The 907,286-nt window shown below is 72.2% G+C and carries 844 protein-coding genes, 9 tRNA genes, 4 pseudogenes, 3 riboswitches and 1 other annotated feature (2 of these 861 only partly in view); of the genes and pseudogenes, 465 read left to right on the forward strand and 392 right to left on the reverse strand.

Annotated features, from left to right (window positions below; translation table 11 throughout):
- Positions 1-1,158: the 5' portion of a glycerol-3-phosphate dehydrogenase/oxidase gene (locus tag EXE59_RS04820; RefSeq protein WP_135837882.1), read on the reverse strand. It extends 459 nt beyond the left edge of the window; the window shows 1,158 of its 1,617 coding nt (coding positions 1-1,158); its start codon is at positions 1,156-1,158; the stop codon falls past the left edge of the window.
- Complete coding sequence (locus tag EXE59_RS04825; protein ID WP_135837883.1) at positions 1,155-1,769, reverse strand: TetR/AcrR family transcriptional regulator; 615 nt, start codon at positions 1,767-1,769, stop codon at positions 1,155-1,157. The genes EXE59_RS04820 and EXE59_RS04825 overlap by 4 nt, the downstream gene beginning before the upstream one ends.
- A 17-nt stretch (positions 1,770-1,786) precedes the next feature.
- Here EXE59_RS04825 and EXE59_RS04830 point away from each other — a divergent pair, with 17 nt between their 5' ends.
- Positions 1,787-3,370 (forward strand): FAD-binding oxidoreductase, encoded by a 1,584-nt coding sequence (locus tag EXE59_RS04830; protein ID WP_246056509.1) that lies wholly within the window; start codon positions 1,787-1,789, stop codon positions 3,368-3,370.
- An 11-nt stretch (positions 3,371-3,381) separates the two neighbouring features.
- Here the strand turns inward: EXE59_RS04830 and EXE59_RS04835 are convergent, their stop codons facing one another.
- Positions 3,382-4,080, reverse strand: coding sequence for a pirin family protein (locus EXE59_RS04835; protein ID WP_135837884.1), 699 nt, complete (start codon positions 4,078-4,080; stop codon positions 3,382-3,384).
- Between the two features lie 18 nt (positions 4,081-4,098).
- Between EXE59_RS04835 and EXE59_RS04840 the strand changes: the two genes are divergently transcribed.
- From EXE59_RS04840 to EXE59_RS04860, 5 genes are all read left to right on the forward strand, one after another.
- Positions 4,099-5,448, forward strand: coding sequence for a GH1 family beta-glucosidase (locus EXE59_RS04840; protein ID WP_135837885.1), 1,350 nt, complete (start codon positions 4,099-4,101; stop codon positions 5,446-5,448).
- 338 nt (positions 5,449-5,786) lie between these two features.
- A complete protein-coding gene (locus EXE59_RS04845) occupies positions 5,787-6,860 on the forward strand; it encodes a sulfotransferase family protein (protein WP_135837886.1) in 1,074 nt (357 codons plus the stop codon).
- The gene (locus EXE59_RS04850; RefSeq protein ID WP_246056510.1) at positions 6,860-7,798 is read left to right on the forward strand and encodes a glycosyltransferase family 2 protein; all 939 of its coding nucleotides are present in this window, start codon (positions 6,860-6,862) and stop codon (positions 7,796-7,798) included. Before EXE59_RS04845 ends, EXE59_RS04850 begins: the two co-directional genes overlap by 1 nt.
- On the forward strand, positions 7,795-9,570 hold the full coding sequence (locus tag EXE59_RS04855; RefSeq protein ID WP_135837887.1) for a glycosyltransferase family protein: 1,776 nt from the start codon (positions 7,795-7,797) through the stop codon (positions 9,568-9,570). Before EXE59_RS04850 ends, EXE59_RS04855 begins: the two co-directional genes overlap by 4 nt.
- Positions 9,571-9,573: 3 nt before the next feature.
- Positions 9,574-11,139, forward strand: coding sequence for a glycosyltransferase family 2 protein (locus EXE59_RS04860; protein WP_135837888.1), 1,566 nt, complete (start codon positions 9,574-9,576; stop codon positions 11,137-11,139).
- A gap of 172 nt (positions 11,140-11,311) precedes the next feature.
- Here the strand turns inward: EXE59_RS04860 and EXE59_RS04865 are convergent, their stop codons facing one another.
- The 3 genes from EXE59_RS04865 to EXE59_RS04875 are packed head-to-tail and all read right to left on the reverse strand — an operon-like array spanning position 11,312 to position 14,001.
- Complete coding sequence (locus EXE59_RS04865) at positions 11,312-12,484, reverse strand: nucleotide sugar dehydrogenase (RefSeq protein WP_281280292.1); 1,173 nt, start codon at positions 12,482-12,484, stop codon at positions 11,312-11,314.
- A gap of 5 nt (positions 12,485-12,489) precedes the next feature.
- Complete coding sequence (locus EXE59_RS04870) at positions 12,490-13,227, reverse strand: hypothetical protein (RefSeq protein ID WP_135837889.1); 738 nt, start codon at positions 13,225-13,227, stop codon at positions 12,490-12,492.
- A gap of 48 nt (positions 13,228-13,275) precedes the next feature.
- Positions 13,276-14,001: a hypothetical protein gene (locus tag EXE59_RS04875; RefSeq protein ID WP_135837890.1), complete on the reverse strand. Its 726-nt coding sequence runs from the start codon at positions 13,999-14,001 to the stop codon at positions 13,276-13,278.
- Positions 14,002-14,241: 240 nt separating this feature from the next.
- On the opposite strand from EXE59_RS04875, the gene EXE59_RS24780 reads away from it, so the two are divergent.
- On the forward strand, positions 14,242-14,373 hold the full coding sequence (locus EXE59_RS24780) for a hypothetical protein (protein ID WP_281280293.1): 132 nt from the start codon (positions 14,242-14,244) through the stop codon (positions 14,371-14,373).
- On the opposite strand, the gene EXE59_RS04880 is transcribed toward EXE59_RS24780, so the two are convergent.
- Positions 14,367-14,975, reverse strand: a complete 609-nt coding sequence (locus EXE59_RS04880; RefSeq protein ID WP_135837891.1) for a DUF998 domain-containing protein — start codon at positions 14,973-14,975, stop codon at positions 14,367-14,369. The genes EXE59_RS24780 and EXE59_RS04880 overlap by 7 nt on opposite strands.
- A gap of 81 nt (positions 14,976-15,056) precedes the next feature.
- Between EXE59_RS04880 and EXE59_RS24785 the strand changes: the two genes are divergently transcribed.
- The 3 genes from EXE59_RS24785 to EXE59_RS04890 are packed head-to-tail and all read left to right on the forward strand — an operon-like array spanning position 15,057 to position 16,654.
- Positions 15,057-15,188 (forward strand): hypothetical protein, encoded by a 132-nt coding sequence (locus EXE59_RS24785; protein ID WP_281280294.1) that lies wholly within the window; start codon positions 15,057-15,059, stop codon positions 15,186-15,188.
- A 10-nt stretch (positions 15,189-15,198) separates the two neighbouring features.
- The gene (locus EXE59_RS04885; RefSeq protein WP_135837892.1) at positions 15,199-15,624 is read left to right on the forward strand and encodes a DUF1810 domain-containing protein; all 426 of its coding nucleotides are present in this window, start codon (positions 15,199-15,201) and stop codon (positions 15,622-15,624) included.
- Between the two features lie 25 nt (positions 15,625-15,649).
- The gene (locus tag EXE59_RS04890; protein WP_135837893.1) at positions 15,650-16,654 is read left to right on the forward strand and encodes a beta-ketoacyl-ACP synthase III; all 1,005 of its coding nucleotides are present in this window, start codon (positions 15,650-15,652) and stop codon (positions 16,652-16,654) included.
- Here EXE59_RS04890 and EXE59_RS04895 read toward each other — a convergent pair.
- Positions 16,651-17,427 (reverse strand): alpha/beta fold hydrolase, encoded by a 777-nt coding sequence (locus EXE59_RS04895; RefSeq protein WP_135837894.1) that lies wholly within the window; start codon positions 17,425-17,427, stop codon positions 16,651-16,653. The genes EXE59_RS04890 and EXE59_RS04895 overlap by 4 nt on opposite strands.
- A gap of 138 nt (positions 17,428-17,565) precedes the next feature.
- Here EXE59_RS04895 and EXE59_RS04900 point away from each other — a divergent pair, with 138 nt between their 5' ends.
- Positions 17,566-18,018: a CHRD domain-containing protein gene (locus tag EXE59_RS04900; protein WP_135837895.1), complete on the forward strand. Its 453-nt coding sequence runs from the start codon at positions 17,566-17,568 to the stop codon at positions 18,016-18,018.
- On the opposite strand, the gene EXE59_RS04905 is transcribed toward EXE59_RS04900, so the two are convergent.
- Together EXE59_RS04905 and EXE59_RS04910 are read right to left on the reverse strand one after the other, a co-directional pair.
- The gene (locus EXE59_RS04905) at positions 17,996-20,197 is read right to left on the reverse strand and encodes a molybdopterin-containing oxidoreductase family protein (protein ID WP_135837896.1); all 2,202 of its coding nucleotides are present in this window, start codon (positions 20,195-20,197) and stop codon (positions 17,996-17,998) included. The two genes, EXE59_RS04900 and EXE59_RS04905, sit on opposite strands and share 23 nt — an antisense overlap.
- A gap of 40 nt (positions 20,198-20,237) precedes the next feature.
- Positions 20,238-21,131 (reverse strand): SDR family oxidoreductase, encoded by an 894-nt coding sequence (locus EXE59_RS04910; protein WP_168218406.1) that lies wholly within the window; start codon positions 21,129-21,131, stop codon positions 20,238-20,240.
- A 168-nt stretch (positions 21,132-21,299) separates the two neighbouring features.
- On the opposite strand from EXE59_RS04910, the gene EXE59_RS24100 reads away from it, so the two are divergent.
- The 4 genes from EXE59_RS24100 to EXE59_RS04930 all read left to right on the forward strand — a co-directional run bounded on the left by EXE59_RS24100 (position 21,300) and on the right by EXE59_RS04930 (position 26,888).
- On the forward strand, positions 21,300-23,933 hold the full coding sequence (locus EXE59_RS24100; RefSeq protein ID WP_210428889.1) for a thrombospondin type 3 repeat-containing protein: 2,634 nt from the start codon (positions 21,300-21,302) through the stop codon (positions 23,931-23,933).
- A 291-nt stretch (positions 23,934-24,224) separates the two neighbouring features.
- Positions 24,225-24,521 carry a hypothetical protein gene (locus EXE59_RS04920; RefSeq protein WP_135837898.1) on the forward strand — a complete coding sequence of 99 codons (297 nt, stop codon included), beginning with the start codon at positions 24,225-24,227 and terminating at the stop codon, positions 24,519-24,521.
- 147 nt (positions 24,522-24,668) lie between these two features.
- Entirely contained in the window at positions 24,669-25,280 is a 612-nt protein-coding gene (locus tag EXE59_RS04925) for a hypothetical protein (RefSeq protein WP_135837899.1), read from the forward strand.
- Positions 25,281-25,310: 30 nt separating this feature from the next.
- Positions 25,311-26,888 carry a peroxidase family protein gene (locus EXE59_RS04930; protein WP_135837900.1) on the forward strand — a complete coding sequence of 526 codons (1,578 nt, stop codon included), beginning with the start codon at positions 25,311-25,313 and terminating at the stop codon, positions 26,886-26,888.
- Between the two features lie 33 nt (positions 26,889-26,921).
- On the opposite strand, the gene EXE59_RS04935 is transcribed toward EXE59_RS04930, so the two are convergent.
- The 5 genes from EXE59_RS04935 to EXE59_RS04955 form a co-directional block, all read right to left on the reverse strand.
- Positions 26,922-27,779, reverse strand: a complete 858-nt coding sequence (locus tag EXE59_RS04935; RefSeq protein WP_168218407.1) for an NmrA/HSCARG family protein — start codon at positions 27,777-27,779, stop codon at positions 26,922-26,924.
- A gap of 47 nt (positions 27,780-27,826) precedes the next feature.
- Positions 27,827-28,276: a VOC family protein gene (locus tag EXE59_RS04940; RefSeq protein ID WP_135837901.1), complete on the reverse strand. Its 450-nt coding sequence runs from the start codon at positions 28,274-28,276 to the stop codon at positions 27,827-27,829.
- Positions 28,277-28,285: 9 nt separating this feature from the next.
- A complete protein-coding gene (locus EXE59_RS04945; protein WP_135837902.1) occupies positions 28,286-29,191 on the reverse strand; it encodes a homocysteine S-methyltransferase family protein in 906 nt (301 codons plus the stop codon).
- Positions 29,188-29,481, reverse strand: coding sequence for a virulence factor (locus EXE59_RS04950; RefSeq protein ID WP_135837903.1), 294 nt, complete (start codon positions 29,479-29,481; stop codon positions 29,188-29,190). The genes EXE59_RS04945 and EXE59_RS04950 overlap by 4 nt, the downstream gene beginning before the upstream one ends.
- 65 nt (positions 29,482-29,546) lie before the next feature.
- Entirely contained in the window at positions 29,547-29,909 is a 363-nt protein-coding gene (locus EXE59_RS04955; protein ID WP_135837904.1) for a hypothetical protein, read from the reverse strand.
- Between the two features lie 1,084 nt (positions 29,910-30,993).
- Here EXE59_RS04955 and EXE59_RS04960 point away from each other — a divergent pair.
- Together EXE59_RS04960 and EXE59_RS04965 are read left to right on the forward strand one after the other, a co-directional pair.
- The gene (locus tag EXE59_RS04960; protein ID WP_168218408.1) at positions 30,994-31,644 is read left to right on the forward strand and encodes a hypothetical protein; all 651 of its coding nucleotides are present in this window, start codon (positions 30,994-30,996) and stop codon (positions 31,642-31,644) included.
- Positions 31,637-32,734: a M48 family metalloprotease gene (locus tag EXE59_RS04965; RefSeq protein ID WP_135837906.1), complete on the forward strand. Its 1,098-nt coding sequence runs from the start codon at positions 31,637-31,639 to the stop codon at positions 32,732-32,734. Before EXE59_RS04960 ends, EXE59_RS04965 begins: the two co-directional genes overlap by 8 nt.
- A 242-nt stretch (positions 32,735-32,976) precedes the next feature.
- Here EXE59_RS04965 and EXE59_RS04970 read toward each other — a convergent pair whose 3' ends face one another.
- The 3 genes from EXE59_RS04970 to EXE59_RS04980 all read right to left on the reverse strand — a co-directional run bounded on the left by EXE59_RS04970 (position 32,977) and on the right by EXE59_RS04980 (position 36,147).
- Positions 32,977-34,218 (reverse strand): IS256 family transposase, encoded by a 1,242-nt coding sequence (locus EXE59_RS04970; protein WP_135837907.1) that lies wholly within the window; start codon positions 34,216-34,218, stop codon positions 32,977-32,979.
- A 177-nt stretch (positions 34,219-34,395) separates the two neighbouring features.
- The gene (locus tag EXE59_RS04975) at positions 34,396-35,322 is read right to left on the reverse strand and encodes a DMT family transporter (RefSeq protein WP_135837908.1); all 927 of its coding nucleotides are present in this window, start codon (positions 35,320-35,322) and stop codon (positions 34,396-34,398) included.
- A gap of 249 nt (positions 35,323-35,571) precedes the next feature.
- Positions 35,572-36,147: a cold shock and DUF1294 domain-containing protein gene (locus tag EXE59_RS04980; protein ID WP_135837909.1), complete on the reverse strand. Its 576-nt coding sequence runs from the start codon at positions 36,145-36,147 to the stop codon at positions 35,572-35,574.
- Positions 36,148-36,399: 252 nt separating this feature from the next.
- On the opposite strand from EXE59_RS04980, the gene EXE59_RS04985 reads away from it, so the two are divergent.
- The 4 genes from EXE59_RS04985 (at position 36,400) to EXE59_RS05000 (ending at position 43,623) form a co-directional block, all read left to right on the forward strand.
- Positions 36,400-39,354 carry an ATP-binding protein gene (locus EXE59_RS04985; RefSeq protein WP_168218409.1) on the forward strand — a complete coding sequence of 985 codons (2,955 nt, stop codon included), beginning with the start codon at positions 36,400-36,402 and terminating at the stop codon, positions 39,352-39,354.
- A 224-nt stretch (positions 39,355-39,578) separates the two neighbouring features.
- Complete coding sequence (locus EXE59_RS04990) at positions 39,579-40,841, forward strand: HNH endonuclease signature motif containing protein (protein WP_168218410.1); 1,263 nt, start codon at positions 39,579-39,581, stop codon at positions 40,839-40,841.
- A gap of 316 nt (positions 40,842-41,157) precedes the next feature.
- Positions 41,158-42,537, forward strand: coding sequence for a short-chain fatty acid transporter (locus EXE59_RS04995; RefSeq protein ID WP_210428890.1), 1,380 nt, complete (start codon positions 41,158-41,160; stop codon positions 42,535-42,537).
- Positions 42,538-42,633: 96 nt separating this feature from the next.
- Positions 42,634-43,623, forward strand: coding sequence for a hypothetical protein (locus EXE59_RS05000; RefSeq protein WP_135837912.1), 990 nt, complete (start codon positions 42,634-42,636; stop codon positions 43,621-43,623).
- 95 nt (positions 43,624-43,718) lie between these two features.
- Here EXE59_RS05000 and EXE59_RS05005 read toward each other — a convergent pair whose 3' ends face one another.
- Positions 43,719-44,330 carry a maleylpyruvate isomerase family mycothiol-dependent enzyme gene (locus EXE59_RS05005; protein WP_135837913.1) on the reverse strand — a complete coding sequence of 204 codons (612 nt, stop codon included), beginning with the start codon at positions 44,328-44,330 and terminating at the stop codon, positions 43,719-43,721.
- Between the two features lie 45 nt (positions 44,331-44,375).
- Between EXE59_RS05005 and EXE59_RS05010 the strand changes: the two genes are divergently transcribed.
- Positions 44,376-44,831 carry a MarR family winged helix-turn-helix transcriptional regulator gene (locus EXE59_RS05010; RefSeq protein ID WP_246056513.1) on the forward strand — a complete coding sequence of 152 codons (456 nt, stop codon included), beginning with the start codon at positions 44,376-44,378 and terminating at the stop codon, positions 44,829-44,831.
- Between the two features lie 48 nt (positions 44,832-44,879).
- On the opposite strand, the gene EXE59_RS05015 is transcribed toward EXE59_RS05010, so the two are convergent.
- Positions 44,880-45,128, reverse strand: coding sequence for an SCO4226 family nickel-binding protein (locus EXE59_RS05015; RefSeq protein ID WP_135837914.1), 249 nt, complete (start codon positions 45,126-45,128; stop codon positions 44,880-44,882).
- Positions 45,129-45,336: 208 nt separating this feature from the next.
- Here EXE59_RS05015 and EXE59_RS05020 point away from each other — a divergent pair, with 208 nt between their 5' ends.
- Entirely contained in the window at positions 45,337-45,795 is a 459-nt protein-coding gene (locus tag EXE59_RS05020; protein ID WP_135837915.1) for an NfeD family protein, read from the forward strand.
- Between the two features lie 5 nt (positions 45,796-45,800).
- A complete protein-coding gene (locus EXE59_RS05025) occupies positions 45,801-46,769 on the forward strand; it encodes an SPFH domain-containing protein (protein ID WP_135837916.1) in 969 nt (322 codons plus the stop codon).
- A gap of 49 nt (positions 46,770-46,818) precedes the next feature.
- Here the strand turns inward: EXE59_RS05025 and EXE59_RS05030 are convergent, their stop codons facing one another.
- Genes EXE59_RS05030 through EXE59_RS05040 form a run of 3 tightly spaced genes read right to left on the reverse strand, consistent with a single transcriptional unit; the run spans position 46,819 to position 49,921 of the window.
- Positions 46,819-48,855 (reverse strand): NADPH-dependent 2,4-dienoyl-CoA reductase, encoded by a 2,037-nt coding sequence (locus EXE59_RS05030; protein ID WP_135837917.1) that lies wholly within the window; start codon positions 48,853-48,855, stop codon positions 46,819-46,821.
- Complete coding sequence (locus EXE59_RS05035) at positions 48,852-49,394, reverse strand: PadR family transcriptional regulator (protein ID WP_135837918.1); 543 nt, start codon at positions 49,392-49,394, stop codon at positions 48,852-48,854. Before EXE59_RS05035 ends, EXE59_RS05030 begins: the two co-directional genes overlap by 4 nt.
- Before the next feature lie 44 nt (positions 49,395-49,438).
- Positions 49,439-49,921, reverse strand: coding sequence for an Lrp/AsnC family transcriptional regulator (locus EXE59_RS05040; RefSeq protein WP_135837919.1), 483 nt, complete (start codon positions 49,919-49,921; stop codon positions 49,439-49,441).
- Between the two features lie 96 nt (positions 49,922-50,017).
- Between EXE59_RS05040 and EXE59_RS05045 the strand changes: the two genes are divergently transcribed.
- The 9 genes from EXE59_RS05045 (at position 50,018) to EXE59_RS05085 (ending at position 60,558) form a co-directional block, all read left to right on the forward strand.
- Positions 50,018-51,190 (forward strand): trans-sulfuration enzyme family protein, encoded by a 1,173-nt coding sequence (locus EXE59_RS05045; RefSeq protein ID WP_135837920.1) that lies wholly within the window; start codon positions 50,018-50,020, stop codon positions 51,188-51,190.
- Positions 51,191-51,214: 24 nt separating this feature from the next.
- Positions 51,215-52,363 carry a CaiB/BaiF CoA transferase family protein gene (locus EXE59_RS05050; protein WP_135837921.1) on the forward strand — a complete coding sequence of 383 codons (1,149 nt, stop codon included), beginning with the start codon at positions 51,215-51,217 and terminating at the stop codon, positions 52,361-52,363.
- Positions 52,360-53,094: a glutamine amidotransferase gene (locus tag EXE59_RS05055; protein WP_135837922.1), complete on the forward strand. Its 735-nt coding sequence runs from the start codon at positions 52,360-52,362 to the stop codon at positions 53,092-53,094. The genes EXE59_RS05050 and EXE59_RS05055 overlap by 4 nt, the downstream gene beginning before the upstream one ends.
- A 136-nt stretch (positions 53,095-53,230) precedes the next feature.
- On the forward strand, positions 53,231-54,685 hold the full coding sequence (locus tag EXE59_RS05060) for a flavin-containing monooxygenase (protein WP_135837923.1): 1,455 nt from the start codon (positions 53,231-53,233) through the stop codon (positions 54,683-54,685).
- Positions 54,686-54,883: 198 nt separating this feature from the next.
- A complete protein-coding gene (locus EXE59_RS05065; RefSeq protein WP_246056515.1) occupies positions 54,884-56,167 on the forward strand; it encodes an ABC transporter substrate-binding protein in 1,284 nt (427 codons plus the stop codon).
- A 30-nt stretch (positions 56,168-56,197) separates the two neighbouring features.
- The gene (locus EXE59_RS05070) at positions 56,198-57,220 is read left to right on the forward strand and encodes a carbohydrate ABC transporter permease (protein ID WP_246056517.1); all 1,023 of its coding nucleotides are present in this window, start codon (positions 56,198-56,200) and stop codon (positions 57,218-57,220) included.
- Positions 57,217-58,035: a carbohydrate ABC transporter permease gene (locus EXE59_RS05075; RefSeq protein ID WP_135837925.1), complete on the forward strand. Its 819-nt coding sequence runs from the start codon at positions 57,217-57,219 to the stop codon at positions 58,033-58,035. Before EXE59_RS05070 ends, EXE59_RS05075 begins: the two co-directional genes overlap by 4 nt.
- Entirely contained in the window at positions 58,032-59,504 is a 1,473-nt protein-coding gene (locus tag EXE59_RS05080; RefSeq protein WP_135837926.1) for a GH1 family beta-glucosidase, read from the forward strand. The genes EXE59_RS05075 and EXE59_RS05080 overlap by 4 nt, the downstream gene beginning before the upstream one ends.
- 10 nt (positions 59,505-59,514) lie before the next feature.
- Positions 59,515-60,558, forward strand: coding sequence for a LacI family DNA-binding transcriptional regulator (locus EXE59_RS05085; protein ID WP_135837927.1), 1,044 nt, complete (start codon positions 59,515-59,517; stop codon positions 60,556-60,558).
- Positions 60,559-60,611: 53 nt separating this feature from the next.
- Here the strand turns inward: EXE59_RS05085 and EXE59_RS05090 are convergent, their stop codons facing one another.
- From EXE59_RS05090 to EXE59_RS05100, 3 genes are read right to left on the reverse strand one after another with little or no spacing between them, the layout of a single operon-like run.
- On the reverse strand, positions 60,612-61,022 hold the full coding sequence (locus tag EXE59_RS05090) for an arsenate reductase ArsC (protein ID WP_135837928.1): 411 nt from the start codon (positions 61,020-61,022) through the stop codon (positions 60,612-60,614).
- Positions 61,015-61,698, reverse strand: coding sequence for an aquaporin (locus EXE59_RS05095; RefSeq protein WP_135837929.1), 684 nt, complete (start codon positions 61,696-61,698; stop codon positions 61,015-61,017). Before EXE59_RS05095 ends, EXE59_RS05090 begins: the two co-directional genes overlap by 8 nt.
- Positions 61,695-62,051: a metalloregulator ArsR/SmtB family transcription factor gene (locus EXE59_RS05100; protein ID WP_425464509.1), complete on the reverse strand. Its 357-nt coding sequence runs from the start codon at positions 62,049-62,051 to the stop codon at positions 61,695-61,697. Before EXE59_RS05100 ends, EXE59_RS05095 begins: the two co-directional genes overlap by 4 nt.
- Positions 62,052-62,129: 78 nt before the next feature.
- Between EXE59_RS05100 and EXE59_RS05105 the strand changes: the two genes are divergently transcribed.
- From EXE59_RS05105 to EXE59_RS05120, 4 genes are all read left to right on the forward strand, one after another.
- A complete protein-coding gene (locus tag EXE59_RS05105) occupies positions 62,130-62,570 on the forward strand; it encodes an ArsI/CadI family heavy metal resistance metalloenzyme (protein WP_135837930.1) in 441 nt (146 codons plus the stop codon).
- Between the two features lie 235 nt (positions 62,571-62,805).
- Positions 62,806-64,320, forward strand: coding sequence for a DEAD/DEAH box helicase (locus EXE59_RS05110; RefSeq protein ID WP_135837931.1), 1,515 nt, complete (start codon positions 62,806-62,808; stop codon positions 64,318-64,320).
- Positions 64,321-64,539: 219 nt separating this feature from the next.
- Complete coding sequence (locus EXE59_RS05115; RefSeq protein ID WP_135837932.1) at positions 64,540-65,604, forward strand: LLM class flavin-dependent oxidoreductase; 1,065 nt, start codon at positions 64,540-64,542, stop codon at positions 65,602-65,604.
- A gap of 10 nt (positions 65,605-65,614) precedes the next feature.
- A complete protein-coding gene (locus EXE59_RS05120; protein WP_135837933.1) occupies positions 65,615-66,301 on the forward strand; it encodes a CPBP family intramembrane glutamic endopeptidase in 687 nt (228 codons plus the stop codon).
- Here the strand turns inward: EXE59_RS05120 and EXE59_RS05125 are convergent.
- From EXE59_RS05125 to EXE59_RS05135, 3 genes are all read right to left on the reverse strand, one after another.
- A complete protein-coding gene (locus EXE59_RS05125) occupies positions 66,290-67,210 on the reverse strand; it encodes an NAD(P)H-binding protein (protein ID WP_135837934.1) in 921 nt (306 codons plus the stop codon). The two genes, EXE59_RS05120 and EXE59_RS05125, sit on opposite strands and share 12 nt — an antisense overlap.
- A 100-nt stretch (positions 67,211-67,310) precedes the next feature.
- The gene (locus tag EXE59_RS05130) at positions 67,311-68,636 is read right to left on the reverse strand and encodes a cation:proton antiporter (RefSeq protein ID WP_135837935.1); all 1,326 of its coding nucleotides are present in this window, start codon (positions 68,634-68,636) and stop codon (positions 67,311-67,313) included.
- 124 nt (positions 68,637-68,760) lie between these two features.
- Positions 68,761-69,354 carry a helix-turn-helix domain-containing protein gene (locus EXE59_RS05135; protein WP_135837936.1) on the reverse strand — a complete coding sequence of 198 codons (594 nt, stop codon included), beginning with the start codon at positions 69,352-69,354 and terminating at the stop codon, positions 68,761-68,763.
- Positions 69,355-69,420: 66 nt separating this feature from the next.
- On the opposite strand from EXE59_RS05135, the gene EXE59_RS05140 reads away from it, so the two are divergent.
- The 4 genes from EXE59_RS05140 (at position 69,421) to EXE59_RS05155 (ending at position 75,464) form a co-directional block, all read left to right on the forward strand.
- The gene (locus EXE59_RS05140; protein WP_135837937.1) at positions 69,421-70,632 is read left to right on the forward strand and encodes an acetyl-CoA C-acetyltransferase; all 1,212 of its coding nucleotides are present in this window, start codon (positions 69,421-69,423) and stop codon (positions 70,630-70,632) included.
- A gap of 205 nt (positions 70,633-70,837) precedes the next feature.
- A complete protein-coding gene (locus EXE59_RS05145) occupies positions 70,838-73,060 on the forward strand; it encodes a 3-hydroxyacyl-CoA dehydrogenase NAD-binding domain-containing protein (protein WP_135837938.1) in 2,223 nt (740 codons plus the stop codon).
- A gap of 183 nt (positions 73,061-73,243) precedes the next feature.
- Positions 73,244-73,942 (forward strand): ABC transporter ATP-binding protein, encoded by a 699-nt coding sequence (locus EXE59_RS05150; protein ID WP_246056520.1) that lies wholly within the window; start codon positions 73,244-73,246, stop codon positions 73,940-73,942.
- A complete protein-coding gene (locus EXE59_RS05155) occupies positions 73,926-75,464 on the forward strand; it encodes a hypothetical protein (RefSeq protein WP_135837940.1) in 1,539 nt (512 codons plus the stop codon). Before EXE59_RS05150 ends, EXE59_RS05155 begins: the two co-directional genes overlap by 17 nt.
- A gap of 113 nt (positions 75,465-75,577) precedes the next feature.
- Here the strand turns inward: EXE59_RS05155 and EXE59_RS05160 are convergent, their stop codons facing one another.
- The 4 genes from EXE59_RS05160 to EXE59_RS05175 all read right to left on the reverse strand — a co-directional run bounded on the left by EXE59_RS05160 (position 75,578) and on the right by EXE59_RS05175 (position 79,201).
- A complete protein-coding gene (locus EXE59_RS05160) occupies positions 75,578-76,282 on the reverse strand; it encodes a hypothetical protein (protein WP_168218411.1) in 705 nt (234 codons plus the stop codon).
- On the reverse strand, positions 76,279-78,573 hold the full coding sequence (locus EXE59_RS05165; RefSeq protein ID WP_135837942.1) for a MinD/ParA family ATP-binding protein: 2,295 nt from the start codon (positions 78,571-78,573) through the stop codon (positions 76,279-76,281). The genes EXE59_RS05160 and EXE59_RS05165 overlap by 4 nt, the downstream gene beginning before the upstream one ends.
- A gap of 126 nt (positions 78,574-78,699) precedes the next feature.
- On the reverse strand, positions 78,700-78,918 hold the full coding sequence (locus EXE59_RS05170; protein ID WP_135837943.1) for a hypothetical protein: 219 nt from the start codon (positions 78,916-78,918) through the stop codon (positions 78,700-78,702).
- An 88-nt stretch (positions 78,919-79,006) separates the two neighbouring features.
- On the reverse strand, positions 79,007-79,201 hold the full coding sequence (locus EXE59_RS05175; RefSeq protein ID WP_135837944.1) for a hypothetical protein: 195 nt from the start codon (positions 79,199-79,201) through the stop codon (positions 79,007-79,009).
- Between the two features lie 254 nt (positions 79,202-79,455).
- On the opposite strand from EXE59_RS05175, the gene EXE59_RS05180 reads away from it, so the two are divergent.
- The 10 genes from EXE59_RS05180 (at position 79,456) to EXE59_RS05225 (ending at position 92,452) form a co-directional block, all read left to right on the forward strand.
- A complete protein-coding gene (locus EXE59_RS05180) occupies positions 79,456-81,018 on the forward strand; it encodes an AfsR/SARP family transcriptional regulator (protein ID WP_135837945.1) in 1,563 nt (520 codons plus the stop codon).
- A gap of 12 nt (positions 81,019-81,030) precedes the next feature.
- On the forward strand, positions 81,031-82,557 hold the full coding sequence (locus tag EXE59_RS05185) for an Ig-like domain-containing protein (protein WP_135837946.1): 1,527 nt from the start codon (positions 81,031-81,033) through the stop codon (positions 82,555-82,557).
- Positions 82,558-82,615: 58 nt separating this feature from the next.
- On the forward strand, positions 82,616-83,239 hold the full coding sequence (locus EXE59_RS05190; RefSeq protein WP_342777189.1) for a TetR/AcrR family transcriptional regulator: 624 nt from the start codon (positions 82,616-82,618) through the stop codon (positions 83,237-83,239).
- Positions 83,236-84,015, forward strand: a complete 780-nt coding sequence (locus tag EXE59_RS05195) for a TIGR03084 family metal-binding protein (RefSeq protein WP_135837947.1) — start codon at positions 83,236-83,238, stop codon at positions 84,013-84,015. Before EXE59_RS05190 ends, EXE59_RS05195 begins: the two co-directional genes overlap by 4 nt.
- A 64-nt stretch (positions 84,016-84,079) precedes the next feature.
- Positions 84,080-85,801, forward strand: coding sequence for an acyclic terpene utilization AtuA family protein (locus EXE59_RS05200; RefSeq protein WP_135837948.1), 1,722 nt, complete (start codon positions 84,080-84,082; stop codon positions 85,799-85,801).
- Positions 85,798-86,970 carry an acyl-CoA dehydrogenase family protein gene (locus EXE59_RS05205; protein WP_135837949.1) on the forward strand — a complete coding sequence of 391 codons (1,173 nt, stop codon included), beginning with the start codon at positions 85,798-85,800 and terminating at the stop codon, positions 86,968-86,970. The genes EXE59_RS05200 and EXE59_RS05205 overlap by 4 nt, the downstream gene beginning before the upstream one ends.
- Positions 86,971-86,992: 22 nt before the next feature.
- Positions 86,993-87,463 carry an SRPBCC family protein gene (locus EXE59_RS05210; protein WP_135837950.1) on the forward strand — a complete coding sequence of 157 codons (471 nt, stop codon included), beginning with the start codon at positions 86,993-86,995 and terminating at the stop codon, positions 87,461-87,463.
- Between the two features lie 35 nt (positions 87,464-87,498).
- Positions 87,499-89,133 (forward strand): acyl-CoA carboxylase subunit beta, encoded by a 1,635-nt coding sequence (locus tag EXE59_RS05215; protein ID WP_135837951.1) that lies wholly within the window; start codon positions 87,499-87,501, stop codon positions 89,131-89,133.
- Between the two features lie 118 nt (positions 89,134-89,251).
- Entirely contained in the window at positions 89,252-91,207 is a 1,956-nt protein-coding gene (locus tag EXE59_RS05220) for an ATP-binding protein (protein ID WP_135837952.1), read from the forward strand.
- A gap of 45 nt (positions 91,208-91,252) precedes the next feature.
- Entirely contained in the window at positions 91,253-92,452 is a 1,200-nt protein-coding gene (locus tag EXE59_RS05225; RefSeq protein ID WP_135837953.1) for an acyl-CoA dehydrogenase family protein, read from the forward strand.
- Between the two features lie 169 nt (positions 92,453-92,621).
- Here EXE59_RS05225 and EXE59_RS05230 read toward each other — a convergent pair whose 3' ends face one another.
- Entirely contained in the window at positions 92,622-94,016 is a 1,395-nt protein-coding gene (locus tag EXE59_RS05230) for an FAD-binding oxidoreductase (protein ID WP_135837954.1), read from the reverse strand.
- A 114-nt stretch (positions 94,017-94,130) separates the two neighbouring features.
- On the opposite strand from EXE59_RS05230, the gene EXE59_RS05235 reads away from it, so the two are divergent.
- The 3 genes from EXE59_RS05235 to EXE59_RS05245 are packed head-to-tail and all read left to right on the forward strand — an operon-like array spanning position 94,131 to position 96,406.
- Entirely contained in the window at positions 94,131-94,805 is a 675-nt protein-coding gene (locus EXE59_RS05235) for a winged helix-turn-helix transcriptional regulator (protein ID WP_135837955.1), read from the forward strand.
- A 29-nt stretch (positions 94,806-94,834) separates the two neighbouring features.
- A complete protein-coding gene (locus EXE59_RS05240; RefSeq protein ID WP_246056522.1) occupies positions 94,835-95,227 on the forward strand; it encodes an MmcQ/YjbR family DNA-binding protein in 393 nt (130 codons plus the stop codon).
- A 36-nt stretch (positions 95,228-95,263) separates the two neighbouring features.
- A complete protein-coding gene (locus tag EXE59_RS05245; protein ID WP_135837956.1) occupies positions 95,264-96,406 on the forward strand; it encodes a heparan-alpha-glucosaminide N-acetyltransferase domain-containing protein in 1,143 nt (380 codons plus the stop codon).
- On the opposite strand, the gene EXE59_RS05250 is transcribed toward EXE59_RS05245, so the two are convergent.
- From EXE59_RS05250 to EXE59_RS05305, 12 genes are all read right to left on the reverse strand, one after another.
- Positions 96,382-96,924: a protein-L-isoaspartate O-methyltransferase family protein gene (locus EXE59_RS05250; protein WP_246056524.1), complete on the reverse strand. Its 543-nt coding sequence runs from the start codon at positions 96,922-96,924 to the stop codon at positions 96,382-96,384. The genes EXE59_RS05245 and EXE59_RS05250 overlap by 25 nt on opposite strands.
- A 14-nt stretch (positions 96,925-96,938) precedes the next feature.
- A complete protein-coding gene (locus EXE59_RS05255) occupies positions 96,939-97,418 on the reverse strand; it encodes a cupin domain-containing protein (protein ID WP_135837958.1) in 480 nt (159 codons plus the stop codon).
- A 198-nt stretch (positions 97,419-97,616) separates the two neighbouring features.
- Positions 97,617-98,558, reverse strand: coding sequence for a hypothetical protein (locus EXE59_RS05260; protein WP_135837959.1), 942 nt, complete (start codon positions 98,556-98,558; stop codon positions 97,617-97,619).
- 34 nt (positions 98,559-98,592) lie between these two features.
- Complete coding sequence (locus tag EXE59_RS05265; RefSeq protein WP_210428892.1) at positions 98,593-99,144, reverse strand: RNA polymerase sigma factor; 552 nt, start codon at positions 99,142-99,144, stop codon at positions 98,593-98,595.
- 61 nt (positions 99,145-99,205) lie between these two features.
- Entirely contained in the window at positions 99,206-99,994 is a 789-nt protein-coding gene (locus tag EXE59_RS05270; RefSeq protein ID WP_246056526.1) for a DUF1295 domain-containing protein, read from the reverse strand.
- Position 99,995: 1 nt separating this feature from the next.
- Complete coding sequence (locus EXE59_RS05275) at positions 99,996-101,324, reverse strand: SAM-dependent methyltransferase (RefSeq protein WP_210428893.1); 1,329 nt, start codon at positions 101,322-101,324, stop codon at positions 99,996-99,998.
- Positions 101,325-101,331: 7 nt separating this feature from the next.
- Entirely contained in the window at positions 101,332-102,681 is a 1,350-nt protein-coding gene (locus EXE59_RS05280) for an SAM-dependent methyltransferase (protein ID WP_135837960.1), read from the reverse strand.
- Complete coding sequence (locus EXE59_RS24390) at positions 102,678-104,798, reverse strand: FAD-dependent oxidoreductase (protein WP_135837961.1); 2,121 nt, start codon at positions 104,796-104,798, stop codon at positions 102,678-102,680. The genes EXE59_RS05280 and EXE59_RS24390 overlap by 4 nt, the downstream gene beginning before the upstream one ends.
- Positions 104,795-105,541: an anti-sigma factor gene (locus tag EXE59_RS05290; RefSeq protein ID WP_135837962.1), complete on the reverse strand. Its 747-nt coding sequence runs from the start codon at positions 105,539-105,541 to the stop codon at positions 104,795-104,797. The genes EXE59_RS24390 and EXE59_RS05290 overlap by 4 nt, the downstream gene beginning before the upstream one ends.
- A complete protein-coding gene (gene sigK / locus EXE59_RS05295; protein ID WP_135837963.1) occupies positions 105,538-106,152 on the reverse strand; it encodes an ECF RNA polymerase sigma factor SigK in 615 nt (204 codons plus the stop codon). Before sigK ends, EXE59_RS05290 begins: the two co-directional genes overlap by 4 nt.
- Before the next feature lie 25 nt (positions 106,153-106,177).
- Positions 106,178-106,837: a fasciclin domain-containing protein gene (locus EXE59_RS05300; RefSeq protein WP_135837964.1), complete on the reverse strand. Its 660-nt coding sequence runs from the start codon at positions 106,835-106,837 to the stop codon at positions 106,178-106,180.
- Positions 106,838-107,003: 166 nt separating this feature from the next.
- A complete protein-coding gene (locus tag EXE59_RS05305) occupies positions 107,004-108,545 on the reverse strand; it encodes a molybdopterin-dependent oxidoreductase (protein ID WP_135837965.1) in 1,542 nt (513 codons plus the stop codon).
- A gap of 70 nt (positions 108,546-108,615) precedes the next feature.
- Between EXE59_RS05305 and EXE59_RS05310 the strand changes: the two genes are divergently transcribed.
- From EXE59_RS05310 to EXE59_RS05340, 7 genes are all read left to right on the forward strand, one after another.
- Positions 108,616-109,374: an enoyl-CoA hydratase-related protein gene (locus tag EXE59_RS05310; protein WP_135837966.1), complete on the forward strand. Its 759-nt coding sequence runs from the start codon at positions 108,616-108,618 to the stop codon at positions 109,372-109,374.
- Positions 109,375-109,503: 129 nt separating this feature from the next.
- Entirely contained in the window at positions 109,504-111,681 is a 2,178-nt protein-coding gene (locus tag EXE59_RS05315; protein ID WP_135837967.1) for a HelD family protein, read from the forward strand.
- Positions 111,682-111,784: 103 nt separating this feature from the next.
- Positions 111,785-112,615 (forward strand): hypothetical protein, encoded by an 831-nt coding sequence (locus EXE59_RS05320; RefSeq protein WP_135837968.1) that lies wholly within the window; start codon positions 111,785-111,787, stop codon positions 112,613-112,615.
- A 72-nt stretch (positions 112,616-112,687) separates the two neighbouring features.
- Positions 112,688-114,619 carry an anthranilate synthase family protein gene (locus tag EXE59_RS05325; RefSeq protein ID WP_135837969.1) on the forward strand — a complete coding sequence of 644 codons (1,932 nt, stop codon included), beginning with the start codon at positions 112,688-112,690 and terminating at the stop codon, positions 114,617-114,619.
- 192 nt (positions 114,620-114,811) lie between these two features.
- Positions 114,812-116,491, forward strand: a complete 1,680-nt coding sequence (locus EXE59_RS05330; protein WP_135837970.1) for a sulfatase-like hydrolase/transferase — start codon at positions 114,812-114,814, stop codon at positions 116,489-116,491.
- Between the two features lie 15 nt (positions 116,492-116,506).
- Positions 116,507-117,067, forward strand: a complete 561-nt coding sequence (locus EXE59_RS05335; protein ID WP_135837971.1) for an anthranilate synthase component II — start codon at positions 116,507-116,509, stop codon at positions 117,065-117,067.
- Positions 117,064-118,329: an anthranilate synthase component I family protein gene (locus EXE59_RS05340; protein WP_135837972.1), complete on the forward strand. Its 1,266-nt coding sequence runs from the start codon at positions 117,064-117,066 to the stop codon at positions 118,327-118,329. Before EXE59_RS05335 ends, EXE59_RS05340 begins: the two co-directional genes overlap by 4 nt.
- On the opposite strand, the gene EXE59_RS05345 is transcribed toward EXE59_RS05340, so the two are convergent.
- The 6 genes from EXE59_RS05345 to EXE59_RS05370 are packed head-to-tail and all read right to left on the reverse strand — an operon-like array spanning position 118,326 to position 122,909.
- Positions 118,326-119,735, reverse strand: coding sequence for a HAMP domain-containing sensor histidine kinase (locus EXE59_RS05345; protein WP_135837973.1), 1,410 nt, complete (start codon positions 119,733-119,735; stop codon positions 118,326-118,328). The two genes, EXE59_RS05340 and EXE59_RS05345, sit on opposite strands and share 4 nt — an antisense overlap.
- On the reverse strand, positions 119,732-120,427 hold the full coding sequence (locus EXE59_RS05350; protein WP_135837974.1) for a response regulator transcription factor: 696 nt from the start codon (positions 120,425-120,427) through the stop codon (positions 119,732-119,734). Before EXE59_RS05350 ends, EXE59_RS05345 begins: the two co-directional genes overlap by 4 nt.
- A 39-nt stretch (positions 120,428-120,466) precedes the next feature.
- Positions 120,467-121,087 carry a UdgX family uracil-DNA binding protein gene (locus EXE59_RS05355; protein WP_135837975.1) on the reverse strand — a complete coding sequence of 207 codons (621 nt, stop codon included), beginning with the start codon at positions 121,085-121,087 and terminating at the stop codon, positions 120,467-120,469.
- Positions 121,088-121,138: 51 nt separating this feature from the next.
- Positions 121,139-122,002 (reverse strand): fructosamine kinase family protein, encoded by an 864-nt coding sequence (locus tag EXE59_RS05360; protein ID WP_135837976.1) that lies wholly within the window; start codon positions 122,000-122,002, stop codon positions 121,139-121,141.
- Complete coding sequence (locus EXE59_RS05365) at positions 122,002-122,514, reverse strand: low molecular weight protein-tyrosine-phosphatase (protein WP_246056528.1); 513 nt, start codon at positions 122,512-122,514, stop codon at positions 122,002-122,004. The genes EXE59_RS05360 and EXE59_RS05365 overlap by 1 nt, the downstream gene beginning before the upstream one ends.
- Positions 122,515-122,519: 5 nt before the next feature.
- The gene (locus EXE59_RS05370) at positions 122,520-122,909 is read right to left on the reverse strand and encodes a phage holin family protein (RefSeq protein WP_135837978.1); all 390 of its coding nucleotides are present in this window, start codon (positions 122,907-122,909) and stop codon (positions 122,520-122,522) included.
- A 122-nt stretch (positions 122,910-123,031) separates the two neighbouring features.
- Between EXE59_RS05370 and EXE59_RS05375 the strand changes: the two genes are divergently transcribed.
- Both EXE59_RS05375 and hisC read left to right on the forward strand, forming a co-directional pair.
- Positions 123,032-123,598: a VanZ family protein gene (locus EXE59_RS05375; RefSeq protein ID WP_135837979.1), complete on the forward strand. Its 567-nt coding sequence runs from the start codon at positions 123,032-123,034 to the stop codon at positions 123,596-123,598.
- A complete protein-coding gene (hisC, locus tag EXE59_RS05380; RefSeq protein ID WP_135837980.1) occupies positions 123,595-124,665 on the forward strand; it encodes a histidinol-phosphate transaminase in 1,071 nt (356 codons plus the stop codon). Before EXE59_RS05375 ends, hisC begins: the two co-directional genes overlap by 4 nt.
- A 46-nt stretch (positions 124,666-124,711) precedes the next feature.
- Here the strand turns inward: hisC and EXE59_RS05385 are convergent, their stop codons facing one another.
- The gene (locus EXE59_RS05385) at positions 124,712-125,992 is read right to left on the reverse strand and encodes an MFS transporter (RefSeq protein WP_210428894.1); all 1,281 of its coding nucleotides are present in this window, start codon (positions 125,990-125,992) and stop codon (positions 124,712-124,714) included.
- Positions 125,980-126,537: an ArsR/SmtB family transcription factor gene (locus EXE59_RS05390; protein ID WP_246056530.1), complete on the reverse strand. Its 558-nt coding sequence runs from the start codon at positions 126,535-126,537 to the stop codon at positions 125,980-125,982. Before EXE59_RS05390 ends, EXE59_RS05385 begins: the two co-directional genes overlap by 13 nt.
- Before the next feature lie 71 nt (positions 126,538-126,608).
- Here EXE59_RS05390 and EXE59_RS05395 point away from each other — a divergent pair, with 71 nt between their 5' ends.
- From EXE59_RS05395 to EXE59_RS05415, 5 genes are all read left to right on the forward strand, one after another.
- Positions 126,609-127,598, forward strand: a complete 990-nt coding sequence (locus EXE59_RS05395; protein ID WP_246056531.1) for a glutathione S-transferase family protein — start codon at positions 126,609-126,611, stop codon at positions 127,596-127,598.
- Between the two features lie 589 nt (positions 127,599-128,187).
- Positions 128,188-133,167: a prealbumin-like fold domain-containing protein gene (locus EXE59_RS05400; protein WP_135837982.1), complete on the forward strand. Its 4,980-nt coding sequence runs from the start codon at positions 128,188-128,190 to the stop codon at positions 133,165-133,167.
- A gap of 287 nt (positions 133,168-133,454) precedes the next feature.
- A complete protein-coding gene (gene pdhA, locus EXE59_RS05405) occupies positions 133,455-134,612 on the forward strand; it encodes a pyruvate dehydrogenase (acetyl-transferring) E1 component subunit alpha (RefSeq protein ID WP_135837983.1) in 1,158 nt (385 codons plus the stop codon).
- Positions 134,609-135,592: an alpha-ketoacid dehydrogenase subunit beta gene (locus EXE59_RS05410; RefSeq protein WP_135837984.1), complete on the forward strand. Its 984-nt coding sequence runs from the start codon at positions 134,609-134,611 to the stop codon at positions 135,590-135,592. Before pdhA ends, EXE59_RS05410 begins: the two co-directional genes overlap by 4 nt.
- Positions 135,593-135,658: 66 nt before the next feature.
- Positions 135,659-137,200 carry a dihydrolipoamide acetyltransferase family protein gene (locus tag EXE59_RS05415; RefSeq protein ID WP_135837985.1) on the forward strand — a complete coding sequence of 514 codons (1,542 nt, stop codon included), beginning with the start codon at positions 135,659-135,661 and terminating at the stop codon, positions 137,198-137,200.
- A gap of 134 nt (positions 137,201-137,334) precedes the next feature.
- Here EXE59_RS05415 and EXE59_RS05420 read toward each other — a convergent pair whose 3' ends face one another.
- Positions 137,335-138,285, reverse strand: coding sequence for an NAD-dependent epimerase/dehydratase family protein (locus EXE59_RS05420; protein WP_135837986.1), 951 nt, complete (start codon positions 138,283-138,285; stop codon positions 137,335-137,337).
- A 136-nt stretch (positions 138,286-138,421) separates the two neighbouring features.
- Between EXE59_RS05420 and EXE59_RS05425 the strand changes: the two genes are divergently transcribed.
- Positions 138,422-139,915, forward strand: coding sequence for a coiled-coil domain-containing protein (locus tag EXE59_RS05425; protein ID WP_135837987.1), 1,494 nt, complete (start codon positions 138,422-138,424; stop codon positions 139,913-139,915).
- Entirely contained in the window at positions 139,908-140,948 is a 1,041-nt protein-coding gene (locus EXE59_RS05430; RefSeq protein ID WP_135837988.1) for a coiled-coil domain-containing protein, read from the forward strand. The genes EXE59_RS05425 and EXE59_RS05430 overlap by 8 nt, the downstream gene beginning before the upstream one ends.
- A gap of 58 nt (positions 140,949-141,006) precedes the next feature.
- Here EXE59_RS05430 and EXE59_RS05435 read toward each other — a convergent pair whose 3' ends face one another.
- The 3 genes from EXE59_RS05435 to EXE59_RS05445 are packed head-to-tail and all read right to left on the reverse strand — an operon-like array spanning position 141,007 to position 144,660.
- The gene (locus tag EXE59_RS05435) at positions 141,007-142,479 is read right to left on the reverse strand and encodes a carboxyl transferase domain-containing protein (RefSeq protein ID WP_135837989.1); all 1,473 of its coding nucleotides are present in this window, start codon (positions 142,477-142,479) and stop codon (positions 141,007-141,009) included.
- 31 nt (positions 142,480-142,510) lie between these two features.
- Complete coding sequence (locus EXE59_RS05440; RefSeq protein ID WP_135837990.1) at positions 142,511-144,085, reverse strand: M1 family metallopeptidase; 1,575 nt, start codon at positions 144,083-144,085, stop codon at positions 142,511-142,513.
- Positions 144,082-144,660 (reverse strand): RNA polymerase sigma factor, encoded by a 579-nt coding sequence (locus EXE59_RS05445; RefSeq protein ID WP_246056533.1) that lies wholly within the window; start codon positions 144,658-144,660, stop codon positions 144,082-144,084. Before EXE59_RS05445 ends, EXE59_RS05440 begins: the two co-directional genes overlap by 4 nt.
- Before the next feature lie 20 nt (positions 144,661-144,680).
- Here EXE59_RS05445 and EXE59_RS05450 point away from each other — a divergent pair, with 20 nt between their 5' ends.
- Positions 144,681-146,174: a serine/threonine-protein kinase gene (locus EXE59_RS05450; RefSeq protein WP_135837992.1), complete on the forward strand. Its 1,494-nt coding sequence runs from the start codon at positions 144,681-144,683 to the stop codon at positions 146,172-146,174.
- 28 nt (positions 146,175-146,202) lie between these two features.
- Here EXE59_RS05450 and EXE59_RS05455 read toward each other — a convergent pair whose 3' ends face one another.
- Both EXE59_RS05455 and EXE59_RS05460 read right to left on the reverse strand, forming a co-directional pair.
- Positions 146,203-146,889, reverse strand: a complete 687-nt coding sequence (locus tag EXE59_RS05455; RefSeq protein WP_135837993.1) for a hypothetical protein — start codon at positions 146,887-146,889, stop codon at positions 146,203-146,205.
- Positions 146,886-147,536, reverse strand: a complete 651-nt coding sequence (locus EXE59_RS05460; RefSeq protein WP_135837994.1) for a hypothetical protein — start codon at positions 147,534-147,536, stop codon at positions 146,886-146,888. The genes EXE59_RS05455 and EXE59_RS05460 overlap by 4 nt, the downstream gene beginning before the upstream one ends.
- A gap of 87 nt (positions 147,537-147,623) precedes the next feature.
- Between EXE59_RS05460 and EXE59_RS05465 the strand changes: the two genes are divergently transcribed.
- The 7 genes from EXE59_RS05465 (at position 147,624) to EXE59_RS05495 (ending at position 158,062) form a co-directional block, all read left to right on the forward strand.
- Positions 147,624-148,853: an amidohydrolase family protein gene (locus tag EXE59_RS05465; RefSeq protein ID WP_135837995.1), complete on the forward strand. Its 1,230-nt coding sequence runs from the start codon at positions 147,624-147,626 to the stop codon at positions 148,851-148,853.
- 23 nt (positions 148,854-148,876) lie between these two features.
- Positions 148,877-150,373 (forward strand): amidohydrolase, encoded by a 1,497-nt coding sequence (locus EXE59_RS05470; protein WP_135837996.1) that lies wholly within the window; start codon positions 148,877-148,879, stop codon positions 150,371-150,373.
- Positions 150,374-150,653: 280 nt separating this feature from the next.
- Positions 150,654-152,117, forward strand: coding sequence for a pyridoxal phosphate-dependent decarboxylase family protein (locus tag EXE59_RS05475; protein WP_135837997.1), 1,464 nt, complete (start codon positions 150,654-150,656; stop codon positions 152,115-152,117).
- Positions 152,114-153,412 (forward strand): lysine N(6)-hydroxylase/L-ornithine N(5)-oxygenase family protein, encoded by a 1,299-nt coding sequence (locus tag EXE59_RS05480; protein ID WP_135837998.1) that lies wholly within the window; start codon positions 152,114-152,116, stop codon positions 153,410-153,412. Before EXE59_RS05475 ends, EXE59_RS05480 begins: the two co-directional genes overlap by 4 nt.
- Positions 153,409-153,942, forward strand: coding sequence for a GNAT family N-acetyltransferase (locus EXE59_RS05485; RefSeq protein WP_135837999.1), 534 nt, complete (start codon positions 153,409-153,411; stop codon positions 153,940-153,942). The genes EXE59_RS05480 and EXE59_RS05485 overlap by 4 nt, the downstream gene beginning before the upstream one ends.
- Positions 153,939-155,702, forward strand: a complete 1,764-nt coding sequence (locus EXE59_RS05490) for an IucA/IucC family protein (RefSeq protein ID WP_246056534.1) — start codon at positions 153,939-153,941, stop codon at positions 155,700-155,702. The genes EXE59_RS05485 and EXE59_RS05490 overlap by 4 nt, the downstream gene beginning before the upstream one ends.
- Positions 155,699-158,062, forward strand: a complete 2,364-nt coding sequence (locus EXE59_RS05495) for a GNAT family N-acetyltransferase (protein ID WP_135838000.1) — start codon at positions 155,699-155,701, stop codon at positions 158,060-158,062. Before EXE59_RS05490 ends, EXE59_RS05495 begins: the two co-directional genes overlap by 4 nt.
- 131 nt (positions 158,063-158,193) lie before the next feature.
- Here the strand turns inward: EXE59_RS05495 and EXE59_RS05500 are convergent, their stop codons facing one another.
- Positions 158,194-159,342 (reverse strand): RsbRD N-terminal domain-containing protein, encoded by a 1,149-nt coding sequence (locus tag EXE59_RS05500; protein ID WP_210428895.1) that lies wholly within the window; start codon positions 159,340-159,342, stop codon positions 158,194-158,196.
- A 136-nt stretch (positions 159,343-159,478) separates the two neighbouring features.
- On the opposite strand from EXE59_RS05500, the gene EXE59_RS05505 reads away from it, so the two are divergent.
- The 5 genes from EXE59_RS05505 to EXE59_RS05525 all read left to right on the forward strand — a co-directional run bounded on the left by EXE59_RS05505 (position 159,479) and on the right by EXE59_RS05525 (position 165,861).
- Positions 159,479-160,609, forward strand: coding sequence for a ferredoxin reductase (locus EXE59_RS05505; protein WP_135838002.1), 1,131 nt, complete (start codon positions 159,479-159,481; stop codon positions 160,607-160,609).
- Between the two features lie 78 nt (positions 160,610-160,687).
- Positions 160,688-161,920, forward strand: coding sequence for a fatty acid desaturase family protein (locus EXE59_RS05510; protein ID WP_135838003.1), 1,233 nt, complete (start codon positions 160,688-160,690; stop codon positions 161,918-161,920).
- Positions 161,921-162,426: 506 nt separating this feature from the next.
- Positions 162,427-163,797, forward strand: coding sequence for an MSCRAMM family protein (locus tag EXE59_RS05515; RefSeq protein WP_135838004.1), 1,371 nt, complete (start codon positions 162,427-162,429; stop codon positions 163,795-163,797).
- Positions 163,798-163,962: 165 nt separating this feature from the next.
- Positions 163,963-164,229 (forward strand): hypothetical protein, encoded by a 267-nt coding sequence (locus tag EXE59_RS05520; protein ID WP_135838005.1) that lies wholly within the window; start codon positions 163,963-163,965, stop codon positions 164,227-164,229.
- Positions 164,230-164,334: 105 nt separating this feature from the next.
- Complete coding sequence (locus EXE59_RS05525; protein ID WP_135838006.1) at positions 164,335-165,861, forward strand: PQQ-binding-like beta-propeller repeat protein; 1,527 nt, start codon at positions 164,335-164,337, stop codon at positions 165,859-165,861.
- Here EXE59_RS05525 and EXE59_RS05530 read toward each other — a convergent pair.
- Positions 165,848-166,777, reverse strand: coding sequence for an oxidoreductase (locus tag EXE59_RS05530; protein WP_135838007.1), 930 nt, complete (start codon positions 166,775-166,777; stop codon positions 165,848-165,850). The two genes, EXE59_RS05525 and EXE59_RS05530, sit on opposite strands and share 14 nt — an antisense overlap.
- On the reverse strand, positions 166,774-167,616 hold the full coding sequence (locus tag EXE59_RS05535; RefSeq protein WP_135838008.1) for a maleylpyruvate isomerase family mycothiol-dependent enzyme: 843 nt from the start codon (positions 167,614-167,616) through the stop codon (positions 166,774-166,776). The genes EXE59_RS05530 and EXE59_RS05535 overlap by 4 nt, the downstream gene beginning before the upstream one ends.
- Before the next feature lie 169 nt (positions 167,617-167,785).
- On the opposite strand from EXE59_RS05535, the gene EXE59_RS05540 reads away from it, so the two are divergent.
- Positions 167,786-169,441: a carboxypeptidase regulatory-like domain-containing protein gene (locus EXE59_RS05540; RefSeq protein WP_135838009.1), complete on the forward strand. Its 1,656-nt coding sequence runs from the start codon at positions 167,786-167,788 to the stop codon at positions 169,439-169,441.
- A gap of 202 nt (positions 169,442-169,643) precedes the next feature.
- Entirely contained in the window at positions 169,644-169,856 is a 213-nt protein-coding gene (locus tag EXE59_RS05545; protein ID WP_135838010.1) for a DUF6458 family protein, read from the forward strand.
- A 74-nt stretch (positions 169,857-169,930) separates the two neighbouring features.
- On the opposite strand, the gene EXE59_RS05550 is transcribed toward EXE59_RS05545, so the two are convergent.
- The 5 genes from EXE59_RS05550 to EXE59_RS05570 all read right to left on the reverse strand — a co-directional run bounded on the left by EXE59_RS05550 (position 169,931) and on the right by EXE59_RS05570 (position 175,305).
- Positions 169,931-170,536, reverse strand: a complete 606-nt coding sequence (locus EXE59_RS05550) for a response regulator transcription factor (protein WP_135838011.1) — start codon at positions 170,534-170,536, stop codon at positions 169,931-169,933.
- Positions 170,533-171,591, reverse strand: a complete 1,059-nt coding sequence (locus tag EXE59_RS05555; RefSeq protein ID WP_135838012.1) for a sensor histidine kinase — start codon at positions 171,589-171,591, stop codon at positions 170,533-170,535. Before EXE59_RS05555 ends, EXE59_RS05550 begins: the two co-directional genes overlap by 4 nt.
- Positions 171,588-172,385, reverse strand: a complete 798-nt coding sequence (locus EXE59_RS05560; protein WP_246056535.1) for an ABC transporter permease — start codon at positions 172,383-172,385, stop codon at positions 171,588-171,590. The genes EXE59_RS05555 and EXE59_RS05560 overlap by 4 nt, the downstream gene beginning before the upstream one ends.
- A complete protein-coding gene (locus EXE59_RS05565) occupies positions 172,382-173,245 on the reverse strand; it encodes an ABC transporter ATP-binding protein (protein WP_135838013.1) in 864 nt (287 codons plus the stop codon). The genes EXE59_RS05560 and EXE59_RS05565 overlap by 4 nt, the downstream gene beginning before the upstream one ends.
- Positions 173,246-173,430: 185 nt before the next feature.
- A complete protein-coding gene (locus EXE59_RS05570; protein WP_135838014.1) occupies positions 173,431-175,305 on the reverse strand; it encodes an acyl-CoA dehydrogenase in 1,875 nt (624 codons plus the stop codon).
- 242 nt (positions 175,306-175,547) lie between these two features.
- On the opposite strand from EXE59_RS05570, the gene EXE59_RS05575 reads away from it, so the two are divergent.
- Positions 175,548-176,006 (forward strand): RrF2 family transcriptional regulator, encoded by a 459-nt coding sequence (locus tag EXE59_RS05575; protein WP_135838015.1) that lies wholly within the window; start codon positions 175,548-175,550, stop codon positions 176,004-176,006.
- A gap of 43 nt (positions 176,007-176,049) precedes the next feature.
- Here the strand turns inward: EXE59_RS05575 and EXE59_RS05580 are convergent, their stop codons facing one another.
- The gene (locus EXE59_RS05580) at positions 176,050-176,586 is read right to left on the reverse strand and encodes a hypothetical protein (RefSeq protein WP_135838016.1); all 537 of its coding nucleotides are present in this window, start codon (positions 176,584-176,586) and stop codon (positions 176,050-176,052) included.
- A 154-nt stretch (positions 176,587-176,740) separates the two neighbouring features.
- Between EXE59_RS05580 and EXE59_RS05585 the strand changes: the two genes are divergently transcribed.
- Both EXE59_RS05585 and EXE59_RS05590 read left to right on the forward strand, forming a co-directional pair.
- Positions 176,741-177,247 (forward strand): SigE family RNA polymerase sigma factor, encoded by a 507-nt coding sequence (locus EXE59_RS05585; protein ID WP_135838017.1) that lies wholly within the window; start codon positions 176,741-176,743, stop codon positions 177,245-177,247.
- Positions 177,248-177,257: 10 nt separating this feature from the next.
- Positions 177,258-178,034: a hypothetical protein gene (locus EXE59_RS05590; protein ID WP_135838018.1), complete on the forward strand. Its 777-nt coding sequence runs from the start codon at positions 177,258-177,260 to the stop codon at positions 178,032-178,034.
- A 3-nt stretch (positions 178,035-178,037) separates the two neighbouring features.
- Here EXE59_RS05590 and EXE59_RS05595 read toward each other — a convergent pair whose 3' ends face one another.
- From EXE59_RS05595 to EXE59_RS05615, 5 genes are all read right to left on the reverse strand, one after another.
- The gene (locus EXE59_RS05595) at positions 178,038-178,670 is read right to left on the reverse strand and encodes a DUF2461 domain-containing protein (RefSeq protein ID WP_135838019.1); all 633 of its coding nucleotides are present in this window, start codon (positions 178,668-178,670) and stop codon (positions 178,038-178,040) included.
- Position 178,671: 1 nt separating this feature from the next.
- Entirely contained in the window at positions 178,672-179,769 is a 1,098-nt protein-coding gene (locus tag EXE59_RS05600) for a hypothetical protein (RefSeq protein ID WP_135838020.1), read from the reverse strand.
- A 1-nt stretch (position 179,770) separates the two neighbouring features.
- Positions 179,771-181,024, reverse strand: coding sequence for a hypothetical protein (locus EXE59_RS05605; protein WP_135838021.1), 1,254 nt, complete (start codon positions 181,022-181,024; stop codon positions 179,771-179,773).
- A gap of 234 nt (positions 181,025-181,258) precedes the next feature.
- Positions 181,259-181,334, reverse strand: a tRNA-Gly gene (locus tag EXE59_RS05610).
- Positions 181,335-181,377: 43 nt separating this feature from the next.
- Positions 181,378-182,139, reverse strand: coding sequence for an SGNH/GDSL hydrolase family protein (locus EXE59_RS05615; protein ID WP_135838022.1), 762 nt, complete (start codon positions 182,137-182,139; stop codon positions 181,378-181,380).
- 77 nt (positions 182,140-182,216) lie between these two features.
- Here EXE59_RS05615 and dcd point away from each other — a divergent pair, with 77 nt between their 5' ends.
- The 6 genes from dcd to EXE59_RS05645 all read left to right on the forward strand — a co-directional run bounded on the left by dcd (position 182,217) and on the right by EXE59_RS05645 (position 187,893).
- Positions 182,217-182,792, forward strand: a complete 576-nt coding sequence (gene dcd / locus EXE59_RS05620) for a dCTP deaminase (protein ID WP_135838023.1) — start codon at positions 182,217-182,219, stop codon at positions 182,790-182,792.
- A gap of 116 nt (positions 182,793-182,908) precedes the next feature.
- The gene (locus EXE59_RS05625; protein WP_135838024.1) at positions 182,909-183,961 is read left to right on the forward strand and encodes an iron-siderophore ABC transporter substrate-binding protein; all 1,053 of its coding nucleotides are present in this window, start codon (positions 182,909-182,911) and stop codon (positions 183,959-183,961) included.
- A complete protein-coding gene (locus EXE59_RS05630; RefSeq protein WP_135838025.1) occupies positions 183,961-184,995 on the forward strand; it encodes a FecCD family ABC transporter permease in 1,035 nt (344 codons plus the stop codon). The genes EXE59_RS05625 and EXE59_RS05630 overlap by 1 nt, the downstream gene beginning before the upstream one ends.
- A complete protein-coding gene (locus tag EXE59_RS05635) occupies positions 184,992-186,056 on the forward strand; it encodes a FecCD family ABC transporter permease (protein ID WP_246056538.1) in 1,065 nt (354 codons plus the stop codon). Before EXE59_RS05630 ends, EXE59_RS05635 begins: the two co-directional genes overlap by 4 nt.
- On the forward strand, positions 186,053-186,931 hold the full coding sequence (locus tag EXE59_RS05640; protein ID WP_135838026.1) for an ABC transporter ATP-binding protein: 879 nt from the start codon (positions 186,053-186,055) through the stop codon (positions 186,929-186,931). The genes EXE59_RS05635 and EXE59_RS05640 overlap by 4 nt, the downstream gene beginning before the upstream one ends.
- Complete coding sequence (locus EXE59_RS05645) at positions 186,928-187,893, forward strand: siderophore-interacting protein (protein WP_246056539.1); 966 nt, start codon at positions 186,928-186,930, stop codon at positions 187,891-187,893. Before EXE59_RS05640 ends, EXE59_RS05645 begins: the two co-directional genes overlap by 4 nt.
- A gap of 173 nt (positions 187,894-188,066) precedes the next feature.
- Here EXE59_RS05645 and EXE59_RS05650 read toward each other — a convergent pair whose 3' ends face one another.
- The 5 genes from EXE59_RS05650 to EXE59_RS05670 all read right to left on the reverse strand — a co-directional run bounded on the left by EXE59_RS05650 (position 188,067) and on the right by EXE59_RS05670 (position 193,972).
- Complete coding sequence (locus EXE59_RS05650) at positions 188,067-188,915, reverse strand: DUF4097 family beta strand repeat-containing protein (RefSeq protein WP_135838027.1); 849 nt, start codon at positions 188,913-188,915, stop codon at positions 188,067-188,069.
- A gap of 83 nt (positions 188,916-188,998) precedes the next feature.
- A complete protein-coding gene (locus EXE59_RS05655) occupies positions 188,999-189,547 on the reverse strand; it encodes a toxin-antitoxin system HicB family antitoxin (protein WP_135838028.1) in 549 nt (182 codons plus the stop codon).
- Positions 189,548-189,755: 208 nt separating this feature from the next.
- The gene (locus tag EXE59_RS05660; RefSeq protein WP_135838029.1) at positions 189,756-193,229 is read right to left on the reverse strand and encodes a (Fe-S)-binding protein; all 3,474 of its coding nucleotides are present in this window, start codon (positions 193,227-193,229) and stop codon (positions 189,756-189,758) included.
- 129 nt (positions 193,230-193,358) lie between these two features.
- Positions 193,359-193,655, reverse strand: coding sequence for a WXG100 family type VII secretion target (locus EXE59_RS05665; protein WP_135838030.1), 297 nt, complete (start codon positions 193,653-193,655; stop codon positions 193,359-193,361).
- On the reverse strand, positions 193,652-193,972 hold the full coding sequence (locus EXE59_RS05670; RefSeq protein WP_135838031.1) for a WXG100 family type VII secretion target: 321 nt from the start codon (positions 193,970-193,972) through the stop codon (positions 193,652-193,654). The genes EXE59_RS05665 and EXE59_RS05670 overlap by 4 nt, the downstream gene beginning before the upstream one ends.
- A gap of 123 nt (positions 193,973-194,095) precedes the next feature.
- Between EXE59_RS05670 and EXE59_RS05675 the strand changes: the two genes are divergently transcribed.
- Genes EXE59_RS05675 through EXE59_RS05695 form a run of 5 tightly spaced genes read left to right on the forward strand, consistent with a single transcriptional unit; the run spans position 194,096 to position 198,712 of the window.
- Positions 194,096-194,419 (forward strand): hypothetical protein, encoded by a 324-nt coding sequence (locus tag EXE59_RS05675; RefSeq protein ID WP_135838032.1) that lies wholly within the window; start codon positions 194,096-194,098, stop codon positions 194,417-194,419.
- A gap of 1 nt (position 194,420) precedes the next feature.
- Positions 194,421-196,163 carry a WXG100 family type VII secretion target gene (locus EXE59_RS05680; protein ID WP_135838033.1) on the forward strand — a complete coding sequence of 581 codons (1,743 nt, stop codon included), beginning with the start codon at positions 194,421-194,423 and terminating at the stop codon, positions 196,161-196,163.
- Positions 196,163-196,561: a hypothetical protein gene (locus EXE59_RS05685; protein WP_135838034.1), complete on the forward strand. Its 399-nt coding sequence runs from the start codon at positions 196,163-196,165 to the stop codon at positions 196,559-196,561. The genes EXE59_RS05680 and EXE59_RS05685 overlap by 1 nt, the downstream gene beginning before the upstream one ends.
- Positions 196,554-197,393: a hypothetical protein gene (locus EXE59_RS05690; RefSeq protein ID WP_135838035.1), complete on the forward strand. Its 840-nt coding sequence runs from the start codon at positions 196,554-196,556 to the stop codon at positions 197,391-197,393. The genes EXE59_RS05685 and EXE59_RS05690 overlap by 8 nt, the downstream gene beginning before the upstream one ends.
- Positions 197,390-198,712, forward strand: coding sequence for an ADP-ribosylglycohydrolase family protein (locus EXE59_RS05695; RefSeq protein ID WP_246056541.1), 1,323 nt, complete (start codon positions 197,390-197,392; stop codon positions 198,710-198,712). Before EXE59_RS05690 ends, EXE59_RS05695 begins: the two co-directional genes overlap by 4 nt.
- A 4-nt stretch (positions 198,713-198,716) precedes the next feature.
- Here the strand turns inward: EXE59_RS05695 and EXE59_RS05700 are convergent, their stop codons facing one another.
- On the reverse strand, positions 198,717-201,275 hold the full coding sequence (locus tag EXE59_RS05700) for an amidohydrolase family protein (RefSeq protein WP_135838036.1): 2,559 nt from the start codon (positions 201,273-201,275) through the stop codon (positions 198,717-198,719).
- Positions 201,276-201,469: 194 nt separating this feature from the next.
- Here EXE59_RS05700 and EXE59_RS05705 point away from each other — a divergent pair, with 194 nt between their 5' ends.
- A complete protein-coding gene (locus tag EXE59_RS05705; protein ID WP_135838037.1) occupies positions 201,470-201,991 on the forward strand; it encodes a class F sortase in 522 nt (173 codons plus the stop codon).
- On the opposite strand, the gene EXE59_RS05710 is transcribed toward EXE59_RS05705, so the two are convergent.
- The 3 genes from EXE59_RS05710 to EXE59_RS05720 all read right to left on the reverse strand — a co-directional run bounded on the left by EXE59_RS05710 (position 201,963) and on the right by EXE59_RS05720 (position 203,881).
- On the reverse strand, positions 201,963-202,730 hold the full coding sequence (locus tag EXE59_RS05710) for an IclR family transcriptional regulator (protein WP_135838038.1): 768 nt from the start codon (positions 202,728-202,730) through the stop codon (positions 201,963-201,965). The two genes, EXE59_RS05705 and EXE59_RS05710, sit on opposite strands and share 29 nt — an antisense overlap.
- A gap of 13 nt (positions 202,731-202,743) precedes the next feature.
- The gene (locus EXE59_RS05715) at positions 202,744-203,346 is read right to left on the reverse strand and encodes a hypothetical protein (RefSeq protein WP_135838039.1); all 603 of its coding nucleotides are present in this window, start codon (positions 203,344-203,346) and stop codon (positions 202,744-202,746) included.
- Positions 203,347-203,437: 91 nt separating this feature from the next.
- Positions 203,438-203,881: a hypothetical protein gene (locus tag EXE59_RS05720; protein WP_135838040.1), complete on the reverse strand. Its 444-nt coding sequence runs from the start codon at positions 203,879-203,881 to the stop codon at positions 203,438-203,440.
- 188 nt (positions 203,882-204,069) lie between these two features.
- Here EXE59_RS05720 and hutH point away from each other — a divergent pair, with 188 nt between their 5' ends.
- The 3 genes from hutH to EXE59_RS05735 all read left to right on the forward strand — a co-directional run bounded on the left by hutH (position 204,070) and on the right by EXE59_RS05735 (position 208,567).
- Complete coding sequence (gene hutH / locus EXE59_RS05725) at positions 204,070-205,617, forward strand: histidine ammonia-lyase (protein WP_210428896.1); 1,548 nt, start codon at positions 204,070-204,072, stop codon at positions 205,615-205,617.
- Positions 205,614-207,308, forward strand: a complete 1,695-nt coding sequence (hutU, locus tag EXE59_RS05730) for a urocanate hydratase (protein ID WP_135838042.1) — start codon at positions 205,614-205,616, stop codon at positions 207,306-207,308. Before hutH ends, hutU begins: the two co-directional genes overlap by 4 nt.
- A 230-nt stretch (positions 207,309-207,538) precedes the next feature.
- Entirely contained in the window at positions 207,539-208,567 is a 1,029-nt protein-coding gene (locus tag EXE59_RS05735) for a M48 family metallopeptidase (protein WP_135838043.1), read from the forward strand.
- Positions 208,568-208,643: 76 nt separating this feature from the next.
- On the opposite strand, the gene EXE59_RS23660 is transcribed toward EXE59_RS05735, so the two are convergent.
- The 6 genes from EXE59_RS23660 to EXE59_RS05760 form a co-directional block, all read right to left on the reverse strand.
- Positions 208,644-208,787, reverse strand: coding sequence for a hypothetical protein (locus EXE59_RS23660; protein WP_165355940.1), 144 nt, complete (start codon positions 208,785-208,787; stop codon positions 208,644-208,646).
- A 150-nt stretch (positions 208,788-208,937) separates the two neighbouring features.
- Positions 208,938-209,807, reverse strand: coding sequence for an HpcH/HpaI aldolase/citrate lyase family protein (locus EXE59_RS05740; RefSeq protein WP_135838044.1), 870 nt, complete (start codon positions 209,805-209,807; stop codon positions 208,938-208,940).
- Positions 209,800-210,885 carry an HpcH/HpaI aldolase/citrate lyase family protein gene (locus tag EXE59_RS05745; protein WP_135838045.1) on the reverse strand — a complete coding sequence of 362 codons (1,086 nt, stop codon included), beginning with the start codon at positions 210,883-210,885 and terminating at the stop codon, positions 209,800-209,802. Before EXE59_RS05745 ends, EXE59_RS05740 begins: the two co-directional genes overlap by 8 nt.
- Before the next feature lie 82 nt (positions 210,886-210,967).
- A complete protein-coding gene (locus EXE59_RS05750; RefSeq protein ID WP_135838046.1) occupies positions 210,968-212,074 on the reverse strand; it encodes a class I SAM-dependent methyltransferase in 1,107 nt (368 codons plus the stop codon).
- A 106-nt stretch (positions 212,075-212,180) separates the two neighbouring features.
- Entirely contained in the window at positions 212,181-213,788 is a 1,608-nt protein-coding gene (locus EXE59_RS05755; protein WP_135838047.1) for a helix-turn-helix transcriptional regulator, read from the reverse strand.
- Positions 213,789-213,830: 42 nt separating this feature from the next.
- Positions 213,831-214,412 carry a DnaJ family domain-containing protein gene (locus tag EXE59_RS05760; RefSeq protein WP_246056544.1) on the reverse strand — a complete coding sequence of 194 codons (582 nt, stop codon included), beginning with the start codon at positions 214,410-214,412 and terminating at the stop codon, positions 213,831-213,833.
- A 106-nt stretch (positions 214,413-214,518) separates the two neighbouring features.
- Between EXE59_RS05760 and EXE59_RS05765 the strand changes: the two genes are divergently transcribed.
- Both EXE59_RS05765 and EXE59_RS05770 read left to right on the forward strand, forming a co-directional pair.
- Positions 214,519-215,295, forward strand: coding sequence for a DUF427 domain-containing protein (locus EXE59_RS05765; RefSeq protein WP_135838048.1), 777 nt, complete (start codon positions 214,519-214,521; stop codon positions 215,293-215,295).
- A gap of 117 nt (positions 215,296-215,412) precedes the next feature.
- Complete coding sequence (locus EXE59_RS05770; RefSeq protein WP_135838049.1) at positions 215,413-215,664, forward strand: PspC domain-containing protein; 252 nt, start codon at positions 215,413-215,415, stop codon at positions 215,662-215,664.
- Positions 215,665-215,667: 3 nt separating this feature from the next.
- On the opposite strand, the gene EXE59_RS05775 is transcribed toward EXE59_RS05770, so the two are convergent.
- Genes EXE59_RS05775 through EXE59_RS05790 form a run of 4 tightly spaced genes read right to left on the reverse strand, consistent with a single transcriptional unit; the run spans position 215,668 to position 220,061 of the window.
- Complete coding sequence (locus tag EXE59_RS05775) at positions 215,668-216,606, reverse strand: hypothetical protein (RefSeq protein WP_135838050.1); 939 nt, start codon at positions 216,604-216,606, stop codon at positions 215,668-215,670.
- Positions 216,607-216,616: 10 nt separating this feature from the next.
- Positions 216,617-218,107: an MFS transporter gene (locus EXE59_RS05780; protein ID WP_246056546.1), complete on the reverse strand. Its 1,491-nt coding sequence runs from the start codon at positions 218,105-218,107 to the stop codon at positions 216,617-216,619.
- On the reverse strand, positions 218,104-219,450 hold the full coding sequence (locus EXE59_RS05785) for a M20/M25/M40 family metallo-hydrolase (protein WP_135838051.1): 1,347 nt from the start codon (positions 219,448-219,450) through the stop codon (positions 218,104-218,106). The genes EXE59_RS05780 and EXE59_RS05785 overlap by 4 nt, the downstream gene beginning before the upstream one ends.
- Positions 219,447-220,061, reverse strand: coding sequence for a nitroreductase family protein (locus tag EXE59_RS05790; RefSeq protein ID WP_135838052.1), 615 nt, complete (start codon positions 220,059-220,061; stop codon positions 219,447-219,449). Before EXE59_RS05790 ends, EXE59_RS05785 begins: the two co-directional genes overlap by 4 nt.
- A gap of 133 nt (positions 220,062-220,194) precedes the next feature.
- On the opposite strand from EXE59_RS05790, the gene EXE59_RS05795 reads away from it, so the two are divergent.
- From EXE59_RS05795 to EXE59_RS23665, 6 genes are all read left to right on the forward strand, one after another.
- A complete protein-coding gene (locus EXE59_RS05795; protein WP_210428897.1) occupies positions 220,195-221,418 on the forward strand; it encodes an allantoate amidohydrolase in 1,224 nt (407 codons plus the stop codon).
- On the forward strand, positions 221,415-222,740 hold the full coding sequence (locus EXE59_RS05800; protein WP_135838053.1) for a formimidoylglutamate deiminase: 1,326 nt from the start codon (positions 221,415-221,417) through the stop codon (positions 222,738-222,740). The genes EXE59_RS05795 and EXE59_RS05800 overlap by 4 nt, the downstream gene beginning before the upstream one ends.
- Positions 222,737-223,918 (forward strand): imidazolonepropionase, encoded by a 1,182-nt coding sequence (gene hutI, locus EXE59_RS05805; protein ID WP_210428898.1) that lies wholly within the window; start codon positions 222,737-222,739, stop codon positions 223,916-223,918. The genes EXE59_RS05800 and hutI overlap by 4 nt, the downstream gene beginning before the upstream one ends.
- A 429-nt stretch (positions 223,919-224,347) precedes the next feature.
- The gene (locus EXE59_RS05810) at positions 224,348-227,281 is read left to right on the forward strand and encodes a helix-turn-helix transcriptional regulator (RefSeq protein ID WP_168218412.1); all 2,934 of its coding nucleotides are present in this window, start codon (positions 224,348-224,350) and stop codon (positions 227,279-227,281) included.
- A 41-nt stretch (positions 227,282-227,322) separates the two neighbouring features.
- Positions 227,323-228,105: a PASTA domain-containing protein gene (locus tag EXE59_RS05815; protein WP_168218413.1), complete on the forward strand. Its 783-nt coding sequence runs from the start codon at positions 227,323-227,325 to the stop codon at positions 228,103-228,105.
- A gap of 23 nt (positions 228,106-228,128) precedes the next feature.
- On the forward strand, positions 228,129-228,896 hold the full coding sequence (locus tag EXE59_RS23665) for a sucrase ferredoxin (RefSeq protein WP_168218414.1): 768 nt from the start codon (positions 228,129-228,131) through the stop codon (positions 228,894-228,896).
- Between the two features lie 82 nt (positions 228,897-228,978).
- Here EXE59_RS23665 and EXE59_RS05825 read toward each other — a convergent pair whose 3' ends face one another.
- The 4 genes from EXE59_RS05825 to EXE59_RS05840 are packed head-to-tail and all read right to left on the reverse strand — an operon-like array spanning position 228,979 to position 233,272.
- Complete coding sequence (locus tag EXE59_RS05825) at positions 228,979-229,842, reverse strand: carbohydrate ABC transporter permease (protein WP_135838057.1); 864 nt, start codon at positions 229,840-229,842, stop codon at positions 228,979-228,981.
- Entirely contained in the window at positions 229,839-230,942 is a 1,104-nt protein-coding gene (locus EXE59_RS05830) for a carbohydrate ABC transporter permease (protein WP_210428899.1), read from the reverse strand. Before EXE59_RS05830 ends, EXE59_RS05825 begins: the two co-directional genes overlap by 4 nt.
- Positions 230,939-232,207 (reverse strand): extracellular solute-binding protein, encoded by a 1,269-nt coding sequence (locus EXE59_RS05835; protein WP_135838058.1) that lies wholly within the window; start codon positions 232,205-232,207, stop codon positions 230,939-230,941. The genes EXE59_RS05830 and EXE59_RS05835 overlap by 4 nt, the downstream gene beginning before the upstream one ends.
- A gap of 54 nt (positions 232,208-232,261) precedes the next feature.
- Entirely contained in the window at positions 232,262-233,272 is a 1,011-nt protein-coding gene (locus tag EXE59_RS05840) for a LacI family DNA-binding transcriptional regulator (protein ID WP_135838059.1), read from the reverse strand.
- A gap of 175 nt (positions 233,273-233,447) precedes the next feature.
- Between EXE59_RS05840 and EXE59_RS05845 the strand changes: the two genes are divergently transcribed.
- From EXE59_RS05845 to EXE59_RS05860, 4 genes are all read left to right on the forward strand, one after another.
- Complete coding sequence (locus EXE59_RS05845) at positions 233,448-235,487, forward strand: amylo-alpha-1,6-glucosidase (RefSeq protein ID WP_210428900.1); 2,040 nt, start codon at positions 233,448-233,450, stop codon at positions 235,485-235,487.
- 119 nt (positions 235,488-235,606) lie between these two features.
- Positions 235,607-235,864, forward strand: a complete 258-nt coding sequence (locus EXE59_RS05850; protein WP_135838061.1) for a hypothetical protein — start codon at positions 235,607-235,609, stop codon at positions 235,862-235,864.
- A 62-nt stretch (positions 235,865-235,926) separates the two neighbouring features.
- A complete protein-coding gene (locus EXE59_RS05855; RefSeq protein WP_246056547.1) occupies positions 235,927-236,985 on the forward strand; it encodes a cupin domain-containing protein in 1,059 nt (352 codons plus the stop codon).
- Positions 236,982-237,896, forward strand: a complete 915-nt coding sequence (locus EXE59_RS05860) for a ferredoxin family protein (RefSeq protein WP_135838063.1) — start codon at positions 236,982-236,984, stop codon at positions 237,894-237,896. Before EXE59_RS05855 ends, EXE59_RS05860 begins: the two co-directional genes overlap by 4 nt.
- On the opposite strand, the gene EXE59_RS05865 is transcribed toward EXE59_RS05860, so the two are convergent.
- From EXE59_RS05865 to EXE59_RS05875, 3 genes are all read right to left on the reverse strand, one after another.
- Complete coding sequence (locus tag EXE59_RS05865; protein ID WP_135838064.1) at positions 237,877-238,827, reverse strand: hypothetical protein; 951 nt, start codon at positions 238,825-238,827, stop codon at positions 237,877-237,879. The two genes, EXE59_RS05860 and EXE59_RS05865, sit on opposite strands and share 20 nt — an antisense overlap.
- Positions 238,824-239,123: a hypothetical protein gene (locus EXE59_RS05870; RefSeq protein ID WP_135838065.1), complete on the reverse strand. Its 300-nt coding sequence runs from the start codon at positions 239,121-239,123 to the stop codon at positions 238,824-238,826. Before EXE59_RS05870 ends, EXE59_RS05865 begins: the two co-directional genes overlap by 4 nt.
- 89 nt (positions 239,124-239,212) lie before the next feature.
- Positions 239,213-240,016: a hypothetical protein gene (locus EXE59_RS05875; protein ID WP_135838066.1), complete on the reverse strand. Its 804-nt coding sequence runs from the start codon at positions 240,014-240,016 to the stop codon at positions 239,213-239,215.
- Between the two features lie 135 nt (positions 240,017-240,151).
- On the opposite strand from EXE59_RS05875, the gene EXE59_RS23670 reads away from it, so the two are divergent.
- Complete coding sequence (locus EXE59_RS23670; protein WP_168218415.1) at positions 240,152-240,685, forward strand: hypothetical protein; 534 nt, start codon at positions 240,152-240,154, stop codon at positions 240,683-240,685.
- On the opposite strand, the gene EXE59_RS05885 is transcribed toward EXE59_RS23670, so the two are convergent.
- Entirely contained in the window at positions 240,672-241,883 is a 1,212-nt protein-coding gene (locus EXE59_RS05885) for an MFS transporter (protein WP_246056549.1), read from the reverse strand. The two genes, EXE59_RS23670 and EXE59_RS05885, sit on opposite strands and share 14 nt — an antisense overlap.
- Positions 241,884-242,064: 181 nt before the next feature.
- Positions 242,065-242,907 carry an aldo/keto reductase gene (locus tag EXE59_RS05890; protein ID WP_135838068.1) on the reverse strand — a complete coding sequence of 281 codons (843 nt, stop codon included), beginning with the start codon at positions 242,905-242,907 and terminating at the stop codon, positions 242,065-242,067.
- 80 nt (positions 242,908-242,987) lie between these two features.
- On the opposite strand from EXE59_RS05890, the gene EXE59_RS05895 reads away from it, so the two are divergent.
- Positions 242,988-244,925: a M3 family metallopeptidase gene (locus tag EXE59_RS05895; protein WP_135838069.1), complete on the forward strand. Its 1,938-nt coding sequence runs from the start codon at positions 242,988-242,990 to the stop codon at positions 244,923-244,925.
- 52 nt (positions 244,926-244,977) lie between these two features.
- Here EXE59_RS05895 and EXE59_RS05900 read toward each other — a convergent pair whose 3' ends face one another.
- Complete coding sequence (locus EXE59_RS05900; protein ID WP_135838070.1) at positions 244,978-245,688, reverse strand: SGNH/GDSL hydrolase family protein; 711 nt, start codon at positions 245,686-245,688, stop codon at positions 244,978-244,980.
- An 84-nt stretch (positions 245,689-245,772) separates the two neighbouring features.
- Between EXE59_RS05900 and EXE59_RS05905 the strand changes: the two genes are divergently transcribed.
- On the forward strand, positions 245,773-246,573 hold the full coding sequence (locus EXE59_RS05905; protein ID WP_246056551.1) for a GNAT family N-acetyltransferase: 801 nt from the start codon (positions 245,773-245,775) through the stop codon (positions 246,571-246,573).
- A 25-nt stretch (positions 246,574-246,598) separates the two neighbouring features.
- Here the strand turns inward: EXE59_RS05905 and EXE59_RS05910 are convergent, their stop codons facing one another.
- On the reverse strand, positions 246,599-246,805 hold the full coding sequence (locus tag EXE59_RS05910; protein ID WP_210429148.1) for a Dabb family protein: 207 nt from the start codon (positions 246,803-246,805) through the stop codon (positions 246,599-246,601).
- A gap of 376 nt (positions 246,806-247,181) precedes the next feature.
- Here EXE59_RS05910 and dnaK point away from each other — a divergent pair, with 376 nt between their 5' ends.
- The 6 genes from dnaK to EXE59_RS05940 all read left to right on the forward strand — a co-directional run bounded on the left by dnaK (position 247,182) and on the right by EXE59_RS05940 (position 252,160).
- A complete protein-coding gene (dnaK, locus tag EXE59_RS05915; protein WP_135838071.1) occupies positions 247,182-249,050 on the forward strand; it encodes a molecular chaperone DnaK in 1,869 nt (622 codons plus the stop codon).
- On the forward strand, positions 249,047-249,733 hold the full coding sequence (locus EXE59_RS24395; protein WP_246056553.1) for a nucleotide exchange factor GrpE: 687 nt from the start codon (positions 249,047-249,049) through the stop codon (positions 249,731-249,733). Before dnaK ends, EXE59_RS24395 begins: the two co-directional genes overlap by 4 nt.
- Before the next feature lie 45 nt (positions 249,734-249,778).
- Positions 249,779-250,966, forward strand: coding sequence for a molecular chaperone DnaJ (dnaJ, locus tag EXE59_RS05925; RefSeq protein WP_135838072.1), 1,188 nt, complete (start codon positions 249,779-249,781; stop codon positions 250,964-250,966).
- Complete coding sequence (locus EXE59_RS05930; RefSeq protein WP_135838073.1) at positions 250,963-251,382, forward strand: heat shock protein transcriptional repressor HspR; 420 nt, start codon at positions 250,963-250,965, stop codon at positions 251,380-251,382. Before dnaJ ends, EXE59_RS05930 begins: the two co-directional genes overlap by 4 nt.
- Position 251,383: 1 nt before the next feature.
- Entirely contained in the window at positions 251,384-251,854 is a 471-nt protein-coding gene (locus tag EXE59_RS05935) for an SRPBCC domain-containing protein (RefSeq protein ID WP_135838074.1), read from the forward strand.
- A 66-nt stretch (positions 251,855-251,920) separates the two neighbouring features.
- Entirely contained in the window at positions 251,921-252,160 is a 240-nt protein-coding gene (locus EXE59_RS05940) for a hypothetical protein (protein WP_135838075.1), read from the forward strand.
- Positions 252,161-252,224: 64 nt separating this feature from the next.
- On the opposite strand, the gene EXE59_RS05945 is transcribed toward EXE59_RS05940, so the two are convergent.
- Positions 252,225-252,989, reverse strand: a complete 765-nt coding sequence (locus tag EXE59_RS05945; RefSeq protein ID WP_135838076.1) for a lysophospholipid acyltransferase family protein — start codon at positions 252,987-252,989, stop codon at positions 252,225-252,227.
- A 72-nt stretch (positions 252,990-253,061) separates the two neighbouring features.
- On the opposite strand from EXE59_RS05945, the gene EXE59_RS05950 reads away from it, so the two are divergent.
- Both EXE59_RS05950 and EXE59_RS05955 read left to right on the forward strand, forming a co-directional pair.
- The gene (locus tag EXE59_RS05950) at positions 253,062-254,927 is read left to right on the forward strand and encodes a CRTAC1 family protein (protein WP_135838077.1); all 1,866 of its coding nucleotides are present in this window, start codon (positions 253,062-253,064) and stop codon (positions 254,925-254,927) included.
- Between the two features lie 37 nt (positions 254,928-254,964).
- Complete coding sequence (locus EXE59_RS05955; RefSeq protein ID WP_135838078.1) at positions 254,965-255,504, forward strand: carboxymuconolactone decarboxylase family protein; 540 nt, start codon at positions 254,965-254,967, stop codon at positions 255,502-255,504.
- A gap of 20 nt (positions 255,505-255,524) precedes the next feature.
- On the opposite strand, the gene EXE59_RS05960 is transcribed toward EXE59_RS05955, so the two are convergent.
- Positions 255,525-256,994 (reverse strand): RnfABCDGE type electron transport complex subunit D, encoded by a 1,470-nt coding sequence (locus EXE59_RS05960; protein WP_168218416.1) that lies wholly within the window; start codon positions 256,992-256,994, stop codon positions 255,525-255,527.
- A gap of 77 nt (positions 256,995-257,071) precedes the next feature.
- Positions 257,072-257,857 carry a pentapeptide repeat-containing protein gene (locus EXE59_RS05965; protein ID WP_135838080.1) on the reverse strand — a complete coding sequence of 262 codons (786 nt, stop codon included), beginning with the start codon at positions 257,855-257,857 and terminating at the stop codon, positions 257,072-257,074.
- Positions 257,858-258,133: 276 nt separating this feature from the next.
- Here EXE59_RS05965 and EXE59_RS05970 point away from each other — a divergent pair, with 276 nt between their 5' ends.
- Genes EXE59_RS05970 through EXE59_RS05980 form a run of 3 tightly spaced genes read left to right on the forward strand, consistent with a single transcriptional unit; the run spans position 258,134 to position 260,881 of the window.
- On the forward strand, positions 258,134-259,630 hold the full coding sequence (locus tag EXE59_RS05970; RefSeq protein WP_135838081.1) for a cobyric acid synthase: 1,497 nt from the start codon (positions 258,134-258,136) through the stop codon (positions 259,628-259,630).
- The gene (locus tag EXE59_RS05975) at positions 259,627-260,376 is read left to right on the forward strand and encodes a cobalt-precorrin-6A reductase (RefSeq protein WP_135838082.1); all 750 of its coding nucleotides are present in this window, start codon (positions 259,627-259,629) and stop codon (positions 260,374-260,376) included. Before EXE59_RS05970 ends, EXE59_RS05975 begins: the two co-directional genes overlap by 4 nt.
- 4 nt (positions 260,377-260,380) lie before the next feature.
- The gene (locus EXE59_RS05980) at positions 260,381-260,881 is read left to right on the forward strand and encodes a YflT domain-containing protein (RefSeq protein WP_135838083.1); all 501 of its coding nucleotides are present in this window, start codon (positions 260,381-260,383) and stop codon (positions 260,879-260,881) included.
- 115 nt (positions 260,882-260,996) lie between these two features.
- Here the strand turns inward: EXE59_RS05980 and EXE59_RS05985 are convergent, their stop codons facing one another.
- The 7 genes from EXE59_RS05985 to EXE59_RS06015 all read right to left on the reverse strand — a co-directional run bounded on the left by EXE59_RS05985 (position 260,997) and on the right by EXE59_RS06015 (position 269,002).
- Complete coding sequence (locus EXE59_RS05985) at positions 260,997-261,941, reverse strand: cobalamin biosynthesis protein (protein WP_135838084.1); 945 nt, start codon at positions 261,939-261,941, stop codon at positions 260,997-260,999.
- 150 nt (positions 261,942-262,091) lie between these two features.
- Positions 262,092-262,877, reverse strand: coding sequence for a CbtA family protein (locus EXE59_RS05990; RefSeq protein WP_135838085.1), 786 nt, complete (start codon positions 262,875-262,877; stop codon positions 262,092-262,094).
- A 10-nt stretch (positions 262,878-262,887) separates the two neighbouring features.
- Positions 262,888-263,112 (reverse strand): CbtB domain-containing protein, encoded by a 225-nt coding sequence (locus EXE59_RS05995; RefSeq protein ID WP_135838086.1) that lies wholly within the window; start codon positions 263,110-263,112, stop codon positions 262,888-262,890.
- 70 nt (positions 263,113-263,182) lie between these two features.
- On the reverse strand, positions 263,183-265,732 hold the full coding sequence (cobBC, locus tag EXE59_RS06000; protein WP_135838087.1) for a bifunctional hydrogenobyrinic acid a,c-diamide synthase/histidinol phosphate aminotransferase CobBC: 2,550 nt from the start codon (positions 265,730-265,732) through the stop codon (positions 263,183-263,185).
- Positions 265,726-266,340: a cob(I)yrinic acid a,c-diamide adenosyltransferase gene (gene cobO / locus EXE59_RS06005; protein ID WP_135838088.1), complete on the reverse strand. Its 615-nt coding sequence runs from the start codon at positions 266,338-266,340 to the stop codon at positions 265,726-265,728. Before cobO ends, cobBC begins: the two co-directional genes overlap by 7 nt.
- Positions 266,340-266,981 (reverse strand): 5,6-dimethylbenzimidazole synthase, encoded by a 642-nt coding sequence (bluB, locus tag EXE59_RS06010; RefSeq protein ID WP_135838089.1) that lies wholly within the window; start codon positions 266,979-266,981, stop codon positions 266,340-266,342. The genes cobO and bluB overlap by 1 nt, the downstream gene beginning before the upstream one ends.
- Positions 266,978-269,002, reverse strand: coding sequence for a magnesium chelatase subunit D family protein (locus EXE59_RS06015; RefSeq protein ID WP_135838090.1), 2,025 nt, complete (start codon positions 269,000-269,002; stop codon positions 266,978-266,980). The genes bluB and EXE59_RS06015 overlap by 4 nt, the downstream gene beginning before the upstream one ends.
- A gap of 27 nt (positions 269,003-269,029) precedes the next feature.
- Positions 269,030-269,177, reverse strand: a riboswitch (cobalamin riboswitch).
- 18 nt (positions 269,178-269,195) lie between these two features.
- Here EXE59_RS06015 and cbiE point away from each other — a divergent pair.
- On the forward strand, positions 269,196-270,410 hold the full coding sequence (gene cbiE / locus EXE59_RS06020; RefSeq protein ID WP_135838091.1) for a precorrin-6y C5,15-methyltransferase (decarboxylating) subunit CbiE: 1,215 nt from the start codon (positions 269,196-269,198) through the stop codon (positions 270,408-270,410).
- Between the two features lie 90 nt (positions 270,411-270,500).
- Here the strand turns inward: cbiE and EXE59_RS06025 are convergent, their stop codons facing one another.
- Positions 270,501-273,158 (reverse strand): tetratricopeptide repeat protein, encoded by a 2,658-nt coding sequence (locus tag EXE59_RS06025; protein ID WP_135838092.1) that lies wholly within the window; start codon positions 273,156-273,158, stop codon positions 270,501-270,503.
- A 132-nt stretch (positions 273,159-273,290) separates the two neighbouring features.
- Positions 273,291-274,544: an IS256 family transposase gene (locus EXE59_RS06030; protein WP_135837333.1), complete on the reverse strand. Its 1,254-nt coding sequence runs from the start codon at positions 274,542-274,544 to the stop codon at positions 273,291-273,293.
- 517 nt (positions 274,545-275,061) lie between these two features.
- Here EXE59_RS06030 and EXE59_RS06035 point away from each other — a divergent pair.
- Entirely contained in the window at positions 275,062-275,301 is a 240-nt protein-coding gene (locus EXE59_RS06035) for a hypothetical protein (RefSeq protein ID WP_135838093.1), read from the forward strand.
- A 36-nt stretch (positions 275,302-275,337) separates the two neighbouring features.
- Here EXE59_RS06035 and EXE59_RS06040 read toward each other — a convergent pair.
- The 3 genes from EXE59_RS06040 to EXE59_RS06050 all read right to left on the reverse strand — a co-directional run bounded on the left by EXE59_RS06040 (position 275,338) and on the right by EXE59_RS06050 (position 278,682).
- Positions 275,338-276,578, reverse strand: a protein-coding gene (locus EXE59_RS06040; RefSeq protein WP_135838094.1) for an IS3 family transposase whose coding sequence is annotated in 2 segments (ribosomal slippage) — positions 275,338-276,296 and positions 276,296-276,578 — 1,242 coding nt in all. Because the reading frame shifts where the segments join, the coding sequence is not laid out codon by codon here.
- Positions 276,169-276,297 (reverse strand) — a sequence feature (AL1L pseudoknot). Its footprint overlaps the gene before it by 129 nt.
- Before the next feature lie 481 nt (positions 276,579-277,059).
- Positions 277,060-277,416 (reverse strand): histone-like nucleoid-structuring protein Lsr2, encoded by a 357-nt coding sequence (locus EXE59_RS06045; protein WP_210428901.1) that lies wholly within the window; start codon positions 277,414-277,416, stop codon positions 277,060-277,062.
- 183 nt (positions 277,417-277,599) lie between these two features.
- A complete protein-coding gene (locus EXE59_RS06050) occupies positions 277,600-278,682 on the reverse strand; it encodes a hypothetical protein (protein ID WP_135838095.1) in 1,083 nt (360 codons plus the stop codon).
- A gap of 680 nt (positions 278,683-279,362) precedes the next feature.
- Between EXE59_RS06050 and EXE59_RS06055 the strand changes: the two genes are divergently transcribed.
- Together EXE59_RS06055 and EXE59_RS06060 are read left to right on the forward strand one after the other, a co-directional pair.
- Complete coding sequence (locus EXE59_RS06055; RefSeq protein ID WP_135838096.1) at positions 279,363-279,662, forward strand: thioredoxin family protein; 300 nt, start codon at positions 279,363-279,365, stop codon at positions 279,660-279,662.
- 293 nt (positions 279,663-279,955) lie between these two features.
- Positions 279,956-280,276, forward strand: a complete 321-nt coding sequence (locus EXE59_RS06060; RefSeq protein WP_135838097.1) for a hypothetical protein — start codon at positions 279,956-279,958, stop codon at positions 280,274-280,276.
- Between the two features lie 99 nt (positions 280,277-280,375).
- Here EXE59_RS06060 and EXE59_RS06065 read toward each other — a convergent pair whose 3' ends face one another.
- Both EXE59_RS06065 and EXE59_RS24110 read right to left on the reverse strand, forming a co-directional pair.
- On the reverse strand, positions 280,376-281,293 hold the full coding sequence (locus EXE59_RS06065) for a hypothetical protein (protein WP_135838098.1): 918 nt from the start codon (positions 281,291-281,293) through the stop codon (positions 280,376-280,378).
- A gap of 76 nt (positions 281,294-281,369) precedes the next feature.
- A complete protein-coding gene (locus tag EXE59_RS24110; RefSeq protein WP_210428902.1) occupies positions 281,370-282,095 on the reverse strand; it encodes a DUF4145 domain-containing protein in 726 nt (241 codons plus the stop codon).
- Positions 282,096-282,620: 525 nt separating this feature from the next.
- Here EXE59_RS24110 and EXE59_RS06075 point away from each other — a divergent pair.
- Positions 282,621-283,874 (forward strand): IS256 family transposase, encoded by a 1,254-nt coding sequence (locus EXE59_RS06075; protein ID WP_135837333.1) that lies wholly within the window; start codon positions 282,621-282,623, stop codon positions 283,872-283,874.
- Here the strand turns inward: EXE59_RS06075 and EXE59_RS06080 are convergent.
- On the reverse strand, positions 283,871-285,013 hold the full coding sequence (locus tag EXE59_RS06080; RefSeq protein ID WP_135838099.1) for a HEPN/Toprim-associated domain-containing protein: 1,143 nt from the start codon (positions 285,011-285,013) through the stop codon (positions 283,871-283,873). The genes EXE59_RS06075 and EXE59_RS06080 overlap by 4 nt on opposite strands.
- A 440-nt stretch (positions 285,014-285,453) precedes the next feature.
- Positions 285,454-286,209 (reverse strand): expansin EXLX1 family cellulose-binding protein, encoded by a 756-nt coding sequence (locus EXE59_RS06090; protein WP_168218417.1) that lies wholly within the window; start codon positions 286,207-286,209, stop codon positions 285,454-285,456.
- 524 nt (positions 286,210-286,733) lie between these two features.
- On the opposite strand from EXE59_RS06090, the gene EXE59_RS06095 reads away from it, so the two are divergent.
- On the forward strand, positions 286,734-288,155 hold the full coding sequence (locus tag EXE59_RS06095; protein ID WP_135838102.1) for an aminotransferase class I/II-fold pyridoxal phosphate-dependent enzyme: 1,422 nt from the start codon (positions 286,734-286,736) through the stop codon (positions 288,153-288,155).
- Between the two features lie 47 nt (positions 288,156-288,202).
- Here the strand turns inward: EXE59_RS06095 and EXE59_RS06100 are convergent, their stop codons facing one another.
- Positions 288,203-288,586 carry a cupin domain-containing protein gene (locus EXE59_RS06100; protein ID WP_135838103.1) on the reverse strand — a complete coding sequence of 128 codons (384 nt, stop codon included), beginning with the start codon at positions 288,584-288,586 and terminating at the stop codon, positions 288,203-288,205.
- Positions 288,587-288,729: 143 nt separating this feature from the next.
- Here EXE59_RS06100 and EXE59_RS23675 point away from each other — a divergent pair, with 143 nt between their 5' ends.
- Positions 288,730-288,897, forward strand: coding sequence for a hypothetical protein (locus EXE59_RS23675; protein ID WP_168218418.1), 168 nt, complete (start codon positions 288,730-288,732; stop codon positions 288,895-288,897).
- A gap of 145 nt (positions 288,898-289,042) precedes the next feature.
- Here the strand turns inward: EXE59_RS23675 and EXE59_RS06105 are convergent, their stop codons facing one another.
- From EXE59_RS06105 to EXE59_RS06125, 5 genes are read right to left on the reverse strand one after another with little or no spacing between them, the layout of a single operon-like run.
- Entirely contained in the window at positions 289,043-290,263 is a 1,221-nt protein-coding gene (locus tag EXE59_RS06105; protein WP_135838104.1) for a 2Fe-2S iron-sulfur cluster-binding protein, read from the reverse strand.
- Positions 290,263-291,168 (reverse strand): FAD binding domain-containing protein, encoded by a 906-nt coding sequence (locus tag EXE59_RS06110; protein WP_135838105.1) that lies wholly within the window; start codon positions 291,166-291,168, stop codon positions 290,263-290,265. The genes EXE59_RS06105 and EXE59_RS06110 overlap by 1 nt, the downstream gene beginning before the upstream one ends.
- A 6-nt stretch (positions 291,169-291,174) precedes the next feature.
- Positions 291,175-291,954 (reverse strand): enoyl-CoA hydratase/isomerase family protein, encoded by a 780-nt coding sequence (locus tag EXE59_RS06115; RefSeq protein WP_135838106.1) that lies wholly within the window; start codon positions 291,952-291,954, stop codon positions 291,175-291,177.
- A gap of 1 nt (position 291,955) precedes the next feature.
- Positions 291,956-294,358 (reverse strand): xanthine dehydrogenase family protein molybdopterin-binding subunit, encoded by a 2,403-nt coding sequence (locus tag EXE59_RS06120; protein ID WP_135838107.1) that lies wholly within the window; start codon positions 294,356-294,358, stop codon positions 291,956-291,958.
- The gene (locus tag EXE59_RS06125; RefSeq protein WP_135838108.1) at positions 294,355-295,926 is read right to left on the reverse strand and encodes an AMP-binding protein; all 1,572 of its coding nucleotides are present in this window, start codon (positions 295,924-295,926) and stop codon (positions 294,355-294,357) included. Before EXE59_RS06125 ends, EXE59_RS06120 begins: the two co-directional genes overlap by 4 nt.
- A gap of 72 nt (positions 295,927-295,998) precedes the next feature.
- Between EXE59_RS06125 and EXE59_RS06130 the strand changes: the two genes are divergently transcribed.
- Both EXE59_RS06130 and EXE59_RS06135 read left to right on the forward strand, forming a co-directional pair.
- Positions 295,999-296,532: a PadR family transcriptional regulator gene (locus EXE59_RS06130; protein ID WP_210428903.1), complete on the forward strand. Its 534-nt coding sequence runs from the start codon at positions 295,999-296,001 to the stop codon at positions 296,530-296,532.
- A gap of 327 nt (positions 296,533-296,859) precedes the next feature.
- A complete protein-coding gene (locus EXE59_RS06135) occupies positions 296,860-298,026 on the forward strand; it encodes a benzoate/H(+) symporter BenE family transporter (RefSeq protein WP_210428904.1) in 1,167 nt (388 codons plus the stop codon).
- Between the two features lie 143 nt (positions 298,027-298,169).
- Here EXE59_RS06135 and EXE59_RS06140 read toward each other — a convergent pair whose 3' ends face one another.
- The 4 genes from EXE59_RS06140 to EXE59_RS06155 form a co-directional block, all read right to left on the reverse strand.
- On the reverse strand, positions 298,170-299,729 hold the full coding sequence (locus tag EXE59_RS06140) for a CocE/NonD family hydrolase (protein ID WP_246056555.1): 1,560 nt from the start codon (positions 299,727-299,729) through the stop codon (positions 298,170-298,172).
- Positions 299,730-300,067: 338 nt separating this feature from the next.
- The gene (locus EXE59_RS06145; protein WP_135838112.1) at positions 300,068-300,892 is read right to left on the reverse strand and encodes a DUF4190 domain-containing protein; all 825 of its coding nucleotides are present in this window, start codon (positions 300,890-300,892) and stop codon (positions 300,068-300,070) included.
- 267 nt (positions 300,893-301,159) lie between these two features.
- Positions 301,160-302,041, reverse strand: a complete 882-nt coding sequence (locus EXE59_RS06150) for an RNA polymerase sigma-70 factor (RefSeq protein ID WP_135838113.1) — start codon at positions 302,039-302,041, stop codon at positions 301,160-301,162.
- Positions 302,042-302,043: 2 nt separating this feature from the next.
- On the reverse strand, positions 302,044-302,640 hold the full coding sequence (locus tag EXE59_RS06155) for a carboxymuconolactone decarboxylase family protein (protein WP_135838114.1): 597 nt from the start codon (positions 302,638-302,640) through the stop codon (positions 302,044-302,046).
- A gap of 142 nt (positions 302,641-302,782) precedes the next feature.
- Here EXE59_RS06155 and EXE59_RS06160 point away from each other — a divergent pair, with 142 nt between their 5' ends.
- Positions 302,783-303,466, forward strand: coding sequence for a GAF and ANTAR domain-containing protein (locus EXE59_RS06160; RefSeq protein WP_135838115.1), 684 nt, complete (start codon positions 302,783-302,785; stop codon positions 303,464-303,466).
- A gap of 25 nt (positions 303,467-303,491) precedes the next feature.
- On the opposite strand, the gene EXE59_RS06165 is transcribed toward EXE59_RS06160, so the two are convergent.
- Positions 303,492-304,052 carry a helix-turn-helix domain-containing protein gene (locus EXE59_RS06165; protein ID WP_168218419.1) on the reverse strand — a complete coding sequence of 187 codons (561 nt, stop codon included), beginning with the start codon at positions 304,050-304,052 and terminating at the stop codon, positions 303,492-303,494.
- A gap of 83 nt (positions 304,053-304,135) precedes the next feature.
- Between EXE59_RS06165 and EXE59_RS06170 the strand changes: the two genes are divergently transcribed.
- From EXE59_RS06170 to EXE59_RS06190, 5 genes are all read left to right on the forward strand, one after another.
- Positions 304,136-305,293, forward strand: a complete 1,158-nt coding sequence (locus EXE59_RS06170) for a pyridoxal phosphate-dependent aminotransferase (RefSeq protein WP_135838117.1) — start codon at positions 304,136-304,138, stop codon at positions 305,291-305,293.
- A gap of 9 nt (positions 305,294-305,302) precedes the next feature.
- Complete coding sequence (locus EXE59_RS06175; protein WP_135838118.1) at positions 305,303-306,910, forward strand: LuxR family transcriptional regulator; 1,608 nt, start codon at positions 305,303-305,305, stop codon at positions 306,908-306,910.
- An 83-nt stretch (positions 306,911-306,993) separates the two neighbouring features.
- On the forward strand, positions 306,994-308,397 hold the full coding sequence (locus tag EXE59_RS06180) for an FAD-binding oxidoreductase (RefSeq protein WP_135838119.1): 1,404 nt from the start codon (positions 306,994-306,996) through the stop codon (positions 308,395-308,397).
- Entirely contained in the window at positions 308,394-309,026 is a 633-nt protein-coding gene (locus EXE59_RS06185) for a GNAT family N-acetyltransferase (protein ID WP_135838120.1), read from the forward strand. Before EXE59_RS06180 ends, EXE59_RS06185 begins: the two co-directional genes overlap by 4 nt.
- Positions 309,027-309,114: 88 nt before the next feature.
- On the forward strand, positions 309,115-309,447 hold the full coding sequence (locus EXE59_RS06190) for a hypothetical protein (RefSeq protein ID WP_135838121.1): 333 nt from the start codon (positions 309,115-309,117) through the stop codon (positions 309,445-309,447).
- A gap of 11 nt (positions 309,448-309,458) precedes the next feature.
- Here the strand turns inward: EXE59_RS06190 and EXE59_RS06195 are convergent, their stop codons facing one another.
- The 6 genes from EXE59_RS06195 to EXE59_RS06220 form a co-directional block, all read right to left on the reverse strand.
- The gene (locus EXE59_RS06195; RefSeq protein WP_135838122.1) at positions 309,459-309,887 is read right to left on the reverse strand and encodes an SRPBCC family protein; all 429 of its coding nucleotides are present in this window, start codon (positions 309,885-309,887) and stop codon (positions 309,459-309,461) included.
- 243 nt (positions 309,888-310,130) lie between these two features.
- The gene (locus EXE59_RS06200; RefSeq protein ID WP_135841147.1) at positions 310,131-310,895 is read right to left on the reverse strand and encodes an ABC transporter permease; all 765 of its coding nucleotides are present in this window, start codon (positions 310,893-310,895) and stop codon (positions 310,131-310,133) included.
- A gap of 61 nt (positions 310,896-310,956) precedes the next feature.
- Entirely contained in the window at positions 310,957-311,700 is a 744-nt protein-coding gene (locus EXE59_RS06205) for a cobalt-precorrin-4/precorrin-4 C(11)-methyltransferase (RefSeq protein WP_135838123.1), read from the reverse strand.
- Positions 311,697-313,229: a precorrin-2 C(20)-methyltransferase gene (locus EXE59_RS06210; RefSeq protein WP_135838124.1), complete on the reverse strand. Its 1,533-nt coding sequence runs from the start codon at positions 313,227-313,229 to the stop codon at positions 311,697-311,699. Before EXE59_RS06210 ends, EXE59_RS06205 begins: the two co-directional genes overlap by 4 nt.
- Positions 313,226-313,879 (reverse strand): precorrin-8X methylmutase, encoded by a 654-nt coding sequence (locus tag EXE59_RS06215; RefSeq protein ID WP_135838125.1) that lies wholly within the window; start codon positions 313,877-313,879, stop codon positions 313,226-313,228. The genes EXE59_RS06210 and EXE59_RS06215 overlap by 4 nt, the downstream gene beginning before the upstream one ends.
- A 31-nt stretch (positions 313,880-313,910) precedes the next feature.
- Positions 313,911-314,046: riboswitch (cobalamin riboswitch) on the reverse strand.
- A 101-nt stretch (positions 314,047-314,147) separates the two neighbouring features.
- Positions 314,148-315,485, reverse strand: coding sequence for a GNAT family N-acetyltransferase (locus tag EXE59_RS06220; RefSeq protein ID WP_135838126.1), 1,338 nt, complete (start codon positions 315,483-315,485; stop codon positions 314,148-314,150).
- A gap of 71 nt (positions 315,486-315,556) precedes the next feature.
- Positions 315,557-315,694: riboswitch (cobalamin riboswitch) on the forward strand.
- 27 nt (positions 315,695-315,721) lie between these two features.
- On the opposite strand from EXE59_RS06220, the gene cobN reads away from it, so the two are divergent.
- Both cobN and cobF read left to right on the forward strand, forming a co-directional pair.
- Positions 315,722-319,378: a cobaltochelatase subunit CobN gene (gene cobN, locus EXE59_RS06225; RefSeq protein ID WP_135838127.1), complete on the forward strand. Its 3,657-nt coding sequence runs from the start codon at positions 315,722-315,724 to the stop codon at positions 319,376-319,378.
- A complete protein-coding gene (gene cobF / locus EXE59_RS06230) occupies positions 319,375-320,085 on the forward strand; it encodes a precorrin-6A synthase (deacetylating) (RefSeq protein ID WP_135838128.1) in 711 nt (236 codons plus the stop codon). The genes cobN and cobF overlap by 4 nt, the downstream gene beginning before the upstream one ends.
- Positions 320,086-320,098: 13 nt before the next feature.
- Here cobF and EXE59_RS06235 read toward each other — a convergent pair whose 3' ends face one another.
- Together EXE59_RS06235 and EXE59_RS06240 are read right to left on the reverse strand one after the other, a co-directional pair.
- Complete coding sequence (locus EXE59_RS06235; protein ID WP_135838129.1) at positions 320,099-320,665, reverse strand: TetR/AcrR family transcriptional regulator; 567 nt, start codon at positions 320,663-320,665, stop codon at positions 320,099-320,101.
- A gap of 91 nt (positions 320,666-320,756) precedes the next feature.
- Complete coding sequence (locus tag EXE59_RS06240) at positions 320,757-321,116, reverse strand: SPW repeat domain-containing protein (protein ID WP_135838130.1); 360 nt, start codon at positions 321,114-321,116, stop codon at positions 320,757-320,759.
- 214 nt (positions 321,117-321,330) lie between these two features.
- Between EXE59_RS06240 and clpB the strand changes: the two genes are divergently transcribed.
- The gene (clpB, locus tag EXE59_RS06245) at positions 321,331-323,919 is read left to right on the forward strand and encodes an ATP-dependent chaperone ClpB (protein ID WP_135838131.1); all 2,589 of its coding nucleotides are present in this window, start codon (positions 321,331-321,333) and stop codon (positions 323,917-323,919) included.
- 2 nt (positions 323,920-323,921) lie between these two features.
- On the opposite strand, the gene EXE59_RS06250 is transcribed toward clpB, so the two are convergent.
- On the reverse strand, positions 323,922-324,380 hold the full coding sequence (locus EXE59_RS06250; protein WP_135838132.1) for a globin domain-containing protein: 459 nt from the start codon (positions 324,378-324,380) through the stop codon (positions 323,922-323,924).
- Positions 324,381-324,528: 148 nt separating this feature from the next.
- Here EXE59_RS06250 and EXE59_RS06255 point away from each other — a divergent pair, with 148 nt between their 5' ends.
- Positions 324,529-325,359, forward strand: coding sequence for a CPBP family intramembrane glutamic endopeptidase (locus tag EXE59_RS06255; protein ID WP_246056557.1), 831 nt, complete (start codon positions 324,529-324,531; stop codon positions 325,357-325,359).
- Positions 325,360-325,378: 19 nt separating this feature from the next.
- On the opposite strand, the gene EXE59_RS06260 is transcribed toward EXE59_RS06255, so the two are convergent.
- From EXE59_RS06260 to EXE59_RS06275, 4 genes are all read right to left on the reverse strand, one after another.
- Positions 325,379-327,229 carry a reprolysin-like metallopeptidase gene (locus EXE59_RS06260; protein WP_135838134.1) on the reverse strand — a complete coding sequence of 617 codons (1,851 nt, stop codon included), beginning with the start codon at positions 327,227-327,229 and terminating at the stop codon, positions 325,379-325,381.
- A 72-nt stretch (positions 327,230-327,301) separates the two neighbouring features.
- On the reverse strand, positions 327,302-327,739 hold the full coding sequence (locus EXE59_RS06265; RefSeq protein ID WP_135838135.1) for a DoxX family protein: 438 nt from the start codon (positions 327,737-327,739) through the stop codon (positions 327,302-327,304).
- Between the two features lie 9 nt (positions 327,740-327,748).
- Positions 327,749-329,161, reverse strand: a complete 1,413-nt coding sequence (locus EXE59_RS06270; RefSeq protein ID WP_135838136.1) for an FAD-binding oxidoreductase — start codon at positions 329,159-329,161, stop codon at positions 327,749-327,751.
- A gap of 29 nt (positions 329,162-329,190) precedes the next feature.
- Positions 329,191-330,102 (reverse strand): AEC family transporter, encoded by a 912-nt coding sequence (locus tag EXE59_RS06275; protein WP_135838137.1) that lies wholly within the window; start codon positions 330,100-330,102, stop codon positions 329,191-329,193.
- Positions 330,103-330,179: 77 nt separating this feature from the next.
- On the opposite strand from EXE59_RS06275, the gene EXE59_RS06280 reads away from it, so the two are divergent.
- On the forward strand, positions 330,180-331,112 hold the full coding sequence (locus EXE59_RS06280; RefSeq protein WP_246056559.1) for a 2-hydroxyacid dehydrogenase: 933 nt from the start codon (positions 330,180-330,182) through the stop codon (positions 331,110-331,112).
- Between the two features lie 81 nt (positions 331,113-331,193).
- Positions 331,194-332,999: a sensor histidine kinase gene (locus EXE59_RS06285; RefSeq protein ID WP_135838138.1), complete on the forward strand. Its 1,806-nt coding sequence runs from the start codon at positions 331,194-331,196 to the stop codon at positions 332,997-332,999.
- A 7-nt stretch (positions 333,000-333,006) separates the two neighbouring features.
- Here EXE59_RS06285 and EXE59_RS06290 read toward each other — a convergent pair whose 3' ends face one another.
- Positions 333,007-333,471, reverse strand: a complete 465-nt coding sequence (locus EXE59_RS06290; protein WP_210428906.1) for a GNAT family N-acetyltransferase — start codon at positions 333,469-333,471, stop codon at positions 333,007-333,009.
- A gap of 111 nt (positions 333,472-333,582) precedes the next feature.
- On the opposite strand from EXE59_RS06290, the gene EXE59_RS06295 reads away from it, so the two are divergent.
- Together EXE59_RS06295 and EXE59_RS06300 are read left to right on the forward strand one after the other, a co-directional pair.
- Positions 333,583-334,083 carry a hemerythrin domain-containing protein gene (locus tag EXE59_RS06295; protein WP_135838139.1) on the forward strand — a complete coding sequence of 167 codons (501 nt, stop codon included), beginning with the start codon at positions 333,583-333,585 and terminating at the stop codon, positions 334,081-334,083.
- Between the two features lie 57 nt (positions 334,084-334,140).
- Positions 334,141-335,520, forward strand: coding sequence for an NAD(P)-binding protein (locus tag EXE59_RS06300; RefSeq protein WP_135838140.1), 1,380 nt, complete (start codon positions 334,141-334,143; stop codon positions 335,518-335,520).
- Here EXE59_RS06300 and EXE59_RS06305 read toward each other — a convergent pair.
- On the reverse strand, positions 335,517-336,320 hold the full coding sequence (locus EXE59_RS06305; RefSeq protein ID WP_135838141.1) for an NAD-dependent epimerase/dehydratase family protein: 804 nt from the start codon (positions 336,318-336,320) through the stop codon (positions 335,517-335,519). The two genes, EXE59_RS06300 and EXE59_RS06305, sit on opposite strands and share 4 nt — an antisense overlap.
- A gap of 77 nt (positions 336,321-336,397) precedes the next feature.
- On the opposite strand from EXE59_RS06305, the gene EXE59_RS06310 reads away from it, so the two are divergent.
- Together EXE59_RS06310 and EXE59_RS06315 are read left to right on the forward strand one after the other, a co-directional pair.
- Positions 336,398-336,856, forward strand: a complete 459-nt coding sequence (locus EXE59_RS06310) for a methyltransferase family protein (protein ID WP_135841150.1) — start codon at positions 336,398-336,400, stop codon at positions 336,854-336,856.
- Positions 336,857-336,951: 95 nt separating this feature from the next.
- Positions 336,952-338,052, forward strand: a complete 1,101-nt coding sequence (locus EXE59_RS06315; RefSeq protein WP_135838142.1) for a YihY/virulence factor BrkB family protein — start codon at positions 336,952-336,954, stop codon at positions 338,050-338,052.
- On the opposite strand, the gene EXE59_RS06320 is transcribed toward EXE59_RS06315, so the two are convergent.
- The 4 genes from EXE59_RS06320 to EXE59_RS06335 all read right to left on the reverse strand — a co-directional run bounded on the left by EXE59_RS06320 (position 338,049) and on the right by EXE59_RS06335 (position 341,386).
- On the reverse strand, positions 338,049-338,990 hold the full coding sequence (locus tag EXE59_RS06320; protein WP_135838143.1) for a PfkB family carbohydrate kinase: 942 nt from the start codon (positions 338,988-338,990) through the stop codon (positions 338,049-338,051). The genes EXE59_RS06315 and EXE59_RS06320 overlap by 4 nt on opposite strands.
- Entirely contained in the window at positions 338,987-339,541 is a 555-nt protein-coding gene (locus EXE59_RS06325; RefSeq protein ID WP_135838144.1) for a cysteine hydrolase family protein, read from the reverse strand. Before EXE59_RS06325 ends, EXE59_RS06320 begins: the two co-directional genes overlap by 4 nt.
- Before the next feature lie 97 nt (positions 339,542-339,638).
- Entirely contained in the window at positions 339,639-340,484 is an 846-nt protein-coding gene (locus tag EXE59_RS06330; protein ID WP_246056561.1) for an ABC transporter permease, read from the reverse strand.
- Entirely contained in the window at positions 340,481-341,386 is a 906-nt protein-coding gene (locus tag EXE59_RS06335; protein ID WP_135838145.1) for an ABC transporter ATP-binding protein, read from the reverse strand. Before EXE59_RS06335 ends, EXE59_RS06330 begins: the two co-directional genes overlap by 4 nt.
- Positions 341,387-341,541: 155 nt before the next feature.
- On the opposite strand from EXE59_RS06335, the gene EXE59_RS06340 reads away from it, so the two are divergent.
- Together EXE59_RS06340 and EXE59_RS24400 are read left to right on the forward strand one after the other, a co-directional pair.
- A complete protein-coding gene (locus tag EXE59_RS06340) occupies positions 341,542-342,690 on the forward strand; it encodes a hypothetical protein (RefSeq protein ID WP_135838146.1) in 1,149 nt (382 codons plus the stop codon).
- Positions 342,691-342,744: 54 nt separating this feature from the next.
- Positions 342,745-343,623 carry a hypothetical protein gene (locus tag EXE59_RS24400; protein WP_246056562.1) on the forward strand — a complete coding sequence of 293 codons (879 nt, stop codon included), beginning with the start codon at positions 342,745-342,747 and terminating at the stop codon, positions 343,621-343,623.
- 13 nt (positions 343,624-343,636) lie between these two features.
- Here the strand turns inward: EXE59_RS24400 and EXE59_RS06350 are convergent, their stop codons facing one another.
- Positions 343,637-344,821, reverse strand: coding sequence for a pyridoxal phosphate-dependent aminotransferase (locus EXE59_RS06350; protein WP_135838147.1), 1,185 nt, complete (start codon positions 344,819-344,821; stop codon positions 343,637-343,639).
- 39 nt (positions 344,822-344,860) lie between these two features.
- Here EXE59_RS06350 and pyrE point away from each other — a divergent pair, with 39 nt between their 5' ends.
- Complete coding sequence (pyrE, locus tag EXE59_RS06355; protein ID WP_135838148.1) at positions 344,861-345,391, forward strand: orotate phosphoribosyltransferase; 531 nt, start codon at positions 344,861-344,863, stop codon at positions 345,389-345,391.
- 22 nt (positions 345,392-345,413) lie between these two features.
- Here pyrE and EXE59_RS06360 read toward each other — a convergent pair whose 3' ends face one another.
- On the reverse strand, positions 345,414-346,172 hold the full coding sequence (locus EXE59_RS06360) for a DedA family protein (RefSeq protein WP_246056563.1): 759 nt from the start codon (positions 346,170-346,172) through the stop codon (positions 345,414-345,416).
- Between the two features lie 64 nt (positions 346,173-346,236).
- Between EXE59_RS06360 and EXE59_RS06365 the strand changes: the two genes are divergently transcribed.
- A complete protein-coding gene (locus tag EXE59_RS06365) occupies positions 346,237-346,938 on the forward strand; it encodes a TrmH family RNA methyltransferase (protein WP_425464510.1) in 702 nt (233 codons plus the stop codon).
- Positions 346,939-347,003: 65 nt separating this feature from the next.
- Here the strand turns inward: EXE59_RS06365 and EXE59_RS06370 are convergent, their stop codons facing one another.
- Positions 347,004-347,738, reverse strand: a complete 735-nt coding sequence (locus EXE59_RS06370) for a septum formation family protein (protein WP_135838149.1) — start codon at positions 347,736-347,738, stop codon at positions 347,004-347,006.
- A 183-nt stretch (positions 347,739-347,921) separates the two neighbouring features.
- Here EXE59_RS06370 and fbaA point away from each other — a divergent pair, with 183 nt between their 5' ends.
- The gene (gene fbaA, locus EXE59_RS06375) at positions 347,922-348,956 is read left to right on the forward strand and encodes a class II fructose-bisphosphate aldolase (protein WP_135838150.1); all 1,035 of its coding nucleotides are present in this window, start codon (positions 347,922-347,924) and stop codon (positions 348,954-348,956) included.
- A 158-nt stretch (positions 348,957-349,114) separates the two neighbouring features.
- Here fbaA and EXE59_RS06380 read toward each other — a convergent pair whose 3' ends face one another.
- From EXE59_RS06380 to EXE59_RS06395, 4 genes are all read right to left on the reverse strand, one after another.
- Entirely contained in the window at positions 349,115-351,226 is a 2,112-nt protein-coding gene (locus EXE59_RS06380) for a M14 family zinc carboxypeptidase (protein WP_135838151.1), read from the reverse strand.
- Positions 351,227-351,396: 170 nt separating this feature from the next.
- Positions 351,397-353,115: a monocarboxylate uptake permease MctP gene (mctP, locus tag EXE59_RS06385; RefSeq protein WP_135838152.1), complete on the reverse strand. Its 1,719-nt coding sequence runs from the start codon at positions 353,113-353,115 to the stop codon at positions 351,397-351,399.
- Entirely contained in the window at positions 353,112-353,327 is a 216-nt protein-coding gene (locus tag EXE59_RS06390; RefSeq protein ID WP_135838153.1) for a DUF3311 domain-containing protein, read from the reverse strand. Before EXE59_RS06390 ends, mctP begins: the two co-directional genes overlap by 4 nt.
- 156 nt (positions 353,328-353,483) lie before the next feature.
- Positions 353,484-353,906 (reverse strand): DUF3151 domain-containing protein, encoded by a 423-nt coding sequence (locus tag EXE59_RS06395; RefSeq protein ID WP_135838154.1) that lies wholly within the window; start codon positions 353,904-353,906, stop codon positions 353,484-353,486.
- Between the two features lie 37 nt (positions 353,907-353,943).
- On the opposite strand from EXE59_RS06395, the gene EXE59_RS06400 reads away from it, so the two are divergent.
- Positions 353,944-354,408, forward strand: a complete 465-nt coding sequence (locus EXE59_RS06400) for an acyl-CoA thioesterase (protein WP_135838155.1) — start codon at positions 353,944-353,946, stop codon at positions 354,406-354,408.
- Between the two features lie 108 nt (positions 354,409-354,516).
- Here EXE59_RS06400 and EXE59_RS06405 read toward each other — a convergent pair whose 3' ends face one another.
- Both EXE59_RS06405 and lysS read right to left on the reverse strand, forming a co-directional pair.
- Positions 354,517-355,569, reverse strand: coding sequence for a type IV toxin-antitoxin system AbiEi family antitoxin domain-containing protein (locus tag EXE59_RS06405; protein WP_135838156.1), 1,053 nt, complete (start codon positions 355,567-355,569; stop codon positions 354,517-354,519).
- Between the two features lie 221 nt (positions 355,570-355,790).
- Positions 355,791-357,518, reverse strand: coding sequence for a lysine--tRNA ligase (lysS, locus tag EXE59_RS06410; protein WP_135838157.1), 1,728 nt, complete (start codon positions 357,516-357,518; stop codon positions 355,791-355,793).
- Positions 357,519-357,711: 193 nt separating this feature from the next.
- Here lysS and EXE59_RS06415 point away from each other — a divergent pair, with 193 nt between their 5' ends.
- A complete protein-coding gene (locus EXE59_RS06415; protein ID WP_135838158.1) occupies positions 357,712-358,701 on the forward strand; it encodes a helix-turn-helix transcriptional regulator in 990 nt (329 codons plus the stop codon).
- 11 nt (positions 358,702-358,712) lie between these two features.
- Here EXE59_RS06415 and EXE59_RS06420 read toward each other — a convergent pair whose 3' ends face one another.
- The gene (locus EXE59_RS06420) at positions 358,713-359,624 is read right to left on the reverse strand and encodes a diacylglycerol/lipid kinase family protein (RefSeq protein ID WP_246056564.1); all 912 of its coding nucleotides are present in this window, start codon (positions 359,622-359,624) and stop codon (positions 358,713-358,715) included.
- 169 nt (positions 359,625-359,793) lie between these two features.
- Here EXE59_RS06420 and EXE59_RS06425 point away from each other — a divergent pair, with 169 nt between their 5' ends.
- Genes EXE59_RS06425 through purB form a run of 5 tightly spaced genes read left to right on the forward strand, consistent with a single transcriptional unit; the run spans position 359,794 to position 365,144 of the window.
- On the forward strand, positions 359,794-361,080 hold the full coding sequence (locus EXE59_RS06425; RefSeq protein WP_135838160.1) for an adenylosuccinate synthase: 1,287 nt from the start codon (positions 359,794-359,796) through the stop codon (positions 361,078-361,080).
- A gap of 3 nt (positions 361,081-361,083) precedes the next feature.
- Positions 361,084-361,839: a YoaK family protein gene (locus EXE59_RS06430; RefSeq protein WP_135838161.1), complete on the forward strand. Its 756-nt coding sequence runs from the start codon at positions 361,084-361,086 to the stop codon at positions 361,837-361,839.
- Positions 361,840-361,883: 44 nt separating this feature from the next.
- A complete protein-coding gene (gene purD / locus EXE59_RS06435; RefSeq protein WP_135838162.1) occupies positions 361,884-363,170 on the forward strand; it encodes a phosphoribosylamine--glycine ligase in 1,287 nt (428 codons plus the stop codon).
- Positions 363,171-363,194: 24 nt separating this feature from the next.
- Positions 363,195-363,713 (forward strand): ribonuclease FAU-1 family protein, encoded by a 519-nt coding sequence (locus tag EXE59_RS06440; RefSeq protein WP_135838163.1) that lies wholly within the window; start codon positions 363,195-363,197, stop codon positions 363,711-363,713.
- A 3-nt stretch (positions 363,714-363,716) separates the two neighbouring features.
- On the forward strand, positions 363,717-365,144 hold the full coding sequence (purB, locus tag EXE59_RS06445) for an adenylosuccinate lyase (RefSeq protein ID WP_135838164.1): 1,428 nt from the start codon (positions 363,717-363,719) through the stop codon (positions 365,142-365,144).
- A gap of 93 nt (positions 365,145-365,237) precedes the next feature.
- On the opposite strand, the gene EXE59_RS06450 is transcribed toward purB, so the two are convergent.
- Positions 365,238-366,680 carry an MFS transporter gene (locus EXE59_RS06450; RefSeq protein ID WP_135838165.1) on the reverse strand — a complete coding sequence of 481 codons (1,443 nt, stop codon included), beginning with the start codon at positions 366,678-366,680 and terminating at the stop codon, positions 365,238-365,240.
- A gap of 36 nt (positions 366,681-366,716) precedes the next feature.
- Here EXE59_RS06450 and EXE59_RS06455 point away from each other — a divergent pair, with 36 nt between their 5' ends.
- The 8 genes from EXE59_RS06455 to EXE59_RS24790 all read left to right on the forward strand — a co-directional run bounded on the left by EXE59_RS06455 (position 366,717) and on the right by EXE59_RS24790 (position 373,380).
- Positions 366,717-366,986, forward strand: coding sequence for an acylphosphatase (locus tag EXE59_RS06455; protein ID WP_135838166.1), 270 nt, complete (start codon positions 366,717-366,719; stop codon positions 366,984-366,986).
- Positions 366,987-367,063: 77 nt separating this feature from the next.
- Positions 367,064-367,612: an antibiotic biosynthesis monooxygenase gene (locus EXE59_RS06460; protein WP_135838167.1), complete on the forward strand. Its 549-nt coding sequence runs from the start codon at positions 367,064-367,066 to the stop codon at positions 367,610-367,612.
- A gap of 41 nt (positions 367,613-367,653) precedes the next feature.
- Entirely contained in the window at positions 367,654-368,559 is a 906-nt protein-coding gene (locus EXE59_RS06465; RefSeq protein WP_135838168.1) for a phosphoribosylaminoimidazolesuccinocarboxamide synthase, read from the forward strand.
- Positions 368,556-368,996 (forward strand): SRPBCC family protein, encoded by a 441-nt coding sequence (locus EXE59_RS06470; RefSeq protein WP_281280339.1) that lies wholly within the window; start codon positions 368,556-368,558, stop codon positions 368,994-368,996. Before EXE59_RS06465 ends, EXE59_RS06470 begins: the two co-directional genes overlap by 4 nt.
- A gap of 31 nt (positions 368,997-369,027) precedes the next feature.
- Positions 369,028-370,602: a long-chain-fatty-acid--CoA ligase gene (locus EXE59_RS06475; RefSeq protein ID WP_135838170.1), complete on the forward strand. Its 1,575-nt coding sequence runs from the start codon at positions 369,028-369,030 to the stop codon at positions 370,600-370,602.
- The gene (locus EXE59_RS06480; protein WP_135838171.1) at positions 370,602-370,787 is read left to right on the forward strand and encodes a hypothetical protein; all 186 of its coding nucleotides are present in this window, start codon (positions 370,602-370,604) and stop codon (positions 370,785-370,787) included. Before EXE59_RS06475 ends, EXE59_RS06480 begins: the two co-directional genes overlap by 1 nt.
- 148 nt (positions 370,788-370,935) lie before the next feature.
- Positions 370,936-371,949 carry a hypothetical protein gene (locus tag EXE59_RS06485; RefSeq protein WP_135838172.1) on the forward strand — a complete coding sequence of 338 codons (1,014 nt, stop codon included), beginning with the start codon at positions 370,936-370,938 and terminating at the stop codon, positions 371,947-371,949.
- A gap of 132 nt (positions 371,950-372,081) precedes the next feature.
- On the forward strand, positions 372,082-373,380 hold the full coding sequence (locus EXE59_RS24790; protein WP_135838173.1) for a calcium-binding protein: 1,299 nt from the start codon (positions 372,082-372,084) through the stop codon (positions 373,378-373,380).
- 13 nt (positions 373,381-373,393) lie between these two features.
- Here the strand turns inward: EXE59_RS24790 and EXE59_RS06495 are convergent, their stop codons facing one another.
- Positions 373,394-374,278, reverse strand: coding sequence for a DUF72 domain-containing protein (locus EXE59_RS06495; protein ID WP_246056568.1), 885 nt, complete (start codon positions 374,276-374,278; stop codon positions 373,394-373,396).
- A gap of 80 nt (positions 374,279-374,358) precedes the next feature.
- On the opposite strand from EXE59_RS06495, the gene EXE59_RS24415 reads away from it, so the two are divergent.
- The 6 genes from EXE59_RS24415 to EXE59_RS06520 are packed head-to-tail and all read left to right on the forward strand — an operon-like array spanning position 374,359 to position 378,581.
- Positions 374,359-374,709 carry a hypothetical protein gene (locus EXE59_RS24415; protein WP_246056571.1) on the forward strand — a complete coding sequence of 117 codons (351 nt, stop codon included), beginning with the start codon at positions 374,359-374,361 and terminating at the stop codon, positions 374,707-374,709.
- Positions 374,706-376,466, forward strand: coding sequence for a M91 family zinc metallopeptidase (locus EXE59_RS06500; protein ID WP_135838174.1), 1,761 nt, complete (start codon positions 374,706-374,708; stop codon positions 376,464-376,466). The genes EXE59_RS24415 and EXE59_RS06500 overlap by 4 nt, the downstream gene beginning before the upstream one ends.
- On the forward strand, positions 376,450-377,139 hold the full coding sequence (locus EXE59_RS06505; protein ID WP_135838175.1) for a hypothetical protein: 690 nt from the start codon (positions 376,450-376,452) through the stop codon (positions 377,137-377,139). Before EXE59_RS06500 ends, EXE59_RS06505 begins: the two co-directional genes overlap by 17 nt.
- Positions 377,140-377,198: 59 nt before the next feature.
- Complete coding sequence (gene purS, locus EXE59_RS06510; protein WP_135838176.1) at positions 377,199-377,465, forward strand: phosphoribosylformylglycinamidine synthase subunit PurS; 267 nt, start codon at positions 377,199-377,201, stop codon at positions 377,463-377,465.
- A complete protein-coding gene (gene purQ, locus EXE59_RS06515) occupies positions 377,462-378,130 on the forward strand; it encodes a phosphoribosylformylglycinamidine synthase subunit PurQ (protein ID WP_135838177.1) in 669 nt (222 codons plus the stop codon). The genes purS and purQ overlap by 4 nt, the downstream gene beginning before the upstream one ends.
- A 7-nt stretch (positions 378,131-378,137) precedes the next feature.
- Positions 378,138-378,581, forward strand: coding sequence for a DUF3817 domain-containing protein (locus EXE59_RS06520; RefSeq protein WP_135838178.1), 444 nt, complete (start codon positions 378,138-378,140; stop codon positions 378,579-378,581).
- A gap of 10 nt (positions 378,582-378,591) precedes the next feature.
- Here the strand turns inward: EXE59_RS06520 and EXE59_RS06525 are convergent, their stop codons facing one another.
- The 3 genes from EXE59_RS06525 to EXE59_RS06535 form a co-directional block, all read right to left on the reverse strand.
- Positions 378,592-379,962 carry a glycoside hydrolase domain-containing protein gene (locus tag EXE59_RS06525; RefSeq protein WP_135838179.1) on the reverse strand — a complete coding sequence of 457 codons (1,371 nt, stop codon included), beginning with the start codon at positions 379,960-379,962 and terminating at the stop codon, positions 378,592-378,594.
- Between the two features lie 99 nt (positions 379,963-380,061).
- Positions 380,062-380,460, reverse strand: a complete 399-nt coding sequence (locus EXE59_RS06530; protein WP_135838180.1) for a hypothetical protein — start codon at positions 380,458-380,460, stop codon at positions 380,062-380,064.
- Positions 380,461-380,470: 10 nt separating this feature from the next.
- The gene (locus EXE59_RS06535; RefSeq protein WP_135838181.1) at positions 380,471-381,565 is read right to left on the reverse strand and encodes a hypothetical protein; all 1,095 of its coding nucleotides are present in this window, start codon (positions 381,563-381,565) and stop codon (positions 380,471-380,473) included.
- 172 nt (positions 381,566-381,737) lie between these two features.
- Here EXE59_RS06535 and EXE59_RS23680 point away from each other — a divergent pair, with 172 nt between their 5' ends.
- The 4 genes from EXE59_RS23680 to EXE59_RS06550 all read left to right on the forward strand — a co-directional run bounded on the left by EXE59_RS23680 (position 381,738) and on the right by EXE59_RS06550 (position 386,342).
- Entirely contained in the window at positions 381,738-382,091 is a 354-nt protein-coding gene (locus EXE59_RS23680) for a hypothetical protein (protein ID WP_168218421.1), read from the forward strand.
- Positions 382,076-383,287, forward strand: a complete 1,212-nt coding sequence (locus tag EXE59_RS06540; RefSeq protein ID WP_168218422.1) for a WXG100 family type VII secretion target — start codon at positions 382,076-382,078, stop codon at positions 383,285-383,287. The genes EXE59_RS23680 and EXE59_RS06540 overlap by 16 nt, the downstream gene beginning before the upstream one ends.
- A 93-nt stretch (positions 383,288-383,380) precedes the next feature.
- A complete protein-coding gene (gene purL, locus EXE59_RS06545; RefSeq protein WP_210429153.1) occupies positions 383,381-385,627 on the forward strand; it encodes a phosphoribosylformylglycinamidine synthase subunit PurL in 2,247 nt (748 codons plus the stop codon).
- A 211-nt stretch (positions 385,628-385,838) separates the two neighbouring features.
- Complete coding sequence (locus tag EXE59_RS06550; RefSeq protein ID WP_135838184.1) at positions 385,839-386,342, forward strand: hypothetical protein; 504 nt, start codon at positions 385,839-385,841, stop codon at positions 386,340-386,342.
- A gap of 61 nt (positions 386,343-386,403) precedes the next feature.
- Here EXE59_RS06550 and EXE59_RS06555 read toward each other — a convergent pair whose 3' ends face one another.
- Positions 386,404-387,156, reverse strand: coding sequence for an ABC transporter permease (locus EXE59_RS06555; RefSeq protein ID WP_135838185.1), 753 nt, complete (start codon positions 387,154-387,156; stop codon positions 386,404-386,406).
- Positions 387,153-388,178 carry an ABC transporter ATP-binding protein gene (locus EXE59_RS06560; protein WP_135838186.1) on the reverse strand — a complete coding sequence of 342 codons (1,026 nt, stop codon included), beginning with the start codon at positions 388,176-388,178 and terminating at the stop codon, positions 387,153-387,155. Before EXE59_RS06560 ends, EXE59_RS06555 begins: the two co-directional genes overlap by 4 nt.
- Before the next feature lie 63 nt (positions 388,179-388,241).
- On the opposite strand from EXE59_RS06560, the gene EXE59_RS06565 reads away from it, so the two are divergent.
- The 4 genes and pseudogenes from EXE59_RS06565 to EXE59_RS06580 all read left to right on the forward strand — a co-directional run.
- Positions 388,242-389,189, forward strand: coding sequence for a helix-turn-helix transcriptional regulator (locus tag EXE59_RS06565; protein ID WP_135838187.1), 948 nt, complete (start codon positions 388,242-388,244; stop codon positions 389,187-389,189).
- Between the two features lie 57 nt (positions 389,190-389,246).
- Positions 389,247-390,083, forward strand: coding sequence for an alpha/beta hydrolase family protein (locus EXE59_RS06570; RefSeq protein WP_135838188.1), 837 nt, complete (start codon positions 389,247-389,249; stop codon positions 390,081-390,083).
- A gap of 100 nt (positions 390,084-390,183) precedes the next feature.
- Positions 390,184-390,519: a sterol carrier family protein gene (locus EXE59_RS06575; protein ID WP_168218423.1), complete on the forward strand. Its 336-nt coding sequence runs from the start codon at positions 390,184-390,186 to the stop codon at positions 390,517-390,519.
- Between the two features lie 105 nt (positions 390,520-390,624).
- A pseudogene (locus EXE59_RS06580) lies at positions 390,625-393,000 on the forward strand (phosphoketolase family protein); the annotation flags it as partial.
- Here the strand turns inward: EXE59_RS06580 and EXE59_RS06585 are convergent.
- Positions 392,997-394,130: an acetate/propionate family kinase gene (locus EXE59_RS06585; protein WP_135838190.1), complete on the reverse strand. Its 1,134-nt coding sequence runs from the start codon at positions 394,128-394,130 to the stop codon at positions 392,997-392,999. The pseudogene EXE59_RS06580 and the gene EXE59_RS06585 sit on opposite strands and share 4 nt — an antisense overlap.
- Positions 394,131-394,179: 49 nt before the next feature.
- Between EXE59_RS06585 and EXE59_RS06590 the strand changes: the two genes are divergently transcribed.
- The 11 genes from EXE59_RS06590 to EXE59_RS06640 all read left to right on the forward strand — a co-directional run bounded on the left by EXE59_RS06590 (position 394,180) and on the right by EXE59_RS06640 (position 405,356).
- The gene (locus EXE59_RS06590; protein WP_210428907.1) at positions 394,180-394,986 is read left to right on the forward strand and encodes a GNAT family N-acetyltransferase; all 807 of its coding nucleotides are present in this window, start codon (positions 394,180-394,182) and stop codon (positions 394,984-394,986) included.
- A gap of 125 nt (positions 394,987-395,111) precedes the next feature.
- Positions 395,112-396,146, forward strand: coding sequence for a 2-keto-3-deoxygluconate permease (locus EXE59_RS06595; RefSeq protein WP_135838191.1), 1,035 nt, complete (start codon positions 395,112-395,114; stop codon positions 396,144-396,146).
- On the forward strand, positions 396,143-397,273 hold the full coding sequence (locus EXE59_RS06600; RefSeq protein ID WP_135838192.1) for a four-carbon acid sugar kinase family protein: 1,131 nt from the start codon (positions 396,143-396,145) through the stop codon (positions 397,271-397,273). The genes EXE59_RS06595 and EXE59_RS06600 overlap by 4 nt, the downstream gene beginning before the upstream one ends.
- On the forward strand, positions 397,270-398,304 hold the full coding sequence (pdxA, locus tag EXE59_RS06605; RefSeq protein ID WP_135838193.1) for a 4-hydroxythreonine-4-phosphate dehydrogenase PdxA: 1,035 nt from the start codon (positions 397,270-397,272) through the stop codon (positions 398,302-398,304). Before EXE59_RS06600 ends, pdxA begins: the two co-directional genes overlap by 4 nt.
- Positions 398,305-398,346: 42 nt before the next feature.
- On the forward strand, positions 398,347-399,141 hold the full coding sequence (locus EXE59_RS06610) for a GntR family transcriptional regulator (protein WP_168218424.1): 795 nt from the start codon (positions 398,347-398,349) through the stop codon (positions 399,139-399,141).
- A gap of 44 nt (positions 399,142-399,185) precedes the next feature.
- Positions 399,186-400,532 carry a dipeptidase gene (locus EXE59_RS06615; RefSeq protein WP_135838195.1) on the forward strand — a complete coding sequence of 449 codons (1,347 nt, stop codon included), beginning with the start codon at positions 399,186-399,188 and terminating at the stop codon, positions 400,530-400,532.
- Positions 400,533-400,720: 188 nt separating this feature from the next.
- The gene (locus EXE59_RS06620; RefSeq protein ID WP_135838196.1) at positions 400,721-401,194 is read left to right on the forward strand and encodes an SRPBCC family protein; all 474 of its coding nucleotides are present in this window, start codon (positions 400,721-400,723) and stop codon (positions 401,192-401,194) included.
- The gene (locus EXE59_RS06625; protein ID WP_135838197.1) at positions 401,191-402,231 is read left to right on the forward strand and encodes an NAD(P)H-binding protein; all 1,041 of its coding nucleotides are present in this window, start codon (positions 401,191-401,193) and stop codon (positions 402,229-402,231) included. The genes EXE59_RS06620 and EXE59_RS06625 overlap by 4 nt, the downstream gene beginning before the upstream one ends.
- Before the next feature lie 118 nt (positions 402,232-402,349).
- On the forward strand, positions 402,350-403,894 hold the full coding sequence (gene purF, locus EXE59_RS06630) for an amidophosphoribosyltransferase (protein WP_135838198.1): 1,545 nt from the start codon (positions 402,350-402,352) through the stop codon (positions 403,892-403,894).
- A 37-nt stretch (positions 403,895-403,931) separates the two neighbouring features.
- Positions 403,932-405,011, forward strand: a complete 1,080-nt coding sequence (gene purM, locus EXE59_RS06635; protein WP_135838199.1) for a phosphoribosylformylglycinamidine cyclo-ligase — start codon at positions 403,932-403,934, stop codon at positions 405,009-405,011.
- 156 nt (positions 405,012-405,167) lie between these two features.
- On the forward strand, positions 405,168-405,356 hold the full coding sequence (locus EXE59_RS06640) for a DUF3073 domain-containing protein (protein WP_129456864.1): 189 nt from the start codon (positions 405,168-405,170) through the stop codon (positions 405,354-405,356).
- A gap of 216 nt (positions 405,357-405,572) precedes the next feature.
- On the opposite strand, the gene EXE59_RS06645 is transcribed toward EXE59_RS06640, so the two are convergent.
- The 6 genes from EXE59_RS06645 to EXE59_RS06670 form a co-directional block, all read right to left on the reverse strand.
- On the reverse strand, positions 405,573-406,664 hold the full coding sequence (locus tag EXE59_RS06645) for a Glu/Leu/Phe/Val family dehydrogenase (RefSeq protein ID WP_135838200.1): 1,092 nt from the start codon (positions 406,662-406,664) through the stop codon (positions 405,573-405,575).
- A 104-nt stretch (positions 406,665-406,768) separates the two neighbouring features.
- Positions 406,769-408,100: a hypothetical protein gene (locus EXE59_RS06650; RefSeq protein WP_135838201.1), complete on the reverse strand. Its 1,332-nt coding sequence runs from the start codon at positions 408,098-408,100 to the stop codon at positions 406,769-406,771.
- A gap of 90 nt (positions 408,101-408,190) precedes the next feature.
- Positions 408,191-408,264: transfer RNA gene (locus EXE59_RS06655), tRNA-Phe, on the reverse strand.
- A 47-nt stretch (positions 408,265-408,311) separates the two neighbouring features.
- Positions 408,312-409,679: a sensor histidine kinase gene (locus EXE59_RS06660; RefSeq protein ID WP_168218425.1), complete on the reverse strand. Its 1,368-nt coding sequence runs from the start codon at positions 409,677-409,679 to the stop codon at positions 408,312-408,314.
- Positions 409,637-410,749 (reverse strand): cytochrome P450, encoded by a 1,113-nt coding sequence (locus tag EXE59_RS06665; protein ID WP_135838203.1) that lies wholly within the window; start codon positions 410,747-410,749, stop codon positions 409,637-409,639. Before EXE59_RS06665 ends, EXE59_RS06660 begins: the two co-directional genes overlap by 43 nt.
- 223 nt (positions 410,750-410,972) lie before the next feature.
- Positions 410,973-411,365, reverse strand: coding sequence for a response regulator (locus tag EXE59_RS06670; protein WP_135838204.1), 393 nt, complete (start codon positions 411,363-411,365; stop codon positions 410,973-410,975).
- A gap of 161 nt (positions 411,366-411,526) precedes the next feature.
- Here EXE59_RS06670 and EXE59_RS06675 point away from each other — a divergent pair.
- The 3 genes from EXE59_RS06675 to EXE59_RS06685 all read left to right on the forward strand — a co-directional run bounded on the left by EXE59_RS06675 (position 411,527) and on the right by EXE59_RS06685 (position 412,225).
- A tRNA-Glu gene (locus EXE59_RS06675) sits at positions 411,527-411,599 on the forward strand.
- Positions 411,600-411,694: 95 nt separating this feature from the next.
- Positions 411,695-411,768: transfer RNA gene (locus EXE59_RS06680), tRNA-Asp, on the forward strand.
- A 103-nt stretch (positions 411,769-411,871) separates the two neighbouring features.
- A complete protein-coding gene (locus tag EXE59_RS06685; RefSeq protein ID WP_135838205.1) occupies positions 411,872-412,225 on the forward strand; it encodes a metallopeptidase family protein in 354 nt (117 codons plus the stop codon).
- A gap of 25 nt (positions 412,226-412,250) precedes the next feature.
- Here the strand turns inward: EXE59_RS06685 and EXE59_RS06690 are convergent, their stop codons facing one another.
- On the reverse strand, positions 412,251-413,174 hold the full coding sequence (locus EXE59_RS06690) for an ATP-binding protein (protein ID WP_246056573.1): 924 nt from the start codon (positions 413,172-413,174) through the stop codon (positions 412,251-412,253).
- A 231-nt stretch (positions 413,175-413,405) separates the two neighbouring features.
- Between EXE59_RS06690 and EXE59_RS06695 the strand changes: the two genes are divergently transcribed.
- Positions 413,406-414,875, forward strand: coding sequence for an NAD(P)/FAD-dependent oxidoreductase (locus EXE59_RS06695; RefSeq protein ID WP_135838207.1), 1,470 nt, complete (start codon positions 413,406-413,408; stop codon positions 414,873-414,875).
- A 6-nt stretch (positions 414,876-414,881) separates the two neighbouring features.
- On the opposite strand, the gene EXE59_RS06700 is transcribed toward EXE59_RS06695, so the two are convergent.
- Both EXE59_RS06700 and EXE59_RS06705 read right to left on the reverse strand, forming a co-directional pair.
- A complete protein-coding gene (locus EXE59_RS06700; RefSeq protein ID WP_135838208.1) occupies positions 414,882-415,349 on the reverse strand; it encodes a hypothetical protein in 468 nt (155 codons plus the stop codon).
- Between the two features lie 9 nt (positions 415,350-415,358).
- On the reverse strand, positions 415,359-416,426 hold the full coding sequence (locus EXE59_RS06705; protein WP_135838209.1) for a phosphatase PAP2 family protein: 1,068 nt from the start codon (positions 416,424-416,426) through the stop codon (positions 415,359-415,361).
- A 115-nt stretch (positions 416,427-416,541) separates the two neighbouring features.
- Between EXE59_RS06705 and EXE59_RS06710 the strand changes: the two genes are divergently transcribed.
- A complete protein-coding gene (locus EXE59_RS06710) occupies positions 416,542-417,564 on the forward strand; it encodes an NADPH:quinone reductase (protein ID WP_135841156.1) in 1,023 nt (340 codons plus the stop codon).
- 117 nt (positions 417,565-417,681) lie between these two features.
- Here EXE59_RS06710 and EXE59_RS06715 read toward each other — a convergent pair whose 3' ends face one another.
- Together EXE59_RS06715 and EXE59_RS06720 are read right to left on the reverse strand one after the other, a co-directional pair.
- Positions 417,682-418,197, reverse strand: a complete 516-nt coding sequence (locus EXE59_RS06715) for a gamma carbonic anhydrase family protein (RefSeq protein ID WP_135838210.1) — start codon at positions 418,195-418,197, stop codon at positions 417,682-417,684.
- Between the two features lie 73 nt (positions 418,198-418,270).
- Positions 418,271-418,346: transfer RNA gene (locus EXE59_RS06720), tRNA-Lys, on the reverse strand.
- Positions 418,347-418,768: 422 nt separating this feature from the next.
- Between EXE59_RS06720 and EXE59_RS24795 the strand changes: the two genes are divergently transcribed.
- Positions 418,769-420,421 (forward strand): DUF4082 domain-containing protein, encoded by a 1,653-nt coding sequence (locus EXE59_RS24795; RefSeq protein WP_168218426.1) that lies wholly within the window; start codon positions 418,769-418,771, stop codon positions 420,419-420,421.
- A 51-nt stretch (positions 420,422-420,472) separates the two neighbouring features.
- On the opposite strand, the gene EXE59_RS06730 is transcribed toward EXE59_RS24795, so the two are convergent.
- Positions 420,473-421,153 carry a GntR family transcriptional regulator gene (locus EXE59_RS06730; RefSeq protein ID WP_135838212.1) on the reverse strand — a complete coding sequence of 227 codons (681 nt, stop codon included), beginning with the start codon at positions 421,151-421,153 and terminating at the stop codon, positions 420,473-420,475.
- 86 nt (positions 421,154-421,239) lie between these two features.
- Between EXE59_RS06730 and EXE59_RS06735 the strand changes: the two genes are divergently transcribed.
- A complete protein-coding gene (locus EXE59_RS06735) occupies positions 421,240-422,406 on the forward strand; it encodes an enolase C-terminal domain-like protein (RefSeq protein WP_135838213.1) in 1,167 nt (388 codons plus the stop codon).
- 17 nt (positions 422,407-422,423) lie between these two features.
- On the opposite strand, the gene EXE59_RS06740 is transcribed toward EXE59_RS06735, so the two are convergent.
- Together EXE59_RS06740 and EXE59_RS06745 are read right to left on the reverse strand one after the other, a co-directional pair.
- On the reverse strand, positions 422,424-422,738 hold the full coding sequence (locus EXE59_RS06740; protein WP_135838214.1) for a hypothetical protein: 315 nt from the start codon (positions 422,736-422,738) through the stop codon (positions 422,424-422,426).
- Positions 422,738-423,985: a serine/threonine-protein kinase gene (locus EXE59_RS06745; RefSeq protein WP_135838215.1), complete on the reverse strand. Its 1,248-nt coding sequence runs from the start codon at positions 423,983-423,985 to the stop codon at positions 422,738-422,740. The genes EXE59_RS06740 and EXE59_RS06745 overlap by 1 nt, the downstream gene beginning before the upstream one ends.
- A 164-nt stretch (positions 423,986-424,149) precedes the next feature.
- On the opposite strand from EXE59_RS06745, the gene EXE59_RS06750 reads away from it, so the two are divergent.
- Positions 424,150-424,878 (forward strand): copper homeostasis protein CutC, encoded by a 729-nt coding sequence (locus EXE59_RS06750; RefSeq protein WP_135838216.1) that lies wholly within the window; start codon positions 424,150-424,152, stop codon positions 424,876-424,878.
- On the opposite strand, the gene EXE59_RS06755 is transcribed toward EXE59_RS06750, so the two are convergent.
- On the reverse strand, positions 424,861-426,414 hold the full coding sequence (locus tag EXE59_RS06755; protein ID WP_246056575.1) for a M81 family metallopeptidase: 1,554 nt from the start codon (positions 426,412-426,414) through the stop codon (positions 424,861-424,863). The two genes, EXE59_RS06750 and EXE59_RS06755, sit on opposite strands and share 18 nt — an antisense overlap.
- A gap of 282 nt (positions 426,415-426,696) precedes the next feature.
- On the opposite strand from EXE59_RS06755, the gene EXE59_RS06760 reads away from it, so the two are divergent.
- Both EXE59_RS06760 and EXE59_RS23685 read left to right on the forward strand, forming a co-directional pair.
- Positions 426,697-426,900 (forward strand): cold-shock protein, encoded by a 204-nt coding sequence (locus tag EXE59_RS06760; protein ID WP_045548871.1) that lies wholly within the window; start codon positions 426,697-426,699, stop codon positions 426,898-426,900.
- 187 nt (positions 426,901-427,087) lie between these two features.
- Positions 427,088-427,249 (forward strand): hypothetical protein, encoded by a 162-nt coding sequence (locus EXE59_RS23685; protein WP_165356104.1) that lies wholly within the window; start codon positions 427,088-427,090, stop codon positions 427,247-427,249.
- A gap of 49 nt (positions 427,250-427,298) precedes the next feature.
- On the opposite strand, the gene EXE59_RS06765 is transcribed toward EXE59_RS23685, so the two are convergent.
- The gene (locus tag EXE59_RS06765) at positions 427,299-428,366 is read right to left on the reverse strand and encodes a hypothetical protein (protein WP_135838217.1); all 1,068 of its coding nucleotides are present in this window, start codon (positions 428,364-428,366) and stop codon (positions 427,299-427,301) included.
- Positions 428,367-428,406: 40 nt separating this feature from the next.
- Here EXE59_RS06765 and EXE59_RS06770 point away from each other — a divergent pair, with 40 nt between their 5' ends.
- The 6 genes from EXE59_RS06770 (at position 428,407) to EXE59_RS06795 (ending at position 434,518) form a co-directional block, all read left to right on the forward strand.
- Entirely contained in the window at positions 428,407-429,264 is an 858-nt protein-coding gene (locus tag EXE59_RS06770; protein WP_135838218.1) for an NUDIX hydrolase, read from the forward strand.
- 216 nt (positions 429,265-429,480) lie between these two features.
- Positions 429,481-430,446: a PstS family phosphate ABC transporter substrate-binding protein gene (locus EXE59_RS06775; RefSeq protein ID WP_135838219.1), complete on the forward strand. Its 966-nt coding sequence runs from the start codon at positions 429,481-429,483 to the stop codon at positions 430,444-430,446.
- A 64-nt stretch (positions 430,447-430,510) separates the two neighbouring features.
- On the forward strand, positions 430,511-431,416 hold the full coding sequence (gene pstC, locus EXE59_RS06780) for a phosphate ABC transporter permease subunit PstC (RefSeq protein WP_246056577.1): 906 nt from the start codon (positions 430,511-430,513) through the stop codon (positions 431,414-431,416).
- A complete protein-coding gene (pstA, locus tag EXE59_RS06785; RefSeq protein WP_135838221.1) occupies positions 431,416-432,321 on the forward strand; it encodes a phosphate ABC transporter permease PstA in 906 nt (301 codons plus the stop codon). The genes pstC and pstA overlap by 1 nt, the downstream gene beginning before the upstream one ends.
- Positions 432,322-432,440: 119 nt before the next feature.
- Positions 432,441-433,211 carry a phosphate ABC transporter ATP-binding protein PstB gene (gene pstB, locus EXE59_RS06790; protein WP_281280340.1) on the forward strand — a complete coding sequence of 257 codons (771 nt, stop codon included), beginning with the start codon at positions 432,441-432,443 and terminating at the stop codon, positions 433,209-433,211.
- Between the two features lie 344 nt (positions 433,212-433,555).
- Positions 433,556-434,518: a hypothetical protein gene (locus EXE59_RS06795; RefSeq protein WP_135838223.1), complete on the forward strand. Its 963-nt coding sequence runs from the start codon at positions 433,556-433,558 to the stop codon at positions 434,516-434,518.
- Between the two features lie 184 nt (positions 434,519-434,702).
- Here the strand turns inward: EXE59_RS06795 and EXE59_RS06800 are convergent, their stop codons facing one another.
- The 4 genes from EXE59_RS06800 to EXE59_RS06815 form a co-directional block, all read right to left on the reverse strand.
- On the reverse strand, positions 434,703-435,698 hold the full coding sequence (locus tag EXE59_RS06800; protein ID WP_135838224.1) for an inorganic phosphate transporter: 996 nt from the start codon (positions 435,696-435,698) through the stop codon (positions 434,703-434,705).
- 47 nt (positions 435,699-435,745) lie between these two features.
- Positions 435,746-436,363, reverse strand: a complete 618-nt coding sequence (locus EXE59_RS06805) for a DUF47 domain-containing protein (protein ID WP_135838225.1) — start codon at positions 436,361-436,363, stop codon at positions 435,746-435,748.
- A gap of 114 nt (positions 436,364-436,477) precedes the next feature.
- Entirely contained in the window at positions 436,478-438,655 is a 2,178-nt protein-coding gene (locus tag EXE59_RS06810) for an RNA degradosome polyphosphate kinase (protein WP_135838226.1), read from the reverse strand.
- A gap of 45 nt (positions 438,656-438,700) precedes the next feature.
- A complete protein-coding gene (locus EXE59_RS06815; RefSeq protein ID WP_135838227.1) occupies positions 438,701-439,063 on the reverse strand; it encodes a DsrE family protein in 363 nt (120 codons plus the stop codon).
- 23 nt (positions 439,064-439,086) lie between these two features.
- On the opposite strand from EXE59_RS06815, the gene EXE59_RS06820 reads away from it, so the two are divergent.
- Genes EXE59_RS06820 through ygfZ form a run of 3 tightly spaced genes read left to right on the forward strand, consistent with a single transcriptional unit; the run spans position 439,087 to position 440,997 of the window.
- On the forward strand, positions 439,087-439,581 hold the full coding sequence (locus tag EXE59_RS06820; protein WP_135838228.1) for a heme-binding beta-barrel domain-containing protein: 495 nt from the start codon (positions 439,087-439,089) through the stop codon (positions 439,579-439,581).
- Between the two features lie 23 nt (positions 439,582-439,604).
- Entirely contained in the window at positions 439,605-440,039 is a 435-nt protein-coding gene (locus tag EXE59_RS06825; RefSeq protein WP_135838229.1) for a Fur family transcriptional regulator, read from the forward strand.
- Positions 440,040-440,049: 10 nt separating this feature from the next.
- On the forward strand, positions 440,050-440,997 hold the full coding sequence (ygfZ, locus tag EXE59_RS06830; RefSeq protein ID WP_135838230.1) for a CAF17-like 4Fe-4S cluster assembly/insertion protein YgfZ: 948 nt from the start codon (positions 440,050-440,052) through the stop codon (positions 440,995-440,997).
- Positions 440,998-441,009: 12 nt separating this feature from the next.
- On the opposite strand, the gene mshD is transcribed toward ygfZ, so the two are convergent.
- Together mshD and EXE59_RS06840 are read right to left on the reverse strand one after the other, a co-directional pair.
- On the reverse strand, positions 441,010-441,825 hold the full coding sequence (gene mshD, locus EXE59_RS06835) for a mycothiol synthase (protein WP_135838231.1): 816 nt from the start codon (positions 441,823-441,825) through the stop codon (positions 441,010-441,012).
- An 86-nt stretch (positions 441,826-441,911) separates the two neighbouring features.
- A complete protein-coding gene (locus tag EXE59_RS06840) occupies positions 441,912-442,643 on the reverse strand; it encodes a winged helix-turn-helix transcriptional regulator (RefSeq protein WP_135838232.1) in 732 nt (243 codons plus the stop codon).
- A gap of 45 nt (positions 442,644-442,688) precedes the next feature.
- Between EXE59_RS06840 and EXE59_RS06845 the strand changes: the two genes are divergently transcribed.
- From EXE59_RS06845 to EXE59_RS24800, 8 genes are all read left to right on the forward strand, one after another.
- A complete protein-coding gene (locus EXE59_RS06845) occupies positions 442,689-442,985 on the forward strand; it encodes a MoaD/ThiS family protein (protein ID WP_135838233.1) in 297 nt (98 codons plus the stop codon).
- Positions 442,986-443,157: 172 nt separating this feature from the next.
- Positions 443,158-445,359, forward strand: coding sequence for a carboxypeptidase-like regulatory domain-containing protein (locus EXE59_RS06850; protein ID WP_168218427.1), 2,202 nt, complete (start codon positions 443,158-443,160; stop codon positions 445,357-445,359).
- Positions 445,360-445,476: 117 nt separating this feature from the next.
- Complete coding sequence (locus EXE59_RS06855; protein ID WP_135838235.1) at positions 445,477-445,947, forward strand: TlpA family protein disulfide reductase; 471 nt, start codon at positions 445,477-445,479, stop codon at positions 445,945-445,947.
- Positions 445,948-446,234: 287 nt separating this feature from the next.
- The gene (locus EXE59_RS06860; protein WP_135838236.1) at positions 446,235-446,705 is read left to right on the forward strand and encodes a DUF4395 domain-containing protein; all 471 of its coding nucleotides are present in this window, start codon (positions 446,235-446,237) and stop codon (positions 446,703-446,705) included.
- An 84-nt stretch (positions 446,706-446,789) separates the two neighbouring features.
- Complete coding sequence (locus EXE59_RS06865; RefSeq protein ID WP_135838237.1) at positions 446,790-447,638, forward strand: sulfurtransferase; 849 nt, start codon at positions 446,790-446,792, stop codon at positions 447,636-447,638.
- Position 447,639: 1 nt separating this feature from the next.
- Positions 447,640-447,942 (forward strand): DUF1416 domain-containing protein, encoded by a 303-nt coding sequence (locus EXE59_RS06870; protein WP_135838238.1) that lies wholly within the window; start codon positions 447,640-447,642, stop codon positions 447,940-447,942.
- Between the two features lie 206 nt (positions 447,943-448,148).
- The gene (locus EXE59_RS06875) at positions 448,149-449,612 is read left to right on the forward strand and encodes a sensor histidine kinase (RefSeq protein WP_135838239.1); all 1,464 of its coding nucleotides are present in this window, start codon (positions 448,149-448,151) and stop codon (positions 449,610-449,612) included.
- A 262-nt stretch (positions 449,613-449,874) separates the two neighbouring features.
- A complete protein-coding gene (locus tag EXE59_RS24800; protein WP_281280296.1) occupies positions 449,875-449,997 on the forward strand; it encodes a hypothetical protein in 123 nt (40 codons plus the stop codon).
- A gap of 51 nt (positions 449,998-450,048) precedes the next feature.
- Here EXE59_RS24800 and EXE59_RS06880 read toward each other — a convergent pair whose 3' ends face one another.
- The 3 genes from EXE59_RS06880 to cysD form a co-directional block, all read right to left on the reverse strand.
- Positions 450,049-451,407: a tetratricopeptide repeat protein gene (locus tag EXE59_RS06880; RefSeq protein ID WP_135838240.1), complete on the reverse strand. Its 1,359-nt coding sequence runs from the start codon at positions 451,405-451,407 to the stop codon at positions 450,049-450,051.
- A 64-nt stretch (positions 451,408-451,471) separates the two neighbouring features.
- Positions 451,472-452,722 carry a sulfate adenylyltransferase subunit 1 gene (locus EXE59_RS06885; RefSeq protein ID WP_135838241.1) on the reverse strand — a complete coding sequence of 417 codons (1,251 nt, stop codon included), beginning with the start codon at positions 452,720-452,722 and terminating at the stop codon, positions 451,472-451,474.
- Between the two features lie 71 nt (positions 452,723-452,793).
- Complete coding sequence (gene cysD, locus EXE59_RS06890) at positions 452,794-453,708, reverse strand: sulfate adenylyltransferase subunit CysD (RefSeq protein WP_135838242.1); 915 nt, start codon at positions 453,706-453,708, stop codon at positions 452,794-452,796.
- 102 nt (positions 453,709-453,810) lie between these two features.
- Here cysD and EXE59_RS06895 point away from each other — a divergent pair, with 102 nt between their 5' ends.
- The gene (locus EXE59_RS06895; RefSeq protein WP_135838243.1) at positions 453,811-454,974 is read left to right on the forward strand and encodes a glycoside hydrolase family 16 protein; all 1,164 of its coding nucleotides are present in this window, start codon (positions 453,811-453,813) and stop codon (positions 454,972-454,974) included.
- Between the two features lie 10 nt (positions 454,975-454,984).
- Here EXE59_RS06895 and EXE59_RS06900 read toward each other — a convergent pair whose 3' ends face one another.
- Complete coding sequence (locus EXE59_RS06900) at positions 454,985-455,989, reverse strand: DUF2157 domain-containing protein (protein WP_135838244.1); 1,005 nt, start codon at positions 455,987-455,989, stop codon at positions 454,985-454,987.
- A 196-nt stretch (positions 455,990-456,185) separates the two neighbouring features.
- Positions 456,186-456,614 carry a D-aminoacyl-tRNA deacylase gene (gene dtd / locus EXE59_RS06905; RefSeq protein ID WP_135838245.1) on the reverse strand — a complete coding sequence of 143 codons (429 nt, stop codon included), beginning with the start codon at positions 456,612-456,614 and terminating at the stop codon, positions 456,186-456,188.
- 17 nt (positions 456,615-456,631) lie between these two features.
- On the opposite strand from dtd, the gene EXE59_RS06910 reads away from it, so the two are divergent.
- On the forward strand, positions 456,632-457,456 hold the full coding sequence (locus tag EXE59_RS06910) for a beta-keto acid cleavage family enzyme (RefSeq protein WP_135838246.1): 825 nt from the start codon (positions 456,632-456,634) through the stop codon (positions 457,454-457,456).
- Between the two features lie 13 nt (positions 457,457-457,469).
- Here EXE59_RS06910 and EXE59_RS06915 read toward each other — a convergent pair whose 3' ends face one another.
- The 4 genes from EXE59_RS06915 to cysC all read right to left on the reverse strand — a co-directional run bounded on the left by EXE59_RS06915 (position 457,470) and on the right by cysC (position 461,386).
- Positions 457,470-458,501, reverse strand: coding sequence for an NHL repeat-containing protein (locus EXE59_RS06915; RefSeq protein WP_135838247.1), 1,032 nt, complete (start codon positions 458,499-458,501; stop codon positions 457,470-457,472).
- Positions 458,502-458,614: 113 nt separating this feature from the next.
- Positions 458,615-459,625: a sulfite exporter TauE/SafE family protein gene (locus tag EXE59_RS06920; protein WP_135838248.1), complete on the reverse strand. Its 1,011-nt coding sequence runs from the start codon at positions 459,623-459,625 to the stop codon at positions 458,615-458,617.
- Complete coding sequence (locus EXE59_RS24425; protein WP_135838249.1) at positions 459,625-460,170, reverse strand: arsenate reductase/protein-tyrosine-phosphatase family protein; 546 nt, start codon at positions 460,168-460,170, stop codon at positions 459,625-459,627. The genes EXE59_RS06920 and EXE59_RS24425 overlap by 1 nt, the downstream gene beginning before the upstream one ends.
- The gene (cysC, locus tag EXE59_RS06930) at positions 460,163-461,386 is read right to left on the reverse strand and encodes an adenylyl-sulfate kinase (protein ID WP_246056579.1); all 1,224 of its coding nucleotides are present in this window, start codon (positions 461,384-461,386) and stop codon (positions 460,163-460,165) included. Before cysC ends, EXE59_RS24425 begins: the two co-directional genes overlap by 8 nt.
- A gap of 41 nt (positions 461,387-461,427) precedes the next feature.
- Between cysC and EXE59_RS06935 the strand changes: the two genes are divergently transcribed.
- From EXE59_RS06935 to EXE59_RS06950, 4 genes are all read left to right on the forward strand, one after another.
- Entirely contained in the window at positions 461,428-462,408 is a 981-nt protein-coding gene (locus EXE59_RS06935) for an asparaginase (RefSeq protein WP_135838250.1), read from the forward strand.
- Between the two features lie 95 nt (positions 462,409-462,503).
- Positions 462,504-462,932 carry a helix-turn-helix domain-containing protein gene (locus EXE59_RS06940; protein WP_135838251.1) on the forward strand — a complete coding sequence of 143 codons (429 nt, stop codon included), beginning with the start codon at positions 462,504-462,506 and terminating at the stop codon, positions 462,930-462,932.
- A 23-nt stretch (positions 462,933-462,955) separates the two neighbouring features.
- Positions 462,956-463,678, forward strand: coding sequence for a hypothetical protein (locus EXE59_RS06945; protein WP_135838252.1), 723 nt, complete (start codon positions 462,956-462,958; stop codon positions 463,676-463,678).
- Positions 463,679-463,785: 107 nt separating this feature from the next.
- A complete protein-coding gene (locus EXE59_RS06950) occupies positions 463,786-464,079 on the forward strand; it encodes a DUF2516 family protein (protein WP_135838253.1) in 294 nt (97 codons plus the stop codon).
- Here the strand turns inward: EXE59_RS06950 and EXE59_RS06955 are convergent.
- The 4 genes from EXE59_RS06955 to EXE59_RS06970 all read right to left on the reverse strand — a co-directional run bounded on the left by EXE59_RS06955 (position 464,028) and on the right by EXE59_RS06970 (position 469,124).
- Positions 464,028-464,669: a hypothetical protein gene (locus EXE59_RS06955; RefSeq protein ID WP_135838254.1), complete on the reverse strand. Its 642-nt coding sequence runs from the start codon at positions 464,667-464,669 to the stop codon at positions 464,028-464,030. The genes EXE59_RS06950 and EXE59_RS06955 overlap by 52 nt on opposite strands.
- Before the next feature lie 119 nt (positions 464,670-464,788).
- Entirely contained in the window at positions 464,789-466,207 is a 1,419-nt protein-coding gene (locus EXE59_RS06960; protein WP_135838255.1) for a sugar nucleotide-binding protein, read from the reverse strand.
- The gene (gene rfbB, locus EXE59_RS06965) at positions 466,204-467,202 is read right to left on the reverse strand and encodes a dTDP-glucose 4,6-dehydratase (protein WP_135838256.1); all 999 of its coding nucleotides are present in this window, start codon (positions 467,200-467,202) and stop codon (positions 466,204-466,206) included. The genes EXE59_RS06960 and rfbB overlap by 4 nt, the downstream gene beginning before the upstream one ends.
- A gap of 29 nt (positions 467,203-467,231) precedes the next feature.
- Positions 467,232-469,124: a DUF4012 domain-containing protein gene (locus EXE59_RS06970; protein ID WP_135838257.1), complete on the reverse strand. Its 1,893-nt coding sequence runs from the start codon at positions 469,122-469,124 to the stop codon at positions 467,232-467,234.
- A 73-nt stretch (positions 469,125-469,197) separates the two neighbouring features.
- On the opposite strand from EXE59_RS06970, the gene rfbA reads away from it, so the two are divergent.
- Complete coding sequence (rfbA, locus tag EXE59_RS06975; RefSeq protein ID WP_135838258.1) at positions 469,198-470,064, forward strand: glucose-1-phosphate thymidylyltransferase RfbA; 867 nt, start codon at positions 469,198-469,200, stop codon at positions 470,062-470,064.
- On the opposite strand, the gene EXE59_RS06980 is transcribed toward rfbA, so the two are convergent.
- Complete coding sequence (locus EXE59_RS06980) at positions 470,061-470,993, reverse strand: GDP-mannose 4,6-dehydratase (protein WP_246056580.1); 933 nt, start codon at positions 470,991-470,993, stop codon at positions 470,061-470,063. The genes rfbA and EXE59_RS06980 overlap by 4 nt on opposite strands.
- A complete protein-coding gene (gene gmd / locus EXE59_RS06985; protein ID WP_135838260.1) occupies positions 470,990-471,970 on the reverse strand; it encodes a GDP-mannose 4,6-dehydratase in 981 nt (326 codons plus the stop codon). Before gmd ends, EXE59_RS06980 begins: the two co-directional genes overlap by 4 nt.
- A 43-nt stretch (positions 471,971-472,013) precedes the next feature.
- Between gmd and galE the strand changes: the two genes are divergently transcribed.
- From galE to EXE59_RS07000, 3 genes are all read left to right on the forward strand, one after another.
- Entirely contained in the window at positions 472,014-473,027 is a 1,014-nt protein-coding gene (gene galE, locus EXE59_RS06990) for a UDP-glucose 4-epimerase GalE (RefSeq protein ID WP_135838261.1), read from the forward strand.
- A gap of 132 nt (positions 473,028-473,159) precedes the next feature.
- Positions 473,160-473,495, forward strand: coding sequence for a hypothetical protein (locus EXE59_RS06995; protein WP_135838262.1), 336 nt, complete (start codon positions 473,160-473,162; stop codon positions 473,493-473,495).
- Positions 473,496-473,562: 67 nt separating this feature from the next.
- Positions 473,563-473,835, forward strand: coding sequence for a PDDEXK family nuclease (locus EXE59_RS07000; protein WP_135838263.1), 273 nt, complete (start codon positions 473,563-473,565; stop codon positions 473,833-473,835).
- A gap of 49 nt (positions 473,836-473,884) precedes the next feature.
- On the opposite strand, the gene EXE59_RS07005 is transcribed toward EXE59_RS07000, so the two are convergent.
- Positions 473,885-474,787, reverse strand: coding sequence for a dihydropteroate synthase (locus tag EXE59_RS07005; protein WP_168218428.1), 903 nt, complete (start codon positions 474,785-474,787; stop codon positions 473,885-473,887).
- Positions 474,788-474,818: 31 nt separating this feature from the next.
- On the opposite strand from EXE59_RS07005, the gene EXE59_RS07010 reads away from it, so the two are divergent.
- The 8 genes from EXE59_RS07010 to EXE59_RS07045 all read left to right on the forward strand — a co-directional run bounded on the left by EXE59_RS07010 (position 474,819) and on the right by EXE59_RS07045 (position 483,944).
- Positions 474,819-475,493 (forward strand): dihydrofolate reductase family protein, encoded by a 675-nt coding sequence (locus EXE59_RS07010; protein WP_246056581.1) that lies wholly within the window; start codon positions 474,819-474,821, stop codon positions 475,491-475,493.
- 126 nt (positions 475,494-475,619) lie between these two features.
- Positions 475,620-476,612, forward strand: coding sequence for a LacI family DNA-binding transcriptional regulator (locus tag EXE59_RS07015; protein WP_210428908.1), 993 nt, complete (start codon positions 475,620-475,622; stop codon positions 476,610-476,612).
- 142 nt (positions 476,613-476,754) lie between these two features.
- On the forward strand, positions 476,755-478,269 hold the full coding sequence (locus tag EXE59_RS07020; RefSeq protein ID WP_135838266.1) for a family 43 glycosylhydrolase: 1,515 nt from the start codon (positions 476,755-476,757) through the stop codon (positions 478,267-478,269).
- A complete protein-coding gene (locus EXE59_RS07025; RefSeq protein ID WP_210428909.1) occupies positions 478,266-479,600 on the forward strand; it encodes an ABC transporter substrate-binding protein in 1,335 nt (444 codons plus the stop codon). The genes EXE59_RS07020 and EXE59_RS07025 overlap by 4 nt, the downstream gene beginning before the upstream one ends.
- Positions 479,601-479,670: 70 nt before the next feature.
- Entirely contained in the window at positions 479,671-480,567 is an 897-nt protein-coding gene (locus tag EXE59_RS07030) for a carbohydrate ABC transporter permease (protein WP_210428910.1), read from the forward strand.
- Positions 480,568-480,671: 104 nt separating this feature from the next.
- The gene (locus EXE59_RS07035; RefSeq protein ID WP_210428911.1) at positions 480,672-481,463 is read left to right on the forward strand and encodes a carbohydrate ABC transporter permease; all 792 of its coding nucleotides are present in this window, start codon (positions 480,672-480,674) and stop codon (positions 481,461-481,463) included.
- Entirely contained in the window at positions 481,460-482,494 is a 1,035-nt protein-coding gene (locus tag EXE59_RS07040; protein ID WP_135838268.1) for a LacI family DNA-binding transcriptional regulator, read from the forward strand. The genes EXE59_RS07035 and EXE59_RS07040 overlap by 4 nt, the downstream gene beginning before the upstream one ends.
- Before the next feature lie 10 nt (positions 482,495-482,504).
- Entirely contained in the window at positions 482,505-483,944 is a 1,440-nt protein-coding gene (locus EXE59_RS07045) for a glycoside hydrolase family 32 protein (RefSeq protein WP_210428912.1), read from the forward strand.
- A gap of 79 nt (positions 483,945-484,023) precedes the next feature.
- On the opposite strand, the gene EXE59_RS07050 is transcribed toward EXE59_RS07045, so the two are convergent.
- Complete coding sequence (locus EXE59_RS07050; protein ID WP_210428913.1) at positions 484,024-485,610, reverse strand: glycoside hydrolase family 68 protein; 1,587 nt, start codon at positions 485,608-485,610, stop codon at positions 484,024-484,026.
- 264 nt (positions 485,611-485,874) lie between these two features.
- Here EXE59_RS07050 and EXE59_RS07055 point away from each other — a divergent pair, with 264 nt between their 5' ends.
- On the forward strand, positions 485,875-487,353 hold the full coding sequence (locus tag EXE59_RS07055; protein ID WP_168218429.1) for a glycoside hydrolase family 32 protein: 1,479 nt from the start codon (positions 485,875-485,877) through the stop codon (positions 487,351-487,353).
- Here the strand turns inward: EXE59_RS07055 and EXE59_RS07060 are convergent.
- From EXE59_RS07060 to EXE59_RS07085, 6 genes are all read right to left on the reverse strand, one after another.
- A complete protein-coding gene (locus EXE59_RS07060) occupies positions 487,319-489,967 on the reverse strand; it encodes a glycoside hydrolase family 32 protein (RefSeq protein WP_135838271.1) in 2,649 nt (882 codons plus the stop codon). The genes EXE59_RS07055 and EXE59_RS07060 overlap by 35 nt on opposite strands.
- 33 nt (positions 489,968-490,000) lie before the next feature.
- A complete protein-coding gene (locus tag EXE59_RS07065) occupies positions 490,001-490,315 on the reverse strand; it encodes a putative quinol monooxygenase (protein WP_135838272.1) in 315 nt (104 codons plus the stop codon).
- A 17-nt stretch (positions 490,316-490,332) separates the two neighbouring features.
- Positions 490,333-491,271: a carbohydrate kinase family protein gene (locus EXE59_RS07070; RefSeq protein ID WP_135838273.1), complete on the reverse strand. Its 939-nt coding sequence runs from the start codon at positions 491,269-491,271 to the stop codon at positions 490,333-490,335.
- Positions 491,272-491,340: 69 nt separating this feature from the next.
- Positions 491,341-492,117, reverse strand: a complete 777-nt coding sequence (locus EXE59_RS07075; RefSeq protein ID WP_135838274.1) for an ATP-binding cassette domain-containing protein — start codon at positions 492,115-492,117, stop codon at positions 491,341-491,343.
- Positions 492,114-493,169, reverse strand: coding sequence for an ABC transporter permease (locus tag EXE59_RS07080; RefSeq protein WP_135838275.1), 1,056 nt, complete (start codon positions 493,167-493,169; stop codon positions 492,114-492,116). The genes EXE59_RS07075 and EXE59_RS07080 overlap by 4 nt, the downstream gene beginning before the upstream one ends.
- A 44-nt stretch (positions 493,170-493,213) precedes the next feature.
- On the reverse strand, positions 493,214-494,299 hold the full coding sequence (locus EXE59_RS07085; RefSeq protein ID WP_210428914.1) for a substrate-binding domain-containing protein: 1,086 nt from the start codon (positions 494,297-494,299) through the stop codon (positions 493,214-493,216).
- Positions 494,300-494,603: 304 nt separating this feature from the next.
- On the opposite strand from EXE59_RS07085, the gene EXE59_RS07090 reads away from it, so the two are divergent.
- Entirely contained in the window at positions 494,604-495,608 is a 1,005-nt protein-coding gene (locus tag EXE59_RS07090; RefSeq protein WP_246056583.1) for a LacI family DNA-binding transcriptional regulator, read from the forward strand.
- Positions 495,609-495,708: 100 nt separating this feature from the next.
- On the opposite strand, the gene EXE59_RS07095 is transcribed toward EXE59_RS07090, so the two are convergent.
- From EXE59_RS07095 to EXE59_RS07115, 5 genes are all read right to left on the reverse strand, one after another.
- Positions 495,709-497,622 (reverse strand): glycosyl hydrolase family 28-related protein, encoded by a 1,914-nt coding sequence (locus EXE59_RS07095; RefSeq protein ID WP_135838278.1) that lies wholly within the window; start codon positions 497,620-497,622, stop codon positions 495,709-495,711.
- 90 nt (positions 497,623-497,712) lie between these two features.
- Positions 497,713-498,240, reverse strand: a complete 528-nt coding sequence (locus tag EXE59_RS07100; protein ID WP_135838279.1) for a type 1 glutamine amidotransferase domain-containing protein — start codon at positions 498,238-498,240, stop codon at positions 497,713-497,715.
- Positions 498,241-498,382: 142 nt separating this feature from the next.
- Positions 498,383-499,336, reverse strand: a complete 954-nt coding sequence (locus EXE59_RS07105) for a type IV toxin-antitoxin system AbiEi family antitoxin domain-containing protein (RefSeq protein ID WP_135838280.1) — start codon at positions 499,334-499,336, stop codon at positions 498,383-498,385.
- A gap of 173 nt (positions 499,337-499,509) precedes the next feature.
- Entirely contained in the window at positions 499,510-500,685 is a 1,176-nt protein-coding gene (locus EXE59_RS07110; protein ID WP_135838281.1) for an acyl-CoA dehydrogenase family protein, read from the reverse strand.
- 220 nt (positions 500,686-500,905) lie between these two features.
- Positions 500,906-501,976 carry a hypothetical protein gene (locus EXE59_RS07115; protein WP_168218430.1) on the reverse strand — a complete coding sequence of 357 codons (1,071 nt, stop codon included), beginning with the start codon at positions 501,974-501,976 and terminating at the stop codon, positions 500,906-500,908.
- A gap of 24 nt (positions 501,977-502,000) precedes the next feature.
- Between EXE59_RS07115 and EXE59_RS23690 the strand changes: the two genes are divergently transcribed.
- On the forward strand, positions 502,001-502,423 hold the full coding sequence (locus tag EXE59_RS23690) for a VanZ family protein (RefSeq protein ID WP_168218431.1): 423 nt from the start codon (positions 502,001-502,003) through the stop codon (positions 502,421-502,423).
- Here the strand turns inward: EXE59_RS23690 and EXE59_RS07125 are convergent.
- Positions 502,398-502,694 (reverse strand): PqqD family protein, encoded by a 297-nt coding sequence (locus tag EXE59_RS07125; protein ID WP_135838284.1) that lies wholly within the window; start codon positions 502,692-502,694, stop codon positions 502,398-502,400. The genes EXE59_RS23690 and EXE59_RS07125 overlap by 26 nt on opposite strands.
- Positions 502,679-503,560 (reverse strand): nucleotidyltransferase family protein, encoded by an 882-nt coding sequence (locus EXE59_RS07130; RefSeq protein WP_168218432.1) that lies wholly within the window; start codon positions 503,558-503,560, stop codon positions 502,679-502,681. Before EXE59_RS07130 ends, EXE59_RS07125 begins: the two co-directional genes overlap by 16 nt.
- A 73-nt stretch (positions 503,561-503,633) precedes the next feature.
- Here EXE59_RS07130 and EXE59_RS07135 point away from each other — a divergent pair, with 73 nt between their 5' ends.
- The gene (locus EXE59_RS07135; protein ID WP_135838286.1) at positions 503,634-505,154 is read left to right on the forward strand and encodes a tyrosine-protein kinase domain-containing protein; all 1,521 of its coding nucleotides are present in this window, start codon (positions 503,634-503,636) and stop codon (positions 505,152-505,154) included.
- A 28-nt stretch (positions 505,155-505,182) separates the two neighbouring features.
- On the opposite strand, the gene EXE59_RS07140 is transcribed toward EXE59_RS07135, so the two are convergent.
- From EXE59_RS07140 to EXE59_RS07185, 10 genes are all read right to left on the reverse strand, one after another.
- On the reverse strand, positions 505,183-506,595 hold the full coding sequence (locus tag EXE59_RS07140) for a sugar transferase (RefSeq protein WP_210428915.1): 1,413 nt from the start codon (positions 506,593-506,595) through the stop codon (positions 505,183-505,185).
- A gap of 1 nt (position 506,596) precedes the next feature.
- Positions 506,597-507,718, reverse strand: coding sequence for a glycosyltransferase (locus EXE59_RS07145; protein WP_135838287.1), 1,122 nt, complete (start codon positions 507,716-507,718; stop codon positions 506,597-506,599).
- A complete protein-coding gene (locus EXE59_RS07150) occupies positions 507,715-508,737 on the reverse strand; it encodes a glycosyltransferase family 4 protein (protein WP_135838288.1) in 1,023 nt (340 codons plus the stop codon). The genes EXE59_RS07145 and EXE59_RS07150 overlap by 4 nt, the downstream gene beginning before the upstream one ends.
- Positions 508,730-509,881 carry an O-antigen ligase family protein gene (locus EXE59_RS07155; protein WP_135838289.1) on the reverse strand — a complete coding sequence of 384 codons (1,152 nt, stop codon included), beginning with the start codon at positions 509,879-509,881 and terminating at the stop codon, positions 508,730-508,732. The genes EXE59_RS07150 and EXE59_RS07155 overlap by 8 nt, the downstream gene beginning before the upstream one ends.
- Entirely contained in the window at positions 509,881-510,900 is a 1,020-nt protein-coding gene (locus EXE59_RS07160; RefSeq protein WP_246056585.1) for a glycosyltransferase family 4 protein, read from the reverse strand. Before EXE59_RS07160 ends, EXE59_RS07155 begins: the two co-directional genes overlap by 1 nt.
- Before the next feature lie 29 nt (positions 510,901-510,929).
- Entirely contained in the window at positions 510,930-513,203 is a 2,274-nt protein-coding gene (locus EXE59_RS07165) for an N-acetylneuraminate synthase family protein (RefSeq protein WP_135838290.1), read from the reverse strand.
- A gap of 72 nt (positions 513,204-513,275) precedes the next feature.
- Complete coding sequence (locus EXE59_RS07170) at positions 513,276-513,950, reverse strand: acylneuraminate cytidylyltransferase family protein (protein WP_135838291.1); 675 nt, start codon at positions 513,948-513,950, stop codon at positions 513,276-513,278.
- Complete coding sequence (locus tag EXE59_RS07175; RefSeq protein WP_135838292.1) at positions 513,947-514,978, reverse strand: RNA-binding protein; 1,032 nt, start codon at positions 514,976-514,978, stop codon at positions 513,947-513,949. Before EXE59_RS07175 ends, EXE59_RS07170 begins: the two co-directional genes overlap by 4 nt.
- Positions 514,969-515,979: a CgeB family protein gene (locus EXE59_RS07180; RefSeq protein ID WP_210428916.1), complete on the reverse strand. Its 1,011-nt coding sequence runs from the start codon at positions 515,977-515,979 to the stop codon at positions 514,969-514,971. The genes EXE59_RS07175 and EXE59_RS07180 overlap by 10 nt, the downstream gene beginning before the upstream one ends.
- Positions 515,980-516,021: 42 nt before the next feature.
- Entirely contained in the window at positions 516,022-517,542 is a 1,521-nt protein-coding gene (locus tag EXE59_RS07185) for a lipopolysaccharide biosynthesis protein (protein WP_135838294.1), read from the reverse strand.
- 86 nt (positions 517,543-517,628) lie between these two features.
- On the opposite strand from EXE59_RS07185, the gene EXE59_RS24430 reads away from it, so the two are divergent.
- Positions 517,629-518,498: a glycosyltransferase family 2 protein gene (locus EXE59_RS24430; RefSeq protein ID WP_246056587.1), complete on the forward strand. Its 870-nt coding sequence runs from the start codon at positions 517,629-517,631 to the stop codon at positions 518,496-518,498.
- A gap of 49 nt (positions 518,499-518,547) precedes the next feature.
- Here EXE59_RS24430 and EXE59_RS07195 read toward each other — a convergent pair.
- From EXE59_RS07195 to EXE59_RS07210, 4 genes and pseudogenes are all read right to left on the reverse strand, one after another.
- Positions 518,548-519,594, reverse strand: a pseudogene (locus tag EXE59_RS07195) (acyltransferase family protein); the annotation flags it as partial.
- Entirely contained in the window at positions 519,525-521,564 is a 2,040-nt protein-coding gene (locus EXE59_RS07200; RefSeq protein WP_168218434.1) for a glycosyltransferase, read from the reverse strand. The gene EXE59_RS07200 and the pseudogene EXE59_RS07195, both read right to left, overlap by 70 nt.
- A 26-nt stretch (positions 521,565-521,590) precedes the next feature.
- Positions 521,591-522,586 carry a MauE/DoxX family redox-associated membrane protein gene (locus EXE59_RS07205; protein WP_135838298.1) on the reverse strand — a complete coding sequence of 332 codons (996 nt, stop codon included), beginning with the start codon at positions 522,584-522,586 and terminating at the stop codon, positions 521,591-521,593.
- Positions 522,587-522,621: 35 nt separating this feature from the next.
- Positions 522,622-523,107 (reverse strand): DUF1707 SHOCT-like domain-containing protein, encoded by a 486-nt coding sequence (locus EXE59_RS07210; RefSeq protein ID WP_135838299.1) that lies wholly within the window; start codon positions 523,105-523,107, stop codon positions 522,622-522,624.
- A gap of 84 nt (positions 523,108-523,191) precedes the next feature.
- Between EXE59_RS07210 and EXE59_RS07215 the strand changes: the two genes are divergently transcribed.
- Entirely contained in the window at positions 523,192-524,568 is a 1,377-nt protein-coding gene (locus EXE59_RS07215; protein ID WP_135838300.1) for an MFS transporter, read from the forward strand.
- Positions 524,569-524,578: 10 nt separating this feature from the next.
- On the opposite strand, the gene EXE59_RS07220 is transcribed toward EXE59_RS07215, so the two are convergent.
- Together EXE59_RS07220 and typA are read right to left on the reverse strand one after the other, a co-directional pair.
- A complete protein-coding gene (locus EXE59_RS07220; RefSeq protein WP_135838301.1) occupies positions 524,579-525,220 on the reverse strand; it encodes a hypothetical protein in 642 nt (213 codons plus the stop codon).
- An 8-nt stretch (positions 525,221-525,228) separates the two neighbouring features.
- On the reverse strand, positions 525,229-527,118 hold the full coding sequence (gene typA / locus EXE59_RS07225) for a translational GTPase TypA (protein ID WP_135838302.1): 1,890 nt from the start codon (positions 527,116-527,118) through the stop codon (positions 525,229-525,231).
- A gap of 266 nt (positions 527,119-527,384) precedes the next feature.
- Here typA and EXE59_RS07230 point away from each other — a divergent pair, with 266 nt between their 5' ends.
- The 3 genes from EXE59_RS07230 to EXE59_RS07240 all read left to right on the forward strand — a co-directional run bounded on the left by EXE59_RS07230 (position 527,385) and on the right by EXE59_RS07240 (position 530,626).
- Positions 527,385-528,158: a hypothetical protein gene (locus tag EXE59_RS07230; protein WP_135838303.1), complete on the forward strand. Its 774-nt coding sequence runs from the start codon at positions 527,385-527,387 to the stop codon at positions 528,156-528,158.
- Positions 528,159-528,213: 55 nt separating this feature from the next.
- Complete coding sequence (locus EXE59_RS07235; RefSeq protein ID WP_135838304.1) at positions 528,214-529,542, forward strand: protealysin inhibitor emfourin; 1,329 nt, start codon at positions 528,214-528,216, stop codon at positions 529,540-529,542.
- 85 nt (positions 529,543-529,627) lie between these two features.
- The gene (locus tag EXE59_RS07240; protein WP_135838305.1) at positions 529,628-530,626 is read left to right on the forward strand and encodes a DNA topoisomerase IB; all 999 of its coding nucleotides are present in this window, start codon (positions 529,628-529,630) and stop codon (positions 530,624-530,626) included.
- A 7-nt stretch (positions 530,627-530,633) separates the two neighbouring features.
- On the opposite strand, the gene serC is transcribed toward EXE59_RS07240, so the two are convergent.
- Positions 530,634-531,755, reverse strand: a complete 1,122-nt coding sequence (gene serC / locus EXE59_RS07245) for a phosphoserine transaminase (protein ID WP_135838306.1) — start codon at positions 531,753-531,755, stop codon at positions 530,634-530,636.
- A 96-nt stretch (positions 531,756-531,851) separates the two neighbouring features.
- On the opposite strand from serC, the gene EXE59_RS07250 reads away from it, so the two are divergent.
- The 3 genes from EXE59_RS07250 to EXE59_RS07260 all read left to right on the forward strand — a co-directional run bounded on the left by EXE59_RS07250 (position 531,852) and on the right by EXE59_RS07260 (position 533,503).
- Positions 531,852-532,337 (forward strand): GNAT family N-acetyltransferase, encoded by a 486-nt coding sequence (locus EXE59_RS07250; RefSeq protein ID WP_135838307.1) that lies wholly within the window; start codon positions 531,852-531,854, stop codon positions 532,335-532,337.
- 74 nt (positions 532,338-532,411) lie between these two features.
- Complete coding sequence (locus EXE59_RS07255) at positions 532,412-532,777, forward strand: thiol-disulfide oxidoreductase DCC family protein (RefSeq protein WP_210428917.1); 366 nt, start codon at positions 532,412-532,414, stop codon at positions 532,775-532,777.
- 87 nt (positions 532,778-532,864) lie between these two features.
- On the forward strand, positions 532,865-533,503 hold the full coding sequence (locus EXE59_RS07260) for a VldE C-terminal domain-containing protein (RefSeq protein ID WP_135838308.1): 639 nt from the start codon (positions 532,865-532,867) through the stop codon (positions 533,501-533,503).
- On the opposite strand, the gene EXE59_RS07265 is transcribed toward EXE59_RS07260, so the two are convergent.
- Positions 533,476-534,579, reverse strand: a complete 1,104-nt coding sequence (locus tag EXE59_RS07265) for a citrate synthase 2 (protein WP_135838309.1) — start codon at positions 534,577-534,579, stop codon at positions 533,476-533,478. The two genes, EXE59_RS07260 and EXE59_RS07265, sit on opposite strands and share 28 nt — an antisense overlap.
- A gap of 187 nt (positions 534,580-534,766) precedes the next feature.
- Between EXE59_RS07265 and pdxH the strand changes: the two genes are divergently transcribed.
- The 6 genes from pdxH (at position 534,767) to EXE59_RS07295 (ending at position 542,477) form a co-directional block, all read left to right on the forward strand.
- Positions 534,767-535,405, forward strand: coding sequence for a pyridoxamine 5'-phosphate oxidase (gene pdxH, locus EXE59_RS07270; RefSeq protein WP_135838310.1), 639 nt, complete (start codon positions 534,767-534,769; stop codon positions 535,403-535,405).
- Positions 535,406-535,600: 195 nt separating this feature from the next.
- On the forward strand, positions 535,601-536,188 hold the full coding sequence (locus tag EXE59_RS07275) for a TetR/AcrR family transcriptional regulator (protein ID WP_210428918.1): 588 nt from the start codon (positions 535,601-535,603) through the stop codon (positions 536,186-536,188).
- Entirely contained in the window at positions 536,188-537,921 is a 1,734-nt protein-coding gene (locus tag EXE59_RS07280) for an ABC transporter ATP-binding protein (protein WP_135838311.1), read from the forward strand. The genes EXE59_RS07275 and EXE59_RS07280 overlap by 1 nt, the downstream gene beginning before the upstream one ends.
- A complete protein-coding gene (locus EXE59_RS07285; RefSeq protein ID WP_135838312.1) occupies positions 537,918-539,930 on the forward strand; it encodes an ABC transporter ATP-binding protein in 2,013 nt (670 codons plus the stop codon). The genes EXE59_RS07280 and EXE59_RS07285 overlap by 4 nt, the downstream gene beginning before the upstream one ends.
- A 502-nt stretch (positions 539,931-540,432) precedes the next feature.
- Positions 540,433-542,016 carry an MDR family MFS transporter gene (locus EXE59_RS07290; RefSeq protein WP_342777197.1) on the forward strand — a complete coding sequence of 528 codons (1,584 nt, stop codon included), beginning with the start codon at positions 540,433-540,435 and terminating at the stop codon, positions 542,014-542,016.
- The gene (locus tag EXE59_RS07295; protein WP_135838313.1) at positions 542,013-542,477 is read left to right on the forward strand and encodes a MarR family winged helix-turn-helix transcriptional regulator; all 465 of its coding nucleotides are present in this window, start codon (positions 542,013-542,015) and stop codon (positions 542,475-542,477) included. The genes EXE59_RS07290 and EXE59_RS07295 overlap by 4 nt, the downstream gene beginning before the upstream one ends.
- A 105-nt stretch (positions 542,478-542,582) precedes the next feature.
- Here the strand turns inward: EXE59_RS07295 and EXE59_RS07300 are convergent, their stop codons facing one another.
- Genes EXE59_RS07300 through EXE59_RS07310 form a run of 3 tightly spaced genes read right to left on the reverse strand, consistent with a single transcriptional unit; the run spans position 542,583 to position 545,929 of the window.
- The gene (locus tag EXE59_RS07300; RefSeq protein ID WP_135838314.1) at positions 542,583-544,178 is read right to left on the reverse strand and encodes a glycoside hydrolase family 13 protein; all 1,596 of its coding nucleotides are present in this window, start codon (positions 544,176-544,178) and stop codon (positions 542,583-542,585) included.
- A gap of 48 nt (positions 544,179-544,226) precedes the next feature.
- On the reverse strand, positions 544,227-545,153 hold the full coding sequence (locus EXE59_RS07305; RefSeq protein WP_210428919.1) for a hypothetical protein: 927 nt from the start codon (positions 545,151-545,153) through the stop codon (positions 544,227-544,229).
- A complete protein-coding gene (locus EXE59_RS07310) occupies positions 545,150-545,929 on the reverse strand; it encodes a hypothetical protein (protein ID WP_210428920.1) in 780 nt (259 codons plus the stop codon). The genes EXE59_RS07305 and EXE59_RS07310 overlap by 4 nt, the downstream gene beginning before the upstream one ends.
- Before the next feature lie 63 nt (positions 545,930-545,992).
- Between EXE59_RS07310 and EXE59_RS07315 the strand changes: the two genes are divergently transcribed.
- Positions 545,993-546,673, forward strand: a complete 681-nt coding sequence (locus EXE59_RS07315; protein ID WP_135838316.1) for an iron-dependent transcriptional repressor DtxR — start codon at positions 545,993-545,995, stop codon at positions 546,671-546,673.
- On the opposite strand, the gene EXE59_RS07320 is transcribed toward EXE59_RS07315, so the two are convergent.
- The 3 genes from EXE59_RS07320 to EXE59_RS07330 form a co-directional block, all read right to left on the reverse strand.
- Positions 546,670-547,488, reverse strand: a complete 819-nt coding sequence (locus EXE59_RS07320) for a Sir2 family NAD-dependent protein deacetylase (protein WP_135838317.1) — start codon at positions 547,486-547,488, stop codon at positions 546,670-546,672. The two genes, EXE59_RS07315 and EXE59_RS07320, sit on opposite strands and share 4 nt — an antisense overlap.
- Complete coding sequence (locus EXE59_RS07325) at positions 547,485-547,751, reverse strand: DUF2277 domain-containing protein (RefSeq protein WP_135838318.1); 267 nt, start codon at positions 547,749-547,751, stop codon at positions 547,485-547,487. Before EXE59_RS07325 ends, EXE59_RS07320 begins: the two co-directional genes overlap by 4 nt.
- A gap of 122 nt (positions 547,752-547,873) precedes the next feature.
- A complete protein-coding gene (locus EXE59_RS07330) occupies positions 547,874-549,739 on the reverse strand; it encodes a beta-propeller domain-containing protein (RefSeq protein ID WP_135838319.1) in 1,866 nt (621 codons plus the stop codon).
- Between the two features lie 52 nt (positions 549,740-549,791).
- Between EXE59_RS07330 and EXE59_RS07335 the strand changes: the two genes are divergently transcribed.
- Entirely contained in the window at positions 549,792-550,952 is a 1,161-nt protein-coding gene (locus EXE59_RS07335; RefSeq protein ID WP_135838320.1) for a saccharopine dehydrogenase family protein, read from the forward strand.
- A 112-nt stretch (positions 550,953-551,064) separates the two neighbouring features.
- Here EXE59_RS07335 and EXE59_RS07340 read toward each other — a convergent pair.
- A tRNA-Arg gene (locus tag EXE59_RS07340) sits at positions 551,065-551,140 on the reverse strand.
- A gap of 179 nt (positions 551,141-551,319) precedes the next feature.
- Between EXE59_RS07340 and EXE59_RS07345 the strand changes: the two genes are divergently transcribed.
- The gene (locus EXE59_RS07345) at positions 551,320-552,603 is read left to right on the forward strand and encodes an LCP family protein (protein WP_135838321.1); all 1,284 of its coding nucleotides are present in this window, start codon (positions 551,320-551,322) and stop codon (positions 552,601-552,603) included.
- Complete coding sequence (locus tag EXE59_RS07350; protein WP_135838322.1) at positions 552,600-552,788, forward strand: hypothetical protein; 189 nt, start codon at positions 552,600-552,602, stop codon at positions 552,786-552,788. The genes EXE59_RS07345 and EXE59_RS07350 overlap by 4 nt, the downstream gene beginning before the upstream one ends.
- A 157-nt stretch (positions 552,789-552,945) precedes the next feature.
- Here the strand turns inward: EXE59_RS07350 and EXE59_RS07355 are convergent, their stop codons facing one another.
- The 3 genes from EXE59_RS07355 to EXE59_RS07365 form a co-directional block, all read right to left on the reverse strand.
- Entirely contained in the window at positions 552,946-553,299 is a 354-nt protein-coding gene (locus EXE59_RS07355; protein ID WP_135838323.1) for an MscL family protein, read from the reverse strand.
- A 58-nt stretch (positions 553,300-553,357) separates the two neighbouring features.
- Positions 553,358-553,990: an SAF domain-containing protein gene (locus EXE59_RS07360; protein WP_135838324.1), complete on the reverse strand. Its 633-nt coding sequence runs from the start codon at positions 553,988-553,990 to the stop codon at positions 553,358-553,360.
- Between the two features lie 101 nt (positions 553,991-554,091).
- Entirely contained in the window at positions 554,092-554,379 is a 288-nt protein-coding gene (locus EXE59_RS07365) for an FmdB family zinc ribbon protein (RefSeq protein WP_135838325.1), read from the reverse strand.
- 114 nt (positions 554,380-554,493) lie between these two features.
- Between EXE59_RS07365 and EXE59_RS07370 the strand changes: the two genes are divergently transcribed.
- A complete protein-coding gene (locus tag EXE59_RS07370) occupies positions 554,494-557,124 on the forward strand; it encodes a penicillin acylase family protein (RefSeq protein ID WP_135838326.1) in 2,631 nt (876 codons plus the stop codon).
- An 81-nt stretch (positions 557,125-557,205) separates the two neighbouring features.
- Here the strand turns inward: EXE59_RS07370 and EXE59_RS07375 are convergent, their stop codons facing one another.
- Entirely contained in the window at positions 557,206-557,808 is a 603-nt protein-coding gene (locus EXE59_RS07375; protein WP_135838327.1) for a 5-formyltetrahydrofolate cyclo-ligase, read from the reverse strand.
- Between the two features lie 22 nt (positions 557,809-557,830).
- Between EXE59_RS07375 and EXE59_RS07380 the strand changes: the two genes are divergently transcribed.
- From EXE59_RS07380 to EXE59_RS07410, 7 genes are all read left to right on the forward strand, one after another.
- Positions 557,831-559,258 (forward strand): UTP--glucose-1-phosphate uridylyltransferase, encoded by a 1,428-nt coding sequence (locus EXE59_RS07380; RefSeq protein WP_135838328.1) that lies wholly within the window; start codon positions 557,831-557,833, stop codon positions 559,256-559,258.
- A complete protein-coding gene (gene glp / locus EXE59_RS07385) occupies positions 559,251-560,480 on the forward strand; it encodes a molybdotransferase-like divisome protein Glp (RefSeq protein WP_135838329.1) in 1,230 nt (409 codons plus the stop codon). The genes EXE59_RS07380 and glp overlap by 8 nt, the downstream gene beginning before the upstream one ends.
- Positions 560,480-560,971, forward strand: a complete 492-nt coding sequence (gene moaC / locus EXE59_RS07390; protein WP_135838330.1) for a cyclic pyranopterin monophosphate synthase MoaC — start codon at positions 560,480-560,482, stop codon at positions 560,969-560,971. The genes glp and moaC overlap by 1 nt, the downstream gene beginning before the upstream one ends.
- A complete protein-coding gene (locus EXE59_RS07395; RefSeq protein WP_135838331.1) occupies positions 560,968-561,444 on the forward strand; it encodes a MogA/MoaB family molybdenum cofactor biosynthesis protein in 477 nt (158 codons plus the stop codon). The genes moaC and EXE59_RS07395 overlap by 4 nt, the downstream gene beginning before the upstream one ends.
- 5 nt (positions 561,445-561,449) lie before the next feature.
- Positions 561,450-562,061, forward strand: coding sequence for a GNAT family N-acetyltransferase (locus tag EXE59_RS07400; protein WP_210428921.1), 612 nt, complete (start codon positions 561,450-561,452; stop codon positions 562,059-562,061).
- A gap of 60 nt (positions 562,062-562,121) precedes the next feature.
- On the forward strand, positions 562,122-563,075 hold the full coding sequence (gene sepX / locus EXE59_RS07405) for a divisome protein SepX/GlpR (protein ID WP_135838332.1): 954 nt from the start codon (positions 562,122-562,124) through the stop codon (positions 563,073-563,075).
- Positions 563,076-563,286: 211 nt separating this feature from the next.
- Positions 563,287-563,362 (forward strand) — tRNA-Ala (locus EXE59_RS07410).
- Positions 563,363-563,498: 136 nt separating this feature from the next.
- On the opposite strand, the gene EXE59_RS07415 is transcribed toward EXE59_RS07410, so the two are convergent.
- Positions 563,499-564,422 carry a LysR family transcriptional regulator gene (locus EXE59_RS07415; protein ID WP_135838333.1) on the reverse strand — a complete coding sequence of 308 codons (924 nt, stop codon included), beginning with the start codon at positions 564,420-564,422 and terminating at the stop codon, positions 563,499-563,501.
- Between the two features lie 118 nt (positions 564,423-564,540).
- Between EXE59_RS07415 and EXE59_RS07420 the strand changes: the two genes are divergently transcribed.
- Positions 564,541-564,861: a CBU_0592 family membrane protein gene (locus tag EXE59_RS07420; protein WP_135838334.1), complete on the forward strand. Its 321-nt coding sequence runs from the start codon at positions 564,541-564,543 to the stop codon at positions 564,859-564,861.
- Positions 564,862-565,133: 272 nt separating this feature from the next.
- Here the strand turns inward: EXE59_RS07420 and EXE59_RS07425 are convergent, their stop codons facing one another.
- The 4 genes from EXE59_RS07425 to EXE59_RS07440 form a co-directional block, all read right to left on the reverse strand.
- A complete protein-coding gene (locus EXE59_RS07425; protein WP_135838335.1) occupies positions 565,134-566,012 on the reverse strand; it encodes a formylglycine-generating enzyme family protein in 879 nt (292 codons plus the stop codon).
- On the reverse strand, positions 566,009-568,315 hold the full coding sequence (locus EXE59_RS07430) for a sulfatase-like hydrolase/transferase (protein ID WP_135838336.1): 2,307 nt from the start codon (positions 568,313-568,315) through the stop codon (positions 566,009-566,011). Before EXE59_RS07430 ends, EXE59_RS07425 begins: the two co-directional genes overlap by 4 nt.
- Positions 568,316-568,384: 69 nt before the next feature.
- Positions 568,385-568,915, reverse strand: a complete 531-nt coding sequence (locus EXE59_RS07435; RefSeq protein WP_135838337.1) for a CGNR zinc finger domain-containing protein — start codon at positions 568,913-568,915, stop codon at positions 568,385-568,387.
- Between the two features lie 25 nt (positions 568,916-568,940).
- Entirely contained in the window at positions 568,941-569,684 is a 744-nt protein-coding gene (locus EXE59_RS07440; RefSeq protein ID WP_168218435.1) for an IclR family transcriptional regulator, read from the reverse strand.
- Positions 569,685-569,834: 150 nt separating this feature from the next.
- On the opposite strand from EXE59_RS07440, the gene EXE59_RS07445 reads away from it, so the two are divergent.
- From EXE59_RS07445 to EXE59_RS07480, 8 genes are read left to right on the forward strand one after another with little or no spacing between them, the layout of a single operon-like run.
- Positions 569,835-571,427: an ABC transporter substrate-binding protein gene (locus tag EXE59_RS07445; RefSeq protein ID WP_210428922.1), complete on the forward strand. Its 1,593-nt coding sequence runs from the start codon at positions 569,835-569,837 to the stop codon at positions 571,425-571,427.
- A 19-nt stretch (positions 571,428-571,446) separates the two neighbouring features.
- Positions 571,447-572,484, forward strand: a complete 1,038-nt coding sequence (locus tag EXE59_RS07450) for an ABC transporter permease (RefSeq protein WP_135838339.1) — start codon at positions 571,447-571,449, stop codon at positions 572,482-572,484.
- Positions 572,481-573,341 (forward strand): ABC transporter permease, encoded by an 861-nt coding sequence (locus tag EXE59_RS07455; RefSeq protein ID WP_210428923.1) that lies wholly within the window; start codon positions 572,481-572,483, stop codon positions 573,339-573,341. Before EXE59_RS07450 ends, EXE59_RS07455 begins: the two co-directional genes overlap by 4 nt.
- Entirely contained in the window at positions 573,341-575,143 is a 1,803-nt protein-coding gene (locus EXE59_RS07460; RefSeq protein ID WP_135838340.1) for an ABC transporter ATP-binding protein, read from the forward strand. The genes EXE59_RS07455 and EXE59_RS07460 overlap by 1 nt, the downstream gene beginning before the upstream one ends.
- Positions 575,144-575,152: 9 nt before the next feature.
- Complete coding sequence (locus tag EXE59_RS07465; RefSeq protein ID WP_135838341.1) at positions 575,153-576,307, forward strand: serine hydrolase domain-containing protein; 1,155 nt, start codon at positions 575,153-575,155, stop codon at positions 576,305-576,307.
- The gene (locus EXE59_RS07470) at positions 576,304-577,191 is read left to right on the forward strand and encodes a beta-keto acid cleavage family enzyme (protein ID WP_210428924.1); all 888 of its coding nucleotides are present in this window, start codon (positions 576,304-576,306) and stop codon (positions 577,189-577,191) included. The genes EXE59_RS07465 and EXE59_RS07470 overlap by 4 nt, the downstream gene beginning before the upstream one ends.
- Position 577,192: 1 nt before the next feature.
- The gene (locus EXE59_RS07475; RefSeq protein ID WP_135838342.1) at positions 577,193-578,131 is read left to right on the forward strand and encodes a 3-hydroxyacyl-CoA dehydrogenase NAD-binding domain-containing protein; all 939 of its coding nucleotides are present in this window, start codon (positions 577,193-577,195) and stop codon (positions 578,129-578,131) included.
- A gap of 10 nt (positions 578,132-578,141) precedes the next feature.
- On the forward strand, positions 578,142-578,591 hold the full coding sequence (locus EXE59_RS07480) for a thioesterase family protein (protein WP_135838343.1): 450 nt from the start codon (positions 578,142-578,144) through the stop codon (positions 578,589-578,591).
- 159 nt (positions 578,592-578,750) lie between these two features.
- On the opposite strand, the gene EXE59_RS07485 is transcribed toward EXE59_RS07480, so the two are convergent.
- Entirely contained in the window at positions 578,751-580,079 is a 1,329-nt protein-coding gene (locus tag EXE59_RS07485; RefSeq protein ID WP_246056590.1) for an FAD-dependent oxidoreductase, read from the reverse strand.
- A gap of 77 nt (positions 580,080-580,156) precedes the next feature.
- Here EXE59_RS07485 and EXE59_RS07490 point away from each other — a divergent pair, with 77 nt between their 5' ends.
- The 6 genes from EXE59_RS07490 to EXE59_RS07515 all read left to right on the forward strand — a co-directional run bounded on the left by EXE59_RS07490 (position 580,157) and on the right by EXE59_RS07515 (position 585,225).
- Entirely contained in the window at positions 580,157-581,098 is a 942-nt protein-coding gene (locus EXE59_RS07490) for a LysR family transcriptional regulator (protein ID WP_135838345.1), read from the forward strand.
- A 118-nt stretch (positions 581,099-581,216) separates the two neighbouring features.
- The gene (locus EXE59_RS07495) at positions 581,217-581,822 is read left to right on the forward strand and encodes a biotin transporter BioY (RefSeq protein ID WP_135838346.1); all 606 of its coding nucleotides are present in this window, start codon (positions 581,217-581,219) and stop codon (positions 581,820-581,822) included.
- On the forward strand, positions 581,809-582,810 hold the full coding sequence (locus tag EXE59_RS07500; RefSeq protein WP_135838347.1) for an AMP-binding enzyme: 1,002 nt from the start codon (positions 581,809-581,811) through the stop codon (positions 582,808-582,810). Before EXE59_RS07495 ends, EXE59_RS07500 begins: the two co-directional genes overlap by 14 nt.
- 11 nt (positions 582,811-582,821) lie before the next feature.
- Positions 582,822-583,937, forward strand: a complete 1,116-nt coding sequence (locus tag EXE59_RS07505) for a thiolase family protein (protein ID WP_246056592.1) — start codon at positions 582,822-582,824, stop codon at positions 583,935-583,937.
- On the forward strand, positions 583,931-584,614 hold the full coding sequence (locus EXE59_RS07510; protein WP_342777198.1) for an energy-coupling factor ABC transporter ATP-binding protein: 684 nt from the start codon (positions 583,931-583,933) through the stop codon (positions 584,612-584,614). The genes EXE59_RS07505 and EXE59_RS07510 overlap by 7 nt, the downstream gene beginning before the upstream one ends.
- Positions 584,611-585,225, forward strand: a complete 615-nt coding sequence (locus EXE59_RS07515) for an energy-coupling factor transporter transmembrane component T family protein (RefSeq protein WP_135838349.1) — start codon at positions 584,611-584,613, stop codon at positions 585,223-585,225. Before EXE59_RS07510 ends, EXE59_RS07515 begins: the two co-directional genes overlap by 4 nt.
- A gap of 23 nt (positions 585,226-585,248) precedes the next feature.
- On the opposite strand, the gene EXE59_RS07520 is transcribed toward EXE59_RS07515, so the two are convergent.
- A complete protein-coding gene (locus tag EXE59_RS07520) occupies positions 585,249-585,905 on the reverse strand; it encodes a Type 1 glutamine amidotransferase-like domain-containing protein (protein WP_135838350.1) in 657 nt (218 codons plus the stop codon).
- A 44-nt stretch (positions 585,906-585,949) separates the two neighbouring features.
- On the opposite strand from EXE59_RS07520, the gene EXE59_RS07525 reads away from it, so the two are divergent.
- Positions 585,950-586,561, forward strand: coding sequence for a hypothetical protein (locus tag EXE59_RS07525; protein ID WP_135838351.1), 612 nt, complete (start codon positions 585,950-585,952; stop codon positions 586,559-586,561).
- Positions 586,562-586,610: 49 nt separating this feature from the next.
- Here the strand turns inward: EXE59_RS07525 and EXE59_RS07530 are convergent, their stop codons facing one another.
- A complete protein-coding gene (locus tag EXE59_RS07530) occupies positions 586,611-587,864 on the reverse strand; it encodes an MFS transporter (protein ID WP_246056593.1) in 1,254 nt (417 codons plus the stop codon).
- Between the two features lie 86 nt (positions 587,865-587,950).
- Here EXE59_RS07530 and EXE59_RS07535 point away from each other — a divergent pair, with 86 nt between their 5' ends.
- Positions 587,951-588,820: a LysR family transcriptional regulator gene (locus EXE59_RS07535; protein ID WP_246057050.1), complete on the forward strand. Its 870-nt coding sequence runs from the start codon at positions 587,951-587,953 to the stop codon at positions 588,818-588,820.
- Between the two features lie 30 nt (positions 588,821-588,850).
- Here the strand turns inward: EXE59_RS07535 and EXE59_RS07540 are convergent, their stop codons facing one another.
- Both EXE59_RS07540 and EXE59_RS07545 read right to left on the reverse strand, forming a co-directional pair.
- Positions 588,851-589,084 (reverse strand): hypothetical protein, encoded by a 234-nt coding sequence (locus EXE59_RS07540; RefSeq protein ID WP_135838354.1) that lies wholly within the window; start codon positions 589,082-589,084, stop codon positions 588,851-588,853.
- A gap of 159 nt (positions 589,085-589,243) precedes the next feature.
- Entirely contained in the window at positions 589,244-590,827 is a 1,584-nt protein-coding gene (locus EXE59_RS07545) for a dolichyl-phosphate-mannose--protein mannosyltransferase (RefSeq protein ID WP_246056595.1), read from the reverse strand.
- A 159-nt stretch (positions 590,828-590,986) separates the two neighbouring features.
- Between EXE59_RS07545 and EXE59_RS07550 the strand changes: the two genes are divergently transcribed.
- Positions 590,987-592,690, forward strand: a complete 1,704-nt coding sequence (locus EXE59_RS07550; RefSeq protein WP_135838356.1) for a PKD domain-containing protein — start codon at positions 590,987-590,989, stop codon at positions 592,688-592,690.
- 31 nt (positions 592,691-592,721) lie between these two features.
- Here the strand turns inward: EXE59_RS07550 and EXE59_RS07555 are convergent, their stop codons facing one another.
- On the reverse strand, positions 592,722-594,167 hold the full coding sequence (locus EXE59_RS07555) for a PhoX family protein (protein ID WP_135838357.1): 1,446 nt from the start codon (positions 594,165-594,167) through the stop codon (positions 592,722-592,724).
- A 100-nt stretch (positions 594,168-594,267) separates the two neighbouring features.
- Between EXE59_RS07555 and rsmI the strand changes: the two genes are divergently transcribed.
- The 8 genes from rsmI (at position 594,268) to EXE59_RS07595 (ending at position 603,591) form a co-directional block, all read left to right on the forward strand.
- Positions 594,268-595,098, forward strand: coding sequence for a 16S rRNA (cytidine(1402)-2'-O)-methyltransferase (gene rsmI, locus EXE59_RS07560; RefSeq protein WP_135838358.1), 831 nt, complete (start codon positions 594,268-594,270; stop codon positions 595,096-595,098).
- Positions 595,085-596,017, forward strand: coding sequence for a TatD family hydrolase (locus tag EXE59_RS07565; RefSeq protein WP_135838359.1), 933 nt, complete (start codon positions 595,085-595,087; stop codon positions 596,015-596,017). Before rsmI ends, EXE59_RS07565 begins: the two co-directional genes overlap by 14 nt.
- Before the next feature lie 279 nt (positions 596,018-596,296).
- Positions 596,297-597,439, forward strand: a complete 1,143-nt coding sequence (locus tag EXE59_RS24805; protein WP_281280297.1) for a resuscitation-promoting factor — start codon at positions 596,297-596,299, stop codon at positions 597,437-597,439.
- A 127-nt stretch (positions 597,440-597,566) separates the two neighbouring features.
- Positions 597,567-598,439 carry a 16S rRNA (adenine(1518)-N(6)/adenine(1519)-N(6))-dimethyltransferase RsmA gene (rsmA, locus tag EXE59_RS07575; RefSeq protein ID WP_135838360.1) on the forward strand — a complete coding sequence of 291 codons (873 nt, stop codon included), beginning with the start codon at positions 597,567-597,569 and terminating at the stop codon, positions 598,437-598,439.
- Position 598,440: 1 nt separating this feature from the next.
- The gene (locus EXE59_RS07580; RefSeq protein ID WP_135841174.1) at positions 598,441-599,352 is read left to right on the forward strand and encodes a 4-(cytidine 5'-diphospho)-2-C-methyl-D-erythritol kinase; all 912 of its coding nucleotides are present in this window, start codon (positions 598,441-598,443) and stop codon (positions 599,350-599,352) included.
- Positions 599,353-599,475: 123 nt separating this feature from the next.
- Positions 599,476-599,973, forward strand: coding sequence for a hypothetical protein (locus tag EXE59_RS07585; RefSeq protein WP_135838361.1), 498 nt, complete (start codon positions 599,476-599,478; stop codon positions 599,971-599,973).
- A gap of 45 nt (positions 599,974-600,018) precedes the next feature.
- Positions 600,019-601,557, forward strand: a complete 1,539-nt coding sequence (locus EXE59_RS07590; RefSeq protein ID WP_135838362.1) for a flotillin family protein — start codon at positions 600,019-600,021, stop codon at positions 601,555-601,557.
- 204 nt (positions 601,558-601,761) lie between these two features.
- The gene (locus EXE59_RS07595; protein ID WP_135838363.1) at positions 601,762-603,591 is read left to right on the forward strand and encodes an ABC-F family ATP-binding cassette domain-containing protein; all 1,830 of its coding nucleotides are present in this window, start codon (positions 601,762-601,764) and stop codon (positions 603,589-603,591) included.
- A gap of 88 nt (positions 603,592-603,679) precedes the next feature.
- Here the strand turns inward: EXE59_RS07595 and EXE59_RS07600 are convergent, their stop codons facing one another.
- Positions 603,680-604,165: a MarR family winged helix-turn-helix transcriptional regulator gene (locus EXE59_RS07600; protein ID WP_135838364.1), complete on the reverse strand. Its 486-nt coding sequence runs from the start codon at positions 604,163-604,165 to the stop codon at positions 603,680-603,682.
- 216 nt (positions 604,166-604,381) lie between these two features.
- On the opposite strand from EXE59_RS07600, the gene EXE59_RS07605 reads away from it, so the two are divergent.
- The 7 genes from EXE59_RS07605 to EXE59_RS07635 all read left to right on the forward strand — a co-directional run bounded on the left by EXE59_RS07605 (position 604,382) and on the right by EXE59_RS07635 (position 610,944).
- On the forward strand, positions 604,382-605,185 hold the full coding sequence (locus EXE59_RS07605; RefSeq protein ID WP_135838365.1) for a trans-aconitate 2-methyltransferase: 804 nt from the start codon (positions 604,382-604,384) through the stop codon (positions 605,183-605,185).
- Entirely contained in the window at positions 605,182-605,595 is a 414-nt protein-coding gene (locus tag EXE59_RS07610) for a VOC family protein (RefSeq protein ID WP_135838366.1), read from the forward strand. The genes EXE59_RS07605 and EXE59_RS07610 overlap by 4 nt, the downstream gene beginning before the upstream one ends.
- A gap of 56 nt (positions 605,596-605,651) precedes the next feature.
- The gene (locus EXE59_RS07615) at positions 605,652-607,208 is read left to right on the forward strand and encodes an ABC transporter substrate-binding protein (protein ID WP_135838367.1); all 1,557 of its coding nucleotides are present in this window, start codon (positions 605,652-605,654) and stop codon (positions 607,206-607,208) included.
- Positions 607,205-608,167, forward strand: a complete 963-nt coding sequence (locus tag EXE59_RS07620; RefSeq protein ID WP_135838368.1) for an ABC transporter permease — start codon at positions 607,205-607,207, stop codon at positions 608,165-608,167. The genes EXE59_RS07615 and EXE59_RS07620 overlap by 4 nt, the downstream gene beginning before the upstream one ends.
- Positions 608,164-608,991, forward strand: a complete 828-nt coding sequence (locus tag EXE59_RS07625) for an ABC transporter permease (RefSeq protein ID WP_135838369.1) — start codon at positions 608,164-608,166, stop codon at positions 608,989-608,991. The genes EXE59_RS07620 and EXE59_RS07625 overlap by 4 nt, the downstream gene beginning before the upstream one ends.
- The gene (locus EXE59_RS07630) at positions 608,988-610,382 is read left to right on the forward strand and encodes an ABC transporter ATP-binding protein (protein WP_135838370.1); all 1,395 of its coding nucleotides are present in this window, start codon (positions 608,988-608,990) and stop codon (positions 610,380-610,382) included. Before EXE59_RS07625 ends, EXE59_RS07630 begins: the two co-directional genes overlap by 4 nt.
- A gap of 79 nt (positions 610,383-610,461) precedes the next feature.
- Entirely contained in the window at positions 610,462-610,944 is a 483-nt protein-coding gene (locus EXE59_RS07635; RefSeq protein WP_135838371.1) for a hotdog fold domain-containing protein, read from the forward strand.
- Here EXE59_RS07635 and EXE59_RS07640 read toward each other — a convergent pair.
- From EXE59_RS07640 to EXE59_RS07665, 6 genes are all read right to left on the reverse strand, one after another.
- Positions 610,941-611,819: an amino acid ABC transporter permease gene (locus EXE59_RS07640; protein ID WP_135838372.1), complete on the reverse strand. Its 879-nt coding sequence runs from the start codon at positions 611,817-611,819 to the stop codon at positions 610,941-610,943. The two genes, EXE59_RS07635 and EXE59_RS07640, sit on opposite strands and share 4 nt — an antisense overlap.
- Positions 611,816-612,466, reverse strand: coding sequence for an amino acid ABC transporter permease (locus EXE59_RS07645; protein WP_210428925.1), 651 nt, complete (start codon positions 612,464-612,466; stop codon positions 611,816-611,818). The genes EXE59_RS07640 and EXE59_RS07645 overlap by 4 nt, the downstream gene beginning before the upstream one ends.
- Before the next feature lie 66 nt (positions 612,467-612,532).
- Positions 612,533-613,414: a glutamate ABC transporter substrate-binding protein gene (locus EXE59_RS07650; protein ID WP_135838373.1), complete on the reverse strand. Its 882-nt coding sequence runs from the start codon at positions 613,412-613,414 to the stop codon at positions 612,533-612,535.
- Positions 613,415-613,485: 71 nt separating this feature from the next.
- Positions 613,486-614,262: an amino acid ABC transporter ATP-binding protein gene (locus EXE59_RS07655; RefSeq protein ID WP_135838374.1), complete on the reverse strand. Its 777-nt coding sequence runs from the start codon at positions 614,260-614,262 to the stop codon at positions 613,486-613,488.
- A gap of 59 nt (positions 614,263-614,321) precedes the next feature.
- Positions 614,322-614,819 carry a 2'-5' RNA ligase family protein gene (locus EXE59_RS07660; RefSeq protein WP_135838375.1) on the reverse strand — a complete coding sequence of 166 codons (498 nt, stop codon included), beginning with the start codon at positions 614,817-614,819 and terminating at the stop codon, positions 614,322-614,324.
- A gap of 36 nt (positions 614,820-614,855) precedes the next feature.
- Positions 614,856-616,061, reverse strand: a complete 1,206-nt coding sequence (locus EXE59_RS07665; RefSeq protein WP_135838376.1) for a glycoside hydrolase family 16 protein — start codon at positions 616,059-616,061, stop codon at positions 614,856-614,858.
- Between the two features lie 257 nt (positions 616,062-616,318).
- On the opposite strand from EXE59_RS07665, the gene miaB reads away from it, so the two are divergent.
- The gene (gene miaB, locus EXE59_RS07670) at positions 616,319-617,842 is read left to right on the forward strand and encodes a tRNA (N6-isopentenyl adenosine(37)-C2)-methylthiotransferase MiaB (RefSeq protein WP_135838377.1); all 1,524 of its coding nucleotides are present in this window, start codon (positions 616,319-616,321) and stop codon (positions 617,840-617,842) included.
- Between the two features lie 168 nt (positions 617,843-618,010).
- Positions 618,011-619,006, forward strand: coding sequence for a type IV toxin-antitoxin system AbiEi family antitoxin domain-containing protein (locus EXE59_RS07675; RefSeq protein WP_135838378.1), 996 nt, complete (start codon positions 618,011-618,013; stop codon positions 619,004-619,006).
- A 68-nt stretch (positions 619,007-619,074) separates the two neighbouring features.
- Here EXE59_RS07675 and EXE59_RS07680 read toward each other — a convergent pair whose 3' ends face one another.
- Genes EXE59_RS07680 through EXE59_RS07690 form a run of 3 tightly spaced genes read right to left on the reverse strand, consistent with a single transcriptional unit; the run spans position 619,075 to position 620,144 of the window.
- The gene (locus EXE59_RS07680; protein ID WP_135838379.1) at positions 619,075-619,368 is read right to left on the reverse strand and encodes a hypothetical protein; all 294 of its coding nucleotides are present in this window, start codon (positions 619,366-619,368) and stop codon (positions 619,075-619,077) included.
- 16 nt (positions 619,369-619,384) lie between these two features.
- On the reverse strand, positions 619,385-619,894 hold the full coding sequence (locus EXE59_RS07685; protein WP_135838380.1) for an NUDIX domain-containing protein: 510 nt from the start codon (positions 619,892-619,894) through the stop codon (positions 619,385-619,387).
- A 31-nt stretch (positions 619,895-619,925) separates the two neighbouring features.
- On the reverse strand, positions 619,926-620,144 hold the full coding sequence (locus EXE59_RS07690) for an antitoxin (protein ID WP_135838381.1): 219 nt from the start codon (positions 620,142-620,144) through the stop codon (positions 619,926-619,928).
- Positions 620,145-620,229: 85 nt separating this feature from the next.
- Between EXE59_RS07690 and miaA the strand changes: the two genes are divergently transcribed.
- The 4 genes from miaA (at position 620,230) to dapF (ending at position 624,505) form a co-directional block, all read left to right on the forward strand.
- A complete protein-coding gene (gene miaA, locus EXE59_RS07695; protein ID WP_135838382.1) occupies positions 620,230-621,156 on the forward strand; it encodes a tRNA (adenosine(37)-N6)-dimethylallyltransferase MiaA in 927 nt (308 codons plus the stop codon).
- Between the two features lie 57 nt (positions 621,157-621,213).
- Positions 621,214-621,732, forward strand: coding sequence for a dihydrofolate reductase family protein (locus tag EXE59_RS07700; protein WP_135838383.1), 519 nt, complete (start codon positions 621,214-621,216; stop codon positions 621,730-621,732).
- A gap of 72 nt (positions 621,733-621,804) precedes the next feature.
- The gene (ggt, locus tag EXE59_RS07705; RefSeq protein WP_135838384.1) at positions 621,805-623,679 is read left to right on the forward strand and encodes a gamma-glutamyltransferase; all 1,875 of its coding nucleotides are present in this window, start codon (positions 621,805-621,807) and stop codon (positions 623,677-623,679) included.
- 28 nt (positions 623,680-623,707) lie between these two features.
- On the forward strand, positions 623,708-624,505 hold the full coding sequence (dapF, locus tag EXE59_RS07710; protein ID WP_135838385.1) for a diaminopimelate epimerase: 798 nt from the start codon (positions 623,708-623,710) through the stop codon (positions 624,503-624,505).
- Between the two features lie 15 nt (positions 624,506-624,520).
- Here dapF and EXE59_RS23695 read toward each other — a convergent pair whose 3' ends face one another.
- Positions 624,521-624,841 (reverse strand): hypothetical protein, encoded by a 321-nt coding sequence (locus EXE59_RS23695; RefSeq protein ID WP_168218436.1) that lies wholly within the window; start codon positions 624,839-624,841, stop codon positions 624,521-624,523.
- A gap of 180 nt (positions 624,842-625,021) precedes the next feature.
- Between EXE59_RS23695 and EXE59_RS07720 the strand changes: the two genes are divergently transcribed.
- The 8 genes from EXE59_RS07720 to EXE59_RS07750 all read left to right on the forward strand — a co-directional run bounded on the left by EXE59_RS07720 (position 625,022) and on the right by EXE59_RS07750 (position 634,869).
- Complete coding sequence (locus EXE59_RS07720; protein ID WP_135838386.1) at positions 625,022-625,798, forward strand: SDR family NAD(P)-dependent oxidoreductase; 777 nt, start codon at positions 625,022-625,024, stop codon at positions 625,796-625,798.
- Positions 625,799-625,975: 177 nt separating this feature from the next.
- Complete coding sequence (locus tag EXE59_RS07725; RefSeq protein WP_135838387.1) at positions 625,976-626,740, forward strand: NYN domain-containing protein; 765 nt, start codon at positions 625,976-625,978, stop codon at positions 626,738-626,740.
- 75 nt (positions 626,741-626,815) lie between these two features.
- Positions 626,816-627,808 (forward strand): thrombospondin type 3 repeat-containing protein, encoded by a 993-nt coding sequence (locus EXE59_RS24115; protein ID WP_135838388.1) that lies wholly within the window; start codon positions 626,816-626,818, stop codon positions 627,806-627,808.
- Positions 627,809-627,843: 35 nt separating this feature from the next.
- A complete protein-coding gene (locus EXE59_RS25075) occupies positions 627,844-628,590 on the forward strand; it encodes a thrombospondin type 3 repeat-containing protein (RefSeq protein ID WP_135838389.1) in 747 nt (248 codons plus the stop codon).
- Positions 628,591-628,653: 63 nt separating this feature from the next.
- Positions 628,654-630,237: a GTPase HflX gene (gene hflX / locus EXE59_RS07740; protein WP_246056597.1), complete on the forward strand. Its 1,584-nt coding sequence runs from the start codon at positions 628,654-628,656 to the stop codon at positions 630,235-630,237.
- 99 nt (positions 630,238-630,336) lie between these two features.
- Positions 630,337-632,622, forward strand: coding sequence for a protein translocase subunit SecD (secD, locus tag EXE59_RS07745; RefSeq protein WP_135838390.1), 2,286 nt, complete (start codon positions 630,337-630,339; stop codon positions 632,620-632,622).
- Between the two features lie 35 nt (positions 632,623-632,657).
- Positions 632,658-632,789 (forward strand): hypothetical protein, encoded by a 132-nt coding sequence (locus EXE59_RS24810; protein ID WP_281280298.1) that lies wholly within the window; start codon positions 632,658-632,660, stop codon positions 632,787-632,789.
- A gap of 70 nt (positions 632,790-632,859) precedes the next feature.
- On the forward strand, positions 632,860-634,869 hold the full coding sequence (locus EXE59_RS07750; protein WP_246056599.1) for an ATP-dependent DNA helicase: 2,010 nt from the start codon (positions 632,860-632,862) through the stop codon (positions 634,867-634,869).
- A gap of 2 nt (positions 634,870-634,871) precedes the next feature.
- Here EXE59_RS07750 and EXE59_RS07755 read toward each other — a convergent pair whose 3' ends face one another.
- The 5 genes from EXE59_RS07755 to lexA form a co-directional block, all read right to left on the reverse strand.
- Positions 634,872-635,615 carry a sulfotransferase family 2 domain-containing protein gene (locus EXE59_RS07755; protein WP_135838391.1) on the reverse strand — a complete coding sequence of 248 codons (744 nt, stop codon included), beginning with the start codon at positions 635,613-635,615 and terminating at the stop codon, positions 634,872-634,874.
- A 128-nt stretch (positions 635,616-635,743) separates the two neighbouring features.
- Positions 635,744-637,069 carry an alkaline phosphatase family protein gene (locus EXE59_RS07760; RefSeq protein ID WP_135841178.1) on the reverse strand — a complete coding sequence of 442 codons (1,326 nt, stop codon included), beginning with the start codon at positions 637,067-637,069 and terminating at the stop codon, positions 635,744-635,746.
- Complete coding sequence (locus EXE59_RS07765; RefSeq protein WP_135838392.1) at positions 637,069-638,739, reverse strand: alkaline phosphatase D family protein; 1,671 nt, start codon at positions 638,737-638,739, stop codon at positions 637,069-637,071. The genes EXE59_RS07760 and EXE59_RS07765 overlap by 1 nt, the downstream gene beginning before the upstream one ends.
- A gap of 551 nt (positions 638,740-639,290) precedes the next feature.
- Complete coding sequence (locus EXE59_RS07770; protein WP_135838393.1) at positions 639,291-640,523, reverse strand: NAD(P)/FAD-dependent oxidoreductase; 1,233 nt, start codon at positions 640,521-640,523, stop codon at positions 639,291-639,293.
- A 58-nt stretch (positions 640,524-640,581) separates the two neighbouring features.
- Positions 640,582-641,304 carry a transcriptional repressor LexA gene (lexA, locus tag EXE59_RS07775; protein ID WP_135838394.1) on the reverse strand — a complete coding sequence of 241 codons (723 nt, stop codon included), beginning with the start codon at positions 641,302-641,304 and terminating at the stop codon, positions 640,582-640,584.
- 136 nt (positions 641,305-641,440) lie between these two features.
- Between lexA and EXE59_RS07780 the strand changes: the two genes are divergently transcribed.
- Positions 641,441-642,232: an SDR family NAD(P)-dependent oxidoreductase gene (locus EXE59_RS07780; protein WP_135838395.1), complete on the forward strand. Its 792-nt coding sequence runs from the start codon at positions 641,441-641,443 to the stop codon at positions 642,230-642,232.
- A 114-nt stretch (positions 642,233-642,346) separates the two neighbouring features.
- Here the strand turns inward: EXE59_RS07780 and EXE59_RS07785 are convergent, their stop codons facing one another.
- The gene (locus EXE59_RS07785; RefSeq protein ID WP_168218437.1) at positions 642,347-643,555 is read right to left on the reverse strand and encodes an NAD(P)/FAD-dependent oxidoreductase; all 1,209 of its coding nucleotides are present in this window, start codon (positions 643,553-643,555) and stop codon (positions 642,347-642,349) included.
- 272 nt (positions 643,556-643,827) lie between these two features.
- Between EXE59_RS07785 and EXE59_RS07790 the strand changes: the two genes are divergently transcribed.
- From EXE59_RS07790 to EXE59_RS07805, 4 genes are all read left to right on the forward strand, one after another.
- Entirely contained in the window at positions 643,828-644,181 is a 354-nt protein-coding gene (locus EXE59_RS07790) for a LysM peptidoglycan-binding domain-containing protein (protein WP_135838397.1), read from the forward strand.
- 294 nt (positions 644,182-644,475) lie between these two features.
- Complete coding sequence (locus EXE59_RS07795) at positions 644,476-645,027, forward strand: hypothetical protein (RefSeq protein ID WP_135838398.1); 552 nt, start codon at positions 644,476-644,478, stop codon at positions 645,025-645,027.
- Positions 645,027-645,830, forward strand: a complete 804-nt coding sequence (locus EXE59_RS07800; RefSeq protein ID WP_135838399.1) for a PKD domain-containing protein — start codon at positions 645,027-645,029, stop codon at positions 645,828-645,830. Before EXE59_RS07795 ends, EXE59_RS07800 begins: the two co-directional genes overlap by 1 nt.
- On the forward strand, positions 645,830-646,387 hold the full coding sequence (locus tag EXE59_RS07805; protein WP_135838400.1) for a hypothetical protein: 558 nt from the start codon (positions 645,830-645,832) through the stop codon (positions 646,385-646,387). The genes EXE59_RS07800 and EXE59_RS07805 overlap by 1 nt, the downstream gene beginning before the upstream one ends.
- A 180-nt stretch (positions 646,388-646,567) precedes the next feature.
- On the opposite strand, the gene EXE59_RS07810 is transcribed toward EXE59_RS07805, so the two are convergent.
- Positions 646,568-646,900 carry a hypothetical protein gene (locus tag EXE59_RS07810; RefSeq protein WP_135838401.1) on the reverse strand — a complete coding sequence of 111 codons (333 nt, stop codon included), beginning with the start codon at positions 646,898-646,900 and terminating at the stop codon, positions 646,568-646,570.
- Between the two features lie 347 nt (positions 646,901-647,247).
- Here EXE59_RS07810 and nrdR point away from each other — a divergent pair, with 347 nt between their 5' ends.
- On the forward strand, positions 647,248-647,733 hold the full coding sequence (gene nrdR, locus EXE59_RS07815) for a transcriptional regulator NrdR (protein WP_129455295.1): 486 nt from the start codon (positions 647,248-647,250) through the stop codon (positions 647,731-647,733).
- A gap of 105 nt (positions 647,734-647,838) precedes the next feature.
- Positions 647,839-650,754, forward strand: coding sequence for a vitamin B12-dependent ribonucleotide reductase (locus EXE59_RS07820; RefSeq protein WP_135838402.1), 2,916 nt, complete (start codon positions 647,839-647,841; stop codon positions 650,752-650,754).
- A 135-nt stretch (positions 650,755-650,889) separates the two neighbouring features.
- On the opposite strand, the gene EXE59_RS07825 is transcribed toward EXE59_RS07820, so the two are convergent.
- Together EXE59_RS07825 and EXE59_RS07830 are read right to left on the reverse strand one after the other, a co-directional pair.
- Positions 650,890-654,003 (reverse strand): DEAD/DEAH box helicase, encoded by a 3,114-nt coding sequence (locus EXE59_RS07825; protein WP_210428926.1) that lies wholly within the window; start codon positions 654,001-654,003, stop codon positions 650,890-650,892.
- 50 nt (positions 654,004-654,053) lie between these two features.
- On the reverse strand, positions 654,054-654,464 hold the full coding sequence (locus EXE59_RS07830; RefSeq protein ID WP_135838403.1) for a (deoxy)nucleoside triphosphate pyrophosphohydrolase: 411 nt from the start codon (positions 654,462-654,464) through the stop codon (positions 654,054-654,056).
- Positions 654,465-654,618: 154 nt separating this feature from the next.
- On the opposite strand from EXE59_RS07830, the gene EXE59_RS07835 reads away from it, so the two are divergent.
- Positions 654,619-655,467, forward strand: a complete 849-nt coding sequence (locus EXE59_RS07835; protein ID WP_210428927.1) for a nuclease-related domain-containing protein — start codon at positions 654,619-654,621, stop codon at positions 655,465-655,467.
- Between the two features lie 16 nt (positions 655,468-655,483).
- Here EXE59_RS07835 and EXE59_RS07840 read toward each other — a convergent pair whose 3' ends face one another.
- Complete coding sequence (locus EXE59_RS07840; RefSeq protein WP_135838405.1) at positions 655,484-655,852, reverse strand: hypothetical protein; 369 nt, start codon at positions 655,850-655,852, stop codon at positions 655,484-655,486.
- A gap of 272 nt (positions 655,853-656,124) precedes the next feature.
- Here EXE59_RS07840 and EXE59_RS23705 point away from each other — a divergent pair, with 272 nt between their 5' ends.
- The 4 genes from EXE59_RS23705 (at position 656,125) to EXE59_RS07860 (ending at position 661,685) form a co-directional block, all read left to right on the forward strand.
- Positions 656,125-658,002, forward strand: coding sequence for an ATP-binding protein (locus EXE59_RS23705; RefSeq protein WP_210428928.1), 1,878 nt, complete (start codon positions 656,125-656,127; stop codon positions 658,000-658,002).
- 9 nt (positions 658,003-658,011) lie between these two features.
- Positions 658,012-659,394, forward strand: coding sequence for an FAD-binding oxidoreductase (locus EXE59_RS07850; protein WP_210428929.1), 1,383 nt, complete (start codon positions 658,012-658,014; stop codon positions 659,392-659,394).
- 90 nt (positions 659,395-659,484) lie between these two features.
- Complete coding sequence (locus EXE59_RS07855; protein WP_135838406.1) at positions 659,485-660,852, forward strand: FAD-binding oxidoreductase; 1,368 nt, start codon at positions 659,485-659,487, stop codon at positions 660,850-660,852.
- 317 nt (positions 660,853-661,169) lie between these two features.
- Entirely contained in the window at positions 661,170-661,685 is a 516-nt protein-coding gene (locus tag EXE59_RS07860; protein WP_135838407.1) for a hypothetical protein, read from the forward strand.
- A gap of 20 nt (positions 661,686-661,705) precedes the next feature.
- Here EXE59_RS07860 and EXE59_RS07865 read toward each other — a convergent pair whose 3' ends face one another.
- The 9 genes from EXE59_RS07865 to EXE59_RS07905 form a co-directional block, all read right to left on the reverse strand.
- On the reverse strand, positions 661,706-664,510 hold the full coding sequence (locus EXE59_RS07865) for a DEAD/DEAH box helicase (protein WP_246056602.1): 2,805 nt from the start codon (positions 664,508-664,510) through the stop codon (positions 661,706-661,708).
- 96 nt (positions 664,511-664,606) lie between these two features.
- Complete coding sequence (locus EXE59_RS07870) at positions 664,607-664,960, reverse strand: hypothetical protein (protein WP_135838408.1); 354 nt, start codon at positions 664,958-664,960, stop codon at positions 664,607-664,609.
- A complete protein-coding gene (locus EXE59_RS07875; RefSeq protein WP_135838409.1) occupies positions 664,957-665,238 on the reverse strand; it encodes a contact-dependent growth inhibition system immunity protein in 282 nt (93 codons plus the stop codon). Before EXE59_RS07875 ends, EXE59_RS07870 begins: the two co-directional genes overlap by 4 nt.
- Positions 665,239-665,247: 9 nt before the next feature.
- A complete protein-coding gene (locus EXE59_RS07880; protein WP_135838410.1) occupies positions 665,248-666,654 on the reverse strand; it encodes an RNase A-like domain-containing protein in 1,407 nt (468 codons plus the stop codon).
- Between the two features lie 82 nt (positions 666,655-666,736).
- The gene (locus EXE59_RS07885) at positions 666,737-667,156 is read right to left on the reverse strand and encodes a methyltransferase family protein (RefSeq protein WP_168218439.1); all 420 of its coding nucleotides are present in this window, start codon (positions 667,154-667,156) and stop codon (positions 666,737-666,739) included.
- 26 nt (positions 667,157-667,182) lie between these two features.
- On the reverse strand, positions 667,183-667,482 hold the full coding sequence (locus EXE59_RS07890) for a hypothetical protein (protein ID WP_135838412.1): 300 nt from the start codon (positions 667,480-667,482) through the stop codon (positions 667,183-667,185).
- A gap of 142 nt (positions 667,483-667,624) precedes the next feature.
- Positions 667,625-669,235 (reverse strand): helix-turn-helix transcriptional regulator, encoded by a 1,611-nt coding sequence (locus EXE59_RS07895; RefSeq protein ID WP_246056604.1) that lies wholly within the window; start codon positions 669,233-669,235, stop codon positions 667,625-667,627.
- Positions 669,236-669,255: 20 nt separating this feature from the next.
- Complete coding sequence (locus EXE59_RS07900; protein ID WP_135838413.1) at positions 669,256-670,383, reverse strand: flavin-containing monooxygenase; 1,128 nt, start codon at positions 670,381-670,383, stop codon at positions 669,256-669,258.
- A gap of 121 nt (positions 670,384-670,504) precedes the next feature.
- A complete protein-coding gene (locus EXE59_RS07905) occupies positions 670,505-671,338 on the reverse strand; it encodes an alpha/beta hydrolase (RefSeq protein WP_246056605.1) in 834 nt (277 codons plus the stop codon).
- Positions 671,339-671,430: 92 nt separating this feature from the next.
- Between EXE59_RS07905 and EXE59_RS07910 the strand changes: the two genes are divergently transcribed.
- Positions 671,431-671,619: a DUF1918 domain-containing protein gene (locus EXE59_RS07910; protein ID WP_135838414.1), complete on the forward strand. Its 189-nt coding sequence runs from the start codon at positions 671,431-671,433 to the stop codon at positions 671,617-671,619.
- 80 nt (positions 671,620-671,699) lie between these two features.
- Here EXE59_RS07910 and EXE59_RS07915 read toward each other — a convergent pair whose 3' ends face one another.
- Positions 671,700-672,293, reverse strand: a complete 594-nt coding sequence (locus tag EXE59_RS07915; protein WP_135838415.1) for a hypothetical protein — start codon at positions 672,291-672,293, stop codon at positions 671,700-671,702.
- Between the two features lie 169 nt (positions 672,294-672,462).
- Here EXE59_RS07915 and EXE59_RS07920 point away from each other — a divergent pair, with 169 nt between their 5' ends.
- Entirely contained in the window at positions 672,463-673,677 is a 1,215-nt protein-coding gene (locus EXE59_RS07920) for a T3SS (YopN, CesT) and YbjN peptide-binding chaperone 1 (RefSeq protein ID WP_135838416.1), read from the forward strand.
- A 46-nt stretch (positions 673,678-673,723) separates the two neighbouring features.
- Positions 673,724-675,373 (forward strand): nuclease-related domain-containing DEAD/DEAH box helicase, encoded by a 1,650-nt coding sequence (locus tag EXE59_RS07925; protein WP_135838417.1) that lies wholly within the window; start codon positions 673,724-673,726, stop codon positions 675,371-675,373.
- A 21-nt stretch (positions 675,374-675,394) separates the two neighbouring features.
- Here EXE59_RS07925 and EXE59_RS07930 read toward each other — a convergent pair whose 3' ends face one another.
- From EXE59_RS07930 to EXE59_RS07940, 3 genes are all read right to left on the reverse strand, one after another.
- The gene (locus tag EXE59_RS07930; protein ID WP_135838418.1) at positions 675,395-676,405 is read right to left on the reverse strand and encodes a zinc-dependent alcohol dehydrogenase; all 1,011 of its coding nucleotides are present in this window, start codon (positions 676,403-676,405) and stop codon (positions 675,395-675,397) included.
- A gap of 299 nt (positions 676,406-676,704) precedes the next feature.
- The gene (locus tag EXE59_RS07935; RefSeq protein ID WP_135838419.1) at positions 676,705-677,358 is read right to left on the reverse strand and encodes a nucleoside/nucleotide kinase family protein; all 654 of its coding nucleotides are present in this window, start codon (positions 677,356-677,358) and stop codon (positions 676,705-676,707) included.
- 22 nt (positions 677,359-677,380) lie between these two features.
- A complete protein-coding gene (locus EXE59_RS07940) occupies positions 677,381-677,788 on the reverse strand; it encodes a hypothetical protein (protein ID WP_135838420.1) in 408 nt (135 codons plus the stop codon).
- A gap of 120 nt (positions 677,789-677,908) precedes the next feature.
- Here EXE59_RS07940 and EXE59_RS07945 point away from each other — a divergent pair, with 120 nt between their 5' ends.
- From EXE59_RS07945 to EXE59_RS07955, 3 genes are read left to right on the forward strand one after another with little or no spacing between them, the layout of a single operon-like run.
- Positions 677,909-679,075: a hypothetical protein gene (locus EXE59_RS07945; protein ID WP_135838421.1), complete on the forward strand. Its 1,167-nt coding sequence runs from the start codon at positions 677,909-677,911 to the stop codon at positions 679,073-679,075.
- 47 nt (positions 679,076-679,122) lie between these two features.
- Positions 679,123-679,368 carry a type II toxin-antitoxin system Phd/YefM family antitoxin gene (locus EXE59_RS07950; protein WP_135838422.1) on the forward strand — a complete coding sequence of 82 codons (246 nt, stop codon included), beginning with the start codon at positions 679,123-679,125 and terminating at the stop codon, positions 679,366-679,368.
- Positions 679,365-679,754 carry a type II toxin-antitoxin system VapC family toxin gene (locus EXE59_RS07955; protein WP_135838423.1) on the forward strand — a complete coding sequence of 130 codons (390 nt, stop codon included), beginning with the start codon at positions 679,365-679,367 and terminating at the stop codon, positions 679,752-679,754. Before EXE59_RS07950 ends, EXE59_RS07955 begins: the two co-directional genes overlap by 4 nt.
- Before the next feature lie 18 nt (positions 679,755-679,772).
- Here EXE59_RS07955 and EXE59_RS07960 read toward each other — a convergent pair whose 3' ends face one another.
- Both EXE59_RS07960 and EXE59_RS24815 read right to left on the reverse strand, forming a co-directional pair.
- Positions 679,773-680,600 (reverse strand): oxidoreductase, encoded by an 828-nt coding sequence (locus EXE59_RS07960; RefSeq protein WP_135838424.1) that lies wholly within the window; start codon positions 680,598-680,600, stop codon positions 679,773-679,775.
- Between the two features lie 40 nt (positions 680,601-680,640).
- The gene (locus EXE59_RS24815; RefSeq protein WP_135838425.1) at positions 680,641-683,763 is read right to left on the reverse strand and encodes a M14 family metallopeptidase; all 3,123 of its coding nucleotides are present in this window, start codon (positions 683,761-683,763) and stop codon (positions 680,641-680,643) included.
- A gap of 203 nt (positions 683,764-683,966) precedes the next feature.
- Between EXE59_RS24815 and EXE59_RS07970 the strand changes: the two genes are divergently transcribed.
- From EXE59_RS07970 to EXE59_RS08010, 9 genes are all read left to right on the forward strand, one after another.
- Positions 683,967-684,908: an ABC transporter ATP-binding protein gene (locus tag EXE59_RS07970; protein WP_135838426.1), complete on the forward strand. Its 942-nt coding sequence runs from the start codon at positions 683,967-683,969 to the stop codon at positions 684,906-684,908.
- Positions 684,909-684,916: 8 nt separating this feature from the next.
- Positions 684,917-687,253, forward strand: coding sequence for an ABC transporter permease (locus EXE59_RS24120; RefSeq protein WP_210428930.1), 2,337 nt, complete (start codon positions 684,917-684,919; stop codon positions 687,251-687,253).
- Between the two features lie 75 nt (positions 687,254-687,328).
- Positions 687,329-687,568 (forward strand): hypothetical protein, encoded by a 240-nt coding sequence (locus tag EXE59_RS07980; protein WP_135838427.1) that lies wholly within the window; start codon positions 687,329-687,331, stop codon positions 687,566-687,568.
- Positions 687,569-687,575: 7 nt separating this feature from the next.
- Complete coding sequence (locus EXE59_RS07985) at positions 687,576-688,085, forward strand: mycothiol transferase (RefSeq protein ID WP_135838428.1); 510 nt, start codon at positions 687,576-687,578, stop codon at positions 688,083-688,085.
- 87 nt (positions 688,086-688,172) lie between these two features.
- Positions 688,173-688,487, forward strand: coding sequence for a hypothetical protein (locus EXE59_RS07990; RefSeq protein WP_135838429.1), 315 nt, complete (start codon positions 688,173-688,175; stop codon positions 688,485-688,487).
- A complete protein-coding gene (locus tag EXE59_RS07995) occupies positions 688,487-689,380 on the forward strand; it encodes a hypothetical protein (RefSeq protein WP_135838430.1) in 894 nt (297 codons plus the stop codon). The genes EXE59_RS07990 and EXE59_RS07995 overlap by 1 nt, the downstream gene beginning before the upstream one ends.
- Positions 689,377-689,910 carry a hypothetical protein gene (locus EXE59_RS08000; RefSeq protein WP_135838431.1) on the forward strand — a complete coding sequence of 178 codons (534 nt, stop codon included), beginning with the start codon at positions 689,377-689,379 and terminating at the stop codon, positions 689,908-689,910. Before EXE59_RS07995 ends, EXE59_RS08000 begins: the two co-directional genes overlap by 4 nt.
- Positions 689,907-690,854 carry a hypothetical protein gene (locus tag EXE59_RS08005; RefSeq protein ID WP_135838432.1) on the forward strand — a complete coding sequence of 316 codons (948 nt, stop codon included), beginning with the start codon at positions 689,907-689,909 and terminating at the stop codon, positions 690,852-690,854. Before EXE59_RS08000 ends, EXE59_RS08005 begins: the two co-directional genes overlap by 4 nt.
- 64 nt (positions 690,855-690,918) lie before the next feature.
- Positions 690,919-691,140, forward strand: a complete 222-nt coding sequence (locus EXE59_RS08010; RefSeq protein ID WP_210428931.1) for a hypothetical protein — start codon at positions 690,919-690,921, stop codon at positions 691,138-691,140.
- Positions 691,141-691,223: 83 nt separating this feature from the next.
- On the opposite strand, the gene EXE59_RS08015 is transcribed toward EXE59_RS08010, so the two are convergent.
- Positions 691,224-691,955 (reverse strand): matrixin family metalloprotease, encoded by a 732-nt coding sequence (locus tag EXE59_RS08015; protein WP_168218440.1) that lies wholly within the window; start codon positions 691,953-691,955, stop codon positions 691,224-691,226.
- 142 nt (positions 691,956-692,097) lie between these two features.
- Between EXE59_RS08015 and EXE59_RS08020 the strand changes: the two genes are divergently transcribed.
- A complete protein-coding gene (locus tag EXE59_RS08020) occupies positions 692,098-692,856 on the forward strand; it encodes an MOSC domain-containing protein (protein WP_135838435.1) in 759 nt (252 codons plus the stop codon).
- Here the strand turns inward: EXE59_RS08020 and EXE59_RS08025 are convergent.
- The 3 genes from EXE59_RS08025 to EXE59_RS08035 all read right to left on the reverse strand — a co-directional run bounded on the left by EXE59_RS08025 (position 692,846) and on the right by EXE59_RS08035 (position 694,220).
- The gene (locus tag EXE59_RS08025; RefSeq protein WP_135838436.1) at positions 692,846-693,145 is read right to left on the reverse strand and encodes a WXG100 family type VII secretion target; all 300 of its coding nucleotides are present in this window, start codon (positions 693,143-693,145) and stop codon (positions 692,846-692,848) included. The genes EXE59_RS08020 and EXE59_RS08025 overlap by 11 nt on opposite strands.
- The gene (locus EXE59_RS08030; protein WP_135838437.1) at positions 693,142-693,471 is read right to left on the reverse strand and encodes a WXG100 family type VII secretion target; all 330 of its coding nucleotides are present in this window, start codon (positions 693,469-693,471) and stop codon (positions 693,142-693,144) included. Before EXE59_RS08030 ends, EXE59_RS08025 begins: the two co-directional genes overlap by 4 nt.
- A gap of 65 nt (positions 693,472-693,536) precedes the next feature.
- Positions 693,537-694,220, reverse strand: coding sequence for a TetR/AcrR family transcriptional regulator (locus EXE59_RS08035; protein ID WP_246056607.1), 684 nt, complete (start codon positions 694,218-694,220; stop codon positions 693,537-693,539).
- Positions 694,221-694,344: 124 nt separating this feature from the next.
- On the opposite strand from EXE59_RS08035, the gene EXE59_RS08040 reads away from it, so the two are divergent.
- Positions 694,345-695,136, forward strand: a complete 792-nt coding sequence (locus EXE59_RS08040) for an SDR family NAD(P)-dependent oxidoreductase (RefSeq protein WP_135838439.1) — start codon at positions 694,345-694,347, stop codon at positions 695,134-695,136.
- A 7-nt stretch (positions 695,137-695,143) separates the two neighbouring features.
- Positions 695,144-696,706 (forward strand): acyl-CoA synthetase, encoded by a 1,563-nt coding sequence (locus EXE59_RS08045; protein WP_135838440.1) that lies wholly within the window; start codon positions 695,144-695,146, stop codon positions 696,704-696,706.
- Here EXE59_RS08045 and EXE59_RS08050 read toward each other — a convergent pair.
- The gene (locus EXE59_RS08050; RefSeq protein ID WP_168218441.1) at positions 696,672-696,977 is read right to left on the reverse strand and encodes a WXG100 family type VII secretion target; all 306 of its coding nucleotides are present in this window, start codon (positions 696,975-696,977) and stop codon (positions 696,672-696,674) included. The two genes, EXE59_RS08045 and EXE59_RS08050, sit on opposite strands and share 35 nt — an antisense overlap.
- A 135-nt stretch (positions 696,978-697,112) precedes the next feature.
- Between EXE59_RS08050 and EXE59_RS08055 the strand changes: the two genes are divergently transcribed.
- Positions 697,113-698,480 (forward strand): GntP family permease, encoded by a 1,368-nt coding sequence (locus EXE59_RS08055; RefSeq protein WP_210428932.1) that lies wholly within the window; start codon positions 697,113-697,115, stop codon positions 698,478-698,480.
- The gene (locus EXE59_RS08060) at positions 698,477-698,989 is read left to right on the forward strand and encodes a gluconokinase (protein WP_135838443.1); all 513 of its coding nucleotides are present in this window, start codon (positions 698,477-698,479) and stop codon (positions 698,987-698,989) included. The genes EXE59_RS08055 and EXE59_RS08060 overlap by 4 nt, the downstream gene beginning before the upstream one ends.
- Before the next feature lie 124 nt (positions 698,990-699,113).
- Here the strand turns inward: EXE59_RS08060 and EXE59_RS08065 are convergent, their stop codons facing one another.
- Positions 699,114-700,688, reverse strand: a complete 1,575-nt coding sequence (locus tag EXE59_RS08065) for a bifunctional NAD(P)/FAD-dependent oxidoreductase/class I SAM-dependent methyltransferase (RefSeq protein WP_135838444.1) — start codon at positions 700,686-700,688, stop codon at positions 699,114-699,116.
- A 78-nt stretch (positions 700,689-700,766) separates the two neighbouring features.
- Between EXE59_RS08065 and EXE59_RS08070 the strand changes: the two genes are divergently transcribed.
- Both EXE59_RS08070 and EXE59_RS23710 read left to right on the forward strand, forming a co-directional pair.
- A complete protein-coding gene (locus EXE59_RS08070) occupies positions 700,767-701,327 on the forward strand; it encodes a helix-turn-helix domain-containing protein (RefSeq protein WP_135838445.1) in 561 nt (186 codons plus the stop codon).
- A 25-nt stretch (positions 701,328-701,352) separates the two neighbouring features.
- Positions 701,353-701,514 carry a hypothetical protein gene (locus EXE59_RS23710; protein WP_168218442.1) on the forward strand — a complete coding sequence of 54 codons (162 nt, stop codon included), beginning with the start codon at positions 701,353-701,355 and terminating at the stop codon, positions 701,512-701,514.
- On the opposite strand, the gene EXE59_RS24455 is transcribed toward EXE59_RS23710, so the two are convergent.
- Together EXE59_RS24455 and EXE59_RS08075 are read right to left on the reverse strand one after the other, a co-directional pair.
- On the reverse strand, positions 701,498-701,887 hold the full coding sequence (locus EXE59_RS24455; RefSeq protein WP_246056610.1) for a DUF2237 family protein: 390 nt from the start codon (positions 701,885-701,887) through the stop codon (positions 701,498-701,500). The two genes, EXE59_RS23710 and EXE59_RS24455, sit on opposite strands and share 17 nt — an antisense overlap.
- On the reverse strand, positions 701,884-702,819 hold the full coding sequence (locus EXE59_RS08075) for an acyl-ACP desaturase (RefSeq protein WP_246056612.1): 936 nt from the start codon (positions 702,817-702,819) through the stop codon (positions 701,884-701,886). Before EXE59_RS08075 ends, EXE59_RS24455 begins: the two co-directional genes overlap by 4 nt.
- A 290-nt stretch (positions 702,820-703,109) precedes the next feature.
- Here EXE59_RS08075 and EXE59_RS08080 point away from each other — a divergent pair.
- Positions 703,110-703,657, forward strand: a pseudogene (locus EXE59_RS08080) (AIM24 family protein).
- An 8-nt stretch (positions 703,658-703,665) separates the two neighbouring features.
- Here EXE59_RS08080 and EXE59_RS08085 read toward each other — a convergent pair.
- Together EXE59_RS08085 and EXE59_RS08090 are read right to left on the reverse strand one after the other, a co-directional pair.
- A complete protein-coding gene (locus tag EXE59_RS08085; protein ID WP_135838446.1) occupies positions 703,666-705,114 on the reverse strand; it encodes a serine hydrolase domain-containing protein in 1,449 nt (482 codons plus the stop codon).
- A gap of 23 nt (positions 705,115-705,137) precedes the next feature.
- Positions 705,138-706,322: an endonuclease gene (locus EXE59_RS08090; RefSeq protein WP_135838447.1), complete on the reverse strand. Its 1,185-nt coding sequence runs from the start codon at positions 706,320-706,322 to the stop codon at positions 705,138-705,140.
- 312 nt (positions 706,323-706,634) lie between these two features.
- On the opposite strand from EXE59_RS08090, the gene EXE59_RS08095 reads away from it, so the two are divergent.
- From EXE59_RS08095 to EXE59_RS08115, 5 genes are read left to right on the forward strand one after another with little or no spacing between them, the layout of a single operon-like run.
- Entirely contained in the window at positions 706,635-710,015 is a 3,381-nt protein-coding gene (locus tag EXE59_RS08095; protein WP_135838448.1) for a sensor histidine kinase, read from the forward strand.
- Positions 710,012-710,449, forward strand: a complete 438-nt coding sequence (locus tag EXE59_RS08100) for a roadblock/LC7 domain-containing protein (RefSeq protein ID WP_135838449.1) — start codon at positions 710,012-710,014, stop codon at positions 710,447-710,449. Before EXE59_RS08095 ends, EXE59_RS08100 begins: the two co-directional genes overlap by 4 nt.
- A 13-nt stretch (positions 710,450-710,462) precedes the next feature.
- The gene (locus EXE59_RS08105) at positions 710,463-710,831 is read left to right on the forward strand and encodes a DUF742 domain-containing protein (protein ID WP_135838450.1); all 369 of its coding nucleotides are present in this window, start codon (positions 710,463-710,465) and stop codon (positions 710,829-710,831) included.
- Positions 710,812-711,408, forward strand: coding sequence for a GTP-binding protein (locus EXE59_RS08110; RefSeq protein ID WP_056906137.1), 597 nt, complete (start codon positions 710,812-710,814; stop codon positions 711,406-711,408). Before EXE59_RS08105 ends, EXE59_RS08110 begins: the two co-directional genes overlap by 20 nt.
- A 3-nt stretch (positions 711,409-711,411) precedes the next feature.
- Positions 711,412-712,227, forward strand: coding sequence for an ABC transporter substrate-binding protein (locus EXE59_RS08115; protein WP_135838451.1), 816 nt, complete (start codon positions 711,412-711,414; stop codon positions 712,225-712,227).
- 184 nt (positions 712,228-712,411) lie between these two features.
- Here EXE59_RS08115 and EXE59_RS08120 read toward each other — a convergent pair whose 3' ends face one another.
- Positions 712,412-713,608, reverse strand: coding sequence for a calcium:cation antiporter (locus EXE59_RS08120; RefSeq protein ID WP_135838452.1), 1,197 nt, complete (start codon positions 713,606-713,608; stop codon positions 712,412-712,414).
- A 100-nt stretch (positions 713,609-713,708) separates the two neighbouring features.
- Positions 713,709-714,713, reverse strand: coding sequence for a GTP pyrophosphokinase (locus tag EXE59_RS08125; protein ID WP_135838453.1), 1,005 nt, complete (start codon positions 714,711-714,713; stop codon positions 713,709-713,711).
- A gap of 106 nt (positions 714,714-714,819) precedes the next feature.
- Here EXE59_RS08125 and EXE59_RS08130 point away from each other — a divergent pair, with 106 nt between their 5' ends.
- On the forward strand, positions 714,820-715,440 hold the full coding sequence (locus EXE59_RS08130; RefSeq protein ID WP_135838454.1) for a hypothetical protein: 621 nt from the start codon (positions 714,820-714,822) through the stop codon (positions 715,438-715,440).
- A 25-nt stretch (positions 715,441-715,465) separates the two neighbouring features.
- Here EXE59_RS08130 and EXE59_RS08135 read toward each other — a convergent pair whose 3' ends face one another.
- Positions 715,466-716,854, reverse strand: a complete 1,389-nt coding sequence (locus EXE59_RS08135) for a phosphodiester glycosidase family protein (RefSeq protein ID WP_168218443.1) — start codon at positions 716,852-716,854, stop codon at positions 715,466-715,468.
- 103 nt (positions 716,855-716,957) lie between these two features.
- Between EXE59_RS08135 and EXE59_RS08140 the strand changes: the two genes are divergently transcribed.
- Positions 716,958-718,190, forward strand: coding sequence for a site-specific DNA-methyltransferase (locus EXE59_RS08140; protein WP_246056614.1), 1,233 nt, complete (start codon positions 716,958-716,960; stop codon positions 718,188-718,190).
- A gap of 67 nt (positions 718,191-718,257) precedes the next feature.
- Here EXE59_RS08140 and EXE59_RS08145 read toward each other — a convergent pair whose 3' ends face one another.
- Together EXE59_RS08145 and EXE59_RS08150 are read right to left on the reverse strand one after the other, a co-directional pair.
- Positions 718,258-719,664 carry a WS/DGAT/MGAT family O-acyltransferase gene (locus EXE59_RS08145; RefSeq protein ID WP_135838456.1) on the reverse strand — a complete coding sequence of 469 codons (1,407 nt, stop codon included), beginning with the start codon at positions 719,662-719,664 and terminating at the stop codon, positions 718,258-718,260.
- Between the two features lie 90 nt (positions 719,665-719,754).
- On the reverse strand, positions 719,755-720,888 hold the full coding sequence (locus tag EXE59_RS08150) for a glutamate--cysteine ligase (protein ID WP_135838457.1): 1,134 nt from the start codon (positions 720,886-720,888) through the stop codon (positions 719,755-719,757).
- A gap of 79 nt (positions 720,889-720,967) precedes the next feature.
- On the opposite strand from EXE59_RS08150, the gene EXE59_RS08155 reads away from it, so the two are divergent.
- Positions 720,968-722,356 carry a threonine/serine exporter family protein gene (locus EXE59_RS08155; RefSeq protein ID WP_246056616.1) on the forward strand — a complete coding sequence of 463 codons (1,389 nt, stop codon included), beginning with the start codon at positions 720,968-720,970 and terminating at the stop codon, positions 722,354-722,356.
- On the opposite strand, the gene EXE59_RS08160 is transcribed toward EXE59_RS08155, so the two are convergent.
- The 6 genes from EXE59_RS08160 to EXE59_RS08185 all read right to left on the reverse strand — a co-directional run bounded on the left by EXE59_RS08160 (position 722,334) and on the right by EXE59_RS08185 (position 727,716).
- Entirely contained in the window at positions 722,334-722,903 is a 570-nt protein-coding gene (locus EXE59_RS08160) for a ribonuclease FAU-1 family protein (protein ID WP_168218444.1), read from the reverse strand. The two genes, EXE59_RS08155 and EXE59_RS08160, sit on opposite strands and share 23 nt — an antisense overlap.
- Positions 722,904-723,067: 164 nt before the next feature.
- The gene (locus EXE59_RS08165; RefSeq protein WP_135838459.1) at positions 723,068-723,913 is read right to left on the reverse strand and encodes an SDR family NAD(P)-dependent oxidoreductase; all 846 of its coding nucleotides are present in this window, start codon (positions 723,911-723,913) and stop codon (positions 723,068-723,070) included.
- A 21-nt stretch (positions 723,914-723,934) separates the two neighbouring features.
- Positions 723,935-725,356, reverse strand: a complete 1,422-nt coding sequence (locus EXE59_RS08170; protein WP_135838460.1) for a sensor histidine kinase — start codon at positions 725,354-725,356, stop codon at positions 723,935-723,937.
- Positions 725,356-726,072, reverse strand: coding sequence for a response regulator transcription factor (locus EXE59_RS08175; protein ID WP_135838461.1), 717 nt, complete (start codon positions 726,070-726,072; stop codon positions 725,356-725,358). The genes EXE59_RS08170 and EXE59_RS08175 overlap by 1 nt, the downstream gene beginning before the upstream one ends.
- Before the next feature lie 55 nt (positions 726,073-726,127).
- Positions 726,128-727,300 carry an RNA polymerase sigma factor gene (locus EXE59_RS08180; protein WP_135838462.1) on the reverse strand — a complete coding sequence of 391 codons (1,173 nt, stop codon included), beginning with the start codon at positions 727,298-727,300 and terminating at the stop codon, positions 726,128-726,130.
- A gap of 8 nt (positions 727,301-727,308) precedes the next feature.
- A complete protein-coding gene (locus EXE59_RS08185) occupies positions 727,309-727,716 on the reverse strand; it encodes a YciI family protein (RefSeq protein WP_135838463.1) in 408 nt (135 codons plus the stop codon).
- Between the two features lie 154 nt (positions 727,717-727,870).
- Between EXE59_RS08185 and EXE59_RS08190 the strand changes: the two genes are divergently transcribed.
- From EXE59_RS08190 to EXE59_RS08210, 5 genes are all read left to right on the forward strand, one after another.
- A complete protein-coding gene (locus EXE59_RS08190) occupies positions 727,871-728,335 on the forward strand; it encodes a hypothetical protein (RefSeq protein ID WP_135838464.1) in 465 nt (154 codons plus the stop codon).
- Between the two features lie 57 nt (positions 728,336-728,392).
- The gene (gene hrpA, locus EXE59_RS08195; RefSeq protein WP_135838465.1) at positions 728,393-732,283 is read left to right on the forward strand and encodes an ATP-dependent RNA helicase HrpA; all 3,891 of its coding nucleotides are present in this window, start codon (positions 728,393-728,395) and stop codon (positions 732,281-732,283) included.
- Between the two features lie 9 nt (positions 732,284-732,292).
- A complete protein-coding gene (locus tag EXE59_RS08200; protein WP_135838466.1) occupies positions 732,293-732,889 on the forward strand; it encodes a hypothetical protein in 597 nt (198 codons plus the stop codon).
- 140 nt (positions 732,890-733,029) lie between these two features.
- Complete coding sequence (locus EXE59_RS08205) at positions 733,030-733,497, forward strand: type II toxin-antitoxin system PemK/MazF family toxin (protein ID WP_135838467.1); 468 nt, start codon at positions 733,030-733,032, stop codon at positions 733,495-733,497.
- Between the two features lie 9 nt (positions 733,498-733,506).
- The gene (locus EXE59_RS08210; RefSeq protein ID WP_135838468.1) at positions 733,507-734,907 is read left to right on the forward strand and encodes an extracellular solute-binding protein; all 1,401 of its coding nucleotides are present in this window, start codon (positions 733,507-733,509) and stop codon (positions 734,905-734,907) included.
- Between the two features lie 36 nt (positions 734,908-734,943).
- Here EXE59_RS08210 and EXE59_RS08215 read toward each other — a convergent pair whose 3' ends face one another.
- Positions 734,944-736,254, reverse strand: coding sequence for an HRDC domain-containing protein (locus EXE59_RS08215; RefSeq protein WP_135838469.1), 1,311 nt, complete (start codon positions 736,252-736,254; stop codon positions 734,944-734,946).
- A gap of 4 nt (positions 736,255-736,258) precedes the next feature.
- Complete coding sequence (locus tag EXE59_RS08220; RefSeq protein WP_135838470.1) at positions 736,259-736,879, reverse strand: DUF3000 domain-containing protein; 621 nt, start codon at positions 736,877-736,879, stop codon at positions 736,259-736,261.
- A gap of 71 nt (positions 736,880-736,950) precedes the next feature.
- Between EXE59_RS08220 and hemE the strand changes: the two genes are divergently transcribed.
- Entirely contained in the window at positions 736,951-738,012 is a 1,062-nt protein-coding gene (gene hemE, locus EXE59_RS08225; RefSeq protein ID WP_246056617.1) for a uroporphyrinogen decarboxylase, read from the forward strand.
- A 77-nt stretch (positions 738,013-738,089) separates the two neighbouring features.
- Here hemE and EXE59_RS08230 read toward each other — a convergent pair whose 3' ends face one another.
- A complete protein-coding gene (locus EXE59_RS08230; protein ID WP_135838472.1) occupies positions 738,090-739,028 on the reverse strand; it encodes a DUF4349 domain-containing protein in 939 nt (312 codons plus the stop codon).
- 58 nt (positions 739,029-739,086) lie between these two features.
- Complete coding sequence (locus EXE59_RS08235) at positions 739,087-739,983, reverse strand: NYN domain-containing protein (protein ID WP_135838473.1); 897 nt, start codon at positions 739,981-739,983, stop codon at positions 739,087-739,089.
- A gap of 55 nt (positions 739,984-740,038) precedes the next feature.
- On the opposite strand from EXE59_RS08235, the gene hemG reads away from it, so the two are divergent.
- Genes hemG through EXE59_RS08250 form a run of 3 tightly spaced genes read left to right on the forward strand, consistent with a single transcriptional unit; the run spans position 740,039 to position 742,996 of the window.
- Positions 740,039-741,388: a protoporphyrinogen oxidase gene (gene hemG, locus EXE59_RS08240; RefSeq protein ID WP_246056620.1), complete on the forward strand. Its 1,350-nt coding sequence runs from the start codon at positions 740,039-740,041 to the stop codon at positions 741,386-741,388.
- A gap of 4 nt (positions 741,389-741,392) precedes the next feature.
- Positions 741,393-742,112, forward strand: coding sequence for a hydrogen peroxide-dependent heme synthase (hemQ, locus tag EXE59_RS08245; protein WP_135838474.1), 720 nt, complete (start codon positions 741,393-741,395; stop codon positions 742,110-742,112).
- A 38-nt stretch (positions 742,113-742,150) separates the two neighbouring features.
- Positions 742,151-742,996 carry a hypothetical protein gene (locus tag EXE59_RS08250; RefSeq protein ID WP_135838475.1) on the forward strand — a complete coding sequence of 282 codons (846 nt, stop codon included), beginning with the start codon at positions 742,151-742,153 and terminating at the stop codon, positions 742,994-742,996.
- Here EXE59_RS08250 and msrB read toward each other — a convergent pair whose 3' ends face one another.
- The gene (gene msrB, locus EXE59_RS08255) at positions 742,997-743,395 is read right to left on the reverse strand and encodes a peptide-methionine (R)-S-oxide reductase MsrB (protein ID WP_129456376.1); all 399 of its coding nucleotides are present in this window, start codon (positions 743,393-743,395) and stop codon (positions 742,997-742,999) included. It abuts the gene before it with no gap.
- Positions 743,396-743,544: 149 nt separating this feature from the next.
- Between msrB and EXE59_RS08260 the strand changes: the two genes are divergently transcribed.
- Positions 743,545-744,627: a DNA polymerase domain-containing protein gene (locus EXE59_RS08260; protein WP_135838476.1), complete on the forward strand. Its 1,083-nt coding sequence runs from the start codon at positions 743,545-743,547 to the stop codon at positions 744,625-744,627.
- A 141-nt stretch (positions 744,628-744,768) separates the two neighbouring features.
- On the opposite strand, the gene EXE59_RS08265 is transcribed toward EXE59_RS08260, so the two are convergent.
- The gene (locus tag EXE59_RS08265) at positions 744,769-747,525 is read right to left on the reverse strand and encodes a stealth conserved region 3 domain-containing protein (RefSeq protein ID WP_168218445.1); all 2,757 of its coding nucleotides are present in this window, start codon (positions 747,523-747,525) and stop codon (positions 744,769-744,771) included.
- An 88-nt stretch (positions 747,526-747,613) separates the two neighbouring features.
- Here EXE59_RS08265 and EXE59_RS08270 point away from each other — a divergent pair, with 88 nt between their 5' ends.
- Positions 747,614-748,702: a hypothetical protein gene (locus tag EXE59_RS08270; protein ID WP_135838478.1), complete on the forward strand. Its 1,089-nt coding sequence runs from the start codon at positions 747,614-747,616 to the stop codon at positions 748,700-748,702.
- Positions 748,703-748,972: 270 nt separating this feature from the next.
- Here EXE59_RS08270 and EXE59_RS08275 read toward each other — a convergent pair whose 3' ends face one another.
- The 4 genes from EXE59_RS08275 to EXE59_RS08290 are packed head-to-tail and all read right to left on the reverse strand — an operon-like array spanning position 748,973 to position 752,444.
- The gene (locus EXE59_RS08275; protein ID WP_135838479.1) at positions 748,973-749,560 is read right to left on the reverse strand and encodes a hypothetical protein; all 588 of its coding nucleotides are present in this window, start codon (positions 749,558-749,560) and stop codon (positions 748,973-748,975) included.
- The gene (locus EXE59_RS08280) at positions 749,557-750,678 is read right to left on the reverse strand and encodes an ATP-dependent DNA ligase (protein WP_135838480.1); all 1,122 of its coding nucleotides are present in this window, start codon (positions 750,676-750,678) and stop codon (positions 749,557-749,559) included. The genes EXE59_RS08275 and EXE59_RS08280 overlap by 4 nt, the downstream gene beginning before the upstream one ends.
- Before the next feature lie 36 nt (positions 750,679-750,714).
- Positions 750,715-751,989, reverse strand: coding sequence for a cytosine permease (gene codB / locus EXE59_RS08285; protein ID WP_135838481.1), 1,275 nt, complete (start codon positions 751,987-751,989; stop codon positions 750,715-750,717).
- Positions 751,986-752,444 (reverse strand): nucleoside deaminase, encoded by a 459-nt coding sequence (locus tag EXE59_RS08290; protein WP_135838482.1) that lies wholly within the window; start codon positions 752,442-752,444, stop codon positions 751,986-751,988. The genes codB and EXE59_RS08290 overlap by 4 nt, the downstream gene beginning before the upstream one ends.
- Positions 752,445-752,593: 149 nt before the next feature.
- Between EXE59_RS08290 and EXE59_RS08295 the strand changes: the two genes are divergently transcribed.
- Positions 752,594-754,156 (forward strand): helix-turn-helix domain-containing protein, encoded by a 1,563-nt coding sequence (locus tag EXE59_RS08295; protein ID WP_135838483.1) that lies wholly within the window; start codon positions 752,594-752,596, stop codon positions 754,154-754,156.
- A 10-nt stretch (positions 754,157-754,166) separates the two neighbouring features.
- Here the strand turns inward: EXE59_RS08295 and EXE59_RS08300 are convergent, their stop codons facing one another.
- The 4 genes from EXE59_RS08300 to EXE59_RS08315 are packed head-to-tail and all read right to left on the reverse strand — an operon-like array spanning position 754,167 to position 757,638.
- Positions 754,167-754,865, reverse strand: a complete 699-nt coding sequence (locus EXE59_RS08300) for an ABC transporter permease (protein ID WP_135838484.1) — start codon at positions 754,863-754,865, stop codon at positions 754,167-754,169.
- 13 nt (positions 754,866-754,878) lie between these two features.
- Entirely contained in the window at positions 754,879-755,790 is a 912-nt protein-coding gene (locus EXE59_RS08305; RefSeq protein ID WP_135838485.1) for an ABC transporter ATP-binding protein, read from the reverse strand.
- Entirely contained in the window at positions 755,787-756,686 is a 900-nt protein-coding gene (locus tag EXE59_RS08310) for an ABC transporter permease (RefSeq protein ID WP_135838486.1), read from the reverse strand. The genes EXE59_RS08305 and EXE59_RS08310 overlap by 4 nt, the downstream gene beginning before the upstream one ends.
- Positions 756,679-757,638: an ABC transporter ATP-binding protein gene (locus EXE59_RS08315; protein ID WP_246056622.1), complete on the reverse strand. Its 960-nt coding sequence runs from the start codon at positions 757,636-757,638 to the stop codon at positions 756,679-756,681. Before EXE59_RS08315 ends, EXE59_RS08310 begins: the two co-directional genes overlap by 8 nt.
- Positions 757,639-757,880: 242 nt before the next feature.
- Between EXE59_RS08315 and EXE59_RS08320 the strand changes: the two genes are divergently transcribed.
- The 3 genes from EXE59_RS08320 to EXE59_RS08330 all read left to right on the forward strand — a co-directional run bounded on the left by EXE59_RS08320 (position 757,881) and on the right by EXE59_RS08330 (position 759,800).
- Positions 757,881-757,959: transfer RNA gene (locus tag EXE59_RS08320), tRNA-Gln, on the forward strand.
- Between the two features lie 195 nt (positions 757,960-758,154).
- Positions 758,155-758,445 (forward strand): hypothetical protein, encoded by a 291-nt coding sequence (locus EXE59_RS08325; protein ID WP_135838487.1) that lies wholly within the window; start codon positions 758,155-758,157, stop codon positions 758,443-758,445.
- Positions 758,442-759,800 carry a glycosyltransferase gene (locus EXE59_RS08330; protein ID WP_135838488.1) on the forward strand — a complete coding sequence of 453 codons (1,359 nt, stop codon included), beginning with the start codon at positions 758,442-758,444 and terminating at the stop codon, positions 759,798-759,800. The genes EXE59_RS08325 and EXE59_RS08330 overlap by 4 nt, the downstream gene beginning before the upstream one ends.
- Positions 759,801-759,806: 6 nt before the next feature.
- Here EXE59_RS08330 and EXE59_RS08335 read toward each other — a convergent pair whose 3' ends face one another.
- From EXE59_RS08335 to EXE59_RS08340, 3 genes are all read right to left on the reverse strand, one after another.
- On the reverse strand, positions 759,807-761,474 hold the full coding sequence (locus EXE59_RS08335; protein WP_135838489.1) for a SulP family inorganic anion transporter: 1,668 nt from the start codon (positions 761,472-761,474) through the stop codon (positions 759,807-759,809).
- A 71-nt stretch (positions 761,475-761,545) separates the two neighbouring features.
- Entirely contained in the window at positions 761,546-761,722 is a 177-nt protein-coding gene (locus EXE59_RS23715; protein WP_168218447.1) for an alpha/beta fold hydrolase, read from the reverse strand.
- A gap of 50 nt (positions 761,723-761,772) precedes the next feature.
- Positions 761,773-762,033, reverse strand: a complete 261-nt coding sequence (locus tag EXE59_RS08340) for an alpha/beta fold hydrolase (protein WP_135838490.1) — start codon at positions 762,031-762,033, stop codon at positions 761,773-761,775.
- A 76-nt stretch (positions 762,034-762,109) separates the two neighbouring features.
- Between EXE59_RS08340 and glmU the strand changes: the two genes are divergently transcribed.
- The 5 genes from glmU to EXE59_RS08365 all read left to right on the forward strand — a co-directional run bounded on the left by glmU (position 762,110) and on the right by EXE59_RS08365 (position 767,278).
- Positions 762,110-763,546, forward strand: a complete 1,437-nt coding sequence (gene glmU / locus EXE59_RS08345) for a bifunctional UDP-N-acetylglucosamine diphosphorylase/glucosamine-1-phosphate N-acetyltransferase GlmU (protein WP_135838491.1) — start codon at positions 762,110-762,112, stop codon at positions 763,544-763,546.
- Between the two features lie 110 nt (positions 763,547-763,656).
- On the forward strand, positions 763,657-764,628 hold the full coding sequence (locus tag EXE59_RS08350; protein ID WP_135841190.1) for a ribose-phosphate diphosphokinase: 972 nt from the start codon (positions 763,657-763,659) through the stop codon (positions 764,626-764,628).
- A 97-nt stretch (positions 764,629-764,725) separates the two neighbouring features.
- The gene (locus EXE59_RS08355) at positions 764,726-765,715 is read left to right on the forward strand and encodes an ABC transporter ATP-binding protein (RefSeq protein ID WP_246056624.1); all 990 of its coding nucleotides are present in this window, start codon (positions 764,726-764,728) and stop codon (positions 765,713-765,715) included.
- Complete coding sequence (locus EXE59_RS08360; RefSeq protein ID WP_135838492.1) at positions 765,712-766,482, forward strand: ABC transporter permease; 771 nt, start codon at positions 765,712-765,714, stop codon at positions 766,480-766,482. Before EXE59_RS08355 ends, EXE59_RS08360 begins: the two co-directional genes overlap by 4 nt.
- A 10-nt stretch (positions 766,483-766,492) precedes the next feature.
- Positions 766,493-767,278, forward strand: coding sequence for an ABC transporter permease (locus EXE59_RS08365; RefSeq protein ID WP_135838493.1), 786 nt, complete (start codon positions 766,493-766,495; stop codon positions 767,276-767,278).
- A 16-nt stretch (positions 767,279-767,294) separates the two neighbouring features.
- On the opposite strand, the gene pepN is transcribed toward EXE59_RS08365, so the two are convergent.
- Positions 767,295-769,736, reverse strand: a complete 2,442-nt coding sequence (gene pepN / locus EXE59_RS08370) for an aminopeptidase N (protein WP_246057051.1) — start codon at positions 769,734-769,736, stop codon at positions 767,295-767,297.
- A 241-nt stretch (positions 769,737-769,977) separates the two neighbouring features.
- Between pepN and EXE59_RS08375 the strand changes: the two genes are divergently transcribed.
- From EXE59_RS08375 to EXE59_RS08385, 3 genes are all read left to right on the forward strand, one after another.
- Positions 769,978-770,661 carry a 50S ribosomal protein L25/general stress protein Ctc gene (locus tag EXE59_RS08375; RefSeq protein WP_135838495.1) on the forward strand — a complete coding sequence of 228 codons (684 nt, stop codon included), beginning with the start codon at positions 769,978-769,980 and terminating at the stop codon, positions 770,659-770,661.
- A gap of 129 nt (positions 770,662-770,790) precedes the next feature.
- Positions 770,791-771,384, forward strand: a complete 594-nt coding sequence (gene pth, locus EXE59_RS08380; protein ID WP_135838496.1) for an aminoacyl-tRNA hydrolase — start codon at positions 770,791-770,793, stop codon at positions 771,382-771,384.
- A gap of 138 nt (positions 771,385-771,522) precedes the next feature.
- On the forward strand, positions 771,523-772,239 hold the full coding sequence (locus EXE59_RS08385) for a class I SAM-dependent methyltransferase (protein ID WP_135838497.1): 717 nt from the start codon (positions 771,523-771,525) through the stop codon (positions 772,237-772,239).
- A gap of 78 nt (positions 772,240-772,317) precedes the next feature.
- Here the strand turns inward: EXE59_RS08385 and EXE59_RS08390 are convergent, their stop codons facing one another.
- Positions 772,318-773,340: a hypothetical protein gene (locus tag EXE59_RS08390; protein ID WP_135838498.1), complete on the reverse strand. Its 1,023-nt coding sequence runs from the start codon at positions 773,338-773,340 to the stop codon at positions 772,318-772,320.
- A 159-nt stretch (positions 773,341-773,499) separates the two neighbouring features.
- On the opposite strand from EXE59_RS08390, the gene EXE59_RS08395 reads away from it, so the two are divergent.
- From EXE59_RS08395 to EXE59_RS08420, 6 genes are all read left to right on the forward strand, one after another.
- Positions 773,500-774,330 (forward strand): glycosyltransferase family 2 protein, encoded by an 831-nt coding sequence (locus EXE59_RS08395; protein ID WP_135838499.1) that lies wholly within the window; start codon positions 773,500-773,502, stop codon positions 774,328-774,330.
- Complete coding sequence (locus EXE59_RS08400; RefSeq protein ID WP_135838500.1) at positions 774,327-775,460, forward strand: glycosyltransferase family protein; 1,134 nt, start codon at positions 774,327-774,329, stop codon at positions 775,458-775,460. Before EXE59_RS08395 ends, EXE59_RS08400 begins: the two co-directional genes overlap by 4 nt.
- 127 nt (positions 775,461-775,587) lie before the next feature.
- A complete protein-coding gene (locus EXE59_RS08405) occupies positions 775,588-777,081 on the forward strand; it encodes a lipopolysaccharide biosynthesis protein (protein WP_168218448.1) in 1,494 nt (497 codons plus the stop codon).
- A 135-nt stretch (positions 777,082-777,216) separates the two neighbouring features.
- Positions 777,217-778,107, forward strand: a complete 891-nt coding sequence (locus EXE59_RS08410; RefSeq protein WP_135838502.1) for a hypothetical protein — start codon at positions 777,217-777,219, stop codon at positions 778,105-778,107.
- Between the two features lie 3 nt (positions 778,108-778,110).
- Positions 778,111-779,691 (forward strand): O-antigen ligase family protein, encoded by a 1,581-nt coding sequence (locus tag EXE59_RS08415; RefSeq protein ID WP_135838503.1) that lies wholly within the window; start codon positions 778,111-778,113, stop codon positions 779,689-779,691.
- Positions 779,670-780,512, forward strand: coding sequence for a glycosyltransferase family 2 protein (locus EXE59_RS08420; protein ID WP_135838504.1), 843 nt, complete (start codon positions 779,670-779,672; stop codon positions 780,510-780,512). The genes EXE59_RS08415 and EXE59_RS08420 overlap by 22 nt, the downstream gene beginning before the upstream one ends.
- A 53-nt stretch (positions 780,513-780,565) precedes the next feature.
- Here the strand turns inward: EXE59_RS08420 and EXE59_RS08425 are convergent, their stop codons facing one another.
- From EXE59_RS08425 to EXE59_RS08450, 6 genes are all read right to left on the reverse strand, one after another.
- Positions 780,566-781,795, reverse strand: a complete 1,230-nt coding sequence (locus EXE59_RS08425) for a class I SAM-dependent methyltransferase (RefSeq protein WP_135838505.1) — start codon at positions 781,793-781,795, stop codon at positions 780,566-780,568.
- The gene (locus tag EXE59_RS08430) at positions 781,776-782,429 is read right to left on the reverse strand and encodes a PIG-L deacetylase family protein (RefSeq protein WP_135838506.1); all 654 of its coding nucleotides are present in this window, start codon (positions 782,427-782,429) and stop codon (positions 781,776-781,778) included. The genes EXE59_RS08425 and EXE59_RS08430 overlap by 20 nt, the downstream gene beginning before the upstream one ends.
- Positions 782,426-783,280, reverse strand: a complete 855-nt coding sequence (locus EXE59_RS08435; RefSeq protein WP_135838507.1) for a sugar phosphate nucleotidyltransferase — start codon at positions 783,278-783,280, stop codon at positions 782,426-782,428. Before EXE59_RS08435 ends, EXE59_RS08430 begins: the two co-directional genes overlap by 4 nt.
- The gene (locus tag EXE59_RS08440; RefSeq protein WP_246056626.1) at positions 783,277-784,509 is read right to left on the reverse strand and encodes a class I SAM-dependent methyltransferase; all 1,233 of its coding nucleotides are present in this window, start codon (positions 784,507-784,509) and stop codon (positions 783,277-783,279) included. Before EXE59_RS08440 ends, EXE59_RS08435 begins: the two co-directional genes overlap by 4 nt.
- Positions 784,506-785,546, reverse strand: a complete 1,041-nt coding sequence (locus tag EXE59_RS08445) for an NAD-dependent epimerase/dehydratase family protein (RefSeq protein WP_135838508.1) — start codon at positions 785,544-785,546, stop codon at positions 784,506-784,508. The genes EXE59_RS08440 and EXE59_RS08445 overlap by 4 nt, the downstream gene beginning before the upstream one ends.
- A 201-nt stretch (positions 785,547-785,747) precedes the next feature.
- Positions 785,748-786,449 carry a polysaccharide deacetylase family protein gene (locus EXE59_RS08450; protein WP_168218449.1) on the reverse strand — a complete coding sequence of 234 codons (702 nt, stop codon included), beginning with the start codon at positions 786,447-786,449 and terminating at the stop codon, positions 785,748-785,750.
- Between the two features lie 155 nt (positions 786,450-786,604).
- Between EXE59_RS08450 and EXE59_RS08455 the strand changes: the two genes are divergently transcribed.
- The gene (locus EXE59_RS08455) at positions 786,605-788,062 is read left to right on the forward strand and encodes a glycosyltransferase family 4 protein (RefSeq protein ID WP_135838510.1); all 1,458 of its coding nucleotides are present in this window, start codon (positions 786,605-786,607) and stop codon (positions 788,060-788,062) included.
- Here the strand turns inward: EXE59_RS08455 and EXE59_RS08460 are convergent.
- Complete coding sequence (locus EXE59_RS08460; protein ID WP_135838511.1) at positions 788,023-789,000, reverse strand: endonuclease/exonuclease/phosphatase family protein; 978 nt, start codon at positions 788,998-789,000, stop codon at positions 788,023-788,025. The two genes, EXE59_RS08455 and EXE59_RS08460, sit on opposite strands and share 40 nt — an antisense overlap.
- Before the next feature lie 109 nt (positions 789,001-789,109).
- Here EXE59_RS08460 and EXE59_RS08465 point away from each other — a divergent pair, with 109 nt between their 5' ends.
- The 6 genes from EXE59_RS08465 to EXE59_RS08490 all read left to right on the forward strand — a co-directional run bounded on the left by EXE59_RS08465 (position 789,110) and on the right by EXE59_RS08490 (position 795,819).
- Complete coding sequence (locus EXE59_RS08465) at positions 789,110-790,036, forward strand: glycosyltransferase family 2 protein (protein WP_135838512.1); 927 nt, start codon at positions 789,110-789,112, stop codon at positions 790,034-790,036.
- Between the two features lie 155 nt (positions 790,037-790,191).
- Complete coding sequence (locus EXE59_RS24460) at positions 790,192-791,028, forward strand: hypothetical protein (RefSeq protein ID WP_246056628.1); 837 nt, start codon at positions 790,192-790,194, stop codon at positions 791,026-791,028.
- On the forward strand, positions 791,013-792,260 hold the full coding sequence (locus EXE59_RS24465; RefSeq protein ID WP_246056631.1) for a pyridoxal-dependent decarboxylase, exosortase A system-associated: 1,248 nt from the start codon (positions 791,013-791,015) through the stop codon (positions 792,258-792,260). The genes EXE59_RS24460 and EXE59_RS24465 overlap by 16 nt, the downstream gene beginning before the upstream one ends.
- A gap of 67 nt (positions 792,261-792,327) precedes the next feature.
- Entirely contained in the window at positions 792,328-792,630 is a 303-nt protein-coding gene (locus EXE59_RS08480; RefSeq protein ID WP_135838513.1) for an acyl carrier protein, read from the forward strand.
- A 1-nt stretch (position 792,631) separates the two neighbouring features.
- Entirely contained in the window at positions 792,632-794,059 is a 1,428-nt protein-coding gene (locus EXE59_RS08485) for an AMP-binding protein (RefSeq protein ID WP_135838514.1), read from the forward strand.
- Entirely contained in the window at positions 794,059-795,819 is a 1,761-nt protein-coding gene (locus EXE59_RS08490; protein WP_135838515.1) for an asparagine synthetase B family protein, read from the forward strand. The genes EXE59_RS08485 and EXE59_RS08490 overlap by 1 nt, the downstream gene beginning before the upstream one ends.
- Before the next feature lie 59 nt (positions 795,820-795,878).
- On the opposite strand, the gene EXE59_RS08495 is transcribed toward EXE59_RS08490, so the two are convergent.
- From EXE59_RS08495 to EXE59_RS08510, 4 genes are all read right to left on the reverse strand, one after another.
- The gene (locus EXE59_RS08495) at positions 795,879-797,420 is read right to left on the reverse strand and encodes an exopolysaccharide biosynthesis polyprenyl glycosylphosphotransferase (RefSeq protein ID WP_135838516.1); all 1,542 of its coding nucleotides are present in this window, start codon (positions 797,418-797,420) and stop codon (positions 795,879-795,881) included.
- 317 nt (positions 797,421-797,737) lie between these two features.
- Positions 797,738-799,564: an asparagine synthase (glutamine-hydrolyzing) gene (gene asnB / locus EXE59_RS08500; protein WP_135838517.1), complete on the reverse strand. Its 1,827-nt coding sequence runs from the start codon at positions 799,562-799,564 to the stop codon at positions 797,738-797,740.
- Positions 799,561-800,244, reverse strand: a complete 684-nt coding sequence (locus tag EXE59_RS08505; RefSeq protein WP_135838518.1) for a response regulator transcription factor — start codon at positions 800,242-800,244, stop codon at positions 799,561-799,563. Before EXE59_RS08505 ends, asnB begins: the two co-directional genes overlap by 4 nt.
- Entirely contained in the window at positions 800,228-801,088 is an 861-nt protein-coding gene (locus tag EXE59_RS08510; RefSeq protein ID WP_135838519.1) for a sensor histidine kinase, read from the reverse strand. Before EXE59_RS08510 ends, EXE59_RS08505 begins: the two co-directional genes overlap by 17 nt.
- Before the next feature lie 720 nt (positions 801,089-801,808).
- Between EXE59_RS08510 and EXE59_RS08515 the strand changes: the two genes are divergently transcribed.
- The 3 genes from EXE59_RS08515 to EXE59_RS08525 all read left to right on the forward strand — a co-directional run bounded on the left by EXE59_RS08515 (position 801,809) and on the right by EXE59_RS08525 (position 803,823).
- Complete coding sequence (locus EXE59_RS08515) at positions 801,809-802,438, forward strand: response regulator transcription factor (protein ID WP_168218450.1); 630 nt, start codon at positions 801,809-801,811, stop codon at positions 802,436-802,438.
- 65 nt (positions 802,439-802,503) lie between these two features.
- Positions 802,504-803,274, forward strand: coding sequence for a 3'(2'),5'-bisphosphate nucleotidase CysQ (locus EXE59_RS08520; RefSeq protein ID WP_135838521.1), 771 nt, complete (start codon positions 802,504-802,506; stop codon positions 803,272-803,274).
- Between the two features lie 135 nt (positions 803,275-803,409).
- The gene (locus EXE59_RS08525; protein ID WP_135838522.1) at positions 803,410-803,823 is read left to right on the forward strand and encodes a VOC family protein; all 414 of its coding nucleotides are present in this window, start codon (positions 803,410-803,412) and stop codon (positions 803,821-803,823) included.
- A gap of 12 nt (positions 803,824-803,835) precedes the next feature.
- Here the strand turns inward: EXE59_RS08525 and EXE59_RS08530 are convergent, their stop codons facing one another.
- A complete protein-coding gene (locus EXE59_RS08530; RefSeq protein ID WP_135838523.1) occupies positions 803,836-804,531 on the reverse strand; it encodes a hypothetical protein in 696 nt (231 codons plus the stop codon).
- A gap of 99 nt (positions 804,532-804,630) precedes the next feature.
- Entirely contained in the window at positions 804,631-805,356 is a 726-nt protein-coding gene (locus tag EXE59_RS08535; RefSeq protein WP_135838524.1) for a hypothetical protein, read from the reverse strand.
- A 174-nt stretch (positions 805,357-805,530) separates the two neighbouring features.
- Between EXE59_RS08535 and mfd the strand changes: the two genes are divergently transcribed.
- The 3 genes from mfd to EXE59_RS08550 are packed head-to-tail and all read left to right on the forward strand — an operon-like array spanning position 805,531 to position 810,289.
- Complete coding sequence (gene mfd, locus EXE59_RS08540; protein ID WP_425464511.1) at positions 805,531-809,145, forward strand: transcription-repair coupling factor; 3,615 nt, start codon at positions 805,531-805,533, stop codon at positions 809,143-809,145.
- The gene (locus tag EXE59_RS08545; protein WP_135838525.1) at positions 809,142-809,822 is read left to right on the forward strand and encodes a hypothetical protein; all 681 of its coding nucleotides are present in this window, start codon (positions 809,142-809,144) and stop codon (positions 809,820-809,822) included. The genes mfd and EXE59_RS08545 overlap by 4 nt, the downstream gene beginning before the upstream one ends.
- A gap of 5 nt (positions 809,823-809,827) precedes the next feature.
- Positions 809,828-810,289, forward strand: coding sequence for a MazG nucleotide pyrophosphohydrolase domain-containing protein (locus EXE59_RS08550; protein ID WP_246056633.1), 462 nt, complete (start codon positions 809,828-809,830; stop codon positions 810,287-810,289).
- 120 nt (positions 810,290-810,409) lie between these two features.
- Here EXE59_RS08550 and EXE59_RS08555 read toward each other — a convergent pair whose 3' ends face one another.
- Positions 810,410-810,874 carry a helix-turn-helix domain-containing protein gene (locus tag EXE59_RS08555; RefSeq protein WP_135838526.1) on the reverse strand — a complete coding sequence of 155 codons (465 nt, stop codon included), beginning with the start codon at positions 810,872-810,874 and terminating at the stop codon, positions 810,410-810,412.
- 111 nt (positions 810,875-810,985) lie between these two features.
- Between EXE59_RS08555 and eno the strand changes: the two genes are divergently transcribed.
- The 8 genes from eno (at position 810,986) to EXE59_RS08595 (ending at position 816,431) form a co-directional block, all read left to right on the forward strand.
- Entirely contained in the window at positions 810,986-812,263 is a 1,278-nt protein-coding gene (eno, locus tag EXE59_RS08560) for a phosphopyruvate hydratase (RefSeq protein ID WP_135838527.1), read from the forward strand.
- A gap of 67 nt (positions 812,264-812,330) precedes the next feature.
- A complete protein-coding gene (locus tag EXE59_RS08565) occupies positions 812,331-812,948 on the forward strand; it encodes an FtsB family cell division protein (RefSeq protein WP_135838528.1) in 618 nt (205 codons plus the stop codon).
- Positions 812,945-813,469 (forward strand): DUF501 domain-containing protein, encoded by a 525-nt coding sequence (locus EXE59_RS08570; protein ID WP_246056634.1) that lies wholly within the window; start codon positions 812,945-812,947, stop codon positions 813,467-813,469. Before EXE59_RS08565 ends, EXE59_RS08570 begins: the two co-directional genes overlap by 4 nt.
- Positions 813,470-813,503: 34 nt before the next feature.
- Positions 813,504-814,424: a Ppx/GppA phosphatase family protein gene (locus EXE59_RS08575; protein ID WP_135838530.1), complete on the forward strand. Its 921-nt coding sequence runs from the start codon at positions 813,504-813,506 to the stop codon at positions 814,422-814,424.
- Positions 814,421-815,254, forward strand: coding sequence for a uracil-DNA glycosylase (locus EXE59_RS08580; RefSeq protein WP_135838531.1), 834 nt, complete (start codon positions 814,421-814,423; stop codon positions 815,252-815,254). The genes EXE59_RS08575 and EXE59_RS08580 overlap by 4 nt, the downstream gene beginning before the upstream one ends.
- Positions 815,251-815,769: a glycine cleavage system transcriptional repressor gene (locus EXE59_RS08585; RefSeq protein ID WP_135838532.1), complete on the forward strand. Its 519-nt coding sequence runs from the start codon at positions 815,251-815,253 to the stop codon at positions 815,767-815,769. Before EXE59_RS08580 ends, EXE59_RS08585 begins: the two co-directional genes overlap by 4 nt.
- A gap of 11 nt (positions 815,770-815,780) precedes the next feature.
- Positions 815,781-816,338 carry a peptide deformylase gene (locus tag EXE59_RS08590; protein WP_135838533.1) on the forward strand — a complete coding sequence of 186 codons (558 nt, stop codon included), beginning with the start codon at positions 815,781-815,783 and terminating at the stop codon, positions 816,336-816,338.
- Between the two features lie 19 nt (positions 816,339-816,357).
- Positions 816,358-816,431, forward strand: a tRNA-Leu gene (locus tag EXE59_RS08595).
- Between the two features lie 4 nt (positions 816,432-816,435).
- Here the strand turns inward: EXE59_RS08595 and EXE59_RS08600 are convergent.
- Entirely contained in the window at positions 816,436-818,403 is a 1,968-nt protein-coding gene (locus EXE59_RS08600) for an elongation factor G (protein ID WP_135838534.1), read from the reverse strand.
- A gap of 348 nt (positions 818,404-818,751) precedes the next feature.
- On the opposite strand from EXE59_RS08600, the gene EXE59_RS08605 reads away from it, so the two are divergent.
- Positions 818,752-819,567 carry a Bax inhibitor-1/YccA family protein gene (locus EXE59_RS08605; RefSeq protein WP_135838535.1) on the forward strand — a complete coding sequence of 272 codons (816 nt, stop codon included), beginning with the start codon at positions 818,752-818,754 and terminating at the stop codon, positions 819,565-819,567.
- A gap of 84 nt (positions 819,568-819,651) precedes the next feature.
- On the opposite strand, the gene EXE59_RS08610 is transcribed toward EXE59_RS08605, so the two are convergent.
- On the reverse strand, positions 819,652-820,698 hold the full coding sequence (locus tag EXE59_RS08610; RefSeq protein WP_135838536.1) for an SGNH/GDSL hydrolase family protein: 1,047 nt from the start codon (positions 820,696-820,698) through the stop codon (positions 819,652-819,654).
- A 61-nt stretch (positions 820,699-820,759) separates the two neighbouring features.
- Between EXE59_RS08610 and EXE59_RS08615 the strand changes: the two genes are divergently transcribed.
- The 5 genes from EXE59_RS08615 to EXE59_RS08635 are packed head-to-tail and all read left to right on the forward strand — an operon-like array spanning position 820,760 to position 825,055.
- Complete coding sequence (locus EXE59_RS08615; RefSeq protein ID WP_135838537.1) at positions 820,760-822,151, forward strand: cystathionine beta-synthase; 1,392 nt, start codon at positions 820,760-820,762, stop codon at positions 822,149-822,151.
- On the forward strand, positions 822,148-822,588 hold the full coding sequence (locus tag EXE59_RS08620) for a hypothetical protein (protein ID WP_135838538.1): 441 nt from the start codon (positions 822,148-822,150) through the stop codon (positions 822,586-822,588). Before EXE59_RS08615 ends, EXE59_RS08620 begins: the two co-directional genes overlap by 4 nt.
- Positions 822,589-822,600: 12 nt before the next feature.
- Positions 822,601-823,380, forward strand: coding sequence for a sulfite exporter TauE/SafE family protein (locus tag EXE59_RS08625; RefSeq protein WP_135838539.1), 780 nt, complete (start codon positions 822,601-822,603; stop codon positions 823,378-823,380).
- Positions 823,381-823,415: 35 nt separating this feature from the next.
- The gene (locus EXE59_RS08630) at positions 823,416-824,429 is read left to right on the forward strand and encodes a YihY/virulence factor BrkB family protein (protein ID WP_246056636.1); all 1,014 of its coding nucleotides are present in this window, start codon (positions 823,416-823,418) and stop codon (positions 824,427-824,429) included.
- Complete coding sequence (locus tag EXE59_RS08635) at positions 824,426-825,055, forward strand: YigZ family protein (RefSeq protein WP_135838540.1); 630 nt, start codon at positions 824,426-824,428, stop codon at positions 825,053-825,055. The genes EXE59_RS08630 and EXE59_RS08635 overlap by 4 nt, the downstream gene beginning before the upstream one ends.
- 4 nt (positions 825,056-825,059) lie before the next feature.
- On the opposite strand, the gene EXE59_RS08640 is transcribed toward EXE59_RS08635, so the two are convergent.
- Entirely contained in the window at positions 825,060-825,407 is a 348-nt protein-coding gene (locus tag EXE59_RS08640; protein WP_135841198.1) for a YchJ family protein, read from the reverse strand.
- Between the two features lie 52 nt (positions 825,408-825,459).
- Between EXE59_RS08640 and EXE59_RS08645 the strand changes: the two genes are divergently transcribed.
- Together EXE59_RS08645 and EXE59_RS08650 are read left to right on the forward strand one after the other, a co-directional pair.
- Positions 825,460-825,999 carry a hypothetical protein gene (locus EXE59_RS08645; RefSeq protein ID WP_135838541.1) on the forward strand — a complete coding sequence of 180 codons (540 nt, stop codon included), beginning with the start codon at positions 825,460-825,462 and terminating at the stop codon, positions 825,997-825,999.
- A gap of 114 nt (positions 826,000-826,113) precedes the next feature.
- Positions 826,114-826,650 (forward strand): DinB family protein, encoded by a 537-nt coding sequence (locus EXE59_RS08650; RefSeq protein ID WP_135838542.1) that lies wholly within the window; start codon positions 826,114-826,116, stop codon positions 826,648-826,650.
- Between the two features lie 10 nt (positions 826,651-826,660).
- Here the strand turns inward: EXE59_RS08650 and EXE59_RS08655 are convergent, their stop codons facing one another.
- Complete coding sequence (locus EXE59_RS08655) at positions 826,661-827,050, reverse strand: VOC family protein (protein WP_135838543.1); 390 nt, start codon at positions 827,048-827,050, stop codon at positions 826,661-826,663.
- Positions 827,051-827,144: 94 nt separating this feature from the next.
- Between EXE59_RS08655 and EXE59_RS08660 the strand changes: the two genes are divergently transcribed.
- The 3 genes from EXE59_RS08660 (at position 827,145) to EXE59_RS08670 (ending at position 829,068) form a co-directional block, all read left to right on the forward strand.
- Positions 827,145-827,651: a GNAT family N-acetyltransferase gene (locus EXE59_RS08660; protein WP_135838544.1), complete on the forward strand. Its 507-nt coding sequence runs from the start codon at positions 827,145-827,147 to the stop codon at positions 827,649-827,651.
- 49 nt (positions 827,652-827,700) lie between these two features.
- Complete coding sequence (locus EXE59_RS08665; RefSeq protein WP_135838545.1) at positions 827,701-828,351, forward strand: response regulator; 651 nt, start codon at positions 827,701-827,703, stop codon at positions 828,349-828,351.
- Between the two features lie 123 nt (positions 828,352-828,474).
- The gene (locus EXE59_RS08670) at positions 828,475-829,068 is read left to right on the forward strand and encodes a hypothetical protein (RefSeq protein ID WP_135838546.1); all 594 of its coding nucleotides are present in this window, start codon (positions 828,475-828,477) and stop codon (positions 829,066-829,068) included.
- Positions 829,069-829,126: 58 nt separating this feature from the next.
- Here EXE59_RS08670 and EXE59_RS08675 read toward each other — a convergent pair whose 3' ends face one another.
- From EXE59_RS08675 to EXE59_RS08685, 3 genes are all read right to left on the reverse strand, one after another.
- Positions 829,127-830,701: a GAF domain-containing sensor histidine kinase gene (locus EXE59_RS08675; protein ID WP_168218451.1), complete on the reverse strand. Its 1,575-nt coding sequence runs from the start codon at positions 830,699-830,701 to the stop codon at positions 829,127-829,129.
- Positions 830,702-830,964: 263 nt separating this feature from the next.
- A complete protein-coding gene (locus tag EXE59_RS08680; RefSeq protein WP_135838548.1) occupies positions 830,965-832,386 on the reverse strand; it encodes an HNH endonuclease signature motif containing protein in 1,422 nt (473 codons plus the stop codon).
- A 136-nt stretch (positions 832,387-832,522) separates the two neighbouring features.
- On the reverse strand, positions 832,523-832,963 hold the full coding sequence (locus EXE59_RS08685) for a pyridoxamine 5'-phosphate oxidase family protein (protein WP_135838549.1): 441 nt from the start codon (positions 832,961-832,963) through the stop codon (positions 832,523-832,525).
- Positions 832,964-833,120: 157 nt separating this feature from the next.
- On the opposite strand from EXE59_RS08685, the gene EXE59_RS08690 reads away from it, so the two are divergent.
- Genes EXE59_RS08690 through EXE59_RS08705 form a run of 4 tightly spaced genes read left to right on the forward strand, consistent with a single transcriptional unit; the run spans position 833,121 to position 837,483 of the window.
- Positions 833,121-834,539 carry a sigma 54-interacting transcriptional regulator gene (locus EXE59_RS08690; RefSeq protein WP_246056638.1) on the forward strand — a complete coding sequence of 473 codons (1,419 nt, stop codon included), beginning with the start codon at positions 833,121-833,123 and terminating at the stop codon, positions 834,537-834,539.
- Positions 834,540-834,549: 10 nt separating this feature from the next.
- A complete protein-coding gene (locus tag EXE59_RS08695; RefSeq protein ID WP_168218452.1) occupies positions 834,550-835,089 on the forward strand; it encodes a GNAT family N-acetyltransferase in 540 nt (179 codons plus the stop codon).
- Positions 835,086-837,095, forward strand: a complete 2,010-nt coding sequence (locus tag EXE59_RS08700; protein ID WP_135838551.1) for a VWA domain-containing protein — start codon at positions 835,086-835,088, stop codon at positions 837,093-837,095. The genes EXE59_RS08695 and EXE59_RS08700 overlap by 4 nt, the downstream gene beginning before the upstream one ends.
- Positions 837,096-837,111: 16 nt before the next feature.
- A complete protein-coding gene (locus tag EXE59_RS08705) occupies positions 837,112-837,483 on the forward strand; it encodes a VOC family protein (protein ID WP_135838552.1) in 372 nt (123 codons plus the stop codon).
- Positions 837,484-837,504: 21 nt separating this feature from the next.
- On the opposite strand, the gene EXE59_RS08710 is transcribed toward EXE59_RS08705, so the two are convergent.
- Both EXE59_RS08710 and EXE59_RS08715 read right to left on the reverse strand, forming a co-directional pair.
- A complete protein-coding gene (locus tag EXE59_RS08710; protein WP_135838553.1) occupies positions 837,505-837,912 on the reverse strand; it encodes a nuclear transport factor 2 family protein in 408 nt (135 codons plus the stop codon).
- Positions 837,913-838,189: 277 nt separating this feature from the next.
- Entirely contained in the window at positions 838,190-839,542 is a 1,353-nt protein-coding gene (locus tag EXE59_RS08715; RefSeq protein ID WP_135838554.1) for an ABC1 kinase family protein, read from the reverse strand.
- Between the two features lie 115 nt (positions 839,543-839,657).
- Between EXE59_RS08715 and EXE59_RS08720 the strand changes: the two genes are divergently transcribed.
- Positions 839,658-841,160, forward strand: a complete 1,503-nt coding sequence (locus tag EXE59_RS08720; protein ID WP_135838555.1) for a S8 family serine peptidase — start codon at positions 839,658-839,660, stop codon at positions 841,158-841,160.
- A gap of 129 nt (positions 841,161-841,289) precedes the next feature.
- Positions 841,290-841,586 (forward strand): DUF1905 domain-containing protein, encoded by a 297-nt coding sequence (locus tag EXE59_RS08725; RefSeq protein WP_135838556.1) that lies wholly within the window; start codon positions 841,290-841,292, stop codon positions 841,584-841,586.
- Between the two features lie 13 nt (positions 841,587-841,599).
- Here the strand turns inward: EXE59_RS08725 and EXE59_RS08730 are convergent, their stop codons facing one another.
- The gene (locus EXE59_RS08730) at positions 841,600-842,328 is read right to left on the reverse strand and encodes a CDP-alcohol phosphatidyltransferase family protein (RefSeq protein ID WP_246056640.1); all 729 of its coding nucleotides are present in this window, start codon (positions 842,326-842,328) and stop codon (positions 841,600-841,602) included.
- Between the two features lie 146 nt (positions 842,329-842,474).
- Between EXE59_RS08730 and EXE59_RS08735 the strand changes: the two genes are divergently transcribed.
- Positions 842,475-843,023: a hypothetical protein gene (locus EXE59_RS08735; protein ID WP_135838558.1), complete on the forward strand. Its 549-nt coding sequence runs from the start codon at positions 842,475-842,477 to the stop codon at positions 843,021-843,023.
- 76 nt (positions 843,024-843,099) lie between these two features.
- Here EXE59_RS08735 and EXE59_RS08740 read toward each other — a convergent pair whose 3' ends face one another.
- Positions 843,100-843,441 (reverse strand): YciI family protein, encoded by a 342-nt coding sequence (locus EXE59_RS08740; RefSeq protein ID WP_135838559.1) that lies wholly within the window; start codon positions 843,439-843,441, stop codon positions 843,100-843,102.
- A 111-nt stretch (positions 843,442-843,552) separates the two neighbouring features.
- On the opposite strand from EXE59_RS08740, the gene EXE59_RS08745 reads away from it, so the two are divergent.
- Complete coding sequence (locus EXE59_RS08745) at positions 843,553-843,966, forward strand: pilus assembly protein CpaE (protein WP_135838560.1); 414 nt, start codon at positions 843,553-843,555, stop codon at positions 843,964-843,966.
- Between the two features lie 7 nt (positions 843,967-843,973).
- Here the strand turns inward: EXE59_RS08745 and msrA are convergent, their stop codons facing one another.
- Positions 843,974-844,624, reverse strand: a complete 651-nt coding sequence (msrA, locus tag EXE59_RS08750) for a peptide-methionine (S)-S-oxide reductase MsrA (protein WP_135838561.1) — start codon at positions 844,622-844,624, stop codon at positions 843,974-843,976.
- Between the two features lie 147 nt (positions 844,625-844,771).
- On the opposite strand from msrA, the gene EXE59_RS08755 reads away from it, so the two are divergent.
- From EXE59_RS08755 to ilvA, 6 genes are all read left to right on the forward strand, one after another.
- The gene (locus EXE59_RS08755) at positions 844,772-845,485 is read left to right on the forward strand and encodes a hypothetical protein (protein ID WP_135838562.1); all 714 of its coding nucleotides are present in this window, start codon (positions 844,772-844,774) and stop codon (positions 845,483-845,485) included.
- 90 nt (positions 845,486-845,575) lie between these two features.
- Positions 845,576-846,736, forward strand: a complete 1,161-nt coding sequence (locus EXE59_RS08760) for a cystathionine gamma-synthase (protein WP_135838563.1) — start codon at positions 845,576-845,578, stop codon at positions 846,734-846,736.
- 3 nt (positions 846,737-846,739) lie between these two features.
- Complete coding sequence (locus tag EXE59_RS08765) at positions 846,740-847,063, forward strand: YidH family protein (RefSeq protein WP_135838564.1); 324 nt, start codon at positions 846,740-846,742, stop codon at positions 847,061-847,063.
- Positions 847,060-848,493, forward strand: coding sequence for a glutamate mutase L (locus EXE59_RS08770; protein ID WP_135838565.1), 1,434 nt, complete (start codon positions 847,060-847,062; stop codon positions 848,491-848,493). The genes EXE59_RS08765 and EXE59_RS08770 overlap by 4 nt, the downstream gene beginning before the upstream one ends.
- Complete coding sequence (locus EXE59_RS08775) at positions 848,490-849,899, forward strand: AI-2E family transporter (RefSeq protein WP_246056642.1); 1,410 nt, start codon at positions 848,490-848,492, stop codon at positions 849,897-849,899. Before EXE59_RS08770 ends, EXE59_RS08775 begins: the two co-directional genes overlap by 4 nt.
- The gene (ilvA, locus tag EXE59_RS08780; RefSeq protein WP_135838566.1) at positions 849,896-851,104 is read left to right on the forward strand and encodes a threonine ammonia-lyase; all 1,209 of its coding nucleotides are present in this window, start codon (positions 849,896-849,898) and stop codon (positions 851,102-851,104) included. The genes EXE59_RS08775 and ilvA overlap by 4 nt, the downstream gene beginning before the upstream one ends.
- 131 nt (positions 851,105-851,235) lie before the next feature.
- Here the strand turns inward: ilvA and greA are convergent.
- Positions 851,236-851,723: pseudogene (gene greA / locus EXE59_RS08785) on the reverse strand (transcription elongation factor GreA).
- A 177-nt stretch (positions 851,724-851,900) separates the two neighbouring features.
- Positions 851,901-852,317 carry a DUF4307 domain-containing protein gene (locus EXE59_RS08790; protein WP_168218453.1) on the reverse strand — a complete coding sequence of 139 codons (417 nt, stop codon included), beginning with the start codon at positions 852,315-852,317 and terminating at the stop codon, positions 851,901-851,903.
- A gap of 37 nt (positions 852,318-852,354) precedes the next feature.
- Between EXE59_RS08790 and mca the strand changes: the two genes are divergently transcribed.
- Together mca and EXE59_RS08800 are read left to right on the forward strand one after the other, a co-directional pair.
- A complete protein-coding gene (mca, locus tag EXE59_RS08795; protein ID WP_135838568.1) occupies positions 852,355-853,266 on the forward strand; it encodes a mycothiol conjugate amidase Mca in 912 nt (303 codons plus the stop codon).
- A gap of 23 nt (positions 853,267-853,289) precedes the next feature.
- On the forward strand, positions 853,290-853,547 hold the full coding sequence (locus EXE59_RS08800; RefSeq protein ID WP_135838569.1) for a hypothetical protein: 258 nt from the start codon (positions 853,290-853,292) through the stop codon (positions 853,545-853,547).
- Here EXE59_RS08800 and EXE59_RS08805 read toward each other — a convergent pair.
- The 5 genes from EXE59_RS08805 to EXE59_RS08825 all read right to left on the reverse strand — a co-directional run bounded on the left by EXE59_RS08805 (position 853,512) and on the right by EXE59_RS08825 (position 861,505).
- Complete coding sequence (locus EXE59_RS08805) at positions 853,512-855,728, reverse strand: MMPL family transporter (protein WP_135838570.1); 2,217 nt, start codon at positions 855,726-855,728, stop codon at positions 853,512-853,514. The two genes, EXE59_RS08800 and EXE59_RS08805, sit on opposite strands and share 36 nt — an antisense overlap.
- 77 nt (positions 855,729-855,805) lie before the next feature.
- A complete protein-coding gene (locus EXE59_RS08810) occupies positions 855,806-856,444 on the reverse strand; it encodes a class I SAM-dependent methyltransferase (protein ID WP_135838571.1) in 639 nt (212 codons plus the stop codon).
- A gap of 71 nt (positions 856,445-856,515) precedes the next feature.
- Entirely contained in the window at positions 856,516-858,651 is a 2,136-nt protein-coding gene (locus EXE59_RS08815) for an alpha-galactosidase (protein WP_135838572.1), read from the reverse strand.
- Entirely contained in the window at positions 858,648-859,460 is an 813-nt protein-coding gene (locus EXE59_RS08820; protein WP_135838573.1) for a DeoR/GlpR family DNA-binding transcription regulator, read from the reverse strand. The genes EXE59_RS08815 and EXE59_RS08820 overlap by 4 nt, the downstream gene beginning before the upstream one ends.
- Entirely contained in the window at positions 859,460-861,505 is a 2,046-nt protein-coding gene (locus EXE59_RS08825; protein ID WP_135838574.1) for a beta-galactosidase, read from the reverse strand. The genes EXE59_RS08820 and EXE59_RS08825 overlap by 1 nt, the downstream gene beginning before the upstream one ends.
- 188 nt (positions 861,506-861,693) lie before the next feature.
- Here EXE59_RS08825 and EXE59_RS08830 point away from each other — a divergent pair, with 188 nt between their 5' ends.
- Genes EXE59_RS08830 through EXE59_RS08840 form a run of 3 tightly spaced genes read left to right on the forward strand, consistent with a single transcriptional unit; the run spans position 861,694 to position 864,922 of the window.
- Positions 861,694-863,022 (forward strand): ABC transporter substrate-binding protein, encoded by a 1,329-nt coding sequence (locus EXE59_RS08830; protein WP_210428938.1) that lies wholly within the window; start codon positions 861,694-861,696, stop codon positions 863,020-863,022.
- A gap of 14 nt (positions 863,023-863,036) precedes the next feature.
- Positions 863,037-863,984 carry a carbohydrate ABC transporter permease gene (locus EXE59_RS08835; RefSeq protein WP_135838575.1) on the forward strand — a complete coding sequence of 316 codons (948 nt, stop codon included), beginning with the start codon at positions 863,037-863,039 and terminating at the stop codon, positions 863,982-863,984.
- Entirely contained in the window at positions 863,981-864,922 is a 942-nt protein-coding gene (locus tag EXE59_RS08840; protein WP_210428939.1) for a carbohydrate ABC transporter permease, read from the forward strand. The genes EXE59_RS08835 and EXE59_RS08840 overlap by 4 nt, the downstream gene beginning before the upstream one ends.
- A gap of 188 nt (positions 864,923-865,110) precedes the next feature.
- Here the strand turns inward: EXE59_RS08840 and EXE59_RS08845 are convergent, their stop codons facing one another.
- Positions 865,111-866,268 carry a phospholipase D-like domain-containing protein gene (locus EXE59_RS08845; protein WP_168218454.1) on the reverse strand — a complete coding sequence of 386 codons (1,158 nt, stop codon included), beginning with the start codon at positions 866,266-866,268 and terminating at the stop codon, positions 865,111-865,113.
- Positions 866,265-871,664, reverse strand: a complete 5,400-nt coding sequence (locus EXE59_RS08850) for a CHAT domain-containing protein (RefSeq protein WP_168218455.1) — start codon at positions 871,662-871,664, stop codon at positions 866,265-866,267. The genes EXE59_RS08845 and EXE59_RS08850 overlap by 4 nt, the downstream gene beginning before the upstream one ends.
- A gap of 300 nt (positions 871,665-871,964) precedes the next feature.
- Here EXE59_RS08850 and EXE59_RS08855 point away from each other — a divergent pair, with 300 nt between their 5' ends.
- On the forward strand, positions 871,965-874,259 hold the full coding sequence (locus EXE59_RS08855; RefSeq protein ID WP_135838578.1) for a hypothetical protein: 2,295 nt from the start codon (positions 871,965-871,967) through the stop codon (positions 874,257-874,259).
- Positions 874,256-875,014, forward strand: a complete 759-nt coding sequence (locus EXE59_RS08860) for a hypothetical protein (RefSeq protein ID WP_135838579.1) — start codon at positions 874,256-874,258, stop codon at positions 875,012-875,014. Before EXE59_RS08855 ends, EXE59_RS08860 begins: the two co-directional genes overlap by 4 nt.
- Positions 875,015-875,021: 7 nt before the next feature.
- Here EXE59_RS08860 and nagA read toward each other — a convergent pair whose 3' ends face one another.
- The 3 genes from nagA to EXE59_RS08875 are packed head-to-tail and all read right to left on the reverse strand — an operon-like array spanning position 875,022 to position 878,175.
- Positions 875,022-876,152, reverse strand: a complete 1,131-nt coding sequence (nagA, locus tag EXE59_RS08865; RefSeq protein WP_135841203.1) for an N-acetylglucosamine-6-phosphate deacetylase — start codon at positions 876,150-876,152, stop codon at positions 875,022-875,024.
- Positions 876,153-876,154: 2 nt separating this feature from the next.
- A complete protein-coding gene (locus EXE59_RS08870) occupies positions 876,155-877,408 on the reverse strand; it encodes a PTS transporter subunit EIIC (RefSeq protein WP_342777201.1) in 1,254 nt (417 codons plus the stop codon).
- Complete coding sequence (locus EXE59_RS08875; protein ID WP_135838580.1) at positions 877,405-878,175, reverse strand: GntR family transcriptional regulator; 771 nt, start codon at positions 878,173-878,175, stop codon at positions 877,405-877,407. The genes EXE59_RS08870 and EXE59_RS08875 overlap by 4 nt, the downstream gene beginning before the upstream one ends.
- A 94-nt stretch (positions 878,176-878,269) precedes the next feature.
- On the opposite strand from EXE59_RS08875, the gene EXE59_RS08880 reads away from it, so the two are divergent.
- The 4 genes from EXE59_RS08880 to EXE59_RS08895 are packed head-to-tail and all read left to right on the forward strand — an operon-like array spanning position 878,270 to position 880,684.
- A complete protein-coding gene (locus EXE59_RS08880; protein ID WP_246056644.1) occupies positions 878,270-879,322 on the forward strand; it encodes an SIS domain-containing protein in 1,053 nt (350 codons plus the stop codon).
- Between the two features lie 26 nt (positions 879,323-879,348).
- Positions 879,349-879,582, forward strand: a complete 234-nt coding sequence (locus EXE59_RS08885; protein ID WP_056908300.1) for a PTS sugar transporter subunit IIB — start codon at positions 879,349-879,351, stop codon at positions 879,580-879,582.
- Positions 879,579-880,037 carry a PTS sugar transporter subunit IIA gene (locus EXE59_RS08890; protein ID WP_135838581.1) on the forward strand — a complete coding sequence of 153 codons (459 nt, stop codon included), beginning with the start codon at positions 879,579-879,581 and terminating at the stop codon, positions 880,035-880,037. Before EXE59_RS08885 ends, EXE59_RS08890 begins: the two co-directional genes overlap by 4 nt.
- A complete protein-coding gene (locus EXE59_RS08895) occupies positions 880,034-880,684 on the forward strand; it encodes an HAD family hydrolase (protein WP_135838582.1) in 651 nt (216 codons plus the stop codon). The genes EXE59_RS08890 and EXE59_RS08895 overlap by 4 nt, the downstream gene beginning before the upstream one ends.
- 6 nt (positions 880,685-880,690) lie before the next feature.
- Here EXE59_RS08895 and EXE59_RS08900 read toward each other — a convergent pair whose 3' ends face one another.
- Complete coding sequence (locus EXE59_RS08900; RefSeq protein WP_135838583.1) at positions 880,691-881,680, reverse strand: YihY/virulence factor BrkB family protein; 990 nt, start codon at positions 881,678-881,680, stop codon at positions 880,691-880,693.
- 445 nt (positions 881,681-882,125) lie between these two features.
- On the opposite strand from EXE59_RS08900, the gene EXE59_RS08905 reads away from it, so the two are divergent.
- The 5 genes from EXE59_RS08905 (at position 882,126) to EXE59_RS08925 (ending at position 887,161) form a co-directional block, all read left to right on the forward strand.
- Positions 882,126-882,641 (forward strand): SigE family RNA polymerase sigma factor, encoded by a 516-nt coding sequence (locus EXE59_RS08905; RefSeq protein WP_135838584.1) that lies wholly within the window; start codon positions 882,126-882,128, stop codon positions 882,639-882,641.
- Complete coding sequence (locus EXE59_RS08910) at positions 882,638-883,891, forward strand: beta propeller repeat protein (RefSeq protein ID WP_135838585.1); 1,254 nt, start codon at positions 882,638-882,640, stop codon at positions 883,889-883,891. The genes EXE59_RS08905 and EXE59_RS08910 overlap by 4 nt, the downstream gene beginning before the upstream one ends.
- Complete coding sequence (locus tag EXE59_RS08915; RefSeq protein ID WP_135838586.1) at positions 883,888-884,961, forward strand: hypothetical protein; 1,074 nt, start codon at positions 883,888-883,890, stop codon at positions 884,959-884,961. Before EXE59_RS08910 ends, EXE59_RS08915 begins: the two co-directional genes overlap by 4 nt.
- Positions 884,962-885,029: 68 nt before the next feature.
- Entirely contained in the window at positions 885,030-886,190 is a 1,161-nt protein-coding gene (locus tag EXE59_RS08920; protein WP_135838587.1) for a phosphatase PAP2 family protein, read from the forward strand.
- Positions 886,191-886,237: 47 nt separating this feature from the next.
- Positions 886,238-887,161 carry a DUF1353 domain-containing protein gene (locus EXE59_RS08925; RefSeq protein WP_135838588.1) on the forward strand — a complete coding sequence of 308 codons (924 nt, stop codon included), beginning with the start codon at positions 886,238-886,240 and terminating at the stop codon, positions 887,159-887,161.
- Here the strand turns inward: EXE59_RS08925 and EXE59_RS08930 are convergent.
- Both EXE59_RS08930 and trhA read right to left on the reverse strand, forming a co-directional pair.
- Complete coding sequence (locus EXE59_RS08930) at positions 887,148-887,546, reverse strand: hypothetical protein (protein WP_135838589.1); 399 nt, start codon at positions 887,544-887,546, stop codon at positions 887,148-887,150. The genes EXE59_RS08925 and EXE59_RS08930 overlap by 14 nt on opposite strands.
- A 104-nt stretch (positions 887,547-887,650) precedes the next feature.
- Entirely contained in the window at positions 887,651-888,376 is a 726-nt protein-coding gene (trhA, locus tag EXE59_RS08935) for a PAQR family membrane homeostasis protein TrhA (RefSeq protein ID WP_168218456.1), read from the reverse strand.
- Between the two features lie 94 nt (positions 888,377-888,470).
- On the opposite strand from trhA, the gene EXE59_RS08940 reads away from it, so the two are divergent.
- The 3 genes from EXE59_RS08940 (at position 888,471) to EXE59_RS08950 (ending at position 891,776) form a co-directional block, all read left to right on the forward strand.
- Positions 888,471-889,250: an isoprenyl transferase gene (locus tag EXE59_RS08940; RefSeq protein WP_246056646.1), complete on the forward strand. Its 780-nt coding sequence runs from the start codon at positions 888,471-888,473 to the stop codon at positions 889,248-889,250.
- 219 nt (positions 889,251-889,469) lie between these two features.
- Positions 889,470-890,813, forward strand: coding sequence for an RNA 5'-3' helicase PhoH2 (gene phoH2, locus EXE59_RS08945; protein ID WP_135838591.1), 1,344 nt, complete (start codon positions 889,470-889,472; stop codon positions 890,811-890,813).
- A 339-nt stretch (positions 890,814-891,152) separates the two neighbouring features.
- Entirely contained in the window at positions 891,153-891,776 is a 624-nt protein-coding gene (locus EXE59_RS08950) for an aggregation-promoting factor C-terminal-like domain-containing protein (protein WP_135838592.1), read from the forward strand.
- A gap of 194 nt (positions 891,777-891,970) precedes the next feature.
- On the opposite strand, the gene EXE59_RS08955 is transcribed toward EXE59_RS08950, so the two are convergent.
- The 3 genes from EXE59_RS08955 to EXE59_RS08965 form a co-directional block, all read right to left on the reverse strand.
- A complete protein-coding gene (locus EXE59_RS08955; RefSeq protein ID WP_246056648.1) occupies positions 891,971-892,651 on the reverse strand; it encodes a DUF4396 domain-containing protein in 681 nt (226 codons plus the stop codon).
- Between the two features lie 71 nt (positions 892,652-892,722).
- The gene (locus EXE59_RS08960) at positions 892,723-894,105 is read right to left on the reverse strand and encodes a class II fumarate hydratase (RefSeq protein WP_135838593.1); all 1,383 of its coding nucleotides are present in this window, start codon (positions 894,103-894,105) and stop codon (positions 892,723-892,725) included.
- A gap of 105 nt (positions 894,106-894,210) precedes the next feature.
- A complete protein-coding gene (locus tag EXE59_RS08965) occupies positions 894,211-894,549 on the reverse strand; it encodes a hypothetical protein (protein ID WP_135838594.1) in 339 nt (112 codons plus the stop codon).
- Positions 894,550-894,706: 157 nt separating this feature from the next.
- On the opposite strand from EXE59_RS08965, the gene EXE59_RS08970 reads away from it, so the two are divergent.
- Genes EXE59_RS08970 through EXE59_RS08980 form a run of 3 tightly spaced genes read left to right on the forward strand, consistent with a single transcriptional unit; the run spans position 894,707 to position 897,584 of the window.
- A complete protein-coding gene (locus tag EXE59_RS08970) occupies positions 894,707-895,081 on the forward strand; it encodes an ArsR/SmtB family transcription factor (RefSeq protein ID WP_168218457.1) in 375 nt (124 codons plus the stop codon).
- Entirely contained in the window at positions 895,078-895,620 is a 543-nt protein-coding gene (locus EXE59_RS08975; RefSeq protein WP_135838596.1) for an SRPBCC family protein, read from the forward strand. Before EXE59_RS08970 ends, EXE59_RS08975 begins: the two co-directional genes overlap by 4 nt.
- Positions 895,621-895,676: 56 nt before the next feature.
- The gene (locus EXE59_RS08980) at positions 895,677-897,584 is read left to right on the forward strand and encodes a penicillin-binding transpeptidase domain-containing protein (RefSeq protein WP_168218458.1); all 1,908 of its coding nucleotides are present in this window, start codon (positions 895,677-895,679) and stop codon (positions 897,582-897,584) included.
- A 16-nt stretch (positions 897,585-897,600) separates the two neighbouring features.
- Here EXE59_RS08980 and EXE59_RS08985 read toward each other — a convergent pair whose 3' ends face one another.
- Positions 897,601-898,284: a spermidine synthase gene (locus tag EXE59_RS08985; RefSeq protein ID WP_246056650.1), complete on the reverse strand. Its 684-nt coding sequence runs from the start codon at positions 898,282-898,284 to the stop codon at positions 897,601-897,603.
- Between the two features lie 70 nt (positions 898,285-898,354).
- On the opposite strand from EXE59_RS08985, the gene EXE59_RS08990 reads away from it, so the two are divergent.
- Positions 898,355-899,224, forward strand: a complete 870-nt coding sequence (locus EXE59_RS08990; RefSeq protein WP_168218459.1) for a MerR family transcriptional regulator — start codon at positions 898,355-898,357, stop codon at positions 899,222-899,224.
- 375 nt (positions 899,225-899,599) lie between these two features.
- Positions 899,600-899,944 (forward strand): hypothetical protein, encoded by a 345-nt coding sequence (locus EXE59_RS08995; RefSeq protein WP_135838599.1) that lies wholly within the window; start codon positions 899,600-899,602, stop codon positions 899,942-899,944.
- Here the strand turns inward: EXE59_RS08995 and EXE59_RS23720 are convergent, their stop codons facing one another.
- Positions 899,945-900,163 (reverse strand): hypothetical protein, encoded by a 219-nt coding sequence (locus EXE59_RS23720; protein WP_168218460.1) that lies wholly within the window; start codon positions 900,161-900,163, stop codon positions 899,945-899,947.
- A gap of 112 nt (positions 900,164-900,275) precedes the next feature.
- Here EXE59_RS23720 and EXE59_RS09000 point away from each other — a divergent pair, with 112 nt between their 5' ends.
- Positions 900,276-901,139, forward strand: a complete 864-nt coding sequence (locus EXE59_RS09000; protein ID WP_168218461.1) for a MerR family transcriptional regulator — start codon at positions 900,276-900,278, stop codon at positions 901,137-901,139.
- Positions 901,140-901,143: 4 nt separating this feature from the next.
- Here the strand turns inward: EXE59_RS09000 and EXE59_RS09005 are convergent, their stop codons facing one another.
- From EXE59_RS09005 to EXE59_RS09035, 7 genes are all read right to left on the reverse strand, one after another.
- Entirely contained in the window at positions 901,144-902,853 is a 1,710-nt protein-coding gene (locus tag EXE59_RS09005) for a fumarate hydratase (RefSeq protein WP_135838601.1), read from the reverse strand.
- Positions 902,854-902,926: 73 nt separating this feature from the next.
- A complete protein-coding gene (locus EXE59_RS09010; protein WP_135838602.1) occupies positions 902,927-903,274 on the reverse strand; it encodes a succinate dehydrogenase/fumarate reductase transmembrane subunit in 348 nt (115 codons plus the stop codon).
- Positions 903,271-903,663, reverse strand: a complete 393-nt coding sequence (locus EXE59_RS09015) for a fumarate reductase subunit C (RefSeq protein ID WP_135838603.1) — start codon at positions 903,661-903,663, stop codon at positions 903,271-903,273. The genes EXE59_RS09010 and EXE59_RS09015 overlap by 4 nt, the downstream gene beginning before the upstream one ends.
- Complete coding sequence (locus tag EXE59_RS09020) at positions 903,660-904,406, reverse strand: succinate dehydrogenase/fumarate reductase iron-sulfur subunit (protein ID WP_135838604.1); 747 nt, start codon at positions 904,404-904,406, stop codon at positions 903,660-903,662. Before EXE59_RS09020 ends, EXE59_RS09015 begins: the two co-directional genes overlap by 4 nt.
- Before the next feature lie 3 nt (positions 904,407-904,409).
- The gene (gene frdA, locus EXE59_RS09025) at positions 904,410-906,176 is read right to left on the reverse strand and encodes a fumarate reductase (quinol) flavoprotein subunit (RefSeq protein WP_246056651.1); all 1,767 of its coding nucleotides are present in this window, start codon (positions 906,174-906,176) and stop codon (positions 904,410-904,412) included.
- Positions 906,169-906,396, reverse strand: a complete 228-nt coding sequence (locus tag EXE59_RS09030; RefSeq protein ID WP_135838605.1) for a hypothetical protein — start codon at positions 906,394-906,396, stop codon at positions 906,169-906,171. The genes frdA and EXE59_RS09030 overlap by 8 nt, the downstream gene beginning before the upstream one ends.
- 104 nt (positions 906,397-906,500) lie before the next feature.
- Entirely contained in the window at positions 906,501-906,887 is a 387-nt protein-coding gene (locus EXE59_RS09035; protein WP_135838606.1) for a PLD nuclease N-terminal domain-containing protein, read from the reverse strand.
- 240 nt (positions 906,888-907,127) lie between these two features.
- On the opposite strand from EXE59_RS09035, the gene EXE59_RS09040 reads away from it, so the two are divergent.
- On the forward strand, positions 907,128-907,286 hold the beginning of the coding sequence (locus EXE59_RS09040) for an ABC transporter substrate-binding protein (RefSeq protein WP_135838607.1). It continues 966 nt past the right edge of the window; the window shows 159 of its 1,125 coding nt (coding positions 1-159); the start codon lies at positions 907,128-907,130; its stop codon lies beyond the right edge, outside the window.

The raw sequence follows: 907,286 nt of genomic DNA on the forward strand, positions 1-907,286 counted from the left end.
CATCCGGCGGTAGGTCGTCAGCTTGCCCCCGACCACCGTCGTCACGCCGGTGCTCGAGGTGAGGATCGCGTGGCGGCGCGACAGGTCGGCGGTCGCGTCCGTGCCGGCCACCTCGAGCAGCGGCCGCAGCCCGGCGTACGCCCCGACGACGTCGTCGCGCGTCGGCGGCGTGGCGAACGCCGAGGCCACGACGCCGAGCAGGAAGTCGATCTCCGCCTCGCTGGGCACGGGCACGTCGGGCACCGGGCCGGTGACCGGCTCGTCGGTGAGTCCGACGTAGATCGTGCCGTCGGGCTGGGGGAGCACCATCGCGAACCGCGCTCCCGTCCCCGGGATCGGCACCATCACCGCGACCCGGGTGTGGGGCAGCGTCGTCCCGCGCAGGACCAGGTGGGTGCCGCGGCTCGGCCGCAGCCGGACCTGGTCGTCGAGGTCGCCGGCCCACACGCCGGTGGCGCTGACCACGGCCCGCGCCCGGACCGCACGGGTGGCACCGGTCAGCCCGTCGACGAGCTCGACGCCCGTGCCCGTCGCTGCGACGACGCGGGCGCGGGTGCGGACGTGGGCACCGTACGAGGCCGCGGTCCGGGCGACAGTGACGACGAGGCGGGCGTCGTCCTCGAGCTGCCCGTCCCAGGCGAGGAGGCCGCCGCGCAGGGTGTCGGCGCGCAGGGCGGGGGCGAGGCTGAGCGCCTCGGTGGCGTTGAGCCGGCGCGGACGGGGGAGCGTACGGGCGGTGGTGCGGGCCGCGCGGCGCAGCGCGTCGCCGGCGTGGAGTCCGCCCCACGTGAGGGCGGCGCGGCCGCGGGGCATCGCGTCGTTGACCGGGGTCAGCATCGGGAGCGGGTGGACCAGGTGCGGGGCCGTGACGTCCATCAGGATGCCGCGCTCGACGGCGCTCTCGTGGGCGATCGCGAGCCGGCCCTGGGCGAGGTAGCGCAGGCCGCCGTGCACCAGCTTCGACGACCAGCGCGAGGTGCCGAACGCGAGGTCGTGCGCGTCGACGGCGAGCACCGACAGCCCGCGGGTCACCGCGTCGAGGGCGACCCCCGCGCCGGTGATGCCGAGCCCGACCACGACCACGTCGACCTCGCCGGGGACCCCGGCGAGGCCCGGCGTGATCCGGTGCTCGACCGGGGTGGTCACTGGGGTGGTCACTGGGGCTCCAGCGTCCGGGCGATGAGGCGGGTGTACTCGTCGTCGAGGTCGTCGAGCCCGATCCGGTCGTCGGTCATCGTGAGCGCGGAGAACACGAAGCCGTGACCGGCCAGCGTCAGGGACCGGGCCATCAGCACCGGGTCGCCGGCACGGACGGAGCCGCCCTCCTGGCCGGCCATGATCCCGGCCGCGAGGATCTCGATGAGCGCCTCCTGGGAGCGGCCGCGGCGGTGGAGGAGGTAGGGGAGCATCAGGTCGGGGTCGAGCTCGACGATGCGGACGAACAGCTCGTTGTCGCGCAGCGCGCGCACCGTCGACAGGGCTGCGGTGGCGATCCCCTCAGGGGTCGTGGCGGCCGCGGCGTCCGCGGCGGCGGCCTGCGTCGCGGCGGCGATCCCCACCCACTCGCGCGTCATCAGGTCGCCGAGCAGCGAGCCCATGTCGGGCCACGCGCGATAGATCGTCATCCGGGAGACGCCGGCGCGGCGGGCGACCTCGGTGAGGGTCGTACGCCGCCACCCGACGTCGAGGATGCAGGCGCGCGCCGCGTCGAGGTAGGCGTCGAGCCGTGGGTCGCCCGACGGACGGTCGATGTGACGAAGTGACGACATGTGTCACACTGTAACGCATGGACCACCAGACGCCCACCACCGAGATGCACCCGCAGCGCTGGGGCGACCCCGCGTCCGCCGTCGAGCTGCCCGAGTCCGCGCGCGGTCTGGTCGACCTCGCCTTCGGCCTCCAGGACCGGCCGGCCACGACCGGGGCGACCCCGCCCCCGTCCGTCCTCGACGACGACCTGCTCGACGGGCTGCGCACGATCGTGGGCCGCGAGCACGTGCTCGTCGACGACGCGACCCGCGCCCTGCGTACGCGTGGCAAGTCCACCCCCGACCTGCTCCGTGCGCGGGCAGGCGACCTCTCCGACGCACCGGACGCGGTGGTGCGCCCCGACGGGCACGCGGAGGTCGAGGCGGTGCTGGCGTGGGCGGACGAGCACCGCGTCGCGGTGGTGCCGTTCGGCGGCGGCACCTGCGTGACCGGCGGCCTCGCGGCCCGGCGCGACGGCTTCGCCGGGCTGGTCTCCCTCGACCTGGTGCGGATGAAGCGGCTGCTCGCCGTCGACGACGTCTCGATGACCGCGACGCTCCAGCCGGGCCTCCGCGGCCCCGAGGCGGAGGCGCTGCTCGCGGCCCACGGACTCACCCTCGGTCACTACCCGCAGTCGTTCGAGCACGCCTCCATCGGCGGCTTCGCCGCGACGCGCTCCAGCGGGCAGTCCAGCGCCGGGTACGGCCGCTTCGACGCGATGGTCGTCGGGCTCACCGCGGCCACCCCGACCGGCTCGCTCGACCTCGGCTCGGCGCCGGCCAACGCCGCCGGCCCCGACCTCCGCCAGCTGGTGCTCGGCTCGGAGGGCGCCTTCGGGGTGATCACGTCGGTGACCGTCCGCGCCCGCCGACTCCCGGAGGTGAAGGCGTACGAGGGCTGGCGGTGGCCGTCCTTCGACGCAGGCGCCGATGCGATGCGCACGCTCGCCCAGGCGGGCCTGCTGCCGACGGTGCTGCGGCTCTCCGACGAGTCCGAGACAGCGATCAACCTCGCCGACCCCTCGTCCATCGGGGGTGCCGACGACCCCGGCTGCCTGATGATCACCGGCTACGAGGGCGCCGCCGCACAGGTCGCCGCCCGGCGTGAGGCCGTCACCGCCGCGCTGACCGGGCTCGGCGGGACCCCACTGGGCACCGAGCCGGGGGAGAAGTGGGTGCAGGGACGGTTCCACGCGCCCTACCTGCGCGACGCGCTCCTCGACCACGGCGTCCTCGTCGAGACCCTCGAGACCGCGACGTTCTGGTCCGACCGCGAGCGCCTGTACGCCGACGTCAAGGCCGCGCTCACCGACGTGCTCGGCGAGGGCGTGCTCGTGCTCTGCCACGTCTCGCACGTCTACGAGACCGGCTGCTCGCTCTACTTCACCGTCGCCGCCCGGCAGGGCGAGGACCCGATCGCCCAGTGGCAGGCCGCCAAGGCCGCCGCCAGCGACGCGATGATCGCGGCCGGCGCCACCATCACCCACCACCACGCCGTCGGCACCGACCACCGGCCGTGGTTGGCCGAGGAGGTCGGCGAGGTCGGCGTACGGATGCTGCGCGCGGTCAAGGCCGAGCTCGACCCGGCAGGGATCCTGAACCCCGGAGTCCTCATCCCGTAGCCGCTCGCACCTCAACCACCGAGGGATGCGAAGGACCAGACCAGCAGCTCGGTCTGCTCGCTCGCGGTGACGACGTGGCCGGGCTCGTCGGAGAGCCGTACGGCGTCACCGGCCCCGAGTTCCAGCCCGGCGAGCGAGGCCGCACCGGTGGCGGCGAAGACGTGCTGGCGCGGGTCGTCGGGCAGGACCACCGAACCGCCCGGCTCGAGCCGGGCGACGAGCAGGCGGGCGCCGGCGGCACCGACCGGGAGGCCGCTGCGGCCGGCCACCTCCACGAGCCCCGACGCCGGTTGCGGCGCATCGCCCACGACGTACGACGGGTTCGCGCCGGGCGCCGACGGCGTCAGCCACGCCTGGACGAAGCGGCACCGCCCCGACTGCGGGTCGGCGACCTCGCTGTGGCGGATGCCGGTGCCGGCCGAGAGCACCTGCGCGCGCCCGGCCTCCACGACGTGCTGCGCGTCTGGACGAGCCGAGTCGGTGTGGACGAGCGCCCCCTCGAGCACCCACGTGACGATCTCCAGCTCGGAGTGCGGGTGGTCGGGATAGCCGGCGCCCGGGGCGATCTCGTCGTCGTTGTGGCAGACCAGCGGGCCGAACCCGAGGTTGGTGGGGTCGAAGTGCGGGCCGAAGGAGAAGGAGTGGCGCGTCAGGCGCCCCCTGACGGCCTCCGACGACCTGTCCGATCCGGCGTACAGCGCCACTGTCATGCCGATATCTTCGCGGGTGTGGCCCCCCCGCACGACTTCCCCCTGCTTCCCCCCGGTTTCCGATTCGGCACCAGCACCGCGAGCTACCAGATCGAGGGCGCGGTGGCCGAGGACGGGCGCGGCCCGAGCATCTGGGACACCTTCACCGCCGAGCCCGGCCGGATCGCCGACGGGAGCACCGGCGCGGTCGCCTGCGACCACTACCACCGGGTGGAGGAGGACGTCGCGCTGATGCAGGAGCTGGGCACGGGGGGCTACCGCTTCTCGATCGCCTGGCCGCGGATCCAGCCGACCGGTCGCGGACCGGCCAACGAGAGGGGCCTGGCCTTCTACGACCGGCTCATCGACACGCTCCTGGCCAACGGGCAGCAGCCGATGGTCACGCTCTACCACTGGGACCTGCCGCAGGCGCTCGAGGACGACGGCGGCTGGCTCAACCGCGACACCGTCGACCGGTTCGCCGAGTACGCCGCCATCGTGGGCGAGCGCTTCGCCGACCGCGTCGAGCACTGGATCCCGGTCAACGAGCCCAACGTGGCCTCGATCCAGGGGTACGGCATGGGCGTGCACGCGCCCGGCAAGAAGCTGCTGTTCGATTGCCTGCCGGCGGCCCACCACCTGCTGATGGCCCACGGCCGGGCCGCGATCGAGCTGCGCCGCGCCGGCGCGACCTCGGTCGGGTGCGCCAACAACCACGCGCCGATCTGGCCGGCCAGCGACGACGACGCCGACGTCGGGATGAGCAAGATCTTCGACGCCCTCTGGAACGGCGCCTTCCTCGAGCCGATGCTGCTCGGTCGCTACCCGGCGGACCTGATGCCGCTCTTCGAGGAGTTCATGGCCGAGGGCGACCTCGCGACCATCCGCCAGCCGCTCGACTTCTACGGGGTCAACTACTACAACCCGATGAAGGTCGCCGCGGCCGACGAGGACTCGGAGACCCCGTTCGAGTTCCGCGAGGTGGTCGGCTACCCGACGACGGACTTCGGCTGGCCGATCGTCCCCGACGCGCTGCGCGAGTTCCTCGTGATGTTCCGCGCGCGCTTCCGCGCCGCGCTCCCGCCGATCATGATCACCGAGTCGGGCTGCAGCTACGGCATGGGTCCCGACGAGAACGGCGTCGTCGACGACCAGCCCCGCATCGACTACCTCCGCTCCCACGTCAACGCCGTCTCCGAGGCGATCCAGCGCGGTGTCGACGTCCGCGGCTACTACTGCTGGTCGCTGATGGACAACTTCGAGTGGGCCGAGGGCTACACCCAGCGCTTCGGCCTCGTCCACGTCGACTACGAGACGCTCCAGCGGACCCGCAAGAACTCGTTCCACTGGTACGCCGACCTGATCGCCGCGCAGCCGCAGCACCTCTGACCTTGGTTTCGACTCGGGCTCGTTCCTCGCCCGGCTCAACCAGCGGTGGGCGGGTGGTGGCCGCTGGTGGAGCAGCCGGGGTGGCCGCTGGTTGAGCAGCGAGCGCAGCGAGCGTGTCGAAACCGCGGACCGGCTGGCCTTGGTTTCGACTCGGGCTCGTTCCTCGCCCGGCTCAACCAGCGGTGGTCGTTCCTCGCCTGGCTCAACCAGCGGTGGTCATTCGTCCCCCGGCTCAACCAGCGGTGGTCGTTCCTCGCCCGGCTCGACCAGCGGTGGTCATTCGTCGCCCGGCTCAACCAGCGGCGGAGCCAGGGAGACCCACCGATAGGCTGCGAGACATGACCAAGAGGCGCGTCGTGTTCGTCGTGGGCTCGGGCCGCAGCGGCACGAGCACGATGGCCGGAACCCTGCGCACGCTGGGCCTGCACGTGCCCCAGCCCGAGGTCGTCGCGGACGCCACCAACCCCAAGGGCTTCGGCGAGCCGCGGTGGGTGGTCGACCTGCACACCGAGCTGCTCGCCCGCAGCAACGTGCAGGTCTCCGACGCCCGCCCGCGCGCGTGGCTCGACACCGGCACCACCAGCGGGGACCACGCCACCCGCGAGCGGGTCGCGGCCTGGCTCGACGAGCAGTTCGCGGTGGGCGACGAGCTGGTGATCAAGGACCCACGTGCCTCGTGGTTCCTCGGCCTCTGGCGCGCGGCCGCCGACCGCTGCGACGCCACGTCGTCGTACGTCACCATGCTGCGCCCGGTGACGGAGGTGGTCGGCTCCAAGCAGACCTACTACGGCCCCACTGGAGGGCAGAGCGGTGCCGGGTCCGACCAGGGCGCGATCACCCGCACCGCCGCCTGGGTCAACATGATGCTCCACACGGAGCGTGCGACCCGCGGCCAGCAGCGCGCCTTCGTCCGCTACGGCGACCTGCTCGACGACTGGACCCAGCCCGTCTTCGCCCTCGGCGAGGCCTTCGACCTGCAGGGTGTGAAGACCGCGATGGCCGTCGACATCGCCGAGGTGCACCGCTTCATCGACCCCTCGCTGCGCCGAGTGACGATGACGTGGGACGACATCGGGGTGCCCGACCGCCTGCGCGACCTGGCCGACGAGACCTGGCAGGCGCTCGACGCGATCGCCTCCGACGACTCCGCGAAGAACCAGGAGTGGTGCGACCAGCTCCGCACCGCCTACGCCGGGCAGTACGCCGAGGCGGAGGCGTTCGCCCACTCGACCGTGGTTGCCCAGCGGCGCCGTGCCGCGGCCGACGCCCGCCGCGAGGCGACGGCCCAGCCCGATCGCAGCGTCGCCGACCGCGTGCCCCACGCCGTACGGGCCATGGTGCCGCCGGCCGCCCGCCAGAAGCTCCGCAAGGCGCTGCGTCGGGAGCGATCGTCCCGGCAGGATCGGGCCTGATGCCCGACATCGCGTCGCTCGAGGGGGACCCGGCGTACGACGTCACCTGGCCGTGGACGTCCGGCGAGCCGCTGGTGCCCGGGCTCACCTGCGTCTTCCGGGTCCGCAACGAGGCGCGCAACCTGCCGTGGGTGCTGCCGCCGATCTTCGCCGCGGTCGACCACGTCCTGCTCGTGGACAACGGGTCCGACGACGGGACGGCCGACGTGGCACGACGGGTCGCGGACGAGTGCGGGGCGAGCGACCGCCTCACCGTCCTGGACTACCCCCACCGGGTCGCCCGCGCCGGCGGCGAGCACCTCGCCACCCCGTCGACGAGCGTCCACTCGCTGACCCACTTCTACAACTGGTGCTTCTCCCACGTCCGCACGACCTACTCGATGAAGTGGGACGGCGACATGGTGCTCACGCCCGAGGGCACCGGCATCCTGCGCGACCTCGCGTGGCAGCTGCAGTCGACGCGCGCGATCGTCGCGATGCCGCGCCACCCGCTCACCGTCGTCGACGAGTCGACCGGCTGGCTCGACCTGTCGCTGCGCTTCCTCGAGCCCTGGGTCTACCCGATGGGCCCGGACTTCACCTTCGTGAAGGCCTTCGACTGGGAGCTGCGCGAGTTCCCTCCCGGCGTCGAGCGGATCGTGCTCCAGCAGGGCCTCGTCCTCGAGGTGAAGTGGCTCGACGCCGACGAGTACGCGCACTGGCGCCGCGACGGGGTCGACTTCACCAACACCCGGCTCTACCGCAAGCTGCGCGAGTTCGAGGTCGACGAGGCCATCCGCAACGGCGACCCGGACGCGCTCGGCGGGCTCGTGAAGGTCACTGCGCCCGAGGGCGTCCACATCATCGACCACGTCAGCCGCGACTGGCTCTGGCGCCAGCCGCGACCGCTGGTGCAGCACTCCCTGCCCGCCACCCTGAAGGAGCGCGTGCGACCGTGACGCATCCCCTCCACGACCTCCGGCTGCCGGGGCCCACGCTGGTCCTGGTCGACGACTCCGACGGCCTCGCGCTCGACGCGCTGCGGGGCATCGAGGACGTGCCCGGGATCGAGCCGACCGTCGTCCCGCTGTCGACGCTCGACGGCCCGCGCAAGGGTTGGGGCTCGGTGCTCGTGGTCGCCGCCGACCGGGCCCGGCTGCGCCGGATGGCGAGCGCCGTGCCGCTCCTCGGGCAGTGCAAGGCGGTCGCCTGCTGGCTCACCGACTCACCGACCCCGTGGGTGCTGGTGCCCCGGCCCGAGTGGCCGCGGCTGGTGCACCTCGCGGCCCGGGAGACGGGCGACCGTGGCGTGCTGACCGTGGCCCGCTTCGCGTCGGGCGCGCGCGCCCAGCTCGTCGTGATGGAGATGGCCCGGCAGGCCGCCGGGCCCGGCGACACCACGCACGGCGGCCTCGTCGTGTCGTACGCCGGCCGTCCCGCCGCACCCGGCCTCGACGCCCGGTCGGTGCTGCTGCCCGACGTCGCCGGCGCGGGCGATCCGGCGCGCGACGTGCCGCCGGACGTGGTCGTCGCGCGCCGCGGCGGGGCGCCGGTGGAGGTCGCCGAGCACCACGTCATCGACCGCGCGCCGACCGTCGTCACCGACCCCGGCCCCGAGCCGGTCGACGAGCGGGTCTTCAACCCGATCGGCTTCCGCAAGGACTGGGACCACCCCGTGGTCGACCTCGCGAGGCTGGTCGACCGGGTGGGCCCGGGTCCTGTCACCGAGGGCGTCGTCGCCGCGGCCCGCGCGTTCCAGGGCGTACGCCTCCCCGCCGACACCCGCACCGCCGACCTGCTCGCCCTCGCGATCTCCGGCGTCCCGCTCGTCACCGAAGGCGTGCTCGACGTGGCGCCCCCACTGGCCGAGGCGCTCGACGCCGAGGTCGACCTCGACGACCCGCTGCGGCGCGAGGAGCACAGCCTCGCCGTGCGCCGCGCCGCCTTCGACCACCACTCCACGCTCGCCTGGCGCTCCGCGCTGGCCTCGCGCGCCGGCGTACGCCACGTCGCGCTGCCCCCGGTCAGCGCGCTGCTGCCCACCAAGCGCCCCGAGATGCTCGACTTCGCGCTGCGGCAGGTCGCGCGCCAGCGGGGCGCGGAGGTCGAGCTGGTCCTCGCCGCCCACGGTTTCGAGCCCGACCGCGAGCTCGTACGTCGTGCGCTCGGCGACCGTCCGCACCAGGTGCTCACCTTCGACGAGTCGGCCTTCTTCGGCGACGTGCTGACCGCCGCCGCGCACGCCGCGTCGAGCGAGGTGCTGCTCAAGGTGGACGACGACGACTGGTACTCCCCCGACGCGGTCCACGACCTGCTGATGGCCCGTCGCTTCTCCGGCGCGGACGTCGTCGGGATGCCGTCGGAGTTCGTCTACCTCCACCGCAGCGACCTCACCGTGCGCCGCATCCACCCCTCCGAGCTCTTCGCCCGGTTCGTGGCCGGCGGCACGCTCCTGCTCGACCGCGGCCTGCTGCGCTCGCTCGGCGACTTCCGGCGGGTGCGCAGGTTCGTCGACGCGCAGCTGCTCGCCGGGGTCGAGGCGGCCGGCGGTCGCATCTACCGCACGCACGGCCTCGGCTACGTCCTGCGACGCACCGGTGCGGGACACACCTGGCAGCGCGACGACGAGGAGTTCCGCCGACCTGACATCGTGGCCTCCGAGTGGAAGGGGTTCCGACCCAGCCTGGCGCTGGAGGCCGATCCGCTCGACATGCCTGACGGGGGGAGCTAGGACATGGCGCGGCAGGCGGTGGTGCGGCACAACGACTGGGGGTCGCTGGATCCTCCGGCGCTCGGCCAGTGGGAGCCGACGCTGTCGGTGACCGTCGTCGTGCCGACCTTCAACTACCAGCGCACGCTGCCCTACGTCCTGGCCGCGCTGGCCGGGCAGTCCTACCCCTCGCACCTCCTCGAGGTCCTCGTCGTCGACGACCAGAGCCAGCCTGCGCAGGAGCTGCCGGAGGTGCGTCCCGACCACACCCGGCTGATCCGGGTCGAGGAAGGCTGGGGCCGCGCCAACGCCTGCCACCTCGGCGCGCTCGCCGCCGACGGCGACGTGCTGCACTGGTACGACGCCGACATGCTGGCCCACCGCGAGGAGGTCGAGGCGCACGCCCGCTGGCACCACCTCGTCGACTACGCCGTGCCCGGGGGCCACAAGCTCTTCGTCGACCCGACCTCGCTCCTCGGCGCCGACCCCGCGTCCGTACGCGACCGCGTGGCGGCCGGCGAGGCGGGCGACCTCTTCCCCGGCCAGGAGCACGAGCCGCACCAGTGGGTCGAGGACTACTGGGCCAAGACCGACGACCTCCGCACCGCCGGTCCGCGGGCGCAGCGCTACCACATCGGGATGACCGGATCGGTCACGAAGGCGCTCTACCTCGACTCCGACGGCTTCGACCGCACGCTGCGCCTCGGGGAGGACATGCACCTCGGCCACTCGCTCGCGCAGGCGGGCGGCGTCTTCGTCGTCGACCGCGAGGCGCGCAGCTGGCACCTCGGCCGGTCGCAGGTGCTGCGGCGGGCCGAGCAGGTCAACCGCTTCAACGACCCCTACCTCGCCGACCTCGTGCCGACGATGCGGCCCAAGCGCAACCGCCGCGGACGCGCCTACCAGGTGCCCTACCTCGAGGTGGTCCTCGCGGCCGGCCCCGCCGACGAGACCATCCACGTGGTCGACTCGCTGCTCGACGGCGACGTGCCCGACCTCCGGGTCACGGTCGTCGGGCCGTGGAGCACGGTCCACGACGACCGCGTCCAGCCGGTCGAGGACCCGGTCCTGGAGACCCGGCTGGTGCACCGCTCCTACCTCCACGAGCCCCGCGTGCGCCTCGTCGAGTCGGCCCCGGCCACCTCCGACGCGGAGTTCGTGCTGACCCTCCCCGACGTGTCGATGGCTCCCCTCCCGTCGGCGCTCGCGGCCCTCCTCGACGACCTCGAGCGCACCCACCACGGCGTCCGCGTGCTGGCGTACGGCTCGGGCGTGGCAGCGCGGCTCGAGCGCACCTCGGCCCTGGCGCGGGTCGAGCGGCTGGCCGGCGAGGGCGACGACCGCGAGGCGCTGCTCGACGAGTCGTTCGGCGTGAAGACCTATCCCGCCTCGGACGTCGGCTGGGTGCCGGTCGACCAGCGCGTCGTCGAGCGGTTCGTGCTCGGTGCCCGACCGCCGATGGACCCCGACAAGTCGGAGAACCGGCTGCGCAAGGCGCTCCGCAAGGCCGACGGCGAGGGCGTCGTACGCCCCGCAGAGGTGCCCGCCGAGGGTGACGGCAAGCGGGGGTTGTTCGGCCGGCGCCGCTGAGAGCAGCCTTGGTTTCGACACGGGCTCGTTCCTCGCCCCGCTCGACCAGCGGCCTGTTGCTCAACCAGCGGCCTGTTGCGCGACCGGCGGCCCGTTGCCCGACCGGTGGGTCCGATGCCTCGCTGGTTGAGCAGTGAGCGCAGCGAGCGTGTCGAAACCGAGGGCTCGGGCGTCAGTCGGAGCCGAACAGGTCGCGCGTGTAGACCTTGTCCTTCACGTCCGCGAGCTCGTCGGCCATCCGGTTGGCGACGATCACGTCGGCACGCTCCTTGAAGGCGGCGAGGTCGTCGGTGACCTCGGAGCCGAACCACGAGTCCTCGCCGAGCTCGGGCTCGTAGACGACCACCTCGACGCCCTTGCCCTTGAGCCGCTTCATGATCCCCTGCACCGACGACTCGCGGAAGTTGTCCGAGCCGGCCTTCATCAGGAGGCGGTGGATGCCGACGACGCGGGGCTCGCGGTCGAGGATGTCGAAGGCGATGAAGTCCTTGCGGGTGGTGTTGGCCTCGACGATCGCGGAGATCAGGGTCTGCGGGACGTCGGAGTAGTTGGCCAGCAGCTGCTTGGTGTCCTTGGGCAGGCAGTAGCCGCCGTAGCCGAACGACGGGTTGTTGTAGTGGCTGCCGATCCGCGGGTCGAGGCCGACGCCGTCGATGATCGCCCGCGAGTCGAGGCCGCGGGAGAGGGCGAAGGAGTCGAGCTCGTTGAAGTAGGCCACCCGCATCGCGAGGTAGGTGTTGGCGAACAGCTTGATCGCCTCGGCCTCGGTGGGCTCGGTGAACAGCACGGGCACGTCGTCGGCGTCCGCGCCCTTGACCAGCAGCCCGGCGAAGGCACGGGCCCGGTCGGAGTCCTCGCCGACGACGATCCGGGCGGGGTGGAGGTTGTCGTGCAGGGCCCGGCCCTCGCGGAGGAACTCGGGGGAGAAGATCACCGCGTCGGTGCCCAGGCGCTCGCGCACGTCCTCGACGTAGCCCACCGGCACGGTCGACTTCACGACCATCGTCGCGGCGGGGTTGATCCGCAGGACGTCGCGCATCACCGCCTCGATCGAGCTGGTGTCGAAGTAGTTGGTGACGGGGTCGTAGTTGGTCGGGGTCGCGATCACCACGAAGTCGGCGCCGGCGTGCGCCTCCTCGGCGTCGGTCGTGAAGGCGAGGTCGAGGTCCTCCTCGGCGAGGAAGCGCGAGATGTCGTCGTCGTGGATCGGGCTCCTCCCGTCACGGAGGGTGTCGATCCGGTCGGCGTCGAGGTCGAGGCCGACGACGGCGTTGTGCCGCGCGAGCAGCACGGCCATGGACAGGCCGACGTAGCCGAGGCCGGCGACGGAGATCTTCGTGGTCACGGGCCTCAGTCTGCCGCAGCCGCTCGGCCCGCGGTCGGCAGCACGGCGAACCACGGCTCCGACCACCCCGCGACCCGCAGGTCGCCGCGCACGAAGTCCTCGCGCGGCAGCCGGACCAGGCGCCCGCTGCTCGGGTCGTACGCCGCCAGCCACGGCTCGTCGACGCCGGCGGCCACGTCGACGACGAGCACGACGTGGCGTGGCAGGAGCCGGTTGCCGACGTAGAGCGGGACCGCGTGTCCGTTCGCGACGGCGCGCGCGACCGCGTCGTACGCCTCCCCGCGCCGCCGCGGCGAGATGGTCCGCACCCGGTGGCCGGTGCCCGGCGGCGTGGTGCCGCCGGTGGCGCTGAGCTCCTGGACGAGCGCCCACGGGGTGGTGCCCAGCCCGCGTGGCCAGGGCCACCGCAGCCGCCCCGCGGCGTCGGTCCACCGGTTGGTCCGGAGGTGCGTGGCGAGCACCTCGTCGGCGAACCTGCGCCCCGGCGTACGCGGGTCGCGCGCGCGTCCCCCGACCTCGCCGGTCTCCAGCCAGGCGGCGTACGACGGGTCGCCGAGCGCCCGGGCGGCGACCAGGCAGGCCGACCCGCACGTGGTCCGGTCCGGCTGCACCCAGCCGGCGCGCAGCGGCGGGCGGGAGTCGACGAGCGGCGCCGGGGCCGGGTCCGCCGCCCCCGGAGCGGACGACGACCGCCCGGCCAGCGCGTCGCGCAGCCGGGCGGTCAGGTCCTCGATCAGGCGCACGTCCCCTGTCTACCGCAGGGCAGTGCGTCCGTGCGATGGGTCGGCAGGTCAGCCGCGGTCGGAGGAGTCCCCGGTCACCACGACGTAGAACCGCTTGCGGTTGCCGTCGGTCGTGACGCTCCCGTCGCTGTTGCGCGGGCTGACCACGAGGTGGTGGGAGTTGCCCGTGCCGGGGGGTGCGCAGTTGACGACGCCGGGCTGGCACATCGCCGCGGAGATCTCGCCGGAGAACTCCGGGTTGGCGTCCTCGCCGGGGGCGCGGCCGTTGGTGATCGTGTCACCGTTCTGGTCGACGGTGTTCTGCAGCGCGACCACCGCGAGGATGCCGTTGTCGGCGAGGTCCTCGCCGGCGTTGATGTAGACGTTGCCGTTGGCGCGCAGCCCGGTGACGTCGGCGCCCATCGGGGCGAGGGTCGGATAGGCAGCGGTCACGCTGAAGCCGCCGGACTGGGCGACGATGGCGCCGGCCGCGTCGACGAGCGCCCAGCGGCCCACACCGGCCGGGCCCTGCGCGCCGGCCGGCAGCTGGCCCTCCTTGAAGTCGCGGGCGCGCAGCGAGCCGTCCTTGACCTGCTTGGCGCCGATGGTGCCCTTCTTGACGTCCTTGCCCTGGATCGTCCGGTTCTTGATGTCCTGGGACTGGACCGAGTTGTTCCTGATGTCCGCCGAGCCGATGAGCCCGGTGGCGTACGACGTCCCGGTGGACGCCACGACCAGGGCCATCACGGCGACGGCCATGGACGGGGAGGGGCGGCGGATGGAGGGGAGGCGCATGTGTCTTGACCCTTCGTCGACGAGGCCGTCGGGGTCGACGGCTCGCGGGGGGTTCGGAGTGAGCTGCGTCACGGATGGGTGCGTGGTCGTGCCGACCGGCGGCCCTTCCGACAGTCCCTTGTGTGCGCTTCTCGGCCGTTGCAACGGACTGGAGGCGCAGGGATCACCGGTTCACCGGTGGTTCCGGCGACACCGACCCACTCACCCGTTGGGGTGACTGGCAGGGTGGGGGACATGGGAATGGCAAAGAAGATCGCGGTCCTCGGGATCGCCAAGAAGGTCTACGACGAGGCACGCAAGCCGCACAACCAGGCCAAGATCAGGGCGGCCGTGCAGAAGGTGCAGGAGCACCGCAGCGGCAAGCGCTACTGAGCCGAGGCCGCCCGCGGGCGGTGCTGCCAGGCGTACGCAGCGAGCCCGAGCAGCACCGGCCACAGCGCGGCACGCTCGAGCGCTCCCGCCGCCCGGCCCTCGCCGGTGAGGGCGAAGCCGACTGCTGCGGCGGCGGTGACGGCGCCGGTCGCCAGGAGGGCCGCCCCAAGGCGCGGGCCCTGCGCGCGGACCCGGGCGCCGAGCAGGAGCAGCGCGACCGGCTGGGCGACGAACAGGGGCGTCGCGGCGATCGCGTGCAGGGTGGCGTCCTGGTCGAGCGGCGCCAGCCCCGTGGCGTACGAGCTCACCCCCGAGACCACCAGCAGCCCGGTCACCCAGGGGCCGAGCGGCCGCGCCAGCAGCAGCGCCCCGGCGGCGAGGGCCACGCCGTACGCCATGAACGACCCGTTCATCACCTCGTGCCGCGGCGAGCAGTACGCCGCCGAGCACCCGACCTCGCCGAGCCTGCTGACCGAGTCGGAGACGAAGCTGTAGCCGCCCGTCGTGGCGGCGGCGGTGACGACCTCGGTCGCGATGTAGGTGGGGCGCAGCAGGAACACCAGCGCGCCGAGCTGCATCGCACGGGAGGGGACGTCGGGCACGCGGCCAACCTACTGGCGCCACCCCATCACTCAGGGTGGGGCGGCGTTGCCACCGCGCGTGAGGAGGCGTAGGACGGACGGATGACCACCACACCGATGGAGCCCGAGTCCGACCCGCAGGTCGTGCCGTCCGGCGATCCTGCTGTCAACCCGATCGACCCCGGCCGGGAGCCCGACGCCCCCGTCCCCGAGACCGAGCCCGAGCCGGTCTGACGCACGGCACGTGAGCAACGACCTCGAGCGCTTCGTCCGCGCGCAGGACGAGCGCGGCACCTACGGCCGCGCGCTCGCCGAGCTGCGCGCGGGCCGCAAGACCAGCCACTGGATGTGGTTCGTCTTCCCGCAGGTGGCCGGGCTCGGGCACAGCCCGATCGCGCAGGCCTACGCGATCGCCGATCTCGCGGAGGCCCGGGCCTACCTGCACCACGACACGCTGGGCCCGCGGCTGCTGGAGTGCTGCCGCGCGCTGCTCGACCTCGACGACGACCTCACGGCCGAGTGGGTGCTCGGCGGGACCGACGCGATGAAGCTCCGCTCGTCCATGACGCTCTTCGCGCTCGCCGACCCCGACGAGCCGACGTACGACGAGGTGCTGGCGCGCTTCTTCGACGGCGAGCCGGACGAGCGCACTCCGGCCCTGCTGGTGTGACGACCTCCATGCCTATGCTCGCCCCATGACCATCCAGCAGCCGACCGACCTGACCCCCGCAGCCATGCTCGGCCTCGGCGTCCACCGCCCCGAGCGCGTCGTCACCAATGACGAGATCTGCGAGGTCCTGGACTCCTCCGACGAGTGGATCCAGACCCGGTCGGGCATCCGGACGCGCCGCTTCGCAGGCGAGGGCGAGACGCTCATCGGCATGTCGGTCACGGCGGCCGAGAAGGCGCTCGCGGCCGCCGGCGTCGACGCCGGACAGGTCGGCTGCGTCATCGTCGCCACCTCGACGCACCCCGAGCACACGCCCGCCTCCGCCCCGCAGGTCGCGACCGCGCTGGGCATCAACGCCGCGGCGTTCGACATCTCCGCCGGGTGCGCCGGCTTCTGCCACGCCCTCAACCTCGCAGCGTCGATGGTGCGCTCCGGTGCGGAGTCGCACGTGCTGGTGATCGGCGTGGAGCAGCTGAGCCGCTTCATGGACCCGACCGACCGCGGCACCGCGTTCATCTTCGCCGACGGCGCAGGCGCGGTCGTCGTCGGACCGTCGGAGACGGCGGGGATCGGGCCGACGGCGTGGGGCTCGGACGGCTCGCAGGCCCACGTCATCACCCAGACCCCGAGCTGCATGGGCGTCCGCGAGCACACGGACGCCGACCACCCGGTGGTGCAGATGGAGGGCACGGCGGTCTTCCGCTGGGCGCCCTTCGCGATGGCCAAGGTCGCGCACGAGGCGCTCGACCTCGCCGGCGTCTCGGTCGACGACCTCGACGCCTTCATCCCCCACCAGGCCAACCTGCGCATCACGCAGACCCTCGCCAAGAACATCCAGCTCCCCGACTCGGTCGCCGTCGCCACCGACGTCGTCGACTCGGGCAACACCTCGGCGGCGTCGGTGCCGCTCGCGATGGAGGCGATGCTGCGCAACGACGAAGCGGCGGTCGGGGACACCGCGCTGCTGATCGCGTTCGGTGCGGGGCTGTCGTACGCCGGGCAGGTCGTGACGCTGCCGCCGCTGGGCTAGCCGCGAGCGAGCCGGTCCGCCACGACCGCCCACACGTCCGGGTCGACGCCCATCCCGATGTGGGTGGAGGAGACCTCGACGTGCTCGGCGTCGGGGGAGGTGTGGTCGAGGCAGGCCTGCCACGCCACGATCCCGTCCCGCCTGGAGAAGAGGATCGTCAGCGGCACCGGGATCGGCGCCGTCGGGTCGAGGCGCTCGGCGACCCGGTGCGCGTCGGCGTCCGGGCCACGGCGGTAGGCCCGGGCGACCGTCGTGTGCCGCGGCCCGCCGGTGACCGGAGTGCCGTAGGTGACGACGCGACGTACGGCGTCGGGGTGGCGGCGCGCGACCTCGCGGGCGATGACGCCGCCGAGGCTCCAGCCGACGAGGGAGGCCGGCTCGCCCTTCGCGTCCAGCAGCTCGAGCACGCTCCTCGACAGGCGCTCGACGTCGCGGCGCGGGTCGCCGGTGTTGGTGCCGAAGCCCCAGCCGCGGGCGTCGTACCCCAGCCGCCGGAGGTAGGCGCGCAGCGGCGCCCCGGTCAGCTCGGGTGCCCGCCAGCCGGGAATGTCGACGACGAGGTGGCCGTCGCCCCGTGGCGCGGCCGAGAGCCGCGGCAGGGCCCCGACCAGGCGTACGCCGTCGAGCGCCGACCCGAGCTCGCCGAGCGCGGCACGCGTCGACGGCGGGCCGCTGGGGTGCCCCAGACCGGTCGGGTCCGCGCGGTGCCGTGCGCGGGAGCGGACGCCCGCTGCGGCCAGCAGGTGGTGACCGGGCAGCGGGAGGCGTGGCATGCCGCGACTGTACGGACCGGTCGGTCGCGCATGTACAGCCGCAGGGAGCGGGCGTAGCGTGGGATCCCCGGTCGTACGCGCTCCACGGCGTCGCTGCGGCGGAGCGACAGTGCGGCTCTTCCCCCCCAGGAGGTCGACATGTTCACGATCACGCGCGTCGTCGGCGCGCTCGCCTCAGGGGTCGTCGCCAGTGCGCTCCTCGCCAGCCCGGCGAGTGCCGACGGTGGTGCGATCCCGCTGAACGCCGGACAGGAGACGCCGGGTGCCGTGAGCGGCGCGAGCGGCTTCTTCGACTACACCGTGTCCGGGTCCACGCTCTGCTACACCCTGCGGGTGCGGAACCTCACCGCCGCCCCCGTCGCCGCGCACATCCACCTCGCGCCGCGCCACGTCGCCGGCCCCGTGGTCGTCCCGCTGGCGACTCCTCCGGCCGCGACGAGCACGGTCAGCGCCTGCCTCACGGCGGCCGAGGGCGGGGCGATGACGCCGGCCGAGCTGGCCGCGATCACCGCCGACCCCGGCGCCTACTACGTCAACGTGCACACGCCCCAGTGGCCCGCCGGCGAGGTCAGGGGACAGCTGAAGAAGTAGGCGCACCGGGAGCAGCGGACGCCTCGAGGGGGGAGACGTCGCAGACCGACGCGCGCAGGGGCGAGCTCCCGCTGATCGGATCGCTCGGCGTCTGGCGCAGCACCAGGTTGAGGTTGGCGCTGCCCGCCCCGTAGGGCGGGTAGCCCGGCAGCCCCAGCTCGTCGCAGGCGTCCCACCAGCCGTGCTCGCCGAACACGACCCCCGGATCCAGATTGGCGTTGAGCCTGGCGCGGGCCCGCACACTGCCGTACGGCGTGTCCAGCGACACCCAGTCGCCTGCGGAGACACCGCGGGCGGCGGCCGTGGACGGGTGCAGCTCGACGTGCGGGTCGGGTGCGCTCTTGCGCAGGGCGGCGATCTGGCGGTGCTGGGTCTCGCAGAAGAACAGCGACTTCGCACAGCTGAGCACGAGCGGATAGCGGTCGGCGAGGTCCGGTCGGGAGCGGGGGCTCGTCAGTGGCTCCTCGAACGTCGGCAGCGGGTCGTAGCCGTGGGCCGCCAGGGTCGCCGAGTACAGCTCCACCTTGCGGGACGGGGTGTCGAACCCGGTGTCGGCGTACTTGCGGTGGCGCGTCGTCAGCGGCACCCGGACACCGGCCGGGTCGGCCCGCAGCTCCTCCAGGGTGACCCCGCTCGGAGCGAGCTGGTGGCGGAACGCCGCCTCGATGTCACCGTCCCAGAAGTGCGCGCCCAACCCGAGGCGCGTCGCGAGGTCGAACACGATCTGCAGGTCCGAGCGAGCCTCACCGCGGGGAGGGACGAGGGGCTGTCGCAGCTGGACGAGCGACTGCGCCTCCTGGCTGTACTCGAAGCCGATCTTCAGTGCCTCGGACTCGAACGGAGTCGTCACGGGCAGCACGATGTCGGCGAGCTGCGCGGTGGGGGTCATGAACAGGTCGGCCTGGACGAAGAAGTCCAGGCTGCGCAACGCGTCTCGGCCGCGGCGGCTGTCGCCGTGGGCCATGACCATGTTGCCGCCGAAGCTGACCAGCCGCTTGATCCGCCGGTCGAGGACCGCGGTGTAGAAGTCCTCACCCGTGACGAACCCGAACCTGGCCGGCCCGAGCGGCCGCGTGTCCACGCCGACGGCCGGCGCGAGCGCGTCGGATAGGAGCTCCGTCCCGTCGATCGGGTTCGACGGGACCGACTCGAAAAGCACGTTCCCGCCGGGGACGTCCAGGCTGCCGGTCAGGGCGTACATGACGTTGATCGCGCGCATGGTCTGCGTCGTGCCGCTGTGCTGCTCGAGCCCGCTCCACGTGTAGAACGCGAGCGGTCGAGCCTCCCAGAGGGTCCTGGCGGTGGCGACGATGTCGCCGGCCGGCACTCCGGTGATCCCTTCGGCCACCTCGGGTGGGTACTCCGCACACCGCGCCACGAGCAGGTCCCACACCAGCTCCTCGCCGACCCGGTCCCCCGCGTTGGTCCAGTCGCGCACGAAGTCGGCGTCGTACCAGCCGTTGTCGATCATCACGTGCGTGAGGGACAGGGCGAGCGCTGCGTCGGTGCCGGGCCTGACGCGCAGCCAGTGGTCGGCCTTGGCGGCGAGGCCCACCTTGCGAGGGTCGACGACGACCAGCTTCGCGCCGCGCGCGACGGCGGCCACCGTGCTCGTCGCGTGCGCCAGCCGGGCGACGGAGGGGTTGTAGCCCCAGAAGAGGATGCAGCCGGCGTTGTCGAGGTCCGGCAGGTAGACCCCGGGCACCGAGGCGCCGAACGTGTAGAGCGGTGCCAGGTAGCGGCCCCAGCCGCACAGCTCCATGTAGGTGCAGTAGTTCGGGCTGCCGAAGGCACGGATCAGCCGCTGCACCCAGTCGACCGCGTCGCTGATCGCCGAGGTCGAGGGCGAGCTCGAGCTGAATCCGACCGACTCAGGTCCGTCGACCGCCGCTGCCCTCGTGAGCTGCTCGGCGACCGTGCCCAGCGCCTCGTCCCAGCTGATGCGCTCCCACCCCGGGTCGTCGGCGTCCTTGGGCGCCGTCCGCCGGAGCGGGTGCAGCAGCCGCGACTCGTGGTGGACGATCTGCGGCGCGGCCTTGCCCTTCACGCAGATCGCCTTGCCGGTCGGGTGCGACGGATCGGGGAGCAGCGCCCGGAGGACGCCGTCGTCGACCTCGGCGCGCGCCCCACACCGTGAGACACACAACGGGCAATACGTCGCGACAGGGTCCCTGCCCATCGGTCGATTGTCGCGCGCGCGTTGCCTGCAGGCAACGGGCTCAGGGCAGGCCCCGGGCCTGCTCCCGGATCCAGTCGCCGGCGGCGCGCGGAGTGATGCCCCTGTCCCGGAGAGGGGCGTCGTCCCACGTGAGTGGCAGCAGGTCCAGCATCAGGCCGGTGCCGAAGATCGTCGCCATCGCCGGCGAGGGACGGGCCAGGATCCGCATGCCCGCCCGGGCCACGCCGCGCGGCATGCGCTGGACCTTGAACCTCCGTCCGCTCGCCTGCTCCGCGATGCGGACGGCCTGGTTGCGGCTGATGGCCTCCGGCCCGCCGAAGGTCACGACGTCAGGGGGGTCGACCTCGGTGGCGACAGCGGCGACGAGCGCTGCCACGTCCTCGGTCGCGACCCACCTCCGCGCGGTGTCTCCCGTCCCGAACACCGCTGCTTTGCCGGAGCGGATGTCGAAGCGTCCCAGGGGCGCCAGGTGGACCTCCTGGAACGCGTCCGGGCGCACCACCACTCGTCGCATCGAGGACCGGGCGAGCCGTCGCTCGATCCCCGCCTTCGCGCGCTCGAGCGGGGTGCCGAGCGACGCGTCGACGCCCGCGTACGACACGTAGACGAACCGCTCCACGCCTGTGCGCTCCGCGGCGTCGACGAGCGATGCCATCCCGACCTCGTCGACCTCGTGGATGCCGGGACGTCTGGCGCCCGCGAGCACCCGACCGATCGCCGTGGCCGACGCCACGACGGTCTGCGCTCCCTGGCACGCCGCGGCGAGGCTGGCAGGCTCGGTGAGGTCGCCGGGCACGACCTCGACCCCCAGCTCGCGCAGCACGGAGGCGTCCGTGCCCGGGCGTACGAGGCACCGGACCTGTGCCCCGTCCGTACGCAGGCGTCGCACGATGCGACTCCCGAGGTCACCTGAGCCACCGACGACCAGGATCATGGCGTGCCGCCTTCGGGCGATGGGAACGGCCTGGACCTTCAGCATGCTCGTGTGGGGCCCGAAGGGCAACGGACCCGCACCGCCCTGCTCGTGCCCCGTAACGCCGGCCACGGCGCCGCGTTGATCCGGTAGCCGCCCGACACCCAGGGCGCCCCGAAAGGAACGACCGTGCGCAGGATCTCGTCCCTCGTGCTCGCCCCACTCCTGGCGAGCGCATCCCTGGTCGCCCCGACCCTCATCTCGACCGTCGCCGCCCAGGCCAGCCCGGGCGACGACTACGTCGGCCCCTACTTCGGCGACGGCAACCTGCCACCCGGATGCATCAAGGACATGAGCCGGGACAACCCGGACAACATCTGCTTCCACGGCAAGCTGGGACTCAACGCCCTGGACTCCCCCCAGGTGGACGTCGCCATCCTCGTGCCGGTCTCTCCGACCGCAGAGCGTGACATGCGGATCATGCGCCAGGCAGTGAAGTCCTGGGAGGGCGGCATCGACTACCTCTCCGACGAGATGGGCCTGGACTGGCTCGCCGATGGTGTCGACTTCCACGTCACCGTCGACGAGATCGACCTCACCGGTGACAACGGCGGCGAGTTCACGACGTACCCCCTGGTGGACCCCGAGATCGTCGTGATCGCCACCAACCCCGTCGGCGGCATCGGCATCGGCGTCGATCCGGTCTACCTCGGCGGGGAGCTGGGCATCCTCGACGAGGACGGCGTCCCCTGCACCAACATCGAGAACCCCTTCGACATGGACTCCTGGGAGATGATCCCGGGCTTCAACTCCCACCACGAGACGCGCGGCGGCACGTACGTCGAGGACTGCGGCGGCCAGGGCGGCAACGTCTGCTTCTCGGTCAACGGCGCCATCGACCCCGTGCCCGGCAGGACCGACACGTTCTCGCTCTACGACCTGGTGCTGCACGAGACCGGCCACTGCCTGACGCTGGGCCACGTCGGCGACGGCGCCGAGGGTGAGTGGGGCCCGGTCCCCACGACCGACATCATGGCCTACAGCGCCGACCCGGCCGGACAGAACAAGTGCGTCTCGACGCTCAACGTCGAGGCTTTCGCCACCCGGATGAGCAACTACCTCGACGTCGACGGCGACGGCGAGGTCACCGAGGCCGACCGGCTGGAGCCCAACGACGTGGCCGGTGACGGGACGAACTCCTTCCAGGTCCAGCATCCCGACGACCACCTCTACGCCTCCTCGACCGGCTCGGTGTGGGACTGCCCGCAACCCGACCTCGGCCTCGTTCCCGGCGAGCCCGTGGACTTCTCCCCGGAGCCGGCCGAGACCAGCACGCCGTCGCTGACGCTCAGCACGCCGGCGCACGGCGCCGAGACCCCGGACGGGCAGGTCCAGGTCGCCGGCACCGTCGAGCGCCTCGCCAACGACGCTGGGCCCACGTCGGCGACTGCCGCGCACGACGACGGGCTCGGCGACTCGTTGAGCCCGGTCACGGACATCTCGAACCTCCAGGTCGAGGTGACCGACCTCGACGTCGTCGCCACGGTGAAGGTGGAGGAGCTGTGGCCGGCAGGTGTCCCCGGCGCCGCGAAGTACGGCGTGAGCATCGACGGCCGCGAGATCGAGTCGACGGTGCCCGACCCGAGGACGCCCGGCGACGTGGTGACGTACGACCACTCCATGGAGACCTACCTGCCCAGCGACTGGTCGACGTGGGATGCCGCGGCCGGCGCCGTCACCTTCCGCGTCCCGCGCAGCTACCTCACCGCGGCGAAGGTCACGGCTCCGTACGACGTCTTCGCGCTGACCAGCTATCGCTCCCCGTCGCACATGTGGACCGTCGTGGCCGACGACCGGGCGCCCGACAAGGGTGGCGTCGGAGTCGCCGCACCTGACGGCACGGCGCAGGCCCCGGCCACGACTGGCACGTCCACGACCACGAGCGGTGGGACCGGCAGCGGCAGCCTGCTCAACCCGGTGGTCCTCGAGCGACCCGGTGGCAACACCTTCATGGTCACCGACAGCACCCTCGGTGTGACGGGTGGACCGGTCCACACCTTCAGCCTGGACGTGCCGGAGACCAGCACGGTCGAGCTGCTGATGTCGTGGCCGGACGCCAGCGACCTCGACATGTGGGTGACCGGCGCGGCATCGGGCTCGGCGGCCACCGCCGGCCAGCCGGAGCGGCTCGTGCTCGAGGACGTCCGGGGCAGCCTGGACATCGCGGTCGACCCCTACCTCGTCGTCGGAGTGCCGTCGACGACCTACACGCTCCAGGCGACCATCGTGCCCAGTGGCCCGGTGGACGGTGAGACCCCGGTCGACACCGACGGCGACGGCGTCGCCGACGGGGACGACGCGTGCCCGGACGTGCCGGCGGCCGGGAGCAGCGGCTGCCCGGTGCCCTCCGACGAGACGGTGACGGTGTACGTCGACGGTGTCGAGGTGGGCAGCCAGGACGTCGAGTCCAGCAACGGTCCGGACGCGTTCGCGGTCGACGTCGTGGTGCCCGCCGGGTCCCACGAGGTGAGGACCGTCTGGACCCAGGACGACGAGGTCCTGGCCACTGACGTACGCAATGTCGTCCACACCGCCCCCGGCACCGACCGCGACGGCGACGGCGTCCTCGACGCCAGCGACAACTGCGTCCAGCAGCCCAACGCCGACCAGGCGGACCTCGACCGTGACGCACGGGGCGACGCGTGCGACAACGACATCGACGGCGACGGGCACGCCAACGCCAAGGAGAGGCAGCACGGCACCGACCCCTACGACGCGGCCTCCTACCCGAGGAAGAAGGGTGGTACCGGTCTCCTCGGGTGACCGAGCGGGGCGGTGGACCGACCGTGGGGCCGGCCCACCGTCCGCATCATCTGCTGTTGCCAGCCCGTCAGGAGTACGCCGCCCATGAGCCAGTCAGGCGCTGCTCGCCGCAGCGGTGACCCCCGGAGGCGCGCATCGGCCGGGGCGCCGTCACAACCGCGCGGCCGGCGCCGGCTGGTGGTGGCGGCGCTCGTCGGGGCCGTCGCGCTGGTCGCGCTCGCCGCCGCGTCAGCCCGAACCGATCAGTCCGGTCGGACGGCTCCAGTCGCACAGCCGGACGGCGCAGCGGCCGTGGACGACCAAGCCTTGCTGCACGCCACGGTGGCGTGCGACCTCACGGGCAAGGCGGAGCAGGCGGCTGAGACCTCGGAGGTGGGAGCGCGGGCTCGCTACGCCGCGGCCGTGCTGCTGCTCGACCAGGCCATCGTCGAGTCGGCCCGTGGCGCGGAGTCCGACCCCCGCCTGGCCGGGCTCGACGCCGCGCTGCAGGCGGTCCACACGGCCGGGCACGAGGGCGATCACACTCGGTGGCAGGAGGCACTCGTCATCGCGAACGGCGAGTGCCGGACCGTGCTCGACCGAGCATGACGGTCGTGCGCAGAGCACCTCGAAACCCCATTTCCCCAAGTTGTGGGAGTGTCCACCTCGGGTGAGCGGGTACGGCCTCGGGATGGGAACACTTTCGGTGGCACGTCGGCCGATCGTCGCGGTGCCGCCCGGCCTGGGGAGGTACTCGTGATCACTCGTGTCTCGGCTCGATCGTGGCGGCGTCGTGCGGCGGTCGGCCTCATCGGCGTCCTGGCGGCGACGCTGTCGGCGTGCGACGGCCGCGGGGGAGGACAGCTGGCCCCGAGCGCCCCGCTGTTCGCCGCCCCGGCCTCGTTCGGGTTCAGCTTCAGCTGCGAGCGCTCGTCGTCGAGCGTGCAGACGAACCCACCGACCGGCAGGTTGCGCATCCAGCTCTCCTACACCGAGCACGGCACGAACCCGCTGGGCTCCGGCTTCTCCGTGCACGGCACGGTGGACACGCTCGACGCCGTCCTGGAGTCGGCGATCTGCATCGGCCAGGAGCCCCCGCCGGGCGGCAACGAGCTGATCTTCCTGGGCCGCTACCGGACGACGAGCTCGGCGCCGACGGGGTTCGCCCCGTCCTGCGCCACCTCGTCACCGCTGTGCCGCTTCGAGGTCATCGTGCGGGACGACGACGCCGACGGCGGACCCTCGGCAGGGGACTTCTTCTCGATCAAGCTCTCCAGCGGGACCGCGCTGACGTCCGAGCTCGACCCGGCACTCGTGTTCTACGCCAGGGCGGGCGTGCTCAGCAGCGGCAACCTGACGGTCGACTGACACCGGCCCGGGCCGGAAGGAGGCACAGTGATGAGTCGTACGAGACGACACGCGACCGGCCCGCTCGGGCACTTCGGGAGACGCGCCGTGCTGGCCGGCGCGGCCGGGATCTCGGCCGGGGCGATCGTGGGCCGGATGCGCACGGCAGCTCGTGCCGCGACCCTCGCGGCGGCGGGGACCGGGGCCGTCCACGGGACCGAGCCGCGCGGCCTCTACCTCACGACCCAGAACCGTCTCGCCGAGGGGCGCTTCGGCCTGATGTTCAAGAAGCTGCCGGTGTACGCGCCCAGCGACGCGCTGCTCGACGGCCTCGCCCGGACGATGGTCGAGGACCAGACGGTCCCGGACGACAGCCTCCTCAACACCAGTCAGCGGCTCTTCGCGGGCTTCACGTTCATCGGGCAGTTCATCGACCACGACATCACCTTCGACAACACCCCGCTCGACCAGCAGGAGGCGGACCCCTACGCCACCACCAACTTCCGCACCCCGCGCTACGACCTCGACTCGGTGTACGGGCGAGGTCCCGCCGGCGACCCGCAGTTCTACGACCCGACGGACCCCGACAAGCTGCTCGTGACGCCCAACGTCCACGGCGTGCTGGACGTGCCGCGCGACGCCGCCGGTCGCGCGATCATCCCGGAGCTCCGCAACGACGAGAACCTGATCGTCGTCCAGCTCCACCAGGCGATCGCGCGGTTCCACAACCGGGTCGTCGACCACGAGCGCTCGCAGGGCGTGCGGCGCGAGTGGGTGTTCGAGGCCGCGCGGCGACTGGTCCGCTGGCACTACCAGTGGGCGGTGATCCACGACTTCCTCCCGCGCATCGTCGGCGACGCCCTCGTGGGCCCCGCCGGGACTGTCTACAAGGAGGTCGCCGGCAAGCCGCCGGTCATCAACCTGAAGTACTACCGGCCCACCAACAAGGACGGCCGACCGTTCATGCCGGTCGAGTTCGCCGTCGCCGCCTACCGGTTCGGCCACAGCCTCATCCGGCCCTTCTACGTCATCAACCAGGCGTCGCTGGACCGCGGCGGCGTGCCCGTCTTCGGCGAGGACGGCGGCTTCAACCTCAACGGCGGACGGCCCGTGCCTGCGGACCTGGTCATCGAGTGGAAGTACATCCTCCCGGTCGACCCCACCTTCCCGGCCCGGAAGCCGCGCCGGCTCGACACCCGGCTCTCGCTCCCGCTGACCACCCTGCCCGGCTCCGTCGTCCCGCCACCTGACCCGACGGTCCACCTGGCCGTGCGCAACACGTTGCGCGGCAAGCACGTCGGGCTCCCGTCGGGTCAGCAGGTCGCCCGCGCGATGAGGGAGCCGGTGCTCAGCAACGCCACCCTCGGCCTCTCCGGCGATCCGGGATGGGGCGGTGAGGCCCCGCTCTGGTACTACGTCCTCAAGGAGGCCGAGCTGCCGCCGAACAACGCCGAGCGCCTCGGCGCGGTGGGTGGGCGGATCGTCGCCGAGGTGCTGGTCGGCCTCCTGCAGCGGGACCCGACCTCGTACCTCTACCTGGATCCCGCCTGGAAACCCACGACGCCGATAGCACCCACGACCGGTCAGTTCGGCTTCGCGGAGCTGCTGAAGTTCGCCGGGGCGGCGTGAGGGCGGACCGGCGCGTGGCGCCGCCCGGCTCAGCTACGTGAGTCGCTTCCGGAGGAACCCCTCGACGGTGACGGCGGTCGGGAGGAGCGACCGGGTCAGGCTGACGTCGGCCTCGACGTCATGGGTGGCGAGCCAGCGCCACATGCGCGTGAGGTCCTGGCCGACGAAGCGCTCGAACAACCACACCGGCATCGGGAGCCGTCGTGGGTTGCGACCGGTGACCGCGCGCCACTCGGCACGGCACTGCGCGAGGGTGCGCACGTCCGCGGCGAGACCGAGGTCCTGCCCCACGTAGGTCGCCGGGTCGCCGAAGACGTGCGCCGCGATCGCACCCAGGTCGTCGGCGGACAGCCACGGCAGCGGCCTGTCCTCGCCGACGATCCGAGGCATCAGGTGCCATGCCGCCACCGCCGGGTAGAGGTCCTTGTCGGTCATCAGCTCCATGAAGGCCATCGGCCGCAGCACGGTCAGCGACAGGCCACGGCTGCGCGCGTACGCCACCACCTCGAGCTTGTCGTCCCAGGCCGCGACACCGGTGCCGGGGGTGCCGGGGCCGGCGGAGCCGTGGACGAGGTGGGCGACGCCGGCGTCCGTCGCCGCGGTCGCCACGTTGCGTCCCTGGGCGACCTCGCCCTCCGCGGAGGCGATCATGGGGTTCTGGACGCTGTAGACCCCGTACGCCCCGGCGAACGCGCGACGCAGCGCCTCGACGTCGCCCATGTCGCCAGTGACGACCTCGACTCCACGACCGGCGAGCTCGCGAGCGGCCGGTGACGTCGCCGTACGCGTCACTCCGCGCACGCGCCATCCGTCGGCGAGGAGGTGTCGCGCGACCGCACCGCCCTGGCGGCCGGTCGCGCCGGTGACCACGATGAGCTCGTCGCGCGCCACGGGCCACCTCCTCGATCGCCGCGCTCGACTCCCAGTGTGCCGCGAGATCAGCTGGGGAGGGAGCCCTTGGTGAGGTCCTCGGCCAGCATCACGAGTATGCCGCTGGGGCCGCGGAGGTAGGTGAGGCGGTAGGCGTCCCCGTACCTCGCCACGCCCCGCAGCGGATGGCAGCCGTGCCGCACGGCGATCTCGAGGGCCTCGTCGAGGTCGTCGACCGAGAACGCCACGCGGTGCATGCCGATCTCGTGGGGCCGCGTGGGCTCGGTCTCGATGGCGTCGGGGTGGAGGTACTGGAAGAGCTCGAGGCGACCCCTGCCGTCGGGCGTCTGGAGCATCGCGATGTCGGCATGGTTGCCGTCGAGGCCGACGGCCGTGTCGGCCCACTCCCCGCTGACGGTGTCACGGCCGAGGACGGTGAGCCCGAGGTCGGTGAAGAAGGCGATGGCCTCGTCGAGGTCGCGGACGGCGATCCCGACGTTCTCGAGGGTGATGGGCATGCCCGCACGTTACCGATCAGGAGTGCCCGGGGAGGCTGGGAACAAGGTGGCGCCCATGGCGGCGACGTGCGCCGGCGTCGAGCCGCAGCAGCCGCCGACCAGGTCGATCCCGAGCTCGGCCAGCCGGGTGGCGTGCACGGCCATGTCACCGGCGGTGGCGTCGTACTCGAAGTGGTCGCCCACCACCTGCGGCAGGCCGGCGTTGGACTGGGCGACCAGGAGGACGTCGTCGGTCCGGGCCTGCGCCATCTCCGCGGCGATGACCTCCATCTCCGCCGGACCGCGCCCGCAGTTGGCCCCCACGGCGTCGGCGCCAGCCGCGGCGAGGTGCGTCACCGCGTCGCCCGGGCGGACGCCCATCATGGTGCGCAGATTGGTGTCGAAGCTCATCGTCACGGCAACCGGAAGCCCGGGCGCGACCTCGCGCGCCGCGGCGAGGGCCGCGTCGGCCTCGGCGAGGTCGCTCAGCGTCTCGACCAGCACCAGGTCGATCCCGCCCTCCACCAGCGCAGCGAGCTGCTCGGCGAACAGCGCCTGGGCCTCCTCGGGGGTCAGCGTGCCGAGCGGCGCCAGCAGCTCGCCCGTCGGGCCGAGGCCGCCGGCGACGAGCAGTCCGTGCTCGTCAGCCACCGACCGTGCGAGCTCTGCCGCCGCCCGGTTCACCTCGCCGACGCGCTCGCCGAGCCCGTGCAGGTCCAGGCGCGGGCGGGTGCCCCCGAAGGAGTTGGTCGTCAGCAGCCGCGCCCCCGCGTCGGCGTACGCCGCGTGCGCCGCGCGGACCTCGTCGGGGTTCTCCAGGTTCCAGAGCTCTCCGGGCACACCGGCCTCGAGGCCGCCGTCCTGGAGCAGCGTGCCCATGCCGCCGTCGAGCAGGACCGGACGGCCCGCGCCCAGGAGCGCCCGGAGCCGGTTCATTGGCCCAGCCCGTCGAGATAGGCGGCGATCCTGTCGGCCGGCCACTGCGCGTCGAGCTCGGCGGCGACCCGGTCGAGCACCTCGCTCGGCGTACCGTCGGCCTCGGTCCAGGGAGACCGTTCCCAGCCCGCCAGGTAGTCGTCGGCCCCGGTGTCACCGAGCCGCATCGCAGCCTCGTCGATCGCCTCCTGGAACCGCGGCGCGAGCTGCGACTTCACGGTCTCCTCGTCGGCTCTTGCGGCCACCATCGAGGGAAGGTCGCGCCACCGGGTCACCTGGTACTCCGCCATCTGGCGCAGCCTAGTTCCGGTGCCGCGTCTGGTGCGGGGTCGTCCGCCGAGTGGCCGTCCTCGCCTCAGCGCTCGTCCTCGAAGACGACGTGCCCTGTCGGCAGCACCGAGCCGTCGTACTGGGTCCTGAAGACGTCCTCCAGCACCCTGCGCACCCGGTCACGCTGCGACTCGTCGCACTCGATTCGGATGCACTCGACCATGCCGAGGCGATCGTGACCTGAGTTGAAGCCCGCCAGGGCAAGCGCGGTCTCGGGGGTCACGGGATCCACTCCCGCGGGGATCGCGAAGGCAACGGTGTGCGTGCGCGGGTCCCTCAGGTGCGCCTCGCGCCGCGACTCCTCGCGGACCCAGCTGCGCAGGAAGAGGCTGAGGGCGATGCTGCCGCCCACCACGACGACCACCAGAAGCACGATTGCTGCGGCCATGACTCCTCCTCGGTCGCTGGTCGGGGTACGTCTCGACCATGCCCGCCGACAGGGGCGCAGCGGCAGTGCCACCTGTCACCCGGTCGGGGGTCTCTGGGCCCGAGTGCCGACGAGCCTGGGTCGGAACGCGACTTGGTGTGGTGGTCCCGGGTTCTCGGGGCACGAGGAGCTGCAGGACGGGATGCCTGCGCCGCTTCGCGGCGGTTTGACGCACGTGCTCGCGGCGCTCGTCTCGCAACTGAGCGCGTGCCGGTGAGTGAACGAAGAGGTCCGTGCTGCCGCCTTCGTCGCCTGCCCGGGACCGGTGGGACCTGCGCGCGGGATGGTCACGCTCTTGACCAGCAGCAATCCTGCTCGCTGCGACAGCACCTCACGCCGTTGATGACGCGGTCACCCACCGAGAAGCGCGGGAATCCCGGCCGGCGTGGGTGTCATTGCCGTCAACGGTGCAGCGGAGTTAGCGTGCGAGCGGAGGCGGGTACCCGATTTGTGCCTATACACCTGCGCCGCCTTACCGCGCATGGCTTCCTCCGCCGCGCACATAGTGAGGGGTGGGCGCGAGTGCCGATATAGTCGGAGCGAACCTTCGCGACCCATTGATGACTCCTCCTTGGGCATCCGCCCCTCGCGGAGTCGCCGGATCTCACCATTGAACTCGATTCAGGCCGTCCACGAAGACGGTGGAAACGTGGTAATCGATGACGCAATCACCGGATGAGGCGTTAGATACCGAGATTGACTACTCCGAAGAAGTGCGGGCCGAGGACACCGACAAAGCTCCATCCACTGTGACGTTCACCTTCTTCCCGAATGATGACCGGCCATGGGCGATCGACTTCGCAGGCGCATGTCCCCGATGTGGGCATAACCAACCGGTCTTGCGACGACAATTGGTCACGATCGCGGGCGCCAGCAAGATGAACGAAGCGCAGCGTCGCCGCGCAGAAGCCGAACTTGCAGACTTCGGGATCGACCTATCGCGGGGAGACGAAACGTTTCCCCTCAGGTGTTCCTGCCAGAACCGCCATGGCAAGAGGCCTAGCGGAAAGGCCGGTTGCGGGTCGTCCTACAACGTGCGAGTGGTGTGGGAACCGTGACGCCTGCTCGCTTTGAGCCACCGCTGGTCCCGGTCACTGCAGTTGCTGAGGAGTTCGAGCGGCAGTGGTTGTCATTGGCCGACAAGCAGTTAGAGTCCGTACGCAAGATGGCCGAGAACTGGCGCACGGGCCTTGCTGCCCTTCTTGGGCTCGTCTCCATCTTCTCCGTTGTCAAGGCTCCGACTGCGACTGCGGACATGGACACTTGGGCGATTTGGACGACCGGCGGGCTGCTCTTTACCTCGGCCCTCCTTGCAGTGCTCGGCGCCGACCAAGCAATGCGAGCTGCCTACGGGGTGCCACAGCGGATGGTCCGGGCCAAGTTCTTCCAGATCGGTGGAACGCAGGGGATCAATCTCGCGCAGGCTGAAGATGCCCGGTCGGCATTGCGCGTTGCGCGGATCATGACCTACGTCGCCTTGGCCGCGCTCGCCGGGTCCGTAGCGATGACCTGGTGGGGTCCTGGCTCCGATTCCGATCAGGTGCGGGCGACCACGTCGCAAGGACTAGTTGTCTGCGGCACGCTGGTGGAATCAGCCGACGGTGTCATACAAGTCGACTCGAAGACCGCGGGACCGCAGCGCGTGAAACTCACTCAGGTTGTAAAGCTTGAAGCGGTGAGTACGTGTGATGAGTGACGACGCGCTCCCGGGCGACCCCACCAATCAGCTTGAGCGCGCCCTGATCAACATCGTTCACGGACTTGGATTCGATCCGCCGGACCGGAAGGCCATGCTTCTTCCGCCTCAGACACGAATCGTGAAGTCCACGGGCAACGACTACAAGTGTTTCACTATGTGGTTCGGCGGCCAGGCCACAGTACGGATGGGCGGGTCTACTTACAACGCTCTCAGCGCACTGACCAGGGCGGCTGCGACCTTCTTCGTAGCGGACGACCGTGGCGAGAAGCCGTCAACGTCTTGGCCGGCCGCTCGAGATCAGCTCGCCTCGGCCATCGATTGGTGCGCCTCGCCCGCGCGCACACCGCACATCGTCATTCCAAAGGTGACCAAGTCCCAGCACGTGCCGGCAACCGCCTTTGCTCAATACGCCTATCGGTTCATCATCTGCCACGAACTGGCGCACATTGTGCTGGAGCACCGGGATGAATTGAAAAAGGATTCCGACGCCGAGGACACCTCGACCCTCCGGGCATCACAGCAGCAAGAACTGGAAGCCGATGAATTCGGCTTCCGGATGCACGTAGAGTCGCGGCCGCAACCAGAAATGCTCGTGACTGCCTTGGCCTCTCCAATCTACTTCGTATACCTGCTTCGAGCGTTCGACGACTATCGGCTCGCTGCGCTGGCCAATCTGGTTGACTACAAGGCCTGGAAGATCGAGTACAACTATCCGCCATACCTTCAGCGCATCTTTGGTCTCATGGGGCAAGCCCAAGACATGGCCGGCGCGAATGCAGCGAAGGGGCTTCAGATGGTCCATGAAGGACTGTCGGAGGTTGTAGGTCAAGCATGGGAAGCATCTGAGCGCCTCCGTACAGAGGTGGCGGAGCAGACGACCCACGTCATCGCCTCTCGCAAGCGGGAGGCGGCCAACGAGTTGCGCTCGCTGCTCGAGCGAAGCCCGATCGGAGTACTGGAGGCGCTCGACGTTGACCGGCAGCGGTCTTGGGAGACCCATGGCTGGCCGTTCGCGGAAGTACTTCCACCAGAGTTCCCGAATTTCCTCCGATTGGATCAGGCGGAGCGTGCACGACTCCTCGCATGAGCGGACTGCCATCATCCTTCACATCAGGGCTTGTGATCTGTCTCGGATGCGCCTTCGACACTGAGCCAAACCAACAAGCTGGCCAGGGGGTCACCCGCTCGCACACTTGAGCGGGTTCGTGCGACACGAGTTCGGACCACAACCGCCGGAGTGACGCACCTTCTCCAGAGCCCGGATCGAGGCATGTCAGTGGGTCAAGTCCCTTGGCGTGGTGTACGACGGTGATTCGTCGTTGATGGTGGTCAGGCGCTGATCGCGCCGGCGGTGATGGCGTCCTCCTCTTCGGGCTCGGTGGTGATGAGGGTGAGGCGGCTCTTGGCCAGGACGTCGAGTCCGAGGTAGCGGCGTCCGTCGGCCCATTCGTCGTTCTGCTCGGCCAGCACGGCTCCAACGAGCCGGATGATCGAGCCTCGGTCGGGGAAGATCCCGACGACGTCGGTACGGCGACGGATCTCGCGGTTGAGGCGCTCGTTGGGGTTGTTGGACCAGATCTGGCGCCACACGGCCTTCGGGAACGCGGTGAACGCGAGCACGTCGTCGCGGTGGGCGTCGAGGTGGGCGTGGACCTCGGGCAGCTGCGTGGTGTTGTCGAGGAGCTTGTCGTACTGGGCGTGGACGGCGTCGGTGTCGATCTGGTCGAACACCGAATGCAGCATCGCCTTCACCCCGCCCCAGGCGTGTTTGGGACAGATCGACATCAGGTTCGCGGCGTAGTGGGTACGGCACCGCTGCCACGACGCCCCAGGCAGGGTCGCCCCGATGGCGTCGACCAGCCCGGCGTGGGCGTCGCTGGTGACCAGAGCGACCCCGGACAGGCCACGGGCAACGAGGTCCTTGAAGAAGGAGTTCCAGCCGGCACCGGACTCCGCGGTCGAGGTCGCGACGCCGAGGATCTCGCGGAACCCGTCGGCGTTGACGCCGGTGGCGACCATGACCGCGATCTTGATGACCCGGCCACCTTCGCGGACCTTCATCGTCAGCGCGTCGGCGGCCACGAACGTGTACGGGCCGGCGTCGAGGGGGCGTTCGCGGAAGTCGCGGACCAGCTCGTCGAGATCCCGGGCCATCACACTGACCTGGGACTTCGACAGCCCGGTGATGCCCAAGGACTGCACCAGTCGATCCATCCGCCGGGTCGAGACGCCGAGCAGGTAGCAGGTCGCGACCACCGACGTCAGGGCTGCTTCGGCGCGGCGGCGTCGCTCGAGGAGCCACTCGGGGAAGTAGGAACCCTCCCGCAGCTTGGGGATCGCGACGTCGAGGGTGCCGATCCGGGTGTCGAGGTCGCGGTGCCGATAGCCGTTGCGGCGGTTGGACCGCTCGGGGTCACGGGCGCCGTAGGAGGCACCGCAGACGCTGTCGGCATCGGCGGAGAGCAACGTGTTGATGAAGCCCTGCATCAGCTCGCGGAGCAAGTCAGGGCTGGCCTGTGCCAGGTGCTCGTTCAGAAAGTCGGCGGGGTCGATACTGGGACCAGCGGTCATCGCTGTGCCTCTCTTCGAGTGGGTTGTAGGAGATTCCTCGAAGAATCACGCGGTGACCGCGCCAGCGTCTATGCCAGGGCCGTCACCACGTCATACACCACTCTGCTGGACTCAACTTGTCAGTGCGGGACCAACAGCACGCGTCGCAACGCGCATCGGCTCGGTTCACATGTGCTGCTACGTGCCGGAGACCGAGGGTTCCCCAGTGTCGCCCGAAGGAGGGGAGAGGTGCCGGATCGCAGCAGCTCCAGCGGCCACGATCACCAGGACAGCGCCGACCCACTGGCGCTCGATGAGACGGTCGCCAAGCAGATGTCCCGCGGCAAGCCCAAAAACCGGGATCAGAGGCAGGAAGCTCCCTGCGACCGAGGCGGGTACACCCCTGAGGCCGCCCACGAAGAACCAGAACGCGAAGCCGTAGTAGACCATCCCGGACGCTGCCGCGAGTGCCCACGTCGCCACATCATCCGGCAGGTCGAGGTCAGCGGCGCCAATCACCGATGCGATACCGGCAACAACGATGGCGAAACACAGGGCGGCGACCTGCTGCACAAGGACCACGGCCAGGGAACTGTCGTCGAGGAGCAGCCTGCGGGTGAGCACCGCATAGAACGCGCAGGCCGAGACCGCGGCCACGGTCAACGCCACACCCATGACATCCCCAGATGCTCTCGGGCGGTAGATCACCAGCAGTACCCCGACCAGTGCCGTGGCCACCGCTGCCGTTGTGGCCAGTGCGATCCGCTCTCGCAACACGAGGACTGCGAGCAGCATGATCAGGATCGGTTCGGTGGCCCACAACAACACCGACATGCTGGCCGTGATGCTCACCAACCCCAGCAGGCCGAGGGCGTAAGCCAAACCGGGGTTGAGGACGCCAAGAAGGGCGAGCGTGACCATGGCTGGTGACGAGTTCAGCCGCACCCGGAGCAGCAGCATGGCAAGCAGCAAGAGGAGAGCGCTGGCGGCGAGCTCAACGGCAAGCAAGGTCAGTGGCGCGACGCCACGATCGAGAACATGTTTGCTCAGCACGGTGCCGCACCCCCAGCAGGCAGTGGCGGCAACCAGCAGAAGGACATGACGGTACGACGGCGAGACGGGCACGGCTGTGACTCCGGTCAGAGAGACGAGTGGATGGGCTCGAGTGCTCGGCTGACGCGCGGAGATACGTCAGCTCTCAGTCCGCTCGACACTCGTCGTCACAGCAGTCATACGAGGGCAGTCGACAGCGCCGTCCAGCCATCGCAGACCCGCCCATGGCGACCATCGTACGTCTCGACAGCGGGGGTCGACACTCGCCTTCACACGCGCCCCAAGCCAGCCCTCAGCTCGGCAACTCCGGTAACTGACTCGTCAGGGCAGCGCCAGAGGTGCCTCGTGCACGAACCATGCGAGTGCGACGCAGTTGGCAATGACCGTGAACCAGAAGATGGTGCGGAACGGTTGCTTGGTCGTCTTGTGTCGGAAGACCTGCTGCGCGACCAGCGCACCCGGCCAACCACCAATGACGGCGAGCGTGTGGAGGGTGGACTCCGACGTGCGCCACCTGCCCTGTTCCGCTGCGGACTTGTCGGCGCGATACATCAGGAACGCAACTGCGCTGAACAGGCCGTACACACTCAGCAGCGTGACTGGCAGCTCGTCCAGCACGAGAAGGCCCAATAGGAAGGTGAAGAACAGCGCCGCGGCGGCGAGCGCCGTGGGCACTCCAGGCGCGCCTGCACGGCTGGCCGATACGGCGCCGACGTATCGCACATCAGATGCGCGCGCCCGGTTCCGCTCGTCTCGAAGCTCGGCGTAGGTGACCTCGCACCCGGCGACTGGCCGCCGACCACCAGGAAACGCACTCACGTGCGCGAACACGCGGGCGCCTCCAGCAGCCGGCGTGATGAAGCCGAAGCCTCGGTCGTCATTCCAATCCGCCAGCAACCCCTCTGGCGCCCGACGACGTCGTCAGCAGTCACGCGATCGGCTCCTTGGCTCAGGTGACGAGTACAGGTGATCGGCATTATGCGTCGTTCGCATTCGCGAGGGGGCGAACTCGAGAAGCACAGTCCGACGCGGCGGAGCGTCGCTCTCCAGCTCCAGGGTCCGCGCGAAGAGGCGTGGACAGTTGGGAGAGGTCTGGAGGATTCTGAGAGGTGGTCTCGGGTCCTGTTCGTCGCCGCGATCGGAGGTCCTGTGAGCGCGCTTCCTCGCCCGGACTTGCCCAGCGGCGCGCATCGTGACCTGGTCGCCGCGCTCCACGACCTGCATCACCGTGCAGGCTGGCCGTCCCTCCGTACCCTTGCCGCTGAGACAGGCGTCTCGCACACCACCGTCTCCAAGGTCTTCTCGGCGCCGATCCTCCCGAGGTGGGGCACGCTGGAGCTCCTCGTCGAGGCGATGGACGGGGACACCACCGCCTTCCACGCGCTCTGGCTGAGCGCCTCGGCCCCGGCGGGGCATGCCAGCCACCATGAGCCGCGGATCGCCGGGCGACGCACCGAGCTGGCCGCCGTGCACCGCCACCTCGAGGCCGGCAACGGGCTGCTCCTCGTCACCGGCGAGGCCGGCATGGGCAAGACGGCTCTCGTCGAGTCCGCGAGCGCCGACGTTGACTGCTTTGTCGCCCGCGGCCACTGCCTTCCACTGTCCACCGAAGTGCCGATGCTGCCGATCGTGGACGCATTGCGCTGCATCCTGGACAGCGACGACGGGCGGTGGCTCGACGAGGCCGTGGCCGGCTGTCCCGGCTATGTGGGCAGTGCCCTTGCCGAACTCCTGCCCAAGCTCGCCGCGGCAGCCGAGCCCATCCGGCAGCGCGACACCACTGGACGGCAGCGCCTTTTCGTCTCCATCGCGTCACTTCTGCGGTCTCTTGCCTCGAGCCATCCGCTCGGACTGCTTGTGGAGGATCTCCACTGGGCCGACACCGGCACCCTGGACCTCCTCGAACACCTGCTGACCACCCCGCAGCGACTCGCCGTGGTCGGCACGTGGCGCGTCGAGGACGTCACCACGGACGCCGGGCACGTCGAGTGGTTCGCACGGATGACGCGGTTGTCGAAGGTGAGACAAATCGAGCTGTTGCCACTTTCCGAGGGCGAGACCCGTGAACAGCTGAGCCTTCTCGGTGTGGACCTTCGCGATGACCTGGCAGCCCGTGTGCACAGCCGCACAGGGGGACAACCTCTCTTCACCGAGCAGCTGGCAGCGCACCTCGAGGACGACGCGCCGCTTCCGCGGCTCCTTCGCGACCTCCTCGACCAGAGATTCGCCGGTATCTCCCAGGCAGCCTGGTCCATCACGCGCGCGCTGGGTGTGGCCGACCGGTCGCTGACAGCCGACGTGCTCGTCGCAGTCACCGGGCTACCGCACGAGCGTCTCGTCGGTGAGCTGCACGAGCTACACGGTCGTCGCCTGGTTCGTACGACCCGTCTCGGCGCCGCGGAGCTGGCGCACCCGCTTCTCGCCGAGGCAACCCGCCGACGACTCGTGGCGGGCGAAGCGCGTCAGGTGCACCGCGCTCTCGCCGGGGTGCTCGGCGCTGAACCGGACGCCTCACCGGCCGAGGTCGCCACTCACTGGGAAGGCGCGGCAGAACCGGGTCGAGAGATCGCGTGGCGAATCGCCGCCGCGCGGTCGTCGGCGGAGAGGTACGCGGTCGCCGGGGAGGCCGAGCAGTGGCTCCGGGCCCTGCAAATCTGGCCCTCTGATCGCGCGACCGCCGGTACACCGCCCGTCACGCGTGCCGAGGCGTACCTGGCGGCGATGGATGCCCTGCGGGTCTCGCTGCAGTTCGACCGAGCCGCGCAGATGAGTGACGAGTCCGGGGACCGCTTGGGCGCCGTCGACCCGCTCACCCGCGCCCATCTCCTTCGTCGAGCCGCCGACTATCGAGGGCAACGCGAGGGGCCCGAGGTGGGGCTGGCGGTCATCGAGGAGGCCATCGCGGCTTATGAGGCCCTGCCGGTGGACGTCGGGATGGTCCATGCACTTCTCCGGAAGGAGGCCCTGCTGCAAGCGACCGGTCGATACGTCGAGGCCGGAGACGTCGCCCGGTTGGCGGCGCGGGTGGGCGAACGGGTCGGGGACGCCCGGGCGCAGCGGACCGCTCTGAGCTGGGTGGCCTGGCACGAAGGTGTGGAGGGCTTCCAGGAACAGGCGATGCGAACGATGCGCCGGGCGGCTTCCCTTGTCCCAGCCGGCTCCGATCCCGAGGGCGACATCCGGCAGGCCGTACTGCTCACCGACGTGTTGTTGCAGACGGGGAGCAGCGCCGATGATGTCGAGCTGGCCGGGCGACCCGCACTGGAGGTCGCCGAGCGTTGGAAGATCGAGAGCTACCACGTCCTGCTCGTCCGCTCTAACGTCGTAAGAGCACGGATCCGCCAAGGTCGCGTCGCCGAGGCGGCCAGCTTGGTCGATCTCGCGTCCGAGGGACCAGTCGACATCGACCGGTGGCCGCTCCACCTGGATCGCGCGATGCTCGATTGCCTGCGCGGTCATGTCGATCTTGCGCGGGCTCGGGCCACCTCACTAATGGACGGCTTCGGTGACCGAGTCGTCGGCGACGACCTGGAGTTCCTCAGCGACGTCGCAACTGTTCACCTCTGGAGCGGGGAGCCGGACAAAGCCGTCGCGATGCTCCTTCCTGCACTCGATGCCATGGTGGAAGGGACCCCGGCCAACCTCACGCGCCCAGCCCTTCTCGTTGCGGCACGCGGGGCAGCCGAGGCTACGGCGCCGGAGTCGCCGCTCGGACGGCACTATCTGGACACGCTCGTGACACTCGCCGCTCGGCTTCCCACCGACCAAGGGGGACGCGAGCGCGGGGACCGGCGGATACCAGCCGCCTATGCTCGAGCGCTATCCGCCCAGTGGACAGCGGAGATAGCGCGCTTGAGTGGCGCAGGGACCGTCGCCCGTTGGGTCGCGTCTGGAGACGCATGGGATGCGCTGTCCCGGCCTCACGACGCCGCCTACTGCTGGTGGCAAGCTGCACAGGTGGCCCTACAGGAAGGTCAGGGCACTGTCGCGACCAAGCTGCTCAAGCGTGCAGCCAGGGACGCCCGCGAGCACGTACCACTGCTCGACGCCATCACGAAGACCGCGGCTGGGATCGCACAAGAATCGCTGAACTCCCCCGAGTGATCTGGCGAGAGATCCGTGCCCTCGTTTGCGGTGCGGACGACGGCGCGCCCGCGCCCGGCATCAGCGAGGTCCACTACAGCCGGGTGAACGTCGGCGCCATCGCGGCGAACTGGGCGTCGCCCCGCAGCCCGTACCTCGCCGACCATCGAAGCCTGTGGAGCACTCCCGCCAGTCCAAACCCAATGTCCGGGGTGACTGTCGGTGCCCTCTGGAAGAGTGCCTTCATGACAGCGATCCCGCACTTCGACGACCACCATCTGGTGGCCTTCGCGAAGTCCCTGGAGGCCGACCTTGCGGCCTTGGGGGAGCGCCCGCTGTGGTCGATGTCGACTCAGGACGCGGAGGACGCGCTGGTGTCGCTGACGCGGGCACGCGGTCAGCTCGATGCCTTGCTGATGCGCGTGCTGCGGCAGGCCGAGGCGGTGGGTGCGGGCCTCGACACGGGTGCGACATCGACGGTCAACTGGTGGTCGCACGTCACGCGCACCTCCCGTGCGGAGGCTCACCGCACGGCACGGCTGGCCCGGTCACTGGAGGACCACGCGGAGGTCTCCCAGGCGTTGGTCGCCGGCGACGTGCGGACCGACCAGGCGAGAGTGGTCGTCGAGTCGGTCGACGACCTCCCCCAGACGGTCGCCGACTGGGTGCCCGAGGCGGCGACCCGGTTCCTGCTGGGCAAGACCGGTGAGCACGACGCGAAGGCGCTCCGCGTCCTGGGCCGTCGCGTGCTCGAGGTGGTCGACCCGGTTGCCGCGGACGTCGAAGAGGCACGTCGGCTGGAGGCCGAGGAAGCAGACGCCCTGGCGGCAGCGTCCTTCACCATGGTCGACGACGGCCACGGGTCGTGCCACGGCCGGTTCACCATCCCCTCCCTGCACGGGGCGATGCTCGCCAAGGACCTCAAGGCGCGCGCCGCGCGGAGGGTCGACGCGTCCACCCACGCCGAGGACGGCTCCGACGCGGGCGCTGCTCGGCTCGGCCGGCACCGGATGGGGCTCGCACTCGTGGACTACATCGAGACTCGTCCCCGCCAGTCGGTGCCCACGGCAGGTGGCCTCGCTGCCACCGTGGTCGTGACGATGGAGCTCGAGGCGCTGCTCGGCGGGCTCAAGGCCGCGTCGCTCGACACCGGCGGGCGGATCAGCGCCGGCGAGGCGCGTCGGCTGGCCTGCCGCGCGGGGATCATTCCGGTGGTGCTGGGCGGGCCGAGCGTCCCCCTCGACGTCGGACGCAGGCGACGGTTCCACACCGAGGCCCAGCGCATCGCGATGGGGATCCGGGACGGGGGCTGCACCGCCGACGGCTGCGACGCCCCACCGGGCATGACCGAGGCCCACCACGACGAGGTGCCGTGGTCGCGGGGAGGACGGACGAGCGTCACGAAGGGGCGGCTGCTCTGTCCTCCGCACCACCGACGCATCCACGATCCCGCCTTCCAGCACCACCTCGACAAGCACGGCAAGGTCCGCTTCACCAGGCGGACGTGAGGGACGCCGCCGATCGTGGATGCCGGCTCCCCTCGCCCCGACTAACCTGAGAGGCCTCGCCTCACCCCTGGGGCGGCCGGGCTCCGCAGGCCGACCTGCGCGGCGACCGGGATCCGTGAACAGTGGTCCGACCACATCGGCAGGGGTTGCCCGGCGGCCGGGTCGCACGACCCGGCCCGCCGGTGCCGGAGGGCCTCAGCCGCGCAGTCGTACGGCACCGCCCGAGGCGGGGCCACGATCAGGGTCGCCTTGACATCCGCCGAGGCGGTCCGAATGGTGGCCCCGACCCGTGTCCCCAGGATGAGGAGCTCCCGCCATGCCCAGCACCAGCACCAGCCCGAGACAGCGATCATCGGGACTCTCCGGGGTGATGCGGCCGGTCAACTCCGTCGTCGAGCGCTTCATCCCCAGTGCGCTGGTCTTCGCCATCGTGCTGACCTTCGTCGTCGCGATCCTCGCGCTGCTCCTCACCGACACCGGCCCCGTCGAGGTCACCCGGGGCTGGGGCGAAGGGCTCTCGGGCCTGCTGGAGTTCATGACGCAGATGGCACTGATCCTGCTGCTCGGCCACACCCTGGCCAACACGGGTCCGGTGCGCAGGCTGCTGGCGTCGCTGGGCGGGTTGCCGAGGACGGCCCTCCAAGGCTACCTGTTCGTCTTCGCGGTCGCCGCCGTGGCGTCCCTCATCACCTGGGGCCTGGGCCTCGTGGTCGGTGTGCTGCTTGCCGTCGAGGTCGCCCGCCAAGGCCGCGAGAAGGGGCTCGAGCTCCACTTCCCGATGCTCGTCGCGGCCGGCTACAGCGGCTACGTCATCTGGCACATGGGCTACTCGGGATCCGGCACCCTGACAGCCGCCACCGAGGGGTCGTTCATCGCCGAGCAGCTCGGTGAGACCGTCCCGATCGCCGAGACCACCTTCGCCTGGTGGAACATCCTCGCGATCGTCGTCACGATCCTCGCGGTGGGCATCGGGCTCGCCCTGGTGGCACCGCGCGCCGGCGACCGGATCATCGAGATGAAGGCCGACGCGCGGTTCGACGACGACATCGCGATCGACGACGAGGTCGTCACCCCGGCCGACCGGGTGGACGCGAGCCGCGTCCTCACGCTGTTGGTCGGCCTGGCCCTGGTCGCCTACCTGGTGATCCACTACGCGGACGGCGGCACGGCGACCCTCGACGTCGTCAACTGGACGTTCCTGGCCCTGATCTTCCTGCTGGTGCGCAGCCCACTCGAGCTGATCGCCCTGGTCAAGAACGCGGCCTCCAACGTCGGCGAGATCCTGCTCCAGTTCCCGCAGTACGCCGGGATCATGGGGATCATGGCCACCTCCGGCCTGATCACCGTGTTCTCCGACTTCATCGTCGACACGGCCGGGCCGTCGACCTTCGGCGTGCTGGCCTTCCTCTCGGCCGGGGTCGTGAACTTCTTCGTCCCCTCCGGCGGCGGCCAGTTCGCCGTGCAGGGGCCGGTGATGCTCGACGCCGGCGCACGCCTGGGGGTCGACCCGTCGGTGACGATCATGGCGATCGCCTACGGCGACCAGTGGACCAACATGATCCAGCCCTTCTGGGCGCTACCGGTGCTGGCCATCTCCGGGCTCAAGATCCGCGACATCCTCGGCTACACGCTGGTGACGCTCCTCGCGTCCGGCGTGGTCTTCGCTGCGACGATGCTGCTCGTGGGGGCCGGCTAGGCGAGGCACTCCGTACGGACCTGGGGACCAAGGTCCCGTCGAGGTCCGGACCTTCGCCGCTCGTACGGGCACCATCGCCTCGCCCAGGGTGGAGCCATGACCCTCGCACTGCCCGCGCTCGTCCCTGCCCTGCCCACCCACGAGCGCTGGTTCGTGGAGTCCCAGCCGGCGGGTGACTGGTCCTTCTTCCTCTCCCCGCTGCCGCTGGTGCTCACCGCGGCCGTCGTCGCGGTGGCGCTCGTGTGGCGTGCCGTCGCGATGCGCGTCGACGGACCGGAGCTGCGCCTCCTGGCGCCCGTGGGCCGGCTGGTGCCGTGGATCCCCCGGCTGCTGGGGATCCACCTCGGGGTCGCGCTGCTCGCGCTCGCCGCCACCGGGGCGTTCATCACGCCGTCGATCGACCACCTCGAGGGAGCGGGCGGCAACGCCCTGCTCCTGGTCGAGGGCGCGCTGGGGATCTGGCTCGTGACCGGGTGGCAGCTGCGTGCGGCCGCCGCGCTGGTGCTGGCCCTCGCCCCGGCGCTTACCGTGGTCGCGGGGTGGACGGCGCTCGGCGAGTGCGCCAACCTCGCTGCGGTCGCCGCCTTCCTGGTCGTCGTGCCGCCCGGCCCGGACGCGTACGGCGCCGCGCGCCCGTCGCGGGCGCACCTGAGGTGGGCGTTGTTGTGGTTGCGCCTCGGCGTGGGCACGGCCCTGATCGTCCTGGCCTTCTCGGAGAAGCTCACCAACCCGGCGATGGCGATCGACACCCTCGAGCGCTACCCGGCGCTGGACGTCTTCGCGCTCGTCGGCCTCCAGGTCTCGCCGGAGACCTTCGTCGCGGTCGCCGGTGCGACGGAGCTGCTGTTCGGACTGCTCGTGATCTCGGGGGCGTTCCCGCAGGTGGCCGTCCTGGTCGCGATGGTCCCGTTCAACGCGACCCTGCTGTTGTTCGGCCAGACCGAGATGGTCGGGCACCTGCCGGTCTACGGGGTGTTCCTGGCGCTGCTCGTCTACGGATCGTCGGAGGAGACGTTCCGCTCGGTCCGCTGGCTGCTGGGGCGTACGGCGCGACGGGTCGAGATGCCGGTGACCGCCGCCGCGTGAGTCGCAGGCTCGGCGACTGCGCGGAGCGCCTCGAGGTCCGCCCGGTCGTTCGCGCCGCCGAGCTCGTCGGGTCGCGGCAAGAGGGACGCGGTCGGTCAGGCGAGGGCGCGCACCTCGCCGGTGAGGTGCTGGTGGGCGACCGTGCGTCCGCCGGCCGCGAGCAGCAGCCACCGCACGGGACCCTCGATCCGGCGGCCGGCGCCCCACTCCCAGGCCACGTCGGTGGCGACCAGGTGGACGTCACGCATGCGCGGCCCGAGCGGGATGCGCCGTGACCACCAGATCACCCGCTCCAGCGAGACGACCGCCGCGTCCCGGGGCATCGGGTGGTCGATGCCGAGCGGGACGCAGATGTCCTGGGTGTGCACGAGGACGTCGAGCAGCGGCTCGCGCTCGGAGAGTCCCGGCACCGTGCGCCTGGACCCCACGAAGCCGCGCAGCGTGCTGACGATCTGCTCGTGGTCCAGCGGGCTGCGCAGCGCCGCGTCACGCACGGCCGCGTTGTAGCGGAACCCCGAGCGGACGGCGATCCCGAGCAGGTCGCGGACACCGACGTGCGAGTGGGTCAGGTGGGCGGCGACGTCGCGGACCGTCCAGCCCGCGCACAGCGACGGGGTGCGCCAGGCGTCCTCGGGCAGCTGCTCGAGGAGGTCGGCCAGCGCGGAGCGCTCGGTGTCGACATGACGCCAGATCGTGTCGCTGTCCATGGCACCGTCCCCGCGATGGTCAGAGTATCTGTCTAATATGGCGCCGTGGGCACCGAGACGTCAACGGATGACGGCCGGCCGAACGTCGGACTGCTGATGTACGTCGCGGCGCGGTCGCTCGAAGCGCGGGCGTACGACGCCGTGGTGGCCGGCGGGGCCGACGACATCACGCCGGCCCAGGCGCGACTGATGGCGCAGATCGACCCGGGCGGGACCCGCGTGGTGACCCTCGCGGCCCGGGCTCGTACGACCAAGCAGTCGGCGGCCTTCCTCGTCGACCAGCTCGAGCGGGCCGGGTACGTCGAGCGCGTCGCCGACCCGAGCGACGGACGGGCCAAGCTGATCCGGCTCACGCCGCGTGCCCGCGCGATCGGCGACCTGGCCGATGCGGAGGTGGCCCGGGCGCTGAGCGAGTGGGAGGGGCACGTCGGATCCACCCGCATGCGACAGCTGGAGGAGACGATGGCGATGCTGCGCGAGATCACCGACCCGTGGGCCTGACCCGCCTCCTCGACCACCCGTCGAGGAGGAGGCGGCACGTGGTGCGGCTCAGGCCTGGATCGGTACCTCGTAGATGTTGTCGGCAGGGTGACCCGCACGCTCGTGGATCCTCTGGACGGCCTCGGCGCTCGGCGCCTCGGACAGGCAGAAGACCATCCCCGACTCGGGGTCGGCCCAGGCGTGCTTGAAGTTCACCTGCTCGTCATCCTGGATCGCGAGGTCGGCCTGGTGGGCTTCGGCGAGGGCCTCGGACGTGACCCCCTTCATCGTGGTGTGGACGTCCATGAACTCGGGCATGGCAGACCCCTCTCTCTGGAACTCTCACTGTGCTCCCACATCCGCCGAGGCGCCATCGCCCGTATGGGGCAAGGTCCGTCCCTGCAGCACCCCTCGCGCCGCCTGCCACGGAACCGCGGTCGAGGACCGCGGCGGTCGCGACGCCAGAGCCCCTGTCGGCGCTCCCGCGGGGGTCGTACTCTGGAAGCACATCCCCGTTGGACGTGCTATGTGGTGGCTTGCCTGGCTCATTGCCGCAGTGCTCCTCGGCGTGGCGGAGTTCCTCACGCTGACGCTGGCGTTCGGCCTCCTGGCTGGCGCCTCCCTGGCCGCGGCCGTCGCCGCGGGCCTCGGTGCGTCGGTGCCGGTGCAGCTGGTCGTCTTCGCGGTGACCGGCGGCATCGGGCTCGTCGCCGTACGCCCGGTCGCGAAGCGGCACCTCGCGCTGCCGCCGGTCTCCCGCGAGGGCAGCGACGCGCTCGTCGGCCGGTCCGCGGTGGTGACGAGCGAGGTCAGTGCCGCCGGCGGGATGGTCCACCTCTCGGGGGAGGACTGGTCGGCGAGGCCCTACGTGGACGGACTGGTCATCCCGGCCGGGGTACAGGTCGACGTGTTCGAGATCGCGGGAGCGACCGCGCTGGTGCACCCCCGTGACGCCCTGCTCGAAACCCAACCCAGAGAGACGTGAGTGCGATGGAGCTGTTGTGGGTCCCCCTGGTCGTCCTGGCCGCCCTGGTCGCCTTCGTGGTGGCCTCCTCGATCCGGATCGTGCCGCAGGCCCGGCGCTACAACATCGAGAGGTTCGGTCGCTACCAGCGCACTCTGCAGCCGGGGCTGAACCTGATCATCCCGCTCGTGGACCGGGTCAACACCAAGCTCGACGTGCGCGAGCACGTCTACACCTCCGAGCCCAAGCCAGTGATCACCGAGGACAACCTGGTGGTGGCCATCGACACCGTCCTCTACTACCAGATCACCGACCCGCGGGCCGCGGCGTACGAGGTCACCGACTACCTGCGCGCGATCGACCAGCTGACCGTCACCACGCTGCGCAACCTGATCGGATCGATGGACCTCGAGAGCACCCTCACCTCGCGGGAGACCATCAACGTCCGTTTGCGCGAGGTCCTCGACGAGGCGACGGGACGATGGGGGATCCGGGTCAACCGGGTGGAGATCAAGGCGATCGACCCGCCGCGCAGCATCCAGGAGGCGATGGAGAAGCAGATGCGGGCCGAGCGCGACAAGCGCGCGGTCATCCTGCACGCCGAGGGTGAACGGCAGTCGCTGATCCTGACCGCCGAGGGCACCCGCAGCAAGATGATCCTCGAGGCCGAGGGCCGCCAGCAGGCCAAGATCCTGGAGGCGGAGGGCGAGGCCCAGGCCCTGGAGCGGGTCTTCCAGGCGGTCCACGACAACGACGCCGATCCGCAGGTGCTCGCCTACAAGTACCTCGAGATGCTGCCGCGCCTCGCCGCGAACGGCAACGGCTACTTCGTCATCCCCGGTGAGCTCAGCGAGGCGATGCGGACCGTGACGTCGGCCTTCACCGAGAGGTCGGCGGCGGGTGATCCTCCCGCCGCGGAGGCCCCGCCCGAGCTCGACGGCAGGGCGGTGCCACCCCCGCGAGCACGACTGGTGCCCGACGGCGGGAGTGGGTGAGCCGCAGGAACCCAGTGTCACCGCGACCCCCCGCGTGGCGGGGCTGACCTCACAACCCCGCCACCACCTCGGTGCCCTGCTTGATCGCGCGCTTCGCGTCGAGCTCGGCGGCGACATCGGCTCCGCCGATCAGGTGCACCGTGGCTCCGCCGATCAGGTGGGCGTGGCGGCCGAGCCCGTCGTACAGGCCGCGCACGGAGTCCTGCCCGGCGCAGACCACGATCGTGTCGGCCTCGACCACGCGGGCGACGCCGTCGACGGTGATGTGCAGGCCCTCGTCGTCGATGCGGTCGTAGGTCGCGCCGCTGACCATTGAGACCTTCGACTGCTTGAGCACGGCGCGGTGCGCCCAGCCGGAGGTCTTGCCGAGCCCGATGCCGATCGGGGTGGTCTTGCGCTGCACGAGAGTGACCTCGCGCATCGGCGTACGCGGCTTGGCCTCGGTGAGGCCGCCGGCGGTGAGCGCGGGGTCGCCGACGCCCCAGTGCGACATCCAGTCGTCGAGGTCCTCCTCCTCGTGAGTGAGGAAGACGCTCACGTCGACGCCGATGCCGCCCGCGCCGATCACCGCGACGCGCTTGCCCGGCACGACCAAGCCGCTCAGCACCTCGGCGTACGACGCCACGCTCGGGTGGTCGATGCCGGGGATCTCCGGGATGCGGGGCTGGACGCCGGTGGCGACGACGACCTGGTCGAAGCCGGCGAGGTCGTCGGCCGTGGCCTCGGTCGAGAGGCGTACGTCGACACCGAGGACCTCGAGGCGACGGGTGAAGTAGCGCAGGGTGTCGGCGAAGTCCTCCTTGCCGGGCACGGCCATCGCGAGCCGGAACTGCCCGCCGAGCTCGGCGGACCTCTCGAACAACGTCACCGCGAAGCCGCGCTCCGCCGCGCTGGTCGCGGCGGCCAGGCCGGCCGGACCGGCGCCGACGACGGCCACGGTCTGCACGCGCTGGGTCGGCATCAGCACCAGCTCGGTCTCGTGGCAGGCGCGCGGGTTGACCAGGCAGGAGGCCCGGTCGTTGGAGAACACGTGGTCGAGGCAGGCCTGGTTGCAGGCGATGCAGGTGTTGATCTCGTCGGCGCGCTCGTCCATCGCCTTGGCGACGAAGGCCGGGTCGGCCAGCAGCGGCCGCGCCATCGAGACCAGGTCGGCCTCGCCCGCGGCGAGGATGTCCTCGGCCAGCTCGGGGGTGTTGATGCGGTTCGACGCGCACACCGGGACGTCGACGACCTGCTTGAGGCGAGCGGTGTACGACCGCCAGGCGCCGCGGGGGACCTGCGTGATGATCGTCGGCACCCGGGCCTCGTGCCAGCCGATGCCGGTGTTGAAGACGGTGACGCCGGCGGCCTGGAGGTGCAGCGCCAGCTCGGCGGTCTCCTCCCAGGTCTGGCCGCCCTCGACCAGGTCGAGGAGCGAGATCCGGTAGACGATCGGGAAGTCCGGACCGACCAGCTCGCGCGAGCGGCGTACGACCTCGACGGCGAAGTGCATTCGGCGCGCGGGCGAGCCGCCCCACTGGTCGTCGCGGTCGTTGGTGCGTGCGGCGAGGAACTGGTTGATCAGGTAGCCCTCGGAGCCCATGATCTCGACCGCGTCGTAGCCGGCCTTGCGGGCCAGGGCGACGCTCTTGGCGAAGGCCGTCGCGGTGTGGTCGACCTCCTTGCTCGACATCGCGTGCGGCTTGAACGGCGTGATCGGCGACTTCTTGTCCGACGCGCTCTGGGAGAGCGGGTGGTAGCCGTAGCGCCCGGCGTGCAGCACCTGCAGCGCGATCGCGCCGCCGGCCTCGTGCACCGCGCCGGTGACGCGCTGGTGCCGCATCGCGTGGAGGCGGTTGGTCATCTCGGAGGCGAACGGCTTGAGCCAGCCCCGCTTGGTGGGGGCGTAGCCGCCGGTGATGATCAGCCCGACGCCACCGCGCGCCCGCTCCTCGAAGAACGCCGCGAGCTTGTCGATGTCCCACGGGTGGTCCTCGAGCCCGGTGTGCATCGAGCCCATGACGACGCGGTTGCGCAGCGTGAGCGCGTCCGGGCCGGCGCCGAGGGTGAGCGGCTCGAGGAGGTGGGGGTAGCGGGGGTGGGTCATGACGTCTCCATCTCGTGGGCCTGCAGGTACTCGGTGATCCAGTCGATCCAGAAGTGCTCGAGCCGGATGCCGCCGCGCAGCACCAGCCAGCGGTCGCGCAGCCCGGGCGCGAGGCCCGTCGGGTCGGGGAACTGCTCGCGCTCCATCTGCTCGTAGGTCGCGAGGCGGAGCGCGTGGTCGGCCCTCGCGTCGCGCAGGTGTCGCATCAGCGCGGTGCGGTCGCCGTACGACGCCCCGCGCAGCTTGACGGCGAGCTCGCTGCGGAAGGTCTCCATCGGCATCGGGGTCTCCAGCCAGTCGGCGAGCACCCGGCGTCCCTCGGCCGACGGGGTGTGCACCCGTTTGTCGGGGCGGCCCTCCTGCTCGACGACCTCGACGGTGACCCAGCCGTCGGCCTCCATCCGGGCGAGCACGCGGTAGATCTGCTGGTGGGTGGCGTGCCAGAAGAAGCCGAGCGACCTCTCGAAGCGCCGGGTCAGCTCGAGGCCGCTCGCGGGTCGCTCGCTGAGCGCGACGAGGAGGGCGTGCTCGAGGGCCATGGAGGCATGGTGCCGTACCTATGCAACGAGTTGCAAGCGCGGCCTCAGAGCACCCCGGCGCCCGCGATCTCCTCGAACACCAGCTGGGTCTCGGTGTGCCGGACGACGGGGTGGACGTTGAGGTGCTCGAGCACCAGGTCGCGCAGCTGGGCGGTCGAGGAGACGGCGACGTGGAGGAGGTAGTCGTCCTCGCCCCCGACGTGCAGGACGCGCAGCACCCCCGGCACGTGCGCGAGGACCTGGTGGAAGCTCGCGACGTGGTCGCGGTTGTGGCTGCCCAGGCGGACCTTGATCACCGCCTGGATCGGGTAGCCGAGGGCGGCCAGGTCGATGTCGGCGTGGATGCCGCGGACGACACCTCGCTCCCGCAGGGACCGTACCCGCTGCAGGCAGGTCGACTCGGCGATCCCGAGGCGCTTGGCGAGCGCGGCGTTGGTGACCCGGCCGTCCGCGGCGAGCTCGGTGAGCAGGCGCCGGTCGAGCGCGTCGAGGGGTGCAGGATCCACCGAGGGGGAGGCAGGGGGCATGGGTCGTTCCTCGTGATCTTCGGCGTGATCGCCGCATCGAGAGCAGTTGTTCGGAGTGTGTTGCAATTGATCGAGGATTCCGCGACGGTGGCGCGCATGTCCAGTCTCGACACCCTCGCCGTGCACGCCGGCCGCGCCGACCTGGGGGCGCTCGGCGTCCACGCGCTCCCGCTCGACCTGTCCACGACCAACCCGCTGCCGAGCATCGACGCGGGTGGCGAGTCGTACGAGTCGATGGCGACCGGCGGGCGCCCCGCCGAGGGCGGCATGGTCTACCAGCGGCTCTGGAACCCGACCGTCGGCCGCTTCGAGGACGCGCTCGCCGGTCTGGAGCACACCGACGCGGCGGTCGCGTTCTCGACCGGGATGGCCGCCGTCACGGGTGCGGTGCTGGCGGCCGTCGCCGAGGGTGCGGGGCGCCACGTCGTCGCCGTCCGGCCGCTCTACGGCGGCACCGACCACCTCCTCGCCTCCGGGATCCTCGGCGTCGAGACGACCTACTGCGCGCCGCACGAGGTGGCGGGTGCCGTACGTCCCGACACCTGCCTCGTCGTCCTGGAGACCCCGGCCAACCCGACGCTCGAGCTCGTCGACCTCGACGCCGTCGTCGCCGCGGCCGGTGACGTACCGGTGCTGGTCGACAACACGTTCGCCACCCCGGTCCTGCAGAACCCCGCCGACCACGGCGCGGGACTGGTGCTGCACAGCGCCACGAAGTACCTCGGCGGCCACGGCGATGCCATGGGCGGCGTCATCGCCTGCTCCGCGGAGTGGGCCGCAGCGCTGCGCCGCGTCCGCGCCGTGACGGGCGCGCTGCTCCACCCGATGGGCGCCTACCTCCTCCACCGCGGCCTGGCCACGCTCCCGCTGCGGGTGCGCGCGCAGCAGGACGGAGCCGGCAAGGTCGCCGCCTGGCTGGCCTCGCACCCGGCCGTGCGTGACGTGCGCTGGCCCGGTCTCGCCGAGTGCGACCCGCTCGGCCTCGTCGGGCGGCAGATGCGCGGGCCCGGCGCGATGCTCGCCTTCCGCGTCGAGGGCGGGTACGCCGCCGCATCGTGTGTGACGGAGTCGGTCCGGCTGTTCACCCACGCCGTCTCCCTCGGCGGGGTGGACTCGCTCGTCCAGCACCCGGCGGCGCTGACCCACCGCCCGGTCGCCGCGGAGGCGAGGCCGGACGCCGACGTCCTCCGTCTCTCGATCGGCCTCGAGGACCCCGAGGACCTGTGCGCCGACCTCGGGCGCGCGCTGGACGAGGCCTCGCGACCCTGACAGCACCGGTGTCATGATCGGCCCATGGCGTACGAGCTGGGACAGGGCAGCGGACCGCTGCGGGGCGTGAAGGTGGTCGAGGTCGCCGGCATCGGGCCCGGCCCGCACGCCTGCATGATCCTGGCCGACCTCGGCGCCGACGTGATCCGCATCGACCGCCCGGGTGGCGGGATGTTCTCCGGCGGCCGCACCGACCTGCTCAGCCGGGGCCGGCCCAGCGTCGCGCTCGACCTCAAGCGTCCCGAGGCCGTCGCGACGGTGCTCGACCTGGTGGAGCAGGCGGACGTGCTCGTCGAGGGGATGCGGCCCGGGGCGATCGAGCGCATGGGTCTCGGTCCGGCCGAGTGCCACGCGCGCAACCCGCGGCTGGTCTTCGCCCGGATGACCGGCTGGGGACAGGACGGTCCGTGGAGCCGCGCGGCCGGGCACGACATGAACTACATCGCGGTCACCGGCGCCCTCCACGGGCTCGGCCAGGACCGCGACCGGCCACACTTCCCCGGCAACCTCCTCGGCGACTTCGGCGGCGGCTCGACCTACCTCGTCATCGGCATCCTCGCCGCCCTCCTCGAGGCGCGCACGAGCGGTCGCGGGCAAGTCGTCGACGCCGCCATCGTCGACGGCACCGCCCACCTCAACACCATCGCCTCGAGCTTCGCCGCGATGGGGCTGGACACCGGACGCAGGGCCGCAGGGCTCCTCGACGGCGGCACCCCCTGGTACGACCTCTACGAGACGGCCGACGGGGAGCACGTCAGCGTCGGCGCCCTCGAGCCGCAGTTCTGGGCGGCGCTCGTCGAGCGCATCGGCGTCGAGCTGCCCGACCGCGACGACCCGGCCAACCATGCCGCGATCCGCGCCGCGTTGACGGCTCGGTTCAAGGAGCGTACGCAGGCCGAGTGGGCCGAGGTCTTCGACGGCACCGACGCCTGCGTCGCGCCCGTCGTACGCCTCACCGACGCCCCCGACCACCCGCACCTCGCGGCGCGCGGCACCTTCGTCGCGCCGGACGGCGTCACCCAGCCGGCGCCCGCTCCGCGCTTCTCGCGGACCTCGCCGACGGTCGGCAGCCCGCCCGCGCTGCCCGGCGAGCACACCCGCGAGGCGCTCGCGGCGTGGGGGATCGACGACGTGGACGCGCTCATCGACGCTGGGGCGGCGACGCAGGCGTGAAGCCCTTCCTCTTCCTCGGCACCCGCGCGGAGGACGACGTCGCCCAGCAGGAGTACGACGCCGTGCTCGCCGGGTGCGGCCTGCGACCAGAGGAGCTCGTGCGCGTACGCCTGGAGGCAGGCCCGCTCGGCGAGGTGGACCTCGACGACTGGTCCGGGGTCATCCTCGGTGGCGGCCCGTTCAACGTCTCCGACCCCGAGGACGTGAAGTCGCCTGCCCAGCGTCGCGCCGAGGCCGAGCTGCACGCCCTCGCCCTGCGGGTGGTCGCCACGGACGTCCCCTTCCTGGGCGCGTGCTACGGCGTCGGGGTGCTCGGCACCCTCGCCGGCGGCGTGGTCGACCGGACCTTCGGCGAGCCCATCGGCGCGCGGCCCGTGCGGCTGACCGACGAGGGGCGCGCCGACCCGCTGTTCGGAGTCATGCCGGAGGCGTTCGACGCCTACCTCGGCCACAAGGAGGCGGTCGCCCGGCTGCCCGACGGGGCGGTGCTGCTCGCCTCGACCGACACCTGCCCGGTGCACGCCTTCCGCCTCGGCCGCAACGTCTACGCCACCCAGTTCCACCCCGAGCTCGACGCCGTCGCCATCTGCGACCGCATCGACGCCTACAGCGCCCACGGCTACTACGAGCCGCACGAGCAGGAGGTGCTCAAGGCCGCAGCGCGCGAGGCGATGGTCACCGAGCCGGTGCGGTTGCTGGCGAGGTTCGTCGAGCTCCACGCGCGGGCGTGAGCCGGGGCCGCGGGGTAGTCCAGTGGCCAGCGGTCGTCCAGAGGGTCGTTCTGCAGCCTGAGCTCACTGGACTACCCAGCGCGCTGCGGTGTAACTCATAGTTACAACTTCGCGTCTGATCTCCTACCCTGAGCAGATGGACGCGAGGACCGCCGAGCACGTCGACGTGCTGATCGTGGGGGCGGGGCTGTCGGGCATCGGCGCGGCGGCCCACCTGGTCAAGGACCTGCCCGGCACGTCGTACGCCGTGCTCGAGCGGCGCGGGTCCAGCGGCGGCACCTGGGACCTGTTCCGCTATCCGGGGATCCGGTCCGACTCCGACATGCACACCCTCGGCTACCGGTTCCGGCCGTGGCGCGGGGACGTCTCGCTAGCCGACGGCGCCTCGATCCTCGACTACGTGCGCGACACCGCGCGCGAGTACGGCGTGGGCCGCCACATCCGCTACGGGCACAAGGTCGTCGCCGCGGCGTGGGACTCGACGACGGCGCTCTGGACGGTCACGGCCGAGGTCGACGGCGGGGCGCGGACGCTGACCGCCGACTTCCTGTGGTCGTGCAGCGGCTACTACGACTACGACCAGGGCTACACGCCCGACTTCGAGGGCCGGGACCGCTTCCGCGGCGAGGTCGTGCACCCCCAGCACTGGCCCGAGGACCTCGACTGCGCCGGCCGGAGGGTCGTGGTGATCGGCTCCGGCGCCACGGCCGTGACCCTCGTCCCGGCCCTGGCCCGCACGGGCGCCGCCCACGTCACGATGCTGCAGCGCTCGCCGACGTACGTCGTCTCCGTGCCGGGCCGGGACGTGGTGAAGGGCCGGCTGACGCGGCTCGTCGGCGAGAGCCGGTCGTACGCCGTGACACGGTGGAAGAACATCGCGCTCCAGTCGGCGCTCTACCGGGTGAGCCGCCGCAAGCCGGACCTGGTCCGCAAGGTCGTCCGCAAGACCAACGTCGCGCAGCTGCCGCCGGGCTACGCGGTCGACACGCACTTCAGGCCGGCGTACGACCCGTGGGACCAGCGGATGTGCCTGGTGCCCGACGGCGACCTGTTCGCGGCGATCCGGGACGGCGCGGCCTCCGTGGTCACCGACCGGATCGTGTCGTTCACCGAGACCGGCCTCGTGCTGGCGTCGGGGGAGCACCTCGAGGCCGACGTGGTGGTCACCGCCACCGGCCTCAACCTCCAGCTCTTCGGCGGCGCCGAGCTCAGCGTCGACGGCGAGACGGTCAAGCCGCACGAGACCATGGCCTACCGGGCGATGATGCTCTCCGGCGTGCCCAACTTCGCCTTCACCATCGGCTACACCAACGCGTCGTGGACGCTGAAGGCCGACCTCGTGGGCGAGTACGTCGTGCGGGTGCTGGAGCGGATGCGGTCCACCGGGGCGCGACGGGTCGTGCCGGTGCGCGACGAGTCGGTGGGCGAGGCGCCGCTGATGGCCCTCGACGCCGGCTACGTCCAGCGGCTCGTGCACACGCTGCCCCGGCAGGGAACGGTGGCGCCGTGGTCGCTGAAGCAGAGCTATCTCCACGACGCGCTCATGATCCGCACGGCCCGGCTCGACGACGGGGTCCTGGACTGGGCCTGAGGGCCATTTCGTGGAAGCGCTCCCACGGTCGTTACGCTCAGCGGTGAACCCGGTGCCTGCGCACCATTGACAGCCATGTGTGACGGCGGTCATAGTGGCGCTCGGACGGAAGTGGAAGCGCTCTCACGCAGACTCACCGTCCACCTCCCAGGCCTGGCAACCAGCCCGGCGCCCCAGCAGGACGGCAGGAGAGCAGTGGTGCAGACACCGAAGACCCGGCGGGTACGACTCGCCACGAGCGCGATGCTGGCGCTCACCCTCGCGACGACGGCGGCCGCGTGCGGCGGCGGTGACGACGAGGGCACGACCGCGGACGGCAAGATCAAGCTGACCGTCGCGACCTTCAACGAGTTCGGCTACGAGGAGCTCATCGAGGAGTACAACGCGATGCAGGACGACGTCGTCGTCGAGCAGAAGAAGGCCGGCACGGCCAACGAGCACCAGGACAACCTCTACACCAAGCTCGCCGCCGGCTCGGGCCTCTCCGACATCGAGGCGATCGAGGTCGACTGGTGGTCGGCGCTGATGGAGCAGTCCGACGCCTTCGTCGACCTCTCCGACCCCGAGGTCGAGGGCCGCTGGCTGGACTGGAAGACCGAGGCCGCGACGACGCCGGACGGCGCGCTGATCGGCTACGGCACCGACATCGGCCCCGAGGGCATCTGCTACCGCGCCGACCTGTTCGAGAAGGCCGGCCTGCCCACCGACCGGGAGAAGGTCGCCGAGCTCTTCGGGGACTGGGACTCCTACTTCGAGACCGGCCGCGAGTTCGTCGAGAAGGTGCCCGGCACCGCCTGGTACGACTCCTCCGGCGGCACCGCGCAGGCCATGATCAACCAGGTCGAGTACTCCTTCGAGGACGAGGACAACACCGTCATCGCCGCCGACAACGCGGAGGTGAAGGAGGTCTTCGACACCATCACCGCCAACGCCGCGGACGGCCTGTCCACCGGCCTCACGCAGTGGAGCGAGGACTGGACCGCGTCCTTCCAGGACGACGGCTTCGCCACGATGGCCTGCCCGGGCTGGATGCTCGGCGTCATCGAGGGCAACGCCGCCGGCGTCGAGGGCTGGGACATCGCCAACGTCTTCCCGGGCGGCGGCGGCAACTGGGGCGGCTCCTACCTCACCGTGCCCGCCCAGGGCGACCACACCGAGGAGGCCAAGGAGCTGGCCAAGTGGCTCACCGCACCCGAGCAGCAGGTCAAGGCGTTCGAGGCCAAGGGCACCTTCCCGAGCCAGGTCGACGCCCTGGACGACCCCGCCCTGACGGGCTCGACCAACGCCTTCTTCAACGACGCACCCACCGGCGAGATCCTCGCCGACCGCGCCGAGGCAGTGCCCTTCATCGCCCACAAGGGGCCGAAGTTCGCCGACATCAACACGGCGTTCCAGCAGGCCATCCAGCGCGTCGACGAGGGTCAGGAGTCGGCCGACGAGGCCTGGGACTCCTTCCTCGCCGACATCGAGCGACTGGGCTGACGCAGGACGATGGAGGCAGGATCAACTGCCGTGCAGCCAGTCGGGGACACCGGTGCCTCCTCGGTGTCCCCGACCGGGTCGCGGCCCCCCAGCGCAGGGCCGCGGCGCGACGTCGGAAACCGTCCTGCGTGGCGGCAGCGCCTGACGCTGCTCGACGCGAAGGTCACGCCCTACGTCTTCGTGTCACCGTTCTTCCTGCTGTTCCTGGTCGTCGGGATGTTCCCCCTCGGCTACACGGCCTGGGTCTCGGTCCACGACTGGGGGCTGCTGTCGGGTCAGGGCGAGTTCAACGGCCTCGACAACTACCGCCGGGTCCTCGAGGACCGCTACTTCTGGAACGCGCTGCGCAACACCTTCAGCATCTTCGTGCTGTCGTCGGTGCCGCAGGTGCTCATCGCGCTGGCGCTGGCGGGACTGCTCGACACCCAGCTGCGGGCCCGGACGCTGTGGCGGATGAGCGTCCTGCTGCCCTTCGTCGTCGCGCCGGCCGCGGTCGCGCTGATCTTCGGCAACGTCTTCGGTGACCGCTACGGACTGGCCAACGAGGTCGTCCAGTGGATCGGGCTCGACCCGATCCGCTGGCACGTCGACACCCTCGCCAGCCACGTCGCGATCGCGTCGATGGTCAACTGGCGCTGGACGGGCTACAACGCACTGATCCTGCTCGCCGCGATGCAGGCCGTGCCCCGCGACGTCTACGAGTCGGCGGCGCTCGACGGCGCCGGGCGCGTACGCCAGTTCGTCTCGATCACGGTGCCGATGATCCGCCCGACGGTGATCTTCGTGATCATCACCTCCACCATCGGCGGGCTCCAGATCTTCGCCGAGCCGCGGCTCTTCGACACCCAGGGCCTCGGCGGCGCGGACCGGCAGTACCAGACGCTGACGATGTACCTCTGGGAGCTCGGCTGGCGGGTGCGCGACCTCGGCATGGCCTCGGCCGTGGCCTGGCTGCTGTTCCTGATCATCGTCGTCTTCGCCCTCGTCAACCTGTTCCTGTCGCGCCGCGCCGGCTCGCTCAAGGGGCTCAACCGCAAGGGAGTGCGTCGATGAACCGTCGTCCCGGCTTCCTCGTCTACGGCCTGCTGACCGCGTTCGTGCTCGGCTCGTGCGCCCCGCTCTACTGGTCCTTCCTGGTCGGCTCGCACAGCCGCGAGGTCCTGACCAAGCGGGTGCCGCCGCTCCTGCCGGGCGGCCACTTCTGGGACAACGCCCAGCGCGCGATCGACGCCGTGCCGTTCTGGAAGGCGCTCGGCAACAGCCTCATCGTCTCCGGCGCGGTCGCCACGTCGGTCGTGTTCTTCTCGACGCTGGCGGGCTTCGCCTTCGCCAAGCTCGCGTTCCGCGGGCGTACGCCGATGCTGGTCTTCGTCGTCGCGACGCTGGCGGTGCCCACCCAGCTCGGCGTGATCCCGCTCTTCATCGTGATGGCCAAGTTCGGCTGGGTCGGGTCGGTGTGGGCGTTGATCGTGCCCAGCCTGGTGACCGCGTTCGGCGTCTTCTTCATGCGGCAGTACCTCGTCGACGCGGTTCCCGACGAGCTCGTCGACGCGGCCAGGGTCGACGGGTGCTCGCTGTTCCGTACGTTCTGGACCGTCGCCCTCCCGGCGGCGCGTCCGGCGGCCGGGATCCTGTGGCTGTTCACCTTCATGGCCACGTGGACCGACTTCTTCTGGCCGCTGATCGTGCTGCCGGCCAGCAACCCCACGGTCCAGATCGCACTCCAGCAGCTGCAGAGCGGCTACTACGTCGACTACAGCCTGGTGCTCGCCGGCGCGACGCTGTCGACGATCCCGCTGCTGGTCCTCTTCGTCCTCACCGGTCGCCAGATGGTCGCCGGCATCATGCAAGGAGCAGTCAAGGGATGAGCGTGCAGAGCACGACCCACACCGGCACCACCCGCACGTCGGAGGTGCGGTTCCCGCCCGACTTCGGGTGGGGGATGGCGACCGCGTCCTACCAGATCGAGGGCGCCGTGGCCGAGGACGGGCGTACGCCGTCGATCTGGGACACCTTCTCCCGGATCCCCGGGGCGGTGATGAACGGTGACACCGGCGACGTGGCCTGCGAGCACTACCACCGGATGCCCGACGACGTGGCCCTGCTCGCCGACCTCGGCGCCACGACCTACCGGTTCTCGGTGGCGTGGCCGCGCGTACGCCCCGACGCCGGGCCGGTCAACGCGGCCGGGCTCGGCTTCTACGACCGGCTCGTCGACGAGCTGCTGGGGCGCGACATCGCGCCGTGGCTGACGCTCTACCACTGGGACCTGCCGCAGGTCCTCGAGGACGCGGGCGGCTGGACCAACCGCGACACCGTCGACAGGTTCGTCGAGTACGCGATCTCGGTGCACGAGGCGCTCGGCGACCGCGTGCCGACCTGGACCACCCTCAACGAGCCGTGGTGCTCGGCCTTCCTCGGCTACTCCGCCGGCCACCACGCCCCGGGTCGCCAGGAGGGTGCCGCCGGCCTGGTCGCGGGGCACCACCTGCTGCTCGCCCACGGCCTGGCCACCCAGGAGCTGCGCAGCCGCGGCGCCGACCGCCTCGGGCTCAGCCTCAACCTCACCGTGCCCGACCCCAGCGACCCGAGCGACCCGGTGGACGTCGACGCGGCCCGGCGCATCGACGGCCTGCACAACCGGTTCTTCCTCGACCCGATCTTCCGCGGGGCGTACCCCGCCGACGTGCTCGAGGACACCGCCGACCTCACGTGGCAGGGGAGCCCCTGGTACGACGTGGTGGGCGACGGCGACCTCGCCACGATCGCCACCCCGATCGACGTCCTGGGCGTGAACTACTACCACGGCAACGAGGTCTCGGGTCACCCGCGCACCGACGTCGTCGGCATGGGCGCCGACCACCCGGACCGGGTGTCGCTGTCGCCGTTCGTCGGGTCCGAGCACGTGACGTTCCCCAGCCGCGGGCTGCCCGTCACCGCCATGGGCTGGGAGATCCAGCCCGACGGGCTCCACCGCCTGCTGCGGCGCCTGCACGACGACTACCCGCGCCTGCCGATCCACCTCACCGAGACAGGTGCGGCCTTCGACGACCGGGTCGGCGCGGACGGTCGCGTGCACGACCCGGACCGGATCGCGTTCCTCGACTCCTACCTGCGCGCCGTCCACCGCGCGATCGAGGAGGGGGTCGACGTGCGCGGCTTCTTCCAGTGGTCGTTCTGCGACAACTTCGAGTGGGCGTTCGGCTACGCGAAGCGGTTCGGGCTGGTGCACGTCGACTACGCGACGCAGCGGCGTACGCCGAAGTCGAGCGCGCACTGGTACTCCGAGCTGGCCCGCACCGGCGTCCTGCCTGCGACCGAGCCGCCCGGCCGCTAGCGTGGCGCGTGTGACCTCGTCGCGGACCCCTCCGAAGCCAGGTGGCTCGGGCTCGCCCACCCTCGACGAGGTGGCGCGCGTCGCGGGCGTCTCGCGCGCGACGGCCTCCCGGGCGATCAACGGCGGCGACCGGGTCAGCGCCCGCGCGCAGTCGGCCGTCGACACGGCCGTGCGAACCCTCGGCTACGTCCCCAACCCCGCCGCGCGCAGCCTGGTGACCCGGCGTACGGACTCGATCGCCGTCGTCGTGCCCGAGCCGGACGACCGCGTCTTCTCCGACCCGTTCTTCGCCGGCACGCTGCGCGGCGTCAACCGGGTGCTCGCCGAGCGCGACATCCAGCTGGTGCTGCTGCTGGCGAGGCCCGGCGCGTCCACCGCCCGCACGCTGCGCTACCTGACCAACCGCCACGTCGACGGGGCGCTGGTCACCTCCCACCACCGCGACGACCGGCTCGCCGAGCACCTCGCCGACATCGGCCTGCCGTGCGTCTTCGGCGGCCGGCCCTGGACCGGCGGCGACCGAGTGGCCTATGTCGACGTCGACAACGTCGCCGGCGAGCGGGAGGCCACCGAGGTGCTCATCGCGCGCGGCTGCACCCGCATCGGCACGATCGCCGGCCCCGCGGACATGACCGCCGCCGAGGACCGGCTGGCCGGCTGGCGGCAGGCGATGTCGGCGGCCGGGCTGCCGTCCGACGCCGTCGAGCACGGCGACTTCACCGAGGCCAGCGGCGAGACCGCGGCCCGCGCCCTCATGGAGCGCCACCCCGACCTCGACGGACTGGTCGTGGGCTCGGACCTGATGGCCGCGGGCGCGCTGCGGGTGCTGGCCGAGCTCGGCCGCCGGGTGCCGGACGACATCGCCGTGGTCGGCTTCGACGACCTGGGGGTGGCCGAGCGGACGTCGCCTCCGCTCACCACGGTCCGGCAGCCCGTCACCGAGATGGCGGAGCGCGCGACCCGACTGCTCCTCGAGCGCGTCGACGACCCGGCCTCGAGCCACGCGATGCGGCTGATCATCCCGCCGATCCTCGTGCGGCGCGACAGCGCCTGAGTCTCGATACGCCCTCGTCCCTCGGGCTACTCGATCACGAAGGAGGTGCGCCCTCAGGCAAGGGACTCGATGAGCTCCTCCACCCGGCGCTTGATCTCGTCGCGGATCGGGCGCACCGACTCGATGCCCTGCCCGGCGGGGTCGTCGAGCTTCCAGTCCTCGTAGCGCTTGCCCGGGTAGAACGGGCAGGCGTCGCCGCAGCCCATCGTGATCACCACGTCGGAGGCCTGGACCGCGGTGTCGCTGAGCAGCTTGGGCTGCTGGGAGGCGATGTCGATGCCGACCTCGGCCATCGCCTCGACGGCGACGGGGTTGATCGTGCCTGCGGGCGCCGAGCCGGCGGAGAGCACCTCGACGCGGTCGCCGGCGAGGTGCCGCAGCCACCCGGCGGCCATCTGCGACCGGCCGGCGTTGTGCACGCAGACGAACAGGACGGTCGGGGTCGGGCGGGGGGTGTCAGTCACGGACGGCCTCCAGGGGTGAGGGGATCGGGTGCAGCACGCGGAGCAGGCCGAGGGCGACGCCTCCGCCGACCAGCTGCATGAGGACGAACATCGGCGCGGACGCGGGGCTGATCCCCGCGAAGGTGTCGGACAGGGTGCGGGCGATGGTCACCGCCGGGTTGGCGAAGCTGGTCGAGGAGGTGAACCAGTAGGCCGCGACGATCCAGCCGGCGACGGCCCAGGCGATCGCGTCCGTACGCCCCGCGCGGGCGCAGCCGAAGACGACGAGCACCAGCCCGAGCGTGGCGACGACCTCGCCGGTCCACAGGCCGACGCCGGTGCGCTCCCGACCGGCCAGCGTGATCACGTCGAGGTCGAACATGACGTTGGCGAGCATCGCCCCGATCGCGCCGCCCGCGACCTGGGCGCCCACCAGGACCGCGGCGTCGAGCGGGCGTACGAGGCGCAGCACCGCCTCGGCCGCCGTCACGACCGGGTTGAAGGCCGCGGACACCGGCTGGAGCGAGACGATGAGCGCGACGAGGACGGCGCCGGTCGCGAGGCTGTTGGCCAGCAGCTGCAGCCCGACGTCGTCGGTCAGCCGGGTCGCCATCACCCCCGACCCGACCACGGCCGCGACCAGGAGCGCCGTGCCCACCAGCTCCGCCGTGGCGCGCGCCGTCAGGCCGGGGGTCACGCGTTGCCGCCGATGAGCGCAGCGAGGTCGGCGAGGACCTCCCGGCGTACGGCGTAGTAGACCCACACGCCCCGCTTGCTGCGGTCGAGCAGGCCGGCGTCGTGCAGCACCTTGAGGTGGTGGCTGATCGTCGGCTGGGAGAGGTCGAAGGCGTCGTTGAGGTCGCACACGCACGCCTCCCCGCCCTCGCTCGCAGCCACGATCGAGACCAGCCGCAGGCGCACCGGGTCGGCGAGCGCCTTCAGCAGTGGCGCGAGCCGCTCGGCCTGGTCGGCCGCGAGGGGCTCGCGCATGAGGGGCGAGCAGCACGCGGCCGTCTCGACGGGGGTCAGGGTCAGCTGGGACTTCGACACGGATCAATATTGACATGTGTCGATGAATAGGGCAATCTCTGATATCGACAACCATCGATATCTACGGAAGGACCCACCATGTCCCGCCTGCAGCTCGCCCTCAACGTCGACGACCTCGAGACCTCGATCGCCTTCTACTCCACGCTCTTCGGCACCGAGCCGCACAAGGTGCGTCCGGGCTACGCGAACTTCGCCGTCGCCCAGCCGCCGCTCAAGCTGGTGCTGATCGAGAACGCCGGGCACGGCGGCAGCATCAACCACCTCGGTGTCGAGGTGGAGGACGTCGACACCGTCGACGCCGAGCTCACCCGCCTGGCCGCTGCCGGCCTCGCCACGACCGAGGAGCGCGAGACCACCTGCTGCTACGCCAAGCAGGACAAGTTCTGGGTGCAGGGCACGCCCGACGGCGAGCGCTGGGAGGTCTACACGATCACCGACGACCTGACCGACCCGTCCGACGTGGTCGTGGAGGAGTCGCGCGAGCAGCTGGCAGGCGACGCCGCGCCCTGCTGCGCCTGACCGACCGCCGGGCGTCCGAGACGGGAGCCACAGCGCGGCGGATTCACGGGAACACCCCTCGTACCGCTAGCGTTGTCATCTCAGACGCCCGGCCGGTCTTGCCCCGGGCGCAGGTCGCCGCCCGACACGCTCGGCGCGGCACCCTTCCTCACTTCAGAGGCACGTACGCCGCACCACGCCGGGTTTCCCGGGCCAGCGGCTCACGGTGGCGAGACGCCAACCGAAAGCAACTCACATGAACTTCGCCGACCTCGGCGTGCCCTCGTCGCTCGTCCAGATCCTCGAGCAGCAGGGCATCAGCACCCCCACCCCGATCCAGGCCGCGACGCTGCCCGACAGCCTCGCCGGCCGCGACGTGCTCGGCCGCGGCCGCACCGGCTCCGGCAAGACGTACGGCTTCCTGCTCCCGCTGGTCGCTCGCCTCGACGCGTCGAAGCTGCCGGCCATGCCGCGCAAGCCGCGCGCGCTCGTCCTCGCCCCGACCCGTGAGCTCGTCGGCCAGATCCACGCCGCGCTCCAGCCGCTGGCCAAGGCCGCCGGTCTCTCGACCGTCGTGGTCTACGGCGGCGTCGGCCAGGGCCCGCAGACCACGGCCCTCAAGAAGGGCGTCGACATCGTCCTGGCCTGCCCCGGCCGCCTCGAGGACCTCATGGGCCAGGGCTACGCCGACCTGTCCGCCGTCGAGATCACCATCCTCGACGAGGCCGACCACATGGCCGACCTGGGCTTCCTGCCCGGCGTGCGGCGCATCATGGACAAGACCCCGCGGTCGGGTCAGCGCATGCTCTTCTCCGCCACGCTCGACAAGGCGATCGACGTCCTGGTCAAGCGGTTCCTGACCAACGCGGTCACCCACGAGGCCGACTCGGCGCAGTCGCCGGTCGCCACGATGCACCACCACGTGCTGCACCTCAGCCGTGAGCAGCGGGTGCCGGTCCTGGTCGACCTGACCAGCGCCCCCGGCCGCACGGTCGTCTTCACCCGCACCAAGTACGGCGCCAAGGCGCTCGCCCGCCAGCTCAACAAGTCGGGCGTGCCGAGCGTGGAGCTGCACGGCAACCTGTCGCAGAACGCGCGCACCCGCAACATGGAGGCGTTCCACGCGGGGAGGGCGACCACGCTGGTCGCGACCGACATCGCCGCGCGCGGCATCCACGTCGACGACGTCGCCCTCGTCGTGCACGCCGACCCGCCGGTCGAGCACAAGGCCTACCTGCACCGCTCCGGCCGTACGGCCCGCGCGGGCAACGAGGGCACCGTCATCACCCTCATGACCGACGAGCAGGTCCGCGACGTGCGCGACCTGACCCGCCAGGCCGGCATCAAGCCGGTCACGACCAAGGTCGGCGGCCCCGACCACCCCGTGCTCGTCCAGCTCGCCCCCGGCGAGCGGACGCTCGTGGCGGGCGGCCTCGTCGTCGAGGCCCCCGCGACGGGTGGCGGCGGCCGCTCCACCGGCGCCAACGCCCAGCGCAAGCGCGCCCGCGCCAACGGCCAGACCGGCGGTCGCTCGCGTCGCGGCAACCCGACGAGCTACACCAGCGAGACCCCGGGCAGCTCCACCGGCGGCTCCACCGGTGGCGGCCAGCGCCGTCGCTCCGGCGGCGGCCAGGGTGCCGGCGGTGGCCAGGGTGCCGGCCAGGGCGGTGGCGGCAACCGTCGTCGTCGGTCCGGTGGCGGCGGCCAGGGCGGATCGTCCGCGGGTGGCGGTCGCGGGCACAGCGCGTCGTCGTTCAGCCGCGGTCGCTGACCCCCCGCGCACGCGGTCCTCGCCCCTGACCTTGCCCCTGAGTCTCCTGGAGACTCAGGGGCAAGGTCGTCTTCCGGGCCCCCGGCGGGAACCACCGGTCGACCGGTGGTTCCCGAGGTTCTCACCCGTTGCAGCGGGCGAGAAGCGCACGGAAAGGACTACCGGAATGCCCGGGCGGGGCTCGTGGTTGACCCTTCAACCAGTCAACGAAGGAGCGACATGCCCGACTTCGACTTCTCGGTGCTCGGCACCCGCGAGCACCCGACCCTGGGGCTCGACACTTTCGGCGACGCGCCGCTCGACGGCGCCCCGGGCAACCACCCGCAGACCCTGCGCGAGGTCGTCGCCGAGGCGGTCCTCGCCGACCGGGTCGGGGTCGACTACATCGGCCTCGGCGAGCACCACCGCCCCGACTACGCGATCTCGGCGCCCGACGTCGTGCTCGCCGCGATCGCCGGCCAGACCGAGCGGATCCGGCTCGGCACCGGGGTCACCGTGCTGTCCTCCGACGACCCGATCCGGGTCTACCAGCGCTTCGCCACCCTCGACGCCGTGTCGAGCGGCCGCGCGGAGGTGCAGCTCGGGCGCGGCTCCTTCGTCGAGTCGTTCGGCCTGTTCGGCCTCGAGCTGTCCGACTACGACCGGCTCTTCGCCGAGAAGGTCGACCTCTTCGCCGCCCTCCAGCGCGAGGAGCCGGTGACGTGGGAGGGGACCGTACGCCCGCCGCTGGTCGACCAGCGGGTCTACCCGACGACCGCCGCCGGCCGGGTGCCGGCGTGGATCGGCGTCGGCGGCACCCCGCAGTCCGTGGTCCGCGCCGCGCAGTACGGCATGCCGCTCATGCTCGCGGTCATCGGCGGATCGCCCGCGGCGTTCGTCCAGCTCGCCGACCTCTACCGCGAGGCGCTCGCCCGGATGGAGCTGCCCGAGCTGCCGATCGGCATGCACTCGCCCGGGCACGTCGCCGCGACGGACGACGAGGCGCGCGAGCAGCTCTACCCCCACCAGGCCGAGCTCTACACCCGCCTCGGCCGCGAGCGTGGCTGGCCTCCCTACTCCCGCCTCCAGTTCGAACAGGCCGCCAGCGCGCAGGGCGCGCTGTTCGTCGGGGCGCCGGAGACCGTCGCGCAGAAGATCGCCTGGGCCGCCCGCACCCTCGGGCTCTCCCGCTTCCAGCTGAAGTACTCCGTCGGCTCCCTCCCGCACGAGCAGCGGCTCGAGTCGGTGCGCCTCTACGGGGAGGAAGTCGTCCCGCGGGTCCGCGAGCTGTTGTCCGGCTCCTAGGCTGGAGGTCATGCGCACGTTCATCCGCCGCTCGCTGTGGGACGTGGTCCCACGCGACCAGCGCGACACCCCGGAGGCCTTCCGCCGCCGGCAGGTCGTCGCCGCTGTCGTCGTGCTGGTCGGTGCGATCGTGCTGGGGTGGTCCCTGCGCCTCGAGCCGGGCAGCAACGTCTTCTACGTCGCCGCGGTGCTGCTCGCGGGCATCTGGGCCGCCGGCGCCTTCCTCTCCGGGCGGCTGCACCTGGGTCGCATCGCCGGTGGCACCGAGATGTTCGTCCGCCCGGTCCTGGCGCCCATCCTGCTCGGCCTGCTGCTGGTCGGCGTATTCGTCCTCGGCTCTCTGGTGGTGCGCGAGATCGACCCGCTCGCCGACTACGTCGGCTCGGTCCTGGCCTACGCCGACGAGGGCTCATTGACCGTCCTGGCGATCATCACCTTCGTCAACGGCATCGCCGAGGAGCTGTTCTTCCGCGGCGCGATGTACGCCGCGATCCCGCAGCACCCGGTGCTGTGGACCACGCTCGCGTACGTCGTGGCGACCCTGGCCACGGGCAACGTGATGCTCGGCTTCGCGGCCATCGTGCTCGGCGCGGTGTGCGGCCTCGAGCGGCGCGCCAGCGGCGGGGTGCTGGCACCGATCCTGACCCACATCACCTGGTCGCTGTCGATGCTGTTCGTGCTGCCGCTACTTTTCTGAGGCCTGCTCCGACGCGGCCTCCGCCTCGGCGCGCTCGGCCAGTGCCCGGCGTACGGACTCGCGGTAGGACAGCGGCTCGCCCGGCACCACGTCGCGGATCGAGGTGTCCGTGACGACGACCTCGTGCGACATCGAGTCGATGAGGTTGCGACCGGTCGTGGCGTCGACGTCGGTGACCAGCGCGAGCCAGTAGGACGACAGCCGCGGGGTCAGGACCGGGACGGTGACGATCGGGATCGTGCGGTTGTTCATCGAGTCCGCGGCGACCTTCATCATCTCGAGGTAGGTCAGCTGCTCGGTGCCGCCGATCTCGAAGACCCGCCCGAACGCTTTCTCGTTGTCCGTCACGCCGACGATGTAGCGGATCACGTCGTGGAGCGCGATCGGCTGCGTGCGCGTCCCGACCCACTTGGGCACGACCATCGCAGGCAGGTTCTTGACCAGCTGCCGGGTGATCTCCCACGAGATGCCGCCGTGCCCGACGACGATGGCCGCACGCAGGACGGTGACCGGTACCCCGTCCTCGCCGAGGAGGCCCTCGACCTCGCGTCGCGAACGCAGGTGGGCCGAGAGGTCGTCGGCGTCGTCGCCGAGTCCGCCCATGTAGACGATCTGCCGCACGCCGGCCGCAGCCGCGGCGGCGCTGAAGTTGCGCGCCGCCTGCGCGTCCTTGCGCTCGAAGTCGGGGTCGTCGAGCGAGTGCACGAGGTAGACCGCCACGTCGACGCCCTCCAGCGCGGGGCGCAGCGACTCCGGGTCGGAGACGTCGGCGCCGACCGGCGCGCCCTCACCCTCGTACGCCTCCGGCCGACGGGTCATGGCGCGGACGTCGTGGCCGGCCTCGACCAGGGCGGGGACCAGGCGGCGGCCGATGAAGCCGGTGGCGCCGGTGACGAGAACAGTGGTCACGCGGGGTCCCCGCGGCGTTGTTCGGGGGAGCGCAGCGGAGGAGAAGAACGTCGTGGGGTGCTCATGTCTCCACTCTCTCAGCCGGGTCCCGACGCCCGCCTCATCCGGCGGTGGCGGATCCCCTCCTGCGCGCGTCGAGGCGGGCCATCGCAGGAGTCGCCGACACCCCGTGCAGCACCACCGAGACGATCACGGTGAACGCGACGGTCGACCACAGCCACGGCTCGTCGGGCACGTGCTCGTGGGTGACGGCGTACCCGAGGTAGAAGAGCGAGCCCACGCCGCGCACGCCGAAGAACGCCACAGCGGCGATCTCCCCGCGGTCCAGGCCGCCCTCCGCGTGCTCGTCGCGGGCGAGCACGGCCAGGGCGACGTAGCCGGCGAGCGGGCGCACCACCAGCACGAGCGCGAGCGCCACGAGGACGCCACGCCAGTCCAGGTGCTCCAGCAGGCCGCGGGTCATCGCCATGCCGAGCACCAGCAGGATCAGGAGGGTCATGAGGCGCTCGAGGCGCTCGACCACGCCGTGCATCGCCCGGTGGTAGGAGTGATCGCGGTCGGCGGAGCGCAGCCGGATGGCGCAGGCGAAGACCGCGAGGAAGCCGTAGCCGCCGACGAGCTCCGCGGCGCCGTACGACGCGAGCAGGGCCGCGACCGCCAGCAGCGGTTCGCCCGCGTCCGCCAGCCGCAGGTTCTCGTTGCGGGCGTGGAAGGCCTGTCGTCCCAGCAGCCACCCGGCCGCGAGTCCCACGGCGAGCCCGACGGCGATCTTGCCCACGACGTACCAGCCGAGCCAGGTCCCGGTCTCGGCGAGCCCGAAGCCGCCGGCCAGCAGCAGGAGGGCGAGGTGCACGAAGGGGAACGCGAGGCCGTCGTTGAGTCCCGCCTCCGCGGTGAGGGCGAAGCGGATGTCGTCGTCCTCCTGCTCCTCGCCGTCCTCCGCCTCCGCGGCGGCCACGTCCTCGGTGAGCGGCTCGCCCACCTGCACGTCGGAGGCGAGCACCGGGTCGGTCGGGGCGAGCACGGCGCCCAGCAGCAGGGCGACCGCCGGTGCCAGCCCGGCCACCCACCAGCCGAGCAGCATCGTGCCGAGGATCGTCAGCGGCATGGCGACCAGCAGCATCCGCCAGACCGGCGACCAGGTGCGCCACGACGCCCACGACCTCAGCTCGAGGATCCGGTCGATCGCCAGCCCGACGCCCATCAGGGAGACCAGGACGGTGAACTCGGTGACGTGGGTGATCAGCTCGCGGTTGTCCTCCGGCTGCAGGCTCACCTCGTCCGAGAGGGGCAGCAGGCCGATGGCCAGACCGACCCCGACCAGGACGATGGGGGGCGACAGCGCCACCCGTCGGGTGACGTGCGGCAGGAGCGTCGCCAGCAGCAGCGACAGCCCGAGGATGAGGTAGACCGCGCCTCCGGTCATCGAAGGCGCGGGAGATCGTGGGGTGCCGGCACCTCACCAGCCTTCCACCGGCCCGGTGGCGCGGGCGACACCCGGGTGGGCGGGACGCGGGGAGACGTACGCCACCCGCGGGCACCGCATGTCGTCAGGGCGAGGACTGCCTGCTCCGCGGACGCCGCGCGGCGAACTCCGCCTGGCTCTCGTCGATCGCCTGCTCGTAGGCCGTGACGAGCCCCGCGATCGTCAGCGGCTTGAGCCGGTGGACGAACTCGCGCAGCTGCTCGGCGGTGTAGCCGGCCTCGCGGAACTGCGGCCACACCTTGGTGCGGACGATCTCGGAGAGCTCCTCGGCGACCTGCCGGCCGTGCGCGGCGTAGACCTCGGCGACCGCCTGCGCGGCCTCGGGCGAGATGCCCATCCCGGACAGGTTGCCCGACACGTCGACGTCGCGGTCGCCGGTCACGGGCGCGAGCAGCGAGAGGTGGCGGGCGATGTCGGACGGGGTGGCGGTGGCGGGGATCTGCTCGACGTACTTCTCGATGGCCGACAGCGTGAACCCGTGGCCCTGCAGCTCGCGGACCAGCTCGAGGCGGGCGACGTGGTCGGGGCCGTAGTAGCCCGAGCGGCCGCGACGCACCGGTGCCGGGACCAGGCCGCGGGAGGCGTAGAAGCGCACGTTGCGCGCGCTCACGCCCGTACGCTCCGTCAGCTCGTCCAGCGTGAGCAGCTCGGTCTCCACATCTCCTCCTCGTGACGCGCGCCACACCTGTTGGACTGTGACAGTAATGGTGTCACAATCGGGGGCATGGCAGAAGCATTCGTCTACGACCACATCCGCACACCTCGCGGCCGCGGCAAGGCCGTCGGCTCGCTGCACGAGGTGAAGCCCGTGGACCTGGTCGTCGGACTCCTCGACGAGCTCAAGACCCGCAACCCCACGCTCGACCCGGCCCGCGTCGACGACGTCGTGCTCGGCGTCGTGACCCCCATCGGTGACCAGGGCGGCGACATCGCCAAGACCGCTGCGCTCAAGGCCGGCTATCCCGAGACCGTCGCCGGCGTGCAGCTCAACCGCTTCTGCGCCTCCGGGCTGGAGGCGGTCAACCAGGCCGCGCAGCGCGTCCGGTCGGGCTTCGAGGACCTCGTCATCGCCGGCGGCGTCGAGTCGATGAGCCGGGTGCCGATGGGCAGCGACGGCGGCGCGTGGGCGATGGACCCGGCCACCGCGCTGGAGACCGGCTTCGTGCCGCAGGGCATCGGCGCCGACCTCATCGCCACGATCGAGGGCTGGAACCGCCAGGACGTCGACGCGTACGCCGCCGAGTCCCACCACCGCGCCGCGAAGGCGTGGGCCAACGGCTACTTCGACGACGCCGTCGTCCCGGTCAAGGACCTCAGCGGCGTGACCGTGCTCGACCGCGACGAGACCGTACGCCCCGACACCTCCGTCGAGGGCCTCGCGGGGCTCAAGCCGTCGTTCGCCCAGATCGGCCGCGACGCCGGCTTCGACGACGTGGCGCTGGAGAAGTACCACTGGATCCCCGCGATCGACCACGTCCACCACGCCGGCAACTCGTCGGGCATCGTCGACGGTGCCGCTGTGATGGCGATCGGCACCGAGGAGATCGGTACGTCGCTCGGGCTGACGCCGCGCGCGCGGATCATCTCGACCGCCGTGTCCGGCGCCGACCCGACGATCATGCTCACCGGCCCCGCGCCCGCCGCCCGCAAGGCGCTCGCCCGCGCCGGCCTGGAGGTCGACGACATCGACCTGTGGGAGATCAACGAGGCGTTCGCCGCCGTCGCGATGCGCTTCATGCGCGACATGGGCATCAGCCACGACGTCACCAACGTCAACGGCGGCGCCATCGCCATGGGCCACCCGCTCGGCGCCACCGGCGCGATGATCCTCGGCACCCTCGTCGACGAGCTCGCCCGCCGCGACCAGAAGCTCGGCCTCGCCACGCTCTGCGTCGGCGGTGGCATGGGGATCGCGACGGTGGTGGAGCTGGTCTGAGGCGCGAAGCGCCGTGACCAGCTCCGACCCCGTCATCGGTGGTTGAGCAGCGAGCCGGGCTGAGCCTGCGAAGCCCGGACCGAGCGTGTCGAAACCCGATCAGACGACAAGCAGCCCCAGCACACGAACTTCAGATCCCCTTGGTCTCGACACGGTCGCTGCGCGACCTGCTCAACCGGCGGGCGAGAGAACTCAAAGGAACCACATGACTTCCACTGACACCCTGACCGCGGTCCGCTACGACCGCGACGCCGACGGCATCGTCACGCTGACCCTCGACGACCCGACGGCCAGCGCCAACACCATGAACGAGCTCTACCAGTCGTCGATGGAGGCCGCCGTCCAGCGGCTCCACGACGAGGTCGACGACGTCACCGGCGTCGTCCTGGCCAGCGCGAAGAAGACCTTCTTCGCCGGCGGCAACCTCAAGAGCATGATGAAGGCGACCCCCGACGACGCCGACGAGATCTTCGCGATGGGCGAGGCGGTCAAGTCCAGCCTGCGCCGGCTCGAGACCTTCCCGCGCCCGGTCGTCGCGGCGATCAACGGCGCGGCGCTCGGCGGCGGCCTCGAGATCGCGCTGGCGGCCAACCGGCGCATCGCCGTCGACGACCGCTCGGTCAAGATCGGCCTGCCCGAGGCCACCCTCGGCCTGCTTCCAGGCGGCGGCGGCGTCACCCGGGTCGTACGCATGCTCGGTCTCCAGTCCGCGCTGATGGACGTCCTCATGCCCGGCACCCAGTTCGACCCGCAGGGGGCGCTGGCCAAGGGGCTCATCGACGAGGTCGTGCCCACCCGCGAGGAGCTCGTGCCTGCGGCGAAGGCGTGGATCCTCGAGCACAAGGACGACGAGGACGCAGCGTCGAACCCGTGGGACCGCGCCGGCTACAAGATGCCCGGCGGCACCCCGAGGACGCCGGCGCTCGCGCAGTTCCTGCCGGCCTTCCCGGCGCTGCTGCGCAAGCAGACCAAGGGCGCGGTCTACCCCGCGCCGCGGGCGATCATGAGCGCGGCCGTGGAGGGCGCGCAGGTCGACTTCGACACCGCGTCGCGCATCGAGAGCCGCTACTTCACCAACCTGGTGGTCAACCAGCAGGCCAAGAACATGATCCAGGCGTTCTTCTTCGACCTGCAGGCGATCAACTCCGGGTCCCTGAGGCCCCAGGGCATCGAGCGGTGGCAGGCGACGAAGGTGGCGGTGCTCGGCGCCGGGATGATGGGCGCCGGGATCGCCTACTCCTGTGCCCGTGCGGGCATGCAGGTCGTGCTCAAGGACGTCTCGTTCGAGGCGGCGGAGCGCGGCAAGGCGTACACCGCGAAGCTCAACGCGAAGGGCGTCGAGCGCGGCAAGATGACCCAGGACAAGGCCGACGAGCTGCTCGCGCGGATCACGCCGACCGCCGACGCCGCCGACCTCGCCGGCTGCGACCTGGTCATCGAGGCCGTCTTCGAGGACCCCTCGCTCAAGGCCAAGGTCTTCGCCGAGGTGGCGCCCCACGTCGACGCCGACGCGCTGCTGTGCTCCAACACCTCGACCCTGCCGATCACCGAGCTCGCCACCGGCGTGGACCGCCCGGCCGACTTCATCGGCCTGCACTTCTTCAGCCCCGTCTACAAGATGCCGCTCGTCGAGATCATCCGCGGCGCGGAGACCTCCGACGCCGCGCTCGCCAAGGCGTACGACGTCGTGCAGCAGATCCGCAAGACGCCGATCGTCGTCAACGACTCGCGCGGCTTCTACACCTCGCGCGTCATCGGCACCCAGATCAACGAGGGCCTCGCGATGCTCGCCGAGGGCGTGCACCCGGTCTCGCTGGAGCGCGCGGCCACCTCGGCCGGCTTCCCGGTGGGGCCGCTGCAGATCAGCGACGAGCTCAACATGGAGCTGATGGCCAAGATCCGCAAGGCCACCGAGGACGCCGCCGAGCGCGAGGGCATCGACCTCGGCGACTACCCGGCCGGCGAGGTCATCGCGACCATGATCGGCCTCGGGCGGCCGTCCCGGCTCATGGGCGCCGGCTTCTACGACTACGACGAGGACGGCCGGCGTACGACGCTGTGGCCCGGGCTCGCCGAGACGTTCCCCGTGGCGAAGCAGCAGATCCCGATCCGCGACGTCCGCGACCGGATGCTGTTCATCGAGGCGCTCGAGACCGCGAAGTGCCTCGAGGAGGGCGTCATCACCTCTGCCGCGGCGGCCAACATCGGCTCGATCATGGGCATCGGCTTCCCCGCGCTCACCGGCGGTGCCGCCCAGTTCATGACCGGCTGGCAGGCGCTCGACGAGACCGGCCACGGAACCGGACCGGTCGGGCTGGACGCCTTCCTGGCCCGGGCCGACGAGCTCGCGGACACGTACGGCGAGCGGTTCCGCCCCACGGCGTACCTGCGCGAGCTGGCCGCGAAGGGCGAGTCCTTCCCTGCCTGACCGTCGAGTCGGCGCGTCCTGACGGCTCAGCTCCATCGAGTCGGCGCATCCTGACGGCATAGCCCCATCGAGTCGGCGCATCCTGACGCAGGATGCGCCGACTCGACGCGTGTCCGGGGCGAGGATGCGCCGACTCGACGCGTTTCCGGGGCGAGGATGCGCCGCCTCGGCGAGAATCGTGAGGTGACCCAGACCCCCGCTGTCGTCGTGCGCGGCCTCCACGTCCGCTTCGGCGACGTCGAGGCCGTCGCCGGCGTCGACCTCACCGCCGAGGCCGGGCAGGCGACCGCGCTGCTCGGGCGCAACGGTGCCGGCAAGTCGACCACGATGAAGGTCCTCGCCGGCGTGGTCCCGCCGACCGCCGGGGAGGTGACCGTCGCGGGCCACGACGCCGCCACCGACGCGCTCGGCGTCAAGCGGTCCGTGGGCTACTGCCCCGACGTCGGCGGCCTCGTGCCGCGGGCCACGCCGTGGGAGCACCTCCAGCTCAGCGCACGCCTGCGCCGGATGCCCGACTGGGAGGAGCGCGGCCGCGACCTCCTCGAGCGCTTCGAGCTCGGCGACGTCGCCCACCGCGTGGTCGGCGGCTTCAGCCACGGCATGAGCCGCCGCCTCAGCGTCGTCCTGGCGTCCCTCCACGAGCCCGCGGTCCTGCTGCTCGACGAACCGTTCGACGGCGTCGACCCGATCGGCGTCGACGCGACGCTCGAGGTGGTCGCCGACGCCCGCGCCCGCGGCGCGTGCGTGCTGCTGTCCACCCACCTGCGCGACCTCGCGCTCGAGGCCTGCGGAGAAGCCGTCGTCCTGCGCGGCGGCAACCGCGTCGCCGCGATGCAGGCGGGCGAGCTCACCGGCGAGGCCTACCGTGCGCTCCTCGACTGACCACTGGGTCGACGCCGCGCGCGACACCGGGCACCTCCTCGGCTTCCGCGCGCGGACCGTACGCCGCCGTCGGGCCAGCGCCTTCGGCCTCGCCGTGGTGCTCGCGCTGACGGCCGCCTTCGCCCTCGCCCCGAGCGGCTTCGACGTCGGGTCCGTCGGCTCGCCCGCCGTGGAGCGCGCGCTGGCCACGGTCCAGGGCAACCTCGGCGCGGCGTTCGCCGGCTTCCTGCTGCTCGCCATCAGCTCCGCCATGGGCAGCGGCGGCGGCCGCGAGCTCCTGTCGCGCAATGAGGCGGCCGTGCACCCGATCAGCGCCGTGACCGAGCACCTCGGCGCGCTCCTCCTCGCCCCGGTCAACCTCGCCTGGCTGGTCCAGGTGTGGGGCCTGCTCGCGGTGACGGCACTGGTCGCCCCGTCCGGCGGCCTGCTGGGCGCGCAGGTCGTCGTGCTCGCGTGGGTCCTCGCGGCGACCGCGCTCGGGCAGGCGGCCGGCTGGGCGGTCGAGGGCGTACGCCGCACGCCGCACGGCGTGCTCGTCGTACGGTCGGTCGGTGGAGCGGTCGTGGCGGTGCTGGCCTGCCTCCACCTCGCCGGGCTGCTCGGTGCGCTCGTACGGTCCCTGCCGACGACGTGGGTCGCGGCGACGGCGCAGACCTCGGACTGGCCGCTCGTCGTGGTCCTCCTGCTCGCTCTCGCCGTCGTGGGGGTCGTGGTCGGCGCCACGCCCGCCAGGTGGGCGCTGGGCCTGCCGCCGCGCGAGGAGCTGCGCGTGCAGTCCGGCGTGCACGAGGCCCGCCACGCCCCCGAGCCGCGCTGGGGGTCGCCCGACCGGGCGCTGCTGCGGCGTCTCGACCGCGACTCGGTGTGGCGCTCGGTCGGCATGCGTCGCGGGTTGATGGTGCTGGGCCTCGGACCGGGCCTGGTCGCGCTGGTCGCCGGGCTCGAGTGGAGCTCGGTGATGGTGCTGCCGGGACTCACCGCGAGCGGTGCCGCGCTGCTCTTCGCCGTCAACGCCTGGTGCCTCGACGGCAAGGGGATGGTCTGGCGCGAGACGCTGCCGGTCTCGTCGGCCGACGTGTTCGACGTACGCACCCTCGTCGTCGCCGAGTGCATGGCGGTCGTCTCCGGGATCACGGTCGTGCTCGCGCTGCTGCGCAACGGGCTGCCTCCGGTGGTCGTCGGGGTCGCGGTGCTGTCGTGCTGGCTCGTGGTGGTCGTGCAGGTCCTGGCGATCGTGATGACCTGGTCGGTGCGCTCGCCGTACGGCGTCGACCTGTCCTCGCCGCGCGCGACGCCCGCGCCGCACGCCGCGATGGCCGGCTACGCCGGACGGCTCTCGGTCGTCACCACCCTGACCGCGCTGCTCTTCACCGGCCTCTCCGCGGTCCCGTGGGCGTGGGTCCCGGCCGCCGCCGCGCTGCCGTTTCTGGCGTGGTCGACGCGACGGCTCGTACGCGCCCGTCGCCGCTGGCTCGTCGGGGACGAGCGGGCGCGGGTCGTGCTGACGGTCGCAGCCGTCTGAGATCTGTCCGCGGGGCCCGTCGAGCGTCATACGGACCGGCACCCATGCGGCACCCATGCGTACGGCTTCGTATGACGCCGGCGCTGCGGGGCTGGGCGGGGCCGGGTCGCGGCTCAGCGGGTGACCGCCACCCTGGCGGACCGGGCCCGCCCGCCGAGCGAGCGGACCGCGAGACGGCGCAGGTCGTCGAGAGAGCGTACGGCGACCCGCTCCGCGCGGCGACGCGCAGCGGGTGCCTGGACGGCGGTGCGCAGCAGCGCGGCCTCGGCCTCGAACCACGCAGCGACCTCGGCGAGGGCCGGGTCCGGGAGGCGACCGACCGCGTCCACCTGGACCACGACCTGGAAGGCGGCCGTCGCGGTCCGGCAGGTCGCGCAGGCGTCGCCGACCGCCAGCGCCCGGTTGGTGGGGCGGGCGCGGGTGCCGGGGCCGATGACGACGACCTGCACCGCGAGCGCCGTCGCGGTGCAGTCCCAGCAGTCCTGCGTCCAGGCCGACGCCACGTTGTCGAAACGCGCGGACGCGGGACCGGGCACGTAGAGCACCTGCAGCACCGCGCTCTCGCCGCGGCAGGTGTGGCAGGCCGTCGTGGTCGTGGCCACGGCGTCGGCCTTCAGGGCGGCGTTGCGGACCGTGACCTCCCTGACGACTAGTTCGCGGTCCTCGCGCCGCTGGTCGCTGGGCTGGGCGCTGGCGACCACGTCGAGGTCACGTCGCTCGGCCCCCGACCCACCCGACCCGCCCGGTCGCGCGTCCGCCGCGCCGGCCAGCAGCAGCACCGCCACGACGGCGTGGACGGCCGCTGCGCGCGGGGTCACGGCGAGCCACCGACGGAGAAGTTGTCGGCCACCGCGGCCGCGATGTCGACCAGCGCGTCCCGGGTGCGCCGGTGCAGGGACGACATGTCGGTGAGCGCGCCCGGCTCGAGCGCGTCGTCCCACGGGACCGTGACGACCCGGGCGCACCGCTTCTCGAAGTGCCGCCGCATCGGCTCCGGTGGCTCGCTGCCGCGCCGCTCGGCGTTGACCACGACCACGGTCCGCGCCACGAGGTCCTCGAACCCGTGCTGGTCCATCCAGTCCAGCGTCAGCGCACCCGCCCGCCCGCCGTCGAGCCCGGCCCGCACGACCAGCACGACCTGGTCGGCCTCGGTCAGCAGGCCCTGGTTGGCGCTGTCGAGGATGCCGGTGCCGGTGTCGAGCAGGATCACGTTGTAGAACCGGTCGAGCAGCCCGATCAGCCGGTGGTAGTCGTCTCGGGCCAGCGCCATCCCGATGCCGGGGTCGTCGTCGGACGCGAGGACCTCGAGCCGCGACTCGACCGCCTGGGAGGTGTAGCGGCGCAGCGCGGCGTAGGTCTCGATGCCGTGGAGGTCACGCAGCACGTCCGTCACGGTGCGGTCGTGCGGCGGGGCCACCCGGTGGGCGAGGTTGCCCGCGTCGGGGTTGGCGTCGACGGCGATCACGCGGTCGCCGCGCAGCAGGGCGAAGGTGCTGCCGAGCGCGAGGGTGATGGTCGTCTTGCCGACCCCGCCCTTGCGGCTCATCACCACCACCCGGCGCGAGCCCTCGACGGGCGTGCGCAACCGCCGCTCGAGCTCGCGCAGCCGCTGCTCCGGCAGGCTCGGCCCCGGATTGAGCAGGTGCCCGCTGCCGCGGTAGACGGCGCTGCGCCAGCCCTGCGTCGGCACCGGCGCCGGCGCGGCGTACATCACCGCGTCGGTGAAGTCGGCCGCCGAGACCACCGGGGGAGGGTCGGGCGAGAGGGTGGCGAGGCCCGTCAGGTCCTCGTACGGCTCCCGGGCATGGGCCGCGATCCGGTCCCGCGCGAGCAGGACGAGGGTGGTCCCGAGCCGCCAGAAGGCCAGCGCCGCACCGAGGATCGGCAGCAGCAGCAGGGCGATCGACACCACGGCCAGGGCCATCGCGGGCCAGTCCCGGCGCTGCCATGCGACGTCGAAGACGAGCTGCTGCAGGCGTACGCCCTCGCGCCCGCGCTCGAGGAACTCCGGCAGGTACCAGATCGCCCAGCCCATCGCGGCGACCAGCAGCGGCACCACGACGAGGACCCAGCCCGTCACGAAGCGACGCGTGCGCGGGCGCAGCTCGCTCACCCGCGGGTCGGCCGGGTGCCCGGGTCGCAGGCTGCGCAGCACCGGGCCGACGCGGGCGAAGAGGTCGGGTACGCCGGCGAGGTCGGACAGCACGTAGTAGCCGTCGAAGCGCACCACGGGGATCAGCTGCTGCAGCATCTGCAGCTGGAGCACGAGGGCGGTCAGGAGCAGGATGCCGCTGCCGGTGGCGAGGTACGCCCCCGCCAGCACGAGCACGGTGAGCACGTTGAAGTGGAGCCCGCCGAGGTCGGTGCGGACCCGGCCCACCCGGCCGATCCGGTAGGAGTCGGTCACGTCGGTGTAGAACGCCGGGAACACCAGGTAGAGCCCGAACCCGATCTCGCCCGGCCGCGCCCCGCCGTAGCGGCAGGCCGCCGCGTGGCCCAGCTCGTGCACGAGGGCCGAGGCCGTGAGCAGGGCATAGATGAGGAGGGCGATCGTCGGCGTCGCGAAGAGCTCGCCCACCGCACCCCAGAAGTCGCCGCGGGTCAGCAGCGCCACGTCGGCGACGACCAGCGTGACGAGCGCGAGCACCACGACGGGCGGCCAGAACAGCGGTGCCAGCCAGGCCGCGACCCGGTCGACCAGCGGCGCCGGCACCAGCGTGCCCTTGGCCGTCAGGGCAAGCAGCGGTCGCGCCCGTACGGCACGCGTCGGTTCCGGCGCCTCGTCGGGGACGACCAGCCCGAGCGGCTCCAGGCGGGTGGTCACGAGGTGGGCGAGGCCGTCGGCCGTCAGGTTCCGTCCGTACGCCCGGCTCACGTCGTCGGCCACCAGCTCCGCGGGACGGGGCGGCTCGACCGCACGGACGACGAGGTGCAGCAGCTCGGACAGCTGCACCACCTGGTCGTCCACGCGCCGCACCAGGAACGCCGGGTCCTTGAGGCCCGAGCCCTGGACCGGACCCAGGAACTGCAGGCCGCGCGCCTGACGCCACCGCTGCCCGGTGGCGGGCGGTGGCGCGGTCCTCCGGTGGTCGGCAGTCGTCAGGTCCATCGCTCTGGTGTGCTCGCTCTGGTGTGCTCTGTGTGCTCTGGGTGTGCTCGCTCTGGTCGGGTCGGTGACGGCGACGGATGCGCCAGAGCAACGCATCCGCCGCCGGGTCCCTCGGGCGGTCGACGCCTACGGCATCTGCGTCTGGACAGAGGCCAGGTACTGCAGGGCGAGTGCTTCGGCCTGCGAGTTGATCGTGGCCGCGTTGACGGCGAGGGCGAGGTTGACGCCCACGATGTTGGTGACGTTGACGCACGCGAACTGGCAGCTCAACGTCTCCCGGCGGGGCAACGGCGTGGCCGTCTCGGCGTCGAGGTCGGCCATGACGAAATCGGGTCGTCGGACCATGCCGGTTCACCTCCTCTCCTGCGGGTCGGGCCGGAGGGCTGGGTCGCCTGCGTGGCCTCCCCCTCCGCAGGGAGGCCACGCGAGGACGTCAGCCCTGGTTGACGACGATCGTCTGGCCGGCGGCGCTGTTCGCGACGGCGTACAGGGACGCGGCGTTGAGGGCCATCGACGAGTTGTTCGCCACGATGTTGGCCCAGTTGTAGTTGCCGAAGGTCAGCGTCTCCCGGGTCGGAAGAAGCTCGGTGCGCTCGGTGTCGAGCTCGGCGAATGAGAGTTCCCGCATGGTGTTCACCTCCCCCCGTGGTGCGGTGGTCTGGCGGCACATCGGAGCGGACCGTGCGTGACTCGCGCGTGATCGATGCGTGATCGGCCGAGGACTAACCGGGACCGGTCCAGACGTCGACCCCAATCGTGGGGATAACCGGGCTCCGCACCGCCCGGAGGGGTGTCCTTCGGCCAAGGTCTGTCGGCAGGGGAGTGCCCGCAGCCCGAATCGGTGGCAGCGGGACAGGGAGAGGGAGATCTCGGTGATCGACCATGCCGGACACCAGGCACGCCACTGATCGTGGCCTGAGCCTCCTCGGCGGGTGGGAGCTCGTCGAGGACGGCGAGAGCATCGCGCTCGGGGGGCGCGAGCAGCGGCTCTGCGCCCTGCTCGCCCTGACCGGCGCCCGGGCGCGGGCCCAGGTCGCCGGCACGTTGTGGCCCGAGAGCACCGACGCCCGCGCCCTCGCGAGCCTCAGGCGGGCGCTCGCGCAGACCCGCGACCGCTGCCCGGGGCTCGTCGTCGCGGACCGGACGAGCGTCGGCCTCGCCCCGGACGTCGTCGTCGACGTCCACGTGTTCCGGGCATCCGCGGCGCAGGCCGGTGAGCCCGGCGCGGGCGCCGCCCTGCTCGCCATGCTGGCGGGGGAACCGCTGCTGCCCGGCTGGTACGACGAGTGGGTCGGGGGCGAGCGCGACGAGCTCGAGCGGCTGCGCGTCGATGCCCTCGAGCACCTCGCCCGCGGTGCGCTCGAGCGCGGCGACACCGGGCTCGCCGAGGACGCCGCGCGCGCGGTCGCCCGGATCGAGCCGTGGCGCGAGTCCGCCAGCGAGCTGGTCATCCGCGGGCTCCTCGGCCGGGGCGACCGGGCCGGGGCCGTGCGTGAGCTCGAGCGCTATCGCGAGGTCCTGCGGGTCGAGCTCGGGGTCGTCCCGTCACCCGCCCTGGTCGCGCTGGTCGACGCGCCGGAGCCGGTCCCCGTCCCGGCTCCCGTCCCGCTGGGCCGCGCGGTCCCGGTGGTCGTCCCGGCCCAGCGTCGGGCGCCGGTGCAGGAGACCGTCGAGCCCCCTTCGCGCAGTGCCGCGCTGTCGTCCCCCCAGCCACCGCCCCCGCCGGACCCCACGCCCCCCACCGGGCCGGCCGGCCTGACCGCCCGAGCGGCCGCTGCCCGGCTCGCGGCGGGGGCGGTCCTCGTCATGGCCGCGTCGCTCGCGATCGCCAACCTCGGACCCGGCGCGGAGCAGGAGCCGCCGTCGTCGGTCCCCGACATGGCGGCGCAGGAGCAGGCCGCGGGTGGGGTGGTCGCCAAGGCGGTCCGACAGGTGCTCGTGCGTCCGGTCGCGGCAGCGGACGGGGCCGCCGCCTTCGTCGTACGGGCCACCCGGCGCCCGGCCCGTGTCCGGGTCGAGGTCGCTGACGACAGCGGGAGCAGTGTCGTGCGCAGCGTCCTGGTCCGCAGCAGGGACGGCCGGCGGCTGGTGGTCACCGGGCTCGACGGCGGCACCTACGAGTGGTCGGCCACCTCGCCGACCGCGTCCCCGGTGACCGGCGAGGTCGAGGTCTCCGAGGTGCCGTCCGGGCTCGTCGCGGCACCGGAGCCGAGCGTACGGACCACGCCGACTCCCAGCCCCACTGCAAGTCCCATGTCGGTGCCCACCGTGACCGCGACCCCGCAACCGACCCCGCAGCCGACCCAGCAGCCGACCCAGCAGCCGACCCAGCAGCCCAGTCCGCAACCCAACCCGCAACCCAACCCGCAACCCAGTCCGACGCGTCCCGGCCCGTCGAGCGGACCCACCGATCCCGGCACGCAGGACCCGGGCCTGGTGGGGTGAGGAGGTACCGCGATGACCAGCCCGAGCACGACCCCGCCAGCCCCGCGCGCACTCGCCGGCCCACTCGCCTGCCTCGTCGCGGGGCTGCTCGCGGTCGCGACCCTGGTCGTCGTTCCGGTCGTCCCCGCCGCCGGTGCGAACGACCGGGCCGATCGGTGGGCGGGCTACCGGATCCCCTCGACCGGCCGCGCTGCCGGCGGCTGGATCGGTGGCTACCGGCTCGGCCGGACGCCCGTCTTCGTGATCACCCCGGAGCGTCGGCCCAACCGCGCCGGCTTCCGGCGAGCCGATCCCACGAACGACCTGGCGGGCCGCCGCGGCCCCTCCCGGCGGGAGACCCAGCGTGCCGCGTGGATCCTCTCCAAGTACGGCGGCTACCGGGAGGCGCGGCAGGCAGCCGCGGTCGACGCCGCGGTGCTCCACCTGCTCGGTGACCGTGAGTGGCGCCTCGGTGGTGCCCGCGGCGCAGCACGTGTCGGCGCGAGCGGCGATCCGGCGACGGTGCGCCGCTACGTACGCCTGATGCTGCGCGACTCGCGGGCGAGCGCAGGTCGCCACCGGGTGGCCGTCGTGCCGGCCACGGCGGACGTCGGCGGGGTGACGGCCGTGACGGTGCGCGTGACCGACGGTCACGGAGGCCCGGTCGCTGGCCTGCCCGTGACCGTGACCTCGCCCGACGGAGGCACGTCCGAGCCGGCCGCCGGGCCGGTCGCCGCCGTGACCGGTGACGACGGACGCGCCGTGGTGCGCCTCGCCGCTCCGGTCGCCGGCTGGCGCACGGTCGTCGCCCGGGTGGGCCAGGTCCCCGAGCACCGCCTGCGCGTACGCGGGGCGGACCGCCGCGGTCAGGCGGCCGTGGCGGAGGGCGGCGTACGCCGGGTCGTCGTCGCGAGCGCACGGGTCGCGGTGCGGGGCACGCAGACCCTCTCGATCGCGGCGGATCCCGGCCAGCTGGTGGTCGGTTCCCCAGCCCGTGTGGTGGCGACGGTCGGCGGGGACGGGTCGAACCGGATGGCCATCGCGTCCCTGCACGGGCCGTTCTCCTCGGATGGAGGGGCGCACTGCAGTCCGGCACCAACGGCGGAGGTCTCGGCGATGGTGACGGCCGACGGCGCCTATGCGATGCCGGCAGTCGCGCCCGCCGGCGGCGGGTACTTCGCCTGGCGCGTGGTCGTCAGCGGGACCGACGCCAGCACGCCGGTGGCCTCCTGCGGAGCGGTCGTCAAGGTGCGTGCCAAGTCGGCCGCCACGCTCGACTGGGCGCCTGCGGTCCCCGCCGCCAAAGGCAACGTCACGGCGACGGCGACTGTCTCCGGCATCCCCTTCCCGGCGCCGGTCGACGTGCGGATCACGCTCTACCAGGACGGTGGCTGCGGGTCGTCGATCGACGTCGACGAGGTGAGGAGGTTCGGCAACGGCGCGATCTCGAGCACCTTCTACGTCCCCGCAGCAGGCACCTACTCGTGGCGCGCCGAGGTCGTTCCCGGTGAGCTGTGGGTGGGCACGCCCCCGCCCTGCCTGCCGATGACCGTCTCCTGAGCCGCCCGTACAAAAAGTCAGGCTTGACTGTTTGTTTCTGGCGCGGCAGGCTGGCGCCGTGACCCCTGTCGAGAGCTCACCCGCGTCGACCGCGCGCGTGCCCCAGGCAGATCGGTCCCGTGCCATGCGGGCCCGACTGCTCGAGGCCACGGTCGAGCTGCTGGTCGAGCGCGGGTTCGCCGGGACCTCGACGACCCTCGTCTCCGAGCGGGCGGGGGTGAGCCGCGGGGCGCAGCTCCACCACTTCCCGACGAAGAACGACCTGGTGGTCGCGGCGGTCGAGCACCTCACCGAGCGTCGCGGCGCCGAGCTGGCCGAGGCCGTGGAGCAGCTTCCCGGTGGCAGCAAGCGCACCAGCGCCGTCCTGCGGATGCTGGGCGACCACTTCTCCTCCCCGGTGTTCGCGGCGGCGCTGGAGCTCTGGGTCGCCGCCCGCACCGACGATGCGCTCCTGGCCGCGGTGTCGCCGCTGGAGCAGCGCGTCGGCCGGGAGACGCACCGGCTCACCGTCGCCGCCCTCGGGGCCGACGAGTCCGAGCCGGGCGTGCGCGAGCTCGTGCAGGCGACCCTCGACCTGGTGCGCGGGCTCGGCCTGGCGCAGACGATCACCGACGACACCGTCCGCCGGCGCCGGATCCTCGACGCGTGGGCCGACGTGTTGGACAAGGAGCTCGCCCGATGACCGACGTGCTGACCCAGGTGCTCGCCGACCTCGAGGCCGAGGGGGACCGGCTCGAGCAGCTCGTCGCCGGCCTCGACGACGACGGCTGGCGCACGCCCACCCCGGCCCCCGGCTGGGACGTCGCGACCCAGGTCGCCCACCTCGCCTGGACCGACGAGGTGGCACTGGAGGCGGCGACCGACAAGGAGGCCTGGGACGCGGTCGTGCTCGGTGCGATCGCCGACCCGGAGGGCTACGTCGACGCTCAGGCCCACGACGTGGCGCGCGACCCCGACCTGCTCGGCCGCTGGCGTCGCGCCCGCGCCGAGCTCCGCGCCGCGCTCGTCGCGATGCCGCAGGGCCAGAAGATGCCGTGGTTCGGCCCGCCCATGTCGCCCACGTCGATGGCGACCGCCCGGCTGATGGAGACGTGGGCCCACAGCCTCGACGTCCACGAAGCCCTCGGTGCCGCCGTCGAGGACACCGACCGGATCCGCCACGTCGCGCACCTCGGCGTACGCACCCGCAACTTCGCCTTCTCCGTGCACGGCCTCGAGCCGCCGACCGAGGAGTTCCGCGTCGACCTGGTCGCGCCGTCGGGCGACGTGTGGTCGTGGGGTCCCGAGGACGCCGCCCAGACGCTGACCGGCAGCGCCGGCGACTTCTGCCGGCTCGTCACCCAGCGCGTCCACCGCGCCGACACCGACCTGGTCGCCAACGGCGCCGACGTCGACCGCTGGCTCGGCATCGCGCAGGCGTTCGCCGGCCAGCCCGGTGAGGGGAGGGCGCCGCGATGAGTGCCTCGGTTTCGACACGCTCGCTGCGCTCGCTGCTCAACCAGCGGAGGGGGAGGGCGCCGCGATGACCAGGAGCATCAGGATCGGCAACTGCTCGGGCTTCTACGGCGACCGGCTGAGCGCGATGCGCGAGATGCTCGAGGAAGGCGAGCTCGACGTCCTGACCGGTGACTACCTCGCCGAGCTGACCATGCTCATCCTCGGCAAGGACCAGCTCAAGGACGCCTCACTCGGCTACGCCCGCACCTTCGTCCGCCAGCTCGAGGACTGCCTCGGCCTCGCGCTCGAGCGCGGGGTGCGGATCGTCGCCAACGCCGGCGGCCTCAACCCCGCGGGCCTCGCCGACCGCGTCCGCGAGGTCGCGAAGGGGCTCGGGCTCGACGCGCAGGTCGCCCACGTCGAGGGTGACGACGTGCGTCACCTCTCCAGCCGGAACGGATTGGAGGGCGCGCTCACCGCCAACGCCTACCTCGGCGGGTTCGGCATCGCCGCCGCCCTCACCGCCGGCGCCGACGTGGTCGTCACCGGCCGCGTCACCGACGCCTCGCTCGTCGTCGGCCCGGCCGTCGCGCACCACGGGTGGGACGCGAGCGCGTACGACGCGCTGGCCGGCGCGGTCGTCGCCGGCCACGTCATCGAGTGCGGCACCCAGGCGACGGGCGGCAACTTCAGCGGCTTCCTCGACCTGCCCCACCGCGACCGGCCGCTCGGCTTCCCGGTCGCGGAGGTCGCCGCCGACGGGTCCAGCGTGATCACCAAGCACGCCGGCACCGGCGGCGCGGTCACCGTCGACACCGTCACCGCGCAGCTGGTCTACGAGATCCAGTCCACGCGCTACCTCGGCCCCGACGTCACCGTGCACCTCGACTCGGTCCGCCTCGAGCAGGAGGCCGAGGACCGCGTCGCCATCAGCGGCGTCGTCGGCGAGGCGCCGCCCGAGCGGCTCAAGGTGTGCGTCAACGAGCTCGGCGGCTGGCGCAACAGCGTCGAGCTCGTGCTCACGGGCCTGGACGTCGAGGCCAAGGCCGCCTGGGTGCGCGAGCAGCTCGGGTCGCGGCTCACGGCGGCCGAGGTGACGTGGTCGGACGTACGGCTCCCGCCCGCCGACGCCGACACCGAGGAGGCCGCCTCCTCTCTTCTGCGCTGCACGGTCAAGGACCCCTCGCCCGACCCCGTGGGCCGCGCGTTCACCGCGGCCGCCGTCGAGCTCGCGCTCGGCTCCTACCCCGGGTTCACGATGACGGCGCCGCCCGCGCCCGCGACCCCCTACGGCGTCTACCGCGCGGCGTACGTCGACCGCGCCGACGTCTCGCACACCGTCGTCCACGCCGACGGTCGGCGTGAGGTCGTCGCCGACCCCGGCGCGTACGGCTCCGACGGCGAGGCACTCGGCGCGCGCCCCTCGCCCTACCCCGGGCGCCCCGACACCCTCACCCGCCGCCTGCCGCTGGGCACGTTCGTCCACGCCCGCTCCGGCGACAAGGGCGGTGACGCCAACATCGGCCTCTGGGTCGCCCACGACGGCAGCGACCGGGAGACGTACGACGCCCGGGTCCAGTGGCTGTTCAAGCTGATGTCGCCGCGCGGGATCCCCGCGCTGCTGCCCGAGGCCGCCGACCTCGACGTCGAGGTGTGGCTGCTGCCGCACCTCGGTGCGGTCAACCTCGTCGTCCACGGCCTGCTCGGCGAGGGCGTCGCAGCGTCGACCCGGTTCGACCCGCAGGCCAAGGGACTCGCCGAGTTCGTGCGATCGCGGCTGGTGTCGATCGAGGTGAGCCTGACATGAGCCCGGGTTTCGACACGCTCGCTGCTCAACCAGCGGGCTCCTCCGAGCGTGACGCACTGCGGGCCACCGGGGCGGAGTTCGTCCGCCGCGAGGTCGCGCCGCACCTGCAGGCGTGGGAGGACGCCGGCGAGATCCCGCGCGAGCTGCACCGCACGGCGGGCGATCTCGGGCTCATCGGCGTCGCCTTCCCCGAGGAGGTCGGCGGCGGTGGCGGGGACCTGCTCGACTCGCTCGCGCTCCAGGAGGCGATGTTCGAGGCGGGTGCGTCGAGCGGGCTGATGGCGGGCCTGCTCACCGCCGGCATCGCGCTGCCGCACATCGCCGCGAGCGGTGACCGCGACCTGGTCGCGCGGTTCGTGCGCCCCACGTTGGCCGGTGACCTCATCGGCTCGCTCGCGATCACCGAGCCGGGCGGCGGATCCGACGTCGCGCGGCTGCGGACGACCGCGGTCCGCGACGGCGACCACTACGTCGTCAACGGCGCCAAGACCTTCATCACCTCAGGCGTCCGCGCCGACTTCGTCACGACCGCGGTCCGCACCGGAGGCCCCGGCCACAGCGGCATCTCGCTGCTCGTCGTGGAGAAGGGCACGCCCGGCCTCACCGTCGACCGGTCCCTGCGCAAGATGGGCTGGCACTGCTCCGACACCGCCGAGCTGTCCTACGTCGACTGCCGCGTGCCGGTCGCCAACCTCGTCGGCGAGGAGGGGTCGGGGTTCGGGCAGATCGCCGACCAGTTCGTCGTCGAGCGGATCGCGCTCGCGGTCCACGGCTACGGCATCGCCGCGCGGTCGCTCGACCTCGCTGCGGCGTACGCCCGCGACCGGGAGACGTTCGGCCGGCCGCTCGTCGCCAACCAGACGGTCCAGCACACGCTCGTGGAGATGCGCCGCCAGGTCGAGGTGGCGCGGACCTACACGCGCGCCGTCGCCGCGCGGCACGTCGCGGGCGAGCTCGTCGTGGCCGAGGCGTGCCTCGCCAAGCAGACCGCGGTCGACTGCGCGGCGTACGTCTGCGACCGGGCCGTCCAGATCTTCGGCGGCTCCGGATACATGCACGGGTCCGAGGTGGAGCGGCACTACCGCGACGCCCGGATCCTGCCGATCGGGGGCGGCGCCGACGAGGTGCTGCGCGACCTGACGGCGAAGCTGATGGGCTACGCCCCATGACCACGACAGAGAAGGAATCTCGATGATCAACCTGCCGTCCCTGGGTGACGAGGTGTCGGTCTGGATGGACGCCCCGCCCGCCGAGGTCTGGGACCTCGTCAGCGACGTCACCCGGATCGGGGAGTTCAGCCCCGAGACGTTCGAGGCGAAGTGGACCCGGGGCTCGACCGGGCCGGAGGTCGGTGCCTTCTTCGCCGGCCACGTGAAGCGCAACGGCGTCGGCCCGACGTACTGGTCGCCGTGCCGCGTCACGGCCTGCGAGCCCGAGAAGGTCTTCGAGTTCTCCGTCGGCACCGACGCGGTGACGGTCAACAACTGGGGCTACCGGCTCGAGCCGAAGGACGGCGGCACCTTGGTCACCGAGTACTTCCGCCTCGACCCCAACCTCCCGACCCGTCTCTACTGGCTGGTGCTCGGCCCGCTCCGGCGGCGTACGAACCGGCACGGCATGCGGACCACGCTGGAGCGGATGAAGGCGGTGGTGGAGAAGTGACCTCGGCGGCTGCTCGATCACCGAATGCCCAGGCGATGCTCGACAAGCTCGCCGACCTCGATGCGCAGCACGCGGTCGCCGTGGCCGGCGGTGGCGACAAGTACGTGGACCGCCACCACGCGCGCGGCAAGCTGACCGCGCGCGAGCGGATCGAGCTGCTCGTCGACCCCGGGTCGGCCTTCCTCGAGCTCTCGCCGCTGGCCGGCTGGGGGTCCGACTTCACCGTCGGCGCCTCCGTCGTCACCGGCATCGGCGTGGTCGAGGGCATCGAGTGCATGATCAGCGCCAACGACCCCACGGTGAAGGGCGGTGCCTCGAACCCGTGGACGGTCAAGAAGATCTTCCGCGCCTCCCAGATCGCCGAGGAGAACGACCTCCCGACGATCTCGTTGGTGGAGTCGGGCGGTGCGGACCTGCCGACGCAGAAGGAGATCTTCATCCCCGGCGGCAAGCTGTTCCGCGACCTCACGCGGGCGTCGGCGCGACGCCAGCCGACGATCGCGCTCGTCTTCGGCAACTCGACGGCCGGCGGGGCGTACGTCCCCGGCATGAGCGACTACACCGTCTTCGTGCGCGGCGGGGCGAAGGTCTTCCTCGGCGGCCCGCCGCTGGTGAAGATGGCGACGGGCGAGGAGTCCGACGACGAGTCGCTGGGCGGTGCGGAGATGCACGCCCGCGTGTCGGGCCTCGCCGACTACCTCGCTGAGGACGAGCACGACGCCATCCGGATCGGGCGGCGGATCGTGGCCCGGCTGAACCGGCGGCGTACGAGCCACCTCGGTTTCGACACGGGCCCGGGGGGCCCTGCTCAACCAGCGGCGCCGCTGGTTGAGCAGCGAGCGCAGCGAGCGTGTCGAAACCAAGGCCACCCCTTCGCCGAGCCCGACGCCGACCCCGAGGGTCTCCTCGACCTCATCCCCACCGACCTCAAGGAGCCGTTCGACCCGCGCGAGGTGATCGTGCGGATCGTCGACGGCACCAGCGAGCGCAACGGCCGGTCCTTCGACGAGTTCAAGCCGCTCTACGGCACGTCGCTCGTCACCGGCTGGGCCGAGCTCCACGGCCGCCCGATCGGCATCCTCGCGAACGCGCAGGGCGTGCTGTTCTCCGAGGAGGCGCAGAAGGCGACGCAGTTCATCCAGCTCGCCAACCAGAGCCACACGCCGCTGCTGTTCCTGCACAACACGACCGGCTACATGGTCGGCAAGGACTACGAGCAGGGCGGCATCATCAAGCACGGCGCGATGATGATCAACGCCGTCTCCAACTCCACCGTGCCGCACCTCAGCGTGATCATGGGCGCGTCCTACGGCGCCGGCAACTACGGCATGAACGGCCGCGCCTTCGACCCGCGCTTCCTCTTCACCTGGCCGAGTGCGAAGTCCGCGGTGATGGGCCCGGCCCAGCTCGCCGGCGTCCTCGAGATCGTGGCGCAGCAGTCCGCCGAGTCCAAGGGCGAGGTCTTCGACGCCGAGGGCTTCCAGGGTGTCAAGGACTACGTCGAGGCCTCGGTCGAGGAGCAGTCGCTGCCCTACTTCCTGTCCGGGATGCTCTACGACGACGGCGTCATCGACCCGCGCGACACCCGCACCGTGCTCGCCATCTGCCTCAGCGTCATCGCCAACGCGCCGATCAGGGGCGCCGACCGATTCGGGGTGTTCAGGCCATGATCAAGCGAGCAGCGGCGTGCGAGGAACGAGCCCGTCGCGTCAGCGAGACGAGGTTGAGCAAGCCCCGCGACCGAGGCACGAGGTCGCGACGGGCGCGTCGAAACCAGGGAGGTCAGCAATGATCCGAAGACTCCTGGTCGCCAACCGCGGCGAGATCGCGCGACGCGTCTTCGCCACCTGCCGCCGCCTCGGCATCGAGACCGTGGCCGTCCACTCCGACGCCGACGCCCGCCTGCCGTTCGTGGCCGAGGCCGACCACGCCGTACGCCTGCCCGGCAACGCGCCGGCCGACACCTACCTGCGCGCCGACCTCGTCATCGAGGCCGCGCGGCGATCGGGTGCCGACGCGATCCACCCCGGCTACGGCTTCCTCTCGGAGAACGCCGACTTCGCCCGAGCCGTCGAGGCCGCCGGGATCACCTGGGTGGGTCCGACGCCCGAGTCGATCGAGGCGATGGGGTCCAAGGTCGAGGCCAAGCGGCTGATGCGCGAGGCGGGCGTCCCGACGCTGGAGGCCCCCGAGGAGCCGACCGAGGCCGACCTGCCGCTGCTGGTGAAGGCATCGGCCGGCGGCGGCGGGCGCGGCATGCGCGTCGTACGCCGCCTCGAGGAGCTCGCCACCGAGGTCGCGGCCGCGCAGGCCGAGGCCGCGTCGGCCTTCGGCGACGGCACCGTCTTCGTCGAGCCCTACATCGAGCGGGGCCGGCACGTCGAGGTCCAGGTCGTCGGCAACGGCAGGGGCCGGGTGCTCGTGCTCGGCGAGCGCGACTGCTCGGTGCAGCGTCGTCATCAGAAGGTCGTCGAGGAGGCGCCGGCCCCGAAGCTGGGCGGCGAGGTCGCCGATGCCCTGCACGACGCTGCGCGCCGCGCCGCGGAAGCCATCTCCTACCGGGGTGCCGGCACGGTCGAGTTCCTCCTCGACCCGGACACGCAGCGGTTCTTCTTCCTCGAGATGAACACTCGCCTCCAGGTGGAGCACCCGGTCACCGAGCTGGTCTGGGACACCGACCTGGTCGAGCTGCAGCTCCACGTGGCCGAGGCCCCGCAGTCGACGGGGACGCTCGGCTTCTCGACCAGTGGCGGCGAGCCCCAGCGGCACGCGATGGAGGTGCGCCTCTACGCCGAGGACGGCGCCTACGTCCCGCAGAGCGGCCGTCTGGTCACCTTCGAGGTCGACCACGACGTCGAGTTCGGCCTCGGCGGCGAGCGCGGCATCCGCGTCGACTCGGGCCTTGCCTCCGGTGACGACGTGTCCACGTTCTACGACGCGATGCTCGCCAAGGTCGTGTCGTGGGCGCCCAACCGCGAGCAGGCGATCCGCCAGCTCGTGCGGGCGCTGCGTACCGCGCGCATCCACGGCGTCACCACCAACCGCGACCAGCTCGTCGAGATCCTCACCGACCCGGTGTTCGTGGCCGGCGAGATGACGACGACGTGGCTCGAGTCACGTCCGATTTCCGCTGAGTCTCCCAGCGACTCACGGGCCAGTGTGGTCGCGGCCGCGCTCATGCTCGCCGCCGACGACGCGGCCCGGCGTACGGTCCAGCAGGGCGTCCCGGCCGCATGGCGCAACGTCGTCAGCCAGCCGCAGCGCACGACGTTCGAGGGCCACGAGCCGGTCGAGTGGTGGGGCACCCGCGATGGCTTCGTCGTCGACGGCGTGACCGTGCTCGAGGTGTCCCCGACCCACGCGCGGCTCGAGGTCGACGGGGTCACCACGGAGACGCGCGGACACATCTCGTCCGAGCGGCCCGGCGCCCCGCGTGAGGTGTGGGTCGACGGACCACTTCTGTCCGCGCGCCTGCGCGAGGTGCCCCGCTTCACCGACCCCGCCGACGCGGTCGCGAGCGGCTCCCTGCTCGCGCCGATGCCGGGCACCGTCGTGGCCGTCAAGGTCGAGCCCGGCGGCGAGGTCGCGGCGGGTGACCCCGTCCTGGTCCTGGAGGCCATGAAGATGCAGCACACGGTGACCGCGCCGCACGACGGCACGGTCATCGAGATCAACGTCGAGCCCGGTGCGCAGGTCGCGTCCGGGGAGGTCCTGGCAGTAGTCGAGGAATCAGTCGGTGGTTGAGGCGCGAGCGCAGCGAGCCTCGAAACCACGCCCGAAAGGAACGAGATGACCCATTTCACCGAGACCGACGAGCGCCTGGAGCTCAGGCGACAGGTGGCCAGGCTGGCAAAGGGCTATGGCCGCGACTGGTTCGTCGAGCGCGCCCGCTCCGGCGAGAAGACCACCGAGCTGTGGATGGAGATCGCCAAGGCGGGCTACCTCGGCATCAACATCCCCGAGGAGTACGGCGGTGGTGGCGGCGGCATCGGTGACGTGGCCGCGGTCTGCGAGGAGCTCGCGGCGCAGGGCTGCCCGTTGCTGATGATGGTCGTCAGCCCGGCGATCTGCGGGACGGTCATCGCGCGCTACGGCACCGACGAGCAGAAGCAGCGCTGGCTGCCCGGCATCTGCGACGGCACCGCCACGATGGCCTTCGCGATCACCGAGCCCGACGCCGGCACCAACTCCCACAACATCACCACCACCGCCCGCCGCGACCCTTCGACAGGCTCAGGACAAGCGGCCGGGTGGGTGCTCAAGGGCCAGAAGGTCTACATCTCGGGCGTCGACGAGGCCGAGAACGTCCTGGTCGTCGCGCGGACCGAGGACCCTTCGACAGGCTCAGGACAAGCGCGGTCGAAGGTCAAGCCGTGCCTGTTCGTGGTGCCGACCGACTCCGCGGGCTTCGAGTTCACAGAGATCCCGATGGAGATCGTCAGCCCGGAGAAGCAGTTCCAGGTCTTCATCGACGACGTCCGGCTCCCGTCCGACGCGCTCGTCGGCGACGAGGGCGGCGGCCTCGTGCAGCTCTTCGCCGGGCTCAACCCGGAGCGGATCATGGCGGCCTCCTTCTCGACCGGGCTGGCGCGCCACGCCCTCGAGAAGGCGTCGGCGTACGCGAAGGAGCGCACCGTCTTCCAGGCGCCGATCGGCTCCCACCAGGCGATCGCCCACCCCCTCGCGATGGCGCACATCGAGACCGAGCTGGCCCGCCTGATGACCCAGAAGGCCTCCGCGCTGGTCGACGCCGGCGACGACATGGCGGCCGGCGAGGCGGCCAACATGGCCAAGTACGCCGCGGCGGAGGCCGCCGTGCACGCGGTCGACGCAGCGGTGCAGACCCACGGCGGCAACGGCATCACGCAGGAGTACGGCATGGCCGGCCTGCTCGTGGCGGCGCGGGCAGGCCGGATCGCGCCGGTGAGCCGGGAGATGATCCTCAACTTCGTCGCGATGCACAGCCTGGGGCTGCCGAAGTCCTACTGAGTCCTGCCCCGCCGTCGAACAACCCGAGCAGCCCGACCTGCCCAACGTAGGCAGGTGGGGAGACCGGGCTCAGGGCTGAGCGTGCCCCCTGCGCGTTCACGAGGTGAACTGCCTTCTGGAGTCGCCGGGCTCGATGCCCGCCGGTTGTCGGTCCGCGGGCCGATCGCACTCACTTGAGCGGCGGGATGTTCGCGTTCCCCCGGAAGACGTTGGCCGGGTCCCACGCGATCTTCAGCGTCCGCAGCCGCGTCCACTGCTCGGGGCTGTACGCCTCCTTCACCCGGGCCTGTGCGTCGTCGCTGGTGAAGTTCACGTAGACGCCGCGGCTGTGCGGGGCGAGGGCGTCGAAGAAGCCGCGCACCCACGCCCGGTGCCGGTCGGCGTCGCCGGCGTGCTCCGGCAGCCACGAGGCGACGATGTTGATGTCGTGGCTGGCGTCGCGGTGGGGGAAGGCGGTGGCGTCGTCGGGGACCCGGCTCATCGCGCCGCCGAAGCTGAAGATCGGCACCGTGGAGAGTGGGCTGCTGATGGTCGCGAGGTGCTCGCAGATCGTGTCGATCACCGCGTCGGTGAGCGGGCCGAGGCGGTGCGACTTCCAGTAGTAGTGCCGCCCGTGCGGCACCGCCGGGTCGAGGAACTTCTGGTGGGCGACGTAGGGCTTCGGCGCGATCGTGTCGAGCACCGGGGTGCCCAGTGCCCGCACCGGGGCGAGCACCCGCTCGCCCTCCTCGACCGGTCCCGCGTACGTCGCGACCAGGCCGATGATCGGCCTGCCGTGCAGGTGCTCGGGGAAGAGCGGCAGCGCCGGCGCCAGCCGCAGGTTGGCCATCAGGCCGACCTCGTCGGGTGCGTCGGCGATGAAGTCGCGCAGGAAGGCCAGCACCGTCGGCGCCTGGTCGGCCGGCCACGCGACCAGACCGGCCAGGACCGTCGGCCCGAGCGGCTGGAGCTCGAAGGTGAAGTCGGTGACGACGCCGAAGTTGCCGCCGCCACCCCGCAGGCCCCAGAAGAGGTCGGGGTTCTCGTCGGCCGAGGCCCGCACGATGTCCCCGTCCGCGGTGACGACCTGGCAGGACCGCAGCGCGTCGATCGCCAGCCCCGTCTTGCGCATCAGGTGGCCGATGCCGCCGCCGAGCGTCAGGCCGCCGATGCCGGTGTGGCTGATGTAGCCGCTCGTCATCGCCAGCCCGAAGGCCTGGCTCTCCCGGTCGACGTGGGCGTTGAGGGCCCCGCCCTGGGCCGACACCGTGCGGGCCACCGGGTCGACCACGGCGCCGCGCATCCCGGAGAGGTCGACGACGACGCCGTCGTCGACCAGGGAGTGGCCGGCGATCCCGTGGCCGCCCCCGCGTACGGCCACGGGCAGGTCGTGCGCCCGCGCCCAGCGCAGGGCAGCGGCCACGTCGCTCGCCCCCTCGCAGCGGGCCAGCAGGGCCGGGCGGCGGTCGATCTCGCCGTTCCAGATGCGGCGGTGGTCGTCGTACGCCGGGTGGTCGGGGCCGATGAGCTCGCCGGCGAAGTCGCCGGCGAGGGCCTCGGTGGTGGGCATCTCGAGCGTGGTCATGGGTCTCTCCTCCGTCAGTGGGTGGTGCCCGACCAGCGTCGGTCGGCCGAGGAGGAGCGCGCGAGTATCGATCCTGTACTGGTACAGAACCCATAGCGGTCCTACCGTCAGGGGATGGCAACCACCTACGGTCAGTTCTGCCCAGTGGCGATGGCCTCGGAGGTGCTCACCGAGAGGTGGACACCGCTCGTGGTCCGCGAGCTCCTGTGCGGCAGCACGCGCTTCAACGACCTCCGTCGCGGGGTCCCGCTCATGTCACCGGCGCTGCTGTCCAAGCGGCTCAAGACCCTCGAGCGCGTCGGCGTCGTCGACCACGTCGGCGGCGAGTACCTCCTCACGGCTGCCGGCGAGGAGCTCCGGCCGGTCATCGAGTCGTTGGGCATGTGGGGCCAGCGCTGGGCGCGGGGCGACGTGATCGCCAAGCACTACGACGCCTCGCTGCTGATGTGGGACATCCACCGCAACGTCGACACCGACGCCCTGCCCGAGCGCCGGGTCGTCGTGCACTTCCACCTGAGGGGCTCGAGCGACAGGAAGAGCCACTTCTGGCTGGTGCTGGAGCCGCCGGCCGTCGACCTGTGCCTGACCGACCCGGGCCACGACGTCGACGTGGAGGTCGCCGGGCACATCGAGACGATGGTCGACTACTGGATGGGTCGCCGGGACCTCCTGGGCGCGGTGAAGGCCGGAGACCTGGCCATCGCCGGTCCGCGCCCGCTCGTACGAGCGCTGCCCACGTGGTTCACCCGCAGCACCTTCGCGGACGTGCCGCTGCCCGCAGGTGCGTGACTGTCGGACGCCTTTGGCAGGATCACGCCGTGGCCCTCGCCGACCGACCGCTCGTGCCCGAGGAGTGGGTGCGGCGTATCGACGCCGTGCTCGGCCGGCTGCCGCGCTGCACGCAGGAAGCGGCCTGGACCGGTACGCGGTGGCGCGTCGGCGGCGCGACGGTGGCGCACGTCTTCGGCGGGGAGGACCAGGTCTTCCGCATCACCTTCCGCGGCGAGCCCGACGAGGTGGCTGCATTCGAGCACATGGGCGACCCCTACTTCCGGTCGAGCTGGGGCGGCAACGTCATCGGCATGCTGCTCGACGACGACGCCGGGATCGACTGGGACGAGCTGGCCGAGCTGCTCACCGACTCCTACTGCCTCCAGGCGCCCGCCCACCTCGCCCAGCAGGTCCAGCGTCCGGGCGCTGCGCGCGACTGACGACCACCGTCAGGCCGCGCTCGGCAGGATGGACGCATGATCGCGACGCGCCCGGGCCGCCTCGTCGGGCTCGACGTCGCCCGGTGCCTGGCGCTGCTCGGCATGGTCGCCACCCACGTGCTCGACGCCCGCACCCCTGACGGCGAGCTCGCGACCGCGCAGTGGCTTGCCGGCGGCCGGGCCTCGGCGCTCTTCGCCGTGCTGGCCGGGGTGAGCCTGGCGCTGATGACCCGCGAGCCGTTGCGCGGACGTCCGCTCGCCCTGCGCTCGCTGGGCATCGCCGGACGGGCCGTGCTCATCGCGGCACTGGGGCTGCTGCTCGGCGGCCTCGACACCGGCGTCGCGGTGATCCTCACCTACTACGGCGTGCTGTTCGTCCTCGGCCTGCCGTTCACGCTCCTGCGCGTGCGGACCCTGGTGCCCCTCACCGTCGCCTGGGTGGTCGTCGCCCCCGTGGTGTCCCACCTGGTCCGTCCCTACCTGCCGGAGCGGGGCTTCGAGAGCCCGTCCTTCGCGCAGCTGGCCGACCCGGGGCAGCTCGCCTCCGAGCTCCTCCTCACCGGCTACTACCCGGTCGTGCCGTGGCTGGCCTACCTCCTCGCCGGGATCGCGCTCGGCCGGCTCGACCTGCGCGACGCCTCCCTGCTCGGCGCGCTCGCCCTGGGCGGCCTCGGCACCGCGGTGCTCGCCACGCGCGTCTCGGCAACCCTCGTGGACCCGGCGGTCGCCTCGGAGAACGCCACCGGGATGTTCGGCACGACCCCGGCGGACGGCGACTGGGACTGGCTGCTGGTCGTCGCCCCGCACTCGGCGACACCGTTCGACCTCGCGCGGACCATCGGCAGCGCGGTGCTGGTGATCGCGGTCTGCCTGCTCCTCGAACGCCTCCTGCCCGGCGCGGCCACGGCCGTGCTCGGCGTCGTCCTGGGTGCCGGCGCCGCGACGCTCACCCTCTACTCCCTGCACGTCGTGATGCTCACGCCGCGGGTGTGGCCGGAGGAGGAGCCGTCGGCGTACGTCTCCCACGTCGTCGTGCTGCTCGTCCTCGGCGCGGTGCTCGGCCTGCTGCGTCGCCGCGGACCGCTGGAGGCGGCGGCGGGGCTTCCGGTCCGCCTGGCCCGGTCCGCAGCCGGCGGCGACGCGTCCCGTACGCCTCAGCGCAGCGGCACGAACCGGTAGCGCCCGTGCTCGGTCACCACCGGGCCGGGGTTCTGCACGCGCAGCATCGTGCCGTCCGCCGGGACCACCAGCACACCGTCGTCGGCGAGCTGCTCGACGAGAGCGGTGGGCAGCGCCTGCGCCATCGCCGACACCAGGATCCGGTCCCAGGGGGCGCCGTCGGGGTCGCCGAGGACACCCGGGGTCGCGGCCCGGATCGTCGCCCAGTCCCGACCCGTGCGCGCGAGGTTGGCGCCGCCGAAGGACACGAGCTCCGGCTCGAGCTCGAGCCCCAGCACGACACCGGTGGGACCGACGAGGTGGGCGAGCAGGGCGGTCGTCCACCCGGACCCGGCACCCACGTCGAGCACGCGCTGCCCGGGACGTACGTCGAGCAGGCGCAGCATGTCGTCGACGGTGCGCGGCTGGGAGTTGGTCTGTCCGGCCGCGATCGTCAGCGGTCCGTCGTAGGACGCGCGCCGACGCACGCCGCGGGGGAGGAAGTCCCGCCGCGGGGTCGCGTCGAAGGCTGCGCGCACGACGTCCACGATGGTCAGACCCAGGTGTTGTCGTGCTCGCGCATGAACCGGTCGTAGTCGTCGCCGTCGAGGTTGCCCATCCCGGCCGCCAGGCCTTCGAAGTAGGCCTCGCGCGGGGCGCCCGGCGCGAAGTGGAGGAGCATCTTGGCTGCACCGTCCTCGTTGCGGAAGCCGTGGATGCCGCCGGCCGGCACATGGGCGAAGTCGCCAGCGTGGCACCTCACCCAGTCCTTGCCGTCGAAGATCGTCACGGTGCCCTCGAGGACGTAGAACGACTCGGTGATGGTGCGGTGGAAGTGCGCCCCCGGCCCGCTCGGCGGACCGGCGAACTCCCACCGGTAGAGGCCGAACGTGCCGGCCGTCCCGGTGCCCTGGGCGAGGTAGAAGACCTTGTTGCCGTTGGGGTAGACGACCGCGGGCTCCAGGCCGGCCCGTCTGACGTGGGCGGACACCTCGCCGGAGTCCCCGTGGTAGATCGGCGGCGGATAGCTCATGGCTCCGAACCTAGTGGCCCGCACCGACACGCGACAGCGGCACGACCCCGGGGGTGGGCCGTGCCGCTGCCTGTGCGTTTGTGGGACGTGGGTCTCGCGAGTTCTGGGGGGACCCCGTACGCCGGCGGGAGGTCGGTGCACGGGGGCGCGAGAGCCGGTCCTGCGGAACGCGGCCGCCGCCGGTGTCGAACCGGACGTCTAGGTGGAGTCCCCCTTGCCCCCGTTGCCCCCGTTGCCCGAGCCGCCGTTGCCCGAGCCGCCGTTGCCCGTGTTGCCGCCGCTGCCCGGAGCATCGGTCGGGGTCGGCTTGTCGGTCGGGGTCGGCTTCACGGTCGGGGTCGGCTTGGTGGTGGGCGTGGCCTGGGTGGTGGGGGTGGGCTTGTCGGTCGGCTTGCCCGGAGTCGGCTTGGTCGGGGTCGGCTTGGTCGTGGGCGTCGGCTTGTCCGTGGGACGCCCGGTCTCCTTCGGGGGACCGATGAGGTCGATGCAGTAGGTCGCGATCCGGTCGGTGCCGCCGGCCTGGGTCGCGAGGGCCTGGAAGGCAGCGCTGTCGAGCGAGGAACCTGCCTTGCCGCGGTCGGTGGCCTGGAAGGCCTTGCAGAGGCCCTTGAAGTCGGGCGTCGGGGTGGGCGTCCCGCTCGGGGTCTCGCTCGGCGAGCCGGTGGAATCGGTGGAGCCGGTGGCCGAGGAGCTCGCACCGGTCGACCCGGTGCCACCGGAGGGCGACGCCGCGCCGGGGCTGGTGGAGACGCCGCGGCCCGGGGCCGTCGAGACCGACTCGGTGGCCCGGTCGGAGGCCCGGTCGGGGAGCAGCGGTAGGTCCGGGAGGTGTGCGGAGTTGGCGAGCGCGAAGCCGCCGGAGGTGAGCGCGACGACCGCGCCGGTGGCGACGACCGCACGAGCGGCGGCGCGGCTGCCGAGCCGGGTGGGCGAGACGAACCCGCTGCGGGTGGCAGGGGGCGGGGCGAGGCGAGCCGCGTGGAACGCCGCGACGGCTGCGTCCTCGCGCCGGAGCTCCTCGGGGAAGGCGGGAGCGCCGGCCGCGGTGAGCGCCCACCCGAGGGCGCTGTCGTGCTCCGCCGGCGCGTCGAGCAGGCGCTCGGCGTCACGTCGGGACAGGTGGGGGTCGGGGGCGGTCATCTCACTCCTTTCAGCGTCTCGGCAGGTGCAGGTGTTACGGCTCGTCGACGATTTTCTTCGCCAGCTGCTTGAGACCGCGATGGGCGGCAGCCCGTACGGCCCCGGGTCTCTTGCCCAGGATCCGGGCCGCGGTGGGGGCGTCGAAGCCGAGCACCGTCCGCAGCATGATCGCCTCGGCCTGGTCACGGGGGAGCGCGGAGATCAGCCGGACGACGGCCTCGGAGTTGACCCGGCCGAGGGTGTCGGCCTCGACGTCCACCTCGTCGGGGAGGTCGACCAGCTCGTCGACGGGCTCCTCCGACACCGGACGCCGACGGCTGTGTCGCAGGTGGTCGAGCGCCCGGTTGCGCCCGATCGTGGTGATCCAGCCGCGGAACCCGTCGGCGTCGCCGCTGAAGCGGTCGAGGTCGCGGAAGGCCTGCGTCCACGCCTCGCTGGCGACGTCCTCGGCGTCGGCCGGGCCGACGAGGACGGTGAGGTAGCGCAGCAGGGGTGGCTGGACGTGGTGGTAGACGAGACGGAACGCCGCCTCGTCGCCCGCCTGCATGGCTTCGACCGCATGGTCGAGCCCCTCCTCCGCCGCCACCGGCGCATTGTCACCCGAAGGGACCCGGCGCCGACACAGAACCCCCCGTCCGAGGCCGAATTCACCGGCGGGGTCGGGAACGGGGCGGGCGGGGGAGGAACAGCGGGACCCGGGCGGCGTACTCGGCCCATCCCTCGCGCTGCGACATGGTCTTCTCCAGCAGCTTGGCGCCGGTGACGTTGCGGATGAAGAAGGTCATCGCGACCGGCGCGAACACGGTGGCCAGGCCTGGCACCCAGCCGAGCGAGAGTGCGCCGGCGACCCACAGCCCCCACCACACGCAGGCGTCGCCGAAGTAGTTGGGGTGGCGGGTCCAGCCCCACAGGCCGGTGTCGAGGATCGTCGGCCGCGACTCGCGAGGCCGGGCCTTGTACGCCTCGAGCTGGGCGTCGCCGACGACCTCGAAGCAGACGCCGATCGCCCAGATCGCCACGCCGACCCAGACGACGGGCCACCACCGGACGTCGTACGCCGCGGCGACCTGCAATGGGAAGGAGATGATCCAGGCGACGACGGCCTGCGTCGCGAAGACCCGCACCAGCACCGTGGCGGCGCCGGCGTGCCAGCCGGGACCGCCGAGCATCTTCTCGTAGCGCGGGTCCTCGCCGTGCCCGCGGGACCGGCGGGCGATGTGCACCGCGAGGCGTCCACCCCACAGCGCGACCAGCAGCGCGAGCAGCCAGGAGTGGGTGTCGGGCCAGACGACGGCCAGCGCCAGGGCGACGGCGACGAACGACAGCCCCCACGCGACGTCGACGTCGGCCACCCGGTCCCGCCGCCTGCTCACCGCCGCCGTCGCCCCCATGACGACGGCAGCGGCGAGGATCGCGACGGCGGCCTGCGTCAGCACGTCACCATGCCCTGACTGCCGGGAGGGTGTGGGCCGCGCCGGGGCGCACCGCCAGGATCTGGTCGACGCCCATCCGGCCGTCGCGGAAGGCGAGCGCGCCGCCGACGAGGTAGAGCCGCCACACGCGTACGACCTCCTCGCCGACGAGCTCGCGCAGCCGCGGGAGGTGGGTCTCGAAGTTCTCGAGCCAGCCGTTGACGGTGAGGACGTAGTGCTCGCGCATCGCGTGGACGTCGCGGACCTCGAGGCCGCCGGACTCGATCAGGTCCACGGTCTCGCCGACGGGCCGCATCGTCATGTCGGGGGCGATGAACGACTCGATGAACGGACCGCCGCCGGGGTGCTTGCCGCCGCCCGCGCCCTGACGCGACATCTGCTGGACGAGCACGCGTCCGCCCGGGCGCACCGCTCGACGGAGCACCTCGACGTAGGTCGGGTAGTTGGTGGCGCCGACGTGCTCGCCCATCTCGAGCGAGCCGACGGCGTCGAAGAGGTCGCGCTCGGGGACCTCGCGGTAGTCCTGGAGCCGGATCTCGACGCGATCCTCCAGCCCGCGCTCGGCGATGCGGGCGTCGATGAACTTCTTCTGCTCGGCCGCGATCGTGACGCCGGTGACCTGCGCGCCGAAGTGCTCGGCGGCGTGCAGCGACAGCGAGCCCCAGCCGCAGCCCACGTCAAGCATCTTCATGCCCGGCTCCAGGCCGAGCTTGGTGCAGACGAGGTCGAGCTTGGCGCGCTGCGCCTCCTCGAGCGGGACGTCCGGGGTGGCGTGGTAGCCGCAGCTGTAGGCCATCTGCGGCTCGAGGATCAGGGAGTAGAACTCGTTGGAGAGGTCGTAGTGGTGGCTGATCGAGGACCGGTCGCGGGCCAGGCTGTGCAGCCGGCCCTTGATCCGCGCCAGCGACGCCGGCGGTGCCGGCGGACGGCCGAGCGCGCCGAGACGCGCGGCCGTACGGATCGCGTCGACCATCGCGCGCGGCGAGAGGCGTACGCCGGACAGGCCGCGCTCGGCACCCACCGCGAAGGCGTGGGTGAGCGCGGAGCCGAGGTCCCAGCCTTCCTGCTCGGGGACGTCGAGCTCGCCGGTGACGTACGCCTGGGCGGCGCCCAGCTCACCCGGGTGCCACAGCAGCCGGCGCAGCGCGTCCGGGGAGCGGAGCACGACCAGCGGGGCCCCCTCGGGGCCGGCGACCGAGCCGTCCCAGGCCTCCAGGCGCACCGGCAGGTCGCCGCCGATGAAGGGTCGCACCGCCTCGGCGAGGCGCGCGGCGACACCACCCGCCGGTGCGTCCGCCCGGTGGTCGCTCGTGGACGGAGCGGTCTGGGTCACGGGTCCGTCACCGGTCCTCTCGGGTGAAGGTGAGCTGGGAGACGTTGATGTAGCCGCTGGCGAACCCGGCCTGGGAGTAGGCCAGGTAGAAGTGCCACACCCGCATGAACAGGTCGTCGAACCCGAGCGCCAGGACGGCGTCGCGCTGGCCGAGGAACCGCCGGTCCCAGCGGCGCAGGGTCTCGGCGTAGTGGCTGCCCATCTCGAGCTGGTCGACGAGGCGGAGCGTGGTCTCGTGCCGCGTGATCTCGTCCATGACCTCGACGCTCGGGAGGAACCCGCCCGGGAAGATGTACTTGTTGATCCACGTGTGGCTGTCGCGGGTGGCGAGCATCCGGTCGTGGGGCATCGTGATGGCCTGGATCGAGACCTTGCCGCCGGGGGCGAGGACCCGGTCGATCGTCCGGAAGTAGGTGCCCCAGAACTCGTGGCCGACGGCCTCGATCATCTCGACCGACAGCACCGCGTCGTAGGCCCGGCCCGTGGAGCCGAGCGCGCGGTAGTCCATCAGCTCGACCTCGACCCGGTTGGCGAACCCCGCGGCCGCGATGCGCTCCTCGGCCAGCTCGAGCTGCTCGACCGAGAGGGTGATGGTGTGGACGTGGGCCCCGCGGCGGGCGGCTCGGACGGCCAGCTCCCCCCAGCCGGTGCCGATCTCGAGCACACGGGTGCCCTCGGTGACGCCGGCCTGGTCGAGCATCCGCTCGATCTTGCGGCCCTGCGCCTCGGCGAGGTCGGGGCCGTGGCGACGCGGGTCGTCGTGGTCGACCGGCTCCGGCGTGGTCGCGACCAGGTGCTCGGCCACCGACCCCGGGCCTGCGGGCGCCGCGTGCTGCGTGGTGTCGAAGAGGGCCGAGGAGTAGCTCAGCGTCTCGTCGAGGAAGAGCCGGAAGAGGTCGTTGGAGAGGTCGTAGTGGTGGGAGATGTTGGCCTGGCTGTTGTCCTCGGTGCTGCGGTGGTGGCTGGGCAGCCGGGGCGTCACCAGGGCGCGCAGGTGCTGGAGGGGCTCCGGGATCAGCGTGGCCATCCGGGCAGCGGGCACGGTCAGGAAGCCCGCGAGGTCCTCGGCGTCCCAGGCGCCGGTCAGGTAGGCCTCGCCGAAGCCGATCAGGCCCGCGCGACCGACGCGGGCGTAGAACTCGTCGGGGCGGTGCAGGCGCATCACCGGGCCGCCCTGGCCCAAGCGCCGACCGGTGGGCTCCTCCACCACGGTGATGGCCAGCCGTGACACCGCGGCGTGGAACAGGCGCTTGGCCACGGCCGCCGAGACCGCGGTGCGCGGTCCGACGGTGACGGGCTCGAGCGGGGGCATGCCCTGGGTGCGGGCGGTGGCAGGTCGGTCCTTCTCGATGGTCATCTCACGCCCTCCTGGCGGTGGCGGGGTCGCGGTCGGATCGGCAGGCGCCGGGCCCACAGCCAGATGCCGTGCGCCCGGATCAGCGCGCTGCCGCGCAGCGCGGCGCCGAGGGTCCTGCGGACGGGGATGTCGGTGCGGGTGCCGGTGAGGCTCGCGCTGAACGGGGCCTTCCCGTGGGCGTCGCCGTCGTGCCCGCGCAGCGTGACCGCCACGTGGAGGCGGTCGGTCGGCAGCGGCACCGCAACGTCGTACGAGCCGTCGACGCCGTGGAACGGGGACACGTACATCGCCTTGTCGGCCTGCGCGCGGCCCTGCTCGTCGGGGTGGACGAGGTAGGCGTGGCGGTCGCCGTAGGTGTTGTGCACCTCGACGACGACACCGGCCTGTCGCCCCGCGTCGTCGAAGCACCAGAACACGCTGATCGGGTTGAAGCAGTGGCCGAGCGAGCGCGGGTGCGCGGCCATCAGGATCGTGCCGGGGCGGTCGCCGTCGCCCAGCGAGACGCCGTTGTCGGCGAGGAACGCCTCGACGTTGCCGCGCAGGCTGCGCTCGGGCGAGCCGAGGTGGTCGCGGGCCTCGAAGCGTGCGAGGAAGCCGTGGTCGGGCAGGTGGTCGAGGTCGACCAACCAGAACGTCGAGCGGTGCTCGAAGCTGCGGCGGAAGGGCGCGCGACGGGTGTGGCGGATCGTGGTCTCGAAGCGGCCGGGCCGCGGCAGCACCGCCGTGGTGCGCGCCCACGGGAGGCCGAGGCGGGTGGCCGCGGCGAGGCCGGAGCGCGCGCCGTCCTCGTGGAAGCCCCAACCGTGGTAGGCCCCGGCGAAGGCGATCCGGTCGGTGTCGATCTCGGGCAGGCGACGCTGCGCGGCGACCGACTCCGGGGTGTAGAGCGGGTGCTCGTACTCCATCCGGTCGATGACCGTCGCCGGGTCGACGAGGTCCTCCCCACCGAGGGTGACCAGGTAGTGGGTGTCGGTGGGCAGGCGCTGGAGGCGGGTCAGGTCGTAGGTGACCGTGACCCCGCCGCTGCCGGACGCACCTGGCGCACCGGTCGCGCCGGGTTTCGGGACGCGTCGATCGTCCCCTCGCGAGCTCGGGTGCGATCCGACGCTCCTCAACCTCCCCGCCTGGGTCTGCGACTTCGCAAGCTCCGTCGCAGGGCGGTGAAAGTTCCACGAGGCCCGCGCGTCCGGTGCCGACGGCAGGAGCGAGACGTCGGTGTGGAGCAGGGCCGGGTTGCTGCTGTAGGGCAGCGCGGAGAGCACCTCGCGCTGGAGGTCGGTCGGCGCCTCGAGCATGGCGAGGGCGTGGGAGGGGTGGGTCGCGACGACGACCGCGTCGAAGCGGGTCGTGGCGCCGCTGCCGTCGGTGACCTCGACGCCGTCGGCGAGCTCGCGCACCGAGGTCACCTTGGTCTCGAGTCGTACGTCGTGGAGGCCGGCGGCCACCTTCGCGACGTACGTACCGGACCCGCCCGTGACGGTGCGCCACTGCGGGGAGCCGAAGACGCCGAGCATGCCGTGGTGCTCGAGGAAGGTGAAGAGGTAGCGCGCGGGGTAGTCGAGCGACGCGGCCGGGTCGCACGACCACACGGCCGCGACGAGCGGCTCCATGAAGTGGCGCACGAAGCCCGGCGAGAAGCCGCCCGCGGCGAGGAAGTCGCGCAACGTCCGGTCGTCGGTCGTGGCGGGCGTGCCCAGGAGCGCCCGGGCCTGTCGGTGGAACCGCGGGATCTCCAGCAGCATCCGCCAGTGCTCGCGCGAGCGCAGCGAGGAGGGCTGGGCGAACAGCCCGCGCGGCCCGAGCGCGCCGGCGTACTCGAGGCCGGTGCCGGCGTCGCTCACCGACAGCGACATCTCCGAGGGCTGCGTCTCGACGCCGAGCTCGGCGAAGAGCCGCAGGAGGGTCGGGTACGTGCGACGGTTGTGCACGATGAACCCGGTGTCGATGGCCAGCTCGCCGTCGGGCGTCTCGACCCGGTGCGTGTCGGCGTGGCCGCCGAGGCGGTCGTCGGCCTCGTACAGCGTGACGTGCGCGGTGCGCGAGGCGATCCACGCAGCGGTCAACCCCGCAACGCCCGAGCCGACGACGGCCACCGTGCGTTGCGGAGGTCGGGTCATGTCGCCTCCGTCAGGTCGAACAGGGCGATCGGGTCGGTGGTGGGCTGGTCCGAGCCGCCGTCGGGCTCGACCGTGATGCCCACGGCGATGGCCTCGGCCGCGGACCCGTCGAGCACCACGGTCTGGTCGGGATCGTCAGGCATCAGCCCTGCCGGGACCATGTCCTCGTCGGGCGTCTGGAACCACAGCTCGTAGTCCTTGCCCTCGGGGGCGGGGACCATGTCCTCGGTGGTGATGACGGCCTTGTCCTGCGACTTCGACCGGACGACGGTCGCGCGGCCGGCCTCGCCGAGGTCGAGGAAGACCTCCTCGGCGTCGGGAGCCTGGAGCACCTGCTCGGCAGCCGTCAGCCGCGGGGCGTCGTTGTCGTCAGCCCAGGGGGCGACGATCATCGCGCCGAGACCGACGAAGATCGCGAGCGCAGCCGCAACCAGAAAGGGCGCCCAGCCTCGCCGCCCGGCCGACTGCTCGGAGCGGGCAGGAGCGGCCACGGGGGCAGCGGTGACCTCGGGTGCGAGGGGACGGACCTGGGAGATACCGGAGAGCACGGAGTCGCGCAGCGACGCAGGGGGTGGGACGGCGACGGTCTCGGAGAGCAGCGCCGCGGTCTCGCGGAGCTCGGCCACCTCGGCCCGGCAGTCGTCGCACTGGGCGAGGTGCTGCTCGAACCTGGCTCGCTCGAGCTCGTCGAGGGCGTCCATGGCGTAGGCGCCCGTGAGCTTGTGCGGATCAAGGTCGCTCATGACGCAACTCCCATCAGGTCTCGCAGGCGGATCAGTCCGTCGCGTATTCGTGTCTTCGCAGTGCCCAACGGGACGTCGAGCAGGGTGGCGACCTCGGTGTGGGTGTAACCGCCGAAGTAGGTGAGCTCGACGGCGCGGCGCTGGACGTCGGTGAGGGTGGCGACCGCGCTGCGGACGCGGGCTGCGTCGAGCGAGGCGTGAGCGGCCTCGGCGGTCTGGTCGTGGTCGGACGGTGCCGTCTCGCGGTTCCACGTCTCGTCGCGGGCCGACGCGGCCTCGACCGAGCGGACCCGGTCGACGGCCTTGCGGTGGACGATCGTGAGCAGCCAGCCGGCAGCGCTGCCGCGTGCGGGGTCGAACCGGGTGCTGGAGCGCCAGGCGTCGAGGTAGGCCTCCTGGGTGACCTCCTCGGCGTGCGCCGGGTTGCGCACCACGCGGAGCGCGAGGCCGTACGCCCGCGCCGAGGTCGCGTCGTAGAAGGCGGCGAACGCTGCCTCGTCGCCGAGGGCCGACCGGTGCAGCAGGTCGGCGAGCCGGTGGGAGTCGCCCCCGGACGGGGCGCCCTCGGGCGCCCCGTCCGGTACGGGCCTCACGTGGTCCACGTCAGTCATCCTTGCAGTGTGTCGGGGAGGCCGATCACATCTGCGGCATCAGGACCTGGTCGACCACGTACACGGTCGCGTTGGCGGTCTGCACGTTGCCGCACACGACGCTGGCCTCGCCGATCGTGAAGTCCTCACCCTCGCCCTCGACCGTCAGCATGTCGCCGGCCAGGGTCTCGTGCTCGGCCGCGACGTCCTCGGGGCTGAGGCGCTCGCCGACCACGTGGTGGGTGAGGACCGTGGTGAGGGCCTCCTTGTCGGCGAGGAGCGCGTTGAGGTCCTTCTTCGGGATCGCGGCGAACGCGTCGTCGGTCGGGGCGAACACGGTGAGCGCCTCGGCGGAGTTCAGCGTGTCGACCAGGCCGGCCTCGCCCACGGCGGCGACGAGCGTCTTGAGGAGCGGGTTGTTGGAGGCGGCGGTGGCGACCGGGTCGTCCGCCATGCCCTCGACGGAGCCCTCACCGGAGGTGGGGACGCCGGCGCAGCCGGGGCCGAACGGAGCGTCGGCGGCCATCGGCTCCTCGGACTCCATGGGCTCCTCTGCGGGCTCCTCAGTGGGCTCGGAGGTCTCCGAGGTGGTGGCCTCGGCGGCGCTGTCGGTGTCGCTCTCGCTGCCACAGGCGGCCAGACCCATCGACGCGGTCAGCGCGAGGGCGGCGAGGCCCATGGTGCGGGTGCGGAGCAGGGTGTTCATGGCGTTGCCTTTCGGTTGGAACCAGGGGGGCCGTGAGGCCCGCTGTCGAGAGGTGTTCGGGGTGGTGCGGGGGGTGGATGGGTGATCTCGCGAAAAACTTTGGACAATCCTTGGACGGACGCCGGGCGTGCCGCCCGACGACGGGAGCCGTACGGGGAGCTGCGGCTCAGGTGATGGACACCGAGATCTCCTGCAGGCCGCTCGAGCCCTCGGGGAACGGCGTCATCCGTACGTCGGTCTGCACGTCGCCGTCCTTGTTGGTGGCGCGGCACGCGATGAAGTGCTGGCCCGGCTCGGCGTCCCACTCGACGTACCACTGGCGCCAGTAGTCGTCGGAGACCTGGGGTCCGAGCTCCGCGGGACGCCAGGCCTCGCCGTCGATGCGGACCTCGACCTTGTCGATGCCCGAGCCCTGGGCCCAGGCGATCCCGCCGACGACGACGGTGCCGGCCGGTGTCTGCGAGAGCCCCTTCGGGGTGTCGACGCGGCTCGAGAGCTTGATCGGGGCGTCAGTCGCCCAGTCCCGCTCGGTCCAGTAGGCCTGCTCGGCGTCGTAGGTCGTCAGGGTCATCCGGGTGATCCACTTGCAGGCGCTGACGAACCCGTAGAGGCCGGGCACGACCATCCGCGCCGGGAAGCCGTTGGCACGCGGCAGCGGGCCACCGTTCATGCCGATGGCGATCATCGCGTCGCGCCCGTCGAGCGCCACGTCCAGCGGGGTGGAGATGGTCATGCCGTCCACGTCGGTGGAGAGGATCTGGTCGGCGTTGGTCGAGTCGATGCCGGCGCGGGCGAGGACGTCCGCGAGCGGCACGCCCAGCCAGCGGGCGCCTCCGACGTAGGGCCCGCCCACCTCGTTGGACACGCAGGTGAGGGTGATGTCGCGCTCGACGATGTCCATCGCGGCGAGGTCGTCGAAGGTCAGGGTGACCTCCTGGTCGACGTCGCCGTCGATGGTGAGCGTCCACGAGTCGACGTCGACGGTGGGCAGCGTCAGGCGTGTGTCGACGCGGTAGAAGTCCGCGGTCGGGGTGCGCAGCGGCGTGATGCCGTCGTACGTCTCCTCCAGACCGGCGGGGAAGGGCGACGCGGGGTCGGTGGCGACCGGCAGGGCGACGTCGGTCCCGCCGAGGCGGTAGGACGTCACCCAGCGGCCGAGCGCCCCCATGGCGACTGCGGCCGCGGCGAGACCGCCGGTGGCCAGCACGACCCCGCGTCGGGTCGGGCCGTCGACCCCCGGCGACGGCTCCGTGGCAGCCCGGTCGTCGACGCGGTGCAGCCACCACAGCGAGGTGGCAGCGACAACGGCGGCGACGAGGGCGGGAAGGAGGTCCAGCGGCCCGGCACCCGGGCGCAGGACGGCGAGCACGCCGGCGAGGCCGGCGAGACCCACCACGACCAGCAGGCCGGGGGTCTCCCGGCGTGCCGTGAGGATGCCGGCGAGCGCCGACAGCAGCAGCACGACGACCGTCACGGTCCCGATCAGGACCAGCTTGTCGGCGCTGCCGAACTGCCGGATCGCCCACTCCTTGAGCGGGGTCGGGGTGAGGTCGATGACCGTCGAGCCGACCGCCAGCACGGGGGACGCGGCGGGGACGGTGAGGGCCGCGACCAGGTGCGCGGCCGCCAGGCCGACGAGGGTGGCGAGCACGCCGTACGCCGCGTGGCGCCACGTGCGCCGCCGGGACCGTTGGTCGGTGGTGTGCATGGGAGCAGTTCGGAGCGGTGGGCCGTACGGATGGCCCCGCGGACGGGCCGCGGTGCGGCAGGATGCCGCCATGACCGACGCCCCCGCCGAGCTCGTCCACTACGCCGTGACCGACGCCGTCGCCACGATCACCCTCGACAGCCCCGCCAACCGCAACGCGCTGAGCCGGCAGCTCGTCACCGAGCTGTTCGGGCACCTCGAGCGCGCCGGCGCCGACGACGCCGTACGCGTGGTGCTGGTCGAGAGCTCCGGCAAGGTCTTCTGCTCCGGGGCAGACCTCGCCGAGGCGACGACCGAGGGCATGGAGGTCGGTGCGCGTCGCATCGTCGACCTGCAGCGACTGATCGCCACGCTGGACAAGCCCGTGGTGACCAAGAACCTCGGCGCCGTCCGCGCCGGTGGCATCGGCATCATCGCCGCGGCAGACGTCGCGATCTGCGCCGAGGGCGCGACCTTCGCGCTGACCGAGGTCAAGCTCGGCCTCGCTGCGGCGATCATCAGCCTCACCGTGCACCATCGGATGAGCCCGCGCGCGGCCGCGCTGACCACGCTCGGCGGCGAGGTGTTCAGCGGGACCGAGGCGGCGGCGTACGGGCTCGTCACCAAGGCTGTGCCGGCGGAGGAGCTCGACGCCGAGGTGGCCGCGACCTGCGCGAGCCTGGCCACCGGCGCGGCGCAGGGGCTGCGCGAGTCCAAGCGGATCCTCAACCGCGACCTCGTGGCACGCATCGACGCGCTGGGCGAGGAGATGGCCGCGACCAGCGCCCGGCTGTTCGCCTCGGACGAGGCGCGCGAGGCCATGACGGCCTTCCTCTCCCGCGGGAGGTAGCCGGTCGCGGCGGTCCACGGTTGTCCCACAAGTCGGCAGCGGAGCGGGTGCGCCGGTACGCTTGCGGGTCTGCCCGGGAGCGTTGGGGCAGTTCATCGAGGGACGTCATCGGGGGATGAGGAGCGGGAGTTGAGCGAGGAGCTCGAGGCGCGGGAGATCGCGGCGGAGCAGGCGTACGTCGACGAGGTCTACGTCCAGCTCGAGGCGTCCATGGTGAACGCCCGTGCCCTGGCGACCGAGGGGCGCAACCGCGGCAAGCTGGAGCACGAGGGCGGCCTCGTCGAGCGCGACGCGATGGTCTTCCAGGCCGCCAAGCGGATCGCGCAGCTCGACGCCGCCCACGAGGGCCTCGTCTTCGGTCGCCTCGACCTCGACCCGTCGATCGACGCGCTCCCGCGCTACATCGGCCGCATCGGCGTCCGCAACGCCGAGCGCGACGTGCTGCTCATCGACTGGCGCGCGCCGGCCGCCGGGGTGTTCTACCAGGCCACCGCGGCGAGCCCGTCCGGAGTCGTGCGCCGTCGGGTGCTGCGCTCGCTGCACCGCACGGTCATCGGCGTCGAGGACGAGCTGCTCGACGACCAGGCCGACACCGACCTGCCGATCGTCGGCGAGGGCGCCCTGATGGCGCAGCTCTCGCGGGCCCGTGACCGGTCGATGCACTCCATCGTCGCCACCATCCAGGCCGAGCAGGACCAGGCGATCCGCGCGCCCGGCAAGGGCGTCGTGTCGATCTCCGGCGGCCCCGGCACCGGCAAGACCGTCGTCGCGCTGCACCGCGCGGCGTTCCTGCTCTACTCCGACCGCCGCCGCTACGAGGGCGGCGGCGTGCTCGTCGTCGGTCCGAGCGGCGTGTTCATGCGCTACATCGAGCGGGTGCTGCCCAGCCTCGGCGAGACCGCGGTCGCGCTGCGCTCGCTCGGCGAGGTCGTCGGCGGCATCCGGGCCACGCGCCACGACGAGCCCGCGGTGGCCGACGTCAAGGGTGCGACACGGATGGCCGAGCTGCTCCGGCGCACCGCCCGCCAGCACGCGCCCGGCGCCCCGACCAGTTTCCGCATCTACTGGCGCGACGAGACCATCGTGCTCGACCCCGGCCTGCTCGGCCGGCTCCGTCGCCAGCTGATGTCGCAGGGCCGGCGCAACCGCCAGCTGCCCCGCGTCGCGAAGACCCTGCTCGACGCGATGTGGCGCCAGGTGACCGGCGAGCGCGGCAAGGAGCGCGGGCGTGAGGCCTTCGACGACGACATGCTCGGCCACGAGGGGTTCGTCGAGTTCGCGTCGGCCTGGTGGCCGCCGCTGGACGCACCGACGGTGTTCGGCTGGCTGCGCGACCCCGAGTTCCTCGCCCGCGTGGGCGAGGGCGTGGTGTCCCGCGAGGACCAGGCGCTCCTGCTCAAGTCGTGGGCCGTCGGTGGGCTGTCGATCGAGGACGTCCCCCTGATCGACGAGCTGCGCTACGCCCTTGGCGACGTGCCGCAGCGCACCGACGACGAGCGCGACCTCGACGAGACCGGCCTGCTCGAGGGCGGTGTCGACCTCCAGGAGCTCACCACCATCTCCGAGCGCGAGTACGCCCCCGGCGGCCTCGCCTGGTCGGCGCCGACCCACCGCATCGAGGACGACGGCTACGCGCACGTCCTCATCGACGAGGCGCAGGACCTGACCCCGATGCAGTGGCGGATGGTCGGGCGCCGCGGGCGCGCCGCGAGCTGGACCATCGTCGGCGACCCGGCCCAGTCCTCGTGGCCCGACGCCCCCGAAGCGGCAGCCGCCCGCGCGGCCGCCCTGGAGGGCAAGGAGCTCCACGAGTTCCACCTGTCCACCAACTACCGCAACTCCGCCGAGATCTACTCCTTCGCCGCCGACTACGCCCGCCGCGTCGGGCTCGACGCCGACCTGCCTGACGCCGTGCGGCGTACGGGCGAGGAGCCGCGCGTGGTCGGTCCGGTCGACGACCTCGAGGCCGCGGTGCGCGAGGCGGTCACCGCGACCGCCGGCCGGGTCGAGGGCACCGTCGGCGTCGTGGTGCCGGTCGCCCGGCGCTCCGAGGTCAACGCCTGGCTGGCGTCCTGGCCCGAGGTCGCCGCCGACGCGCCCAACGCCCGCGCGGCGGTCGACTCCAGCGTCACGCCGAGCGGCGAGGACCGCATCGTCGTCCTGACCGGCCTCGACACCAAGGGCCTCGAGTTCGACGGCATCGTCGTGGTCTCCCCGCAGGAGATCGAGGACGAGTCCGCGACCGGCCGGGCCACGCTGTACGTCGTGCTGACCCGCGCGACGCAGCTGCTGACGACCGTCGGCTGAGGTCCGCCCCGGGGTGCGGCCGTCGGTGGCAGCCCGTACCCTTCTGGGCTCACGTCCTCGGTCCCACCACTCCGCCAGCCCACGTCCCGGGAGGGTCATCTCCTTGCTCGCGCGCGCCCACGCCATCGCCGTCTCGATGCTCGTGCCGCTGGTCCTGTCCCTGCTCGCGACGACCGGCGCACCGGCCTCGGCAGGCATCGCCGGCGGCGACACCGTCGACTCCGACCCGGCCCCGACCTGGGGGTGGGAGAGCGTCTTCCGCGATGACTTCGAGGGGGTTGCCGGCGCGTGGCCCGAGCAGTGGCACGCCATCCCCGGCTGGAGCCCGGCAGCCCAGAACGGCCTCGGCCAGCTCGACGTCGGGCGGCTCTCCCAGCTCCGCACCAACCTGGGGTGGACGCTGCCCGCGGGCACCCAGGTGCGGGTCAGCGCCAGCATCCTGATGCCCGACACCGGCAGCAACTACGCCGCGTTGTGGATGCAGCACCCCAGCGCGACCGATCCCCGCGAGATCGACGTCATCGAGAGCTACGGCCCGCAGAAGCCGACGGGCGCCCAGCTCGGGTCGCACATCTGCTACGACCTGGTCGACGACAGCGTCGACGGTGCGTGCGCGGCCGCGGGGATGCCGTCCGACCTGGTGCCGGTCGGCCACCTGTTCGCCGAGGGCCTCAAGCCGTGGCAGGCCTACTGGCACTACCAGGCCGAGTTCACCATCGGCGGCGACACGGTGACCTACACCGCCGTCGACGCCTTCGGCAACCAGGTCTACTCCCTCACCTCGACCCCCGACCTCCGTCGCGTGCCGGGCAACGTCACCCCGCTTCACCTGCGGCTCTCCAACAAGGACGTGCTGCCCCAGCACGCCGTCGCCGGCGGCGAGCGGCAGGGGATGCTCGTCGACTGGGTGGGCGTCGACGTCAGGTACCCCTAGCCGCCCGACCCGGGCCGGTCGCCCGGCGGACACGCCGCAGGCGGGCGCGCGGACGCCCGTAGGGTTTCGGCCATGACCGAGATGACGCCCGTCTCACCTCCCGTGGCCGACCTCCTGGAGCAGATCCAGGGGCACGGCGCGTGGGCGGTCATCCGCCGCAAGGCCTCGCCGACGGCGGGCCTGATCGGCGGCACGCCGCACGAGGTGGCGTCGCTGCTCGACATCCCGCTCGAGGCGGGGGCCCCCGCGCCGGGCCGCAGCGCCGACCGGCTGGTCGCGGTCCCGTTCCGCCAGGTGCGCGAGCGCGGGTTCGCCGCCATCGACGACGGCGCCCCGCTGACGGTCGTCGACATCGAGGCCGAGCACGAGGTGTCGGTCGACGACCTGCTCGCCGCGCTCCCGGACGTACCCGTCGAGCTCGCCGACCGCGGCGGCTTCGCCACCAGCGACGAGGACTACGGCAAGGTCGTCGAGGCGATCATCCGCGACGAGATCGGCCAGGGCGAGGGCGCGAACCTCGTGATCGGCCGGCACTACCGCGCCGTCCTCGCCGACTGGGACGCCGCGCGTGCCCTGACCGTCCTGCGCCGCCTGATGGAGCGCGAGCGCGGCGCGTACTGGACGTTCTGCTTCTACACCGGCGACCGGTTCCTCATCGGCGCCAGTCCCGAGCGGCACGTCTCGGTGCGGCAGGGCGACGTACGGATGAACCCGATCTCGGGGACGTTCCGGGTCGCGGGCCACGGCGACGAGCTGAAGGACCGCCTCCTCGAGTTCCTCGCCGACGAGAAGGAGGTCTTCGAGCTCTTCATGGTCGTCGACGAGGAGCTCAAGATGATGTGCGACATCTGCCACGAGGGCGGCCAGGTGCTCGGGCCGTTCCTCAAGCCGATGACCCACCTGATCCACACCGAGTACCTCCTCGCCGGCCGCTCGGACCGCGACCACCGCGAGATCCTGCGCGACACGATGTTCGCCGCGACCGTGACGGGCGCGCCCGTCGAGAACGCCTGCCGGCTGATCGCCGACTACGAGCCCGAGGGTCGCGGCTACTACGGCGCCGCGCTCGCGCTCTTCGGGCGCTCGCCCGACGGCACGCCGACGATGGACAGCCCGATCCTCATCCGCACCGCCGACGTCTCGCCCGCGGGCGAGCTCAAGGTCACCGCCGGGGCCACGCTGGTGCGTGACTCCGACGCGGCGTACGAGGTGGCCGAGACCCGCGCCAAGGCGGGCGGGATCCTGAGCGCCTTCGGGCTGGCGCCGGCGGCGACCTCCGACGGCACCGACATCGCCGAGCTCGCGCGCGACGAGGACGTCCTGCTCGCGCTGGGCACCCGCAACCAGCGGCTGTCGCGGTTCTGGCTGACCGACCAGGCCGGTGAGCCCGCCGACCCCGGCCTCGCCGGCAAGCAGGCGGTGATCCTGCACGGCGAGGACGACTTCGTGAACATGCTCGTCCACGTGCTCGGGGTCTTCGGGATGACCTCGCGGGTGGTGCGGCACGAGGACTACGCCACTGGCGCCTTCGACGACGCCGACCTCGTCGTCGTCGGTCCGGGCCCGGGCGACCCACGCGAGGGCGACCACCCCAAGATCGCGTCCTTCCGCCGGGCGGTCGACGACCTGCTCGCCTCCGGCCAGCCGTTCCTCGCGGTGTGCCTGGGCCACCAGACGCTGTGCGAGCGCCTCGGCCTCGACCTCGGCTACAAGGACGTCGTCTTCCAGGGCACCCAGTCGCCGGTGCGCCTCGACGGCCGCACCGAGCGGGTCGGCTTCTACAACACATTCGTGGGCCGGGTCCCCGACGGCTACGCCCGGCCCGACGGCACCCTGCCCCACGGACTGCAGGTCGAGGCCGACGAGGCGACGGGCGACATCCACGCCATCGTCGGGCCGCACTACCGCGGCATCCAGTTCCACGCCGAGTCGATCCTCACCGAGAACGGCTACGACCTGCTCCATGCGGCGGTCCGCGACCTCCTCACTCCCGCCGCTGGTTGAGCAGGGCGAGGAACGAGACACGCTCGCTGCACCCGTTGCTCGACCAGCGACCAGCATGCACTAAAGTCGAGTGAGGCGCTCGACAATGAGGTCGTCGGCGTGGGAGGCAACCATCCGGGGTCGTACGGCGTCACCCTAGGTAGCCGAGGGCGGGGACACGACGGGGGAGCAGTGCGGAGATTCAGGGGAGCGGTGGCAGGCGTGTGCCTGCTGGTGCTGACGGCATGCGGCACGAACGGGTCGCCGGGCGGTCCGAGGGGGCCGGACGACGCCGCGCCACCGCGTACGACGGGCGAGGCGTCCGCGGTCGGCGACCTCGAGCCCGCGGCGGCGCGGGCCAAGCGGCCCAGCATCGTCGTGGTGGTGCTCGACGACTTCTCGATGGACCTCGTGCAGACCATGCGGTCGGTGCAGCGGATGCGGCGGACGGGGGCGAGCTATCCGCACTCCTTCGTGACCGACTCGCTGTGCTGCGTGTCGCGATCGAGCTTCTTCACCGGGCAGTACCCCCACCAGACCGGGGTGCGCACCAACACCTCCAACCGCGGCACGTCGAGGCTCGGCGGCTGGCCGGCGTACGACACCAACGGCAACCCGGAGCGGGCCTTCAACGTCCGGCTCCAGCAGGCGGGCTACCACACCGGCTTCGTCGGCAAGTTCCTCAACGAGTACGAGTGGTCCCCGGGGCGCGCCCTGCCGCCGGTGGTGCCGGGCTGGACGACCTTCCACACGGTCTTCGGCTCCGCCTACGACGGCTGGGACTTCGCCAGCACCACGCTCGACGGTCAGCGGATGCGGCTCGTGCAGCACCCCGCACCGCCCGCGAGCGCGAGCAACGCCGCCAAGGACGAGGCCTACGCGGGGACGGTCATCGGCGACCTCGCGATGGACTTCGTCACGGCCAACGAGGCCTCCGACGCGCCCTACTTCCTCGAGGTCTCGCTCTACGCGCCGCACAACCGGGTCAACCCCGAGCCGCACTACGCCGGTGACCCGCTCTTCCCGCCGATGTTCCGCGACCGCACCGGTCCGCGCAGCTGCGGCCGGGTCGCGTGCCGCAAGCTGACCGTCGACGACCTTCCCGGCTTCGCCGACCCGCGCCGCGACAACCGCCCTCGCCGGGCCAACGGCAAGCCGGCCCGCGCCTGGAACACCGTGCGTACGCTCCCGGCGGCCACCGCCGTGCGCGACCTGCGCGACCGGGCGCGGATGGCGCAGTCGGCCGACCGGCTCGTCTCGCGCATCCTGCGCACGGTCGGTCCCAACACCTATGTCGTGCTCACCTCCGACAACGGTTTCCACCTCGGGCAGAACGGCCTGGGCCGCGGCAAGGGGACGCCCTACGACACCGACGTCCGGGTGCCGCTGCTCGTGACCGGTCCGGGCGTCGTGCCGGGCACACGCCGCGAGGTCACCAGCAACATCGACCTCGCGCCGACCTTCGAGGAGCTCGCCGGGCTGCCGCCCGCGCCCTACCGCAGCGGGCTCTCGCTGGTGCCGACCCTGACCCGGCCCGCGCTGGTGCGCCAGTCGTACGCCTTCCTCGAGCACACCCAGCAGACGCTCACCGGCAACGACCCGGACGCCGCCTTCACGGGGCCGGAGCTCGACCGGATCCCGTCGTTCACGGCCGTGCGCAGCCGGACGGCGCTGCTGGCGCGCTTCGACCTCGACCCGCGGCGCGGCCGGGTGCAGTGGGGCTACGAGTTCTACTCCTACCGCAAGAAGCGGTTCGAGGAGCGCAACAGCTTCGCTGCCAAGGGGCGGCGCGACGAGGTGGCGGCGCTGATGGCCAAGCTCGTCGCCTTCGACGGCTGCCGGGAGTCCGGGGACCAGCCGGTGTCGCCGGCGTGCCTGTCGCTGCGCCAGTAGCACTAGGGTCGGCGCGTGACGCCGGACGTGATCGTGGTGGACCACCACGACTCCTACACGTGGAACCTGGTCCACCTCGTCGCCGCGGTGACGGGGGTGCTGCCACGCGTGGTGCAGCACGACGAGGTGTCGCCGGACGACGTGCTGCGGCACTCGCACGTCGTGCTGTCGCCGGGCCCGGGTACCCCGGACTCCCCGGCCGACTTCTCCGTCGGCACCGCCGTGCTGCGCGACGGCTCACGCCCCGTGCTCGGCGTGTGCCTGGGGATGCAGGGCCTGGTGGCGGCGTACGGCGGGACGGTGTCGCGCCTGCGCCCGGCGCACGGCGAGGTCGCCTCGATCAGCCACGACGGCGCCGGGGTCTTCGCCGGTGTGCCGCAGGGGTTCGCGGCGGTGCGCTACCACTCGCTCGGCGCGGTGGAGCTGCCCGCCGAGGTGGTGGCGACCGCGTGGAGCGAGGACGGCGTGGTGATGGGGGTGCGGCACGTCGACCGACCGCTCGAGGGCGTGCAGTTCCACCCCGAGTCGATCCTGTCGGAGCACGGCGCGGCTCTCGTCAGGAACTTCCTCTCATGACCGCTCCCGACCCGGTCTCCTTCTTCCGCGACGTGGCCTCGCGCCACGCACGATGCTTCTGGCTCGACGGCGGCGGCGCGCGCGAGTGGTCGGGGCGCCGCTCGATCATCGGCTGGCTCGACGAGGACGACGCCTCCCTGTCCTGGTCGGCCGCGCGGCGCGTGGTGACCCTGCACGAGGCCGGGTCCGCGCGCGTCGTGGGGGACGACGTCTTCGCGGTGCTCGAGGAGCGGATCTCCGCGGGCGAGCAGTGGTTCGGCTATCTCGGGTACGCCTCGCGCACCGACCTGCCCGCCGCCCCCGACGCGTTCCTGCCCGACGCGGTCTGGATGCGGCCGCGGGAGGTGCGGGTGTTCGAGCACGCGGCGGAGCCCTCCGGGGACTCCCCGCTCGAGCGGGGAGTCCGCCACCTGGAGGGGGGTGCAACCGCCTCGGAGAGTCAGACTTCCCCGCCACGTGCGTACGCCGCCGCCTTCGCACGCGTCCAGGAGCACCTCCACGCCGGCAACTCCTACGAGGTCAACCTCACCCACCGGCTCGCCCGCACGTCCGACCTCGACCCGGTGACGGCGTACCTCCGGCTCCGCGAGCTCAACCCCGCGCCGTACAGCGGGTTCCTCCAGCACGACGTCGCCGGTGCGCGCGCGTGGCTGCTGTCGAGCTCGCCGGAGCGGTACGCGCTGGTCACCGCCGACCGCCACCTCGAGACCAAGCCGATCAAGGGCACCACCCCCCGCGGGCGCACGCCCGAGGAGGACGATGCGCAGCGCGAGCGGCTGGCGCGCGAGCCCAAGACCCGCGCGGAGAACCTGATGATCGTCGACCTGCTCCGCAACGACCTGTCGCTGGTGTGCGACGTCGGGTCGGTCGAGGTGCCGGCGCTCATGCAGGTCGAGACGTACGAGTCGGTGCACCAGCTCGTCTCCACCGTCCGCGGCCGGCTGCGCGACGACGTGTCGACGGTGGGGGCCCTCCGGGCGCTGTTCCCCGCGGGCTCGATGACGGGTGCGCCCAAGCTGCGCACGATGGAGGTGATCGAGGAGGTCGAGGCGTCCCCGCGCGGGGCGTACGCCGGCGCGTTCGGGTGGATCAGCGGCGACGGCCCGGCAGACCTCGGGGTCGTCATCCGCTCGCTGATGACCGACGGCAGCGGCACCTGGATCCTCGGCACGGGCGGTGGCATCACCGTGAAGTCCGAGGTCGCCGAGGAGTGGGCCGAGTCGGAGTGGAAGGCCGAGCGGCTGCTGCGCGTCTTCGTCTAGGCCGACGGCGCGTCGGCCCGGGCGCCGGGCACCCACAGGGAGAAGCGCGCCCCGCCGCCCGGCGCCTCGGAGACCTGGACCTGCCCGCCGTGTCGGTCGACGACCTGCCGCACGATGGCCAGGCCGAGGCCCGAGCCGGGCATCGCGCGGGACTCCTCGGCGCGGTAGAAGCGGTCGAAGACGTGCGGGCGGTCGGCCTCGGCGACGCCGCTGCCCTGGTCGTCGACGGTCAGCACGCCACCGGTCAGGCGCACGGTGACGGTGCCGTCGGTGGGGCTCCACTTGGCGGCGTTGTCGAGCAGGTTGGTCACCGCGCGCTCGAGGCTGTTGGCGTCGCCCACCACCGGCCAGGCGTCGAGCGCGACGTCGAAGGCGACCCCGTGGGCGCGGCGGCGTACGCGCGTGACCGCCCGCTCGACCACCTCGGCGAGGTCGACCTGCGCGACCACGTGGGTGGTCGGCTCGTCGCGGGCGAGCTCGACGAGGTCGCCGACGAGGGCGCTGAGCTCCTCGATCTGGCCGCGGACGTCGTCGAGCAGCTCGAGCCGCGCGTCGGTGGGGAGGGCGGTGTTGCCCTCGGCCTGGCGCAGCAGGTCGAGGTTGGTGCGCAGCGAGGTGAGGGGCGTACGCAGCTCGTGGCTCGCGTCGGCGACCAGCCGCCGCTGCCGGTCGCGGGAGGCCCCGAGGGCGAGCAGCATCTGGTTGAAGGCGGTCGCGAGACGCGCGACCTCGTCGTCGCCCTCGACCCGCAGGGGCGTGAGGTCCTCGGTCACCGCGATGCGCTCCACCGCGGTGGTGAGGCGGCGTACGGGTCTGAGCCCGTTCTTGGCGACCAGCCAGCCGGCCAGCAGCGCGGCGAGCACGCCGAGCGCGCCGAAGACGAAGAGCACGCCGCCGAGTTTCTCCAGCGTCCGGTCGTTGGGCGCGAGGGGCTGGGCGAGGATCAGCGCGGCGCCGTCGTTGGCCTGCACGGTCGCCACGCGGAACCGTTCGCCCTCGGTCGTGACGAGGGTGCGTACGGAGGACTCGCGCCGACCGGTCGCCACCTCGTACTCGGGGCGCCCGAGGGTGAGGCTCGGGACGTCGTCCCCGGTCACCACGCGGCCCTCGGCGGTGACGAAGATGATCCGCACGTCGGCAGCGCCGAGCACCCACGCGGGCACGCCGTCGGCGGTGATCCGCGACAGCGTGGTGAAGGCGGTGGCCTTGTGCGCACGGTTGAGCAGCGACTGGTCGAGCGAGCTCATCATCTGCTGGCGCATCACGACGAACGCGGTGAAGGCCATGGCCGCGATGGACAGGCCGAGCACGATGGTGGTGAGGACGGCGACCCGCGACGCCAGCGACCGGCGGTAGTGCCAGCGCCCGTCGGGCCAGGCGGGGGCCGACCGCGCGGCGGTGGTCATGATTCCTTCAGGACGTACCCGACGCCACGGACGGTCTGGATCAGCCGCGGCTCGCCAGCGGCCTCGGTCTTGCGGCGCAGGTAGCCGACGTAGACCTCGAGCGAGTTGGCGCTGGTCGGGAAGTCGTAGCCCCAGACCTCCTCCAGGATGAAGGAGCGGTCGAGCACGCGGCGCGGGCGGCGCAGGAACATCTCGAGCAGGGTGAACTCGGTGCGGGTCAGCTCGATCGCGCGGCCGCCGCGCGAGACGTCGCGGCTGGCGACGTCCATCGTGAGGTCGGCGAAGGACAGCACCTCGCTCTCGCCGTCCTCGTCGGGCACGACGCGGCGCAGCAGCGCCCGCAGGCGGGCCAGCAGCTCCTCCAGCGCGAACGGCTTGGTGAGGTAGTCGTCGGCGCCGGCGTCGAGGCCCTCGACCCGGTCGCCCACCGCGTCGCGCGCGGTGAGCACCAGCACGGGCACGTCGTTGCCGGCCGCGCGGAGGGCACGGGTGGTCTCGATCCCGTCGAGGCGCGGCATCATCACGTCGATCACCACGACGTCGGGGTGCTGGGCGCCCACCGCGACCAGGCCCTCGGCCCCGTCCGCGGCGAGGACGACCTCGTAGCCGTTGAACTCCAGGGACCGGCGCAGAGAATCACGCACCGCCCGGTCGTCGTCCACGACGAGCACGCGGGGCTTGGAGTCGCTCACGCCGCAAGGATGCCACCGGCTCCTGAGGTGATCCTGAGATCAGGCGTACGGCGCCGCGAGGCGGAGGTCCTCGACCAGCGCCCCGAAGGCCTCGTCGTAGCCGTCCCGTCCCCGCAGCCGCAGGACCGCCGACGGGTGGGTGGTGACGACCACGGGACGAGCCGGTTCCTCGAGGACGCGACCGCGCACGTCGCCGATCTTCACGGCCCGGTCCAGCACCGCCCGCGCCGCTGTCGCTCCCATGGCGACCACGACCCCTGGCGCGACCGCCTCCAGCTCGGCCTCCAGCCAGGGGTGGCAGGCCGAGAGGTGGCGTACGTCGGGCTTCTGGTGGATGCGCCGCTTGCCGCGCTGCTCGAAGCGGAAGTGCTTGACCGCGTTGGTGAGGTAGGCCGCGGACCGGTCGATGCCGGCCTCGTCGAGGGCTTCGTCGAGGACTCGCCCGGCAGGTCCGACGAACGGCTCTCCCTGCTCGTCCTCGCGATCGCCGGGTTGCTCGCCGACCAGCATGATCCGGGCGGAGCGCTCCCCGCTCGAGAAGACCACCTGCGTCGCCGGCTGCCACAGCTCGCACCCCCGGCAGTCGTGGGCGGCCGACTCGAGGTCGGACAGCTCGCGCGACTCCGGTACCCAGGGGGTGGCGTCCGTCTGGCCGGCCATGCGTCCACCATGCTCCGCCGCCCGGACGCCCGGCACAGCCCGACGGGTGGGTCAGGTGTAGCGGGCCGCGATCGCTCCGGCGCGGGCGCCGTAGCCCCCGCCGAACATGCACGCGTGCACCAGCAGCGGGAAGAGCTGGTGGATCCCGAGCCGGTCCTCCCAGCCCTCGGCGAGGGGGTACGCCTCGTCGTAGGCCGCCATCACCCGCGGCAGGTGCGTGAGCCCGAACAGGTGGAGCATGGCCAGGTCGACCTCGCGGTGACCGCCGTGGGCGGCCGGGTCGATGACGTGGATGGCGAGGTCCTGCCCCCAGAGGCAGTTGCCGTTCCAGAGGTCGCCGTGCAGCCGCGCCGGCGGCTCGTCGGGCAGGAGGCCGGAGAGCCGGCCGACGACCGCCTCGACCGCCGCCGCGTCGGGCTCGGTGATCGCGCCGCGGTCGCGGGCGAGCTTGAGGTAGGGCAGGACCCGGCGTACGGCGTAGAACTCCGGCCACGAGTCGGCGGTCTTGTTGGGCAGCGGCAGTCGCCCGATGAAACCGTCGTGGTCGAGGCCCCACCCGTCGGCGCCGGCGGCGTGGGTGGTGGCGAGCTGTTGGCCGAAGGCGACGGCCGCCTCCACGGGGGTCTTCGAGCTCGGCTCGATCCACCCGAGGATCACGCAGTCGCCGGCAGCGGCGAGGACCTCGGGCAGCCGCACGCCGCCCTCGACCTCGGCGAGCCAGCGCAGGCCGGCGACCTCGGCCTCGAAGAACCCCTCGGGCGCGTGCGGCAGCGTCTTCATCAGCGCGGTCTGGCCGCTGGACAGGCGCAGCCGGGTCGCCCGGGCGATGTCGCCGCCGGCCACCGGCGAGGTCGCGACGACGGCGGTGTCGAGCAGCTCCTCGGCACGCTTGGCCACCAGCGGCTGGCGAGCCATCAGGCGGAACCCTCGAGCGCGCGCGGGAGGGCGGCCACGATCGCATCGCTCGTGCGCTCGACCATCGCCAGCACCTCCTCGAACCCGTCGTCCCCACCGTAGTACGGGTCCGGGACCGCAGCCCCCGGATCGACCGGATCGAGGTCGCGGAACATCCCCACGCTCGGTGTCCGGCCGCCGACGTCGGCGAGGTTGGCCTCGTCCATCACGAGGACGAGGTCGTACGCCTCGGGCCAGGTCGCGTCGTACTGCCGGGCGCGGTGCCGGCTGGCGTCGTAGCCCGCGGTGGTCAGGGTGGCGGCGGCGCGGGGGTCCATCGGGTTGCCGACGTGCCACCCGCCGGTGCCGGAGGACGCGACCTCGACGCGGTCGTCGAGCCCGGCGTCGGCCAGGCGGCGCTCGAGGACGACGTGCGCGGTGGGCGAGCGGCAGATGTTGCCGAGGCAGACGAGCGCGATCCGGTAGCGGCCGGGCTCGCGTGCAGGTGGCAGGTCGGTGGGGAGGTCCGGCACCGGCATCAGTCCCGCGAGGGGAGGGCGATCCGGACGCCCCAGCCCACGACGGTGATGATCAGCGAGCCGACGAGGGCGTTCCAGAAGCCCTCGACGTGGAAGCCGAGGTCGAAGGCGTCGGCCAGCCGCGCGGTGAGCATCAGCATCAGCGCGTTGATCACCAGCAGCAGGAAGCCGAGAGTCAGGATGATGAACGGCAGCGACAGCAGCTTGATGACCGGCTCGATGAAGGTCGAGACGAGTCCGAGGATGAGGGCGACGAGCAGCAGCGGCAGGATCTTCTCCTGCAGCTCGGCCTGCCCGTTGTCGGGACCGTCGAAGTAGATCCCGGCCAGCAGCTGCGCCGCCACGGCCAGCCCGGCGGCGTACGTCAGCAACCACGTCACGAAGCGCATGCGTCGAGACTAGCGACCCACCACTCGTCAGGGGCCTCCGCTGGTCGAGCAGCGAGCGCCAGCGACACGAGCGCCAGAGCGCCCTGCCCAACCAGCGATGGGCGGGTCGCTACCCTCCCCGGATGGTCACGATCGGCGGCACGGGCGTGATGGTGCTCGGCGCCCTCGCGGCCGGGGTGGTGGCCGTGCTGCTCGCGCTGGCCACCCGCCGCCTGCTGGGCACGGCCTCCGCGGTGTCGGTCGCCGGCCTCCTGTGGTCGCTGGTCGCGATCGGGCTGGTGACGCTGGTGCCGACCCGCGCCGACGTGGGGATCGTGCCGGCCGACACCCGGAGCGAGTCGTGCTCGTGGGACTACGGCGGCCCGTCGGGGGCGGCCTTCGAGGTGCTCGGGTTCGACCAGCGCACCCTCAACGTGCTGCTCTTCGTGCCGGCGGGGATCTTCCTGGTGCTGGCCGCCGGACGATGGTGGGCCGGCCTCGCGCTCGCCCCGCTCGGTCTCGCGGCGCTGGCGGCGTACAGCCTCGCCATCGAGCTCACCCAGCTCCAGCTCGCCCGCCTCGACCGCGCCTGCGACGTGACCGACATGGTCGACAACGTCCTCGGTGCGGGGCTCGGGTTCGCGATCGGCCTGCTGCTACTGCCGGTGGTGAGGCCGTGGCGGGGTCGCGTCACTAGGGTGCGGGAATGACCTCCCCCCAGCCCCGGCCCAACGTGCTCGCCATCCCCGCGTACGTCGCCGGCAAGCCGCCCGTCGCCCGCCCCGGGCTGACGTCCTACAAGCTGTCGTCCAACGAGAACCCCTACCCGCCGCTGCCCGGCGTGCTGGAGGCGGCGACCGAGGCGGCGGCGCAGATGAACCGCTACCCCGACATGGGCAGCACCGCCCTGTACGCCGCCCTGAGCGAGGCGATGGGCGTCCCGGTCGCGGACCTGGCGGCGGCCACCGGCTCGGTGGGCCTGATCTACCAGCTCGTCAACGCCTTCTGCGAGCCCGGCGACGAGGTGGTCCATGCCTGGCGCTCCTTCGAGGCCTACCCGATCGCGGTCACGGCCGGCGGCGCGACGAGCGTGCAGGTGCCGGTGACCGCCGACGGCCGCCACGACCTCGACGCGATGGCCGCGGCCGTCACCGAGCGTACGAAGGTCGTCATCGTCTGCACGCCCAACAACCCCACCGGGCCGGCTGTCACCCAGACCGACCTCGACGCCTTCATCGCGAAGGTCCCGACGCACGTGGTCGTCGTGGTCGACGAGGCCTACCTCGAGTTCGTCCGGATGTACGACGCCATCGACGGGATCGCGACCTACCGCCGCCACGACAACGTCGTGCTGACCCGCACCTTCTCCAAGGCCTACGGGCTCGCGGGCTTCCGGGTCGGGTACGCCGTGGCCCCTGCCCCGCTCGCCGCCGCCCTCCGTGCGGTGTCGCTGCCGTTCGGGGTCAGCCACGTCGCGCAGGCCGCGGCGATCGCCTCGCTCGCCGCGCAGGACGAGCTGCTCGCGCGGGTCGACGACCTCGTCGCACGCCGTGCCGACCTCGTCGCCCGGCTGCGCGAGGTGGGCTGGGAGCTCCCCGACGCGCAGGGCAACTTCGTGTGGTTCCCGCTGGGCGAGCGCGCCCTCGACTTCGCCGCCGCCTGCGGCGAGGTGGGGATCTCGGTGCGGCCCTTCGCCGGCGACGGCGTCCGGGTGAGCATCGGCGAGGCCGAGGCGTTCGACCGGGTGGTCGAGGTGGCGGCGCGCTTCGCTCCGTGAGCCGACGACGTGGACACGCGGACCCAACTCAGGCGAGGGGGCCGGCTCAGGCGGGAGCTGCGGTGTCCTGACGGGGTTCGGTCCGCGCGTCCACGGCCGGCACCCGGTCCATCCGCCGGAAGCTGGGCACCCGGGTCGGCGCCATCGTCGCGAGGAGGTACGCCGCGCCCGCCAGCAGCAGAGCCGGTGAGATCCCCAGGCCGGTGGCCGCGAGGCCACCGAGGATCCCGCCGAGCGGCATCAGCGAGAAGCACAGCGCGGTCTCGAGCGAGGTGACGCGGCCCAGCAGGTGCGGCGGGATCCGCTCCAGGATCACCGCGCCGAGGATCGGGTTGAGGAAGCCCGACGCCACCCCCGCCACGGCCGTCACCGCGAAGACCGCCCACAGCGGCGACTCGAGCGCCATCACCACGTATCGCGGGGCGCCGCAGACGAGGAACGCGAGGACGTACGTCCGGTAGCGCGGCAGCGTCTCGCCCCACCTCGCCGCGACGAGCGCGCCGACGACCGAGGCGCCGCTCATCACCGCGAAGAGCGTGCCGAGGACGGCCACGCCCGCTCCCGACTCCCTCGCCCACACCGGCGCCAGCACGGCGACGTACGCCTGGTCGACGAGGTTCGTGACCGCGACCATCGCGCAGATCGCGACGAGCACCGGGTCCGTGCGCAGGAAGTCCCAGCCCTGCCGGAGCTCGGTTGCGTACGACGTGGGGTCGGCGTCGCGCTCGGGCGGGACCGGTTGCCCGAGCCCGCGGGTGGTCACGGCCAGGACGACGAAGGACACGAGGAACGTCGCAGCATCGACGTAGATCGCGTGCGCCGCGCCGACCGACGCGACCAGCAGCCCGGCGAGCGCGGCGCCGCCCATCGACGAGGTGCGCTCGATCGCCGAGCCGAGGCCTGAGACCCGCTCGAGGGAGTAGCCCGCCACCCGGGCGATCTCGGGGGCCATCGCCCCCTTGCCGGCGTCGCCCGGGCCACGCAGCGCGCCTGCGACCGCGACGAGGCACAGCAGGAGCGGGAAGGACAGCAGCCCGAGGTCGTGGAGCAGTGGGACGGCGCCGACGACGACGGCCGACAGGAGGTCGCACGCCAGGGTGACCCGACGCGGACCGAGCCGGTCGAGCAGAGGACCTCCGAGCGCCTTGAAGACCACCAACGGAGCGATCTCCGCGGCCGCGACGAGGCCGGTCTGGGTGGCCGAGCCGGTGGTCGACAGCACGAACCACGGGATCGCGATCATCGAGATGCGGGTGCCGACGACGGAGATGCCCTCCGCCGTGAGGGCTCCGACCAGGGGAGCCCGGCTGCCCGTCAGGCGTCCCACTGCTGACCCGGCCGCAGGAAGGCGTTGAGGTTGATCGCGAAGGGTGCGGCGTCCTCGGCGTCCGAGTCCACGGTGTCCTCCACGAGCCGGACGAGCTGCTGGACCAGGGCGTCGGCCTGGGCGGGCGTGAGGCGTAGCTCCCAGTCGCTGAGCGTGCCGACGGTGCGCCACTGCTCGGGCACGAACGCCATCTCGGCGACGGCCACGCGCAGCCGCTCCCCGTAGAGCTGGGCGACCGTGGCCAGGTAGGCCTCGACGTCCTCCGCGCCCTGCTCCTGGGTGCGGAAGTCGGTGCGGGTGGCCTCGTGCGAGGCGCGCCACCAGCGGTCGCGGGCGTTGCCCCGCTCCGCGTCCTCCTCGATGAACCCGTGCTGGGCGAGCTGGCGCAGGTGGTAGGACGTCGCGCCAGTGTTGAGGTCGAGGCGTCGGGCGAGCGTCGTCGCCGTGGCAGGGCCTTCGGTGCGCAGCAGGCCCAGCATCCGAAGGCGTACGGGATGGCTGAGGGCACGGAGCCCCGCGATGTCGGGGGTGATGGAGGACGACACGACCACAGGGTAGGTCTGCCAAGACTTGTTTGCAAACATGTCTTTGCGATGACCCTGGCTATGGTTGAAGCGTGAACGACACCGCGACCTACACGAAGAAGGGCGAGCCCTTCGAGCGCGACATGTCCTACCTCCCCGACCGCGTGCTGGCGGGGGAGCGGTCGGCGGATCCGCTCGACGACGCGTTCCCCAGCGGCTCCAAGGACAGCCCGCGCGAGGTTCCGGTGTGGGCCGCCGAGCCGGGCCGCTACCGGCTCGTCGCCGCCCGCGCCTGCCCGTGGGCGCACCGCTCGATCATCGTGCGGACGCTCCTCGGCCTCGAGGACGTCATCTCGTGGGGCGCGCCCGGGCCGGTCCACGACGCCCGCAGCTGGACCTTCGACCTCGACGAGGGCGGCAAGGACCCCGTGCTCGGCATCGAGCGCCTCCAGGAGGCCTACTTCGCCCGCGAGGCCGACTACCCGCGCGGCATCACGGTGCCGGCGATCGTCGAGGTCGGGTCGGGCAAGGTCGTCACCAACGACTTCCCGCAGATCACCCACGACCTGTCCTTCGAGTGGCGCGAGCACCAGCGCCCCGACGCCCCCGACCTGTGGCCGGTCGACGTCCGCGAGGAGATGGAGGCGGTGATGAAGCGGGTGTTCACCGAGGTCAACAACGGCGTCTACCGCTGCGGCTTCGCCGGCTCGCAGGAGGCGTACGACGACGCCTACGAGCGGCTCTTCACCGCTCTCGACTGGCTCGAGGAGCGCCTCGCCGACCGCCGCTACCTGATGGGTGATGCGATCACGGAGGCCGACGTACGCCTCTTCACCACCCTGGTGCGCTTCGACGCGGTCTACCACGGGCACTTCAAGTGCAACCGCAACAAGCTGACCGAGATGCCGCACCTCTGGGGCTACGCCCGTGACCTGTTCCAGACGCCGGGCTTCGCCGACGAGGTCGACTTCGAGCAGATCAAGCAGCACTACTACGTCGTGCACACCGACATCAACCCGACGCAGATCGTGCCCGCCGGTCCCGACGAGTCCGGCTGGCTGACCCCGCACGGCCGCGGCTGACGAGCCCCGGTCTGGACCCGCTGCCCCCGACAGGGCGCGAACTCCGACGTCTTTCCCGAGACTTCCCGCAGACCTCCTTCAGGAACGTCGCCGCTCGGTCCGAACCCTCCCGCCGACGCGTCCGACGGCGCATCGTGGTCGCCGCACCACCACGCACGACCACGGACCTCGCAGGACGGCGCTCCCACCGGCCTGCGCCCTCCACCCAGGAGGAGAGCCGGGGCGGACGGACACCCACAAGTCCTTCCGCCCCGGCTCGTGGTGTTCGGGGCCGAGGCCCCGTCGGGTTGACCGGTCGGGTGACCCGGTCGGGTGATCCGGCACAACCGTCTCCCACCTTGGGTACGTGGTCTGGTCCGATCGGGCCTTAACCGGCTTGATGCGCCAAGGTTCGATCAAGCGCAGCCGGAGGTAGGCCCCGGCCTCCGCCCGGGCTGTTCCCGTCGTCGAGTCCGGGCGCGAACCTTCTGCACGGAACATCTGTGCCGTGCGTCATGGGGGCGTGCGGCGGCCACGGTCGACAGCGCTTGGGGGCGTCGGTCACCGAACGGCTCAGGCAGTGGGGACTACTCGCACAGGGGGCGAGATCATGCATCGCGCACGCACGAACAGCAGGACCGAGAAGCAGGGCCGGCGGACTCGAGGAGCGCACGCCGCCGAGCGGCGCAGGGGCTCCGGGGGACTGAGGCGACTGCTCGCCCTCCTCCTGCTCGTGCCCGCCGTCGCCGTCACGGCGACGACGACGGCCGCGAGCGCGGCTGTCGTGGCCGGCTTCGAGATCGACGGCAACACGCCCGTCGACGGTGGCGGCACCGACTGGGCGGGGCTCGACGACGCCACCACCCACCAGACCGACCCGGTCGGCAACGTCGACACCAGCACGTTCAAGGGGAGCAAGGAGTTCGAGCACCCCTCGACCTGGCAGATCGGCACCGGCCTCGCGCCCAACCAGGACGACATCTCCGACGTCTACGTCCACGACGCCGTCGTGGACGACGACATCTGGGGCTTCCTCGGCTTCCGCCGCTACACCACCAGCGGCGTGACGAACTTCGACGTCGAGTTCAACCGGCAGGAGAACGCCGGCGGCAGCGCGTACCTGCCCCTGCGCTCGGTCGGCGACGTGATGGTCCGCTTCGAGCAGGACGGCAACAAGGGCTTCAAGCTGACCAACGCCTACTTCTGGCGGCTCGAGACCGGCCCCGACTGGAAGGCCGGCTGCCTCGAGGTCAGCGGATACACGCCGGGCGCCGGTTGGTGCCCCGTCGACATCGCCCAGGTCCCGTTCACGGGCACCACGGGTGAGGACGGGCACTTCGGCGAGGGTGCGTTCAACTTCACCGCGCTCCTCGAGCTCGGCGGCGGCGACATCACCTGCCTGGGCGGCAACTTCGGCACGATGAACATCCGGACCTTCACCGGCAACGCCAACGAGTCGGCGCTCAAGGACTACGTCGACGCGGTCAGCATCGACGTCGGCGACACGTGCGGGGCGATGGAGATCTACAAGGTCGACCAGTTCGGCAACTCGGTCCCGGGCGCGACCTTCTCCATCTCGCCCAACCCGATCCCGGGCCAGACCGCGAGCCCGCTCGTGATCACCGAGGGCGGGGCCGGCGACCCCGACGGCACGGCCGACGGCGCCATCGTCATCGAACCGGCCAGCCCGGGCACGTACACGGTCGTCGAGACCGCGGCCCCGGCCGGGTACGAGCTGCCGCAGCCGTTGTCGGCGCGTACGTGGACCGTCACGGTCGGCGAGAACGGGGTGGGCAGCGTCAACACGCCGCTGACCGTGACCGACCGGAAGTACTTCGCGGCGCCGACGATCGTCAACGCCCCGAGCTACGACGTGGACTACAACTGGCAGGTCGTCAAGTTCGTCACGGGCCCCAAGACGGCTGACGCCCCTGAGGGCACGGACGCCACCTTCCCCTACGAGGTGCGGCTCAAGGCGCTCGACCCGACGACCTCCGGCTTCGGCGGGACCGTCACGGTCACCAACCCGAACCCGCTGCCCATGGTGGGGACGCTCTCGGCCGGGATCACCGGCGGTGCCGCGTGCACCATCGACGCGACGGACGTCTCCGGCGCGGCCGGGCTGCAGGTGAACCTGGCGAGCGGGGCCAACCCGTTCACCTACACCTGCCCGACGGCTGCCCTGCCCGGCGGCACCACCGCCACGGTGGCGTGGGCGGAGACGACCTACCCGAGCCCCGACGCGGGCGAGACCTACTCGCGCTCCGACGCGAAGGCCTTCGCCATCGACCAGAAGACCGACGAGACCACCACGGTCACCGACACCTTCGAAGGTGGCGCTCCGGAGGACCTCGGCACCTTCGACTGGAGCACCGTCCGGGCGTCGAACGTCCCGATGGCCCACACGGTCGTCGTCGCGACGTACTCCCGTGACATCGCGGGCGTGCCGGGGAAGTGCACCGACTACACCGACACCGCGCGCGAGTCGGCGGACGGCACCAGTGACAGCGAGAAGGTCACGGTGTGCGTGGGCCGGAACCTCGACGTCACCAAGGACGCCACGCTCGGCTACCAGCGCGAGCTGCTGTGGGACATCGCCAAGTCCGGTCCCGGCACGGTCTGGGTCGGCGAGGACGAGCAGGGCGACCTGAGGAAGACGGTCGACTTCACCATCGACGTCACGGCCGACGGCGTGAGCGACTCCGAGTGGGCGCTCACCGGCACGATCCTCGTCGACAACCCCAACTCCTGGCCCGTGACGGTCGACGTGACCGACACGGTCGTGGTCGACACCAAGGTGCTCCAGTGCACCATCGACGGAGGCGCCTCGGTCGCCGTGCCGGCCAACGCGGTCGACCACCCGGTGACGTACGAGTGCCCCGGGGTCGAGCAGGGGGACTACGTCGGCGAGAACACCGTCACCATCGACTGGAGCGCGGACCCCCACGCCTACCCGAGGACCAGCGACAGCGACACGGTCGACGTCGAGGTGACGGGCGACCCGGAGCCCACCAACGAGACGGTCACGATCACCGACCTGCTCGAGGGCGAGGACGTCACCGCGGACCTGCCGCAGTCGACCTTCGACTGGAGCACGGTCCACGCGATGGAGGACCACACGCAGCGGCTCACCTACTCGGTGGAGCTCGACGGGGCGACCGGCGAGTGCGTGCCCTACGAGAACGTCGTCACCATCGACCAGACGAAGCAGTCCGACGCGCACACGGTGACGCTGTGCTCGCCGGGTGTCGCCAAGACGGTCGTGGCCGACTTCGGGCGCAAGCAGCTCTGGAAGCTCACCAAGGACGTCGACAAGACGTTCGTCGAGGTCGGCCCCGACGGCCAGGCGCGGTTCACCTACACCGTGACCGCCACCCCGGGTGAGGTCGTGCCGGACGGCACCGCCTCCTGGTCGGGCTCGATCGAGATCAGCAACCCCTCCGACGAGGCGCTGGTCGTCGACGTGGCGGACCTCGCCGACGTCGCCGGCTGGACGTGCGAGCTGGTCGACGACGGCACCGCGGTGGAGATCCCACCCGGCGGCAGCGTCGAGCTCGCGTACGACTGCGAGGGGTCGGGCCACGCGTCCGGCAGCAACACCGCGGAGGTGGGCTTCGGTGACGAGGTCGTCACCGAGACGGTGGACGTGGAGTTCGCTCCGCGGCCGGGGATCACCGACACCACCACGACGCTGGTCGACGACATCCCCAACGACGGGGTGCCGGCGAAGCAGTTCGACGTCGACGCGGCCAAGGGGCCCAACGTGTTCACCTACTCCCGCGACCTCGGCGCTCCCGCCGGCGCCTGCGAGACGTACACGAACACCGCGGTCCTGGCCCTGACCGGTGACGACCTCAGCGCCGACCGTACGGTCCGCGTCTGCGAGGAGGCGCCGCTCGAGGTCGCGGTGGAGGGCGCCGGCAGCTACGGCATCACCTACCCGTGGACCATCGAGAAGGAGGTCGATCGGACCCGCGTGGAGGTCGACGCCGAGACCGGGGAGGCCGACTTCACCTACGAGGTGACGGTCCGGGCCGGTGAGAAGCAGCCGGCGGGCTGGACGTTGTCCGGCGACGTCACGATCACCAACCCCAACACCTACGCCGAGGGCGACATCGAGGTCACCGACCTCGACGTCAGCACGGACGTGGGCGGCGGGGCGGTCTGCACCGCGACGCTCCCGGCCGAGCCCGTGGTCGCGCACGGTGACGACCTGGTGGTCGGCTTCGAGTGCGAGTTCACCGGCGACCCGAGCACCTCGGGCACGGTCACCGCGGACGTCAGCTGGGACCCCGCCGGTGCCGCGCCGAGCGACACCGCGTCCGGCTCGGGCGACGTCACCCTCGCCGTCGGCGAGGAGGTCGACCGGGTCATCGAGGTCTGGGACGACCAGACCGACCCGGAGAACCCGGTCCTGCTCGACGGGGAGCTGGAGTGGTCCGCGGGCCTGGTGGAGACGTACGGCTACACGCTCACGCACGAGGGTGTGCCGGGGACGTGCGTCGCCTTCACCAACACCGCCTGGCTCGAGCTCGCCGGGGACGACCCGAGCGACAGCACCAGGGCCACGGTGTGCACGGAGGCCCCGCTCGAGCTGGCGCCGACCGCGACGGCCGACCTGGCGCGCGAGTACGCCTGGTCGATCGGCAAGGTCGCCGACGCCACCCAGCGCACGGCCGACGCCTCCGGCAACGCGACCTTCACCTACACGGTGACGGCCCGCGCCGGTGCCTCGACCGACTCAGGGTGGAAGCTCCAGGGCTCGGTGGAGGTCGCCAACCCGAACCAGTACGCCGACGGTGCCATCACCGCCGACGTCACGGCGGCCACGGACCTCGGCGGTGGAGCGGTCTGCACCGTCGCCGGCGGCGAGGACGTGCTGATCGGGGCAGACAGCTCGGCGACCCTGCCGATCGCCTGCACGTTCGCCTCGCGGCCCGCGGGCTCCGGGACCGTGAGCGTGACGGCGACGTGGGACCCGCCGGGCGAGGCGAGCTCGACGTCGGTCACCGAGACCACGGAGCCGGTCACCTTCGGCGTGCGCTCGGAGACCAACAAGACGGTCCAGGTGGTCGACGACAAGACGGTCGCAGGTCAGCGGGTCGTCCTCGACCCGGCACTCACGTGGGCCGCGGGCCTGGTCAAGAGCTACACCTACGACCTGACCCTGGCCGGGGGCGCGCCCGGTGCGTGCCAGGGCTGGACCAACACCGCGACGATCGACCTGCCGGTCGGTACGGACCCGACGGCGACCGCCGCCGTGCTGGTCTGCACCCCGGCCGCCGAGGTCCTGCCCGAGCAGGCCTTCGGCAAGGCGGTCGGGTCGGTGAAGGCGAGCTGCCAGGGCACCGTCCGGGCCAAGCTGGCCAACCGCTCGGGGGAGACGGTGGTCTACAAGCTCCGGGTGGGCAAGAAGGTGCACAGGATCGCGGTGAAGTCCCTCGCGAAGAAGAAGTTCGTGACGAAGGGCAAGCCGCGCGCGAAGGTCATGTTGAAGGTCGGCTCCACCAGGCTCGACAAGCTCCGCATCCCGGCGTTGTGCGCGGCCCCCGAGGTCCTGCCCGACACCGGCATGCGGGGCCTGGGCTGATGGCGGCCACCTTCATCGCCGGGTAGCAGCCGCTGCCCGACCTCCATCCCCCCAATGGAGGCGAGCCGGCGTCGACGGGTCACCCACGGGCCCGTCGACGCCGGCTCATCCATGTCCCCGCCCAGGGACCCCACCCCGGGTCTCCTCCTGATTGGTGCTGGCGGGCTCCGGCCGATACGTTGACCTCGAACCTGTGGTCGGGGTCACACACGCCGGCGACCACGCGTGCAAGCCGTCGGCGTCCGGCGATCCCGTGACTGCCGCTGCCTGATTGTGAGGAGAGTGCGTTGCCCGATCCCGTGAGCTTCGGCCCCGACCTGGCGGACGTCTTCGGACCGTCCCAGACCGACGGTGGACCAGATCTCGTCCAGCTGCTGACGCCCGAGGGTGAGCGCGTCCACCACCCCGAGTTCGACCACGACTTCTCCGCCGAGGAGCTGCGCGGGCTCTACCGCGACATGGTCCTCACCCGGCGCATCGACGTCGAGGCCACCGCGCTCCAGCGCCACGGCGAGCTCGGCATCTGGGCCCAGCTGCTCGGCCAGGAGGCCGCGCAGATCGGCGCCGGCCGTGCCCTGCGCCCGCAGGACTACGTCTTCCCGACCTACCGCGAGCACGGCGTCGCCTACTGCAAGGGCGTCGACCCGCTCCGCCTGCTCGGCCTGTTCCGCGGCGTCGACCAGGGCGGCTGGGACCCCAACGAGAACAACTTCGGGCTCTACACGATCGTCATCGGCGCGCAGACCCTCCACGCCACCGGCTACGCCATGGGCATGCAGCGCGACGGCGTCGTCGGCACCGGCGACCCCGACCGCGACTCGGCCGTGATCGCCCACTTCGGCGACGGCGCGTCCTCGCAGGGCGACGTCAACGAGGCGTTCATCTTCGCCGCCTCCTACAACGCCCCCGTCGTGTTCTTCTGCCAGAACAACCAGTGGGCCATCTCCGAGCCGATCGAGCGCCAGACCCGCATCCCCCTCTACCAGCGTGCGCTGGGCTTCGGCTTCCCGGGCATCCGCGTCGACGGCAACGACGTGCTCGCGACGTACGCCGTGACGAAGGCTGCGCTCCAGCGGGCGCGCGAGGGCAACGGCCCGTCGTTCGTCGAGGCGTACACCTATCGCATGGGCGCGCACACCACGACCGACGACCCGACGCGCTACCGCCTCAACGACGAGCTCGAGCACTGGAAGCTGAAGGACCCGATCGAGCGGCTCAAGGTCTACCTGCGCCGCAACGGCCTGGTCGACCAGGAGTTCTTCGACGACCTCGACGCCGAGGCCAAGGAGCTGGGCCACCACCTCCGCGAGGGCTGCAAGGCGCTGCCCGACCCCAAGCCGCTCGACCAGTTCGGCTACGTCTTCAGCGAGATGACCGACGAGATCGCCGCCCAGCGCGACGAGTTCGCCGCCTACCTCGCTTCGTTCGAGGGGAGCCACTCGTGAGCACGCAGAAGATCACTCTCGCCAAGGGCCTCAACATGGGTCTGCGCAAGGCGATGGAGGACGACGACAAGGTCCTGCTGATGGGCGAGGACGTCGGCAAGCTCGGCGGCGTCTTCCGCATCACCGACGGCCTACAGAAGGACTTCGGCGAGGACCGCGTCATCGACAGCCCGCTCGCGGAGTCCGGCATCGTCGGCACCGCGGTCGGCATGGCGCTGCGCGGCTACCGCCCCGTCGTGGAGATCCAGTTCGACGGCTTCGTCTACCCCGCCTACGACCAGATCGTGTGCCAGGTCGCGAAGTACACCTACCGCTCGCAGGGCAAGGTGAAGATGCCGATCGTCATCCGCATCCCCTTCGGCGGCGGCATCGGCGCGGTCGAGCACCACTCGGAGTCCCCGGAGGCGCAGTTCGCGCACACGCCCGGCCTCAAGGTCGTGGCCTGCTCCAACCCCGTCGACGGCTACTGGATGATCCAGCAGGCCATCGCCCACGACGACCCGGTCATCTTCCTCGAGCCCAAGCGCCAGTACCACGCCGACAAGGCCGAGCTCGACGAGTCCGCGACGCCTGAGCCGCTCTTCACCTCGCGCGTCGTGCGTCCGGGCTCCGACGCGACGGTGCTCGCCTACGGCCCGACGGTCAAGACCGCGCTCAAGTGCGCCGAGGCGGCCGAGTCCGAGGGCCGCAGCCTCGAGGTCATCGACCTGCGCACGCTGTCCCCGCTCGACATGGCCCCGGTCTACGAGTCCGTACGCCGCACCGGCCGCTGCGTGGTCACGCACGAGGCGCACGTGAACCTCGGCATGGGCGCCGAGCTCGCCGCCCGGGTCACCGAGCAGTGCTTCTACTCCCTCGAGGCCCCGGTCCTGCGCGTCGGTGCCTTCGACACGCCCTACCCGCCGTCGCGGATCGAGGAGGAGTACCTCCCCGACCTCGACCGGGTGCTGGACGCCGTCGACCGCACCTTCACCTTCTAGTCCTCCTTCGGTGGTCGAGGTGCGAGCGCAGCGAGCCTCGAAACCACTGGCTCCGAAAGGATCCTGATGTCCGAATTCCTCCTCCCCGACGTCGGCGAGGGCCTCACCGAGGCCGAGATCGTGGCCTGGAAGGTCAAGGTCGGCGACACCGTCGAGATCAACGACGTGATCGTCGAGATCGAGACCGCCAAGTCGCTCGTCGAGCTGCCCTCGCCCTTCGAGGGCACCGTCCTCGCGTTGCTGGTTCCCGAGGGCGAGACCATCCCGGTCGGCACCCCGATCATCTCGATCGGCGCCGAGGGCGAGGCGCCCGCCCCGACCGCGCCCGCCGAGCAGACCGAGTCCGACCCCTACCTGGGCATGGCCGAGAAGGCCGGTGCCGCCGAGGCTGCGGCCCAGGCCGACCCGGCCGACATCGACCTGTCCAACCCGGCGGCGTCCGGGTCGATGGAGGGGGCGTCCCTCGTCGGCCGGATCAAGGCCGAGCGCGGCCCGATGCGCCGTGCGCGTCGCGGCTCGGCCTCGCCGAGCACCGTCGCGGGCAGCCAGACCCAGATGCAGGTGCAGGGTGCGTTCTCGCCCGGCGGCGCCCAATCCGACGAGGTCATGCCCGCCGACGAGTCGCCGGTGCCGGCCACCGACCAGCGTCCGGCCCCCGCGGCCGCGCCGGCGGAGGCCCTCGTACCTGCCGCCGCGCAGGACCCGGGAGTCGTACGCACCCTCGCCAAGCCCCCGGTCCGCAAGCTCGCCAAGGACCTCGGCGTCGACCTGTCGACGCTCGTCGGGTCGGGCCCGTCCGGCTCGATCACCCGCGACGACGTCCAGGGCGCCGCCAACGGCTCGGCCGGTCGTACGGCTGCACCGGCCGCTGCCGCTCCCGCTGCCGTCGCCGCCGCTCCCGGCGAGCGCGAGACCCGCGAGCCGATCAAGGGCGTGCGCAAGATGATGGCGACGGCGATGAGCCAGTCGGCCTTCACCAGCCCGCACGTCACCGAGTGGATCACCGTCGACGTCACCGCGGCGATGCAGCTCGTGGCCCGCCTCAAGAAGCGCTCGGAGTTCAAGGACACCCGGGTCAGCCCGCTGCTCGTCCTGGCCCGCGCCGTGATCCTCGCGATGAAGCGCACCCCGGAGATCAACTCCTACTGGGACGAGGACGCGCAGGAGGTCGTCTACAAGCACTACGTCAACCTCGGCATCGCGGCCGCCACGCCGCGCGGCCTGGTGGTGCCCAACGTCAAGGACGCCGACTCGATGTCGATGACCGAGCTGGCGGCGGCGCTCGGCGAGCTCACCGCGACCGCGCGCGAGGGGAAGACGCAGCCGGCCGAGATGTCCGGCGGCACCTTCACGATCACCAACGTCGGTGTCTTCGGCGTCGACGCCGGCACCCCGATCATCAACCCGGGCGAGTCCGCGATCCTGTGCTTCGGCGCCATCAACAAGCGGCCGTGGGTCGACGAGGAGACCGGCGAGATCGTCGTGCGCGACGTGACGACGCTGGCGCTGTCCTTCGACCACCGCCACATCGACGGCGAGAAGGGCTCACGCTTCCTCGCCGACGTGGCGGGGATGCTCAGCGACCCGGGGACCGCGCTCCTGTTCTGAGTGGGCGCGTCCGGACACTTGCGAAGCGCCGAGTCGGCGCATCCTGACGCAGGATGCGCCGACTCGGCTGCGTTTCGGGACCAGGATGCGCCGACTCGGCTGCGTTTCGGGACCAGGATGCGCCGACTCGACGGTCAGCGGGCGTGCCAGGCGGCCAGCACCTCGGCCTCGCGCTCGGGCGAGAGCGCGGTCACCGGGGAGTCCAGGCAGCCCGGCGCGGTGTCGGCCAGTGGTCGCGGCCGCAGCCCGGCCGCGACGGCCGGGCCGGGGGCGTGCGCCAGCATGCCGTCGTACTCAGGGCGCGGCAGCCACAGCGGCAGCGAGCCCTCGCCCATCCAGGGCACGACGCCCTGCGCCTCGAGGAACTCCGAGTCGACCCAGGTGAGCCGCGGGTAGCCCGCACCGACGCCCGCAGCAGTGTGGGCGAGCAGCTCGCCGAGCGGCACGGGATCGCCCACGGCGTCGTAGGTCCCGGTCGTACGCGACTCCGCGAGGTCGAGCAGCCAGGCGGCGAGGTCGCGCACGTCGATCACCTGCACCACGTCGTCGGGACGACCGGGCGCCAGCACCTCCCCGCCGCGGGCGAGGCGCTGCGGCCAGTAGGCGAAGCGGCCGGTCGGGTCGCCGGGCCCGACGATCAGGCCCGGGCGCGCGACGACCGCCGAGTCGGCGGTCGCCTGTACGGCCTGCTCGCATGCGACCTTCATCCCGCCGTAGGCCTCCGGGTCGACGGCGAGGTCCACGTCCTCCTCGACCGGGTCCAGCAACGGCTCCATGGCCGATGACCCGTTGTCGGCGTACACGCTGATCGTGGAGACGAAGACCCAGTGCGCCTGCGCCGTCGCCGCCACCGCGCGGCGGACCTGCGAGGGGTGCCGCGCGACGTCGACCACCGCGTCCCACGTGCCCGAGGAGACCTCCGCGGGCACGTCGTCCGTACGGTCCCACCGCAGGTGCGTGGCGCCGTCGGGGACGGTGCCGGAGGTGCCCCGGCAGGCGCAGGTGACGTCCCAGCCGCGGGTGACGGCCTGGGCGGCCGCCTCGCGGGAGAGGAACCGGGTCCCACCGAGGACGAGCAGTCGCATGGTCCCACCCCAGCGGGTGGGATACTCCGTCGCAAGGGTTTTCGCTGTGGGCGCAACCGATGGTTCGTGCCCTTTGTCAGGTGCGGACCATCGCTGCGACAATGAAGCCCTCGGATCGTGTGGAAGGAGCGGGCGGATGGCCCAGGACGCCGCCGCGGCAACCCCGGGCGAGCCCACCACCTCGGCCCTGCTGGCCCGCGCCCAGCAGGTCGCCGACCAGCTGGTGAGCGAGGCCCGGCAGGAGGCCGACGCACTGACGGCCGAGCTCGGCACCCTCCGCGAGGAGCTGCGCGAGCTCAAGGCCGAGGCCGAGGCCGACCGCGCGGAGGCCGGTCGCGCCCGGCGACAGGCCGAGGAGGTGCTGGCGGGGGCGTCGGAGGAGGCGGCGACCATCGTGGTCGACGCCAACGAGCAGGCCGCCCTGCTGATGTCGTCCGCCTCGGGTGCGCGTGACGAGCAGGTCGAGGCCGCGCGTGTCGAGGGCGACCAGCTCCGCGCCCGGGCGCAGGAGGACGCGCTCGCGCTCCGCGCCGAGTCGCAGGAGCTGCGCGACACCGCGGCCACCGAGACCGCCGCCCTCCTCGACGCCGCCCGTGCCGAGGCCGAGGGCGCCGTCGCCGCCGCGCAGGAGACGGCCGCGCGACTGGTGGAGGAGGGCCGCGCCGGCGGCCAGCGCCACCTCGACTCGGCGATGGCGGAGGCCGAGTCGCTCCGGGCCAGCGCCTCGACCGAGTCGGCACGGATGCGTGACGAGGCCGCCCTCCACGTCGAGGAGCTGCGCCGCACCACCGGCGCCGAGGTCGACCGGATGCGCCAGGCCGCGGAGGAGACCCTCGCCGCGGCTCGCGCCGAGAGCGAGCAGAAGCTCCACCAGGCCGCCGAGCAGACCGAGTGGGCCACCCGGACCGTACGCTCCGTGCTGGCCGGCGCCGCAACCGAGGCCGACGCCATCCGCAAGGCCGGGCACGCCGACGTCGCCGCCCACACCCGGCTCGTACGCCGCCGCCTCCAGGGCGTCATCGCCGCCGTCGCCGAACGGATGGCGCTCCAGCTCGCCGACGCCCAGCAGAGTGCCGACGACATCGCCCGCACCGCGGGACTCGCCGCCGCCGAGATGGAGAGCGAGGCCAAGGCCACGCTCGCGCGGGCCGAGGCCGAGGCGGCGCGCGTCATCGCCGACGCCACCGACGAGTCGGAGCGGGCTGTCGAACGCCTCGAGCGCCGCCGGGCCGAGGCGGAGTCCGGTGCCGCCAACCTGCGTTCGCTCGTCGCCGAGGAGGTCACCCGCAGCCGGGCCGAGGCCGCCGAGGACCGCCGCCGGGCCCGCGAGGAGTCGGTCGCGCTGGTCGCCGAGGGCCGGGCCGAGGCCGACCAGCTCCGCGAGGGCGCCCGCCGTGCCCTCGAGCGCGCCCGGGCCGAGATCGCCGACCTCCAGGCGCAGCGCGACGGCATCGCCGCCGAGCTCGGCCAGCTCTCCGGCGTGATCGAGGCGCTCGCCGTGCCCGAGCGCCGAGCCCCGGCAGACGACCCCGACAACCCTGTCGACAGCTCGGTCGACGGCGACACCCCCCACCCGCCATCCCCCACCCCCCACCCCTCCCCGTCACCCCAGGAGAACCCCGATGCCTGAAGAGATGTTCACGACCGTGCGCCGCGGCTACGACCCGAGCGAGGTCGAGCGGGCCGTCGGGCAGGCACAGGCCGAGGTCGCCGACCTCCGGCAGCGGCTCGCGGCCGCCGAGGCCGCCGCCGAGCAGGCCCGCAACGAGGCAGCCACGTCCCGCGACGCCCTCGTCTCGCGGGAGGCGCAGGAGCCCGAGCTGCCGACGTACGAGCACCTCGGCGAGCGCGTCGGACAGATCCTCGCCCTCGCGGAGGCCGAGGCCGCCGAGATCCGCGACCGCGTGCTCGGCGAGGTCGAGACCCTGCGCAAGGAGGCCGAGCAGGAGGCAGGGGCGATGCGCGCCGACGCGGACCGCTACGCCGAGGAGACCCGCCGCGACGCCGACGCCGACGGAGCCCGCCTGCTCGCCGACGCCCGCAAGGCCGCCGACAGCGAGCGCGACGCCGCCGAGCGCGACGCCTCCGCCCGCCGTGCCGAGGCGGAGGCCCTGCACGAGGACGCCCGTGCCAAGGCCGCCCAGTCCGCGGCCGACTTCGAGACCACGCTCGCCGAGCGCCGGCAGAAGGCGACGGCCGAGTTCCAGGCGCAGCAGGCCGCGACCCAGGCCGAGCTCGACGCCATGGCCGCTCGCAGCAAGGACACCGAGGCCGCGCTCGAGCGCAGCCGTGCCGAGGCCGAGGAGCGCATCGCGCGCATGCTCGCCGACGCGGAGGAGCGCTCCACCACGATGGTGGCCGAGGCGCGGGCCTCCGCCGACCGCGTACGCGCCGAGTCCGACCGGGAGCTCGCGGCCGCGGCGCAGCGCCGCGACAGCATCAACGCCCAGCTCTCCAACGTCCGCCAGATGCTCGCCACCCTCACCGGCACCGTGCCCGGCGTCGCCCTGCCCGGCGAGCCTGCCGCGGCCGTCGACGTACCCGCCGAGGACGCCTCCGACGAGCCCGAGGCCGTCACCGAGGCCGAGGTCGTCGAGGCCCAGGACGAGGCGGCCGCCGAGGCTGCCGAGCGCGCGGACGGCGAGGCCCCCGAGGAGCGGTGAGCCAGCGACGTTCCGCTTGCCCGGAAGGTGGCTCACGCACCGCCCGGCAGGGCGGCGCTCAGACGTAGCGGCGCGTCCGCCTCTTCGGCGACCCCGGGCCGGTGGCGATGAGCGAGCTGAGCTCGTACTCCAGCACGGCCCCCACGCGCCGGCAGAACGCCTCCGGCTCGTCGGCGGCGTCGGGCCTCTCGGCCACGATCCGGTCGACGATCCCCCGGCGGTAGAGGTCGATCGCCCGCACCTGCTGGGCCCGGGCCATCTCCGCCGCGTGGTCGAGGTCGCGGTGCACGATCGCCGACGCGCCCTCGGGCGGCAGCGGTGAGAGCCACGCGTGCTGGGCGGCCACGACCCGGTCGGCCGGCAGCAGCGCCAGCGCCCCGCCGCCGTTGCCCTCGCCGAGCATCAGGCACAGCGTCGGCGCGTCCAGCGTGACGAGGTCGGCGAGGGACCGGGCGATCTCCCCGGCGAGGCCGCCGTTCTCCGCGTCCGCCGACAGGGCGGCGCCCTGGGTGTCGATCACGGTCACCAGTGGCAGCCCGAGCTCGGAGGCGAGCCGCATCCCGCGGCGGGCCTCGCGCAGCGCCTCGGGCCCCAGGGGGTGGTCGGTCGTCTGGCCGCGCCGGTCCTGCCCGAGGAAGACGCACGGCGCCTCGCCGAACCGCGCGAGCACGATGAGCAGCCCGGGGTCGCGCTCGCCCTGCCCGGTGCCGTTGAGGGGCACGACCTCGCTGGCGGCGTAGCGCAGCAGCCGGCGTACGCCCGGGCGGTCCGGCCGGCGCGACCGCGTCACGCAGTCCCAGGTGTCGACGTCGGGCACGTCCTCCTGGCCGGGGTCGGCGACGGGCGCGACGCCCTCGCGCGCCGCCATCAGGGTGCTGAGCGCGCGGTCGAGGATCTCGGCGATCTCCTCGGGCGGCAGGACGGCGTCGATGATGCCGTGGGCGTAGAGGTTCTCCGCGGTCTGCACGCCCTCGGGGAAGGGGCGGTCGTAGAGCGCCTCGTAGACCCGCGGGCCGAGGAAGCCGACGAGCGCCCCGGGCTCGGCGACGGTCACGTGCCCGAGCGAGCCCCACGAGGCCATCACGCCGCCGGTGGTGGGGTGGCGCAGGTAGACGAGGTAGGGCAGGCCGGCCGTACGGTGCGCCGCGACCGCGGCGGAGATGCGCACCATCTGCACGAACGCCGGTGTGCCCTCCTGCATCCGGGTCCCGCCGCTGACGGGTGCCGCGACGAGCGGCAGCCCCTCGCGGGTGGCGCGCTCGATCCCGGCGACGATCCGGTCGGCGGCCGCGCGTCCGATCGAGCCGGCGAGGAAGCCGAACTCGCCCACCAGCACGCCGATGCGCCGCCCGTGCAGCCGCGCCTCGCCGGTGAGGACGGACTCGTCGACGCCCGACCTCTGCGCCGCCTCGGCGAGCTCCGCGGCGTACGCCTCGCTGATGCCGTCGCGCGCGGGCGGGGTGTCCCACGAGGACCACGAGCCCTCGTCGAGGACCAGGTCGATCAGGTCGTGTGCGGTGAGGCGGGCCATCCGGGCAGGGTAGCCGCGCGCGGAGCGCCGGTCAGGCGGACGGTACGCCCGGCGCCGGGGTCCGCCGACCGGTGATCCAGCGGTCGAAGAACTCCGAGAGCTCGAGCCCGGTCTCGGCCTCCCAGTGGTCGTAGACCTGCTTGCGGGAGACGGAGGTGTTGTCGTTCTCGGTCAGCCACGACCGGGCGATCCGGTAGAACTCCTCGTCGCCGAGGTCCTCGCGCAGCTCGTTCCACATGAGCGCGGGCGTGTAGTAGATGTTCGAGCCGCCGAACTGGTCGGGGTCGTACGCCCCTGGCGGGCCGTACTGGTCGCGCAGCTGCTGGTCGACGGCGCGGGCGTTGCGCAGGCTCTCGCGCAGCGGGCGGATGTCGTGGTCGTGCTCGTAGACCCACTGCAGCAGCATCGTCATGCCCTCGTTGAGCCAGACGTCGCGCCAGTCCGACGGCGAGACCTGGTCGCCGTACCACTGGTGCACGATCTCGTGCGCGACCACCTGTGGCGAGAGGACGTAGTCGTTGGTGCCGAGCGTGACCATCGTCTGGGTCTCCATCGCGCTCTGCGAGGCGGTGACGACGAGGCCGAGCGAGTCGAAGGGGTAGTCGCCCAGCCGGGTCTCGACCCAGTCCACGGTCGCGGCCGCGGTCCGGATCGAGTCGAGCGGGCGCGTCATCCCGCGCGGCGTCCAGTAGTCGACGCGCAGGCCGCCGGCCGAGGTGTTGCTGCTGTGGGAGTAGTCGCCGATGGCGACGGTGACCAGGTAGGACGAGGCCGGCTCGTCGAGCTGCCACGAGGTCGTGGTGCCGTCCGCGTCGGTCTCGAGGGCGGTGAGCTCGCCGTTGGCGACGCCGGTCCACTTCGGTGGCGCGTGGACGGTGATGTCGTAGAGCGCCTTGTCGGCCGGCTGGTCGTTGACGGGGTACCACGTGTAGGCGCCGTACGGCTCCTGCATGGTCCACACCTCGCCGGTCGGGGTGATGGTGAAGCCGGTGGTGGAGAAGTCGCTGCGCGTGGTGGGGGCGGGTGCGGGCTCGGGGGTGCCCGCGTAGTCGAGGGCGAGCTCGTAGCGCTGGTCCGCCTCGATCGGCGCCCGGACCACGAGGTCCTTGCCGAGCCGCGTGACCCGGACGGGCTCGCCGTCCAGGGTGGCCTCCTCGACGGCGAGGGGAGCGCCGAGGTCGAGCTGGAACCGAGGCGCCGTACGGGCCGCGCGGAAGGTGAGGACCGCCCGGCCGGTCAGGCGCTTCGGACCCGGCTCCCAGGTCAGGTCGAGGTCGTAGTGGAGGGCGTCGACGCGCGGGTCGCCGACGTCGGGGTAGACGCTGTCCTCGACCGGCGTCGACACGGCGAGGTCGAGGTCCTGCTCGACCGGCTCGGTGACGACCGGCGCGGAGACGGACGTGGTCGAGGCGCCGCCGGCCGCACCCCCGTCAGCGGGTTCCATGGCCGACGGCGGGGGCTCGAGCCCGTCGGGACGGGCGGCGTCGCCGGAGCAGCCGGCCAGCAGGGCCAGCGACAGGGCCAGCGACAGGGCCAGCGAGATGGCCAGCGAGATGGCAGGTGACACGCCCGGGGCGAGGGTCGCGGCGGCGCGCCGCAGGCTCATCGTTCGCCGCGCAGGAGGGGCCGGGCCAGCTTGCGGCCGTGGTGGATCTGCGCCTTGACGGTGCCGAGCGGCGCGCCGACCAGCGCGGCGATCTCGTCGTAGGGCAGGCCGTAGACGTCGCGCAGCAGCAGCGGCTCGACGTACTGGGGGTGGTCCTGCTCGATCGTGTCCATCGCCTCGAGCAGGTCGAGCCGGGTCCCGGCGATCACGCTCGTCGTGCGCGGGTCCGGACGGTCGTGGGCGCCGTCCTCGAAGTCGGTCGGGGTGGCGAGGTTCTTGAGGCGGCGGTAGGTCGTGCGCGCACTGTTGACGGACACGATGTGCAGCCAGGTCGTGAACCGTCCGCGCCCGCCCCACGAGCCGATCTTGGTGGCGACGTTGAGCATCGCCTCCTGGCAGGCGTCCTCGGCGTCGCCGGAGTAGGGGAGCACGCCGCGACAGATGTTCAGCACCCGCGGGCGCACGGCCGCGAGCAGCGTCTCGAGCGCGTCGCGGTCGCCCTCGCGCGCCCGGCGGGCCAGGTCGTCGATGTCGTCCGGCGCCAGTGCGTCGCCCGGGTCCCCCGAATAGCTCACGCCTGCACGATAATGCCCGGGTGTCCGCTCCCTCACGCCTCGGTCGGTACCCGGTGCGCCGTCGCATCGGGTCCGGGGCATTCGCGACCGTCTGGCTCGCCCACGACGAGCACCTCGACTGTCCGGTGGCGATCAAGGTCCTCGCGGACAACTGGACCGGTGACCTGCACGTCCGGCAGCGGTTCGTCGAGGAGGGCCGCTTCCTCCGCAAGGTCGAGTCGCCCCACGTCGTGACCGTCTACGACGCCGGTGAGCTGGAGGACGAGCGCCCCTACCTGGTGATGGCGTACGCCGACCAGGGCACGCTCGCCGATCGGCTCGAGCTGTCCGGCATGAGCGCGGCGCAGTCGCTCGCCGTCGTCGCGCAGGTCGGCCGCGGGCTCAGCGCCCTGCACGACCGGGGCGTGCTGCACCGTGACGTCAAGCCTGCCAACGTGCTCTTCCGCACGGTGGAGAACGCCCGCGACCCGCACGTCGTGGCGATGCTCGGCGACCTCGGCCTCGGCAAGGCGATGGACATGTCGTCGCGGCTGACCATGGTCGGCGGCACCCCGACGTACGTCGCCCCCGAGCAGGCGCTCGGCGAGGCGCTCGACCCGCGTGCCGACCAGTTCTCGCTGGCCGCGTTGAGCTACTACCTCCTCGCCGGCCGGCAGCCCTTCGACCACCGGAGCCTCGCCGCCGCCGAGGCCCCGGCGCCGCCACCGCCGATGGGGATCGACAACCCCGCGGCGGAGGCGGTGGTCCTGCGTGGTCTCGCCAAGGACCGCGAGGACCGGTTCGAGGACGTCGCGGCCTTCACGGCCGCCCTGGTCGAGGCGTGCGGCGGCGAGGTCGAGGAGACCCCGCGCGCGTGGATCCCGGTGGACCCCGACCTCACGACCGCGGCGCGCGGACCGGGCGGCACCGCCTCGTCCGACACGGCGGCCGCCAGCGCCGAGGGCGCCCCGGCCGGTTCGGCAGCCGACGACGTGGCGGGCGGCCGACGCCGGTGGCCGTGGATCGCCGCGGCCGTGCTCGCGCTGGCGGCCGGGACGGGGGCCGGCTGGGCCGCCGAGCAGGCCTCGACGTCCGAGCAGGAGCTCGAGGACTCCAGGAGCACGATCTACGTGACGGTCCCCGAGTCCTGGACCGCCCAGGTCGACCCGGAGCCGTGGACGCCCCCGGGCGGCACGGCCGAGCAACCGTCGATCGCGGCGGGCACCCGCGCCGGCTGGAACTCCGAGGAGACGCCGGCGCCGGGAGTCTTCGTCGGGATCCTTCCCGGCGAGAAGCTCCCTTCTCGCCTGCCGAGCCACCCGGAGTGCGACGGCCCCTCGCGCGGCCCGATCTTCGACGACCGGGACGGCGACGACTACATGACGACCTTCTCCTACGACTGCCAGGGCCTCGACGTCACGGTCGAGCGGGTGATCAGGCTCAACGACAACCAGCTGCTGTGGATCCAGATCCGCAGCGACGACCTCGGCACCGCCAACCGGGTGCTCGACTCCGTGACGACCTCCGGCGTCTGAGCCTGCCCGGCCCAGCCAGGGTCCGGGATCAGTCCCCGGTGCCGCCCAGCTCCATCCCGGCGGCGACCCGGGCGACGAGGTCCCGCATGCCGGGCACGTCGCGCTCGCGCCCGGTGACGGCGATCTCGACCTGTGCGTTGTCCGACCCGGTGAGGTCGAGCCACCGCAGGAAGCCGTGGCGAAGGTGGTTGGAGGTGACGAACGAGAAGTGCAGGCTGTCGGAGGTCTCGGAGAGGACGTCGAGGTTGCTCTCGTCCTCGCGCAGCTCGTCGACGCGGCGGTCGAGGGTCCACTCGATGGAGCGCCGGTTGCTCAGCACCTGCTCGACGCGCAGGACGTAGCCGAAGGGGGGCTGGTCGGGTGGGCGCCACTGCCACTCGTTGAGCGAGTTCTCCGAGAACGACCAGCCCTGCGGCACCGGCACCGACATCCGGAAGCCCCCGGCACCCACCGACTGGCGCTCGAGCGGGATCGATGGTGCCAGCGCGGGCATGTCCGGGTCGCGCAGCAGCTCGGGGGACGGGTCCACCGGAATGCTCGGGCGGCTCGCCACGACCGGCTCGGCGGGCCCCTGGCCGCCGGTGTGCTCCCCGAACGCCCACGAGGCACCGAAGCCGGCTGCGGCACCGACGGCCGCCAGCAGGACGAGCGCGCCGGCGAGCCGCTGGGTCGAGGCGGCCGGTCGGCCCCGCCCCGGTTGCTCGGGGTGCGTCACAGGGGCCCGCCGCCGGCGCCGCGCATCCCGTCCGCCACCCGCGCGATCAGGTCCTTCGCGCCGGCGACGTCGCGCTTGCGTCCGTGCACGACGATCTCCACGTCGGCCTGCCCGCTCATGTCGAGGTCGAGCCAGCGCATGAAGCTGTAGCGGGCGTTGTTCTCGTTGCTGCGGTAGGTGTACTCCAGCGACGCGGCGCCACGGTCGACGATGTCGACGTCGTCCTGCTCGTTGCGGAGCCGCTCGATGCGGATGTCGATCGCGTCCTCGATCGTGATGTCCTGGCTGTCGATCTGCTCGATCCGCATGACGTAGCTGTTGTTGGACGTGCCGGGCTTCTTCCACTTCCACTCGTTGCTGGCGTTGGCGTTGGTGCGCCAGCCGACCGGGGCGGGGAAGGTGATCTCGAACTTGCCGGTGCCCAGCGTGGCCGTCCTCATCTCGAGGTCGGGGAGCAGCGGCGGGTCGTCGGGGTCGGGTGCGAAGGGCTGCGGGGGCTCGACCGGCACCTCCGGGCGCTGGGCCGGGACCGGTGCGGGGACTCCGGAGCCGACGCTGGTGTCGCGGTTCTGAGCGGACGCGACGTAGCCGCTCCCGGCGCCGATCGCCAGGAGCGCGACCAGCACGACAGGCCCCCGCCACTCCACCCGGCCCATTATGTCCGCAGCCCGTCTGGTCTGGTCCAGCGGCGCGACGGGCGTGCGCCGGCCGACCCGCGGGCGCACCATCGGTGGGTGGGCACGCGGTGGGCCGTCCGGGCGGATCGTGCGTTCGACGGGGAGCGGTTCCTGCCGGGCGGTGCGACGGTGCTGGTCGACGGTGACCGCATCGTCGGCGTCGAGCCGGCGGCGTACGCCCTGCCGCCCGAGGTGCCCGTGACGGAGGCCGCCGGGACGCTGCTCCCGGGGCTCGTCGACTGCCACGTGCACCTCGTCGCGTCCGGGGCCTTCCCCGGCACGCCGGGCAGCCTGGAGTGGGCGGGCAGCGCCGCTCCCGACGCGGTGGACGAGATGGTGACCGCGAGCCTCGCGGCGCAGGCCGCGGCCGGCGTGACGACCGTGCGCGACCTCGGCGACGTGGCGTACCTGACGCTCGCGCACCGGGGCCGCGAGGCCGAGGGGCTGCCGCGGGTGGTGGCCGCCGGTCCGCCCGTCACGATCCCGCTCGGGCACTGCCACTTCCTCGGCGGCGAGGTCGACCCCGACGACCCGCCCACGCTCGAGCGAGCCGTGGCCGAGCGGGTCGAGCGCGGCGTGGACCTGGTGAAGGTGATGGCGAGCGGTGGCTTCCTGACCCCCGGCAGCGACCAGCTCGGGGCCCAGTTCGAGGTCGCCGCACTGCGGCACGTCGTCGAGGCCGCCCACGCGGCCGGCCTGCGGGTCACGGCGCACACGCACTCCGTGGCGGGTGCCGAGGTGGCGGTCGAGGCCGGTGCCGACGGGCTCGAGCACTTCACCTGCCTCGCCGAGGGCGGTGCCGCCGCGCCGCCCGCGCTGCTCGACGGGGTGGCCGCTGCCGGGATGACGGTCGACCCGACACTGGGCATCGACCCGTCGCGGTTCCCGCCGGTCTCGGCGATGCCGCCCCACATCCTGGAGATGCTGGAGCGCCTCGGCATCACCGACCGCGACGAGCACTTCGCTCGGGCGGCGCGCAACACCCTCCGGCTGCGCGAGCACGGGATCCGCGTGGTGTCCGGGCTCGACGCCGGAGCGATGCCCGCCAAGCCGCACGGCCACCTCTGGCGCTCGGTGGCGGCCCTCGTGGACGGTGGCTGGCCGGTGGCGGAGGCGCTCGCGAGCGCCACGTCGGTCGCCGCGGAGGACTGCGGTGTCGCGGCCGGACGACTCGCGCCCGGCCGGCTCGCCGACCTGCTGGTCGTCGACGGCGACCCGGCCACCGACGTCGCCGTCCTCGCCCGGCCGCTGGCGGTCTGGGTGGGCGGGGTCGCGGTCGAGAGGTGAGCGTCACCTCCTACGGTGGCCCCATGCTGATCAGCAACGCCCGCCTCGTGGCCGTCACCGAGGCCGCCCCCGGCCCCGTCGACGTACTGGTCCGCGACGGTCGCGTCGTCGAGGTCGGCGCCGGCCCGGCCCACCGGGCTGCCGACGAGGGCGAGGCGTACGACGCGGGCGGGCGCTGGCTGATGCCGGGCCTGTGGGACCAGCACGTCCACCTCGGGCAGTGGACCCTCGCCTCCGCCCGGCTCGACCTCGGGCCGGCGCGGTCCAGCGCCGAGGCCGTCGCCGCGGTGCGCGAGCGGCTCGCCGAGTGGCCCGACCTGCCCGTCATCGGGTGGGGCCACCGGCCGACCGCCTGGCCCGACAACCCCTCGGTCTCCGACCTCGACGCGATCGAGACCGACCAGCCGATCGTGCTGATCGCCGGCGACGGCCACCACGGCTGGCTCAACACCACCGCGCTGCACATGCTCGCCCTCCCCACCCGCGACAGCGTGGTGAGCGAGGCCGAGTGGTTCATGGCGTACGGGCGCCTGGCCACCGTGCTCGGCACCGACGGCACCGGCCCGGACGCCTACCGCCGCTCGATGGAGGCGGCGGCCGCGCAGGGCGTCGTGGGCCTCGTCGACCTCGAGTTCAGCGGTGGCGTCGCCGACTGGGCGGCGCGGTGGGCCGAGGGCGCCGACCTGCTGCGGGTCCGCCACGCCTGCTACGCCGACGGCCTCGACGACGTGCTCTCCCGCGGCCTGCGCTCGGGCGACCCGCTCGACGGCGACCCCCGGCTCACCATGGGGCCGCTGAAGATCATCAGCGACGGGTCCCTCAACACGCGTACGGCGTGGTGCTGCGAGCCGTACGCCGAGAAGGCAGTGCCGGGTGCCGAGGAGGGCCAGCCCAACCAGACCCCCGAGGAGCTCTGCGCGCTGCTCGCCCGAGCGGCCGCGGGCGGGCTGGACGTCGCCGTCCACGCCATCGGCGACCGCGCCGTGGCCGAGGCGCTGGCGGCGTTCGAGGCCACCGGCGCCCGGGGCGGCATCGAGCACGTGCAGCTCACCACCCGCGACGACGTACGGCGGATGGCGCGCCTCGGCGTACGTGCGAGCGTGCAGCCCGCCCACCTGCTCGACGACCGCGACGTCACCGAGCGGCTGTGGCCCGGGCGCGCCGAGCGCTGCTTCCCGCTGCGGTGGATGCTCGACGACGGGGTCGACGTGGTGCTCGGCTCCGACGCCCCGGTCTCGCCGCTCGACCCGTGGCTGGCGATCGCGTCAGCAGTGCACCGCTCGGGCGACGACCGCGAGCCGTGGCACCCGGAGCAGTCGATCACCGCGCGCGAGGCGCTCGCCGCCTCGACCGACGGCTGGGGCACCGTCGCCGTCGGTCACCCGGCGGACCTCGTCCTGCTCGACGCCGACCCCCTCGAGGGCGGCTCCGACCGCGAGCACGCCGCGCGCCTGCGCTCCTTCGCCGGCCGGGTCGCCGCTACCTGGGTCGCCGGCACCGCCGCGTACGAGCGGCCATAGGCCCACTTGAGCGGACGTATGTCCGCCCGAGTAGCGATCGCGACGACTGGTCGCGTGATGTGGTCGCTGGTCCAGGGATGTTCCGCCACTCGAGCGGCCATATGTCCGCTCGAGTCGGGGAGAGCCGCGGGCCCGGGCCGCCGCCGACCGATGGCGGCAGATCGGACAAGGCCGCCCGAGCTCAGCGGATGCCGCGCCAGTGACCGGGGACACGTGGCGTTCTCCCCCTCCGATGTGAGTAAGGTAAGCCTTACCTAATGTCATCTCGGAGGGACGTCCCGTGTCCGCACCCCCGCACCTGTTCCACCCGGCCAACGCCGCGGACTACCGGCAGTCCGTCGGCTCCGTGGTCGAGCACCTGATCGACCACCTCGCCGGCACGGCCGGGCGACCGCTCACCGGCGTGACCCCCCGTGACGCCGCCGTACGCGTGGCCGCCGTCGACCTCGACCGCCCCCTCGGTGGTGGGCCCGAGGCGCTCGCCGAGCTCTCGCGGCTCTGGCTCGACGACGCGATCTGGTTCCACGAGCCGACGGCCGCCGCCCACCTCAACTGCCCGGTCGTCATCCCGGCGCTGATGGCGGAGGTGCTCGTGAGCGGGGTCAACTCCAGCCTCGACACGTTCGACCAGAGCGCGGGCGCGACCTTCATCGAGCGCCACCTCGTCGACTGGACCGCCGCCCGGATCGGGTACGACGGGCGCGCCGACGGCATCTTCACGACCGGGGGCACCCAGTCCAACCTCCAGGCGCTCCTCCTCGCCCGCGGCCAGCAGGTGGCGCCCGCGGACCGGCTGCGCATCCTCGCCGGTGCCGACGGCCACTTCTCGGTGCAGAAGGCCGCCCGGGTGCTCGGCCTCGGCGACGAGGCCGTCGTCGTCGTGCCCGTCGACGCCTCCCGCCGGATGGACCCTGCCGCGCTCGCCGCCGCGCTGGCCGACACGACGGCGGACGGCCTCGTGCCGATGGCGGTCGTGGCCACCGCCGGCACCACGGACTTCGGCGCCATCGACCCGCTCCCCGAGGTCGCGGCGCTCGCCCGGGCGTACGGCGCCTGGTGCCACGTCGACGCGGCGTACGGAGGCGGGCTGCTGGTCTCGCCGCGCCGCCGCGGCCGGCTCGCCGGCATCGAGCTCGCCGACTCGGTGGCCGTCGACTTCCACAAGACCTGGTTCCAGCCGGTGTCGTGCAGCGCCCTCGTGGTGCGCGACGGCGGCACGCTCGGCCACGTCACCTGGCACGCCGACTACCTCAACCCGAAGGACTCCGCCCACCCCAACCAGGTCGACAAGAGCCTGCAGACCACGCGGCGCTTCGAGGCGCTGAAGCTCTGGATGACCCTGCGGATGATGGGGGCCGAGGCGATCGGCGAGCACCTCGACACGGTCATCGACCTCACCGACGCGGTCGCCGCCGAGCTCACCGCCATGCCCGACATCGACCTCGCCGCCGCTCCGCAGCTGAGCACGATCGTCTTCCGCCACCGTCCCGACGGGCTGGACGAGGAGGCGCTCGCGAGCCACAACGCCGCGATCCGCGCGGAGCTCTTCGCCGACGGCCGCGCGCTCGTCGCGGCCACCCGCGTCGACGGGCGCGCGTACCTCAAGCTGACCCTGCTCAACCCGGTCGCCACCGTCGACGACGTCCTCGGGGTCGTCGCGATGGTCCGCGACGCGGGGGAGCGGCTGACCGGCGCACCGGCAGCACCGCGGCCGCGTGCCGGGAGACTGGCGGTGGCCCGGTGAGCGACGCGACGCACACCCACGACCTCCTCGGCATCGGCCTCGGCCCGTTCAACCTCGGCCTGGCCTGCCTCGCCGACCCGATCGACGACCTCGACGCCGTCTTCCTCGACGCGGCCGACTCCTTCTCGTGGCACGCCGGGATGCTGCTGCCCGACGCGACGCTGCAGGTGCCCTTCATGGCCGACCTCGTGACGATGGCGGACCCCACCTCGCGGTTCTCCTACCTCGCGTTCCTCAAGGACGTCGGCCGGCTCTATCCCTTCTACATCCGCGAGAGCTTCTACCCGCTCCGCCGGGAGTACGACGACTACTGCCGGTGGGCGGCCGACCGCCTCGACTCCGTGCGCTGGGGCGAGCGGGTGGTGGCCGTCGAGCACGACGGCGCGTCCTACGTCGTACGCTCCGCGACGGGCCGCACCTGGCGTGCCCGTCACCTCGTGCTGGGCACCGGGACCGCGCCACGGCTGCCCTTCGACGTCGACGGCCCCGCGCTGCACTCGGCCGACTACCTCGACCGCAAGGCCGACCTCGTCGCCGGCGGGTCCGTGACCGTCGTCGGCAGCGGCCAGAGCGCCGCCGAGGTCTACGCCGACCTCCTCGCCGAGCAGGAGCAGCACGGCTTCGAGCTGAGCTGGGTCACCCGCTCGCCACGGTTCTTCCCGATGGAGTACACCAAGCTCACGCTCGAGATGACCTCGCCCGAGTGGTCGTCCTACTTCCAGGGCCTGCCGGCACCCCGCCGGGCCGAGGTGCAGCGCGGCCAGGCCGCCCTCTCCAAGGGCATCAGCTCCGAGACCATCGACGCGATCTACGACGAGCTCTACCGCCGCGCGGCCACCGGCGGCGTCGCCACCACGCTGCTCACCGCGACCGAGGTCACCGCCGCGCACTGGGACGGGAGCGCGCACGACCTCGACCTGCGGCACACCGAGCAGGGGACCACCGGCCGGTTGCGCACCGACCATCTCGTCCTCGCCACCGGGTACGCCCCTCGGGTCCCCGACTTCCTCGACCCCGTCCGGAGCAGGATCCGCTGGGACGAGCACGGCCGCTTCCTCGCGAGCCCGACCTTCGCCGTCGACCACGCCGGCAGCGAGGTCTTCGTGCAGAACGCCGAGGAGCACACCCACGGCTTCGTCGCGCCCGACCTCGGGATGGGGGCGATGCGCAGCTCGGTGATCCTCGCGCAGGTCCTCGGCCGCGAGCCGTACGCCGTCGAGAAGCGGATCGCCTTCCAGGAGTGGGGCATCCCCGACCGACTGCGCCACCCGGTGGGCGAGGAGGCGAGCGCATGAGGCTCACCGTCGAACCCCTCGACCCCGTCCGCCACCTCGCGCAGCTGCACGCGTGGGTCACCCATCCGCGCTCCGTCTTCTGGGGCATGCAGGACGCCACCCCGGCGCAGGTGCACGACGAGTACGCCCGGATCGCCGACGACCCGCACCACCACGCGCTGCTCGGCCGCGCCGACGGCGAGCCGGCGTTCCTGGTGGAGCGCTACGACCCCGCGCACTCGCCGCTGGCCGGCCTGCCCGAGCTCCGTCCCGGCGACGTCGGCATGCACGTCCTCGTCGCACCGACCGACACCCCGGTCCACGGCTTCACCTCCGCGGTGATGCGCCGGGTGATGGAGGAGTGCTTCGCCGACCCGGCCGCCCGCCGCGTCGTCGTCGAGCCCGACGCCCGCAACGACAGGATCGCCGTCCTCAACGCTGCGGTCGGCTTCGTCGTCGCGCGGGAGGTCGAGCTGCCCGACAAGACCGCGACGCTGAGCTTCTGCAGCCGCGCCGACTTCGCCGCCTCGACCCTCGGAGCCGCCTCGTGAACACCGCCCTGACCGCCCACCTCACGCCATCCACCATGGCCCGCGCGCACCGGGACCTCGTCGCCAAGGCGATCGCCGAGTTCAGCCACGAGCGGCTGCTCACGCCCGAGCCCGACGCCGACGTCTGGCGCCTCGAGCTCGGACGCTCGGCGTACGCCTTCGCCGCGCGCCGGCACCCCCTCGAGCACTGGGTCGTCGACGCCTCCTCGATCGTGCGGACCGTCGCGGGCGCCCCGGCCGCGGTGGACGCGCAGGACTTCGTCGTCGACTGCAACGACGCGCTCGGCATCCCCGACCACCTGCTCGCGACCTACCTCGAGGAGGTGGCGAGCACCCTCGCCTCGGCCGCGTGGAAGCTCACCCACCACCGGCTCTCCTCCGCAGACCTGGTCCACGCCGGCTACCAGGACATCGAGGCCGCGATGACCGAGGGCCACCCCGGCTTCGTCGCCTGCAACGGCCGCATCGGCTGGGGCGTCGACGACCACGCCGCCTACGCGCCGGAGACCGGGGCGGACGTACGCCTGCACTGGCTCGCCGTACGCCGTGACGAGGCCCTGCTGTCCCTGTCCGCAGGCCTCACCGAGGAGGAGCACTACCGCGCCGAGCTGGGCGAGGAGGTGCTCGTCGACTTCGAGAAGCGGCTGCGCGACCTCGGCCTCGACCCCGGGGACTACCTCTACCTGCCGGTGCACCCGTGGCAGTGGACCAACCGGCTCGCCGTCAGCTTCGCCCCCGACATCGCACGGCAGGCGCTGGTCCCGCTGGGGGAGGTGGACGTCGTGCACCGCGCCCAGCAGTCGATCCGCACCTTCTTCCCCGTCGAGCGGCCGGAGCGGTCCTACGTCAAGGTGGCCCTGGCCATCCAGAACATGGGCTTCCTCCGCGGCCTCTCCCCGGCGTACATGGCGGCCACGCCGGCCATCAACGACTGGGTCGCCGAGGTCGTGGCCGGCGACGACGAGCTCGTCGGCCTGGGGTTCTCGGTGCTCCGCGAGCACGCGGCCATCGGCTGGACCGGCGACGCCTACCACCGGCTGCCGGTGCCGTCGGCGCACCGCAAGATGGTCGCCGCGCTGTGGCGCGAGAGCCCCGTCCCGCAGCTCGCGGAGGGCGAGCGGCTTGCCACGATGGCGTCGCTGCTGCACCGCGACCGCGACGGCGTCCCGCTCGTCGCCGAGCTCATCGGCGCCTCCGGGCTGGAGCCCGCCGACTGGGTGACGACGTACCTCCGCGCCTACCTGCGCCCGCTGGTGCACTGCCTGCTCGCCCACGACCTCGCGTTCATGCCGCACGGCGAGAACCTCGTCATGGTGCTGCGCGGCCACGTGCCGGTCCGGATGGTCATGAAGGACATCGGCGAGGAGGTCGCGGTCCTCACCGGCCGGCCGCTGCCCGAGGAGGTCGAGCGGATCCGGTCCGTCGTCACCCCCGACGTGGCGGCGCTGGCGATCCACGCCGACGTGTTCGACGGCTTCCTGCGCCACCTGGGCGGGATCCTGTCGGGCGCCGGACTGCTGGACGACGACCGGTTCTGGGGCCTCGTCCGCGACTGCATCGCCGGCCACGTCGCCGACCACCCCGAGCTCGCCGCCGCTGCGGAGGCGTACGACCTGCTGCGCCCGCAGTTCGCGCACAGCTGCCTCAACCGGCTCCAGCTCCGCAACACCCTCCAGATGGTCGACCTCGCCGACCAGGCCGAGTCGCTGATCTTCGCGGGCACGCTCGTCAATCCCGCGGCCCGTCCGGTCGAGAGGTGAACGTCGGCCGCGACCGGTGGGGCGTCCCGCACGTCCGGGGCGTGACCGTCCTCGACCTCGCCCACCGGCAGGGCCGGGTGACCGCGCACGACCGGGCCTGGCAGCTCACCGTCGAGCGGCTCCGGGGCGAGGCCCGGACGGGTGTGCTCGGCGGGTCGGACGCCTGGGACGCCCTCGCCCGCGACCTCGACATCGAGGGCACCGCCCGGCGCGGCTTCGCCGCCCTCGACCCCGAGTCGCAGGAGCTCTTCGCGGCGTACGCCGAGGGGGTGCGCGCCGGCTTCGCCGAGGGCGCGACCTCGCCCGAGCTCGCCGACCGGGCGGCCCCGGGGGAGTGGCAGGAGTGGACCCCGGTCGCCGTCTTCCTGGTGCAGCACGTCCTCTTCGCCGGGTTCCCGACGAAGCTGTGGGCAGCGTCGGTCGGGCCGGGACTGGATCCCCGGCTCGCGGAGCTGCTCGGCGTCGAGCCGCCCCACGGCAGCAACGCGTTCGCGGTCGGCGGCGCGCGCACGGCATCGGGAGCACCGCTCATCGGCGCGGACCCGCACCGGGTATTCGAGGCCCCCGGCATCTACCAGCAGGTCCGGCTGTCGTGCGACGAGCTCGACGTCGTCGGGCTGGCCTTCCCCGGCGTCCCGGGCGTGCAGCACTTCGGCCACACCGGACACGTCGCGTGGGCCGTCACCAACGCGATGGCCGACTACCAGGACGTCTCCGTGGAGGACGGCCGGCTCGTCGTCCGGACGCCGACGACCGTGCTGGGCGACGTCGGCCTCGCCGCACTGCTGCCGCTGCTCCGGGCCCGCACCGTCGCCGACGTCGACGCGGCCCTCGACCGCTGGGTCGAGCCGGTCAACAACGTGCTCGTCGCCGACACCGCCGGACGTGTGCTGCACCGTGTCGCGGGCCGGGTGCCCGTGCGGAGCGACAGCGAGTGGACGGGCTGGGCCGAGCTGCCCCGGACCGAGGTCGCGCCGGACGCCGTCGCCGTCACGGCCAACGACCGCACCGACGAGCGTTGGGACGTCCTCGCCGACCGCTTCGCACCGAGCTGGCGACGGGACCGGATCGCGAGCCTGCTCTCGCGGGCCGACCAGACCGGTGCGGTCGACGTGGCGACCGCGACCCGGGTCCTCACCGACGAGGACGGCACCTCCGGTGGCTCGCTCCTCGCCCTGCTCCTCGCCCTGCCGGGCCTGCCGGGGCCGAGCCGGGCGCTCGTCGAGCGGCTGCGCCTGTGGGACCGCTCGATGGCGGCCGACTCCTACGAGGCCGGGGCTTTCGGCGCGGTGCGCGACGCGGTCGTCGCAGCGGTCGCCGCCCACCCGCTCCTGGACCCGGCACGTGCGGCCGCTCCGCCGGTCCACAGCGAGGTGCTGGCGCCGTGGTGGCACCTTCCGAGCCGGGTCGCCAGGGTCCTGCCCGACCTCGTCGCCGACCCGCCGGCAGGGCTCGACCTCGTCGCCATCGCCCGGGCCGCGCTGGCGCAGGCGGCCGCCGCGCCCGCTCAGGCGTGGGGTGAGCGGCACCGGTTCGCCCCGCAGCACGCCTTCGCCGACCTCGCCCTCGACCCGTCGCCCCACCTCCCCTCCGTCGCGGGGAGCCCGCTGGGCGGCGACACCGAGAGTGTCGTGGCGACCGCGTGGATCCCGGGCACGGACGCGGTCGTGACCGGCCCGATCGCCCGCGTCGTGTGGGACCTCGCCGACCGGTCGCGCAGCCGCTGGGCGGTGCCGCTCGGCGCCTCGGGCGTCGCCGGCGACTCCCACCACGACGACCAGTTCACCCCTTGGAAGGACGGCACCTTGCTCCCGGTCAGCCCACCTGAGCACTCCCCGCCTGCGTTCACCCTGCGCCCCGTCGACCCGCCCGCCGACGCCGTGCTCCTGCACGGCTGGTTCACCCAGCCACGCGCGACGTTCTGGGGGATGGGCACGCGGACCGTGGAGGAGGTGGGCGAGATCTACGGCTGGATCGCCGAGCAGGACCACCTCACCGCGTCCCTCGTGCTCCTCGACGACCGCCCGCTCGGGCTGCTGCAGACCTACGACCCGTTCGTCGACGAGATCGGCGAGCACTACGACCGGCGCTCCGGCGACATCGGCCTCCACCTCTTCCTCGCCGACGACAGCGCCCGAGCAGGGCGTACCTCTCGGCTGATGGAGTTCCTGCTGGAGCACCTCTTCTCCGATCCGGCGGTGCAGCGGATCGTCCTCGAGCCCGATGTCGCCAACGAGAAGTCGATCGCGCTCCTCCAGCGGCACGGTGCCGAGCTCGGACCCGTCACCGAGATCCCGGCCCCTGTGCCGGACCTCCCCCCGAAGACCGCACAGCTCGCCTTCATCCACCGCCCGGCCTGAGGGGGTGCGCGACCCACGATCCGCCAGCGCGGAATGTGGCTGGGGCACCGCCCGGGTCGTGTCGGGGTACGCCGCTCCGGGCACCGCCCCCGGCGCGGAGCCGGAGACCCTGCGCGGTGAGTGCGCCGCCGCTACGCCAGGGCGAGCGTCGCGTCGAGCACGAACGCCGGGTCCTCGAGACGCTCGCCGTAGACCTCGCGCAGCTGCCCCACGCGGTAGCGCACCGTCTGGGCGTGCACGAAGAGCTCCTCGGCCACGGCGTCGCGCCGGCCGTGGTGCAGCAGCCAGCTGCGGAGCGTGTCGGTGAGCTTCTCGGCGGTGGAGGGGCGCAGCTCGGCGAGCGGGGCGAGCACCCGCGCGCGCAGGTCCGCGCGGGCCTCGGCGTCGGCGGCCAGGACGAGCGCGGCGAGGTGCTCGTCGGAGTCCACGAGGCCTTCGATCCCGAGGGAGGCGCAGCGGAGCGTACGCCGGTGCGAGGCCGCTGCCTCGAGCCACGGCGTCGACGGCCCGACCACCGCGTCGGTGCCGCGGAGGGCGCGCAGGAGCGTACGTCGGGCGGTCGCCGAGCCGGTGCCCGGGACGAGCAGCGACGCGTGGCCCTCCGGCAACCCCGGCACGTCGTCGGTGGGCTGCAGCGTGCGGGAGTCGAGCGCGGTGAGCGCGGCCGAGACCTGCGACTCGGGCAGGACGACGGCGGTCAGGGTGGTCGGCGGCTCCCAGTCGGCGCGCTCGGCGGCGGCGGTGACCGCGTCGGCCGCCGCGCCGGTCAGCAGCGCCCGTGCAAGGCGCTCGAGGTTGCGCTGGCGGATGCGGCCGCTGCTCTCGAGCTCGTCGGTGTGGCCGGCGACCGAGGCGGCCGACAGCTCGTCGATGTAGGCGAAGACCAGCTCGGCGAACCGCGCCAGCTGGCCGGCGTCGATGCCGGCCTCGACGGCGGCGTCGGCCATGTCGCGCCACGACGTCCGAGCGCCCACGCGGTAGGCGGCCAGGAGCGCCTCGACCGTACGCCCGCTGCGCGCCTCGCCGCGGCCGAGCTGGTAGGCGCCCTCGATCGCGGGCGCGCGCGGCACGCTGTCGTCCTGCCGCGTGGCCAGGGTGAGGAAGCCGCCGAGCGCGAGCTGCACGGCATTGCGGATCACCTCGCCCATCCGGCCGGTCAGTGCGCCGGCATAGCTGGGCACCTCGTCGATGATCGCGAGCACGACGCGGTCGGCGACCTCGGCCAGGGGCCCCCGCAGCGCCTCGGCGACCTGCGGGTCGAGGCCGACGATGGTCTGCATTTGTGTGCTCGGACGCACAGGGCGCTCACTCATCGGGCCTCCGGTCGCCTAGTTTGTTCGCAGCGAACAAGAGTCTAGCTCGGATTCACGTGCGGAGGGCAGGAAGATCGGCGGTGGATCCGCGACATTTGATCGTATGAGCACCACTCTCGAGCCACCGGTGCGTGGCACCGCGCGAAGCCGGCGACTGGGCGACCACCTCGTCCGGGTCGCCGAGGCCGCCACCACGCCCTACCTGCCCGCCGACTTCATGGACCTGTTCGCGCCCCTGCGCTCGGGTGCCGACCTCCGCGGCCGCATCGAGCAGGTGCTCCCCGAGACGGCCGACGCCGCCACCATCGTGATCCGGCCCGGCGCGGACTGGGCCGGCCACGTCCCCGGCCAGTACCTTCGCATCGGCATCGACGTCGACGGCGTACGCCAGTGGCGCGCCTACTCGCTCACCCACGGCCCGCGCCGCGACGGCCGCATCTCCATCACGGTCAAGGCGGTGCCGGACGGCCTGGTCAGCAACCACCTCGTCCACGAGGCCCGTCCCGGCACGCTCGTGCACCTCGAGCAGGCGTCCGGCGAGTTCGTCCTCCCGCCCGAGGGCGGCAAGTTCCTGATGGTCACCGCCGGCTCGGGCATCACGCCGGTCATCGGGATGCTGCGCAACCTCTTCCCGAGCACCGACGAGGGCGTGCTCCGCCCGGCGCGCAGCGCCGACCACGACATCGTGGTCGTCCACGTGGCCCCCAGCCACCCCCACTCGATCTTCATCCGCGACCTCGAGGCCCTCGACGCCGCCGGCGCGATCCGCCTCGTCGCGCGCTACGACGACGAGCACGGCGTGCTCGACGTCGCCGACCTCGCCGACCTCGTGCCCGACCTCGCCGAGCGCCGTACGCTCGCCTGCGGGCCGGCCGGCCTGCTCGACGCCCTGGCCGTCCACCACGAGGCGGCGGGGCTCAGCCTCACCACCGAGCAGTTCCGCACCGCCCGCGTCGAGCCCGGCGACGGCGGCACGGTGACCTTCGCCTCCGGCACCACCCTCGACCTCGACGGCGCGACGCCCATCCTCGACGCCGCCGAGGAGGCCGGGATGCTCATGCCGAGCGGTTGCCGCATGGGCATCTGCATGGGCTGCGTGATCCCGCTGCGCGAGGGCAGCGTCCGCGACCTCCGCAACGGCGCGATCACCACCGCGGTCCCAGGCGAGACGGGCGACATCAAGGTGCAGACCTGCATCAACGCCGCCGCCGGCCCCTGCCACATCGACCACTGACCCACCCCACCCCCACCGAGTGGTTTCGAGGCTCGCTCCGCTCGCACCTCAACCACCGATGCACGGAAGGACACCCCGATGACCACGATCCAGAAGAAGGCCGTCCTCGGCCAGACCAACCCCATCGCGCACCTCACCGAGGCCGACATCGAGCAGCTCGGCCACGAGCTCGACGCCATCCGCCAGGAGGTCCTCGACACCCGCGGCGCGGCTGACGCGGCCTACATCCGGCGCGTCATCGACACCCAGCGCAAGATCGAGCTCGGCTCGCGCGCGGTGCTGCTCTTCAGCGCGTTCCCGCCGGCGTGGATCCTCGGCACCCTCGGCCTGAGCGTCTCCAAGATCCTCGACAACATGGAGATCGGCCACAACATCCTCCACGGCCAGTGGGACTGGATGCGCGACCCCAAGATCCACTCCAGCACCTGGGAGTGGGACATGGCCTCGCCCGCCGAGCAGTGGAAGCACAGCCACAACGAGCTGCACCACACCTACACCAACGTCATCGGCAAGGACAACGACCTCGGCTACGGCATCATGCGCGTCGACGAGGACCAGCCGTGGACCCCGGCCTCGCTCGCCCAGCCGGTGTTCTGCTTCATCAACGCCGTCTTCTTCGAGTACGGCATCGCCGCCTACGACCTCGAGCTCGGCGCGGTCGTCGCCAAGAAGCAGACCAAGGACCCCGAGTTCCGTCGTCGCGCCAAGCAGGTCCTCAAGAAGATCCGCAAGCAGGCCACCAAGGACTACGTCGTCCACCCGCTGCTGTCGATCCCGACAGGCTCCTTCCTGCCGACCCTCGCGGCCAACTTCACCGCCAACGTGGTCCGCAACCTGTGGTCCAACTCCGTCATCCTCTGCGGCCACTTCCCCGAGGGTGTCGAGACCTTCGAGAAGCGCTCGATCGAGGGCGAGACCAAGGGCGAGTGGTACGTCCGCCAGATGCTCGGCAGCGCCAACATCTCCGGGTCCAAGGCGCTCCACGTCATGACCGGCAACCTGTCGCACCAGATCGAGCACCACCTGTTCCCCGACCTGCCGTCCAACCGCTACGCGGAGATCGCGCCCAAGGTCCAGGCCCTCTTCGAGAAATACGACCTCACCTACTGCGCGCGCCCGATGCCTCAGCAGGTCGCCTCCGCCTGGCACAAGGTCATCCGCCTCTCGCTGCCCAACGGATGGCTCGCCACGACCAACAAGAAGAACGCCCCCCAGCAGCTCGCCATCCTCTACAAGATGGCCACCGGCGACCGCCGTACGCGCCGCCTGCTGGGCCGCAAGCTCGAGAGCGAGGCCCGCGCAGCGGCCTGATGCCGGACCCTTCGGTGGTCGAGCAGGCGAGCGAGGGACGAGCGAGGCGTATCGAGACCTGGTCTGGACATCCGTGGAAACACGGATGTATCAGGACGGCTCCGTCCGCATCCTTCTAGTCGTGACCACTCGACACGGGGGAGAAGAGATGAGCACGAGCAACACCAGGGTGAGCGGCGCGTCGGGCGTGTCCCGATGATCCGCATCGGCTCCGTGGGGGAGTCCGGGCACGACGTCCGCGCCGAGGGAGCGCGGCCGTCGTTGCCCCGGCAGCGACGCGCGGTGGACGTGGGGTCCACGACGCGTCCCGCTGCCGGCTGACACACAGACGACAGACCGGCGGTGCAGGGGACCGCCGGTCTGTTGCTGTCCGCCCTCGGGACCGGGAAGGCGCTGCGTCAGGGAGTCCTTGGCGGATTTCGCGATTCGCGTCTCGCGGGTACGTCCCGGCGCCTACGATCCGTGGCTCATGCTCCTGCGTCGGCAGGGCACTCGGAAAGGTCGTCATGCCTCGTTCGTCCCGTCCTGTCCTCGTCCTGACGAGCCTCGCAGTAGCCACCGCCACCGCGTTCGTCCCGGTCGCCCCCTCCGCTGCGGCTGCGGCGTCCGGCGGCAGCATCAGCGGCCAGATGCTCGTCACCGGCGGCGCCCCCATCGCAGGCGCCGAGGTGACGCTGTACGCCCCGGTCGGACCGGACTGGTACCCGGTCGACGTTGCTGACACCGACGCCACGGGCACCTACCAGCTCAGCGGCGTCGCCCCGGGCACCTACCGTCTCGGGTTCCATGACCCGTCCGGCGACCACGCCACCGAGTACTGGTCCAACTGGGCGACCCTCGAGGACGCCGACGACCTCACGGTCGCACCCGGCGAGGACCTCACCGGCAAGACCGTGATGGTGACCCCCGCGGGTCACGTGACCGGCACCGTCACCGATGACTGGGACGCCCCCCTGGCCGGCATCGCCGTCGCCGCCTACCGCCACACCTGGCCGTGGACCGACACCAGCTGGGAGCGTCTCGGCGAGACGTTGACGACCGCGGACGGCACCTATGACCTGGGCGGGTTGGGCGACGGCACGTACCGCCTCGGCTTCGCCGACACCGCCGCCGCCCACGTCCCGGAGTTCTGGGACGACGCCGAGTCGCTGGCTACCTCGCAGGACGTCGTCGTGCGTGCCGGAGAGGTCGCCGCGAACAAGGACGCCCAGCTCACCCCCGGCGGCACCGTCGCCGGCACGGTCACCGGTGCGAGCGGCGCCCTGCCGGGCGTCCGGGTCACCGCGTACGCCCTCGACGCCGGGACCTGGAGCCCGGTGCTGTCCACGCGCACCGACCTGACCGGCGGCTACCTGCTCGGCGGCCTGCCTGCGGGCGAGTACGTCCTCGGCTTCGTCGACCGCTCCGAGCGCCACTTCCCGGAGTACTGGGACGACGCCGTCACCCCGGAGGCGGCCACGCAGGTCGACGTCGTGGTGGGCGCCACCGTCCCGGGCCGGGACGCCGTGCTCGCCGCCAAGCCCGTCCCGACCCCGCCCACGACGACCACGCCGCCCGCCACGACCACCCCGACGACCACCCCGACCCCGACCCCCAGCGTCGCGACGCAGCTCGCCGCCCTGGCCAAGGGGCTCGACACCAAGGGCAAGCCCGTCGTCGGTCGCAAGGTCAAGGTGACCAACCTCGTCGCCGAGCTGCGGACGAGCGTGCGCTACTCGTTCCAGTGGTACTCCGGCTCGAAGAAGATCCGCAAGGCCACCCGGTCCGCCCTCAAGGTCAGCAGGTCCCTCCGTGGCAAGGCGCTCAAGGTGCGAGTGAAGCTCAGGGCGGCCGGCACCACGAAGGTGGTGACCCTCAAGGTCGGCAAGGTCCGCTGACGCGTCCGATCAAGGAAGTGCGGCCCTCGACGGTCTGGTCCAGACCGGCTCCCGAAGACTTCCCGAAGGGTTCTTCTAGTCACTGATGCGCTCCGGCGCACGCTCCTAACCTCGTCCGCAGGTGGTCCGTGGGGGACCGCCGGTGGGGACAGAAGGAGTCGGCTCATGAAGCACGACCGGGACAAGCAGGGGATCGACCTGAGTGGGCGCATCAAGTCGCTCGAGCAGTTCACGGGGTCGTTGGTCGCACGCCATCCGGAGGCCGGTCCCGCGCACGAGCAGATCCCGATCGACGAGGCGCCGCGGACGCGCATGCCCCTGCCGCGCCGTTCGCGCGTCTTCCTGCGCAGCGGTGGGGGTGACGAGGGAGGGCACGGCGTGTTCGCCGACCTCACCCTCACCGCTCCGCACCCGCACGTCGCCACCGACTGACCGACCGATCCCACCCGGTCCGGCCGGTCGCCGTGCGACGAGGCGCATCGGGCGTCCTCGATGCGCCTGCGCCGGACGGGCGCGTTGCTCGTCTAGGGTCGCCCGGTGGTCTGGCTGGTCGGCGCGCTCCTGCTGCTGTGGTTCGCCCAGGGACCCGTCGTCCTGCTCGTCGCCGCCGCGCTCCTGTGCGTCCCGCGCGTGCGCTGGTGGGTGCAGGACCGCACCTACCTGAGCCGCCGCGCAGCGGCCTGGCTCGCCGGTGCGGCCGCGCTCGTCGCGCTCGTGGTCGTCGTGGTGCCCGACGGCTGGCTGCCCGTCCCGCCGGCACCTGGCGCCTGGTCCGGGCCGGGGTACGTCGGGCGCCCCGCGTCGCCGCACCCCGTCGAGGTCGCCGACCTGGCCCCGAACCCCCACCGCGCGGCGGAGGACCCGGCGGACCGACCCGGCCCACTGGGCCACCAGCCCGAGGTGGAGACCGCGTGGTTCGGGCTCCAGCGCTGCGGCAGGCTCGAGCTCACCTCGTCCGACGTGGTCGTCGCGCTCTGCGCCAGCGGGTCCGGCCGTACGCTCCGCATCGTCGACCCTGGGTCGCTGCGGCCCGTGGCGACGCTCGACCTGCCGGACGTGCCGGACGACACCGCCTGCGACGCCGAGGCGGTCTACCTGGACGCCACGGACCGCGCGGTGGTCGCCACCGGCGACCGCCGGGTGCTCGCGGTGCGTACGTCCACCGACGGCGAGCCCGACCTGGCCACCGACGCCGAGTGGGACCTCAAGCCCTACGTCCCCCACGGGGACTGCCTGGTCGCGGTCGCGCCCGACTGGTCGGGCCGGATCTGGTGGGCGTCGCACGCCGGTCTCGTCGGCACGGTGGACCCCGCCTCAGGACAGGTCGGCGTGGTCGACCTCGGCGAGGAGGTCGATCGTGACGTCACCACCGACGAGGGAGGTGCGTACGTCGTCACCGACGAGGCGCTGCACCGGCTCGCCGTCGGTGCCGACGGGACCCCGCAGCCCGTGTGGCGCTCCGGGTACGCCGGGTCCAGCGGGTCCGCGCCGGTGCTCCTCGACGGGCGCGTCGTGGCGATCACCGACGAGGTCGACGACCGGCTCGGCGTGGTGCTCCTGGCCCGCGCCGACGGTCGCGAGGTGTGCCGGCAGGCGGTGTTCGAGAAAGGCGACGGTGCCACCGACCACGACCTCGCGCCGCTCGGGTCCGGGGTGGTCGTGGCCAACAACGACGGCTACTCCTCCCCGCGGAGCACGCTGCTCGGCTTCACCTCGCAGCCGGGCATCGCCCGCGTCGACCTCGTCGACGGTGCGTGCGTGCTCGCCTGGACCAGCGACGCTGTCTCGCCCGCCTCGGGCGTCGTCGCGAGCCGTGCCACCGGGCTGCTCTACGCGTGGACCAAGCGGCCCTCGCTGACGGGCGTCAGCAAGTGGTACCTCACCGCGATCGACGCGGACACCGGGCGCAACAGGTGGGGCGTCCGCACCGGCACCGGCCTCCTGGCCGGCAGCGACGGCTCGCGGATCATGCTCGACCGCGACGGCGCCGCCTGGGTCGGCACCCTGGCCGGGCTGGTGCGGGTCCGCGACCGCAGCCAGGGCGGCGCGGTCACGGCCAGGTGAGCCCGACAGCCTCCTCGCTGGTCTCCCACAGCCGGCGCTGGGCCATCTCGTCGCGCGCGAGCGGGGAGCTGCCCACGATCCGCGGCGGGCCCGAGGCCTGACCGGGTCCGCCCGGCCCGACGTACGTCCCGCCCGGCAGGTCCGCAGTCGCGGCCATCAGGGTCGGCCACGCCCCGGCCTCGGCCGACTGCGACACCAGCTTGACCGCCGCGTCGAGGATGGCGGCGCGGCGGCCCTGAGTGGTCCCGAGGTGCCCGTTGACGGCGAGGTGCGTGCCGGCCAGTCCGGGGTGGGCCGCGAGCGCGACGACCGGCAGCCCGGCGCGGCGCAGGCGGCGGTCGAGCTCGAAGGTGAAGAGCAGGTTGGCGAGCTTGGTCTGGCCGTAGACCCGCCACCGGCTGTAGCGCCGCCGCGCTCGCGGGTCGCCGAGCGGGGCCGTGCGCGCCATCCGGTGCGCCTGGGACGACAGGGTCACGACGCGCCCCTCGCCCGACGCGACGAGCTGGTCGAGCAGCAGCCCCGTCAGCAGGAACGGGCCGAAGTGGTTGGTCGCCATCTGCGACTCCAGCCCGTCACCGGTCCGACGGAACGGTGTCGCCATGATGCCGGCGTTGTTGACCAGCACGTGGATCGGACCGAGCCCGGTCGCCGCCTCACCCGCGGCACGAACGGACCCGAGGTCGGACAGGTCCACCACGAGGTGCTCGGTCCGGGCGCCCGGCACCTCGGCGGCGACCGCGTGCGCGGCCGCGTCGAGCTTGTCGGGCGAACGCCCCGCGAGCACCACCCGGGCGCCGTGCCGGGCCAGCTCGAGCGCGGTGTGGAACCCGAGGCCGCCGCGCGTCGGTCCGGTCACGAGGGCCGTGCGTCCGGTGAGGTCGCCGATGTCGGCCGTCGTCCACGCGGCGTCGCTCACGGCGTCACACCCATGGCGGCGAGCACCCGCCCGCCCAGGGCGGCGTCGCCGGTGAGGCGTACGTCGTCCGGTCCCGCCGCGCGTCGCCCACCGGCCAGCACCACGAAGGTCTCCCGGTCCATCGAGAGGGTCACCACAGGCTCCACGGCCTCGTCAGGAGTGGCGGGGCGTCCACGCCCGTCGTTGCCCACGACCGCCGTGACCGGCGCGTGCCCGGCCACCTCGAGGCGTACGACCGAGCCGGCAGGTGCCCCGGCGCGCTTGGCGACGACGAACGGCAGGCTCTCCATGAGGTAGTCGGCCGAGTGGATCGCCGCCGCCGAGTCCAGGTTGCCCGGTCGCCCGAGGGCGCGGCGGACGTCCTGCTCGTGCATCCACACGTCGAGCGGCCGGTTGCGCAGCAGCAGCCCCGTCGTCCAGCCGATGGCGCCGAAGACGCCGGGGGCCGGTGCCGACGGATCGGCCGGCGGGTCCGCCAGCAGCTGCGTGTGGCGCGCGGTCGTCGCCTCGCGGATCTCCGAGATCAGTGCGTCACCGGGCTCCGCGCGTCGCACCACGACGCCCTGCTCGGTGAACTGCCCCATCATCCCGCGCGCGTGCGGTGCGTCGCCGACCTCGACGTCGTCGTGCGGCCGTCCGGCCAGGAGGGCCTCCAGGTGTGCCGTGTGGGCGGCGACGGCGTGGACGTCCCAGCCGGGCAGGTCGGTGGGCGTGGACCACTCGTCGTCACCGACGTGCTCCAGCACCCGTGTGAACGAGTCCACCGCCTCCCACCAGACGGCGACGAGGGCGCTGAGCCGTTGCTGGTCGGTCTGCGGATCTGTCTGCGCGTCACCCATGGTGGGAAGGGTAGGCGCTGCCGGCACCTCCACCCGTGGGGGTGAGCGGGGCGTGGTCGCATCGGGCGGTTTTCGGGCGTTCGACCACGCCCGGGAGGCCCGCGTGCCTAGGTTCCTGACATCGACCGGGCCGACTCGCGGCGCCGTGTCTCCAAGTGGGGGTTCCTTCATGCATGTACGCCTGCGCCGGCCATCCGCCGCGCTGATCTCGACGACGCTGGCCGCCAGCGTCCTGGGCCTCGCGCCCGCCGCCCATGCCGCCGACGGCACCCTGAGCGGGACCGTCACCGGCTCGGGCGCCGCCGAGCTCGTCGACGTCGAGGTCGAGCTGTTCGAGTACAACGACGTCGACCAGTACTGGGAGGGCATCGACTACACGTACACCGGCGAGGACGGCAGCTACTCCTTCGTGGTTCCGGCTGGGTCCTACCGCATCGGCTTCAACGACTACCAGAACGGCTTCGTGTCGGAGTACTACGAGGACGCCGAGTCGGTGCGGGAGGCCGACACCGTCGTCGTGCCGAGCGCGGGGACGTTCGTGGCCGACGCCGAGCTGGCCGAGGGTGCCCACATCACCGGCGCGGTGACCGGACCGGGTGGGACGGACCTCGCGGAGGTCTACGTCACCGCCTATGAGCCGGTGGAGGAGGACGGCTACGTCTACTACAACTGGGCGGGCTCTGCGTGGACCGACGTGGACGGGACCTACGACATCCACGGCCTGGCCGGCGGCAGCTACGTCGTCGGGTTCAGGGACGGCTTCTTCGAGGAGTCCCAGACCTACGCCGCCGAGTACTACGACGACGCGACGACCCGGGTCGAGGCCGACGTCGTGACCGTCGCGGCGCAGGGCACGGCGTCCGACATCGACGCGGAGCTCGGCCTCGACGCCGCGTTCTCCGGCCGGGTCACCGACTCGACCGGCGCCGGCGTCGAGGACGCCTGGGTCGACGCCCTGATCAAGGTCGGTGACGAGTGGGAGTACACCGAGAGCGCCTACACCGCCGCCGACGGGTCGTACGTCCTCGACGGCCTGCGCGCCGGTACCTACCGCGTGGAGATCGGCGGCCGCGTCGGCGCCGAGTACGCCTACGAGTACTGGAACGACAAGGGTCGCATCGAGAACGCGGACGACGTCGTCGTCACGGTCGGCACCGAGACCCCAGGCGTCGACGCCGTCCTGGTGCCGGGTGAGCACGACGCCGAGACGACCGTGACCAACACGGCCCTCCCGACGATCAGCGGTGCGCCGGTGGTGGGCTCGACGCTCACCGCCTCCGTGGGCAGCTGGACGCCGGCGCCGACGGAGTACTACTACGACTGGCTGCGCGACGGCGAGTTCATCCCCGACGCGTACGGCTCGACGTACGTGCCGACCGCGGCGGACATCGGCAAGAAGATCACCGTCCTCGTGACGGCCGGCGCCGACGACTACTTCTACGGCCACGCCGAGTCGGTCCCGACCGCGCCGGTGACCGCCGCTGTGACCGTCACGACGCCGACCACGACGCCCACGCCGACGCCCACCCCGACGGTCGACGTCCCGGCCGCGCTGGCCGCGATCGTCGCCGGGCTGGACGTGTCCGGCAAGCCCAAGGTCGGCAAGACCGTGAAGGTCACCGGCCTCGACAAGCTCTTCCGCAGCAGCACCGCGGTGAGCTACAAGTTCCAGTGGTTCGCCGGCAAGAAGAAGATCGCGAAGGCGACGAAGTCCAAGCTCAAGATCACCAGGGCCATGAAGGGCAAGAAGCTCTCGGTCAAGGTGACCGCCAAGGCCGCGTCGACCACACGGTCGGTCAAGCTCAAGGTCGGCAAGGTCCGCTGAGCCGGTCCCGGAGCTGACGACACGAGGGCCGGATCCCACTGGGGTCCGGCCCTCGTTCCGTACGCCCGACCGCCCGCACCGCGAGGCACCCGCGCGGGTGAGGGTCCTCGGAATCAGGTGCCGACGGTCCTACGCTGCCGGGAAGGACCAGCCCCGGGCCGGTCGCACCCGCCACGCGGGCCACCTCACCGAAGGAGTCGTCATGGGTATCGGAATCGGCATCCTCCTGCTCGTCATCGGCCTGATCCTGCTCTTCGCCATCAACGAGTTCCCCGCCTCGGTCCAGGAGGTCGTCGAGCCGACCACGGTCGGCTGGATCCTGGTGATCGCGGGCGTCCTCGCCCTCGTCCTCGCGCTCGTGATGAACAACCAGCGCTCCAGGACCACCCACGTGGAGGAGCGCCGGGACATGTGAGCCCGGCGTGGGCCCGGCCAGATCGAGTGAGCCCGCGCCCGAGGCACGAGGGCGCGTCAGGCTCGTACCGAGATCTAGAGCCAGCCGCGGTCCTGGGCGATCCGCGCGGCCTCGCTGCGCGTGGTCGCGCCGGTCTTGCCGATCGCCGCGGACAGGTGGTTGCGGACCGTGCCCTCCGACAGGTGCACACGCGCGGCGATCGTGGCGACGGGTGACCCGTCGAGGGCGTACGTGAGCAGCTCGCGCTCGCGTCCGGTGAGCGGGCTCGGCCCGTCGATCAGCGACTCGGCCGCGAGGTCCGGGTCGATGACGCGCAGCCCGGAGTGGACGCGGCGCACGGCGTCGGCGAGCTGCCGGGCGGGCGTGTCCTTGACGACGAACCCCGACGCCCCGGCCTCGATGGCCCGGCGCACGTAGCCCGGCCGACCGAACGTCGTCACGACCAGCGACCGTACGCCCGGCAGCTCCCGGCGTACGGCCGCAGCGGCGTCGATGCCGTTGAGGCCCGGCATCTCGATGTCGAGCAGGCACACCTCGGCCCCCGAGGCGCGGGCCGCCTCGACGACCTCGTCGCCGCGACCGACCTGGGCGACGACCTCGAGGTCCGACTCGAGGTCGAGCAGCGCGGCCAGCGCGCCGCGGACGAGGGCCTGGTCGTCGGCGAGCAGCAGCCTGATCACGGGAGCGCCACCTCCACCCGGGTGCCCGGTGAGGCGGGCGCGAGGCTGAGCGTGCCGCCAGCTCCCGCCACCCGCTCCCGCATCCCGCGCAGCCCGTTGCCCTCGGGGCCGTCGCAGCCCGCACCGTCGTCGGTCACGGCGATCCCGCCGGGGCCGAGCTCGATCACCACCGACCGCGCCCGCGCGTGGCGTACGACGTTGGTGACCGCCTCGCGCAGCACCCAGGCCAGCAGGGCCCGGTGGCGCGGATCGGTGTCGGCGACGCTGCCCTCGACCCGCGTCGTGACGCCGGCGTCGGCGAGCACCCGGGGCGCGGCCGCGAGCTCGGCCTCGAGGTTGCCGGCGCGCAGGCCGCCGACGGTGGCCCGCACCTCGGCGAGCGCCTGGCGGGCGGTGGCCTGGATCGACTCCAGCTCCTCCTTGGCGCGGGCGGGATCGAGGTCGATGAGGCGGGCGGCGAGCTCCGCCTTCACCGAGAGCGCGGTGAGCGAGTGCCCGAGCACGTCGTGCACGTCGCGCGCGACGCGCTCGCGCTCGGCGACGATGGCGTGCTCGCCGCGGGCCGCGTAGGCGAGCTGCTCGCGCTCGCCGAAGATGCGCAGCATCACGCCCCCGATCATGATCGGCCAGAGCATGAGGAAGAAGAAGGTCGGGAAGTCGTCGATGTCGAGCAGGGACAGCAGCGGGAACGCCGCCCAGAAGCCGACGGCCCACTTCCAGGCGGGGCTTGGCAGCTCGAGCGCGGAGAGGATCGCCAGGTAGGGCGCGTAGGAGATGACGCCGATGCCGATCACCGGCAGGGTCGCCAGCGCCAGGAGCACCATCACGCCCAGGCACAGCCAGGTGCTGCGGTGGTGGGAGTAGCCCAGCACGTTGGCGACGGCGAACCCGGCGATGCAGAGCAGGGCCGCCACCTGTGCGGCCACGGGCACGCCCGAGTCCAGGACGGCGGTGATGGGGAAGGCGAGGAAGACGAGCCAGATCGCGGCGAACGCCCAGCCCCACTTCTCCCACGGGTTGTCGGGGAGGGGCTGGGCGGCGGGCGACGTCGTCACGTGCGCGCCCGGCTCCGGCGCACGCCCCACAGCGCCATCAGCGCGAAGATCACCGTCCACGCGAGCACGTTAGCGACCGGGAGCCACAACGGGTCGCTCCCGGCGATCGGGAGGTGCCCGTCGGTGAGCGGGAACCGGGCCAGCGCGACGTAGCCGTAGAGCGGGGTCAACCGTCCCAGGTCGAGCATGAACCCGCTCATCGGCGTGAAGACGTTGCCGAGGAAGGCCAGCACCACGATCATCCCCGACGCGATGCCCGGGGCGTTCGGGCCGCGGAACGCCAGGCAGATCGCCAGGCCGTAGACCGCGAACAGCGCCGAGCCGAACCACACCAGGGCCCCCGACAGCACCCAGTCGGTCCAGTGGCCCTGCGCGCCGGTGGCGGCGCCGATGGCATAGATCGCGACGACCGGGACAGCGGCGACAGCCATCGCCACGGCAGCCTTGGCCGCCACGAAGGCGACCGGTCGCATCGGAGTCAGGCCGAGCTGGCGCCCCCACCCCATGACCTGCTCGGTCGCGGCGCTGCCGGCGACGCTCGTGGTCGCGGTGACGGCGCCGTACGCGGCCATCGAGATCATCACGTACATCGCGACGTTGCCGCTGCCGACCGGGTCGTCGGACCCGAGGCCGAAGACGAGGAACATGAAGGTCGGCAGGCCGACGACGAAGAACATCCCGATCCGGTCGCGCAGCTGCCGGCGCAGGTCGAGGCGGGCGTACGTCGTCATCTCTGGTCGCCGGACGGTGCGGACCGCCGCCGGGGCGGGCGTGTCGGTGATCGTCGTCGTCATCGGGTGGCTCCTTCGAGCTCGGTGGTCAGGGCGAGGAAGGCCGACTCGAGGCTCGCGGCGGAGACGTCCACGTCGGTCACGCCGAGGGGCTCGAGCGCGGCGTGCACCCTGGCCAGCCAGTCGGCGTCGATGCCGTCGGGGTCGACGACCTCGGCCGGCGGCCGGAAGGTGAGGGTGCGCCCCCCGTACGCCGCCCGCACGTCGGCGGTCGCGGCGTCGTGGACGATCCGCCCGCGGGCCATCAGGACGGTCCGCTGGGCGAACTCGTCGGCTTCGGCGAGGTAGTGCGTGGCGAACACGATCGTGCGCCCGGCTGCTGCGTCGGCGCGCATCGTCCGCCAGAACTCCTGGCGGGATCCGACATCCATGCCGGTCGTCGGCTCGTCGAGCACGACCAGGTCGGGGTCCGGCAGCAGCGCCAGCGCGAACTTCAGCCGTTGCTGCTCGCCGCCGGAGCACGCCTCGACCCGGCGCCCGGCCAGCTCGGTGAGGCGGGCCCGCTCGAGCACCACCTCCACCCGGTCGGAGCGCCCGTGCAGGGCGGCGATCGCGCGCACCGTCTCCTGGACGGTGAAGTCGTTGAGCAGGCCACCGGTCTGCATCACCGCGGACACGCGGCCCTGTCGGACGGCCTCGGCCGGCGTCGTGCCATAGACCTCGATCGTGCCGGCGTCGGGGCGGGTCAGCCCGAGCAGCATGTCGACGGTCGTCGTCTTGCCCGCGCCGTTGGGGCCGAGGAAGGCGACGATCTCGCCGGGGTGGACGGTGAGGTCGACGTCGTCGACCGCGAGGACCTCGGTGCCGTCGGTGGATCGGAACTGCTTGCGCAGCCCCGTGGCGCGGATGGCGGGAATCGTCATGTCCCCAGCGTGGCGGCGGACGGACCCGGGGCCCTGACGGAAGTGTCACGCCCTGTCCGTGACACCTGTCATCGAGCGGGCGCATCGTCTCCCTCCACATGCGCCGAGTCGGCGCATCCTGCCACGACGTGGTGTCAGGATGCGCCGACTCGATGCCGACGTCGCGCGAGGAAGCGCCTACTCGATCAGAAGGACGCCTCGTCGAGGTCCATCAGCTCGAGCGTGGTGGCCTCGGCGATGGCGCGCTCGGCAGTGAGGCGCGGCAGGTTGGTCTGGGCGAAGAACTGCGCCGCCGCGACCTTGCCCTCGTAGAACGCCTTGTCCTTGGCGGACACGTCACCGGCCAGCTTGTCGAGCGCGACCTCGGCCTGGCGCAGCAGCAGCCAGGCGCACACGACGTCACCGAGCGCCATCAGCAGGCGGGTGGTGTTGAGCCCCACCTTGTAGATGAAGCGCTGCTCCTCGGCCGAGGACATCAGGTCGTTGATCATGTGCCCGACGACGGCGTTGGCGTCCTCGAGAGCGGTGGCGAGCAGCGTCCGCTCGTTCTTGAGGCGACCGTTGCCGGCCTCGGAGGCGATGAAGCCCTCGATCTCCTTGGCGAGGTGGCCCAGCGCCCGGCCCTGGTCCTTGACGATCTTGCGAAAGAAGAAGTCCTGGCCCTGGATCGCGGTCGTGCCCTCGTAGAGGGTGTCGATCTTGGCGTCGCGGACGTACTGCTCGACGGGGTACTCCTGCAGGAAGCCGGAGCCGCCGAAGGTCTGGAGCGACTCGGTGCCCAACAGCACCCACGAGCGCTCGGAGCCGTAGCCCTTGACGATCGGGAGGAGCAGGTCGTTGACGGCGGCGGCGAGGCGGGCCTCGTCCGAGTCCGCGGTGCCCTCGTGCTCGGCGACCATCACCTGGTCCTGCCAGGTGGCGGTGTAGAGCACGAGCGCGCGCATCGCCTCCGCGAACGACTTCTGGGTCATCAGCGAGCGGCGTACGTCGGGGTGGTGCGTGATGGTCACGCGCGGGGCGGTCTTGTCGGCCGCCTGGGTCAGGTCGGCGCCCTGGACGCGCTCCTTGGCGTAGTCGAGGGCGTTGAGGTAGCCGGTCGACAGCGTCGCGATGGCCTTGGTGCCGACCATCATCCGGGCGTTCTCGATGACCTGGAACATCTGCGCGATGCCGTCGTGGACCTCGCCGAGCAGCCAGCCCTTCGCGGGCTCGCCGCCGCCGACCTGCGGGTCGCCGAAGGTGACCTCGCACGTGTTGGAGACCTTGATGCCCATCTTGTGCTCGACGTTGGTGACGTAGACGCCGTTGCGCTCCCCGGTCAGCTCGCCGGTCTCGAGGTCGAAGTGGTGCTCGGGCATCCAGAAGAGCGAGAGGCCCTTCGTGCCCGGGCCGCCGACGCCCTCGACGCCCTCGGGGCGGGCGAGCACGAGGTGCATGATGTTCTCGCTCATGTCGTGCGTCGCGCTGGTGATGAAGCGCTTGACGCCCGTGATGTTCCAGGTGCCGTCGTCGTTGGGCGTGGCCTTGGCGCGACCCGCACCGACGTCGGAGCCGGCGTCGGGCTCGGTGAGGACCATGGTGCAGCCCCACTGACGGTCGACCATGAACTGGGCGACCTGCTTGTCGCGCTCGTTGCCGTTGCGGTGGACCACGTTGGCGAACGCCGGTCCGGCGGCGTACATCCACACGGGGGCGTTCGCGCCGAGCACCATCTCGCCGATCGCCCAGATCAGCGACGACGGGGCCGGGGTGCCGCCCATCTCCTCGAAGACCTGGAGGCGCCAGAACTCGGAGTCCATCCAGGCCTGGTAGCTGGCCTTGAACGACTCCGGCACGGGGGCGGTGTGGGTGGCCGGGTCGAAGACGGGCGGGTTGCGGTCGCTGTCCTCGTAGGACGCGGCGAGGTCCTCGCGGGAGAGGCGCTCGACCTCGCGGAGGATCTCGCGGGCGCTCTCTCCGTCGACGTCGCCGAAGGGGCCGGTGCCGAGCACCTCGTCACGACCGAGGACCTCGAAGAGGTTGAACTCGATGTCACGGAGGTTGGTCTTGTAGTGGCTCACTGCTTCCACCTGTCCATGTCGCGTGCGGGTGCGGATCCGGGCTGGATCCGGTCTTGGTCACGGGGACGAGCGCATCGGCTACTCGTCGGTAACAAAATGATGCCTCGCCGCGCGCCGTCGCGCAACACGTTCGCCCGATGTCGCGGATCACAGGGCTCGTACGGGCTGTGCCGGACCCCCCGAAGGGGCGGGCGGTCGACCAAGCGCAGTGACTCGGTCGACTTGTCTGACAAACTGGCCGTATGCGCGTCTCCGCCAAAGCCGACTACGCCCTGCGGGCCCTGATCGAGATCGCGGTGCGCAGCGACGGAACGGCCGTCAGTGCGGAGCAGCTCGGCAAGGCGCAGGGGATCCCGCACGGCTTCCTCCAGGCCATCCTCGCCGACCTCCGCCGCGCCGATGTCGTGGTGTCGCAGCGCGGCCAGTCCGGCGGCTGGCGCTTCGCCCGCAACCCCGGGACCGTCACCGTCGCCGACGTGATCCGCGCGGTCGACGGCCCCCTGGTCTCCGTCTACGGCCTCCGGCCGGAGTCGGTCGAGTACGACGAGTCCGCCCGCGTCCTCCAGCACGTGTGGATCGCCGCCCGCAGCTCGTTGCGCGGCGTCTTCGAGCAGGTCACGATCCAGGACCTCGCCGACGGCAAGCTCCCCCAGGGTGTCGCGGCCCTCACCGAGGACGAGGACGCCTGGCAGCCCCACTAGGCCTCGTCGCTGGTTGAGGTGCGAGCGAAGCGAGCCTCGACACCTAGGCGGCCAACCTCCGGTCGGCCTGCCGGCGGCGCTTCGACACCTTGGCCAGCCGCTTGTCGAGACGGGCCTCCTCCTCGATCAGCGCGATCCGCGCGACCTGGGCCGCGAGCTGTTCGTCGGTGAGGCGGGCGGGCAGCACGTGCGTACGTCCCTCCTCGACGAGCGACGTCCACGCGGCGGGCGGCTCGCAGGCGAAGCCGCTCGTCACCACGAGCACGACCCGGAAGCCGGCGAGCTCGTCGAGGGCGAGCGCGGCCTGCTCGGGGGTGGCGCCGAAGAGGGCCGGCACGCTGACGAAGCAGTCGGACCTCGCCTTGCGGGCCCGCCGGCACAGGGACGCCCACGCCCCCTCGACCTCCTTGCGCCTGAGCCCCGCGGCCTTGTGCGACCGGAGGATCTCGACGCCGGCGTGCTCGTACGCCTCGGCGTCGGCGACCGGTACGCGAACCCCGCCGAGGGCGAGCGCCTCGGTCATCGCGGACACGTCGACGTGGTCGGGGCCGACGTGCAGCAGGAACAGTCTCTTGGCCATGGCGCCAGCCTCGTCGGGGCGTCCGACGTCCCGGTGAACGTGCCCCCACGGGCGGCCGAACTTCGCGGGTCGGACAACTCGTACCTACGGTGGTGTGACGCATCCGCGCTCCCGAGCGTCTTGATGGGTGACGCCGAAGAGACCAGGGAGAGACATGCCCCGCACGCAGGAGGAGTTCGAGGAGTTCGCCGTTGCGCGGACGCCTCAGCTCTACCGTGCTGCCTGGCTGCTGTGCGGTGACGCCCACCGGGCCGAGGACCTCGTCCAGGAGGCTCTGGCCAAGGTCTACGTCCGGTGGCACCGTCGCCTGGGCGGACCGGTCGAGCACCCGGTCGCCTACGCCCACACGACGCTGACGCGCACCTACCTCAGCGCCCAGCGTCGTCGCAGCAACCACGAGAAGCCGATCGAGCAGCTGCCCGAGAGGCCCGAGCCGGGTGGGGACGCAGACACCTCGCTCGCCCTGCAGGCAGCACTCGCCCAACTGGTACCGCTGGACCGCGCGGTCCTGGTGCTGCGCTACCTCGAGGACGTGTCGGTCGCCGACACGGCGAGCGTCCTCGGGGTCAGTCAGGGCGCGGTCCGCACCCGGACCATGCGCGCCCTCGACCGTCTCCGTGCCGTGCTGGGCCCGTCCCTCCGCGACCTGCTCGAGATCTGAGGAGAATCCCATGCACACCGACGACACCGGCGTCACCGGCCTCCTGCGTCGGGCGAGCGACGACCTCACCCCCGACGTCCACCGCCTCGTCACCGGGGGCATCGCCCGCGGACGCTCCCGGCAGCGCCGCGTCCGGATCGGTTCGGCGGTCGCCTCGCTGGCCGTGATCGGCGTCGCCGGCACGCTGGCAGCCGTCGTGCCCGGGCTCGACGACCCGAACAGCGCGCGGGACACCGACGTGGCCGGTGGCGGGACGGTCGCGACCCAGGTGCCCGACCCCGACCGGCCGCCCACCGCCGCCGAGCTGCGCCCGCTGGTGCCGCCTCAAGAGATGGCCGACGCGATCAAGTCCATGATCGGCGCGGACGACGTGAGGGCGGTCGACGTCGACCAGCCCGGCCAGGACCGGGCTCGGCTCTACCGCGCGACCGTCCTCCAGACCGAGGTCTCGTTCAGGATCCGCTGGTACAACAGCCCGCTGGTCACGGAGGACGGCGGCCAGCCGCTCGCGCCCAGTCACATCTGCGAGCCGTCGCCCGGGGTCGACTGCAGCACCCTGCCCGATGGTTCCCGACTGCTCCGGAACGACGTGGAACCGTTCGTCTCGGGTGCGCTCATCGCGCCCGCCGAGCGCTCACTGACCCTCGCCACGGCGGACGGCTGGCAGATCGACGTCGTCTCCCCCAACACGGGGCGGGACAAGGGGAGGGACATCACGTGGAACGAGCCGGCGCTGACGATGGCGGAGATCGAGGCGCTGGTCACCAGCGACGAGTGGTTCCGCTGAGCCTCAGGCGACCTCGACGGCGCGCAACCAGGTGACCAGCGGCCGCATCGCTCGCCAGTCCTCGCGCACGCGGTCGACCAGGCCGGCGCCGATCGCGTCGGCCTCGAAGCCGTACGACCGGCCGACGAAGAGCTGCTTGCGCCGCAGCAGGTGGATGCGCGGGTGGTCGGCGTCGTAGCCGCGCGGCGAGGTCTTGAGCTGGTCACCGCCGACCTCGAAGCCGTCCTTTTCGAGCCGCTTCAGCAGCCGGTCGAGGGCCTTTCCGGTCTTCTCGTCGGCCATCGCCTCGCGGATCGCGGCCAGCTGCGGTCCGTCGGCGTCGTAGAAGCCGGAGCCGACGCGGGTGCCGCGCGGGGAGATCTCGAAGTACCAGCCCGTGCGCGGCCCGGCCGCGACGAAGGCACCCTGGTGGGTCTTGTAGGGCGTCTTGTCCTTCGCGAAGCGGACGTCGCGGTAGGGGCGGAACACCTTGGCGCTGCCGAACTCCGCCTCGAGCTCGGCCATCAGCGCCTTCATCGGTGCCTCGACCGACTCCTTCCACACGTGCTTGTGGGCCTCCCAGAAGGACTTGGTGTTGTCCATCTCGAGGTCGTCGTAGAAGTCGAGGGCGGCGACGGGGAATCCGGTGAAGCTCACGTCACCCGACGCTAGCCCACACCAGCTCGTCGCCCTCCTCGCCGAAGGACGAGAGGCTCAGCACACCGCCCCCGCAGACCGGCTCACCGAGGAAGGCGTTGCCGACGGACGCGGACTCGTACGCCACCTCCAGCGTGCGGTCGGGCGTCCACCGCATCAGGCGCGCCGGCTCCTCAGGGCCCTGTGGGTCGCGGACGAAGAAGACCGAGTCCCCGCAGGGCACGGCGCTGCCGGTGGTGCCGGGTCCGAGGTCGAAGTACGTGCCGTCGGCCGAGGCGTGGAAGTGCGCCTCCTCCTGCCGGCGCGGCTTCGGCACCTCCGACCAGACGGCTCCGTCGGCGGTGGCCGCGACGTCCCAGCCGGTGCAGTCCTCGGGTCCCTCGAGCGGCTGCGGCACGCCACCGGGGTCGAGCAGGTTGACGGTGCGGCAGGCGACGGGGCGGGCGTCGTCGAAGGTCATGATCCCGACGCCGTGCTCGCTCGCGGTGAGCCCGGAGAAGCCGGACCGCTCCGGTGCGCACCAGCCGTCCTCGCCGTTGCTGTCGGCGAGGGCACTGGTGGCCAGGCAGTACGCCCGGTCGTCGCCGTACGTCGGGTAGCGGAGGTCACCGTCGACGAGCGCCCACGACCCGCCACTGGCGGCGGCGGGGGAGACGACCTCGCCCTGCTCCCCGCTCGACAGGTCGACCGAGACGACCTGGCTGGGCTCGGTCTCGGCCTTGTCCTGCCGCACGACCACGGCCCACGTCTCGCTCATCAGGACCTCGGAGATGGTGCGGCCCGCGCCGGCCCTGACCGTCACCGCGTCGCCGTCACGCGCGAGCTCGACCTCGGTGCCGGCCTCGTCGCCGACCGCCTCCCACTCCGCGCCCCGGACGTAGCGGGCGCCGGCCTCGAAGCCGGAGTCCTTCCAGTCGAGGAGTGCGTTCTCCGGCTCGACGACCGTGGGGTCGTCGAGCGTGCCGCCGGACGGGAGGTCGCCGGTGGGGCTGCTGCTGGGAGGCGGACCGTCGGGTTGCAGGTCCACCGGACGGTCGTCGGCGTTGCAGGCGGCGAGGGCGACCAGCAGCGCGAGCCCGGCGGGCGTACGGACTCGCACCTCAGACCCCGACGTTGTGCTGGAAGTGGTCGAGGTTGGCGCGGTAGGACTTGTAGGCGTTGCGCCACTGCACGCGCCCGATCGCCGGCTCGCTCGGGTCGAAGCGCGACTGGTCCCACGGCTCGAAGTAGCCGATCTGCCGGTTGCCGTCGGGGTTCTGGTCGAAGCCGCGGCCGACCTGGAAGTGCCCGCTCGCGTCGTCGTCGAGGTAGGGGTAGTACTGCTTCTCCAGCACCGGGTGCAGGACGACGGGGGCCTGGTAGTCGTGCACGTGGCGCATCATCAGGCGGTACCACTGCTTGAAGGTGAAGTCGCTGATGTCGAGCACGACGTACGGCCCCGCGTGGTCGGCGTCGGCGTAGTGCGTCTTGTCGTTGATGACCCGCACCATGTCGGTGATCGCGGTGCCGGCGGTCGTGGTGCCGAGCCGGCGGGCCCAGTAGGACTGGTTCTTCCGCTTCTCCTGCGAGCTCCAGCCGATCGCCTGCATCGCGGCCGGCCCGCACCAGTAGGTGGTGTTCTGCGGCTTGGCGACCTTGCTCGTGAGGATCTTGGACCGCCTCGGGTACGACTCCCCGAACCCGCCGCGCGCCTGCGCGTCCGCCGTGGCAGCCTCCGGGTGCCGCTCCGCGAACCCCTCGGGCAGCGGCACGCCCTGGATCTCGTGGCGCAGCAGCCAGACCTTGCCGACCGACTGCGCGGCCATCGTGAGCTCGGCGGTCTCGGCCTCGATGCGCTCCTTCTCCGTGCGGCGGGCCGCGCGGACGAGCAGTCCGTCGGGGTCGAGGTCGCCGGTGCGCTCGCGCTCGAGGCCGGGGCGGGTCTCGAGGCGTGCGGCGAGCGCATCGGCGGGCTGGTTGGTCCAGCCGAAGCCGAGGCAGTAGCGCTGGCCCTCGAAGGTCGCGCACCGCACGGCCGCGCGCGCTCGCGTCGTACGCCCCTGCGCGCCGTCGAGCGCGGCGCCCTCGGCCACCACGCGGTCGATCTCGGCCCGCATCTCGGCGGTGAGCCGGCTGCGCCCGGGTACGCCGGGCGCGTCGGTCGAATCGGCGGACGGTGCGATCGCCCCCTCGTCCTGCCCGCCGCCGTCGGGCAGGAGCGGGACCGCGCCGAGGGTGAGGGCGAGGGCGGCCGCGGCGATGCTCGCCGGATGGCGCCAGAGCGGTCGGGGGCGGTCGCCGTCGGCGATCTGGTGGGCGAGCGTACGGCGGGGCGAGCGGACGAGGAGGCGGGGGAGCCGGCGGGGAAGTGCCATGGGGAAGAACCTTCGGATCCGAGAAAGACGGACGCCTCACTGTCCTCTCTGGTCCCAGAAGGCGCAAGTCTCACTTCCGTCCCATGGGTTGCGGCGCTGGCGCATACGCCTGTGGACACTCGCGAGTAGTCCGCTGCGTTCGGCCGGTGCAGAGCCGCGAACACCCGGCCGAATGCAGCGGACTACCGGGCGGGGCTGGGGAGGGCTTCTGCGTGCTGAGGTCAAGGACTGGAATGGAGCGGATGACGAGACTCGAACTCGCGACATCGACCTTGGGAAGGTCGCGCTCTACCAACTGAGCTACATCCGCAGACGCCGTCCGGGGACGGCGCGCCGAACGATACCGGACCGGGCTACCCGACGCGCGAGAGACCCGGATGCTTCGGCGAGACGGTGTCGCCGGAGGAGCGGCCGGTGATCCTGCGGTGCACCCACGGGACGAGGAAGTCGCGGGTCCACTGCACGTTGGCGGCCCAGGCCTCGCGCCGTCCGAGCACCGGGAGCGGCTCGACGGTGACCGGGTCGAGGCCGTGCTCGACCCCGATGGCCTCGAGGACGGCGTGCGCCATGTGCGTGTGGCCGGAGGCGTTGAGGTGCATCCGGTCGGTGTCCATCACGCTGCCGATCTCGATGTCGCGCATCCGCCACATGTCGACGACGGTCGCGCCGTGCCGGTCGGCGATCTCGCGGACCCACTCGTTGAAGATCGCCATCCGCCCGCGCACGGGACCGTAGATCCCGCCGCCGCCCGGGTCGAAGATCGTGAACATGACGACGCGTGCCCCGGTCGCGGAGAGGCGCGCGATCGCGTCGTCGTACGTCCGGGCGAGGGCGTCGAGGTCGACGCGGGGTCGCAGCACGTCGTTGCCGCCGCCGTGGATGGTGACCAGGTCGGGCTGGAGGGCGAGGGCCGGCTCGACCTGCTCGGCGACGATGGAGCCGAGCTTGCGGCCGCGGATCGCGAGGTTGGCGTAGCCGAAGTCGTCGGTCTGCCGGGCGAGCACCTCGGCGACCCGGTCGGCCCAGCCGCGCAGGCCGTTGGGCCGGGAGGGGTCGGGGTCGCCGACGCCCTCGGTGAAGGAGTCGCCCAGGGCGACGTAGCGGTGGAAGGTCACGGGAGCATTGTGCAGGTGGTCTCGTGACGGGACTTCGTCCCTCCTCGACCAGCGGTGCGAGCGCTAGGGTCGGCCGCGTGCTGCTCTCTGATCGCGACATCACCGCTGAGATCGACGCCGGTCGGATCGCCCTCGACCCGTGGGACCCCGCCATGATGCAGCCGTCCAGCGTCGACGTACGCCTCGACCGGTTCTTCCGCGTCTTCGAGAACCACCGCTACCCCCACATCGACCCCGCGGCCGACCAGTCCGAGCTGACCCGGGAGGTCGAGCCGGAGGGCGACGAGCCGTTCATCCTCCACCCGGGGGAGTTCGTCCTCGGGTCGACGTACGAGGTGGTCTCGCTGCCCGACGACGTCGCGGCCCGGGTCGAGGGGAAGTCGTCGCTGGGGCGCCTCGGCCTGCTGACCCACGCGACGGCCGGCTTCGTCGACCCCGGGTTCTCCGGCCACGTCACGCTCGAGCTCGCCAACGTCGCGACGCTGCCGATCAAGCTCTACCCCGGCATGAAGATCGGCCAGTTCTGCTTCTTCCGGCTCTCGTCGCCGAGCGAGCACCCCTACGGCTCCGAGAAGTACGGCTCGCGCTACCAGGGCCAGCGCGGGCCGACGCCGAGCCGGTCGTTCCAGGGCTTCCACCGCACGCAGATCTGAGGCCCGCTCGTCCCACTCTGCGGATTAGGTCACACCCCCGTGACGTAATTGGGGTGATGTGTGGTTAGGCTTCCCTAAGTTAGCCTGACCTTGCCACTGCCTGACGGAGTTGTCTGATGAAGCGAACCCTCGCCGCGCCCACCGGAGTGAAGGTGGCCGCGGCCACCCTCCTGGTCGCCGCCCTGACCGCCTGCAGCACCGGGTCCACCACCAGCAGCGGCGCCGACGCCGCGGCGGAGCCCACGTCGACCACGAGCGTCGACCCCGACGCCTTCCCCGTGACGATCGAGCACGCCCTCGGTGAGACCACCGTCGAGTCCGAGCCGACGCGGGTCGCCACCCTCGGCTGGACCGACCACGACCACGCGCTCGCACTGGGCGTCGTCCCCGTCGGCGCCACCAAGATCACCTGGGGCGGCAACGAGGGAGGGTCCACCGACTGGTTCGACGCCGCCGTCGAGGAGGCCGGCGCCGAGGCGCCCGTGCGCTACGACGACGCCGACGGCGCCCCGATCGACGAGGTCGCCGAGCTCGCGCCCGACCTGATCCTGGCGACCAACTCCGGCATCACCGAGGACGAGTACGCCAAGCTCTCCAAGATCGCGCCGGTCGTGGCCTACCCCGAGGCGCCCTGGACGACCAGCTGGCAGACCTCGCTCGAGATGGTCGGCCAGGCGCTGGGACGTACGGCCCTCGCCGACGAGGTGGCCGCCGACACCGAGGCGACCATCGCCGACGCGGCGGAGGCGAACCCCGAGCTGCAGGGCGCCGAGCTGATCTACGGCTACCTCGCCGCCACCGACCTCTCGACGGTCGGCATGTACGCCCCGGAGGACCCGCGGGTGTCGATCCTGCGTGACTTCGGGATGGTCGACGCCCCGGCCGTGGCCGAGGCCATCAAGCCGGGCGAGTTCTACGGCACCGTGTCGGCCGAGCAGGCGTCCGAGCTCGACTCCGACGTGTTCGTCACCTGGGTCGAGTCGCCCGACGACGTCGAGACCATCCAGCAGGACAAGCTGCTCGGCCAGATCCCCGCGATCGCCGACGGCCACTGGTACGCCGAGTCGGACAAGCAGGACGCGATGGCGTCCACCAACCCGACGCCGCTGTCCATCCCGGTCATCGTCTCCGACTTCCTGCCGTCCGTGGTCGAGGCCATCGAGGGCTGATGACCGCCCTCGTCCCGACGCGGGAGGACGTCCTCAGGCCCCCGGGGGGAGGCCGCGGGCGTCGTCCCGCCCTGCCGGTCAGCGTCGCGATCTCGGTCGTGGCGCTGGCCGGCGCCGGCGTGCTCTCCCTCGTGGTGGGGGCGCGCGCCGTGCCGCTCGAGGCCGTGTGGGACACCGGCCACCCGCTGCACGCGATCGTCGAGGCGCGCCTCGACCGCACCCTGCTCGGCCTCGCCGTCGGTGCCGCGCTCGGCCTCGCGGGGGCGCTGATGCAGGGGCTGACCCGCAACCCGCTGGCCGACCCCGGCATCCTGGGCGTCAACGCCGGGGCGACCTTCGCGATGGTCGTCGGGATGACGACGTTCGGCCTCACCGGGATGGTCGCCTACCTGCCGCTCGCCTTCGTGGGCGCCGCCGTGGCCGCGGCGGCCGTGCACGGCATCGCCTCCCTGGGACGCGACGGCGCCACCCCCATGAAGCTCGCGATCACCGGTGCCGCGCTCAGCGCTGGGCTGGCCAGCTGGACCACCGGCCTGCTGCTCGCCGACCGCAAGACCATGGAGTCCTTCCGCTTCTGGCAGGTCGGCACCGTCGGCGGACGCGGACCCGACGTCCTCCTCACGGGCCTGCCCCTCCTGCTCGTCGGCGCGCTGCTGGCCCTGGCCGGTGCGCGCCTGCTCGACACGCTCGCCCTCGGCGACGACCTCGCCCGCGGGCTCGGGCGCCACACGACGCGGGACCGCCTCGTCGTCGCCCTCGCGATCGTCCTGCTCGCCGGCACGGCGACCGCGCTGGCCGGACCGATCGCCTTCGTCGGCCTCGTCGTGCCCCACGTCGTACGCACCCTCGTCGGTCCCGACCACCGGCGCGTCCTGCCCTTCTCGCTGGTCGGCGGAGCGGTGCTCGTCGTGGTCGCCGACACCGTCGGTCGGATCGTGCTGCCGCCCTCGGAGGTGCAGGTCGGCATCATGGCCGCCGTCGTCGGCGTGCCCTTCTTCATCGCCCTCATCCGCCGCACGGGGAGGGCGTTGTGACCGTGACCCTCGCCCGACCCACCACCGCCACGCGACCGGACACCGGCGCGGCCGAGACCGTACGCCGGGCCCGCCGCGGACCCCGCCGCCACCACCGGCGCCTGGTGGCGGGGCTCGTGCTCGTCCTGGTCGGGGCATTCGCCGCGCGGGTGCTGCTCGGCGACTACACCGTCACCGTCCCCGACTTCCTGCGCATCCTCGGCGGCGCGCAGATCCCCGGCGCGTCCTACATCGTGATGGAGTCCAAGCTCCCGCGGGCCGTGCTCGCCGTGCTCGTCGGCATCGCCTTCGGCGTGGGCGGGGCGATCTTCCAGACCACCCTGCGCAACCCCCTCGCGAGCCCCGACATCATCGGTGTCAGCCTCGGCGCCAGCGCCGCCGCGGTGTCGGCCATCGCACTCGCCGGGTGGTCCGGCTGGCCGGTCTCCGCCGCCGCGGTCCTCGGCGCCCTCGCGGTCGCCGTCGCCGTGCGGGCCGTCGCCGGTGACCACGGCGGCTTCCGGCTCGTCCTGGCCGGCATCGGCCTCGCCGCGGCGATGCAGTCGGTCATCCAGTACGTCTTCACCCGCGTCGACGAGTACGACGTGCAGCTGGTGCTGCGCTGGCTCACGGGCAGCGTCAACGGCGTGGCCTGGCAGAGCATCGCGCTGCTCGCCGTCGCCCTGGCGGTGCTGCTTCCCGCCACCGCGTGGGCCGCCCGGTCGCTGCGTGCGACCGAGCTCGGCGACGACACCGCTGCCGGTCTCGGCGTCGGACGGCACCGCACCGACGTGCTGATGCTCCTCGGGGTGCTGCTCGTCGCGGTCGGGGTCGCGGCGGCGGGGCCGGTCGCGTTCGTCGCGTTCTTGTCGGGCCCGATCGCGCGGGCGCTCAACCGCGGCCGCACCACGCTCCTCGCCGCCGGCCTCGTCGGGGCCGTGATCGTGCTGGCCGGCGACTACGCCGGCGCGTACGCGTTCGACGACCTCAACCTGCCCGTCGGTGTCGTGACCGGCGCCTTCGGCGCACCGTTCCTGCTCTGGCTGCTCGCCCGCGGCCGCACCGGAAGGAGGGCGGGATGACCGCCACCCCCACTGCAGCCCCCACTGAGGCCGCCCCGTGCGCCCGGCTGGAGGCGAGCGACCTGACGCTCGCGTACGCCGACACCGCCGTCGTGACCGACCTCGACCTGGCCGTCCCCCACGGCCGGGTCACCGTCATCGTCGGTGCCAACGCCTGCGGCAAGTCGACCTTGCTGCGCGGGCTCGCGCGGCTCATGCGACCCCGGTCGGGCTCGGTGCTGCTCGACGGTGACGCGATCCACCGGCTGCCCACCCGGCAGGTCGCCCGCACGCTCGGTCTGCTCCCGCAGAACCCGGTTGCCCCCGAGGGCGTGACGGTCGCCGACCTGGTCGGCCGCGGGCGCCACCCCCACCACGGCCCCTTCGGTCGGTGGACCAGTGCCGACGACGAGGCCGTCGCCGAGGCGCTGGTGCTCACCGACACGCTCGAGCTCGCCGACCGGGTCGTCGACGAGCTGTCTGGCGGGCAGCGCCAGCGGGTGTGGATCGCGATGGCGCTCGCGCAGGGCACCGACCTGCTGCTGCTCGACGAGCCGACGACCTACCTCGACGTCGCCCACCAGGTCGAGATGCTCGACCTGCTGGCCGACCTCAACGCCCGCCGGGGCACCACGGTCGTGATGGTGCTCCACGACCTCAACCTGTCCGCGCGCTATGCCGACCACCTCGTCGCGCTCCACACCGGCCGCATCGTCGCGGAGGGCACGCCTCGCGAGGTCGTCACCGAGGACGTCGTGCGCACGGTCTTCGGCCTCGAGAGCCGGGTGATCGACGACCCGGTGTCGCACACCCCGCTCGTCGTGCCGGTCGGACGGCACCGACCGCGCACCAGTCTGCCCAGCACGCCCAGCCACTCCAGCCAGGAGCACCGATGACCGTGACCGCCAGCTCGAACCAGAGTGTCCTGCCCATGCTCTTCGCCGAGGTCGAGGTGGTGTCCGTCGAACGGCTCACCCCGACCTTCGTGCGGGTCGTGCTCGGCAGTCCCGAGCTCGCCGACTTCGGTGTCGACGGCGCGCGCTGGGACCAGCGCATCAAGCTGGTCTTCCCCGACCCCGAGACCGGCGGCATCACCTCGACCGAGGGCGCCGACGACACGTGGTTCTCGACCTGGATGCAACGTTCCGCGGCCGAGCGCGGGCACATGCGGACGTACACGATCCGCGACGTGCGCGGCTCGGGGGCGCAGACCACCCTCGTCGTCGACATGGTGCTCCACCTCGAGGGCGACCTCGTCGGCCCGGGCTCGACCTGGGCCTCGCAGGCCGCGGCGGGGGACCGCATCGTGCTGCTGGCACCGCGGCAGGGGTTCCCCTACGGCGGGATCGAGTTCACTCCCTTCCCGGGGGCGGACCTGCTGCTCGTCGGCGACGAGACGGCGGTGCCGGCGATCTGCACGGTGCTCGAGCAGCTGCCCGAGGACGCCGTCGGCACGGCGTTCCTCGAGGTGCCGGTCGCGGCTGACGTCCAGGCCGTACGCCGTCCCGCGGGCGTCGAGGTCGTGTGGCTGGCCCGCGAGGGCGAGGACCTCGGCGTCCGCCTGCACGACGCGGTGGTGGAGCACCTCGGCCCACTCTCGATCAGCTCGGCGGGCGCCCGGGCCGAGGTCGCGCCCGACGAGGTCGACCCGGACCTCTGGGAGACGCCGTTCTACTCCTCCTCCGGTGAGGAGGTCCCCGGCGACGTGCTCGGGGTGGGTGGGACCTGCGCCTGGATCGCCGGCGAGTCGAAGGTCGTCACCGGCCTGCGCCGGCACCTGGTCAAGGAGCTCGGCTTCGACCGCAGCCGGGTCGCCTTCATGGGCTACTGGCGTCGCGGCGTGGCGATGAAGTCCTGAGCCGCCGGCGTCGGAGGGGCCGGCCGCCCCACCCGTTGCCGGGTGGTCAGCGGCGCTTCGGGGCGCGCGGGGAGTAGCGCACGCGCTCGGCGATGCGATGACGGGCGATCAGCTCGATGTCGGTGAACGAGTCGTACATGGTCGTGCTCCTTTCCTTCTGGTGGGGGTCCGGTTCAGCTCTGGTGGAGGGTGACGTCGCCCGACGCCGTGGTGGCGCGCACCTCGAGGTAGGGCTGGTCGGGGGCGGGCTCGCCGGTGCCGGCGAGGGTGGAGGTGAGCCGGCCGCTGGCGGTGCGGACGTCGGTCCACACGGGCGTGCCGGCCACGACCCCGATGCGTACGTCGCCGCTCGCGGTCTTGGCGGTGATGCGACCGGCCGCCACCTCGTCGACCACGAGGTCGCCCGAGCCGGTGGTGAAGACCGCCTCGCTGCCCAGGGACAGCACCCGGGCGTCGCCCGAGCCGGTCTTGACCGCGAGGTCGTCGCGCGCGGCGTCGACGCGTACGTCCCCGCTGCCGGTGGTGACGACGAGGGCCGACTCGGCGCGGCGGACGACCACGTCGCCGGAGCCGGACTTGAGGTGCGCCTCGCCGACGAGGTGCTCGGCGACCACGTCGCCGGACCCGGTCTGCACGACCGTGTCACCTTCGACGACGTCGAGGGTGACGTCGCCCGAGCCGCTGTCGACGCGGGTGTCGGCGAACCGGCCGTGGGCGGCGACGTCGCTGCTGCCGACCTTGGCGTGGAGGGCGCTGGCGACGGGCACCTCGACGACGATCTCTGCGCGGGGGTCCTTGCCGAGGAAGCCGCCGGAGCGGGGCGGGGCGATGATCGCGATCCGACGGTCACCTCTCTCTCCGGCGAGGTCGCGGACGTCGAACTCCTCGGCGCGGTCGCCGGTGATGCGGACGGTGGTCTCGGTGGTGTCGGTGGCGGTGACGTCGACCAGGCCGCGGCCGTTCTCGACGTAGAGGTCGATCGGCTCGGGGGTGTCGAAACTGAGGTCGAGCTGGTTGCTCATGGTGGTCTCCAGTCGGGTTCGGGGTGTGTTCGTCCGACGGGCCGGCCGGTGCCGGTCCGCTGCGCGTGGCGGGTGGGTGCGGGCTACTGCCAGCCGGTCATCCGGCGGTTGTCCCGTCCCTGCTTGCGGTGGCCCGCGAACGGGTCGTAGCCGACGAAGGGGATGCTGCTCAGGTCGACGTCGATGTTGATCGCGTGCTCGTTGGTCGCCGCGCGGACCACGCCGACCATCCACGTGTTCAGGCTCTGGCCCGCGGCGGCGGCCCGCTCCTCGGCCCGGGCCTTCACGGCCTCGGGGATGCGGAGGGTGATCCGGGCCAGGTCGCCGTCCTCGTCCTCGGGCGGCGCCGGGGGAGCGGGCGGCGGGGGCGGCGACGGGATCGCGGCGGGCGGGGCGACCTCGACGACGAAGTCGAGCTCGCGGCCGACCAGGCGTACGTCGACGCTGCCGTCGGGGAGCTCGGCGGTGATCTCGGCGGCCGCGTGGGAGATGGCCTCCATCAGCGCCAGTCGGGCGCTCGGGTCCAGGGCGTACGCCAGGCGCTCGGCCGCCTGCTTGAGCTCGTCGCTGCCCGCCTCGGCCGCGGCGACGAGGTCGCGGCGGAGGCTGTCGACGTACGGAGTGATGTCCATGCGCACCACTCTGACATCATTATGACGTCACGTCAAGAGGGTAGTGATGTCATGTGGCGTCAGCGTGCAGTCAGGATGGTGCGGTCGGCGCGTGCCCTCCACACCCAGGTGCGGTAGTCCGCTGCGAAGAGCCGGTCCTGAGCAGGTGTCGGGCGGCTTTTCGCAGCGGACTATCGAGGGGGTGTGGAAGAACCCCCTCGATCTGGCCTCAGAGGTCGAACAACGATCCGGAACCGTTGATGTCGACGTCCGTACGCGGGGCGCGGGCGGGCGTGTCGGACGCGGCCGGCTTCTCCGTCGGTTCGTCCTCGGGCCGCTCGGCGGGGGCGTCGTCCGCGTCGAGGATGGTGTCCGGGTCGTCCGCCTTCGCCGGCGCGCCACTGGTGTCCTCGGCAGGCGCCTCGGGCAGGTCGTCGGCATCGCGGAACGTCGCCGCCTGGCTCAGGTCCGCGCCGCTCGGCGGGGCGTCCGGTACGGCCACCTCGTCGGTCGTCGGCTCGGGCTCGGGCGTCGGCTCGGCCGCGGGCTCGACGACGGGTTCGGGCGTCGGCTCGGACTCGGCCGGTGCTGCCGACGCCGTCGAGGTCGCGGGCGCCTCGATGTCGAAGAGCGAGCCCATGCTGCTGATGTCGACGTCGGTCGTCGGCGTCGACGTCGCGCCGCTGCTCGCGGCCGGCTCGACGGCCGCCTCGGGCTCCGGCTCGGGCTCCGGCTCGGGCCCGGCCTCGGCGGCAGGCGCGGCAGCTGCCGGCGCAGTCGTGGTGGCTGGGGCCTCGAGGTCGAACAGCGAGCCGAGGCTCGACAGGTCAGCGTCCGTCGTCGGCGTCGACGTCGTGCCGCCCCCGGCAGGGGCTTCCGCGGCAGGGGCCCCGGCAGCAGGCTCCGCCTCGGCGTCCGGCTCGGGCTCCGCCTCAGCGGCAGGCTCCGCCTCAGGCTCGGCCTCGGCCGCCGCGGGCTCGGGGGCAGCGATGTCGAACAGCGACCCGCCGCTGCCGAGGTCGGCGGTCGCCGGCGTGGGCTTCTCGGCTGGGACCTCCGCTGCAGGCTCGGCGGCCTCGGCGGCAGGGGCCTCGGCGGCTGCGGCATCCGGCTCGGGCGTACCGAGGTCGAAGAGGGAGCCGCCGGCGCCCAGGTCGGTCGACGCAGTCGGCTTCTCGGCCGGCTTCTCCGCTGCGGGCTCCGCCTCCCGTGCCGGGGTGTCGAAGAGCGAACCGCCCGCGAACGGGTCGGCCGCCTCGGCCTTCGGCGCCTCCGCCTTCTCCGCCTTCTGCGCCTCGGGCTCCGGTGCCGCAGGCGCCTCGGGTGCAGGCGTGTCGAACAGCGACGTGCCGCCCGACGCCTTCGCGGCCGGGCCGACGTCGGCGGTCTCGGTGAGGGTGTCCTCCGTGACCGTGACGTCGCCGGCCTCCGGCTCGTCCTTGGTCGCCACGTCGGTCGAGGCAGCAGCGGCCGGGGCAGCGGCGGCCGACGCGGCGGCCGGAACCGCAGCGGGAGCCGACCCGGGCGCGGCCTTGGTGGCCTGCTCGCCCTTGACCGACGCGAGCAGCATCTGCGCGACGTCGAGGACCTCGACCTCCTCGCGGGCCTCGCCCTTGCTCTGCTGCATGGTGAGCCCGTCGGCGAGCATCACCCGGCAGAACGGGCAGCCGACGGCGATCTGGTCGGCGCCGGTGCCGACTGCCTCCTTGGTGCGGTTCATGTTGATCCGCTCGCCGAGGTTCTCCTCCATCCACATGCGCGCGCCGCCGGCGCCGCAGCAGAAGGACCGCTCGGAGTTGCGCTCCATCTCGACGAAGTCGGCGCCCGGCAGCACCTGCAGCAGCTCGCGCGGGGGCTCGTACACCTGGTTGTGGCGACCGAGGTAGCACGGGTCGTGGTAGGTGATCGAGCGCTTCGCCGCGCCCGCGCCTTCCTGGACGGGCGTCAGCCTGCCCTCGCGCACGAGGCGGTTGAGCAGCTGGGTGTGGTGCACGACCTCGAGCTCGATGCCGAAGTCCTTGTACTCGTTCTTGAGGGTGTTGAAGCAGTGGGCGCAGGTCGAGACGACCTTCTTGACCTTGTACTCCTTGAAGGTCTCGACGTTCTGCTGCGCCAGGCCCTGGAAGACGAACTCGTTGCCGGCGCGACGGGCCGGGTCACCGGTGCAGGTCTCGCCATTGCCGAGCACGCCGAAGGAGATGCCGGCCATGTCGAGCAGCTCGGCGACGGCGCGCGTCGTCTTCTTGGCGCGGTCCTCGTACGCACCGGCGCAACCGACCCAGAACAGCCAGTCGACCGACTCGAGGGACTCCAGGTCCTCGCCGACGACGGGCACCTCGAAGTCGAGGCCCTTGGCCCAGTCCATGCGAGCAGTGCTCGACATGTTCCACGGGTTGCCCTTGTTCTCGAGACCCTTGAAGAGCTGGTTGAGCTCGGCGGGGAAGTTCGACTCGACGAGCAGCTGGTAGCGCCGCATGTCCATGATGTGGTCGACGTGCTCGATGTCGACGGGGCACTGCTGGACGCACGCGCCGCACGACGTGCAGCTCCAGAGCACGTCCTCGTCGATGACGAAGTCCCCGTCGGCGGGGTTGTAGAAGTAGTCGAGGACGTCCGTGCCCGACCCGGAGCTCTCGCCCTTCGAGCCGACCCCGACGAGCTCGCGCTCGGCGTGGCCCTCGACGCCGTCTGCCTTGGCGTACGCGTGGTCGCGCAGGCTCGTGATCAGCAGCTTGGGCGACAGCGGCTTCTCGGTGTTCCACGCCGGGCACTGCGACTGGCAACGACCGCACTCGGTGCAGGTGGTGAAGTCGAGGATGCCCTTCCACGAGAAGTCCTCGACCTTGCCGGCGCCGAGGATCGAGTCCTCGTCGAGGTCGTCGATGTCGTCGAGGGTGACGGCCTTGCCGGCCGAGGTCAGCGGCTTCATCGCGCCGAGCGCGGTCGAGCCGTCGTCCTCGCGCTTGAAGTAGATGTTGAACCAGGCGGTGAAGCGGTGCCAGGCGATGCCCATGGTGATGTTGCGGGCGATCACCATCAGCCAGATCATCGCCAGCGCGATCTTGAACGCCGCGATGAAGTAGATGAGGTTGTGCAGCGACGACTCGTCGACCGGGTAGATGGCGTCGCCGATCCAGGACGCGATCGGGTAGTGGGAGCGCCCGACCTCCTCGTCGAGCTTCCACTCGGCCGCGCGGACGAACAGGATCGCGGAGCCCTCGAGCAGCGCGAGCGCCTCGACGAAGTAGGCCTGCCAGAAGTTCGAGCCGAAGAACCGGCTCTTCCGGCCCTCGGAGCGCGGGTGGTGCTTCTGGCGGTAGACGATCAGGTAGACGATGCCGACCGTGCTGAGCAGGCCGATGATCTCGCTGAACCACTCGTACGGGTACCAGTGCCCGATGAGCGGCCAGGCGAAGTCGGGCTTGAAGAGCTGGAAGTACGCCGCGAGCACGGCCGTGCTGAGGAACAGGAACGCGGCGTAGACGAACCAGTGCATGATGCCGACCCAGTGCCACTGGAGCATCCGGGTGTGGAGGAACGTCTCCTTGAGCATCGTCGCCGCACGACCGCCGGGGTTGCCGGTGCGGCCTGGCGCCGGCTGGCCGGACCTGATCACGCCCAGCATGCGTCGGACGGCCGGCACCAGGAGGGCGACGGCGGCGACGGTCAGTGCGAACGAGACGACGATCGCGAACATCTGCATGTGGGGCTGCTCCTCGGTCGGGGCGTACAGAGCCGCAGCCTAGGGCCGCCGAACGTGCCGACGGCAGGGCCCTGCAGGGTGAGAAAGATCCTACCCGCAGGTAACTTGAACGGGGACGCGCGGTCGTGGTCAGTTCACGATCGCGACGTTCTCGACCTCGATCTCGCGGGCGTCCTCGCGGTAGGAGGCGAGCTGGGCCCTCATCTGGTCGAGCGCCTCGGTGAGCCTGGCGACCCCGTCGCGCAGCGAGCGCTGGTGCTCGAGGTGGGCGAGGTGCGACTCGCTCGTCTCGTCCCAGCCGGGGGTCAGCGTCTCGACCTGCTCGAGGAGGTCGTTGATCTGGGTGGTGATCTTCTCCGTGGCGTCGCCGAGCGCGGTCTCGAGCGTCGAGAGCGAGCCCTGGTGCACGACCAGCCCGCGCGTCATCGGGGACCACCGCCGAGCCGGTCGGCGAGCTGGCCCGAGCGCTCGGCCTGCGCCACGTCGTTGGTGGCGTGCTCCTGGGCGACGTACATGAGGCTCTGCGAGTAGCCGTCGAGGATCGGGCCGAGCGTGATGGCGACGTCGAACCACGCGTTGACGGCCTCGCCGAAGCCGGCGGCCGCCTGGCCGCTGAAGCCCGTGCCGGCCTCGGCCTCGATGGTGGCGCCGAGGGCCTGCAGGATCTGCTGCAGCGGCTCCACCGCGTCGGCCACGGCCTGCGCCGCTGCCTGCATCTCGGAGTAGACAAGTCCGACGGCCACGGCCGCCCCCTCTCGCTCGGGTCGATCGGCTCCTTCCTACCCCCTCCGCGGCGTTCTCACACCCTCCGGGACGGGTCGGGTCCCGGCGGTTTGAGCACCGGTCCCGGGGGGAATCGGGATGCCATGCCGTCGTACGACTACGAGGTCGACCTCGAGAGCATGGGCAAGGCCGCCCAGGGGCTCAGCGAGACCGTCCAGCTGTTCAAGGACAAGGACGTCGAGGACCTCGTGCCCGGCAGGGGCGACGTGGGCAGCGACGTCGTGTGGGACGCCCTCGACGAGTTCAAGAACCGCTGGGAGGAAGGCGTCAACAACCTCTGCCAGGACGTCGAGGAGATGTCCGGCCGGCTGGGCAAGATCGCGATGAACTACTTCGAGACCGACAAGGCCGGCTACGACGCCCTGTCCGCGCTCAAGGGCACCATCGCCGGCATCAGGGTGATGTGACGTGCCTGACTTCGAGATCGAGGGAAACCCCGGCAACATCCGCGCCAAGGCCGTGACGATGGAGCAGAAGGGCCAGCTCTTCTACGACACCGGCGACGCGCTCGCGAAGATCGACGTGTCGGGCTGGACCGGTCGTGCGGCCGACGAGTTCCGCGAGGCGCACGACCTCGAGCCCGACCGGTGGACCAGGGCCGGCAACGGGTTCAGGAAGGCCGCCTCCGGCCTGACCACGTACGCCGGCGCTCTCGAGGACGCGCAGCGGCGCGCGGCGGAGGCGAAGGCCGAGTACGAGCGCGGCCAGCGCGAGTCGGAGAGCGCGCGTACGCAGTACGACTCCTACCTCGGTCGCATGCGCGCCTACTGGAGCAGCGGGGGCACCGACCAGGCCGAACCCTTCGTCGACTGGGGCGACCCGATCCAGCAGGAGGCGCTGCGGGCGATGCAGTCCGCCCGGGCCGACCTCGACAACGCCGCCGCGGTGTGTGCGGGCGAGGTGCGGGCGGGCTGCGCCGACGCGCCGGAGGAGCCCAACTGGCTCGAGTCGGGGCTGAAGTTCGTCGGTGGCATCTTCGAGGGCGCTGGCGAGGCCGTGTGGGACCTGCTGACGATGGTGCCGTTCAGCCCGGTCAACCTGGTCATCGACTCCTACAAGCTCGCGACGGGCGACATCACCCCTGAGGAGCTGGCGAAGAAGTACGAGCTGTCGGTCGAGAACGGCTGGGCGATGGCCCAGGGCATCTACACCGGGCTGACGACCGACCCGGTCGGCTTCGGCAAGGAGCTCGGCAAGTCGCTGCTCGACTGGGACACGTGGGCCGACGACCCCGCCCGCGCGATCGGCCACCTGGTGCCCGACGCGATCGCGGCCGTGGCGACCGGCGGCGCCGGCGCCCTCGCGACGCGCGGCGGCAAGTTCGCGATGGACGGGCTCGACGCCCTGTCCGACATGGGCCGGCTGCGGCACCTCGACGACCTCGACAACCTCGGCGACCTGCGCCACCTCGACGACCTGGGCAACAGTCGCGTCTACTCGATGATGGACGACGTCCCGCACCGCACGGCCTTCTCGCCCGACCAGCTCGGCGGCTCCCGGGTCGACGACGTCCTCTCCCGGCACGACATCTCCCGCAGCGAGCTCAACGACCTGATCAACAAGCCCGCCGCCGACCTCACGCCCGACGAGCGCGACGTCCTCAACGCCGTGCGCGACGACTTCCCCGCCCCCGACGTCGACACGGTGATGCAGAAGGTCATCGACCAGCCCTACTTCGACGAGAAGACCGGCGAGCTGCGGTGGGGTGGCGCCGACAACTACATCCTCGACCAGTACGCCCCCAACGAGGTGCGGGGTGCGGTGACCGTCGCCGACGACACCTCGCACCTCGGCACGCCGCGCTCGATCAACGAGGACCTGCGCCTCGACTACGACGGCACCCACCACTCCACCGGCGACGCCTCGACCCACGTGATCCGGTTCCAGACCGACAACCCCAACTTCGACATCCCGCGCAACAGCGACATGACCGGCTCGCCCACCCGGTTCGACGGGTGGACCGACCCGTTCACCGGCAACGGCTTCACGAAGTCGGGCGATGACATCATTCCCGAGTACGTCACCGACGGCCCGACCGTGATCCGCGAGGGAGCAGAGATGTGGGAAGTCACCGACACCGGCACGCAGCGCCTCGTCGCCGTCCTGCGCACGGTCGACGGTGAGCCCTCGTGGATCCCGCAGGGCAACTGATGGCGCTGCCGGAGCACGGGACCTTCGCGGTCCGGGACGGGGTGACCTACGAGGTCGCCTCCACGGCCGCGGACACAGTGACGTTGCGCGTGCCCGGCGATCCCGGCCCCCTGGCCGACGAGCTCGAGGGTGGGATCCGGCGTGACGGTGACCGTTGGGCCCGGGTCCGCAAGTCGAGCCTGGAGCGCTACTTCTCCCGCCACGTGACGGTCGCCTGGCAGGGCGAGCAGCTCGGCCTGGGCCGCGTCGTCGGCGACACCGCGGAGATCCACGGCAGCTCGCCGGCGGTGGCTGACAGGCTGGGGCTCGAGGGCGACCAGTACAACGGGTTCCGCGCGACCGTGCCGGTCGAGGAGCTGAGCGTCGTCGACGTACGCGAGGAGGAGATCGATGTCTGAGGCCGCCCCGCAGCGCCCGGTGCTGCAGAAGCTGCTGACCCACGGCCTGGGGACCGCGATCGTGGACGAGGGCTACGACCACGTCGGCGGGGTGGTCGTGCTCGCGAGCGACGCCGCCGCGCTGCGCACGCCCGACCTGCTGCTCAGGGCCTACGGCTTCGAGGGCGGCCAGGAGTTCGTCGACGTGGTGCGCTTCGAGCTGCCGCCGCTCGCGTCGCTGACCAACCCCGCCGCACCCGACGCCGGCCGGCGTCCGCTCTACCCGACCGGGTTCCTCCGTGGCGACGAGGTCGTCCCCGTGTGGGAGCTGAGCCGCACGCGCTACTCCTTCGGCGCGGAGTACTGGCGAATCCGCGCCGACGGCGAGCAACGGGTCCTCTCGGCCTACCAGGGCGCCGCGCGTGGGTGGCGCGGAGCGAAGGGCTGGCGTCCGTGGACCCCGCTCGTCGGTCCGCGTGCGCGGTGGCGCGGGTCGGAGCTCGCGGCCGACGTCGTCGGCGACAGCGTGCTGCTCAGCATGCGGGGCGACACCGGTCCCGAGGGCTGGGAGCAGGTCCGTCCGCAGACGTGGGTGGCGGCCGTCCCGGCGTCCGAGTGCGAGCTCTTCGAGGTGGTGCTCACCGCGACCTGGCAGGGCGTACCGGTCCGGGTCCTCTCCTCGGGGCCCGCCGGCACTCGCGTGCTCCTGCTCATCGACGACCCGGAGCGGGCCGAGGCCCTCGGCGCCGACACGGTCGAGCCGGGCGTCTTCGAGGCGACCGTCTCGCCGGCCGACCTCGCGGAGACGCACGGCGTCACCAACGAGCTCGCCCCCAGCGACCCGCGACCGTGACGGGCGCGCGGTTCCACGAGGTGGACGGCCGTCGCGACCGCATCGACGGGGCACTCCTCGGGTGCGCGTGCGGTGACGCGCTCGGAGTGCCGTACGAGCTCGACTCGGCGCCGCTCGGACCGGGCGAGCAGCCGCGGATGATCGGCGGCGGGCTCGGCCCGTACGCACCTGGCGAGTGGAGCGACGACACCCAGATGGCCGTGGTGGTCGCGGAGGTCGCGGCGGAGCAGGGGCTCCGGACGGTCCCCGCTCTCGACGCCGTGGTCGAGGGCTGGATCGGCTGGCTCGACAGCGGCGCGTCCGACGTCGGCTCCCAGACGCGGCAGGTGCTGAGCAGGGTGGCGGCAGAGGGATCGACTCGCCGCTGGAGCTCCGCGGCCTCGGTGTCGTCGGCACTCCACCGGCGCACCGGACGTACGGCCGGCAACGGCTCGCTGATGCGGACGGCGCCGGTCGCCCTCGCCTTCCTCGACGACCCCGCGATGCTCACGCTCGCCGCCGGATGGCTTTCGGAGGCCACGCACCACGACCCGCTGGCGGGCGACGCGTGCGTGCTGTGGTGCCACGCGATCCGACGCGCGGTGCTGGACGGGGCTATGCCCGACCTCGCGGAGCTCGTCGCCGAGCTGCCCGTCGCGCGGAGGGAACGGTGGAGCGCGTGGATCGCCGACGCCGGGCGCCGTCCGCCGTGCGACTTCGTGCCCAACGGCTACGTCGTCACGGCGCTCCAGGCCGCCTGGTCGGCGATCCGCCACCCACTCGGTGACGGTCCGCCGCTCGTCGCGTCGCTGAACGCCGCCGTGCACGCCGGTGACGACACCGACACGGTCGCGGCGATCGCCGGATCCCTGCTCGGCGCCGCCCACGGAGCATCGGCCCTGCCGGCGGAATGGCTCGAGGTGGTGCACGGGTGGCCGGGTCTGCGGGCCGACGACCTGCGCGACCTCGCCCGCCGGGTGGCACTTCGCGGAGCCGACGACGCCGCCACGCACCGGGTGCCGGACGAGCTCGTGGAGGTCGCCGGGCACCTCGTGCGCCGCGGGCTGGGCGAGGGGCACGAGTTCTACGTGAGGGGACGCCCGGTGCCGCACGGCCTCTCGAGCGAGTACGTCGGCCTGGAGCAGCACGACGACGGCTCCTACCGGGTCTGGTACTCCGGCGACCGTGGCACGCCCCGCACCTACGTGCAGACCACTGACTGGCCGGTCGCGCGCGAGCGGTTCGTCGCCGAGGCGATCTCCCTGGCGCGAGCCCGGAACCGGAGGATCACGATCCACGACGACCCGGAGGACGGGCGTCGTTGGTGGCAGCGCGGCTGACGCGTCACCCCCGTCGTACGCCCGTCACCGTGCCCGTGCGCGACAGCTCGACGGTCATCAGGACCCGCTTCCTGCCCGGCTCCTCGGCACAGTAGGTGAACTCGCGACCCAGCCGCTGCCACGGCTGACCCACGCGCCTCATCAGCGCTCGGGCCCGCAGGCCGGGCTCGGCGGCGCGGGTGAACGCGCGTACCGACCTCCGCAGCCCCGGGTTGCGGCACGAGTCCGGCGCCAGGCCCCAGGCGCGCTCCCACGTCTGGAGGTACGCCTCGGCGCCGCGGGCCAGGTCGGCGCCCAGCGCGGCCCCGTCGGGACCCGCCACGTGCTGGGCGTCCTCGACCCAGTCGGCGTACAGGCCGTAGTGGGCGACGCCGTCGGTGTTGATGTCGAAGACCCGCTCGCCGCTGCGCTGTCGGTCGACCGTCACCCCGCCGAGACCGGTGAAGGGGTACGTCACCGGGGCGGGCGCGTCGGCGCCGCGCGGGTCGCCCTGGGCGCCGAAGCCGTTCATGTCCGAGCCGAACCCGAAGCCGAAGTAGTAGCGCCGGTCGGTCCAGCCGAGGTGCTGGCGCCACTTCTCGACGAAGCCGGTCGAGTCGCCGGCATAGGGGGCGACGAACCCGCCGAGCCGGTAGATCCGCGGGTAGGCGTCCGGGGTCGACCACGAGTGCGAGGAGACCACGCCGACCGGTCGGCCGGCGGCCTGCTGCCGCTCGAGGTAGTCCAGTGCTGCGGTGCGGCCGGCGACGCTCATGTGATCCGGATCGACGAGGATCCTCTGGTCGATCATCGCCGAGAGCAGCTTCTCGCCGAGCGGGCTCAGGCCGAGCTGGTTGCAGTGCGGGCCGGCGGGGTAGAGCGGTGCCGGCTGCACCCCCACGTCGCCGAACAGCTTCCAGATCGCCCCGAAGATCGCGTCCTGCTCGGGGGTCGAGGGCTGTCCGCCGGTCAGGTCGCCGAGGTTGGGCGACTGGAGCCGGTCCTCCGCCCCGGGCGCGTTGGTGGACGGGCAGGTCCGCATCCGCAGGAACGAGCCGGTGCTGAGGAAGTTGGCGCCGTTGGTCAGCGTGCCCGTGGTGCCGGCGTCGCCGGCGACGCCGGTGAAGGCGTTGTCGAACTTGTTGGTGAGCTCCATCTGGCTCACGCCGAGACGTCGCATCTCGGCGAGCTCGGCGAGCATCTGCTCCTCGGTGCAGGTGGGCCTCCCGAGCTGGACGTTGCAGCCGAGGGGGACCGACGTCTCCATCCCCATGACGACGGCGAGCTTGCCCTGGTTGATCACGCGGCGCGCCTCGAAGGGGTCGGTGACGATGCGGTACCACCCGCGGCCGGGACCGCCGTGCTGCGCGTCGATGTAGTCCTGCATCTCACGCATCCGCTGCGCCTGGAGCCGTACGGCGTCGCGGTCGTCGCAGGAGTTCTTCTTGAGCGGGTAGACCGTGCACAGGACGTGGTTCTCGGTGAGCAGGCTCGTGTGGATCCGCAGGCCCGCTCGCCACGAGCGCTCGAGCCACTTGTAGTAGACCTGCTGGTGGGTCAGGGAGTGCGGGTTGGGCCAGTAGGAGAACGTCGGCCACCCGACCGGGTCGTGCCCGGTGCCGGGCGCCCTCTCCGCGAGCGCGTCCTCGAGCAGCGCGCCGCGACCGTCGGCGACCCGGTGGTCGGGGCAGTCGACGAGGGCCGCCGGCGCGCCGTACCGGTGGAAGGGCGGGCTGCAGATCACCCGCCCGCCGAGGAACTCGTGGGTCTGGCCGTGGACGTGGGGGTCGACCCAGCCGCGGACCTCCTGATGGCTCGTGACGCCACCGAACGGCCGGCCCCGGACGTTGGTCGCGACCTCCGGGAAGGGGGTGCACCCGGTCGTGCGGCGCAGCGCGAAGGCCTGTGGCGTGCCGGTGCCGAAGCCCGTGCCGGTGCGCCGGAGCGAGCGCCCGTCGGCGAGGGTGAAGGTGAACCGCCCGCGGCCGGTCCGGCGTGCCGTCCAGTCCGCGAGCGGCGACGGGTTGCTCGCCCAGGTCGCGCCGTCGGCGCCGGACGCGGCGAGGAACGTGCGGTCGGGCGCGTGGAGGAGGTAGGTCCCGAGGCCCGTCGCCCGGAAGGTCAGCGACTGCCCGCCGAGGCGGTAGCAGCCGCCCGCCATGGCGTACACGCTCTCGGGGACCGTACGGCGCTTGCTGCGCAGCGGGACCCGGGTGAGCCGTGGCTCGCGCTGCGTGCGCTGGGCCCTGACTCGCGCCAGGCTGGCCGCCCGCAGGCGCGGGGTGGTGCGGTCGGGGTGGGCCGCCGCCTCGCCGCTGCGGCTCAGAGCGTTCTTGGTCGTGGGGTCGTGGGCGTGGCCGTGCCCGTCGAGCGCGGCGGTCGCGGCGATACCGGCCTGGTGGACGTGGGGCTCGCGCTCCGCGGTCGCCGCCGCACGCGCGCGGGCCTGGGCGTCGTACGTCGTGGGCAGGCTGGCCGACCCGCCGCCGGTCGGCGCGGCGGTCAGGACCGCGCCCGCCACCAGCCCGCCCGCGGCCAGGAGGGAGGTCACGATGCGGTGCAGGGGGCGTGGCGTCGGCGTCACTGCAGGCTCCTTCTCGTCCGAGGGTGAACGAGAGTCACCCATGGCGGGTCACGTGGCAACCGTCAGGGAGCGCACTGCTCTGGTCGAAGGCTTCTCCCACGTTGGTCGAAGATCGACGACAGGACGCGCGCTCGGGCGTAGCCTCCCGGCACGGGCGTGGGGCCCGTGCGTGGGTGCGGATCGAGGGGTGTGGGATGCGCAGGTTGGTCGTGGTCGTCCTGGCGATCGCCGCCGTGCTGGTCGCTGCGCCTGCGGGCGCCCGCCCGGTGGTGTCCACCGAGCGCGAGGCCGCCCTCGGCCGGCTCTCGATCCCCGCGATCGGGGTCGACGCCGGGATCATCCCCGTCGGTGTGACCAGGGCCGGGCACCTCGCCATCGGCCGCAGCGTCCGCGACGTCTACCGCTGGCGGCACGGGGTGCTCCCCGGCCAGCAGGGCAGCGCCGTCCTCGCCGGGCACACCTGGTCGAAGGGGCCCGGGGTGTTCGACAGGCTCGGCGCCCTGCGCCCGGGCAACCGGGTCGTGGTGGGGAAGAACCGCTTCAGGGTGACCCGGGTGCGCAAGGTGACCGGGATGTCCCGCAAGGCCGTGGCCGGCCTCTTCAGCGACCGCGGCAAGCCCCGGCTGGTGCTCATCACCTGCGGCGACCGCAACGACCTGACCGGCGTCTACCGCACCCGCATCATCGTCAACGCGAAGCTCGTGCCCACCCGCTGACCCGGCTGGTCAACCGCGCGGCCGTGGCGGTCACGGCCGCGGCGGCGCGCGGGTCGTCGGCCCCGGTGCCGCCCGGGAAGGTGACCGCGACACCGGCCACCGGGTGCCCGTTGTGGTCGAGCACCGCCGCGGCGACGCTGCACAGCCCCGGCGTGACCTCGCCGTCCTCGGTCGCGTGCCCGCGTTGGCGCGTGGCCGACAGGACCGTACGCAGCGCGCTGAGCGACGCAGGCCCCTTGCCGTGGCGGTCGACGAAGGCCGAACGGTCGGGATAGAGCGCGCGGACCTGGCTGGCCGGCAGCGCCGCGAGGATGGCCCGGCCGGACGCGGTGAGGTGGGCGGGGAGGCGTACGCCCACGTCGGTGACCAGCGGTGGGCGCCCCGGCGCGCGCTCCTCCACGACGTAGAGCACGTCGCGACCGTGCAGGACCGCGAGGTGAGCGCCGTGGCCGGTGCGGTCGACCAGCTCCGCGAGCGGCCGTCGCGCCAGCCGGGCGAGCGGCTCCTGGCGGGTGAAGCCGCTGCCGACCTCGAAGGCCGCCACGCCGAGGCCGTAGCGGTGCTCCTCGGGCAGGTGCACGACGAAGCCCTCGTCGATCATCGTGTTGAGCAGGTGGTACGCCGTGCTGCGCGGCAGCTCGCACGCCCTCACGATGCGGTCGAGCGGCACCGGGTCGGCCTGGGTGGCGAGGAACCGCAGCACCCGCAGGGTGCGGGTCGCCGCCGGGACCTGGCTCACCGGGGTCTGCGGCTCAGGACTTGTCGGAGTCCTTGGAGAACCAGCCACCGCCGCCGTCGGTGCGCTCGATCGGCTTGCCCGGCATCTCCTGCGCGCCCGGGGTCCGGCGAGGGAGCGAGGGGCCCTGACCGGCGGGGGTCTCGGCGGGGGTCTCGGCCGGAGTCTCGGCCGGGGTCTCGGTCGCGGTCTCGGTCGCGGTCTCGGCCGCGGCAGCCGGCTCCGGCTCGACCTCCGACGGCGGGGTGGGCTGCTGGTCGGCGGTGCCGGCGACCTGCGGCTCGTAGTCGTCGGACTTGTGGTCCACGCGCGGGTCGATCCGGTCGGCGTCGCGCACCTGCGCCTCGTGCTCGGCCTCCACCTGGGCGGCCTCGACCTGGGCGGCCCGGGCCTCGGCCTCCGCGCGCTCCGCGGCGGCGCGCGCCTCCGCCGCCTGCGCCTCTGCCTCCGCGGCGCGGTCCTGCGCGTCGGGCAGGGTGCTCCGGGCCTGGTCGGCTGCCTGGGCGCGGACGGCCTCGGCCTGGGCGATCTCGGACTCGCGCTTCTTGCGCTGGGCCAGGAACGCGGCACCGCCGAGCACGACGACGGCGATGACGATGATGATGATGAGCGTGGTCACGGAGTTCCTCTTTCACGGGACGGTGACGCCAGTCTTCCAGCACTGGCCGTCCTGTCCAGCGACCACGCTGACACGCCGCGATCGATGGCGATCAGCTGCGGTGCGTGCCTCCGGACCCCTCCGTGCGCCGCGGGTCGTCGGCATCGAGGACCGTGTCGGGGTCGCGGGTGGTCGCCTCGGAGGACGTCCCCGGCGAGTAGTCGCCGGAGGAGGTGTCGACCCGCGGGTCGACCTCGTCGGCGGTCCGCAGCCGGTCCTCGTGCACGGCCTGCTGCTGGGTGACCGCGACCTGGGCCTCACGTGCTCGCTCCTGGGCCCGCTCGGCCTCCAGTCGCGCCCGCTCGGCCTCGGCCTCGGCCTCCTTGGCGCGCACGTCGGTCTCGGGGATCTCGGCGGCGTGCTCGTGCGCCTCGTGGCGCAGCCGCTCGGCCTGCTCGTGCTGCTTCTTCTTGCGCTGCTGGGTGATGAGCCACGCGGCGAGCGCCACCACCACCAGGACGACGACTAGGACGATGATCCACGTGGTCGTGGTCATGGCCAACCTCCTGCTCCGGCGACCCCGGACGAGTCGCATCGCCCTCACCGTGGCACAGCGATCGGCCGCCGCGGCTCCCCCGGAGGGGTCACGCGTCGTGGTCAGCCGTTTCTCGTGTCTGGGATTCGAGACGGGAGCGTGTCTCCAGTGGTGGAGCGAGGGGCCCGCGGAGGAGTTGGATGGGAGTCATGCAGAGCATCCAGGCCATCGAGGTGGGCGTCGGCCCCGTCTCGTTCGACGACCTCGTCCGCGTCGCCCGCGAGGGCGCCCCGGTCGCACTCACCCCGGAGGCGCAGGCCGCGATCGACCACGCCCGCGAGGTGGTCGAGGCGCTGGCCGCGGCCGAGACCCCCACCTACGGCGTCAGCACCGGCTTCGGCGCCCTCGCCACCCGGCACATCCCGACCGAGATGCGTGCCCAGCTCCAGCGCTCCCTCGTACGCTCGCACGCCGCCGGCTCGGGCCCCGAGGTCGAGCGCGAGGTGGTCCGCGCGCTGATGCTGCTGCGGCTCTCGACGCTGGCGACGGGGCGCACCGGCATACGCCGCGAGACCGCGCAGCTCATGGCCGACCTGCTCTCCCACGGCATCACCCCGGTCGTGCACGAGTACGGCTCGCTCGGCTGCTCGGGCGACCTGGCGCCGCTGTCGCACTGCGCGCTGGCGCTGATGGGCGAGGGCGACGTGCGCGACGCCTCCGGCCGGCTTGTGCCCGCGGCCGAGGCGCTAGCCGCCGCCGGCCTCGAGCCGGTCGAGCTCGTCGCCAAGGAGGGACTCGCCCTCATCAACGGCACCGACGGGATGCTCGGCATGCTCGTCATGGCGATCGCCGACCTGCGGATGCTGCTGCGCACGGCCGACGTCGCCGCCGCGATGAGCGTCGAGGCCCAGCTCGGCACAGACCGGGTCTTCGCCCCCGAGCTCCAGGCCATCCGCCCGCACCCAGGCCAGGCGCTGTCCGCGGCCAACCTCACCGCGCTGATGGCCGACTCCGCGATCGTGGCGTCCCACCGCACCGGCGACTGCAACCGCGTCCAGGACGCCTACTCGCTGCGCTGCTCGCCGCAGGTGCACGGCGCCGCCCGCGACACCGTCGAGCACGCCGCGATCGTCGCCGGGCGCGAGCTCGCCAGCGCCATCGACAACCCGGTCGTGCTCGGCGACACCGTCGAGTCCAACGGCAACTTCCACGGGGCGCCCGTCGCGTACGTCCTCGACTTCCTCGCGATCGTCGCGGCCGACGTGGCCTCGATCAGCGAGCGGCGCACCGACCGGTTCCTCGACAGGGCGCGCAACCACGGGCTGCCGCCGTTCCTGGCCGACGACCCGGGCGTCGACAGCGGCCACATGATCGCCCAGTACACCCAGGCCGCGATCGTGTCCGAGCTCAAGCGGCTCGCGGTCCCGGCGTCGGTCGACTCGATCCCCTCCAGTGCCATGCAGGAGGACCACGTGTCGATGGGCTGGAGCGCCGCGCGCAAGCTCCGTCGGTCGGTCGACGGGCTGTCCCGCGTGGTCGCCGTCGAGGTGCTCACCGCGGCCCGCGCGCTCGACCTGCGGGCTCCCCTCGCCCCGTCGCCGGCCACCGGAGCGGTGGTCGGCCTGCTCCGCAGCAACGGCGTCGCGGGCCCCGGGCCCGACCGCCACCTCTCGCCTGAGATCGACGCCGCCGTCGGCCTCGTCCAGTCCGGCGCGGTCCTCGCCGCCGCCGAGTCCGTGATCGGAGAACTGCAGTGAACGAACGCCTGCCCATCCACGCCGCCACCGGCACCGAGCTGACCGCGAAGTCGTGGCAGACCGAGGCCCCCCTGCGGATGCTGATGAACAACCTCGACCCCGACAACGCCGAGAACCCGGCGGAGCTCGTGGTCTACGGCGGCACCGGCAAGGCGGCGCGCAGCTGGGAGGCGTACGACGCCATCGTCCGCACCCTGCGCGACCTCGAGGACGACGAGACGCTGCTCGTGCAGTCCGGCAAGCCGGTCGGCGTGATGCGCACCCACGCGTGGGCGCCGCGCGTGCTGATCGCCAACTCCAACCTCGTCGGAGACTGGGCCGACTGGGAGGAGTTCCGCCGGCTCGAGGACCTCGGGCTGACGATGTACGGCCAGATGACGGCCGGGTCGTGGATCTACATCGGCACGCAGGGGATCCTCCAGGGCACCTTCGAGACGTTCGCCGCCATCGCCGACAAGAAGTTCGGCGGGACCCTCGCAGGCACCATCACCGTCACCGCCGGCCTCGGCGGCATGGGCGGGGCCCAGCCGCTCGCGGTGACGATGAACGACGGCGTCGCGATCTGCGTCGAGTGCGACCAGCACCGCATCGACCGGCGCCTCGAGACCCGCTACCTCGACGTCCAGGCCCGCGACCTCGACCACGCCGTCGAGCTCGCACTCGAGGCGCGCGACGAGGGCCGTGGCCTGTCGATCGGCCTGCTCGGCAACGCCGCCGAGGTCCTGCCCGAGCTGCTCGAGCGGCACCTCGCCCGGGCCGAGCAGGGGGAAGGCCCGCTGGTCGACATCGTCACCGACCAGACGTCCGCGCACGACCCGCTCTTCTACCTGCCGGCCGGGACCGCGTACGACGACTGGGAGCGCGAGCGCACCGAGGACCCCCGCGGCTTCACCAAGCGCGCCCAGGAGTCCATGGCCACGCACGTGCGGGCGATGGTGGAGTTCCAGGACGCCGGCGCCGAGGTCTTCGACTACGGCAACTCGATCCGCGACGAGGCCCGCAAGGGCGGCTACGACCGGGCGTTCGAGTTCCCCGGCTTCGTCCCGGCCTACATCCGGCCGCTCTTCTGCGAGGGCAAGGGCCCGTTCCGCTGGGCCGCGCTGTCCGGCGACCCGGCCGACATCGCGGCCACCGACCGCGCGATCAAGGAGCTCTTCCCGGCGGACGAGAAGCCGGAGTACGCCCGCCTGCACAAGTGGCTCGACATGGCGGCCGAGCGGGTGCAGTTCCAGGGCCTGCCGGCGCGCATCTGCTGGCTTGGCTACGGCGACCGCCACCGCGCGGGGCTGAAGTTCAACGAGATGGTCGCCAGCGGCGAGCTGAAGGCGCCGATCGTGATCGGTCGCGACCACCTCGACTGCGGCTCGGTCGCCTCGCCGTACCGCGAGACCGAGGCCATGCTCGACGGCTCGGACGCCATCGCGGACTGGGCCATCCTCAACGCGCTGGTCAACACCGCGTCCGGCGCCACCTGGGTCTCCTTCCACCACGGTGGCGGCGTCGGCATCGGTCGCTCGCTGCACGCCGGCCAGGTCACGGTCGCCGACGGCACCGCGCTGGCGGCGGAGAAGATCCAGCGGGTGCTCACCAACGACCCGGGCATGGGCGTCATCCGCCACGTCGACGCGGGCTACGACCGCGCGGTCGAGGTGGCGGACGAGCGCGGCGTACGGATCCCCATGCGCGACTGAGGCACCCCGTTGGGGAACGAACAGCACGTGCCACGGCTCGATCGAGGTGCAGGTGGTTCCCCAGCAGCCGGTACGCCCGCCACGCCGTACGCCTGAGTGCGACACGCCGTGGCGGGTGGCGAACAGCGGGTGGTTGCGGCCCCCACGCGAGCGGCTTTGACGGCCCCGCCGTCCCGAGGCAAGACCTCCGAACCGCTGACTTTCGCGCCGCCGTGCGCGAGGATCCCTCCATGGCATCGGGGGAGAAGAAGCCGGCGCGCTCGCGCGTCGTGCTCACGGACATCAGCTCGCGCGCGTGGGAGCACCCCGCCGACAAGGGCGCACTGGTCGCGCTGCGCAAGCTCAAGGGCTTCGACGTGCTGCTCAAGACCATGTCGGGGGTGTTCCGGGAGCGGGCCTGGCGGCTCACGCTGCTCGGCTCGGCCGTACGGGTCGACGAGCGGCAGTTCGCCCGGCTGCACCGGCTGCTGGCCGAGGTCGGTCGCAGCCTCGACGCGACCGACCTGCCGGAGATGTACGTCCAGGCCGACCCGACGCTGGGTGCGATGACGATCGGCATGGACAAGCCGATCATCGTGCTGTCCTCGGGCCTGGTGCACCACCTCGACGACGACGAGCTGCGTTTCGTCATCGGCCACGAGCTGGGCCACGCGATCAGTGGTCATGCGATCTACCGCACGCTGCTGATGCGCCTGTTGGGCCTCGGCGGCCTGCTGAACGCGATCCCGGGCGGCGCCATCGGCATCCGGATGGTCACCGTCGGACTGCTCGAGTGGTCGCGCAAGGCCGAGCTGTCGGCCGACCGCGCCGGCCTGCTCGCCAGCCAGGACCCGACGGCGGCGCTGCGCACGCACATGAAGATCGCCAGCGGCGGCACGCTCGAGGAGCTCGACGTCACCTCGTTCCTCCAGCAGGGGGCGGAGTACGACGAGGGCGGCGACGTGCGTGAGTCGCTGATCAAGCTGTCGCTGCTCCAGCAGCAGAGCCACCCCTTCGCGGTCGTGCGCGCCACCGAGCTCCGCCGCTGGATCGACACCGGCGCCTACACGACGATCCTCGGCGGCGACTACCCGCGCCGCTCCGACGACGACACCGCCTCGGTCAGCGAGGCCGCCCAGGAGGCGGCTGCGAGCTATGCCCTCGCCTTCGAGCGGACCCAGGACACCCTGGGTCGCCTGGTCCACGACCTCGCCGGCTGGATGGGCAGCGCCAGCACCTGGATCAACGACCGGTTCCGCCGCGGCAACGAGAGCGACTGAGGCTCCCGGTCGGTCCCTGACGCAGTCGGGCCCCGGACACCTGCGGTGTCCGAGGCCCGACGAAGGCGACGTGCTGCTACCAGACCCGGCGGCTGGAGCCCCCGATCGGCACGAAGTTCAGGACCAGGCCGACGACGATCAGGATGATGCCGATGGTGGTCAGGATGCTCTGGGGCAGCAGGAGCCCGAGGATGAGCAGGATCAGTCCGAGGACAATCATGGGGTTTGCCTCCTTGGTCATGCGGCCCGCCCACGGTGGGTGGCCGCCGGATCACTCTGCCGCTCCTCCGACCCTTTGAAAAGTCGGGTTCGCCCCTCCGGGTGAGGGTGTGTCCACCGTTGCCGCCGGTCCGGAGCCGTGGCGACCGGGTCAGTCGGTGCCGAGGGCCAGGATCGACTCATGGATCGCCAGCGTGCGGCGGGCCGACTCGACGTGGAGGTTCTCCACCATCCTGCCGTTGTGGGTCACGACCCCGGCGCCCTTGCCGTCCTCCCACGCGGCGATGAGCCCGCGCGCGTCCTCGACCGCCTGCTCGCTCGGGGCGAAGGCGGCGTTGGCGCCCTCGACCTGCCCGGGGTGGATGAGGGTCTTGCCGTCGAAGCCCATCTGGCGGCCCTGCTCGCACTCGGCGAGGAAGCCGTCGGTGTCCTTGACGTCGTTGTAGACGCCGTCGACCACCGCGATGCCGGCGGCGCGGCCGGCGAGCAGCGCGGTGTGCAGGCTCGGGAGGATCGGGCCGCGACCCGGCACGTGCTCGGCGTACAGCTCCTTGACGAGGTCGTTGGTGCCGAGCACGAAGGCGCCGAGGCGCTGCGAGGCGCGCGCGATCTCGAGCGCGGACAGGATCGCGACGGGCGTCTCGACCATCGCCCACAGCATCGTGTGGTCCGGTGCGCCGGCCTTCTCCATGGCCGCCACGAGCTGGGCGACCTCGTCGGCGCTGTCGACCTTGGGCACCACGATCGCGGCCGGGCCCGCCTGGCTGGCGGCGACGACGTCGTCGTCGTGCCACTCGGTGCCGATGCCGTTGACGCGGATGGTGACCGTACGCCGGCCGTACTCGCCGCTGGCGGCCGCGGCGGCTGCCGCCTCACGGGCGGCGGGCTTGGCGTCGGGGGCGACGGCGTCCTCGAGGTCGAGGATCAGGCCGTCGCACGCGATCGACTTCGCCTTCTCCAGCGCCCGCTCGTTGGAGCTGGGCATGTAGAGGACGGAGCGGAGGGGGGTGAACTCAGACATCGGCAACCTCGATCCGGTCGTACTGCTCCTTGAGCTCGGGGTCGATGGCGGCGAGCGCGTCGGCGAGGGCCACCATCACCCGGCACTGCTTCACCGAGGCGTCGTCCTCCATCTTGCCGTCGATCATCACCGCGCCCGTGCCGTCGCCCATCGCGGCGATGACCCGGCGGGCGTGCGCGACGTCCTCGACGCTGGGGGAGAAGACCTTGTTGGCGATCGTGATTTGGACCGGGTGCAGGCTCCAGGCGCCGACGCAGCCGAGCAGGAACGCGTTGCGGAACTGGTCCTCGCACGCGACGGTGTCCTTGATGTCCCCGAACGGACCGTAGTAGGGGTAGATGCCGTGCATCGCGCACGCGTCGACCATCCGGGCGATCGTGTAGTGCCACAGGTCCTGCTGGTAGGTCGTGCGCTGCGCGTCGTACTGCGGCACGCCGAGGTCGTCGCGCGCCGGGTCCTGCCGGACGAGGTAGCCGGGGTGGCCGCCGCCGACGCGGGTGGTCTTCATCCGGCGGTCGGCGGCGAGGTCGGCCGGGCCGAGGGAGAGGCCCTGCATGCGCGGGCTGGCCGCGCAGATCTCCTCGATGTTGGCCACGCCGCGCGCGGTCTCGAGGATCGCGTGGACCTGCAGCGGCTTCGTCAGCCCTGCCCTGGCCTCGAGCTGGGCGAGCAGCCGGTCGACGTAGTGGATGTCCTCGGCGCCCTGCACCTTCGGCACCATGATCACGTCGAGCTTGTCGCCGATCTCCGGGACGAGCGTGGTGAGGTCGTCGAGCACCCACGGGCTGTCGAGGGAGTTGATCCGGGTCCAGAACTGGGTCGGACCGAAGTCAGTGCTCTTCCCGATGTCGACCAGGCCCTGGCGCGACTTCTCCTTGTTCTCCGCCTTGACCGCGTCCTCGAGGTTGCCGAGCAGCACGTCGACGGTGCCGACCATGTCGGGGACCTTGGCGGCCATCTTCTCGTTGCCCGGGTCGAAGAAGTGGATGGCGCGGCTCGGGCGGGCCGGGATCTCGCGCAGCGGCGCGGGAGCGCCGACGGCGAGGGGCGCGAAGAAGTCCTTGGCAGGTCGAGTCATGGTGCGCAAACTACCGCCGCGTAGGCGGGGTGGGTATGACGCATGTCTCTCGACGGCGGTGCCGTGCTCCGGGCGTCACCGCTCACGGGCGAGCGACGAAGTAGGCGTTGAACGGATCGGCCTCCAGGTCGTGGACCACCACCTCGGAGAACCCTGCCTCGCGGACCATCCGCTCGGCCGTCTGCACCCCCCACGCCGTGCCCAGGCCGTCCCCGCCCTGCCCGAGCGAGACCGACATGCAGTGCACGGTCGACACGGCGTACAGGAACGAGGCCCACGGGAGGTCGAGGTTGTCCTCGAGGTTGCTGGAGGCCTTGATGTCGACCATCAGGTAGCACCCGTCCGGGCGCAGGGCACGGCGGATGTTCGCCAGGACCGTGGCAGGGTGCGCCTGGTCGTGGATCGCGTCGAAGGTGGTGACGAGGTCGTACGCCGCGACCTCCTCCCATCGCGCGACGTCGAGCACCTCGAAGCGCACGTTGGCCAGCCCCCACGCAGCGGCCTCGGCGCGCGCTGTGTCGAGGGCCTCGCTGCTGAAGTCGTAGCCGACGAAGGCGCTGGCCGGGTACGCCCGCGCGAGGAGGTTGATCGCGTGCCCCTCGCCGCACCCGATGTCGGCGACGACGATGCCCTCCTCGAGCCGGTCGACCACGCCGGTGAGCGGGATGATCGTGTCGAGCAGCGACGCGTCGTTGACGGCCGCGCTGTCGGCGGCCTGCAGGTGGTGGAAGCCGGGGTAGTCGTCGTAGGAGAGTCCGCCGCCGCGACGGAACACCTCGACCACCTTGGGCTGCACGAGTCCCATGAGGGAGGTGAAGCGCATCGTCCGCGCCAGGTTGTCGGCCCCGTTGCCGGTGAGGAACGGCGCGTGGTCGGGATCGAGGTGGTACGTGCGCTCGGCCGGGGCGTACCGCACGAACCCTGCGGTCACCATGCCGGCGAGCCACTCGCGCACGTAGCGCTCGTCGAGCCCGGCCGCGTCGGCGACCTGGACGCTCGTGGCCGGAGGGAGAGCGGCCAGGGTGTCGAACAGCCCCAGCTCGTGGCCGAGGCTGGCGAGCCCGCAGATCGCCCCGTCGTTGAGGATCCGGACGACCCGGCCCGCCACCTCGTCGGGGTCGGGCGCGTGGGCGGCCTCGGAGGTCTCGGTGCCGGTGCTGCCGGCGGGTGCGGCGTCGAGGGTGGTCATGGCGTCCTCCTGGGGTGGGTGGTGTGCTCCCGACGCTAGGAGCGCCGCGGCGGCCGGCGCGTCGGGCAGACACCCCATCCGCGGCGCAGGGCGTGGGGCGTACGCCTCAGGCCACGCCGTTGTCGCGCGCCCACGCCGCGGCGGCGGTGCGCGTGCCGACCCCGACCTTGGTGAAGATGTTGGCGAGGTGGCGGCCGACCGTCTTCTCGCTGATCACCAGCGCGACGGCGACCTCCCGGTTGGTCGCGCCGGCCGCGACGGCTCTCAGCACCTCCAGCTCCCGCTCCGTCAGCCCGCACGGGCGGTGCGCGCCCCCGGAGAGGCGTACGACGTCGGGCACGGCACCGAGCTGGCGGTGGATCGCGAGCGCGGTCGCGGCCGCGGCGTCCGCCCGGTCCGGCCGACCTGCCGCACGGTGGGCGCGCGCGAGTGCCTCGTGCACGGTCGCCGTCGCGTGGCGGTGGCGCTGCTGCCGGTGGACCGCGGCCGCCTGCTCGAGCAGGACCACCGCGTCCGCCGGACGGTCCTCGGCGACCAGGATCGCGGCGCGCGCCTGCGCCGCCCGCGCGAGGAGGCCGGGCGTGGAGAACCACTCCGCGGTCTCCTCCAGCTCGGCCGCCAGCGTGCGGGCGTACGCCGGCTCGCCCTCGGCCAGGGACAGGTCGACCGCGGCGGGCAGCATCCGGGCGCGACCGAGCCGGGTCGCGTCAGCCAGGCCGACGCGCAGCTCGTCGAGGGCCTCGCCGGGGCTGCCGCCGGCAGCCGTCAGCAGCGCAGCGCCGGGGAGCGCGTCGTGGTTGAGCGCGCGAGCGAGGCCGTACGCCTCCCGGGCGCCCGCCGCGTCGCCGCGCAGCCGGCGCACCTCGCCCAGCGTGTAGTAGCCCTCGCCGGCGAGCCAGCCGTGCGCACCGACCAGGTCGGCGCTCCGCGCACCTAGCTCGGCCTCCACCGTCTCCCACGCACCCTCGGCGACCAGCAGCTGGAGCTCGTGGATGCGGGCCACGTGGGCGTACATGAAGCTGCGGCCCTGCGGCTCCGCCCACCGGGTCATCCCCTCGGTCCACGCGCGCATCCGGGCTAGGTCGCCGAGCTCGTCGCACAGGTGGATGACCGTGCAGTAGAGGTCTCCCGACCAGAGCGCGTCGACCTGGCCGGCGACCACGGGGAGCATCGCCTGGTCGAGGTCGGCGAAGCCCTCGCGCGTGTGCCCGCGGCGCACGGCCGCCAGCCCGCGGATGACCAGCGCGAAGCTGCGGAGGGTCGGGTCGTCGTGCTCTCGCGCCAGCACGTCGATCTGGCGCGCGGCCTCGTCCGCGTCCTCGGGCGAGCCGGTCAGGTCCAGGTCGGCGGCCGCGTCGACGTAGAGGAGGTAGCCGTGCAGCACGCCGCGGGGGAGGTCGGCGACGACCCGGCGCGCGCGGGCCAGCCATGCCATCCCCACCGACACGTCGCCGCGGACCATCCACTGCAGCGCCAGTCGCAGCGCCCGGTCCGCCGCCCGGTGGGTCTCACCCTCCGCGATCAGACGCGTGTACGCCCGCTCGGATACCGCCATCGACTCGGGTGAGTCACCGAGCCACCAGGCAGCCTCCGCCAACAGCCCGAGGTCGCTGGTCGAGAGCTCGTCGCGGGCGCCCGCGAGGCCCGCGTGGACCGCGCGCCAGTCGCGCCGCCCTCGCGCGAGCCGCACGGGGGAGACCGCGTCGGAGGTCATCCTCCGAGTGTCGTCCCGGTGGCCGAGCCAGGCAATCGCCGGTCAGGACCGGTCCCGGCGGGTGCGTCGGCGCCGCCACCACGTCAGCTCGCGAGGGGACGCCTCCGCCGCCGCCGCGCGTGACGCACGCTGGGCCTCGATCCGCGCCGTACGTCGCTGCGTCCACGCGGCCACCTCGGCGTCGACGTCGCGCACCGCCGTGACCACCGGAGGGCCGCCCTGCAGCTGCCGGCGGGTCTCCACCACCCTCCGGTTGAAGTCCTCGAGCTCGCGGCGCACCTCCCGCTCGACGGTGATCGCGTCGAGCCGGGCCTCCAGCTCGGCGTCCTCCTTGCGCAGCCCCAGCGCCGGCGGGAGGAGGGCGATGTTCTCGCGCTCGACGAGCTTCTTCACCCACCAGTCGGGGTCGTGCTCGACGCCGAGGTCCTCGATCGGCTTGCCCTGGCCGGGCAGGTCGTCGAAGTCCCCGCGCTCCATCGCCTGCCGGACCTGCAGGTCGACCCACATGGCCTGCTGCGCGATCCGGGCTGCCGCTGCGGATCGGCCGGTGCGGTCCTCCCGTTCGCGCTCGCGGCGTACGGGCTCGGCGCCGGGACGGTCGGCTGTGGGGTCGCGGTCGGACACGAGAGATCACCTCCGGTGCACCAAGCCTAGGACGCCGGCGGTCGTCGCCGCGGGTCACCGCGTCAGACCTGTGGCCGGGGCACGGGAGTCGGAGCACACTGGACGGGTGCTGCGGACCGAGACCATCGACAAGTGGGTGCGGGGACGCCTCGGCGACCGACTGGTCGTCGAGTCGCGCGAACCCCTCCTGGTGTGGCAGGGCCACTTCCCGCCCGTCTACGCCTTCCGTCGCGACGAGGTCGCGGACGGCGCCCTGGATCCCGCTCCGGCGCCGGCACGCGACGGCTTCTCGTTCTTCGGCCCGCAGCTCCCGGTGGCGCAGTGGTACGACCTCCGGGTGGGCGACCGGGTGCTGCGGGCCGGCGCGTGGACCCTCGACGCAGAGCCGGTGCAGGACCGGGTCGTGCTGACCTGGGAGCCGGGGCGGCTCGACTGGACCGAGGAGGACGAGCCGGTCACCGGGCATCCCCGCGACCCGCACAAGCGGGTGGAGGTGCTGTCGAGCAGCCGTCACGTGGAGATCGCCGTCGACGGCGTGACGCTCGCGAGCAGCGACCGCCCGGTGCTGCTGTTCGAGACGGACCTGCCGACGCGCTACTACCTGCCCGTCGAGGACGTCCGCCTCGACCTGCTCGAGCCGACCGACAACACCTCCGTGTGTCCCTACAAGGGGCGCGCCGACTCCTACTGGACGTGGCCGGGTCCGCCCGGCCTGCCCAACGTCGCCTGGTCCTACTCGTCGCCCGCGCCTGCGGTCGGAGCCGTCGCCGGACGCATCGCCTTCTACAACGAGCTCGTGGACGTGTCGGTCGACGGCGTCGCGCAGGAGCGGCCAGCGTCTCCCTTCAGCGCACCCGCCCAGCGCCCCGGCGCCGGCGCCTGACGCGCCCCCCGGGGCACACCTCGGGGTGGGGCAGGGGGAGATCCCGATGGCGCGGTGGCCGCCGGCGAGGCACGCTGGAGTGCAACGACCACCACCGCATCCTCCGGAGGACCCCCCATGGACACCGTCCGCGCCACCTTCGCCCGTCACGGGTTCGTACGCTCCGCGGGCCGGGGCATCCTGGGCGGCGTCTGCGCAGGGGTGGGGCGTCGCTTCGGCCTCGGGCCGTGGGTCTCCCGGCTGCTCTTCGTGGTGCTGCTGATGGTGCTGCCCGGCAGCCAGTTCCTCGTCTACCCGCTGCTGTGGTTCCTGATGCCGAGCGACGACAGCGTCATCGCCGCCTCGCACGCGCCGCGTCCAATGCGCTGACGCCTACTGGTAGGACACGAAGCGGACGTCGGGCAGGGCACGGCGCACCTGCTTGGGACGCATCCGCGGGACGTCCTCGTCGTAGAAGACCTTGAAGCCCATGGTGAACTTCCGCGGCACGGCGACGTTGCGGTAGGTCGCGAGCTTGTCGGCCGGGCTGCCGAAGCCGTCGACGTGCTGCACCATCGCCAGCCCGTCGCGCCGACGGACCTTGCGGATGTCGGGGACCATCCCGGGCGTGAACTGGTGGATGACGAACAGCTTCTGCGGCAGGCCGTTGTCCCGGGTCAGCCGCGACAGCCAGCCGGCCGTGCGGTTGATCTCGCGCGCGGAGACCGACCCGATCGTCTGCCCGGGGAACTCTCCCGGCCCGACCCGCCACTCGGGGTCGAGCGCCAAGCCGACCCACGGGTCCTCCAGCGCCCACTGCCACCGCTTGGCGGTCGAGAGGAAGTCGGTGCGGCCGGGCTGGAGGTCGAGCAGCAGCAGGACGCCGTTGCGGCGCGCGGCGTCGATGTAGGACTGGACGCGGCTGTGCAGGACGTCGTGGGCATGGTCGCCGTCGGCGCCGGGGGCGTCTGCGCCGTCGGCGACGGTGACGATCAGCTCGTAGACCGGGAGGAGCCGTTCGCCGCGCTGGAGGAACGGCGTGCCGGCACGCACGATCCGGCTGAACGCGCGATCGGGGTCGGTCTCCCCGAGGACACCCAGGGAGCTGGTGCCAGCGGTGCCGTAGTAGGCGGTGAGGAAGCGCTTCTTGCCGAAGACGGTCTTCCCGCCCCCGGGCAGCCGGGAGGGCGTGCGCCCCGCCGCCCGGGCGTCCGTCGCCACCTCGGCGGTGGGCGTACGGTCCGCGGCGAGCGCCGGCGGACCGGAGAGGAGCGGAAGGGTGAGCAGTGCCGTCGTGAGCGCAGCCAGGCGCGCTCGATTCCCCCGAGTCATGGGCAAGAACCTAGTGCATCGCCGAGGTGGTCGGCCGGTCGCTGAACGCGTGCCGCGGGGCGGCCAGCAGCGCCAGCGCCGCGAGGAACGCCGCACCCGAGCACACCGCCCACACCGTGAGGTAGCCGTTGAACGGCGCGACCTGCTCCGACGTCGCGTCGAGGGAGCCGGTGGCGGTGAGCGCGATCGCGAAGATCGCGGACGCGATGGCCCCGCCGACGGTCTTGGTGCCGTTGGTCATCCCGGTCGCGATGCCCGTGCGCTCGGGAGGGGCGGCGGCCGCGGCGGCCGCGGGGAGGGCGGCGACGAGCGCGCCCGACCCGAGGCCGGCGATGCCCATGTTGACCAGCGCCTGCCAGGTCTCGGAGTTGAACGGCAACCACAGCAGGTAGCCCAGCCCGACGAGGCAGCACGCCACGACCAGCGCCCGGCGTACGCCTCCCAGCAGCCGGGTCGTGAGCGGCAGCGTGAACGCGCCGATCGCCAGCGTCACGACGTAGAGACCGATCAGGGTGGAGATGAAGGCCGGGTCCGCCCCGAGGCCGTAGCCGCGCTCGGCCGGGTCGGCCTGGGCGTACGTCGACAGCGGGATCTGGCCGCCGAGGACCGGGATGCCGAACAGGAAGGCCGTCAGCTGCACCGGCCACTGGGCCGGGCTCGACAGGAGGCGTACGTCGACGATCGGCTCCGGGTGCGCGAGCTCGAAGCGCCAGAAGGCGGTGAACACGGCGACCGACACCGCGATCGTCGACCAGCCGAGCAGCGAGCCCGCGCCGTCGAGCCGCAGCCACACCAGCCCGCCCATGAGCACGCCGAGGGCGGCGGTCACGAGCGCGAGACCGGTCCAGTCGACGCCGCCGGTGTCGTCGCCGGGCACCTGCTCGATGCCGAAGAGGATCACGAAGAACACGGCGGTCACGACGACGGCGGGCAGCGCGAGGAGCAGGTTCATGTCCATCGTCTCGACGAGCAGCCCGCTGCTCACCGCGCCGATGATCACCGCGAGCTCGAGCGAGCCGACGAGGACCGCGGCGCCGCGCCGGGTCAGCAGCTCCTGGCGGCCCGACGACCGGGTGCGCCGGTGGATGATCGCGATCTCCAGCGGCAGCCACACGACGTACGCACCCTGGATCGCCCACCCGACGAGGAAGGTCGTGAAGGTCGGGGCGAACGCCAGCCACCACGAGCCGAGCGCTGTCACGGCAGTCGAGATCAGCAGCACCCGCTTGTGGCCGACCAGGTCGCCGAGGCGCGCCAGCAGCGGGATGCACAGGGCGCTGACGATCAGCTGCGCCGCCTCGAACCAGTTGATGTCGCCCTCGCTGATCGCGAGGTGCTCGGCGATCTGCGGGTAGATCGGGGTGTAGTAGCCTTGGAGGACGCCGCTCGCGACCTCCACCAGGACCAGGAAGCCGACGATCGTGGCCAGGCCCTTCGCCGCGGTGTGGGTCGGCGGTGCCTGCATCGCCTCCCGCTGGTCGGGCCTGTCGGAACCCGTCATGAGGGAAGCCTCTCGATCAGCCGCGCGTACCAGCGGGCGCCGTCGACGAGGTCGGCGACGCCGATGTGCTCGTCGTAGGAGTGGATGGCCTGGCGCTGCGCCTTGGTCATCCGGAAGGGGGCGAAGCGGTAGACGTGCTCGCTGATCGCGGTGAAGTGGCGCGAGTCGGTGGCGGCCATCATCACGTAGGGCGTGGCGACCGCCTCGGGGAACACCTCGCCGATGCAGTCCTCGAGCAGCTCGAAGGCCTCGTCCATGGGGGAGACCGGCGACGGCTCGCCCGACTCGACCACGACGATGCGGATCGACTCGTCGTCGACCGCCTTCCTGATGTGCTCGACCACGCCGGCGACCGTGTCGCCCACCATCACGCGGATGTTGAGCCCGGCCTTCGCGGTCGAGGCGATCACGTTGAGGGCAGGTGACCCGCTGAGGGTGGTGGTCGCGACCGTCGTACGCGTCATCGCTGCGGCCTCCGGGCCGGCCGCGAGCAGGGCCCGGGTGACCACCGGGGCCAGCCGATCGGCGCGCCCCAGCAGGGGCTTGAGCACCGGGCGCAGCGGCAGCGGGACGTGCGGGGCCAGGCGCCGCATCAGCTCGAGCGTGGGCGCGGGGGCCGAGGCCGGGAAGGGCGACTTCTCGACGCGCAGGATCGCCCGCGCCAGGCGGGCTGTCGGACCGTTGCGCGCCGGGGTCGAGGCGTGCCCGCCGCGGCCCTCGGCGACGAGCTCGAGGGAGGTGGTCCCCTTCTCGGTGACGCCGATGACGCCCAGGGGCACCTTCACGCCGGGGAAGGCGCCGCCTGCGATCGCGCCGCCCTCGTCGAGAACGAGCCACGGCGTCACCCGGCGCTCGCGCAGCACCTCGACCGCCTCGACTGCCGCCGTACCGCTGACCTCCTCGTCGCAGCCGAACGACAGCCACACGTCCTGGGCCGGCACGTGCCCGGCCTCGAGCAGCGACTCGACGGCGTCGCAGATCGCCGCGACGCAACCCTTGTCGTCGAGGGTGCCACGGCCCCAGACCGCCGGCCCGACGTCGGAGTCGTGGACCTCGCCGCCGAAGGGGTCGTGCCGCCACGGCGCCTCAGTGTCGACGGGCACGACGTCGAGGTGGGCCATCAGCACCACCGGCCGCGCGTCGCTCGCGCCCGGCCAGTGGAGCAGCAGGCCGTGCGTGCCGACGTGGGTCAGGTCGAGGCGCTCGTGCAGCAGCGGGAACTGCGTCGCGAGCTCGACCAGCAGCCGGTCGAAGGCACCCGTGTCGACTCGTGCGGGGTCGCGGTCGGAGACGGTCGGGATGCGGACGAGGGCCTGCAAGGCGGCGACCACGCGGTCGGTCATGGGGTGACCGTAGTGCTCCAGCGGCCGCGGTGGACGAGATTCGTACGCCGCTCCCGACGCGCCGGTGACCCCGCGGCGCCCGCGTCGGCGACCCGGTGGCCGACGGTGATCGCGCCGACGGGCGCGTGGCTGTCGGGCACGCCGAACGCATCCCGGAAGGAGTCGAGGTGCCCGGCGGGGACGCCGAAGAAGCAGGCGCCGAGGCCCTCGTCGACGGCCGTCTGGAGGACCAGCAGCGCGGCCATGCCGGTGTCCACGAACCAGTAGGGCACCGGCCAGCGGTCCTCGCTCCGGTCGGTCCAGCCCTTGTCGGGCTGGGCGTACCGGTCGAGGTAGGCAGCCTTGCTCGTCAGGGGCACGATCACGACCGGGGCCGTACGCATCCCGTCGAGCCAGGTGTTGTGCGCGCCGGTGTCGGCGCCGGTCGACTCCCAGAACAGGGCGACGTCCTCGGGGGTGTCGAGCACCAGGAACGCCCAGCCCTGCGTGAAGCCCGCGTTGGGTGCGCGCTGGGCGTGCTCGAGCATCCGGTCGACGACCGCCGGGTCCACCGGGGTGTCGGCGTAGCGGCGCACCATCCGCCGGCGGCGTACGACCTCACGGAACTCCATGGCCCCCATCATCGTGGTTTCGAGGCTCGTCGCTGGCGCGAGCGGAGCGAGCCTCGAATCCACGTCTCGGATCCGAGACGACTTGCCGCGGCCGCTCGTTGACCCGGCACGACGATCCCGGTGGACTGGCCGCATGGCCGAGACCCCGGACTTCGAGCAGATGTGGCGCGACCTGGCGCCGGTCGGACGGGCGGCGTCCTCGGGCGGCTACTTCCGTCAGCCCTGGGCCTCGGCCGAGACCGAGCTCCGGTCGTGGTTCGGCGAGGCCTGCGCCGCGCGCGGGCTGACGGTGGAGACCGACGGCATCGGCAACCAGGTCGCGTGGTGGGAGCCCGCCGCCGACTCCGGCCGTCCCGGCGTCCTCACCGGCTCGCACCTCGACTCGGTGCTCGACGGAGGAGCGTACGACGGGCCGCTGGGCGTCGTGTCCGCGCTGGCGGCGGTCGACACGCTGCGGGGGCGGGGCTTCGAGCCCAGCCGTCCCGTCGGGATCGGCGTCTTCGTGGAGGAGGAGGGCTCGCGGTTCGGTCGCGCGTGCCTGGGCTCGAGGCTGGTCACCGGCGCCACGACGTGGGACGTCGCCCGCGAGCTCCGCGACCGCGACGGGACCTTCCTGGGCGACGCCGTCGAGGCCGCCGGGCTCGACCCGTCGGCCGGGCTGCTGTCGCTGGACCGGGTCGGCACCTTCGTCGAGCTGCACGTCGAGCAGGGCCGTGACCTCGTCGACCGCGACGTCGCCGTCGGGCTGGCCAGCGAGATCTGGCCGCACGGGCGGTGGCGGTTCGACTTCACCGGCCAGGCCAACCACGCGGGCAGCACGCGCATGGAGGACCGGCGCGACCCGATGCTCACCTATGCGATGACCGCTCTGGCGGCCAACAAGCAGGCCCGGCTCGCCGGGCAGCGCGCGACGTTCGGGCGGATCGCCGTCGAGCCCAACGGCACCAACGCGGTCCCGTCGCTCGTCACCGCCTGGCTCGACGCCCGCGCGTCCTCCGACGACGCCCTCGCCGAGCTGGTCGCGGCGGTCGAGCGGCAGGCCGACGACCGTGCGGGTCGCGACGGCACCGCGCTCACCGTCACCGCCGAGTCCGTCTCCGGCTCGGTCGCCTTCGACCCCGACCTGGCCGCGCGGCTGGCCGGGCTCGGCGACTGGCCCGTGATCCCGACCCAGGCCGGCCACGACGCCGGCGTCCTGTCCGACGCGGGCATCCCGACGGCGATGGTGTTCGTCCGCAACCCGACCGGTGTCTCCCACTCGCCCGACGAGCACGCCGAGATGCCCGACTGCCTGGCCGGCGTCGAGGCGCTCGCCGACGTGCTGGCCGAGCTGGCGGGTCCAGGGGCCACCGCGTGACGGCGTACCTCCTCGAGCGCGCCTGGCTCGGCGACCGCGTCCACGAGGACGTCCTCGTCGAGGTCGAGGACGGTCGCTTCACCTCGGTCGCCCCCGACAGCGACCCGCCGCGCGCGGTCCCGGTGCGCGGCCTGGTCGTCCCCGGCCTCGCCAACACCCACAGCCACGCCTTCCACCGTGCGCTGCGCGGCCGCACCCAGCGCGAGCGCGGCTCCTTCTGGACCTGGCGCGACCAGATGTACGCCGTCGCCGCACGGCTCGGCCCCGACGCCTACCTCGCCCTCGCGCGGGCGACATACCGCGAGATGGCGGCCGCCGGCATCACCTGTGTCGGGGAGTTCCACTACCTCCACCACCAGCCCGACGGCACGCCCCACGCCGACGCGAACGAGATGGGTGAAGCGCTCGTGCACGCGGCCCGGGAGGCCGGGATCCGGGTCACCCTGCTCGACACGCTCTACCTCTCGTCGGGCTTCGGAGCGCCGCCCGAGGGCGCGCAGGTGCGCTACAGCGACGGGTCGGTGGAGAGGTGGATCGAGCGGGTGAGTGGTTTCGAGGCCTCGACATGGACCATCGAGGGGATCCGCGTGGGTGCGGCGGTGCACTCCGTACGCGCGGTGCCCGCTGACGACCTGGGGGCGGTGGCGTCGTGGGTCGGGGACCGACCGTTCCACGTGCACCTCTCCGAGCAGGTCGCCGAGAACGCCGCCTGCCTCGACGCGTACGGCGTCACGCCCGCGCGGCTGCTCGCTGACCACGACCTGCTGCGCCCGACCACCAGCCTCGTCCACGCCACCCACCTCACCGGCGACGACATCGCGCTGATCGGGGCGGCCCGGTCGTACGCGAGCTTCTGCCCGACCACCGAGCGCGACCTCGGTGACGGCATCGGACCCTCGCGGGCCCTGCACGACGCCGGCGCCCGGCTGACGCTCGGCTCGGACAGCCACGCGGTCATCGATCTCTTCGAGGAGATGCGCGCGGTGGAGCTCGACGAGCGCCTCGCCACGCAGCAGCGCGGGCACTGGACGGCCGCCGAGCTGCTCACCGCCGCCACGACCGACGGGCACGCCTCGCTCGGCTGGGCCGACGCGGGCGCGATCGCCGTCGGGAAGCGCGCCGACCTCGTCGTGCTCGACCCGGCCTCGCCCCGCACCGCCGGCACCGGCCGCGACGAGAACACCGCCGTCTTCGCCGCCGTCGCCGAGGACGTGCGCCGCGTGATGGTCGACGGCCGCTGGGTCGTCGAGGACGGCGACCGAGCCACGATCGGGCGTGAGCTCGACGACGTGATCACCCGCATCTGGGAGGAGCAGCCATGACGACCACCGTCATCACCGGCATCGGGGAGCTGGTGACCAACGACCCCGCTCGCGCCGAGCAGGGCGGGCTCCTCGGCCTGCTGACCGACGCCGCGGTCGTGGTCGAGGGCAGCCACGTCGCCTGGGTCGGCCCGGCCGCGGACGCCCCCGCCGCCGACGTGCAGGTGGACGCCGGCGGGCGCGCCGTCATCCCCGGCTTCGTCGACTCCCACAGCCACCTCGTCTTCGCCGGCGACCGCTCGGCGGAGTTCGAGGCGCGGATGACCGGCCAGCCCTACACCGCCGGCGGCATCCGCAGGACGGTCGCGAGGACCCGTGCCGCCACCGACGAGCAGCTCACCTCCCACGTCGCCCGGCTCGTCGCCGAGATGCGGGCCCAGGGCACCACCTCCGTCGAGATCAAGAGCGGCTACGGGTTGTCGGTCCACGACGAGGCACGCAGTCTCGCGGTGGCCCGGCAGTTCACCGACGAGACCACGTTCCTCGGCGCCCACGTCGTGCCCGCCGACACCACCTCCGAGGACTACGTCGCTCTCGTCACCGGCCCCATGCTCGCGGCGGCAGCACCGCACGCCCGGTGGATCGACGTGTTCTGCGAGGACGGCGCCTTCGACGTCGACCAGGCACGAGCCATCCTGCAGGCCGGCACCGACAGCGGCCTGCGCGGGCGGCTCCACGCCAACCAGCTGACGTACGGCGGGGGTGTCCGGCTCGCGTGCGAGCTCGGCCTCGTCGCGGTGGACCACTGCACGTACCTCTCCGACGCCGACGTCGCCGCGCTCGCGTCGAGCGGCACCATCGCCACGCTGCTGCCGGGCGTGGAGTTCTCCACCCGGCATCCCTACCCCGACGCGCGCGGCCTCCTCGACGCCGGCGTACGCGTGGCCCTGGCGAGCGACTGCAACCCGGGCTCGTGCTTCACCTCCTCGATGGCGCTGTGCATCGCGCTCGCGGTGCGGGAGATGCGGATGAGCCCCGCCGAGGCGCTGCACGCCGCCACCGCGACGGGAGCGGCCGCCCTCGACCGTGACGACGTCGGCGTGCTCGCCCCCGGCAAGGCCGCCGACCTCGTCCTCCTCGACGCCCCGTCGTACGTCCACCTGGCCTACCGCCCCGGGGTCCCGCTCGTGGCCGGGGTCTGGCAGGCCGGGCGACCCGTCGTCCACAGCTCCCGCTGACCCCTCGCGGTAGTCCGCTGCAGAAAGCCGGTGCCCGGCCCCCGAGGACCGGTCATTCGCAGCGGACTATCCGGGGGTGGGGGCGGGGCCTGTGGACTACCCCGCCTGCCCTACCTCAGGCCCCGCCGTACGCCGCTCGGAGGCCGTCTGAGGTAGCCCGCCGCCCGCGAATAGGGCACGCGCCCGATGTCCGCCCCTACCTCATGGACGGAATCTCTACTCACGGTCCAGAAAGGGCCGATGAGCTGAGGAGAAGCACATGTTCACCACCGACAGCTTCCTGGGTGCCGAGATCGCCTACCGACAGGACAGGATCCGCAAGGACTACGGCCACCGCCGCTGGACCCGCGTCCGCACCGACGACACCCGGAAGTGACCCGCACCGCGATCGACCCGCCAGTGTCGGACCGACAGGACAGAATGTCGTCCGTGCCGGCCCTGCGGACCACCGATCTCATCGGACGCGATGCCGAGCTGGAGCAGCTGACTGCCCAGCTCGGCATTCGCATGTCCGTTGGTGCGCCCGCCGAGCAGGCCGCCCGGGCGATGCTGCTCGCCGGCGACGCCGGCGTCGGCAAGACCCGGCTGCTGATCTCCCTGCGCGACGCGGCGCTCGAGGCCGGGTGGCAGGCCGTCGTCGGGCACTGCCTCGACCTCGCCGACTCCTCCCTGCCCTACCTCCCCTTCTCCGAGGTCCTCGGCCGTGTCATGGCCGAGCACCCCGACGTCGCGTCGCGGGTCCTCGAGCAGCACCCCACGCTCGCCCGCCTCCAGCCCGGTCGCCGGATCCGCAGCAGCGAGACCGCGTCGGGCGACCAGGCCCTCGACCGCGGCAACGTCTACGACGCGTTCGGCGACCTCCTCTCCGCCGTCGCCGAGCAGGCACCCCTCCTCGTGATGGTGGAGGACGCCCACTGGGCCGACGAGTCCACCCGCGACATGCTGAGCTACCTGTTCTCCCGCCCCGTGCCGGGCGTCTCGCTCGTCGTCTCCTACCGCGCCGACGACCTCCACCGCCGCCACCCGCTGCGCCGTCAGGTCGCGGAGTGGATGCGGCTGCGCGGCGTCGACCGGCTCCAGCTCGAGCCGCTCGCCGACGACGCCGTACGCCGCCTCGTGCGCGCGCTGCACCCCGCGACGATGTCCGAGGCGGAGTACGTCTCCATCGTCGACCGCGCCGAGGGCAACCCGTTCTTCGTCGAGGAGCTCGTCGGTGCGGCGTGGTCCGGCCAGGTGCCCGGCGAGCTCGCCGACCTGCTCCTCGTCCACCTCGACCGCCTCGACGACACGACCCGCCAGGTCGTACGCCTCGTCTCGGTCGCCGGCCGCCAGGTGAGCCACGGCCTGCTGGCCGCGGTGTCCGACCTCGGCTCCACCGAGCTCGAGGCGGCGCTGCGCACCGCCGTCGAGGCACACGTCCTCGTCGCCTCGCGGGGCGGCACCTACGCCTTCCGGCACGCGCTGCTCGGCGAGGCCGTCTACGACGACCTGCTGCCGGGCGAGCGGATGCGGCTGCACGCCGACTTCGTGTCGGCGCTGGGGGAGGGACGCGCGATCGGGACCGCGGCCGAGCTCGCCCAGCACGCCCGCCGCGCCGACGACCGACCGGTCGCGATCCGCGCCTCGATCGAGGCCGGCGAGGAGGCCCTCGCCGTCGGTGGTCCGTCGGAGGCGGCCACCCACCTCCTCGACGCGCTCGAGCTGATCGACACCTCCCGTACGCCCGTCCCCGACGTCGACCCCCACGCCCTGGCCCGCCGGTGCGCCGAGGCGCTCGTCGCCGCCGGTCGGGTGCCCAAGGCGGTCAAGGTGCTGCGCGCCCGGCTCGCGACGCTGCCCACGGACGGCGCCGACAGCGGCACCGACCGCGGCCAGCTGCTCACCACCCTCGCGTCGGCGCTGATGCTCACCGACACCACCGAGTCACCGCACGAGATCGCCTCCGAGGCGGTCGAGCTGCTGCGCGACGGGCCGCCCAAGCTGCTCGCCAAGGCTCTGTCCGTGCACGCCGAGACCATGCGGAGCTGGCGGGCCGACGAGGCGCGCACCGCGGCGCTCGAGGCCCTCGAGATCGCCGAGCGCAACGACCTGACCAGCCTGGCCGTCGAGCTCCACACGACCCTGGCCGGGCTCGACCCGGCGGGCGGCGAGGACCCCGGCACCGGATGGCGCGCGGCCGCCGAGCGGGCCAGGCGGGCCGGGCTGATCGAGCCGGAGCTGCGCGCCCTCTACTTCCTGGGCCGGCTCCACCACGACCGCGGCGAGCTCGACCGGGCGGTCGAGGTCTACGGCGAGGTCCTCGCCCGCAGCGAGGTCGGCGGACTCGCGTGGTCGCCCTACCCCGCCGAGGCGCGCCTGCTCCTCGCGGTCGCGATGACCCACCAGGGCCGGCTCGACGAGGCGTGGGCGCTCCTCGACGTCACCGGCCAGGACCCGCCGATGGCCTACGAGTGGCTCTACTTCGCCCACCAGATGCTCATCACCATCGGCATCCGCGGTGACACCCACAGCAAGGCGCTCGAGCGACTGCGCGACTACTGGCGCAGCGACGGCCTGACCGCGATCAGCGCCGGCAGCGCCGAGCTGATGCGGGCCGCGTCCGCCGGGGACGCCGCCGTGGCGCTCACGGTCTACGACGAGGTCGTCGCGGCCGTCGTGCCCCTCTGGCACGACTGGTTCCAGGCCCGGCTCCGGCTCTCGACCCTCGTCATCGGTGCCTTCGCCACCGCGGCCGCCCACCAGTCGGCCGACGAGCGCGCCGCAGCTGCCGCCGACGTCGAGCGCGTGCACGCCGACGGGGCCCGGGTGATCGACTTCTACGCCCCCTACGACCACAGCCACGGCCCCGAGTACCGCATGTGGGTGGCGCGGCGCGCGGCCGAGCACCTGCGCTGGCGATGGCTCGCCCAGGTCGAGCCGCCGTCGGCCGAGGAGCTCGTCGCGGCCTGGCGGGCCGCTGAGGAGACGGCCCTCGACTACGGCAGCGTGCCCGAGGTCGCCCAGGCCCGCGTACGCCTCGCCGGGGTCCTGCGCGCGACCGGCGACGCGGCAGGTGCCCGCCAGGTCGCCGACCTGGCGCGGGAGGCGGCGCACGCGATGCGGGCCCGGGCCCTGCTCGCCGAGCTCACGGTGCAGGGCTCGACCGCGTCGCCCGCGGCGTCCACCGAGGTCGCGATGCTCACCCCGCGCGAGTCGGAGATCCTCGCCCTCGTCGCCGAGGGGCGCACCAACGGCGAGATCGGCAAGCAGCTCTTCATCAGCACCAAGACGGTCTCGGTCCACGTCTCCAACGTGCTCGCCAAGCTCGACGCGGCCTCGCGCACCGAGGCCGCCGCGCTCGCCCGGCGCCGGGGACTGCTCTGAGACGGCCGCAACCGCCGCGTCCGCCCGCGCGTCCGACAGTCGTGAGGAACGCCGTCGCCGTCGCCGTGCTCGCCCTGCTCGCAGGTTGTTCGAGCGCCCCCGGCGCCGACCCGCTGCCCACACCGGCGAGCTCGTCGCCCGACCCCGGCCCGGACGCTCCGGCCGCCAGTCACACCGTCGTCGACGACGGCGCCCCGGTCCGCGTCGGTGTCCTGGTCGGGGCTCGTCTGTCCGACGTGCGTCGCGCCCTGGCGCCTGAGGGCGTACGCCTCGACGTGCGCGCCCGGTCCCGGTGCGGGCCGGGCGTCGTGCTGTCACAGCGACCGGCACCGGGTGCGCAGGTCCGACCGGGTGGGACGATCCGGGTCGTCGTCTCCCGGGCGCCCCTCGCCGCGACCTGTGCGTTCCCGCTGGCGGCGACCGCCGCGCGTCGGCTCGAGGCGTGGGCGCGTGGCACGGAGGCCCTCCCCGTGCTCGCCCAACAGGTCCGCTTCCTCGTGGCCAACCGTCCGGTCCGGACCCTCACCGCGGCGCAGGCCACCGAACCCGACGAGTGGACGATCGACGTCGCCTACGCCGAGCGCACCGAGGTGGGCGTCCTCGACCTGCTGTCCGCCGGGCCGATGGCCGACCGCGACGTGCCGCCCTTCTTCTGCCCGGTCAAGGACGTGGCGCTGCCGCGGGACATCGTGCGCCGGCTTCCGTCGTCGTGGAGCCTGGTCACCCGCCGGCCGCGGGCCTGCCTCGAGGAGTCCGCCATCCAGGTGTGGACCGACGGGGCGGGCCGGATCACCGACGTCAACGTCCTGCTGGGCAGTCCCTGACACCCGTCCGTCAGACTTCCCCCGTGCCCGACTTCCGTTGCTCGCTCGCCAGCCTGACCGATGACGAGCCGATCGTCGGCACCGCGCCCACCGACCCGGAGATCCTGCTCGTCGAGTGCCCCGGCCCCTGGGGGCGCGACGCGGTCGCCGACAACCGGCTGCCCGAGTCCGTGCGCGAGCACCTCGCCGCGCTCGACCTCAAGGTCTTCCTGCTGCGTCGCTACGACGGCAGCGCCGGCCCCGGCACCCGGGTCTTCCGCGCGAGCGCCACTGACGACGGCTACGCCGTCCGCGGCACGGTGCTCGACCGGCCGGAGGACCTCCTCGACCTCGACCTCGACGACCCGACGGCGCTGCCGGCGTACGACGGGCCGCTCTGGCTGGTCTGCACCAACGGCAAGCGCGACCGGTGCTGCGCCGAGCTGGGCCGGCCGATCGCCGGCCTGCTCGCCCAGGAGTGGCCCGAGGGCACGTGGGAGACGACCCACCTCGGCGGCCACCGCTTCTCGGGCACCCTGCTCGCGCTGCCGAGCGGGCTCGCCCTCGGGCGCCTCGACACCGCCTCCGCGCTCGCCGCCTGCGAGGCCGTCGCCCGGGGTGAGGTACCTCCCGGCGTCACCCGGGGGCGGGCGGGCCGGTCCGGGGAGGAGCAGGTCCGCGAGCTGCACGTCCTCGGGGGCGGCGACCCGCGCGACGATGTCGTGGCCGTCCCCGGCCCCGTGCGCCGGCAGTCCTGCGGGGACGACAAGGTCAAGGGGACGACCCACTACGACGTACGCCGCGCGCGCTGACGCGTCTCGCGCGCGGGAGCAAAGCCGGTGCCGGGCGGGTGCTAGGAGGCGGAGGCCCGCCCGGCGCCGGAGTCTGGTGGGATCAGCCCTTCTCCGCTCCTGCCGTACCTCCACGCACGAGGTACTTCTGGAAGACGAAGAAGACGATCGCAACCGGGATGGTCATCAGCAGCGCCGCGGCCATCGTGATCGGGTACTGGTTGCCGGAGCCCAGCTGGCCGCTCGTGAGCGTCGCGACGCCCTTGGTCAACGTGAAGAGGTCGGGGTCCTGGCTCGCGATGATGAAGTGCGGGAGCTCGTTCCACGACCCCTGGAACGACAGGATCGTCAGCGTGATGAGCGCCGGTCGCGCCATCGGCAGCACCACTGACCAGAAGATCCGGAAGGTGTTGGCGCCGTCGATGCGCGCCGCCTCCTCGACGGACTCGGGGATCGTCTCGAAGAACTGCTTCATGATGAAGACGCCGGCCGCGTCGACGAGCAGCGGCAGCACCAGGGCCGGCCACGCGTTGTAGATCCCGAGGTAGTTGAGCACGAGGAACTTCGGGATCAGCAGCACGACCCCCGGCACCGCCATCACCGCGAGGATGGCGGTGAACACGGCCCCGCGCCCGCGGAACTTGATCCGGGCCAGGGCGTACCCGGCGAGCGAGCACAGGAAGACCCGCCCCGCAGTGACCAGCAGGGTGACGACCACCGAGTTGCGGAACCACAGCGGGAACTCGGTGTTGAACAGCCGGTCGAAGGCCCCGAGGGTGAAGGGGTCCGCCACCGGCGACAGTGGGCTGGCGACCGCGTCGCTGTTGGTCTTGAACGACGTCGTCACCTGGACCACGAACGGGTAGAGGTAGAGGAAGGCGAAGAAGACCAGCACCGCGTAGCCGAGGAACAGCCACGCCGCGGTGCGGTCGCGGACCATCGGCTTGGCGTGGGCGGTCGTGCTCATGCGGCACCTCCGGCGGTGGCGTTGGCTCGTGCCTTCCGCGTACGCCGTTCGGCGCGCTTGGTGGCGATCGCGTCCTTGTCGCGGAAGAGGAACCTCTGCAGCGAGGTCATTGTGAAGATGATGAGGAACAGCACGAAGGCCATCGCCGCCGCGACGCCCCACTTCTGGTTGTCGAACGCGTAGGAGTACGACAGGTACGCCGGGGTGAGGGTCGTCTTGCCCGGTCCGCCCTGCGTCATGACGTACACCTGGTCGAAGACCTGCCAGGTGCCGATCAGGCCGAGCGTCGTCACCAGCAGCATGGTCGGACGCAGGTGCGGCAGCGTGACGTTGCGGAACACGCCCCAGCGGCCGGCGCCGTCGATGCGCGCGGCCTCCTCGACCTCGAGCGGGAGGTCCTGCAGGGCGGCGAGGAACATCAGCATGAAGGTGCCGGCGGTCGTCCAGATGACCAGCATGATGATGACCGACAGGGCGACGCTCGGACCGGAGATCCACTGCCACCAGGTCAGCCCGAGCACGCCGCTGCCGGCGAGCGCCGACGGCGGGTCCGAGGCGCTCCACAGGCCGAGGCCGTCACCGAGCAGGTGGAAGAGCCCGCGCGAGTCGTTGAACCAGGTCGGGCCGTCGATGCCGACGATCTCGAGCAGCGAGTTGATCACGCCACCGCCGCTGAACAGGAACAGGAAGACCAGGCTGATGGCCACCGAGCTGACCACCGACGGGAAGTAGAAGGCGGTGCGGAAGAAGCCGACCGCCTTCAGCAGCCGCTGGTTGAGCACGAGGGCGAGGAACAGGGCGAACGCGGTCTGCAACGGCACCACGAGCAGGACGTAGAAGAAGTTGTTGCGCAGCGAGGTCATGAAGTCCGACCTCGTCAGCCCGCCCTGCTCGCCGACCAGCTCGCGGTAGTTGTCGACGCCGACGAACCCGATGCCAGAGGCGAACGGGCTGCCGCGGCCGTTCCAGTCGGTGAACGAGACCCACAGCGCCATCAGCACCGGCACCGCCAGGAAGAGCCCCAGCACGACCAGGGTGGGGGAGACGAACGTCCACCCCGCCAAGGCCTGGCCGCGCCGGATGCTCGTGTCGCGACTCACTGCAGCTCCGCCTCGGCGTTCTTCTGGAAGGACTCGAGGATCTGGTTGACGTCGGCGGTCTTGAGCTGCTCGAGCTGGGAGTCGAGGTCGGCGACGACCGGGCCGAGACCGGGCAGGTTGACCGGGCCCTGGCCGTAGTCGCCACCGGCGATGAACGGCGCGTCGTCGGGGAACTGCTCCACGTAGTCGGCCTGGGCGGACTCACGGCTCGGCATCACCCCGAAGGCGTCGGCGTTCTTCAGCTGCTGCTCCGGGGTGGTCATCGCCTCGACCAGCGAGACGGCCGCCTCCTGGTCGGGCGAGTCGGCCGCGATGCCCCAGCACTGCGTGAAGAGCAGCGTGCCCTTGCCGGCCGGGCCCTCCGGCAGCTCGGCGACGGTGTAGTCGACGTCCGGGTAGTCGTTCTCCATCGCGCCGCGGATCCAGTTGCCCTCGATCGTCATCGCGGCCTTCTGGGTGCCGAAGCCCTCGCCGCCCCAGCCGGCGTCGACGTCGGGCGCCAGGACGGCCTCGCCGCCCTCGAGCATGCCCTGGACGAACTCGAGCGCCTCGGCGTTCGTGGGCTCGGTGGCCGTGGCCTCGCCGGTCTCCCCGTCGACCCAGAAGCCGCCGTTCTGCACGAGGAACGCGCCGACGCGGTCACGGCCGATGCCGAGGACGAGGCCGGCCTGGTCGGGCGTGGTCAGCTCCTGCGCGACACTCTGCAGCTCGTCCCAGGTGGTGGGGATGTCGGCGTCGGTGAGGCCGGCCTTCTTCCAGGACTCGGTGTTGATCTGGAGAGCGAGCGTCGAGAAGTCCTTGGGTGCGCAGTAGGCCTGGTCGTCGAGGGTGAAGGAGTCGACGAGGTTGGGGTAGAAGTCGTCGGCGCCCTCCATCTCGTCGAGGTAGGGGTAGAGGTTGCCGGCCTCGGCGTAGTCGCCGAAGACGCCGGCGTCGACGTAGAACACGTCCGGCGGGTTGCCGCCGGCGAAGCCCTGCGAGAGCTGCTGGGCGATGTCGTTGGCCACCACGACCTCGACCTCGTTGCCGCTCTCCTCGGCCCACGCGGCGGCCGCGTCCTCGACGGCCTGGGTCTCGGCGTCACCACTGGAGGCGATCAGCACCTGCAGCTCGACGGGGCCGTCGCCCGACGACGCGGGGTCGGACGACCCGTCCTCCTCGAACCCGCCGCCGCCGCACGCGGCGAGCGCCAGCGACGAGGAGACGGCGAGCGCTGCGAGGGACGCGCGGCGACGCCGGCGGCTGGGGGGCGAGGTGAGCGACATGGTGACTCCTTGGGTTGGGGGTGAGGGAGTGGCGGTGTGGCGGGCAGGCCGGGGTCAGGTGGGCAGGCTCAGCACCGGCGGCACGAGCAGGCCCTGCGCGGGCCCGTCGGGGGCCTCGAGCCGGCCGGTGAGCAGGTCGATGCAGAGGTGGGCGACCTGGTCGATGGGCTGGGCGACGCTGGCCAGTCCGAGGGCGGCGGCCACGGGCGTGGCGTCGAAGCCGACCACCGTCAGCCGGTCGCCGTCGCGAGCGGTCGCCGCGCGGTGGGCGCCGAGCGCGAGGGTGTCGCTGGCGCACACGAGGGCGTCGGGTGCGTCGGGTGCGTCGAGCAGCGCGGCGACGGCCGCCTGGGCGGCGGCGGCGTCGTTGACGCTGCGGGTCTCGACGGCCGCGCCGCCCAGACCGGCGGCGGTGAGGGCGTCCAGCCAGCCGCGACGACGGTCCGTCCCGGTGCTGGGCGCCCCGCCGTCGTCGGGCCAGCCGAGGTAGGCGATGCGACGACGCCCGAGGTCGAGGAGGTGCTGCACGGCCAGGCCGGTGCCGACGGCGCCGTCGACGTCGACCCAGTCGTGCGGCTCGTCGTCGTGGCCCCAGGGCCGGCCGAAGGCGCAGAAGGTGGTGCCGTTGGCGCGCAGGTGGGCGGGGCGCTCGTCGTCGGCGCTGGTGGCGGTGAGCACGACCGCGTCGGCGGCGCCGGTGAGGACCAGCTCGTCGATGAGCGCGACCTCGGCGGCCTCGTCCTCGGGCTGCGCGTAGAGCAGCACCCGCAGCCCGTTGTCCTGCCCGGCCTCGGCGAGCCCGTGGTAGAAGGCGTCGAGCACGAGGCCCGAGATGCCGTCCTGCTGGCGCTCGGCGCGTACGGCGATGGCGTGCGCGCGGCGGGTGGCGAGCTGGCGGGCCGGCAGCGACGGCCGGTAGCCGCTCTCGCGGATGGCGTCGAGCACCCGCTCCCGGGTCGGGGCGGCCACGCGGGAGGGGTGGCGCAGCACGTTGGAGACGGTCTGGCGCGAGACGCCGGCACGGGCCGCGACCGAGTCGAGCGTGGCGGGTCCGGTCTCGGCCATGTCGTCCTCCTCGAGGGTGCTCGGATGCGGGGTAGCGGTGAGCCGGTGCGGCCACTAGGGTGTTTGAGCGCTCAAACTTTGAGCGCTCAAACCGTAACCCACGTCACACTCGTTGGGAACCCCCCTCCTGATGACCCCGCCACGACCAGCCCCGACCCACACGAAGGACCCGTCGATGGAACAACCCTGGCTGCACGACCTGTCCCTCACGATCGCGGCGCCGACCCAGGTGTGGTCGGCCGGTGACGGCCACGTACGTCCGGGCGGCCTGGCCGGCGTCCACCACGCCGACCGCCGGGTGATCTGCCTGCTGGCGCTCGAGGTCGACGGCCACGAGCCGACGCCCGTCGCGGCGCACAGCGTGCGCGGCGACACGCACACCTTCGTGTCCGTGCCTCGCCACCTCGGCGACCCCGGCCCGGACCCGACGGTGCGCCTGGTCCGCCGGCGCGACGTCGAGCCGGGGCTCGTGCGGGAGACGTACGTGCTCTCCAGCACCGCGGCCGAGCCGGTGACCTGCACGCTCGTGCTGCGGGTGGCCGCCGACCTCGCGCCGATGGACGGCGTGAAGTCGGGCGCGACCTTCGAGGCGGTCCCCGCCGACGGCGTCGGTGGCTCGGTGCTGACCTGGGACCGCGACGGCCTGCGCGCCACCCTGCGCGTCCCGGGTGCCCGGACCAGCCCGGACGGCGCCGACGGCACAGGCGTGGCGGCGACGTGGGACCTCACCGTGCCCCCGGGCGGGAGCGTCGCCCACGACCTGCTGCTGACCCTCGACACCGCGGGCGCGGCCGTGACGGCGCCGCGGCGCGACGCGGGCTGGCCCGAGGTCCGGGTCGACAGCGCCGACCGCCGCCTCGCGCCGGTCCTGCAGCGCAGCCTCGACGACCTCCGCCTGCTGCGGCTCGCGGCACCCGGCCCCGACGGCACCGACGAGGAGTTCATCGGCGCCGGCGCGCCGTGGTTCCTGACGCTCTTCGGCCGCGACAGCCTCTGGACCGCGCGCATGCTGATGCCGGTCACCACGGACCTGGCGATGTCGACCCTGCGTCTGCTCGCGCACCACCAGGGCACCCGCACCGACGACGTGACCGCCGAGGAGCCCGGCAAGATCCTGCACGAGGTGCGCTCGGCCGGCTTCAGCCTCGGCGAGGACGACGGCGCGGAGCGCCACCTGCCGCCGGTCTACTACGGCACGATCGACGCCACCCCGCTGTGGGCGCTGACCCTGCACGACGCGTGGAGCTGGGGCGCCCCCGGCGACCAGGTCGAGCAGCTGCTGCCCGCGCTCGAGCGGGCGCTCGCGTGGCAGGTCGAGCACGGCGACGCCGACGGCGACGGGCTCCTGGAGTACGTCGACCGCTCCGGCCACGGCCTGTCCAACCAGGGCTGGAAGGACTCCGGCGACGCCGTACGCCGCAGCGACGGCACCCGCGCCACCTCGCCGCTCGCGCTGGCGGAGGTGCAGGGCTACGCGTACGCCGCGGCGGTGCGGGGCGCCGACCTGCTCGAGGCGTACGGCCGGCCCGGTGCCGACCGCTGGCGCGCGTGGGCGGAGCGGCTGCGCGAGGAGTTCGCCCGGCGCTTCTGGGTGGAGGACGCCGTCGGTGCGTTCCCGGCGATCGCGCTCGACCGCGACAAGCGGCCGGTGGTCTCCCTGACGAGCAACATCGGCCACCTGCTCGGGACGGGGATCCTCGACGCCGAGGGCGTCGACCTGGTCGCGCGGCGCCTCGTGGGCCCCGACATGCAGTCCGGCTTCGGGATCCGCACGCTGTCGACGCAGGCCGCGGGCTACTCGCCGACCGGCTACCACGTCGGCTCCGTGTGGCCGCACGACACTGCCATCTGCCTGGCCGGGCTCGCCGCGGAGCAGCGGCCCGAGACAGCCGAGGTGGCCGAGGCGCTGCTGTCCGCCCTCACGGCGTTCGGCGGCCGGCCTCCGGAGCTCTTCGCCGGCGACGCCGCCTCGACCCAGCCCGTACCCCTGCCCTACCCGGCCGCGTGCCGGCCGCAGGCCTGGTCGGCCGCGTCGGCGGTCTCCCTGGTCGGCTCCGTGCTCGGCCTGCGGCCCGACAGCGACGCCGAGCACGGCCTGTCACTCGCACCGGTGCGCCCCTGGGGGTACGGCGCCACCCGGATCACGGGTCTGGGCACGCACGGGCGCCGGGTCGCGATCGAGGTGGCCGACGACGGCGGCGCCGTCACCCGCTGAGGCCCGCCGATCGGCCCTGTCCCCGTCCCCAGGGGTGTGGGACGGTGGTGTCGGCGACACCAGACTCGACACCACTTCCCGGGGCGGACCGTCCGTCGCGGCACATCGAGGAGGAACCCATGACGACTCCCGGAAACCCGCTCGGCGACGACGAGATCACGACCGAGGGGGTCGACCCGACCGGCGTGGCAGCCGGTCCCGGCACGGACGCGGACGGCACGGACGCGGACGCCACCGACGGCGACTCGACCGATGCCTCCGACGGTGACTCGACCGACGCGGACGGCACCGACGCGGACGGCACCGACGGCGACTCGACCGACGCCACCGACGGCGACTCCACCGACGCCGACGGCACCGACGGGACCGCGCTCTGAGCGCTCTCGACCGGCTCACCGGTGACGCCCAGACCTTCCTCGACAAGGTCTGGGCGTCGTCGGTGCACGTGCACCGCACCGACCCGGCGTACGGCGCCGAGGTGCTCTCGCTCGCCCACGTCGACCACCTGCTCACCGAGACCGCGATCCGCGCACCCGCGGTCCGCGTCGCACGCAACGGCTCCGTGCTGCCCGAGTCGTCCTTCACCCGCGGCGGCAGCCTCGCCGGCAAGCCGCTCACCGGGCTGATCGACCCGGTGAAGCTGATGCGCCTGCACGACGAGGGCGCCACGATCGTGCTCCAGGGCCTCCAGCGCTACTGGACGCCCGTCGGTGACCTCGTCGCCGAGCTCGAGCTCGAGCTCGGCCACCCGTGCCAGGCGAACGCCTACCTCACCCCGCCCGGAGCCCAGGGCTTCGCGGTCCACTCCGACTCCCATGACGTCTTCGTCCTCCAGACCCACGGCACGAAGCGCTGGGAGGTCCACGGCGAGGGCGGACCCGGTGACCTGCTCCTCGAGCCCGGCGTCATCGCCTACCTCCCGACCGGCACCCCGCACGCGGCCCGGGCGCAGGAGTCGGTGTCGCTGCACCTGACCATCGGCATCAACCAGCTCACCTGGCGCAGCCTGCTGACCCGCGAGGTCGGCCGCCTGCTCGCCGAGGTCCCCGACGAGCACCTCCCCGCCGGCTACCTCACCGAACCCGGCCGGCTGGTCGACGGCCTCGGCGACCACCTCGCCGCGCTCGCCGACGCCGTACGCCGCCTCGACCCGGCTGCGCTCGCGGCGGGGCAGGCCGAGGGCTTCCTCGCCGGACGACCACCGCGGCTCGCGGGCGCCCTGCTCGACCGCGACGCGCTGGCCCGCGGGATCGCGGTGGACACCCGGCTCCGGCGACGCCGCGGCCGCCCCTGCTCGCTGGTCGACGAGGGCGAGACCGTCCGGATGCTCATCGGCGACCGGGTCCTGCGGATCCCCGCCCGGGTCCGACCGGCGCTGGAGCACGTCGCGGCCCACCACGAGCTGACGCCCGCCGACCTCGCACCGCTGGACGGCGAGAGCGCCCTGGTCCTCTGTCGCCGCCTGGTCCGGGAGGGGCTGCTCGAGGTTGCGCGGTGACCGGCTTCCGCTGCGCCGCCGCGAGCCGGGAGCGGGGCGACGAGCTCGCCGGCACGGCCTCGACGGTCCGCAGCTTCCTGCTGCTCGAGCACGCCGGCCCGTGGGGTGTCGACGCGCTGCGTGATGCCCGCCTGCCCGGCGGGCTGGGCGACCACCTGCGCGAGGAGGCACGCCGGCACCGCGTGCGGGTCCTGCTCGTACGCCGCCCCGGACGCCGTGCCGCCAGCGGACCCGTGCGGGTGGTCGCCGCCCGCGCCGCAGGTCCCGGGTCGTGGCTGGAGAGCGCGTCGCTCGACGACCTGGCGGACGTACGCGCCCTCGACCTGGCCGCGCTCGGCGCCGGGCGGACCCTGGGCCTCGACCGGTCGACCGCGCCGCTGCTCGCCGTGTGCACCCACGGGCGCCACGACGCCTGCTGCGCCGAGCTCGGGCGTCCTGTGGCGCTGGCGCTCGCCGACGGCCCCCACGCCGACGCGACGTGGGAGACCTCCCACGTCGGGGGCGACCGCTTCGCCGGCAACCTCGTCGTGCTGCCCCGCGGGCTCTACTACGGAGGCCTCGACCCCGACTCGGCGCGCGCCGTCGCGGACGCGACCGCCGCCGGCGAGGTGCTGCTCGAGCACTTCCGCGGCCGCTCCGACCTGCCGATGCCCGCCCAGGCGGCCGACGTGGCGCTGCGCCGCGAGCACCGGCTCACCGGCCTCGACGACGTGCAGGTCCGGGGCGTACGCGCGGACGGCGACCTGACCACGGTGCGGTGCGAGGTGCGCGGCCTCGGCGCCCGCGACGTGGTCGTACGCCGGGTGCCGGGCGCGGACGCCCATCAGCTGACGTGCTCGGCGAGCCGCGCGAGCACGATCCCGCGACACGAGGTGGTCGAGGTCCGCGAGGTCAGCCCAGCCGGGTCCTGATGTCGGCCGCGTCGAGGTTGCGGGCGGCCCGGTTGGCCTGTGCCTGCTCGCGCTCGGCGACCGACTCGGCGTCGCGGGCCTCGACCCGGGCGTCGACGAGCTCGTGGTGCAGCGCCTGCACCTTGGCCGCCTGTGCCGCGATGTCCTCATGGGGCGCCTCGGCCAGGACGAGCTCCTCGAGGCTGTCGAGCGCGGACTGCTCGCGGCGCTTGAGCGCCTCGACGGTGCTGCGCGCCGCCTCGGCGGCGTCTCCGGCCTGGACGGCCTCCATCGCCTCCTCGGCCGCCTCGCGGCGCAGCTCGCCGAACCTCACCTGGTTGGCAGTCGCGGCGACGAGCTTCTGCCGGTCCTCGTCGGGGTGCACCCCGGCGTGGTCGGCGAGCGCCTTGACGAGCTCGCGGGTGCCGGCTCGGCGGGTGTCGCGCAGCTCGATCTTGGCGTCGAAGCAGGCCTGGTAGGCCTTCCAGTCGGCCTCCCACGCGTCGGCCTGCTGCTGGGTGGCGTCGCCGGGCAGCGTCTCGACGGGCGGCCAGATCCGGTGGTCGCGGACCTCGAGGCCCTGGCTGGTGGCGAACGCGCGCAGCTGCTCGAGCCCCTCGCGGTGGCGGCGCAGCACGTCGGAGTAGGCGTTGATCGCGCGACCGAGGCCGCGCAGGTTGTCGCGGACGGTGGCCGACTCCTCGTGGCGACGGGCGGCCCGGTCGCGCAGCGTGTCAGCGGCCTCCCCGGCGAAGACCTCCTCCGACAGCGTGGACGTGCGCTCGAACGCGTCGACGGCGAGCTCGACCTTGGCGGCCAGGCGGCGTACGGAGTCGCCGTAGGCGTCGACCTCGCCCGGCTCGAGCCAGTGGTAGTGGCAGCCGATCGGGTCGCCGAACCGGAGGCCCTCGCGCTGGGTCTCGACCAGCGCCTCGGCCGCGACCCGCGTCACGGCTTCACCTCGGCGAGCTTCGCCGCGACGGTGGCGGCCTCGCCGACCATCAGGTCGAGCTCGTCGAAGTCGACGACCGAGTCGTCGATGGCGCCCGCGATGCTGCGACAGCGCCGCGCGACCTGCTCCGCCTCGTCGACGAGGCTGCGGACCCCCTCGACCACCAGGTCGCGCCAGGGGAAGTCGTCGGCGGGGTGGTCGATGTCGCCGAGCGCCGCCCGCAGGGCCTCGCGGGCGGTGTCGAGCTCCTCCCGGGCGCCCCGCAACGCCCGCTGGTTGATCGCGATCGGCCTCATGGCGACCTTCTGCCCGCCCGGGCCGCCCCGAAACCCGAGGTGGTGAAGTTGTGAACTACCGGTGTCCGTGGTCTCGACCGCGTCCGGCCTCAGACGTGGCCGCTGAGCTGTGCCATCCGCAGCTCGAGCCTGGTGAGCAGCTCGCTGCAGGCCTTGTCGGGCAGCCTGGACCCGGAGCCCTTCCGGCCCCCGCCCTGGGCGCACACCGGGAGCACGTCGATCGAGAGCCGGGCGCCGCCGGCGAGGGCGCGGAGCTCGTCGAGCTTGTCGCCGAACGGCGAGCCGCTGCCGGGGGAGTAGTAGTGCACGGCCGCGTCGATGTCGTCGGCGAACAGGTCGGCCTTGGTCACCGCGACGACCAGCCACGTCGGGCGCTCGCGGCGTACGGCCATGCTGGCGATCCGGTGGGCGGTGATCGCCCAGTCCTCGAGCTCGGCGGCGAGCTGCTCCTCCCGGGAGGCAAGCGCGGCGCCGGTGGTGCCGGCCGTACGCCGGGGCGTGGCGTGGCCGTAAGCGACCACGTGCAGCACGCCGTCCACCGGCTCGTCGTGGAAGACCTCGTCGAGCGCGCCGAGGCGGGTGGCGGCGTTCTCCCCGGGGACCACGCGGAACCGGTAGCCGCGCAGCCGCGCGTTGCGACGCGTACGCCGCTCCATCACCGCCGAGCCCACCTCGGTGCCCTCGGCGGCGGAGGCCTCGGCGCTCGCCCGGCGGGCCAGGCGGTCCGCGAGGCGGGTCTTGCCGACGCCGGTCATGCCCGTCACCGCGACCGTCGGGTAGCGGTGCCGCAGCAGGCGGGAGGCGCGTTCGGGGGCTTGGGACAGCGCGGCGAGCGCGCCTCCGGCGAGGGTGGTGCCGATGGCGGCCTTGCCGTGTCGCAACGGTGACTGCATGCCCCCATCCTGTCCGACGAGGGGTCGGGAGCGCCCCCGCCGGACGGGCGACTTGGCCCCGGACCAGCCGTCTTGGACAATGGCGGTGCGACGCACCTGCCAGACGCACCCGGCTCCGAGAGGCATCCTCACCGCATGGACACCGAGAACCGCCCCGTCCTGACCGGGCTCCTCGCCCTCGTCGGCGTCTCCGTGGCCATCGGACTGCTGGGTGGTCTCGCGGTGCTCGCCGGCGTGAAGGTCACGGGCCTCGACGGCACCGTGTCGTCGTCGAGCAGCGACTCCAACGCGTCGGCTACCTTCCGGCTGCCCAAGCCGAGCGCCACCGCCACGGAGAGTGCGACCGAGGAGCCGGCGGAGCCGGACCCCGGCACCGAGACGTCCTCTGAGACCCCCGCCACGGCCATCTCGCTCTCCGCGACCCAGCAGTCGGTGAGCCCGATGCAGCAGATCGACCTGACCGGCACCTACCAGGGCGGCGAGGGTGCGATCCTCCAGGTGCAGCGCTTCGAGAACGGCGCCTGGTCGGACTTCCCGGTGACCATGTCGGTCAGCGGCGGCACCTTCGCGACCTACGTCCAGACCAGCCGCACCGGGCCCAACAAGTTCCGCGTGGTCGACACCGACTCCGACGTCGTCTCCAACGAGCTGACCGTCACCGTCGGCTGAGCGCCCTCCGCGCCGCGTCCACGCGGTGCGTCCAGAGTCCCACCCAGCCGGCGCCGGCCAGTCCGAGTACGCCGACGACGAGGCACGCGGTCGCCAACGGGGCGGTCGCGGCGATGGCGCCCACCAGGAGCGGGCCGCCGGTGTTGCCGATGTCGCCGCAGAGTCGCCACGCTCCGAGGAACTGCGGGCGTCCCTCGTCGGGGGCGGCGTCCGCGCCGAGCGTCATCACGATGCCCGACCCGAGGCCGTTGCCGCAGGCGATGAGCGCCATCACCAGGGAGACCGACACGGCGGTGGTGGCGAGTGGGAGCAGCAGGCACGCCACGGCCATCGACAGGACCACCGGCACCGCGACGACCATCCGGCCGCGCGTGTCCATCAGCCACCCGCCGGGCCACATGAACGCGACGTCGAGGGCGGCCGCGCCGGCGAAGATCAGCGACGTCGTCGAGGCCGACAGCCCGACGTGCTCGGCCCACAGCGGCAGCAGGCTCAGCCGCAGCGAGCGGCTCATGCCGAGGATCACCACGGCGGTGCCGAGCGTGGCGAGCAGTCGTCGGTGCGAGGCGATCACCGTCCATACGCCGAGGTGCCCGCTGGCCCGCGCCGCGGCGCGCTTCTCCTCGCCGAGGTCGGGCATCGTGGCAGCCAGCAGGGAGGCGAGGACGCTCATCGCGGCGCCCAGCCAGAACACGCTGGTGAGGTCGGTGAGGGAGATGAGGCCGGCCCCGATCAGCGGACCGATGAGCACGCCGACGCGGTAGGACCCGCCGAGCAGCGACATCGCCCGCGCCCGGTGGGTGATCGGGACGGCGTCGATCATGAAGCCCTGGCGGGCGATGAGGAACAGCGTCCAGCACACCCCGCTCAGCAGCACGCCCACTGCGAGGCCGAGCACGGAGTCGGTCAGCGCGGCGAACGCCATCGCGACGGCGTCGACGAACCCCGCCGCCACCAGCGCCCGCCGCTCGCCGACCCGGGCGACCAGCGCCCCCGCGGGGAGGCTCGCGAGGAGCATGCCGACGCCGGTCAGCGCGACGATCGCGGCGGCCGTGCTGACGTCGGCCCCGAGGTCGCGGGCCCGCAGGGCGAGCACCGGCATGATCGCGCCGTGCCCGATCGCGGAGACGATCGAGGGGCCGTACGCCACGAGCCAGATGTCGCGGAAGCGGAACTCCTGCTCGGTCCCCGAGGTCACCGACGCATCCTCTCAAGACCCTCCGCCGAGCGGTGCCCCAGCGACATTCCGTCGTCAGCGGATGTGGCTCACGCACCGCTCGGTCGGGACACGCGTACGCCGCGCCCGTGGGCGGTGCCCCAGCCACATTCCTGCGCCAGCGGATGTGGCTCACCCACCGCTCCGCCGGAGGCCGGAGCCGTCAGGGGATCCAGTCGAAGGCGTCGGGGTTCGGGCCCATCCGGCCGGCCTCGCCCCGGTCGAGCTCGTCGAGCGCGGCCATGTGGGTCGGCTCGAGCTCGAAGTCGAAGATCTCGAAGTTCTGCCGCATGCGCTCGGGGTTCATCGACTTCGGGAAGACGATGTCGCCGCGCTGCACGTGCCAGCGCAGGGCGACCTGCGCGGGCGTACGCCCCACGAGCGAGGCGATCTCACTGATGGTGTCGTCGTCGACGACCGTGCCCTTCGCGATCGGGGACCACGCCTCGGTGAGCACGCCGTGGCGCCGGTTGGCGGACCGGACGTCCTCGTTGGCGAAGAACGGGTGCACCTCGACCTGGTTGACGACCGGCACGACGCCGGTCTCCTCGACGATCCGGTCGAGGTGGGCGGGCTGGAAGTTGGAGACGCCGATGCTGCGGGTCTTGCCGCCCTCCTGCGCCTCGATCAGCGCCCGCCAGGTCTGCACGAAGTCGCCGTCGTAGCGGGTCGGCAGCGGCCAGTGGATGAGGAACAGGTCGACCTGGTCGAGGCCGAGGCGCTCCAGCGAGGCGTCGATCTCGCGGCGCGCGTCGTCGGGCCGGTGGAAGCCGTTGTTGAGTTTGGTGGTGACGTAGAGGTCGTCGCGGGCGATGCCGGAGGCCTTGATCGCCTCGCCGACGCCCGCCTCGTTGCCGTACATCTGGGCGGTGTCGATGTGCCGGTAGCCCGCCTCGAGGGCCGCCGTCACGGTCGCCGCGGTCTCCGGCGGCGGCACCTGGAAGACGCCGAAGCCGAGCTGGGGGATGGACGTGCCGTCGTGGAGCGTGAGGTCAGGGACAGTCATACCTGTCCCTACACCGGCCCTCGGCGAGGTATTCCGAAGGCGGTGGAGGTTTGTCGGGACCCACCCGTACGCTCACGGGCGTGGCCGACAGCGACGACACCCAGACCGCACCCGCACCCCTCGACCTCCCCGGACCCGGCGACTGGCTCGCCTGGGTCACGCAGCGCTGCGAGGACCAGCTCACCGAGGCGCAGCAGCAGGTGGGGCTGGTCAAGGCCGGCTCCTCCGACGCCCCGGTGGTGCTCACCGCGTGGAACAAGGCCGAGACCGCGCTCGCCAACGCCGGGTCGGTCGCGCTGTGGGCCGAGGTCCACCCCGACGCCGCCGTGCGCGACCGGGCCGACGAGCTCAGCCAGCAGGTCCAGAAGTACGTCACCGAGCTGGGCCTGGACCGCGACCTCTACGCCGTGCTCGACGCACTGTCTCCCGACGGGCTCGACGACGACGCGCGCCGGGTGCTCGAGCACACGCTGCGCGACTTCCGCCGTGCCGGCGTCGACCGCGACGACGCCACCCGCGACCGGCTCCGCGAGCTCAGCGAGCGGGGCGTGAAGCTCTCCCAGGACTTCGGCCGCAACATCCGCGACGACGTCCGCTCGATCCGGATCGCGCCCGAGCGCCTCGCCGGGCTGCCCGACGACTACCGCGAGGCCCACGCCCCCGAGGAGGACGGGCTGGTCACGATCACCACCGACTATCCCGACCTGGTGCCGTTCACGACCTTCGGTGCCGACGCCGAGGCGCGCCACGAGCTCGCGCTCGCCCAGAACAACGTCGCGTGGCCGGCCAACGACCAGGTCCTCCAGGACCTGCTCGCCGTGCGCCGCGAGACCGCGGCCCTGCTGGGTCATGACTCGTGGCCCGACTACGACACCGAGGTCAAGATGATCGGCAGCGGCCAGGCCGTCGCCGACTTCATCGACCGCGTGGGCGAGGCCGCCAAGCAGCGCGCGGGCGAGGAGCTGGCCGTGCTTCTCGAGCGCAAGCGTGTCGACGACCCGTCCGCCGACTCCGTCGCGACCTACGACTCGCGCTACTACTCCGAGCTCGTCCGCCGCGAGCAGTACGACGTCGACGGCCAGGTCGTGCGCACCTACTTCCCGTTCGAGCAGGTCCGCCAGGGGCTGCTCGAGGTGACCGGGCGACTCTTCGGCCTGGAGTGGACGCCGGTGTCCCGCGAGGAGGCCGGCACCTGGCACGACGAGGTCGCCAGCTACGACGTACGCCTCGACGGTGCGCGCATCGGCCGGATCCACCTCGACCTCCACCCCCGCGACGGCAAGTTCAAGCACGCCGCGCAGTTCGACCTGGTCAGCGGCGTCGCCGGCGAGCAGCTCCCCGAGGGCGTGCTCGTCTGCAACTTCGCCCGCGGGCTGATGGAGCACGACGAGGTCGTCACGCTGTTCCACGAGTTCGGCCACCTGGTCCACCACGTGCTCGGCGGGCAGACCGCGTGGGTGCGCTTCTCCGGCGTCGCCACCGAGTGGGACTTCGTCGAGGCGCCGAGCCAGATGCTCGAGGAGTGGGCGTGGGACGCCGACGTGCTGGCCACCTTCGCCAGCAACGCCGAGGGCGAGACGATCCCGCGCGAGCTGGTCGCCGCGATGCGGCGTGCCGAGCAGTTCGGCAAGGGCCTCTACGCCGTGCAGCAGATGTCCTACGCCGCCCGGTCCTACTGGTTCCACGCCCGCGAGCACGACGACCTCACCGCCTTCGGCGACGAGCTCCAGCGCCGCTACTCGGTGTTCCCGCCGCTGGAGGGCGCCCACATGCACTGCGCGTTCGGCCACCTCGACGGCTACTCCTCCGGCTACTACACCTACATGTGGTCGCTGGTCATCGCGAAGGACCTGTTCTCCGCCTTCGACCGCGACGACATGTTCGCCCCCGACGTCGCCCGCGCCTACCGCGACAAGGTGCTGGCGATGGGTGGGCGCAAGGACGCCGCCGACCTCGTCGCCGACTTCCTCGGCCGCCCCTACTCCTTCGACAGCTGGACGGCCTGGCTCGCCGAGTAGGTCTCGACACGCCCGCTCGCTCGCGCTCGCGGACTGCTCGACCACCGAGCGGTCAGCGCGTACGGACCGCCGGTCGGGCCGGGTCCACCTCGGCGATGCGGTCGGCGACGACCTCGCCGAACTCGCGGTGCCCGTCCTCGGTGAGGTGCAGCCGGTCGTCGAGGTAGTCGAGCTCGAGGTCGCTGGTGCGGACGTAGGGGACGCCGTACGCGTCCGCGAGCTCCGCGAGCCGGGCGTCGACACGCGGCACGGCACGGCTGCGGAGGGGCGCGTCGGCCGGGCCGACGACGACCACGCGGTGGCCGGCGAGGTCGGCCATCAGGTCGCGGAAGCCCCGCTCGATCGCGGCGGTCGGCTGGTCGAAGTCGTTGAGGCCGCCCTCGACCACCACGAGGGCGGGGCGTACGCCGAGCGCGGTCGCGGCCCGGTGGTGGAACGAGACCCGTCCGCAGTGGCTCGCGCCGGCGCTGAAGCCCGAGCCGGAGAACCCGCGGACGTGCACCTCGCCGGGCAGCTCGGCCGCCCAGGAGCGGCGCAGGTCGTCCTGGCCGAGGCCGACCGACCAGGAGTCGCCGATGACCAGGACCCGTTCGCCCTCGCCGGTGACGACCGCGGCCCGCTCGCGCGCGTAGAGGCGGTGCTGCTGGCAGCGGGCCGGACCGGCGCCCGCGCGGTCGGCGACCCAGAACGCCATGAGGGCAGCGAGCAGCAGCACGACGACTGAGGCGCCGGCGACGCGGCGCGGGATCCCCCGGTGGAGCACGAGAGAAGTGTGCGGCGTCCGGGCGCGTTCGCGCAGGCGAAAACCCCTGAGATTCCCCTGACTTCGGCACCTAGGGTGACCACCGTGACGACCGACCCCCTGCTGACGGCCTACGACGACCAGCTGCGCACCGACGCCGAGATGGCCCGCGCCCACGACGTGCAGCGCGAGGGACCGCTGCTGTGGGGCGTGTTCGACCACGGCGGCTTCGTGTCGTACCGCGACCTCGGGGGCCTCGCCGGGACCGCGCTCGACGAGGCGATCGAGCGTACGGTCGCGCACTTCCGCGACGACACGGACGTCGAGTCCTTCGAGTGGAAGTCACGCGGCCACGACGAGCCCGCCGACCTCGGCGAGCGCCTCGTCGCACACGGGCTCGTCGCGGAGCCGGTGGAGACCGTGATGGTCGGGGAGGCGTCGCTGCTCGCCAGCGACGTGCCCCTCGCTGACACGCCGCAGGGCCCCGTCGTCGTACGCCGCATCGAGCCGGGTCCCGACGCGGTGCCCGACCTGACCCGCATGCTCGAGGCGCAGGAGTCCGTCTTCGGCGGCGGCCGCGGGCCGTCGGTGGCGTCCGCGCTGCGCGAGCTCACCAGCGGTGCGTCGGAGTTCTGGATCGCCGAGGTCGGCGACCGCGTCGCGTGCGGCGGCCGGCTCACCCCGGTCGAGGGCACCGACTTCGCCGGCATCTGGGGCGGCTCGACGCTGCCGGAGTTCCGCGGCCGCGGGATCTACCGCGCGCTCGTCGCCGCCCGCGCGCGCTCCGCCGTCGCCCGCGGCATCCGGCTGGTCCACTCCGACTGCACCGACATGTCGCGCCCGATCCTCGAGCGGTCGGGGCTGCGCGCGATCACCACGACGACGCCGTACGTCTGGACCCGCTGAGCGTCTCGAGCTCGACCGCTCCCGCTCAGAGCGGGACGTAGTCGATCTCCAGGAAGTCGGCGACCTCGGGCACCCAGCGGTCCGCCACGAACGCCGTGTGGACCGGGTGGCGGTTGTAGCCGTCGTAGGCCGCCTGGTCGGCGAACTCCATCGAGAACCCGAAGGTGAAGTCGTTCTTCGCGCTGGTCTGGCGCAGCTGCTCGTACGCCTCGACGCCGGGGATGTCGGCCAGCTACCGGGCCGCGGCGAGGAAGTCGGCCTCCTCCGCGGAGCCGGGCGCGTGGTGGAGCCGGAAGGCGACGGTGTGCCGGATCATGCGTTCCACCGTAGAGGGGTGCGGTCGTGGGCTCGGTGGCGTCCAAGTCGTGACTTGTCGAACGGTATGGACGCTGGTCGCCCCGTACTCCACGACTCGAGCGGCCATATGTCCGCTCGACTCGGGAAATTGTTGCCCGATTCGGGGAACATCGACAGCTGACCTGCGTTGTACCCCATGAACAGACTTGAGTCAGATCGACTCAACTGTTTTGCCTCCTCCGCCAATGCGCGGCAGGATGGCAGCAGACTCACGTCATCCAGGCAGAACCCACAGCAGGAGGTAACACACCATGGCTCGAGCGGTCGGCATCGACCTGGGCACGACGAACTCCGTCGTGTCCGTACTTGAGGGTGGCGAGCCCACCGTCATCGCCAACGCCGAGGGCGCCCGGACCACCCCGTCCGTCGTCGCCTTCACCAAGTCCGGCGAGGTCCTCGTCGGCGAGGTCGCCAAGCGACAGGCGGTCACCAACGTCGACCGCACCATCCGGTCCGTCAAGCGCCACATGGGCGAGGACTGGAAGGTCGAGATCGACGACAAGACCTTCACCCCCCAGCAGATCAGCGCCTTCGTGCTCCAGAAGCTCAAGCGCGACGCCGAGGCCTACCTCGGCGAGACCGTGACCGACGCGGTCATCACCGTCCCGGCCTACTTCTCCGACGCCCAGCGCCAGGCCACCAAGGAGGCCGGCGAGATCGCGGGCCTCAACGTCAGCCGCATCGTCAACGAGCCCACCGCGGCCGCGCTGGCCTACGGCCTCGACAAGGGCGAGGACCAGACGATCCTCGTCTTCGACCTCGGTGGCGGCACCTTCGACGTGTCCCTGCTCGAGATCGGCGAGGGCGTCGTCGAGGTCAAGGCGACCTCCGGTGACAACCACCTCGGCGGCGACGACTGGGACAACCGCGTCGTGGATTGGATGGTCAAGAAGTTCAAGGACAACAACGGTGTCGACCTCGGGGCCGACAAGATCGCCAAGCAGCGCCTCCAGGAGGCCGCGGAGAAGGCGAAGATCGAGCTGTCCTCGAGCTCCGAGACCACGATCCACCTGCCCTACATCACCCACGGCGAGGGCGGCCCGCTCCACTTCGAGGAGAAGCTGACCCGCAGCGAGTTCCAGAAGCTCACCGCCGACCTGCTCGAGCGCACCAAGGCGCCGTTCCAGTCGGTGCTCAAGGACGGCGGCGTCGCCGTCGCCAACATCGACCACGTGGTCCTCGTCGGCGGCTCGACCCGCATGCCGGCCGTGACCGAGGCCGTCAAGGAGCTGCTCGGCGGCAAGGAGCCCAACAAGGGCGTCAACCCCGACGAGGTCGTCGCCGTGGGCGCCGCGCTCCAGGCCGGCGTCCTCAAGGGCGAGGTCAAGGACGTGCTGCTCCTCGACGTCACCCCGCTGTCCCTCGGCATCGAGACCAAGGGCGGCGTGATGACCACGCTCATCGAGCGCAACACCACCATCCCCACGAAGCGGTCGGAGATCTTCACGACCGCCGACGACAACCAGCCGTCGGTGGAGATCAAGGTCGCGCAGGGCGAGCGCCAGATGTGGTCGCAGAACCAGCCCCTCGGCAACTTCGAGCTGACCGGCCTCCCGCCGGCCCCGCGCGGCGTGCCGAAGATCGAGGTCACCTTCGACATCGACGCCAACGGCATCGTGCACGTCTCGGCCAAGGACCAGGCGTCCGGTCGCGAGCAGTCGATGACCATCTCCGGAGGCTCGGCGCTCAGCAAGGACGAGATCGACCGGATGGTCAAGGAGGCCGAGCAGTACGCCGAGGAGGACGCCAAGCGTCGCGAGGCCGTCGAGGCCCGCAACCAGGGCGACCAGCTCGTCTACACGACCGAGAAGTTCCTCACCGACAACGCGGAGAAGCTCCCCGACGACGTGAAGACCGAGGTCCAGGCCGACGTCGACGCGCTCAAGGAGACCCTCGCCAAGGAGGACGCGTCGTCGGAGGAGATCACCGCCGGCATCACCAAGCTCGGTGAGTCCAGCCAGAAGATGGGTGCCGCGATGTACGCCGCCGCGGAGGCCGACCAGGCCGCTGCGGGCGGTGCCACCGGAGCGACGGGCGAGGCCGACGACGACGTCGTCGACGCCGAGATCGTCGACGAGCCCGCCGAGGGCACGGACAGCGCCGAGGGTGAGTCCAAGTGACCGATCGCCCCGACGAGCCCGCCACGGGCCCCGAGGCGTACGACCTCCCGGAGGGGGAGCCCACCGCGGCTCCCTCTCCGGAGGGCGGGTTCGGTGACGTCGCCGGCGAGGCGCCGGTCCAGCCCTTCGACACGGCTCGTCCCTCGCCTGCTCAGGAACCAACCGAGGTCGAGGAGCAGGTCGCCGGTGACGCCGTCGCCGGTGACGGTGACGGTGACACGGAGGAGGACGACCTGGCCGCCATGAAGGGGTCGCTCGCCGACCTGACCAACGACCTCCAGCGCCTGCAGGCCGAGTACGCCAACTACCGCAAGCGCGTCGACCGTGACCGCCAGCTGGTGGCCGAGACCGCCGCCTACAAGGCGCTCACCCCCGTGGTCGAGGTCCTGGACACGATCGACAGGGCCAAGGACTCCGCCCGATCCATGGGAAGCGAGCTCGACGACGGCTTCAAGGCCGTGGCCGACCAGCTCGAGCGTGTCGTCGCGGCGGCCGGCCTGGTGCGGTTCGGGGAGCCGGGCGACGCCTTCGACCCCACGCTCCACGAGGCGCTCAGCCACCTGGGCACCGACGCGGAGGTCGAGGTCACCACGGTCAAGCACGTCGCCAAGGGCGGCTACCGCATGGGCGACCGCGTCGTCCGGGCGGCGCAGGTCCTCGTGGTCGACCCCGCCGACGCCTGACCCGCCACCAGATGACCACGCCGACGACGGAGAGGAGGTTCACCCGTGGCTGACAACGAGACCTTCAGGAACGACTGGGCGACCAAGGACTTCTACCAGGTCCTCGGCGTCAAGAAGGACGCCAGCGCGGCCGACATCAAGAAGGCCTACCGCAAGCTCGCCCGGGAGAACCACCCCGACTCCAACCCAGGTGACGACGCCAAGCACGAGAAGTTCAAGGCGGTCGCCGAGGCGTACGACGTGGTCGGCGACGAGGCCAAGCGCGCCAAGTACGACGAGTTCCGCTCGCTGCAGTCGCGCGGCGGCTTCGGCGCCGGCATGGGCGGCGGGATGGGCGGCGGCGCCGGCGGCTTCGGCGGCGGCGGGTTCAACCTCGACGACCTGCTGCGCGACCGCGGTGGCGCCGGCGGTGGGATCGGCGACATGTTCGGCGACCTCTTCGGCGGCGCCCAGCGGACCCGCACCCAGCAGCCGCGCCCGCGGCGCGGCGCCGATGTGGAGAGCACGGCCACCATCGGCTTCACCGACGCCCTCGACGGCGTGACGGTGTCGCTGCGGCTGACCTCCGACACGGCGTGCGCGACGTGCCAGGGCACGGGCGGCAAGCCCGGCACCCGGCCGCACATCTGCCCGGAGTGCGAGGGCGCAGGCTTCGTGGTCGCCGGCACGGGGGGCGCGTTCTCGATCAACGAGACCTGCCCGGCGTGCGGTGGTCGCCAGCTCGTCTACGACGAGGCGTGCCCGACCTGCCACGGCTCCGGCCGCGGCACGTCGGCGCGCTCGATCCAGGCCCGCATCCCGGCCGGGGTCAAGGACGGCGCGCGCATCCGGCTCAAGGGCAAGGGCGCGCCCGGGGAGAACGGCGGCCCGGCCGGCGACCTGTTCGTCAAGGTCAAGGTCACCCCGCACCGGGTCTTCGGCCGCAAGGACGACAACCTCACCATCGAGGTACCGGTGGCCTTCGACGAGGCGGCCCTCGGCGCCGAGGTCAAGATCCCGACACTCGGTGGTGCGCCGGTGACGCTCAAGCTCCCCCCGGGCACGCCCAACGGGCGCACCTTCCGGGTGCGCGGCAAGGGCGCCACCAAGCGCGACGGCTCCAAGGGCGACCTGCTCGCGACCGTCGAGGTCCAGGTGCCCGGCTCGCTCGACCCGACCGCCCGCGAGGCCCTCGAGGCCTACCGCGCGGCGACCGCCGGCAAGCCGCTCCGGGCAGGACTGTTCGAGGCATGAGCACGCCGTTCGGTGCGCCCAACCCGGACGCCGCGGTCTACGTGATCAGCGTGGCGGCGGAGCTGACCGGGCTGCACCCCCAGACGCTGCGGGCCTACGAGCGGATGGGGCTCATCCAGCCCGGGCGCACCGGGGGCGGCGGCCGTCGCTACTCCCACCGCGACCTCGAGCGGCTGCGCCAGATCGCCGACCTCACCAGCGCGGGCATCGGCATCGAGGGCGTACGCCGCATCATGGAGCTCGAGCTCCAGGTCGACGCCCTGCGTGCCCGCAACGAGGAGCTCCTCGCCGAGCTCGAGGCCGTACGCCACGGGCTGGCCGCGCGGGCGGCTGCTGCGCAGGCGGCGCCCAACAAGCTCCCCGTGCTCCACCGGGGGCCGGGTCAGTCCGTCGTCGTCTGGCGCCGGGGGAGCTGACGTGCCGCGCATCGACCGCGCCGTCGCCGACGTCGCCGCCTCGCCTGAGGAGGTGTACGCCGCCTTCGTCGACGCCGAGGCGCTGGCCGCGTGGCTCCCGCCGGAGGGCATGACCGGTGAGCTCTCCGACGCCGAGCTCCGAGCGGGCGGCGGCTTCACCCTGGCGCTGCGCTACGACGAGGCGCCGGAGGGCGGCGCGAAGACGACCGAGGACACCGATCTCTCCCGCGTCACGGTCGACGAGCTCGTCGAGGGCGAGCGGGTGGTGTGGGGTGTCGTCTTCGAGTCGGACGACCCTGACAACGCCGGCCGGATGACGATGACGTGGACCTTCACCGCCCAGGGCGCGGGCACGCGGGTGGCGATCGACGCCACCGACGTGCCCCCGGGCATCGACGCCGAGGCACACCAGCAGGGGCTGGACGCCTCGCTGGCCCATCTCGCCGCCTGGCTCGAGGCACAGGTGTCGTGACCTCCGACCGGAGCCGGTGGCCGGGGTTGTCGGTGCAGGCGCGTAGGTTCGGGGCGTGAGTGAGCGATGAGCAAGATGGACAACCTGCGCGCGATGCGGGAGGCCAAGTACGCCGAGTCTCAGAAGCGGGCAGCGACCGCACCGGCGAGGCCGGTGGCGCCGGTGGCGCCGCCCGCGCCCAAGCGGGTCGAGGAGCGGGCCGCCGAGTCGCCGGCGACCGAGGACCTCTGCGGCCACCGCAACATGAGCGGTCGCACCTGCACCCGCGAGAGCGGCCACCCGCAGAAGAGCCACCGCTACTCCTGAGCTGCCGGGCCGCGGGTGAGCGTCCTCTCCGATGGCCGGTGGCCGGACGCGTGGGCGGTCGCGCTCAGCCCGCGAGCGCATCCTCCGGCACGCCGGTCGCGTACGGCGCCGGCTCCCCGCGGAGCTCGGCCACCTGCGCGACCAGCGCCGCCATCACCTCGTCGGCGACCCGGCGCACGGTCGCCTCGTCGACAGGCTCTCCAGCGGTGACGCCAGCGAGGCGGCGTACGTCGATCGGCTCGCCCACGGCGACAGCCACCCGCGGGCGCAGCAGGGTGTTGCGCAGCAGGCGGGCCACGATGCCGCGGGTGCCGATCACCTGCTGGGCGCCGACGAGGGCGACCGGGACGACCGGCGCGCCCGTGCGGAGGGCGAGGCGTACGGCCCCGGTCTTGGAGCGCTCGGGCCAGTGCTGGGGGTCGCGGGTGATGCGCCCCTCGGGGAACAGCCCGACGGCCTCGCCCGCCTCGAGTGCGGTGGCCGCCGCGTCCAGGGAGCCCACGGCGGCGGAGGTGCCGCGCTGCACGGGGATGAAGCCGAGGCGGCGGACGACCGGTCCGACCAGGCCTGAGCGGAACACGCCGCCGGTCGCCATCAGTCGCAGCGAGCGGCCGAGGCGGCGACCGACGAGGGCGAGCAGGATGCCGTCGGCGAAGCTGGTGTGGTTGGCGACCACGATGAGCGGGCCGTCGGGCAGCTGGGCGGTGGGCGTCGAGCGGCGGGTGAGCTCGAGGCGGCTGACGGTCGAGACGACGGCGCCGAGGAGGCCGGCGGCGAGAGCGTAGAGGAGGGCGGCCCGGAGACCGGGGCGCTGCCACGAGGTGTCCATGCGCCGAGTCTCGGTGATGGGGCGCGCCGCTCGCGCCGGTATCGGCACTCAGATCCGTGCGAGGATCGCGCGGTGGGGAAGAGCCAGGACCCGGCCGCGCGATCCCGCACGGTCGCGCTGGTGCTGGTCGTGCTGCTCGTGGGGGTGCTCGTCGCGGTGCGGGTGTTCTCCGACGGCGAGGCCCAGGCCCCGGTCGCGACGCCGGCGGGCGACGAGCCCGGCGCTGGCACCGCCAGTCCCGGCCGCCCGGTCGTACGGCCCGTCGAGCCCGACCCGACGCCCGTGCCGGAGGAGACCCTGGCCGGCCTCCGCTTCGAGGACGTGACCGACCGGGTGGGGCTCACCGGCAGCGGCCCCGACGGCCCCGAGCCGACCGCCGCCGACATGGACGCGGGCGCCGCGGTGGCCGACATCGACGACGACGGCGACCTCGACCTGCTGCTCACGTCGTCGGGCCGGGCCAGCGGCCTGCACCGCAACGACGACGGCGTCTTCACCGACATCACCGACGAGTCCGGCCTCCCGTCGCTCGTCGGCGTGACCGTCGCGGCCTTCGCCGACGTCGATGCCGACGGTCACCTCGACCTCTTCCTGGGCGGACCCGGCACCGAGTTCGGCCGGCTGCTGCTGGGGGACGCGTCGGGCCGGTTCCGCGACGGGCCCCGGGCCTGGCGGGTGACCGCCCCCGGGACGGGGAAGCGCGCGATCCGGGGGGTGGACTTCGGCGACGTCGACCGGGACGGCGACCTCGACCTGGTGGTCACCGACTGGAACCTCGGCTCGTTCGTCGCGGTCGAGGCCGCTCGCGGCGACGCGTCCGACCGGTTCACCGGGCAGTGCCAGTACGCCGCGACCGTACGCCGGCTGCACGCTGCCGGGGCCCTGCAGGTGACCGGGGCGACCCGTGCCTTCCGCAACGACGGCGACCGCTTCACCGACGCCACCCAGGCGTGGGGCCTGGCCGACCTCGGCATCGAGCGGCCGTTCACCCCGCAGCTCGTGGACCTCGACGACGACGGCTGGCTCGACCTCGCGGTCGCCGGCGACTCGTGCTCCTCCCGGCTCTACCGCAACGAGCGCGGCACCGGCTTCGTCGACGTCACCCGGCGCGCCGGCGTCGGCACCGACGAGAACGGGATGGGCTCCGTGGTGCGCGACCTCGACGGCGACGGTCGCCCCGACTGGCTGGTCACCTCGATCGCCTACCCGACGGCCGACGGCACCTGCCCGCCGGTCGGCCTCTTCGCCGGCTGCTCCGGCAACCGGGTCTACCTCAACCGCGGCCGGATGCGGTTCGAGGAGTCGACCGACGAGCTCGGCCTGCGGGACACCGGGTGGGGCTGGGGTGCGGTCGCGGCGGACTTCGCCAACGACGGCCGGCTCCAGGTCGCGGTCACCAACGGGCGCATCGGCAAGGCCGACCCTGACCCGACGTCGCAGGCCGAGGTCTACTACGCCGCGTTCGTCGACGACCCCACGTCGTTCCGGGTGCGCTCGGACGACGGACCGTACGCCGAGGCCGCCGCGCAGGTCGGCATCGACGACGACCGCGTCTCGCACGCGCTCGTCGCCTTCGACCACGACCGCGACGGGCGCCTCGACCTGCTGGTCGCCCACGCCGGGGAGCCGCCGACGCTCTACCGCAACACCACCCCGCCGCGACGCTGGATCGGGATCCGGCTCCGCGACCCGTCCACCCCCGGCAACGTGGCGGGGCTCGGCTCGCGGGTCGAGGTCACCTCCACCGACGGCGCGACGACCACGCAGTGGCTGCACACGTCCGGGTCGTACGAGGCCCAGCACCCCGCCGAGCTGCACGTCGGGCTCGGCGAGGCCGGGGTGGCCCGCATCCGGGTGTGGTGGCCGGGCGAGCAGACCCCGCAGGTGGTGACCGAGCCGCAGGCCGACCGGATGATCACCGTCACCCGGGCCCGTTGATCGACTAGTCTCCCCGCACCGGACCAAGGAGCGACCCATGGCGCACATCGACCTCCCGACCACCTCCCCGGGCATCCGCGGGCTCTTCGAGTTCCGGCCCGAGACGGCCGCGCCGCTCGGCCAGCTCGCCGAGGTGCTGCTCCGCGGCGACAACACCCTCGAGCGCGGTGAGCGCGAGCTGATCGCGGCGTACGTGTCCTCGCTCAACGACTGCCACTTCTGCATGAGCTCGCACGCGGCCTTCGCGGCCCTCCAGCTGCCCGACGGCTGGGACGTCGTCGACGGCGTCCTCCGCGACCCCGCCTCGGCGCCGGTCAGCGACAAGATGCGCGGCCTGCTCGCGATCGCCGGGGAGGTGCAGCGGTCGGGGCGCGCCGTCACGCCGGAGACGATCGCCGCCGCCCGCGAGGCGGGTGCCACCGACGTGGAGATCCACGACGCGGTGCTCATCGCGGCGGCGTTCTGCATGTTCAACCGCTACGTCGACGGGCTGGGCACCTTCGCCCCGCGCGACCGCGCCGACTACGTCCCGATGGCCGAGCAGATCGTGGCCAGCGGCTACGTCAGGCCGCGCTGACCCGATCGGCCGGTCCGCTCTCAGGCCTCGCCGCTCGCCTGCTCGCCGGTGAGCAGCCAGGTGCCGCCGGCGTCCTCCAGGACGTAGACCGTGTCGACCGGTGCCGAGCCGCGCGTGCCCGTGGCGTGGATGCCGAACCGCGGCACCGCCTGCGGGTCCTCGGGGTCGCGGACGAGCACGACCTCCATCGTCGCGAACTCGATCGGCTCGTCGGCGGAGGCGGTGGCGAAGTCCTCGAGCCGCTCGCCCGCGATCGCCGAGGCCGCCAGCTCGCTGTCGCCCGCCGCGCGGGCGTCCGCCTCGATCATCAGGGCGGCCACCAGGTCGTGGGCCATCGCGTCGGCCTGCGAGCTCGCCGCGTCGCCCACGACGGTCGTGACGTCGCCGGAGACCGTGACGTCCGGGATCGCCCCCTCCGGCACCTCCACGTCGGGACGCTCGGCCAGCGCGGCCGGTGCGACGGCCGGCCCGGTCGTCGCGGCCGTACGCGCGGGCAGGCCGGCGACCACCAGCGCGGCGAGCGCGACCGGCACCACCGCGGCCAGGCGTACGGGCGTGGACAGCGCGAGCTGCCGGTCGAGGCGCTCGGTGGCCAGGGTGAGGACGGGGCGCAGCGCGCACACCGCCACCAGGCCGGCGAGGACGGCGACCTTCGCGCCGTACTCGGTCTGCATCGGCGCCAGCAGCAGGGCGCTGGTCAGCCCGACCGCGGCGCCGAAGACCATCCGCGGACGGCGCTCGGTCGGCGAGGTCATCGGGTCGGTGATCATGAAGAGCATGAAGATGACGACCTCCGGCGAGGTCGCCACGATCCACCAGAAGTCGGCGCCGCAGACCGGGGTGACGCTCCACCGCGCCGAGATGCAGTGGCCCGACAGGCTCAGCACGGCGAGGCTGGTCGCGAAGACGCCCCAGAAGGCCAGCGACATCGGGAGCAGGCCCAGGCGCCGGGTCACGGTCAGCGCACCGATGGCCAGGATCAGGTAGACCGCGACCATCTCGACCGACATCTGCCCCCACCAGAAGTCGAGCGGGTTGACCACGGTCGTGCCGAGCAGCAGGAAGCACGCCACCAGCCCGAGGTTCGACGGGTTGACCACGGGGCGGCCGCGGAAGCGCAGCACGTGCTTGGACAGCAGCGCCAGGCCGGAGGTGGCGGCGAAGATGTACCAGCCGTTCATGCTCCACCAGTCGCCGTGCTCGGTGCCGTTGACGCGGAGCACGAGCGCGACGCCGTTGCCGGTGAGCAGCGCGCTGGCCGGCCAGACGATCTCCTTGCGCTCCCAGAAGACCATCGGCACCTCGATCAGGGCGCACGTGCCGAGGCACACCAGGATCTGCGCGATCGAGAGCTCCCAGCCGAGGAACGCCTGGCCCATCACCTGGATCGACGTGATCGTGGCAGCCAGGTGCAGCCGCGGGTCGCGGATCGAGGGGAGGCGTACGGGGTAGGAGGTGCCCCGGATGCGCACGGAACGAGCGGCTGGCATGGCCCGCACCATCCTGCCCGACACCCGAGCGGGTTGTCCCAGGTCGCGGGACTTTCGTCAGACCTGGGGCCGGCGCCTCAAGCGGGCCAGTGACGGGGGCGGGTCAGGCCCGCCGGCAGCGTCGTCGCCGCGTCGCCGCGGGCGGCGTTGACCTGCGGCTGGGTGAGGAACAGGGCGGAGGAGAGGTCGCAGCCGCGTACGTCGGTGTCGCGGAGGTCGGCGCCGAGCAGGTCGACGTCGTCGAGGTCGGCGCCGCGGAGGTCGGCCGCGATCAGCACGGCGCCGCGGAAGGTCCAGCCGCGCAGGTCGCCCGTGAGGCGCCGGCCGGCGAGGTCGGCGCGGGTGCGGTCGGCGGCTGCCGGCCACCGACGGCGTACGCGGTCGCTGGCGCCGGCGAGCAGCTCGCCGACGCGCCGCTGCAGCTCGTCGACGTCGGCGTGCAGCAGCGGCTCGGGCTCGGCCGCGGTGAGCAGCTCGATCTCCTTGCGGACCGGCCCGGTGGCCGGGTCGGGGGAGCGGCGGTCGACCTCGCCGAGGTGGACCAGCAGCTCGTGGAGCTGGCGCATCACCGACAGGACGGCGGCCATCTCCCCGAGGTTGTCCTGCTCACGCCACGAGACCCCGGCGTAGACGACCTGCGAGACCTGCTGGCCGGCGCCGAAGCACTCGAAGACCGTGCACCCGGGCCAGCCGTCCTGCCGGAGGGTGTCGTGGATGCCGCACCGGTCGTCGGAGAGCAGGTTGAGGCACGGGGTGCCGCTGGGCTTGTCGACGCCGAAGCCCGACTCGGCGGCGAACGGGAGCAGCACGCAGCACAGCCCGAAGCACCGGGAGCAGTCGGACCTCAGCTCGGGTGTCGCCACCCGGGGATCGTCGCACGCGGGTGGCGGGGGCCCGGCGTCAGGCGCCGTACCAGCCGTTCTGGATCGCGAAGGCGTTGACGAAGAGCAGGGCGATGAACAACACCGCGATGAACCGGTTGTCGAAGATCAGCTTGCCCATAGCATCCAGCATGACCGCTTGTTCGCGGAATCAAACAGTTGAAAGGTAAAGATTGGCCGGGGTCCCCGATATACCCCATTCGAGGTGGTCGGGTGCGAGCGCCAGCGAGCGTGTCGAGACCCCCTAGGCTGGCGCCCGTGAGTGCGCTGCTGGTCGCCGGGACGACGTCGGACGCCGGCAAGACGATCGTGACGACCGCGCTGTGCCGGGCGTACGCGCGCCGGGGGGTGAAGGTCGCGCCCTTCAAGGCGCAGAACATGTCCAACAACTCGATGGTCTGCCCGACCCCGGACGGCCGGGGCGCCGAGATCGGCCGCGCGCAGTGGATCCAGGCGGTCGCGGCGGGTGCCGAGCCCGAGGCGGCGATGAACCCGGTGCTCCTCAAGCCCGGCGGCGACCGGCGCAGCCACGTCGTGGTGATGGGCCGGCCCGGCGGGACCATCGACTCGAAGGACTTCGTCGGCGGACGCACCCACCTGCGCGACGCGGCGTACGCCGCCTTCGACGACCTGTCGTCCCGCCACGACCTCGTCGTGGTGGAGGGTGCGGGAAGCCCGGCGGAGATCAACCTGCGGGCGGGCGACTACGTCAACATGGGGCTCGCGCATCACGGCGCGATCCCGACGGTGGTGGTCGGCGACATCGACCGCGGCGGCGTCTTCGCGGCGATGTTCGGCACGCTCGCGCTGCTCGACGCCGCGGACCAGGCGCTGGTCGCGGGCTTCGTGGTCAACAAGTTCCGCGGCGACGTCGACCTGCTCCGACCCGGGCTGACCGAGCTGCGGGAGCTCACGGGGCGCGAGGTCTTCGGCGTGCTGCCGTGGAACCCGGACCTCTGGCTCGACTCCGAGGACGCGCTCGACCTGGCCGGTCGCCGCGCGAGCGAGGAGGAGGCGCGACTGCGGGTCGCGGTCGTACGGCTCCCGCGGATCTCGAACTTCACCGACGTCGACGCGCTGGGCATCGAGCCGGGCGTCGACGTGGTGTTCGCCTCCGACGCCCGCGCGCTCGCCGGTGCCGACCTCGTCGTCCTGCCCGGCACCCGGGCGACCCTCGAGGACCTCGTCTGGCTGCGCTCGCGCGGGCTCGACCGGGCCGTGCTCGACCACGCCGCGGCCGGGCGGCCGGTGCTCGGCATCTGCGGCGGATTCCAGATGCTCGGCCGGCGGATCCTCGACCCGGTCGGCGTCGAGGGCGTCGCCGGTGCCGACGAGCCGGGGCTCGGACTGCTCGACGTGACGACGACCTTCGAGGCCGACAAGGTGCTGCGCCTGCCGACCGGCTCGGCGCTGGGCGCGGACGCCCACGGCTACGAGATCCACCACGGCCGGGTCACCCGGCACGGCGGCGAGGAGTTCCTCGGCGGCGCGCGGTCGGGCGCCGTGCTCGGGACGATGTGGCACGGCAGCCTGGAGGGTGACGACCTGCGCCGCGCGCTGCTCGCCGAGGTCGCCGCGGCGGCCGGGGTGGCGTACGAGCCGTCGGACGTGGGCTTCGCCGACCAGCGCGAGCGACGGTTGGACCTCCTCGGCGACCTCGCCGAGGAGCACCTCGACCTCGACGCGCTGCTCTCGCTCGCCGAGTCCGGTGCGCCGTCGGGACTGCCGGCGCTGGAGCCGGGGGCGTCGCGGTGACCGTCCTGCTGCTCGGCGGGACGAGCGAGGCGCGCGAGCTGGCGGTGCTGCTGGACGAGGCCGGGGTGGACTTCGTGTCGTCGCTGGCCGGCCGGGTCGAGCGGCCGCGGCTGCCGGTGGGCGAGGTGCGGATGGGCGGCTTCGGCGGGGTCGAGGGGCTGCGCGCGTGGCTCGCCGAGCACGGCGCGACGGCGGTCGTGGACGCGACCCATCCGTTCGCGGAGGGGATGTCGGCCAACGCGGTCGCGGCCTGCACCGCGTCCGGGGTGCCGCTGCTCAGGCTGGCCCGGCCCGGGTGGGGCGACGCTCCCGGTGCGGACGGGTGGCACTGGGTCGACGACCACGCCGCGGCGGCCGCGCTGGCGGCGTCGCTCGGTCGGCGTCCGCTGCTGACGGTCGGGCGGCAGCCGCTCGGCCACTTCGTCGGCCCGCTGGCCGGCCACCGGGCCGTGGTGCGCGTCGTCGACCCGCCCGAGGTCGAGGTGCCGGAGCCGTGGCTGGTGATGCTGGACCGCGGCCCGTACGACCTCCCGGGCGAGCTCGAGCTCCTCGCCGAGCACGCGGTCGACGTGCTCGTCACCAAGGACTCCGGCGGCACCTACACGTGGCCCAAGATGGCGGCCGCCGACCAGCTCGGCGTGCCGGTCGTGGTGGTCCGTCGGAGCGCGGAGCCGGACGGCGTGGAGACCGTCCCGGACGCGGCCGCTGCGCTGGCGTGGGTCGTCTCGTCCTCGGTCGTATCGTGAGCGCATGTCGACCCCGGGCCTGAACCCCGCCTCGCCGCTCAAGCTCCAGTTCCCGCAGTCGCTGGCGGTCTACGACGACTACGCCCAGGCGCAGAAGAGTGTGGACTTCCTCGCCGACGCGGACTTCCCGGTCGACCAGCTGATGATCGTCGGCACCGACCTCAAGCGCATCGAGCGCGTGACGGGCCGGCTGACCTGGTCGAGGATCGCGGTCGGCGGTCTGCTGTCCGGCCTGTGGTTCGGCATCTTCATCGGGCTGGTCTTCGCGCTGTTCACCGAGGAGGGCCTGCGGCAGGTGCTGCTCAGCACCGCCTTCATCGGCGCGACCTTCGGGCTCATCTGGGCGCTCATCGGCTATGGGTTCACGCGCGGCCAGCGCGACTTCTCCTCGATCACCCAGGTCGTGGCGACCAAGTACGAGGTGCTGGTCGAGCACAAGGAGGCCGCCCGCGCGCGCGAGCTGCTGGGCGGGCTCCCGGGCGCGCTGCCCGATCCGTTCGCCTGATCCTCTGCCGACGCGCGAAGGCCCGGCCGCGCACCGTGAAGGCAGTTCGGCCACCTGGCGTCGTGATCCACGCTCGAGCGATGCAGCTGGAGCGCGAACTGCCTGCATGGTGCCGTCAGTGCGACCGGCGAGCCGCGACCAGCGCCGCGACCACGACTGCTCCGGCGCCGACCGCGTCGGCGAGGCGTACGGCGCGGCCGATGTCCGCGCGGTTCGGCGGCGGGCCGTCGCCGAGGACCACCCGGTCCTCCACCCCGTGGGCGTAGTGGTTGCGCCCGCCCAGCCTCACCCCCAGCGCACCGGCGAAGGCCGCCTCGACGACGCCGGCGTTGGGGCTCGGGTGGCGGCGGGCGTCGCGGCGCCACGCGCCGAGGGCCGCTGACGGGCGGCCGCCGACGGTGGGCGCGAGCGCTGCGGCGAGCAGGCCGCTGAGCCGGGCGCCGGGCAGGTTGAGCAGGTCGTCGAACCGGGCGGACGCCCAGCCGAACCGGCCGTAGCGCTCGCCACGGTGGCCGACCATCGCGTCGAGGGTGTTGGCCGCGCGGTAGCCCAGCAGCCCGGGGACGCCGAGCAGCGCACCCCAGACGAGCGGGGCGACGACGGCGTCGGAGGTGTTCTCCGCGACCGACTCGACGGCGGCGCGGCTGACCTCCGCCTCGTCGAGGGCCGAGGTGTCGCGACCGACGAGGTGGGTCAGGCGTCGGCGTGCGCCGGGCAGGTCGTCGGCGGCGAGCAGACCGTGGACGGCTGTCGCCTCGCGGCCGAGCGACGTGCCGCCGAGGACGGTCCACGTCGCGGCCGCGGTGACGAGCGTGTGGGCGAGGGGGTGGTCCCTCGTCCGTCGCTCCAGGCCGAGACCGCCCCCCGCGACGGTCCCGGCCAGGAGGACCAGGTGCAGCAGGCCGCGGGCCCGCGAGTCGGCGTACGTGCGCCACTCGAGGGCGGCAGCGGCGCTGCCGAAGACCGCCACGGGGTGCCCGCGGCGCGGGTCGCCGAAGCGACGATCGGCGAGGTGGCCGAGCAGGAGGCCGAGTGCACGGGTGACCCTTGGTTTCGACACGCTCGTTCCTCGCTGCTCAACCAGCGGGTGTGACACGCTCGTTCCTCGCTGCGCCAGCTGCCGCTGGTTGAGCCGGGCGAGGAACGAGCCCGAGTCGAAACCAAGGCCGACGCGGGTGTGGTTTCGACACGCTCGTTCCTCGCTGCTCGATCAGAGCGCGGCGGCGTACGCGCGCTGAGCCTCGACCGCCTCCTGCCGGCGCCAGGTGCGGTCGACGAGGGCCGTGAGGGCGGCGCCGATCACCGCCCACATCGCCAGCAGGGTCAGCAGCGACGAGATCCGGAAGTCCCACAGGACGCTCGCCGGGAAGGCGCCGAGCTCGTCGACCTTGGGGAAGGCGAGCGCGGCGACGGCGACCACGACGACGTAGGCCGTGGCGCCGGCGATCGTGCCCGGCACCGCGCTCCACCGGCGGGCTGCCCAGCGGGCGACCGCGACGGCGGCGAGCACGCCGAGGACCGACACCGCGACGAAGCCGAACCAGAGCGCGGTGCGGCTGTCGATGGTCTCGCCGGAGCCGACGGCGGGCGGCGTGGCGGGGTACTTGAGAAACGGCACGACACTGAACGACACGGCCGCGAGCAGGGCGACCAGGGCGGTGCCCGCTGCCGGCCGGAGGCTGCCGAGACGGCCGAGGCCGACCGCCGCGAGCAGGCCGGTCAGCCCGCCGAGGACCACGCCGATGGCGAGGGTGCCGGTGGCGAGGCCGAGGGTCGACTGCGTGATGCGGGAGATCGCGGCGTCCTCGCCGTGGGAGTCGGAGGCGGTGGCGGTGGCCTCGTCCTCGTGGTGGTGGTCCGCAGTGGCGCCTGCGGACTCGAGCGCGATGGCACGGTCGACCTGCGGCTCGCCGACGGTGTACGCCACGACGAACGCGGCGACACCGGCGAGGAGACCGGCGAGGAGACCGTGCACCAGGAAGGTGCGGGTCGTCATCGGTGGATGATCAGTGGCAGGGGAAGCCGAGCAGGTGCCGGCCGTCGTGGACCCACTCGTGGATCGCGGTGCCCTCGGGGATGGTGATCGCGCCCTGGACCGAGCTGATCAGCACGAGGACCGACATCGCGAACAGTGCGCCGAGGACCAGCCAGGGAGCGAGCTCCCGCAGCGGGATGGCGAGGTCGGACGGAGCCAGGGTGGACGAGGTGGGGCTGGAGATGGCGTGCGCCATGGTGTTCCTCCTTCGGGATGAAAGCGTCCCGGGTCGATGGGGAGTGACTTCCAGTCCGTCGGGTCTGACTTCACCGCTCGGTGTGGCTGAGCGATGTCACAGTAGCGCCACTGTGCCGGACTTCCACCGGCTTCCTCAGGACTGGGTGCGTGGAGCCTAGCGCACCCAGGAGGTCGTCGGTGACCGCCGTGCGGCGAGCACTGATCCGGACCCACTCGTCACCCAGCCCGGGGAACGTGTCGGCCCGTCGGACCGCGAAACCCTTGCCCCGCAAGGCCTCCCGGCTCCCGGTGCCGGTGCGGGCGAGGACGTACGGCGCGGTGCTGGGGACGGTCTCGATGCCGAGCTCCCGCAGCCCGTCCTCGAGGTGCCGTCGCCGTCGCTCGAGCTCGGCCGCGCGCCGGCGTGCCTCGTCGCGCGCCTGCTCGCTGCTGGTGGCGACGAGCGCGGCGATGGCCGGCGCGGAGACCGACCACGGGGTCTGGAGGTCCCGCAGCGCGCGTACGACCTCGGGCTCGGCGAGGACGTAGCCCGCGCGGATGCCGGGGATCGCCCAGATCTTGGTGAGGCTGCGGAGCACGACGAGGCCGTCGTGCCGCTCATCGGCCAGGGTCTCGACGTCGTCGTCGAGGAAGGCCTCGTCGATCACGACCAGCCGCTCCGGTCGGGCGAGGTCGCGGATGGCGGTGGCGGGGTGGCGTACGCCGGTGGGGTTGGTCGGGTTGCCGATGACCACGAGGTCGGCGTCGTCGGGCACGGCGTCCGGGTCGAGGCGGAAGCCGTCCTCGTGCCGCAGGACGACCTGGTCGGGGGTGTGGCCCGCCGTGCGCAGCGCGACCTCCGGCTCGGTGAACTGCGGGTGCACGACCACCGGGTGCCGCCACGGCCTCAGCCGGGCGAGCAGGGTGAAGGCCTCGGCGGCGCCGGCGGTGGCGAGGACGTCGCCCGGCTCGCGGCCGTGGCGTTGCGCCACAGCCCTCTCGGCGCCGCTCGGGTCGGGGTAGGCGTCGGCGTCGGCGAGGCTGTCGGCGAGCGCACGGTCGAGCCAGGCCGGGCGTGGGCCGTCGAAGACGTTGACGGCGAGGTCGACGAGCCCGGGGCCGGTGTCCTTGTCGCCGTGGTGGCGCAGGTCCGGACCGGCGTACGCCGCCGCGGCCGCCACGAACCGCGCGGCGAGCTGTGGGTGGCCGGCCCAGTGGGTGTGGAGGTACGACGCGTGCAGGCTGGGCGTCGCGACGCCGGCCGGGTCGGGCATCAGCCAGGCCGCGTCGCCGGCCGTCGGCGTCGTCAGGTGGGTGCGGTGGAACTCGTGCCCGGTGACCTGCTCACCGACCCGCGCCAGCAGGTTGTCGGTGGCTGCGGTGGCGGTGCGGTAGGCCAGCGTGAGCCGCGGCGCCATCTCGGCGGTCGCGCCGATCGCGCCGACCATCGGGACGGGCGTCCCGTCGGGCCCCTGCACCGACTCGCAGAGGTAGAGCAGCCCGGCGCACTCGGCCACCGTCGGCAGCCCGCGCGCGACGGCCGTACGGAGGTCGCGCCGCAGGCGGTCGTTGGCGCCGAGCTCGGCGGCGTGCATCTCGGGGAACCCGCCGCCGAGGTAGAGCCCGGTCGTGCCCTCGGGCAGGCGGGTGTCGGTGAGCGGGTCGAGCTCGACGACCTCCGCGCCCGCTGCTCGCAGCAGCTCCACGGTCTCGGCGTAGCGGAACGTGAACGCCCGCCCGCCCGCCACCGCGATCCTTGCTGATGAGCCTGGTTTCGACACGGGCGCCAGGGCGCCCTGCTCAACCGACGGCGAGGAGACGCTCGCTGGTTGAGCAGGTCGCGCACCTCCATCCCCCGCTGGTTGAGCAGGTCGCGCAGCGACCGTGTCGAAACCAAGGGCCGCCGAAGGACTCCACGGCACCCCGTCCAACCCCGGCGCCGCGCGCGCCAGCCGTACGACCTGCTCCAGGTCCACCCGCTCCGCGATCTGCGCCGCCAGCCGGTCCAGCGCCGCCGCCGCATCCGCCCGCTCGGCCGCCGGCACCAGCCCGAGGTGCCGCGACGGCGCCTCGATCCCGTCGTCGCGCTGGAGGATCCCGAGCACCGGCACCTGGTCGCCGATCGACCGGACCACCTCGTCGGCGTGGCGCGCCGAGCCGGCCTTGTTGAGGACCACGCCGACCACGTCGACCGGCGGCCGACCGGGATCGGGGGCCCACGTCCGGAGCCCGTGGATCGTCGCGGCGATGGTGCGCGACGCCGATGAGATGTCGACGACCAGCACGACGGGCGAGCGGGTCACGGCTGCGACGTGCGCCGTCGAGGCGAACCCGTCAGCACCGATCTGCCCGTCGTACAGGCCCATCACCCCCTCGATGACGGCGAGGTCCGCGCCGGCGGCGCCGTGGAGGAGGAGGGGTACGAGCCGCTCCTCCCCGACGAGGTGCGGGTCGAGGTTGCGGCCGGGGCGGCCGGTGGCGAGCGCGTGGTAGCCGGGGTCGATGTAGTCGGGCCCGACCTTGTGGCCGCTGACGGTGTGGCCGGCTCGGGCGAGCGCGGCCATCAGCCCGGTGGCGACGGTGGTCTTGCCGTGGCCCGAGGCGGGCGCGGCGACCACGAGGCGGGGGAGGGCTACCACTCGATGCCTCGCTGGCCCTTCTGCCCGACCTCCATCGGGTGCTTGACCTGGCCCATCTCGGTGACGAGGTTGGCGGCCTCGATCAGGCGCGGGTCCGCGTGGCGCCCGGTGATCACGACGTGCTGGCGGCCGGGACGGCTCGTGAGCGCGGCGACGACGTCGTCGACGTCGACCCAGCCCCACTTCATCGGATAGGTGAACTCGTCGAGGACGTAGAGGCCGTGGCGCTCCTCCGCGAGCGCGCGCTTGATCTCGGCCCAGCCCTCGGCGGCGTCGGCGGCGTGGTCCTCCTCGGTGCCGGCCTTGCGCGACCACGACCAGCCGGAGCCCATCTTGTGCCAGGTGACGGGTCCGCCCTCGCCGGTCTCCTCGTGCAGCTCGCCGAGGCGCTCGAGCACGGTCTGCTCGCCGATGCGCCACTTGGCGGACTTCACGAACTGGAAGACCCCGATGCTGAAGCCCTGGTTCCACCCGCGCATCGCCAGGCCGAAGGCGGCCGTCGACTTCCCCTTGCCGGGGCCGGTGTGGACCATGATCAGCGGGCGGTTGCGGCGCTCGCGCGTGGTCAGGCCGTCGTCGGGGATCGTGGTCGGTACGCCTTGTGGCATCAGGACCTCCAGCTGTCGAGGTGGACCGCTTCGTCGAGGGTGCGGCCCCGCCGCCAGCCGTGGCGGACCAGGTCGGGCACCTCCTGCAGCTCGGTGACCGGGCCCAGGCACAGCCACGCGACCGGGCGTACGCCGTCGGGCAGCCCGACGAGGTCGCCGAGGAACTCCTCGCGGTAGAACGACACCCACCCGACGCCGAGGCCCTCGGCGGTGGCGGCGAGCCAGAGGTTCTGGATGGCCAGGCAGGTGGAGTAGAGACCGGTGTCGGCGATCGCGTGGCGGCCGAGCACGTGCTGCCCGCCGCGGGACTCGTCGTACGTCACGACGACGCCGAGGCCGGACTCGCGGATGCCCTCGACCTTGATCTTCTCGAAGGTCTCCCGCCGCTCCGGTGGCAGCTCGGCGGCGAACGTACGCCGCTCCGTCTCGACGTGCTCGGCGAACCGCGTGCGGGTCCCGTTGTCGAAGACGAGCACGAAGTCCCACGGCTGCGAGTGCCCCACGCTCGGCGCGTGGTGGGCGGCCTCGAGGACGCGCCGCAGCGCCTCGAGGTCGACGGTCTCGCCGCTGAACTCCGCCCGTACGTCGCGCCGGCGGGCGATGACGTCGTAGAGGTCCTGGCTGAGCGTCTGCGCGCTCATGCCGCGTAGGCCAAGTTGGTCAGCGCGCTCGCGCTGACGTCGGCGATCGGCAGGTGGGTGGCCTGCATGGCCTGCGCGAGCGAGCCGGCGAGGCCCATCCGCATCGCGCCCTGCTCGCAGTCGACGACGACCGCGGTCGTCCGGTGCTCGGCGATCCACCGCGCCGCCTGTCGGCTCCGCGCGACGGCGTCCGCGCCGTGGGTGGCGCGGCCGTCGGTGATCACGATGAGCAGCGGGCGTCGGCGCGGGTCGCGCACGGCCTCGACCCGCAGCACGTCGGCCGCGGTCAGCAGGCCCTCGGCGAGCGGCGTACGTCCTCCCGCGGGCAGCTCGGCCAGGCGCCGGGCGGCGACGTCGACGGAGTGGGTCGGTGGCAGCGCGACCTCGGCCCCGTCGCCGCGGAAGGTGACCAGCCCGACCTTGTCGCGACGCTGGTAGGCGTCGAGCAGCAGGCTGAGGATCGCGGTCTTCACCTGCTCCATCCGCTTGCGCGCGGCCATCGAGCCCGAGGCGTCGACGCAGAAGAGCACGAGGTTGGCCTCGCGGCCCTCGCGGCGGGCGGTGCGGAGGTCGGCGGGCTCGAACCGGAGCCGTCCGCCGGTCCGCCCGCGCGCCAGCTGGTGCGGCGCGGCGGCGCGGATCGTCTCGACGAGGTGCAGTCCGCCCGTGCCCTGGGGGTCGGCCCCGATGCGCCGGCCGTTGGAGGTCAGCGCCCGCGATCGCTTGCCGGACTCGCCCGCGCCGGTGCCGGCGACCTCGAACCGCCGCACCTTGTACGGGTCTTGGGCTGCGACCGTGGAGGCCAGACCCTCACCACCCGTTGGTTGAGCAGGGCCGTCCTGATTCGTTGGTTGAGCAGGGCCGTCCTGATCCGTTGGTTGAGCAGGGCCGTCCTGATCCGTTGGTTGAGCAGGGCCCCCCGGGCCCGTGTCGAAACCCGGATCATCCCCATCCCCCTCCGGCTCCGGCGCGGGCGGCTCGGGCTCCGGCTCCTCATCCCCAAGCACCGCATCCAGCAGGTCCTCATCGAGCCCCGGCGCGTCGAACGGGTTCCTCCGCCGCCGGTGCGGCAGCGCGAGGAGCGCAGCCTGGCGGATGTCGGCCCGGGTGACGGTCGTCCTCCCGTTCCAGGCCGCGTGCGCCACCGCCGTACGCGTGGTCACGATGTCGGCGCGCATCCCGTCGACCTCGAACGCGGCGCAGACCTCGGCGACCTTGGTGAGCACGGCGTCGGTGAGCTCGACCTCCGGGAGCAGCTTGCGGGCGGCGGCGATGCGGTCGGTCAGCGCGCGCTCGCTGTCGGCGTACGCCTCGACGAAGGCCTCGGGGTCCGCGTCGAAGGCGAGCCGTCGGCGTACGACCTCGGCGCGGAGCTGCGGGTCGCGCGGCGCAGCGATCTCGACCGTGAGGCCGAAGCGGTCGAGGAGCTGGGGGCGGAGCTCGCCCTCCTCGGGGTTCATGGTGCCGACGAGCACGAAGCGGGCGGCGTGCGCGACGGAGACGCCGTCGCGCTCGACGGTGGAGCGGCCCATCGCGGCCGCGTCGAGCAGCAGGTCGACGAGGTGGTCGTGGAGGAGGTTGACCTCGTCGACGTAGAGGATGCCGCGGTGGGCGCGGGCGAGGAGGCCGGGCTCGTACTCGGCGACGCCGTCGGCCAGCACCTTGGACAGGTGCAGCGAGCCGAGCACCCGGTCCTCGGTGGCGCCTACGGGGAGCTCGACGAGGCGTACGGGCCGCGTCGCGGTCTCGGCGTCGAGCGGCCAGCGCTGCTCGGGGCCGGGGCCGTCGGGCGAGACGTCGCCGGGCCGGCTCGAGAACCGGTCGCCGGCGACCACCTCGATCGGCGGCAGCACGGAGGCGAGGGCGCGCACGGTGGTGGACTTCGCCGTGCCCTTCTCGCCGCGCACGAGCACGCCGCCGACCTCGGGAGAGATCGTGGTGAGGACCAGCGCGAGGGTCATGTCGTCGCGGTCGGCGGCCTGGGAGGGGACGACGGCGGACAGGGGGTACTGCTGTGGCATGGGGGCTCCCGCTCTCGTTGCCAGCTTCACAATGGGTGGCGGGAGGCCGGTCTTCGGACTTCTCGGATCGCCTGAGTTCGACGTCTCGAGTCACCGCAGCGGGCCCTGTGCCGGATTCTCACCGGCTTCCCAGATTCTCCCCAGACTTCGGGGCACCTCTCGCCTTGTGCGCGTCACGATAGCGTCTGCGGCCATGTCGTCCACCGGGGTGCCCAGCGAGGTCGTGGTCGTCGGGATCGGCGCCGACGGCTTCTCCGGTCTGTCGCCGGCCTCGCGCGACCTGGTGCTGGAGGCGTCGGTGCTGTGGGGTGGGTCGCGGCACCTGTCGCTGGTGCCGGCGGTGCCCGATCAGGTACGGGTGCCGTGGCCCTCGCCGCTGTCCGCTTTTCTGCCGGGGCTGCTGGCCGAGTACGCCGGACGCCCCGTCGTCGCGCTGGCGTCGGGTGACCCGCTGGTGTCGGGGATCGCGACGACCCTGCTCGACCTGGGGGCGCCTGTACGCGTGGTGCCCGCCGTGTCGTCGGTGGCGCTGGCGCGGGCTCGGATGGGGTGGTCGGCGGAGTCGTGTGTGGTGGTGTCCTTGGTGGGCCGGCCGGTGTCACTCGTCGCGCGGGAGGTCGCGCAGGGGCGGCGGGTGCTGGTGCTCTCGTCGGATGCGTCAACCCCTGCTGCGGTGGCTGCCTTGCTGACCTCGTCGGGCTGGGGTGCGTCTTCGATGACCGTCCTTGGGGACCTGGGCTCGGCGTCGGAGTCGTCGGTCTCGGGCGTCGCCTCGTCGTGGTCTAGAGACTCCCCAGCGCTGAACGTCATCGCTCTCGAGGTTTCTGGAAACGGCCTCGCTTCCTGGGCGCCGGGACTCCCCGACGACGCCTTCGAGAACGACGGCCAGCTCACCAAGCGCGACCTCCGCGCCTCCGCCCTCGCCCGCCTGATGCCCGCTCCTGGTCAGGTGCTCTGGGACGTCGGCGCCGGCGCCGGCTCGGTCGGGATCGAGTGGATGCGGGCACACCCGTCGTGCCTGACCTTCGCCATCGAGTCCGATCCCGTACGCGCCGACCGGATCATGCGCAACGCGCAGGCGTTGGGCGTCCCCGACCTACAGGTGGTCGTCGGCCGCGCGCCGGATGCGCTCGAAGGTCTACCCGCTCCGGACGCGATCTTCATCGGGGGCGGCGCCACCCGCGAGGGCGTCCTCGAGACTTGCTTGAGCTCAATCAAGCCGGGCGGATGCCTCGTCGTCCACGGTGTCACGCTCGAGACCGAGACGCTTCTTGCCCAGGCGTACGCGGACCACGGCGGTGAGCTCACTCGCATCGGCGTGGAGACGGCAGCTCCGGTCGGCACGTTCACAGGCTGGACGCCCGGGCGGACAGTCACACAGTGGGCTTGGAGCAAGGCCGAGGACTGAGGCACAGAGCCAGCGTCCCTACGCCCACTATGTCGCGGTCGCTCTGGTGAAGGTGCTCGGCCCACTGAGCGTCATGCGTGGCACCGCACGTCAATCGAACAGAGCGGCACGCAGGGCTTGGAGCGAAGTGTTGCTCGGATGACGGAGCAAGGCACTTCGCAAGTGCTTCCGTGCGTCATCTCTCCTTTGAGCGATCACCAGCAACCTCACCACGAGTGCGTCCTCCGAACCCGAGTACTCCACCGTGCCCAGATTGAGAGCCTCAACGCACTGCCGAGCCGTGTTTCGCGCCTGCATCGGTTCATAGACGGACCGCTCCACAAGCGTGAACCAATCGCCCAGGACCTCTAGAAGCCTGGCCCTTCGGTCTCGGGCTACGGATGAGGACAGCGCCCCCTGCAGCAAGGTTCGGCCCGCAACCGCAGTCGCGCCGACGCGCCGCTGTAGTCGCGCAAGCTCCTTCCAAGTTGCCCAGGCATCGGGATAGGACGCGAGGTACCCCTTAAGCGACGAGATAGCTTTGCCTGAATCTTCCAATTGCTCATATATCTGGGCGGCAGCCGCCCAACCTGCTGGAAAGTGGTCACAGACGTAATCAAGCATCGCCGACTCGTTAGCCGTGATGCCGCCCCGTTCGACAACATCGCCGCTGAGGGTTCGAACAAACCGATCGAAGGCGAAGCCAAAACCGTTAGTGACCTGCTCGAGGGTCAACTTCGGACGGAAAATCTCGGCGGCGCGGAGGTCCTCTTCGATGGCGTCGCGAACGTCGAAGTCAAGTGTCCCACGTCGCCATACGCGCTCCGCGAATGCGGAAGCCGCCATCGGAGTGTACAGAAACTCTTCCCTATCTTTCAGTGACTCATCGCCGACCCTAATGACCTCTAGAAGTGAGGCAGCGCACAAGGTCTCGAGGGCGCCAATTACGTCCACGCGCAACTCGTTTCCCGGCCGGAGGAGTAGCGCCTCAAATTGCCACTTCGGAATGACTGAGCCGTATTGGGCGGCAACAAGAAACACTCGCTGAGCATCGGAATCAAGTGAATCATAGATGGCTCCAAACAGAGCGCCCAAGATCTCGTCCTTCGTAGCCATCAGTGTGCGCGGACGCCGAATCTTGTTTCCGGTCCGCTCCGCCTCTGCAAGAATTACCTGCGCCACGTAGGGGTGCCCACCAGTTTCCCGGTATAGTTCCTCGATTTGCGCGTCGTCTATGCGATCAGAAATATGACGCCGTCTTGCCGTCTCGTCAACCAGTTGGAAGAACTCCTGCCTCTCCATCCCACGCACATCGATCTTGAGGTCGCCGCGGAAGTCTTCGACTCTGGTCGTGATCAGTGCCTTGTTGGGGACGCGGAAAGAATCGGCTATCCATTTGTATAACGCGAGGGGGTCGTCAACGGTCTCGAAATTGTCGAAGACCACAAGGAGGGGGGCCAAGGACTGCCGATCACTGACATACTCCTGCATAATGCGCGGAGCATCTTCTCGCGACACTTCAGCGTCTTGCACCAGGCAGCAGAACTCGAAGGCAACTTCTTCTATAGATGCCACTTGGCGGCGCACTGGCTTCGGGCGATTGTAGCGCTGATCGTCCTCGAGGTCGACGTTCCTTGCACTCAGCCAAATCCGATTTGCGAACGCATTCTCGTCCAATCGATTATGCAGAACATGCAATGCTAGCGTTGTTTTGCCAATGCCACCGCGACCCATGAGGGTAACGACGTGATCGCGATCATTGAGCAGCGTGTCCACCAGGTCCGCTTCGAGCGCGCCACGGGCCACGTAATTTGGAGGCGTAGGCGGAAGATTGTTGTCACCCACGAGCGCTCGACGGCCGGCGGTCACCGAATCAGTCAAGACCGGCCGCTCGCCCCGCCAACGGGTTGCTTCGTGGCGTGTCTTTATGTCGGCGGAGTAGCACAATGCTTGATAGGTCGTCTTCACGCCCTGAGGTGAAGTTGCCTCTTGGTACTGACCGTTTGGCAAGAAGAACTTGTCCATTGATCGATCCGTAGTCAGGAGCCTCACCGGCGCGAGCTCATCGTCATTCAGGACATACACGCCCTCGTCTAAGTCCTTCAACCGCAGGTGTCGTGGCGGCTCGTGGTCCGAAAGTGGGCGTGCTACAGCTCGGCCGCCAAGTGTTGGCATGACATAGATCAAAGGCCACGCAAACTGCGGCAACTTAGTTACGAGAAGGTCGAACACTTCCATCAAAGGCTCGACTGCCGCAATCCGCTGATGGACGCTCGGAAGGCCGTGCCCCCGTGTCCAGTTCCTAAGAGTGTGGAGATTGTCAAACCAATACCGGAGACTAGGCTTTGCGCCAGGTCCAGCCATCTCCACGGACAACTCTCGACGAAGAAGATCCAACCGCTCGGCCACATCGTGCCTCCAATCGCCGCTCGCGACCTTCTCAGTGTAGACGGTCGTCAACGCACTATCGCGAGCGTTGAGAAGCCTGTGAGTATCTTCGTAATGTTTGTATTCGGCCTTCTGGACTGCGCCGCTCGTAACCTCAGCTAATACCTGCTGCCACCGATGGAGGCCGTTGTCCCGGACACAAGTCCACTCCAGCGAGTGCGCCAATTTCGCGTCCGGCGCGTCCAGAAGCCCGATCAGCACCGCCGTCGACGCCTTGAGTACGAATTCGTGCGCGGCCATGAGTTCCATGTATGCGCCGTCCTCCGATACCGCCAGCGCATCTTGGACCCGCTGCCGGACTTGAGTAACCGGTCGCCACATGGCACCGATCCTGCCAGCAAACTTGGAATCGGGCTCGGGATCATGACAAATACGGCACAGACGGCTCGCCGAACGGTCGAGTCCACGGTCGTGGTGGATGAAGGGGCCACCGCGTGATCCGGTGGCTGCACTCTAGGCAGTGAGTGCGGCGGGTGTCAGGTCCTCCTTCTGGTCGGTGGTCTCGTTGGTGTTGATGAGTGCGATGCGGGAGCGTGCCAGGACGTCGAGTCCGAGGTAGCGGCGGCCCTCGGCCCAGTCGTCGTGCTGCTCGGCTAGGACGGCTCCGATGAGTCGGATGGCGGAGTTGCGGTCGGGGAAGATCCCGACGACGTCGGTGCGTCGGCGGATCTCGCGGTTGAGGCGCTCGTTGGGATTGTTGGACCAGATCTGGCGCCAGATCTCTTTCGGGAACGCGGTGAAGGCCAGGATGTCGGCGCGGGCTTCCTCGAGGTGCTCGGCCACGGCGGGGAGCTTCTCGTCCAGGGTGTCGATGACGCGGTCGAACTGGGCGTGCACGGCCTTGGTGTCGGGCTGGTCGTAGATCGAGTGCAGCATCGCCTTGACCCAGCCCCACGACGACTTTGGTGTCGCGGACATCAGGTTCGCCGCGTAGTGGGTGCGGCATCGCTGCCAGGCGGCACCGTCCAGGGTCGCCGTCATCGCGGCCACCAGGCCACTGTGGGCATCGGACGTGACGAGCTTGACGCCGCTCAGGCCGCGGGCGTTCAGGCCGCGGAACAGGGTCAGCCAGCCGGCCTCGGACTCGGCCGAGCAGATGTCCACGCCGAGGATCTCGCGGTGCCCATCGGCGTTGACGCCGGTCGCGACCAGGACGTGGGTGTTCACGACCCGCCCGCCCTCGCGGACCTTCATCGTCAACGCGTCCGCGGCCAGGAACGTGTACGGCCCGGCGTCGAGTGGCCGGGTGCGGAAGTCCTCCACGTGCGCGTCGAGCTCCTTGGCCATCACGCTGACTTGCGACTTCGACAACCTGGTGATGCCGAGGGTCTCGACGAGCTTCTCCATCCGCCGCGTCGACACCCCGAGGAGGTAGCAGGTTGCCACCACTGTGGTCAGGGCCCGCTCGGCCCGACGGCGGCGCTCGAGGAGCCAGTCGGGGAAGTACGAGCCCTCGCGCAGCTTGGGGATTGCAACCTCCATCGTGCCGGTGCGGGTGTCGAAGTCCCGGGTCCGGTAGCCGTTGCGGGAGTTGGTCCGCTCCGGGCTGCGTTCGCCGTAGCCGGCGCCGCAGATCGCGTCGGCCTCGGCCGACATCAACGCCTGCACGAACGTGGACAACATGGTCCGGAGTAGGTCGGGCTCGGCACGCGCCAGGTGCTCGGTCATGAACGTGGGCAGGTCAATAGAGTTGGGGTCGACGGTCATCGTGGTGACTCCTTCAGTCGTGCTTTCGCAGGTCTTCTGAAGGATCACGCGGTGGCCGTCGCTATGTCAGGACGCCACGCTCACGTCGGGCCCGTCGTACACCACGCCCATGGACTCAACTCACCGAACTTCCCGGCGGCCGGCGGATGAATCGCGGCATCGCCCGCACTGAGTTGAACGACGGTCCTCTACCGAACGACATGCAGCGCCACCAGGTCTAGTGAAAGCAAGGGACAGCCGGCTACGTGGCGCGGCGTTGGCGGTCCTGCCGGGACGTGACTGCGTCTATCCGCCGCGTGTCGCCGACCCGCGGCAATAGTTCACGTCGATGTCTGGGGGCGCTCGGCGCGCACGCCATCACTACGTGACGTACGCCGACCTATCGTCAACCCATGGACGTCATCCCGCTCGCCGCGCTCCTGCCTATCGGGTTGGACGCGACAGCCTTCAAGGTTCACTTCGCCGTCTGGAACGGCAGCACGCAACCGATCGACGTGCTAGCAAGCAACCAAGAGGAGTGGCAGGGCTGGAACTCCTTGCGGAGCGTGAAGGACGATTCAATCGTGAGTTCATCTTCTCGGTCGCCCAGGACAAGCACGACACGACGCTTTGGCTCTTTGGCGGCATCTGGGAAGTCCTGGATCGCGGAGCCGAGCAGCAGGCGCGCTCGTACACCGTCGCGCTTCGCGAAGACCTAATGGGTCCGTTCATTCGCCGCCTCTACATCCGCCACAAGCGGACCGGGAGGAACATCTGAACCGCCCCGGAGTTTCCGGAGGCTGGGTTTGGTGGCTCAGCCGGTCGGCGTGAGCTGGTTTCTTGCAGCGTAGTGAAGTTCTTCGGCCTCGACCGGGGTCAGGTCGTCGATGGCCTCGTGCGGGCGCTCGTTGTTGAAGAAGTCGACCCAGTTGAGGGTCTCGAGCTCGACGTGCTCGACACCGCGCCAAGGTCCTTCGGGACGGATCAGCTCAGCCTTGTAGAGCCCGATCTGAGACTCGGCGAGCGCGTTATCGTAGGCATCGCCGACCGATCCGACAGAAGGGTCGACGCCCTCGTCAACGAGCCGTTCGGTGAACGCGAAACTGACGTACTGCGACCCGGCATCGGTGTGATGGACCAACCCCGACAGGTCGGTGATGCCGGCCTGCTGGCGAGTCCAGATCGCGTGCTCGAGAGTGTCGAGGACCAGGTCGGTCGTCATCCTCGTCGCTGCCCGCCAGCCCACGATGCGGCGGGAGAACACGTCGAAGATGAATGCGACGTAGACGGTGCCGGACCAGGTCGCGACGTAGGTGAAGTCAGCAACCCACAGCTGGTTCGGACGCGCAGCCCAGAACTGCCGGTCCACACGATCCAGGGGACGGTCGGCCGCGGGATCGGCGATGGTGGTGCGGACCTTCTTCAACCGTCGTGCGCCCTCCCAGCCCTGCTGGCGGTACAGCCGCTCGATCGTGCACCTGGCCACGTCGTGACCCTGCCGGCGTAGGTGGAGCCACATCTTGCGTGACCCGAACCGCGCCAGCAGCCGTTGCCGGCCCCTCTCGGCCGCGATCACCGCGACGATCTCGGCGTCACGCCGAGCACGTCGCGAGGGCCGTCTAACCCTGGCGTCGTAGTAGGTCGACGGGGCGATCTTGATCCCGTGCTCGGCGAGCACACGACAGATCGGCTCGATCCCGTAGTCGGCCCTGTGGGTGTCGATGAAGTCGATCAATACCTGTTGGGGCGGTCGAGCTCCGCCGCGAAGAAAGCCGAGGCGCTCTTCAAGATCTCGTTCGCCCGCCGCAGCTCGGCGTTCTCCCGCTTCAGCGCCTTGATCTCAGCCAGCTCCTCGCTGGTCTTCCCGGCCCGGACACCACCATCGATCTCGGCCTGCCTGACCCACTTGCGCACCGACTCGGTCGAGGTGATCCCGAGCTTCGCCGCGATCGACCTGATCGCAGCCGCCTCGTGCGGATAGTCCACACGCGACTCCAACACCATCCGCACCGCGCGCTCACGCAACTCGGGCGGGTACTTCGAGGGACGTGCCATGAGAGTGATCCTTCCAACGAATCAGCTCTCCGGACATCCCGGGGCGGTTCATTTCCGGCTATCGAGTCACTGGCGGCGGCTCCAGCGGCTCGGAGGGTATTTGGGCGGGCCTGCACCGGTCCCACCGAGCCGCTGTTAATGATGAACAGGGACGCCATGAATCGCAAACCCGCCACGACATCTCAGTCGCAGTGGTCGGTCAACGAATCCTTGGACCTCGTGACGATCGTCCGTTCGCGGAACGCAGGGGACGACCCTGGAGCCGATCCCGTCGAACCAAAGACATCGAACCGACGGTCCCCAGCCGCGCTGGGCGACCGCCGACTCATCAGTCAAGCGAACTGGAACCCCCACCCAGCGCCCAAACGAGGGTCGCCCACTACGCCGCCTGTCGGCATCAGGGGAGACGCGGTCAACGCGGACAGTGCTGACTGTCAGCTGCAAGCAAGCCTGACAAGCACCGAGATCGCGAGCATCGAACCTAGTGTGCGGCGTCGTACTGTTCGACAACACCGGCGGGGACCCGTCCTCGGTCGGACACTTCGAGGCCTTGGCCCCGCGCCCATTCTCGAATGGCGGCCAAGTCCTTGCGCGGCCCAGTGCTCCGAGACGGCCTCGTGCGTCTTGCGCGGTTGCCTCGACCACTGACCTTCGTTGCCGCATCGAGGTACGGCCGGAAAGCCTTCGCCATCGCGGCAGCATTCTTCTTCGACAGGTCAATCGTGTAGTCGACGCCATCGAACGAGAAAGCGACCTCAGTTGCGTCCTTCGAGCCGTCGAGATCGTCCGTGACCTGAATAACCGTTGTTTTCGCCACGGTCCAATCGTGGCGGGTCACGGGCGCCTCTGTCCAACCTTTGGGCTGACCATGGCCTGCTGGCCTTCCGCGAAGTCGCTTCGACCCATTCCGCCGCGATCGCTTCGGTAAGGCCGCTGGCAACGGCGAATGCAGCCGCCGTCACATCGCGGCACCAGCGCGGGTGTGCCTCTGGGCGCGAGTGGCGGTGTTGCTACCTCGAGGTCAACGTGACGGCGCCGTCGGCTCGTTAGCTGCTACCGAACCGCCTAGGAGCGTTCCAGCTCGCTCAAGCATGTCGGTGGCGAAGCGCTCGCTGAAGCCAGCAGCGAACCCACTGATAGCAAAGAACGCAAAGGACGAGGCCTCCGAGGCTGACGCCGTGGCACCGCTGGCGACTATGCCGGTGAGCAGGGCGAAGTACGCGACTGAGCCGAAGATCGCTCCCACTGCCGGGCGGAGTCCACCGAGAAGTAGACGCTGTCTCCTCGACGCCGTGGAGTCAACAGTGAGGTCCCCCGTAGACATGCGCTGCACGACACTGATTAGGGCACCGAGGGCGGCCATCGTCGTGGCACCGGCGGGGCTTGCGACGTCGAGTGTCGAGGACCATAACTCGTCGGCGACTAGGGCGAGAATGACAACGATGGCCAGGGTCGGGACGGTGCCAAGCAGTGAGCCCATGAAGTACTCGTACCGCGACTGACGCTGAATGAGGATCTCGACGCGACGCTTCGCTGCATCGACTTCCTCGGTAGTGGACTCGAGAATGCGAACTTCAGTGGCTTCGTCGGGAGCCTGTTCGGCAGCCAACTGGTCGGCTGTACCCAGAACGCGAGTCAGGGCGGAGTACGCGTGATCTGTTGCTTCATCCAGTTGCGGCTTCAGTTTGGGACTGGAGAATGCCACGCGCGCTTCACGCGCCAAGATCTTGCACTCAATCTCTTGGGCGACCAGGGCGCTCGGTGCTGAATTGAAGATCGAGTGAACCGTTCGATCAGATGCAAGGAGGCACCCGCCAACGATGTTGACGCAGTAGTACTCCTTCTCGATACCTTCGTGAAGCTCTGCGAATCGTGTGCGAAGGCGGGGCAGTAGCCAGTTTCCCGCGTTCGCGTCGCCATGTCGCTCGGGCTTGACCGCAAGATGCCAAGCCTGAACCAGGTGTTTGAAGGACGGGCGTCCCGCAGAAGCGGCCTCGTACAGATCTGGAAAGAGCGCTGCCGAGTTCTCATCGGGATCCTCGTCACGTTCAACTCCAGCCGTGTTGGGTGGAGCGTGACGTGGTTCGGGAGCCATCTCCGCCATTGCGCCCTCCTCCACTTACCCAGACAATCCGTGCAGCTACTCGGACTTAGGGTTCCCCCCCGACTCCTTCGTGGGTGGTGAGGGCGCCTCGGGTGGTTCTACCCGGCGCGGCGGATCTGATCCCTCACGAGTTGGCTTCGGGGGTTGTTCAGGGCGACGGCGCGGTCGTTCAATCTCCATGACGTGGGCCATGATCGCGAGCGTAGTGATTGTGGGCCCAAGCCGATAGGGCCACCGAACCCCTACTCCACCGCTCGACCTTGGGCGCACAGGCCGATTCGTTGCACGATGAAGTGGGGCCCGCCGTCGACGACCGCTTCGGCATCCCATCGGGGATCAGACCGAAAGTGCGGCGGCGTCGAAGTAGGCAGCTTTTGATCGCCCGGCGTCTTGTAGCGGGTGCAAACCGCCGCGCCGAAGTTGTTTCTGGAGCGTTCGGTTGCGCTCAAACACCGCCCGGTTCGCGCCCTCCTCGATGAGGTGCTCGAGGTAGACGAACAGGCGTCGGACATTGACGTACTTCCATCCCGACGGGGCGTCTGGTGGGGTGCGTCTTGGCGCCGCCTGTCGGCGCCGTCCGGATCTGGTTCAGGTCCGGATGGTGCATCCGTCGCCGCTCAGGACATCGGTGCATACTCCGTAGACAGGCACCGCCCCCTTGGCGACGTGAAGGATGGGTCATGAAGGTTGAGTTGCTCTACTTCGACGGGTGCCCAAACTGGACGGTGGCTGATGAGCGCCTCGCGGAGGCTGTCCAACTCGTGCCACGTGATGACGTCACGGTTCATCGGCGCAAGGTAGAGACGCAGGAGGACGCCATCGCCGTCGGCTTCGCCGGTTCCCCGACGATCCTCGTTGACGAGCACGATCCTTTCGCGACTGGTGATGAGCAGGCGGGATTGGCGTGCCGCGTTTACTCAACGCCGGATGGATTGGCCGGGTCGCCCACCCTGGCGCAGTTGGTCGAGGTGCTGTCATGAAGCGGCTCGTAGGGTTCCTGCTTGGCGCCTACTTGCTTCTTGCCGTGGGCAACAAGGTGGCAGAGGCCGCCGGCGCGAGGCGATGCCACTGCGCGGACGAGTGCTGGTGCCGACGTCCTGGCTTGAGTCTCTTCCGATGGGTCTTCCCATGGCACAGGAATCGGCACGACGATGATTCGCAAACCTTCGACAACCGGAATCCTGAAAGCCGCTCGCTAGTCGTCTTGATCTCCGGATCAGCCGCGATCAGTGCACGCATTCTCTCGTTCGGCGATTCACACTAGCCTCAGTTCGTGTCCCAGAAATCGGATCGTCGGCAGGCACGTGAGGCGATAGCGACCTACCACGAAGCGAAGCTCGCCGAACTCCTCGCGCACGTAGCCGAAGCGATCGACCGGTTCCGCAGCGGCGAACTTGAGGCCTTCGACGTAGACGAGGTCCTGTTCCAGTACTCACGTGCCGCGAAAGAGCTCTGGAAGTTCTGCAATATCGGCAACGTCCAGATCACCGCGCGCCAGGTGCATGAAGGCCCGCCTATCGACTGGTGGGAACGCGGGGCACCAAAACGTGCACGACGTCCCGCCAACGAAGTGCCCACCAGCGAATCTGGGTGACCGCCACGCGATCGAACGGGCGTCTTACCGGCTCCGCTTCTCGGGGACATCCGGATCTGCCTGGGGGCTCGGGCCTCGATCAGGCGACGATCCTGGCTCCTAGATCCGCCACCCGCCGGGCTGCGAGCAAGCTATGTCCCACGTCTTGTGGAGCATTTCCCAAGCTGGGTGACCGACGACGACGCCGAGATACTCGCTCGTCGTCGCAAGGGCGATGCGGCTGCCGTAGGGAACACCCGCCGTCCACGGACCGGTCAACCACGCAGGTACCTGCTCGAAGGCGAAGGTGATCCAGTTCTGCGCGAGGCTCGGCTGCTCGCCGTGGATCATCGACGACGACGAGCCCCACGCATAGTCCTCGACACCGAGCGCGCCGGGCAGGGTTGGAGCCAGCTTCTCGATGCTGAGCTTGGAGCCGATGCTCGGCGCGTACTGGCCCCTGATCCTCTTCCAAGAGCGAGTCTCCACCAGGGCGAGGATGTGCTCGATCTCTTCGGAGGCTTCCAGATTGGGGTCGACGGTGGCGTCGAGAAGCGTCGTGTGTCGCCGCGTGGCGTGCAGGCGGGCGAGACGACGAGTGAGCGCACGCTGAGCCCGGACCTCGGACGTGACCGCTGGATCCATGACCGACGACGCCCAGATCGAAGACTCGTAGACGGCACGACCGACGGCGACCGCTCCGACGAACGAGGACTGTGTCTCAACAAGGGCTGCGTAGCCGCGAAGCGTGTCGGCCACTGTGTGCAGGTCAAGCCGCGCCTCGTCGCGGACCAGGTCTGCCACGGTGCCGTAGCGCTCGTCGAGCGGGACGTCCCGGTCGTCGACGAAGGCAGAAGCATCCAGGGCCGGCCAGTCTTGTTTGGCGAGGCTGGAGAAGTCACGCGCGACAAGACGGGCCGATTCGACCAGCAAGCCTCGGACCTTGTCGGCGATCATCCCGTTGACCTGGATCCGGGCGACCATCTCCTCGACCGAAGGGATGTTGGACGCACCCTGATCGCTCGGGTCGTCGATCATCGGGGCCGCCCTCGGCCGATCTCGTCGGGCGATACACACGTCACGACTGCGGGCCGGCGTGGGGACAATGGCCTAGTCACTGCCGTCCGGCCCGCGCGCGCCGCACGCGCGCCGGGTGGACGAAGAGGTATTCGACGAGCGCGTTCACCAGCCGGCTGAGCTCGTCGGCCTCGTCACGGGAAACCGGCTCCAGCTCAAGCGGGTGGGCTCCCGCGTTGCCGAGAACGCGTACGTGGTCCGCCCAATCGGCCAAGGTGTCATCGAGATCTCCGTCCGACGCCATCTGTCCAAGTTGTGCGTACAGGCTGCCCTTGGCCCGAGCGGTCTCTGACCCTCGTTGCGTTACGATCTCGGCTAAAGCTCCGCGGAACATCACCGCGGCCGCGCGTGGGCTATTTGCACTCAAGCATCGCTCGGCCTCGGCGATCGCGTCTGCCACTGCTCTCGGAATGTCCGGGTCGCCCCGTCGCATGCCCGGACTGGGCCACCAGTGCACGCCGCGCCATTCGACGACGCCTGACCTTCCGCCATCGCGCTTGCGCTGGCCGCCGACGTATTGCTCTTCCACGACGACGACGTTCTGCCGGCACCCTTGGCACTGAAGAATGACCAGTTGCTCTTCGTGAATTCTTTCGTGATGTCCGTCATGGGCGATCGAGTACCCACCGGACTCATCGAAGGTAACCGGAGCGGTGCCCTGTGGGGTGAAGTTGCTAGCCCGACCGCAGCGGGGGCACGGCCCGTACGGGTAGGTCGAGTCAGGCAGTTCGTGTTCAGACTTGGGTGGCAGGCCATCACTCATAGACCAGGACGATAGGTGCTGCCACCGACAGTCGCCGATCAGACGCTTGGCTTCTTGGCCGCAGTCGGACCGCGCAGAGGGGTGCGGCCGTCAGAGAAGTCGGCGCGCCCCAACTACGTCGCGGAGCAACCGCGCACGCTGCCTCACGAGGCATCTCGGCTGCGGGTGCTAGCGCCCAAAACGTGCTGAAAGCAGCTGCCAGACTGGGCGTCGAAGATCTGATCCCGACGCCTCAGCGCGGGTCAAGCGGGACAGTCATTCCGCCGCCTACGCCGCCGTCCACTAAGTCAGACGATCAGGCAGGCGACTGCCGTTAGTCGAACGCGTGAAGAATGGCTTCGAACACGGCTTCCACGCCAGTCCAGTCAGATTCGGTCGACTCGGCGCCCTCCAGGGCTCGTTCGAGTTGAGTCCATGGGCGTGGTGTACGACGGGCCCGACGTGAGCGTGGCGTCCTGACATAGCGACGGCCACCGCGTGATCCTTCAGAAGACCTGCGAAAGCACGACTGAAGGAGTCACCACGATGACCGTCGACCCCAACTCTATTGACCTGCCCACGTTCATGACCGAGCACCTGGCGCGTGCCGAGCCCGACCTACTCCGGACCATGTTGTCCACGTTCGTGCAGGCGTTGATGTCGGCCGAGGCCGACGCGATCTGCGGCGCCGGCTACGGCGAACGCAGCCCGGAGCGGACCAACTCCCGCAACGGCTACCGGACCCGGGACTTCGACACCCGCACCGGCACGATGGAGGTTGCAATCCCCAAGCTGCGCGAGGGCTCGTACTTCCCCGACTGGCTCCTCGAGCGCCGCCGTCGGGCCGAGCGGGCCCTGACCACAGTGGTGGCAACCTGCTACCTCCTCGGGGTGTCGACGCGGCGGATGGAGAAGCTCGTCGAGACCCTCGGCATCACCAGGTTGTCGAAGTCGCAAGTCAGCGTGATGGCCAAGGAGCTCGACGCGCACGTGGAGGACTTCCGCACCCGGCCACTCGACGCCGGGCCGTACACGTTCCTGGCCGCGGACGCGTTGACGATGAAGGTCCGCGAGGGCGGGCGGGTCGTGAACACCCACGTCCTGGTCGCGACCGGCGTCAACGCCGATGGGCACCGCGAGATCCTCGGCGTGGACATCTGCTCGGCCGAGTCCGAGGCCGGCTGGCTGACCCTGTTCCGCGGCCTGAACGCCCGCGGCCTGAGCGGCGTCAAGCTCGTCACGTCCGATGCCCACAGTGGCCTGGTGGCCGCGATGACGGCGACCCTGGACGGTGCCGCCTGGCAGCGATGCCGCACCCACTACGCGGCGAACCTGATGTCCGCGACACCAAAGTCGTCGTGGGGCTGGGTCAAGGCGATGCTGCACTCGATCTACGACCAGCCCGACACCAAGGCCGTGCACGCCCAGTTCGACCGCGTCATCGACACCCTGGACGAGAAGCTCCCCGCCGTGGCCGAGCACCTCGAGGAAGCCCGCGCCGACATCCTGGCCTTCACCGCGTTCCCGAAAGAGATCTGGCGCCAGATCTGGTCCAACAATCCCAACGAGCGCCTCAACCGCGAGATCCGCCGACGCACCGACGTCGTCGGGATCTTCCCCGACCGCAACTCCGCCATCCGACTCATCGGAGCCGTCCTAGCCGAGCAGCACGACGACTGGGCCGAGGGCCGCCGCTACCTCGGACTCGACGTCCTGGCACGCTCCCGCATCGCACTCATCAACACCAACGAGACCACCGACCAGAAGGAGGACCTGACACCCGCCGCACTCACTGCCTAGAGTGCAGCCACCGGATCACGCGGTGGCCCCTTCATCCACCACGACCGTGGACTCGACCCTCGTTCGACCTTCCTTCGGAAGGCGCGCTGGATGCGGTCCTTGTGCCCGCCGATCAGTTGACCCTGATAGGCGCCGAGCTTCTGATCCCAACCGGTCCACTGAACCGGGACAAGCGTCTGGCTGTCACGGAGCAGTTCCTCGCCGAGGTACATCTCCAGTGATCCCGCTAGCCCGTTGACATCCATCGGCACTGGGATGTCGCTCTGCGGACCAAGGGTCGGATAGCTGCGCAGCAGATCAAGGTTGGGGTAGTGCACCACGCGGTATGTCGGCGGGAGGCTGGCATCGATGGCCGCCAAGGCAGACCGCGACGCGGTGTCGTTGTCGGCCAGGACAACGACCCGGTTGGCTACACCAGCACCTACAAAGCCGCGAACTAGGTTCACCAGATGACCCACGCTGCCTGGTGCACCGCGGTCGAAGTCCATGAAGCGTAGGAATCCTTCGAGATGCGGATGCGTCACCCGCATTGCGCTGGCGAGAAGTTTCGAGTCAGAGGATCCCTCGGTGAGGACAATCAGTGGTGCACCCTTCAGTAACTCGTCTTGATTGTCGGCCCGGGCCCTGTCGGCGAGGGCTTCGCCGGGAGTGACTAGTTCGTAGCGAACGAGGTCGTCCAGCTCGTATCGGACGAGAGCGTTTTCGTCGACAACTGCGTCCAGATGGAGGCGCAGTTGAGTGCGCAGATCCATACTGAAGAACGGCTCTCCGTAGTCGTCGTAAGTGGCGTATGGATCGTCGCTGTTCAGATAGGCGCGAACCTCAGTGCGAATAGCGGCCGCATTACGAACTTCTACGCCCATCTCGTCGGCGCCTGGGTTCGGGTTCCGGTCCAACCAGGCTTGAGTGTGTTGCTCGAACTCGGCAGAGGCCACTCCCGGCGTGAACCCCAGCAACCGTAGGCGATCGCGCAGGTGAGCCACCGTTGACTGGTAGGCATAGCCCGGTCCATCCGCGATCCGATTCTCCTCGGATACTGACTCCGACTCCTGGAACAGTGCGAGGAGGTCGTCGAGATAGCCCTCTCGCTGCGTCAGCACAGGGTGACCGTTGATCGCGATCCAGCTATGGGCGGACATGGGCACATGCTGCAGGATGCGAGGAACGATGCGATACTTCCGCGGATCACGCGCAGGGGTCCACTAGAACTTGAGCGCGAGCCCCGCTGACCGCCATTGGGTGCCATAGCGTGCCCCGGGTGCGTCTTACCGTCGCGTGCCGGGCAACGTCCGTTCGCGATGGTCGCGACCACGTGTCGCCGCGCAGCCCCCGTTCCCTGCCACGCCGGGTCGGCGACGAAGGCGTAGGCGCGCTTCTTGGGGAGCTTGCGGTCCGAGAAGCAACTTCGGCCCCGCCTACACAGATGTACTACTCCACCGCAGCCGGTGCGATCGGCGGCGTGGGCACTGTGGATGGGTTCGCGAACACGGCAACTACGTGGCGCTGTCCGAGCCGTGGGTCACCATCGGCTCGAGCGTCAACGGCACCTCGATACGACAGTCGCCCTGGGTGTTTGACGTCAGTGCCTCATGAACTGTTTCTTCGTGGCCTGAGTGACATCAGGCAAGATCTTCAGGGCTCGAATCGTGAGCGTCTGACCGTAGATGTCGGTCACCTTGATCCTCTCTCCGCACCCATGGCCCTCGGGAGAGAGGAAGTAGTTGTACTCGGTGCGCTTGAGGCGCCTCCACGTGCCCTGGTAATTGACCGACAACCGGGCGACCGGATTCCGGTGGTCGATCACCTGAATCCCGCACCACCATTGGCTCGACCCGACCTTGTACCGAAGCGAAATGCCGGCGGCGGCCTTCTTGCGGCTCAGGAGCTTCCAGGTAATGGGAGTCTCGCCCGCGTGACGATCGTCGAGCTTGTCAAAGGCCAAGGGGTTCAGGTCGAGCTGGTGCAAGCGGCACGATCCCGGGCACAGATTGGTGATCCGGACGATGACCGACTTGCCGTTCTTGACCCCCGTGACCTTGACATAGGCGCCACAAGCGTTCGCCGTGTCGTAGTCGTAGGTGTTCATGGCCGCGGTCATGACCTCGGTACCGGCATCGTACGAACAAGCCCCCGCGGCACCGTTCGCGTCATAGAAAGTCGCCATACCGGCGTACCTCTTCCCCGGCTTAATCCTACGCGCCAAGGGGGCCTCGTCGGCCTTCATCGCCTGCACCGCAACGGTTGCCGCTGGGACTCCCGAGCTCGCGGCCGATGAGGCGCCGAGCGCCACCGCGCCGCCGCCGACCGCGAGCAGCGCAGCGGTGACCGCTGCCATCCTCCATTGAACGTTCGTGACCATGAAGAGCCCGGATTCCCTTCCGATGTGCGGTAGCAGCCTCACCTTGGCAGACCCCTGGACCCCATGACAAAGGCGCCCCGAACTTCGCCGCCCTCACGGATCCCGTCCAAGTCACGCTCCCCGTGACGATCGTCACTCGGAACCGTCGGTGCTGCTTCATATCGGAGCTGCGTCACCTCCGCCGCGAGCCGGTGCGGATCGAAAGGGTGAGGTCGTGCGGGGTCGCGAGTAGTTCACATCGACGGCTGGGCTCAGGGAAGGTCGCAGGGCAAACCATCGCCGCCCTGCCTGCTCACCAGGAGATCAGACGGAATGCTGTGGTCCGACGACCCTGAGATCCCCAATCAGGGTCCCCGGGCGTCACCGAGCGAGACGGCGCGCCTGAGTCGGTTGTTCCCTAGGGTTCAGGCATGGAGGAAGCGAGGACCGCGGTGGGTCCCGAATCGTTGAGCACCTGCGCGAGCGTGCTCTCAGCACAGTCCTGAATGACTGGAGTTCCGATGCCGACTGATCCCCGCCAACTCCGCGCCGACGCACCACTTCTGGATGCCTGGCTGCGCTTCCGCGAGCACCCACCGACACCGTTCACCATTCCCGGCCACAAGCAGCGCACCGACCTGGTCGGCGACGTGGTCGCCGGCGACGTCCCGCTCTACGCCGGCCTCGACACGATGAAGCTCACCACCGGCGCGCTGGCCGACGCCGAGGCCCGCGCGGCACGCTTGTGGGGCGCGGACTTCTGCCGCTTCTCCACCGGCGGCGCCACCCATGCCAACCAAGCCGTCGCCCTCGCAGTGGCCCAGCACGGTGACACCGTCATCGTGAGCCGGACGCTGCACCGCTCCCTCCTCCTGGGGCTGGTCCTGGCCGGACTGAACCCGGTCTGGGTCCAACCCGAGGTCGACCCGGCCACGGGCTTGCCGACGGGCGTCGCACCAGGGGAGGTACGACGCGCCCTGGCGACCCATCCGCAGGCCAGAGCGGTCTTCGTCGGTGACCCGTCGTACGTCGGCACCGTGGGCGACGTCGCGGGGCTCGCCGGTGTCGCGCACGAGCACGGCGTACCGCTGATCGTCGACGCAGCCTGGGCTGCACACTTCGGCTTCCACCCCGACCTGCCTCGCCACCCCTTGCAGCTCGGTGCCGACGCGATGGTCACCAGCGCCCACAAGACCCTCCCCGCCTGGAGCCAGGCAGCACTCGTTCTCGCCCGCACCGAGCGATTCGATCCGGCCCGTCTCGACGCTGGGGTCGAGGCGACCGCAACCACCAGTCCTGCCGGCGCGATCCTCGCCAGCACCGACGCGGCCCGCGCGCTGCTCGAGCGCGACGGCGACAAGCTCCTCGGCGACGCGATCGCGGCGACCGCTGACGCACGCCAGAGACTACGGTCGGTCCACGGCCTCACCGTGCTCGACGGCCCGGACGTGGACCCGCTCAAGCTCACCCTCGTCCTGGCGGGCACCGGCGCCGACGGCAACGCCGTCGAGCAGGACCTTCTGGCGGCCGGGCTTCCGCTCGAGTCCGCGGACCGCGACGTCCTGGTCGCCGTCGTCTCGCTCGCCGACACCGCAGACGGGCTCACAGCGCTGACCGACACGATCATCCGGTCCGTCGAGCGCCTACGCGACACCCCACGACCGGTCGTCGGCCCAGCGGCGTACCGCCTCGACCCCGTCCCCGGCATACCGCCCCGGGACGCATTCTTCGCGGCCGCCGAACCGGTCCCGATCGACCGCGCCGTCGGCCGCGTCAGCGCAGAGCTCGTCGCGCCCTACCCACCCGGCATCCCCGTCCTCGCGCCGGGCGAGCAGATCACCACCGCAACGCTCAACGCCCTCGAGCACGCATGCCGCGCCGGGGTCCGGATCGCCTATGCGGCTGATCCCACCCTCGCCACCCTGCGAGTCACCGCCACGTAAACGTTTGCAGGCTGGTGGTGCCCCGACGAGACCCCGCCTGAGGGGCGCTACACGGATTGGCTCTTTCGGCTCGCCTCCAGTTCGACGGTGTTGATACCCGGGGCGTGATCGGCATGGGTGACCTCGACGAACTCGGCGTCACTGTCGATGTGGGCGTTGTGGCCGGGCCGGATGTAGTACGCCTCCCCGGCGGAGATGACCTCGGTCTCACCGTCGGTGTACCGCATGGTGACCGTGCCCCCTAGGCAGTACCCCCAGTGTGGTTCCTGGCAGGCTCCGTCGGGAAGTTCAGCGAACCACTCGGCGGTGTCCAAGCCTGCGTTCCACTGTTCCAGTGCGATGGTCATGCCGCCCGCTTGCGCACGGTGCTGCTGGCCGGAGCCGTCGACGTCGACAGCGAGCTCGGTGTTGTTTCGAGGGAAGGTTCCCATGGTTCTGTTCCTCGTTCGGGACCGGCTGACCCGCGCCACTGAGTCGCTCGTGCAGTGAATGCACAGCGAGCGCCCGCGACCAGGTTTGTCGAACGCCATCGATCTACCTCCCCTCGAGGTAGGCATCGGTATTCTTCGGCGCAATGAACACCCTGCCTGCGCTTGGCGCTGTCCTATGTTTCATCGGCCTTCTTGTGCTGGTCGTCAACACCGTCGGCGATTCCGGCACCCCTACGGTTTCCCACGTCGATGTGCTGGGCCTCGCCATGAGCGTGTCGGGCGCAATCCTTGCGCGTGGTTCGCGGGCGTAGTTCAGACCAGGCGCCCTCGTGCCCCCTTGTGCGTGATGGTCGATGACGTCCTCAGCGGAAGGTTCGCGTCGGACAGGCATCCCCGACCCGTACGGAGCCAGCCGCACGTCGGCCGAGCCTGCACCATCACCTGCTCAGGAGGGGGTCAACGTCGAGACTCACCGCGGGAGGTCAGCCGGCGAAGACGCTGCCGCGCCCGGTCGACGATCGTGGCAACAAGCAGTGAGAACGCTCGAGGCGGCTGCGCATCCGTGGTCGGCTCCTCCCCCGAGGCGGCCCGATCCACGGCGCGAGCGAACTCCTGGAACATCCGACGGCTCACGTCGCCGGCCAGCGACCGGCCGAAGCCGGCGATCCGTCCCGTCAAGAAGACGTCCGCCTCGGCCTGCAGAACAGTCCCGCCATCGTCAGCAGCCGCAGCCGTCATGACGATCCTGGCCTGCGCCCCGCCGCCGCCGGTGTCCTTGCCCTGCCCCTTCATGACGATGCGCTCGTCGGACTGCTCCTCGATGTGCGCGATTCCGTTGAAGGCCATCCGCATCGGGCCGAGGGCGATGCGTGCCCGTCCCCTGTACCAGTCGGCGCCGAGGTCGTCGGTCAGCTCCGCCCCTGGCAGGCAGCGCGCCAGCAGCCGGACGTCGCCGAAGACGCGGGCCACCTCGTCCGGTGCGGAGGTCAGCTGGCTCGTGACATCGACATGGATGGTGGGGTCGCCGGCGGGAAGGACTATCTCCTGCGGGCGCTCGACCAGCTCCTCCTCGTCGGTGCGCTCGGCTCCGACGGCTGCCGAGGTCGCCGCAGTCGCGGTGGTTCGTCCGACGAGGGTGCGCTGCCCGCAGTTTGCCGGGCCAGGAAGGGCTCCGCGGTGTGCCTGCGCGACCTCGTCCACAGCGTCGACGATGTTGCGGTATCCCGTGCACCGGCACAGGACGCCGGAAAGCTCAGTGGGCAGGTCTTCGCGCTGCACCTCGGGCTCGTGCGTCAACAGGTCGTAGGAGCTCATCAGGAAGCCCGGCGTGCAGAAGCCGCACTGCAGGCCGTGGTGTCGACCGAACGACTCCTGCAACGGATGAAGCTGGTCCGGCTTGCCCAACCCCTCCACGGTGGTGATCTCGGCCCCATCCAGCTGGACCGCGAACAGGAGACAGGCCCGCGCAGCCTCGCCGTCGACGAGCACCGTGCACATGCCGCAGATCCCGTGCTCACAACCGACGTGGGTGCCAGTGAGCCCCAGGTGGTCCCGCAAGGCGTCGGACAGGGTGACGCGGGCCGGCAACGCCAGGGCGACGTCGCTGCCGTTGATGGAGAGGTTCACCTCGACGGCCCGATCGGCCTCGGTGCGGGCGTGGGTCTGCGGCAGGTTCATCAGGAGCGTTCCTCAGGTCGGGAGAGTCTGGCTGACACGTAGGCGCGACTCACCTCACGGGCGGCGAGAGCGCTGATCAGCCGGCGGCGGTATGCGGGGCTGGCGTGACTGTCGCCTCCGGTGCTGACGACATCTTCAGCGACCTCCTCCGTGTGCTCGGCAAGGGCGGACACCAGATCCGCCCGTGACGGCTGTGGGCCGGTCATCTGGAGGGCGGATCGAAGGTGCGGTGACACGTCCACGCTGACTGGCACGTCCGAGACGCCGAAGCAGGTCAGCCGCGCGTCCACCGACTCACCCGACGTGCGTACCCGCACCGCCACGCCCGCCAGCGCGAAGTCGCCGTGCCGCCGGGCGAACTCTCCGAAACCGAACCCATCACCAGGCTTCGCGACCGGGAAGATCACCTCCGACAGGAGCTCGTCCGGCTCGATCACCGTCGACAGCGCGCCGGTGAAGAAGTCGGCGGCAGCCACCTGGCGGGTGCCTCGACCACCTGTCAGCACCATCGTCGCCTCCAGGCAAGCGGCCACGGCAGGAAGCTCCGCCGAGGGATCTGCGTGGGCGATGCTGCCGCAAACGGTGCCGCGACTGCGGATCTCGCGGTGGCCGACCCAGGGCAGCGCCAGCCGCACCAGCGGCACGGCAGCGCCGATCTCCTCCCGCTGCAGCTGCCGCTGGCGGACGGTGGCGCCGACCCGGAGGGACCCGTCGTCCCGGGCGAGCTGCCTCAGCTCGGGCACGGCATTGATGTCAACCAGCTGTGTCGGCCGCCCGAGGCGCATCGCGAGCACCGGCACCAACGACTGTCCTCCGGCGATCACCTTGGATCCGTCGCGGGACAGCTCGGCCACCACGTCGGCTGTGGTGCCGGGGCGGACGTAGGCGAACGGCGCGGCCTTCACACGAACTCACCGCCCCTCGAACCGCGGAGCCCGCTTCTCGCCGAATGCTGCGACTCCCTCGGCGAAGTCGTGGCTGGCCCTCAGCATGGAGTAGGCCTTCCGCTCGAGCTCGATACCTGTGTAGAGCGGGCCGTCGACCCCTCGGTCAAGCACCTCCTTGGCGGTCCGCAGCGCCATCGACGAGTATCCGAGGAGCTTGGTCACGACCTCGTCGACGGCCTGCTCGAGCTCCTGTGCGTCGGCGCAGTTGTGGGACGTCAGGCCCCAGTCGAATGCCTGCTGTCCAGTGATCCGCTCGCCGGTCAGGATGTGGTACTTCGCGCGGGAGAGCCCGATGAGCCGTGCGAGGCGCTGGGTCCCACCGCTGCCCGGGATCATCCCGAGCTTCATCTCCGGCAACGCGAACCGTGAGCGGTCCGTCGCGATCCGGATGTCGGCCGACAGCGCGAGCTCCAGCCCGACGCCGAAGCAGTAGCCGTCGATCGCGACGATCACCGGCTTCGGGCTGCGGGCGGCAGCGGTGACGTCATGACCGAGGTCGGTGAGGTCGACGGGCTCGACCTCCATGAACCCGGCGATGTCGCCACCCGAGGTGAAGTGCTCCCCCTCGGCCCGGATCACCACGACCTGGACGCGCTTGTCCGCGTCGATCTCGGCGAAGCGCTCCGCCATCACCCGACGGGTCTCCATCGTGATGATGTTGTAGCGCCCGTGGTCGAGCACCAGGTGGGCGACGCGGCCGTCGTGGCTGCGCTCGAGCCGGATCTCGCCTCCGGTGAGTGGCATGTCAGTTTCCCTTCGGTTGGGTGAGCAGTTCGTGCAGGACGTTTCCGTGCAGTGGCAGCGAGTCGATCGTGACGCCCTCGCGGTGGAGTGCGTCGGCGACGGCATTGGCGATCGCCACCGGGAGGCTCATCGAGCTGCCTTCACCGCAGCCCTTCGCGCCGAGCCTGGTCAGGGGTGACGGTGTCTCCAGGTGGTCGCTGATCAGCGGGAAGATCGACTCTGCCGAGGTCGGGCAGAGATAGTCCATGAAGGTGCCCGCGGTGGGCTGCCCGGCGTCCGAGTAGGTCATCTCCTCGAACAACGCTCCGCCCAAGGCCTGGGTGATCGCGCCGTGCACCTGCCCGTCCAGCAGGGTCTTGTTCAAGATGGTGCCGGCGTCGTGGACACTGGAGAGGCTCTCGATCGTCAGCGTCAGCGTCTCCCGGTCGATCCGAACCACCACCACATCGGCGACGAAGCCGTAGCAGAGGCTGGAATTGATCTGGTCGGTGCGTGAGGCCGCCTTCGACTGCGGGGGCGTGAAAGCGGCCTCCTCGTAGAGCCGGGCCGCGAAGTCGTCCGGCAGGGAGCCGGGGTCCCAGTGGACGAGCCCGGCCGCGTGCCGGAACGCCACCGACTGTCCGGGATCGTCGATGGCGCGCACCATCCCGTCTGCGAGCTCGAGCCGCTCTGGCTCGATCTCGAGCAGCACGGAGGCGGCCACCTTGATGGTGGCTGCAATCCGGTCGGTGGCCTCGAGCAGCGCGCTGGTCAGCAGCGGGGAGAACCTCGAGGAATAGCTTCCCGAGCTGATCGTCCACGGAGTTGTCGCAGTGTCCATCTCCACGCGCGGGCGAACCTGTTCACGTGGCAGGCCGAGGTGCTCAGCGACGATGTCCCGGGCGACCGTCGCGTGTCCCTGCCCCTGGGGGACGGTCCCGAGGAGCACGCTGACGATTCCTTGCGGGTCGACCGACACACGGACGTGCTCGGTCGACCCGGACTTGCCGCGCTTGGCGGTGCGGTCCTCGACAGGGGTGGCGAGACCGACGTACCCGATGTTCGTCGCCGACGGGTCGACGATCGTCGCGATCCCGATCCCCATCCACTCACCGTTCTCGCGCGCGGCCATCTGCTCCTTGCGGAGTCGCTCGTAGTCGGCGTTGTCGAGGGCGAGCTCGAGCGCTCGTTCGTAGTCGCCCGAGTCATAGATCCCCCCACTCGGAGTGGCGTAGGGGAAGGCACTCGCCGAGACCATGTTGCGGCGGCGGACCTCTGCGGGGTCGAGACCGCGCTCGCGGGCGATGTCGTCGATGAGTCGCTCGAGGCCGAAGTACAGCTGCTGCCCGCCGAAGCCGCGGTTGAGCCCGGTGGGCGCCTTGTTCGTGACCACGGCGCGTGCCCGGATACCCACGGCGTCGATCTTGTAGGCGCCGGTGATGTTGCCGAAGCAGCGGTAGAGCGTGCTCGGCTCCGGGGGCCTCAGGTAGGCGCCGACATTGTCGATGAGGTCGACTCGCAGCGCACTGATGACTGCGTCGTCGTCCACAGCGGCCTCGAACGTCATCAGGCGGTCGGAGCCGGCCGAGCTGGCGAGGAGGTGCTCGAGCCGGTCCTCGGTCCACCGCACGGGCCTGCCCGCATGCTTGCTGGCCAGGGCCATCAGCGCGATGTACGGGTAGACCGCAGACTTGATGCCGAAGCTGCCGCCGATGTCTCCGGGCACTATCAGGCGCAGCGACGAGGTGGGGATCCCGAGGGCCCCGGCGACGACGGGCGCCATCGAGAAGGGGCCGTGGAAGTTGGCGTGCGCAGTGATCTCGGGGCCGCCGGGGCCGTCGCGCCAGTCAGCGACGACGACGTAGCACTCCATGGGTGTCGAGGAGTAGCGGGGGAAGGAGTAGCTACGGGTCACGACATGCGGCGCCTCAGCGAATGCAGTGTCGACGTCACCGAAGGTGAACGCCCGGTCGGTGGCGACGTTGCTGTCGGACTCGTCGTGCAGCAGTGGGGCTTCAGGCGTGAGGGCCTGGTCGGTTCGAACGACGACCGGAAGCGGTTCGTACTCGACCTCCACGAGCTCCGCGGCGTCCTCAGCCAGATACCGGTCGGATGCCACGATGACGGCTACGGGCTCGCCCACGAAGCGCGTCTTGTCGGTGGCGGTCGGGTAGTAGGGGTGGGGCGTCTTCACCGACAGCGGGAACGGCTTGAGCGTCGCAAGCACCTCGTCGGGTCCGATCACCGCAGCCACGCCGGGCATCCGACGGGCCCTGTCGAAGTTGATCGACCGGATCCGGGCGTGCGCATGGGGGCTACGGACGACTGCCGCCACGAGCGTTCCCGGAAGCGGGTCCAGGTCGTCGAGGAACCGCCCCTGGCCAGTCAGGAGCGCGGCGTCCTCGACGCGAGCGAGATCGGTCACGCGGAAGCACCTCCCTCGGTGTCGGCCAGGGTCTCGAACTCACCTGCGGTGAGTCGACGGCGAAGGATCTTGCCGACAGCGGACTTGGGGATCTGGTCCACCACGACGTACCGCTTGGGCCGCTTCAGCGACGGCAGCCCCGACCCCTCCCGGGCGAACTGCTCGACCTTCGAGAGCGTTGCCTCGGCCGAGTCCCCGGGGCGTCCCACGACGAACGCGGTGACCGCCTGACCCCACTTGTCGTGCGGGGTGGCTGCGACGATGACCTCTTCCAGGTCCGGGCAGGCGGCAAGTGCGTGCTCGATCTCCTCGGGGTAGAGGTTCTCGCCGCCCGAGTTGATCATGTCGTCGACGCGGCCCGAGACCCACAGGTCACCGTCCTCGTCGGCGACGGCGAGGTCGTTGGTGAAGTACCAGCCGTCCCGGATGGCCCTGGCGTCGGCGTCGGGCCGGTTCCAGTAGCCGGCGAATGCCTCGGGACTGTCCAAGGACGCGATCACCTGCCCGCGTTCACCGTCCGGCACGACCTGGTCAGGGCTCGCCCCTGGATCGGGGTCGACGAGCCTGATCCGGGAGAACAACCCGGCTCGTCCAGCACAGCCGGGCTTGCTGATGTTGTCGGGGCCGATCGTGAACGTGTAGATCTCGGTACTGCCGTAGTGGTTGACGAAGCGCGCAGGATTCACCGTCCGCACGAGCCGCTGCGCAAGAGTCGGCGTCATGGAGGCGCCGGCGTAGGCCAGATTGCGCAGCGACGTGGCTTCGCCGAGTCGGTCGCCGTGCATCAGGCTCCAGTACATCGTGGGGACGAGGTAGAGAGCGCTGACCTGCTCGCCGACGATCAGCTCGAGCGCCTCGTCAGCATCGAACTTGGCCTGCGGCACCCAGGTCCCCGCCGACAGGACGGTCGCCAGCAGGCTGCGGAGACCCATCGTGTGGAACAGCGGCATGACACCGAGGGTCACCTCACCGGGACCGTGGCCGGTCTGCACCAGGTGCGCCAGCGCCGCGTAGTGCTCGGCCCGGTGGGTGCGCGGAACGCCCTTGGGGCGTCCGGTCGTCCCGGAGGTGTACAGCATGACGCTGATGTCTTCGCCCCGTGGCTTCGCAGGGACGATCGTGCTCGGCGCCCGGTCAGCGGGTCGCGCCACCGAGGGAACCCCTGCGGGAGCGTGGTCCGGATGACCCGCCCACACGAGGGGCGGAGGCTTTTCGACCGTCTCCACTGCTCGGACGACGAGGTCGTAGGTGTGCTCGTCCACGGCGATGAGTGCGGGATCGCAGTCGCCGATGCAGCATGCGAGCTCCTCCGTGCCGAAGCGCGTGGAGAGTGGCAGGGACGCGATCCGAGCCTTCTGTGCAGCCAGGTGCAGGGTGGCCAAGGGCTCGCCCCCCTGGAGCATGAAGATGGCGCGGCTCCCCTCGGCTGCTCCGAGGTCGTGCAGGGCGTGGGCGTAGCGCTCGGTGCGCGCGTCCCACTCGGCGTAGGACATCGGAGCGGCGCCGCCGACTGCGCGACGATGCGGATATCTCTCGGTGGTCCACCGGAGGGCTGTCGCAAGATCCATCGTGCCCGCTCCTACCGTATATTTCAGATCATCTGTTTCGGACGTTCATGACGCTACGATATGCTTCGGACCGTGTCAACACCGAAACTGACCCCTACCTCCTACGTCGTGCTGGGCATGGTGTCGATGCGGGGACCGTCGACGTCGTACGACCTCAAGGGGGCCGTCAATCGTTCCGTCGGCTACTTCTGGCCCTTTCCCCATGCCCAGCTGTACTCCGAACCGAAGCGGCTGGTCGACCTGGGCCTCCTCGAGGTGCACCAGGAGGAGGGTGGTCGACGGCGTCAGCTCTACTCAGCCACGCCGGCAGGGCTCGAGGCACTCAGGTCCTGGCTGGGTGAGCCCACCCGCGAGCAGATGCAGGTGCGGGACGTTGCCGAGCTCAAGCTCTTCTTCGCGGAGTTCGCCAAGGCCGAGGACGTCCTGCAGCTGGCGCGAGAGCAGGTCGAGCAGCACCGCGAGCGCATCAAGGTCTACGAGGGGATCCAGGAGCGGTACCGGGGCCGCGAGGACGTGGCAGACCGCATGGTTCCCCTGGGACTCGGCCTTGCGATGGAGCACGCCGCCCTCGACTTCTGGGAGAAGCTCGAGGAGGAACGTAGCTGACCGGCCCCGCCGCTCCAGGACCGGCCGCCACCCGGCTCGCGGCGCTCGGCGAGCAGTGGTCACGTGCGGTCGCAGTGCGCGCGCCGTCCGAGGAGTCACCCCTTGACACCGTCCTGGAGTCGACCTAGGTTTCGATGATCCAAATCAGACGGTCACTTTCAGACCGTCTGCCGTCTGTCATCGAGGTGGCCCATGACCAGCCCCACCACTGGCTCCACCAGCCAGCCCACTCCTCCCAGGACCCCTGCCGACCATTCCTTGATCGAACCAGGACCCGGTTTCAAGTCAGGCCTTCGCGACCTCCGGCGCCACGTCGGTGTGGCTCCGGTGAGCGCCGGCCTGGTGGCCGCGATCTTCGGTTGCACGGGTCCCGCCCTGATCATCATCAACGGGGCCAGTGGAGCTGGGCTGTCCGACGAGCTCATCACGTCCTGGATCTTCGGCATCTACGTCTTCGGCGGACTCATCTCGCTCACCCTCGGGCTCTACTACAAGATGCCCATCACGGGCGCCTGGAGCATCCCCGGTGCGGTTCTCGTGGTCGGCGCGCTTGCAGACTTCGAGTTCAGCGAGATGGTCGGCGCCTTCTTGGTGGCGGGAGTGTTGGTACTCGCGCTGGGCCTCACCGGGCTGATCCGTCGCGTCGCCGCGTGGCTCCCGGCGCCCATCGTGATGGCGATGATCGCCGGCGCGCTGATCCGATTCGGCACGGGCGTGGTCGACGCAGGTGTCAGCACGCCGGTGATCGTGATCGCCGCCGTGGTCGGATACCTGCTGCTCACCCGATTCGTCAGGTCCGTGCCTGGCGTGGTCGGTGCGCTGGTGCTCGGCATCGTCGCTGCGATGGTCACGGGGGCCTTCGGGTCCACCAGCGCCGACTTCGCGCTGTCGGCCCCCCAGCTCGTCGCGCCGGCGTTCGACATCAATGCCATCCTGGCTGTGGCCATCCCGCTTGCCGTGCTGGTCATCGGCGCCGAGAACGCCCAGGCCACCGGGGTGCTGATGGCTGAGAAGTACCGGCCTCCGGTCAACGCGATGACCCTGATCAGTGGCGCCGGCGGCATCCTGGCCCCGCTCTTCGGCGGCCACAACGCGAACATCGCGGGGCCGATGACTGCCATCTGCTCCTCGGAGCAGGCCGGCGAGGACGAGGACGGACGCTACGTCGCCACGGTGGTCAACGGCATCCTGTTCGCGCTCTTCGGCGTCTTCGCCGGTGTCGCGGTCGCTCTCGTGTCGGCCCTGCCCCCGACGTTGATCGCCGCTGTGGCCGGGTTGGCGATGATCGGAGTACTGATCTCGGCGTTCCGCGGCGCCTTCGGTGTCACCGGGTTCCAGACGGGTGCGTTCGCCGCGCTCGTGATCGCGATGAGCGGCGTCACCATCCTCAACATCTCCGCTCCGTTCTGGGCACTGCTCGGCGGAGTCCTGGTGTCCCTCGCCGTCGAGTCCAAGGACTTCAAGGTAGGCGCCGACCACCGTTCCGAAGGTTGAACCGAGGCGCACACGGAAGCGACGGAGGCGCTCCGGGGGACGTCGCACCGTTGAGCTCGTGCTGACCCCTGATGAGTGGGACTCACTCGTCAGCCTCGTCCGGCGGGACGCCCCGCAGCGGCGACTCGCGAGCTGCCCCCGTCCTAGGTCCGCCGTGAGCAGGGCAGGTGCACTCGCGAGAACCCGCCGTCGCCGTGGCAGATCTTCCTCGTCGACGGCGCCAGGTCCGTGCTGGTCGCCGGATCCTGGTCCGTGCCCAGGTTCCTGGCGTACCGCGGGTGCGCTCCACCGGAGACCTGCAGGCGGAGGCGGTTGCCGGGGGTGAAGCGATGCGCCACGGCGTCGAGCCGGAGGGTGATGGTCCCGTTCGCATCGTCCGGCCCCAGCCTCACGAACCCGTCGCTCACGTTGACGGACCGGCCGTCCTGCTCCACCTCGCACACGCGCACGAAGAGGTCGGCGTACGGGTTGTCGGTCTCGTGGACGACCTCGACCACTGGACTCCCGACCACTTCCAGGGGTTCGGTCAGCGGTGGGCTGGTGAACGTCGCCACGTCCGGCCGTCCCTCGAGCCTCCGGTTGTCGCGGCGACCGCCGATCGCCGGGTTGATCACCTGGCCGCCGACCGCCGGGGTGGGATCGGAAGGGTCGTACGTGAACGTCGTCGGACCGGCAGAGGAGGGCGGCGCGGTGACGCCCAGACCACCGCCTGGCTGGAGGTGGAACACCCGTTCGCCGGTCGGCGGCGGCCAGGCCTCCAGGTTGCGCCACTCCCGGGCGCCGGTCACGAAGATCCGCACCGGGCTCGGTCGTGCCGGCCCACCGGCCCCGGCGAGGTGCACGGCGAGCCAGTCCAGTGCTTCGGCCATGATGATGGCGCCGCCCTTGGTGGCCGTCTCGACGTGGGTCCACGGTCCGATGGTGAGTCCCACCTCGACGTCGCGCTCCCGCAGCCGGTCGTACTCCTCGAGCATCTGGGTGGGGAACCGGTCCTGCCACCCTGCCTGGAGCAGGACCGGCACGGTGACCCGCTCGAGCGCCAGGCCCAGGCGCAGGTCGCGCCACACAGGACTCTCGGCGTCGGACGCCAGGAGCCAGTCGGCGTACGGCATGCGGCTGCCGGCGAAGACGGTGTCCTGCGCGTTGACGAGGGGGAGGTCCTCGTACGCCGGCCTCAGCCGGCGGCTCGACGTCGCCGCGCGTGCGACCTGCCTGATCGCTCCGTCCTCCAGGTGACCCAGGGCGTCCATGAGGCCCACGACCTCCTCGAGGGAGAAGGCCCCGGTGCCGTGCGCCCCCCGGTGGGCGTCGTGCCCGGAGATGGCGACCACCGCAGCCACCAGCTCCGGGGGAGGGTCCGCCATCACCGCCCATGCCGCGTGCCCCAGGTAGGACGCTCCCCAGAGCGCGAAGCGGCCGTCGAGCCAGGGTTGTCGACGCAGCCAGGCGACCGCGTCGGCGCCGTCGGCCCTCTCCTGGCCGAACGGGTCGAGCTCCCCTCCGGAGCCGGACGTCCCGCGGCAGCCCTGGTTCACGACCCGGTAGCCGTGGCCGGCGAAGAACCCGGCTGTGAGCTGCGCGATGGGCCCGTCGAGGCCGTACGGCGTGCGCAGGAGCACCGTGCCCGACGACCCGCTGAGCGGTGAGTACACGTGGGTCAGGAGCTGCACGCCGTCACGCATGGGGACACGCGCGCGGCTCACCGTGTAGGCGTGACGGCCCGGAGGCAGCCGCAGGACGCGCGCGAGGACGGCTCTGTGCGGGTGCCGCAACCGGGACTTCACGCAGTGTCCCGGGGGACTGGCATCACCACGTCCATGACGACTCCGGTTGGCGGGTAGGACCTCGATGCGAGCGTACTGCGACCGCCGCCGGCCGACCGTGGGGACTGCTGTCGACATCGCGCCCCCACCGGGGCCGAGGCTCTGAACCGTTCGAGCGCTGGCACGCGGATGTCGTCTCAACTGCTCTGGCTCTGAACGCAGAAGCGGCCCCGCGCCTGCCAAGGACGACGGGGCCGCTGCCGCTGGAGCCAGGTGCGCTACTTCACTGCGACGAAGGTGTCGTCGCTCAGCATGCCGGGCGACACGGCGAGTACGCCGTCCTGCCAGTTGGCCGGAACCTCGAGGAGCTGGTCGCCCTTGATCGACGCACCGTTGTAGACGGTCTTGAGCGAGTCGAACTCGTTCTCGGCAATGAACATCGTCGAGCCGCTGGTGGAGTCGATCGTGGTGCCGTCCGGGCTGACGAAGTTCACGGTCGCCCACGCGGTCGAGCCCTGCTCGTCGTTGCCGGTGTAGGTGGCGGTCATGTTGATCGACAGCAGGACTGATCCGGCCGCCGCCTTGGAGCCGAGGGAGTCGACCGCGACGGTCTTGACGGAGTTGATGGCCACCGTCCAGTCGTCGCCGGTGATCTCCGAGCCGAGGGGCGCGGGGTTGTCGCGCGTCGTGCCGAGCTCGGCGTCCGAGGCCCCGTCCTCGTTCGAGGCGGCCTCGTCGCCCGACTTCGGCGCCTTGACGGACGTCTTGGTGGTCTCGTCGATGGCCTCGTCAACCGCGCTGACGAACAGTGCGTTGATGAGGACGGCGAAGATGACCGCGAGGGCACCGAGCACGATGCCAGCGATGGCCAGGCCCTTGCCCGCGTTCGCCTTCTTCGACTTGGCGAGTCCGACACCGGCAAGGACGACGCCGAGGACGCCCAGGATGATGCCGAGGATGTTGAGGAATGGAATCCACGAGCCCAGCAGGCCCAAGAGGCCCAGCACGAAGCCCGCAGTCGCGAGTCCATTGCTGCCCTTCACCGGCGCTGGCGGCTGGTAGCCGGGGTTCGGAGCATACGTCGGTTGATCGGTCTGAGACATGGTTCCCCCATGAGCTGTGTTCGGGTCGCCCCGACACGTCTTCGTACGGGGATTGCTCGTTGCACGAGACCCCACGATCGTAAAATCTTGCTGCGGTCCCCGCTGGCGAACGGGTAAAGCCGTTGAGGGCCGCCGCGCCTCTCTCGCGGGCCAGGCGCCATGGTGTGACGCGAGTCTCGCGGGCCAGCTCTGCTGGCCGGCCCGCCGCCCGAGCGGCCCGAGGACGCGCTCGTCGCGGCGTGTCTGCTCCAAGCCGGTGCTGACGAGTCACCGGCGGAGCGTCGCCTCGCTGTCGATGCCGCTGAGCTTCGCCGGGTTGCGGATGGCGTAGATCCGGGAGATGCGGCCGGCCTCGACGACGAGGCTGATGGCGGTGTCGTAGCCGTCGGCGACGTCGACGATCTTGGCGCCGGGCGAGCCGTTGAGGGTGACGGGGACGATGCGGGCGCCGGCGCCGAACTTCTCGAAGGTGCGGAGCAGGTTGGCGACCTTCTTCGCGCCGACGACGGGGTGGAGGGTCGCCTGCGCGACGCCGCCGCCGTCGGCGACGAGCACGACGTCGGGGGCGAGGGCGTCGAGGAGTCCCTGGAGATCGCCCTGGGTGACGGCGGCGAGGAAGCGCTCGACGACCTGCTGCTGCTCGCTTCGCTGGACCTCCACTCGCGGCCGACGAGCGGCGACGTGCTCGCGGGCACGGTGACCGATCTGGCGTACGGCGGGCACGGACTTGTCGACCGCCTCCGCGATCTCGGCGTACGGCAGGTCGAAGACCTCGCGCAGCACGAACACTGCCCGCTCGACCGGCGTCAGCGTCTCCAGCACGGTGAGCATCGCGAGCGACACGCTCTCCGCCAGCGCGACGTCGTCGGCCACGTCCGGCGCTGTCAGCAGCGGCTCGGGCAGCCACTCGCCGACGTACTGCTCGCGCCGTCGCGCGCTGGCACGGAGCTGGTCGAGCGCCTTGCGGGTGACCATCCGCACCAGGAACGCGCGAGGGTCGCGGACCTCCCCGCGCGCGTCGGCGCCGATCCCGTCCCAGCGGATCCACGTCTCCTGCACGACGTCCTCCGCCTCGGCGGCCGAGCCGAGCATCTCGTAGGCGACGGTGAAGAGCAGTCCGCGGTGCGCGACGAACGGGTCCTCGATCACGGTCACGACCCTACGGCGGCCGACGGCGTGGTCGGCTGGGCCAGGGGCTTCAGGCCGCACGCGTCGGCGAAGCCGTCGGACTCGATGCCGAGCGCGACGTTGCTGCGGGTGGTGAAGTTGGCGAACGCGACGACCGCGGTGAGCTCGAGCACCCCGGCCTCACCGAGCTGTGACCGCAGCGACTCGACGAGCTCGTCGGTCACCGACGGCTCGGTCTCGGTCATCGCCTCGGCGTACTCGAGCACGTCGCGCTCCAGCGGCGAGAACACCTCCGACTCGCGCCAGCGCGGCACCTCGCGGGCCTTGTCCATGTCGAGGTCCCTGTTGTGCGCCTCGAAGTAGTTGAAGTCGAGGCACCAGGTGCAGCCGACGCGCGAGGCGACGGCCATGTGGGCGAACGACTTGAGCTGCTCGTCGCACCTGTCCCACTTCTTGACCTTGGTGCCGACCGAAGCCATGTCCATCAGCACCTGCTGGTGGTGCCAGTAGACGCCGATCGACGTGGGCACCGTGCCCAGCGTCCTGCGGGCGAAGCGCTTGATGAGCCAGCCCTTGAAGCCGGTGATCTCGGCAGCGGGGATGCGGGCCGTTCCAGACATGTCGTCCTCCTCGTGTGACGGGTAGGACATGAAGACGCCGGCCGACCCCGATGTGTGACACCCCGGCTGCGCCGGGTCGCTGCTCGTCTCGCTGGCCCTCACTGTGATCCTGCTGTTGATCTTCGTCTTCTAGGGTGTGGCGATGAGTGAGGACCGCATCGTCGAGGCATCCCGACGCCTGTCCGCCGCCCTTCGGCCCGGCGACCTGGACCAGACGCTCGCCAACATCACCGCGGCCGCTGTCGAGGTCCTGCCGGACGTACGGTCGAGCAGCCTGACCATCAAGCACTCCGACGGCCGGCTGGAGACGGTGGCCCCGACCGACGGCACCCTGCGGAAGGTCGACGCGGCGCAGTACGAGCTGCAGGAGGGACCCTGCTACGAGGCCGCGATCGACACCGTCCACGTCGTGTCGCCGCACCTCGCGGCCGATGACCGCTTCCCCCGGTACGCGCCCGTGGCCCTGCGGGCAGGGATCAAGGCGCAGGCCGGCATCCGCCTCTTCGACGCACCCGACTCGAGCGGCGCCCTGAACCTCTACTCCGACAAGGTCGGTGCCTTCGAGGACCTCGGGATGCTCGCCGACCTCTTCGCGCACCAGTCCGCCGTCGCGCTCGACTACGCCCGCAGGGTCGACCAGCTCGAGGAGGCGGTCGTCAACCGTCAGCTGATCGGTCAGGCGGTCGGGATGGTGATGGAGCGCTTCCAGGTCGACGACGCCCGCGCCTTCGGCTTCCTGACCCGCCTGTCGAACCAGGAGAACATCAAGCTGCGCCACGTCGCAGAGCGGCTCCTCGCCACGGCACGCGACACTCCAGAGGAGTGACCAGCCCATCGGACCGGGACTGCCCCTAGGGTCCCGGGCGGGTGATGAGCAGGGTTCCCCGTACGTCGCTCCCGCTGAGGCGCTGGTAGACGTGCTCCTGGCCGGCGTCGAACGAGATGTAGTCCCCTGCGGACAGCTCGACTGCCTCGGCCGTCGGTCCCACGCGGACCCGGCCCGAGTGGAGGTGCAGGTGCTCCTGCGTGCCCCGAGGGTGCGCCGCCGACACCTGGGCCGTCGTGCCGTGCAGGCGGACGTCGTAGATCTCCAGCGAGGCTCGCGCACTGGTGACCGTCTCGAGCAACCAGGCCTCCACCGCGTCGCCGACGACGTGGGGCCCCTCCTCCGAACGGACGACGCGCGGCGCTCCGGCTCCACGCGGCGTCGCGATGAGATCGGCCAGCGGCGCGTCGAGCGCGTTGGCGAGCGCGTAGAGGGTCTCGAGCGTGGGGTTGCCGCCACTCGCCTCGATCTGGGCGAGGGTCGCACGCGCCACCCCGGCGCGTCGGGACAGCTCGACCGTCGAGAGTCCGCGCTGGAGCCTGAGGCTGCGCACGGAGGACGCCAGCGCCTGCATCTGCGCATTCATGTTGACCATCATGCCAGTCGTTCTGTCTAATGGAATGGACAGCGGCTGTCGGGAGGGCACGCGACAGCGGCAAGGAGGTCGCCATGGCCAGCCGGCTGGCACACATCCCCGGCATCGGGGTCAACGTGGTGGGCGATCGCGCCGACGCCCTCGCGGACCCGGCGATGCTGCGCCTGGAGAACCTGGACACCGACCTGCGGCCACCGGAGCGTGCGCTGGAGCTGACTCGATCCGCTGTCGACCGGGACGACGCCAACAGCTATCTCCCCTTCGAGGGCCACCACGACCTGAGGGCCGCTGCCGCCGCCCACGTCGGGAGGCTCGCAGGGCGCCACTACGACCCCGCGAGCGAGTGCGTCAGCGTGGCCGGCGGCCTGAACGGCGTCTTCAATGCGTTGCTGGCCATCACCGAGCCCGGGGACGAGGTCGTGATCGCCGATCCGATCTACGCCGGGTTGGTCAACCGCATCCGGCTGGCCGGCGCAGTGCCCGTCCACGTCCCCGGCGTGGCCACCGCTCACGGATGGACCACCGACCCGCAGCAGCTCGCGGCCGCCATCGGGCCTCGTACGGCAGCCGTGCTGCTGATGGGACCGGCGATGCCGACCGGCGCGGTCTTCGACGAGACACACCTCGACGCGATCGCCGCGCCCGTGCTCGAGCACGACGCGTGGGTGCTGTACGACGCCGCGATGGAACGCATCCGCTTCGACGGCCTGCCGGTCGTGCACCCCGCCGGCCATCCGCAGCTCTCGGACCGGGTGATCACGGTCGGTTCCGCCTCGAAGGAGCTGCGGATGATCGGGTGGCGGGTCGGCTGGGTCGTGGCCCCCGAGCAGGTGCTGGCCGACATCGCCCTCGTCGGGCTGACGAACGTCGTCTGCCAGGTCGGCATCGCCCAGCAGGCCGTCGCGGCGGCGCTCTCGGCCCCGGACGCGGCCGAGGACGTCGCCGCAGCCACGAGGACGCTCCAGCAACGCTGCGAGCTGGTCCTCGACCAGCTCTCCGACTATCCGCTGGTGCCACCCGACGGCGGCTGGTCGTTGCTGGTCGACGCGGGCCAGCTCGGACTCACGCCGGCGGAGGCCTCGGCCCGGCTGTTCGACCGCGGCCGGGTCGCCGCCACGCCGATGGACGGCTGGGGCCCGTCCGGTGGCCGCTACCTCCGCCTGGTGTTCGCCAACGAGCCCGTCGCGAGGCTGGCCGATCTCCGTGACCGGTTCAGTGCTGCGTTCGACTGACGGGCCACCGTGAGCGCGGCGAGCTCCCTGGCAGCCGGACAGGCCGCCCTCGCGCGCGCCGCCTGGGCTGACGCGCGCGCGTGCTTCGAGGCAGCGGCCGCCGCCGAGGACTCGCCGCAGGCGTGGGAAGGCATCAGCCGAGCCGCCTGGTGGGAGGGCGACCCGGAGGCGACGATGTCCGCGCGGGTGCGCGCCTACCACCGCTATCGCCGGATGGAGGATGCCCGTGGCGCCGCCCGGATGGCCATGTGGGTCGCCTCGGACCACCTCGACTTCCGCGGTGACGATGCCGTGTGTGCGGTCTGGCTGCGCCGAGCGCGCACGCTCCTCGACGGACATCCGCCCTGCGCCGAGCTGGGGTTCGTCCTCCTGCTGGAGGCCGACGTCGCCCTGCTCGCGGACAACGATCCCCGGACGGCCGCACGCATCGCCGAGGCCGCACTCGCCCTCGCCAGGGCGTGCGACGAGATCGATGTCGAGGTGGTCGCGCTCGCCATCCTCGGCGCCGCGCTGATCGCCTCCGGTGCGATCGGGGAGGGGCTGCAACGACTCGACGAGTCCGCTGCCCTCGCCGTCTCCGAGGAGTTCGGTGACACCGCGGCACCCGGCTGGGCGCTGTGCCACACCGTCTCCGGCTGCGCGGACGCCGGCGACTTCGGTCGCGCCGACCAGTGGAGCCGAGCCCTCCACAGCTGGTCCGCCACCTGGCGGGCGCGCCACTTCTTCGGCATCCGCCGGACGTCGTACGGCGGGGTCCTCACGACGAGGGGGGAGTGGCCGCTGGCAGAGGAGGAGCTCGCCACCGCGCTGACGGACCTCTCGTCGACCCGTCCGGCGCTCGCCGCTCCCACGACGGTGCGTCTCGCCGAGCTGCGCGCACGACAGGGACGACCTGACGAGGCGCGAGCGCTCTTCGAGTCGGCGCTGCCGTTCCACCACGCGGTGGTCGGACTCGGTGCGCTCGACCTCGCGGCTGGTGACCCCAGGACCGCGATCGAGGCGGCCGAGCGCATCCTGCGGCGTCTCGACGATGCCAGCGTGCTCGACCGCCTGCCCGCACTCGAGCTGCTCGCGCGGGCGCACACGGCGGCCGGCGACGCGGAGCAGGCGCACGCGGCCCTCGACCGGCTCGAAGCGACCGGCCTTGCGGCGCCGTACCTGCGTGGGCGGGTCCTCCTCGTCCGGGGCGAGGTGCTCCTGGGCGCCGGGGAGCTCGAGGGCGCGCGCGAGGCTGCGGAGGACGCCGCGGACCTGTTCAGCGGATGCTCGGCTCCGTACGAGACGGCGCGGGCGCGGCTGGTGCTGGCGGGTGCGCTGGAGGCAGCCGGACGACCCGAACGTGCCGCGGTGGAGGCGCAGGCCGCCCGGCAGGCACTCGAGCTGCTCGGTGCGCGCGACGACGCTCGAGGTCGCGACGGAGGCACCGGGACACTGAGTCCGCGCGAGGTCGACATCCTGCGTCTGGTGGCCCTGGGGTGCAGCGACGCGCAGATCGCCGAGAGGCTCTTCCTGAGCCCGCACACCGTGCACCGCCACGTCGCGAACCTCCGACGAAAGCTGGGTGCGTCCTCGCGGGCCGCCGCGGTGGCCAACGCCACGAAGCTGCGCCTGCTCTGAACCCATGGCCCGAACGGGCCATTCGCCCCGGATGGCCGTTCCGGGCGACGCGCTCGGTGCCGGGCGCGCCACAGACTCCCACCATGACCCACACACCACTCATCACCGGTGTCGACGAGCTCCGGTTCCGCCTCAGCGGCGGCCTGCACGAGCCCGGCGACGCCCAGTACGAGGACACCTGCACCCTCTTCAACACGATGGTCGACCGCCGACCGCGCTACGTGGCCCGGTGCGTCGCGGTCGACGACGTGGTCGCCGTGCTCGCCTTCGCGGGTGAGCGCCACTTGCCGGTCGCGGTCCGCGCCGGCGGACACTCGGTCGCGGGCCTCTCCCTGTGCGACGACGGCGTCGTGCTCGACCTGCGCGGCATGACCGAGATCGACGTCGACCCCGACAGGCGGACCGTACGGGTCGGCGGTGGCTGCACCTGGGCCGACGTGGACCGTGCCACCCAGGCCCACGGACTCGCCACCACCGGAGGCCGGGTGTCCACCACGGGCGTGGCCGGACTGACTCTCGGAGGCGGCTCCGGCTGGCTGGAGCGCGCGTACGGGCTGGCCTGCGACAACCTCCTCGCCGCCGAGCTCGTCACCAGCGACGGCGAGATCGTGCGCGCCTCCGAGGACGAGAACCCGGACCTCCTCTGGGCCCTTCGCGGCGGGGGCGGCAGCTTCGGCGTGGTGACGGCACTGGAGATGAGGCTGCACCCCGTGGGTCCGGAGGTCCACGGTGGCGTGGCGCTCTTCGCGATCGACCGCGCGCGCGAGGTGCTGCGGACGTTCCGCGACGTCATGAACGGCGCGCCCGACGAGCTGTCGCTGGCGTGCGCCTTCATCACGGCACCCGACGAGGAGGACGTCCCTCGACACCTGCGCGGGAAGCCGGCGATCGCGATCCTCGGCATGTCGTGCGGCAGCCTGGCCGACGGTCACGACCAGCTCGCGGCCGTCCGGGAGCTGGGCCCTGACGTCGACTTCTTCGGAGCCACGCCGTACGCCGGCCTCCAGTGCTCGGTCGACGACCCGCCGGGCTACCGCAACTACTGGACCGCCGAGAGCGTGGTCGACCTGCCCGACGAGGCGATCACGACCCTCGTGGCGCGGGCGACGGAGCTGCCCGCCGGGCCCTCGCAGCTGTTCATCGTGGCCTGGGGCGGGGCCGTACGCCGCTACGGCGCTGAGCACTCACCACTGACCGGGCGGGAGGCCGGCTTCATCGTCCACCCGTTGCTGCTCTGGGAGGACCCGGCCGACGACCGGCGCTGCATCGACCTCGGACGTGCCTTCCGCCAGGACATGCGCGCGTTCTCGACGGGTGCGACCTACCCGAACTTCCTGGGCGAGGAGGGTGCCGACCGCATGAGGTCGGCGTACGGCTCGAACGTCGAGCGCCTCACCGCGGTCAAGGCGACGTACGACCCCGACGGCGTGTTCAGGACCCACCAGGCGATCCGCGAGATCGCCGCGAGCCAGAGGACTGCCGGATGACGACCTGTGCCACTCGCGACCTCGCATCACTTCCGGTACGCAAGGGCGGCACCGCGGAGACAGGACTGCTCGCCGGTGTGCTCGCGCGGGCCTTCGAGGACGACCCCGTCTCGACGTTCCTCCTTCCCGACCGGTCGACGCGGCGTCGAGGCCTCGAGACGCTGTACCGACTCGTCCTCGTGCCGGAGGCCCTGCATGACGGCGAGTGCTGGACGACGGCCGACCACGGGTGCGTCGCCCTGTGGAAGCCGGCCGGCAAGCCACGCCCCGGCCTGCTGGAGACCGTCCGTCTGACTCCGACGATGGCGCGTGTCCTCGGCCGTCGGACTCCTCGAGCGCTGCGGGCGCTCAGCTACATGGAGGCCCAGGTCCCGCGAGAGCCGCATGCCCATCTGGTGCTCCTCGGCACCGACCCGGGGTGCCAGGGGCAGGGGCTCGGCAGTCTCGTGCTGCGCGAGACGCTCGCACCACTGGATCGCGCTGGCATCCCCGCCTACCTCGAGGCCAGCAGTCCCCGCAGTCGAGCCCTCTACCTGCGTCATGGGTTCGCCGTCATGGACGAGGTGCGTCTCCCCGGGGGCGGGCCACCGCTGTGGCGCATGTGGCGCGATCCGCAGGGTCCCCAGTGATGGCGGATCCACGCGCGCGTACCTCCCAGAAGCCATCACCCCCCACACCCCCGACCACCCATCCCCGACGACGACACCTGGAGAACTCATGGACCTGAACCGCTCACGCACCCGGACGACCCGCATCGCGGCCGGCGCCGCATTCCTCGCCGCAGCCGTCGCTGCCACCGGGACACCTCCCGCCTCGGCCGACCCGACCGGCGGTACGAGTCACCGGCTGCAGGTGCTGTGCGGCGCCGCAGGTGGCGACTTCCACTCCGCCCGCTTCGGGTACTGGAGGTGCCAGGACGCACGGCTCGACGGGATGGGCACGTTCTGGGCAGTCCGTACGGTCTGCGAGCGAGCCGCGGAGCGAAGCTACCTCGAGGCGACGAACATCCCCGAGGCGGGCCGAGGTACCTGGACCTGCGCCCCCCGCTAGGCACCTCGGCCCTACCCGGTCGGAGCCTCGGCGGCCCTCTTCATGCACGACGCCTCGGTCCCGACGTACTGCTCGGTCAACGACCGCGTCATCAGCCACCCCACCCGCGAGAGCGGACCGGACACGTCCACCGCGAGGGTGAGCTGGGCCCCCTCGGGGTGTGGCTCGACCACGTGCGAGGCGGTGACGGTGACGCCGGGGGAGCTCGACTCCCAGGTGAACGACCGCCCGGGTGTCAGCTCGGTGACCGTCCACTCCGCGGTGGGGAGCCGCGGTTGCTGGAGCCGGGTCCGGGAGCCGACGGCGAGAGGGCCGTCGTCGAGACGCTCCACGGCTCTGACGGTCGGGACCCGCTCCGGCCAACGGTCGACGTCGACGACCACGGACCAGACCCGCTCGGGAGGGGCCGCGATCGTGACGGTGTGCTTGTGGCCGGGCACGCCTTCGAGTCTACGAGGCGCAGTCGGTCCGAGAGCTGGTCTCACCGGGTGCCCGCCGACTCTCGACTGCGTGAGCGAGCACCCTCGGGCACCCGGTGAGCAGGAACAGGTCTACCCCGAGTTTCGTGTCGGCACAACCATGGTTGAAGCCGCGACTTGTTGCGCCCGTCCAGCCCCCGCGGATCAGCGGGGTAGGGAGATCGTCAGGGCCCTGCCTGCGAGCGACAGGCGGGTCGCCCGGCGTCATCGCGGCAGGGCGCGGAGGTCGTCGCGCAGGATCCGCCGACCGGCGACGAGGTGGAGCACCACCGCCGCGGTCGCGGCCTGGGCGGCGAGCAGGCCCACGAGCACCAGCACCTGGGCGGCGCCCGCCTCGAGCGCCGTACCGCCACCCAGAAGGACGCCGATGAAGGCCCCGGGGAGGGTGACCAGGCCGACCGTCCGGGTCTGGTCGATGCCGGGCACGAGTGCCTCGCGGGCCGACGGCTCGACCACCAGCCGGGTCGCCTGCGACGACGTGAGACCCACGGCGAGACCTGCCTCGTACGTGCCTGTCTGGGCCTGCAGCTCCTGGAACGCGCGCCGGCCGGTCAGCGTGGCCGCCGTCATGGCGCCGCCGATGATGATGCCCGCGACGGGCAGCAGGCCCGGGCCGTTGAACGGCACGACGCCCGAGCCGAGGCAGATCACGACCACGGGGACTGCGCCCGCGCCGACCGCCGCACCCACCCAGAGGGCGGACGAGGCGGGCAGGCCCAGGCGACGCGTCGAGGTGAGGGTGGCCACGGTGAACATCAGCAGCACGAAGCCGATCGACCAGGTCACCGACCGCAGCACCAGGGCGATGACGGCGGACACCGCCGCGAGCTGGACGACCGCACGCGCTGCCGCGACCACCTGCTCCCGCTCGACACCGAGGCCACCGACCCGCGAGATCACGACCGCAGCCGCGGTGAGCACCACCAGCACGACGGCGAGCCGCCAGTCGGCGCTCGGCGCGGTCGACATCGCGGTCACAGCTCCGCATCCTGCCGTACGGGCGACGTCCCGCCGCCGGCGGACCGCACCGTCAGGGAGTCGATCGTGCGCGGCCCGCCGTGTAGAGCCACGACTCCCCACCGTCGCGAGCCAGCGCCCACCCCACGAGGATCACTGCGGCCTGCCTCAGCCCGGCCGACTCGACCCGGTCGGCGATGTCGGCGAGCGTGCCGCGGAGGACGAGCTCGTCGGGCTGGGACGCCCGATGCACGACCACGGCCGGGCAGTCGGAGCCGTACTCCTGGGCCAGGGAGTCCGCGAGCGATCGGGTCCTCGTGATCGCGAGGTGCAGCACCAGCGTGGCGCGGGTCGCGGCGAAGGCGGCCAACGACTCGGAGGCGGGCATCGCTGTGGAGCGGGCCTGGGTGCGGGTGAGGACGACGCTCTGCGCGACCAGCGGGACGGTCAGCTCGCGGCCGACGACGGCGGCCGCGGCCGCGTACGCCGGCACTCCCGGGCACACGTCCCAGGCGACCCCGGTGGCGTCGAGCCGGGCGGTCTGCTCGGCGAGGGCGGAGTAGAGGGACGGGTCGCCGGAGGTGAGGCGCACGACCTCCAGCCCGTCCGACGCGGCCGACACCATGACGGCGGTGATCTGGTCGAGGTCGAGGCGCTGCGTGTCGACCTGTCGGGCGTCGGGACAGTGGGCGAGGACCTCGGCGTCGAGGTACGTCCCCGGGTAGAGCACGACGTCCGCGGCCGCGAGAAGGGACGCGGCGCGCAGGGTGATCAGGTCGGCCGCTCCAGGACCCGCACCGACGAAGTGGACGGTCACTCCACGAACCTCGGCGTCCAGACCCGGCCGGACGCGGTCACCGTGGTCGACGAGGCGCCGACGATCAGGAGGCACTTCATGTCGACCGCGTCGGCCTCGAGCTCGGCGAGGGTGGTGACGGTCAGCGACTCCTCGGCGCGGCCGACGTCGCGGCCGACCACGACGACGGTGTCGGGGCTGCGGTGCTCCAGGAAGAGCTTCTGGAGGTCGGCGACCTGGGTGGTGCGGCTGCGCGAGGCGGGGTTGTAGACCGCGAGCACGAGGTCGGCCTCGGCGATCGCGTGCAGACGTCGCTCGATCACCGGCCACGGCTTGAGGCGGTCGCTCAGCGACACGACCGCGAAGTCCGCGCCGATCGGGGCGCCTGCCCTCGCGGCAACGGCCTGGACGGCGCTGACGCCGGGGAGGACCTCGATGGGTACGTCGGGGTGGTCGGCCGCTGCCTCGAAGACCGCGCTCGCCATCCCGAAGACGCCCGCGTCCCCGCCGGAGACGACCGCCACCCGCTCGCCCGTGCTCGCCAGCTCGAGGGCGAGGCGGGCGCGGTCGACCTCGACGGTGTTGCCGGAGGCGTGCCGGGTGAGGCCCTCGCGCTGGGGGACGCGGTTGACGTACGGCGCGTAGCCGACGACGTGGTCGACCTGGGCGAGGGCCTCCGATGCCTCGGGGGTGAGCCACGCGTCCGGGCCGGGGCCGAGGCCGATGACGAGCAGGGGGCTTGGTTTCGACACGCTCGTACCTCGCTGCTCAACCAGCGGCACGTCTGCTCGCTGCTCGACCAGCGGCGCACGGCGGCCGCCGGGGTCGTCTGACAGCGTGTCGCCGGGGACCACGATCAGGCTGAAGTACGGGACGGTCGCGGGGTCGACCTCGACCACGGGCATCCAGCGCTCGGCAGGCATCGAGGCGCGCTCGACGTACAGCGCGTGCTCGAGCCGGCCCGCCTGGCGCAGGGCCTCGACGACGCCGGGGAAGCGGCGGCCCAGCTTCATGATGATCGCGCCGTCCGTGTCGGCGAGGCGGCGGGCGAGCTCGGGGACGTCGAGGGTGCCGGGCAGCACGGTGAGCACGTCGGTCTGCCGCACGAGCGGCGAGGCGAGGACGGCGGTGGCGGCGGCGAAGGCCGGTACGCCCGGGACGACCTCGGTCTCGAAGCGCGGGGCGAGCCGGTCGTGGAGGTACATGAACGACCCGTAGAACAGCGGGTCGCCCTCGGCCAGCACCACGACCGTACGGCCGTGCTCGAGGTGGGTGGCGAGACGCTCGGCGCACTCCTCGTAGAACTCGGCCATCGCGCCGGCGTACCCGCCCGGGTGCGCGGTCGGGCCGGTCGTGACGGGGTAGCGGAGCTCCTCCTCGATCGCGGTGCTCGGGATGAGGTCGGCGGCGATCCGGCGGGCGTTGGACTGCTTGCCGACGCCGGCGTGGAAGGCGATGACGTCGGCGTCGCCGATCAGTCGGGCCGCCTTGAGGGTGACCAGCTCGGGGTCGCCCGGCCCCAGCCCGACGCCGAACAGCCGGCCGCTCACTCCCGCTCCTGGGCGAGCGCGTTGAGGGCGGAGGCGGCCATCGCCGAGCCGCCGCGGCGACCGCGGACCGTGAGGTAGGGGATGTCCAGGTCCACCTCCTCGAGCGCCTGCTTCGACTCCGCGGCGCCGATGAACCCGACCGGCACGCCGACGATCGCGGCGGGTCGCGGCGCTCCGTCGAGCAGCATCTCGAGCAGGTGGAACAGCGCGGTGGGGGCGTTGCCGATCGCGACGACAGCGCCCTCGAGGCGGTCGGCGAGGAGGGAGAGCGCAGCGGCAGAGCGGGTGGTGCCCATCAGCATCGCGAGGTCGGGCGTACGCCGGTCGTGCAGCGCGCAGAGCACCTCGTTGTCGCGGGGGAGGCGGGCGCGGGTGACGCCTGAGGCGACCATGTGGGCGTCGGTGACGATCGGCGCGCCCGCGTTGAGCGCCTCGCGGGCGGCGCCGACCAGGCGTGGGTGGATGACGAGGTCGTTCGTCAGGTCGACCTGGCCGGTGCCGTGCACCATGCGGACGGCGACGCGCTCCGCGTCGGCGGGCAGGTGGTCGAAGCGGGCCTCACGGCGGATCGTCGCGAACGACTCGTCGTAGATCGCGGCCCCGTTGGCGACGTAGTCGAAGCGACGGGTGGGTCGGGCAAGAAGGCTCATCACGGCTCCTCGGGGTTCGCGCCCCTGGGTAGGCAGGTGACGCCACGCGGGCAGTGTCTGGCTCGACCTTGACGTGCTCGAGAGGTCTGACAGTGGCGGAACCGCCCCGGACTCGCACCGGGTTCCTGCGTCGCGTGACGAGGGCAGCCTAGGGCAGTCGCTCGTCAGATGAGCACTGTGCAGGCAGTTCGTGCCGCGATGAGGTCGGCTGAGCGTGGACTTCGGCGCCGATCGCGCCAACTGCCTGCATGGTGCGGACCGGAACGCCTCAGGTGCGGGTCCAGGTCCATCGGTTCAACCTGGCGAGGCTGCCGCGGTGGTCGTCCTCGAAGGTCTCAGCGAGGGTGAAGCCTGCTCGTCGGGCGACGGCCGCGCTCGCGGTGTTGCCCTCGACGGTCACGACCGTCACACCCGGACGTCCGCTGGCGGCCACCCAGTCGCGCAACGCCCCGAGCACCGCCGTCGCGACGCCCCGGCCGCGGGCCTCGGGCAGCAGGGCGTACACAGCCTCCGGCAACGACTCGTCCAGCCGCCCCAGGCCGCAGGTGCCGAGGGGTGTGTCGCCCTCGCGGATGACGTAGCGCTGGGTCGCGCCCTCGCGTGCCCGCTCCTGCTGGCGGGCGACCCGGGCGCGCGCCCCCGACTCGGACAGGTCAGCCGGGTAGCTCGTCCACTGCACGACCTCGGGGCACCGCGACAGCAGCTGCTCGACGCGCCAGTCGTCGCCGGTGACGGGGCGGAGGACGTACGGACCGCACGCGATCTCGTGCGGTGGCAGCGAGGCGTGCGCGACGAGCGACTTCCACGGGGTGACGACCAGGTGCTCCGGCAGCGTGAGTGAAAGCTTTCGCTCGAGCACGCCACCCCCCACCTCGACGTGGGCGACCCCGGGGGCGACCGCGCCGTACGCCGGGGGCTCTGACCGTACGAGTGCGCGCGGGTCGGCCTCGTGCGGCTCCGGCGCGACCGGGAGCTCGTCGACGTGCCAGGCAGCGGCGGCACCGCTGCCGCGCACCTGCTGGAAGGCGCGGGCCAGGCCCGTGAGGCGGGCGGCGGCCTCGTGCAGGGGGACGACCGGACCCCAGTGCGTCGAGCCGATCCGGAGCTGGACCTCGTCGGCGGACAGGGCGACGAGGCCGAGGTCGCAGGTCCGTGTGGCGAGGTCGCCGCGGCCGTCGTCGAGCACGAACAGGAATCGGCCCGGGAGCTTCGCCAGGGACGGCGTCGCGCAGATGCGCTGGTCGAGCTCGGCCGTGACCGGGCGGAGGTCGGCGCGCCCGCCGTGCAGCCCGGTCAGCGGCGAGACGAGGACGTTGCGGACCAGCTCGTGGTCGGGGTGCGGGAGCAGGCCGGTCGCGCGGATCGCCTCGACGACCGCGGGCGGGACAGCCCCGTCGACCAGCGGGAGCGCGCGGAGCTGGAGGTTGGCCCGCTTCGTCAGGTGGACGTGCCCGTCTCCGTACGCCTCGGCGACGTCGGTCAGCGCCAGCAGGGCGGTGCGGGTCAGGTGGCCGCCTGGCACGCGGAGGCGTACGAGTGCGCCGTCGTCGGCGAGCCACGGGCGGAGGACGCCGGGGCACATGTCGCCTCGGGTCCGCTGGGTCACGGGTGCGATCTTGGCACGGCCTCGGTTTCGACACGCTCGCTGGCGCTCGCTGCTCAACCAGCGGCGCTGGCTGGCCCGACAGCGGCTAGGCTGCGCGGACCACTCCGCGTGGGACCCAGGAACCCGGTGCCATTCCGGGGCGGTTCCGCCACTGTGAGGGCCTGCGCGCAGGCCCGCAGCCAGATACTGGACCACGCGGATCCCACACAGAGGGGCGAGAACCCCGAGGAGGATCCGTGCGCATCGCACTCCTGTCCACGTCCGACACCGACCTGCTGAGCGCGCGGGAGTCCGGCGCCGACTACGTCCTGGCCAACCCGGCGCGGCCGGGGCACCAGTCGATGGCCGAGGTGATCGAGGGCTGTGACCTCGTCGTGGGCCGGTTGCTCGGCTCGCCGCAGGACCTCTGCTCCGGCTTCGCCCGCGTCGCCGCGACCGGGAAGCCCGTCGTCGTGCTCGGTGGCGAGCAGTCGCCGAGCGCCGAGCTGATGGAGCTGTCGTCGGTGCCGATGGGCGTCGCGGCCGAGGCGCACCGCTACCTCGCCGAGGGGGGCCCGGCGAACCTCCGTCAGCTCCATGCGTTCCTCTCCGACACGGTGCTGCTGACGGGGGAGGGGTTCGAGCCGCCGCAGGTGCTGCCGCAGTGGGGGTTCGCGGAGCGGGCTGGTGGTGGGGCCCGGGTTTCGACACGCTCGTCCCTGGCTGCTCAACCAGCGGTGGAGGGACTGCCCCGCGTCGGGGTGCTCTACTACCGCGCCCACGAGGCCAGCGGGAACACCGCCTTCGCCCACGCGCTCGCCGACGCGATCGATGCGACGGGCCACGCGGTCGGCGTACCCGTCTTCGCCGGGTCGCTGCGCTCGGCGCCCGACGAGCTGTACGACGCGCTCGGCACGCTGGACGCGCTGATCGTCACCGTCCTGGCCGCCGGCGGCAGCGTGCCCGCGGGCGCGAGTGCGGGCGGGGACGACGAGTCGTGGGACGTCGCGCGGATGTCGGCGCTCGACATCCCGATCATCCAGGGCCTCTGCCTCACCAGCAGCCGCGCCGAGTGGGAGGCGTCCGACGACGGCGTCAGCCCGATGGACTCCGCCACGCAGATCGCGATCCCGGAGTTCGACGGGCGGATCATCACCGCGCCGTTCTCGTTCAAGGAGGTCGACGCCGACGGCCTCCCGCGCTACGTCGCCGACGCCGAGCGTTGCGCCCGCGTGGCCGGCATCGCGGTCCGGCACGCCCGCCTGAGGCACGTTCCCAACGCCGAGAAGCGGCTCGCCCTCGTGCTCTCTGCCTACCCCACCAAGCACGCCCGCATCGGCAACGCCGTCGGGCTCGACACCCCGGTCTCGGCGGTCCGGCTGCTCCGCCGGCTCGCCGAGGAGGGGTACGACCTCGGTGACGGCGAGGTCGCGCACCTGGTTTCGACAAGCTCGACCGACGGCGGGATGACCGACACCGAGGCGGGTGACGCGCTCATCCACGCGCTCATCGCGGCCGGTGGCCAGGACGAGGAGTGGCTGACGCATGCGCAGCTGACCGACGCGCACGTACGGATCACGCCCGAGCAGTACGCCGCCTGGACCGCCGACCTGCCCGAGGATCTCCGCGCCGACATGGTCGCGGCGTGGGGCGAGGCGCCTGGTGAGCTGTTCGTCAACGACCAGAAGGAGCTCGTGCTCGCGACGGTGAGGGCGGGCAACGTCGTGCTGCTCATCCAGCCGCCGCGGGGGTTCGGGGAGAACCCGATCGCGATTTACCACGACCCGGACCTGGCGCCGACGCACCACTACCTCGGTGCCTACCGCTGGCTGGGCAGTGCCGTCGAGGAGGGGGGCTTCGGGGCCGACGCCGTCGTGCACCTCGGCAAGCACGGCTCGCTCGAGTGGCTGCCCGGCAAGAACGCCGCCCTCTCCGCGAGCTGCGGCACCGACGCCGCGCTGGGCGACCTGCCGATGGTCTACCCGTTCCTCGTCAACGACCCCGGCGAGGGCGCGCAGGCCAAGCGCCGTGCCCACGCCACGATCGTCGACCACCTCGTGCCGCCAATGGCGCGCGCCGAGTCGTACGGCGACATCGCCCGCCTCGAGCAGCTCCTCGACGAGCACGCCAACATCGCCGCGATGGACCCGGCCAAGCTGCCGGCGATCCGCGGCGAGATCTGGCAGCTCATGCACGCCGCCGAGATGCACCGTGACCTCGGGCTGGAGGAGCAGCCGGACGCGGAGGAGTTCGACGACTTCATCATGCACGTCGACGGCTGGCTCTGCGAGATCAAGGACGCGCAGATCCGCGACGGCCTGCACGTCCTGGGCGAGGCGCCCTCCGGCGAGGCGCGGGTCAACCTCGTGCTCGCGATCCTGCGCGCCGCGCAGGTCTTCGGCGGGCAGGCGCAGGCAGTGCCGGGGCTGCGCGCGGCGCTGGGCCTGAAGGAGAACGCCGAGGCCACCAACGCCGTTGACGCGATCGAGGCCAAGGCCCGCGAGCTCGTGCAGGCCATGGACGACGCAGACTGGGACGTCGCCGCAGCCACGCGACTCCACGACGACCCCGAGGTCCAGCGGGTGCTGGAGTTCGCCGCCACCCAGGTCGTGCCACGCCTCGCCCGCACGACCGACGAGCTGGACGCGGTCGTCCACGCGCTCGACGGCGGCTTCATCGCCGCCGGCCCGTCGGGCTCGCCGCTGCGCGGACTGGTCAACGTGCTCCCGACCGGCCGCAACTTCTACACCGTCGACCCGCGCGCCGTCCCGTCCCGCCTCGCGTGGCAGACCGGGCAGGCGATGGCGGAGTCGCTCGTCGCGAAGTACGTCGACGAGACCGGCGGCCACCCCGAGTCGGTCGGCCTGTCGGTCTGGGGCACGAGCGCGATGCGCACCAGCGGTGACGACGTCGCCGAGGTGCTCGCGCTGCTCGGCGTCCGCCCCGTGTGGGACGAGGCGTCGCGCCGCGTCAACGACCTCCAGGTCATCCCGCTCGAGGACCTCGGCCGCCCGCGCATCGACGTCACGGTTCGGATCTCCGGCTTCTTCCGCGACGCCTTCCCGCACGTGGTGGCGATGCTCGACGACGCCGTACGCCTCGTGGCCGGCCTCGACGAGCCCGACGAGCACAACCACGTACGGGCGCACGCGCGCGCCGACCTGGCCGAGCACGGCGACGAGCGGCGCTCGACCACGCGGATCTTCGGGTCGAAGCCCGGCTCCTACGGCGCCGGCATCCTCCAGGTCGTCGAGTCGGGCAGCTGGCGCAGCGACGACGACCTGGCCGAGGTCTACACGGCGTGGGGCGGCTTCGCCTACGGCCGCGACCTCGACGGGGCGCCGGCGGCTGACGACATGCGGACCAACTACCGCCGGATCAAGGTCGCCGCCAAGAACGTCGACACCCGCGAGCACGACATCGCCGACAGCGACGACTACTTCCAGTACCACGGCGGCATGGTCGCCACCGTGCGCGCGCTGACCGGCAGCGACCCCAAGGCGTACGTCGGCGACTCGACGACCCCCGACGCGGTCCGCACGCGGACGCTGCAGGAGGAGACGAACCGGGTCTTCCGCTCGCGCGTGGTCAATCCGCGGTGGATCGCGGCGATGCAGCGTCACGGCTACAAGGGCGCCTTCGAGCTCGCCGCGACCGTCGACTACCTCTTCGGCTTCGACGCGACCGCGGGCGTCGTGCACGACTGGATGTACGAGTCGCTGGCGAAGGAGTACGTCCTCGACGAGACCAACCAGCAGTTCCTGCGGACCTCCAACCCGTGGGCGCTGCGGGGCATCGTCGAGCGGCTGCACGAGGCCGCCGAGCGCGGGCTGTGGGAGGAGCCGGACGCCGAGGTCGTGGCCGCGCTGCAGCAGGTCTACCTCGACGTCGAGGGCGAGCTGGAGGACCGGTGACCCGCGTCCGGATCGTCGGGATCGGCTGCCACCCGGGGCAGCTGACGCTCGAGGCTCGCGAGGCGATCGCGGGCTGCGACTACGTCATCGCCGCCGACAAGGGACCGGACGATCCGCTCCTCGCGCTGCGCCGGACGATCTGCGCCGACCTCGGGGTCGAGCTGGTCGCCGTGCCGGACCCGCCGCGAGACCGCGACGACCCCGCGGACTACGACGGTGCGGTCCTGGACTGGCACGACGCGCGCGCGGCGGCGTACGGCTCCGTCGTCGCGCAGCGGCCGGGGACGGTCGGCTTCCTGGTGTGGGGCGACCCGGCGTTCTACGACTCGACGATCCGCGTCGTCGAGCGCCTCGGCGTGCCGTACGACGTGCTGCCGGGCGTCTCGGCGCTCTCGCTGCTGGCGGCCCGGCACCGCGTCGTGCTGCATGACGTCGGCCGGCCGGTGCTGGTGACGACCGGGCGGCGGCTGGCCGTCGAGGTCGACGCCGGGCACGACAACCTCGTCGTCATGCTGGACGGCAGGCTGCAGGCGACGTCGCTCGACGGCGACTGGGACATCTGGTGGGGAGCCAACCTCGGCAGCCCGCACGAGGAGCTGGTGGCGGGGCGGCTGGGGGACGTCGTCGAGGACATCCGGACAGCGCGGGCTCGGGCGAAGGCCGCCGACGGGTGGGTGATGGACACCTACCTCCTGCGGCGGCACTGACGGCTGGTCGGGGCTAGGCCGGGCCGGACGCCCCCACGGCCAGCGCCACGACGGCAGCCGCGCCTTGCACGTCGGGTGTTGCACCGCCGGCACGGCGCGCGTTGGCGTGGTCGAGCATGACCGACACGAAGGTCTCCGCGGCCTGGCGGCGCAGGGTCTTCGTCAGGGTCCACTCGACCGCCTGGTCCAGCGCCGACTCGGTCAGCTCCACGAGCGACCGACGCAGCCGGTGCAGGTGGTCGCGAACCTGCTCGTGCGTGCCGCTCTCGCGGAAGACGATGGTCCGCAGCACCAGGGAGTCGTGGCTGTCGAGTCCGAGGCGGCGGTGCAGGGCGAGCAACGACCCGGCCGGGTCCCCGCGACGTACGACGTCGGTGACCGTGTCCGTGGTCGGCACGGGCAGCCGCTCCTGCAGCAGGGTGAGCAGCAGGTCGATCTTGCGCGGGAAGTAGTAGAAGACCAGGCCCTTGGGCACCCTGGCGGCCTCCGCCACGCGAGCCGTGGGCGTCGCGTCGAAGCCGTCCTCGGCGAAGAGCTCCTCGGCCGCGTCGAGGATGCGCGTGCGGCGGTCGTCGGCCATGGGCTGTTCCTGGGGTGTCGGGTCGGCGGAGGGGCACGAGGCACGGGCAGGCCGCCCTCCGCGACCTGCCCGGCGTCGACCTCCGCCACTGCTAGTGCGGGATCGCGCGGTGATGCATCCTCTCCTCGACCTGGGGCACGGTCAGCAGGCCGGCGATCACTGCGACGGCACCGACGATCCATGCCGTCACGGCGACGTCGTTGTCGGTGCTGGCGATGTCCATCGCCCACGGCGACCCGACGAACAGCGCGCCGAGGAGCACCAGGGCGTACCCGCTCATCTTCTCCTCGGCCTCGGCCATCGCGCCCAGCGCGACCACTGCGGTGACGATCCCCAGGATCACCATCGTCCAGGTCGCGGTGTCGTCCATCTCGATGACGAGCGGTGACAGGGCTGCGGCGGCGCCGGCCACTGCCGCCGCCCAGAGCTGCCATCGCGTCCACTTCTCCATCAGTGGTTCCTCGCTCTCTGCGCTCGGACCCGTCGCTACCAAGGCGGATCGTTCACGCTCAGGGTGCGCCTTGATTGACCGCCCGGTCAAGACCCGCGCCGCGGCAGTTCCTGGTGCGCCGAAATTTCCGAAGTTGAGGGGAATCGACTCAACTTCTGGCGCGTTGACCCGGTACGGACCACAGTGGTCCCAGCGAACCCATGGAGGAGTTGAGTTGAGCGCGTTCGGTGCCGAGAAGTTCACCACCCGCAGCCGCGAGGTCGTCGAGGCTGCCCAGCTGGCCGCCACCACCGGCGGCAACACCCACACCGAGCCCATCCACCTGCTCGTCGCCCTGCTCAAGCAGGAGGACGGCACCAGCCGCAGCCTCGTGCAGAAGGCAGGCGTCGACCCGGCCACGCTGCTCGCGCAGGCCGAGCGCGTGCAGCAGCAGCTGCCCCGCGCCACCGGCTCGACCGTCCAGCAGCCCAGCGCGTCAGCGGCGCTGACCCGCGTCCTCGCCTCCTCCCTCGACCTCGCCGGGTCGATGAAGGACGACTACGTCGCCACCGACCACCTGCTCGTCGCGACCGCGACCGTCGAGTCGCCCGCCCAGAAGGTGCTCGCCGACGCCGGCCTCACCGCCGACGGCCTGCGCGAGGCGATCACCGCCGTCCGCGGCAACCGGCGCGTGACCAGCGAGTCCGCCGAGGCGTCGTACGAGTCGCTGGAGAAGTACTCCGTCGACCTCACCCAGGCTGCCGAGGACGGCCGGCTCGACCCGGTCATCGGCCGTGACGCCGAGATCCGCCGCGTCATCCAGGTGCTCTCGCGCCGCACCAAGAACAACCCCGTCCTCATCGGTGAGCCCGGCGTCGGCAAGACCGCCGTCGTCGAGGGGCTCGCCCAGCGCGTCGTCGCCGGCGACGTGCCCGACTCGCTCAAGGGCCGCCGCGTGCTGAGCCTCGACCTCGCCGCCATGGTCGCCGGTGCGAAGTACCGCGGCGAGTTCGAGGAGCGGCTCAAGGCCGTCCTCGAGGAGATCAAGGACGCCGGCGGGCAGGTCATCACCTTCATCGACGAGCTCCACACGGTCGTCGGCGCGGGTGCCGGCGGCGACTCCGCGATGGACGCCGGCAACATGCTCAAGCCGATGCTCGCTCGTGGCGAGCTGCACATGATCGGTGCGACCACGCTCGACGAGTACCGCGAGCGCATCGAGAAGGACCCCGCGCTCGAGCGCCGCTTCCAGCAGGTCTTCGTCGGCGAGCCCTCGGTCGAGGACACCATCCAGATCCTGCGCGGCATCCAGGAGAAGTACGAGGCCCACCACGGCGTACGCATCACCGACGCCGCGCTCGTCGCCGCCGCCACGCTGTCCGACCGCTACATCACCGGCCGCCAGCTGCCGGACAAGGCGATCGACCTCATCGACGAGGCGTCCTCGCGGCTGCGGATGGAGCACGAGTCCTCGCCCGAGGAGATCGACGTGCTGCGGCGCCAGGTCGAGCGGCTCAAGATGGAGGAGTTCGCGCTCGACAAGGAGACCGACCCCGCCTCGGCGGAGCGGCTCGAGGTGCTGCGCAAGGACCTCGCCGACAAGGAGGAGGAGCTGCGCGGGCTCGAGACCCGCTGGGAGCGCGAGAAGGACCAGCTCCAGGGCGAGGGCGAGCTGCGTCGCCAGCTCGACCAGCTCAAGATCGAGGCCGAGAAGAAGCTGCGCGAGGGTGACCTCGCCGGCGCCTCGGAGATCCAGTACGGCCAGATCCCGGCGCTCGAGAAGCAGATCGCCGAGGTCGAGAAGGCCGAGGCCGCCGACATCGAGCCGCTCGTCGGCGAGGAGGTCGGTGCGGAGCAGATCGCCGACGTCGTCGAGGCGTGGACCGGCATCCCCACCGGCAAGATGCTCCAGGGCGAGACCGCCAAGCTGCTGGAGATGGAGTCCGTCATCGGCGAGCGCCTCATCGGCCAGGCGGAGGCCGTGACCGCGGTCAGCGACGCCGTACGCCGCTCGCGAGCCGGCATCTCCGACCCCAACCGGCCGACCGGCTCGTTCCTGTTCCTCGGCCCCACCGGCACGGGCAAGACCGAGCTGGCGAAGGCGCTGGCCGACTTCCTCTTCGACGACGAGCGCGCGATCGTGCGCATCGACATGAGCGAGTACAGCGAGAAGCACTCGGTCTCGCGGCTCGTCGGGGCGCCTCCCGGCTACGTCGGCTACGACGAGGGCGGGCAGCTCACCGAGGCCGTACGCCGCCGGCCCTACAGCGTGGTGCTGCTCGACGAGGTCGAGAAGGCGCACCCGGAGGTCTTCGACATCCTGCTCCAGGTGCTCGACGACGGCCGGCTCACCGACGGGCAGGGCCGCACGGTCGACTTCCGCAACACGCTGCTGATCCTCACGTCCAACCTCGGCTCGCACTTCCTGGTCGACCCGATCCTCGAGCCGGTGGCCAAGAAGGAGTCGGTGATGGGCGTGGTGCGCGCGCACTTCAAGCCCGAGTTCCTCAACCGGCTCGACGAGGTCGTGATGTTCGAGGCGCTGTCCAAGGACGACCTCGCCCACATCGTCGACCTGCAGCTCGCGCTGCTGGAGAAGCGGCTCGCCGTCCGGCGGATCACGATCTCGGTGACCGACGCGGCACGCGCCTGGCTGGCCGAGACCGGCTACGACCCGGCGTACGGCGCCCGGCCCCTGCGGCGGCTGATCCAGTCCGCCATCGGCGACCCGCTCGCCCGGCTGCTGATCGCCGGCCAGGTCACCGACGGCGGTGCGGTGACGGTCGACGTCGGCGACGACGGGTTGTCACTCCTCGCTGGTTGACGTCAGCTGACGGGCCCGTCCCAGTCCCAGTGCGGCATCGTCAGGTCGTCGGGGACGTCGTCCGCGGAGTCGGGCCATGCCTGGAACGGCCCGGTCGCCGCCCACGCGACGTAGGCGGCGACCGCCCGGCGTACCTCCGGGTCGTCGGGCACCCCGGCCTCGTCGAACGAGTCGACCACGCACTGGGCGAAGCGGGGACCGGCCTCGACGGCGTACTCGCCCTCGCCTGCGTGCAGCCGCTGCACGTGCGACTCGCTGCCGCCCCACTCGGCGGTGTACGTCGGCGGACCGCCGAGGGCCTCGGCCCAGTAGGCCGCCAGCCGCTCCGTGTGGTCGGGCTGGTTGTCGGCGTGGGAGAACGGGTGGTTGAGCAACGGGTCGGCCAGGCAGCGCTGGTGGGTCGCCTCGGCCAGCCGTACGAAGACCGCCATGCCGCCTGCCGCCTCGTAGATCGTGGTCACCCTGTCGATCGTCGTAGACGCGCGGACAGAAGTCGACAGGTGCGGTGCGGCCACGCGTGAGCCACCGGCCGCGGGAGCACTTCTGCCCGCGCGTCTACGAGCAGGGGTTCTCAGCACTGGCTCAGCCCGCTGGGGGATGCTGTCTCCCGTGACGACGACCACCGACGTACGCCCGTGGTGGCGGCTGCGGGACACCCCGGTCCCCGGCGGCGTCCCCGACCTGGCGAAGGCGCTGCTGTGGACCGAGCTCGCGCTCGTGCTGCTGGTCTCGCTCGGCCGGTCGGCCGTCTACTCCATCGTCAGCATCATCTCGGCGCTGACCGCGCCCGGGCCGCTGTCGGCGCAGGCGGCGAACCTCAACAACTCGCTCGCCCCCGACCGGCCGTGGCTCGACCTGACCTACCAGCTGTTGCGGATCGCGTTCGCGCTCGTGCCGGTCGCCCTCGCGGCGTACCTCCTCGTCCGCTCCGGCACCCGGCTCAAGGAGGTGTGGGCGCGCGACGGCGGCTGGAGCACGCTCGGCGACTGGGGGCGCGGCGCGCTGCTCGCAGCCGGGGTGGGCTCGGTGGGCGTGGTGTTCTACCTCGCGACCTACGCCCTCGGGACCAACCTCACCGTCGTCGCGCAATCGCTGCCGGGGGAGTGGTGGCAGGTGCCGGTGCTCGTCCTCGCGGCCGCGGAGAACGCCGTGCTCGAGGAGCTCGTCGTGCTCGGCTTCGTGCAGGTGCGGCTGCGGCAGATCGGCTTCGGCGACACCGCGGCGATCGGCCTCGCGGCGCTGCTTCGAGGCAGCTACCACCTCTACCAGGGCCTCGGCGGCTTCGTCGGCAACCTCGCGATGGGGCTGCTCTTCGGCTGGCTCTTCCGGCGCTGGGGGCGGGTGATGCCCTTCGTGGTCGCGCACACGCTGCTCGACGTGGGCGCGTTCGTGGGGTACGCCGCGCTCGCCGGGCGGGTCGACTGGCTGCCGACCCTGTGACCCGCCCGGCGAGCCCGCGTCAGCGGCGGACCTTGACCTTTTTGGAGGTCCGCGTCGCCTTCTCGTAGCCCTTCTTCCTGGTCGTGACCCGGACCGAGATCTTCTTGCCGCGGTCCTTGGCCCGCAGGCGGTAGGTGGCCTTCTTGGCCCCCTTGATCTTCTTTCCGTTCTTCAGCCACTGGTAGCGCACCTTGACGCTCTTCTTGGCCGGCTTGGGCTTCCAGCCCTTGATCTTCACCGACAGGACCCGCCCGGCGCGCGGCGTGCCGCGGAGCTTGGGTCGCGACGTCCAGAAGAGCGCCTTGCCGACCACGACCGGGGCCGAGGACGCCGCCACGGGTGCGTAGTAGGGAGCCGAGCCGGTGACCTGGAGGCTCAGGGTGCGACCGATGTCCCCGCGGGACAGCTTGAAGCTGGCGGTGGTGGCACCCGCCACGGGAACGCCGTCGAGGAACCACTGGTAGCCCAGCGCCACTGCCGGGGCCCACGGGGTGGTGGCCGCGGTGACCGTCCTGCCGGACCGGGCCTGGCCGCCCATCGCGACGGCGCCGGGGTAGATCTGCGACTGGCGGTAGTTGGCGACGGCGACGGCCTGCTCCTGGGCCGCGAGCGCGTTGAACGCGGCAGCCGTGCCGGTGGGTCGGCCGTTGCGGCTGACGTTGGGGTTGGAGAAGTTGCCGATGCGCACGCACTCGGGGCAGCTGTTCGGGTAGGACATCACCGTCAGGAAGTTGCCGGCGACGTCGACGTAGCCCCGGGCGTACGACTTGCCACCGCTCGGCGGCGAGGACGCGCCGGCGTCGTGGTCGGCGCTCAGGTTGTGGCCGATCTCGTGGGCGAAGGTGAGGTTGCCGGTGGCGCACTTGTCGGCCCAGAGGACCGTCCAGGCAGCAGTCTCGGGGTCGTGCTCCGGCTGGGTGCCGCCCAGCGAGCCGAGCCCGCAGAACGAGCCCGACGGGTACGCGCCACCGAGCCAGAGGCTGACCAGGTCGGCGTGGGTCTCCTCACGCAGCGCCTGTGCCTCGTCGAAGACGCCGTCGCCGGGCTTGGCGAGCGCGTAGTAGTTGGTCGTCAGCGAGGACGACGGGGTCGCGGCGACCTGGCGGGTGCCCACCAGTCGCACCTGGGTGGGGACGCCGGACGCCGTGAGGGCCTGGTTGGTCTGGGTGATGCCGAGGACGAACTGCGCCTGCATCGCCTCGGCGCCGCCGACCGTCCCCGGCAGGTTCGCCGGGTAGACGATGGCCACGTCGACGACCGACGGGGCGTCCGCGGCGACCGGCGCCTGGCCCGCGGCCGGGGCCGGCGTGGACGGGGCGTCACCCGCGGGCGCCGCGTGGTCGGCCCCGTCGGCGTGCTCGCCGTCCGCGGCGCGGACGTCGATCGCGTCGTCGCCGGGCTGCGGCATCGCCGGGATCTCGACGACCTCGTAGTCGCCGCCGCGGGTGGTGCTCACCTCGAAGGCGCCGTCGGCGGCCGAGGTGACGCTCAGGTGGGCGACGCCGTCGACCTCGGCGGCAGCGAAGGTGCCGAGGGAGCCGACGACCGAGCCGGTCCACGACGTGACGCCGTCGACGGAGGTGCGGCCGTCGATCGCGGCGGTGACGGTGGTGTCGTCGAACAGCGTCAGGCTCACGCGGTCGCCGGCGCGTACGTCGCGCAGCGCTGCCGCGTCGACGCGGACGGAGCGCGATCGGGCTCCGTCGGGCGCCTCGGCGCCGCGGGTGGCCGGAGCGGCGCTCAGCAGCTCGACGGTGCGGGTCTTCTCCTCGGCCGTGGCGACGGCCGTGGTCACGGGCGCCGTGGTCACGGCGAGCGCGATCGCACAGAGGCCGGCGACGCCGGTGAACTTCTGGCGGGTGGTGGTCATGTGGGGTCCCCCTCGTTTGTTCCCGGCCCCCTTCGTGCCCCGGGTGGAGGCGGCCAAACCCGGATCGGCGGACTACTCGCCGATCTCGACCTCTTCGCGCTCCCGCTCCTCCTCGACGCCCGTCCGTCGGCGACCGAGCAGGCCCCCGGCCCACAGCGCCCAGAGGACAAGGACGGGCTGGAAGAACAGCCGGACGAACCGCGCGCGATCGGTGTCGAGGCCGAACGCGTCGGTGCCCTCGAGGTACTGCGCCACGTTGCCCGGGAAGATCGCGACGAAGAAGGCCGCGAGCAGCGCGCCGACCGTACGCCGGTGCCGGGGCAGCGCCACGAACGCACCGCCCAGCGCGATCTCGACGACGCCGGACCCGAGCACGGTGAGGTCCTCGTCGACGGGGAACCAGTCCGGCACCTGCGCGCGGAACTCGTCGCGCTGCGTGGTCAGGTGCAGCACACCGGCGGTGACAAGGAAGCCGCCGAGGACGACGCGGCCGAGTGTCTGTGCCTTCATGGGCACAGACTAGGCGGGCGGCACCACGGCACCGGGGTTCATCAGGCCCGCGGGGTCGAGGGCCTGCTTGACCGCCCGCATCAGGTCGACCTCGACGTCGGACTTGTACGCCGCGGCGGCCGCGGCCTTCGTCCGGCCGAGGCCGTGCTCGGCGCTGATCGACCCGTGGGCGGCCGCGACCGCGTCGTAGATCGCCGCCGTGAGGTCGCCCGCCGCCGCCCGGAGGTCGTCGTCGCGACCCACGGGCGCGTTGAGGTTGTAGTGGAGGTTGCCGTCGCCGACGTGGCCGTAGGTCACCGGCCGGACCCCGGGGAGGACCTCCTGCAGCCTCGGGCCCATCGCCTCGGTCCAGTCGGCGAGGTCGGCGATCGGCAGGGTGACGTCGTGCTTGAGGGTCGCACCCTCGACCTTCTGCACCTCGGAGATCCCCTCGCGCAGCGACCACAGGGCGCTGCGCTGGGCAGGGCTCCCCGCGATGGCCGCGTCGGTCGCCGTGCCGGCGTCGACGGCCTCGCCGAGCAGCGCCTCGAGCGTCGTGTCGAGGCCCTCGTCGGAGGCGGACCCGGCCAGCTCGACCAGGACGTACCAGTCGCTCGGCTCCGCGAGCGGGTCGACCGCCCCGGGCAGGTGGGCCAGGACGAGGTCGATCGCCTGCCGGTTGGCGATCTCGAAGGTCGACAGGTGCACGCCACCGTGCTGCTGCGCGGTGCCGAGCAGGGAGACCGCCGCGCCGACGGACGGCACCGCCACCCAGGCGGTGGCGTGCCGGGGCGTCGCCGGGAACAGCCGCAGGATCGCGCCGGTGATCACGCCGAGCGTGCCCTCGGAGCCGACGAAGAGCTGGGTCAGGTCGTAGCCGGTGTTGTCCTTGCGGAGACCGCGCAGCCCGTCCCACACCCGGCCGTCCGGCAGCACCACCTCGAGGCCGAGCACCAGCTCCCGCGTCATGCCGTAACGCAGCACCGCGGTGCCGCCGGCGTTGGTGGCGAGGTTGCCGCCGATGGTGCAGCTGCCCTCGGATCCCAGCGACATGGGGAAGAGCCGCCCGGCCTGCTCGGCCGCGGCCTGCACGTCGGCGAGCACGACGCCCGCGTCGACGGTGATCGTGCCCGCGACCGGGTCGACGTCGCGCACCGACCGCATCCGCCCGAGCGAGAGCACCACCGCGGTGCCCGACGCGTCCGGGACCCCGCCACCGACCAGCCCGGTGTTGCCGCCCTGCGGGACGACCGGCGTACGGGTCTCGGCGCACGCGCGCACGACGGCGGCCACCTCGGCCGTCGAGCCGGGCCGCACCACCGCGAGCGCGCGCCCCTCGTGGACGCCGGTCCAGTCGACGACGTACGCCGCGACGTCGGCTGGCTCGGTGAGGACGTGGGCGTCGCCGACGGCCGTGCGCAGCCGCTCGAGCAGGTCGGTCACGGAGGTCTCCTCGGAGAGGGTCGGGGGTGTCAGCCCAGCAGCACCGCGACGAGCAGCGCCGCGGGCAACGAGGCCAGGGTGGTGACCAGGATGGTCTCCCGCGCGACATCCTCCCCGACGCGGTAGCGGGTGGCGTGCAGGAAGATGTTCTGCGCGGTCGGCAGCGCCGCGGTGATGACGACACCGAGCAGCACCCGGTCGTCGAGGCCGAGGGCGACGCCGACGGCCCACGCGACCACCGGCATGACGCCCATCTTGAGCACGGTGGCGACGACGACCTCGCCGTTGTGGCCGGCGCGGCCGATGGGCGGGCTGAGCCGCAGGGCCGCGCCGTAGGACATCAGCATCAGCGGGATCGCCGCGCCGGCGAGCATCTCCAGCGGCGACAGCAACGGGGCCGGCAGCCGCCAGCCGGTGGTCGCGAGCACGAGGCCGGCGACGGCGGCGACGGTGAGCGGGTTCGTGACGAGACGGCGCGCGGCGGAGCGTACGCCCTCCCCGCGGCCGGTGATCCGGTCCAGCACGATGAGCGCGGCCGGCTGCACGACGAGCATCTGGACGAGCAGGGTCGGCACCACGACCGTGAGGTCGCCGACGACGTAGGCCGCGATGGCGATGCCGAGGTTGCCGGCGTTGACGTAGGACGACGAGAGCGCGCCGATGAGCAGGGCCCCGGTGTCGAGGCGCCAGCGCAGTCGCGCCACCACGACGTACGCCGCGAAGCAGGCGGCGAGCGACACGCTCGAGGCGACCAGGTTGGCCGCCGCGGCACCGAGCTCGACCCGGCTGATCGTGACGACCATCAGCGCCGGCGACGCCACGAAGAACGCGATCTCGCCGAGCGTGCGCTGCGAGCGTCGGTCGAGCACCCCGACGTGCGCGAGCGCGGCACCGGCGGCGATCACGACCAGGATCGTGGTGAACCCGATCAGCAGGTCCATGCGTCCTCCTTCCCGGGTATCGCGCGACATCGAGACCGTCCTGTACGCGACGTCCGACGCCCGGCAAGGATGTCGTGGTGACGACTGACACCCAGCACCCGGTCCGTGTCGTGCAGCTCGGAGGGCTGATGCCCTTCGTCCGCGAGTGGCTCCTCGAGAGGTACGCCGCGCCGGGGCTGGCCGACCTCGACGACCCGGCGGGGGTCGAGGTCGCCGTCGTGGGCGGCGGTGCGCCGGCCGGCGCGGCCGAGATGGACGCGCTGCCCGACCTGCGCGCGATCGTGAACTTCGGCGTCGGCTACGACAACGTCGACGTCGCCGAGGCGCGCCGCCGCGGCATCGTCGTCTCCAACACCCCCGACGTCCTGACCGACGCGGTGGCGGACCTCGCAGCCTTCCTCGTGGTCGACGTGCTGCGTGGCATCACCGCCGCCGACCGGTTCGTACGCAGCGGGGCGTGGGCGCGTGGCGAGCAGGTGCCGCTGACCCGCGACGTACGCGGGGCCGTGGTCGGCGTGCTGGGGCTGGGGCGCATCGGCACGGCCGCTGCCCAGCGGCTGGAGGCCTTCGGCGCGGTGGTCCACTACCACTCGCGCAGCCCGAAGGACGTCGCGTGGACCTACCACCCGAGCCCGGCCGAGCTGGCCGCAGCGAGCGACGTGCTGGTCGTCCTCACGCCAGGTGGTGCGGGCACCGACGGCCTCGTGGACGCCGCCGTGCTCGACGCGCTCGGGCCCGAGGGCTTCCTCGTCAACGTCTCGCGCGGCTCGGTCGTCGACGAGGACGCGCTCGTCGCCGCCCTGGAGGCGGGCCGCATCGCCGGTGCCGGGCTCGACGTCTTCGCCGACGAGCCGCACGTGCCCGCAGCGTTGCTGGAGCGCGAGGACGTCGTGCTGCTGCCGCATGTCGGCAGCGCGACGACCCAGACGCGCGAGGCGATGGGTCGGCTCGTGCTGGACAACGTCGACGCCTTCCTCGAGCGCGGCGGGCTGGTGACCCCGGTCGGGTGATGCTGTGTCAGGGTTCCCCTGCGCTCCACGGCACCTCAGGCTTAAGGTCGTCCTTGGTCCGCGCCGACAGCAGGGGGTGCGATGGAGGACGACACACGAGGCCAGCGCCGCGTGGCCGCTGCGCCGTGGGCTGACGAGCAGACTCGGCAGCACCTCCAGGTCCTGGTCGAGGGCGTGGCCACCCTCGCAGGCTTCGAGCAGTCGTCCCTCACGCTGCGCCGCGACGACCACTTCGAGGTCGTCGCCGCGGCCGGGGTCGAGGACGGGTTCGTGGGCACCGAGGTGCCCCGCGAGTCGATCGAGGACGACCTCGCCGGTGCGGACGAGTGGGGCGTGTGGCGCTTCGTCCCGCACCACAGGGCGAGCGCCGAGGCCCTCGCCTACAGCCACATCCCCGACGTCACCCCGCTGGACGCGGAGGACGCCTGGCACCCGCTCGACCTGCTCGCCGCTCCGCTCCACGACGACCAGGGGCGCCTGCGCGGCCTGCTGTCGGTCGACAGCCCGCGCGACGGGCGCCTGCCGTCGGCCGAGACGCTGGAGGTGCTGACCAAGTACGCCGGCGTGGCGCGCACCCTCGTCCTGCTCGCCCTCGAGCGCGAGGAGCTCAGCGAGAAGATCCGGATGGCCTCCCAGGCGCGCGAGATCGTCCGTCAGGCCCTCGGCGAGCCGACCCTGGACCTCATCCTGGAGGCGTGCCGGTCCACGGTCGTCGCGTGCTTCGACGCCGTCGGCATGTGGCTCACCGTCCTCGACACCGACGGCGGCCCGGCCCGGACGACGTCCTACGCCGCGGGCGACGACTACGAGGTGCCGCCCTTCGCGGAGATCGACGACGTCGTCATCCGCCTCGCGCGCCGCTACTGGGGCGACCAGTACGTCGCGCCGTTCTCCCGCAGCAATGCCGACCAGCCGGGCCTGCCGCCCGAGGACGCCGAGCGGCTGCTGGGCTTCCTCGACCGCATCGGCATCGGATCGGTGCTGTTCGTCCCGCTGGGGGTGGGGCCGGAGTGCCTCGGCTTCCTCGTGCTGACCCGGGTCTCGGACGCCCGGACCTGGACCGACGTCGAGATCGACGCCGCCCTCGACATCGGCCACGACCTCGGCCGCGCGGTCGCCAACGCGCGCCAGCTCGAGCTCGAGCGGGCCATCGTCGACCGCCTGCGCAAGCTCGACAGCTATCGCGTCGAGGTGGTCAACACCCTCGGCCACGAGCTGCGCAACCCGCTCTTCTCGATGAGCGCCAACCTCGAGCTGCTGACCACCGCCACGCTCGACGAGGACGCCCGCCGGTCGGTGGCGGCCGCGACGCGTGGTGCCGCCCGGATGCGAGCCGTGATCGACGACCTGCTGACCATGGCCCAGGTCTCCGACCCCAACCGCGAGTTCGACCCGGTGGCGATCGACCTGCGCCGCGTGGTCCACGACGTCTACGACGAGTGCCACGCCTCGGCGTCGGCCGGCGACGTCGCCTGCCACGCCGAGCTGCCCGACACCCCGATGCGGGTGTCCGGGGATCCCGAGGAGCTGCACCGCCTCCTCACGAACCTCGCGTCCAACGCCATCAAGTACACCGACCCCGGCGGCAGCGTCACCGTGCGCCTCGCCGCCGAGGGCGACACGGTGGTGGTCTCCGTCGCCGACACCGGCATCGGCATCTCCGAGCTCGACCAGGCCCAGCTGTTCCGCGAGTTCTTCCGATCGACCAACCCGGCTGCGCTCTCCCGACCCGGCACCGGCCTCGGCCTGGCCATCGTCGCCCGCATCGTCAGCCGGCACGGCGCGACGGTCGAGCTCGACTCCGAGCGCGACCGTGGCACCACGGTGACGGTCCGGTTCCCGGCGTACGTCGGGGAGCTCGCCGCCGACGACGTCCAGCCGGCGTGAGACGCGCTCAGGCGCGGGTGAGGTCCAGCGTCATGAAGGTGCTGTTCGGGTCGTCGACGTAGGACCCGAACGGTGTGCACGCGACGAACCCGGCCCGGGAGTAGAACCGGCGCGCCGGCTCGAAGAACGCCATGCTCCCGGTCTCCAGCGACACCCGCGCGACCCCGCGCGAGCGCGCGTCGTCGAGGACGTGGGCGAGCATCCGCGACGCGACTCCGCGACCGCGGAGCGCCGGGTCGGTCCGCATGCTCTTGAGCTCCTCGTGGCGGCCCGCCAGCGCGGCGAGCGCCGCGGTGGCGACGAGGTCGTCGCCGTGGGTTCCCACCCAGAGCCGTACGCCGTCGCCCTGCAGCGCGGCCAGGTCGAGCGCGTGCCGGCTCTCCGGCGGGGCGGTCGGCTCCATGTCGTCGAGGTGCGCCTGCAGGAATGCCGCGAGGCGTGGGTCGGCGAAGTCGGCGCGGTTGATCTGCACGGGGCAAGTGTCGTCCGGACGTGTTTCGTCCAGATGACCCGGACGACCCGTTGGCGACGGCGGTCTCGGGGTACGTCGGTTCGTCAGGCACCAACGCCAGGAGGAAACCCCATGTCACACGACGCCATCGTCCTGCTCAAGGACGACCACAAGCAGATCCGCAAGGTGTTCCGGGACTTCGAGTCCGCCGGAGACGAGGCCACCAGCCGCAAGGGCAAGCTCGTGGAGACGATGATCGAGCTGCTCACCCAGCACACCTACATCGAGAACGAGGTGATGTACCCGCGGGTCCGCGACCTGCTCCCCGACCTCGAGGACGACGTGCTCGAGTCCTACGAGGAGCACCACGTCGCCGACGTCCTCGTCATGGAGCTCGCGGGCATGGACCCCACCGCCGAGCGCTTCGACGCGAAGACGACCGTCCTCATCGAGAACGTCCGGCACCACATGGACGAGGAGGAGGAGGACTGGTTCCCCAAGGTCCGCGAGGGTCTGGGGCGCAAGGCGCTGCAGGAGATCGGCGAGGAGCTCCTCGCCGCGAAGCAGCAGGCCCCGACGAAGCCCTCGCAGCCGAGCGCGCTGAAGAAGACCGTCGACGCCGTCCTCGACTGAGAGGACCCGCCTCACGACGGCGTAGACGCGGCGGCGTGGTGGTGCCACCGTTGAGACATGGCAACCAGGCTCGACGTCGACTACCTGGTCGTCGGTGCCGGCGCCATGGGGATGGCGTTCACCGACGCGCTCGTCGACCACGCCGACGTCCGGGTGGCGCTGGTCGACCGTCGGCACGGCGCCGGGGGGCACTGGCTCGAGGCCTACCCGTTCGTGCGGCTGCACCAGTCCTCCGCGTTCTACGGCGTCGCCTCGACGCTGCTCGGCGGCGGGCGCCTGCAGGACCACGGTCCCGAGGCCGGGTTGCAGGAGCGGGCCTCGCAGCCCGAGGTCGTCGCCTACTACGCCCACGTCCTCGACCGCCTGCAGCAGACCGGGCGGGTCCAGTTCCTGCCCGGCAGCGACCACCTCGGCGACGGCACGGTGCTCTCGCGCGTCTCCGGGCGCCGGTTCGAGGTGCCGGAGCACTGCCGCCTCGTCAACGCCCACTACCTGGCGCCCAGCATCCCCGCGGAGATGCCGGCGCCGTTCGGGGTCGGCGACGGCGCACGGGTGCTGCCGGTCAACGACCTCGTGCACGTGGAGGAGGCGCCGAGCCAGTACGTCGTGGTGGGCGCCGGCAAGACCGCTACGGACGCGTGCGTGTGGCTGCTCGCGCAGGGGGTCGACCCGGACGCGATCTGCTGGGTGCGACCGCGTGATCCCTGGATGTTCGACCGGGCCCTGATCCAGCCGGACCCCGCCATCTTCCTGGGCGTCCCGGCGACCATCTTCGAGGCGGCGGTGGCCTCGGAGTCCCTCGACGAGGTCTTCCTGCGGCTCGAGGACGCCGGCGTGATGCTGCGCATCGACCGCTCGGTGACCCCGACGATGGCCAAGACCCCGACGCTCGCCCAGTGGGAGCTCGAGCGGCTGCGCACGATCGAGGACGTCGTACGACGCGGGCACCTGCGCTCGGTCGAGCGCGGGCGGCTGACCTTCCTCGACGGCTCCACGGTCCGGGTCGCCGACGATGCCGTGGTGGTGCACTGCGCCGCCGACGGCCTGAAGTACCCGCCGCTCGTGCCGGTGTGGCGGCCCGAGGACATCACGCTCCAGCCGATCCGGGCCGGCTTCCCGTGCTTCGGCGCCGCGGTCACCGGCTACGTCGAGGCGACCCGCGACGACGACGCCGAGAAGAACCGGCTCTGCCCGCCGTCTCCCTTCCCCGACTCCCTGCAGCAGTGGGCCGGGATGAACGTGCTCGGCACCCGGGCGGCGATGTCCTTCTCCGCCGAGCCCGACATCAAGGCGTGGGCCGACGGCGTGGCCCTCAACCCGGCGCGCGTCCCCGCCGGCTATCCGCCGTCCGCGGCCCTCGACGCCGCCCGCGAACGGCTGGCGGCGAGCACCGGTCCCGGCCTCGAGCGGCTGGCGGCGTGGATGGGCAGGGTCTAGGCGTAGCCCTCGCGGTAGGTCGGCAGCTGCGGCGCCCACCCCGTCGAGCGCAGCCGCGCGTTGGACAGCCGCTTGCCGTGGCCCTGCACCGGGTCGGCGGGCGGGGGAGCGGGCGCCCCGAGCCGGTCGGCGAGGTACGCCGCCACGTCGCCCAGCTGCGCCGGCTCGTCGTCGGTGCCGAGGTAGAGCCGCTCTGGCTCGGTCGGCATGCTCAGCAGGTGGACCACGGCGGCCGCCGCGTCCGTGCGGTGGATGCGGTTGGTCCAGCGGTGCGGGTCGGTGACCCGGCCCTCGCGGACCTGGTCGAGCAGTCGCGTGCTGCTGCCGCCGTACAGGCCCGAGAGGCGGAGGACCGTCCCGTGCGGGACCCGCTCGTGGAAGGCCTCCTCCGCAGCGAGGAGCATCCGGCCGGGGCCGTCGCTCGGGGCGGCGGCAGCCGTCTCGTCCTCGACCTCTGGACGGTCGCGGCTGCCGTGCACCGCGGTCGAGGACACCAGCACCGCCCGCTCCGGCGCCTCGGCGAGGGCGTCGATCGCGCGGGCCATCCCGTCGACGTACGTCGCCCGGTAGGCCTCCTCGGTCCGCGGCCTCGCGGTCAGCGCGACGACGATGAGGCGCGGGCGTACGTCCGAGAGGTCCGGCTGCTCGCGTGTCAGGTCGACCGACCGACCAGTGAGCGGGGCCGGCACCTTGGAGGCGTCGCGGCGCAGGGCGAGCACGTCGTGGCCGAGGTCGGCGAGGCGCAGGCCGACCGCGGCGCCGAGGTCGCCGCAGCCGACGAGCAGGGCGTCAGGGGGCACGGGGCGAACGCTACGGCAGCACCCGCTCGACCGACGGTCTGGGCAATGTCGCGATGTCGTGCCACCGTGGATCCGTGATGCGTCCACCGCCGCCGGTCCTGGCCCTCGTCGCCGGCGTCGCCCAGCACCTGTGGGCGGGTGCGACGCCACCGTCGGCACCCCGGCGTGCGCTCGCCACAGCGACCGCGGCCGCGTCGGTGGGCCTCGCCGGAGCCGCGGCCGGGCAGTTCCGCGCGCACCACACCACGGTTGAGCCCTTCGACCCCTCGAAGGCCACCTCCCTGGTGGTGACCGGTCCCAACGCCCTCACCCGCAACCCGATGTACGTCGGCATGGCCGGGTTGCTGGTCGCCAACGCTGTCCGGCTGGGTGACTGGCGTGCGCTGCTGCCGCTCGCTGCGTTCGTCGGCTACATCGACCGGTTCCAGATCGCCGCCGAGGAGCGAGCGCTCGCCGAGAAGTTCGGCGCGGACTACGCGGCGTACCGCACGGCCGTCCCACGCTGGCTCGACTCCAGCTCGTTGCCGGGGCGCTGACGCCCACGGGACCACGTCGGCCCACCGCGTCGACGGCGACGAGGACCTGGTGGCCGGGCGCGCATGGGCCGGCCCGCCCCCGGGCACTGGAGCACATGACCCACCGAGCCGACTCGACCACCGACAGCCGGACCGACGGCGAGGCCGAGGAGTCCACCAGCGCCGAGCGCGAGCGGACCGCCCCGCCGCCCGACGCTGCGAACAAGCCGGACTCGCCCGACGACCTCGCGAAGCCGACCTGGCGCTACGCGCTGCGCAAGACCGTGCGCGAGTTCAGCGACGACCAGTGCACCGACCTCGCCGCGGCACTGACCTACTACGCGGTCCTGGCGCTGTTCCCGGGGGCGATCGCCCTGCTCTCGATCGTCGGGCTGGTCGGCGACCGCCGGGAGACCGTCGACACCCTGCTCGACATCCTGCGTGACGTCGGCGCCTCCTCCGCGGCGGACACCCTCGAGCCGACGCTGGTGGCGCTCGCGTCCAACGAGAGCGCCGGCCTGGCCCTGGTCATCGGTCTCGCCGCCGCCCTGTGGTCGGCGTCGGGCTACGTCAACGCCTTCGGGCGCGGGATGAACCGCATCTACGAGACCGACGAGGGCCGGCCGATCTGGAAGCTCCGTCCGGTGATGCTGGTCGTCACGCTGGTCACGGTCCTCCTTGCCGCGGTCGTCGCAGTCGGTCTCGTCCTGACCGGACCCGCCGCCGAAGCGGTCGGCCGGGCCATCGGGCTCGAGTCCGCGGCCGTGGCGGTGTGGAGCGTCGCGAAGTGGCCGGTGCTGCTCGGGGTCGTCGTCATGATCGTGGCGCTGCTCTACTACGCGACGCCCAACGTGAAGCAGCCGAAGTTCCGCTGGATCAGCATCGGTGCGTTCGTCGCGATCGTGGTGTGGGTGCTGGCCTCGGCGGCGTTCGGCTTCTACGTCGCCAACTTCTCCAGCTACGACAGGACGTACGGCTCGCTGGCGGGCGTCATCGCCTTCCTGCTGTGGCTGTGGATCACCAACCTCGCCCTGCTGTTCGGCGCGGAGCTCGACGCGGAGGTCGAGCGCGGGCGCCAGCTCCAGGCCGGCATCGAGGCCGAGGAGGAGCTCCAGCTGCCCCCGCGCGACACCCGCAAGTCCGACAAGGCGGCGAAGAAGGAGCAGGAGGACATCGCGCGTGGGCGGCGGCTGCGCGAGTCCCGCGGTCGTTCCTAGCCGGAGGAGGCGAGGAAGTCGTCCACCTCGGCCGCGGTCGGCGCCGACTCCGGCCCGCGCCGGGTCACCTTGATCGCGGCCGCAGCGTTGGCGCGTCGGCAGCCCTCGGCCCACGGCGTACCTGCTGCGACCTCGGCCAACAGCGCGCCCGTGTGGGTGTCGCCGGCGCCGTTGGTGTCGACCGGCGTCTGCGGGAAGCCGGGGACGTACGTCGTCTCGCCCGCCACCCGCACCGCGCAGCCCTCCGGGCCGTCGCGCACGATGGCGACGGCGTCGCCGCGCAGCAGGGGAGCGACCGCGGTGGTCAGCCCGGCGAGGTCGCCCGGAGGTTCGTGGCCCACCGCGCGCAGGAGCCCCTCGGCCTCCTCGGCATTGCTCGACCAGACGTCGGTGACCTCGAGCATCGCGGCGCGTACGTCCTGGGGCAGGTCGGCGAACGCGGCCCCCGGGTCGAGCACGACGACCACCTCCGGGTGCAGGTCCGGCAGCCACGCGAGCAGGGGGTCGCGGGTGCTCTCGAGGGCCAGCGAGAAGCCGGTGACGCACACGAGGTCGCCCGGCCCGGGCTGCGAGGTCGCGAGGGACTCCACGCTGATGTGCCGCTCGGCACCGAGCGTGGTGACGAACGTACGCTCGGCGCTCGGCTCGACCATCACCACGCAGATGCCGGTGTCGAGCCCGTCGACGACCGGTGCGGACACGGCGATGCCCTCCTGGGCGAGGGCGTCGCGGACGAGGTCGCCGTGCGGTCCGGTGCCGTGGGCGCCGGCGTGCACGCAGTCGGCGCCGAACCGCGCGGCCGCGAGCAGCACCGTCACCGCCCCTCCGGCGTAGTCGGTGGCCGAGGCGGCCATCACGTTCTGGCCGCGGTCGGGGAGGTCGGGGACCTCCACCACCACGTCGACCAGCGCCTGACCGGTGTGGATGACTCGGCTCAACGATCCCCCTCCACCAGCACCGCGTCGCTGGTCGCGAGGGTGATCTGCGGTGGGTAGAGCGCCATCACGTCCATCGCGGCGCGGTGGTTCTGCGGCGTCGAACCGGCGCACGCGTCGGTCACCACGGTGATCGTCGCGCCCGCGTCGGCCGCGGCCAGTGCGGTCGAGACGACGCAGCAGTCGGTGCTCACGCCCGCGAGGACGAGGCGCGGGGTCGGCCCGGTGATCGCCGCCAGCTCCGGGCCCCACTTGCCGAAGGTCGGCAGCGAGACGACTGTGTCCGTGAGCCCCCTCGCCTCGGGCACGAGCGCGAGCAGCGGGTCGTCCGCCGGCACGTCGGCGAACGGCCAGGCCGCGAGGTACGCCGCCCAGCTGCCCCGCGGGTCGGGTGCCGGGACCCAACGCGTGACCACGGTGCGCTCTCCCGCGGCGGCGGCGAGGCGGCGTACGGGCTCCACGATGTCGGCGAACATCGGCGAGCCCCACTCGCTGTCGGGCGAGGCGAAGATCCGCTGCGGGTCGATGACGACCAGCCAGGCGTCGGGGTGCATGCGGCCAGCCTGTCAGAGGGAGGGCCCCCGGACAGGCACCAGCGGCCGCCGGTCCCCCGACCGGCAGCCGCTGATGGGCACGAGGTGGAGCAGGGGACTACTTCACCTCGGCGCGCAGGATCGCGCGCAGGCCGATGGCCAGCGGGATCCAGAGCCACACCAGGGTCGAGACGCCGAGCTGCTGCCAGTACTCGGCGGTCATCGTCTGGTCGAAGAGCCGGGTGACCGCGAAGTTCACGTCGACCCACGGCTGCAGGTCGCGGAACCACTCCTGGAACGCCGCGAGCGTCCCGAACGCGACGGGCAGCACGAGGGAGTAGACGAAGTAGCCCACGATCGCGCCGGCGGAGCTGCGGAACAGCACGCCGAGCATGAAGCCCATCAACATGCCGAGCACGTTGGCCAGCACGATGTTGCCGAACTGGCTGAGCGTGATGTCCCAGACCGCGTCGAGACCGGTGATCGCCGAGCCGACGACGTTGCCGAGGGCGCCGACGGCCAGCGCGACGAACATCGCCGCGACCCCGACGATGAGCGTGGCGACCACCTTGGCGGCCATCACGCGGCCCCGCCAGGGCACGAGGGTGTAGGTCGTCAGGCCGGTGCGCTGGCTGTACTCACCGGTGACGGACAGGATCGCGATGATCGGCAGCACGACCGAGAGCGGCATGCCGATCGCGGTGGAGAAGGTGTTCTGGGTGATCGCCTCGTCGGGTGCCCAGATGATGACGGCGGCGGTCGCGAGCACCGAGACGATGCCGACGCTGGCCATCAGCCAGAACCCGGCGCGGGTGTCGAACATCTTGCGCAGCTCGACGCCCACGAGGCGGGTCGTCGGGATGGGGCGTACGGCGCGGGCCGGGGTGGCTGCGGACGGCGTACGTGTGGGGGCCGGCGTCGCCGGGGACGGGGTCTGGGTGGCGGCCTGAATCTGGGTGGTCATGCTGCTGCTCCTTCACGGGCGGTCTCGGCGGTGAGCTCGAGGAACATCTCCTCCAGGCCGGCGCCGTCGGCGGCGCGCAGCTCGCGGAGGGCGATGCCGGCGCGGTGCGCGGTCTCGCCGACGAGCTCGGGGTCGGCGTCGGCGCGCAGGCCGCCGTCGATGGGGGTGGTGACGACGGCGGCCTCGTGCAGGGCACGGGCGAGCCGGTCGTGCTGGGAGGGGTCGGCGGTGCGGACGAGGGTGCCCGCCGCGGCGAGCAGCTCGGACTTGCTGCCCTGGGCGACGATGCGGCCCTGGCCGATCACCACGAGGTCGTCGGCGATGACCTCGATCTCGTGGAGCAGGTGCGACGACAGCAGCACGGTGCCGCCGTCGTCGGCGAAGCCACGGAGCAGGTCGCGCATCCAGCGGATGCCGGCGGGGTCGAGGCCGTTGGCCGGCTCGTCGAGGACCAGGACCTGGGGGTCACCGATCAGGGCGGTCGCGATGCCGAGGCGCTGGCGCATGCCGAGGGAGTAGTTGCGCACCCGGCGCTCCGCCTCGTCCTCGGTGAGCCCGACGCGGGCGAGGGTCTCGGCGACCCGGGCCCTGGGCAGCCCCATCGTCTGCGCGGCGATCGCCAGGATCTCGCGCCCGGTGCGGCCGGCGTGTTGGGCGGAGGCGTCCAGCAGGACGCCGACCTCGAGACCGGGGTTGACCAGCTCGCGGTAGTCGCGGCCGGTGATCGTGACCTGGCCGGTGGTCGGGAGGGTCAGGCCGACCATGATGCGCATGGTGGTGGACTTGCCGGCGCCGTTGGGGCCGAGGAAGCCGGTGACGCGACCGGTGGCGGCCGTGAAGGAGACGTTGTCGACGGCCGTGAACCGGCCGTACTGCTTGGTGAGGTGCTCGACGCTGATCATAGGCCCCAGCCTCGCCGCGGCGAGCGTCCCGACGCATCGGGGACGGGGCCCCGCCGGTCCCTGAGGTCGACCCTGAGATGACCCCCAGCGCGGCCCCGAGGTGCGGGTGGGGTGCGGGTGGGGCGTGGTTGGGAGCCACTTGGGACAATGGTCGGGTGAGCCAGCCCACCACGCAGCGTCCGCCCCAGGTCAGCCTGGCGTCGGGCATCGTCATGTTCTCCTCGGTGGTGGTGCTGCTCACCGTGTGGGAGCGGGTGTCGTCCCTTGGCTCGCTGGAGACCCAGCAGGCGATCGCCGAGGTCCTGGCCGAGTCGCCCTTCTCCTCGCTCGACCTGACCGTCTCCAGCACCACCGAGCTGCTGCGTGTCTCCTGCATGGTGGCGGCGGTCTGCGCGTGCGCGACCGCGATCCTCGGCTGGTACGTCCGCAAGCCCGACCGGTCCGCACGGCTCGGCCTGACCCTTTTCGCGGTGCCCGTCTTCGTCACCGGCCTGCCCGCCGGTGGCCTCGCCGGCTCGTTCGTCGCCGCAGGTGCCGCGATGCTGTGGATGCAGCCCGGCCGCGAGTGGTTCGCCACCGGGAGGTGGACCCCGCCAGCGCCCGCCACACCCAAGGACAAGGCCGAGGGCGGCAGCGCCTCGGCCGACCGCCCCGACCCGTGGAGCAGGGCACCGCAGGCTCCCGGCGCGACGGGAGCCGACACGCCGGGCCCCCCGCCGCCGGCCAGCCGGCCCTTCGGCGAGCCCCCTGCCGGGCAGCAGCACCCCGGCGGTCCGCCGACGTCGCCGTACGGACAGCCCTACCCCCAGCCTCCCGCCCAGCCCTCCGCCCCGCAGCCGGGCGCCTGGCTCCCGCAACAGCCCGCACCCGCGCGGCCCGGGGCGATGGTCGCGGCATTCGTGATCACGGTCGTCACGGCCGGCGGGCTGCTGGGCCTCTCGGTGCTCTGGCTCGCGATCGCCGGGCTCTCGCCGGACTTCCTGATGAGCCTGCTCGAGCAGCAGCAGCCCGAGCTCGTCGAGGACGGCCTGACGCTCGAGCAGCTGCGCACCACGGTGTTCGCGGTGGCAGGTGCCTTCGTCGTGTGGTGCCTGGTCGCGCTGGTGCTGGCCGGCTTTGCGATGGCTCGGCGCGCGTGGGCGCGCCGCGGCCTGATGGTCAGTGCGGCGTTCAGCGCCGCGGCGTGCTTCGCCCTCGTGCTCAACGCGCCGCTGGTGCTGGTCCCGGCGGCCGCCGCGATCGCGACCGTCGTGTGCCTGCGCCGGGTCGAGGTGCGGCGCTGGTTCTCGCTCGACGCGCGGTGACACGGGGGCCCCGACGCTGTGGGCCGCGTTGTGCCGGCATGGTGAGATGTCCCCATGAGCGAGCCCAGCGACCCCGGCCCGACGCACACGCCGTACGGCCAGGACCCCTACGGCCCACCCCCGCAGGGAAACCCCTACGGCCAGCAGCCCCACGGCCAACAGCCGTACGGCCAGCAGCCCTACGGCGAGCAGCCGTACGGCCAGCCCTATGGCCAGCAGCCCTACGGCCAGCCTGCCGGTGACCGCCGCCCCGGCACCGTGACCGCCGCGGCCTGGATCGCGATCGTGTTCTCCGGCATCACGGCCGTCTTCCTCGGCCTGGGCGCCCTCGGGCTCGTCGTCGCCCGCGACGAGCTGATCAACGAGATCGAGCGGGAGATGCAGTCCGGCGCGGCCGGCTCCGACGTCCAGCTCGACCTCGACCCCGAGTCGATCGTCGGCGTCCTGGTCGCGGTGATCCTGGTGCTCCTCGCCTGGGCGCTGGTCGCGATCGTGCTCGCGGTCTTCGTGCTGCGCCGCTCCAACGTGGCCCGCATCCTCCTCGTGATCTCCAGCGGCGTCGTCGCGCTCCTGTCGCTCATCGGGATCGCCAGCGGGATCTCCGTGGTGTCGCTGATCGCCGCGACCGCCACGATCGTGCTGCTCTTCGTCGGCGGCGCGGGTGACTGGTTCAAGGGCCCGTCCGCGCACGCGGGGATGCCGACCCAGTACGGCCAGCCCGGCCCGTACGGCAGCCAGCCCGGCCCGTACGGCAGCCAGCCGAGCCCGTACGGCAGCCAGCCCGGCCCGTACGGCAGCCAGCCCGGCCCGTACGGCCACGACACCACCCACGGCCAGCAGCAGAGCCCCTACGGCCAGGACGACCCGTACGGCCAGCGGCCACCGTCCGGGGACGGCTCGGACCACCCGCCGAAGGACTACCCCGGCCGCTGACCCAGCGCTGGGCTCAGGCGTGCAGGTCGGCCGCGGCGAGCCGGCGTACGCCCTCGCTGATGACGTCGGGCTGCTTGCAGAACGCCCAGCGCACCAGCTGCCGGCCGGCCTCGGCGTCGTCGTAGAACCCCTGCGTGGGGATCGCGACGACGCCGGCGCGCTCGGGCAGCGCGAGGCAGAGCTCACGGCCGTCGGCCCAGCCGAGGTGGGAGACGTCGGTCGTCGCGAAGTAGGTGCCCTCCGGCACGCGCGGCGACAGCCCGGCAGCGGTCAGGCCGTCACACAGCAGGTCCCGGCGCGCCTGGAGGTCGCGGGCGAGCTCGCGCGGCCAGTCGGGCTCGTGGTCGAGGGCGTGCGCGACGGCGGGCTGGAGCGGTGAGCCGGAGGTGAAGGTCAGCCACTGCTTGGCCGCCAGCACGGCCTGCACGAGCGGCGCGGGACCGGTGGCCCAGCCGACCTTCCAGCCGGTGAAGGAGTAGGACTTGCCGGCGCTCGACAGGGTGAGCGTGCGTTCCCACATCCCCGGCAGCGTCGCGATCGGGACGTGGGCGCGCCCGTCGAAGACGAGGTGCTCGTAGACCTCGTCGGTCACCACGATCACGTCGTGCTCGATCGCGAGGTCGGCCACCACCTGCAGCTCCTCGCGCGTGAGGACGGTGCCGGTGGGGTTGTGCGGGGTGTTGAGCAGGATGGCCCTGGTCCGGTCGGTGACCGCGGCGCGGAGCCGGTCGAGGTCGAGACGGAAGTCGGGCGCTCGCAGCGTCGCCGGGCGCCGCACGGCCCCGCACATGTCGAGCATCGCGACGTAGGAGTCGTAGTAGGGCTCGAGGACCACGACCTCGTCGCCCGGGTCGACGAGCCCGAGCAGGGCAGCCGCGACGGCCTCGGTGCAGCCGGTCGTCACCACGACCTCGCGGTCGGGGTCGACGTCGAGGCCGTAGTGGCGCTGCTGGTGGCGGGCGATCGCGGCGCGGAGGGCGGGCACGCCGATGCCTGGGGCGTACTGGTTGGCACCCGCCTCGAGCGCGGCCTCGGCCGCCGCGATGACCGACGGCGGGCCGTCGACGTCGGGGAAGCCCTGGCCCAGGTTGATCGCCCCGGTCCGCAGCGCGAGGGCCGACATCTCGCTGAAGACGGTCGGCGGGATGTGGGCCAGGCGGTCGGCGAGGGGCTGGGTGAGCGGCTTCGCGGTGGGCACGGGCCCACGCTACCCAGCAGCGTGGCTAGGGTCGGGTGCGTGACCACCGACGCCGCCCTCGCCGCCGACATCGACGCCACCTGCCGCCTGACTGGGGAGTTCACCCTGCGGTCCGGCCAGGTCGCCGACACCTACTTCGACAAGTACCTCTTCGAGGCCCAGCCGGCGCTGCTCGACCGGGTCGCGACCCGGATGCTCGAGCTGCTCCCCGCGGGCACCGAGCTGCTCGGCGGCCTCGAGCTCGGCGGCATCCCGATCGCCACCATGGTCTCGGCGAAGACCGGCCTCCCGGCGCTCTTCGTGCGCAAGAAGGCCAAGGAGTACGGCACCTGCAAGCTGGCCGAGGGCCCCGACGTCGCCGGCCGGCGGGTCACGATCATCGAGGACGTGATCACCACCGGGGGCGCCGTGCGCGACGCGACGCGCGAGCTGCGGGCGGCCGGAGCGACGGTCGAGGTCGTCGTGTGCGCCATCGACCGGTCGCCGGAGGGGGAGAACCCCCTGGCCGACGTGGGCCTCGAGGTCCGCTCGGTGCTCACCCGCGCCGACCTGGACGCAGCGCGCGGCTGACCGCCCCCGGACTGAGGGGACGTCAGTCGAGGTCGCGGCCCATGATGTCGCGGTCCGGGCCACCGTCCTGCGGGCCGATCTCGGCGCCGGGTGCGTTGGTGCGCTTGTGGCGCCACCACTCGATGACGATCGGGACCAGCGAGAACGCCACGATCACGATGATGAGCTTGTCGATGCTCTCCGCGAGGCCGGGGAAGGCGTCGCCGAGGAAGAAGCCGAGCAGGCAGACCGAGACGACCCACAGGATGGCACCGACGAGGCTCCACACGAAGAAGCGGTGCCGCTCCATCCGGGTCACGCCCGCGACAACGGTGATGTAGGTCCGCACGAACGGGACGAAGCGGCCGATCACCAGCGCCTTGTTGCCGTGCCGGTCGAAGAACGCGGTCGTCTGGTCGAAGTACTTGCGCTTGATGATGCGACCGTCGCGCTCGTAGAGCGGCGGACCGATCTTGCGCCCGATCTCGTAGCCCACGACGTTGCCCAGGAACGCGGCCACGGTCAGGGCCGCCATCGTGATGAGCAGCTCGGCGATCGGCGGACCCGGGAAGAGGTCGAGCTGGCCGGTCGCGATGAAGAGGCCGAGCGCGAACAGCAGGGTGTCGCCGGGGAGGATCGGGAAGAACAGTCCGCACTCGACGAAGACGATGAGCAGGCTGATCCAGAACAGGGCCGCGCCGAACCGGTCGAGGAGCCAGTTGGGGTCCATCCACTCGATGCCCAGCAGCATCGGCTGGACGCCCGAGGACAGGATGGACTGCAGGTCCCACAACACGCTCACGCGCGCCACCCTAACCAGCGCGACCCGCCGTTCCCGCTTCGGCGACGGTGCCTAGGGTGCTGCCATGCAGGCCGACGAGCACGAGCAGCAGCGGGCGCCGTACGACCCCATGCCGCACGGCCCCGCGGAAGTGGGCGTGGGCCCGTGGCCGGGGGCGTGGCCCGACGGTGAGCACTGGGACCCCGACCTGCTGCGCGACGGCGACCGCCGCAACGTGGTCGACCGCTACCGCTACTGGACCTTGGAGGCGATCGTCGCCGACCTCGACACCCGCCGCCACGACTTCCACGTCGCGATCGAGAACTGGCAGCACGACTTCAACATCGGCACCATCGTGCGCACGGCCAACGCCTTCCTCGCCGCCGAGGTGCACATCGTCGGCAACCGTCGCTGGAACCGTCGCGGAGCGATGGTGACCGACCGCTACCAGCACGTCCGGCACCACCCCGACGCGGCGAGCCTCGCGGCGTACCTGCACTCGCTCGGTCCGGACGGGGGAGAGCCGGTGCGGCTGCTGGGGATCGACAACCTCCCGGGGAGCGAGCACCTCGAGACGATGGAGCTGCCGCGGCGGGTCTGCTTCCTGTTCGGCCAGGAGGGTCCCGGCCTCTCCGAGGCGGCCCGCGTGGCCTGCGACGGCACGTTCTCGATCGCGCAGTTCGGCTCGACGCGCTCGATCAACGCCAGCTCGGCGGCCGCGATCGCGATGCACAGCTGGGTGCGGACGTACGCCGACCTCGCCGGCGACGACGCCTGGCGGGGCTAGCGGTCAGCTGCAGCCCGCGGGCCCGGGATGTCCCCTGTGCACCCCGGACCCGTTCCTCCCCAGGACTAGCGGCGCGACTTCGAGTAGCAGATCAGCGCGCGGTCGTCGGCCTTCCAGGCCGGCTTCGACGGCCAGCCGAACCGGTAGGACCGCGACGTCACCGCGTTGCGGCAGCGCTGGGTCCCGATGCGCTTCCACGCCTTCTCGCTGGGGTAGCGGGACGCCTTGACCTTGATCGCGGCGGTCGCGCGGAACGCGTGCCGGCTGGTGCAGGTCGTCAGCAGGAAGTCGCCACCTGTCAGGCACCGCGACACCGACTTCTCGTAGGGGAGCTTCCCGAGTGCCACCTTGGCCGGGAGCGGCTCCAGCGAGGCGCCGCCCAGGACGAGGTCGCACCGCAGCCAGCGCGCACCCGCGGCCTGCTGCTCGGGGGTCGGCAGGAACCAGCCGACGTTGTAGGCGCTCATCCGCATGCCGAGCAGCGAGGTCCGGAGCACCTTGCGCTGGGCGGGGAAGCAGGTCTCGAGGGCGAAGCGGGTGAGCTTGCCGGTGCTCGCATAGGTGAGGTCGTCGGGCAGGATCGCGACGGCGATCGTCCGGGCCGTGTGGGTGCCCGCGCAGTCGACGGGTGCCTCGACGTAGGAGGCAGCGGCGAGCTCCTCGACGTCCATGTCGAAGCACTGGCCCACGGCCGGGGCGCCCACGCCCGGGTCCGCGGCACTCACCGGGGCGGTGACGGTGGTGAGGGTGGCGGCGACCAGGGCGGCAACAGCGGCGCTGAGTCCGAGACAGCGGGTCATGGTGTCAACCTAGGCCTGACGGGGGGTGCGCGCCAGCCCCGTCAGGGTGGATCCAGGCGCCCCTCAGGGCTGTCGTTGCCTGTCTGTTGTCACGTGGTGAGACGTCCGGCCGCCGGATTCGCGACTGGCGGGTAGCCACTAGGGTTGGGAGCGCCTGCCTGACCGCTTCAGAGGAGATCCCCGATGCCCATCGCCACCCCCGAGGTCTACGCGCAGATGCTGGACGCGGCGAAGGAGAGGTCCTTCGCCTACCCGGCCATCAACGTGTCGTCCTCCCAGACGCTCAACGCCGCGCTGAAGGGCTTCGCCGACGCCGGCTCCGACGGCATCATCCAGGTGTCCACCGGCGGTGCGGAGTACCTCTCCGGCCCGTCCGTTAAGGACATGGTCACCGGCTCCGTCGCCTTCGCCGCGTACGCCGCCGAGGTCGCGAAGAACTACCCCGTCAACATCGCGCTGCACACCGACCACTGCCCCCAGGACAAGCTCGACGGCTTCGTCCGCCCGCTGCTCGACATCTCCGCCGAGCGCGTGGCCCGCGGTGAGGCGCCGCTCTTCCAGTCGCACATGTGGGACGGATCGGCCGTGCCGCTGGAGGAGAATCTCCAGATCGCCCAGGAGCTGCTCGCCAAGTGCGCCGCGGCCCACATCGTCCTCGAGATCGAGGTCGGCGTCGTCGGCGGCGAGGAGGACGGCGTCGCCAACGAGATCAACGACCAGCTCTACACCACCCCCGAGGACGCCATCGCCACGGTGAAGGCGCTCGGCGCGGGCGAGAACGGCCGCTACATGACGGCCCTCACCTTCGGCAACGTGCACGGCGTCTACAAGCCCGGCAACGTCAAGCTGCGCCCCGAGATCCTCAAGACGGCGCAGGAGGCCGCCGCGTCCGAGCTCGGCCTCGGCGCCGACGCCCGCCCCTTCGACCTGGTCTTCCACGGCGGGTCGGGCTCGACCGCGCAGGAGATCAGCGACGCCGTCGACTTCGGCGTGGTGAAGATGAACGTCGACACCGACACCCAGTACGCCTTCAGCCGCCCCGTCGCGGCGCACATGTTCACCCACTACGACGGCGTGCTGAAGATCGACGGCGAGGTCGGCAACAAGAAGCAGTACGACCCCCGCGCGTGGGGCAAGGCTGCCGAGGCCGGCATGGCGGCTCGCATCGTCGAGGCCTGCGAGAACCTGCGCTCGGCCGGGACCTCGCTCGGGGCCTGACACCCCGGGCGGTGCGCGAGCCACATTCCGGGAGGCCGGAATGTGGCTGGCACACCGCCCGCCGGCGAGCCGTACGCCGACACGACACGAGCGGTGCGTGAGCCACACCTCCCACGCGGAAGAGGTGGCTCACGCACCGCTCGTGCGTCATCGGACCGTCAGCCGTTCCAGCGCCGGCTGCACTCCTTGAGGTCGACTCTCACCTGCTGGCCCCGGTCGACGACCACCGGCACCGTCTGCAGCACCTGCCCCTCCTTCTCGCACGTGAGCGTCCAGGCCTCGACGAGCGGTGCAGTCGTCTGCTCCGTCGCGTCGTACAACGACGCGGTGAGGGTGTAGGTCGGCGACACCGACGCGAAGTTGACGACCCGCAGGACGTACGTGCCGGGGGTGGGCGCGTTGATCGTCGCGCGCTCCTTCTCGCCGACGAAGTTGCCGGAGCCGCCCACCTCGGTGAGCGAGCCGTCGGCCTCCTTGCGGTAGACCTCGAGGTCGAGGTCGTCCGGGGTGGGCCAGTCGAGGTCGACCTGCAGGATCTCCTGGTCGGACTCGGTGACGACGAGCTCGTGGTCGACCGACGAGGTCGGCGCGGCCGTGCCGGTGAAGGTCTCCGACCGGGTCGGCTCCTCCTCGAGGAGCTTCACGAGGCGCGACTGCACGGCCGGTCGGGTGGACTGGTTGACGTCCCAGGCGAAGGTCCTGCCGCTGGTGACCATCGTGGTCTCGAGCGAGTCGGTGAAGTCGTTCTCCGCGCTCCAGGTCGGCGTCGAGAACTCCTTGCGCAGCCGCAGCGTGGCGCCCGAGGGCGCCTTGCCGGAGATGACGGCGTGGCTGGCACGGCTCACGGCCTCCTCGAAGGCCACGAGGTAGGCCTCGCGGTTGCCCTTGCCGGCGTACGCCCCGGCGCCGAGGTACTCGTCGACCACCTGGGCGAAGGGCGGGTGGAACTCGTCCGGTCCGATCTCGAAGGTGTAGCCGTAGCCGCCGGTCGCGTTGTAGGACCAGTCCTCGGTGGTGCCGGTCGTGTCGTAGAGCTCCCAGCCGTGGATGTTGGCGTAGCCGTTCTGCGCGGTCATCCTCGCGCCGAGCTCCTTCATCGCCTCCTCGTCGGGGGCATCCCCGACGGGGAGTCCGTCGGGACCGATGGTGGTCGGGTTCACCCCGTTGGGTCGGAGGACGAGGTTGGAGAAGGTGTGGTTGGAGATCATCATCGTGACCTGCCGGGTCGAGATGAGCTCGCGCACGTTGCGGGTCTCCGGCTCGGAGAAGGGCGCGGCGCCCCGGTAGGTCGGGTCGGCGAACAGGTCGGAGGCACCTGGGCCACCCCACAGGCCGCCGTAGTTGCGGTTGAGGTCGGTGCCGAGCAGGTAGCCGCCGGGGCTGGTCAGGCTGAACGCCGCGCAGGTCCCGTCGGGAGTGTCCTGTCCGTCGACCACGCGGCAGTTCTTGCGCTTGTAGGCGTTGCCCGGAGTTCCCAGGATCGTCGCGGTGCCGCCGCCGTCGAGCTCGCGCAGGTCCACGAGCTGGCCGTCGGTGAACGACAGGTGGAAGCCGTCGGGGTTGACCACCGGCACGACGACCATGCGGCCACGATCCAGCAGGCTGGTGATGCGCGGGTCGCCGGCTCGTGCGCCCTTGACCAGGTCGACGGCGAACTCCATCGCGTGCTCGCCCGAGGGCCACTCGCGCGCGTGGTGCACGCCGAACATCGCGAACGTGGGTCGCCCGTCGCGGGACGCGACGTCCTTCGCGATCTCGACGCCCAGCACGGTGCGGCCGTCGAGCGTCTTCTCCGGCAGGGTGAGCAGCCTCACCAGGCCGGGGTTGTCCGCGGCCATCGACGTCATCTCGGCGTTGTAGTCGGCGAGGCTGCGGTAGGCGTCGCGGCCCGACGGGAGCGCCGTACGGATCCGCGTGGCCGCGAAGAGGTCGTCGAGCCGGTTGATCTCGGCCTCGCGCCGGAGCAGGTCGGCGATCCGGACGTCCCAGGTGAACCCGGCGGCGCGCAGCGCGTCGCGGTCTGCGAGTGTGTGGAGCACGACCTCGACGTAGTCGTGGCCGGCATGCTCGGTGAGGTCGAGCCCGAGCGACTGCAGGCGTGTCTTGTCGGCGCGGGTCGGCGTGTCGACGGTGACGAGCTGCGGGGCGAACGCCTCCGCCACGGCGGTCGTGCCGCCCTGGGCGGCGGTCGGCGCGGTCAGCGCCGCTCCCGCCAGGGCGAGCGCCAGGAGGGTTGCGCTCCGGCGGATCGTGGATGTGCGAACGGACATGGAAGTTCCTCCGGGGGTGACGAGCGGCGGGTCTCGCCGCACGCCCGTCCAACGGCCCACCCGTGGTCCGGGTCACGCTGCACACGCGCACAAGCGGTACGTGAGGCACGTTCCCGGCCTCGGGAACCTGCCTCACGCACCGCTCGGTGAGCGCGCAGCCGTACGCAGGGCTAGCGCGCCGGCGCGTTGCCCGGGATGTCGTCCGGGTCTCCGTACGGGTCCCCGTGGTGCGCGTGCTCGGCGAGGTCCTTCTGCACCCGCGGGTCGTCGGCGTCGGCGAAGTAGTCGAACGGGATCGTCTCGTCGCGGCCGTTGGACACGCTCGCCGCCCGCAGGGCGAACGTCAGCAGGGTCGCGACGACCACGTTGATGACGAATGCCGTCATCGCGATGTAGCCCATCTCGCCGATGCCGGGGATGTTGTCGAGCGAGCCGCCGAACGCCTTGCCGGTGACGGGGTTCTTCACGTTGTAGGCCCCGACCGTGCCGTAGATCATGCCCACGGCCCAGCCGACGAGCAGGCCGTAGCGGTGGAACCAGCGCGTGAACAGGCTGAACACGATCACGGGGAACGTCTGGAGCATCCAGATGCCGCCGAGGAGCTGGAAGTTGATGGCGTTCTGCTTGTCCAGCGTGAGCACGAAGACCAGCGCGAACGCCTTGACCAGCAGCGACATCAGCTTGGAGACCTTGGCCTCCTGCGCCGGGGTGGCGTCCTTGTTGAGCCACTCCTTGTAGATGTTGCGGCTGAACGTGTTGGCCGCGGCGATCGACATGATCGCGGCCGGCACGAGCGCGCCGATCGCGATCGCGGCGAAGGCCACCCCGGCGAACCACGCCGGGAACATGTCCTCGAACAGCTGGGGGATCACGAGCTGCGCGTTGGGCTCGCCGTCGAGGCCGATCGGCTGCGTGCCGGCGGCGATCGCCACCCAGCCGAGCAGCGCCAGCAGGCCGAGCACGAACGAGTACGCCGGCAGGATCGCGGCGTTGCGCCGGATCGTGTTGCGCGAGTTCGACGACAGCGACGCGGTGATCGAGTGCGGGTACATGAACAGTGCCAGCGCCGATCCGAGAGCCAGGGTGGCGTACGCCCAGCCCTGGCCGACGCCGGGGATGAACGCGCCGTTCGGCTTGCCTGTGGCGCCGTTGGTCGCCGCCATCTTGTCCTCTGCCGCACCGAAGATCGCCTCCCAGCCGCCGACCTGGCCGGGCAGGTAGATGACCGCGACGATGATCACGAGATAGATGAGGATGTCCTTGACGAACGCGATCACCGCAGGTGCGCGCAGGCCGCTGGAGTAGGTGTAGGCCGCGAGCAGCGCGAAGGCGATGAACAGCGGCGCGTCCTTGGCGACGATGTTGTCGCCGCCGCCGAGACCGGCCACCTCGAGCACCGCCTGGATGCCGACGAGCTGGAGCGCGATGTAGGGCATCGTCGCGACGAAACCGGTGACCGCGACGGCCAGCGACAGGCCGCGGTCGTCGTAGCGGCCGCGCACGAAGTCGGCCGTCGTGACGTAGCCGTGGCGGTGGCTCACCGACCACAGCCGCGCCATGAAGATGAAGATGATCGGGTAGAGCACGATCGTGTAGGGGACGGCGAAGAAGCCCGCGACCGAGCCGAGGGCGAACATCGCCGCCGGCACGGCGACGAACGTGTACGCGGTGTAGAGGTCGCCGCCGAGCAGGAACCAGGTGATCCAGGTGCCGAACTTGCGGCCGCCCAGCCCCCACTCCTCGAGCGACTCCAGCGAGTCGGCCTGCTTGAAGCGGCTCGCCATGAAGCCGGCGACGGTCACCAGCGCGAAGAGCGCGATGAGCACCGACAGCGCGATGCCGTTGATGCCGTCGGTGTCGGCGGCAAGCACCGTGACCTGCGGCGTCATCGGTCCTCACCGACCTTGTGGGTGGTCTTGCCGCGGGCCGAGAGGGTCAGCTTGTAGGCCGTCCAGGTCAGCGCCGAGCAGATGAAGACCCAGAGGAACTGGTACCAGAAGAAGAACGGGAAGCCGAGCACCACTGGCTCGACCTTCGCGTAGTGCGGCACCCAGAGGAGCACGACGATGGGGATGAGGAGCAGGACGGCTGCGAGCGCCATCTTGCCCTTGTCGGTCGGAGGGACGCCCGGGTCATCAGGGCGCGACTGAGGAGGTGTGTTCCCGGAATTCACCCGCGCGACCTTACTCACGACGTGACGGTCGTCATCCCTCCCTGCGGGTGACGCGACCAGCGGTCGGTCTGACGCGACGAGCGGTCAGAGCAGCTGGTCCGCCGCGGTCGCGCTCGAGTCGCGCAGGAAGGTCGAGCAGCGCTCCCACTCGGCCGTCTCGCCGATCGCGCGAGCGGCGACGGCGAGGAGCGCCAGCGAGCGCAGGAAGCCGCGGTTGGGCTCGTGCTCCCACGGCACCGGGCCGTGGCCCTTCCAGCCGTTGCGGCGCAGCTGGTCGAGCGAGCGGTGGTAGCCGACCCGGGCGTAGGCGTAGACGGTCACGTCGTCCGCGCCGGCCTGCTGGGCCTGGGCGGCCATCGCCGCCCACGCGGCGGGCGACTCGGGGTGGCGGCGTACGACCGCTGCCGGGGCGTCACCGCTTGCGAGCTCGGCGTCGGCGGGGTCGGCGGGGAGGTGGGTGGGCGGGGGACCGGCCATCAGGTCGCCGCCGAAAGGTCCGGAGGTCATGGACCAACCCTAGGCGTGGGTCCGCCACACTTCGGTCATGGCCCAGACCTTCACCACCGAGATCCAGGCGCGCTACCGCGACATCAACCTCGCCGGGCACGTCGACAACGTCGAGGCCGTACGGGTGCTCGACGAGGCCCGGTACGAGTTCCTGAGGTTCGCGCGGCTCCCGGGCCTGCCCGACGGGGCGGCCGGCCTGCTCCACGGGGTGGACGCCGGGGTCTCCGAGCTCGTGGCCTCGCAGACGATCGAGTACCACTCGGAGATGCGGTTCGTGCCCTACCAGCCGTTCCTCGCCTCGCTGTGGGTGTCGCGGATCGGCCGGTCCTCGTTCACCGTCGCCGCCGAGCTGCGGGTCGAGGCCGGCGGCGGCCCGGCCGCGGTCTGGGAGTGCGTCAACGTCCTGTGGGACCACCGCGCGCAGTCGGCATGGTCGGTCAGCGACGCCGTGCGCGCCGACCTCGAGCAGTACGCCGGGGACCCGGTGGCCTTTCGGCGCTGACCCGAGCCCCCGCTGCCCCGGCGGCGGTCGAGCGGACCTACGTCCGCTCGACGCACGCCATGGCGTACGTCAAGCGTCCACAGCGGTGTCATGGTCCGCGCAACCACATCAGGCAGCGGTACCCACGTCAGGCACCCAGAGACGTGGCGAGCGTCGCCGCGGATTGGCCTGCGCGAACCGGCTCTGCTGCGGCGTCGGCTCACGACCGAACCGGGCCTCTGTGACGTCGTACTCCCGGCGAAGGCGATCACGAGCCCTGTCCCGGGCGGGACCGAAGCAGTCCGCCCAGACGATCCGAGACATGCCGAAGCCTTCGGCGCAGATGTCCGTACGACGAGCCTGCTGCTTCCACACGACGGCATCCGCCGACTCGGACGCGACGCCCCCTTCCTCGACGGGGACGAGCTTCAGCCTGCCTTCGCACTCGAACAAGTGGCGTCCGACGCGGATGTCGCACCAGACGGTCCGGCCTCCGGTGAGGCGCACCGCGAACTGGGTCTCCGTGACACCAATGTCCAACGACGCCACGAGCTCCCTGCCCAAGGTCTCGAGCACGGACTCGGCACCGGCGTCGGAGTCGGCGAGGGCCGCGCGCGCCTGAGCGATGTGCGGGTGGTGACGCATCCGCTCGAGCTCGGCCTCGAAATCGGGGTACGGGACGCCGAGTTGTCGTGCAGAGTCGATGGCCACCAGGCCGTGCCGGTAGCCGTGCCACCGCGCGATGTCGATGGCCGTACGGGCATACGACGTGGCCACCAGGTCGCCGACGCGCTGCACGCACAGCGACTGCAGGTCTCGATGTCGGGTGAGGCCGCTGTTGGTGCGCGTTCCGCGCGGTCCGTAGAGCGTGAGGTGGCTCGCGGGCGACGGCGGGTCGAGTGTGTCGATGGCGAGCAGCCTGGCCGCGGAGTCGTGGCTGAGGACGGCTGGGCGTCGGCTCGACAGGGCGGCGGCCCTGTCCTTGAGCATCCACCGGGCTCGAGCGTCCAGCTGCGCCAGTAGGGCGCGTTCGCAGTAGGTGCCACGCCGAACGACAGCCCATTCGCCGTCCGGTCTCGTCAAGGCCTTGATCTCGCGATCGGTGTAGCCGGCGCGCAGGGCCTGGCTGCGGGTGAAGATCCACCCCTGACGGGCAGCGACAGCGACGAGTGCAGGTCTCATGGCGTCGACGATCGTCCTGTGCGACGAGTTGGCACCAGCGTGCGGGCTGGTCGGTGTGGACGACCTGCTCGGAACGCACCCTGTGGATGATCAGCGGACAGGAATCTGGCTAGAAGGGCGCTCGACGTCCGCCGTGGACGCCTGGCGTACGGCATGGCGTACGTCGAGCGGACGATGGTCCGCTCGACCCGCCGAGCGGTCGGCGGGAGGAAGGCGTCGCGTCAGGCGCCGAGCAGCCGCCGCACCTTCTCGGGTCCGAGTGCCACCACGAGTGTAGGCAGGCGCGGGCCCCGCTCGGCGGAGACGAGCAGCTGGTAGAGCAGCCGGAAGAAGTCCTTCTGGTCGGCCTTCACCTGGTCGGTCGGCGGGTCGTCGAGCCCGAGGCCGCGCGCGACCTTGGGCACGCCGTAGACGACGCTCGTGGCGGCGTCGAGGTCGAGGTCGTCGGGCAGGCGGTCGAGGAAGATCCGCAGCCAGAGCTCCTCGTCCTCGCCCAGCGAGCCGAGGCGGTCGGCGTCGGGCTCGTCGCGCACGGTGGTGCGTTCGTCGGCGGGCACGTGCTCCGCGGTCCACTGCATGGCCTTGGACAGGCGCGGCTCGAGGTCGGCCACGGAGTCGTGCGGGAAGCCCGACGACTCCATGACGCGCGAGATGAGCTCGGCCGAGCCGGCGGTGACGTCGGCCACCGACGAGAGGGTGCGGAAGGGGACCGGCACCGCCGGCGTGGGCAGCCGGCCGGCGGACGCGGTCTCGGAGGCGCGGTGCCAGGCGAGGGTGGCGACGTCGGACTTCGCGGGGTCCGCGGCCTTGCGGCCCAGGGCGTCCCACTCGTCGTAGAGGCGGACCACCGCGGGGCCGAAGTCGATGTCGAAGGCCTGCGTCGGCGCGCGCCGGACGTAGAGCCAGCGCAGCATCGGCGCCTCGAGGATCCGCAGCGCGTCGGTCGCGGTCGGCACGCCGCCGGCCGACGAGGACATCTTCTGCACCCCGGCGAACCCGACGAACGCGTAGATCACCCGGGCCGGTGCGCGCCAGTCGAAGATCGAGGGGGCGATCTCGGTGCCGACGGTGTAGGACGAGCCCGGCGTCATGTGGTCGCGGCCCGCGGGCTCGAAGTTGACCGACTCGTAGGCCCAGCGCATCGGCCAGTCGACCTTCCACACGAGCTTGCCGTCGGTGTCGCTCGACAGGTCGGTGGTGCCCTCGAAGCCGCACGAGGAACAGGTGTAGGACAGCGTCGTGGTGGCCTCGTCGTACGCCGTGGTGGTGACGGTGTCGCGTCCGCACTCGCGGCAGAAGGGGCGGTAGGGGAATCGGGCGATCGCGTCGGCCGAGGAGGCCGCGGTCGGGTCGCCCTCCTCGTCGTCCTCGTTGGCGACCGAGTCGGCGAGGTCGGCGGCCTCCTGCGCGGACGCGTCCTCGCCGGCCGTGACCTTCTTGGTGCGGTGCTTGGCGAGCACGGCCTCGATCTCGTCGCGGCGCGAGACCGCGAGCAGGACCTGGTCGCGGTAGGCGCCGGACGTGTACATCTCGGTCTGGGAGATCTCCTCCATCTCCACCCCGAGCTCGCGCAGCGCCTCCTGCAGCGGGGCCTTGAAGTGCTCGGCCCAGCTGGGGTGGCACTCCCACGGGTCGGGCACCGCGCTCAGGGGACGGCCGATGTGGTCGGCCCACTCGGCCGGCACGCCGGCCGGCACCTTGCGGAACCGGTCGAAGTCGTCCCACGAGTGCAGGTGGCGCACCGGCACGCCGCGGCGCCGCAGCTCCTCGGCCACGAAGTGGGGGGTGATGAACTCGCGGAGGTTGCCGAGGTGGATCGGGCCGCTGGGGGAGGCCCCGGAGGCGACGGTGACCAGGTTCCCCTCGCCGGCGTGGCGTACGGCGTCGTCCGCCGCGCGCGTCACCCAGTCGACCGGCTCGCCCTGTCCCTGTCGTCCACCTCTCGCCATGCGCGCAAGGCTATCGGTGGGTTCGGCGGTGCCGATGACCGGCGCCGGAGCCGTCCCCCGCGGCGGCTCCGACGCCATCTGCTCCTGTGGAGCTGCCCGGCCGCACACCCCCGCGGCGGCACCGGCGCCTCAGTATCCGTTGGCCGTTGGCTGCCACGCGGGTCGTGAGTGCCGGTGGCACTAAACTGCCACCATGTCGGGCGACCCCTCCTCCGTGCTCGCCGCCCTCGGTCTCGATCGCAGGGCCGAGCGCCTCTACTTCCAGCTGGCCCCGGTGTCCGGGCACACGGTGGCGGGGGTGGCGCAGCTCGTGCAGACGCGCCCGGAGCAGCTGCTGCGCGACATGGGTCCGCTCGTCGAGCGCGGGCTGGTGGTGCTGAACGACGAGCGGCTCCACGTGCCGCCGCTGGCGGAGGCGGTCTCCGAGCTCGTGCTGCGCCAGGCCCGCTCGGCGGCCTCGTCGGCCACCGTGCTGGCCGGTCTCTCCAGCGCCGTGCCGCACCTCGTCGCCGCGGCGACGCGGCCCGACCGCGAGGACGTCAGCGAGGTCCAGCCGCTCGACGGCGAGCTGAGCTCGGGCGGGAACCCGCTGGACCTGCTGCGCCTCATGCTCCGCACCAGCCGCGGCGACATGCTGTGGCTGCGGCCCGACGCCTGGGCGATGCCGCGCGAGTCGCTCGTCAGTGAAGTCCTGGCGGAGGCGATCGCGACCGGGCGTCGCTCCCGGGCGATCTATCCCGTGCGCGCGCTCAGCGAGGCGCCCGACGCGCTGCGCGCACGCGCCCTGCTCGGTGAGCAGGTGCGCGTGATCTCCGAGCTGCCCACCCGCATGTTCATCCTGGGCGAGACCCACGCGGTGCTGCCCGAGCCGATCGGCTTCGCCGACGAGCCGCGGGTGCACGTGCGGCAGCGCTCGATCGTCGCGGCGCTGACCCTGTGGTTCGAGTCCCTGTGGGCGCGTGCCGCTCCCGTGCCGGAGCTCGAGTCGGGCGACGCGGACCCCGACGGTCGCCAGTTCCTCCTCGAGCAGCTCATGGCAGGCGCGACCGACGAGGTGATCGCGCGCAAGCTGGGCATCGGCCTGCGCACGGTGCGCCGCCGGGTCGCCGCCCTCATGACGGAGCTGGGCGTCGACACCCGCTTCCAGGCGGGCGTGGAGGCGGTCCGCCGCGGCTGGCTCTGACGCGCTCTGCGTCAGGGCAGGATCATCGAGTACGCCGCGCGCTCGAGGCGCCAGCTGCGGCTGCGCTCGGGGCCGGAGACCTCACCGTCGGCCGACAGCCAGAACTCGTCGCCGCTGACCTTCACCGACGTGCCGCGCAGGCTCAGCACGTCGTCGCGCTCCTCGTGCTCGCCCTTGCGGAGCCGGGCCACGTAGCCGAGCTTGGCCATCGGCTTCACGGCGCGGGAGATCATCACGTCGAGCAGCCCGTCCTCGGTGTCGGCGTCGGGGTTGAGCTCGGTGCCGCCGCCGACGTTGCCGCCGTTGCCGATCGCGACCATCAGGACCGGACGGTCGACGTCGTTGACGACGCGGCCGTCGATCTCGACCCGCATCCGCCAGCTCGGCGGGTGGAAGGCGGACAGCGCGGCGCCGATGGGATAGCCGAGCTTGCCGAGGTTGACCTTGCCGACGCCGACGGAGCCGAGCCGACCCTTCCACCTCGCGCCCTTGCGGCTGGCCTGCGCTCCGACCCCGACGTGGACGTTGTTGACCACCACGTTGCCGACCTCGTCGACGAGCAGGTCGACGCCGCGCGGCTCCCCGTCGAGGACGAGGCGGGCGGCGTCGGCGACCTCGAGCGGGATGTCGTTGCTGCGGGCGAAGTCGTTGCCGGTGCCCATCGGCAGGAGGCCGAGGGTGGTGTCGGCGAGCTCGTGGCGCTTGTGCAGCGCCGTGACGACCGCGTGCAGGCTGCCGTCGCCGCCGGCCACCACGACCGTACGACCGCCGGCGCGGTGCAGCACGCCGTCGAGCTCACCCGGGTTGGACGTCTTGGCGACCTCGACCGACGCCTGCTCCCGCAGCACGGCGAGCGCCTCGGCGAGTCGCTCCTCGTCGGACGTGCCGGCCTCGGCGTTGGTGATGACCAGCAGGGCGCGCACGAGCCGAACGCTAGCCCACGGGGTCACGGCCGCGTCCCACCCCTGGGGACGCGCGCGGGCGGGCGTACGGCCCGGGTGCGGTAGCGTGGCGTCGCAAGAGCCCCGGTGCCTTGTGCCCGGGGCTTTCGCATTCCTGGACCACCTGCCGAAGAGACAGAGGAGGGCTGAGATGCCCGCGATCGTCGTGCTCGGCGCCCAGTGGGGCGACGAGGGCAAGGGCAAGGCCACCGACCTGCTGGCCACCACCGACCCCATCGACTTCGTCGTCCGCACCAGCGGCGGCCACAACGCCGGCCACACCATCGTCGTCAACGGCGAGAAGTACGCCACCCACCTGCTGCCCAGCGGCATCCTCACGCCCGGCGCCACGTCGGTGATCGCCAACGGCGTGGTGGTCTCCCCGGAGGCGCTCTTCCGCGAGCTCGACGGACTCGTCGCGCGCGGCGTGGAGGTGGCCGACCTCAAGGTCAGCGCCAACGCGCACGTGATCGCGAGCTACCACGCGACGATCGACAAGGTGACCGAGCGCTTCCTCGGCAAGAACCAGATCGGCACCACCGGTCGCGGGATCGGCCCGGCGTACGCCGACAAGATCAACCGCGTCGGCGTGCGCATCGCCGACCTGTTCGACGAGAAGATCCTCACCCAGAAGGTCGAGGCGGCCCTCGACGTCCGCAACCACCTGCTCACCAAGGTCTACAACCGCCGCGCGATCGAGGTCGACGCGGTGGTCGAGGAGCTGCTGTCCTACGCCGACCGGCTGCGGCCGATGGTGTGCGACACCTCGCTCCTGCTCAACCGGGCGCTCGACGCCGGGCAGACGGTGCTCTTCGAGGGCGCGCAGGCGACGATGCTCGACGTCGACCACGGCACCTATCCGTTCGTCACCTCCTCCAACCCCGTCGCGGGCGGTGTCTGCGTCGGGGCCGGGGTCGGCCCGACCCGCATCGACCGGGTGATCGGCGTGATCAAGGCCTACACGACCCGCGTCGGCTCCGGCCCGTTCCCCACCGAGCTGTTCGACGAGGACGGCGTGCAGCTCCAGCAGCTCGGCGGCGAGATCGGCGTCTCGACCGGCCGTACGCGTCGCTGCGGCTGGTACGACGCCGTCGTCGCGCGCTACGCCAGCCGGGTCAACGGCCTCACCGAGCTCTTCCTGACCAAGCTCGACATCCTCGGCGCGTGGGAGCGGATCCCGGTCTGCGTCGGCTACGAGATCGACGGCCAGCGGGTCGACGAGATGCCGATGACGCAGACCGAGTTCCACCACGCGAAGCCCGTCTACGAGTTCTTCGACGGCTGGCAGAGCGACATCTCCGGTTGCCGCAGCTTCGACGAGCTGCCCAAGAACGCCCAGGCCTACGTGCAGGCGCTCGAGGAGATGTCCGGCGCGAGGATCTGGGGCGTCGGCGTGGGCCCCGGCCGCGAGCAGACCCTGGTCGTCCACGCGGACTGAGCCGTGATCCAGCCAGTGCGGGACCACCTGCTGCGGGTCGCGGGGCCGCACCGCACTCCGGCGCTCAACGCGCAGCTGGCCGGCCTGCTTGCCCTCGTCGCGGGGATCCTCAACTCCGTGGGCTTCGTGGCCGTCGCGGTCTACACCTCGCACATGACGGGCATCACCGCGACGCTGGCGGACCACCTGGTCCTCGGCGGCGCCGGGGTCGTCGGCACGGCCCTGCTGGCGCTGGTGTCGTTCGTGGGCGGCTCCATGGTCTGCGCCTGGTTGTTCAACTGGGGCCGCCGCCGTGGCCTGCGGGGCAGGTACGCCCTGGTCCTCGTCGTGGAGGCCCTGCTGATCCTCTGCTTCGGGCTCCTGGCCGACCGCGTGCGGTGGACGCACGACACCCCGCTCTTCGTGGCGGTGCTGTGCTGCACGATGGGGCTCCAGAACGCGATCATCACCAAGATCTCGGGCGCGCAGATCCGTACGACGCACGTGACCGGCATGATCACCGACATCGGGATCGAGCTCGGCAAGCTGACCTACGTGCCACGGACGCCCGGCCTCCCGCCGGTCAGCGCCGACCGGGCCAAGCTCGGTCTCCTCGCCTCGCTGGTCACCCTGTTCTTCGTCGGCGGCGTCCTCGGGGCGCTCGGCTACCCCCGGTTCGGCTTCGTCACCCTCGTCCCACCGGCGCTGCTCCTCCTCGCGGCGGCCGGTGCACCGGTGCTCGCCGACATCCGCCGAGGCTGGAGGGGAGCGTCGGGCTGAGGCACGTGGTCCCTGCGGGCAGCGCGCCGATAGGCTCGACGCCCGTGAAGACCCTCGTGATCGGAACCGGCGGCCGCGAGCACGCGCTGGCACTGGCCCTCTCCCACGACCCGGCGGTGACCGAGGTGCACGCCGCGCCGGGCAACCCCGGCATCGGCGAGGTCGCCACCCTCCATGACGTGGACCCGATGGACGGCGTCGCGGTCGCCGCCCTCGCGACCTCGATCGGCGCTGACCTGGTGGTCGTGGGCCCCGAGGCGCCGCTCGTCGCCGGGGTCGCCGACCCCCTGCGCGACGCGGGCATCGCGGTCTTCGGGCCGTCGCGGGCGGCCGCGCAGCTCGAGGGGTCGAAGGCCTTCTCCAAGGACGTCATGGCGAGGGCCGGCGTGCCGACCGCGGGGTCGCGGACCTGCACGACGCCCGAGGAGGTGGCGGCCGCGCTCGACGCCTTCGGCGCGCCCTACGTCGTCAAGGACGACGCGCTCGCCGCAGGCAAGGGCGTCGTCGTCACCACCGACCGCGCCGAGGCGCTGGCCCACGCGGCGGGGTGCGAGCGGGTGGTGGTCGAGGAGTTCCTCGACGGCCCGGAGTTCTCCCTCTTCGTCGTCTGCGACGGCACCGTCGGCCGGCCGCTGCTGCCGGCGCAGGACTTCAAGCGCATCTTCGACGGCGGTCGCGGTCCCAACACCGGAGGCATGGGCTCGTACGCCCCCCTCACCTGGCTGCCCGAGGGCGTGGTCGACACCGTGATGACCGACGTCGTCGCCCCCACGCTGGCCGAGATGCAGCACCGGGGCGCACCGTTCGTGGGCTGCCTGTACGTCGGGCTGGCCCTCACTGAGGCCGGCCCCCAGGTCATCGAGTTCAACTGCCGCTTCGGCGACCCCGACGTCCAGCCCGTGCTCGCCCTGCTCACCTCCCCCCTCGGCGCGCTGCTCCGCGCGGCCGCCGACGGCGACCTGTCGAGCGTCCCCGAGCCGACCTTCGCCGACGGCGCCGCGGTGTCGGTCGTGATGGCCAGCGCGGGCTACCCCGAGGGCTCCAGCACGGGCGACGTCGTCGTCGGCACCGAGACCCTCGCGTTCGAGGACGACGTCGACGTCATCCACGCCGGCACGGCGCGGGTTTCGACAGGCTCAACCGGCGAGGGAAGCCTGGTCACCGCCGGCGGCCGGGTGCTCGCCGTCCGCGCGGTCGGCACCGACGTCGCCGACGCCCGCGCCAAGGCGTACGAGGGGGTCTCCTCGATCAGCTTCCCCGGCGCCCAGTGGCGCCGCGACATCGCCGCCGAGCCGCTCGGGGTCGTGGAGGGCGCGGCGTCGCGTGGCTGAGCGCCGTTCGCGGTCGGGTCCGACGTGGGGGTCCGCGAGGTCCTGCACGGCCTCGAGTGGGCGTGGTGGGACGAGCGCGTGGTCGGTGACGACGGCGTGGTGCTCGCGACGGTCAAGGCCGACGGCACGCCGATGACCTTCCCCGAGCACCCGGTGCCGCACCCGTGGGGCCACCTCGACGCCTGGACCGGCACGAGCGTGCTGAAGCTGCGCCGGTCCGACGACTGGTACTCGGTGTGGAAGTTCTTCGACGGCGACGGTGCCTTCCTGAACTGGTACGTCAACTTCGAGACCCCCGTCCTGCGCACCATCGACGGTGTCGACGTCAACGACCTCCAGCTCGACATCGTCATCGCCCCGGACGGCGAGTGGCGGTGGAAGGACGTCGAGCACCTGGCCCCGAGCATGTCCGGTGCCCGGATCACCGCGGACGAGCTGCTCGCGACGCTCGACGCGGCCGCCGACGTCGCGGACCTCCTCGAGCGTGGTGACCGCTGGTGGGCGCCGTGGGACGACTGGTCCCTCGCGGATGGGACAATCTGATCCGTGAGCCTCCCCAACGTCCCCAATGTGCTGGCCACCCGCTACGCCGGAGCCGACCTCGCCGACATCTGGTCGCCCGAGCACAAGATCGTCCTCGAGCGCCAGCTCTGGGTCGCGGTGCTCAAGGCCCAGCGCGACCTCGGCATCGCCGTGCCCGACGGTGTCGTCGAGGCCTACGAGTCGGTCATCGACAAGGTGGACCTCGACACGATCTCCGCCCGTGAGCGGATCACCCGCCACGACGTGAAGGCCCGCATCGAGGAGTTCTCCGCCCTCGCCGGTCACGAGCACATCCACAAGGGCATGACCTCGCGCGACCTCACCGAGAACGTCGAGCAGCTGCAGGTGCGCCGCTCGCTCGAGGTGGTGCGCGACCGCGCCGTCGCCGCCCTCGTCCGCCTCGGCCGCCTCGCCGCCGAGCACGAGGCCACCGTCATGGCCGGCCGGTCGCACAACGTGGCCGCCCAGGCGACCACGCTCGGCAAGCGCTTCGCCACCGTCGCCGACGAGATGCTCATCGGCGTCCAGCGGATCGAGGAGCTGCTCGCCCGCTACCCCCTGCGCGGCATCAAGGGCCCGATGGGCACCGCCCAGGACATGCTCGACCTGCTCGACGGCGACGCCGACCGGCTCGACGAGCTCGAGCAGCGCGTGGCCGCCCACCTCGGCTTCGACCAGGTGCTCTCCAGCGTCGGGCAGGTCTACCCGCGCTCGCTCGACTTCGACGTGGTGTCGGCCCTGGTCCAGCTGGTCAGCGGGCCCTCCAACCTCGCCACCACCGTCCGGCTCATGGCCGGCCACGAGCTGGTCACCGAGGGCTTCAAGGAGGGCCAGGTCGGCTCGTCCGCGATGCCCCACAAGATGAACACCCGCTCCTGCGAGCGGGTCAACGGCCTCGCCGTGGTCGTCCGCGGCCACCTCTCGATGGTCAGCGAGCTCGCCGGCGACCAGTGGAACGAGGGCGACGTCTCCTGCTCGGTGGTGCGCCGCGTCGCGCTGCCGGACGCCTTCTTCGCCACCGACGGCCTGTTCCAGACCTTCCTCACGGTGCTCGACGAGTTCGGCGCCTTCCCGGCGGTGATCCAGCGCGAGCTCGACCGCTACCTGCCGTTCCTCACGACGACCAAGGTGCTGATGGCCGCCGTACGCAACGGGGTCGGCCGCGAGGCCGCGCACGAGGCGATCAAGGAGGCAGCCGTCGGCACCGCGCTCGCGATGCGTGGGGGCCAGGCGGACAACGACGTGTTCGCCAAGCTCGCTGCCGACGAGCGGCTCGGGCTGACCCGCGAGCAGATCGACGCGCTCGTCGCCGACCCGATCGAGTTCACCGGCGCCGCCGTCGCCCAGACCCGCGCGGTCGTCGCCCGGGTCGAGGCGCTCGCCGCGCGCCACCCCGACGCCGCGGCGTACGTCCCCGGCGCGATCCTCTGACCTTCCAGTCCCTTTGGTGCGGTTCTCGGCCGCTGCAACGGGCCGGAACCTCGGGAACCACCGGGTAGCCGGTGGTTCCCACCGAGGCCTGCCTCAGTCCCCGCGCCGCCAGGACCGCACGGCGGCGGCGAGGGCCGCGGACAGCACGAGGAGCGCTGTGAGGAGGGCCGCCCGGGCGGCCACCGGCGCGGACGAGACGGCGTCGACGGCCTGGTAGACGGTCATCAGGAGCGCGGCGCCGAGGGCGGAGCCGATCCGCTGCCCGGTCTGCAGCGCGCCACCCGCCGCGCCTCCCATCTGCGGCGGGACCTCGGCGAGGGTGAGGGTGAAGTTGGGGGAGATCACCCCGCCGCCGCCGACCCCGGCGAGCAGCATCGCCGGTGCGAGCGTCCACCACAGCCGGTCGGTCGGCTGGGTCACCAGCACGGCGGCGAGCGCGGTGCCGGTCATCATCACGCCGAGTGCGACCAGCGTGACGCGGCGCCCGATCCGGCCCACGAGCCTGCCCGCCAGCGGTGACGTGGTCGCCGCGCCGACGGCGAAAGGCGTCATCAGCAGCGCCGCCCCGAGCGGCGAGAACCCCTCGCCCTCCTGCAGGTGCACCGACAGCACGAGGAAGATCCCGGTGAAGCCGGTGAAGTAGAGGGTGCCCACGAGCAGGCCGTTGGCATAGCCGGGCAGGCCACGCAGCAGCGACACGTCGAGCAGCGGCGGTCGCCCGCGGCGTACGGTCTGGCGCTCCCACCGGACGAACGCCCACGCCAGCACCGGGAGGGCGAGCAGCCCCACCAGCGGCGGGCCGGCGCCGCCCTCGAGGCTGATCAGCGGGTAGAGGACCGACAGCACCGCGAGCCCGAGCAGCAGCGCACCGACCAGGTCGACGCGCGGGTCCCTCTCGGCCTCCGCGCCCACGTCGTTGTCCGGCACCAGCCGGCGGATCAGCACCAGCGCGACCAGCCCGATCGGCACGTTGATGAGGAAGAGCGACCGCCACCCGTCCTCCTCGCCCAGCAGCGCGATCAGCGCCCCGCCGATCAGGGGGCCCGCGGCCGAGGCGACGGCCACGGTGAAGCCGAACATCCCGAACGCCCGGCCGCGCTCGGGCCCCCGGAAGAGCTGCTGGATGAGCCCGGAGTTCTGCGGCGTCAGCAGTCCCGCGCTGGCGCCCTGCGCCAGTCGGGCGACGACGATCCAGGCCGCACTGGGCGCCAGCCCGACCGCGGCACTGGAGCCGACGAAGCCGATGAGGCCGATCGTCATCATCCGGCGACGGCCGTGCGCGTCGCCGAGGCGCCCGCCGGCGACCAGCGTCACGCCGAAGGCCAGCGCGTAGCCCGACACCACCCACTGGATGGTGGCGGTGCTGGTCTCGAGCCCGGCGCGGATCGAGGGTACGGCGACGTTGACGATCGTGACGTCGAGGAGCGACATGAAGCCCACGACCAGCGAGACGGCGAGCACCCGCCAGCGGCGGGGGTCGGGGACGTACGCCTCCTCGTCCCGGGAGGCGGCGTCCGTGTGCTCGCGCTGGCTCATCGCCGACAGCCTTGCACCCGAGGCATGATCGGGGTCATGAAGGCGATCCAGGCGCGGGTGAGCGGGCAGGTGCAGGGCGTCGCGTTCCGCTGGCACACCCAGGAGCGGGCGCAGCAGCTCGGCGTCACGGGATGGGTACGCAACGAGGTCGACGGCACCGTGCTGGTGCACGCCGAGGGCGAGGACGACGCCGTCGACGCCCTGGTGGAGTGGTGCCGCCACGGCCCACCGTCGGCGAGGGTGCGCGACGTCGCGGCCCGCGACGCGGCGGTGACAGGCGCCTCGAGGTTCGAGGTCACCGGCTGACGGGGGACGCCCACGTGGCCGGGATCTCGTCCCCGTCGGCTTCACCCCGCCGGCCCGGGCGCCCGACACTGATGGACATGAGCGCCCCCGTGACCGTCTCCGTCACCCGCCACGTCGACCCCTCCCACACCACGCAGATGCTGGCGTGGATGCAGGCGGGCACGTCGATGGCGGAGAAGTTCGACGGCTTCCTCGGCTCCGGCTGGGTGCGGCCGAGCACAGACTCGCCCGACTGGCACATGCTGTACCGCTTCGCCGACGCCGAGTCGCTCGCCGCGTGGGAGGCGTCCCCGCAGCGGGCCTGGTGGCTCGAGGCCGCTGCCGGTGACGTGGAGGAGTCGCGTCGCGAGCGGCGTACGGGCATCGAAGGGTGGTTCGACGAGCCGGCGTCGGTCGAGCTGCTCAGTGCCGCACCGGCGGCGCCGCCGCGGTGGAAGCAGATGGTGGTCATCTTCCTGGTGTTCCTGCCGCTGAGCCTGGTGGCGAACTTCGTCGCCTCGCGGACGATCGCCGGCTGGCCGCTCGTCCCCCGGGTGGTGCTGGTGACCACGGTGATGACGCCCCTGATGACGTACGTCTTCCTGCCGTGGATCACCCGGCGGATGAGCTGGTGGCTGCACCGCTGAGACCTGGCGGGTCCCCGCGGCCATCTCGGTAGGCTCAGCGCGTGGCAGCCGAGCTGAACATCCCCGCAGCCCCCGTCATCGAGGGCACCACCCACCTCCACTCCGGCAAGGTCCGTGACCTCTACCGGATCGACGCCGGTGAGCACGAGGGCCGGTTGCTGATGGTCGCCAGCGACCGCATCTCCGCCTACGACTTCGTGCTCGACACCACGATCCCGGACAAGGGCGAGATCCTCACCCGGATGTCGCTGTGGTGGTTCGACGAGCTGTCCGGCCTCGTGGGCAACCACGTCGTCTCGACCGACGTGCCGGCCTCTGTCGCGGGGCGGGCCGTGGTCTGCGAACAGCTCGACATGTTCCCCGTGGAGTGCGTGGCCCGTGGCTACCTCACCGGCTCCGGGCTGCTCGACTACCGGCGTACGGGTCAGGTCTGCGGCATCGCGCTGCCCGCCGGCCTCCAGGACGGCAGCCGCCTCCCCGAGCCGATCTTCACCCCGGCCACGAAGGCCGACCTGGGCGACCACGACGAGAACGTCGACTACGAGGCGGTCGTCGAGGCGGTCGGCGACGACGCGGCCGCCGAGCTGCGGATGCTCACGATGGAGGTCTACGACAAGGCCCACGGCCTCGCCCGCGACCGGGGCATCATCCTGGCTGACACCAAGCTCGAGTTCGGCCGCCGGCCCGAGACCGAGGGAGGGGCGACGATCCTCGCCGACGAGGTCCTCACCCCCGACTCGAGCCGCTTCTGGCCGGCCGCGGACTGGCAGCCGGGCCGCGCGCAGGAGTCCTACGACAAGCAGATCGTGCGCGACTGGCTCACCGGTGAGTCCGGCTGGGACCGCACCTCCGGCGAGGCCCCGCCCCCGCTGCCCGAGGCCGTCGTCGAGCGCACCCGCGCGCGCTACGTCGAGGCGTACGAGCTGCTCACGGGGGAGTCGTTCTGACCACGCGCCGCTTCAGCGCGGACGTCGAGCTCCCGCACTCGGCGGAGCGGGCCTTCACCTACCTCGTGGACCCCCGCAACCGAGCGGCGTGGCAGTCCAGCCTGCTGTCGGTCGACGTGCCGGCCGACGAGGAGCCCCACCTCGGCCAGGCCTGGAGCGAGCTCACGGCGGTCGGTGTCCGGCCGCACCTCGTCGTCACCGAGTTCGTGCCGTTCCGCACGTGGGCCGAGCGCGGCACGTGGCGGGGTGTCGAGGCCACCCTCCGGCTGCGCTTCACCGCGCGCGGCACGGGCTGCCGCGTGCAGGCCGAGGGAGAGGCGACCGGGACCGGGGTGTACGCCGTCGCCGCGGCCACCTCGGGGCTGCTGGCGGGCCGCGCGATCGCGGCAGACCTCCGAAAGGCCGGTCGCCTCATCGGGGAGCGAACGGACGGGTGACTGCCCCCACCACCCTGAGTAGGTTGGCCGTATGCCGAACCTCTCCTCCCTCCTCGAAGGCTCCGCACAGGCCTACCCCGACCGTACGGCTGTCGTGCTGGGGGAGACCCGCCTGACGTACGCCCAGGTCGACGCCGCCGCCAACCAGGTCGCCAACCTGCTGGTCTCGCGCGGGATCGAGCCGGGCGACAAGGTCGCGCTGAGCTGCCCGAACCTGCCGTACTTCCCGATCATCTACTACGGGATCCTCAAGGCCGGGGCGACCGTGGTGCCGCTCAACGTCCTGCTCAAGGGCCGCGAGGTGGCCTACCACCTCGACGACAGCGACGCGAAGGCGTACTTCTGCTTCCAGGGCACGCCCGAGCTCCCCATCGGAGCCGAGGGTCACGCGGGCTTCGAGCAGACCGACTCGTGCGAGCACTTCTTCCTCATCACCGCCGACCCGGCGGCCGCCTCGCCCATCGAGGGCACCGAGACGCTCGGCCAGGCGCTGCAGGGACAGTCGCCGACCTTCGAGACGCGTGAGGTCGACGGGGACGACACCGCCGTCATCCTCTACACCTCCGGCACCACCGGCCAGCCCAAGGGCGCCGAGCTGATGCACCGCAACATGATCTCCAACGCGATGGCCAGCGACGCGCTGTTCGGCGCCGACGCCGACCACCCCGACACCCTGCTGTGCGTGCTCCCGCTGTTCCACTCCTTCGGCCAGACCGTCATCCAGAACGCCGGCTTCGCCTTCGGCGGAACCGTCGTGCTGCTGCCGCGCTTCGAGGCCGGCCCGGCGCTGGAGCTGATGGACAAGGAGGGCGTCACGTTCTTCGCCGGCGTCCCGACGATGTACTGGGGGCTCCTCGGCGCCCTCGACGACTCGGGCGTCGACGTGAAGAAGCTCGCCGACACGATGCGGGTCGCGGCCGCCGGCGGCTCCGCACTGCCGGTCGAGGTGCACAAGGAGTTCGAGCGCCGGTTCGGCGTCACGATCCTCGAGGGCTACGGCCTCTCCGAGACCTCGCCGGTGGCCAGCTTCTCGGTCTGGGGCGAGCCCGCGCGGGTCGGCTCGATCGGCAAGCCGATCCCGGGCGTGGAGATGAAGCTGATCAACCCCGAGCCGGGCGTGCGCGAGGACCTCGAGGACGGCGAGGACCCCGAGCACATGGTCGGTGAGATCGCGATCAAGGGCCCCAACATCATGAAGGGTTACTACGGTCGCCCCGACGCCACCGCCGAGGCGATCGTCGACGGCTGGTTCCGCTCCGGCGACCTCGGCCGCAAGGACGCCGACGGCTGGTACTACATCGTCGACCGCTCGAAGGACATGATCATCCGCGGCGGCTACAACGTGTACCCCCGGGAGATCGAGGAGGTCCTCCTCACGCACCCCGCCGTGTCGCTCGCGGCGGTGATCGGCGTGCCGCACGAGAGCCACGGCGAGGAGATCAAGGCCGTCGTCATCCGCAAGGACGGGGCGACCGTGACCGAGGACGAGCTCGTCGCCTGGGGCAAGGAGCAGATGGCCGGCTACAAGTACCCGCGCATCGTGGAGTTCGTCGACGCCATGCCGATGACCGCGACCGGCAAGATCCTCAAGCGCGAGCTCAGCTGATGCGCGCGCTCGGGATCGCGCTCGGCGTGCTGATGGTGGCCATGGGCGCGATCTGGACCTTCCAGGGCCTGGGCTACATCGAGGGCAGCGCGATGACCGACCAGTCGATCTGGGCGGTCCTCGGCCCGATCCTCGCGGGCTTCGGGGTCGCGCTGGTGATCGTGGCGGCGCGCCGGCGGGAGTGACGTACGGCGTCACCTGAAATCGGCGGTCCTGGGGAACCAGGTGCAGGCCGATCCGCCGGATGCGCCTGCTTGTGGTTCCCCAGGCGTCGTCCTCCACAGCTGGACGCGCGAGCGCATGCAGTGCAGTGCCAGCGGGCATGCCTCGCCCATGTCCGGCTTCCACCCCCGCTGCCCGCCCCCGACCCGGCTCGTCCGTCCGGTCCGGGTCGACCCGGACGGAGAATCCGGACCTCGCCGCGGAACTGCCGCCGGCCCGTCCTGGCGGACGACCAGCCATGGCTTCGTGGTCCCCGCCGACGTGCCGCAGACCGTCGAGCAGCGCATCCTCGAAGCGGCCGTACATCTTCCCGAGGGCGGGATGGTCACCGGCTGGGGTGCGCTCCGGCTCGCCGGTGCCGCCTACGTCGACGGCTTCGCCGGGCGGAAGCCACGACCGGTGCCGGTCCTGCTGCCGCACACCTCCCGCATCCGTGGACCGGGGGTCCTGGTCGAACGCACGCGGGGTCGGCTCCCGGACCCGGTCGTCAGGCACGGTGTGCCATGCGCGCCCAGTGAGATCGCGCTGCTGCACGAGCTCAGGCGCGCATCGTCTGCGCGGGCGGCCGGGGTCATGGTCGACATGGCGCTCGCGGCGGGTGTCATCGACCTCGAGCGGGCACGTCACGTCGCCACGACGCGACGCCAGTCCCCCGCAGCGGCGTACGCCCTCGAGCGGGCGTGCGCCGGGTGCCGCTCGCCCAAGGAGTCGGAGATGCTGCAGGTCTGGGAGTCGGACGTCGGGTTCCCTCGACCGCTCATGAACCGCGAGGTGCTCGACCTGTCCGGCCGGTTGCTCGCTGTCGTCGACCTGCTCGAGGTCGAGTCCGGCACCTACGGCGAGTACAACGGTGCCTCGCACCGCAACCGCGAGCGTCAGCGCCGTGACGAGGCGCGGGCGGACGCGCTGCGGGGCGTAGGGCTCGAGGGGTTCGTCCTCGTCGCGGGTGACTCCGAGCGCGTCTGGCGGGAGCGGATGGCCTCGGCTCGCGAGCGAGCGCTGTGGCTGCCTGAGGAGCGGCGGCGGTGGCGGCTGGGCGCCTTCGTCCCCGCACCGCCGTTGCCGGACACGGAGGAGGCCGCCCTCGACGCGATCATGCTCGAGCACTACCGCTCGCTGGAGTGAGTGGGGAACGACGTGCACCTGTTCGTGCCCGGGATGGCTGTCGCTCGTTCCCCAGCCTCCCCGCAACCGATGGTCTAGACATGCGTGCTTCCACCGATGACGCCCCCGGCGGTCGCCCACCACGATGCCGCCATGACGCGCATCCTCAGACAACCAGCCCTAGCCATCGCAGCCACCGCTGCCCTCGTCGTCGGCCTCGCAGGTCCCGCATCCGCGGCCGTCACGGTCAGCGGATCCTCGGTGAACGGTGACGGCGCCAACGACTTCTTCTCGGTGCTCTGCTCGGGCGGCGTGCTCGGCGCCTCGGGCACCGCGACCACCGGCGACCCGTGTGCCACCCTCCAGAGCCTCGACGTCGATCCCGGCGCGGGGACCGACACCCTCAACCTCTCGGCGGTGACCGCTGCGGCGTTCCCGGCGCTCCAGAGCATCTACGTCAACTCCGACGAGAGCGGCGTCAGTGAGGCCGACAACGTGACGGGCTCGCCGCTGGGCGACCAGCTGTCGGGCGACTTCCTCGACACGATCAGCGGCGGGGGTGGCGACGACATGATCGACGGCGCCAACAGCGCCTCCGGCGGCGACGGCGACGACTCGTTCATGAACATCGACTCCATCGCCTCCGGAGGGGCCGGCGACGACCGGTTCATCCAGTTCACCTCGTCGGGCGGCATCGACGGCGGCCCGGGCACGGACTCCTGGGAGCTCGACTTCGACCAGGCCACGCTGGGCGTCGGTAACGTCACGGCCGCCTTCACCGTGAACGCCACGGGCCTGACGCTCAACGTCGATGGGATGCCGTCCGCGTCGGTGTCGGCCAGCGGGATCGAGCAGATGTTCGTCACCCTGCTGCGCCAAGGGACCCAGAGCTATGACGGATCGGGCTTCCCCGGCACCCAGCACGTACGCGGCGTGGCGGGACCGGACACCCTCACCGGAGGCGCCTTCGACGACGCGCTGTTCGGCGGCAGCGGCGACGACACGGTCACCGGCGGTGCCGGCGCCGACGTCCTCAACGGCGGTCTAGGCAATGACACCATCCAGGCCCGCGACGGCGTCGCGGACCGTGTCGACTGCGGTGACGGCACCGACACGGTCGTCGCCGACGCCGTCGACGCAGTGGTCGGGTGCGAGACCGTGCAGCTGCCGCCGGTCGTCACGCCGCCGCCGGTCGTGCCCCGGACGAGCAGCATCAAGGGCAAGAAGACCTACGCCAAGCCGGTCGTCGCGAAGTTCGGCTTCACCTCGCCGACCGCAGGTGCGACCTTCCAGTGCAAGCTCGACAAGGGCAGGTGGAAGGCGTGCACGTCGCGCCACAAGGTCAAGACCGCCAAGCTCAAGGTCGGCAAGCACAAGCTCCAGGTCCGTGCCGTGCTGGCCGGCGTGGCCGACCCCACCCCCTCGGTGAAGAAGTTCAAGGTCACCACCTGACGCACGTCGAGGTTCACGCGCCCCCGGGTGGGATGCCCAACCGCTCCTGGAGGGCCATCGCGTCGAAGGGCGCGTGGACCTTGGCGTCGTTGTCGAAGTAGACGAAGACGTCGAGCCCGTCGGCCTCCCAGCCCCGCACCTTCTCCGCCCACCGGTCGAGCGCCGCGGCGGAGTAGTCGCTGGCGTAGAGCTCGGTGTCGCCGTGCAGCCGGACGTACGCCACGTCGCTGGTCACCTCGTCGAACATCGGCCAGGTGCCGGCGGAGTCGGCCACCACCATCCCGATCCCGTGCGCACGCAGCAGCTCGCAGAACTCGGCCGTGCGGAAGGACTGGTGCCGCACCTCGAGGACGTGGCGCAGCGGGCGGTCCGCCGGTGTCGCGGTGTCGGCCGGCTCCTTGAGCTTCGACGCGTCGTGGTGGGCAGCGGCGTACGCCGCGGCGTCCGCGGTGGTGCGCGGCAGCAGGTCGAAGAACGCGGCGAGCCGGTCGGGGTGGAACCCGAGGTTGGGCGGGAGCTGCCACAGGAACGGACCGAGCCGGTCGCCGAGCGACAGGACACCGCTCGCCAGGAAGGTGCCGAGCGGGGCCTCGACGTCGACCAGCTTCTTCATGTGGGTGAGGAAGCGCGGGCCCTTCACGGCGAAGACGAAGTCGGCGGGCACCTCCGCGGCCCACGCCCGCCAGCTCGAGGGTCGCTGCAGGGAGTAGAACGACCCGTTGACCTCGACGGACGTGAGCCGCTCGCCCACGTGCGCGAGCTCGCGGCGCTGCGGCAGGCCGCGCGGGTAGAAGACCCCGCCGCCACCCGGCGTACCGCCAGCCGGAGATGCCGATGTGCGCCACCTGCCGTCCCTCCCGTCGCGAGCCTCCGTCCCACTGGCGTACCCGATGTCCACACAGCCGATGCCCCGGGTTTCGCCGACGGGTCACCGGGTATCCCTCACCTGACCGCGACGACGCGACCGGAGGACTGCCGATGTACACCGTGCCCGAACAGCTCTCGGAGCTCGCCGGCACCTGCCTGAGCGCTTCGCAGGACGTCACCGACGCCTGGGCAGGCGCTCTCGGCGCCCTCGCCCTGGGCGCCGGCGCGGCCGGCAACACTGCCGGTGGCGGCAGCTTCCTGGGGGCCCATGCCACCGCGACCGAGTCGGCCGACCTGGCCCTCGGCCGCTGTGCGGCGGTGCTCGAGCAGGACATGGACGACCTCTACGCCGTCGCGTTCGACATGACCACCACCGACGAGACCACTGCAGCCACGCACCGGGCCGTTGCGGCTGGTCTCGACGGCGGAGCCCGACGGGCCGACGGCAGGACTCCGCGATGAGCGGCGCCGGCGTCTGGGACCTTGCTGCGAGGCCGGACGCGCTCGACGCCGCAGCGCAGGCGTGGCTCGGGATGGCCGAGCGCGTGGACGAGGCCGCGACCTCGGTGAACAACCGTGCCAGTGGCGTGCTCGGCTCGTGGGAGGGCGAGAGCGCGACCTCGTACGACGCCCACCGACGGACGCTGGTGACCTCCGTCGACGAGGCCACCAACTCCGCGGCACGGGTGTCGACCGCGCTGCAGCGTGCCGCGGGCTCGCTGCGCAAGGCGCAGGCCGACCTCGACGCGTCCTGGGCGAGCGTCTCCGACATCCCCTCCGTCGTCGGAGGCGGGACCGTGACCTTCCAGCCACGTGACGACGCCGAGGCGACTCGCGCCCGTACGGCCATCGACCGCGCCGACGAGGTCCGGGCCAGGCTCGACGCCGAGCTCGCCGAGGACGCAGCCGCGTTGACCGCGGCCACCGAGCTCTGGGAGCAGACGGCCGCGCAGTGGGCGTCGATCGCGGACGGCAGCACCGACGGGTTCACCGTCCCGTCCGGGTCCGGTGACGTCGGGATCATCGTCGTCGGCGACCGCGTGATCGTGAACGGCACCGACGGCGACGACGACATCTCGGTCACCGTCGACCCGGTCACCGGGGAGCAGACCGTCGTGGTCAACGGCGTCGCCCACACCGTCCCCGCAGGCCAGGAGGTCGTGGTCCGCGGCGGCGACGGCAACGACACGATCACGGTGCCGCACGGCGGCGGGATCAGCTTCACCCTGATCGGCAGCAGCGGTCGCGACGACCTCACCGGCGGCGACGGCGACGGCGACGACACCCTCCTCGGCCTCGACGACGACGACAACATCGACGCCGGCGCGGGCGATGATCGCGTGTCGGGCGGGGCCGGCCAGGACTACCTCAACGGGCAGGGCGGCGACGACCGGGTCTCCGGCGGCGAGGGACGCGACACCCTCTACGGGCTCGGTGACGACGACACCCTGAGCGGCGGCGCCGAGCAGGACTACCTCGAGGGCGGCACCGGCAACGACGCCCTGTCCGGTGGGCACGGCGGCGACGTGCTCTCCGGTGGCGACGGCGACGACACCCTCCACGGTGGCGCCGGCGCCGACGTCTCCTACGCCGGGCGCGGCACCGACACCACCCACGGCGGCACCGGGCCCGACACCGCCAACAGCGAGGCCGGCGACGCCCATTACGGTGTCGAGTCCACCGTCACCATCGAGATCCCCGACGGCCTCGCCGGCATCCGCATCGAGGGGAGCCCGGAGTTCGTCGAGCGGGTCGAGGCCGACCTGCAGCTGCTCGCGAGCTCGCCCGAGGGCCAGCAGATGATCGCGAACCTCCAGCAGCACATCGAGGACGGCCCCGACACGCTGACCATCCGCGAGTACCACAACCCCGCCGACCCCGACAACAGCACGGCGTCGACCGACGGCACGAACTCCGTGATCAACTACAACACCCGGCTCGACGACTTCCGCGGGGCGCCGCCGGTGGTGGTGCTCTACCACGAGTTCGCGCACGTCTACGACTACATGAACGACACCTTCGACTCGACGACCTACTCCGGCGACGACACGACGGACCACGGCATCCGGCAGGGCGAGCGCCAGGCCACCGGTCTGCCGATCGACCACGACCACGACCCGTCGACGCCCGAGGTCATCGACCCCGACCACGACCTCGGGCTCACCGAGAACGGACTGCGCGACGAGATGGGCCTGCCCGACCGTGAGCACTACGGCTGACCGGCGCCCGCGTCGGAAGGCGCTGGCGGCGCTGCTCGTGGGCATCCTGGTCGCCACCGGATGCGCCGACGCCCAGGAGGAGCCGTTGCGACCCACCTCGACCGACGGCGGTCCGTCCGAGCCAGCGCAGGACGTCCCGCGCCCCGACGTCACCTTCGACGTCGAGGTCTCGCCCGGGTCGGACGCCATCGCCGTCTCGTGGTCGCTGACCAACACCGGCGACGCGCCGCTGATGGTCGTCGACCGCGTCCCCCGCGCCTCCGGGGCGTCGGTGGCCTACGACCCGGAGGAGGCGTACGTCGTGGGCGGCGACGACGGCGCCGTGCAGGTCGCGCAGCGTCTCTACGACCTCCCCGAGACCGACCGGATGACGTGGGCGCGCCTGCCGCGGGCCGGTGCGACCGAGCTCGCGCCCGGCGACGTCCTGCGCAGGGACCTGGCCGTCGAGCTCCCGCTGCGACGGTCCTCGCCGTGGGGCGACGACATCGGCCACGGCCCGATCGAGCTGCCCGACCCGGTCACGTCGGTGCAGTTCTGCCTCGGCGTGGTCGCCGGCGAGCCCGAGCCCTCGTGGGGCCTCGACCGCACCGACGGCGAGGTCCTCCTCAACCACGGCGGCGGCGCGGTGGCGGCCCAGCACGTCCTGTGCTCGGACCCGATCCCGCTCGACTGACCACGGCTCCCTAGGATGGGTCCCGCATCCGTCCAGCCCATGCAGTGCAGGAGCGCCCCGTGGCTCGTTACGTCGTCGATGTCATGCCCAAGCCCGAGATCCTCGATCCCCAGGGCAAGGCCGTCCTCGGCGCACTGCCGCGTCTCGGCTTCGCCGGGGTGAGCGACGTGCGCCAGGGCAAGCGGTTCGAGATCGAGCTCGAGGGCGAGCCGAGCGACGCCCTCCTCGAGGAGGTCCGGGCGATGGGGGAGAAGCTGCTCTCCAACCCGGTGATCGAGGACTTCGAGGTCCACCTGCAGGGCGAGCCCGAGGGCGAGTTCGCGTGAAGGTCGGCGTCGTCACCTTCCCCGGCTCGCTCGACGACGTCGACGCGCGCCGCGCGGTCACGATCGGCGGCAACGACGCCGTCGCGCTCTGGCACGGCGACGACGACCTCCAGGGCGTCGACGCGGTCGTGCTGCCGGGCGGCTTCTCCTACGGCGACTACCTCCGCTGCGGGGCCATCTCGCGCTTCGCGCCGGTGATGACGTCGGTCGTCGAGGCGGCCGGCAAGGGCATGCCCGTGCTCGGCATCTGCAACGGGTTCCAGATCCTCTGCGAGTCGCACCTCCTGCCCGGCGCGCTCATCCGCAACGACCACCGCAAGTTCGTCTGCCGCGACCAGCGCCTGCGCATCGAGCGCGTCGACACCCCGTGGACGTCGGCCTACGCCCCCGGTGCCGAGCTCACCATCGTGCTCAAGAACGGTGAGGGCGGCTTCGTCGCCGACGAGCCCACCCTCGACATGCTCGAGGGGGAGGGGCGCGTCGTCGCGCGCTACCTCGACGACAACCCCAACGGCTCGCTGCGCGACATCGCCGGCATCTCCAACGAGCGCGGCAACGTCGTCGGCCTGATGCCGCACCCCGAGCACGCCGTCGAGGACCTCACCGGTCCCGGCACCGACGGGCTCGGCTTCTTCACCTCGCTCGCCTCCACCGTCTTCGCATGAGGACCTGATGAGCCCTCGCCGCCTCCACCGCGGTGCCGCCGTCGCCGAGGCGATCACCTGGGCGCTGCTGCTGACCGGGATGTTCCTGAAGTACGTCACGGAGACCACCGAGCTCGGCGTACAGGTCTTCGGCATGGTGCACGGCGTCGTGTTCATCGCCTACTGCCTGGCCACGGGGCTGCTGTCGGTCGACCAGCGGTGGCCGGTCAGCCGACTCGCCCTGGGGCTCGGCGCTGCGGTGCCGCCCTTCGCGACCGTGCCCTTCGAGCGGTACGCCGAGCGCACCGGCCTGCTGGGTGACACGTGGCGGCTGCGCACCGAGACGCCGAGCGGGCTGCTCGAGAAGCTCGCCGCCTGGTTGCTCCGCCGCCCCGCGCAGGGTGCGCTCGTGGGTCTGGTCGCCGTGCTCGGCCTGACCGGCGTCGCGCTGCTCGTCGGTCCGCCGGTCTGAGGCCTTGACCTCAGCGACCCTGCTGCAGCTTGTTCCAGGTCCGCGGCGTCGCCACCCCGGACACCCCGATCCGCAGGCGTGACTGGTAGGTCCGCAGCGCCTTCTCGGTCTTCGCGTCGAAGACGCCGCTCGCCCGGAACCGTCCCGCGCCGGCCGCGTTGAGCGCCCGCTGCAGCCGGTGCACCGACTCGTCGACGGACCCGCGCTTGACCGTCGTACGCGGGCCGGCCGACAGCAGCGCGACCCAGTGCCGCTTCGCGAAGGTGTCGGTCGGCGTGAACTTCCGCGCCGCCTGCCAGGCCCGCGCCCCGGCGATCGTCGCGGCGTCGTACGCCCCGCTGATCGGGCCTGAGTAGGTGCCCTGCTCGGTGAGCAGGCACTGCAGCACCTTGACCCGGGTGGTCCTCGCCGACCCGGGGGACAGCGCCGGGTACTTCCAGAAGCCGAGCCGGGTGCCCGGGCAGCGTCCCTCCGGCCGGGGGAGCGAGCCGGCACCGAGGTCGATGAAGTTGCTGTCGATGTTGATCGTGACGCCGCCCCACGTCTCGTTGTGGCCGCCGCGGAACTGCTTCATCCGACCGCCCGGTCGCCAGCCGTCCTCGGGGATGTAGGTCGTCGACGTGTTAGCGACGCCGTCCCAGCGGGCGATCCAGATGCGGTCCGGCAGGGCGAACTGGCCCGGACGCAGGCGGCGCGCGTCGTCGAGCATCTTGATGCCCGAGCTGGCGCTGGAGTAGAAGCCGGCCACGTAGCCCAGCGCCTTGATCCGGGTCACCCACGCGCTGGTGAACACGAGGGCCGACTCGCGGCAGTGGGTGTCGCCGAGGTTGAAGCCCTCGAGGTCGTACCAGATCGTGCTGCCCGGTCCGATGCCGTACGCCATCGCGTCGGCGGCGTTCTTGTCGGCCTCGGTCGCGCCCTGCGCGGCGGCGACGGCATAGCCGCCGGCGGGCTTGGGGCTGATCTTGAAGTCGTCCTTGTAGCGCGGGAACCGCGGCTGGCACGAGGCCTGCGGGCCCAGGGCGATCGGCAGCAGCCGCCACCCGCGGGCGACCTGGGCGGCGACCCAGGTGGGGCTGAGGTTGGGCTGCGACCGGCAGGCCCGCGAGTCGCCGGAGATGTAGATGCCGACGGCCGAGAACGGCGACTTCTTCCACCACCGGTCCATCGCCGCCTGGGTGGGGGCCAGGCACTGGTCGAAGCCGTAGCCGGTGAAGTCGCCCGGGGTGGCCAGCGCGACCTGGCGCTGGGAGGCGAGCTTGCGGGCGCTGGTGTCGGTCACGCCGGTGGCACCGGGCTCGCCCTCGGCAGCGGCGGGCGACGACGCGTACGCGGGCACGACGAGGACGAGCGAGAGGGCAGCGAGGACGAGGCGACGCATCGGTGGCTCCAAGCGGGACGAGCAGCAGGCGGGAGCCCAGAGAACCACACTAGTCACACGAGTCACAGGGGTTCGCCGCAACTACAGGGGTGTAGTTCGTCAGTCGCTCTGCGGCACTTCGTCGAAGAGGAAGTTGCCCTTGGCCTCCTCCTCCTCCTCGATGAGCTCCTCGAAGGCCAGCGCCAGGTCGTCCTGGTGCTCCTCGACCATCTTCGTCAGGTGGCCCTGGAGGAGCGCGCCGTTGGGCGACTCCCCGGAGAAGACGCTCTCCCAGGTGTCCTCGCCGCCGCGGATCTTCTCGACGAGCGTCTTCATGTCGTCGCCGAGATCCCCGGACGCAGCCTGCTCCTCGAGCGCTTCCTTCTCCTCGTCGCTCAGGAGGGGGCGGGCGTTCATCTGGTCGACGGTCGCCTGGAGGTCGGCCAGGCTGGCGGCCAGGTCCTCGCGGGCCGCGCTGATGGCGGCCAGGATCTCGGCCTGGCTGCGGGGGTCGTCCATGGAGCGGATGCTAGGCCGTGGCGACGACGGGCGCGACCGGTGCAGCGGGAGCGGTCGGCCGGCCGACCGTCGGCGTGGTGATCGAGGCCGGGTCGCGCGTGACGCTGTTCGGCGCGCCGGTCGAGGTCGGGGCGGTGGGCGTCGACACCGGCGCCGTGTCGCCGTCGAAGAAGTTCTTCACGGTCTCGATGAAGGACTTCACCTGCTGGAGGATGTTGATGAGCTTCATGATCGCCTGGTAGGCCTTCATCACGGCCTGGAAGGCCTGGAAGACGGCCTGCACGACGCGGGCCCAGCCGACGCCGGGGATGCTCATCGTGGCCAGCGCCGACGACACGGTCTGCACGGCCGACTTCACGCACTGCACCACCGACAGGGCGGTCTGCCAGGCGTCGCGGCAGATCTGCACGATGTTCTGGCCCATCTGGATGAGCTGGCCCGCCTGGGTGTCGAGCGAGCCGACCCAGGTGCCGATCTGCTTGATCGCGGCATCGGACGTGGACCCCTGCCAGGTGCGGGTGATGGTCTGGCCGCCGCTCTGGAGGTTGGCCGCCACGCCCTTCATCGAGGTGCCGAGGGCGCCGAACGACGAGCCCTGGGTCGAGGCGCCGACCACGTCGCCGCCGATCTTCTCGGCGAGCTCGGCGCGGATGTCGAAGCCGGTGAGCATGCGCACCAGGTCGCACACCGTGTCGTAGGGGAAGCCGAGGCTGATCTGCGGGAGGCTGGTCTCGGTCGGGGCGGCACGCCGGATGGTGGTGTCGGCGACGTCCCAGAAGCTGGTCGAGCCGTCGCGCCCGTCGATGCCGGTGGCGTTGTGGCGGCGCACGATGCCGTCCTCGGTGAGCGTGAAGTCGCGGGCGGTCGCGCGCAGCGCCTCCGCGTGGTCACCCATGCCGGTGCCGTTGTCCTCGAGCGACTGGTGCACCGAGGGCAGCAGGGAGTTGTAGGCGCCCACCATCGTCTCGAGGATCGGGCCGAAGTCGGTCTGGACCAGGCTGTGCCCGCCGTTGCGAGCGATGCCCGTCAGGTCGTCGCTGGCGCGCTGGACCTGGGCGGACCACGCGTCCAGCTCGGAGAGGTCGACGGTCATCACGGCGTTCATCGCGGCTCCTGAGGGTCCGAGAGGCGGGGCGTTGCTGGCTGACTTCCCCGATCGGCGACCGGCGAAACCGCCCGCCGCCGACTTGTTCGCCCACAGGTCGCGTACGGAGGTGTTTGGCCCGGGCGCGCGCGGGTATCGCGCTGATGTGGGCGGAAACGCGAAGCGATCCCTGATGCAGGTCGAGCCGGCCAGGCTGGTCGAGCTGGCGGCCTCCTCCGAGCACGTCCTCGACGCGATGCGCCACGACTGGGCCCTCGCCCTCGACGAGCTGTCCGGGGCCTGCGGCGTGCTGGGCGACAACGCCGGCACGGTCAACCTCGCCGCCTCCTACGCCGACGCGCTGGCCGACGCCGGCGAGGTCGTGACCTCGCTCGCCGACGCCCTCCAGATGGGCATCGCCGGCCTCGTCGACGCCGCACAGGACGCCGTACGCGCCGACGACGCCGTGGCGGCCGAGCTCGCCCGGGCCTCCCGCTCGCTGGACGAGGGACCGTTCGGCTCGACCCCGGGATGCGGGGGGCGCTGACCGTGCCGGCCAACCCGTGGGAGCTGCGCGCCGACGTGCGGCCGCTCGAGGCCGCCGCCGAGCGCTGGAGCGAGCTCGGCGCCCTGATGGCGCGCCGCGGCGACGACCTCGTCGAGGCTGCTCGACGTGCCACCGAGGGCTGGGACGCGGCGGCCGCCGAGAGCTTCGCCGAGCACCGCCGCGAGGTCCTCGCCAACCTCGACCGGTTCACCTCGCTCGCCGCGCAGATCTCCAGCTCCCTGCGGGCCGTCAGCGCGGTCTTCACCTCCTCGCAGAAGGAGCTCGACCAGGCGTGGACCACCGTGGCGATGGTCCCCCACGAGAAGGTCGGCGAGTCGCGCCACCTCGTCTTCAGGCCGTCCGAGGACGACGACCGCAGCAAGGTCGCGCGCGGGCAGGCCGAGACCGAGGAGATCCGCCGGCGCCTCACCCTGGCGCTCGACCAGGAGAGCGCCCGGCTCCGCTCGGCGCGAGCCGAGCTCGTCACGGTGCGCACCGAGCTGATGACGCTGACCAGCGGCCGGTTCCCCGGCATCCTCGGCCCCGCCCACGAGGTGTCCGGCGTCGGCTCCGGGCCCGGGTCGACCTCCGTGCGCGGGGCCTCCCAGGCAGGCGTGTCCGCCCTGCCACCGATCGCCCCCCTCTCGGTGTCCATGCCGGACCTGACCGGGATCTCCTCGTCCGGCCCGAGTCCGTACGCCCCGGCTGCTGCTGCCGCGGCCCTGCGCGGTGCTGCGGCCAAGCGGGCGAGCCAGACGACGGCCCCGCCCATCGGTGGGATGGGCGCCGGGGCCGTGGCCGCCCGAGCGGGCGCGATGTCGCGGGGGATGGCGAGTGGGCGCAGCGGACCGTCGCGGATGCCCACGCCACGGCTCGAACGCACCTCGTCCGAGGAGTCCGCCGCGCGCGCCGCCCGCGACAAGGAGGCCGTCAAGGAGGCGGCCAGGGAGGCCAAGCGTGCCGCGCTCGAGGAGAAGCGCGCCGAGCGCGCGGCCCGCAAGGCCGAGCGGGAGGCCGAGCGCGAGAAGGCCCAGCACCACGACGAGGTTGAGCTCGACACCGAGCTCCTCGACACAGGCGACGACGTCGCCGGGACCGACCACGTCGACGGCGCTGACCTCGCTCCGCGACGGCCGGTCATCGAGGTCGTCCACGAGCCGGCGCCCGACGCGGACCACGGCGGCGGTCGCCGGTAGATTGGCGCCGTGCCCGACACGAGCGCTCCGCAGTCCGCATCCCCCGCCAACGCCGGCCTCACGACGTCCGGCGCGACCGGCACCCTCGACACGGTGGCACTCGCGGCCACCGACGCCGAGCGCGAGCAGCCGTGGGCCGACCTCGGGCTGAAGGCCGACGAGTACGCCCGGATCCGCGAGATCCTCGGCCGTCGCCCGACCAGCTCGGAGCTGGCGATGTACTCGGTGATGTGGAGCGAGCACTGCTCCTACAAGTCCACCAAGGTGCACCTCAAGCAGTTCGGCGAGATCCCCCAGGAGACGCCGGTCGGCAAGATGCTGGCCGGCATCGGCGAGAACGCGGGCGTGCTCGACATCGGCCAGGGCTACGCCGTGACCTTCAAGGTCGAGAGCCACAACCACCCGTCCTTCGTCGAGCCCTACCAGGGTGCGGCCACGGGCGTGGGCGGCATCGTGCGCGACATCCTCGCGATGGGCGCCCGCCCGGTCGCGGTGATGGACCCGCTGCGCTTCGGCCCGCTCGACGCTCCCGACACCGCGCGCGTGCTGCCCGGGATCGTCGCCGGCGTCGGCGGCTACGGCAACTGCCTCGGCCTGCCCAACATCGGCGGCGAGGCCGTCTTCGACGAGACCTATGCCGGCAACCCGCTGGTCAACGCGCTCTGCGTCGGCGTGCTCCGCCACGAGGACCTCCACCTCGCCAAGGCGTCCGGCGCCGGCAACCAGGTGGTGCTCTACGGAGCCCGTACGGGCGGTGACGGCATCGGCGGTGTCTCGGTGCTGGCCTCGGAGACCTTCGACGAGACGGGCCCGGCCAAGCGCCCGAGCGTGCAGGTGGGCGACCCCTTCATGGAGAAGCTGCTCATCGAGTGCACGCTCGAGCTCTTCGCCGCCGGCGTGATCGCCGGCATCCAGGACCTCGGCGGCGCCGGGCTCTCGTGCGCCACCTCCGAGCTGGCCTCGGCGGGTGACGGCGGCATGCACGTCGAGCTCGACCGGGTGCCGCTGCGCGACTCGACGCTCGCTCCCGAGGAGATCCTCATGAGCGAGTCGCAGGAGCGGATGATGGCCGTCGTCGAGCCCGCCGACGTCGACGCCTTCATGGCGATCTGCGACAAGTGGGACGTCGAGGCCGTCGTCGTCGGGGAGGTCACCGACACCGGGCGCCTCCACATCGACTGGCACGGCGAGCGTGTCGTCGACGTGCCCCCGCGGTCGGTGGCCCACGACGGCCCGACCTACCACCGCCCGTACGCCCGCCCGGACTGGCAGGACGCCCTCCAGGCCGACGGTGCCGAGGCGCTGGCCCGTCCCTCGTCCGGTGCGGAGCTGCGCGAGACCCTGCTGCGCCTGGTCGCCTCCCCGAACCTGTGCGACAAGTCGTGGATCACCGACCAGTACGACCGCTACGTCCAGGGCAACACCGTCCTTGCGCAGCCGGCCGACTCCGGGATGGTCCGCGTCGACCCCGAGACCGACCTCGGTGTCTCGGTCTCCACCGACTGCAACGGCCGCTTCGCCAAGCTCGACCCCTACACCGGGGCTCAGCTCGCCCTGGCCGAGTCCTTCCGCAACGTCGCCACCGGTGGTGCCCGCCCGCTCGCGGTCTCCGACTGCCTCAACTTCGGCTCGCCCGAGGACCCGGCGGTGATGTGGCAGTTCGCCGAGGCCTGCCGCGGCCTCAAGGACGCGTGCCTCGAGCTCGGCATCCCCGTCACCGGCGGCAACGTCAGCCTCTACAACCAGACCGGCGAGACGGCGATCCTGCCGACCCCGGTGGTCGCCGTCCTCGGCGTCATCGACGACGTCACCCGGCGTACGCCCACCGGCTTCGTGGCCGAGGGGGAGCGGGTGTACCTGCTCGGCGAGACCCGCGAGGAGCTGTCCGGCTCGGAGTGGGCCCACGTCGTCCACGACCACCTCGGCGGCCTGCCTCCGGCGCTCGACCTCGCCGCCGAGCAGGCGCTCGCCTCGCTGCTGCAGGACGCGGCGCGCGACGGCGTGGTCACCAGCGCCCACGACCTCTCCGACGGCGGCCTCGCGCAGGCGCTCACCGAGTCGACCTTCGCCCGCGACATCGGCGTCTCGGTGTCGCTCGCCGCGGTCTCGGACGACGCGTTCGTCGCGCTCTTCTCCGAGTCCACCGCCCGCGTGCTGGTGACGGTGACCGACGAGCAGGCCGACGCGCTGGTCGCGCTCGCCCAGCGCCACGGCGTACCGGTCGTCCCCCTCGGCCGCACCGGCGGCGACACGATCTCGGTCGAGGGCGCCTTCGACCTCCCGGTCGCCGAGGCCAAGGCCGCCTGGCGCGCGACGCTCCCGGCGGTCCTCGGCTCCTGAGTCTTCACGCCAGTGCCGACCCTGGGACTCGAGCCACGTCGTGGAGTTCCCGTGCCACCGGGTGACTCGAGGACTCCATGATCTCGCGTGTCGGGCCAGAGGCATCCGTGACTGCCGAACCCACCACGCATCCGCTCTGGAGGGACTAGGTTGCGCTTGTCGCCGAGGGGGGAGCACGCACGTGGTGAACAAGGGTCGCCTGGGAACGAGGATGTTCGTCGCACTGTTCTTCACGGTCGCGACCCTGTCCGCCTGCAGTTCGATGACCGACGGTGGGACGACCATCACCGCGGACGAGCTGGCGCAGCAGGAGGAAGAGCCCCACGGGGCGGGGGCGAAGCACCAGCAGCAGCGGCAGAGGAAGAAGAAGACTTCCGCGCGATCGACGGCGACGAATGCGGACCTCGACGCGTACGTCGCCTCGGCCGAGAAGGCGCTCCGCGAGATGTTCGGTGGGACGTTCAGGAAGATCTACTCGGAGATCGACATCGTGCCGGTCTACCCGAACGGCATCGCATACGACTACACGTTCCGGGCAGCGGTCGACCCGGCGCTCGCCAGGCCCCAGCTGGACAGACAGGCGCCCACGTTGCGGACGCAGGCTCGAACCGTGGTCGTTCCGGAGATGGAGAGGATGGGCTTCGCCAGCCCGACCGTGACCTACACCTACCGCAATCCCGACGGCTCCGTCGTGTGGACCCGCCGGTTCTCCTGACCGGGCAGTCGCCGGGGACCGTACAGCGGCCCTCGGCGTCTGCCCGGCCCTAGGCCGCGCCTCAGCTCGAGCGCTGCATCGCGCGTACGCCGACGAGCAGGCCGACGGCGGCGACGACCGCAGCGCCCGCGGCACCCTCAGCGATCACGTCGGCCGGCCAGGTGCCGGCGAAGAGCGCGCGAGCCGCGTCGACGACGTACGTCATCGGGTTGAGCATCGACACGACCTCGAGCCAGCGGGGTGCACCGTCGATCGGTAGCAGCACGCCGGCGGTGAGCAGGGCCGGGAAGAGCAGCGTCTGCTGGATCGTCCAGAACATCCAGTCCTGGCCCTTCGAGGCCAGCGCGAGGGCGAAGGACAGGGCGCCGACGCCGACGCTGAAGACCGACAGGATCACCGCCGCGACCAGGACGCCGCCGAGGTGGAGGTCGAAGCTGAACGGCGTCACGACCGCGACGATGAGCGCGACCTGCATGAGCATGGGCACGACCTCCTTGAGGGCGCGGCCGACGAGCAGAGCGGGACGACCGAGCGGTGACACCAGCTGCCGCTCGTGCGAGCCGGACTGCATCTCCTCCATCAGGTTCGCGCCGGTGAACGACGCCCCCATCAGCGCGGTCATCGCGACGATGCCGGGCACGAACCACTGGAGCGCGGACCCGCCGCCAGTGGCCATCTCGGGCAGCAGGGGCGCGAACAGCCCGAGGAAGACCAGCGGCTGGATCATCGCGAACACCACGGCCATCGGCTCGCGCCACACGGGCTTGAGCTCGCGGTTCATCACGTTCAGGGTGTCGGACACGAAGGTGCTCATGCTGCGACCTCGCTCTCGGTGCGGGCGGACTCGTCGGTGGGGGACTCGGTGGACTGCGCCTCGCGCAGGCTGCGACCGGTCAGGTCGAGGAAGACGTCGTCGAGCGTCGGCCGGGCGACCTCCACCCGCGCCGGCGGTACGCCGTCCGCGGCCAGGTCGGCGAGCACCTCGCCGACGATGGCAGAGCCGTCCTTGACCCGGAGGTCGACCGTGGTGCCGTCGGCGTCGACGCGCGAGTCGGGTACGCGCTCCAGCCGGGCAGCGGCCCGCCCGGCGTCGGCGGCCGAGGCGAAGCCGAGCCGGACCAGGTCGCCGAGTCCGCTCTTGAGCCGGGCGGCGGTGTCGTCGGCGATCACCCGGCCGTGGTCGACCACGACCACGCGGCCGGCGAGGGCGTCGGCCTCCTCGAGGTAGTGGGTGGTCAGCACGACGGTGCTGCCGCTCTCGGCGTGCAGGCGACGGATGAGCTCCTGGAGGTTGGCGCGGTTCTGCGGGTCGAGCCCGGTCGACGGCTCGTCGAGGAAGAGCACCCGCGGCACGTGCACCAGCCCCATCGCGATGTCGAGACGGCGACGCTGGCCGCCGGACAGGGAGGAGACCTTGCGGTCGGCGACCGCGGCGAGGTCGAGGTCCTCGACCAGCCGGGCCGCACGCTCGCGCGCCTCGACCCGCGAGAGCCCGTGGGCCCGTCCCTGGCTGATCAGCTCGTCGCGGCCGAGCTGGCGGTGTCCCGCCCCGTTGCCCTGGCCGACGAATCCGATCGCGCGGCGTACGTCCTGCTGCCCCGTGACGACGTCGTGCCCGGCGACGCTCGCCGAGCCGGACGTGGGCGGGATGAGGGTGGTGAGCATGCGCAGCGTCGTCGACTTCCCGGCCCCGTTGGGGCCCAGGAAGGCGACGAGCTCGCCCTGCCCGATCTCGAGGTCGAGGCCCTGGACGGCCTCGACGGTCTGCTTGCGCGACGTGAAGTGGCGGGTGAGGCCACGGGTCACGATCGCCGGTCCGGAATGAGTGGTTGTCATGGAGCAGACGCTAGGGACCAATCAGGTCAGGTCCTGACCGCATTGACATCTATTCTGGACGACATGAGCACGAGCGAGCGGATGCTGCGGCTGCTGTCCCTGCTCCAGACCCACCGCTACTGGCCGGGGCCGGAGCTGTCGGAGCGGCTCGAGGTGAGCGCGCGGACGCTGCGTCGCGACGTCGACCGGCTGCGCGAGCTCGGCTACACCGTCGATGCCGTTCGCGGCGCGGCGGGCGGCTACCAGCTGCGGGCCGGCGGCTCCCTTCCGCCGCTGCTTCTGGAGGACGAGGAGGCGGTCGCGATCGCCGTCGGGCTGCGGACGGCCGCGACCTCAGCGGTCTCGGGCACCGACGACTGGTCGGTGCAGGCGCTCTCCAAGGTCCTCTCCCTCATGCCGCCGCGACTGCGCCGCCAGATGGACGCGGTCGCCAGCCAGACCGAGTCGCCGGGCCCGTGGGAGGGCGCCCCCGTCTTCGACGCGGCGGTCCTCACCACCCTGGCGCAGGCCTGCCGCGACAGCGAGGTGCTCCGCTTCGACTATGCCGCCCGCGAGGCGGAGGTGACCCACCGCCGGGTCGAGCCCCTGCGCCTGGTCTCGCTCGGACGCCGGTGGTACCTCGTGGCGTACGACCGCGACCGGGCGGACTGGCGGAGCTTCCGCCTCGACCGCATCGCCGCCCCTGAACCCACCGGCCAACGGTTCCGCGCGCGCGACCTGCCGGCCGACGACGCCCTCACCTTCGTGCAGCAGGGCATCCGCCGCATGCCCCAGCGCTACGCCGTACGCGTCCGCGTCGCGACGGCCGCCGACGACCTCGCCGCCCGGATCGGCCGTTGGGGGACGGTGAGCGCGGACGGGGAGGGGTGCGTGCTGGAGATGAACGTCGACGACCTCGACTGGCCGGTGATGGTGCTGGCCGGCTCGGGCGCGGAGTTCGTCGTCGACTCGCCGCCCGAGCTGGCCGAGAAGGTCGCCGAGGTGGCGGCCCGCTTCTCGCGCGTCGGCTAGGCAACCGGCGCGGCGGTGCCGACCCAGCCATCGGCCCGACGGCACCGAACCCCGGTCATGCGCCGCCGCACGCTGCTCGCGGTCCCCGCCCTGGGGCTCGTCCCGGCCGCCCTGCTGAGCGCCTGCTCCGACGAGCCCGCCCCGGGCCGGGGCGACGAGGCACCGGGCGGGTCACGGCAGGATGGTGCCGTGCGGATCACCTACGGCACCGACCCGTCCCAGCTCGTCGCGCTCCACCGGCCCTCAGGCGCTTCGCGTGGCGTGGTGGTCGTCATCCACGGCGGCTTCTGGAAGTCCGCCTACGACCACACCCTCGGCACGCCCCTGGCCCGCTCGCTGGCCGAGCAGGGCTGGACCGCGTGGAACATCGAATACCGGCGCGTCGGCAACGGCGGCGGGACGCCGGAGACCTTCGACGACGTGGCCGCGGCGATCGACGCGCTGGCCGACGTCGACGACCTCGACCTCTCCACCGTCGTCACCCTGGGCCACTCGGCAGGGGGACACCTCGCGGTCTGGGCGGCCGGGAGGCCCGACCCCGCCGTACGCGTCACGCACACGATCTCCCAGGCCGGCGTGCTGGACCTGGTCGCCTCCGAGCGCGCCGGTCTCGGGGGAGGCGCGGCCGCCTCGCTGCTCGGCCACACGCCCGGTCCCGACGACGCGCAGTGGGACCCGCGGCAGCAGGTCCCGCTCGACGTGCCGGTGTGGGCGGTCCACGCCCCCGACGACGACACGGTCCCGTTCGCCCAGGCCACGGCGTACGTCGACGCGGCCACGGCCGCCGGCGCGGAGGCCACGCTCGTCGAGGTCACCGGCGGCCACTTCGGCGTCATCGATCCCTCGTCCCCGGCATGGACCGCGCAGCTCGAGGTCCTCGACACGATCGGGTGAGCACCGTGCAGGCAGTTCGGACCCTGGGCCCGCGACTCCACGCTCAGCGCCCGCCGACCTGACGCGAACTGCCTGCACGGTGTCGGTCTAGCCTCGGGTCGTGCCCGCCCGCCTCAAGGTCCTGACCCCCGCCCAGCTCGCCACGGCCCACGAGCACGGCGACACCAAGGTGCTGGTCAAGCACTACCTCGCCGTCCTCGAGTCTCGCGCGCCCGGCCGCTCGGTCGAGGTGCGGGTGCCTCCGTTTTCGGCGGTGCAGGCCGTGCCGGGCGTGCGTCACACCCGCGGCACCCCGCCGGCCGTCGTCGAGACCGACGCCGAGACCTGGCTGGCGCTCGCCACCGGGCGTACGACCTGGGCCGAGGCGCTCGACTCCGGTGCGGTGGTCGCGAGCGGCGAGCGGACCGACCTGTCGCCCTACCTCCCGCTGGGCTGAGCGAGGCTGACCCACCCCGCAGGGCAGGGGTGCCCTTGAGCGTCGACTTCCGGTACGAAGGAGCATGGCGACCCTCACCGATGACCAGGTCAGGAGCTCGATCTCTGGTTCCGTGCGGCCAACTACATCTCCGTCGGCCAGATCTACCTGCTCGACAACCCGCTCCTCGAGCGACCCCTCGAGCGCGACGACATCAAGCCGCGCCTGCTCGGTCACTGGGGCACCACGCCGGGCCTGAATCTCGTCTGGACCCACCTCAACCGGCTGATCCGCGAACGCGACGTCGACGCGATCATCCTGTGCGGACCGGGCCACGGCGGCCCCGCCGCGGTGGCCAACGCCTGGCTCGAGGGCACCTACTCCGAGGTCTTCCCGGCCATCGCGCGTGACGGTGACGGGATGGCGCGACTGTTCCGCCAGTTCTCCTTCCCCGGTGGCATCCCGAGCCACGTCGCTCCCGAGACCCCCGGATCCATCCACGAGGGAGGTGAGCTCGGCTACGTCCTGTCCCACGCCTACGGCGCCGCCATGGACAACCCCGACCTCGTCGTCACGGCGGTCGTCGGCGACGGCGAGTTCGAGACCGGTCCGCTGGCAGCGAGCTGGCACGCCAACAAGTTCGTCGACCCGGTCCACGACGGAGCGGTGCTGCCCGTCCTGAGCCTCAACGGCTGGAAGATCGCCAACCCGACGATCCCCGCCCGCATCCCCCGCGACGAGCTCGAGAGCCTGCTGCGCGGCTACGGCCACCACGTCATCACCGTCGAGGGGGACGACCCCACCGACGTCCACCGGCAGATGGCCGCCGCCCTCGACGAGGCGCACGACATGATCCGCGACATCTGGCGGGCCGCCCGCGAGGACGGCGACCTCGAGCGCCGGCAGTGGCCGATGATCCTGCTCGTCACCCCGAAGGGATGGACCGGGCCGGCCGAGGTGGACGGCAAGCCGGTGGAAGGCACCTGGCGCGCGCACCAGGTGCCACTGGCGGGCACCCGCGAGAACGACGAGCACCGCGCCCAGCTCGAGGAGTGGCTGCGGTCCTACCGGCCCGACGAGCTCTTCGACGCCGAGGGCAGGCCGGTCGAGGCCGTACGCGCCAACGCGCCGTCGGGCACCCGGCGGATGGGCGCCAACCCCCACGCCAACGGCGGGCTGCTCAAGCGACCGCTCCGGCTCCCCGACTGGCGCGACAGCGCCGTGGCCGTCGAACGCCCCGGCGCCTCGGTCCACGAGCCGACCCGTGTCCTCGGGCAGTGGCTCGTGGGGGTGGTGCGCGACAACGACACCACCTTCCGGATCTTCGGGCCGGACGAGACCGCCTCCAACCGCCTCGACGCGGTCTACGAGGTGACCGACAAGGTGTGGTCGGCCGACCTCCTCGCCCTCGACGAGCACCTCGCCCGCTCGGGCCGGGTGGTGGAGATCCTCTCCGAGCACACCTGCCAGGGCTGGCTCGAGGGTTACCTGCTGACCGGCCGGCACGGCCTCTTCAGCTGCTACGAGGCCTTCATCCACCTCGTCGACTCGATGCTCAACCAGCACGCCAAGTGGCTCAAGACCACGCGCGAGATCGAGTGGCGCCCGCCGATCGCCAGCCTCAACTACCTGCTGAGCTCCCACGTGTGGCGCCAGGACCACAACGGCTTCTCCCACCAGGACCCCGGCTTCATCGACCACGTCGTCAACAAGAAGGCCGAGGTGGTGCGCGTCTACCTGCCACCGGACGCCAACACCCTGCTGTCGACGATGGCCCACTGCCTGGAGAGCGAGCACTACGTCAACGTCGTGGTCTCGGGGAAGCAGCCGAGCTTCGACTGGCTCGACGCCGAGCAGGCCGACCTGCACTGCGCCCGGGGCGTCGGCATCTGGGACTGGGCGTCCAACGACGACGGCGACCCCGACGTGGTCGTCGCGGCCGCGGGCGACGTGCCGACGCTGGAGGCACTGGCCGCGGTGTCGCTGCTGCGCGAGCACCTGCCCGACCTGCGGATCCGCTTCGTCAACGTCGTCGACCTCATGCGCCTGCAGGACGAGGCCGAGCACCCCCACGGGCTCAGCCACCGTGACTTCGACACCGTCTTCACCACCGACAAGCCGGTCATCCTCGCCTACCACGGGTATCCGTGGCTGATCCACCGGTTGACCTACCGCCGCACCAACCACGACAACATCCACGTGCGCGGCTACAAGGAGGAGGGCACCACCACCACGCCCTTCGACATGGTGATGATGAACGACACCGACCGCTACCACCTGGTGATGGACGTCATCGACCGCGTGCCCGGGCTCGGTCCGCGGGCCGCGTCGGTGCGTCAGCTGATGACCGACACGCGGCGGCGCGCGCGGCAGTGGACGCGCACCCACGGTGACGACCTGCCCGAGGTGCGCGACTGGCGTTGGGACGACGACGCCGACCCAGACCGCGGCGGCTCGCCGTCCACGACGGCCGACGCCGACACCGGCGCGGACAACCTCTAGGACGCGCCGCGGTGGAGCACGGCACGGGTCGCGTCGGCGATGGCGAGCTCCTCGTCGGTCGGCACGACCAGCACGACGACGGCGGAGGTGTCGGTCGAGATGGCCCGCACTGCCTTGGAGTCGGCCTCGTTGCGGGCAGCGTCGACCTCGATACCGAGCCGCGCGAGCCCGGCGAGCGCGTCCGCCCGGAGTCGGGCTGAGTTCTCGCCTACTCCGGCGGTGAACACGACGGCGTCCGCCCCGCCGAGCGCGGCGTGGTAGGCGCCGACGTACTTGCGCACCCGGTGGCAGTAGACACCCCACGCCAGCCGGCAGGCGTCGTCGCCGTCTTCCAGACCGGCCTCGAGGTCGCGGAAGTCCGAGCGCCCGGTCAGTCCGGTGATGCCCGAGTGGTGGTGCAGCAGGTCCTCCAGCGCGTCGGTGCCGAGGCCCTCGTGCCGGGCGAGGTGCACCAGGATGCCCGGGTCGAGGTCGCCGGCGCGCGAGCCCATCACCAGTCCCTCGAGGGGGGTCAGGCCCATCGAGGTGTCCACCGGTCGACCCGCGTCGATCGCGGCGGCGGAGGCGCCGTTGCCGAGGTGGAGCGTGACCAGCCGCAGGTCGTCGCGACCGAGGTGGGCGGCGGCCCGGGCGGCGACGTACTCGTGGCTGATGCCGTGCGCGCCGTAGCGGCGTACGTCGTGCCTGCGTGCGAGGTCGCGGTCGATCGCGTAGGTCGCGGCGTGGTCCGGGAGGTCGGCGAAGAACCCGGTGTCCATCACGACGACGTGCGGCACGTCGTCGAGCCACGACATCGCCGCCTCCAGCGCCGCGAGGGCGGGCGGGTTGTGGAGGGGCGCGAGCGGGACGGCGTTGCGGACCGCCTTGAGGACGTCGTCGTCGGCCACCGTGGGCGTGGTCAGTCGTGGGCCGCCGTGGACGATGCGGTGGCCCACGGCCACCAGGCGCTCGTCGTCGACGCCCGCGCGACGCAGGTCCTCGGTCACCTTCGCGAGCGCCCGCGCGTGGTCGTCCTCCCCGGTCAGCCGGTCGACCGAGCCCTTGACCGCGACGGAGCCGTCCGGACCGACCACCTGGTACTTGAGCGACGACGACCCCGCGTTGAGCACCAGCACCTGGTCGCGGTCCATGCGACCCACCCTAGGACCGGACCCGAGCGCGGGGACTAGCCTCCGCACCATGCACGTGAGCTCGCTCGGCTTCCGCACCGACCTCGCCCTGCTGGCCGACTCCGGCAGCGTCGTCGAGGACCGGGGCACCCACCTCGTCGTGCGATCGCCGGAGAACCCGTCCTACTTCTGGGGCAACTTCCTCCTCCTCGCCGAGCCGCCGGTGCCCGGTGGCGAGAAGGAGGTCGTGGCTGCGTTCCACACCGAGTTCCCGCAGGCCGACCACGTCAGCATCGGCATCGACGTCGCCGACCTGACCGACGAGTCGAGGGCCGCCTTCGAGGCCGCGGGCCTGACGGTCGACGTCGCGACGGTGCTGACCGCGCAGCGGCTCGACCCCCCGCGCGAGGTCGAGGCCGACGTCCGCGCGCTCGAGGGCGAGGACGACTGGGAGGCCCGCGCCCGCCTCAGCCAGCAGCTCTACCCGAGCACGTCGGAGCAGGCCTTCATGACCTACGCCCGGCAGAAGAACGCGCAGGAGCGACGCCTCGTCGACGCCGGCCGCGGGCAGCGCTTCGGCGCCTTCGTCGACGGCGCACTCGTCTCGACCGCCGGCGTCTTCGTCACCCAGGAGGGGGTCGCCCGCTTCCAGAGCGTCGAGACCCACCCCGACCACCGGCGCAGGGGTCTCGCCACCGCCGTCGTGCACGCGGCCGGGCAGCACGCCCTTGACCGACTCGGCGTCCACACCCTCGTCATCGTCGCGGACACCGACGGCGACGCCATCGGGATCTACCGCCGCCTCGGGTTCGCCGACGCCGAGCGGCAGCTGATGATGGAGAAGCGCAGCGGCGAGTGGGCCGGCCTCGACGGCTGACGGCGACCCCCGCTCCTCGTCCGCCCCGTCACGGCTCCCTGTGACGGTTGACACCAGCGCGCCCGTCTGCGATCGTCAGTTGTCCGTACAGGTTGTACGTACAACATCCGACAAGGGACACCCCCATGACTGACACCATCCCGGAGCGGGAGATCGCGCCGCTCTACCAGCTGATGAACCGCATCCCCGGCGGGCTGATGCTCATCCCGCTCGTCATCGGCTCGCTCCTCGGCACCTTCGCCACCGGCTTCCTCGAGATGGGCTCGTTCACCACGGCCCTGTTCCAGCAGAGCGCGCTGCCGCTCATCGCCCTGCTGATCTTCGCCACGGGCACCCAGGTGACCCTCAAGACCAGCGGTCCGGTCGTCGCCACGGCCGGCGTGGTGCTGCTCTGCAAGAGCATCATCCCCGCCACGATCGTGATCCTGCTCGGCCAGGTCGTCGGCATCGACGGCATCCTCGGCGTCTCGATCCTCGCCCTGCTCGTGGCTGTCGACAACAGCAACGGAGGGCTCTGGCTCGCGTTCACGGGACGCTACGGCGACAAGCGCGACCGCGGTGCCTACATCGCCTCCGCGCTCAACGACGGCCCCTTCTTCTCCATGCTGTTCCTCGGTGCCTCCGGTCTGGCCGACATCCCGGTCAGTGCCATGGTCGCCGCGGTGATCCCGTTCCTCCTCGGCATGCTGGTCGGCAACCTCAACCCGCACTGGCGCGAGGTTCTTCGGCCGACCCCTGCCATCGTCATCCCGTTCTTCGCGCTCGCTCTCGGCACGGGCATCGACCTCAACAACATCGTCAAGGGCGGTCTGAGCGGCCTGGTCGTCGGTCTCGTCGTCGCACCGGTCACCGGCCTGTTCGTCTACCTCGGGTACCGCTTCCTGCTGCGGCGCGGCTACCGCTCCGGCATCGGCTTCGCGGCCGGCACGACGGCGGGCAACGCCATCGCGACCCCCGCGATCATCGGTCTGGCCGACCCGAAGTTCCAGCCGTTCGTCGAGACCGCCACCGCCCAGGTCGCGGCGTCGGTGCTCGTCACCGCGATCATCGCCCCCACCCTGGCCTCGCTCGCGCTCAAGCGCGAGGGCGGGCTGCTCTCGGAGGAGGAGATCGAACGCCTCGACGACATGGACCTGGGCGTCAAGGAACCTCAGCTGTGAGGGTCCTCGTGCTCGCCGACGACCTGACCGGGGCGGGCGACACCGTCGTGTCGTTCGCCCGGTCGGGCTGGCTGTCGCTGCTCTCGCTCAGCGGCGGCTGGCGCCACGAGCCGGAGGAGGACGCCGTCGCGGTCACGCTCGACAGCAGGCGCGACCCGCGTGCCGAGCGGGTGACAGCCCGCGCGGTCGGCGACCTCGACCCCGAGCTGCTCTACGTCAAGATCGACTCCACCGTGCGGGGCCGCGTCGCCGAGCAGGTACGCGGCGCTGTCGCCGGTCGCCGGCGTTCGCGTCCGGCCGCGTACGCCGTCCTGTGCCCGGCCTACCCCGCGATGGGCCGGACGGTCGAGGACGGTCACGTGCTCGTCCACGGTGCTCCCGTCCACCACGGCGCCGCGGGAGAGGACCCGGTCACCCCCGTCACGGAGTCCGACCTGCGGGTGCTGGTGCCCGGCGCCGTCCTCGTCGACGGCGAGGACCTGACAGCGGCGATCCGCGAGGCCGGCGAGCGCGGCGAGGTCGTCGTGGTCGATGCCCGCGACCAGGCGGACCTCGACCGGATCGCCGCCGCCGTCGCGGAGATCGGTCCCGACGCGGTGCCGGTCGGCTCGGCCGGCCTCGCGGTCGCGCTGGCCCGCGTGTGGCGTACGTCCGAGCCGTCGAGGCCGAGCCGTGTCGAGGTCCCGGCCGACAGTCGGAGCCTCGTCCTCGTGTCGTCGCTGCACCCGGTCGCCCGCGAGCAGGTGGCCGAGCTCAAGGCACGGGCCGAGCAGCTCGGCGTCGACCTCCTCGTCACCGACCCCGCCCGCATCGACGGCGCCGCCGAGCAGCGCGCCCGCGACCTCGGCGCGGAGGCTGCCGCGGCCCTGTCGGGCGGCGAGGGTCTCCCGGCGTACGGCCTGCTGGTGCTGGTGGGCGGCGACGGTGCGGCCCAGACCCTGCTCGCGCTGGGTGCCACCGGCATCCGCGTGGTGGACGCACCCGTCGAGGGCGTCCCCCTCGGCACCCTGGTGGGCGGCACCCACGACGGCCTCCCCGTCGCCACCAAGGCAGGCGGGTTCGGCGACCCGCACACCCTCACCCAACTGATCGGTGCCGTGCGCGGCGCCCAAGGAGCACGTTCATGAGCAGCCTTCCCGTCCTCGGCATCACCCTCGGCGACGTCGCCGGCATCGGGCCCGAGACGACCCTCCGCACCCTGCTGGAGCACCCCGACCTCCGTGAGGAGTGCATCCCCGTGGTGGTGGGCGACGCCGGTGCGCTGCGCCGCGTCGCGCCGCTGCTCGGGATCGACCCCGGCGTGGTGGTGACGCTCGACCACCCCTCCGCCGCGACCAACGACCCCGGCCTGGTCGAGGTCGTGCAGGTGGGCGAGCCGATGGAGGAGGTGCCGCTCGGCGAGCTCAGCGCCGTGGCCGGCGACGGGTCCTACCGCTTCGTCGTCGCGGCCTGCGCCCTCGCCAAGGCGGGAGCCATCGACGGCATCGTGACCGCGCCGCTCAACAAGGCCGCGATGCACGCCGGCGGTCACAAGTACCCCGGCCACACCGAGCTGCTCGCCGAGCAGTTCGGGGTCGAGAACTTCTCCCTCGTGCTGTCGGCCGGGGACCTCTACTTCTTCCACCTGACCACCCACGTCTCGCTCACGCGCGCCATCGCCGACATCACCCCCGAGCGCGCCGACGACGTGCTCGACCTGGTCCACGCGTTCTCACGTGCGATGGGCAGGCCCGACACGCCCGTCGGGGTCGCGGGTCTCAACCCGCACGCCGGCGAGAACCGACTCTTCGGCGACGAGGACGCCGACGTGCTCGAGCCGGCCGTCGCCCGCGCCCGCGAGCGGGGGATCGACGCCCACGGTCCGCTGCCGGCCGACGCGCTGATCCCGCAGGCCGTCCGCGGCAAGTGGGAGCTGGTCGTCGTCTGCTACCACGACCAGGGGCACGCGCCGTTCAAGGCGGTCTACGGCGACGACGGGGTCAACATCACCGTCGGGCTCCCCGTCGTCCGGGTCTCGGTCGACCACGGAACCGCCTTCGACATCGCCGGCAAGGGCATCGCCCGCGAGGCCAGCCTCGTGCTCGCCACCCGACGGGCGGCGGCGCTCGCGCCGGGCTGGGACGCCGTCTGGAGGACGGCCCAGCGGGTCGACGCCTGAGCGGGGCGCCGGGCTCACGGTCGCGCCCCTAGAGTGACGGCCGTGAGCGAGCGTCCCGCCCCCCTGCACGCACAGGTCGAGAGCGCCCTCCGCGAGCGGCTCGACAGCCGCGACCTGCGTCCGGGTGACCTCTTCCCGAGCGAGGCGGCACTCCAGGCGGAGTTCGACGTCTCGCGCTCGGTGGTGCGCCAGGCGCTCGCGACCCTGGAGGCGGAGGGCCTGATCCGCAAGGTGCGGGGCAAGGGCTCCGTCGTCGCCGAGCACCGCGAGGTGCATCGCGACGTGCGCCGCTCGGGACTGCGGCTGGAGGCCGACTCGGACGGCCGTGTCACCACCCGCGTCGACGCGTACGACGTCGTGCCCCGCCCCGACCACCTGGTCTCCATCCCGGGCGACCGCGTCCTCCAGCTCGGGCGCGTGCGCTCGGTGGGCGGCGTCGTGCTCAGCTACATCCGGACCTGGCTGCCGGCCGACGTCGCCGACGTGATCTCGCGCGACGACCTCACCGACGCCTCGCTGCACCAGCTCCTCGCCGACCGGCTGGGTCGCCACGTGGTGGGCGGTCACAACCAGGTGCGCGCCGTCCCGGCGACGACGTCGCTCGCCGACCGGCTCGGCGTCGCCGTCGGTGCGCCGCTCCTCCTGCTCGAGGGGCGCAGCGTCGACCTCGACGGTGTGGCCCTGGAGGAGTTCTCCACGTGGCACCGGGGCGACCTCGCCGCGTTCGACGTCGAGGCGGTGCCGCCGTCAGCCCGCGACGACGCCTCGCACGAGCGGATCGAGCGACTCACCCGCACGGCTCGCGAGCTGCTGGCGGAGCTCGAGACCCTCCGCTGAGGGCCAGCCTCGCCTGCGCCCGGGCATGCTCCTAGGGTGACGCCATGACTGTCGACATCCCCGCTCGTCTCGCCGAGGTCATGCCCGGCATCCGCCGTGACCTCGAGGACCTCGTCCGCATCGAGTCCGTCAGCGCCGACCCGGCCCGCGCCGGCGAGGTCGAGCGCAGCGCCGAGGCGACGCGCGACCTCTTCGCCGCCGAGGGGTTCGAGTGCGAGATCGTCCGCGCGTACGACGGCGCACCCCCGGCCGTGATCGCGAAGAAGGCAGGCCCCGAGGGCGCACCCACGGTCCTGCTCTACGCCCACCACGACGTGCAGCCCGAGAACGACCACGCCGACTGGGACTCCCCGCCGTGGGAGCCCACCGAGCGCGGTGACCGGCTCTACGGCCGCGGCGCGGCCGACGACAAGGCCGGCATCGCCGCCCACCTCGGCGCCGTCCGGATCTTCGGCGACGACCTCCCGGTCAACCTGGTGATGTTCATCGAGGGGGAGGAGGAGGTCGGCTCCGACACCCTCGTCGAGCTGCTGAACACCTACAAGGACCGCCTCGAGGCCGACGTCATCGTCATCGCCGACTCCGGCAACTGGGACATCGGCGAGCCCGCCCTCACCACGAGCCTGCGCGGCCTGGTCCGGATGGACGTCGAGGTCCGTACGCTCACCCACGCCGTGCACAGCGGCATGTGGGGCGGCCTCGTGCCCGACTCGATCATGACCCTGAGCCGCGTCATCGCCAGCCTCAACGACGACGCCGGCAACGTCGCGATCGAGGGCCTCCACTCCGGCCCGGCCGCCGAGGTCGAGTACCCCGAGGCCCGCCTGCGCGCCGAGTCCGGCGCCGCCGAGGGCATCGAGTGGATCGGCTCCGGCTCGGTCGTCGAGCGCCTGTGGACCAAGCCGTCGATCAGCATCACCGGCTTCGACGCGCCCAAGGTCGACGGCGCGTCCAACACGCTCGTCCCCACCGCGCGCTGCCGCATCAGCATGCGCATCGCCCCGGGTGACACCACGGCCAACGCGGTCAAGTGCCTCCAGGCGCACCTCGAGAAGCACACCCCGTGGGGCGCGACCCTCACCACGACGGTCGTCGACACAGGCGAGGCCACCCAGATCGACGCGAGCGGGCCGGCGTACGACGCCGCGCGGGCCGCGTTCGCCGAGGCCTGGGACGGCACCGCCCCCGTCGACATGGGCGTCGGCGGGTCGATCCCGTTCATCGCCGAGTTCCTCGAGGCGTTCCCGCAGGCGAGCGTGCTGGTCACCGGTGTCGAGGACCCCGACACCCGCGCCCACGGCGCCAACGAGGGCCTCCACCTCGCGGAGTTCGAGAAGGTCGTCAAGGCCGAGGCGCTGCTCCTGCGGAACCTGGGCGAGCTGCCCCGCTGATCCCTCTCGAGCGGTGAGCCACATTTCGGCCGACCAGGACGTGGCTCACCCACCGCCCCGCGGGCGTGGCGTCGGCGGACACGCCTGTCGGCGGTGCCACAGCCACATTCCCGACCTGCGGAAGGTGTCTCACGCACCGCTCGCGCGGGTGAGGACCCTCCTTCGGAGCGCTCGGTAGCGTGACGGGCATGGCGACCTTCCGTGCCCGTGACCGCTCCTCGGCGGTGCTCCGTTCGCCCCGCAGCGAGGTCTGGGCGGCCCTGACCGACGCGGACCTGATCGCCCGGATGACCCCGTACGTCACCTCGATCGACGTGGACGGCGACCGGTGGACGTGGCGGATGGGCACCATCCCCGTGCTGCACGTCTCGGTGGCTCCCACCTTCACCGAGGTGATGGAGCTCGAGCCCGAGGAACGGATCCTGTTCAGCCACGATCCCGGCAAGCCCGACGAGATGACGGCCGTCGAGGGCACCTACGAGCTGGCGGACCACCCGGACGGCGGCACCGAGGTGAGCATCGACCTGGAGATCAGCACCCGGCTGCCGCTGCCCGGCCTCGCGCGACCGGCGGTCGAGCGGGTGATGGCCGGCGTGGTCAAGCACATGGGCGCGGTCTTCTCACGCAACCTCCTGAAGCACCTCGGCGAGCAGGCGGCATGAGGGTCCTCGTCCTCGGCGCCACCGGCTACATCGGGTCCCGGCTGGTGCCGCACCTCCTCGAGCACGGCCACGACGTGGTGGCCGCCTCGTCGTCCCCTCCGCGCCCGGACCGCTTCGGCTGGGACGACCGCGTCCACGCGATCCGGTGCGACGTCACCGACCCCGCCGCCGTCCTCGCGGCGGTCGACGGCGTCGACGCCGTGGTCTACCTCGTCCACTCCCTCGACCGCAGCGACTTCTCCGACCGCGACCGCGTGGGCGCCGAGACGGTGGCGGCCGTGGTGCGGGAGGCGGGCGTACGCCGCGTCGTCTACCTCTCCGGCCTGGTGCCCGACGTCCCCGAGGCCGACCTCTCCGCGCACATCTCCTCGCGGCTCGAGGTGGAGCGCATCCTGCTCGGTGCCGCCGACGGGTCCGTGGCGTTGCGGGCCGGGGTCGTGATCGGCGCCGGGTCCACGTCCTTCGAGATCATCCGCCAGGTCGCGACCCTGTTCCTCGTCCAGCCCGTGCCGACCTGGATGGACAGCAGCGTCCAGCCGGTGGCGGTCTCCGACGTCCTCCGCGCGGTCGACGACGCGCTTGCCGACGACGGTCCGCGGGGCGCGGTCGACGTCGGCGGCCCCGACGTCGTCGCCTACCCCGACCTGATGCGCGTGGTCGGGGGCGAGGCGGGGCTGTCCCGGCTCCGGGTCCCCCTCCCGGTCGCCCCCACCGGGCTGGTCGGGCTCGCGACCGCCCTCACGACCACCGCGCCCTTCCACACGGTGACCGCGCTGATCGAGTCGCTGCGCCACGACATGGTGTGCCGTCCCGGGCACGCGTGGGAGCCGCGCTCGGGCGGTCGGCTCCTCGGCGTCGAGGAGGCCGTGCGCCGTGCGCTCACCCCGAGGTACGCCGGCCCCGAGGGTGCCCTGCCGTCCGACCCCGCGTGGGCCCGCGGCAACCCGGTGCTCGACGTCCTCCCCCTGCCGGCGGCGGGTCGTACGGCTGCCCGGCTCGCGCTCCACCGGGTGCTGGCCCTGATCCCCGGCGCCTGACCGATGTCTGAGGACGTGACGGTCGGCGATCCGGACTCCAGAGCTCCACGACGTCCTCGGATACCGGGGGCTGGGCGTGGGTGCGGCGATCGGGCCGCGCGCCCGTAGACTGCGGGTCGTGCCCTACCAGACGAGCAGGCGGACGGGCGGCGACGGCCGTCTGACCACGGCACTCGACCCCCAGGACCAAGGGCCGCAGGACGCCTGCGGCGTCTTCGGGGTCTGGGCCCCCGGCGAGGACGTCGCCAAGTTGACCTACTTCGGGCTCTACGCCCTCCAGCACCGCGGGCAGGAGTCGGCCGGCATCGCGGTCAGCAACGGGCGCCAGATCCTGGTCTACAAGGACATGGGCCTGGTGTCGCAGGTCTTCGACGAGTCCACGCTCGAGTCGCTGAAGGGCCACCTCGCCATCGGCCACTCGCGCTACTCCACCACCGGCGCCTCGACGTGGCAGAACGCGCAGCCGACCTTCCGGCCCACCGTCGACGGCTCCATCGCGCTGGGCCACAACGGCAACCTCATCAACACCCACGAGCTGCGCGAGATGGTCACCGCGCTCCCCGACCCGGACGGCGAGCTCCCGCTGCAGGCCCGCGACGTGGAGACCTCCACCAACGACACCGGCCTCGTCACCGCGCTGCTGGCGCACCACCCCGACACCACGCTCGAGCAGCGCGCGCTGGAGGTGCTGCCGCTGCTGCGGGGGGCCTTCTGCTTCGTCTGGATGAACGAGGGCACCCTCTACGCCGCCCGCGACCCGCAGGGCATCCGCCCGCTGGTCCTCGGCCGCCTCGACCGCGGCTGGGTCGTGGCCAGCGAGGACGCCGCGCTGGCCACCATCGGCGCGAGTGTCGTGCGTGAGGTCGAGCCCGGCGAGATGGTCGTCATCGACGAGAACGGCCTGCGCTCGCACACCTTCGCCGAGCCCGACCGCAAGGGCTGCGTCTTCGAGTACGTCTACCTCGCCCGTCCCGACGCGACGATCAGCGGCCGCAACGTGCACGAGGCGCGCGTCGAGATGGGGCGGCGCCTGGCCCGCGAGTTCCCGGTCGAGGCCGACCTGGTCATGCCGGTGCCGGAGTCCGGCACGCCGGCCGCCTCGGGCTACGCCGCCGAGTCCGGCATCCCGTTCGGGCAGGGCTTCGTCAAGAACGCCTACGTCGGTCGCACCTTCATCCAGCCCAGCCAGACCCTGCGCCAGCTCGGCATCCGTCTCAAGCTCAACGCCCTCGAGCACATGATCCGCGGCAAGCGCATCGTCGTGGTCGACGACTCCATCGTGCGCGGCAACACGCAGCGTGCCCAGGTGCGGATGCTCCGGGAGGCGGGCGCCCTCGAGGTCCACGTACGGATCTCGAGCCCGCCGGTGAAGTGGCCGTGCTTCTACGGCATCGACTTCGCGACCCGCGCCGAGCTCATCGCCAACGGCCTCACCCCCGAGGAGATCGCCGCCAGCGTCGGGGCGGACAGCCTCGGCTACATCTCGCTGGAGGGCATGGTGGAGGCAACCGGGCAGCCGGCCGACCGCCTCTGCCGGGCCTGCTTCACCGGCGAGTACCCGATCGAGCTGCCCGACGAGAGCCTGCTCGGCAAGCACCTGCTCGAGGCGACGCTCCAGTCGCCGACGATGGGCCGTGCCCTGCCGGTCCTCAACAACCCGTGACCCGCACCGACCAGCACGCCGTCACCTGAGGAGCTCCGTGACCGACCACAGTGCCCGCACCGAAGGGGCCTACGCCGCCGCCGGGGTCTCCATCGAGGCGGCCGACCGTGCCATCGACCTGATGAAGGGGTGGGTCGAGAAGGCCCGACGCCCCGAGATGATCGGCGGGCTGGGCGGCTTCGCGGGCCTCTTCGACGCCTCGGCCCTCACCCGCTACGAGCGCCCGCTGCTCGCGACCTCGACCGACGGCGTCGGCACCAAGGTCGCGATCGCGCAGCTGATGGACGTCCACGACACCATCGGCTTCGACCTGGTCGGCATGGTCGTCGACGACCTCGTCGTCTGCGGCGCCGAGCCGCTGTTCATGACCGACTACATCGCGTGCGGCCGCGTCGTCCCCGAGCGCATCGCGGCCATCGTCAAGGGCATCGCAGAGGCGTGCGTCGTGGCAGGCTGCGCGCTGATCGGCGGCGAGACCGCCGAGCACCCCGGCCTGCTCGACCCCGACGACTACGACGTCGCCGGCGCCACGACCGGCGTGGTCGAGGCCAGCAGGCTGCTCGGCCCCGGTCGCGTACGCCCCGGTGACGTCGTGATCGCGATGGAGGCCAGCGGCCTGCACTCCAACGGCTACTCCCTGGTGCGCCACGTGCTGCTCGAGAAGGCCGGCTGGACCGTCGACCGCCAGGTCGACGACTTCGGCCGCACCCTCGGCGAGGAGCTGCTCGAGCCGACCCGGATCTATGCCAAGGCCTGCCTCGACCTCGCCGACCGCACCGAGACCCACGCGATGTCGCACATCACCGGCGGCGGGCTCGCCGCCAACCTCGAGCGGGTGCTCCCGGAGGAGCTGTCCGTCCGCATCGACCGCTCGACGTGGACGCCGCAGCCGGTCTTCGACGTCGTGCGCCGCGTCGGCGACGTGAGCCAGCCCGACCTCGAGGCGACCCTCAACTGCGGCGTCGGCATGGTCTCGCTCACCGCTCCCGAGTCCGTCGACACGGCCGTCTCCGTGCTCGCCGGCCACGGCATCCGGGCCTGGGTCGCGGGCGAGGTGCGCGCCGACGAGGAGCACGGCGGCCGGGTGCTGCTGGAGGGCCAGCACCCCGGCTGGTGACGAGATTCGGTACTTCGACCGCGAAATGCCGGGCCTTGGTGTGCGGGAACACCCACCGCTCAGGTAGCGTTGTCCCCACGATATGTAACCGATCAGACCGGGCGCGTCGGGCGGCTCTCCGACGGCCCCGGCCAAGTGTGCGAGGGGGTCGACCCTATGGGGCGCGGCCGAGCGAAGGCGAAGCAGACGAAGGTTGCCCGCGACCTGAAGTACCGTACTCACGAGACGGACTTCGGTGCGCTGGCGAAGGAGCTGCACGGAGAGGACTCTCACTCCACGAGTGAGGTCGATCCCAGCGAGGACGAGTGGTCGGACTACGCCGACCCCCGTCGGCGCGCAGACTGACTGATCGCACCTGATCACCCCGCCCGGGCAACCGGGCGGTGAGGTCTGTCAGTGCGCCCTGACGACGGCCGAGTGGGCGCGTCCTGGCGCGACAGAGGCCCCGAGGCGGCGCGTCCTGGCGCGATCGAGACGCCGAGTCGGCGCATCCTCACGCTGAGAGGTGTGAGGATGCGCCGACTCGGGGCTGCCGGTGTGCGAGGACGCGCCGACTCGGCGTCAGCGCAGGTGGATGCCGCGCAGGCGGCCGACCTCGCGCATCCGGCGCTCGGCCAGGCGGTCGGCCGCCTCGGCGGTGGTGACGCCGTCGGCCGTGGCGAGCTCGAACACCTTGCGGGTGGTCTCGAAGATCCCCGACGCGCGCTGCTGGGCGCGCTCGAAGGAGAAGCCCTCGAGCTCGTCGGCGACCTGGATGACGCCGCCGGAGTTCACGCAGTAGTCCGGGGCGTAGAGGATGCCGCGCTCGTCGACCTGCTTCTCGATGCCCGGGTGGGCGAGCTGGTTGTTGGCCGCGCCGCAGATGATCGACGCGCGCAGCACCTCGAGCACCTCGTCGCTGATGGCGCCGCCCATGGCGCACGGGGCGTAGACGTCGATCTCGCTCGCGACGAGCTCGTCGGTGGAGGCGACGGCCTGCACCTGCGGGAGCTGGGCGCGGATCGCCTCGACCGACGGTGCGTGCACGTCGGTGACGACCACGTGGGCGCCGTCCTCGATGAGGTGGCGGACGAGGTGGCGACCCACCTTGCCGACGCCGGCGACGCCGACGGTGCGGCCGGCGAGGCTGGGCTCGCCCCAGACCTGCTCTGCCGCGGCGCGCATGCCCTGGAAGGTGCCGTACGCCGTCAGCACCGAGCTGTCCCCGGCGCCACCGTGGGCCACGGTGCGGCCGGTGACGAAGTCGCACTCCCTGGCGATGTGGTCCATGTCCTCGCTGAACGTGCCCACGTCGCACGCGGTGAAGTAGCGACCGTTGAGCGACTGGACGAAGCGGCCGTAGGCGCGCAGCAGCGCCTCGGTCTTCAGCTCGGCCGGGTCACCGATGATGACGGCCTTGCCGCCGCCCAGGTCGAGGCCTGCGAGCGCGTTCTTGTAGGACATGCCGCGCGAGAGGTTGAGCACGTCGACGATCGCGTCGTCCGTGCTGGCGTAGGGGTAGAACCGCGTCCCGCCGAGCGCAGGGCCGAGGGCCGTGGAGTGGATGGCGATGATGGCGCGGAGGCCGGTCGCGCGGTCGTTGCACAGGACGACCTGCTCGTGCTCGCTGCCGAGCTCGAAGACGTCGACGCCGGACGTGGGTGCTCCAGACATGCTCTCGGATCCTTTTCTGGTGGGTGCGGCCGCGGGGTGTGCGGACCTGGTCAGCGCGGTCGAGGGGTGGTGACCGCCGTCACCCTCAGGGTAGTCCCGTGGGGTCAGCCGGACCGCATCACCACGAGGTCTCCGTGCGTGCCGTAGCCGAGCAGCTTCCCGCCCGTCGCCCGGCCGTCGAAGGTGACCATCAGCCAGCCGTCGTCGACTCGTGCGAGGCTCGGCCACGGCAGGTTGGTGGGGTAGGGCGCGTCGAGCGTGCCGATGTCGGTCATCGCGAGGTCGTACGCCGGGAAGCGCGCACGCTGGCCGCGTCGGGAGTCGCGGCCGTCGCTCGCCAGCACCACCAGCCGTCCGCCGACCTCGACGAGGGTCGTGCCCTCGGTCGAGCAGCGGTCGGTCGCAGCGCCGAGCAGCCGCAGGTCGTCCAGGTCCTCGCCTGCCGCGAGAGCGGGGTGGAAGTCGAAGAACCGTCGAGCGCTCACGAAGCCGACGAGCCAGCGCCCGTCCCGGCGCACGAGGTGCGGGTCCCAGGTGGCGATGGAGTCGAGGCCGTCGGTCGGCAGCGGGAGCTCGCGGGTGTCGAGGACGTGGGTGCCGCGCAGCACGTCGACGGTGGCCGGCGGCTCGGCGAGGGTAACCCGCAGTCCCGCCGGCTCCCGCCGGCCCTCGCGGGTGGTCGGCTTCTCGAAGTCGCCCCAGGTGCTCGTCGCGACGAGCCAGCCGTCGGCCGTGCGGACCACGTGGGTGGCGTGGTCGCCGAAGACGCCGGGCCGGTCGGGGCGCCGGAAGAACAGGTCGCCGGTGTGCTCGACCTCGAGGGCGACGGGGTCGAGGCGCCACACGCTCGTGTGGGCGGTGTCGAAGAACCCCGGCCCGGCCGAGGTGGCCGTCAGCCACAACGCCCCGTCCGTCCGCAGCGGGGTGCCGTCCTCGGTGGTGACGAACCGTACGTCGCGCAGCCCGAGCTGACCGAAGCCGCCGCCGACCCCGCCCCCGGTCGGCAGCTCGAGGACGAGGTCGGCGAGCACCGCCGCGTCGCGCGTGTCGACCAGGTCGCGCAGGTCGTGCCGGGCTCGGGCCACCCAGCCGGACGCCTCGCGGCTCCACGCGGTCACGTGGGTGCCGGTCAGGGTCAGGCCGAGCCCGGTCGGCTCCACGGCACGGTGGAAGCGCCGGCTCCGCAGCTCCTGCGTGTCGCGTCCGCGCGTGAGGGTCAGGCAGATCGAACCGTCGTCGAGGGATGCGTCGACGCGGTGATCGGCGAGGTGCAGCGCGAGCCGGGCGCGGTCGGGGGCCGCGGAGGTCGCGGCGACGTACGGCGCCGCGGCGGGCAGTGCGAAGAGGCCGCCCGTGCTCTCCTCCACGAGGACCGAGCCGGGTGCGACGAGGTCGACCGGACGCAGGCGGCGGACGACCTCGAGGCGTGGGAGCACCGCACCATCCTCCCGGTCGCCGGGAGAGCGCGGGAGGCGGAGCAGCAGAAGGGCCCCGATCGGGACGTGATCGGGGCCCTTCTGTGCTTGTGGGCAGGGGCGGGGTCGAACCGCCGACCTATCACTTTTCAGGCGATCGCTCGTACCAACTGAGCTACCTGCCCAAGCGGGGTCGAGAATACATGAGCCCGGCGGTAGGGGTGGAATCGGCTCAGGCGGGGTCCCGGACCGGCAGCTCCACCCAGAACGACGAGCCGACTCCTGGCGTGGACTCGCCACGCACCGCCCCGCCGTCACGCTCGGCGATGGTGCGGGCCATCGACAGGCCGAGGCCGCTGCCCGGGACCTCGGGGCCGGCGTAGCGGACGAACGGCTCGAAGACGTGCTCGAGCTGCTCCGGCGTGAGGCCCGGGCCGTTGTCGCGCACGATGATCCGCACCATCTCCTGGCCGCTCTCGCCGAGCAGGCGCTGCGTCGACAGGTCCACGGTGCCGCCGTGCGGGTGGTGGTGGGCGATGGCGTTGCCGACGAGGCTCGTCAGCACCTGGCGTACGCCCGAGGGGTGCGCGCGCACCGTGGCGACGGGATCGACGTCGATGTACATCTCCACGGCCGCTGTCTGGGCAGGAGTCCGGTGCCAGTGCGCCACGTCGGCGACGGCGTCCGCGACCAGGACCTCCTGCCGCTCGTCGTCGCTGGAGAGGGTGCGCCCGGCGCCGAGGAGGCTGTCGACGACGTCGAGCACCCGCTCGCAGGCGCGCATCATGACCGGCCCGTCGCGGAGCACGCCGGCCGAGACGGGGTCGTCCGGGGTCTGGCCGGCCTCGTCGACGAGCACCTCGGCGTAGCCCAGGATCGCCGACAGCGGCGTACGCAGCTCATGGCCGACCGAGCCGAAGAAGTGCTGGTAGGCCGTCTGGGCCTCGGTGCCCGCCTCGATCGCCTCCGCGAGCGAGCGGCGGGACTGCTCGAGGGCGAGCCGGGCGATGATCGCGGCGTTGAGCAGCTTGAAGTCCTGCACGAAGGTGTCCGGCCACGGGCCGGTCCGCGTGCTGATGGCCGACAGGCTGCCGTACATGTCGCCGCCGGAGGTGTACGCCGACGCGACGAGGCTGTGGATGTCGCTGCGTGCGAGCTCCGAGCGGTCCTGGTCGGCCTCGTCGGGCAGGAGGTCCCGGTCGAGGATCGCCACGATCTCGCCGGAGCGTGCGAGCCGGGACAGCCATGGCATGGTGAGCGCCGCCTCGGGTCCCGCGCCGGGGGGCGGCAGGAGGCTCAACGTCGAACCCGGATCCGTCCACTCCCGGATCCACGCGCGAGCGCCCAGCCCCTTCCAGCCACGGGTGTCCTCGGGCTGGAACCGGGTGAGCACCGAGAGGACGACGTCGACGCGATCATGGGACAGCAGGTGGCGTGCGGCGAGGTCGACCGCCTCGTCGACCCCGAGGTCGCCGGCCAGGATGGTGACCGCGTGGCCCGTCGCCTCGCGAGACGTCGTGCCAGTGGCCGATGCGTCCTGCAGCGCGGGGTGGAGGATCACGGTGACGTCTCCGATCTGGCGGTGGCGGTGAACCGGCACGGCACGGGGCTGATACCCCGACTCTGGTCGATCCGAACGTCCTCGCTCAACGTCATTTCGTGCTTCGCTCCCCAGGAGGCCAGGCGCACCAGCACCGCCATGCCGAGAGTACGCCCGGGGCAGGCGTGCGGCCCGGCACCGAACGGCAGCCACGCACCCGGGCGTCTCGTCGCGTCCTGCCAGCGGCCGGGGTCGAAGTCGCGAAGGCTGTCGGGCGCGCCGGGCACCAGCGAGTCCAGCCGCCCGAGGAGCAGCGGGCTGACGAACACCACCCGGCCCGAGGGGACGGCGGTGCCCCCGAGGTCGACCTCCCGTGTGGTCACGCGAGCGGTCAGCCACGTGGGCGGAGTCAGGCGCAGCGTCTCCCACACGGCGTGCACGGGGTCGACCGAACGGGGGTGCTGGGCGAGCCACGCCAGCAGGAAGGAGCCGGCCGCGATCGGGACCTGGATGCCGGCCGCCAGCATCGTCGCGAGCTGCTGGGCGGTCCGGTCCTCGCCCGGGAGTCGGGACAGCGCCGCGTCGAGGAGGTCCTCCAGCGCGATGCGCGTGGCGTGCTCCGTACGGCGGATCCTGCTCCAGCGTCGTGGCCGTCGGTGGGCGGCGATCACGGGGCCGAGGGCGTCGATCCACGCCAGGACGTGGTCCGCGACCGCGTCCCGGCGGGCGTCGTCGAGCCCGGGGAGGACGGCAGCGGTGGTCGAGCGCGCCACGGGCCGGCGCAGGAGCACCATGGCGTCGTACGGCTCGCCGAGGCTGTCGCGGGCGTGGTCGCCGAGCGCGGCCGCCCACTCCGCGTCGAAGACCGCCACGCCGCGAGCCACCTCGTCGGGGGAGACGGGAGCGAACACGGTGTGGCCCGAGCGGGTCTCGCCGCGGCTGCCCGACAGGTCGCCCGTGCGGTTGACGTTGCCGGGGAAGTCGAACGCCTCCGGGTCGGTCAGGACCTGGCGCGCCTGTTCCAGGCTCGTGGCGAGCCACGGACCGCCCGGTCCGAGGGCGGCTGCGCCGTCCCGTGGGGCCGAGAGGACAGCGCCGAGCTGGCCGCCGGCCGACTCGACGCTGTCCATGTGACTCACAGGGGAGTGGTCACTCTCGAGTGCCGACGCGTCAGCGCGGCGGCGCCGGCCGCCAGGCGTACGGCATGTGGTTGACGGCCCGACGGGCCTCGATGCGGGTGCGGATGCGGTTCATCATGGGGTTTCTCCAGGGTGGGTTGGTACGTGCGCCAGGTAGGCGCACGGAGGGACACGCCGCGGAGTTCTGCACCCGGTGTTGCTCTCAGGGACGGGCTCAGGACTCCATGTCGCGGAGTGTCTCGGCAATGAGATCGGTCAGTTGCTGGATTCGCAGCGGCTTCTGCATGACCGTCGTGATGCCGAGTTCTTGGAGGACGGCACGGTGCTCGCCGGCCCAGGCGCTGATGACGACGATCCGCAGGCCCGGGGCGACGTCGGGGTGCGCGCGCAGCCAGCGCACGACGTCGACGCCCGTCATGCGCGGCATCGTCAGGTCGAGGAGCATCACGTCGAAGGTCTCTGCCTGCAGTGTCTCGACCGCCTCCTGCCCGTCCACGGCGGTCCCGGCGTCATGGCCGGCCCGCTCGATCAGACGGCAGAAGACATCGCGGATGTCCTCGTTGTCGTCGACGACGAGGAAGCGCAGATGACGCCCTTCGCTGCTCACGGGGCAAGATTAGTCAAAGAGGGTGGCAACTTTCTGCGGTCTCGCAGATTTGCCCTGCTTTGCCTCGTCGTGGATGTGGTTCGCGGCCGGCGGGTTGGGAGGGGGGCGCTCGCTGGCCCTATGCTGGGCGCTGCTCTCCCGGGCCTGCCCGGGGCGAGCTGGCCCCCATCGTCTAGCGGCCCAGGACCCCGCCCTTTCACGGCGGTAGCGCCGGTTCGAATCCGGTTGGGGGTGCGATCCGGCCCGGGGTCGACGCCGATTGGGTGTCGCCGAAGGCCATGGGTTAGAGTTCCACCCGCTTCACCAGCAACACCCAGCACCACACATCTGGCCCCGTAGCGCAGTTGGTTAGCGCGCCGCCCTGTCACGGCGGAGGCCGCGGGTTCGAGTCCCGTCGGGGTCGCAGACGCATGACGACATCAGGGTGAGCCGCCAGGCTCACCCTGATGTCATTTCGAACCCGATGTCATGGCAGGCGGCTTCGACGTCGCTCCTAGGCTGGCACCATGCCCATCGACCTGGACCCCGCCGAGTTCGACGCGATGGTCGGGCGGGCGCTCGACGGACTGCCCGACGACCTGGCCAGGCTCGTGGACAACGTCGTCGTGCTGGTCGAGGCCGAGGCACCCGAGGACGACCCCGACCTGCTCGGGCTCTACGACGGGCTGGCGCTGACTGAGCGGCCGGCGAACCACGCGGGCATGCTGCCCGACCGCATCCTGCTCTTCCGGGGTCCGCTCCTCGACATGGCCGACACAGTGGAGGACCTCGAGGACGAGGTGCGGATCACCGTCGTCCACGAGGTGGCCCACCACTTCGGCTTCGACGACCGTCGCCTCCACGAGCTGGGCTGGGGCTGACCGAGACCCCCGCGCGAGCTGCCGCTCAGCCCACCTGGCTCGTGGACGGGGTCGCCGGCGGAGCGCTGCCGGACCAGGGCCGGGACGCGGCGCCGTCGAGCTGGTGGACCAGCTCGCCGAGCAGCCAGCCGTGCAGCGCGCGCTGGCGTGGCGTACGGGCGATCGACAACAGCCGCTCGGCCCTGCAGAAGGCGTCGGCGACGTCGAACATCTCCGTCATCGTCACCAGGATCGGACCCGCCTCGCGTGCCATCGGGAAGGTCACGTCGACGCGAGGCAGCCCCCGCGCCTCCGCCTCGCGGATCTGCTCGTCGAACGCCTCGGGGAACTGGCGCTCGAAGTTGGCGAACATCGCCGTGAGGTCACCGGCGAGGGGATAGTCGGACTGGTGCGAGAGCGACAGCAGGCGCAGCTCGCGGCGCAGCTCGCTGTACTGGCGGGCGAGCGAGGCGTAGAGGGGGACGTCGATCCCCCTCAGGCGGACCTCGACGGTCGCGTCGCCGGTCGGCCGCTCCGGAGGCGATGGGGCGGGTTCGAGCCGGTCGATGACCCACTCGACCGAGTTGGACTCGCTCATCTCGGGCGCGGGCTCGAACCACACGATCTTGCCGTCGGACTCGATGGTGGCTCCCCAGGCGAGCGCGCACTGGGCGACCATGGAGAGCCCGCGGCCGAAGGTGAGCAGCAGGTCGAGGTCGTCGCTCTCGACACGGCTGGGCGGCTCCGGTGGCCGGGTCGACCCGTCGACGACCTCGATGCGGGGGTGCGAGGCCGTGCCGCGCACGCGGACCTTGTAGGGGGCGGAGGCGTGGAGGAGCGCGTTGGCGACCAGCTCGGAGACGCCGAGCTCGGCGCACTCGACGAGGTCCGGGCGCTCGAGACGCTGGCAGATGTCACCGACCCACCGACGCGCGTCGGCCGCTGCGCGCGGCGAAGACGCCAGCGTCAACTCGGAGCTCAGCGGCACTGGGACTCTTTTCGAGGGGGGGTGGACAGTCCAGTGGGGCCATGATTGCCCATGCACAGGTGGTTCAAACCTCGACAACCACCATAGTTTCTCGGGAGGCTGGGTAGTGGTGTGAGCAAGCAGACGCCCCCGGCGTTTCGCGCCGCGATCCGGCCAGGAGGACAATGGCCCTGAGCGGAGCACCGACGCACCTACGACCCACAGGAGCACCCCATGACGTCGACGCAGGCAGCCCGTCACAAGGTCGTGGTGATCGGGTCCGGCTTCGGCGGTCTCTTCGGCACCAAGGCGCTGCGTCGCGCCGACGTCGACGTCACCGTCATCGCGAAGACCACGCACCATCTCTTCCAGCCGCTGCTCTACCAGGTCGCGACCGGCATCCTCTCCGAGGGCGAGATCGCCCCGCCGACCCGCGAGGTGCTCAGCGGCCAGGAGAACGCCCGTGTGATCCTCGGCGAGGTCACCGACATCGACCTGACCGCGAAGACCGTCACCTCGCGCGTGCTGGGCCGCGAGACCACGACGTCGTACGACTCGCTGCTCGTGGCCGCGGGTGCGAGCCAGTCCTACTTCGGCAACGACCACTTCGCCGAGTTCGCTCCCGGCATGAAGAGCATCGACGACGCGCTCGAGCTGCGCGGGCGCATCTTCGGCGCCTTCGAGATGGCCGAGCTCGGCGCCACCCGGGGCGACGACGTCGACCACCTGCTGACCTTCGTCGTCGTCGGCGCCGGTCCGACCGGTGTGGAGATGGCCGGGCAGATCGCCGAGCTCGCCCACAACACGCTGCGCAAGGACTTCCGCGCCATCAACACCCGCCACGCCCGCGTGGTGCTCGTCGACGCAGCGCCGCAGGTGCTGCCGCCCTTCGGCGCGAAGCTCGGCGAGAAGGCCCAGCGCGAGCTCGAGAAGCTCGGCGTCGAGGTGATGCTCGGCGGCATGGTCACCGAGGTCGACGAGCGTGGCCTCGAGGTGAAGTTCAAGGACGGCCGCACCGAGCGCATCGACTCCGTCGCCAAGATCTGGGCTGCCGGCGTGCAGGCCAACCCGCTCGGCAGGACGCTGTCGGAGCAGACCGGCGCACCGCTCGACCGCGCCGGTCGCATCGCGGTCAACCCCGACCTCACGCTGCCCGGCCACCCCGAGGTCTTCGTGGTCGGCGACATGATCGCCCTCGACAACCTGCCCGGAGTCGCCCAGGTCGCGATCCAGGGCGCCAAGTACGCCGCCAAGGAGATCAGGAACCGGCTCGAGGGCAAGGCGCCGCAGCCGCCGTTCAAGTACTTCGACAAGGGCTCGATGGCCATCATCAGCCGCTTCCGCGCAGTCGCGATGGTCGGCAAGCTCCGGCTGACCGGCATCGTCGCCTGGCTGATGTGGCTCGCCGTCCACCTCGTCTACCTCACCGGCTTCAAGAACCAGGTGTCGGCGCTGATGCGCTGGGCCATCACCTTCATCAGCAACAACCGCTCCGAGCGCACCACGACCGAGCAGCAGATCTTCGCTCGCGCGGCGCTCGCCCGGCTGCGTCGTGGCGCCGCCGACCTCGTGTCGGACCCCGGCATCTACGACGCGACGCGCGCCATGATGGAGGAGACCCGCCGTCAGGAGCTCGAGGCCGCGGCCGAGCGCGAGGCCGAGCTGACCGACTCCGGCGCGCGGGGCGTACCGGCGGAGCGCTGACGACGGTCAGGCGCCGGCGTACACGTCGCTGAGCAGCGGCACGTCGAGCGACTGACGGTCCACGTGCCGGTCCAGGACGACCAGCACGGCCGTACGCATGGCAGCGACCTTGCCGCCGGCGTCGGCGAGCAGCAGGCCGGCGGGGTAGCTCACGCCGTAGTAGCCGGCCCCGGCCCGCCCGGACACGCGCGTGCCGTCGTTGAAGTCGACCGCCAGGTCCTGGGCACCGCGCGCCGCGACGTACGACCGCTCCCACTCCCGGACCGCTGCCTCGTCGGACCGGACGATGTCCTGCCACGCCGCGTCGAGCGCGTCGTCCCAGCCATCGACCTCGACCCGGGTGCCGCTCATCTCGTCGACCACGGGCGTCAGGTCGCCCTCGGGCCCGAGGAACGGGTCCGGTCCGGAGGCCTCGCGGTAGAGCGAGTCGCTGGTCCACGCGACGCTGAAGGGCTGGCCCGCGGCGGTCGTCATGGGCAGAGGCTAGGTCAGGTCCGCCTCACCGCGCCGGAACCGGTGCCCCGTCGCGCGGGCGCCCAGCCAGAACGCGATCCACGCGATGGCCGCCCCGGCGATGTCGTCGGAGACGTGGTGCCACCCGAAGTAGAGCGTGGCGACGACCGTGAGCGCGAAGTTGACCCAGAAGATCCGTCGCACGACCACGCTGCGCACGGTGTGCTGCGCCATCAGCGCCCACAGCAGCGCGATCGCGGTGTGGAGGCTCGCGAAGCCTGCGACGCCCTGGTAGTCGCCCTCGCCCCACAGGAAGCCCTGGCGTGTGTAGACCAGCGAGTCCATGAGGGCGGATGTGCCGTTGGGCGTCAGGTCGCTCGTCAGCCACGGGTACATGAGCCCCGGGCCGAGGGTGGGCAGCAGGTAGTAGGAGACCGTGCCGAGCGTCCACGCGATGCCCTGCGCGGTCACGAACCACCAGCCGTAGCCGATGTTGGTCGACCACACGAGCCAGACGGTGACGAGGATCGCGACGAGCGGGATGTAGGCGAGGTAGACCGCGGACAGCACGTGTGCCGTGGCTCCGGTGCCGAGGAGGTCCTGCAGGAGGGTGGCCGGGTCGTTGCCGAGCAGCAGCACCCGATCGAGCAGCCGCAGCTCGGCGTCGTACTTGTCGTCGCGGACGAGCGGCAGGAGCGACTTGAGGTTGCGGTAGGCGACGTAGACGACGTAGAAGCCCGAGATGCCGACCACGACGAGCTGGAGCCGGGCGCGGGTCCAGTGGCTGCGGACGCGCTCGCGGACGGCGGCAGCCGTACGGCCGGGGTGCAGGCGTCCGTGCCACAGGGCACGCGGCAGGAGGTCCAGGACGATGGCGGCCGCGCACAGCACCGGCAGGCGCACCCACGACGGGCCGAGGAAGCTGCCCTCGGGATCGGCCACGGGTCGGTCGAGGGCCATGCTGGCGACGAAGGTGACCGCCCCGATGAGGGCGGCGTTGGCCACGAGGAACGCGTACGGGTGGCGGTACGGCGGGTGCTCCGGTCCGGGCAGCCTCCTCGCGGGCGCGTCGACGGCGAGGGGGGAGGGCGTGGACATCGAGCTCCGGCTGGGTGGTGGGCGGAGATGTCATTTTCGCTGCTGGGACCACACTGGCAAAGTCGACGGGACGAGGTCGGTCCACGGCGGCCGGCGGCGAGGAGAGGACGGCGTGATGCGAGCAGTGGTCTACACCGAGAGCGGCGACGCGTCGGTGCTCGAGCTGGTCGAGCGTGACCCAGCGGAGCCGGGGCCCGGCGAGGTGCGGGTGCGGATCGTCCGGGCGGGGGTGAACCCGACGGACTGGAAGTTCCGCGCCGGCGGCATGGGCGAGCTCGCCTTCCCCGAGATCGTGCCGGGCCAGGACGGCGCGGGCGTGGTGGACGCCGTCGGCCCCGACGTCACGGACCTCGCCGTGGGCGACCGCGTCTGGACGATGCTCGCCCAGCACACGCGGCCCGGAGGGACCGCGCAGGAGCAGGTCGTCCTGCCGGCCGCCAACGTGACGGTGCTGCCCGAGGGCGCGTCGTACGACCTCGGTGCCTCGATGGGCGTCCCCGCGGTCACCGCGCACCGCGCCCTGACCACCTCCGAGGGCGGTCCGACGCGGCTGGCGCCGGGCGCCCTCGCCGGGCGCACCGTGCTCGTCGCCGGAGGTGCCGGCGCCGTCGGCAACGCGGCCATCCAGCTCGCCCGGTGGGCGGGCGCCACCGTCGTCAGCTCGGTGAGCAGCGACGAGAAGGCCGCCCTCGCGAGCGCGGCCGGCGCACACCACGTCGTCGACTACCGCCGGACCGACCTCGTCGAGGCGGTCCGCGCGCTGGCGCCCGACGGGGTCGACCTCGTGGTCGAGGTGGCGCCTGCGCAGAACCTGCGCCACGACGTCGCCCTGATCAGGCCCCGCGGGACGATCGCGATCTACGCCAACAACGGCGGCGACGAGGTCACCCTCAGCGTCCGCGAGACGTTCTCGACCAACGCGCGCTTCCAGTGGGTGCTCCTCTACACCGTCGGCCACGAGGCGCTGCGGGCAGCGGCCGAGGACGTCACCGCGGCGGTCGCCGACGTGGCGTACGGGGTCGGCGAGGACCACGGGCTCCCGCTGCACCACTACCCGCTCGACCGGACGGCCGACGCGCACGCGGCGGTCGAGGCGGGTGCCGTGGGCAAGGTGCTGGTGGACGTCGCCGACGACTGAGACCCGACGTGCTTCCAGTACTCCGGGCGGCACACCTACCTCACCTACGCCGGGCCGACCGGGACCGGCACCGCGACCCTGCGGCTCGAGGCGCGCGACTGATCGGCGGGCCGGTCCTCAGCCCTGCGAGCGGTACGCGTGCGCCCGCTCGCGGTAGCCCGCGACGTTGCGGGTGATGGCCGCGACCTCCTCGTCGGTGGTCTGGCGGCGCACCTTGGCCGGCACGCCGGCCACGAGCGAGCGCTCAGGGACCTGCATGCCCTCCAGCACGACAGCCCCGGCGGCGATGACCGAGCCGGAGCCGATGTGCGCGCCGTTCATCACGACCGCGCCCATGCCGACCAGCACGCCCGGCTCGATCGTGCAGCCGTGCAGCACCGCGCCGTGCCCCACCGCCACGTCGGCGACGAGGGTGAGCGGGAAGCCGGGGTCGGCGTGGAAGACGCAGTTGTCCTGCACGTTGCTGCCGGCGCCGACCGTGATGCGGGCGCCGTCCGCACGGACGACGGCCCCGAACCAGATGCTGACGTCGTCCTCGACGACGGCGTCGCCGATCACGGTCGCGGTGGGGGCGAGCCAGCTGGTGGGGGCGATGTCGGGAGCATGCTCTCCGAAGGGCAGGACGACGGCCACGGGTCCTCCAGGGGCTCGGCTGGGTTCTCGGCTGTGTTGTCGGCTGTGTTGTCGGCGGGGATCGGTCCGGAGCTGGTAGGCCTCCAGGGGCTCGAACCCTGAACCAACGGATTAAAAGTCCGCTGCTCTACCAATTGAGCTAGAGGCCCGGGGGTGGGGCCGCCGGTCCGACGACCTGTCCGGACCCGAATGACTCGCACTCCCTGCCACGCATCCTGTCAGAGCGGGACCGGGCCGGGGGCTCAGGGGTTCCGCGCGCGGAGGCGGCCCGTCGAGCCGTCGGGCGAGTGACACAAATTGGGTATCTCGGCCTAGAACATCAAGATTTGGTCAAGTGCGGTCGAATTCGATGTTAGGTTCCTGCGGTACTTGTCTAGACCCCCGGGCGCTGCGAGCCGCTTCTGCGCTGCGGCCCCGGGGGGTGACAGCCAGGACGTCGGCGCCCTCTCTGGGCACGTGTCCTGGGGACGATGCCGTGCGCCCTCCTCGTGGTGCGTCGGATGCGTCCCGGGGGGGCAGTCGCGGCACCAGTCCCCTAGGCATTCGACAGCACATTGGAGAGTCCCCCGCAATGAAGTCCCACCTCACTGGCGCGCGCTCGGCGCGTCCCGCGACGGTGTTCTCGCTGCTGGCCGCCATCACGGCAGCAGTGATCGCCTTGCTTCCGCACGTCCTCGCCACCGCGGCACCGGCCACCGAGCGGACCGCTGCGTCCTCGTACGGCATCTGGTCCGACTCGACCGTCCCCGCGGTGCCCTCGTCCGACGAGACGCGGAGCGTCACCCTCGGTCTGGTGTTCAGCAGCGCCACGACCGGCCGGCTCCGTGCGGTGCAGTACTACGCCGCGGGTGCCAACCGCGTCGCCACGACAGGTGACGTGTGGAACGGTGCCGGCCGCCGCATCGCCTCCGTCAGGTTCCCCGCGACCGCCACCGACGGCTGGAAGACCGCCTCCCTCAGCTCGTCCGTACGGATCCGCGCCGGCGAGAAGTACACGGTCTCCTACCGCGCACCCCGCGGACGCAACGCCCTGGAGACTGGCGTCTTCGACGACGGCGGCACCCTGTCCGCCAAGGAGCTGACGGCCCACCGTGGCACCTTCGGCTACGGCACCGGTCGACCCACCGAGACCACGAGGGGCGCGCACTACTTCATCGACGTCCTCTTCGCTCCCTCGAGCACGACGTCCGTGCCGGCTCCCAGCCCCTCGCCGACGACGACCTCGAGCCCGACCCCCACTCCGACCCCGACGCCGACCTCGACCCCGACGCCGACCCCGACCCCGACGACGAGCCCGACGCCGACCCCGACGACGAGCCCGACCCCGACGCCGACCCCGACGCCGACCCCGGCGCCTGACCCGGAGTCCGGCGGCGTGCCCACGCCGGCCGACTTCCCGACCCCGACGTCGGTCGGCCCGGCCACGGCACCCACGGTGGCCTACAGCGGCGACTGCCACTTCAGTGCGGCCGAGAGCAACCTGGTGGTGGAGAACCGCGTCGTCGACTGCGCGAGCACCGGCGTCACCTTCGACAGGACCGCGACCGGCATCGTCTTCCGGAACAGCATCATCAAGGGCCAGATGCTGACGGTCGGGAACACGCCCGGTGACCCCGCTGCCGATCAGACCCGCGCGCCCGTCTTCACCGTCGAGGACTCTCGGATCATCCAGTCCTCGACCGCCTTCGCACAGGACCGCGCCGCCTGCTGCGCACACTTCGTGATCCGCCGCTCGCTCATCCAGGGCACCCACTCCGGCCTCGCGGCACACAACAACGTGACGCTGGAGGGGAACTACATCACCACCGACGGCACCGACAGCCACTCCTCCGGCGTCCGGATCCTGAAGAACACCGTCCTGCGCGGCAACACGATCCAGTGCAAGCCCGTCACCGCCGGCTCCGACGGCGGCTGCTCGGCCCACGCGGTGTTCTACCGCGAGAGGCTGGACGGCACGGCTGCCGCTGCGTTCAACCTGACGATCGAGGGCAACTACTTCAAGCGCGGCACGACGGCCGGCGGCGCGGCCGGTGGTCCGTGGTTCGCCACCCGGTTCATCGACTGCCGTTCGTACGACGACTGCGTGAACATCCGCTTCACGGGCAACCTGTTCGACCGCGGCCAGGGCACCGACGGCGGTGAGTTCCCCGCCTACGGCGGGAACGTCTGGTCCGACAACTGGTGGACCGACGGCGTGTCGGCCACGTCCGGCCAGTCGCGCTAGGAGGTCTCGGGCCGGGGCGGGCCAAGGCCCGTCCCGGCCCGGCCCTGTGCGTCACCCGCCGATGGCGCCCGACTCCTCGAGTCTCTCCGAGAGAGCGCTCGCAGTGAGGCTGTTGTCGATGTGCGAGGCCATCAGCTCCGACGCCCCGGCCGCGTCGCCGGCCACGACCAGGCGCACCAGCTCGTGGTGCTCCTCGAAGTCGCGGGTGCGGTCCTCGCCCCCCGGCGGGAGCTGGAGCCCGACCCTGCGATAGCGGTCGGACTTGTCCCACAGGTCGTCGAGCATCCTGACCATCACGACGTTGTGCGAGGCGCAGTAGAGCGCGCGGTGCACCTCGCGGTGCGCAGCCAGGGCGGCCGCGCCCCACCGGCGCGTGACCGGGCGGAGCCGCGTCAGCGCCGTCTGCATGGTGGCGACGTCCTCGTCCGTACGCCGCTCGGCCGCGAGCGCGACGGCCGCGGGCTCCAGGGCACGGCGGGCCTCCAGCAGGGCGCGCGCATCGGCCAGGTCGAGCTCGGCGACGCGCGCGTTGCGGTGGGTGTCGAGCAGGATCCAGCCCTCCCCGCTGAGTCGGCGTACGGCCTCGCGCAGCGGCGTGATGCTGATGCCCAGGTCGGCGGCGAGCTCGTACTGCGCGAGCCTCGAGCCCGCCTCGAGCGTGCCGTCGAGGATCCGCCGGCGGATCAGGGCGTACGCGACGTCGGCCTTGCTGGTGAACACGGGCTCCGGCATGGACAGATCTTATAAGACGAGTTGGCGACAGAGGTCGATCGGGGATACGGTCCGGTTCTCGCATCTTATAAGACACGGAGGACCGCATGAGGATCGTCTCCGCCCACGAGGGCGTCGTCCCGATCAGATCGTCGATGAGCAACGCCTTCATCGACTTCTCGACCATGGACTGCTCGGTGCTGGCGCTGGTCAGCGACGTCGTGGTCGACGGCAGTCCGGTCGTGGGCTACGGGTTCAGCTCCAACGGCCGCTACTCCGCCGGCGAGATCCTGCGCCGCCGCGTCCTGCCGCGACTCCTGGAGGCCGACCCCGACGGCCTGCTCGACGAGGACGGTGGGCTCTGGCCGGGCGCCGCGTGGGACGTGGTCATGCGCAACGAGAAGCCCGGCGGCCACGGCGAGCGCTCCGTCGCCGTCGGCGTCGTGGACATGGCACTGCACGACCTCGCCGCCAAGGTCGCCGGCGTCCCGCTCCACCGCTGGATCGCGGACCGCTACGGCGACGGCGGGTCCGACGAGTCCGTCTTCGTCTACGCCGCCGGCGGCTACTACGCCCCCGGCAAGACCCTCGGCGACCTCCAGGACGAGATGCGCGGCTTCCTCGACGCCGGCTACGAGGTGGTGAAGATGAAGATCGGCGGGATAGGCCTCGACGAGGACCTGCGCCGGATCGAGGCGGTCCTCGAGGTGCTGGGCGGTGACGGCTCCCGGCTCGCCGTCGACGTCAACGGTCGCTTCGACCTCGACACCGCGCTCGCCTACGGCCGGGCGATCGACCCCTACGGCCTGTTCTGGTACGAGGAGGTCGGCGACCCGCTGGACTACCGCCTCAACGCCACCCTCGCCGAGCACTACCGCGGCCCCATCGCCACCGGCGAGAACCTGTTCTCGCTCCAGGACGCGCGCAACCTCGTCCGCCACGGCGGCCTGCGACCCGACCGCGACTGGATCCAGGTCGACCCGGCGCTGAGCTACGGCCTCGTGGAGTACGTCCGGATCCAGGAGATGCTCGCCCAGCACGGCTGGTCCTCGCGCCGCTGCATCCCGCACGGCGGGCACCAGTTCTCGCTGCACATCGCCGCCGCCCTAAGGCTCGGCGGCAACGAGTCCTACCCGGGTGAGTTCCAGCCCACCGGCGGGTTCGCCGACGACGCCGTGATCGAGGGTGGCCGGGTGCGCCTCGACGACCGCCCCGGCATCGGGCTCGAGGGCAAGGCAGCCTTCCACCGGGTGCTCAGCGAGCTGCACTCCTGACGGATCTGCTCCCGGGCTCAGTCCGGCAGGTTCTCGAGCACGGACCTGGCGGCTGTCACGATGCGCTGCGCCTGCTCGTCCGACAGCTCGCCGTCCACCTGTGCCCGGGCGGCCTCGGCCACGAGCTCCTTCACGGCGACCCGGGCCCCGGCGTAGTCCCCGGACCCGACGGCCGCGTCGACCTCGTCGAGGCGCTTGCCCAGGGCGGGGACCTGCTCGCTCGGCACCGCCTCGTCGCCTCCGCACGACCCCAGCGCGGGCGCCAGGGCGAGCACGAGCGCTGCCACGGCCACCCTCCGGCGCGTCGACCTCATGTGGTCGGTGTTCCTCATCAGCCCGTCCCCTCGACCGCGTCGTGCAGGTCCCGCAACGGCTCCACGAGCTCGTCCGGCGTGTTGCCCGGCAGGTCGTCGCCGTCGCTGGTGGTCCCCCCGGCGACCGCGACCACGAGGAGGAACAGCACCAGGGCGGCCACCGCGGCAGCAATGCCGCGCTGGGCCTCCGACGACCTCCTCGCAGCCCCCCACAGGGACGTCGCGTGCCTGCCCAGGGTGCGCGCGAGCGCGTCGCCCAGCCGGTCGTGCACCGGCCTCGTCGGTCGCGCCGGACTCGTGGTCGGCTCGGGCATCACCCGGGTGCTCGCGGAGGACGGCGCGGCCGGTGCAGGTCGTCCCAGCAGGGGCGTCGTGACGGCGTCCGGCGTCGACTCCACCGGCTGCGGGATGCTCCCCGGGGAGTACGCGCGCAGCCGCTCGGCCACGTCGTCAGCCGACGGCCGCTCCGCGGGATCGCGGGCCATCATCCCGGCCAGCAGCTCGCGCCACTCCTCCGGCAGCGAGTCCGGCACCTCCGGGTCCCTGTGCAGCCGCGCCGCGGCCGCCTCCGTCGCGGCGCCCGGGAACTCCCGGTGACCCGTGAGCGCCTCCAGCAGCACCAGCCCGAGGGAGTAGACGTCCGTCGCGCCCGAGACCTCGTCGCCCGTGACCTGCTCCGGCGCGAGGTACGCCGCTGTGCCGATGACGTGTCCGGTCCTGGTGTGACCCGCCGAGTCCTCCACCAGTCGCGCCACCCCGAAGTCCGCGAGCCGCACCCGCTTCCGCGGGCCCAGCAGGATGTTGCCCGGCTTCACGTCGCGGTGCACCACACCGTTGCGGTGCACGTAGGCCAGTGCCTCGGCCACCTGCGCACCCACCGATCCGACGTCCTCCAGCGGCAACCCGCCGTCCCAGTCCTGCGCGACCCGCCCGAGGGTGCGACCGTCCACGAGCTCCATCACCAGGAAGGGGTTGGCGTCAGCGGCAGCAGCGTCCGCGGCGCCGGGGCCGGTGAAGCCGAACCCGGCGTCCAGGACCGTCACCAGGCCGCTGTGCGACAGCCGTGCCAGGGTGCGTGCCTCGCCGACGAAGCGGGCGCGGTCGGACTCGTCCCCGGCTGCCTCCCTCAGCACCTTGACGGCGACCGCTCGCCGCAGCGTGCGGTCCTCTGCCCGGAACACGTCCGCCATGCCGCCGCGGCCCAGCAGGGGGCCGAGCTCGTAGCGATCGCCCAGCACGCGCGGACCGGCGCTCGCGTCAGACATCCACCACCTCGCTCACCCAGCCACCCAGGGGGACCCGGCGCCCCGACCGGGAACCGCAGCACAACGTAGACGACTGCCGGTCGGTGCCGCCTCACCGGCTGCTGCCGCCATGTCCGCCGAGCCGTGGGCGGGCGATCGCCGCGACCTCGGCCTACGGTGTCCGGGTGAGCACCTTGGTCGAGATCTGCCTGGAGGACGTCGGTGGCGCGGCCCTCGCCGCGGCCGCGGGCGCGGACGCGCTGGAGGTCTGCGCCGGCCTCGCCGACGGGGGCACGACGCCCACGCTCGGCTTCGTGGAGCACTGCGCCGACACGGCACCCGGCCTGGAGGTCCGGGTGCTCGTGCGCGCCCGTCCCGGCGACTTCGTCCACTCGCCGCAGGAGGTCGCGGTGATGGCGGCCGACATCGAGGCGACCCGGGCCGCGCTCGGGGGCTCGGCTCGCCTGGGCTTCGTCATCGGCACGCTCGAGCCGGACGGCACGATCGCGGCGGGCGCCGTACGCCGCCTCGTGGCCGCCTCCGGTGACGCCCCCGTCACCTTCCACAAGGCCTTCGACTCGGTGCCCGACAAGGCGGCGGGGCTCGCGCAGCTCGCCGACCTCGGCATCAGCCGCGTGCTGACCTCCGGCGGCCCGGGACCTGCACTCGACCACCTTCCCGAGCTGGCCGACCTGGTGCGCCGCGGTGGCGACGAGGTGCGGATCGCGGTCGGCGGCGGCGTACGCCCGGCGAACGCCGCCCGGATCGTGGCGGAGACCGGCGCGCGCGAGGTGCACCTGCGCGCGCCCGGGGCGGTGCGGCCGACAGGGGTGTCGACGGGCTACGACGACGGGCGCCGCAGCGTGACGAGCGCCGAGGTGCTCGCCGAGGTGATGTCAGCGCTGGGTCGCTGACCCGGAGGTGTCGCCGGGGAACAGGACGGCCTCCGCGAGCGGGTCCACGCCGGACACGTCGTCCAGCGGGAACATCGGCCGCCGGATCCGGCGGTGCCCCAGCCGGGCCAGGTCCTGGTCCACCCCGCCCGGCGTCAGCGCGAGCATCCAGTCCGCCGCCAGGTCGAAGAGCTCGGGCTCGAGGTAGCCGATCTTGACCACGACGATGTCGGCGCTGCGAGGGTCGAGGCCGAGCCGGGTGAAGTCCCGCTCGAGGTGGTACGGGCGCCGCCGGCGGGTGACCACCACGTCCACCGCGGGTGTCCGGACGACCACCTCGAGGTTGTCGTCGCCCGGCACGACCGCCACGACCTCGCCCGCCACGTCGACCGGTGGCGCGGGCCGGGCGTCGATCCGCGCCCCGAGGGTGAGGCGTACGTGGGCGCCCACCCCCGCCTCCGCGGCGGCGACGGCTCCGGCGCTGTCGGGGATCGAGGCATAGACGGCGCGCTTGCCGCTCGCGGCCAGGTCCTCGCTGGCGAGCAGCGCGGCCAGGGTCCAGGTCACGTCGCCGGCGCCGCCGGCGGTCGGGTTGTCGCCGGAGTCGGAGACGACGTACGGCCTGACCGGCGACGCGATCGCAGCGGCCAGCACCTCCTCGAGGGAGCCGGTGGGCGCCACGAAGCCGAACTCCTCGCGACGCGACCACAGCTCGACCGCGAGCCTGCTCGCCTCGGCCAGCGCCAGGTCCGCGTCGTCGCCGACGACCACGACGACGGCACCGTTGCGCGGCTCGTCGGCCCACGGGTAGCCGATCCAGATGCCGGCGTCGAGGATCCCGTCGAGCGCCTCGACCTCCGGCACCCGGGCGTACAAGCTCGTCGCCGGCTCCTGCCGCGTGCTCGTCATCTCGCCGGGCAGCAGGATCGGCACCGGCACCCATGCCTTCGCCGGACGCCTGCGGCCCGCCGGGAGCGTCAGCCGGTCGAGGAGGTTGCGGGCTGCGCGCTCCTTGGTCTCCTCCCAGTCGACGTGCGGGGCCGTGCGGTAGGTCGTCAGCAGGTCGACCGTGGCGGCGAGGACGCGCGAGACGTTGCCGTGGAGGTCCATGCCGCTGCTGATCAGGCAGTCGGGCCCGACCACGGCGCGTACGGCCTGCGCCAGGTCGCCCTCCATGTCGTCGAGGCCGACGACGCTCGCGGCTCCGTGGATGTCGAGGACCAGCCCGTCGAGAGGTGCCTCGGCCACCGCCGCCACGAGGCCGGAGAGGATCTCCGCCTTGAGCTGTGCGTAGTCGTCCGCGGGGATCGCGCCGCCCGCGATGCTGCGCGCCTGGAGGACGCCGATCCACTCCGCGCGGCCCGCCAGCGACCCGCCCTCGTGCCAGAACTCCCACGCGTCGAGCACTGCGCGTCCGCGGCGCGGAGCGAGCATCGCGGCGGTCGTCAGCGCGGGGGAGAAGGTGGACGCCTCGAGGCTGATGCCGCAGACGGCCACGCGCGGACGGCGCGGGGCGGGCACGTCGCCGGGCACGTCGCTGCTCACGTCGCTGCTCACCCGACGATGGTGTCAAGGCGCGCCGGGCACGCGGTCGGCAGGCCCGTTCGCGGAGTGTTCACACACAGGTGGATCTCGACCGGTGACGCCGGGCGATTTGTTGGTAGTGTTTGACCCGCAACAGGTGCAAGTTCCAGCAGGTAGACGCCCGCGGAGTTTGTGATCCAACGGCGTTTGTTCTTCGGGCCCTGCCAGCTCGTGAGTCTCAAGCGGCGTGTCACCGCATCTGGTGCGGGTCGCCGAGGTGGCGGCTCCCGCCCCTACAGAGGAGTAACGAGCACCATGGCTCAGGGCACCGTTAAGTGGTTCAACGCCGAGAAGGGTTTCGGCTTCATCGCGCAGGAGGACGGCGGCGACGACGTCTTCGTGCACTACTCGGCCATCCAGACCAACGGCTACAAGTCGCTGGACGAGAACCAGAAGGTCGAGTTCGACGTCACCCAGGGCCCCAAGGGCCCGCAGGCGGAGAACGTCCGTCCGCTCTGATCGGCTGACGCTGGACTGAGGTCCAGATCTTGATCGCGAGTTCGGCCCTACCCCATAACGGGGTGGGGCCGGATTCGTTCTCGGGGCAGACTTTGACACGTTCGGGTCATTCCGCCCGACCGTGGTCGTCCGTCAGAATTGGTACGACCGCCTAGAGTCGAATGATCCAGGAGGAAGGGAGGGTGACGTGCACGACCAGTTCGACGTGACCCTCGAGGACGGTGACCTCCTCGGCGAGGTCGAGCTCACCACCACCCTGATCATCGCGGCGAGCGAGTCCGAGGACCACCTGTCCCAGGAGGAGATCGACCGGCTGCTCGGGGTCACCCCGCGCAAGCCCCAGGACTGACGCGCGGTCCGGACCCGGCACGGGCTCCGCTCGGCCACCGCTGCGCCGGTCAGCAGGTCGCGAAGAGCACCGGGCCGCTGGTGAGCTCGGACAGGACGTACGCCCCCTCGACCGGGCGCAGGTCCAGCACGACCTCGCGGCCCTCCGAGCCCGCCGCCTCGACCGCGAAGCGGTCGGTGAAGTCGCCGCCCTGCCCGGGCGCCGGACCGGCGGCCAGCCGTGAGCGTGCCTCGGCGTCCGCGGCGGCGTCGTCCTCGTCCTCCACCTGCAGCACCGCGCGTACGCCCCCGCTGGGGAGCCGCCCCAGCGCGTAGCCGGTGAGCGGGTGGACAGCGCCCGCCGCCGCGACGAGCTGGTCCGCCTCGGCCTGGGCGTCGTCGTCGGCCTGCGCCATCGCGAGGTGCTCGCAGGCGTACGCCCCGTCGTAGACCGCGGCGGCGAGCGGCTCGTCCAGTGCCTCGGCCAGCTCGACGAGCTCCTCGGGGCCGTCGCCGTCGATCCCGTCGACGACCTGCTGCAGGTAGGGCGCCTGGTCGGAGGTGAGGACGAGCCCCTCGTCGGCGAGCAGCGCGACGTGCTGGAGCTCCGGGGTCAGCATCGACCCGACGCCCGACAGCACGTCCGGTCCGCCCACCCACACGCCGTCCGCCTCCTCGGGCTCGGTCCACCCCAGGTCGACGAGCCGGTCGGCGACCGCGTCGACGTCGACGCCGTCGTCCACGCCGAGCACCTCCACCGCGCCGGTGCCCGACTGGGCGAACAGCTCCCACGAGACGCTGGCGGGGGAGAAGCCCAGCTCCGCCTCCATGACGCCCGCCGAGGTGCCGAGCGCCGACATCGGCGACAGGTCGGCGTCGAAGGCCGCGGCCATGAAGTCGTCCACCTCCTCACCCGACGACCCGGGCCCGACGCCGGTGTCCAGCTCGCGGCGTACGCCTGCCCAGTCGGTCCACGAGAAACGGGTGGTGTCGGCCGGCACGAGGGACATGGCGCGGGCGAGCGGGGTCGCGGGGCTCAGCAGGCGCCACCCGACGAGGCCGCCGACCAGCAGCACGAGGACGGCCGCGAGCGCCGGCAGCACGCGGGTGACCGCACGCGGGACGACACGATGTGGCACGGGGCTCCTCGCCGATCGGGGTGGGTGTGACACTACTTCCATGGAGCCCCGCGACGTGCGCGCTGCCGGTGCCGTGGTGACCCGGAAGGGCGGCGACGTGCTGCTCGTGCACCGCCCCAAGTACGACGACTGGTCCTTCCCGAAGGGCAAGCTCGACCCGGGCGAGCACACGGTCACGGCTGCGGTGCGCGAGGTGGCGGAGGAGACCGGCCTCGACGTGCGGCTGGGGCCGGCCCTGGGTCCGCAGCGATACCGGCAGTCCAACGGGCGCTGGAAGACGGTCGACTACTGGACCGCGCGCGTGGTGGGCAAGGACGACGTCTCCGGCTACCGCCCCAACGCCGAGATCGACGCGGTCGAGTGGGTGCCATGGAAGGACGCCGCCCGGCGGCTGACCTACCCCTACGACCGCGACACCCTCGCCGAGGCGCGGCCGCTGAGGCGCCGGACGAGGGCGCTGGTGGTGCTGCGGCACGGCAAGGCGCGCTCGCGGGGCGCGTGGAAGAAGGACGACCGGCTGCGCCCGCTGCTGCAGCTCGGCGAGGCGCAGGCGCAGCGCCTGGTGCCGCTGCTGGCCGCCTTCGACGTGACCGTCGCCCACTCCTCCTCCAGCACCCGCTGCGTGCAGACGGTGACGCCGTACGCCGAGGTGACCGGCTGGCCGGTGAAGCTCTACGACGAGCTCAGCGAGGAGGGCGCCACGGCCGAGGGCGTCGTGGACCTCGTCGACGCCCTGCTCGACGGAGGGGAGAGCGCCGTGCTCTGCACGCACCGGCCCGTGCTGCCGACCGTCCTCGACGCGCTCCGCGTGCCGGAGGTCAAGCTGGAGCCCGGCGCGATGCTCGTGGTCCACCACTGCAAGGGCCGGGTCGTGGCGTCGGAGCAGCTCCAGCCCTGAGTGACGCCCGGTTGGTCCGGCCGCTTGTAGAGCCGCTGAGCGGGCCCCGTCAAGGGCGGCCGGACGAGTTCATGTGATCGTCGTCTCACGCCCGAACGGGTGATCCCAACCGGTCCTGCCGAGTTCACCGCCCGTTCACCGGCGGCGACGTGGGCGTTCTCCTGGTGTGCCTACGTTCCTCGTCGTCAGCACACATCAGACTTCAGGAGCAACGAAGTGAACCGCACTTCCCACCGCTGGACCATCGCGTCCGGCGCGGCCGTCCTGGCCCTCACCCTGGCCGCCTGTGGCGGCGCCGACGCTGGCAACGCCGAGGGTGGCGAGTCCGGCGGCGCCAGCGGCTCGGTCGCCGTCGACGGGTCGTCCACCGTCTACCCCATGAGCAACACGGCTGCCGAGCTGCTCTCCGAGGAGAACCCGGACATCCAGGTGTCGGTCGGCTTCTCCGGCACAGGCGGCGGGTTCGAGAAGTTCTGCGCCGGGCAGACGGACATCTCCGACGCGTCCCGCCCGATCAAGGAGGACGAGGAGGTGCCGGTCTGCGAGGAGAACGGTGTGGAGTACACCGAGCTGCTCGTCGCGACCGACGCCCTCACCGTGGTCGTCCACCCCGACCTCGCCGTCGACTGCCTGACGACCGACCAGGTCGTCGAGCTGTTCGGCCCCGGCTCGGACGTGACCAGCTGGCAGGACCTCGACCCGAGCTTCCCGGACGCCGAGATCGCCGGCTTCATCCCCGGCACCGACTCGGGCACCTACGACTACATGGCCGCCGACGTCGTCGGGGACGAGTCGGAGTCGCTGCGTGAGGACTTCGAGGTCTCCGAGGACGACAACATCCTCGTCCAGGGCGTGTCGGGCACCGAGAACTCGGTCGGGTTCTTCGGCTACAGCTACTACGAGGAGAACGCCGACACCGTGAAGGCGCTCGCCATCGACGACGGCAACGGCTGTGTCGAGCCCTCCGCCGAGACCGCGCAGGCCGGCGAGTACACGCCCCTCGCCCGGCCGCTGTTCATCTACGTGAGCAACTCTGCCTACGCCGACAACGCAGCAGTCGCCGAGTACGTCGACTTCTACATCGAGAACCTCGCCGACATCGCCGAGACCGCGCAGTTCATCCCGCTGAACGACGACGACTACGCCGCGACGCAGGACGCCCTCGCCGGCATCTCGGGCTGAGCGGAGCGACACCCAGATCATGGCTCAGAACGCCACGACGGCAAGCCCGCCCCCAGGGGCGGGCTTGCCCGCGTCCCCCCCGGACCTCAGCCGTCGCCCCCGGCCCGGCGAGCAGGTCATCAAGGCCGTCCTGGTCCTGTCCGCAGGTGCCTCGATCCTGATCACGTTCGGCATCATCGCCGCCGTCATCGAGCCTGCCCTGCACTTCTTCGAGGAGGTCCCGTTCGGTCAGTTCTTCGCGACCGAGGACATCGGCAGCCGCGAGTACCGTCCGGCCGTCCTGCCCCTCCTCGTCGGCACGGCGCTCACCACCGTCATCGCATTGGCCCTCGCGGTGCCACTGGGCCTGGGTGCAGCGATGTACCTCTCCGAGTACGCGTCCCCGCGGGCACGCAAGTGGCTCAAGCCGACCGTCGAGCTGCTGGCGGGCGTACCATCCGTCGTCTACGGCTTCTTCGCGCTGTTCTTCGTGACACCGGTCGTGCTGCAGGGGTGGTTCAACCTCGAGGTGAACTTCACCAACGCGTGGGCGGCCGGGATCGTCCTCGGCGTCATGATCATCCCGACGGTGGCCTCGCTCTCCGAGGACGCCCTCTCGGCAGTGCCCATGGCGCTGCGGCAGGGGTCGTACGCCATGGGCGCCAACCGGATGCAGACCACCCTGCGCGTGGTCCTCCCGGCAGCCCTGTCGGGCGTCGCCGCCGCGATCGTGCTCGGCCTCTCCCGCGCCGTCGGGGAGACGATGATCGTCACGATGGCCGGCGGAGCGGTCAAGAACATGTCGGTCGACCCGAGCGAACCGCACATGACGATGACAGCGTTCATCGCCATCACCGCCCAGGGGGAGAACCCGGTCGGGTCGGTGTCCTACAACATGCTCTTCGCGGTGGGGCTGCTGCTCTTCATCATCACGTTCATCATCAACGCGATCTCCATCGCGTTCGTCCGACGATTCAGGCAGGCCTACTGATGAGCGTCGCCACGCAGACTGCTGCGTCCACCGTCGCCGCCACGCTGTCCGGGCGCAGGCGCGATCGCAACGTCGGCTCCCTGGTGTTCCTCGGAGCCCTCTGGTCCTCGCTGTTCTTCGGCGTGATGGTGCTCGTCGCCCTGATCGTCGACACCGCGATCGCCGGGTCGCCGCGCTTCGACCTCAACCTGCTCACGCAGTACGAGTCGACGATCCGCAAGGACGAGACGGGGTTCCGCGCCGGCATTCTCGGGTCGCTCTGGCTGATGGGCGTGACGGCCCTGATGGCCATCCCGCTCGGCATCGCCGCGGCCATCTACCTCGAGGAGTTCGCCACCAAGACGTCGCGGTTCAACCGGGTCGTCGAGATCAACCTGCAGAACCTCGCCGCGGTGCCGTCCATCATCTACGGGATGCTCGCCGTCGCGATCATGGGCCTGCTCGGCTACAACTACAAGGGCATCGTGCTCGGTGGGGCGATGGCCCTGGCGCTCCTCATCCTCCCGGTCATCGTCATCACGACCCGGGAGGCGCTGCGGGCGGTGCCGGACGAGATCCGGCAGGGGTCGTACGCCCTGGGAGCCACTGTCTGGCAGACGACGTGGCGCAACACGCTGCCCAGTGCGGTGCCCGGCATCGCTACCGGCACCATCCTCGGCCTCTCTCGCGCGATCGGTGAGGCGGCACCGCTGCTGATCCTCGGGCTGGCGACGGTCCGTTTCGACCCGACCGGGGTGGAGAGCAAGGTGACGGCGCTGCCGATGCAGATCTACAACCTGTCGTCGGCGCCCCAGCTCGACTTCCAGGTGGCCGCGTCCGCTGCCATCATCGTCCTGCTGGTCATGATCCTCGGGATGAACGCCCTCGCCATCTTCATCCGCAACAAGTTCCAGCGATCCTGGTGAAAGAGACACTCGACATGGCTTCTGCCACTTCCTCCGACACGTTCCCCCAGATGGCCGCGCTCGGCGACGTCCACATGAGCGCCGAGCGGCGCCTGCCGGACTCGCCGGTCAACCCCGTCATGGAGGCGCGTGACCTCAACGTCTTCTACGGCGACTTCCACGCCGTCCACGACGTCAACCTGTCCTACGGGCGCAACGAGATCACCGCCATGATCGGGCCGTCCGGGTGCGGCAAGTCGACGGTCCTGCGGTGCCTCAACCGGATGAACGACCTGGTGGCCGGCGCTCACGTCGAGGGCGAGGTGCTCTACCACGGCCAGGACATCTACCAGAAGAGCGTCGACCCGATCGCCGTGCGCACCCAGATCGGCATGGTCTTCCAGAAGCCCAACCCGTTCCCCAAGTCGATCTACGACAACATCGCCTACGGCCCCCGGGTCACCGGCATGAAGGTCGACAACATGGACGACCTGGTCGAGGGGGCGCTGCGCGGCGCCGCGCTCTGGGACGAGGTCAAGGACAAGCTCAAGCAGTCGGCGTACGGCCTCTCCGGCGGTCAGCAGCAGCGCCTGTGCATCGCCCGCACGATCGCGACCAAGCCCGACGTGATCCTGATGGACGAGCCGTGCTCCGCCCTCGACCCGATCGCCACTGCCCGCGTCGAGGACCTGATGCTCGAGCTGCGCAACGACTTCACGATCATCGTCGTGACCCACAACATGCAGCAGGCGGCCCGCGTCTCGGACCGTACGGCGTTCTTCACCGCTCGCCCCGACGAGACCACCGGCAACCGCACCGGCCTGCTGGTCGAGTACGACCTGACCTCGACGATCTTCTCCAACCCCAACGACAAGCGCACCGAGGACTACATCTCCGGTCGCTTCGGCTGAGCCCAGCCTCTGGGCTCTGCGTCATACAGATCCGAACCGATGGGTGCGGATCCGCATGACGGTCGGGGCGGCCGGATGCGTCCTGGTGGGTCGATCGGGGGTTTGATCCACCAGGGCGTTTCCGGGCACCTTGACCCCGGTCCCGCGTGATCACGGACCTCGTGACCGGGCCCGGGCAGCGTCATACAGATCCGCACCCATGACTGCAGGTCCGCATGACGCTCGGCGGTCAGGAAGATGAGCGGCGCGTCACCAATCCTCCACAGGCGGGTGAGCGGGTCGGCCATCCACAGGCGGACAACGGTCTCGTGGCGGACGTACGTGTGCGCCGCGACCGTGGAGGCGTGACCGAACAGACTCCCCGCACCGCATCGCTCAGGGCCGCGCGGCGCCGTCGTGCAGAAGAGCTGGCCCGCGACCAGGCGTGGTCCGCGTCGCGGCGCCAGCTCTACGCCGCCGGCCTGACGCGGGCGGAGCTGCGGGCCAACGTGCGAGCCAAGCGGTGGCAGCTGGTGGGCCGGCACGTCGTCGTCGTCCACACCGGTCCGATGGCACTCGACACCACCCTGTGGGCGGCCCAGCTGTCGGGCGGCCCTCGGGCCCGGCTCGACGGGGCGTCGGCACTGATCGCTGCGGGCCTGCGAGGGTTCGACGTCGACCGCCACCGGGTCTCGGTCCCGCGAGGCGCCCGGGTCTTCCGGGACACGGTCGTCGACGTACGCCAGACGCGACGCTGGAGGACCGACGACCTGGTCGGCGGTGGGGGACCGCCGCGTACGCGCCCGGAGGTGGCCGCCGTACGCGGCGCGCTGTGGGCGCGGAGCGACCGGCAGGCGGCGCTGCTGCTCACCATGGTCGTCCAGCAGGGTGTCGTGCCCGCCGACCGGATCGGGCTGGCGCTGCTGCAGGTCAAGCGTGACCGTCGGTTGACGTTCGTGATCGACGTGGTCACCGACCTGCTGGGAGGCGTACGGAGCCTCGCCGAGCTCGACTTCGCTCGCGAGTGCCGCAGGAGGGGGATCCCCGAGCCGACCCGCCAGGTCGTACGCCGTGGCAAGGACGGCCGCTACTACCTCGACGTGGTGTGGGAGGAGTGGGGCGTCGTGGTCGAGGTCGACGGCATCCAGCACGCCCTTGCGCAGGAGGTCGTGGCCGACGCGCTGCGCCACAACGACGTGACCCTCGACAACCTCACCGTGCTGAGGCTCCCGGTCCTGGGCCTCCGGGTCGCCGCTGACGAGTTCTTCGCCCAGATCGAGCGGGCACTGGCGGACGCGGGCTGTACCGAGCTCGGCCCCGCGGCCTGAGCGCCCGGCGTACGGGGGACTGCGCGCTCCCGCCCGGCCTCCCGAGCGTCATACGAACCGACACCTATGGGTTCGCCTTCGTATGACGCAGGACGCCCCGGCTCCCCGAGCGTCATACGAAACGGCACCTATGGGTTCGCCTTCGTATGACGCAGACCGGCGGCAGCCGGCAGCCTGGCCAGGCTCAGGGGAGGAAGATCCGCGCGATCCAGTAGCAGATCGCGGCGGCGAGGGCGGCGGCCGGGAAGGTCAGCACCCACGCGGTGAGGATCGACTTCGCCACGCCCCAGCGGACGGCGGAGAGCCGCTTGGTGGCGCCCACGCCCATGACCGCGGAGGTGATGGTGTGCGTGGTGGAGATGGGGGCGTGGAAGGCGTACGCCGTGGTGTAGAGAACCGACGCCGCCACGGCCTCGGCCGCGAAGCCGCGCGGCGGGTCGAGGTGGATGATGCGCCGGCCGAGCGTACGCATGATGCGCCAGCCGCCCGAGTAGGTGCCGGCCGAGATCGCGGCAGCGGCGGCGAAGATGACCCACAGCGGGAGCGGGTCGTCGGCGCCGACGTAGCCGCCGGCCAGCAGCGCCAGGAAGATCACGCCCATCGTCTTCTGCGCGTCCTGGAGGCCGTGGCCGAGCGCCATCGCGGCGGCCGAGATCGTCTGCGCGATCTTGAAGCCGCGGTTGGCGCGGCCGGGGTTGGCTCGGCGGAAGAGCCACATGATCGCGACCATCAGCACGAAGCCGAGGGAGAAGGCGACGACGGGGGAGAGGAACATCGGGATGACGACCTTCTCCAGCACGACGTTCCAGTTGGCGGTGGCGCCGGCGGCGACAGCCGAGCCGACGAGGCCGCCGATGAGGGCGTGGGAGGACGACGACGGCAGGCCGTAGTACCAGGTGATCATGTTCCAGGTGATGGCGCCGAGGAGGCCGCACATCACGATCACGAGCGCGTGGCTGCCGGTGCCGGGGTCGATCGTCTCGGAGACGGTCTGGGCGACCTTCTGGCCGAGGAAGGCGCCGACGAAGTTCATGACCGCGGCCATCGCCAGCGCGACGCGCGGCTTCAGGGCGCCCGTCGAGACGGACGTCGCGATTGCGTTGGCCGCGTCGTGGAAGCCGTTGGTGTAGTCGAACACCAGGGCGACGACGACGACGGCAATGATGATGCCGATCTCCATCAGGTGGTGCTCCTGGCAGACGTCGGGAGGGCGTCAGCACTCATCCGTCACGACTCCTTGACGGCGATCTGCTCCACGATGTTGGCGACCTTCTCGAAGGCATCGATCGCCCCCTCGAGGGACTCCACGATGTCCTTCAGCTTGAGCACCTCGAGCGCCTCGTACTCACCGCTGAACAGGTTGGCCAGGATCCTGCGGTAGGACTTGTCACCGGTGTTCTCGAGGCGGTTGATCTCGATCCAGTACTCGTCGAGCTTGCCCATCGACTCCAGCGACGGCATCGCCTCGGCGGTGAGCTCGGCGCAGCGCTGCAGCACCTCGACCTGCTGGGTGGTCTCGGCGGGCAGCGAGGTGACCTCGTAGAGCAGGACGAGGTCGACGGCCTCGTCCATCATGTCCATGACGTCGTCGAGGGCCGAGGCGAGGTGGTAGATGTCCTCGCGGTCGAACGGGGTGACGAACGTGCTGTTCACCCGTCGGATGATCGAGTGGGTGGTCTCGTCGGCGGCGTGCTCGGCCTCGCGCATGCGCTGGGCGATCTCAGCCTTCGAGTTGCCGTCCGACAGCATCTCGCTGAGCAGCTGGGAACCGACGACGAGGTGCTTGGCTGCCTCGCTGAAGAGGTCGTAGAACGAGCTGTCGACAGGGCGGAACTTCAAACGCACGGTGAACTCCGAACGGGGGGCGGATGAACCGTGGTTCATGGTAGGGGGTCAGCCGCCCAACGACGCAAGTTGCGGTGCGCCCCTGCGGTGTGACGCGCGGCGCAGGTCGACGGCTCAGCGGCGACGGCTCCGCTGGCGGGCGATCAGCTCGTCGTGCAGGTGCCGCTCGCCGCGGCGCAGGTCCCACTCACCGTCCGACCCGAGCTCCCACGCAGTGGTGGCCGGGTCGAGCGCGAGGTCGAGCAGTGCCGCCACCTCGGCGACCACGTGGGGGTCGCGCAGGCGTACGAGCACCTCGACGCGACGGTCGAGGTTGCGGTGCATCATGTCGGCCGACCCGATCCACGCCTCCGGCTCGCCGCCGTTGTCGAACCAGAACACGCGGCTGTGCTCGAGGAACCTGCCCAGGATCGACCGCACGCGCACCGTCTCGGACAGGCCGGGTACGCCGGGGCGCAGCGCGCAGATCCCGCGGATGAGCAGCTCCACGCGCACGCCCTCCTGCGAGGCGAGGTAGAGCGCGTCGATCACCGCCTCGTCGACCACCGAGTTGGCCTTGATCCGGATCCCGGCGGGCCGGCCGGCCTGGTGGTGGGCGATCTCCTGGTGGATCTGCGCGACCAGTCCCTCGCGCACGCTGTGCGGCGCGACGAGCAGGTGGTCGTAGGTCCGGTTGCGGCTGATGCCCGACAGGTTGTTGAAGAGCAGCGCGACGTCCTCGCCGATCTCCGGGTTGGCCGTCAGGAGACCGAGGTCCTCGTAGACGCGGGCGGTCTTGGGGTTGTAGTTGCCGGTGCCGAGGTGGACGTAGCGACGGATGCCCTCGGGCTCGTCGCGCACCACCATCGACAGCTTGCAGTGGGTCTTGAGGCCGACGAGGCCGTAGACGACGTGGCAGCCGGCCTGCTCCAGCTTGCGGGCCCAGCGGATGTTGGCCTGCTCGTCGAAGCGCGCCTTGATCTCGACGATCACCAGCACCTGCTTGCCGGCCTCGGCGGCGTCGATGAGCGCCTCGATGATCGGGCTGTCGCCGGAGGTGCGGTAGAGCGTCTGCTTGATCGCCAGCACGTGGGGATCGGCGGCCGCCTGCTCCAGGAAGCGCTGCACCGACGTGGCGAACGAGTCGTACGGGTGGTGCAGCAGCACGTCGTGGCGCGACACCGAGTCGAAGACGTCGACGGGTGACGACGACTCGACCTCGGCCAGGCTCGGGTGGGTGGTCGGCAGGAACGCGGCGTACTTGAGGTCGTCGCGGGGCAGGTCGGCGATCGAGTGCAGGCCGGTGAGGTCGAGGGGGCCGGGCAGCGACACCACCTCGTCGCGGCCGACGCCCAGCTCGGAGACCAGCAGCTCGAGGATCTTGGGGTCCATCGACTGCTCGACCTCGAGGCGTACGGGCGGCCCGAAGCGACGTCGCTGGAGCTCCTTCTCGAGGGCCTTGAGGAGGTTCTCGGCGTCGTCCTCCTCGACCTCGAGGTCCTCGTTGCGGGTGACCCGGAAGGTGTGGGCGCCGAGCACGTCCATGCCGGGGAAGAGCTTCTTGAGGTGCTCGCCGATGACGTCCTCGATGGGGACGAAGCGCTGGTTGCCGAGCCCGACGAAGCGACCGAAGGTCGGCGGCACCTTCACGCGCGCGAAGTGCTCGGTGCGGGTCTCGGGGTGGCGTACGACGACCGCGAGGTTGAGCGAGAGCCCGGAGATGTAGGGGAACGGGTGGGCCGGGTCCACGGCCAGTGGGGTCAGGACCGGGAAGATCCGCTCCTTGAAGAGCTTCTTGCAGACCTTCTGCTCCTCGCGGTCGAGCTCGGACCAGCGCAGGATCTCGATGCCGTGCCCGCCGAGCTCCGGCAGCAGGTCGACGAGGGCCCGGGCGTGGCGCCCCATCAGCTCGCGGCTGTCGCCCCACAGCTGCTCGAGCTGCTCGCGCGGCATCAACCCGCTGGCGGCGCGCACGGCGACGCCGGCGGCGATGCGCCGCTTCAGACCGGCCACGCGGACCATGAAGAACTCGTCGAGGTTGCTGGCGAAGATGGCGAGGAAGCGGACCCGCTCGAGCAGCGGCAGGTCGGGGTCCTCGGCGAGCTCGAGGACGCGCTGGTTGAAGCGCACCCACGAGATCTCCCGGTCGATGAACCGGTCGTCGTACTTCTCCACCGCCTCGATCGCGGCAGCGTCGGGCGTGTACGGCGGCTCGACGTCGAAGGTGTCGGTCGGGTGGCCGAACGGCTCGGACACCGGGCCCTCGTCGACCGACGGCGAGACAGCGCTGGTGAGGGTGGCCGGGTCGTTCATGGACCAAGTCTGGCACCGGAAGGTGAACGGCGGATGGCCGAAGCGTCAGTAGACCAGCGCCTGGACACCCTCGCCCAGCACCTGCTCGGCGAACACCGCCGCGCCGGCGATCGTCACACCGTCGCGCAGGTCGCCGTCGACGATCCCGCGTCGCGCCGCGCACTGGGAGCAGACCGTGACGGTGCCGCTGGTGAGGACCGCGGCCATCAGCTGGTCGAGGGGGGTGGCGAGGTCGAGCGCGAACTCCTCCGCGCGCCCGGGGACGCCGAACCACGCGGCCTCACCGGTCAGCCAGAGCGACACCTCGGCGCCGGCCGCCGCGGCGGCCGCGGAGACGGTGAAGCCCTGGTTGCAGCGCTCGGCGTCCTCGGCCCCGCAGGTGACCTTGACGACCAGTGATCGAGCCATGGACCCACACTAGAGTGGCGCCCATGCCCTTCGAGCTGCCGGACAACCTCCACCCCAACTGCGGCCCCGTCGCGTGGCTGCTCGGCACCTGGCGCGGCAACGGCCACGGTGACTACCCGACGATCGAGAAGTTCCACTTCGGCCAGGAGCTGATCTTCACCCACGACGGGCGCCCGTTCTTCCACTACATGTCGCGCGCGTGGCTCGAGGACGAGGACGGCGAGTTCATCCGCGACGCGGCGATGGAGACGGGCTTCCTGCGGTGCCCCGAGCCCGGCAAGGTCGAGCTCCTCCTCGCGCACAACATCGGCTTCTCGGAGATCTGGTACGGCGCGGCCGAGGGCGGCAAGCTCGAGATGCACACCGCGGGCGTCTCCTTCACCGAGACCGCCAAGGAGGTCACCGCCGGTTCCCGGATGTACGGCAACGTCGACGGCGACCTGCTCTACGCCTACGACATGGCCGCGGTCGGCCAGGAGCTCCAGCCGCACACGTGGGCGCGGCTCCAGCGAGCCTGACGAACACCCGGGACGAGCGTGCGATGAGCGACGACCTGGCGAGCCGGCTGCGCGAGCAGGGCCTGCGGCTCACCCCGCAGCGCCAGCTCATCCTGCGCGCGGTCGAGGAGCTCCGCCACGCCACGCCCGACGAGGTGCTCGCCCACGTGCGCGCGCAGGTCAGCTCGGTCAACGCCTCCACCGTCTACCGCACGCTCGAGGTCCTCGAGGAGCTCGGGCTGGTGCGACACACGCACCTCAGCGACCGCGCGCCGACGTACCACTCCACCCTCGAGCACGAGCACGTCCACGTCGTGTGCCGCCGCTGCCACTCCGTACGCTCCTACGACCCCGAGCTGGTCGAGCCGCTGGTCGCGGCGCTGGGGGCCGACGGCTTCTCGGTCGACGTCGGCCACTTGGCCATCTTCGGCGAGTGCGCGGACTGCTCGGCGGCGGCCCGCTCACCCGACCCGGCCTAGACTCAGGGGCATGGCCAGCCCCCTCCTCGCCCTGCCCGGGGCCGTCGCCGGTGACGGCGTCGACGCCCCGGTGGCCGCCCACTACGGCTCCTTCAACACCGAGCAGCGCAGCCTTGCCGCCGGCGACGGCTTCGTCGACCTCTCCCACCGCGACGTGGTGCGGGTTGCCGGACCGGAGCGGCTGTCGTGGCTGCACAACCTCACGACCCAGTTCTTCGACGGTCTCGCCCCGGGCACCTGGACGCAGGCGCTGGTGCTGAGCCCGCAGGGCCACGTCGAGCACGCCTTCACCGGCGTCGACGACGGCGAGGCGTTCACCGCGCACACCGAGCCCGGTGCCGGCGCGGCGCTGGCGGACTGGCTGGACCGGATGAAGTTCATGACCCGGGTCGAGGTCTCGCTCGTCGAGGACCTGGCCGTGATGTGGCGCCCGGGGGAGGACCCGTCACGGACGGGTGGCCGCTACGACCTCGTCCCTCGCGACCGGCTCGAGGCGTACGCCGAGGCTGCCGGGCCGGCCTGCGGGCTCTGGGCGTTCGAGGCGCTGCGCATCGAGCGCGGTGAGCCGCGGCTCGGGATCGACACCGACCACCGCACGATCCCCAACGAGGTCGGCTGGATCGGGCCCGCCGTCCACCTCGACAAGGGCTGCTACCGCGGCCAGGAGACGGTGGCTCGCGTGCACACCCTGGGCCGCCCGCCGCGCCGCCTGGTGCTGCTGCACCTCGACGGCTCGGAGAACCGGCTGCCCCCTGTCGGCTCGCCCGTGTCGTACGACGGGCGCGACGTCGGCTTCGTCGGCTCGAGCGCGCGGCACCACGAGCTCGGGCCGATCGCCCTCGCGCTGGTCAAGCGCAACGTCCCCGTCGACGCCACCCTGACCGTCGACGGGATGCCTGCCGCGCAGGAGGTCGTCGTCGACCCCGAGGTCGGTCTGCACGTCCGTCCCCTGCGCTGAGGCCGCGCGGGCTCAGCCGCGGCGGTACTGGACGTGCGTGTCTGCGGCGGCGTGCTCGAAGCCGAGCCGGGAGTAGACCGCGACCGCCGGGGCGTTGTCGGACTCGACGTAGAGCAGCACCTCGTCCACGCCGAGACCGACGAGGTGGTGCAGCCCGGCCAGGGTGAGCACCTTGCCGAGGCCGCGCCCCTGGGCGGCGGGCGCGACGCCGACGACGTACACCTCGCCGAGGCGGTCGTCGTGCTGCTTGGTCCAGTGGAAGCCGAGCACGCCCGAGGCGTCCTCCGCGACGAGCAGCCCGGCCGGGTCGAACCACGGCTCGGCCATCCGGCGGGCCAGGTTGGCCTCGTCCATCGCACCCTGCTCGGGATGGTCGGCGAAGGCCGCCGCGTTGACGGCGACGACGTCGGCGGCGTCGCCATCGCGCCACGAGCGGATCGTCACGCCGGCGGGCGGCTCCAGCGGGGGCAACGTACGCGCGGACGGCCGGCGCATGACCCAGAGGTCACGTACGCGCACCCAGCCGTGGGTGGCGGCGAGGCGGGCGGCCGCGGGGTGGTTGCCGTGCGACCAGGCGACGAGCGGCCCGCCGTACGACTCCTCCACCCGGCCGAGCAGGGCGGAGCCGAGCCCACGGCTGCGCGCAGACGGGCGTACGACCAGCGACAGGTCGCCGTCGTGCACCAGCGCGAACGCGTCGTCCTCGGCCACCACGTCGACGCCGCCGTCGGCCAGCGCGATCCGGGCGGCCTCGTCGAGCGGGTCGGCGCCGTCGGCGGCAGCCGCCTCCGCCGCGATCTCCTCGACTCGGTCGGTGGTCGCGCTCATGGCGAGGACCCTAGACCCGGGGCGCCGCGCGAGGAGCGGGGAAGGTCGCTCCCGACATGTCACGGGGATCATCCCCGCAGTCCGGGTCAGGCGTCGGTCGTCGAGCGCGAGGACCGGGGCTGCTCCTCGGCCTCCTTGTCGCGCGAGGGCACGACGAAGCGGTAGCCGACGTTGCGGACGGTGCCGATGTGGTGCTCGTGCTCGGTGCCGAGCTTGGCGCGCAGGCGGCGTACGTGGACGTCGACTGTCCGGGTGCCGCCGAAGTAGTCGTAGCCCCAGACCTCCTGCAGCAGCTGCTCGCGGCTGAAGACCCGGCCCGGGTGCTGGGCGAGGTACTTGAGGAGCTCGAACTCCTTGTAGGTGAGGTCGAGGGGGCGCCCGCCGATGCGCGCGGTGTAGGTGGCGTCGTCGACGACCACCTCACCGCGGTGGATCACGTGCGCGGTGGGGTCGTCCGGTGCGGTCGCGCTGGAGCGACCGACGGCGAGCCGGATCCGCGCGTCGAGCTCGGCGGGCCCGCAGGTGTGGAGCACGACGTCGTCCATGCCCCAGTCGTGCGCGACGACGGCCAGGCCGCCCTCGGTGACGATGAGCAGCACCGGGGCCTCGGTGCCGGTGGTGCGGATCAGCCGGCAGAGGTCACGCGCGGCGGCGAGGTCCTGGCGTCCGTCGACCAGGACCAGGTCGGACTCGGGGGCGTCGAGCAGGGCGCTGCCCTGCGCAGGGACGATCTTGACCGTGTGGGCCAGCAGCGCGAGCCCGGGGAGCACCTCGGCGGAGGGCTGCAGCGCGCTCGTGAGCAGCAGCAGTGCGCTCATGGACCGACCTCCTCGTCCACCGGGGGATGAGGAAGGATATCCCGCATGGGCGCTGGCACCGGACACGATCGCGAGGATGAGACGGTCACCGTGCGCTACTGGGCGGGCGCCCGGGCCGCGGCGGGCACGGCGGAGGACGTCTTCGGCACCGCCGGCGACCTGACGCTCGCCGAGGTCGTCGATCGGGTGCTGGAGCGGCACCCGGGGGAGCAGATGGCGCGCACCGTCGCCGTGTGCTCGGTGCTGCTGGGCGACCAGCCGGTCCGCTCGCAGGACCCCGCGACGGTCGTCGTACGAGCGGGTGCGGTCGTCGAGCTGCTCCCGCCGTTCGCCGGCGGCTGAGCCGCCGGGCAGGAAAATCCGGGGCGGGGGTTTGGGACGGCACCGGATGGGCCATGATGCACCCGTTCGGAGTTCCATGACTCCGTACGGGGGACGAAGCCGCCGGCGACGTGTGTCGTCGTCAGGCTCGCGCGGCCTCATGGCACACAAACGAACACAGGGGGAACCACGCATGTTTGCTGGGTCTGGGGCGCGTACGCGCCTCCTTTCGGTCGTGGCGGCGGGTGCGCTCGCCACGGCAGCCTTGACGGCGGGCGTCGCTGCGCCGGCCAACGCCGCACCGGTGGGGGTCACCACGACCGTCACCGACGCCGCCGGCAACCCGGTCGAGGGTTACGTGACGGCCTACCTCGGCCAGAGTGACGGCAGCTACTTCCGCACGAACGGCCAGATGCTCGCCGACGGCCGGATGAACCTGCCGCTCGAGCCCGGCACCTACAAGTTCGAGTTCGAGAGCCTCGACGGCACGCTGGCGTCGGAGTTCTACACCGACAAGGCCGACCTGGTCTCCGCCGACCCGGTCGCCGTGACCGGCCCGACCGCCCTCGCGCCGGTCGTCCTGGCCGCCGCCCCGACCGCCAGCGGTCGCATCGTCAACGCCGCGGGTCGCCCGGTGCGCGGCGGCTCCGTCGAGCTGCACGCCGGCGGCAGCTTCGTCTCCTTCGCGCCGATCGATCGCGACGGCACCTTCGCGATCGGTGCCCCCCTCGCCGGCTCCTACAAGCTCCTGGTGCAGGCGAACGGCTACGCCGACGAGTGGTACACCGACAAGACCACCGAGGCGACCGCCGACGCCATCACCCTCGGCGCGACGCCCCTGGCGCTCGGCGACATCGGCGTCGTGCGCGGCGGCGTGCTGACGGGCCGGCTGACCAACACCGACGGCACCGCGCTCGAGCGGGTCCGCGTCCAGGCCTACCGCAACAACAGCAGCAACCCGTCCTACACCGACTACACCGACGCCAGCGGTGTGTTCCGGATCGACCGGGCCATGGAGGGCGTCTACAAGGTGCGCTTCTCCGACCCGGTCGGCCAGTTCCTCGGCGAGTGGTTCGCCGACAAGCCCGACCAGGCCTCCGCGACCGCGCTGGCCCTCAACGGCGGAGCGACCGTCGCGGGCATCGACGCCGCCCTCGCCAACGACCCGGCCTTCGCGGTCGACCCCGCGACGGTCGACGTCAGCGGCACCGTCATCGACTCGTCGGGCGCGCCGGTCATCGGCGCCACGGTGGTCGCCTACGACACGCCGGCCGCGGAGGGTCGCGAGCTCTCCTACGACTTCGCCGTCACCAACCGGGCCGGCCAGTACGCGTTCACCGACCTCGACCCGGACAGCTCGGGCTCGTCGGAGAACCAGTTCAAGATCTCGGTCAGTGACCAGCTCCCGCGCGAGGACGGCCAGTACCACCGACTCGACCGCTGGTTCGGCGGTGCGCAGTCCTACGCCGCTGCCTCCCCGGCGCCGGTCCCGGCTGCGGGCGTCAACGTGGTCCTGCCGCTCACCGGCGGCATCTCCGGCGCGGTCTCCACCGAGTCGTCGGTCTCGCTCGACGGTGTCCAGGTGCAGATGGTCGACGCGAAGGACGGGCTCTTCTCGTTCAACAGCCTGGCCAGCACCTCGCTCGAGGACGACGGCACCTACGACGTGACCTCGCTCAGGCCGGGCACCTACAAGGTGCTGTTCGCCGACTCGAGCTTCTCCGGGGCGTTCTTCGGCCCCGAGTGGTACGACAACACCAACTACGCGACGGCCAAGACCATCAAGGTGACCAGTGGCAAGACCGTCTCGGGCATCGACGCCGACCTCGAGGAGGGCATGCGCGCACTGCGCCGCCCCGAGATCAAGGGCAACCCCTACCTCGGCGGCAAGATCCGCGCCACCCCCGGCGTGTGGACCCTCGACAGCGACACGACCTACCAGTACGCCTGGCTCGTCGACGGCCAGGTCGTCGGCCAGGGCCGCACGCTCAAGGTCACCAAGAAGTACAAGGGTGACCGGATCGCCCTGCAGGTGACCGCCAGCAACGACGGCGTCACGGGCAAGGCCACGGCCACCACCCAGAAGATCGGCAAGAAGCCGACGGTCAAGGTCGCCGTCAACGGCGCCAAGGCCAAGGTCACCGTGTCGGCAAAGAAGGTCAAGGCCGCGAAGTTCAAGGGCACGGTCGTCGCGAAGAAGATCGTGCGCACCGACGAGTTCGGGGCGCCGGTATACAAGAAGATCGGCAAGGCCAAGCTGCGCAACGGCAAGGCCGCGCTGACCCTGAAGAAGCTGACCAAGGGCAAGAACAAGGTCGTCTTCCTCATCATGCTCAAGGGTGACAAGTACGGCGACGCGGAGGTCGCGCGGACGATCAAGGTCAAGAAGCGCTGATCTCCACCTGACGCACCACCGCACACGGACGGGGCCCCGGGACTCCCGGGGCCCCGTCCTGCGTCCGGGACACATCGCATCCGGAACAAATCGCGCGGGACGCGTCGTTGGCCGGGTGTGAGCACCGGAGCCTGGATCGCCCTCACCGCTGTCGTGCTCGCCCTGGCCGTCGGCCTGTGGCGGGCCGCGACCGACGGCCGCTTCCGCGGCACCCACGCCGTACGCTCCTGCTCGCCCGCCGAGCCGCTGGTCGAGGAGGGTGCCCCGGCGTCGGTCGCGAGGCCCGGCGCGGAGCTCGTCGCCTCGCTGGGAGAGACGCTCGGTGAGCGGGCCACCCTCCTGCAGTTCTCCAGCGCCTTCTGCGCGCCGTGCCGCGCCACGCGGCGGGTGCTCGGCGAGGTGTCCGGTCTCGTCGAGGGTGTCGCGCACGTCGAGGTCGACGCCGAGCACCACCTCGACGCGACCCGCGCCCTCGGGATCCTGCGCACGCCCACCACGATCGTGCTCGACGCTGCCGGCGTCGAGGTGACGCGGGCCACCGGGGCGCCCACCAGGGACCAGGTCCTGACTGCGCTCGCCGCGACCTGATCTCAGGATATGGATGAGTGGCTCATAGGATGAGACAGACGCGGGGGATGTGGCGCCGACCGCCTACTGTCGTCGTCATGTCCTCGACCATGCTCACCAAGCGCCGCGCAGTGGACCACTGCCGTGTGCGCTCGGCGCTGTGTCGAATGTCGTAGTGGTCCCACCGCTCACCTGAGCCCTGCCGTCCGGCGATCCGCCGGACCGTGCGCTCGCTCGGTCGGGACCCTGCGCCGGGGGACGTCCCGGCGCGCCAGGCCCCGTGCTGCGCGACCGACATCAGGAGAGACATGACCATCACCGCCCACCCCCGTGCCGCGTCCGGCCTCCGTCCGGACGGAGGCATCGACCCGCGCGGTCCGCAGCTCGCCGCCGCCCTGACCGCGGTCGTGCTCGTGGCCGTCCTGCTGCTGCCCCCGCCGTACGGTGTGGTGCTGCTCGCGGCCCAGACGGTGCTGTTCGCCGTCGGCGCCGTACGCGGGGTGCAGGCCACGCCCCACGCCTGGCTCTTCCGCACGCTCGTCCGTCCCCGCCTGGCCCCGCCCACCGAGTGGGAGGCCCCGGAGCCGCCGCGCTTCGCCCAGGCCGTCGGTCTCGCCTTCGCGCTCGTCGGCCTGGTCGCCCTGTCGGCCGGCGCCACCGTCGTCGGGCAGGTCGCCGTCGGCTTCGCGCTGGTCGCCGCACTGCTCAACGCCGTCTTCGCATTCTGCCTGGGATGCGAGGTCTACCTGCTCGTCCGCCGCTTCATCGCCACCGCCTGACGTCCCGGTTTCGACACGGCGCTGGCGCGCCTGCTCAACCAGCGATCGATTCCAACGATTTCCACCACAAGGAGCACACCAACCATGAGCCGCGAGAACACGCTCGTCACCGCCCAGTGGGTCGAGGACAACCTCGACACCGACGGCATCGTCCTCGTCGAGGTCGACGAGGACACCACCGCCTACGACAAGGGCCACATCCGGGGAGCCATCAAGCTCGACTGGACCACCGACCTCCAGGACCAGGTCCGCCGCGACTTCGTCAACAAGGCCCAGTTCGAGGCGCTGCTGTCCGAGCGCGGCGTGTCCAACGACGACACCGTCGTGCTCTACGGCGGCAACAACAACTGGTTCGCCGCCTACGCCTACTGGTACTTCAAGCTCTACGGCCACCAGGACGTCAAGCTCCTCGACGGTGGCCGCAAGAAGTGGGAGCTCGACTCCCGCGAGCTGACCGACGCACTGCCCGACCGCGCGAAGACGTCGTACACCGCGACCGAGCAGGACTCGAGCATCCGCGCCTTCCGCGACGAGGTCGTCGCCGCGATCGGCACCCAGAACCTCGTCGACGTGCGCAGCCCCGACGAGTACGCCGGGCGACTGCTCGCCCCGGCCCACCTCCCGCAGGAGCAGGCACAGCGTGCCGGCCACATCCCCACCGCCGCCAGCGTGCCGTGGAGCAAGGCCGCCAACGACGACGGCACCTTCAAGTCCGACGACGAGCTCAAGGAGATCTACACCGAGGCCGGCGTCGACTGGGACAAGGACACCATCGCCTACTGCCGCATCGGCGAGCGCTCCTCGCACACGTGGTTCGTGCTCAAGGAGCTCCTCGAGCAGGACAACGTGAAGAACTACGACGGTTCCTGGACCGAGTACGGCTCCCTGGTGGGCGTCCCGGTCGCGCTGGGCGACGAGCGCGGGGAGGCCTGACATGTGCGGAGCCAAGGAAGGCGGCCTGTCGCTCGACGGCGTCAACGTCGCCAAGGAGGCAGTGATCCAGGGCCAGGTCCTGCGCGGTGACGAGCCGGTCGCCAACGCGTACGTCCGGCTGCTCGACCGCAGCGGCGAGTTCACCGCCGAGGTCCCGACCTCGGCGACGGGGCACTTCCGCTTCTTCGCCGGTGACGGCGAGTGGACCCTGCGGACGCTCGCACCCAAGGCCGAGCCGGTCGACACCCGCGTCGTCGCCGCCACCGGCTCGGTGGCCGAGGTGCAGGTGCTCGTCACGGCGTGAGCCACACCTGACCGGGCGCGGATCGGACACTGGTCCGGGGACTGGTCTGGACATGGGGGATCACCCCGTGCGCGAAGCACGGGGTGATCCCCTCATTTTCGCCACCGTTCCCTCACAGCCCCGGTGGCCGGGCTGGACCTGGTCCTACGGTGGGACCTCGGTCTGTGTCGTCGAGGGAGCGTGTGGTGGTCGCTGAGGTCGCTCGCGTGCCCGACACGGACGAGCTGTGGCGCCTGACCATGGAGCACTCGCCGGTGGGGATGGCGATCGTCTCGCTCGCAGGGGAGTTCATCACCGCCAACGTCGCGCTGTGCGACATGCTCGGCTACGGCCCCGAGGTGATGGCCACCCTGACCCTCCAGGACATCACCCACCCCGACGACCTCGCCACCGACCTGCGCCTCGTCGACCAGGCGCTGGCCGGCGAGATCAGCTCCTACCGGATCACCAAGCGCTACATCTGCTCCGACGGCACCACCGTCATCGGCGACCTGTCCGTCGCCCTCCTGCGCGATGCGCAGGGAGCCCCGATCCACTTCATCTCCCAGATCGCCGACCTCACCGAGCGACAGGCGTTCGTCGAGCGGCTCGATGCCGCCGAGGCCGCCGCGGAGGCGGAGCGGCGCAAGGCCCAGGCCGTCTTCGAGGGCGTGAGCGTGGGCCTGCTGCAGATCGACGCCGACGGCCGCTACCTGGCGTTCAACAACCGCCTGCGCGAGTTCCTCGCGCTGGCGTTCCCCGACGGTCACGAGGGAGTGGCCGGGCAGTCCGGGTTCGCCTACGACGTCGACCACCGGCCTTTGGACCCCGACGAGATGCCGTCCGTACGCGCCGCGCGGGGCGAGCAGTTCAACGACGTCCGGCTGTGGATCGGCGCGGACCCCGCCTCGCGGCGTGCGCTGTCGGTGTCGGCCCGGTCGGTCCTCGACGGCGCCGGTGCCTTCGCAGGAGCCGTGCTCGCCTACCACGACGTCACCGACCTGGTCCGCGCGATGGACGTCAAGGACGCGTTCGTCGCCACCGTGTCCCACGAGCTCCGTACGCCGCTGACGTCGGCACTGGCCTACCTGGAGCTGCTCGACGACTCGACCGACGTGGGCGACGACGGTCGCCAGCAGGTCGTGGCCGCCCGCCGCAACATGCTCCGGCTCTCCCACCTCGTCGCCGACCTGATCTTCACCACCCGGGCCTCGGCCGGGTCGGCGCCCGTCGACCCCTACCGCGTCGACGTGGCCACCCTGCTGGACGAGGCCCTCGCAGCGGCGTCCCTGGACGCCGAGTGCGCGAGCGTACGCATCGAGGGCCGGCGCCCCGCGTCACTGGTGACGGTCGCCGACGGGATGCGGCTGCGCCAGGTCTTCGACAACCTGCTCGACAACGCCATCGGCTACAGCCGGCCCGGGGGAGTCGTCACCGTCGACCTCGACGAGCTGGGCGACGGCGGCCTGGAGCTGGTCGTGGCCGACGAGGGGGTCGGCATCGAGCCGGGTGACCTCGACGGGGTCTTCGGCCGGTTCTACCGCGGCGCCAACGCGCGTCAGCTGAACGTGCCCGGCACCGGGCTGGGCCTCACCATCGTGCGCACCATCGTGGAGGCGCACGGCGGGCACGTCACGCTCGAGAGCACCCCGGGCCTGGGCACGACCGTCCGCGTCTCGATCCCGCGCTGACGCGATCCCGCGCCGAGCCGCCCGGACATGCGGGGACCCCCCGCGTGGGGCGAGGGGTCCGGCGGCAACCGGGTGGGGACCGGTGCGTGTCTCGCGAGGGGGAGTCGCGAGTGTGTCGCACACTGGCAACACAGGGAATTGCCAGTAGTACTTGCCCAAGTTTGCCAAAGACCGCGACACTCGGCATCAGTTTTGACAAAGTTTCTTCTTGCAGACGCTCGGGAGCCTGCCAACCCCACACAGCACTCACCCTGGAGACACCATGAACCGCAAGGCCACCCGCATCTTCGTCGCCACCATCGCCCTCGTCAGCCTGGCCGGCTTCGCCACGCCCGCCGAGGCGGCGCAGGTCAAGCAGACCGCCCGGAACGTGTGGTGCTGCTGACCGCCGACCTGACGGGGGCCTGCCAGCTCCCTGCTGGACGGTCCTGCAGTCTCAGCTGCGGGCGAGCGTGGTGGACGCCATGCGAGCCCGCAGCCCGGTCGAGACGGCCGCGCGCCGGTAGGCGTCGAGCGCGGCCTCGGCCATGCCGAGCCCGGTGAATAGGTCGGCGAGGTCGAACCACAGCTGGGCCGCGCCCTGGTCGGCGCCGATCGCCGAGAGGCGGTGCACGGCCTTCTGGTAGGCGAGGGCGGCGAGGTCGGCCTCGCCCTCGGCCGCGAGCGTACGTCCCTCGAGCACCAGCGCCTCCGCCTCCGCCAGCGGGGCGTGCCCGTCGGCGGTGAGGTGCACCTTGCCGATCAGGTCCCGGCTCTCGCCGAGGTCACCGGCGAGGAAGGCCACTCGGGCGAGGCCGAGCAGGGTCCACGCGCGGTCGACGGGGGAGCCGCTGCTCCACTCGAGCTCCGCGGCCGCCTGCTCGAGGTTGTGCCGCGCCTCGTCGAGGGCCGGTGGGTCGAGCTCGAGCTGCAGACGCCCGACCTCCGTGCGGAGGCGCGCCAGGTTGCGCGCGTCCTGGCCCTCGCCCAGGAGGGCCAGGGCCCGCTCGGCGAGGGGGACGGCGGCTGCCACATCGCCGCGGTTGGCCTGCATGACGCTGGCGTTCCAGTAGGCCGAGGCGCGGGCCTGCGCCGACCCGAGCGACTCGGCTCGGGCGATGGCCTTGCGGCACATGCGCACGGCGTGGCCGGTGTCGCCGCGCTCGAAGTGGGCGGCGGCAAGGGTGACGGCGAGCTGCACGGCCTCGTCGCAGGAGTCCAGGCCGGCCTCCTCGACATAGGTCATCACGCGCTGGCCGCACTCGATGGCGCGGCCGAGGTCGCCGGTCTCGCGGTAGATGCGGCTCAGGGCGATGCCGGCCCTGATGCGCGTCATCCCGTCGGCCTCCGCGTCGTCGGTCAGCTCCTCGAGCTCGACGATCGCGTCGTCTTCGCGCTGGGTGGCCTCCAGGGACCGGGCGTGCAGCAGCCGGGCGCGGTCGCGCATCCCGTCGACGCGCGAGGTGTCGAGCTTCGTGAGGGCCTGCTGGAGGTGGGTCTCCGCGACCTCGGGCTGGCCCGACTCCAGCGACAGCTCGGCATAGTCGAGTGCCAGCCGGATCTCGTCGACCACGTGGCGGTCCGGCTCGCCGAGCAGCGACTCGACGGTGACGTCGAGCCGCTTCGCCAGCGCGGCCAGCGCCGGGGCGGTCGGCCCGCGGTGTCCGGCCTCGATGCGGGACAGGAAGGCCACCGACATGAGGTCGTGTGCGACGTCGCCCTGGGTGAGCCCGCGGGCGAGGCGCGCCGCCCTCAGGCGGCGCCCCAGCGCCTCACGGTCGGTCTGCTCCAGCAACTCGGCATGACGCGGATCCATCCGGACATTGTGGTGCACGACTTGCCAGCGTGGTGACGATTTCCGGCAAAGTCCCTCGGATGGGTCAGGAGCCGCTGTTGATCATCCCCGCGCCCACGGTGACGCCGGTCGCCTCGTCGATCAGGATGAACGAGCCCGTGCTGCGGTTCTTCGCGTAGGGGTCGCACAGCAGCGGCACGGTGGTGCGCAGCTGGACGCGGCCGATCTCGTTGAGCCCGAGCTCGCCGGCGTCCTGGTCGCGGTGCAGCGAGTTGACGTCGAGGCGGTACTGGATGTCCTTGACCATCGCGCGCCCGGTGCGGGTGGTGTGCTTGATGGCGAGCTTCTGGCGCGGACGCAGCGGCTCGTTGGTCATCCAGCAGACCATCGCGTCGATGTCCTGGCTGGGCTTGGGCGCGTTCTTGACCCGGGCGATCATGTCGCCGCGCGAGACGTCCACGTCGTCCTCGAGGCGTACGGTGACCGACATCGGCGGGAACGCCTCGTCGACCTCGCGGTCGAACAGGTCGATGGCCTCGATCTTCGACGTCATGCCGCTGGGCAGCACGATCACCTCGTCGCCCTTCTTGAGCACGCCACCGGCGATCTGGCCGGCGTAGCCGCGGTAGTCGTGGTGCTCGTCCGACTTGGGACGCACGACGTACTGGACGGGGAAGCGCGTGTCAACGAGGTCGCGGTCGGAGGCGACGTGCACGTGCTCGAGGTGGTGCATCAGCGTCGGACCGTGGTACCACGGCGTGTTCTCCGAGCGGTCCACGACGTTGTCGCCCTTGAGCGCCGAGATCGGGATGACCTCGAGGTCGGGGATGTTGAGCTTCGTCGCGAACTGGGTGAACTCCGCGTGGATCTTCTCGTAGGTCTCCTCGGACCAGTCGACGAGGTCCATCTTGTTGATGCAGAGCACCAGGTGCGGCACGCGCAGCAGCGAGAGCAGCACCGCGTGGCGGCGCGACTGCTCGGTCAGGCCCTGGCGGGCGTCGACGAGCACCAGGCCGAGGTCGGCGGTCGAGGCGCCGGTGACCATGTTGCGGGTGTACTGCACGTGGCCCGGGGTGTCGGCGATGATGAACTTGCGGTTGGGCGTCGCGAAGTAGCGGTAGGCGACGTCGATCGTGATGCCCTGCTCGCGCTCGGAGCGCAGGCCGTCGGTCAGCAGCGACAGGTCGACGTAGCCGTGGCCCTTGTCCGTGGAGGTCTTCTCCACGGCCTCGAGCTGGTCGGCGAAGATCGACTTGCTGTCGAAGAGGAGGCGACCGATCAGGGTCGACTTGCCGTCGTCGACGGAGCCGGCGGTCGCGAAGCGGAGCAGGTCCATGGGGCGGTTCTCGGTTTCGACACGGGCTCGTCCCTCGCCCTGCTCAACCAGCGAACTGTCGTTGCTGCCCATCAGAAGTAGCCTTCCTTCTTGCGGTCTTCCATGGCCGCCTCGGAGAATCGGTCGTCACCGCGGGTCGCGCCGCGCTCGGTGACCCGGGCGGCAGCCACCTCCTCGATGATCTGGTCGATGGTGGACGCGGTGGACTCCACGCAGCCGGTGAGCGTGATGTCACCGCACGTGCGGAAGCGGACCGTACGCTCCTCGGCGGTCTCGCCGTCGCGCATCGGGTTGAGCGGCGTCTCGGTCATCAGCATGCCGTCGCGCTCGAAGACGCGGCGCTGGTGGCTGAAGTAGATCGACGGGATCTCGATGCCCTCGCGGCCGATGTAGTCCCAGATGTCGAGCTCGGTCCAGTTGGAGATCGGGAAGATGCGCATGTGCTCGCCGGCGTGCAGGCGCCCGTTGTAGAGGCTCCACAGCTCGGGGCGCTGCATCTTGGGGTCCCACTGGCCGAACTCGTCGCGGTGGGAGTAGACGCGCTCCTTGGCGCGGGCCTTCTCCTCGTCGCGGCGACCGCCACCGAAGGCGGCGGTGAAGCCGTTCTCCTCGATGGCGTTGAGCAGCGTGGCGGTCTGCATGCGGTTGCGGCTGGTCTTGCCGTCGTCGACCACGACGCCGCTGGCGATCGCCTCGTCGATCGAGGCCACCACCAGGCGTACGCCGAGGCGGTTGACCCAGTTGTCGCGGGTCTCCATCACCTCGGGGAAGTCCAGCCCCGTGTCGACCTGCATGATCGGGAACGGGATCTTCGCCGGGTAGAACGCCTTCTCCGCGAGGCGGAGCATGACGATCGAGTCCTTGCCGCCGGAGAACATGAGGACCGGCTTCTCGAACTCGGCGGCGACCTCACGGAAGATGTGGATCGACTCGGCCTCGAGCTGGTCCAGCTGGCTCAGCTGGTAGTCGACGTGGGTGTTGGTCATGGTGTGGCGAGGACCTCTCTAGGGACAGCAGCGTTCATCGTAGCGACGACCCACGCCTCGGTGAATTCGCACTGCTGGGCGTGGTCGGTCAGACTCGTCCGAATGAGCCGTACCCCCCGACTCGCGCCCCGTCACCACCTGCTCGCGGGCGTGCTCGCCGCGGCCGTCGTGACCGCGGGCTGCTCCGCCGCCGACGGTGGTGACGCCAGCCCCCCGTCGTACGAGCAGAGCGACGCGGTCGACGTGACCGTCCTGCCCCAGCTCGCCGCCAACGGCGAGGACCCCGAGGCCGCCGCCGACGCCGCCTGGGTCGTCGACGCGACGGTCGCCGGTGTCGACGAGGGCACGGCCGTCACCCTGGTCGCGCGAACGGACGACGGCTGGGACGACGTCGACGAGCAGGCGACCGACGCCGACGGCCACGTCTCCCTCACCAGCCGCTCGTCCGGCGACCTGCACGTCGTGGTGGGGGACGGCGACGACGCGGTCGGCGCCGAGGTCTCGACCGACGACGCCCCCGCGGCGACCTTCACCGACGACTTCGACGAGGACTCGGTCGACGGGGAGGGTGCCACCTGGCTGACCCGTGACCAGGGCTACATCGGCGTACGCACCTGCTCGCGCGCCGGCGCGGACGCCGCGAAGGTCACCGACGGCGTCCTCGAGCTCAGCGTGATGGAGGACCCCGACCGCGAGGGCGACGAGTGCCAGCTGCCCGGTCGCCGCAAGAGGTTCCCCTTCCGCCTCAACGGCCATGTCGGCACCGAGTTCAGCCACTCCTTCACCTACGGCTTCGCGGCGGCACGCATCCGTACGCAGGCCGCGCGCGGGCAGCACGCGGCCTTCTGGCTGCAGTCCGTCGGCGGCCAGAAGGTCGGCGGCCCCGAGAAGGGCGGCGCCGAGATCGACGTCATCGAGTACTTCGGCGACGACCACCCCGAGGGCGGCCTGACCAGCTTCACCTACTTCCTCGACAAGGACGGCAAGAAGCAGACGGTCGGCGGCTGGCTGCCCGACGCCGACGAGCTCGGCGACGACTGGGCGGAGAGGTACCACGTGTTCTCCGTCGAGTGGACGCCCGAGGAGTACGTCTTCCGCATCGACGGTGAGGTCACCCAGCGCCTCGAGGGGCCGACGTCCGGACAGCCCGAGTTCCTGATCCTGTCGCTGCTGTCGTCGGACTACGAGCTGCCGCGCTTCAACGGCGAGCTGCCCGAGACCATGGAGGTCGACTGGGCGCGGGTGTGGGAGACCGGGCCGCGCTGAGCCCGGCTCCTCACGTCCTGCTGCGGGCGATCCACACCGCCAGCGCGACGAGCCCGCCCCCGAGGCCGAGCAGCACGAACGGCGCCGTGAGCTCGCCGGGGAACCACTCGTCGACCGCGCGCGGCACGATCATCAGCACGCCGATCGCGCCGGCGCCGAGCATGGGCAGCTCACGGGCGACCACGGCCACGAGCACCACGCCGGCGACCGTCAGGAGCCCGAGCACGATGCCGGCGTCCCACTGCATGGTCGCCGAGGCCCCGAAGACCATGCCGATGGCACCGAAAGCCATCGCCACGGCCGGGGGCCGCAACACCTCGGTCCAGCCGAGCACCAGCCAGGCGAGCGCGACCGCCCAGATGCCGACCCCGATCGCCCAGTCAGCGTCGAGGATCTGCTCCGTCAGGGTGCCCGCGGTGAGCATGCCGCTGACCATGAGCATCACCTGCTGCAGGGGGACGCGGTGGGCCAGCCACAGCAGCGCGGCGACGACCGTCACGGTGCCGCTGACGGTGAGCGCCAGGTCGGTCTCCTGCAGCTCCAGCACCTCGTCGGCCAGGACGACGGTGAACCCGGCGGCGACGACGGTGGCCGCCGCCCAGAGCACCGACCGCAGCCGGCTCCAGGCGTCGCCCCGGCCAGCGGGCGTCAGGCTCCCCGCTGCCACGAGGCCGACGACGGCACCGCCCAGGACGCCGAGCCGGGCCCCGACGCCCAGGTCGCTCCAGTACAGGTTGGCGAGCAGCATCGCCGCGATCACGACGAGCAGTCCGCCGAGGTAGCCGAGCGCCTCGACGGCGTACGAACGCAGCTCCGCGCCGCCGAGACCGGTCACCCGCTGCGTCTCCTGCTCACGCGTCTCGGGCACCGGCACCCGGGCACGGGCCCGGATCCGGGCGGCCTGCTCCTCGTCGATGATGCCCTCGGCGACCCAGCCACTGATCTGGACCTCGAGTGGCGCGCGCTGGCGCGGCACGTGCAGGTGGCCTCGCCGGCGAGTGATGGTCTCGCTCATGACGACCTCCTTCTCCACCCCCACATCTATCCCCGCGCCGGGGCGACCGCCAGAGCCGAAGGTCACCACCCGCAGGGCGCCTCCTCGACCGGCGCCGGCCGCGGCGAGGGCCACTTGATCAAATGGTGGATCGTTCGTTGCCCTACGGAGTGGTTTCGAGGCTCGCTCCGCTCGCACCTCAACCACCGAGGGGAGGTCAGGGGGAGTCCAGGACGAGGGTGATCGGACCGTCGTTGACGCTCTCCACCCGCATGTCGGCGCCGAAGCGCCCCCGCTCCACGTGTGCGCCGAGGCGTTCGAGCTCAGCGCACACCGCGTCGTACATCGGCTCGCTCACCGGGCCGGGCGCGGCCGCCTGCCAGGTGGGGCGGCGGCCCTTGCGCGCGTCGCCGTACAGCGTGAACTGGCTGACCACGAGGACCGGAGCGCCGACGTCGCTCGCGCTCTGCTCCTCGCGCAGCAGGCGCAGGTCCCAGATCTTGCGGGCCGTCCACGCGACCTCGGCCGGCCCGTCGTCGTGGGTGACGCCGAGGTAGACCAGCAGTCCCGGTCGGTCGAGCTCGCCGACGACCTGGCCGTCGACCCGGACGCTGGCGGAGAGGACCCGCTGGATGACCGCACGCATGGTGCAAGGATGCCGCCATGTCTGACGCGTTGCTGATCACGGTCGCCCCCACCGGGGCCGAGACCGCCAAGGCCGACTGCCCGCAGCTCCCCACCACCCCGGAGGAGATCGCGCGCACGGCCGCCGAGTGCGAGGCGGCCGGGGCCGCCATGATCCACCTCCACGTGCGCGACGGCGCGCACGCGCCGACGCTCGACCAGGCGCTGCTGCGCGAGTGGGTCGCCGCCGTGCGCGAGTCGTCCTCCCTCGTCGTCCAGCTCTCCACGGGCGGCTCGGTGCACGACCCGCTCGAGGAGCGGCTGAAGGTGCTCGACGCGGAGCCCGACTCGTGCTCGCTGACGATGGGCACCACGAACTTCGGCGACGACGTCTTCCTCAACCCGTGGCCGTTCGTGAAGGACCTCTACCAGCTGGCGCTCTCGCGGGGGGTCGCACCGGAGTTCGAGCTCTTCGACCTCGGCCAGGTGCACGCGCTGGGCCGGCTGATCCGCGAGCACGGCACGCCCGCCGGCGGCAAGGTGCACGTCGACTTCGTGATGGGCGTGCCCGGGGGGATGCCCGGCACCGCTCCCGCGCTCGTCGCCGGCGTCGCGGCGCTGCCGCCCGAGGTGACCTCGTGGTCCGCCACCGGCATCGGCCGCTCGACGCTGTCCGTCGCGATGGCCTCGCTCTCGATGGGCGGCCACCTGCGCGTCGGGATGGAGGACGTCCTCACCATCAGCCGCGGCGTACCCGTGGAGTCCAACGCCCAGCTCGTCGAGCGGGCCGTCGACCTCGGCCGGATAGCGCAGCGCGAGCCGATGACGCCCGCCGGGTGCCGGGAGCTCCTCGGGCTGTCCTGAGCCCTGGCCCGGGTCACCGCGGCAGGGGCAGCGGCAGCGGGACCACGTGGACCGCGTTGTGGTCGTGGTTGGAGATCAGGAGGAAGTCGTCGGTCGCGGCCGCGCTCGCGCTGCCCGGAGGTGGTCCGATCACGTGCGTGGCGCGCCGGGTGCGTGGATCGATCCGGACCACCACGGAGTCCGTACGGAGCCAGACGGCGCCGCCGCCGACGGTGAGGTCGCCTCCGCCGATGGCCAGGCCGGTCATCGCGAGCTGCTCGGCCTCGCCGGAGCGAGGGTCGATGCGGGAGACGGAGCCGTCGCCCTGGTTCATCACCCACACCGCTCCGAAGCCGACGTCGAGGAACCGCGGCCTCGGCCCGACGGGCACGCTCGTCCACGACCCCGAGCCGAGGTCGTACCTCTCGACCGTGCCCTCGCTGGTCGGCACCCACAGCGAGCCGAAGCCGGCACGCACCGCCACCGCTCCCTCCGGGGCAGGTATCTCCTCCACGACGGCGTCGCCCTCGACCACGGCGATCCGGGGCTCCAACGGCTCGACGAGCACGTACGCCCGCCCCCCGGCCGCACCCACGACCCCCTCGGCCACCGGGCTGCCGGGCAGCCGCACCCGCTCGAGCACAGCGCCGGTGGTCGCGTCGAGGCGGAAGAGGGAGCTCGGGTTGAGGCTCGGCACCCACACGGACTCCGGCGTCGCAGCCAGCGCCTGGACGACCTCGCCGGGGATCCTGGTCCGCGCGGTGATCGCTCCGGTCGCGGAGTAGCGCACGGCCCCCGGAGCGACACCCGACAGCCACACCCCGTCGCCGGCCGCCACGGCGAAGTCCGCGAACGGGCGGGCCGGCAGCGTACGCGCCCCGACCTCCTTCAACGACAGGGTCGGCGGGAGGTCGCCGGCCTCGAGGTACGTCGGGCTGGGCGAGTCGTCCTCGGGTGCGGAGGTCTCGCTTGAGCCGCCCGGCTGCTCGGGGCGCTCGTCCTCCGCGCACCCCAGCAGCGCACCTGCGAGCAGCAGGAGGGTCGCCAGGGGTGGGCCGAGCCTCATGCGCTCGATGATCCTCGGAGGGTCGCCGCTCCGCGCAGCATTTGCTCGGCGGTCTGGTCCACCGCGTCCTCAGGCGGCGACTGGCAGGGCAATCGCCGCGCGCAGACCGGCCCTCAGGCGTCGTCGACCTTCTTCATCCCGACCAGCCCGGGCCGGTAGGACGGATCCTCGAGCTGGGCGATCGTCGGCGAGCCGAACATGGGCAGGCCCTGCTGCTTGCGCAGGAAGCCCCAGACGATGGGCAGGACCACCAGGACGGCAAGGCCGATGCCGGCGATGAGCATCGGGTGCGTCTCGTCCTCGCCGAGCGGCGCCCAGCCGGACTTGTCGAGCAGCGCGACGCCGCTCATCGTCAGGACGACGACGATGCCGCGGCGGATGAAGGACTGCGGCACGCGCGGGGCGAGCATCGAGCCGAGGATCGTGCCCGGGACGGACCCGAGCAGGAGGGGGATCAGGATCCCCCAGTCGATGCCGTGGAGGAAGATGTTCGACACGGCGGCGGCCAGGACCAGCGGGACCGCCTGGACGAGGTCGGTCCCGACGAGCCTCACCGCGGAGAGCCCGGGGTAGAGCATCAGCAGCGCGATCATGATGACCGAGCCGGAGCCGACGCTCGTGACGCCCACCAGGAGGCCGCCCAGCATGCCGACCAGGAGCGTCGGCACGACCCGGACCGCGGGGTCGTCGTCGACGACGTGGTTGCCCGAGCGCACGCGCAGCAGGTTGACGTAGAGGCGGAGGGCGTACGTCGCCGCGGCCAGCAGCAGCGCGAAGCCGATGCAGATGATCAGCACGTGGTTGAGCTGGTCGATGTCGTCGGTGAACCACGCCACCAGGTGGGGGCCGAGCAGGGCCATCGGGATCGAGCCGATCATCAGCCACGTGGCGAGCTGCATGTTGGGCGACCCCTCGCGCTTGTGCACGATCGCGCCGCCGGTCTTGTAGACCGCGGCTGCCGTGAGGTCGGCCGTCACGACGACCGCGGGGGAGCCGACGCCCAGGAACAGCAGCGCCGGCGTCATCAGGGCGCCGCCGCCCATGCCGGTCAGCCCGACCACGATGCCGACGATGAAGCCGGCCGCGAGGATCGAGAAGAAGGCGGCGGTGAGGAACTCGAGCATCAGCGGTCTCCGACGAGTCTGGGTACGACGGCGCTCAGCATGGCAGTGATTGTGCCGGTTGCCTTCTCGGCGGCCGCCGTACCGCGCCGGTAGGGGTCCGCCACGTCGTGCGCAGGGGCGGAGGGCGTACGCCGCCGCCCGGCCGCCTCGACCAGCTCGCGGCCGCTCAGGCCGGGGAGCTCCGCGATCGTCGCCTCGAACTGCCCGAGCGTGAAGACCTTGCGGTGCAGCTGCGGACGGTCGTCGAGGATGTGCTGACGGTGGACCGACTCCGCGGTCAGGACCAGGTCGGCCTCGTCGAGGATGGCCGCCGTGAGGTAGCGGCTGCGGAACGCGTCGGCGCCGTCGGGGGCGATCGTCGTGGGCAGCGTGGGTGCCATGTCGGTGTTGAACGCGTGGCCGTCGCGGGCGTGGGTGCCCGCACTGGCGAACTCGACGCCCGACGCCTCCGGGTCCCCGGCCAGGTCACGGGCGACGAGCTCCATGACGGGCGAGCGACAGATGTTGGCGGTGCACACGAACAGCACCCGGAGCGGCTCAGGCATGCGCGCCCGTCAGCGTCGGCAGGTGGAGGAACCCCGCCTCGTCCAGGGCGACGAGGACGTCGTCCAGGGCGTCCTCGATGATGCGGCCCGTGGTGTCCACGCGCACGGCCGGGTCCGCGGGCTCCTCGTAGGGCGACGAGATGCCGGTGAACTCCGGGATCTCGCCGGCGCGTGCCTTGGCGTACAGGCCCTTGCGGTCCCGGCGCTCGCACTCCTCGAGCGGGGTGGCGACGTGGACGAGGAAGAACGCGCCGCCGGCGGACTCGACCATCTCCCGCACCTGCTCGCGGGTCTCGGCGAACGGCGCGATGGGGGAGCAGACCGCGACCCCGCCGTGGCGGGCGATCTCGGCGGCCACCCAGCCGATGCGGCGGATGTTGGTCTCGCGGTCGGCCTTGGAGAAGGTGAGCCCGGCGGACAGGTGTCGGCGCACGACGTCGCCGTCGAGGCTGGTCACCGACCGGCCGCCCTGCTCGAGGAGGAGGTCCATCAGGGCGCGGGCGAGGGTGGACTTGCCGCTGCCGGACAGCCCGGTGAAGAACAGGACGAGCCCCTGGTCCTCCCGAGCGGGCCGGTCCTCGTCGACGATGGCGGCGATCGCCTCGGGGAAGGTCGCCCCGGTTTCGACACGCTCGCTTCGCTCGCTGCTCAACCAGCGGTCGGGGAGGGCGTGGACCGGGTCGCCCCCGGCGTACGTCCCGACGACCTGCGCCCCCAGGGCGTGGTCGGCCCCGGCGTCACCGTGGGCGGGGAGCGGGACGGCCACGACGGAGGCGTCGTCGAGCAGGTCGGCCGCAGCGAGGGTGGCGCGGACGAGCGCGACGGGGGACAGCTCGGCCGTCCCGGTGCCGGTCAGGGCGAGGAGGACCAGTCGGCCGAGACCGCGGAGCTCGGCGAGGTCGTCCTCGGTGAGGGCGTCCACGACCGGCACGAAGGTGGCACCGGCGTGCTGCTCGCGCACTTGGGCAGGCGTGAGGTGCAGGCGGCGGAAGGGGCCGTACTGGGCGTGCGTCAACGGCTCGAGCGACCCGTCGGGCGACACCCGGGCCAGCGGCAACCCCTCGGGATCGACCAGCTCGGCCTCCGTGACACCGTCGGGCAGGTCGAGGGTGACCACGCTCCCGGGCTCGTTGAAGCGGGTGAGCGGGGCGTAGGCGCCGGAGACGAGGAGCTCCAGGTCGTCGAGCTCGGTCGGGGACGGGCAGTGCTGGATCACCCGCGCATCCTCTCACCCTGACGGTGAGTAGCCTGCGCCTCATGTCTGTCGCTGGTCAGCCCGTCCCAGGTCTCCCCGTCGTGGCGGAGATCGTCCGCTCCGGGTTCGTCGAGGGCCACCACTACGGCTCCCTCGTGGCGCTCGCCGCCGACGGGACGCTCGACTGGTCGGTCGGCGAGGTCGAGGCGCCGGTGCTCCCGCGGTCGAGCAACAAGCCCGTCCAGACGCTCGCCATGGTCGAGCTCGGCCTCGACCTGCCGGACGACCTGCTCGCCCTCGCGTGCGCGTCGCACTCGGGCGAGCCGTTCCACGTCGAGGGCGTACGCCGCACGCTGGCCTCGGCCGGACTGGACGAGTCGGCGCTGCAGACGCCGCCCGACTACCCCCTCGACGAGGGTGCGCGCGAGGCCGTCATCCGGGCGGGCGGCACGCGGTCCTCGGTCCTGATGAACTGCTCGGGCAAGCACGCCGCGATGCTCGCCACTTGCGTGCTGCGCGGCTGGGACACCGCGACGTACCTCGACCCTGCCCACCCGTTGCAGGTGGGGATCGCCGACACCTTCGCCCGGCTCACCGGCGAGCCCGTGACGGCGGTCGCGGTCGACGGCTGCGGCGCACCCCTGCTCTCGACGTCCCTGACGGGGCTGGCGAGGGCGTTCTCCTCGCTGGCCGCCGCGACCGACGGTCCACCGCGCCGCGTGGCCGACGCCATCCGGCGCCACCCCGAGCTCGTCAGCGGCACCACCCGCGATGAGCTCACCCTGCACCGGGCCGTGCCGGGTCTGATCGGCAAGGCCGGAGCCGAGTCGGTGTACGCCGTGGCGCTGCCCGACGGACGCGCGTGGGCGCTCAAGACCGACGACGGCGCGCCCCGCGTACGCCCGGTGCTGATGGCCGAGGCGCTGCGCCGCTCCGGCGTCCTGACCGAGCCGGGCGTGGACGCGGACGCAGTGACCGGGACCGGTCGGCTGGACCTGCTCGGCGGCGGCAAGCCCGTCGGCGAGATCCGCGCTGCCTTCTAGCTAGCGCCCGCAAATGCTGTTCCTGCCTGATCTTGTGAGACGACTCACCTGCTCAGAGGTTGCGCTCTGCTAACAGGTGTTAGCACAATGGAGGTATGGCCAAGGACAGGAGCGCGCCCGCCAAGGCGACCGCGAAGGCGACCGCCAAGACGAGCAAGGCAGTCGCCGGCTCGCTGGGCACGCTGGGTGACTACCTCAAGGAGCAGCGCCTGGCCGCGCAGCTCTCCCTGCGGCAGCTCGCCGACCAGGTCGGCGTGAGCAATCCCTACCTCAGCCAGATCGAGCGTGGGTTGCGCAAGCCGTCGGCCGAGGTGCTCCAGCAGCTGGCCCGCGCACTGCGCGTCAGCGCCGAGCAGCTATACGTCCGCGCCGGCATCGTCCACCCCGACCCCGGGCAGGCCGGTTCCGTCGAGCTGGCGATCCTCGCCGACACGGCCCTGACCGAGCGGCAGAAGAACTCGCTGCTCGACGTCTACGCCTCGTTCCTCGCGCTCAACGAGCGCGACACCGCCCCACCCCAGTAGGACCCGAGAGAAGGAGCACCACCATGGCCACCGCCAAGTTCGACATCAAGACCGAGGCCCTCAAGCCCGTCCTCGCCGGCGTCGGCGTCACCGACCTCGCCGTCGAGGCCGTCCGTGAGGCCGTCGCGGACGTGCAGAAGCGCGTCGCCGCTGTCCAGAAGGACGTCACCGCCCGCGTCAACGACGTGCAGAAGACCGCCACCGACACCCAGGCCCTCCGCAAGCAGGCCCAGGCCCGCCGCGCCGCCATCGAGGCCCGCGTCTCCGAGCTCCAGGCTGAGGCGAAGGCCTACCCCGCCAAGGTCTCCACCCAGGTGAGCACCCTCGTCGACGAGAACGTCGCCGCGGCCAACGCCACCTACGCCGACCTGGTCAAGCGCGGCGAGTCCCTCGTGGGCCGCATCCGCCGCCAGGAGTCGACCAAGGCCACCGTGTCGTCGGCCCGGACGACCGTCGCCAAGGCGAAGACCACCGCCACCCAGGCCAAGAAGGCCGCCGAGGCCAACGTCGAGGCTGCGGACAAGACCGCCGCGACCAAGGTGGCCCCCACGCCGAAGCCGACCGCCAAGAAGGCCACGCAGAAGGCTGCCGCCAAGAAGGCCTCCGCGACCACCGCCCGCAAGAGCGCCGCCAAGAAGTCCACCGCCGCGCAGGCCAGCGCGAAGGCCACCGCGACCGCGGCCAAGAAGACCGCCACCAGCGCGGTCGAGGCCGTCGTCGACGCCACCGAGAAGGTCGGCGACTGAAGAGCACCAGTCGACGAGGACCAGCTGATGCTGTTCTGAGCTGAGTCCCGTGGGAAGGCCCCCGTCCGTCAGGGCGGGGGCCTTCTCGCGTCGCCTACTCTTGGCTCGTGAACATCTATGCCTTCGAGAGCACGACGTGGTTCGTCGTGCTCGTGGTGCTGCTCGCGGTCAAGGGGTTCGCGTTCGTCAACTCGCTCACCTACTCGGCCGAGGCGTACGAAGCCGCCGGCAAGCTGACCAAGCAGGCGTGGTGCGCGATCACCGGCCTCGGCTTCGCCGCGCAGCTGCTGCTGATCGGCTCGTCCCCGCTGGGGCTCATCCACCTGGTCTTCACCATCGCCTCGCTCGTCTACATCGCAGACGTACGCCCCGCGCTCGCCGAGGTGACCTCGCCCCGCTGACCGGCGCAGGACGCACGCAGCCCGCGGACCGTCGCGAGCACCAGGTCCACGTCCTGCTCCAGAGGAGCCTGGCCCAGGCCGGGCCCGCCGCCGAGCAGCTCGGCAACCAGGTCGCGCTCGGCGGCCAGGACCGCAGCCACGGACGAAGCGATCTCCTCGTCCCATCGACCTGCCTCGACGACGGTGAGCCAGACGCCGTCGAAGACCTTCTCGAGCCACGTGGCCGGAAGCAGCGCGAGCGCCGCCCGCGGCAGCACACCATCGGGGAGCCCGACCGTCGGCAGGGCGCTCGTCTCGTCGAGGGCTGGCCACCACAACCTCCTGCGCGCGACGTAGCCGCGCTCACGCAGCCACCGCTCTCCGTAGCGCTGCGCGATCGCGGCGCGCATCTCGTGGACCGACGGGAACCACGCGGCAATTGCCGGCGGAGTCACGTTGCCCGCCTTCGCCATCTTGCGCAGCGTGAGGGCCGACCAGCCCCCCTGTGCCAGGAGTGGGATGGCGAGGTCTGTGGCCAGGTCCGCCTTGGCGGGGCTGGTGCGCGAGAACATCGGGCCCGTGGTGGGGATGAAGCGCCGGTCGTGGTCCACGGGTTCAGGAGATCAGAAGCACCGCGGTCCTGCTGGGCTCATCCACAGGGGGTGGCCGCCTCCCCGGCAAGAGTGAATTCACGTAAATTCACTCTCCGCTCGGGGACGTGCGCAGCGGGTCAGGCGAGATAGCGGTCGAGCGCGACCATCGCGTCCTCGGGCTCGAACCCGGTCGACCTGATCTTCTCCAGCGACATGGCCGAGTTGAGCGGACGCGGCGCGAACGGGTTGCCCTGCGCCAGCACCCCCTCGGCGTACGCCGCCGTGGTCGTGCCGGAGACGTCGTCCGCGCTGCGACCGGAGCGCTCGAAGACGGCCTGAGCGATCTCGCGCCACGACATGGCCGGGCCACCGTTGGAGAGGTTGTAGGTGCCGTAGGGGGCTTCTCTGTCGAGCAGGTGCCGGATGGCGCGCACGAGCTCATCGGTGAAGGTGAGCCGGCCGACCTGGTCCTCGACGACGCTCGGCGAGACGCCCTTGTCGGCGAGGGACTGCATGGTGCGGACGAAGTTCTTGCCGTCCCCGATGACCCACGAGGTGCGGAGCAGGTAGTGGCGCGGGGCGAGGCCGACCGCGATGTCGCCGGCGGCCTTGCTCTGGGCGTACACGCCGAGCGGAGAGAGCGGCTCGTCCTCGGTGTGGCCGGGGTCGAGCGGGGCGGTGCCGTCGAAGACGTACTCGGACGACACGTGCACGAGCGTGAAGTGGTGTTCGCGGGCGAGACGGGCGAGCGTCGCGGGGCCGATGGCGTTGGCGCCCCAGGCAGCGATCCGGCCCTCGGCCGTCTCGGCCGCGTCGACGGCGGTGTAGGCGGCCGCGTTGAGCACCACGGCGTACTCGTGCCAGGGCCAGGCGGCGACGGCCTCGGCGTCGGTGAGGTCGAGAGCGGTCACGCCTTCGCCCTCGATCAGGTCGACCCGGTCGGCGCCGGGGTAGGCGCCGTGCAGCGCCCGGCCGAGCTGACCCAAGGCGCCGACGACCAGCGTCTTCTTGGGGGCGATCGCGGTGGCGGGGTCGAGCGTGGGGTTGTTCTGGTCCTTCTCGCTGATGATCGCCTCGGCCAGCGGGATCGGCCAGGCGATCGCCGCGGACGGATCGTCGAGCGCGAGCGCAGGGTAGGCGATGCCGGGGCGCCAGTGCTCGTTGACCAGGTAGGTGTAGGAGGTGGCGTCCTCGAGCGTCTGGTAGCTGTTGCCGACGCCGCGCGGGACGAACACCGCCACGGAGGTGTCCATCTCGAGCGTGAAGGTCGCGCCGAAGCTCTCGCCCTCGCGCATGTCCACCCACGCACCGAAGATCCGGCCGGTGGCCAGCGAGACGAACTTGTCCCAGGGCTCGGTGTGGATGCCCCGGGTGACGCCGCGATCGGCGTTGAAGGAGACATTGTTCTGCACCGGGCCGAAGTCGGGCAGCCCGATGGCGAGCATCTTCTCGCGCTGCCAGTTCTCCTTGAAGAACCCGCGGTCGTCGTCGCGACGGTCCAGTCGGACGACGACGAGGCCGGGGATCGGGGTGGTCTCCAGTGCGGGCAGGCTCACTGGCCCTTCTCCGCGTACTTCGCCTCGGTCGCGTCCTTGTGGGGGCGCCACCAGTCCTCGTGGGTCTGGTACCACTCGATGGTGTTGGCCAGGCCGGACTCGAAGTCCTGGAACTGCGGCTGCCAGCCGAGCTCCTGGCGGAGCTTGCCGGACTCGATGGCGTAGCGCAGGTCGTGGCCGGCGCGGTCGTTGACGTGGTCGAAGTCGTCGGCGTCCTTGCCCATGAGGGTGAGGATCAGGCGGACGACCTCGAGGTTGTTCTTCTCGCCGTCGGCGCCGATGAGGTAGGTCTCGCCGATGCGGCCCTTCTCCAGGATGGTGAGCACGGCCGAGGAGTGGTCGTCGGCGTGGATCCAGTCGCGGACGTTCTCGCCGGAGCCGTAGAGCTTGGGGCGGATGCCGTCGATGACGTTGGTGATCTGGCGCGGGATGAACTTCTCGATGTGCTGCCAGGGCCCGTAGTTGTTCGAGCAGTTGGACACGGTGGCCCGCACACCGAAGCTGCGGACCCAGGCGCGCACCAGGTGGTCGGAGCCGGCCTTCGAGGCGGAGTAGGGCGAGGACGGGTTGTAGGGGGTGTCCTCGGTGAAGCGCTTGGGGTCGTCGAGCTCGAGGTCGCCGTAGACCTCGTCGGTCGAGACGTGGTGCAGGCGCTTGTCGTGCTTCCGCACGGCCTCGAGGATCGTGTACGTCCCGAGGATGTTGGTGCGGATGAACGGGCTCGGGTCGTTGAGGGAGTTGTCGTTGTGCGACTCGGCCGCGTAGTGGACCACCGCGTCGTGGGCCGCCACCAGGGGCTCGACGACGTCCTCGTCGGCGATGTCGCCGACGACGAGCTGCACGCGGTCCTCGGGCAGCCCGGCCAGGGACTCCTGGGAGGCGGCGTAGGTCAGCTTGTCGAGCACCGTGATGTTCAGGTCGGTGTGGTCGACGAGGTGGTGCACGAAGTTCGACCCGATGAACCCCGCGCCCCCGGTCACAAGAAGGCGTTCCATGGCGGGGAGTCTAGGGCGCCGCGTCGGTGCTACGGAGCGGTGGCCGACCCGGTGATGCTGAAGCTGGGCTGGGTGACCAGGCCGGGATCGGCGTACGCCGCTCGTCCCGGACCCGTACGCGTCCAGCCCTCGGGCAGGTCGCCCACCTCGTAGCCCTCGGGCCAGCGCACGTCCACGGTCACCGCCTGCGGCACCACCAGGCCCTGGGGCGTGACGTCGAGCCGGTAGGTGAGGGTGCCGTCGCCGGGCGCGACCGCGGCGGCCGGGACGTCGTACTCCAGCACCGCCTCGCGGGTCGTGCCGGGCGAGAGCGTGAGGCGCAACAGCTTGTAGGGGCGGCCGTAGTAGTCGAAGAGACGGGTGCCCTGAGGCGTCCCGGCGGCGGTGGCGCCGGTGAGCTCGGCGCCCTCGGGCAGGAAGACGCCGAGGGTCATGCCGTTCCACTTGGTGACGTACGTGCCGTCGCGGGGGTCGGGGAACGGCTGGACGTAGGGCGGCGAGTCGTTGTGGACCGAGATGGTGAGCCGGACCTGCGCGGAGCCGTCCTCGCGCAGCCGGACCTCGCTGGCCACGGTCCGCTGCTGCCAGAAGTCGGCCTTGCTGCGGTTGGTGTTCTGGTTGAAGACCGCGAGGTAGTCGTGGCGCGTGTCGGACAGCTCGCCGGCGAGCCCGATGTCGGCGACGGCGGACTGGAGGTCCGGGTCGCGCATCCACATGGCGAAGTGCCGCGCCCGGGCGGAGGTGCGCAGCGACTCGATCTTCTCGAGTCCGTCGCCGGGGTCGAGGAGCCGCTCGGCGAACAGCGGGACGATCGCCCGGTTGAGGTCCTTGCGGGCGGCGTTGTCGGGGTACCTGTCGTAGTCGCCGATGAGCGTCGCGGTGAAGTTGCCCGCGTCGAGGGTCCCGTAGCCCTCGGTCTCGACGGGACCGGTGATCCGCAGCATGTCGGCCAGCGCCACGATGTCGACGACCACGAGGCCGTCGACCTCCTGGTCGGTCCGGCGCTCCCAGCCGCGGAGGAGCTCCTCGCCCGACACCGACCAGTCCGGCGCGTAGGTCGAGGTCGACAGGCGCAGCTTGCCGTTGTGGAACGGGTTGCCGTCGACCCTCTCCCAGCGACCCACCCGGAACAGCTCGGGGTCGGTGGTGTCGCGTGCCTCACCCATGCTGAGCCGCCCGTCGGTGACCTCCATCGGCACCACGGTCAGCGGTGCACCGCCGGAGAAGCGCTGCTCGCTGGGGTTGAGCAGCGCCAGCAGGTAGGTGCGCTCGCCCCGCGCGCCGAAGAGGTCGGGCAGCACGTCGGTGATCGCCTTCGCCCGCCGGGCGGTGGCGGCGACCGGGCTGAGGACGTCGGTCGCCTCGTCGCGCGCGTCGCCGAGGCGGGTGCCGACCACGAGGGAGGAGTCGCGCACCTCGCCCAGCTCGAGCTGGGCAGCGTCCAGCGCGGTGCTGGCCTCGTCGACCGCCCCGACCAGCGTCTCGAGGGTGGGCAGGTCCACGCCCCGGTCGGCGAACAGGGTGGCCTCGTCCCCGTTGACCGCCGGCCACGCCTGCACGGCGACCTCGGCCGCCGTCGTCAGGTGGTCGAGCGCGTTGCCCAGGTGGCGTACGTCCGAGACGGGCTCGCCGACGACGGGGATCAGGCTCCACACGTCGCCGCCGAACCCCTGCATCGCGTCCTGCACCTGGTCGGCGTGCCGGCGGGCGCTCTGCACGGACGCCTCGGCCGCGTCGACGTCACCCGCCGACAGCGAGTCGCGCGCCGCCTCGAGCTCGGTCCGCGCCCCCTCCGCGTGGCCCGGCGCCTCGAGGAACGGGATCGCCAGCAGGGCCAGACCGACGAGGAGCAGGAACAGGCCGCCGATGACCGTCGCGGGCCGGACCACGCGTCGCGAGGACGTGCGACGGGAGGACGGCATGCGCACATGGTGCCAAACGGGGCCGACCGGCGGGCCCGAACGGCTGTGACGCCGGACGCCCTAGGGTGCATCCATGCGCGGAATCATCCTGGCCGGTGGCACCGGCTCCCGACTGCACCCGATCACGCAGGGCATCAGCAAGCAGCTGGTCCCGGTGTACGACAAGCCGATGATCTACTACCCGCTCTCCACGCTGATGCTCGCGGGCATCCGGGACGTCCTGATCATCACCACCCCGCACGAGGCCGACGGGTTCCACCGGCTGCTCGGCGACGGCTCGCAGTTCGGCATCGACATCACCTTCGCGGTCCAGCCCTCGCCCGACGGGCTGGCGCAGGCGTTCATCATCGGCGCCGACCACATCGGCGACCAGCGCTCGGCGCTCGTCCTCGGCGACAACATCTTCTACGGTTCCGGCCTCGGCCAGCAGCTGCTGCGGTTCTCCGAGCTCGACGGTGCCGCCGTCTTCGGCTACCACGTCGCCGACCCCCGTGCGTACGGCGTCGTGGAGTTCGACGACCAGGGCCGCGCGCTGTCGCTGGAGGAGAAGCCGGAGCATCCCAAGAGCGACTTCGCCGTGCCGGGGCTCTACTTCTACGACAACGACGTGGTGCAGTACGCCTCCGAGCTCCAGCCGTCCGCGCGCGGTGAGCTCGAGATCACCGACCTCAACCGCCGCTACCTCGAGGGGGGTCGCCTCCACGTCGAGGTCCTGCCGCGCGGCACCGCCTGGCTCGACACCGGCACCTTCGACTCGCTCAACGACGCGTCCAACTTCGTGCGCACCATCGAGGGCCGCCAGGGCTTCAAGGTCGGCGCGCCGGAGGAGGTCGCCTGGCGGATGGGTTGGATGAGCGACGACGAGCTCGTGGAGCGGGCCGAGCCGCTGCGCAAGAGCGGCTACGGCGAGTACCTGATCGGGCTGCTCCAGCACGGCTAGAGGTCCGCGGCCACCATCCGCCGCACGATCTCGGCGAAGTCGACGGTCGGCGCCCACCCCAGCTCCTCACGCGCGCGGGTCGCGTCGCCGACCAGCTCGGTCGGGTCGGCGGGGCGGAAGAACGCCGCGTCCTGGCGCACGAGCCCCTCCCAGTCGACGATCCCGGCCGCGGCGAACGCGGCCGCCACGAAGTCGCGCACCGAGTGGGCGGCCCCGGTGGCCACGACGTAGTCGCCCGGCTCGTCGGCTCGCGCGGCGCGGACCATCGCGTCGACGTAGTCGGGGGCCCACCCCCAGTCGCGGCGGGCGTCGAGGTTGCCGAGGACCAGCTCGTCGGCGTCGCCGCGCGCGATCGCCGCCACGCCACTGGTGATCTTGCGGGTCACGAACCGCGGGTGCCGGCGCGGGGACTCGTGGTTGTAGAGGACCATGCTCGACGCGTGCAGGTCGCGCTGGCGGAAGACGCGCGCGGACAGGTGGGCGAACGCCTTCGCCGCGCCGTACGGGTTCACCGGCGCGATAGGGGTCACCTCGTCCTGTGGGGCCTCCTGCGCCTCGCCGAAGATCTCCGCGCTCGAGGCCTGCACGAGGCGTACGCCCCCGAGCCGTCGCGCCGACTCCATCAGCGCGACGGCTGCGTGGCCGTTGACGAGGGAGGTGCGGTCGGGCTCGTCCCAGGACTGGGCGACCGAGCTGATCGCGGCGAGGTTGTAGACCTCCTGCGGCGTGATCTCGGTGAGGAGTCGCCGGATGGTCTCGACGTCGGCGAGGTCACCGGTGTGCAGCACGACCTCGGCTGGGCAGTGCTCGGGGTGGCCGTCGGCCTCCAGCACGAGGGCGTGGACCTCCAGCCCCTCGCCCACCAGGCGCTCGGCGAGGTAGGTGCCGTCCTGTCCGCCGATGCCGGTGATGAACGCGGCTGCGGTCACCAGCCCGCCTTGGCGGCGGCGATGTCGGCGTCGACCATCATCGCGACCAGCTCGGCGAAGGAGACGGTCGGCTTCCAGCCGAGCTTGTCGCGCGCCTTCGACGCGTCACCGATGAGCAGCTCGACCTCGGCCGGGCGCATGAAGCGCGGGTCCTGCGTGACGTGCCGGCCCCAGTCGTCGATGCCGACGTGGGCGAAGGCGAGGTCGAGGAAGTCGCGGATCGACCAGGTCTCGCCGGTGGCGATCACGTAGTCGTCGGCCTCGTCCTGCTGGAGCATGCGCCACATCGCCTCGACGTAGTCGCCGGCGTAGCCCCAGTCGCGCCGCGCGTCGAGGTTGCCGAGCGCCATCGAGTCCTGCCGGCCCAGGTGGATGCGGGCGACGGCCTGGCTGATCTTGCGGGTGACGAACTCCGGCCCACGGCGCGGCGACTCGTGGTTGAACAGGATGCCCGACGAGGCGTGCATACCGTAGGACTCGCGGTAGTTGATCGTCATGTAGTGGCCGTAGACCTTGCTCACGCCGTACGGCGAGCGCGGCCACAGCAGGGTGCTCTCCGACTGCGGCACCTCCTGCACCTTGCCGAACATCTCCGAGCTCGACGCCTGGTAGAAGCGGATCGCACCCGGGTCGTCGCCCGCGTGGAGGCGTACGGCCTCGAGCATGTTGAGCACGCCCATGCCGGTCACGTCGCTGGTGACGAACGCGTTCTCCCAGGAGTAGGCGACGAACGAGATGGCGCCGAGGTTGTAGACCTCGTCGGGGTCGGAGTCGCGCATCGCCCGCATCAGGCTGGAGAGGTCGGTCAGGTCGCCGTTGTGCAGCTGCACGTCGGGGACGAGCGTCGACACCAGCTCGCGGCGTGGGTTGTTCTGGCCGCGGATCAGACCGTGGACGCCGTACCCCTTCTCGAGCAGCAGCTCGGCGAGGTAGAGGCCGTCCTGGCCGGTGATCCCGGTGATGAGTGCGCTGGGCATGCGGCCCAGTCTGTCAGGGCGGCGCATCGTTAGGGTGTGGCTCATGAAGATCCTCGTCAGCGGCGGCGCCGGCTACATCGGCTCGCACACCGTCGTCCAGCTCGTCGCCGCCGGTCATGACGTGGTCATCGTCGACAACTTCAGCAACGCCCACCCGACCGTCCTGGGGCGGATGGAGGCACTCACGGGAACCGCGCTGACGCTGCACGCCTTCGACCTCTGCGACTACGACAAGACCGAGCACCTCTTCGCTGCCGAGGACTTCGACGCGGTGATCCACTTCGCCGGATACAAGGCCGTGGGGGAGAGCGTCGCCAAGCCGCTGGACTACTACGAGAACAACCTCGGCTCCACCTTCTCGCTGGTGCGTGCGATGCAGAAGAACAACGTCGACAAGCTCGTCTTCTCCTCGAGCGCGACCGTGTACGGCACGGACCAGGCCGGCGCCACGGAGGACCGCCCGACCTTCGCCACCAACCCCTACGGCTGGACGAAGGTGATGCAGGAGCAGATCCTGCGCGACGTCGCCGCCGCCGCGCCGCAGATGCGCTTCGCGCTGCTGCGCTACTTCAACCCCGTCGGGGCCCACGCGTCCGGCACCATCGGCGAGGATCCTTCGGGCATCCCCAACAACCTCATGCCATTCATCGCGCAGGTCGCGGTCGGCAAGCGCGAGAAGCTCCAGGTGTTCGGCGACGACTACGACACCCCCGACGGCACCGGCGTGCGCGACTACATCCACGTCGAGGACCTCGCGGCCGGTCACGTGGCCGCCCTCGAGGCGCTGACCACCACGTCTGATCCCGTCAACGTGTGGAACCTCGGCTCGGGCCACGGCACGAGCGTCCTCGAGCTGCTGCACGCCTTCGAGCGCGCGGTCGGCCGGGAGCTCCCCTACGAGGTCGTCGCCCGCCGGCCCGGCGACGTCGCCACGTCGTACGCCGACCCGAGCAAGGCCAACCGCGAGCTCGGCTGGCGCACCAAGAGGTCGGTCGACGAGATGGCCGCTGACACGTGGCGCTGGCAGTCCCAGAACCCGCAGGGGTTCGCCGGCTGACGAACGTAGGCAGTTGGGCGCTGCTGGCTGCGTCCGTACGCTCGGCGTGCTCTGATCCGCCTCGAACTGCCTTCGTTGGTGGCCTGTGGATCACGGGATGCGACGGCCCGGCGGCTGGGACAGGCTGGCGGGATGACACCGTCGTACGTCATCGGCATCTTCGGCGGTGTCGCACGCTGGAGCGAGATCGGCTGCCTGGTCACGCGCGCGCAGGTCGACGCCGAGCTTGCTGCGGGGACCATCACCAGGCTGCGTCGGGGCACGTACGCGCTGGGCGACCTGGCCGAGGTCAGGTCCGTCGCCCAGTCCCACGCGGCGACCGTCTCCCACCTGAGCGCCGCCATCGACCACGGCTGGAAGGTCAAGTGGCCGCCCGAGGGCCGTGACCCCGAGCCAGCTGTTGGCCGCGGCGGAGGCCAGCCCGCGGACGGGGCGGGCCAAGGCACTGCGGGTCGTACGAGCGGCTGACGGTCGAGCGGCCAACCCCTTCGAGTCGTGTGCCCGCGCGATCGCGGCCGACGTGCGTGGTCTGCGCGTGGAGCCACAGGTGTGGCTCCAGGGCGTAGGTCGGGTGGACCTCTGCGACATCTCGCTGGGGATCGTGGTCGAGTGCGAGTCGTACGAGTTCCACAGCGACGCGAAGTCGCTCGAGAAGGACGTGAGGCGCTACACCGCCTGTGCGCGGCGTGGCCTGGTGGTCGTGAGGTTCACCTGGAAGGAGGTCATGCTCGATCCGGACTACTGTCGACAGGCCCTCCAGGACGTCGTCGACCTCCGACTCCAGCAGGCAGTTCGACGGACGTGGTGATCCGTCCAGGCTCAGCTCGGGGGAGCGGCGGGCCAACTGCCTACGTTGGTCAGCGGACCTCCAGCTCCTCGAGCCCGCGGAGCACGGAGCGCAGGTGCGCCACCTCGTGCGTCCGGACCAGGTGGGTGCCGCCGAGGGTGGCGAAGACGGCGTAGAACCCTTCCGCCTTGCGGAACTCGTCGCCGAAGATGTCGAAGCTGTGGGGGACGGCGTTGCAGACGGGTACGCCGAGCGGCCGCAGTCGGAAGGTCTGCGAGAGGACGCGCACCTGGTGGCGCGCGCGGGTCATCGGGTCGACGAGGTTGCCGTAGTAGAAGCCCATCCCGGGATCGACGACGATCTTGTCGACCCCGAGCGAGCGGGCGTGGGCGATGCGTGGCGCGAAGTGGTCGAGCAGGACCGGCATCGGGTCGGCGTCGGGCGGGACGTCGGCGATCTCGCGCACGTTGGACGTCACCCCGAAGCACATCACCACGGCCGCGTCGTACTCGGCGGCGAGCGCGAGCATCTCCTCCTCGTGCAGGCGGCCCGTCATGTTGAGGACCCGTGCGCCGGCGTCGAGGCAGGCGCGCACCACCTCCGGCTCGTACGTCTCGACGGACACCACGGCCTCCGCCGCAAGCTGCTTCACCGCGGGCACCAGCGTCGCGACCTGGTCGTCGGCGGCGACCCGGGCGGCGCGGGCGTTGCTCGACTCCGCGCCGAGGTCGATGAGGGCGGCACCCTGGGCTGCCTGGATCCGCCCCATGCGTACGGCGTCGGCCGGACTGGTCGCGACGCTCTCGCGGTAGGTCGAGTCGCGGGAGAGGTTGATGCAGCCCATCAGGGCCACCGGTCCGTCGCCGATGGTGACCGGCCCACGGGGCCCGTCGAGCACCACGGGCTCGACCGGTGCCGCGAGGTCGTCCGCGTACGCCTGGTGGAGGGCGGCGAGGTCCGCAAGGGTGATCACGTTCGCCAGCGTAAGGGGCAGGATGAAGGGCGTGAGCGACCTCGAGCTGCAGCGCCTGGCCGACCTGTCCGACGACGAGCTGGCGGCGGCGTACACGCCGGAGCGCGAGCCGTGGCTGCGGGTCAACTTCGTCAGCACGGTGGACGGGGCAGCGCAGGGTTCGGACGGGGTGAGCAAGAGCATCAACAACGACGCCGACAAGCGGGTCTTCGACGCCCTGCGGCGGCGGGCGCACTGCCTCGTGGTGGGCGCCGGGACGCTGCGCGACGAGGGCTACGACGTGCCGCCGATCCCGTTGGTCGTCGTCACCAGGTCCGCCGACGTCCCGCCCACGCTGCGCGGGGCTCCCCGCGGGCGGATCCTGATGGCGACGGTGGCGTCCTCCGACGGGCTGACCGCCGCGCGCGAGGCGCTCGGCGAGGACAACGTCATGGCGCTCGGTGAGGACGAGATCGACCTCGTCGCCCTCAAGTCCGCCCTGGTCGAGCGTGGGTGGACCGAGCAGCTGTGCGAGGGCGGGCCGTCGCTCTTCGCCGACCTGCTGGCGGCCGGGGTCGTCGACGAGCTGTGCTGGACGATCGTGCCGGCCCTCACCGGTGGCGACGCCGTACGCATCGCCACCGGCGCGGAGGTCGAGGTCGCGCTGCGTCCCGCCCTGCTGCTGGAGCAGGACGGGACGCTGCTGGGGCGCTGGCTGGTGGAGTGACGCCCGCCCTCGTTGCTCGCATGAGAGGCTGCCCAGCAGGGCTGGGTGCAGCGACACGAGCTGCACGGTGGCGAGATCGGGGTGGTGATGACGAGGGACCGACTCCCCCGAGTCCGACTCAGGGACGTGGCCGAACGTGCCGGGGTGTCCACGACGACGGTCTCGTTCGTCCTCAACGAGCGCCCAGGCACCGGCATCTCGGTCGACACCCGCGATCGCGTCCTGCGCGCCGCGCGGGAGATGGGCTACCGCCCCAACGCAGCGGCCCGCAGCCTGCGAACGCAGGTCACGAACACGATCGGGTTGATCTCCGACCAGATCGTCACCGACAACTACGGCGGCGACCTGGTCCGCGGGGCGTTGGTGACCGCCCTCGAGCTCGACCACCTGCTGATCGTGGTCGAGTCCCAGGACGACCCGGAGGTGGAGCGCCGGCTCGTCGGGGACCTGCTGTCCCGCCAGGTGGACGGCATCATCCTCGCCACGATCACCAGCGACCGCATCGGGCTTCCCGGGATCCGTCACGGGCGGACCGTGCTGCTCAACTGCACGTCCTCCCACGCGCTGCCCGCCATCCTCGCCGACGAGCTCGCCGGCGGACGTGACGCCGCGAACGCACTGCTCCGAGCCGGCCACCGGCGCGGCATCTACCTGGTCGGCGAGGTGGCCGAAGCAGTGCGCCCCGCCAGGGAGAGGCGCCGCGGAGTGGCGGCTGCCCTCGGCGAGGCAGGCGTCGAGCTCGAGGGAACGATCGAGTGCACGTGGTGGCCGGAGTCGGCGTACGACGCCGTCAGCACGCACCTCGCCTCGGGGGAGGTCCCCCGGGCCCTGATCTGTCTCAACGACCGCGTCGCCTTCGGGGCGTACCAGGCACTCGCCGACGCGGGCCTGCACGTCCCCGAGGACGTCTCCGTGGTGTCCTTCGACGACTCCGAGCTCGCGCGGTGGCTGCGGCCACAGCTGACGTCGGTCGCCCTGCCCTACTTCGACATGGGTCGCATCGCCGTCGAGTCCGTCCTCGGGCTGAGCGAGGAGTGGGCTGCCTCGCAGCAGCAGGAGCAGCTCGTCGCCATGCCGTTGCGTGAGCGAGGCTCCATCGCCCCGCCACGGCGCCCCTGACGTCGGCACGGTCCTTCCGCCTGCCTCGGGACGGGGCCGCCCTCCGTCTGACGGGTCATCGAGAAGTCGTGGTAAAACGCTTGACCATGCGACCTACGTCACATACGGTTCGTGATCAAAGGTTTAACCAAGGAGATTGATCGTGACGAGACACCTGTTCCACCAGCCACCCGACGGGTGGGTCGGAGACGTGATCCCCTGGCAGGAGGACGGTGTCCTGTCGCTCTTCTACCTCCACGAGGAGCGGATCGAGCCCAAGCCCGGCACTCCCTGGCGGGTGATGCGCACCAAGGACCTGCTGGCCTACTCCGAGGCCGAGGTCGCACTGTCGGCGGGCGCCGACGACGCCGTTGACTTCAACGCCTACACCGGCAGCGTGGTCGCCGACGAGAACGGCACCCACCACCTCTTCTACACCGGTCAGAACCCGCGCATCCTCGGCGAGGACGGTCAACCCCTCCAGGTGGTGCTGCACGCCACCAGTGACGACGCGATGACCACGTGGCAACGCCACCACGGGCGCCCCATCGTCGCCCCCGCCGGGTACGAGTCAGCCGACTGGCGCGACCCGTTCGTGCTCCGGGACGAGGAGGCCGGCCTGTGGCGGATGCTCGTGACCGCCAGGCACGACAACGGCCCGCAGCGTCGACGCGGCGTCATCGCCCAGCTCGTCTCCCAGGACCTGGTGACCTGGGAGCCGGTCGAGCCGTTCTGGGACCCACGCCGCTACGTCGCGCACGAGTGCCCCGAGGTGTTCGAGTGGAACGGGTGGTACTACCTGGTCTACTCCGAGTTCTCCGACGCGTTCGCCACCCGCTACCGGATGGCCCGCAGCCTGCATGGTCCGTGGCTGGCGCCCGAGCACGACTCCCTGGACGGGCGCGCCTTCTACGCCGCCAAGTCGGTGGAGTGGAACGGTCGACGCCTCTTCTTCGGCTGGATCGCCAGTCGCGAGGGCGACCGTGACGAGGGGCCGTGGCAGTGGGCCGGCACCTTGGCGGTGCTCGAGGCACGCCAGCGTCCTGACGGCACCCTCGCCTTCGGGTTCACCGACGAGCTGCTGGGCTCGTTCACCCGGGTCCTCCCTCTCGACCGGACCGAGCTGCCCGGCGCCCTGGACGCCCACGGACGGCACCGCGCGGTCGTGCTGTGCGACGCCCTGCCTGACACCTTCCACGCCTCGCTGCGCGTGCGCATCGACGAGCACGGCGCCGAGTGCGGAGTGCTGCTGCGCACCAGCCCGGACGGTGACATGGGCTACATCATCCGGCTCGAGCCGCGGCGCGGCCGCATGGTCCTCGACCGCTGGCCGCGGCGCCGGACCGGCGATGCCCAGTGGGAGATCTCGGGCGACGTGCCACACGTCGTCGAGCTGGAGCGTCCCTGCGACCTCTCGCCGGGCGAGCACATCCTCGACGTGGTCGTCGAGGGCGATATCTGCGTGGTCAACCTGGACCGCGCGGTGAGCCTGAGCACGCGCCTCTACGACTTCACCGGAGGTGGGCTCGGTGTCTTCGCGACCGAGGGTGTCCTCCGGGTCGAGGACGTCGCGCTGCGGGCAGTGCCCGAACCACAGGCTTCTCGGGGAATCTCGTCAGACCCACCACCCAGCTCAACTGACAGCCTCGCGTCGCACAGAGAGAAGGAATCGTCATGAAGACTCACCCGATGAGGTCCGCCGCCACCGCGGTCCTCGCCTCGGCCGCACTGTTGTTGTCGGCGTGCGGCGGCTCGGGCGGCTCGTCCGACCCCAGCGATGTCAACCCTGAGGGAGAGATCGAGGCCCGCGAGATCTCGTGGCTGCTCTCCCGACCGGCCGACGGCGGCGTCATCACGGCCATGCAGCAGATCGCCGACGAGTACGCCGAGGAGCACCCTGGCTTCGAGCTCAACCTGATCACCACCCCGGACCGACCGTCGTACCTCCAGAAGTACGAGACCCTGGCCGCGGCCAACAAGCTCCCCGAGCTGTTCGACACCGACGCCACTCCGTTCGCCCAGAAGCTGGCCGACCAGGGCCGCATGATGGACGTCGAGGAGCTGCTCACCACCCTGGACCTGTACGAGGACTACCGGCCCGCGGCACTGAACTACCAGCGCTTCGACGACGGTTCGCTGCACATGATCCCGTTCGAGTTCCAGCTGGAGTTCTTCTGGTACAACACGGCGCTGTTCGAGGAAGCTGGGGTCGAGGTGCCACAGACACTCGACGACTTCCCAGCGATGTGCCGCGACCTCCGCGAGGCGGGCATCACCCCGATCGCACTGGACGGCCAGGACCAGTGGCCGCTCGAGCGCTACATGGCGTACCACCCCTTCCGCACCGCAGGACCCGACTACGTGCAGGACCTGAAGGGCGCAGACGCGTCGTTGTCCGACGAGACCGGCCGCGCGGCCGTCGAGTGGATGCACTCCCTCGGCGAGGCCGAATGCTTCGACGACGGGTTCTCGTCCACCGGCTACGCCGATGCCCAGGCGCAGTTCACCTCGGGGGAGGCCGCTGTCTACAACATCGGGACCTGGGAGCTGGCCAACCTGGCCACCGACAACCTCGACGCAGCGGTGCGCGACGACATCGACTACTTCACCCTCCCGATGACGGGTGGCGCTGCGACAGCCGCGAACGAGTACGTCACCCCGTCGGGCATCGGGATGGCCGTCAACAGCGCCACGTTCGACCCGTTGGTGCGTGACTTCCTGGGCCACGCCCTCGAGCGCTACCCCGAGGTGTACGCCGCGACGGGCGCGCTCTCGCCCACCACCACCGTCGAGACCACCATCCCGGACAACGCCACGCCGCTGTACCAGCGCGCGGTCGACCAGGCCGACGACGTGGGCGAGGCCATCGCGATGCCGTGGGACACCCAGCTCGACCCGGCCTCCAACACGCGGCTGCAGCAGGAGCTGACGCTGCTCGTGCAGGGCGAGATCACGCCGGACGAGTTCATCTCTACCGTCGACGACGCCATCCGCAAGAACGCCACGTGATCTGGTGGCGGGGCGGTCGAACGCCGCCCCGCCACCATCCCCGTACACCGATGCCACCGAAGGGACACTGATGACGTCGTCCAGCATGCTTCCCAGCCGGTCGAGGACGTCCGTGCTGGTCTTCCTGCTCCCGCCGCTGCTGCTGTACGGCGCCGCGGTGCTGCTCCCGATCGTCCAGTCGCTCTTCCTCAGCTTCTTCAGCTGGGACGGCATCACCGACCTGAGGTTCGTCGGCCTGGACAACTACGCCGAGATGTTCGCGGGGGACGACGTCTTCTGGACCTCGTTCCTCAACTCGCTCGGCTACGTGGCGGTCTGCCTGTTCATGCAGCTCGGCGCCGCGCTCGTGGTCGCCAGCCTGCTGCTCAACCTGACGCGCGGCCGCCAGCTGGTCAAGACGCTCTACCTCCTGCCCGCGGTGATCTCGACGGTCGCCATCGCGATCCTCTTCCAGCGCATCTATGCGGCCGGCTCGGACGGCATGCTCAACCAGGCGCTGGCCTGGGTCGGGCTCGAGAGCCTCCAGCAGGCGTGGCTGTCCGACGTCGACACGGTGCTCATGGCGGTCTCGATCCCCGAGGGCTGGCGGTTCTCGGGGCTGTACATGCTGATCATCTACGCCGCCCTCCTCGCCGTGCCCAAGGAGCTGGAGGAGGCGGCGCGGCTGGACGGTGCGAACTGGTGGCAGCTGTTCACGCAGATCCGCTTCCCGCACATCCGACCGGTGTGGGCGACCACCACGATCATGGCCACCACGTACGCGCTGCGCGGCTTCGACATCCCCTACCTGCTCACCAACGGCGGGCCGGGGCAGTCCTCGGAGCTGCTGACCACGTACATGTACAAGACGGCGTTCACCAACACCGACTACGGCTACGCCAGTGCGATGTCGGTGTTCATCGTCGCTGAGTGCCTGATCGCCGTCGGCCTGATCGTCCTCCTCCTCCGCCGAAAGGCCGACGCGTGACCACCCTCGCCACCCGCCCCGACCTGGCCCCCGCTCCGTCGACGCCCGGACCCTCCAGGCCGCCCGGCCGAGTGAGGATCCACCGCGCACTGGTACGAGCCACGGTGACGCTGATCGTCGTCGCGCAGGTCTACCCGCTCGTGTGGATCTTCATCTCCAGCGTCCGCACGCCACAGGACTTCGCCGGCGGCGACCCGTTCGCGATACCCACCGACATCACCTTCGACAACTACGCGCGCGCCTTCGACGTCGGGAACCTGGGCCTCAACATGGTCAACAGCCTCGTGGTGACGCTCGGGTCCAGTGCGCTCATCGTGCTCCTGGGGATGATGGCCGCCTTCGCCCTGCAGGTGCTCGGCTTCCGGTTCAGCGGTCTCGTGCGCGGAATGTTCCTGATGGGCATCATCGTTCCCGTGCAGATCGCGCTGGTGCCGTTGTTCATCGACTACTCGAGGATCGGCCTGCTCGACACCTACGCGTCCATGATCATCCCGCTCGCGGGCTTCTCGCTGCCGATGGCGATCTACCTGTTCTCCTCGTTCTACGAGTACATCCCTCGCGAGACGTACGAGGCCGCCTCGCTCGACGGCGCCGGCCCCTACCGGATCTTCGCCCAGATCACGCTGCCGCTGTCGCTCAACACGATCGTCACGGTGGTGATGGTCAACAGCATCTTCATCTGGAACGACTTCATCTTCGCCAACACGTTCGTGCTCTCCGATGACCTCAAGACCGTCCCGCTCGGCCTGCAGAACTACATTGGCGCGATGGGCAACGTCGACTGGACAGCCACCTTCGCCGCTGTCTGCGTGTCGATCACGCCCTTGCTGCTCATCTTCCTCGTGCTCAACAAGGCGATGATCCAGGGCCTCGAGAGCGGAGCCACGAAGGGATGACACCCACCACACCACGCGACGACGAGCCGTCCTCGCCCCGCTCGCCGGTCGTGATGCGCGACGTCGCCAAGGCCGCGGGCGTCTCGGTGGCCACCGTCTCGCACGTCGTCAACGACAACCCTCGCGCCCGTATCGGCCAGGCGGCCCGCGAACGCGTACGACGCGCGATCGAGGAGCTCGGCTACCGCCCCAACGCCCTGGCCAAGACACTCGTCACCGGCAGCTCCAGCTTCATCGGCCTGGTGGCCGATGCGATCGCGACGACGCCGTTCGCGGGCCAGATCATCCAGGGCGCCCAGGACGAGGCGTGGAAGCACGGGTACGTGCTCCTGGTGGCCAACACCGGCGGGAACGAGGCCGCGGAGGAGCAGGCGATCGCGATGATGCTCGAGCACAAGGTCCGCGGGATCCTCTACTCCACCTGGTTCCACCGGGCCGTGACGCCACCTGCCGCGCTGGCCGAGACCGACGCCGTGCTGGTCGGCTGCTACTCCGAGGACAGCTCGCTGCAGGCAGTGGTGCCCGACGAGGTGCAAGGCGGCCGTACGGCGACCCAGCTGCTGCTGGACGCGGGCCACCGGCGCATCGCGTTCATCAACACCTCCCACCCGTCGCCGGCCCAGACCGGGCGGCTGGAGGGGTATCGGGAGCTGCTCGAGCGCGCCGGAGTCGGGTACGACCCGGCGCTCGTCGTCGAGGCGACCTCGGACCAGGAAGGCGGCTACGAGGCGGCGATGCGAGTGCTCGAGCACGACGTGACCGCTGTGTTCTGCCACAACGACCGGGTGGCGATGGGACTCTACGACGCCGCGCGGGACCGGTCCCTGAGGGTGCCCGACGACCTCGCCGTGGTCGGCTTCGACGACCAGGAGGTCATCAGCGCCCACCTTCGGCCGCCGCTCACCACCGTGGCCCTGCCTCACTACGACCTCGGGGCGGCGGGCGTCCGGCTGCTGCTGGGGATCGATGAGCCCACCGCCGGCACCGCTCGCCTGGTTGCCTGCCCGCCGGTCGTCCGGTCCTCGGTCTGAGGTCGGGTTCGTGGACACTCCCGTCAGCCGCCCGGCGTACCACTTCACGCCGGCTCGTCACTGGATGAACGATCCCAACGGGCTCGTCGTCGTCGACGGCACCTGGCACATGTTCTTCCAGCACAACCCGCACGGACCCGAGTGGGGCAACATGAGCTGGGGGCACGCGTCCAGCACCGACCTGATCCACTGGACCGAGCACCCCGTGGCCATCGAGCACCGCCCCGGTGAGCAGATCTGGTCCGGCTCGGTGGTGATCGACCGGAGCCCGGAGGGCGCGCCGGTCCTGGTGGCCGTGCACACCAGCAGCTTCGAGGCCGGGGGACAGGCACAGTCCCTGGCGGTCAGCCACGACCGGGGGCTCAGCTGGCACCCCGCGGACGACGGCGGTCCCGTCCTCGACAGGGGCACGACCGACTTCCGCGACCCCAAGGTCTTCGCCCACACCTCCGACAGCGGCGACGCGTCCTGGGTGATGGTGGTCGTGGAGGCCGTTGACCGGCAGATTCTCGTCTTCCGCTCCCCGGACCTGCGCTCGTGGGAGCACGCCAGCACTCTCGGCCCGTACGGACCCGAGCCCGACGGCGCTGAGGTGTGGGAGTGCCCCGACCTGTTCCCGCTGGAGCTCGACGACGATCCCGCCGACGTGCGGTGGGTACTCACCTGGAGCACCAACCCGGTCGGCCCCGACGGCGATCCTCGGGGCTCGTCGATGAGCTACCTCCTCGGCGGGTTCGACGGCTGCACGTTCGTACCCGACTCGGACGAGCCGGAACGCCTCGACGCCGGGCGGGACTTCTACGCCGGCATCACGTTCGACAGCGCACCCGCGGGGCGCCGCGTGATGATCGGCTGGATGAGCAACTGGCGCTATGCCCACGACGTGCCGACGACGCCTTGGCGGGGTGCGATGTCGCTGCCGCGCGAGCTGGCCCTGCGCACCGTCGACGGGCGTCCTCGACTGGTCCAGCACCTGCCGCCCGAGCTGGCGCGCCTCGATCCTCGATCGACCCAACCGCTCGTGCGTGAGGCATCCCTGGCGACCCCGCTCGCGCTGCGGGAAGCGGATCACGCCCTCCTCGACCTCGACTGGGAGCTCGGCACGGCGACCGAGGTGGGCCTGCGGATCGGAGCCGGGCCGGAGCCGTGCGCGACCCTGGCCTACGACGCAGGGGCCGCGACGCTGCGCGTCGAGCGCGGGGGGCAGGGTGCCGGGTTCCATCCCGACTTCGCCGGTGCCAGCGCCGTACGTGTGCCGGCTCGAGGCGGTCGACTGCGGCTGCTCGTGAGCCTGGACGGACCGCTGCTCGAGGTGTTCGCCGACGACGGGGCCACCTCTGTGTCCAGCCTGGTCCTGCCGGGGTCCGGCGGCTCCGCGCTGGAGGTGTACGCCGAGGGTCGAGCCCGGGTCACCGTCCGCGCGACCCGGCCCGACCCGCCCCCGCGGTGAGGGCAGGCCCGATCCCTCCGCCACGGAGCGGGGCAGCTCCCGTCCGAGGAGCTGCCCCGCCCCGTGCCAGAGCCCCTGCTCAGGGAATGAAGGTGCCGGGGTTGGCGTGCCGGTTGGCCGGGATGTCGGCATAGCCGCCCAGCCCGCCGTCGCCGTAGCTGCGGTCCACGGTGATGGTCTCGCCGCTGATGTCCAGCCTGATCGTCGGACCGAGGGTGCCACCGCGTCGGAAGCTGTCCTTGGTGCCGACGGTGTCGATGAACGACTGCACCAGGCCGCCGGGCATCACGTAGTGCGAGTAGGCCTGGAACGTCCCCGGGTGCTGGTTGTAGTCGGGGTCGAACGGGAACCCGGTGGCGTAGTTGAGGTTGGTCGGGTTGCCGACGGCCAGTCCGGACCCGCGGTTGACGGGCTGGTAGTCGCTGCGGATGCCGTTGCCGACGAAGGCGTACACGCCCTCGGGGCCGTCGATCCCTTCGGCGAACGTCGACCTGTGACTGATCGTGAACAGGTAGTACTTGCCGTCCTTCATGTAGATCTGCGGCCGTTCCGTCTGGTCCGTGACGCAGTTGGCCGAGAGGATCGGCGGCAGGAACCTCCAGCTCGAGAGGTCGTCGTTGGTGGCGACGGCGAGTCCGACGTTGGCCATCTGGAGCCGGGCGTCGCTGCTGCGCACGGTCTCGAGGTCCTCGGCGTGCGGGTCCCCGGGGCGGTAGCCCAGGTCCTCCTCGGTGCACGCCGGGGTGCCGCGCACCGTGGCGGTGTTCCCCTCGAAGACCATGTAGGTCTTCCCCGGGTGGGCGGGGTCCTTGAAGGTGAAGGGGTCGCGGAAGTTGTAGTAGGGGTTCTGCTCGCCGTTCTGGTACCACTTGCCGTCGGGCTTGAGCAGCTCGTGGTGGATCTCGAAGCCGGTGAACCGCACGCCGTTGGCGTCGGCCTTCAGCTTGCCGGGGGTCATCATGATGCGCGCGTCGGCCGGCTTGACGTCCTCGCCCTGCGCATTGCGGTAGAACGCGACCGCCGTGTAGAAGACCTTGACGTTGCCGCCCTTGAAGATCCGGGTCGAGCCGGACCACTCCGTCTGGTGGCTGAAGGACTGGTCCTCGAAGACCTCGCCCGAGACACCCTCGGGGAACACGAGTCCGCCATAGGTCCAGCCGCCGTTCTCGGGGCGCTGGTCGGCGGGGATGCCGGCCTTCCGGAAGAAGTAGCCGAGCTTGGCGTAGGTGTGCCGGTCGTCGAAGCCGAGGTTGCGGTCGGCGACGAGGGAGAAGATGACCTCCCAGCCCTTGAAGCTGTACTGGTCCGCGGCCGAGTCGGTGAGCGGCCAGGAGTCCCACACCCACACGCGTCCGCCGCTCATGTCGGGGAAGCTGATGGGCACCGTGGGGGCGGTGTACTCCTCCGGCATGGAGTTCTCCCGCGGGCCGGCGGCGGGGTCAGACATCGCCTTGAGCTGGCGGGCGTCTGCCCGTGTCCACCGGGACGTGAAGTCCGAGTCCGGCGGGTGTGCCTCCTGGCTGTGCACGGTCGGCTCGGGAAAGCCTTCCACGGCACGCGGGGCGTTGTCGGTCGTCTGCGGTTGTGCTCCCGCGGCGGTGCCGGTGAGCACCAGGCCGAGGAGGCCCAAGGAGGCGAGCCCCCGGCGCAGCTGTGTCATGAACATTGAGTTGTCCCTCCGAGAAGTCCCCGCGCTCGTGTGGGTCCACGTCAGCGCGACGGACGGCCTATCCCCAGGCAGGCTCCACGCTAGACGCCATGCCCCGACCTGTGAAGGCTTTGGCAACCCCCATCTAAATCGATATAGTCGACGTCGGGAGGCCATCGCTTCCCCCAGGCCCTTGGCCTTCCACCCGCTGCGGGTGTCTGCTCGGGAAGACACGTGGATGCCCGCAGCGCGGGTCGCTCTCGGGAGGAGCCCATGCCACAGATGCCCGCAGTACGGCGGCGCGCGGTGCTGGCCGCCGGCGGGGCCGTGTCGCTCGCGGCCTGCACCGCGAGCAACGAGCGACCTCCCGGCGGCGACCTCCCGGTCACGCGACGACCCGCGTACCACCTGACGCCACCGGCCCACTGGATGAACGACCCCCAACGTCCCCTCTTCAGGGACGGCCAGTGGCATCTCTACTACCTCTACAACGCGGACTTCCCGCACGGCAACGGCACGGCATGGGCGCGGGCGGTCAGCGTCGACATGGTCACCTGGCGACCCGCGGGCGTGGCGATCCCCAAGTACGTCGACGCGTGGGGCGACATCGAGAGCGGCAGTGCCGTGGTCGACGAGCAGGGGACCGCCGGGTTCGGTGCCGGCGCGGTGGTCGCCCTCGCGACGCAGCAGGTCGACGGCGTGCAGCGCCAGTCCCTGTTCGTGTCCCGCGACGGAGGCCGGACCTTCGACCCGGCGCCCGGCAACCCCGTCCTCGGCAACCCCGGGACGGCGGACTTCCGCGACCCGAAGGTGGTCTACGACGCCGTGGGCGAACGATGGGTGATGGTGCTCGCCGAGGGCCAGCGCCTGGGCTTCTACGCCTCGACGGACCTGCGGGAGTGGACCTATCTCTCGGACTTCACCACCAGCGACCTCGGCCTGCTCGAGTGTCCTGACCTGTTCGAGATGTCGCTCGACGCGGATCCGGACAGTCGCGTCTGGGTGCTGCTGGCGTCCGCCAACGGGGCGGCGGAGGGCCGTACGACCGGCACGGTCTACTGGACGGGCACCTGGGCCGCCGACACCTTCGTCGCCGACGACCACCCGCACCGGTGGCTGGACGCCGGTCCCGACCTCTATGCGACGGTCACGTGGTCCGACCCCCGTGACCCGGAGGACGCCCAGCGCGCCCGCAGGTATGCGTTGGGATGGCTCAACGGGTGGGCCTACGCCGCGGAGCGGTCGGGCACCGAGTGGCAAGGTGGATCGCAGTCGGTCGTGCGTGAGATCGAGCTGGTGAGCCACCTGGCCGACGCCCCGGTGCTCGCCTCGCGGCCGCTGTCCGCGCTCAGCGACCTGATGACCGGTCCGGCCCTGAGCGATCCCACCCGGCCCGGTACGGCGTCCTTCCACGTCGAGGTGGACCTCGAGGGCGCCACCGCCCCGGTCGAGCTGACGCTCCGCGGGGACGCGGCGGCGCTCGTCGTCCGCGCCGATCCCGGCACGAGGGAGATCGGTGTGCACCGGGTCGGCGTGCGGGTCCCTCACGACGAGGCGTGGGAGCTCGAGCACGTCTCCCGCGTCCCCGATGGAGGTTCGATGTCGAGATGGGGGGTGTGGGTGGACGCGGGCTCCGTCGAGATCTTCCTGGAGGACGGTTCACTCTCGTTCTCCACCGCCGTCGACCTCGGCGACCCGGCGTCCCTCACCGTCGAGCATGCCGGTGTCACGGCCGCCACGGTGCGTTCCCTCTCGTCCTGACGGGAGCCCACATCGCGGGGGCGAGCGGGGTCACGGTCAGGCTCGTGAGCTCCGCCCGCCCGTCAGTGGCCCAGACGCCGATGGAGCTGGCGCCTGCCTCGGGGAACACCTGGTCGGTGATGGTGGTCAGTCCGTCCTTGCTGAAGACCTCGACAGACGCCCGGTCGAGGTAGACCGTGAACGACACCTTGCCGTCCCGTGCCGTGAGTGGGGCGCGATCCCTCGACGGGAAGGCCGGGTGGAAGGTGACGTTCCCCGATTCCGTCCGGTCCACCACCAGCTCCTGTCGGCGTGCGTCGTAGCCGATGCGTGTCGCGCTGGTGGCACCACCGAGGACGGAGATCCCAGCGGCCGACGCCGACCCGACGTCGATGACGGCGTCGAGCTGGACCACGTTCCCCGACACCGGGAGGGTTGCCGCTCCTTGCTCGATCGTCACGTCCCTGAGCCTGGTGGCGGCCCTCCGGCGCCGCAGGCTCGCGATCTGGGGGACCACCTCCTGGTGCAGGCGTGGCCCCTCGGGCGTGGTGACGAGCCGTACCTCTCGCGGCAGTGACATGGAGCTGCGCCAGGTGCTGGTGGGGATGTCGTTGGCGTAGTCCCAGTTGTTCATCCAGCCGACCATCACCCGCTCGTCGTCCCCCGCGCCGCTGAAGGTCACGGCCGCGTAGTAGTCGCGTCCCCAGTCGAGCCACTCGTACGCGCTCAGCCGCGTGCGTGCGGGCTCGTCTGCGAGCCGCAGCTCGTCGGCCAGGACGTGCCCCCACCCGAAGCGGTTGTTGTCGACGACCTGGACACGCGCCTGCTTCCCGTCCAGGTCGGAGACGTCCCAGCTGTGCCAGTCCAGGGTCTCGCTGTTGGCTCCCGTGGCGGTGCGGACGACCTCTCCGTCGACGAGGAGGTTCACGCTGGTCTCGTCGCTGCGCACCCGCGCCGGCTCCGGGCCCAGCACGACGTGGTCGAAGGTCAGGTGACCCCACCCGCCGGTGGCCCGGTCGACGATCCGGACCCGGGCGGTGCTGCCCCTGAGGGCCGACACGTCCCAGCTGGACCAGTTGAGCGCCCCGGCCTCCGCGCCGGTGGCCGACCGGAGGACCTCCCCGTCGACGACGAGCTCGGCCTGCAGGGATCCGTCGGTGCGCTTGCCGCCGCCGATGAGGAAGCTCACGTGGTCGTCGTCGATGACGAAGGCGGGTGAGGTCAGGGTGCCCGTGTTGTCGTCCCCGCGCGGCCCGCCCTCGAAGGTGTTGACCCGCTTCGACCCGAGGTAGTAGTCGCCACCCTGGGTGGAGGGGTTGCGGGCCGGCTCGAAGTCACCGGTGAGCTCCCAGCCCCGGTCGGCCATCGTCACGCCGTCGGGGTACTCGAACCCGTCGAACAGCAGCTCGCCTGCCGGCGGCTCGTTGCCCAGCTGTCCGCCGGGGACGTGGGGGTGCCGGCCGCCGCCGACCAGGAAGTTGACGAAGTCCTTGTCGATCGTGAACTCGGGTGACGTGAGGGTGCCGACCGGCCAGTCCCCGTCGTGGAAGCCGTTGACCAGTCCCGAGCCCCGGAACCCGGTGACGGGGTGCTGGCCGGGCAGGGTGCCGGCGGCCGGCGCGGGCCCGAAGGGTCCGTCGCGCCAGTTGCCCGGCTCGTTGGCGACCTGCCACTGGCCCCAGCTTCCCCCGTCGAAGCCCTCGAGGACGGTGCCGGCGGGGGTGGGCTCCTCGGTGACGGTCGACTCGGAGGTGAACGTGGTGCCGTCGAAGTCACCGACGAAGTACTGCCCGCCGCTGCCGCCGGCCACGGAGCCGGGGTTGAGGTTGACGACCATGACCCACTTGACGTCGTCGCGATCGCCGTCCACGGATAGCGGGAACAGGTCCGGGCACTCCCAGATCCCGCCGGTGGCGTTGGCCGGCCCGAAGTCGCTCAGGTGCGTCCAGTCGATGAGGTCGTCGCTCCGGTAGAGCACGACCTTGTGGTCGGGGGCCTCCACCGCCACCATCACCCAGTAGGCGCCGGCGGGGCCGTCGTACCAGAAGACCTTGGGGTCGCGGAAGTTCCTCGAGCCACGGTCGAGCACCGGGTTGCCGGCGTACTTCGTCCAGGTCTGCCCGTCGTCGAGGCTGTACGCCAGGGACTGCGCCTGCCGTCCCGCCATCGTGGGGTGGTCGGGCGTGTAGGAGCTGGTGTACAGCGCGACCAGCGGGGGGTCGTCCGCGGTGCCGAGGCCGGAGGAGTTCATGGGATCCGAGACCACCGACCCGGAGAAGATGTCCTCGACGGCGCGGCCCTGGTCGTCGAACGTCTGCGGGATGGCCAGCGGCTGCTCGTCCCAGTGCAGCAGGTCGGGCGAGGTGGCATGTCCCCAGCTCATGTTTCCCCACCGGGTGCCGGAGGGGTTGTGCTGGAAGAAGAGGTGGTACGTGCCCTTGTGGAGCACCATCCCGTTCGGGTCGTTCATCCAGTTCTTCTCGGGCGTGAAGTGCAGCAGCGGCCGGTACTGCTGGTCCGCCGGCTCCACGGCCGCCTCGACGGAGGGGGTCGCGGTGGCGGGCACGAGCGGCAGGGTCACGCCGACGGCGAGCGCGGCGGCCGCCAGGGTCTTGCGAGTGGGGAGATGACGCATCGTTCTTCCTTGCTGTGGAAGGGGGGGACGAGCTCAGACGACCGTCGCCGGCGCCGTGGGGTGCAGGAAGGACAGCTGTGAGCCGTCCTCGACGATGAGGTCGCCGAGAGCGGCGTTGAAGACGGCGCCGTACGGCGCGGACAGGTGGGCCTCGAACGCCGACGGGTCTGCGTACCGCTCGAGCACGAAGAACCGGCACGGGTCCTCGGCGCGCTGGTAGACGGTGAACTCCAGGTTGCCCGGCTCCTGGCGGACGTCGTCGGCGAGGCCGGTGATGAGGCGCTCGACCTCGGCGAGCTGCTCGGTCCGGGCAGTGAACTCGGCGTACAGGACGACAGGATCGGACACGAGCGCTCCTCGAGGAATCAGGCGGGGGTGGGATGGGGACAGGCCGGGTCGAGGTCCTCCGCCCAGGGCGGGTCGGCGCCTTGGGCGGCCACGGTGGCGGCCGCGACCCGGCTCGCGCTCGTGGCCAGCGCGCGGAGGGTCGCGTCGTCGAGCAGGTCGAGGAAGCGTCCCGTCCCGCGATCGGCGAAGAGCCCGTGGATCAGGGCGCCCATCCAGGCGTCTCCTGCGCCGACGGTGTCGACGACCGTCGTCGGCGGCGCGGGCACGTCCACCCGTGCGGTCGAGGTGAAGAGCGAGGACCCTGCTGCCCCCTGGGTCAGGGCCACGAGGCGCGGCCCACGCTCCAGGACGAGGGCGGCGAGGGCCTCGGGAGCCAGGTCGGGGTAGAGCCACGCGGCGTCCTCGTCGCTCAGCTTGAGCACGTCGACCGAGGGCAAGGTCACCTCGAGGTGCCTCACCGCTGCGTCGCGGTCGCCCACGAGGGCCGGCCGGACGTTGGGGTCGAGCGTGGTGACCACGCCGGACTCGTGGGCCGTCCGCAGCAGCTCGCCGACGTGGGCCGCCCCCGGGTGGGAGAAGAACGCGATGGACCCGGTATGGAGGATGCCGACGTCGCGGAGGTCTGGCGGATCCAGCGCCGGCCAGTCGATGTCGAACTCGTACGTCGCGGCGCCGTCCACGCCGACCCGCGCGACCGCGCTGGACGTACGGGAGAGGACCGGACCCCGACGGAGGTCGACACGGGATCCGGCGAGGTGGTCGCGCAGGGCGGCCCCGCGGTCGTCGTCCCCGAGGGCGGTGAGGATGGACACGGGTGTGCCCAGCCGGCCCAACGTCACGGCGACGTTGAGCGGGGAACCCCCCGGCGCGTCCACGGGAGGCGCGGTGGGGGTGGCGAGCACGTCGACAAGGCTCTCCCCGACGACGAGGACATGGCACTGCTGACTCTTCAGCATGGAGGCTCCAGGGCAGGTTGGGTCGCCCCGCGGACGCCGCTCGGCGCCCGCGGGGCGGACTGTGGCAGGTCAGGTGCTGAGCGAGAGGGCGCCGGTCATGATCGCGACGCCGTCCGTCATGGAGTGGGTCTCCGGGCTGATGACGCCCGCGCACCTGCCGAGTCGCTGCACGTGGATGCGGTCGGCGACCTCCCACACGTGCGGCATGTTGTGGCTGATCAGGATCACGCCCAGACCGCGCTCGCGCAGCGACTCCACGAGACGCAGCACCTGGGCCGACTCCTTGACGCCGAGAGCGGCGGTGGGCTCGTCGAGGACGACGACCTTGCCACCGAACGCCGCGGCCCGCGCCACCGCCACGGCCTGGCGCTGGCCCCCGGAGAGGGACTCCACGGCGACCGACATGTTCTGCACCGTCGAGATGCCCAGGTCACTCACCGACTGCTGGGCCCGATCGCGCATCCCCTTCTTGTCGAGCATCCGGAACACGCTCCCGAGTGGGCCGGGGCGTCGTTCCTCCCGTGCCAGGTAGAGGTTGGAGGCGATGTCGAGGGCCGGCGCGACCGCGAGGGTCTGGTAGACGGTCTCGATGCCGGCGTCGCGCGCGTCCTGCGGCCGCTTGAAGGAGACCGGGCGCCCCTCCATCCTGATCTCGCCGGCGTCGGGGGTCAGGGCACCGGTGAGGGTCTTGATGAGGGTGGACTTGCCGGCACCGTTGTCCCCGATGACGGCGAGCACCTCACCGCGCCTCAGGTCGACGTCGACCCCGTCGAGGCCGATGACCCGACCGAAGGTCTTGACCAGCCCGCGGGCCGACAGGACCGTGGTGTCGTCGTGGATACTCATGCGCGTACCTTCCTGATCCACTGGTCCACGCTCACGGCGGCGACGACCAGGATGCCGACCGCCAGGAGGCGGTACTGGTCGTCGACCCCGGCCAGGGAGAGGCCGAGCGCGCATGCCTGGACGATGAGGGCACCCAGCAGGGTGCCGAGGACGCCGCCGCGGCCGCCGAAGAGGCTGGTGCCGCCGATGACGACCGCGGTGATGCTCTCGAGGTTGGCCTCGCCGATGGCGTTGGGTGAGGCTGCGCCGGCTCGTCCGATCAGGATCCAGGCCGCGATGCCGTAGACCACGCCAGCGACGACGTAGACGCTGAACAGGACGCGGGTGGTGCGGATGCCGGCCAGGCGGGCCGCCTCCGGGTCGTCGCCCACGGCGTACACGTGCCTGCCCCAGGCGGTCTGGCTGAGGGCGAACCCCACGACGAGGTAGAGCAGGATGCACAGCAGCACCCCGTTGGTGACCCGGAACTCGCCGATGGCGTGCGTGTCGCCGGTCCAGCTCAACAGGTCGGGCATCGCGATCTGCTGGATGCTCTGCCCGCCGGTGTAGAGGAGCGTGATGGCGGTGAAGACGCTGAGCGTGCCCAGGGTGACGATGAAGGGCGGCAGCTTCAACCGGGTGACCAGCGCGCCGTTCAGCGCACCGGCCAGGATGGCGACCGCGAGACCGAGCAGCAGTGCAGCCCCGCCGGGCAGCCCGTGCTCGCTGCCGTAGGTGGCCATCACCATCATGGCGAGGATCGCGGCGGCGCCGACCGAGAGGTCGATGCCGGCGGTCAGGATGATCAGCGTCTGCCCCACCGCCAGCGCAGCGACGACCGCGGTCTGCTGGACCATCAGCGAGACCGTCCCGGGCTCGGAGAACCGGGGGTTGAGCATGGTGAAGACCACGCAGGTGATGGCCAGGATGATGGCGGGGCTGGCGGCTGGGTGCGCGTGCAGCAGGTGCTGCACGCGCTGCAGCGGCCGTCGGCCCCGTTCGGCCAGCTCGGTCGCGGCCTGCCCGGCGGGAGCCCCGCTCGTGGCGAGGCTCCCGTCCTCGGTGACTGCCATGTCGTGCCTCTCGTCAGTGGTCTGCCCGGGGCTGCGGCTCACGCTCAGCCCCAGCAGATCTCGGACGCTGCGGCCGAGTCGATGCTCTCGACGCCGTCGGCAGGCGTGTCGGTCACGAGCTCCACGCCCGTGTCGTAGAAGTCCAGGCCCTCGGTGGTCTCGGGAGCCTCGCCGCCCTCGGCGATGGCGGCGATGGCCTCGACGCCCTTCTCCGCCATGACGAGCGGGTACTGCTGGGACGTCGCGTCGATGACGCCGTCGGTGACCGCGCCCACCCCCTGGCACCCTCCGTCCACCGAGACGATGAGGACGTCGTCGGTGGAGAGGCCTGCCGCCTCGAGGGCGGCGGCCGCACCGTAGGCGGCCGGCTCGTTGATGGTGTAGACGACGTTGATGCCGTCGGTCTTGCTGAGGCAGGTCTCCATCGCGGTGCGTCCGCCGTCCTCGGCTCCGTCGGTGGGCTCGTTGCAGACGATCTCGTAGTCGCCGCCGGAGTAGCTGCCGGTGGCCTCCTCGTCGCCGTTCTTCTCCGCGTCCGCGGTGTCGATGCCCATGCCGGTGAGGAAGCCCTGGTCGCGGTTGTAGTCGACCGAGACGACCTTGTCGTTGAACAGGTCGAGCAGCGCGATGGTGGCCTTCTCGCCGCCGAGCTGGGCGGCGGTCCACTCACCGATGAGCTCGCCGGCCCTGAAGTTGTCGGTCGCGAAGGTGATGTCGACGGTCTCCGCGGGGTCGGGCGGGGTGTCGAGGGCGATGACGTAGAGCCCGGCATCGCGGGCCTTCTCGATGGCGGGGTTCACACCGGGGCCGTTGGGGGTGATGAGGATGCCCTCCTGGCCCTGGGCCACAGCGTTCTCGATCGCCTGGATCTGCCCCTCCTCGTCGCCGTCCTCCTTGCCCGCGGCGACGGTCAGGTCGACGTCGTTGGCCGCCGCCGCCTTCTTCGCACCCTCCTGCATGGAGACGAAGAACGGGTTGATGGAGTCCTTGGTGATGAGGGTGACGGCGGTGCCGCCCCCTCCGCCGTCGGCGCTCGCGGCATCGCCGTCACCGCCGCAGGCGGTGAGCGCGGTGGCGAGGAGGCTGACGGCGGCAGCGGCGAGCGCGCTGCGGGGGATGGAGCGAGGCATGAGGTGCGGCATGAGGGTCCCTTCCAGGGGTGACGCCGGGCCCTCGACACGGCCCGACAACGTTGTCAGGCGACAGTTCTAGGTGTGATCGGCGCCACAGGTCAACCCCTACAGGCGAAAACTGGTCAGGGACGGCTCAGCCCTTGACATCGTTGTCAGTGACCACGCATCCTCACGCTGAGGCAGCCCCGACCGGGGGGCTTCTAGGCTGTGGCCTCACCCGGATGTGAGGACCACCACAATGACCACCGCGCCGCCCCGAGCCCGGGGGTACAGGGGCGCCCGCCGCCCCACGCTCAAGGACGTGGCGGCCCTCGCGGGGGTCAGCATGAAGACCGTCTCCCGCGTCGTCAACGGCGAGCCCGGCGTCGCGCCCGCCAAGGTCGAGTCGGTGGAGCGGGCTGTGCGTCAGCTCGACTACCGCCCCAACCTCACCGCCAGCAGCCTGCGGCGCCTCGACGGGCGCACCGCCGCCGTCGCCGCGCTGCTCGAGGACCTCGCCAACCCCTTCTCCGCCGAGCTCCACCGGGCGCTGGAGGACGTGGCGCACGAGCACGACGTCCTCCTGTTCGCCGGAAGCCTCGACGAGAGCCCCGAGCGCGAGAAGCGGCTCGTCCGCGCCTTCACCTCGCGGCGTGCGGATGCGCTGATCCTCGCTCCCGCCACCAGCGACCAGGGCTACCTCACCTACGAGGTGCCCGAGGGCACGCCGATCGTCTTCGTGGACCGCGCCCCATCGGGCTACGAGGCAGACGCGGTCGTGGCCGACAACGTCGACGGCGCCCGACGTGCCGTCACCCACTTGATCGGCCACGGCCATCGGCGGATCGCGTTCCTCGGCGATCGCACGGCCATCCAGACCGCGCGCGACCGCTTCGCGGGGTACCAGCAAGCACTGCACGCGCGCGGCGTCCCGTTCGACCCGGACCTGGTGGTGCACGGGCTCGAGGACGCCGGCCGCGCCGCGGCCGCCCTTCCGCGGCTCATGGAGCTGCGCGACCCGCCGAGTGCCCTGTTCGCCGCGCAGAACGAGATCACCGTCGGCGCCATCCGTCACCTGCAGGCCGCGGAGCTCCAGGACCGGGTCGCCATCGTCGGGTTCGACGACTTCCCCCTTGCTGACCTGCTGCGACCCGGGGTGACGGTCGTGGCCCAGGATCCCACCGCGATCGGCCGGGCAGCGGCCGAACGAGTCTTCGCCCGCCTTGCCGGCGACTCCACTCCCGCACGCACCGTCGTCATCCCGACGCGGCTGGTCGTTCGCGGCTCGGGGGAGATCCCGGCCCCGGCCGGTCCTCGTCGGCCCTGAGGCGAGCTCGCCGCCGAGCGTCCCGCCCTGCTGCTGGAGCAGGACGGGACGCTGCTGGGGCGCTGGCTCGTGGTGGAGTGGGGCCCCGGACTCGACTGGCTCAGGGAGCCGGGTAGTCCACGACGTAGCTCGGGATGCCGGGGGCGTTGCTGTCCACCCGCGCGCCCGTGTCGTTGACGACGTGCTCGATGCTGCCCGCCTCGAGGTTGACCGTCAGGACGTGGTGGAGGCGTACGCCGGCCCGTTCGGGCACCTCGAAGCCGCTCTCGGTGGTGATGGAGGGGTCGTTGCGGTTGAAGACGTAGACCCCGCCGCCGAAGAGCCGGTGGCGACGCACGTCGTCGGCGACCTTGTAGCCGGCCCAGCCGAGCGTGCCGTCGGGACGGGTCCAGTCGGCCTGCGAGGGCGGGTCGTAGGGGAGCTCGTTCTGGTAGAGCACGACCTCGCCATCCTCGCCGTTCCAGATGGTGTTGAACTCCTGGTAGTGCTCGACGAAGAGGCCGGTGGCGCGCACGCGGTCACCGTCGACGATGAGTCCGACGCGTCCGGTGTTGGTGTTCCAGCGATCGGTGTCGCCCACCGCGCCGGCCGTGAAGCCCTCGGTGCCGTGGTCGGCGCGCCAGACCCACGCGTGGTCGATGAGCACGTCGTCGGCGTCGATGCGCAGCGAGACGTCGGCCTTGCCGATGTGGGGGCCGCCCACGCGGAAGTAGACGTCGTTGAGCGTCGTGGTCGGCACCTCGCCCGCCGGGCGGCGGTCACCGGAGCGACCGGGACGTCCCTGGATGTGCATGAGGTTCGGTGAGAGCCGGGCGCCTGCGTCGACGGTGACACCCGCGACGACCACACCGGTCGCCTCGGGACGTACGACGAGGGGCGTCGCGCCGCCGACGGCCGTGAGGGTGGCGTGGCCGAGGCCCAGGACGACTGTGTCGTCGCGGCGGACGACCAGGCTGCGGTCGATGTCGTAGACGCCGGGAGTGAGCACCAGGTTCTTGCCGCGGGCCAGCGCTGTGGCGATCTCCTTGGCCGACTGGTCGGGAGTGGCGACGTGGAAGGTCGACAGCGGCAGGTCGGTTCCGGCGGTGGTGCTGCCGGCCCAGGTCGTGCCGCGCGAGTCGGTGCGCACGTCCGGCACGCGGACCCGCCACGTGCCGTCGTCACCGATGTGGAGGTAGGGCTTCTCCCGGCTCAGGGGGGTGCGGTCGAGCGTGGTGTAGGGCTCGGTGGGGAAGTTGGCCTCGGGCGGGGCGCCGATCGTGCCGGCGAAGACCTGGTTCCAGACGCCGTTGGACCACGACCCGACCTCGCTGTTGCGGGTGAGCCACTGCTGCTGCGAGCCGTTGATGATGGTGCCGGCACGCGAGTCGGCGAGGTAGCCGCCGCTGGCGTACTGAGGGCCCTCGGTGCAGTAGTCCATCAGGGAGAGGTTGCCGCCGCGGACGTCGACGCGGCGCAGCGAGGCCGCCTGCGAGGTCGCCCAGAAGTTCGCGGACGCGCGGCAGCCGTCCTGGCCGGTGCCGTTGACGTCGATGGTGAGGTTGGACAGCGAACGCCAGAAGTTGTTGAGGGCGACGCAGTAGGGCTGGATGGGCCCGTCGGTGAGGCAGCGGTTGTAGACCTCCACCTTGCCGTTGATCACGACGTCGGACGGGTCGGCGCCGAGGCCGGCGACCTCGGTGTAGTAGCCGACCTTGATCTGCAGCGGCTCGGCGGCTGTGCCATAGGTGCCCGGGCGGAACAGCAGCGACCAGCGCTCCTCCGACATCTCGGCGTCGACCTGCTGGCGCCAGATCTCGTCGGCGCGCTCGCGGATCTCGGAGGTCGACATCGTGGGGTCGACGACCACCACCCGCTCGCCGAGGTCCGGGGTCGACGGGGCGGACGTGGGTGCGGCGGTGCTCGGAGCGATGGTGGGAACGGCGAGCCCGACCACCGTCAGGGCGAGGGCCGTGAGGACGGCTCGCAGCGGCGTACGTCGGGGTCGACGCGGGTGCGGAGGAGCAGGGGGCATGGGGGGACCTTCCGAGTGTGAGAGCGCTTCCACTCAGCATGCCCCACCAGTGTGAGCACCGCCACACCCGGATTTCCGCCCTGAGACGAGCTAGCCGGCGAGGACCCCGAGGAGAGCCTTCGAGAAGGCCGGGATGTCGTCGGGGTTGCGGCTGGTGATGAGGTTGCCGTCGACGACGACCTCCTCGTCGACCCAGTCGCCGCCGCCGTTGCGGATGTCGGTCTGCAGGCTCGGCCAGCTGGCGACCCGCTTGCCGCGCACGCGGTCGGCCTCCACGAGGGTCCACGCCGCGTGGCAGATGGCGGCCACGGGCTTGCCGGAGTCGACGAAGTCGCGGATGAAGGCGACGGCCTCCTCGTCCATCCGCAGGGCGTCTGGGTTGGCGACCCCGCCGGGCAGGACCAGGGCGTCGTAGTCGGCGATGGCGACGTCGGCCACCCGTCGGTCGACGCGCTGGGTCGAGGACTTGTCGAGGTGGTTGAAGAGCTGGACCTCGCCCTCGTCGAGCGAGACCAGCTCGGCGGTGTGGCCGGCGTCGACGGCGGCCTGCCACGGCTGGGTGAGCTCGACCTCCTCGACGCCCTCGGAAGCTGTCAGGAATGCGATGCGCTTGGTCATGTCGACCACGCTCGCTCGCGCCCGGGGGCCGGACAACCCACGGAGGGGTGAACGGGTGGTGTCGGCAACCACCGGTGCACCGGTGGTTACCGCGCTTGCAGCCCGTTGCAGCGGCCCAGAAGGCGCAGGAAAGGACTGGAACCTAGGCGCCCAGGGGGCGGCGGGAGTCGAGCATCTTGCGTACGCGGCGCGCGAGGATCTCGGGGTTCGCGAGGTCCGCCCACGTCACTCGGATGCACACCCATCCCGTGAGCTGGCAGATGAGCTCCTCGCGCTTCTTCTCGCGCATCAGGAACTCGTCGAGGGTCTCGCCGTCGCGGCGGTACTTGATGTACTTCTCCTTGCCGTCGAACTCCACGAAGACACCGAAGTCCTCCCACAGGAAGTCGACGCGCCCGACCAGTCGACCGCGCTCGTCGTGCACCTTGACCTGCGGAGTCGGGCGAGGCAGGTGCTGGCGCCAGCAGAGGTAGTGGAACCGCGACTCGCCAGCCGACTCGAGCCGCATGTCGCACAGCCTCACCACCAGGTCAGTCGCCAGGCTGTGCGGCCAGTAGCGCGCGCTGCGCGCCCAGTCGGCGAACTCCTGCTCCGTGGTGGCGCCCGAGTGGAGCAGGCCGTTGACGACGACCAGGCTCCGCTCGACATCGGTGATCGTCGTGATCTCGACACAGGTGCGGGCCGCGACGGACACGGGAACTCCGTGCATCACGGTGACGTCCTTGGCGGGCAGGACGCCACCGTGCTGGATCCAGTCCTGGCGTCTGCGCCCCACCTTGCCGTCGCAGCGGGTGGTGTGGACGACGTCGAGCGGGAGGTCCCACACGGGCGCGCCCCACTCGATGGCAGCCGAGACGTGCGTGGCCGTCGTGCCCGCGTGAGCAGCGAGCATCACTCCGCGCGTGAGGAGTCGGTGCCGGTCGGCGCGGCCGAGCGAACGCCATGCCCCGCCGTCGACGTACTGGCCCCTGCGGATCCGGACGAGCGTGCCGGCGCGCACGAGTGACGTGATGTGTCGGTCGGACATGCCCACGTCTAGCAGGGTGGCGCGCGAGGACACCACGGGGAGCTCGGCGAGCTGTACAGGCTTCATCATGGCGGGATCGTTGCCGACGCCGGCGCGCTTCAACCCTGCCGAACGCCGCCTGTGGAGAACGGTCGGCGGCGCTCGATCCGGCAGCCCTTTCCGTGCGCTTCTCGGCCGTTGCACCGGGCTGGAAGCGCGGGAACCACCGGTGAACCGGTGGTTCCCGGCCGCGCCACCGGCCGTCAGCCGATCGCGCCCGCGTCGTCCTTCGCGAGCGAGCGCGAGATGACCATCCGCTGGATCTGGTTGGTGCCCTCGAAGATCTGCATCACCTTGGCCTCGCGCATGTAGCGCTCGACCGGGAAGTCGCGGGTGTAGCCGTAGCCACCGAGGACCTGGACGGCGTCTGTGGTGACCTTCATGGCGTTGTCGGTGGCGACGAGCTTGGCGATCGAGGCCTCGCGGGAGAACGGCAGGCCGGCGTCCTTGAGCCGCGCGGCGTGAAGCAGCGTGGCGCGGGCCGAGACGACGGCGGCCTCCATGTCGGCGAGCACGAAGGCCAGGCCCTGGTGGTCGATGATCCGGGTGCCGAAGGTCTCGCGCTCACGGGCGTACGCCACGGCCGCGTCGAGGGCGCCCTGCGCGAGGCCGACGGCGACGGCGGCGATGCCGAGGCGGCCGGAGTCGAGTCCCTTGAGCGCGATGCGGAGGCCCTCGCCCTCCGCGCCGAGGAGGCGGGAGGCGTCGACGCGGACGTTGTCGAAGCGCATGGTCGCGGTGGCGGAGCCGGTGAGGCCCATCTTGCGCTCGGGCGGGTCGGCGGACAGGCCCTCGGAGTCGGCGGGGACGAGGAAGCAGGAGATGCCTGCCCCCCGAGAAGCACCAGCGTCGTCGGAGGTGCGGGCCATCACCTTGTAGAAGTCGGCGTGCCCGCCGTGGGTGGTCCAGGCCTTCGCGCCGTTGATCACGTACGAGTCGCCGTCGCGGCGGGCGGTCGTACGCATCGCGGCGGGGTCGGACCCGGCGTGCGGCTCGGAGAGGCAGTAGGCGCCGAGCAGGTCGCCGCCGAGCATGTCGGGCAGCCACCGGGCGCGCTGCTCGTCGGTGCCGAACTCGGCGAGGCCGAAGCAGGACAGGGCATGCACCGAGACGCCGACCCCGACCGACGACCACACGGCGCCGATCTCCTCGAGCACCTGGAGGTAGACCTCGTAGGGCTGGTCCCCGCCGCCGTGCTCCTCGGGGTAGGGCAGGGACAGCAGCCCGGCCTGGCCGAGCATCCGGAAGACCTCGCGCGGGAAGGTCTCGGTGGCCTCCGCCTCCGCAGACCTGGGGGCGAGCTCCTTGGTGGCGATCTCGCGCGTCAGGGCGAGCAGGTCGCGGGCCTCGTCGGTGGGCAGCTGGCGGCGGGCGGTCATGCGGGGTCCCCGTGACGTTGTTCGGAGGAGCGAAGCGGGGGGGAAGAACGTCGTGGGGTGCTCATGTGACGCAGGTTACCGGCGGGCTCAGCGCGCCCCGAAGCCGGCGGCGGCGCCGAGGTTCCGTATCCAGGCTGGAGCCCTGCCCCCGAAGTTTCGGGGTGGAGGCTCGGGCTTCCCCGGGGTACCCGGGGACCGCGACACGAGCCACCCCGAGCCCTCAGGCAGGAGGCCGGAGGAGCCCCTCTGTCGCCATGAGCCGGAGGGCGTCGCCGACCAGCGCGACGGCGTCGGGGTGGGCGCCCCACAGCTCCTGCACCTCGGCGACGAGACGGTCGGTGGTGAGGGGGGCCTCGAGGGCGAGCCAGAGCACGACGCCGAGCCCGGCGAGCACGTGGACCCGGGAGTCGATCATCAGCACGAGCTCGTCGTCGTACTCGATCGCGTCGCGCCACGGCACACGGGTCCAGGCGCCGGGCGTACGGCTCCCGTCGGCCACGCCGTCGCCGCTGCCGGGGTGGTGCCGGCGGGGCAGTGGCGGCCGGCCCTCGACGTCGAGGAGGGCGACGAGGTCGTCGAGCCAGTGCTCGACCTCGCTGTAGTCGAGGGCCCACGCGCCCCCGCACGCGTCGATCGTGTCCGCCAGGCGGCGGACGGGGTGCTCGAGCCTGACCAGCGACGAGGTCTGCGCCACGATCTCGGCGATCGCGCGGGCCGGCGCGAGCGGGAGGAGGCCGCGGTCGGTGTCGCCGCGGTGCAGCAGGACGATGCGGTGCAGGCGGGCCGAGGGCGGCGGCCGCAGCAGGTCGAGGTCGTCGGGCGAGAGGGAGTGCTTCAGGAGCGGGGCGTCGCTGTCGGTGATCACCGAGAGCGGCTTGGGGTGGGGGTGCACGGCGAGGGTGTCGTCGACCGAGGTGGTCTCGTCGGAGAGGTAGCCGAGGCGGCGCGCGAGCAGCTGCACGGCGGTCGTCTTGCCCGAGCCCGACGGGCCGATGACGACCAGGGCGCGGCCCTCCTCGTCCGCCACGGCGCCGGCGTGCAGGTTGACGCGGAGCCCGGCCGTCGCGTCGAGCGCGGCGAGGGTGACCCGCGAGGTGACGGCGTAGTCGTGGGCGACGTCGTCGTCGGTGTCGAGCTGGTCGAGGTCGACGACGGTGGCGGCGGGCCGGTCGGTGAGCGCACGGCTCCACTGCCGTCGCAGGCGGGCGGCGGCGTCACCGGAGACCGGGATCCCGATCGGCACCCCCAGGGCGTCCACCACCACCTCGGGCGGGGTTCCCTGGGAGCTCACGTCGCCCACTCTAGGGTGGGCGACGTGGGCTGGAGGGGCGAACGCCGGGTGCTGGTCGCCCTCGCGCTCGGCTACGTCGTGGCGCTCGCGGTCCTGGTCGGCGGGCCCTGGGGCTCGGCCCTCAACCGCTTCACCGTCGCGTGCTACGTCCGGTTCAGGTACGACTGGCCGATCGCGCCCGACTGGGTCCTCCCCGAGCACTACGGCGTGCTGCTCAACGTGGTGCTGTTCGTCCCGCTCGGGGCGCTGTTCGTGCTGTTGACCGGCCGACAGTGGTGGGTGGCGACGGCGGTCGCCGCCACCGGGTCCCTCGTGATCGAGGCGGTGCAGTGGCTGTGGCTCGACCGGCAGGGCACGTGGAGCGACGTCGCGGCCAACACGCTGGGCGCGGCGATCGGGGCGGTGGGGGTCGGCCTGGCGGTCAGTCTTCTCGCGCGACGCCGATGATCACGAGCTGGTCGACCAGCGTCTCCACGTCGTCGCGGATCTCCTCGGTGCTGGTCCCCGACATGGCGGCGGCCGCGTCGACGACCTCGTCCAGGGTGCCGCCGTCGGCGAGCGCGAGCCACACCACGCACCCGGAGCCCTCGAGCAGGATCGGCGGACCCTTCGGCAGCCGGGTGAGGTAGGCGGTCGGGGTCTCGCCGCCGTCGAGCTCCTCCTCGCTCACCCATGCGACGTCGTCGGCGATGCGGTAGCGCGTCACGGTCGCCGCCACCTCTTCATGGCACTCGCGGTGGCCCTGCCCGACACCTCCGCGAACGCCTTCCTCACTCGCAGGCGCTGGCGCTCGCGCACCTCGTCCCGGGTGGGCGTACGGCCCAGCTCCATCCTCAGGTGGTCGCGGTTGACACGCGTCGCGGCGCTCACCAGCGCTGCCTTCGCGCGTACGGTCGGCGCGGCCGCGAGCCGTGCGCGCCACTCGTCGAGACGGGTCCCGCCCTCGCTGAAGTAGCGCCACAGCAGGTAGGAGGGGTCGCGGCGGTGGAGCTCGAGCTCCCCGATCCCGGCGGCGAGCGCGACCTCCGCGCCCAGCTCGGCGGCCAGCCGGCGTACGGCGTCCTGCTCCTCCGGTGTCGCACCCACCCAGGCGTGGTCGACGTCGGTCCTCCCACCGGAGCGAGCGGCGTGGAGGACCAGGATCAGCCGCTGGGAGGTGTGGTCGGGGACCGGGCAGGCGCGGTGGGCGATCTCGCGGTGGACGAGGCTGCGGGCGAGGACCCCGTACGCCGCCTCGGCGTCGATGGTGACGCCCGGCCAGCTGGTGTGGACGTCGACCCACCCCCAGTCGTCGTGCCACCAGTTGGCGGCGTGGGCGAACACCGACCCGGTCGAGAAGTCGGTGCGTTGCTCGAAGCCGACGGACTCCAGCGCGTCGACCAGTCGGGAGAGGTGGCTCGGGCGCACGAGCACGTCGACGTCGCTGGACTGGCGACCCTCCGCCCGCAGGCCCGGCAGGACGGCCGGCCCCTTGAGGTGGAGCAGGTCGATGTCGCGGTCGTCGGCGAGCTTCTGCACGACGGCATGGGCGAGGTGGACGCGCGCGGCGATCGGGGCCGCCCGGCCCTCCCGGTGCTCGTCCATGCCGCACATGGTGCCAGCCCGAGTGTCGCGCTTCGGGGTAGATGGACGGGTCGGACGTCCTAGACTCGCGAGCATGACGTTCGGGGACTTCGTCCGGCTGACCCGCGCCTATGTGTGGGTGCTGGTCGGCTGCACGGTCCTCGGTGCGGCGGTGATGGCCGCGTGGACCACGCGCGAGCCGGTCCTCTACTCGGCGACGTCCGCGGGCCTGGTGCAGGTCGGCAACGCGGCGAGCGCCGCCGAGGAGCAGGGCAACGCCCAGCTCGCCGAGGACAAGGCGGTGCTCTACGCCTACCTGGTCTCCACGACGCCGGTGGCCGAGCGGGTCGTGGAGGACCTCGGGCTCGACGTGCCGCCGTCCGCCATCGCGGGCCGCTTCTCGGCGTCGGTCGATGCCAGCGTCAACGCCCTGACGGTGACCGCGATCGGCAGCACGCCGCAGGAGGCGCGCGACCTGGCCACCGCCGTCGTCGATGCCGTCGTGGTCTACGCCCAGGAGGTCGAGACCGGCGAGGAGAACCCGCGCGGGGACCCGCTGACGCGGATCGTGGCGGTCGAGCCGGCACAGCTCCCCTCGGCCCCGTTCAGCCCCGACTACCGCAGTGCGGCGCTGAAGGGCGCCCTCGGCGGTCTCGCCCTCGCCTACGCCGTGCTCATCGCCCGCCGGCTGCTCGACCGCCGCATCCGCTCGGCCGCGCACGTCGAGGAGGCCACCGGCGCCGCGGTGCTCGGCGTCATCCCCACGGAGGACTCGCTCGGTCGTACGCACCGGGGTGTCCGCGGCGACCTGGGGAGGGCCGCGGAGGCCTTCCGGCTGCTGCGCACCAACCTGCGCTTCGTCGACGTCGACAACGAGCCCCGCCGCATCGTGGTGACCTCTGCGCTGGCAGGGGAGGGCAAGTCGACGGTCTCGGCCAACATCGCGCGCCTCGTCGCGCAGGCCGGCACGCCCGTGCTGCTGATCGACGCCGACCTGCGCCGGCCGATGCTCGCCACGACCTTCGAGGTCGACGGAGCCGTCGGCCTCACCCAGGCCCTGGCGGGCGACGTGGACGTGCGCGACGTGATCGTCCAGTCGGGCATGGCCAACCTGAGCCTGCTCCCCGCCGGTCGCATCCCGCCGAACCCGAGCGAGCTGCTCGGCTCGCTGCGGATGAAGCAGTTCATCGACGAGCTCTCGCACGACTACTTCGTGATCCTCGACGCGCCGCCCCTGCTCCCGGTCACCGACGCGGGCCTGCTGTCGGCGTTCTGCGACGGTGCGCTGCTGGTCCAGGCGGCCGGCAAGACCCAGATCGAGCAGAGCCAGCACTGCCGCCGCATCCTCGACCAGGTCGGCAGCCGCCTCCTCGGGGTCGTGCTCAACAAGGCGCCGGTCAAGGGCGCGGCCGCCATCGCCTACGGCGGCGGCTACGGCGGCTACGGCGGCTACCAGGCCGAGTACGCCTCGCTCGAGGCGGAGTCCTCGGCGGGCAAGGGCTGGCGCAAGAAGGCCGACAAGGCCGACAAGCCCGACAAGGCCGACAAGCCCGACAAGCCCGCGCAGGCGGAGCAGGCCGAGGCGGGCGAGGCCGAGAAGGCCACCAGGTCCTGATCCCGCCCCGGTCGCGTCGGTGTCGGCGTCAGTACGCGCCGCGGCTGGCCAGCACGGCGGTGACCGTGCGCGCCAGGATCAGCAGGTCCTGCACCATCGACCAGTTGTCGACGTAGTAGAGGTCGAGTCGGACGGTGTCCTCCCACGACAGGTCGGAGCGCCCGGAGACCTGCCACAGGCCGGTCATGCCGGGCATCACGTTGAGGCGGCGCAGCATGTCGTCCTCGTACTGCTCGACCTCGGTGGGCAGCGGCGGTCGGGGGCCCACCAGGCTCATCTCGCCGCGCACGACGTTCCACAGCTGGGGGAGCTCGTCGAGGGAGAAGCGCCGGATGAACCTGCCCGGACGGGTGACGCGAGGGTCGTCGGAGCTCTTGAAGAGGACGTGGTCGCGTGCCTCGAGCTCGGCGAGCCGGTCCTCGGCGTCGATCGACATCGAGCGCAGCTTGAGGCAGGTGAACTCGGCGCCCTGACGCCCGACCCGGACCTGTCGGAACAGCGCGGGGCCGCCGTCGTGGAGCCTGATCCAGAGCATGAGGGCGAGCAGGACCGGCCAGACGAGGGCGAGGACGGCCAGCGAGCCGAAGAGGTCGAAGGCGCGCTTGGCGTCGTTGGTCGCCAGCTGCGAGCGGGAGCGCCCCAGGTGCATGAGGGGCAGCCCGGCGACCGGGCGGATCCGTACGCGCTCGCTCGAGACGTCGGTGACGTTGGGGGCGACGATGATCTGGACGTGCGCGTGGTCCTCGAGGTCCCAGGCGAGGCGGCGCAGCGCGGTGGAGGACTTCACTGCGCCCGCGGTGAAGAACACGATGTCGGGCGAGAACTCGTCGACGACCGCGCGGACGTCCTCGATGAGCCCGAGGACCGGGACGCCCGAGGAGATGGTCTCCGGACCGGCGTGGACGGCCGGCACCAGGCAGCCCATCACCTGGTAGCCGAGCCAGGACTCGCGGGCCAGCACCTGGTGGATCTCGGCGATGTAGATCGGGCTGCCGACGAGCAGCACCTTGGAGTTGAGGTGCCCGGCCCGCCGCAGCCGCTGGATGACCCGTCTGCTGAGCAGTCGCCCGAGCAGCAGCGTCATGACGCCCAGCGGGAAGTAGAGGACGAAGAAGCCGCGGGAGAGCGGGTACTGCATGAGGTAGGCCATGGTCGCGACCAGCGCGGCGGTGAAGACCGACGCGTTGACGACGAGCTTGAACTCCTCGGTGCCGGCGCCGATCACGTGCAGCTCGTAGGCCCCGAAGTAGACGAGCATGACCAGCCACGTGCCGAGGAAGAAGACGCTGGCGAGGGCGGTGTTCTCGAGGATGTCACCGGCCGTGGCGAAGATCGGCAGGGTCATCCGGAACCGGATGGCCAGGACGGTCGCCAGCGCGATCATCACCAGGTCCACGGCGCCGAGCAGCCACGGCAGCAGCCGGGAGCCATCGGGACGCACGTCAGGCCACCGTCCCTTCCCCCAGAGCAATGGTGCGGATCCTGTCGATGAACCGGGCCTCGCCGAACTCCTCGGCCCGGGCCCGCAGTCTTGCACCGTCCCAGCAGTGCCGGTCGGAGATGTCCAGCGCGGACCCGATCTGGTCGGGGTCGGGGCGGTCGAAGAACACACCTGTCTCGCCCTCGAGGACGGTCTCGAGGAACCCGCCGCCGCGCAGTGCCACGGCGGGGACGCCGAAGGCCGCGGCCTCGAGGGGGGCCAGGCCGAAGTCCTCGTGGCTGGCGGCGACCAGGACGCCCGCCCCGGCGTACACGCCGCGCAGCTGCGCGTCGGGCAGGCCGCCGAGGATGCGGACGTTGTCGGGCAGCGTGGCGCGCAGGCGGGACTCCTCCGGGCCGCGGCCCACCACGACCAGGCGGCGCCCGGTGCCGCGGACGGCCTCGATGACGGCGTCGACGTTCTTGTAGGGCAGCAGCCGCGAGACCACGAGCGCGTAGCCCGGCTCCCACCCCTCGAGCTCGGGCACCGGCTCGGTCGGTGCCGAGGCGTCCATGCCGTGCGGCGGTGGCAGCAGCTCGGCGTCGCGGCCGTACGTCGCGCGGATGCGCTGCTGCACGACGCGGCTGTTGGCGAGGTAGACGTCGACCTGGTCGGCCTGCCGCCGGTCCCAGCGCTTGAGGAGCGGGCGCATCGCCATCAGCGGCGGGCCCACGGGGGAGCGCCAGGCGGCACCGCCGAGGTACTCGTCGGTCTGGTAGAGCCAGCGGGCCGGGTTGTGGCAGTAGACGACCGTGCGGGTCCGGTCGCCGGTCTCGAAGCCGTGGGCCCAGCCGCTGCTCGACGCCACCACGACGTCGGCGTCGACGCGCATCCGGGAGGCGGCCGGCGCGAGGAGCGGGAGGGCGAGCCGGTGGTCGCGACGGAGGGGGGCGAGCCGGTTGAGGGGGGAGGTACGCACGTCGGCGGCCGCGAAGTCGGGATAGGTGGCGTCGGGGTCGTAGAGGGTGGTGTGCAGGGGCGCGTCGGGGAAGGCCCGCAGGAGCGTGAGGACGACGCGCTCGGCGCCGCCACGCTGGGTGAGGTAGTCGTGGGCGATCGCCACGGGTGGCCGTGCGGTGCTCATGCCACCCCCAGAGATGCGAGAAGGGCCTCGACCCGCAGCCGGCCGGCCTGCGGCGAGTACTGCTCCTCCCAACGGCGGCGCGCGCGCCCGGTCACGTCGCGCGCCTCCTCCGGGGTGGCGCCGAGGGCGCGCTCGAGGACCCGGGCGAGGTCGTCGGCGTCGCCGGCGCGGGCGACCCACGGATGGTCGGGGCCGGCGACCTCGGGCAGCGCACCGGCGTCGGAGATGACGAGGGGGACGCCTGCCGCCATCGCCTCGGCGACCACGAGGCCGAAGGGCTCGGGCCACACGCTGGGGAACACGACGAGGTCGACGCGCCCGAACAGCTCGGCGGGGGTGGTGTGCCCGAGGCGTACGGCTCGCGGGCCCAGCGCGGAGAGCGCGTCCTCGACGGTGCGTACGTCCGCCGCTGTGACGTAGCGCGAGTCGCCGGCGAGCAGCAGGGAGCCTGGGACGCCGGTGCGGGCGAGGGCTCGCGCGAGGACGTCGACCCCCTTGTCGGTCGAGATCCGGCCGAGGTAGCCGACGTCGCCGGACCGCTCGCCGGACCGCTCGAGCAGGGGGAGGTCGGAGGTCCAGTTGGCGTGCGCGCGGCTGCCGGGGACCCGTCCCGCCATGTCGGAGGACGGCACGAGGGTGGCCAGCGCGCCGCGGCGTGCGACGCGGGCCGCGACCGCCTGGGCCCGGCCGCGGGGGTCCTGGTGGAGGTGGACGATGCGCCGCGCGTGGCCGGCCGTCGCCAGGGCCGGCACGAGCCCGTGGCACCACAGGACGCCGTCGCGCTCCGTACGGTCCCACGCGCGCAGCCGTCGCAGGTAGTCGCGCCGGCCGTCGGCCCGGATCGCCACGACGTCGGCACCGACACCGGCAGCGGCGTCGAGGACCTCAGTGGGGGAGTCCGCGGCCACGACCGTCACCGGGTGGCCCAGGTCGAGCAGTGCCTCGGCGTGGCGCAGCAGCACCTGCTCGCCGCCACCCAGGTCGGGGTTGTTGGCGGCGAGGTGGATCCGCTCAGGCATCGGGCACCGCTTCCGGTGCGGGATGCAGTGCCCGGCCGAGGGCGAAGCCCACCGCGATCGCCATGGGCGTGTCGAGGAGCACCTCGCCGAGCGTGATCGCCATGACCGCCGTGCCGATAAGGGCGGCCTGCGCGCCCGCGGCCGAGAGGTCGCCGGCGCGCGAGTGGCGCGAGAGTCGGAGGAAGGCGAAGGCCATCAGGCCGAGCACGAGGAGGAGCGCGATCCAGCCGCCCTCCTGCCGGACGGCGAGGTAGCTGTTGTGGAAGAAGAACTCGAGGCCGCGGACGTCGACCCGGGCCGTGCCGGGTCCGTTGCCGTACCACGGGGCGGCGGCGAGCTCGACCTGCTCCTGGGCGATGATCCGCTCCCGCAGGGCGTCGCTGCCGGACCGGTTGGAGAACGGGCCGTAGAGCACCAGGTCGTCGGGGATGTTGTCGACGAGCCAGACGAGCGCGGCCGCGACCGCGACACCTCCCGCGGCTCCCAGGCGTCGTCCCGCGAGGACCCAGAAGATCGCGAACGCCCCGGCGACGAGACCGGTGCGGGAGAAGGTGAGCACCAGCCCCGCCAGCAGCGGCACCGCCAGGGCGAGACGCACCTTCCACCGGTCGTCGGAGAAGAGCACCGCGAGGACGCCGAGGACCGCGATGAAGAACGCGCCGGCGTTGGGATCGCCGAGGTAGCCGGTGAGCCGGCCGGGGTAGGTGTCGCCGCCGATGCCCGCGAGGGCGAGGCCGATCACGCCGACCAGTCCGGCGCCAAGTCCGAGGGCGGCGGACCGCAAGGAGACCCGCCCGGTGCCGAGGGCCCAGACCAGGCCGGCCAGCACGGCGACGTGCCCGAGGCGCCGCGTCCACTCGACGTCGTTGGACACGCCCGAGTGGACCAGCAGGGCCAGCAGGGCACCGAGGAGGACCACCACGAGCCCGTGGAGACGGGCCCCGCCGCGGGCCGGGCGCACCACGCACAGGACGACCAGCGCAGCCATGGCGAGCTCGTTGACCGGGATCCCCGACACCTCGACCGTGCGCAGCGGCAGGACGGCCATCAGCAGGAAGTCGGTGGCCCGGACCTCGCGATCGGCCTGGTCGGCGTGGGCGATGGTGCGGTCCGGGAGGTTCCACGGGGTGTCGATGCGTGCCATCAGCGTGCCCCTGCCGCGGCGTACGTCGCGGTGATCCGGGTGCACATGTCGTCGACCGTCGGCCAGTCCCGCAGGGACGGGCGGGCGGAGAGGTCGAGGCCCTGGCGGGCCAGCGCGGCGGCGACCGCGGCGGTGTCGTCGGCGTCCACCAGCGAGACCGGTGGCAGGACCTCCGGGTTCCCGCCGACGTCGCTCGCGACGACCCCCATCCCGCGGGAGGCGGCGTCGAGGAGGGCGTACGAGCAGTTCTCCCAGACCGACAGCATGGCCAGCACGTCGTGCTCGGCCATGGCGGGCTCCGGGTCGACGAAGCCGGGCAGGCTGACGGCGTCACCGAGGCCGAGGCGATGGGCATGCGCGCGCAGCGCCGCCTCCTCGGGACCCGTCCCCGCCAGGGTCAGCCGGGCCGCGGGGTGGTCGCCGCGCAGCGCCGCGAACGCGTCGAGGAGTGCGGGGAGCCGCTTCTCCGGCGCCAGCCGCGCGAGCGAGAGGATCCGCAGCCCGGGCGCCCGCGGTGGTCGCGGCGCGAGCGGCGCGACTCCGTTGGGGACCACCTTGACGGGGATCCGTGGGTGCCACTTGTCGGCCATCGCGTCGGCCGTCGCGCGGCTGACCGCGATCGCGGCGTCGAAGCGCCGCAGCCGCGCCGTGTGCACGGCTGCCATCGCCCGCGTCCTGGTGCCGGAGCGGTGGTAGACGACGTCGTCGCGGGCGATGCCGTGCTCGGTGGTCACCAGCCGGGGCCCGCGCCCGGCAGCGAGGGCGACGACGATGTCGGCGTAGGCCAGGTGGCTGTGCACCACTGCCGGCCGCACCCGGCGTACGACGCGGCGCAGCGTGGTCACGGACGCCCGCAGGCCGTGGTCGGGACCGAACGGGCCCTCGTGGACCTCAGCGCCCAGGTCGCGCAGCCGGTCGCACAGGGCGCCGGGTGGGGCCAGGACGGCCAGTCGCCAGCCCGGGAGGCCGGCGCGGGCGACGTCGAGGACGTGCCGAGCCACCCCTGCCAGGTCGCTCACCGGCACCACCCAGAGCGCTGCGGGAGCGGTCAGAACCATTGCTCCAGCCGCTCGAGGGCGATCCAGAAGCCCTCGCCGTCGTTGACGTGCCCCTGCCAGATCTCGGGGATGAAGCTCACGCCCGGCGCCATCGCCTCGAGCTGCTGGGCCAGCACCGCCCAGTCGATCTCACCGTCGCCGACCTGCACTCCCTCGCCGTCGACGCCGGTCGCGTCGACGAGGTGGAGGTGCTCGGTGTGCGGAGCCAGGAGGTCGGTCGCCTCGGAGAAGGGCATGCCGAGGTAGTTGGCCGAGAGCTTGGAGTGGGAGACGTCGAAGCAGAGCCGGCGGCCGTGGCGCTCCGCGAACTCCGCGGTGTCGCGCGGGTCGACGAAGAGGTTGCAGTAGAGCTGCCCGCCCATGTACCAGGGATAGGGCGGCAGCGTCTGCGCGCAGAGCCGCACGCCGGTGTCGTCGACGCGGGCCAGGCCGGCGGCGACCCGGGCGTACATCGCCTGGCGCTGCTCCGGGCGGACGAAGGCGTCGGTGGTGAAGCCGCCCAGGCTGGCCACGATGACCGGGCCCTCGGCGTCGGCCTTGGCGTCGGCCCCGCGGGTGAAGTGCTGCTGCATCTCGCGCGTGGTGTCGACGACGCGCTGGAGCTCGCGGATCGACCGCTCCCAGTGCTCGTCGTCCTCGGAGGCGAGGTTGAGCAGGAAGTCCCCGGCGAACAGGTCGGGGGAGTGCGTGGTGAAGCCCATCGGCAGGCCGCCGTCGTACTTCGCGAAGACGTCGGCGACCGGCAGGTCGAGGTCCTTGTAGGAGAAGTGGAACTCGAGGAAGTCGGGGGTGGTGTCCTTGGTCATCGCGTCGATGTCGTGGTAGCGGACGGCCAGGCCCCAGGGGCGGGCGAAGTCGTAGGCCCGACCGCGCGGGGCGGCGTCGCCGAGGTCGGTGGCGTAGAAGAAGTCCCCGGCGTCGAGCGCGCGGGTGGTCGTACGCCCCACGAGCCGGTCGTACGCGTTGGGCTGGAGCCCGCGCCCGGGGCTCTTGATGTCGATGTCGGCGTCGGTCAGGGTCTCGCCGACCTCGATGCGGCGGGCGGCGACGAGGGACTTGGCGAGGTTGACCCGGTTCATCATCTCGCCGGTGGAGACCGCGCGCGGCGACGAGGTGCCGAGGGCCTCCTCGACCTCGCGGACCCGCTGCACCATCTCCTTGAACTCGGCCGGCAGCAGGCTGACCTTGTGGTCGTTGCCCTCGAGGTCGCGGTCCACGGTGAAGTGCTTCTCGATGATCCGGGCGCCGAGCGCGACGGCGGCGAGCGCGACGTGGAACCCGCGCTCGTGGCCGGAGTAGCCGACCGGCGCCCGGGTCAGCTCAGCGAGCCGGGTCAGGTAGGCGAGGTTGACGTCCTTGAACGGCGCCGGGTAGGTCGACTGGCAGTGCAGGAAGGCGTGCGCGACCCCGGTGCCGCGGATCAGCTCGACGGTCTCGCGGATCTCGCCCTCGGTGGACATGCCGGTCGAGATCACCATCGGCGTGCCGCTGGCGGCCATGTGGCGCAGCAGCGCGTGGTTGGTCATGTCGGCCGAGGCGACCTTGAGCGAAGGCACGCCGTAGTCGACGAGGCGGTCGACGCTGACCGGGTCCCACGCGGTGCACATCACGTCGATGCCGACGTCCTGGCAGTGGTCGAACACCTCGAAGAGCCCGTCGGCGCCGAGGTCGTACTTGGCGAGGAGGTCGAGGGTGTACTGCGGGCCGAGGTCCTCGCCGCCGGAGCCCGAGGCGCCCTGGCGGTAGAGCGACTCCATGTCGCGCAGCTGGAACTTCACGATGTCGGCGCCGGCCTCGACCGACAGGTCGACGAGCTGCTTGGCGAGCCCGACCTCGCCCTGGTGGTTGATGCCGATCTCGCTGATCATCAGCGCCGGCGCGTCGGGCGCGACGACGTGGCGGCCGAGGCGGAGCTCGTCGGCGCGGTTGATCGCGATCGCGACGAGGTGGCCTCGCTCGTCGACGAGGGCGACGTGGTCGATGCCGGAGCCGAAGGCGTGGGAGATCTCGGCGGGGCTGCTGCCGATCGGCAGGCTGCGTGGGGACGTGTTGGCGGCCTCGAGCGCAGGCACGTCGGTGGTGAGGCTGGCAGCGCTGCTGACCCAGCGCCGGAAGTCGCCGTCGGACAGCACGCCGTCGAGGTGGCCGTGCGAGTCGACGAGGAAGATCACCCGCGCCTTGTTGGCGGTGATCTTCTCGAGGGCGCGCAGGACCGGGTCGCCCGAGTAGACGACGTACGGCGTGAGGTCACGCTCGATGATCAAGGCGGAGGCCTTCCGTGGGAGTACGTTCGAGACCACCGTATCCAGCAGATCGCCGCGGCGCGGGCAGTCCGCTCAACGCGCGTTCAACAACCTCGCCGCCAGTGCCACGTCGAGCTCGGTGTCGATGTCGATGCCCTCGTCCTCGGCCATCACGAACAGGCCGATGCGGCCACCGAGCCGGTTGTCGTGCTGCTCGTAGACCTCGGTGCGGGTGACGTAGAGCGAGCCCGTCTCGCGGTAGCGGCGGCTCTCGTCGGTCAGGTCCTGCCGACGTGGGCGCGCCGCCACGTCGTACGCGGCGGTCGGCGGGTCCCCGGCCTGCCAGATGAAGGGCGGCTGCTCGACGACGCCGACCATCGAGTCCACGCCGGTCGCCGCGAACTCGGCGAGGGCCCGCGCGAGGGTGCCCTCGTGCCGGACGGGAGAGGTGGCCTGGAGCAGCATCACCGCGTCGGGTCGACCGTGCTCGGACGTGGCCTGCTCGATGGCGTGACGCACCACGGGCTCGGTCGGGGTGGTGTCCTGGGCGAGCTCGGCCGGGCGCAGCCACGGCACCTCCACTCCCGCGGAGCGGGCGACGTCGGCGATCTCCTCGTCGTCGGTCGAGACGACGACGTCGAGGCCGGGCGTCGCGAGCGCCTGCTCGATCGTCCAGACGATGAGGGGCTTGCCTCCGACGTCGAGCAGGTTCTTGCGGGGGACGCCCTTGGACCCACCCCGGGCGGGGATCACGCAGAGGGTGCTCATCCGGCCACCTCCCGCAGCACCTCGGCGACGCGCCGGGACGGTTCGACGTCCGGTCGAGGGGGCGGTGGCGTCGGGGCGCTTCCGGAGCGGTGCATGCCGTAACGCTCCCAGAACTCCGCGAGCCACGCGGGCGGTCGCGGGAAGTCGACCCAAGCGTCGCGTCCCTGCGCGGCCGCCTCGATCACCCCGGTGGAGAAGACGCTCACCACCGGTCCCGCCAGCCGGGCCAGCGGGGTCGAGCCGTCCACGGTGATGCCGAGGCGGCGGAAGCCGCCGTGCGCGAGCCGGGAGAGCCGGTCGCGCTCGGACGGGTGCGGGCGGTAGACGGCGTCGTGGGCCCGGCAGTGCGCGGCGGCCGCGCGGACGAGTCGCGCGCGGGACAGCTCGGCGGCGTGCATCTGGCCGAGGTAGGTCAGCCGTCGATCGCTGGTCGAGGAAGGCGCTCCGGCGCCTGTCACGAGACCTGCGTGCCAGAGCAGCTGGCTGCCGACGACCTCGTGCTCGACGTCGGTCCGCCCGGAGCGCCAGAAGTCCGCGTCGGCGTCGCTCCAGGCCAGCAGGCGCGCACCGGGCGGCAGCGGGGGCGCGTACGGGGTGAGCGCGCCGTGCTGCACCACGACCGACTGCGCTCCCAGGTCCCGCGCCCAGTGGTGCGCGAGCTCGCCGCGCGGCAGGTAGTGGCCGAGCGAGACGACCGCGACCACGCCACGAAGGGCGTCGGGGAGGTCGGTGCCGACGTCCTGCTGCGTCAGCGGCGGGCGACCGAGGTCGGGCGCGGGTCCGGGTGACAGCACGGCGACGGGCAGGTCGAGCCGGGCCAGGGGTTCGACGAGGGCCGCGTGGCTGGTGGGGGAGGAGGAGTCGAGCGCCACGAGCAGCCGCGGCTCGGGGTCGTACGTCGTGAGCACGAAGCGCTGGGGCTGCGGTCCGGGACCCGGGTGTACGGCGTGGCGGAGCTGGCGCAGGCGGTGCCGCGACTCCTGCCACTGGCGCCACGCGGTGAGGTCGCTCGCATGGATCAGGCCCATGCGTCCTCCAGCAGCGGGACCCGGTGGTCGAAGGTGTGCTCGGCCAGCGTCCGGGCCCGACCGCGCTCGGCGATCTCGCGCGCCCAGCCGCGGTCGGCGCGTGCCCGCTCGCAGAGCGCGGCCAGCTCGTCGACGCCGGAGAACACGAGCACCTCCCGTCCCGGCTCGTAGAGCGCCTCCACGTCGGGGCGGTCGATGAGCTGGAGCGACCCGGTGCCCGGCAGCTCGAAGGTGCGCATGGTGAAGCCGTCCTGGTCGGTGTGGGAGTTGAGCGCGGCGACGGCGCCGGCCGTCAGGCCGTAGGCGGTCGGGCGGTCCACCCCTCGCGCCGACGGCACGTCCGGGCGGCTGAGCTGCCACGTGCGGGCCCGGTCGACCGGGTGGCGTGACCAGTCGCGGCCGTACGCCCGGACCGGCACGCCGCGCTCGTGCAGGGCGGTCAGCAGGCGGGTGCGGTCGGGATAGCGCGCGCCGATGAACACGACCTCGTCGCTGGGCACGGGGGTGAAGGGCACGGTGTGGTCGTGGGCGTCGAGCACGTGGCCGACCCGCAGGCCGCGGTCGCGGAGGGCGGCCACGTCGTGGGGCGAGTACGACACGATCGAGGGCCGGGAGGTGAGGACTTCGTCGTCGAGGTCCATGCGGGCGAGCTCGTCGTAGAGCCACAGCAGCTGTCGCGCTCCCGAGGCGTCGACCGCCTCCCAGTAGCCCGTGCCCAGGCCGTCGCCCTTGACCGTGATGACGACGTCGGCCCGGCTGGCGGCGACGGCCGCGACCGCCCGGGCCGTCTGCGTGCGCTGCCGGGCGAGCTCGCCGGCCCTCGAGCCGAAGCGGCTCGGCAGCTCGTGGACGAGCTTGGTCCGGACCTTGGCGCCCAGGGTCGTGTTGGCGTCGTACGCGTGGACGGTCACGTCGTGGCCCGCCCGGCGCAGGGCTCCGGCGATGGAGTCGCCGTAGCCGTGGAAGGCGGGGATGACCAGCAGGATGTGGTTGCCGGACAATGTCATCCCATCTGGCGCGGACGTCTAGGACTGCGTCGAACCCTAGAGCACCGGATCCGCTGAACCGGACTGATCGGCCGACGTGTGCTCGGCTCGTCGCCGGATCAGGCGCAGCATCGACCAGATGTCCTGGTAGTCGCGTCGATAGGCGCTCAGACCTGCGGCGGCGGCGAAGGCTGCAGAGGCCGCCGCCCCCGCGAGGAGCACCTGTGGCACGGCTGACGTGACGGCGTCGGCTGCGAGGCGGAGCACCAGGTCAGCGAGAACACCCGCAACCAATGACAGCGCCAGGACCCGAGCCGCGGAGAAGCCAAGTGGTCCCACCGCGAGCCGACCCTCCACGCGGAGTATCCAGAGCGCCACGGGAAGTGCGATCAACTGGGCCACGGCGACGCCGGCTGCGACTCCTGGAACCCCCCAGCGAATCCCGATGGCCATTGCAGACAGCGCGACGACTGTGGCGATCGCGTTGTAGCTCATGATCGCCCGCCCCAGGCCCCTGGCAGCGAATACCCAGAGGACCGGCATGGTCAGGCAAGCCGCGCCTCCTGAGACCGCGACCCAGGCCATGATCGGTGCTGCCGCCGCCCAGGAGTCACCAAGAGCGATGTCCACGAACGCCCCGGCCGTGACCGCGATGACCGTGACTCCCAGAAGAACGGGGTAGACGAGGGCCACCTGCGCTCGACGTGCCCCCGACATCAGGCGCTCGTCGTCCTCACCGGCACTCGCGAGGACGGGAAGCGCGACAGTGCCGAACGGCGCCTGCAGTTGGGCGAGCGGGGTTCGCACCAGCTGCACGCTACGGGTGTAGGCCCCGAGCGAGGCCGCCCCGAACTGATGGCCGACCAGGACGTTGTCGGCATTGCGCGTGACGTAGCTCATCAGGCCGCCGAACACGAACGACATGCCAAGTCGCACGAAGTGCCCGACCGGTGTCCCGCGGTGGTATGCGCGCGGCAGCCACCTGCAGCTCGCGAGCAGCAGGGCGCAGGCCAGGACTCCAGAGGACAGCTGTTGGGCCACGAGCGCCCAGTAGTGGGCTCCCAGCGCGGCCGCCACGATGCCTATGGTCAAGGGAACCACCGCACACGCGAGGTCGATCGCAGCCAGAGCCCCGAACCGAAGACGTCTGGTCAGATCCACCCGGTACTGGGTGGCCAGGCCAGACAGGAAGAAGCTGGGCGCCAACGCCCACGCGATCGCCGTCAGCTCTGGTCTGCCGTACACCTGCGCGATGAGGGGAGCGGCGATGACGACCAGCGCGGTGAGGCATGCCCCGGCAGCGGTGTTGAGCCAGAACAGGTTGTCCCGCTCCTGGCGGCTGAGCGTCGGAGCCCGGATGGCGGCTGGTGAGAGACCCATGTCCCTGAGGAGCTCCGCAACGCCGACGATCGCAAGGACCATGGCGACCAGCCCGTAGTCGCGAGGCGTGAGAAGCCTTGCCAGGATGACGACCGATGCGATCTGGATGAGTAGTCGCATGACCTGGGCCAAAGAGGTGACGGCGACGCCGCGCACTGCCTTGCGCGCAAGCTCCTGCGGCGCAGGTGCCGACGTCATGCCGAGCAGTCTAGGTGCGGGTTGCTGAGCACGGGCACTCTGGGACTGCGGCCGCAACGACCTCCGGATCGTGTCACGATTGGCAGGTGCCGCACGAGAGTCCGCTGCCCGACGCGGTATCCGCTCCTCCGCTCGTGAGTGTGGTGATCCCGTGCTACAACGCAGGGGACACGCTGCTCGAGACTGTGAAGTCCGCTCTGTCGAGTGCTTACGAGCGCCTGGAGGTCATCGTCGTGGACGACGGTTCGACCGACTACGCCACACGGGTCGCGCTGGACTCGCTGCCGGCGTGCGTGGTGCGCGTGGGCCAGCCGAACTCCGGTCTGCCGGCTGCGCGGAATGCGGGCGTCCGGCGCGCCAGCGGATCGTTCATCCTGCCGTTGGACGCCGACGACCTCATCGAGCCGGACTACGTGCCCGAGGCGGTCGACGCCATGACGGCGGACGACACTCTGGGAATCGTGTACTCCAGGGCCACCAAGTTCGGTGAGGTGGAGGGGGATTGGGCGCTGCCCGACTTCGACGTCGACCGGATACTCGTGGAGAACTGCATCTTCTCGTGCGCGATGTTCCGGCGTGACGACTGGGCCGTTGTGGGTGGCTACGACGAGACGATGCGCCGCGGGCGCGAGGACCACGACTTCTGGCTGCGGATCATCTCCTTGGGGCGGGGAGTGCGCCGTCTCGAGGGGCGCTACTTCCACTACCGGATACGCAGCTCCTCGATGAACCACGGGTACACCAGGGAGGAGTACGTCCAGGTCTACGCGCAGATCTTCCGCAACAACGTGGGTCTGTACGCCGAGCACCCAGAGGCGCTCATCCGCCACCGCTTCGAGCTGATGGACGAGCTGAACGACCTGCGGCATCGCTACGCGATTCTCGAGCGCGCCCGACTTCGCTGGCCGGTGGCCTACGCCGGTTTGAGGCGACTCCGGCGCCTACGCGGTTCTTGACCCAGACCTGCGCAGGTCGTTCCACCAGGGCCCAGCTCGCGACTGCAAGCGTGGATGTGATCGCTCCGACTGCCAGCACGTACGCAGCGAAGCTCCACGTGTCCGCCCAGACGCCTACGAGCACCTGCGAGACGGGAAAGGCGTACAGGTAGACGCCGTAGGAGATGTCGTGCCGCTGGATCAGGCCCGGTCCGCCGCGCCTCCCGAGAGTCAGCAGCACGATCGCCACCAGCGGGGCGGCCAAGGAGGCGCCGAATCGAGGCTCGAGAACCACGAGCAGGCCCGACGCCAGTCCCGCCGCCGCTGCATGTACAGGCCGGAGGGTCACCTTCGGCAGGCAGACCGCCACGACGACGCCTCCGAAGAACAAGGGCGCCAAGAGACTGAACTGCTTCAGGAACACGCTCCCGAGAGCCGTGTGTGGCAGCGCGACCTGTAGCGCGACGAGGCCCAGCCAAATCGTGACGGCCAGTACCCGTTCCCGGATCTGGGACCCGCGGACGACGCTGTAGACCAGCCCAACGGCGATATAGCACATGAATTCGTGGGGCAGTGTCCACGCGGACGCGTTCCACACGCCGGGGTAGGGGACCCCTCGCGGCGTTCCGGCGATGTCGCTGGACGCCTGGTAGAGCAGCGCGTTGCTCAGGACGTGGCTCAGGCCCCCGTCGCGTCCCACGAGCGGTGCTGTGGTGAATGCCGTGGCCGCCAGGACCGTGAGGACGAGACAGGCCCAGTAGCCCGGCATCAGCCGCCCGACCCTTCGGGCGAGGAACGACGGCAGGCCGAGCCGTTGTCGTGACTGAGCGATCAGGAAGCCGGACAGGGCGAAGAATCCCATCACGGCCCAACCGCCGAGACTGCGGCCGACCAGTTGGGGTTCCGTGAGCCCGAAGGCCGGGAACGCGTGGGACACGAGGACAGCAGCAGCGAGCACGAGACGGAGGAAGTTGAGTCCCGGGTAGGGTGTGCCGGGGGGCTGTGGGAGCAGCTCGCCCTGAGCTGGGGTGCCCGTTGCGGTCACGTTCAGGCCTTCGGATGGGTGAGGTGTTGGGTTGTCAGCACGCTGCGGAACCGGTCCGCTGCCTGGTCCCACATCACGTAACTGTGATGGCCCTGCCGAACGTGCTGCTGTCCGCGAGCGGCCATCGCCAGCCTCAGACGGGAGTCGTCACGCAGCCGAACCATTGCCGAGCGCAGGCCCCCAGCGTCGCCGACGGCTGGCATCAGCGCAGTGGTTTCTGCTGAAAAGTAGTCAGCCATCGCGGCGGTGTCGCTCACGATCACCGCACAGCCCGATGCCGCCGCGTTGAGCGCCACGGTCTGGCCGGTGGGATAGGCGTAGTCGTGAGTCGGGACGATGACCACCTGCGTACGACGGAGGAGGTCCCGGTAGGCGTCGGGAGGTAGCACCCCACCGGGCTCGATGTTGCTGGGCAGCGCCAACGTCTGGGCACGGGCCGGCGTGGTGAGCAGCTTGACCTTGAGGTCTGTGCCCTCGACGGCTCGGATGAGGGTCGGGTAGTCCCGGCCGCGGTCGACGCCCACGGCGAGGAACTCGATGTCCCGGTGTGATCCGACGTCACCGCTGAAGAAGTCGGTCGCGACCCCGAAGGGCAGGCACACGAGCTGCTCGGGACGAGCACCGTTCGCGAGGAAGACCTCGCGCTGGTTGCTGCTCAGGAACAGGATGAGGTCCGATGCCTCGATGACTCGGCGTGCTCGGGCCCTGCTCCGCGCATCACCGGAACGGAGGTCTTCGGCCGCCCAGCAGACCAGGGTGAAAAGGGGCTTGGCCCGATACGGGCCTGGGACTCGGCGCAGCAGCGCTGGAAGCTCAGCCCAGTGCTCCCACACCGCAACAGTGGCGTCCGCTCGCTGCGCCGCGTGCCATGCGCGCAGGGGCTGGAGCCGTACACCGGTGCGGTGCTCGATCACGGTTGTGACCTTCGTCGGTGGGTAGCGCGGCGACTCGATCAGGGAGATCTTGTGCGTCTCGAGGCGTTCCATCCCGTAGGGCAAGCGGGTGGGCCGGATGCCTTCGGCGTACTCGCTTTCGTGCTGGGCAAGGGTCATGTCGTAGATGACGTTGAGAGTGATCAGTTGGTCGGCGCCGTCCCTCACCCACGCGGTTGTTCCGCAGCGGCGCCCCGCAGCCGCAGCGGCCTCGACGGCGAGTGCCACGGCCTTGCCCCGCGCTGCTCGCGGGATCCGGGGGAGCAGCCGGTCCAGCCGTCTTCCCCAATCGCGTGCGACTGCGTGCGACGTCATGCGGCCTGCGAGCAAGAACACCGCGCGGTCCCACGGCGAGCGTCCATCGGAGCGAAGGTCGTCGACGGCTCCGGGATGGCGGTGGTCGAGGGCCTGCTCGGAAGAGCCGGACGTGAATGCCCGCGCTACCCGCGACTCTGCGTCGGCGGCAGGGCCTCGGTGCTCGATCTCGAGCTCGGGGTCGATCACGATCTCGACGCCGAACCTGGCGAGGCGCAGGCCGAGCTCGGAGTCCTCGCGGTAGGTCATCGTCGGGTCGAACCCGCCGACCGCCTCGTACGCCTCCCTGGGCACCGAGTTGCAGGCAGCCCAGTGCCGCCACCTCTCCTCGGGCTGGCGTGCGTACGCCTGGGCGATCAGTCGCTCGTTGGCTGGTCTCCCGTACGCGGTCGCGTAGGGGGTGTCACGGAAGACGTCCCGGGTGAGCGAGACGACGCCGAGCGGTGGGGCACCCGCTGGCCTGGATCGGTGACGGGCCAGGTGTCCGGCGAGGAAGCCGGGGACGGGTGTGAGGTCGTCGTCGCAGCGGAGCACGATCTCGCCGCGCGCCGCGGCGTAGCCCGCCGCGAGTGCGGCGGACACCCCGTCGCCTCCGTCACGCTCGAGGATCCTGATCGGCAGGCGCTCGGTGTACGCCTCGACGACCACGCGGCTCCCGTCGACGTCCCCGTCGAGCACGACGAGGAGTTCCCATGGCTCGCCCACGCGTTGGGCAGCGAGTGCGTCGAGCAGCACCGGGAGCCGGGTCGCACCGCCGCGAGTGGGCACGACGACGGACAGGGCGGGATCGGGCACCCGCCGATCGTAGGTGGCGTGGGTGTTCACTCGGCCGGGCTCGGCTGCTCCGTGAGCACGCCGAGGACGTCCTCCACGAACGCCGCCACGTCGTCCTCCCCCGCGACCGGCCCGCCCGCGAGGTAGCCGTCGGCCCCGAGCAGGACCGCGGCGGGTGCAGCGACGGAGAAGACCCGGCGCACGTTGAGCTCCGGTTCCCACGCCGCCAGGTCGGGGGCGTGCTCCCCGGCCGCGCGTGCAGAAGCCTCGTCCGGGTAGATCGCCACGGCGCCCACGGCCGGAGCGAGAAGTGCCGCCCAGTCGTCGAGCTTCTCGGCGGTGCGTACGCACGGCCCGCACCCGGGGTTGAGGACGACGAGGAGCCGGGCCTGTGCGGCGGCGAGCTGGGCGAGGCTCGTGCTCCTGCCGTCGTGCAGGGTGAGGGCGCCGTACGGGATGGCCTGGCGCTCGTAGTCGAGCAGGTCCTCCTCGGCCGGCACCAACGAGGCGTCGGTGGCCGGCCCGCTGAGCACCAGGACGGCGACCGCCGCTGCGGCGAGCGTGGCCGCCAGCGCCGCCCAGTCGCCGCCGTCCAGCGCGCCGACTGCCGACGGTACCGATCCGCCGTCAGCGGCGAACCACAGGACGATGGCCGACAGCGCCGTCAGCAGGACGTTGCGCGCGAGCGTCGTACGGTCGACGTCGTGCCGGCCGATGCTGCCGAAGCAGGAGCAGGTCACCGGCTCGTCGAACCCCAGCGCGCGGCCGATCAGCGCGGTGTAGGCGAGCATCAGGAGCAGCACGAGGGCCGCGACCGGCACCAGGCCCGTGGCCGGTGCCACCAGCAGCAGGACGGCCAGGGCGACCTCGAGCCAGGACAGGGCAGGGGCTGCGACGTCAGCAGGGACGATCGGCGGCACCCGGAGCGCGGCGAACGCGTCGCGGGTGGCACGGGGGTCACGGAGCTTGGCGACCCCGCTCACGAGCAGCACGGCCACGAGGGTCAGCACGACCACCAGCGCTGCGACAGGTGCCTGCGACATGTGCGAAACCGAACGGCTCTGGCGAGGTGACCCCGTCAGTGCCGCGGGTGTCCCCAGCGGTAGAGGGCGATCAGACCGGGCAGGAAGACCACCAGCAGCACGAGCCCGAAGACCTTCTCGCCCACGCCGTCGCCGAACAGCACGAACAGCGACCCGCCGAGGACGAACGGTGACGTGAGCAGCCCGACGACCCAGAAGACCAACCTCGGCAGGAACCCGCGGTCGGGACGCTGGGTCCACATCGCGCTCGTCCCGCTCGGGGTGAGCCCGGCGAGCACGTCCTCCAGGTCGCCGTGCGTACGGGCCGTGAGGGCGCGCGAGGTGCGCTCGTCGAGGTCGGCGGGGGTGAGGCGGCCCTGGCTGAAGGCCCTGTTGAGCAGCTCGCAGACCCGCTCCCGCTCGGCGTCGGACGCCAGCGTCGCCTCCCGGGCGGCCTCGGCCCGGTCGCGGGCGGCCATCCACATGCGCATGGCCTCGTCGCCGGGTCCGGACCCGGGTGCGGCGCCGCTGGGGGTGGTCATGCGGCTCAGGGTAGGCGCTGGTCGCGACGGACGACGGCACTTCGGAGGGAACAACGGCACCCGGCTCGCTGTTGTCCATCCTCGATGAGCCCCGCACCCGACGCCGCCCCCGACGCGGTCCCCGACACCGCGGCGACGGCCGCGCAGGCCGACGACTCCCGACGGGTCTCGATGCTGCTGGGGCTCCTCTTCGGCTTGGCCGGCATGGGCTCGTCCAGCGCTGCGGTGGCGCTGGCGCTGCTCGGCGAGGACCTCGGCGTCAGCGCCGGTCTGGCCGCGTGGGCGATCAGTCTCTACGTCCTCATGCTGGCCGTCACCACCGCTCTCTACGGCCGGATCTCCGACCTCGTTGGCGTCCGCGGCCCGCTTCTCGCCGGACTCGTGCTGATGTCGATCGGGGCGCTGGTGGCGGCGCTGGCGCCGACCTTCGAGGTGCTGCTCGGCGCCCGCATGCTCCAGGGCGCCGGTGCTGCGGCCGTCCCGACCCTCGGCGTGACCATCCTCTCCGCGAAGTACACCGGCGAGGTGCGCGGACTCGCCTTCGGCCGCCTCGCGGGCGTCGCCGCGGCCGTGAGCTGCCTCGGGCCGCTCATCGGTGGGCTGGTCGAGGCGGCCTGGGGCTGGCGTGCCGTGATGGCGCTGCCGATCCTCGGTGCGCTCGTCGTGCCGCTCCTGTGGCGGGCCCTGCCGACCGGCGGCAGCGGCGCCCGGCTCGACGTCGTCGGCGCGTTCCTCGTCGCCCTCACCGCAGCGGGCATGGTCCTCCTGGTGCAGTCACCGTCTGCGGGCCTGGTCGTCGCGGCCATCGGCGCGGGGCTGCTCGTGCTCGGTGTGCCGGCCGTGCGCGCGACCGTACGCCGCCGCCCGGACGGCTTCCTGCCGGTCGAGGTGATCCGCAACGCGACCGTCGTGCGGAGCGCCGTCGCGGCCTCGTCCGTCCCCGCGTCGTGGTTCGCGATGCTCATCGCGCTGCCCGCCGTGCTGCTCGGCGAGGGGTGGCAGGCGTGGCAGGTCGGCCTGGCGATGGTGCCCAGCGCCGTCGTCGCCCTGCTCGTGCCGCAGGTCACCGGGCCGATGCTCACCCGCATCGGCCCGAGCCGGGCCCTCGCCGTCGCCGGCCTCGTGGCGTCCGCTGCCCTCCTGGTCGCCACCGCCGGCGCCTTCTGGGCGAACGCGGTCGTGCTCGTCGTCGGCATCATCCTGGTGACCTTCGCCTTCGGTCTCGGCCAGCCCGCCCTCAGCGCCGTCGTCGGCGACGCGGTGCACCACGACGTACGTGGGGTGGCCCTGGGCGTCTCCACGCTGCTCTTCCTCATCGGCGGCAGCGTCGGCTCCGCCGTGGTGGCGGGCATCAGTGGGCCGCTGGGCATGCCGGCCGCCCTGCTGGTCCTCGCGGCCCTGCCGCTGCTGGGCCTGGTCGTGCTGGCTCCCACGCTGCGCACACAGCCGATCACGGACTGACGGAGGCGGGTCAGTCCTGCGCCGTACGCGCGCGCTCGGCCAGGGCGACCGCGGCGCGCTGCACGACCGGCAGCTCCTCGGGGTCGCCGGCGACCTCGTGGGGCACCGCGCCGCCGAGCAGCGCGACGGGGCTGGTGAGCCAGATCCACACACGCCACGGGTCGACCGAGGCGAGCAGGGGCTCGAGCACGGTCAGCAGCTCGGTGCGCACCTCGCCGGCCTCGTCGAGCTGGAAGCTCGGCACCAGGATGGCGCCCTCGTGCCCGACGAGCAGGAGCGTGCGCCGCTCGGCCGCCTTGTGCACCGCAAAGCGGGCCGCGTTGGTCGAGACGCCACGCAGCGCCGCGACCCCGGCGTAGTCGAGCCAGCCGCCGTCGAGGAGCTCCTGGCGCCGCCGGGTCTCGCGGCGCAGCCGGACCAGCGCGACCGGCACGGCGTGGGCGGGGTCGTCACCCTGCGCGCGGAGCAGCCGGTCGAGCTCGGCCAGTCGCCCGCCGTCGAGCGTGTCGCCAGTGGCGGGCTCGGTCCAGCGCACAACGCCGTCGACCCGCTCGTACGTCGGCAACCCGGCCGCGGCGAGCTGGTCGGCGAGGCCGAGGCCCTCCAGCCAGTCCGCCAGCTCCTCCGCGAGGCCGGGTGTCCCCTCGGGCACGGTCGTGCCTACTTGTTCGCCTTGCGCGCTCGGCTCGCGGTCTTGGCGCGGGCGTTGGCGTCGAGCACGACCTTGCGGATGCGCACCATCTCCGGGGTGACCTCGACGCACTCGTCCTCGCGGCAGAACTCCAGGCACTGCTCGAGCGAGAGCCGCTTCGGCGGGATCAGCTTCTCGAAGTTGTCGGAGGTGGCCGACCGGATGTTGGTCTGCTGCTTCTCCTTGGTGATGTTGACGTCCATGTCGTCGGCGCGGGAGTTCTCGCCGACGATCATGCCCTCGTAGACCTCGGTGGCGGGCTCGACGAAGAGCACGCCGCGCTCCTGCAGCGACGTCATGGCGTACGCCGTCGCCGCACCGGAGCGGTCGGCCACGAGCGAGCCGTTGTTGCGCGAGCGGATCTCGCCGGCCCAGGGGAAGTAGCCCTCGGAGATGTGGTGCGCGATGCCGGTGCCGCGGGTCTCGGTGAGGAAGTCCGTGCGGAAGCCGATCAGGCCACGGGACGGGACGACGAAGTCCATCCGGACCCAGCCGGTGCCGTGGTTGGTCATGCCCTCCATGCGGCCCTTGCGGGCGGCGAGGAGCTCGGTGATGGTGCCGAGGTACTCCTCCGGCGCGTCGATCGTGAGGCGCTCGAACGGCTCGTGCAGCTTGCCGTCGATCTCGCGGGTGACGACCTGCGGCTTGCCGACGGTGAGCTCGAAGCCCTCGCGCCGCATCTGCTCGACGAGGATCGCCAGCGCGAGCTCGCCGCGACCCTGGACCTCCCAGGCGTCGGGACGCTCGGTCGGGAGGATGCGCAGCGACACGTTGCCGACGAGCTCGGAGTCGAGGCGGTCCTTGACGAGGCGGGCGGTCACCTTGGCGCCCTTGACCTTGCCGACCAGCGGCGAGGTGTTGGTGCCGATGGTCATGGAGATGGCCGGCTCGTCGACGTGGATCAGCGGCAGGGCAATCGGGTTCTCGGCATCGGCGAGGGTCTCGCCGATGGTGATGTCGGGGATGCCCGCGATGGCGACGATGTCGCCGGGGCCGGCGGACTCGCCGGGCTTGCGCTCGAGGCCCTCGGTGACCAGCAGCTCGGTGATGCGGACGTTCTTGACCTCGCCGTCGCGGCGCATCCAGGCCACGGTCTGGCCCTTCTTGAGCGTGCCCTGGTGGATGCGCAGCAGCGCGAGGCGGCCGAGGAACGGCGAGGAGTCGAGGTTGGTCACGTGCGCCTGCAGCGGCGCCTCGTCGTCGTGCTGCGGGGCGGGGATGGTGTCCAGGATGGTCCGGAACAGCGGCTCGAGGTCGGAGCCCGCGGGCATGGTGCCGTCCTCGGGCTTCTCCAGCGAGGCGATGCCGGCCTTGCCGGAGGCGTACACGACGGGGAAGTCGAGCGCGTCCTGGCTGTGCGACTCGTCGAGCAGGTCCATGAAGAGCTCGTAGGACTCGTCGACGACCTCGCTGATGCGGGCGTCGCTGCGGTCGGTCTTGTTGACCACGAGGATCACCGGCATGTCGGCGTTGAGCGCCTTGCGCAACACGAAGCGCGTCTGGGGGAGGGGACCCTCGGAGGCGTCGACGAGCAGCACGATGCCGTCGACCATCGACAGGCCGCGCTCGACCTCGCCGCCGAAGTCGGCGTGGCCGGGGGTGTCGATGATGTTGATGGTCATGCCCTCGGGAGCCGACGGACCCGTGTAGTGGACCGCGGTGTTCTTCGCGAGGATCGTGATGCCCTTCTCGCGCTCGAGGTCGCCGGAGTCCATGACCCGGTCGGCCACGCTCTCGGCCTGGTGCGCGGTGAAGGCGCCGGCCTGGCGGAGCATCGCGTCGACCAGCGTTGTCTTGCCGTGGTCGACGTGGGCGACGATCGCGACGTTGCGCAGGTCGGAGCGGGACTGGGTGGACATGCAGGAGCCTTCCGGGGCGGAGACGAGCGACGAGCGAGCGGCCAGGAGGCCGGGCGCGGCCGGCACGGCCGCAGCACCCGAAGTCTAGTGCGCGCGGCGGCAGATCGGGATTTCGCGGACGGCGATCCCGCGGGTTCGGGTGTGAGCGACGGCACAGGCAGGTCGTCCCGGGCTGTAACCCTGTGTTACCGGCCCGTAGCAGGGGGCTTCCTACGGTGGAGCCGTCCCCGGACCTCGGGAGCCCCGTACTCGGACTGGAGAGCACCATGAGCACCACCTCGCCCGCGACCACGACGCTGCCCGACGCCCGGCCCACGCGCCGGACGGTCACGCGCGCCGCCGCCTGGACGGTCCCGGTGGTCGCCGTCTCGGCCGCGGCCCCGGCGTACGCCGCCTCGTGCTCCGCCCTCACGGGCGCGTCCTTCGCGACCTGGTCGGGCGGGATCTCGAACGGGGGCCTGGACTACTCCCAGACGTACACTCCTCCGGCCGGGGCGTTCGCCTCGTCGATCGAGATGAAGATCGCCGCGAGCTACACCGGGTTCATCAAGGCCGGCAGCGAGGACAGCAACGGCCCCCGCCTGTACGACGTCTACAACCCGGTGGGCAACACCGGCAAGCCGGGACTGGGACTCATCCAGGCCGTCACCCGCCGCATGGACCGCGCCGCGCCCGGGCGCAGCGCGCGCGGCGCGTACGCGTTCTCGTTCACCAAGCCGGTGCGGAACCTCGTGCTGACCTTCACCGACATCGACCGGACCGCCGGCGACTTCCTGGACCGCGTCGAGCTGAGTGGTCCCTGGGTGGAGGTCTCGCGGGGCAGCGGGGTCTCGGGCTCAGGCACGCAGGCCTCCCCGTGGACGGGCGGTGGTGCCTACAGCGACAGCTCCAGCGGTGCGGGCAACGTCACGGTCAGGTTCGCCGGCCCGCTGACCGGCTTCACCCTGACGTACTGGAACGCCGAGACGAGCTGGAGCGGCGTCGACCGCAACCAGGCGGTCTTCGTGACCGACGTCAGCTTCGACTACGAGCCCTGCTGACCCGACGCGTGTCGGCACCCTTCCGGCTGTCGGAGCGGACGGGTAGACCTGTCCCATGACATCTCGGGACACCTCCAGCGCCACTGCTCACCGCTGCACCTTCATCCCGCCCTGGCTCGCCGAGCGGGTCGACGGCCCTGAGGCGGCCGAGCGCGACGAGGCGGTGCGGCGCCTGCGCGCGCAGCGCGGGGTCGAGGCACGCGCGTCCGCCGCTGGCGGCCCGCCGGTCGCGGTCGCGACACCGGTCTGGACGGTCCACGACGCCGGATCGACGACCTCGCTCCCCGGCACCCCGGCTCGCGGCCCTGGCGAGCCCGCGACGGGGGACGTGGCGGTCGACGAGGCCGCGGACGGCATCGAGGCGACCTTGCAGATGTTCCTCGAGGACCTCGCGCGCAGCTCCCACGACGGAGCCGGCGCACCGGTCAGCCTCACCGTGCACTACGGCTCCGACTACAACAACGCCTTCTGGGACGGCACCCAGCTGGTGTTCGGCGACGGCGACGGCCGGGTGTTCGAGCGATTCACCAAGCCGGTGGACGTGCTCGCGCACGAGTTCTCCCACGCCGTCATCGAGCACACCGCCGACCTCACCTACAGCGGCCAGTCGGGCGCGCTCAACGAGTCGGTCGCCGACGTGTTCGCGTCCTGCCTCAAGCAGCGCCTGCTCGGCCAGCAGGCCGCCGACGGCGACTGGCTGATCGGGCAGGGGATCTTCATGCCGTCCGTGCAGGCGCGGGCCCTGCGTGACATGGCTGCCCCGGGCACCGCGTACGACGACCCCGAAGTCGGTGCGGACCCGCAGGTCGGTCACATGGACGACTACGTCGTGACCACCGCCGACAACGGCGGTGTGCACCTCAACTCCGGCATCCCCAACAAGGCGTTCCAGCTCGCGGCACTCGCCGTCGGCGGCACGGCCATCGGGGGTGCGGGCCGGATCTGGTACGACGCGCTGGTCGGCGGCGACGTCCCGCGCGGCGCGAACTTCGCGACCTTCGCGGCGGCGACCGTCGCCGCGGCCGGCGAGCACGCCGAGGCCGTGCGTGAGGCGTGGCGGCAGGTGGGGGTCGAGCCCGGCCGCAGATCGGTCCCGGCATCCGCCCCCCAGCCCGCCGGCCGTCTGCGCGTCGAGCGCAGCGGGGGGTTCGCCGGTCGCTCGGAGGCGGCCGAGGTCGACCTCGAGACCTCCGGGCTGGGGGCCCTGGTCTCGCAGGCGGTCGCGGCTCCCGTCGCCAAGGACGCCCGACCGCACCCCGACATGTTCGTCTACACGTTCACCGTCGAGGGGCGCGAGCCGGTGCGGGTGCCGGAGCACCTGCTCACCGCCAGCCAGGCCGAGCTGGCTCGGCAGGTCCTGCGCCGGGGCACGTCCGAGATCTGACGCCGATCCGGCACCGCGGGGGCCGGACCCGTCTCCCTCCCTCGGGGTGTCCGCCCGGGCCTGGCGCGGCCAGTAGGTTCACCGCATGCCGCGACTGAGGCGTACGTTCCCCGACCAGCCCGGCTGGACCCGACGCCGGGCTGGCAAGGGGTTCACCTACCTCGACCAGGACGGCAACCGGCTCGACGAGGAGCAGACCCAGCGCTGCAAGGACCTCGTCATCCCGCCGGCCTGGACGGACGTGTGGATCACCCCGTACGCCAACGGCCACCTCCAGGCGGTCGGCACCGACGACGCCGGTCGGCGGCAGTACCTCTACCACCCGCAGTGGCGTGCCAGCCGGGACGCGGCCAAGTTCGACCGGATCCTGGTGTTCGGCAAGGCGCTGTCCAAGGCACGCGAGCGCGTGCTCGCCGACATCGGGTCCGAGGGGATGTCGCTGGAGCGGGCGTGCGCGGTCGCCGTACGCCTGCTCGACCTCGGCTACTTCCGCATCGGCAACGACGTCTACACCGACACCCACGGCTCCTTCGGCCTGACCACGATGCTCAAGGAGCACGTCTCGCGGCAGGGCAAGGCGCTGCGCTTCAGCTTCGTGGGGAAGTCCGGGGTCGAGCACGACATCACCATCGACGACCCGTCCGCGACCGAGGCGCTCGACGTGATGCGCCGCCGGCGCGGCGGCGGCGACAAGTTGCTCGCGTGGAAGGACGGCCGGCACTGGAAGGACCTGTCGGCCGCCGACGTCAACGACTACATCCGCTCGTGCTTCGGGATCGAGGCGACCGCCAAGGACTTCCGCACGTGGCACGCCACCGTCATCGCTGCCGACGCGCTCGCCGGGACCGAGGAGCCGGGGAAGTCCAAGGCGTCACGCAAGCGTGCCGTGGCGAGCGCGATGAAGGAGGTCTCGGAGTTCCTCGGCAACACCCCGACCCTCGCGCGGACGTCGTACGTCGATCCGCGGGTCGTCGAGGCCTACGAGCGCGGCCGTACGGTCAAGGTCCGTGGGAAGTACGACACGGACGATGCCCGGCAGGCCGCGCTCGAGCGGGCGGTGCTCAAGCTGCTCAACGCCGGCTAGGTGGAGGTCAGCTGTTGGCCACGACGTGGTCGATCGCCCCGGTGAGCTTCTCGACGTCCGAGGGGTCGATCGCGGGGTACATCGCGATCCGCAGCTGGTTGCGCCCGAGCTTGCGGTAGGGCTCGGTGTCGACGATGCCGTTGGCGCGCAGCGTCGCGGCGATCGCGGCCGCGTCGATCGAGTCGTCGAAGTCGATGGTGCCGATGACGAGCGAGCGGTCGGCCGCCTCGGTGACGTACGGGGTGGTCCAGGCGGTGCGCTCCGCCCAGCCGTAGAGCGCGTCGGAGGAGGCGGTGGTGCGCTCGACCATCGCCTTGAGACCGCCCTGACCGTTCATCCAGTCGAGCTGCTCGGCCATCAGGAAGAGGGTGGCGACCGACGGGGTGTTGTAGGTCTGGTCCTTCGAGGAGTTGTCGATCGCGGTCGGCAGGTCGAAGAACGGCGGGACGTAGCGGTCGCTCGCGGCGATCTCCTCGGCGCGGGCCAGCGCGCGCGGCGACATGAGGGCGATCCACAGGCCGCCGTCGGAGGCGAAGCACTTCTGCGGGGCGAAGTAGTAGGTGTCGACCTGGTCGAGGTCGACGGGCAGGCCGCCGGCGCCGGACGTCGCGTCCACCAGCACGAGCGCGTCGTCGTCGATCCCCGCCGGGCGACGTACGGGCGCCATCACCGCGGTCGAGGTCTCGTTGTGCGCCCAGGCGTAGGTGTCGACGCCGTCCTCGGCGACCGCGTCGGGGCGCGAGCCGGGCTCGCTCGTGATCACCGACGGGTCGGCCAGCCACGGCGCCTTCTTCGCCGAGGTGGCGAACTTGGAGGAGAACTCGCCGAACGACAGGTGCTGGCTCTTCTCGCGGATCAGGCCGAAGCAGGCGATGTCCCAGAACGCGGTGGCACCGCCGTTGCCGAGCACGACCTCGTAGCCCTCGGGCAGGTCGAAGAGCGCCGTGAGGCCCTCGCGCACCCGTGCCACGGTCTTCTTCACCGGCGCCTGCCGGTGCGAGGTGCCCATGAGCGACGCGCCGGTCGCGGCGAGGGCGTCGAGGTGGCTGGTCTGGATCTTGGACGGGCCGGCTCCGAAGCGGCCGTCGGCCGGGAGCAGCTCGGCGGGGATCTTGAGGGCGTCGGTCATGGGTTCCTCACGAACGATGGGTGGCGGTCCTGACGACGCTGTCAGTGGTCCCTATCCTGACATCCGCCGCACCACGACTCACGACGGGGACGCACGATGGACACCCAGCTCCGCATCGAGCGGCGCGCGATCACGCACCCCGACGCCGAGGCCCTCGTCGAGGCGGTCCAGGAGGAGTACGTCGCCCGCTACGGCGGCCGCGACGAGTCGCCCATCGACCCGCGCGACTTCGAGGACCCGCTCGGCCAGTTCTTCGTCGGCTACCTCGACGGCTCACCGGTCGCGACGGGCGCGTGGCGCCGCTCCGCGGTGAGGGCGCTCGGCGCCGAGGTCACCGCGGAGATCAAGCGGATGTACGTCGTGCCTGCCGCCCAGCGTCGCGGGCTCGCCCGCCGGATGCTGGCCCACCTCGAGGCCACCGCCGCCGAGGCGGGCATCGAGGCGCTGGTGCTCGAGACCGGGATGAAGCAGCCGGAGGCGATCTCGCTCTACCTGTCCTCGGGCTACGAGCCGGTCCCCGGCTTCGGCCACTACTGCGGCTCGGAGCTGAGCCGCTGCTTCGGGCGGGTCCTTCCCGACTGAGGAAGGCGGGCTCGTCGCTGGTCGAGGAAGGACGAAGTCCTGTCTCGAGACCAGGTCACGCGTAGCCTGTGGGAGTGCCCCGCGGACTGATGCTCAACGACGCCGACTGCGGCTTCTGCATGCGCACCGCGCGGCTGGTGCCGCGGCTCGGCGTCGACGTCGACAGCTCCACCGTCCAGGCCGCCGACCTCGTTGCCCTCGGCGTCGACCCGGACCGCGCCGTCGTGGAGATGCCCTACGTCCATCCCGACGGCCGCGTCGACTACGGCCACCGTGCCTTCGCCGCGATCCTGCGCACCGGGCCGCTGCCGTGGCGCGCGGTCGGCCGCCTGATCACCGCCCCGGGCGTCGACGCGGTGGCGCGCCGGACGTACGCCTGGGTGGCCGCCAACCGGCACCGGATGCCGGGCGGCACGGCCGCCTGCGAACTACAGCGGTGATGTTCCGACGATCCCCGGACGCCTGAGCGGGAAGCCGCTTACGGTCCCTGTGCCAGATGTGATCACAGGGGAAGGTGGGACGTCTCGATGCGAGCGCCGCTGCGTGCCGTCACGCGAGTCGCGGGCACGTGCGCCCTCGTGCTCGGCCTGCTCTCCGGCGGCCTGGGTGCCGCCGCGGCCGACGAGCCGAGCAGCCGGCGCGGGACCGTCACGTCCTCGGCGCCGTACCTCATGCCGGTGGAGCCGTACGCCGGCTACCAGCCGCAGACGACCTGCAGGCAGAGGCCGAAGCCCGGCGTGCTCATGCTCGCCGACTGGCTCGTCGCTCGTGGTGGCGGCTACGGGACGATCGCACGCTCGTGCGCGGGGTCGAGCCGCAGCGAGCACAAGGAGGCCCGGGCGTTCGACTGGATCCTCGACGCCACCGACCCCGTCGAGCTGGCGCTCGCCGACGCGATGCTGGAGGAGATCCTGGCCCCCGACGACACCGGCCAGCCGCACGCGCTCGCCCGCCGGATGGGGATCATGTACGTCATCTGGAACGACCGGATGTACGCCTCGTACGACGGATTCGCGAGCAAGCGCTACCTGAGCTCGGGCTGCCGGAAGAGGCGGACGTGCTCACCCACGCTCCGACACCGCGACCACGTGCACATCTCGCTGACGCGCAAGGGCGCCAAGGGCAAGACATCCTGGTACTACGCCCAGGCCCCGTCCCAGCCCTGAACCTCGCTCGCCGGCCGGGTGCCCGGACCGGCGTAGACGGCGGACGGCCGGATCAGCCGGCCGGTCGTCTTCTGCTCGAGGATGTGCGCCGACCAGCCGCCGGTGCGGGCACAGGTGAACATCGAGGTGAACATGTGCGCAGGCACCTCGGCGAAGTCGAGGACGATGGCCGCCCAGAACTCCACGTTGGTCTCCAGCACCCGGTCGGGACGACGCTCGCGCAGCTCGGCCAGCGCGGCCTTCTCCAGCGCCTCGGCGACCTCGTAGCGCGGCGCGTCGAGCTCCTTGGCCGTGCGGCGCAGCACCCGGGCGCGCGGGTCCTCCGCGCGGTAGACGCGGTGCCCGAAGCCCATCAGCCGCTCGCCGCTGTCGAGCAGCTCCTTGACGTAGGACGCCGCGTCGCCGTCGCGCCGCTCGACCTCCTCGATCATCCCCAGCACGCGCGACGGGGCGCCGCCGTGCAGCGGGCCCGACATCGCGCCGATGGCGCCGGAGAACGCGGCGGCCACGTCGGCGCCGGTGGAGGTGATGACGCGCGCGGTGAAGGTGGAGGCGTTCATGCCGTGCTCGGCCGCCGAGGACCAGTAGGCGTCGATGGCGTGCGCGTGCCTGGGGTCGGCCTCGCCGCGCCACCGGATCAGGAACCGCTCCGCGAGGGTGCGGCCCCGGTCGACCTCGGCCTGGGTGACGACCGGCTTGCCGAGGCCGCGCGCGGACTGGGCGGCGTACGACAGCACCATCACCGCGACGCGTGAGAGATCGAGGCGTGCCTGCTCGTCGGAGATGTCGTAGGTCTGCCCCATCCCGAGCATCGGCGCGAGCATGGCCACCGCGGCCTGCACGTCGGCGCGCACGTCGCCGGTGTGGATGGAGATGTTGTAGGGCTCGGCGGGCGGCAGGCCGGGGGAGTAGGCGCCGTCGACCAGCAGGCCCCACACGTTCTCGAACGGGACGCGGCCGACGAGCTCCTCGATGTCGACGCCGCGGTAGCGCAGCGCCGATCCTTCCTTGTCGGGCTCGGCGATCTGGGTCTCGAACGCGACGACGCCTTCGAGGCCGTGCTGGATCTCGGTCATGCCACTCCTCCGTGGTCCTCCGTGCAGCGGGTCGTCCCGGAAGACTGCACGGGACGGCTCATTGTGCACCGCCACCCCGGCCGATCTCGATACGCCCCGTCGCGGCCTCGCAGGCTCGGCCGCGGGGCCACTCGATCTCCCTCCACACGCCGGGCACTCGTTCCTCGTGCCCCACTAGTGTCGCGGCATGGACCTCTCCGGACTGCGCGAGGAGTACGGGCGCGGCGGGCTGGACCTGCCCGACCTGGCCGACGACCCGATCGAGATGTTCGAGCGGTGGATGCGCCAGTCGGTCGATGCCGGCCTCCACGAGCCCAACGCGATGGTCGTCTCCACCGTGTCGGCCGACGGCCGGCCCTCGAGCCGGACGATGCTGCTCAAGGGCGTCGGCCCCGGCGGGTTCGTCTTCTTCACCAACCGGGCCTCCCGCAAGGGCGAGGAGCTCGCGGCCAACCCCCACTGCGCACTGCTCTTCCCGTGGCACCCGCTCGAGCGCCAGGTACGCGTGGAGGGAGTCGCGACCGCGCTGGAGCCCGGGGAGGTCGAGGCCTACTTCCGGACCCGCCCCCGTGGCGCCCAGCTAGGGGCGTGGGCGTCGGCACAGTCGAGTCCGGTCGACTCACGCGCGGACCTCGCCGCTGCGTACGCCCGGGTGCACGACCGGTTCGGCGACGAGGGCCCGGTGCCGGTGCCCCCGACGTGGGGCGGCTATCGCGTCGCGCCCGAGGCCGTCGAGTTCTGGCAGGGACAGCCGAGCCGGATGCACGACCGGCTCGTCTACCGCCGCGACGGTGAGCGCTGGGTGGTGGAGCGGCTCGCGCCGTAGACGGGCTCGCTGCTCGGGCCGACCGCGTCCTTGCAGGCTCGGGCTCGGGAGAGGTTTCGCGACGGCTCGCTGGGTCCTTCGCTTCGCTCAGGTCCCAGCCGAGCCTCCTCAACCTTCCTTTCTCTCCGAGCCCTCGCAGGCTCGGGCTCAGGAAAGGAACTTGTGAGTGAGTGCTCACTCACTTACTCTTGCCCGGTGACTCCCCGTGCCCGCCCGATGACCCCCGACGACCGGCGTGAGGCGCTGGTCGACGTCACCATCCCGCTCCTCCACGAGCACGGTCGCGCGGTCACCACCCGCCAGATCGCCGACGCGGCGTGTGTCGCGGAGGGCACGATCTTCCGGGTCTTCGAGTCCAAGGAGGACCTCGTCACCGCGGCGGTCGAGAAGGCGCTCGACCTGGAGCCGTTCCTCGCCGACCTCGAGGCGGTCGACCTCGACCAGCCGCTGCGGCAGCGGCTCACCGACGTCTGCGCGCGGTTGCAGGAGCGCTTCCGCGGGATCTTCGCCCTCATGACCGCGATGGGGATGGTCGGTCCTCCGAAGGCGCACCGCCACATGGAGGAGGGGCGTCGGCGTGCGGAGCGGGTCATGGTCGCCGTCGTCGAGCCCGACGCCGACCTGCTCACCTGCACCCCGGAGCAGCTCGTGCACATGCTCCGGATGCTGACCTTCTCCGGCACCCACCCGCACATCAGCGACGGGCACCTGCTCACTCCCGAGCAGATCGTCGGGACGCTGCTCGACGGCGTGCTGAAGCCCAGGGCGGGGGAGGACTCCTGATGCTGCTCCGACTCGTCCGCACCTACCTCCGGCCGTACGCCGCACCGCTCGCCGCCGTCGTCGCGCTGCAGTTCGTCGGCACGATGGCCGCGCTCTACCTGCCGAGCCTCAACGCCGACATCATCGACAACGGCGTCGTCACCGGCGACACCGGCTACATCGTGCGCCACGGCGGCCTGATGCTCCTGGTCTCGCTGGTCCAGGTCGTCTGCTCGATCGCCGCGGTGTGGTTCTCCGCGCGCAACGCGATGGGCTTCGGCCGCGACCTCCGGGCGGCGATCTTCCACCGGGTCGGGAGGTTCTCGGCCCGCGAGGTGCAGCACTTCGGTGCCCCGTCGCTGATCACCCGCGAGACCAACGACGTCCAACAGGTGCAGATGCTCGTCCTGATGGGCGGCACGCTGATGGTGTCGGCGCCGATCATGATGGTCGGCGGCATCATCATGGCTGCCCGCGAGGACATCGGGCTGTCGTGGCTGGTCCTGGCGGTGGTGCCGGTCCTCGGCGTCTCGATCGGGCTGCTCGTGCGCCAGATGGTGCCGAGCTTCCGGCTGATGCAGGAGCGCATCGACGAGGTCAACCGGCTGCTGCGCGAGCAGATCACGGGCGTACGGGTGGTGCGGGCCTTCGTCCGCGAGGACCACGAGACCCGACGTTTCGGCGACGCCAACGCGGAGCTGACCGACGTGGCGATCCGGGCCGGTCGCTGGCAGGCGGCGATGTTCCCGACGGTGATGATCGTGGCCAACGTCGCCACCGTCGGCGTGCTGTGGTTCGGCGGGCACCGTGTCGAGGACGGCCAGATGGAGGTCGGCGCCCTCACCGCCTACATCTCCTACCTCATGCAGATCGTGATGTCGGTGATGATGGCGATGTTCATGCTGATGATGGTGCCGCGCGCCTCGGTGTGCGCCGACCGGATCACCGAGGTGCTCGACACCGAGTCGTCGGTCCCGCCGCCCGCCGACCCCGTCACGGACCTCCCCGAGCGGCTGACCCTCGAGCTCGACGGCGTCACCTACGCCTACCCCGGCGCCGACCAGCCGGTGCTGCGCGAGGTCTCGCTGTCCGCCGCTCCGGGCGAGACCGTGGCGATCGTCGGGTCGACCGGTGCCGGCAAGTCCACCCTGGTCAACCTGGTGCCGCGCCTGTTCGACGCAACCGGAGGAGCCGTACGGGTGGGCGGGGTCGACGTTCGTGAGGTCGCCCCCGAGACGCTCTGGTCGCAGCTCGGCCTGGTCCCGCAGAAGGCGTTCCTCTTCCGCGGGACGATCGCCGACAACCTCCGCTACGGCAAGCCCGACGCCACCGAGGAGGAGATGTGGGCGGCCCTCGACGTCGCCCAGGCTCGGGACTTCGTCGAGGCGATGCCCGACGGGCTCGACTCCGAGGTCGCACAGGGCGGGTCCAGCCTCAGCGGCGGGCAGCGGCAACGGATGGCCATCGCGCGAGCGGTGGTCCGCCGGCCGCGGATCTACCTCTTCGACGACTCCTTCTCCGCCCTCGACCTCACCACCGACGCCCGCCTGCGGGCGGCGCTGCGCCCGGTGACGCGCGACTCGGCGGTCGTCATCGTCGCGCAGCGCGTCGCCACGATCCGCCACGCGGACCGCATCGTGGTGCTGGACGACGGCACGGTCGTCGGCACCGGCACCCACGACGAGCTGCTCGAGACGTGCCCGACCTACCAGGAGATCGTCCGGTCCCAGCTGACCGCGGAGGAGGTGGCATGACCACCCAGACGTCACCGCCCAAGGACGGGCAGCTGAAGGAGACCGAGCGCATCCAGTCCGGGCCCGGCCCTGGTCGCGGCCCGATGGGCGGGGGGATGATCGGCCAGAAGGCCGACACCTTCTGGCCCTCCCTCAAGCGGCTCCTCGCGCGCCTGCACCCCGAGCGCGCCAAGGCGTACGCCGTGCTGGTCCTCACCGTGCTCAGCGTCGCCGCCATGGCGGTCGGTCCATGGATCCTCGGCCGCGCCACCGACCTCGTCTTCGCCGGCCTCATCGGCAAGGACGTGCTCGCGTCCGGCGCCACGCAGGAGCAGGCGGTCGAGGCGCTGCGGGCGCAGGGCGAGGACGACCGCGCCGACATGCTCGCCGCGATGGACCTGACCGACGGCGTCGACTTCTCCGCCGTCGCCGACGTGCTCCTCGTCGTGCTCGCCGTCTACGTCGCCGCGTCCCTGCTGGCGTGGCTCGGCGGCTGGCTGCTCAACGACGTCGTCCAGCACACCGTGCTGCGGATGCGCTCGGAGGTCGAGGACAAGGTGCACCGGCTGCCGCTGGGCTACTTCGACAAGCAGCCGCGCGGCGAGCTGCTCAGCCGCGTCACCAACGACATCGACAACATCAGCCAGACCCTGCAGCAGACGATGAGCCAGATGCTCAACTCGCTGCTCACGGTCCTCGCGGTGCTGGCGATGATGTTCTGGATCTCCCCGGTGCTGGCGATGGTCGCGCTGGTCTCGGTGCCGATCTCGATGTGGGTCACGAGTGCGGTGATGAAGCGCTCGCAGGGCATGTTCATCCAGCAGTGGCGGCGCACGGGCACGCTCAACGCCCACATCGAGGAGACCTTCTCCGGGCACGCGATCGTCAAGGTCTTCGGCCGGCAGGCCGAGGCCGAGCGGGTCTTCGCCGAGCAGAACGACGAGCTCTACAAGGCGTCCTACGGCGCGCAGTTCGTCAGCGGGCTGATCATGCCGATCATGATGTTCGTCGGGAACCTCAACTACGTCGTCATCGCCGTCCTCGGCGGTCTCCGCGTCGCCAGCGGCACCATGTCGCTGGGCGACGTGCAGGCGTTCATCCAGTACTCCCGGCAGTTCACCCAGCCCCTCACCCAGGTGGCCTCGATGCTCAACCTGCTCCAGTCGGGCGTCGCGTCGGCCGAGCGGGTCTTCGAGCTGCTCGACGCTGGCGAGGAGTCGGCGGACGCCACCGGGCGTACGGCGAGCGCTGCCGACGCGCGCGGCGAGGTCCGCTTCGAGGACGTGTCGTTCTCCTACGACCCCGAGCGACCGCTCATCGAGCACCTGTCGCTGGTCGCCGAGCCCGGCCACACCGTCGCGATCGTCGGCCCCACCGGCGCCGCGAAGACGACCATGGTCAACCTCGTGATGCGCTTCTACGACCCGCAGTCCGGGCGCATCCTCATCGACGGCGTCGACGTCACCTCGATCCCGCGCGGCGTGCTCCGCAGCCGCATCGGCATGGTGCTCCAGGACACCTGGCTCTTCGCCGGGACGATCCGCGACAACATCGCCTACGGCCGGCCCGACGCGGGCGAGGAGCACATCCTCGAGGCGGCTCGGGCGACCTTCGTCGACCGCTTCGTGCACTCGCTGCCCGACGGCTACGACACGGTGATCGACGAGGACGGCTCGAACCTGTCGGCGGGGGAGCGCCAGCTCGTCACCATCGCCCGGGCGTTCCTCAAGGACCCGGCGCTGCTGATCCTCGACGAGGCGACCTCGTCGGTCGACACCCGCACCGAGCTGCTGCTCCAGCACGCGATGGCTGCGCTGCGCTCGGACCGCACGTCGTTCGTGATCGCCCACCGGCTCTCCACGATCCGCGACGCGGACCTGATCCTCGTGATGGAGGACGGCTCGATCGTGGAGCAGGGCTCTCACGAGGAGCTGCTCGAGGTCGACGGTGCCTACGCCCGGCTCTACCGCTCGCAGTTCGAGGCGGCGGTCGAGGATCCCGTCGGACGAGGTCCGGGCTTAACCCGTTGAGCGGCTCCGCCGGCCGACGTACGGTGGTCGCACACAGAAGGGAGGTGATCCGGAGAATGAGTTCTTTTCGGATGAGTGAGGTGGCTGCCCGCTAGGCAGCCCCGGTCCGCCGACAGCTGCCGGCGAATCCACTGCAGCCACCCGACCCGCAGGCCCCCGGTGTCATCCCCCGGGGCCCCTCCCAGAGGGGCAGCAGGCCTGCGGGTCGCTGCATGTCCGGGAGTCGTACGGCGCTGCTGGCCACGGGGGTAGTCCAGTGGGAAGTGGCTGGTTACCGGGGTGGTCCAGTGGGCTCTGGTCGTGGTCCGGCCCGATGTGCGACCAGATTCCACTGGACTACCCCGCCCCCGGGGCGGCTGCCCGGACGGCATGCCGTACGGCCTCCCGCGACCGCCAGATGTGGCCCAGGTCTCGTCGCGCTCTGGTGGCCTGCGCGGCCCCGCCGACATATGGTTGCAAACAACAACTATTGTGTTTCGCAACCACGACTCGAAGGAACGCCGTGACCCAGGCTCCCACCGTCACCGCCGAGCAGAGCGGGGAGATGAGCCACCGCGAGGTGCTCGAGGCCCTCAGCGGGCTCCTCCTCGCGATGTTCGTCGCGATGCTCTCCAGCACGATCGTCAGCAACGCGCTGCCGACCATCGTCGACGACCTCGAGGGCAGTCAGACCGGCTACACCTGGGTCGTCGTCGCCACGATGCTCGCGATGACCGCGACCACGCCGATCTGGGGCAAGTTCGCCGACATGTTCAACAAGAAGACCCTCGTGCAGAGTGCGCTGGTGATCTTCTCCATCGGGTCGCTCATCGCCGGGTTCGCGCCGTCGATGGAGGTGCTCATCGGTGCCCGCGTCGTCCAGGGCCTCGGCGTCGGCGGTCTCACCGCGCTGGTCCAGGTCGTCATCGCCACGATGGTCTCCCCGCGCGAGCGAGGTCGATACAGCGGCTACATCGGGGCGGTCTTCGCCCTCGCGACGGTCAGCGGCCCCCTCGTCGGCGGCGTCCTGGTCGACACCGTGGGCTGGCGTTGGTGCTTCTTCGCCGGGCTCCCGGTGGCGGCTCTCGCCTTCGTCGTCCTCCAGCGCACCCTGCACCTCCCGGTCGTGAAGCGCGAGGTGTCGATCGACTACCTCGGCGCCTTCCTGCTGGTCGGCGGCGTCTCGATCCTGCTGATCTGGATGTCGCTCGGGGGGCAGGACTTCGACTGGATCTCGTGGACCAGCGGGGCGCTGGTGGTCGGCGCGGTCGTGGTCGTCGCCGCAGCTGTCCACGTCGAGGCCAACGTCGCCGTCGACCCCGTGATCCCGCTGCGCCTGTTCCGTGAGCGCACCCTGACGCTCGCGACCGTCGCGTCGGTGCTGATCGGCGTCGCGATGTTCGGCTCGACGGTGTATCTCAGCCTCTACTTCCAGCGCGCCAAGGACATGAGCCCCACCGAGGCCGGCCTGATGTCGATCTGCATGGTCGGCGGCCTCCTCGTCTCGAGCATCCTGAGCGGCCGCATCATCACCGCCACCGGCCTCTGGAAGCGCTGGCTCGTCGGCGGCATGGTCCTCGTCATCGCCGGCATCGCGCTGCTCTCGACCATCGACGCCTCGACCTCGCTGTGGCGCACCGGCGTCTACATGGCGGTGCTCGGTCTCGGCCTCGGCGCCACCATGCAGAACCTCGTCCTCGCCGTGCAGAACACGATCGCGCTCTCCGACATGGGCGCCGGCTCCTCGGTGGTGGCGTTCTTCCGCTCGCTCGGCGGCTCGATCGGCATCGCGGCGCTCGGCGCCGTGCTGGCCCACCAGGTCGCCGACGCGGTGCAGTCGGGGCTGACCCGGCTGCTGGCCACCCACCCGGAGTACGCCGAGGCCGTCGGGCACGACACCGGCGGCATCCCGGACGTCTCCGACCTGCCGGCACCGGTGCGCGCGATCTTCGAGAGCGCCTTCGGCGACGCGACCGGGCACATCTTCCTCGTCGCCCTGCCGTTCGCCGTGGGCGCGCTGGTCGCCGTGCTCTTCATCAGGGAAGTGCCCCTGCGCACGTCCGTGAAGCGCGAGGATGAGCTCATGGCGGAAGCTCCCCAGGCATGAGCGCGGCATCGACCACGACGACGGCGAGGTACGAGGACCTGCGCCGCATCGAGGCGGAGGTCGGGACGTTGATCCGCCGGGTCAAGCGGGTGATGGGCGAACGGGCGCGTGAGGTCCACCCCGACCTGCACCCGATGACCTACTTCATCCTCACGCACCTGGCCAAGCACGGGCCGATGCGTGCGGCCGACCTGTCCGACGCCTTCGGCATGGACAAGGGCGGCGTCAGCCGGCAGGTGCAGACGCTCGTCGACCTCGGCCTGGTCGAGCGTCGGCCGGCGGCCGAGGACCGTCGCGCCGTCCTGCTCGACGCCAGCGACGAGGGGCGTACGCGCCTCGAGACCATGGCTCGCAGCCGCAGCGACCGCTTCGACCGGCGCCTGGGGGCGTGGAGCGACGAGGAGCTGTCCGCGTTCGCGGCGCAGCTGGCGGCGTACAACCAGGCCCTCAGCGACGACTGATCCGCTCCACGGCAGGTATCTGAGGACGACCTGGTAGGCGAATCGGCCAGATCGCCTACCAGTTCGTCCTCAGATATCCGGGTCCGTACGTCGGCGGGCTGGCCGTCAGCGCAGCCAGGCAGCCGTGTCGGCGGGCAGCTTGCCGTCCTCGACAGGTCCGCTGGCGAGGAGCAGCTCGCCCTCGGGCAGCTCGACCGGGGCGTCGCCGCAGTTGAGCACGACGGTGAGCGGACCGCGACGGAGCACCAGCGCGTCCGGGCCTGCCTCCAGGACCTCGACCTCGTCGCCCGCGGTCCAGGCGAACTCGCGGCGCGCGCGCAGCGCCTCGCGGTAGAACTCCAGCGTCGACGACGGGTCGCCGGTCTGGGCCTCGACCGTCAGCGCCGCCCAGTCCGCCGGCTGCGGGATCCACGGCTGCTCGGCGCCGGGGCCGAAGCCGTACGGCGCCTCGGTGCCGCTCCACGGGATCGGGACGCGGCAACCGTCGCGGCCGACCTCGCCGGTGCGGAGGAAGGACGGGTCCTGCCGGTGCTCGGGGGCGACGTCGACCTGCTCGAGGCCGAGCTCCTCACCCTGGTAGAGGTAGCTCGAGCCGGGCAGGGCGAGCATGGCGAGCGTCGCCGCCCGGCCGCGGGCCAGGCCCTGCTCGCCGCCGCCGTAGCGGGTCACGTGACGCGTCACGTCGTGGTTGCTGAGCACCCAGGTCGGCGAGGCGTCGGTCTGCTCGATGGAGGCGAGCGTGTCGGTGATGACCTCGGCGAAGGTCTCGGCCGACCACTCGGCGAGCAGCCAGGCGAAGTTGAAGGTCTGGTCGAGCTCGTCGGGTCGGACGAAGGCGGCCATCGACTCGACCGTCGAGGTCCACGCCTCGGCGACGGCCATCCGGTCGGCGCCGTACTCGTCGAGGATCTGGTGCCACCGGCGGTAGACCTCGTGCACCTCGGGCTGGTCCCACATGGGCTCGTCGCGGACGGTGCGCTCGACCATCTCGGAGTCCCCGGCGCGACCCTGCGGGGAACCCGCGGTCTCGTCCTCGGCCACGACCTGGTCGCGCAGCGAGGCCTCCTTGAAGAGGCCGTGCGCCACGTCGACGCGGAAGCCGTCCACCCCGCGCTCGAGCCAGAAGCGCAGCACGCCCTCGAACATCGCGGGAACCTCGGGGTTGCGCCAGTCGAGGTCGGGCTGCGTGGAGTCGAAGAGGTGGAGGTACCACTGGCCATCGTCGACCTGCGTCCACGCGGGGCCGCCGAAGACCGACGCCCAGTTGTTCGGCGGGTTGCCGTCCTCGCTGTCGCGGAACAGGTAGCGCGCGCGCTCGGGGCTGCCCGGCCCGGCGGCCAGCGCCGCCTTGAACCACTCGTGCTCGTCGGAGGTGTGGTTGGGCACGAGGTCCACCACGACCCGCAGGCCGAGCTCGTGGGCGCGGGCGACCAGGTCGTCGGCGTCGGACAGGCTGCCGAACAGCGGGTCGACGTCGCAGTAGTCGGCGACGTCGTAGCCGTGGTCGTGCTGCGGGGAGGTGTAGAAGGGCGTGATCCACAGCGCGTCGACGCCGAGGTCGGCGAGGTGGGGCAGGCGGGACGTGATGCCGGGCAGGTCGCCGATGCCGTCGCCGTCGCTGTCGGCGAAGCTGCGGACGTAGACCTGGTACACGACGGCGTTGCGCCACCAGAAGGTCCTTGGATCGTTAAAATCGGCCATGCGCACCATCTTCTCAACACCCTCGGGGTCGCGGTCAAGACCGCGCGGTCACGATGCGTAGCGCGCGAGCACCCGCAGGGTGGTGAGTGTCGCCCATCGTGAGCGGTCCGCCGCGTCGGACGGCACATGCGTACGACCCGGCCACGCCCGCGCCGTCCAGGTGCCGTCCGGTCGTCGCCTCGCGAGCAGCGCCTCGAGCGCCGCCTCCATCCGCGGATCGGGCGGCACCCCTGCCGCGGCGAGGCAGTCGAGCCCGCGAAGGATGTCGAAGTGCCAGCGCGGAGGATGGTGCGGCACCAGGAAGTCCTCCCGGATCACCTCGCCCGTCCGCTCGCTGCGGAACAGCTCGTGGCGCAGCACGAACTCCACCGCGGTGCGCTGCGCAGCGAGGACCTCCTGCCTGCGGTGCTGGTGGCCGGCGGCGAGATAGCTCGTGAACCCCTCCAGGACCGAGACGGTGGTGTGCAGGGAGGAGTGGGACACCGGGGCGAGAGGAGGCCGGTGGCGGCAGTTGAAGCCGCCGTCGGCGACCGTACGGGCCAGCAGGACGTCGACGAGCGAGGCGAGCTCCTGCTCGGGAGCGCCGAACCAGCTGGCGTATCGGAGCCCCATGCCGTTGATGCACGCGTCGCTCACAGCGGCGCGGTGACTCGGGTCGAGCCCGCCGTCGGGTCCCTTCTCCCGGGCCAGGACCAGGTCCACGGACTCGACGGCGGCCGGCTGGTCCTCGGGCAGGCCCAGGTTGCACAGCTCGAGGAGGGTGTAGTGGGTGCTGGTCCACTTCGGCTGGTAGAAGCCCAGGCCCCAGTGGCCGTCCGGCCTGCGGGCGGCGAGCAGCGCTGCTCCGTGGCTCTCCGTGGCGATGCGGGCTCCAAGACCCGGATCCGTGCGGTGCAGGAGATCGCGCGTCGTCTGGTGGGCCACTGCGACGTCACCGTCGAGCAGCCACTCCACGACGTCCGCCGGTGCGATCACCGCGGTGCTCTCCCCCCGAACAGCTCGGGGTCGACTGCGATCCACGTGTGCTCGGCGGTCGCGACGACCCGGCCCGCGGCGTCGTACAGCGTGGAGGCGGTGAAGGTCTTGCGACCGTCGCGTCCGCGGCCTTCGCCGACGACGACGTGCGGCTCGCCGATCACGGGCAGGTCGTCGACGCGCGCGGTCATCCGCCCGAGCACCATCAGCCGCTCGGTCAGGTCGCCGGCCCAGCCGCCGATGCAGTCGAGCGCCGCCCACGTGACGGCCACCGACGCGCGCGGGTGCTCGTCGCCGTACGTGTGCCAGTCCTCGTGCAGGCTCGCGTGCGGGGTCCAGGTGGCCGCGATGCGCTCGTCGCCCACGTGCACCGGTCCGGGGAAGATCCGCAGCCCGTCGCCGTCCTCGCGCGCCGTGCCGCAGGCGACGCATGTGGGGAAGGGGTGGAAGGTGTGCCCGGGGTACGACGCCTCGGCAGCCGAGGCCGCAGCAGGGTCGACGGGTTCGACCTCGGTGAGGTCGCGGTCGACGCGCTGCGCGGTCGCCACCGGCGCCCCGCCGTACGACGCCGTCGTCACGCCGGCCTCGACGGTGACGGGCAGCGGGGTGTCCAGCGGCGGCGGCTGCCGCAGCGAGACCTCGATCGCCGGCCAGCCCCCGCACCGGTCCGCGGGCGCGTCGGCGTCGTCGAGCGCGGCCAGCGCGCCGGCGGTCCAGCCGCCGTTGCCGGAGTCGGGAGGCCCGCAGAAGCGTCGGGGCACGATCAGCTCGGTCACCGGGCTCACTGTGCCACGGCACGCGTGCCCGAGGCAGTTGCGCCATGGGACACAATGACCCCCGTGAGTGACCTGATCGACACCACCGAGATGTACCTCCGCACGATCTACGAGCTCGTGGAGGAGGACATCGTGCCGCTGCGCGCCCGCATCGCCGAGCGGCTCCACCAGTCCGGGCCGACCGTGTCCCAGACCGTGGCCCGGATGGAGCGCGACGGCCTGCTCACCGTGCAGGGCGACCGCCACCTCGAGCTCACCGAGGAGGGCCAGCTCCTCGCCACCCGCGTGATGCGCAAGCACCGGCTCGCCGAGCGGTTGCTCACCGACGTCATCGGCCTCGACTGGGAGCTCGTCCACGCCGAGGCGTGCCGGTGGGAGCACGTGATGTCCGAGACGGTCGAGCGCCGGCTGCTCGAGCTGCTCGACCACCCGACGGAGTCGCCCTACGGCAACCCGATCCCGGGCCTCGACGAGCTCGGCGACCGGGCCGGCGAGGACTTCATGGACAACGTCGAGCCGCTCTCCGCCGCCGCGGGTGCGGAGGAGCAGCGCGTCCACGTGAAGCGGATCTCCGAGGAGATGCAGAAGGACGAGGAGCTGATGGGCCTGCTGCGCCGCGTCGGCGCCCTGCCGGGCAAGACCGTCACCATCGCGCGCACGTCCGAGGGCATCCTGATCGGCTCCGGCGGCGAGACCGCCGAGCTGGTGGTCGAGGCGGCCGAGCACATCTTCGTGCGCCGCTAGCCCCGGTCGGCGAGCTCGGTCAGGAACTCGCTGCACCCGACCTCGAGCTTGTACGCCGCCAGCGGGTCGCCGCGCGTCAGCCCGCGGTTCACGATGACGATCGGGGTGCCTCCCGAGGCCGCGCGCCTGACGAACCGGAGGCCGCTCATCACCGTGAGCGACGAGCCCGCGACCAGCAGCGCGCCGTCGGGCCCCAGGGCCTCCACGGCGGCGTAGCAGCGCGCGACCCGGTCGGCCGGCACGTTCTCGCCGAAGAACACCACGTCGGGCTTGAGCGGCCCGCCGCACGGGCACCGGGGCACCACGAAGTCGTCGGTGTCGTCGAGGTCGACGTCGCCGTCGGGCCGGGACTCGACCCAGCCGTGCCGCTCCAGCCAACCGGGGTTGAGCGCGTCGAGCTCGGCCTCCAGCGCGGCCCGCGAGGAGGTCGTACGGCACGACAGGCAGACGACGTCGGCGACCCGGCCGTGCAGCGCGACGAGACTGCGCGACCCGGCGGCCTCGTGCAGGCCGTCGACGTTCTGGGTGATGAGCAGCCCGGGGTCGAGGGCCGCGAGCGCGTGGTGCCCGGGGTTGGGCCGCGCCCGTCCCATCCGCTGCCAGCCGAGGTGGCTGCGCGCCCAGTAGCGCTGCTGCGCCTGCGGCGTCGCGACGAACTCCTGGTAGGTCATCGGCGCCCGCGCCGGAGCCCCCGGCCCGCGGTAGTCGGGGATCCCGGAGTCGGTGGAGAGCCCGGCACCGGTCAGCACCACCAGCGGCCGGGTGGCCAGGAGGTCGAGCGCCTCCTCGACCGACCGGTCCGCGAGGAGCGTCACGCGTACCGGGCCTGTGCGCGCGCCCGCGCCTTGGCGGCCTCGACCTCGCGGTTCTTCGGGGGTGCGGTGGTGACGAGGTCGTCGAGCAGGTGCTCGGTGACGTGCGCGATCTCCTTCACCGCCGCCCAGAACACCTCCTCGTTGGCCTGGGACGGCTTGGTGGTGCCGGCCACCTTGCGGACGTACTGCAGGGCAGCCGCCGTGACCTCGTCGCGCGTGGCGGGCGGCTCGAAGTTGTTCAGCGGGCGGATGTTGCGGCACATGCCCCGAGGGTACGTCCGATGGCCTCGGTTTCGACACGGCGCTGGCGCGCCTGCTCAACCAGCGGCGGAGCTCGTCCGCTGGTTGAGCAGCGAGCGCAGCGAGCGTGTCGAAACCACGGACCTCAGACGTCGAAGAAGGACACGTCGTCGCCGGTCACGAGCGCCACCCTGCCCGACGCGAGCGGCACGAGGCGTACGTCCGCGACGTCGCTGCCGTGCTCGACCTCGACCATCCGGTTGGTCATCGAGCCGTCGGCCAGCGAGAGCACCGAGACCCACCCGGTGGTGCCGGTCCACCCCTCGGAGACGACGGTCAGCGCGACGCGCTGGTCGGGGAGCCAGGTGAACTGTCGCGGGTCGGCGCCGGCGCCGGCGTACGTGCCCTTGTCGTAGCGCACGACGTCGAGCTGGCGCGGAGAGGTCAGGTCGGTGACGTCGAAGAGAGCAGCCTGGGCGCCGCGGGTGACACCCTGCAGCGACGCGTCCTGGCCCATCCCGATGAGGCGCTGCTCGCCGAGGGGGTGGAGGTACTCGGAGAAGCCGGGGATCTTCAGCTCGCCGAGCAGCACCGGTGCGGCGGGGTCGGACAGGTCGACGGCGTAGAGCGGATCGGTCTGCCGGAAGGTCACCACGATCGCGAGGTCGTCGAACCACCGCACGGACTTGATCTCCTCGTCGACGCCGAGCCGGTCGACGCGACCGTCCACGACGAGGTCCGACCCGTCCTCGCGCAGCGTCAGCACGGAGTTGAAGTTGCCGGTCTCGCTGCTGGGTCCGACCGCGACCCGCAGGGAGCCGCCGACGGCGTCCATCGACCAGCGGTCGGCGATCGTGCCCTCGACCTCGCCCGACGCGACGTACGTCGTGGACGCGCCGTCGAGCGCGAAGGCGAACAGGGGCGTGGTGCCGCTCGACCCCGGCCAGGACGTACGGCACCCCATGCAGTCGTTCCAGCCCCACTGGGGTCCCGACGCCGCGAGGTAGAACCGGTCGGTCGAGAAGTAGGAGACGTCGGAGGCGGTGGCCACCGCGGTCGTGGTCCGGGCCGCGGGGTCCACCGGGTCGACGGCCAGGACGGTCGTCGTGCCGAGGGCGATCTCGTCGTCGGCGGGGATCGCGACGTCGGCGCAGTCGACGAGCGGCGTGCCGTCGACCGTCGGCAGCCAGTCGGCGAGCGTCGTCTCGCGCACGAGCGCCCGGTTGCGCAGTCGCGCACGCAGCTGGCCGAAGGCGCCGTCGGGGAAGGAGAAGTCGAGCTCGGGCAGGCCGTTCTGGAGCACCACCCGGACCACGTCGCCGTGCAGGCGCACGGCGGACGCCCGGCCCCGGATCGTGGTCGCGTCCACGACCGTGGGCGACGTCGGGTCGGCGAGGTCGACGGTCGTGACCGTGCTGCTCAGGCCGTCGTCGGACGTGCCGATGACGACCGCTCGGCCGTCGACGAGCACCAGCTCGCCACCGGGGTCGCCGACCCACGCGGACGTGCCGCGGGCGTCGTCGAGCCGGGTCGTGGACAGCAGTCGCGGCTCGTCGCCGGCGACGTCGTAGGCGAGCAGCTCGCCGTCACGCAGCCGCAGCAGGAGGCTCCCGGCGACCTTCACGACGTCGGACTCGTCGACGCCGAGCTCCTGGACGTTGGTGCCCGACTCGTTGCTGGTGCTGCGCGAGGTGCTGACGCCGGCGCGGGCGGTGTCCGGTGCACCGGCGGCCTCCGAGGCGCCAGCGGCGTCGCCGCCCTCCATCGCGCCGAAGACCGTGCCGCCACCCCAGCCGTACGGCCCGACCTGCTCCAGCGCGCGGTCGACGTACGACGCGAGCAGGTCGTCGCAGCTCGCGGCGACGCCGAGGTCGGAGTTGGCGAGAGCGATCGGAGGGGCGGTCGGGGGGCCCGACGAGCCCGGCTGGCTGCCGAGTGCGTAGCCGACGCCGACGGCGGCGGCGAGGCTGGTGCCGACGGTGATGCCCGTGATGATCGTGCGCGCTCGCATGGCGGTGGGACGGGGCGGTCGGGGTCGCGGTTCCGCGTGGCACGATGGCGCGATGAGCGACCGTGACCTCGACCTCGTGCTGTTCGGCGCCACCGGCTTCACCGGCGGCCTCACGGCCGACTACCTCGCCGCCCACGCGCCGGTCGGGCTGCGGTGGGCGATCGCCGGGCGCAACGTCGACAAGCTCGAGGCCGTGCGCAAGCACCTGGCCGACCAGGGCGCCGCGGACGTCGAGGTGCTGGTCGCCGACTCCTCCGACGCGGGCGCCCTCTCCGACGTCGCCCGCCGCGCGCGGGTGGTCGCCACCACGATCGGCCCCTACCTCGATCACGGCGGCCCGCTCGTCGCCGCGTGCGCCGAGGCCGGCACCGACTACCTCGACCTCACCGGCGAACCGGAGTTCGTCGACCGGATGTTCCTCGAGCACCACCAGACCGCGCTGCGCACCGGTGCTCGCCTCGTCCACGCTTGCGGCTTCGACTCGATCCCGCACGACCTCGGCGCGTACTTCACCGTCCAGCAGCTCCCGTCCGACCAGCCGATCACCCTGCGTGGCGTCGTCCGCTCGGCCGGCACGTTCTCCGGCGGCACGTTCCACTCTGCGCTCAACCAGTTCTCCCGGGCCCGGGAGATGAAGAAGACGTACGCCGCCCGCCGCCGCGCGGAGGTGCGGCCCGAGGGGCGCTCGTCCCGCTCCATCGGCGGCAAGCCGCACCGCGACCCGGTGCTCGGCTACTGGCTCCTGCCGCTGCCGACCATCGACCCGATCGTCGTCGCGCGCAGCGGCGCGGCGCTCGAGGCGTACGGCCCGAAGTTCCGCTACTCGCACTGGGCCGGCACCAAGACCCTGCGCTACGCCGCGGGCGGCGCCGTCGGGGTCGGTGCGCTGACCGTCGCCTCGCAGCTCAAGCCGCTGCGCGACCTCCTGCTCTCCACGGTGCCGCAGGGCTCGGGGCCGGACCCGGCGAAGCGGGAGAAGTCGTGGTTCACCGTCGACTTCGTCGGCGAGGCCGGCGGCAGCACCGTCCGTACGCGCGTCTCGGGCGGCGACCCGGGCTACACCGAGACCGCCAAGATGCTGTCCGAGGCCGCGATGTGCCTCGCGCTCGACGACAACCCGGAGACCGCGGGCCAGGTGACGCCCGCCCAGGCGATGGGCGACGCGCTGCTCGCGCGGCTGCAGAAGGCCGGGATCAGGTTCGAGACCGTCTGAGGCGACGAACGCAGGCAGTTCGGGCTTCGTGTCCGGCTGCCCACGCTCGATCCGGCCGGACCGGCGCCGAACTGCCTACGACGTGCGGCGTGACCGGTGAAACACCATGTGGTGGTGCCCCAGGCAAGAGTCGAACTTGCGACCTTTCGCTTAGGAGGCGGCTGCTCTATCCACTGAGCTACTGGGGCGGTGCCGCGTCACCGCGAGGTGCTGCAGCGGGCAGCATCCTGCCACGACGTCGTGCTCGGCCGCGCACCCGCCGGCGGTGAGGACGGTGAGCGGGCGGTGTCGCGGAGATCCGCAAACTTGCCGATGTGAAGTAGATTCCGTCCCGGTCAGTCCATCCCACCCCGTCGAAGGTGAGCCCGTGTCCGACGAGTCGCGCCCGGAGCCTTCGTCGAGCGCGCCCAAGCGCAGGGCCAAGGTCGCCCGCCGGCACACCGTCGGACGCGTGATCCTGATCAGCGCGGTGGTCCTCGCCCTCGTCACCGGCCTCAGCACGATCTACTTCATCCGCCACCTCGACGGCAACATTGAGGGGATCTCGCTCGGTGAGCTCGGCGAGGACCGCCCCGAGAAGGTCTACAAGGGCAACGGCGAGCCGCTCAACATCCTGGTGATGGGCTCGGACACCCGCGAGGGGGAGGGCAACGCGATCGACGGCGAGGGTGGCGGCGGTGGTTCCGACACCACCATCCTCGTGCACCTCTCCGCCGACCGCGAGCGGGCGTACGCCGTGTCCATCCCGCGCGACTCGATCGTCGACCGGCCCGAGTGCAACGAGGGCGACTCGCCGGCGGCGACCGACGTGATGTGGAACGCCGCCTACACCGAGGGCGGACCGGTCTGCACGGTCGCGCAGCTCGAGGCCACCACCAACGTCTTCGTCGACCACTTCGTGGTCGTGGACTTCAACGGCTTCGGCGAGATGGTCGACGCCGTCGGCGGCGTGCCCGTCTGCGTGCCGGAGGACCTCGTCGACCGCGAGCACGGGATCTTCGTCCCGGCGGGCGACCCGTCGGTGCTCACCGGCGACGAGGCGCTCGACTACGTCCGGGCCCGCTCGGTCGGCGAGCTGGCCCAGCGCAACGACCTCTCCCGCATCCGCCGCCAGCAGACCTTCATCGCGGCACTGGTTCGCGAGGTGAAGTCGGCCGGCACCCTCACGCGCCTCGACAAGGTCGTCAACTTCCTCGACGCCGCCACCAGCTCGCTCACCACCGACACCGAGCTGGACTCGGTGACCCGCATCGGCAAGATCGCGATGCAGCTTCAGAGCATCGGCCTCGACAAGGTGCAGTTCGTGACGCTGCCGACCGAGTACTACTCCACGGACTCGGAGTTCAGCGGGCGGGTCTTCTGGACCGAGGACGCGACCCGGATCTGGAAGCTCATCAACGAGGACAAGGAGATCCCGGCGCGCCTGCTGTCCGGGAACGCCGTCACCGCCGAGCCGCCCAAGACGTCGTCCGAGGCCCAGTCGCCCACCCAGTCCCCCACCGAGACCGCGGGCGAGACGCCGTCCGAGACGGCGTCGGAGACCCCGTCCGGGACGGCAACGTCGTCCGAGACGGCCTCGCCCACCGAGACCGCCACTCCCGAAGCTCCCGCGACCACGGAGCCGGAACCCGTCCCGGGCGTCTGCGCATGAGCACGCCGCGTACTCCCGCGCCGGACGAGCGCGCCGAGTCGGACTGGCAGCGGCGGCGTCGGCTCGCCGAGGTCTTCGGTGACGCCGTGCCTGAGCAGACCGCTGACGACCGCGACCCGCGCGAGGACAGCGCCGGCAAGGGCGACGGCTGGTACCGCGAGCAGGTCCCGCCGCACCACGGCTGAGCCCTCCCACGCCGGCCGCGCGCTCCCTCCACAGAACCCCCGATAGTCCGCTGCGAAAAACCGCGGCGGCGGTCCCGCGGGCGGCTTTCCGCAGCGGACTATCGGAGGGGCTGGGGATGGCGCCGCGCCAGGACGTACGGCCGGCTGGGGCGTGCGCTCAGACGGCGCCGCCGCGGGCCCGGAGCAGGTCGCGGATCTCCTCGAGCAGGGCGACGTCAGCGGGGGTGCCGGGCTCCTCGGCCGGGAAGAAGCGCTCCTTGGCCTTGGTGTAGGGCATGACGATGAAGAAATAGACGACCGCGGCCATGATCAGGAACGAGACCACGGCGTTCAGGAACGCGCCGAAGCTCTGCTCGGCCGTGGAGAAGAGCTGGGAGTCGGTCTCCGGCAGCAGACCGGTGAGCCAAGCGGTGAACGTGCTCACCACAGAGGCGAACGCCAGCGCCATGATCAGACCGGTGGCGATCTCGATCAGGTTGCCCTTCAGGATGAATGCCTTGAAGCCACTCATGGTGTCTCTCCCTGTGGTCGGGCCCCGAGGAGCCGCGGATGGGTGAACGCGCCTCACGCTAGCGGTTCCAGGACACCGTCAGGAACTGTGTCAGCGCCGCCCCGGCGATGCCCACCGCCTCCCCGGCGCTCGTGCCCACCACCACGAGCGCCCCGCCGGCCCCGCCGGCTGGCCCGTCCGGCATGCCGGTCGGGGTGGCCAGGACGGTGACGTCACGGGCCACGACGGTGGACGATCCGGTGCCGGGATCGGTCGCCAGCAGATCGACCTCGTCCCCGGCGCGCAGCAGTGCGGCCATGCCCGCGTCGGGCAGCCGGACCGGCACCACGGTGTCCCCGGGCTGGGCCAGCGCCAGGCGCGGGCCGACGAGGCGTACGTCGGTCACGACCTCGCCCCTCGCGATCGGCGCGGCCAGGACGCGCCCGGTCGGCGAGGCGGCCGCGGCTGTGGGCGCGAGGTCAGCGGGCCAGGCGCGGCTCACCACGTCGTCGTCGCCGAGCAGTGCACCGGACGGCAGGTCACGGGCGGCGACGAGAACCTCGACCGTCGCCGGCGGCGCCGGAGCGAGCGTGTGCAGCGCGCTCAGCACCGCGAGCGCCGTCAGGGCCGCGGCGACCGGTCGGCGGCGGCGCCGCAGCTGGTGGCGTACGGCTCGGAGCCGGCGGCGCGCCGGCGGGAGTCCCGGGAACATGCACCGACGCTAGGCCGGGCGGGCGTCCTCCCGCTCGGCCTCTCCACAGGGTGGTGTCGAGGCTCGCCGCGCTCGCACCTCAACCAGCGAGTGGTGGTCGGTCAGTCGGAGGACGAGGAGGTCGAGGCTGGGGACGACGCCGCGGCCGCCGACGAGGACGTGCTCGTCGTCGTGGTGCTCGAGCTCGAGGCGGAGTCCGAGGACGACGTGCTGGAGCGGCTGTCGGTGCGGTAGAACCCCGAGCCCTTGAACACCACGCCGACGGCGTTGAACAGCTTGCGCAGCTTGCCGTCGCACTCGGGGCAGACGGTCAGCGCGTCCTCGCTGAAGCTCTGGAACTGCTCGAAGGAGTGGCCGCACTCGGTGCAGGCGTACTGGTAGGTCGGCATGTGGGTCCTTTGACAGCGACGGTGGCACAGGATCGGGCGGAGATCAGCCGGGCGCGCGACGCGCTGGCACTCGGGCCCGTCGACTGCCAATGGTACGGCACAATGGGGGAGGACATGAGCGAGCCTGCACCCACCCCTGAGCCCGACACCGCCGAGCCCACGCGTGGCTCGCGGTGGCAGACCTTCAAGCGCGCACCGCGTGCGGTGCGCTGGACGGCCTGGACCGCACTGGGCCTGGTGCTGGTCCTCCTGGTCCTCGCCGCCGCGGTGGTGGTGGTCGTCCGCCGCCCGCTGCCGCAGGTGTCGGGAGAGATCGAGGTGCCGGGCCTGTCCGCGTCGGTGGAGGTGCTGCGCGACGAGCACGGCATCGCGCAGGTCTATGCCGACACCGACGCCGACCTGATGTTCGCGCAGGGCTTCGTGCACGCGCAGGACCGCTTCTTCGAGATGGACTTCCGGCGCCACGTGACCGCCGGCCGGCTGTCCGAGATCTTCGGGCCCGACACGCTGGAGGCCGACCGCTTCGTCCGGACGATGGGGTGGCGTCGGGTTGCCGAGCGCGAGTGGGCCCTGTTGGAGCCGGCGACCCGCGACGCGCTCACGGCGTACGCCGAAGGGGTCAACGCCTACCTCGCCGACCGCAGCCCGTCGCAGCTCGCGACGGAGTACAGCGTGCTCGGCCTCACCGGTCTCGACTACACGCCCGAGGAGTGGCAGCCGGTCGACTCGCTCGCCTGGCTGAAGGCGATGGCGTGGGACCTGCGCGGCAACATGGACGCCGAGGTCGACCGGGTGCTGCTGTCGCTCGACCACACCGAGGCAGAGATCGACGCGCTGTGGCCGTCCTACCCCTTCGACGAGCACCCGCCCATCGTGTCCGGCGGGGGCGTCGTGGACGGGGTGTTCGAGCAGAACGCGACCGGCAACGCCACCCGCAACCCGCGCCGCCCGGCGTACCCGCAGGGCGTCGTCGACGCGCTCGAGCGCGTGCAGGACCGGCTCGACGCGATGCCCGAGCTGATGGGCAAGGGACGCGGCATCGGCAGCAACTCGTGGGTCGTCGACGGGGAGCACAGCGCCACCGGGATGCCGATCCTCGCCAACGACCCGCACCTCGGCATCAGCCAGCCCGGCATCTGGGTGCAGATGGGGCTGCACTGCCGGGAGATCACGGCCGACTGCACCCTCGACACCTCGGGCTTCACCTTCTCCGGTGTCCCGGGCGTCGTGATCGGCCACAACGCCGACATCGCCTGGGGCTTCACCAACCTCGGCCCGGACGTGACCGACCTCTTCCTCGAGCAGACCGCAGGCGACGACCGCTACGTGCGCGACGGGGAGACCGAGCCGATGCAGGTGCGTACGGAGACGATCGAGGTGCGCGGCCACGACGACGTCGAGCTGCGCGTGCGCGAGACCGTCCACGGCCCCCTGATCAGCGACGTCTCGTCGGAGTTCGCCACCGTCGGCGCCAATGCCCCCACCGACGAGCCGGGGGAGCGGGGCAGCGGGTACGCCGTCGCGCTCGCCTGGACCGCGCTCGACCCCGCGCCCACCGCCGACGCGATCCTCGCGCTGAACCGCGCCTCCGACTGGGACGAGTTCCGGGCGGCGGCCGCTGACTTCTCCGTGCCCGCGCAGAACATGGTGTACGCCGACCGCGAGGGCCACATCGGCTACCAGTCGCCCGGCCGGATCCCGATCCGCCGGGCCGGCAACGACGGCACGATGCCGGTCGAGGGCTGGGTCAGCGCCAACGACTGGACCGGCGACTACGTCCCGTTCGACGGCCTGCCGAGCGTGCTCGACCCCGACCAGGGCTTCATCGCGACGGCCAACCAGGCCGTGATCGGCGAGGAGTACCCCTACCTGCTCACCGAGGACTGGGACTACGGCTACCGCTCGACCCGGATCCGTGAGCTGCTCGAGGCCGAGGGCGAGCTGTCAGTGGAGGAGATGTCCGAGCTGCAGCTCGACTCCGCGAACCCGATGGCCGAGACCCTCGTGCCCTACCTCCTCGACGTCGAGCGGCTGCCGTCGCCCTACTACCGCAACGCGCAGAACCTGCTCCGCGGCTGGGACTTCACCTCGCCCGCCGACAGCGCCGCGGCGGCGTACTTCAACGTCGTGTGGCGCACCCTGCTGGAGAAGACCTTCCACGACGACCTGCGGCAGCGCACCTGGCCCGACGGAGGCGACCGGTGGTTCCGCGTGGTCGGCGAGATGCTCACCGAGCCCGCCGGGCCGTGGTGGGACGACGCGACCACCGACGACCGGGTCGAGACCCGCGACGACATCCTCCGCGCCGCCCTCATCGACGCGCGCGACGAGATGACCCGGCGCCAGTCCCGCGACCCGAGGCTGTGGGAGTGGGGCCGGCTGCACCGGATGGACCTGCGCAACGCGACGCTCGGCGAGTCCGGGGTCGCGCCGGTAGAGCGGCTCTTCAACCGCACCGGCTGGGAGGTCGGCGGCGGCTCCTCGATCGTCGACGCCACCTCGTGGGACGCCGTCGACGGCTACGGGGTGACCGCGGCTCCGTCGATGCGGATGGTGGTCTCGGTCGCCGAGTGGGACGACTCGCGGTGGATCAACCTCACCGGCGTGTCGGGGCACCCGGCGTCCGCGCACTACTCCGACCAGACCGAGCTGTTCGTCGACGGCCAGACCCTCCCGTGGGCCTGGTCCCGCGACGCCGTCGAGGCGGGGGCGGAGCACCGGCTGGTGCTCACGCCCGCGGAGTGAGCACCACCCGTCCCGGGAGCCACCGGTCCACCGGTGGTTGCCGAGGTTCTCACCCGTTGCAACGGGTGAGAACCCGAGGGATCACCGGGTGACCGGTGGTTGCGACAAGGGGGTGACGCCGCCCGCAGTCAGCGCGAACCCGACCCGTACGTCGTGCGGCTCCGCGGGCACGGCCACCCCGACCTCGTCGTCGAAGAGCACCACCGCGACGGGCGTGCCGGCCGGGACCCGGGGCAGCACCCGGTCGTAGCAGCCGCCGCCCTGGCCGAGGCGCTCGCCGGCTGGCGAGACACCGAGGCCCGGCACGAGGACCACGTCGGCGGTGCGGATCGCGTCGCGGCCCAGCCGCGGGCCGGTCGGCTCGTAGAGCCCACGCGACGCCGTGGCGAGGGCGGCGGGGCCGTCGTACACCGCCCAGTCGAGGTCGAGGTCGGGCAGCACCACGGGCAGGAGCACGCGCTTGCCGGCGGCGACGAGGGCATCGAGCAGCGCGCCGGTGCCCGGCTCGCTGCCGACCGACACGTACGCCGCGACGGTGGCGGCGTCGCGGACCGGTGGCCATGCCAGGGCGACCCCCGCGACGTCGCCCGCGAACCGCGCCGCGGCGTCGAGCGGACGGCGCCTGCGCGCCGCGCGCACCTGGTCGCGGAGGGCCGTCTTGGCCGGCGAGTGTCCTGCTCCCACCCGAGCAGCCTACGATCGAAGCATGGCAAGCAAGGGCAACCCCCAGGGTCTCGCACTCGCGCGCGAGAAGATGCGGCAGGCAGGGGTGGACGAGGTCGCGATCGACACGTTCGCGCACTACTACCGACTCCTCGAGCACGGCGAGACCGGGATGATCGCCGAGGACTCGATCGAGCCGCTCGACATGGAGTCGATCGCCGACGTCGACGTGCCGGAGGACGTGGCCGCCGAGGCGATCCGCGCGACCGCGGTCATCAAGCTCAACGGCGGACTCGGCACGTCGATGGGCATGGACCGCGCCAAGTCGCTGCTGTGCGTGCGCCGGGGGCTGAGCTTCCTCGACATCATCGCCCGCCAGGTGCTGCACCTGCGCACGCAGTACGACGCGCCGCTGCCGCTGATGTTCATGAACTCCTTCCGCACCTCCGCCGACACCATGGCGGCGCTGGCCCGCTACGAGGACCTCGCGGTCAAGGGGCTGCCGCTGGAGTTCCTGCAGAACAAGGAGCCCAAGCTCCTCGTCGCCGACCTGCTGCCCGCGGCGTACCCGAAGGCCCCCGACCTCGAGTGGTGCCCGCCCGGCCACGGCGACATCTACACCGCGCTGCGCGGCACGGGCTTGCTCACGCAGCTGCTCGCGGCGGGCTACCGCTACGTCTTCGTCTCCAACTCCGACAACCTCGGCGCGGTGCCCGACGCGCGGGTGGCCGGCTGGTTCGCGCAGAGCGGCGCGCCGTTCGCGATCGAGGCGGTACGACGTACGCCGTCGGACCGCAAGGGCGGGCACTTCGCCCGGCGCAAGGCCGACGGCCGCATCGTGCTGCGCGAGTCGGCGCAGACCCTCGACGCGGACAAGGAGGCGCTGAGCGACCTCGACCGCCACCGCTACTGCTCGACCAACAACCTGTGGTTCGACATCCAGGCGATGGTCGACGCGCTCGACGCCCGCGGGGGCATCCTCGGCCTGCCGCTCATCCGCAACGTCAAGCACCTCGACCCCGCCGACAGCAGCACGCCCGAGGTCATCCAGATCGAGACCGCGATGGGCGCCGCGATCGAGGTCTTCGAGGGCGCCCGCACGATCGAGGTGGGCCGCGACCGGTTCGTCCCGGTGAAGACCACCGACGACCTGCTGGTGCTGCGTTCCGACGTCTATGACATCGGCAAGGACTTCGTGCTCGACCAGGCCGGCGACGACGTGCCCTACGTGTCCCTCGACGGCGACTTCTACAAGCTGGTCGGCGACTTCGACAAGCGCTTCCCCGAGGGCGCGCCGTCGCTGCGCGAGGCCGACTCGTTCACCGTCGGCGGCGACTGGACCTTCGGGCAGGGCGTCCGCGTCATCGGCGACGTCAAGCTCCAGGCGTCCGCGGCTCAGCGCATCGAGGGCGGCACCGTGCTGAGCGAGCAGGACGCTGACAAGGACTCGGCCCAGGGCACCGATGGCTGACCTGCTGCCGGTCGACGACTACGTCGAGCGCATCCTCGCCACGGTCTCCCCGCTCCAGGCGTTCCCACAGCCCCTCATGGAGGCGCTCGGCCTCGCGCTGGCCGAGGACGTCGTGGCGCCGATCTCGCTGCCCAGCTTCGACAACTCCGCGATGGACGGCTACGCCGTGGTCGCCGAGGACGTCGCCGCCGCCACCGCCGACGAGCCCGTGACCCTGCCGGTCGTCGGCGAGATCGGGGCCGGCCAGTCGTCGATCCTCGCGCTCTCGCCCGGCACGGCCGTCAAGATCATGACCGGCGCACCCGTGCCGGCGGGCGCGACCACGGTCGTCCCCTACGAGTGGACCGACCGGGGTGTTGCCCGCGTCCGCATCGACCGGGCCGCGAAGCCCGGCCAGCACATCCGGCCCACCGGCGACGACATCGCCGAGGGCGACATGCTGCTCGAGGAGGGCACCGTCCTCGGCCCCCGCCACCTCGGCATGCTCGCCGCGGTCGGCCGGGCGACCGTACGCACCCGTCCGCGCCCGCGCGTCGTGGTGATCTCCACCGGGTCCGAGCTCCGCGACCCCGGCACGCCGCTGGGCCACGACTCGATCTACGACGGCAACTCCTACCTGCTGGCCGCGGCCGCCCGGGCCGCCGGCGCCATCGCCTACCGCGTCGGGATCGTGCCCGACGAGGCCCACGCCTTCACCGAGGCGCTGAGCGACCAGCTCGTCCGCGCCGACCTCGTCGTCACGAGCGGGGGAGTGAGCGAGGGCGACTTCGACGTCGTCAAGGAGTCGCTGTCGCACCACGGGTCGATGTGGTTCGGCGGGGTCGGCATGCAGCCGGGCAAGCCGCAGGGGTTCGGCACGATCGGCGAGGACGACACCCCGGTCTTCACCCTGCCGGGCAACCCGGTCTCGTCCTACGTCTCGTTCGAGATGTTCGTGCTGCCCGCGATCCGCCGGATGATGGGCAAGCTCCCCTACGTACGCCCCACCGGCCGCGCGCGGCTCACCCACGGGCTGTCCTCGCCCGAGGGCAAGGTGCAGCTGGTGCGCGGGCTCTACGAGACCGACCGCGGCGGCACCTTCGTCTCGCCGGTCGGCGGCCACGGCTCGCACCTCATCGGCGACCTCGCGACCGCCAACTGCCTCATCGAGGTGCCGGCCGACACCACCGCGATCGCCGCCGGGGAGATGGTCGCGATCCGCAGGCTCGACGAGGAGTTCTGATGGCCTCCCCCGACCAGGCCGGCGACGCCCGGCTCACCCACGTCGACGACACCGGCGCCGCGCGCATGGTCGACGTCGGCGACAAGCCCGTCACGGCCCGTACGGCGTCCGCCACCGGTCGCGTGCTCGTGAGCCCGACCGTGGTCGAGCTGCTGCGCGGCGAGGGCGTGCCCAAGGGCGACGCGCTCGCCGTGGCCCGGGTCGCCGGGATCATGGGGGCCAAGCAGACGCCCGCCCTGGTCCCGCTGTGCCACCCGCTCGCGATCTCGGGCGTGACGGTCGACCTCGAGGTCACCGACGACTCCGTCGACATCACCGCCACGGTGCGCACCACCGACCGCACCGGCGTGGAGATGGAGGCGCTGACCGCCGTCTCGGTCGCCGCGCTCACCGTCGTCGACATGGTCAAGGCCGTCGACAAGGCCGCCGTGATCACCGACATCCGGGTCGAGACCAAGACCGGCGGGCGCTCAGGGGACTGGGCACGATGAGCCTTCCCGCGGCCGTCGTCGTCGCGTCCAACCGCGCCGCGGCAGGGACGTACGCGGACGAGACCGGCCCGCTGATCGCCGACTGGCTGCGCGGGCAGGGGTTCGACTGCGGCGAGCCGGCGGTCGTGCCCGACGGTGACCCGGTCCGCGAGGCGATCGCCGCCGCCGTGGCGGCCGGGGCGCGCCTGGTCCTCACCACCGGCGGCACGGGGCTGACGCCGACCGATCGCACTCCCGAGGCGACCGCGGCGCTTCTCGACCGCGAGGTGCCCGGCATCGCCGAGGCGATCCGCGCCGCCGGGGTCACCAAGGGTGTGCCGACGGCGATGCTCTCGCGCGGCCTCGCCGGCCTCGTCGGGGACTGCCTCGTGGTCAACCTCCCCGGGTCCCGCGGTGGCGTGAAGGACGGCCTCGGTGTGCTCGAGCCGGTCGTGCGCCACGCCGTCGAGCAGGTCGTCGGGAGCGACCACTGAACGCCTTGTCCGGCGACGCGCCGGGCTGGCCCGCCCGCCTGGAGTCGGAGGGCGTCGTGGTCCGCGCGCTCCGGCGCGCCGACGCCGACGAGTGGCAGGCCGTGCGGGCGCGCAATCACGACTGGCTGCGCCCGTGGGACGCGACGGTCCCGCCGGGAGCAGCGCCACGTCCGTCGTCCTACAAGGTGGTCACCCGCTCGCTGCTGCAGCAGGCCCGGCAGGGCCTCTGCCTGCCGTTCGTGATCGAGGTCGAGGGACGCTTCTCCGGCCAGGTGACGGTGAGCAACGTCGCGCGCGGGTCGGCGCAGTGGGCGTCGATCGGCTACTGGGTGTCCGCCGACGTCGCGGGGCGCGGGGTCGCGCCCCGCGCGGTGGGAATGGTGATCGACCACTGCCTCGGCCCGGTGCGGCTGCACCGTGTGGAGATCTGCGTCCGCCCCGAGAACACCAACTCGCTGCGGGTCGTGGAGAAGCTCGGCCTCGAGCAGGTCGGGTACGCCCCGCGCTTCCTGCACATCGACGGCGCGTGGCGAGACCACCGGATCTTCGCCGTCACCGCCGAGGAAGCGCCCGAAGGGGTCCTCGCGCGGCTCTCGACACACCAGTCACACCAGTAGTTCTGCGACACACCACTTGACATCCGCCCCGGTTACGCTCCACGCTCCTACGCTTCGGACGTGGACCTGAGCGCTCTCATCTTCGTCGCCCTTGCCGTGGCGTGGGCCGTCTACCTGATCCCCAAGGCCCTCAAGCACCACGACGAGGTCGTCCGCAGCCGTTCCGTCGACAAGTTCTCCCACACCATGCGGGTCCTCGCGCGCCGCGAGCCCGTCGACCGGCGCAACGCGCGCCTCGTCGTCTCGCCGATCCGCGCCTCCCGGCGCCCGCCGGTGGAGACCAAGGCCCACGTGCAGCCCGAGCAGACCAGCGCCGTCACCGAGACGGTCAGCGCGTCCGTGACCACCACCGTGACCCGCGAGGTCACCGTGCCGGTCGCCCGTACGGCGCGCCCGTCGCCCGCGGCCGAGCGTGCCGCCGCGCGTCGGGCTGCCAGGCGCCGCCGCAACGTCCTCGCCCTCGTCCTGCTGGCCAATGCCGTCGTGATCGGCCTGGCCGCGGCGTCCGTCATCACCTGGCCGTGGGTCGCGGCGCCCGTCGCGGTGCTGGTCGCCTGGCTGGTCGCCTGCCGGGTCTCCGTGCGCGCCGAGCGCCGCCAGCGCGCCGCCCGCGCCGCGATCGAGATCGGCCTGCCGCCGCTGGTCGAGGAGGAGCGCGACGACGTCACCGGCGAGCTGCCCGTCACCCCGCCCCAGCCGCGCGTCCCGGCCGTGCCCGTGGCTCCCGAGCCGTCGGAGTCCTCCCCGGCCGCCGACCTCCCGGCGGTGGTGACCGGCGAGATCCCCGTCGTCGGCGGGTGGGACATGGTGCCGACCACGCTCCCGACCTATGTCGGCAAGCCGGCAGCAGCGCGACGTACGGTCTCCACCATCGACCTCGACTCCACCGGTGTCTGGTCCAGCGGCCGCAACGACGAGGACTCCGCCCTCGCCCGCTCCGCCGAGCAGTCCGCGCGGGCCGCCCGCGAGGCCGAGGAGACCGACCGCGAGACCCGGCGCGCCAGCGGCGCCTGAGTCCTCGCTCCTGTGCCGCCCGGCCTGCCCTCGGCGTGCCGCGTCTCCGCTGCCTGAACTTCCACGCGCACGCGTGGAAGTCCAGGGCCGGTCGCTGGTCTCCACGCTGGGGTGCCGATGAAGTTCCACTCGTACGGGTGGAAGTCCATCTGGGGCGATTGGGTGGGCCGCAGAACGCTCGTGTATCTTGGCGTCGCGCCGTGAGGCGCATGGGGCTGTGGCGCAGTTGGTAGCGCGTCTCGTTCGCAATGAGAAGGTCAGGGGTTCGAATCCCCTCAGCTCCACCACGTGTACTCGCAAGAGATCCCAGACAGCCCGGACCCATCTCAGGGTCCGGGCTGTTGCACATTGTCGGGGTGGGTCGAGCGGTCGTGCGTCGTCGTGAGGTGGGCTCGCCACCGCCAGACCGTGTCCCCACCACGCTCACATGCCCGACGACTCGTACGAGAACGCCGCCGCAGCCTCGCGGATCAGAGCCGTGGCCGTGGCCAGGGTGGGGCTGGAGCTGCGGTTGCGCGTGAGGTGGCGAAGGACGACGCGGCGCATGCCGAGGCCGGGGATGTCGAGGATGTCGACGCCCGTGGTCGGGAGGGTCTCGAGTGCGAGCGCCGGGGCCAGTGTCACCCCTTCGCCGGCGGCCACGAGCGCGAGCGCGTTCTGGTAGCTGAAGAACGTGTGCTCCGTCGACTCCGCGCCGCCGAGCTCACGACGCACGCGTCGGTTGGCCTTGGCGCTCGCGGCGGAGGCGTCCAGGCCGAGCCACGGCATCCCGAGTCGGCTCAGGTCGATGACGTCGGAGGTCAGCAGGGCCCCTGCGGGGACCACCAGCTTCCACGGCTCGTCGAGGAGCGGTACGTCGGTGGTGCCGCGTGAAGGTGGGTGGCTCTCCCCGGTGTCGAGCTCGACGGCGATCGCGTCGAGCACACCGGCCCGGAGGCCCCGCATCAGGTCGGCCTCCTCCGCCTCCACCGTCCCGAACCGGAGCGCCGGGTAGCGCTCGCGCCACTCGGGCAGGGCCGGTGCCAGGACCGTGGCGAGGAACGACTGGAAGCCGCCGATCCGGACCGAGCCGCTCACCTCCTCCGACGTCTCTGCCAGCCGGGACCGGGCCACGGCCAGCGCGCGCTCGACGTCCTCGGCCGCCTCGGCCAGGGCCAGTCCGGCCGGTGTCAGCACGCTGCCGGACGGCACCCGGCGCAGCAGCGCGTAGCCCGTCTCGCGCTCGAGCTTGGCCAGCTGCTGGGACACGGCGGAGGCGGTCACCTCGAGCTCGTCGGCGGCGGCCAGCACGCCGCCGTACCGCGCGACGGCGAGCAGGAAGCGAAGTCGGCTGGGGTCGATGCGCATTTTAGCAACGCTAAACCCGGAATGTCCAGAAGTGCAATTGCGCTTACCCCCTTGGAACCTACAGGATTCGCTCGTCGGGCCGACGGTCGGCCGAATGAGGACGACGAGGAAGACGGAAATGATCGCGGCAGCACTGGGGTGGATCGGGACGATCGGCGGCATCGCCGCCTACGTCCTGCTAAGTCGCGGGCACTGGGACGCGATGTCGCTGCGCTACTCCGCCCTGAACGGCCTGGCCGGCCTGCTCGCCGGCACCGCCAGCGCCGTGTACGGCGCCTGGCCCAGCGTCGGCTCGAACCTGCTCTGGACCGCCATCGCCGCGCACTCCGCCTTCACGACGCTGCGCGCCCGGCGTGCCCGCCCGGCTGCGGTGGCGCCCGTGGTGGACCACGAGCCCGAGCCGCCGACCCACCCGCCCCACGCGCTCCTCGCGGCCTGACGGCCGTGACCGGGCCCGGTCGCTAGGCTCGGGCGGTGGTTCCCGCGAGCCCCCCGGACGACGTTCCCTCGCGGGCCACCGCCTGGCCCGCCTGGGTCTACGGCCGGCGGCGTGGCGCTCGACGCGGTCGAGCTCGACGGACCCACCGGTCTCCAGGCCGCGCTGGCCGCGATCCTCGTCGTGCTGGGGCTGCTCGGCGCCGGCGTGGCGTGGCTCCGTTGGGCGGCGCGCTCGCGCTCACGCTGGAGGGCACGGCGGCGACGGGCTGACCGTCACAGGTCGGCCGCCACCCGGAACCCCAAGTTGCCCGCCGTCGAGTCGACGGCGTGCGCCTGCCGGCCCGACACTCGGTACCGACGGCAGTACGACGCGTGGCACAGGTAGGACCCGCCCCGGCTGACGCCGCTCGGGTCCACCTCCGCCCAGCTGCCCGAGCACCACTCCCACACGTTGCCCGTCACGTTGTGCAGGCCGTGCTCGTTGGCCGGGAACGCGTCCGCCGGACAGGTGCCCCGCCAGCCGTCGTCGCCGGTGTCCTCACCGGGGAACGTCCCCTGCCAGACATTCATCCGGTGCTCACCGCCCGGCTTCAGCTCCGAGCCCCAGGGGAAGGGCTGGTCGACGAGTCCACCCCGCGCGGCGTGCTCCCACTCGGCCTCGGTCGGCAGCCGGCCGCCCCACCAGGCGGCGTACGCCTCGGCGTCGCGCCGCGACACGTGCACCACCGGGTGACCGGACCGGTCGGCCAGGTCGGACTGCGGGCCCTCCGGATGGGCCCAGTCGGCGCCGTGCACCTCCCGCCACCACGGTGCGGCGGCGACGCCGCGGGTCGGCGGGAAGTCGTCGGGCAGCAGCCCTCCGAAGACGAACGACCAGCCGAACCGCTCGGGCTCCGTGCGGTGCCCGGTGGCCGCGACGAAGGCCGCGAACTCGGCGTTCGTCACGGCGCACCGGCCGATGGCGTACGGCGCCAGCTCGACCGTCCGGACCGGCCATTCCTCCGGGTGGTCGGGGTCGTCGCTGCCGACCCGGGTCACGCCGCCGGCGAGCCGCACCAGCCCGTCCCACGAGTCGCCGTCCCGGCGACCGGTCACCGCTGCCGCGGGTGGCGCCGCGTCGTCCCGACCCGAGGGGGTGCAGCACCCGCTCATTGGTGGACCATCACCTGGTGCTCGCGGTCGTCGTCACTGCCGGGGTCGGCCACCTCGTCGAGGTCGAACCGGACCCGGTGGATCAGTCCCTCGAACGCGTTGCGCACCGGCAGGTAGTCGTCCACCACCGGCGTCCCCCGGTCGACGCCGACGTTGAAGGTCTCGTCGAAGGAGAAGTAGTACGCCGTGGTCACCGGGATCCGACCGGTGCCGACGACGGCCCCGTCCACCTCGAGCGACACGTCGGCCCCGCTGCCCGGAGGGCCGCCGTCGTAGGTGAAGCGGACGACGAGGTCGTGCCGGCCGGGCGCCATCGGCTTGCCGCCGCGCACGACGGTGAGGTCGCGACCGAGGTAGTTGTAGGCGTAGTGCGGGACGCCGTTGACGACGTACAGCGACCAACCGCCGAACCGGCCGCCCTGCGCCACGACCACGCCGTCGGTGCCCGTGACGACCTCGAGGTCGGCGGTGATGGCGTGCGAGCGGTTCTTCACGTTCGGGGCGGCCTCCTCGGTCAGCCGGCCGACCCGCGGTCCGAACGACAGCGAGGACCGGCCCAGGTGGAGATCGAGCCGGCCGGCGACGTCGGGGTTCTCCCGTTCGGTGACCCGGTCGTCGAGCGGGAAGACGTGGTGCTTCTCGGCCTCCCTGTCGAAGATGCGCTGGAGGTCGGCGAGCCGCTCGGGGTGCTCGGCCGCCAGGTCGCGGGCCTGGCTCCAGTCGGCGCCGTGGTCGTAGAGCTCCCAACGGTCCTGCTCGAAGGGGCGGTCGGAGGTGTGTACCATCTCCCAGGGGATGCCGTGACGGGTCACCGCCGTCCAGCCCTCGTGGTAGACGCCGCGGTTGCCGATCATCTCGAAGTACTGCGTGGTTCGGCGGTCCGGCGCTGCCGGGTCGTCGAACGAGTAGGCGAGGCTGGTCCCCTCGATCGGCTGCTGCGCCACCCCGCCGTACATCTCCGGGGCGGGGAGCCCCGCCGCCTCCAGGATCGTCGGGACCACGTCGATCACGTGGTGCCACTGGTGGCGGACCTCGCCCCTGGCCTGGATCCCGTTGCCCCAGCGGACGATCATCCCGTCCCGCGTGCCTCCGAGGTGGGCGAGCTGCTTGGTCCAGGGGTACGGCGTGTTCATCGCGAGTGCCCACCCGACTGGGTAGATGGCGTACGTCGAGGGGTCGCCCAGCGTGTCGAGCCGGGCCGCCATGTCGGCGGTCTCGTCCTGGATGCCGTGGCCGACGAGATGCTCGCGGAACGTGCCGCGCGGCCCGCCCTCGCCGGAGGCCCCGTTGTCGCCGAGCAGGTAGAAGATCAGCGTGTCGTCGAGGACGCCCATGTCCTCCAACGCGTCGACCAGCCGGCCGACCTGGGCGTCGGTGTGCTCGGCGAACCCGGCGTAGGTCTCCATGAAGCGGGCCGCCACCCGCTGCTCGATCTCGTCGAGGTCGTCCCAGTGGGGGACACCCTCGGCCCACGGGGCGAGCTCGGTCGTCTCCGGCACGAGGCCGAGCTCCTTCTGCCGGGCGAGGGTCGCCTCGCGCTGCGCGTCCCAGCCGACGTCGAAGCGTCCGGCGTACTTGTCGCGCCACTCCGCCGCGACGTGGAACGGGGCGTGGGTCGCGCCGAAGGCGACGTAGGTGAAGAACGGCCGCTCGGGGGTGATCGCCTGCTGGTTCTCGATCCAGGAGATCGCCTTCTCGACGAGGTCCTCGGACAGGTGGTAGCCGTCCTCGGGCAGCTTGTCCGGCTCGACGGCGTAACGGCCCTGGTAGAGCTGCGGGTACCAGTGGTTCATCTCCGCGCCCATGAAGCCGTAGAAGTAGTCGAAGCCCTCCCCCATGGGCCAGCGCTGGAACGGCCCGGACGGGCTGACCTCCACGGGCGGGGTCTGGTGCCACTTGCCGACGGCCGCGGTGCAGTAGCCGTTGCCGCCGAGGATCTGCGCGATGGTCGCCGCGCTCGCGGGACGGTAGCCGTGGTAGCCGGGCTCCGGCGTCGACATCTCGCTGGTCACGCCCATCCCGACCGAGTGGTGGTTGCGGCCGGTCATCAGCGCCTGCCGGGTCGGGCTGCAGAGCGACGTGACGTGGAACCGGCTGTAGCGCAGCCCCTCGTCGGCGAGCCGCTGGGCGGTGGGCATCTCGCACGGGCCGCCGTACGGCGACGAGGCGCCGAATCCCATGTCGTCGATCAGCACGACGACCACGTTCGGGGCGCCGCGCCCGGCCGACACCGGCCGAATCGGGCGGGCCGAGGTGTCGACGTCGAGGGGAAGCCTGGTGCGGTCGGGGTGCTCGTCGGTCACGGTGCGGCGTTCCTCCGGGCTCGGGCGGTTCGTGGGTTCACTGTGGCGGCGGCACGGGCGGGTTGGCAATCAGCGCTGGCGGGCTCGGTACGCCGCCACCGCGGCCCGGTTGCTGCAGGAGGGGCCGCAGAAGATCTTGGAGCGGTTGCGCGAGAGGTCGAGCACCACGCTCTCGCAGTCGTCCCGGGCGCAGATGCCCAGTCGCGACATCTCGTCGGTGCGGATGACGTCGACCATGGCCATCGCGGTCTCGGCGGCGATCCGCTCGGCGAACGGCGTCTCGGGGTCGACCACGTGAATGTGCCAGTCGTGCTCGCCATGCCGGACGAGCCTCGGTGTCGCCTCCGCGCGCTGCAGCAGGTCGTTGACGATCGCCACCGCGCGGTCCCGGTCGGCGGTGAGCAGCTCGCGCAGCCGCGGCCTCAGGGCACGGACCTCCGCGAGCTCGGCCTCGTCGCCGTCGTGCCGACCGGTGTAGCCGAACTGCGTCCGGAACTCCTCGAGCTCGGCCGACGACGTGAGCGTGTCGGGCGGCTCCGCGGAGTTGACCAGCGAGACCGCTGCCAGCAGCGACGTCTCGGTGTCATGCGCGAAAGCCACCCTGACACTGTACGGTTTCCCGTCGCTACCCGGACGTCCGTCGCCCGGCGATCTCGGCCGCGCCGCCGATCGCGAGCGCCCCGAGGTCCGCGAACCGGTCCTCGCCGAGGCGCTCGCTCGGCCCCCACACGCTGACGACCGCGACCGGGTGTCCCGCCAGGTCGAGCACCGGCGCAGAGACGCCCCAGGCCGTGCTCTCGAACTCGCCGCGGCAGACGGCGTACCCGCGCTCGCGGGTCACTGCGAGCTCCTCCTCGAGCCTGCTGAGCGACGTGACGGTCGACGGCGTGTAGCGGGGCAGACGCTGACCGTGCGGTAGCCGCAGCAGCGGCCGCAGCTCCGCCGGGTGGGAGAACGCCAGGAGGACCTTCCCTGTCGACGTCGCGTGCAGGGCGACCTCGCGGCCCTGCCACCCGGCCGCCACCACCGTGTCGGCCGTCGCCTCGGCGACGTAGGTCAGCGCTCCTCCGCGGACGACGGCGAGGGCCGCGGTCTCGCGGGCCTCGGCGGCCAGCCGCTGGAGCACGACGCGTGCGGACCGAGCCAGGGTGACGCCGTCGGCCTGGCCGGCGAGGTCGATCAGGCCGAAACCGAGGGAGTACGTGCCGGTGTCCGCGTCGAAGCTCACCAGCCGCTCCCCCTCGAGCGTGGCCAGGATCCGCCAGGTCGTCGTGCGGTTCAGCCCCACGGTCGCGGCCAGGGCGCTCGCCGTCGCCGCGGACCCGGTCGCCGCCGCCACCGCGCGGAGAACCGCTGCGGCTCGCTCCACCGACTGGACACGCGTCGACCCGGCACGCCTACCCGAAGTTGATGACAGCCGGGTGACCGATTCGGCTGACTCATTGACCGGCACAACCCACCACCTTTATGTTGCCTAGATCACATCACACGTTCGCATAGCGCGACAGGGAGTCACGAAGTGAACCAGATCTCTCGCCGCCATCTGGAAATCTCCCGCCGGCAGCTGCTCCGGTACTCCGGCGTCAGTGCCGCTGCCGTCGCCGGCAGCGGGCTCCTCGCCGCCTGTGGAGGTGACGGTGACGGCGGCGGCGGGGGCGGCGGCGGTGGCCCGCAGCGCTCGGGCGGCATCCTGATCCACGGCGCGACGGGCGGTGGCAGCAAGGACACGCTCGACCCGCACGCGCCGGTCCAAGCCGCGGACATCGCCCGGTGCAACAACCTCTACGAGCCTCTGCTGTTCTGGAACAACAACTACGAGCTCGAACCGGCGCTTGCCGAGTCGGTCGAGCCCTCCGCAGACGCTGTGACGTGGACCATCAAGATGCGTGGAGGCGTCACGTTCCACAACGGCAAGACGGTCACCGCCGACGACGCGTGGAAGAGCATCCAGCGCGTGGCCAATCCGAAGGCGCCGCTCTCGGCCGGTGGTCAGCTCTCGCAGATCATCGACTTCCAGTCGAGCAAGGTCGTCGACGAGACGACGCTCGAGCTGGTGCTGAACACGCCGTACGCGATCCTCGACTCGCTGCTGGCGGAGTACACGCTCGGGATCATCCCCGGCGGCGAGTTCGACCCCAGCAACCCGGTCGGCACAGGCGCGTTCGCCTACAAGTCGTTCGAGGCCGGCAAGACCAGCACCTTCACCAGGTACGCCGACTACTGGGGCGACGCGGCATTTGTCGACGAGCTGCAGATCCAGGACTTCGCCGACGACAGCTCCAAGGTCAACGCGTTGCAGTCCGGCCAGATCCACACCGTCGACAACCTGCCCTACAACCTGATCGACACGATCAAGGGCGCCGGTGGTGGTGTGCTCATCGCCGAGGGCGGTCAATGGGTGCCCTTCACGATGCGCGTGGACCAGGCGCCGTTCAACGACGTCAAGGTCCGCCAGGCGATGCGACTGATCGTCGACCGGCAGCAGATGATCGACCAGACCCTGAGCGGCTACGGCACCCTGGGCAACGACATGTACGCCCCGCTCGACGTCGCGTACGCCAGCGACCTGCCCCAGCGCGAGCAGGACATCGACCAGGCCAAGTCCCTCCTGGCGTCCGCGGGCGCGGAGGGGCTGCAGGTCGAGCTCTTCACCGGCGACGACATCGGGTCGGTTGCCGTCCCAGCCGCGAACCTGTTCGCCGAGCAGGCGAAAGCGGCCGGCGTCGATGTCAAGGTCACCAAGAAGACGCCGTTCTACGACGACAACTACCTCTCCTACACGTTCGCGCAGGACTTCTGGAACACCCGCAACTACATCCCGCAGGCCGTGGTCGGAACCTTCCCGCCCGACCAGGGCGGCACCTACAACGAGACGCACTGGGACAACCAGGAGCACCGGGACCTCGTCAACGCCGCGGCCCAGGAGACCGATGAGGCCAAGCGGGCCGAGCTGCTCCACGACGCCCAGGAGATCGAGTACAACGAGGGCGGCCTGATCATCTGGGGCTTCCGGCAGCAGGTCGACGGGTACGGCGCCAATGTCCAGGGTCTGGAGCCGAGCAAGTACCTCCCGCTCGGCAACTACAAGTTCCAGCACGTCTCGGTCCAGTAGGGCCGGCCGGGATCCTGGCATGACTGACGTTGCGACAGCCCTGCAAGATCCGCTCGAGGAGGTCGCCCCGCCCAAGGGCCAGCACGGAGCGGCGGCCTGGGCCATCTGGCTCGCCCGCCGGCTCGGGCTGGCGGTGCTGACGCTGTGGCTCGTCTCGGTCCTGACCTTCATGGCCACGGCCGCGCTGGGCGACCCGGTCCGCGCGATCCTCGGCCGCGACTACAACTCCAACCCCGGCCGGGTCGCCGAGCTGGAGGCGCTGCTCGGCACTGACCAGTCGCTCGTGTCGCGCTACTTCGACTGGCTCGGCGGGCTGTTGACGGGTGACCTGGGCGTGTCCCTGGCCAACTCGTTGCCCGTCGGCGGCCAGATCTCGAGCAGCGTGGTCAACTCCGCGGTGCTGGTGGCCCTGTCGGCGGCGGTGATGATCCCGCTGGCGTTCGCCGTCGCGATGATCTCGACGCACTACCGCCGCAAGCGGCCCGACACCGTGATCCAGACGATCCTGCTGGCGATGGCCGGCCTGCCGGAGTTCGTGATCGGCGTGCTCCTGATCGCGCTGTTCGCGACGACGGTGTCGCAGGTGCTGCCCGCGGTCACCCTGGTGCCGCTCGGCGGGAGCCCGTGGGACGAGCCGAAGAGCATGGTCCTGCCGACGGTGACGCTGGTGCTCTGGGTGGCGCCGTACGTCTCGCGGATCGTGCGGGCCTCGCTGCTCGAGGTGATCGACAGCGACTACGTCGAGCTGGCGCGGCTCAAGGGCATCCCCGAGAAGGTCGTGATGCGCAGGCACGCGCTGCTCAACGCCATCGTGCCCGGCATCCAGGTGATCGCGCTCCAGCTGGCCTTCCTGGCCGGCGGTGTCGTCGTCGTCGAGACGCTCTTCTCCTACCCCGGGATCGGCCGCCAGCTCGTCGACTCGGTCCGCAACCACGATGTGGCGATGGTGCAGGCGCTGAGCATGATCATCGCTGGCGTGTACGTCGTGGTGAACCTGGTCGCGGACCTCCTGTCCATCCTGTTGACCCCACGCGCGAGGACGGCGATCTCGTCATGAGTGCAGAGGCAGCGACCCTGCCGCCCATCGAGCCGGCCGACCCCTCGACGTTCCGCAAGGCGATGAAGCAGAAGCGCTTCGTCGCCGGCGGGACGATCACGCTGCTCCTGGTGGCGTTCGCGATCTTCGGCCCCTACCTCGCCCCCTTCGGCGAGTCGGAGGTGGCCGGGCCACCCTTCAGCGACGAGGGGCTGCTCGGCACCGACTACCTCGGCTCCGACGTCCTCAGTCGGGTCATGTACGGCGGTCGGACGATCCTCGTGATCGCGCTCCTCGGCACCCTGCTCGGCATGGCGCTCGGCATCCTCATCGGTGTCGTCGCGGCCTACGCCGGGGGCTGGTGGGACGAGATCATCATGCGCGGCAACGACGTCATCCTGTCGTTCCCCCAGATCCTGCTCGCACTGCTCGTGCTCACCGCCCTCCAGCGGCCGACGGCCTGGATCCTGATCGTGCTGGTCGGCGTCTCGCACGCCCCGCGCGTGGCCCGGCTGGCCCGTGGCGTGGCGCTCGGCATCGTGTCGCGGGACTTCGTGATCGCGGCCGAGGCGCTGGGTGAGAAGCGCAGCCGGGTGGTCCTCGCCGAGGTGCTCCCGAACATGAACGCACCGCTGCTGGCCGAGGGCGGGCTGCGGCTCACCTTCTCGATCGGCTTCGTCGGCTCCCTCGGCTTCCTCGGGTTCTCCGCCAACCCGGGCGCGGCCAACTGGGGCCAGATGATCCGCGAGAACCAGCTCGGGCTCCCGACGCAGCCGTGGGCGGTCCTGGCGCCGGTGATCATCATCGCGATCTTCTGCATCGGTACCAACCTGATGGCCGACGGCATCGCGCAGGTCGCCCAACGAGGAGAGAGCTGATGACCGCCAGCCCCGAGCTCGTCGGCCTCGAGAAACAGGGTGCCGGCCTGGTGGTCCAGGACCTCGGCGTGAGGCTCACCGGGAAGCCGGTCGACGTCGTCGACGACATCGACCTGGTCCTCGCGCCCGGCGAGGTCGTCGGTCTGGTCGGCGAGTCCGGCTCGGGCAAGACGACCGTCGGCACCTCGCTGCTCGGCTACTCGCGCGCCGGTGCGTTCATCTCCTCGGGCAAGGTGCTCCTCGAGGAGCGCGACGTCCTCTCGATGCACTGGCGCGAGATGCGGCAGGTGCGCGGTGAGGAGATCGCGTACGTCCCGCAGGACCCGGCCTCCGCGCTCAACCCGAGCATCCGGATCGGCAAGCAGCTCGTCGAGCTGCTCGAGCTGCGCGGCATCGGGACGAAGGAGTCGCGGTTGCAGGGTGCCCGGGACGGGCTCGCCGAGGTCGGCCTGCCCAGCGACGACGAGTTCCTGAGCCGCTACGCCCACCAGCTGTCCGGCGGCCAGGTGCAGCGGGTCGCGCTCGCGATGGCGTTCCTGCCGAAGCCCAAGGTGCTGGTGCTCGACGAGCCGACCACCGGCCTCGATGTGACCACCCAGGCGATGGTCCTCCAGACCATGGCGGTGCTGTGCAGGACCCACGGCGTCAGCGCGCTGTACGTCACCCACGACCTGGCGGTCGTCGCGAACATCGCCGACCGGGTCGCCGTGATGTACGCCGGCCAGATCGTGGAGCTCGGGCCCAAGGAGGCCATGTTCAACGCGCCGGCGCACCCCTACACCCGCGCGCTGCTGGACTCGATCCCGCACCTGAGCCAGGCCCGGGCGCTCACCGGCATCCCCGGCCGGACACCGGCCCCGGGGGCCCGCCCGTCGGGATGTCGCTTCAACGACCGGTGCGAGTTCGCGATCGACGAGTGCCGCGGCGACGTACCGGCGCTGCTCCCGATCGCCGACAACCACGACGTGCGCTGCATCAGGGCTCGCGACATCGGATCGTGGGACATCTCCCGCGGCACGGTCCCGGACGCCGACCCCGACAAGGCACGCGAGGTCATCCTCTCCGTGGAGGGGCTCAACGTCTTCTACGGACGCAAGCACGTCGTCCACGACGTGAGCTTCGACCTGGCCACGGCCGAGGTGGTCGCGCTGGTGGGCGAGTCCGGCTCGGGGAAGACCACCATCTCCCGCTCGATCGGAGGGCTCCACAAGGACTGGACCGGAGTCATCCGCTTCGACGGCGACGAGCTCGCCAAGGGTGCGCGTCAGCGCAGCGCGGTGAACCGCAAGCGGCTGCAGTACATCTTCCAGAACCCCTACCTGTCGCTGAACCCGCGGCTCACGATCGAGCAGATCGTCAAGCGCCCGATGGAGCTCTTCGGGCTCGCCAAGGGCAAGGAGGCCACCGACCGGGCCGTCGACCTGCTCGACCAGGTCGCGCTCGGGCCGAGGATGCTGCGCTACCAGGCCAGTCGGCTCTCCGGAGGTGAGCGGCAGCGGGTCGCGATCGCCCGGGCGCTCGCCGCCGAGCCCGACGTGATGATCTGCGACGAGATCACCTCGGCGCTCGACGTGTCTGTCCAGGGCTCGATCGTGGAGCTCCTGGAAGGACTGCGGCAGTCGCGCGGGATCAGCATGGTGTTCGTGACCCACAACCTCGCCCTGGTGCGCTCGATCGCGGCCCGGGTGGAGATCCTCCAGCAGGGCCGGGTCGTCGAGGCCGGAGCGGTGGTCGATGTCATGGACAACCCGCGGGAGGACTACACCCGCAGCCTGCTGGACAACAGCCCGAGGATCGACTGAGGTCCCGCGGTGCCCGCCTCCATCGTGGGGTCCCGGCTCTCCGGCCTCAGGTTCAGCGACCCCCAGGACGACCCGGGCTGGTCGCACGTCGTCGTGCCCGGGACCAGTGGCGCCGCGCTCGCCGCCGCTGCCCGGCCGATCGAGACGGAGATCACCGGCGCCGGTCGCACCCGCGGGCTGGACGAGTGGGTCGAGGAGACCTGGACGACGTCCCTCCTGGTCCTCGACCGCGGCACCGTCGTCCACGAGTGGTACGCCGACGGGCTGGGTCCGCGCACCCGCTTCCTGGGTGCGTCGATGACGAAGTCGGCTCTCGCCCACCTAGTCGGGAGGGCGGTCACGGACGGTGACCTGGCGCTGGACGACCTCATCCGCGTGCACGTGCCCGAGCTCGCCGGCACCGGATACGACGGGACCCGCGTGGTCGACGTCCTCACCATGACCTCGGGTGTCGACTGGGCGGAGGACCACCGCGACCCCGGCTCGCTCGCCTCGCGGCTGCTCGGCTGCTTCGCCGACGGCGGGGACTCACGGGCGCTGCTGGACCACGTCGGCCCGGGGACGGTCGCGGGCACCCGCTACGCGTACTGCACCGCGGACTCCCAGGTGCTCGACTGGGTGCGCGAGCGTGCGACCGGTCGGACCTTCTCGGACGACCTCACCCGGCTGTGGGCCGACCTCGGCTGTGCCGACGACGCCTGCGTCGGAATCGACGGTCGAGGGGTCGCCCTGGCCGGTGGCGCGCTGGCCGCCACCGCCCGCGACTGGGCGCGGCTCGCGATGCTGGCCGTCGACGGCACCACGCCCGAGGGGCGGCGGCTGCTGGCCGGGTCGTGGGCGGACGAGGCCGCGCGGCCGGCGTACCCGTTCACCGCGCCGGGTCGGCTGCCGAGCACCCTGACCACGCACGCCGGGTTCGGCTACCACTGGTGGCCGCTGGACGCCGAGGGGCACCGGCTGGTCGCCGACGGCAGTCGTGGCCAGCTCGCGGCCGTCGACCGACGGACCCGCGCGGTCGTGGTGAAGACGTCGCGGTGGCCCTACGACGACCCTTGGGTCGACCGCCAGTACCGCGACCTCAGCTATCTCGGGCTACACGCCCTGCTGGACGCCGTCGAACCCCGTGACGGAGAACCCCACACCGAAGGAGAGGCACGACCGTGAACCGCAACGTCATGATCACCTGCGCCCTGACGGGAGCCGGCGACACCGTCGGTCGGTCCGAGCACGTGCCCGTCACCCCCGAACAGATCGCCGAGTCGGGCATCGCCGCCGCCCTCGCCGGGGCGACGATCGTCCACATCCACGTCCGTGACCCCGAGACGGGCAAGGGGTCACGCAACGTCGCCTACTACCGCGAGGTCGTCGAGCGGATCCGCGCGTCCGACGTCGACGTCATCGTCAACACCACCGCGGGCATGGGCGGAGACCTCGTGCTCGACCCCCACGACCCGACGACGTTCCTCGAGGGCACCGACCTGGTCAGTGGGGTCGACCGGCTGCCGCACGTCGAGGAGCTGCTGCCGGACATCTGCACGCTCGACTGCGGCAGCCTCAACTTCGGCGAGGGCAGCCTCGTCTACGTGAGCACGCCGGACATGCTGCGAGAGGGGGCCAAGAAGATCCAGGAGCTCGGCGTCCGTTGCGAGATGGAGATCTTCGACACGGGGCACCTGTGGTTCGCCAAGCAGCTGGTCGAGGAGGGCCTGATCGACGCGCCGGCGATGTACCAGCTGTGCATGGGCATCCCGTACGGCGCACCGGCCGACCCCGGCACGCTGGCCGCGATGGTCAACCAGCTCCCCGAGGGCGCGGTCTGGGCGTCGTTCGCGCTCGGGCCGATGCAGATGCCGTGGGTGGCGCAGTCGATCCTGCTCGGCGGTCACGTGCGGGTCGGGCTCGAGGACAACCTGTACCTGCGCAAGGGCGTCAAGGCAACCAACGCGCAGCTGGTCGAGCAGGCGCGGACGATCGTCGAGGCGATGGGCGCGAGGGTCGCAACCCCGGACGAGGGCCGGGAGATCCTGCAGCTGAAGGCCAGGTCCTGACATGCGTCCTGCTCCCGAGGAGGTTCGCACCGTCGTCTGCGCCGGGACCGGCGTGATCGGCGGCGGCTGGGTCGCCTACTTCCTCTCACGCGGCTTCCGGGTGGTCGGGTGGGACCCCGGGAGCGGCGCCGAGGACCGGCTCCGCCACCTCGTCGACGCCGCGTGGCCGGCACTCACCGAGCTCGGCCTCGCCGACGGCGCCGACCGCGCGAACCTGGTGTACGAGCCCGACCTGCCCGCCGCGTGCGCCCAGGCCGACTTCGTGCAGGAGAGCGCGCCCGAGGACCTCGACCTCAAGCGCCGACTGCTCGCCGACATCGATGCCGCCACCCCCGAGGGCGTGGTGATCTCGTCGTCGACGTCGGGCTACGCCATGACCGACATGCAGACCGAGTGCACCCACCCCGGGCGCACGGTGGTCGGGCACCCGTTCAACCCGCCGTACCTCATCCCACTGGTCGAGGTGGTCGGCGGCAAGCTCACCGACCCGGACACGGTGGCGTGGACCTCGGAATTCTTCCGTCTGGCTGGCAAGTCGGTGATCGCGATGGACCACGAGGTCCCCGGCTTCATCGCCAACCGGTTGCAGGAGGCGCTGTGGCGCGAGGCGCTCCACATGGTGGCGGCCGGTGAGGCGACCGTCGAGCAGATCGACCTCTCGATCACCGACGGGCCGGGGCTCCGGTGGCCGGTCCACGGACCGATGCTGACGTTCCACCTGGCGGGCGGGCAGGGCGGGATGGCGCACATGCTGGACCACTTCGGCCCGTCGCTGCTCTCCCCGTGGACCCGGCTCGAGGCGGCCGAGCTCACCCCCGAGCTGCGCGACGCCGTGGTCGCCGGCTGTGACCGTGAAGCCGGCGACCGCACCATCGACGACCTCGTGGCGGAGCGGGACCGCGGCGTCATCGCCGTGCTGCGGGCGCTGGGCCGGGCATGAACGGCCCGGCGTGACGTTCTCGGTGTGGCGCGAGCCGGTCCAGGACGCCTGGATCGACTACAACGGCCACCTCTCGGAGCCGTACTACGTGCTGGTGATGGGGCATGCGACCGACGCCGTGATGGACGCCATCGGGCTCGGCCCGGCGTACCGCTCCGAGAATGACGCCTCGCTCTACACGGTGGAGGCACACGTGCGGTACCTCGAGGAGGTCTCGCCAGGCGGCGAGATCGAGGTGCGCTCGTCGATCATCGGTGTCGCGCCGAAGCTGCTGTGGATCTGGCACGAGCTGTGGGTGGCCGACCGGCTGCGCGCCACGGAGGAGGTGCTTGGCGTGCACGTTCGCGGCGGCTCGTCCGCGCCGCTACCCGACGGCGTCGCAGCCGTTGCCCGGGATGCCTGCGTGACCCCGCCCGCGGAGGCGGGCCGGCGGATCGGGCCGATCCCGGCGCACAGGTGAGAGGCCGGTCCCCGCAGAGACCGACGCCTCGAACTGGTTGAGAAGGTCAGGGGTGCGAATCCCGTCAGCTCCACCACGCGACGGAGAACCCGCAGGTCGCCCTGACCTGCGGGTTCGTTGCACGTCCCGCCTCGGTCGGCGTGGGGGAGCAGACGCGTCCTACCGCCCCGCGAGCAGCATCTCCTGGCGGCCGGCGACCTTGACCCGCAGGCGCTGGGTGGCGTGCCCGAGGGAGATCTCGTGGGCGTCGAGGCGCTCCCAGTGCTCGAAGGTCGTGTGGTCGACGCCGCGGTCGCTCAGGTGGGCCTCGACGGCCTGCGGTTCGCGCTGGGGCGCGGTGGGGGTGGTGTCGGCGAGGAGGTGGGTGACGGTCTCGGCGGCGTCGCTCTTGGTGTGGCCGATCAGGCCGACCGGCCCGCGCTTGATCCAGCCGGTGACGTAGAGGCCGGGGACGGGCTCCCCAGCGAGGTCGAGCACCCGGCCGCCCACGTTCGGGATCACCGCCGCGGTGTCGTCGAACGGCAGTCCCGGGAGCGGGGTGCTGCGGTACCCGATGGCCCGGTAGACCGCCTGCACGTCCCAGACGGTCTCTTCCCCTGTGCCGGCGACGGTGCCGTCGCCGACCAGCCGGGTGCGTTCGGTGCGCAGCGCCTGCACGCGGCCCTGACCCTCGATCGCGACGGGCTGCTCGAGGAAGTGCAGGTGGATCCGGTGCGGCTTGCCGGTGGGCTCGCGTCCGACCCAGTTCGCCAGGGTGTCGAGGACCATCTTGGCCTGCTTGTTGCGGCCGATGTGCTCCATGCTCGACTGGTCGACCTCGAACCCCTCGGGGTGCACGACCACGTCGACGTTGGGCGAGTGCGCGAGCTCGCGCAGCTCGAGCGGGGAGAACTTCACGTACGCCGGGCCGCGGCGCGCGAAGACGTGCACGTCGGTGGCCCGGTTCGCCCGCAGGCCTTCGTGGACGTGCGCCGGGATGTCGGTGGTGAGCATCTCGTCGGCGGTCTTGGCGAGGACCCGGGCGACGTCGAGCGCGACGTTCCCCGCGCCGAGCACGGCCACGCTCGAGGCGGTAAGCGGCCACGAGCGCGGGACGTCGGGGTGCGCGTCGTACCAGGACACGAAGTCGGCGGCACCGAAGGAGCCCGGCAGGTCCTCGCCCGCGATGCCGAGCGGCCGGTCGGCCATCGCGCCGGTGGCGATCACGACGGCGTCGTAGTAGCTGCGCAGCTCCTCGAGCTTGATGTCGGCGCCGAGGTCGACGTTGCCCAGGAGTCGGACCCGGGGGTCGGCGAGGACGCGCTGCAGGGCCTTCACGATCTCCTTGATCCGCGGATGGTCGGGCGCCACGCCGTAGCGCACGAGCCCGAAGGGAGCCGGGAGCCGCTCCAGGATGTCGACGGACACGCCCGGGTCGGACTTCACCAGGTGGTCAGCCGTGTAGATGCCGGCCGGCCCACCGCCGACGACTGCAACGCGAAGAGTCATGACGACGAGTCTGCGAGACGCGTCCGACATGCGGAACGAGGACGTGGTTGTGCTGTCACAAGGTAGCCTTGTGGCTCATGCTGGGTTCGCACGTGCCTGACCTGCGGGCGCTCGAGCTGCTGGTGGTCGTCGCCAGCACGGGCAGCCTGTCCGCCGCCGCCGCCGAGCTGGGCATCACCCAGCAGGCCGCGTCGTCGCGGATCCGTACGGCCGAGACGCTGGTCGGCGCCCCGCTGCTGACCCGCACCCGACGGGGCTCGGCACTGACCCAGACCGGCGACCTCGTGGTCCACTGGGCGACCCGTGTCGTCGATGCCGCCGAACAGCTCGACGCGGGCATCGCCGCACTGCGCCAGGACCGCCGCGCCCAGCTCAGGATCGCGGCCAGCCTGACCGTCGCCGAGTACCTCCTGCCCGGCTGGCTGGTCGCGTTCCGCGCCCACCAGGCGACCATCGGTCTCGCGCTGACCGAGTTCACGATGACAGCCACCAACAGCGAGCGGGTCGTCGAGCTCGTGGCGTCGGAGGCAGCGGACCTCGGCTTCGTCGAGGGGCCGGAGCCGCCCAGCGGGCTGCGTCACCGGCTGATCGGCGTCGACGAGCTCGTCGTCGTGGTCGGGCCGAGCCACCCCTGGGCCCAGCGTTCCAGCCGACGGGTGACGGCAGCGACGCTCGCGTCCACGCCGATGGTCGTCCGGGAGGCGGGCTCCGGCACCCGCACCGTGCTCGAACGCGCCCTGCGTGACCTCCCCGTCTCGCCGCCCGCCCTGGAGCTGGCCAGCACCGCTGCGGTGCGGGCAGCCGTGGCAGCTGGCGCCGGACCAGCCGCGCTGAGCGAGTACGCGGTCCGCGACGACATCGCCAGCGGCCGCCTGACCCCCATCAGCGTCACCGGCCTCGACCTGTCTCGACGGTTGCACGCCGTCTGGACACGCGGCGCGAACCCGCCGGCCGGCCCCGCACGTGACCTGGTGCAGTGGGCGGTCGCCCAGGCCCACTCCGTCCGCGGGCGTCCTTAACCGTCTCGTCGTGGGACGGCGGATGCACGCACCGCTGGCCGTGGGCTAACCTGAACGCCGTTCACCTGAACACCGTTCAGTACGCCGATCGAAGGACGCCCCAGTGAGAAATGTGGTCATGACCTCCCAGGCACGCGGCACCCGCGACCTCCCGTTCATCGCTGTCTTCGCAGGAGTGATCGCCGCCCTGGGACTCTTCCCGGCGATCTCGGCGTTCGGCGGCGCCGTGCCGATCACCGCCCAGTCCCTGGGCGTCATGCTCGCCGGCGCGATCCTCGGACCCCGTCGCGGTGCGCTGGCGGTCGTGGTGTTCCTCGCACTGGTGGCGATCGGCCTGCCGCTGCTGGCGGGCGGCCGTGGCGGGCTCGGCGTCTTCGCCGGCCCGTCCGTCGGCTACCTGGTCGGGTGGCCCGTCGCGGCCTACGCGGTGGGCGCCGTCACGTACGCCGTCGGCGCGCCCTACCGGATCGGCTGGGGCGTGCTGGCCAACGTGCTCGGCGGTGTGCTCCTCCTCCACGTCCTGGGCATCATCGGCCTGGTGCTGCGGGCCGACCTCTCGGTGGAGGGCGCCGTCCTCGCCGACCTCGTGTTCGTGCCCGGCGACGTCGTCAAGGCCGTCATCGGTGCGCTCGTGGCGCGTGGGGTGCACGCGGCCTACCCGGCCCTGCTCCCGCGCGGCCGGGTCCCCGCCGCGCGGCGTCGAGAAGCTGATGTCGCCGGCTGAGCCGGTCGACCTGTTGGCGGCGGCCGACCCGCTGGCCGCCCTCGCTGCGGCCGCACCCGACGACCTCCTCGCGTTCCGTACGGCGGGCACGGGCGGACGCCCCCGGACCGTGCTGCGCACGCGCCGGTCCTGGCTGGAGTCCTACCCGCACGTGTCCGGGCTGCTGGGAATCTCCGGCGCGAGCAGGGTCTGGGTGCCGGGCCCGCTGACCGCCTCGATGAACCTCTTCGCCGCGTCCCACGCCCAGTGGGCGGGAGCGGCGCTGGTCCCGGAGCCCGACGGGGCCACCCACGCCTGCCTCACGCCGTCGTCGCTGCGCACGCTGCTCGCCCGGCAGCCGCGCGCCCTGTCGGGGGTGCACGTGGTGGTGGCCGGCGATCGCCTGACCCCCTCGCTGCGCGACGCAGCGGCGGCGGCCGGGGCTCGGGTGAGCCACTACTACGGGGCGGCCGAGCTCTCGTTCGTCGCGTGGGGCGAGCACGCCGATGACCTGCGGCCGTTCCCCGGCGTCGAGGTCGCCGCCCGCGCCGGTGAGCTGTGGGTGCGTTCGCCCTACGTGTGCGAGGCGTACGCCGAGCCGCAGCACCTGCTCCGGCGTGACGCCGACGGCTGGACGACCGTCGGCGACCGCGGAGCCGTCGAGGACGACGGTCGAGTGACCGTGCACGGTCGCGCCGGGGGCGTCACCACCGCCGGTGCGACGGTCCTCGAGGCCGACATCGAGCATGCGCTGCAGCAGGCGGCGGCGGGGGAGGTGGTGGTGGTCGGCGTCCCGCACCCGGACCTCGGGCAGGTGGTCGCGGCCGTCGTCACCGACGCCGACGACGTCGACCGGCTGCGGGAGGTGGGCCGCCGGGTCCTGGCCGCGCCGCAGCAGCCGCGGCGCTGGTTCCACCTGGAGTCGCTGCCGTTGACCGGCAGTGGCAAGGTGGACCGGGCCGCGGTCGTGCGGGCGGTGTCGCGGGATGGCGGGAACCCATGGGAGTAGACGGTTCGGCGGTGGTCGTCGCGGTGGCCCGTACGCCGATCGGCACGGCCGGCCACGCCCTCGCCGGGCTCAGTGTGGAGCAGCTCGCAGCACCGGTCCTGGGGTCTGTCATCGATCGCGCCGGCCTCGACCCGCACGACGTGGACGAGGTCGTGCTGGGCAACTGCCTGGGCCCCGGCGGCAACGTCGCCCGGGTCTCGGCGCTCGCCGCCGGACTCCCCAGCTCGGTCCCGGCGCTCACGGTGGACCGCCAGTGCGCGAGCGGTCTCGCCGCCGTCGGCCTCGCCGCCCACCTCGTCCGTGGCGGGGCGAGCGCCGTGCTCGCCGGCGGTGCCGAGTCGGCCAGCACGGCGCCGTGGAGGTCCTGGCCACCGGAGGACGGAGGTGAGCCGGTGCGCTACGAGCGTGCCCCGTTCGCCCCTGCGCCAGCGGACGTGGACATGGGGCTGGCCAACGACCTGCTGGCCGAGGAGGCCGGAGTGACCCGCGAGCGGCAGGACGCGTACGCCGCCCGCTCGCACCGCCAGGCCGCGGCCGCCCGGGACGCCGGCGTCTTCGACCGCGAGGTGGTGCCGGTGGGCGGGCTGACGCGCGACGAGCGACCGCGCGCCGGCCTCACCGTCGAGCGGCTCTCGCGGTTCCCCGCCGCCTTCCGGCCCGAGGGCACGGTGACCGCGGGGAACTCGTGCGGGGTCAGCGACGGTGCCGCCGCCGTGGCGGTGGTCAGCGCAGAGATGAGCCAACGGCTGGGCCTGCCCGGGCTGCGGGTGCTGTCCAGCGCCACCGTCGGTGTCGACCCCACGCGCCCGGGGCGCGGGCTGGTCCCCGCCGTCCGGCTCGCGCTCGAGCGGGCCGGCGCGCCGCTGGACCGGATCGACGTCGTGGAGCTCAACGAGGCGTTCGCCGGGCAGGTGCTGGCGTGCTGCGACGAGCTCGACCTCGACCCGGACCGGGTGTGCGTCGAGGGCGGCGCGCTCGCCCTCGGTCACCCGTGGGGTGCCTCGGGTGCGGTGCTCGTGGTCCGGCTGTTCTCCCAGCTGGTCGCGCAGGGAGCGGGGGGCCTGGGCCTGGCCGCCATCGCCGCCGGCGGTGGGCAGGGCGTCGCAATGGTGGTGGAGTCGTGCTGATCGAGGTCACCGGCGTCTCGCACGTCTACCCGGGCCGGGAGACCCCGGCCCTCCGCGAGGTCGACGTCCGCCTCGAGGAGCACCGCATCGGCGTCGTCGGGGCCAACGGCTCGGGCAAGTCAACCTTCGCGCGGCTCCTCAACGGCCTCGTCCTCCCCTCCAGCGGCACGGTGGTCGTGGGCGGATGGGACACCGCACGTGACGGCCGCGAGGTACGCCGCCGGGTGGGCTTCTGCTTCACCGACCCCGACTCCCAGATCGTGATGCCCACCGTCGCCGAGGACGTCGCGTTCGGGCTCCGGCGTCGCGGGATGTCCAAGGGCGAGGCGGCGGCGCGGGTGCGGGACGTGCTGGCGGACTACGGCCTCGGTGCGTACGCCGACCACGCCGCCCACCAGCTCTCCGGCGGCCAGAAGCAGCTCCTCGCCCTGGCCTCCGTCCTCGCCACCGCGCCCGACCTCCTCGTGATGGACGAGCCGACCACGCTGCTCGACCTGCGCAACAGCCGGATGGTCGCCGACACCGTCGCCCACCTGCCCCAGCAGGTCGTCCTGGTGACCCACCACCTCGACCTGCTCACGGACTTCGACCGTGTCCTGGTCTTCGACGAGACCCGTCTCGTGCACGACGGCCCGCCGCAGGAGTCGGTCAAGATCTACCGGGAGCTGATGGCATGACCGCGACGGTCGGGACGCTCGGGCTCTACCTCCCGGGGACCTCGCCGCTGCACCGGCTGCCCGCCGGCGCCAAGCTCGGCGCCCTGGCCGCTGCCGGCGCCGGCTCGGTCTGGGTCGACACACCCGCCCAGACCGCGGCGGCGCTCGTGACCGTCCTGGCCCTCCACCCCCTCGGCAGGGTCCCGGCACGCGTGGTCACCGACATGCTGCGGCCCCTGCTGTGGATGCTCGTCCCGCTCTCGGTCTTCCAGCTCCTCGTCATCGGGTGGGCCCGCACCACCGTCCTCGTCGGCGTCATCCTCGCCCTGGTCCTGCTGGCCAACCTCGTCACGCTGACCACCCGCACCACCGACCTCGTCGACGTCGTCGTCACCCTGTGCCGGCCCCTGCGCGTCGTCGGCGTCGACCCCGTCCGGGTGGGCCTGCTGCTCAGCCTCGCCATCCGCTGCGTACCGCTGGTCATCGAGCTCGCCGCAGAGGTGCGCGACGCCCAGCGCGCCCGCGGCCTGGAGTCCAGCCCCCGCGCTCTCGTCGTGCCCCTGCTCGTCCGCACCCTGCGTCGCGCCGACGAGCTGGGCGAAGCCCTCGTGGCCCGCGGCGCAGCCGACTGACCGGCAGGCCCCGTCGGGCGAGCTCAGGCGAAGTGTCGCCACTCGCCCTCGGAGACGACCTCGACCCGGTCGCCGTCGACCAGCACGGCGGACTGCTCGTCGAGGGCGTACGCCGGGTTGCCCAGGCCGGCCGCCCACTCCTCGGCGGCCGCCATGGTGTTGGTGGGGAACAGCCCGACGTGCGGGAAGATCGAGAAGTCGACGACGCCGAGCGTGCGGTCGCCGTCCTGGGGACGCCACTCGACGAAGAGCTCACCGATGCGAGGCGTCATCACCATGCTGCCGGCGCTGACGCCGACCCACGCGGTGTCGGCCAGGGAGGGGAGCAGGTCCACCAGGCCGGACGACCGCACCCAGTGCGCCAGGAAGGTCGCCTCGCCGCCGTCGACGAGGAGCACGTCCGCGTCCCTGACCCACGGCTCCCACCGCTCGCGCGCCATCATGGGAAGCGCGGTGAGCTCCAGCAGCCCGACCGACCTCCAGCCGAGCCCGGTCATCGTCGCGGGCGAGCCGTCCGTGACGAAGCGGCGCACCGACTCCGGGCCGCACATCGGGTGACCCCACTGCGCGGTCGGGATGCACAGGGCGGTCGCCTCCTCGATCGGCTTGCCGAGCAGGTCGACGAGTGCCGCGCGGATGCTGTCGTTGGTCACGCCGCCGGAGGTGAGCAGGAGCTTCATGCCCGGCATCGTCGCAGAGGTCCCGGCAGGTCTAGGTTCTCCCCGTGACCGAGTACCAGCGGATCCTCGTGGTCAGCACGCAGGCCGACCCGGCCGAGGTGCAGCGCGTGCGGGCGCGCATCGGGTCGTCGGCGGTCGTGCTCACCGCGCCGACCGCCGAGGGCAAGCGCATCGTCCAGGGCCTGCGCCACGACGCGCACCCCGAGACGGAGCTGGCCCCCGTACGGTTCCCCGACGTCGACCGCGGGCACCGCCTCGACGAGGTCGTACGCCGCCACGCCGTCGCCGACCGCTACCGCGACGTCGTGGTGGTGGCCGACCCGGCCACGATCACCCTCCTGCTGCGGGTCCTCGCCCCCGACCAGCTCCCGGCGTCGGGCCCGGTCACCGAGGTCGGGCTCCCGCGCGGCCCGCGTCCCGTCGCGCTCGCCCCGGCGGCCATCGGCGGCGCCGGGATCGCCGTCGGCGCCCTCGCGCTCAGCTCCGTCGTGCCGCTGTGGGTGCTGCCGGTGCTCGGCGCGCTCGTCGGCCTGGTCCTCCTGGTCGTCCCCGGCCAGCGCCACCTGGGCCGCACCGTGCTGGTCGCCGCCGGGGCCTCCGTCGTCGTCGGGCTGCTCGTGATCGCCGGCTCGGACCGGTTCCCCGGCGCCTGGTGAGAAGCCTGGTGAGGCGCCTGGTAAGGCGCCTGGTGAGGCGGGGCCGGGCTCAGCCGCTGCCCGGCGGTGCGAGCGCGGGGGTGCGCCGCAGCACGACCACCATCGCGCACACGGCGAGCAGCAGCGCCGAGGCCAGCGCCACCACGCCTGGCCAGCCGGCACGGCTCCATGCGGCGCTGCCGAGCCAGCCGTTGACCGACGCGCCGACGTAGTAGGCGAACGCGTAGAACGCCGCGGCCTGGGCCGTGCCGACGCCCGCGAGGTGGGCCCGGGAGGTGACCCAGCCGCTGGCGACACCGTGGACGCAGAAGAACCCGACCGTGAGCGCGGCCATCCCGAGCACGATCACCGGCAGCGCGCTGGCGAGGGTCAGCCAGGCGCCGGCCAGTGCGAGCGCGCACCCGGCCGGGATCGTCGCGCGGCGGCCGATGCGGTCGGCGACCCGGCCGGACGCCGCCGAGCTCACGGACCCCAGGGCGTAGACGAGGTAGACGAGGCTGATCGTGCCGACCGGCAGGTCGTAGGGCGCCGCGCTGAGCCGGAAGCCGAGGCCGTTGAAGACCGCGACCATGGTGCCGATGCCGCAGGCCCCGAGGACGTACAGCGCCACCAGCGCCCGGTCGGAGACGGCGTCCCGCGCGCCGGCGAGGACGGCACGGGCGCCCGCGGGCCGGCGTACGAAGTGTCGTGAGGCGGGCAGCAGCCAGGCCACCAGCGCGGCGCAGGCCAGCGCGAACAGTGCCGCGGCGGCCAGGCCCCAGCGCCACCCTGCGACGCCGGCGATCGGTGCCGTCACCACTCGCCCGGCCATCCCGCCGAGGGCGGTCCCGGCGATGTAGAGCCCGAAGGCGCGTCCGTGCGCCGACGGGTGCAGCTCCTCGCGGAGGTACGCCGTGGCGACCGCAGGCAGGCCGGCGAGGGTGACGCCCTGCACCATCCGCAGACCGAGCAGCGTCTCCCACGTGGGCGCCAGCGCGCACGCGACGCCCACGACGGCGGCCGACCAGAGGGCGGCATGGATGAGAGGGGTGCGGCCCACCCGCTCCGACAACGGCCCCACGACCAGGAGGGCCACCGCGAGCGTGGCGGTCGTCAGCGACAGCGCGAGGGTCGCGCGGGCCGGCGTCAGGGCGTACGCCTCGACCAGCTCGGGCAGCAGCGCCTGCACGTCGTAGAGCAGGACGAAGGTCGCCATCCCTGCCGCGAACACCGCCGCCAAGACACGGCGGTAGCCCGCGCTGCCCGGACGGTACGCCGAGGTGGCGGCGTCCGTGCGCAGGTCGGTCCGGTCGGTGGTGGTCACCCGGTCGATGGTGCGCCTCGCGCGGCCATGCGTCCAATGTCGCGCGGGCGTGCAAGTCATGCGCCACGCGTATGATCGCGCTCGTGATGGTCCGCGACCTGGCGTGGCTGGTGCAGCTCGGCGAGACCGGGCACGTCACCGGCGCCGCAGCCGCGCTCGGCACCAGCCAGCCGACGCTGTCGCGGGCGCTGGCACGCCTCGAGGACGACCTCGGCGTGCGGATCTTCGAGCGGACCCCGACGGGCGTCGAGGTCACCCCGGACGGCCAGCTCGTGCTCGACGCGGCACGCGACCTCGTGGCCCGTCACGACCAGCTGCGGGCCGACCTCGCCAACCGCCTCGACCCCGACGCCGGTCTGGTGCGGCTGGCCTTCCTCGACTCGATGGCCACCACCCTGGTGCCGCGGCTGCTGCGCGCCTTCCACGCCGACGCGCCGGGGGTGAAGGTCGTGCTGAGCCAGGAGCCGGCCCACCACATCCGGCGCGACCTCGACCGCGGCGCCGTCGAGCTCGGGCTCACGATGGAGCGCGCCCCCGACCTGGGCTGGCTGCCGGTCCAGCGGGAGCGGCTCGTCGTGGTGGTCCCGCCGACGCACCGGCTCCGCCGCCGGACCCGGGTCGACCTGGCCGAGCTGGCCGACGACGAGCTCGTGACGACGCCGCCGGGATTCGGCCACAGCGCACTCGTGCGGGCGCTGCTGGACGAGGCCGGCGTCAGCCCACCGGTCTCCTTCGAGAGCGCCGACCTCGCCACCATCGAGGGGCTGGTCGCCGCGGGCCTCGGCGTCGCGATCGTGCCCGAGGCGTTCGCGGGGCTCTCGGGGTCGGTCGGGCTCGCGCTCGCGTCGCCGTCGGCGACCCGGACCATCGGGCTCACCTGGCGCCCCGAGAGACCGCTCGCGCCACCGGCGGCGCGGTTCGTGGAGTTCGTACGCGGCCGGGCGTGGGCCGACTGAGCGCCGGCCTCAGTCGATCAGCGTGGTGGATCAGCCCTTGCGGGGGCCGAACAGCAGGCGGCGCTTGGCGTTGCGCGGCTGCGGGACCACCGGCGCGGGCGGGGCGGGCCACCACTCGAGGCTCGGGTAGCCGGCGCGGTTGAAGCCCTCCCGGTAGACGAAGTTGTCCCCGCACGAGCACACCCAGCGCTCGCCGACCTCGTGCCCCTCGAGGGTGGGTGCACCCTCGGTCTGCAGGCACACGTGGATCATCGTGGAGTCCATCGCAACGCTCCCTCCCGTGGCGTCGACCCCGGTGGCCCGGGGTTGATCCATCGTCGCCGTCCGCTACACGAAAGAGAATGCGCGACTGCCCAACTGCGGTTGATCTTGATGGAACCTCGGTTGTTCCTGCCGGGTTCGACCGGGCGGGTCTGGTCCGGCTCAGATCCAGCGCTGGAACCAGATGCGGGCGTCCCACTCGGCCTTGGTCAGCAGCTCGTCGGTCCAGATCGGCCAGAACCAGGCGAAGGCGATGAGGGCCAGCACCGTGTAGCTGCCGGCGACCACCACCCCGAACGTACGCCGGGGTGTCGGCACGTCGGAGGAGCCGATCAGGTGACCCATCGCCAGCACGACCGACAGCACGACGAACGGCAGGCAGGTGATCGCGTAGAAGAGGAAGATCGGCCGGTCGTCGAAGGCGAACCACGGCAGCCAGGTGCTCGCCAGCCCGACGACCGCGACGCCGTGGCGCCAGTCGCGGGCGCCGATCCACAGCAGCACCGAGGCGAACATCGCCAGGCACCCGCCCCACCAGATGACCGGGTTGCCGATCAGCAGGATCTGGCGGATGCAGCTCGACCCGGACGGCGCCGCACAGCCCTGCGAGCCGGGCTGGATGTCGGTCTGGGCGTCGACCCCGACGGGTCGGCCCATCACCAGCCACGTCGACGGCTTCGACTGGTAGATGTGGGTGGAGTCGTCGAGGAAGTGGCTGTGGAAGGTGTAGACGTCCTGGTGGTAGGACCACAGCGACCGCAGTGACTGGGTGACCTCGCCGAGTCCCTCGGCGTCGGGCTCGCTCGCCGTCGGCCAGGGGTCGCCGCCGCCGTGGGAGGTGTACTGCGTGTTGCTGAAGGCCTCCTCGTAGGCCTCGGCGTGCATCAGCCAGCCGGTCCAGGACGCGACGTACGTCGCGAGGGCGACGCCGACGAGCGCGACGAAGGCGGGGACACCGTCGAGGAGGACCGAGCGCAGCAGCGGGCGGCGCTCGCCGAAGGCGCGACGCGCGCCGGCGCTCCACAGCCAGGCGAGCAGCCCGAAGGCGGCGAGGGTGTACGCGCCGGACCACTTGGTGCCGCACGCGAGGCCGAACGCCACACCGCCGACCAGCAGCCACGGTCGCCACCAGGAGAGCCAGCGGCTGCAGGCCCGCTCCGAGGCCAGCCGGTCGCGCAGCCACTGCCGGTCGGCCACCACGCAGTGCACGCCGCAGAGCAGGAAGAACGCGAGGAAGATGTCGAGCAGGGCAAGCCGCGACAGCACGAGCTGGAGGCCGTCGATCGAGAGCAGCAGGCCGGCGACGAGGCCAAGGACGGTCGAGCCGGTGACCCGCCGGACGAAGCGGCACATCACGAGCACCATGAGGGCGCCGACGACGGCCGAGGCGGTGCGCCAGCCCGCCGGGTCCATCCCGAAGACCTCGATGCCGCTGGCGATCACCCACTTGCCGACCTCGGGGTGCACGACCATCGACGGGGTGTCCGCGAACAGGCCCGTCAGGTTGCCGTTGAGGATCGTCTTGTCGGCGTCCTCGACGTAGGTGCGGACGTAGCCGTGGTGGAGCAGCGACCAGGCGTCCTTGGCGTAGTAGGTCTCGTCGAAGGAGAACTGGTGCGGGGTGCCGATGTGCCGGCGACGCAGGAAGAAGGCCAGGCCCGCGAGGGCGATCGCGCCCAGCCAGCCGGGCACCGGGTCCTCCGACCGCCAGCGCGGGCGATTCCGCTCGGCGGCTGTCGGGGTCACGCCGGAACTGTAACCAGAGCCGCCCGCACGTCCGGGGCGCGCCGCGGGTGTCCGCGCAGGCGGGACGGACCTTGACGTGACGGCGGTCACGGTCGAGACTCGTCGAACCTGATTCAGACATACGAACTGTGTTCGGCATGTCGTTCACGAGAGGTCGCCATGTCCCGCGTCACCGTCGTGCTCCTGCTCGTCGCCTCCTTGCTCTCGTCGTCCCTCGCCCTCGCACTCCCCACCAGCGGGGCGGCCGCGGCGGAGGAGCGTACGTGGGTGGTGGACGCGGTCGACGAGCCCACGAGCAACCGCTGGGACTCCGTCGACACCGGCACGTCGGTCGTGACGATCGCCGTCGGCGACACCGTCGAGTGGCAGTTCGACCGGGCCACCCAGGGCCATGACCTGACCTCCCTGGCGCCCACCGACCCGTGGGAGAGCGTGTGGGACGAGCCGCTCGCCGAGTACCGCGAGCCCGGCGGGGAGCCGGTGCGGCGCACCTTCACCCGCCCGGGCACCTACCGCTACACCTGCTCCCTGCACGGCACCGTCATGACCGGCACCGTCGTGGTCGTCGACCCCGGCGGCAACTCGGCCCCGACGGCGGCGCCGGTCGTCACCCCCACCGAGGTGGGGGTCGGGGAGGCCGTGCACGCGACCGCCGACGCCACGGACCCCGACGGCGACGTGGTCGCGGTGTCGTGGGACTTCGGCGCCGGCGGCCCGGCGGCCCACACCGACCACGCCATGCACGCCTGGGCCGCACCCGGGACGTACGTCGTCCGCCTGCGAGTCAGTGACGGCCGCGGCGGGCTGCACGAGGACGACTTCGCGATCACCGTCACCGGCGAGGCCGAGCCCGGCGAGCCGGAGCCGCCGGTCGACGACGGCGCGCTGCCCGCGATCGACGCGAGGGTGGCTCCGGCGACGGGCGTGGCGCCCCTGTCGGTCCGCTTCTCGACGCAGGTCACCACGACCGGCAGCGTGGTGCCGTTCGCCGAGGCGCAGGAGCAGGACGCCGACCTCGACGGCACCGCGGTGCTGGTGCGCAGACGGGACGAGACCTACACCTCGCTCCTCGTCACCGGCGCGCGACCCGGAGCCGCGCACCCCGTGCACGTGCACGAGAAGCCGTGCGCCGTGGAGCGGGGCGGGTCCCACTTCCGGTTCGACACCACGCAGGGATTCGCCGAGCCCAACGAGATCTGGCCGGCCTTCACCGCCGACGCCGCCGGCTCCAGCGGGCTGGTCGAGGTGACCAAGCCGATGCGCGCCGGGCCGCTCGCGGTGTCGGTGGTGGTCCACGACCCGACCAACCCGGCGCTGCGCATCGGCTGCGCCGACCTCGCGCCCGGCACGGCGGACCTGGCCTACAGCTGGAGCTTCGGGGACGGGAGCACCGGGACCGGTGCCGACCCCGACCACACGTACGCCGCTCCCGGCACCTACACGGCCACGGTCACCGTGTCGCGCGGCTCGGGCGCGCACGCCGGCCACGGGTCCGTCGCCGACAGCGTGCAGGTCGTCGTCGGCGGCACCGCCACCCCGCCAGCCACGCAGCCACCCGCGACGGTCGCGGACACGACCCCGCCGCGGATCTCGAGGATCGGCCCGCGGCGCGCGGTCCGCACCGCACGGCCGACGGTCCGCGCGCGCGTGCTCGACAGCGCCTCCGGCATCCGCAGGAAGGCGGTCGTGCTCCGCCTCGACGGCCGCCGCGTCCCGGGCCTGTCGTACGACGCCCGGCGCGGCCTCGTGCGGTGGCGCCCGGCGCGAGCGCTCGCACCCGGCCGCCACGTCGTACGCCTGGTCGTCCGCGACGCGGCGGGCAACCGGGCCGCACGGACCTGGCGGTTCCGGGTGCGGCGCTGAGCTGACCCGGTCAGGCCCGGTCAGGCTCGGATCAGACCCCGATCGAGGCCCAGTCACCCCAGATCGCGAAGGTCAGGCCGCGGCTGGCCTGGATGTTGACGAACAGGGTGTGGCCGTCCGGGCTGAACGTCGACCCCGCGAACTCGTCACCCTCGCGCCCGGCCATCGCGTTGCGGGCGATGGAGAAGAGGTCGCCGTCGGTGGTCAGCCCGCGCAGGAAGTTGCCCTGGTCGTGGTCCTCGCACAGCACGAGCGTGCCCCGCGGGCTGGTCGTGACGTTGTCGGGGAAGTCGAGCACATCGCGGCTCTCGGACTGGAAGACGCAGCGCAGGGTCTGGCTGCGGGTGTCGTAGCCCCAGACCTGCCCGAAGCCACGGCCGTAGCCGTTCGCGTTGTCCGGACCGGTCATCGCCGGCCCCCCGCCCTGGGTCGCGGTGAAGTAGACGACGCCGTCGTCGAACACCTGGCCCTCGCAGCGCGAGAAGTGCGCGGCCCCCCTGGCCCGCCCCTGGTCGCCGACGAAGTTGAGCGCGGTGTCGTTGCTCGTCGGCGCCGGCTCGCCCGGGGTGTGGTCGAACTCGAAGTCCGGCTCGTCGATGTCGACCCACTCGACGTCGTGGACGGTCGTGGTGTCCTGGTGCGCCTCGAGGTGGGCCTGCGGGCGGCCCCTGACCGCGAGCATCTGCAGCTGGCCGTTGTGGTCGAGGTTGCGGTGCCGGTCGCGCCGCGCGCGCGGGACGTAGCGGTAGAAGCCCGACGGGAAGGCGAAGTTGTCCTCGGTGAGGTAGAGGATCCCCTCGTCCGGGTCGTACGACACCGCCTCGTGCGCGAACCTGCCCGCCTTGCGGAGCGGTCGCGCGTCGGCGAGCCCGCCCGCCGGCACCTCGAAGACGTAGCCGTGCCGCTTCTGCAACGGCACGTTGGACGCGCCGGTGAAGTCGGGCCCGACGTCGGGACCGTTGACGGTCTCCTCGCAGGTCACCCAGGCGCCCCACGGCATCTGGCCGCCGCTGCAGTTCATCATCGTGCCGCTCAGGCTGGTGTAGGCGTCCTGCACCTCGCTGAACCTCGTCACCTGGATCGTGGTCGTCCCGCCGCCGCCCCGCTTGTCGTACGGCTTGGTGGGGCCGAACGCCGGCTGGGGGTTGTTGACCTCGTGGTTGCGCACGAGCAGCACCGACCCGCCCGGGCCCGCGAAGGCGCCCATGCCGTCGTGCCGGCCGGGGAGACGGGTGCCGTCGCGCAGCGTCACCGGCGTGCTGGTGTCGTGGAAGGAGCGGTAGGAGAAGCCCGCCGGCAGGTCGAGGCGGACGACGCCGTCCCGGGAGTCCGGAACAGGCACGAGCGTGCCGACGGCGGCGCCGGCGAGGGCCCCGGTGCGAGAGAGGGCCGCGGCGTTGGCGAAGCCGGCGAACGGGCCGGCGACGAGGGCGCCTCCCAGGGCTCCCTTGATGGCGGTGCGACGGTTGAGCTGCATGGTGGCGGGACCTCCGACAAGTAGAGGGACGGGATCTCGTCACGCTAGGCCTGTGGGCGCGGTGGCGGAACCCCGCTGGGGAGCATCTACGGTGAACCTCATGGAAGGCGTCCTGGTCCTCGCGGGCACCCCGATCGGGCAGGCCGGCGACGCACCGCCCCGGCTGGCCGCCGAGCTCGCCGGCGCCGACGTGGTCGCCGCCGAGGACACCCGCCGCCTCAAGCGGCTCTGTGCCGACCTCGACGTCACCCTCGCCGGGCGCGTCGTCTCCTACTTCGAGGGGAACGAGCAAGCGCGTACGCCCGTCCTGCTCGAGGCCCTGCTCGCCGGTGACCGCGTCGTCCTGGTGACCGACGCCGGGATGCCGAGCGTGTCCGACCCGGGCTACCGGCTCGTGGCCGCGGCCGTCGAGCACGACGTACGCGTCACGGCCGTCCCCGGACCCAGCGCCGTGCTCACCGCGCTCGCCGTGAGCGGCCTGCCCGTCGACCGCTTCTGCTTCGAGGGCTTCCTGCCGCGCAAGGCGGGGGAGCGCGGTCGCCGGCTCGCCGCCCTGGCCGCCGAGGAGCGCACGATGGTGTTCTTCGAGGCGCCGCACCGCACCGAGGCCGCCCTCGAGGCGATGGCCGAGGCCCTCGGCGACGACCGCCGGGCAGCCGTGTGCCGCGAGCTGACCAAGACCCACGAGGAGGTCCGCCGCGGCCCGCTGGCCGAGCTCGTCGCGTGGGCCGCGGACGGCGTGCGCGGCGAGGTGACCATCGTGGTCGAGGGGGCCAGCGGCGGCCCCGCCGTCGACAGCGACCCCGGCTCACTGCGTACGGCCGTCGCCGACCTCGAGGCCTCCGGCTCGACCCGCAAGGAGGCCATCGCCGAGGTCGCCCGGCGCGCCGGCCTGCCCAAGAGAGAGGTGTACGACGTTGTCCACCGCTGACCAGACCGCTGACCGGGGCCCCGGGCCCACCCGCTCCCGTGCGGCCACCGAGGAGAAGACCGGCGCCCGCCGGGACCGCGAGCGCCCCCCGGCGCCCGAGCCCCTGCCGCACCCGGTGGTCGACAACCACTGCCACCTCGACATCGCCGACGGCGACTGGGTCTCCACCGCGGACGCCATCGCGGCCGCCGCTGCCGTGGGGGTGCCGCGCATCGTGCAGATCGGGTGCGACCTGCCCGGCGCCCGGTGGGCCGTCGCCGCGGCCGCCGAGCACCACGCGCTCGTCGCAGGGGTCGCGCTGCACCCCAACGAGGCGCCGCGGCTCGCCGAGGCCGGCCGCCTGGACGAGGCCCTCGCCGAGATCGAGCAGCTCGCCGCGGCCCACGACAAGGTGCGTGCGGTCGGCGAGACGGGCCTCGACCGCTTCCGCCACGCACAGAGCGGCACGGGCGACGCGGGCTGGGCCGCGCAGGAGGAGAGCTTCCGCCGCCACATCGACCTCGCCAAGCGCCTCGGCAGGACGCTCGTCATCCACGACCGGGACGCCCACGACGACGTGCTGCGGATCGTCGACGAGGAGGGGGCGCCGGAGCGCTGGGTGATGCATTGCTTCTCCGGGGACGACACCTTCGCGCGGCAGTGCCTCGACCGCGGCGCGTACCTGAGCTTCGCCGGGACCGTGACCTTCACGAACGCCGCTCACCTGCGCAACGCCCTCGCCGTCACGCCCCGCGACCGCGTGCTCGTCGAGACGGACGCGCCGTTCCTGACCCCGGTGCCCTACCGCGGGCGCCCCAACGCCTCCTACCTCGTCCCGCACACCGTGCGGGCCATGGCCGAGGTGCTGCAGGCCGACCTCGGGGAGCTCTGCCGGGCCGTCGACGCCAACACCGAGGCCGCCTTCGGGGGCCCTTGGTAGGCGCCCGGCAGGCGCCCGGTGACCCTCGCCGTGAGCGGTGACACGCACCATTTTCTCCGGTTCGAGTTTGCGTCAGGGGCGATCGTCGTTATCGTCTTGTGATTGTTGGCCGGGATCGGGAGCGATATCCGGCAGCACGTGGACCGGATCGGGCCGGTCCAGCGAGACCCCCGCTCGCACGTCGTACGGCTCCACGGACGCTCGTTCCATGGCTGCCGCGCACGATCGGCCGGGGGGTGCTGCCGCCCGAGGCCCGGGGAGTACGACGTTCGGAGAATCGTGCGCTCTCGTCTCGCGCAGCTCAGCAGGTCCAGGCTCAACTCCACGGCAGTCCTCGCGACCCTCGTCGGGGTCGTCGTGGCCGCCGTCGCAGGCACCACGGTCGGCTACGCCGCCCTCAGCAAGGACGTGACCCTCACCCTCGACGGGCAGACCCGTCAGGTCAGCGCCATCGGTGACACCGTCGCCGACGTGCTCGCCGCGGAGGGCATCGAAGTCACCGACAAGGACCTGGTCGCCCCGTCCGTCGACGAGACCGTCACCGACGGCTCGGCCATCGCGGTCCAGTTCGGCCGCCCGCTCGAGCTCTCCGTCGACGGCGACTCGAAGACCTACTGGGTGAACTCGACCAGCGTCGCGAGCGCCCTCGGCGAGATCGGCCGGCGCTTCGACGGCGCCGACCTGTCCGCCAGCCGCAGCTCCTCGATCGGCCGCAGCGGCCTGACGCTCGAGGTCGTCACCCCCAAGGTCGTCCATCTCAAGCTCGGCGCGAAGGACCTCCGCAAGCGCACGCTCACCGCGCTGACCGTCGCCGACGTCCTGGAGTCGATGGGCTTCGAGGTCGACAAGCACGACAAGGTCACCCCCTCGCTCACCACCGAGATCGCCGACGGCGACAAGGTCGTCGTCAAGGACATCCGCCTCGCGACCAAGCGGGTCGCGCGCGAGGTCGTCGACGCGCCCGTCATCGAGCGCGAGGACGACAGCATGTTCGAGGGCGAGGAGGAGGTCGTGCAGTCCGGCAAGGACGGCGTCCGCGAGGTCACGTACCGCCTCCGCTTCGTCAACGGCGAGCTGGTCGCCCGCAAGGTCGTCGAGGCCGACGTCCGGGTGAAGGCCGTCCCGACGATCGTCAAGGTCGGCACCAAGGAGGAGCCCACCAGCAACTTCGCCGGCGGCAGCACCGTGTGGGACTCCCTCGCGCAGTGCGAGTCGGGCGGCAACTGGGCCATCAACACCGGCAACGGCTACTACGGCGGCCTCCAGTTCAGCCTCAGCACGTGGCGCGCGTACGGCGGCCCGGGCTACCCGCACCAGCAGTCCCGCGAGACGCAGATCGCCATCGCGGAGAAGCTGCGCGCCGCGACCGGCGGCTACGGCTCCTGGCCGGGCTGCGCCGTCAAGCTCGGCCTGCCCCGCTGAGGAGCCAGGTCTTGATACGCCTGGCTCGTCCCTCGCTCGGCTACTCGACCAGCGGGAAGATCGGTGGTCGAGCAGCAAGCGAGCGCAGCGAGCGGCGTGTCGTGACCCACCACTAGGCTTCAGCCCCATGACCACGAACCCGGCCGGCCCGAGGCTCCTCGGGCCGGCCGAGGTGCGTCGGCTGGCCGCCGAGCTCGACCTGCGGCCGACCAAGCAGCGCGGACAGAACTTCGTCATCGACGCCAACACGGTGCGCCGCATCGTGCGCGAGTCCGCCATCACCGGCGACGACGTCGTCGTCGAGGTCGGTCCCGGGCTCGGCTCGCTGACCCTCGCGCTGCTCGAGGTCGCCCGTCGCGTCATCGCGATCGAGGTGGACCCGCTCCTCGCGGAGCGGTTGCCGGCGACCATCGCGGCGCACGCCCCCGAGCAGGCCGACCGCTTCGAGGTCGTGCTCGCCGATGCGATGCGCATCGAGGAGGTGCCCGGTCCGCCGCCGACGGCGCTCGTGGCCAACCTCCCCTACAACGTCTCGGTCCCCGTCCTCATCCACCTCCTCACCCTGCTGCCCTCCCTCGAGCGCGGCCTGGTGATGGTGCAGGCCGAGGTCGCCGACCGGCTGGCCGCCCGGCCCGGGTCCAAGACCTACGGCGTGCCCAGCGTCAAGGCGGCCTGGTTCGCCGACGTACGCCGGGCCGGCGCCATCGGGCGCAACGTCTTCTGGCCCGCCCCCAACGTCGACTCGGGGCTCGTGGCCTGGACGCGGTGCGCGCCCCCGCAGACCACCGCCACGCGCGAGCAGGTCTTCGCGGTGGTGGACGCGGCGTTCGCCCAGCGCCGCAAGCAGGTCCGCGCCGCGCTGCGCGGGCTCGCCGGCTCGGCCGAGGCCGCGACCGCGGCGCTCGAGGCAGCGGGCGTCGACCCGACGGCACGGGGCGAGGTGCTCGACGTCGACGACTTCGCCCGGATCGCCGAGGGCCTGCGAGACATCGGTGGTTGAGGTGCGAGCGGAGCGAGCCTCGAAACCCGTCACGGTACGCGCGGCGGCCAAGATCAACCTGCACCTCGCGGTCGGTGCGCCTCGTCCGGACGGCTTCCACCCGCTCGACACCGTCTACACGGCGATCGACCTCTACGACGACCTGACGCTGGCCGCGGCCGACGCGGACTCCCTCGCGGTGGACGGCCCGCCCTACGTCGACGTCGCCGGCATCCCGACCGACGCCTCCAACATCGCGGTCCGCGCGCTGGCCGAGGTGGCCTGCGGCGGCGCGCACACGGTGCGGATCGGCAAGCGGATCCCGGTCGCCGGGGGCATGGCTGGCGGCTCCGCCGACGCGGCGGCCGCCCTGCTCGCCCACGACCGGCTGCACGGTCTCGACCAGTCCGACGAGGTCCTCCTCGCGCAGGCCGCCCGGCTGGGCAGCGACGTGCCGTTCTCCCTCGTGGGCGGTACGGCGCGGGGCCGCGGTCGGGGCGAGGTCGTCGAGCGCGTGGAGGACGCCGGCACGTGGTGGTGGGTCGTCGTCCCCTCCGACACGGGCCTGTCCACCCCCGCGGTCTACCGGCACTTCGACGTGCTCCGCCCCGACGCGCCGTCGCAGCCCGCCGAGCCGACCGAGCTCCTCGCCGCGCTGGCCACCGGCGAGCCCGTACGTCTCGCCCGCACCCTGCGCAACGACCTCGAGGAGCCCGCGATCGACCTGCGCCCCGAGCTCGGCACCCTCATCGAGCGGGGCGAGGTCGAGGGAGCGCTCCGCGGGATGGTGAGCGGCTCCGGCCCGACCTGCGTCTTCCTCTGCGAGGGCCGCGACGAGGCCATGGCCGTGGCCGCCGGGCTGTCGGCGACGTACGACGTGGTGCTCCCCGCGATGGGCCCTGTCGCGGGTGCGCACGTCGTCACCACCGGCTGACCCCCGACCGGGCGGTTCGTTCGCTCGGACCGGGGAGGCATGAACTGCCGCGAACGGGGCAGCATCCCGCTATGTTGTGCGCGGCATCGAGTCGGTGCCGCACGGACGACCGGGGGAGGCGTCATGACCGTGTTCTTGATCGTGGGGGCCGCCGGCGTCCTGCTTCTCCTTGTCGCGCTGGTCGTCGGTGACGTGCTCGACGGCGCGCTCGAGGGCCTCAGTGCCGGTTTCTTCTCGACCGAGGCGCTCGCGGGCTTCCTCGGCGCCCTCGGCTTCGGTGGCGCCATCGCGCTGGAGACCACCGGCTCGACGTCGCTCGCGGTCGTCATCGGCCTCGTCCTCGGCGTCCTGCTCGGCGCCCTGGCGGCCCGGGCGTCGCGGTTCCTCCACGGCGACGGCGAGGGTGACACCGTCCGCACCGCCGACATGGTCGAGAAGATCGGCTCGGTCGTCAGCGCGATCCCCGAGGACGGCTTCGGCGTCGTCTCGATCAGCGTCGGCGGCCACCTCACCCGGCTCAACGCCCGCTCGAGCGCCGCCGTGCCGGCCGGCACCCAGGTCAGCGTCACCCAGGTCATCTCGCCCACGGCCGTCCAGGTCGAGCCGCTCTTCCTCCCCTGAACCCAGCACCCGCCACGTACGCCTCTCTTGCTAGGAGCACCTCCCATGTTCGATCTGTCCCCGGTCGTCACCTCCGTGATCGGCCTCCTCGTCCTCCTGGTGCTGCTGGCGCTGCTGGTCACCACGCGCTACAAGGTGGCCGGCCCCAACGAGTCGTTCATCGTCACCGGCCGCAAGGGCAAGGGCGAGGTGCGCAACCCGGAGACCGGTGAGATCTCGACCGACCTGTCCGGCCAGAAGGTCGTCATGGGCGGCGGCGTGTTCGTCATCCCGTTCGTCCAGCGCCTCGCGACGCTCGACCTGTCGTCGCGGCGGATCTCGGTGCAGATCCGCGGTGCCGTCTCCGGGCAGGGCATCAAGCTCAACCTCGACGGCGTCGCGCTCGTCAAGGTCGGCGGCAACGAGGACTCCATCCGCGCGGCCGGCCAGCGCTTCCTGAGCCAGCAGGGGGAGATCGAGACCTTCACCCAGGAGGTCCTCGCCGGTGCGCTGCGCTCGATCGTCGGCTCGATGTCGGTCGAGCAGATCATCCGCGACCGCGCCGCCTTCGCCCAGCGCGTCGCCGAGGAGTCCGAGTCGTCCCTCACCGGCCAGGGCCTGGTGCTCGACACCTTCCAGATCCAGGACATCACCGACGACGGCTCCTACCTCGCCGACCTCGGTCGCCCCGAGGCCGCGAAGCTCAACCAGCTCGCCTCCATCGCGGAGGCCAACGCCCGCCAGGCCGCCGAGCAGGCGCGCATCGCGGCCGAGCAGGAGATCGCCGTCACCCAGCGGGCGCTGGCGCTGAAGAACGCCGAGATCAAGGCCGAGACCGACGCCGCCAACGCGCAGGCCGCGGCCGCCGGCCCGCTCGCCCAGGCCGACCGCGACCAGGCCGTCCTGCTCGAGCAGGAGAAGGTCGCCGTACGACAGGCGGCGCTGAAGGAGCGACAGCTCGACACCGAGGTCCGCAAGCCCGCCGACGCCGAGCGCTACCGCGTCGAGACCGAGGCCCAGGGGCGTCGCAGCTCCGAGATCCTCGAGGCCGAGGCCCGCAAGGCGTCCTCCATCGCCAACGCCGAGGCAGAGGCCGAGAAGGCCCGCCTGACCGGTGAGGGCGAGAAGTCCCGTCGGTCCGCGCTCGCCGAGGCCGAGGCCATCGAGGGCGCCAAGCGCGGTGAGGCCGAGAAGGCCCGCCGAGTCGCGGAGGCCGACGCGCTGCGCGCCGAGGGCGAGGCGCAGGCCGCCGCGATCCTCGCCGCCGGCCAGGCCGAGGCCGAGGCCATGGACAAGAAGGCCGCCGCCTTCGCCGGCTACAACGAGGCCGCCGTGCTCCAGATGCTCATCGAGGTGATGCCCAAGGTGGCCGCCGAGCTCGCCCGCCCGATGGCCGGCATCGACAAGCTGACCGTCATCTCCGCCGACGGCGCCGGCGAGCTGCCCAAGCAGGTGACCACCAACTTCGTCCAGACCATGGAGCTGCTCAAGACGACCACGGGTCTCGACGTCGAGCAGCTGATCCAGAAGTACGCCCGCACCGACGAGTCGCCCGCCCAGCTCGACGGGGCGGCGCCGGCGGCGGACGGCCAGCCCGTCCGCTAGGCCCGGCTCGAGCGGTGGCCCACCCACATTCCTGAGCCCGAGAGTGTGGCTGGGTCACCGCTCGCGGGCGTGTCACCGGGGACCCGCCGGCCTGGCGGTGGCCCACCCACGTCCGCTCGTGCGGAAAGGTGGCTGGGTCACCGCTGGGTGAGTGCGTACGCCGACCTGCGGAGGCTGGGGCGCACCTGAGAGGATCGCCCGGACATGGCGAACCTCATCAACCTCGAGCGCGTCTCGAAGTCCTACGGCGTGCGGCCGCTGCTCGACGACGTCTCCCTCGGCATCTCGGTGGGGGAGCGGGTCGGCGTCGTGGGCCGCAACGGCGACGGCAAGACCACCCTGCTCGAGGTGATGACCGGCATCGAGCAGCCCGACGCGGGCCGGGTCTCGCGCACCCGCGGGATCGAGATCGGCTACCTCCACCAGGGCGACGAGCTCGTCGACACCCACAGCGTCCGCGAGGCGGTGCTCGGTGGCCGGGAGGACCACGAGTGGGCCGCCGACCCGACCACCCGCCAGGTCGTCGAGGAGCTGCTCGCCGGGGTCACGCTCGACCGCGCCGTCGTCGGGCTGTCCGGCGGTGAGCGCCGCCGCTGCGCCCTCGCCGCCCTGCTCCTCTCGCGCCACGACCTGGTGATCCTCGACGAGCCGACCAACCACCTCGACGTCGAGGCCGTCGCGTGGCTCGCCTCCCACCTCGTCAGCCTCCCGAGCGCGCTGATCGTGGTGACCCACGACCGTTGGTTCCTCGACGAGGTCTGCCAGACCACGTGGGAGGTCCACGACGGGGCGGTCGACGCCTACGAGGGCGGCTACGCGGCGTACGTCCTGGCCAAGGCCGAGCGCCAGCGCCAGGCCGCGGCCTCGGAGACGCGGCGGCAGAACCTCGCCCGCAAGGAGCTCGCGTGGCTGCGGCGCGGCCCGCCGGCGCGTACGTCCAAGCCGAAGTTCCGCATCGACGCCGCCAACGCGCTGATCGACGACGTGCCGCCGCCGCGCGACCGGATGGAGCTGCAGCGCTTCGCCAGCCAGCGTCTCGGCAAGGACGTCATCGACATCGAGGACGTCGACCTGAGCCGGGGTGAGCGGGAGCTGCTCCGCCACGCCACCTGGCGCATCGGACCGGGCGACCGGATCGGGATCGTCGGGGTCAACGGCGCCGGCAAGACCTCGCTGCTCTCCCTCATCTCCGGAGCGCTGCCGCCCGACGTGGGCCGCGTCAAGCACGGCCGCACGGTCGAGATGCAGCACCTGACCCAGGCGCTCGACGAGATCGACCCCGAGGCGCGGGTGCTGCCGACGGTCGAGTCGATCCGCCGGGTCACGAAGACCATCGACGGCCAGGAGATCACCGCGACCTCGCTGCTGGAGCGCTTCGGCTTCACCGGGGACCGGCTCACCGCCCGGCTCGGCGACCTCTCCGGTGGCGAGCGGCGGCGCTTCCAGCTGCTCAAGCTGCTGCTGATCGAGCCCAACGTGCTGCTCCTCGACGAGCCGACCAACGACCTCGACATCGACACCCTCAACGTCCTCGAGGACTTCCTCGACTCCTGGCCGGGCACCCTGATCGTGGTCTCGCACGACCGCTACTTCCTCGAGCGCGTCACCGACTCGACGTGGGCGCTGCTCGGCGACGGGCAGGTCTCGATGCTGCCGCGGGGCGTGGACGAGTACCTCGAGCGGCGGTCAAGCGAGCAGCAGACCGCGAGGTCAAGCGAGCAGCGGGTCGCGAGGAACGAGGTCGCGACGGGCGAGTCGAGGCCCGGAGCGCCGCACGCGGACACCGGCCATGGGCCTCAGCAAAAGGCACGCCCGGGCTCCGCCGAGGACCGCGCGGCCCGCAAGGTGCTCGCCAAGGTCGAGAAGCAGCTCGAGCGCATCGCCGCCCGCGAGGCGGAGCTGCACGCCGAGATGGAGGCCAACCTCAGTGACTACGACCTGCTCGCGCGGGTCGGCGCCCGGCTCGGCGAGCTGGCGGCCGAGAAGGAGGAGCTGGAGCTGGAGTGGCTCGAGGCTTCCGAGGTCGTCGAGTAGACGCGCGGACACAACTCCCGCGCGGGCGGTGCGGTGAGCGTGGCGAGCCTCTCGCCGCCTGACCTCTGTCCGCGCGTCTCCGCAGGGCTCAGCTGAAGGGCGCGAGCAGCGAGCGCAGCAGGCCGGCCAGGCGGGTGCGCTCGGCGGCGGAGAGGTCGGCGAGCAGGTCGGCCTCGGCCGCGAGCAGCGCCTCGAAGGCCCCGTCGACGGCCGCCTTGCCCTCGGGGGTCAGTCTCACCAGGACCCCGCGCCGGTCGTGGGGATCGGGGAGCCGCTCCACGAGGCCGCGCCCCGTGAGCCGGTCGACCCGGTTGGTCATCGTGCCGCTGGTCACGAGGGTCTCGCGCAGCAGCCGGCCGGGCGAGAGCTCGTACGGGCTCCCGGCGCGCCGCAGCGCGGCCAGCACGTCGAACTCCCACGACTCGATGCCGTGGGCGGTGAACGCGTCGCGGCGGGCGAGGTCGAGGTGGCGGGCCAGGCGGCTGATGCGGGAGAACACCTCGACGGGCGCGAGGTCGAGGTCGCCGCGCTCGCGGCCCCAGGCCTCGACCAGGTCGTCCACCTCGTCACGCATGGCGGCATTCTGCCAGATCGGTCGAGAATCTTGACATCGAGACAGTTCGGGCGGAGGCTGAGGTTATCTCGACATCAAGACACTGGGACTGGGAGTCGTCCACAGCCCTCCGGGTAGTCCGCTGCGAAAGACCGCTCGATGAGGCCACTTCACCGGCCATGCGCAGCGGACTACCGTCCGGGGGTGTGGACCGACGACCCACGAGGGAGGACGCAGATGAGCCACGCCTGGGACCCTGACCGCTACCTCGCGTACGCCGACGAGCGCGGCCGGCCGTTCGTCGACCTGCTCGCGCGGGTCCCCGCCGAGACGCCCCGCGAGGTCGTCGACCTCGGCTGCGGCCCCGGCAACCTCACCTCCCTCCTGGCCGAGCGGTGGCGCGGGGCGCGGGTGACCGGCGTCGACAGCAGTCCCGAGATGATCGCGACCGCGAGCGAGATCATCGGCATCCGGTGGGAGGTCGGCGACCTGCGCGACTGGGCCGAGCCCGACCCCCTCGCGCTGCGCGCGCCGATCGACGTGCTCGTCTCCAACGCGACCCTCCAGTGGGTCCCCGGGCACCTCGACCTGCTGCCCGGCCTGCTCGACCGGGTCGCGCCCGGCGGGTGGTTCGCCTTCCAGGTGCCGGGCAACTTCGACGAGCCGAGCCACACCGCCCGTACGGACCTCGCCGCCCAGGAGCCGTACGCCCAGCACGTGCGCGACGCCCGCGTGCCCGCCAGCCACGACCCCGCGACGTATGCCCGGGTGCTGCTCGACCTCGGCTGCGACGTCGATGCGTGGGAGACGACCTACCTGCACGTCCTCACCGGGGAGGACCCGGTCTTCGACTGGGTCTCTGGGACCGGGGCGCGCCCCACCCTCCAGGCCCTGCCCGACGACCTGCGCCCCCGGTTCGAGGACGAGTTCAAGGCGCTGCTGCGCGAGGCCTACCCCGCGGACGGGGCCGGCCGGGTGGTCCTGCCGTTCCGCCGGATCTTCGTGGTCGCGCGCAAGCCCCAGGGCGTGCCGGTCCGATGAGGCTGCACCACGTCCAGGTTGCCTGCCCGCCCGGGGGCGAGGCCGCGGCCCGGCGCTTTTACGCCGATGCGCTCGGCCTGACGGAGGTCGACAAGCCGGCCGACCTGGTCGCGCGCGGTGGCTGCTGGTTCCGGGCGTACGACGGCTCCGGTGCTGTCACCGCCGAGCTGCACGTCGGCGTCGAGGACCCGTTCGCCCCGGCGCGCAAGGCCCACCCGGCCTTCGTCGTCGACGACCCTTCGACAGGCTCAGGACGGCGCCTCAACACGGTGGCAACCCGTCTCCGCGACGGCGGCTTCGAGGTCGACGAGGGCCAGCGCACGACCTTCCCGGGCCACCTGCGGCTGCACACCTTCGACTCCCACGGCAACCGGGTGGAGGTGCTCCAGTCCGCACCACGACCTATTTGACAATGATTCTCATTAACATCTAGCGTCCGTGCCTCCACGAGAGAGAGGCACGGGGCATGAGGTCGTTGAGGATGCTGGCGGTGGCGATCGCCACCGTGATCGCCGGATCGGGGTGCACCGCGCCGGCCGCCGAGCGGGGGAGTGCGGGCCACCCGCACGACGGCGACGCGCTCCGGGTCGTCGGTCCGTTCGAGGTGCACAGCGTCGCGCCGGTCGAGAGCAGCGGGCTGTTCACCCGCCTCGAGGTCGCCGAGACGCTGGTGAGCAGCGACCTCGAGGGCGAGCTGCAGCCCGGCCTGTCGCCGTCCTGGACCGTCTCCTCCGACGGCCGCGAGTGGACCTTCGACCTGCCCGCCGGCGCGACCTTCCACGACGGCACCCCCGTCACCCCCGACGCTGTCGCCGCGTCGCTGCAGGAGGCGTACGAGGAGCCGGCCAGCCCGCTCGCGGCGGCGCCCGTCGAGAGCATCGGCGCCGACGGCGATGCCGTCCGCATCGAGCTCGAGCAGCCGTACCCGTCCCTGCCCGCGACGCTGACGCACTACAGCACCGCGGTCCTCGCGCCGGCGTCGTGGGACGGCGACCGGGTGACCGAGGTGATCGGCACGGGTCCCTACGAGATCGAGGACATCGAGCTCCCGGCGCGCGTCGAGGTGACGCGCTTCGACGACTTCCGCGGCGAGGCCCCCGCCATCGAGCAGGTCAGCTTCCAGACCGTCGCACGCGCGGAGTCGCGTGCGTTGATGGCCGTCAGCGACCAGGCCGACGTGGTCTTCGGCCTCGAGCCGGCGGGGCGCGAGCGGGTCGACGGCAGCGACACGGCGGAGATGGTCTCGAGCCTCCAGCCGCGCAGCCTGATGATGAAGGTCAACGTCGACGACCCGCTCCTCGACGACGTACGCGTGCGGCAGGCCCTCAGCCTCGCCCTCGACCGCGAGTCGATGGCCGACGCCGTGCTCCGCGAGCCCGAGCTCGCCGCCACGCAGCTCTTCCCGCCGTCGCTCACCGCGTGGAACCAGCCCGACCTCGAGCCGCTCGCGCACGACACCGCAGCGGCGGCGGCGCTGCTGGACGAGGCGGGCTGGACCGCCGGCCCGGACGGCGTACGCACCCGGGACGGGCAGCCGCTGCGCCTCACGCTGACCACCTACCCCGACCGCCCGGAGCTCCCGGCGCTGGCCACCGCGATCCAGGCGTCGCTGGAAGAGGTGGGCGTGCAGGTCAAGGTCGACGTGACCAACTCCAGCGAGATCCCCGCGCGCCACGCCGACGGCACCCTCCAGCTCGGGCTGCTGGCCAAGCACCTCGCCCTGGTGACCGACCCGCTGCCGACCGTCGCCGAGACCTTCGCGGAGGAGGGTTCCGAGTGGGGCGTCATGGAGTGGCGCAACGACGACGTCGCCCGGGCGATCGCGGACCTCGAGGCCGGGGCGGACGAGGCCGCGGCCGAGCAGGACCGCACGACGATCGCCACCGCCGCGCAGGAGGAGCTCCCGCTCATCCCGGTCGCCTGGTACCGGATGAACGCCGCCGTCTCCGGCCACCTCGACGGGTTCGTCATGGACCCGCTCGAGCGCACGTGGCACCTCTCGCAGGCGACGTGGGCCTCGTGAGCGGCTCCCAGGTGGGCGGCGTGCTGCTGAGGCGGGGTGCCCAGGGAATCGGCGTCGCGGTGCTCGTGGCGACCCTGTGCTTCCTCGTCGTGCGGCAGCTGCCCGGCGACGCGGCGCTGCGCATCGCCGCGGGTCGCTACGGATACGACCTCGTCGACGCGGAGGCGGCGGCCGCCGTGCGCAGCGAGCTCGGTCTCGACCGCCCGGCCTGGCAGCAGCTGGCCGACTGGCTGGCCGCGCTCGTCCGCGGCGACCTCGGCACGTCCCTCGTGACGTCCGCCCCCGTGCGCGAGGAGGTCGGCTACTACCTCCTCGGGACGCTCCAGCTCGCCGGCCTCGCGCTGCTGCTCGCCGTCGCCCTCGGCGGTGCCCTCGGCACGGTCGCGGCGCGCCGCCCCGGCGGGCTGCTCGACCGCGGCGTCGACGCCTGGGTGGCCTGCGTACGCGCCCTGCCGCCCTTCCTGCTCGGCCTCGCGCTGGTGCTGCTCTTCTCCGTCCACCTGGGGTGGTTGCCCGCGGTCGGCCACGGCTCCGGCACCACGATCGTGCTGCCGGCCGCGACCCTCGCCATCGGCCTGTCCGGCCTCTTCGCCCGCGTCACCCGCGACGCCGTCGTGGAGGTGCAGCGCTCCGAGCACGTGCGCTTCGCCCGCACGAAGGGCCTCTCGGATCGCGTGGTCCTGGTCCGCCACGTGCTGCGCAACGCCGGCGTCGTGCTGGTGCCGTACGTCGGGGTGCAGGCGGTCGTGCTCATCGAGGGGGTCGTGGTGGTGGAGAGCCTCTTCGGCTGGCAGGGCCTCGGGCACGCGCTGGTGCACGCCGTGTTCTGGCGCGACGTCCCGGTGCTCCAGGCCGCGGCGCTCGTGCTGGCGCTCCTCGTCGTCGCGATCAACACGCTCGTCGACCTGGTGGTGGTGGGGCTCGACCCGCGCCCGCGCGGTGTGGCGGTGGGCGCATGAGCACGACGCTGACCCCCACGGTCCTCCCCGACTCCGCACCTGCCGACAGCCGACGGATCCTCGCGATGGTCGTCCTCGGCGCGCTCGCGGCCTTCGCGCTGGTCGGCCCGCTGGTGCTGGCCGACCCCGGCGCGCAGGACCTCGGCCGCTACCTCGAGGCCCCGTCGCTCGCCGAGCCGCTGGGCCGCGACGAGTACGGCCGCAGCGTGCTGGCGCGGCTGGCCCACGCCACCCGCCTCTCCCTGCTGCTCGGCGTGGTCTGCGTCGTGACGGCCCTGGTCCTCGGCACCGCGACCGGCGTCCTCGCCGCGTGGCGCGGCGGCTGGGTCGACGCGGTGCTCCGCGCGGTCTCCGAGGCGTTCGTCGCCATCCCGGCGCTGCTGGTCGTGCTGCTGTTCTCCGCGCTGTCGGAGAGCGGGTCGCTGCTCACGTTGTACGTGGGGCTCGCGCTCGTGCAGTGGGTGGAGTACTTCCGGGTCGTCCGGGCCCGCGCCGCGCTGGTGCTGGGCGGGCCCGCGGTCGAGGCCGCCCGCCTGCTCGGTCTCGGCTGGGCGCACCTCGTCGCACGCCACCTGTGGCCGGCCGTACGCCCGCTCCTGCTGACCCTCGCCTCCCTCGGCATGGTGACCTCGATCCTGGCCATGTCGACGCTCGGCTTCGTCAAGGTCGGCCTCCAGCCGCCGCGCGCCGAGCTCGGCCTGATGGTCACCGAGGCGTTCCCGTTCCACGACGTGGCGCCGTGGCTCTCCATCGCCCCGGTCGCCGTGCTGTTCCTGCTCACCGCCGGCTTCCTCGGCCTGCGCCACAAGGAGGTCACACCATGACCGCGCTCGAGCTGCACGACGTCGTCGTCACGCACGCCGGACGCCGGCTCGTCGACGTCCCCCACCTGCGGATCGACCCCGGGCGGCCGGTCACGATCGTGGGCGAGAGCGGGTCGGGCAAGTCGCTGCTCGCGCACGCCCTGATGGGCACCCTCGCGGCCAGCCTCGAGGTCGACGGCAAGGTCGACCTCGGCGGACGGCTGCTGCCGCTCGCCGAGCGCGGCAACCGCCGGTCGCTGTGGGGCAGTGAGGTCGCGATGCTTCCCCAGGAGCCCGCGCTGGCGCTCGACCCGACGATGCGGGTCGGCCGGCAGGTCGCCGAGGGGGTGCTCGGTGCCACGCGGGCGACCGCCCGGGCACGAGCGGCCTCGGCGCTGGCCGGTGTCGGGCTCATGGGGGCCGAGGAGTCCTTCCCGCACACGCTGTCCGGCGGCATGGCCCAACGGGTGGCGTACGCCGCGGCGACGGTCGGCGGCGCCCGCGTGCTGGTCGTCGACGAGCCCTCGAAGGGGCTGGACCCGGCGGCCGTCGACCGGCTCGCCGACCTGCTGCTGCGCCACGTCGCCGACGGTGGCCTGCTCCTCACCATCACCCACGACCTGCGGCTCGCGGCAGCGCTCGGCGGGGAGGTCGCGGTCATGCGCGACGCCGAGGTGCTCGAGTCCGGCGACGCCGCGCAGGTCCTCGACGAGCCGCGGCACGACTACACCCGCCGCCTGGTCACGGCCGCCCCCGAACGGTGGCGGCACCCGTGGCAGCGGACGGGGTGGACATCCGCCTCTGAGTCGCTCGTCGAGGCGACCGGCGTCGCCAAGGCGTACGGCTCGCAGCGGCTCTTCGCCGACCTCGACGTGCGCGTACGCCCGGGTGAGCGGGTCGCGCTGAGCGGTCCGAGCGGGGTCGGCAAGACCACCCTGGGCGGGATCCTGCTGCGGATGGTCGCCGCGGACGCCGGCCGGGTCGTGCACCATCGCTCGCTGCGCGGGCGGGTGCAGAAGCTCTACCAGGACCCGGCCCTCTCCTTCCCGGCGATGGTGCCCATCGAGGTGGGCCTGCGCGACGTGGTCAAGCGGCACGGTGCGGACCCGGCGCTGCTCGGGCAGCTGGTGGAGGACCTGCGGCTGGCGCCCGAGCTGCTCGCCCGGCGGCCGGCGGAGGTCTCCGGCGGCGAGCTGCAGCGCGTGGCGATCGCCCGGATGCTGCTGGCGCGGCCCCGGCTGGTGCTTGCCGACGAGGCGACGTCGCGGCTCGACCTGCTCACCCAGGAGGTGACCGTCGATGCGCTCGTGCGCGGCCTCGACGACGCCGCGCTGCTGGTGGTCACCCATGACAGTGCCCTTGCGGACGCGGTGGCCGACACGCACCTGCACCTCGCCGGTGACGAGGTGTAGCCGGGCAGCGCGACCGCGGACGGGCGGCGCGGTCCTCGACGGACCCGTGGCGTGCCTACTGGCTGGTAACATGCGTGGCATGCCTGCCGTCCTCGACCTCTGGAAGAAGACCTCCGCACTGCCCCTGGGCAACCGGTTCTTCTCGCTCGCCTTCAGCCAGAAGGCGCCCTACTTCGCCACCATCCGCCCGCGCTTCACCGTGATCGAGCCCGACCACGCCGAGCTGGTGATCCCGAAGCGGCGCGGCGTGCACAACCACATCGGCACCGTGCACGCCATCGCGCTCTGCAACGGTCTCGAGGCTGCGATGGGTGCGCTGGCGGAGTCGACGATCCCGCGCGACCGCCGCTGGATCCCCAAGGGGATGGAGGTCGCCTACACCGCCAAGGCCAGCTCCGACATCACCTGCATCGCCGAGACCGATCCGGAGCAGTGGACCGCCGAGGTTGGTGACGGCTACGACCTGCCGGTGCGGGTGCGAGGCGTACGCGCCGACGGCACGGTCGTGGTCGAGGGCGAGATCCGGCTGTGGATCACCGCCAGTGCGGCGCCGCGAGGCTAGGCGACGGCGTCGCCGGTCTTCACGAGCACGGTCGAGGACTGGCCACGGGTCGACAGGCGACGCTCGACGAACTCTGCGAGCTTGGAGAGGCCGTAGTTGATCAGGATGAAGATCAAGCCGACCACGAAGAGCACCTGGATCGGGTTGTCGAGGTTGAGCGAGATCAGGTTGCCGCGACGCAGCAGCTCGGTGTAGAGACCCAGCACGGCCACCAACGAGGTGTCCTTGAGGACCACGACGAGCTGGCTGATCAAGGCCGGCAGCATGGTCCGGAAGGCCTGCGGCAGCTCGACGTTCTTCATCGACTTCCAGCGGGTCATGCCGATGGCCAGCGCGGCCTCGCTCTGGCCGCGGGGGAGCGAGTTGACCCCGGCGCGCACGATCTCGGCGATGATCACCGAGTTGTAGAACGTCAGGCCGATCACGAGGAACCACAGGCCGTCACTGCCGGGCAGGAACGAGATGTCGATGCCCGTGGACCGAACCAGGATGTAGACGTAGAAGATCGAGATGATCACCGGCAGCCCGCGGAAGAGCTCGATCACCGCGACGACAGGGATGCGGCCGACCTTGCCCAGCATGAGCCGGGAAACCCCGAGGAGGGTCCCGATGACGAGGGAGAGGGAGATCGCCAGCACGGCTGCGGTGAGGGTGGCTTGGAGACCCTGCGCCAGGAGACGCCACACGAGCACGAAGTTCTCGTCGCTGGGGTTGATCAGCGGCGACCACAGCTCGGCGTCGAACTGACCGCGGTCGGCCAGTCGCCACACGGCGACGCCGGTGAACCCAAGGAGGATGGCGGCAGCGACCACCGTGCCGATGGCGGCGCGGCGGCGAGCCTTCGGGCCGGGCTCGTCGTACAGGACGTTGCTCATCGCGCGATCGCCACCTTTCGCTCGGTGTAGGCAAGGATGGCCGCGGCCGGGAGGGTGATGCACAGGTATCCGACGGCCACCCCAGTGATGACCGGCAGGCCGTCGTAGCCTTGCGCGCTCGTCAGGTTCTTGTAGACCGACCAGAGGTCGCGGCCGACCCCGAACGCACCCACGACGGCCGAGTTCTTGAACATCGCGATGATGACGCTGCCCAGGGGCGGGACGATGCTGCGGAAGGCTTGGGGCATGACGACCTGGCTGAGCGACTGGCCGAAGGTCAGGCCGATCGAGCGGGCCGCCTCGGCCTGACCGGCCGAGACGGAGTTGATGCCCGAGCGGATCGCCTCGCACACGAACGCGCTCGTGTAGATCACCAGCGCCGCGACGCCGAAGACGTAGTAGGACTGGTTGATGCCGATCTCCGGCAGGCCGAAGGCCATGAAGAAGAGCACCACGGTGAGGGGGCAGTTGCGGATCAAGGTGACCCACGACGTGCCGAACCAGCGCAGCGAGGGGATGGGGGAGACCCGGCACGCCGCGATGAACGTCCCGAGCACGAGCGATCCCACCATGCCCCACAGGCAGATCCCGAGCGACCTCAGGAATCCGGACCAGAACAGGTCCATGTTGTCGAAGACGGCGTCCACGTCAGGTCCTTCTACGTCGAACGGGTGCCGGGGCGGACAACGCCGCCCCGGCACACCGCAGGTGGGTCAGGCGCAGGCGTCCGGCTCGGGCAGCTCGGGGGTCTCGGTGCCCTCGACCTGGCCGGCCGTGGCCTCCCAGGCCTCGAGGTAGGCGTCCTCGTTGTCCGCGAGGGTCTCGTTGATGAACTCGCAGAACTCCACGTCACCCTTCTCGATGCCGATGCCGTACGGCTCCTCGGTGAACTGCTCACCCACCAGCTTGAAGGCACCCTCGGACTCGTCGACGAAACCGAGGAGGATGACGTTGTCGGTGGTGACGACGTCGACCTGGCCGTTGTCGAGGGCGTCGGCGCACTTGTCGTAGACGTCGAACAGCACGAGCTGGTCCTCGCTCGCGAGGTACTCCTTGATGTTCTCGGACGGCGTGGACCCGGTCACCGAGCAGACCTTGGCGTCCGGGTTGTCAGCCAGGTCCTCGGGGCTCTCGATGGTGTCGTTGTCCTCGGCGACCATCAGCATCTGGCCGGCCTCGTAGTAGGGCCCGGCGAAGGTGATGCGCTCCTTGCGCTCGTCGTTGATCGTGTAGGTCGCGACGACGAAGTCGACCTCACCGTCCTCGATCACCTGCTCGCGGATGTCGGAGGTGCTCTCCTTCCACTCGATGTCCTCAGGAGCGATACCCATGGCACCGGCGATGATCTTCGCGACCTCCACGTCGAAGCCCTCGGGCTCGCCCTCGAGGTTCTGGAGGCCGAAGCCCGGCTGGTCGAACTTGGTGCCGACGGTGACGGTGCCGGCCTCCGCGATCTCGGCCATGGTCGTGCCGGCCTCGAAGTCGGTGTCGCTCGCCACCTCGACCTCAGGCTCGTCGTCGCCGCCGCCGCACGCGGCCAGCGACAGGGCCAAACCCGTGGCGGCAACGACCGCCTTGGTCCTGGTGAACTTCATGTGGTGCTCCTTCTCTCCCGGCCGATGGCCTCGTGGTTGATGGGGAAACGTGGGTGACCCTGCGGAGCGGATCAGTGCTTGAGGATCTTGCTGAGGAAGTCCTTCGCGCGGTCCGAGCGCGGGTTGGTGAAGAACTCCTCGGGGGTGTTCTCCTCGACGATGGCGCCGTCGGCCATGAAGACCACGCGGTCGGCGGCGGTGCGGGCGAATCCCATCTCGTGGGTGACGACGATCATCGTCATGCCCTGCTCGGCGAGGTCGACCATGACGTCGAGGACCTCCTTGATCATCTCCGGGTCGAGCGCGGAGGTCGGCTCGTCGAAGAGCATCACCTTGGGCTCCATGGCCAGGGCGCGGGCGATGGCCACGCGCTGCTGCTGGCCGCCGGAGAGCTGCGCGGGGTACTTCTCGGCCTGGTGGCCGACGCCGACGCGGTCGAGCAGCTCGCGCGCCTTCTTGTCCGCCGCCTCCTTCTTCATCCCGCGGACCTTGATCGGGCCGAGCGTGACGTTCTCGAGGATCGTCTTGTGGGCGAAGAGGTTGAAGCTCTGGAAGACCATGCCGACCTCGGCGCGCAGCGCGGCGAGATCCTTGCCCTCGGCGGGCAGCGGCTGGCCGTCGAGCGTGATCGTGCCCTCGTCGATCGTCTCCAGGCGGTTGATCGTGCGGCAGAGCGTGGACTTGCCGGACCCGGACGGGCCGATCACCACGACGACCTCGCCGCGGGTGACGGTGAGCTCGATGTCCTTGAGGGCGTGGAGCTGTCCGAAGTGCTTCTGCACACCGCTCAGCACGACGAGGGGCTCGCCCCGGCCGGCGCTGACGGGGGCCGTTTCCTGCGCGGTCATAGGCGCAACCTATCGGCAGGTGGCCCTCTCGGGCCATCGTCCCCGGCCCGGTCGGGCCATCACAAAGTGGTGACGATTCCGTTCTCGGGGTCCCAGCGGCGCAGCTCGGTGAGGGTCAGCACCGCGTCCTCGTGCCCGACGACGTCCAGTGCGGCGGCCACGTCGGCGCGCGGCAGGCGCCGGGCGAGGGTGACGTGGGGGAGCCATCCGGCGTGCTGCACCCCGTCCACGTGGGAGCGCAGCTCGAGCACCGCGCGTACGAGCTCGTCGGGCACGTCGACGAGACGTACGAGCGAGACGCGGTTGCCGCCGAGCAGGGCGATCCCTGCCGGCCGGACCTCCACCGGGAGCAGGGGCGCGACCAGGTCACGAGCGTGCTGCTCGTCGTCCGGGCCGATCTCCGCGGCGGCGAGGACCGTCACGTGGGGACTGTTGGTGGCGCCGCGGTGGTCGAGCTGGGACGGCAGTCCGGCGTCGCGCAGCGCCTGCCACTGCCGGCGTACGACCTCGCCCGCGGCCTCGTCGGGGAGCAGCTCGAGGGCGTGCATGCGGGGCATGCCGGCGAGCCTAGGTCGGTGACCAACGGGCCAACGTCAGGACGCCTTGCGACCGCTGGTGACGCGCGAGGTCTGGCGGGACGTGGCGTCGAAGACCCGCACCCAGTCGACCTGCGCGGTGTCGCCGAGCTCGTCCGCGGTCAGCTCCCCGAGCTCGTAGTCGGAGGTGAGGTTGGACAGCACGAGGTACTGCGGGGCCTGCGAGACGGCCTTGGCCTCGCGGTAGTACTCGCGGCCGTCGATGCGGAAGACGTACTCGCTCGGGGTCCACTCGACCGAGAAGACGTGGAACTCCTCCCACCACGACCGCTTCGCGCCCAGCGAGCGGCGCAGGGTGGGGAACATGTTGCCGAGGCTGACCTTGTTCCAGCCGGCCTCGTAGTAGTGGATGTGCGCCCCGACCGTCTCGGTGCCGCGGCCGTTGTCGCCGAAGAACTCCATCACGTCGATCTCGGTGCCGCCGGCGGGGACGCCGTCGACGTACTTGGTGCCCTGCGGCAGCAGCCAGAAGCCGGAGTGCATTCCCTTGGCCTGCTGGGGCTTGATGCGCGCGGCGACGATGCCGTGGCGGAACGAACGGGTGTGCTCGGTCGCGACCTGGCTGTTGAGGAGGTACGGGCTGGTCCCCGAGCTGCGGGGGTGGGTGTACGAGCACGGCAGGCCGGCGCGGGCGGGGTCGAGGGCGACGCCGAGGTGCAGCACGCCACCGTCGACGCGGCGGGCCGCGGGGTCGACGCGGGCGCAGGTGCGGGGGGCGTACACGCTCTCGTGCTCGCGCTTCTGGTCGTTCCACACGGCGAGGTCGAGGTCCGTGCCGGAGAAGGTGTCCTCGAAGGCGGGCGCCCAGCGCTTCGTGGTCACCGTGCCGGTGGCCCAGGTGCGGCCGCGGGAGGTGGTGCTGGCGCGGTAGGTGCCGGCGCGCGGGTCGAACGCGGCGGAGCCCCAGGCGTCCTCGCGGGCGCGGTCGACCACCTTCCAGCCCTTGGGCGTGCGGCGCTCGAGGAGCACGACCTGGCCGGGCGAGGCCGGGCTGAACGTGGCCACCAGGCTGCCGGTGTCGTGCGGGCTGGCGGGGGACGTGCCGGGCTGCACGATCGGGGGGAGCGAGGCCAGCGTGGCGCGGACCGCGCCGCTGCGGGTCGACTGCTTGCCGCCCTTCTTGCCTGCGGCGTGGACCTCGGAGGGGAGCAGCGAGAGCAACAGGACGGTAACGAACAGGCCGATCGCCAGTGCCGTACGCACCGTCTTGGATCGATCAACCTGCTGCTCGCACTGCACTGGGGCTCCCCGGGGCCGGTGGGTGACACCGGCGCCCCTGTGGGTGAGGGGCGCCCAGTGTTACCACTCTGTGTATCCGATGTGAGGATCTTGAGCAAGGCTCGGCAAAGAATGTGGCAATTGTGAAGAAATGGCCCATCTGGGCCATCCGGGATGGTCTGGACGTGTGGTCATGGCGCGATGCGGTCGAGCGCCTCGCGCCGCCGTACGCTTGTGCTGCCATGAGCACTGCCGTCCCGAACACCCCCGCGCGCACCTACGAGGTCAAGACCCACGGGTGCCAGATGAACGTCCACGACTCCGAGCGGCTCAGCGGCCTGCTGGAGGACGCGGGCTACGTCCGCTTCGACAAGGACGGTGCCGACGAGCAGGCCGGCCATCCTGATGTCGTCGTCTTCAACACCTGCGCGGTGCGGGAGAACGCCGACAACAAGCTCTACGGCAACCTCGGCCACCTCGCGCCGGTCAAGGCACAGAAGCCGGGGATGCAGATCGCCGTCGGCGGCTGCCTGGCGCAGAAGGACCGCGACACCATCACCAAGCGGGCACCCTGGGTCGACGTCGTCTTCGGCACCCACAACATCGGCTCGCTGCCGGTGCTGCTCGAGCGGGCGCGCGTGCAGGAGGAGGCGCAGGTCGAGATCCTGGAGTCCCTCTCGGTCTTCCCCTCGACGCTGCCGACCAAGCGCGAGTCCGCGTACGCCGCCTGGGTCTCCATCTCGGTCGGCTGCAACAACACGTGCACGTTCTGCATCGTCCCGGCGCTGCGCGGCAAGGAGAAGGACCGCCGTCCCGGCGAGATCCTCGCCGAGGTCGAGGCGCTGGTCGCCGAGGGCGTCACCGAGATCACCCTGCTGGGCCAGAACGTCAACGCCTACGGCGTCGAGTTCGGCGACCGCCAGGCCTTTTCCAAGCTGCTGCGCGCCTGCGGGGTGGTCGAGGGCCTCGAGCGGGTGCGGTTCACCTCGCCGCACCCGGCGGAGTTCACCGACGACGTCATCGACGCGATGGCCGAGACGCCCAACGTGATGCCCTCGCTGCACATGCCGCTGCAGTCCGGCTCCGACAAGGTGCTGCGCGACATGCGGCGGTCCTATCGCCAGTCGAAGTACCTCGGGATCATCGAGCGCGTGCGCGCCGCCATCCCCGACGCCGCGATCACCACCGACATCATCGTCGGCTTCCCCGGCGAGACCGAGGAGGACTTCCAGGCCACTCTGGACGTGGTCCGCGCCGCGCGCTTCTCGGCCGCCTTCACCTTCCAGTACTCCAAGCGCCCCGGCACCCCGGCCGCGGTGCTCGAGGACCAGGTCCCGCCGGAGGTCGTCAAGGACCGCTACCAGCGCCTCGTCGAGGTCGTCGAGGAGATCTCCTGGTCGGAGAACAAGGCGCTGGTGGGCCGCACCGTCGAGCTCATGGTCGCCGAGGGCGAGGGTCGCAAGGACAAGGAGACGCACCGCCTGTCCGGCCGCGCGCCCGACAACCGGCTCGTGCACTTCGCCGCCGACTTCTCCGCGGTCGACGCCGACTCGGTGCGCCCCGGCGACATGGTGACGGTCGAGATCACCTACGCCGCCCCGCACCACCTCGTCGCCGACGGCGCGGTCCGGTCCGTACGCCGTACCCGCGCAGGCGACGCCTGGGAGCGGCGTACGTCCGCCCCGTCCGCGCCCACCGGTGTGGGGCTCGGCATGCCCACGGTCGGCATACCGGCTCCGCTGCCCCCGGCGCCCGCCTGCGGCTGAGGACCTGGGGCGCGACCCGGCGGTTGGAACCACCGGTTCACCGGTGGTTCCGACGGGACCGTGGAATCGGTGTGCCGGGAGTCGGAACGCGGACTCCACGACGACGTTCTCCACAGATCGGTCGAGCGGGGTCGCGCGCCCGTCCGGCGCCGGGGATCGTCGTACGGCATGGAAGAGCTCCGACCCGTACTCGCCCAGCAGGCGGGAGTGATCTCGCGACGCCAGGTGGAGGGACGCGGCCTGGCGCCGCACGACCTGCGCCGGCTCGTGCGCCGCCGGGACCTGACGCCACTGTTCTCCGGCGTGTACGTCGACCACACCGGCCCGCTGAGCTGGATCCAGCAGGCGTGGGCCGCGGTCCTGTTCTGCGCGTCGCACGACACGCGCCGCCGGCTCGAGGGGCCGCGCGCCGACCAGGCGGGAGCGGCCCTGTACGGCGCCTCGGCCATGCGAGCAGCGGACGGGCCCGGCCGCAGGGAGGACACCGGGCCGATTCAGGTCGCGGTCGCGCGCGATCGCCGCGTGCTCGCCCCCGCCGGCATCACGATCGTGCGGACCTTCGGCCTCGAGACCAGGGTGCTGTGGAACGTGGGCCCGCCGCGGATGCGCTACGACGAGGCCGCGCTCGACGTGGCCCTCGCGACCTCCGGCGAGCTCGACGCCATCGGGGCGATCGCGCGTGCCGTCCAGGGCCGGCACACCACCGCCGAGCGGATGCAGGAAGCCCTGGCGCTACGCCGACGGGCTCCGCGTCGGGAGTTCCTCGAGGCAGTCCTCGCCGACGTCGCAGGCGGGACCTGCTCGGTGCTCGAGCACGCCTACCTCACGCGCGTCGAGCGTCCACACGGCCTCCCGGCGGGCCGGCGTCAGGTGCGCGCGGGCACCACCAGTGGCGTGGTCTACCGCGACGTCGCGCTCCGCGAGCGGCTGATCGAGCTCGACGGTCGTCTCTTCCACGACACGGCCGAGCAGCGCGACCGTGACTTCGAACGGGACCTCGACGCCGCGGCGGACGGCGACGCCACGCTCCGCCTCACGTGGGGGCAGGTCGTCGGCCGGCCGTGCAGCACGGCAGCCAAGGTGTCGCTCGTCCTCGAGCGCGAGGGGTGGCCTCCGGGGCGTCCGTGCGGCAGCGGTTGCGCATGGCCGAGCGTGGCGGCCTGAGCTCGCCCGGCAACGTGGAGTCCGTGAGCCGACAGACGGCTCATGGCCTCCACGATCGGCCCAACCCGTCAGGCCGGCGGCTCCGGCGACCCGTCCTCGGCCTCCTGGCCGGCCTCCGGGGCCTCGTCGGTGGTGCCGGCCTCGTGGTCGTCGGCCTCCCCCTCCGGTGCCTGGGACTTGTCGTCGGGCTCGGAGATCTCACCGGGGAGGACGTCGTCGACCGCGGGGTTGTCGTCGGGGTCGAGGTCGCGGGCAAGGCCGTTGTCGGCCGGGTCGTCGGGCAGCGCGTCCACCCCGCCGGGGACCAGCTGGGGCTCCTCGGCGTAGGGCTCGGGCATCGGGCTCAGCTCGTGGTCGGTCATCGTTCCCCTCCCTGGGTCATGCGGGTGATCCTGCCGCGGCCGTCGGGCCCGGGCCACCCCCGCTCGGGCGGTCGTCCCACCCGAAGGTGAGGTAGCCGACGCCGGAGGTCAGGTGCGCGAGGGCGTACGCCTCGTGCGGCACCATCGGCTCGGGCAGCGCGGCGAGGGCGAACCAGCCCAGCGAGGTCGCCTTCTCCGTCTCGACGATGCGCGGCTCGCCGCTCCACGACCGCGCGGTGAAGAAGAAGTCGGCCCGTTCCTCGACCGCCGGGCCGAAGCGGCTGCGCTGCATGGTGAAGGCGAAGTCCAGCGAGAGGTCGGTGATCCCGAGCTCCTCGAGCGCCTCACGGCGCGCAGCGTCGTATGCCGTCTCGCCCGGTTCGACGTGACCGGCGGCCGCTGCTGCCCAGTGGCCCGGCATGTAGGGCACGGGTCCGCGCTGCTGGAGGAGCACCTCGGTGCCGTCGTCGCCCTCGCGGAGCAGGTAGACGTACGAGGCCGGGACGAGGGCGAAGCGGTCGGTCACGCGCCCAACCTAGGACGCGACCCTCGACCGGTCAGCGCGCGGTCCCGGGCGGGATGTCGTCGTCCTTGCCGTCGAGGGAGTCCAGCGCGTCACGGGCCTTGCCGGTCGCCTTGTCGATCTTGTCGGCGTGCTTGCCGGCGGTCTTCTCGTTGGCGAACGCGCCGGCCTTGTCGATGCCCTCGGCGATCTTGTCGCCGTGCTGGTCGACGGCGTCGGTGAGCTTGGCCTTCGCCTTGTCCAGGAAACTCATGGGGTCCTCCTCGCGATCAGCCGCCCACCCCGACGGGTGGTGACTCCGGCACGGCCGAGACTAGCCACGCTGCGACAATCGGGGCATGCCCCGTCCCAGGCCCCGACCTGTCGTCGCCCTCGTCGGAGCCACCGCGTCGGGCAAGTCCGGCCTCAGCCTCGACCTCGCCGAGCGGCTCGGGGGAGAGGTGGTCAACACCGACGCGATGCAGGTCTACCGCGGCATGGACGTCGGCACCGCCAAGCTCGCGGAGGCCGAGCGGCGTGGCGTCCCGCACCACCTGCTCGACCTGCTCGAGGTGACCGAGCCGGCCACGGTCGCGCTGTTCCAGGGCTGGGCGCGCCAGGCGATCGCCGACATCCGCGACCGCGACGCCACCCCGGTGCTGGTGGGCGGCTCGGCGCTCTACACCCGCGCGATCCTCGACCGCTTCGAGTTCCCCGGCACCGACGACTCGCTGCGCCGCGAGCTCGAGGTGGAGCTCGAGCGCGTCGGCAGCCACGCCCTCCACGAGCGGCTGGCCGGCGTCGACCCCGAGGCGGCGGCGCAGATCCTCCCCGACAACGGCCGCCGGGTCGTACGTGCCCTCGAGGTCGTCGCGCTCACCGGCAGGCCGTTCAGCGCGAGCCTCCCGAGACTGGAGTACGCCGACCCGCTGACCGTGCAGATCGGCGTCGACATCGACCGCCCGACGCTCGACGAGCGGATCGCGCGCCGGGTGGAGGAGATGTTCGCCGGCGGGTTCGTCGAGGAGGTCGAGGCCCTGCTGGCCCGCGGCCTGGCCGAGGGCCGGACGGCGTCGCGGGCGATCGGCTACCGCGAGGTGATGGGCTACCTCGCCGGCGACCGCAGCCTCGCCGACGCGATCGAGCAGACGACCGTCGCGACCCGGCGGTTCGCGCGGCGACAGGACGCCTGGTTCCGCAAGGACCCGCGCATCGTGTGGGTCGCGCACGACGACCCCGACCGCGTGGAGCGCGCGATCCGGGCCGTCGAGCGGCTCGGCCGCTGACGCCCCGAGGGCAATTCCGGTCAAGCGCGCCGCGTCCCGCGGTGACACGCTGGCACCATGGCGACGATCTACTACACCGGCTGCACCCTCGACGGCTTCATCGCGACCGACGACCACTCCCTCGACTGGCTCACCTCGCGCGACATCGACATGGACGGACCGATGGCCTATCCCCGCTTCCGCGAGCAGCTCGGGGCGTGCGTCATGGGGGCCACGACCTGGCAGTGGATCCTCGACCACGACGAGGAGCCGTGGGGGCCGCTGCCGACCTGGGTGCTCACGCACCGCACCTTCCCCGAGGCCCCGCCCAGCGTGCGGTTCGACCGCGACGACGTACGCCGGGTGCACGCCGAGATGACCGAGGCAGCCGGTGGCAAGGACCTCTGGGTGGTCGGCGGGGGCGAGCTGGCCGGGCAGTTCCACGACGCGGGCCTCCTCGACGAGGTGTGGCTGCAGTACGCCCCGGTGGCCCTCGGCAGCGGCGCCCCCGTCCTGCCGCGCCACGTCGAGCTGCGCCTCGAGGAGGTCGCCCGCAACCGCGACTTCATCTGCGGTCGCTACACGGTCGTGCGCTGACCCTCCCGGAGGACGTGGACAACGCCCGCAGGGGCGGGCAGGGTGGACGGAACGACTCTCGGGAGGATCCCCATGCCGCACCTCACCCGCCGCGTCAGCGCCACTCTCTCCGCCGGCGGCCTGGCCGTCGCCGCCGTCCTCGTCGGGTCGCCCGCGCCCGCCGAGCCGTCGACCCGGCCATCGGCCCCGCCGGCGGCCGCGCCGGCGGCCGCGGCCGAGCGCCCCACCGTCAAGGACCCGACCGCGGTCGGCAAGGGCGGGGCGATCAGCACGGTCGACCCGGAGGCGAGCGCCGCCGGTCTCAAGGTGCTGAAGGCCGGCGGCAACGCGGTCGACGCGGCCGTCGCCGCCGCCGCGACGCTCGGCGTCACCGAGCCCTACAGCGCCGGCATCGGCGGTGGCGGCTACTTCGTGTTCTACAACGCCAAGTCCGGCAAGGTCCGCACGATCGACGGCCGCGAGACCGCCCCGCGCAGGATGCCGCAGGACGCGTTCATCGACCCGGCCACCGGCAAGCCGTACCCCTTCACCCCCGACCTGGTGACCAGCGGGGTGGGCGTCGGCACGCCCGGCACCCTGGCGACGTGGGACAAGGCGCTCGGCAACTGGGGCACCTGGTCGCTCGCCGAGGCGCTCGCGCCGGCCACGAAGGTCGCGCGCCGCGGCTTCAAGGTCGACGAGACCTTCCGGCAGCAGACCCTCGACAACGAGGAGCGCTTCGCCGCCTTCAAGGACACCAAGAAGCTGTTCCTGCCGAAGGGCGACGCCCCGAAGGTCGGGTCGATCTTCCGCAACCCCGACCTCGCCGCGACCTACGAGGCGATCGCGCAGCGTGGGACGAAGGCGTTCTACCGCGGCAAGCTGGCGCGGCTGATGTCCGACGTCGTGCGCAAGCCGCGCACCACGAGGAACACCGACCTCCCGGTGCCCCCGGGCTACCTCACCCCTCGCGACCTGCGCGACTACAAGGTGCTCTCGCAGCGCGCGACGAAGAGCACCTACCGCGGGCACGACGTCTACGGCATGGCGCCCTCGTCCTCCGGCGGCACCACCGTCGGGGAGGCCCTCAACATCCTCGAGCGCTACGACCTGTCGGCGATGACGCCCGAGCAGGCGCTGCACCACTACCTCGAGGCCAGTGCCCTCGCGTTCGCCGACCGCGGCAAGTACGTCGGCGACCCGGCGTACACCGACGTGCCGACCAGGCGGCTGCTCGACGACCGGTTCGCCGCCGAGCGCGCCTGCGCGCTCGACCCGGCCAAGGCGGCGACCAAGCCCGTCGCGGCCGGTGACGTGACGTCGTACGACGGGGTGTGCTCGCCGACGTCGGCGACCGGCGCCACCGACGCCGACACCGAGAACATCTCCACCACCAACCTCACCGTGGCCGACCGGTGGGGCAACGTCGTCGAGTACACGCTCACCATCGAGCAGACCGGCGGGTCGGGCATGGTCGTGCCCGGTCACGGCTTCCTGCTCAACAACGAGCTCACCGACTTCTCGACCGTCTACGACCCGGCCGACCCCAACCGCATCCAGCCCGGCAAGCGCCCGCGCAGCTCGATGTCCCCGACGATCGTGCTCAAGGACGGCAAGCCGTTCCTCGCGCTCGGCTCGCCCGGTGGCTCCACGATCATCACGACGGTGATCCAGATGCTGGTCAACCGCATCGACCTGGGCATGACGATCGAGGAGGCCATCGCGGCGCCCCGCGCGACCCAGCGCAACACGGTCAACGTGACGGCCGAGCCGGCGTTCATCGCGGCCTACGGTCCGGCCCTCTCCGCCCTCGGTCACACCCTGGTGCCGTCGGGTGACGCGTTCACCAGCGCCGCCGAGATCGGAGCGGCCACGGCGATCGAGTTCGGGCCGCGCAAGCGCCTCACCGCGGTGGCCGAGCCGAGCCGGCGCGGCAAGGGGTCCGCCAAGGTGGTCGACCCCCGCTGACGGTGGCACCGCCTGCCACAATCGAGGCGTGAGCTACCCCTTCCTCAAGGGCCACGGCACGGAGAACGACTTCGTGGTCCTGCCCGACGCCGACGGCGCGCTGCACGGCGACGCCGACGGCGAGATGTCCGCCGACCGGGTGCGGGCGTTGTGCGACCGGCGCGCCGGCATCGGGGGCGACGGGGTGCTGCGCGCCGTACGCCGCGGTGACGGCTGGTTCATGGACTACCGCAACGCCGACGGCTCGGTCAGCGAGATGTGCGGCAACGGGGTGCGGGTGTTCGCGCGCTACCTCCACGAGCGCGAGGGCGAGCCGTTCCCGATGCGGATCCAGACCCGCGCGGGCGTCAAGGTGCTCGACCGCTCCGGCGACGAGCTCACCGCCGACATGGGCTCGCCCGAGGTGCTGGGCGAGACCGAGGTGTCGGTGATGGGACGGAGCCGGCCCGCGCTGCACGTCTCGATGGGCAACCCGCACGCGGTCGCGTTCGTGGACGACCTCGCCGAGGCCGGCCCGCTCCTCGAGGCCCCCGAGCACGACGACGGCGTGTTCCCCGACGGCGTCAACGTCGAGTTCGTCGTACGCCGCGGCGCGCACCATGTCGCGATGCGGGTGCACGAGCGCGGGTCGGGGGAGACCCGGTCGTGCGGCACGGGCGCATGCGCCGCCGCGGTGGCGACGGCGCTGGCCGACGACGCCCCGCGCGGGACGACCTACCGCGTGGACGTGCCGGGCGGCACGCTCCACGTCGAGTGGACCGAGGACGACCGGATCCTGATGACCGGCCCGGCCGTGCTGGTGGCCGAAGGCGTCACGGACCTGTGACGGTCGCTGGTGGCGTCAGCGCTCGCGCAGCAGCGTGAGCACCTCGTCCAGCTTGGCGTCCACCGTGTCGAAGCGGGAGTCGTGCGCGGCGAGGCGCTCGTCGACGCCGGCGAGGCGCTCGTCGACGCCGGCGAGGCGCTCGTCGACGCCCGCGAGGCGCTCGTCGACGAGCGCGAGGCGCTCGTCGATCGCGTCGAAGCGCCGGTCGAGCTCGTCGAGCCGGCCGCCGTGTCGGGTCTGCGTGAACGAGATGGTGGAGAGCAGCTCGTAGATCGACTGCACGTCGTTGTCCAAGCGACGCACCTTCCGCTCGAGCTCCTGGGGCGTCATCGTCATGCCCACCGACTGTAGGCGTCCACTGTGCCACGCGGCAGGGGTGCGTCGCGATCTGTGGACGGGGTCTCGATACAGCCGCGCGCGGCTTCGTCCCTCAGCCGCTCGGCCACTCGACCTGGCCGACCTCACGCGCAGACCTCCTGCGTCGGTCGTCGCTGCCCGTCTCATAGCATCCGGGCCATGGACATCACCGGATCCACCGCCATCGTCACCGGCGGCGCGAGCGGCATCGGTGCCGCCGTCGCCCGAGCCCTCGCCGCGAAGGGTGCGACGGTCCTCGTCGCCGACATCGACGCGGGGAAGGGCGAGGCGCTCGCCGCGGAGATCGGTGGCGTCTTCGCCTCCGTCGACGTCACGAAGACCGAGCAGGTCGCCGCGGCCGTCGAGGCCGCCGCCGAGATCGCGCCGCTGCGCGCCTGCGTCAACTCCGCCGGCATCGGCTGGGCCCAGCGCACCATCGGCCGCGACGGGCTGCTCGAGCAGGCCCACGACCTCGACGCGTTCCGCCGGGTCGTCGAGATCAACCTGATCGGCACCTTCGACATGACCCGCCAGGCCGCGACGGTGATGAGCCGCAACGAGCCCGACGAGGACGGCCAGCGCGGTGCGATCGTCAACCTCGCCTCCGTGGCGGCGTTCGACGGCCAGATCGGCCAGGCGTCCTACTCCGCGTCCAAGGGCGGCGTCGTCGGGATGACCCTCCCGGTCGCCCGCGACCTGTCCGCGGCCGGCATCCGGCTCAACACCGTGGCGCCCGGCCTCATCGACACCCCGATCTACGACGCCTTCCCCGACCCGGCGGAGTTCAAGGCCAACCTCGGCCAGAACGTGCTGTTCCCCAAGCGCCTCGGCCGCGCCGACGAGCTCGCCAGCATGGTCGTGGAGTGCCTCACCAACTCCTACATGAACGGCGAGACCATCCGCGTCGACGGCGGCATCCGGATGCCACCCAAGTGACGCTGCGCACGGGTTGGCTCCCGGAGGGGTGAACCCGGTCGCGCGGGGTGGCGCCGCTGAGGCGCGGCTGGTCCAGACCGACGTCCAGCATCTGGGCGTTTCGCTGCCGCCGACCGGGGTGAAGGTGGAAGGTGCTGGGGCACGTCTCATCTGCATCCGGCCTGTGGGGGGCACTCGATGGCACATCTGGCGGAGCCGCACGACGCGGCCCCCGGCGAGGGCGAGCTCGCCTCGCTCGTCCGCCGCTGGGTGGGTGCACGCCGGTCCGGTGCCGTACGCGTCGCCCAGGTGCCCGCACCCGCGCCGGACGACCCGCTCGACCGCGACCCGGTCGTCGCCGTTCCTGCACCGGCACCCGCCCCGATGCCCGAGGCGACCGCCGAACCGGCCGTCGTGCCGACCACCGAGCCTGCTGCCGCGACGCCGGCGCGCGCTCCCCGCATCCCCGCGCTTCCACACCGCCCGTCCTCCGAGGACCCCGAGCACGCGACCCGGCTGGCGGTCCTCATCGACGCCCGCCGCGTCCCCGAGGACGTCGCGGCGGGACTCCTCACCCGGCTCGGCGACCGCGGCTCGGTCAACGTCTGCCGCGCCTACGCCGACTGGCGTCGCGCCGACCTCGGCACGTGGGTCGAGCGCCTGCGTCGCCAGGGGCTGCACTCCTTCCACCAGTTCGCCGACGGCGACGACCAGGCCCTGGTGGCGCTGGCCATCGACGCGGTCGATATCGCTCGGGAGGCGTCGGTCGACGAGGTCGTCCTCGCGGGCGACATGACCTCGATGCTGCCGCTCGTGCACCGGTTGCACGGCGCGGGCGTACGGGTGGTCGTCGTCGGTCCCGGGCACACGCCCCACGACGTACGCGCGGCGTGCGACGAGTTCCTCGACGAGGACTCCCTCCTGGGCGAGCCCGCGGCTCCGGCCGGCCGCCACCGCGCCTGACCCGCTGGCATCGGTCCCACGGCTGAGCCCCTGCCGGTGTTGGCCGCGGGTCGACGTCAGGCCTAGCCTGACGCGGTGCGTCTCGTGATGGCTCGGCTCGCCCTGACCGCCCTCGTGACCGGCTTCGTCTCGGTCGTGACCCCGGCGACGACGGCCGTGGCCGTCCCGGTGCCGTGCGTGGTCACCACGACCGGTACGGGTGGCGTGGTCCAGGCGGCGGGTGACACCTTCACCACGACGTCCTTCGAGCTGGTCGCGCCGCCGGCCGCGGCCGCCGTCGAGGACGTCGACGTGGAGGTGTCGCTGGTCCACGACAACGCCTCCCAGGTCCGCGTGCGCCTCGCCCACGCCACGACCAGCATCCTGCAGCGCCGCTTCGTCGACAGCGGCCCGCAGGTGCGTCCGCTGACGTGGGACGACGAGGCCGCCTCCGCCTACGGGCCGACGTCCCTCGCCGGCGCGTACCGCCCCGACGAGCCCCTCGCCGAGCACGACGGCACCGCCGCCCAGGGCCAGTGGCGCCTGCTCGTCGACAACTGGGCCGGGTTCCGCGGCCGGCTCGAGTCGTGGTCGGTGCGCATCAGCTACGCCTCGTGCGACGCCGACGACGACGGCGCCGAGGACCACTCGGACAACTGCACCGGCGTGGCGAACCCCGACCAGGCCGACCGCGACGCCGACGGCGTCGGGGACGCCTGCGACGGCGACACCGACGGGGACGGCCGCGCCGACACCGCCGACGGCTGCCGCCTGGTCGCGGCGGCCACCGCCACCGGGTGCCCGAGGATCGCCACCCAGGTGCGCCTCCGCAAGGAGAAGGGTCGCCTCGTCGGACGCGTACGCTCCGACGCCCGCGCCTGCCGCTCCGGCGCCGAGGTCACCCTCAAGCGCGCCAAGCCCGGCCGCGACCTCAGGCTGGTCGTCCTCCGCGCGCGCACCTCGGGTCGCTTCACGACCCGGCTGCCCCGCGCCGCGGGCCGCTTCTACGTGGTCGTGCGCGGGCGGTACGTCCCGGGCGTGGCCGAGTGCGTCTGGAGCCGCTCGACGACGGTGCGCGTCCGCCGGTGAGGTTTCGGCGCCCGGTGGCGAGGAAGAGGCTCGCCATGGGACAGGGCGCCGGGAGCAGGGCAGGCGGCAGGGTCGTGGGCAGGGTCGTCGGCAGGTTCGTGGTCGGCACGGCGCTGGCCGTGGTGGCCGCGCTCGCGACCGTACAGCCCGGGACGACCGTCGGGCCGGCGTCCGCGACCGAGCCGTGCCCGGTCATCCCGGTCACCGGCGGGGACGGCGCCGCGGTGCCCGTCGACAGCCAGTGCGACATGGACGGCGACGGCCACCCGGACGCCTGGGACAACTGCCCGGCCGAGTGGAATCCCGGCCAGGAGGACAGCGACGGCGACGGGCGCGGCGACGCCTGCGACTGGGACGACCCGCCGCCCACGACCACCCCTCCCACCACCTCGCCGTCGCCGACCGCCCCGAGCCCGACGGCCCCGACCACCGCTCCGACCACGGCCCCGACCACCTCGCCGACGTCACCGCCGGCCACCTCGCTCCCGGGCTGCCGGACCGGCCGCGCGTACGCCCGGACCGTCGGCCTGCGGGCCGCGGGGTCGCGACTGCGCGGCACCGTGTCCTCGCCCGCGTCGGGCTGCCGCTCCGCGGAGGTGACGCTGTGGCGGAAGAGGAAGCGCGCCGACCGGCGCCTGGTGACGCTGACCAGCCGCGCCTCGGGGGCCTTCTCGACCAGGCGTCCGGCCCGACCCGGCCGCTACTACGTCACCGTCGCCTCGCCCGACCAGCCCCTCTGCGGCTCGGCGAGGTCACGCGCGATCCGCGTGAAGCGGCGCTGAGCCGACAGGCTCGAGCGGAACTCGTTCGCGCAGGTGGTCGCGCCGACCTACCCTTGTCGGTATATGACGAACGCACCTGCCCACCCACCCGCTGACGGCCCGGCCGCCGAGTTCACGCTCCGCGACGCCCTCGATGCCACCCGAGGCTGGGACGACGACACCATCCAGCTCGACGACGAGCTCCTCGAGGACGACCTCGACAGCGACCTCGACGACGACTTCGAGTCCGGCTATGCCGACGACGCGGCCTACGACGAGTGGGACGAGACCGACCCCGAGGAGCTCACCGTCGGCGCGCAGGAGCTCGCCGAGCGGCACGCCCTGCGCCGCGTCGCGAGCCTGCGCACCGAGCTCGAGGACATCACCGAGGTCGAGTACCGCCAGCTCCGCCTGGAGAAGGTCGTGCTCGTCGGCGTGTGGACCGAGGGGACCGTCACCGACGCCGAGAACTCCATGGCCGAGCTCGCGCTGCTCGCCGAGACCGCCGGCTCCGAGGTGCTCGAGGCCGTCTTCCAGCGCCGGCAGAAGCCCGACCCGGCGACCTACATCGGGCGCGGCAAGGTCGAGGCGATCCGCGAGATCGTGCAGGCCACCGGCGCCGACACCGTGATCTGCGACGGCGAGCTCGCCCCGAGCCAGCTGCGCAACCTCGAGGACAAGATCAAGGTCAAGGTCGTCGACCGCACCGCCCTGATCCTCGACATCTTCGCCCAGCACGCCAAGAGCAAGGAGGGCCAGGCGCAGGTCGAGCTGGCGCAGCTGCAGTACATGAAGCAGCGCCTGCGCGGCTGGGGCGGGAGCCTGTCCCGCCAGGCCGGTGGCCGGGCGGCCGGCGGTGAGGGCATCGGTGGCCGCGGCCCCGGTGAGACCAAGATCGAGACCGACCGCCGGCGCATCAACACCAAGATCGCCAAGCTGCGCCGCGAGCTCAAGGAGATGCGCGGGACCCGCGAGGTCAAGCGCCAGTCGCGTCGCCGCAACCACATCCCGAGCGTCGCGATCGCCGGCTACACCAACGCCGGCAAGTCCTCGCTGCTCAACCGGCTGACCGACGCAGGGGTGCTGGTGGAGGACTCGCTCTTCGCGACCCTCGACCCCACCACCCGGCGTACGACCACCTCCGACGGCCGGGTCTACACGATGTCCGACACCGTCGGCTTCGTCCGCCACCTGCCGCACGACCTCGTCGAGGCGTTCCGCTCGACGCTGGAGGAGGTCGCCGACTCCGACCTGCTGCTCCACGTCGTCGACGGCTCGCACCCCGACCCCGAGGGCCAGATCGCCGCGGTGCGCGTGGTGCTCGCCGAGATCGGCGCGACCAAGGTCCCCGAGATCATCGTGATCAACAAGGCCGACGCCGCCGACCCGCTGGTGATCAGCCGGCTGAGGGCGCGCGAGCCGCACAGCGTGGTCGTCAGCGCGAAGACCGGCGAGGGCATCGTGGAGGCGCTCGCGACCATCGAGTCCGAGCTGCCGCGGCCGCAGGTCGAGTTCGACGTGCTGCTGCCCTACGAGCGCGGCGACCTCGTCAACCGGATCCACCAGGAGGCCGAGATCGGCTCGATGGAGCACACCGGCGACGGCACGCTCGTGGTCGGCCGGGCCAACGCCGACCTCGCCGGCGAGCTGGCGGCCTACGCGCGCTGACCGGCTCCCGGCAGGCGGAACCTTCACCGGTGCTGCCCCGTTGGACACTTCCGTGCCCTGATTGGGGCGTTCCAAGTCTCGTGGTGGAGGATGTCGCGCATGTCACGTGGTGTCTGGGTTCGCTTCATCCTCGTGCTCGGCCTGCTGGCCGGGTGCGCGGCGCTCGCCGTCAACGTCAAGCCCAACCTGGGTCTCGACCTCCGCGGAGGAGCGCAGTTCGTCTTCGAGGCAGAGGGCACCGAGCAGACCCCGGCCACCGCTGAGAACGTCGACAAGACCCTCGAGGTCCTCCGCGGCCGCGTGGACGCCCTCGGCGTCGCCGAGTCCGTCCTGGTCCGCCAGGGCGAGAACCGCATCCTCGTCGAACTCCCGGGCGTCACCAGCGACGAGGAGGCCCAGGAGGCCGAGGAGCGGATCGGCAGCACGGCCAAGCTGACGATCCACGAGGTCCTCGCGACGGCCCAGCCCGAGGCCGAGCCGAGCGAGGAGGGCAACCTCGTGCTGCCCTCCGACCAGGGCGACACGCTCGAGGTCGGCCCGACGGTCATCCAGGGCGAGGAGATCACCGGCGCCAGCGCCGTCCAGCGCGAGCAGAGCGTCGAGTGGGTCGTCGCGATCGACTTCAACGGCCCCGGCGGACGCACCTGGGCCGACATCACGGGCAAGGCCGCCTGCAACCCGTCCGGCGACCCCAAGCGCCGCATCGCGATCGTCCTCGACGGCGAGGTCATCTCCTCGCCCGAGGTCAACCAGGGCATCGGCTGCGACGTCGGCATCCGCGGCGGCTCCACCGACATCACCGGCAACTTCACCTCGGACGAATCCAAGGAGCTCGCGGCCCTGATCGAGGGTGGCGCGCTGCCCCTCGAGCTGCGCGCGATCTCCGACCGACTCGTCGGCCCGTCGCTCGGCGCCGCGGCCATCGACGCCTCCGTCGAGGCCGGCATCATCGGCCTGATCCTCACCGGCCTCTTCATCGTGATCGTCTACCGCCTGGTCGGCCTGATGGCGACCATCGCGCTGGGGTCGTACGCGCTGCTCGCCTACGCCATGCTCGTCGGGCTCGGCTCGACGCTGACGTTGCCCGGCCTCGCGGGCTTCGTGCTCGCCATCGGCATGGCGATCGACGCCAACGTGCTCGTCTTCGAGCGAGCGCGGGAGGAGTACGCCGCCTACCCGTCCGCAGGCCTGCGCCGCGCGCTGGCGGTCGGCTTCAACAAGGCGTGGACCGCGATCATCGACTCCAACGTCACGACGCTCCTCGCCGCCGGGCTGCTGTTCTTCCTCGGCTCCGGCCCGATCAAGGGCTTCGGTGTCACCCTCTCGATCGGTGTCATCGCCTCGATGATCTCGGCGCTGATCATCGCCCGCGTGCTGTGCGACCTCGCGGTCGCCAACAAGGGGGTCAACCGCAAGCCGGCGATCAGCGGTCTCGGCGACGTCGGCAAGGTGCGCGCGTGGCTGGACCGCAAGGACCCCGACATCATGAAGAACCGCGGCCGCTGGCTGGCCGTGTCGGGCGCGGCGACGGTCTTCGCCATCGCCGGCATCGCCCAGGGCCTCAACCTCGGCGTCGAGTTCACCGGCGGGCGCCAGCTCGACTACTCGGTGACCAACCAGGACATGGACGTCGAGCAGGCGCGGGCCGCCGTGGGCGACGCAGGCTTCCCCGAGGCCGTCGTCCAGACCGCCGACACCGCCGACTTCACCGTCCGCACCGGCGAGATCTCCAACGAGGAGGAGCAGCGCATCGAGGACGAGCTGTCGAAGATCGGCGGCGACGTCACCAAGATCGACGACCAGCTGATCGGCGCCTCGCTCGGCGAGGAGCTGCGCAACAACGCGCTCATCGCGTTCGGCGTCGCCTTCCTCGCCCAGCTGCTCTACCTCGCCTTCCGGTTCAAGTGGACCTTCGGCGTCTCGGCCGTCATCGCGATGGCCCACGACGTGCTGATCGTCGTCGGCATCTTCGCGTGGCTGGACAAGCCCATCGACGGCATCTTCCTGGCCGCCGCGATGACCATCATCGGTCTCTCCGTCAACGACACCGTCGTCGTCTTCGACCGCGTCCGCGAACGCTGGTACGGCTCCCAGCCCGACGACGACTTCAGCGTGCTGGCCAACAAGGCCGCGGTCGAGACGATCCCGCGCACGGTCAACACGGGCCTCGGCACGATGTTCATCCTCGCCGCGCTCGCGATCCTCGGCGGCGACTCGCTGCGCGACTTCTCGATCGCGCTGCTCATCGGTCTGGTCGTCGGCACCTACTCCTCGGTCTTCACTGCGACCCCGCTCCTGACCTACTTCCACGAGAAGTGGCCGATGAGCCGGGTCAAGAAGGAGAAGGTCGAGCGCGCGCCCGAGGACTCCGGCGCCGTCGTCTGACCGCGCGGCTGGGCGCGCGGGCGTACGCTCGGTGCATGTTGTGGATCCTGCTGATCGTCGTCCTGGGCGTGGTCGCCTACCGCTACCGGGTCAAGCTCCTCGCGCGCATCCTCGGCCAGCCCGAGCGCCGCATCGAGCGCCAGATCGGGCGCAAGAAGAACTCCTGAGCCCGACTCCCCGGGCCTGACTGTGGACGGCGTCCGACGTCGTGTCGGCGGCGCCCCGTAGGGTTCTCTGGTGCCCGAGACCGACACCGCCACCACCCCCGTCGGCACCCCTGTCGCGGCAGTGCTGGCCACGGCGGTCAGCGCCCTCGGGGGCCAGCAGCGCGACGGTCAGGTCCAGATGGCGACCGAGGTCGCCGAGGCCATGGAGGAGGGTCGCCACCTCCTCGTCCAGGCCGGCACCGGCACCGGCAAGTCGCTGGGCTACCTCGTCCCGGCGATGCTCCACGACGAGCGCGTCGTCGTCGCCACCGCCACCCTCGCGCTCCAGCACCAGCTCGTCGAGCGTGACCTGCCCCGCCTCGTCGAGGCCGTCAAGGACGTGCCCGGCGTCGACACGTCGTACGCCGTGCTCAAGGGCCGCTCCAACTACGCCTGCCTGCACCGCATCCGCGCCGGCGTCCCCGACGACCAGGGCACCCTCGTCGACGTGCCGATGGGCTCGATGGCCGAGAAGGTCCTCGAGCTGCGGGAGTGGGCGGAGGAGGAGGCCGAGGCCGGCGGCAGCGGCGAGCGTGACAACGCGCCGCGCCACACCGACCGCGAGTGGCGCCAGGTCTCGGTCAACCACCGCGAGTGCCTCGGGGGGAGCAAGTGCCCGTTCGGGGCGGAGTGCTTCGCCGAGCTCGCCCGCGAGAAGGCCCACCGCAGCCACCTGATCGTCACCAACCACTCCCTCCTCGCGATCGACGCGGTCGAGGACGTGCCGATGATCCCCGACTACGACACGGTCGTGATCGACGAGGCCCACGAGCTGACCGCGCGCGTCACCCAGGCCGCGACCGACGAGCTCGGCGTCTCCGACATCGAGCGTGCCGCCCGGCGCGCGAGCCGGTGGACCGTCGAGGCAGCGGGTGACCCCGCCGGCGACCTCGAGGACGCCGCGCAGCAGCTCGCCGAGGCGTTCGAGGCGACGCCGCCGGGCCGGATCGACCAGGTGTCGACCCAGCTCTCCGACGCTCTCGTGCTCGTCCGCGACGCCGCGCGCGCGTGCCTGTCGGCCTTCCCGCGCGAGTCCGGTGGCGAGGGCGAGCCCGACGCCGGACGCACCCAGGCCAAGGGCATGGTGCAGGAGGTCTTCGCCAACGCCGAACGGATGGCGGCCGGCTCGCAGGCCGACGTGCTGTGGCTCGGGGAGGCGCGCGACCGGTTCCCCGCCCGGCTGCACGTCGCCCCGCTCCAGGTGTGGGGCCCGATGCGCGACAAGCTCCTCACCGACAAGACCGTCGTCTTCACCAGCGCGACGCTGATGCTCGGCGGGGAGTTCGGCGCCGTCGCCACCTCGCTCGGCCTCAAGCCCACCGAGCGCGTCGGCCACCAGGTCGCCACCACCGACGCCGACGACGCGCTGCCGTGGAAGGGCATCGACGTCGGCTCGCCGTTCGACTACGGCCAGCAGTCCATCCTCTACGTCGCCCGCCACCTCCCGCAGCCCGGTCGCGACGGCCTCGGCGCCGCCCAGCTCGACGAGATCTGCGACCTCGTCGACGCCCTCGACGGCCGCACGCTCGGCCTGTTCTCCTCCCGCCGCGCGGCCGAGACGGCCGCGGAGGCCGTATGCACCCGCCTGCCGCACCTCACCACGCTCGCGCAGGGCGACGCGCAGCTGCCCGAGCTGGCCAAGCAGTTCGTCGAGGACCCGCACACCTGCCTGTTCGGCACGCTGTCGCTGTGGCAGGGCCTCGACGTCCCGGGCGACACCTGCCAGCTGGTGATCATCGACCGCATCCCGTTCCCGCGGCCCGACGACCCGCTCATGTCCGCGCGCCAGCGGGCCGCCGACCAGGCCGGCGGCAACGGCTTCATGCAGGTCGCCGCGACCCACGCGGCGCTGCTCCTCGCGCAGGGGGCCGGCCGGCTGATCCGTACGACCTCCGACCGCGGCATCGTCGCGGTGCTCGACCCGCGCCTGGAGACCGCTCGCTACGGCCGCTTCCTCAAGGCGTCGCTGCCCCCGATGTGGTCGACGACCGACCCCAGCCTCGTACGCCAGGCGCTCAAGCGGCTCGGCCAGTCGGCCTGACGTCAGGCCGGGGCCTGATAGCCGAGGACCTGGTAGTCCCGGGCGTACATCCGCGCGACCAGCTCGCGCAGCTCGTCGGAGACCTGCCGGTCGCGGCCTCCGGGGGCGGTCTGGTTCATCGGCGCGGTCGGTACGGCGGGCGCGCCGATCCGCTCGCACACCTCGGCGAAGTCGCGGTCGAAGGTCTCGATGCGGCCCACGAAGTCGACCCGGTTGAGGTCGATCATCCGGCTCTGCAGCGTCAGGTGTTGGTCGGTGCCCGGGACGGCCGACAGGTCCTGCGCGGCGGTCCACCGGGCGAACTCCTCGACCCGCTGCATCCGCTGGTGGGTGGCCGGGTCGAAGTCGTAGTAGTTGTGGTCGACGACCTTGTCGTGCCACGCCGAGACGAACCGGTCGAGCGGGTCGCGGACGAACGCGAACGTGAAGTAGTCGGCGAAGCTCGCCAGCGGGTAGCGGATCCGCATGGCGTGGTCGACGTCCATGCTCACGCCGTGGGTCTCGCAGTGGTGGCGGATCGTGCGGGTCGCGACCTTGGCCACGCGGTACCAGACGAACCGGTGGCTGTGGCTGATGGTGAGGTTGTACGCCAGGGGGCTGAGCCACGCGGACTGCTCGCCCGCCGCGGCCAGCCGGTCGACCTCCGCCTCCGCCGCCGGGGTCAGGCGGCGCCGGTTGCCCGGGCGCGTACGGAAGAGCAGCGGGTCGGGGCGGGCGTCGGGAGCGTCGGGGCCGGCGGAGGACATCGGCGCGAGGCTACTACGGCACTCGTGGTTTCGAGGCTCGCTTCGCTCGCACCTCGACCACCGAAGGGACGACCTGACTTCGCTGGTTGAGGTGCGAGGAGCGCCAGCGACGAGCCTCGAAACCTCTCTCACCGGCGGGGCAGCCGAGACCGGCCGTCGTACCCGCCGCGCGGCGCCCCCACGCCGAAGAAGTCCGCCAGCGTCGGCGCGACGTCGATCGTCGCGGCGCGCCTCGACGACGTCACCCTGCGCGGCACCCGGCGGTGGCCGCCGGCGAGGAAGAACGGGATCGGCATCGTGGCCGGGTGGCCGTGGTTGCCGGGGATCGGGTTCGACCACTGGTCGGGGTCGCTGAACCGCCAGCCTGCCTTCGCGTAGACGACGACGTCGCCGCCGAGCGGGCCGGTGCGCAGCGCGGGCGTCACCCGCGGGTCGTGCGCGGCGAGCACTCCCGGCACCGCCGAGGCCAGCGCGCGCATCCGCTCGACGGCGGCGTCGAGCAGCGCGGGGTCGCCGGTCCAGTAGAGGAGGTCGGCGCCGCCGTTGTCGGCGATGGCGACGTTGCCGGCGAGCAGCGGGTCGGCCTCGAGCACCGGGGTCAGGTGGATCAGCTGGTGGGGGAGCGACCAGTCCATCGAGTGGTCGGCGAGGACCACGACCAGCGACGTCGTCCAGCGCCCGGACGTCTTCAGCAGGTCGACGAACCGGCCCACCTGGACGTCGGTCGCGGCGAGCGCCGCCTGCCGCGCGGCCCTCGCCCCGAGCGGTCCGGTGAGGTCGGAGTGCCCGAGCCGGTCGATGTCGCCGAGGTTGACGAGCACCAGGTGGGGGTCGTGCTCCTCCACCATCGCGAGCGTCGCCTCCATCGTGAAGAGGTCGGGTGCGTGGCCGGAGACCGGGACGATCGGCGCCGGCTCCCAGCGGTGCGTGGCCCGGCCGCCGAAGATGCCGTAGAGGTACTCCTTGCTGAGCACGGTGCCCGTCGTGAGGCCGTTGCGGTTCAGCCGCTCGATGATCGTGCGGACCCGGATGTCCTCGGGGCGGTCCATGTCGCGCACCTCGCCGGTCGTGCGGTCGAGGATCGAGTTGGCCGGTACGCCCGACCGGTCCGGCCGGACGCCGCTCATCATCATCACGTGGTTGGGGATCGTCTCCATCACCGGCAGCGACGTCGCCCGCGGGTGGTGGAGGCCGCCGTCGCGCAGCGCGCTGGTGCGGGGCATGAGCTCACGCGTGATCTCGTCGGGCCGGCACCCGTCGAGGACGAGGACGTACGCCCTCCTCCGGGTGCCGGCCGACGCCGCCGCTGCAGCTCGCGGCAGGCTCGAGGTGGCGGTGGAGATGGCGACGCCGGCCGCTCCTGCGACCAGCAGCGTGCGTCGCCCCGTACGGATCTCCTCGCGACCGCGCTCGAAGGCGCGGCTCGGAGCCGCGCGGTGGGACGGCCCGCACATCAGGCGTCCACCGGTCCGCTCGCGGCCTGCACCCGGTTGGTGCCGGACCTCGTCGCCCAGGAGGCGGTCCACGACGAGCCCGCGGCGCGGTCGGCACGGTCGCCGACCACGTACCAGTCCATCTGCACTCGCTCCGGCGTGACGTCGAGGACGGAGTAGCCGTGGTCGTCGAAGTTGAGGTACTTCACGTGCCGGTTGTTGGTCTGGATGACCGCCTCGACGGCGAGCGAGGAGGTGCGCGCCGGGGAGCCGGTGATGTCCTTGAGGTTGTTGGACGTGACGGAGGTGCAGACCAGCTCGACGCCGGCCGAGTCGCCGAGCGGGTAGGTCGCCGCGTCGTGGGGGAGGTCGCAGGCCCAGCCGGAGTGGATGTCGCCGGTCAGGAACACCACGTCGCGCAGCCCCTGGTCGCGGATGTGGTCGAAGAGCTCGCGCCGGTCGCGGGTGTAGCCGTCCCACTGGTCGACGTTGTAGGGCGCGCCGTCGCGAGGGAGCAGGCCGGTGACGTCGTTGACCGGGTCGACGAGGTCGTGGGGGAGCTGCGCGAAGGTGACCGGCGCGATCATGACGGGGTTGCCGACGAGCTTCCACTGGGGCCCGCCGCGCCGCAGGCGCCGCTTGAGCCAGTCGAGCTGCGCCCGACCAGCGATGGTGCCGTCCGTGCCGCCGGTCGGGGTGGGCACGGGGCTCGGCGCGGGTGTCGTGGCCTGCCGGTCGCGGTAGGTGCGCAGGTCGAGCATGCTGAGCTCGGCGAGCGCACCGAACCGCAGCGTGCGGAACAGCCGCGTGCCGTCACCCGTGGCGGCGGTGCCGGACATCCGCACCGGCATCCACTCGTCGTACGCCCGGTGCGCGGCGGCGCGACGAGCGGCGTAGTCGCCCTCCGCGGGCTGGTGGTTCTCCGCGCCGTCGCGCCAGGCGTCGTTGGTGACCTCGTGGTCGTCCCAGGTCACGATGAACGGGTGGCGGGCGTGCAACGCACGCAGGTCGGGGTCGGACTTGTACTGCGCGTGCCGCTGGCGGTAGTCGGCCAGGCCGACCATCTCGCGCGCCGGCGCGTGCGGCCTGATGTCGGTGTTGGCGCGGCCGTAGCCGTACTCGCCGGGCGCGTACTCGTAGAGGTAGTCGCCGAGGTGGATCACCGCGTGGAGGTCGTCGCGCCGGGCGAGGTGGCGGTAGGCGGAGAACCAGCCGGCCTGGAGGTTGGCGCACGACACCACGCCGAACCGCAGGCCCGCGGGCGTGGCGTTGCGGGCCGGGGCGGTGCGCGTACGCCCCACCGGGCTCGTCTCACCGCGGCAGGTGAAGCGGTAGAAGTACGCCGCGTCGGGGCGCAGCCGGGTCGCGTCGACCTTCACGGTGTGGTCGCGGGCGGGCCCGGTGCGGACCGACCCCCGGCGTACGACGTCGCGGAACCCGCGGTCGGTAGCGACCTCCCACGTGACCCGTACGCGGGGGCCGGCGCCCGAGCCCGGGTCGGCGGCCGCGGTCGGGGTGACGCGAGTCCAGAGGACGACCGCGCGCGGGAGCGGGTCGCCGGAGGCGACGCCGTGCTGGAAGGTCTCGTGCCGGGGTCGTGCTCCGACGGCCTGGGTGCCGCCGGCGACCGCGGCCGCCCCGGCGCCGCCGGCGATAACGGCCCGTCGGGAGAGGTGGGGTGAGGGGGTCACGGGTGGTTCAACGACGCACCCGCGCCGGGATTACGCCCCGCTTGGCCGCTGGTTGAGCAGGGCGCCCAGCGCCCGTGTCGAAACCCCCGCTTGGCCGCTGGTTGAGCAGGGCGCGCAGCGCCCGTGTCGAAACCCCCGCTTGGCCGCTGGTTGAGCAGGGCGCCCAGCGCCCGTGTCGAAACCGAGGCGAGTCGAGGCCTTGGTTCCGACACGCTCGTTCCTCGCTGCTCAACCAGCGGGACGTTCGGTCGTCCGGCGGCTTTGGCCGCTGGTTGAGCAGGGCGCGCAGCGCCCGTGTCGAAACCGAGGCGAGTCGAGGCCTTGGTTCCGACACGCTCGTTCCTCGCTGCTCAACCAGCGGGACGTTCGGTCGTCCGGCGGCTTTGGCCGCTGGTTGAGCAGGGCGCGCAGCGCCCGTGTCGAAACCGAGCGAGTCGAGGCCTTGGTTTCGACACGCTCGTTCCTCGCTGCTCAACCAACGGGACGTTCGTTCCTCGCTGCTCAACCAGCGGGACGTTCGTGCCTCGCTGCTCGACCAGCGGCACGCGCGCTCAGCCGAACGGGATGCGCCCCCGCAGCGACTCCGGGTCGTTGACCGGCTGCTCGCCGGTCTCCTTGATGACCTCGCGCGCCTTGTCGACGCTGTCCCAGACGTTCCAGAGGACGACGCCGCGGACCTGGCCGGACTTCAGGTAGTAGACGACGCCCGTGCCGATCTCGCCGTCCTTCCAGTCCTCGACCAGGTCGAGGCGGCTGCTGGTCTCGCCGACGGCCTCGTAGCCCTCGTCGAGGATGTCGGACCAGAAGAACGGCGTGTAGTCGTACGCCGCATCGGCGCCGGCCATCACCCTGCCGGCGTGCTCGCCGGACTTCTCGGCGTGGTCGACGTGCTCGACCCGGCGGCGGCCGAGGAGGGCGTCGGGGTAGGACGCGACGTCGCCCGCGGCGTACACGTCGGGGTCGCTGGTGCGCAGGTGGTCGTCGACCACGACGCCGTTGTCGACCTCGAGGCCGGCGGCCTCGGCGAGCCCGGTGCGCGGCAGGACGCCGACGCCGATCACGGCGGCGTCGGCGACGATGTGGGAGTCGTCGTCGAGGCGGATCCGTACGCCGCCGTCGTCCTCCTCGCCACCCGAGACCGAGCCGTGCACGATGGTCACGCCGCGGTCGGCGAGCTCCTTGGTGAGGTGGGCGGCCAGGGCGCGCGGGAACATCTGCTCCTGCACGTCCTCGAGGTCGAGGACGAGGGTGACGTCGATGCCGTTCTGGATCAGCGCCGAGGTGATCTCGGAGCCGATGTAGCCGCCGCCGACGACCGCGACGTGGCTGCCCTTCGCGGCGACCGCGCGCAGCCGCTCGTAGTCGGCGGCGGTGCGGTAGTAGAGGACGCGCGGGCCGGGGTCGACGCCGAGCACGCGCGGCTCTGCGCCGGTCGCGAGCAGGAGCTTGCCGTAGCCGACGCTGCTGCCGTCGGCGAGACGTACGACGTGGGCCTCGCGGTCGATCGCGGTGACGGTGGTGTCGGTGAGGAGGTCGACGGCGTCGTCGTCGTCGAGGTCGCCGGCCAGCGAGCTGCCCTCGAGGGTCGCGTCGTCCTTGAGCCAGAGGTCCTTGGTGAGCACGGGCCGGTAGACCGGCTTGGCGGGCTCGGAGCCGAGCACGCCGATCGTGCCGCTGGCGTCCTCGGCGCGGATGCCCTTCACGGCGCTCGCCGCGGCGACCCCCGCTCCGACGATGACGTAGTCGTAGGTCTTCTCGGCGTCAGTGTTTCGGGCGTCGCTCATGCTGCCATCGTGGCCCGCGGGTGGTGGGCTTTCAACGCCCGTCCCACCCCTACGGCTCTCAGAGGCTGCGGAGCACCGCCGTCACCACGCCGAGGATCGTGGCGTCGTCGCCCGGGATCGGGTCGTAGGCGTCGTTGTGCGGCAGCAGCCAGACGTGGCCGTCCTTGCGCTGGAACGTCTTGACCGTGGCCTCGCCCTCGATCAGCGCGGCGACGATCTGGCCGTTGGTGGCGGTCTGCTCCTGGCGGATCACGACGTAGTCGCCGTTGCAGATGGCCGCGTCGACCATCGAGTCGCCGGAGACCTCGAGCAGGAAGAGCGTGCCGTCGCCGACGAGCTGCTTGGGCAGCGGGAACACGTCGGTGACCTGCTCCTCGGCGAGGATCGGGCCACCGGCGGCGATGCGGCCGACGACCGGGATGTTGACCGCGGTCGGGGCGATGTCGCCGATGCCGGTCTCGTCGACGCTCGACTCCTCGCCGTGGGACAGGGAGCGGCGCGCCGCCATCACCTCGGGGAGGAACACCTCCAGGGCGCGGGGACGGTTGGGGTCGCGCTTGAGGAAGCCCTTGCCCTCGAGCACGCGCAGCTGGTGGGCCACGCTGGACGACGACGTGAGGCCGACGGCCTGGCCGATCTCGCGCATCGACGGCGGGTAGCCCTTGGACTCGATCGAGTCCTTGATCGTGGCGAGCACGCGCTGCTGGCGCGGCGTCAGCCCGGTGGCGTCCGGGGGGCCGTCGGGCATCTCGATGACGTTCTTGTCGTCCTGCTTGGCCATGGCGTCCTCCACTGCGTGGTGCCCCCACCGTCCGCGCCGGGCGGGAGCTGTGCGCTCACCGTAGCCCTCGGTGGGCCCGAGGATCAAACACCTGTTCGAAGTCGCGTGTCGCTGGGATGGCGCTAGTGTCGGTGCGATGCAGACCTCGTGCGTCGTCACCGGTGGAGCGCGCGGGATCGGGCGCGGCATCGCGGAGCTGATGGTCGCGCGCGGCCACGCCGTCGTCATCGGCGACCTCGACGGGTGGGCGGCCGCTGCGACGGCGGCGGAGATCGGCGCGGTCGCGGGCCTCGGTCAGGACGTACGCGATCCCGCCTCCCACGTCCTCGTCGCGGAGGAGGCGGCCCGTCACGGGGCGCTGACGTCGTGGTTCAACAACGCCGGCGTCGGTGACGACGGCGCCCTGGCCGCGCTGACGGACGAGCAGGTGCGCCGCCTGGTGGAGGTCAACCTGCTCGGTACGACGTGGGGCACCCGAGCCGCGCTGGCGGCGTTCGGGCCGGCCGGGGGAGACGTCGTCAACGTCGCCTCGCTGTCGGGCCTCGGGCCGGTGCCGGGCTACAGCATGTACGCCGCGACGAAGGCCGCGGTCGTCTCGCTGTCGGCGTCGGTCAACGCCGAGGCCCCCCGCGGGGTGCGGGTCCACGCGCTGTGCCCCGACGGGGTGGACACCGCGATGCTGGCCGCGCAGGACCCCGACGGCCTCGGCTCGCAGCTGACCCACTCCGGCGGCCCGATCCTCGGCGTGGCCGAGGTCGCCGAGGCGGCCGTCGCCCTCGTGGGCTCGCGCCGCGTGGTGCGGACCGTGCCGGGCTGGCGCGGCGGGGTGGTCCGCGGCGCCGCGCTCGCCCCGGGCGTCACGCAGCACGCCGCGTCGCTGTTCGCGGCGCAGGGGCGCCGCGCGATGCGGCGCCGCGCCGCCGGCTGAGCGCGGGCGCCCGCCCGACCACTTGCCCACTCGAGCGGGCATATGTCCGCTCGAGCAGGGGCATGCTGTGCGACCGGCGACTACTCGGGTCACCAAGTGGACCGCAGGGCGCGATCAGGGCAGGCGTACCTGGCCGTGCTTCATCTTCCAGAGGAAGTACTTCTCGAAGCCGAGCTTCATCGCGTGGGCCTGCGGGCCGGGGATCAGCACGCCGTGCTTGCGCGGCGGCAGCATCTTGTCGGCGAGGATGATGACGCCGTTGTTGCCGGCGTCCATCACGCAGACCGCCGGGATGTCGCCGAACGCCTTGTGCGCGTCGGGTGCCTCGCCCCTGATCTGGGCGGCGATGTTGGTCGCCGCGACGTGGGCCTGCTGCTCGGTGGGGAAGCCGGTCTTGGGGATGCCGACCGGCGTGGGGGTCTGCCACGGGACGTCGACCGCGGCGGCGACGCCCACGGCGTACACGTCGTCGTAGGCCTCGCTCTGGTAGGTGTCGCGCACCTTCACGAACCCGTTGTCGTCGGCGAGCTTGGGCGTGTTGCGGACGACCTCCTGGCCGGAGAACGGCGGGATGATCATCGCGTAGCCGAAGTCGAGCGCGCTCCCGTCGGCGAGCACCAGCCGGCCCTCGTCGACGTGGTCCATCGCGGTGTCGAGGACGGCGTCGATCTTCTCCTTCTTGAGGAACATCCCGAGCAGGCTCTCGCCGTGGGGGAGGCCGCCGATGCCGAAGTGGCCGAGGAACGGCTCGGCGCTGACGTAGGTGAGCTTCACGCGGTCCTTGAGGCCGGCCTTCTTCAGCTGGTAGCTGGTGTTGAAGAGGAACTCGTACGCCGCGCCGAAGCAGCCGGCGCCCTGGGTCGCGCCGATGACGACGTCGCCCGGCTTCTCGCGGAACTGCCGCCAGCCCTCACCGGCGTGGATCGCGTCGTCCATCGTCGTGATGGTGTGCGCGTTGCCGCCCTCGCCGAGGCCGGGGATGACCTCGAAGCGGTTGCGGTAGCCGGTGGCGATGACGAGGTAGTCGTAGTCCTGCGGGCCGGCGGTGGTCTCGACGCGCCGGGCCTCGGGGTCGATCGCGGTGGCCTCGGCGTGGACGAACTCGACGTCGTGCTCCTCGAACGTCGGGCCGACCTTGAAGGTGATGTCGGCGCGGGTGCGCTTGCCGAACGGCACCCAGATCAGCGACGGGGTGAAGAGGAACTCGTCGGAGGAGGACACCACCGTCACGTCGACGTCCCCGTGCAGCTCGTGCTTGACCGTGATGGCGGCGGTGAGACCGCCGAAGTTGCCCCCGAGGACCAGGACCTTCTTGCGCGACATGGCTCGCTCTCCTTGTGTCGTGTGGCTGTGCCTCCACGCTCGTCGCTCCGGGGTGGTGCGGGTAGGTCCGTTGGTCCTCTCCGTGGGGGCCGTCCGGACGTCGAACAATTGTTCGCCCTGATGCTTGCGTTGTTCGAACAGGTGCTCTACCGTCGTACACATGTTCGATCGAACGCCTGATCGACACCCGGTGGCCCAGGCCACTGTCGGTGGGTCCGACTAGACATTCGCTCGACAGAGACATCCGGCTGAATCTTCCCCAGGAGGCCACCATGAGCACCCTCAGCCTTGCCCCCGCCTTTGCCCCCGTTCCCGTCCGCCGCGGCTCGACCGTACGGCTGACCCGGCGCGGGCGCCTCGTGGTCTTCGTGACCTCGCTGTTCCTCGTGCTCAGCGTGGCCTTCATGCTCGCCGGCGGCGCCGTCGGCACGGGCTCGTCCGGTGAGCCGGCGCCCACCGAGATCGTCCAGGTCGCTCCCGGCGACACCCTCTGGGGGATCGCCAGCGAGATCGCGGCCGACGGCGACGTCCGCTCGATGATGAACGAGATCGAGCGCCTCAACGCCCTCGAGTCCACCGGCCTCAGCGCCGGCCAGAAGCTCCGCGTCCCTGTCGTCTCCGACTGACGCGCGAGGCCTCCATCAGCCGCTTCGACCCCGGCTGGTGGAACCAAGGGGAAGACCGAGGGGCGGGCCTGGTGGCCCGCCCCTCGGCGCATGTGTTCTCGGTGGTCGAGCAGCGACCGTCCTTCCCGCATCGGGAATCACCGGTTGCCCGGTGGTTCCCGACAGCAATGTGGAGTCCGTGAGCCGGATAGCGGGTCGCGGACTCCACAATCTCCGCCACCGCAGGGGGACTCGGGTTATCCACAGATCCTCGTCGGGGGTGGTTCGACCCACGCCCGAATGGGTAGTTTCCCGGTGCTGACGTTGTTCTCGGGAAGGCACTTCATGTACGTACGCCGCGCACTCGCGCTCACCATCGCGGTCCCCGTCCTGCTGGCGGGGTGCTCCGACGACCCGGAGCCCACGCCGAAGATCCCGGAGCCGCCGAGCTCGTCCCCGACGCCCTCGGAGCCGGCGACTGAGGAGCCGGAGGCGGAGAGTCCGGAGGAGTTCATCCGGCGGTGGGCCTCGGAGGAGGCTCGGATGGAGAACACTGGCGATACGGCGGACTACCGAGCGCTGTCACAGAAGTGCCGAGCCTGCATCGAGCTTGCTGATCTGGTGGAGCAGTACTACGAAGCAGGAGGCTTCGTCGAATGGGACGGGTGGAAAATTCGAAGCATTCGGTCGCGCGGTACTAGTAGACGTGCGTTTCTAGTGAAGGTGAACTCTGCGCCTACAAAATATGCAGAAAGGGCCGGCGGTAAGGAGAAGTCATTTCCCGGTGGCCCAGGGGCTCATCTGATAACCGTCGCACCCGACGGAACGTCGTGGCAGGTGGTCGACAAGTCCGAGGTGGCCGGGTGATGTCTCAGCTCGTTCGACTTCAAGTTCTCGCCTGCATAGTCTGCGTGCTCGTGTTGACCGGCCCTGCGGCACACGCGGAGTGCGGCGTCGAAGCCGAACTCGGAGAGGTGGTCGAGCAATGCGACAAGTCGGCGGGCGAGATCGAGGCAGAGAAGGCGAAGTACCCAACGGCCAAGTGGACCGTCCGTCAGCTCTGCAAAGACGGCGGACGCAATCCTGAGGGGATCTGCTTCAACCCACAGGAATGCACCACTGTGAGTGGTGTCCCAGGCACTCGATACACTCTCTTCAAGGATGGCGAGAACGATGGAACAGCTTGTCTGAGTGCTGGCGAGGCTGATGCCGTGGACGATCCCCCGCCTATCCGGGTGATTGTTATTGAAGCCTTTGAAAGGCTCGATTGGCCGCCGTCGCACCTGATCGTCCAGCCAGTCGGTGGGAAGACATTGGTCAACCTGGACACCAACTTCTACACGTCCAATAGCGGGTCCAGGAGCATCTCGGTGCGCCTTGTTGAGTCGGAAGTTGTTGTGACGGCTCGCCCCATCTCGTACCAGTGGAACTTCGGCGACGGCACCTCCACGACAACGACCAGTCCCGGGGCGCCGTACCCGAACCTCGACGTCGCCCACGTCTACGAGCAGGTCGACAAGGTCGCTGTCAGCGTCGACACTCAGTACGGCGATGCGAGTTTCACGGTCAACGGCGGCCCGCCCGAGTCGATCCCGTCGACGCTTTGGGTCGCCGGTGAGGCCCAGGACCTCGAGATCGTCGAAGCGCTCCCGCAGCTTGTGCTCCGGTGATGCGTATCCGCCTGATGCGCGGCCTGGCGATTGTCGTGGCTGCCATGACGATCTCAGCCTGCGGGGCGGAGACCGGGGCGCCCAGCCCCAAACAGCCTGCTCCCGATCAATCGGAATCTGGCAAGGCACAGCCAGCCAGCCCCACCGATTCCGGTTCGCCCGACTCTGCCTACTTCGCGCAGGAGCGGATGAACCCTCGGAGATTCCTCCGGCAGTGGGTGGCCGCCAGCGACAAGATGCAGGTCACCGGCAGGACCGCCCCAATTGTGTCCATGATCTCAGGATGCGAGCCGTGTGAGGGGTTCGTCGAGACGGTGGAGGAGGTCTACGCGGACAACGGGACAGTCGACTTCGCAGGTACGTCGATCGTGCGGATCGTGAAGGCGCAGGGATCGGACTCGGTGTACCTCCTCACGAAGGACGTGGCTCCCACCGTCGTCCACCACGGGGATGGACGTCTGGAGAAGTACCCAGGTGGTCGAACCACCTTCAGGTACATCCTCGAACCCGATGGGGACAGCTGGAACGTCGCTCACTTTTTCATCGAACCCAACTGATCGAAGAAGCTGTCAGTTCGCTCGCACCACGGACGAGCAAACTTCGTGCTTGGCCGCCCCTTGCCCCGACCACCCATGAGCGCGGTGTCTGTGCCTGGCCGGGCGCGCAGCTCTGCGCAGACCCGCAACCAGCGAGACCGTGGAGCTCCCGGGCCACCAGGTGACTCATGAACTCCACGATCACCGTGCGGCGCGCTTGCCGCCGACGGGGCGCGGGGGAGCGTCGGGGGACGGGGGCGAGGACGTGATCCCCAGGACACGGAGCATCCGCGCGACCAGGAGGAGGCCGACGAAGAGGCATGCGATGGCGCCGGCGCAGGCGAGGGCCATGAAGGTCCACGCCTGCGAGTTGCCGCCGCGCGCGGCCGTACCGAAGTCGATCGCGGCGTACACGAGGTAGCCCCAGGCCACCACCAGGAGGGTGATCGCGGCGCCCAGGAGCAGCGCCGCCTTGTTCGAGGGACGGGGCTGGCGGGCGCCCTTGCGCGACCCTGCTCTCTTCCCCGTGGACACGGGGTCCATTGTGGCGGATGTGGCCTGAGTGGGGCAGCCGAACGACCCAGAAGGAGGGGTCGACACGCCGCCGCTGGACCACCTCGCACCGCACTGACCTGCGGTTTTACCGAGCCCCGGAAATTGATCCGACGAGGTTCGGCATTCGCTTGCCATGCGTGGTGGGCGGAGCGTACGGTTACCACTACATCTAGTAGTTACACCGCTGTAGTTATCCACATCTGGTGCACAGGCAGAGGGCGCGAACCCACAAGCCAAGGCTAGATGTCCACAGGAAGATCCACAGGCGCCACCCCGTTGTACGGGTGTACGAGCCGCGCCCACACGTACCCGGGAGGAGGGCCGCCATGCACTGTCCCTACTGCAAGAACGAGGACACCAAGGTCCTCGACTCCCGCGTCGCCGACGACGGCGGCTCGATCCGCCGCCGGCGTACGTGCGCGGCCTGCGACCGGCGCTTCACGACGGTCGAGAAGATGCAGCTCACGGTGCTCAAGCGCTCGGGCGCGACCGAGCCGTTCAACCGCGACAAGGCGATCGCCGGCGTACGGAAGGCCTGCAAGGGCCGCCCGGTCACCGACGCCCAGCTCGCCTGCCTCGGCCAGGAGGTCGAGGACGCACTCCGTCTGAGCGGGCAGGCCGAGTTCGACGCCAACGACGTCGGCCTCGCGATCCTCGCCCCGCTGCGGGCGCTCGACGAGGTGGCGTACCTCCGGTTCGCCTCCGTCTACCGCGCGTTCGAGTCGGCCGACGACTTCGACGCGGAGATCAAGATGCTGCGGCTCGAGCGAGCCGCGGACGATCAGCCGGCGCATCCTGCGCATTCGGGCTGACCCCCAAGCGGCCCGGCAGGTAGTGGGGAAGCTGCCTGCCGGGCCTTCCAAGCAGCCGCGAGAAGACTCGCGAAGTTGAAGCAGAACCAAGGAAGAGGAGAACCCATGACCGAGACGGTGAGCACCCGCGCGAAGGCGAGGGGCAAGGGCCTGAAGATGGAGCGCGTCTTCAGCACCGAGGGCACCCACCCCTACGACGCCATCACGTGGGAGCGTCGCGACGTCGTCCAGCAGAACTGGAAGACCGGCGAGACCGTCTTCGAGCAGCGCGGCGTGGAGTTCCCCGACTTCTGGTCGGTCAACGCCTCGACCATCGTCACCACCAAGTACTTCCGCGGCGCCGTCGGCACCGACGCCCGCGAGTGGAGCCTCAAGCAGCTCATCGACCGGGTCGTGAAGACCTACACCAAGGCCGGCATCGACCACGACTACTTCGCCACCGACGCCGACGCCGAGATCTTCGAGCACGAGCTGACCTGGCTGCTGGTCAACCAGTACTTCTCCTTCAACTCTCCCGTCTGGTTCAACGTCGGCACCCCGTCGCCGCAGCAGGTCTCGGCCTGCTTCATCCTCTCGGTCGACGACTCGATGGACTCGATCCTCAACTGGTACAAGGAGGAGGGCTTCATCTTCAAGGGCGGCTCGGGCGCCGGCCTCAACCTCTCCCGTATCCGCTCCTCCAAGGAGCTCCTCTCCTCCGGCGGCACGGCGTCGGGCCCCGTGTCCTTCATGCGCGGCGCCGACGCGTCCGCCGGCACCATCAAGTCGGGCGGCGCGACGCGTCGTGCGGCCAAGATGGTCGTCCTCGACGTCGACCACCCCGACATCGAGGAGTTCGTGATGACGAAGGCCAAGGAGGAGGACAAGATCCGCGCCCTCCGCGACGCCGGGTTCGACATGGACCTCGGCGGTGCCGACATCACCTCCGTCCAGTACCAGAACGCCAACAACTCCGTCCGTGTCAGCGACGAGTTCATGCGCGCGGTCGAGGACGGCACCGAGTTCGGCCTGCGCTCGCGCGGCACCGGCGAGGTCATCGAGACCGTCGACGCCCGCGACCTGTTCCGCAAGATCAGCGAGGCCGCCTGGGCCTGCGCCGACCCGGGCCTGCAGTACGACGACACGATCAACGACTGGCACACCAACCCAGAGACCGGGCGCATCACCGCGTCCAACCCGTGCTCGGAGTACATGTCGCTCGACAACTCCTCGTGCAACCTGGCGTCGCTCAACCTGCTGAAGTTCCTCAAGGACGACGACACCTTCGACGCCGCCCTCTTCGCGAAGGCCGTCGAGTTCATCATCACCGCGATGGACATCTCGATCTGCTTCGCCGACTTCCCGACCGAGGCGATCGGCCAGACCACCGTCGACTACCGCCAGCTCGGCATCGGGTACGCCAACCTCGGCGCGCTGCTGATGGCGATGGGCCTCGGGTACGACTCCGAGGGTGGCCGCTCGATGGCTGCCGCGATCACCTCGCTCATGACCGGAACCTCCTACAAGCGCAGCGCCGAGCTCGCCGGGATCGTCGGTCCGTACGCCGGGTACGCCCGCAACGCCGACGCCCACAAGCGCGTGATGCGCAAGCACCAGGCGGCCAACGACGTTGTCCGCGTGCTGCACACGGAGGACGGCCGCGTGCACAAGCTGGCCACCAAGGCGTGGGCCGACGTGATCAAGCTGGGCGAGAAGAACGGCTTCCGCAACGCGCAGGCCTCGGTCCTCGCGCCCACCGGCACCATCGGCTTCATGATGGACTGCGACACCACCGGCATCGAGCCCGACTTCTCGCTGGTGAAGTTCAAGAAGCTCGTCGGCGGCGGCTCGATGCAGATCGTCAACCAGACCATCCCGCGGGCCCTGAAGAAGATGGGCTACCAGGAGGAGCAGGTCGAGGCGATCGTCGCCTACATCGCCGAGCACGGCCACGTGGTCGACGCGCCCGGCCTGAAGACCGAGCACTACGAGATCTTCGACACCGCGATGGGCGCCCGCGCGCTCAAGCCGATGGGCCACGTGCGGATGATGGCGGCCGCGCAGCCGTTCCTCTCCGGCGCGATCTCCAAGACGGTCAACCTGCCGGAGTCGGCCACGGTCGAGGAGATCGAGGACGTCTACCTGCAGTCCTGGAAGCTCGGGCTCAAGGCGACCGCGATCTACCGCGACAACTGCAAGGTCGGGCAGCCGTTGTCCGACGGTGGCGGCAAGGCCAAGAAGGACGCCGCCGACAAGGCTGCCGGGTCGGTTGAGCCCGTCGAGACCAAGGTCGTGGAGAAGGTCGTCTACGCCCCGGTCCGCAAGCGCCTGCCGAAGTCGCGCGTCTCCCGTACGACGTCGTTCACCGTCGGCGGTGCCGAGGGCTACATGACCTCCGGCGCCCACGACGACGGCCAGCTCGGCGAGGTCTTCCTCAAGCTCGGCAAGCAGGGCTCGACCCTGGCCGGCGTGATGGACGCCTTCTCGATCGCGGTGTCGATCGGCCTGCAGTACGGCGTACCGCTGGAGACGTACGTCTCGAAGTTCACCAACCTGCGCTTCGAGCCCGCCGGCCTGACCGACGACCCGGACGTGCGGATGTCGCAGTCGATCATGGACTACATCTTCCGCCGCCTGGCCCTGGACTACCTGTCCTTCGAGGAGCGCTCGCAGCTCGGCATCTACTCCGCCGAGGAGCGTCAGCGTCACCTCGAGACCGGCTCCTACGAGCCGCTCGTGGAGGAGACCGGCAGCGCATCCGAACTCCGCGAGGCCGCCGCTCCCCTGGTTGAGCAGGGCGACGAAGGAGCCCGTGTCGAAACCAAGGTCGACGTCGAGACCAAGGACACCCACGGCTCCGAGGCCCGCGAGGTCCCGGCCCACGTGACCACGGGCGAGGCCAAGACCACCGCCGAGCTCTTCGAGAAGCTCACCGGCACCGCCGTCGACTCCCCGCTCTGCATGACCTGTGGGACGAAGATGCGCCCGGCTGGCTCGTGCTACGTGTGCGAGGGCTGCGGGAGCACCAGCGGCTGCAGCTGACCTGACAGAACGCGAAGGGCCCCGACCTCGAGTGTGAGGTCGGGGCCCTTCAGCGTGTGTCGGACGACAGAGAATTGATCTGATAGAGACAGGTGCGTGCTCTAGCGCTCGCGACCGTCGCGCGTGGGCGGGACGCTACTGAGCAACCGCAGACGCATGATTGAAGAAGTCCATCGGCATCTGGGTCCCAAGACGCCAGGTGATTGCAATCGGACGATCGCCTGTGTGGCTGACGTACGTCGCCGGCCCCAGGAAGAGATAGGGCGACGTGCCGAAGTCGTCTTTCTGCTCCTGGCGCACAAACAGGAGCACAGTGCTCGTGCCGTTGAGGTATCGCTGCCCCGTTTTCGACGTGACCGACGTCGTTGACTGCGTCTCCCAATGGAACAGATCCCGGGAGATGGGGTAGTCGGCGTACATCGTGGAGGGGGAGTAGTCGGCTTCCGACTTCTTGAGGGTGATGAAGAAGGCGTCGACGTTCAGGTGTTCGAGATAGAGCACTCCCTCGCGGAAGCTGTTGGGATTCCGCGGGAAGTCGAGCGCGGCGAGGATCTCTTCACGCTGATACCTGGCGTGGATCTTCAAAGGTACGTCTGCCAGCGCAGGCGGGAGATCGGACGGAACGTGGCGCGCGGCCTCGTAGCTGAGGTCGACGACTGTCGAGATCTCTGCGCGGGTTGCGACTTCCCTGCGAAGAGCGTCGAGACCCTCGTCGATGGAGGCGTACCCCCCGCCGTCGGACCAGAGGGAGTAGTAGAGCATCCGCGCCAGGCGCTGCTCGGCCTGCGACATCCGCGAGTAGTCCGGCGCCCCATCGTCTAGCAGTGCCTTGTAGGCCGTTGCCCTGGTTGGGTCATCCACGTGGGCGAACGCACGTACGCGCTTCAGGAGCTTGGCTTCGAGCTCGGAGCCCGGCAGCGTGGGCAGGTCGGCATCTCTACGAAGCTTGGTCCACGAGTGACTTCCCCTCCTGAGAATGTCGCTGAGCTCCAGCCCTGAGACGTCGAGGAACTCTGCGAGTGAGTCGTCCTTGGTGGACTTGAGGTGAGCGACGATCTGCGCCCAGCGGTTGCTGATCTGGGACCGGAGGTTGTCCAGGACCACCTGCTGGCACTGCTGATCCAGTCGGACCTGACATCCAGACGGCAGGAAGGGAAAGTCTTCCTTCACCGCTTTCTCAAGCTGCTTGCCGTGCAGTCCCGTGAGAGCGCTGAACTTGCGCGCGAAGCTGAACTCCTTACGGTGGTAGCCGACGAAGTCAAGGACGGTGAGAACTGCCTTGGTCGTCGTCCGGCGCAGCCCCCGGCCCAACTGCTGCATGAAGATGGTGGAGCTCTCTGTCGGCCTCAAGAACAGCACCGTGTCGACGTCGGGGATGTCGAGGCCCTCATTGAAGACGTCGACGGTGAAGAGCACATTCACCGAGGCATCTCGAAGTTCGCGCAACGCGGTCGCCCGTTCGTCGTGAGGCGTGGTCCCGGTGACAGTGCGAGCCGGAATGCCGGCATCGTTGAACACGCGCGTCATGTACTCGGCGTGTGCAACGCTGACGCAGAAGCCCAGTGCGCGCATCTGTCCAGCGTCGGCAATCTTGTCCTCGACCGCCTTCAGGATGATTCGCGCACGTGCGTCGTTGCCAGTGAAGACGCCATCGAGCTGGGTCTCGTCGTACTTGCCTCGAGACCAGGTGATCGAGCGAAGGTCGGTGCCGTCGGCGATCGCGAAGTAGTGGAACGGGCAGAGAAGGTCGGCTCCGAGGGCATCCCACAGTCGAAGCTCGGCCGCCGTCCGGCCGTCGAAGATGCTGCGCACATCCACTCCATCGCCGCGCTCTGGCGTCGCAGTGAGGCCCAAGAGCTCTCGAGGCGTCAGATGGTTAAGGATCCGTCGATAGGTCCGTGCTTCCGCGTGATGGAACTCGTCGATGACAACGATCTCGAATGCGTCAGCTGGGATGTTGGTGACGCCGTAGGCAGTCAGCGACTGGATGCTGGCGAAGACGTGCTGCCACCGCTCGGGCCGCTGGCCGCCGACGTACAGTTCCCCGAAGTCGCCGTCCCCGAGCACCTCGCGGTAGGTCCGCATTGACTGCAGCAGGATTTCCTTGCGGTGCGCCACGAACAGCAGTGGCGGCCGCCTGCCGGCTTCGTGCGCGAGGTTTCGGTAATCGAGGGCAGCTATGACGGTCTTGCCCGTGCCTGTTGCCGCGACGACGAGATTGCGATGCCGGTCGTGAAGCACACGCTCAACCTGGATCGCGTCGAGCATCTCCTGCTGATACGGGTAGGGGCGCACCTCGAGGCCCGCAAGCGTGATCGTGACCCGGTCGGACGACTTGCCGCCCTTGGCTTCGAGAAGCGCGTCATCGAGGCGATCGCGATCGCGTTCGGGGTCGTATGACTCGAACTCGGGGCTGTTCCAGTACGCGTCGAAGGTGGCGCGGAACTTGTCGAGCAGGCTCGGGGTCGCGGCCGTGCTGAGTCGCACATTCCATTCGACCCCCTCCAGCATGGCCGAGGTAGTGAGGTTCGAGGAGCCTACGTATGCGGTGTCGAAGCCCGTGTCGCGCCCGAAGAGCCAGGCCTTGGCGTGAAGGCGCGTGCGCTTGGCGTCGTACTGGACCTTCACCTCCGCCCCGAACTCGTTGACCAAGCGGTCGAGTGCGCGCCTTTCGGTGCCGCCGATGTACGTCGTGGTGACCACCCGAATCGGCACCCCGGCTTCGTCCGCGGCCTTGAGCTCGTTCTCGATGAGACGCAGCCCGTGCCACATGACGAAGGCGCACAGAAGGTCGACCGTGTCTGCCGAGTCGATCTCGGCCCGGAGTTCGGAGGCAAGGCTGGGCTCGCCGTGTGCATTGGTGAGCAGCGCGGCGTCGTTCAGGGGAGTCTTGGGACGCAGCGCCATCCGGGTCACCTGACCCGGGCCTGCGGGCCGACGTACGGCGAGCAGTTGCTCAACGGGCGGAGTGACAGGCCGGTGCGAATCTTCGATGACTCGCAAGAAGTCGTTCGCCGCGTCGAGACGCGCCACGGGATCTTTGATTGCTGCCAGGCGGCGTTGAAGTGCGAACGCGATATGCCGGCTCAGAACGTGTACTTGATCCGCTTCATCCACGCGGCCCTGTTCGTGCTCGTGCGCTTCGTCGACATTGATCAGCGACTGAAGCTGCTCGGTGACGAGCGTTTCGTGAAGTCCAACTGGCAGTGAAGAAGGTTCATGCACGCGACGGAAGCTTGCCAGGCGCATCCGACGAGATGTCGGGATTCGGGCGGTTCGTGAAGGCCAACCCGCCGGTTTCAATCTTTCGTCAGGCCGGTCAAGTGCCGAACGACGTCCTCGACCGCCGGCACATCCGCTGGAGCCCAAGCCAGGTCGGTGAGGCGGTCGGGCTGCAGCCAGAACTCAGCTGCGTGTTCAGTGAGCGATGGCTCGCCCGCGATCAGGTCGCAGTAGTAGGTCGTGAGGCGAACGGTGCCGAAGTCGTAGTCATGTGCGGTGGTGGTGACCTTGTTGCCCACCTTCACTTCACACAGGAGTTCCTCCTGGATCTCGCGAGTCAGGGCGGTGATCTCGTCTTCGCCGGGCTCGACCTTTCCGCCAGGGAACTCCCACATGCCAGGCAGGCTGCCGTCAGGTCCGCGTTGGACGCAGTAGACGAGTCCGTCGCGGACGATCACCGCGCCGACCACCTCGATCGTTCGCTTCACCGCGCCAATACTGCCGCCTAGTGAGCGCCGGGCTGACAGAGGTGCGTGAGCACGTACCCGAGCGAGTTCCCATATAGCCCTGGGGTCATAGATTCCCGCAATCGCCGGTGAACCCGCTCCGATGTGCTTAGCCTTCCCGCCGGGGGTGTTTGACATGGAAGCAGGGGAGTCCGCGTACGACGTGGCGAAGCGGCAGCGTGAAATGGCCGAGCGGCTGCAACGCTCAGCCGCGCTGTGGGAGCGCGGCGCCGAGGGAGAGGTCGCTGTGGCTCGTGCCCTCGAGGCGCTGCCCGACGGGTGGGTGGTCCTGCACGACCTGGCGTGGCCGGGTCGGAAGAGGGCCAACATCGACCACGTCGTCGTCGGACCGGGCGGGGTGTTCGTCGTCGACGCCAAGAACTGGTCGGGTCGAGTAGAGATCCGCGACCAGGTCCTGATGCAGAACGGCCGGCGTCGCGAGCCGGCTGTCGTCTCCGCTGCCGAAGCCGCCATCGGCCTCCAGAGCATCGTGCCTCCGCCGGCCTCCTGCATGGGCGTCCTGTGCTTCGTGCACGACGATCCACTGACAGGTTGGGCGCGAGACGTGATGGTGTGCTCGACCAGCAACGTCGCGACCATGCTGCTCTCCCGTCCATCCGTGCTCAGCGCGGAGGACGTACGACGCAGCGTGGACGCGATCAGGCTCATGCCGACGGGGTCGCCGCCGGCGTCGGGCCGCCTGGCCAAGCCTCGACCGTCGACGCCCAGTCGTACGACCGCGAAGCGGAGGCGCGGGCATCCGGTTGCCGTCCTCGTCGGTGCTCTGGTCCTCCTGTTCGCGGTCTCCAGCGGCGGTCTCGCGAAGGCAGGCGGCTGGTTGGGCGAGCGGATGGTCGAGGTGATTGCCCCAACTGATCCCGTCGAGCCGACCCCCTCGCAGCCCGCGAAGCAGCGCGAGCAGAAGCAGCAGAAGCAAGAGAACAAGCAGCTGGACGGGCAGCAGAGCCGATCGCGCGCAGGCTGATCCGGTCGCGGACGATTCAGTCGCGCTCCCAGGGCGCCTCGTCGCCCATCTTCGCGTAGTACTTCGCGAGGTGGTTCTTGACGCGCTCGACGTCCTTCGAGGGCAGGTCGACGCCGCCGCGACCGCCGGCCATGACGTTGCCGGCGGCCATCACGCCGCGGGGGACCGCGCACAGCTTGCCGTCGATGATGTCGGCGACGAGCAGCTTGTAGGCGGTGAAGTTGCTCTTCTTGTCCGCGTCGTACCAGACGTGGGCGTCGCGGTACTTATCGTTGGGACCGTCCTCGGCGCCGGCCCACTCGCGTACCCGCTTCTCGGCGGCGTCGCCGTCCCAGTCGTGGTCGCGGTCCGCGAGGGGCAGGTTCTGGAAGCTCGTCACAGCCATGACCCCACGGTGCTCCTGCCTCGCGACGTGGGACACCCCCGAAGAGGCGGGGTCTCGATACGCCGCTCGTTCCTCGCGGGCTACTCGACCAGCGAGAGGTCGATCCTCGGCCAGCGGCGGCCTCGGGTCTCGTGACGGGACTTCGTCCCTCCTCGACCAGCGGGAGGTCCCTCCTCGACCAGCGCGGCCGGTGGGCGCGCGTGCCCGAAATCGGGGCAGCGCGCAGCCCTGGAGGAGCCCTACTCTCGACGGGGGCCTACGCGAGGAATGGGGTGGACGAGCAGCCGGAACTCAACCTGCACGTGCTCGGCGAGCTCACGGCCACGCGCAACGGCGCGGTCGTGGACCTCGGCGGGCGCCGTCAGCGCGCCGTGCTGGCTGCGCTGGCGATGCAGCGTGACCAGGTGGTGCCGGCCGACCGGCTCGTCGACTGTGTGTGGGGCGACCACCCGCCGGCCAACGCGACCGGGGCGCTGCAGGCGTACGTCAGCCACCTGCGCCGTCGGCTCGAGCCCGACGCGACCGCCCGGCAGCGCGGGGGCGTGATCGCCCGGGCCGGGCCCGGCTACGTGCTGCGGCTTCCGACCGCCGCCGTCGACGCGTGGGCCTTCGAGGCGGCGGTCGAGGCGGCCGCGGGCCAGGCGCCGGGGGACGCGGTCTGCACGCTGGAGACGGCGCTGCGGACGTGGCGCGGTCCGGCGTACGCCGACTATGCGGGGGAGGCGTGGGCGGAGGTCGAGGCCGCTCGGCTCACCGAGCTGCGCGGGCTCGCACGGGAGCGGCTGCTCGCGACGCGTCTCGAGCTCGGCGAGGCGCCGCTCGTCATCGGCGACCTGGAGGCGCTTGTCAAGGAGGACCCGCTGCGCGAGGAGCGCTGGCGGCTCCTGACCCTCGCGCTCTACCGGGCGCACCGCCAGGCCGCGGCGCTGGCGGCGCTGCGCCGGGCGCGCGAGGTGCTCGCCGAGGAGCTGGGCGTGGACCCCGGTCCGGCTCTGCGCGCGCTCGAGGCGGAGGTGCTGGCCCAGTCGCCGGACCTCGACGGGCCGCGGCCCGCACCGACCACGCGACCGGCGACGCTGGTCCCACGTCCCCGCACCCCCGACGGGCTGGTGGACCGCGACCGCGAGCTGGCGCTCCTGCGCACCAGGCTCGACGAGCTGGTCGAGGGGACCTCCGGCTGCCTGCTGTTCGAGGGCCCCGCCGGCATCGGCAAGACCCGCCTCCTCGAGGAGGTCCGCAAGCTCGCCGTCGCCGCCGGCGTGTGGGTGCGGTCGGCGCGCAGCAGCGCACTGGAGCAGGACTTCGCGTGGGGCGTGGTGCGCCAGCTGTTCGGCGCGGGCGCCGAGGAGGCGCTGGCCCACGACGAGCGCTTCGCCGTGCTCCGCGGGCTCTGCGAGCTGACGACGCAGCTCGCCGAGGAGGCGCCGTTCGTGCTCTGCGTCGACGACGTCCAGCGGTGCGACGAGGCGTCGCTGCAGTTCCTCGCCTACCTGGTCCGGCGGCTCGAGGGGCTCCCGGTGCTGGTGGTCCTGGCGATGCGCACCGGCGAGCCGCACCACGCCGACGACCTCGCCGAGCTGGTCGCCGACGAGACGGTGACCGTCGTACGCCCCGCGCCGCTCACCGAGGAGGGCACCGCCGCGCTGGTGACCGACCGGCTCGGTCGCGGCGCCGACGCCTTCGTGACGACCTGCCACCGGATGACGTCGGGCAACCCGCTGCTCCTGCGCCAGCTGCTGCGCGCCCTCGCCGACCAGGGCGTCCCGCCCGACGCGGCGCACGTCGACACCGTCCGGGCGGTGGGTTCGCGGGCGATCGCCTCTCTCGTCACGCTCCGCCTGCGCCGGATGCCCGCTGGCGCCACCACGGTCGCGCGCGCGGTCGCGATGCTCGGGCCGACGGCCGACCTGCTGAGCGTCTCCGACCTCGCGCAGCTCCCGGAGGAGGACGTCGCGGCCGCCCTCGACCTCCTGGCCCGCAGCGAGATCCTCGTCGACGGCCACCCGCTCGACTTCGTGAACCCGCTGGTGCGCGACGCCATCCACGCCGACGTCCCCGCGGGGGAGCGCGCCCTGCTCGTCGAGCGGCTGAACCGACGGCTCAAGTCATCCTCAAGTCGCGCCGACCACGCTGGCGCGCAGAGACAGTGAGGTGCTGACGTGCCCGACCCGGCCCCCCTCCCGACCGCTGACGCCGAGGCGCTGCGCGGGCTGGCCGGTGGTGCCGTCCACCTGCCGGGCGACCCCCTCTACGACGAGGCGCGGATGCCGTGGAACCTCCAGGTCGACGAGCACCCGGCCGCGGTCGCCTACCCGGCCGACCCGCATGAGGTCGCCCGGATCGTCCGCGCGGCCGCGGCGGCCGGGCTCCGGGTGGCGCCGCAGGGCACCGGCCACGGGGCGCCGCCGCTCGCGGGCCGGCTCGGGGACGCCGTGCTCCTGCGCACCTCCGCGATGACCGGGCTCAGCGTCGACGCCGCCAGCCGTACGGCGCGTGCCGACGCGGGCGTGCTGTGGAGCGACGTCGTCACCCGGGCCGGCAAGGTCGGCCTGGCCGGGATGCACATGTCGAGCCCGGGTGTGGGGGTGGTCGGCTCGTCGCTCGGCGGGGGAGTGAGCTGGTACGCCCGGCAGCACGGCCTGCAGTGCAGCGCGATCACCGCCGTCGAGCTGGTGCTCGCCGACGGCACCTCCGTCCTGGCCACCGAGGACCACGACGCCGACCTGCTCTGGGCGGCCCGCGGCGGAAGCGGCGGCTTCGGGGTGGTCACGTCCCTCGAGTTCGACCTGCTGCCGGTGCGCACGGCGTACGCCGGGATGCTCGCGTGGGACTGGACCCACGCCCGGCGGGTGCTCACCGCCTGGGGCGAGTGGTCCGCGGACGCACCCGAGGCGGTGACGAGCGTGGCCCGGATCTTCCGGGTGCCCGTCAGCGAGTGGCTGCCCGCGCAGCTGAGCGGTCGGGACCTGGTCGTGATCGACGCGGTCGCGCTCGGCGACGCCGAGGCGGGTTCTCGCTCCATCGCCGGACTGCGCGCGTTGAAGCCCGAGATCGACACCTTCACGCAGATGTCCGCGCCGGACATCGCCCACCTGCAGCTCGACCCCCAGGAGCCCACCGCGGTCTATGCCAACAGCGTCCTCGTCCACGGCCTGCCGGCGGACGCGGTCGACGCCCTGGTCGACGCGGCCGGCCCCGGGTCGGGCAGCAACCTGCTGTTCGTCGAGCTGCGCCAGCTCGGCGGCGCGCTGGCGCGGCCCTCGCCCCGCGCCGGCGCGATGGACCACCTCGACGGCTCCTTCCTCGTGCTCGGCGTCGGCCTCGACGTGGGCACCGGCTGGAGCGCCGTACGCGCCGACGCGCTGCGGATCCTCGACTCGCTCGCGCCGTGGACCTCCAGCGCGGCGTACCTCTCGATGGCCTACGAGGCCGCCGCGCGGCGCGGCTGGTCGGCGGAGTCGTACGACCGGTTGTTGCGGATCCGTCGTGCGGCGGACCCTCAGGGACTGTTTGTGGGGCCGCAAGCGCCCTCGGACGACTGATTCAGCGGTCAGACTCAAGTCGGTTTCAAGTCGGCCGCAAGCCCGCGGGTGCACCTTCGTCTGGTCAACGACGACCACACGGAGGAAAGCATGACCATCGCACTGACCAGCGCCGCAGCCGTACCGTTCGCGGAGCTGGACGCACTCACGATCGGCACCGTCGCGGTGCCCGGCGACAAGAGGTACGACGCCCTCGTCTCGCCGTGGAACCTCGCCGTCCCGGTCCGGCCCGCGGCCGTCCTCGCGGCGCACGACGCCTGGGACGTCGTCGAGGCCGTGCAGTTCGCGGCCCGCCACGGCATCCGCGTCACCCCGCAGGCCACCGGCCACGGCCCCATGGCCGACCTCACCACCGAGCTGCTGGTCACCACCAAGGAGCTCGACGAGGTCGTCATCCACCCCGAGGAGGGCTGGGCCCGCGCCGGAGCCGGCGTGAAGTGGCTGAAGGTCGTGGAGGCCGCCGCGCCGTACGGCCTGGCGCCGCTCTCGGGCTCGATCACCGACGTGGGCATCGTGGGCTACACCACCGGCGGCGGGCTCGGGCCGATGGCCCGCACCTACGGCCTCGCCATCGACCGGGTGCGCGCCATCGAGGTCGTCACCGGCGACGGCGTGCTCCGGCGGGCCACGCCGACCGAGCACCCGGACCTCTTCTTCGCCCTGCGCGGCGCCAAGGGGATGCTCGGGATCGTCACGGCGATCGAGTTCGACCTGGTGCAGCAGCCGCGGTTCTACGGCGGCTCGCTGTGGTTCGACGGCGCGGACGCCCCCGCCGTCATCGAGGCGTGGCGCGCGTGGTCGGCCGAGCTGCCCGAGGAGGGCACCACGTCCTTCGCGCTGTTCCAGCTGCCCGACATGGACGGGGTGCCGCCGATGCTCGCCGGCCGGCTGACGCTGTCGGTGCGCTACGTGTGGACCGGGTCTGCCGAGGAGGGCGAGCAGTGGTTCGCCGCGATGCGGGCGGCCGCGCCCGTCATCCTCGACGACGTGGCCGACAAGCCCTACACGGCGATCGACTCGGTGCACACCGACCCGCTCGACCCGACCCCGGCCTTCGAGGCGGCCGACGTGCTGGCCGACTTCCCGGCCGAGGCGGCCGACGCGCTGCTCGCGCTGACCGGCCCGGGGGTCGCGTCGCCGCAGATCCTGGTGGAGGTGCGCCAGCTCGGCGGTGCGTTCGCTCGGCCGGGTGAGCAGCCGAGTGCGTTCGCCTCGCGCGACGCGGCGTACTCGCTTCTCGTCGTCGGCATCGCCGAGATCCCGGGTGTGGAGGACCACGCCGGCGCGATCCTCGACGCGATGGCGCCCTGGGTGGGGGGCCACCGGCTGCCGAACTTCACCTTCACGCCCGAGGAGTACATGGACGCCTATGACGAGGTGACGCTCGCCCGCCTGCGGCGCACCCGGCGGACGTACGACCCGGACGGCGTGCTGATGATCGGCGGCGTCCTGGCCTGAGCCCCGCGACCCGCGGCCCTCCTGGTTGGTGGGGGCCGCGGGTCGTGGCGCGCCCCGCGGATCTCCTCGTCAGCACGGTGCTCCGGAGGGACCCGAGCGCTTGGGACGGGGGAGAGGCGATGTCCGCCATGTCTAGACGACTACTGCCCCGCTGTCGGTGGCGGTCCATAGCGTCGTCCCTGACGTCCGGTAGCCAGAGATGGCCGAGGCGCGAGGTCGATCGAGCTCGAGTCTGCGGAGATATGGCGATCGGCCGGTGGGCGCGGTGCATGGGGTGCCGCGCCCACCACAGCAAGCACGGAGCCAAGGGGGACGTTGTGGAGTCGTACGACGGTGCTGGGGGCACGAAAGCCGCGCCCGTACGTCGGGCGAAGGTCTACCACCCGATGAGCCACCTCGACCTCGCGAGGATCGACCCCTCGGAGTGGACTCTCGAAGACGTCGGCCCCACCCGGACGTTGGAGGAGATCGAGGCGGAGAGCCGCCGGCCGCCCGCGCGACTGCGACGGCTCGCGAAGGCACCGTGGTGGGCGCTCGAGAGGCAGCTCGCCCGGCGCCGTTCGCTGAGGAAGCGACGCGAACGAGGGTGGACCGACGGCGATCTCTGGAACCTCGACATCCACCTGTGCCGGCACCTGGGGTCGATGCTCGTCGCCCAGGTCGGTGAGATCAGGAACCATCCTCCGGAGCTCGAGCACGGCGAGTGGTGCGCGCAGGTTCGTCGCGCCGGTGATGCGCTCCTGGCCTACGACCCGTACGACGCCGAGCGCGTCGCGGAAGCACGATCGGCGCTGCGTTGGGTCGCTGAGAACTTGGTCGATCTCTGGGACTGAGTCACCGCCAGGGATGCGCATCACGACCAGTGGCGCCGCATCACCGTCGTCGCGGCGAACGGGTCCTCGCCCGATACCGCCGCCACGATGCCTGCGCCCTCCGGCTTCGCAGCCGCGAGCAGTCGGCCCTCGCCGACCCAGGCCTGCCAGCTCCGGAGGTAGTGGCCGGCGCTGGTGGCGTTGCGACCCAGGACGCTCGGGACCGGGTGCCACGCCTCGCCCGTCGCACGGGTGGCTCGGAGTGCCGAGCGCGCGCCGCGACGCGTACGGATGGGGCCGTCCGGGAGCGAGGCGTCGGTGTAGCGGGACACGAGGTAGCGCGGTGCGCCGACCGGTCCGATCGCCTCGTCGAACGCGACCGCGAAGACCTCGGCGTCACCCTCGGTGCCGACGAGCCGGAAGCGGTAGTCCCCGCCGGGGTGAACGTCGACGGTTAGGCCGGACGCGCCCACGCTGGCCAGCCCGGCCGCCGCGAGTCCATCCGCGACGGCAGCGGCCACTGCCTCCAGCGGCGGGACTCCCGTCGTCAGGGCGAGCTGCGAGCGCACCCACTGCGTGAGGGTTTCGGCGTGGCGACGACCGGTGACAGCGGCGTGGCCGAGAGTGGCCAGCGCGCCGACCGCGCCGGCCACCAGGGCCCACTCGCCCGTGACGAGAGATGCGCCGCTGACGCCCGCCGTCCCCGCGGCCAGCGCCAGAGGCGTACTCCAGCTCGTGGCCGGCGGCGGTTCTTCGGTCGTCATCCCGTCTGTCGTCAGTCGCCAGGACGGTGGGACGGGAGCGAGCGAGACGACCTCGTCCACCCGCTCGACGGCGGACCAGGTGGCGGGCCGCACGCGCAGCGACGCCAGGGTGACGTCCTGGTACGTCTCGCCGACCGCCCACGCGTCGCGGATGGCGTCGCGGTCGGCGGCGGCGACGAGCATCCGGGCGTTGAGCGCGTCGAAGGAAGAGACCGGCGGCGGGGCGTACGGCGAGAAGGACGCGTCGATGTGGGCGACTCCGTCGACGATGTCGCCGTCGGCGTCCACGCCGTGGAAGCCCTGGTGCTTGCGCACCAGCCGGAACCAGTCGTTGTCGCCCTTGAGGTGGGCCTCAGAGACGCACACAACGGTCCAGTTGGTGGCGACCTTGTCGGGCCAGGTCGGGTCGGTGCGCAGGGCCCGGCCGCGCGTCTGGACGACGGCCGTCAGGGTGGTGGCGGTGGTCAGGTCGATGAGCGTGGAGACGCCGCGGGCGTTCCACCCCTCGCCGAGGAGGCCGCGGGTGCCGACGAGGACCTGGGTCCGCCCGGCCTCGAAGAACGCGGTGACGTGGCCGACCCAGGTACGCGAGGTCCATCCGGACGTACAGGTCGAGACGGGGCCGGTTCCCGGCTCGACGACCAGCTTCGACGCCAGGTCGGGGTCGCGGTCGGCGACGAAGGCGACGAGGTCGCGCAGCGTCTCTTCGGACGCGGCGACGACGGAGCCGGTGACCAGCATCGGGTGGAGGACGGCGGTGTCGGGGTCCGTCAGCAGGGCTTCGAGCGCGGCGATCGCGGAGCCGGCCTCGGCGTCGAGGACCCCGTCGAGGGCGACGGGCACGGTCGCGGACGCGCGCTCGTGGTCGCACAGCACCAGCGCCCGGACCCGTTCGCCGATCGCGGTGTGCTCGGCGGCGATGATCTGGGCGGCCGCGCCGGGCTTCGCGTACGACCGCGCCAGCACGCGGTCGACGGTGGAGCGCCCGCGACGTACGCCGCGCCGCGTCCACTGGTAGCCCACCGACGGGAGCGCCGCCTTCACGACGGCGAGGACCTCGGCGTCGCTCGGGTCGTCGGACTCGGCCACGTGGCGGAGCAGCCAGTCGCCGAGGAGCCGTACCCAGTCCTCGGCCGTCGGGTCGTGCCGGTGCTCCTCGCGGAGTCGGGCGCCGACGGGCAGGTCGAGCAGGCCTGCGTGGTGCATGCGCAGGGCGGCGTCGCAGAGGTCGGGCTCCCGCTCGGCGAGCGCCGCCCAGGTGGTCGTGGCTGGGACTGGCTCGACGAACCGGGCGGTGAGCCACTCGTAGAACCCGACCGACCCGAAGCCCGGGGTGGTGAGCAGGGTGGTGAGCTCGGTGAAGCGCACCGCCTCGCTGGTGAGCCAGTCCTCCTCGGTCGGCGTGGGGGTGGTCAGCCAGACGAGCTCGTCGAACGGCGCGAGGTGCCCCTCCTTCACCACCGCAGGGACCGAGACCCGGTAGAGGATGCTGCCGAAGAGCTGGTCGACGAGGGCGCGCTGCTCGCCGGCGAGGCTCTCGGGCGGTGTCGCGGTGAGCGCCAGGACGTGGGCGCGGTCCACGGCCTCGAGCAGCTCGGCGAGCAGCCGCCCCCACACCTCGAGCAGGTGGTGGCACTCGTCGAGGACCAGCACCAGGCGCGGCTCTGCTCGGATCCGGTCGAAGAGGGCGACACCGTTGGGGTGGAGCCGGTCGACGACCGTGGTCGCGTCGACGTCGGTGGCTTCGGAGTCGAAGACGGCCAGGGACTGGTACGTCAGGCAGGTCAGCGGGCTGGCGAGGGACTTGTCGTCGCTCGCATCGAGCCCCATCGCCTGTGCCTCGGCGATCCACTGGGACTGGATGGCGGTGTTGGGGGCCAGTACGACGGCGCGCGTGTCGGGGTGGGCCCGGAGCTCGCCGGCGACGGCCTCGAGACCGACGCGGGTCTTGCCCGCCCCGGGCGGCAGGACGACCCAGGCCCGCGGGTGGTCTGCGTCGTGCCACGCGCCCGCGAGTGCCTCGAGGGCCTCACGCTGGTGGATGCGCAGCGGCGGCACAGCAGGCGCGTCCGGGTCGGGCACCGCTGACCGCCTCCTGGCTCGGGGGAGTCACCTGGCGAGCCACCACGAGCCGCAGGTGTGTCGGTGCATGGTGCCACGCGCCCGGAGGGTCGGGCCTCAGACAGGAAGGTCTCCCGGCGCCATCAGGGCCAGCAGCGGGGTGTCGACGGGTGCGTCGGGGTCGAGGTCGAGGTCGATCGGCGTGTCGGGCGCCGCCGGCCGGGCCTGCGCCAGGTCGATGGGCCACGGCACCCACACGAGTCGGAGGTCGGGGTGGTGCTGGACGAAGGTGTCGTACGCCTGCCGGCACGTGCTGGTGAACTCCGGATCGGACCGGTCCGGGCCGAGGCCGGCGAGCGACCACGCAAACATGTAGAGGGGAAGCACGCCGTCGAAGTCGTACTCCTCCTGCACCTCGTCGAGCAGTCGGTCCACGAGTGGGCGGTCCGTCATCGATCTGTCGTCGCTCATTCAGCCTGGCCCTCCCGTCGAAGGTGGGCTTGGACCTCGATGAGGAAGGCACGTTCGCCGTCTGAAGGCGCGTCGTCGAAACCCATCGCGCTCAGGCGCGCCGCGAGCTCCTCGTCGTCATCCGTCGAGCTCAGCAGCTCATCGACTTCTTGCGGGACCATCGCGGCTCGCTCGGGGGAACGACGAACGAAGTCGGCGACGGCGTCCTTCCGCGTGGCGTACACGTGGTTCCAGTCCTGGTGGAAGTACGCACTGATCAGGTGTTCGAGGTTCTCCATGCCATCTTCCTATCGGGGATACGCAGTCAGAAGTTGCCAGCCGTCTTTGCCATGCGGGATGAGGACTGCCTTGATGCCCGTGCAGGTTGTCAGGTCGCCAGTGTGAGACAGACTGCGGCCGGTCGGTTTGCCGAGGTCGAGGTCGATGACGAAGGCATCCTTGCTTCCGCTCGTCGCCCAATCGCTCAGCGCCTCATGTTTCCTGGTGATGGCCTCGGCGATCAGTCGTTCAGCGCTTGCCTCGTCAGCGAAGGTCGAGACCCGCTTCTTGCTCTCGCTCACGATGCGCGCCTGCATCTCATCAACCGTCTTCCCGACGTGCTGCGCCAGCGTGTGACCAGGAGGCACCTCGTGCGCTCGCAGCCATCCCCTTTGAGAGACGTCGTCCAGCGAGGACCTACCCCAACCCAGCGGCGGGACCGCTTCCCCACGCTCATCCCTCACCGGCAGCCCGAGGAACCGGTCGAAGCCCTCGCGAGCCCGCGCGAGCCGGTCCTCCGCCGCACGCATCCGCGACGCGGCCGCCCCAGCGACGGCCCGCAGCGAGACGAGGAGGGCATGGAAGCGCGGCGCCTGCGCGCGGATGCGGGCGAGGGCCGCGGCCGCCTTGACCCCGCCGCCGAAGCCACCGGTGATGCCCGCGACGATCGCGGTGAGGGCGACCTCCTCGACGACCAGCTGCCCGATCTCGGTGAGCAGGGCGCGGGTGCGGTCGCGGGTGTCCTCGACGGCGGTCGCGTAGTCGTCGCACGCGTCGGCGAGGGCGAGGAGCTGGTCGGCGGTATCCTCGACGAGTGTCCGCAGCTCGGCGATCGCGGCAAGGGCGAGCGGGATCTCCGGTGAGAGCTGGCGATCCAGCAGGCCGGCGACGACGTCGAGGTGAGCGGTGAGGTCGGCGACCGAGCCGCTCGTACGCCGCCAGCTCGCGGCCGCGTCGCGGATGAGGCCGACGTCGGCTCCGGGCCACACGAACCCCTCGACCTGGTCGAGGATCCACTCGTAGATGTCGCCCAGCCCGGGCTCGACCGAGCCACCCAGGCTGGACGGTGGTGGCTCGGGGGAGACGCGGACGAACGAGTCCTCGTCGAGACCGCCGCCGGTGTACGCGTTGGTCCTCAGGCCGGCCGCCCCGACGGCAGAAGCCTCGGCGCGCTCGTGGGCGCGACCGCTCGCGTCGACGAGCCGCCCGAGCCCGATCAGCGCGTGGGTCAGGTCGGTGAGAGCGGCCACCGCCTCGCGTGCGGCAGGGTCGTACGCCCCGGCGAAGCCGCGGCTGGTGGCGTCGTCGCCCGCCATGCCGGCGCACGCGCCCAGCTTGCCGGCCAGCGACTCGGTGGACAGGGCGGCGATCTGGTTGGCGGTCCGGCACACGACCGCCGCCTCGGCGTAGCCGCCGCACTCCACGCTGATCCGCACGCGTCCACCTTGGGAGACCCGACGCCGTCGCCGACACCCCGTCAGCCGGATCTGTGGACAACGAGGACGCCGCCGGCGTCGGTCACAGGTAGCGCCGGACCCCGGACCGGTAGGCGTCGTACTCGTCGCCGAACCGGTCCGCCAGCCACTGTTCCTCGCGGAGCACCCAGCGGTGCACGAGGGCCGCGCTGATCGGGACGGTGGCGAGCATCCAGCCGTTGCGCGTCGCGCCGGCGAGACCGAGGTGGATCGTGGTGAAGCCGACGTACAGCGGGTTGCGGGAGCGGCCGTGCACCCCTGTCGTGACGAGGGCGGCGGGGTCCTCCAGCGAGCCCGGGCCGCGCTCGCGCCATGCGACCGAGACCACGAGGACGCCGCTGGCCAGGCACGCGAGGCCGAGCGGACGCGCCGGTGCCGGCAGCCGCAGCGGACGCACCCGCTGGGCCAGCAGCCCCACCGCCACGCCGCCGATCGTGTCGCCGGGGAGCGGGATGCTGTCCACGACCGGAGCGAGTCGCGACCACGCGGTCATGCCGCACCCGCTGGCACCCGCGCCTCGCGGCGGGCCTGCCAGCCACCGACGTACCGGCACAGCATCAGGCCGGAGCTGACGAGGTAGAACGTGTGCAGCACCCAGATCGGTCCCGGCGGCAGCGCGAAGACGTAGACCGAGTGGACAGCGTTGCCGAGGTTGGCCAGGGCGATGTTGGAGAAGCTGTAGGACGACAGGTCGCGCGTCCGGAACGCCTTGTGGAGCATCGGCAGGACGCTGCCGACGAAGACGATCGTGGAGATCGTCCCCGCGAGCATCGGCAGCGTCGTGTCCATGTGCCGACGCTAGGACGGCGCCAGCCGGTCGGCATCGGCCGGAACACGCATTCCGCACGCCGGCCCGATGGGACGGACCACCCACGTCACACCACCCACGTCACACCACCCAGGTCACACCACCCAGGTCACACCACCCAGGTCACACCAGGTCGTGCTCGAAGGCGTACGCCGCGGCCGCGGTGCGCGAGGCGACGTCGAGCTTGGTGAAGATGTTGGACAGGTGCCGGGCGACGGTCTTCTCGCTCAGCACCAGCTCGGCCGCGACCTGGGGGTTGCTGCGCCCCGAGGCGACCAGGCGGAGCACCTCGACCTCCCGGGCGGTCAGGCCGCCGGGGAGTGAGGCAGGTGCCAGCAGGGACGAGGCGAGGTCGGCCATCGGCGCCGCACCGACCTGCCGGAACGCCGCGCGGGCGGCGGCCAGCTCTCGCTGGGCGGAGGACGTGTCGCCGAGGGCGAGCAGGCAGCGCCCGACGAGCAGCCTCGTGACGGCGGCGTCGTACGGCGAGGACGACTGCGTCCAGAGCTGGTGCGCCTTGCGGAGGTAGGGCAGCGCGCCCGCCGCATCGCCGGCGGCGAGCTCGACGGCCCCGTGGGCCAGGGCGGCGGCCGCGGAGAGGACGACCGCCCCGACCGCAGACGCCAGTGACTCCAGCTCGAGGGCCAGGGGCCGCGCGCGCTCGACCTCGCCCGACGCCAGCAGCACCTCGACGGACCCCGGCAGGGTCCGGCACCGCTCCACCGGTCCGGCCGGCGAGGCCAGCAGCCGGTCGACGGCCGCGACCGACGCCGCGGACCGACCCTGGGCCTGCCACAGCAGCGCCAGCCCCGGCTGCGGGTCGACGCCGAGGTCGGCGGCGCGCTGGTAGGCCGCGTCGGCGCCGGCGAGGTCGCCGCGCAGCCGCAGCACGTCGCCGGTCTCGAGGGCGGTGAGGCCGATGGCAGGCGTGGAGCCCAGCGCGACGTAGCGCTCGGCGGCCAGCGACCACTCCCGCAACGCGTCGTCCCACGCACCGCGCAGCCGCATCAGCTGGCCGCGGTGCACCGCGCACTGGCCGGTGAAGGCCAGCAGCCCCGGCTGTGCGTCGCACCAGCGCTCGAGGGCGGCGGTCCACTCGGCGACCCGGCCGACGTCGCTGACCTCCTGGGCGCCCTCGATGGCGGTGCAGTAGACGTGCCCGGCCATCACGGGGGACAGCTCGCCGGCCACGACCCGGACCATGGCGTCGTCGAGCTGCGCCAGTCCCTCGGCGAAGCGCCCGGACATGATCGACAGCCGCCCCCGTGCGCACGTGCCCATCGCGGTCAGGTCGGCGTCGTGGAAGCGGCGTCCGGTGTCGTACGCCTCGTGGACCAGGCGTTCGGCCTCCACGAGGTCGCCCTCGCCGAGGGCGCGGAACATCAGGAGGAACGCCAGCCAGCCGCGCTCCACGCAGTCCGCACCGATGTCGTCGACCAGCTCGGCCGCCCGGGCGGCCCAGCCGCCGGCGAGGGCGTGCTCGCCGTGCTCGGCCAGGTCCATCGAGAGCCGCACCGCACACCCCGCCGCGGCGTGCAGGTCGCCCGCCGCCTCGTGCGCGCGGAAGGCGCGCTGCCGGACGGCGACCACCTCGTCGTGCGTCCCGACCAGCCCGACGGCCGCCGCGAAGCACTCGAGCTCGGCGGCGCTGAGGGCGTCGGGCCCGGTGCGGGACCACGCGTCGTACGCGGCCTGCCAGTCGCCGCGTGCGTAGTGGTCAGCGGCCGTGTCCACGGTGTCGAGGGTACGTCGGTTCAGGCGGCCGTGGGCAGGCCCGAGGTGGCCTTCGCCAGCTTGCGGGAACGGGCGGTGATCCGGTCGGCGACGTACGCCGCGTCGCGACCGACGCCGGGCAGGACCATCGAGCTGAACGCGTACTGGAAGCACAGCCCGCAGAAGAACAAGCCGGGAGCGTCCGGGGACACCCCGCGCATCTCCCGCGGCCAGCCGTCGTCGCCGATCACCGGCAGGTGGATCCAGTCGAAGACCTGCCGGAAGCCGGTCGCCCACACCACGGTCGAGACCTCTCGCGGCGTGCCGTCGACGACGGGCAGGCCGTCGCGGACCTCCTCGACCCGGCTGGTGACCCTCTCGACGCCGCGCTCGAGCAGGTCCCGACGCTTCACCCGCAGCATCGGCCCGCCGTGGTGGCGGAGCTCCTCCATCAGCTTGGCGCGCATCGGGCTGCGCCGGGTCAGCACGTGCTTCCAGGCGAAGAGCAGGACGGGGAACAGCATCCGGAACGCCGGGGACCCGAGCCTGGGCGGGATCTCGCCGCAGTCGCGACCGGCGAGGATCGTCGGGTGCGTCTCGGCCAGCTCGTAGGCGATGTCGGTGCCGGAGTGGCTGGCGCCGACGACCAGCACCGGCCCGTCGTTGACCTGGCTGGGACGGCGGTACTCGCTGGAGTGCAGCTGGAGGATGGCGGGGTCGAGCTCGGCCGCGACCCCGGGGACCGAGCCGGTACGGCCGAAGGTGCCGGTGCACACCACGACGTTGCGGCAGGTCCAGCGGCCGCGGTCGGTGGTGACGACGTATCCCTCGCCCCCGTCGGCAGCGGGGTCGAGGGCCTGCACCCGCGTCTCCAGGCGGACCGGGAGGGCGAAGGTACGGGCGTACGACTCGAGGTAGTCGCCCACGGCGTCCTTGCCGGGGAAGGTCCAGCGTTCGGCGGGGAACGGCAGGCCGGGCAGCCCGTCGACGTGGGCGGGGGAGTAGAGCCTCAGGCTGTCCCACTGCCGGCGCCAGTGGTCGCCGACCCGCGCGGACGCGTCGAGGACCACGAACGGGATCCCTCGCTGCCGGAGGAAGTAGCCGGTCGCCAGGCCGGCCTGGCCCGCGCCGATGATCACGGTGTCGATGTCGGTGTCGTTGGTGTCCATGCGCTCACTGTCACGCGACGCGTACGCCGCTCGCGTCGGGCGCGATGCCCATGTCGCGTGACGCGGGCGTGGGTGGATGCACCCACGGGCGAGGATGACTGGCGACCGGGACCGGTCGACGTCAGCCCACGCGGCGCGCGAGCCGTACGACGGCGTCGGCCACCTGCGGTCCGAACATCACCGCGTCGTTGTGGCCGGCGCCCTCGAGGACGACCCGTTCGACGAGCACCGGCACGCCGTCTGCGACCCGCTCGCTGAGCTCGGTCGGGACGATGTCGTCGCGGTCGCCGTGGACCACGGTGACCGGTACGTCGCTCGACGCCAGCGGTTCGAGCACGGGGAACCGGTCGCGGAGCAGCGCGCGCACGGGCAGCCACGGGTAGTGGTGGCGGCCGACGTCGGCGAGCTCGGTGAAGGGTGACCGCAGCACGATCCCGGCCGGGCGGTGCCGCTGCTGGAGGCCGGCGACCACGCCGGTCCCGAGCGACTCGCCGAGGAAGATCGTGCGGTCGAGGGAATGGCCGAGGTCGACCAGCGCACGTACGGCCGCGTCGGCGTCCGCGGCGAGCCCGTCCTCGCTGGGGCTGCCGGGGTTGCCGCCGTAGCGGCGGTAGTCCATGACCAGCACCGCGAACCCTCGCTCGCCGAGCTCGCGGGCGAGGTCGGCCCGCCCTGCGCGGTTGCCACCGTTGCCCGGTGCCATCAGGACGGCCAGGCCGGTGTCGCGCGCGGCGTCGGCAGGCAGGTACCACGCGCCCAGCTCGAGCCCGTCCGCCGTCTCCAGCGTCACGTCTCGGGCGCCCGGGAGCGCGTCGCCTGCGGGGGGTACGTCGCTCGCGTCGGGGAAGTAGATCAGCTGCCGTTGCAGGCCCCAGACGGCCGCGAGGCCGATGCCGACGAGGACCACCACGACCACCAGCACCACGACGAGCCTCCTGCTGCGGGACCGCACCACGCTTCATCGTGGCACGGGCGGTTCGTGGCATCAGCCCGACCGAAGGCCGAAGGCCCCTTGCCGGACGGCCACCGGCGGAGGATGGTGGACGGATGAAGGCAGAGGTGGGCGACCGCCTGGTCGTCGAGAGCAACAGGGTCGACGCGGCCCCCAGGCAGGGGGAGATCGTCGAGGTGCGCGGGGCGGACGGCGGGCCGCCGTACGTCGTGACGTGGAGCGACGGCCACGAGGGGCTGGTCTACCCCGGCGCCGACGCGCACGTCGTACCCGGTCAGCACTGACGCGCCCGACCACGAGCACGCCCGGTGCGGCGCGACCGTACCGGGGCTCCCGAGCGCCCCGGTGCATCCACGGGTAGGTCTCAGCGGGAGGCGAACCAGGGACGATGCAGGTCGTAGAACTGCGCGTCGGCCATGACGTACTCGAGGTCGGAGCGCACCTCGGGCGGCGGCTCGAGCTGCTCCCCGTGCCGGGCGGCCTCCTCGCTGGTGAACGCGACCGTCTCGGTGAAGGTGCCGTCGGGCTCGATGGCGAGGGTGCCGCCGATGATCTCGGGCCGCATCTGGTGCAGGGAGTCGGTGTCGGTGGTCATCATCGACCTGAGCCGCTCGACGTCGTCGACCCTGCCCCGGATGACCTGGACGAAGCCCGCGCTGTCGGACCCGCCGTCCATCAGGAGCGTGACGTCGTCGCAGTCGTGGAACTCGACGGGCCCGTCGAAGAGCTCCATCATGCGGGCGGCCCACGCGTCCTGCTCGGGCCGGCCGGAGTTGGCCATCGCGGACTCCCGCGAATCGAATCGGACGACACCCACGAACATGTCGTCGTCGGTGAACCCGTAGGTCCCTCCGAGCCAGCCCGGTGCTCCGGAGCCGAGCTCGTTGCGCCACGTGTCCAGGTGCTCGTGGAGCTCCTGCTGGCGCGTGCACTTGCCTTGGATGATCTGGATGAACACGCTGCCCCTCCTCGGTGTGGTCACCCACCTCTCGGGGGTCGGGGGGTGGGAGGGCAGTCCTCGAATCTACGCCCGTCCGGGGATCGCGGACAGAGGCGGCCGAGGCGTCTAGACCGCTCCGACCCGCGGCCGCGCGCGACTGTCGGTGGTCGTCCCTAGAGTCGTCGTCGTGGGGATCGCGGGGGCGATCCGGTCAGGGGTCGACGGCATGGGTGACGGGCTGGAGCGTCGGTGGGACGACGCGGTGGAGACGGCGTGGCGGGAGTTCCGCCAGCGGCTGGCGGACCGGCTCGCCGAGCTCGAGGGTGGGGGCCACGTCATCGTGGACACCGACCCCGACGACCCGGCAGCGGCGTGGTGCCAGGTCGTCGTCGCGGACGGCGTCCTCCTCGTGGAGGCGATGCGCGACGGCGGGACGGAGCTCTCGGAGGAGCTCGAGGCGCGCGAGGTCGACCGCGCGGCCGTGATGGTGGTCGACGCGCTGCGCGGGGCCTACGGCGTGCTGCACCCCGTCCTCCTCGACGCCGGCGGCCTCGAGCGCGACGGGGCCGTACGCCCGCTGCCGCCCGAGCCGCCGCGAGGGGACGAGCCGGACCTGGAGGCGGCGGTCCAGCCGTCGTCGGTCGAGGAGGTGCGCGCCCTCGTCGACCTGGCGGTGGCCGACGCCTACGACGAGGCGCCGCAGTGGGACGACGACGGCGACCTCCCGCTGCCCACCGAGGACCGACTCGTCTGGGTCCTGGTGCACAAGGAGGCCCCGCGCGTGCTGCTCTCGTGCCTCCTCGTCGATGACGTGGCGGACGAGCAGGCCGCGCTGGCGGAGGTCAACCGGCTCAACCGCAGCGAGCTCGGCCTCACCTTCTTCCTCGCCGACCAGCGGATCAGCGTCACCCGCGAGCTCGGTCTCGGCGTGGCGGTGCCGTCCGCCGTGCGCGGCGAGATCATGCGGCTGCTCTCGCAGGTCGACGGCTGGGCGCGCGACCTCGGCGAGCACGTGCGCACCGCGCCCGAGCCCGCGCGCGAGCGCACGGGCAGCCGGTTCGAGACGGCGTACGCCGTGATGGCCGAGCTCGAGCGGGAGGAGCGCGGGTCGGTCGGGCCGGCCACGATGGTGCGGATCTTCGGCAACGACACCGGCCTGCTCCTCAAGGCCGTCCGCATCACCGAGAGGCGCCGTCGCGAGGCGCGTACGCGGACCCGCGAGGCCCACGTCCAGGGGCAGCGGACCCGGGAGAAGGCCGCCCGCGCACGCCACGACTACCTCCGCGACCTCACGTCCCGGATGCGGGCGGGGCTGCGGCTGATGGTCGACGCGCCTGTGCGCAAGGTGCAGCTCGACCAGCTCGCGCTGTTCGACGAGGACGAGGCGGGGACGACCCGGTGACCGCGTTCGGCGGACGGGTGGCCGTTCTCGGTGATGGGGTGGCCCCATGCCGCGCCTGATCCCGGAGAGCCCGACCTTCACCACGACGTCCGAGCAGGCGGTCTGGGAGCGGCTGCGGATGAGCCTCGCCGACGACGACGTACTCATCGCCAACCTCCGGCTCACCGACGAGCGCAAGGACCACGAGGTCGACCTCGTCGTCCTCATGCCCGACATCGGCATCGTCACCGTGGAGGTCAAGGGCGGCAGCGTGTGGTGGGACGACGGCTGGCGGATCATGCGCCGGGGCCACGAGGCGACGATCCACCCCGTCGACCAGGCCCGCGACGCCAAGTACGCGCTCCGCGGCTACGTCGAGCGCGACGAGCGGTGGGGCAGTCGCACCCGGGTCGGGTGGTCGCACGCCGTCGTGACCCCCTACTCCGAGTTCGGGTCTGACTTCGCGCTGCCCGACCTGCCGCGCTGGGCCCTGCACGACAAGCACGACCAGGACCACCTGGTCGGCCGGATCCGCCAGACCGCACAGCGGATGACGCACGGGCAGCGGGTCGCGACCCTCGACGACGTCGACGAGATCGCCGAGATCCTGACCGGCCGGCTGCCCACCACGTACGACGTCCGCGCGGAGGCCGACCAGCGCGCCGACGTCGCCGACCGGCTCACCCTCGAGCAGGCCACGATCCTGCGCGTCACCCGGCTCCTCCACCGCGTCGAGGTGCGGGGCGGCGCCGGCAGCGGCAAGACCGTCCTCGCGCTCCAGCAGGCCAAGGAGCTCACCCGCGGCGGGCAGGACCGCAAGCCGCAGCGGGTGGCGCTGCTCTGCTACTCCATCGGGCTCGCCGAGCACCTCAGGCGCGAGGTCGCGACGTGGCCGCGCAACCACCGGCCTGCGTTCGTCGGCACCTTCCACGCCTTCGGCAAGCAGTGGGGAGCGCCCGACGGCGACCGCACCGACAGCGACTTCTGGGAGGAGCGGCTCCCTGCCGAGATGGCCGAGCTGGCGACCGCGCTGCCCGACGGCAAGAAGTACGACGCGGTGATCGTCGACGAGGCGCAGGACTTCGCCGACTCCTGGTGGACGCCCGTGCTGCGTGCGCTGCGCGACGAGGAGGAGGGCGGGCTCTACGTCTACTCCGACGAGAACCAGCGGATCTTCGCCCGCTTCGGCCGCCCGCCGGTCGCGCTCGTCCCGCTCGTGCTCGACCACAACCTCCGCAACACCCGCCAGATCCACGAGTCGTTCGGTCCGCTGGCGCCGAGCCGGATGTACTCCCGCGGCGGCGACGGCCCCGCCGTACGCTTCCTCGACGTCGCCGGCGACGACCCGCTCGACGTCGCCGACGACGAGGTCGACCGCCTGCTCGACAACGGCTGGGACCCGCAGCACGTCGCGCTCCTGACGACCGGGCACCGGCACCCCATCCAGGTCGAGCGCACCGACTTCCACGACCAGAACGGCTACTGGCGCACCTACTGGGACGACGACGTCTTCTACGGCCACGTCCTCGGGTGCAAGGGCCTCGAGCGCCGTGCGGTCGTGCTCTGCCTCAACGAGGACGGTTCCCGCGACCGCGCGCGCGAGCGGCTCTACGTCGGGATGTCCCGTGCCACCGACGAGCTGGTCGTCGTGGGCGACCCCGCGACCGTACGCCGGGTGGCCGGCGACGACGTGGCGCGGAGGCTCGGCATCGGCTGAGCGCCGACTGGTCACTCGGCCTCACCGCATGTCGAACACCAGCCGCGCGGGCACCTCGCCGGCCAGTACCTCCTCGAAGCACGCGTTGACGTCGTCGAGCCTCCGGCTCTCGGTGACGACGCGGGTGAGCCCGCGGGCGTGCAGGTCGAAGCAGGCGGCGAGGTCGTTGCGGGTGCCGACCAGTGAGCCGATGATCGAGATGCCCTTGAGCACGGTCTCGAAGACCGGCAGCTCGAGGCGGTTGTCGGCGGGCAGCCCGACCAGGACCAGTCGGCCGTTGGGGTTGAGGGCGGCGTGCGCGGCGCGCATCGCGGCCGGCGACGGCACCGTCACGAGGGCGATGTCGACGCCGCCGATCGCGGCGAGCTGCGCGGCCTGGTCACCGCGCGCGTCGATCACGTGGTCGGCGCCGAGGTCCTTGGCCAGCTGGAGCTTGTCGTCGTGCACGTCGACGGCGACGGTGCGCGTGCCGAAGATGCGGGCGTACTGGAGCCCGAGGTGCCCGAGGCCGCCGATGCCCACGACCATGCAGGTCTCGTCGGGCTTGGGGTCGGCGACCTTGAGCGCCTTGTAGGTCGTCACGCCCGCGCAGGTCAGCGGCGAGGCGTCCATCGGGTCGACACCCTCCGGGACGGGTACGACGTGGCTGGCCCACGCGACGGCGTGCTCGGCGTAGCTGCCGTCCATCGTGTAGCCCATGTAGGCCGGACTGGTGCAGTAGGTCTCCCAGCCGTCGACGCAGTAGCGGCAGTGGCCGCACGCCTGGCCGAGCCACGGCAGGGCGACGCGGTCGCCGACCGCGACGGGCAGGTCGCCGTCGCCGACGGCCTCGACGATGCCGACGCCCTCGTGCCCGGGCACGAGCTGGTCCTTGGGCTTGACCGGCCACTCGCCGCGTGCCGCGTGGATGTCGGTGTGGCACAGCCCGCAGGTCTCGATGCGGACCAGCACCTGGCCGGGACCGGGCGTGGGTACGGGAACGTCGCGGATCTCCAGCGGTGCTCCGAGGGTGGGGACGACGGCAGCCTTCATGGGGTGCTCCTCAGTGGTGGGCGCGGCGCGACCTGCGCCGAGGGAGCGCGATCGCTCCACCTCGAGGGTCGTCGCGTCGCCCGGTCACCGGCAGGGGCGATGGGACCCCGGGGTGCGGGGCGAAGGTCCTGTGACGTCGAGGACCGGCCCCCGGAGCTGCCTGCGGTGGTGTCCTGCGGTGCCGTGACGACCAGCTGCTCCGGGAGCGTGAGTGAAGACTTTCCCTCACTCACCCACGCCGCCCTCCATCGGAATCGGACCCCTGTGGGAGTGGTCTCGAGGATCGCTGCGCTCGCGCCTCAACCACCGAGCGACTCGAGGTCCACGACCACATCTGCGGAGTCCCGGGTGGAGGTGATCAGGTGGGCGTTCGGTTGGTCGACCTCCTCCACCCACGCCCGCGCAGCCTCGGGAGACTTGCCGAACTCCTCGTGCCGCCGCACCAACCGCGCGCGGCGCACGTCGTCGTCGACCTGCACGAACCAGGTCTCGGCCAGCCGCGGGCGTACGCGCTCCCAGCCGCCGCCGGGCAGCAGCAGGTAGTTGCCCTCGGTCACCACCAGCCGCGCGGACGCGGGGATCGCGATCGCGGCGGCGATCGGCTGCTCGAGGTCGCGCTCGAAGCCTGGTGAGTAGAGCGTGCGGTCGGGCTCGTCGTGCAGTCGCTGGAGGGCCGCGACGTAGCCGTCGACGTCGAACGTCTGCGGCGCACCCTTGCGGTCGCGGAGCCCGAGCCGGTCGAGCTGGACGTCGGCGAGGTGGAAGCCGTCCATCGGCAGGTGGGCGACGACCTCCTCGCCGAGCTCGGAGCGCAGCCCCGCGAGCAGCTGCGTCGTCAACGTGGACTTCCCCGCCCCCGGTGGTCCGGTGATGCCGAGCACCACCCGGCCGGGCCGGTCGAGGAGCGAGACGGCTCGCTCGACCAACGCGTGCGAAGCCCCCGGAGCGTCCATGGCGCGAGAGTAGGGGCGGCTGTCACCGGATGCCGACGACATCGGCGGGGATGGGACGGATGTCGCCGCGGGTGGCGAGGTGCACGACCGCGCACGGCACGCCGGCGCGGCGCGCGGAGGCGTACAGGCTCCTCGCCCACGCGCGGTCGGTCTCGGTGATCGTGCTGCGCCCGGGCCGGGACCGGAGGAACGCGACGTGGAGCCCCGGTGCCACGTCGCGGTCGAGCATGAGCAGGATCTCGGCGAGCCCCTCCACGTGCGCGGCGTCGGGCGGGTCCTCGCACTCCGAGATCTCGGTCAGCTGCGGCAGCGGACGGTCGCCAACGACGAGCATCATCCAGACGCTGTGACCGCCGAAGCTCCACGGCCCCATGAGTGTGCGCCACGCGTCCTCCACCTGGGTCTGGGTCGTCAGGACTGGTTCGAACATGGCGCCGAGCCTGCCGGCGTCGACCGCTCCTGGCGAACGCCTCTCCACAGGGCGGCGGGTTCTCCACAGATCCGCATCGGCGGCTTGTGGCGGTCGTCGGTCCCGGCCTTGGGTGGGGACATGTCTCGGAAACTGACTCCCGGCTTTCGCCGGCACCCGCGCGTCGCCGACCGGATGACGTCGGCCCACATCGACCTCGTGCAGCAGTCCCTCGCCGCCGAGCGGTCCGGCAACGCGGCCCGCGCCCTCGAGCTGCACACCTCGGTGCCGGCGCTCGACCTGCGCAGCCGGCACAACCTGCTGCTGGCCCAGCTCGCGTCGCTCGGCGAGGACCTCCCCGACTGGGTGTGGGCGCGCTGGATCGCCTACCAGGCCATTCGCTGCGAGGACCCGGGCACGGAGACGGGGACGATGCAGCGGCTGGCGCTGAAGCACGTCCTCGAGACCTTCCACCACGACCAGCTCGCCGACTGCCACGCCGACGGAGGTGACCCGATCAGGGTGGTTGCCTGGGTGGCGTCGGAGTCGTGGCTCTTCCACCAGCTCTTGGTCCACGAGCTCGGCGGGCTCGACCGCTTCGTGGACGAGCTCGCGACGGGCCGTCTCGCGGAGCACGCCGCGCTGGCCCGGTCGTGGGTGGGAGCTCCGTTGAGTGGCCACCTCGTCGGGCCGGCCCTGCCCGGCGGGCGCCTGTGCGTCGAGGACCTGGCCGCCGGTTCGTGGACTGAGGTGCTCGACCTCGGCGCGCGGTCCCACGCAGGTGACTCGGGATGGGTCCTCGGGCGCCTGGTGCCCAGCGGGGTCGACGACCTGTTGATGTTCGACACCCCGCCCATCGCCGTACCCGAGCGCGTGGCACGCGACGTGGCCGAGGCACAACCCTGGACCGTGGTGACGGAGGCCCTCAACGAGGGCAGGCTCGTCGAGCGTCACTTCATGCGCGCCGACCACGAGCTGGTCACCGACGTGCCCAGCATCGACCTGCTCCGGGTCGGGACGCCGCGCGCCGACCTCGAGCGGGTCACCGCCCAGCTGCGTGCCGGTCGTGACGAGATCCCGCGCGCTGCCTTCCGCATCCTGCGACGAGCCGTCGATGGTGCCTTGCCGGACGACGACGCGCCCCACGTCGCGGCCGCGGTCCTCCAGCCTGCTGCGCGCGCCGACGCACGACGACTGCTTGTCCGCGAGGGCCAGCACGACGTGTGGACGAGGTGGGCGGGGCTGGTGCACGAGCCGGCACGTGGGCTCCTCCTCGACTTCGCCGAAGCGGGGCGGGCTGCCGGGTGACCTCAACTCCAGCGGCAATAGTGCTACGAAGTGCTACATTCGACCCCGTGAGGTCGATCAGCCAGCGGGAGCTTCGCAACGACAACGCCGAGATCATCCGCGCGGTCGAGGCGGGGGAGTCCTTCACGGTCACCCGGCGGGGAGTCCCGGTCGCTCGCCTGACTCCGGTGCCCGCGTCGGACCTTCGCCGCGTCAGGCACGCCGCACCGGAGTGTGACGTCACCTCGTTGCCTCGCGTGGCGGCTTCGCAGCCGATGGCGGAGCACCTCGAGGACCTGCGGGGCGATCGTTGAGCCGGTGCTACCTCGACACCTCCGCTGCTGCGAAGCTCGTGGTCGAGGAGGCGGAGTCGGATGCGCTGGCCGACGAGCTCCACCGGATGGCACCGACGCTGGTGGGGTGCCTCCTGCTCGAGACCGAGCTGCGTCGCCTCGTGGCGCGTGAGCCCGCCCTGACCCAGCAGGCCGTGACCCAGCTGCTGCGGGGCGTCGAGCTCTACGAGCTGCCGCCGCCGCTCTTCACCGAGGCGGGCCTCCTGCCAGGGTCCGGCCTGCGGTCGCTCGACTCCCTCCACTTGGCCGCGGCCGTCCGGCTCGAGGTCGAGTCGGTGATCACCTACGACCGGCGGATGGCCGAGGCGGCGACGTCGCTCGGGATGGACGTCCTCGCCCCGGCCTGAGCACCTCGGCGGCGAGCGCTACCGCGTGCCGTAGGTCCGGCTCACGACCTCGTCGAAGATCCGGTCCGGCAGCAGGTCGCGCGAGGTGGTGATCACCCGCGCACCCCGGCCGACGGGGTAGCGCGCGGCGGGCCGCTTCGCGAGCGCGGCCTTGACGATCTTGTCCGCGACCTCCTCGGGCGTGGAGGCACGCGACGGCTCGTCGAAGCGCTCCATCACGCCGTGCGCCTTGCGCGCCCAGGCGGCGTACGCCCCGTCGCCCGAGCGCTCGAGGAGGGAGTCGCGGGCGATCTCGTTCCACTCGGTGCGGATCGGGCCGGGCTCGATGAGGACGACCTGGATGCCGAAGGGGCGCAGCTCCATCCGGAGGCTGTCGCTGAAGCCCTCCACGGCGAACTTGGTCGCGTGGTACCAGGCGCCGAACGGCTCGTAGAACTTCCCGCCGATCGAGGAGATGTTGATGATCCGCCCGGACCGCTGCGCGCGCATGTGTGGCGTGACGAGCTGGACGAGGCGGGCCAGGCCGAACACGTTGACCTCGAACTGGCGGCGGGCCTCGTCGATCGGCACGTCCTCGACCGCGCCGTACGACCCGTAGCCGGCGTTGTTGACCAGGACGTCGATGCGGCCGTCTTCGGCGATGATGCGGTCGATGCCGGCGACCATCGAGGCGTCGTCGGTGACGTCCATCGCGAACGTGCGGACCCCCTCGGCCTCGAGCGCGGACATCCGGTCGACGCGGCGCGCCACGGCGTACACCGTGAAGCCCTTCGCGAGCAGGGCGCGGGCGGTGCTCTCGCCGATTCCGGAGGATCCACCAGTGACGAGGGCGACGGGCTTGCTCATGGAGCGAGCGTAGCCAGCGCCCCCGCCGGCGGCGGTCGGCTCAGTCCAGCAGGTGCTCCAGCGCCCTCCCCATCACCTCGTTGCGCTCCGACGGCGTGGCGATGCCCTCGAACCCGAATCCCAGCAGCAGCGAGTCGGGCGTCGAGATCGTGGCGCCGACGGGGAACCCGCTGGCGTCGGTCACGATCCAGTCGTTGCCGTTGGCGGCGCTGCCCGGGGGAGCCCCGGAGACCGTCCACCCCTCGAGGCCGGACTCGAACGAGGTCGACGAGCCGTCGGGCAGGGTCACGTCATCGACGAACGTCCCGAGGTTCTGGGTCGCCCAGTCGCTCGCGTAGGTGATCGACACCTCGACCGAGCCGGTGTCGGCCCACTCGGCGAGGTCGACGCTCCACTCCTGCCAGCCACCGGAGTTGCCACTCGCAGCGTGCCAGGCGCCCGTCGTGCCGGTCGGCGTGCAGGTCTCCGTGCCGGCGTCGTAGGTCTGGTAGTGGTCGAGCTGCGGGTGCAGCTCGCGCCAGCCCGCGGCGCAGCTCTCGCCGGTGGCCTGCGTGGTGTGGCCGTTGGCGTCGGGCAGTGTCGTCCAGTCGTCCCCGCCGGGCGTGCGCGCCTCGACGAAGACGTAGTCCCAGTCGACCTCGGTGTCGTAGGACGTCCAGAAGTCGAGGGTGCCGCCGCCGGCCGGGACGTCCACCGTCCGGGTCAGCCGCTTGTAGGACACGTCGGCGAGCTGGCTGTAGGCGTACTGCTCGCCCGTGTGCGGGTCGAACGGTCCGCCCGGCTTGTCCCAGCGGGCCGAGGGCCAGCTCTCGAACTGCGGGAACTCCTCGACCGGGAGGATGCCGCTGGTCGAGACGAACGACGACGTCGCGTCCTGGTTGTCCGCCGACTCCGGTCCGTTCATCGCCCAGCTCGCACCGGCGAAGGGGTCGGCGATCCCGGCCACGTCGTGGACGTCGCCCGCGTCGTCGTGGCCGTCGCCCTGGATGGCGAGGTAGGCGCCGAACCAGTACTGCAGGACGTCGTTGGTGCCGTCGCCCGAGCCGCGCAGCAGAAGGCAGCGACGCGAGTCGATGCCGGCCGGCAGGGGGTTGCAGGCGATCTCGCCCTGCGGGTCGTAGAACTGGTTGCCGACGTTGGCGGTGTACTGCTCGCCGGCCCAGTCGCCGGTGTAGAGGACCTTGCCGCCCTCGTTCATGTAGGCGCGGAACTCCAGCATCTGGTCGAGCGCGAGCCGGTCCGCGTTGCCGGCGCCGCGCCCGGCCGTGCGGGTGACGACGTCGTCGCCGGTGTACCAGACGGCCGCGTCGTAGTGGCCGAGCACGCCGAGGGCGTCCGGAGCCGTACGCCCCTCGGCGTCCACGTCGTAGACGTCGGCGTCCTCGCCGTTGGCGTCGAGGGCGTCGAGGTAGTAGTCGAGGTAGTGCGGTCCGGGCGCCTGGTTGGGAGAGGCGCCCGTGTAGTCCTCGGCCGCGACCACGAGGACGCGGTTGCCGGACTCCGAGACCGCCTCGTAGGTGAACGACTCGCTGCTCTGGCCGCCACCCTCGAACCACACCTCGACGGTGTCACCGGGATCGGTGCCGGTGACCGTGCCGCGGACCTGGTGGTAGTGGGTCGAGGTCATCCCGAAGCGCTCGCCGCCGGTCCACTCGGTGGTGGGGCCGGACTGGGTGGGCCCGCCGTTGATCTTCCACTTCGCGGTGACCGCGCCGAGGCTCCGCCTGGCGAGGACGGCGACCGGCTGGGGGTCGCCGTACGACTTCTCGAAGCTGAGGTTCACCGCCGGCAGGCCGGACTTGTAGGAGTCCTCGGTGTCGAGGTGGAAGGGCTTGGTCTTGATGCCGAGCACCGACTTCGGGTCGTCCGGGTCGGCCGCGGACTCCGCCACGGACTCGGCGAACGGCCGGTTGCGCTCGAACTCCGCGGCCACCAGCTGCTCGTCGTCGGGGAAGACGAAGCCGCAGCCGGGGCAGCCGGGGGACAGCTCGGGGGTCCAGGCCAGCGTGCCGGTGGCCTCCTGGGCGTAGCCGTCGATCTCGCCGTTGGTGATGTAGAGGACGTCGGAGGACAGCCCGGGGTGGTAGCCGTCGATCGCCGGCTCGTCCAGGTTGCCCGAGAGGGCGTGGTAGATCGGGTCGTCCGCGGTGGGGGTGCCGATCTGCCAGCCGTCGTTGTAGAGCAGCCACTCCCCGTTGGAGTGGTAGTTGACCATGAACTCGGCCTTGGCCGTGTCGAAGAGCTTGATCCCAGCCCGGGTCTCCGGCTCGGAGGCGGGCGAGGGGCCGCGGTAGGTCTCGCTGGAGGGGATGTCGGAGGAGCCCTCGTTGTCGTAGCCCCAGTGCGAGGGGTAGTTGCGGTTGGGGTCGACGCCGTCGCCGACCTGGGTGATGCCGTCGCCGTTGTTGTCGCGCAGGTTCTTGCGCCAGAGCCTCTCGTCGGTGAACGTGTACTCGTAGCCGTCGGGGTTCATCACCGGCACGAACCACAGCTCGGTGCTCTGGAGGAGCTTCTTGGTCGGCTCGTGGTCGGCCTTCCAGCGCTCCAGGTAGGTGTACATCAGCCGGCGGACCATCTCGGGCGCGATCCACTCACGTGCGTGCTGGGTGGCACTGAAGATCGCCGCCGGCCGCGAGCCGTCCTTCTGGCCGCGCGCACCCTGGGTCATCTTGAGCGCGAGGATGTCGCGGCCCTGGTAGGTCGTGCCGAGCTTCACCAGCTTGGTGACGCCGGGGTACTGCCTCGCCACGGTGGTGAGCTGGTCGTGGTAGCCGCCGGGCTCGTCGTAGGACTTCCACACGGTGTAGCCGAACTCGGCCTGGGCGGCGGCGAACTGCCGTACGGTCTGGCCGCCCTTGACCCGCGCGAGACGCACGTCGATGCCCTGCCCGCGCAGCCGCTTGGCCTCGTCCCTGGTCAGGACGAGGTCGACGCGCGTCGTGTCACCGGTCGGGTGCGCCTCGTGGAGGTCGTAGCCCTGGCGCGCCAGCGTGCGCAGCTGGTCGGCGTCGACGTCGGTCGCGGTGTAGGCGTCCAGCGGCTGATCAGCGCGCGGAGCACTCGGGGCGGCGGCGGGCGGTGAGGTCGAGGACGGCGGAGCCAGGCCCACTCCCAGCGCGGCGACGGCGACGGCGACGACGGATCCGGACAGAAGACGGCGCATGAGGACCTCCGAGGGGTGTGATCCACGTCACATTGCCACTGCTCGAGCCGCACCGGAATACCCAAGTTGGGCGGGAGCTCGCCGGGGCGTGACCGGCGGGCCGGCCGCCGGGAGTGACGGACGCACTGCCGCATCCATGACATTCGGCCCTGATCCACCCCTCGCGCGCTCCCTAGCGTGAGGGCGGACGGGGAGGGACGCACATGACGGACGACGTGCTGGTGGTGGACTCGCTGGTCCGCCGCTTCGGGGACCTGACGGCGGTGGACGAGGTGTCCTTCCGCATCGCGCCGGGGGTGACGTACGGGTTGCTCGGCCCCAACGGGGCCGGGAAGACGACGACGATCTCGATGGTCGCCGGGCTGATCGCGGCGGACGCGGGGACGGTCACGGTGGCGGGGCTGCCGATGACGCCGCGGACCACCGGGCCGAAGCGGTTCGTCGGGCTGGTCCCTCAGGAGCTCGCAATCTACCCCGACCTGACCGGGCGGGAGAACCTCATGCTCTTCGGCAGGCTCCAGGGACTGCGCGGCACCGAGCTCAAGGGCCGCGTCGACGAGGTGCTCGGCCTGATCGGTCTGGCCGACCGGGCCAAGCACCGCAGCAAGGAGTACAGCGGCGGCATGAAGCGCCGCCTCAACATCGGCATCGGGCTGCTCAACCGGCCAACGCTGCTGATCCTCGACGAGCCCACCGTGGGCGTGGACCCGCAGTCGCGCCACGCGATCCTCGAGTCCGTCGAGGCGCTGTCGGGCGAGGGGATGGCCGTGCTCTACACGACGCACTACATGGAGGAGGCCGAGCGGCTGTGCGACCGCATCGGCATCATCGACTCCGGCCGGCTGCAGGCCGAGGGCACCCGCGACGAGCTGGTCCGCCTCACCGGCGGCGTCGACACGATCCGGCTCGGCGGCACCGGCGACCTGGCCGGCGCGGCAGAGGAGCTGCGCCGGATCCCCGGCGTGCAGCGCGTCGAGGCGGAGCGCCGGTCGGCGGTCCTCACCGTGCGCGACGCACCGGCGCTGGTCGCGCGGGTGGTGGGTACGGCGGCCGCGCGCGGCGTGACGCTCGCCGACGTCGAGATCTCGCGACCCGACCTCGAGTCGGTCTTCCTGCACCTCACCGGCAAGGGCCTGAGGGACTAGGGGCGACGATGCGACAGCTGCTCGCCCTCACCGCCTCCGACCTGCTCCAGCGAATGCGCGACAAGTCGGTGCTCATCTTCGCCCTCGTCGTCCCCATGGCCCTGATGACGGTCTTCAACCTCGTCTTCAGCCAGGCCGACGACATCGAGATCAAGCCCCTCACCGTCACCGTCAGCGCCCCGGCCGGCGACGACCTCGCGGTGGTGCTCACCGACGTCCTGCACTCCCTCGACGGCACCGACGAGCTCGACGTGACGGTCGAGGAGGTCGACGAGGCCTCCGGCCGGCGGCAGGTCGAGGACGGCGACGCGGCCCTCGCGCTGCTGGTGCCCGACGGCTTCGGGCCGGCCGCGCGAGCCGGCGAGCCGGTCACCGTCGAGGCCGTACGCGGGGACGAGGCGGGACTCGAGGCCGACATCGTGCTGTCCGTCGTCGACGGGTTCCTCGAGCAGGTCGCCGCCGGCGCGGTCACCGCGCGTGCCGGCCTGGCCGAGGGAGTCGCGATGACCGACCTTTCGGCGCTCGTCGAGCAGGCGACGACCGGCGGGCCGGCGTACGACCTCGCGCGCGGCGAGGCCTCCGACGAGCAGCTCGACGCGGGTGCCGCACTGGTGGCGGGGCAGGCGGGCCTGTTCCTGATGTTCACCGTCAGCTTCGGCGTCACCGGTCTGCTTGTCGACCGCGAGTCCGGCGCGCTGGCGCGACTGCGGTCGATGCCGATCCCGGGGTGGGTCGTCGTGGCGTCCAAGGCGCTGGTGAGCTTCGTCCTCGGCGCCGTCGCGACGGGGATCCTGCTGGGACTCGGCGGCTACCTCTTCGACGCGGACTTCGGCTCCGTCCCGGCGGTGGCCGCCCTGGTGCTGTGCGCGACGGCTGCGGGGACGTCCGTGATGTTCCTGATCGTGCGCGTCGCGCGCACCAGCGAGCAGGCCGGCATCGCGACCTCCATCGTCGCGCTGGTGCTCGGCATCGGGGGCGGGGCGTTCTTCCCCGTCAACGCCACCGGCTCGCTCTCCCGGGTGCTGGACCTGAACCCGGTCGCGGCGCTGCTGCGCGGGCTCGGCACCACCTCGGGCGGCGGCGGGCTGGGTGACATCGGCGTACCGGTCGCGACCATGCTGGGCTTCGTCGCCGTGATGCTCCTCGTCTCCCGGCTGGTGCCCGACCGGGGGGGTGCTGTCGTGAGCAACGTGGTCGCGGTCGCCGGCACCGAGCTGCGGCTGTTCCTGCGCGACCGCTCCAACCTGTTCTTCGTCTTCGTCTTCCCGGTGCTGCTGGTGCTGATGATCGGTCTCCAGTTCGGCGAGGGCGCCCGTTCAGGACGGGTCGCCGTGAGCGGCGCCGGCTCCGCCCTGCAGTCCGGGCTCGTCGAGGTGCTCGAGGCCGACGACGTCGTGGTCTCCGACCCCGCCTGGGACGACGCCCTCGAGCTCCTGGCCCGTGGCCGGCTGGACGCCGCAGTCCGGGTCGACGTGGCAGCAGCCACGGCGTACGACGCGGGGGAGGCCGTGACGCTCGAGGTCGTGCGTGGCTCGGCCGGCAACGCCCAGGTGGTCGAACAACAGGTCCGGGTCGCGGTCGACGGCCTCCGCTCCGACCGCGCCAGGCTCCTCGCGCTGGAGGACGCGGGCGTGCCGGCCGACCGCGCAGCCGCCGCGGTCGCGGCCGCCGAGGGGCAGGTCGTCGCGCCGGAGCTGGAGGTGACGAGCGTCGACCGACTGAGCCGGGAGTTCGAGGGGATGGGACAGTTCGAGTTCGGCGCCTCGGGACAGCTCCTGCTCTTCACCTTCCTCGCCTGCCTCGGTGGATCGGCCACCCTCATCCAGGCCCGGCGGCTGGGCGTCGTCTCGCGGATGCTCGCCGGGCCGATGACGGCGGGCGAGCTGGTCGCCGGCCAGATCGTCGGCCGGTGGGCGATCGCGCTCTTCCAGGGCGGCTACCTGATGGTGGCGACCAGCGTGGTCTTCGGCGTCGACTGGGGGAACCTGCCGCTGGCGCTGCTCGTCCTGCTGCTCTTCAGCCTCGTCGCCGCCGGGGCGGCGATCCTCCTCGGCACGCTGCTGGAGAACGAGGGCGCCGCCGGCGGCGCGGGCGTCGGCTTCGGCCTGGTCCTCGCTGCGCTCGGCGGCTCGATGTTCCCGCTCGAGCTGTTCCCCGACACCATGCGGGCGATCTCGCGCATCACGCCGCACTCGTGGGCCTACGAGGCGCTGGCCGACATCCAGCGCCGGGGCGGTGGCCTGCTCGACGTGCTGCCGCAGCTCGGCGTCCTGGCCGCGATGGCGCTCGCGCTCCTCGCCCTCGGTGGCTGGTCGCTGCGGCGGAGTCTCGCGCGGGCCATGTAGGTCCCCCGAGGAGCGGCAGGGCGGCTCACCCCGACGGACGTTGCCCTCCCCCGACGGCTGACTAGCGTGGACGGCATGACTGACGAGGTGAAGCAGGCAGCGATCGAGGCCGCGCAGCGAGTGGTCGACGAGGTCAGCTCGTACCAGTACAACGCGGAGGACGCGACCATCGCCGACCAGCTCGACGAGGGCCTGGCGAAGGCGCAGGTGTCGCTCAGCGGCGACGAGCGCACGCGCATCCTCGCCGAGATCGACGGGATGAAGGACGAGCAGTCGGCGGCACCGCAGGTCAGGTCCGCGGCGCCGGTGGAGTGAGGCAGCCGTGGACGTACGCGGGGTGCTGACCGAGGCCTTCGGCAGGGTGACCGAGATCTACGACGAGGTCGCCGACGGCCTCGACGAGGACGCGCTGGCGCACCGCCCGGGTGGCGAGGGCAACTCCATCGGCTGGCTGCTGTGGCACCTCGCGCGGGTGCAGGACGACCACGTCGCCGCGCTCGCGGGCGAGTCCCAGGTGTGGGAGCAGTGGCAGGAGCGGCTCGGCCTGCCCAACGGGACCGACGACATCGGCTACGGCCACACGAGCGAGCAGGTCGACGCGGTCCGGATCACCGACCCGGAGCTGCTCACTGGCTACCACCGTGAGGTCACCCTCGCGACCGCTCGGTACCTCCAGACGGTGGACGAGCGCGAGCTCGAGCGGGAGGTCGACCAGCGCTGGGACCCGCCGGTCACCGCCGGCGTACGGCTCGTCAGCATCGTCAGCGACTGCCTCCAGCACCTCGGGCAGGCGGCGTACGTCAAGGGACTTCTCGGGTCGCGTGCCTCCTGACGTTTCCGGGCGCGGTCGTCGGGTAGGAGGGGGCCGACGACACGACCGCGACCCGGGGGGCAGGCAGCAGTGGGCAGGAAGCAGGACATGGGGGCCAACCTCGAGGAGCTCGAGAAGGCGGGGCTGAGCGAGCTGCCACCGATCGCGGAGTCCTTCACCGCAGCGAGCACCGCGTTGTCGGGCATCTCGACGGGGCCGATGTTCACCTCGGGAGGCCCCTTCGCGAGCAACAGCCCGGCCGACGAGATGTCCTCGTTGATGAGCGCACTCGTCTCCGCGACGCGGAAGTCCGGTGCCGTGATGGACGACGTCGCCGACGCGCTCGTCACCACCGCGCGCGACTTCGCGCGCACCGACGACGAGGTCCGCGCGGCCTTCCTCGCGGCGGGAGGGACGCTCTGATGTCCGCGTACGACATCGGGTGCCAGGTCGGCGCCAAGGCGTCCGAGCTGATCGACGGCACACCGCCGGGCTACGTCACGATCGGCGGGTCCTACGCCGACATCGGCCCGTCGTTCAGCCACTACGACGACCTGCCCGGTGACCTCATCGGCGACGCGTGGGGCGACTTCTCCACCGCGCTCAACCACGTCGCCATCGCCGGCCAGGGCTCGTCCGGCCTCCTCGCCGGCTCGATCACCGTCCAGCCCAACGACGCCTTCGCCAACATGGACCGCATCGTCGGTGACGTCGACGACTGGAGGGGCGACGCGGCGACCGACTTCGTCGACAACTACAAGGCCCAGCTGCCCTACGTCGCCGACTCGCACTTCACCGGCATCTCCGTGGCGATCGCGGCGCTCGAGGCGCAGCAGGAGCTCTACACGTCCGCCTACGAGTCCATCATCGACATCGGCAACAAGACGCTCTCGGCGCTGGAGGCCACCGACGGACGTGGCAGTGCCGACGGTGCCTTCGCCCTCACCGTGCTGGCGGCGGTCGGCACCGTCGCCGTCACGGTCCTGACAGCCGGGACGGGCACCGCCGCCGGCATCGCGATCACCATCGCGGTCGCCTCGGGCGCCGCGTCCGTGGGGGCCTCCGCCACGTCGCTCGAGTTCAGCGCGGAGGAGCCCGAGCAGGTGATGGACAAGTTCTACGAGGCGGTCGGCAAGGTCGAGAACCACGTGCGGACGCGCCAGCAGGAGATCGCCCAGGGCCTGCGTGACTACGCCGCGGCGGTCCGCGACGACATCGACCGGACCAGCTTCGCCGAGGACGAGTACCCCCGCTTCAAGTTCAAGCCGACCGGCTTCGCCCTCGGCCCCGGCGGGCTGGGAGGCTACGAGCCGTGAGCGACGTCGACCTCGTGCCCCGCGCGGAGGGGCACGTCAGCCCCTTCGGCAAGGCCGTCGAGGCCATGCACGTCATCGCCACCGCCGCCGACGGCGCACTCGTCGCGCAGGTCGACGGCTGGTACGCCGTGCGCGTGACGGTCGCGGCCGGCCATGCCGAGCAGACCGGCGACGACGAGATGGCCGCCCAGGTGACCCGACTGGCGCGGAGCCTCTTCGTCGCCCGGACCCGTGAGTACTACCGACTGATGGACCTCCACCTCCAGCCCAACCCGGTCTCGCTGCGGCGGTCCCGCGACCGGCTCGAGGCCGGGGTCGAGGACCGGCAGGCCACCGGTCACGCCGAGGGCGGGGCGGTCGAGGTCACCTCCATCGGCATGAAGCAGTTCGTCGTGCGGCTCCAGCCGGGCACCTGCGCGCGTCTCGGCAGCGACGGGCTCGGGGCCGCGCTGACGACCGCCGCCAACCAGATGGTCGCCGCCTGGCTGCAGGTGCTCGCCGACTACAAGCGTCAGCTCTGGTCGCGATGAGGCGCACCGGGCTCGCCCTCCTCCTGGTCGCCGTCCTCGCGCTCGCCGGGTGCGGTGACGACGGCGGTGCCGGTGAGGTCGGTGACCTCGTGCAGGGCCGGCTCGGCGACCTCGACGGCACCTCGTACGCACTCCTCGTGCCCAACGGACGGCTCACCGTGGTCGTCACCGACGGGCAGGAGACCCTCGGGGCCACCGAGGCGGCCGACGGTCAGGAGCGAGACGCTCCCGCCGGCACGGAGTGGGTCGCCCTCGACTGGCGCCTCGAGCCCGGCGTCGACCTGGACGCCCTGCAGCGCACCCTGATGGAGGACGCCGAGCAACGCACCACCCTCGCGCTCGTCACCGGCGACGGCACGGTCGACCTCGGCGACGCACCGGGCTCGAGCACGACCCCGGGCGACACCCGCACGTCGGGCACGGTGTGGGTCGCCGTCGACGAGGACGCCGCCCCGGTCGTCGAGGTGGCCTTCGACGACCTGACGACCAGCCTCGACACCGGGTCGGGCGAGGTGTCCGGCGACATGGCCGCGGCGTTGGGGGACCTCGAGGAACCCACGACGGGGGACTGCGCCCCGCTGCAGGGGCCGGGTGGTGCCGCTGACGTGGCCTGCGCCTACGTCGTGACGCGCGTGCCCTACCTCGCCGGCCGGGGCTGGTCCGACGAGGGATGGACGGTGGCCCAGGTCGAGACCCGGGCGGACGAGTTCGGGCGGGCCGGAGCGACGTACGCCGTCCAGGCCGTGCGGGACGCCTCGACCATGGAGGGCGCCGACGGGTCGACCGTGGTGGACGAGCGTCTCGACAGCCTGGTCGCGCGGCTGGTCGCCGCGGGAGCTCCCCCCCGGCTCGAGGTGCGGCGTGAGCTGACGGGCGTACGCACCGACGGCCGCGGGCCCGACGAGGCGACGTTGACGGTGTCCGGCGGCGTCGAGATCGGCTGACCGCGAGGGTCACGTTCTGGCGACGATGCCCCACAAGGCCGTGCGGAGGCGCATACTGGAGGTGATGACCTCCTCGAGCGGCCGACGGCCCAAGCACCTCCCCAGCAGCCCGTTCAAGCCCGCGGTCGAGCCCGTGGTCGAGGTCTTCGAGGTCGGTGACCGGGTCACGCACGACATCTACGGCCTCGGCCAGGTGACGCACCTCGACAGCCACGCGGTCACCGTCGACTTCGGGGACAAGTCGGTCCGCATCGCGCACCCCTACCCCAAGCTGCACCACCTCTGAGGCACTGCCGCCTGCTTCGGGCGGCTCCCCAGGCTGGCCGCACGGCGACGCGGTGGCTCTTCGGCGACCAGCTCGGCCCTGGTTCAGCCGCAGGGGAGCGAGCCGAGCCGGGCGAGGCCCTCACGGTCGCCGGGGCCGAGCTCGACCTGACCGGTGTTGTCGGCGTACATCAGCTCCATCGGCTCGCTGACGTGGCCGAGTCCGATCACGTGGGCGACCTCGTGCAGCACGATCGCCTCCATGACGCGTGGCTGCCCGGCGACGGCGGTCGCGGTGAACGCGTCGACGTCCAGGACCACGCTCCCGCTGACGAATCGTAGCCGTCCTGCGGAGTCACGCTCGGCGACGGCGCCGCCGACACCGGCGACCTGCCCGCCGAGGTCGGGGAACTCGCCCTGGTCACCCCAGCCGATGACGACGGGGTCGGGCCGGCCGAACAGCTCCACGCCGTCGGGGAAGGGGCGCTCGTCGGTCTCGCCCTCGTCGGCGAAGGCCAGGCCGGTCGCCGCGCTCGCCCGCCGCAGCGCCTCGGTGACGAGCCTGCGTCCGCCGGGCGGCTCGCCTGCCGGGTTCACCCGGTAGCGGATCTCCTCGCACGGGTCCCATCCGACGGGGTCGTCGCTGTCGGGCTGGGTCATCGCCCACGCGTACGCCCCGCCCGCGCGTACGACCGCCGGGGCGGGCAGCGGCCGCTCGTCGCCGAGCCCGATCGCGCGGCGGGCCGTCTCCAGCTGCTCGGCGGGGTGCCACGCCACGACCACCGCGAGCATCGCGGCGGTGACCACGAAGGTCAGGCGGGTCGAGGAGCGGGACACCCCGACAGTGTGGCGGGTCGGCGGGAGTGTGGCGATGGAATGAGGGACGACCACGCACGTGCGGCGGATGTGGCCGCGCGATCGGTGGATGAGGGGGCCAGGCCGCCGCACGTGCGGAACTGGGCCGTGGAACGATCGGCTCATGCCTGCCACCCTCGTCGTACGCCGGGCCGGGTACGCCCCGGTCAAGGGCACGCGGCACCTCGACCTCGACCGGATCGTCCTCGACGAGCAGGGCGCGGTCGGCGACCGCGCGTGGTGCCTCGTCGACACCACCCGGGCGCGCGTGCTCAGGACCGTGCAGCACCCGTCGCTGATCGGGGTCGTCGCACGGACCCACGGGGACGAGCTCGAGCTGACCCTGCCGACCGGAGAGGCCGTGTCCGCCCCCGCTCCGGCGAGCGGCGAGGAGCTCACGTGTGACTACTGGGGCCGAGCCGTCGGGCTCGCGCTCACCGACGGCCCGCACGCCGAGCTGCTGTCCGGGTGGCTCGGGAAGCCCGTACGCCTCGCGGCCGCCCCGCGCGGCGGGGTCGTGTACGCCGACCCGGTCACGGTCGTCGGCACCGCGTCCCTGCGCGACCTGGCGGCACGGCTCGGGCGCGAGGAGCTGGCCGCTCAGGCCGCACGCTTCCGGGCGACGCTCGTCGTGGAGACCGATGAGCCCTGGGTCGAGGACTCGTGGGCGGGGCAGGAGCACGCCGTCGGCGAGGCGATCCTCCGGGTCGGTGGTCCGATCCCGCGGTGCGCGGTCATCGACCACCACCCGGTGACGGGGGAGAAGGACGTCCGGCTGCTCACGGCTCTGGTGCGGGACCGGCCGACGAACAGCGCGGGCGAGCCGATGTTCGGGGTCTTCGCCACGTGCGTGCGGCCTGGTCGGGTGGACGTCAGGCGCTGACCTGCCGCCAGAGCGCGAGGTTGGTCTCGACCGCGGCGGAGTAGTGGCCGTCGGCGGCGGCGACGATCGCTCGCATCGCCGCCAGTGCCGTCACCATCTCGGCGCACTCGTCGCGCCACGAGCCGTACGCCGCCTCCTGCGCCACGCTCGCCCGCCCCAGCCACTCGTGCTGGACCTGCGCCTGCGCGTCGTCGATGTCGCCGGCGAGGCCGAGGAGGTCGCGCTGGCAGCCCGCGAGGTCCGCGACGCCGGAGCGCAGCTCGGCGAGGTCGACGTCGAAGGCGGTCATCCCAGGCGCCCCTCGAGGTGCACGGCCATCGCGGACGGGTGCTGCGAGACGACGGTGTCGGCCGACACGAGGTCGGCCCGCGCGCCGGACAGTGCGGCCACCGTGGCGCCGAGGCCGTCGACCACGCCGGCGGCAGCCGAGCGCCACGTCTCCCACTGCGAGGCGAACGTCGACGCGGCCTCCCCGTGCCAGGCCGCGAGCAGGCGCTCGACGGAGGCCTCCGCCGCCCGGCGGCGGGCGTCGAGGTCCCGCAGTCGGTCGTCGAGCCGGGTGGAGGCGGCCGCGTGGGCGGCCGGGTCGAGGTGCACGGTTCCCGAGGAGGTCATGGCCCGATCGTGGTGACTCGGGCCGCGGGCGCGCCACCCCGGCGGCACGATCTGTGGAGAACTCGTCAGGCCAGCAGCGACGGCATCAGCGAGTCGACGCGTGCCGTCAGCACGGAGAGCACGTCCTCGCGCTCGGCCTCCGGACCGGTGGCCCAAGCGAGCAGCGACTGGGCGAAGAGGCCGTCGAGCATGCCGTAGGCGGTCGAGGGGTCGAGGGACGGTGGGCGCCCGGCGAGCTCGGCGTACCTCGACACCACCCGCCAGACCATCTGCTCGAGCTGGCCGTCGATCTCGGTCACCACCTCGCGCAGCGCGGGCTCGAACATCGACTGGTTGCGCAGGTCGTACCAGAGCTGGTGCATCGGACCCTCGTCGCGGATGGTCCCGGCCAGCCTGGCGGCGAAGCGCGACTGCAGCTCCGGCGCGGTGGCGGACGAGGCCACGATCTCGTCGTAGCGGGTCACGCAGGTGCGCTTGTAGTGGCGCACGCAGGAGGTGATCAGCTCCTCCTTGCTGGAGAAGTAGTAGTGCACGACCCCGTGCGAGAACGGCGAGCGCTGCGCGATCTCGCGCAGCGAGGTCCTGGCGTAGCCCAGCGTGCCGAGGGTGACGAGCGCCGACTCGGCGAGCTGGAGCCGCCGGTCCTCGTGCTTGCTCGACCGCGACGCCGACGGCGCAGCGGGGTCGGCTGCGCGGTCGGCTGCGGGGTCGGCAGCGGGGTCGGCGACGGCGCGGGCGGTGGACGGCACGCGCGGCATCCTACGCGCGCGGCAGGGGCTGGGACGGACCAGTGGAAGATTTTCTTGACAGTCGTCAAGACCGGCGGTCAGTGTGATCGCCATCACTCGCCCCCGCTGCCCTGAGGAGACCTCGATGACCGCAACCGACCTGACCGGACGCGTCGCACTCGTGACGGGAGGCGCCCAGGGCCTCGGTGAGGGCATGGCCCGCGCCCTGGCGGCCGCGGGTGCCCGCGTGATGATCGCCGACATCGACGAGGCGGGCGCCGAGACCGCCGCAGGGCTCGGCGACGGGCACGGGTTCGTCCGCCTCGACGTGACCGACGAGGCCGGCTGGGAGGCGGCCGTGCAGGCCAGCGTCGACCAGCTCGGCGGCCTCGACGTCCTCGTCAACAACGCCGGCGTCGAGATCACCAGCCTGCTCACCGAGGTGCAGGTCGACGACATCCGCACGATGCTCGACGTCAACGTCCTCGGCACCACCCTCGGCCTCAAGCACGGCCTGCGCGCCATGCGCCCCGACGGTGCGGCCGGCAAGGGCGGGTCGATCATCAACATCTCGTCGGTGGCCGCCACCATCGCGTTCCCCGCGATCGCCGTCTACAGCGGCACCAAGTCCGCGGTCGACCGGCTCACCCGCGTGGCGGCGATGGAGTCCGGCAAGCTCGGCTACGGCGTACGCGTCAACTGCATCTATCCCGGCCTGGTGCCCACCGCGATGGGTGCCGGCCTCGCCAACGACATGGCCTCGCTCGGGCTCTACGGCAGCGCGGAGGAGGCCGTCGGCGCCGTCATCGAGCTCACCCCGTCCGGCCGCCTCGGCGAGGTCGACGACATGGCGGACGCGGTGGTCTTCCTGGCCTCCGACGCGTCGCGGTTCATCAACGGCGCCGGGATCCCGGTCGACGGCGGCATGGGCATGTGAGGAGCCGATGCGGCTGCACGACTACCTCGACAAGGGCGCCAGCCTGGGTGCCGACCGCCCCTGCCTGACCACCGACGGCACCACGCGGTCGTACGCCGAGGTGGTCGCGCTGTCCCACGAGGTCGCGGCGGCCCTGCGCGGCAGCGGCGTACGCGAGGACGCGCGGGTCGCGATCCTCTCGGCCAACGACCCGGTCGCGTTCACCTGCGTCTTCGGCATCAGCCGCGCCGGCGCGGTGTGGTGCCCGATCAACCCGCGCAACGAGGCCGCGGAGAACCGCGAGCTGCTCGAGCTGTTCGACACCGAGGTGGTGCTCTACCAGTCCGGCTTCGCCGCGTTGGTGGCCGCGATCCGCGACGAGCTGCCCCGGATCCACACGTGGGTCTGCCTCGACGGGGACAAGACTGCCGCCGACGGATCGCTGACCTGGCAGGAGTTCCTCGACCGCGGCGCCGGGGTCGAGGTGCCCGACCGGCTCGGCCCGCCGGCCCCGGGGGAGCTCGCCATGCTCGTCGGCACCGGCGGCACCACCGGCCGGCCCAAGGGCGTGATGCTCACGCCGACGAACCTCGAGACGATGACGGCGCTGACCCTGGTGGGCTACCCGTTCGACGGGCCGCCGGTCTACCTCGCGCTCGCCCCGCTCACCCACGCGGCCGGCGTGCTGTGCTTCCCGGTGATGTCCCTCGGCGGCGAGGTCGTGATCATGCGCGCGCCGGACGTCGGCGACTTCCTGCGCCTCGTGCAGGACCACCGCGTCACCCACACGTTCCTGCCGCCGACGCTGGTCTACATGGTGCTCGGCCACCCCGACCTGGCGGCGACGGACCTGAGCAGCCTCCAGTGCTTCTGGTACGGCGCGGCGCCGATGTCGGCGTCCCGCCTGGAGGAGACGCTGACCAGGATCGGGCCGGTGATGGCGCAGCTCTTCGGCCAGACCGAGGCGCCGATGATGATCTCGATGATGCCGCCGGACGACCACTTCCGCGCCGACGGCTCGGTGGCCACCGAGCGGCTGACCAGCGCGGGGCGCCCGGCGCCCCTGGTGCGGGTGGCGATCCTGGACGAGCACGACCACCCGGTGGCGCAGGGGGAGCGGGGTGAGATCTGCGCGCGGTCGTCCCTGGTGATGGCCGGCTACTGGAAGGACCCGGAGGAGACGGCGCGGACGCTGCGCAACGGCTGGCTGCACACCGGCGACATCGGCTTCCTCGACGAGGAAGGCTTCCTGCACATCGTCGACCGGGCCAAGGACATGATCATCACCGGCGGCTTCAACGTGTATTCGACCGAGGTCGAGCAGGCCGTCCTCGCCCACGAGGCGGTCCAGGACTGCGCCGTGGTCGGTCTGCCCGACGAGAAGTGGGGCGAGCGCGTCACGGTCGTCGTGCAGCCGCACCCCGGGGCGACGGTCGACCCCGACGACCTGCGGAGCTTCGTCAAGCAGCGGATCGGTTCGGTGAAGGCCCCCAAGGACGTGCACGTGTGGCCGGACCTGCCGCGCTCGAAGGTCGGCAAGGTGCTCAAGGCCGAGATCAAGTCCCGGATCGCGGACGCGGCGCCTGGCTGATCGCCCGGGCGTCGGTCAGCTCCTCGCGAGCGAGGTCGAGCGCCACGATGAGCGCGGACAGCGCGTCGATGACGTCGTGGGCGGCCAGGTCCCAGTCCTGCCACCCGGACTGCTGGTGGAGGGCGGCCCCGCCCTGCCACGAGGCGAGGAGCGCGTCGACGCTGCGCTCGGCGACCCGACGCCGCGCGTCGATGTCGGCGAGCCGGTCGGACAGACGGTCGGCGGCCGTACGGCTGTGCCGGTCGTGGTGGAGGTGGCCCGAGAGGATCATCTCCCGACCATCACCCGCGGACCCGTCGCACCGACAGGGACTTGACGGGATCTGTGGAGAACCGTGGCGTGTCCTTTCCCCGCCGCAGAGGCCTAGGGTGGGGCAACCCGTCTCGGAGGTACTCCTGTGGATCCCATGACCCCCGTCCATGGCGCTGGCACGCTCCTGGTGATCGCGGCCCTCGCCGTCGCCGTGCTGCTGGTGCTGATCATCGCCCTGCGGATGCACGCCTTCGTGGCGCTCGTGCTCGTCAGCCTGGCCACCGCGATCGTCTCCGGTGTCCCGGTGGCGGACGTGCCCGCGGTCGCGATCGGAGCGTTCGGGTCGACCCTCGGCGCGGTCGCGCTGCTCGTCGGCCTCGGCGTGATGATCGGTCGCATCCTGGAGGTCACCGGTGGGGCCCAGGTGCTGGCCGACACCCTGATCAGCCGCTTCGGTGAGAAGCGCGCGCCCCTCGCGCTGGGCGTCGCGGCGCTGCTGTTCGGCCTGCCGATCTTCTTCGACGCCGGCCTGGTCGTCTTCCTGCCGATCATCTTCTCGGTCGCCAAGCGCTTCGGCGGCTCCGTGCTCATGTACGCCCTCCCCGCGGCCGGCGCCTTCGCGGCGATGCACGCGATCGTGCCGCCGCACCCGGGACCGGTCACCGCGGCCACCGAGATCGGCGCGAGCATCGGCCTGACGCTGGTCATCGGCGTGGTCGCCGCGGTCGTCGCCTGGGCCGTCGGCGTGTACGCCGTCACGCTCGGCTGGCTCGGCAGGGTCCACGTGCCGATCGACGACTCGGTCCTCACCGGGGGCCGCGCGCCCGACGAGGGCGACCGCCCGGCCTTCGCCCACGTGCTCGCGATCCTGCTGCTGCCCTTGGTGCTGATCAGCCTCAACACGGTCCTGACCACGCTGCGGGCCAACGAGACGATCGCCGCCGAGGGCGGGTTCGTCGACGCCCTGGTGTTCATCGGCCAGACGCCGGTGGCGCTGCTCATCGCGCTGCTCGTCGCCACGTACACCCTCGCCGTGCGCCACCACTCCCGTGCCGAGGTGGAGGACCTCCTCAACGACGCGCTCGGACCGATCTGCGCGATCATCCTCATCACCGGCGCCGGCGGGATGTTCGGCGGCGTGCTGCGCTACAGCGGCATCGGCGGCGCGCTGTCCGACTCGCTCGCCGACCTCGGCCTCCCGCTGATCATCTCGGCCTTCGTCATCGCCACCATCCTGCGCGTGGCCCAGGGCTCCGCGACGGTCGCGCTCACCACGACCGCCGGGCTGCTGTCCGCCGCGGTCGTCGACGCCGACCCGTCGTCGGTGCAGCTCGTCGCGCTCGTGCTGGCGATCGCAGCCGGCGCGACCGTGCTCTCGCACGTCAACGACTCCGGCTTCTGGCTGGTGAGCAGGTTCTTCGGGATGGACGTGAAGACCACCCTCAAGACGTGGACGGTGATGGAGACGACCCTCGGCGTGAGCATCTTCGTGCTGGCGCTCGGCATCTGGGCCGTGGGATGAGCACACCCCGGCCGCACCACCTCGTCTTCATGGGCGTCTCCGGGTCGGGGAAGTCGACCGTGGCGCGCGCCGTGCAGGAGCGGCTCGGCTGGGAGATGGCCGAGGGCGACGACTTCCACCCGCCCGAGAACGTCGCGAAGATGAGCGAGGGCACCCCGCTCACCGACGCCGACCGCTGGGGGTGGCTGGAGTCCCTCGCCGACTGGACCGCCGAGCGCGATGCCCGCGACGAGCCGACGGTCATCACCTGCAGCGCGCTGCGCCGGAGCTATCGCGACGTGCTGCGCCGCGGCGGCGAGGGGACGTTCTTCGTCCACTGCACGGGTGACAAGCACATGTTCCTCGAGCGGATGAACGCCCGGGACCACTTCATGCCGCCCAGCCTGCTGGAGTCGCAGCTCGACACCCTCGAGCCGCTCGGCGCCGACGAGGCCGGGATGGACGTCGACCCCGCCCTGCCGGTGGACCGGCTCGCGGCGATGGTGCTGGCGCGGCTCGGGCTGGCGTGACCACGGCCCGACTCGAGCGGACGTAGGTCCGCTCAACGCCCGCCATGTCGGGCGTCCAGCGTCCATCTCGGTGTCATAGTCGGCTCAGGACGACGATGCCCGCGTCGAGCACCGTGGCACGCGGTCAGTCCTTGCGTCGGGCCTTGAGCACGGCGTCGGCGATCGCGATCTCCTCGCCCGTGTGTGGGTGCGCCTGCGTGCGCGGCCGCGCCTCGCACGCCTCGACCTCGAAGTCATCCGGGAGCGCCGGCACCAGCTGGTCGGCGGTGAACATGAACGTGTCGTGCCCGTGCCGCAGCCCGGTGGCCAGGTCGTCGGGGTGGTGCCCGACCACCAGGAGGGTGCCGCCCGGTGCGACCGCGGACGCGAGCCGGCGTACGACGTCGGGCATGCCCCCGTCGGGCAGGTGGAAGAAGTGGGAGGTGACGAGGTCCCACGTCTCGCCGGCGGGGTCGAAGGAGCGTACGTCGAGGCGGCGGGTCTCGACGCGGTCGCCGACGCCTGCCTCGTCCGCGTGCTCGGTGACCCGGGCAAGGGCGGCGTCGGCGAAGTCGACGGCCGTCACCTGCCAGCCCTGCGACGCGAGCCAGATCGCGTCGCCACCCTCGCCGCACCCGATGTCGAGCGCGCGGCCGGGAGGCAGCGGCGGCGCCTCCGCGGCGAGCTGCACGTTGACCCGGCCGCTCCAGACCCGCTCGCCGGAGTAGCGCTCCTCCCACGCCGGGCGCTCGAAGAACCCGTCCCGCCTCTCCTGCACCGCGCGGGCGGCGTCGGCGGAGGCGAGCTCGGCGTTGATCCACGCGCCGACGCGGGTGCCGTGGGCCGCGGACGCGACCAGGATCATCGAGATGTCGGTCGCGTTGCCGGCGGCAAAGATCCCGGGAACGGACGTCGCGCCGGTCGGCTCGACCGCGATCACCGAGCCGACGGTGAGCCCGTTCATCTCGAACGGCGCGGGCTCGATGCCCAGGGGGCCGAGGAAGTCGGCGCGCACGTGCGGCTGCGAGGCCACCACGATGGCGTCGCGCTCGAGCACCGAGCCGTCGGCCAGCCGCAGCCCGACCAGCGCGTCACCGTCGTCCGAGGCCACGACCTCCTGCGGGGTGCCGTGGACGAACCGGACGCCGATGGCGCCGAGCCGCTCCACCTCCTCGTCCGGGATCTCGACGCCATCGTGCACGACCACCACCACGTCGTCCGACAGCTGGCGGAACAGCAGGCCCTGGTGGCCGGCCATCGGGCTGGTCGCGAGGACCGCGATCGCCCGGTCGCGCACCTCCCAGCCGTGGCAGTAGGGGCAGTGCAGGACGTCCACGCCCCACCGCTCCGCCAGCCCGGGGACGTCGGGCAGCTCGTCGACGACGCCTCCCGTGACGAGCACGCGGCGGGCGCCGAACCGCCGGCCGCCGGCCGTCGTGACGAGGAAGTCGTCGACCTCGCCGGACAGGCCGACCACCCGGTCCGCGAGCACCTCGACGCCGTACTGCGCCACCTCACGGCGGCCGATCTCCAGCAGCTCCAGCGGGGGCACACCCTCCCGGCCCAGGTAGTTGTGGGCATGGTCAGCCGGGGCGTTGCGTGGCTCGCCGGCGTCGATGACCAGCACCGACCGCCTCGACCGGCCCAGGGCCATCGCACCACTCAGGCCGGCTGCGCCGCCGCCGACCACCACCACGTCATAGGTCGTCATCTCACTCATGTCGTCGATGGTGCACCCGTCCTCGCCGAAATGACAAACATCCTTGCCATATCAGCAAAGCCCGGGCAGACTGGCGCCATGGACGACGAGGGCGTGCTGAGGGGGGTGGGGCCGCGGCTGCGCCAGCTGCGGCTCGAGCGCGAGGCCACGCTGACCGACCTGGCCGAGGAGACCGGCATCTCGGTCAGCACGCTCTCGCGGCTGGAGTCGGGTCAGCGCAAGCCCACGCTCGAGCTCCTGCTGCCCCTCGCGCGAGCCCACCGGGTGGCGCTCGACGAGCTCGTCGACGCACCCGAGACGGGCGACCCGCGGGTGCGGTCCAGGCCGGTGGTGCGCCACGGCCGCACCTTCATCTCGCTGACCCGCCGACCGGGCGGGCTCCAGTCCTACAAGATGGTCATCCCCGTCGACGACGTGCCTGCGCCGTCGCTGCGCACCCACGAGGGCTACGAGTGGCTCTACGTGCTGAGCGGCCGGGTGCGGCTCGTCCTCGGCACCAAGGACCTCACCCTCGAGCCCGGGGAGGTGGTCGAGTTCGACACCCGTACGCCCCACTGGGTCGGCAACCCCGGCCCCACGCCCGCCGAGGTGCTGGCGATCTTCGGGCCGCAGGGCGAGCGGATGCACGTCCGCTCCTAGGCGTGAGCCGCGGCGCCGTCGACGCGTGCCACGGTCGTGCGGTGCCACCGCCGCCGTGCTCGCGGCGGGCTGGCTGGTGATGCCGGCGCTCGTCCTGCTGGGCGCGCTCGTCACGCGGATCGTGCTCGGCGGGCGTGCGCGGCCGGCACCAACGTCCGCGGAGGGCCGGGTCAGCCCCAGGCGCTGAGGTCCGGCGGCACGTCGACCGAGAGCAGCTGCAGCACTGGCAACGGCACCACGTCGAGGGCGCGCTCGGAGGTGGCGGCGAGCACGACCGGTGCGGCCACGCCGTCGTCGTACGCCTGGAGCCAGCGCACCGCGACGACGCACCACCGGTCACCCGGCACCAGGCCGGGGAAGTCCCACTCCGGGCGAGGTGTCGAGAGGTCGTTGCCGACCGATCGCTGGTGGGCCAGGAACTCCTCGGTCATCACCGCGCAGACCGCGTGCAGGCCGGCGTCGTGCGGTCCGACGGTGCAGGTGCCGTCGCGGTGGAAGCCGGTGACGGGGTCGGTGCCGCAGGGCTCGAGCTCGCCGCCGAGGACGTTGCGCTCGCTCACGAGGACTGCCGAGCGGCCCTCTTGGCCTCGGCCTCGGCACGACGCTCGACGAAGCGGGTGGCCTCGGCGTCGAGGGCGGACACCGCTGCCGCGAGCTCCTCGCGCGCCCGCTCGCCGTCCTCGTCGAGGCCCTCGAGCTCCCAGACGCCCCACTTCTTCAGGAGGGGCGTGACGATGTCGTCGTGGTGGATGCGCAGGTCGTAGATCCCGGCCCTGGCCATCTGCACCGCCTTGCGGGAGAACCCGGGGATCACGCTGCCCGGCATCTGGAAGTCGACGACCTCCTCGGTGATCGCCCGCATGGTCTGGCTCGGGGCGAGCTGCAGGGCCGCGGCGACGATGTTGCGGTAGAAGATCATGTGCAGGTTCTCGTCCTTGGCGACCCGGCCGAGCAACTTCTCCGCGATCGGCTCCTCGGTGTAGCGCCCGGTGTTGCGGTGCGAGATGCGGGTGGCGAGCTCCTGGAAGGAGACGTACGCGCAGACGTTGAGCACCGACTTGTCCAGCGCCTCGTAGCCGGTCTCCATCGTCTCCATCCGCGCGCGCTCGAGCTCGACGGGGTCGACACCGCGGGTGACGAGGAGGTAGTCGCGGATGCAGAACGCGTGCCGGCCCTCCTCGGCCGTCCAGCGGTTGACCCAGGTGCCCCAGGCGCTGTCGCGACCGAAGGCGCGGTCGATCTCGCGGTGGTAGCTCGGCAGGTTGTCCTCGGTGAGCAGGTTGACCTCGAGCGCCGTGCGCGCGATCGGCGACAGCTGCGACTGCGCGACCTCCCACGGCTCCCCGCCGAGGTCGGCGAAGTCGCGCCCGAGGCTCCAGGGGACGTACTCGTGCGGCATCCACTCGTCGGCCAGGCCGAGGTGGCGGTTGAGGTTGTCCTCGACCGTGGGCTCGAGCTCGGCGAGGAGGGTTGCGGTGTCGAGAGCGGCCATGGTCCATCTCCTCGAGTGAGTGCGAGGGCGCGGTGTCCTCGGACCCCTGCCTACACCCCGAGGGTCCGCGTGACCAGAGTGTCGCCCCGATCGGTCCTCTTCTAGGCTCGCCGTGGTGCGGCCGACCAGGCCGCCACGACACCGCTTCTTCTCGACACGGGGGACACATGCGCAGTGAGCTGTTCGACCAGGCCAACCAGGAGAACGCGACCGCCGAGCGGTTCAGCCTCCACCACCGCAAGACGCTGCGGGCGGTGCTCGGTGAGCCGGTGCTCGCCGCCAAGGGGTCGATGGTCGCCTACCAGGGCCAGGTGACCTTCGAGCACAAATCGGCGGGCTCGATCGGCAAGATGATGCGCCGGCTGGTCACCTCCGAGGACACGCCGCTCATGACGGTCGCCGGCCAGGGCGAGGTCTTCTTCGCCGACGCCGCCAAGGACGTCTTCCTCGTGCAGCTCGAGGACGACGGGCTCTCGGTCAACGGCAGCGCGCTGCTCGCGATGGACGCCACGCTCGACTACGACGTGCACCGGGTCAAGGGCGCCGGGATGATGAGCGGCGGGATGTTCAACACGCTCATCCAGGGCCGGGGCACGGCGACGGGCAGCCGCTGATCCTCGACTGCTCGCAGGCCCCGACGTACGTCGACATCAACGCCGCCGTCTGCTGGTCGGCCGGTCTGGTGCCGCAGGTCGTCAACTCGATGAACGTGAAGTCGATGCTGCGCGGCGGGACCGGCGAGGCGTTCCAGTACGCCTTCCAGGGCCCCGGCTTCGTGGTCGTCCAGCCCTCCGAGGGGCCGGTCGTGCCGCCCCACAGCCACGGCGCCGGCGGCTGAGCCGGCCCTCACCCACGCGGGAGTGGAGCCCGCAGGCGCGGGCAGTGCAAGGTCGCCAGGCGACCCCCGTCCAGCGGGGTCGTGTGCCAGGCAGCCTCCGCGGTGCGTGCCGGCAGCGAGCAGGTGAGGCGCAGGCGGTGCGGCGTCTCGAGGAAGGCGACCTCGACCCGCAGCGTGCGGTCGTCGTCCCAGCCGCCGGACGCCGCGACCGGCACCACGTCGCCGTGGGCGTCGAGGGGTGACGACGCCAGCCAGCCGTCGGTCCCCACGGGGAACGTCAACGCATTGTCCGGCTCGACCAGGGTGACCTCGAGGCCGTCGCCCGCCCGCTCGACTCCCACGGACGTGAGCCCCGTCCCGGGAGCCACGGCGAACGGCGACGTCCAGCCCTCCTGGCCGCCCGGCTGCCTGCGTGCGGCGTGCGGCGCGAGCGACAGCCCCCGCAGGCGGCGCTCGAGCTCCGGCTGGGCGCCGTCCTCGGGGCGGTCCTCACGCAGCCCCGGGAGCAGGTGGGTCCACAGGTGGTCGAGCACCGCCTGCATCGCCTCGGTCCCGCCGGTCGTCGCGACCACGACGTCGTGCTCGGGCAGCACGATGCAGAACTGGCCGAAGGCACCGTCGCCGCGGTAGCCGTGGCGTGCCATCCAGAACTGGAAGCCGTAGCCCTGGCGCCAGTCGGGGTTCTCCATGTCCGGGTTGTCGACCTGGCGCGACGTCGCCTCCTCGACGTACGCCTCGGGGATCAGCTGCGTCTGTCCCCACCGCCCGCGTCGGAGGTAGAGCAGACCGAGCTTGGCGATGTCCTCGGTGCGGGCGAACAGGCCGCTGAACCCCTGCTCGCGACCGGGCGGCCAGGTCGCCCAGCCGACCTCCCCGATGCCGAGCGGGTCGAGCAGCCGGGGTCGCAGGTAGGCACTGAGCGGCATGCCCGCGGCGCGCTGGATGATGCTCGCCAGTGCGTACGTGCACGGCTGGCTGTAGGCGAACAGGGTCCCCGGCGGGGCGTCCGGCGGCACCATCAGGAACCCGCGCACCGGCTCGTGCGGGTCAAGGGCCAGGGCCTCGTCGATCATCTCGCGGTCGTGGCCGCTGGCCATGGAGGCGACGTGGCGGACCGTGATGGACCTGCTGCCCGGGTCGGTGATGTCGCCGTCGAGCTCAGGGAAGTGCGACACCACGGTGTCGTCCAGGTCGACCAGTCCCTCCTCCAGCGCGAACGCGAGCGCGGTCGAGGTGAAGCTCTTGCTCAGGGAATAGACCAGCCGCGTGCGCTCGGGCGTGTGCGGTGCCCACCAGCCCTCGGCGACCACGCGCCCGTGCCGCAGCACCATCAGGCTGTGCAGCTCCACCGCCGGATCGGCGTCGATCGCCTCCACGGTGGCCAGCACGGCAGCCGGGTCGACGTGCTCGTCGGCCGGCAGGCTGCGGGGGAGCGCTGAACCGAGGTGGTCCTCCATCGCCCGACCATACGACGGGCAGCTCAGTTCCAGATCGCGGCGGCCCACTCGGGGTGGTCGATGAACGGGTTGCGGTTGCCCTGCCACTGGGCGTGGATGCGGTCGTTGCGCCGCATCTCGAAGGTGCTCACCGGGTCGGCGGCGTTCCAGGCGAGCAACGTCTCGAGGTCGCCGAGCCGCGACGACGAGGTGCCGACCGTCGAGCTCATCTCGAGGTCCGTGAAGCCGTCGTCGCCCTCGTAGCGGATCGCCATGTAGAACAGCATCCGCGCCACGTCGCCCTTGACGGCGTCGCGCGGCTCGAAGGAGTCGCCGTCGGTCCAGCAGTCGGTGCACCCCGAGACGGCGGACCCGCCGTCGTCGAAGTCCTTGTTGCCGCGGATCGAGTTGACCGTCACGTCCTCGGGCCGGATGTGGTGCAGGTCGGTGCCGGGGCCGGCGCTGGTGGTGAAGCCGCCGCGCGACTGCGCCCACACGTGCTCGCGGTTCCAGTTGCCGGTGCTGCCGCCGTTGCTCGACTTCGAGATGGAGCGACCGGTGTAGAGCTCGATGACGTTCGAGCTGTTGGCCGGGTCCTGGTCGGTGTCCTTGAGGGCCGTCCACACCGCGTCGTAGGACAGCTTCGTGTTGTCGTCGATGATGTCGTGCAGCGAGGTGCGCAGGGCGGTGCCGGTCTTGCCGACGGCCGGGGCGTAATAGGTCGAGTCCCACGGACTGCTGCCGCCGGTCGGCGGCGGCTCGGTGGTGCCGCCGCCCGAGAGCGCGAGCGCCGACGTGCTCGTCATGCCCGGGTGGGAGAAGTACGACGCCAGTGCGCCGGTGACGTCGATCTGCTTGCCCATCAGCGACTGGTTCGTCCTCAGGCCCCACTGCGAGCGGAAGGCCGAGGGGATCTGCACGTAGAGCATCGACGACGTGCTGGTCTGCGACGCGGAGTCCGCGATCGCCAGCGCGTAGTCGTTGGGGAAGCTGGAGCGTACGACCGTGTTGGTGGCGGTCGGCTGCCCGACGACGTAGCCGCGGACGGTCTGCGTCGCGCCGGTCTGCTGGCCGATCGCCTGGCTGACGGTGAGGGGGGTGGCGGCCGTGGCGGGCGCGGTGACGGACGGCAGCAGCAGCACCAGGGAGAGCACGAGGGCGAGGGCGGCGGCGAGCGAGGAGGCGAGGGAGGTCGGGCGGGCACGACCCTTCCCGAGATGTGGGGTCATGGCGGTGAAGCCTGCCGCACCCGCGTCCCGCGCGGAAGGGCCTGAAGGTGAACCGTCGCCGCGGACCGGGTGCCCCACGGAGGTGCTGCACCACCTGTCACTTGCAACGCTTCGGCAACGGGTCTGGTGTGGTCGGTGGTGCCGGTGGGACACTGCGCACGCTCCACCGGGCGCCGCGAGGCCCCATACACCCCCACCACCCCAGTTCTGCGAAAACGCCACGGAATGTCGCGAGACTCCTTAGGTTGAGTCTGCTCCGGTCCCACCGGGAAGTTTCGACGTCGTAGTCGCTCACCAAAACGCGAGGCACACATGACTCAGGATGCAGCCCGGACCCGCAAGGGCTCGGGTCTCTCGGTCGCCGGCTGGCCGCTGGGCCGCAAGATGGCCCTGGCCCTGGCGATCCCGCTGCTGCTCGCGGCGGTCCTCGGCGGTCTGCGCGTCTCCGCCGACTACGGCGACTCCCGGCAGGCGTCCCGCAGTGCCCAGCAGGTCACGATCATCCAGCCCGCGGTCGACTACCTGACCGCGTCGGAGGCCGCGATGGTGGCCGCGCAGACCGACAGCGCCGCCAGCCAGGGCGACCTCATCGACGCGATCAGCGACATCACCACCAATGCCGAGACCCTCGTCGAGGCGCGCGACAACGCCGACCTCGACGAGCTCCAGACCGCCCACGTCAACGCGCTGCTCGACCTCAGCCAGGCCATGCGCGGTGAGGGTGCCGAGACCCTCGGCCCGGCCACCTGGATCGCGCTCGTCCGCCAGCTCGAGTCGAGCGTCTCGCAGCTCATCACCAGTGTGAACGCCGCGCAGGAGACCCCCGAGCCGCGCCTCGAGCAGCTGTCCCAGGTCATGAGCGGTCGGCTCTCGCTGGCCCTCCAGCAGGGCCTGCTCGCCACCACGCTCTCGCAGTCGAGCTCGCAGGAGCTCTTCTCGGAGATCGGCGTGGAGGCCGCGGCCATCGACCGTCTCGCCGGTTCCGTCGAGGGCGCCGAGGAGCAGACGGCCCTCCTGCGTACGCAGAACACCCGCCACGCGGGGCAGATCCGCGACGACTCCGCGACCGACCTCGACGGCCGCGACGCGTACCTCCCCTACGACGAGATCACCCAGACGCTCGTCAGCGGCGTCACCGACACCCTCGACGAGGCCGCCTCCGACGCCCAGCGCAACGCGCTCGTCGGCGCGGTCCTGACGCTCCTCGCGCTCGCCGCGGCGATCGCGCTGGCCTTCTTCGTGGCCCGCAGCCTCCTCGGCCCGATCGGCAAGGTCCGCGAGGGTGCGCTCGCCGTGGCCCGCCACCGCCTGCCCGACGCCGTCGCCCGGATCCGCGCGGGCCAGGAGCCCGAGCCGATCAGGACGATCGACGTCACCACCAACGAGGAGATCGGCCAGGTCGCGCGAGCGGTCGACGACCTCCACCGCCAGGCCATCCACCTCGCCTCGGGCGAGGCCCAGCTCCGGCAGACCGTCAACGCGATGTTCGTGACGCTGTCGCGCCGCTCGACCTCGCTGGTCAACCAGCAGCTCGCGCAGATCGAGCGCCTCGAGCACGACGAGGAGGACCCCAAGCGCCTCGAGTCGCTGTTCCGCCTCGACCACCTCGCCTCGCGGATGCGTCGTACGGCCGACTCGCTGCTGATCCTCGCCGACGCGCCGAACCGTGCGGCCGGCCAGTTCAGCCTCACCGTCGGTGAGGCGCTGCAGGCCGCGACGTCGGGCGTGCAGGACTACCAGCGCGTGCAGATCCTGTCGCACCTCAACACCCGCGTCGGTGACGAGGCCGCAGCCGACGTGGTCCACCTGCTGACCGAGCTCGTCGACAACGCGCTGTCGTTCTCGCCGCCGGCCGAGCCCGTACGCCTCGCGGCCAAGCAGGGCCCCGAGGGCGTCACCATCACCATCACCGACTCCGGGCTGGGGGTGCCGCCGGCCGAGCTCGAGCAGCTCAACCGCGACCTCGAGCACGGTGCCGAGGCCACGCCCGACACCGCTCGCCGGATGGGCCTGTTCGTGGTCTCGCGCCTTGCGGAGCGCCACGACATCGACGCCCACCTGGCCCGCAACCCCGGTGGAGGCATGACGGCCACCGTCACGCTCCCGCCCTCCGTGCTGCCCGACCTGCCGCAGTCCGGCGCCCCCGCAGCCCCGGCCGCCGCCGCGGCGCAGCACGCGGCTGCCGCCGGCACGACTGAGGTCCTCGAGACCGCCGCCGTCGCCGCTCCGGTCCTGTCCAAGCGTGAGGCCCGCAATCGTGCCCGCGCGGAGAAGGCCGAGGCGAAGGCCGCGGAGCGCGCGGCCGCCGCCGAGGCGAAGGCCGCCAAGCAGGAGGCCGCCGCCGAGGCGAAGGCCGCCAAGCAGGAGGCCGAGCTCGAGCCCCTGACCGCGGCTGCCCCGACGGCTGCCGCCACCTCTGCCGCCACCTCTGCCGCCGCCGTGTCGGCGCCGGACGCCGACCGTACGTCGGAGGCCGCAGAGCCCGCGGCCGCAGCGGCCACCGGCGGGTCGGAGCCGACCCCGGACCGTCCGCCTCTGGGCAGCCTGCTGCCGCGTCGCGACCCGGGCGCCAACATGCCCCGCACGGGTGCCGACGCGTTCCTGCCGCCGGAGACCTCCACGGCGACCGGTCCGCTCTTCGGCAAGCGCCCCGAGCCGTCCGAGGCACCCGCCGCGGCCGATTCCTCCGCACGCGAGGGTGCCGCCACCGAGCGGGTCGAGAAGGTCGCCCGCGTGGTGCCGATCACCGCTCTCGCTGCGCGCCAGCGCGCCCAGGCCGAGCAGGAGGCGCGGATCGCCGAGACCGAGGCGGAGTCCGAGACGGAGGCGACCGACGTCGCCGACGAGACGGTCGTGGACGAGACGGTCGTGGACGAGACGGTCGTCGACGCCAGCGTCGCCGAGGACGCGCGGACCGAGGCTCCGGTCACCGAGCCCGCACCCGAGCCCGCAGCTGCGCCGGTCCGGGCCCACGACCCACTCTCCGACCCGCTGCCGGCGGACGCCTTCGACGAGCTCACCGCTCTCGAGGCCGAGCCGGTCGCTGCCGCAGAGCCCGAGCCGGAGCCAGAGCCCGAGGTCGCGCAGGCCGTCCACGAGGTGGAGGTCGACGCGAACGACCCACTGGGCCTCGGTGCCCCCGTCGCCCGCTCCCGGGAGAGCGCGCCCGAGCCGGTCGCCGAGCCGGTCGCCGAGCCGGAGCCCGAGCCCACTCCCGAGCCGGAGCCGTCCGTGTGGCAGCAGCCGGCGTACGAGCCCCCCGCCGCGGCGCTGGGCGCCGGTCACGGCACCAACGGCACCAACGGCACCAACGGCACCAGCGGGACCAACGGCCTGCCGGACCGCGCCGAGCCGGCTCGCGCCGGCGGCGAGTCGCCGATCTTCAAGTCGATGCGGTCGGGCTGGCTCACCGGCGACGCGACCCAGATCCACGAGACCGAGGTGGATCGCGGGTGGGAGATCGCCGAGCACGTCGCCGAGGAGGCGCCGGCCGTCGAGTCGACCCCCGTCGGACTTCCGCGACGCGCCCCCGGGGAGCGGCTCGTTCCCGGTAGCGTTACTCCACCGACGGCAGCCAAGACGCGCGACCCTGAAGCGATCCGCCGCCGCCTCCAGGCACACACCGCGGGAGTGTCCCGCGGTCGACGAGCAGCCCAGAGTTCCACCCAGCACACGGAAGCAGGCCCCGCATGACTCACGATTCCGCCGCCGCCCCCGCCGCCAGCACCGCTGGTGACGACCGAGACCTCGACTGGGTGATGTCGCGATTCGTCGACGACGTACCCGACGCAGCGCACGCCATCCTGGTGTCCGCCGACGGCCTCCTGATGGCGTCGAGCACCAGCATCCCGGGCGAGCGCGCCGAGCAGGTCGCGGCCGTCTCCTCCGGCCTGGCCAGCCTCGCCGTCGGCGCCGCGCGCCTCTTCGAGGGCGGCTCGGTGATGCAGACCATCGTCGAGATGGAGATGGGCTTCCTGATGTTGATGAGCGTGGGCGACGGGTCGAACCTCACCGTGCTCACCACCGAGGAGGCCGACATCGGCCAGGTGGGCTACGAGATGGCCCTGCTGGTGGACCGCGTGGGACGTACCGTCGAGGCCCAGGCCCGCGTCGGTACGGGCGGCTGACCGGCTCCGCGCCATGACGCCGCCACACGAGCCGGAGGACGAGGGCTACCGCCCTCGACTCATCCGGTCCTACACCCTCACCGCCGGTCGGACGGCCGCCAAGGTGGAGCTGGCCATGGAGGCGACTCTGCGCCTCCAGGCCGGTGCGGAGGCACCTGCGCTCTCGCCGTCTGCCGCGCAGGTTCTCGAGGTCTGCGACCGGCGCTCCGTGGCCGAGGTGTCGGCCCTGACCAAGATGCCGATCGGCGTCACCCGGGTGCTGCTGGGTGACCTGATCGAGCAGGGCCTGGTCCGCATCCAGGCCACCATCAACGACAGCACGTCGACAGATGAGCGTCTCGAGCTCATCGAAAGGACCCTCCGTGGACTTCGAAACTACTAAGGCACAGCGTGCGGCTGCGTCGACGAAGATCGTCATTGCAGGCGGCTTCGGCGTCGGCAAGTCGACGCTGGTCGGCGCGGTCTCGGAGATCGACCCGCTGCGCACCGAGGCACTCGTCACCAACGAGTCCGAGGGCGTCGACGATCTCGCTGCCGTGCCCACCAAGGCCACCACGACCGTGGCCATGGACTTCGGTCGCCTGACCCTGGCCGAGGACCTCGTCCTCTACCTGTTCGGCACCCCCGGTCAGCGCCGTTTCTGGTTCATGTGGGACGACCTGTGCCGTGGCGCCATCGGCGCCATCGTGCTGGTCGACGTGGCTCGCCTCGACGAGTCCTTCTCGCCGCTCGACTACTTCGAGTCCAAGGGCATCCCGTTCATCGTCGCCGTCAACGAGTTCGACGGCGTCCCGCGCTACCCCGCGGAGGAGATCGCCGCCGCGCTCGCGCTGCCCGCCGACGTACCGATCATCAGCCTCGACGCCCGCGACCGCGAGCAGGCCAAGGGCGCGCTCGTGAAGATCACCGAATACGCCCTCATGCGACTTCGTGAGTCGCTCACCGTGAATGCGAACTGACCCATGACCCGCGCAACTCGTCGTACGAACCCTGCCCGCACGGCTCTGGCCGTCCTGTCCTCCGTGGCCCTGATGGCCACGCTGGGCGCCTGCGGCGGCAGCGCCAGCGGGGAGGAGGCCGACGCCCTCACCGACGTCTCCCTCGTCTTCGGCGGCGCGCTGACGGTCTGCACCGACATGCCCTACGCGCCCTTCGAGTACGAGGAGAAGGGCAAGCCGACCGGCTTCGACATCGACCTGGTGCGCAAGGTCGCCGACGACCTCGAGGCCGACCTGGACGTGGTCGACGTGTCCTTCGACGACATCACCTCCGGCACCTCGCTCAACAACGACGTGTGCGACGTCGCGATCTCCGCGATGACCATCACCGGCGAGCGGGCGCGTGTCCTCGACTTCTCGAGCCCCTACTTCGACGCCAAGCAGGCGCTGATCACCCCGAAGGGCTCGGGCCTCGACCAGATCACCGAGCTGGCGGGCCAGCGGGTCGGCGTCCAGAAGGACACCACCGGCGAGACCTACCTCAGCGACTTCGCGCCCGAGACCACCCAGGTCACGGCGTACGACGACGCAGCGGGCCTGCAGGCGGCGCTCGCCGCCGGCGAGCTCGACGCCGCGATGCTCGACAACACCGTCTCCGGCCAGTTCGTCTCCGACAACCCGCGCCTCAAGCTCTCGCGCGAGTTCGACACCGGCGAGCAGTACGGCATGGCGGTGAAGAAGGACGGCAACATCCCGCTGCTGCGCTCCATCAACAGCACGCTCGCCGAGCTCCGCGAGGACGGCAGCTACGACGAGATCTACGCGAAGTACTTCGGCTGACCTGCCCCGTACGAGCACCCGCCCGAGCGGTGTGCCACCCACCTTCCGCAGCCGCGGAACGTGGGTGGGACACCGCTCAGGCGCGTCCGAGGGCGTGTCGACGCCCGGGCGGTGCATGAGCCACCTCTGTCGGGCCGGGATGGTGGTGGTGCACCGCGCCGGCACCGCGCCGGCGTACGCCTGCCTACGGCGCGATCGTCAGGAACAGGAACGACGCGAGCAGGACGAGGTGTACGCCGCCCTGGAGCGGCTTGGCCCGGCCGGGGACCACGGTCAGGATCGCCACGGCCGCGGTGAGGAGCAGCAGCACCGTCTGGAGCTGGTTGAGGCCGAGCTCGAGCGGGCCGTCGAGCCAGATGCTGGCGATCGCGATCGCCGGGATCGTGAGGCCGATGGACGCCATCGCGGAGCCGAGGGCGAGGTTGAGGCTCACCTGCACCCGGTTGCGCGCGGCGGCGCGCACCGCGGCGATCGACTCCGGTGCGAGCACGAGCAGCGCGATGACCACGCCGACCACGGCCTGGGGGAACCCCAGCGCAGCGACACCCGACTCGATCGCGGGCGACTCGACCTTGGCCAGTCCGACCACCGCGACCAGCGAGACGACCAGCAGCCCCAGGCTGGCCAGCGCCGCGCGGTCGGTCGGCGGGTCGGCGTGACCGTCCTCGTCGAGGTCGACCGGCTCGTGCTCGAGACCGTCGAGCCGTTCCTGGCGTGCGGTGGCCCGGACGGCCTCGCGGTCCTCGGCCGCCGCGACGGCCTCCGCCCTGGTGGCGACCATCGGGACGTACTGCCCCTGCGTGACCGGGAGGAAGAAGTCGCGGTGCCGGATGGTCTGGGTGAAGACGAACATGCCGTAGAGCGCCAGTGAGGCGATCGCCGCGAAGGCGAGTTGGGCGCCGGTGAACTCCGGGCCCGGCTCGGAGGTGGTCACCGACGGGACCACCAGGCAGAGCACGGCCAGGGCGATGACGGTCGCCAGCGCGGCGCCGGTGCCCTCGGGGTTGAAGACGGCGAGATGGTGCTTGAGCGCGCCGACGAGCAGCGAGATGCCGACGATGCCGTTGACGGTGATCATCACCGCTGCGAACACGGTGTCGCGGGCCAGGCCGGAGCCGTCCTTGTCGGAGGTCACCATCAGGGTGACGATCAGGCCGACCTCGATGATCGTGACGGCCACCGCCAGGACCAGTGAGCCGTACGGCTCCCCGACCCGGTGCGCGACGACCTCGGCGTGGTGGACGGCGGCGAGGACCGCGCCGACCAGCAGGAGCGCGAGCACCCCCAGCACCAGGCTGCTCTCGGGGTGGGCGAACCACGCGGGCGCCAGCGCCACGATGGCCAGGACGGGGGCGACTGTGGTCCACGACGGCCGGGTCATGCGGGGTCCCCGCGGCGTTGTTCGGGGGAGCGCAGCGGAGGAGACGAACGTCGTGGGGTGCTCACGCGGCAACCCTAGGGGGCCACCCTGAGCGCGATCCTCAGGTCTCCGGCGTCGACAGCTTCTCGAGCCGGGCGCGCAGCAGCGGCACCCGGTGGCTGTTGCCCTCGAGGGTGACGTACTGCTCGCCGAAGATCGCCAGCAGCGCGTCGTCGAGGCGGCGTACGGCTCCCGCGGGGTAGCGGTAGCCCATCCGGCGGATCACGGCGTCGGCGTCGACGGAGGTCAGCAGGTCGGCGAGGTCGTCCACGCTGTCGATGCCGAGCTGGGTGAGCAGCCCGGCGATCCAGTCGTAGTGGTCGGTGTGCGACCAGCCGGCGTCGCTGTAGTGGCCGGCGAGGAAGGTCGCGAGCTCCTGCCCGACGATGTGGTCGGCCTCCACCTCCGTGGTGCTGCCCGGAGCCGCCTGCTGGATCCGCTCGCGGATCGTGGCGAACTCGCGGTCGGCGAGCTCGATCAGGCCCGCGGCGAGGGTGAAGCGGCGGTCGAGGTCGGCCGCGGCGTCCTCGGGGACGTTGCCCTTGTAGCGGATGTCGTGCTCGAACTCGGCCCACGCGTGCTGGAGGACCGTCCGGACCTGGATGCTCGCCCGCTCGCCGGCCAGCTCGGGGTGCCCGTCAGCGTCGCCGCCGTCGTCGCTGCGGACCAGCAGGTGTCGGCTGGCGTAGCCGAAGCGCCCCGACCGTGCGGTCTCCTCGCCGAGGTCGCGGTCGTCGAGGATGGTGAGCTGGTCGTCGAGGAGCTCGGCCACGGCGGCGACGTCGCTGTGGACGTAGGTGATCACGCGGACACCGATCTGGTCGGTGATCTGCTCGAGCGGGTCGGGGTAGAGGAGCCTGTCGCCGTCGGTGCGGTTGGCCTTGGCGGAGAAGGAGGCCACGCTCTTCGTGCGCCCGGTGACGCTGAGGTAGTCGATGCCCGCGTCGTCGAGCAGCGTGCGGACCAGGGTGACCCAGCCCGCAGTCGCCTCGACGAGCCGCGGCTGCCGGGCGGCATAGGCGCGTACGGCCTCGCGCACCGGCTCTGCGTGGGTCTCGACACTCATGGCGCCACCCTGCCAGTGCGGGCCGTCGGCGTCGACGCGACGTCCCGCAGGAGCTCGCGCGTGCCTGCCCGGGGAGCCGGACCACGGTGGCTATCGTCGAACCACCATGCAGACCTCGACGCGCGTCTCGGACCCCTTGCCCGGCCACCGTGCAGGCCACCGTCCCGGCCGCCGTCTCGCGGGTCTCACCGGACTGGCCGGTCTCCTGCTGGCCGGTGGGCTGTCCGCCTGCGCCTCCGGCGGCGACGACAGCGCGACCGACCCGAACGCGACCAGCACGCCCACCGAGGCGCCCACCGAGACGCCTTCCGACGAGCCGTCAGAGGAGCCCTCCGGTGAGCCGTCCGACAGCGCCCCGGCCACGCTGCGTGCCGTTGGGTCTGCCGGCATCTCCGAGGCCCTGCTGGTCGACGCCACCGAGGGCGGCGGGTCGCCGTCGACGCTGGCCTTCGCGCTCGACACCGACCAGGCCGTCGACGACTTCGTGGTCGGCCTGCAGGCCGGGCTGCCCGCGAAGGTCTCCTCCGCCGTGGCCGACCTCGTGGAGCAGGCGCCCGACGCGACGCCCTACGGTGCGGTCGTGTCCACCGGGTGCGAGCCCCCGCGCAGCGTGGCCATCGAGGCCGGCGAGGCGGGCTTCGAGGTCGTGCCCAAGCTGCCGAAGAACACCGTGCAGTGCTTGGCGCCGGTGACGTACGTCGTGCTGTTCGCCGCGCCGAACGCCTGAGGCGCGCCGGCCGGAGGGTCGTCCGTCAGGGAGCCGTCGTCGGCGGCGTCGTGGGCGGGACCGTCGGCGGGAGGATCGGGACCACCGGCGGCAGCTCTCCGTGGTAGACCACGCCGAACGCGTTCGGCACCAGCCGCTCGGTGCCGTCGGAGGGCTCGTTGACGACCCCGAAGGCGCCGGTGCCGGCGCGGCTGTACATCGTCGACGAGCCGCCGCCGTCGAGGTTGATGGCGTTCTCGGCGCCGAGCGCGGTCATCATGTCGGCGAGCTCGACCATCGTGTAGCCGCGGCTCACCGCGGAGCGGCCGTCGACCACGAGGATGAGCAGCTTGCGCCCGTCGGCGTCGATGCCGACGGCCGTACGGGGGTGGGCGATGGTGTTGTTGATGACCGTCCGCACGCCGTTGACGAGCACGGGCCGGTCGCCGCTGATCGCGACGGTGGGCTTGCCGCCGTCGAACCGGGTGGCAACCGTGATCCTCTTGCCCCTCTTGAGGGTCTTGAGCTTGGCGGCGGCGGAGCCGGTGCCGATGAGGACCTTGTCCCTCTTGCCGATCCTCTTGCCGCTGGAGAGCTTCGGGCGGTTGGACACGACCCGGTTCCTGCGCAGGACCACCTCGCGGGCGCGGTTCTTGCCCCCGGTGACCTGGTAGCCCGGGGTGCGGTGGAAGGCGTGGGTGAACACGCCGATCTCGCCGGCCGGGATGCTCGGGTGGTTGACGCCGCTGACCGACCACTTGCGCCGCTGGCGGATCGTGTTCTGCACGGTGATCGGGCTGACGTGCGGCCCGGCCGGGTCGAACCAGAGCGTCGAGTTCACGCCGGGGATCCAGCCCTCGCGCGAGCCGGTGAGGATCCCCGCCTCGCGGTCGACCGACGTGCCGAGCGGTGCGTTGGTCCGGCCGATGTCGAAGAAGTCGCCGTTGACGGCGGTCAGGGCCTGGTTCCAGGCGCCGAGCTGGCTGACGGTCTTGCGGCTGGTGACGAAGGTCGGCGACAGCTCCTCGAAGGAGATGTTGGCCGCGTCGAGGCTGACGCTCACCAGGTTCATCCGGACCTGTCCGATCGGCTGGCGGCCGTCGACCTGGTCCCACTCGCGCAGGGTGACGCCGGGCGCGATCTCGTAGCTCACGTCGTTCTTGACCTGCGCCGTGCGCCCGCGGAAGTTGACCGGCGGTCCGACGACGGTGCCGGGCCTTCCGTCGGAGGTCTGGTTGCGTCCGCGGTAGCCGCTGTCGGTCCCCGAGGTCAGCCCGCGGTCCCGGGCGCCGTCCTCTGCGGACGACGGGCCGACGCCCACGTTGAGGGCGAGGCCGGCGACCAGCACACCCGCGGTGGCGACCGTCAGGCCTCGCGAGCGAAGCGCCGAGGCGGGGCGGAGGGCGGTCAGGGAGCGACGCGTGGAGGAAGGCACGCGCTCCAGAGTAAAGGACATCGTGGGACGGGTGGGAAAATTGGGATCTGTGGCCAGTCGTTTGGTCCCGTCGGTGCCGAGCGGACGCCCTAGGGTGGGGGACGTGCCGGACGAGCTCGCTGCCCAGCCCGCCGGCGGGGGTCCGGTGTGGAACACGCTCCACGTCGGCGACAACCTCGACGTGCTGCCGCGGCTCGCACCCGGGTCGGTCGACGTCGTCTACACCGACCCGCCCTACAACACGGGCAACGACTTCGCCTACGCCGACCGGTTCCGCGACGGCTCGCACGCCGACCCGTACGCCGGGCGCCACGCCGCCTGGACCGCGATGATGCGGCCGCGGCTCGAGGCCGTCCGCGAGGCGCTCGCGCCCCACGGGGCCGTGTTCGTCAGCATCGACGACAACGAGGTCGCGCACCTGCGGCTGCTGATGGACGAGGTGTTCGGCGAGGCGAACTTCCTCGCCCAGGTCGTGGTCAACCTCAACCCCAAGGGCCGCCAGCTCGGTCGGGGCTTCGCGACCAGCCACGAGTACGTCTTGGCGTACGCCCGCGACCTGCCGCAGTGCGTGGTCGACGGCAGCACCACCGAGTCGGTCGACGAGGCCGACTTCCCGCTGAGCACGCCGGACGGCCGTCGCTTCCGCTACCTGCCGCTGCGCAACACCAACAAGAAGTTCAACCCGCTCACCGCGCCCACCCTCCACTTCCCGCTGTACGGCGACCCGGTGACCGGGCGCGTGTCGTCGACGGAGTTCGACGGGAGCCTCGCCCTCACGCCGGTCTTCGGCGACGGGCGCCCGGCCGTGTGGCGGTGGTCGCGGCCGCGCGTGGCCGAGCGGCCCGACGACCTCGAGTGCCGGGTGATCCGCGGGCGCGGGGGCGAGCGCGCCGACATCTTCCAGCGCGACTGGCTGCACCGCGAGGGCGGGCGGCGCAAGAAGCTGCGCACGATCTGGCTCGCCGAGGAGATCGGGTCGACCGACACCGCGGTCGCGGAGCTCAAGGCGCTCGTGGGCCATGTCTTCGAGTCGCCGAAGCCCACCGGTCTGGTGCGCCGCATCCTCTCGACGCTGCCCGGCGACGTCGTCGTGCTCGACCCGTTCGCCGGCAGCGGGACCACCGGCCACGCCGTCGCCCTGGCCAACCTCGCCGACGGCGGCACCCGCCGCTGCATCAGCATCAACTCCGCCGAACCCACCCGCGAGGGCTCCAACGCCCGGCTCGCCGGCCTGGCCACGGTCGCCGACATCACCCGGACCCGGTTGGCCGCGGTCGCCGTGCAGGTCGGCGGCGGCCTCGAGGTCCACTCGTCGGAACCACCGGCTGACCGGTGATCCATGAGGTTCTGACCCGTTGCAACGGGTGAGAACCTCATGGATCACCGGCTTACCGGTGGTTCCCTCAACGCACGCCGGCGGCCTTCTCCAGCGCCTTCAGCTCGTCGTCGAGGTACTGGAGGAGCACCTGCAGGTGCGGGACCGTGCGCCGGCAGCCGGTGAGGCCGAAGCACATCTTGCCGTCGTAGGAGGTGCAGGTGATGTTGAGCGCCATGCCGTTGATCGGGATCGAGAGCGGATAAGTGCCGGTGAGCCTCGCGCCGTTCCAGTAGTGGGTCGTGCGCGGACCGGGGACGTTGCTGACGATCAGGTTGTAAGGAGGGCGGACGATGCCCTGCATCCGGAAGATCGGCCCGAGGATCGCCGGCGCCTGGCCGATCGCGCTCATCGCCAGGATCTGGGCGGGCGTCATCGCCGAGAGGCTCTGCTTGCCGTCCAGCATCGAGCGGTGGATGGCCGCGAGCCGGTCGGCCGGGTCGGGCAGGTGCGTGCCGAGCTGCACCATCACCGAGCCGACCGCGTTGCCGCCGTCGGAGGAGGCGAGCTGCGACTGCTTGGCGTTGAGCCCGACCGGCACCATCGAGATCAGCGTCGTCTCGGGGAGCGCGTCGAGGTCGAGCAGGTAGGTCCGCATCGCGCCGCTGACCATCGCCAGCACCACGTCGTTGATGGTCGTGCCGGTGGCCTTGCCGACCCCGCGCAGCCGCTCGACCGGCCAGTCCTGGGCGGCGAAGCGGCGCGAGCCGGTGATGTTCTGGTTGAGCATCGTGCGCGGGGCGTAGAGCGACAGCGCGGACGTCTCGTTGCGCACGCTCTTGTTGAGCGTACGGATCAGCGCGCCGGGCATCCCGGCGGCCTCGGACGCGAGCGCGAGGGCCGTACGGACCGTGGCCGCGGACACGTCGGTCAGCGAGGCGCCGTCGCCGGCCGGCGGCTCCTCCCGCGGCGCGCGCTGCCGCATGGCCCACGGGGCGGGCATGTCGCGCTCGTCGGGGTCGGTCGACAGCACGCTCGCCAGCAGCCGCATCGCGGAGACGCCGTCGACGAGCGCGTGGTGGGTCTTGGTGTACATCGCCACGCGGCCGTCGCGCAGGCCCTCGATGACGGTGGCCTCCCACAACGGGCGCTCCCAGGCCAGGCGGGTGCTGTGCAGCCGCGAGCACAGCTCGAGGAGCTCGCGGATCCGGCCCGGCTTGGGCAGCGCGCTGTGGCGCACGTGGTGCTCGATGTCGAACTGCTCGTCGGGCTGCCACACCAGCTGCCCGGCCGTACGCGCGGAGCGGTGCGGGTGCTTGAGGAACAGCGGTGCGACCGCCTCGACGTCGCGCATCTGCTCGTACATCTCGCGGACGTAGCCGCGCCCTGCGCCCGCGGGCTTCTCGAAGAGCTGGAGCCCGCCGACGTGCATCGGCATGTTGCGGTTCTCCGCGAGGAGGAAGCCTGTCGCTGTCGGGTCGATCGGGTTGACCACTGTGTTCTCCTCGCGTCCGCCTCGTCCCCCACGGGGGCGTCCGGGCATCCTCTCGCCCGGTGGCGGCCGCCACAAGGGTGCCGCGCGCTCTCAGGACTCCAAGGAGTGCGCCAGCTCGGCGACGACCGCGTCGACCACCGCGACCAGGTCGCCGCCCGACTCCTTGGCGACCGCTCGCTGCCGCTGGTAGGAGGCGCCGCGGGTGGGGATGTCGGCGACCGTACGCAGCTCGGCCTCGCAGTCCAGGCGCTTCGCGACCGGGGCGAGGCGCTCCAGCAGGTCGTGGAGGTCGTCGGTGACGAGGCGCTCGCGGTTGCTGTCGTCGACGATGACGATGGCCTCCAGGCCGTAGCGCGCGGCACGCCACTTGTTCTCCTGCACCTGCCACGGCGGCATCGTGGGGAGCGTCTCGCCGGCGGCGAGCCGGGTGTCGAGGTCGACGACCAGGCAGTGCACGAGCGCCGTCAGCGCGGCGAGCTCGCCGATGTCCGACATCCCGTCGCACACCCGGTGCTCGAGGGTGCCCAGGTGGGGCGCGGGGCGTACGTCCCAGCGCACGTCGGCCATCGAGTCGATGATGCCCGTGGTCGTCTGGTCGGCGATGCACTTCTCGAACTCGGCCCACGTGTCGAACGCGAACGGCAACCCGGCCGTCGGGAGCTGCTGGAACATCAGCGCGCGGTTGGAGGCGTACCCGGTGTCCTGCCCGGCCCAGATCGGCGAGCTCGCCGAGAGCGCGAGCAGGTGGGGGTAGGTCGTGAGCATCGACGCCAGCACCGGCATCACGCGGTCGCGCTCCGGCATCCCGACGTGCACGTGGACGCCCCAGATCAGCATCTGGCGGCCCCACCACTGCGTGCGGTTGATCAGCTCGGCGTAGCGGTGGCCCTCGGTGAGCTGCTGGTGGGACCAGTCGGCGAAGGGGTGCGAGCCGGCGCCGAGGAGGTCGACGCCGAGCTCGGCGGCGGCGGGCGCGACGACCGCGAGCGTGTCGCGCAGGTCGACGACGGCCTCGCCGACGGTGTCGCAGATGCCGGTGACGACCTCGACGGTGTTGCGCAGCAGCTCCTTGTGCAGCCGCTGCGGCTCGTCGAGGCGGCCGCCCGCCAGCTCGTGCACCTCGGACGCGACGCTGACCAGGTCGCGGGTGGTGCGGTCGACGAGCGCGAACTCCCACTCCACGCCGAGCGTGGGCGCCGGCGACGCGTGGAAGTCGATGCGCATGCGTCGAGTCTAGGGACGTGCCCCCGGCCGGGGCTCACCCCTGTGACCGGGCCGGTCGCGGCGATGCCACCATGGCCCGGTGGACGAGCACGACGACCCCGACCAGGACGCCGCGCAGCAGGCGGAGCGGGCCCGCGAGGTCCACCTCACGATGGACCTGTGTCTGCGGATCGGAGAGATGCTGCTGTCGTCGGGAGCCGGTGCCGCCGACGTCACCGCGACCATGCGGTCCGTGGCCGACCACCTCGGCCTGCGGCATGCCGAGATCGACGTGACCTTCACCGCGCTGTCGATGAGCCACCAGCGCTCGGCGGACGACGTGCCGACGCTGATGATGCGCCACGTCCAGCAGCGCGACATCGACTACGAGGACCTGACCGCGGTCGACCACCTCGTCCGCGACGTGCTGACCGACCAGGCCGACCTCTACCTCGCGCGCTCGCGGATGGCGACCATCGTCTCGCTCGGACATGCGTTCCCTCGCTGGGCGGTCACCGTCGCGTGGATGGTGATGGCCGCGTCCGTCGGCGTCTTCCTCGGTGGCGGGCCCGTCGTCTCGGTCGTGGCCGCGGTCGCCGCGGCGCTCATCGACCGGGTGCAGGTCGTGCTGGCGCGACGACGGCTGCCGTTCTTCTACCTCCAGGTCGCCGGCGGCGCGATCGCGACGCTGCTGGCGGCAGGCGTCGCGGCCAGCCCCATCGAGGTCGATCCCTCGCTCGTCGTGACGGCCAACATCATCATGCTGCTCGCCGGCATCGGGCTGATGGGCGCCGTGCAGGACGCGCTCACCGGCTTCTACCTGACCTCGAGCGCCCGGCTGATCGAGGCGATGATGGCCACCGCCGGCATCATCGCCGGCGTCGCACTGGGCATCTCCGTCGCCGACACGGTGGGCTTCGAGCTCGGCCAGCTGGTGCCCGGCAAGGTCCAGGCCTCGGACCTGCCGGCGGTGCTCCTCGGTGCGGCGGTGTCCGCCGCCGCCTTCAGCGTCGCGTCGTACGCCCCGCGGCGTGCCGTGCTGCCCATCGCGCTCATCACGGCCGTCGCGGCCGGCATCTCGCAGGCCATCACCGTCGCCGGCTTCGGCCGCGCGGCAGCGGCGGGTGCGGCAGCGTTCTTCATCGGCCTCGTCGCGTACGCCGTGGCCGGGCGCGTACGCGTCCCGCCGCTGGTCGTGGCGGTGCCGGCGATCGTGCCGTTCCTGCCCGGCCTGTCGATCTATCGCGGACTGACGTTCCTGGCCGACGGCGGCTTCTTCGTCTCGCAGGGCATCCTCGCGCTGATGACCGCGATCTCGGTCGCCATCGCGCTCGCCTCGGGGGTGATCCTGGGCGAGTACGTCGCCCAGCCCCTGAAGCGCGAGGCGCGCAAGCTCGAGAGCCGCCTCGCCGGTCCCCGCCTGGTCGGTCCGTTCCGGGCGATGACCCGTGCCGAGCGGCGGGCGCTCAGGAGGTCCGAAGAAGCCTGAGCGTGTCCAGCCAGCGCTGGTGCGTGCCATCGTACGGCGGCAGGCCCGCGCGTACGGCTGCGACCAGCTCGTCGCAGGAGGCCTGCGCCCTGGCGATGACCTCGGCCGGGTAGCCGAAGGTGACCTGGTGCTCGGCGAACTCGTCCTCGTCGTCGACGAAGGTCTCGCCGGGACCAGCAGGTGGTTCGTCCCACGGAGCAGACTCCACCGGCGGGAGCGGGTCGGGCAGGCGGATCACGTCGAGGTCGAGGTCGATCGCCCGGAGGGCGCCGTCCTCCCACCCCGCCGGAGTCGTGACGTCGATGTAGAGGTCGCACCAGATACCGGGGGCCTGGAACGTCGCCAGGTGCCACCGGTCGAGCGGCACGAGCGTCACGCAGTCGACCGCGGAGTGGAACTCGTGGCCCGGGCGGTGGTGGTGGGTGCCGGCGGGGACCCCGATCCACTCGCCGTGCTCGTCGGAGCCGAGGTGGACCCCCTCGAACTGCCAGTGCGGCCGGTCGCCCCACTTCGTCATCTCGCAGCGGATCGGGGTCCCGGGCTCCATGGGGTCATCTCTACCAGTCGAGTCGGCGCATCCTCGCGCAGGGAAGTGGTCGAGTCGGCACATCCTGTCGTCCACAAGGGGTCGAGTCGGCCCGTCCTCGCGCGTCGGTCGTCAGGATGCGCCGACTCGGCGGTGCGGGGGCGTCAGGATGCGCCGACTCGGCGTCAGCGGAGGGGCATGCGGGAGGTGATCCGCGCGACGACGTCCTGGTAGCGCGACCCGGCGAGCTTGGCGAAGTGGTGGATGACGTGGGCGTCGACCCCGACGAGCACGCGGGCCTTCCCTGCGAGGGCGCCGTCGAGGATGATCTCGGCGGCCCGGTCGGGCGACATCCGGGCGAGCTTCTTCTCGAAGAGCGCGTCGATGCGGGCGCCGTCGAGGCCGGGCGCCTTGCGGCCGTGGCGGCTGATCCCCGTACGGATGCCGCCGGGGTGCACGCAGGTGACGGTCACCGGGTGGCCGGCGACCAGCATCTCCTCGCGGATCGCCTCGGTGAGGCCGCGCACGGCGAACTTGGTGGCGTTGTAGGCCGACTGGCCGGGGACCGACACCAGCCCGAAGAGCGAGGAGATGTTGACCAGCGCGCCGTCGCCCGACGCGATGAGGTGGGGGAGGAACTCCTTGGAGCCGTGGACCACGCCGTGGAAGTTGATGCCGAGGATCCAGTCGAGGTCCTCGTAGGTCAGCTCGGTGAAGTCGCCGGTGGCGGTCACGCCGGCGTTGTTGACCACGAGGTTGACCGTGCCGAACTCCTCCACGACACCGGCGGCCCAGGCTGCGACGGCTGCCCGGTCGGAGACGTCGACGACGTCGTGGCGCACCTTCGGGACCTGGGTCGAGGCACCCGCCTGCTCGACGAGCCGCACGGTCTCCGCCAGCCCGTAGGCGTCCCAGTCGGACAGCGCGAGGTGCGCCCCGCCGCCGGCGCTGCGGAGGGCCAGGGCTCGGCCGATGCCGGACCCGGCCCCGGTGATGACGACGACCTTGTCGCGGAGGGTGCTCAGGCTCATGGCAGCAACTGTAACTGTCGTTTACGACTCGCGGGAGAGGAGCGTGACGGTGATCGTCGTGGCGCCCGGGGAGCTGGACAGGGCGACCGAGCCGCTATGTGCGGCCACGATGGCCTGGACGAGGGAGAGCCCGAGCCCCGCACCGCCCCGCGTACGGGCCGCGTCGCCGCGGGTGAACCGCTCGAACGCGTGGGGCGCCAGGTCGGGTGCGAAGCCCGGCCCGTCGTCGTGGACCGTGAAGCCGTCCCGGGTCGCGGTGACCGTGACGGTGGAGCCGGGCGGCGTGTGCGTGCGCGCGTTGGTGAGGAGGTTGCTCACGACCTGGTGCAGCCGCGCCTCGTCGCCGGTGACCGTGATCGGCTCGTCGGGGAGCGACAGCCGCCACGAGCGCTCGGCGTCGACCACGCGCGCGTCGTCGACCGCCTCGAGCAGCAGCCGCGACAGGTCGACCGGCTGCCGCTCGAGCGGGCGACCGGAGTCGAGGCGCGCGAGCAGCAGCAGGTCCTCGACCAGCGCGGTCATCCGGGCCGACTCGGTCTCGACCTTGTCGAGCGCGGTGCCGCTGGTCTCGGGGCGGTGCCGGGCCAGCTCGGTGTAGCCGGCGATCGTCGCGAGCGGCGTACGGAGCTCGTGCGAGGCGTCGGCGACGAACTGCCGCACCTGCTGCTCGCTGCGGTGGCGCTGGCCGAGGGAGTCCTCGACGTGGTCGAGCATCGCGTTGAGCGCCGAGCCCACCTGTCCGATCTCGGTCCGTTCGTCGGTGAGCCGGCCGGGCACGCGCTCGGTCATCTCGATGTCGCCGGAGGCCAAGGGCAGCTCGGCGACGCGGTGCGCGGTGGCGGCGACCTCGCGCAGCGGCGCCAGCTGGCGGCGTACGACCCAGGTGCCGACGCCGGCCGCTCCCAGCACGCCGAGGAGGGTGGCGAGCAGCTCGAGCCGCAGCAGGTCGGCGACGGTGTCGTCCACGTCGTCGAGCGGCAGGCCGGCGACGACCAGGCCGCCCTCGACGCCCTCGACGGCGATGCGGTAGCGCCCCAGCCCCGGGAGGTCCACGGTCCGGAGGTCGCGGTCGTCGTGGAGGTCGGCCAGGACCGCGAGCTGCTCCTCGTCGAGCGCGGTCGCCGCGCCCCAGCTGCGGCGGTCGCGCTCGGAGAGGACGAGGCCGGACGGTTCACCCGAGTCGGGCACGACCGCCTCGAGGGAGCCGAAGCGCTGGCCGGGACCGAAGTCGTCGCCCCCCGGCCGCGGCACGGGACCGCCCGGGCCGTAGAGGGTCCGGTCGAGGGCGGTGCGTACGTCGCCGTCGAGCCGGGCGTCGAGGTTCTGCTTCATGGCCAGCGTGGTCGCCGTCCCGATCGCCGCGGCCGTGACGGCGACGAGCAGGACCACCACGGCCACGAGGCGGGTGGTGAGGGTGAGGGGCCGGAGCTGGGGGAGCGACATCACGGCGCCGGCTTCAGCACGTAGCCCGCGCCGCGCATCGTGTGGATCATGGGCTCGCGGCCGGCGTCGACCTTCTTGCGCAGGTAGGAGATGTAGAGCTCGACGACGTTGGCCTGGCCGCCGAAGTCGTAGTGCCAGACGCGGTCGAGGATCTGCGCCTTGCTGAGCACCCGGCGCGGGTTGCGCATGAGGAACCGGAGCAGCTCGAACTCGGTCGCCGTCAGGGAGATCTCCTCGCCGCTGCGGTGCACCTCGTGGCTGTCCTCGTCGAGGGTGAGGTCGCCGACCACGAGGACGTTGCCGGCGTCGGCCTGCGCGGCGGTGCCGCCGCGGCGGATCAGCCCCCGCAGCCTGGCCACGACCTCCTCGAGCGAGAACGGCTTGGTGACGTAGTCGTCACCGCCCGCGGTGAGGCCGGCGATCCGGTCCTCGACGGCGTCCTTGGCGGTGAGGAAGAGGACGGGTACGTCGCTGCCGTCGGCGCGCATCCGGCGCAGCACCTCGAGGCCGTCGAAGTCCGGGAGCATGATGTCGAGCACCACCGCGTCGGGGCGGAAGTCGCGCGCTGCCGCGACGGCGTCGGTGCCGCTGTGCGCCGTCCGGAGGTCCCAGCCCTCGTAGCGCAGCGCCATGGCCACGAGCTCGGCGATGTTGACCTCGTCGTCGACGACGAGGACGCGTACGGGGGAGCCGTCGGTCCGGGTCAGCTGCTGCACGGCAGCATCCTGCCGCGAGTTCCTGTGTGGTTGCTGTGCGAACCCTGTCGACGACCTACTCGCCGACCGGGGGGCGGTTCAGGCGCGCCGCCTGCTTCGTCAGGTGGGTGTGCTCGGCGAGGTTCGTCGCCAGCGCGGCGGCCTCGGCGTACAGCTGCGCGGCCGTCGCGAGGTCGCCGGCCCTCTCGTGGAGGTACGCCGCCGCCGCGCGGTGCCGGGGCAGGCCGGGGTCGACCTCGGCCAGAGCCGCGAGACCCGCGCGGGCGCCGTCGGCCTCGCCCACCGCGACGGCGCGGTTGAGGCGTACGACGGGGCTGCCGGTCAGCGCCAGCAGCTCGTCGTACCACTGCACGACCTGGACCCAGTCGGTCTCCTCCGCGGTGCGGGCGTCGGCGTGGAGGGCGGCGATGGCGGCCTGGAGCTGGAACTCGCCGCGGGCCTGCCGGGCCAGGGCGGACTGGAGGATCGCGACGCCCTCCGCGGCGAGCGCGGCGTCCCACAGGGTGCGGTCCTGCTCGGCCAGCGGCACGAGGCTCCCGTCGGCGCGGGTGCGGGCGGGTCGCCGGGCGTGGTGGAGCAGCATGAGCGCGAGCAGGCCGTCGGTCTCGGGGTCCTCGCCGTCGGGACTGACGAGGGTCGCCAGCTGCCGGGTGAGCCGGATCGCCTCGGCTGCGAGGTCAACGTCGCCGGTGTAGCCCTCGTTGAAGACGAGGTAGAGCACCCGCCGCACCGTCGCGAGGTCGCCGGGCCGGTCGAACGCCTGCCCCGAGACGGTCCGCTTGGCACGGCTGATGCGCTGCGCCATGGTCGCCTCGGGCACGAGGTAGGCCTCGGCCACCTGCTTGGTCGTCAGGCCCGCCACCGCCCGCAGCGTCAGGGCCACGGCCGACGCCGGGGTGAGCGCCGGGTGCGCGCACAGGAAGAAGACCCGCAGCGTGTCGTCGGCGTCCTGCGTCGGGCCGGGCTCCGGCTCGAGGTCCACCGCGACCTCCCGGCGCTGCCGCGCGGACTCGGAGCGCACGACGTCGAGGAACCGGCGCCACGCGACCGTCACCAGCCAGCCCTTGGGGTCGCGGGGCGGGGCGTCGGGCCAGGCGCGCACCGCCTCGACGAGGGCCTCCTGGACGGCGTCCTCGGCCGTCGCGAAGTCGGCTCCGCGACGGACGAGGACGCCGATCACAGCAGGGACGAGCGGGCGGAGCGTCGACTCGTCGAAGGGGTCGGCCACGACCGAGGTCAGTCCCCGGTGGCCGACGGCGCGCCGTAGAACGGGCGCACCTCGAGCCACTCGTGGATCGGCCTGCCGTCCTTGCCGGGGGCGAGGGACAGCTCGCCGGCGAGCTCGACGGCACGGTCCCAGCCCTCGACGTCGACGACGTACCAGCCGGCGATGAGGTCCTTGGTCTCGGCGAACGGCCCGTCGGTCACCGGGCCGGTGCCCTGGTCGTTCGCGCGCACGAAGGCGCCCTCGGGTGACAGCGCCTGGGCGTCGACGAGCTCGCCGTTCTCCTCCAGGCGCTTGCCGAACGCGTCCATGAACTGCATGTGCGCGTCCACCTCGTCCGGCGCCCACTGGTCCATCGGGGCGTCGTTCACCGTGGCGGGGGCGCCGCGGTAGTGCTTGAGGATCAGGTACTTCGGCATGTCGGTTCTCCTTGTCGAGTGCAGCCCATTGCGGCCGCGTCCACACCGGGGACGGAGCCGTCGGCGGGTTCTCGACATGGGGGACCGGAGAAGTCTGGGCGATCTCAGGGCACGCTCACAGCCGCCGCACAGGTCGCCCGCGCACGCTCGGTCCATGAACGACGACATGCCCCGCGACACGCGCGTCCCGCAGCCCGACGACGAGACCCAGCCCGTACGCGCCGCCGGCGCCGTGCCCGCGGCCGACTCCCCGGCGGCCGACTCCCCGGCGGCCGCCGCCCCGGCGGCCGCCGCTCCCGACGAGCCTGCCGAGCCCGCTGCCCGACGCCGTGGCTTCCGCGAGCGCCTCCGCTCGGCCCGCCGGTCGGAGGGGAGCCGTACGTTCGGCCTGGCCGCCCTGGTCGCCTCCGCCCTGGCCGGCATCATCGTCGGCGGGCTCGGCGCGGCCGCGCTGGGCGCGATCACCGACGACCGCTGGTCCGGCCGCGGCGGGTGGGTGCAGCGCGACGAGGACCGCGGCCCCGGCGACCGCGGCGGCATGCGCGGCGGCCCCCGCGGCGTACCCGGTCAGCTCCCGCCGAGCACCGCACCCGAGGACGACGAGGGCTCCGCCTCCTGACGCACGTGCGTCCGTCGTGTCCGGTCCGGGGAAACCCGGTTGCCGCCGTGGGCGAGAATGGCGCCCGTTGTGAAGATCATCTATCCGCCCGAGCTCCCGGTCTCCGCTCGCCGCGACGACATCGCCGCGGCCATCCGCGACCACCAGGTCGTGATCGTCGCCGGCGAGACCGGCTCGGGCAAGACGACCCAGCTGCCCAAGATCTGCCTCGAGCTCGGTCGCGGGCTCGGGTCGGCCGAGGGCGGCAAGCTGATCGGCCACACCCAGCCGCGCCGGATCGCCGCCCGCTCGGTCGCCGAGCGGATCGCCGAGGAGCTCGGCACCGAGCTCGGTGACGTCGTCGGCTACCAGGTCCGCTTCACCGACCGCACCAGCAAGGCCAGCCGGGTCAAGCTGATGACCGACGGCATCCTGCTCGCCGAGCTGCAGCGCGACCGCGACCTCCGCAAGTACGACACGATCATCATCGACGAGGCCCACGAGCGCAGCCTCAACATCGACTTCCTCCTCGGCTACCTCAAGCGCCTGCTGCCGCGCCGGCCGGACCTCAAGGTCGTCATCACCAGCGCCACGATCGACGTGGAGCGCTTCGCCGAGCACTTCGGTGATGGGCAGAGCCGCGCCCCGGTGGTCGAGGTGTCGGGGCGTACGTACCCCGTCGAGGTCCGCTACCGCCCGCTGCTCGCCCTTCGAGACGGCTCGTCCCTCACCTCCTCAGGAACCGGTGAGACAGAGCGCGACGAGGACGGCGAGCCGGTCCAGCGCGACCAGACCGAGGCGATCCTCGACGCCGTCCGCGAGCTGTCGGCCGAGGGACCCGGCGACGTGCTGGTCTTCCTGCCCGGTGAGCGGGAGATCCGCGACACGGCCGAGGCGTTCGAGAGTTTCGACAAGCTCAACCAGCGCGGGACCCGGCTCGAGATCGTGCCGCTCTACTCCCGCCTCAGCGCCGCCGACCAGCACAAGGTGTTCTCCAGCCATTCCTCGACCGTGCGGCGCGTCGTGCTGGCCACCAACGTCGCCGAGACGTCGCTGACCGTGCCGGGCATCCGCTACGTCGTCGACACCGGCGTCGCACGGATCAGCCGCTACTCGGTACGCACGAAGGTGCAGCGCCTGCCCATCGAGCCGATCAGCCAGGCCTCGGCCAACCAGCGCTCGGGCCGCTGCGGACGTGTCTCCGAAGGCATCGCCATCCGCCTCTATTCGGAGGAGGACTTCGAGGCACGCCCGGAGTTCACCGATCCCGAGATCCTGCGCACCAACCTCGCCAGCGTCATCCTCCAGATGGCCTCGCTGCGCCTCGGTGACATCGCCCGGTTCCCCTTCGTCGAGCCCCCGGACCGCCGCAACGTCAAGGCCGGCACCGACCTGCTCGAGGAGCTCGGCGCGGTGGCCGCGGAGAACGACCGTCCCGGCGTACGCCTCACCGCGGTCGGCAAGCGTCTCGCCCGGCTCCCGATCGACCCCAGGCTCGGCCGGATGATCCTCGAGGCCGAGCGCCTCGGCTGCCTGCGCGACGTGCTCGTCATCGCCGCGGCCCTGTCCATCCAGGACCCGCGTGAGCGACCCGAGGAGCAGCGCGCGCAGGCCGACCAGCTGCATGCGCGCTTCAAGCACGAGACCAGCGACTTCCTCACCTGGCTCAACCTCTGGCGCCACCTCAGGTCCCAGCAGCGCGAGCTGTCGTCGAGCGCGTTCCGCCGGATGTGCCGGCGCGAGCACCTCAACTACCTGCGCATCCGCGAGTGGCAGGACTACGAGTCCCAGCTGCGCCAGGTGTGCAAGGAGATGAAGCTCGACCTGGGCAAGGCCGGGAGCAGCGAGGGCGGGGCGGCGTACGACGAGGACGGCATCCACCAGGCCCTGCTGTCCGGGCTGCTCAGCCACATCGGCGCGCTCGAGGAGCGAGAGAAGGCCAAGCCGGGGGAGCGCCGCCCGCTGCGCGAGTACGTCGGCGCCCGCAACGCCCGCTTCGCGATCTTCCCCGGCAGCGTCCTCAAGGGGCGCAACCCGGACTTCCTGATGAGCGCCGAGCTGGTCGAGACCTCGCGGCTGTGGGCCCGGCAGAACGCCGCGATCAAGCCCGAGTGGGCCGAGCGGCTGGGCGCCCACCTGGTCAAGCGGAGCTACTCCGAGCCGCACTGGTCCCGCAAGCGCGCCGCGGTCATGGCTCGCGAGCGGGTCACGCTGTACGGCGTGCCCCTGGTCGCGGACCGGCTCGTGTCCTACGGCAAGGTCGACCCGCCGCTCGCCCGCGAGCTCTTCATCCGCCACGCCCTCGTGCAGCGCGAGTGGGACTCCCGGCACCGATTCCTCGCCGAGAACGCTCGCCTGCTCGAGGAGGCCGAGGAGCTCGAGCACCGCGCGCGGCGCCGCGACATCGTCGTCGACGAGGAGACCCTCTTCGACTTCTACGACGCCCGGGTCGGCGCCGACGTGGTCAGCGGCCAGCACTTCGACCAGTGGTGGAAGCGGGCCCGCCAGAAGCGCCCCGACCTGCTCACCTTCGACCCCGAGATGCTCACCCACGGCACCGCCGACGAGGTGCACGCCCACGACTTCCCCACCCAGTGGCTCTCCGGGGACGGCACCGGCGACACGGGGCTGACCTTCCCGATCAGCTATCACTTCGAGCCCGGTGCGGCCGACGACGGCCTCACCATCGACGTGCCGGTGGCGACGCTCAACCGCGTCGAGGCCGACGACTTCTCCTGGCTCGTGCCCGGGCTGCGCGAGGAGCTCGTCACCGAGCTGATCCGCTCGCTGCCCAAGCAGCTGCGGGTGGCCATGGTGCCGGCGCCCAACACCGCGCGCGAGTTCCTCGACGCGACCCCGCCCGGGGCCGAGCCCTTGCTCGACGCGCTCGAGCGCTTCGCGCGCAGCACCCGGAGCCTGGTGATCGACCGCGAGGCGTGGGACTGGTCCAAGGTGCCCGCCCACCTGCGCCCGACCTACCGCGTGGTGACCGAGGAGGGGGGAGAGGCCGGCCGTGGCAAGGACCTCGATGCCCTCAAGGAGCCCCTGCGCCCGACCTTCGAGCAGGCGATGGCCGACGTCGCCGCCGACTCCGGCGTCACCGCCACCGGTCGGACGACGTGGACCTTCGGCACCGTCGAGGAGTCGTTCGTCCATCGTCGTGCCGGGCACGAGGTGCGTGGCTTCCCGGCCCTCGTCGACGAGGGCGCGACGGTGGGGCTGCAGGTGCTCGCCACCGCAGACGAGGCCGCCGCCCACCACCGCCTCGGCGTACGCCGGCTGGTGCTGCTCGCGCTCGGACCCGCCCAGCCGGTGGACGACGTGCTCGCCGCCGCCGGGCTCGACCAGCGCGCCAAGCTCGCGCTCGTCGGGTCCCCGTACGCCTCGGTCGTCGACCTGCTCGACGACGTCCGGGCCGGCATCGTCGGCGAGGTCGTGGACGCACACCCGGCCGTGCGCGACGAGCCGGCGTACGACGCGGTGGTCGCCGCGGCCCGGGAGGCGGTCGCTGCGGGGACGAGCGCCGCTGTGCACGACGTGATGCGGGTCCTCGAGGCCTGGCGCACCACCGACAAGGCGATCTCCGGGCGCGCCGACCTGATGACCCTGCCGGCCCTGACCGACATGCGCGCGCAGGTCGGCCGGCTGATGGCCCCGGGGTTCGTCGGCGAGGCCGGCGCCACGCGGCTGCGCGACTACCCGCGCTACCTCCGGGCGGTCACCTACCGGCGCGAGCGGCTCGACCAGCAGGTCGCTCGCGACCGCCAGCTGATGGACCAGCTGTCGGGGCTCCAGGAGGCGTGGCTGCATGCGGTCGCCGCGCTGCCCGACGGCCAGCCGGTGCCGCAGCACCTGCGAGAGGCGCGGTGGCTGCTGGAGGAGTACCGCGTCTCGCTGTTCGCCCAACCCCTCGGCACGGCCACGAAGGTCAGCGACCAACGCATCCGCAAGGTGATGGGGCGGTCCTAGGCTGGTGCCATGACCGGCCGCATCCACCACCGCCCGATGACGCCCGGCGGCGGCTTCTTCGACGAGATCGTCGGCGGCGCCGACCCCGCGCAGGTGCGCGAGGCCGGCGACCTGGCCGCGACCGTGCTGGTGCGCGGCGCCCGCTCCTCCGACGACCCGCAGGTGGCCGAGCGGATCGTCCACCTCGCGGAGACCGAGGGTCTCGAGACGCTCGCCGAGGTGTGGTCCGGCGCGCCCGCCGACACGCTCGCCGGCAGCCTGTGGCGGCTGTTCCTGCTGCGCTCGTGGGTGTACGCCGCGCCCGAGGAGGTCGCCGCCGAGTACGACGCCGGTCAGCGCCGCGTTGACGTGGCCCGGGTGGTCGCCGGGGTCGCCGACCCGCCCGGCCCCGACGAGCTGCGCCGGATGGTCGACGACGTGCTGCGAGGCATCGCCGGGGGCGACTTCGCCGTGACCCTCTTCCGGGCGGCCGCCTTCGCGCGGATCGTCGCCGCGGGACGGGCCGCGCTCGGCAGCGCCACGCACGAGGAGATCAGCCGGGTGCTCGTCCTCTCCGAGCAGCTCGAGGCGGCCGGGCACGGCGAAATCGCCAACACCCTGGCCTGAATGATTAAAATGGTCCTCGAGTGCGTCGGGCTGTGGCAGCCCCGGGTCCCACAATTAGCCGCTACGAGCGGCCACGCGCCGTGAGGCGCTCCCGGTCCGGCGCACTCATTCACCTCCGGGCCCACCTCTAGGCTCGTGGGATGACGATCGGCAAGCGCATCCGCGCGTTCCTCTCCGGCGGCCCGGCGGGTGCGTCCGACACCACCCCCGACCCCACGCCCGACGCCACAAGCGCCCCGACGTACGCCCCCGAGCGCGACGGCGAGCCCGACCCCGGCGAGGTCGTCTGGGCGTGGGTCCCCTACGAGGACGACCCGAGCCAGGGCAAGGATCGCCCGGTGCTGGTGCTCGAGGTGGCCGGTGACGGGTGGACCGGGCTGATGCTGAGCAGCCAGGACCACGACCGCGACGCCGAGGACGAGGCGCGGTTCGGTCGCCACTGGATGGACGTCGGCACCGGCGGCTGGGACTCGCAGGGGCGACCCAGCGAGGTGCGGCTCGACCGGCTCATCCACCTCGAGCGGGACGGCGTACGACGCGAGGGTGCCGCGCTCGACGAGACGATCTTCACTGCCGTCGTGGAGGCTCGCCGTGGCTTGTCCGGCTAGGGTTTCGCCGTGTCTCGCCTCTCCTTCCGCCGTGCCGCCCTGGCCGCCTCGGCCTTCGCGCTCACGCTGACGACGGCCGCCTGCACCGGCGCCGCGGAGCCCGACCCGGGCCCCACGCCGTCGCCGAGCGGGACGGGCCAGCCGTCCGAGAAGCCGCGCAAGGTGACCTTCGGCGCCTACGGCAGTGAGGAGGAGGTCGCCGCCTTCCAGAGCGTCGTCGACTCCTTCAACGCCTCCTCGACCACCCGCCAGGTCACCCTCCAGTCGTGGCCGGACCACGAGTCCGCGCTCGCCGACGTCCTGGCCGGCAACGCCCCCGACGCCTTCCTCACCTCGCGGATCGACCTCGACCAGCTGGTCGAGGCAGAGGCCCTCCGGCCGGTCAGCCTCCTGCTCGACGAGCGGGGCGTGGACTTCGGCGACCGCTTCTCCCGCGACGCCGTCGACGCCTTCGCGATGGACGACGAGCTCCAGTGCATGGCCTACTCGGTGTCGCCGATGGTCGTCTACTACAACACCGACCTCGTCGACTTCGACAAGATGGAGCGCCGCGAGTACGACGTGCCCACCGCCAACGACGAGGGCGTGCGCGAGCGCTGGACCCTCGCCGAGTTCGGTGCCGCCGCGACCTTCGCAGCGCGTCGCGGCGACCGGCGCGGGGTGTGGATCGACCCGACGCTGCAGGGCCTGGCGCCGTTCATCTACTCCGGCGGCGGGCAGGTCTTCGACGACGACGAGGCACCGACGTCCCTCGCCTTCAGCGACGACTCGACCCGCGAGGCGCTCAACGAGACCCTCGCCATCCTGCGCAACGCTGCGCTGACGCCGACCAACGCCCAGCTCGCGAGAGCGACGCCGGTGCAGCTCTTCAAGCGGGGCGAGCTCGCCATGGTGGCCGGCTTCCGCAACCTCGTGCCGGAGCTGCGCGAGGTCGAGGACCTCGACTTCGACGTCCTGCCGATGCCCGTCATCGAGGACCGCGCCACGGTCGGCGACATCAGCGGACTCTGCCTGTCAGCGGACTCCGAGGTGACCGGCGACGCCGCGGACTTCATTGCGTACGCCGTGTCCGACGCCGCGATCGCGACCGTCGCCTCGACGGGCTACATCGTGCCGGCGAACACCTCGGTCGCCGCCTCCGACGACTTCCTCGCGCCCGACCTCGAGCCCGCCAACGCAGCCGCCTTCAACTCGAGCATCCGCTACATGGTGGTGCCGCCCTTCATCGATCAGCGCGAGGAGCTGGTGGACGCGGTGACGCCGCTGCTGGACCGGCTGGTCACCGCGCCCGGTGTGCTCGACCTCGAGCAGACCACCGAGCAGATCGACCAGGCCTCCCGGACGATCCTCTCGCCCGAGGAGGAGACCGAGTCGCCGACCGAGGAGCCGAGCGAGTCGCCCTCGGAGTAGGGCGCCCCGCTGCCGGCGCCAGCCGACCTGGAGTGGCTACTCGCGCTCGGCCCCGAGGATCGCGCCGACCAGCGCGCCGGTGACCAGCTCGGCCTGCCAGGGCCGGGCGCCGTAGGAGGCCAGCTGCTCGCGTACGGCCTGCGCCAGCTCGGCCGGCTCGCGGGTGGCCGGCGGCGCCCACATCAGGCGGCGCAGGAAGTCGGGCGTGAGCAGGTTCTCGACCGGCAGCTGGTGCTCCTCGGCGAGGTTGAGCATCGACTCGCGCGCGGACTTGAAGCGGCGGTCGGCGACCGGCTCGCGATCGGCCCACGTGCGCGGGTGCGGGGGGCCGTCGCCACGAGGGGCGCGGGTGGGCAGCTCGTCCTCGGGCATCTCGCGCACCCGCTGGAGCGCGTCGACCCACGTCGAGGCGTAGCGGCCGGCGCCTCGACCGTGGAAGCCCGGCGTGGAGAGCAGGGCGCGACGGTCGGTGGGCATCACGGTGGCCGCGACGACGATCGCGGAGTCGGGCAGGATCCGCCCCGGCGTGACGTCACGCTCCGCGGCGATGGCGTCGCGCGCCTCCCACAGCGCCTTCGCGGCCCCGAGGGCGCGACGCCCACGCAGCCGGTGCACGCCCGACGTACGCCGCCACGCGTCGACGCGCACGGCCGGCTCGAAGCCGAGCAGGTGGTCGAACTCCTGGCGTGCCCACTCGGCCTTGCCGGCCTTCTCGAGCTCCGTGACCATGTGCTCGCGCAGCTCGAGGAGCACCTCGACGTCGAGCGCGGCGTACTCGAGCCACGACTCGGGCAGCGGGCGTGTCGACCAGTCGGCGGCGGAGTGCTCCTTGCGCATCCGCTGCCCCAGCACGGTCTCGACCAGGGTGGCGAGACCGACGCGGGGGTAGCCGAGGAGGCGTCCGGCGAGCTCGGTGTCGAAGAGGCTGGTCGGGGTCAGGCCGACCTCGCGCAGGCACGGCAGGTCCTGGGTGGCGGCGTGGAGGATCCACTCGGAGCCGGCGAGGGCGTCCTGCAGCGGGGCGAGGGTGGACATCCCGATGGGGTCGACCAGCCAGGTGCCGGCTCCTTCGCGGCGCAGCTGGATCAGGTAGGCGCGGTTGGAGTAGCGGTAGCCGGAGGCGCGCTCGGCGTCGATGGCGACCGGTCCGGTCGCCTCGGCGAGGGCCGCGCACGCCTCGAGGAGCCCGGCGTCGGTGTCGACGACCTCCGGAAGGCCGTCGCGCAGCTCGAGCAGGGGAGCCGGTGCGGCCTCGACGTCGGGCGCGGCCTCGGCGGCGGGCCCGGTGACGTCGGGCTCAGTGCCGGTCTCGGCCTCTGTGCGGGAGGTGTCCGGGGAGTCGGGCATCGGTTCAGGTGCCGCGCTGTCCACGCCGGCTCGGGATGGCGGTGACGCCCTCGGGCACCGGTGGGAGGCCGACGGCGGTGCACATCAGCTCGCCCCACGCCTCGACGTGGGCGGTCATGTCGAGCGCGCCGTCGTCGTCGACGTCGGGGGTCCACGACGCGCGGATCTCGACCTGGGCGGTGCCGGACTCGTCGGCCATCTGCCCGAAGCTCTCGGTGGTCACCCGGGTGACCGTGCCGGACGCCGCATGGAAGCCGGCGCCGTGCGCCTCCAGCGCCTCGACGAGCCAGGACCAGCCGACCGCCGCCAGCATCGGGTCGGCGCCGAGCTCGGGGTCGATGTCGGCGCGGGCGTAGGCCACGCAGCGGAACGTGCCGTCCCAGGCGTCGTTGCCGGCCGGGTCGTGGAGCAGGATCAGGCGGCCGGTGCCGAGGTCCTCGTCGTCGACCGTGACGTCGCCGCTCAGCGCGGACGACCAGGGTGCGATGCGCTGCGGCGCGGGCATCTCCTCGCAGAGCACCTCAGGGCGCAGGGTCGCCCGACGCATCGACTCCACAGCCGCGCGGAACTCCGCGGGCCCAGCCGCGGCAGCACTGCCGGGGTGGGTCTCGTGACGGGCCACCATGGCCTCAGAGTAGGCCAGCGGCCCGCTCCGCCGATGTGCCGCCACGCCGCCTGACCTGCGAAGATTCGGGAGTGACCGACGCCGTACGCACGCCCCACCCCGGCCTGGCCGAGAGCCCCTTCCTCCGTGCGGCCCGCGGTGAGCAGCCCTCGCACACGCCCGTGTGGTTCATGCGGCAGGCGGGGCGCTCGCTCCCGGAGTACCTCGAGGTGCGCAAGGGCATCGGGATGCTCGAGTCCTGCATGGACGCCGACCTCGTGACCGAGATCACCCTCCAGCCGGTCCGTCGCTACGGGGTCGACGCGGCGATCTTCTTCTCCGACATCGTGCTGCCGCTCAAGGCCGTCGGCGTCGACCTCGACATCAAGCCGGGCGTCGGCCCCGTCGTCGCCTCGCCCGTACGCACCCTCGCGGACGTCGAGGCGATCCCGGACCTCGCCCCCGAGCACGTCCCCTACATCTCCCAGGCCGTGCGCCAGCTCGTCGCCGAGCTCGGCGCCACGCCCCTCATCGGCTTCGCCGGGGCGCCCTTCACGGTCGCGTCCTACCTCGTCGAGGGCGGACCGTCCAAGGAGCACGCGAAGACCAAGGCGATGATGTTCGGCGCGCCCGACGTCTGGGACGCGCTGATGCGCAAGATCGCGGGCATCGCCGCGGCCTACCTCCGCATCCAGGTCGAGGCAGGCGCCTCGGCCGTGCAGCTCTTCGACTCGTGGGCGGGCGCCCTGACCCCGGCCGACTACCGCGCCTCGGTCATGCCGCACTCGGAGCGGGTGCTCGCCGAGGCCGGTGGGCTCGGCGTGCCGCGGATCCACTTCGGCGTCGGCACCACCAACCTCCTCGGCCTGATGGGCGAGGCCGGGGCCGACGTGGTCGGCGTCGACTGGCGTACGCCGCTCGACCAGGCGATCCCGCTGGTGGGCGACCGGGCCGTGCAGGGCAACCTCGACCCCACGCTCGTCTTCGCGCCGACCGAGGTGATGACCGCACGCGCGGCCGAGGTCATCGAGGCCGGCCGTCGCGCCAAGGGGCACGTCTTCAACCTCGGCCACGGCGTCATCCCGTCGACGGACCCCGGTCAGCTCACGGCGCTGACCGAGTTCGTGCAGGCGTACCGACCGCTGACGTCGTAGACGCGCGGACACAAGTCCTTCCCATATCCCGGTTCGAGCGTGAGGCGAGCGGTTCCCGCGCAGTTCTGTCCGCGCGTCTACGCGGCGGGCGGGTGGGCGGCCGGAGCCCGACGGCGGCGTACGAACAGCCACACCGGCAGCCCGAGCAGCAGGGCCACCGCGGCGAAGGGCAGCAACGCACCCATCACCGTGGTGAGGATCGTGACGACCGCCCCGAGCGCCCTGGTCCCGCCGTCGAGCCCGGCGAGGAAGCCCGCGGGCTTCTCCTCGTCCTCCGGCTCGTCCTCGACCACCTGGTGCCGTGAGATGTCGACCGTGATGGTGGACAGCGAGGTCTGGTCCGCCAGCCACGACTGCTGGGACCGCAGGGAGTCGAGCTCGGCCTGTCGGCTGGTCAGCTGCGACTCGATCCAGATGATGTCCTTGAGGTCGCGCGCGTCGGCGAGCAGCAGCTCGACCCGCCGGAGGCTCGCCTCCTGCGCACGTACGCGGACCCCGGTGTCGATGACCTCGGTGGTCACGTCCTCGGAGCCGCGGTCGGACGTCCGCAGCACCCCGACCTGCTCGAGCGCCGACATGGTCTCGCCGAACTCCGCGCTGGGGACCCGTACGACGAGCCGGACGTAGGCTGGATCTCCCTCGGAGTCGGCCTCGGACGTCTCGTCGGTGATCTCGCCGCCCTGCGCGTCCACGACCCGCTGGACCTCGCGCCGGGTAGCGCGCACGTCCTCGCCCGCGAGGGAGATCGTGCCGGTGGAGACCACTGAGCGCTCCATCTGCGGCGTCGTCGGGCCGTCGCCCGATCCGGCCGGGTCGGACGTCGACCGGTCGGCACCGCTGTCCGCGTCGGACCCGGCGCCGGCTCCCGAGCCCGAGCCCGAGTCCGCGGCGGCCGGCACCGACTCGCCGGAGCTGGCGTCGGAGCCGCCGTCGGAGGTGGAGCAGGCGGCCAGCGCGGCCGTCGTGGTGAGCGCGATGAGGAGTCCCGCGGCACGGGAGGCTGTGGAGGTCGTCATGGCCGTCCGACGCCGACGGCGCGATCACCGGTTCCGGCCGTGACGGAACCGTGATGCGTCAGGACTTCTTGCTGGCCGACTTCCTCGCGGACCGCCGGGTGGTGGTGACCTTCGGTGGCGCGGCCTCGGTCGGTGCGGGCTGAGTCGGCGCTGCCTTGGTGGGTGCTGCCTTGGTCGGCGCTGCCTTGTTCTTCGACGCCGCCCTGGCGCTCGCGGGCCGGGTGCCCTTGAGCCGCACCAGCAGCTGATTGCCCGAGCCCGAGGTCTCGAGGTAGGGCTGGGCCGCGACGAGCGTGCTGAGCCGGGCGCCCGGTCCGGCGAAGTTGCGGGCGTCGAACGACGGGTGGGTGCGGATGAGCTGGTTGCCCAGGGCGGGCAGCAGCGCCCAACCGTCGTCGTCCGAGACGGCGTTGACCGCGCGGGTCAGGGCACTCTGGAGGTTGATCGACGGGGTCTTCTCGTCCGTGGCGTCGTCGGCCTCGTCCTCGGTGTCGTCACCGTCGTCGTCCCGGTCGGTGACCACCGCGAGATCGATGAACTTGTCGCACGCATTGCGCAGCGACTCCGGCGCCTTGTTCTCGCCGAGGACGTAGACCCTCTTGCCCGACTCGCGCAACCGGTGGGCGAGGCTCGTGAAGTCGCTGTCGCTGGTGACGAGCGCGAAGGCCTCGACGTTGCCGTCGTAGAGCAGGTCCATCGCGTCGATCACGAGGGCGAGGTCGGTGGAGTTCTTGCCCGACGTGTAGGCGTTCTGGTGCATCGCGCGCAGGCCGAGGCGGTTGAGCTTGCGCGCCCACTGGGTGAGGTGGGGGTTGGTCCAGTCGCCGTAGACGCGCCGGATCGTCGGGTCGCCGTACTTCGCGACCTCGCCCAGCACCTCGTCGGCGTACGCCGGCCTGGTGTTGTCGGCGTCGATCATCACCGCGATCCGATCGGCTGCTCCGGTGGACTCCATGCGTGCAGCCTAGGGGGCACCCGGCGGACGCTGCCTCCTCTGGCAGGGTGGTGGCGTGACGCGTGACGCAGTGGTCGTGGGCGGGGGGATCGCCGGACTGGTCGCGGCCCGGGGCCTCGCCGCCACCGGTCGCGACGTGCTCCTGCTCGAGGGGTCACCGCAGGTCGGCGGCAAGGTGCGCAGTGCCGAGGTGGCCGGGCTCACGGTCGACGTCGGGGCCGAGGCCATGCTGGCCCGCCGCCCGGAGGGCCTCGCCCTGGCCACCGAGATCGGCGCCGAGGTGGTCCACCCGACCGCGGTCACGTCCGCCGTCTGGTCGCGCGGCGCGCTGCGCACGCTGCCGCGCTCGCTGATGGGCGTGCCCCTCGACCTCGACCGACTCGCCGCCAGCGGAGTGCTCAGCCCGGAGGGCCTGGCCCGCGCGCGCCACGAGCTCGACACCCCCGTGGGCGACGACGTGTCCGTGGGCGACCTGGTCGCGGCGCGGCTCGGCGACGAGCTCGTGGATCGTCTGGTCGAACCGCTGCTCGGAGGCGTGTACGCCGGGCACGCCCGCCGCATCTCGGCCGCGGCGGCCGTGCCGCAGCTGCTCGCGATGGCGCGCCGCGGGAGCCTGCTCGAGCAGGCTGCGGCGGTCCCGCCGTCGACCGCGCCGGTCTTCGCCTCACTTCCCGGCGGCATGGGTCGCCTGCCCGGGCTGGTCGTCGACGGCGGCGGCTTCGAGGTGCGGACCTCGGCGACCGTGCGCGCGCTGCGGCGTACGGCCGGCGGGTGGGCGCTGACGGTCGGCCCGACGACCCACCCCGAGACGGTCGAGGCCGCCGCGGTCGTGCTGGCCACCCCCGCGTCGCCCACCGCGCGGCTGCTGGGGGAGGTGCTCCCCGACGCGGCCGCTGAGCTGTCGGCGATCGAGGCTGCGAGCGTCGCCGTCGTCACGCTCGCCCTCCGCGCGCGGGACGTCCCCGACGCACTCGTCGAGCGGTCCGGCTTCCTCGTGCCACCGGTCGAGCAGCGCACCATCAAGGCCTCGACCTTCTCCTTCGCCAAGTGGGCGTGGGTGCGCGACCTCGACCCCGACGTCGTCGTGCTGCGCACCTCGCTGGGCCGCCACGGCGAGGAGACGACGCTGCAGGCCACCGACGACGGGCTGGTCCGCGTCTCGCTCGCCGACCTCGCCGCGATGGCCGGCATCACCGCCCAGCCGCTCGACACCCACGTCCAGCGCTGGGGCGGCGGGCTGCCGCAGTACGCCGTCGGCCACCTCGACCGCGTCGCCCGGATCAGGGCCGCGGTCGCGGCACAGCCCGGGCTCGCGGTGTGCGGGGCGGCGTACGACGGGGTCGGCATCCCGGCGGTGATCGGGTCGGCCCGGCAGGCCGTGGCCTCGGTCACACGGGCAGAATGAAGCCATGAGCACCGAGTCCCCCGACGCGAAGACCAACGCCGCCCGCACGCGTGAGCTCAACGACACGATCCGCTACACGATGTGGTCGGTGTTCAGGCTGCGCGACGTCCTCGGCGACGCCGACCGGGCCGCAGAGGCGACCGACGTCGAGGCGTTGTTCGAGGTGCTCGCCGAGCAGGACGTGACGGTCCGCGGGCTCTACGACGTCAGCGGCCTGCGCGCCGACTCCGACCTCATGGTGTGGTGGCACGCCGCCGACTCGCAGCAGCTCCAGGGTGCCTACAACGCGTTCCGCCGCACGTCGTTCGGCCGTCGCCTCGAGCCGGTCTGGTCGCAGATGGCGCTGCACCGTCCGGCGGAGTTCAACAAGTCGCACATCCCGGCGTTCCTCGCCGACGAGGAGCCGCGGGCGCACGTGTGCGTCTACCCGTTCGTGCGGTCCTACGAGTGGTACCTCCTCGACGACGCCGAGCGCCGTCGGATGCTGGCCCAGCACGGCCAGCAGGCCCGCGGCTACGCCGACGTGCGCGCCAACACCGTCGCGTCGTTCGCCCTCGGCGACTACGAGTGGATGCTCGCGTTCGAGGCCGACGAGCTGCACCGCATCGTCGACCTGATGCGCGACCTGCGCGCCTCCGACGCCCGCCGCCACGTCCGCGAGGAGGTGCCGTTCTACACCGGCGCCCGGGTGACGCCGGCAGAGCTGCTCGGCCGCCTGCCCTGACGCGGGAACGGCTCGCGGCGCAGTAGCGTCGGAGCATCATGAGGATCTTCACCGCCGCTGCCGTGCTGACCGTCCTGGGCGCCGCCACCGCCTGCTCCACCGAGGCCGACATGAAGGCCGTCGACCCCTCGGGGTCCGGTGGCTCCGCCGCCTCAGCGCCCTCCGACGGGGCGCCGACACCGGTTCCGGACGGCGAGGTCCGTACGCAGGGGCTGGTGATGGTGCTCGACGACGGGGACGGACCCGAGCTGTGCCTCGGCGGCGTCGCCGAGTCGTACCCGCCCCAGTGCGGCGGCCCGGCGCTGACGGACTTCGAGTGGGGCGACGTGGGCTTCGAGGAGGCCTCAGGTGTGCGGTGGGGCCAGTACGCCCTCACCGGCACCTACGACGGCACCGCCTTCACCGTCACCGACGCCATCCCGGCCGCCCTCTACGACGTGATGGCCGAGCCGGAGCAGGACCCGCTCGCCGCCGCCTGCGACGACGCCACCACCACCGACACCACCAGGGCGACCCCCGAGGACATGGACGCCACCCTGGCCGCGGCCTCCGCGCTGCCGACGTACGCCACGGCGTGGCTGACCGGCAACACCATCAACGTCGCCGTCACCGAGGACGCCGAGGGCGCCGAGGCAGAGCTGCGCAGGACATGGGGCGGGATGCTGTGCGTGACCACGGTCGAGCGCACCGAGGCCGACCTCAACGAGGTCAACCAGGAGCTGCAGGCGGCGCTGGGCGAGCAGCTGCTGACCAGCGGGTCGTTCGCGCCGGACTCCCTCGACGCTCAGGTCGTCTTCGACGACGGCTCGATCCAGAAGTGGGCCGACGCGACCTACGGCGAGGGGCTGGTGACGATCAGCTCCGCGCTGGAGCCGGCCGCCTGATCACTTCTTCTCGTTGAGCGTGATGCTGATCGAGTTGATGCAGTAGCGGTCGCCCGTCGGCGTGCCGAACCCGTCGGGGAAGACGTGGCCGAGGTGCGAGCCGCACTTCGCGCAGCGGACCTCGACGCGCTTCATGCCGTGGGAGTTGTCCTCGATGTACTCCACGGTGTCGGTCATCGGCTGGTAGAAGCTCGGCCAGCCGCAGCCGGAGTGGAACTTGGTGTCGCTGGTGAACAGCTCGGACCCGCAGGCCTTGCACGAGTAGGTGCCCTCGGTCTCGGTGTCGGTGTACTCGCCGGTGAAGGCGCGCTCGGTGCCGGCCTGGCGCAGCACGGCGTACTCCTCGGGGGTGAGCTCCTCGCGCCACTGCTCGTCGGTCTTCTGCACGTCGTAGGCCATGGCTCCGAGTCTACGAGGGCACGCCAGCGCGCGGCCCGGGTCGCTGGGTTTCGACGCGCAGTCGCGTGCTCGCAGGCTCGCCCGCGCGCTTGCTCAACCTCCCGCCCCACGCCGGGCACGACTGCGTCGTTCCCGGCTAGGGTCGTGACATGGCGAAGGCGTCGGAGGCGTACGTCCGGGCGGGGGAGCGCGAGGTCAGGATCTCCTCGCCGGAGCGGGTGATCTACGAGGCGACCGATCGCACGCCCGCGGTGACCAAGCTCATGGTCGCGGAGTACTTCACGAGCGTCGAGGAGGGCCTCATGCGGGCCCTGCGCGACCGGCCGACGGCCCTGGAGCGGTGGACCTCCGGCGTACGCCCCGGCATGAAGCTGGCGACTGGGCCGCAGGACCGCAACGCCGACGCGTTCTACCAGAAGCGGGTGCCCAAAGGGGCGCCCGACTACCTCGAGTCGGTGCAGATCACCTTCCCGTCGGGGCGTACGGCCGACGAGATCTGCCCCACCGAGATCGCGGTGCCGGTGTGGTGCGCGCAGATGGGCACGCTGACCTTCCACCCCTGGCCGGTGCGGCGCGACGACGTCGACCACCCCGACGAGCTGCGCATCGACCTCGACCCGCAGCCGGGCACGACCTTCGCCGACGCCGTACGGGTCGCGGGCGTGGCACGTGAGCTGCTGTCGGACCTCGGCATGACCGGCTTCGCGAAGACCTCGGGCAACCGGGGGATCCACGTCTACGTACGGATCGAGCCGCGGTGGGACTTCGCCGAGGTGCGGCACGCCGCGATCGCGTTCGGTCGCGAGCTGGAGAAGCGCGACGACGGCGTGACCACGGCGTGGTGGAAGGAGGAGCGGGGGGAGCGGATCTTCGTCGACTTCAACCAGAACACCCGGGACCGCACGATCGCCTCGGCCTACTCGCTGCGCCCGATCCCCGGCGCGCCGGTGTCGACCCCCCTGGCGTGGGACGAGCTCTCCGACCTGACCGACCCCCACCACCTCAACCTGTTCTCCGTGCCCTCGCGCCTCATGCTGGACGGCGACCCGTGGGAGGGGATCGACGACGTGCACCACTCGCTCCAGCCCCTGCTGGACCTGTGGGACGAGCACCCGGTCGAGCTCAACTTCCCGCCCGACCACCCCAAGATGCCCGGTGAGCCGCCGCGGGTGCAGCCGAGCAAGAAGGTCGAGGCGCACTGGGACGCCGAGGGGAACCGGATCGCCGACTGAGCCTCGCAGCGGTGCCGCAGCCACATCCTGAGCACGGGGAATGTGGGTCACCCACCGCCGTACGGCGTGGCGAGCGCGACTCGCCGAGGAAGCGGTGCCACAGCCACCTCAGCCAGCCAGGAAATGTGGCTCACGCACCACTCAGCCGAGCTCCCAGGGCGCCGCGATCGGGAAGTACTGCTCGAGGAACTCGTGGAGCAGCCCGTCGGCGCGCTCCTCGTCGAAGGCGGCGAGGAGGTTGTCGGCCACGCAGAAGAAGTCGCGGTCGCGCTTGAGCATCTGCCGGAGCTGGACCGGCAGCTGCTGGTGGCCGAGGTCGACGTAGCCGTGGTGGGCGCTGGCCCGGAAGGCCTGACCGGTGATCAGCCCGTAGCTCTGCGCGAAGGAGGAGAGCATCGACAGGTCCGTCTCCGAGCGGAACGGGGCGTGGGTGGTGCGGGAGACCTCGTCGGGGAAGCGGGCCGAGATCTCCTCGAGGGTCGTACGCCGCTGCGGGTGCGGGCTGTGCATCATCGTGTGGGTCAGCGTGACTCCGAAGGCCTCGGCCAGGAGGCGGCGGTTGTTCTGCGCGGCCGAGAGGTAGGGCCGGTCGTCGGTGCCGGGCAGGCCGACGGCGCGGTGGTCGGCGACGAAGGCGGCGTACTGCCCGCCGGGCGCGAAGAAGTGCTCCTTGCGTCGCGGCCGCCCGAGGAACACGTCGTCGTTGACGTAGACGAAGTGGTCGGCGAGGCCGGGCACGGCGTGCAGCCGGGTCTCGATCGCGTGCGAGCTGAAGGTCGGCAGCGCCGAGTCCGGGAGGATGTCGCGGTGGTCGACCACGCGTACGCGGTCGTGCGAGGTGTCGAGCCAGGCCGGCACCTGGCCGGCGGTGACGAGGTGGATGCGGCGCACCCACGGCGCGAAGAGGTGGATGCTGCGCATTGAGTAGCGCAGCTCGTCGCGGCTGCGGTAGCGCGAGGCGCCACTCGCCCGGGCGCTCGGAGTGCCGCCGAGCCCGGTGATCCGCTCGTCGCGGGCAGCCAGCCACGCCTCGTCGTCGCCGTCGACCCAGGTGTAGACGACGTCCACGTCGAAGCGGCAGTCGTCGACCGTCGGCAGCGCCATCAGCTCGAGCGTGGGCACCTCGACGCCCTCGACGGTGGTCGTGGTGCGCGGGGTGCCGGCCGGGACGCGGTCGCCCCAGCGGTTGGGGCCGGGTGCGAGCAGGTCGCCGTCGGTGGACTCCTCCCAGAACTGCACGCCCACCTCGACGCCCTCGCCGAGGACGCCGTCGTGGCCTCCGCGCATCGGCCACGGCTCGAGGAAGAGCGAGGCCGTCCGGGTCCGGGCGAGCTCCTCGGTCATCGCCGTCACCGTGCCGCGTCGCTCGGGCCAGCCGCGCTCGGCGGGGTCGCGCACCGACAGCCAGTCGGGGACCGCGCCCGTGGCGAGCGACGCGAGGAAGTCGCCGCGACGTGACGACGGCACGACGACCAGCGGGTGCGGGTCGAGGCCGCGGGCGGGCACGACGAACCAGCCCTCGCCGGTCGCGGCGGCCGCGGCGGTGAGGGCGGTCAGCGCTGCCGTACGCGCCTGGGCGGGCGTGACGCCCGCGGCTCCTGTCGTGTCGGGCAGGTCGCCGAGCGGGCCCGGGCGGAGGCCGTGCAGCACGCGGCGCGGCGCGAGCGGGTCGGCGCGGCGGGCGACCGCCGTACGGAACGTCTCCACCCACTGCGCGGCGAGGAGTCGGCCGTCCCACCGCTCCGAGCGCTCGAGCGCGGCGGCCCCCAGGCTCGTGCGGAGGTCGTCGTCGGTGGCGATGCGCAGCATCGCGGCGGCGAGCGCGGCCTTGGAGCCCGGCGGGACGAGGAGCCCGTCGACGTCGTGGGTGATGATCTCGCGCGGGCCCGACGGGCAGTCGTAGGACACCGGCGGCACGCCCGCCGACATCGCCTCCTGCAGGACCAGGGGATAGCCCTCGCCCCGCGACGCGAGCACGGCGACGCTCGCTCGGGCCCACTCGGCCGCCAGGTCGTCGGTCGACCCGGGGAGGCGTACGCGATCCTCGAGACCGAGCTTGCGCACCTGCGCGGCCAGGTTGTCGGCGCGCGGTCCGTCGCCCCAGACGGTCAGCGTCCAGCCGGGCACCTGCTCGTGGATGCGCCAGAAGGCGTCGACGACGTGCTCGAACTGCTTCTCCGGTGCGAGCCGGCCGGCCGTCACGAAGGCCTGCTGGTCCAGCGGGGAGCGCGCCTGCGCGTGGGCGGGCAGCGGGTTCGGGATCACCTGGAGCTCGGGTGCGGCACCGCCGAGGCGACCGGCGAGCCACCGCGACATCGACTCGGTCAGCGACACGACGACGTCGGCACGGGGGGCGAACTGGAGCAGCGCGCCGAGGTCGTTGACCCGGCTGGAGGAGGCGCGGTGCTCCTGGTGCACCAGAGCGACGTCGTCGGGAGCGAGCTGGGCGACGACGGCGAGCAGCTCGGGAGTGGTGGTGACGAGCACGTCGGCCTCGATCGCACCGAGCGCCTCGCGCATCGTGGCGTCGGTCAGACCGTTGTAGAGGGCGTCCCAGCTGCGCGGCACGATCACCGACTCCCGATCGGCGAGCTCCGGTGCATGGCTGCCGCGGACCGCGGCGGGACGCTCGCCGCGTACGTCGACGAGGTAGGTGACCTCGAGCCCGTCGGCGAGCCGGTAGTGCGTCGAGGCGCCGCTGCGGGTCACGCTGAGGATGCGCACCCGGTGGCCCTCGTCCAGGGAGAGCAGCGCGTTGGCCTGCTCGATGCCCGAGCGGGCGGTGCCGCCCATGCCGTCGGCGTTGAACAGGACGAAGACGATGTCGAGCGGGCCGTCGCGGCGTACGCGGCGTACCGCCGAGCGCACCTTCCCACCGAGCCTCTCGGTCAGTGCCACGTGGCCCTCAGTCCTCCTTCGTCGACGCCTCCGCCGAACGGTCGGCACGATCCTAGGGGGAGGCGGTCCGGCCGATAGGGTGAGCCGCATGCCGACGTCCTCCACCCCGCTGGTCCTGGTGTCCGGATCCGGTCGCAGTGGCACCAGCTCCCTCGCCGGCACCCTGAAGCGGCTCGGCCTCCACGTGCCGCAGCCCGAGGTCGAGGCGTCGGAGACCAACCCGCGCGGGTTCTACGAGCCGCAGTGGGTCATCGACTTCCACAAGCGGCACCTCAAGGAGCTTGCGCTCTTCAACATCGACAGCCGGCCCTCGGCGGTCGACATCGTCGCCAGGCACGTCGAGTCGGGCGTGCCGACCGCCGAGCTGCACGAGTGGCTCTCGGGCCAGCTCGACGGGGAGCACCTCCGCGGCGAGCAGGTCGTCGTCAAGGACCCGCACGCCTTCTGGTTCGCCCAGGTGTGGGAGGTGGTCAGCGCCGAGGTGGGCGCCGACCTGCGCTGGCTCACCGCGCTGCGCCACCCCGCCGAGGTCGTCGGCTCGCGCGACATCGCCTACCTCTCCAGCCAGTCCGACGAGCTGCGGCTGACCAAGGAGACCTCCAACGTCGCGGGCTGGGTGCACGCGGCGCTGCTCACCGAGAAGGCCGGCCGCGGCTCGAAGCGGTCGTTCGTGAAGTACGTCGACCTGCTGGCCGACTGGCGTACGGCCCTCGCGCCCGTGCAGCAGCAGCTCGAGCTGGCCCTCGACACCGACCTCTCGTCGTCCGAGCACCACTCCGTCGACGACTTCATCGAGCCGTCGATGCGCAAGTCGCAGCTCACCTGGGACGACGTCCGCACGCCCGACTGGCTGCGCGACATGGCGGAGGAGGTGTGGCGGCTGCTCGGAGCGCTGACCACCACCCCGCACGACCCTGACACGCTCGGCGCGCTCGACCGCATCCACGCCGACTACAACGCCCGCTACGCCGACGCGGTGGCGCTCACCTTCGACCACACCAAGGCCGCGTCGACCCTCGCCGCCCGCGAGGCCCGCGACGCCCAGCGCGCCACCGTGCAGCAGCTGCGCCGCGAGCTGGCCCGGGTCCGGGCCGCGAAGGAGACGCCGGTCGGCGGTCGCGAGGCGGCCACGATCCTGCGGCGCGCAGTCGTACGCCGGGTCACCCGCCGCAGCTGAGTGGGCGCGTCCTGACGTCGTGGGGGCGCCGAGTCGGCGCGTCGTGACGTCGCGCTCACGCCGAGTCGGCGCGTCCTGACGTCCTGGGGGCGCCGAGTGAGCGCGTCGTGACGTCGTGGGGGCGCCGAGTGGGCGCGTTCTCGCAGAGAATGCGTGAGGATGCGCCGCCTCAGCGGTGGTGGGGCGTCAGGATGCGCCGCCTCAGCGGTGGTGGGGCGTCAGGATGCGCCGCCTCGGCGGTGGTGGGGCGTCAGGACGCGCCCACCGACGTCAGACGCCGCTGACGCCCTCGCCGGCCCCGGAGGCCTGCTCGTCGAAGTTCTCGTGCTCGATCAGGTGCAGGACCGGTACGCCGAGCTTGCGGCGCGCGCGGGAGGTCCAGTCGACGTGGAAGAACTCGGCGACCACGTGCGGTCGGGTCAGGATGATCGCCTCGCGCGCGTCGACCGCGCTGACGAGTGCGGCGAGCGCGTCGACGGGCGGCTCGGAGGTCACCTTCCCGTGCGCGGTCCCGCCGGCCGCGGCGATGGCCTTGAGGGTCTTCTGGAGGTCGGAGGAGGAGTTCTCCTCGCACTCGCGCCGCAGCGCGTCGATGTCGACGTCGTTCATCGCCAGCGCGGGTGCGGCCATCAGGTCCCCGGCGCCGAGCGTGCCCAGCGAGGCCTCGATGCGGGCAGCAGCGTCCTCCAGGGGGAGCAGCACGTGGTAGACGACCTTGTCCTCGATCTCGCTGTGCAGCGAGCGCACCTGCTGGGCGTCGGCGGCCGACAGGGCCTGCTCGACGAGGAGCACCACGTCGTAGGTGCCCTGCCCGTCGTGGATGGACTCGTCGGGGCTGGTGGGGGTGTTCTCGGTCATGACGCGCCTCCGGGTTCGGTACTGAGGATTCTAGTGAGGTCGTAGCCGGCCGGCTCGTCGAGCTGCGCGTAGCCGCAGGACTCCGGGTCGCGGTCGGTGCGCCACCTCTTGAAGTGCGCAGTGTGGCGGAAGCGCCGACCCTCCATGTGGTCGTACTTCACCTCCAGCACCCGCTCGGGGCGCAGCGCGGTGAACCCGAGGTCCTTGCCGGCGCTCCACCGGCTCTGGGTGCCGGGGACGCGGTCGGGGTTGGCGGTGAGGAACTCGTTCCACCGGCCCCACGGGTGGTCGGCGATGTCGCAGACCAGCGGCTGCAGCTCGCGCCACAGCTCGGCGCGGCGCGCGGCGGTGAAGCTGGCCGAGACGCCGATGTGCTGGAGCTCGCCCGCCTCGTCGTACAGGCCGAGCAGCAGTGAGCCGACCAGCGGCTCCTCGGGGGTGGAGGTCTTGTGCTCGCGGTAGCCGGCGAGGACGACGTCGGCGGTGCGCTCGTGCTTGATCTTGAGCATGGTGCGCTTGTTGGGCTCGTACGCCGCCCCGAGCGGCTTGGCCACGACCCCGTCGAGCCCCGCGCCCTCGAACTCCTCGAACCACCGCTCGGCCTCGGCGGAGTCCTCGGTGGTGCGGGTGAGGAAGCAGGGCCCGGTGCCGTCGAGGTGGCCGAGGGCCTCGACGAGGGCGGCGCGGCGCTCGGAGAACGGGCGACCGAGGAAGGACTCGTCCCCGAGGGCGAGCAGGTCGAAGGCCACGAACCCGGCCGGCGTCTCCACGGCGAGCTTGTCGACGCGGCTGGCAGCGGGGTGGATGCGCTCCTGGAGCGTCTCGAACTCGAGCCGCCAGCCGTCCGGGCCCCGGAGGCCGACGAAGATCTCGCCGTCGAGCACGACCCGGTCGGGGAGCTGCGCGCGGCAGGCCTCGACGACCTCGGGGAAGTAGCGGGTCAGCGGCTTGGTGTTGCGGCTGGCGAGCTCGACCTCGTCGCCGTCCTTGAAGACCAGGCAGCGGAAGCCGTCCCACTTGGGCTCGAAGCTCAGCCCGCCGTGCTTCGCCGGGTCCGGCACGCCGCTGACGCTCTTGGCCAGCATCGGCTGCACGGGCGGCATCACGGGAAGGTCCACAGCACCAGCCTAGGCCGCGATCGCCCGCGCAACCCGTCAGCCGGCCCGGACCGCCTGTCGGCGCCCGGCCACCAGCGCCAGGACGAGGGCGACGAGCACCCCGATCACCGGCGGGACGAAGAACCCGGTCTCGTTGGCTGCGTACGCCAGGGCGCTGGCCAGGGCGTAGATCCCGAGGTTGACCCAGTGGAAGGGAGCGATCGGGTGCCCCGCGGGCATGCCGTCGCGCCAGCGGGCCAGGTAGTCGCCGATGATCACGCCGCCGAGCGGCGGGATGAACACCCCGAGCAGCACCAGGTAGTCGACGAGGTGGTTCTGCACCCCCACGAGCGCCAGCACGGTGCCGATCACGGAGCCGCCCACCACGAACGGGAGCTTGGACGGCTTCTCGAAGAGCTCGGCCCCGGCGACCCCGAAGGCGTACGCGGTGTCGGCGTTGGACTTCCAGAGGTTACCGAAGAGGAGGAACAGGCCCCATCCGACGAGCCCGAGGTTGTAGAGCACGAGGACGAAGTCGCCCTCGCCAAAGGTCATCGCACCCGTGGCGCCGAAGAAGATCATCAGCCCGTTGCCGACCAGGAACCCGATCGCGCACGCCAGCACGGCCTGGCCGCCGGTCCGCGCGAAGCGCGTCCAGTTGGGGGCCTGGGTGCCGGCGGAGACGAACGTCCCGACGACGGTGGTGATCGCCACCGACCACGTCATCGTGGCGTCCGGCTCGACCCGGGCCAGGCCGGACCAGCCGCCGACCTCCTCGAGCGAGCGCAGCAGCACCCAGAAGGCCAGCACCAGGATCAGGGGCGTCGAGATCGCCGAGACCCAGAACATCCCGCGGTAGCCGTAGCACGCCGTCAGGCACATCAGGGCGCTCGCCAGGACCATCACCGCCGCACGGGACGGGTACGACTCCCAGTCCAGCGCCTGCGCGGTGAGGTCGCCGATCGTGCCGATGACGACGCCGTACCATCCGATCTGCGTGCCGCCGAGCAGGACCGAGGCGAGCTTGGCGCCGCGCTGGCCGAGCACGTAGCGCGACATCACGACGGTGGTGAGCCCCGTTCGCGCCCCGATCCAGCCGAGCACCGCGACGTAGACGCCGAGCACGAGGGAGCCGAGCAGGATCACCTGGACGAGCTCGGACAGCGAGAACGCGGCCCCCAGCTGGGCGCCGGCGAGCATGGTGGGGGTGAAGACGGTGAAGCCGAGGAGCACGATCGCCAGCGAGACGAAGGACTTCCGGGCGTGCGTCGGGACGGGGGTGACCGGGTAGTCCGGGTCGACGACCTCGGCCGTGGTGCTCGTGGTGCTCACGCCTCCTCCCCGATGTCCTCGGCCCACAGCTCGGGCTTCTCCGCGATCATCGTGTCCATCAGCGCCTTGCACTCGGCGTCGTCGGCCACGACCAGCTCGACGCCGCGCGAGGCCAGCCACGACTCGGAGGCCTCGAACGTGCGGTTCTCCCCGATGACGATCCGCGGGATGTCGTAGAGCACCGCCGTGCCGGCGCACATGAAGCACGGCGACAGCGTGGTGTAGAGGGTGCTGGCCCGGTAGACCCGCGCGGGGAGGCGCCCGGCGTTCTCGATGCAGTCGGTCTCGCCGTGACGGATCGCCGAGCCCATCTGGACGCGGCGGTTGCGGCCGACGGCCAGCACCTCGCCGTCGTGGACGAGGGCGGCCCCGATCGGGATCCCGCCTTCCTGCCAGCCGATCCGCGCCTGCTCGATCGCGAGGTCGAGGAAGGTCTGCTCCGCTGTGTCGATCATGCCTGGCCCTTCGTCCGGTCGTGTCGTGCCCGCCCGTGCGGGTGTGTGCCCCGCTCACACCACCAGAGCACCGGACCGACTGGCAACGGACACCTCGACAAGCCTCAGGGTCTAGTGTCCTGACACATCGTCCCCCGAGGAGGCGCCGCGTGCTGATCCCGCTGACCGAGGTGCTCGCGCTGCCGTCGTTCCGGGCGGCAGGCGTGCGGGTGCTCGTCGGTGATCCCGACCCGGTCCTCGTGCGCTGGGTGCACTCCTCGGAGGTCTACGAGATGGGTGCGCTGCTCGCGGGCGGGGAGGTGCTGCTGACCACGGGGCTCGGCCTGCACGGCCGCACGCCCGAGCACCTGGCGGCGTACGTCGAGCAGCTCGCCGACGCCGGTCTCGCGGCGCTGGCGCTGGAGCTGGGTCGCACGTTCTTCGAGGTGCCCCCTGCGATCCTCGAAGCGGCCGGACGGCGGCACCTGGTGGTGCTCGGCCTGACACAGGTGGTGCCGTTCGAGCGGATGGTCGAGGACTTCCACGAGCTCGTCGTGCGGCGCCGCACGCACGCCGGCGGCGGTGCCGCGTGGGAGGACCTCGCCCAGGTCGTCGTCGACGGCCGTGGCCTGCGGGCCCTGCTCGACGAGGTGTCGCGAGCCGCCGGCTGCGAGGTCGAGCTGCGCGACCGCGACGACCAGCTGGTCGAGCGCAGCACGATCGCGTCCGTGGCGGAGGAGGCGCGGGTCGCGGAGCCGGTCCGCGGTCCGGCGGGAGTGGTGGGCACGGTGCACCTCCTCGGTGCCCCGACCCGGCAGCGCCGCCGGGTGGCGGGGCAGGCCGCGGTGGCCGTGGCGCTCGAGCTGGGCCGGGCCGGCTCGCTGGGCCACCGTCCGAGCCCGAGCCAGTCCCTCGTGTCCGACCTGTGCGCCGCGACGCCGATGCCCGGGACCGAGGTGACCGACCGCCTGGCCGACCTGGGCTGGCCGCCCCCCGACGGCCGAGGCTGGCAGGCCGTGGCCGTGGCGGTCGAGCCGGGAACGGCGCTGGCCGACGTGGTGCCGGCGGTCGAGCACGCGCTGCGGGGCGTCGCCACGCCCGTGCTGGCCGGCGTCGCCGGGAGCCGCGTGGTGGCGGTGGTGCGGGGGTGGTCACGACCCGGGCTCACCCGTGCCGCCCTCACCGACGCGTACGCCGTGCTGGGCCGGCGACTGGCCGCGGACGCCTCGGGCGCCTCACCGGCCGGCGCCTCCTCCGATCCTGCTGCGCCCGCGCTGGTGGTGGCCGGACCGCTGGTCGGCGACCCGGCCGAGCTCGGACCGGCACTCGGCACCGCCCGGGAGCTGCTGGAGCTCGCCCGGCGTACGGGACGCCGCGACGGCGTGCTGCTCGCGCGCGACCTGGCCGCGCCGCACCTGCTGTCCGCGGTGGGGCCGGCGGTGTGGGCCGGGGTGGCCGAGGAGCAGGTGGGTGCCCTCATCGCCCACGACAGCCGGCACCGCACCGAGCTCCTGCGCACCCTCGACACCTACCTGGCCCTCGGCACGTCCAAGGCGGCGGCCGCGACGGCGCTCGGCATCCGGCGGCAGTCGCTCTACGACCGGCTCGAGCGGATCGAGCGGTTGCTGGGGGTGGACGTCGACGACGCCGACCAGCAGCTCGGCCTGCGACTCGGTCTGCTGGCGTGGCGCCTGCGCACCGGGATCGACCCGCGGGTCGGGTTCGGCGGCTGACCCGCCCCGCTCAGTCCTCGCCGCGCAGGGAGAACGACCTCAGCCGGTCGCCCGCGAACCACACGCCTGCGACGGTCACCACGAGGCTGGCGACGACCGCGTAGCCGAGGTTGGCGGGGTCGGGCAGCCGGTCGGAGATCCCGTGGCCGACTCGCAGTCCCCACTGGCCGATGCTGAGCCAGGCGATGCCGGTAAAGAGGTTGCCGAGCAGCCCCTCCCAGATCAGCACGAACATCAGCGACGCGATCACCGCGTGCCGGGTGACCGCCGAGATCGCGAGGAAGAGTGCGGAGTACGCCGTGCCGGCGACGGCGGCCGCGACGAACAGCCCCGTGGCGCGGGTGCCGGCGCCGGTCATCAGCGCGCCCACCAGGATCGGCAGCGCGCCGGCCGCGAGCGTCGCGCCGAGGGCGACGACCCACTTGCTGGTCGCCACGCCGTAGCGATTCACCGGCTTGGCCAGCAGGTAGACGATCGAGCCGTCGTCGACCTCGGGACCGAGCACCGACGACGCCGCGAGGATCGCGACGAGCGGGAGCACGAGCGGGTAGCCCAGGTTGGGCAGGATCGCGTACGCCGCGTCGCCGTCGGTCAGCGCCGTGACGAGCCCGACCAGGCCGACGAGCAGCGCGGGGAAGGCCAGCAGCAGGTAGAAGCGGCGGCGACCGAGCAGCGCCTGCAGGGCCAGCTTGGCAATGGTCCCGTTCATGAGGGGTCCTTGATCATCGGGCCACCAGGTAGGCGAAGACGCTCTCCAGCGACTCGTCGCTGGGGGAGAGCTCGAACAGGGTCACGTCGTGGTGCCGGGCCAGGCCGGGGAGCCTGACGGCGAAGCTGCCCAGGTCGCCGACCTGGACGTCGAGGCCGTCGGTGCGCAGGCTGACCGCGCGTACGGAGTCCTCGGCCATCAGGGCGGCGGCGAGGGTGCGGTCGTCGCTGGACTGGATGGCGTAGCGCACCGGCCGGTCGGTCATCAGGCGACGGATCGCCCCGAAGTCCCCGGAGGCCGCGTGCCGCCCCGAGACGACCACCTCGATGTGGCGGGCGAGCCGCTCCACCTCCTCCAGGATGTGGGAGCTGAACAGGACCGTGCGGCCCTCGTCGCCGAGGCGCCGCAGCAGGTCCATCAGGTGCATCCGCTGACGCGGGTCGACGCCGTTGAACGGCTCGTCGAGCAGCAGCACGGTCGGGTCGTGGACGAGGGCGGCGGCGATCTTCACCCGCTGCCGCATGCCCTTGGAGTAGGTGTCGAGGCGTCGGCCGGCCGGCTCGACCATGTCGACCACACCGAGGATCCGCTCGGTGGCGTCGGCCGCGTCGGGGAGGCGGTGCAGGTCGGCGTTGGCCCGGACGAACTGGCGTCCGGTGAGGTAGCCGAAGCTCAGCTCGCGCTCGGGCACGAGGCCGACCTGGCGGTAGGTCTCGGTGTTGCGCCACACCGGCTTGCCGTCGAGCGTGACGTGTCCGGCGGACGGGGCGAGGAAGCCCGCCATCATCGCCATCAGCGTCGTCTTGCCGGCGCCGTTGGGCCCGAGCAGGCCGGTGACCCCGGGCCCGATGGTCAGCGACACGTCGTTGACCGCGACGACGTTGCCGAACCAGCGCGAGGCCGAGTCGAGGACGAGGGTGCTCATCGCGACCCCACCTTCCGGAAGCGGGCGACCAGCCCGAGCAGGCAGCCGGCCGCGACCAGTGACGCCACGATCACGTAGGCCGGGACCCAGGCGCCGTCGACGGGCACGACGGTGTCGACCCCGGCGTCCCACGCGTTGGCGAGGCCGGTGTAGAGCGACCACGGCGACGCCAGCCCGACGCCGGTCGAGACCGACTCGCTGTCGCCCTCGAAGTACGCGATGTTCTGGATGACGGTCACGACGCCGGTGAGCACGATCAGCGCCATCACCGACCCGACCACGGCGAAGCCGCGCCTCAGGGACACCGACGAGATCAGCCCGCTGACGCCGGCGACGAGCATCGCGAGGAGGACCTGGAGGGCCACCGCCTTGAGCATGTTCGAGGTCTGGTCGCTCTTGTCGAGCCCCGACAGCATCGCTCCGGCGAAGAGCACGGCCGTCGGGACGACGGTGAACAGGAAGACCGCGACGGTCAACGAGAGCCACCGCACCAGTGCGAACGCCGGCGCCGCGAGGGGTCGCGCCAGGTAGAGCACGATCGAGCGGTGGCGCAGGTCGCGCGAGAACAGCACGGGCGCCTGCGCGGCGGCGAAGAGGCTGACCAGCAGCTGCGTCTGGTTGGTGTAGTCGGCGTAGGAGACCGGCAGCTCGTCGAGGCCGGTGAGGACGACGACGCCGACGACGATCGCTGCGGGCAGCAGCGACATGGCCAGCAGCAGGAACGGCATGACCTTCGACTTGCCCGAGCGACCCAGTCCGTACGCGTGGCGCAGGCCGGTCACGAAGAGCGTACGGGCGATGGCGCCCGAGCCCTCGCGCACGCCGTCGAAGTGGCGGTAGCCGAGGTCGTGGATGACGCCGGGACGACTCGCGCCCGACGGGGACAGGTCAGGCACGGGTGCCCCCTTCGAGGAAGACGTCCTCCAGGTGGCGTCGGTCGGGCTGGAGGCGCATCAGGCCCAGGCCCAGCTCGGCGGCCACGTCGCGGATCAGGTCGTGGGCGGCCCCGCCCTCGGCGAGCCCGGGAGGCGGAGGGTCGATCGCGACCATCGCGCCGCGCGGGCGGCACGACAGGCCACGCTGCGCGAGCGCCTCGCCGAGCCGGTCGCGCTCGGTCTCGGTGCCGACGACCTCGACCAGCAGGCTCCCCGTGTGCTCGGTGAACTCGCCGGTCGCGCTGCTGCGGAGCAGGTGCCCGCCGTCGAGCACGATGACGTGGTCGCTGACCTGCTCGAGCTCGCCGAGCAGGTGGGAGGTGACGAGCACCGCGATGCCGAAGTCGCTGCCGATCCGCTCGACCAGCCGCAGCATGTCGGTGCGCGCCGCGGGGTCGAGGCCGTTGGTCGGCTCGTCGAGGAACACCAGCCGGGGGTCGTGGGCGAGCGCCTGGGCGAGCTTGGCCCGCTGCTTCATGCCGGTGGAGTAGCCGCCCATCGGGCGGTAGCGCTCCTCGTCGAGGCCGACGTGGCGCAGCACGTCGGCCGCGCGCTCACGGGCCGCCGACGCCCCGAGGCCCGACATGCGTGCCATGTGCACCACGAAGTCGCTCGCGCTGACGTCGGGCGGCAGGCAGTCGTGCTCGGGCATGTAGCCCACCAGGCGACGGATCTCCTGGCCCTGGTGCTCGATGTCGTGGCCCAGCACGCTGGCCTGGCCCCCGGTGGGCTCGAGCAGGCCGAGCAGGATCTTGATGAGCGTCGACTTGCCCGCGCCGTTCGCGCCGACCAGTCCGGTCACGCCCTCGCCGACGTCGACCGTGAGGTCGGTCAGCGCGTGGACCGTCCCGTAGTGCTTGGTGAGCCCCGCGGTCGTGATGACCGGCGGGCGCCCCATGAGTTCCCCCGTCACCCGCCTCACGCTAGCGGGCCGGCCACTGCTCCGGCATCAGGGATCGCCCCGATCGGTGTGGAGGTGTCGTGAAGATGCGCCAGTTCACCACTCGTCATACGTGACTGGACCAATGGGTGGGGATCCGCCTGACGCTGCGGCGCGACCTCACCGTACGGACGGAAAACCGTCGGGTCGCGGACGACTGCCGTCGGGAACCCGACCGTTCCCCACCGCAGACGGGCCCTAGGCTTGGGCACCTATCCCCGGTTGGTCTGCCGGTAGGGCCCGCCTGACTTTGAATCAGGACTAGCGACGTAGGTTCGACTCCTACCCGGGGAGCTCGTGGTTCCTCGCGCCGGGCCGGTACGCGTACCAGCCGTCGTTCGACCCCAGCGCCGGAGGCCCTGCGGCCTGCTGCTGGTGCCGTACGCCGGCAGGCCCGGGGGCACGACCGGTCCGACCCCGCGGGACCTAGGACCCTGTCGGGCGCGCTGCGGCGTAGCAAGACTCGGAGGGAGACCCGAGGAGAGCGCCATGAGTCCCGCGACAGCCCCCCGACCATCAGGGCCCGCGCCCGTGCAGGTCGTGGTCGATGACGTCCCCGACCTCGACGAGCGCGTCCGGGACGCCGCCCGGAGTGCCCGGGCACGCCACTGTGCGGTGGAGCTCGTGGAACCCTTCGTCGAGGCGTGCGACCACGCGGCCCGGGCGGAGCTGAGCCGACGCATGGATGCCGCGCTGACGGTGGCCCGTCGGTCCGCGCCGGGCGTCGAGATCCGGGTCGGCGCGCACGTCGGCGTGCCACGACCACGCGGTGCGTCGTGACCGGCCTGGCCGAGGTCGAGGTGCCCCCGGTCGCGCTCGAGCGACTGGCCTCGCTGCTGCCGCCGGAGCGGGTCGAGCGGATCGGGGCGTACGCCTCCGCGGCCCGGCAGCTGCTGGCCGGCCGCACCGTGTGGAACGTCAGCTCGACCGCGCGCGGCGGCGGCGTCGCGGAGATGCTGCACACCTTGGTCGCCTACGCCGCCGGCACGGGGATCGCCATCCGCTGGCTCGTCATCGGCGGGGACCAGGACTTCTTCGCAGTGACCAAGCGCGTCCACAACCGGCTGCACGGTGTCCCGGGCGACGGCGGCGCCCTCGACGCGGCGGCGCGGGCGACGTACGACGCCACGCTGGCGCGGCTCGCCGACGACCTCGTCGACCTGGTGCAGCCCGGCGACGTCGTCCTCCTGCACGACCCGCAGACCGCAGGGCTGGCCGGTCGACTGCGGGAGCGTGGTGCGTACGTCGTGTGGCGCTGCCACGTGGGACTCGACGAGAGCAACGAGTGGACGCAGGAGGCGTGGGGGTTCCTGGAGGACCTCGTCGCGCCGGCGCACGCCTGCGTCTTCTCGCGGGAGGAGTTCGCGCCCGACTGGGTCGACCGGCGGTGGTTGCGGATCATCCCGCCGTCCCTCGACCCGTTCAGCCCCAAGAACGCCGAGATGTCCCCGGAGGAGGTCGAGGCGCTGGTGCACCGCGCCGGGCTCGTGGTCGAGGGACCGCCGCTGCCGAGCGCCGCGCCGCTGGTGCTGCAGGTCAGCCGCTGGGACCGGCTCAAGGACATGGCCGGTGTGCTGGAGGCCTTCGCCGTGCACCTCGACGACCTTCCGCCCGACGTCCACCTCGTGCTCGCCGGACCCGAGGCGAGCGGGGTGGCCGACGACCCCGAGGCTGCCGAGGTGCTCGCGGAGTGCCGCGACCGCTGGCGCTCGCTCGCACCCTCGGCGCGCGGGCGGACCCACCTGGTGTCGGTCCCGATGGACGACCTGGACGCCAACGCCCGGACCGTCAACGCCCTCCAGCGCCGTGCGACGGTGGTCGTGCAGAAGAGCCTCGCCGAGGGATTCGGCCTCACCGTCACCGAGCCCATGTGGAAGTCCCGTCCCGTCGTCGCCGCGGCCGTGGGCGGCATCCGCGACCAGGTCGAGCACGGCGTGAGCGGCCTCCTGCTCGACGACCCGCGCGACGGCGCCGGGCTGGCGGCCGCGCTGGCCTCGCTCCTCGGCGACGAGGACCGGCGTCGCGAGATCGGACGCGCCGCCCACGAGCGGGTGCGCGACCACTACCTCGCCGACCGCCACCTGGTCCAGTACGTCGACCTCTTCACGCAGCTGCTCGACGCCGACGGGGCGTAGGCGCGCTCACGGCTGGCCAGTGGCCGCGCGGTAGGCCTCGAGCGCGGTCGGCAGCGTCGGGAAGACGTGCTCGACGCCGATGCGGTCCAGCAGGCCGCTCGGCTCGAGGGCCTCGCGCTGCTCCTGCTTGAGCCGGGCCAGCGCCAGCACGACGCCCCGGGCCTCCAGCTCCGCGCGCAGGGTCTCGAGGGCGTGCGCGCCGGTGAAGTCGACCTCGCCGATGGCCTCGGTGTTGAGCAGCACCCACTGCGGGTCGTATGCCGCCACCGCCTCCCGCACCCGGGTGAGGAAGTTGTCGGCGTTGGCGAAGAATAGGGGAGCGTCGTAGCGGTAGACGAGCAGGCCGGGCACCACCACCGCGCCGGCGTGGTCGTCGACGTCGTGCATGCCCGCCAGGTCGGGGACCAGCCCCTCGATCGCGTCGTGGGGCCGGGCCACGCGACGGATCACGTCGACCAGCGACAGGCTGATCGCGACCAGCACTCCCTGGAGGACGCCCAGGACGAGGACCCCCGCTGTCGTGGCGAGCGCGATGAGGAGCTCCGTACGCCGGTAGTTGGCGATCCGGGCGAACTCCGCGACGTCGATGAGCCGAAGCCCGGCGTACACGACGACGGCGGCCAGCGCAGCGTCGGGGAAGCGGGCCAGCACGGGCCGCAGCGCCACGACCAGGACGAGGGCGGCCGCCAGCGTGGACAGCCCCGCCCAGCGGGACCGGCCGCCCACGGCGTCGACGATGGCCGTACGGCTGCCGGAGCTGCTCACCGGGAAGCCGTGGACCAGGCCGGCGGCGACGTTCGCGGCGCCCAGCGCCAGGAGCTCGCGGCGCGCGTCGATCCGGTCGCCGTGCCGGTCGCCGAAGGCGCGGGCGGTGAGCACGTTGTCGGTGAAGCCGACCACGGCGATGGCGAGCGCGGTCGTCAGCAGCGCCCACGACCCGAGCGCGGCCCCGAGGGACGACAGCGGCGGCAGGCCGAGCGACGGCAGGGCGAAGGGGAGCGCGCCGACGACGGCGACCCCGTCGTGGGACAGCCCTGCGACGGCGACGGCGAGGGTCGCCAGGAGCATGCCGACGAGGGGGACCGGACCTGTCGGCCACAGCCGGGCCCCGACCAGCAGCAGCGCGAGCGTGCCGAGGCAGACGGCGAGGGTCGGCACGTGGACCGCCGACGGGTGCTGGACCAGCCACCACGTCTGGGCCAGGACGGTGCCGTCGGGCACGTCGGCGCCGCTACCGCGTCCCGTCTGCGACAGGACCATGAGACCTGCGATCCCGGCCATGTAGCCCACGAGCACCGGCTTGGAGAGCAGGTCGGCGAGGAAGGCGAGCCCGCCGACCCACGCCAGCAGGCAGACGGCGCCGACGGCGAGGGCGAGCATCGCCGCGGTGTCCTGCGCGGAGGCGCCGGGCACCGCGAGGGTCGCCACGGCGGCCCCCGTCATCAGTGCGGTGGTCGACTCCGGTCCCACGGAGAGCTGGGGCGAGGACCCGAGGAGGAAGTAGACGGCGAGGGCGACGTAGGCCGCCCACAGCCCCGCAGCGGGTGGCACGCGGGCCAGGCCGGAGTAGGCCAGGACCTGGGGCACGAGGTAGGCCGCGACCGTGATGCCGGCGGCGACGTCGCCGCGCAGCGCACCGCGTCCGGGAGGGAGGACGGTCGCCGACCATGACATCGCGTCCTCCTCGGGGGGCGTCCCCGCGTGGGACCCTCGGGCCCAGTCGACCGCGGTCCGGCCCCGGCCCGCTAGGGCACTTCGGCCCGTCGTCGGTCGCCGGCGCCGACGCGGGCCAGGACGGCGCGGTAGTCGGCCGCGCTGCGGGCGGGCGCCTCCAGCATCGGCATGTGGCCGATGCCGGGGTAGCGGACCGTACGGGCTCCCTCGATCCCGTCCGCCCCCGTCCGCGCGGTGCTGGGGTGCACGAGCCGGTCCTCCTCGCCCCACATCGCGAGGGTGGGGGCGGTGATCTCGCCTAGCCGGTCGTCGAGGGTCGCGACGCCGTGGAAGTCGGCGACGCTGTCGAGCAGGAACGGGTTGCGCCCGTCGCGGATGAGCAGCTCGTTGCCGCCACGAAGCCGCCCATCGAGTTGCCCGCGACGTGGGCGGCGTCGACGCCGAGGCGCTCGAGCAGGCCGTAGGCCCACGCCTCGGCGGCGGTCGCGGCGGCGTAGGCACGAGCGGCGAGCGTCGAACGGCCCCCCGCCGGCTCTCCGTCACGGGTGCGTCCGATCACGGGCGCCATTCGACCACAGGGGTGGGGGACGCCCCGGCGTTGGTTCGCCGGAGCCGGGCGGTGACACACTGCGCCCATGGACAACCTCACCGTCATCGTCCTCGCCGCAGGCGGCGGCACCCGCATGAAGTCGAAGACCATGAAGGTGCTGCACCCGATCGCGGGACGCTCGATGATCGGCCACGTGCTCCGTGCCGTGCAGGCCGTCGAGCCGACCCGGGTGGTCGCGGTCGTGGGCCACCAGCGCGAGCAGGTGGGCCCGCACATCACCGAGCAGCTGCCGAGCGCGGTGCTGGCCGTCCAGGAGACGCAGCAGGGCACCGGGCACGCCGTACGGGTCGCGATGGAGGCCTGCGGCGCGACCTCCGGCACCGTGCTCGTCGCGGCCGGTGACACCCCGCTGCTGGAGGGCGAGTCGCTGCGGGTCTTCGCCGAGGAGCACGAGGCGGCGCAGCGGGCGGTGAGCATCCTGAGCGGGCGCGTGGGCGATCCGTTCGGCTACGGCCGCATCGTGCGCAACCACGAGGGCGACGTCGAGGCGATCGTGGAGGAGAAGGACGCCACCCCCGAGCAGCGCGAGATCGCCGAGATCAGCTCCGGCATCCTGGCCTTCGACGCCGAGTTCCTGGTGTCGGCGCTGGCGCGGATCACCAACAACAACGCCAAGGGCGAGTACTACCTCACCGACGCCGTCGGCCTCGCTCGCGAGGACGGGCTCACGGTCGGGGCGCACGTGATCGACGACGTCGAGCAGACCGAGGGCGCCAACGACCGGGTCCAGCTCGCGGAGCTCGGCCGCAAGCTCAACCAGCGCATCGTCACCCGCTGGATGCGGGAGGGCGTCACGGTCATGGACCCGGCGACGACCTGGATCGAGGCCGACGTGGTGATCGAGCCCGACGCCACGATCCTGCCCGGCACCCAGCTCCTCGGCGCGACCGTCGTCCACGAGGACGCGGTGATCGGCCCCGACACCACGCTGAAGGACTGCGAGGTCGGCGCCGGCGCCCGGGTCGTACGCGCCCACGGCGAGCTCGCCGTGATCGGCGACCGCGCGTCCGTCGGACCGTTCGCCTACCTCCGCCCGGGCAGCCGGCTCGGGGTCGGCGGCAAGATCGGGACCTTCGTGGAGACCAAGAACTCCACGATCGGCGACGGCGCCAAGGTGCCGCACCTGTCCTACGTCGGCGACGCGGAGATCGGCGAGGGCACCAACATCGGCGCCGGCACGATCTTCGCCAACTACGACGGCGTGGCCAAGCACCGCACCGTCATCGGCCGTCACGTCAAGACGGGCTCGCACAACACGTTCGTCGCCCCGGTCGAGGTCGGCGACGGCGCGGGCACCGCGGGCGGGACGACCGTACGCCGCAACGTGCCGGCTGGCGCGCTCGCCGTGAGCAGCAGCCCGCAGCGCAACCTCGAGGGCTGGACCGAGTCCAGGCGGGCCGGGACGGCTCAGGCCGAGGCGGCGCGTACGGCGCGTGAACAGCAGGAGAAGACCGACCAGTGACCCCGGGGTTGGTGGTGGCCGAGAAGTGGGACAGACTTCCACCAGCACCTCCGATCGAGCCTTCCCCCGAGGCTGACCCGGACACTGAGGAGTCGCGTCGCGTGAGCGGAATGAAGCGGACCACCGAGAAGAACCTGATGGTCTTCAGCGGCCGGGCCTACCCCGACCTCGCTGCCGAGGTCGCCGACCTCCTCGAGTGCGGGCTCGTCCCGCAGGACGCGCGGGCCTTCGCCAACGGCGAGCTCTACGTCCGCTATGAGGAGTCCGTGCGCGGGTGCGACGCCTTCGTGATCCAGAGCCACACGGCTCCGATCAACGAGTGGATCATGGAGCACCTGATCATGGTCGACGCCCTCAAGCGGGCCTCGGCCAAGCGGATCACCGTCGTCATGCCGTTCTACGGCTATGCGCGCCAGGACAAGAAGCACCGCGGCCGTGAGCCGATCTCTGCCCGGCTGATCGCCGACCTGTTCAAGACCGCCGGTGCCGACCGCCTGATCACCGTCGACCTCCACGCCGACCAGATCCAGGGCTTCTTCGACGGCCCCGTCGACCACCTGATGGCGCTGCCGATCCTCACCGACTACGTCAAGGACAAGTACGGCGACCAGCAGCTCGCCGTGGTCTCCCCGGACGCCGGGCGGATCAAGGTCGCCGAGCGCTGGTCGGCCCGTCTCGGTGGCGTGCCCCTGGCGTTCATCCACAAGACGCGCCGCATCGACGTGGCCAACGAGGTCGTCGCCAACCGCGTGGTCGGCGACGTCAAGGGCAAGATCTGCATCCTGACCGACGACATGGTCGACACCGGCGGGACGATCGTGAAGGCCGCGGAGGCGTGCATGGCCGACGGCGCCGCCGGCGTGATCATCGCCGCGACCCACCCGATCCTGTCGGACCCGGCCGTCGACCGGCTCAAGAACTCCTCCGCCATGGAGGTCGTGGTCACCAACACGCTCCCGGTCCCGGCGGACAAGCAGTTCGACAAGCTCACGACGCTGTCGATCGCCCCGCTCATCGCGCGGGCCATCCGCGAGGTCTTCGAGGACGGGTCGGTCACCTCCATGTTCGACGGGCATGCCTAGGCGGACCGCGACGGCCGTGTCGAAATCCGCGCGTGGGCGGCCATCGGTCAGGGCGAGCCTGACGCCGCTGCCGCCCGGCCGCCGTTAGCGTGCGGGCGTGTCCTCTCCTGACATCGCCGCCGTCGTCGCCCGCGACCTGTGTCGCACCTTCACCACCCGGCAAGGCGCGTTGCGGCGCACCGCGAAGACGGTCGAGGCCGTCAAGGGCGTGAGCTTCGAGATCGCCCCCGGCGAGCTCTTCGGCCTGCTGGGCCCCAACGGGGCGGGCAAGACCACGACGATCAAGATGCTGATCACCTTGCTGATCCCCACCTCGGGCACCGCCTCGGTGCTGGGCCGCGACGTGGTCGAGGACGTGCGCGAGGTGCGCCGCCGCATCGGCTACGTCTTCGGCGGCGACCGCGGGCTCTACGAGCGGCTCAGCGGCCTGGACAACCTGCGCTACTTCTCCGAGCTCTACGGCGTGTCGCCGCGCGAGCAGAAGGCCCGCGTCGGCGAGCTCCTCGAGCTGGTCGGGCTCACCGGCCGCGAGGGCGAGAAGGTCGAGGGCTACTCCCGCGGCATGCGCCAGCGCCTCCACATCGCGCGTGGGCTGCTGCACGACCCCGACGTCATCTTCCTCGACGAGCCCTCCATCGGCATCGACCCGGTCGGCGCCCGCGAGCTGCGCGCCACGGTCGCGGGGCTGCGCGAGCGGGGCAAGACGGTGCTGCTGACCACGCACTACATGTTCGAGGCCGACGAGCTCTGCGACCGGATCGCGGTGATCCGGTCCGGCGAGATCGTGGCCGAGGGCACGCCGGGCGCCCTCAAGGGCCTGGTCAGCGCGGGGCGGGTGATGGAGGTGGAGACCTACGGAGTCGTCCAGGACGAGGTGGCGGACGTGCGCGAGGTGTCGGGCGTGCGCGCCGCTGTCGTGGAGGAGCGCGGCCCGGTGCAGGTGCTCGTGGTCTCGGTCGAGCCCGGGGCCGAGGTCACCCAGCAGGTCCTGAAGTGCCTTGACGGAACCCGCGTGGGGCGCGTCAGCCACCGCGAGCCCACCCTCGAGGACGCCTACGTCGAGCTGGTGACCGGGGCCCACGCGTGACGCGCCTGCGCCAGCTGCTGGTGTGCTACCGCCTGCAGCTCAGGGTCATGATGTTCTCCCCGTTCGAGGGGTTCCTGCAGGTCTTCTTCCCGCTGATGTTCGCCACGGCCGCGCTCCTGGTCTATCGGGTGAACAACGATCCCGCGGCCATGCTCTACGCCGGCATCGGTGCTGCCGCCATGGGCATCTGGACCTCGCAGACGACGACGGCGGCGACCCTCGTGCAGCGCGAGCGGTGGGCCGGCACGCTCGAGCTCGTCGTCGCGGCCCCGACGCCCTTCGCCTTCGTCGTGCTGCCGATCACCTTCGGCATGGCCACGCTCGGCCTCTACAGCGTCGTCGCGGTGATCCTGTGGGACTGGTGGCTCTTCGATCTGCCGTTGCAGGTGGAGAGCTGGCCGGGCTTCGTCCTCAGCATCCTGATGGCCACGTTCTCCATCGCCCTCTTCGGCTTCCTGCTGTCGGTCACGGTCGTGCGCTACCGCACCGCCTGGGCGCTGGGCTCGGCGCTGGAGTACCCCGGCTGGTTGCTGTGCGGCTTCGTCGTCCCGCTGACGGTGCTCCCCGGGTGGACGCAGCCCCTGTCCTGGGCGCTCGCCCCGACGTGGGGGGTGGAGGCCATGCGTGACGCGGCCGCGGGGGAGAGCCCGTGGTTCGCGCTGGCGATGTGCGCGGCGGTGGGCCTGGCGTACGCCGTCCTCGCCGCGTGGCTCGGCGAACGGCTCATCGACTCGGCCCGTCGCCACGCGACGTTGTCCCTCACGTGAGGGGCTCGGCATGACGAGCGTGCGCGTCTTCTTCGTCGGTGGCCTGATGAGCTTCCGGGCGCTCTTCAACTGGATGAACCCCTGGATCTTCGTCCCCACGATCCTCCTGGGACCGATCACCCAGATCCTGCTGTTCGCCTACATCGGGCGTGCGGCCGGGGTGGGCGACGACGAGTTCTTCATCATCGGCAACGCCCTCAACTATGCCGCCATCCCGGGGATGTTCGCCATGACCTTCACCATCGGTGGCGAACGGTTCGCCCAGACCCTCGGCCTGGTGCTGGTCAGCCCGGCGCGGCGGGTCCCGCTGTTCATGGGCCGGGCCCTGCCGGTGATCCTCACCGGCTGGGGCACCGCGATGATCGGCATCCTGTCCGGGGTCTGGGTGCTCGACGCCGACATCGCCGCGGGAGCGTGGCCGTTGGTCGGGCTCGTCGTCGCGGTCGGGGCGTTCGCCACCGCGGGCATCGGCCTCGTGATGGGCGCGATCAACCTCGTGTGGCGTGACGGCGCCACGCTGGGCAACGTGGTGTTCCTCGTCCTGCTGGTCTTCACCGGCACCAACGTGGCGCTCGAGGACCTGCCGGCCTGGATGGAGCCCGTCGGCCGCTGCTTGCCGCTCACCCACGCGATCGAGGCGACCCGCATGTTGGCCGACGGCGCCGCGTGGGGCGCGGTGTCGTCCCTCGTGGCCCTCGAGCTGCTGATCGGTGCGGTCTATGTGGTGCTCGGCCTCGTCGCGCTGCGGTGGCTGGAGGACATGAGCCGCCGGCACGCGACGCTCGACCGGGTGTGAGTCCGCGACCGTCGGCTCAGAGCGTCCGGTCGAGGTCGTCGAGCGAGTCGTTCCACGACCGCGCCAGCACCGTCGGCACGTCGCCCTCGAGGGCGGCGGCCACCGCGGCGCGCAGCTCACGGCGTACGTCGAGCGGGAGCGGCAGCCGCGGGAAGGCGTCGCCGATCACCTCACCCATCGCCTGCCCGGACCGGCGGGCCAGGGAGAGGGCGTCGGTGACGTAGCGCTCGAGGTAGGGCCGCAGGAGGTCGGCCTGCTCCCAGCCCCAGAACCCGGCACCGACGGCGTTGAACTCGTGGCTGCCGAGCTCCCCGCCCATCAGCCGCGCCCAGACCTCGGCCTTCGACGCCTCGGTCGGCACGAACGCCCGCGCCATGAGGGCGGCGTGGTGCCCGGCGACCGACCTGTCGCGCTCCTCCTCGGGCCCGATCCAGGAGTCATCGCCCAGCTCGGCGAGCCGCTGGACGACGGCCCAGCGCACCGCCTGGTCGACGTCGCTGCGGTCGAGCCAGTCGACGAGGAGGTCGCGGTCGGTGCTGAGGCGGGCGAGCACACGCGCCGCTCCCGGCGCGAGGGCCGGGTCGCCGCCGTCGACGGCGTTGCGGGCCACGTCGGCGACCACCGCGAGGTGCGCGCCGACGTCATCGGGCAGCGCGTGGTCGCGCAGCAGCGCGGGTGACCAGTTCGTCGCGCCCGTCGAGCCGACGAGGGCGCGCATCACGCCCTCGAAGACCACGGGGTGCGTCTCCTGGCGAAGGTGCTGGTCCACCAGCGCGACGAGATCGCCGGCCCCGATGACCCGCGACTCGCAGAGGTCGATCGCGGTCCACCAGAGCATCGCGCGGGTCAGCTGTGACTCGACCGACGACAGCCCGGCCGTGATCGCGGCCCACGACCGCTCGTCGGGACGGACCACCGCGAAGGTCTCGTCGCCGGAGTTGGGCACCACGACCCGGCCGGCGAGCTCCTCGAGCCGCACCGGCTCGTCGCCGAGCTGGACGTCGCGGGAGTCCACCAGCCGCATCGCGTCGTCGTACGCCGACACGGTGAGGCGGTGCGGGCGCGAGCCCACGCGGGTCAGGACCGGCACGCCGTCGTCGTCGCGCGTCACGCGCAGCGTGTCGAAGCCGGTCGAGCGCAGCCACGCCTCGGCCCAGCCGCGCACGTCCTTCTCGGTGGCGGCGTCGAGGGAGTCGAGGAAGTCGGCCAGCGTCGCGTTGCCGAACGCGTGGGTGACGAGGTGGCGGTTGACGCCGGCGAGGAAGTCCTCCTCGCCGAGCCAGTGGCCGAGCTGCGCGAGGGCGGAGTTGCCCTTGGCGTAGGTGATCATGTCGAAGTTGGCGAAGGCGGTGTCGACGTCGACGACCTTGTCGGTGTCCTCCGCGATCGGGTGCGTCGAGCGACGCCGGTCGGCGCGGTAGCCGGCGGGCTTGCGGGTGATCGCGGCCGACGTCCACGCGTCGGTGTAGCCCGCCGCCACGCCGGCCACGTCGTAGCCCATGAAGTCGGCGAACGACTCGTTGAGCCACGAGTCCTCCCACCACTTCATCGTGACCAGGTCGCCGAACCACATGTGCGCCATCTCGTGGGCGATCGTCGAGGCCAGCCACTCGCGCTGGAGCTCGGTGGGGGTGCCCGCGACGAGGGCCTCGTCACGGTAGACCACGCAGCCGGGGAACTCCATCGCACCCCAGTTGAGGCCGGGCGCGAAGACCTGCTGGTAGTCGGCGTAGGGGTACTCCGGCTCGAAGACGGTCGTGTAGTGCTGGAAGCACGCGCTGGAGATCCGCCGGAGCTCGTCGGCGTCACGTCGCAGCTCGCGCTCCTGCGAGGCGCGCGCGTGCCAGCCGAACGGCAGGGTGCCGCCGGGCGCGGGGGCGTACGGCTCGTCCCACGTCACCGACACCCACGGCCCGCCGACGAGGGTGAAGAGGTAGGACGAGAACGGCGGCGTCGTCGCGAAGGTCCAGGTGTCGCTGGCGACGCCGGGGGAGCGGTCGGCGAGCCGGCCGTTGGCGAGGACGGTCCAGTGCGACGGCGCGGTGACCGTCAGGTCGAAGGTCGACTTGATGTCGGGCTGGTCGAAGCAGGGGATGACCTTCTGCGTGATGTCCATCGAGGTGTGCGCGCAGACGTAGCGCTCGCCGTCGGCCGGGTCGACGGTGACCGTCATGCCGTCGCCGTCGGTGACGTAGGGCATCCGGGCGGTCACGCGGACCGAGTTGGTCGCGGCGAGGTCGGTGAGCGGGATCCGCCCCTCGGCGTACGCCGTCGGCCGGCCGTCGAGGGTGACGTCGGTGGCCCCGTTGAGCTCGAGGAAGGTCGAGGCGCCGGGCCGGGTGCAGCCGAAGGAGATCGTCGCCTCGACGCCGAAGTCCTCGGCGGAGGTGAGGTCGAGGTGGGCCTCGGTGCGGACGTCGGTCAGCAGGGCGGCGCGCTCGCGCGCCTCGGGGAGCATCAGGGGCACCCGGCAACCCTAGGGGTGCCGCCCACGCGGCGGCATCCGGGATTCGACCGGGCGCGTGGCCGGGGTCTAGAGTTCACGGGTTGCCTCGGCGAGGGAGCCCGTACGACCCGGACTCCGTGATCGACTGGGCCGGTACGCACCACTGCGCCGCGCTCACGATCCGGAGCGCGGCGTTCGTCGTCCCCGGCCCGAGGCCCCACGACCCTGATCAGTCCCACAGCTGGAGGAACACATGTCTGCCCCCGAGAAGATCGCCGCCGAGCCCCGCACCGAGTTCGGCAAGGGTGCCGCGCGCCGCATCCGTCGCGACGACAAGATCCCCGCCGTCATCTACGGCCACGGCAACGAGCCGGTCCACGTGATCCTGCCCGGCCACCAGACGATGATGGCCCTCAAGCACGGCGGCGCCAACGCGCTCTTGGCGCTCGACATCGACGGCTCCGAGCAGCTCGCGCTGACCAAGGACGTCCAGGTCGACCCGATCCGCCGCGTCATCGAGCACGTCGACTTCGTCGCCGTCACCCGCGGCGAGAAGGTCACCGTCGACGTGCCGGTCCACGTCGTGGGCGACGCCGCCCCCGAGACGCTGGTCGTCACCGAGAACGCCGTCGTCTCCGTCGAGGCCGAGGCCACCCACATCCCCGAGTACTTCGAGGTCTCCGTCGAGGGCGCCCCGATCGGGACCCAGATCCACGCCAAGGACCTCGACCTCCCGTCGGGCACCACGCTGCTCGCCGACGAGGAGCTCCTCATCGTCAACGTGACCCAGCAGATCTCCGCCGAGGCCCTCGAGGCCGAGCTGGAGGAGGCCGAGGCCGAGGCCGGCATCGAGCACGAGGCCCCCGAGTCCGAGGACGCCGCCGAGGGTGCCGAGGCCGCCGCCGCCGACGCCGCGGAGGGCTCCGACTCCGAGTAACCAGTCGGCGCATCCTCGCCCTCTGACACCGTCGAGTCGGCGCATCCTGACGCACATCGCGTGCAGGATGCGCCGACTCGGCGCGATTTCGGCGTGAGGATGCGCCGCCTCGACTGATTGGATGGACCAGTGAGTGACGCACCGACCTCGGACGTGTGGCTGGTCGTCGGCCTCGGCAACCCCGGCCCCGCGTACGCCGGGCACCGCCACAACGTCGGCTACCTGGTCACCGACGAGCTGGCCTCGCGGATGGGCAGCCCCTTCCGCGCGCACAAGGCCGGCCGCGCCGACGTCGTCGAGGGCCGGCTCTCGATCGGCGGGCCGCGCGTGGTGCTGGCCCGTGGTCGCGGCTACATGAACGAGTCCGGCGGCCCGGTGAAGGCGCTCGCCTCGTTCTACAAGGTCCAGCCCGACCACGTGGTCGCCATCCACGACGAGCTCGACATCGCCTTCGGGACCCTGCGGATCAAGCTCGGCGGCGGCGACAACGGACACAACGGCCTCCGGTCGATGCGCTCCTCCCTCGGCACCGGCGACTTCTACCGGGTCCGCGCCGGGATCGGGCGGCCCCCCGGGCGCCAGGACGTCGCCGACTTCGTGCTCTCCGACTACTCGACCGTCGAGCGCAAGGAGCTGCCCTTCCAGGTCGCCGACGCCGCCGACGCCGTCGAGTCGCTGATCACCGACGGACTGGAGAAGACCCAGCAGCGCTTCAACTCCTGAGCGCGTCGGTTCACCAATATCGGCGAATCGGGTCCCGGACGCGGCGTACGCCGGACCGGGCGGCGGCACGATGGCGACGCCACACCGGGGCGGCCGTGCGCGGCCGCTCGGTGTGGACCATTCGTCGAAGGGGACCACATGAGCTCGCTCCTGTCATCCGGATCCGTCGGCCAGCGCTCGCGGGACGCCCTGATCCGCGCCCGCGGACGGATGATCTTCGCCGTGCCGGACACGTGGCGCGGCCGGGTGGCGGCGAAGCTCCCCGCGCGGCTGGTCCCGCCCGAGATGCGGCCGGGCTTCTTCGAGCACTTCTTCGACGAGGGCGACCCGTTCGGGTTCGACGTCCACCCCGAGGAGCAGCTCAAGTTCGACCGCACCCTCGAGGTCTGCGGCGACGGCCCGCTGGGTCGCGTGCTCGAGCTCGGCTGCGCCGTGGGGACGTTCACGGAGATGCTCGCCCCGCGGGCGAGCGACGTGCTGGCCCTCGACGTCTCGCAGTCCGCGGTCGACCAGGTGCTCCGCCGGTTGAGCGGGCACGACAACGTCCGGGCCGTCGCGATGAGCATGCCTGAGGAGTTCCCCGACGAGACCTTCGACCTCGTCGTCGCCTCCGACGTCCTCTACTACCTGCCGGTGCCGGTCCTGGAGCGTTGCGTCGACCGGATCGAGGCGAGCCTGGCCCCCGGCGGGGCCTTCGTCTCCGTCCACTACGTGCCCCGGATGGGCAGCGTCCTCAACGGTGACGAGGCGCACGACGTCGTGACCGCCCACACCCGCCTCGAGCACACCCTGTCCGAGCGCGCGGAGTTCGGACCGGGCCGCACCTACCGGGTCGACCGCTTCGTCAAGGCCTGATCCGTCCGCCCGATCGACGACGGACGACAACCGGCCCGTCCCCTCGGGGGCGGGCCGGCTGCCGTGGGTCGGAGGAGGTCAGCGGGTGGGCTTGGGGCAGACGGTCCCGGCCGCGGGCGCCTCGACCCGCTCGAGCCAGTCCTCGCGCCACAGCGGGAGGTGCTCGCGGGCGCAGAACCAGGCACCCGAGGTGAAGTGGCCCTTGCACACGACGTCCTCGAGGGCGATGCACTCCTGCTTCATCTGCAGCAGCTCGCCCGTCTGCTCGTTGATGAGGCGCTCGACGCGCTGGTGCACGCGGAACGTCTGGCCGCAGTACTGCACCATCTCGTGGGTGAAGAGCATGCCGCGGTGCGCTCCGCCGGAGTTGAGGGTCCGGCCGATCTCCTCCTTGGAGCGCACCCGGACCCACTCGCCGGGCTGGAGGCCGAGCTTCTCGCCGTCGACGCGGTCCTTGCCGGCCACCTCCAGCGGCAGGTACGGCCGCAGCCCGGCCTTGCGCGCCAGCTTGGTGACCAGGGCGTTGGATCCGACGCGCACCAGCTCCGGGACCCCGACGTTGCCCACGCGGACCTCCCGGACGTACTGGCCGACCGCCTTCTCCGGGATCGGCGTGGTGGCGCGGGTGGCCTCGGTCGCCTGGCAGCGGAACACCTCGCCCTTCTCGGGGTCGGTGCGGTGGGCGCCGACGTCGAGGAGCGGGAGCAGCCGCTCGGGAGCCACGGCGTGCGGGTCGTCGTCGGCCGACGGCCCGTCGGCGTGCTCGAGCCAGACCTCCTTCCAGAAGATCCGGCACTCCGCCTGGCAGCCGCCGTGGCCGGAGCCGTCGCAGCGGGTCTCGTTGAGGAGGACCGCGTCGGTCATCCGCCGGCTGCGCGACTCCTTGCCCATGTAGTCGCAGATCTTCTCGAGCCGTCGGTAGACGGTCATCGTCCGGCCGGCGTACTCGGTCATCTCGAGCATGAACGGGACGTTCTCGTAGGACCCGGTCTCGTCGAGGGTCTCGAGGATCTCGTGCAGCGGCCGCAGCCGCACCCTGTCGCCGGGTCGCAGCGACCCGGGCTCGGCCAGCCTCCTGGTCGATCCTGTCGTGATGGTCATGGAGCCATGGAGCCGCACGTCGGGCCGCGGGCGTGAGAACCGCAGCGGGTTTTGACCCAGAGAGGGTATGCCCGAGGCGACCGCGACCTCGGAGAATCACTCGCAGGGGCACGTCGGCGGCTGCCGGTCGTCACGGCCCCCGGGGGAGGACGTGGGCGGATGAGGCGGACCGTGGGGGCGCGGCTGCGATCGGGACTGTGCGCCGTCTTCGGCACCTGGCCCCTGTTCGAGGTGCGCAACAAGGTCCTCCACTGGCCCGGCGCCGTCCGGGCCCACGTCCTGGAGCGCAGCGAGGTACGCCGCCTGCGGCCGACCGTCGTCGTCCCGCAGGCGCTCGTCACCACCGTCGTGCCGACCTACCGCCGGCCCGAGTCCCTCGCACGTGCCGTGCGCAGCGCCCTCGACCAGACCGTGCGCGACCACGTCGTGATGGTCGTCGACGACGGCGCGGGACTCCCGCCGCTGCCGCACGACGACCGGCTCGTGGCCGTCTCGCTCGGCCGCAACACCGGGCGTGCCGGCGTCGTGCGCAACGTCGGCATCGCGCTCTCGCGCTCGACCTACCTCGCCTTCCTCGACGACGACAACGAGTGGCGACCGCACCACCTCGCCACCGCGCTCGAGGCGCTGACCGGTCCCGCGGACCCCGTCGAGCTCGTCTACACCGGCGTGGAGCGCGTACGGCCCGACGGCACCACGCTCGACGTGCTGGCGCGGCCGTTCGCGCGGGGCACCCTGCGGGAGTCCTGCTTCGTCGACACCAACAGCATCGTCGTGCGCAGGGGCCGTGGCGTGCGCTTCAGCCGCCTGCCGCGCTCGGGACCGAACCTGCCCGGCGAGGACTGGGAGCTGGTGTGGCGGCTGAGCCGTCGGCTGCGCGTGCGGAACGTCCCCGAGACGACCGTCACCTACCTCGTGAATCCCGCGAGCTACTTCACCCGGTGGGAGGCACCCACCGCGCACCGGGACGCCCAGGAGGTCCCGCGATGACGACGCCGCGCATCGTGGTCGCCTCCCGCCGGGGCGTGGAGCAGAAGGTCTGGCAGGCCTCCCAGCTCGAGTTCGAGGACGTCGTCGCCGAGGTCGACGACGTGGCGTGGTGCCTGCCCCGGCCGCTGGGCGGAGGTCCCCCGGTACGTCTCGCCCACGGCCTGCTCAACCGGGCGGGACGTCCGCTGGGCCGGGACCGGCGTGCGCGGATGCGGCCACCGGTCGCCGGCGGTGACGACGTCGCCGCCCAGCTGTTCTTCGCGGTCTTCGCTGACGCCAACGAGATCGGGATGCTGCCGCTCGTGGGGCGTACGGCCCACGCTGCCGGCATCCGCATCGCCTGGATCGTCGAGCTGTGGACCCAGCAGCTGGCGCAGGCGTCGGACTACCTGCGGCAGCTGCGCGACTTCGACCACGTCATCGTGTCCAACCGCGCGGTCGTCGACGCGGTGCAGCAGATCACCGGCGTGCCGTGCTCCTACCTGCCGCTGGCCATCGACACCGACCGCTACGTCCCACCGGGGCACGGCGCACCCGCGCGGACGGTCGACGTCGCCAGCTGGGGCCGTCGCTTCGCCGGCACCCACGACCCGCTCGTGCAGGCCATGGCCGAGCAGCGGCTCTTCTACCACTTCGACACGGTGAGCGGCCCCTGGTCGGTCACCGACCACGCCGAGCACCGGCTCGTCCAGGCCCGGCTGCTGCAGCGCACCCGGTACTCGATCGTCTACCGGATCAACGACGAGCCCGGCCGCATCGACCGGACCGGCGGCGAGGAGTCGCTGACCAACCGGTACTTCGAGGCACTCGCGGCGGGCACGATCATGCTGGGCACGGCGCCGGACTCCACGGAGTGGGACGACGCGTTCCCGTGGCCGGACGCGGTCGTGAAGATCCCGGTGCCCGCGCCCGGGATCGTCAGCACGATCCGTGAGCTCGACGAGGACCCCGACCGGCTCGACCGGGCGCGCGTGGCGTCGGCGACGACCTTCCTGCGTCGGCACGACTGGGCGCACCGGTGGCAGGAGGTCCTGGCCCTGGCCGGGCTCGAGCCGCACCCCCGGCTGTCCCCCCGGCTCGACCGCCTCGGCGCGCGGCTGGCCACGTGGGACACGCGCGTGCCGTCGTGACGGTCCGTGCCTGACCCCGCCTGCCCCGAGCGGGCTACCCACTTGTGGGGAGGGTGCTGCCGCACGTACGCAGCGGGTGCCGCCGACCGGGAGGCTGGGGAGCGTTCGTGAAAGGAGCACTGGGGGAGTGACGAGCACGCACGAGAAGCGCAGGACGTCCTTCGACGCCGTCGTCGACACCGACGGCGTCGCCCGGGCGTCGCGCCACACGCTGCTGGCGCAGGTCGCCACGCAGGTCTCACGCCTGGCCGTGAGCGTCATCCTGGCGCGCCTGCTGACGCCCCAGGAGTTCGGTGTCGTCGCCGCCGCGATGGTGGTCATGGTCGTCGCCTGGCAGCTGACCGACCTGGGCACGGCGGCGGTGATCATCCAGCGCGAGGTCGTCGACGAGGCCCTCGTCAGCTCGGTCTTCTGGTTCAACCTGGCCTTCGGTGGGACCCTCTCGGCCCTCACCCTCGCCGGGGCACAGCCGCTCGCGGACGCCCTCGGCCAGCCGCAGGCCGCCCCCGCCATCCGGCTGCTGGCGGCCGTGTCGCTCCTCGGGGCGATCGGCAACATGCACCACGCGCTGCTGCGACGCACGATGCAGTTCGGCAGGCTCGCCACGATCACCATCGCCAACGCCGTCGTGAACAGCGTGCTGGGGATCGGGCTCGCGATCGCCGGGGCCGGGATCTGGGCCCTCGTCATCGGGACGGTGGCCGGGGTGGCCACGTCGACGGTCGCCGCGTGGTGGTTCATGTCGTGGCGTCCGTCGCTGGTCCTCAGCGTCCGCCGGCTCCGCGAGGTGGCGAGGTTCAGCATCCACTTCTTCTTCTCCAACAGCCTCGCGGTGGTCTTCGACCAGCTCGACAAGGTCATCATCAGCCGGATGCTGGGCGGCGCCCCGCTCGGCACGTACGCGGTCGCGCAGCGCACGGTGCTCTCGCCTGTGCAGGCGGTGAGCGGCGCGGTCTCCACGGTCAGCTTCTCGGCGTTCGCCCGGGGACAGGACGACCCGGAGAAGCTGCGCGCGGGCGCCAGCCGGGCCGCCGGTGTGGTGGCGCTGGTCCTGCTCCCTGCGATGGTCGGGCTCGCCGTCCTGGCCGAGCAGGCGGTCGCGGTCGTCTACGGCCCGCAGTGGGAGGCGGCCGTGCCGGTCATCCAGGTGCTCGGCCCCGTGGCCGCGGTGCAGGCGCTCGCCTGCATCACGGCGTCGGTGATGCTGGCGAAGGGCCGCAGCGACTGGCTCTACCGGTGGACCCTCGCCTACTGCCTGGTCGGGGCCGCCGCCATGGCCGTCGCCGCCCAGTGGGGGCTGGTCGGCGTGAGCCTCGCACTGGCCACGGTCGTGGCCGTCCTCAAGCCGTTCGAGATGCGGATGGCACTGGGGCTGATCGACATGCGGTTGTCCACGTACGCCCGCACGTTGCTGCCGCACGTCCTGATCACCACGGTCATGGCGGTGACGGCCTGGCTGGTGGCGCAGGGGGTGGCGCAGGTGGGCGGCGGCTCGCTGGACCAGCTGCTCGCGGGGACGGCGGCGGGTGCGGTCGTGCACCTGGGACTGGCGTGGCTGTGCCGGGTCCCGGCACTCGACGACGCCCGTCGGGTCCTGGGCCGGTGGGCGGTACGGAAGTGATCTGTCAGGGGGCGCGCCGAGGCGCCGCGATCGTCAGGAAGCGTGAGCACAGGTGGGAGAGCGAGATGCATCGAGCAGGACTGAGGACGAGCGTGCCGTCGCCGGCGCGTCGCGACACGGCGGGAGGGCGGGCGCATGGATGCCGTTGACATCCTGAAGATCTGCTTCCGCCGCTGGTACGTCATGCTGCCGATCCTCATCGGGGCCGCCGGCGTCAGCTACCAGCTGATCGAGACGCAGGAGACGACCTACACGGCCGCGGCGTCCTACGGTCTCGTCCAGCCGCGGCTGACGTCGGCCGGGAGCGAGGTCGAGCGCAACCCCCTCGGCAGCGACGGCAGCGACCTGGTCGGTGCGGCGCTCGAGGCGCAGCTCAACTCGCGGGTGACCCAGCAGCTGCTCGGCAGCGAGACCACCCGCGGGTGGGGACCGGGCGAGTCGGAGAACGGCTCGTCCTACTCGGTGAAGATCCCGTTGTACGAGACGACCTACGAGGTCCGCGCCTACGGGCCCGACGAGCAGGAGGTCCAGGACGTCGTCAACCGGGTGATCGAGGCGGCACCCGGCATCGCGGACGAGCTGCAGACCCGGGCCGGCGCCCCGACCGCGGTGCGCTACGAGCCCTTCGTCCTCGCGCCCACCCAGGTGGACGCGCTGCCCGCGACCTCGACGCTCAAGCTCGTGATCGCCGTCATGGGGGTCGGGACGCTGGTCGGTGCGGCGTGGTCGATCGTCGCCGACCGCGTGCTGCGTCGCCGGCGCGTGGGCGGGGCCACGGCCACGCACTCCTGGCCGGCACCCTCCGACGAGGAGAACGACGCGCTCGACTCTCCCGATCCGTCCACGGCCGCCCGAGCGTCCATGGCCGGCGCCCCCGCAGGGAAGGCGAAGAACGGCCAGGCCGGCGGGGTGGAGCCCGCGCTGACGTCCGGGACGAAGCGGAACAAGAGCGGGAAGACCGCCGGATCGACCGGCCCGGGGGATGGGCGCCGCGAACGACGCCACCAGCCGCTGGTGCGGCGGTGAGTCGTGGCCGCAGCCGTCCGTGACCCGGCGAGGCGCTCGGTGACCCGCTCGGTGACCCGCTCGGTGACCCGCTCGGTGACCCGCTCGGTGACCCGGCCGCTGCACCGGTCGGTGCGCAGCCTCGTGGTGCCGGTGGCGACCGGGTCCGTGGCGCTGGCGCTGCTCGTCGTCGCGGTCGTCCCGTTCACGGGCCTGATCGGCGGTACGGCCACGGCGGCGTTGCTCGTGCTCGGGCTGCTCGTCGGACTGGTCGTCCTCTCGGCCAGGGACGGGTGCTCGATCCTGACCTGGGCCCTCGTGCTGCTCTTCCTCGTGCCCCAGCCCTACGTGCTCGTCGGGCCGCTGAAGTCGGTCGGCAACCCGGCCACGCTCGTGGCCCTCGCGGGACTGGCCATCTGGGCCGCGTCACGCGTGCTGAACCTCAGCCAGGCGTCCGAGCTCAACCCCGTGCGCTGGGTCCTTCTCGTCTTCACGATCGCCGCGACGGCCGCGTACGCCGCCGCGATGCTGCGCGACCTCACGACGTCGGAGAGCGCCAGTACCACCCGGGTGATCTTCGGCCACCTCGCGTTGCTGGGGGTGGCGTTGCTCGCCGTTGACGAGCTCGGCGCCCGCGACCGCATCAGCGTCCTGCTCCGACGCGTGGTCCTGCTGGGGGGAGTGGCAGCGCTCATCGGCATCGCGGAGTTCATGGTGCCGACGTTCGACTTCCGTGAGGTGATGCGCCTGCCCGGGCTCGCCGCCAACGTCGACCCGGAGTCGGTCTCGCGCTCGGGCTTCGACCGGATCACCGCCGGCGCCTCCCACCCCATCGAGTTCGCCGTGGTGACCGCGGCGCTGGTCCCGCTCGCCCTCCACTTCGTGATCCACACGCGGACCGGGCGGTGGCCCTACGCGCTGGCGCTCGTCGCCATGCTCGCCGCGATCCCGATGAGCGTGTCGCGCTCGGGGTTCCTGGCCCTCGCCGTGGGCTTCCTGTTCTACGCCGCCGCCCTCTCCCACCGCGGCCGACTCAACGCCCTCGTGCTCGGCCTCATCGGGGTGGCCGCCTTCCGCGCCATGGTCCCGGGACTCCTCGGCACGGTGCGCAGCCTGTTCCGCGACTCCGCCACCGACCCGAGCATCGCTGGCCGTACCGACGACTACGCCCAGATCCCCGGCCTCATGGAGGGCCACTGGTGGTGGGGGCGCGGGCTCGGCACGTTCGTGCCCGACGTCTACTTCTTCCTCGACAACCAGTTCCTCGCCGCCCTCCTCCAGGGTGGGGTCGTCGGCCTGGCCGTGTTCGTCGTGCTGCTCGTGGTCGGGATCGGGACCGCCCGCGGCGTCCGCCGGCGCGCGACCGACCCGGAGCTCCGGAGCCTGGGCCAGGCGCTCGCGGCGACGATCGCGTCGCTGGGCGTCTCGGGGTTCGTCTTCGACTTGCTGAGCTTCCGCCAGAGCGGGTTCCTGCTTTTCCTGGCGATCGGGTGCGCGGGTGCCCTGTGGAGCCTGGTCCGCCACGAGCCCAAGGTGCAGCACCGGCCTGCGCCCGCGCCTGCGCCCGAGCCGGGGGAGGTGCGATGGCTGTCGCCAGTGTCGTGATCCCGGCCCACGACGAGGCCGCGTCGATCGGGCGTACGCTCCGGGCCCTGCGCACGGGCCTGGGCGGGCACGAGCTCGACATCGTCGTGGTCTGCAACGGCTGCTCCGACGACACCGCGGAGGTCGCGCGACGCGCGGACCCCCGCGCGCGGGTCCTCGAGATCGCCCAGCCGTCGAAGAACGAGGCGGTCCGGGTCGGCAACGCAGCCACCGACGTCTTCCCGCGCGTCCACCTCGACGCCGACATCGAGCTCGAGGGGTCCGCCGTGCTCGCGCTGCTGGCGCCGCTCGACGACGCGGGCGTGCTCGCCACGGCGCCGCTGCGCAGCGTGCCGCGGGCGGGGTGCTCGCGATGGGTGCGGTGGTACTACGACGTCTGGGAGGCGCTGCCCAACGTCGAGTCCGGGCTGTTCGGGCGGGGCGTCGTGGTGCTGTCCCGCGAGGCGCAGGCCCGCGTCGCCGCGCAGGCGGAGATGATGAACGACGACCTCGGGATGTCCGACGCCTTCAGCGCCGCCGAGCGGCGCGTGGTCACCGGCGCCGTCGCGGTCGTCCGCCCACCGCGCACCGTGCCGGACCTCGTACGGCGGCGCATCCGCGTGGCCACCGGCAACACGCAGGCCGCCCGCCTCGGCGTACGGCGCCCGGCGTCGCGCACCCGGGTGCGCACGCTCGCCGGCCTGGCGGTGACCCGGCCGGGGCTGGCGCTGCGGGTGCCGGTCTTCCTCGGGGTCTACGTCGCCGCGGCACTGGGCGCCCGACGGGCGGTCCGGGCCGGCGACTTCCAGACCTGGCAGCGCGACGAGAGCTCGCGCACCTGACGGAGCCGGGCGGAGCGGGGCGGAGCCGACCGGAGCAAGACCCGGGGGGCGCCTCAGGCGAGACGGGCCGGCGCCGGCAGGTCCGCGCCGAGGGCGACCAGGGTCGCTCCCGGGCTGAGCCGGTCGAGGTCGGCGCGGATCTCCCGGACGTAGACCGGGTTCATCGCCACCACCAGTCCGGCGGGGTCGTCGGCCAGGGTGGCGGGCGCCAGGATCGGGTGGCCCGTCCCCGCGACGTACTTGCCGGCGAGGTGTGGGTTGACGTCGACGACGGCGTCGACGAGTCCCGCGGTCGGTCCGAGGGCGTGCAGGAAGGCCGTCCCCTTGGAGCCGGAGCCCCACACCACCACCCGCCCGCTCCGGGCGTGCTCCTCGATCGTCCTCGCGAGCGAGTCGACCTGGGCCCGCGCCGCCGTGCGGAAGCCGACGGCAGCCCGGGCGAGCCGCTCCAGCTCGGCGTCCGGCAGGCGCATCGGTCGTGGCCGCCCGACGGGCAGGGCCTCGACGAGGAGGTACTGGTCGCCGTAGGCGAGCGCGGCCGAGCGGACGACGAAGCCGGACGACTCGAAGAGCTCGACGGCGACGTCGCGGGTCAGGTAGTTGCAGTGCTCGTGGTAGACGTCCCAGAAGGCGCCCTCGGCGAGGATGCGCCCGGCCTCCGGGATCTCGACCAGCACGGGCACGTCCGGGCGCTCCGCCAGGCCGTGGCGCAGCGCGCGCAGGATGGCGCCGGGGTCGTCGACGTGCTCGAGCACGTGGCGCATCGCCACCGCGTCCACCGCCGCCAGGTCGGTCTCGGCGTCGTACGCCTCGGCGACCAGCGTGACGTGCGGGTCGGGCTCGCCGAAGCGGTGCGCGTCGACCGTCGGGTCCATGGCCAGCACGCGGCCGGCGCCGGCCGCGGCCAGCAGGCGGCTGAAGTCGCCGCGCCCCGCGCCGATCTCGAGGACGGTGCGGCCCCGGAGGGCCCAGGCGTCGACCCAGCGCTCGGCGAGCCCGCGCGCGTAGTCGAGGAAGGTGGTGGAGAAGGCCTGCGAGTCCTCGTAGCGGGCGCTGTAGGCCATGTCCTGCTCACCGAAGCGCCGGTTGGTCATCGCCCCGCAGCCGCGGCACAGCACGACCGCCAGGGCGCCCGTGGCGATCGAGACCGCCTCGGCCCGGCTGTCCATGACCAGGCAGCTGTGCACCGGGACGCTGGCCACGTCGTGCAACGGCTCGCCCCCGGGGCGCCCGCAGACCGGGCAGGGGCGTACGTCGAGCCGGTCAGGCGCCGGAGCCGACAAGGTCCAGCCTCGCCTTCCCGATCAGGAAGCCCTCGGCGTAGGGCGCGCGGCACTCCACACCGCGCAGGCGCATCAGCGCGAGGAAGGTCTCGTCGTCCCACCAGTCGCGGCCGACCTGGGAGGGGTAGACCTTGGTGAGCAGCTCGGCCTTGAGCCGGGCCTGCTCGGCGTCGAGGGGCACGTAGTGGGTCACGCGCCCCAGGTCGCCGTCCCACTTGGGGATCTCGTAGTGGAGGACGAGGGAGTCGCGCCACACCGTCGGCACCAGCTCGGCCAGGAGCCGGTGGTCCTGGTGGCTGTCGTCGCGGCGGGGGGCGAGGACCAGGTCGGGCGCGGGGTGCGAGCGTGCCGCATCCTCCAAGAGGTCCTTGACCGCCGACCAGTGGTCCGGCAGCCGGGAGTCCGGCAGCTGCCCGAACGTGACGCCGACCCCGGTCCCGTTGAACGCGACCGCGGCGTCCTCGGCCTCGAGCCGTCGTTCGGGGGAGCCGGTCAGGACGAGGTGGTGCACCTCCACCCCGGGCCGCTCCCGGAGCGCCAGCAGGGTCCCGCCGCAGCCGATCTCGACGTCGTCGGGGTGCGCCCCGACCGCCACGACCTGCAGCGGCCCTGCGGGCAGGTGCAGGTCCCTCATGGCGTCGCCACCAGCCTGGGTGTGGGGACCGGCACGGCCACCGGCTCCGGCGCGGGCGCGACCGCGTCCTGGGCTGGGCGGCGCCACAGCGCCCACGGGCTCTCGCCGGACCAGTAGAGCGCCTCGAGCGAGGCGCGCTCCTTGAGCGTGTCCATCGGCCGCCAGAACCCGTCGTAGGGGATGGCGAGCAGCTTGCCCGCCTCCGCCGCCCGTACGCACGCCTGGGTGACGAGGTCGTCGCCCTCGTCGAGGTAGTCGAAGATCCCCTGGCGGAAGACGAAGAACCCGCCGTTGACCCGCAGCGGGAGCTCCTCGGCCGAGCGGAACCCAGAGACGCGGTCGTCCTCGTCGGTCATCACCACGTGGAAGGAGCCGGGCGGCCGGATCGCCAGCAGCGAGCCGACGGCGTCCGACGCGGCGAGCCGGGCGACGAGCTGGTCCATCGGAGCGTCGGTGAGGACGTCGCCGTAGTGGGCGAGGAACATCTCGTCGTCGCCGAGGTGACGGCGCACCCGCCGCAGCCGCTCGCCGATCTCGGCGTGGAGCCCGGTGTCGACGAAGGTGATCCGCCAGTCGCTGATGTCGCTGCTGAGCAGCTCCACCTCGCGCCCGCCTCCGGAGAGGACGAAGTCGTTGCTCGCGGTCTCCTCGTAGTTCAGGAAGTAGTCCTTGATGTGCTGACCACCGTAGCCGAGGCAGAGCACGAACTCCGTGTGCCCGAAGTGCGCGTAGTAGCGCATGATGTGCCACAGCACCGGCCGGTCGCCGACGGTCATCATCGGCTTTGGGCGGGGGTCGTCCCCCGAGCGCATCCGCATCCCCATGCCTCCGCAGAACAGGACGACCTTCATCCGAGCACCTCCAGGGTCGGGAGGGGGAAGACGAGGCGCGCCCCCCACTCGCGCGTGTGGGCCAGCTGCGCGGTGATCTCCTCGCGGAGGTTCCACGGCAGCACGACGATGTAGTCCGGGCGCTCGCGGTCGAGGTGCTCGGGCTCGTGGATCGGGATGTGCGTGCCCGGCAGGAACTTGCCGTGCTTGAACGTGTTGCGGTCCACGGTGAACGAGATGAGGTCCTGGCGCACCCCCGCGTGGTTGAGCAGGGTGTTGCCCTTGCCGGGGGCGCCGTACGCCGCGACCGTGGCGCCCTCCCTGGAGCGCTCGACGAGGAACTGCACGAGGTCGTTGCGCGCGGTCGCGACCGAGCGGGCGAACCCGTCGTGGCCCTCGACGGTGTGCAGGCCGGCCGCCTCCTCGTCGGCGAGGATCTTGGCGACCGCGTCGCTGGGCGCCCCGGCCGAGGCGGTGGGCACCGACCATGTCCGCAGCGAGCCGCCGTGGGTCGACAGCTCCTCGACGTCGACGACCGTGAGCCCGGCCGCCTCCAGCACCCGCTGCGTGGTGAGCAGCGAGAGGTAGGAGTAGTGCTCGTGGTAGATCGTGTCGTAGAGGTTGCCCTCGATCAGCCGCAGCAGGTGCGGGATCTCGATGGTCACCGTCCCGGACTCGCCGGCCAGAATGCGCAGGCCCGTGGCGAAGTCCACGATGTCGGGCACGTGCGCGAACACGTTGTTGGCGGCGACGAGGTCGGCGCTGCCGTGCCGCTCGACGAAGGCGGTGGCCGTCGCCTCGCCGACGAAGGCGACCGTGGTCTCGATGCCCTTCGCCCGCGCGGCCTCGGCGACGTTGGCGGCGGGCTCGAGGCCGTGGCAGCGGATGCCGCGGGCCTGCACGTGCTGGAGCAGGTAGCCGTCGTTGCTGGCCACCTCCACCACGAAGGAGTCCTGGTCCAGCCGCAGCCGGGAGGCGGCGTCCTCCACGTAGCGACGGGCGTGCTCGACCCACGACTCGCTGAAGGACGAGAAGTAGGCGTAGTGGCTGAAGATGTCCTCGGCCGCGATGTAGGCGGGCAGCTGCACCAGCAGGCAGCTCTCGCAGATCCGCACGTTGAGCGGGTAGAAAGTCTCGCCCTGGTCCAGCTCGTCGGCCGACAGGTAGCTCTCGCACGGGGGCGACATGCCGAGGTCGACGAAGGTCCGACGCAGGTCGGCGCCGCAGAGGCGGCAGGTGGGCAGGCTCACGACGCCACCTCCACCCGCTCGCCGAGGCGCAGGTCAGGTGTCATCCGGCCCTCGGCCTGGAGCTCGCGGATCCGGGCCAGCCGCACGAAGCGGGGTCCCTCGAAGTCCTCCGCGGCGAGGCCCCGCTCCGCCATGTCGGCGGAGAGCTCGGCGATGCCGTCGGGGATGGTCCACGCCGGCACGAAGCCCGGCAGGAGCCGGCCGATCTTGGTGAAGTCGACGCGGTAGTCGCGGGTGTCGGGGCCGGCGCCGTCGGCGAAGGTCACCGGCACGTCCATGGCCTGCGACACGGCGTGGGCGATGTCGCGGACCTGGACGACGTCCTCGTCGCGGCCCACGTTGAACGCCTCGTCGTGCACGACCTCGACCGGCGCGGTGAGGACCGCCGCGAAGGCGCGGGCGATGTCCTCGGCGTGGACCAGCGGGCGCCACGGCGAACCGTCGCTCTGCAGCTCCACCTTGCCGCGGGTGAACGCGGTGCCGGTCAGGTTGTTGACGACGATGTCGGCACGCAGCCGCGTCGAGGAGCCGTACGCCGTGGCGTTGCGCATGTAGGTCGGGCTGAAGTCGCCGTCGGCCAGGGCGGAGATGCCCTCCTCGGCCAGGACCTTGCTCTCCCCGTAGGGGGTGACCGGGCGGAAGGGGGCGTCCTCGTCCACGACGCCGTCGCCCGCCGCGCCGTACAGGGAGCACGAGGAGGCGAACAGGAAGCGCCCCACGCCGGCGGCCTTGGCCACCCGGGCGGTGTGCACCGCGCCGCGCGCGTTGACCGAGAAGGTGGCGTCGGGGTTGAGGTGCCCGATCGGGTCGTTGGAGATGGCGGCGAGGTGCGCCACCGCGTCGAAGCCGCGGAGGTCCGCGGGGGTGGCGTCGCGCACGTCGCCGGTGCGCTGCTCGTAGTCGGTGAACCGCCGGCCGAAGTCGCAGCCGTCGTACCAGCCGGCGTCCAGCCCGACCACGTCGTGGCCGGCGGCCAGGAGGTGCGGCACCATCACGGAGCCGAGGTATCCCCGGTCGCCCGTCACCAGCACCCTCATGGCGCACCCGCAGTCGTCGTAGCGCCGATCGTCGTCATCGTCATGCTCACCGTCCCCCAGGATCACTACCGGATGTTCGTCCCCACTGCGTGACCGCACGGCCCCGCGGACTCGCCCCACCTTGGTCCAGGGCGGAGGAGCCCCACGCGGATCCGGGACGGACATACCACCGACTGGGTACCCGCCCGTGGGGACGAAGCATCAGCGCAGGCGCTTGACGAGGGACGCCGCGGCGTTGCGCACCCGACGGGCCGGCGCGGTGGAGGCCAGCATCCGGGCCTGCAGCGAGGCGGCGGTGTCGTCCGCACGTACGCTGAAGCGCGGCTGGAGCCACGCCCCGGGCCGGGCCGGGCGCTGGTCGCTCAGGTTGACCTCCGCGCAGCCGCCGGTCCGCAACAGCGCGAGCGTGTGCCGGTCGTAGCGCCCGAGCGGCGCCGCGGCGCGGTCCACCCGACGACCGAGCAGGTCCTCGAGCGCGGGCCTGGGCGAGAGGATCTCCGCGCGCGCGGCCTCCCCGCGGAGCCCGGCCCAGGGCCGGTGGGTGAGGCCGTGCGTGCCGACGTCCATCCCGGCGGCCAGGAGCTCCTCGAGCCCCCGCACCGACGTGCTCCACGCGTCGCCGATCCGGTCGACGACGGGGAAGAACGTGGCGACCAGGTCACGCTCGACCAGCGCCGGGAGCACGACGTCGACGTCGGACCGGTTGCCGTCGTCGAACGACAGGGCGACCTGCGGGGACTGCGCCACCCAGTCGAGGATCTCGAGGAGCTGGTCGCGCCCCACCCAGTACCCGGCCTCCCCGGGCTCGCGCTCGTGCGTCGGGACACCGACGCCGTGGAAGCAGAGCGTGAAGGGCGGGCCGGGTCGGCGGACGGTGCTGGGTCCCTGCGTCGTCACGGCCACGGGGCCGACGCTAGGCCGCGCGTCCGCCCGCCGGGAGCGGCACGGCACGGACGTCCCCTGCTTGGGGCATATCGACGCGACCCGCCCCGCGGCGCCGGCACGGGTTCCTACGCTCCGGGCGAGTGCTGGCACGAGGGGGGAGATCGTCGATGCGGATGAGCAGGTCGCGAGGGGTGCACCCGTCGGCGCGGCACGTCCTGGTGGTGGTGCAGAACCTGCCGGTGCCGCTGGACCGCCGGGTCTGGCTGGAGTGCCAGGCCCTGCGCGCACACGGCTACGACGTGAGCGTCATCTGCCCCAAGGGCCCGGGTGACCCGGCCCGGCAGGTGATCGACGGCGTCCACATCTACAAGTACCGCCCTCCGCCGGAGGCCCGCGGGCTGCTGGGCTACGTCCTCGAGTTCGTCTACTGCTGGGTGCGGACGGCGATCCTGACCCGTACGGTGTGGCGCCGCCAGCCGTTCCAGGCGCTCCAGGCGTGCAACCCGCCCGACACCTACTGGCTGCTGGCGAGGTGGTGGAAGCGCCGCGGCGTGCGGTTCGTCTTCGACCACCACGACCTCAACCCCGAGCTCTTCCGGTCCCGCTTCGGGGAGCCGCGCTCGGTGCGCGAGCGCTGCGAGATGTGGGCGCTGACGTGGCTCGAGCGCCAGACCTTCCACACGGCCGACCGGGTCATCTCGACCAACGAGTCCTACCGCGACGTCGCGCTGAGGCGTGGCGGGTGCGCCCCCGGCACCGTGAAGGTGGTCCGCAGCGGCCCGGACACGACCGCGATGCGACCGCTCGTCCCGCAGGAGCGGCCGGCCGACGCGCCGTACACGCTCGCCTACCTCGGCATCATGGGTCCCCAGGACGGGGTGGACACGGTGCTCGACGTGATGGAGGACCTGGTGCGCACCCGAGGGCGTCGCGACGTGCGCGCGGTGCTCATGGGCTTCGGCGACTGCCTCGAGCAGCTGCGGGCCGACTGCACCGCACGCGGCCTCGACGACGTCGTGACCTTCACCGGGCGCGTCGACCGCGCCCAGATCGCCGAGCACCTCAGCACGGCCGACGTCGGCCTGTGCCCGGACGCGAAGTCGCCGCTGAACGACGTGTCGACGATGAACAAGACGATGGAGTACATGGCCTACGCGCTGCCGTCGGTGTGCTTCGACCTCGTCGAGACCCGGGTCTCCGGCGGGGACACCGTCCTGTACGCCGCGGCGGGGGACGTCACGGCCTTCACCGACCACGTCGAACGCCTCCTCGACGACGAGGAGATGCGCGTCGGGCTCGGCCTGCGCGCCCGGCGGCGGGTCTGCGACGCCCTCGACTGGCGGCAGCAGGCCGAGGTCTACGTGTCGGTGTTCCGCGACCTGCTCGGGCCGGTCGCGCAGGTGCCGCGGCCGCGAGCCGGCACGGCGGTCGCCGAGACAGGTGGTCCGGCCCCCGACCAGGACCGTGACGAGCTCGGGCGGGCGTACGTCGACCTCGACGACCCCGCGGAGCTGCAGGCGTTCGTGCGTGACCGCGGTCGCCGCCGTCCCGCCGAGGTCGTGCGGCCGGTGCCGCCGGAGGTCCGGGTGCCTCAGCCGGCGACGGAGACCGTGGCCAGCACGGCCCGGTGATCGGCCCCCGGCAGGTCGACTGTCCGCGACGACGTGGCCACGAGTCCGGGCGACGTGAGGACGTGGTCGATCGCCGCGAACGCGGGCACGGTCAGGCCGAGGCGCCGCTGGTGGGAGCCGGACGGCCAGGTCGGTGACCAGCCGGCATTGGCCTGCACCGCGGAGTCGGTGAGGCCGAGGTCGACGAGGCGTCGCACGGGTGCGTGCGCGAGGGTGGCATTGAGGTCGCCGGCCACGACGACGGCCCGGTCGACGTCGGCGCGCACCGACGCGAGCGCCGTACGGACCTGCTCGTGGTCGCGCAGCCACGCGTCGGGCTCGTAGGGCGGGCGGGTGTGCACCGCGGCGATCGTCACTGGCCCGAGGCCCGGTGCCTCCAGCTCGACGAGGCGGCTCTCCGACTCGTCGTAGAGCAGCTCGGTGCCCGTGACCGGGAACCGGCTCAGCACGACCGCACCGCCCTCGCCGATCCCGGCCGAGTGGGGCAGCAGCTCCCCGATCCCGACTGCCAGCAGCGGGTCGATGCGTGTGCTGTCGGCGTCGGTGAGGACCAGGACGTCGACGTCCTCGTCGTGGACCAGCCCGACCAGCGCCCCCGGGTCCCCGTACTCGAAGTTCTGCGCCAGCACGACCAGCGACGCCGACCCACCCGCCGGCCGGTCACCGGCGTACAGCGGTGCCAGCCACCAGGCGTGGACCGCGAGCAGGGAGGTCGCGACGACGACCGCGACGGCCCGTGCACCGCGCGGCTTCCGCAGCAGGAGGGCTCCGAGCAGGGCCGTCCCGGCGAGCGGGAGGCCGATCGGCGTGAGGGACACCAGCTCGATGAGTCGCCTGGTCCCGGGGTCAGCGACCCGGACCGCGGCGAGCACGAGCGAGCCCAGCAGCAGGCCGACCACCATCAGGGACGTGACCGCCGACGCCCAGCGCCCCGGCATGGTCCCTCCCGTCCCCGGCGAGCAGTGCGCCCGAGCCTACGGGGCTCGCGGCCGGTCTTCGCCCATTTCGGGGGCGAGGTCCGACCGACGCCGAACCTACGATGGCGGCATGGTGTCGGGTCGCAGCGACGAGGTGGTCGTCGTGGTGGTGACCTATCAGAGCGCTGCTCTCGTCGCGGACCTGGTGGCCTCCCTCCCGGTCGGCATGGGCGACGTGCCGTGGCGCCTCGTCGTGGTCGACAACGCCTCGAGCGACGGCACGGTGGCGCGGGTGCGCGAGCTCGCGCCCGACGCCACGGTCGTGGAGATGGGCCGCAACGCCGGGTACGCCGCCGGCATCAACGCCGGGGCGCGGCACGCCGGTCCCGACCAGGCGCTGCTGGTGCTCAACCCGGACGTACGCCTCGCACCGGGCTGCGTGCCCGCGCTCCTCGGCGCGCTCGACGAGCCGGACGTGGGGGTGGCCGTGCCGCGGCTGGTCGACGGCGACGGCGTGCTGGTCCCGTCGATGCGACGCGAGCCCACTGTCCTGCGCGCGGTCGCCGACACGGTGCTGGGTGCGTCCCGCGCCGGTGGCATCGCCACGCTGGGCGAGGTGGTGACCGCGCCGGGGGAGTACGAGCGCACGCAGCCCACCGACTGGGCGGAGGGCTCCACCCAGCTGGTCAGCGCCGAGTGCTGGGCGCGGTGCGGGCCGTGGGACGAGAGCTACTTCCTCTACTCCGAGGAGACCGACTTCCACCTGCGGGTCCGCGACGCGGGTCTGACCACCTGCTTCGTGCCGACGGCGATGGCCGTGCACCTCGGGGGCGACTCCACCACCTCGCCGCGCCTGTGGTCGATGCTCGTGGCCAACCGGGTCAAGCTGTTCTCCGGACGCAACGGCCCGGTCCGCTCGGCGGGGTTCTGGGTGGCGCTGCTGCTGCGGGAGGCGAGCCGGGCCGTCCTCGGGCGGGCCACGTCCCGCCGTGCGGTCCGGACGCTGCTCAGCCCGGCCGCCCTCCGCGCCCCCCGCGGTCCCGAGTGGGGAGCCTGAGCCCCCACCGTCCCCCGACTTGGGTATGCGCAGTCGCGCGGCCGACCCGCGGCGCGCCCGCGGCCTACGATCCGAGCATCGCCGACAGCGCCGGGGGGACGGCGCGGGCGTTCGTAGTGAGGGGAGGCACGGTGGGGGCTCGGTTGTCACCGATCATGGCCGCGGACGTGCCCGAGGTGGCGCGCTTCCTCACCGAGCACCTGAACCACCGGGTGCCCGCCGAGCGGTGGACGCGGGCACTGTCCGTGCCCTGGGCGACCGCGCAGCCCAACCACGGCTTCCACCTGCGCGACGCGGGCGGCGCGGTCGTCGGCGCGTACCTCGCCTACTACTCCCAGCAGCTCGTCGACGGACGCCCCGAGCAGTTCTGCAACCTGGGTGCGTGGTGCGTCCTGCCGGACCACCGCGCGCAGGGCGTCCGCCTCCTGACCCGCCTCCTCGGCCAGGACGGCTTCCACTTCACCGACTTCTCACCCAGTGGCAACGTCGTGGAGCTCAACCGGCGGCTGAAGTTCGTCGACCTCGACACCACGACGGACCTCCTGGTCAACGCGCCGCTGCCGGCGCGGCCCGGCGCCGCGCGGGTGAGTGCCGACCCGGACGCGTTGCTCGGCAGCCTGTCGCCCGACGAGCTCGACCTCTACCGCGACCACCGCCGCGCGGCGGCAGCGCGGCACCTGCTCGTCAGCACGCCTCGCGAGCACTGCTACGTCGTCTACCGCCGCGACACCCGCAAGCGCGTACGCGCGTTCGGGTCGATCCTCCACGTCAGCAACCCCGAGCTCTTCCGGGCCGAGGCGGGCCGCGTCGCGACCCACCTGCTGACCCGGCAGGGCATCGCGGCCACCCTGGTCGAGCGCCGCGTGTCGGGCGGCCCGGTGCGCCGGGCGAAGGCCCTGTCCCGCCCGCGGCCCAAGATGTTCCGCAGCCCGTCGCTCGCCCCCGAGCAGGTGCGCTACCTCTACAGCGAGCTCACGTGCCTGGCGTGGTGAGCGGGCCCGGGTCGGTGCACGCCGACCTCGACCCCGCGACCGAGGGCGGCGAGCTCCTCGTCGGCGGCGTGCCCCTGTCCCGTCTCGCGCAGCGCGTGGGCAGCACGCCCTTCTTCGCCTACGACCGCGAGCTGCTCACCCAGCGCGTCGCACGGCTGCGGGCCGCGATGCCGGACGACCTGGAGATCAGCTACGCCGTCAAGGCCAACCCGATGCCGGCGCTGGTGCAGCACCTGAGCCGGGTGGTCGACTCGCTCGACGTCGCCTCCGGTGCCGAGATGCGCCTGGCCCTCGACACCCCGACCCCGCCGGGCATGGTGAGCTTCGCCGGGCCCGGCAAGTCGGTCGCGGAGCTGTCGCAGGCCGTCGCCGCCGGAGTGGTGGTCGAGGTCGAGTCGCCGCTCGAGGTCGACCGCATCACCGCGATCGGCGAGGAGACCGGGATCCGTCCGGTCGTCGCGCTGCGGCTCAACCCCGACTTCGAGGTCAAGGGGTCGGGGATGCGCATGGGCGGCGGGGCGCAGCAGTTCGGCGTCGACGTCGAGGAGGCGCCGCGGCTGCTGAAGGAGATGGAGGCGCGCGGGCTGGACCTGCGCGGCTTCCACGTGTTCGCCGGGTCGCAGAACCTGCACGCCGACATCCTCGCCGAGGCGCAGCGTCGCACCGTCGACCTGGTGCTGCGGATGGCCGACGAGATGACCGGGGAGCCGACCTACGTCAACCTCGGCGGCGGCCTGGGCATCCCCTACTACGAGAAGGACCGCGCGCTGGACCTCGGCGCGGTCGGCGACAACCTCGAGCAGCTGATGCGCACGCTGGTGCGGCCGCGGCTGCCGGGGGCGCGCGTCCTGCTCGAGCTCGGGCGCTACATCGTGGGCGAGGCGGGTGTGTACGTCACCCGCGTCGTCGACCGCAAGGAGTCGCGCGGCACGACCTTCCTCGTCGTCGACGGCGGGATGCACCACCAGCTGGCCGCGTCCGGCAACTTCGGACAGGTGATCCGGCGCAACTACCCCATCGCCGTCGGCACCCGGATGGACCAGGACGGCGACGAGACCGTGCAGGTCGTGGGGTGCCTGTGCACCCCGCTGGACCTGCTCGGCGACAAGGTCCGGCTGCCTCGCGGAGAGGTCGGCGACCTCGTCGTCCTCTTCCAGGCCGGGGCCTACGGCCACACTGCGAGCCCGACCGCGTTCCTCAGCCACCCCGTCCCGCTCGAGGTGCTGGTGTGAGCGCCATCGACAGCGAGCCGGACAGCCACCCGGACAGCCACCCGGACAGTCACGAGAGAGGCACGATATGACGCACGAGACGACCCGCGAGGCGGGCGCCGCCCCGACGCTGGACCGGCCCGCGACCCACGCGACCGAGGTGGCGCTCGCCGGACTGCTGGCCGACCTGCTCGGCGGTGACCCCGGGCGCTACACCCCGGACACCGAGCTCTTCGGCAGCCTGCCCGAGCTCGACTCGCTCGCCCTCGTCGAGCTGATCACCGCGATCGAGGAGCGGTTCGACTTCGAGCTCGACGAGGACGACATCACCGCGGAGGTCTTCGGGACGGTCGAGTCGCTCGCCGCCCACGTCGACGCCTGCACCGCCTGACATGAACGCGCTGGCCGAGCTGGTGCGCGCCTCGGCGGCGCGCGCCCCGAGGAGCGTCGTGGCGGACCCGCGCACGACCCTCCCGCTCGCCGACGCGCTGCGCGAGGCCGAGGACGTCGCCCGAGCGGTCGGACGTACGTCCTCGCGGGAGCGCCCGGTGGTGGCGGTCGTGCTGCCCGGCTCGGTGGCCGCCGTGACCCACCTGCTCGCGGCCGTGCTGGGCGACCACACGGTCTGCTTCCTCGACCCCGGGGCGGGCCCGCGGACCGAGGCGGTCCTCGACGCGCTGGACCCCGACGTGGTGGTCGACGCCAACGGGGTGCGTCCGCGCGCCACCGACGCGTCCCGGCGCGACCCGGTCGCGGCGGGCTACGTCGCGATGTCGTCGGGGACCACCGGCGCAGGCGCCAAGGGGGTGCTGACGTCGTGGGCGTGCCTCGCCGACTTCCTGCCGCACGGCGCGCAGGCCCTGGACCTGGACGCCGCGTCGAGCTGGGCCGAGCCCACCCACCCGTCCTACGACCTCGCGCTCACCAACTGGCTGCTGGCGCTGGGCGCCGGCGCCTCGCTGCACGTCTCGGGCTCCCTCGCGGACCGGGTGCGCCCGCTGGCCTTCCTGGCCCGGCGGGCGGCCACGCACGTACGCCTGGCTCCGGGCTACGTCGACCTCGCGGCGGCGGAGGCCGGGCGCGGGACCCCGTGCGCGGTGCGTGTGTGGGGCTCCGGCGGCGACCGGCTGACCCCGGCGCAGGCCGCCACGGTGCTCGGCCTGGGCCGCACGACCCTCGTCAACACCTACGGCACCAGCGAGACGGCCGGCTTCGCCAGCGCCGCGGCGTACGCCTCCGCCGACGAGGTGCGTGCCCGGGAGGGGTCGGTGTCCGTCGGCCGCGGCCGGGTCGGGCCCTGGCGGGTGGACCTGGTGACCGACGAGCCGGTGCCGGGCGAGCGGGAGGACGAGGTGCTCGCCATCCACTCGCCCCACGTGGGCGGCGGCTACCTCTTCGGTGGGCACGGGCAGGACTACCCCCGGTGGGAGCCGGGCCGCGTCGTGACCGGCGACCGCGGGATCGTCGCGGACGGCGAGGTCTACTGCCTCGGCCGGGTCGGTCGACTGGTCAAGCGCAGTGCCGGCTTCGTGAACCTCGACGACGTCGACACCGCGATCCGCGACGCGCGTGACCTCGTCACCTACACCGTCGCCACGCGCGGCGGCTCCCTGGTCACGCTCGTCGAGGGCGACGGCCACCCGCTGGCGGCGGTGCGGGAGGACCTGGCGACCCGGGTCGCCCCCGGCGTCCTGCCGGACCGGCTCGTCCCGGTGCCGGCGCTGCCCCGGCTGGGCAACGGCAAGACCGACCAGGCCGGCGCGCTGCGGCTGGCGGAGCGGGCCCTGGGCCAGGGTCAGGGACAAGGGCTGGGGGACTGATGCTGCCGCCCGGTGTCCTCGCCCTCTCGCTCCGCGGTCCCGTCACCGGCACCGCGGACCAGGTGCACGCCGCGCTGGCGTCGACCGGTGCGACCGACCCGGTCCTCCACGAGGAGCCGGGCCTGCTCGTCGCGACGTGGGGTGGGCTCGAGCCCGGTCCCGACGGCTCGCTGCCGCTCAGTCGCGGACCGCGCCGGCACGAGCGCGACCTCGGCCCCGGCGAGGTCGCGGACCTCCTGGCCCGCCGCGACGTCGTGGCGCTGGCGGAGGTCATCCCACCCTTCGCCGCCTTCCGTCGACTGCCCCACGGCGAGGCGGTCGCCGTGACGGACGCCCTGGGCTTCCGGCACGTCTACCACGCCCAGTGGGCGGACCGGGCCGCCGTGAGCACGTCCGCACGCCTGCTCGCCGTGCTGGGCGGCTGCGCGCTCGACCGCGACGCGCTGGCCCTGCAGAGCCTCCTGGGCTGGCAGGTCGGCGACGTGACCCTCTTCGAGGGAGTCACCAAGCTCGCCGCAGGGACCCTGGTGTCCGTGGCCCAGGGACGGCTCACGCTCATCGGAGGACGCGCCGCCGACCCGGCGCCCATCGAGCTCGACGACGCGGTCGACACCGCCGCGTCCGTGCTGCGCGACCACCTCGCGGCGTACGTCGGCGACCACCCCGACGCGACGCTGCAGCTGACCGGCGGGCAGGACTCGCGGATCCTGCTCAGTGCCGTGCCGCCCCCGCTGCGCACCGGGCTGCAGGCCATCACGCTGCGGGTGCCCGGCTCGCCGGACGCCGACATCGCCGCCGAGATCGCGTCGCGCACCGGCCTGCGCCACCACGTCGAGGAGCTCGAGGACCTCACCGCGATGTCGCCCGCCGACGCGTTCGCGGCCTGCCTCGACGCCAGCAGGCGCCTCGAGGGGATGGCCGACCCGGTGGCGCTCGCCGGGCTGACGATCGCCGAGCGCCGCTTCGACCAGGGCCACCGGATCGCCGGGCTCGGCGGCGAGGTGGCCCGCGGCTTCTACTACCTCGGCAACCCGCGTGACACCACGGTGAGCCGCGCGAAGGTCGCCCGCCTGACCGCGTGGCGGATGTTCGCCAACGAGGCCATCGACCCGGCGGCGCTGCGCCCCGCGGTGCGTGCGGGCGCCCGCGACGGCGCGATCGACCGCATCCACGCCCTGATGGCCGGCACCGGCAAGGAGTGGCTCGAGGCCACCGACGACTTCTACCTCTACCAGCGGATGCAGCGCTGGGCGGGCGTCACGGACACGGCGGTGTGCCTGGACCGCTCCGTGGTCAACCCGATGCTCGACGACCGGTTCATCTCGGTCGCGCAGGCGATGTCGCCCGCGAGCAAGCGGGGGTCGCGCTTCCTCGGTCGCCTCCAGATGGCGCTGGACCCCGGGCTCGGCCGGATGCCGCTCGACGGCCGTCCGCCGCCGGCGGCGTACGCCGACCCCAGTGTGCTCAACCGCGCCCGCGCCGCGGAGACGCTGGCCCGGAAGGCGGTGCGCAAGGCACGCCAGCGACTGGGCCACAGCACGCGTCCGCCCGCCGGCGGAGCCGTCCTCGCCGCGAAGGTGGTCGAGCACTGGCGCCACGAGCCGGAGCTGCTGCGGGCGGCGCTGGTCCACGACGTCCTCGACGAGGCCTGGGTCGACCAGGTCGTGGGCGGCACGGTCAGCCCGGCCCCCGGCACCGTCGCGTTCGCGCTCAACCTGGTGGCCCTCGGCGTCGAGCACGCCGGCGCCACGACCCGCTGACCGGGCCCGTCCGTCAGCCGCCCAGCCGGACTGCCGGTCTGCGGTCTCCCGGTCGGGGGTCAGTACGCCCCGCGCCGCGACACGACTGCCCGCAGCGTGCGGACCATGATCGCCAGGTCCAGTCCGAGCGACCAGTTGTCGACGTAGCGCACGTCGAGGCGCACCGACTCGGCCCACGACAGGTCCGAGCGGCCCGACACCTGCCACAGCCCGGTCATGCCGGGCTTGACGACCAGGCGGCGCCGCGGGTCCACGTCGTAGCGTGCGACCTCGTCCGGCAGCGCGGGGCGCGGGCCGACGAGCGACATCTCGCCGCGCACCACGTTGAGCAGCTGGGGCAACTCGTCGAGGCTGGTGCGGCGCAGCCAGCGACCGACCCGGGTGACCCGCGGGTCGTGCTGGATCTTGAACAGCACGCCGTCGGCCTCGTTGCGCGCGACCAGGTGGGTGCGCTCGTCATCGGCCGTGGTCGACATCGAGCGGAACTTGTACATCGTGAACAGCCGGCCGTCGCGCCCCACGCGCTGCTGGCGGTAGATCGCCGGGCCGGGGGAGTCGAGGCGGACCAGGAGCGCCACGGTGAGCACGAGGGGGAGCAGCAGCACTGCCCCCAGAGTCGCGGAGACCCGCTCCACGACCTCCTTGACCCAGCGCCGCGGGCCCCGGAGCGCGGCGGGGACGACGTGCACGAGGTTGAGCCCGCCCGAGGCGAGCACGCGGGCCCGGGCGGGGGCGACGTCGATGAGGCCGGTGCCGACGCAGAGCTCGGCTCCGACGGCGGCGACGGCCCAGTGCAGCCGACGGACCTCGACGGCGCCCAGCCGTGCTCCCGGCAGCACCACGACGGCGTCCGCGTGGTGGCCGTGCGCCACCTCGGCCGCGGCCACGAGCCCGACGTACGTCGGCAGGTCGCCCAGCGGGACCTTGGACGGCCGGGTCAGGCACGCGGCGACCACCTCGTGGCGGTCGGCCGCCTCGAGCTCCAGCATCGCCTCGCGGACGTCGCGCGGCCGGCCCGCGAGGACCAACCGGGGTCGGTGGCCCCGCGTGAGGACCAAGGCGTGCGCAGCACTCGTCGCGGCGAGGACCGCGACCAGCTGCGCGAGCACCAGGGGGTCGCCCAGGGGGCCGGCGGTGGCGCCGAGCCACGGAGCGAGCGCGAGCACGAGCACGCAGGTGCGGACGCCGGTCCAGGCTGCCGACCAGGCGCGCCGGGTGCGGGTCTCACCCAGCGACCTCCGGCGGTAGTGCCCGGCGGCCAGGAGCAGGAGCGGCCACGCGGTGGCCGCCGCGACCGCGAGCTCGAGCTCGAGCGTCTCGAGGGCGAGACCGGTGGTCGCCGCCGCGGCCAGGGCGAGGACGAGGTCGACGCCCACCACGGACCAGGTGCGCTGCGCCTGCCGGCGCCCGAGCTCCGCGGCCGGTACGGCCGGCGCCTGGTGGGTGATCTGCTCGGCGGTCCGGTCGGCGGCCTGGCCCGGTCCGGTGGGGGTGGGCGTGGCGTCCGAGGGTGGCTGTGGCTCGGTCTCGCGGGGCCGGGGCACGGTGGGGACCAGAGGCGCACCGTCGAGCGGGATGGTGCGGACCGTGGTCTGCGTCATCGTCCCTCGCTCTCGGCTTCGCGCGTCGGTGGAAGGCCCCCCGACCGTGCTTCGGAGCCTAGGAACGCGGCCGTCCGGCAGCATGCCCTGAATCGGCGAAAGCCGTGCAGGTCCCAGATACCCACTCGGAGGGATGGGCCGCACCGGCACCCGGGTCTACTCTCGAAGAGGTGCACCACGCTGGTTCGCGACGCTCATTCTTCCAGCGATGGTCTGTGTGACCGAGCGGATGGCGAGCGGCCCCACACCTCGCCACGGACGACGAAGCGCACCAGCGGCGGCGGTCGAGGTTCCCCCTCCTCGACCGCCGCGGCACGTCAGGACAGGCGTGCCGCGCCCGCCACTGCCGGGGGCATCGCCCCGCGCTGTCGCGGCACGCTCGGGGTGTCGGCGAAGAAGGACTCGTGCCACACCTCGAGCGCCATGAGCGCCCAGATCCGGTCCTGCTCGTGACCGCCGTGCTCGTGCCTCAGCAGCAGGTCGCGCACCAGCGACTGGTCGAGGGTCTGGGCGATCCACGACCCGGATCCGGTGAGGCGTTGCCGGACGGCGTCGCGCATCCCGGCGTACCACCACGAGCCGGCTCCGGGCTCCGGCACGCGGCGCTCGATGACCTCCTCGGGCAGCAGCGGTCGGGCCGCCTCACGGAGCACCCAGGTGGTGCATCCCGCCCGTACCTTGACCGAGGTCGGCAGCCGGAACGCCAGCTCGACGAGGTGGTGGTCGAGCAGGGGCAGGCGCACCTCGAGCGACGCGGCGCTCGACATCCGGTCCAGCCGCTCGAGGACGTCGTCGGGCAGGGTGTGGCGCAGGTCGTGGCGCAGCATGCGGTCGACCGGGTCGGCGCCGACCGTCGCGCTCGAGCGCCGGTCCCGCGGAGGGGACTGGCCGAGGAGGCGCCGGCGCTCGGGAGCGGAGAAGGTGGCACCCAGTCGCCGCTCGACCCGGCGGCCGAGGCCCGACCGGAGGGGCGCGGGCAGGCCGGGCAGTCCGTACGAGCGCTCCGCTACGCCGGCCAGGCGGTAGCGCTGGTGCCCGCCGAAGAGCTCGTCGGCCCCCTGCGCGCACAGGATCGCGGGCACGTGCTCGCCGGCAGCGCGGGCGAGGACGTGGGCGGCGAGGTCCGCCGGGTCGGAGAGGGGGGCGTCGCGGTGCCAGGTCAGGGGACCCCAGAGCTCGTCGAGATCGGCGTGGCCCAGGTGCACGTCGTGGTGGCGGGTGCCCAGCAGGCCGCTGAGCCTCCCGGTCCTCGCCAGCTCGTGGGGCGCGTCGTCGCCATAGGCCAGGGAGAAGGTGTGCACCGCCTCGTCGCCGCGCAGCTGCTGGGCCTGCGCGGCGAGCAGGCTGCTGGCAAGTCCCCCGGCGAGGTTGATGCCGACAGGCGCGTCGGGGTCGAGCGAGGCGCGCACGGCCTCGCGCACGCCGTCGCGCACGGCCTCGATGGCGTCGTCCGGAGTCCAGGTCCCGTCCGGGTCGGCCTCGGGCGGCGACCAGTAGGCCGTCTCCTCCAGGTGACCGCCCGGCATGATCGACACGCGGTGCGCGGGCCGTACCTTCTTGACCCCCTCGAAGAGGGTGTCGGGCGCGGGCACGGTGCGGTGCGCGAGGTACGCGTCGAGGCTGCGGTGGTCGACGCCGGGGCGCGGCCCGAGCACCAGCAGCGCCTTGACCTCGGAGGCGAAGGCGATGCCGCCGGGGACGTGGCGGTAGTGCAGCGGCTGGACGCCGATCCGGTCCCGGACCAGGTGCGTGGTGTCGGTGCGGAGGTCGTGCGCGACGAGGGCGAACTGGCCCGTGAGCCGCTCCACGAAGCTGATGCCCTCCAGCGCGAGCCCGGCCACGACCAGCTCGGCGTCGTCCCGGCTGCGGAACGGGTGGTCGAGGTGGGCGCGGAGGGTGGCGTGGTTGCGGATGGCACCGTCGAGCGCCACCACCCATCGTCCGTCGACCGACCGCGCCGGCTGCGGGAAGCTGACGTCAGCGGCGACGGACCGGGACCGGGCCAGGCCGACGTCCGGGCCCCACCACACGTCCGCCCCGCCGCCGCCCCGGTGGTCCTGCGCGGCGGCCATCTCGTCGAGGACCTCGCGGGTGAGGGCGCCGGGCGAGAAGGCGCGGATGCCGCTCACGCCCGCGCCGGTCATGCGCCCAGCCTCCAGCCGATCTGGTTGGCCATGCCCACCGCGGCGAGCTGGGAGGACACCTCGAGCTTGTTGAGGATCGACTTCACCTGGGTGCGCACGGTGGCCTCCGACACCACGCTGTCCTGCGAGATGGCGCGCACCGTGCGGCCCTCGATGAGGGCCTCGAGGACCTGGCGCTCGCGCGGGGTCAGCCGGTCGAGGCGGCGTCGGATGTCGTCGTCGACGCGACTCTGGTGCGACCACGCGTCGAGCAGCGACTCGAGCTCCTCGCGCGTCGTCACCGGCAGGCCCTGGTGGAGCCGGCGGACCGTGGACAGCGCCTGCTGCAGCGCCCCGCTCTTGGTCAGCACCTTGCGTGCGCCGAGCCGCATGCACTCACCCCAGCGGCCGAGCTCCTGCGACGCCGTCACGACCACCACGTTGACGTGGGCGTGGGCCAGCGGGGAGATCAGGTTGACGCCGTCGCCGAAGCGCCCGAGGTCGAGGTCGAGGATCACCGTGCGCGGGTTTGCGCGCAGCGCCAACGACCGCAGCGTGGCCATCGACCCGCCCTCATCCGGGAGCTCGAGCCGGCGTACGTCGTAGCCCTCGAGCGAGAGAGCGAGCTCCAGCGACTCGGCGAAGAGGACGTGGTCGTCGATGATCAGGACACGGTGGTCGGCCCTAGTAAGTCCATGCACGACGGCTCCCCGGAGGTACGTCGTCCACGGGCCGGCGGGCGGCCGGCAGCGTGATGACGAACGACGAGCCGGTGCCCTCGTGCTCGGCGAGCCGCAGCGACCCGCCGTCCTCGACCATCAGCCGCTGGGCCAGGTTGAGCCCGATGCCCTCGCCCGGCGAGTCCTCGCCGCGCAGGCCCCAGTCGAAGATCCGGTCGCGCTGCTCCGGCGGGATCCCGCGACCCTCGTCGCTGACCCGGATGTCGACCGTCTCCTCGTCGCGCCGGACCACCTCGACGACACTGTGGTCCACGCCGCCGTGCGTGGCCGCGTTGTCGACGAGGATGTTGAGCACCTCGGCCAGCGCGTCGTAGCGGCCCTGGACGACGTCGCCGGCGCCCCGCACCTCGACGTGGCGGCCCTTGAGCCGCTGGAGCTCCAGGATGGGCTCGAGCGCCTCGTCGAGGTCGATCTCGGACGCCTGGCCCATGCGACCCGACAGCAGGCGGTCCATCCGGTCGAGCTCACGCCGCATCGACTCCCACAGACGCTGCCGGGCCTCCGGCGGGACGTCGGGGTTGTCGAGCATCGCCGAGCCCGAGACGAGCCCGGCCATCGTGCTCCGCAGCTCGTGCAGCAGCTCGCGCTGCTCCCTGGTCGCGCTGCCCTGCGGCGGCAGCACCTCGTGGCGGACCTCGTGGCGGACCTCGTGGTCGTGCTCGCCGCGCCTGGCCCCCCAGGTGAGGTGTGGTCGGACGGCGCCGGCGCTGGCGAGCGCCCGTCCGAGGAGTGCCCGACCGACGATCCCGGTCGTGGCTCGCGGTGCCGTCCACCTGGCCCGCGCACTGACGGTTGAACTGAGCATGGTGCTCCCCCATAGTCATGCGAAATTTTCCTGCTCGCGGACCGCGACCACTCCCCAGTGGTCACTGCGACCCGATCGACCCCGAGCGAGCAGAACTCCCACGAGCACCATGGGACGGTTCCCACGGCCTGTCCACCCCTGAGTGCTCCGTACCCCATTTGTGGGAGGTGCGGTCTGGTCCGGAGCCGTGAGGCCTCGCCAAATATTGGTCAAGAACCTCACAAGGTCCCTGCCAGCGCACCTCCAGCCGGGGCCAAGACGGGTCCTCTCGCCGCGGGGCTCCCGCGCGCGCCTGCCCGTCGCACGCTCCCGATCCCGACCCCACCCGGCGACACCCGCCCCACCCGGCGCACCCGGCCCGGGAGAGTGACGGGCCCCTCGCCGGGCAGGTCGGCCGGACGTGGGGGGTCGCCCCGGCGATCCGTCCCCAATTGTGTGCACATTGGCCAGAGGGTCGACACCACGCGTGATCCGGGCCGTCATGCTCGCCGAACAGTGGCTGGCGGAGGAGGGCGGATGGGCGTATCGGGGCGCGTGGGTGTGGTGTCGCCGCACCTCCTGGTGGCCCAGGCCGTGGCGGCTGCCCTGAGGTCGGTCGGCACGCCTGCGGAGGCGATGGCGTGGGAGACGCCGCTCACGACGAGCGCGCCCGCGGGAGTCGTCACACCTCGATTTCGCCGTCTGGTCGTCATCACGGACGGGCTTGACAACGAAGCCGTCATGGCACACGTCCGCCGCTACCTCGCCGTCGGTGGCGTACGGGTCCTCGTCGTGACCTCGGCCGAGGGCGCTGTGAGGTGGGGCCGGTTGCTCGAGTCCGACCAGCTCGACGTGCTCACGCAGACCACGGCGGTGTCCGAGCTGGCCGAGGCCGTCGACCAGCTCGACGCCGGGCGGCCCGTGATGGACCCCGAGCGCCGGACGGCACTGCGTACTGCCTGGGCGCTCACCGTGGACCGGCAGCAGCGCCTCGAGGCGCTCATGGCCACCCTCTCCCCGCAGCAGCGCCGGGTGCTCGAGCTGCTCGCGACCGGCAGGCGGGTCTCCGAGGTCGGCGCCGAGCTGGGCGTCTCCAGCGGCACCGTGCGCAGCCACGTGAAGTCGTTGCGCGCCAAGCTGGGGGCCGCCACGCAGCTCAAGGCCGTCGCGATGTACCACCAGGCCCATGAACGCATGTTCGCCGGTGACCTGGTCCCGGCCCCGCGCCAGGTGGGCGAGGAGAGCAACCAGGAGACCAGGCGTGAGGGCAGCCGGGAAAGCAGCCAGGAGGGCGGTGGTCCGGGCGCCGAACAGGCGTCCGGGGTGCTGGACGAGGTGAGCGGCGGAACGGTGACCCTGGCCCGTCGATAGGCTCCCCCCATGACCCCACCCCACGACGAGCCTCGCTTCGCTCCCCTCGCCGCAGGGACCCCGGCATGATCGATCCCACCTCGCTCGACGACCACGCCTTCGCCGTCTGGGCGGCCGAACGGGCCGGCTCCGTGCTCCTCGACGTACGCGCCGGGGCCGAAGCCGACGGGCTGGAGGGCAAGGCCCTCAAGGATGCGGGCGACGCCGCCGCGCAGGCCGAGCTCGACCGGCTCCTCACCGAGCACCGCCCCGACGACGCGGTCCTCTCCGAGGAGGCCGCCGACGACAAGTCGCGCCTGACGGCTGACCGGGTGTGGATCATCGACCCGCTCGACGGCACGCGGGAGTTCTCCGAGCCCCCGCGCGACGACTGGGCCGTCCACGTCGCGCTGTGGGCGGGTGGCGACCTCGTCGCCGGGGCCGTCGCGCAGCCGGCGCTGGGGGAGACCTTCAGCACGGGCCGACCCAGTGTCGTGCCCCCGCGTACCTCCGAGCGGCCCCGCATCGCCGTCTCCCGCAGCCGCCCGCCGGCCTTCGTCGAGGCGCTGGCCGCCGAGCTCGACGCCGAGCTGGTGCCGATGGGAAGCGCCGGCGTCAAGGTGATGAGCGTGGTGCGCGACATCGCCGACGCCTACGTCCACGCGGGCGGGCAGTACCAGTGGGACAACGCCGCCCCTGTCGCGGTCGCCCGCGCCGCCGGCCTGCACTGCAGCCGGGTCGACGGCTCGCCCCTGGTCTACAACGAGGACGACACCTCGCTGCCGGACCTCATCGTGTGCCGGCCCGAGCTGGCCGAGCAGATCGTCGACTTCGTCAGGCGGCACGGCACCGCCTGATCCCACCCCGACAGCAGCACGTCGTCCGGGCGCCCGGTATCTAGATGTCCCCCACAGGGGAGGGCCAGCCCCCCGGGGCAACCCGGGGGAGAAAACCGGCTTGCGGGCGGCGTACGGGCTTGCCAGCGTGGGCCCATGACCTCCTTCGTCTCGCACACGACCGTCGACTGCCATGACGCCTACGAGCTCTCGGAGTGGTGGAAGCGGCTCCTCGGCTACGTCGACGTCGAGGGCGACCCCAACGAGCCCGGGCACGAGGAGTGCATGATCCTCGACCCGGAGACGGGGCACAGCATCCTGTTCATCGAGGTGCCCGACGCCGAGCTGCCCGCCAAGCGCATCCACTTCGACCTGCGTCCCCGCGAGGGCACCCGAGACGAGGAGGTCGAGCGCGTGCTGGGGCTGGGAGCCATCCAGGTCGGTGACCAGCGCGGACAGTACGGACCCGGCACGGGCTGGGTGGTGTTCGCCGACCCGGAGGGCAACCAGTTCTGCATCCTGCGCTCGCAGGCGGAGGTGGACGCCGGTCCGCCGCCGCCCGCGAGCTGAGCCCTGCGTGGGTCAGCGTGCGCGCTCGGGGGAGACCCAGGTGCGCCACTTGAACCGGGTGCCGAGGTACTTCCTGTCCTTCTTGACCGCGAACGACCAGTACCAGACGCCGCTGCGCCGGGGGAGGGTCAGCGAGTAGCGTCCGCGGGCGTCGGTCCTGATGACGGCGAACCTGGTGAAGCCGCCGCGCTCCTGCTCGGAGACGCGCACCACGATCGGGCGGGAGCGGTAGCGGGGCCGGACGCGGCCCGAGACCTCGAACCCACCCGTCGGACGCGTGATCGTGCGGGCGACCTCGACGGTGAAGGGCTCGGACTCGCTCGGCTCGTAGCTGTCGTCGCGGGTCGAGGCGGCTTCGTGGCCGGTGTAGACGACCTTGTAGGTCGTGGTCATCCGAGGGCGTACGGCGAAGAAGTCGAGGGACGCCGAGGTGTTGGTCGCGACGGCCTTCCACTCCGAGCCCGTCGCCCTGCGCGCAAGGAGCGTGGAGGTGCCCTCGGTGGGCGAGTAGCCGGTGTCGCTGTCGACGTCGAGCGTGACGTCGATGGTCTCCCCGAAGTCGATCGTCTGCGCGCTCGGCACGGCGAGCGTGGTCGTGGCGAACGTGTCCCGGGCCGTCGCCGGCGCGGTGACGCCGAGGGAGGTCACGCCCAGCAGTCCTGCCGCCAGTCCTGCCAGGGATGTGCGGGCGACGGGTCGGGTCGACATCGGGACGGTCCTCTCGGGGGTTCGCGAGGGTGCAACAGTACGACCGGCCCCGCCAGCAGCGCTGGCGGAGCCGGTCGAGAGGGTCAGCGACCGGTGACGTCAGCCCAGCTTCGCGATGCGCGGGGTGATGGTCGAGCGGTAGCTGTAGGTGTACCAGACCTCGCTGTAGGCAGCGAACTTCGAGTTCCCCGGGACGGTGATCTTGAAGTAGAGCTTGTTGCCACGGCGGGGCGCGGGGAGACGGACCTGGAAGGTGCTCTTCCTGGTGGTCTTGATGGTCTTGAACTTGACGTAGCGCTTGCCCTTCTTGACCTGGACCTTGACCTTCTTGCGCTTGTAGTCGGGCTTGATCTTGCCCTTGATCGTCATCCGCGCCTTGGCGTTGTCGATCTTGACGTTGCGCTGCACGCCAACGGTGAAGGGCAGGGACTCGCTGGGCGTGTAGTTGTCGCCGTAGGTGCCCTGGTCGGGGTCGGTGAAGCCGCTGTAGACGACCTTGTAGGTGGTGGTGGCCTTGGGCTTGACGTCGTAGAAGGACGAGTAGGTGTTGGCCGCGGTGGCGACGGGGACCCAGGCGCTGGTGCCGGCCTCCATCGCGTAGAGCGTGACCGTGCCGTCGGTGCCGCCGGGCGAGTAGCCGTCGGAGCTGGCCACGTCGACCGAGATGTAGAGGTCGTCGCCGTAGGTGACGCCGGTCGCGCTGGGCGTGGCAGTGGTCGTGGTGGTCCACGTGTCGGCCGCGTGGCCCGGTGCGGCGACGGCGATCGGCGTGAGGCCGAGCAGGCCGGCGGAGACAGTGCCGGCGACGAAGCGAGTGATGCGCATTCCCCGTTGTTCCTCTCGAGTGGAGTTCAGGACGCCCGGCGGTCGGCCGGGCGTGGGTGGTTGCTACCCGTGAGGCGCGCAGGACAAACCCCTCGTCCCCCGCGAACCCCCGTCGGTCAGCCCCCGTAGACTTCCACCCTCCCCCGCCCCTGTACCAAGCGGGGGCTCTTCCGCGTGCTCTCGAAGGGATCTCCGGTGTCGTCCACGCCGCTCGCCGCCGTCGCCCAGCGCGTCGTCACCGCTCCCACGCTCGGGGGCGCCCTGGCCGACGCGGCCGTCCAGAACGCCCTCGACCTCACCGGCCCGCCCGCCGTCCGGCCGTTCGTGGTGCACGGCCTCGTCGAGCGGGGCCGCACGGTCCTGGCGGTGACGGCCACGTCGCGGGAGGCCGAGGACCTCGTCGAGGAGCTCGCCGACCTCGTCGACCCCGACACGGTCGCCTACTACCCGAGCTGGGAGACGCTCCCGCACGAGCGGCTCAGCCCGCGCAGCGACACCGTCGGGCGACGGCTCGCGGTCCTGCGGCGGCTTCGTCACCCCGGCACCGACGCGGCCAACGGCCCGCTCAAGGTCGTCGTCGCGCCGATCCGCAGCCTGCTCCAGCCGCAGGTCCCCGGCCTCGCCGACATCGAGCCGGTCGAGCTGTCGCCCGGTGACTCCCGCGCGCTCGACGACGTGGTCCGCGGGCTGGCCGAGGCGGCGTACACCCGCGTCGACATGGTCGAGCGGCGCGGCGAGTTCGCCGTGCGCGGCGGCATCGTCGACGTCTTCCCGCCGACCGAGGAGCACCCGCTGCGCGTGGAGTTCTGGGGCGACGACGTGGAGGAGATCCGCGCGTTCTCCGTCGCCGACCAGCGCACGCTCGAGACCGTGCAGCGGCTCTGGGCGCCGCCGTGCCGCGAGCTGTTGCTGACCGACGACGTACGCCGGCGCGCCGCCGAGCTGGGCCAGGCGCACCCGCAGCTGCTCGAGCTCACCGACAAGATGGCCGCCGGCATCGCCGTGGAGGGCATGGAGTCCCTCGCGCCGGTGCTGGTCGACACCATGGAGCTGCTCGTCGACCTGATGCCCGGGGACACCACGATCCTGGTGCTCGACCCCGAGCGCGCCCGCAGCCGCGCCCACGACCTGGTCGCGACGAGCGAGGAGTTCCTCGGCGCCTCGTGGGCCGCCGCGGCCGGGGGAGGCACCGCGCCGATCGACCTGGGCGCCGCGTCCTACCGCGAGATCGCCGACGTACGCCTCCACGCGCTCGGGCTGGGGCATGCGTGGTGGGCGGTGAGCCCCTTCGGGATCGACTCCGACGACCAGGGCCCGAGCCTCCCCGACGCGACGACCGCCGGGGTGCCGAGCCGGACCCTGCCCGCCCACCCGGCCGAGGCCTACCGCGGCGACCTGCAGCAGGCGGTCGACGACATCCGCGGCTGGCTGCGCGACGGGCTCGACGTCGTGGTCGTGCACGCCGGCCACGGCCCCGCGGAGCGGTTCGTGGAGCTGCTCGGCGAGAACGACATCGCCGCGCGGCTCGTCGAGGACGGCGACACCGCGGGGCCCGGCGTCGTGACCGTGACCTGCGGCCACCTCGTCCACGGCATCGTCGACGACGAGGCCCGGATCGCGGTCGTCACCGGTGATGACCTGTCGGGGCAGAAGACCTCGACCCGTGACATGCGCAGGATGCCCACGCGCCGCAAGAAGCAGATCGACCCGCTCGAGCTCAAGGCGGGTGACTACGTCGTGCACGAGCAGCACGGCGTGGGCCGCTTCGTGGAGATGAGGCAGCGCGAGATCGGCGGCGCGGTGCGCGAGTACCTCGTCCTGGAGTACGGCCCCAGCAAGCGCGGCGGCCCCAACGACATGCTCTACGTGCCGGCCGACACCCTCGACCAGGTCACCCGCTACGTCGGCGGCGAGAACCCCAGCCTCGACCGGCTCGGCGGCGGCGACTGGACCAAGCGCAAGAACAAGGCCCGGCGCGCGGTCCGCGAGATCGCGGCCGAGCTGATCAAGCTCTACGCCGCCCGCCAGGCCACCAAGGGCTACGCCTACGGCCCCGACACCCCGTGGCAGCGCGAGCTCGAGGACGCCTTCCCGTTCACCGAGACCGTCGACCAGCTCACGACCGTCGACGAGGTCAAGGCCGACATGCGCCAGGTCGTGCCGATGGACCGGCTCGTGTGCGGCGACGTCGGCTACGGCAAGACTGAGATCGCGGTGCGCGCAGCGTTCAAGGCGGTGCAGGACGGCAAGCAGGTGGCCGTGCTGGTGCCCACGACGCTGCTCGTCACCCAGCACCTGTCGACGTTCTCCGAGCGGATGAGCGGCTTCCCGGTCGTCATCCGGGGGCTCTCGCGCTTCCAGACCGACAAGGAGGCCAAGGAGGTCGTCGCCGGGCTCGCCGACGGCTCGATCGACATCGTGGTCGGCACGCACCGCCTGCTCAACCCCGACATCAGGATGAAGGACCTCGGCCTGATCGTCGTGGACGAGGAGCAGCGCTTCGGTGTCGAGCACAAGGAGCAGATGAAGCGGATGCGCACCTCCGTCGACGTGCTCTCGATGAGCGCGACGCCGATCCCGCGCACGCTCGAGATGGCGGTCACCGGGATCCGCGAGATGTCGACCATCACGACCCCGCCCGAGGAGCGGCACCCCGTCCTCACCTACGTCGGCGCCTACGAGGACCGCCAGGTCGTCGCAGCCGTACGCCGTGAGCTGCTGCGCGAGGGCCAGGTCTTCTACATCCACAACCGGGTGCAGTCGATCGAGAAGGCCGCCGCGCGGATCCGCGAGCTCGTGCCCGAGGCACGCGTCGCGACCGCCCACGGCCAGATGAACGAGCGCCAGCTCGAGCAGGTGATGCTGGACTTCTGGGAGAAGCGCTTCGACGTGCTCGTCTGCACGACCCTGGTCGAGTCGGGCCTCGACGTGTCCAACGCCAACACGATGATCATCGAGCGCTCCGACACCCTCGGCCTCTCCCAGCTGCACCAGCTGCGGGGTCGTGTCGGGCGCTCCCGCGAGCGCGCGTACGCCTACTTCCTCTACCCCGCGGAGAAGCCGCTGACCGAGACCGCCCACGAGCGGCTCGCGACGCTGGCCCAGCACTCCGACCTCGGCGGCGGCATGGCGATCGCGATGAAGGACCTCGAGATCCGCGGCGCCGGCAACCTGCTCGGCGGTGAGCAGTCCGGCCACATCGCCGACGTCGGCTTCGACCTCTACGTCCGGCTCGTGGGCGAGGCGGTCGCCGACTTCAAGGGCGGTGCCGAGGAGGAGCTCGCCGAGGTGCGCATCGAGCTGCCCGTCGACGCACACCTGCCGCACGACTACATCCCGAGCGAGCGACTCCGGCTCGAGATCTACAAGCGCCTCGCCGAGGTCCGCAGCGACGCCGACGTCGACGAGGTGCGCGCCGAGCTGCTCGACCGCTACGGCAACCCGCCCGAGGCCGTGGAGTCGCTGCTGGTCGTCGCCCGCTTCCGCGCCCGCTGCCGCCAGATCGGGGTGGGCGAGGTGACCGTCGCCGGCAAGTACGTCCGCTTCGCCCCCGTCGACCTGCCGGAGTCGCGCGTCGTACGCCTCCAGCGGTTGCACCCGAAGAGCGTCGTCAAGGCCCCCGTGAGCACCATCCTCGTGCCGCGCCCGCAGGACACGGGGTTCCCCGTCCGCCCGGTGGCGGGCGTCGCCCTGCTTGAATGGGCGCGCGGCGTGATCGACGAGGTGATCGCGCCCCCGGCACCTGCCGGCCAGACCGCGGCAACAGCAACCCCTGGGAGTGACTCGTGAGCAAGACCCGCCTGATGACGGCCGCGCCTGCCTGGGGGATGGTGGGCCTCGCAGGACTGCTGCTGACCGGGTGCGGCAGTGCCACCCCCGGCGTCGCGGTGCGGGTCGGCGACGAGGAGCTCACGGTGCGCCACGTCGACGCGGTCACGGCCAACTACTGCACCGCGGTGGGCGACCTCGAGTCCGAGGTGCCCATGAGCTTCGTGCGCCAGTACGTCGTGCAGCTGCTCACCCTGCGCTCGCAGGCCTCCCAGCTCGCCGACGAGTACGGCATCGAGGCTGGCTCCTCCTACCGCAACGACGTCGCGCAGCGGCAGGGCACCGCGGGAACGCAGCCCGAGGAGGTGCGCGAGGACTACGTGGAGCTCGCCTCCAGCACGGCGTACGCCCAGGACATCGTCGACCAGATCGGTCGCATCACGCTGGAGGACGCGGGCGTCACCGACGTGACGGCCGAGCAGGCCACCGAGGCCGGGATCGACGTGTTCAACCAGTGGCCCGACGCCAACGGCATCGAGATCGACCCGCGCTACGGGCTCGAGGTGGTCGACGGTGTGCTGACCCCGGTCGACACCAACACCTCGGTGGCGGTCGGCGAGACGGCCAAGGCCGGTCTGGGCGCCGAGCCGGACCCGGCCTTCGCCCGGACCCTGCCGACCAACCACCGCTGCGGCTGAGCCGCATGTCGGCCACGCCCGACGGCTCCGCGCCCGACGGGTCCGCGCTGGAGGCCTTCGCCGAGCAGATGCGGGTGCTGCGACGCGAGTGCGCGTGGAAGCGGGAGCAGACCCACACCTCGCTCGTCCCGTTCGTGCGGGAGGAGGCCGAGGAGGTCGTCGAGGCGATCGAGTCCGGTGACCCGGCCGCGCTGTGCGACGAGCTCGGCGACCTGCTGCTGCAGGTGGTGATCCACGCCGTCATCGCCGAGGAGGCAGGTGACTTCACGCTCGACGACGTGGCCCGCGGCGTGATCGCCAAGATGGAGCGACGCAACCCGCACGTCTTCGGCGACGCCGTGGCCACCGACGCCGCCGAGGTGCTGCGGCTGTGGAACGCCGCCAAGGCCGCCGAGAAGGCAGAGAGGGCGGAGGGCATCGGGCCGACCCGCGGTGCGTCCCGTCCCCAGTCGGACCCGCAGGTCTGACCGCCCACAGCACACGTGTCCGGGTTCTTGCCCCCGGCCTGACGGATCGAGGGCCACATCGCGGACACGTGTACGGCATCGGCGGCCGCAGCCGTCCGAACGACCGCTTCCGGTCGGTGCTCACTCCTCGACCAGGGGCACGATCGTCGGGTCCGGCGCGAACGCGTCGACATAGGCAGCGGTGACCGAAGGCGTGTCGTCGTGCGAGGCGCGGGCCGGGAGCCGGATCCCGTCGGGTGGGTGGAAGTGCACCTCACCCGGCGCGTCGATCTCCCACGTCGTCGGGTCGGCGCGCCACTCGGACGGCGAGGCGCCGAGCTCGCGGCGGAACGCGCGGACGAACACGTCGTAGCCGCGAAAGCCGCACCCGGCGGCGATGTCACGCAGGGGTCGGTCGGTCTCGCGGGCGAACCACGCCGCCCGCTCGAGGAGGAGCCGGTCGCGGAACCTCGCCGGCGACTCCCCGGCCATCGCGAGCCGCAACCGCGTGGCGTCGGGATCGGCGCCAGAGTCTCCCGCGCCGGAGGTCGCGCGGTCGACGTGGGCCCTGAGATGGTCGGCGGGTCCGGGCTCAGGTGGTGCCACGTGACGGACGCTAGCGGTTCGCACCGACGCCCGACGGACACCCCGGCGACGCCGGGGCGCGACGTGGCTAGGCTGGCGACTGCCCACGACGTCCCCCACCAGGAGCTCTCCATGTCGATCATCGCTGCTGTCGGCGCCCGCGAAATCCTCGATTCGCGCGGCAACCCCACTGTCGAGGTGGAGGTGCTCCTCGAGGACGGCGCGTTCGGTCGCGCGGCGGTGCCGAGCGGCGCGTCCACCGGCGCCTTCGAGGCGGTCGAGCTGCGCGACGGCGGCAAGCGCTACGTCGGCAAGGGCGTCCAGAAGGCCGTCGACGGCGTCACCGACACCATCTCCGGCGCCATCATCGGCCTCGACGCCGACGACCAGCGCCTCGTCGACCAGGTGATGCTCGACCTCGACGGCACGGCCAACAAGGCCAAGCTCGGTGCCAACGCGATCCTCGGCGTCTCCCTCGCGACCGCCAAGGCGGCCGCGGAGTCCGCCGGGCTCCCGCTGTTCCGCTACGTCGGTGGCCCCAACGCGCACCTGCTGCCGGTCCCGATGATGAACATCCTCAACGGCGGGTCGCACGCCGACTCCAACGTCGACGTGCAGGAGTTCATGATCGCCCCGATCGGCGCGTCGACCTTCCGCGAGGCGCTCCAGCAGGGCGCCGAGGTCTACCACGCGCTCAAGTCGGTGCTGAAGAAGAAGGGCCTCTCGACCGGTCTCGGCGACGAGGGCGGCTTCGCGCCCGACCTCGAGAGCAACCGCGCCGCGCTCGACCTGATCGCCGACGCGGTCAAGGCCGCCGGCTTCAAGCTCGGCAAGGACATCGCGCTCGCGATGGACGTGGCGGCCAGCGAGTTCCACGACAAGGGGAAGTACACCTTCGAGGGGAAGAAGCTGAAGAGCGACGACATGGTCGCCTACTACACCGACCTCGTCGCGTCCTACCCGATCGTCTCGATCGAGGACCCGCTCGACGAGGAGGACTGGGCCGGCTGGAAGGCCATCACCGACAGCCTCGGCGACAAGACCCAGATCGTCGGCGACGACCTGTTCGTCACCAACGTCGAGCGACTGCAGCGCGGCATCGACGGCGGCCAGGCCAACGCGATGCTCGTCAAGGTCAACCAGATCGGCTCCCTCACCGAGACCCTCGACGCCGTCGAGCTCGCCCACCGCGCGGGCTTCCGCAACATGATGAGCCACCGCTCCGGCGAGACCGAGGACACCACGATCGCCGACCTCGCCGTGGCCACCAACTGCGGCCAGATCAAGACCGGGGCCCCGGCCCGCTCCGACCGCGTCGCCAAGTACAACCAGCTCCTCCGCATCGAGGACGAGCTGGGTGACGCGGCTCGCTACGCCGGGCGGGGTGCCTTCCCGCGTTTCTCCGGCTGACAGAGGCAGCCCTCCTGCGCGCTGCGCCTCCGAGAGTTCGTGCGGTGGACAAGGCAAGATGGTCCGCATGCCTTCCCAGCGCCGTACGCCTCGTGGTGGGCCCGGCGGACCGCGCGGACCGAGGCAGGGCCACAGCACGCACCCCGGCGCCCGCGGCACCCGGCCGCGGGCGGGCGGACCGCGTACGCCTGCTCCCCGGAGCGAGGGGCCGGCCGCCGCGGGCCCCGCCGCCACCAGGCCCACCGGTCGCCGGCCTCGCTTCACCGGCCGCGCCGCCGTGCTCGTTCTGGTGCTCGCGGTGCTCACGGTGTCGTACGCCTCGTCGCTGCGGGCCTACCTCCAGCAGCGCTCGCACATCGGTGACCTCAAGGCGCAGATCGCCGAGCGCGAGGCCAGCATCACCGACCTCGAGCGGGAGAAGAAGCGCTGGGAGGACCCGGCCTACGTCAAGGCGCAGGCCCGCGCGCGCTTCGGCTACCTGATGCCCGGCGAGCAGGGGTTCGAGGTCATCGGCGTCGACGGCAGGCCCCTGGAGGCGCAGGCCACCCTCAACGACCCCGACGAGGTCATCAAGACGGTGCCCAAGGCATGGTGGAGCGCCGCCTGGGAGTCGATGGAGCTCGCCGGCAACCCGCCCCCGCCCGACGAGGAACCCGCAGAGATGATCGACGGAACGCAGCAGTGAACCAGCAGGAGATCGACCCGGTCGACGAGGCCGCCATCCACGCCCAGCTCAAGCGCCGGCCCCGCGGCATCGACTCGGTCGGCCACCGCTGCCCCTGCGGCAACCCCGACGTGGTCACGACGGAGCCGCGGCTGCCCAACGGCACGCCGTTCCCGACGACCTTCTACCTCACCTGCCCGCGCGCGGCCTCGCGCATCGGCACCCTCGAGGGCTCGGGCCTGATGAAGGAGATGCAGGCGCGCCTCGGCACCGACGAGGAGCTCGCCGCGGCCTATCGCGGCGCCCACGAGCGCTACCTCGAGTACCGCGCCGAGGTGGGGGAGCGGGCCGGGCTCGACGTCCCCGAGATCGAGGGCATCACCGCCGGCGGCATGCCCGACCGGGTGAAGTGCCTGCACGTCCTCGCCGGCCAGTCCCTCGCGATGGGGCGCGGCGTCAACCCTCTCGGCGACGAGGTCCTCGACCTGCTCGGCGCCTGGTGGGAGTCGGGTCCGTGCGTCGAGCGGCCGGACGCGCCCTGACCCAGCCCGGCCCCCGGTCGGCACAATGGCCCGCATGAGCACCGTCGCGGCCATCGACTGCGGGACCAACTCGATCAAGGTCCTGATCGGCACCGTGCGCGACGACGGACGCCTCGACACCGTGCTGCGCGACTCGCGGGTCGTCCGGCTCGGCCAGGGGGTCGACCGCACCGGCGAGCTCGCCGACGAGGCGCTGACGCGCACGTTCGCGGCCCTCGACGAGTTCGCCGAGACCATCCGTCGCCACGGCGTGCCGCCGGCGCGGGTCCGCTTCTGCGCGACCTCGGCCACCCGCGACGCGAGCAACGCGGCCGTGTTCCGCGAGGGCGTACGCCGCCGGCTGGGCATCGAGCCCGAGGTCCTGTCGGGCGACGAGGAGGCCGCCCTCGTCTACGCCGGTGCGATCGCCGCGCAGGTCCCGAGGCCACCCGAGCCGGTGCTGGTGGTCGACATCGGCGGCGGCTCCACCGAGCTCGTGCTCGGCGAGGGCGACCGGCGGCAGGCCGTCTCGCTGGACATCGGGTCCGTACGCCTCCACGAGCGCCACCTCCACACCGACCCACCGACCGCGGCAGAGGTCGCCGCGTGCGTCGCCGACATCGACGCCCAGCTCGACGGCGGCGGGATCCCGCTCGAGCGCACCCGGACGGTCATCGGCACGTCCGGCACGATCAAGACCCTGGCGTGCGGGGTCCTCGCGCTCGACAGCTACGACCGCGAGGCGTTCGACCACGCCGTCCTGCCCAACGCCGCCACGGCGTCCTTCGTCGACGCGCTCGTCGCCATGACCGTCGCCGAACGGCGTGCCCTGCCCTACATGCACCCCGGCCGTGCCGACGTGATCGCCGCGGGGGCGCTCATCTGGAGCCGCATCCTGGCCCGTGTGCCGGTGCCCGAGCACGTCGTGTCCGAGGCCGACATCCTGCACGGCATGGCCGCTGCCATCGGCCGATGAGCGGGCCGGTCGGGCTCCCGCACCCCGTGGTCGGCGGGGAGTTCCCCAGCCCGGTGGAGCCCGGCACCGGCTGGCCGGACGACCCCGCCGCGGCGGGCACGCCCGTCGCGCGCGACGCCGACGACGTACGCCGGCTCGCGCGCGGCGCCGACCTCGACGAGCTCGACGCCCGGGTGAGCGTGTGCTCCGCCTGCCCGCGACTGGTGACCTGGCGCGAGGAGGTGGCGCGCGAGAAGCGGGCGTCCTTCGCCGACCAGCCCTACTGGGGGCGGCCGATCCCGGGCTGGGGCTCGCCGGAGCCCTCGCTGCTGATCGTCGGCCTCGCGCCCGCGGCCAACGGGGGCAACCGGACGGGGCGCATCTTCACCGGCGACCCGAGCGCGGACTGGCTCTTCGCGAGCCTGCACCGCACCGGCTGGGCCGTCCAGCCCACCAGCGAGCACGCCGGGGACGGCCAGCGCCTCGTCGACGCGCGGATGGTCGCGACCGTGCGCTGCGCCCCTCCGGAGAACAAGCCCACCTCCGTCGAGCGCGACACCTGCGCGCCGTGGATCGCCGCCGAGCTGGCCCTGCTCCCCACGGTGCGTGCCGTCGTCGCGCTCGGCTCGTTCGGCTGGGCCGGCGCGCTTCGCTCGCTGGTCGCCGCGGGCGCGCCGGCGCCCGCGACCCGGCCGAAGTTCGGGCACGGCGCGGAGGTCGGGCTGGGCGGCGTGACCCTCCTCGGGTGCTACCACCCCTCGCCGCACAACACCTACACCAAGCGGCTCAGCGCCGAGATGACGGACGCGGTCTTCGAGCGCGCGAGGGCGCTGACAGACTTGCCTGTGTGACCCTCCACGCCATCACCGTCCTCGGCCACGACCGTCCCGGCATCATCGCCGAGGCCACCGGCAGGCTCGCCGGGCTGGGCCTCAACCTCGAGGACTCGACGATGACGCTGCTGCGCGGCCACTTCGCGATGATGCTGGTCTGCGAGGGCGCCGCGGAGGACGCCGACATCGAGGCGGCCCTGGCGCCGTTGGCCGCCGACGGCAGCCTGACGGTCACGGTCCGCGAGGTGCCCGTCGAGGCCGTCGCTCCTGCCGCCGGCACGTCGTGGATCCTGTCGGTGCACGGTGGCGACCGCCCCGGCATCGTGTCCGCCGTTGTCGCGGTGATCGCCGGCGTCGGGGGCAACATCACCGACCTGACGACGCGGCTCGCCGGCGACCTCTACCTCCTCGTCGCCGAGGTCGACCTCCCCGCGGGCGTCGACGTCGCCTCGGTCGAGCGCGACCTGGCAGTCGTGGCGGCGGACCTCGGTGTCGGCGTGACGCTGCGCGCTGCCGAGACCGACGAGCTCTGAGCGCCGCACCGATGAGCGTGAACCCCCGGGTCCTGGCGTGGACCGAGGCCGACCTCGGCGTGGCCGGGGAGCTGCGCGAGGTCGTACGCGCCCCCGCCGCCGTGCTGTCCACGGTCGGCGACCTCGTCGACCCGACCGCGCCGGAGGTCGTACGGCTCGCCGCCGACCTCGTCGCCACCATGCGGGTCTCGCCCGGCTGCGTCGGCCTGGCCGCGCCGCAGATCGGGGTGGGGGCGAAGGTCTTCTGTGTCGACGTGTCGGAGCACCCCAAGACCCGCGACCACCACGGCACGTTCGTGCTGTGCAACGCCGAGGTCGTCTCCGGCAGTCGCAAGGAGAAGGCCCGCGAGGGCTGCATGTCCGTGCCCGACCTCACCGGCGACGTCCGGCGCCCGAGCCGCATCGTCGTGCGCGGCCAGCTCCCCGGGAGCGGCGAGGAGGTCGAGCTCGAGGCCGGGGCCTTCGAGGCACGGGCGCTCCAGCACGAGATCGACCACTGCGACGGTCTGCTGTTCCTCGACCGTACGGCCGGAGCGCACGCCGTCTACGCTCGCAGGACGTACCTCTGACCTGCCCGCCAGGTCGCCGGCCCCGGTATCCCAACCGGTAGAGGAAGCGGTCTTAAAAACCGCACAGTCTGGGTTCGAACCCCAGCCGGGGCACTCGTCACGACCTCCTCCTCACGGGTCCGCGCCCGCGGACGGGCTGGTAGCGGTCGAACCGTGCCTCCAGCACGCCCTCGCCGCCCGTGAGGTCCGGCAGCTGGTGCTGGAGGCCGTGCAGGCGGGCCGCCACCAGGCGCGCCTCGATCCTGGTGAGGTCAGCGGTGGCGGTCTGGCCGGTGACCTCGGCCCCCCAGCTGCCGAGGAGCCGCAGCAGCTGCGGAGCGTCCCGTGTCGGCACCTCCAGGTCGACGCGGAGGTGCGGCTCGCACACGAGGGTCGAGGCACGCTCCAACGCCTGGCGCACGACGAGCGGTGTCAGGCTGCGGTAGTCCAGCGCGGTCGGCAACGGACCCCGCTGCGAGGGCGGCCCGTCCCCGGACCGGTAGCCGGCCTCGGTGAGGGTCACCCGGCAGTCGGTCACCTCCCACCCCGACAGTCCGCGCGCCAGCGCCCGGCCGACGTGCTGGGCCATGACGGTCGTGAAGTGCTCGACGGTCTTGAAGAGGTGGAGCGGGAGGTCGCGGGCCGGGACCTCGAGGTCGAGCCGGACCCCCGAACCCGGGGCGGCCGGCTCGAGCCGGAGCCCGATGGTCGCGCCGTACGGGTTGGTCGGGGTGTTGAACCGCTCCACCGCCGACCCGACCCGCCGCAGCCGCTCGACGTGGAGCACGCTCGCCTCGGAGAAGTCGACCTCGATGCCGTGCTCCTCGGCCAGCGTCGAGGCGATGACCTCCTGCTGCACCCGGCCGTAGAGCGACACCGTGGGCCGGCCGTCCTCGTCGGGACGTGCCGCGATCAGCGGGTCCTGGTCGGCGAGCTGGGCCAGCGCGACGCGGAGCGCGGGTCCCTGCCGCGGGTCGCACGCCTCGAGCGACGCCTCCAGCGTGGGCGGAGGGAAGTGGTGCTCCTCCGCGCGGGCCGACGTGCCGAACCCGTCGCCCACCCGGACCGCGCCGAGCCCGAGCAGCCGCGCGACCTGGCCCGCACGGACCTCGGGAGCGCGGGTCCACTGCCCGTCGCGGAAGACCTGGATGCCGGCGACCTTGCCGGACCGAGCGCCGGGCAGCTCGAGCCGCTGGCGCACGCACAGGGACCCGGAGAACGTCCGCACGTACGCGACCTTCTCGCCGGCCGGCCCGCGGTCCACCTTGAACACCCGGCCCGACGGAGGCCCGCCGGCGTCGGCCTCGCCCTCCGCCGGCGGCGCGGAGGGCAGGAAGGTCGCGATGCCGGCCACCAGCTCCGGCACGCCCGCGCCTGTGACCGCCGACCCGGCGAAGACGGGGTGCAGATCCCCGGACCGGGTCTGGTCCGCGACGAGCGCGCGCAGCTGCTCCGCCGTGTGGTCCCTGCCCTCGACGTACGCCCTCACCAGCTCGTCGTCGTGCTCGGCCAGCGCAAGGACCTCGCGCTCGCGGAAGGCGCGGTCGTCGGGTGCGTACGGGGTGAACGCCGCCGTCCCGGCGCCGAGCCGGGCCGCCGTCCCCATGGGCAGGACCGACGGCGAGAGCCGGCGACGGATCGCCTCGAGGACCGCGTCGACGTCGGCGCCCGCCCGGTCGATCTTGTTGACGAAGAGCAGCGTCGGCACGCGCAGGCGTTGCAGGGCGCGCATCAGGATCCGGGTCTGCGGCTGCACGCCCTCGACGGCCGACAGGACGAGCACGGCGCCGTCGAGCACCCCGAGGACGCGCTCGACCTCGGCGATGAAGTCCGGGTGGCCGGGGGTGTCGATGACGTTGACGACGAGGTCCTCGAGCGGGAACGCCACGACCGCGGCCTTGATGGTGATGCCGCGGCGGCGCTCGAGGGCGAGGCTGTCGGTCTGCGTGGTGCCGGCGTCCACCGAGCCGGGCCGGTCGACGACGCCGGCGAGGTGGAGGAGGTGCTCGGTGAGGGTGGTCTTACCGGCGTCGACGTGGGCGAGGATGCCCAGGTTGAGCGATCGTTCGGATGAGCGTGGAGGCACGCGGGGTCCCTTCGAGGAGGTGGATGCGGACGGGAGCGTGCGTTGCTCGCATCTCGGTGCCTCCTGGGACGTCGCCGTGGCCGGCCTCTCCGGCTTCCCCGGCACGCTAGGCAGCAGGACGTCGCGAGGGCAACCGGATTACGGCCGACGGCGCAGCGGCGGTGCACCTGCCTCGCCCGCTCCGCGGCCCGCGGGCAACCTGAGAAGTTGCTGTGACGGGAACAGCGCCTGCCCCGTGCGCGTTTGAACGGGTGTTCCCCCGGCTAGAGTGGAGGAACGCACACGGACGTCGTCACCGCGACGCGTCGACCCCCCGGAACCTCCGGGGGCGGCCTCCAAGGAGAGACCATGAAGAGCAACAATCCCGTTTTCGCCCGTTCCGAGGAGTTCAACCGCGCCTCGTCGAACGCCTACCCGGGCTACGGCGACACGGTCACCGACCCGTCCCAGTGGGGCACCGGCACGCCGGGCCAGGTCGACCAGAGCCGGATGACCGTCGACTCGGTGGTCCAGAAGACCGCGATCTCGATCGCGCTCGTCTTCGCCGCCGCGTTCGCCACCTGGTGGTACACCGGTGAGGTCAGCAGCAGCGCAGACCTGGGTCAGGTCTACCTGCTCGCGATGCTCGGTGCCGGTGGCGCGTTCCTGCTGTCGCTCGTGAACTCCTTCAAGCGCGTCATCAGCCCCGCGCTGGTGATGGCCTTCGCCGTCGCCGAGGGGGTCGCGCTGGGTGCGATCAGCAAGCTGTTCGAGGCGCAGTTCCCCGGCATCGTGATGAGCGCCGTCCTCGGCACCTTCGCCGCCTTCGCGGGCACGCTCGCCGCCTACAAGGTCCTCGACATCAAGGTCGGCGACAAGTTCCGCCGCGGCGTGGTGGCGGGCATGTTCGGCATGGTGGGCCTTGGCCTGCTGTCGATCGTCCTCGGCTTCTTCGGCATCGACACCGGCCTCTACGGCAGCGGCGGCCTGGGCTTCATCTTCGCCCTCGCCGGCCTCGTCCTCGGCATCTTCATGCTGATCCTCGACTTCGACTTCGTCGAGAACGGCGTCGCCGCCGGCCTCCCGGAGCGCGAGTCGTGGCGCGCGGCCTTCGGCCTGACCGTCGCCCTCGTCTGGATCTACACCAACCTGCTGCGGATCCTCGCGATCCTGCGTGGCGACTGATCCGCCGAATCACCTCCTGCTCGACACTCCGGCCCGCCCGAGCTCAGCTCGGGCGGGCCGTCGTCATCTCGACCGGAAGGAACCTCAGCGCTGGCTGGGGACGGGATCGACCACGTCGTCGGGGTCCTGCTCCTCGTCCTGGTCCGGCGACTCGGCCTCGGTGGCCGGGCGGCGGCGGCGGTGGCGCAGCTCGACCCAGCGCCCGCGCAGGCCGCGCTGGTTGCCGCCGACCTCGGTGCCGTCGACCTCGGTGCCGGGCGTACGGGCCGCGCGCACGGCCGCGGCGGCGACCGGCAGGATGCCCTCGCGGCGGCGGGGCTCGGGCAAGGCCTCGTCCTCGGGCAGCAGGTCGAGCGCGGCGAGGCACGACGGGATGAGCACCGACGCGAGCTGCTTGTAGCCGTCGGCCGACGGGTGGAAGCGGTCCGGTCCGAAGAGCACCGCGGGCGCGGCGTCGAACTCGGGGCCGAGGATGTCGCCGAGGGACACCGAGCGGCCGCCGTTCTCCACGACGGTGATCGTCTGGGCGGCGGCGAGCCGGCGCGACCACTCGCGCGCCACCTGCTTGAGCGGCGGCGGGATCGGCCGGATGGTGCCGAGGTCGGGGCAGGTGCCGACGACGACGGCGACGCCCTCCTCGCGCAGGCGGCGTACGCCCTCGGCGAGGTGGCGCACCGAGGCGGATGGGAGCACGGAGTGGGTGACGTCGTTGGCGCCGACCAGCACGACGGCGAGGTCGGGATGGGTGCCGAGGGCAGCGTCGACCTGGTCGGCAAGGGCGCTCGACTGCGCGCCGACGACGGCGAAGGAGCGCAGGTGCACCCGGCGGTCGGCCTGCGCCGCCACGCCGGTCGCGAGGTGGGCGCCGGTGGTGTCCTCGACGCGGTGCACGCCGTAGCCCGCGGCGCTCGAGTCACCCAGCAGCGCGATCCGGATCGCGGGGCCCGGGCGGCCGCGGCCGTACCAGCCGGTCGCGTCGGGCGGCGCGCCGGTCGCGTTGCCGATGATCCTGCGGGCGAGCTTCGCCTCGGCGACCAGCACCCCGTACAGGCCGGCGCCGAGCACCGACAGGCCGCCGCCCCCCAGGGCCGCGGCCGATGCCAGCTTGCGTGCTGCTCCAGTTGCCCCCACACCCCGAGCGTACCCAGCCGGCGTTGCAGGTTACGCAGCAGTAGACGGCTAGATTGGCCGGGTGCAGTACGTGAACTCGCTCCTCGACCTGATCGGCAACACCCCGCTCGTCCGCCTCGGCCGGACGCTGGACCTCCCTGCGGAGGCAGACGGACCGCTGGTCCTGGCCAAGGTCGAGTACCTCAACCCCGGCGGCTCGGTGAAGGACCGCATCGCGAGCCGGATGATCGAGGCCGCCGAGGCCTCGGGCGAGCTCCAGCCCGGCGGCACGATCGTCGAGCCGACCTCCGGCAACACGGGCGTCGGGCTGGCGATGGTGGCCCAGCAGAAGGGCTACAAGTGCGTCTTCGTGTGCCCCGACAAGGTCAGCGAGGACAAGCGCAACGTGCTCAAGGCCTACGGCGCCGAGGTCGTGGTCTGCCCGACCGCCGTGGCGCCCGAGCACCCGGACTCCTACTACAACGTGAGCGACCGGCTCGCCTCCCAGCCGGGCGCGTGGAAGCCCGACCAGTACTCCAACCCGCACAACCCGCGCTCCCACTACGAGACCACCGGTCCGGAGATCTGGGCGCAGACGGACGGGAGGATCACCCACTTCGTCACGGGCATGGGCACTGGCGGCACGATCAGCGGCGTCGGTCGCTACCTCAAGGAGCAGAACCCGGACATCCAGGTCGTCGGCGCCGACCCGGCCGGCTCGGTCTACTCCGGCGGCACCGGCCGCCCCTACCTCGTCGAGGGCGTCGGCGAGGACTTCTGGCCCGAGACCTACGACCGCACCGTCGCGGACCGCGTCATCGAGGTCTCCGACGCCGACTCGTTCGCCTTCACCCGCCGCCTCGCGCGCGAGGAGGCGATGCTGGTCGGCGGCTCCGCCGGCATGGCGGCCTTCGCCGCCCGCGCCCTGGCCCACGAGCTCGCCGCGGAGGGGCGTACGGACGCGGTCGTCGTCGTGCTGCTCCCCGACTCCGGCCGCGGCTACCTCACCAAGGTCTTCAACGACGAGTGGCTCGGCCAGTACGGCTTCGCGACCGGCGAGCAGGCCGACCACCGCACGGTCGGCGAGGTGCTGCGCGGCAAGTCCGGGCAGCTGCCCGACCTGGTGCACACCCACCCGGGCGAGACCATCGCCGAGGCCGTGCACATCTTCCAGGAGTACGGCGTCAGCCAGATGCCGGTCGTCCGGGCCGAGCCGCCGATCGTCGCGGCCGAGGTCGCCGGCTCGGTGTCGGTGTCGACCCTGCTCGACGCGCTGTACGCCGGCTCGGCGAAGCTCAACGACCCCGTCGGGGACCACATGTCCCCGGCGCTGCCGACGATCGGGTCCACCGAGGCCGCCGCCGACGCGGTCCGGCTGCTCGAGAAGGCCGACGCGGTGCTCGTCCACGAGGACGGCAAGCCCATCGGCGTGCTCACCCGCCAGGACCTCCTGACGTTCGTGGCCGCATCGTGACGCGCGCCGCCCGGGCCCTCGGGGCCCTCGCCTGCCTCGGCCTGCTCACCGGCGCGCTCAGCGCCTGCGGCGACGACCTCAACACCGAGACCGCTCCGGTGGAGGTCGAGCTAGGCGAAGCGTTCTCCTGGAACTCCTTCGCCGTCGAGGAGGGGTGGGAGCTCAACGGGATCGAGCGGTCGGCCGGCGCCGACGAGGTGACGACCCCCGAGGTCAAGGGGACGATCACCAACCGGTCCGAGGAGGAGCGCGCGGCGCTCTTCGAGATGGTCTTCTCCGCTGACGGATCACCCGTCGCGACCCTCAGCTGCTCGGCGGCCACGATGCTCGAGGACCAGTCCCAGCAGTTCGTCTGCCCGGGCCTGAGCGCCACCATGCCCGAGGACTACGACGCCGTCGTGGTGCAGGAGTTCAGCCGGGACACGACGCCCAGCTGAGGGGCGCTCGTCATGTCGGACCTGTCCCTCGAGGTCGTCCTCTTCCTCGTCCTCGCGGCCCTGGTGGCCGGCTTCGTCGACGCGGTCGTCGGTGGCGGGGGGCTGGTGCAGCTGCCGGCACTGCTGGTCGGGCTGCCCGGCGCGTCGGTCGTGCAGATCGCGGCGACCAACAAGCTGGCGTCCTTCTGTGGCACCTCCATCAGCGCCGCGACGTACGTCCGGCGGATCCACCCGGACCCGCGCACCTTCCTGCCCCTGATGCTCGCCGCCGGGATCGGGTCGGCCGGCGGCGCGCTCGTCGCCTCGCTGCTGCCGCGCAGCGCGTTCGACCCGATCATCCTCGTCGTGCTGGTCCTGGTCGGGGGATACGTCTGGTTCAAGCCGAGCGTCGGCGAGCTGACCCGCCTGCGCTTCCAGGGCGGGCAGCACCTCACGGCGGTCACCCTGACCGGCCTCACGATCGGGTTCTACGACGGGGCGATCGGGCCGGGGACGGGCTCGTTCCTCGTGTTCGCGCTCGTCGGCCTGCTCGGCTACAACTTCCTCGAGGCCTCGGCCAAGGCCAAGCTCGCCAACTGGGCCACGAACCTGGCCGCCCTCGCCGTCTTCGTCCCGCAGGGCGCCGTGCTCTGGCAGCTGGCCCTGCCGATGGCGGCGGCCAACATCACCGGCGGCTACCTCGGGGCGCGGCTGGCGATGGCGCGTGGTGCGAGGTTCGTCCGGGCGTTCTTCCTCGTCGTGGTCTCGGGCTTCGTCGTGCGGATCGGCGGGGACCTGCTCGGCTGGTGGTGACCGGCGGCCGTGCACCCAGGCGGTAGCCTCCCCTCGTGGGAGCCGTGGGGTCAGTCGACGCGTTCCAGCGCCGCCACCCGGTGATCGGCTTCCCCCTCGCCGTGGTCTACAAGTACTTCGACGACCAGGGCCCCTACCTCGCGGCGGCGCTGACCTACTACGCCTTCATCGCGATCTTCCCGCTGATGCTGCTCGGCACCTCGATCCTGGGCCTGTTCCTGCGCGGCGAGCCCCAGTGGCAGGAGAGCATCCTCAACTCGGCGCTCTCGCAGTTCCCCATCATCGGCGACGAGCTCGGTCGACCGCAGGGGCTCCAGGGCTCGGTGGCCGGTGTCGTCGTCGGCGCCCTCGCCGCCCTCTACGGCGCGATGGGGCTCGGCCAGGCGCTGCAGAACACCCAGCACGTGGCGTGGTCCGTCCCGCGCAACAGCCGCCCCAACCCGTTCTACGCCCGCGTCAAGACGCTCCTGCTGCTCCTGACCGCCGGGCTGTCGCTGCTCGCGGTCACCGTCGTCTCCACCATCGCCAGCACCACCGACGTGTTCACCGAGGTGATCGGCGACGGGCTCAAGACGCTGCTGCCGGTGCTGACCGTGCTGGTCGTCGGCACCGGGCTGGCCTACCTCTTCCGCTTCGCGGCCACCGGCCAGCACTCGTTCTGGCGAGCGGCGCCGGGCGGGTTCACCCTCGCCGTGCTGTGGCAGGTGCTCCAGATCGGCGGCGCGGCCTACGTCGACCGGGTGCTGGTCAACACCTCGTCGATGACCAAGACCTTCGGCCTGGTCCTGGGACTCATCGGCTTCCTCTGGATCGGCGCCGTGATGGCGGTGCTCGCGACCGAGGTCAACGTGGTGCTCGCGCGCCGGCTGTGGCCGCGCGCGCTGCTGACCCCCTTCACCGACAACGTGCAGCTGACCGACGCCGACCGCGAGGCGTACGCCCTCTACGCCCGGATGCAGCGGCACAAGGGCTTCGAGAAGGTGGTGGTGCGCTGGGAGCCGGGGCCCGCCGAACGGGAGCCCGACGAGCCGGCCGACAGGCCGGCGTGACGACCTACCTCACTGTCGCCGGCGACGCCACGGGCGAGGTCGAGGACCGCGGCTCCCGCTTCCTGTGCACGCTGCGCAGGGTGGCCGACGAGGACGAGGCGCGCGGGCTCGTGGCCTCGCTGCGCCGCGAGCACTGGGACGCGCGCCACCACTGCTCGGCGTTCGTGCTCGGACCCGGTGGGACGATCCAGCGCTCCTCCGACGACGGCGAGCCCGCAGGGACCGCGGGGGCGCCGATGCTCGAGGTGCTCAAGGGGGCCGGGGTCAGCGACGTCGCCGCCGTCGTGAGCCGGTGGTTCGGGGGGACGCTGCTGGGGGCGGGCGGCCTGGTGCGGGCCTACGGCGACGCGGTCCGTGCCGCGCTGGCGGAGGCGGGCACCCTGCGGCGTGCGCTGCTCACCGAGCTGGCCCTCGAGCTCGACCACGCCGACGCCGGCCGGGTCGAGGGCGAGCTGCGGGCGCGGGGCGTACGCGTCCTCGACGTGGCGTACGACGCGCGGGTGCGGCTGCTGCTAGCAGCGACGCCCGGCGACGTGGACCGGCTCGGGGAGGTGGTCGCGGCGGCGACGGCGGGCGCGGGCCTGCTCGAGCGGGTCGGCGAGCGCTGGGTGGACCTCGACGGGTGACCGGTCAGTCCACCACGCCGTCGACGTAGACCCACCGGCCGGCGCGCTGCTCGAACCGGCTGACCTCGTGCATCGAGCCGCCCTCCCACGACGCCACGAACTCGACCGTGTCGCCCTCCGCGGCGAGGACCCGCAGGCCGGTCCAGCGGGTCCCCGGGGCGGGGCGGACTTCGTCGGGACGGGTCCGCGGGTGCCAGGTGCGGAACAGGTGGTCGGCGTCCCCGCGGACGTGGGCGGTGTAGCGCGAGCGCATCAGCTGCTCGGGCGTCTCGGCCCGGGCGGCGTTCGCCAGCAGGGGTCCGCAGCAGGCGTCGTACGCCTCGCCGGTCCCGCAGGGGCAGGGGACTGTCAGCACGAGGCCGACCCTATCGACGCCGTTTGGTTTGCGGTGTAATTATGTAAGCATGAAATCAGACGAGAGCCGCCGCGGTCGCCGCGGCGGGTGGCAGGTCGCCGACCTGCCGGACGCGAGCGATGCGTCCGAGTGGTTCCACGGGCGGCTGCCCGAGGCATGGTTCAGCGCGGTCGACGTCACCGTCGACCGTGAGGAGATCCTGGTGGTGGGCACCCTCGCCGCCGACGACGTCAGCGGGGCCGAGGCGGAGGGTCGCATCGGCCGCTTCCGCTCGGAGACCAGGGCCGAGCGCATCGAGATCGCGCTCGAGGCGCAGGCGCGCTATCAGCGCAAGGTGTCGTGGGGGGTTCGGCTCGGTGACACCGAGGCGCTGTTCACCCACGTCGCCGCACCCGTGATGACGCGGCTGCGCCAGCCCGAGCGGCGGGTGCTCGACACCCTGGTCGACGCCGGCGTCGCCCGCTCCCGGTCCGACGCCCTCGCGTGGTCGGTCCGGCTCGTCGGGGAGCACGCCGACGAGTGGCTCGGCCAGCTCCGCGACGCGATGGCCGAGGTCGACAAGCTGCGCGGCGAGGGCCCGACCCTCTGACGCAGCCCCGACGTGGACGCGCGGACACAACTCGGTCGTCCCGCCCCGTCCCAGCGGGGCGGGACGCCGAAATCCAGTGTTCTGTCCGCGCGTCTGCGCACTACGGTGCGGCGCATGACGATCGAGCGGCCCGAGCCGTCCTTCAGCAACGACGAGGTCGGGATGCTGCGCTCCTACCTCGACCACTTCCGCGCCACCGTCCGGCTCCAGGCCAGCGGGCTCACCGACGAGCAGCTCGCACAGACGCTGCCGCCGAGCGACCTGACCCTCGGCGGGATGCTCAAGCACCTCGCCTTCGTCGAGGACTACTGGTTCTCCTACAACCTCGCGGCGCGCGACCCCGCCCCGCCGTGGGACACCGCCCCCTGGGGCGACGACCCCGACTGGGACTGGCACAGCGCCGCCGGCACCCCGCACGCCGAGCTGGACTCGCTCCTCGCGGCGGCCATCGCGCGCTCGGACGCGTGCCTCGACGCCGCGCTGGCCGCGGACCCGGACCTCGGCAGGCGCGTGGCCAGGCCCCGGCCTCCCGAGAAGGGGGAGACCGCCACGCTGCGGTGGGTGCTGGCCCACATGCTCGAGGAGTACGCCCGTCACGCCGGCCACGCGGACCTCATCCGCCAGTCGATCGACGGCGCGACGGACGTCTGAGCAGGTCAGGTCAGCGGGTCAGGTCCTCGTGCAGGCAGAGCACGTTGCCGGAGGGGTCCTTGAACCACGCGGCCTTCTCGGAGCCGAGCACGCAGACGTGGTCGACGGTGCGCAGGTCGGGCAGGTCGTAGTCCTCGAAGACGACGCCGCGGCCCTCCAGCTCGCCGATCTCGGCGGAGATGTCGTCGACCTCGAAGCTCATCGCGGTGCTCTCCGAGGGGTGGCTGTCGGGGCGGGGCAGCAGGACGAGCGACGATCCGCCGTCCAGCGCGAAGACCGCGGCGCCCTCGTCGTTGGGTCCGGTGTAGTCGAGCCCCAGGGACTCGGAGTAGAACGTGCGGGCGCGGTCGACGTCGGTGACCGGGAGCATCATCGCGACCGTACGGTGTGTGAGCGACATGAGCGCCTCCTCTGTTGCCTGGTCACCACCCACTGTGCGCCCGCGGCCGGACTGCCGGGAGACTGCTCCAGACCGGAGAATCGAAGGAGATCCGTTGATCATCAGGACCGCGACCGAGGACGACTGGCCCGCGATCTGGCCGTTCTGGCGCGACATCGTCGAGGACGGTGAGACGTACGCCTATCCGCTGGGCGCGACGTCGGAGACGGCCCGCGGGTGGTGGTTCGACGGCAGCCACGTCGTCGTCGCGACGGAGGACACGACGGAGGACACCACGGAGGACAGCAGGGTCCTGGGGTCGGCCAAGATGGGACCGAACCGACCCGGGCGGGGCGCCCACGTCGGCACGGCCTCCTTCATGGTCGCCCCGGAGGCCCGGGGCCGCGGCGTCGGCCGACGGCTCGGTGAGCACATGGTCGACTGGCACCGCGAGCAGGGCTTCGCCGGCATCCAGTTCAACGCCGTCGTGGAGACCAACACCGCCGCCGTACGGCTCTGGCAGGACCTCGGCTTCGAGGTCGTCGGCACCGTTCCCCGCGCCTTCGAGACCCCGAGCCGGGGCCGCGTCGGGCTGCACGTGATGTACCTCGAGCTCGACTGAGGTCCGCGAGGGGCAGCGGACCGGGCGCCCGTCTGGTGGAATGTGACACATGGCCGACCCGATCCGCGTCTACCTCCTCGACGACCACGACGTCGTCCGTCAGGGACTGAGGTTCCTGCTCGAGCAGCAGGACGACATCGTCGTGGTGGGCGAGTCCGCCACCGCGGCCGAGGCCGCGGCCCGGATCCCGGCGATGCGGCCCGACGTCGCGGTCCTCGACGCGCGGCTGCCGGACGGCTCCGGCATCGAGGTGTGCCGCTCGGTGCGCGCGGTCGACCCCACCATCAACGCCCTGATCCTCACGTCCTACGACGACGACGAGGCGCTGTTCGCCGCGATCATGGCGGGCGCCGCCGGCTACGTCCTCAAGGAGATCCGCAGCTCCGACCTGGTCACCGCGGTGCGCCACGTCGCGGCCGGCAAGTCGCTGATCGACCCCGCGATGACCGCCACCGTGCTCGAGCGGATCCGCAACGGCCCGGGCACGCCCGACGAGCTGGCCTCGTTGACCGACCAGGAGCGGGTGCTGCTGGGCCACATCGCGGAGGGGCTCACCAACCGGCAGATCGCCGAGCAGATGTTCCTCGCCGAGAAGACGGTGAAGAACTATGTCTCGAGCATCCTCGCCAAGCTCGGCCTCGAGCGGCGTACGCAGGCGGCCGTGCTGGCCTCGAAGCTGCTCGGCGACGCCCCTCGCTGACAGGCCCTCCGCGCTGGGGACCTAGGTCCCGCCGACGGGGTGACCGGCGACCCTGCTGCCCGCAGCCGGGAGAAGGGAATCTGGTGGTGACCCGGAAACCCACCACAAGAGGAGGAGATGACGATGAACGTCATCCACCGCCAGCACCACATCAGCACCGAAGGCGTCACCACCTCCGAGACCGAGGAAGTCCGCAGCCCCGGACTGGCCCGCGCCCTCGCCGTCCTGCGGATCGCCTTCGGAATCACCTTCCTGTGGGCTTTCCTCGACAAGACCTTCGCCCTGGGCTTCCACACCGGCTACGACCAGGAGGGCAACCTCGACCGGTTCGGTGACGCCGCGTGGATCAACGGGGCCAGCCCCACCGAGGGCTTCCTGACCTTCGGTGTCCCAGCGGACAACCCCTTCAAGGAGATGTTCAACTCCATGGCCGGACAGGCCTGGGTGGACTGGCTGTTCATGATCGGCCTGCTCGGCATCGGCATCACCCTCCTGCTCGGGGTGGGCATGCGGATCGGCACCGCCGCCGGCGCCCTGATGTACGCCTTCATGTACGCCGCAGTGCTCCCGCTGGAGAACAACCCGGTCGTCGACGACCACCTCGTCGGCGTGATCGTGATGGCCGTCCTCGCCCTCGGCGCAGCCGGCACCACGTGGGGGCTGGGTCACTGGTGGAACCGCACGGACGTGGTGCAGAAGTACCCCGTCCTGAGGTGAGACCAGTCCCTCACCGGACCCGGCGCCGTCCCCCGGCGTCGGGTCCCTTGGCGTGTGGTCAGCGCAGCGGGACGCGCCAGACCAGGGCCGTGCCGCGCTCGCCCACGGGTGAGACCAGGAGCGTGCCGCCCAGGTCGTCGGCGCGGCGCCTGGCGTTGCGCAGGCCGCTCTCGGAGACCTCGTCCGGCAGGCCCACGCCGTCGTCGGCGACGCGCAGCTCGAGGAGGTCGCCGGTGACGACCAGGTCGACCTCGGCGCTGTCGGCCAGCGCGTGCCGCGCGACGTTGGAGATCGCCTCGCGCAGCACCGCGAGCAGCTGTGACCCGAGGGCCGGCGGGACCGCGGTGTCGACCGGCCCGGAGGTGCGCACGACCGGGGTGAACCCGAGCACCGGGACGTACTCCTTGACCAGGCTGCGCACGGCGGCGCGCAGTGAGTCGCCACGGCGGTCCTGGAGCTCGAAGATCGTGCCACGGATCGCCTTGATGGTGTCGTCGAGCTCACCCACGGAGCTGTCGAGGCGCTCGGTGACCGCGTCGTTGCCGGCCATCGCGGCGACGCCCTGCAGCTGCAGCCCCGTCGCGAAGAGCCGTTGGATGACGATGTCGTGCAGGTCGCGGGCGATGCGCTCGCGGTCGGAGATCAGCGCCAGCTCCTGGCGGTCGGCCAGGGCCTGGGTGCGGTCGAGGGACAGGGCCACCTGGTCGGCGAAGCCGGCGAACAGGTCGCGGTCCTGCACGTCGAGCAGGCCGGCGCCCGGCTGGGAGACCGCGACGAGCGCGGTGACCGGCGCGAGGTGCGACCGCAGCGGCACGACGACCAGGGGTACGCCGGCGGCGTACGTGGCGACCGCCGAGGCGCTGCCGTCGGGCTCGACGCTGTCGCGGGCCTCGGCGAGCACGTCGGCCACCCAGGCGGGGTCGGCGTCCGGGGCGACGCTGACGGTGTCGTGGTCCGGGCCCAGCGACGACCAGAGGGCGACGGCCCTCGCGCGCGACACCTGCCGGGCGGTGGAGACGATCTGGGGCAGCACGTCGTCGAGGTCGACGGGCGGCTGGAGCAGCTCGGCGAGCTCGGCCGAGGCCTCCAGCCACTGCCGCCGCCGCTCGCTGAGCGCGAACGAGCGGGCGTTGCTGATCACGTAGCCGGCCGTGCGGGCCAGCTCCTCGACCAGCCTCTCGTCGGCGTCCGTGAACGGCCCGCCGTCGGCCTTCTCGGTGAGGTAGAGGTTGCCGAAGACGGTGCCGCGGATCCGCACCGGCATGCCGAGGAACGACGTCATCGGCGGGTGGTTGGGCGGGAAGCCCACCGACGAGGGGTGGGCGCTCAGGTCGGCCAGGCGCAGTCCGGACGGGTCCTCGATGATCACGCCGAGGATGCCGCGCCCGCGCGGGAGGTCGCCGATCAGGGCGCGGGTGCGGTCGTCCAGGCCGGTGGTGACGAACTCGACCAGCTCGCCACCGTCGTTGCCCAGCACCCCGAGGGCCCCGTAGCGGGCACCGGTGAGGGCTGTCGCCGCCTCCACGATGCGGGTGAGCACGCTGGCGAGGTCGAGGTCGCTGGAGATGGCGGTGACCGCCTCGAGCAGCGAGCGGGCGTCGGCACCGAGGTCCGGTGAGGGAGTGTGCGTCACGCCCACATCATCCCCCTCCGTCATCTCCCTCGGTGGTCGAGCAGCGCCGAGGGACCAGCGACATCTCGACGGGACCGCCGGCCAGCTGTACTGGGTGCTGTCGTGCTCGTCGGCGCCCCGTGGCTTCTTTCCCTGGTCATCATGCTGAGCCGACCGGTCGTCGACGCGCCTGGTGGCGTAGAAGCGGACGCCTGGTGCTGCGCGGTCGTCAGCACGTGCCTGCAACCCCGCCGGTCGTTCGTCTGGCGGGGTGTGGGGCGGGGTCATCGTCGGCGTGGTCGCGGGATGCCGGGTGGGGCTGGCGACTCGCCGCGGACGAGCGGCTCGAGGTCGGTGGTGCCGGTGTGGTCGCGGCGGTAGCGGTGCCCGTGCGGTGAGGTCCACGCGAACACTCCTGGGGTGGTCATCTCGTAACGCCAGGGTGAGTGGGTCTTGAGGCGGTGGTGGAACCGGCACAGGCAGGCCAGGTTGCTCGTGGTCGTCGGGCCGGGTTGGGGTCTGCCCTCGGCGTGGGCGTCGTCGTCCCACGGGATGATGTGGTCGATGTCGCAGCGCCGGGCAGGTCGGGAGCAGAACGGGAACACGCACGTGCGATCCCTCAGGATCACTTGTTCGCGGATCGTTGCCGGGACCTTCCGCGTCTGCGCGGTCAGCGTGGTGTTGAGGTCGATGACGGGCTTGATCGTGACCTCGGTGCGCGAGTCGGCGCACCAGGACTGGATCTGCTCGAGCAGGACCAGGCGTTGACCGTTCTCCATCCGGCCGGTGGGACCGAACACCGTGGTGTCGCCGGAGAAGGAGGCGTCGACGTGGGCGTGGATCACGACCGCACGGGCGACGGGCAGGTCCGGCTCGTCGGCGTCGCCGCCGGCGCCGGCGAGATCCAGAGCAGTCTGGGTCCGGGCGAGGTCCCCGAGGGCCTTGGCTCGTCGGGCGTCGAGCGGCAGCAGGGATCCGAGGGCGGCCTGGGTGGCGGCGTGGTGGGCGAGGGCGCGGTCGAGGTCGAGGGCGTCGGCGATGTCGACCTCGGCCTCGATCCGCAGGGTGCCGGCGTAGTGCACGTCGTCGGTGTCCACGGTGACGTGACGTGGGTCGACGTGCAGGTAGCCGTCCTCGGGATCCGCAGCGGGGTCGGCGGTCGCGAGGTCGTAGCGCCCGATGGTCTCGGCGACGAGCCGGTCGAGCTGCGCGGACCCGACCCGTCCGGCGACGGCGGCGACCTGCGCGTCGACGAACCCCGCGGCCTCGGCGGTGAGGGGAGGGGTGGAGTGGATGGTGGTGTCCGCGATCGCCCGGGCCCGCCAGGCGGGCACCGCACCGGCGTGGACCTGCTCCCACAACCGGGGCAGGCGGTGTCGGAGCTCGAGGGCGTGGCCGATGAGCTTCTTCGCGGCCGTGCTGGTGATTCCGAGCGTGGTGCCGAGCTCGGCCACACAGAACTCCGCCACCAACGGGGCACCCTCACCGGCGATGGGCTCCTCGTGCTGGGACCCCGGAACCGTGAACGACGCCGCCGTGTGGATCGACTCCGGCGGGTGCAGGTCCGCCCACCTGGCGGCGAGGACCAGCTGGTCGGCCGCGGCCCGGTCCTCGGCGGCCTTGCGGTCACGGATCGCTGACAGCACCTCGGCGGGTGAGAGGTCGTCTGCGACCCCTCGCGCCTCGGCGGCCACCGTCTCGATCATGCGTTTGATTGTAGTCGTCGGATGCGACAGCGGCCATGCCTGTGGACGGTTCGTGGCCCACGAAGTTCATCCTGGGAGCCGAGTGACGAGGCGTCTCGAAGGGCTCGCACCTCGACCACCGAGGTGCTGACTGCCCCTAGGCGAGCCGTCGCACCGGCAGGTGCTCCCACGGGTCCCAGCCGCCGCCGAGCTGCCGGCCGCTGACCTCGGTCCACGGGATCCGGACCACGAGGTTGCGCTGCCCGGTCGCCCACGGCCGGGGCTGCCAGGACCGGGCGATCTCGGCGAGCTCGTCCTGGTCGTCGACGAAGGACCCACGACCCCGCACGACGACGCTCCACCCGCGCTTGAGCTCGTAGTCGAACTGGTCGACCTCGAAGCACAGCTGCGCGTCGCGCCCGTAGGTGCCGAGCAGGCTGTAGGCGGTCGTACGGATCAGGATCGACTCCCCGTCGACGGCGTAGTTGACCGGGATGATGTGGGGTCCGTTGGGGGTGCCGACGGCGACCCGGCCCGCGATGCCCGACACGAGCAGGCGGGCGCAGTCCTCGCGGGAGAGGTCGTGGGTGGTGTGCATGGGAGCCTCCTGTGTCTGAGGTCCCAGCGTTGCCCGCACCGCCGACCGCGGGCAGGGTCGAAGGTCCCGACGCGACAGGGGCGGGAGTCGCTCGTCGGCCGGGAAGGGCTGACTTCGAGCGCACTCCACGTTGACCGGCAGGTCTAGCGTGGAGGACGTGACCGACGCGACCCACGTGGACGACCAGCAGACCCAGCACCCCTCACCCAGCACCCTCGGCCAGCTCCGGGAGAGCGGCCACCAGCTGAAGTCGCTGCGCCAGGAGCTGCGCGACAACCTGCTCGAGCGCCTCGCGGCCGGTGTGGACCCCTGGCCGGGGCTGCACGGGTTCGCCGACACCGTGATCCCGCAGGTCGAGCGGGCGCTGCTCGCCGGCCACGACGTGGTGCTGCTGGGCGAGCGCGGCCAGGGCAAGACCCGGCTGCTGCGCTCCCTGGTCGGCCTGCTCGACGAGTGGTCCCCGGTGATCTCCGGCTCCGAGCTCGGCGAGCACCCCTACGACCCGATCACGGTGACGTCGCAGCAGGCGGCAGCGACGTACGGCGACGACCTGCGCATCTCGTGGCGGCACCGCGACGAGAGGTACGCCGAGAAGCTGGCGACGCCGGACACGTCGGTCGCCGACCTGATCGGCGACGTCGACCCGATGAAGGTGGCCGAAGGTCGCCACCTCGGCGACCCGGAGACCATCCACTTCGGCCTGATCCCGCGCAGCCACCGCGGGATCGTCGCGATCAACGAGCTGCCCGACCTCGCCGAGCGGATCCAGGTCGCGATGCTCAACGTGATGGAGGAGCGCGACATCCAGATCCGCGGCTACGTCCTGCGGCTGCCGCTCGACGTGCTCGTGGTGGCCAGCGCCAACCCCGAGGACTACACCAACCGCGGCCGCATCATCACGCCGCTGAAGGACCGCTTCGGGGCCGAGATCCGCACGCACTACCCCCGCGAGGTCGAGCAGGAGATCGCCGTCATCGAGCAGGAGGCCGACCTCGTCGCCACCGTGCCGGCGTACCTGCTCGAGGTGCTCGCACGCTTCACCCGCCACCTGCGCGACTCCCAGTCCGTCGACCAGCGCTCCGGCGTGAGCGCCCGCTTCGCCATCGCGGGCGCCGAGACGATCGCGGCGGCCGCGCTGCACCGCGCGACCACCCAGGGCGAGGACGAGGCGGTGGCGCGCGTCGTCGACCTCGAGACCGCGGTCGACGTGCTCGGCGGCAAGATCGAGTTCGAGACCGGCGAGGAGGGCAGAGAGAGCGAGATCCTCACCCACTTGCTGCGCACGGCCGTCGCCGAGACGGTGCGTGCCCACCTCGCGGGCATCGACCTGCGCCTGCTCGTCGAGGCCATCGAGGAGGGCGCCATGGTCGGCACCGGCGCGCGGGTCGGCGCCCGCGACTTCCTCGCCGGGCTGCCGGTGCTGGGGGAGTCGGACCTCTACGACGTGGTGTGCGAGTGCGTCGGCGCCACCAACGACGGTGAGCGTGCCGCCGCCATCGAGCTCGCCCTGGAGGGCCTCTACCTCGCGCGCAAGATCGGCAAGGACACCGACGGCGGCGAGACCTTCTATGGCTGACGTTCCCTCGGTGGTTGAGGTGCGAGCGCAGCGAGCCTCGAAACCACGCGTCCGCCAGGGCACCGTCGCGGACATCCCCGCCTTCCGAGCCCTCGGCGAGGCCGTCGTGCCGCCCACCTACGGCCCGATCGACGAGGCGTACGCCCAGCGGATGCTCGACGAGTGGTGGATCCCGGAGGTCTTCGAGAAGTCACTGGCCCGCAACGCGCACCTCGTCGCCGAGTGGGACGACGAGGTCGTCGCGCTGGCCGACCTCGGCCGGCTCTCGCAGTCCTACCGGCAGTTCCCGCACGTCACCGGCGACCGCGAGGTGATGTGGAAGCTCTACGTGCACCCCGACCACCACGGTCGCGGCATCGGCAGCCGGCTGCTCGCGGAGGTCGAGTCGATGGTCGAGGGCGAGGAGCTGTGGCTCGAGGTCGTCGACGGCAACGACCAGGCCTACGACTTCTACGTCGCCCGCGGGTTCCGTGAGGTCGAGCGGGTCACCGACCGGCAGTGGCCCGACGACGTGTGGATGCGCAAGACACTGGGGACGAGGCCGCGATGAGCCGGTTCCGCAAGTACGACGGTGGCGACCCGCTCGCGCCGCCGGTCGACCTCGCCGAGGCGCTCGACGCCATCGGCCAGGACGTGATGGCCGGCTACTCGCCCGAGCGCGCGATGCGGGAGTTCCTGCGCCGCGGTGGCACCGACCAGGCCGGGCTCGACGAGCTCGCTAGGAAGGTCGCCGAGCGGCGCCGCGAGATCCTCCAGCGCAACAACCTCGACGGCACGATGCGCGAGGTCCGCGAACTGCTCGACAAGGCCGTCCTCGCCGAGCGCGGCCAGCTCGCCCGCGACATCACGATGGACGACGGCGACCGCGCGTTCCGTGAGCTCATGCTCGACAACCTGCCCACCTCCACCCCGGCTGCAGTGAGCGAGCTGGCGTCGTACGACTGGCAGTCCAGCGAGGCGCGCGAGGCCTACGAGCAGATCAAGGACCTCCTCGGACGGGAGCTGCTCGACCAGCGCTTCGCCGGCATGAAGCAGGCGCTCGAGGGGGCCACCGACGAAGACCGCCAGGCCGTGCAGGAGATGCTGTCCGACCTCAACGACCTGCTCGAGAAGCACGCTGCCGGCGGAGTCACGGACGAGGAGTTCCGCGACTTCATGGACAAGCACGGCGACTACTTCGCCGACTCGGACGGGCGCACCCCGCAGGACATGGACGAGCTGCTCGACCAGCTCGCCCAGCGCGCGGCCGCGGCCCAGCGGATGCTCAACTCCATGACGCCCGAGCAGCGCCAGGAGCTCATGGAGCTGTCCCAGCAGGCGTTCGGCTCGCCTGCGCTGATGGAGCAGCTGGCCCGGATGGACGCCCACCTGCAGGCGCTCCGACCGGGCGAGGACTGGTCGGGGTCGGAGTCGTTCGAGGGAGACCAGGGGATGGGTCTCGGTGACGGGACCGGGGCGCTCCAGGACCTCGCCCAGCTCGACGCCCTGGCCGACCAGCTCGCCCAGTCGCACCACGGCGCCCGGATGGACGACGTCGACCTCGACGCGCTGGCCAGGCAGCTCGGCCCCGACGCGGCGGTGGCGGCGAGGACCCTCCAGGAGCTCGAGCGGGCGCTGCGCGACAGCGGCTACCTCAAGCGCGGCTCCGACGGCGAACTGCGGCTCTCGCCCAAGGCGATGCGCCAGCTCGGCAAGGCGCTGCTGCGCGACGTCGCCGACCGCATGAGCGGGCGCTCGGGAACCCGCGAGACCCGTACGACGGGGGTGGCCGGCGAGCCGACCGGGTCGAGCCGGCGGTGGGAGTTCGGCGACACCGAGCCGTGGGACGTGCCGCGTACGATCACCAACGCGGTCCTGCGGGACGGAGGCGCGTCCCCCGTCAGGATCCAGGTCGACGACATCGAGGTCACCGAGACCGAGGCCCGCACCCAGGCGGCCGTGGCGCTCCTCGTCGACACGTCGTTCTCGATGGCGATGGACGGGCGCTGGGTGCCGATGAAGCGCACCGCGCTCGCGCTGCACCAGCTCGTCCGGTCACGCTTCCGCGGCGACGACCTCCAGCTCATCGCCTTCGGCCGGCACGCCCAGGTGATGGAGATCGAGGAGCTCACCGCGCTCGACGCCCGCTGGGACAAGGGGACCAACCTGCACCACGGGCTGCTCCTCGCCAACCGGTTCTTCCGCAAGCACCCCAACGCCCAGCCCGTCCTGCTCGTCGTCACCGACGGCGAGCCGACCGCGCACCTCGAGGCCGACGGCGAGGTCTGGTTCTCCTACCCGCCGCACCCCCTGACCATCGCCCACTCCGTGCGCGAGCTCGACGCAGCGGCCCGGCTCGGCGCGCAGACCACGTTCTTCCGCCTCGGCGAGGACCCCGGCCTGGCGCGATTCATCGACTCGATGGCCAGGCGGGTCGACGGTCGCATGGTCAGTCCCGAGCTCGACGACCTCGGTGCGGCGGTCGTCGGGTCCTACCTCGGCTCGCGCGGTCCCGCGTCGTCCTACCGCGAGCACTTCGGGGACTTCTACGGCGGGGGTCGCGGGTTCTGGGTCTGAGGGCCAGACTTCCCCCATGCCCCGTCTCGTGCAGGTCGCGCAGCGCGCGACCGACCTCGCCGCCACCAGCGCCTTCTACGCCGAGCTGCTCGGAGTCGAGCCGGTCGCCACCTTCGACCCGCCCGGGCTGGCGTTCTTCGACCTCGACGGCGTACGTCTCCTCCTGGACCGCGGCGCCCCGTCGGCGCTGATCTACCTGCCCGTCGACGACATCGACGCGGCCGTCGCCGGGCTGCGGGAGAAGGGCGTGGAGATCACCGCGGAGCCGCACGTGATCTTCGGGCACGACGACGACACCCTCGGCCCGGCCGGCACCGACGAGTGGATGGCGTTCTTCACCGACCCCGAGGGCAGCACGGTCGGCCTCGTCGAGCAGCGCCCGCGCTGACGACGGCGGACCAGCGTGCCGTCACTGCGTGCCGGCAGCCTCCAGCATCCGCAGCAGCTCTGCGCCCATGTGCTCGATGACGGCGTCGAGCGCCTTCTTCGGGCGCACCATGACCGTGAAGTCGACGATCCGGCCTTCGTCGTCCCAGGTGATCATGTCGATCCCGGAGACGTCGAGGCCGCCGACCTCGGTGCGGAACTGCAGCACCGCCGAGTCCTCGCCGAGCCACTCGCGCTTGTAGGCCAGCTGCGGCCCGAGGACCGTGAAGGCGGCGGTGAGGTAGCCGACGACGGTGTCGCGGCCGACCTGGGGCGTGTGCACGGCGGGGCTGCGGAAGACCGCGTCCTCCGCGACGAGGCCGGGCAGGCCGGCCGGGTCACGACTCTCGACCACGGCGTGCCAGCGGGCGAGGGCGGCGGCTGCATCCATGCGCGCCATCGTGCCACCACCGCGACCGCGCCGCCCGTACGCCTCCGTGGTCCCGCCGCGTCAGCGCGGGCTGTGTCCCGCCGCCTCGACCTCCCCGGTGGGGTAGTCCAGTGGGTTGTGGTCGTCTTCCGGCGTCCCGGAGCGGTAGTCCAGTGGGTTGTGGTCGTCTTTCGGTCGGATCCCAGCCACATCTCGCTGGACTACCCACCTGCCCATCCAGATCTCACTGGACTACCCCGAGGAGGCGCGGGCGGGCGGGCACGCGGGCGTACGGCCCTCAGCTGACGGCGAACCCCGGCAGCGACTCCTCGAGGATCTCCCGGAAGGGGATGCTCGCGCTGAGCTGGCTGAGCAGGCCGATGGCGCCGATCCAGGTGCGGTGGATCAGCAGGTAGGACGTCGGCAGGTTGAGCTTCATCGCGAGGGTGAACGCCTCCGAGCGCGGGTCGTTGACCCGCTCGAACTGCTCGCGCATCCAGTCGCGGGTGAAGGTGAAGCGCTCCTGGGCGGCGGGCTCGACGAAGGGCGCGAGGTAGTCCAGCACCTGCCGCGGGTCGACCTCGATCCGGTCCTTGATGAAGCCCTCCGCCCGGAGGCCGGCCACCAGCGACTCGTCGTCGTTGTCGAGCGCGATCCGCATCAACCGGCCGGTGGCGGGCGGCATGCGACCCTCCTCGAGCCGGGCGACGGCGCCGAAGTCGAGCACCCCGAGCCGGCCGAGCCCACCGTCGGCCGCGGGGATGACGCGGAAGTTCCCGGGGTGCGGGTCGGCGTGCAGCATCCCCGTGCGCACCGGTCCCTCGAAGAGGAACCGCACGAAGATCTCGCCGTAGTGGTCGCGCTCCTCCTGCGTGCCCTCGCGGATCACGTGCGCCAGCGAGTGCGCGGAGTCCAGCCACTCGGTCACGAGGACCTCCTCGCCCACCGCGACGACACCGGGGACCACGATGTCCGGGTGGTCGGCGAAGGCCTCGGCGTACGCCGACTGGGCCTCGGCCTCGAGGTGGTAGTCGAGCTCGTCGGCCGCGCGGGCCTGGAGCTCGGCGACGAGCGGCTTGATGTCGAGCCCGGGGAACACCGGGGCGACGCCGCGGGCGAGCCGGGCGATCTGCCGCAGGTCGGCCATCAGCGCCTCGCCGGCGCCGGGGTACTGGACCTTGACCGCGACGTCGCGCTCGGCGCCGTCACCGACGTGGTCGAGCCACCGGCCCCGGTGCACCTGCCCGATCGAGGCCGCCGCGGTGGGCGCCCCGTCGAGCCAGACCAGCCGTTCCTTCCAGTCGGCACCGAGGTGGGTCGTCAGCTGCTGGCGCACCGTCGCGGTCGGCATCGGCGGAGCGGAGTCCTGCAGGGCCGTCAGGTGCTCGCGGTAGGGGGCGGCGACCTCGTCCGGGAGCGCCGACTCGAGGACGCTGAGGGCCTGGCCGAACTTCATCGCTCCGCCCTTGAGCTCACCGAGCGTGCGGAAGAGCTGCTCGGCGGTGCGCTGCTGCATCTCGCTCAGCACCGCGTCGGCGGGCTTGCCGCCGAGCCGCTTGCCGAACCCCACGGCCTGGCGCCCGGCGTACCCGAGGGGGAGGGCGGCGAGACGGGCCGTACGGGCGGCGGCCTTGCGGGGGAGCTCGGTCATGGGGCCCATTGTCCCTGCCCGCACAACGCGTACTCCGGACTCGACTACCGGGCGCGGCTTACGACTCGTCCCGGACCGGGCGTGACCTGCCACACGCTCGCTCGATGAGCGGGCGATGACCTCGACCTCTCGGGAGGAACACGTGCACTCGACCGCGCGTCTCAAGCCCCTGCTCGCCTGTGCGGCGAGCGTCCTCGTGGCCTCGGCCACCTTCGCCGTCGGCGGCACGGCCTCCGCAGCCGGCCCGTCGGCGCAGCAGGCCAACGTCTCCGACTTCCTCGCCGGTCAGCTGGCCGGCCTGACGGGCAGGACGACCGTGATGGTGCACGGCACCTCGATCTCCGCGGCCCGGCAGGCCGTGTCGGGCACCGGCATGACGAAGACCGGTGAGTTCGAGGCCGTCGGCGTCGTGGTCGCCAACGCGTCGAAGAGCCAGATCCAGGCCGTACGCAGCGCGCCGGGCGTGACCTACGTCGAGGGCGGGGCCCAGCCGATCGAGTTCTTCCAGGAGACCTCCAACACCGCGACCCGTGGCGCCGAGGCGGCCGCGACGCTCACAGGAGCCGACGGCTCGCCCCTCACCGGCACGGGCGTCAGCGTCGCCGTGATCGACTCCGGCATCGATCCCACCCATCCCTACTTCAAGGAGGCCGACGGCTCGAGCGCCGTCGTCGCCAACCTCAAGGCGCTCTGCGAGCCGCTGACCGAGACCTGCTCGGTCCAGCGCGTCCCGGGCTCCGTCGACACCGACACCCTCTCGGTGGGCGGCCACGGCACCCACGTCAGCGGCATCGTGGCCGGGCGCCCGACCACGCTGACCGACGGCGGAGAGCTCCAGGGCGCAGCTCCCGGCGCCAAGCTGGTGTCGATCTCCACCGGCGCCGGCATCGTGATCCTCGGTGCCGACTCGGCGCTCAACTGGGTGCTGGAGAACCACGAGGCGCCCTGCGGCGCCGGTGTGCCGGCCTCGACCTGCCCGCCGATCAAGGTCACCAACAACTCCTACGGGCCCTCCGGCGGCGGTGAGTTCGACCCGGAGTCGGCCACCGTCAAGCTCCAGCGCGCGCTGGCCGCCGAGGGCGTCGTCACCGTCTGGGCCGCCGGCAACGACGGCGGCGACGGCTCGGAGAGCCTGACCAACCCGCCCGGCCAGGACCCCACCGGCGGCATCCTCTCGGTCGCGTCCTACTACGACCAGGACACCGGCACGCGTGACGGCGTGGTCTCCGACTACAGCTCGCGCGGCCTCGAGTCCGACGCCTCGACGTGGCCCGACATCTCCGCCCCGGGCGAGAACATCACGTCCTCGTGCCGCCTCTACCTGGCGATCTGCTCGACCGGGCTCGACTTCCGCAACGGCCCCGGAGCGCTCGACATCGGCACCTTCAACACGATCAGCGGCACCTCGATGGCGGCCCCGCACATCGCCGGCATCGTCGCGCAGCTGTTCCAGGCCGACCCGTCCGCGACCCCGGCCGACATCGAACGGGCGTTGAAGGTCTCGGCCCACAAGTTCACCGACGGCGCCGCCTACGAGGCCGGTGACGGCGGGACCACGTCGTACGACAAGGGCCACGGCCTCGTCGACGTCGTGGCGGCAGTCGCGGCCCTGGGGTGAGCACCACCTCACCACTGGGCTGAACAGACCCTCTCCAGGGGGAGGGTCATCGCGCAACAGGGGCGCGATGATCGGCGGGCGGGAGTTCTCGGACTCCCGCCCGCCTTCGGCATTTGGTTGGGTGGAGCCATGGACACCGGCCCCGAGATCGAGTTCAGCGGCGCGGTGGTCGAGTGGCGGGGCCCTGCGCCGTACGTCTTCGTACCGCTCCCGCCCGACGCCGCCGACCTCGTCGACGAGGTGAAGGCCGACGTCGTCTACTGGGGCGTGGTCCCCGTGCGGGCGTGGATCGGCGACACCGAGTTCACGACCGCGATGTTCCCCCGCGAGGACACGTGGTTCCTGCCGCTGAAGGTCGCCGTACGCCGGGCGCAGCGCGTCGAGCTCGGAGACGTCGTCGACGTGAGGATGCAGGTGGGTCGCTAGCCCGGTCGACCGGTCAGGCGGGGGCAGGGGCCGTACGGCTGCGACGGACCGTCAGGTAGAGGCTCAGCGCGACGTAGTAGACGACGTAGGCCACCGTGATCGCCAGCCACACCGGGCTGGGGTCGGGGAGCTGGGCGACCAGCACGCCGTAGCCGACCAGCCAGAGGCAGGTCAGGGCGAGCGTGGGGCCCTGCAGCGTCGAGGTGCGGGACGGGTAGACGTAGCCCACCGGCACGAAGACGAGCACCGCGCACACCAGCAGGACCACGGTCACGGCGACGGGCTCGAGGTCGAGGACCACGACGTAGAACGCGGCGATGTTCCAGTAGCTCGGGAAGCCGAGGAACAGGTGGTCGTCGGTCTTCGCGTCGGCCCGGCAGAACTGGTAGGCCGAGGCGATCAGTGGGATCACCGCCAGCACGGTCGCGGAGGTGCCCTCGCCGAGATAGCCGGCGCTCCAGAGCAGGAGCATCGGCATGAACGCATAGGTGATGTAGTCGACGATGTTGTCGAGGAGCGCGCCGTCGAACGACGGGGCGTACCGCTTGACCTGGACCCACCGCGCGAGCATGCCGTCGGTGCCGTCGACGACCATGGCGACGAGGAACAGCCAGAGCGCGCGGACGGTGTCGCCCTCCACGACGGCGACGAACATCAGGAAGGCCAGGACGACCCCGGAGGCCGTGTAGGCGTGGACCAGCCAGGCGGCGACGGTGTGTCGGTACTGCGATGGGGCGGCCACGCGGCTCCTCGCCTCGGTCGGGTCCTGCTGCGCACAGCGGATCATGTCAGACCCGGATGGGATCCGATGCAACCTCGGGCGGCGCGGCTGCGTCCTCCACACGTACCCCGGCCCGCGGGGCACACGTACGAGAACGGAACAACACCATGCGCAGCACCCTCCTGGGCGCCGCGACCCTGACGGTCGCCGCCACCCTCGCCCTGGCCCAACTCTCGCCGGCCAGTGCCGACAGCATCGGCGTCAAGGACCCGAAGGACCTCGCCCACGGTGTCGACCTCCGGTCGGTCCAGGTCGAGCACAAGGCCCGCGCCATCGTCGTCACCACGACCCACACGGACCTGCGCCGGTCCTTCCGGTCCGGGTCGTCGGGCTCGGTCTACCTCGACACCGACCCGTCCGACCCCGGCCCGGAGTACGTCTTCGCCGGCGGCTTCTTCGTCGGCACCGACTACCAGCTGCTCGAGATCGACGGGTTCTCCAGCACGAGGGAGGGCAATCCGGTCGACGGGTCCTACATCATGCGGGTCGACTACGACCGCGAGCAGGTCCGGATGCGGATCGACCGTGAGGCGCTGGGTTCGCCGGAGGAGGTCCGCGTGGCGGTGAAGGTCGCCGGCTCCCGGCCCGACGGCAGCAACACCCGCCGCGACTGGCTCGGCGAGCCGCGCAGCTTCACCGAGTGGGTCGCCCGCTGAGGGAGGTCCCTCTCGGTGGTCGAGGTGCGAGCGCAGCGAGCCTCGAAACCACGTTGCCCAGCAGGTCCGGGTCGGCTCACTTGACGACCCGGACCTCCTGGGGCCACCCGCAGCCCTCGGCGACCCGCGCCGCCCACATCTTCGCGGTCTCGATGTCGGGGACCTCGATGATGGTGATCCCGCCGAGGTACTCCGTCACCTCCGTGTAGGGCCCGTCCGTGATGAGCATCGTCCCGCTCGTCCCGTCGGCGCTGAACGCCTGCTCCATGTCCTCGACGAGGCCGCCGGCGAAGACGAGGACGCCGGCCTCCTCCATGTCGCGGACCACGGCCGTGGACGGCTCCACCCGGGTCTGGTACCACTCGGCCGGGTGGTCACCGACCCACTGCTGCATGAAGTAGATGGCGTACTGGGTCATGGGAGCTCCTCCGTCACGGCCGCCCCGTGCGGCCTGTCACCACTCTGACGGACGAGGACCCTCCGGATCGACAGCCGCCACGCGTCACCGGGGCCGCGCCACACTGGTGCGATGATCTCCCTCGACCTCGCCCGCCGCCTGCACGACGCCGGGGTGGCGTGGACGCCCGGCAACGGCGACCGGTTCTGGGTCCCCGACCGCGAGCTCGACGAGACGGTCTTCACGGTGAGCGACATGGTCGTCGAGGTGCGCGACCACGCCGGCGGTCGCGTCCTCGCGTTCAACGGCACGACCGAGTGGGCGCTCGACGCCATCGAGGAGCACGAGGTGGTGTGGCTGCCTCGCCTCGACCAGCTGCTCGACCTTCTCGGCCCACGCTTCGTGAGCCTCACGGCGCGCTCGGGCGGGTACGTGGTCCGCGTGCGGTCGGGCCGGTCCGAGCAGGAGCACGTCGACGTCGGTGCCGACGACGCTGCCGCGCGCGCCGTGCTGGGCCTGCTGGAGCAGGGCCGGGCGGGCGGCTGAGGTCGGTTCAGGCCGGCTCGGGGAACGCCACCCCCGTGTTCGCGTGGCACCGGTAGCCGAACGGGTTCTTCGCCAGGTACTGCTGGTGGGCGTCCTCGGCGTAGTAGTACGGCGTCTCGCTGGCGGGCCGGATCTCGGTGGTGATCTCCCCGAGCCCGCGGCGGGCGAGCTCGTCGCCGTAGACCTTGGTCAGCTCGCGGGCGGTCTGCTCCTGCTCGGGGGTCGTCCAGTAGATCGCGGAGCGGTACTGGGTGCCGACGTCGTTGCCCTGGCGCATGCCCTGCGTGGGGTCGTGGATCTCGAAGAACTTCTTGACCAGGTCGGCGTACGACACGACGGACGGGTCGAAGACGACGCGGATGGCCTCGGTGTGGCCGGTGTGGCCGCTGCAGACCTCGTCGTACGTCGGGTTCGGGGTGCTGCCACCCGCGTAGCCGACCGACGTCGACCAGACGCCGGGGAGCTGCCAGTAGATCTCCTCCGCGCCCCAGAAGCAGCCGAGACCGAGGATGGCGACCTCGTGGCCCTCGGGGACCTCGTCGGTGACGACGGGGGCGTCCAGCACCAGATGACGGCCCAGCGACCACATCTGCTGCGAGCGTCCCGGGAGCGCCTGGTCGGCGGTGGGCAGGGTGGTGGGCTTGCCGAATCCGAACATGGCTCCATTGTCGCGCGCCGGGCAAGGGCGGCCCGCGTGGCATAGGTGGAACTACGCGGTCTAGACATCGTGCTGTCACCGATGCGCGACGGGATCGGCAGGAGGACGGTGTCAAGGTCAGCTCATCAGCCGAAAGGAACACGCGTCATGTCTTCACGTCGATCGCTGCGGCAGGTCCTCGTCGCCGTCCTCCTCGGAGTCCTGGTCGGGGGAGGCCTCATGGCCGTCACGCCCGCCGGCGCCGAGGTGAGCAGTGCGGTGGCCACCAACTGGAAGAAGATCTGGAAGAAGAACCTCAAGCCGCTCGCCGACAAGCGCTACTACACCAAGAAGCAGAGCGACGCGAAGTACCAGCCCAAGGGCTCCTACGAGACCGCCGGCTCCGGCTACACCAAGGCCGAGACGTACTCGAAGGCCGAGTCGGACGGGAAGTACCAGTCGAAGACGCAGCTGATCCGCGGGACCTTCTTCGCCGCGGGCGGCTCCACCGCAGGCGCGTCGTTCATCTCCGGTGAGGGCATCTCGCTCGGAGTGACCTTCGCGGCGGTCCCGACGGTGCGCTACATGAAGCTCGGCGACCCGCTGGCGCCCGGCTGCCTGGGCTCCGCGGCGTCGCCTGACGCCCAGCCCGGGTTCGTCTGCGTGTTCGAGACCGCCGTGCTCAACATGAGCACCAACCGCGGCACGCTCGACCTTGCCGGGGGCATCGGGATGACCGCCTTCGGCGGTCCGATCTTCGGCCAGACCGCCGGCGCCGGTGACGGCTACATGCTGGGCAGCTGGGCGGCACGGCCGGGTGCCGTGGCGGCCGGCTCACCCGCGCCCTCCGCGCCGGCAGGAAAGGCCGGCGGACTCGGCTGAGCGTCTCCGGGAGGAACGGCCGCCGCAACCGGGGGGTGCGGCGGCCGTTCCGCTGTCCGGGTCCCGGCGCGCGGGGACTACCCTCGCCATGTGACCCAGGAGCACCGCCACAAGTCCGGATTCGAGACGCGTGCGATCCACGCCGGCTACGAGCCCGACGCGATGACCGGGGCGGTCAACCCGCCCATCTACGCCAGCAGCACCTACAAGCAGGACGGGGTCGGCGGCCTGCGTGGCGGCTACGAGTACAGCCGCTCCGCCAACCCGACCCGTACGGCCCTCGAGGGAGCGCTGGCCGCGGTCGAGGACGGGGAGCGGGGCTTCGCCTTCGCCTCCGGCCTGGCCGCCGAGGACACGATCATCCGGGCCCTGACCCGACCCGGCGACCACGTCGTCATCCCCGACGACGCCTACGGCGGCACCTTCCGCCTCTTCGACAAGGTCGAGAAGGTCTGGGGCCTCGACCACAGTCCCGCACCCGTCGCGGACACCGACGCCGTGGCGGCGGCGATCGAGCAGGGGCGTACGAAGCTGGTGTGGGTCGAGACGCCCACCAACCCCCTCCTCACCATCGGCGACATCGAGGCCCTCGCGACCGTGGCGCACGACGTCGGCGCGCTGCTCGTGGTCGACAACACCTTCGCCTCGCCCTACCTCCAGCAGCCGCTCACCCTCGGCGCGGACGTGGTGGTCCACTCGACGACCAAGTACGTCGGCGGGCACAGCGACGTCGTCGGGGGAGCGGTCGTCGTCCGCGACCTCGACCTCGCCGAGAAGATCGGCTTCCACCAGAACGCCATGGGAGCCGTCGCAGGCCCCTTCGACGCGTTCCTCACCCACCGCGGCCTCAAGACGCTGGGCGTACGCATGGACCGCCACTGCGACAACGCCGAGCGCCTCGTGGCGTTCCTCGACGGCGACCCGCGGGTCGCGGAGGTCATCTATCCCGGCCTCGCCGCCCACCCCGGCCACGAGGTCGCCGCCCGGCAGATGAAGCGCTTCGGCGGGATGATCTCCTTCCGCGTCGCCGGCGGTGAGCAGCAGGCCCTGGCGGTGTGCGAGCGGGCCGAGGTCTTCACGCTCGGCGAGTCGCTCGGCGGCGTCGAGTCGCTGATCGAGCACCCCGGCCGGATGACCCACGCCAGCGTGGCCGGCACCGACCTCGAGGTCCCTGCCGACTTGATCCGCCTGAGCGTCGGCATCGAGAGCGTCGCCGACCTCGTCGCCGACCTCGACCGGGCGCTGGGCTGAGGCGTGGACGCACCCGAGGTGCCGGACGTCCGGTTCTCGCTGGCCAACGAGCGCACCTTCCTGGCCTACGAGCGCACGGCGATCGGCCTGGTCGCCGCCGCGCTGGCGGTCTTCCACCTCCTCGACCCGTCGTGGACGCAGAAGGCTCTCGGCCTGCTCCTCCTCGCCTCCGCGGTGATCGCCGCCGGTGGTGGCTGGCTGCGCTTCCGCCAGGCCGACCGGGCGATCCGGGAGGGTCGTGACCTGCCGGCCGGCACCACCGTCCACCTGATGGCGGCCGCGGTGCTGGTCGTGATCCTCGCCGCCGGCATCTCGGTGGTGGTGTGAGCACCGACTGCACCGACTGCGCCGTCTGCGTCGACTTCGGGTCGACCTTCACCAAGGCGGCGCTCGTCGACCTCGCCACCGGCACCCTCCTCGCGACGGCCGCCCACCCGACCACCCTCCCGGACGGGGACGGGCATGGGGACGTCCTCGACGGGTACGACGCGTGCGTGGCCGCCCTCGTCGAGCAGGACCCCCGCGCAGCCGGTGCCGAGGTGCTCGCCTGCTCCAGCGCCGGTGGCGGCCTGCGGATCGCCGTCGTCGGCAACGAGGAGCTGGTCACGGCGGAGGCCGGTCGCCGGGTCGCGCTGTCCAGCGGCGGCAAGGTCGTGCTGGTGCTGCACGGCGGCCTCGACGCGGACAAGCTCACCGCGCTGCAGCAGGCCGAGCCCGACGTGGTGCTCCTCGTCGGCGGCACCGACGGTGGCAACGCCGAGGTCCTCGAGGGCGACGCCGACTTCCTGTCGCGCGTGCCGTGGCCCGGCCCCGTCGTCGTGGCGGGCAACGTGGAGTCCCGGGCCCTGGTCGCCGACCTGCTCAAGGCGGCCGGCACCCCCCACGTCCTCGCCGACAACGTCGTCCCGCGCATCGGCGTCCTGGCCCCCGACAGCGCCCGGCGCGCGATCCGCGAGATCTTCCTCAGCCACGTCATCGGCGGCAAGCACCTCAGCAGCCGTACGGACGCCCGCGGGCGTACCTTCACCGAGATGGTGCGCGGCGCCACCCCCGACGTGGTGCTGACCGGTGTCGAGCTGCTCGCCCGCGGCCTCGACGACGCGCACCGCGGCGCCGGCGACGTGGTCGTCGTCGACGTCGGCGGCGCCACCACCGACGTGCACAGCGTCGTCGAGCTCGACCCGGAGGACAGCGGGCTGGCCCGCGAGGTCGTCGCGACCACCCCCGTCACCCGCACCGTCGAGGGCGACCTCGGCATGCGCTGGTCGGCGATCTCGACGATCGAGGCGGCCGGGCGCCACGACCTGCACGACGCGGCCGTACGCCGCCGCAGCACCCCCGACCTCCTGCCCGACGACAGCACCGACCCCGACGCCGAGCGCGAGGCCGACCTCGCCATCGCGGCGGCCGCCGTACGCCTCGCCCTCGAGCGCCACGCGGGCCGGTCGAAGGTCGTGGTGAGCCCCGACGGGCGGGTCGTCGAGCGAAGCGGCAAGGACCTCCGCGAGGTCGACCTGCTGGTCGGCTCGGGTGGCGTGCTGCGCCACGGCGGTCCCGAGGCCGTACGCCGGGTGCTGGCGCCAGCAACCGGGGACGCCTTCGAGGGCGGGTGGCAGCTGCCGCGCGACCCCGTCGTCGTCGTCGACCACGACTACGTGCTGGCCGCGGCCGGTCTCCTCGCCGAGGACCACCCGGTCGCGGCGCACCGGCTCGTGCGCCGGCTCGGCCCGGCGGGCATCGGTAGCGTGGCCACGTGAGCGACCAGCACCCGCGCGGGCACGTCGGGTCCGACCGCGTCACCTCCGAGGAGGAGACGCGGCGCCGGCGCCTCTTCCAGGCCCTCGGCCGCGGCGAGGACGACGACCGGCTGACCGAGCGGTTCGTCGCACAGTGGGCGCAGATGCGCGCCGAGCGCCGCGCAGAGCCGGTCGTCACGACCGGGCCGTCCAACTTCAGCCGGGCGCAGGTCCCGTGGGGTCTCGACCTCGCGGCGGCGTGGTCGTGGCGGCTGATCGTGATCGCCGCGGCCGGCCTCGGCGTGCTGTGGCTGATGCGCTTCTTCGCCGTGATCACCCTGCCGATCGCCATCTCGCTCCTGATCGCCGCGCTCGCGAGCCCCATGGTCCACGCGCTGCGCCGCATCGGCCTGCCCCGCGGACCCTCCACCGGCGTGGTCATGGTCCTCGGGATCGGCACCGTCGCGCTGCTGCTCACCTTCGTCGGCCAGCAGGTGGCGCAGGGGGCCAGTGACCTCGCCGACTCCGTGGTGACCGGCCTCGGGCAGATCCGCGACTGGCTGCGGACCGGGCCGCTCAACGTCTCCGACTCCCAGCTCGACGCCTACATCAAGCAGGTGCAGTCCGCCGTCTCCGACAGCACCGGCACCGACGGGATGGTCACCCGGCTGACCGAGGTCGGGACGGCGGTCGGCCACGTGGTCGCGGGCTTCTTCATCGTGCTGTTCTCGACCTACTTCTTCCTCGCCGACGGCGAGCGCATCTGGGCGTGGCTGGTCCGGATCGCCCCCCGGGCCGCGCGCGAGCGGGCCGACGCCTCCGGCCGGGTGGCGTGGGTGTCGCTCACGCAGTTCGTACGCGCCACCGTCCTCGTCGCCCTCGCCGACGCCATCGGCATCATGGCCGTCGCCTGGTTCCTCGACGTCCCGTTCGTCGTCGCGATCGGCGTGCTCGTCTTCCTCGGCGCCTTCGTGCCGATGATCGGTGCGACCGTCGCGGGGTCGGTCGCGATCCTCGTCGCGCTCGTCGACCAGGGGCCGTGGACCGCGCTGCTGATGTTCGGCGGCGTCATCCTCGTGCAGCAGATCGAGGGCCACATCCTCCAGCCGTTCCTCATGGGCCGCTTCGTCTCGCTCCACCCGCTCGGCGTGATCGTCGCGATCGGCTGCGGCGTCCTCGTCGCCGGCATCGCCGGCGCGCTCATCGCCGTGCCCCTCGCCGCCGCGGGCAACGCCGTGGCCCAGCACCTCGCGTCCTACACCTCCATCGGCGAGGAGGACCACGACGACGCCCTCGACCACGACATCGGACCGCCACCGACCGAGGCCGACGAGCTCCCCGAGGACGACAGCCCGCTGGCCGGGCCGGGAGCGCCCGACGACGAGGACGACGAGCACGACGCGCACGACGAGAAGGAACGCTCATGACCGAGGAATGCAGCCTGGCCGACGTCGTCGCCGCGCGCGAGATGCTCGAGGGCGTCACCGTGACCACGCCCATGGAGGAGTCGCGCTGGCTCTCCGCGCTGGTGGGCGGCCCGGTGTCGCTGAAGTGCGAGAACCTCCAGCGCACCGGCTCGTTCAAGTCCCGCGGCGCCTACGTCCGCATCGCCCGGCTCTCCGCGGAGGAGCGGGCCAAGGGCGTCGTCGCGGCGTCCGCCGGCAACCACGCGCAGGGCGTGGCCCTCGCCGCCTCGACCCTCGGCATCACCTCCACGGTCTTCATGCCCGAGGGAGCTCCGATCCCCAAGGAGAAGGCCACCCGCGGCTACGGCGCCGACGTCGTGTTCCACGGCCGCTACCTCGAGGACTCGCTCGCCCGGGCACGCGAGTTCGCCGAGGAGACCGGCGCCGTCCTCATCCACCCCTTCGACCACGTCGACATCGTCGCCGGCCAGGGGACGCTGGGCCTCGAGGTCCTCGAGCAGGCGCCCGACGTCCGTACGGTGCTCGTGCCGACCGGCGGTGGTGGGCTGCTGGCCGGGGTGGCGATCGCGATCAAGGCGCTTCGTCCCGACGTACGCGTGGTGGGCGTGCAGGCCGAGGGCGCGGCGGCGTACCCCGGGTCGCTCGCCGCGGGCCACCCCGTGCCGCTGGAGTCGATGAGCACGATGGCCGACGGCATCGCCGTCGGGCGCCCGGGCGACATCACCTTCGCCGCGGTGCGCGACCACGTGGACGAGATCCTCACCGTCTCGGAGGAGTCGCTCTCGCAGGCGCTGCTGGCGCTGATCGAGCGGGCCAAGCAGGTCGTGGAGCCCGCCGGAGCCGCTGCGGTGGCCGCGCTGCTCGACAACCCGACGGGCTTCGAGACGCCGGTCGTCGCGGTGCTGTCCGGCGGCAACATCGACCCGCTCCTGCTGAGCAAGGTCATCCGGCACGGCCTCGCCGCCGCCGGGCGCTACCTCTACCTGCGCGTGTGCATCCCCGACCTCCCCGGCGGGCTCGCGTCCCTGCTGTCCGAGGTCGGGGCCGAGGGCGCCAACGTCCTCGAGGTCGCCCACGAGCGGATCTCGCCGTCGCTGACCCTCAACGAGGTCGAGGTGCGCATCCAGCTCGAGACCCGGGGCGACGCGCACGCCGAGCACCTGATGGCGCGGCTGCGCGAGCGGGGCTACCGGGTCAACGACTGACGTACGCCCGGCCGCGGTGGGTCGTGTTGCGATCCCCGCCGACCGGAAATGCGCCGGAGCGGTGCCCCAGCCACATCCGGAGGCTCCGGGATGTGGCTGGCACACCGCTCCACGAGAGGCGGCGGGAGCGCTCAGGCCTTGTAGGGCTCCGCGTCGACGATCGTGACGCTCAGCTCCTTGCCGTTGGGCGCGGTGTAGGTCACCTTGTCGCCCTTGGACTTGCCGTTGATCGCGGCGCCCATCGCCGACTCGGGCGAGTAGACGTCGAGGGTGTCCCCGGCGGAGAGGTTCTCGCGGGCGCCGAGGAGGAACTTCTCCTCGTCGCCACCGAAGTCGACCGTCACGACCATGCCGGGCTCGACGACGCCGTCGTCGGGGGCGTCTCGCCGACCTCGGCGCGTCGCAGCATGTCCTCGAGCTGCCGGATCCGGGCCTCCTGCTTGCCCTGGTCGTCCTTGGCCGCGTGGTAGCCGCTGTTCTCCTTGAGGTCGCCCTCGTCGCGCGCGGCGGCGATCTTCTCGATGATCTCCTGGCGCTTGGGGCCCTTGAGGTCGTCGAGCTCGGCCCGCAGCTTGTCGTAGGCCTCCTGGGTCAGCCAGATGGTGCCCTGGTCGGTCATGTCACTACTCCGCTCACGTGGTACTGGGATGCGGGTGTGCCTCAGCGCACCCGCATCGGGTCGATTGGTCGTCTTCCGTCCGATCGGAGTCGGCGCGGCGACGGACGTCGGCCAGCGCACCCGGACGGGCAGAACGATCAGGTTAGCAAGCCCCGGCCAAAAGCGCAGGTGTGCGGCTCAGCGCGGACGGGGCTGGCCGACGGCGGTGCAGCCGAGCTTCTCGACGGTGGTCGCGCGTCGCTCGGTGCGGACGACCACCTCGTTGGTGCCGGCGACCGGGGTGAACGCGAGCTCGCCGACGGCCGTCTTGTCCTCCGCCAGCGCCCGTACGCGGCAGCTGGCGTCCTGCACCCCGTCGTCGAGGCGTACGTCGACGCGGGCGCGGATCTCGTGGTCGCTGGTCACCTCGTAGGTGATGACCTCCGACGACACCTCCGGGGTGCTGTGGAACGACGCGGTCCACGCCAGCCAGCCGATTCCGACGACGGCGAGGACGGTGGCGACGCCGATGATCACCGGGCGCTGCCAGCGCGCCGGTGCGCCGTAGCGGTCGACGAGGCCTTGTCCTGAGCCTGTCGAAGGGTCGGTGGTCACCCGGCAAGCGTAAGCGGGGCCTCCTAGACTCAGGCCCATGCCCCAGCCCTCCGCAGACCGGCGCAGCGACAAGCCCCGCGCCGGGCTCCGCCTGATGCACGTGCACGCCCATCCCGACGACGAGTCGAGCAAGGGGGCGGCGTCCACCGCGAAGTACGTCGCGGAGGGCGTTGACGTGCACGTCGTCACCTGCACCGGCGGCGAGCGCGGCTCGGTCCTCAACGCCAAGATGGACCGCCCCGAGGTCTGGGAGAACATCTCCGAGATCCGCCGCGAGGAGATGCACCGCGCCCGCGACATCCTCGGCATCCGGCAGGACTGGCTCGGGTTCGTCGACTCCGGCTGGCCCGAGGGCGACCCCAAGCCCCCGCTGCCGGAGGGCTGCTTCGCCCTCGTCCCGCTGGAGGAGGCGACCGAGCGCCTCGTCCGGCTGATCCGCGACTTCCGCCCGCACGTGATGACGACCTACGACGAGCGCGGGGGCTACCCCCACCCCGACCACATCCGCTGCCACGAGGTCTCCGTCGCCGCGTACGCCGCCGCGGGCGACCCGGAGCGCTTCCCCGACGCGGGGGAGCCCTGGCAGCCGATGAAGCTCTACTACCACCACGGCTGGAGCTGGGCGAAGACCAACGCCCTCCACGAGGCGATGCTGGCCCACGACCTGGAGTCGCCCTACGAGGAGCGGCTGAAGACCTGGGAGCGCGAGCCCGAGTGGGACGAGCGCATCACGACCAGGGTGCCGTGCGGCGACTTCTTCGGGGTCCGCGACCAGGCCCTGCTGGCGCACGCCACGCAGATCGACCCGGACGGCATGTGGTTCGCCATCCCGCGCGAGATCCAGCAGAAGGTCTGGCCCACCGAGGACTACGAGCTGGTCGAGTCGACGGTCGGGCGCGAGCTGCCCGAGGACGACCTGTTCACCGGGATCCCGACGCCCGCTCCCTGACGGGGGAGTGGGAGGATGGGGGCATGCTCGACCTGCTGATCGTCCTGGTCCAAGACCCGACGCCCGAGCCCACCGAGGTGAAGGCCGGTCCGCTGGGCTTCGCGGTCTGGATCTTCATGATCCTCGCGGTGGTCGTGATCGCGTTCAGCCTGGTCAAGCAGCTGCGCAAGGCCCAGGCGGCCAAGGACGCCGGCGTCTACGGCGACGAGCCCGTCCAGCGCACCGAGGACTCGGACGCCTCGGACTCATCGGGCCCGTCCGCCACGACCGACGAGCGCTGAGGGCGCGTCCGCCCGCTCCGGGTCACCCGACCCGGACCGTCCCGGTAGCCACCAGTTCCACCCGCCGAGCAACGTCATGGATGCCGGCAGGAGCAGCCCCCGCACGAGCGTCACGTCAATGAGCACGGCCACCGTCATCCCGACGCCGATCTCCTTCACCGCGACGAGCTCGCCGACGGCGAACCCGAGGAACACGATCCCGATCGCGACCGCGGCGAGGGTGACGACCGGGCCCGACGCGGTGATGCCGGTCAGCACGGCGCGGTCGCTGAGCGCGCGCGGGTCGGGCGTACGCCCCCGCCTGCGCGTCGTACGGGTCGTGTGGGCGTCGTCCCACGCCTCGCGGATCCGGGCGACGAGGAAGACGTGGTAGTCCATCGACAGCCCGAACGCGAACATGAAGAGCAGGAGCGGCGTCGTCACGTCCAGGGCACCCCAGGAGTCGAAGCCGAGCAGTGATGATCCCCAGCCCCACTGGAAGACGGCCACCACCACGCCGAGCGTCGCGCCGAGGGAGAGCAGGTTCATCGCGACGGCCTTGACCGGAACGACGACCGAGCGGGTGAGCAGCCCCAGCAGCAGGGCGGTCAGGAGCGCGACGACCAGCACGGCGACCGGCGCCCGGTCGGCGAGCGCGTCGCGGGTGTCGACCAGCTCGGCGGTGGGGCCGCCCACCAGCACGTCGGAGCCGAGGTCGGCGGCGCGCAGCCGGCGTACGAGCTCCTGGCCGTCGGGGCCGTCGTAGTCCCCGGCGGCGTCGGGCTCGGGATGGACCAGCACCTGGCTCACGTCGCCGGGGATCGGGTCGAGCAGCATCACGTCGGCCACGCCGGGGATGCCGACCAGGCCGGCCATCGCGTCAGCGGTCTCCTGCGAGGTGTACTCCGCGTCGACGAGCACCGTGATCGGGGTCGGGGCCTGCTCGGGGAAGCGGTCCTCGATCGCGGCCTGCGCGAGGCGTGGCTCGCTGTCGCGGGGCAGCGAGCGGGCGTCGGAGTTGCGCAGGTCGAGCGAGAGCAGCGGCCAGGCCAGCAGCAGCAGGAGCGCGGTGCACGCCAGCAGGACCGGCCACGGCCGGCGCTGGGCGACCCGGGCGAGGCGGGGGAGGAGTGCGTGGGCGCTGGGGGTGCCGCCGAGCACCCGGCCCGGCGCCGGCGCCGGGATGCGCGACCCGGCTACCGCGACCAGCGCCGGGGCGAGGGTGAGCCCGGACAAGGTGGCGGCCGCGACCGCGACCAGCCCGCCGACCGCCATCGGGGAGAGCACCGGGTCACCCAGCAGCAGGAGCCCGGCGAGGGCGGTGCCGACGGTCAGCCCCGACACGAGGACGGTGCGTCCGGCGGTGGCCAGCGTCCGCCCCAGGACCGCAGCCGGCTCCTCGGCGCCGGCCGTACGCCCGGAGGCTGCGGCCCGCTCCTCGCGGAAGCGCCCCAGCACGAGCAGTGCGTAGTCGACCGCGAGGCCGAGGCCGAGGAGCGTGACGACGTTGACGGCGTACTCGCTGACCGGCGTGAGCCGGGCCAGCCCGGCCAGCGCGAGCAGCGAGAGGCAGACGGCGCCGAGGGCCGTGACCACGGGGAGGGCGCCGACCACGAGGCCGCCGAGCACGAGCGCGAGGACCCCGAGCAGGACGACTATCGCGACGCCCTCGCCGCGGGCGGCGTCCTGGATCGCCTGATCGGCGAACGCCTCCTCGGCGAGCAGCGGTCCGCCGACCAGCACCTCGGGCATCGCGACCCGGCGCAGCGTCTCGTCGACCCGCTCCGCCGCGGCCAGGGCGCGGTCGCGGTCGACGGTCGGGTCGATCTCCACGGTGACGGTGGTGCCGGACCGGTCGGCGTTGACGAGGTCCTGCGCTCCCGTCGTCCACGGGTCGCGGACCTCGACGACGTCGGGCAGCTCACGGACCTCGTACATCACGTCGCCGGCCTGGCCGATGACGTCGACGCCGTAGATGTCGGCGCCGGAGAACACGGCGACCACCAGCTCGACCTCGGGGTCCACGGCCTCGAGCCGTCGCTCCAGCTGGGCGGACTCCGAGTCGCCGCGTGAGGTGTCGGGGGACTCCGCGGCGTCGAAGACGGACCCGCCGAGCACGGCGCCGAGCACGACGAGGGCGGCCCACGTGCCGAGGAACCAGTGTCGCCGTCGCTGCAGCAGGCGTCCGAGGTCGTCGAGCACGAGCGTGACTGTAGCCACGTCAGCCGGTTCTGGCGATGAACGAGCAAAAGTTGGTCGCGAGCCAGCGCGGATGGTCCCTAGGGCCGGGAGGGCTCCGTCGTCGGAGCACTCGCCCGGACCAGGCGGACCAGGCAGTCCCAGGCCGTACGCCGTTGCTCGCCACCGTGCGGGTCTTCGATGGCGACCTCCCGGGCGACGCGCTCGGCGCGCAGCACCTCGACGTCGATCCCTTCGAGGTCGCCGAGGACGTCCTCGGCACTCATCAGGACGGCGGGGTCCTGCGGGCCGCCGGTGCCGTCGGCCAGGTTGGTCGAGTCGTGCGCGACGAGCAGGAACGTGCCGCCCGGGCGCAGCATCCCGACCGCGCTCCGCACCGCCCGTCTCCGGTCCGCTTCGGGGACCTGGAGGTAGGCGACCACCACGAGGTCGACCGGCGTCGGCGGCTGCCAGGTCGTGGCGTCGGCGCACACCCATGTCACGTCCAGGTCTCCCGCGAGGCGGGCGCCCTTGTCGAGCGCGACCTGCGAGAAGTCGACGGCGGTGGCCGACCAGCCACGCGAGGCGAGCCAGATGGCGTTGCGCCCCTCGCCGGCGGCGAGGTCCACGGCGCGGCCCGGAGGCAGGTCAGCGAGCTCGGCGGCCACGAACTGGTTGGGCTCGCGCGACCAGACCAGCTCGCTGGCGGCGTACCGATCGTCCCACGCGCGTGCGTCCATGCTTCAGGGTAGGCCCGCTGGGGGCGGGCGGGGAGCCGCCGGGGCCGGCGGGGGACCGCCGCACGACCACCTCAGCCCACGGCCACCAGCCGCAGCACCCGGGCCTCCTCCGGGTGGAGGACCGGCAGGGCGACGCCGACAATGGCGAGCACCCGGCCGGTCGACTCCGTGCCGTGCGCGGACCAGGCCCCGGTCAGGTCGGCGCCGCCGGGCCCGCGGGGCATCTCCTCGGTGACCCGGTAGCGACGGTCGGGGTCTAGCCCGGTCAGGCGCAGCGGCGCGGCGTGCTGCGTCGCGGTGGCAGCCACCGTCGCCACGACGTACCACGCCTCCGCGCGGTCCTCGGCGACGACGCCGGTGACCAGCACCGCCGGGTCCGGGTGGTCGGGGTGGACCAGGGTCCCGGTGCCGATGAGTGGGCGCACGCGCTTGTGCAGCGCGATCCACTCCCGCAGCTCGGCGAGGGTGTCACCGTCGAGGCGCGACAGGTCCCACTCGATGCCGAACCAGTGGAGCAGTGCAGTGGCGGCGCGGTAGCGCAGGGTGTGCGTGCGCCCGGTGGTGTGGGCGGTGGCGCCGCCGACGTGCGAGCCCATCAGCTCCGGGGGCACCAGCAACGAGGTCCACCGCTGGAGGTGCTGCCGCTCGAGCGGGTCGATGGTGTCGCTGGGCCAGATCCGGTCGGTGCGGGCCAGCACCTCCGCGTCGACGCGGGCCCCACCCGAGGAGCAGGACTCGATCTCGAGGGCCGGGCGGGCCGCGCGCAGCTCGTCGAGCAACCGGTACGTGGCGAGGGTCTGGCCGTGGACGGCCGGGCGGCCGTCGTGGGTGACGTCGGTGAGGTCACGGTTGTGGTCCCACTTGAGGTAGGCCACGTCCAGCTCGTCGAGCAGCGCCAGGAGCGCGGCGCGCAGGTCGGCGTACGCCCCCTCGTCCTGCAGGTCGAGGACCTGTTGGTGGCGCCACTCCGGCGGGACGGCCGCGCGGCCGCGCAGCACCCGCTCGGGGTGGGCGCGGGCGGCCTCGGAGTCGAGGTTGACCATCTCGGGCTCGACCCACAGCCCGAACTCCATCCCGCGGCCACGCACGTGGTCGACCAGCGGACCCAGCCCCTGCGGCCACACCTCCGGGTCGACCGTCCAGTCGCCCAGCCCGGCATCCTCGTCGCGCCGGCCCAGGAACCAGCCGTCGTCGAGGACGAAGCGCTCCACCCCGACCGACGCTGCGACGTCGGCCAGCTCGGCGATCCGCTCGAGGGAGTGGTCGAAGTAGACCGCCTCCCACGAGTTCGCGATGACCGGACGCTCGGTGCGCGACCGCGGCGTCACCGACCGCAGGTGCGCGTGGAACCGGTGGCTCATCGGGTCGAGCCCGGCGGGCGAGAACGAGCCCAGCAGCCACGGCGCGCGGTAGGTCTCACCGGGTGCGAGCACGACCTCGCCTGGGGAGAGCAGCTCGCCGCCGCCGAGCAGGACCTCGCCCTCGGGCGTGCGCTCGGCGTAGTGGGTGTGGTTGCCGCTCCAGGCCGTGTGCACCGCCCACAGCTCGCCGGTGCCGAAGCCGAACCCCGGGGTGCCGGCGACCATCACCAGGGTGGCGTCGTGGCCCGTACGCCCGTGGCGGGCGTCGCGGCGGTGCGTGCCCTGCACCCACGGGTGCCGCTGCGGGGTGCGCTCCTTGCACCAGCGACCCGTCAGGTCGAGCAGCTCCGTCGCGTGAGCGCCCACCGGCAGCGCGGTGAGGACCGAGGCGAGGTGGAGGTCGCCGTCGGCGGTGTTGGTCACCGACGTGCGGGCGTGCAGCAGACCGGCGTCGTCGAGCGCGAGCTGGAGCGTCACCGACCACCCCGCCTCGTCGTCGTCGGACGTGGCGGTGATCGCGGCGTCCCCGGCGAGGACCTCCCAGTCGACCAGGCTGGGCGCCGCGGCGGTGGCGCTGCCGCCGACGCGGTGCCCCTCGAGGGCGGGGGTGCCGGAGTAGCCGCGGGCGCCGTCGGGGACGAGTCCGGTGGTGCGGGAGCCGTCGTACGCCGAGCGCGCGGCACCGGGCCGGCGTGCCGTCGCCAGCGCGCCGAGGCCGGCGGCGTCGAGGTCGCCGAGCGCGGCACCCCAGTGCAGGACGACCGGGATGCCGTGGTCGTCGCTGCCCAGCACGAGGCTGACACCGGCACGGGTGAGGTGGACCGGAGCGTGGGAGAGCGCGCTCATGCGTCGTCCGTCGGGCCGAGCCCGTCCTCGTCGTCGACCGTGTCGACGACGACCAGCTCCCCGACGTGGTCGGCCAACGCCCCGCTGGCGTGGGCGGAGAGGCCGGAGTCGGTGACCAGCACCGCAGCCTCGGACAGGGCGGCCATGCTGCTGAGGCCCACGACGCCCCACTTGCTGGAGTCGGCGCACACGATCAGGCGCCGCGAGCGCTCGATCATCGCCCGGTTGGTCTCCGACTCGAGGAGGTTGGGCGTGCTGAACCCGGCCCGGACGTCCATGCCGTGCACCCCCATGAAGAACGCGTCGACGTGGAGGCTGCGCAGGGACGACACGGCGACCGGGCCGACGAGCGCGTCGGACGGGGTGCGGAGGCCGCCGGTCAGCAGCACCGAGGTGGTGGCGTCGCCGGTGCGGTGCAGGACGTCGGCGACCCACACGGAGTTGGTCACGACGGTGAGGTTGGGGATGCGGGCGATGTGCTCGGTGAGCGCGTGGGTGGTGGTGCCGGCCGAGACCGCGATGGCCATCCCGGTGTGCACCATGTCGGCGGCCGCCCGGGCGATCGCCTCCTTCTCGCGCCGCCGCTGCACCGACTTGGCGGCGAAGCCCGGCTCGGACGACGACGGCTCGGCCACCGCCAGCGCGCCCCCGTGGACCTTCTCCAGCAGCCCGTCGCGGTGCAGGGCGACCAGGTCGCGGCGCACGGTCATGTCGGAGACGCCGAGCAGCTCGACGAGGTCGGTGACGCGCACCGTGCCGTCGCGGCTCAGCTCGGCCAGGATCCGGCTGCGGCGCTGTGCGGCGAGCATCAGCTGCCCCCGTCCGACGCCGCAGCCGCGCGGGCGGACTCCCGGGCGGACTCCCGGACCACGGCCACCCCGCCCGCCGGGACGGCCAGGTCGCCCGTGACGTCGCGTCCGGTGACCAGGTCGGTGCCGTGGACGTCGACCGCTGCGGGCGCGTCGCCGTGGTTGATCACGAACAGCCAGCTCGCGTCGCGGCCCACCCGCCTGGTCACCTCGACGAGGTCCGCTGCGCCGGGCAGCGTCCCGATCCGCGTCTCCGCCACCAGCCGGTCGACGAGCCGGTCGGTGCCGCCGCGGTCGAGCCGGGTCGCGACGTACCAGGCGACCCCGGCGCCGACCTCCCGTCGGGTCACCGCGGGCAGTCCCGCGGCGGGACCGTCGACGTACGACGCGACAGCCTCGGCGCCGGCCAGCTCGAGGTCCTCGGCCCACGTGTCGGCGGAGACGGCGTCGCCGCCGAGTCCGTCGACCCGTACGGTCTCGCCGGCGAGCAGCGGCATGAGCTCGGTGGTGCGTACGCCGAGCAGGTCGCGGAAGGCGCCGGGATAGCCACCGAGCCGGATGTGGTCGTGCTCGTCGACGATGCCGCTGAAGTAGGTGATCACCACCGTGGCGCCCGCCTCTGCGGCAGCGGTCAGCGCGGTGACGGTGGCATCACTGACGAGGTAGAGGGTGGGCACCACCACGAGCCGGTAGGCCGCGAGGTCCGCGCTCGGGTGAACCACGTCGATGCCCACGCCGCGGGCCGACAGCGACCGGTGCAGGTCCTCGGCCCGGTCGCGGTAGTGCACGTCGGTGCTCGGGTGCGAGTCGAGCTCGCAGCCCCACCACGCCTCGTAGTCGAACAGGATCGCGGCGTCGTTGCGCGCCGTGCTCCCGGAGACCTCCTCGACGGCGTCGAGGAGGCGCGAGAGCTCCACCACCTCGCGCCACTGGCGGGTGTCGGTGCCGGCGTGCGGCAGCAGCCCGGAGTGGAACTTCTCCGCGCCGGCACGCGAGGCGCGCCACTGGAAGAACAGCACCGCGTCGGCGCCGTGGGCGACATGGGACAGGCTGTTGCGGATCATCTCGCCGGGCCGCTTGGCCCGGTTGCGGGGCTGCCAGTTGACCGCGCTCGTCGAGTGCTCCATCAGCAGCCACGGGCGCCCGCCGGCGGTGCCGCGGGTCAGGTCGGCGCTGAAGGCGAGCTCGCGGTGCCCGTCGTCCTCGGCGGCGATGAGGTAGTGGTCGTTGGACACCACGTCGAGCTCGCGGCCCCAGCGCAGGTAGTCCATCTGCGGCGTCTGGCGCATCACCATGAAGTTGGTGGTGACCGGCACGCCGGGGGAGAGGCGGTGCAGGACGTCGCGCTCGACGACGAAGTTGTCGAGCAGCTGGTCGGAGGAGAAGCGGGCGAAGTCGAGCTGCTGGGTCGGGTTGGCGTGCGTCGGCGCCGAGCGCGGCGGCAGCACCTGCTCGAAGTCGTCGTAGCGCTGGGACCAGAACGCGGTGCCCCACGCATGGTTGAGCCGGGCCACGTCGTCGTCGTAGCGGGCGCGCAGCCAGGTCCGGAACGCGGCGGCGCTGGTGTCGCAGTAGCAGCGGGCGTTGTGGCAGCCCAGCTCGTTGGACACGTGCCACAGGGCCAGCGCCGGGTGGTCGTGGTAGCGCTCGGCCATCGCCGTGCACAGCGCGAGGGCATGCTCGCGGTAGACGGGCGAGCTGGGGCAGAACGACTGGCGCCCGCCCGGCCAGAGCGTGCGCCCGTCCGCGGTGACCGGGAGCATCTCGGGGTGGCGGTGCGTCAGCCACGGTGGCGGCGACGCCGTCGCGGTGGCGAGGTCGACCTTGACGCCCGCGGCGTGCAGGTCGTCCATCTGGCGATCGAGCCAGCCGAACTCCCACTGGTCCGGACCGGGCTGGAGCCAGGCCCAGGAGAAGACGGCGAGGGTGACCAGGTCGACCCCCGCCTCACCCATCAGGTCGCGGTCCTCCGCGTGAGCCGCGGCAGGCCACTGCTCGGGGTTGTAGTCACCGCCGAAGGCCAGTGCGGGCAGGGATGTCGGCATGCGACCACTGTGTCGACCCTCACAGGCGGAAGTCAACGCTTTGTGGGGGAAAACGGTTCGGAAATGTTTGATCTGGTGCGAAATCGGCACCCGAAAGGGTTGACGGGCCTGTGTCAGTCGTCACATGCTGTCCATCCCTGTTCGGTTTTGTCCCCGATTGCACCATCCGGCTCGTCCAGGAGGCCCCCGTGTCACTGCCCCGCTCCAGCGCGATCCCCCGCTCCGCGCTCACCACCATGGCCGCCTCGCGCCGGTCCGTCCTCCGTGGCCTCGCGCTCAGCGGCCTCGCCGTCGGCAGCGCCAACGCCCTGGCCGCCTGCGGCGGCGACTCGGGTGGGCCGGCCACCGGCGAGGGCGCCACCGTGAAGTTCGGCATCAACGAGGCGTCCGGCTCGGGGCCGGCCTACGACCGCCTCAAGGCGATCGCCGACGCCTACGCCGAGGAGAGCGGCACCGAGGTCGCGCTCAACGCCGTGGACCACAACACCTTCCAGGAGAGCATCAACACCTACCTCCAGGGCACCCCCGACGACGTCTTCACCTGGTTCGCCGGCTTCCGGATGGCGCAGTTCGCGGAGAACGGGCTGATCACCGACTTGAGCGACCAGTGGCCCATCGACGGGCTCAACGACTCCTTCAAGCAGGCCGCGACCGCCCCCGACGGCAAGCAGTACTTCGTGCCGATCAGCTACTACCCCTGGGCGGTCTTCTACCGGAAGTCCGTCTTCGAGAAGAACGGCTGGGCCCCGCCGGAGACCAACGACGACCTCATGGCCCTCATGGACGACATGCAGGGCAAGGGCGTCACGCCGTTCGCCTTCGGCGACAAGGACGGCTGGCCCGCGATGGGCACCTTCGACATCCTCAACATGCGCCTCAACGGCTTCGACTTCCACATGAGCCTGATGGCCGGCGAGGAGGCCTGGGACGGCGACGAGGTCAAGCTCGTGTTCGACACCTGGCGCCAGCTGCTGCCCTACCACCAGGCCGACCCGCTCGGTCGTACGTGGCAGGAGGCCGCGACCGCGATGGGCAAGGGCGAGTGCGGCATGTACCTCCTCGGCACCTTCGTGGTGGACGCCCTCGGCGAGAACGGTGAGGACCTCGACTTCTTCACCTTCCCCCAGCTCGACTCCTCCATCCCCGCCGACTCCCTCGACGCCCCGATCGACGGTTTCTGCGTGGCGGCGGCCGGTCAGAACCAGGATGCCGGCAAGGCGATGGCCAAGTGGCTCGGGAGCGCCGCCGCAGCCGACGCGGGCAACAACGCCGCCGACGCCCCGTTCATCGCAGCCAACTCCGGCGCCAGCACCTCGACCTACAGCGACCTGCAGAAGAAGTCCGCCGAGGTCGTCGGCGCCGCGGCCAACATCGCCCAGTTCATGGACCGCGACACCAACGCCGACTTCGCGAACACGGTGATGATCCCCTCGATCCAGGAGTTCCTGAAGAACCCCGACGACATCGACGGGGTCACGGCCAGCATCCAGGAGCAGGCCGCCTCGATCTTCGGCTGAGACCCGGACCTGACATGGCACACATCGACGAGGCGCCGAGGGCGACGAAGCCCGGCGAGGAGGCGGTCGCACCGCCACAGGGCCGGGAGAAGAAGCTCCCGGGTCGCGACCGCTTCACCGTCGTGACGATGGTGACGATCCCGCTGCTGCTGGTGGTGGCGCTGGTGTGGGTCCCGGCGCTGCTGTCGGTGGTGCTGTCCTTCGGCAAGTGGAACGGCTTCGGCGACCTCGACACCATCGAGTGGGTCGGCTTCCAGAACTACCGCGACATCGTCACGATCTACCCCGCGTTCTGGCCGGCGATCCAGCACAACCTCATCTGGCTGGCGTTCCTGTTCTTCCTGCCGACCCTGTTCGGGATGTTCCTCGCGGTCCTGCTCGACCGGGAGATGCGCGGCAGCCGGATCTACCAGACCGCGTTCTACATGCCGGTCGTGCTGTCCCTGGCCCTCATCGGCTTCATCTGGCAGCTGTTCTACTCGCGCGACCAGGGCCTGATCAACGACATCTTCGGCTCGCAGGTCGACTGGTACGGCGACCCCGACATCAACCTGTGGGCAGTGCTGGTCGCCACGGCCTGGCGACACACCGGCTACATCATGCTGATCTACCTGGCCGGCCTGAAGGGCGTCGACGCCAGCCTCCGCGAGGCCGCGGCGGTCGACGGCGCGAGCGAGGTGAAGACGTTCTTCCACGTGATCTTCCCGGTGATGCGCCCGATCAACATGATCGTGATCGTCATCGTCGTCATCGAGTCGCTGCGCGCCTTCGACCTCGTCTGGGTCGTCAACAAGGGTCGCAACGGCCTCGAGCTGATCGGCGCCCTGGTCGCCCAGAACGTCGTCGGCGAGGCGACAAGGTACGGCTTCGGGTCGGCGCTCGCCGTGATCATGATGTTGATCTCGTCGGTCTTCATCACCGTCTACCTGCGCAACGTCTTCCGTGAGGAGCGCCGAGGATGAGCAGCCACGACCCGGTCATGGTGGCCACCACGCCGCCCGAGCGCGTCCCGACGTCCACCCCGCCCAAGCGGGTCGAGGGCGGCGTCATGAGCAAGCCCCGCGGGGTCCTCGTCACGGTGATCGTGGCCTTGCTCGCCCTCGCGTGGCTGTTCCCGTTGCTCTGGGCGCTCGTCAACTCGTTCCGCGAGTACGAGTACACCCAGGCCAACGGCTACCTGTCGTTCGGCGGGTGGACCACGTCCAACTACGAGGAGGCATGGACCCGCGGCAACTTCGGGCTGCACATGAAGAACTCGCTGCTCGTCACCGTCCCGGCCGTGCTGCTCACCCTGTGGCTGTCCTCGATGGTGGCGTTCGTGCTGGCCAGGTTCAGCTATCGCTTCAACCTCACCATGCTGGGCGTCTTCCTCGCCGCCAACCTGCTCCCGCCGCAGGCGCTGCTCATCCCGGTGTTCCGGATGTTCCGCGAGATCCCGCTCCCGCTGTTCATGAGTGACTCCGGCTCGATGCTCAACAGCTTCTGGGCGCTGATCCTGGTCAACACCGCGTTCCAGATGGGCTTCTGCACCTTCGTGCTCAGCAACTACATGAAGACGCTGCCCTACGAGATCTACGAGTCGGCCGAGCTCGACGGCGCGAGCGTGTGGCGCCAGTACTGGCAGCTGACGATGCCGCTCGTACGCCCCGCGCTGGCCGCGCTCGCGACCCTGCAGGTGACCTGGATCTACAACGAGTTCTTCTGGGCGACGGTGCTGATCCAGCAGGGCAACAAGCTGCCGGTGACCTCGGCGCTCAACAACCTGCGTGGTCAGTTCTTCACCGACACCAACCTCGTCGCGGCCGGCTCGATCATCGTGGCGCTGCCGGTGCTCGTGGTGTTCTTCGCCCTGCAGAAGCAGTTCGTCTCGGGGCTCACGCTCGGGTCGACGAAGGGCTGAGGTCAGCGGGGCGGCGCGTCGCATCGTCCCGAGGAGGGGTGAGCCACCCACATCCTGTCCGCTCGGAATGTGGCTGTGGCACCGCTCGGCCGGCGCGGCGTAAGGACTCGCCCGAGGAGGGGTGAGCCACCCACGTCCTGTCCGCTCGGAATGTGGCTGTGGCACCGCTCGGCCGGCGCGGCGTGCGCTCAGCCGGGCGTCCACGGCTCGCTGAGGGCGATGATCCGCTCCACCTCGGCCTTCAGGTGCCGGGCGACGACCCGGCACGGCTGCTCGGCGACCTCGATGCCCTCGACCTCGGTGTGGACCGAGCCGATGACGAAGATGTTCTCGTCGTTGAACTCGTTGGCGGGCGCGGTGTAGTTGAAGCTGCCGGCGACGACGACCTGCTCGTCGATCACCATCAGCTTGTGGTGCAGCTTGCGCAGCCCCGAGAAGACGCCGGAGCGCCGTGGCACGAACAGTTCGATGTTGTCGTGGACCAGCCACGCCGGCGCCGCCCAGTCGTGCGCTGCCTGCGTGCGGTCCACGACGCCGCGCACCTTCATGCCACCGCGAGCCAGGGCCAGCATCGCGTCGTCGATCCCCGAGGAGCCGGCGAAGGTGAAGATCGCGAAGACGATCTCCTCGGTGCCCTTGAGCATCTGCTTGACGATCTCGAGCTCCGGCGTGTGGTCCGGGGCGAAGAGGACCTTCACCGGGACGCCGCCGAGGTCGTAGACCTTGGGCACGTCCCCGTGCATCCGTCGCCCGAACGACCCGGCCCGCAGCTGCTCCACCTCGGCGAGGTACTGGCGGCACACGAAGGCGCTGCGGAAGACGAAGACGTGGTTGAGGTTGCGGTGGGTGTCGGTGAGGGTGAAGTTCGCCGACCCGGACAGCAGGGCCGAGGTCGGCCGGGCGCGGCCGTCGTAGTCGCGCAGCACGAACTTCTGATGGAAGATCCGCGGGTTGTAGTCGCCGCGCACCTGGACGTCGGAGCGCAGCAGCGCCGCGAGGATCCTCCGGTTCTCCGCGAGCTCGGTGTCGTCCTCCAGCCACTGCACGCGGTGCAGTGCCTCGGCGGCCGTCTCGCCGGGACGCGGGACCGGTGGTCGCGGCGGGTTGCCGACGAGCGGCGAGCGCAGGTAGTCCTGCTCGAGGAAGAGCTCGACACGTACGCCGCGCCAGCTGGCGTCGAGGATCGCCTGGGCGATGGCCGGGCTGTCCAGCTCCTGCACGGCGATGGCGAGGGTGGAGCGGGCGCCGGCGACGAAGTCGGTGATGACCGCCTCGAGGTCGTCGGCCGCCCCGAGCTCGACGGGCCCGACGTACGCCTCGATCCTGCCGTCGGCGAAGGCGCTCATGTCAGCTCGTCGGCGATGACCTTCAGCAGCTGCTGCCGCGCGACGTTGCTCGCGGGCAGCAGGCGCTGCAGGAGGTCGAGGTAGTCGGTCACCGACGCCCGCTCGCGCTCGCTCAGCCCCTTGCGGAACGCGTCCCGGTAGGCGTCGGTGACGTCGAAGGCGATCGCGGCGAACTGATTGCGCTCCCGCGGGGACATCGACGTGGCCACAGGGGTGCGCAGGAGCGCCTCCACCAGCAGGCAGTCGGCCGCGCCGAGCTGGGCGAACGGCTTCGGCGACCAGCGCTCCCGGCGGGCGGACTGGAGCAGCTCGGCCACGGTCTCGAGGTCCTGCTCGGTGGTCAGCACCTGCTTCGCGGGGCGCTGGGACCGGATCCATCGCAGGGTGAGCTCGCCCAGCCGGCAGTATCGGTCCGGGCGGCGCGCCTGGTCGTACGCGTCGGCGGCCTGGGCGAACGCATCCCAGGCTTCGTGCAGGGCGGTGTCGCTCCGCACGTGCAGCCACAGCTCGTGCTGCTTGTAGTTGGCCGTGAGCTTGAGGCGCTCGGGTCGTTTGGCCACGTCGGCACGGGCGCCTTCAGGGTCCTTGCGCTTGTCGGCGTCGCTCCTGGCGAGGACGTCCATCGTGTCGAGGACCTGCTCGGCATGACGGAAGCACCCCCGCGCCTCCCTGCGCATGCCGTTGCGAGCGTGCTTGGCGCCCAACCGTACGTGGGCGGACACCAGCTGGTCGACGACGTTGAGGGCGGCCACCGAGCTCCAGGTCTCGAGCGCGGAGCGGAAGGAGTCGATCGCCTCGGCGTAGCAGCCGAGGTTGCGCCAGATCTCCCCGATCGTCTGCTGCGCCTCACCGTCGATCCACTCCGGCGGGGCTTCGCTGACGACCTTGCGCAGGCTCTCGCCGATCGATGCGACTGCGTCGAGCCGGTCCCGTTCCCCCGACGGCAGGCGTGCGGAGGAACGCGCGAGGTTCGAGAGTCGGTCCCGCACGGACTTGGGGTTGGTCAGCTCAGGCAGTCCCGGAGCGGCGGTCTCGCCCGGCAGCTTGAGGGCAGGAGGCCCGTAGACCTGGTACGCACCCCAGGTGGACGTGCGCGAATCGCTCCTGAGCACCTCCTTGCGAGCCGCCAGCGAGGCCGGACCCAGCTCGTGCCCGGTGAGGAACTCCTCGTAGAAGGTGGTCGCGAAGACGGCGGCGGCACTGTCCGAGACGGCCCACCCGGCCGCGACGACTCCGCGCACTCCGTTGTCGATGAGCTGGCGCGCGATGCCTGCGGCGAACCGGTCGGGTCGCCACCCGGGCCGACCGCCGCGGACCGAGGACTGCTGTGCGGCTCCCGGGGGTGTCGAGGCACCGAGCTCCGAGCCGAGGTGGCAGCAGTTCAGGAAGACCAGGTCGGGCGTGGTCTGCATCTGCTGGATCTCGAGCGCGGTCAGCCAGTCTCCTGGTCCGATCACGACGCCCGGTCGTCCGCGCGCGTCGCTGCGCGCCAGGTCGTGGCGGACGTCGCCGTGCGCGGCGATGTGGATGATGCGGTAGTCGTGGGCGTAGAGGGCGTCGAGGATGCTGGTGGTGCACACGGAGTCGTCCTCCTCGGAGGCCGAGATCTGGCGCTCGACCACGTAGCCGTGTGATTCCAACGACCGGGCCACGCGGTTGGCCTCGTGCCGGGCGCCGGCCAGCGGGGGCCAGCCGACCGCCCTGGGATCGCCGATCACGAGCGCGCGGTCCCCGGACGCCGGCCGCACCGACTGCCGGAAGGTGGTCGTCTCCAGGCGTCGCACGATGCCCACCTCGCCGGCGAGGGGGACGATGGCGTCGTCGTACGAGCGGGTGGCCAGCATCTCGAGCGGCAGGCTCGCAGCGTGCTCGTCGAGGATGAACATGATGTTGTCGCTCGGCCTTCCCTGCCCCTTCATGTGGAGCGGCACGAGCAGCTCGTACAGGGTGTTGTGCGCGCGGTCGCCGGCCTCCATGTCGGTGTGGATCGACTTCTGGATGACCTGGTCGATCACCCGCCGCTGCGTCGAGGTGACCGTCGTCTCCGCTCCAGCGTTGCGGCCGAGCTCCGTGAAGGTCAGGTCCACCAAGTCGCCCGGACGCTCGGCGTCCGGGGACGCCGGCGCCACGGAGCCGAGCTGGAGCGCGGCGGGAGCCGATGCGGTGACCCGGATGGTGCGCCAGCGGTCGTCGAGGTAGCCCGCGGTCATCGTCCCCTTGCGGCCGCCCGTGCCGATCTGGAGCGCGGTCACCGTCTGCAGGACGTCGTCGTCGGTGGTGCCGTCGGTGCGGGCCAGGTTCGTCGCGGCATGGAGGGCGAGCACGGCACGGTCCTCGTAGAGCTCGATGAGCTGGAGCGAGCCCACGACCGGCGGGCTCTCCCACGCGTCGTGGGGCGCCTCGTCGGGCGTCCGTCGCAGGTCTCGCAGCCGTCGGTTGGCCCGCCGGACACCGGTGATGATCGCGTTCACCGACGTGTCGATCGGCAGCGCGCCGGAGCCGACGGTGCCGACGAGGACGCAGGACACCTCGAATCCGCGGCTCTGCTGGCCGCGGCCCTGTCGGGCGACCGGGCCGACGTGCAGGTTTGCCGCCGCGAGGCGGAGCACCGCCTGGGTGATGCTCGTGGTCAGCTGTCCGGGCGTCAGCTCGCCGGGCGCGCCCATGCCGATGACGGCAGCAGCCGCACCCTCGAGGTGAGGACCGGTGAACAGCTGGATCGTGCCGGTCGAGCCCGGGTACTGGCCCAGGATGCGGTGGGTGGACAGGGCCCCGTCCAGGCGCTGGTCGAGGGCCTTCTCGGCGCCACCGATCGGCGTGCCGTCCTGCGCGCCCACGATCCACGGCCCGTCGCCTACCCGCAGGTCGCCGTGGGTGACCCGCACCAGAAGGCTGACCGGCTGTCGCGCCGAGTCCTCGCGGATTCCCAGGGCCAGCCGGGCGAGCTCGTCGGCAGTGGGGAACAGCATCGGGGGATGGACCGCGTCCGGTGCGGCGCCTGCGGGCTCACGGTCCGGCTCCTCGACGGGGTCGAGCACCACGCCGGGGTCGGGTGCCTCGACGGGCTGGGTGGCCGGGGGCGTCACAGTGGGTTGACCGGCCACGAGTCCGACGGGGCGGTGGCCGAGTGCGAGGCGCCGCAGGTCCTGGAGCACCTCCGGGCTCGTCAGGATCGAACCGTCGGGGGCGCGACTCAGGTAGTGCTGGCACGGGCGCGCGAGCGGGCCGTGCCCGGAGTGTGCGTTGTCGTGGACGCACACGAACATGGGTGTGTCCGGCCGGAGGAGGGGCGCGGCGACGAGGCCCTCGCTGCGTGCCCGGAACGCCTCGAGCCCGGCTAGGCGCCGCCCGATCTCGGCAGCTGTCGTGGACACGTCGACGAGGGCGAGCGCCCGGGTCAGGCCGTCGTCGCCCTCGGCCCTTCGGTTCATCCCTGGACGCCCTTCGAAGGCGGGGTCGAGGAGCACGGGTCGACGTGAGGTCCCGGCGCAGGCGTCGAGGGCGAGCAGGGCGCCGACGCCGTGCCCGAGCACCAGGCAGTCCCGGGAGGCTCCCGTGTCGTCGTCCTTCGCGGGCAACGCGTCCAGGAGCGCGCGCAGCCGCGCGCTGGACTGCCCGAGCGGACGACGCCAGTCCCAGGGGAACGCCTTGACCACGAAGGTCTGGCGCAGGATCTTGACCAGGTCGTCGTACGGGGCTGCAAGCGCCGAGCCGTCGGGCTCTGCGAGGTCCGGCGGGCGTCCGTCCGGACCGTCCGGCGTGATCACCTTCTCGACGCCTCGACGTGCGACCGCCCCGGGAGCCGGCCAGATGACGCTCCCCGGCTCGTCGGCTGCGTAGAGCACCGAGCCCATCAGGTCCGGCACGATCACCAGGGTCGGGCCATCGACGACGTCGCCGCGGCTCGGACGGATGGTCGTCGCGCTCGCCTCCCCGCCGCGGCCACCGGCCGCCGACGCCAGGACGTCCGGTGCCAGCGCCCGACGGATCGCCTCTCGCGAGGCCGGCGTCCGGAAGTAGCCGAAGTGCGTGTGCTCCGGGCCGCGGAAGGGCTTCAGCCTCACCGTGTCCGTACGGTCCTTGCGGGGCATCCCGCCGTCCATGGCATCGGTGTTCACGACCAGGTCGTGGTCACCTGAGAAGAACAGGTCGGGCAGGGCGAGGGCGATCTTGCCGAGGATGCCCTTGCCCTGCACGTCGCCCATCACCGGGAGCAGGCCGTCGTCGACGGGCCGCTCGACGCCCGCGAGCGTCGCGACCAGCGCTGACTCGGGCACCATGCACTCCAGGCCGGGCACCGCCCGCACGTCGAGGTGCTGCTCGAGCAGCACCAGCACGACCTTCTTCACGACGCTGAGGACGCCCGCGGCATCCAGGCCGGGCACGAGCCGGAGCGCGTTGAAGAAGTAGCTCGCCCAGGTGTCCACCTTGCGCGAGGCCAGGAGCGTGCCGCGGGCGGGGCACGCGACCCTGACGAACCGCTCCACGGAGAGGTGCTTGTGCTCGAGGAGGGTGAGGAGGTCGTCCCACGCCTGCACGTCGGGGTGGTCCTGCTGTCGGCGGCGGGAGTAGGCCAGCGTGGAGGGGTTGCCGTACAGCGCGCAGCTGAGCACCTCGCCGACGAGCCCGCCCCGCGAGTGGCTCAGCAGGTGCAACCGGGCGCCGTCGGGAAGGGCCCGCGCCAGGTCGAGCGCGTTCTGCACCGGAGTCTGCGAGAGGGTCTGGTGCTCGAGCGCCAGCAGCCGGCCGGGGTACTCCTCGAGCAGTCGGTCCCAGTCCGCGGTCCCCTGCTGGCGCAGCCCGCCGAAGGAGGCTTCGGTGTTGGAGAAGGTCCCGTGCAGAAGGACGAGGCAGGGCTCGTCGGGCGCACCGATGTCGGGGTCGAGGTTGTCCGGGAGCAGGAGCAGGTCGTCGCTCACCGCGTACAGGCCCCGGTCGCGGGCGTGCCCGCGGGACGTCTCATGGCTGGGCCGGTCGAGCCGCTCGGCCAGCTTGCGCACCAGCTCGCGGGCGGTCGGGTCGAGGAGCTCATCGAGGCCGAAGCCGGCAACCTCCCGGCCGAGCTCGGCCACGTCGCCGCCGATCGTGCTCTGCACGACCGCGCGGATCGCGGTTCCCATGCCTCGCGTGACCGATGGTAGGGCGAGGTCGAGGCGCCCGCCGCGCGACTGCGCGGCCCGGCCGGCGGCCTCGGCGGTCAGGAAGGCGGTGACACCGTTGGTGTCGGTGACCTCCAGGACGTGGCGGTCGTCGACGTCCAGCTCGACGGCCTCACCGCGCGAGCGTGACGCGTCCGTGGTCGACACCTGCCGGACCACGCGGTAGCCGATGTCGGCGAGGTCGCGGTCCACCTCGTCGCGCGCGGCAGGCTCGACGTCCTCACCGCGAACCGTCAATCTCTCGACCATTGGGTCCCTCCCCGTCAGCGCGCTGCGGCACCGTGCCGGTGGGGCGGGGTGACCCGGCCCTCGCCGGTGTCGACGGGCCCTGGCCCGGACACGGAGGCCCGAGACGTGAACGGCCGTCCCCTCCACGGTCCTCCCGCCGCTCAGGCCTGACAACCGCGGTCCTGCCGCGGTCTGGACCAGCGCAGGCGAGTCACGCTGGAGTCACGCAGGCGAGCGCACCCTGCGCGCCGGGGGACAGGTCGTCCTCCGTCATCGGCTCGCCCACGGGGCGGGAGGGGGAGGCTCGCCATGACGCACCACGACCGAGGTACGGGGACCTGCGGGTGCCAGGGCAGGCCGGCCCTGGTCTTCGACGAGGAGGGTGACCTCGTCGACGACCTGTCGGTGCTCGGGTCGCCGCCCGCCACGCTCCCGCACGCTCCTCTTCCGTCGCCCGGGTTCCGCCGCCCCTGCAGCACTGCCCGGCTCAACGGGTCGTGGCTGCTCCAGGTCCGTCCGCTCGTCCCGGCGTTCCCCTTCAGCGAGGTCCGCGGACCGATGCGGATCGAGGTCGGGCCGGCGTCGCTGCGCATCAGCGGCGACGTGTACGTACGGCGCAGCGGCGTCATCGGCCCCGTCGTCCCGCACCCCTTCGGTGGACCCGTCCGACCCGGCGACCACGGCTCCGCCCACGGCGACGAGGACTGGGGCGAGGACCTGGGCGAGGACTGGAGCGAGGACGTCGCCGACGTCAGCGAGGATCGGCGCGGCGTCCTGTTCCCGCCGCTGCGCTGGTACCCGCAGCTGCCGAAGAACGAGTACAGCTGGTACTTCCGCTCGACCGGCGTCAGCTGGTCGGGAGGCGAGCTCTCGTTCTCGTTCGTGCGGCACCTGTGGGACCGGACCACGCAGGACTTCGTGTCGACAGACACCGGACGGATGACGCTGCACTGCCACCAGCCGCTGCTCGAGCCGATCTTCCGTCCCGCGACCATGCAGGGCACGGCCACCATCGGCCGGCGCAGGTACGCGCTGACCGCCACGAAGACCTCCACCTTCTACCGCGGGTGCCGCGTCGAGGTCGACGCGATGACCGGCCGCGCGTGGCCGGCGTCCGCCACGACGGCGGGCGGCGTCACGTCGACCTTCCAGAACGTGTACGCCTCCGCCGGCTGGGACACCCCGACCACGCTCGACGAGGTCACCGTGCCCGACGACGCGTCCCTGACCAACGCCGAGCTGCAGACCCTGCTCAGCACCCACCGGGGCACTGCCACGGCCGACCAGTGGCGGCTCTGGCTGCTCGTCGGATCGGCGCAGGGCACGACCTTCGGCGTGATGTTCGACCAGGACGCGGTGCCGCGCGAGGGTGCGGTCGGATTCGCCGACGCCACGTTGTCGGACCTGCCGATCATCGAGGCCGGTGCCCGCAACCGCCCGCTCGACGAGGTGCCGGCGGCGTTCCTGCGCACCCTCGTCCACGAGGCCGGTCACGCCTTCAACCTGTTCCACCCCAAGCACGACGTCCACGTCCCGGGGGTGGGCACCGAGATCATGAACCAGACCGGTGACGTGATGGGCTTCGCCACCGCGGCCAACCCCTACCCGGGCAACGCGACCTTCGCCTTCAGCGCGCACGACCGGACCTCGCTGATCCACTCGCCCGACCCGCAGGTGCGGCCCGGCTGGAAGGGGTTCGGCTGGGGCCACGGCAGCCTGTCGTCGGGCCTCCCGGAACCGGCCGACGCCGAGGGCCTCGTCAACCAGGACGACGCCGCCGACCTGACGCTCGACCTGCGCCTGCCCGATGAGGTCTTCGTCGGCCAGTACGTCACCGCGGCGGTCGTGCTCACCAACACCGGCGACGCCCCGCGCGAGGTGAGCACGCGGCTCAACCTCTCCGAGGGCGACCTCCGGCTGCTGCACGCCCTTCCCGGCGGCGAGGTGGAGCAGGTCCGCGACGTGGTGCTCGCGTGCGGCCCGCCGCAGACCACGGTGCTGCAGCCCGGCGAGTCGATCACCTCGCACGTGCAGGTGTTCTTCACCAGCGAGGGCGTCACCTTCGACGTCCCGGGCCGGCACGTCGTGCGCGCGGAGTTCGACGCGCTCGGCTGGGCGGCCGTACGCAGCCAGCGGGTCGCGGTGCACGTACGGATGGCCGGCACCGAGGAGGAGCGCGGCGTCGCCGCGGTCACCCTGGACCCCGGCGTGGGCGTGGCGTTCGCGCTCGGGGACTTCGGTCGCGACGAGGCCGTGAAGGCCGGGCTCGCGGCCGTCGCCGAGGCACAGCCGGACACCGACACGGGCGGGGCGGCAGCGCTCGTCCTCGCCAACTCGCTCGCCCGGACGCACCAGGACTACCGGTCCGGCGGGACCCGGTCCGCCAGTGCCGCGGAGGCCAAGCACTTCATGGACCTCGCCGCACAGGGCCGCACGGCCGAGGAGCTCGTGACGCTCGCGGTGACGGTGCCGAGCCCGATCGAGCGCGAGGCACCGGTCGTGGCCGACGCGCTGGCCCGGGCGAAGCGTGCCCGCAAGCCCAAGGCCGACCTGGCCCTCGCGGAGGAGCTGGCCGCGGACTTCGTGGCACCATCGGGGCGGTGACCGGACTGACCCTCACCCTCGACGCCCCAGCCGAGCTCCCGCTCGACGAGGCGCTCGTCGTCGTCGTGCGGTTGCGCAACGACGGCACCGAACCGGTCGTCACGAGCAGCCGGCTCGACCTGGCCGAGGGCGACCTGTCGGTGTGGGTGGGACGCGAGGGCGCGGACCGGGTCCGGGCCGAGTGGCCGTGGCCGGTCGACTCCGGCCGGCGGGAGGTGACGCTGGCCCCCGGCGACGAGCTGGTCGGGTCCGCCCTGCTGCTCGCCCCCGCGGCGCGGCTCTTCCCCGTCCCCGGCGACTACTCGGTCGTGGCCACCTTCGCGCCCCGGCCCGACGCCGAGGTCGCGTCGGCGCCGGTGTCGGTCCGACGCACGGAGGCGTACGACGATGGTGGCCGCGCGCGCCGGCGGGCGCTGGAGGACCCCGAGGTCGTGCAGAGCATCTGCTCGATGAGCGAGATCGGCTCGGCGGCCGAGAGGCTGGACCTGCTCGCGCGCACCGGGGCTCCCGTGGCGCGCCTCCTGTCGGCCACGGTCACGTCCGTCACGGCCGACCTCGGGCCTGTCGTCGACGAGGCCGTCGGTGCCACCGACGCGGTGACCGTGGCCGCGGCGCTGGCGTCGGTCCTGCCGCCGGGGCTGTTCCCCGGCGACGAGCGGCTGGCCCTCGCGGCCGACGCGGCAGCGGACGCCGTCGCAGGCTCGGGCGACACCACCGCGGTGGCCCTGCTGTCCGGCGCCGCGACGCCCGGCTGAGGCCGGGTCACCGGTCGAGCCAGGCACCCGCCCGCATCACCCGGACGACCTCGAGCCGGTCGTCGAGCACGACGAGGTCGGCGCGACGGCCCGCCTCGATCGCGCCCACGTCGGCCATCCCCCAGGCGGAGGCAGGAGCGGTGCTGGCGGCGTGCACGACATCGAGCAGTGGCAGCCCGGCGGTGCGTACGGCGAAGCGGACCGCCGCGTCCATCGTGAGGGTCGAGCCGGCGATCGCGCCGTCGCCGCTGTCGTCCGCCAGCCGGGCGACGCCGCGGCGGACCTCGATCGCCATCGGGCCGAGGCGGTAGTCGCCGTCGGGTGCGCCGGCCGCGGCCATCGCGTCGGTGACGAGGATGCAACGGCGGGGCTTGGCGGTGAAGACCGTGCGGAGCACGGCGGGGTGCAGGTGCACCCCGTCGGCGATCAGCTCGACGTCGACGGGCGCGTCGAGCAGGGCGCCGACCGGGCCGGGGTCGCGGTGGTGCAGGGGACGCATGGCGTTGAAGAGGTGGGTGCCGAGGCGGGCGCCCGCGTCGATCGCGGCCCGCGCCTCGTCGTACGTCGCGTCGGTGTGGCCGATCGCGACGAGCACGCCGGCGTCGGCCAGACGGCCCACGGCGTCGAGGCCGCCGGGCAGCTCGGGGGCGAGGGTGACCATCCGGACGGCGCCGCGCCCGGCGGTCAGCAGCTCGTCGATCGCGCCCGGCGTGGGGTGGGTGAGGGCACCGGGCTGGTGGGCGCCCGAACGCCGCGGGCTGAGCCAGGGGCCCTCGAGGTGGATGCCGGCGAGCCGCCCGTCGTCGACCAGGAGCGTCAGCTCGCGCACCGCCTCGGCCATCCGGCCGGGGGTGTCGGTGACCAGGCTGGCGGCCATCGACGTGGTGCCGTGGGCGAGGTGGGCGTCGGCCGCGACGGCGGCCGCGTCAGCCGTACCGGTGTCGAACGAGGCGCCGCCTCCGCCGTGGACGTGGAGGTCGACGAAGCCGGGCGTCACCGTGACGGGGCCGAGGTCGACGTCCGCGGGGCGCGGCGGTGCGCCCTCGCCGACCTCGACGATGCGGTCGCAGTCGAGGAGCAGCCACCCCGGCGCGAGGATCCGCGCCGGGGTGACCACGTGTCGAGCCGTGAGGAGCATGCTCACGCGCGCGTGTCCGCCTCGGCCAGCGACTCCTCGCCCTCCTCCTCACGACCCGGCGTCCGGAGGTTCCACCTCCGGATCACGAACCGGAACAGGAAGTAGTAGAGGGCCGCATATCCGAGGCCGATCGGGATGATCAGCAGCGGCTGGGTCGCGATGTTGAAGTTGAGCAGGTAGTCGAACAGACCCGCCGAGAAGCCGAATCCGTCCTTGACCCCGATCGCGTTGACCAGCGCGAGAGAGGTGCCGGTGAGGACCGCGTGGATGAGGTAGAGCGGCCAGGCCACGAACATGAACGCGAACTCGAGCGGCTCGGTCACGCCGGTGAGGAACGCAGTGAGCGCGGCCGAGAGCATGATGCCGCCGACGGCCTTCTTGTGCTGCGGCTTGGCCTCGTGCCAGATCGCGAGGGCGGCGGCCGGGAGCGCGAACATCATGATCGGGAAGAAGCCGGTCATGAACGCGCCCGCGGTCGGGTCGCCCGCGAGGAACCGGGCGATGTCGCCGTGGACCGCCTCGCCGCCGGGCGGCGTGTACTCGCCGAAGATGAACCACGGCGGGTTGTTGAGGATGTGGTGCAGGCCCAGTGGGATCAGCAGCCGGTTGAGCGTGCCGTAGACGAAGCCGCCGAGGACCGCGTTGTCGGTGACCCACTCGCCCAGACCGGTGATCGCCCAGTCGAAGGCGGGGTAGACGAAGCTCATCGCTACCGAGATCGCCACGGCGGCGAAGGCGGTGATGATCGGGACGAAGCGCCGCCCGCCGAAGAAGGCGAGGTAGGGAGGCAGGGAGATCCTGTGGTAGCGCTGCCAGAGCCAGGCGGAAACGAGCCCCATCACGATGCCCCCGAGGACGCCGTAGTTGATGAGCTCCTGGGCGGCGTCGCCCTCGGGCTCACCGAGGATGACGGGGGACATCGCGTCGCCGACGCCCTTGAAGACCAGGTAGCCGACCACGGCAGCGAGGGCGGTCGAGCCATCGGCCTTGCGGGCCATGCCGATGGCGATGCCGACGGCGAAGAGGAGCGGGAGGTTGGCGAACAGCGCTCCTCCCGCCGCACCGATGACCGCGGCCACGCTGTCCCAGCCCAGGCCATCGGGCCCGAGCAGGTCGTCGGCGCCGAGGCGCAGCAGGAGTGCCGCGACCGGCAGCGCCGCGATGGGGAGCATCAGGCTCCGGCCGAACTTCTGCAGGGGCGCGAGGTTGAACCTGCGCCCGGTCGTGCCGCTCGCGGCGGCGTCCTGGGTTGTCACGAGGATCGATCCCTTCTGGTGGTGCTGGTTTTCCCGGTGGCGCCCGGGGTGGCGCCAAGGCTCATGTGGACCTGGTAGCGGTCGCCGCGGTAGCGCGAGACGACGTGCTCGACAGGTCGGCCGGCCGCGCTCGAGACGCGGCGGAAGACGAGGAGGGGCGTGTGCACGGGTGCCTCGAGCCGGCGCGCGGTCGCGCCCTCGGCGGCCTCGCCCCACAGCGTCTGCTCGGCAGCGTCGATGACCAGGCCGTACTGGTCGGCGAAGAGCGTGTAGAGCGACCCCGTGAGGTCGGCGGTGTCGAGGCCGGGCAGGAGCTTGCAGGGATACCACCCCTGCTCGATCGCCATCGGCTGCCCGTCGGCGAGGCGTACGCGGTCGATGCGCCACGCCGTGCCGCGCGCTCCCAGGCGGAGCGACTTCACGACGTCCGCGGGCGGCCGCTCCTCGTCGACGCGCATCAGCCGGGTCGAGGGGGTCAGCCCTCGGCGGCGCATGTCCTCGGAGAACGACGCAAGGTGCAGGTGGCTCTCGACGCGTGGCCGGGCGACGAAGGTGCCCTTGCCCTGGATGCGCTGCAGCAGCCCGTCGGCGACCAGGCCGTTGATCGCCTTGCGCACCGTGTCGCGGGAGACGTCGTAGGTCGCCATCAGCTCGCGTTCCGACGGGATGGCCGTGCCGGGACCGAGGTCGCGGGTCGCCAGCTCGGACAGTGCGTCGCTGAGCTGCGCGTGCTTGGGCCGGGGGCCGTCGTCGATCCTGCGGGCCATCTCACCTCTCGACTCTGAGTCGATCCATTGGTACGGTCTGGTACGTACCAGTTGGGAGCATGGCTCCCGCACACCGACCTTGTCAAGGACTCGCATGAGCAGCACCGCCAGGACCACCGCCACCCGGATGGCGTCCGAGATCGCCGAGCAGCCCGACGCCGCACGCCGCACCTTCGCGCACCTGCGGCCCGAGCAGGAGCGGCTGCGCGAGGCGTTCACCGGTCGCCGGCGGGTGCTCCTCGTGGCGCGCGGCTCCAGCGACAACGCCGCGATCTACGGCCGCTACCTGCTCGAGGTCTCGGCTGGCATCCCCTCCGCACTGGCCGCGCCCAGCGTCGCCACGCACTACCGCGCGCGGCTCGACCTGTCCGACTCGCTCGTCGTCTCGGTGTCGCAGTCGGGCGCCACCGCCGAGATCGTCGAGACCCAGGAGTGGGCCCGCGCGTGCGGCGCCGCGACGGTCGCCGTCACCAACGTGGCCGGGTCGCCGCTGGCCGACGCCGCCGACGTGGCGCTCGTGACGCAGGCCGGTCCCGAGGTCGCGGTGCCCGCCACCAAGACGTACCTCACGCAGCTGGTCGCCCTCGCCGTCCTCGCCGACGCGTTCGGCGCCGAGTCGTCGCTGGCCGGCGACCTCGAGCGGGTGCCGGACGTCGTGGCGCGACTGCTCGACGCCGACGTGTCGGCTGCGGCCGAGGCGCTCGCGGGCGCCGACCGCGTGGTCGTGTCCGGACGCGGGTTGCTGCTCGGCACGGCGCTGGAGACGGCGCTCAAGATGGAGGAGACGTGCCTGCGCCCGGTGCGCGGCTACTCGTACGCCGACCTACGCCACGGCCCGATCTCGGTCGTGACCGAGGGCCTGCTGGCCGTGCTGGTCGCCTCCGCCACCGGACCGCTCGCGGAGCCGATGGCCGACCTCGTCCGCGACCTCCAGGAGCGCGGTGCCCGCGTGCTCGGCATCGGCGGCACCGCTGACTTCGCCGGGCTCTGCGACCTGCACCTCGCCGGCCCCGACCTGCCCGAGACGGTCGAGCCGATCGCCTCGATCGTCCCGTCGCAGATGATGATCGAGCAGATGGCCCGACGCCTCGGCCTCGACCCCGACAACCCCCGCGGACTCAACAAGGTCACCCAGACCGACCGCTGACACCACTCCCCACGAAAGGTCATGACATGAGCAGCAAGGCAGAGCAGATCCTGGCCGGCCTCGGCGGCGCCGACAACGTCGTCGAGATCGAGGCCTGCATCACCCGGCTCCGCACCGAGGTCAAGGACGGCTCGCTGGTCGACCAGGCCGCCCTCAAGGCCGCCGGCGCCCACGGCGTGATGGCCTCCGGCACCGTCGTCCAGGTCGTCGTCGGCCCCGAGGCCGACAACCTGGCCGACGACATCGAGGACCTGATGTGACGCACGTACTCTCGCCGTGCCCGGGCCGCGTGGTCGCGATGGCCGACGTGCCCGACCCGGTGTTCGCCGAGGAGATGGTCGGACCCGGCGTCGCCATCGAGCCCGACCCAGGCCTCACGACCGTCGTGGCGCCCATCGCCGGCACGGTCCTCAAGGTGCTGCCGCACGCCTTCGTCGTGCTCGGCGACGGCGTCGGGGTGCTGGTCCACCTCGGCATCAACACCGTCCGCCTCGAGGGCGAGGGCTTCGAGGTGCTCGCCACGCAGGGCAGCGAGGTCGCCGCGGGCGACCCGATGATCACGTGGGACCCGGCCGCCCTGCCCGAGACCGCCGGCGGCCAGGACGTCTCGCCGGTCGTGCCGGTCGTGCTGATGGACGGCGTGAAGGGCTCCGTGACCAGCGACGCGATCGGTGGGACCGTCGCCGCCGGCGACCTGCTGTTCGCGACCCCGTGACCGGGCCCGCGGTCGCGGTCTCGGCCTTCCTGCTCGACCTCGACGGCACCCTCGTCGACTCCGAGCCGCTCCACCGCGCGTCCTACGAGGCGTGGTTCGCCCACCGCGGCTGGGAGCTGCCGGACCTCGCCATCTTCACCGGCCGCCGCGCCGAGGACGTCTTCGCCGTCGAGCCCGGGCCCTGGTCCGGGCTCGACCCGACCGGGCTGGCCCGCGAGGTGGTCGCCTTCGTCCCCGACGAGCCGCCGGCCCCGGTGCCAGGGGCACGCGAGCTCCTCGTCGCGGCCCGCGCGGCGGGCGTACCGCTCGCGATCGTCACATCCGCCGGCCCCGACTGGGTGGAACGCTCGCTGGCGGCGCTGTCCCTGCCCCTGGACGGCGTCGACCTCGTCGTCACCGCGCGTGACGTCGTCGACGGCAAGCCCCACCCGGCGGGCTACGCCCTCGCCTGCGAGCGGCTCGACGTCGAGGCTGCGCACGCGGTCGCCGCGGAGGACTCGCCGGCGGGCGTGCGGGCGGCGCTCGGCGCCGGCGTGCGCCGCGTGCACGGCATCCGTACGACGCACGTGCGCGAGCAGCTCAGCGCTGCAGGCGCGGTCGAGGTGCACGACGACCTCCGCCCGCTGTTGGCCCTCCTGCCGTCGTGATCCCGGTCAGTCGGTGACCCGGTCGCCCACCGTACGGGCGTGCGGGCGCCCCGGGTCGTCGAGCGCCGGGGAGGCCTCCCCGGCCCGCAGCGCCTCGAGCTGCGCGCACACGGCGGTGCCGTAGAAGAACGCGATCGACGAGAGCAGCGCCCACAGCAGCAGGGCGAAGACGCCGGCGAGCGGGCCGTACACGCTGCCGAACGACCCGTTCAGCGAGACGTACGCCGCCAGCCCGGCCGTCGCGAGGCCGGTGAGGACGACTGCGATGCTCGACCCGAGGGCCAGCCACGACAAGGCGGGCTGGCGGCGTCGCGGCGCGTGGTCGAGCAGCACCGCGATCGCGAACACCAGCAGGCCCAGGCCGAGCGGCCAGCGCAACACGTTCCACCAGAGGACCGAGCGTTCGGACCACCCGTAGTTCTCGGCCATCGCGTCGCCGAGGGCGAGCCCGCCGACGATCATGACGAACCCGACGCCGACGGGCACGGCGAGCACGGCGGTCAGGACCGCGGCGCGGCCGTACTTGTGGAGCGCCTTGCGGTCGCGCCGGATGCCGTAGATGCGGTTGGCGCCGCGCTCCACCTGGGCCATGGCGGTCGTCATCGACAGGAGCGCGAAGCCCAGGCCGAAGAAGAGCGCCACCTCCCCGGCGAGCTCGGACGTGTCCGAGTCGTCGATCGCCGAGGCGAGCGCGTCTCCGTCGCCGGAACCGGGTGAGAGCGAGTCGACCACGTGCGCGACGACGGCGGCCGGACGCTCCTCGTCGAGGTCGGAGGCCAGCCCGGTCAGGGCGAGCATGAAGGGGACGAGGGCGAGGCAGGCCTGGAGCGCGAGCGCGCGCGAGTTGGTGAAGCCGTCGCCGTAGCGGAACCGGACGAACGACTCCACCGCGATCTTCTTCAGCCCGTGCTCCCGCGCGAGGTGCCACGCGTCGAGCGCGTCCAGCTCGTCACCGTCCATCTCCGTGGTGACGGGCACGGTCCGAGCGGTGGTCATGGGCGCACCCTAGGCCTCCTCGCGTGCAGGTCAGGAAGCTGCCCGGACGACAGCGGTGACGGCCGACCCCACGTCGGGGAGCGAGCGCAGCTCGGCCGCGACCTCCCGGCAGCGCCGGCCCATCGCGTCGTCGGCCAGGCTCGCCCGTGCCTGCTCGGCGATCTCGCTCGGCGTCGCTGTCGCGGCATCGGTCGTCGAGGCCAGTCCCAGCTCCTGCGCGCGTGGGCCGGCTGGGGGCCCAGCTCAGGGACCTGGGGCGGGGGGCCCTGGCGCCGCCGGGACCGCGGCAGGTCTAGACCTCGCCCGTCCGACCGCGCCTCCGAGGCGCTCGCGCGAGTGTGCGGAAGGAGAATTTGCGGGTCTGTCGTCGTGCGGACCCAACCCATCTCCCGCGCATCGGCATTCAAGCGGTGTCAGAGGACCGCGGTGGCCGGAGGGAGGCGAGATGCGACCCGACGAGGAGGAGCGCTTCGCCGACTTCGTGCGTGCCCACAGCGCCACGCTGTTCCGCACCGCCTACCTGATGACAGGTGACTACCAGCGCGCGGAGGACGTCCTGCAGGACTCCCTGGTCAGGATCTGCCAGCGCTGGTCGCGCATCGACCAGATGGCCTCGCCGCTCGCCTACGCCCGCAAGGTCGTGGTGAACCGGGCGGCGTCGTGGTGGCGCAAGAAGTCGTCGCGGGAGACCCCGATGCTGCTGCACCACGACCCTGCGTGGGGCGGTCACCTCGATGAGGTCGTCGAGCACCAGCGGGTCTGGCAGGCGGTGCTGGCCCTGCCCCCACGCCAGCGTGCGGTCATGGTGCTGCGCTACTACGAGGACCTGACCGAGGCACAGATCGCCGAGACCCTGGGCGTGGCGACCGGGACCGTGAAGAGCCACAGCCACGCGGCCCACCGTCGCCTGCTCGAGGTCCTCGGCGAACCGGCCCTTCCCAGCGAGGGGGCGACGCCATGAGCCTCGACCAGGTCCTCGGCGACGCGGCGCGCGGACTCGCCGCGGACCTCGTGCCCCCCGAGGTCGACCTGGGCGCGCTGCACCGCGGTGCGCGGGCCCGGCGGCGGCGTACGCAGGCGGCGGTGGTGGCGGCCGCCGCCCTGGCCGCCGTCACCACCGGTGCCCTCCTGGTGGACGGCCGCGCCGACAGCTCCCCCCAGCCCGTCGTGCCCGTGCCGCCGCCCACCAGCACGCCCACCAGCACACCCACCAGCACGCCCACCGACGAGGAGCCGGTGTGGAGCCCGGACGCGCTGTCCGCACGGGAGGTGGTGCTCGACGAGCGCGCGAGGGCGCGCGCCACCGCGGTCGCGGCCGGCGACCCCGACACCCGCCTGGCCGTGTGGGCAGCTGACGGGCGCACCGGTGTCGCGGTGACCACGGACGCCTACCGGACCACGACCTACGTCTCGGTCCCGCGACTGCAGCCGGCGGCCTACCAGGCCCTCAGCCCACGTGACGACGTCTTCCTGCTCTCCCACGTCAACCACACCGACGAGTGGCTCGTCGGTGCCGACGGATCCGTGCGGGGCGTCGACCGGGTCCGCCGCGAGGTCCTCCCGCAGGACGAGCGCCTCTGGTTCCAGTGCGCCGACGGCGGCTGGCGCTCGGCCTGGTGCGCACTCGACCCGGACGCCGCGACGGCGTACGTCTGGCCCGAGGAGTGGGACGGATCGGCCGTGCCTCCGGGACCCGACGTGGTGCCGTGGGGCGCCAACCCCGAGCCGCGCTCCGTCGGCGGGACGGGCAGGCTCGAGGTCTGGTGGGGGACCGGAGGTGCACGGCAGGTGCGCACGCTCGCGGACGCGTCGTACGGCGACTACGTCCTGGACTGCGGGCCCGGCCTGATGGCCCTGTGGTCCGTCGCCGCGCCGGGGGCGAGTGTGGACATCCACTCCAGCACGGACGGCGGCGCCACCTGGCAGGTGACGTCGTACGACGCCCCGACCGCGGACCAGTGGTGGAAGGTCCGGTGTGCGCCCGACGGATCGTTCATCGCCGTCGACAGCGAGCGGGGGACCGTGGTGTGGCGGGCCGCGAGTGGCGACGACGCCTTCCGGCAGGTGCTCGCCGCGCCCGCGCCGGCCGACTCGATCGGCGGCGCGGACGTGCGGACCGTCGCCGGTCGCGTGCTCGCGAGCGGCGAGGGCGTCGTGGGGATCTCCGAGGACGCGGGCTCGACGTGGACGAGGCTGGAGGACTGGCGATGAGACGAGTGCCACGTGCGATGGGCGTCCTGCTGGTGCTGGCGCTGGCCGGCTGCGCGGGGGATCCGGCCGCGGACCCGACCTCCGAACCGGCGCCCGGGGAGTCGTCCACGGGCGGTGCGCCGGCGGCGTTCGAGCCGGGGAGCTCCGCGCCGGTGTGGTGGGACGCCGACGGACTCCACCGCGGCGAGCTGGTGGAGCCGACCGCGGTCCCGCTGGGGGCCGAGGAGGGGATGGTCGGCGGCGCCGCGACGAGGCACCTGGCGCTGGTGCGCACGGGTGCGCTCTACCGCGACCACCGCGACGGCCGGGTCTGGTTCCACCCGTGGGGCGACTCGCCGCGGGTGGTGGGCAGGAGCACCGCCGCCGGGCCGGGTGGAGACACGGAGGGCGACACCGCAGCCTGGTTCGACGGAGACGAGCTGGTCGTCTACGACACGGTGCGCGACGAGGTGCTCTCGCGCACGCGGGAGCCGGTCGGCGTGAGCGATCGCGCGGAGTACGCCGAGCACGTCGGCCACGGGAACGGCTGGGTCCACGTGTCGCCGACGCAGGTGGTGTGGCGCTACGGCGGCGATGCGTCCTATGCGGTGGCCCGACGAGACCTCGTCGCGGGGACCTCGGAGTCGCCGTGGCACCCGCGGCCGTCGTCCGGCACGGCCCGGCGCTTCGTCGACCTGAGCAGCCACACCGCCGCGTGGGTGGGCGGGCACGCGCACGGAGGACGCGGCACCTTCGTCTACGACAGCGATGAGACCGAGGGCACCACGGCCGTCGACGCGGTGCTCGAGTACCCGGGCCGCCTGAGCCCGGACGGCTGGTGGCTGCTCACGGCCGAGATCGCGGACGGGACGCACGGCGTCGCCTTCACCGACCTCCGCTCGGGCGAGACCTGGAAGCCCTTCGAGCAGTCCACCTACGCCTTCTTCTCGTGGGCCTACGGCGACGTCGCGGTGATGCTGACGAACCGCCGCGCTCCCGACGGTCCGTGGACGCTGACCAGCTGCTCGGCCTCGACGCGATCCTGCACGGACCTCGACCACCGGGGCGCTGTCGCCCTGCCCAACCCGTAGACGAACGGCGCCACGAGCACCTCGGGACCTCCCCCTCGGGACACACCCGCACACCAGAGGAGACAGACATGTACCGCATCCACCGCTACCTCTCCGGCCTCACCACCGCGGCCCTCGCCGCGGGGCTCGTCGCCGCTCCGGGCGTGCCCGCCGCAGCCGGACCCGCCACGTCCGCCGAGACGGCGCTCGACTGGCAGGGTGCAGCACTCACGACCGTGCCGTTCTCGCCGGCGCAGGCCCTCTACCTCTCGTTCACCAGCACGGCGGTCGACCGGGCCGCCCGCAAGAGCCTCAGGACGGCGAGCTCGTCGGAGGTCGCCGCCGTCGCCCGCGCAGCGCACGACGTGCTCGTGGAGTACTTCCCCGGCTCGGCCGGTGCCCTCGGCGCGAGGCTCGAGGCCAGCCTCGCCCAGGTGCCCGACGGTCCCGCCGAGACCAGGGGCTCCCGGATCGGGGCGGAGGCGGCGGCGGACGTCATCGCGTCGCGCGAGGGCGACGGTCGAGGTGACCCCTCCATCGTCTACACCGCCCAGCCCGGCGTGGGCGTGTGGGTCGACCCGCGGCCCATGGCGACGCCCTGGTACGGCTTCGTCGACCGTGTCGACGGTGGTCGCCCCGTCGTCGTCGACGGTCCCGACCCGGTCGGCAGCGCCGCCTACCGCGCCGACCTGGCCGAGGCCCGGGACGACGGTCGTTCCGGGGCAGACCCCGTCAAGGCCGCGACGGCGACGTTCTTCAACGTGCCGGCGTTCGCGCTCTACCGCAACGCCCTGATCACCCACCTGCGCGCGCACCCGCTCGAGCTCACCGAGGTGACGGACCTGTTCGCCGACCTCGACCGCGCCACCGCCGAGGGCATGCGGCAGACGTGGCGGCACAAGTTCACCGAGGGCTTCTGGCGACCCAGCGCGGCGCTCACCTCAGACGACGGCGACCCGCTCACCGAGACGGTGCCCGGGTGGACGCCGGTGCTGCCGGTGCCGCCGTACCCCGACTACCCGAGCGGCCACGGGACGCTGACCGGTGCGTTCGCCGAGACGGTGCGCTGCCACCTCGGTGACATCGCGCTGACGTTGAACGGAGCAGGTGCTCCCCGCACGTACGCCAGCCTGGCGGCACTCGAGCAGGAGGCCTTCATGTCACGCATCTGGGGAGGCATCCACTTCCGCGACGCCATGGACGACGCCTACCTGATCGGCCACACGGTCGCCAGGCGCACCTGCGGCTGAGCACGGCGCGGTGGCCGGGTGTCGGTCGGCGCCGCCAGACTGGGGTCATGACGGCTCGGGACCACATGACGCAGGTGGAGCAGCAGCCCCGCCGCTTCTACGACGGCGGGACGCTGACCACCGAGGCCGGTCCGGGCGAGCCGCCCGACCCCGGCTCGGACCCGCGCATCGTGCTCGAGCGGCACGCGGAGGAGGGCGTCGAGCTGTTCGAGCTCGAGCGACGCATCGCCTACCTCGACCGGCACCTCGGCGAGCTCCTCGTGCCCTCGCACGCCGACTTCCGCACCGACCTGACATCGGTGCCGGCGCTGTTCACCTGGCTGGTGCCCAAGACCGGCGCCCACCTGCCGGCCGCGCTGCTCCACGACGCGCTGGTCGCCGGCCGCGGGGACCCCACGTCCTACGTCTCCACCGACGGGCACGAGGTCGACCGGGTCGAGGCGGACCGGGTCTTCCGCGACGCGATGGCCGACACCGGCACCGGCGTGGTCCGTCGCTGGATCGTGTGGACCGCGGTGACCGTCGCGACGATCTTCGTCGGACGGTCCGTCCCGTGGTCGCGGGCCACGCACTGGTCCTACCGGGGCGCGGCCGGGGTCACCATCGCCTCGATCGTCTACCTCGGCTACAGCGCGACCAGCGACCTGTTCGACCGGTCCTGGGCGGGTGCGGTCGACGTGCCGTGGATGGGCGACCGGCCGTGGTGGGCCGAGGTGGCCGGCGGGTTCGCCGGCGCCGTGGTGCTGCCGCTCGCGCTGAGCCTGCTCTGGGGGCGGCTGCGGATGGCGGGCGCGATCGCCGGGGTGATGCTCGCCGTGCTGCTCCACGTCACGCTCGGGCTGGCGCTGATCGCAGCGGCGTACGTCCTGCTCGAGCGACTGGCCCGGCGCTCGTCGCTCGCGGCGTGGGCCCTCGCCGGCGTCGTGGTGGTCGGGTCGCTGGTGGTCTTCGCCGTGCTCAGCCTCGGTTGACGCCGATCTCGGCGAGCCAGCGCGCGGCGAAGGTGTCGCCTGGCAGGTCCTGCATGACGAGCTCGAACCCCGCGCGGCCCGCGACGACGACCAGGCCGAGGGCGACCGCGGTCACCACCATGCCGTTGACGTTGCGTGGGAACCGGCTCGGCACCGTCCGGACGCGGTGCCACCCGCCGACGAGCCCGGACGTCACGATCGCCGAGACGACGCTGGCGAAGGCGGCGCCGATGACGGTGCCGAGGAGGTCGAGCCGGCTGATGAGGATCGCCGACGTCGCCGCGGCGGTGGCGCCGGCGACGAGCTGCGGGAGGCTGAGGTCGAGGAGGGGCTGGCGGTCGTTCCGGTCGGGCTCGTCACGACGGAGGGAGGGGGAGTCAGGCATCTCGCGGTGGGGGTGGGGGACAGGGCTTCCCCTGTACGACGCTCCGCGCCCGCCGATCGTTTCCGATCGTGAGCGACCTCACCTGGGCGACGACGTCGCGCCGGTCAGCGCAGGGAGTAGGTCGCGAGCGAGACGCCGACGTAGTGCGCGGCGAACGCGAGCACCGTGAACGAGTGGAAGACCTCGTGGAAGCCGAACCAGCGCGGCGAGGGGTTGGGCCGCTTGAGCCCGTAGACGACACCGCCGAGGGTGTAGAGCACGCCGCCGACCGCCACCAGCACGAGCGTCGCGATCGCGACCCCGCTGCTGAACCTGTCGGCCCCCTCCATGAACTGCGGGATGAAGAAGACGGCCGCCCAGCCGAGCGCGATGTACATCGGGGTGTAGAGCCAGCGCGGCGCGTCGGTCCAGAACACCCGGAACAGCACGCCCCCGATCGCTGCGGCCCAGACGACGACCAGCAGCGTGGTGCGCGCCGAGCCGTCGAGGAAGAGCAGGGCGTACGGCGTGTAGGTGCCGGCGATGAGCACGAAGATGTTGGCGTGGTCGAAGCGGCGCAGGAACGCCCACGTGCGCGGCGACCAGGTGCCGCGGTGGTAGATCGCGGAGACGGTGAACACCAGGAGCGCGGACAGTGCGAACGCCGCCGAGCCGATGCGGGTGGAGGCCGTCGGCGACATCGCGACGAGGACGATGCCGGCCGCGAGGGCGAGCGGTGCGGTCGCGGCGTGCAGCCAGCCGCGCAGGTGTGGCTTGACCTCGGCCATCTTGTCGGCCATCACCTCGCCCGCACGCTCCACGGCGTGCTCGACGCGGTCGCGCGGGGTCATGCGACGGTCTCCATGGGAGGAAAATACCCGCTCTGCGGTCAGGCGCGCAGTCGCCGTCGCGGAGTCACCGGTCACACGGCGTTACGATCGGTCGGTGGTCAACGTGAAGGACGCCGTGCGACGGGTGCTCTACCCGGCCTACGAGTCCCGGGTGGTGAAGCGCCTGCCCCACGACCAGATCCCGAAGCACGTCGGCGTGATGCTCGACGGCAACCGTCGCTGGGCCAAGGCAGTGGGGCTCAACACCGCCGAGGGCTACCAGGCCGGTGCCGACAACATCCGCCCGCTCCTCGGCTGGTGCGAGGAGGTCGGCGTCGAGGTCGTCACGCTGTGGCTGCTCTCCAGCGACAACCTCACCAACCGCCCGCCCGAGCAGCTCACCGGTCTGCTGGCGATCATCGAGGGCGCCGTCGAGTCGCTCGCCGAGGCCGGTCGCTGGCGGATCCACCCGGTGGGCGCGCTCGACCTGCTGCCGACCGGGACGGCCGAGCGGCTCAAGGCGGCCGAGGAGGCCACGCGCGACATCGACGGGCTGCTCGTCAACGTCGCGGTCGGCTACGGCGGGCGGCGCGAGATCGCCGACGCCGTACGCGCGCTGCTCGCCGACCATGCGTCAAGGGGCACGTCGCTGGAGGAGCTCGCCGACATCATCGACGTCGAGCACATCGCCGAGCACCTCTACACCAAGGGCCAGCCCGACCCCGACCTGGTGATCCGCACTTCCGGCGAGCAGCGCCTCGGCGGGTTCCTGCTGTGGCAGTCGGCCAACTCGGAGTTCTACTTCTGCGAGGCGCTGTGGCCCGACTTCCGACGCGTCGACTTCCTGCGCGCGATCCGGTCGTACGCCGCGCGCGAGCGCCGCTTCGGCGGCTGAGCGCCTCGACCGGAGACGTCATCCGACCGTCACCTCGCGTTCGGGCGTGTCGCCCCGGATCGGGGTCGCGGCGGGCGTACTTTCGCCGGTATCGGCAGGTGGGGAAGCTTGCCGAACCGGGAGGAAACCTTGGGCACTCAGATGGGAGCTCTCCGGTCCGTTGAATGACATCGGGCCGGGCGAGGAGTGCGCGCGCCGACCCGCAGCAAGGGGTTAGTCGTGGCCAGCAAGTCCTCACCCAGCAGCTCCGCATCGCCCGGCTCCACCGACGGTGACCGTCGGACCTACGTCCTGGACACCAGCGTCCTGCTCGCCGATCCGGGCGCGCTGACCCGCTTCGCCGAGCACGAGGTCGTGCTCCCGGTGGTGGTGATCACCGAGCTCGAGGGCAAGCGCCACCACCCCGAGCTCGGGTTCTTCGCCCGCTCGGCCCTGCGGGCGCTGGACGACCTGCGCGTCGTCAACGGCCGCCTCGACGAGCCCGTGTCGATCGGCACCGACGGCGGCACGCTGCGGGTCGAGCTCAACCACACCGACGCCGCCTCGCTGCCGTCGGGCTTCCGGCTGGGCGACAACGACACCCGGATCCTCGCCGTGGCCCGCAACCTGGCCGACGAGGGCCACCGGGTGACGCTCGTCTCCAAGGACCTCCCGCTGCGGATCAAGGCCTCGGCCGTCGGTCTCGACGCCCAGGAGTACCGCGCCGAGGCGATCAGCGACTCCGGCTACACCGGCATGACCGAGCTGGAGGTGCCGGCCGCCGACCTCGACGAGCTCTACGAGGACGGCGTGATCGACCTCGCCGACGCCCGCGACCTGCCCTGCCACAACGGCCTCGTGCTGCTCTCGGAGCGCGGCACGGCGCTCGGTCGCGTCGGTGCCGACAAGCGGGTGCACCTCGTGCGCGGCGACCGCGACGCCTTCGGCATCCACGGGCGCTCCGCCGAGCAGCGGGTCGCCCTGGAGATGCTGCTCGACCCCGAGGTCGGCATCGTCTCGCTCGGCGGTCGCGCCGGCACCGGCAAGTCGGCCATGGCACTGTGCGCCGGGCTCGAGGCGGTGATGGAGCGGCGCCAGCACAAGAAGGTCGTGGTCTTCCGCCCGCTGTTCGCCGTCGGCGGCCAGGAGCTCGGCTACCTCCCCGGCTCGGAGAACGAGAAGATGTCGCCGTGGGCCCAGGCGGTCTTCGACACCCTCGGCGCGCTCACCGGCAAGGACGTCATCGACGAGGTGATGGACCGCGGGATGCTCGAGGTGCTGCCGCTGACCCACATCCGCGGCCGGTCGCTCCACGACGCCTTCGTCATCGTCGACGAGGCCCAGTCGCTGGAGCGCAACGTGCTCCTGACCGTCCTGTCGCGCATCGGCGCCAACTCCAAGGTGGTGCTCACCCACGACGTCGCCCAGCGCGACAACCTGCGGGTGGGACGCCACGACGGCATCGTCGCGGTGGTCGAGAAGCTCAAGGGCCACCCGCTCTTCGCCCACGTCACCCTCACCCGCTCCGAGCGCTCGCCGATCGCGGCGCTGGTGACCGAGATGCTGGAGGACGTCACGCTGTGACCCACCTCCCGTACGCCCCGGTGTGACTGCCGGGGCGTACGGGATCGGTGTGAACGGTGTGACGCAAGGGGCGCTGGCAATTGTGGGGTTCGGTTTGCGTGGGTCTCGGGGCTCATGCATGGTGGCTCGTGACCGTTTCGTGATCTTGGTCGTCGGCAGGACGCAGGGACCCCCCGCACCGCCCCGTCCCGCCGGCTCCGAACGGCCCGGTTGCCGCACGTCACCCCTGTACGACCCGGCGTGCATCCCCCCTGTCGTCAACCCCCGTGAGCTCCTGTGTCGAAGTCTGACAAGCACGTCCCGAAGCACCGTGCCCCCGGCAAGCACAAGGCTGCGCGTGTGCCCCGCCGAGCCCTGCGCACGAGTGTCGCCCTCACCGGGCTCGCCGCCGCCGCGACCGGCGTGAGCGTCACCGGTGGGCTCTTCTCCCAGGATCCCGACGCACTGACCCCCGCGGCCGCCGACATGGCGACCACCACCCCCGCCGAGCCGGTCGCGACAGCCGCGCCGACGGCTGACACCGCCCGGTCCGCCCGGTCCGCCCGGTCCGAGCAGCGCCCCGGCCGGCAGGTCGTGTCGCGCTCGGCCCGGCGTACGGACGCCACCAAGGCCGCGGCGCTCGAGATGAGCGGCGGGTCGGGCGTCACGAGGTCGGAGCGGCTCTCCGAGGGCGACCCGCGCGACATCGCCCGCGCGCTGCTGCCGGCGTACGGCTTCTCCTCCGACCAGTTCTCCTGCCTCGACTCCCTCTACGTCAGCGAGTCCGACTGGCGCGTCGACGCCGACAACCCGACCTCGTCGGCCTACGGCATCCCGCAGGCACTGACCCAGCTGCACGACCTGCCGGCCGACTACATGACGTCGGCCGAGTCGCAGATCCGGTGGGGGCTGGAGTACATCCAGGACACCTACGGCACCCCGTGCAGCGCCTGGAGCTTCAAGCAGGGCAACGGCTGGTACTGACACCGCCGGCCGATCGGGTGCCGGGAGCTGGACCACTGGTCCAACCGATCGGCCTAGTGCGACCCGATTCGGCTGCGCCTCCCGGTGTCGCGCCGTCAGGATGCACCTGAGAGATCAGCGATGCCGTTCGTCGGTCCCGACGCGAGCGGCCCGCCGACGGCGCTTGGGCCAACCGGGGGGTTGGGGAGACGTGGTCAGCTCGACCGCAGGAGGGCGAGCTGACCACGACCCGTCTCGGCGGCGTGCCCGGTCGTGGGTGACGCGCCGAGGTCGTCGGCGATCGAGACGACCAGCCCGCCCAGCATGAACGCGACGATGGCTGCGACCAGGGTCGCGGTCGTCAGGGCGGGGATGAACCTGCGGGCGCCGACCGGCTCCGCGTCCATGTAGCCGTGGGTGAGCGCGTGCCCCTTGCCGCGCGCCAGCAGGTAGCGGTTCACCGGCCACGCCGCGAAGAAGGCGGCGGTCAGCGCGAGCATCATGGAGAGCCAGAAGACCGGGTTGACCAGGCCCGCGTCCATCGCGCCCGGGATGACGGCCATGACCAGGTTGTCGACGAGCTCCATGGTCGCGATGGACAGGGTGTCGGCGGCGAGCACGACGGTCAGTGCCGCGCCGACGCCCAGCCCGGCGCGCAGCAGCGGCAGGGTCGACAGGGCGTAGCCGAACAGGAAGGCCAGCCCGACCGCGATGGCGATCGTCGCGAGGCTGCCGAGCCCGAGCGCGGTGCCGATCATCAGACCGAGGATCTCGCCGATGGCACAGCCGGTGAGGCAGTGGAGCGTGGCGGAGAGCGCCATGGCGTGGGTGCCCATGTCGTGGTGCGCATCGTGCGGCGCCTCGCCGTGCGACGCGTGGAGTGCGTGCTGGTCCATGGCTCGAAGCATACCCCTGGGGGGTATAGAGGTCAAGGGGTGCCGATCCACCCTCCGTCCGGTAGGGCGGGTCAGCGGCCCGTCATCGAGTCCACGTCGAGGGCCGCGTCGAGCTGCTCCTCGGTGAGGTCGCCGCGCTCGACGTAGCCCATCTCGATCACGGTCTCGCGGATGGTGGCGCCGTCGGCCAGCGCCTTCTTGGCCACCTTGGCGGCCTCCTCGTAGCCGATGTGCGCGTTGAGGGGAGTGACCACGGACGGGGAGGACTCGGCGTAGCGCCGCATCCGCTCCGTGTCGGCGGTGATGCCGTCGACGCACCGGTCCGCGAGCAGGACCGTGGAGGTGGACAGCACGCGGATCGACTCGAGCAGCGCGTGGGCCATCACGGGCATCATCACGTTGAGCTCGAAGCTGCCGGACGCCCCGGCCCACGCGATCGTCGCGTCGTTGCCGACGACCCGCGCGCACACCATCAGCGTCGCCTCGGGCAGCACGGGGTTGACCTTGCCGGGCATGATGCTCGACCCCGGCTGGAGGTCGGGCAGGTGGATCTCGGCGAGCCCGGTGGTGGGTCCCGACGACATCCAGCGGAGGTCGTTGCAGACCTTGGTGAGGCCGACGGCGACGGTGCGCAGCACGCCCGACAGCTCGACGAGCGAGTCGCGGGTGCCCTGGGCCTCGAAGTGGTCGCGCGCCTCGGTGAACGGCTGCCCGGTCCGCTCGGCGAGCGCCGCGATCGCGCGCTCGGCGAAGGCTGCCGGCGTGTTGATGCCGGTGCCGACGGCCGTGCCGCCCAGCGGCAGCTCGCGGACCCGGGGGAGAACCGCCTCGAGCCGCTCGGCGCCGAGTCGCAGCGTGGCGGCGTACGCCCCCATCTCCTGTCCCAGCGTCACCGGCGTGGCGTCCATCAGGTGCGTGCGCCCCGACTTCACCGCCTCGGCGAACTCGTCGGCCTTGGCCTCGAACGCCGTCGCCAGCCGGTCGAGCGCGGGCAGGAGGTCGTCGACCACGGCGAGGGTCGCCGCCACGTGGATGCTCGTGGGGAAGGTGTCGTTGCTGCTCTGCGAGGCGTTGACGTGGTCGTTGGGGTGGACCTCGACCCCGGCCCGGGCCGCGAGCGTCGCGATCACCTCGTTGGCGTTCATGTTGGAGCTGGTGCCCGACCCGGTCTGGAAGACGTCGATGGGGAACTCGCTGTCGTGCTCGCCCGCCACGATGGCGTCGGCGGCGGCGACGATGGCCTGCGCCTGGTCGTGGCGGACGACCCCCAGCGCCGCGTTGGCCGTCGCTGCGGCCGCCTTGACGTGGGCCAGCGCCTGGACGTGCCGGGGCTGCAGGGTGAGGCCGCTGATCGGGAAGTTGTCGATCGCGCGCTGGGTCTGGGCCCGCCACAAGGCGTCGCGAGGCACCTCGACCTCGCCCATGGAGTCGTGCTCGATGCGTGTCTCGTTCACGCGCTCGACGCTACTCCTCACCCGGCGGGGCGGGACATGGCGGACGCCCCGCCGATCCGGGGGAGAGTCAGCGAGGCGTCCGTGGGAGAGGTGCTGCAGGGGAGGTCAGCACCAGGGGTAGATGAACAGGCTGTCGTCGCCGGCGCGGTGGTCGGCGAGCACGACGCTGAGGGGCAGCGGGTCGGGCAGCGACGCGACGTCCGTGCCCTCGCGCGGGGCGACGCCGTAGGACACCGCGGCCGCGATCGGAAGGCCGGACTTCGCGACCGTCGAGAACAGGCCCTCGGACTTGAGCGTGCTGATGCCGGCCCGCATGCAGTCCGTGTCGGGCTTGGCCTGGGCCGCCGCCGGGGCGAGCACGACGGTGGCGACGCCGAGCGAGAGGGCGGCGAGGGAGGCGGTGGAGGTGGCGGTGCGGGTGGCGGTGCGGGTGCTGCGCAACATGTCTGTCTCCTTGTGGGGGTCAAGGGCTGGACCTCCAAAGCACCACACCGCCAGCGGCTTGTCGAGGGTTTGTCCAATGTGTGTCCGAAGTCTGTCCACCCTCTCGGGCGAACCTCCGATCTTGACGTATTGGTAACCAATGAGTTACCAATACTGCGTGGACCCGTTCGCCGCACTCGCCGACCCGGTGCGCCGCGACCTGCTCGTACGCCTGGCGCGCGGGTCGGCGCGTGTCGTGGACCTCGCCGCAGACCACGCGATCAGCCGGCCCGCGATCAGCCGGCACCTGCGGGTGCTGGCCGAGGCAGGGCTGGTGCTCGCCGACGACCGCGGACGCGAGCGGCACTACCGGCTCGACCGCGCCGGGCTGGAGGTCCTCACCGACTGGCTCGCCACGTTGGAGCCGCAGCCGCGGTTCACCGAGTCGGCCTTCGACGGCCTCGACCTCGAGGTTCGTCGCACCGGACGCGAGCGCCGGTCGACGTCCGACGCCGCGAGCCATCACCCATCCCCCCAGGAGGACACCGCATGAGCACCACATTGATGACCGGCCGCCCCGAGGAGCGCGACGGCCGCACCCTGCTCGTCATCGAGCGCGAGTTCCGGGCGCCCGTCGACGACGTGTGGGCGGCCTGCACCGACCCGGCGCGCATGGAACGTTGGATCGGCACGTGGAGCGGCGATCCCGGGGCCGGGTCGGTGACGTTCCGGATGACGGCCGAGGGCGACGACGTCCCGGCAGAGGAGATGGACGTGCTTGCGTGCGAGCCACCGCATCGCTTCGCGGTCCGGAGCCGCGAGCCGCAACCCTTCAGCGAGGACGGCTCGGGCGAGCGGGCCGTGTGGGAGATGGAGCTCGAGCTCGAGGAGACCGGTGGGGTCACCTCGCTGCGGTTCGTCCAGGTTCTCGCGCCCGGCTCGACGGGCGTCGACATGGCCGCGAGCACCGGCCCGGGGTGGGACTACTACCTCGACCGGCTGGTCGCCGCCGTGTCGGGTGACGACATCGCCGCGATCGACTGGGAGGCGTACGCGCCCGGCTCGAGCCACTACCGCCAGCTGTTCGGCTGAGGCGTCTCGGCCGCCGGCTTGTGTGGTGGCCCGGCCGGGCTGGGAGGATGGGACGCATGGGGAGTCTGCGTCTCGGGGTGGTTGTCGTGCTGTCCGGCGTGCTGGTGGTGACCGGCTCAGGCTGCACCGCCCTCGGCGGGAAGGACGGCGACCCTGCCGGTGACCTCGCCGACGACCTCGCCGCGGCGCTCTCCGACCACTCGCTCGGGGAGATCCCGCTCCTCGACGAGAGCGTGCGGACGACCTTCGCCGAGCTCGTCGCCCCGCTCGAGGACGTCCCGGTCGCGGTCGACGTCGTCGACGTCGCCGTGGTCGAGGAGGAGGGGCGCGCCGACGCCACGCTCGCCTGGCGCTGGGAGGTCGCGGACGGCGCGGCCTGGGAGTACGAGACCTCGGTGGCGCTGACGCAGGGAGGCGACGGGAGCACCTGGCAGGTCGCCTGGTCGCCCGACGACCTCGCCCCCGACCTGGCCGAGGGCGACACCCTCGGGCTGCGCACGCTCACCCCCGCGCGCGGCGACATCACCGGGGCCGACGGGGCCGTCCTCGTCACCGAGCGACCGGTGCTGCGCTACGGCCTCGACAAGACCAAGGTCGAGGGCCCCCAGGTGGCCCGCAGCGCCCGCCGCATCGCCCGGATCCTCGACGTCGACGCGGCGGCGTACGTCGCCCGGGCCGAGGCGATGGGCGCCGAGGCCTTCGTCGAGGCGGTCGTGCTGCGCGAGGACGACGCCCGCGACGTGCTGCCGGCCTTCCGCAAGGTCCCCGGCGCGCTGGCTGTCAACGACACGCTCCCGCTCGCCCCGACGCGCGAGTTCGCCGCCGCCCTCCTGGGGCGGGTGGGGCCGGCCACCGCCGAGATCGTCGAGGAGTCGGGAGGCGCGATCGTCGCTGGCGACGAGGTGGGCCTGTCCGGGCTGCAGGCGCGCTACGACGCGCAGCTGCGGGGTGCACCCGGCACGGCGGTCGTCGCCCGCGACGCCGACGACCGGCTGCGCACGCTCTTCGAGGCGCCGGCCACCGACGGCGCGGACCTGGCCACCACCGTGGACCCGGCGCTGCAGGACCGGGCCGAGCAGGCCCTCGCGACCCTCGGTGACGGCGCGCCCGCCGCCGCGCTGGTCGCGATCAGGCCCTCGGACGGGGCCGTGCTTGCCAGCGCCAACGGGACCGGGGCCGCCGGAGCCGACCTCGCCTCGACCGGGCAGTACGCCCCCGGGTCGACGTTCAAGGTCGTCAGCTCGCTCGCCCTCCTGCGCAGCGGGATGGGCGTCGACGAGGTGGTGTCCTGCCCGCCCACGACCGTCGTGGACGGGCGCTCGTTCACGAACTACGACGACTACCCGGCCTCCGCGATCGGCGACATCACCCTCACCCAGGCCATCGCGCAGTCCTGCAACACCGCGCTGATCGGCAACGCCGGACGGCTCGCTGCCGGCGACCTGGCCGCAGCCGCCCAGGCGCTCGGGCTCGGCACGGACCACGACCTCGGCTTCCCGGTCTACTTCGGGCAGGTGCCGCCGCCGGAGACCGAGACCGGCGCGGCCGCCGACATGATCGGTCAGGGCACCGTCCTGGCCAGCCCGTTCGCGATGGCCACGGTCGCCGCCTCGGTCTCGGCCGGCCGCGCGGTGCTGCCGGTGCTCCTGCCCCAGCACGAGGTGCAGCAGGTGCCGCCCGAGGTGCCGCTGACCGGCGCCGAGGCGGGCACGCTGCGCGGGTTGATGCGCGCCGTGGTGACCACGGGGTCGGGGCGGTTCCTCCAGGACGTGCCGGGCGAGATCGGCGCCAAGACCGGCACGGCGGAGCACGGCACCCCCGACGCGTCCGGCTCGCTGCCGACGCACGCGTGGATGATCGCCACCCGCGGCGACCTCGCCGTCGCGGTGTTCGTCGCGACGGGGGTGTCGGGCTCGCAGACCGCCGGTCCGGTGCTCGAGGCGTTCCTCCGATCGGCGTCCTGATCGGGCCCGAGGCGGGTCAGCGCCGCGCCAGGTAGAGGAAGTACTGCTCCGGCCGGTCCTGGAGCACCACGTCGTGGGCCTGCTCCTCGACCGCGCCGAAGACCTCGCGCATCGCCTCGAGCAGGTCCGGCGCGGCGGCCGCCGACCACACCACCAGGACCCCGCCGGGGCCGAGCACGTCGTGGCAGCGCCGGAGGAACGGCTCCTCGTAGACCGCCTCGTTGCCGTCGTGGACGAGGTAGCCCGGGCCGTTGTCGACGTCGAGCAGCACCAGGTCGTAGGTCGACCGTGCCTCCGCGATCGCCATCGCGATGTCGGCGTTGACCACCGTGGCGCGGGTGTCGGCGAGCAGCGCCGGGCCGTGCGGCACGGTGCCGTCACGCATCCACCGGACCAGCGGCTCCTCGATCTCGACCACGACCGCCCGCTCGACCCGCGGGTCGGCGAGCACGCGCTGGAGGGTGAAGCCGAGGCCCAGGCCGCCGATGAGCACCGACGCGGGCCGGTCGACGAGGTCGAGGGCCTGTGCCGCCAGCTCGATCTCGCTCGTGGTCTCGAGGGTGTCCATCACGAAGACGCCGTTGACGCGCAGCTCGAGCACGTCGGGGGCGGTGCCGGACGTACGCCGCCGCAGCACCACGTCGCCGCGCTCGGTCTCGGCCCGGGCCACCTCGGTGTGCTCCACCTCGACGCTGTCCACGCCACCATCCTGCCCAACGTCCGGCGTCGAAGGGCTCCCCCCGCGCCGTTTCGGCGTCTACCGTGATCAGGTGTACACCGTAGGACGGACCGCCGAGCTCACCGGCGTGCCCAGCGGCACCCTGCGCAAGTGGGAGCAGCGCTACGGCGTCGTCGTCCCGCAGCGCTCGGCGGGCAACTACCGCCTCTACGACGACGAGGCCGTACGCCGGCTGAGCGTGATGCGCAGCCTGGTCGACGCTGGGTGGTCGGCCCACGAGGCCGCGCGGCACGTGGTGGCGGACGTGGCCGCCGCAGAGGCCACGCTCGCGCGCCCGGCGGAGCCGGCCTTCGAGGACCGCTTCGAGACGATCGTGGGCTGTGCCCAGGACTTCGACGTGCCCCGCCTGGAGCGGCTCCTCGCCGACGGCTTCGCCGACATCGACGTGGTCTCGGTGGTCGACGACTGGCTGCTCCCCTCGATGGTGCACCTCGGGCGCGCCTGGCAGCGCGGCCGGGTGTCGGTGGCGGGGGAGCACTTCGTCACCGCGGCCGTGCACCGCAGGCTGGCCGAGGCGTTCCAGGCCATGCAGCCCGCGCCCAACGGCGGGCCGCGCGTCGTGGTGGGCCTCGCCCGCGGCGCTCGCCACGAGCTCGGTGTCCTCGCCTTCGCCACCGTGCTGCGCTCGCGCGGCGTGGCCGTGACCTACCTCGGCGGCGACCTGCCCCTCGAGGCCTGGGTCGATGTGGTCCGGCTCGTCGGGCCGCAGGCCGTGGTGCTCGCCGTCCCGACGCTCGAGGACGTGCCGGCCGTGCGGGAGGTCGCCGAGGCGCTCGCCCCGCACGCCCCCGTCATGCTGGGCGGGGCCCACCAGGCCGAGGTCGACGGCCCCCGGCACCTCGGCCACCTCGCCGGCGCGGCCGCCGCCACCCTTGCGACGCGGCTCGGCGCCGTCAGCTGAGCGCTGCGGTGCGCTGGCAGGCGGGTGACGGCCGGACCCTCCACGGGTGGCTGGGCGGGGACCCCGACGGAGCGCTGGTCGCCGTCCTGCACGGCTGCCCGGACACCCGGCACGTCGCGATGACCGGCGACGACGCCGCGCGCGGGGCCGGCGTACGCCTGCTGTGCATCAACCGTCCCGGCTACGGCGACTCCACCGTGCACCCGAGCTCGCACGGCAGCGTCGCCGACGACCTGACCGGGGTGGCCGCCGGGCCGTCGCACCGAGCCCATCGACCTCCTGGCCGCCGAGCTCTCGGCGGAGTTCCTCGCGTGGCGGGCGCGCGTCGACCCGCTCGATCCCGACGACGAGAGGCTCGCGCGCCGGTGGCTGGCGATGCTCCCGGAGCGCGACGCCGCGCTGGTCACGGCGCGCGGCGCGCCGGCGGTGGCGGCCTCGGTCCGGGAGGCGCTCACCTGTCCGGACGGCTACCTGCGCGACGCGGCGCTGCTGCACCGGGAGTGGCAGCACGGTCCGGCCGAGGTCGCCTGTCCGGTCCGGGCGTGGTTCGGCGAGGACGACGACCGGTCGCCGGCCGACGGCGCCTCCCGGCTGCTGGCCGGCTTCGCCGACCTCGAGGTCACGATCCGTCCCGCGACCAGCCACCTCGCCACCCTGGTGGCGCACTGGCCCGACGTGCTGGCGAGCCTGCCCGACCTGGTGGCCGTGCCGAGCAGCTGATCAGCGGTCGACGGGGTCGCAGCCGCTGCCGTACCACTGGTCGCCGACGATCTGGATCCGGCAGTGGTGGTCGGTCGACGATGTCTCCGACACGGCCGGCGACGCGAGCAGGACCGACCCGAGGGCGGAGGCCGCGATGGCCACGATCCCGGCGGTGCGGAGGCGACGGTCGGTGCGCTCGTCGGCATGGGTGAACATCGTCTCGGCTGTCGTCGTCATCGCGTCTCCCGGGTCGTGCACTGCGGCTTGTCCACAGTTTGTCCACTGTTCGTGGACAACAAACACTAGGGACATGTCCATTGTTTGTCCAAAGATGGGTACCCTTGGGGGCGTGTACACCGTCGGACGCACGGCAGAGCTCACCGGAGTGCCGCGCGAGACCCTCCGCAAGTGGGAGCAGCGCTACTCCGTGGTCGCGCCCGCGCGCACCCGGGGCAACTACCGGCTCTACGACGACGAGGCCGTCCGCCGCCTGTCGGTCATGCGCGACCTGGTCGACTCGGGCTGGTCGCCGCGGGAGGCCGCCCGGCGGGTGCTCGACGAGCCGGCCGGGGGCGTGAGCGTCCTGCCCGGCGCCGACTCGCCGCTCTCGCGCCACGACGAGCTCGCGGCCTGCGGCGAGGACTTCGACGTGGTGCGGCTCGAGAGCATGCTCGACAAGGCCTTCGCCGAGGCCGACCTCGCCGTCGCGGTCGACGAGTGGCTGATGCCGTCGCTGGTCCGGCTCGGTGAGGCCTGGCAGCGCGGCACCGTCAGTGTCGCCGGCGAGCACTTCGTCAGCGCTGCCGTCCTGCGGCGGCTCTCCCAGGTCTTCCACCAGCTCCCGCACCCGGACGACACGGCGCCCCAGGTGATGGTCGGCCTCGCCCGCGGGTCACGGCACGAGCTCGGCGTGATGGCCTTCGCCATGGTGCTGCGCAGCCGCGGTGTACGCGTGACCTACCTCGGCGCCGACCTGCCCGTGGAGTCGTGGGTCGACACCGTACGCGCCCTCGAACCGGCCGCGGTCGTGCTCGCCGTGCCGACGGTCGAGGACCTGCCCGCGGTCCGCGAGGCGGTCCAGGCCATCTCGCCGCGGACCGCCGTCCTGCTCGGGGGCGCCCAGCAGGGGCGGGTGGAGGGTGCCGAGCAGCTCGGCCACCGCATCGGCGAGGCAGCAGCCGGCCTCGCCGACCGGCTCACCTCCGGCGGCTGACGGGCTACTGCGCCGAGCGCACCCGGATGCCCGCCCCCGTGATCGAGCTGAGCGGCACGGTCACCGCGCCCGACGGGTCGGTGAAGAAGTCGTTGCCCTTGTCGTCGACGACGATGAAGGCCGGGAAGTCCTCGACCTCGATCTTCCAGACCGCCTCCATGCCGAGCTCCTCGTACTCGATCACCTCGACGGACCTGATGCAGTCCTGCGCGAGGCGGGCGGCGGGACCGCCGATGGAGCCGAGGTAGAACCCGCCGTGGGTGCCGCACGCCTCGGTGACCTGCTTGGAGCGGTTGCCCTTGGCGAGCATCACCATCGAGCCGCCGGCGGCCTGGAACTGCTCGACGTAGGAGTCCATCCGACCCGCTGTGGTCGGCCCGAACGAGCCCGACGGCATGCCCTCGGGGGTCTTGGCCGGGCCGGCGTAGTAGACCGGGTGGTCCTTGAGGTAGGCGGGCATCTCCTCGCCGGCGTCGAGGCGCTCCTTGATCTTGGCGTGCGCGATGTCGCGCGCCACCACGAGCGGGCCGGTGAGCGAGAGCCGCGTCTTGACCGGGTGCCTCGACAGCTCGGCGAGGATGTCGGCCATCGGCTGGTTGAGGTCGATCTCGACGACGGCGCCGCCCTCGATGTCGTGGGCCATGCCGGCGTCCGGCATGTAATGCGCCGGGTCGGTCTCCAGCTGCTCGAGGAAGACGCCCTCGGGCGTGATCTTGCCGAGCGCCTGGCGGTCGGCCGAGCAGGAGACCGCGATCGCGACGGGGCACGAGGCGCCGTGGCGGGGGAGGCGTACGACCCGGACGTCGTGGCAGAAGTACTTGCCGCCGAACTGGGCGCCGATCCCGAAGGACTGGGTGAGCTCGAAGACCTTCCCCTCCAGCTCGACGTCGCGGATGCCGTGGGCGGCCATCGAGCCCTCGGTCGGGAGGTCGTCGAGGTAGTGGGCGGAGGCGTACTTCGCGGTCTTGAGCGCGAACTCGGCGCTCGTGCCGCCGATGACGACGGCCAGGTGGTACGGCGGGCACGCGGCGGTGCCGAGGGAGCGGATCTTCTCGTCGAGGAACTCCATCAGCCGCGTCGGGTTGAGGACGGCCTTGGTCTCCTGGAAGAGGAACGACTTGTTGGCCGAGCCGCCGCCCTTGGCCATGAAGAGGAACTTGTACTCCGGGACGTCCTTGGCGGGCGTGGAGTAGAGCTCGATCTGGGCCGGCAGGTTGGTGCCGGTGTTCTTCTCCTCGAAGGTCGTGAGCGGCGCGAGCTGGGAGTAGCGCAGGTTGAGCCGGGTGTAGGCGTCGTACACGCCCCTGCTGATCGCCTCGCCGTCGTCGGCGCCGGTCAGCACGCCCTCGGACTTCTTGCCCATGACGATCGCGGTGCCGGTGTCCTGGCACATCGGCAGCACGCCACCGGCGGAGATGTTGACGTTCTTGAGCAGGTCGAGGGCGACGAAGCGGTCGTTGCCGGAGGCCTCGGGGTCGTCGATGATCGTGCGCAGCTGGGCGAGGTGGCCGGGGCGCAGGTAGTGGCTGATGTCGTGCATCGCCTCCTCGGTGAGCCGGCGGATCGCCTCGGGCTCGACCTGCAGGAAGGTCCGCCCCCCGACCTCCACGGTGGACACGCCCTCGGTGGTGATCAGCCGGTAGGGCGTCTCCGGTGTGCCGTTGGAACCGGCGGTGGGGAGGAGGTCGGAGTAGTGGAAGTCAGCGGTCGTCACGAGTCCTCAGCGTACGCCGCGGGGCGGGCGCTGCCGACGTCAGGCCGTCGGCGGCCGGGTGGCCCACGGGGGACTACGTCGCGCTGCCCAACATGTGCAGCGCCAGGAAGGCGCCGAGCAGAGCACCGCCGTAGCAGACGGCACCGACCAGGAACCGGTGCTTGACCTGCAGGCCGTCGTAGAGCGTGTAGCGGAACCGGTGGGCGGCATGGATCAGCATCAACACGTTGGCCCCGAACAGCACCAGGAACGTGATCGGATGCCCGACGACGGCGGCGAGGTGCTCGTGGTCCGGAGGGTCGAGCCACCCGAGCGGGAACGCCAGCCCGAAGAGGAACGCCAGGACGGGCAGGATGACGGCCGCCATCACGCCGCCACCGCTGAACGCCAGCCACAGGAACGGCTCCACACGGAGCTTCATCGTGTCACCAGCCAGTAGACGAGGACCGACACGACGGCCAGGGCGGCGTACTGTGCCCCGATGATCACCGCGGGCGGCACCCGTCGTCCGCCCAGGTCGATCACCATCGCCTGCGGGGTGAGCGAGAACCAGGTGATCGTGTGCAGGACGAGGAAGGCGAAGGCCACCGCGTTGAGCACGACCAGCCACGGCGACGTCGCCCAGGCCAGGAAGTCGGCGTACGCCGCGTCCCCCCGGCCCACGGCACGGACGAACAGCAGCAGGTAGAGCACCAGCCACGCGATGAACAGGCTGCTCAGCTCGCGCATCACGAACACGAAGTAGCTGGGCTTGCGCGTCCACCACAGCACCGGGACGCGCGGGTGGTAGCGGAGGTCCTCGGTGCTCATCGGCGCAACGCCCGGGGGAGGAGGAACATCTTCACCGACTCCTGCGCGGCCTTGAGCTTGTAGCGCTGGATCGCGGCGGCCGGGTCGACGTGCTTGGGGCACACGCGGGTGCACTCACCGACGAACGTGCAGCCGTAGACCCCCTCCTGCTCGATGAGCACGTCGAGGCGCTGGCGCGTGCCGTGGTCGCGGGAGTCGAGGTCGTAGCGTTCGGCGAGCGCGATCGCCGCCGGGCCGATGAACTCCGGCTCGAGGCCGTAGACCGGGCACGCCGCGTAGCAGAGCATGCAGTTGATGCACATGCTGAACTGCTTGTAGGCGTCGAGCTCTTCCGGGCTCTGGAGGTACTCGCCCTCGTCCACGGGCTGTTCCTCGTCGCGGATGAGCCACGGCTTCACCCTCGGCAGCTTCTCCATGAAGTCGGTGATGTCGACCACCAGGTCCCGCACGACGGGGAAGTTGGACAGCGGTGCGACGTCCACCGGGCCGGGCGCGTAGTCGGACAGGAAGGTCGCACACGTGAGCCGGGGCTCACCGCCGACGTTCATGCCGCAGCTGCCGCAGATGCCCATCCGGCACGACCAGCGGAAGGAGAGCGTGGTGTCGACCTCGTTCTTGACGTGGTTGAGGCCGTCGAGCACCGTCCACTCCTCCCGCAGCGGGACGTCGTACTCCTGCCACCCCGGCTCGGTGTCCTTGTCCGGCCGGTACCTCGCCACGCGAAGCCGGATGCTCTGCGACATGCGTCACCTCCCGTAGACCCGCTCGCCGGGCGGCCAGCGCGTGATCGTGACCGGTTGCTGCGAGACCAGCGGTGCCCCGTCGTCGCCGCGGTGGACGAGGTGGTGGACGAGGAACCGCTCGTCGTCGCGGTCGGGGAAGTCCGTGCGCTGGTGCGCCCCCCTCGACTCCTCGCGCCTCACCCCGGAAGCCAGGATGCACTCGGCGACATCGAGCATGTTCGCCGCCTCCAGGGACGCCACCAGCTCGGTGTTGAAGACCTGGCTGGTGTCCCGGACCCCGACGCGAGTGACCCGCTCCTGGAGGCCGCGGAGCACGTCCACCCCTTTCGACAGCCCAGGGCCCGTGCGGTAGATGCCGGCGGCCTCCTCCATCGCCTCCTGCATCTCCGCGCGGATCGCCGCGATCGCGTCGTCCCTCGGGGCCTCGCCCCGGACGTCGCGCTCGATGCGCCGCACCTCGTCGGCGGCCTGGCCGCGGATCGCCCGGGCGACGAGGCCGTCGGCGCGCGGGACGGACGCGGCGTACGCGGCGGCCGCCCGCCCCGCACGTGCGCCGAAGACCAGGCACTCGGGGAGCGAGTTGGAGCCGAGCCGGTTGGCGCCGTTGATGCTGACGCACGCCGTCTCGCCGGCGGCGTAGAGGCCCTCGAGCGGGGTCGCCCCGTCGATGTCGGTGTGGACGCCGCCCATCATGTAGTGGACCACCGGGCGCACGGGGATCAGGTCGGTCACCGGGTCGATGCGCTCGTACTTCAGGCACAGCTCGCGGACGAACGGCAGCTTTGCGTCGATCAGCTTCGCGCCGAGGTGGCGGAGGTCGAGGTGGACCACCGAGCCGTACGGCGTCTCGATGGTGCGTCCCTTCTCCTCCTCGTGCACGAACGCCTGCGACAACCGGTCGCGCGGGCCGAGCTCCATGCTGCGCAGCTGCGGCTCCGGTGTCGGCGTGCCGAGGTCGTAGTCCTGGAGGTAGCGGTAGCCGTCCTTGTTCAGCAGCCAGGCGCCCTCCGCGCGGGTCGCCTCGGTGATCAGGATGCCGGTGAAGGGGAGGCCGGTGGGGTGGTACTGGACGAACTCCATGTCCTTGAGCGGAGCGCCCGCCCGGTAGGCGAGCGACATCCCGTCGCCGGTGTTGATGTTGGCGTTGGTGGTGAATGGGAAGACCTTGCCGCAGCCGCCGGTCGCAAGGATCACCGCCCGCGCGGCGATGGCCCGGATGCGTCCGGTGCGCAGCTCGACGGCCACCAGCCCGTGGACCCGACCGTCGTCGACCAGCAGACGGGTCACGAACCACTCGTCGTACCGGGTGACGGCGGGGTACTTCAACGAGGTCTGGAACAGCGCGTGCAGCATGTGGAAACCGGTCTTGTCAGCGGCGAACCACGTCCGCATCTTCTTCATGCCCCCGAAGGCGCGCACCGCGACGCGGCCGTCGGGTTGACGGCTCCAGGGGCAGCCCCAGTGCTCGAGCTGCAGCAGCTCGCGAGGCGCCTCGTGGACGAACGCCTCGATCGCCTCCTGGTCGCCGAGCCAGTCGCTGCCCGAGATCGTGTCGTAGATGTGCTCGTCGATCGTGTCGTCCCCGGCGATCACCCCCGCCGCACCGCCCTCGGCCGAGACCGTGTGGCTGCGCATCGGGTAGACCTTGGAGACCACGGCCACGTCGAGGGCCGGCTCGGCCTCGGCGATCGCGATGGCGGCGCGCAGGCCGGCGGCACCCCCGCCCACCATCAGCACGTCGTGAGTGGCGACCACCAGGTCGTCACTCACCCCGTAGCTCCTCGTCGACCAGGACCCGGCCGTGGTGGGTGACGACCTGGTTGTGGACGCTGCCGTCGTGGAACTCCTCGCGGTGGGTGTGGCACCCGCACGCGAATCGGACGTCTCGCGTCGTCAGCCCCTGGAGGTCCTCGGTGAGGAGCTCCTCGCCGTCCTTGACCTTGCCGCATGGCGCGGTCCTCGCCTCGAACCTGCTCGCGGTGGTCGTCACGGCGCACCTCCTGCACCGGAGCGCGGGCTGACGCGCCCCTACCTCCCTCCAGATTCCTCCTCGCGGCGCGGAATGGGAAGGGGGAAACGAGGTGCCCGCGCTTCCTACGCCCGATCGTCCGGGTCGCCCGACCCGCCCTCGAGCTCGCGCTTCTTCTGCTCCGCGGCCCGGCGGCGCTGCTCCTCGGCACGCTCACGCACCTTCTTCAGGAACTCCTCGTCCGCGGCGGGGTCCGAGGCCGCGAACCGGCCCGGGCGGTCGTACTCCGGGAACGCGCTCGCGCTCCGCTCGTGCGGCCCGGTGCGCCGCGGACCCCGTACGGGTCGGCCGGCGACCAGCCAGGCGATCGAGCCGATGAAGGGGAAGAACAGGATGAGGAGGATCCACCACACCTTGCCGAGGTGGCGGACCTCGTCCTCGCGGCTGGTGATCGCCTGGACCAGGCAGAACACGGCCAGCACGAGTGGCACCAGGTAGAGAGCGATCCGCACGTCGAGACCCCCGCAGGTCGGCCCGGCCGGGGCCCGGGCGTCGGGGACCACCCGCCGCGGCGGCAGCGTACCGCCCGGCGAGGGATGCCGTGGCCGGTTGGCGCGAACACCTCGGATTCATCGGTCTGATGCAAACCGGACATTCGGGAGTAGCCTCCGGTGCAACGGGACCGATGAGGCTCCGCCCGGCGCTCCCGCCGCATCTCGGACCAGCTGACGGACTGCACTCCTGGAGGTCACGTGAACACCCGCAAGGCACTCATCTCCCTCGCCGCGACGGCGACCCTCCTGTCGGCCGCCGCGTGCGCGGCCCCCGAGCAGGAGTCCGACACCACCACCGAGAGCGGTGTCGACGCGGCGACCGCCACCTCGAGCGAGGACTTCGGCGGCATGGAGGAG

It is taken from the genome of Nocardioides eburneiflavus, assembly GCF_004785795.1.
Classification (GTDB): domain Bacteria; phylum Actinomycetota; class Actinomycetes; order Propionibacteriales; family Nocardioidaceae; genus Nocardioides; species Nocardioides eburneiflavus.

Excerpts from the sequence above, each read along its gene's own strand:
- EXE59_RS04825 (WP_135837883.1), bottom strand. The coding sequence starts at position 1,769 with ATGTCGTCACTTCGTCACATCGACCGTCCGTCGGGCGACCCACGGCTC.
- EXE59_RS04830 (WP_246056509.1), top strand. The coding sequence starts at position 1,787 with ATGGACCACCAGACGCCCACCACCGAGATGCACCCGCAGCGCTGGGGC.
- EXE59_RS04835 (WP_135837884.1), bottom strand. The coding sequence starts at position 4,080 with ATGACAGTGGCGCTGTACGCCGGATCGGACAGGTCGTCGGAGGCCGTC.
- EXE59_RS04845 (WP_135837886.1), top strand. The coding sequence starts at position 5,787 with ATGACCAAGAGGCGCGTCGTGTTCGTCGTGGGCTCGGGCCGCAGCGGC.
- EXE59_RS04850 (WP_246056510.1), top strand. The coding sequence starts at position 6,860 with ATGCCCGACATCGCGTCGCTCGAGGGGGACCCGGCGTACGACGTCACC.
- EXE59_RS04860 (WP_135837888.1), top strand. The coding sequence starts at position 9,574 with ATGGCGCGGCAGGCGGTGGTGCGGCACAACGACTGGGGGTCGCTGGAT.
- EXE59_RS04875 (WP_135837890.1), bottom strand. The coding sequence starts at position 14,001 with ATGCGCCTCCCCTCCATCCGCCGCCCCTCCCCGTCCATGGCCGTCGCC.
- EXE59_RS24780 (WP_281280293.1), top strand. The coding sequence starts at position 14,242 with ATGGCAAAGAAGATCGCGGTCCTCGGGATCGCCAAGAAGGTCTACGAC.
- EXE59_RS24785 (WP_281280294.1), top strand. The coding sequence starts at position 15,057 with ATGACCACCACACCGATGGAGCCCGAGTCCGACCCGCAGGTCGTGCCG.
- EXE59_RS04890 (WP_135837893.1), top strand. The coding sequence starts at position 15,650 with ATGACCATCCAGCAGCCGACCGACCTGACCCCCGCAGCCATGCTCGGC.
- EXE59_RS04895 (WP_135837894.1), bottom strand. The coding sequence starts at position 17,427 with ATGCCACGCCTCCCGCTGCCCGGTCACCACCTGCTGGCCGCAGCGGGC.
- EXE59_RS04900 (WP_135837895.1), top strand. The coding sequence starts at position 17,566 with ATGTTCACGATCACGCGCGTCGTCGGCGCGCTCGCCTCAGGGGTCGTC.
- EXE59_RS04905 (WP_135837896.1), bottom strand. The coding sequence starts at position 20,197 with ATGGGCAGGGACCCTGTCGCGACGTATTGCCCGTTGTGTGTCTCACGG.
- EXE59_RS04910 (WP_168218406.1), bottom strand. The coding sequence starts at position 21,131 with ATGATCCTGGTCGTCGGTGGCTCAGGTGACCTCGGGAGTCGCATCGTG.
- EXE59_RS04930 (WP_135837900.1), top strand. The coding sequence starts at position 25,311 with ATGAGTCGTACGAGACGACACGCGACCGGCCCGCTCGGGCACTTCGGG.
- EXE59_RS04940 (WP_135837901.1), bottom strand. The coding sequence starts at position 28,276 with ATGCCCATCACCCTCGAGAACGTCGGGATCGCCGTCCGCGACCTCGAC.
- EXE59_RS04945 (WP_135837902.1), bottom strand. The coding sequence starts at position 29,191 with ATGAACCGGCTCCGGGCGCTCCTGGGCGCGGGCCGTCCGGTCCTGCTC.
- EXE59_RS04950 (WP_135837903.1), bottom strand. The coding sequence starts at position 29,481 with ATGGCGGAGTACCAGGTGACCCGGTGGCGCGACCTTCCCTCGATGGTG.
- EXE59_RS04955 (WP_135837904.1), bottom strand. The coding sequence starts at position 29,909 with ATGGCCGCAGCAATCGTGCTTCTGGTGGTCGTCGTGGTGGGCGGCAGC.
- EXE59_RS04965 (WP_135837906.1), top strand. The coding sequence starts at position 31,637 with ATGAGTGACGACGCGCTCCCGGGCGACCCCACCAATCAGCTTGAGCGC.
- EXE59_RS04970 (WP_135837907.1), bottom strand. The coding sequence starts at position 34,218 with ATGACCGCTGGTCCCAGTATCGACCCCGCCGACTTTCTGAACGAGCAC.
- EXE59_RS04990 (WP_168218410.1), top strand. The coding sequence starts at position 39,579 with ATGACAGCGATCCCGCACTTCGACGACCACCATCTGGTGGCCTTCGCG.
- EXE59_RS04995 (WP_210428890.1), top strand. The coding sequence starts at position 41,158 with ATGCCCAGCACCAGCACCAGCCCGAGACAGCGATCATCGGGACTCTCC.
- EXE59_RS05000 (WP_135837912.1), top strand. The coding sequence starts at position 42,634 with ATGACCCTCGCACTGCCCGCGCTCGTCCCTGCCCTGCCCACCCACGAG.
- EXE59_RS05005 (WP_135837913.1), bottom strand. The coding sequence starts at position 44,330 with ATGGACAGCGACACGATCTGGCGTCATGTCGACACCGAGCGCTCCGCG.
- EXE59_RS05015 (WP_135837914.1), bottom strand. The coding sequence starts at position 45,128 with ATGCCCGAGTTCATGGACGTCCACACCACGATGAAGGGGGTCACGTCC.
- EXE59_RS05020 (WP_135837915.1), top strand. The coding sequence starts at position 45,337 with ATGTGGTGGCTTGCCTGGCTCATTGCCGCAGTGCTCCTCGGCGTGGCG.
- EXE59_RS05025 (WP_135837916.1), top strand. The coding sequence starts at position 45,801 with ATGGAGCTGTTGTGGGTCCCCCTGGTCGTCCTGGCCGCCCTGGTCGCC.
- EXE59_RS05030 (WP_135837917.1), bottom strand. The coding sequence starts at position 48,855 with ATGACCCACCCCCGCTACCCCCACCTCCTCGAGCCGCTCACCCTCGGC.
- EXE59_RS05035 (WP_135837918.1), bottom strand. The coding sequence starts at position 49,394 with ATGGCCCTCGAGCACGCCCTCCTCGTCGCGCTCAGCGAGCGACCCGCG.
- EXE59_RS05040 (WP_135837919.1), bottom strand. The coding sequence starts at position 49,921 with ATGCCCCCTGCCTCCCCCTCGGTGGATCCTGCACCCCTCGACGCGCTC.
- EXE59_RS05045 (WP_135837920.1), top strand. The coding sequence starts at position 50,018 with ATGTCCAGTCTCGACACCCTCGCCGTGCACGCCGGCCGCGCCGACCTG.
- EXE59_RS05050 (WP_135837921.1), top strand. The coding sequence starts at position 51,215 with ATGGCGTACGAGCTGGGACAGGGCAGCGGACCGCTGCGGGGCGTGAAG.
- EXE59_RS05060 (WP_135837923.1), top strand. The coding sequence starts at position 53,231 with ATGGACGCGAGGACCGCCGAGCACGTCGACGTGCTGATCGTGGGGGCG.
- EXE59_RS05075 (WP_135837925.1), top strand. The coding sequence starts at position 57,217 with ATGAACCGTCGTCCCGGCTTCCTCGTCTACGGCCTGCTGACCGCGTTC.
- EXE59_RS05080 (WP_135837926.1), top strand. The coding sequence starts at position 58,032 with ATGAGCGTGCAGAGCACGACCCACACCGGCACCACCCGCACGTCGGAG.
- EXE59_RS05105 (WP_135837930.1), top strand. The coding sequence starts at position 62,130 with ATGTCCCGCCTGCAGCTCGCCCTCAACGTCGACGACCTCGAGACCTCG.
- EXE59_RS05110 (WP_135837931.1), top strand. The coding sequence starts at position 62,806 with ATGAACTTCGCCGACCTCGGCGTGCCCTCGTCGCTCGTCCAGATCCTC.
- EXE59_RS05115 (WP_135837932.1), top strand. The coding sequence starts at position 64,540 with ATGCCCGACTTCGACTTCTCGGTGCTCGGCACCCGCGAGCACCCGACC.
- EXE59_RS05120 (WP_135837933.1), top strand. The coding sequence starts at position 65,615 with ATGCGCACGTTCATCCGCCGCTCGCTGTGGGACGTGGTCCCACGCGAC.
- EXE59_RS05130 (WP_135837935.1), bottom strand. The coding sequence starts at position 68,636 with ATGACCGGAGGCGCGGTCTACCTCATCCTCGGGCTGTCGCTGCTGCTG.
- EXE59_RS05140 (WP_135837937.1), top strand. The coding sequence starts at position 69,421 with ATGGCAGAAGCATTCGTCTACGACCACATCCGCACACCTCGCGGCCGC.
- EXE59_RS05145 (WP_135837938.1), top strand. The coding sequence starts at position 70,838 with ATGACTTCCACTGACACCCTGACCGCGGTCCGCTACGACCGCGACGCC.
- EXE59_RS05165 (WP_135837942.1), bottom strand. The coding sequence starts at position 78,573 with ATGGACCTGACGACTGCCGACCACCGGAGGACCGCGCCACCGCCCGCC.
- EXE59_RS05170 (WP_135837943.1), bottom strand. The coding sequence starts at position 78,918 with ATGGTCCGACGACCCGATTTCGTCATGGCCGACCTCGACGCCGAGACG.
- EXE59_RS05175 (WP_135837944.1), bottom strand. The coding sequence starts at position 79,201 with ATGCGGGAACTCTCATTCGCCGAGCTCGACACCGAGCGCACCGAGCTT.
- EXE59_RS05180 (WP_135837945.1), top strand. The coding sequence starts at position 79,456 with ATGCCGGACACCAGGCACGCCACTGATCGTGGCCTGAGCCTCCTCGGC.
- EXE59_RS05185 (WP_135837946.1), top strand. The coding sequence starts at position 81,031 with ATGACCAGCCCGAGCACGACCCCGCCAGCCCCGCGCGCACTCGCCGGC.
- EXE59_RS05195 (WP_135837947.1), top strand. The coding sequence starts at position 83,236 with ATGACCGACGTGCTGACCCAGGTGCTCGCCGACCTCGAGGCCGAGGGG.
- EXE59_RS05200 (WP_135837948.1), top strand. The coding sequence starts at position 84,080 with ATGACCAGGAGCATCAGGATCGGCAACTGCTCGGGCTTCTACGGCGAC.
- EXE59_RS05205 (WP_135837949.1), top strand. The coding sequence starts at position 85,798 with ATGAGCCCGGGTTTCGACACGCTCGCTGCTCAACCAGCGGGCTCCTCC.
- EXE59_RS05210 (WP_135837950.1), top strand. The coding sequence starts at position 86,993 with ATGATCAACCTGCCGTCCCTGGGTGACGAGGTGTCGGTCTGGATGGAC.
- EXE59_RS05215 (WP_135837951.1), top strand. The coding sequence starts at position 87,499 with ATGCTCGACAAGCTCGCCGACCTCGATGCGCAGCACGCGGTCGCCGTG.
- EXE59_RS05220 (WP_135837952.1), top strand. The coding sequence starts at position 89,252 with ATGATCCGAAGACTCCTGGTCGCCAACCGCGGCGAGATCGCGCGACGC.
- EXE59_RS05225 (WP_135837953.1), top strand. The coding sequence starts at position 91,253 with ATGACCCATTTCACCGAGACCGACGAGCGCCTGGAGCTCAGGCGACAG.
- EXE59_RS05230 (WP_135837954.1), bottom strand. The coding sequence starts at position 94,016 with ATGACCACGCTCGAGATGCCCACCACCGAGGCCCTCGCCGGCGACTTC.
- EXE59_RS05235 (WP_135837955.1), top strand. The coding sequence starts at position 94,131 with ATGGCAACCACCTACGGTCAGTTCTGCCCAGTGGCGATGGCCTCGGAG.
- EXE59_RS05245 (WP_135837956.1), top strand. The coding sequence starts at position 95,264 with ATGATCGCGACGCGCCCGGGCCGCCTCGTCGGGCTCGACGTCGCCCGG.
- EXE59_RS05255 (WP_135837958.1), bottom strand. The coding sequence starts at position 97,418 with ATGAGCTATCCGCCGCCGATCTACCACGGGGACTCCGGCGAGGTGTCC.
- EXE59_RS05260 (WP_135837959.1), bottom strand. The coding sequence starts at position 98,558 with ATGACCGCCCCCGACCCCCACCTGTCCCGACGTGACGCCGAGCGCCTG.
- EXE59_RS05280 (WP_135837960.1), bottom strand. The coding sequence starts at position 102,681 with ATGACCATCGAGAAGGACCGACCTGCCACCGCCCGCACCCAGGGCATG.
- EXE59_RS24390 (WP_135837961.1), bottom strand. The coding sequence starts at position 104,798 with ATGACCCGACCTCCGCAACGCACGGTGGCCGTCGTCGGCTCGGGCGTT.
- EXE59_RS05290 (WP_135837962.1), bottom strand. The coding sequence starts at position 105,541 with ATGAGCGACCTTGATCCGCACAAGCTCACGGGCGCCTACGCCATGGAC.
- sigK (WP_135837963.1), bottom strand. The coding sequence starts at position 106,152 with ATGACTGACGTGGACCACGTGAGGCCCGTACCGGACGGGGCGCCCGAG.
- EXE59_RS05300 (WP_135837964.1), bottom strand. The coding sequence starts at position 106,837 with ATGAACACCCTGCTCCGCACCCGCACCATGGGCCTCGCCGCCCTCGCG.
- EXE59_RS05305 (WP_135837965.1), bottom strand. The coding sequence starts at position 108,545 with ATGCACACCACCGACCAACGGTCCCGGCGGCGCACGTGGCGCCACGCG.
- EXE59_RS05310 (WP_135837966.1), top strand. The coding sequence starts at position 108,616 with ATGACCGACGCCCCCGCCGAGCTCGTCCACTACGCCGTGACCGACGCC.
- EXE59_RS05325 (WP_135837969.1), top strand. The coding sequence starts at position 112,688 with ATGACCGAGATGACGCCCGTCTCACCTCCCGTGGCCGACCTCCTGGAG.
- EXE59_RS05340 (WP_135837972.1), top strand. The coding sequence starts at position 117,064 with ATGACCGCTCCCGACCCGGTCTCCTTCTTCCGCGACGTGGCCTCGCGC.
- EXE59_RS05345 (WP_135837973.1), bottom strand. The coding sequence starts at position 119,735 with ATGACCACCGCCGCGCGGTCGGCCCCCGCCTGGCCCGACGGGCGCTGG.
- EXE59_RS05355 (WP_135837975.1), bottom strand. The coding sequence starts at position 121,087 with ATGGCCGGCCAGACGGACGCCACCCCCTGGGTACCGGAGTCGCGCGAG.
- EXE59_RS05360 (WP_135837976.1), bottom strand. The coding sequence starts at position 122,002 with ATGGCTCGCCAGCCGCTGGTGGCCAAGCGTGCCGAGGAGCTGCTCGAC.
- EXE59_RS05370 (WP_135837978.1), bottom strand. The coding sequence starts at position 122,909 with ATGCGCTTCGTGACGTGGTTGCTGACGTACGCCGCCGGGCTGGCCGTG.
- EXE59_RS05375 (WP_135837979.1), top strand. The coding sequence starts at position 123,032 with ATGGTCACGATCGGCGGCACGGGCGTGATGGTGCTCGGCGCCCTCGCG.
- hisC (WP_135837980.1), top strand. The coding sequence starts at position 123,595 with ATGACCTCCCCCCAGCCCCGGCCCAACGTGCTCGCCATCCCCGCGTAC.
- EXE59_RS05400 (WP_135837982.1), top strand. The coding sequence starts at position 128,188 with ATGCATCGCGCACGCACGAACAGCAGGACCGAGAAGCAGGGCCGGCGG.
- EXE59_RS05415 (WP_135837985.1), top strand. The coding sequence starts at position 135,659 with ATGTCCGAATTCCTCCTCCCCGACGTCGGCGAGGGCCTCACCGAGGCC.
- EXE59_RS05420 (WP_135837986.1), bottom strand. The coding sequence starts at position 138,285 with ATGCGACTGCTCGTCCTCGGTGGGACCCGGTTCCTCTCCCGCGAGGCG.
- EXE59_RS05425 (WP_135837987.1), top strand. The coding sequence starts at position 138,422 with ATGGCCCAGGACGCCGCCGCGGCAACCCCGGGCGAGCCCACCACCTCG.
- EXE59_RS05430 (WP_135837988.1), top strand. The coding sequence starts at position 139,908 with ATGCCTGAAGAGATGTTCACGACCGTGCGCCGCGGCTACGACCCGAGC.
- EXE59_RS05435 (WP_135837989.1), bottom strand. The coding sequence starts at position 142,479 with ATGGCCCGCCTCACCGCACACGACCTGATCGACCTGGTCCTCGACGAG.
- EXE59_RS05440 (WP_135837990.1), bottom strand. The coding sequence starts at position 144,085 with ATGAGCCTGCGGCGCGCCGCCGCGACCCTCGCCCCGGGCGTGTCACCT.
- EXE59_RS05470 (WP_135837996.1), top strand. The coding sequence starts at position 148,877 with ATGCTGATCAGCAACGCCCGCCTCGTGGCCGTCACCGAGGCCGCCCCC.
- EXE59_RS05485 (WP_135837999.1), top strand. The coding sequence starts at position 153,409 with ATGAGGCTCACCGTCGAACCCCTCGACCCCGTCCGCCACCTCGCGCAG.
- EXE59_RS05500 (WP_210428895.1), bottom strand. The coding sequence starts at position 159,342 with ATGCAGACCATCGTCGGCCTCGACCCGCAGGTCGCCGAGGCGCTGCGG.
- EXE59_RS05505 (WP_135838002.1), top strand. The coding sequence starts at position 159,479 with ATGAGCACCACTCTCGAGCCACCGGTGCGTGGCACCGCGCGAAGCCGG.
- EXE59_RS05510 (WP_135838003.1), top strand. The coding sequence starts at position 160,688 with ATGACCACGATCCAGAAGAAGGCCGTCCTCGGCCAGACCAACCCCATC.
- EXE59_RS05515 (WP_135838004.1), top strand. The coding sequence starts at position 162,427 with ATGCCTCGTTCGTCCCGTCCTGTCCTCGTCCTGACGAGCCTCGCAGTA.
- EXE59_RS05520 (WP_135838005.1), top strand. The coding sequence starts at position 163,963 with ATGAAGCACGACCGGGACAAGCAGGGGATCGACCTGAGTGGGCGCATC.
- EXE59_RS05535 (WP_135838008.1), bottom strand. The coding sequence starts at position 167,616 with ATGGGTGACGCGCAGACAGATCCGCAGACCGACCAGCAACGGCTCAGC.
- EXE59_RS05540 (WP_135838009.1), top strand. The coding sequence starts at position 167,786 with ATGCATGTACGCCTGCGCCGGCCATCCGCCGCGCTGATCTCGACGACG.
- EXE59_RS05545 (WP_135838010.1), top strand. The coding sequence starts at position 169,644 with ATGGGTATCGGAATCGGCATCCTCCTGCTCGTCATCGGCCTGATCCTG.
- EXE59_RS05560 (WP_246056535.1), bottom strand. The coding sequence starts at position 172,385 with ATGACGACGACGATCACCGACACGCCCGCCCCGGCGGCGGTCCGCACC.
- EXE59_RS05565 (WP_135838013.1), bottom strand. The coding sequence starts at position 173,245 with ATGACGATTCCCGCCATCCGCGCCACGGGGCTGCGCAAGCAGTTCCGA.
- EXE59_RS05575 (WP_135838015.1), top strand. The coding sequence starts at position 175,548 with ATGCGCGTCTCCGCCAAAGCCGACTACGCCCTGCGGGCCCTGATCGAG.
- EXE59_RS05580 (WP_135838016.1), bottom strand. The coding sequence starts at position 176,586 with ATGGCCAAGAGACTGTTCCTGCTGCACGTCGGCCCCGACCACGTCGAC.
- EXE59_RS05585 (WP_135838017.1), top strand. The coding sequence starts at position 176,741 with ATGCCCCGCACGCAGGAGGAGTTCGAGGAGTTCGCCGTTGCGCGGACG.
- EXE59_RS05590 (WP_135838018.1), top strand. The coding sequence starts at position 177,258 with ATGCACACCGACGACACCGGCGTCACCGGCCTCCTGCGTCGGGCGAGC.
- EXE59_RS05605 (WP_135838021.1), bottom strand. The coding sequence starts at position 181,024 with ATGGCACTTCCCCGCCGGCTCCCCCGCCTCCTCGTCCGCTCGCCCCGC.
- EXE59_RS05625 (WP_135838024.1), top strand. The coding sequence starts at position 182,909 with ATGAAGCGAACCCTCGCCGCGCCCACCGGAGTGAAGGTGGCCGCGGCC.
- EXE59_RS05630 (WP_135838025.1), top strand. The coding sequence starts at position 183,961 with ATGACCGCCCTCGTCCCGACGCGGGAGGACGTCCTCAGGCCCCCGGGG.
- EXE59_RS05640 (WP_135838026.1), top strand. The coding sequence starts at position 186,053 with ATGACCGCCACCCCCACTGCAGCCCCCACTGAGGCCGCCCCGTGCGCC.
- EXE59_RS05645 (WP_246056539.1), top strand. The coding sequence starts at position 186,928 with ATGACCGTGACCGCCAGCTCGAACCAGAGTGTCCTGCCCATGCTCTTC.
- EXE59_RS05650 (WP_135838027.1), bottom strand. The coding sequence starts at position 188,915 with ATGAGCAACCAGCTCGACCTCAGTTTCGACACCCCCGAGCCGATCGAC.
- EXE59_RS05655 (WP_135838028.1), bottom strand. The coding sequence starts at position 189,547 with ATGGACATCACTCCGTACGTCGACAGCCTCCGCCGCGACCTCGTCGCC.
- EXE59_RS05660 (WP_135838029.1), bottom strand. The coding sequence starts at position 193,229 with ATGCAGATGTTCGCGATCGTCGTCTCGTTCGCACTGACCGTCGCCGCC.
- EXE59_RS05665 (WP_135838030.1), bottom strand. The coding sequence starts at position 193,655 with ATGACGCGCGGGCTGGTCGTGCACCAGGGCTCGCTCTCGACGCTCGAG.
- EXE59_RS05675 (WP_135838032.1), top strand. The coding sequence starts at position 194,096 with ATGCCGTCGTACGACTACGAGGTCGACCTCGAGAGCATGGGCAAGGCC.
- EXE59_RS05685 (WP_135838034.1), top strand. The coding sequence starts at position 196,163 with ATGGCGCTGCCGGAGCACGGGACCTTCGCGGTCCGGGACGGGGTGACC.
- EXE59_RS05690 (WP_135838035.1), top strand. The coding sequence starts at position 196,554 with ATGTCTGAGGCCGCCCCGCAGCGCCCGGTGCTGCAGAAGCTGCTGACC.
- EXE59_RS05705 (WP_135838037.1), top strand. The coding sequence starts at position 201,470 with ATGCGCAGGTTGGTCGTGGTCGTCCTGGCGATCGCCGCCGTGCTGGTC.
- EXE59_RS05720 (WP_135838040.1), bottom strand. The coding sequence starts at position 203,881 with ATGACCACGACCACGTGGATCATCGTCCTAGTCGTCGTCCTGGTGGTG.
- hutH (WP_210428896.1), top strand. The coding sequence starts at position 204,070 with ATGCAGAGCATCCAGGCCATCGAGGTGGGCGTCGGCCCCGTCTCGTTC.
- EXE59_RS05735 (WP_135838043.1), top strand. The coding sequence starts at position 207,539 with ATGGCATCGGGGGAGAAGAAGCCGGCGCGCTCGCGCGTCGTGCTCACG.
- EXE59_RS23660 (WP_165355940.1), bottom strand. The coding sequence starts at position 208,787 with ATGATTGTCCTCGGACTGATCCTGCTCATCCTCGGGCTCCTGCTGCCC.
- EXE59_RS05740 (WP_135838044.1), bottom strand. The coding sequence starts at position 209,807 with ATGTCTGAGTTCACCCCCCTCCGCTCCGTCCTCTACATGCCCAGCTCC.
- EXE59_RS05745 (WP_135838045.1), bottom strand. The coding sequence starts at position 210,885 with ATGACTCGACCTGCCAAGGACTTCTTCGCGCCCCTCGCCGTCGGCGCT.
- EXE59_RS05750 (WP_135838046.1), bottom strand. The coding sequence starts at position 212,074 with ATGACCACCCTCGACGCCGCACCCGCCGGCAGCACCGGCACCGAGACC.
- EXE59_RS05755 (WP_135838047.1), bottom strand. The coding sequence starts at position 213,788 with ATGACCTCCGACGCGGTCTCCCCCGTGCGGCTCGCGCGAGGGCGGCGC.
- EXE59_RS05770 (WP_135838049.1), top strand. The coding sequence starts at position 215,413 with ATGGACACCGTCCGCGCCACCTTCGCCCGTCACGGGTTCGTACGCTCC.
- EXE59_RS05775 (WP_135838050.1), bottom strand. The coding sequence starts at position 216,606 with ATGACTCGGGGGAATCGAGCGCGCCTGGCTGCGCTCACGACGGCACTG.
- EXE59_RS05780 (WP_246056546.1), bottom strand. The coding sequence starts at position 218,107 with ATGACGGGTTCCGACAGGCCCGACCAGCGGGAGGCGATGCAGGCACCG.
- EXE59_RS05785 (WP_135838051.1), bottom strand. The coding sequence starts at position 219,450 with ATGACCGACCGCGTGGTCGCCGCCTTGCAGGCCCTCGTCCGCATCCCG.
- EXE59_RS05790 (WP_135838052.1), bottom strand. The coding sequence starts at position 220,061 with ATGGAGTTCCGTGAGGTCGTACGCCGCCGGCGGATGGTGCGCCGCTAC.
- EXE59_RS05795 (WP_210428897.1), top strand. The coding sequence starts at position 220,195 with ATGGCCGAGACCCCGGACTTCGAGCAGATGTGGCGCGACCTGGCGCCG.
- hutI (WP_210428898.1), top strand. The coding sequence starts at position 222,737 with ATGACGACCACCGTCATCACCGGCATCGGGGAGCTGGTGACCAACGAC.
- EXE59_RS05825 (WP_135838057.1), bottom strand. The coding sequence starts at position 229,842 with ATGAGCACGACCGCCCACGCCAAGCCGATGGTCCGCGACCGCACCGCG.
- EXE59_RS05835 (WP_135838058.1), bottom strand. The coding sequence starts at position 232,207 with ATGTCGCTCACCTCGCCCCCCAGCCGCCGGCGTCGCCGCGCGTCCCTC.
- EXE59_RS05840 (WP_135838059.1), bottom strand. The coding sequence starts at position 233,272 with ATGGCCGAGACCGGACCCGCCACGCTCGACTCGGTCGCGGCCCGTGCC.
- EXE59_RS05845 (WP_210428900.1), top strand. The coding sequence starts at position 233,448 with ATGGAACAACCCTGGCTGCACGACCTGTCCCTCACGATCGCGGCGCCG.
- EXE59_RS05850 (WP_135838061.1), top strand. The coding sequence starts at position 235,607 with ATGACGACTCCCGGAAACCCGCTCGGCGACGACGAGATCACGACCGAG.
- EXE59_RS05870 (WP_135838065.1), bottom strand. The coding sequence starts at position 239,123 with ATGAGGCCGATCGCGATCAACCAGCGGGCGTTGCGGGGCGCCCGGGAG.
- EXE59_RS05875 (WP_135838066.1), bottom strand. The coding sequence starts at position 240,016 with ATGCAGTCACCGTTGCGACACGGCAAGGCCGCCATCGGCACCACCCTC.
- EXE59_RS23670 (WP_168218415.1), top strand. The coding sequence starts at position 240,152 with ATGGACACCGAGAACCGCCCCGTCCTGACCGGGCTCCTCGCCCTCGTC.
- EXE59_RS05890 (WP_135838068.1), bottom strand. The coding sequence starts at position 242,907 with ATGACTGTCCCTGACCTCACGCTCCACGACGGCACGTCCATCCCCCAG.
- dnaK (WP_135838071.1), top strand. The coding sequence starts at position 247,182 with ATGGCTCGAGCGGTCGGCATCGACCTGGGCACGACGAACTCCGTCGTG.
- EXE59_RS05930 (WP_135838073.1), top strand. The coding sequence starts at position 250,963 with ATGAGCACGCCGTTCGGTGCGCCCAACCCGGACGCCGCGGTCTACGTG.
- EXE59_RS05940 (WP_135838075.1), top strand. The coding sequence starts at position 251,921 with ATGAGCAAGATGGACAACCTGCGCGCGATGCGGGAGGCCAAGTACGCC.
- EXE59_RS05945 (WP_135838076.1), bottom strand. The coding sequence starts at position 252,989 with ATGGACACCTCGTGGCAGCGCCCCGGTCTCCGGGCCGCCCTCCTCTAC.
- EXE59_RS05955 (WP_135838078.1), top strand. The coding sequence starts at position 254,965 with ATGGCGCACATCGACCTCCCGACCACCTCCCCGGGCATCCGCGGGCTC.
- EXE59_RS05960 (WP_168218416.1), bottom strand. The coding sequence starts at position 256,994 with ATGCCAGCCGCTCGTTCCGTGCGCATCCGGGGCACCTCCTACCCCGTA.
- EXE59_RS05980 (WP_135838083.1), top strand. The coding sequence starts at position 260,381 with ATGTCGACCCCGGGCCTGAACCCCGCCTCGCCGCTCAAGCTCCAGTTC.
- EXE59_RS05990 (WP_135838085.1), bottom strand. The coding sequence starts at position 262,877 with ATGACGACCCGCACCTTCCTGGTGCACGGTCTCCTCGCCGGTCTCCTC.
- EXE59_RS05995 (WP_135838086.1), bottom strand. The coding sequence starts at position 263,112 with ATGGCGCACGCCATCTCCAGCCCCACCTCGTCCACCCTGGCTCCGTCC.
- cobO (WP_135838088.1), bottom strand. The coding sequence starts at position 266,340 with ATGCCACAAGGCGTACCGACCACGATCCCCGACGACGGCCTGACCACG.
- bluB (WP_135838089.1), bottom strand. The coding sequence starts at position 266,981 with ATGAGCGCGCAGACGCTCAGCCAGGACCTCTACGACGTCATCGCCCGC.
- EXE59_RS06015 (WP_135838090.1), bottom strand. The coding sequence starts at position 269,002 with ATGCCACAGCAGTACCCCCTGTCCGCCGTCGTCCCCTCCCAGGCCGCC.
- cbiE (WP_135838091.1), top strand. The coding sequence starts at position 269,196 with ATGTCGTCCACCGGGGTGCCCAGCGAGGTCGTGGTCGTCGGGATCGGC.
- EXE59_RS06025 (WP_135838092.1), bottom strand. The coding sequence starts at position 273,158 with ATGTGGCGACCGGTTACTCAAGTCCGGCAGCGGGTCCAAGATGCGCTG.
- EXE59_RS06030 (WP_135837333.1), bottom strand. The coding sequence starts at position 274,544 with ATGACCGTCGACCCCAACTCTATTGACCTGCCCACGTTCATGACCGAG.
- EXE59_RS06050 (WP_135838095.1), bottom strand. The coding sequence starts at position 278,682 with ATGGCGGAGATGGCTCCCGAACCACGTCACGCTCCACCCAACACGGCT.
- EXE59_RS06055 (WP_135838096.1), top strand. The coding sequence starts at position 279,363 with ATGAAGGTTGAGTTGCTCTACTTCGACGGGTGCCCAAACTGGACGGTG.
- EXE59_RS06065 (WP_135838098.1), bottom strand. The coding sequence starts at position 281,293 with ATGATCGACGACCCGAGCGATCAGGGTGCGTCCAACATCCCTTCGGTC.
- EXE59_RS24110 (WP_210428902.1), bottom strand. The coding sequence starts at position 282,095 with ATGAGTGATGGCCTGCCACCCAAGTCTGAACACGAACTGCCTGACTCG.
- EXE59_RS06075 (WP_135837333.1), top strand. The coding sequence starts at position 282,621 with ATGACCGTCGACCCCAACTCTATTGACCTGCCCACGTTCATGACCGAG.
- EXE59_RS06080 (WP_135838099.1), bottom strand. The coding sequence starts at position 285,013 with ATGTCCGCCCATAGCTGGATCGCGATCAACGGTCACCCTGTGCTGACG.
- EXE59_RS06090 (WP_168218417.1), bottom strand. The coding sequence starts at position 286,209 with ATGGCAGCGGTCACCGCTGCGCTGCTCGCGGTCGGCGGCGGCGCGGTG.
- EXE59_RS06095 (WP_135838102.1), top strand. The coding sequence starts at position 286,734 with ATGCCGACTGATCCCCGCCAACTCCGCGCCGACGCACCACTTCTGGAT.
- EXE59_RS06100 (WP_135838103.1), bottom strand. The coding sequence starts at position 288,586 with ATGGGAACCTTCCCTCGAAACAACACCGAGCTCGCTGTCGACGTCGAC.
- EXE59_RS23675 (WP_168218418.1), top strand. The coding sequence starts at position 288,730 with ATGAACACCCTGCCTGCGCTTGGCGCTGTCCTATGTTTCATCGGCCTT.
- EXE59_RS06105 (WP_135838104.1), bottom strand. The coding sequence starts at position 290,263 with ATGAACCTGCCGCAGACCCACGCCCGCACCGAGGCCGATCGGGCCGTC.
- EXE59_RS06115 (WP_135838106.1), bottom strand. The coding sequence starts at position 291,954 with ATGCCACTCACCGGAGGCGAGATCCGGCTCGAGCGCAGCCACGACGGC.
- EXE59_RS06125 (WP_135838108.1), bottom strand. The coding sequence starts at position 295,926 with ATGGATCTTGCGACAGCCCTCCGGTGGACCACCGAGAGATATCCGCAT.
- EXE59_RS06145 (WP_135838112.1), bottom strand. The coding sequence starts at position 300,892 with ATGTCTCAGACCGATCAACCGACGTATGCTCCGAACCCCGGCTACCAG.
- EXE59_RS06155 (WP_135838114.1), bottom strand. The coding sequence starts at position 302,640 with ATGTCTGGAACGGCCCGCATCCCCGCTGCCGAGATCACCGGCTTCAAG.
- EXE59_RS06160 (WP_135838115.1), top strand. The coding sequence starts at position 302,783 with ATGAGTGAGGACCGCATCGTCGAGGCATCCCGACGCCTGTCCGCCGCC.
- EXE59_RS06165 (WP_168218419.1), bottom strand. The coding sequence starts at position 304,052 with ATGAATGCGCAGATGCAGGCGCTGGCGTCCTCCGTGCGCAGCCTCAGG.
- EXE59_RS06170 (WP_135838117.1), top strand. The coding sequence starts at position 304,136 with ATGGCCAGCCGGCTGGCACACATCCCCGGCATCGGGGTCAACGTGGTG.
- EXE59_RS06180 (WP_135838119.1), top strand. The coding sequence starts at position 306,994 with ATGACCCACACACCACTCATCACCGGTGTCGACGAGCTCCGGTTCCGC.
- EXE59_RS06185 (WP_135838120.1), top strand. The coding sequence starts at position 308,394 with ATGACGACCTGTGCCACTCGCGACCTCGCATCACTTCCGGTACGCAAG.
- EXE59_RS06190 (WP_135838121.1), top strand. The coding sequence starts at position 309,115 with ATGGACCTGAACCGCTCACGCACCCGGACGACCCGCATCGCGGCCGGC.
- EXE59_RS06200 (WP_135841147.1), bottom strand. The coding sequence starts at position 310,895 with ATGTCGACCGCGCCGAGCGCCGACTGGCGGCTCGCCGTCGTGCTGGTG.
- EXE59_RS06215 (WP_135838125.1), bottom strand. The coding sequence starts at position 313,879 with ATGAGCCTTCTTGCCCGACCCACCCGTCGCTTCGACTACGTCGCCAAC.
- EXE59_RS06235 (WP_135838129.1), bottom strand. The coding sequence starts at position 320,665 with ATGGCCGACGACCGCCGCACGCGCATCCTCGACGCGGCCGAGGAGCTC.
- EXE59_RS06240 (WP_135838130.1), bottom strand. The coding sequence starts at position 321,116 with ATGGAGAAGTGGACGCGATGGCAGCTCTGGGCGGCGGCAGTGGCCGGC.
- EXE59_RS06260 (WP_135838134.1), bottom strand. The coding sequence starts at position 327,229 with ATGACCACCACCCGCCAGAAGTTCACCGGCGTCGCCGGCCTCTGTGCG.
- EXE59_RS06265 (WP_135838135.1), bottom strand. The coding sequence starts at position 327,739 with ATGAAGGCACAGACACTCGGCCGCGTCGTCCTCGGCGGCTTCCTTGTC.
- EXE59_RS06275 (WP_135838137.1), bottom strand. The coding sequence starts at position 330,102 with ATGGACCTGCTGATCGGGTTCACCACGATCCTGGTCGTGATCGCCGCC.
- EXE59_RS06285 (WP_135838138.1), top strand. The coding sequence starts at position 331,194 with ATGGAGGACGACACACGAGGCCAGCGCCGCGTGGCCGCTGCGCCGTGG.
- EXE59_RS06295 (WP_135838139.1), top strand. The coding sequence starts at position 333,583 with ATGTCACACGACGCCATCGTCCTGCTCAAGGACGACCACAAGCAGATC.
- EXE59_RS06300 (WP_135838140.1), top strand. The coding sequence starts at position 334,141 with ATGGCAACCAGGCTCGACGTCGACTACCTGGTCGTCGGTGCCGGCGCC.
- EXE59_RS06310 (WP_135841150.1), top strand. The coding sequence starts at position 336,398 with ATGCGTCCACCGCCGCCGGTCCTGGCCCTCGTCGCCGGCGTCGCCCAG.
- EXE59_RS06315 (WP_135838142.1), top strand. The coding sequence starts at position 336,952 with ATGACCCACCGAGCCGACTCGACCACCGACAGCCGGACCGACGGCGAG.
- EXE59_RS06325 (WP_135838144.1), bottom strand. The coding sequence starts at position 339,541 with ATGCACCCCGACGCCTGGCTGGTCGTCATCGACCCGCAGCGGATCTTC.
- EXE59_RS06330 (WP_246056561.1), bottom strand. The coding sequence starts at position 340,484 with ATGACCACCCAGATTCAGGCCGCCACCCAGACCCCGTCCCCGGCGACG.
- EXE59_RS06335 (WP_135838145.1), bottom strand. The coding sequence starts at position 341,386 with ATGATCAGCGTCGAGCACCTCACCAAGCAGTACGGCCGGTTCACGGCC.
- EXE59_RS24400 (WP_246056562.1), top strand. The coding sequence starts at position 342,745 with ATGAGCGAGCCCAGCGACCCCGGCCCGACGCACACGCCGTACGGCCAG.
- EXE59_RS06365 (WP_425464510.1), top strand. The coding sequence starts at position 346,237 with ATGCAGGCCGACGAGCACGAGCAGCAGCGGGCGCCGTACGACCCCATG.
- EXE59_RS06370 (WP_135838149.1), bottom strand. The coding sequence starts at position 347,738 with ATGACCCGCTGTCTCGGACTCAGCGCCGCTGTTGCCGCCCTGGTCGCC.
- fbaA (WP_135838150.1), top strand. The coding sequence starts at position 347,922 with ATGCCCATCGCCACCCCCGAGGTCTACGCGCAGATGCTGGACGCGGCG.
- EXE59_RS06380 (WP_135838151.1), bottom strand. The coding sequence starts at position 351,226 with ATGTCCGTTCGCACATCCACGATCCGCCGGAGCGCAACCCTCCTGGCG.
- mctP (WP_135838152.1), bottom strand. The coding sequence starts at position 353,115 with ATGACGCCGCAGGTCACGGTGCTTGCCGCCGACACCGACGGCATCAAC.
- EXE59_RS06390 (WP_135838153.1), bottom strand. The coding sequence starts at position 353,327 with ATGGCGCTCGCAGCCGTCCTGCTCCTCATCCCCATCGTCGTGCTCCTC.
- EXE59_RS06395 (WP_135838154.1), bottom strand. The coding sequence starts at position 353,906 with ATGACCTCCGGACCTTTCGGCGGCGACCTGATGGCCGGTCCCCCGCCC.
- EXE59_RS06400 (WP_135838155.1), top strand. The coding sequence starts at position 353,944 with ATGGCCCAGACCTTCACCACCGAGATCCAGGCGCGCTACCGCGACATC.
- EXE59_RS06405 (WP_135838156.1), bottom strand. The coding sequence starts at position 355,569 with ATGAGACCTGCACTCGTCGCTGTCGCTGCCCGTCAGGGGTGGATCTTC.
- lysS (WP_135838157.1), bottom strand. The coding sequence starts at position 357,518 with ATGGCGAGAGGTGGACGACAGGGACAGGGCGAGCCGGTCGACTGGGTG.
- EXE59_RS06415 (WP_135838158.1), top strand. The coding sequence starts at position 357,712 with ATGTCGGGCGACCCCTCCTCCGTGCTCGCCGCCCTCGGTCTCGATCGC.
- EXE59_RS06425 (WP_135838160.1), top strand. The coding sequence starts at position 359,794 with ATGCCCGCGATCGTCGTGCTCGGCGCCCAGTGGGGCGACGAGGGCAAG.
- EXE59_RS06450 (WP_135838165.1), bottom strand. The coding sequence starts at position 366,680 with ATGAGCCAGCGCGAGCACACGGACGCCGCCTCCCGGGACGAGGAGGCG.
- EXE59_RS06455 (WP_135838166.1), top strand. The coding sequence starts at position 366,717 with ATGAAGGCGATCCAGGCGCGGGTGAGCGGGCAGGTGCAGGGCGTCGCG.
- EXE59_RS06460 (WP_135838167.1), top strand. The coding sequence starts at position 367,064 with ATGAGCGCCCCCGTGACCGTCTCCGTCACCCGCCACGTCGACCCCTCC.
- EXE59_RS06475 (WP_135838170.1), top strand. The coding sequence starts at position 369,028 with ATGCCGAACCTCTCCTCCCTCCTCGAAGGCTCCGCACAGGCCTACCCC.
- EXE59_RS06480 (WP_135838171.1), top strand. The coding sequence starts at position 370,602 with ATGCGCGCGCTCGGGATCGCGCTCGGCGTGCTGATGGTGGCCATGGGC.
- EXE59_RS06485 (WP_135838172.1), top strand. The coding sequence starts at position 370,936 with ATGTCCGGCTTCCACCCCCGCTGCCCGCCCCCGACCCGGCTCGTCCGT.
- EXE59_RS24790 (WP_135838173.1), top strand. The coding sequence starts at position 372,082 with ATGACGCGCATCCTCAGACAACCAGCCCTAGCCATCGCAGCCACCGCT.
- EXE59_RS24415 (WP_246056571.1), top strand. The coding sequence starts at position 374,359 with ATGTACACCGTGCCCGAACAGCTCTCGGAGCTCGCCGGCACCTGCCTG.
- EXE59_RS06500 (WP_135838174.1), top strand. The coding sequence starts at position 374,706 with ATGAGCGGCGCCGGCGTCTGGGACCTTGCTGCGAGGCCGGACGCGCTC.
- EXE59_RS06520 (WP_135838178.1), top strand. The coding sequence starts at position 378,138 with ATGAGCCCTCGCCGCCTCCACCGCGGTGCCGCCGTCGCCGAGGCGATC.
- EXE59_RS06525 (WP_135838179.1), bottom strand. The coding sequence starts at position 379,962 with ATGCGTCGCCTCGTCCTCGCTGCCCTCTCGCTCGTCCTCGTCGTGCCC.
- EXE59_RS06530 (WP_135838180.1), bottom strand. The coding sequence starts at position 380,460 with ATGGACGACCCCCGCAGCCAGGCCGAGATCCTGGCCGCCATCAGCGCG.
- EXE59_RS06535 (WP_135838181.1), bottom strand. The coding sequence starts at position 381,565 with ATGAACGCCGTGATGACCGTCGACCTCTCCGAGCTGGACGCGTGGTCC.
- EXE59_RS23680 (WP_168218421.1), top strand. The coding sequence starts at position 381,738 with ATGCAGGTCGAGCCGGCCAGGCTGGTCGAGCTGGCGGCCTCCTCCGAG.
- EXE59_RS06540 (WP_168218422.1), top strand. The coding sequence starts at position 382,076 with ATGCGGGGGGCGCTGACCGTGCCGGCCAACCCGTGGGAGCTGCGCGCC.
- EXE59_RS06550 (WP_135838184.1), top strand. The coding sequence starts at position 385,839 with ATGTTCGTCGCACTGTTCTTCACGGTCGCGACCCTGTCCGCCTGCAGT.
- EXE59_RS06555 (WP_135838185.1), bottom strand. The coding sequence starts at position 387,156 with ATGAGCACCTTCGTGTCCGACACCCTGAACGTGATGAACCGCGAGCTC.
- EXE59_RS06560 (WP_135838186.1), bottom strand. The coding sequence starts at position 388,178 with ATGACAACCACTCATTCCGGACCGGCGATCGTGACCCGTGGCCTCACC.
- EXE59_RS06565 (WP_135838187.1), top strand. The coding sequence starts at position 388,242 with ATGAGCACGAGCGAGCGGATGCTGCGGCTGCTGTCCCTGCTCCAGACC.
- EXE59_RS06570 (WP_135838188.1), top strand. The coding sequence starts at position 389,247 with ATGCGCCGCCGCACGCTGCTCGCGGTCCCCGCCCTGGGGCTCGTCCCG.
- EXE59_RS06585 (WP_135838190.1), bottom strand. The coding sequence starts at position 394,130 with ATGGACCGCGACCAGGTGCTGGTGCTCAACGCGGGGTCGTCGTCGCTC.
- EXE59_RS06590 (WP_210428907.1), top strand. The coding sequence starts at position 394,180 with ATGCACGTGAGCTCGCTCGGCTTCCGCACCGACCTCGCCCTGCTGGCC.
- EXE59_RS06595 (WP_135838191.1), top strand. The coding sequence starts at position 395,112 with ATGACTGACACCATCCCGGAGCGGGAGATCGCGCCGCTCTACCAGCTG.
- pdxA (WP_135838193.1), top strand. The coding sequence starts at position 397,270 with ATGAGCAGCCTTCCCGTCCTCGGCATCACCCTCGGCGACGTCGCCGGC.
- EXE59_RS06615 (WP_135838195.1), top strand. The coding sequence starts at position 399,186 with ATGACTGTCGACATCCCCGCTCGTCTCGCCGAGGTCATGCCCGGCATC.
- EXE59_RS06620 (WP_135838196.1), top strand. The coding sequence starts at position 400,721 with ATGGCGACCTTCCGTGCCCGTGACCGCTCCTCGGCGGTGCTCCGTTCG.
- EXE59_RS06625 (WP_135838197.1), top strand. The coding sequence starts at position 401,191 with ATGAGGGTCCTCGTCCTCGGCGCCACCGGCTACATCGGGTCCCGGCTG.
- EXE59_RS06640 (WP_129456864.1), top strand. The coding sequence starts at position 405,168 with ATGGGGCGCGGCCGAGCGAAGGCGAAGCAGACGAAGGTTGCCCGCGAC.
- EXE59_RS06645 (WP_135838200.1), bottom strand. The coding sequence starts at position 406,664 with ATGTCTGGAGCACCCACGTCCGGCGTCGACGTCTTCGAGCTCGGCAGC.
- EXE59_RS06665 (WP_135838203.1), bottom strand. The coding sequence starts at position 410,749 with ATGGACAGCGTCGAGTCGGCCGGCGGCCAGCTCGGCGCTGTCCTCTCG.
- EXE59_RS06685 (WP_135838205.1), top strand. The coding sequence starts at position 411,872 with ATGCCCATCGACCTGGACCCCGCCGAGTTCGACGCGATGGTCGGGCGG.
- EXE59_RS06695 (WP_135838207.1), top strand. The coding sequence starts at position 413,406 with ATGACGTCGACGCAGGCAGCCCGTCACAAGGTCGTGGTGATCGGGTCC.
- EXE59_RS06700 (WP_135838208.1), bottom strand. The coding sequence starts at position 415,349 with ATGACGACCGCCGCGGGCCAGCCCTTCAGCGTCGCGTGGACCAGCGAC.
- EXE59_RS06705 (WP_135838209.1), bottom strand. The coding sequence starts at position 416,426 with ATGTCCACGCCCTCCCCCCTCGCCGTCGACGCGCCCGCGAGGAGGCTG.
- EXE59_RS06710 (WP_135841156.1), top strand. The coding sequence starts at position 416,542 with ATGCGAGCAGTGGTCTACACCGAGAGCGGCGACGCGTCGGTGCTCGAG.
- EXE59_RS24795 (WP_168218426.1), top strand. The coding sequence starts at position 418,769 with ATGAAGTCCCACCTCACTGGCGCGCGCTCGGCGCGTCCCGCGACGGTG.
- EXE59_RS06730 (WP_135838212.1), bottom strand. The coding sequence starts at position 421,153 with ATGCCGGAGCCCGTGTTCACCAGCAAGGCCGACGTCGCGTACGCCCTG.
- EXE59_RS06735 (WP_135838213.1), top strand. The coding sequence starts at position 421,240 with ATGAGGATCGTCTCCGCCCACGAGGGCGTCGTCCCGATCAGATCGTCG.
- EXE59_RS06740 (WP_135838214.1), bottom strand. The coding sequence starts at position 422,738 with ATGAGGAACACCGACCACATGAGGTCGACGCGCCGGAGGGTGGCCGTG.
- EXE59_RS06745 (WP_135838215.1), bottom strand. The coding sequence starts at position 423,985 with ATGTCTGACGCGAGCGCCGGTCCGCGCGTGCTGGGCGATCGCTACGAG.
- EXE59_RS06760 (WP_045548871.1), top strand. The coding sequence starts at position 426,697 with ATGGCTCAGGGCACCGTTAAGTGGTTCAACGCCGAGAAGGGTTTCGGC.
- EXE59_RS06770 (WP_135838218.1), top strand. The coding sequence starts at position 428,407 with ATGGAGCCCCGCGACGTGCGCGCTGCCGGTGCCGTGGTGACCCGGAAG.
- pstA (WP_135838221.1), top strand. The coding sequence starts at position 431,416 with ATGAGCGTCGCCACGCAGACTGCTGCGTCCACCGTCGCCGCCACGCTG.
- pstB (WP_281280340.1), top strand. The coding sequence starts at position 432,441 with ATGGAGGCGCGTGACCTCAACGTCTTCTACGGCGACTTCCACGCCGTC.
- EXE59_RS06800 (WP_135838224.1), bottom strand. The coding sequence starts at position 435,698 with ATGGAGATCGGCATCATCATTGCCGTCGTCGTCGTCGCCCTGGTGTTC.
- EXE59_RS06810 (WP_135838226.1), bottom strand. The coding sequence starts at position 438,655 with ATGAACGACCCGGCCACCCTCACCAGCGCTGTCTCGCCGTCGGTCGAC.
- EXE59_RS06815 (WP_135838227.1), bottom strand. The coding sequence starts at position 439,063 with ATGGCTCGATCACTGGTCGTCAAGGTCACCTGCGGGGCCGAGGACGCC.
- EXE59_RS06820 (WP_135838228.1), top strand. The coding sequence starts at position 439,087 with ATGCCCTTCGAGCTGCCGGACAACCTCCACCCCAACTGCGGCCCCGTC.
- EXE59_RS06825 (WP_135838229.1), top strand. The coding sequence starts at position 439,605 with ATGAGCGACGACCTGGCGAGCCGGCTGCGCGAGCAGGGCCTGCGGCTC.
- ygfZ (WP_135838230.1), top strand. The coding sequence starts at position 440,050 with ATGGCCAGCCCCCTCCTCGCCCTGCCCGGGGCCGTCGCCGGTGACGGC.
- mshD (WP_135838231.1), bottom strand. The coding sequence starts at position 441,825 with ATGAGCGCGACCACCGACCGAGTCGAGGAGATCGCGGCGGAGGCGGCT.
- EXE59_RS06840 (WP_135838232.1), bottom strand. The coding sequence starts at position 442,643 with ATGAGCGCACTGCTGCTGCTCACGAGCGCGCTGCAGCCCTCCGCCGAG.
- EXE59_RS06845 (WP_135838233.1), top strand. The coding sequence starts at position 442,689 with ATGGGCGCTGGCACCGGACACGATCGCGAGGATGAGACGGTCACCGTG.
- EXE59_RS06850 (WP_168218427.1), top strand. The coding sequence starts at position 443,158 with ATGTTTGCTGGGTCTGGGGCGCGTACGCGCCTCCTTTCGGTCGTGGCG.
- EXE59_RS06860 (WP_135838236.1), top strand. The coding sequence starts at position 446,235 with ATGACCATCACCGCCCACCCCCGTGCCGCGTCCGGCCTCCGTCCGGAC.
- EXE59_RS06865 (WP_135838237.1), top strand. The coding sequence starts at position 446,790 with ATGAGCCGCGAGAACACGCTCGTCACCGCCCAGTGGGTCGAGGACAAC.
- EXE59_RS06870 (WP_135838238.1), top strand. The coding sequence starts at position 447,640 with ATGTGCGGAGCCAAGGAAGGCGGCCTGTCGCTCGACGGCGTCAACGTC.
- EXE59_RS24800 (WP_281280296.1), top strand. The coding sequence starts at position 449,875 with ATGAACCGCAAGGCCACCCGCATCTTCGTCGCCACCATCGCCCTCGTC.
- EXE59_RS06880 (WP_135838240.1), bottom strand. The coding sequence starts at position 451,407 with ATGGATCCGCGTCATGCCGAGTTGCTGGAGCAGACCGACCGTGAGGCG.
- EXE59_RS06885 (WP_135838241.1), bottom strand. The coding sequence starts at position 452,722 with ATGGACCTGCTCCGCTTCGCGACCGCCGGCTCCGTCGACGACGGCAAG.
- cysD (WP_135838242.1), bottom strand. The coding sequence starts at position 453,708 with ATGACCAACACCCACGTCGACTACCAGCTGAGCCAGCTGGACCAGCTC.
- EXE59_RS06895 (WP_135838243.1), top strand. The coding sequence starts at position 453,811 with ATGAGCCGTACCCCCCGACTCGCGCCCCGTCACCACCTGCTCGCGGGC.
- EXE59_RS06900 (WP_135838244.1), bottom strand. The coding sequence starts at position 455,989 with ATGAGCGAGACCATCACTCGCCGGCGAGGCCACCTGCACGTGCCGCGC.
- dtd (WP_135838245.1), bottom strand. The coding sequence starts at position 456,614 with ATGCGTGCGGTCATCCAGCGGGTCCTCTCCGCCAGCGTCCGGGTCGAC.
- EXE59_RS06910 (WP_135838246.1), top strand. The coding sequence starts at position 456,632 with ATGTCTGACGCGTTGCTGATCACGGTCGCCCCCACCGGGGCCGAGACC.
- EXE59_RS06915 (WP_135838247.1), bottom strand. The coding sequence starts at position 458,501 with ATGAGGCTCGGCCCACCCCTGGCGACCCTCCTGCTGCTCGCAGGTGCG.
- EXE59_RS06920 (WP_135838248.1), bottom strand. The coding sequence starts at position 459,625 with ATGCTCGAGTTCCTCACCGCCGCCTTCTTCTCGATCCTCGCGGCCGGC.
- EXE59_RS24425 (WP_135838249.1), bottom strand. The coding sequence starts at position 460,170 with ATGCCTGAGCCGCTCCGGGTGCTGTTCGTGTGCACCGCCAACATCTGT.
- EXE59_RS06935 (WP_135838250.1), top strand. The coding sequence starts at position 461,428 with ATGTCTGTCGCTGGTCAGCCCGTCCCAGGTCTCCCCGTCGTGGCGGAG.
- EXE59_RS06940 (WP_135838251.1), top strand. The coding sequence starts at position 462,504 with ATGGCCAAGGACAGGAGCGCGCCCGCCAAGGCGACCGCGAAGGCGACC.
- EXE59_RS06945 (WP_135838252.1), top strand. The coding sequence starts at position 462,956 with ATGGCCACCGCCAAGTTCGACATCAAGACCGAGGCCCTCAAGCCCGTC.
- rfbB (WP_135838256.1), bottom strand. The coding sequence starts at position 467,202 with ATGGAACGCCTTCTTGTGACCGGGGGCGCGGGGTTCATCGGGTCGAAC.
- EXE59_RS06970 (WP_135838257.1), bottom strand. The coding sequence starts at position 469,124 with ATGCCGTCCTCCCGTCGCACGTCCTCGCGACGCGTGGTCCGGCCCGCG.
- rfbA (WP_135838258.1), top strand. The coding sequence starts at position 469,198 with ATGCGCGGAATCATCCTGGCCGGTGGCACCGGCTCCCGACTGCACCCG.
- gmd (WP_135838260.1), bottom strand. The coding sequence starts at position 471,970 with ATGCCCAGCGCACTCATCACCGGGATCACCGGCCAGGACGGCCTCTAC.
- galE (WP_135838261.1), top strand. The coding sequence starts at position 472,014 with ATGAAGATCCTCGTCAGCGGCGGCGCCGGCTACATCGGCTCGCACACC.
- EXE59_RS06995 (WP_135838262.1), top strand. The coding sequence starts at position 473,160 with ATGACACCGTCGTACGTCATCGGCATCTTCGGCGGTGTCGCACGCTGG.
- EXE59_RS07025 (WP_210428909.1), top strand. The coding sequence starts at position 478,266 with ATGAAGACTCACCCGATGAGGTCCGCCGCCACCGCGGTCCTCGCCTCG.
- EXE59_RS07030 (WP_210428910.1), top strand. The coding sequence starts at position 479,671 with ATGACGTCGTCCAGCATGCTTCCCAGCCGGTCGAGGACGTCCGTGCTG.
- EXE59_RS07040 (WP_135838268.1), top strand. The coding sequence starts at position 481,460 with ATGACACCCACCACACCACGCGACGACGAGCCGTCCTCGCCCCGCTCG.
- EXE59_RS07050 (WP_210428913.1), bottom strand. The coding sequence starts at position 485,610 with ATGTTCATGACACAGCTGCGCCGGGGGCTCGCCTCCTTGGGCCTCCTC.
- EXE59_RS07055 (WP_168218429.1), top strand. The coding sequence starts at position 485,875 with ATGCCCGCAGTACGGCGGCGCGCGGTGCTGGCCGCCGGCGGGGCCGTG.
- EXE59_RS07060 (WP_135838271.1), bottom strand. The coding sequence starts at position 489,967 with ATGCGTCATCTCCCCACTCGCAAGACCCTGGCGGCCGCCGCGCTCGCC.
- EXE59_RS07070 (WP_135838273.1), bottom strand. The coding sequence starts at position 491,271 with ATGCTGAAGAGTCAGCAGTGCCATGTCCTCGTCGTCGGGGAGAGCCTT.
- EXE59_RS07075 (WP_135838274.1), bottom strand. The coding sequence starts at position 492,117 with ATGAGTATCCACGACGACACCACGGTCCTGTCGGCCCGCGGGCTGGTC.
- EXE59_RS07080 (WP_135838275.1), bottom strand. The coding sequence starts at position 493,169 with ATGGCAGTCACCGAGGACGGGAGCCTCGCCACGAGCGGGGCTCCCGCC.
- EXE59_RS07085 (WP_210428914.1), bottom strand. The coding sequence starts at position 494,299 with ATGCCTCGCTCCATCCCCCGCAGCGCGCTCGCCGCTGCCGCCGTCAGC.
- EXE59_RS07095 (WP_135838278.1), bottom strand. The coding sequence starts at position 497,622 with ATGCCCCCTGCTCCTCCGCACCCGCGTCGACCCCGACGTACGCCGCTG.
- EXE59_RS07100 (WP_135838279.1), bottom strand. The coding sequence starts at position 498,240 with ATGACCAAGCGCATCGCATTCCTGACAGCTTCCGAGGGCGTCGAGGAG.
- EXE59_RS07105 (WP_135838280.1), bottom strand. The coding sequence starts at position 499,336 with ATGATGAAGCCTGTACAGCTCGCCGAGCTCCCCGTGGTGTCCTCGCGC.
- EXE59_RS07110 (WP_135838281.1), bottom strand. The coding sequence starts at position 500,685 with ATGACCGCCCGCCGCCAGCTGCCCACCGACGAGGCCCGCGACCTGCTC.
- EXE59_RS07130 (WP_168218432.1), bottom strand. The coding sequence starts at position 503,560 with ATGGACGAGCACCGGGAGGGCCGGGCGGCCCCGATCGCCGCGCGCGTC.
- EXE59_RS07135 (WP_135838286.1), top strand. The coding sequence starts at position 503,634 with ATGACGTTCGGGGACTTCGTCCGGCTGACCCGCGCCTATGTGTGGGTG.
- EXE59_RS07145 (WP_135838287.1), bottom strand. The coding sequence starts at position 507,718 with ATGAGCACCGCACGGCCACCCGTGGCGATCGCCCACGACTACCTCACC.
- EXE59_RS07150 (WP_135838288.1), bottom strand. The coding sequence starts at position 508,737 with ATGCCTGAGCGGATCCACCTCGCCGCCAACAACCCCGACCTGGGTGGC.
- EXE59_RS07155 (WP_135838289.1), bottom strand. The coding sequence starts at position 509,881 with ATGGCACGCATCGACACCCCGTGGAACCTCCCGGACCGCACCATCGCC.
- EXE59_RS07170 (WP_135838291.1), bottom strand. The coding sequence starts at position 513,950 with ATGAGCACCCTCTGCGTGATCCCCGCCCGGGGTGGGTCCAAGGGCGTC.
- EXE59_RS07175 (WP_135838292.1), bottom strand. The coding sequence starts at position 514,978 with ATGGGCCTGATCCATGCGAGCGACCTCACCGCGTGGCGCCAGTGGCAG.
- EXE59_RS07185 (WP_135838294.1), bottom strand. The coding sequence starts at position 517,542 with ATGACGTCGGCACCTGCGCCGCAGGAGCTTGCGCGCAAGGCAGTGCGC.
- EXE59_RS07205 (WP_135838298.1), bottom strand. The coding sequence starts at position 522,586 with ATGTCGCAGGCACCTGTCGCAGCGCTGGTGGTCGTGCTGACCCTCGTG.
- EXE59_RS07210 (WP_135838299.1), bottom strand. The coding sequence starts at position 523,107 with ATGACCACCCCCAGCGGCGCCGCACCCGGGTCCGGACCCGGCGACGAG.
- EXE59_RS07215 (WP_135838300.1), top strand. The coding sequence starts at position 523,192 with ATGAGCCCCGCACCCGACGCCGCCCCCGACGCGGTCCCCGACACCGCG.
- typA (WP_135838302.1), bottom strand. The coding sequence starts at position 527,118 with ATGTCCACCCAGTCCCGCTCCGACCTGCGCAACGTCGCGATCGTCGCC.
- EXE59_RS07230 (WP_135838303.1), top strand. The coding sequence starts at position 527,385 with ATGAGCACCACCTCGCCCGCGACCACGACGCTGCCCGACGCCCGGCCC.
- EXE59_RS07235 (WP_135838304.1), top strand. The coding sequence starts at position 528,214 with ATGACATCTCGGGACACCTCCAGCGCCACTGCTCACCGCTGCACCTTC.
- EXE59_RS07240 (WP_135838305.1), top strand. The coding sequence starts at position 529,628 with ATGCCGCGACTGAGGCGTACGTTCCCCGACCAGCCCGGCTGGACCCGA.
- serC (WP_135838306.1), bottom strand. The coding sequence starts at position 531,755 with ATGACCGACGCCCTCAAGATCCCCGCCGAGCTGCTCCCGGCCGACGGC.
- EXE59_RS07250 (WP_135838307.1), top strand. The coding sequence starts at position 531,852 with ATGGACACCCAGCTCCGCATCGAGCGGCGCGCGATCACGCACCCCGAC.
- EXE59_RS07260 (WP_135838308.1), top strand. The coding sequence starts at position 532,865 with ATGCGAGCGCCGCTGCGTGCCGTCACGCGAGTCGCGGGCACGTGCGCC.
- EXE59_RS07265 (WP_135838309.1), bottom strand. The coding sequence starts at position 534,579 with ATGACCGAGATCCAGCACGGCCTCGAAGGCGTCGTCGCGTTCGAGACC.
- pdxH (WP_135838310.1), top strand. The coding sequence starts at position 534,767 with ATGGACCTCTCCGGACTGCGCGAGGAGTACGGGCGCGGCGGGCTGGAC.
- EXE59_RS07280 (WP_135838311.1), top strand. The coding sequence starts at position 536,188 with ATGCTGCTCCGACTCGTCCGCACCTACCTCCGGCCGTACGCCGCACCG.
- EXE59_RS07285 (WP_135838312.1), top strand. The coding sequence starts at position 537,918 with ATGACCACCCAGACGTCACCGCCCAAGGACGGGCAGCTGAAGGAGACC.
- EXE59_RS07295 (WP_135838313.1), top strand. The coding sequence starts at position 542,013 with ATGAGCGCGGCATCGACCACGACGACGGCGAGGTACGAGGACCTGCGC.
- EXE59_RS07300 (WP_135838314.1), bottom strand. The coding sequence starts at position 544,178 with ATGGCCGATTTTAACGATCCAAGGACCTTCTGGTGGCGCAACGCCGTC.
- EXE59_RS07325 (WP_135838318.1), bottom strand. The coding sequence starts at position 547,751 with ATGTGCCGCAACATCCGCCCGCTGAACAACTTCGAGCCGCCCGCCACG.
- EXE59_RS07330 (WP_135838319.1), bottom strand. The coding sequence starts at position 549,739 with ATGCGAGCGCGCACGATCATCACGGGCATCACCGTCGGCACCAGCCTC.
- EXE59_RS07335 (WP_135838320.1), top strand. The coding sequence starts at position 549,792 with ATGAGCGACCGTGACCTCGACCTCGTGCTGTTCGGCGCCACCGGCTTC.
- EXE59_RS07350 (WP_135838322.1), top strand. The coding sequence starts at position 552,600 with ATGAGCACGCCGCGTACTCCCGCGCCGGACGAGCGCGCCGAGTCGGAC.
- EXE59_RS07355 (WP_135838323.1), bottom strand. The coding sequence starts at position 553,299 with ATGAGTGGCTTCAAGGCATTCATCCTGAAGGGCAACCTGATCGAGATC.
- EXE59_RS07360 (WP_135838324.1), bottom strand. The coding sequence starts at position 553,990 with ATGTTCCCGGGACTCCCGCCGGCGCGCCGCCGGCTCCGAGCCGTACGC.
- EXE59_RS07365 (WP_135838325.1), bottom strand. The coding sequence starts at position 554,379 with ATGCCGACCTACCAGTACGCCTGCACCGAGTGCGGCCACTCCTTCGAG.
- EXE59_RS07370 (WP_135838326.1), top strand. The coding sequence starts at position 554,494 with ATGAGCGAGCCTGCACCCACCCCTGAGCCCGACACCGCCGAGCCCACG.
- EXE59_RS07380 (WP_135838328.1), top strand. The coding sequence starts at position 557,831 with ATGGCAAGCAAGGGCAACCCCCAGGGTCTCGCACTCGCGCGCGAGAAG.
- glp (WP_135838329.1), top strand. The coding sequence starts at position 559,251 with ATGGCTGACCTGCTGCCGGTCGACGACTACGTCGAGCGCATCCTCGCC.
- moaC (WP_135838330.1), top strand. The coding sequence starts at position 560,480 with ATGGCCTCCCCCGACCAGGCCGGCGACGCCCGGCTCACCCACGTCGAC.
- EXE59_RS07395 (WP_135838331.1), top strand. The coding sequence starts at position 560,968 with ATGAGCCTTCCCGCGGCCGTCGTCGTCGCGTCCAACCGCGCCGCGGCA.
- EXE59_RS07415 (WP_135838333.1), bottom strand. The coding sequence starts at position 564,422 with ATGCGCATCGACCCCAGCCGACTTCGCTTCCTGCTCGCCGTCGCGCGG.
- EXE59_RS07420 (WP_135838334.1), top strand. The coding sequence starts at position 564,541 with ATGATCGCGGCAGCACTGGGGTGGATCGGGACGATCGGCGGCATCGCC.
- EXE59_RS07425 (WP_135838335.1), bottom strand. The coding sequence starts at position 566,012 with ATGAGCGGGTGCTGCACCCCCTCGGGTCGGGACGACGCGGCGCCACCC.
- EXE59_RS07450 (WP_135838339.1), top strand. The coding sequence starts at position 571,447 with ATGACTGACGTTGCGACAGCCCTGCAAGATCCGCTCGAGGAGGTCGCC.
- EXE59_RS07455 (WP_210428923.1), top strand. The coding sequence starts at position 572,481 with ATGAGTGCAGAGGCAGCGACCCTGCCGCCCATCGAGCCGGCCGACCCC.
- EXE59_RS07460 (WP_135838340.1), top strand. The coding sequence starts at position 573,341 with ATGACCGCCAGCCCCGAGCTCGTCGGCCTCGAGAAACAGGGTGCCGGC.
- EXE59_RS07475 (WP_135838342.1), top strand. The coding sequence starts at position 577,193 with ATGCGTCCTGCTCCCGAGGAGGTTCGCACCGTCGTCTGCGCCGGGACC.
- EXE59_RS07485 (WP_246056590.1), bottom strand. The coding sequence starts at position 580,079 with ATGACTCTTCGCGTTGCAGTCGTCGGCGGTGGGCCGGCCGGCATCTAC.
- EXE59_RS07490 (WP_135838345.1), top strand. The coding sequence starts at position 580,157 with ATGCTGGGTTCGCACGTGCCTGACCTGCGGGCGCTCGAGCTGCTGGTG.
- EXE59_RS07495 (WP_135838346.1), top strand. The coding sequence starts at position 581,217 with ATGACCTCCCAGGCACGCGGCACCCGCGACCTCCCGTTCATCGCTGTC.
- EXE59_RS07500 (WP_135838347.1), top strand. The coding sequence starts at position 581,809 with ATGTCGCCGGCTGAGCCGGTCGACCTGTTGGCGGCGGCCGACCCGCTG.
- EXE59_RS07515 (WP_135838349.1), top strand. The coding sequence starts at position 584,611 with ATGACCGCGACGGTCGGGACGCTCGGGCTCTACCTCCCGGGGACCTCG.
- EXE59_RS07520 (WP_135838350.1), bottom strand. The coding sequence starts at position 585,905 with ATGAAGCTCCTGCTCACCTCCGGCGGCGTGACCAACGACAGCATCCGC.
- EXE59_RS07535 (WP_246057050.1), top strand. The coding sequence starts at position 587,951 with ATGGTCCGCGACCTGGCGTGGCTGGTGCAGCTCGGCGAGACCGGGCAC.
- EXE59_RS07540 (WP_135838354.1), bottom strand. The coding sequence starts at position 589,084 with ATGGACTCCACGATGATCCACGTGTGCCTGCAGACCGAGGGTGCACCC.
- EXE59_RS07550 (WP_135838356.1), top strand. The coding sequence starts at position 590,987 with ATGTCCCGCGTCACCGTCGTGCTCCTGCTCGTCGCCTCCTTGCTCTCG.
- EXE59_RS07555 (WP_135838357.1), bottom strand. The coding sequence starts at position 594,167 with ATGCAGCTCAACCGTCGCACCGCCATCAAGGGAGCCCTGGGAGGCGCC.
- rsmI (WP_135838358.1), top strand. The coding sequence starts at position 594,268 with ATGGAAGGCGTCCTGGTCCTCGCGGGCACCCCGATCGGGCAGGCCGGC.
- rsmA (WP_135838360.1), top strand. The coding sequence starts at position 597,567 with ATGACCACGAACCCGGCCGGCCCGAGGCTCCTCGGGCCGGCCGAGGTG.
- EXE59_RS07585 (WP_135838361.1), top strand. The coding sequence starts at position 599,476 with ATGACCGTGTTCTTGATCGTGGGGGCCGCCGGCGTCCTGCTTCTCCTT.
- EXE59_RS07590 (WP_135838362.1), top strand. The coding sequence starts at position 600,019 with ATGTTCGATCTGTCCCCGGTCGTCACCTCCGTGATCGGCCTCCTCGTC.
- EXE59_RS07595 (WP_135838363.1), top strand. The coding sequence starts at position 601,762 with ATGGCGAACCTCATCAACCTCGAGCGCGTCTCGAAGTCCTACGGCGTG.
- EXE59_RS07600 (WP_135838364.1), bottom strand. The coding sequence starts at position 604,165 with ATGCGTGACGAGGTGGACGACCTGGTCGAGGCCTGGGGCCGCGAGCGC.
- EXE59_RS07605 (WP_135838365.1), top strand. The coding sequence starts at position 604,382 with ATGAGCCACGCCTGGGACCCTGACCGCTACCTCGCGTACGCCGACGAG.
- EXE59_RS07610 (WP_135838366.1), top strand. The coding sequence starts at position 605,182 with ATGAGGCTGCACCACGTCCAGGTTGCCTGCCCGCCCGGGGGCGAGGCC.
- EXE59_RS07615 (WP_135838367.1), top strand. The coding sequence starts at position 605,652 with ATGAGGTCGTTGAGGATGCTGGCGGTGGCGATCGCCACCGTGATCGCC.
- EXE59_RS07625 (WP_135838369.1), top strand. The coding sequence starts at position 608,164 with ATGAGCACGACGCTGACCCCCACGGTCCTCCCCGACTCCGCACCTGCC.
- EXE59_RS07630 (WP_135838370.1), top strand. The coding sequence starts at position 608,988 with ATGACCGCGCTCGAGCTGCACGACGTCGTCGTCACGCACGCCGGACGC.
- EXE59_RS07635 (WP_135838371.1), top strand. The coding sequence starts at position 610,462 with ATGCCTGCCGTCCTCGACCTCTGGAAGAAGACCTCCGCACTGCCCCTG.
- EXE59_RS07640 (WP_135838372.1), bottom strand. The coding sequence starts at position 611,819 with ATGAGCAACGTCCTGTACGACGAGCCCGGCCCGAAGGCTCGCCGCCGC.
- EXE59_RS07650 (WP_135838373.1), bottom strand. The coding sequence starts at position 613,414 with ATGAAGTTCACCAGGACCAAGGCGGTCGTTGCCGCCACGGGTTTGGCC.
- EXE59_RS07655 (WP_135838374.1), bottom strand. The coding sequence starts at position 614,262 with ATGACCGCGCAGGAAACGGCCCCCGTCAGCGCCGGCCGGGGCGAGCCC.
- EXE59_RS07660 (WP_135838375.1), bottom strand. The coding sequence starts at position 614,819 with ATGCCCCGCATGCACGCCCTCGAGCTGCTCCCCGACGAGGCCGCGGGC.
- miaB (WP_135838377.1), top strand. The coding sequence starts at position 616,319 with ATGAGCACTGCCGTCCCGAACACCCCCGCGCGCACCTACGAGGTCAAG.
- EXE59_RS07675 (WP_135838378.1), top strand. The coding sequence starts at position 618,011 with ATGGAAGAGCTCCGACCCGTACTCGCCCAGCAGGCGGGAGTGATCTCG.
- EXE59_RS07680 (WP_135838379.1), bottom strand. The coding sequence starts at position 619,368 with ATGACCGACCACGAGCTGAGCCCGATGCCCGAGCCCTACGCCGAGGAG.
- EXE59_RS07690 (WP_135838381.1), bottom strand. The coding sequence starts at position 620,144 with ATGAGTTTCCTGGACAAGGCGAAGGCCAAGCTCACCGACGCCGTCGAC.
- miaA (WP_135838382.1), top strand. The coding sequence starts at position 620,230 with ATGCCCCGTCCCAGGCCCCGACCTGTCGTCGCCCTCGTCGGAGCCACC.
- EXE59_RS07700 (WP_135838383.1), top strand. The coding sequence starts at position 621,214 with ATGGCGACGATCTACTACACCGGCTGCACCCTCGACGGCTTCATCGCG.
- ggt (WP_135838384.1), top strand. The coding sequence starts at position 621,805 with ATGCCGCACCTCACCCGCCGCGTCAGCGCCACTCTCTCCGCCGGCGGC.
- EXE59_RS23695 (WP_168218436.1), bottom strand. The coding sequence starts at position 624,841 with ATGACGATGACGCCCCAGGAGCTCGAGCGGAAGGTGCGTCGCTTGGAC.
- EXE59_RS07720 (WP_135838386.1), top strand. The coding sequence starts at position 625,022 with ATGGACATCACCGGATCCACCGCCATCGTCACCGGCGGCGCGAGCGGC.
- EXE59_RS07725 (WP_135838387.1), top strand. The coding sequence starts at position 625,976 with ATGGCACATCTGGCGGAGCCGCACGACGCGGCCCCCGGCGAGGGCGAG.
- EXE59_RS25075 (WP_135838389.1), top strand. The coding sequence starts at position 627,844 with ATGGGACAGGGCGCCGGGAGCAGGGCAGGCGGCAGGGTCGTGGGCAGG.
- hflX (WP_246056597.1), top strand. The coding sequence starts at position 628,654 with ATGACGAACGCACCTGCCCACCCACCCGCTGACGGCCCGGCCGCCGAG.
- secD (WP_135838390.1), top strand. The coding sequence starts at position 630,337 with ATGTCACGTGGTGTCTGGGTTCGCTTCATCCTCGTGCTCGGCCTGCTG.
- EXE59_RS24810 (WP_281280298.1), top strand. The coding sequence starts at position 632,658 with ATGTTGTGGATCCTGCTGATCGTCGTCCTGGGCGTGGTCGCCTACCGC.
- EXE59_RS07755 (WP_135838391.1), bottom strand. The coding sequence starts at position 635,615 with ATGTCCTCCGCCGGCCCCGACGCTCCCGACGCCCGCCCCGACCCGCTG.
- EXE59_RS07760 (WP_135841178.1), bottom strand. The coding sequence starts at position 637,069 with ATGTGCGGGCCGTCCCACCGCGCGGCTCCGAGCCGCGCCTTCGAGCGC.
- EXE59_RS07770 (WP_135838393.1), bottom strand. The coding sequence starts at position 640,523 with ATGAGCGACGCCCGAAACACTGACGCCGAGAAGACCTACGACTACGTC.
- lexA (WP_135838394.1), bottom strand. The coding sequence starts at position 641,304 with ATGGCCAAGCAGGACGACAAGAACGTCATCGAGATGCCCGACGGCCCC.
- EXE59_RS07780 (WP_135838395.1), top strand. The coding sequence starts at position 641,441 with ATGCAGACCTCGTGCGTCGTCACCGGTGGAGCGCGCGGGATCGGGCGC.
- EXE59_RS07785 (WP_168218437.1), bottom strand. The coding sequence starts at position 643,555 with ATGTCGCGCAAGAAGGTCCTGGTCCTCGGGGGCAACTTCGGCGGTCTC.
- EXE59_RS07790 (WP_135838397.1), top strand. The coding sequence starts at position 643,828 with ATGAGCACCCTCAGCCTTGCCCCCGCCTTTGCCCCCGTTCCCGTCCGC.
- EXE59_RS07800 (WP_135838399.1), top strand. The coding sequence starts at position 645,027 with ATGTCTCAGCTCGTTCGACTTCAAGTTCTCGCCTGCATAGTCTGCGTG.
- EXE59_RS07805 (WP_135838400.1), top strand. The coding sequence starts at position 645,830 with ATGCGTATCCGCCTGATGCGCGGCCTGGCGATTGTCGTGGCTGCCATG.
- nrdR (WP_129455295.1), top strand. The coding sequence starts at position 647,248 with ATGCACTGTCCCTACTGCAAGAACGAGGACACCAAGGTCCTCGACTCC.
- EXE59_RS07820 (WP_135838402.1), top strand. The coding sequence starts at position 647,839 with ATGACCGAGACGGTGAGCACCCGCGCGAAGGCGAGGGGCAAGGGCCTG.
- EXE59_RS07825 (WP_210428926.1), bottom strand. The coding sequence starts at position 654,003 with ATGCGCCTGGCAAGCTTCCGTCGCGTGCATGAACCTTCTTCACTGCCA.
- EXE59_RS07835 (WP_210428927.1), top strand. The coding sequence starts at position 654,619 with ATGGAAGCAGGGGAGTCCGCGTACGACGTGGCGAAGCGGCAGCGTGAA.
- EXE59_RS07840 (WP_135838405.1), bottom strand. The coding sequence starts at position 655,852 with ATGGCTGTGACGAGCTTCCAGAACCTGCCCCTCGCGGACCGCGACCAC.
- EXE59_RS07855 (WP_135838406.1), top strand. The coding sequence starts at position 659,485 with ATGACCATCGCACTGACCAGCGCCGCAGCCGTACCGTTCGCGGAGCTG.
- EXE59_RS07870 (WP_135838408.1), bottom strand. The coding sequence starts at position 664,960 with ATGAGCGACGACAGATCGATGACGGACCGCCCACTCGTGGACCGACTG.
- EXE59_RS07875 (WP_135838409.1), bottom strand. The coding sequence starts at position 665,238 with ATGGAGAACCTCGAACACCTGATCAGTGCGTACTTCCACCAGGACTGG.
- EXE59_RS07890 (WP_135838412.1), bottom strand. The coding sequence starts at position 667,482 with ATGGACACGACGCTGCCGATGCTCGCGGGGACGATCTCCACGATCGTC.
- EXE59_RS07900 (WP_135838413.1), bottom strand. The coding sequence starts at position 670,383 with ATGGACACCAACGACACCGACATCGACACCGTGATCATCGGCGCGGGC.
- EXE59_RS07910 (WP_135838414.1), top strand. The coding sequence starts at position 671,431 with ATGAAGGCAGAGGTGGGCGACCGCCTGGTCGTCGAGAGCAACAGGGTC.
- EXE59_RS07925 (WP_135838417.1), top strand. The coding sequence starts at position 673,724 with ATGCCGCGCCTGATCCCGGAGAGCCCGACCTTCACCACGACGTCCGAG.
- EXE59_RS07930 (WP_135838418.1), bottom strand. The coding sequence starts at position 676,405 with ATGAAGGCTGCCGTCGTCCCCACCCTCGGAGCACCGCTGGAGATCCGC.
- EXE59_RS07935 (WP_135838419.1), bottom strand. The coding sequence starts at position 677,358 with ATGGACGCTCCGGGGGCTTCGCACGCGTTGGTCGAGCGAGCCGTCTCG.
- EXE59_RS07940 (WP_135838420.1), bottom strand. The coding sequence starts at position 677,788 with ATGTTCGAACCAGTCCTGACGACCCAGACCCAGGTGGAGGACGCGTGG.
- EXE59_RS07945 (WP_135838421.1), top strand. The coding sequence starts at position 677,909 with ATGTCTCGGAAACTGACTCCCGGCTTTCGCCGGCACCCGCGCGTCGCC.
- EXE59_RS07960 (WP_135838424.1), bottom strand. The coding sequence starts at position 680,600 with ATGAGCAAGCCCGTCGCCCTCGTCACTGGTGGATCCTCCGGAATCGGC.
- EXE59_RS24815 (WP_135838425.1), bottom strand. The coding sequence starts at position 683,763 with ATGCGCCGTCTTCTGTCCGGATCCGTCGTCGCCGTCGCCGTCGCCGCG.
- EXE59_RS07970 (WP_135838426.1), top strand. The coding sequence starts at position 683,967 with ATGACGGACGACGTGCTGGTGGTGGACTCGCTGGTCCGCCGCTTCGGG.
- EXE59_RS24120 (WP_210428930.1), top strand. The coding sequence starts at position 684,917 with ATGCGACAGCTGCTCGCCCTCACCGCCTCCGACCTGCTCCAGCGAATG.
- EXE59_RS07980 (WP_135838427.1), top strand. The coding sequence starts at position 687,329 with ATGACTGACGAGGTGAAGCAGGCAGCGATCGAGGCCGCGCAGCGAGTG.
- EXE59_RS07990 (WP_135838429.1), top strand. The coding sequence starts at position 688,173 with ATGGGGGCCAACCTCGAGGAGCTCGAGAAGGCGGGGCTGAGCGAGCTG.
- EXE59_RS07995 (WP_135838430.1), top strand. The coding sequence starts at position 688,487 with ATGTCCGCGTACGACATCGGGTGCCAGGTCGGCGCCAAGGCGTCCGAG.
- EXE59_RS08005 (WP_135838432.1), top strand. The coding sequence starts at position 689,907 with ATGAGGCGCACCGGGCTCGCCCTCCTCCTGGTCGCCGTCCTCGCGCTC.
- EXE59_RS08010 (WP_210428931.1), top strand. The coding sequence starts at position 690,919 with ATGACCTCCTCGAGCGGCCGACGGCCCAAGCACCTCCCCAGCAGCCCG.
- EXE59_RS08020 (WP_135838435.1), top strand. The coding sequence starts at position 692,098 with ATGCCTGCCACCCTCGTCGTACGCCGGGCCGGGTACGCCCCGGTCAAG.
- EXE59_RS08025 (WP_135838436.1), bottom strand. The coding sequence starts at position 693,145 with ATGACCGCCTTCGACGTCGACCTCGCCGAGCTGCGCTCCGGCGTCGCG.
- EXE59_RS08030 (WP_135838437.1), bottom strand. The coding sequence starts at position 693,471 with ATGACCTCCTCGGGAACCGTGCACCTCGACCCGGCCGCCCACGCGGCC.
- EXE59_RS08040 (WP_135838439.1), top strand. The coding sequence starts at position 694,345 with ATGACCGCAACCGACCTGACCGGACGCGTCGCACTCGTGACGGGAGGC.
- EXE59_RS08045 (WP_135838440.1), top strand. The coding sequence starts at position 695,144 with ATGCGGCTGCACGACTACCTCGACAAGGGCGCCAGCCTGGGTGCCGAC.
- EXE59_RS08050 (WP_168218441.1), bottom strand. The coding sequence starts at position 696,977 with ATGATCCTCTCGGGCCACCTCCACCACGACCGGCACAGCCGTACGGCC.
- EXE59_RS08055 (WP_210428932.1), top strand. The coding sequence starts at position 697,113 with ATGACCCCCGTCCATGGCGCTGGCACGCTCCTGGTGATCGCGGCCCTC.
- EXE59_RS08060 (WP_135838443.1), top strand. The coding sequence starts at position 698,477 with ATGAGCACACCCCGGCCGCACCACCTCGTCTTCATGGGCGTCTCCGGG.
- EXE59_RS08065 (WP_135838444.1), bottom strand. The coding sequence starts at position 700,688 with ATGAGTGAGATGACGACCTATGACGTGGTGGTGGTCGGCGGCGGCGCA.
- EXE59_RS08070 (WP_135838445.1), top strand. The coding sequence starts at position 700,767 with ATGGACGACGAGGGCGTGCTGAGGGGGGTGGGGCCGCGGCTGCGCCAG.
- EXE59_RS08075 (WP_246056612.1), bottom strand. The coding sequence starts at position 702,819 with ATGGCCGCTCTCGACACCGCAACCCTCCTCGCCGAGCTCGAGCCCACG.
- EXE59_RS08085 (WP_135838446.1), bottom strand. The coding sequence starts at position 705,114 with ATGGAGGACCACCTCGGTTCAGCGCTCCCCCGCAGCCTGCCGGCCGAC.
- EXE59_RS08090 (WP_135838447.1), bottom strand. The coding sequence starts at position 706,322 with ATGACCCCACATCTCGGGAAGGGTCGTGCCCGCCCGACCTCCCTCGCC.
- EXE59_RS08095 (WP_135838448.1), top strand. The coding sequence starts at position 706,635 with ATGACTCAGGATGCAGCCCGGACCCGCAAGGGCTCGGGTCTCTCGGTC.
- EXE59_RS08100 (WP_135838449.1), top strand. The coding sequence starts at position 710,012 with ATGACTCACGATTCCGCCGCCGCCCCCGCCGCCAGCACCGCTGGTGAC.
- EXE59_RS08105 (WP_135838450.1), top strand. The coding sequence starts at position 710,463 with ATGACGCCGCCACACGAGCCGGAGGACGAGGGCTACCGCCCTCGACTC.
- EXE59_RS08115 (WP_135838451.1), top strand. The coding sequence starts at position 711,412 with ATGACCCGCGCAACTCGTCGTACGAACCCTGCCCGCACGGCTCTGGCC.
- EXE59_RS08120 (WP_135838452.1), bottom strand. The coding sequence starts at position 713,608 with ATGACCCGGCCGTCGTGGACCACAGTCGCCCCCGTCCTGGCCATCGTG.
- EXE59_RS08125 (WP_135838453.1), bottom strand. The coding sequence starts at position 714,713 with ATGAGTGTCGAGACCCACGCAGAGCCGGTGCGCGAGGCCGTACGCGCC.
- EXE59_RS08130 (WP_135838454.1), top strand. The coding sequence starts at position 714,820 with ATGCAGACCTCGACGCGCGTCTCGGACCCCTTGCCCGGCCACCGTGCA.
- EXE59_RS08150 (WP_135838457.1), bottom strand. The coding sequence starts at position 720,888 with ATGCGCATCGACTTCCACGCGTCGCCGGCGCCCACGCTCGGCGTGGAG.
- EXE59_RS08160 (WP_168218444.1), bottom strand. The coding sequence starts at position 722,903 with ATGGAGCCCGGGACCCCGATCCGCTGCGAGATGACGAAGTGGGGCGAC.
- EXE59_RS08165 (WP_135838459.1), bottom strand. The coding sequence starts at position 723,913 with ATGAGCCTGAGCACCCTCCGCGACAAGGTCGTCGTCATCACCGGGGCC.
- EXE59_RS08170 (WP_135838460.1), bottom strand. The coding sequence starts at position 725,356 with ATGTCGCTCCCCCAGCTCCGGCCCCTCACCCTCACCACCCGCCTCGTG.
- EXE59_RS08185 (WP_135838463.1), bottom strand. The coding sequence starts at position 727,716 with ATGCCGAAGTACCTGATCCTCAAGCACTACCGCGGCGCCCCCGCCACG.
- EXE59_RS08190 (WP_135838464.1), top strand. The coding sequence starts at position 727,871 with ATGAACGACGACATGCCCCGCGACACGCGCGTCCCGCAGCCCGACGAC.
- hrpA (WP_135838465.1), top strand. The coding sequence starts at position 728,393 with ATGGCGCCCGTTGTGAAGATCATCTATCCGCCCGAGCTCCCGGTCTCC.
- EXE59_RS08200 (WP_135838466.1), top strand. The coding sequence starts at position 732,293 with ATGACCGGCCGCATCCACCACCGCCCGATGACGCCCGGCGGCGGCTTC.
- EXE59_RS08205 (WP_135838467.1), top strand. The coding sequence starts at position 733,030 with ATGACGATCGGCAAGCGCATCCGCGCGTTCCTCTCCGGCGGCCCGGCG.
- EXE59_RS08215 (WP_135838469.1), bottom strand. The coding sequence starts at position 736,254 with ATGCCCGACTCCCCGGACACCTCCCGCACAGAGGCCGAGACCGGCACT.
- EXE59_RS08220 (WP_135838470.1), bottom strand. The coding sequence starts at position 736,879 with ATGGTGGCCCGTCACGAGACCCACCCCGGCAGTGCTGCCGCGGCTGGG.
- EXE59_RS08230 (WP_135838472.1), bottom strand. The coding sequence starts at position 739,028 with ATGACGACCTCCACAGCCTCCCGTGCCGCGGGACTCCTCATCGCGCTC.
- EXE59_RS08235 (WP_135838473.1), bottom strand. The coding sequence starts at position 739,983 with ATGGAGTCCACCGGAGCAGCCGATCGGATCGCGGTGATGATCGACGCC.
- hemQ (WP_135838474.1), top strand. The coding sequence starts at position 741,393 with ATGAGCACCGAGTCCCCCGACGCGAAGACCAACGCCGCCCGCACGCGT.
- EXE59_RS08250 (WP_135838475.1), top strand. The coding sequence starts at position 742,151 with ATGAGGATCTTCACCGCCGCTGCCGTGCTGACCGTCCTGGGCGCCGCC.
- msrB (WP_129456376.1), bottom strand. The coding sequence starts at position 743,395 with ATGGCCTACGACGTGCAGAAGACCGACGAGCAGTGGCGCGAGGAGCTC.
- EXE59_RS08260 (WP_135838476.1), top strand. The coding sequence starts at position 743,545 with ATGGCGAAGGCGTCGGAGGCGTACGTCCGGGCGGGGGAGCGCGAGGTC.
- EXE59_RS08270 (WP_135838478.1), top strand. The coding sequence starts at position 747,614 with ATGCCGACGTCCTCCACCCCGCTGGTCCTGGTGTCCGGATCCGGTCGC.
- EXE59_RS08275 (WP_135838479.1), bottom strand. The coding sequence starts at position 749,560 with ATGACCGAGAACACCCCCACCAGCCCCGACGAGTCCATCCACGACGGG.
- EXE59_RS08290 (WP_135838482.1), bottom strand. The coding sequence starts at position 752,444 with ATGATCGACACAGCGGAGCAGACCTTCCTCGACCTCGCGATCGAGCAG.
- EXE59_RS08300 (WP_135838484.1), bottom strand. The coding sequence starts at position 754,865 with ATGAACGGGACCATTGCCAAGCTGGCCCTGCAGGCGCTGCTCGGTCGC.
- EXE59_RS08305 (WP_135838485.1), bottom strand. The coding sequence starts at position 755,790 with ATGAGCACCCTCGTCCTCGACTCGGCCTCGCGCTGGTTCGGCAACGTC.
- EXE59_RS08325 (WP_135838487.1), top strand. The coding sequence starts at position 758,155 with ATGAGTCCCGCGACAGCCCCCCGACCATCAGGGCCCGCGCCCGTGCAG.
- EXE59_RS08335 (WP_135838489.1), bottom strand. The coding sequence starts at position 761,474 with ATGTCATGGTCGGCGACCGTCCTCCCTCCCGGACGCGGTGCGCTGCGC.
- glmU (WP_135838491.1), top strand. The coding sequence starts at position 762,110 with ATGGACAACCTCACCGTCATCGTCCTCGCCGCAGGCGGCGGCACCCGC.
- EXE59_RS08350 (WP_135841190.1), top strand. The coding sequence starts at position 763,657 with ATGAAGCGGACCACCGAGAAGAACCTGATGGTCTTCAGCGGCCGGGCC.
- EXE59_RS08365 (WP_135838493.1), top strand. The coding sequence starts at position 766,493 with ATGACGAGCGTGCGCGTCTTCTTCGTCGGTGGCCTGATGAGCTTCCGG.
- pepN (WP_246057051.1), bottom strand. The coding sequence starts at position 769,736 with ATGCTCCCCGAGGCGCGCGAGCGCGCCGCCCTGCTGACCGACGTCCGC.
- EXE59_RS08375 (WP_135838495.1), top strand. The coding sequence starts at position 769,978 with ATGTCTGCCCCCGAGAAGATCGCCGCCGAGCCCCGCACCGAGTTCGGC.
- EXE59_RS08385 (WP_135838497.1), top strand. The coding sequence starts at position 771,523 with ATGAGCTCGCTCCTGTCATCCGGATCCGTCGGCCAGCGCTCGCGGGAC.
- EXE59_RS08390 (WP_135838498.1), bottom strand. The coding sequence starts at position 773,340 with ATGACCATCACGACAGGATCGACCAGGAGGCTGGCCGAGCCCGGGTCG.
- EXE59_RS08395 (WP_135838499.1), top strand. The coding sequence starts at position 773,500 with ATGAGGCGGACCGTGGGGGCGCGGCTGCGATCGGGACTGTGCGCCGTC.
- EXE59_RS08400 (WP_135838500.1), top strand. The coding sequence starts at position 774,327 with ATGACGACGCCGCGCATCGTGGTCGCCTCCCGCCGGGGCGTGGAGCAG.
- EXE59_RS08410 (WP_135838502.1), top strand. The coding sequence starts at position 777,217 with ATGGATGCCGTTGACATCCTGAAGATCTGCTTCCGCCGCTGGTACGTC.
- EXE59_RS08420 (WP_135838504.1), top strand. The coding sequence starts at position 779,670 with ATGGCTGTCGCCAGTGTCGTGATCCCGGCCCACGACGAGGCCGCGTCG.
- EXE59_RS08430 (WP_135838506.1), bottom strand. The coding sequence starts at position 782,429 with ATGAGGGACCTGCACCTGCCCGCAGGGCCGCTGCAGGTCGTGGCGGTC.
- EXE59_RS08435 (WP_135838507.1), bottom strand. The coding sequence starts at position 783,280 with ATGAAGGTCGTCCTGTTCTGCGGAGGCATGGGGATGCGGATGCGCTCG.
- EXE59_RS08445 (WP_135838508.1), bottom strand. The coding sequence starts at position 785,546 with ATGAGGGTGCTGGTGACGGGCGACCGGGGATACCTCGGCTCCGTGATG.
- EXE59_RS08455 (WP_135838510.1), top strand. The coding sequence starts at position 786,605 with ATGAGCAGGTCGCGAGGGGTGCACCCGTCGGCGCGGCACGTCCTGGTG.
- EXE59_RS08460 (WP_135838511.1), bottom strand. The coding sequence starts at position 789,000 with ATGCCGGGGCGCTGGGCGTCGGCGGTCACGTCCCTGATGGTGGTCGGC.
- EXE59_RS08465 (WP_135838512.1), top strand. The coding sequence starts at position 789,110 with ATGGTGTCGGGTCGCAGCGACGAGGTGGTCGTCGTGGTGGTGACCTAT.
- EXE59_RS24460 (WP_246056628.1), top strand. The coding sequence starts at position 790,192 with ATGGCCGCGGACGTGCCCGAGGTGGCGCGCTTCCTCACCGAGCACCTG.
- EXE59_RS08480 (WP_135838513.1), top strand. The coding sequence starts at position 792,328 with ATGACGCACGAGACGACCCGCGAGGCGGGCGCCGCCCCGACGCTGGAC.
- EXE59_RS08485 (WP_135838514.1), top strand. The coding sequence starts at position 792,632 with ATGAACGCGCTGGCCGAGCTGGTGCGCGCCTCGGCGGCGCGCGCCCCG.
- EXE59_RS08490 (WP_135838515.1), top strand. The coding sequence starts at position 794,059 with ATGCTGCCGCCCGGTGTCCTCGCCCTCTCGCTCCGCGGTCCCGTCACC.
- EXE59_RS08495 (WP_135838516.1), bottom strand. The coding sequence starts at position 797,420 with ATGACGCAGACCACGGTCCGCACCATCCCGCTCGACGGTGCGCCTCTG.
- asnB (WP_135838517.1), bottom strand. The coding sequence starts at position 799,564 with ATGACCGGCGCGGGCGTGAGCGGCATCCGCGCCTTCTCGCCCGGCGCC.
- EXE59_RS08510 (WP_135838519.1), bottom strand. The coding sequence starts at position 801,088 with ATGCTCAGTTCAACCGTCAGTGCGCGGGCCAGGTGGACGGCACCGCGA.
- EXE59_RS08515 (WP_168218450.1), top strand. The coding sequence starts at position 801,809 with ATGGCACACGTCCGCCGCTACCTCGCCGTCGGTGGCGTACGGGTCCTC.
- EXE59_RS08520 (WP_135838521.1), top strand. The coding sequence starts at position 802,504 with ATGATCGATCCCACCTCGCTCGACGACCACGCCTTCGCCGTCTGGGCG.
- EXE59_RS08525 (WP_135838522.1), top strand. The coding sequence starts at position 803,410 with ATGACCTCCTTCGTCTCGCACACGACCGTCGACTGCCATGACGCCTAC.
- EXE59_RS08530 (WP_135838523.1), bottom strand. The coding sequence starts at position 804,531 with ATGTCGACCCGACCCGTCGCCCGCACATCCCTGGCAGGACTGGCGGCA.
- EXE59_RS08535 (WP_135838524.1), bottom strand. The coding sequence starts at position 805,356 with ATGCGCATCACTCGCTTCGTCGCCGGCACTGTCTCCGCCGGCCTGCTC.
- EXE59_RS08550 (WP_246056633.1), top strand. The coding sequence starts at position 809,828 with ATGTCGGCCACGCCCGACGGCTCCGCGCCCGACGGGTCCGCGCTGGAG.
- eno (WP_135838527.1), top strand. The coding sequence starts at position 810,986 with ATGTCGATCATCGCTGCTGTCGGCGCCCGCGAAATCCTCGATTCGCGC.
- EXE59_RS08565 (WP_135838528.1), top strand. The coding sequence starts at position 812,331 with ATGCCTTCCCAGCGCCGTACGCCTCGTGGTGGGCCCGGCGGACCGCGC.
- EXE59_RS08575 (WP_135838530.1), top strand. The coding sequence starts at position 813,504 with ATGAGCACCGTCGCGGCCATCGACTGCGGGACCAACTCGATCAAGGTC.
- EXE59_RS08580 (WP_135838531.1), top strand. The coding sequence starts at position 814,421 with ATGAGCGGGCCGGTCGGGCTCCCGCACCCCGTGGTCGGCGGGGAGTTC.
- EXE59_RS08590 (WP_135838533.1), top strand. The coding sequence starts at position 815,781 with ATGAGCGTGAACCCCCGGGTCCTGGCGTGGACCGAGGCCGACCTCGGC.
- EXE59_RS08605 (WP_135838535.1), top strand. The coding sequence starts at position 818,752 with ATGAAGAGCAACAATCCCGTTTTCGCCCGTTCCGAGGAGTTCAACCGC.
- EXE59_RS08625 (WP_135838539.1), top strand. The coding sequence starts at position 822,601 with ATGTCGGACCTGTCCCTCGAGGTCGTCCTCTTCCTCGTCCTCGCGGCC.
- EXE59_RS08645 (WP_135838541.1), top strand. The coding sequence starts at position 825,460 with ATGAAATCAGACGAGAGCCGCCGCGGTCGCCGCGGCGGGTGGCAGGTC.
- EXE59_RS08650 (WP_135838542.1), top strand. The coding sequence starts at position 826,114 with ATGACGATCGAGCGGCCCGAGCCGTCCTTCAGCAACGACGAGGTCGGG.
- EXE59_RS08655 (WP_135838543.1), bottom strand. The coding sequence starts at position 827,050 with ATGTCGCTCACACACCGTACGGTCGCGATGATGCTCCCGGTCACCGAC.
- EXE59_RS08665 (WP_135838545.1), top strand. The coding sequence starts at position 827,701 with ATGGCCGACCCGATCCGCGTCTACCTCCTCGACGACCACGACGTCGTC.
- EXE59_RS08670 (WP_135838546.1), top strand. The coding sequence starts at position 828,475 with ATGAACGTCATCCACCGCCAGCACCACATCAGCACCGAAGGCGTCACC.
- EXE59_RS08680 (WP_135838548.1), bottom strand. The coding sequence starts at position 832,386 with ATGATCGAGACGGTGGCCGCCGAGGCGCGAGGGGTCGCAGACGACCTC.
- EXE59_RS08685 (WP_135838549.1), bottom strand. The coding sequence starts at position 832,963 with ATGCACACCACCCACGACCTCTCCCGCGAGGACTGCGCCCGCCTGCTC.
- EXE59_RS08700 (WP_135838551.1), top strand. The coding sequence starts at position 835,086 with ATGAGCCGGTTCCGCAAGTACGACGGTGGCGACCCGCTCGCGCCGCCG.
- EXE59_RS08705 (WP_135838552.1), top strand. The coding sequence starts at position 837,112 with ATGCCCCGTCTCGTGCAGGTCGCGCAGCGCGCGACCGACCTCGCCGCC.
- EXE59_RS08710 (WP_135838553.1), bottom strand. The coding sequence starts at position 837,912 with ATGGATGCAGCCGCCGCCCTCGCCCGCTGGCACGCCGTGGTCGAGAGT.
- EXE59_RS08715 (WP_135838554.1), bottom strand. The coding sequence starts at position 839,542 with ATGACCGAGCTCCCCCGCAAGGCCGCCGCCCGTACGGCCCGTCTCGCC.
- EXE59_RS08720 (WP_135838555.1), top strand. The coding sequence starts at position 839,658 with ATGACCTCGACCTCTCGGGAGGAACACGTGCACTCGACCGCGCGTCTC.
- EXE59_RS08725 (WP_135838556.1), top strand. The coding sequence starts at position 841,290 with ATGGACACCGGCCCCGAGATCGAGTTCAGCGGCGCGGTGGTCGAGTGG.
- EXE59_RS08735 (WP_135838558.1), top strand. The coding sequence starts at position 842,475 with ATGCGCAGCACCCTCCTGGGCGCCGCGACCCTGACGGTCGCCGCCACC.
- EXE59_RS08740 (WP_135838559.1), bottom strand. The coding sequence starts at position 843,441 with ATGACCCAGTACGCCATCTACTTCATGCAGCAGTGGGTCGGTGACCAC.
- EXE59_RS08745 (WP_135838560.1), top strand. The coding sequence starts at position 843,553 with ATGATCTCCCTCGACCTCGCCCGCCGCCTGCACGACGCCGGGGTGGCG.
- msrA (WP_135838561.1), bottom strand. The coding sequence starts at position 844,624 with ATGTTCGGATTCGGCAAGCCCACCACCCTGCCCACCGCCGACCAGGCG.
- EXE59_RS08755 (WP_135838562.1), top strand. The coding sequence starts at position 844,772 with ATGTCTTCACGTCGATCGCTGCGGCAGGTCCTCGTCGCCGTCCTCCTC.
- ilvA (WP_135838566.1), top strand. The coding sequence starts at position 849,896 with ATGACCGAGGAATGCAGCCTGGCCGACGTCGTCGCCGCGCGCGAGATG.
- mca (WP_135838568.1), top strand. The coding sequence starts at position 852,355 with ATGCCCCAGCCCTCCGCAGACCGGCGCAGCGACAAGCCCCGCGCCGGG.
- EXE59_RS08800 (WP_135838569.1), top strand. The coding sequence starts at position 853,290 with ATGCTCGACCTGCTGATCGTCCTGGTCCAAGACCCGACGCCCGAGCCC.
- EXE59_RS08810 (WP_135838571.1), bottom strand. The coding sequence starts at position 856,444 with ATGGACGCACGCGCGTGGGACGATCGGTACGCCGCCAGCGAGCTGGTC.
- EXE59_RS08815 (WP_135838572.1), bottom strand. The coding sequence starts at position 858,651 with ATGAGCGCGCTCTCCCACGCTCCGGTCCACCTCACCCGTGCCGGTGTC.
- EXE59_RS08820 (WP_135838573.1), bottom strand. The coding sequence starts at position 859,460 with ATGCTCGCCGCACAGCGCCGCAGCCGGATCCTGGCCGAGCTGAGCCGC.
- EXE59_RS08825 (WP_135838574.1), bottom strand. The coding sequence starts at position 861,505 with ATGCCGACATCCCTGCCCGCACTGGCCTTCGGCGGTGACTACAACCCC.
- EXE59_RS08835 (WP_135838575.1), top strand. The coding sequence starts at position 863,037 with ATGGCACACATCGACGAGGCGCCGAGGGCGACGAAGCCCGGCGAGGAG.
- EXE59_RS08840 (WP_210428939.1), top strand. The coding sequence starts at position 863,981 with ATGAGCAGCCACGACCCGGTCATGGTGGCCACCACGCCGCCCGAGCGC.
- EXE59_RS08845 (WP_168218454.1), bottom strand. The coding sequence starts at position 866,268 with ATGAGCGCCTTCGCCGACGGCAGGATCGAGGCGTACGTCGGGCCCGTC.
- EXE59_RS08855 (WP_135838578.1), top strand. The coding sequence starts at position 871,965 with ATGACGCACCACGACCGAGGTACGGGGACCTGCGGGTGCCAGGGCAGG.
- nagA (WP_135841203.1), bottom strand. The coding sequence starts at position 876,152 with ATGCTCCTCACGGCTCGACACGTGGTCACCCCGGCGCGGATCCTCGCG.
- EXE59_RS08875 (WP_135838580.1), bottom strand. The coding sequence starts at position 878,175 with ATGGCCCGCAGGATCGACGACGGCCCCCGGCCCAAGCACGCGCAGCTC.
- EXE59_RS08880 (WP_246056644.1), top strand. The coding sequence starts at position 878,270 with ATGAGCAGCACCGCCAGGACCACCGCCACCCGGATGGCGTCCGAGATC.
- EXE59_RS08885 (WP_056908300.1), top strand. The coding sequence starts at position 879,349 with ATGAGCAGCAAGGCAGAGCAGATCCTGGCCGGCCTCGGCGGCGCCGAC.
- EXE59_RS08900 (WP_135838583.1), bottom strand. The coding sequence starts at position 881,680 with ATGACCACCGCTCGGACCGTGCCCGTCACCACGGAGATGGACGGTGAC.
- EXE59_RS08905 (WP_135838584.1), top strand. The coding sequence starts at position 882,126 with ATGCGACCCGACGAGGAGGAGCGCTTCGCCGACTTCGTGCGTGCCCAC.
- EXE59_RS08910 (WP_135838585.1), top strand. The coding sequence starts at position 882,638 with ATGAGCCTCGACCAGGTCCTCGGCGACGCGGCGCGCGGACTCGCCGCG.
- EXE59_RS08915 (WP_135838586.1), top strand. The coding sequence starts at position 883,888 with ATGAGACGAGTGCCACGTGCGATGGGCGTCCTGCTGGTGCTGGCGCTG.
- EXE59_RS08920 (WP_135838587.1), top strand. The coding sequence starts at position 885,030 with ATGTACCGCATCCACCGCTACCTCTCCGGCCTCACCACCGCGGCCCTC.
- EXE59_RS08925 (WP_135838588.1), top strand. The coding sequence starts at position 886,238 with ATGACGGCTCGGGACCACATGACGCAGGTGGAGCAGCAGCCCCGCCGC.
- EXE59_RS08930 (WP_135838589.1), bottom strand. The coding sequence starts at position 887,546 with ATGCCTGACTCCCCCTCCCTCCGTCGTGACGAGCCCGACCGGAACGAC.
- trhA (WP_168218456.1), bottom strand. The coding sequence starts at position 888,376 with ATGACCCCGCGCGACCGCGTCGAGCACGCCGTGGAGCGTGCGGGCGAG.
- EXE59_RS08955 (WP_246056648.1), bottom strand. The coding sequence starts at position 892,651 with ATGGACCAGCACGCACTCCACGCGTCGCACGGCGAGGCGCCGCACGAT.
- EXE59_RS08965 (WP_135838594.1), bottom strand. The coding sequence starts at position 894,549 with ATGTTGCGCAGCACCCGCACCGCCACCCGCACCGCCACCTCCACCGCC.
- EXE59_RS08975 (WP_135838596.1), top strand. The coding sequence starts at position 895,078 with ATGAGCACCACATTGATGACCGGCCGCCCCGAGGAGCGCGACGGCCGC.
- EXE59_RS08980 (WP_168218458.1), top strand. The coding sequence starts at position 895,677 with ATGGGGAGTCTGCGTCTCGGGGTGGTTGTCGTGCTGTCCGGCGTGCTG.
- EXE59_RS08995 (WP_135838599.1), top strand. The coding sequence starts at position 899,600 with ATGCTCCCGGAGCGCGACGCCGCGCTGGTCACGGCGCGCGGCGCGCCG.
- EXE59_RS23720 (WP_168218460.1), bottom strand. The coding sequence starts at position 900,163 with ATGACGACGACAGCCGAGACGATGTTCACCCATGCCGACGAGCGCACC.
- EXE59_RS09010 (WP_135838602.1), bottom strand. The coding sequence starts at position 903,274 with ATGAAGCTCCGTGTGGAGCCGTTCCTGTGGCTGGCGTTCAGCGGTGGC.
- EXE59_RS09015 (WP_135838603.1), bottom strand. The coding sequence starts at position 903,663 with ATGAGCACCGAGGACCTCCGCTACCACCCGCGCGTCCCGGTGCTGTGG.
- EXE59_RS09020 (WP_135838604.1), bottom strand. The coding sequence starts at position 904,406 with ATGTCGCAGAGCATCCGGCTTCGCGTGGCGAGGTACCGGCCGGACAAG.